783 protein-coding genes, 5 tRNA genes, 3 rRNA genes, 1 other RNA gene, 2 pseudogenes, 2 riboswitches and 1 other annotated feature (2 of these 797 only partly in view) are annotated in these 922,746 nt (G+C 58.1%); of the genes and pseudogenes, 153 read left to right on the top strand and 641 right to left on the bottom strand.

The window, feature by feature from the left end:
• Positions 1–344 carry the 5' portion of a sugar O-acetyltransferase gene (locus FFV09_RS21465; RefSeq protein WP_141449740.1) on the bottom strand. The gene continues 295 nt to the left of window position 1, outside the view, so only the first 344 of its 639 coding nucleotides appear in the window; the start codon lies at positions 342–344; its stop codon lies off the left edge, out of view.
• Positions 345–519: 175 nt separating this feature from the next.
• On the opposite strand from FFV09_RS21465, the gene FFV09_RS21460 reads away from it, so the two are divergent.
• The gene (locus tag FFV09_RS21460; RefSeq protein ID WP_141449739.1) at positions 520–960 is read left to right on the top strand and encodes a hypothetical protein; all 441 of its coding nucleotides are present in this window, start codon (positions 520–522) and stop codon (positions 958–960) included.
• Positions 957–3,416 carry a molybdopterin-dependent oxidoreductase gene (locus FFV09_RS21455; protein ID WP_141449738.1) on the top strand — a complete coding sequence of 820 codons (2,460 nt, stop codon included), beginning with the start codon at positions 957–959 and terminating at the stop codon, positions 3,414–3,416. The genes FFV09_RS21460 and FFV09_RS21455 overlap by 4 nt, the downstream gene beginning before the upstream one ends.
• A 2,164-nt stretch (positions 3,417–5,580) precedes the next feature.
• Here FFV09_RS21455 and FFV09_RS21450 read toward each other — a convergent pair.
• From FFV09_RS21450 to FFV09_RS21400, 12 genes and pseudogenes are all read right to left on the bottom strand, one after another.
• Positions 5,581–8,391, bottom strand: a complete 2,811-nt coding sequence (locus tag FFV09_RS21450) for a glycoside hydrolase family 2 TIM barrel-domain containing protein (protein ID WP_141449737.1) — start codon at positions 8,389–8,391, stop codon at positions 5,581–5,583.
• 274 nt (positions 8,392–8,665) lie between these two features.
• On the bottom strand, positions 8,666–9,961 hold the full coding sequence (locus FFV09_RS21445) for an arsenic transporter (RefSeq protein ID WP_141449736.1): 1,296 nt from the start codon (positions 9,959–9,961) through the stop codon (positions 8,666–8,668).
• 198 nt (positions 9,962–10,159) lie between these two features.
• A complete protein-coding gene (locus tag FFV09_RS21440; protein ID WP_141449735.1) occupies positions 10,160–11,377 on the bottom strand; it encodes an MFS transporter in 1,218 nt (405 codons plus the stop codon).
• 66 nt (positions 11,378–11,443) lie between these two features.
• Entirely contained in the window at positions 11,444–12,580 is a 1,137-nt protein-coding gene (locus FFV09_RS21435; protein WP_141449734.1) for an ROK family transcriptional regulator, read from the bottom strand.
• A gap of 268 nt (positions 12,581–12,848) precedes the next feature.
• The gene (locus tag FFV09_RS21430; RefSeq protein WP_170315166.1) at positions 12,849–14,030 is read right to left on the bottom strand and encodes an aminotransferase class I/II-fold pyridoxal phosphate-dependent enzyme; all 1,182 of its coding nucleotides are present in this window, start codon (positions 14,028–14,030) and stop codon (positions 12,849–12,851) included.
• Between the two features lie 198 nt (positions 14,031–14,228).
• Positions 14,229–14,624 (bottom strand): annotated as a pseudogene (locus FFV09_RS24270) (GNAT family N-acetyltransferase); the annotation flags it as partial.
• An 11-nt stretch (positions 14,625–14,635) separates the two neighbouring features.
• The gene (locus tag FFV09_RS21425) at positions 14,636–15,061 is read right to left on the bottom strand and encodes an NUDIX hydrolase (RefSeq protein ID WP_141449732.1); all 426 of its coding nucleotides are present in this window, start codon (positions 15,059–15,061) and stop codon (positions 14,636–14,638) included.
• Between the two features lie 13 nt (positions 15,062–15,074).
• The gene (locus FFV09_RS21420) at positions 15,075–15,560 is read right to left on the bottom strand and encodes a DMT family transporter (protein ID WP_141449731.1); all 486 of its coding nucleotides are present in this window, start codon (positions 15,558–15,560) and stop codon (positions 15,075–15,077) included.
• A gap of 71 nt (positions 15,561–15,631) precedes the next feature.
• The gene (locus tag FFV09_RS21415; protein WP_141449730.1) at positions 15,632–16,333 is read right to left on the bottom strand and encodes a Crp/Fnr family transcriptional regulator; all 702 of its coding nucleotides are present in this window, start codon (positions 16,331–16,333) and stop codon (positions 15,632–15,634) included.
• A 24-nt stretch (positions 16,334–16,357) separates the two neighbouring features.
• Entirely contained in the window at positions 16,358–16,783 is a 426-nt protein-coding gene (locus tag FFV09_RS21410; RefSeq protein WP_141450573.1) for a DMT family transporter, read from the bottom strand.
• Positions 16,784–16,971: 188 nt separating this feature from the next.
• Positions 16,972–17,940 (bottom strand): alpha/beta hydrolase, encoded by a 969-nt coding sequence (locus FFV09_RS21405; RefSeq protein ID WP_246098405.1) that lies wholly within the window; start codon positions 17,938–17,940, stop codon positions 16,972–16,974.
• 15 nt (positions 17,941–17,955) lie between these two features.
• Positions 17,956–18,420: a DinB family protein gene (locus tag FFV09_RS21400; protein WP_141449729.1), complete on the bottom strand. Its 465-nt coding sequence runs from the start codon at positions 18,418–18,420 to the stop codon at positions 17,956–17,958.
• Positions 18,421–18,614: 194 nt separating this feature from the next.
• Here FFV09_RS21400 and FFV09_RS21395 point away from each other — a divergent pair, with 194 nt between their 5' ends.
• Entirely contained in the window at positions 18,615–19,802 is a 1,188-nt protein-coding gene (locus FFV09_RS21395; RefSeq protein ID WP_141449728.1) for a cytochrome P450 family protein, read from the top strand.
• Positions 19,803–20,082: 280 nt separating this feature from the next.
• Here the strand turns inward: FFV09_RS21395 and FFV09_RS21390 are convergent, their stop codons facing one another.
• The 13 genes from FFV09_RS21390 to FFV09_RS21335 form a co-directional block, all read right to left on the bottom strand.
• Positions 20,083–22,635 carry a sensor domain-containing diguanylate cyclase gene (locus FFV09_RS21390; protein ID WP_141449727.1) on the bottom strand — a complete coding sequence of 851 codons (2,553 nt, stop codon included), beginning with the start codon at positions 22,633–22,635 and terminating at the stop codon, positions 20,083–20,085.
• A gap of 51 nt (positions 22,636–22,686) precedes the next feature.
• Positions 22,687–23,292, bottom strand: coding sequence for a biliverdin-producing heme oxygenase (locus tag FFV09_RS21385; protein WP_141449726.1), 606 nt, complete (start codon positions 23,290–23,292; stop codon positions 22,687–22,689).
• Between the two features lie 272 nt (positions 23,293–23,564).
• Positions 23,565–24,134: a GNAT family N-acetyltransferase gene (locus FFV09_RS21380; protein WP_141449725.1), complete on the bottom strand. Its 570-nt coding sequence runs from the start codon at positions 24,132–24,134 to the stop codon at positions 23,565–23,567.
• Between the two features lie 1,562 nt (positions 24,135–25,696).
• A complete protein-coding gene (locus tag FFV09_RS21375) occupies positions 25,697–26,149 on the bottom strand; it encodes a chemotaxis protein CheW (RefSeq protein WP_141449724.1) in 453 nt (150 codons plus the stop codon).
• A 121-nt stretch (positions 26,150–26,270) separates the two neighbouring features.
• Positions 26,271–27,110: a rhamnulose-1-phosphate aldolase gene (gene rhaD / locus FFV09_RS21370; RefSeq protein ID WP_141449723.1), complete on the bottom strand. Its 840-nt coding sequence runs from the start codon at positions 27,108–27,110 to the stop codon at positions 26,271–26,273.
• Entirely contained in the window at positions 27,107–28,384 is a 1,278-nt protein-coding gene (gene rhaA / locus FFV09_RS21365) for an L-rhamnose isomerase (RefSeq protein WP_141449722.1), read from the bottom strand. The genes rhaD and rhaA overlap by 4 nt, the downstream gene beginning before the upstream one ends.
• On the bottom strand, positions 28,381–29,859 hold the full coding sequence (rhaB, locus tag FFV09_RS21360; protein ID WP_141450571.1) for a rhamnulokinase: 1,479 nt from the start codon (positions 29,857–29,859) through the stop codon (positions 28,381–28,383). The genes rhaA and rhaB overlap by 4 nt, the downstream gene beginning before the upstream one ends.
• Before the next feature lie 286 nt (positions 29,860–30,145).
• Positions 30,146–30,385: a hypothetical protein gene (locus FFV09_RS21355; protein ID WP_141449721.1), complete on the bottom strand. Its 240-nt coding sequence runs from the start codon at positions 30,383–30,385 to the stop codon at positions 30,146–30,148.
• A gap of 864 nt (positions 30,386–31,249) precedes the next feature.
• Positions 31,250–31,906, bottom strand: coding sequence for a hypothetical protein (locus FFV09_RS21350; RefSeq protein WP_141449720.1), 657 nt, complete (start codon positions 31,904–31,906; stop codon positions 31,250–31,252).
• Between the two features lie 859 nt (positions 31,907–32,765).
• A complete protein-coding gene (locus tag FFV09_RS23905; RefSeq protein WP_170315108.1) occupies positions 32,766–32,915 on the bottom strand; it encodes a hypothetical protein in 150 nt (49 codons plus the stop codon).
• Between the two features lie 24 nt (positions 32,916–32,939).
• Positions 32,940–33,176, bottom strand: a complete 237-nt coding sequence (locus tag FFV09_RS21345) for a hypothetical protein (RefSeq protein ID WP_141449719.1) — start codon at positions 33,174–33,176, stop codon at positions 32,940–32,942.
• A 768-nt stretch (positions 33,177–33,944) separates the two neighbouring features.
• Complete coding sequence (locus FFV09_RS21340) at positions 33,945–34,667, bottom strand: YebC/PmpR family DNA-binding transcriptional regulator (protein ID WP_141449718.1); 723 nt, start codon at positions 34,665–34,667, stop codon at positions 33,945–33,947.
• Between the two features lie 134 nt (positions 34,668–34,801).
• On the bottom strand, positions 34,802–35,224 hold the full coding sequence (locus FFV09_RS21335; protein WP_141449717.1) for a hypothetical protein: 423 nt from the start codon (positions 35,222–35,224) through the stop codon (positions 34,802–34,804).
• A 180-nt stretch (positions 35,225–35,404) separates the two neighbouring features.
• Between FFV09_RS21335 and FFV09_RS21330 the strand changes: the two genes are divergently transcribed.
• Positions 35,405–36,673 (top strand): MFS transporter, encoded by a 1,269-nt coding sequence (locus FFV09_RS21330; RefSeq protein WP_141449716.1) that lies wholly within the window; start codon positions 35,405–35,407, stop codon positions 36,671–36,673.
• Between the two features lie 569 nt (positions 36,674–37,242).
• Here the strand turns inward: FFV09_RS21330 and FFV09_RS21325 are convergent.
• A complete protein-coding gene (locus FFV09_RS21325; RefSeq protein WP_141449715.1) occupies positions 37,243–37,962 on the bottom strand; it encodes a general stress protein in 720 nt (239 codons plus the stop codon).
• Between the two features lie 206 nt (positions 37,963–38,168).
• Between FFV09_RS21325 and FFV09_RS21320 the strand changes: the two genes are divergently transcribed.
• The gene (locus FFV09_RS21320) at positions 38,169–39,821 is read left to right on the top strand and encodes a putative bifunctional diguanylate cyclase/phosphodiesterase (protein ID WP_141449714.1); all 1,653 of its coding nucleotides are present in this window, start codon (positions 38,169–38,171) and stop codon (positions 39,819–39,821) included.
• 252 nt (positions 39,822–40,073) lie between these two features.
• Here the strand turns inward: FFV09_RS21320 and FFV09_RS23900 are convergent, their stop codons facing one another.
• The 19 genes from FFV09_RS23900 to FFV09_RS21230 all read right to left on the bottom strand — a co-directional run bounded on the left by FFV09_RS23900 (position 40,074) and on the right by FFV09_RS21230 (position 63,197).
• Complete coding sequence (locus tag FFV09_RS23900; protein WP_170315107.1) at positions 40,074–40,229, bottom strand: hypothetical protein; 156 nt, start codon at positions 40,227–40,229, stop codon at positions 40,074–40,076.
• Between the two features lie 50 nt (positions 40,230–40,279).
• Positions 40,280–40,912: a DNA-3-methyladenine glycosylase I gene (locus tag FFV09_RS21315; RefSeq protein ID WP_141449713.1), complete on the bottom strand. Its 633-nt coding sequence runs from the start codon at positions 40,910–40,912 to the stop codon at positions 40,280–40,282.
• A gap of 49 nt (positions 40,913–40,961) precedes the next feature.
• A complete protein-coding gene (locus FFV09_RS21310; protein ID WP_141449712.1) occupies positions 40,962–42,950 on the bottom strand; it encodes an LTA synthase family protein in 1,989 nt (662 codons plus the stop codon).
• Between the two features lie 304 nt (positions 42,951–43,254).
• The gene (locus tag FFV09_RS21305; protein WP_141449711.1) at positions 43,255–43,878 is read right to left on the bottom strand and encodes a metallophosphoesterase family protein; all 624 of its coding nucleotides are present in this window, start codon (positions 43,876–43,878) and stop codon (positions 43,255–43,257) included.
• The gene (locus FFV09_RS21300; protein ID WP_141449710.1) at positions 43,875–44,690 is read right to left on the bottom strand and encodes a (2Fe-2S)-binding protein; all 816 of its coding nucleotides are present in this window, start codon (positions 44,688–44,690) and stop codon (positions 43,875–43,877) included. The genes FFV09_RS21305 and FFV09_RS21300 overlap by 4 nt, the downstream gene beginning before the upstream one ends.
• 213 nt (positions 44,691–44,903) lie before the next feature.
• Positions 44,904–45,677, bottom strand: a complete 774-nt coding sequence (gene pstB, locus FFV09_RS21295) for a phosphate ABC transporter ATP-binding protein PstB (RefSeq protein ID WP_141449709.1) — start codon at positions 45,675–45,677, stop codon at positions 44,904–44,906.
• A gap of 13 nt (positions 45,678–45,690) precedes the next feature.
• The gene (gene pstA, locus FFV09_RS21290) at positions 45,691–46,587 is read right to left on the bottom strand and encodes a phosphate ABC transporter permease PstA (protein WP_141449708.1); all 897 of its coding nucleotides are present in this window, start codon (positions 46,585–46,587) and stop codon (positions 45,691–45,693) included.
• Positions 46,584–47,495, bottom strand: coding sequence for a phosphate ABC transporter permease subunit PstC (gene pstC / locus FFV09_RS21285; protein WP_141449707.1), 912 nt, complete (start codon positions 47,493–47,495; stop codon positions 46,584–46,586). Before pstC ends, pstA begins: the two co-directional genes overlap by 4 nt.
• 81 nt (positions 47,496–47,576) lie before the next feature.
• The gene (locus tag FFV09_RS21280; RefSeq protein WP_141449706.1) at positions 47,577–48,521 is read right to left on the bottom strand and encodes a phosphate ABC transporter substrate-binding protein; all 945 of its coding nucleotides are present in this window, start codon (positions 48,519–48,521) and stop codon (positions 47,577–47,579) included.
• 226 nt (positions 48,522–48,747) lie between these two features.
• Positions 48,748–49,749 carry an endo-1,4-beta-xylanase gene (locus FFV09_RS21275; protein WP_141449705.1) on the bottom strand — a complete coding sequence of 334 codons (1,002 nt, stop codon included), beginning with the start codon at positions 49,747–49,749 and terminating at the stop codon, positions 48,748–48,750.
• 70 nt (positions 49,750–49,819) lie between these two features.
• Positions 49,820–50,725, bottom strand: coding sequence for a carbohydrate ABC transporter permease (locus FFV09_RS21270; protein WP_141449704.1), 906 nt, complete (start codon positions 50,723–50,725; stop codon positions 49,820–49,822).
• Between the two features lie 15 nt (positions 50,726–50,740).
• Entirely contained in the window at positions 50,741–51,697 is a 957-nt protein-coding gene (locus FFV09_RS21265; protein ID WP_141449703.1) for an ABC transporter permease, read from the bottom strand.
• Positions 51,698–51,798: 101 nt separating this feature from the next.
• Positions 51,799–53,436: an ABC transporter substrate-binding protein gene (locus FFV09_RS21260; protein WP_237401645.1), complete on the bottom strand. Its 1,638-nt coding sequence runs from the start codon at positions 53,434–53,436 to the stop codon at positions 51,799–51,801.
• A 170-nt stretch (positions 53,437–53,606) separates the two neighbouring features.
• A complete protein-coding gene (locus FFV09_RS21255) occupies positions 53,607–55,172 on the bottom strand; it encodes a response regulator transcription factor (protein WP_141449701.1) in 1,566 nt (521 codons plus the stop codon).
• Positions 55,173–55,174: 2 nt separating this feature from the next.
• Positions 55,175–56,989, bottom strand: a complete 1,815-nt coding sequence (locus tag FFV09_RS21250) for a sensor histidine kinase (RefSeq protein ID WP_246098404.1) — start codon at positions 56,987–56,989, stop codon at positions 55,175–55,177.
• Positions 56,986–58,500 carry a response regulator gene (locus FFV09_RS24430; protein ID WP_170315106.1) on the bottom strand — a complete coding sequence of 505 codons (1,515 nt, stop codon included), beginning with the start codon at positions 58,498–58,500 and terminating at the stop codon, positions 56,986–56,988. Before FFV09_RS24430 ends, FFV09_RS21250 begins: the two co-directional genes overlap by 4 nt.
• Before the next feature lie 115 nt (positions 58,501–58,615).
• Entirely contained in the window at positions 58,616–59,986 is a 1,371-nt protein-coding gene (locus FFV09_RS21240; protein ID WP_170315105.1) for an AraC family transcriptional regulator, read from the bottom strand.
• A gap of 175 nt (positions 59,987–60,161) precedes the next feature.
• The gene (locus FFV09_RS21235) at positions 60,162–62,162 is read right to left on the bottom strand and encodes a glycoside hydrolase family 35 protein (RefSeq protein WP_246098403.1); all 2,001 of its coding nucleotides are present in this window, start codon (positions 62,160–62,162) and stop codon (positions 60,162–60,164) included.
• A gap of 138 nt (positions 62,163–62,300) precedes the next feature.
• Entirely contained in the window at positions 62,301–63,197 is an 897-nt protein-coding gene (locus FFV09_RS21230; RefSeq protein ID WP_141449698.1) for a LysR family transcriptional regulator, read from the bottom strand.
• A 160-nt stretch (positions 63,198–63,357) separates the two neighbouring features.
• Here FFV09_RS21230 and FFV09_RS21225 point away from each other — a divergent pair, with 160 nt between their 5' ends.
• Together FFV09_RS21225 and FFV09_RS21220 are read left to right on the top strand one after the other, a co-directional pair.
• A complete protein-coding gene (locus FFV09_RS21225) occupies positions 63,358–64,311 on the top strand; it encodes a DMT family transporter (protein ID WP_141449697.1) in 954 nt (317 codons plus the stop codon).
• Positions 64,312–64,720: 409 nt separating this feature from the next.
• Complete coding sequence (locus tag FFV09_RS21220) at positions 64,721–65,857, top strand: SDR family oxidoreductase (RefSeq protein WP_141449696.1); 1,137 nt, start codon at positions 64,721–64,723, stop codon at positions 65,855–65,857.
• On the opposite strand, the gene FFV09_RS21215 is transcribed toward FFV09_RS21220, so the two are convergent.
• Together FFV09_RS21215 and FFV09_RS21210 are read right to left on the bottom strand one after the other, a co-directional pair.
• A complete protein-coding gene (locus tag FFV09_RS21215; RefSeq protein ID WP_141449695.1) occupies positions 65,844–66,200 on the bottom strand; it encodes a winged helix-turn-helix transcriptional regulator in 357 nt (118 codons plus the stop codon). The two genes, FFV09_RS21220 and FFV09_RS21215, sit on opposite strands and share 14 nt — an antisense overlap.
• Positions 66,197–66,793 (bottom strand): GNAT family N-acetyltransferase, encoded by a 597-nt coding sequence (locus FFV09_RS21210; protein WP_141449694.1) that lies wholly within the window; start codon positions 66,791–66,793, stop codon positions 66,197–66,199. The genes FFV09_RS21215 and FFV09_RS21210 overlap by 4 nt, the downstream gene beginning before the upstream one ends.
• A 99-nt stretch (positions 66,794–66,892) precedes the next feature.
• On the opposite strand from FFV09_RS21210, the gene FFV09_RS21205 reads away from it, so the two are divergent.
• Positions 66,893–68,095, top strand: coding sequence for an acyltransferase (locus tag FFV09_RS21205; RefSeq protein ID WP_141449693.1), 1,203 nt, complete (start codon positions 66,893–66,895; stop codon positions 68,093–68,095).
• Positions 68,096–68,470: 375 nt separating this feature from the next.
• On the opposite strand, the gene FFV09_RS21200 is transcribed toward FFV09_RS21205, so the two are convergent.
• Complete coding sequence (locus FFV09_RS21200) at positions 68,471–69,157, bottom strand: metallophosphoesterase family protein (RefSeq protein ID WP_246098596.1); 687 nt, start codon at positions 69,155–69,157, stop codon at positions 68,471–68,473.
• A 162-nt stretch (positions 69,158–69,319) separates the two neighbouring features.
• Positions 69,320–70,219 carry a 4-hydroxy-tetrahydrodipicolinate synthase gene (gene dapA / locus FFV09_RS21195; RefSeq protein ID WP_141449691.1) on the bottom strand — a complete coding sequence of 300 codons (900 nt, stop codon included), beginning with the start codon at positions 70,217–70,219 and terminating at the stop codon, positions 69,320–69,322.
• A gap of 137 nt (positions 70,220–70,356) precedes the next feature.
• Between dapA (FFV09_RS21195) and FFV09_RS21190 the strand changes: the two genes are divergently transcribed.
• Positions 70,357–71,289 (top strand): LysR family transcriptional regulator, encoded by a 933-nt coding sequence (locus FFV09_RS21190; protein ID WP_141449690.1) that lies wholly within the window; start codon positions 70,357–70,359, stop codon positions 71,287–71,289.
• 950 nt (positions 71,290–72,239) lie between these two features.
• Here FFV09_RS21190 and FFV09_RS21185 read toward each other — a convergent pair.
• The 6 genes from FFV09_RS21185 to FFV09_RS21160 all read right to left on the bottom strand — a co-directional run bounded on the left by FFV09_RS21185 (position 72,240) and on the right by FFV09_RS21160 (position 79,697).
• Positions 72,240–74,600 carry a sensor histidine kinase gene (locus FFV09_RS21185; protein ID WP_141449689.1) on the bottom strand — a complete coding sequence of 787 codons (2,361 nt, stop codon included), beginning with the start codon at positions 74,598–74,600 and terminating at the stop codon, positions 72,240–72,242.
• Positions 74,587–75,303: a response regulator transcription factor gene (locus FFV09_RS21180; RefSeq protein WP_141449688.1), complete on the bottom strand. Its 717-nt coding sequence runs from the start codon at positions 75,301–75,303 to the stop codon at positions 74,587–74,589. The genes FFV09_RS21185 and FFV09_RS21180 overlap by 14 nt, the downstream gene beginning before the upstream one ends.
• A gap of 221 nt (positions 75,304–75,524) precedes the next feature.
• On the bottom strand, positions 75,525–76,490 hold the full coding sequence (locus tag FFV09_RS21175) for a GGDEF domain-containing protein (RefSeq protein ID WP_141449687.1): 966 nt from the start codon (positions 76,488–76,490) through the stop codon (positions 75,525–75,527).
• 45 nt (positions 76,491–76,535) lie between these two features.
• Positions 76,536–77,474, bottom strand: a complete 939-nt coding sequence (locus FFV09_RS21170) for an EAL domain-containing protein (protein ID WP_141449686.1) — start codon at positions 77,472–77,474, stop codon at positions 76,536–76,538.
• Between the two features lie 315 nt (positions 77,475–77,789).
• Positions 77,790–78,269: a CBS domain-containing protein gene (locus tag FFV09_RS21165; RefSeq protein WP_141449685.1), complete on the bottom strand. Its 480-nt coding sequence runs from the start codon at positions 78,267–78,269 to the stop codon at positions 77,790–77,792.
• Positions 78,270–78,410: 141 nt separating this feature from the next.
• Positions 78,411–79,697 carry a S1C family serine protease gene (locus tag FFV09_RS21160; protein WP_141449684.1) on the bottom strand — a complete coding sequence of 429 codons (1,287 nt, stop codon included), beginning with the start codon at positions 79,695–79,697 and terminating at the stop codon, positions 78,411–78,413.
• Positions 79,698–79,894: 197 nt separating this feature from the next.
• Between FFV09_RS21160 and FFV09_RS21155 the strand changes: the two genes are divergently transcribed.
• On the top strand, positions 79,895–83,089 hold the full coding sequence (locus tag FFV09_RS21155) for a GNAT family N-acetyltransferase (protein WP_141449683.1): 3,195 nt from the start codon (positions 79,895–79,897) through the stop codon (positions 83,087–83,089).
• Entirely contained in the window at positions 83,086–83,964 is an 879-nt protein-coding gene (locus FFV09_RS21150) for an amidohydrolase family protein (RefSeq protein ID WP_141449682.1), read from the top strand. Before FFV09_RS21155 ends, FFV09_RS21150 begins: the two co-directional genes overlap by 4 nt.
• Before the next feature lie 136 nt (positions 83,965–84,100).
• On the opposite strand, the gene FFV09_RS21145 is transcribed toward FFV09_RS21150, so the two are convergent.
• The 6 genes from FFV09_RS21145 to treC all read right to left on the bottom strand — a co-directional run bounded on the left by FFV09_RS21145 (position 84,101) and on the right by treC (position 96,110).
• Positions 84,101–88,048 carry an Ig-like domain-containing protein gene (locus tag FFV09_RS21145; protein WP_141449681.1) on the bottom strand — a complete coding sequence of 1,316 codons (3,948 nt, stop codon included), beginning with the start codon at positions 88,046–88,048 and terminating at the stop codon, positions 84,101–84,103.
• A 261-nt stretch (positions 88,049–88,309) separates the two neighbouring features.
• A complete protein-coding gene (locus FFV09_RS21140; protein WP_170315104.1) occupies positions 88,310–90,844 on the bottom strand; it encodes a M56 family metallopeptidase in 2,535 nt (844 codons plus the stop codon).
• Between the two features lie 5 nt (positions 90,845–90,849).
• Positions 90,850–91,227: a BlaI/MecI/CopY family transcriptional regulator gene (locus tag FFV09_RS21135; RefSeq protein WP_141449679.1), complete on the bottom strand. Its 378-nt coding sequence runs from the start codon at positions 91,225–91,227 to the stop codon at positions 90,850–90,852.
• Positions 91,228–91,409: 182 nt separating this feature from the next.
• The gene (treR, locus tag FFV09_RS21130) at positions 91,410–92,135 is read right to left on the bottom strand and encodes a trehalose operon repressor (protein WP_141449678.1); all 726 of its coding nucleotides are present in this window, start codon (positions 92,133–92,135) and stop codon (positions 91,410–91,412) included.
• Between the two features lie 158 nt (positions 92,136–92,293).
• A complete protein-coding gene (gene treP, locus FFV09_RS21125; RefSeq protein ID WP_141449677.1) occupies positions 92,294–94,351 on the bottom strand; it encodes a PTS system trehalose-specific EIIBC component in 2,058 nt (685 codons plus the stop codon).
• A gap of 49 nt (positions 94,352–94,400) precedes the next feature.
• Positions 94,401–96,110, bottom strand: coding sequence for an alpha,alpha-phosphotrehalase (gene treC / locus FFV09_RS21120; RefSeq protein ID WP_141449676.1), 1,710 nt, complete (start codon positions 96,108–96,110; stop codon positions 94,401–94,403).
• A 419-nt stretch (positions 96,111–96,529) separates the two neighbouring features.
• Between treC and FFV09_RS21115 the strand changes: the two genes are divergently transcribed.
• Complete coding sequence (locus FFV09_RS21115) at positions 96,530–97,123, top strand: TetR/AcrR family transcriptional regulator (protein WP_141449675.1); 594 nt, start codon at positions 96,530–96,532, stop codon at positions 97,121–97,123.
• Between the two features lie 84 nt (positions 97,124–97,207).
• On the opposite strand, the gene FFV09_RS21110 is transcribed toward FFV09_RS21115, so the two are convergent.
• From FFV09_RS21110 to FFV09_RS21100, 3 genes are all read right to left on the bottom strand, one after another.
• A complete protein-coding gene (locus FFV09_RS21110; protein WP_170315103.1) occupies positions 97,208–98,194 on the bottom strand; it encodes an NADP-dependent oxidoreductase in 987 nt (328 codons plus the stop codon).
• A 296-nt stretch (positions 98,195–98,490) separates the two neighbouring features.
• Positions 98,491–100,233, bottom strand: a complete 1,743-nt coding sequence (gene cysI / locus FFV09_RS21105; RefSeq protein WP_141449673.1) for an assimilatory sulfite reductase (NADPH) hemoprotein subunit — start codon at positions 100,231–100,233, stop codon at positions 98,491–98,493.
• Positions 100,234–100,304: 71 nt separating this feature from the next.
• Complete coding sequence (locus tag FFV09_RS21100; protein ID WP_141449672.1) at positions 100,305–102,149, bottom strand: assimilatory sulfite reductase (NADPH) flavoprotein subunit; 1,845 nt, start codon at positions 102,147–102,149, stop codon at positions 100,305–100,307.
• Between the two features lie 339 nt (positions 102,150–102,488).
• Here FFV09_RS21100 and FFV09_RS21095 point away from each other — a divergent pair, with 339 nt between their 5' ends.
• Positions 102,489–104,129, top strand: a complete 1,641-nt coding sequence (locus FFV09_RS21095) for a diguanylate cyclase domain-containing protein (protein ID WP_141449671.1) — start codon at positions 102,489–102,491, stop codon at positions 104,127–104,129.
• Between the two features lie 137 nt (positions 104,130–104,266).
• On the opposite strand, the gene FFV09_RS21090 is transcribed toward FFV09_RS21095, so the two are convergent.
• On the bottom strand, positions 104,267–105,997 hold the full coding sequence (locus FFV09_RS21090) for a glycoside hydrolase family 2 protein (protein ID WP_141449670.1): 1,731 nt from the start codon (positions 105,995–105,997) through the stop codon (positions 104,267–104,269).
• Positions 105,998–106,274: 277 nt separating this feature from the next.
• On the opposite strand from FFV09_RS21090, the gene FFV09_RS21085 reads away from it, so the two are divergent.
• Complete coding sequence (locus tag FFV09_RS21085; protein WP_141449669.1) at positions 106,275–107,123, top strand: helix-turn-helix transcriptional regulator; 849 nt, start codon at positions 106,275–106,277, stop codon at positions 107,121–107,123.
• On the opposite strand, the gene FFV09_RS21080 is transcribed toward FFV09_RS21085, so the two are convergent.
• From FFV09_RS21080 to FFV09_RS21045, 8 genes are all read right to left on the bottom strand, one after another.
• Entirely contained in the window at positions 107,120–108,121 is a 1,002-nt protein-coding gene (locus FFV09_RS21080; RefSeq protein WP_141449668.1) for a DUF4362 domain-containing protein, read from the bottom strand. The genes FFV09_RS21085 and FFV09_RS21080 overlap by 4 nt on opposite strands.
• Positions 108,122–108,415: 294 nt before the next feature.
• Positions 108,416–108,796 (bottom strand): hypothetical protein, encoded by a 381-nt coding sequence (locus tag FFV09_RS21075; RefSeq protein WP_141449667.1) that lies wholly within the window; start codon positions 108,794–108,796, stop codon positions 108,416–108,418.
• A 186-nt stretch (positions 108,797–108,982) separates the two neighbouring features.
• On the bottom strand, positions 108,983–109,390 hold the full coding sequence (locus FFV09_RS21070; protein WP_141449666.1) for a hypothetical protein: 408 nt from the start codon (positions 109,388–109,390) through the stop codon (positions 108,983–108,985).
• A gap of 610 nt (positions 109,391–110,000) precedes the next feature.
• Positions 110,001–111,143 (bottom strand): 5-methyltetrahydropteroyltriglutamate--homocysteine S-methyltransferase, encoded by a 1,143-nt coding sequence (locus tag FFV09_RS21065; protein WP_141449665.1) that lies wholly within the window; start codon positions 111,141–111,143, stop codon positions 110,001–110,003.
• A 449-nt stretch (positions 111,144–111,592) separates the two neighbouring features.
• Entirely contained in the window at positions 111,593–112,711 is a 1,119-nt protein-coding gene (locus FFV09_RS21060) for a 5-methyltetrahydropteroyltriglutamate--homocysteine S-methyltransferase (RefSeq protein WP_141449664.1), read from the bottom strand.
• Positions 112,712–112,755: 44 nt separating this feature from the next.
• Positions 112,756–113,688 (bottom strand): LysR family transcriptional regulator, encoded by a 933-nt coding sequence (locus FFV09_RS21055; RefSeq protein WP_141449663.1) that lies wholly within the window; start codon positions 113,686–113,688, stop codon positions 112,756–112,758.
• Positions 113,689–113,722: 34 nt separating this feature from the next.
• Positions 113,723–114,190, bottom strand: coding sequence for a DinB family protein (locus FFV09_RS21050; protein ID WP_141449662.1), 468 nt, complete (start codon positions 114,188–114,190; stop codon positions 113,723–113,725).
• Entirely contained in the window at positions 114,187–114,516 is a 330-nt protein-coding gene (locus FFV09_RS21045; protein ID WP_141449661.1) for a DUF3219 family protein, read from the bottom strand. The genes FFV09_RS21050 and FFV09_RS21045 overlap by 4 nt, the downstream gene beginning before the upstream one ends.
• A gap of 117 nt (positions 114,517–114,633) precedes the next feature.
• Between FFV09_RS21045 and FFV09_RS21040 the strand changes: the two genes are divergently transcribed.
• On the top strand, positions 114,634–115,233 hold the full coding sequence (locus FFV09_RS21040) for a GNAT family N-acetyltransferase (protein WP_141449660.1): 600 nt from the start codon (positions 114,634–114,636) through the stop codon (positions 115,231–115,233).
• On the opposite strand, the gene FFV09_RS21035 is transcribed toward FFV09_RS21040, so the two are convergent.
• The gene (locus FFV09_RS21035) at positions 115,145–116,062 is read right to left on the bottom strand and encodes a DMT family transporter (RefSeq protein WP_141449659.1); all 918 of its coding nucleotides are present in this window, start codon (positions 116,060–116,062) and stop codon (positions 115,145–115,147) included. The two genes, FFV09_RS21040 and FFV09_RS21035, sit on opposite strands and share 89 nt — an antisense overlap.
• Positions 116,063–116,299: 237 nt before the next feature.
• On the opposite strand from FFV09_RS21035, the gene FFV09_RS21030 reads away from it, so the two are divergent.
• Positions 116,300–116,989 (top strand): Na-translocating system protein MpsC family protein, encoded by a 690-nt coding sequence (locus FFV09_RS21030; RefSeq protein WP_141449658.1) that lies wholly within the window; start codon positions 116,300–116,302, stop codon positions 116,987–116,989.
• A gap of 199 nt (positions 116,990–117,188) precedes the next feature.
• Here the strand turns inward: FFV09_RS21030 and FFV09_RS21025 are convergent, their stop codons facing one another.
• The gene (locus FFV09_RS21025; RefSeq protein ID WP_141449657.1) at positions 117,189–118,781 is read right to left on the bottom strand and encodes an acetate--CoA ligase; all 1,593 of its coding nucleotides are present in this window, start codon (positions 118,779–118,781) and stop codon (positions 117,189–117,191) included.
• Positions 118,782–119,089: 308 nt separating this feature from the next.
• On the opposite strand from FFV09_RS21025, the gene FFV09_RS21020 reads away from it, so the two are divergent.
• Positions 119,090–119,374: a hypothetical protein gene (locus FFV09_RS21020; protein WP_141449656.1), complete on the top strand. Its 285-nt coding sequence runs from the start codon at positions 119,090–119,092 to the stop codon at positions 119,372–119,374.
• 86 nt (positions 119,375–119,460) lie between these two features.
• Here the strand turns inward: FFV09_RS21020 and FFV09_RS21015 are convergent, their stop codons facing one another.
• The 11 genes from FFV09_RS21015 to FFV09_RS20965 form a co-directional block, all read right to left on the bottom strand.
• Positions 119,461–121,914 (bottom strand): glycoside hydrolase family 38 N-terminal domain-containing protein, encoded by a 2,454-nt coding sequence (locus FFV09_RS21015; protein ID WP_170315102.1) that lies wholly within the window; start codon positions 121,912–121,914, stop codon positions 119,461–119,463.
• Positions 121,915–122,014: 100 nt separating this feature from the next.
• A complete protein-coding gene (locus tag FFV09_RS21010; RefSeq protein ID WP_141449654.1) occupies positions 122,015–122,950 on the bottom strand; it encodes an ROK family protein in 936 nt (311 codons plus the stop codon).
• A 12-nt stretch (positions 122,951–122,962) separates the two neighbouring features.
• A complete protein-coding gene (locus tag FFV09_RS21005) occupies positions 122,963–124,720 on the bottom strand; it encodes a class I mannose-6-phosphate isomerase (RefSeq protein ID WP_141449653.1) in 1,758 nt (585 codons plus the stop codon).
• A gap of 169 nt (positions 124,721–124,889) precedes the next feature.
• Positions 124,890–125,672: a DeoR/GlpR family DNA-binding transcription regulator gene (locus tag FFV09_RS21000; protein WP_170315101.1), complete on the bottom strand. Its 783-nt coding sequence runs from the start codon at positions 125,670–125,672 to the stop codon at positions 124,890–124,892.
• Positions 125,673–125,804: 132 nt separating this feature from the next.
• On the bottom strand, positions 125,805–127,172 hold the full coding sequence (locus FFV09_RS20995; RefSeq protein ID WP_141449651.1) for a dihydrolipoyl dehydrogenase family protein: 1,368 nt from the start codon (positions 127,170–127,172) through the stop codon (positions 125,805–125,807).
• 168 nt (positions 127,173–127,340) lie between these two features.
• Positions 127,341–127,574: an RNA chaperone Hfq gene (gene hfq / locus FFV09_RS20990; protein ID WP_141449650.1), complete on the bottom strand. Its 234-nt coding sequence runs from the start codon at positions 127,572–127,574 to the stop codon at positions 127,341–127,343.
• A gap of 168 nt (positions 127,575–127,742) precedes the next feature.
• Positions 127,743–129,596: a heparinase II/III domain-containing protein gene (locus FFV09_RS20985; RefSeq protein WP_141449649.1), complete on the bottom strand. Its 1,854-nt coding sequence runs from the start codon at positions 129,594–129,596 to the stop codon at positions 127,743–127,745.
• 65 nt (positions 129,597–129,661) lie between these two features.
• Positions 129,662–130,480 (bottom strand): class I SAM-dependent methyltransferase, encoded by an 819-nt coding sequence (locus tag FFV09_RS20980; protein WP_141449648.1) that lies wholly within the window; start codon positions 130,478–130,480, stop codon positions 129,662–129,664.
• Between the two features lie 124 nt (positions 130,481–130,604).
• Positions 130,605–131,105, bottom strand: coding sequence for a hypothetical protein (locus tag FFV09_RS20975; RefSeq protein WP_141449647.1), 501 nt, complete (start codon positions 131,103–131,105; stop codon positions 130,605–130,607).
• A 161-nt stretch (positions 131,106–131,266) separates the two neighbouring features.
• Positions 131,267–132,280 (bottom strand): bifunctional glycosyltransferase family 2/GtrA family protein, encoded by a 1,014-nt coding sequence (locus FFV09_RS20970; RefSeq protein ID WP_141449646.1) that lies wholly within the window; start codon positions 132,278–132,280, stop codon positions 131,267–131,269.
• A gap of 3 nt (positions 132,281–132,283) precedes the next feature.
• Positions 132,284–133,294 carry a phosphodiester glycosidase family protein gene (locus tag FFV09_RS20965; RefSeq protein WP_141449645.1) on the bottom strand — a complete coding sequence of 337 codons (1,011 nt, stop codon included), beginning with the start codon at positions 133,292–133,294 and terminating at the stop codon, positions 132,284–132,286.
• A 211-nt stretch (positions 133,295–133,505) separates the two neighbouring features.
• On the opposite strand from FFV09_RS20965, the gene FFV09_RS20960 reads away from it, so the two are divergent.
• Complete coding sequence (locus FFV09_RS20960) at positions 133,506–134,192, top strand: PDDEXK family nuclease (RefSeq protein ID WP_141449644.1); 687 nt, start codon at positions 133,506–133,508, stop codon at positions 134,190–134,192.
• A gap of 319 nt (positions 134,193–134,511) precedes the next feature.
• Here the strand turns inward: FFV09_RS20960 and FFV09_RS20955 are convergent, their stop codons facing one another.
• Positions 134,512–135,492 (bottom strand): alpha/beta hydrolase, encoded by a 981-nt coding sequence (locus FFV09_RS20955; protein WP_141449643.1) that lies wholly within the window; start codon positions 135,490–135,492, stop codon positions 134,512–134,514.
• Between the two features lie 118 nt (positions 135,493–135,610).
• On the opposite strand from FFV09_RS20955, the gene FFV09_RS20950 reads away from it, so the two are divergent.
• Positions 135,611–136,123 carry a TetR/AcrR family transcriptional regulator gene (locus tag FFV09_RS20950; protein WP_141449642.1) on the top strand — a complete coding sequence of 171 codons (513 nt, stop codon included), beginning with the start codon at positions 135,611–135,613 and terminating at the stop codon, positions 136,121–136,123.
• A 22-nt stretch (positions 136,124–136,145) separates the two neighbouring features.
• Here the strand turns inward: FFV09_RS20950 and FFV09_RS20945 are convergent, their stop codons facing one another.
• From FFV09_RS20945 to FFV09_RS20925, 5 genes are all read right to left on the bottom strand, one after another.
• On the bottom strand, positions 136,146–137,069 hold the full coding sequence (locus FFV09_RS20945) for a phosphotransferase family protein (protein WP_141449641.1): 924 nt from the start codon (positions 137,067–137,069) through the stop codon (positions 136,146–136,148).
• A 34-nt stretch (positions 137,070–137,103) separates the two neighbouring features.
• Positions 137,104–137,565 (bottom strand): DUF6882 domain-containing protein, encoded by a 462-nt coding sequence (locus FFV09_RS20940; RefSeq protein WP_141449640.1) that lies wholly within the window; start codon positions 137,563–137,565, stop codon positions 137,104–137,106.
• Between the two features lie 38 nt (positions 137,566–137,603).
• Entirely contained in the window at positions 137,604–137,957 is a 354-nt protein-coding gene (locus FFV09_RS20935) for a hypothetical protein (RefSeq protein ID WP_141449639.1), read from the bottom strand.
• 98 nt (positions 137,958–138,055) lie between these two features.
• Positions 138,056–138,829, bottom strand: coding sequence for an HAD family hydrolase (locus FFV09_RS20930; RefSeq protein WP_141449638.1), 774 nt, complete (start codon positions 138,827–138,829; stop codon positions 138,056–138,058).
• Entirely contained in the window at positions 138,826–139,374 is a 549-nt protein-coding gene (locus tag FFV09_RS20925; protein WP_141449637.1) for a GrpB family protein, read from the bottom strand. The genes FFV09_RS20930 and FFV09_RS20925 overlap by 4 nt, the downstream gene beginning before the upstream one ends.
• 123 nt (positions 139,375–139,497) lie before the next feature.
• On the opposite strand from FFV09_RS20925, the gene FFV09_RS20920 reads away from it, so the two are divergent.
• Entirely contained in the window at positions 139,498–139,974 is a 477-nt protein-coding gene (locus FFV09_RS20920) for a GNAT family N-acetyltransferase (RefSeq protein ID WP_141449636.1), read from the top strand.
• Positions 139,975–140,008: 34 nt separating this feature from the next.
• On the opposite strand, the gene FFV09_RS20915 is transcribed toward FFV09_RS20920, so the two are convergent.
• The 10 genes from FFV09_RS20915 to FFV09_RS20870 all read right to left on the bottom strand — a co-directional run bounded on the left by FFV09_RS20915 (position 140,009) and on the right by FFV09_RS20870 (position 147,688).
• Positions 140,009–140,506, bottom strand: a complete 498-nt coding sequence (locus FFV09_RS20915; protein ID WP_141449635.1) for a hypothetical protein — start codon at positions 140,504–140,506, stop codon at positions 140,009–140,011.
• Positions 140,507–140,648: 142 nt separating this feature from the next.
• Entirely contained in the window at positions 140,649–141,605 is a 957-nt protein-coding gene (locus tag FFV09_RS20910; RefSeq protein WP_141449634.1) for a hypothetical protein, read from the bottom strand.
• Positions 141,606–141,638: 33 nt separating this feature from the next.
• Positions 141,639–142,526, bottom strand: coding sequence for a class I SAM-dependent methyltransferase (locus FFV09_RS20905; protein ID WP_141449633.1), 888 nt, complete (start codon positions 142,524–142,526; stop codon positions 141,639–141,641).
• A 212-nt stretch (positions 142,527–142,738) separates the two neighbouring features.
• Entirely contained in the window at positions 142,739–143,815 is a 1,077-nt protein-coding gene (locus FFV09_RS20900; protein WP_141449632.1) for an NAD(P)H-dependent flavin oxidoreductase, read from the bottom strand.
• Positions 143,816–143,858: 43 nt separating this feature from the next.
• Entirely contained in the window at positions 143,859–144,047 is a 189-nt protein-coding gene (locus tag FFV09_RS20895; protein WP_141449631.1) for a hypothetical protein, read from the bottom strand.
• 335 nt (positions 144,048–144,382) lie between these two features.
• Positions 144,383–144,661 carry a protein tyrosine phosphatase gene (locus FFV09_RS20890; RefSeq protein WP_202111977.1) on the bottom strand — a complete coding sequence of 93 codons (279 nt, stop codon included), beginning with the start codon at positions 144,659–144,661 and terminating at the stop codon, positions 144,383–144,385.
• Positions 144,662–144,837: 176 nt separating this feature from the next.
• The gene (locus tag FFV09_RS20885; protein ID WP_141449630.1) at positions 144,838–145,704 is read right to left on the bottom strand and encodes an aldo/keto reductase; all 867 of its coding nucleotides are present in this window, start codon (positions 145,702–145,704) and stop codon (positions 144,838–144,840) included.
• A 45-nt stretch (positions 145,705–145,749) separates the two neighbouring features.
• Complete coding sequence (locus FFV09_RS20880) at positions 145,750–146,073, bottom strand: ArsR/SmtB family transcription factor (protein WP_141449629.1); 324 nt, start codon at positions 146,071–146,073, stop codon at positions 145,750–145,752.
• Between the two features lie 342 nt (positions 146,074–146,415).
• Complete coding sequence (locus FFV09_RS20875; protein ID WP_212635449.1) at positions 146,416–147,018, bottom strand: P-loop NTPase family protein; 603 nt, start codon at positions 147,016–147,018, stop codon at positions 146,416–146,418.
• 148 nt (positions 147,019–147,166) lie between these two features.
• Positions 147,167–147,688, bottom strand: coding sequence for an AAA family ATPase (locus tag FFV09_RS20870; RefSeq protein WP_141449628.1), 522 nt, complete (start codon positions 147,686–147,688; stop codon positions 147,167–147,169).
• 123 nt (positions 147,689–147,811) lie between these two features.
• Between FFV09_RS20870 and FFV09_RS20865 the strand changes: the two genes are divergently transcribed.
• The gene (locus FFV09_RS20865) at positions 147,812–148,243 is read left to right on the top strand and encodes an SET domain-containing protein (RefSeq protein ID WP_141449627.1); all 432 of its coding nucleotides are present in this window, start codon (positions 147,812–147,814) and stop codon (positions 148,241–148,243) included.
• A gap of 193 nt (positions 148,244–148,436) precedes the next feature.
• Here the strand turns inward: FFV09_RS20865 and FFV09_RS20860 are convergent, their stop codons facing one another.
• The 9 genes from FFV09_RS20860 to FFV09_RS20820 all read right to left on the bottom strand — a co-directional run bounded on the left by FFV09_RS20860 (position 148,437) and on the right by FFV09_RS20820 (position 153,818).
• Entirely contained in the window at positions 148,437–149,072 is a 636-nt protein-coding gene (locus FFV09_RS20860; RefSeq protein ID WP_141449626.1) for a GyrI-like domain-containing protein, read from the bottom strand.
• A 14-nt stretch (positions 149,073–149,086) separates the two neighbouring features.
• Complete coding sequence (locus FFV09_RS20855; RefSeq protein ID WP_141449625.1) at positions 149,087–149,431, bottom strand: DUF3139 domain-containing protein; 345 nt, start codon at positions 149,429–149,431, stop codon at positions 149,087–149,089.
• Positions 149,428–150,069, bottom strand: a complete 642-nt coding sequence (locus tag FFV09_RS20850; protein WP_141449624.1) for an ATP-binding protein — start codon at positions 150,067–150,069, stop codon at positions 149,428–149,430. The genes FFV09_RS20855 and FFV09_RS20850 overlap by 4 nt, the downstream gene beginning before the upstream one ends.
• Before the next feature lie 25 nt (positions 150,070–150,094).
• Positions 150,095–150,544 (bottom strand): DUF1569 domain-containing protein, encoded by a 450-nt coding sequence (locus tag FFV09_RS20845; protein WP_141449623.1) that lies wholly within the window; start codon positions 150,542–150,544, stop codon positions 150,095–150,097.
• 27 nt (positions 150,545–150,571) lie between these two features.
• On the bottom strand, positions 150,572–151,132 hold the full coding sequence (locus FFV09_RS20840; RefSeq protein WP_141449622.1) for an AAA family ATPase: 561 nt from the start codon (positions 151,130–151,132) through the stop codon (positions 150,572–150,574).
• A 288-nt stretch (positions 151,133–151,420) separates the two neighbouring features.
• Positions 151,421–152,011, bottom strand: a complete 591-nt coding sequence (locus FFV09_RS20835; RefSeq protein WP_141449621.1) for a hypothetical protein — start codon at positions 152,009–152,011, stop codon at positions 151,421–151,423.
• A gap of 78 nt (positions 152,012–152,089) precedes the next feature.
• A complete protein-coding gene (locus FFV09_RS20830; RefSeq protein WP_141449620.1) occupies positions 152,090–152,491 on the bottom strand; it encodes a DUF4259 domain-containing protein in 402 nt (133 codons plus the stop codon).
• On the bottom strand, positions 152,491–153,123 hold the full coding sequence (locus tag FFV09_RS20825; protein WP_141449619.1) for a zinc dependent phospholipase C family protein: 633 nt from the start codon (positions 153,121–153,123) through the stop codon (positions 152,491–152,493). Before FFV09_RS20825 ends, FFV09_RS20830 begins: the two co-directional genes overlap by 1 nt.
• A 74-nt stretch (positions 153,124–153,197) precedes the next feature.
• The gene (locus FFV09_RS20820; protein ID WP_141449618.1) at positions 153,198–153,818 is read right to left on the bottom strand and encodes a TetR/AcrR family transcriptional regulator; all 621 of its coding nucleotides are present in this window, start codon (positions 153,816–153,818) and stop codon (positions 153,198–153,200) included.
• Positions 153,819–154,000: 182 nt separating this feature from the next.
• On the opposite strand from FFV09_RS20820, the gene FFV09_RS20815 reads away from it, so the two are divergent.
• Positions 154,001–154,870 (top strand): alpha/beta fold hydrolase, encoded by an 870-nt coding sequence (locus FFV09_RS20815; RefSeq protein WP_141449617.1) that lies wholly within the window; start codon positions 154,001–154,003, stop codon positions 154,868–154,870.
• A gap of 215 nt (positions 154,871–155,085) precedes the next feature.
• Entirely contained in the window at positions 155,086–158,205 is a 3,120-nt protein-coding gene (locus FFV09_RS20810; RefSeq protein ID WP_170315100.1) for a glycoside hydrolase family 2 protein, read from the top strand.
• A gap of 133 nt (positions 158,206–158,338) precedes the next feature.
• Here FFV09_RS20810 and FFV09_RS20805 read toward each other — a convergent pair whose 3' ends face one another.
• The 6 genes from FFV09_RS20805 to FFV09_RS20780 form a co-directional block, all read right to left on the bottom strand.
• Positions 158,339–160,714, bottom strand: a complete 2,376-nt coding sequence (locus FFV09_RS20805; RefSeq protein ID WP_141449615.1) for a right-handed parallel beta-helix repeat-containing protein — start codon at positions 160,712–160,714, stop codon at positions 158,339–158,341.
• A 100-nt stretch (positions 160,715–160,814) separates the two neighbouring features.
• Entirely contained in the window at positions 160,815–162,290 is a 1,476-nt protein-coding gene (locus FFV09_RS20800; protein ID WP_141449614.1) for an ABC transporter substrate-binding protein, read from the bottom strand.
• Between the two features lie 95 nt (positions 162,291–162,385).
• Positions 162,386–163,267, bottom strand: a complete 882-nt coding sequence (locus FFV09_RS20795) for a carbohydrate ABC transporter permease (RefSeq protein WP_141449613.1) — start codon at positions 163,265–163,267, stop codon at positions 162,386–162,388.
• Positions 163,268–163,282: 15 nt separating this feature from the next.
• On the bottom strand, positions 163,283–164,269 hold the full coding sequence (locus FFV09_RS20790) for an ABC transporter permease (protein ID WP_141449612.1): 987 nt from the start codon (positions 164,267–164,269) through the stop codon (positions 163,283–163,285).
• 192 nt (positions 164,270–164,461) lie between these two features.
• A complete protein-coding gene (locus FFV09_RS20785) occupies positions 164,462–165,037 on the bottom strand; it encodes a helix-turn-helix transcriptional regulator (RefSeq protein ID WP_141449611.1) in 576 nt (191 codons plus the stop codon).
• An 81-nt stretch (positions 165,038–165,118) separates the two neighbouring features.
• Positions 165,119–166,795, bottom strand: coding sequence for a hypothetical protein (locus FFV09_RS20780; RefSeq protein ID WP_141449610.1), 1,677 nt, complete (start codon positions 166,793–166,795; stop codon positions 165,119–165,121).
• Between the two features lie 170 nt (positions 166,796–166,965).
• Here FFV09_RS20780 and FFV09_RS20775 point away from each other — a divergent pair, with 170 nt between their 5' ends.
• Positions 166,966–167,793: a helix-turn-helix transcriptional regulator gene (locus FFV09_RS20775; protein WP_170315099.1), complete on the top strand. Its 828-nt coding sequence runs from the start codon at positions 166,966–166,968 to the stop codon at positions 167,791–167,793.
• Between the two features lie 19 nt (positions 167,794–167,812).
• Here the strand turns inward: FFV09_RS20775 and FFV09_RS20770 are convergent, their stop codons facing one another.
• Positions 167,813–170,239 carry a glycoside hydrolase family 31 protein gene (locus tag FFV09_RS20770; RefSeq protein WP_141449608.1) on the bottom strand — a complete coding sequence of 809 codons (2,427 nt, stop codon included), beginning with the start codon at positions 170,237–170,239 and terminating at the stop codon, positions 167,813–167,815.
• Between the two features lie 141 nt (positions 170,240–170,380).
• On the opposite strand from FFV09_RS20770, the gene FFV09_RS20765 reads away from it, so the two are divergent.
• The gene (locus tag FFV09_RS20765) at positions 170,381–171,292 is read left to right on the top strand and encodes an AraC family transcriptional regulator (RefSeq protein ID WP_141449607.1); all 912 of its coding nucleotides are present in this window, start codon (positions 170,381–170,383) and stop codon (positions 171,290–171,292) included.
• Here the strand turns inward: FFV09_RS20765 and FFV09_RS20760 are convergent.
• The 8 genes from FFV09_RS20760 to FFV09_RS20725 form a co-directional block, all read right to left on the bottom strand.
• Complete coding sequence (locus FFV09_RS20760; protein WP_246098402.1) at positions 171,286–171,894, bottom strand: hypothetical protein; 609 nt, start codon at positions 171,892–171,894, stop codon at positions 171,286–171,288. The two genes, FFV09_RS20765 and FFV09_RS20760, sit on opposite strands and share 7 nt — an antisense overlap.
• A 28-nt stretch (positions 171,895–171,922) precedes the next feature.
• Entirely contained in the window at positions 171,923–172,390 is a 468-nt protein-coding gene (locus FFV09_RS20755) for a CDI toxin immunity protein (protein WP_141449606.1), read from the bottom strand.
• Between the two features lie 142 nt (positions 172,391–172,532).
• On the bottom strand, positions 172,533–173,759 hold the full coding sequence (locus tag FFV09_RS20750) for a TolB family protein (RefSeq protein ID WP_141449605.1): 1,227 nt from the start codon (positions 173,757–173,759) through the stop codon (positions 172,533–172,535).
• A 116-nt stretch (positions 173,760–173,875) separates the two neighbouring features.
• Positions 173,876–175,378, bottom strand: coding sequence for a sensor histidine kinase (locus tag FFV09_RS20745; protein WP_141449604.1), 1,503 nt, complete (start codon positions 175,376–175,378; stop codon positions 173,876–173,878).
• Positions 175,375–176,112, bottom strand: coding sequence for a response regulator transcription factor (locus FFV09_RS20740; RefSeq protein WP_141449603.1), 738 nt, complete (start codon positions 176,110–176,112; stop codon positions 175,375–175,377). Before FFV09_RS20740 ends, FFV09_RS20745 begins: the two co-directional genes overlap by 4 nt.
• A gap of 409 nt (positions 176,113–176,521) precedes the next feature.
• Positions 176,522–178,150 carry a tetratricopeptide repeat-containing diguanylate cyclase gene (locus FFV09_RS20735; RefSeq protein WP_141449602.1) on the bottom strand — a complete coding sequence of 543 codons (1,629 nt, stop codon included), beginning with the start codon at positions 178,148–178,150 and terminating at the stop codon, positions 176,522–176,524.
• A gap of 192 nt (positions 178,151–178,342) precedes the next feature.
• The gene (locus FFV09_RS20730) at positions 178,343–179,107 is read right to left on the bottom strand and encodes a GTP pyrophosphokinase (protein WP_170315098.1); all 765 of its coding nucleotides are present in this window, start codon (positions 179,105–179,107) and stop codon (positions 178,343–178,345) included.
• Between the two features lie 221 nt (positions 179,108–179,328).
• The gene (locus FFV09_RS20725; RefSeq protein WP_141449601.1) at positions 179,329–180,378 is read right to left on the bottom strand and encodes a 2,3-butanediol dehydrogenase; all 1,050 of its coding nucleotides are present in this window, start codon (positions 180,376–180,378) and stop codon (positions 179,329–179,331) included.
• 305 nt (positions 180,379–180,683) lie between these two features.
• On the opposite strand from FFV09_RS20725, the gene FFV09_RS20720 reads away from it, so the two are divergent.
• On the top strand, positions 180,684–181,712 hold the full coding sequence (locus FFV09_RS20720) for a LacI family DNA-binding transcriptional regulator (protein WP_246098401.1): 1,029 nt from the start codon (positions 180,684–180,686) through the stop codon (positions 181,710–181,712).
• Positions 181,713–181,829: 117 nt separating this feature from the next.
• Here FFV09_RS20720 and FFV09_RS20715 read toward each other — a convergent pair whose 3' ends face one another.
• From FFV09_RS20715 to FFV09_RS20705, 3 genes are all read right to left on the bottom strand, one after another.
• On the bottom strand, positions 181,830–182,957 hold the full coding sequence (locus FFV09_RS20715; RefSeq protein ID WP_141449599.1) for a kanamycin nucleotidyltransferase C-terminal domain-containing protein: 1,128 nt from the start codon (positions 182,955–182,957) through the stop codon (positions 181,830–181,832).
• A gap of 215 nt (positions 182,958–183,172) precedes the next feature.
• Positions 183,173–186,034: a chitinase N-terminal domain-containing protein gene (locus FFV09_RS20710; RefSeq protein ID WP_141449598.1), complete on the bottom strand. Its 2,862-nt coding sequence runs from the start codon at positions 186,032–186,034 to the stop codon at positions 183,173–183,175.
• Positions 186,035–186,218: 184 nt separating this feature from the next.
• Positions 186,219–187,241 carry a UDP-N-acetylmuramate dehydrogenase gene (locus FFV09_RS20705; RefSeq protein WP_141449597.1) on the bottom strand — a complete coding sequence of 341 codons (1,023 nt, stop codon included), beginning with the start codon at positions 187,239–187,241 and terminating at the stop codon, positions 186,219–186,221.
• Positions 187,242–187,430: 189 nt separating this feature from the next.
• Here FFV09_RS20705 and trhO point away from each other — a divergent pair, with 189 nt between their 5' ends.
• Complete coding sequence (gene trhO, locus FFV09_RS20700) at positions 187,431–188,312, top strand: oxygen-dependent tRNA uridine(34) hydroxylase TrhO (protein ID WP_141449596.1); 882 nt, start codon at positions 187,431–187,433, stop codon at positions 188,310–188,312.
• A 450-nt stretch (positions 188,313–188,762) separates the two neighbouring features.
• Here the strand turns inward: trhO and FFV09_RS20695 are convergent, their stop codons facing one another.
• From FFV09_RS20695 to FFV09_RS20685, 3 genes are all read right to left on the bottom strand, one after another.
• Positions 188,763–189,014, bottom strand: a complete 252-nt coding sequence (locus FFV09_RS20695; protein WP_141449595.1) for a YolD-like family protein — start codon at positions 189,012–189,014, stop codon at positions 188,763–188,765.
• A gap of 246 nt (positions 189,015–189,260) precedes the next feature.
• Positions 189,261–190,325 carry an LLM class flavin-dependent oxidoreductase gene (locus FFV09_RS20690; RefSeq protein ID WP_141449594.1) on the bottom strand — a complete coding sequence of 355 codons (1,065 nt, stop codon included), beginning with the start codon at positions 190,323–190,325 and terminating at the stop codon, positions 189,261–189,263.
• 66 nt (positions 190,326–190,391) lie between these two features.
• Complete coding sequence (locus FFV09_RS20685; protein ID WP_141449593.1) at positions 190,392–191,411, bottom strand: acyltransferase family protein; 1,020 nt, start codon at positions 191,409–191,411, stop codon at positions 190,392–190,394.
• 276 nt (positions 191,412–191,687) lie between these two features.
• On the opposite strand from FFV09_RS20685, the gene FFV09_RS20680 reads away from it, so the two are divergent.
• Positions 191,688–193,913 (top strand): sigma-70 family RNA polymerase sigma factor, encoded by a 2,226-nt coding sequence (locus FFV09_RS20680; protein ID WP_170315097.1) that lies wholly within the window; start codon positions 191,688–191,690, stop codon positions 193,911–193,913.
• A gap of 323 nt (positions 193,914–194,236) precedes the next feature.
• Here FFV09_RS20680 and FFV09_RS20675 read toward each other — a convergent pair whose 3' ends face one another.
• The 4 genes from FFV09_RS20675 to tyrS form a co-directional block, all read right to left on the bottom strand.
• A complete protein-coding gene (locus tag FFV09_RS20675; protein ID WP_141449591.1) occupies positions 194,237–194,779 on the bottom strand; it encodes a DinB family protein in 543 nt (180 codons plus the stop codon).
• 18 nt (positions 194,780–194,797) lie between these two features.
• Positions 194,798–195,781, bottom strand: coding sequence for a cysteine synthase A (cysK, locus tag FFV09_RS20670; RefSeq protein WP_141449590.1), 984 nt, complete (start codon positions 195,779–195,781; stop codon positions 194,798–194,800).
• Positions 195,782–196,663: 882 nt separating this feature from the next.
• Positions 196,664–199,783: a beta-galactosidase, LacZ type gene (lacZ, locus tag FFV09_RS20665; RefSeq protein ID WP_141449589.1), complete on the bottom strand. Its 3,120-nt coding sequence runs from the start codon at positions 199,781–199,783 to the stop codon at positions 196,664–196,666.
• A gap of 413 nt (positions 199,784–200,196) precedes the next feature.
• A complete protein-coding gene (gene tyrS, locus FFV09_RS20660) occupies positions 200,197–201,495 on the bottom strand; it encodes a tyrosine--tRNA ligase (RefSeq protein WP_141449588.1) in 1,299 nt (432 codons plus the stop codon).
• Positions 201,496–201,551: 56 nt separating this feature from the next.
• Positions 201,552–201,801: a binding site (T-box leader), on the bottom strand.
• Positions 201,802–201,991: 190 nt separating this feature from the next.
• Between tyrS and FFV09_RS20655 the strand changes: the two genes are divergently transcribed.
• Entirely contained in the window at positions 201,992–204,217 is a 2,226-nt protein-coding gene (locus tag FFV09_RS20655) for a 5'-nucleotidase C-terminal domain-containing protein (RefSeq protein ID WP_141449587.1), read from the top strand.
• Positions 204,218–204,287: 70 nt separating this feature from the next.
• Positions 204,288–204,938: a hypothetical protein gene (locus tag FFV09_RS20650; protein ID WP_141449586.1), complete on the top strand. Its 651-nt coding sequence runs from the start codon at positions 204,288–204,290 to the stop codon at positions 204,936–204,938.
• Positions 204,939–206,116: 1,178 nt separating this feature from the next.
• Here FFV09_RS20650 and FFV09_RS20645 read toward each other — a convergent pair.
• Positions 206,117–207,097, bottom strand: coding sequence for an aldo/keto reductase (locus tag FFV09_RS20645; protein WP_141449585.1), 981 nt, complete (start codon positions 207,095–207,097; stop codon positions 206,117–206,119).
• Positions 207,098–207,204: 107 nt separating this feature from the next.
• Positions 207,205–207,783: a class I SAM-dependent methyltransferase gene (locus FFV09_RS20640; protein ID WP_170315096.1), complete on the bottom strand. Its 579-nt coding sequence runs from the start codon at positions 207,781–207,783 to the stop codon at positions 207,205–207,207.
• 411 nt (positions 207,784–208,194) lie between these two features.
• Here FFV09_RS20640 and FFV09_RS20635 point away from each other — a divergent pair, with 411 nt between their 5' ends.
• The gene (locus FFV09_RS20635) at positions 208,195–208,917 is read left to right on the top strand and encodes a YoaK family protein (protein WP_141449583.1); all 723 of its coding nucleotides are present in this window, start codon (positions 208,195–208,197) and stop codon (positions 208,915–208,917) included.
• A gap of 154 nt (positions 208,918–209,071) precedes the next feature.
• On the opposite strand, the gene FFV09_RS20630 is transcribed toward FFV09_RS20635, so the two are convergent.
• From FFV09_RS20630 to FFV09_RS20595, 8 genes are all read right to left on the bottom strand, one after another.
• Complete coding sequence (locus FFV09_RS20630) at positions 209,072–210,028, bottom strand: iron-hydroxamate ABC transporter substrate-binding protein (RefSeq protein WP_141449582.1); 957 nt, start codon at positions 210,026–210,028, stop codon at positions 209,072–209,074.
• Between the two features lie 98 nt (positions 210,029–210,126).
• On the bottom strand, positions 210,127–211,380 hold the full coding sequence (locus tag FFV09_RS20625) for a winged helix-turn-helix domain-containing protein (protein ID WP_141449581.1): 1,254 nt from the start codon (positions 211,378–211,380) through the stop codon (positions 210,127–210,129).
• Positions 211,381–211,527: 147 nt separating this feature from the next.
• The gene (locus FFV09_RS20620) at positions 211,528–212,319 is read right to left on the bottom strand and encodes a sulfite exporter TauE/SafE family protein (protein ID WP_141449580.1); all 792 of its coding nucleotides are present in this window, start codon (positions 212,317–212,319) and stop codon (positions 211,528–211,530) included.
• Between the two features lie 201 nt (positions 212,320–212,520).
• A complete protein-coding gene (locus FFV09_RS20615; protein WP_141449579.1) occupies positions 212,521–213,132 on the bottom strand; it encodes an alpha/beta hydrolase in 612 nt (203 codons plus the stop codon).
• A 64-nt stretch (positions 213,133–213,196) separates the two neighbouring features.
• Positions 213,197–214,156 carry a ring-cleaving dioxygenase gene (locus FFV09_RS20610; RefSeq protein ID WP_141449578.1) on the bottom strand — a complete coding sequence of 320 codons (960 nt, stop codon included), beginning with the start codon at positions 214,154–214,156 and terminating at the stop codon, positions 213,197–213,199.
• Between the two features lie 125 nt (positions 214,157–214,281).
• Positions 214,282–214,788, bottom strand: a complete 507-nt coding sequence (locus FFV09_RS20605) for a MarR family winged helix-turn-helix transcriptional regulator (protein WP_141449577.1) — start codon at positions 214,786–214,788, stop codon at positions 214,282–214,284.
• 441 nt (positions 214,789–215,229) lie between these two features.
• A complete protein-coding gene (locus FFV09_RS20600; protein WP_141449576.1) occupies positions 215,230–217,635 on the bottom strand; it encodes an ABC transporter ATP-binding protein/permease in 2,406 nt (801 codons plus the stop codon).
• 170 nt (positions 217,636–217,805) lie between these two features.
• Entirely contained in the window at positions 217,806–218,867 is a 1,062-nt protein-coding gene (locus tag FFV09_RS20595; RefSeq protein ID WP_170315095.1) for a GGDEF domain-containing protein, read from the bottom strand.
• A 198-nt stretch (positions 218,868–219,065) separates the two neighbouring features.
• On the opposite strand from FFV09_RS20595, the gene FFV09_RS20590 reads away from it, so the two are divergent.
• Positions 219,066–219,755, top strand: a complete 690-nt coding sequence (locus FFV09_RS20590; protein ID WP_141449574.1) for a Na-translocating system protein MpsC family protein — start codon at positions 219,066–219,068, stop codon at positions 219,753–219,755.
• A 131-nt stretch (positions 219,756–219,886) separates the two neighbouring features.
• On the opposite strand, the gene FFV09_RS20585 is transcribed toward FFV09_RS20590, so the two are convergent.
• From FFV09_RS20585 to FFV09_RS20555, 7 genes are all read right to left on the bottom strand, one after another.
• Positions 219,887–220,183, bottom strand: a complete 297-nt coding sequence (locus FFV09_RS20585) for a DUF6509 family protein (RefSeq protein WP_141449573.1) — start codon at positions 220,181–220,183, stop codon at positions 219,887–219,889.
• On the bottom strand, positions 220,183–222,138 hold the full coding sequence (locus FFV09_RS20580) for an ATP-dependent DNA helicase (RefSeq protein WP_141449572.1): 1,956 nt from the start codon (positions 222,136–222,138) through the stop codon (positions 220,183–220,185). The genes FFV09_RS20585 and FFV09_RS20580 overlap by 1 nt, the downstream gene beginning before the upstream one ends.
• A 216-nt stretch (positions 222,139–222,354) precedes the next feature.
• Positions 222,355–222,957: a hypothetical protein gene (locus FFV09_RS20575; protein ID WP_141449571.1), complete on the bottom strand. Its 603-nt coding sequence runs from the start codon at positions 222,955–222,957 to the stop codon at positions 222,355–222,357.
• A gap of 78 nt (positions 222,958–223,035) precedes the next feature.
• Entirely contained in the window at positions 223,036–223,872 is an 837-nt protein-coding gene (locus FFV09_RS20570) for an ABC transporter permease subunit (protein ID WP_141449570.1), read from the bottom strand.
• Positions 223,869–224,843, bottom strand: a complete 975-nt coding sequence (locus FFV09_RS20565) for an ABC transporter ATP-binding protein (RefSeq protein WP_141450566.1) — start codon at positions 224,841–224,843, stop codon at positions 223,869–223,871. Before FFV09_RS20565 ends, FFV09_RS20570 begins: the two co-directional genes overlap by 4 nt.
• Positions 224,840–226,030: a hypothetical protein gene (locus FFV09_RS20560; protein WP_141449569.1), complete on the bottom strand. Its 1,191-nt coding sequence runs from the start codon at positions 226,028–226,030 to the stop codon at positions 224,840–224,842. The genes FFV09_RS20565 and FFV09_RS20560 overlap by 4 nt, the downstream gene beginning before the upstream one ends.
• A 78-nt stretch (positions 226,031–226,108) precedes the next feature.
• Positions 226,109–226,636, bottom strand: coding sequence for a sigma-70 family RNA polymerase sigma factor (locus FFV09_RS20555; RefSeq protein ID WP_141449568.1), 528 nt, complete (start codon positions 226,634–226,636; stop codon positions 226,109–226,111).
• Positions 226,637–226,868: 232 nt separating this feature from the next.
• Here FFV09_RS20555 and FFV09_RS20550 point away from each other — a divergent pair, with 232 nt between their 5' ends.
• Entirely contained in the window at positions 226,869–227,741 is an 873-nt protein-coding gene (locus FFV09_RS20550; RefSeq protein WP_141449567.1) for an alpha/beta hydrolase family protein, read from the top strand.
• A gap of 74 nt (positions 227,742–227,815) precedes the next feature.
• Here the strand turns inward: FFV09_RS20550 and FFV09_RS20545 are convergent, their stop codons facing one another.
• From FFV09_RS20545 to FFV09_RS20495, 11 genes are all read right to left on the bottom strand, one after another.
• A complete protein-coding gene (locus FFV09_RS20545; protein WP_141449566.1) occupies positions 227,816–230,002 on the bottom strand; it encodes a glycoside hydrolase family 76 protein in 2,187 nt (728 codons plus the stop codon).
• Between the two features lie 92 nt (positions 230,003–230,094).
• Complete coding sequence (locus tag FFV09_RS20540) at positions 230,095–231,024, bottom strand: carbohydrate ABC transporter permease (protein WP_246098399.1); 930 nt, start codon at positions 231,022–231,024, stop codon at positions 230,095–230,097.
• A gap of 48 nt (positions 231,025–231,072) precedes the next feature.
• Positions 231,073–231,990, bottom strand: coding sequence for a carbohydrate ABC transporter permease (locus FFV09_RS20535; protein ID WP_141449565.1), 918 nt, complete (start codon positions 231,988–231,990; stop codon positions 231,073–231,075).
• A 154-nt stretch (positions 231,991–232,144) separates the two neighbouring features.
• Entirely contained in the window at positions 232,145–233,401 is a 1,257-nt protein-coding gene (locus FFV09_RS20530) for an ABC transporter substrate-binding protein (RefSeq protein WP_141450564.1), read from the bottom strand.
• A gap of 85 nt (positions 233,402–233,486) precedes the next feature.
• Positions 233,487–234,770 carry a glycoside hydrolase family 125 protein gene (locus FFV09_RS20525; protein WP_141449564.1) on the bottom strand — a complete coding sequence of 428 codons (1,284 nt, stop codon included), beginning with the start codon at positions 234,768–234,770 and terminating at the stop codon, positions 233,487–233,489.
• Positions 234,771–235,039: 269 nt separating this feature from the next.
• On the bottom strand, positions 235,040–236,209 hold the full coding sequence (locus FFV09_RS20520; RefSeq protein ID WP_141449563.1) for a GntR family transcriptional regulator: 1,170 nt from the start codon (positions 236,207–236,209) through the stop codon (positions 235,040–235,042).
• Between the two features lie 373 nt (positions 236,210–236,582).
• Positions 236,583–237,095, bottom strand: a complete 513-nt coding sequence (locus FFV09_RS20515) for a CBS domain-containing protein (protein ID WP_141449562.1) — start codon at positions 237,093–237,095, stop codon at positions 236,583–236,585.
• 363 nt (positions 237,096–237,458) lie between these two features.
• Complete coding sequence (locus FFV09_RS24580; RefSeq protein ID WP_246098398.1) at positions 237,459–238,277, bottom strand: DUF1775 domain-containing protein; 819 nt, start codon at positions 238,275–238,277, stop codon at positions 237,459–237,461.
• Between the two features lie 53 nt (positions 238,278–238,330).
• On the bottom strand, positions 238,331–240,010 hold the full coding sequence (locus tag FFV09_RS20505; RefSeq protein WP_141449561.1) for a copper resistance CopC/CopD family protein: 1,680 nt from the start codon (positions 240,008–240,010) through the stop codon (positions 238,331–238,333).
• Positions 240,011–240,029: 19 nt separating this feature from the next.
• Complete coding sequence (locus tag FFV09_RS20500; RefSeq protein ID WP_141449560.1) at positions 240,030–240,695, bottom strand: response regulator; 666 nt, start codon at positions 240,693–240,695, stop codon at positions 240,030–240,032.
• Positions 240,692–241,672 carry a sensor histidine kinase gene (locus tag FFV09_RS20495; RefSeq protein WP_141449559.1) on the bottom strand — a complete coding sequence of 327 codons (981 nt, stop codon included), beginning with the start codon at positions 241,670–241,672 and terminating at the stop codon, positions 240,692–240,694. The genes FFV09_RS20500 and FFV09_RS20495 overlap by 4 nt, the downstream gene beginning before the upstream one ends.
• Before the next feature lie 261 nt (positions 241,673–241,933).
• On the opposite strand from FFV09_RS20495, the gene cls reads away from it, so the two are divergent.
• Positions 241,934–243,376 (top strand): cardiolipin synthase, encoded by a 1,443-nt coding sequence (gene cls / locus FFV09_RS20490; RefSeq protein WP_141450562.1) that lies wholly within the window; start codon positions 241,934–241,936, stop codon positions 243,374–243,376.
• 164 nt (positions 243,377–243,540) lie between these two features.
• Here cls and FFV09_RS20485 read toward each other — a convergent pair whose 3' ends face one another.
• The 4 genes from FFV09_RS20485 to FFV09_RS20470 form a co-directional block, all read right to left on the bottom strand.
• Positions 243,541–244,164: a flavin reductase family protein gene (locus FFV09_RS20485; protein WP_141449558.1), complete on the bottom strand. Its 624-nt coding sequence runs from the start codon at positions 244,162–244,164 to the stop codon at positions 243,541–243,543.
• 202 nt (positions 244,165–244,366) lie between these two features.
• On the bottom strand, positions 244,367–245,254 hold the full coding sequence (locus FFV09_RS20480) for an aldo/keto reductase (protein WP_141449557.1): 888 nt from the start codon (positions 245,252–245,254) through the stop codon (positions 244,367–244,369).
• A gap of 204 nt (positions 245,255–245,458) precedes the next feature.
• Complete coding sequence (locus FFV09_RS20475) at positions 245,459–246,490, bottom strand: FecCD family ABC transporter permease (protein ID WP_141449556.1); 1,032 nt, start codon at positions 246,488–246,490, stop codon at positions 245,459–245,461.
• Complete coding sequence (locus FFV09_RS20470) at positions 246,490–247,545, bottom strand: FecCD family ABC transporter permease (protein WP_141449555.1); 1,056 nt, start codon at positions 247,543–247,545, stop codon at positions 246,490–246,492. The genes FFV09_RS20475 and FFV09_RS20470 overlap by 1 nt, the downstream gene beginning before the upstream one ends.
• Positions 247,546–248,624: 1,079 nt before the next feature.
• On the opposite strand from FFV09_RS20470, the gene FFV09_RS20465 reads away from it, so the two are divergent.
• Entirely contained in the window at positions 248,625–250,748 is a 2,124-nt protein-coding gene (locus FFV09_RS20465) for a methyl-accepting chemotaxis protein (protein ID WP_170315094.1), read from the top strand.
• A gap of 24 nt (positions 250,749–250,772) precedes the next feature.
• Positions 250,773–251,360 carry a GNAT family N-acetyltransferase gene (locus FFV09_RS20460; RefSeq protein ID WP_141449553.1) on the top strand — a complete coding sequence of 196 codons (588 nt, stop codon included), beginning with the start codon at positions 250,773–250,775 and terminating at the stop codon, positions 251,358–251,360.
• 148 nt (positions 251,361–251,508) lie between these two features.
• Here FFV09_RS20460 and FFV09_RS20455 read toward each other — a convergent pair whose 3' ends face one another.
• From FFV09_RS20455 to FFV09_RS20435, 5 genes are all read right to left on the bottom strand, one after another.
• Complete coding sequence (locus FFV09_RS20455; protein ID WP_170315093.1) at positions 251,509–253,266, bottom strand: sensor domain-containing diguanylate cyclase; 1,758 nt, start codon at positions 253,264–253,266, stop codon at positions 251,509–251,511.
• Between the two features lie 249 nt (positions 253,267–253,515).
• Positions 253,516–253,791, bottom strand: coding sequence for an HPr family phosphocarrier protein (locus FFV09_RS20450; RefSeq protein WP_141449551.1), 276 nt, complete (start codon positions 253,789–253,791; stop codon positions 253,516–253,518).
• Positions 253,792–254,042: 251 nt separating this feature from the next.
• A complete protein-coding gene (locus tag FFV09_RS20445; RefSeq protein ID WP_141449550.1) occupies positions 254,043–255,053 on the bottom strand; it encodes a hypothetical protein in 1,011 nt (336 codons plus the stop codon).
• 1 nt (position 255,054) lies between these two features.
• The gene (locus tag FFV09_RS20440; protein WP_141449549.1) at positions 255,055–256,542 is read right to left on the bottom strand and encodes an aminotransferase-like domain-containing protein; all 1,488 of its coding nucleotides are present in this window, start codon (positions 256,540–256,542) and stop codon (positions 255,055–255,057) included.
• Between the two features lie 88 nt (positions 256,543–256,630).
• A complete protein-coding gene (locus tag FFV09_RS20435) occupies positions 256,631–257,173 on the bottom strand; it encodes a recombinase family protein (RefSeq protein ID WP_141449548.1) in 543 nt (180 codons plus the stop codon).
• A gap of 130 nt (positions 257,174–257,303) precedes the next feature.
• Between FFV09_RS20435 and FFV09_RS20430 the strand changes: the two genes are divergently transcribed.
• Positions 257,304–258,764 (top strand): SulP family inorganic anion transporter, encoded by a 1,461-nt coding sequence (locus FFV09_RS20430; RefSeq protein ID WP_141449547.1) that lies wholly within the window; start codon positions 257,304–257,306, stop codon positions 258,762–258,764.
• A 313-nt stretch (positions 258,765–259,077) separates the two neighbouring features.
• Here FFV09_RS20430 and FFV09_RS20425 read toward each other — a convergent pair whose 3' ends face one another.
• The 4 genes from FFV09_RS20425 to FFV09_RS20410 form a co-directional block, all read right to left on the bottom strand.
• Positions 259,078–259,605, bottom strand: coding sequence for an arsinothricin resistance N-acetyltransferase ArsN1 family A (locus FFV09_RS20425; protein ID WP_141449546.1), 528 nt, complete (start codon positions 259,603–259,605; stop codon positions 259,078–259,080).
• Positions 259,606–259,625: 20 nt separating this feature from the next.
• Entirely contained in the window at positions 259,626–260,045 is a 420-nt protein-coding gene (gene arsC / locus FFV09_RS20420) for an arsenate reductase (thioredoxin) (RefSeq protein WP_141449545.1), read from the bottom strand.
• 73 nt (positions 260,046–260,118) lie between these two features.
• Entirely contained in the window at positions 260,119–261,414 is a 1,296-nt protein-coding gene (locus FFV09_RS20415; protein WP_425472226.1) for an arsenic transporter, read from the bottom strand.
• Between the two features lie 147 nt (positions 261,415–261,561).
• Positions 261,562–261,885 carry an ArsR/SmtB family transcription factor gene (locus FFV09_RS20410; RefSeq protein WP_141449544.1) on the bottom strand — a complete coding sequence of 108 codons (324 nt, stop codon included), beginning with the start codon at positions 261,883–261,885 and terminating at the stop codon, positions 261,562–261,564.
• Between the two features lie 163 nt (positions 261,886–262,048).
• On the opposite strand from FFV09_RS20410, the gene FFV09_RS20405 reads away from it, so the two are divergent.
• Complete coding sequence (locus tag FFV09_RS20405; protein WP_141449543.1) at positions 262,049–263,431, top strand: voltage-gated chloride channel family protein; 1,383 nt, start codon at positions 262,049–262,051, stop codon at positions 263,429–263,431.
• 31 nt (positions 263,432–263,462) lie between these two features.
• On the opposite strand, the gene FFV09_RS20400 is transcribed toward FFV09_RS20405, so the two are convergent.
• Positions 263,463–263,873: a response regulator transcription factor gene (locus FFV09_RS20400; RefSeq protein WP_141449542.1), complete on the bottom strand. Its 411-nt coding sequence runs from the start codon at positions 263,871–263,873 to the stop codon at positions 263,463–263,465.
• A 135-nt stretch (positions 263,874–264,008) separates the two neighbouring features.
• Here FFV09_RS20400 and FFV09_RS20395 point away from each other — a divergent pair, with 135 nt between their 5' ends.
• Positions 264,009–264,899, top strand: coding sequence for a helix-turn-helix transcriptional regulator (locus FFV09_RS20395; protein ID WP_141449541.1), 891 nt, complete (start codon positions 264,009–264,011; stop codon positions 264,897–264,899).
• Between the two features lie 61 nt (positions 264,900–264,960).
• Here FFV09_RS20395 and FFV09_RS20390 read toward each other — a convergent pair whose 3' ends face one another.
• The 15 genes from FFV09_RS20390 to FFV09_RS20320 all read right to left on the bottom strand — a co-directional run bounded on the left by FFV09_RS20390 (position 264,961) and on the right by FFV09_RS20320 (position 287,759).
• A complete protein-coding gene (locus FFV09_RS20390; protein ID WP_141449540.1) occupies positions 264,961–265,854 on the bottom strand; it encodes a hypothetical protein in 894 nt (297 codons plus the stop codon).
• A 16-nt stretch (positions 265,855–265,870) separates the two neighbouring features.
• Positions 265,871–266,716 (bottom strand): carbohydrate ABC transporter permease, encoded by an 846-nt coding sequence (locus FFV09_RS20385; RefSeq protein WP_141449539.1) that lies wholly within the window; start codon positions 266,714–266,716, stop codon positions 265,871–265,873.
• A gap of 25 nt (positions 266,717–266,741) precedes the next feature.
• A complete protein-coding gene (locus tag FFV09_RS20380; protein WP_246098397.1) occupies positions 266,742–267,629 on the bottom strand; it encodes a carbohydrate ABC transporter permease in 888 nt (295 codons plus the stop codon).
• A gap of 78 nt (positions 267,630–267,707) precedes the next feature.
• Positions 267,708–269,012, bottom strand: a complete 1,305-nt coding sequence (locus tag FFV09_RS20375; RefSeq protein ID WP_141449538.1) for an ABC transporter substrate-binding protein — start codon at positions 269,010–269,012, stop codon at positions 267,708–267,710.
• 116 nt (positions 269,013–269,128) lie between these two features.
• Positions 269,129–270,769 (bottom strand): response regulator transcription factor, encoded by a 1,641-nt coding sequence (locus FFV09_RS20370; protein WP_141449537.1) that lies wholly within the window; start codon positions 270,767–270,769, stop codon positions 269,129–269,131.
• The gene (locus FFV09_RS20365; protein WP_141449536.1) at positions 270,766–272,487 is read right to left on the bottom strand and encodes a sensor histidine kinase; all 1,722 of its coding nucleotides are present in this window, start codon (positions 272,485–272,487) and stop codon (positions 270,766–270,768) included. The genes FFV09_RS20370 and FFV09_RS20365 overlap by 4 nt, the downstream gene beginning before the upstream one ends.
• Positions 272,488–272,637: 150 nt before the next feature.
• Positions 272,638–274,926: a carbohydrate-binding protein gene (locus FFV09_RS20360; protein ID WP_212635448.1), complete on the bottom strand. Its 2,289-nt coding sequence runs from the start codon at positions 274,924–274,926 to the stop codon at positions 272,638–272,640.
• A 216-nt stretch (positions 274,927–275,142) separates the two neighbouring features.
• Positions 275,143–276,786, bottom strand: coding sequence for a M3 family oligoendopeptidase (locus FFV09_RS20355; RefSeq protein WP_425472331.1), 1,644 nt, complete (start codon positions 276,784–276,786; stop codon positions 275,143–275,145).
• A gap of 345 nt (positions 276,787–277,131) precedes the next feature.
• Positions 277,132–278,277 carry a glycoside hydrolase family 18 protein gene (locus FFV09_RS20350; RefSeq protein WP_141449534.1) on the bottom strand — a complete coding sequence of 382 codons (1,146 nt, stop codon included), beginning with the start codon at positions 278,275–278,277 and terminating at the stop codon, positions 277,132–277,134.
• Positions 278,278–278,392: 115 nt separating this feature from the next.
• A complete protein-coding gene (locus FFV09_RS20345; RefSeq protein ID WP_246098396.1) occupies positions 278,393–281,362 on the bottom strand; it encodes a transglutaminase-like domain-containing protein in 2,970 nt (989 codons plus the stop codon).
• Positions 281,363–281,455: 93 nt separating this feature from the next.
• Positions 281,456–282,508, bottom strand: coding sequence for a carbohydrate-binding family 9-like protein (locus FFV09_RS20340; RefSeq protein WP_141449533.1), 1,053 nt, complete (start codon positions 282,506–282,508; stop codon positions 281,456–281,458).
• Between the two features lie 113 nt (positions 282,509–282,621).
• On the bottom strand, positions 282,622–284,028 hold the full coding sequence (locus FFV09_RS20335; protein ID WP_141449532.1) for an alpha-L-fucosidase: 1,407 nt from the start codon (positions 284,026–284,028) through the stop codon (positions 282,622–282,624).
• A 174-nt stretch (positions 284,029–284,202) separates the two neighbouring features.
• Entirely contained in the window at positions 284,203–285,807 is a 1,605-nt protein-coding gene (locus tag FFV09_RS20330) for an extracellular solute-binding protein (RefSeq protein ID WP_141449531.1), read from the bottom strand.
• Positions 285,808–285,870: 63 nt separating this feature from the next.
• Positions 285,871–286,776 (bottom strand): carbohydrate ABC transporter permease, encoded by a 906-nt coding sequence (locus tag FFV09_RS20325; protein ID WP_141449530.1) that lies wholly within the window; start codon positions 286,774–286,776, stop codon positions 285,871–285,873.
• A 29-nt stretch (positions 286,777–286,805) separates the two neighbouring features.
• Positions 286,806–287,759 (bottom strand): ABC transporter permease, encoded by a 954-nt coding sequence (locus tag FFV09_RS20320; protein ID WP_141450557.1) that lies wholly within the window; start codon positions 287,757–287,759, stop codon positions 286,806–286,808.
• A 547-nt stretch (positions 287,760–288,306) separates the two neighbouring features.
• Between FFV09_RS20320 and FFV09_RS20315 the strand changes: the two genes are divergently transcribed.
• From FFV09_RS20315 to FFV09_RS20305, 3 genes are all read left to right on the top strand, one after another.
• A complete protein-coding gene (locus FFV09_RS20315) occupies positions 288,307–290,613 on the top strand; it encodes a helix-turn-helix domain-containing protein (RefSeq protein ID WP_141449529.1) in 2,307 nt (768 codons plus the stop codon).
• Between the two features lie 145 nt (positions 290,614–290,758).
• Positions 290,759–291,349, top strand: a complete 591-nt coding sequence (locus FFV09_RS20310) for a YjgB family protein (RefSeq protein ID WP_141449528.1) — start codon at positions 290,759–290,761, stop codon at positions 291,347–291,349.
• A gap of 604 nt (positions 291,350–291,953) precedes the next feature.
• A complete protein-coding gene (locus tag FFV09_RS20305; protein ID WP_141449527.1) occupies positions 291,954–292,580 on the top strand; it encodes a nitroreductase family protein in 627 nt (208 codons plus the stop codon).
• 223 nt (positions 292,581–292,803) lie between these two features.
• Here the strand turns inward: FFV09_RS20305 and pepF (FFV09_RS20300) are convergent, their stop codons facing one another.
• The 11 genes from pepF (FFV09_RS20300) to FFV09_RS20255 form a co-directional block, all read right to left on the bottom strand.
• Positions 292,804–294,621 carry an oligoendopeptidase F gene (gene pepF, locus FFV09_RS20300; protein WP_141449526.1) on the bottom strand — a complete coding sequence of 606 codons (1,818 nt, stop codon included), beginning with the start codon at positions 294,619–294,621 and terminating at the stop codon, positions 292,804–292,806.
• 172 nt (positions 294,622–294,793) lie between these two features.
• Positions 294,794–296,707 (bottom strand): cellulase family glycosylhydrolase, encoded by a 1,914-nt coding sequence (locus tag FFV09_RS24425; RefSeq protein ID WP_141449525.1) that lies wholly within the window; start codon positions 296,705–296,707, stop codon positions 294,794–294,796.
• A 182-nt stretch (positions 296,708–296,889) separates the two neighbouring features.
• Positions 296,890–298,116 (bottom strand): MFS transporter, encoded by a 1,227-nt coding sequence (locus FFV09_RS20290; protein ID WP_141449524.1) that lies wholly within the window; start codon positions 298,114–298,116, stop codon positions 296,890–296,892.
• 469 nt (positions 298,117–298,585) lie between these two features.
• Positions 298,586–298,744 carry a hypothetical protein gene (locus tag FFV09_RS23895; RefSeq protein ID WP_170315092.1) on the bottom strand — a complete coding sequence of 53 codons (159 nt, stop codon included), beginning with the start codon at positions 298,742–298,744 and terminating at the stop codon, positions 298,586–298,588.
• Between the two features lie 174 nt (positions 298,745–298,918).
• Positions 298,919–299,485, bottom strand: coding sequence for a hypothetical protein (locus FFV09_RS20285; RefSeq protein WP_141449523.1), 567 nt, complete (start codon positions 299,483–299,485; stop codon positions 298,919–298,921).
• A gap of 308 nt (positions 299,486–299,793) precedes the next feature.
• Positions 299,794–300,396 carry a nitroreductase family protein gene (locus FFV09_RS20280; protein WP_141449522.1) on the bottom strand — a complete coding sequence of 201 codons (603 nt, stop codon included), beginning with the start codon at positions 300,394–300,396 and terminating at the stop codon, positions 299,794–299,796.
• Between the two features lie 85 nt (positions 300,397–300,481).
• The gene (locus tag FFV09_RS20275; protein ID WP_141449521.1) at positions 300,482–301,192 is read right to left on the bottom strand and encodes a DUF1266 domain-containing protein; all 711 of its coding nucleotides are present in this window, start codon (positions 301,190–301,192) and stop codon (positions 300,482–300,484) included.
• Between the two features lie 19 nt (positions 301,193–301,211).
• A complete protein-coding gene (locus tag FFV09_RS20270) occupies positions 301,212–303,692 on the bottom strand; it encodes a tetratricopeptide repeat protein (protein ID WP_141449520.1) in 2,481 nt (826 codons plus the stop codon).
• 1 nt (position 303,693) lies between these two features.
• Entirely contained in the window at positions 303,694–305,394 is a 1,701-nt protein-coding gene (locus FFV09_RS20265) for a molecular chaperone HscC (protein ID WP_141449519.1), read from the bottom strand.
• Positions 305,395–305,626: 232 nt separating this feature from the next.
• Positions 305,627–305,977: a DUF3243 domain-containing protein gene (locus FFV09_RS20260; RefSeq protein ID WP_202111973.1), complete on the bottom strand. Its 351-nt coding sequence runs from the start codon at positions 305,975–305,977 to the stop codon at positions 305,627–305,629.
• 118 nt (positions 305,978–306,095) lie between these two features.
• A complete protein-coding gene (locus tag FFV09_RS20255) occupies positions 306,096–307,010 on the bottom strand; it encodes an NAD(P)/FAD-dependent oxidoreductase (RefSeq protein WP_141449518.1) in 915 nt (304 codons plus the stop codon).
• 312 nt (positions 307,011–307,322) lie between these two features.
• Between FFV09_RS20255 and FFV09_RS20250 the strand changes: the two genes are divergently transcribed.
• Complete coding sequence (locus tag FFV09_RS20250; protein ID WP_141449517.1) at positions 307,323–307,637, top strand: hypothetical protein; 315 nt, start codon at positions 307,323–307,325, stop codon at positions 307,635–307,637.
• Positions 307,638–307,664: 27 nt separating this feature from the next.
• Positions 307,665–309,011 carry a hemolysin family protein gene (locus tag FFV09_RS20245; RefSeq protein ID WP_141449516.1) on the top strand — a complete coding sequence of 449 codons (1,347 nt, stop codon included), beginning with the start codon at positions 307,665–307,667 and terminating at the stop codon, positions 309,009–309,011.
• Between the two features lie 326 nt (positions 309,012–309,337).
• Here FFV09_RS20245 and FFV09_RS20240 read toward each other — a convergent pair whose 3' ends face one another.
• The 9 genes from FFV09_RS20240 to hrpB form a co-directional block, all read right to left on the bottom strand.
• Positions 309,338–309,604, bottom strand: a complete 267-nt coding sequence (locus tag FFV09_RS20240) for a hypothetical protein (RefSeq protein ID WP_246098395.1) — start codon at positions 309,602–309,604, stop codon at positions 309,338–309,340.
• Between the two features lie 191 nt (positions 309,605–309,795).
• On the bottom strand, positions 309,796–310,698 hold the full coding sequence (locus FFV09_RS20235) for an aldo/keto reductase (protein WP_141449515.1): 903 nt from the start codon (positions 310,696–310,698) through the stop codon (positions 309,796–309,798).
• Entirely contained in the window at positions 310,695–311,507 is an 813-nt protein-coding gene (locus FFV09_RS20230) for an acyl-[acyl-carrier-protein] thioesterase (protein WP_141449514.1), read from the bottom strand. The genes FFV09_RS20235 and FFV09_RS20230 overlap by 4 nt, the downstream gene beginning before the upstream one ends.
• A gap of 31 nt (positions 311,508–311,538) precedes the next feature.
• Positions 311,539–312,123: a nitroreductase family protein gene (locus FFV09_RS20225; RefSeq protein WP_141449513.1), complete on the bottom strand. Its 585-nt coding sequence runs from the start codon at positions 312,121–312,123 to the stop codon at positions 311,539–311,541.
• Positions 312,124–312,272: 149 nt separating this feature from the next.
• A complete protein-coding gene (locus tag FFV09_RS20220; RefSeq protein ID WP_141449512.1) occupies positions 312,273–313,304 on the bottom strand; it encodes an aldose 1-epimerase in 1,032 nt (343 codons plus the stop codon).
• 113 nt (positions 313,305–313,417) lie between these two features.
• Complete coding sequence (locus FFV09_RS20215) at positions 313,418–314,419, bottom strand: Gfo/Idh/MocA family protein (protein WP_141449511.1); 1,002 nt, start codon at positions 314,417–314,419, stop codon at positions 313,418–313,420.
• Between the two features lie 210 nt (positions 314,420–314,629).
• Positions 314,630–314,995: a replication termination protein gene (locus FFV09_RS20210; protein ID WP_141449510.1), complete on the bottom strand. Its 366-nt coding sequence runs from the start codon at positions 314,993–314,995 to the stop codon at positions 314,630–314,632.
• Between the two features lie 408 nt (positions 314,996–315,403).
• Complete coding sequence (locus FFV09_RS20205) at positions 315,404–316,114, bottom strand: general stress protein (protein WP_141449509.1); 711 nt, start codon at positions 316,112–316,114, stop codon at positions 315,404–315,406.
• 198 nt (positions 316,115–316,312) lie between these two features.
• A complete protein-coding gene (gene hrpB / locus FFV09_RS20200) occupies positions 316,313–318,901 on the bottom strand; it encodes an ATP-dependent helicase HrpB (protein WP_141449508.1) in 2,589 nt (862 codons plus the stop codon).
• A 273-nt stretch (positions 318,902–319,174) separates the two neighbouring features.
• Here hrpB and gluQRS point away from each other — a divergent pair, with 273 nt between their 5' ends.
• Positions 319,175–320,122 (top strand): tRNA glutamyl-Q(34) synthetase GluQRS, encoded by a 948-nt coding sequence (gluQRS, locus tag FFV09_RS20195; protein ID WP_141449507.1) that lies wholly within the window; start codon positions 319,175–319,177, stop codon positions 320,120–320,122.
• A 158-nt stretch (positions 320,123–320,280) separates the two neighbouring features.
• Here the strand turns inward: gluQRS and FFV09_RS20190 are convergent, their stop codons facing one another.
• Positions 320,281–320,655, bottom strand: coding sequence for a DnaJ family domain-containing protein (locus tag FFV09_RS20190; protein ID WP_141449506.1), 375 nt, complete (start codon positions 320,653–320,655; stop codon positions 320,281–320,283).
• Positions 320,656–320,858: 203 nt separating this feature from the next.
• Complete coding sequence (locus FFV09_RS20185; RefSeq protein ID WP_141449505.1) at positions 320,859–321,656, bottom strand: SDR family oxidoreductase; 798 nt, start codon at positions 321,654–321,656, stop codon at positions 320,859–320,861.
• 405 nt (positions 321,657–322,061) lie between these two features.
• Here FFV09_RS20185 and FFV09_RS20180 point away from each other — a divergent pair, with 405 nt between their 5' ends.
• The gene (locus FFV09_RS20180; protein ID WP_018977456.1) at positions 322,062–322,301 is read left to right on the top strand and encodes a hypothetical protein; all 240 of its coding nucleotides are present in this window, start codon (positions 322,062–322,064) and stop codon (positions 322,299–322,301) included.
• Positions 322,302–322,369: 68 nt separating this feature from the next.
• Here the strand turns inward: FFV09_RS20180 and FFV09_RS24420 are convergent, their stop codons facing one another.
• Positions 322,370–323,209: a methyl-accepting chemotaxis protein gene (locus FFV09_RS24420; protein WP_141449504.1), complete on the bottom strand. Its 840-nt coding sequence runs from the start codon at positions 323,207–323,209 to the stop codon at positions 322,370–322,372.
• A 243-nt stretch (positions 323,210–323,452) separates the two neighbouring features.
• On the opposite strand from FFV09_RS24420, the gene FFV09_RS20170 reads away from it, so the two are divergent.
• Positions 323,453–323,845, top strand: coding sequence for a winged helix-turn-helix transcriptional regulator (locus tag FFV09_RS20170; RefSeq protein ID WP_141449503.1), 393 nt, complete (start codon positions 323,453–323,455; stop codon positions 323,843–323,845).
• 51 nt (positions 323,846–323,896) lie between these two features.
• Here FFV09_RS20170 and FFV09_RS23890 read toward each other — a convergent pair whose 3' ends face one another.
• The 22 genes from FFV09_RS23890 to FFV09_RS20065 form a co-directional block, all read right to left on the bottom strand.
• The gene (locus FFV09_RS23890) at positions 323,897–324,037 is read right to left on the bottom strand and encodes a hypothetical protein (protein WP_170315091.1); all 141 of its coding nucleotides are present in this window, start codon (positions 324,035–324,037) and stop codon (positions 323,897–323,899) included.
• A gap of 177 nt (positions 324,038–324,214) precedes the next feature.
• A complete protein-coding gene (locus FFV09_RS20165) occupies positions 324,215–324,586 on the bottom strand; it encodes a hypothetical protein (protein WP_141449502.1) in 372 nt (123 codons plus the stop codon).
• Between the two features lie 170 nt (positions 324,587–324,756).
• The gene (locus tag FFV09_RS20160) at positions 324,757–326,010 is read right to left on the bottom strand and encodes a polysaccharide pyruvyl transferase family protein (RefSeq protein WP_141449501.1); all 1,254 of its coding nucleotides are present in this window, start codon (positions 326,008–326,010) and stop codon (positions 324,757–324,759) included.
• Positions 326,011–326,058: 48 nt separating this feature from the next.
• The gene (locus FFV09_RS20155; RefSeq protein ID WP_141449500.1) at positions 326,059–326,787 is read right to left on the bottom strand and encodes a PIG-L family deacetylase; all 729 of its coding nucleotides are present in this window, start codon (positions 326,785–326,787) and stop codon (positions 326,059–326,061) included.
• A 20-nt stretch (positions 326,788–326,807) separates the two neighbouring features.
• Positions 326,808–327,785, bottom strand: coding sequence for an LCP family glycopolymer transferase (locus FFV09_RS20150; RefSeq protein ID WP_141449499.1), 978 nt, complete (start codon positions 327,783–327,785; stop codon positions 326,808–326,810).
• Complete coding sequence (locus FFV09_RS20145) at positions 327,782–329,179, bottom strand: sugar phosphate nucleotidyltransferase (RefSeq protein WP_141449498.1); 1,398 nt, start codon at positions 329,177–329,179, stop codon at positions 327,782–327,784. The genes FFV09_RS20150 and FFV09_RS20145 overlap by 4 nt, the downstream gene beginning before the upstream one ends.
• A 65-nt stretch (positions 329,180–329,244) precedes the next feature.
• On the bottom strand, positions 329,245–330,156 hold the full coding sequence (gene galU, locus FFV09_RS20140; protein WP_141449497.1) for a UTP--glucose-1-phosphate uridylyltransferase GalU: 912 nt from the start codon (positions 330,154–330,156) through the stop codon (positions 329,245–329,247).
• 51 nt (positions 330,157–330,207) lie between these two features.
• Positions 330,208–331,674, bottom strand: coding sequence for an MOP flippase family protein (locus FFV09_RS20135; protein WP_141449496.1), 1,467 nt, complete (start codon positions 331,672–331,674; stop codon positions 330,208–330,210).
• A 30-nt stretch (positions 331,675–331,704) separates the two neighbouring features.
• Positions 331,705–332,835 (bottom strand): glycosyltransferase, encoded by a 1,131-nt coding sequence (locus FFV09_RS20130; RefSeq protein ID WP_141449495.1) that lies wholly within the window; start codon positions 332,833–332,835, stop codon positions 331,705–331,707.
• Positions 332,836–332,866: 31 nt separating this feature from the next.
• The gene (locus FFV09_RS20125) at positions 332,867–334,009 is read right to left on the bottom strand and encodes a glycosyltransferase family 4 protein (RefSeq protein ID WP_141449494.1); all 1,143 of its coding nucleotides are present in this window, start codon (positions 334,007–334,009) and stop codon (positions 332,867–332,869) included.
• A complete protein-coding gene (locus FFV09_RS20120) occupies positions 334,002–335,348 on the bottom strand; it encodes an O-antigen polymerase (RefSeq protein WP_246098394.1) in 1,347 nt (448 codons plus the stop codon). The genes FFV09_RS20125 and FFV09_RS20120 overlap by 8 nt, the downstream gene beginning before the upstream one ends.
• A 39-nt stretch (positions 335,349–335,387) precedes the next feature.
• Positions 335,388–336,728: a UDP-glucose dehydrogenase family protein gene (locus FFV09_RS20115; protein WP_141449493.1), complete on the bottom strand. Its 1,341-nt coding sequence runs from the start codon at positions 336,726–336,728 to the stop codon at positions 335,388–335,390.
• 32 nt (positions 336,729–336,760) lie between these two features.
• Positions 336,761–337,921: a glycosyltransferase family 4 protein gene (locus FFV09_RS20110; RefSeq protein ID WP_141449492.1), complete on the bottom strand. Its 1,161-nt coding sequence runs from the start codon at positions 337,919–337,921 to the stop codon at positions 336,761–336,763.
• A 65-nt stretch (positions 337,922–337,986) separates the two neighbouring features.
• A complete protein-coding gene (locus FFV09_RS20105; RefSeq protein ID WP_141449491.1) occupies positions 337,987–338,679 on the bottom strand; it encodes a sugar transferase in 693 nt (230 codons plus the stop codon).
• Between the two features lie 52 nt (positions 338,680–338,731).
• Entirely contained in the window at positions 338,732–339,373 is a 642-nt protein-coding gene (locus FFV09_RS20100) for a CpsD/CapB family tyrosine-protein kinase (protein WP_141449490.1), read from the bottom strand.
• Positions 339,374–339,429: 56 nt separating this feature from the next.
• Positions 339,430–340,527, bottom strand: coding sequence for a glycosyltransferase (locus FFV09_RS20095; RefSeq protein ID WP_246098393.1), 1,098 nt, complete (start codon positions 340,525–340,527; stop codon positions 339,430–339,432).
• Between the two features lie 129 nt (positions 340,528–340,656).
• A complete protein-coding gene (locus tag FFV09_RS20090) occupies positions 340,657–341,412 on the bottom strand; it encodes a YveK family protein (RefSeq protein WP_170315090.1) in 756 nt (251 codons plus the stop codon).
• Positions 341,413–342,105: 693 nt separating this feature from the next.
• The gene (locus FFV09_RS20085; protein WP_141449487.1) at positions 342,106–343,290 is read right to left on the bottom strand and encodes a glycosyl hydrolase family 28-related protein; all 1,185 of its coding nucleotides are present in this window, start codon (positions 343,288–343,290) and stop codon (positions 342,106–342,108) included.
• A 289-nt stretch (positions 343,291–343,579) separates the two neighbouring features.
• Positions 343,580–345,226: a glycosyl hydrolase family 28-related protein gene (locus FFV09_RS20080; RefSeq protein ID WP_246098392.1), complete on the bottom strand. Its 1,647-nt coding sequence runs from the start codon at positions 345,224–345,226 to the stop codon at positions 343,580–343,582.
• 383 nt (positions 345,227–345,609) lie between these two features.
• Positions 345,610–345,726 (bottom strand): 5S ribosomal RNA (gene rrf / locus FFV09_RS20075).
• Positions 345,727–345,936: 210 nt separating this feature from the next.
• A 23S ribosomal RNA gene (locus tag FFV09_RS20070) occupies positions 345,937–348,872 on the bottom strand.
• A 285-nt stretch (positions 348,873–349,157) separates the two neighbouring features.
• A 16S ribosomal RNA gene (locus FFV09_RS20065) occupies positions 349,158–350,710 on the bottom strand.
• Together the 16S, 23S and 5S rRNA genes form the textbook arrangement of a ribosomal RNA operon.
• 702 nt (positions 350,711–351,412) lie before the next feature.
• On the opposite strand from FFV09_RS20065, the gene FFV09_RS20060 reads away from it, so the two are divergent.
• Positions 351,413–352,522 (top strand): AI-2E family transporter, encoded by a 1,110-nt coding sequence (locus FFV09_RS20060; protein WP_141449486.1) that lies wholly within the window; start codon positions 351,413–351,415, stop codon positions 352,520–352,522.
• 135 nt (positions 352,523–352,657) lie between these two features.
• Here FFV09_RS20060 and odhB read toward each other — a convergent pair whose 3' ends face one another.
• The 3 genes from odhB to FFV09_RS20045 all read right to left on the bottom strand — a co-directional run bounded on the left by odhB (position 352,658) and on the right by FFV09_RS20045 (position 358,028).
• The gene (gene odhB / locus FFV09_RS20055; protein ID WP_141449485.1) at positions 352,658–353,989 is read right to left on the bottom strand and encodes a 2-oxoglutarate dehydrogenase complex dihydrolipoyllysine-residue succinyltransferase; all 1,332 of its coding nucleotides are present in this window, start codon (positions 353,987–353,989) and stop codon (positions 352,658–352,660) included.
• Positions 353,990–353,993: 4 nt separating this feature from the next.
• Positions 353,994–356,873, bottom strand: a complete 2,880-nt coding sequence (locus FFV09_RS20050; RefSeq protein ID WP_141449484.1) for a 2-oxoglutarate dehydrogenase E1 component — start codon at positions 356,871–356,873, stop codon at positions 353,994–353,996.
• Between the two features lie 309 nt (positions 356,874–357,182).
• Entirely contained in the window at positions 357,183–358,028 is an 846-nt protein-coding gene (locus tag FFV09_RS20045; RefSeq protein ID WP_141449483.1) for a PPK2 family polyphosphate kinase, read from the bottom strand.
• A gap of 247 nt (positions 358,029–358,275) precedes the next feature.
• On the opposite strand from FFV09_RS20045, the gene FFV09_RS20040 reads away from it, so the two are divergent.
• Together FFV09_RS20040 and FFV09_RS20035 are read left to right on the top strand one after the other, a co-directional pair.
• On the top strand, positions 358,276–358,599 hold the full coding sequence (locus FFV09_RS20040; protein ID WP_141449482.1) for a hypothetical protein: 324 nt from the start codon (positions 358,276–358,278) through the stop codon (positions 358,597–358,599).
• A 196-nt stretch (positions 358,600–358,795) separates the two neighbouring features.
• Positions 358,796–360,046, top strand: a complete 1,251-nt coding sequence (locus FFV09_RS20035; protein WP_141449481.1) for a carbamoyl phosphate synthase small subunit — start codon at positions 358,796–358,798, stop codon at positions 360,044–360,046.
• A gap of 21 nt (positions 360,047–360,067) precedes the next feature.
• Here the strand turns inward: FFV09_RS20035 and rsgA are convergent, their stop codons facing one another.
• Positions 360,068–361,267, bottom strand: coding sequence for a ribosome small subunit-dependent GTPase A (gene rsgA, locus FFV09_RS20030; protein ID WP_246098391.1), 1,200 nt, complete (start codon positions 361,265–361,267; stop codon positions 360,068–360,070).
• 536 nt (positions 361,268–361,803) lie between these two features.
• On the opposite strand from rsgA, the gene FFV09_RS20025 reads away from it, so the two are divergent.
• On the top strand, positions 361,804–362,811 hold the full coding sequence (locus FFV09_RS20025) for a YpdA family putative bacillithiol disulfide reductase (protein ID WP_141449480.1): 1,008 nt from the start codon (positions 361,804–361,806) through the stop codon (positions 362,809–362,811).
• Positions 362,812–362,907: 96 nt separating this feature from the next.
• Positions 362,908–363,414 (top strand): ADP-heptose synthase, encoded by a 507-nt coding sequence (locus FFV09_RS20020; RefSeq protein WP_141449479.1) that lies wholly within the window; start codon positions 362,908–362,910, stop codon positions 363,412–363,414.
• Between the two features lie 148 nt (positions 363,415–363,562).
• Here the strand turns inward: FFV09_RS20020 and FFV09_RS20015 are convergent, their stop codons facing one another.
• Complete coding sequence (locus FFV09_RS20015; RefSeq protein ID WP_141449478.1) at positions 363,563–363,856, bottom strand: HesB/YadR/YfhF family protein; 294 nt, start codon at positions 363,854–363,856, stop codon at positions 363,563–363,565.
• Between the two features lie 532 nt (positions 363,857–364,388).
• On the opposite strand from FFV09_RS20015, the gene FFV09_RS20010 reads away from it, so the two are divergent.
• Positions 364,389–366,161, top strand: coding sequence for an ABC transporter ATP-binding protein (locus FFV09_RS20010; RefSeq protein WP_141449477.1), 1,773 nt, complete (start codon positions 364,389–364,391; stop codon positions 366,159–366,161).
• Complete coding sequence (locus FFV09_RS20005) at positions 366,151–368,286, top strand: ABC transporter ATP-binding protein (protein WP_141449476.1); 2,136 nt, start codon at positions 366,151–366,153, stop codon at positions 368,284–368,286. Before FFV09_RS20010 ends, FFV09_RS20005 begins: the two co-directional genes overlap by 11 nt.
• 201 nt (positions 368,287–368,487) lie before the next feature.
• Here FFV09_RS20005 and FFV09_RS20000 read toward each other — a convergent pair whose 3' ends face one another.
• From FFV09_RS20000 to argS, 3 genes are all read right to left on the bottom strand, one after another.
• Positions 368,488–368,769 carry a hypothetical protein gene (locus FFV09_RS20000; RefSeq protein ID WP_141449475.1) on the bottom strand — a complete coding sequence of 94 codons (282 nt, stop codon included), beginning with the start codon at positions 368,767–368,769 and terminating at the stop codon, positions 368,488–368,490.
• 237 nt (positions 368,770–369,006) lie between these two features.
• Entirely contained in the window at positions 369,007–369,936 is a 930-nt protein-coding gene (locus FFV09_RS19995; protein WP_141449474.1) for an S-layer homology domain-containing protein, read from the bottom strand.
• 126 nt (positions 369,937–370,062) lie between these two features.
• Positions 370,063–371,805 (bottom strand): arginine--tRNA ligase, encoded by a 1,743-nt coding sequence (gene argS, locus FFV09_RS19990; protein ID WP_141449473.1) that lies wholly within the window; start codon positions 371,803–371,805, stop codon positions 370,063–370,065.
• 539 nt (positions 371,806–372,344) lie between these two features.
• Here argS and FFV09_RS19985 point away from each other — a divergent pair.
• The 3 genes from FFV09_RS19985 (at position 372,345) to FFV09_RS19975 (ending at position 375,563) form a co-directional block, all read left to right on the top strand.
• The gene (locus FFV09_RS19985; RefSeq protein WP_246098390.1) at positions 372,345–373,676 is read left to right on the top strand and encodes an ABC transporter substrate-binding protein; all 1,332 of its coding nucleotides are present in this window, start codon (positions 372,345–372,347) and stop codon (positions 373,674–373,676) included.
• 109 nt (positions 373,677–373,785) lie between these two features.
• A complete protein-coding gene (locus FFV09_RS19980) occupies positions 373,786–374,733 on the top strand; it encodes a carbohydrate ABC transporter permease (protein ID WP_141449472.1) in 948 nt (315 codons plus the stop codon).
• Positions 374,733–375,563, top strand: a complete 831-nt coding sequence (locus FFV09_RS19975; protein ID WP_141449471.1) for a carbohydrate ABC transporter permease — start codon at positions 374,733–374,735, stop codon at positions 375,561–375,563. Before FFV09_RS19980 ends, FFV09_RS19975 begins: the two co-directional genes overlap by 1 nt.
• Positions 375,564–375,787: 224 nt before the next feature.
• Here the strand turns inward: FFV09_RS19975 and FFV09_RS19970 are convergent, their stop codons facing one another.
• The 8 genes from FFV09_RS19970 to FFV09_RS19935 form a co-directional block, all read right to left on the bottom strand.
• Entirely contained in the window at positions 375,788–376,123 is a 336-nt protein-coding gene (locus FFV09_RS19970; protein WP_141450550.1) for a four-helix bundle copper-binding protein, read from the bottom strand.
• 102 nt (positions 376,124–376,225) lie between these two features.
• Positions 376,226–377,212 (bottom strand): CobW family GTP-binding protein, encoded by a 987-nt coding sequence (locus FFV09_RS19965; protein ID WP_141449470.1) that lies wholly within the window; start codon positions 377,210–377,212, stop codon positions 376,226–376,228.
• A gap of 33 nt (positions 377,213–377,245) precedes the next feature.
• Entirely contained in the window at positions 377,246–378,247 is a 1,002-nt protein-coding gene (locus tag FFV09_RS19960) for an acrylyl-CoA reductase family protein (RefSeq protein ID WP_141449469.1), read from the bottom strand.
• A 260-nt stretch (positions 378,248–378,507) separates the two neighbouring features.
• Positions 378,508–379,974: a nicotinate phosphoribosyltransferase gene (locus tag FFV09_RS19955; RefSeq protein WP_141449468.1), complete on the bottom strand. Its 1,467-nt coding sequence runs from the start codon at positions 379,972–379,974 to the stop codon at positions 378,508–378,510.
• A 126-nt stretch (positions 379,975–380,100) separates the two neighbouring features.
• Positions 380,101–380,640 (bottom strand): cysteine hydrolase family protein, encoded by a 540-nt coding sequence (locus tag FFV09_RS19950; protein ID WP_141449467.1) that lies wholly within the window; start codon positions 380,638–380,640, stop codon positions 380,101–380,103.
• Between the two features lie 31 nt (positions 380,641–380,671).
• Complete coding sequence (locus FFV09_RS19945) at positions 380,672–381,463, bottom strand: NUDIX domain-containing protein (RefSeq protein WP_141449466.1); 792 nt, start codon at positions 381,461–381,463, stop codon at positions 380,672–380,674.
• A gap of 79 nt (positions 381,464–381,542) precedes the next feature.
• Positions 381,543–382,604: a GNAT family N-acetyltransferase gene (locus tag FFV09_RS19940; RefSeq protein ID WP_141449465.1), complete on the bottom strand. Its 1,062-nt coding sequence runs from the start codon at positions 382,602–382,604 to the stop codon at positions 381,543–381,545.
• 97 nt (positions 382,605–382,701) lie between these two features.
• Entirely contained in the window at positions 382,702–383,160 is a 459-nt protein-coding gene (locus tag FFV09_RS19935; protein WP_141449464.1) for a YlbF/YmcA family competence regulator, read from the bottom strand.
• A gap of 337 nt (positions 383,161–383,497) precedes the next feature.
• On the opposite strand from FFV09_RS19935, the gene FFV09_RS19930 reads away from it, so the two are divergent.
• Entirely contained in the window at positions 383,498–384,568 is a 1,071-nt protein-coding gene (locus tag FFV09_RS19930; RefSeq protein WP_141449463.1) for a transglutaminase domain-containing protein, read from the top strand.
• 104 nt (positions 384,569–384,672) lie between these two features.
• Here FFV09_RS19930 and pduL read toward each other — a convergent pair whose 3' ends face one another.
• The 87 genes from pduL to FFV09_RS19490 all read right to left on the bottom strand — a co-directional run bounded on the left by pduL (position 384,673) and on the right by FFV09_RS19490 (position 477,042).
• Positions 384,673–385,245 (bottom strand): phosphate propanoyltransferase, encoded by a 573-nt coding sequence (gene pduL / locus FFV09_RS19925; RefSeq protein WP_141449462.1) that lies wholly within the window; start codon positions 385,243–385,245, stop codon positions 384,673–384,675.
• Between the two features lie 201 nt (positions 385,246–385,446).
• A complete protein-coding gene (locus tag FFV09_RS19920) occupies positions 385,447–385,707 on the bottom strand; it encodes a stage V sporulation protein S (protein WP_141449461.1) in 261 nt (86 codons plus the stop codon).
• 178 nt (positions 385,708–385,885) lie between these two features.
• Complete coding sequence (locus tag FFV09_RS19915; protein WP_141449460.1) at positions 385,886–386,683, bottom strand: TIGR00282 family metallophosphoesterase; 798 nt, start codon at positions 386,681–386,683, stop codon at positions 385,886–385,888.
• Between the two features lie 145 nt (positions 386,684–386,828).
• Positions 386,829–388,370 (bottom strand): ribonuclease Y, encoded by a 1,542-nt coding sequence (gene rny / locus FFV09_RS19910; protein ID WP_141449459.1) that lies wholly within the window; start codon positions 388,368–388,370, stop codon positions 386,829–386,831.
• Between the two features lie 311 nt (positions 388,371–388,681).
• Entirely contained in the window at positions 388,682–389,482 is an 801-nt protein-coding gene (locus FFV09_RS19905; RefSeq protein ID WP_141449458.1) for a regulatory protein RecX, read from the bottom strand.
• Positions 389,483–389,621: 139 nt separating this feature from the next.
• The gene (gene recA, locus FFV09_RS19900; RefSeq protein WP_141449457.1) at positions 389,622–390,683 is read right to left on the bottom strand and encodes a recombinase RecA; all 1,062 of its coding nucleotides are present in this window, start codon (positions 390,681–390,683) and stop codon (positions 389,622–389,624) included.
• Between the two features lie 319 nt (positions 390,684–391,002).
• Positions 391,003–392,271: a competence/damage-inducible protein A gene (locus FFV09_RS19895; protein ID WP_141449456.1), complete on the bottom strand. Its 1,269-nt coding sequence runs from the start codon at positions 392,269–392,271 to the stop codon at positions 391,003–391,005.
• Positions 392,272–392,320: 49 nt separating this feature from the next.
• Entirely contained in the window at positions 392,321–392,908 is a 588-nt protein-coding gene (pgsA, locus tag FFV09_RS19890; protein WP_141449455.1) for a CDP-diacylglycerol--glycerol-3-phosphate 3-phosphatidyltransferase, read from the bottom strand.
• Positions 392,909–393,076: 168 nt separating this feature from the next.
• On the bottom strand, positions 393,077–393,568 hold the full coding sequence (locus tag FFV09_RS19885; protein WP_141449454.1) for a YajQ family cyclic di-GMP-binding protein: 492 nt from the start codon (positions 393,566–393,568) through the stop codon (positions 393,077–393,079).
• Between the two features lie 37 nt (positions 393,569–393,605).
• On the bottom strand, positions 393,606–394,727 hold the full coding sequence (locus tag FFV09_RS19880; protein WP_141449453.1) for a helix-turn-helix domain-containing protein: 1,122 nt from the start codon (positions 394,725–394,727) through the stop codon (positions 393,606–393,608).
• Between the two features lie 68 nt (positions 394,728–394,795).
• Positions 394,796–395,563: a YmfK family protein gene (locus FFV09_RS19875; protein ID WP_141449452.1), complete on the bottom strand. Its 768-nt coding sequence runs from the start codon at positions 395,561–395,563 to the stop codon at positions 394,796–394,798.
• Between the two features lie 155 nt (positions 395,564–395,718).
• Entirely contained in the window at positions 395,719–396,495 is a 777-nt protein-coding gene (ymfI, locus tag FFV09_RS19870; protein WP_141449451.1) for an elongation factor P 5-aminopentanone reductase, read from the bottom strand.
• Positions 396,495–397,775, bottom strand: a complete 1,281-nt coding sequence (gene yfmH / locus FFV09_RS19865) for an EF-P 5-aminopentanol modification-associated protein YfmH (RefSeq protein WP_141449450.1) — start codon at positions 397,773–397,775, stop codon at positions 396,495–396,497. Before yfmH ends, ymfI begins: the two co-directional genes overlap by 1 nt.
• A gap of 2 nt (positions 397,776–397,777) precedes the next feature.
• The gene (yfmF, locus tag FFV09_RS19860; RefSeq protein WP_141449449.1) at positions 397,778–399,064 is read right to left on the bottom strand and encodes an EF-P 5-aminopentanol modification-associated protein YfmF; all 1,287 of its coding nucleotides are present in this window, start codon (positions 399,062–399,064) and stop codon (positions 397,778–397,780) included.
• Between the two features lie 221 nt (positions 399,065–399,285).
• A complete protein-coding gene (locus FFV09_RS19855) occupies positions 399,286–402,135 on the bottom strand; it encodes an FtsK/SpoIIIE family DNA translocase (protein WP_246098389.1) in 2,850 nt (949 codons plus the stop codon).
• Between the two features lie 231 nt (positions 402,136–402,366).
• Positions 402,367–404,049, bottom strand: coding sequence for a ribonuclease J (locus tag FFV09_RS19850; RefSeq protein ID WP_141449447.1), 1,683 nt, complete (start codon positions 404,047–404,049; stop codon positions 402,367–402,369).
• A gap of 397 nt (positions 404,050–404,446) precedes the next feature.
• On the bottom strand, positions 404,447–405,331 hold the full coding sequence (gene dapA, locus FFV09_RS19845; protein ID WP_141449446.1) for a 4-hydroxy-tetrahydrodipicolinate synthase: 885 nt from the start codon (positions 405,329–405,331) through the stop codon (positions 404,447–404,449).
• A gap of 47 nt (positions 405,332–405,378) precedes the next feature.
• Entirely contained in the window at positions 405,379–406,599 is a 1,221-nt protein-coding gene (gene dapG, locus FFV09_RS19840) for an aspartate kinase (protein WP_141449445.1), read from the bottom strand.
• Positions 406,600–406,615: 16 nt separating this feature from the next.
• Positions 406,616–407,659, bottom strand: coding sequence for an aspartate-semialdehyde dehydrogenase (locus FFV09_RS19835; protein WP_141449444.1), 1,044 nt, complete (start codon positions 407,657–407,659; stop codon positions 406,616–406,618).
• Positions 407,660–407,841: 182 nt separating this feature from the next.
• Positions 407,842–408,294 (bottom strand): dUTP diphosphatase, encoded by a 453-nt coding sequence (dut, locus tag FFV09_RS19830; RefSeq protein ID WP_141449443.1) that lies wholly within the window; start codon positions 408,292–408,294, stop codon positions 407,842–407,844.
• On the bottom strand, positions 408,266–409,531 hold the full coding sequence (locus FFV09_RS19825) for a M16 family metallopeptidase (RefSeq protein WP_141449442.1): 1,266 nt from the start codon (positions 409,529–409,531) through the stop codon (positions 408,266–408,268). The genes dut and FFV09_RS19825 overlap by 29 nt, the downstream gene beginning before the upstream one ends.
• A gap of 258 nt (positions 409,532–409,789) precedes the next feature.
• Positions 409,790–411,892 carry a polyribonucleotide nucleotidyltransferase gene (gene pnp, locus FFV09_RS19820; protein ID WP_141449441.1) on the bottom strand — a complete coding sequence of 701 codons (2,103 nt, stop codon included), beginning with the start codon at positions 411,890–411,892 and terminating at the stop codon, positions 409,790–409,792.
• A gap of 146 nt (positions 411,893–412,038) precedes the next feature.
• On the bottom strand, positions 412,039–412,308 hold the full coding sequence (rpsO, locus tag FFV09_RS19815) for a 30S ribosomal protein S15 (protein WP_141449440.1): 270 nt from the start codon (positions 412,306–412,308) through the stop codon (positions 412,039–412,041).
• Between the two features lie 147 nt (positions 412,309–412,455).
• Positions 412,456–413,397, bottom strand: coding sequence for a bifunctional riboflavin kinase/FAD synthetase (locus FFV09_RS19810; protein WP_141449439.1), 942 nt, complete (start codon positions 413,395–413,397; stop codon positions 412,456–412,458).
• A gap of 60 nt (positions 413,398–413,457) precedes the next feature.
• The gene (truB, locus tag FFV09_RS19805) at positions 413,458–414,372 is read right to left on the bottom strand and encodes a tRNA pseudouridine(55) synthase TruB (protein WP_141449438.1); all 915 of its coding nucleotides are present in this window, start codon (positions 414,370–414,372) and stop codon (positions 413,458–413,460) included.
• Positions 414,369–415,346, bottom strand: coding sequence for a DHH family phosphoesterase (locus FFV09_RS19800; RefSeq protein WP_141449437.1), 978 nt, complete (start codon positions 415,344–415,346; stop codon positions 414,369–414,371). The genes truB and FFV09_RS19800 overlap by 4 nt, the downstream gene beginning before the upstream one ends.
• A complete protein-coding gene (rbfA, locus tag FFV09_RS19795; RefSeq protein ID WP_141449436.1) occupies positions 415,333–415,719 on the bottom strand; it encodes a 30S ribosome-binding factor RbfA in 387 nt (128 codons plus the stop codon). Before rbfA ends, FFV09_RS19800 begins: the two co-directional genes overlap by 14 nt.
• 18 nt (positions 415,720–415,737) lie before the next feature.
• Positions 415,738–418,269 (bottom strand): translation initiation factor IF-2, encoded by a 2,532-nt coding sequence (gene infB, locus FFV09_RS19790; protein WP_141449435.1) that lies wholly within the window; start codon positions 418,267–418,269, stop codon positions 415,738–415,740.
• On the bottom strand, positions 418,262–418,585 hold the full coding sequence (locus tag FFV09_RS19785) for a L7Ae/L30e/S12e/Gadd45 family ribosomal protein (protein ID WP_141449434.1): 324 nt from the start codon (positions 418,583–418,585) through the stop codon (positions 418,262–418,264). The genes infB and FFV09_RS19785 overlap by 8 nt, the downstream gene beginning before the upstream one ends.
• Positions 418,578–418,889, bottom strand: a complete 312-nt coding sequence (gene rnpM / locus FFV09_RS19780; protein ID WP_141449433.1) for an RNase P modulator RnpM — start codon at positions 418,887–418,889, stop codon at positions 418,578–418,580. Before rnpM ends, FFV09_RS19785 begins: the two co-directional genes overlap by 8 nt.
• Before the next feature lie 74 nt (positions 418,890–418,963).
• Complete coding sequence (nusA, locus tag FFV09_RS19775) at positions 418,964–420,061, bottom strand: transcription termination factor NusA (protein WP_141449432.1); 1,098 nt, start codon at positions 420,059–420,061, stop codon at positions 418,964–418,966.
• Between the two features lie 34 nt (positions 420,062–420,095).
• The gene (gene rimP / locus FFV09_RS19770; RefSeq protein ID WP_141449431.1) at positions 420,096–420,557 is read right to left on the bottom strand and encodes a ribosome maturation factor RimP; all 462 of its coding nucleotides are present in this window, start codon (positions 420,555–420,557) and stop codon (positions 420,096–420,098) included.
• A 207-nt stretch (positions 420,558–420,764) separates the two neighbouring features.
• The gene (locus FFV09_RS19765) at positions 420,765–425,096 is read right to left on the bottom strand and encodes a PolC-type DNA polymerase III (protein WP_141449430.1); all 4,332 of its coding nucleotides are present in this window, start codon (positions 425,094–425,096) and stop codon (positions 420,765–420,767) included.
• A 177-nt stretch (positions 425,097–425,273) separates the two neighbouring features.
• Entirely contained in the window at positions 425,274–426,731 is a 1,458-nt protein-coding gene (gene proS, locus FFV09_RS19760; protein ID WP_141449429.1) for a proline--tRNA ligase, read from the bottom strand.
• A gap of 37 nt (positions 426,732–426,768) precedes the next feature.
• A complete protein-coding gene (rseP, locus tag FFV09_RS19755; RefSeq protein WP_141449428.1) occupies positions 426,769–428,055 on the bottom strand; it encodes an RIP metalloprotease RseP in 1,287 nt (428 codons plus the stop codon).
• 52 nt (positions 428,056–428,107) lie between these two features.
• Complete coding sequence (locus tag FFV09_RS19750; RefSeq protein ID WP_141449427.1) at positions 428,108–429,247, bottom strand: 1-deoxy-D-xylulose-5-phosphate reductoisomerase; 1,140 nt, start codon at positions 429,245–429,247, stop codon at positions 428,108–428,110.
• A 55-nt stretch (positions 429,248–429,302) separates the two neighbouring features.
• Positions 429,303–430,103: a phosphatidate cytidylyltransferase gene (locus FFV09_RS19745; protein ID WP_141449426.1), complete on the bottom strand. Its 801-nt coding sequence runs from the start codon at positions 430,101–430,103 to the stop codon at positions 429,303–429,305.
• An 86-nt stretch (positions 430,104–430,189) separates the two neighbouring features.
• Positions 430,190–430,966, bottom strand: a complete 777-nt coding sequence (locus FFV09_RS19740) for an undecaprenyl pyrophosphate synthase (RefSeq protein WP_141449425.1) — start codon at positions 430,964–430,966, stop codon at positions 430,190–430,192.
• 82 nt (positions 430,967–431,048) lie between these two features.
• The gene (gene frr / locus FFV09_RS19735; protein ID WP_141449424.1) at positions 431,049–431,603 is read right to left on the bottom strand and encodes a ribosome recycling factor; all 555 of its coding nucleotides are present in this window, start codon (positions 431,601–431,603) and stop codon (positions 431,049–431,051) included.
• Position 431,604: 1 nt separating this feature from the next.
• Positions 431,605–432,333 (bottom strand): UMP kinase, encoded by a 729-nt coding sequence (gene pyrH / locus FFV09_RS19730; protein ID WP_141449423.1) that lies wholly within the window; start codon positions 432,331–432,333, stop codon positions 431,605–431,607.
• Positions 432,334–432,455: 122 nt separating this feature from the next.
• Positions 432,456–433,103, bottom strand: coding sequence for a translation elongation factor Ts (gene tsf / locus FFV09_RS19725; protein ID WP_141449422.1), 648 nt, complete (start codon positions 433,101–433,103; stop codon positions 432,456–432,458).
• Positions 433,104–433,246: 143 nt separating this feature from the next.
• The gene (gene rpsB, locus FFV09_RS19720) at positions 433,247–433,945 is read right to left on the bottom strand and encodes a 30S ribosomal protein S2 (protein WP_141449421.1); all 699 of its coding nucleotides are present in this window, start codon (positions 433,943–433,945) and stop codon (positions 433,247–433,249) included.
• A 253-nt stretch (positions 433,946–434,198) separates the two neighbouring features.
• The gene (locus FFV09_RS19710; RefSeq protein WP_141449419.1) at positions 434,199–435,146 is read right to left on the bottom strand and encodes an endolytic transglycosylase MltG; all 948 of its coding nucleotides are present in this window, start codon (positions 435,144–435,146) and stop codon (positions 434,199–434,201) included.
• Positions 435,146–435,721 carry a DUF2802 domain-containing protein gene (locus tag FFV09_RS19705; RefSeq protein ID WP_141449418.1) on the bottom strand — a complete coding sequence of 192 codons (576 nt, stop codon included), beginning with the start codon at positions 435,719–435,721 and terminating at the stop codon, positions 435,146–435,148. The genes FFV09_RS19710 and FFV09_RS19705 overlap by 1 nt, the downstream gene beginning before the upstream one ends.
• A 14-nt stretch (positions 435,722–435,735) precedes the next feature.
• Positions 435,736–436,050: a hypothetical protein gene (locus FFV09_RS19700; protein WP_141449417.1), complete on the bottom strand. Its 315-nt coding sequence runs from the start codon at positions 436,048–436,050 to the stop codon at positions 435,736–435,738.
• Positions 436,051–436,108: 58 nt separating this feature from the next.
• A complete protein-coding gene (locus FFV09_RS19695) occupies positions 436,109–437,512 on the bottom strand; it encodes a flagellar assembly protein A (RefSeq protein ID WP_141449416.1) in 1,404 nt (467 codons plus the stop codon).
• A gap of 76 nt (positions 437,513–437,588) precedes the next feature.
• Positions 437,589–438,377: a FliA/WhiG family RNA polymerase sigma factor gene (locus FFV09_RS19690; protein ID WP_141449415.1), complete on the bottom strand. Its 789-nt coding sequence runs from the start codon at positions 438,375–438,377 to the stop codon at positions 437,589–437,591.
• A 2-nt stretch (positions 438,378–438,379) separates the two neighbouring features.
• A complete protein-coding gene (locus FFV09_RS19685; RefSeq protein ID WP_246098388.1) occupies positions 438,380–438,721 on the bottom strand; it encodes a hypothetical protein in 342 nt (113 codons plus the stop codon).
• Between the two features lie 122 nt (positions 438,722–438,843).
• Entirely contained in the window at positions 438,844–439,341 is a 498-nt protein-coding gene (locus FFV09_RS19680) for a chemotaxis protein CheD (RefSeq protein ID WP_141449413.1), read from the bottom strand.
• Positions 439,334–439,960: a chemotaxis protein CheC gene (locus FFV09_RS19675; protein ID WP_141449412.1), complete on the bottom strand. Its 627-nt coding sequence runs from the start codon at positions 439,958–439,960 to the stop codon at positions 439,334–439,336. The genes FFV09_RS19680 and FFV09_RS19675 overlap by 8 nt, the downstream gene beginning before the upstream one ends.
• 3 nt (positions 439,961–439,963) lie before the next feature.
• Entirely contained in the window at positions 439,964–440,425 is a 462-nt protein-coding gene (locus FFV09_RS19670; protein ID WP_141449411.1) for a chemotaxis protein CheW, read from the bottom strand.
• A gap of 132 nt (positions 440,426–440,557) precedes the next feature.
• Positions 440,558–442,645, bottom strand: coding sequence for a chemotaxis protein CheA (locus FFV09_RS19665; protein WP_141449410.1), 2,088 nt, complete (start codon positions 442,643–442,645; stop codon positions 440,558–440,560).
• 29 nt (positions 442,646–442,674) lie between these two features.
• Entirely contained in the window at positions 442,675–444,162 is a 1,488-nt protein-coding gene (locus tag FFV09_RS19660; protein ID WP_141449409.1) for a chemotaxis protein CheB, read from the bottom strand.
• 33 nt (positions 444,163–444,195) lie between these two features.
• Positions 444,196–445,092 carry a MinD/ParA family protein gene (locus FFV09_RS19655; RefSeq protein ID WP_141449408.1) on the bottom strand — a complete coding sequence of 299 codons (897 nt, stop codon included), beginning with the start codon at positions 445,090–445,092 and terminating at the stop codon, positions 444,196–444,198.
• On the bottom strand, positions 445,089–446,519 hold the full coding sequence (gene flhF / locus FFV09_RS19650) for a flagellar biosynthesis GTPase FlhF (RefSeq protein WP_141449407.1): 1,431 nt from the start codon (positions 446,517–446,519) through the stop codon (positions 445,089–445,091). Before flhF ends, FFV09_RS19655 begins: the two co-directional genes overlap by 4 nt.
• The gene (gene flhA / locus FFV09_RS19645; protein ID WP_141449406.1) at positions 446,516–448,549 is read right to left on the bottom strand and encodes a flagellar biosynthesis protein FlhA; all 2,034 of its coding nucleotides are present in this window, start codon (positions 448,547–448,549) and stop codon (positions 446,516–446,518) included. Before flhA ends, flhF begins: the two co-directional genes overlap by 4 nt.
• A gap of 22 nt (positions 448,550–448,571) precedes the next feature.
• A complete protein-coding gene (gene flhB / locus FFV09_RS19640; RefSeq protein WP_141449405.1) occupies positions 448,572–449,660 on the bottom strand; it encodes a flagellar biosynthesis protein FlhB in 1,089 nt (362 codons plus the stop codon).
• Positions 449,661–449,697: 37 nt separating this feature from the next.
• A complete protein-coding gene (gene fliR / locus FFV09_RS19635; RefSeq protein WP_141449404.1) occupies positions 449,698–450,486 on the bottom strand; it encodes a flagellar biosynthetic protein FliR in 789 nt (262 codons plus the stop codon).
• Positions 450,487–450,498: 12 nt separating this feature from the next.
• Positions 450,499–450,768: a flagellar biosynthesis protein FliQ gene (fliQ, locus tag FFV09_RS19630; RefSeq protein WP_141449403.1), complete on the bottom strand. Its 270-nt coding sequence runs from the start codon at positions 450,766–450,768 to the stop codon at positions 450,499–450,501.
• Between the two features lie 37 nt (positions 450,769–450,805).
• Positions 450,806–451,579 carry a flagellar type III secretion system pore protein FliP gene (fliP, locus tag FFV09_RS19625; protein ID WP_141449402.1) on the bottom strand — a complete coding sequence of 258 codons (774 nt, stop codon included), beginning with the start codon at positions 451,577–451,579 and terminating at the stop codon, positions 450,806–450,808.
• Positions 451,576–452,118, bottom strand: coding sequence for a flagellar biosynthetic protein FliO (locus FFV09_RS19620; RefSeq protein WP_141449401.1), 543 nt, complete (start codon positions 452,116–452,118; stop codon positions 451,576–451,578). Before FFV09_RS19620 ends, fliP begins: the two co-directional genes overlap by 4 nt.
• A gap of 15 nt (positions 452,119–452,133) precedes the next feature.
• The gene (locus tag FFV09_RS19615) at positions 452,134–452,499 is read right to left on the bottom strand and encodes a response regulator (protein ID WP_141449400.1); all 366 of its coding nucleotides are present in this window, start codon (positions 452,497–452,499) and stop codon (positions 452,134–452,136) included.
• 31 nt (positions 452,500–452,530) lie between these two features.
• Positions 452,531–453,865: a flagellar motor switch phosphatase FliY gene (gene fliY, locus FFV09_RS19610; RefSeq protein ID WP_141449399.1), complete on the bottom strand. Its 1,335-nt coding sequence runs from the start codon at positions 453,863–453,865 to the stop codon at positions 452,531–452,533.
• Complete coding sequence (gene fliM, locus FFV09_RS19605; RefSeq protein ID WP_141449398.1) at positions 453,855–454,853, bottom strand: flagellar motor switch protein FliM; 999 nt, start codon at positions 454,851–454,853, stop codon at positions 453,855–453,857. Before fliM ends, fliY begins: the two co-directional genes overlap by 11 nt.
• Positions 454,854–454,935: 82 nt before the next feature.
• Positions 454,936–455,403: a flagellar basal body-associated FliL family protein gene (locus FFV09_RS19600; RefSeq protein ID WP_141449397.1), complete on the bottom strand. Its 468-nt coding sequence runs from the start codon at positions 455,401–455,403 to the stop codon at positions 454,936–454,938.
• Entirely contained in the window at positions 455,403–455,627 is a 225-nt protein-coding gene (locus tag FFV09_RS19595; RefSeq protein ID WP_141449396.1) for a flagellar FlbD family protein, read from the bottom strand. The genes FFV09_RS19600 and FFV09_RS19595 overlap by 1 nt, the downstream gene beginning before the upstream one ends.
• A gap of 71 nt (positions 455,628–455,698) precedes the next feature.
• Positions 455,699–456,523 carry a flagellar basal body rod protein FlgG gene (flgG, locus tag FFV09_RS19590; RefSeq protein WP_141449395.1) on the bottom strand — a complete coding sequence of 275 codons (825 nt, stop codon included), beginning with the start codon at positions 456,521–456,523 and terminating at the stop codon, positions 455,699–455,701.
• A gap of 168 nt (positions 456,524–456,691) precedes the next feature.
• Positions 456,692–457,063, bottom strand: coding sequence for a TIGR02530 family flagellar biosynthesis protein (locus FFV09_RS19585; protein WP_141449394.1), 372 nt, complete (start codon positions 457,061–457,063; stop codon positions 456,692–456,694).
• Positions 457,060–457,659 (bottom strand): flagellar hook capping FlgD N-terminal domain-containing protein, encoded by a 600-nt coding sequence (locus FFV09_RS19580; RefSeq protein ID WP_281288506.1) that lies wholly within the window; start codon positions 457,657–457,659, stop codon positions 457,060–457,062. Before FFV09_RS19580 ends, FFV09_RS19585 begins: the two co-directional genes overlap by 4 nt.
• A 79-nt stretch (positions 457,660–457,738) precedes the next feature.
• The gene (locus FFV09_RS19575; protein ID WP_170315088.1) at positions 457,739–459,142 is read right to left on the bottom strand and encodes a flagellar hook-length control protein FliK; all 1,404 of its coding nucleotides are present in this window, start codon (positions 459,140–459,142) and stop codon (positions 457,739–457,741) included.
• A 37-nt stretch (positions 459,143–459,179) separates the two neighbouring features.
• On the bottom strand, positions 459,180–460,130 hold the full coding sequence (locus tag FFV09_RS19570) for a MotE family protein (protein WP_141449391.1): 951 nt from the start codon (positions 460,128–460,130) through the stop codon (positions 459,180–459,182).
• Positions 460,131–460,186: 56 nt separating this feature from the next.
• The gene (gene fliJ / locus FFV09_RS19565) at positions 460,187–460,630 is read right to left on the bottom strand and encodes a flagellar export protein FliJ (protein WP_141450549.1); all 444 of its coding nucleotides are present in this window, start codon (positions 460,628–460,630) and stop codon (positions 460,187–460,189) included.
• 12 nt (positions 460,631–460,642) lie between these two features.
• Positions 460,643–461,962 (bottom strand): flagellar protein export ATPase FliI, encoded by a 1,320-nt coding sequence (fliI, locus tag FFV09_RS19560; RefSeq protein ID WP_141449390.1) that lies wholly within the window; start codon positions 461,960–461,962, stop codon positions 460,643–460,645.
• Between the two features lie 161 nt (positions 461,963–462,123).
• The gene (locus FFV09_RS19555; protein ID WP_141449389.1) at positions 462,124–462,945 is read right to left on the bottom strand and encodes a FliH/SctL family protein; all 822 of its coding nucleotides are present in this window, start codon (positions 462,943–462,945) and stop codon (positions 462,124–462,126) included.
• Positions 462,938–463,954, bottom strand: a complete 1,017-nt coding sequence (gene fliG / locus FFV09_RS19550) for a flagellar motor switch protein FliG (protein ID WP_141449388.1) — start codon at positions 463,952–463,954, stop codon at positions 462,938–462,940. The genes FFV09_RS19555 and fliG overlap by 8 nt, the downstream gene beginning before the upstream one ends.
• 12 nt (positions 463,955–463,966) lie before the next feature.
• Positions 463,967–465,556, bottom strand: a complete 1,590-nt coding sequence (gene fliF / locus FFV09_RS19545) for a flagellar basal-body MS-ring/collar protein FliF (protein WP_141449387.1) — start codon at positions 465,554–465,556, stop codon at positions 463,967–463,969.
• A gap of 43 nt (positions 465,557–465,599) precedes the next feature.
• Positions 465,600–465,914 carry a flagellar hook-basal body complex protein FliE gene (fliE, locus tag FFV09_RS19540; protein WP_141449386.1) on the bottom strand — a complete coding sequence of 105 codons (315 nt, stop codon included), beginning with the start codon at positions 465,912–465,914 and terminating at the stop codon, positions 465,600–465,602.
• 76 nt (positions 465,915–465,990) lie between these two features.
• Positions 465,991–466,443 (bottom strand): flagellar basal body rod protein FlgC, encoded by a 453-nt coding sequence (gene flgC, locus FFV09_RS19535; RefSeq protein WP_141449385.1) that lies wholly within the window; start codon positions 466,441–466,443, stop codon positions 465,991–465,993.
• A 2-nt stretch (positions 466,444–466,445) separates the two neighbouring features.
• Complete coding sequence (gene flgB / locus FFV09_RS19530; protein ID WP_141449384.1) at positions 466,446–466,853, bottom strand: flagellar basal body rod protein FlgB; 408 nt, start codon at positions 466,851–466,853, stop codon at positions 466,446–466,448.
• A gap of 384 nt (positions 466,854–467,237) precedes the next feature.
• On the bottom strand, positions 467,238–468,650 hold the full coding sequence (hslU, locus tag FFV09_RS19525) for an ATP-dependent protease ATPase subunit HslU (protein ID WP_141449383.1): 1,413 nt from the start codon (positions 468,648–468,650) through the stop codon (positions 467,238–467,240).
• A 65-nt stretch (positions 468,651–468,715) separates the two neighbouring features.
• Positions 468,716–469,255, bottom strand: coding sequence for an ATP-dependent protease subunit HslV (gene hslV / locus FFV09_RS19520; RefSeq protein WP_141450548.1), 540 nt, complete (start codon positions 469,253–469,255; stop codon positions 468,716–468,718).
• Between the two features lie 27 nt (positions 469,256–469,282).
• A complete protein-coding gene (trmFO, locus tag FFV09_RS19515; protein ID WP_141449382.1) occupies positions 469,283–470,617 on the bottom strand; it encodes an FADH(2)-oxidizing methylenetetrahydrofolate--tRNA-(uracil(54)-C(5))-methyltransferase TrmFO in 1,335 nt (444 codons plus the stop codon).
• Between the two features lie 17 nt (positions 470,618–470,634).
• The gene (gene topA, locus FFV09_RS19510; protein ID WP_141449381.1) at positions 470,635–472,734 is read right to left on the bottom strand and encodes a type I DNA topoisomerase; all 2,100 of its coding nucleotides are present in this window, start codon (positions 472,732–472,734) and stop codon (positions 470,635–470,637) included.
• A gap of 122 nt (positions 472,735–472,856) precedes the next feature.
• Positions 472,857–473,972: a DNA-processing protein DprA gene (gene dprA / locus FFV09_RS19505; RefSeq protein ID WP_141449380.1), complete on the bottom strand. Its 1,116-nt coding sequence runs from the start codon at positions 473,970–473,972 to the stop codon at positions 472,857–472,859.
• Positions 473,973–474,120: 148 nt separating this feature from the next.
• Positions 474,121–475,050, bottom strand: a complete 930-nt coding sequence (gene sucD / locus FFV09_RS19500) for a succinate--CoA ligase subunit alpha (RefSeq protein ID WP_141449379.1) — start codon at positions 475,048–475,050, stop codon at positions 474,121–474,123.
• 142 nt (positions 475,051–475,192) lie between these two features.
• Entirely contained in the window at positions 475,193–476,353 is a 1,161-nt protein-coding gene (sucC, locus tag FFV09_RS19495; RefSeq protein ID WP_141449378.1) for an ADP-forming succinate--CoA ligase subunit beta, read from the bottom strand.
• A 221-nt stretch (positions 476,354–476,574) separates the two neighbouring features.
• Positions 476,575–477,042: a MarR family winged helix-turn-helix transcriptional regulator gene (locus tag FFV09_RS19490; protein WP_141449377.1), complete on the bottom strand. Its 468-nt coding sequence runs from the start codon at positions 477,040–477,042 to the stop codon at positions 476,575–476,577.
• Between the two features lie 240 nt (positions 477,043–477,282).
• Between FFV09_RS19490 and FFV09_RS19485 the strand changes: the two genes are divergently transcribed.
• Complete coding sequence (locus FFV09_RS19485) at positions 477,283–478,860, top strand: YifB family Mg chelatase-like AAA ATPase (protein WP_141449376.1); 1,578 nt, start codon at positions 477,283–477,285, stop codon at positions 478,858–478,860.
• A gap of 191 nt (positions 478,861–479,051) precedes the next feature.
• Here the strand turns inward: FFV09_RS19485 and FFV09_RS19480 are convergent, their stop codons facing one another.
• The 27 genes from FFV09_RS19480 to FFV09_RS19350 form a co-directional block, all read right to left on the bottom strand.
• Positions 479,052–479,441: a YraN family protein gene (locus FFV09_RS19480; RefSeq protein WP_246098386.1), complete on the bottom strand. Its 390-nt coding sequence runs from the start codon at positions 479,439–479,441 to the stop codon at positions 479,052–479,054.
• The gene (locus tag FFV09_RS19475; RefSeq protein ID WP_141449375.1) at positions 479,438–479,737 is read right to left on the bottom strand and encodes an EscU/YscU/HrcU family type III secretion system export apparatus switch protein; all 300 of its coding nucleotides are present in this window, start codon (positions 479,735–479,737) and stop codon (positions 479,438–479,440) included. The genes FFV09_RS19480 and FFV09_RS19475 overlap by 4 nt, the downstream gene beginning before the upstream one ends.
• On the bottom strand, positions 479,734–481,899 hold the full coding sequence (locus FFV09_RS19470) for a flagellar hook-length control protein FliK (RefSeq protein WP_141450546.1): 2,166 nt from the start codon (positions 481,897–481,899) through the stop codon (positions 479,734–479,736). The genes FFV09_RS19475 and FFV09_RS19470 overlap by 4 nt, the downstream gene beginning before the upstream one ends.
• 132 nt (positions 481,900–482,031) lie before the next feature.
• On the bottom strand, positions 482,032–482,706 hold the full coding sequence (locus tag FFV09_RS19465; protein ID WP_281288505.1) for a ribonuclease HII: 675 nt from the start codon (positions 482,704–482,706) through the stop codon (positions 482,032–482,034).
• Between the two features lie 232 nt (positions 482,707–482,938).
• Entirely contained in the window at positions 482,939–483,802 is an 864-nt protein-coding gene (gene ylqF, locus FFV09_RS19460) for a ribosome biogenesis GTPase YlqF (RefSeq protein WP_141449373.1), read from the bottom strand.
• A gap of 90 nt (positions 483,803–483,892) precedes the next feature.
• Entirely contained in the window at positions 483,893–484,519 is a 627-nt protein-coding gene (lepB, locus tag FFV09_RS19455) for a signal peptidase I (RefSeq protein ID WP_141449372.1), read from the bottom strand.
• A gap of 187 nt (positions 484,520–484,706) precedes the next feature.
• Positions 484,707–485,051, bottom strand: a complete 345-nt coding sequence (gene rplS / locus FFV09_RS19450) for a 50S ribosomal protein L19 (protein ID WP_141449371.1) — start codon at positions 485,049–485,051, stop codon at positions 484,707–484,709.
• A gap of 204 nt (positions 485,052–485,255) precedes the next feature.
• Positions 485,256–487,676: a TPM domain-containing protein gene (locus tag FFV09_RS19445; protein ID WP_170315087.1), complete on the bottom strand. Its 2,421-nt coding sequence runs from the start codon at positions 487,674–487,676 to the stop codon at positions 485,256–485,258.
• Positions 487,677–487,914: 238 nt separating this feature from the next.
• Positions 487,915–488,715 (bottom strand): tRNA (guanosine(37)-N1)-methyltransferase TrmD, encoded by an 801-nt coding sequence (trmD, locus tag FFV09_RS19440; protein WP_141449369.1) that lies wholly within the window; start codon positions 488,713–488,715, stop codon positions 487,915–487,917.
• On the bottom strand, positions 488,715–489,248 hold the full coding sequence (rimM, locus tag FFV09_RS19435; protein ID WP_141449368.1) for a ribosome maturation factor RimM: 534 nt from the start codon (positions 489,246–489,248) through the stop codon (positions 488,715–488,717). The genes trmD and rimM overlap by 1 nt, the downstream gene beginning before the upstream one ends.
• 180 nt (positions 489,249–489,428) lie before the next feature.
• Positions 489,429–489,659: a KH domain-containing protein gene (locus FFV09_RS19430; RefSeq protein WP_141449367.1), complete on the bottom strand. Its 231-nt coding sequence runs from the start codon at positions 489,657–489,659 to the stop codon at positions 489,429–489,431.
• Between the two features lie 23 nt (positions 489,660–489,682).
• Positions 489,683–489,955, bottom strand: coding sequence for a 30S ribosomal protein S16 (gene rpsP / locus FFV09_RS19425; RefSeq protein WP_018975061.1), 273 nt, complete (start codon positions 489,953–489,955; stop codon positions 489,683–489,685).
• Positions 489,956–490,019: 64 nt separating this feature from the next.
• On the bottom strand, positions 490,020–491,402 hold the full coding sequence (ffh, locus tag FFV09_RS19420; protein ID WP_141449366.1) for a signal recognition particle protein: 1,383 nt from the start codon (positions 491,400–491,402) through the stop codon (positions 490,020–490,022).
• An 86-nt stretch (positions 491,403–491,488) separates the two neighbouring features.
• Positions 491,489–491,845, bottom strand: a complete 357-nt coding sequence (gene ylxM, locus FFV09_RS19415; protein ID WP_141449365.1) for a YlxM family DNA-binding protein — start codon at positions 491,843–491,845, stop codon at positions 491,489–491,491.
• 149 nt (positions 491,846–491,994) lie between these two features.
• Positions 491,995–492,636: a PAQR family membrane homeostasis protein TrhA gene (gene trhA, locus FFV09_RS19410; RefSeq protein ID WP_141449364.1), complete on the bottom strand. Its 642-nt coding sequence runs from the start codon at positions 492,634–492,636 to the stop codon at positions 491,995–491,997.
• 184 nt (positions 492,637–492,820) lie between these two features.
• Entirely contained in the window at positions 492,821–493,837 is a 1,017-nt protein-coding gene (gene ftsY / locus FFV09_RS19405) for a signal recognition particle-docking protein FtsY (protein ID WP_141449363.1), read from the bottom strand.
• Positions 493,838–493,904: 67 nt separating this feature from the next.
• On the bottom strand, positions 493,905–497,474 hold the full coding sequence (gene smc / locus FFV09_RS19400; RefSeq protein WP_141449362.1) for a chromosome segregation protein SMC: 3,570 nt from the start codon (positions 497,472–497,474) through the stop codon (positions 493,905–493,907).
• Between the two features lie 178 nt (positions 497,475–497,652).
• On the bottom strand, positions 497,653–498,342 hold the full coding sequence (rnc, locus tag FFV09_RS19395; RefSeq protein ID WP_141449361.1) for a ribonuclease III: 690 nt from the start codon (positions 498,340–498,342) through the stop codon (positions 497,653–497,655).
• Positions 498,343–498,354: 12 nt separating this feature from the next.
• Entirely contained in the window at positions 498,355–499,599 is a 1,245-nt protein-coding gene (gene fabF / locus FFV09_RS19390) for a beta-ketoacyl-ACP synthase II (RefSeq protein ID WP_141449360.1), read from the bottom strand.
• Positions 499,600–499,742: 143 nt separating this feature from the next.
• Positions 499,743–499,976, bottom strand: a complete 234-nt coding sequence (gene acpP / locus FFV09_RS19385; RefSeq protein WP_141449359.1) for an acyl carrier protein — start codon at positions 499,974–499,976, stop codon at positions 499,743–499,745.
• Positions 499,977–500,084: 108 nt separating this feature from the next.
• On the bottom strand, positions 500,085–500,834 hold the full coding sequence (gene fabG, locus FFV09_RS19380; RefSeq protein ID WP_141449358.1) for a 3-oxoacyl-[acyl-carrier-protein] reductase: 750 nt from the start codon (positions 500,832–500,834) through the stop codon (positions 500,085–500,087).
• A gap of 144 nt (positions 500,835–500,978) precedes the next feature.
• Positions 500,979–501,914: an ACP S-malonyltransferase gene (gene fabD, locus FFV09_RS19375; RefSeq protein WP_141449357.1), complete on the bottom strand. Its 936-nt coding sequence runs from the start codon at positions 501,912–501,914 to the stop codon at positions 500,979–500,981.
• A gap of 54 nt (positions 501,915–501,968) precedes the next feature.
• Positions 501,969–502,958 carry a beta-ketoacyl-ACP synthase III gene (locus tag FFV09_RS19370; RefSeq protein ID WP_141449356.1) on the bottom strand — a complete coding sequence of 330 codons (990 nt, stop codon included), beginning with the start codon at positions 502,956–502,958 and terminating at the stop codon, positions 501,969–501,971.
• On the bottom strand, positions 502,955–503,983 hold the full coding sequence (plsX, locus tag FFV09_RS19365; protein WP_141449355.1) for a phosphate acyltransferase PlsX: 1,029 nt from the start codon (positions 503,981–503,983) through the stop codon (positions 502,955–502,957). The genes FFV09_RS19370 and plsX overlap by 4 nt, the downstream gene beginning before the upstream one ends.
• Before the next feature lie 26 nt (positions 503,984–504,009).
• The gene (fapR, locus tag FFV09_RS19360; RefSeq protein ID WP_037282468.1) at positions 504,010–504,582 is read right to left on the bottom strand and encodes a transcription factor FapR; all 573 of its coding nucleotides are present in this window, start codon (positions 504,580–504,582) and stop codon (positions 504,010–504,012) included.
• 399 nt (positions 504,583–504,981) lie between these two features.
• Positions 504,982–505,155, bottom strand: a complete 174-nt coding sequence (rpmF, locus tag FFV09_RS19355; protein WP_018975076.1) for a 50S ribosomal protein L32 — start codon at positions 505,153–505,155, stop codon at positions 504,982–504,984.
• A 66-nt stretch (positions 505,156–505,221) separates the two neighbouring features.
• Positions 505,222–505,731 carry a YceD family protein gene (locus FFV09_RS19350; RefSeq protein WP_160441697.1) on the bottom strand — a complete coding sequence of 170 codons (510 nt, stop codon included), beginning with the start codon at positions 505,729–505,731 and terminating at the stop codon, positions 505,222–505,224.
• Positions 505,732–506,035: 304 nt separating this feature from the next.
• On the opposite strand from FFV09_RS19350, the gene FFV09_RS19345 reads away from it, so the two are divergent.
• Complete coding sequence (locus FFV09_RS19345) at positions 506,036–507,280, top strand: tRNA(Met) cytidine acetate ligase (protein ID WP_141449353.1); 1,245 nt, start codon at positions 506,036–506,038, stop codon at positions 507,278–507,280.
• A gap of 151 nt (positions 507,281–507,431) precedes the next feature.
• Here the strand turns inward: FFV09_RS19345 and FFV09_RS19340 are convergent, their stop codons facing one another.
• The 6 genes from FFV09_RS19340 to FFV09_RS19315 form a co-directional block, all read right to left on the bottom strand.
• The gene (locus tag FFV09_RS19340; protein WP_141449352.1) at positions 507,432–508,457 is read right to left on the bottom strand and encodes a SepM family pheromone-processing serine protease; all 1,026 of its coding nucleotides are present in this window, start codon (positions 508,455–508,457) and stop codon (positions 507,432–507,434) included.
• A 94-nt stretch (positions 508,458–508,551) separates the two neighbouring features.
• Positions 508,552–509,055: a pantetheine-phosphate adenylyltransferase gene (gene coaD, locus FFV09_RS19335; RefSeq protein ID WP_141450545.1), complete on the bottom strand. Its 504-nt coding sequence runs from the start codon at positions 509,053–509,055 to the stop codon at positions 508,552–508,554.
• Positions 509,055–509,654, bottom strand: coding sequence for a 16S rRNA (guanine(966)-N(2))-methyltransferase RsmD (rsmD, locus tag FFV09_RS19330; protein ID WP_141449351.1), 600 nt, complete (start codon positions 509,652–509,654; stop codon positions 509,055–509,057). The genes coaD and rsmD overlap by 1 nt, the downstream gene beginning before the upstream one ends.
• Before the next feature lie 740 nt (positions 509,655–510,394).
• Positions 510,395–511,297, bottom strand: a complete 903-nt coding sequence (locus FFV09_RS19325; protein ID WP_141449350.1) for an SMP-30/gluconolactonase/LRE family protein — start codon at positions 511,295–511,297, stop codon at positions 510,395–510,397.
• 78 nt (positions 511,298–511,375) lie between these two features.
• Positions 511,376–512,029: an SGNH/GDSL hydrolase family protein gene (locus FFV09_RS19320; RefSeq protein ID WP_141449349.1), complete on the bottom strand. Its 654-nt coding sequence runs from the start codon at positions 512,027–512,029 to the stop codon at positions 511,376–511,378.
• A 239-nt stretch (positions 512,030–512,268) separates the two neighbouring features.
• On the bottom strand, positions 512,269–513,114 hold the full coding sequence (locus FFV09_RS19315; RefSeq protein WP_141449348.1) for an AraC family transcriptional regulator: 846 nt from the start codon (positions 513,112–513,114) through the stop codon (positions 512,269–512,271).
• Positions 513,115–513,237: 123 nt separating this feature from the next.
• Between FFV09_RS19315 and FFV09_RS19310 the strand changes: the two genes are divergently transcribed.
• Positions 513,238–515,265 carry a beta-galactosidase gene (locus tag FFV09_RS19310; RefSeq protein WP_141449347.1) on the top strand — a complete coding sequence of 676 codons (2,028 nt, stop codon included), beginning with the start codon at positions 513,238–513,240 and terminating at the stop codon, positions 515,263–515,265.
• Positions 515,266–515,467: 202 nt separating this feature from the next.
• On the opposite strand, the gene FFV09_RS19305 is transcribed toward FFV09_RS19310, so the two are convergent.
• The gene (locus FFV09_RS19305) at positions 515,468–516,232 is read right to left on the bottom strand and encodes a YIP1 family protein (protein WP_141449346.1); all 765 of its coding nucleotides are present in this window, start codon (positions 516,230–516,232) and stop codon (positions 515,468–515,470) included.
• A gap of 47 nt (positions 516,233–516,279) precedes the next feature.
• On the bottom strand, positions 516,280–517,947 hold the full coding sequence (locus tag FFV09_RS19300) for a glycoside hydrolase family 13 protein (protein ID WP_141449345.1): 1,668 nt from the start codon (positions 517,945–517,947) through the stop codon (positions 516,280–516,282).
• Positions 517,948–518,184: 237 nt separating this feature from the next.
• Here FFV09_RS19300 and FFV09_RS19295 point away from each other — a divergent pair, with 237 nt between their 5' ends.
• The 4 genes from FFV09_RS19295 to FFV09_RS19280 all read left to right on the top strand — a co-directional run bounded on the left by FFV09_RS19295 (position 518,185) and on the right by FFV09_RS19280 (position 521,651).
• Complete coding sequence (locus tag FFV09_RS19295) at positions 518,185–518,394, top strand: helix-turn-helix transcriptional regulator (protein WP_141449344.1); 210 nt, start codon at positions 518,185–518,187, stop codon at positions 518,392–518,394.
• A complete protein-coding gene (locus tag FFV09_RS19290; protein WP_141449343.1) occupies positions 518,387–518,716 on the top strand; it encodes a hypothetical protein in 330 nt (109 codons plus the stop codon). The genes FFV09_RS19295 and FFV09_RS19290 overlap by 8 nt, the downstream gene beginning before the upstream one ends.
• A gap of 123 nt (positions 518,717–518,839) precedes the next feature.
• Positions 518,840–519,268 (top strand): hypothetical protein, encoded by a 429-nt coding sequence (locus FFV09_RS19285; RefSeq protein WP_141449342.1) that lies wholly within the window; start codon positions 518,840–518,842, stop codon positions 519,266–519,268.
• A 292-nt stretch (positions 519,269–519,560) separates the two neighbouring features.
• Positions 519,561–521,651, top strand: a complete 2,091-nt coding sequence (locus tag FFV09_RS19280) for a GTP-binding protein (protein ID WP_246098385.1) — start codon at positions 519,561–519,563, stop codon at positions 521,649–521,651.
• A 1,547-nt stretch (positions 521,652–523,198) separates the two neighbouring features.
• Here the strand turns inward: FFV09_RS19280 and FFV09_RS19270 are convergent.
• From FFV09_RS19270 to rpiA, 6 genes are all read right to left on the bottom strand, one after another.
• Positions 523,199–526,339, bottom strand: coding sequence for an MMPL family transporter (locus FFV09_RS19270; protein ID WP_141449339.1), 3,141 nt, complete (start codon positions 526,337–526,339; stop codon positions 523,199–523,201).
• Positions 526,336–526,824, bottom strand: coding sequence for a MarR family winged helix-turn-helix transcriptional regulator (locus FFV09_RS19265; protein ID WP_141449338.1), 489 nt, complete (start codon positions 526,822–526,824; stop codon positions 526,336–526,338). The genes FFV09_RS19270 and FFV09_RS19265 overlap by 4 nt, the downstream gene beginning before the upstream one ends.
• 262 nt (positions 526,825–527,086) lie before the next feature.
• Positions 527,087–527,521 (bottom strand): GNAT family N-acetyltransferase, encoded by a 435-nt coding sequence (locus FFV09_RS19260; protein ID WP_141449337.1) that lies wholly within the window; start codon positions 527,519–527,521, stop codon positions 527,087–527,089.
• Between the two features lie 17 nt (positions 527,522–527,538).
• Entirely contained in the window at positions 527,539–529,230 is a 1,692-nt protein-coding gene (locus tag FFV09_RS19255) for an ATP-binding protein (RefSeq protein WP_170315086.1), read from the bottom strand.
• Positions 529,220–530,341, bottom strand: coding sequence for a cobalamin B12-binding domain-containing protein (locus FFV09_RS19250; protein ID WP_141449335.1), 1,122 nt, complete (start codon positions 530,339–530,341; stop codon positions 529,220–529,222). The genes FFV09_RS19255 and FFV09_RS19250 overlap by 11 nt, the downstream gene beginning before the upstream one ends.
• Before the next feature lie 178 nt (positions 530,342–530,519).
• The gene (gene rpiA, locus FFV09_RS19245) at positions 530,520–531,215 is read right to left on the bottom strand and encodes a ribose-5-phosphate isomerase RpiA (RefSeq protein WP_141449334.1); all 696 of its coding nucleotides are present in this window, start codon (positions 531,213–531,215) and stop codon (positions 530,520–530,522) included.
• A gap of 533 nt (positions 531,216–531,748) precedes the next feature.
• Here rpiA and FFV09_RS19240 point away from each other — a divergent pair.
• A complete protein-coding gene (locus FFV09_RS19240) occupies positions 531,749–532,894 on the top strand; it encodes a S8 family peptidase (RefSeq protein ID WP_170315085.1) in 1,146 nt (381 codons plus the stop codon).
• Positions 532,895–533,067: 173 nt separating this feature from the next.
• On the opposite strand, the gene FFV09_RS19235 is transcribed toward FFV09_RS19240, so the two are convergent.
• From FFV09_RS19235 to FFV09_RS19195, 9 genes are all read right to left on the bottom strand, one after another.
• Positions 533,068–533,628 carry a YfiT family bacillithiol transferase gene (locus FFV09_RS19235; RefSeq protein WP_141449332.1) on the bottom strand — a complete coding sequence of 187 codons (561 nt, stop codon included), beginning with the start codon at positions 533,626–533,628 and terminating at the stop codon, positions 533,068–533,070.
• A 39-nt stretch (positions 533,629–533,667) separates the two neighbouring features.
• Positions 533,668–535,047 (bottom strand): class II fumarate hydratase, encoded by a 1,380-nt coding sequence (gene fumC / locus FFV09_RS19230; protein WP_141449331.1) that lies wholly within the window; start codon positions 535,045–535,047, stop codon positions 533,668–533,670.
• 169 nt (positions 535,048–535,216) lie between these two features.
• The gene (locus FFV09_RS19225; RefSeq protein WP_141449330.1) at positions 535,217–535,930 is read right to left on the bottom strand and encodes a uracil-DNA glycosylase; all 714 of its coding nucleotides are present in this window, start codon (positions 535,928–535,930) and stop codon (positions 535,217–535,219) included.
• A gap of 42 nt (positions 535,931–535,972) precedes the next feature.
• The gene (locus FFV09_RS19220) at positions 535,973–536,539 is read right to left on the bottom strand and encodes a hypothetical protein (protein ID WP_141449329.1); all 567 of its coding nucleotides are present in this window, start codon (positions 536,537–536,539) and stop codon (positions 535,973–535,975) included.
• Between the two features lie 163 nt (positions 536,540–536,702).
• On the bottom strand, positions 536,703–537,557 hold the full coding sequence (locus tag FFV09_RS19215; protein WP_141449328.1) for a VOC family protein: 855 nt from the start codon (positions 537,555–537,557) through the stop codon (positions 536,703–536,705).
• 237 nt (positions 537,558–537,794) lie between these two features.
• Positions 537,795–538,763, bottom strand: coding sequence for an acetylxylan esterase (locus tag FFV09_RS19210; RefSeq protein ID WP_141449327.1), 969 nt, complete (start codon positions 538,761–538,763; stop codon positions 537,795–537,797).
• Between the two features lie 28 nt (positions 538,764–538,791).
• Complete coding sequence (locus FFV09_RS19205; RefSeq protein ID WP_141449326.1) at positions 538,792–539,355, bottom strand: O-acetyl-ADP-ribose deacetylase; 564 nt, start codon at positions 539,353–539,355, stop codon at positions 538,792–538,794.
• 173 nt (positions 539,356–539,528) lie between these two features.
• Positions 539,529–540,371 carry a DsbA family protein gene (locus FFV09_RS19200; RefSeq protein ID WP_141449325.1) on the bottom strand — a complete coding sequence of 281 codons (843 nt, stop codon included), beginning with the start codon at positions 540,369–540,371 and terminating at the stop codon, positions 539,529–539,531.
• Positions 540,372–540,645: 274 nt separating this feature from the next.
• Positions 540,646–541,875, bottom strand: coding sequence for a DUF418 domain-containing protein (locus tag FFV09_RS19195; RefSeq protein WP_246098384.1), 1,230 nt, complete (start codon positions 541,873–541,875; stop codon positions 540,646–540,648).
• A 184-nt stretch (positions 541,876–542,059) separates the two neighbouring features.
• Between FFV09_RS19195 and FFV09_RS19190 the strand changes: the two genes are divergently transcribed.
• The 3 genes from FFV09_RS19190 to FFV09_RS19180 all read left to right on the top strand — a co-directional run bounded on the left by FFV09_RS19190 (position 542,060) and on the right by FFV09_RS19180 (position 545,139).
• Positions 542,060–542,782 carry a response regulator transcription factor gene (locus tag FFV09_RS19190; RefSeq protein ID WP_141449323.1) on the top strand — a complete coding sequence of 241 codons (723 nt, stop codon included), beginning with the start codon at positions 542,060–542,062 and terminating at the stop codon, positions 542,780–542,782.
• Entirely contained in the window at positions 542,779–544,554 is a 1,776-nt protein-coding gene (locus tag FFV09_RS19185) for a sensor histidine kinase (protein WP_141449322.1), read from the top strand. Before FFV09_RS19190 ends, FFV09_RS19185 begins: the two co-directional genes overlap by 4 nt.
• Before the next feature lie 105 nt (positions 544,555–544,659).
• Positions 544,660–545,139 (top strand): MarR family winged helix-turn-helix transcriptional regulator, encoded by a 480-nt coding sequence (locus FFV09_RS19180; RefSeq protein ID WP_141449321.1) that lies wholly within the window; start codon positions 544,660–544,662, stop codon positions 545,137–545,139.
• 998 nt (positions 545,140–546,137) lie between these two features.
• On the opposite strand, the gene FFV09_RS19175 is transcribed toward FFV09_RS19180, so the two are convergent.
• From FFV09_RS19175 to yicI, 3 genes are all read right to left on the bottom strand, one after another.
• Positions 546,138–546,866, bottom strand: a complete 729-nt coding sequence (locus tag FFV09_RS19175; protein WP_141449320.1) for an MBL fold metallo-hydrolase — start codon at positions 546,864–546,866, stop codon at positions 546,138–546,140.
• A gap of 112 nt (positions 546,867–546,978) precedes the next feature.
• On the bottom strand, positions 546,979–550,485 hold the full coding sequence (locus FFV09_RS19170) for a glycoside hydrolase family 3 C-terminal domain-containing protein (RefSeq protein ID WP_141449319.1): 3,507 nt from the start codon (positions 550,483–550,485) through the stop codon (positions 546,979–546,981).
• Between the two features lie 819 nt (positions 550,486–551,304).
• The gene (yicI, locus tag FFV09_RS19165; protein ID WP_141449318.1) at positions 551,305–553,620 is read right to left on the bottom strand and encodes an alpha-xylosidase; all 2,316 of its coding nucleotides are present in this window, start codon (positions 553,618–553,620) and stop codon (positions 551,305–551,307) included.
• A 223-nt stretch (positions 553,621–553,843) separates the two neighbouring features.
• Here yicI and FFV09_RS19160 point away from each other — a divergent pair, with 223 nt between their 5' ends.
• Positions 553,844–554,842, top strand: a complete 999-nt coding sequence (locus tag FFV09_RS19160; protein WP_141449317.1) for an AraC family transcriptional regulator — start codon at positions 553,844–553,846, stop codon at positions 554,840–554,842.
• A gap of 100 nt (positions 554,843–554,942) precedes the next feature.
• Here the strand turns inward: FFV09_RS19160 and helD are convergent, their stop codons facing one another.
• Positions 554,943–557,342 (bottom strand): RNA polymerase recycling motor HelD, encoded by a 2,400-nt coding sequence (gene helD, locus FFV09_RS19155; RefSeq protein ID WP_141449316.1) that lies wholly within the window; start codon positions 557,340–557,342, stop codon positions 554,943–554,945.
• A 237-nt stretch (positions 557,343–557,579) separates the two neighbouring features.
• Positions 557,580–558,650, bottom strand: a complete 1,071-nt coding sequence (locus FFV09_RS19150; protein WP_141449315.1) for an FUSC family protein — start codon at positions 558,648–558,650, stop codon at positions 557,580–557,582.
• 422 nt (positions 558,651–559,072) lie between these two features.
• Between FFV09_RS19150 and FFV09_RS19145 the strand changes: the two genes are divergently transcribed.
• On the top strand, positions 559,073–559,828 hold the full coding sequence (locus FFV09_RS19145) for a threonine/serine exporter family protein (protein WP_141449314.1): 756 nt from the start codon (positions 559,073–559,075) through the stop codon (positions 559,826–559,828).
• Positions 559,829–559,846: 18 nt separating this feature from the next.
• Positions 559,847–560,278, top strand: a complete 432-nt coding sequence (locus FFV09_RS19140) for a threonine/serine exporter family protein (RefSeq protein WP_141449313.1) — start codon at positions 559,847–559,849, stop codon at positions 560,276–560,278.
• A gap of 185 nt (positions 560,279–560,463) precedes the next feature.
• On the opposite strand, the gene FFV09_RS19135 is transcribed toward FFV09_RS19140, so the two are convergent.
• Both FFV09_RS19135 and FFV09_RS19130 read right to left on the bottom strand, forming a co-directional pair.
• Positions 560,464–562,647: a molybdopterin oxidoreductase family protein gene (locus tag FFV09_RS19135; protein ID WP_141449312.1), complete on the bottom strand. Its 2,184-nt coding sequence runs from the start codon at positions 562,645–562,647 to the stop codon at positions 560,464–560,466.
• 135 nt (positions 562,648–562,782) lie between these two features.
• Complete coding sequence (locus FFV09_RS19130; protein WP_141449311.1) at positions 562,783–564,996, bottom strand: FAD-dependent oxidoreductase; 2,214 nt, start codon at positions 564,994–564,996, stop codon at positions 562,783–562,785.
• Positions 564,997–565,435: 439 nt separating this feature from the next.
• Between FFV09_RS19130 and FFV09_RS19125 the strand changes: the two genes are divergently transcribed.
• The gene (locus tag FFV09_RS19125; RefSeq protein WP_141449310.1) at positions 565,436–566,689 is read left to right on the top strand and encodes a nitrate/nitrite transporter; all 1,254 of its coding nucleotides are present in this window, start codon (positions 565,436–565,438) and stop codon (positions 566,687–566,689) included.
• A gap of 226 nt (positions 566,690–566,915) precedes the next feature.
• Here the strand turns inward: FFV09_RS19125 and FFV09_RS19120 are convergent, their stop codons facing one another.
• A complete protein-coding gene (locus FFV09_RS19120) occupies positions 566,916–567,800 on the bottom strand; it encodes an NAD-dependent epimerase/dehydratase family protein (protein ID WP_141449309.1) in 885 nt (294 codons plus the stop codon).
• A gap of 141 nt (positions 567,801–567,941) precedes the next feature.
• Positions 567,942–568,934, bottom strand: a complete 993-nt coding sequence (locus tag FFV09_RS19115) for a sugar kinase (RefSeq protein WP_141449308.1) — start codon at positions 568,932–568,934, stop codon at positions 567,942–567,944.
• A gap of 201 nt (positions 568,935–569,135) precedes the next feature.
• Here FFV09_RS19115 and FFV09_RS19110 point away from each other — a divergent pair, with 201 nt between their 5' ends.
• Positions 569,136–569,447, top strand: a complete 312-nt coding sequence (locus FFV09_RS19110) for a hypothetical protein (protein WP_141449307.1) — start codon at positions 569,136–569,138, stop codon at positions 569,445–569,447.
• A gap of 156 nt (positions 569,448–569,603) precedes the next feature.
• Positions 569,604–570,530, top strand: coding sequence for an AEC family transporter (locus tag FFV09_RS19105; RefSeq protein WP_141449306.1), 927 nt, complete (start codon positions 569,604–569,606; stop codon positions 570,528–570,530).
• Positions 570,531–570,725: 195 nt separating this feature from the next.
• Here FFV09_RS19105 and FFV09_RS19100 read toward each other — a convergent pair whose 3' ends face one another.
• The 11 genes from FFV09_RS19100 to FFV09_RS19050 form a co-directional block, all read right to left on the bottom strand.
• Entirely contained in the window at positions 570,726–571,874 is a 1,149-nt protein-coding gene (locus FFV09_RS19100; RefSeq protein ID WP_141449305.1) for a sensor histidine kinase, read from the bottom strand.
• 194 nt (positions 571,875–572,068) lie between these two features.
• Entirely contained in the window at positions 572,069–573,127 is a 1,059-nt protein-coding gene (locus FFV09_RS19095) for a lactonase family protein (protein ID WP_141449304.1), read from the bottom strand.
• Positions 573,128–573,388: 261 nt separating this feature from the next.
• On the bottom strand, positions 573,389–573,994 hold the full coding sequence (locus FFV09_RS19090) for a DJ-1/PfpI family protein (RefSeq protein ID WP_170315084.1): 606 nt from the start codon (positions 573,992–573,994) through the stop codon (positions 573,389–573,391).
• A gap of 121 nt (positions 573,995–574,115) precedes the next feature.
• Positions 574,116–575,084, bottom strand: a complete 969-nt coding sequence (locus FFV09_RS19085; protein ID WP_170315083.1) for a phosphotransferase family protein — start codon at positions 575,082–575,084, stop codon at positions 574,116–574,118.
• A gap of 291 nt (positions 575,085–575,375) precedes the next feature.
• Positions 575,376–575,900 carry a hypothetical protein gene (locus FFV09_RS19080; protein WP_141449301.1) on the bottom strand — a complete coding sequence of 175 codons (525 nt, stop codon included), beginning with the start codon at positions 575,898–575,900 and terminating at the stop codon, positions 575,376–575,378.
• Between the two features lie 22 nt (positions 575,901–575,922).
• Positions 575,923–577,221 (bottom strand): VWA domain-containing protein, encoded by a 1,299-nt coding sequence (locus FFV09_RS19075; RefSeq protein WP_141449300.1) that lies wholly within the window; start codon positions 577,219–577,221, stop codon positions 575,923–575,925.
• Between the two features lie 45 nt (positions 577,222–577,266).
• Positions 577,267–577,452: a hypothetical protein gene (locus FFV09_RS19070; RefSeq protein WP_141449299.1), complete on the bottom strand. Its 186-nt coding sequence runs from the start codon at positions 577,450–577,452 to the stop codon at positions 577,267–577,269.
• 14 nt (positions 577,453–577,466) lie between these two features.
• Positions 577,467–578,057, bottom strand: a complete 591-nt coding sequence (locus tag FFV09_RS19065) for an HAD-IA family hydrolase (RefSeq protein ID WP_141449298.1) — start codon at positions 578,055–578,057, stop codon at positions 577,467–577,469.
• Positions 578,047–578,778 carry a DUF1361 domain-containing protein gene (locus FFV09_RS19060; protein ID WP_141449297.1) on the bottom strand — a complete coding sequence of 244 codons (732 nt, stop codon included), beginning with the start codon at positions 578,776–578,778 and terminating at the stop codon, positions 578,047–578,049. Before FFV09_RS19060 ends, FFV09_RS19065 begins: the two co-directional genes overlap by 11 nt.
• Before the next feature lie 36 nt (positions 578,779–578,814).
• A complete protein-coding gene (locus tag FFV09_RS19055) occupies positions 578,815–579,822 on the bottom strand; it encodes an aldo/keto reductase (RefSeq protein ID WP_141450544.1) in 1,008 nt (335 codons plus the stop codon).
• 54 nt (positions 579,823–579,876) lie between these two features.
• The gene (locus FFV09_RS19050) at positions 579,877–580,851 is read right to left on the bottom strand and encodes an alpha/beta fold hydrolase (protein WP_170315082.1); all 975 of its coding nucleotides are present in this window, start codon (positions 580,849–580,851) and stop codon (positions 579,877–579,879) included.
• Between the two features lie 266 nt (positions 580,852–581,117).
• Between FFV09_RS19050 and FFV09_RS19045 the strand changes: the two genes are divergently transcribed.
• From FFV09_RS19045 to FFV09_RS19030, 4 genes are all read left to right on the top strand, one after another.
• On the top strand, positions 581,118–583,550 hold the full coding sequence (locus tag FFV09_RS19045) for an outer membrane protein assembly factor BamB family protein (protein ID WP_141449295.1): 2,433 nt from the start codon (positions 581,118–581,120) through the stop codon (positions 583,548–583,550).
• Between the two features lie 93 nt (positions 583,551–583,643).
• Positions 583,644–583,835, top strand: coding sequence for a hypothetical protein (locus tag FFV09_RS19040; RefSeq protein WP_141449294.1), 192 nt, complete (start codon positions 583,644–583,646; stop codon positions 583,833–583,835).
• A gap of 162 nt (positions 583,836–583,997) precedes the next feature.
• Positions 583,998–584,438 (top strand): hypothetical protein, encoded by a 441-nt coding sequence (locus FFV09_RS19035; RefSeq protein ID WP_141449293.1) that lies wholly within the window; start codon positions 583,998–584,000, stop codon positions 584,436–584,438.
• Positions 584,439–584,463: 25 nt separating this feature from the next.
• Positions 584,464–585,825: a dipeptidase gene (locus FFV09_RS19030; RefSeq protein WP_141449292.1), complete on the top strand. Its 1,362-nt coding sequence runs from the start codon at positions 584,464–584,466 to the stop codon at positions 585,823–585,825.
• Positions 585,826–585,920: 95 nt separating this feature from the next.
• Here FFV09_RS19030 and FFV09_RS19025 read toward each other — a convergent pair whose 3' ends face one another.
• The 3 genes from FFV09_RS19025 to FFV09_RS19015 form a co-directional block, all read right to left on the bottom strand.
• The gene (locus FFV09_RS19025) at positions 585,921–586,763 is read right to left on the bottom strand and encodes a DegV family protein (RefSeq protein ID WP_141449291.1); all 843 of its coding nucleotides are present in this window, start codon (positions 586,761–586,763) and stop codon (positions 585,921–585,923) included.
• A 163-nt stretch (positions 586,764–586,926) separates the two neighbouring features.
• The gene (locus FFV09_RS19020; protein ID WP_141449290.1) at positions 586,927–587,898 is read right to left on the bottom strand and encodes a DUF4261 domain-containing protein; all 972 of its coding nucleotides are present in this window, start codon (positions 587,896–587,898) and stop codon (positions 586,927–586,929) included.
• 21 nt (positions 587,899–587,919) lie between these two features.
• Complete coding sequence (locus FFV09_RS19015) at positions 587,920–588,807, bottom strand: DUF1963 domain-containing protein (protein ID WP_141449289.1); 888 nt, start codon at positions 588,805–588,807, stop codon at positions 587,920–587,922.
• 262 nt (positions 588,808–589,069) lie between these two features.
• Here FFV09_RS19015 and FFV09_RS19010 point away from each other — a divergent pair, with 262 nt between their 5' ends.
• A complete protein-coding gene (locus tag FFV09_RS19010; protein ID WP_141449288.1) occupies positions 589,070–590,362 on the top strand; it encodes an MFS transporter in 1,293 nt (430 codons plus the stop codon).
• Between the two features lie 44 nt (positions 590,363–590,406).
• Here the strand turns inward: FFV09_RS19010 and FFV09_RS19005 are convergent, their stop codons facing one another.
• The gene (locus FFV09_RS19005) at positions 590,407–591,468 is read right to left on the bottom strand and encodes an ABC transporter ATP-binding protein (RefSeq protein WP_202111911.1); all 1,062 of its coding nucleotides are present in this window, start codon (positions 591,466–591,468) and stop codon (positions 590,407–590,409) included.
• 327 nt (positions 591,469–591,795) lie between these two features.
• Here FFV09_RS19005 and glsA point away from each other — a divergent pair, with 327 nt between their 5' ends.
• Positions 591,796–592,743, top strand: a complete 948-nt coding sequence (gene glsA / locus FFV09_RS19000) for a glutaminase A (protein WP_141449286.1) — start codon at positions 591,796–591,798, stop codon at positions 592,741–592,743.
• Positions 592,744–593,097: 354 nt separating this feature from the next.
• Here the strand turns inward: glsA and FFV09_RS18995 are convergent, their stop codons facing one another.
• Positions 593,098–593,391: an antibiotic biosynthesis monooxygenase family protein gene (locus FFV09_RS18995; protein WP_141449285.1), complete on the bottom strand. Its 294-nt coding sequence runs from the start codon at positions 593,389–593,391 to the stop codon at positions 593,098–593,100.
• A 59-nt stretch (positions 593,392–593,450) separates the two neighbouring features.
• Entirely contained in the window at positions 593,451–595,025 is a 1,575-nt protein-coding gene (locus FFV09_RS18990; protein WP_170315081.1) for a histidine phosphatase family protein, read from the bottom strand.
• 204 nt (positions 595,026–595,229) lie between these two features.
• Here FFV09_RS18990 and FFV09_RS23885 point away from each other — a divergent pair, with 204 nt between their 5' ends.
• Positions 595,230–595,853 carry a TVP38/TMEM64 family protein gene (locus FFV09_RS23885; protein ID WP_170315080.1) on the top strand — a complete coding sequence of 208 codons (624 nt, stop codon included), beginning with the start codon at positions 595,230–595,232 and terminating at the stop codon, positions 595,851–595,853.
• 126 nt (positions 595,854–595,979) lie between these two features.
• Positions 595,980–596,327, top strand: coding sequence for a protein YmzB (gene ymzB / locus FFV09_RS18980; protein ID WP_141449283.1), 348 nt, complete (start codon positions 595,980–595,982; stop codon positions 596,325–596,327).
• A 199-nt stretch (positions 596,328–596,526) separates the two neighbouring features.
• On the opposite strand, the gene FFV09_RS18975 is transcribed toward ymzB, so the two are convergent.
• The 11 genes from FFV09_RS18975 to FFV09_RS18925 all read right to left on the bottom strand — a co-directional run bounded on the left by FFV09_RS18975 (position 596,527) and on the right by FFV09_RS18925 (position 606,849).
• Positions 596,527–596,787, bottom strand: coding sequence for an AbrB/MazE/SpoVT family DNA-binding domain-containing protein (locus tag FFV09_RS18975; RefSeq protein ID WP_141449282.1), 261 nt, complete (start codon positions 596,785–596,787; stop codon positions 596,527–596,529).
• Between the two features lie 86 nt (positions 596,788–596,873).
• Positions 596,874–597,227, bottom strand: coding sequence for a hypothetical protein (locus FFV09_RS18970; RefSeq protein ID WP_141449281.1), 354 nt, complete (start codon positions 597,225–597,227; stop codon positions 596,874–596,876).
• 199 nt (positions 597,228–597,426) lie between these two features.
• On the bottom strand, positions 597,427–597,888 hold the full coding sequence (locus tag FFV09_RS18965) for a GNAT family N-acetyltransferase (RefSeq protein WP_141449280.1): 462 nt from the start codon (positions 597,886–597,888) through the stop codon (positions 597,427–597,429).
• 194 nt (positions 597,889–598,082) lie between these two features.
• Positions 598,083–598,541, bottom strand: a complete 459-nt coding sequence (locus FFV09_RS24010) for a hypothetical protein (RefSeq protein WP_212635447.1) — start codon at positions 598,539–598,541, stop codon at positions 598,083–598,085.
• A gap of 165 nt (positions 598,542–598,706) precedes the next feature.
• Positions 598,707–599,186: a ferric iron uptake transcriptional regulator gene (fur, locus tag FFV09_RS18955; protein ID WP_141449279.1), complete on the bottom strand. Its 480-nt coding sequence runs from the start codon at positions 599,184–599,186 to the stop codon at positions 598,707–598,709.
• A gap of 273 nt (positions 599,187–599,459) precedes the next feature.
• Positions 599,460–600,989, bottom strand: coding sequence for an NAD(P)H-binding protein (locus FFV09_RS18950; RefSeq protein ID WP_141449278.1), 1,530 nt, complete (start codon positions 600,987–600,989; stop codon positions 599,460–599,462).
• A gap of 207 nt (positions 600,990–601,196) precedes the next feature.
• Complete coding sequence (locus FFV09_RS18945; RefSeq protein WP_141449277.1) at positions 601,197–601,934, bottom strand: metallophosphoesterase family protein; 738 nt, start codon at positions 601,932–601,934, stop codon at positions 601,197–601,199.
• A 39-nt stretch (positions 601,935–601,973) separates the two neighbouring features.
• Positions 601,974–602,555, bottom strand: coding sequence for a GNAT family N-acetyltransferase (locus tag FFV09_RS18940; protein WP_141449276.1), 582 nt, complete (start codon positions 602,553–602,555; stop codon positions 601,974–601,976).
• The gene (locus tag FFV09_RS18935) at positions 602,552–603,268 is read right to left on the bottom strand and encodes an HD domain-containing protein (protein ID WP_141449275.1); all 717 of its coding nucleotides are present in this window, start codon (positions 603,266–603,268) and stop codon (positions 602,552–602,554) included. The genes FFV09_RS18940 and FFV09_RS18935 overlap by 4 nt, the downstream gene beginning before the upstream one ends.
• 38 nt (positions 603,269–603,306) lie before the next feature.
• Positions 603,307–605,922 carry an ATP-dependent chaperone ClpB gene (gene clpB / locus FFV09_RS18930; RefSeq protein WP_141449274.1) on the bottom strand — a complete coding sequence of 872 codons (2,616 nt, stop codon included), beginning with the start codon at positions 605,920–605,922 and terminating at the stop codon, positions 603,307–603,309.
• 12 nt (positions 605,923–605,934) lie between these two features.
• A complete protein-coding gene (locus FFV09_RS18925) occupies positions 605,935–606,849 on the bottom strand; it encodes a DnaJ domain-containing protein (protein ID WP_141449273.1) in 915 nt (304 codons plus the stop codon).
• 249 nt (positions 606,850–607,098) lie between these two features.
• Here FFV09_RS18925 and FFV09_RS18920 point away from each other — a divergent pair, with 249 nt between their 5' ends.
• On the top strand, positions 607,099–608,130 hold the full coding sequence (locus FFV09_RS18920; protein WP_141449272.1) for a hypothetical protein: 1,032 nt from the start codon (positions 607,099–607,101) through the stop codon (positions 608,128–608,130).
• A 178-nt stretch (positions 608,131–608,308) separates the two neighbouring features.
• Here FFV09_RS18920 and FFV09_RS18915 read toward each other — a convergent pair whose 3' ends face one another.
• From FFV09_RS18915 to FFV09_RS18905, 3 genes are read right to left on the bottom strand one after another with little or no spacing between them, the layout of a single operon-like run.
• Positions 608,309–609,571 carry an ABC transporter permease gene (locus FFV09_RS18915; protein WP_141449271.1) on the bottom strand — a complete coding sequence of 421 codons (1,263 nt, stop codon included), beginning with the start codon at positions 609,569–609,571 and terminating at the stop codon, positions 608,309–608,311.
• Positions 609,564–610,271 carry an ABC transporter ATP-binding protein gene (locus tag FFV09_RS18910; RefSeq protein ID WP_141449270.1) on the bottom strand — a complete coding sequence of 236 codons (708 nt, stop codon included), beginning with the start codon at positions 610,269–610,271 and terminating at the stop codon, positions 609,564–609,566. The genes FFV09_RS18915 and FFV09_RS18910 overlap by 8 nt, the downstream gene beginning before the upstream one ends.
• Entirely contained in the window at positions 610,264–612,864 is a 2,601-nt protein-coding gene (locus FFV09_RS18905; protein ID WP_141449269.1) for an HlyD family efflux transporter periplasmic adaptor subunit, read from the bottom strand. Before FFV09_RS18905 ends, FFV09_RS18910 begins: the two co-directional genes overlap by 8 nt.
• A gap of 180 nt (positions 612,865–613,044) precedes the next feature.
• Between FFV09_RS18905 and FFV09_RS18900 the strand changes: the two genes are divergently transcribed.
• Together FFV09_RS18900 and FFV09_RS18895 are read left to right on the top strand one after the other, a co-directional pair.
• Positions 613,045–613,746 (top strand): response regulator transcription factor, encoded by a 702-nt coding sequence (locus FFV09_RS18900; RefSeq protein WP_212635446.1) that lies wholly within the window; start codon positions 613,045–613,047, stop codon positions 613,744–613,746.
• Positions 613,739–615,055, top strand: a complete 1,317-nt coding sequence (locus FFV09_RS18895) for a HAMP domain-containing sensor histidine kinase (protein WP_141449267.1) — start codon at positions 613,739–613,741, stop codon at positions 615,053–615,055. The genes FFV09_RS18900 and FFV09_RS18895 overlap by 8 nt, the downstream gene beginning before the upstream one ends.
• A gap of 225 nt (positions 615,056–615,280) precedes the next feature.
• Here FFV09_RS18895 and FFV09_RS18890 read toward each other — a convergent pair whose 3' ends face one another.
• From FFV09_RS18890 to FFV09_RS18870, 6 genes are all read right to left on the bottom strand, one after another.
• On the bottom strand, positions 615,281–615,730 hold the full coding sequence (locus FFV09_RS18890) for an Hsp20/alpha crystallin family protein (RefSeq protein ID WP_141449266.1): 450 nt from the start codon (positions 615,728–615,730) through the stop codon (positions 615,281–615,283).
• 125 nt (positions 615,731–615,855) lie between these two features.
• Entirely contained in the window at positions 615,856–616,329 is a 474-nt protein-coding gene (locus FFV09_RS18885) for a GNAT family N-acetyltransferase (RefSeq protein WP_246098383.1), read from the bottom strand.
• 201 nt (positions 616,330–616,530) lie between these two features.
• The gene (locus FFV09_RS23880) at positions 616,531–616,689 is read right to left on the bottom strand and encodes a hypothetical protein (RefSeq protein WP_170315079.1); all 159 of its coding nucleotides are present in this window, start codon (positions 616,687–616,689) and stop codon (positions 616,531–616,533) included.
• Positions 616,690–616,802: 113 nt separating this feature from the next.
• Positions 616,803–617,582, bottom strand: coding sequence for an ABC transporter ATP-binding protein (locus FFV09_RS18880; RefSeq protein ID WP_141449265.1), 780 nt, complete (start codon positions 617,580–617,582; stop codon positions 616,803–616,805).
• 22 nt (positions 617,583–617,604) lie between these two features.
• Positions 617,605–618,219 carry a histidine phosphatase family protein gene (locus tag FFV09_RS18875; RefSeq protein ID WP_141449264.1) on the bottom strand — a complete coding sequence of 205 codons (615 nt, stop codon included), beginning with the start codon at positions 618,217–618,219 and terminating at the stop codon, positions 617,605–617,607.
• Between the two features lie 239 nt (positions 618,220–618,458).
• Positions 618,459–619,490 carry an HD-GYP domain-containing protein gene (locus FFV09_RS18870; RefSeq protein WP_141449263.1) on the bottom strand — a complete coding sequence of 344 codons (1,032 nt, stop codon included), beginning with the start codon at positions 619,488–619,490 and terminating at the stop codon, positions 618,459–618,461.
• Between the two features lie 282 nt (positions 619,491–619,772).
• Between FFV09_RS18870 and FFV09_RS18865 the strand changes: the two genes are divergently transcribed.
• Entirely contained in the window at positions 619,773–620,492 is a 720-nt protein-coding gene (locus tag FFV09_RS18865; protein WP_141449262.1) for a 3-keto-5-aminohexanoate cleavage protein, read from the top strand.
• 144 nt (positions 620,493–620,636) lie between these two features.
• Here the strand turns inward: FFV09_RS18865 and FFV09_RS18860 are convergent, their stop codons facing one another.
• From FFV09_RS18860 to FFV09_RS18805, 12 genes are all read right to left on the bottom strand, one after another.
• Positions 620,637–621,539 carry a manganese catalase family protein gene (locus FFV09_RS18860; RefSeq protein ID WP_141449261.1) on the bottom strand — a complete coding sequence of 301 codons (903 nt, stop codon included), beginning with the start codon at positions 621,537–621,539 and terminating at the stop codon, positions 620,637–620,639.
• A 164-nt stretch (positions 621,540–621,703) separates the two neighbouring features.
• Entirely contained in the window at positions 621,704–623,608 is a 1,905-nt protein-coding gene (locus tag FFV09_RS18855) for a beta-glucoside-specific PTS transporter subunit IIABC (RefSeq protein WP_141449260.1), read from the bottom strand.
• Between the two features lie 271 nt (positions 623,609–623,879).
• Positions 623,880–624,722 (bottom strand): BglG family transcription antiterminator LicT, encoded by an 843-nt coding sequence (licT, locus tag FFV09_RS18850; RefSeq protein WP_141449259.1) that lies wholly within the window; start codon positions 624,720–624,722, stop codon positions 623,880–623,882.
• A 296-nt stretch (positions 624,723–625,018) separates the two neighbouring features.
• Entirely contained in the window at positions 625,019–625,363 is a 345-nt protein-coding gene (locus FFV09_RS18845; RefSeq protein ID WP_141449258.1) for a GNAT family N-acetyltransferase, read from the bottom strand.
• Positions 625,364–625,505: 142 nt separating this feature from the next.
• Entirely contained in the window at positions 625,506–625,934 is a 429-nt protein-coding gene (locus FFV09_RS18840) for a hypothetical protein (RefSeq protein ID WP_141449257.1), read from the bottom strand.
• Positions 625,931–626,395 (bottom strand): ribosomal maturation YjgA family protein, encoded by a 465-nt coding sequence (locus tag FFV09_RS18835; protein ID WP_141449256.1) that lies wholly within the window; start codon positions 626,393–626,395, stop codon positions 625,931–625,933. Before FFV09_RS18835 ends, FFV09_RS18840 begins: the two co-directional genes overlap by 4 nt.
• On the bottom strand, positions 626,392–626,931 hold the full coding sequence (locus tag FFV09_RS18830) for a histidine phosphatase family protein (RefSeq protein ID WP_246098382.1): 540 nt from the start codon (positions 626,929–626,931) through the stop codon (positions 626,392–626,394). Before FFV09_RS18830 ends, FFV09_RS18835 begins: the two co-directional genes overlap by 4 nt.
• A 126-nt stretch (positions 626,932–627,057) precedes the next feature.
• Entirely contained in the window at positions 627,058–627,771 is a 714-nt protein-coding gene (locus tag FFV09_RS18825) for a hypothetical protein (RefSeq protein ID WP_170315078.1), read from the bottom strand.
• Between the two features lie 109 nt (positions 627,772–627,880).
• A complete protein-coding gene (locus FFV09_RS18820) occupies positions 627,881–628,402 on the bottom strand; it encodes a VanZ family protein (RefSeq protein ID WP_141449254.1) in 522 nt (173 codons plus the stop codon).
• Positions 628,403–628,414: 12 nt separating this feature from the next.
• A complete protein-coding gene (locus FFV09_RS18815; protein WP_141449253.1) occupies positions 628,415–629,293 on the bottom strand; it encodes an NAD(P)-dependent oxidoreductase in 879 nt (292 codons plus the stop codon).
• Between the two features lie 162 nt (positions 629,294–629,455).
• Entirely contained in the window at positions 629,456–630,880 is a 1,425-nt protein-coding gene (gene thrC / locus FFV09_RS18810) for a threonine synthase (RefSeq protein WP_141449252.1), read from the bottom strand.
• Between the two features lie 313 nt (positions 630,881–631,193).
• Positions 631,194–631,409, bottom strand: a complete 216-nt coding sequence (locus FFV09_RS18805; protein ID WP_141449251.1) for a hypothetical protein — start codon at positions 631,407–631,409, stop codon at positions 631,194–631,196.
• A gap of 114 nt (positions 631,410–631,523) precedes the next feature.
• Between FFV09_RS18805 and FFV09_RS18800 the strand changes: the two genes are divergently transcribed.
• Positions 631,524–631,790, top strand: a complete 267-nt coding sequence (locus FFV09_RS18800; RefSeq protein WP_141449250.1) for an excalibur calcium-binding domain-containing protein — start codon at positions 631,524–631,526, stop codon at positions 631,788–631,790.
• Positions 631,791–631,862: 72 nt separating this feature from the next.
• On the opposite strand, the gene FFV09_RS18795 is transcribed toward FFV09_RS18800, so the two are convergent.
• Together FFV09_RS18795 and FFV09_RS18790 are read right to left on the bottom strand one after the other, a co-directional pair.
• Positions 631,863–632,765 carry a PhzF family phenazine biosynthesis protein gene (locus FFV09_RS18795; RefSeq protein WP_141449249.1) on the bottom strand — a complete coding sequence of 301 codons (903 nt, stop codon included), beginning with the start codon at positions 632,763–632,765 and terminating at the stop codon, positions 631,863–631,865.
• On the bottom strand, positions 632,762–633,352 hold the full coding sequence (locus FFV09_RS18790) for a TetR/AcrR family transcriptional regulator (RefSeq protein WP_141449248.1): 591 nt from the start codon (positions 633,350–633,352) through the stop codon (positions 632,762–632,764). Before FFV09_RS18790 ends, FFV09_RS18795 begins: the two co-directional genes overlap by 4 nt.
• 161 nt (positions 633,353–633,513) lie before the next feature.
• Between FFV09_RS18790 and FFV09_RS18785 the strand changes: the two genes are divergently transcribed.
• A complete protein-coding gene (locus tag FFV09_RS18785; RefSeq protein ID WP_141449247.1) occupies positions 633,514–634,698 on the top strand; it encodes an MFS transporter in 1,185 nt (394 codons plus the stop codon).
• A gap of 41 nt (positions 634,699–634,739) precedes the next feature.
• Here the strand turns inward: FFV09_RS18785 and FFV09_RS18780 are convergent, their stop codons facing one another.
• The 9 genes from FFV09_RS18780 to FFV09_RS18740 form a co-directional block, all read right to left on the bottom strand.
• On the bottom strand, positions 634,740–635,555 hold the full coding sequence (locus FFV09_RS18780; RefSeq protein WP_141449246.1) for a phosphotransferase: 816 nt from the start codon (positions 635,553–635,555) through the stop codon (positions 634,740–634,742).
• A gap of 33 nt (positions 635,556–635,588) precedes the next feature.
• The gene (locus FFV09_RS18775) at positions 635,589–635,840 is read right to left on the bottom strand and encodes a DUF2164 domain-containing protein (RefSeq protein ID WP_141449245.1); all 252 of its coding nucleotides are present in this window, start codon (positions 635,838–635,840) and stop codon (positions 635,589–635,591) included.
• Between the two features lie 18 nt (positions 635,841–635,858).
• On the bottom strand, positions 635,859–636,269 hold the full coding sequence (locus FFV09_RS18770; RefSeq protein WP_141449244.1) for a GNAT family N-acetyltransferase: 411 nt from the start codon (positions 636,267–636,269) through the stop codon (positions 635,859–635,861).
• A 224-nt stretch (positions 636,270–636,493) separates the two neighbouring features.
• Complete coding sequence (locus FFV09_RS18765; RefSeq protein ID WP_141449243.1) at positions 636,494–637,183, bottom strand: hypothetical protein; 690 nt, start codon at positions 637,181–637,183, stop codon at positions 636,494–636,496.
• Between the two features lie 271 nt (positions 637,184–637,454).
• A complete protein-coding gene (msrA, locus tag FFV09_RS18760; RefSeq protein ID WP_141450540.1) occupies positions 637,455–637,967 on the bottom strand; it encodes a peptide-methionine (S)-S-oxide reductase MsrA in 513 nt (170 codons plus the stop codon).
• Positions 637,968–638,047: 80 nt separating this feature from the next.
• Entirely contained in the window at positions 638,048–639,061 is a 1,014-nt protein-coding gene (locus tag FFV09_RS18755; protein WP_141449242.1) for an asparaginase, read from the bottom strand.
• Between the two features lie 49 nt (positions 639,062–639,110).
• Positions 639,111–640,517 carry a dipeptidase PepV gene (pepV, locus tag FFV09_RS18750; RefSeq protein WP_141449241.1) on the bottom strand — a complete coding sequence of 469 codons (1,407 nt, stop codon included), beginning with the start codon at positions 640,515–640,517 and terminating at the stop codon, positions 639,111–639,113.
• Positions 640,518–640,588: 71 nt separating this feature from the next.
• Positions 640,589–643,171 carry a PAS domain S-box protein gene (locus FFV09_RS18745; protein ID WP_141449240.1) on the bottom strand — a complete coding sequence of 861 codons (2,583 nt, stop codon included), beginning with the start codon at positions 643,169–643,171 and terminating at the stop codon, positions 640,589–640,591.
• Between the two features lie 160 nt (positions 643,172–643,331).
• Positions 643,332–643,415 (bottom strand) — tRNA-Leu (locus FFV09_RS18740).
• A 163-nt stretch (positions 643,416–643,578) separates the two neighbouring features.
• Between FFV09_RS18740 and FFV09_RS18735 the strand changes: the two genes are divergently transcribed.
• Positions 643,579–644,070 carry a YhjD family protein gene (locus FFV09_RS18735; protein ID WP_141449239.1) on the top strand — a complete coding sequence of 164 codons (492 nt, stop codon included), beginning with the start codon at positions 643,579–643,581 and terminating at the stop codon, positions 644,068–644,070.
• Positions 644,071–644,244: 174 nt separating this feature from the next.
• Here FFV09_RS18735 and FFV09_RS24240 read toward each other — a convergent pair whose 3' ends face one another.
• From FFV09_RS24240 to FFV09_RS18690, 9 genes are all read right to left on the bottom strand, one after another.
• A complete protein-coding gene (locus tag FFV09_RS24240; protein ID WP_141449238.1) occupies positions 644,245–644,526 on the bottom strand; it encodes a hypothetical protein in 282 nt (93 codons plus the stop codon).
• Positions 644,527–644,661: 135 nt separating this feature from the next.
• Positions 644,662–644,991 carry a hypothetical protein gene (locus FFV09_RS18725; protein WP_141449237.1) on the bottom strand — a complete coding sequence of 110 codons (330 nt, stop codon included), beginning with the start codon at positions 644,989–644,991 and terminating at the stop codon, positions 644,662–644,664.
• A gap of 91 nt (positions 644,992–645,082) precedes the next feature.
• Positions 645,083–645,655: a xanthine phosphoribosyltransferase gene (locus FFV09_RS18720; protein WP_141449236.1), complete on the bottom strand. Its 573-nt coding sequence runs from the start codon at positions 645,653–645,655 to the stop codon at positions 645,083–645,085.
• 114 nt (positions 645,656–645,769) lie between these two features.
• A complete protein-coding gene (locus FFV09_RS18715) occupies positions 645,770–646,912 on the bottom strand; it encodes a glycosyltransferase family 4 protein (protein WP_141449235.1) in 1,143 nt (380 codons plus the stop codon).
• Positions 646,913–646,992: 80 nt separating this feature from the next.
• Positions 646,993–647,754: a pseudouridine synthase gene (locus FFV09_RS18710; RefSeq protein WP_141449234.1), complete on the bottom strand. Its 762-nt coding sequence runs from the start codon at positions 647,752–647,754 to the stop codon at positions 646,993–646,995.
• Positions 647,751–649,418, bottom strand: a complete 1,668-nt coding sequence (locus FFV09_RS18705; RefSeq protein ID WP_141449233.1) for an RsmB/NOP family class I SAM-dependent RNA methyltransferase — start codon at positions 649,416–649,418, stop codon at positions 647,751–647,753. Before FFV09_RS18705 ends, FFV09_RS18710 begins: the two co-directional genes overlap by 4 nt.
• Before the next feature lie 167 nt (positions 649,419–649,585).
• Entirely contained in the window at positions 649,586–650,080 is a 495-nt protein-coding gene (locus FFV09_RS18700) for a DUF309 domain-containing protein (RefSeq protein ID WP_141449232.1), read from the bottom strand.
• Positions 650,067–650,882 carry a GTP diphosphokinase gene (gene yjbM, locus FFV09_RS18695; RefSeq protein WP_141449231.1) on the bottom strand — a complete coding sequence of 272 codons (816 nt, stop codon included), beginning with the start codon at positions 650,880–650,882 and terminating at the stop codon, positions 650,067–650,069. The genes FFV09_RS18700 and yjbM overlap by 14 nt, the downstream gene beginning before the upstream one ends.
• Positions 650,883–650,912: 30 nt before the next feature.
• Complete coding sequence (locus FFV09_RS18690; RefSeq protein ID WP_141449230.1) at positions 650,913–652,004, bottom strand: quinone-dependent dihydroorotate dehydrogenase; 1,092 nt, start codon at positions 652,002–652,004, stop codon at positions 650,913–650,915.
• A 154-nt stretch (positions 652,005–652,158) separates the two neighbouring features.
• Between FFV09_RS18690 and FFV09_RS23870 the strand changes: the two genes are divergently transcribed.
• On the top strand, positions 652,159–652,296 hold the full coding sequence (locus tag FFV09_RS23870; protein ID WP_170315077.1) for a hypothetical protein: 138 nt from the start codon (positions 652,159–652,161) through the stop codon (positions 652,294–652,296).
• 95 nt (positions 652,297–652,391) lie between these two features.
• Here FFV09_RS23870 and FFV09_RS18685 read toward each other — a convergent pair whose 3' ends face one another.
• The 3 genes from FFV09_RS18685 to FFV09_RS18675 form a co-directional block, all read right to left on the bottom strand.
• Positions 652,392–653,738, bottom strand: coding sequence for a L,D-transpeptidase (locus FFV09_RS18685; RefSeq protein ID WP_141449229.1), 1,347 nt, complete (start codon positions 653,736–653,738; stop codon positions 652,392–652,394).
• 131 nt (positions 653,739–653,869) lie between these two features.
• Positions 653,870–654,112 (bottom strand): ferredoxin, encoded by a 243-nt coding sequence (locus tag FFV09_RS18680; RefSeq protein ID WP_141449228.1) that lies wholly within the window; start codon positions 654,110–654,112, stop codon positions 653,870–653,872.
• Between the two features lie 143 nt (positions 654,113–654,255).
• Positions 654,256–655,497, bottom strand: a complete 1,242-nt coding sequence (locus tag FFV09_RS18675) for a DNA polymerase IV (protein ID WP_425472330.1) — start codon at positions 655,495–655,497, stop codon at positions 654,256–654,258.
• A 202-nt stretch (positions 655,498–655,699) separates the two neighbouring features.
• Here FFV09_RS18675 and cimA point away from each other — a divergent pair, with 202 nt between their 5' ends.
• The gene (gene cimA, locus FFV09_RS18670; protein ID WP_141449226.1) at positions 655,700–657,316 is read left to right on the top strand and encodes a citramalate synthase; all 1,617 of its coding nucleotides are present in this window, start codon (positions 655,700–655,702) and stop codon (positions 657,314–657,316) included.
• Positions 657,317–657,646: 330 nt separating this feature from the next.
• Here cimA and FFV09_RS18665 read toward each other — a convergent pair whose 3' ends face one another.
• The 3 genes from FFV09_RS18665 to FFV09_RS18655 are packed head-to-tail and all read right to left on the bottom strand — an operon-like array spanning position 657,647 to position 660,934.
• Positions 657,647–658,384 carry an exonuclease domain-containing protein gene (locus FFV09_RS18665; protein ID WP_141449225.1) on the bottom strand — a complete coding sequence of 246 codons (738 nt, stop codon included), beginning with the start codon at positions 658,382–658,384 and terminating at the stop codon, positions 657,647–657,649.
• On the bottom strand, positions 658,381–659,475 hold the full coding sequence (locus tag FFV09_RS18660; protein WP_425472209.1) for a DUF294 nucleotidyltransferase-like domain-containing protein: 1,095 nt from the start codon (positions 659,473–659,475) through the stop codon (positions 658,381–658,383). Before FFV09_RS18660 ends, FFV09_RS18665 begins: the two co-directional genes overlap by 4 nt.
• Before the next feature lie 31 nt (positions 659,476–659,506).
• Positions 659,507–660,934 carry an ammonium transporter gene (locus tag FFV09_RS18655; protein WP_141449224.1) on the bottom strand — a complete coding sequence of 476 codons (1,428 nt, stop codon included), beginning with the start codon at positions 660,932–660,934 and terminating at the stop codon, positions 659,507–659,509.
• Between the two features lie 297 nt (positions 660,935–661,231).
• Between FFV09_RS18655 and FFV09_RS18650 the strand changes: the two genes are divergently transcribed.
• The 4 genes from FFV09_RS18650 to FFV09_RS18635 all read left to right on the top strand — a co-directional run bounded on the left by FFV09_RS18650 (position 661,232) and on the right by FFV09_RS18635 (position 666,495).
• Positions 661,232–661,663: a MerR family transcriptional regulator gene (locus FFV09_RS18650; RefSeq protein ID WP_141449223.1), complete on the top strand. Its 432-nt coding sequence runs from the start codon at positions 661,232–661,234 to the stop codon at positions 661,661–661,663.
• Between the two features lie 30 nt (positions 661,664–661,693).
• On the top strand, positions 661,694–662,374 hold the full coding sequence (locus tag FFV09_RS18645; protein ID WP_141449222.1) for a zinc metallopeptidase: 681 nt from the start codon (positions 661,694–661,696) through the stop codon (positions 662,372–662,374).
• A 293-nt stretch (positions 662,375–662,667) separates the two neighbouring features.
• Complete coding sequence (locus FFV09_RS18640; protein ID WP_170315076.1) at positions 662,668–664,353, top strand: histidine kinase N-terminal 7TM domain-containing diguanylate cyclase; 1,686 nt, start codon at positions 662,668–662,670, stop codon at positions 664,351–664,353.
• A gap of 198 nt (positions 664,354–664,551) precedes the next feature.
• Positions 664,552–666,495, top strand: coding sequence for a serine hydrolase domain-containing protein (locus FFV09_RS18635; protein ID WP_141449221.1), 1,944 nt, complete (start codon positions 664,552–664,554; stop codon positions 666,493–666,495).
• Positions 666,496–666,824: 329 nt separating this feature from the next.
• On the opposite strand, the gene FFV09_RS18630 is transcribed toward FFV09_RS18635, so the two are convergent.
• Positions 666,825–667,475, bottom strand: a complete 651-nt coding sequence (locus tag FFV09_RS18630) for a rhomboid family intramembrane serine protease (RefSeq protein WP_141449220.1) — start codon at positions 667,473–667,475, stop codon at positions 666,825–666,827.
• A gap of 122 nt (positions 667,476–667,597) precedes the next feature.
• Here FFV09_RS18630 and tpx point away from each other — a divergent pair, with 122 nt between their 5' ends.
• Entirely contained in the window at positions 667,598–668,116 is a 519-nt protein-coding gene (gene tpx / locus FFV09_RS18625) for a thiol peroxidase (RefSeq protein ID WP_141449219.1), read from the top strand.
• Positions 668,117–668,204: 88 nt separating this feature from the next.
• On the opposite strand, the gene FFV09_RS18620 is transcribed toward tpx, so the two are convergent.
• The 4 genes from FFV09_RS18620 to cshA all read right to left on the bottom strand — a co-directional run bounded on the left by FFV09_RS18620 (position 668,205) and on the right by cshA (position 671,656).
• Complete coding sequence (locus tag FFV09_RS18620) at positions 668,205–668,597, bottom strand: DUF1499 domain-containing protein (protein WP_141450537.1); 393 nt, start codon at positions 668,595–668,597, stop codon at positions 668,205–668,207.
• 188 nt (positions 668,598–668,785) lie between these two features.
• Positions 668,786–668,975, bottom strand: a non-coding RNA gene (gene ssrS / locus FFV09_RS18615) — 6S RNA.
• A gap of 36 nt (positions 668,976–669,011) precedes the next feature.
• The gene (locus FFV09_RS18610) at positions 669,012–669,809 is read right to left on the bottom strand and encodes a YesL family protein (RefSeq protein WP_141449218.1); all 798 of its coding nucleotides are present in this window, start codon (positions 669,807–669,809) and stop codon (positions 669,012–669,014) included.
• 266 nt (positions 669,810–670,075) lie between these two features.
• Complete coding sequence (cshA, locus tag FFV09_RS18605) at positions 670,076–671,656, bottom strand: degradosome RNA helicase CshA (protein ID WP_141449217.1); 1,581 nt, start codon at positions 671,654–671,656, stop codon at positions 670,076–670,078.
• Between the two features lie 424 nt (positions 671,657–672,080).
• On the opposite strand from cshA, the gene FFV09_RS18600 reads away from it, so the two are divergent.
• The 4 genes from FFV09_RS18600 (at position 672,081) to FFV09_RS18585 (ending at position 676,514) form a co-directional block, all read left to right on the top strand.
• On the top strand, positions 672,081–672,896 hold the full coding sequence (locus tag FFV09_RS18600; protein WP_141450536.1) for a YitT family protein: 816 nt from the start codon (positions 672,081–672,083) through the stop codon (positions 672,894–672,896).
• A gap of 438 nt (positions 672,897–673,334) precedes the next feature.
• Positions 673,335–673,529, top strand: a complete 195-nt coding sequence (locus FFV09_RS18595) for a hypothetical protein (protein ID WP_141450535.1) — start codon at positions 673,335–673,337, stop codon at positions 673,527–673,529.
• Positions 673,530–673,787: 258 nt separating this feature from the next.
• A complete protein-coding gene (locus tag FFV09_RS18590; protein ID WP_141449216.1) occupies positions 673,788–674,990 on the top strand; it encodes a putative glycoside hydrolase in 1,203 nt (400 codons plus the stop codon).
• A gap of 141 nt (positions 674,991–675,131) precedes the next feature.
• On the top strand, positions 675,132–676,514 hold the full coding sequence (locus FFV09_RS18585) for an MATE family efflux transporter (RefSeq protein ID WP_141449215.1): 1,383 nt from the start codon (positions 675,132–675,134) through the stop codon (positions 676,512–676,514).
• Positions 676,515–676,681: 167 nt separating this feature from the next.
• Here the strand turns inward: FFV09_RS18585 and FFV09_RS18580 are convergent, their stop codons facing one another.
• The 3 genes from FFV09_RS18580 to FFV09_RS18570 form a co-directional block, all read right to left on the bottom strand.
• Positions 676,682–677,545, bottom strand: coding sequence for a DUF72 domain-containing protein (locus FFV09_RS18580; protein ID WP_141449214.1), 864 nt, complete (start codon positions 677,543–677,545; stop codon positions 676,682–676,684).
• A gap of 147 nt (positions 677,546–677,692) precedes the next feature.
• Positions 677,693–678,664 carry a 6-phosphofructokinase gene (pfkA, locus tag FFV09_RS18575; protein WP_141449213.1) on the bottom strand — a complete coding sequence of 324 codons (972 nt, stop codon included), beginning with the start codon at positions 678,662–678,664 and terminating at the stop codon, positions 677,693–677,695.
• Positions 678,665–678,679: 15 nt separating this feature from the next.
• Positions 678,680–679,762 (bottom strand): tetraprenyl-beta-curcumene synthase family protein, encoded by a 1,083-nt coding sequence (locus FFV09_RS18570; protein ID WP_425472208.1) that lies wholly within the window; start codon positions 679,760–679,762, stop codon positions 678,680–678,682.
• Positions 679,763–680,160: 398 nt separating this feature from the next.
• Here FFV09_RS18570 and FFV09_RS18565 point away from each other — a divergent pair, with 398 nt between their 5' ends.
• Positions 680,161–681,474 carry a multi antimicrobial extrusion protein MatE gene (locus FFV09_RS18565; RefSeq protein ID WP_141449211.1) on the top strand — a complete coding sequence of 438 codons (1,314 nt, stop codon included), beginning with the start codon at positions 680,161–680,163 and terminating at the stop codon, positions 681,472–681,474.
• Between the two features lie 115 nt (positions 681,475–681,589).
• Here the strand turns inward: FFV09_RS18565 and FFV09_RS18560 are convergent, their stop codons facing one another.
• Positions 681,590–681,787, bottom strand: coding sequence for a cold shock domain-containing protein (locus FFV09_RS18560; protein ID WP_018975236.1), 198 nt, complete (start codon positions 681,785–681,787; stop codon positions 681,590–681,592).
• A 199-nt stretch (positions 681,788–681,986) separates the two neighbouring features.
• On the opposite strand from FFV09_RS18560, the gene FFV09_RS18555 reads away from it, so the two are divergent.
• The 6 genes from FFV09_RS18555 (at position 681,987) to FFV09_RS18530 (ending at position 686,934) form a co-directional block, all read left to right on the top strand.
• Positions 681,987–682,220: a hypothetical protein gene (locus FFV09_RS18555; RefSeq protein ID WP_141449210.1), complete on the top strand. Its 234-nt coding sequence runs from the start codon at positions 681,987–681,989 to the stop codon at positions 682,218–682,220.
• Between the two features lie 6 nt (positions 682,221–682,226).
• Positions 682,227–682,406 carry a hypothetical protein gene (locus FFV09_RS18550; RefSeq protein WP_141449209.1) on the top strand — a complete coding sequence of 60 codons (180 nt, stop codon included), beginning with the start codon at positions 682,227–682,229 and terminating at the stop codon, positions 682,404–682,406.
• 88 nt (positions 682,407–682,494) lie between these two features.
• Positions 682,495–684,297, top strand: a complete 1,803-nt coding sequence (gene pepF / locus FFV09_RS18545) for an oligoendopeptidase F (protein ID WP_141449208.1) — start codon at positions 682,495–682,497, stop codon at positions 684,295–684,297.
• A gap of 82 nt (positions 684,298–684,379) precedes the next feature.
• Positions 684,380–684,787 (top strand): LapA family protein, encoded by a 408-nt coding sequence (locus FFV09_RS18540; RefSeq protein ID WP_141449207.1) that lies wholly within the window; start codon positions 684,380–684,382, stop codon positions 684,785–684,787.
• A 235-nt stretch (positions 684,788–685,022) separates the two neighbouring features.
• Positions 685,023–686,060: a M42 family metallopeptidase gene (locus FFV09_RS18535; protein WP_141449206.1), complete on the top strand. Its 1,038-nt coding sequence runs from the start codon at positions 685,023–685,025 to the stop codon at positions 686,058–686,060.
• On the top strand, positions 686,047–686,934 hold the full coding sequence (locus tag FFV09_RS18530) for a hypothetical protein (RefSeq protein WP_246098381.1): 888 nt from the start codon (positions 686,047–686,049) through the stop codon (positions 686,932–686,934). Before FFV09_RS18535 ends, FFV09_RS18530 begins: the two co-directional genes overlap by 14 nt.
• Before the next feature lie 110 nt (positions 686,935–687,044).
• On the opposite strand, the gene FFV09_RS18525 is transcribed toward FFV09_RS18530, so the two are convergent.
• Genes FFV09_RS18525 through FFV09_RS18510 form a run of 4 tightly spaced genes read right to left on the bottom strand, consistent with a single transcriptional unit; the run spans position 687,045 to position 688,650 of the window.
• Positions 687,045–687,359, bottom strand: coding sequence for a type II toxin-antitoxin system HicB family antitoxin (locus FFV09_RS18525; RefSeq protein WP_141449205.1), 315 nt, complete (start codon positions 687,357–687,359; stop codon positions 687,045–687,047).
• Between the two features lie 2 nt (positions 687,360–687,361).
• On the bottom strand, positions 687,362–687,892 hold the full coding sequence (locus tag FFV09_RS18520) for a hypothetical protein (protein ID WP_141449204.1): 531 nt from the start codon (positions 687,890–687,892) through the stop codon (positions 687,362–687,364).
• 40 nt (positions 687,893–687,932) lie between these two features.
• Complete coding sequence (locus FFV09_RS18515; protein WP_141449203.1) at positions 687,933–688,241, bottom strand: hypothetical protein; 309 nt, start codon at positions 688,239–688,241, stop codon at positions 687,933–687,935.
• Entirely contained in the window at positions 688,198–688,650 is a 453-nt protein-coding gene (locus tag FFV09_RS18510) for a MerR family transcriptional regulator (RefSeq protein ID WP_141449202.1), read from the bottom strand. The genes FFV09_RS18515 and FFV09_RS18510 overlap by 44 nt, the downstream gene beginning before the upstream one ends.
• A gap of 181 nt (positions 688,651–688,831) precedes the next feature.
• On the opposite strand from FFV09_RS18510, the gene FFV09_RS18505 reads away from it, so the two are divergent.
• Positions 688,832–689,683 (top strand): aldo/keto reductase, encoded by an 852-nt coding sequence (locus tag FFV09_RS18505; RefSeq protein ID WP_141449201.1) that lies wholly within the window; start codon positions 688,832–688,834, stop codon positions 689,681–689,683.
• 262 nt (positions 689,684–689,945) lie between these two features.
• Here FFV09_RS18505 and FFV09_RS18500 read toward each other — a convergent pair whose 3' ends face one another.
• The 8 genes from FFV09_RS18500 to FFV09_RS18465 all read right to left on the bottom strand — a co-directional run bounded on the left by FFV09_RS18500 (position 689,946) and on the right by FFV09_RS18465 (position 695,109).
• A complete protein-coding gene (locus tag FFV09_RS18500) occupies positions 689,946–690,512 on the bottom strand; it encodes a GNAT family N-acetyltransferase (RefSeq protein ID WP_141449200.1) in 567 nt (188 codons plus the stop codon).
• The gene (locus FFV09_RS18495; protein ID WP_212635445.1) at positions 690,509–690,955 is read right to left on the bottom strand and encodes a hypothetical protein; all 447 of its coding nucleotides are present in this window, start codon (positions 690,953–690,955) and stop codon (positions 690,509–690,511) included. The genes FFV09_RS18500 and FFV09_RS18495 overlap by 4 nt, the downstream gene beginning before the upstream one ends.
• Positions 690,956–690,979: 24 nt before the next feature.
• A complete protein-coding gene (locus FFV09_RS18490) occupies positions 690,980–691,729 on the bottom strand; it encodes a hypothetical protein (RefSeq protein WP_141449199.1) in 750 nt (249 codons plus the stop codon).
• A gap of 175 nt (positions 691,730–691,904) precedes the next feature.
• Entirely contained in the window at positions 691,905–692,591 is a 687-nt protein-coding gene (locus tag FFV09_RS18485) for a hypothetical protein (protein ID WP_141449198.1), read from the bottom strand.
• Between the two features lie 38 nt (positions 692,592–692,629).
• Complete coding sequence (locus FFV09_RS18480) at positions 692,630–693,040, bottom strand: hypothetical protein (protein WP_141449197.1); 411 nt, start codon at positions 693,038–693,040, stop codon at positions 692,630–692,632.
• A 167-nt stretch (positions 693,041–693,207) separates the two neighbouring features.
• Entirely contained in the window at positions 693,208–693,729 is a 522-nt protein-coding gene (locus tag FFV09_RS18475; RefSeq protein ID WP_141449196.1) for a GNAT family N-acetyltransferase, read from the bottom strand.
• Positions 693,730–693,913: 184 nt separating this feature from the next.
• Positions 693,914–694,372 (bottom strand): CDI toxin immunity protein, encoded by a 459-nt coding sequence (locus FFV09_RS18470; RefSeq protein ID WP_141449195.1) that lies wholly within the window; start codon positions 694,370–694,372, stop codon positions 693,914–693,916.
• A gap of 137 nt (positions 694,373–694,509) precedes the next feature.
• The gene (locus FFV09_RS18465) at positions 694,510–695,109 is read right to left on the bottom strand and encodes a DUF3885 domain-containing protein (RefSeq protein WP_246098380.1); all 600 of its coding nucleotides are present in this window, start codon (positions 695,107–695,109) and stop codon (positions 694,510–694,512) included.
• 119 nt (positions 695,110–695,228) lie between these two features.
• On the opposite strand from FFV09_RS18465, the gene FFV09_RS24575 reads away from it, so the two are divergent.
• Both FFV09_RS24575 and FFV09_RS18450 read left to right on the top strand, forming a co-directional pair.
• Positions 695,229–695,950 (top strand): IS5 family transposase gene (locus tag FFV09_RS24575; RefSeq protein ID WP_425472328.1). Its coding sequence is split into 2 segments (ribosomal slippage): positions 695,229–695,526 and positions 695,526–695,950, totalling 723 coding nucleotides; the frame shifts between segments, so codons are not numbered across the junction.
• Positions 695,951–696,373: 423 nt separating this feature from the next.
• Positions 696,374–696,679 (top strand): hypothetical protein, encoded by a 306-nt coding sequence (locus FFV09_RS18450; protein WP_141449192.1) that lies wholly within the window; start codon positions 696,374–696,376, stop codon positions 696,677–696,679.
• 1,450 nt (positions 696,680–698,129) lie between these two features.
• On the opposite strand, the gene metG is transcribed toward FFV09_RS18450, so the two are convergent.
• The 7 genes from metG to FFV09_RS18415 form a co-directional block, all read right to left on the bottom strand.
• Entirely contained in the window at positions 698,130–700,151 is a 2,022-nt protein-coding gene (gene metG / locus FFV09_RS18445) for a methionine--tRNA ligase (protein ID WP_141449191.1), read from the bottom strand.
• Between the two features lie 1,102 nt (positions 700,152–701,253).
• Positions 701,254–701,838 (bottom strand): IS5 family transposase, encoded by a 585-nt coding sequence (locus FFV09_RS18440; RefSeq protein WP_141449190.1) that lies wholly within the window; start codon positions 701,836–701,838, stop codon positions 701,254–701,256.
• A 194-nt stretch (positions 701,839–702,032) separates the two neighbouring features.
• Positions 702,033–702,221, bottom strand: coding sequence for a hypothetical protein (locus FFV09_RS18435; RefSeq protein ID WP_141449189.1), 189 nt, complete (start codon positions 702,219–702,221; stop codon positions 702,033–702,035).
• Between the two features lie 35 nt (positions 702,222–702,256).
• The gene (locus FFV09_RS18430) at positions 702,257–702,697 is read right to left on the bottom strand and encodes a thiol-disulfide oxidoreductase DCC family protein (protein ID WP_141449188.1); all 441 of its coding nucleotides are present in this window, start codon (positions 702,695–702,697) and stop codon (positions 702,257–702,259) included.
• Between the two features lie 134 nt (positions 702,698–702,831).
• The gene (locus tag FFV09_RS18425; RefSeq protein ID WP_141449187.1) at positions 702,832–704,085 is read right to left on the bottom strand and encodes an MFS transporter; all 1,254 of its coding nucleotides are present in this window, start codon (positions 704,083–704,085) and stop codon (positions 702,832–702,834) included.
• An 11-nt stretch (positions 704,086–704,096) separates the two neighbouring features.
• Positions 704,097–705,269 (bottom strand): SagB/ThcOx family dehydrogenase, encoded by a 1,173-nt coding sequence (locus tag FFV09_RS18420; RefSeq protein WP_141449186.1) that lies wholly within the window; start codon positions 705,267–705,269, stop codon positions 704,097–704,099.
• Between the two features lie 23 nt (positions 705,270–705,292).
• Complete coding sequence (locus FFV09_RS18415; protein ID WP_141449185.1) at positions 705,293–706,438, bottom strand: SagB/ThcOx family dehydrogenase; 1,146 nt, start codon at positions 706,436–706,438, stop codon at positions 705,293–705,295.
• Between the two features lie 1,621 nt (positions 706,439–708,059).
• Between FFV09_RS18415 and FFV09_RS18410 the strand changes: the two genes are divergently transcribed.
• The 3 genes from FFV09_RS18410 (at position 708,060) to FFV09_RS24570 (ending at position 711,024) form a co-directional block, all read left to right on the top strand.
• Positions 708,060–709,505: an HTTM domain-containing protein gene (locus tag FFV09_RS18410; RefSeq protein ID WP_141449184.1), complete on the top strand. Its 1,446-nt coding sequence runs from the start codon at positions 708,060–708,062 to the stop codon at positions 709,503–709,505.
• Between the two features lie 209 nt (positions 709,506–709,714).
• The gene (locus FFV09_RS18405; RefSeq protein ID WP_141449183.1) at positions 709,715–710,155 is read left to right on the top strand and encodes an IS5 family transposase; all 441 of its coding nucleotides are present in this window, start codon (positions 709,715–709,717) and stop codon (positions 710,153–710,155) included.
• Positions 710,156–710,302: 147 nt separating this feature from the next.
• Positions 710,303–711,024, top strand: a protein-coding gene (locus FFV09_RS24570) for an IS5 family transposase (RefSeq protein ID WP_425472327.1) whose coding sequence is annotated in 2 segments (ribosomal slippage) — positions 710,303–710,600 and positions 710,600–711,024 — 723 coding nt in all. Because the reading frame shifts where the segments join, the coding sequence is not laid out codon by codon here.
• Positions 711,025–711,229: 205 nt separating this feature from the next.
• On the opposite strand, the gene FFV09_RS18390 is transcribed toward FFV09_RS24570, so the two are convergent.
• From FFV09_RS18390 to FFV09_RS18315, 16 genes are all read right to left on the bottom strand, one after another.
• Positions 711,230–711,607 (bottom strand): retropepsin-like aspartic protease, encoded by a 378-nt coding sequence (locus FFV09_RS18390; protein WP_141449182.1) that lies wholly within the window; start codon positions 711,605–711,607, stop codon positions 711,230–711,232.
• Entirely contained in the window at positions 711,608–711,850 is a 243-nt protein-coding gene (locus tag FFV09_RS18385; protein ID WP_141449181.1) for a hypothetical protein, read from the bottom strand. It lies immediately after the preceding gene.
• A 191-nt stretch (positions 711,851–712,041) separates the two neighbouring features.
• Complete coding sequence (locus FFV09_RS18380) at positions 712,042–712,518, bottom strand: hypothetical protein (protein WP_141449180.1); 477 nt, start codon at positions 712,516–712,518, stop codon at positions 712,042–712,044.
• A 479-nt stretch (positions 712,519–712,997) separates the two neighbouring features.
• Positions 712,998–713,516 (bottom strand): hypothetical protein, encoded by a 519-nt coding sequence (locus FFV09_RS18375; RefSeq protein WP_141449179.1) that lies wholly within the window; start codon positions 713,514–713,516, stop codon positions 712,998–713,000.
• Between the two features lie 637 nt (positions 713,517–714,153).
• Positions 714,154–714,525, bottom strand: a complete 372-nt coding sequence (locus FFV09_RS18370; protein ID WP_141449178.1) for an ASCH domain-containing protein — start codon at positions 714,523–714,525, stop codon at positions 714,154–714,156.
• 231 nt (positions 714,526–714,756) lie between these two features.
• A complete protein-coding gene (locus tag FFV09_RS18365) occupies positions 714,757–715,839 on the bottom strand; it encodes a phospholipase D-like domain-containing protein (RefSeq protein WP_141449177.1) in 1,083 nt (360 codons plus the stop codon).
• 379 nt (positions 715,840–716,218) lie between these two features.
• Positions 716,219–718,189 (bottom strand): ABC-F family ATP-binding cassette domain-containing protein, encoded by a 1,971-nt coding sequence (locus tag FFV09_RS18360; RefSeq protein ID WP_141449176.1) that lies wholly within the window; start codon positions 718,187–718,189, stop codon positions 716,219–716,221.
• Positions 718,190–718,275: 86 nt separating this feature from the next.
• Positions 718,276–718,851 (bottom strand): TetR/AcrR family transcriptional regulator, encoded by a 576-nt coding sequence (locus tag FFV09_RS18355; protein WP_141449175.1) that lies wholly within the window; start codon positions 718,849–718,851, stop codon positions 718,276–718,278.
• The gene (locus FFV09_RS18350; RefSeq protein WP_141449174.1) at positions 718,848–719,669 is read right to left on the bottom strand and encodes a DUF92 domain-containing protein; all 822 of its coding nucleotides are present in this window, start codon (positions 719,667–719,669) and stop codon (positions 718,848–718,850) included. The genes FFV09_RS18355 and FFV09_RS18350 overlap by 4 nt, the downstream gene beginning before the upstream one ends.
• 40 nt (positions 719,670–719,709) lie before the next feature.
• On the bottom strand, positions 719,710–720,330 hold the full coding sequence (locus FFV09_RS18345) for a fumarylacetoacetate hydrolase family protein (RefSeq protein WP_141449173.1): 621 nt from the start codon (positions 720,328–720,330) through the stop codon (positions 719,710–719,712).
• Positions 720,331–720,392: 62 nt separating this feature from the next.
• Positions 720,393–721,169: a glycerophosphodiester phosphodiesterase gene (locus tag FFV09_RS18340; protein WP_141449172.1), complete on the bottom strand. Its 777-nt coding sequence runs from the start codon at positions 721,167–721,169 to the stop codon at positions 720,393–720,395.
• A gap of 177 nt (positions 721,170–721,346) precedes the next feature.
• Entirely contained in the window at positions 721,347–722,795 is a 1,449-nt protein-coding gene (locus FFV09_RS18335) for a CapA family protein (protein ID WP_246098379.1), read from the bottom strand.
• Positions 722,796–723,145: 350 nt separating this feature from the next.
• Positions 723,146–724,576 carry a protoporphyrinogen oxidase gene (gene hemG, locus FFV09_RS18330; protein WP_141449170.1) on the bottom strand — a complete coding sequence of 477 codons (1,431 nt, stop codon included), beginning with the start codon at positions 724,574–724,576 and terminating at the stop codon, positions 723,146–723,148.
• Entirely contained in the window at positions 724,569–725,522 is a 954-nt protein-coding gene (gene hemH / locus FFV09_RS18325; protein ID WP_141449169.1) for a ferrochelatase, read from the bottom strand. The genes hemG and hemH overlap by 8 nt, the downstream gene beginning before the upstream one ends.
• A gap of 92 nt (positions 725,523–725,614) precedes the next feature.
• A complete protein-coding gene (hemE, locus tag FFV09_RS18320) occupies positions 725,615–726,685 on the bottom strand; it encodes a uroporphyrinogen decarboxylase (RefSeq protein WP_141449168.1) in 1,071 nt (356 codons plus the stop codon).
• 195 nt (positions 726,686–726,880) lie between these two features.
• On the bottom strand, positions 726,881–727,537 hold the full coding sequence (locus tag FFV09_RS18315; protein ID WP_246098378.1) for an O-methyltransferase: 657 nt from the start codon (positions 727,535–727,537) through the stop codon (positions 726,881–726,883).
• 266 nt (positions 727,538–727,803) lie between these two features.
• On the opposite strand from FFV09_RS18315, the gene FFV09_RS18310 reads away from it, so the two are divergent.
• Together FFV09_RS18310 and FFV09_RS18305 are read left to right on the top strand one after the other, a co-directional pair.
• A complete protein-coding gene (locus FFV09_RS18310) occupies positions 727,804–728,949 on the top strand; it encodes a THUMP domain-containing class I SAM-dependent RNA methyltransferase (RefSeq protein WP_141449167.1) in 1,146 nt (381 codons plus the stop codon).
• An 18-nt stretch (positions 728,950–728,967) separates the two neighbouring features.
• Positions 728,968–730,977 (top strand): LTA synthase family protein, encoded by a 2,010-nt coding sequence (locus FFV09_RS18305; protein WP_141449166.1) that lies wholly within the window; start codon positions 728,968–728,970, stop codon positions 730,975–730,977.
• 151 nt (positions 730,978–731,128) lie between these two features.
• Here FFV09_RS18305 and FFV09_RS18300 read toward each other — a convergent pair whose 3' ends face one another.
• The 13 genes from FFV09_RS18300 to FFV09_RS18240 all read right to left on the bottom strand — a co-directional run bounded on the left by FFV09_RS18300 (position 731,129) and on the right by FFV09_RS18240 (position 745,237).
• Positions 731,129–731,356 (bottom strand): YuzB family protein, encoded by a 228-nt coding sequence (locus tag FFV09_RS18300; protein WP_141449165.1) that lies wholly within the window; start codon positions 731,354–731,356, stop codon positions 731,129–731,131.
• 27 nt (positions 731,357–731,383) lie between these two features.
• Positions 731,384–731,689 carry a HesB/IscA family protein gene (locus tag FFV09_RS18295; RefSeq protein ID WP_141449164.1) on the bottom strand — a complete coding sequence of 102 codons (306 nt, stop codon included), beginning with the start codon at positions 731,687–731,689 and terminating at the stop codon, positions 731,384–731,386.
• Between the two features lie 98 nt (positions 731,690–731,787).
• The gene (gene racE, locus FFV09_RS18290; protein WP_141449163.1) at positions 731,788–732,597 is read right to left on the bottom strand and encodes a glutamate racemase; all 810 of its coding nucleotides are present in this window, start codon (positions 732,595–732,597) and stop codon (positions 731,788–731,790) included.
• A gap of 212 nt (positions 732,598–732,809) precedes the next feature.
• Positions 732,810–733,910, bottom strand: a complete 1,101-nt coding sequence (locus tag FFV09_RS18285) for a DUF4261 domain-containing protein (protein WP_141449162.1) — start codon at positions 733,908–733,910, stop codon at positions 732,810–732,812.
• A gap of 38 nt (positions 733,911–733,948) precedes the next feature.
• The gene (locus tag FFV09_RS18280; RefSeq protein WP_141449161.1) at positions 733,949–734,389 is read right to left on the bottom strand and encodes a DUF86 domain-containing protein; all 441 of its coding nucleotides are present in this window, start codon (positions 734,387–734,389) and stop codon (positions 733,949–733,951) included.
• Between the two features lie 39 nt (positions 734,390–734,428).
• Positions 734,429–734,716, bottom strand: a complete 288-nt coding sequence (locus FFV09_RS18275; protein ID WP_141449160.1) for a Dabb family protein — start codon at positions 734,714–734,716, stop codon at positions 734,429–734,431.
• Positions 734,717–734,965: 249 nt separating this feature from the next.
• Positions 734,966–737,026: an LPXTG cell wall anchor domain-containing protein gene (locus FFV09_RS18270; RefSeq protein ID WP_141449159.1), complete on the bottom strand. Its 2,061-nt coding sequence runs from the start codon at positions 737,024–737,026 to the stop codon at positions 734,966–734,968.
• Between the two features lie 30 nt (positions 737,027–737,056).
• Positions 737,057–738,601 (bottom strand): hypothetical protein, encoded by a 1,545-nt coding sequence (locus tag FFV09_RS18265; RefSeq protein WP_141449158.1) that lies wholly within the window; start codon positions 738,599–738,601, stop codon positions 737,057–737,059.
• A gap of 275 nt (positions 738,602–738,876) precedes the next feature.
• Positions 738,877–739,500: a 50S ribosomal protein L25 gene (locus tag FFV09_RS18260; RefSeq protein WP_141449157.1), complete on the bottom strand. Its 624-nt coding sequence runs from the start codon at positions 739,498–739,500 to the stop codon at positions 738,877–738,879.
• A gap of 165 nt (positions 739,501–739,665) precedes the next feature.
• The gene (locus FFV09_RS18255) at positions 739,666–742,224 is read right to left on the bottom strand and encodes an excinuclease ABC subunit UvrA (protein ID WP_141449156.1); all 2,559 of its coding nucleotides are present in this window, start codon (positions 742,222–742,224) and stop codon (positions 739,666–739,668) included.
• Positions 742,225–742,521: 297 nt separating this feature from the next.
• Positions 742,522–742,605, bottom strand: a tRNA-Leu gene (locus FFV09_RS18250).
• A gap of 562 nt (positions 742,606–743,167) precedes the next feature.
• Entirely contained in the window at positions 743,168–744,274 is a 1,107-nt protein-coding gene (locus tag FFV09_RS18245) for a GntR family transcriptional regulator (protein ID WP_141449155.1), read from the bottom strand.
• 183 nt (positions 744,275–744,457) lie between these two features.
• Positions 744,458–745,237: an alpha/beta fold hydrolase gene (locus FFV09_RS18240; protein ID WP_170315073.1), complete on the bottom strand. Its 780-nt coding sequence runs from the start codon at positions 745,235–745,237 to the stop codon at positions 744,458–744,460.
• Between the two features lie 382 nt (positions 745,238–745,619).
• Between FFV09_RS18240 and nirB the strand changes: the two genes are divergently transcribed.
• The 4 genes from nirB (at position 745,620) to FFV09_RS18220 (ending at position 750,602) form a co-directional block, all read left to right on the top strand.
• Complete coding sequence (nirB, locus tag FFV09_RS18235; RefSeq protein ID WP_141449153.1) at positions 745,620–748,058, top strand: nitrite reductase large subunit NirB; 2,439 nt, start codon at positions 745,620–745,622, stop codon at positions 748,056–748,058.
• Between the two features lie 50 nt (positions 748,059–748,108).
• Positions 748,109–748,468 (top strand): nitrite reductase small subunit NirD, encoded by a 360-nt coding sequence (gene nirD / locus FFV09_RS18230; RefSeq protein WP_141449152.1) that lies wholly within the window; start codon positions 748,109–748,111, stop codon positions 748,466–748,468.
• Between the two features lie 70 nt (positions 748,469–748,538).
• A complete protein-coding gene (locus FFV09_RS18225) occupies positions 748,539–749,366 on the top strand; it encodes a formate/nitrite transporter family protein (protein WP_141449151.1) in 828 nt (275 codons plus the stop codon).
• A 390-nt stretch (positions 749,367–749,756) separates the two neighbouring features.
• Complete coding sequence (locus FFV09_RS18220) at positions 749,757–750,602, top strand: methyl-accepting chemotaxis protein (protein ID WP_141449150.1); 846 nt, start codon at positions 749,757–749,759, stop codon at positions 750,600–750,602.
• Here the strand turns inward: FFV09_RS18220 and FFV09_RS18215 are convergent.
• The gene (locus FFV09_RS18215) at positions 750,599–750,880 is read right to left on the bottom strand and encodes a DUF6171 family protein (protein WP_246098377.1); all 282 of its coding nucleotides are present in this window, start codon (positions 750,878–750,880) and stop codon (positions 750,599–750,601) included. The two genes, FFV09_RS18220 and FFV09_RS18215, sit on opposite strands and share 4 nt — an antisense overlap.
• Positions 750,881–751,060: 180 nt before the next feature.
• On the opposite strand from FFV09_RS18215, the gene FFV09_RS18210 reads away from it, so the two are divergent.
• Positions 751,061–752,155, top strand: a complete 1,095-nt coding sequence (locus FFV09_RS18210) for an AI-2E family transporter (protein WP_141449149.1) — start codon at positions 751,061–751,063, stop codon at positions 752,153–752,155.
• A gap of 1,009 nt (positions 752,156–753,164) precedes the next feature.
• Here FFV09_RS18210 and FFV09_RS18205 read toward each other — a convergent pair.
• On the bottom strand, positions 753,165–754,328 hold the full coding sequence (locus FFV09_RS18205) for a serine hydrolase domain-containing protein (protein ID WP_141449148.1): 1,164 nt from the start codon (positions 754,326–754,328) through the stop codon (positions 753,165–753,167).
• Positions 754,329–754,532: 204 nt separating this feature from the next.
• Positions 754,533–754,605, bottom strand: a tRNA-Ala gene (locus FFV09_RS18200).
• 82 nt (positions 754,606–754,687) lie between these two features.
• Between FFV09_RS18200 and FFV09_RS24565 the strand changes: the two genes are divergently transcribed.
• On the top strand, positions 754,688–755,011 hold the full coding sequence (locus FFV09_RS24565; RefSeq protein ID WP_141449147.1) for a recombinase family protein: 324 nt from the start codon (positions 754,688–754,690) through the stop codon (positions 755,009–755,011).
• A gap of 43 nt (positions 755,012–755,054) precedes the next feature.
• On the opposite strand, the gene fabF (FFV09_RS18190) is transcribed toward FFV09_RS24565, so the two are convergent.
• On the bottom strand, positions 755,055–756,293 hold the full coding sequence (fabF, locus tag FFV09_RS18190; RefSeq protein WP_141449146.1) for a beta-ketoacyl-ACP synthase II: 1,239 nt from the start codon (positions 756,291–756,293) through the stop codon (positions 755,055–755,057).
• A gap of 159 nt (positions 756,294–756,452) precedes the next feature.
• Between fabF (FFV09_RS18190) and FFV09_RS18185 the strand changes: the two genes are divergently transcribed.
• The 5 genes from FFV09_RS18185 to FFV09_RS18165 all read left to right on the top strand — a co-directional run bounded on the left by FFV09_RS18185 (position 756,453) and on the right by FFV09_RS18165 (position 764,714).
• Entirely contained in the window at positions 756,453–757,331 is an 879-nt protein-coding gene (locus tag FFV09_RS18185) for a helix-turn-helix transcriptional regulator (RefSeq protein WP_141449145.1), read from the top strand.
• A 245-nt stretch (positions 757,332–757,576) separates the two neighbouring features.
• Positions 757,577–758,413 (top strand): BglG family transcription antiterminator LicT, encoded by an 837-nt coding sequence (gene licT / locus FFV09_RS18180; RefSeq protein WP_141449144.1) that lies wholly within the window; start codon positions 757,577–757,579, stop codon positions 758,411–758,413.
• Positions 758,414–758,620: 207 nt separating this feature from the next.
• On the top strand, positions 758,621–760,531 hold the full coding sequence (locus tag FFV09_RS18175; RefSeq protein WP_141449143.1) for a beta-glucoside-specific PTS transporter subunit IIABC: 1,911 nt from the start codon (positions 758,621–758,623) through the stop codon (positions 760,529–760,531).
• A 79-nt stretch (positions 760,532–760,610) separates the two neighbouring features.
• Positions 760,611–762,092: a 6-phospho-beta-glucosidase gene (locus FFV09_RS18170; RefSeq protein ID WP_141449142.1), complete on the top strand. Its 1,482-nt coding sequence runs from the start codon at positions 760,611–760,613 to the stop codon at positions 762,090–762,092.
• A 429-nt stretch (positions 762,093–762,521) separates the two neighbouring features.
• Positions 762,522–764,714, top strand: coding sequence for an ATP-dependent Clp protease ATP-binding subunit (locus FFV09_RS18165; RefSeq protein ID WP_141449141.1), 2,193 nt, complete (start codon positions 762,522–762,524; stop codon positions 764,712–764,714).
• A gap of 161 nt (positions 764,715–764,875) precedes the next feature.
• Here FFV09_RS18165 and FFV09_RS18160 read toward each other — a convergent pair whose 3' ends face one another.
• Complete coding sequence (locus tag FFV09_RS18160) at positions 764,876–765,727, bottom strand: MurR/RpiR family transcriptional regulator (RefSeq protein WP_170315071.1); 852 nt, start codon at positions 765,725–765,727, stop codon at positions 764,876–764,878.
• A gap of 229 nt (positions 765,728–765,956) precedes the next feature.
• Between FFV09_RS18160 and FFV09_RS18155 the strand changes: the two genes are divergently transcribed.
• Complete coding sequence (locus FFV09_RS18155; protein WP_141449139.1) at positions 765,957–766,958, top strand: Gfo/Idh/MocA family protein; 1,002 nt, start codon at positions 765,957–765,959, stop codon at positions 766,956–766,958.
• Between the two features lie 230 nt (positions 766,959–767,188).
• A complete protein-coding gene (locus tag FFV09_RS18150) occupies positions 767,189–768,901 on the top strand; it encodes a methyl-accepting chemotaxis protein (RefSeq protein ID WP_141449138.1) in 1,713 nt (570 codons plus the stop codon).
• Positions 768,902–769,031: 130 nt separating this feature from the next.
• On the opposite strand, the gene FFV09_RS18145 is transcribed toward FFV09_RS18150, so the two are convergent.
• The 4 genes from FFV09_RS18145 to htpG form a co-directional block, all read right to left on the bottom strand.
• Positions 769,032–772,586, bottom strand: a complete 3,555-nt coding sequence (locus FFV09_RS18145) for a DEAD/DEAH box helicase (RefSeq protein WP_246098376.1) — start codon at positions 772,584–772,586, stop codon at positions 769,032–769,034.
• Between the two features lie 273 nt (positions 772,587–772,859).
• A complete protein-coding gene (locus FFV09_RS18140; protein ID WP_141449137.1) occupies positions 772,860–773,441 on the bottom strand; it encodes a DUF6097 family protein in 582 nt (193 codons plus the stop codon).
• A 57-nt stretch (positions 773,442–773,498) separates the two neighbouring features.
• A complete protein-coding gene (locus FFV09_RS24005) occupies positions 773,499–773,873 on the bottom strand; it encodes a hypothetical protein (protein WP_212635444.1) in 375 nt (124 codons plus the stop codon).
• 192 nt (positions 773,874–774,065) lie between these two features.
• A complete protein-coding gene (htpG, locus tag FFV09_RS18130; protein ID WP_141449136.1) occupies positions 774,066–775,946 on the bottom strand; it encodes a molecular chaperone HtpG in 1,881 nt (626 codons plus the stop codon).
• Positions 775,947–776,177: 231 nt separating this feature from the next.
• On the opposite strand from htpG, the gene ybaK reads away from it, so the two are divergent.
• The gene (gene ybaK, locus FFV09_RS18125) at positions 776,178–776,660 is read left to right on the top strand and encodes a Cys-tRNA(Pro) deacylase (protein ID WP_141449135.1); all 483 of its coding nucleotides are present in this window, start codon (positions 776,178–776,180) and stop codon (positions 776,658–776,660) included.
• Positions 776,661–776,742: 82 nt separating this feature from the next.
• On the opposite strand, the gene FFV09_RS18120 is transcribed toward ybaK, so the two are convergent.
• The 19 genes from FFV09_RS18120 to FFV09_RS18030 all read right to left on the bottom strand — a co-directional run bounded on the left by FFV09_RS18120 (position 776,743) and on the right by FFV09_RS18030 (position 797,981).
• Positions 776,743–777,810 carry a glycoside hydrolase family 53 protein gene (locus FFV09_RS18120; RefSeq protein WP_425472326.1) on the bottom strand — a complete coding sequence of 356 codons (1,068 nt, stop codon included), beginning with the start codon at positions 777,808–777,810 and terminating at the stop codon, positions 776,743–776,745.
• An 87-nt stretch (positions 777,811–777,897) separates the two neighbouring features.
• A complete protein-coding gene (locus FFV09_RS18115; protein ID WP_141449133.1) occupies positions 777,898–778,974 on the bottom strand; it encodes a glycoside hydrolase family 53 protein in 1,077 nt (358 codons plus the stop codon).
• A gap of 49 nt (positions 778,975–779,023) precedes the next feature.
• Positions 779,024–780,688, bottom strand: coding sequence for a type 2 periplasmic-binding domain-containing protein (locus FFV09_RS18110; protein WP_141449132.1), 1,665 nt, complete (start codon positions 780,686–780,688; stop codon positions 779,024–779,026).
• A gap of 196 nt (positions 780,689–780,884) precedes the next feature.
• Positions 780,885–781,775, bottom strand: coding sequence for an RNA polymerase sigma factor RpoD (rpoD, locus tag FFV09_RS18105; RefSeq protein WP_141449131.1), 891 nt, complete (start codon positions 781,773–781,775; stop codon positions 780,885–780,887).
• Positions 781,776–782,144: 369 nt separating this feature from the next.
• Positions 782,145–782,915, bottom strand: coding sequence for a hypothetical protein (locus tag FFV09_RS18100; RefSeq protein WP_141449130.1), 771 nt, complete (start codon positions 782,913–782,915; stop codon positions 782,145–782,147).
• Positions 782,909–783,610, bottom strand: coding sequence for an ABC transporter ATP-binding protein (locus FFV09_RS18095; protein ID WP_141449129.1), 702 nt, complete (start codon positions 783,608–783,610; stop codon positions 782,909–782,911). The genes FFV09_RS18100 and FFV09_RS18095 overlap by 7 nt, the downstream gene beginning before the upstream one ends.
• 1 nt (position 783,611) lies before the next feature.
• A complete protein-coding gene (locus tag FFV09_RS18090; protein ID WP_141449128.1) occupies positions 783,612–783,998 on the bottom strand; it encodes a GntR family transcriptional regulator in 387 nt (128 codons plus the stop codon).
• A 273-nt stretch (positions 783,999–784,271) separates the two neighbouring features.
• Positions 784,272–784,742 (bottom strand): transcriptional regulator NrdR, encoded by a 471-nt coding sequence (gene nrdR / locus FFV09_RS18085; RefSeq protein ID WP_141449127.1) that lies wholly within the window; start codon positions 784,740–784,742, stop codon positions 784,272–784,274.
• 54 nt (positions 784,743–784,796) lie between these two features.
• Complete coding sequence (locus FFV09_RS18080) at positions 784,797–785,357, bottom strand: lytic transglycosylase domain-containing protein (protein ID WP_141449126.1); 561 nt, start codon at positions 785,355–785,357, stop codon at positions 784,797–784,799.
• On the bottom strand, positions 785,354–785,950 hold the full coding sequence (gene coaE / locus FFV09_RS18075; protein ID WP_141449125.1) for a dephospho-CoA kinase: 597 nt from the start codon (positions 785,948–785,950) through the stop codon (positions 785,354–785,356). Before coaE ends, FFV09_RS18080 begins: the two co-directional genes overlap by 4 nt.
• Positions 785,947–786,795: a DNA-formamidopyrimidine glycosylase gene (gene mutM / locus FFV09_RS18070; RefSeq protein ID WP_141449124.1), complete on the bottom strand. Its 849-nt coding sequence runs from the start codon at positions 786,793–786,795 to the stop codon at positions 785,947–785,949. Before mutM ends, coaE begins: the two co-directional genes overlap by 4 nt.
• 42 nt (positions 786,796–786,837) lie before the next feature.
• Positions 786,838–789,531 carry a DNA polymerase I gene (gene polA / locus FFV09_RS18065; protein WP_141449123.1) on the bottom strand — a complete coding sequence of 898 codons (2,694 nt, stop codon included), beginning with the start codon at positions 789,529–789,531 and terminating at the stop codon, positions 786,838–786,840.
• Between the two features lie 159 nt (positions 789,532–789,690).
• Entirely contained in the window at positions 789,691–790,719 is a 1,029-nt protein-coding gene (locus FFV09_RS18060; RefSeq protein WP_141449122.1) for a magnesium transporter CorA family protein, read from the bottom strand.
• 180 nt (positions 790,720–790,899) lie between these two features.
• Positions 790,900–791,559: a phosphate signaling complex protein PhoU gene (gene phoU / locus FFV09_RS18055; RefSeq protein ID WP_141449121.1), complete on the bottom strand. Its 660-nt coding sequence runs from the start codon at positions 791,557–791,559 to the stop codon at positions 790,900–790,902.
• Between the two features lie 26 nt (positions 791,560–791,585).
• Positions 791,586–792,341, bottom strand: coding sequence for a phosphate ABC transporter ATP-binding protein PstB (gene pstB / locus FFV09_RS18050; RefSeq protein ID WP_141449120.1), 756 nt, complete (start codon positions 792,339–792,341; stop codon positions 791,586–791,588).
• A 116-nt stretch (positions 792,342–792,457) separates the two neighbouring features.
• Positions 792,458–794,149, bottom strand: a complete 1,692-nt coding sequence (locus FFV09_RS24415; protein WP_170315070.1) for a methyl-accepting chemotaxis protein — start codon at positions 794,147–794,149, stop codon at positions 792,458–792,460.
• Positions 794,150–794,330: 181 nt separating this feature from the next.
• Positions 794,331–795,065 (bottom strand): response regulator transcription factor, encoded by a 735-nt coding sequence (locus FFV09_RS18040; RefSeq protein WP_141449119.1) that lies wholly within the window; start codon positions 795,063–795,065, stop codon positions 794,331–794,333.
• A 142-nt stretch (positions 795,066–795,207) separates the two neighbouring features.
• Positions 795,208–797,010, bottom strand: coding sequence for a two-component system histidine kinase PnpS (pnpS, locus tag FFV09_RS18035; protein WP_141449118.1), 1,803 nt, complete (start codon positions 797,008–797,010; stop codon positions 795,208–795,210).
• Positions 797,007–797,981, bottom strand: a complete 975-nt coding sequence (locus tag FFV09_RS18030; protein ID WP_141449117.1) for a bile acid:sodium symporter family protein — start codon at positions 797,979–797,981, stop codon at positions 797,007–797,009. Before FFV09_RS18030 ends, pnpS begins: the two co-directional genes overlap by 4 nt.
• 210 nt (positions 797,982–798,191) lie before the next feature.
• Between FFV09_RS18030 and yfbR the strand changes: the two genes are divergently transcribed.
• Complete coding sequence (yfbR, locus tag FFV09_RS18025; protein WP_246098584.1) at positions 798,192–798,761, top strand: 5'-deoxynucleotidase; 570 nt, start codon at positions 798,192–798,194, stop codon at positions 798,759–798,761.
• Between the two features lie 205 nt (positions 798,762–798,966).
• Here yfbR and FFV09_RS18020 read toward each other — a convergent pair whose 3' ends face one another.
• The 19 genes from FFV09_RS18020 to FFV09_RS17930 form a co-directional block, all read right to left on the bottom strand.
• The gene (locus FFV09_RS18020; RefSeq protein WP_141449115.1) at positions 798,967–799,848 is read right to left on the bottom strand and encodes an SDR family oxidoreductase; all 882 of its coding nucleotides are present in this window, start codon (positions 799,846–799,848) and stop codon (positions 798,967–798,969) included.
• A gap of 107 nt (positions 799,849–799,955) precedes the next feature.
• Positions 799,956–800,828: an SDR family oxidoreductase gene (locus FFV09_RS18015; RefSeq protein ID WP_141449114.1), complete on the bottom strand. Its 873-nt coding sequence runs from the start codon at positions 800,826–800,828 to the stop codon at positions 799,956–799,958.
• 185 nt (positions 800,829–801,013) lie between these two features.
• Positions 801,014–801,967: a malate dehydrogenase gene (mdh, locus tag FFV09_RS18010; protein ID WP_141449113.1), complete on the bottom strand. Its 954-nt coding sequence runs from the start codon at positions 801,965–801,967 to the stop codon at positions 801,014–801,016.
• 105 nt (positions 801,968–802,072) lie between these two features.
• Entirely contained in the window at positions 802,073–803,371 is a 1,299-nt protein-coding gene (gene icd, locus FFV09_RS18005) for an NADP-dependent isocitrate dehydrogenase (protein ID WP_141449112.1), read from the bottom strand.
• Between the two features lie 179 nt (positions 803,372–803,550).
• Positions 803,551–804,663, bottom strand: coding sequence for a citrate synthase (citZ, locus tag FFV09_RS18000; RefSeq protein WP_141449111.1), 1,113 nt, complete (start codon positions 804,661–804,663; stop codon positions 803,551–803,553).
• Between the two features lie 524 nt (positions 804,664–805,187).
• Positions 805,188–805,580, bottom strand: a complete 393-nt coding sequence (locus FFV09_RS17995) for an FxsA family protein (RefSeq protein WP_141449110.1) — start codon at positions 805,578–805,580, stop codon at positions 805,188–805,190.
• Positions 805,570–806,130 carry an acyl-CoA thioesterase gene (locus FFV09_RS17990; RefSeq protein WP_141449109.1) on the bottom strand — a complete coding sequence of 187 codons (561 nt, stop codon included), beginning with the start codon at positions 806,128–806,130 and terminating at the stop codon, positions 805,570–805,572. Before FFV09_RS17990 ends, FFV09_RS17995 begins: the two co-directional genes overlap by 11 nt.
• A gap of 185 nt (positions 806,131–806,315) precedes the next feature.
• A complete protein-coding gene (gene pyk / locus FFV09_RS17985; RefSeq protein ID WP_141449108.1) occupies positions 806,316–807,734 on the bottom strand; it encodes a pyruvate kinase in 1,419 nt (472 codons plus the stop codon).
• A 258-nt stretch (positions 807,735–807,992) separates the two neighbouring features.
• A complete protein-coding gene (locus FFV09_RS17980) occupies positions 807,993–808,967 on the bottom strand; it encodes an acetyl-CoA carboxylase carboxyltransferase subunit alpha (protein ID WP_141449107.1) in 975 nt (324 codons plus the stop codon).
• Positions 808,968–808,971: 4 nt separating this feature from the next.
• Complete coding sequence (gene accD / locus FFV09_RS17975) at positions 808,972–809,865, bottom strand: acetyl-CoA carboxylase, carboxyltransferase subunit beta (RefSeq protein WP_141449106.1); 894 nt, start codon at positions 809,863–809,865, stop codon at positions 808,972–808,974.
• Positions 809,866–809,967: 102 nt separating this feature from the next.
• On the bottom strand, positions 809,968–810,156 hold the full coding sequence (locus FFV09_RS17970) for a glutamate decarboxylase (protein ID WP_141449105.1): 189 nt from the start codon (positions 810,154–810,156) through the stop codon (positions 809,968–809,970).
• Positions 810,157–810,332: 176 nt separating this feature from the next.
• Positions 810,333–813,974, bottom strand: a complete 3,642-nt coding sequence (locus tag FFV09_RS17965; RefSeq protein ID WP_141449104.1) for a DNA polymerase III subunit alpha — start codon at positions 813,972–813,974, stop codon at positions 810,333–810,335.
• A gap of 40 nt (positions 813,975–814,014) precedes the next feature.
• Positions 814,015–815,349 (bottom strand): DRTGG domain-containing protein, encoded by a 1,335-nt coding sequence (locus FFV09_RS17960; protein WP_141449103.1) that lies wholly within the window; start codon positions 815,347–815,349, stop codon positions 814,015–814,017.
• Between the two features lie 207 nt (positions 815,350–815,556).
• Complete coding sequence (locus FFV09_RS17955; RefSeq protein WP_141449102.1) at positions 815,557–815,901, bottom strand: YlbF family regulator; 345 nt, start codon at positions 815,899–815,901, stop codon at positions 815,557–815,559.
• Between the two features lie 126 nt (positions 815,902–816,027).
• Positions 816,028–816,717, bottom strand: a complete 690-nt coding sequence (locus tag FFV09_RS17950) for an HAD family hydrolase (protein WP_141450526.1) — start codon at positions 816,715–816,717, stop codon at positions 816,028–816,030.
• A gap of 38 nt (positions 816,718–816,755) precedes the next feature.
• Positions 816,756–818,120, bottom strand: coding sequence for a hemolysin family protein (locus FFV09_RS17945; protein WP_141449101.1), 1,365 nt, complete (start codon positions 818,118–818,120; stop codon positions 816,756–816,758).
• A 76-nt stretch (positions 818,121–818,196) separates the two neighbouring features.
• Entirely contained in the window at positions 818,197–819,333 is a 1,137-nt protein-coding gene (gene yfkAB, locus FFV09_RS17940; RefSeq protein WP_141449100.1) for a radical SAM/CxCxxxxC motif protein YfkAB, read from the bottom strand.
• A 130-nt stretch (positions 819,334–819,463) separates the two neighbouring features.
• Positions 819,464–820,558 (bottom strand): HD-GYP domain-containing protein, encoded by a 1,095-nt coding sequence (locus tag FFV09_RS17935; protein ID WP_141449099.1) that lies wholly within the window; start codon positions 820,556–820,558, stop codon positions 819,464–819,466.
• A gap of 101 nt (positions 820,559–820,659) precedes the next feature.
• On the bottom strand, positions 820,660–822,093 hold the full coding sequence (locus FFV09_RS17930) for a bifunctional metallophosphatase/5'-nucleotidase (RefSeq protein ID WP_141449098.1): 1,434 nt from the start codon (positions 822,091–822,093) through the stop codon (positions 820,660–820,662).
• A gap of 675 nt (positions 822,094–822,768) precedes the next feature.
• On the opposite strand from FFV09_RS17930, the gene FFV09_RS17925 reads away from it, so the two are divergent.
• Entirely contained in the window at positions 822,769–823,824 is a 1,056-nt protein-coding gene (locus FFV09_RS17925) for an HD-GYP domain-containing protein (protein ID WP_141449097.1), read from the top strand.
• 129 nt (positions 823,825–823,953) lie between these two features.
• On the opposite strand, the gene FFV09_RS17920 is transcribed toward FFV09_RS17925, so the two are convergent.
• Positions 823,954–824,523 carry a hypothetical protein gene (locus tag FFV09_RS17920; RefSeq protein WP_141449096.1) on the bottom strand — a complete coding sequence of 190 codons (570 nt, stop codon included), beginning with the start codon at positions 824,521–824,523 and terminating at the stop codon, positions 823,954–823,956.
• Positions 824,524–824,936: 413 nt separating this feature from the next.
• On the opposite strand from FFV09_RS17920, the gene FFV09_RS17915 reads away from it, so the two are divergent.
• A complete protein-coding gene (locus FFV09_RS17915; RefSeq protein WP_141449095.1) occupies positions 824,937–825,173 on the top strand; it encodes a hypothetical protein in 237 nt (78 codons plus the stop codon).
• Between the two features lie 61 nt (positions 825,174–825,234).
• On the opposite strand, the gene FFV09_RS17910 is transcribed toward FFV09_RS17915, so the two are convergent.
• The 7 genes from FFV09_RS17910 to FFV09_RS17880 all read right to left on the bottom strand — a co-directional run bounded on the left by FFV09_RS17910 (position 825,235) and on the right by FFV09_RS17880 (position 831,768).
• The gene (locus FFV09_RS17910; RefSeq protein ID WP_141449094.1) at positions 825,235–825,606 is read right to left on the bottom strand and encodes a VOC family protein; all 372 of its coding nucleotides are present in this window, start codon (positions 825,604–825,606) and stop codon (positions 825,235–825,237) included.
• 186 nt (positions 825,607–825,792) lie between these two features.
• Complete coding sequence (gene sufB / locus FFV09_RS17905) at positions 825,793–827,190, bottom strand: Fe-S cluster assembly protein SufB (protein ID WP_141449093.1); 1,398 nt, start codon at positions 827,188–827,190, stop codon at positions 825,793–825,795.
• Between the two features lie 18 nt (positions 827,191–827,208).
• On the bottom strand, positions 827,209–827,634 hold the full coding sequence (sufU, locus tag FFV09_RS17900; RefSeq protein WP_141449092.1) for a Fe-S cluster assembly sulfur transfer protein SufU: 426 nt from the start codon (positions 827,632–827,634) through the stop codon (positions 827,209–827,211).
• Positions 827,624–828,844: a cysteine desulfurase gene (locus FFV09_RS17895; RefSeq protein WP_141449091.1), complete on the bottom strand. Its 1,221-nt coding sequence runs from the start codon at positions 828,842–828,844 to the stop codon at positions 827,624–827,626. Before FFV09_RS17895 ends, sufU begins: the two co-directional genes overlap by 11 nt.
• The gene (sufD, locus tag FFV09_RS17890) at positions 828,844–830,145 is read right to left on the bottom strand and encodes a Fe-S cluster assembly protein SufD (protein WP_141449090.1); all 1,302 of its coding nucleotides are present in this window, start codon (positions 830,143–830,145) and stop codon (positions 828,844–828,846) included. Before sufD ends, FFV09_RS17895 begins: the two co-directional genes overlap by 1 nt.
• A gap of 32 nt (positions 830,146–830,177) precedes the next feature.
• Positions 830,178–830,966 (bottom strand): Fe-S cluster assembly ATPase SufC, encoded by a 789-nt coding sequence (sufC, locus tag FFV09_RS17885; RefSeq protein ID WP_141449089.1) that lies wholly within the window; start codon positions 830,964–830,966, stop codon positions 830,178–830,180.
• 337 nt (positions 830,967–831,303) lie between these two features.
• Complete coding sequence (locus FFV09_RS17880; RefSeq protein ID WP_141449088.1) at positions 831,304–831,768, bottom strand: Dps family protein; 465 nt, start codon at positions 831,766–831,768, stop codon at positions 831,304–831,306.
• 372 nt (positions 831,769–832,140) lie between these two features.
• Between FFV09_RS17880 and FFV09_RS17875 the strand changes: the two genes are divergently transcribed.
• On the top strand, positions 832,141–832,665 hold the full coding sequence (locus FFV09_RS17875) for a hypothetical protein (RefSeq protein WP_141449087.1): 525 nt from the start codon (positions 832,141–832,143) through the stop codon (positions 832,663–832,665).
• Positions 832,666–832,778: 113 nt separating this feature from the next.
• On the opposite strand, the gene FFV09_RS17870 is transcribed toward FFV09_RS17875, so the two are convergent.
• Positions 832,779–833,162, bottom strand: coding sequence for a DUF423 domain-containing protein (locus FFV09_RS17870; RefSeq protein WP_141449086.1), 384 nt, complete (start codon positions 833,160–833,162; stop codon positions 832,779–832,781).
• A 262-nt stretch (positions 833,163–833,424) separates the two neighbouring features.
• Between FFV09_RS17870 and FFV09_RS17865 the strand changes: the two genes are divergently transcribed.
• Both FFV09_RS17865 and FFV09_RS17860 read left to right on the top strand, forming a co-directional pair.
• Positions 833,425–834,006: a YIP1 family protein gene (locus tag FFV09_RS17865; RefSeq protein WP_141449085.1), complete on the top strand. Its 582-nt coding sequence runs from the start codon at positions 833,425–833,427 to the stop codon at positions 834,004–834,006.
• Between the two features lie 215 nt (positions 834,007–834,221).
• Complete coding sequence (locus FFV09_RS17860) at positions 834,222–835,067, top strand: DegV family protein (RefSeq protein ID WP_141449084.1); 846 nt, start codon at positions 834,222–834,224, stop codon at positions 835,065–835,067.
• Positions 835,068–835,220: 153 nt separating this feature from the next.
• Here the strand turns inward: FFV09_RS17860 and FFV09_RS17855 are convergent, their stop codons facing one another.
• Entirely contained in the window at positions 835,221–837,128 is a 1,908-nt protein-coding gene (locus tag FFV09_RS17855; protein WP_141449083.1) for a PAS domain S-box protein, read from the bottom strand.
• A gap of 267 nt (positions 837,129–837,395) precedes the next feature.
• On the opposite strand from FFV09_RS17855, the gene FFV09_RS17850 reads away from it, so the two are divergent.
• Entirely contained in the window at positions 837,396–838,901 is a 1,506-nt protein-coding gene (locus FFV09_RS17850; protein WP_425472325.1) for a phospholipase D family protein, read from the top strand.
• 114 nt (positions 838,902–839,015) lie between these two features.
• Here the strand turns inward: FFV09_RS17850 and FFV09_RS17845 are convergent, their stop codons facing one another.
• The 5 genes from FFV09_RS17845 to FFV09_RS17825 form a co-directional block, all read right to left on the bottom strand.
• Positions 839,016–839,855 carry an alpha/beta hydrolase gene (locus tag FFV09_RS17845; RefSeq protein WP_141449081.1) on the bottom strand — a complete coding sequence of 280 codons (840 nt, stop codon included), beginning with the start codon at positions 839,853–839,855 and terminating at the stop codon, positions 839,016–839,018.
• Between the two features lie 214 nt (positions 839,856–840,069).
• Entirely contained in the window at positions 840,070–841,053 is a 984-nt protein-coding gene (locus tag FFV09_RS17840; RefSeq protein ID WP_425472324.1) for a DMT family transporter, read from the bottom strand.
• Between the two features lie 209 nt (positions 841,054–841,262).
• Positions 841,263–841,420: riboswitch (FMN riboswitch) on the bottom strand.
• 239 nt (positions 841,421–841,659) lie between these two features.
• On the bottom strand, positions 841,660–842,190 hold the full coding sequence (locus tag FFV09_RS17835; RefSeq protein WP_141449079.1) for an acyl-CoA thioesterase: 531 nt from the start codon (positions 842,188–842,190) through the stop codon (positions 841,660–841,662).
• A gap of 199 nt (positions 842,191–842,389) precedes the next feature.
• On the bottom strand, positions 842,390–844,933 hold the full coding sequence (locus tag FFV09_RS17830) for a beta-mannosidase (protein ID WP_141449078.1): 2,544 nt from the start codon (positions 844,931–844,933) through the stop codon (positions 842,390–842,392).
• A gap of 400 nt (positions 844,934–845,333) precedes the next feature.
• Entirely contained in the window at positions 845,334–846,347 is a 1,014-nt protein-coding gene (locus FFV09_RS17825) for a LacI family DNA-binding transcriptional regulator (RefSeq protein ID WP_141449077.1), read from the bottom strand.
• 183 nt (positions 846,348–846,530) lie between these two features.
• Between FFV09_RS17825 and FFV09_RS17820 the strand changes: the two genes are divergently transcribed.
• The 3 genes from FFV09_RS17820 to FFV09_RS17810 all read left to right on the top strand — a co-directional run bounded on the left by FFV09_RS17820 (position 846,531) and on the right by FFV09_RS17810 (position 848,853).
• The gene (locus tag FFV09_RS17820; RefSeq protein WP_141449076.1) at positions 846,531–847,238 is read left to right on the top strand and encodes a DUF2161 family putative PD-(D/E)XK-type phosphodiesterase; all 708 of its coding nucleotides are present in this window, start codon (positions 846,531–846,533) and stop codon (positions 847,236–847,238) included.
• 149 nt (positions 847,239–847,387) lie between these two features.
• Complete coding sequence (locus FFV09_RS17815; protein WP_141449075.1) at positions 847,388–847,792, top strand: hypothetical protein; 405 nt, start codon at positions 847,388–847,390, stop codon at positions 847,790–847,792.
• Positions 847,789–848,853: a phosphodiester glycosidase family protein gene (locus FFV09_RS17810; RefSeq protein ID WP_141449074.1), complete on the top strand. Its 1,065-nt coding sequence runs from the start codon at positions 847,789–847,791 to the stop codon at positions 848,851–848,853. The genes FFV09_RS17815 and FFV09_RS17810 overlap by 4 nt, the downstream gene beginning before the upstream one ends.
• Before the next feature lie 116 nt (positions 848,854–848,969).
• On the opposite strand, the gene FFV09_RS17805 is transcribed toward FFV09_RS17810, so the two are convergent.
• From FFV09_RS17805 to serC, 3 genes are all read right to left on the bottom strand, one after another.
• The gene (locus tag FFV09_RS17805; RefSeq protein ID WP_141449073.1) at positions 848,970–849,224 is read right to left on the bottom strand and encodes an AbrB/MazE/SpoVT family DNA-binding domain-containing protein; all 255 of its coding nucleotides are present in this window, start codon (positions 849,222–849,224) and stop codon (positions 848,970–848,972) included.
• A 201-nt stretch (positions 849,225–849,425) separates the two neighbouring features.
• Entirely contained in the window at positions 849,426–849,893 is a 468-nt protein-coding gene (trmL, locus tag FFV09_RS17800; RefSeq protein WP_141449072.1) for a tRNA (uridine(34)/cytosine(34)/5-carboxymethylaminomethyluridine(34)-2'-O)-methyltransferase TrmL, read from the bottom strand.
• Between the two features lie 167 nt (positions 849,894–850,060).
• Positions 850,061–851,149, bottom strand: a complete 1,089-nt coding sequence (gene serC / locus FFV09_RS17795; protein ID WP_141449071.1) for a 3-phosphoserine/phosphohydroxythreonine transaminase — start codon at positions 851,147–851,149, stop codon at positions 850,061–850,063.
• 268 nt (positions 851,150–851,417) lie between these two features.
• On the opposite strand from serC, the gene FFV09_RS17790 reads away from it, so the two are divergent.
• Positions 851,418–853,166, top strand: coding sequence for a methyl-accepting chemotaxis protein (locus FFV09_RS17790; protein WP_141449070.1), 1,749 nt, complete (start codon positions 851,418–851,420; stop codon positions 853,164–853,166).
• Between the two features lie 237 nt (positions 853,167–853,403).
• Here FFV09_RS17790 and glnA read toward each other — a convergent pair whose 3' ends face one another.
• The 3 genes from glnA to aldA form a co-directional block, all read right to left on the bottom strand.
• The gene (gene glnA / locus FFV09_RS17785; RefSeq protein WP_141449069.1) at positions 853,404–854,828 is read right to left on the bottom strand and encodes a type I glutamate--ammonia ligase; all 1,425 of its coding nucleotides are present in this window, start codon (positions 854,826–854,828) and stop codon (positions 853,404–853,406) included.
• Positions 854,829–855,109: 281 nt separating this feature from the next.
• Complete coding sequence (gene aroF / locus FFV09_RS17780; RefSeq protein WP_141449068.1) at positions 855,110–856,174, bottom strand: 3-deoxy-7-phosphoheptulonate synthase; 1,065 nt, start codon at positions 856,172–856,174, stop codon at positions 855,110–855,112.
• Between the two features lie 330 nt (positions 856,175–856,504).
• Complete coding sequence (aldA, locus tag FFV09_RS17775) at positions 856,505–857,950, bottom strand: aldehyde dehydrogenase (RefSeq protein ID WP_141449067.1); 1,446 nt, start codon at positions 857,948–857,950, stop codon at positions 856,505–856,507.
• A 191-nt stretch (positions 857,951–858,141) separates the two neighbouring features.
• Between aldA and FFV09_RS17770 the strand changes: the two genes are divergently transcribed.
• The 3 genes and pseudogenes from FFV09_RS17770 to FFV09_RS17760 all read left to right on the top strand — a co-directional run bounded on the left by FFV09_RS17770 (position 858,142) and on the right by FFV09_RS17760 (position 861,214).
• Positions 858,142–858,942 (top strand): (Fe-S)-binding protein, encoded by an 801-nt coding sequence (locus tag FFV09_RS17770; RefSeq protein WP_141449066.1) that lies wholly within the window; start codon positions 858,142–858,144, stop codon positions 858,940–858,942.
• Positions 858,939–860,363, top strand: a pseudogene (locus tag FFV09_RS17765) (LutB/LldF family L-lactate oxidation iron-sulfur protein); the annotation flags it as partial. The gene FFV09_RS17770 and the pseudogene FFV09_RS17765, both read left to right, overlap by 4 nt.
• Positions 860,364–860,503: 140 nt before the next feature.
• A complete protein-coding gene (locus FFV09_RS17760; protein ID WP_141449064.1) occupies positions 860,504–861,214 on the top strand; it encodes a LutC/YkgG family protein in 711 nt (236 codons plus the stop codon).
• Positions 861,215–861,394: 180 nt separating this feature from the next.
• Here the strand turns inward: FFV09_RS17760 and FFV09_RS17755 are convergent, their stop codons facing one another.
• From FFV09_RS17755 to FFV09_RS17705, 11 genes are all read right to left on the bottom strand, one after another.
• Positions 861,395–862,354, bottom strand: coding sequence for a 4-hydroxy-3-methylbut-2-enyl diphosphate reductase (locus tag FFV09_RS17755; protein ID WP_141449063.1), 960 nt, complete (start codon positions 862,352–862,354; stop codon positions 861,395–861,397).
• Positions 862,355–862,461: 107 nt separating this feature from the next.
• Positions 862,462–864,159, bottom strand: coding sequence for a sensor histidine kinase (locus FFV09_RS17750; protein ID WP_342782062.1), 1,698 nt, complete (start codon positions 864,157–864,159; stop codon positions 862,462–862,464).
• Positions 864,160–864,178: 19 nt separating this feature from the next.
• Complete coding sequence (locus FFV09_RS17745; RefSeq protein WP_141449062.1) at positions 864,179–864,871, bottom strand: response regulator transcription factor; 693 nt, start codon at positions 864,869–864,871, stop codon at positions 864,179–864,181.
• A gap of 162 nt (positions 864,872–865,033) precedes the next feature.
• On the bottom strand, positions 865,034–866,689 hold the full coding sequence (locus tag FFV09_RS17740; protein ID WP_141449061.1) for a S1C family serine protease: 1,656 nt from the start codon (positions 866,687–866,689) through the stop codon (positions 865,034–865,036).
• A 277-nt stretch (positions 866,690–866,966) separates the two neighbouring features.
• A complete protein-coding gene (locus FFV09_RS17735; RefSeq protein WP_246098375.1) occupies positions 866,967–867,680 on the bottom strand; it encodes a class I SAM-dependent methyltransferase in 714 nt (237 codons plus the stop codon).
• Positions 867,677–868,336, bottom strand: a complete 660-nt coding sequence (locus FFV09_RS17730) for a response regulator (protein ID WP_141449060.1) — start codon at positions 868,334–868,336, stop codon at positions 867,677–867,679. Before FFV09_RS17730 ends, FFV09_RS17735 begins: the two co-directional genes overlap by 4 nt.
• A complete protein-coding gene (locus FFV09_RS17725) occupies positions 868,248–869,372 on the bottom strand; it encodes a sensor histidine kinase (RefSeq protein ID WP_141449059.1) in 1,125 nt (374 codons plus the stop codon). The genes FFV09_RS17730 and FFV09_RS17725 overlap by 89 nt, the downstream gene beginning before the upstream one ends.
• A gap of 29 nt (positions 869,373–869,401) precedes the next feature.
• Positions 869,402–870,697, bottom strand: coding sequence for a cell wall-active antibiotics response protein LiaF (gene liaF / locus FFV09_RS17720; protein ID WP_246098374.1), 1,296 nt, complete (start codon positions 870,695–870,697; stop codon positions 869,402–869,404).
• 160 nt (positions 870,698–870,857) lie between these two features.
• Positions 870,858–871,058, bottom strand: a complete 201-nt coding sequence (locus tag FFV09_RS17715; RefSeq protein ID WP_141449058.1) for a hypothetical protein — start codon at positions 871,056–871,058, stop codon at positions 870,858–870,860.
• A gap of 244 nt (positions 871,059–871,302) precedes the next feature.
• Entirely contained in the window at positions 871,303–873,240 is a 1,938-nt protein-coding gene (thrS, locus tag FFV09_RS17710) for a threonine--tRNA ligase (protein ID WP_141449057.1), read from the bottom strand.
• Positions 873,241–873,712: 472 nt separating this feature from the next.
• Positions 873,713–874,426 (bottom strand): HAD family hydrolase, encoded by a 714-nt coding sequence (locus FFV09_RS17705; RefSeq protein WP_170315068.1) that lies wholly within the window; start codon positions 874,424–874,426, stop codon positions 873,713–873,715.
• Positions 874,427–874,704: 278 nt separating this feature from the next.
• Here FFV09_RS17705 and FFV09_RS17700 point away from each other — a divergent pair, with 278 nt between their 5' ends.
• From FFV09_RS17700 to FFV09_RS17685, 4 genes are all read left to right on the top strand, one after another.
• The gene (locus FFV09_RS17700; protein ID WP_141449055.1) at positions 874,705–876,522 is read left to right on the top strand and encodes a S9 family peptidase; all 1,818 of its coding nucleotides are present in this window, start codon (positions 874,705–874,707) and stop codon (positions 876,520–876,522) included.
• 212 nt (positions 876,523–876,734) lie between these two features.
• Positions 876,735–877,691: an iron-hydroxamate ABC transporter substrate-binding protein gene (locus FFV09_RS17695; protein ID WP_141449054.1), complete on the top strand. Its 957-nt coding sequence runs from the start codon at positions 876,735–876,737 to the stop codon at positions 877,689–877,691.
• A gap of 9 nt (positions 877,692–877,700) precedes the next feature.
• On the top strand, positions 877,701–878,720 hold the full coding sequence (locus FFV09_RS17690) for a FecCD family ABC transporter permease (protein ID WP_141449053.1): 1,020 nt from the start codon (positions 877,701–877,703) through the stop codon (positions 878,718–878,720).
• Positions 878,717–879,742, top strand: coding sequence for a FecCD family ABC transporter permease (locus FFV09_RS17685; protein ID WP_425472198.1), 1,026 nt, complete (start codon positions 878,717–878,719; stop codon positions 879,740–879,742). Before FFV09_RS17690 ends, FFV09_RS17685 begins: the two co-directional genes overlap by 4 nt.
• A gap of 151 nt (positions 879,743–879,893) precedes the next feature.
• Here FFV09_RS17685 and mqnC read toward each other — a convergent pair whose 3' ends face one another.
• The 5 genes from mqnC to metA all read right to left on the bottom strand — a co-directional run bounded on the left by mqnC (position 879,894) and on the right by metA (position 885,212).
• Entirely contained in the window at positions 879,894–881,030 is a 1,137-nt protein-coding gene (gene mqnC, locus FFV09_RS17680; protein WP_141449052.1) for a cyclic dehypoxanthinyl futalosine synthase, read from the bottom strand.
• Positions 881,031–881,254: 224 nt separating this feature from the next.
• Complete coding sequence (locus tag FFV09_RS17675) at positions 881,255–881,617, bottom strand: DUF1304 domain-containing protein (protein WP_141449051.1); 363 nt, start codon at positions 881,615–881,617, stop codon at positions 881,255–881,257.
• An 86-nt stretch (positions 881,618–881,703) separates the two neighbouring features.
• Positions 881,704–883,032 (bottom strand): aminotransferase class I/II-fold pyridoxal phosphate-dependent enzyme, encoded by a 1,329-nt coding sequence (locus FFV09_RS17670; protein WP_246098373.1) that lies wholly within the window; start codon positions 883,030–883,032, stop codon positions 881,704–881,706.
• A 1-nt stretch (position 883,033) separates the two neighbouring features.
• Complete coding sequence (locus FFV09_RS17665) at positions 883,034–884,218, bottom strand: PLP-dependent transferase (protein WP_141449050.1); 1,185 nt, start codon at positions 884,216–884,218, stop codon at positions 883,034–883,036.
• A gap of 40 nt (positions 884,219–884,258) precedes the next feature.
• On the bottom strand, positions 884,259–885,212 hold the full coding sequence (metA, locus tag FFV09_RS17660) for a homoserine O-acetyltransferase MetA (RefSeq protein WP_141449049.1): 954 nt from the start codon (positions 885,210–885,212) through the stop codon (positions 884,259–884,261).
• 379 nt (positions 885,213–885,591) lie between these two features.
• Positions 885,592–885,698, bottom strand: a riboswitch (SAM riboswitch).
• Between the two features lie 505 nt (positions 885,699–886,203).
• Between metA and corA the strand changes: the two genes are divergently transcribed.
• Positions 886,204–887,145: a magnesium/cobalt transporter CorA gene (corA, locus tag FFV09_RS17655; protein WP_141449048.1), complete on the top strand. Its 942-nt coding sequence runs from the start codon at positions 886,204–886,206 to the stop codon at positions 887,143–887,145.
• 159 nt (positions 887,146–887,304) lie between these two features.
• Here corA and FFV09_RS17650 read toward each other — a convergent pair whose 3' ends face one another.
• From FFV09_RS17650 to FFV09_RS17555, 20 genes are all read right to left on the bottom strand, one after another.
• Complete coding sequence (locus tag FFV09_RS17650; RefSeq protein WP_141449047.1) at positions 887,305–888,459, bottom strand: HRDC domain-containing protein; 1,155 nt, start codon at positions 888,457–888,459, stop codon at positions 887,305–887,307.
• Positions 888,460–888,653: 194 nt separating this feature from the next.
• A complete protein-coding gene (locus FFV09_RS17645) occupies positions 888,654–889,313 on the bottom strand; it encodes an MOSC domain-containing protein (protein ID WP_141449046.1) in 660 nt (219 codons plus the stop codon).
• Between the two features lie 17 nt (positions 889,314–889,330).
• Entirely contained in the window at positions 889,331–890,443 is a 1,113-nt protein-coding gene (locus tag FFV09_RS17640; RefSeq protein ID WP_141449045.1) for a phosphodiester glycosidase family protein, read from the bottom strand.
• A gap of 291 nt (positions 890,444–890,734) precedes the next feature.
• Positions 890,735–890,989, bottom strand: coding sequence for a hypothetical protein (locus FFV09_RS17635; RefSeq protein WP_141449044.1), 255 nt, complete (start codon positions 890,987–890,989; stop codon positions 890,735–890,737).
• A 23-nt stretch (positions 890,990–891,012) separates the two neighbouring features.
• The gene (locus FFV09_RS17630; protein WP_141449043.1) at positions 891,013–891,945 is read right to left on the bottom strand and encodes a 5'-3' exonuclease; all 933 of its coding nucleotides are present in this window, start codon (positions 891,943–891,945) and stop codon (positions 891,013–891,015) included.
• Positions 891,942–892,319, bottom strand: a complete 378-nt coding sequence (locus FFV09_RS17625; RefSeq protein WP_141449042.1) for an arsenate reductase family protein — start codon at positions 892,317–892,319, stop codon at positions 891,942–891,944. The genes FFV09_RS17630 and FFV09_RS17625 overlap by 4 nt, the downstream gene beginning before the upstream one ends.
• A 9-nt stretch (positions 892,320–892,328) precedes the next feature.
• A complete protein-coding gene (locus tag FFV09_RS17620) occupies positions 892,329–893,462 on the bottom strand; it encodes an RluA family pseudouridine synthase (RefSeq protein WP_141449041.1) in 1,134 nt (377 codons plus the stop codon).
• Positions 893,459–894,064, bottom strand: coding sequence for a cob(I)yrinic acid a,c-diamide adenosyltransferase (locus tag FFV09_RS17615; RefSeq protein ID WP_141449040.1), 606 nt, complete (start codon positions 894,062–894,064; stop codon positions 893,459–893,461). The genes FFV09_RS17620 and FFV09_RS17615 overlap by 4 nt, the downstream gene beginning before the upstream one ends.
• Positions 894,065–894,128: 64 nt before the next feature.
• Complete coding sequence (locus tag FFV09_RS17610; RefSeq protein ID WP_141449039.1) at positions 894,129–894,671, bottom strand: hypothetical protein; 543 nt, start codon at positions 894,669–894,671, stop codon at positions 894,129–894,131.
• Between the two features lie 235 nt (positions 894,672–894,906).
• Positions 894,907–895,098 (bottom strand): aspartyl-phosphate phosphatase Spo0E family protein, encoded by a 192-nt coding sequence (locus FFV09_RS17605; protein WP_141449038.1) that lies wholly within the window; start codon positions 895,096–895,098, stop codon positions 894,907–894,909.
• Positions 895,099–895,276: 178 nt separating this feature from the next.
• Positions 895,277–896,452, bottom strand: coding sequence for an aminotransferase class I/II-fold pyridoxal phosphate-dependent enzyme (locus FFV09_RS17600; protein ID WP_141450521.1), 1,176 nt, complete (start codon positions 896,450–896,452; stop codon positions 895,277–895,279).
• Between the two features lie 82 nt (positions 896,453–896,534).
• Positions 896,535–897,035, bottom strand: coding sequence for an Lrp/AsnC family transcriptional regulator (locus FFV09_RS17595; protein ID WP_141449037.1), 501 nt, complete (start codon positions 897,033–897,035; stop codon positions 896,535–896,537).
• A 329-nt stretch (positions 897,036–897,364) separates the two neighbouring features.
• Positions 897,365–897,784, bottom strand: a complete 420-nt coding sequence (locus tag FFV09_RS17590; RefSeq protein ID WP_141449036.1) for a DUF350 domain-containing protein — start codon at positions 897,782–897,784, stop codon at positions 897,365–897,367.
• 25 nt (positions 897,785–897,809) lie between these two features.
• Positions 897,810–900,173: an endonuclease MutS2 gene (locus FFV09_RS17585; protein WP_141449035.1), complete on the bottom strand. Its 2,364-nt coding sequence runs from the start codon at positions 900,171–900,173 to the stop codon at positions 897,810–897,812.
• Positions 900,174–900,425: 252 nt separating this feature from the next.
• Positions 900,426–901,526 carry a GGDEF domain-containing protein gene (locus FFV09_RS17580; RefSeq protein WP_141449034.1) on the bottom strand — a complete coding sequence of 367 codons (1,101 nt, stop codon included), beginning with the start codon at positions 901,524–901,526 and terminating at the stop codon, positions 900,426–900,428.
• An 8-nt stretch (positions 901,527–901,534) separates the two neighbouring features.
• Positions 901,535–905,848, bottom strand: coding sequence for a cell division protein ZapA (zapA, locus tag FFV09_RS17575; protein ID WP_141449033.1), 4,314 nt, complete (start codon positions 905,846–905,848; stop codon positions 901,535–901,537).
• Positions 905,849–906,213: 365 nt separating this feature from the next.
• Positions 906,214–908,643, bottom strand: a complete 2,430-nt coding sequence (gene pheT / locus FFV09_RS17570) for a phenylalanine--tRNA ligase subunit beta (protein WP_141449032.1) — start codon at positions 908,641–908,643, stop codon at positions 906,214–906,216.
• Positions 908,644–908,690: 47 nt separating this feature from the next.
• Entirely contained in the window at positions 908,691–909,707 is a 1,017-nt protein-coding gene (gene pheS / locus FFV09_RS17565) for a phenylalanine--tRNA ligase subunit alpha (RefSeq protein WP_141449031.1), read from the bottom strand.
• 465 nt (positions 909,708–910,172) lie between these two features.
• Positions 910,173–912,080, bottom strand: a complete 1,908-nt coding sequence (gene abc-f / locus FFV09_RS17560) for a ribosomal protection-like ABC-F family protein (protein ID WP_141449030.1) — start codon at positions 912,078–912,080, stop codon at positions 910,173–910,175.
• 429 nt (positions 912,081–912,509) lie between these two features.
• On the bottom strand, positions 912,510–912,719 hold the full coding sequence (locus FFV09_RS17555; protein ID WP_141449029.1) for a hypothetical protein: 210 nt from the start codon (positions 912,717–912,719) through the stop codon (positions 912,510–912,512).
• Between the two features lie 160 nt (positions 912,720–912,879).
• Between FFV09_RS17555 and FFV09_RS17550 the strand changes: the two genes are divergently transcribed.
• The 4 genes from FFV09_RS17550 (at position 912,880) to FFV09_RS17535 (ending at position 918,712) form a co-directional block, all read left to right on the top strand.
• Positions 912,880–913,878 carry a LacI family DNA-binding transcriptional regulator gene (locus FFV09_RS17550; RefSeq protein WP_141449028.1) on the top strand — a complete coding sequence of 333 codons (999 nt, stop codon included), beginning with the start codon at positions 912,880–912,882 and terminating at the stop codon, positions 913,876–913,878.
• 195 nt (positions 913,879–914,073) lie between these two features.
• Positions 914,074–915,702, top strand: coding sequence for a glycoside hydrolase family 32 protein (locus FFV09_RS17545; protein ID WP_141449027.1), 1,629 nt, complete (start codon positions 914,074–914,076; stop codon positions 915,700–915,702).
• Entirely contained in the window at positions 915,699–916,697 is a 999-nt protein-coding gene (locus FFV09_RS17540; RefSeq protein WP_141449026.1) for a carbohydrate kinase family protein, read from the top strand. The genes FFV09_RS17545 and FFV09_RS17540 overlap by 4 nt, the downstream gene beginning before the upstream one ends.
• A gap of 5 nt (positions 916,698–916,702) precedes the next feature.
• A complete protein-coding gene (locus FFV09_RS17535) occupies positions 916,703–918,712 on the top strand; it encodes a sucrose-specific PTS transporter subunit IIBC (RefSeq protein ID WP_141449025.1) in 2,010 nt (669 codons plus the stop codon).
• Positions 918,713–918,891: 179 nt separating this feature from the next.
• Here FFV09_RS17535 and FFV09_RS17530 read toward each other — a convergent pair.
• The 4 genes from FFV09_RS17530 to FFV09_RS17515 form a co-directional block, all read right to left on the bottom strand.
• Positions 918,892–918,962, bottom strand: a tRNA-Gly gene (locus tag FFV09_RS17530).
• A 29-nt stretch (positions 918,963–918,991) separates the two neighbouring features.
• Positions 918,992–919,068, bottom strand: a tRNA-Pro gene (locus FFV09_RS17525).
• Positions 919,069–919,231: 163 nt separating this feature from the next.
• Positions 919,232–921,331, bottom strand: a complete 2,100-nt coding sequence (locus FFV09_RS17520) for a putative bifunctional diguanylate cyclase/phosphodiesterase (RefSeq protein ID WP_141449024.1) — start codon at positions 921,329–921,331, stop codon at positions 919,232–919,234.
• A gap of 348 nt (positions 921,332–921,679) precedes the next feature.
• Positions 921,680–922,746 carry the 3' portion of a DUF4129 domain-containing protein gene (locus FFV09_RS17515; protein WP_141449023.1) on the bottom strand. 166 nt of this gene lie beyond the right edge of the window, so 1,067 of the gene's 1,233 nt are visible here — the last part of the coding sequence; its start codon lies beyond the right edge, outside the window; the stop codon is at positions 921,680–921,682.

Raw genomic sequence — 922,746 nt, 5'->3', positions numbered from 1 at the left:
CCGAAGATGACTTTGGCCGCGTCGAGGATGATCAGATTATGATTGGCAAAAAAGTTCTGTCCGAACTCGATATTGTAGCCGAGGTCGCAGTAAAAAGGCTGTTCGATCACGAACGCCCCGTCGGCGCGGGCCACGATCTGGCGGATCTTCGCTTCCCGCTCGGCCAGCCGCAGCGGATTAAGCTGGTTGTGCTCGAAACAAAGCGATTTGCACAAATTGCGCTCGCGCACGAGCTGCGGGTCGTTGTTGTTGTCGTAGAGCAGTCCGGCGGCCGCTTTTTCTTTTTCCGTCTGTTCGCTTCGCTGTTCGCTGCCCTGTCCGGATACAGGCTTGGATATATGCATCGGTACGCCTCCCTCGCCGTGCAGCCGCTTCATCGGATTGGATCGGGCTGCACAGATCTTTTTCCAGTTTGTGCGTTTGTTTTTCCACTGTCAAGGTCCGTCGCTGTCCGTGTTATCCTTCTCCAAAAAGGGTATGTAAACCTGTACCCAAACATCACGCGCCAAGGAGGATCTTATGAGCGATAAGCTGCATGATCTTTTTGCAAACGTCCAGGCCGAAGTCATCTCGGTGCTGGGCGAGACGGAAGGAATGTCGCATCCTCTCGTCGATTTGTTCCGTACGTCGCTGGAAGAAGAACGCGGGGCGTTCGAGCGTATGCTGCCCCTACTCAAAGGCGGCGACGCGGAACTCGATACGTTCAAAACGGACTGCTCCGTCATCTACCTGAACGACGAGATCGTCGAATCGACGTTCCGGGCCTGGCTCCGCGCGGTGGATTGGATGGATCACGAAGACTCGGAGGAAGCGGCGAAGCTTGAGAACCGTTTTCCCGGCATGAAAAGCACTCTAAAAAAAGCGGCGGCGGAAATGGAGCGGATCTACGGCGCGGCGAACATCAAGTTCGTTATCCCGGCGCTTTATCAACCGCAGCCGCAGACCGGAGGTTCCCGATGAGCTGGCAAAAAGAACGCATCGACATGAACGTGTACAGTCAGGGCGAAGTGGATCGCTGGGTGTACAGCACGTGCAATCTCTGCTCCGTCGGCTGCGGCTGCGAGATCGCGGTCAAAGACGAGCAGATCGTCGGCATCCGCGGCAACGGCAGCCATTCGATCAACCGCGGACGCCTCGGCCCCAAAGGCGAGCATCAATGGCAGGCCAACGCAAGCCCCGACCGTCTGCTCTCCCCGCTGATCCGCAACGAGTTCGGGGAACTGGTGCCGGCGTCGTGGGACGAAGCGATGAACCTGATTGTGCGGAAAATGCAAAGCGCGATCGCGGAAAAAGGGCCGAACAGCGTCGCGATCTATTCGACGGGGCAGGCGTTCCTCGAAGACTACTATACGATTGCCAAAATCGGCCGGGCCGGCATCGGCACGCATCTGCTCGACGCCAATACGCGGCTGTGCACGGCCACGACGGAATTCTGCCTGCTGCAATCGTTCGGCGCGGACGGCACGCCCGCTTCCTACGACGACGTGGACGAGACCGACACGCTGATGCTGTTCGGGCATAACGTCGCCGAGACCGGCACCGTGCTGCACGAGCGCATCATGGACCGCAAAGCGCGTACCGGCAAGCCGTTCATCATCGCCGTCGATCCGCGCCGCACGCTGACCGTGCGCGGCGCGGACCTGCATCTGCAGCTTCGTCCGGGCACCAACGTGCCGCTGCTGAACGGGCTGCTGCGGATCATGCTCGATAACGGCGCGGCCGACGAAGCGTTTATCGCCGCGCATACGATCGGCTTCGAGGACATGTCCGGCGCGCTTAGCGAATGGACGCCGGAGCGAACGTCCGAAGTGACGGGCATTCCGGTCGATACGCTGCTCGAAGCGGGCCGCATCCTGTCGGAGACGCCTTCGCTCGTCACGACGACGCTGCAGGGTGCTTTCCAGAGCGCGGACGCGACGACCGCCTGCGTGGCGATCAACAATCTGCATCTGACCCGCGGCCTGATCGGCCGTCCCGGCTCCGGACCGCTGCATATGGCCGGACAGCCGAGTTCGTCGGCGAACCGCACCGCGGGCGGCGTCGGCACGTATCCGGCCAACCGCAATCCGATGAATCCGCAGCATCTAGACGATATGGGCCGGCTGTGGAACGTCGATCCGATGAATCTGCCGGCCGGTCCCGAGAAAGGGATCGAAGAACAGCTGGAGATGATCGAACAGGATCAGATCGACGTGTTCTGGAATATCGGCACCAATCCGCTCGTTTCTCTGCCCAACCGCAAGCGGGCCCGGGCGGCACTCGAAAAAGTGTTCGTTATTATGCAGGACCATTTCCTGACGGAGACGTCCAAAGTCGCGGACGTCGTGCTGCCCGCCGCCATGTGGGGCGAAAAAGAAGGCACGATGGAGAACGCCGACCGGCGCATCAATCTGCTGCGCAAAGCGGTCGACCCGCCGGAAGGCGTGCGGACCGATCTCGACATCCTGCTCGATTTCGCGCGGCGTATGGATTTCCGCGACCAAGACGGACAGCCGCTCATCGGCTACTGTACGCCGGAAGAAGCGTTCGAAGAATGGAAGACCGTCTCGGCGGGACGCCCGTGCGACATGACGGGCATGACGTACGCGAAGCTGGAGCGTCACAACGGCCTGCGCTGGCCGACGACGGCGCAGAAGCCGGAAGGCACGGCGCGGCTGTACGAAGACTTGAAGTTTCCGACGCGGCCGGAATACGCGCAGAGCTATACGAAAGATCAGTTCACCGGGCGCGCGTTGACCCGGGTCGAATATGAAGCGAAGCAGCCGAACGGGCGCGCGATTCTGCATGCGACCCGCTACAACCCGCCGTCCGAACAGCCCGGCGGCGATTTCCCGATGTGGCTGACGACGGGCCGCCTCGTCTGGCATTGGCATACCCGTACCAAAACGGGCCGCTCGCCGTATCTGCAAGCCGCCGCTCCGCACGGCTACGTGGAGATCCATACCGACGACGCCCGCGAGCTTGATCTGATCGAAGGCGAAGTCGTGCGCGTCGTCTCGCCGCGCGGCTGGATCGAAGTGCCGGCGAAGATCGGCGACGCCGTGCAGCGCGGCCTGCTGTTCGTGCCGTTCCATTTCGGCAGCTGGGAAAGCAATCAGGCCGCGAACGACCTGACGGCGGACTTCGTCGATCCGCTGTCCAAGCAGCCGACGTTCAAGCAGTCCGCCTGCCGGATCGAGAAGCTGCGCAAGCCGCATCTCGTCGCAAGCGGCGAGACGCTCGGCTACATCGCCGAGCAGTACAACCTGAGCGTCGACGACCTGCTCAGGGTCAACCGCATGGACACGCCTTACGGCATCCAGACCGGCCAGCATGTGGAAGTTCCCATCTCCATGATGAACGTGCCGATCCAGCCCTACTCCCCGCAGCGGACCGACTTCAAGCGGACGGAGATGAAGGAGCAGGGCGGGGATTGAGGCGGGGACTTAGAGGCAAAGTGAATTCATTGTTTAAAGGACAAAATCGGTTCATGCTGCTTTGGATCAAACGGCAAATCAGAAAGTAAATCAAACGGCAAATCAAACAGCAAATTAAACGGCAAATTAAACGGCAAATCAAAAAGGAGCGTCTGCCATCGGGGCAAACGCTCCTTTCTTTAGGTGCAATACACAGTCAGTCGCTTGGAACGGGAATTAAGTGCGGATCTGCAGTTATTTCGGCGAACAGCTTCTCGACTCGGCAAATAAGTGCGACAGGACACTTAATTAGCTCTTTCGGCGGCTCAAAGGACGCTTTGGGCGAAAATAACTGTAGTGGCGCAGCTATTCGCTCATTTGCTCCAGTTTCGGTGCAAATAACTGTCGTGACGCAGCTATTCGTCCATTCATTCCGTTTCCGGTGAAAATAATCGTAGTGACGCAACTATTCGCGCATTCACTCCGTTTCCGGTACAAATAACTGTCGTGACGCAGTTATTCGTAGACCAGGTCTACCCCAGCCGGCAATAGTTGTCGCTTTGTTGCCTCCGCGCGATTATTTTGGTCAACTCCCCTGCCACATAGAAGAGGGGCAAAGTGGATTCATCGTATAGTCGATCAAACAGCAAATCAAACAGCAAATCAAACAGCAAATCAAACAGGAGCGTCTGCCATCGGGGCAAACGCTCCTCTCTTTATGTGCGCTATGCAGTCAGTCGCTTGGAACGGGAATTAAGTGCGGATCTGCAGTTATTTCGGCGAACAGCTTCTCGACTCGGCAAATAAGTGCGACAGGACACTTAATTAGCTCTTTCGGCGGCTCAAAGGACGCTTTGGGCGAAAATAACTGTAGTGGCGCAGCTATTCGCTCATTTGCTCCAGTTTCGGTGCAAATAACTGTCGTGACGCAGCTATTCGTCCATTCATTCCGTTTCCGGTGAAAATAATCGTAGTGACGCAACTATTCGCGCATTAACTCCGTTTCCGGTGCAAATAACTGTCGTAACGCAGTTATTCGTGAACCAGGTCTACCCCAGCCGGCAATAGTTGCCGCTGTGTTGCCTACGCGCGATTATTTTGGTCAACTCCCCTGCCTCATAGAAGAGGGCAAAGTGAGTTCATTGTCTAGCCGATCAAACAGCAAATCAAACAGGAGCGTCTGCCGCCGGGGCAAACGCTCCTCTCTTTATGTGCGCTATGCAGTCAGTCGCTTGGGTCGCAGATTAAGTGCGAATCTGCAGTTATTTCGGCGAACGGTTTCTCGAATCGGCAAGTAACTGCGACAGGACACTTAATTAGCTCTTTCGGCGGCTCAAAAGGTGCTTTGGGCGAAAATAACTGTCGTGGCGCAATTATTCGCTCATTCACTCCAGTTTCGGTGCAAATAACTGTCGTGACGCAGCTATTCGCGCATTCACTCCGTTTCCGGTGAAAATAATCGTAGTGACGCAACTATTCGCGCATTAACTCCGTTTCCGATGCAAATAGCTGTCGTAACGCAGTTATTCGTGGACCAGGTCTACCCCAGCCGGCAATAGTTGTCGCTTTGTTGCCTCCGCGCGGTTATTTTGGTCAACTCCCCTGCCTCATAGAAGAGGACAAAGTGGATTCATCGTGTAGTCGATCAAACAGCAAATCAAACAGCAAATCGAAAAGGAGCGTCTGCCGCCGGGGCAAACGCTCCTCTCTTTATGTGCGCTATGCAGTCAGTCGCTTGGGCCGCAGATTAAGTGCGGATCTACAGTTATTTCGGCGAACAGCTTCTCTATTCAGCAAATAAGTGCGACAGTACACTTAATTAGCTCTTTCGGCGGCTTAAAGGGTGCTTAGGCGAAAATAACTGTCGTGACGCAGTTATTCGTCCATTTGCTCCAGTTTCGACGAAAATAACTGTAGTGGCGCAGCTATTCGCTCATTCACTCCAGTTTCGGTGCAAATAACTGTCGTGACGCACCTATTCGCTCATTCACTCCAGTTTCGGTGCAACTAACTGTCGTGGCGCAGTTATTCGCTCATTCACTCCGTTTCCGGCGAGAATAACTGCCGTGGCGCAGCTATTTTCCGCGACACTTCGCCCGAAGACTAATTAGCTGTCGCTGCGCGGTTCTATTCGCGCCAGCGCCAGCTCCCGCTTCGGCCAAAACCCGCTCCGCTCGCCTACGCCCTAGCGAACCATCGCCGCCAGCTCGTCGAGGCCGAGCTCGAACGTCGGAGCGAACGCGTCCGAACGCACGTAGTTCGCCAGGCTGTGCAGGAACTGCCGGCCGTCCGGCGACTGACCGGCCGCGGCCGCGTCGACGGCGCAGACGATCAGGCTGCCGCCGCCGGTCTTGCATTCGAACAGCAGGCCGAGCTTGTGGTTGCGCTCGAAGTTGTCGATCGTCTGCACGATCGGTTCCCATTCGGACGAAGTGCCGTCGAGAATGATCGAACGCGAATTCATAACGACGTTCCACCACGCATACGTCGAATGGGTCGCCGACGGGAAGTCGCGCAGAGCCGGATGTTCGCTGCGGATCAGCAGGCCGTGCGTGCCGACCGGCACTTTGCGCTCCATGCTTTCCGAGATCGAGCGGAACATCGGGTAGCACCAGAAGTCCGACGCGTACGTGCCTTCGATCGCGTTTTCCAGCGCAGCCGGATTCGGCATCAGCAGCACTTTGCCACCGGCCGCCAGCACCGCTTCGGCTTCGTCCGTCAGCGTCTCGAAGACCTGCACGCCGCCGAAGTCCGCCTGAACGCCGGACGGATAAATCCACAGTTCGTACTGTTTGTACACGTTTGTACCTTTGATGCGCAGCGACAGCTCGGCTCTTTGCATCGTCTGCACCGGTGCAAGCACAAGCTCCACGCTGCCCACTTCGAACACGTCGCCGCTTTGCGTCAATTCCGCGGACAGCGTGCCGGCGCCCAGCGTCTCGCCGCCTGCGTCCAGCGTCCACTCCACGCCAAGCTTGCCCGGCGCTTCCTGACGGTACCAGCTCAGTTCGACAGCCGCGCGGAATTCTTCGCCGCCGACCAGATTGTACGACGGGAAGCGGGCCAGCAGCACCGCGTCGGCGCAGAACGAACGCCAGTCTTCCGGCGTGATCAGCCCTTTGGAATCCATAAAGGCGTCCAAAGCGCCGACAAGAGCCGTACCCTGCCCGCTGAAGTCCTGCAGGTCAAGCAGTTGGAAGCCGGCCAGTTTGCGCGAACGCAGCGCCGCTTCCAGTTCTTCCTTGTAGCAGTCCATCGCCAACTTGCCGGAATTTTCGAAATAGGCGCGGGCCAGATGGCCGAGACCTTTTTCCTCCAGCCGCTCGCGGAAGATCTTGAAATTCTCCGCCTGCAGCGGTCCCGTGTATTTGTCGATCTCGTCGAAGTTCGGGAACGTGCCGTACTGCCCGATCTCGTGCGAGACGACCGGAAGCGGCGAGATCCAGTCTCCGCCGTCGCCTTCGGCTTCGACCGTTTTCATCTCCGTGCCGTATTGGATCTGGATCGTTTTCGCGCCGCCGTCTTCCCCGTCTGCGCTTTGCAGGCGCGAAGGCGAGATCGGCTCGTCGTAATCCGTCATCGTGCCCGGAGGCGCGAGCTGCACATGGCCCTGCGGCGCGTCGCACATCGCGTACGAACCGCGGAACCTGCGTTCGCGCGAGAAGCGCACGCCGCAGAAGAAATCGTCATGTTCGAGCAGTTCCGGCACCCACTGGTGGTTGTTCGATCCCTGCGTATACAGCGGACGGCTGTCGAATTGTTTGTAGCCTTTGAGGATCGAATCGATCTTCGGGCGGCTGCCCCACAGCTCGTTGCCGAGCGAGAACATGACGAACGACGGATGGTTGCCGAACGCTTTGAGAATGGCATACCCTTCTTCGATCAGGTAATCCTGCTCCGCCTGGTCGTGGTTCTCGTCGCCCGGCTCCGTGACCGTGCCCCAAAACGGCAGTTCCGGCTCCATGTAGATGCCCAGCAGGTCCGCCGCGACGAACGCCGCTTCCGGCGGGCAGGCCGTGTGGAAGCGATAATGGTTCATGCCGTACGATTTGGAAATGTTCAAGATCCGCATCCACTCGTCCACGTCGGTCGGCGCATAACCGGTCAGCGGGAAAATCAGGCCGTCATGCTTGCCGCGCAGAAATGTGCGATGTCCGTTGATCTCGAACTTGTCGCCGGCCGGGCGGAACTCGCGCAGGCCGAAGACGCTCTCCGTCACGTCGATCACGCCGCCGTCTTCGCCCAGCAGTTCCAGCTTGAGGCGGTACAGCTCCGGCGTCCATTCGCTCCACAGCCGGGCATCCGCGCCAAGCGGATATTCCGCGTCGATGTCGCGGCCTTCAAGCTTGAGCTCAAGCGTCTGCGCGCTGTGCACCGTCTCGCCGTTGAAGCTGACCGCCGACAAGCGCAGCGCCGAAGCTTCCGCACCTTCGACCCGCGCCGTGACCCGCACGCTGCGCTCGCCGACATTCGGGTAAGTGCGCAGACTTTCCAACCGGGCCGGGCCGTAAAATTGCAGCTCGATCGCGCCCGTGATCCCGTTCCAGTTCGTCTGCGTATCCGGGGACGTCATATGGCCGCCCTTGGTCGGATAATCCGTATTGTCCACGCGGATCGTCAGCGTCGCCGTGCCGGCGCGCAGCTTGCCCGTCAACTCGTACACATGCGGCGCGTTGAGGCTGTTGCGGCTGCCGAGCTCTTCCCCGTTCAGCCAGACCGTCGTGACGCGCGTGCGCTCCAGATGCAGCCGGGCCGTGTGCGACGCCCACTCCGCCGGGATGTCGATTTCTTTGCGGAACCAGGCATAGCCTTCGAACTTGTAGGCGTCCGTGAGCGAGCCGATCAATTTCTCTTCGTTGCGCTTGCCTTTGCGGGCATGCGAAGTCGTGCCGGGCAGCTCCATCGCGTCGTTGAACGCCTGCATTTGCGGCTGTCCCTGTTTGTGTTCGTCCAAAGCCAGCTCCCATGAGCCGGACAGATCGATTCTGTTCAACATGGTTCATCACTCCTATTTTGAATACGGTTTCGTTAAGATCCGGACGCCTTTTCCCCTGCTTCGAACATGGGGCCGGCGCGGTCTCCCTTTATGACTATAACGTTTTCGGAAAAGTTCGGCAATTGCTTTATGAATCGTTTTCGGTATAAAAATACGTGGGCTCGACCTGAAACGCCGTGCGTGTGGGACCCCTGCTTCGAGCGGATGCCGCCTGCGACAAAAAGCTCCGAATCATCAGGATTCGGAGCTTGCGCCGCCGCGTAAACGGCTTTTTTTATAACCAGGATAACCAGACGTACAAGCCCAGCAGCGTGATGAACAGCGTCGGAATCGTCAGGATGACCCCGATGCGGAAATATTGTCCCCACGTGATGCGGATGCCTTTGTTGTTGAGCACATGCAGCCAGAGCAGCGTCGCGAGCGAGCCGATCGGCGTCAGCTTCGGTCCGAGATCGGCTCCGATCACGTTCGCGTACACAAGCGCTTCGTGAATCCGGCCGCCCATATCCGCCGAATCGATCGCGAGCGCCCCGATCAGCACTGTCGGCAGATTGTTCATGACCGACGACAGAACGGCGCTCAGGAAGCCCATGCCCATCGTGGCTGCGAACAGTCCAAGACCGGAGAACGCCCGGATGCCTTCCGCCAGCAGATCGGTCAGACCCGCGTTGCGCAGGCCGTACACGACCACGTACATGCCGACGGAGAAGAAGACGATCGACCACGGCGATTCCTTGATCACGGCCGCCACCGAAATCGCCGGGCTGCGCCGCGCCAGGATCAGAAACAAAATCGCGATAACGCCGGCGGTCAGCGACAGCGGAATACCGACCAGCTCGCCCGCGAAGTAACCGCCAAGCAGCAGCACGATCACGACCCACGAGACGCGGAACAGCTTGAGGTCGCGGATCGCCGTCGCCGGCGCTTTGAGCTGCGCGTCGTCGAAGCGGCGGGGAATGCTTTTGCGGAAAAAGAAATACAGCACGCCGAGACTCGCGCCCAGCGCGAACAGATTCGGCACGAGCATCACCTGCGCATACCGCAGAAAGCCGATGCCGAAATAATCCGCGGATACGATATTGACCAGGTTGCTGATCAAGAGCGGCAGCGAAGTCGTATCGGCGATAAAGCCGCCCGCGATGATGAACGGAAACACCTGCTTCTCGTTCAGGTCAAGCGCCCGCACCATCGCCAGCACGATCGGCGTCAGGATCAGCGCGGCTCCGTCGTTGGCGAACAGCGCCGCGACGACCGCCCCGAGCAGGATCAGGTACACGAACATCCGCGTGCCGCTGCCGTGCGAAGCCCGGGCGACATGCAGCGCCGCCCATTCGAACAGCCCGACGCGGTCGAGCACGAGCGAGATCAGGATAATGGCCACGAAAGCAAGCGTCGCGTTCCAGACCACGTCCGTCACGTCCCGCACGTCCTGAAGGTCGACGACGCCGGTCAGCAGCGCGAGCGCCGCCCCGCCACAGGCGGACCAGCCGATCGGCAGCCTCCGCGGACGCCGGATCACCAGGAACAGAGTCAGAATAAAAATCAGGGTCGGCCATAGCGCAGCGTACACACGTCATCCTCCAAATAGTCGAAGATCCCGCGGGATCTTCTCACGAATCAACCGTAGAGCCGTCTATATCTTAGTCTCTTCCCTGCGGCGAAGCAAGTCTATCGGCCGATGCGCCGCATACCGGGCTTTCAACGTGCAAAAAGGCGCCCAAGAGCGCCTTTTTCCGGAAAAATAACGGGGTTCATCCAGTCTTTGCCGTCAGACGACTGCGCGCTTGAGCGCCCGGATGACCTGCTCCGAACAGAGCAGCATCATGACGACGAAGATCAGCGTCACGATCGGGAACAGCCCGATGCTCGCACGCGAAGCCAGCACGCCGAACAGCGGCGGCAGGAATGTCGTACCCGTGTAGGCGACGGCCATCTGGTAGCCGATCAGCTTGGCCGAATTCGCGCGGCCGAACCGTGCCGGCGTCTCGTGGATAAAGCCCGGATAGACCGGGGCAAAGCCGAGGCCGATCAACACGAAGCCCGTCAGCATGACGAAGTCGGGCAGCGGAAGCAGCAGCAGGCAGGCGCCCAGCGCCGAGATCAGCTGCCCTGCCAGGATCAGCGTGCGGTTGCCGACTCGCATCGTGATGAAGCCGGTAATAAGCCGGCCGACGGTGATGCCTCCGTAATAGAGCGAGATCCAGCCGGCGGCCGTCACCGGCGAGATGCCGCGCGAACCGACGAGGAAGCTGGCGCCCCACAAGCCGACCATCGTCTCGACGCCGCAGTAGAACAGGAACGCCAGCAGCGTCATTTTGACGCCGGGCAGCCGCAGCGCGCGTTCGGCCGGCGGCGCTTCCGCTTTGCGGACGAAGTCCGGACCGGCGGACGCGGTTTTGGCGGCTTCGCGCTCCACCGCGAGCGCGGTGCGTTCCGCCGACACTTTTTTCCACAAGGGCAGTGTGACCAGCAGCACGATCACGAGCGCGAACTGGATGATCGCGACGGCCGTGTACCCCGCTCTCCACGAATCGTGCTCTTTGATGAAGTAGGACATGAGCAGCGGGCTTCCGGTCGCGCCGACGCCCCAGAAGCAGTGCAGCCAGCTCATATGATGCGCTTCGTAATGCGTCGCCACGTAATGGTTCAGCGCCGAATCGACCGCTCCCGCGCCGAGCCCGAGCGGAATCGCGAGCAGCGCGAACCAGAGCAGCGACGGAGCGAACGAGAAGCCGAGCAGCGCGGCCGCGGTCATCAGGCAGCTGAGCAGCGTCAGCGGACCCGTGCCGAGCTTCGCGATCAGCTTGCCGCTGAGCAGACTCGACACGATCGTGCCCGCCGCGACGATCATCGCCAGCAGGCCGGCCGATTCGAGCGGCGCGCCGAGATCCGGGCGCATGACCGGCCAGGCCGCGCCGAGCAGCGAATCCGGCAGCCCCAGACTGATAAAAGCCAAATAGATGACGATCAGAAACATCGTTGCCATGAATATCTTCCTTTCGCGCAGCGCGCGTAAAATGAGTTCGGGATTCGGTCAGGAGTCGGCCGGGATTCAGTCGCCCGATTCCCGCCCGATCTGCGCGTAAGGCAGCTTCGGTTCAAGCGCCTTCAGCGCAAGTTCGCGCATGCCCGCGGCGAAATGTTCCGCGAACTGCCCCGACCACCGGAGGTCGGGTTCCGCCGGCAGCGGATGCCGGTCCACGTACGCCTTCCAGACGCCGCTCCACGAGGCTTGCTCCGTCCGCGTGCCGTACAGTACAATCCGTTCGGGCGCGAGCAGGACGGCGGCCGTATGGGCGAGCTTGCAGGCCGCTTCGTCGAACGCGGCTCCCTGCGGCGGCCGGCTCCAATCGATGCCGAGCGGCAAATATTTGATCTCGCCCGCCATGCCTTTTTTGCCCGCCACCGTTCTGCCGTCGATCGAGATTGCCAGGCCCGGCGGGTATTTCTCGGGAAAATAAAGTCCCAGCACGATGCCGGAACCGTTTTCCGCTTCATCCGCTTCGTCCGGTTGGCCCGCTTCGTTCGCTTCATCCTCTTCGTCCGCTTCGTTCGATGTGCCCGCCGGGTCCGTTTCTGCCGCCCGGCTTGCTCCGGCTTCCGACTTGTCGGCCAGCCAGCCTTGCAGCGCCGCGTTGACGTCGTTCTCAAGCTGCACGGGCAGGCCGAAGCGGTCGCCGATCAGCTGCGCGGGACGGAGCCCGATCAGCCGCTCGTGGCTGCTGACTTCGATCGTACCGTCCACGGCCTGACCCGGAATACCGATCGCGACCGTTCGAACGCCCGGCCAGGCGAGCAGCAGCCCTTCGATCCAGTCGAGAGCGGATGCTTCATCCAAGTCGTCGAACACTTGCACGTCGCGGCCCAGCTCTTCTCCGCGCAGGTCGACGACCGAAGCGAAGACGGTATCGACGCCGCCCTGCTCGTGCAGATGCATAACGAGCGCCAGGCTGTGCTGGTAATCGTACCGGTAGACGGTCGCGGGACGGCCGCCGGTGGACGGTCCCGCTTCTTCTTCCGTCAGTTCGCCCCGTTCCGCCAGCTCGCGGACGAGCGCGGCGACGGTGACGACGCTCAGCCCCGTCTCCGCGGACAGCTGCGGCTTGGTGGCGCTCTCTTTTCGCTTGAGCGTCTGCCGTACCGCGTTCAGGTTGATTTCTTTCATCAGCATCGTGTCCGCCCTTTTCATGCTGGCCTCCTCCGGTAGTTAATAAATATGCTTTATAAAGTATCCGTATTTATATTGCCCTGTTCCAAAACGTTTGTCAATGCCCTTCTCTTTTCGAAAAAAGAAAACCGCAAAAAACCTTCGCCCACACAGGGCGAAGGCCGAGTTTGCCGAGAAACAGAGAAACAGAGACACACTATTCTCCGCATGCACAGCGGAAGTCGTTCCGGAAGCTTGAAAGCTGCGGGCTTCCGGAACGATTCAAAAACGATCCCGGCGGGAAATCGCGTCAAACTTCCGCGATCTCTCCGCGGATAAACCGGCCGATCCGCCGCGCGGCTTCGCGCAGCGTGTCTTCTTCGCGGACGAGGGCGATCCGCACGAAGCCTTCGCCTTCCACCCCGAACGCTTCGCCCGGCACGACCGCGACGCCGGTCGCAAGCAGCAGTTCGCCCGCGAACACGCTTGCGCTGCCCGCCCGGCCGCCGCGCAGGAAGCGCTCCGGCAGCTCCGCCCAGATAAACATCGTCGCGGCCGGCTTATCCACGTGCCAGCCTTCGGCGGCAAGCGCCGCGCAGAACACGTCGCGGCGGCGTTCGTACAGCGGGGCGACGCCCCGGTCGCCGGACGGCGCGGCCATCGCCAGCCGGAACGCTTCGATCGCCGCTTCCTGCACCGGCTCGAACACGCCGAAATCGATATGCCCTTTGAGCTCGTGCAGCGCGCCGATCGCTGCGGCGTTTCCGGCGGCGAAGCCGACGCGGCAGCCGGGCATGTTGAAGCTTTTCGAGCAGGAATGCAGCTCGATGGCCTGCTCTTTGGCGCCGGGCAGCGCCAGAATGCTCATTGGACGGTAGCCGTCGAAGCCAAGCTCCGAATAAGCGAGATCGTGCACGATCAGCACGTTCCATTTGCGAGCGAGCGCGAGCAGCTGCGCGAAGTCCGATTCGTCGGCGCGAGCGCCGATCGGATTGCCCGGGAAGCCGACGAGGATAAAGCGCGCGCGCGACCAGACCTCGTCCGGCACGGCGGACAGATCCGGCAGGAAGCCGTTCTCGCGCCGCAGCGGCAGCAGATGCGGCGTCACGCCCGCAAGGCGCAGCGCGCCCGCGTAGATCGGGTAACCCGGATCGGGCACCAGCGCCAGATCGCCGGGATCGCACAGCGCCTGGGCCAGATGCGCAAGCCCGTCCTGCGAGCCCATAAGCGGCAGCAGCTCAAGCTCGGCGTCGACGCTTGCGCCGAAGCGATGCGCCATCCAGGCCGCGGCCTGCTGCCGAAAAGCGATGCTGCCGCGCGTGCCCGGATAGCCATATGCGTCTTCGCGCAGCGCCGCTGCACTCAGCGCGCGGCGAATCTCCGGAGCCGGCGGCCGATCCGGCGTGCCGATACTGAGATCGATCATTTCGCGTCCCAGGCGCACCGCTTCCTCTTTCCAGGCGAACACTTTGGAGAAGACCGAAGAGCCCATCCCGTCTACCCTGCGGGACTTCCAACCTGCCTGATTTTGACCGCTCTGCGTCCGATCGGTCTGCTTCAGATCCGTCTGCTTATGATCGGTCTGACTCCAATCCGTCTGCTTCGGATCGGTCTGCAGCGGACGGATATACCACGCGTCGCAGGCGAAATGCTCCGAACCCGCGAGCGGGGCGCCGAGTTCCCGGAAGCCGTGCTTGCGGTAGAAGCGGTTCGCCGCTTCCATCGTGGCCAGCGTCTCCAGATAACATTCGCGGTAACGGGAAGCGGCGAAGCCAAGCGCCGTGCGCAGCAGCTCGCCGGCCGCTCCGGTGCCGCGTGCTTCCCCGATCAGGTACATCTTTTGCAGTTCGCACACGTCCGCCGATCCGGCGAACGGCGCGATGCCGCAGCCGCCGAGCAGACTGCCGTCTTCGCTCACGGCGACCCAGTATTCGCGGTCTTCGCCCGCGTAGAAAGCGGACAGGGCCGACAGGCTGTCGTCCTGCCAGGCCAGACCTTCCCGGTTGCCGCCGAATTCGATCAGGCATTCCCGAATGATGGTCTCAATCGCGGCGTCGTCTGCCGCGCGCAGCGTTCTGATATGCATCTGCATCGGCTTCACCCGTAGATCCGGTCGAACACGAGCAGGCTTGCCGCCGAGATCCGCCCGCGGTCGCCGTTATCGAGCCACGCCAGCTCTTCGATCTCCGCCGCCGGCGCCAAAGTCCCTTCGTATTCGGCCGTATAGCCGGTCATACGCACGAGCACGTCGCCGCCTTTGCCGTCGGCCGGCGCTTCGAACACGCCGAACAGCCGGGCCGTTTCGCGCTTGATCCGCACCGTCAGCTCTTCTTCGATTTCCCTCGCCAGCGTGTCGACGTCGCTTTCGCCCGCTTCGCGCTTGCCGCCGGGGAAATAGAACAGCTCTTTGCCTTTGGATCGCGCGCTCAGTACCTTGCCATCCTGCACAACGATCCAGGCCACTTTGTCGATCACGATCGGCTGCTTGTCCGCAGCCTGCGATTTGCCGATTTGTTTTTCCATCCTTATAGGCCTCCTAAAGCGTTTTGATCGCCGAAGCGGGACGCTCCGGCGTGTGCGTTTTGCGTTTGCCGCCGAACTTGAACACGTAAATGCCGGCCACGATGATCACGACGCCTGCAAGCTGCTTCCAGTTGAAATCGACTTTTTCCAGTCCAAGCCAGCCCATCGTATCGAACAGCAGGGCAAAACCGAGCTGCGACGTAAGCGTGACCGAGACCGAGAAAGTCGGCCCGAGTATTTTGACGCCCAGCACGAGGCAGATTACGACGCCCACGCCTATCATGCCGCTGAACGCGTACCACAGCTTCATGTTGTGCAGGTCGAACGTGCGCCCTCCTTCGAAGATCAGGCTGCACGCCAGCGAAGCGATGAAGCCCATCGCAAGCACCCACGTCGTGGTCGCCCAGGACCCCATATGCACGTCTGTCCGGTTGTTAAATATCGTTTGCAGGGCAACCATCGCTCCCGCGAAGACTGCCAGTAGAAGTCCCATGCCCATCGATCCGTCTCCTTTTCCCTTATCGCCCTTTGCTTCTGTGTATCTTCGATCTTGCGGAACGCGCCGCGGCTCTACCGCTCGTACACGTTCTTTCCTGCCAACTGCGCCAGTCCCTGGCGATCACGAACATGCACGTAACCGCCGCCGCGCTCGATCAATCCGTCTTCGGACAGCTTGCGGATCACGCGGTTAAGATGGCGATAGCTGGTGCCGATCAGATTGGCCGTATCGGTCAGCTCCGATGTCGCCAGCCGTCCGCGAAAAGCCGCGTCGCTCTCGTCGTAACAGACGGACAGCAGATAGCTCGCGAGGCGCATTTCGACCGGAACCATCAGATTGAAGCTGAGAAAGTCCGATTTGACATAGAACTTTTTCGTGATGACGTCGAGCATGAACCGCAGCAGCGGCGCATGATCGTCTCCGTGCCGCCGGAGCTGCTGGGCCGAGATGCCGATCACCGCAGCCGGCGAGACGACTTCGACCGTATTGATGATGTCGATCCCGCGGAAATATTCGATATCCCCGATGATCTCGGGCGGATGCTTGAACGAAATGACCAGCGTGCGCCCTTCGGGAGACGTCGTGTAAATCTTGACCTTGCCTTTGACCAGCACGTAGAGCATGTCCGCCTGTTCGCCCTGCGTGCACAGCGCCTCGCCCGGCTCCAGCTCGTACAGGCTCAAATGCGGGCGCAGCGGCTCGTGGAACGCGGTTTGCAGACCGTGCTGCTCCAAATACGCTTCGAGCTTACCCGGATCTTTGATCTCTTTCATGCGGCAGTAACTCCTTCTTCGTTTTTACAGTTTCATGACCAGCACGCCGCCGACCATCAGCGCAAGGCCGATAAACTGCGGCGCGCCCATTTTGCTTTTCGGCCGGCCGAACCAGCCGAACGTGTCGATCAGGAACGTCACGAGCAGCTGCGCGATCAGCAGCGCCGAGATCGTGAACGTGACGCCGATATGCTGGATCGCCGTTACTTCGCTGTAGATGATCACCGCGCCGAACGCGCCGCCTGCCAGGTACAGCGGTTTTACTTTGCGGTAGCCGCCTAGATCGCCGTCGCGGACGAACGCGTAGATGAGCAGCGCCATCAGAAATCCTGTCAGCTGCGTGATCGTGGCCGCCTGCCACGTTCCGATATCTTCGCTGATGCGGGCGTTGGCCACGCCCTGCAGCGTAATGCATGCTCCGCCCAGAAAAGCGAATAGTATCCCTCTTATCACCGTTGCCTGCCTCCGTTTCCTCGTTCGGCGAAGCCCGATCGGGCCGCGCCGAATGCCTTCCCTATTATACGGACAGAGCGGCGCCTATGGGGAAGGACATATGTCCCGCTTTGCAAAATTCGCATGAAAAAAGCTTTTCTCCGTTAATAAACGAAGAAAAGCTGGTGGGCCAGGCAGGTGCCCGCTCAGTCGGCCGCGGCGGGTTCGGTCAGTCGGCCCTGCAAAAACTCGGTCACTTTGCGCGTGTAGCCGGCTTTGTCGATCAGGAACGAATCGCCGTGCCCGGCGCCTTGAACGATCAGCAGGTCCTTCTCCGACGGACACGCTTCATACAGCTCGTGCACCATCGAAGTCGGCACGAACACGTCGTCCGACCCGTGGATGAACAGCATCGGCGTGCGGCAGCGGCGCACCTGGTTCAACGCGGACGCTTCGGTGAACGAATACCCGGCCTTGATCCGCGTCAGCGCTTCGGTCGCCGGAAGCATCGGGAACGTCGGCAGCTTGTACATGCGCTTCATCTGATGCGCCAATTCGTCGCGCACCGACGTGTAGCCGCAGTCTTCCACGATCGCTTTGACGTGCGGCGGCAGGTCTTCCCCGCTCGTCATCATGACGGTCGCGCCGCCCATCGAAATGCCGTGCAGCACGATCTGCGCATGCGGTCCGTCGTGGCCGATCACCTGGCGAATCCAGCCGAGGTAGTCGACGCGCTCGGGCCAGCCGTAGCCGATATAAGCGCCTTCGCTGCGCCCGTGGCCGCGGGCGTCGGGCACGAGAATATTCATGCCCAGGTCTTCGTGGTAGAACCGGGCGACTCCGCTCATGATCGAAGCGTCGCCGGAATAACCGTGCGCCAGAATCGCGGTGCGCTTGCTCGGCCGCTTGGCCGGCAAATAATACGCGTGCAGCTTCAGCCCGTCGCCGGACAGCAGCGTCCGGTGCTCGAACGGCTGCGCCGCCCACCAGGCGCGGCTCGAAGCCGTTTCCGTCTGCACGTCGGGGTTCGGCTGGAGGCCGGGATCGGCCGCCAGGAACGATTTCGGCGCCCGCGCGACGGCCATGCGGTAGAAATAGAAGCTGCCCGCGACGACGGCCGCCGCCGGAACGGCGGCGACGCCGAGCGCGGTCCATAACGCTTTGGATGTTTTCACGGAAATCTCTCCTTTTCAGTTCCGGGTGACGCGCGTCAGCGCGTTCATGATGCCCAGATGCTGATTCATATGCGAGACGTTCAGCAGCAGCAGATCGCCGAGCGTCTCCGCTTTGGCAAAATTGTCCGTATTGGCGAGCGGCTCGCCCTGCTTGTCCGCGTACGAATCGCGGAAGCGCTGCGTCAGCGTGCGCAGTTGTTCGATCAGTTCGTCCCAGGCAGGCGGTTCGCCCTGCCATTCGGAAGGGCGGGTGCCCGGTGCGAAATAAGACGCGTACGCTGCGGGCAGTACCGGTTCGCGTCCGGACAAGCCGTTGACGACGCGATCGCTGACGGCGAGAATATGGCCCAGATTCCAGTGCAGGTTGTTGCTGAAGCCTTCCGGGATGATCGATCGGGATTCTACGGACGCGCTCTCGGCATACTTCAGAATGCCGGCCTGCGCCCGGTCCATCAGTTTGAATACGAATTCGTCGGTCATGTCCATTCCTCCGTGCCGCCCGGCAGCCTCCGGTAACGGGCCGGCGCAAAGCGGCGTTTTTTATAAAAGCTCACTTTTCCAGTATACAATGACCGCTTCGGGGCAGGCAATGCGGCACATCTTCGTCCAGCTGGGTAATAATACAGGGAGTGTCCGTTTTTATTCGATTTTGAATTTTGAGAGGAGTTTTACGCTTGAATTCCAATGAATCGTCGAAAAATGCGCTGTTCACGCCAGAGTTTACGCAGAACCCTTATCCGGTCTATGCGCGCATGCGGGAAGAAGAACCGATCGCCAAGCAGATGTTTCCCGGCGGGCAGTTCGGGTGGATGATTACCCGCTATGAAGATGCCGTCGAAGTGCTCAAAGACAATCGTTTTATCAAAGACATGAAAAAAATTTACGGTCCCGGCAGCCAGAGCGTGTTCACGAACAACATGCTGTTTGCCGATCCGCCCGATCATCGCAGACTGCGCGGCCTCGTGCAGCAGGCGTTCACGCCCAAGCTGATCGAAGGCATGCGCGACCATATCCAGCAGATCGCGGATACGCTGCTTGACGCCGTCGAAGGACGGGACCGGCTGGAACTGATCGACGACTACGCGTTCCCGCTGCCAATCATCGTGATCAGCGAGATTCTCGGCGTGCCGATCGAAGATCAGGACAAATTCCGCACCTGGTCGAACTCGATCATCGGCGCGTCGAATTCCCAGGGCGGAGATGACGTGCACCGCCATATGCAGGAATTCACGCAGTATCTCGGAGACTGGTTCGAGAAAGTGCGGCACGATCCGGGCGACGACTTGATCAGCCAGCTGATCGTGGCCGAGGAATCCGGCGAACGCCTGTCCGAGCAGGAGATCTACGGCGTCGTGTCGCTGCTGATCATCGCCGGCCACGAGACGACGGTCAACCTGATCGGCAACGGCGTCATCTCGCTGCTTCAGCATCCCGACCAGCTGCGCAAGCTGCAGGAGCAGCCCGAATTGATCAAAGGCGCGATCGAAGAAATGCTGCGCTACAACGGCCCGGTCGAGTTCAGCACGTCGAGATGGGCCGGCGAAGACCTGGAATTCCGCGGGCATGCCATGAAAAAAGGCGACCTCGTCGTCGTGGCGCTCGATTCCGCCGACCGGGACGGGGCGCAGTTCGACGATCCGGACCTGTTCGACATTACCCGCGAACGCAGCCGCCATTTGGCGTTCGGCCACGGTATCCATATGTGCCTCGGCGCGCCGCTGGCCCGCCTTGAAGGCGAGATTGCCGTGAACACGCTGCTGCGCCGCTTCCCGAACATCCGCCTGCGCGAAGACGCCGGCGAACTGGAATGGCGCCCGGGCATGATCGTCCGCGGCGTAAAAGAAATTCCGCTGTCGGTCTAGCGGCTTCCGGCAGCTTGGCAGGCGACACGCGAGACTGAAGCGAAAACGCTGCAAAACGCGAAAGTCGGAAAACGCCGAGCCTAAGCTGGAAAATATGAAACCGAAGCTGGAAAATACAAAACCGAAAAGCCTTTCCCCGTATCGGGGAAAGGCTTTTTTGACGAATAGTTTTTTTCGCCGGGAAGATCGGCACAAGCGCAGGCGGCAAGCCGCGGGAAGCGGCAGCAGTCCGCCTGTTCGCCAAGCGGCGGATGGGCTGCCTTCGCCGCGCGCCGGCCGTCTATTCCATAAAGACGACGCGGTTTTTGCCTTCGCGCTTGGCTTTCATCAATGCGCGGTCGGCCTGCGCGACGAAATGCGTGAACCGGTGGTCAAGCGTCGGTCGCATGACCGCGCCTCCGATACTGACCGTCACGTAATCGAAGCCGGAGCCGTCTTCGCCGCGGCGGATCTGCAGGTCGACGACGGCCTGGCGCAGCTGCTCGGCCAGTTCTTCGGCCCGGTAAGCGTGCTCGCCGTCCAGGCGGAGCATGAACGTGCCGCCGCCGGTGCGCGAGACGCTCGCTTTGCGCTGGCGCCCGAACAGGTCCAGCACCTGCGCGACGTTCTGGATGCACAGGTCGCCGCCCTGAAGCCCGTAGACGGCGTTGTAATTGCGGAAATCGTCGATATCGATCTCCAGCAGCGCGATCGGATGTTCGTCGGATCTTGCGGAAGCGTCCCAGTCTTCTTCGAGGCGCTGCTCGAACGCCCGCCGGTTCGGCAGGTCGGTCAGCGGATCGGTCGTCATGTAACTGCTGAGCTGGTCGGTAATGCTCGTGTATTCCGTCTGCTGTTCGACCGTTTCGGCGATTTTGCGCGCGATCAGCATAATCGAAGGCCGGCCGCTGTGCGAGACGGCGGCAAGCGTAATGTCCAGGTTCAACGGTTCGCACTGCACGTTGACGAACGCCTGGCTGCCCGACACGAGCAGCGAGGAATCGTGTTCCAGCTGCTTTAGCAGTTCGCCCATCGGCTTGCGCGAATCTTCCAGCACGAACGGCAGGAAGTCCCGCCCGATCAATTTGTCTTTGTCGGGTTCGCCGAGCAGAACGGCCGCCTGCTCGTTGCAGTACACGATATGCCGGTCGGTCAGCGTGAAGAACGCGACCGGGGAAAATTCCATCAGCTGCAAATACCGCTGTTCGTTCTGCCGCAGCACGCGCGAATTTTGCAGCGCCTGCTCTTCCGCCCGCTGCAGGTCGCTTTTGGTCTGGTTGTCGACGACGGCCCGCAGCTCGAACAGGGCATTCAGTTCTTCGGTCTTCCAATCGAACGCGGTCGACTGCACGACCTGGCGCCATTTCTCGAACGATTTGCGCGGAGACAGGCGCATGCCGTCGTTGTCCTGGATAACGGCCTTGGCCGGATCGCCGGCCCAGTCCACGATCTGTAGCACTTCCGGGCGGAACCAGATGATATAGTTCTGCTGCCCGGGCGACAGAGCGACATAGAGCGCGCCGGAAGCTTTCTCCTTATAGGAAACGGCCGGCGGGAATTCCAGGCTGAGCCGGTCCGTGCGGTACGTGTAATTCGACGTTTTGCCGCCCATCCAGCCGGCCAGTTCGCGAATGTCTCCGGGCGGAGGCGTCTCCCCGAACAGGAGCAGCTTATCGTTGTAGCTGACGGCGGCGCCCGAAGCGCCCATCAGGTCGAGCAGCCGGCGTTCGGACGCGTACAGTTCTTCCACGACCTGGAACGGGCTGGAATTGCCGATAAAGATCTTGGCAATCTTCGACGCTTCGGTGCGCAGCCGGAGTTCCGCCTGGTATTCGTCGAGCTGCTGACGCTGGTACAGCTCGTTCGAGAAAAACGCGCCCAGGAAATTGCACAGATTGCGAATCCGGTGCGAGACGTACTTGGGCGAATAATGATGGCACGTAATCATGCCCCACAGCTGGCCGTCGTGAATCAGGGAGATGGTTACCGTCGCGCCCACGCCCATATTGTGCAGATATTCGACATGCAGCGGCGAGACGCTGCGCAGCACGGACAAGCTCAAGTTGAGCGGTCGTCCGGTAAGCGGCTGCACGGTCGGCACGATCTCGACCGGCGTGTAGTTCACGTCGACGATCGTCCGCAGCCAGTTGCGCAAATACAGTTCGCGCGCCTGCTTCGGAATGTCGGAAGCCGGATAGTGATGGCCGAGGAACGGTTCGAGCCCCGGTTCTTTGGCTTCCGCGATCACTTTGCCGTTCCACTGTTTGTCGAACTCGTAGATCATGACGCGATCGTAACCGAGAATCTCTTTGACCTGTTCGGCCGCGGCCTGGCTCGCGGTGTACCGGTTCGCACTCTGCTTGAGCTTTACGAAAAAGGTCCGGATCCAGCGGAAATCGTCGTCTCCTTCTTCATCGTCGGTCTCAAGTTCCAGTTCCAGAATGAGCAGCCCTTCGCTCTCGTGGGCCACGGTCGTAAAGCGGACCGGCAGCCCGTCCACTTCGATCTGCAATTTGAGGTACTGCAAATCCGAAGAAGCCGCGGCGTTCAAATCGCGTTCGAGCAGGTCGTTCATCGCTTCCTGCCCGATCAGATCGGCGAGCGAACTGCCGAGCAGCTCGTCCGGTGTCCGTCCGAGCAGGTCGTTCGAATTGCGGCTGCATTGGACGATCTTGCCCGCCGACGTGCGCCGGGCGGCAAGCAGGACGCCGTTGGGTTGGATCATGCCGGGAATATGAATCGGTTCTTTGTCGCAGTTGGTCAGGTCGATCGGTTCATCGGTAACGAATCCGTCACCGGTAATCAACGACCGGTTCAGGGGTTCGTTATCGGGATTCGGGTTTGCTTGTGCCATGTAGGGAATGAAGCCTCCTGTTGTCTGATTCTTGCTGTTATTTCCGTTGACCTAACGCGGCGCGGTGAGATCGGCGTCGATCCACCGCTGAAGCAGACGGAACGTGGAGATCGCCGCTTCGGTCATCTCGTCGCTGCGGGATTCGTCCGCGCCCGCTTCCGCCAGACGTTCGCGGAACGCGCTCCACCGTTCGCGCGTCTGGGCGCCGTAAGCGTTGAAGTAACGCAGTCCGGCTTCCGGGCTGACCGCAAGCGTCTTGGACAGCTGGCGGGTAATCATCTGTCCACCCATCGTGGACCCTTCGATGACGTAGAAGCAGCCGAGCAGCTTACCCGGCGTCGATACGTCGGGCAGGTCCGAGCAGCGGGGCAGGGCCCGGATCTGCTCGGGGCTCAAGCCCAGATGCCCCAGGTCCTGCTCCAGCATCGGGGTCTTGCGCCGGTCCGCCAGATCGTAACCGGAAGCGTCCAGCGCGCCCGAAGCTTCCGCCTGCTCTTCGAGCGGAGCGATAAATCCATAGAATAATTCCAGGTAATGCGTATATGCGTCCAAGTCCAACGTACCCGCCATGATGCCGGCGGCGTACGGATTCGACTCCACCTGATCGTGGTAAGGCGCGCTTTCGGCTTTGAGCCGTTCCAAAATATGAAGTTTCATTCTGTCTGTTCTCTCCTTACGGTCGCAACGAAACACAAAACGACAGCCCGGGAGCCGCCATACCTCGCCCCAACGATCATGAATTTAATTAAGCGTTTGAAAGTTCTGCCGTATCATTAAGAATAACCGATTTATGCGTTGAAAAAAAGAGTGCTTTGCACAAATTATTTGCACAACGCCGGTTTCTTTTTTATACCGTTTCGATAAAAAGAAAAGCCTTTTGAATGCCGAAATCGTCCGGTCTTCAAAAGGCTCACAAAAAGGCGGTCGGCTCAATATTCGTGCCACACGTCCCGATATTCGTCATTTCGTTTGAACTGTGCCCTTACATAGGAGCAGACCGGGAAGATACGCTTGTCTTGCAGGCGCGCTTCTTCCACCAGACGGTCGAGCAGCAGCTTGGCGACGCTGCCGCCGCGGTATTCCGGGTCGACGTACGTATGGTTGGCCATCCACGTGTCCGGTTCCGGACCTTCCGCGTACGTGATCTCGCCGATCGTCTCGCCTGCGCGCTTCAGCTTGAAGCCGTCGGCTTCGCGCACGAACTGCGCGCCCGCGATGATCGAACCGGCCGGCTCTTTGTCTTTGCCCGCGTCCTTGATCCCCGCGACGCCCTGCTTGATTCCGGTTACCTCCGATTTGAGGTCGCCGATACCCAGTTTCAAATAAGACAGGGACGCCTTGAACTTCGCCGGCTTTTCTTTGACCTGCGTCTGCACCTGTTCCATATTGCCTTTGAGCGTATCCACTTCCGTTTTCAGTCCGTCCATGGACGCTTTGATACCGTCGAGCGCCTGCTTCGTATCGCTGATGCTCGTCTTGATCGTTTTCAACATGCTCATTTCGTTCGCCCTCCTTCGGATCTAACACTTGTTGCCCTTCTTGTTGCCCATGTCGCTTATTACCCACTTGGCGTCCTTTTGGAGCTGTCTCGCTATCAAGAACGAGCAAAACGGAAAAATAAAGCGCTATTTTGCGTCTGAGGAAGATTGAAAGAGGTGACTCTCCCAGATCTCCGTTTACAAACATCTTCATCTTTTTACAGACGTTTTACTTTTCTCCCGCCCGGGTTAATATGGGATCAACACCAGCGACGCTTCGCAGCTACACAATACAAAACGAAGAACGCGCCGGTGCCAATCCAAGACTTTTTCCAACATCCGTAAAGGAGGGACAAGTCCAATGGACTAGGGTAAGCGAAGCATATCCGTGAAGCTCTTCCTTAATAGAAAGACGCCCGTGAAAACGTCTTTCGGAGAATCCGGTATGCGGGACACTTCGGTACTCGCCGTAGACCATTGTCAAGGACGGAAGAATGAAGACCGGTCAAACGAGATGTAAGGTAATCATCTTGGATGAAGGGAGCAGGATTCCGATGAAACAGGTTAGCGAAGCGTATCGATGACCGATTTTCACGCATGAAAAACGTACGTGTGAAAAACGTACGTGAAAACGTTTTTCGTGAGATCGAGGATACGCGGGAACTCAGAAGCTTGAACGTGATGACGGAAATGTCCGCAAGCAGAAGCGAAGTTTGGATCTGCGAAAGGAGAAGATTCCGATGACACAGGTAAGCGAAGCATACTGAGTGGTTTTACGTCAAGGAGGCGTACGTGACAGCACCTTCCTGTAAAATCAGGTATGTGGGAAACTCAGAGCCGCCCGTCGCAATTCGCTATTATGGAAGACCGAACGTTTCATGCAGCACCCAAGCAAGAAGCAAGAGTTCGAAAAAAAGCATAAAGGTTAAGGTGACGACTTGAAGAAAACTTGTACAATTGTAGAAGGAAGCGCGATTTCGAGCAGGCATAGAAGCCTTGCAAAAAAGGAGCATGATTCCAATGCAATAGGTCAGGCAGGCAGGCCGTTGTCGTCGCATACTGGACACGACGATCCAGAAGACGCTTAATGCGAGCCATCAGGCTGTCAAACCAAAGGGAAACTATTGTTCATCGGAAGAAGCCGTTTCGAGCAGGATTAGGCCTCGCGTAGAGAGGAGCAGGATTCCAATGCAATAGCGTAAGCGAAGCATACTGCAACGATTCTCACCCGGGAAAAACTTACGTGAAAAAGTTTTTCGTGAAATCGATGTATGCGGGAACTCACCCCCCATATGCAAGACGACATGGTACGACCGCGAATATGCGGTAAGCTCCGATGAGACGGAGTTCGGATGCACGACCCGGGCTATACAAATTTTAAATATCGAACCGCTAAACGATTGGCGACAGCTGTGAAGCAGCCGGCAATCGGCAAGACTGGAACACAAGTTAGTTGTTCACCATGTCAAGCATGTGGATTGGATGTTCAGGAGGAACGAAGAAAATTGAATACGAACGATAACGAATAATCCCCCGCAGTCTTGTTAATTCAAGGATGCGGGGGTATTTGTGTGCGTACTTTTTTATTCCACATTCAGCCCTTCTTCTTCGAGCATCTCCTGCAAATCGAACAGCATGACGATCCGGTCGTTCGTCTTGTACATCCCCGTAAAGAAAGTACCCGCCCGTTTGCCCCGGCTGCGTCCGTCGGAGATTTGCGGCGCCTGTGCGCCGGTCTGCAGCACTTCCGTCACTTCGTCCACGATCAAGCCTACGTGAAGCCGGCCCAACTGCACGAGCAGCAGCCGCTGCTTGGGATCGGCCGGCGCTTCGTCGAAGCCGAACGCGAACCGGACGTCGAAGATCGGCATGATCTTGCCCCGGATCTTCATCATGCCGCGCACGGCCGAATAATAATCCGAGACCGGCACTTCCGCGGGCACGGTCAAAATTTGCAGTACGCTGCCGATCGGCAGACCGTATTCTTCCCCTTCGATTTTGAACACGACAAACTGCTCGGCGTTATCTTGGAACATCGTCGCAGCCCCTTCCTTCGCTTGTTTGTCCTTAGTGTACACGATTCGCCCGGTTCCGCATACGGGAACCGGGCGAATGAAGAACAGGTACGTCGTCAAATTCAGAATTACAAATCCACAATTACAAATCCAGAATGCCCGGACGCGGTGTAACGCCAAAGGCCGCTGCCAGATCGGACAGCTGCCGCTCGGTAATACGCTGCTTGATCGGATGATGCGCGACCAGCATATAGATTTGGGCCGCTTTTTCAATCGTCTCGATCAAGCCGAACGCTTCGTCGATCGTCGTGCCCGTGCCGAAGATGCCGTGCTGCGGCCATATGACCGAATGGTATTCCCGCATCTTCTCCGCCGTGGCCCGGCCGATTTCGTTGGAGCCCGGCACCATCCACGGAATGATGCCGATTCCGTCCGGGAACACGACGATACATTCGGTGCACATTTCCCACAGCGTCTTCGTGAACTTCGCTTCGTCGAGCTCATGGATAAACGTCATGGCCAGCACATGCGTCGCATGGTTATGGATGACGACGCGATGATCCGGGTCGACTTTGAGCCGTTCGATATGGCTCATAAAATGCGATGCCAGTTCGCTCGTCGGCCTGGCTCCGTTCTCCAATCCCCAGAGCAGTTCGAGCAAGCTTCCGTCCGCCGACACGCGCAGCAATCCAAGATTGCCGGCCGGGTCGTGCAGCACGTTTTTGAAATATTTGCCGGAGCCAGTCACGATAAAATAACGGCCGGCCAGTTCGCCGACCGGAAAAGCCGGTTCGATCACGCGAATGACCCGCTCAAGATCGAAATAAGGGGCGACTTCGGCTTCCTCCAACAAATAACTGACGTTGCCGCCGTTGCGCTCGTCCCAGCCGTTGCGCCACATATGCTGCGTAATCTCGGACATCTCCCGTATAAACGGCACTTCAAGCGACTGTGCGGTATTTCCGGCGTTGATCGTACTCATGGCGTTCCCCTCCCGGCTTCTCTTGGCTGAAGCACTTCTTTCTCGTGGCGTTTGACCTCGTCCAACCATTTTTCGCGCACCGGCACGCCGGCCTGCCGACAAAATTGATCCCAGATCGCGCCGAACGGATACGACTTGAACTCTTCGACGAGTGCCAGGCGCGACGTGTAATCCCGCTCAAGTTCGATCCGCTTGAGCTGCTCCACCGGTTCGAGCAGCGCGCGCAGCAGCGCTTTCTGCATATTGCGCACGCCGATCACCCAGGCGGCGACATGGTTGATGCTGCCGTCGAAGAAATCGAGCCCGATATGCGTACGGGGCAGCAGGTCGCCGCGGACGAGTTCGCGGGCAATCTCCAGCAGTTCGTCGTCCATCGTAATGACGTGGTCGCTGTCCCAGCGTACCGGGCGGCTCACATGCAGCAGCAGCCGGTCGGCGAACATCAGAATCGAAGACAGCTTGTTCGAGATCACTTCCGTCGGATGGAAATGGCCCGCGTCGAGGCAGATCGTCTTGCCCCGGCTCATGGCGTAGCCCATATAGAATTCATGCGAGCCGACGACATAGCTCTCCGAACCGATGCCGAACAGCTTGCTTTCGACGGCATCGATGTTATACGTTTCGTCGATTTCGTCGGCGAAAATGTCGTCCAGCGCTTCTCTCAGGCGGGCGCGCGGCGACCAGCGGTCGACCGGCGTGTCTTTGTACCCGTCCGGCAGCCAGTGATTGGTGACGCACGGCTGCCCCAGCTCGCGGCCGAAACTCTCCGCGATGCGGCGGGACGCTTTGCAGTGGTCGATCCAAAACTGCCGAATCGCCGGATCGGAATGGCTGAGCGTAAACCCGTCTTCGGCTTTGGGATGCGAGAACAGCGTCGGATTAAAATCGAGGCCGAGCCCGTTCTGCTTCGCCCAATCGATCCAGCCCCGGAAATGGCGCGGCTGGAGTTCGTCCAGATCGACGTCTTCGTCGGTATCGGCATAGATCGCGTGCAGATTGACTTTGTGTTTGCCCGGAATGAGCGACAGCGCAAGCTCGAGATCGGAGCGCAGCTCGCCCGGCGTCGACGCCCGGCCGGGATAGCTGCCGGTGACGGCGATGCCTCCGCCCAGCGCGTCGCCGCGCCGCAGAAAGCCCCGCACGTCGTCGCCCTGCCAGCAGTGCAGCGAAATCTTGATGCCCGCAAGCTTGCGCAGCGCGGCTTCGACGTCCACCCCGTGCCGTTCGTACAATTGTTTGGCTTCCAGATAAGCCGTTTCGACCTTGTCCCTCATCGCAAGCTCTCCTTCGGATTCAATTGGGTCAACGTTCTCCAGCGCCGCTCAAGCATTTCCCTGCCGGGAACGGGGTTCGGGCGGTACTTCTCGGACGGAAAAGAATCGGCGATCACGCGCCGCGCTTCCGCCACGTCCGCGAGCGCGCCGGACGCGATCAGCTGCACGGCGATGCTGCCGATCGCGGTCGCTTCCGACGGCCCTGTGCGGACTTCGATGCCCAGCAGATCGGCGGTCAGCTGCGACAGCAGCCGATTGTTCGACCCGCCCCCGACGATATGCAGCACGTCGTACGAGACGCCGGTCAACTCTTCCAAGCGCACCAGGGCATCGAGATACGTAAAAGCGAGGCTGTCGAAGATGCACCGGGCCAACCGGGCCGCATCTTCCGGCACGGGCTGTCCGCTATCGCGGCAAAAATGCCGGATCGCTTCCGTCATGCTGGCCGGATTCAGAAACCGTTCGTCGTTGCACGGAACGAGGCTCCGGAACGGTTCTTCCTGCGCGGCCCGGTCCGCAAGTTCCGCAAAGCTGCGGCCGCTCCCTTCTTCGCGCCGGACTTCCTGGATCATCCACAGCCCCATAATGTTCTGTAGAAAACGAAACGTGCCGTAAGCGCCCCATTCGTTCGTATACCCGGCCTGCCGCGCCGCTTCGCTGTTCAGCGGCTGCGCCAGCTCGGCTCCGAGCAGCGACCAGGTGCCGCTGCTCAGATACGCCCAGCTCCGGCCCGGCGCAGCCGGCACGCCGACGACGGCGGAAGCGGTATCGTGCGTCGGCACGGCGATGACCGTGCAATCCGGGTAACGTCCGCTCTCCGCGAGCTCCGCCTTCAAGCCGCCGAGCCGTGTCCCCGGCTGCGTCAAGGCCGCAAACTGTTCGCGCCCCAGACCGAGCAGGCCGAGCAGCTCGGCGTCGAACTCCCGCGTATGTACGTTCAGCAGCTGCGTCGTGGACGCGTTCGTCGCTTCGTTGATCGCTAGGCCGGTCAGGCGGTAATACAAATAGTCCGGCACGAGCATAATTTGCCGCGCGTGCCGAAGCTGCTCGCGATCGTGCACGTACAGCTGATACAGCGTATTGAAACTCATCTCCCGAATGCCGGTCCTGCCGTACACGGCCTGCCGATCGAGGTGCTCGCGGTGAAACCGATCCGGCGCTCCCGCCGTCCGGACATCCCGGTACGCGTAGACGTCGTGCAGTCTCTCCCCCGCTTCGTCCAGCAGCACATAATCGACGCCCCACGTATCAATCCCAAGCGTGCAGGCATCGATGCCGGCGAGCCGGGCCCGGTTCAATCCGGTCAGCAGCTCGTTAAGCAAAGCGTCGACTTCCCAGTAATCATGCCCGTCTTTGCGTGTAAAAGCGTTCTCAAAACGATACAGCTCCTGCAATTCCAACTTGCCTTCGATCAGGGTACCCGCGACCAGCCGGCCGCTGGAAGCCCCGATATCGACGGCGATCGCCTGCGCCATGTCCATTCCTCCGCTTGTTGGACTAAAATCCATATCTTGTGCTTCTATCGTACCTGCGTTCTTCTTTTCAGTCAACAATATCTCTTCTATAATCTGTGGTTTTCCGTGGATTATTTCTTTTTTTCGGACATTGCAAAAATGAATATTCGTATAAAAAGCGAATACCCACAGACTGACGATCTCTTGTTTTCCGTCTTCTACAGCCGTAACGATCGCTGCGCGCGGATCGCTTTTGAATTCGCCGCCTGGTTTGCCGTAGCTCTGGTAATGTACCAGGCGGAGCGGGTCACTTCTGTTGGATGCGCGGCAGAATACTCTTAAATGGCGTGCCGATCGCTGTACCCGCTCTGCGCGTAGCCTGAGCAACCTTGCCGGTCGTTTGAATCATGTACCGCTTCGAACGTTTCGCCGCAGGCGCCGTACCGAAGATGGCTTCTTCGTCCCAAAGACCGATGATCACGGATACGCTGAGCCCGGTACGCTTCGATTCTTCTTGCGCTGCTTTCAAAATACTTTTCTGGTCCATTCATCAGCCTTTCCATAATGGACGGCAGTGGCCCTTCGCCGATCACCGAAGATCAGTCCAGCTCGCCGCCTTGCGAAATCCCATAAGATCAATTTCGTTTATCGCTCTCATTTATAGTGGGCAATCGTAAGAGGAGCTTTAAAAAAAGAAAAGATCCAGCGTATTTGCTGGATCGCTTAGAATCCGCCGGCACTCGCACCATGATTAAAGGCACCACTACCAGCTCCGTGACCTGCAGGTGCGCCGCCTCCGGCTCCGTGAATTCCGGGCGAACTACCACCTGCTCCATGAATACTAGGCGTACTTCCTCCAATTCCATGAGTCATCGTTCATTCCTCCGATCCATTAAATATGCGTGCGCTCTTTAGGCGCTCGCACTTGTGCATAGGAGCCAGAAAAAAAAGCTCCACTCGGTGTGGACGATTCCTGCCGGAATAAGGGGTAGCAGGGACACCCGGGAGCGCTGCTCCCTATGTCTCTTACTGTAAGTCTGTTCTTGCGCCGTTTTAGCGCCATGTTAACTTCAACTTACCGTCACAATTTCGCCCACTCGCTTTCTTCATTCTCTTCATCATCTGACGGCGAGCTAGGCATTTAGTATCTCTATAGCTTCAGTCATTCCGTAATGGTTTCAATGTCTTCGACTAGCCACGCTTCATCTTGCTTGATCTTGCTTGATCTTGCTTGATCTAGCAAATGGTTTAACTCCTTTATTATTTACATTTTTTTGATTTCTATTGCTAGGATATTTTTATCTTGGAGCTGAATGTAAACATTCTCGGAATAAAAACCCCTAAGCTCAGTTCTTGGTTTATAAAAAAAGATTGTCCTCAGGACAATCTTCAAATCCTCCAAATTACTAATTTAATTTTTCTTTTCCTTATTTACGTAGCTACTCTGCTGATTGAAAAATTTTTGAACCGTTCGCGTGATATCTGCATTTTCATTTACCATTTTCAGTTGTTTATCACTTGTTTGCTTCATGTTGCTTCCATATATAGGTGTTGTCAAAATTTCAATAAAGGTTCCAGGAAAACTTAAAGTATTTATAGCTAGATCCATTACTGTTGTTTCTTTAGGCAGCCGAGAATCTTCGTTTTCTGTTCCATAAATCCGAGTTGTATTTAAATAAGTTTTCTCAGTTAGCTGTGGGGAATATGTCAACACAATTTGCGTGTAAAATCCAGATTTAATATTTATGAGTTCATATTTTTGTTTTAAAGGTCTAGCTATATCATCGCCTCCCATTAAATCCATCTCTCCTTCAGCCCATTCTCCTCCTTCATTAGCAGAATAAACCGTAGCACCAAGATTTTTAGGTTGAATAATACTTTTATATTCCGCATTTAACAGCGCGAAAAAGGATTGATTCAAATCTACAAATGATTCGTAACTTAAAACTTCGACTTCTGAAGATAAATCTTTAGCTGATGAAAAGGGCTGTTGTTTATAAAACGAGAAAGACAAGATAATAATTACTGAAATCATTAAAAATCCAATTATGAAAGAACGTTTTCTCATAAAAAAACCTCCATGGTTCAAAAAAATAAATATATATTCCTGAATTTTAAATCTATTTATTTTCCCAAGTAAACCCTTTTTAGATTTTTTTAAAAATCAATTTCTATGTATTTGAAAAAGTTGATTTAGTTTTATAACGCGTCTATGCAGAAAGTAGTTACTCAATTTAAAAAAAATTTAATCAATGTTTACCTTTAGCAGATAACACCACTCAGTAGGTCTTTAATATTTCATTTCCTCATAATTTAAGGCACTCAGCAATGGTCTCTACCACTTTATCAATACGTCGATCCATAGTACGTGCGCTCATACTCGCAAATCGGAAGATCGTCGTTTTGTAAGTCCGGAAGCGGAAATATCGCTTTTGCAACACGCGCTGAACTTCTTCGTCTGCAATTAAGTTGATGGCCGTGTTAATGTCGTCAACCATACGCCGGTAGATACGCCACACTTCCTCTTCCCGACTCGTCCGTTCAGTTCGGCGCTCAAGTGCCAGGCACATCGTCTCTATGAAATCCCGTTTTTCGGGTTTAGGAATTCATTTATTCCTATTATGAATTTATCATGTAATTATTTTCACATGTTTTCTATAGACTGCTGCCCTTTTTATCATAGTGCCCGCTGGCACACCGATTTTCTTGCGATGCGAAGATATCGATCTGCGAGCTTTTCGTTTGGGCGATTCAAAGTTCTTGTCCGGACCAATCGCCGCCAGGTGCGCCGCAATCTTTTCTTGGCTCCAGAATTCGATCTTCACGCCGCGCTGGCTGCTCCGCTGGACGTCGATCGGAACCTCTTTCCGGCGGGCATAGTCGATCTCGTCCTCCGTCTTTTCCTCATTCGCTTTATTCCATTTACCTTAAACGTTACCGGCCTTTTGAACCGGCGTAGTCGCTGCCCTCTCCGGCGACCAGCCACGGTCGTTCATCCGGCTGCGGAACGTGCCTTCGCCGATCCCGTTCTTCTTTGCCAGGTCGACGTATTTCGGATCGATATAAACTCTCGGCATCTCCATTCCCCTATGTGACTCATGTCATTCTCGGTACCAACCGATCTCCTTCGAAAGCATATCTACGTACAATCCATCTTCGTATTCTTCGTAGTCCGATTGTCCCCAACTGCGAGGAGCCAAGAACCGCTCGATACCTTCCAGGGTAATCCAAAGTTCTTTACTCTCTGGATTGACGTATTGAATGACTGCCGGCTGATCTCGCCACCAGACCTTCATGCCGCGCACCTTTTCCTCCCAGTCACGGAACATAACGTCCAACGGGTACTCCTCCAGCAGCTGAACCAGCTTGTGCTGCGCAGTTGCCAAGCCATAATCCATATAGCGAGCAGTAAATCACCGCGATGTTTAGGCTGGAAAGTTATTAATCATAGAGGAGGACTTTAAAAATGAGGTCAGTCAAAGATTCAGACAGAAAATCTTTGTGATCAACAGTTTGGTTCGAACTATCTGTAAAGGATGTCGCTGGGCCTATTTTAAAAAAGCTTAAGTCGATTCGACTTTAATAAGGTTCGCGATATCATACATTCCGCCATACTGCCGGTCCCATTTACTTTGCTCTCTGGCCAATAGATTTGCGCGCGACGGCCGCTCTTCGAAAAGCACTATACTTTGCCCTCGCCGAGTCCCTTTCGCGTCCGATGCGTTACCTTATCGTCTTTCGTCAGGTTTGGATTCTGCTCTGCCTGCGATCTGCTCCACATTCACTTCGCTTTTCGTGACATGACAGGTAGCGTTCACTTGTCGCGCGATGCAGTCAATGTATTGTAGATCAATCTATTTGTTTGGATTTTATCAACTCCTGCACCCGTATTTGGTTCAAATTCTGCCCGAGCGATTGAAGAACTTTGCCGACCGGATAATCCTGATTGCAGTAGACATCGATCGTGGCAAACTTGCACTGCTACATGGGATGCCTCTCCCGCCGCCGCTCCCCGTCTTTTTTGGACGCAAAAAAAGGAACGGCTCAAAAGCCGTTCCTTCGTTGATCGACAGGTTCCGAATAAGGATCGGCGCCGAAGCCGCCGCTTATTCTTCTTCCGAGTCGACGTTATGATACACCTGCTGCACGTCTTCGAGATCTTCCAGCGCGTCGATCATCTTCTCGAACTGCTTCTCCGCGTCCTCGGACAGCGAGACGAACGTCTGCGGCAGCATCGTGATCTCGGCGACCGTGAAGTCTTCGATTCCGGATGCGCGCAGCGCTTCCTGCACGGCGTGGAACTGATCCGGCGCGGCGTAGATGATGACCGCTTCGTCTTCGGTCATGATGTCGCGGGCATCGACGTCCGCTTCCATCAACAGCTCAAGCACCTGCTCTTCGTCTTTGCCTTCGATGCCGATAACGGCCGTCTCGTCGAACATGTACGCGACCGATCCGCTGACGCCGAGGTTGCCGCCGTTTTTGCTGAATGCGGCGCGCACGTCGGAAGCGGTCCGGTTGACGTTGTTGGTCAGCGTATCGACGATGACCATCGCGCCGTTCGGTCCGAAGCCTTCGTAGCGCAGTTCCGTATACGTCTCGTCGCCGCTGCCTCTGGCTTTGTCGAGGGCGCGGTCGATGATCGCTTTTGGCACGTTATAGGTTTTGGCACGCTCCAGCACGACCTTCAGCGCGCGGTTCGATTCGGGATCGACCTCGCCTTTTTTGGCTGCCACGTAAATTTCGACGCCGAATTTGGCATATACCCGGCTTGTATTGGCATCTTTGGAAGCTTTCTTTTCCTTGATATTATTCCATTTACGACCCATATCTATCCCGCTCGCTTTCCGTTGATTGAATCTAGCCTGAATTTCATACCCGTTTATTGTAGCGTGAAAAAGTTACCGGAACAAGTGCGTATCTCCCGTCTGCCCCCGCCGCACAGCAAACCGCCCTGCTTGGGTCATAGATCGCCGCTCAGCTTGTTGAACGCCCGGCGCGCATTTTGCAGAAAAATTTCGCGTTCTCCCCGCTCTTCCGCGGACAAGTCCCCCTGCAGGCGATGTTCGGCTTCGCCGATCGCCAGATGCAGGCTTTCCTTGAGCGCCCGGCGCTCGGCGTCGCTCAGCAGCCCTTTGAGCTTGTCCGACACGTTCGGCGTGTACGGCATACGGTTATATTCTTCCGCGCTGATCGTCCGCACGTCCAGATACGTATTTTTCACTTCGATGATGGTGCTCGGGTTGCGCACGTTTTTGTCCGTTTCCACCACGACGCATTTGTTGACATGGTCCGGATAGACGTTGATAATCTTCTGCCGAATCCCCAGTACGCCGCAGATCCGGCTGAATGGAATCCGGTGCACCCGGTTGACTTCTTCCGACATGGGCCTCTCCTCCGTTTACGCAGGCAGTCCTTGCGGACCGTATAGGTCCAGCATATCACAATCGGGATCAAAAACGCCCGAATTCGTTGACAGGCTTTCATTCTTCCGATATAGTTGTTAAGACAACTATATTAAGGCATCGGTCCGCTTGCGGCCGGTCTTACGGGAGGCTTACCGGTATTGGATCAACAACGATTATGGACCCGCAATTTTCTGACGATAAGCTTCAGCAGCTTTTTCATCTTCATTAACTTCTATATTCTCGCGGTGACGCTGCCGGAATATGCGCTCACCCATCTGGGCGGCAGTTCGAACGGCATGGGACTCGTCACGACGGTATTCGTAATCGCGGCGGTGCTGTTCCGCCCGCTCACCGGCAAATGGCTGGACGAAATCAATCGCAAAAAACTGCTCGTATTCTCGGTCGTCATGTTCGCCGCGTGCAGCTTTTTCTATGTATGGGTGCCGAATTACGCGCTGCTGCTCGTCTTGCGCTTCGTGCACGGCATCTCTTTTGGCATCGCGGCCACGACCACGTCGACCGTCGTACTGGACGTGATCCCGCGCGAACGCAAAGGCGAAGGCATCGGCTACTTCACCCTGTTCATGAGTCTGGCCATGGTCTTCGGGCCGTTCGTCGGCTTGTCGGTCTCGTCCGGCGCCGGCTACCCGGTCCTGTTCCTGCTCATCGCCGTCTTCGGCGTTCTGGCCTGCTTCTTCGGCGTTATCACGCCGATTCCGCGGCACGAACCGAAGCCGAGCGATCTCGGCGCCTGGCATATCAAACGCTTCTTCGAAGTGCGCGCCCTGCCGATCGCGATCGCCGGCTTCCTGATCGCTTTCGCTTACGGCGCGATCTCGACCTTTATCGCGGTATACGCCGATTCGCTCGGACTCAAAAGCGTCGCCAGCTATTTCTTCGTCGTCTTCGCCGCCGTCGTGCTGCTGTCGCGGCCGTTCACCGGCCGGCTGTTCGACCGGCGCGGCGCGCATATGCTCGTCTATCCGGGCATCGCGCTGTTCGCGATCGGACTGCTTGCGCTGAGCCAGGCCGGCTCGGCCGCCTTCTTCCTGCTGACGGCCGCCGTAATCGGCCTCGGGTACGGCGCGATCATTCCGAGCTTCCAGACGCTCGCGATCCAGTCCGCGCCCGCGCACCGCAGCGGCCTCGCGACAGGCACGTATTTCGTCCTGTTCGATCTGGGATACGGACTCGGGTCTTACCTGCTCGGCCTCGTCGCTTCGAAGGCCGGTTACTCGTCGATGTACCTGATCGGAGGATTCACCGTCTTGCTGGCGCTCGGCACGTATTACGGGCTGTACCATCGGCCGCAGCGGCTCCGGTCTGCGCGGGACGCGCAGGTGCGAGATGTGCAGGTGCGGGACGCCCAGGGACGAGAAGCTCAGGTTCAAGAAGCGCAGGGACAAGGTCAAAAAGCTTTGTCGTAAATGGAGAGGCAGCGTCGACCGGCCGATTCGGGCGTTAAGGCCGGGCTGGCCAGCCGATCATCATGACGCAAAACAGACGTGTACGGGGTTCCGCGATCGCGATTAGCGACTGCGCCCGTCACGTCTTTTTTGGTATGCGCGAAGGTTTCCGCTTGTTATGAACGCTTGCGCTGTTTAATTACGCAAGCTTCCCGGCAAACTACGTTTTTCGCACCCTTTTCTCAACGTTCGGACGATTTGTATAAAATAACGGCCGAATAACGTCATAAGTACAGCTATTTTTGCTCGTCCGTACGCGCCAAGCCGAATACCGTCCTGAGAGCAGTTATTTTCCCGCCCAAGCGCCGCAAATCCCCTTTTTCCGCAAAATAAGTGGATCTATGACGTTATTCGCGATTCTGACGACTGTTCGGCAAAAATAAATGGATTCCTGCACTTATTCGTATATTCATCCTTACGTCCAAACGACCGAATAACCAAAAGCTCTCCGCAACGAGCAAAAACAAAAGACGCCGGCAAATCCCGGCGTCTTTTCTTTATAGTAGCGCTGCGCGCAGCCCAAACGGCGGTTATGGCCGGTCCGGGTAAGAACCGCCGTCTTTGCCGGTGATGAGATTGGCCGACTCGCGGGTCGGATCGGTGGTGTCGCGCAGATCGACTTCGGCGTCGCGGCTGCGCACCGGATCGCCGGCGTTTTCCGCGGAAGCGGGCAGTTCCGCTCCGCGTACGCCGGCGGGCGGAACGCGCTCGTCGACGGGAGCCATATTCGACGTGGACGGCGTGCCGTCCGGGTCGAAATAAGACGTGTTGTTGGCTCCGCTGCGACGGAACACTTCGTAGATCCGGCTGCGCATCGACTCGTCTTCTTCGACCATGACGAGCACGTCGCCGTGATGGATACGTTCGTCGTAATACTCGGCTTCTTTTTCCGGAATGCCGAGACCGATCAATCCGCCGGCCAGTCCGCCTACGCCGGCGCCAACGGCCGCGCCCGCAAGCGCTGCGGCGATCGGTCCGGCGGCCAGCAGCGGGCCGATGCCCGGAATGGCGAGGGCGCCGAGGCTTGCGAGCACCCCGGCCGCTCCGCCGAGCGTGCCGCCGGTCAAAGCGCCGGCTGTCAGGCCTTCCGGTGCTTTAGTCCCAGTCTCGTTGCGCAGCGCTTCCGAATCTTTGGCGTTTTTGGCTACGATCGAGATCCGGTCCGCGTCGTAACCAGCTTCTTTGAGTTCTTTGATCGCCTGCACGGCCTGTTCTTCGCGCTCGAATGTACCCGAAATTTTTTTGATCATAACTATTTCCTCCCCGGTTTATTGACTTGTTCTCTTTTACCCTTTCCCCTTTCGAACCAAACTTCCCTCAAAAATGGGAATCTATTTACCTATTTTAAAAATTCTATCCTCCTTTCTTCTCTTGGCGCTGCCCGGTTGACATAGTATGATAGGACTATACGATTTTGGTATCCCGGATCTGCGCGGATAAGGAGGGCATCTAGAGAATGGAAGAAACGAAGCAGCAGGACCCGATTATTGCCCCGCTCCTTCATGCGCTCGAAGACTGTATTTACGTGATGGACTGGGACGGCGAGAACTTTCGTTACCGCTATGTCAACCGCGCGGCCGCCGTGCTCAGCGAGCTCGGTCCGGAACATATGGGACAGACTTTTTTCGAAGTGTATGAACATGAACCCGAAATGGGCAAATATCTGCACCATAAATATTTGAAAGTGCTTCAGGAACGGGAAAGTATCCGCTTCGCGGACGGGACGCTGCTTCCGACCGGAGCGCTCAGCGGAGAAAGCATTTTATCGCCGATTTTCCGCGCCGACGGCAGTATCGAAGCGGTCGCATGCGTGACCCGAGACATGATCTCCAGCGCGGAACGCGGACATCGGCTGCACCATTATGCCTATCATGACGAATTGACGCAGCTGTTCAACCGGCGTTTTCTGTACGAGTTCGTCAACAAGCCGTACGTGCTGTTTCTGATCGACCTCGACAATTTTAAAAATATCAACGATGCGCTCGGGCACGAGACCGGCGATACGCTGTTGATCGAAGTCGCGCAGCGCTTTCGGCAATCGTTCGGCCCTCCGAACGTGATTGCCCGCCAAGGCGCCGACGAGTTTATCATCGTGTGCGATACGCCGATCCCCTACCCGGAAGAGAAAGCCAAGCGCATTCTCGAAGTGCTGGACGAGCCGTTCCTGCTCGGCGACCGGATGATCCGGGTCAGCGCAAGCGTCGGCATGGCTTCTTCGAGCGAACGGACCGAGCTGTCGATGCTGCTGCGTCAAGCCGATATCGCGCTGTACTACGCCAAAAGCAAAGGCCGCAGCCGGTATCACGAATACAACGCGGAACTGCGCTACGATCAGGTCATCAAATTCGATTACGAGATCTCGCTCAATCAATGCCTCGAACGCGAAGAACTGCTGCTGCATTACCAGCCGATCTTCGATCCTTCGAACAACAAAGTCGTCGAGGTCGAAGCGCTGCTGCGCTGGAACCTCGGCCACAGCCGATTGGTCTCCCCGGCCGATTTTATTCCCGTCGCCGAAGAGACCGGGCTGATCGTGCCGATCGGCGAATGGGTCATTCGCCAGGCGTGCAAAGACCTGCCGAAGATCAGCGAGAAGTTCGGCCCGCATGTACGGATCGCCGTGAACATCTCCCGGGCCCAGTTCGAGGAAGAAAATTTCGTCGAACGGCTGAACGCGATCATTGCCGAAGAAGGCATGTCGCCGCAGCGTTTCGATCTCGAAGTGACCGAGACGCTCGTTATGCGAAATCTGGAAGAAATTTGCGTCATCTTGAAGCAGCTGCGCGAACAGGGCTACATGATCTCGCTCGACGATTTCGGTACTGGGTATTCGTCGCTCGGCATTTTGTCGCAGATTCCGATCGACAAATTCAAGCTGGACCGCTCGTTCATCGTCCAGATGAATCCGGCCGTTATCTCGGCACTGCTCGCCATGGCCCGCGCGATGGACCTCGACGTGGTCGCCGAAGGCGTGGAAGACGGAGACCAGCTTATTCAACTGATGAATATGGGCTGCCCGGGCATTCAGGGTTATCTTATCTGCCGGCCGATGAGCGTGGAAGACCTGCCGAGCATCTGGTTCCCGGATGCCGAACCTTCCCTCGCCTAAGCCGGCGGCCCAACGCGCTGCACCCGGCGGAAGTCCGCACCGGCTCCGCTCCAAAGGTACACACGTCCGCTATTGAGAATTCCAATCAAAAAGCCGTTTCGACTCCCGCCAAGTGCGGAAGTCGAAACGGCTTTTTGCGTAAACGTCTGATTGGACAGCGAAATTTGCGGGCAGCGTTCGCCGTAAAATTTTAACACCGAATTTCGACGCCGAACTTCAACAACGAACGTCAATCCAACCGTTCAGCCGGCGTCAGGAGATGAGTCCGACCTGACGGGCCTGTTCTTCGGTCAGAATAAACTGCTCGTTTGCCCAATAATCCTTGTCTTTTTCCAGGCCGAACATATCGATAATCTTGTCCCAAATTTTCCGCTGCATCGCTTCTTGTTGGGTGATCATGATCTTCATCGCAAGGTCCCCTTTCGAGCGGCATGTTCGCCATGCCTTCTATCCTGCTTTTACCCGATCGGAGGCCGATCCGACTCGCTTTCGCTCCGCTCTTGCGCAAATTCCGGCCGCGCCGGTGCCCCGCCCCCGCGAAAGCAGCCGGTCAAATGGTCGTCGACCAGCCCGGACGCCTGCATGAGCGCGTAGCAGATTGTGCTGCCGACGAAGCCGAAACCGCGCGTTTTGAGATCGCGGCTCAGCCGGTCCGACACGTCGGTGCGCGCCGGCACTTCTTCGGGCGAAGTCCGGTGTCCGACAATCGGACAGCCGTCCACGAAGCGCCAGATATAGGCATCGAAGCTGCCGAACTCCTGCTGCACGCGCAGAAAAGCGTTGGCGTTGCGGATCGCCGATTCAAGCTTCAGCCGATTGCGGATAATGCCCGCGTCGCCCATCAGCGCTTCGATTTTGTCCGTATCGTAAGCCGCGACAATCTCGGGATCGAAACCGTCGAACACTTCGCGGTACCGCTCCCTTTTTTTCAACACCGTATACCAACTGAGCCCGGCCTGCGCGCCTTCCAGAATCAGCAGTTCGAACCAGCGGCGATCGTCGTGCACGGGCACGCCCCATTCTTCGTCGTGATACCGGATATACAGCGGATCTTCGTTCACCCAGCGGCATCGGACCGTCTGCTGCGGCATGCTTCATTCCTCCCGTTTGTCGATCCGGCGAATACCGCTCCCGCGGCCGTTATGCGCCTATGCCCGGCAGACCGCGTTTGGGTAAAATTTTCATGTAATCGTCGGAAAGCTTCATTAATTGCAAAATATACTCGTAATCTTCGCGGTACGGTTCAAGATCCGTCACCGGTTCGTGCGTGTCGAGCGAGATGGCCGTTCCGTCTTCGAACCCTTCGCCGGGCACGAACAGCACGCCGTCGCCCACGAACGAACCGGTCGGCAGATAGTAGCGGATACCGACCACGTTGCGGTCCGTATTGAGCAGGTCGCGGCCGAACACCGTATGGTTTTCTTGGTCCAAAGAAATGCCCAGCAGATTCATCAACGTCGGCACGAAGTCCATCTGTCCGCCGGCCAGTTCGATCTCTTCTCCCTGCTCCTTGCCCGGCACGTGAATCAGCAGCGGAATATTGAACCGGCTCGCGTTAACGTCGTACGGAATGCCGAGCATCGACGAGACCCACGCGGGATCGTTCTCGGCCGTCGACAATCCGCCGTGATCGCCGTATACGAGCAGCAGCGTGTCTTCCCACAGCCCTTTGTCTTTGAGGCTTTGGATCAGTTCGCCGAGCGCGTAATCCGTATAATGCTGCGCGTTCAGATAGTTGCCCAGTTGGGTCCCCTGCAGCCGCTCGGGAATGCCGAACTGCGGAAATCCTTCCGGCACGTCGAACGGAGCGTGGCTGGACGTCGTGACGAATTGGGCATAGAACGGCGAACCGTCGGCTCGCATCTCGTCGATTTTCTCCAGGCCGACCCGGTACATCTCTTCATCCGAAGCGCCGAAGTTGTTGAACCGGTCGTTTTTGTAATTCGGCTTGTCGTAATACTGTTGAAAACCGAGCGCCGGATACAGTTGGTTGCGATCCCAGAACGTCGCGCTGTTGATCTGGAACGTGGCCGTTTTGTATCCTTTTTGTTCCAGCAAGCGCGGCGAACTCGGAATCTCCCGGTCTCCGTAGCCGGTCGACATCGCAATCTGCGCGGTCGGGTAGATCGACGTGTTGGAGATAAATTCCGCATCCGACGTGTTGCCCGGACCGATCTGTTGAAAAATATTCGGGAAATAAAAGCTTCGCTTCGCCAGCTTGTTCAGGTTCGGCGTCACTTCCCGGCCATCCAGTTCGTAGCCCAGCACGAAATTCTGGAACGATTCCATCTGGACAACGATGACGTTCTTGCCTTGGGCCGCTCCGAACAACGCCGGCTTCCCCGGCTGCGCGCTTGCCGCCCCGTTCGGGGCGCTGCCCGCTTGATCCGTATACGGGAACGACTGCTGGAGCGACTTGACCTGCGCGGCAATTTCTTCCGGCGAAGTCGAAGCGAGAAACTCCCGCTCTTTGCGCTTGTCGATCGCCGTACTGACCTGATAGTTGAAAAAGCCGACGTTTTCCGCGCGCACGATCTCGTTGCTGATCGCCGAGCTGCGGCTGATCCAGATGCCCGACAGCAGCAGGCAGACGATCAGCAGCGCGGACACGGCGATCCGGCTCATACGCGTCGCGGTCTCGCCCCACGTAAGAGGCGTTCCGCGGCCGCCGAACGACAAGCCGCTCCGCGAACGCTTGCGGCGCACGAACCGCGCGGCGGTACGGCCTGCCAGATAGAGCAGATCGGCGAAGAACAGGAAGTAAGCCGGCTTGATCAGTCCGCCCACCATGTTGCCGACTTCAGGTACCTGACCCAGCGAGCCGAGCACGACATACGTCGGGACCGAACCGAAATAGGAATGATAGACGGCCGCCGCGAAAAAGAACAACGACAAGACGAGATTGGCCGTCCACGCTGTGCCCGCGCGCCAGCGGCGCGGCACGAGCAGTTCCAGCAGGCACGTCAGCGCAAGTGCCGTCGACAAGTCGATGACCAGTCCGCCGAGCTCGAATTCGGCGAAGAAAAACCAGCGCAGCAGCAGCAGTTTGACGAACAACAGGCCGAATACGATCAGGAAAGCTTTATCGGGTCTGCGGCTCGTTCGGGATGGAGTCGGAGTGATATTCATTCAAGTCCCTTCTTTATCTTCAGAATGTAGGTGAAAGATTCATTATAAAACACTCTGTTTACATGGTCAAAACATTGTGTTTACAAACGAGGCAAAATAGAGCGGCCAAAACGGCCTTTTCCGCTTTTCCCCCACCGGAATACGTCAAAAAGAAGGCCTGCGCGCATGCAGGCCTTCTTTCGGTACGGCTTCTGGATATTCGAAGCGACTTTTTCTCAATCAACCTTTATTTCCACTGTATGTTTGCTTGATTTCCGCTTTATTTGTACGGTTTCTCGATCCCGGCCGCAGCCGGGCCGGAACCTCAGATTTTGGAATCGTAACGGCACAGCCGAAAGTCGGCTTCGCCTGCCGAGATCGTCACGATGCCAAACGAATACTGTGCCAGGCGGCGCTTGTCTGTCGGCGAACCGGGATTAAACATCGCCGGTTGGGCCGGTTGGGCCGGCTCGGCCGGGTGGTCGGCGTCCGGCAGACGCGGCACATGCGAATGGCCGAATAGAATGATCGCAACCGATTCGCCCGCGAAAGCGGCCCGCGCGTTATATTCCGTGCTGCCCCGGCCCAAATGGCCGTGGGTCAGCCCGATACGCAGTCCGCCGACTTCGACGATGCGGCGGTAGCCCCAACGTTCGACGATGGCCGGCCCGTCGTTGTTGCCGGCTACGCCTTGCACCGGCGCATAGGCAGCCAGCAGGTCGTGCACGTCCGGCGACGTCCAGTCTCCGGCGTGCAGGATCAGGTCGGCGTCCGCCAGCTCTTCGACCAGCCGCGGCGGAAGCGCTTTGGCCATCCGCATCATATGCGTGTCGGACACGACGACGATCTTGACGGTGTCGGCCGCTTCCGACGCGGCGATCCGGACGGTGTCGATCGTATCTGCCCCTGTGCGCTCTGTGCGGCTCCCGGCTGCTCCGAAATCGCTCATCGCGCTTTGACCTGTTCGCGGCGTTCGGCCCGATCCCGCTCGTTCAGCTTCGGGCAGTTGTAGCAGTACTGCGCGCCGGGCAGCATATGGTACAGGCAGCAGCTCGGACGCAGCTGGATGCGCTGCTCCGGGTCGGTCAGATGTTCGACGTAGCGAAAGCGCAGGTCAAACGGATTCTTCTTGCGGCCGAACAGTTCCGGTTCCAGCGTCTTGAGCTGCTCGTAGCCCCGTTCCAGCCGTTCGCGGTGCGGTGCGAGCATCGGCCCGAATTCCGGATGGCTGCGCCACAGACTCGCGAAATAGTCCATCCGTCCGGGCAGCTGCGCCCAGATCATGCCAGGCGGAAGCCCGGACAGCGCGGCGAACTGGCCGAACAGCTCGCGGCACGTCTCGCCGTAGAACAATCGCAGCCCTTCTCGCATCCAGGCGTCGCGTTCGGCTTCGTCCGCCGGCGCAGGTTCGGCGGCGCGGCTGTCGATGACGAAATTCAGCATATGCCCGTTCTCCAGGCGAAACAGCTGTACGCTCAGATTGTCCGCGGACAAATCCGGACGCAGTCCCGCGGCGGCCGGGAAATACAGCGAAGCCGCGGCGACGCCGCTGTACCAACTGCAAAAGTAAGTGACGGCCGCCTGCAGATCGGGCGCCTTCAGCACCTCGGCGAACAGGCGCAGAAAGCGTTCCGCGCCGCCCTGCGCAGACAGCTCCGCAAGCTTCATCGTCATTTCCGCTCCGGTGCGCGGTTCGGCGCTCATATAAAACTGCGGCAGCAGCAGGTCGGGATCGAATTCGGGGTGGAACGGTTCGGTCATCACAGATTCATCCTTTCCGTATCGGGCATGCTTCTTCTGCGTTCATCGTACTTGATTCCGAACGCCCGTTCAACCGTAATGGTTAACGCGTCAAAAAAAGACCGGTTCCTTCGCGAAGAAGGAAACGGTCCAGACCTTATCGTATGAAAAATTGCGTAACCGGCGGCCGGGCCGGGATTCCCGCTTGTGCGGAATCAGGCCCGGATCGGGGCTTCAGCCAAACCGGCCCATGATGTATTCCTGGGTCATTTGGTTCGAAGGGTTGGAGAACAGCTTGGTCGTGTCGTCGTGCTCGATCAGGTTGCCCAGGTAAAAATAGGCGGTCGAATCGGATACGCGGGCAGCCTGCTGCATGTTGTGCGTCACGATCACGATGCGAAGATCTTTTTTGAGTTCGATAATCAGCTCTTCGACTTTGCCGGTCGATACCGGGTCAAGCGCCGAAGCGGGCTCGTCGAGCAGCAGGATCTGCGGGCTGACGGACAGCGCGCGCGCGATGCACAGACGCTGCTGCTGGCCGCCGGACAGCGACAGCGCGGATTCCTTCAGCCGGTCTTTGACTTCGTCCCACAGCGCGGCGCGGCGCAGGCTCTGCTCGACGATCTCGTCCAGCTTCTTTTTGCTGCGCGTGCCGTGGTATCTCGGACCGAACGCGATATTTTCGTAAATGGACTTGTAGAACGGGTTCGGGCGCTGCCAGACCATGCCGATCTTCTGGCGCAGCGTGACCGCATCCGTGTTTTTGTCGTTCAGGTCCTGGCCGTCCATCCAGATCCGGCCGTCGACGCGCGCGGACGCGATCTCGTCGTTCATGCGGTTCAGGGAACGCAGGAAGGTCGACTTCCCGCAGCCCGAAGGTCCGATCAGCGCGGTGACGCTTTTCTCGGGAAATTCCATGTTGATCTTTTTGACGGCTTCGTTCGTGCCGTAAAACACGCTCAGTTCTTCCGTCCCGAAACGGGGCTGCGTACGGGTCTGTGTCTGCATGGCGGGAGTCCTCCTATTCCATCCGCTTGGAAGCGGTAATCTTGCGGTATACGAAGCGGCCGAACCAGCGTGCGACCAGGTTGAACAGCAGGACCATAATGACGAGCACCGCGGAGGCGCCTGCGGCGACCTGCTTCGCGTCCGGCACTACGCCTTCGCTGTTCAGCTTCCAGATGTGTACGGCGAGCGTCTCGGCCGGACGCAGCGGGTTGATCGGGGACCGCGGATGCAGCGGGTTCCAATCCGTGAAGTCGAGCGGCGGCGTCGTCATGCCCGACGTGAACAGCAGCGCGGCGGCTTCGCCGAACACGCGGCCGGCGGCGAGAATCGTGCCGGTGATCAAGCTTGGCAGGGCGACGGGCAGCAGGATCGACGTGATGATCTTCCACTTGGACAGCCCGAGCGCAAGCCCGGCTTCCTTCTGCTCTCTCGGTACGGCGCGGAACGATTGTTCCGTAATCCGCACCATGAGCGGCAGGTTGAAGATCGCCAGCGCGATCGCGCCGGACAGCAGGGAGTAACCGAGATCGAATGTGTTGACGAACAGCAGGAGGCCGAACAGGCCCACGACGATCGACGGGAACGAAGACAGCACTTCGACGACGAGGCGGATAAAGGCGGTGACTTTGCCTTCGCGCGCATATTCCGCCATATAGATGCCGCCGCCGAGGCCGATCGGCACCGTGATGATCATCGTCAGCACGAGCAGGAACAGCGAGTTGAACAGCTGCGGCCCGATACCACCGCCGGCCTTCATGTTCTGCGAAGGCGACGTCAGGAAGTGCCAGTCGATATGGGCGATGCCCCGGAACAGAATAATGCCGAGCAGGCCGGCCAGGATCGCGACGATGACGACCGCGAAAAAGACGATAATGCCGGTCGCGAGTTTGTCTGCGGTTTTTGCGTTCACAGTTTATTCCTCCTTTGGAGCAGCCGTACCGCAATGATGAACACGAAGGTCATAAAGAGCAGCATCAGCGCCATACTCCAGAGGACGTTGTTCTGTACCGTTCCGGTTACCGTGTTGCTCATGTTCAGGGTGATCACGCTGGTCAGGGTCGAAGCCGACTGGACCAGGGAAGTCGGCAGGAACGGAGCGTTGCCGATAACCATCTGTACGGCAAGCGCTTCGCCGAAGGCGCGCGCGATACCGAGGATAATACCTGTCCACAGCGAAGGTGCGAGCGTAGGCAGCACGACGCGGTAGATCGTCTGCCAGCGCGTCGCCCCGAGGGCGTAGGACGCTTCGCGCATGCCGCGCGGCAGCGAAGCCAGCGCGTCGGCGGCGATGCTCGTGATCGTCGGCAGAATCATGATCGACAGCACGAGCGCACCCGCTCCGACGCCGTAGCCGACCGAGGTGCCGCCCGTCAGCGAGCTGATGAACGGAATCAGGACGGTCAGGCCGATAAAGCCGTAGACGACGGACGGAATGCCCGACAGCAGCTCGATAGCCGGCTGCAGGATTCGTTTGCCTTTGCCCGGCACGATCTCGGTCATGAACAAAGCGGCGCAGATGCTGAGCGGGCCGGCGATCAGCGCGGCAAGCATCGACACGACGAACGAACCGGCGATGAACGGCAGCGCGCCGAACGACGGGGTGTCGCCGGTCGGATTCCAGCTGCGGCCGAACAGGAACTGGCTCAGGCTGACGCCGTCTTTGGTGAACGTCGCCAGTCCTTTGGAAGCGACGAAATACACGATCGAGACGATGACCACGATAAGCATAAGTACGCACAGATACGTATAGGTTTTGCCGATCAGATCTTCGCGGCGATGCCTGGCGAGTCCTCGCGAGGCGGGTTTAGTATTTTCCATAATTGGTTACCCTCTCCATTCTTTGTTACACGCGCAAACAGAGGCGGAGAGACCGCCTCTGTTGTGCCGGTGCTGCCGAGCTTACTGAATCGTTTTGCCTTCTGCGTCACGCTTCGTTTCCATGCTGGATACCGGGATGTAACCCAGTTCCACAACGTCGGCGTTTTGCACTTCTTCAGTCATCATGTAGTCCAGGAAAGCTTTGGCCGCGCCTTCAGGCTCGCCCTTCGTGTACATGTGCTCGTAAGCCCAGATCGGGTACTTGCCGCTCTGCACGTTCTCTTCCTTAGGCTCTACGCCTTCGTAGCTCAGTGCCGTTACGGTGTCGTCGAGGTACGAGAACGCCAGGTAACCTACAGCGCCTTTGGTATCGGCCACGATTTGTTTAACGGTACCCGACGAATCCTGCTCGATCGCGCCCGGTACGTTTTCTACTTTTTCGCCCAAAGCGTATTTCTCGAAAGTAGCGCGTGTGCCCGAGCTGCTCGGACGGTTAACGATGACGATCGCTTGATCCGCACCGCCGACTTCTTTCCAGTTCTTCACTTTGCCGCTGAAAACGTCCAGCAGCTGCTGCTTCGTCAGGTTTGTTACGCCCGTATCTTTGTTCACGACAGTTGCCATAGCGACAACCGCGACTTGATGATCGACCAGTTCGGCTGCCTTGTCGGCATCCAGTTTTTCTTCCGCGAACACGTCCGAGTTGCCGATGTCGGCTGCGCCTTCGGATACTTGGGTCAGACCCGTGCCGCTGCCTCCGCCTTGTACTTGAACCGTCACTTCAGCGTTTTCGGTCATGTATTTCTGTCCCACTTGATCGACCAGCGGCTGCAAAGCCGTCGATCCGACTGCCAGGATGGAACCCGATACGGTCTCTGCCGCAGGCGTTTCCGCAGCTGCCGGAGTCGTGCCTGAACCTGCTGCCGGTGTTTCCGTGGTAGCCGTCGTGCTGCCGTTACCGCAAGCGGTAAGCGCGAGCATTGCGGAAAGTGTTAAAGTGCCGAATAACGTTTTTTTCGATTTCATGTCTGGTTTGACCCTCCTAGTGGTGTTCATACGATTGCGGCCGTCTTCTCTCTGTCCGAGTTGTCCGTGCCGCTTAACAGTTCCTATTGTAGAGAGCGAAAATTAACGCAAAACCATTGTTTTGTAAAAACAGTGTAAAATATTGCGGCTTTGCGTTTCTATTTTAAAAAAGCAAAAAAAGAAGCCCGCGGAATTCCGCAGACTTCTCGGTTGGAGGTCGCCGCATTCAGCGCGCCGCTTCGAGCATGCGCCAAAATGCGGGCTTCGGCCGAAGTTTCCGGTCGAACGGCAGCGGCCAGTTCAACCGCCCGCGCACCGGGAACCCGTCCAGCCACGTTCGCGTATCCGCCGCTCCCCAGAACGTCACCGAATCGATCGCGGAGCGGTATTCGCGAAACAGCTTGAAGATCTCTTCGTACCGCTCCGTCAGGCGTTCTTCCATCTCGGGCGTCGGGCGGAGCAGGTCGGTTCTGCGGTCTTCGAACCGGAATGCCGACACGTCCAGCTCCGTGATATGCAGCCGAACGCCAAGAGAAGCGTAAAGCTCGATTGCTTCCTTGATTTCGTCGATCGGGGGCCCGTACAGATTCCAGTGTCCCTGCATGCCGATGCCGTGCACCGGCGCCCCGGCTTCCAGCAGCGAGCGCACGAGCCTATGGATCTTGACCCGTTTGACGGGATCGGTCTCGTTGTAATCGTTGTAGAACAGCCGGGCGTCGGGATCGGCTTCGTGCGCGATACGGAACGCCCGCTCCAAATAGTCTTCGCCGATCCGCTCCAGCCACTTGGTCGGCCGCAGGTACCCGTCGCCTTCGTCTTCCACCGCTTCGTTGACGACGTCCCACGCGCCGATTCTGCCGCGGTAGCGGCCCATGACGGCGTGGGCGTGGTCTTCGAGGCGCCTCAGCACCTCTTCGCGGGAAGCGTCGCCGCCGTCCGCTGCGCGGAACACCCAGTCCGGCGTCTGGTTGTGCCAGACGAGCGTATGCCCGCGCATCGCCATCCCGCCGCGCTGCGCGAATTCGACGATGGCATCGGCCGCTTCGAACGCGTAGCGCCCTTCTTCGGGCTGGATCTCCTCGAACTTCATTTGATTCTCGGCGGTGAGGCTGTTGTATTGTCCGGCGATGAATGGACCTTCGCGCCGCAGCGTGTCCGTGCTTACGGCGGCGCCGATCCGGAACAGGCCGGCATAGGCTTCATGCAGGGAAGGGATTGCGGTGTCCATCGGATTCGCTCCTTTTTTCTTATTATGTTCTCTCGGGCTTCCGGTTTGCCGTTTATTGCGGTTATTGCGGTTATTCCTTAACGCTGCCGAGCTGCAGGCCGTGCACGAAATATTTTTGCAAAAACGGATAGACGACCAGGATCGGCAGCGAAGCGACGATGGTGATCGCCGCGCGGATCGACACCGGCGTCACCTGGCTCTGCGCGGCGGCGGCCGGGTCGGCCCCGCTCGATACGGCCGCGCTGCTGTTCAGGTTCATCGAAGACGACAGCAGCTTCATCAGCTCGAACTGCAGCGTGCTGAGTTCCTGCTTGGACGACGCGTACAGAAACGTGTCGAACCACGAATTCCACTGCCCGACGGCCACGAACAGCGCCACGGTGGCGAGCACCGGCTGGCACAGCGGCAGGATGATCGACATGAACGTGCGGAAATCGCCCGCGCCGTCGATTTTCGCCGATTCGATCAGCCCTTCCGGCAGCGTCTGGATATACGTGCGGATGACGATCATGTTGAATGCGCTCACGAGTCCCGGCACGATATAGACGAGGAAGTTGTTGAGCAGATGTAGGTCTTTGATCAGGAAATAGGTCGGAATCAGCCCCGCGCTGAAATACATCGTCAGCACGACCAAAATGGTGATCGGCTTGCGCAGCAGATAATCTTTGCGGCTGAGCGCGTAGGCGAGCATCGAGGTCAGGAACAAGCTGAGCACCGTCGCGATCACGGTCCGGGCCACGGAGACCCAGAACGCGTTCAGGATGTTGCCGTTCGCGAAGACGGCGCGGTAATTTTGTCCGGTCCACTCGCGCGGCCACATATAGATGCCGCCGCGAATCGTATCGTTGCCCGCGTTAAGCGATACCGCAAACGTATTGAGAAATGGATACAGCGTAATGACGGCCACGGCGATCATGAGCAGGCCGTTGAGCGTATGGAACACGAACGGTTCGATCTGCGTTTTTTTGGCATTCATCGCTTCTGTCCTCCCTTAGATCAGCCGGTCTTCGCCGAGCCGCTTGGCAATGGTGTTGGCGGCAAAGATCAGCGTAATGCTGACGACCGTCTTGAAAATGCCCGCCGCGGTCGCGAGCGAATAGTTGCCGATCTGCAGGCCGTATTTGAGCACGAAAATATCGATGGTCTGCGACCAGTCTACCACGATGCCGTTGCCGAGCAGATACTGCACTTCGAAGCCCGCTTCGAGCATCCAGCCCATATTCATGATCAGCAGGATCACGACGATCGACTTGATTCCCGGCAGCGTGATATACAGCATCTTGTGGTAGCGGTTCGCTCCGTCGATCTCCGCCGCTTCGTACTGGGACGGATCGATCGACGTGATCGCGGCCAGATAGATGATCGCGTTCCAGCCGAGTTCTTTCCATACATGGGAACCGCCGACGATGCCCCAGAAATATTCGGGCACGCTGAGCCACATGATCGGTTCTTGAATCAACCCGAGACTCATCAGCACCACGTTCACGATGCCGCCGTCGACCGACAGGGAGCTTGCCACGATGCCCGTTACGATGATCCAGGACAGAAAGTGCGGAAGATACGAGACGGTCTGGATCGTTCTTTTGAAAAAGCGTCCTTTGATCTCGTTGAGCAGCAGGGCGAACACAATGGCGGTCACGAACCCGAGAATCATGTTGATCAGACTCATGGCTACGGTGTTGCGCAGCACCCGCAGAAACGCGTCGTCCGTGAACAGAAACGCGAAATGCTTGAAACCGACCCATTTTTGTTCCGAAAACGCGCGGGCGGGACTGTAGTCCTGAAAAGCCATGATCCAACCCCATATCGGATAGTACGAAAAAACGAGAATGTAAACGACGATCGGCAGCGACATGAACATGAGCTGCTTTTGGCTGCGCATTCGCTTCAACAGCGAAGATTTGGGCAGGTCCGCGGACGCGGATTTGCGCGTAACGGCTTTGGCCATCCTATTCTCCCCCTAACCGGCTCTGCGGCCTCGATCGGCGAGCAGGGACGGGAGATGCGCTTCGAGCGCTTCCCCTGTCCCGATTCGCCTTCCTGTCACGATTACTTGTCGGTGGCCCAGTTCTTGATCCGCCACTGGATCTGTTCGTTCACGCGGTCTTCGTACGATTTGACGTTGATCTTGCCGAATTCCGAGACGTACTTGTCCCAGGCGGAGTCGAATTGGCCCGGTCCGGCCATGACGGCCTGCGGCAGATGCTTGAGCGAAGCGTCCGTCATCTGCTTGTTGGCGACCGAAGCGTCGGAGCCTTCGATCAGGTCGATCTGCCAAGCCGGGTAATAGACCGGGTTTTCCGGCGCCGGCGAGAAGAAATCGCTCCACGTCTTGAATCCGTACGTGTCGAGCAGCTTTTTGTCTTCGTCGCGCAGGCTGGCGTAGAATTCTTCCGGCTGGTCTCCGGGACCGGTGCCGTTGCCGTCGCTGAACGTGCCCTGCGTCTTCGGCGCGGCTCCGTAGAAGCCGTCCGCGCGGTTCGCAAGCTTCCAGGCGGGATCTTCCTGCTGCTTGCGCTGCTCCGGCGTGCGGTAGAAGCGCCCTTTGTCGTCGACCATGTAGTCGACGCCTTCTTCGCCCCAGCTGAGCATCTTCTGGTATTTCTCGTCCATCAGCGCATCGAGGAACTTGATGACGCGTACCGGATCTTTGGCGTTTTTGCTAATGCCGAAGCCGTTGTTCAAGTTGATGACCGGACGGTCGAGATAATGGTCCGTGATACTCTCGTCGTAGACGAGCGGGAAGCCGACGTACGTCTGATCGATTTTGTTTTGCGAAATCAGCGTGTCTTCGGCCGGCTGGAAGTTCCAGTGCTGGTCGAACATGCCGAGCACGCGGCCGGACGACAGCTTGGCCAGGTATTGGTCGTAGTTCTGCACGAACGCTTCCTTGTCGAACAGCCCTTCGTTATACAGGCCGTTCAGCTCCTGGTAATACTGCTTGGAAATGTCTTTGTCCGCGAACACCGAAGCGACGTCGTTGTCGACCACGACGCCCCCGTCGTTGGGGTGCCCCGTGAGATGCTCCGGCGGGTTCAGCAGCGGGAACGTCCGCCAGTCAGAAGCGAGCGTCGTGAAGCCGATGGTCGGCTGTCCGTCGATCGTCGGATTTTTGGCGGCGTAATCGCGGATCAGCTTCAGGTATTCGTCCAGCGTCTTGGGCGTCGGATAACCGGCGTCTTTGAGCACCGCTTTCTGAATCCAGAAAGCCGGACCGGAATACGAATTGCTGACGAATTCGCCGGAATAGGCGCCGTAGTTCGGCAGCCAGTAGATATGGCCGTCGCTGGAATCTTTCATCCGGTTCCAATGCTGCGCGTAATGCTTTTTGAGATTCGGCGCGTGTTCTTCGATCAGGTCTTCGAGCGGGATGACCGCCCCGGCCGCCACCAGCTTCGTATCGGCCGTGATCAGATCGGCGTATTCGCCGCCGGCGATCATGACGCCGAGCTTCTGCTGCAGGTCGCCGACCAGGAATTCCATGTTCAGCTTGACGCCGAGCTCGTCCTGAATCTTTTTGTAGATCCGGTTATTCTCGGCCGGCGCCTGGTTCGGCGTACTGATGAACGCGGAAATCGTCACGACTTCCGAACCGTCCTGCGCCGTTTCTTTTTCCGCGCTGCCGCAGCCTCCGAGCGCAAGCGCGGTCGCAAGCACGAGCGATGTCGCTCCCCATAGCTTTTTCATGTTTGACCTCCCCATTAGTGAACCTCCTTGTAAGTCGAACGCTTTTTTGTAGTCGAATACTCTTTGCTCCTTTATTATGCTTGAATGTATACGCTTACATAATAGGTGGATTTAAGCTTCTTCCCCCCTGAATTTAAGCACTCTCGCGCCCGCGGCATGAAAAAGGGCGCTCAGCTTGAAGCCTGCGCCCTGTATTCCGCCGGCTTCAAGCCGGTCTTCTTCTCGAACTGTTTGAGAAAATGCGGGTAGCCTTTGTACCCGACCCGCTCGGCGATCGCGGAGGAAGGCAGGTCTTCTTCGAATAGAAGCCGGCATGCTTCTTCGATCCGCAGCTCGTGCACGAACTGCGCGATGCCGACGCCGTATTTGCGGGTGAACGACTGGCCCAGATAGACCGGATGTACATAGAAGCGTTCCGCCAGTTCGCGAATCGTGAACGTCTCGGCATAGCGTTCGCGCAAAAATTCGGCGACCTGCGCCTGCACGCCGCCTCCGCTGCGCTCGGTCAGCCGGGATGCCTGCAGGCGGCAGTCGAGGCAGAACTTTTCGAGCGCCAGCCCCGTCTCCGCCAGATCCGGCAGCAGCGGAACGTCCCGGCAGAACGGCGAGCGCCGGATCGTCTCTTCGGAATCGCCGCCCAGCTCTTCGCAGACGTAAGCGCAGCGCAGCACGATCCGCGCCGCGAACATGCGCACCAGCTCGGGCGAGGTCAGCCGCGCCCGGAAACCGGCGAATGCTTCGCCCAGCAGCCGGACGATCTCTTCCCGGCTCCCGCCTTCCGTCAGCGCGGCGATCCGGTCGGCCTGTTCGAGCACGGAGGCGTCGAACGACAGCCGCTTGGCGGCGATATCCGCATAGAGCACGAGATCCGATCCGCCGAAGAAGAGGAAAGCCGCGGCTTCTTCGGCGCTTCTGAGCGACGCGCCCAGCTCCTCCGGCCTCTCCACGGAGCGGCCCGCGGCCAGGCGCACCTGCCCCGCCGACTCGGGCGGCAGCCGGTCCAGCAGCGCCTGACCGAAAGCCCGGGCGGCTTCGCCCGCTCCGAGCGCCGCCGCCTCATCCGGCAGGCCCAGCACGATGCCGACCGCAAATCGGCCTTCGTCGATCAGGCGGCAGCCGTCCGGTCCGGCCTGCAGCGGCGCGAGCGCTTCCCGGACAGCCGGCATCCACTGCGCGTTGGTCGTCAGCCGCAGATAGACCCATTCGCCTGCCCGGCTCGACAGCCGCTCCAGCGCGCCGCAAAGATCCGGGGTCTGTTCTTCTTCGTCCCCGCCGAACAGCGCAAGCGACAGCGCCCGGCGCTCAAGGCCGATATCCGCCCGCAGCGCCTGCGCGGAGCGGCGCGTGCGTTCTTCGAGCTGCGCGCGTACGCGCCGCAGCATCTCGTCCGTCTCGTCGTCCATCAGCGGCTTGGTCAAATAATTCGATACGCCGAGCCGCATCGCGCGAAGCGCATAATCGAAATCGTCGTACCCGCTCGTGATGACGAACAGCGTCGAGCGGTCGCCGCCTTCGCGCGTCTCTTCGATCAGGCGCAGCCCGTCCATGACCGGCATGCGGATATCGGTCACGACGAGGTCAGGCGCGTCGGCGCGAATACGGCGGATCGCTTCTTCGCCGTTCTCGCACGTCCCGCCGATCCGAAATCCGTATTTGTCCCAATCGACCAGCAGCTTGAGCCCTTCGATCGCCAACGGTTCGTCGTCGACCAACAATACCTCGTATTTCGTGTCCATGTTCAGGCCTCCTTGTTCCACGGATACGTCTCGTCTTCGCCGCGCGTCAGCCAGAACGACGGAATGACGAAGCCCGCTTCCGTGCCTTCTTCGATCCGGCTGCGCAGCACAAGCCTGACATCCCGCCGGTAAAACAGTTCCAGGCGCCGGTGCACGTTGCGCAGCCCGACGTTCGCGCCGTCGGCAGAACTTTCCGCGCGCATCAGATCGTTCACTTCTCCAAGCTTGCGTTCGCTCATGCCGACCCCGTTGTCGCGAACGAACACGCCCAGCCCTTCGCCTGTCGCCCGCGCCGAGATGGTGATCAGGCGTCCCGACTTCCAGCCCTGCAGGCCGTGCTTGCACGCGTTCTCGACGAGCGGCTGGAGGCTCATGCGCGGAATGCGCAGCCCGGCGGTCCACGGCTCGACTTCGAACGCGTAATCGAACCGGTCGCCGAACCGGAACTTCTCGATTTCCAGATACATGCGGATAAATTGCAGTTCTTCTTCCAGCGGCACCAGATCGTCGGGACGGCTGAGCAGCTGGCGCATGAGCAGCGACAGATTTTTGACGATGACGGTCACTTCCTTGTAGCCGTTGCGGGTGCAGACGACGAGCACGGCGTTCAGCGTATTGAACAGAAAATGCGGGTTCACCTGGCTCTGCAGCATCGCAAGCTCCGTGCGGACGCGGTCCAGCTCCAGATTTTTCTGGCGGATCTCCAGCTTGTACACGTCGTTGATCAGCGAGCGGATCCGGCCGGTCATCAGATTGAAAGCCCGAATAAGTCCGCCGATCTCGTCCCGGCCTTCCGGAATATCGATCAGGTCGAACCGTTCGCTGCGCACCTGCTCCATATGCCGCGACAGCCGCTTGATCCGCGCATGGTACGAACGGAACACGAAAAAGATCAGCAGCGAAGGCACGATCGTGCTTACGATGCCGAGTCCCAAAATGGAGCGCAGCGATTCGTTCATCAGGCCGTCGATGTAGCGGGTGTCCGCGATGCCTACAAGCTTCCAGCCCCGCACGTAGTTCAGGCTGCCGAGCGGGCGTTCGAGGGCGAAGCCCGAGGACAGCTGCTCCGGCGTCAGTTCCGGATTGGCGTAGAAGGCACCTTCTCCGTCGCGTCCGCCCAGCCCGTCGGCCACGACGCGGCCCCGGTCGTCGACCAGCCTGAACCGCACGCTGCCGCTTTCCCGGTTCAAGATCGACGAGATGCGGCCCAAATCGAGGTCGACACGCGAATATTTGGCATAGCCCGAGTAGGACGGGTAGAGGTCCATCCGTCCGGCGATACTGATCCGGCGGCCCGGCTTGTAAAAGTCGTCGTCGAGATAAGCGGCTGCGGCAATCGCGGACGAAGAAGCGCCCAGCGCCGCGATCCATTCCGGCACTTCGCCTTCGCCGGGCACGACCCGGTAGTTCGATCCGGTCTGAATACTGTCGTTGGCCGTATAGACGCGCACGTCCGCGATGTTGGCGGACATGTAGCGGGTCAATTTGTCGCGCAAAAAATCGTCGTAGACGGCGTAATAATCGGCCGGGGACGCATACGTCCGGTCCAGCGCTTCGTACAGCGAATCGTCGGACGCGATCGAGCGGCTGAGCGCCACGCTCTCATCGATCATGCCGAGCAGCTCGCCGCCGGCGCGTTCGACGGAACGCCGCAGGTTCTCCTGCTCGCGCAGCTCGATGTCCGCCGAAGTCCGTTCATAGAAGAACAGGTTGATCGACATGATCGGCAGCAGCACGCAGAGCAGGTAGATCAGCAGAAACTTCCGTTTGAGCGGCAGATCGTTCAGCGCCGGCAGCGCAAAGCCGCGGCGCTTCACTGCGCACTTCCTCTCTCCCGGGTCCGGTAGAGCGAAGGCAGGTCGCCGGTGACGGCCTTGAATTTGGCGCTGAAATATTCCGTGTCGTGATAGCCGAGCGCGCCGGCGATCTCGGCGATCTTCATATCGGTGCGCCGAAGCAGCTTGCGCGCTTCTTCGGCCCGAAGACGATGCACGTAATCGTTGAAGCCGTATCCGGTCGCCCGTTTGAACTGCTGGCCGAAATAGACCGGATTCAAATGGCATCTGGCGGCCAGGTCGCGCAGCTGCAGCTTGTCGCGGTAATGCTGCCGCATATAGTCGATCGCTTCGGCGATCGGAGACGCGCCCGACGCGCCGGCCGGCCGCTTGGACCGAACGCGCTCCGCCGCCTCCGTGCAGCGCCGGAGCAGTTCGGCTTCCGCGGGTCCGGCCTCTTCGTCGAACCGCCCGGCCGCCGGGGCAGACGCCGCAGCCGGCGAATCTTCCCGGCGCAGCAGCTCGCCAAGCAGATGGCGCACGACGCTTTGCGCCCAGCCGCCGGGCACGCGCAGCCGCCCGAACAGCCCGAACAGGTCCGATACGGCGCAGGATACCGCGTCGACCTCTCCGCCGTCGACGCGTTCCAGAATGCGTTCGGCGAAAGCGAGGCATTCCGCGAAGCCGACGCTGCCCGGAATTTGCGCTTCGTCATGCCGGTACACGCCGCCCTGGCCGAGCGCATGCAGGCGCTCGCGCAGCGCGATCGCCTGCGCGTACAGCCGCGCAAGCGAGTCCGGCCCCCGGCCGGTGCCGCTGACGTAGACGGCCGTGCCGGCGGCCGAAGCCGCGAGCTGCCGCAGGTCGCTTTCCAGCGCGTCCGGCGCGCAGGCGGCGAGCAGGCCGAGTCGGCCCCGGCCGTCGTCGAACGTCCATGCCGGCGTGCCGGCGGCGCGCAGCCGCTCCGCCGTGCGCTTCAGCGCGGCGCGCGGCAGCGCACGGGCGCCGCCCGTCGGCGCGCACGGCGCTTCGAGCAGCAGCACGCACAGCGGCGCGCACGAAGCCAGACCGAGCGCGCCCGGGCCGCTAGGCAGGCCGCCCTGCAGCAGGCGCATCACTTCCGCTTCTTCGGCGGCCGCCTGCAGCACGGCCGCCGAAGCGCGGTCGGTGCGGTCGCGGCCGAGCAGCGCGAACAGGTCGCCGAGTAGGACCTGGATCTCTTCGGGCACGATCGGCTTCAGGACGTAACGATCCGCGCCGAAGCGCAGCGCCTGCTGCACGTAGCCGAATTCGGCATAGCCGCTGACGATCACGCTTCGGGCATGGGCGCCCGGGCGGTTCTTGATCGCCCGGATCAGCTCCAGCCCGTCCAAGACGGGCATGCGAATATCGGTCACGACGAGATCGGGACCGACCGAACCGAACAGGTCAAGCGCTTCTTCGCCGTCGGAAGCGGCCCCGCACAATTCGTATCCCGCCCCGGTCCAATCGACCATCGTCTTCCAGCCTTCCAGCATCAGCGGCTCATCGTCCGCTACGATGACTTTGTACATGCGCGTCTCCCCCTGTGCTTCGCTTTTTTTCCAGTATGTCACCAGCTGGCGGAGCCGACAATGTACGCATCTACGTTTTGTTGGACAATTCAACGCTGACTTGTAAGCGTATTCTTTATTCGTCGAGCAGATTTTCCCGATAGGCGGCCGGGCTGAGTCCGACGACTCCCTTGAAGCTGCGACTAAAATACGCCGGGTCGGCATACCCGATCTGACGGGCGATCTGATACACTTTCAGGCGGCTCTGCCGCAGCAGCGCGCAGGCGCGGTCGATCCGAATCCGGGTCAGATGCCAAGTGAATGTGCGGCCCGTCTCCGCGGTGAACAGCGCGCTGAGATAGTTCGGCGTCAGCTCCAGCCGGGCGGCCAGGCCGGCGAGCGTCAGTTCGGAATCCGCATAGTCGGATTCGATGACTAGCAGCGCCAACCGGACGGTCCGGTTCACGAAGTCGAAATCCGGCAGCCAATCGGCGGCTTCGCTCAGGCCGAGCCGGCTCAGGCTCTGCCGGTACAGCCCTTTGAGCTCGCCCGACGAAGCCGCGACGCCTCCGAGCCCGATCCGTACCGGCTCGTTCAGCCGGTGCTCCAGCAGGCGGCGGCAGTCGGCCGCGTATTCTTCCAGCGGCGGCACGCTGTAGCCGTCCGTGAACAGGACGGCGGTCAGCAGCCGTTCGCCCGCGGCGACGACCGAGACGCCGAATCGGCCGAGCTCGTCTTCGAGCAGGATTTTCGCGAGAAACCGGTCCGGCTTGGTCCAAAATGCGCGGTCGGGCACCATCACGGTGAACAAGCCGATCCAGCGAAACGGCGGGAACAGCGACCGGTCGCTCAGCCGGTCGCCGTCGTCCGGTCCGCCGAGATAATCCTGCATCTTTTTCTCCAGCGCGTAGCGTTCCCGCAGCATCCGGGCTTCTTCCGGCTGCACGGTCGCGGCCATAGCCGGATCTCCCCCCGCTTCGGGCCGGTCGAACGCGTACTGGCACAGCTCCAGCAGCAGACGCAGAATACAAGTGCGGATCGCGAACGATTCCGCCGCCAGCTCTTCTTCCGTCTCGCCGGACAGGAGCGACAGACGTTCCAGATCGGGCTTCAGCCGCGTGGTCAGTTCCGAGTCGGCGGCATGGAGCCGGCTGCCGAGCGCGGCCAGGCGGCCGTACATGACGGCGTCGTCGATATCGAAATGCAGGCAGAAATAAGTCATCGACGCCGGGCTGCCGATCTCGCTGCCGTGCCGGCAGCCCGGCGCGATCAGGATCAGCTCGCCCGGCTGCTGAAGCTGCGCCTGGCTATTCAGGCGCATGACCTGCTGCCCTTCCAGCACGTAATTCAATTCGAACAGCGCATGGTCGTGCTCCGGGTACGACCAACCGGGCGATACTTTGCGCCAATGCGCACCGCACATTTGGAACGAGAAATGCAGATCGGGCAGCGCATGCTGCCCGAGATTGAATTCCCGGCCGCCTCCGGCTTCGGAAGTCCAAGACATGGCGATTCCTCCTTCTTTTCTCGATATTGTCGAACGCTTCTCCGTATTGTGTCTCCTTATTGTCGAACACTTATTCATGTGGCCAAACGCTTCTTGATTATACGCCAAAACGGAGAGACCCCCGCCTTTCGCTCGAAAGGCGGGGGTCCCGGGTCTACCTTCTCGCAGCCGATGTTCAGCCCAGATCCGGCGCGTCCGTCAATTCGACGAACGGCAGCGAAGACAAGCCACGGCTTCCGCCCTTTTCGCCGAAGCCGTGCAGGTCCAGCACGACGATCTCGTTCTCGCCTTCGCGCAGCAGCGGAGCCGGCACGTAGAGCGTGTTCGTCGGACCCGCCTGCCAATAACGGCCGAGCAGGAACCCGTTGATCCAGACGACGCCTTTGCGCCAGCCGTCCGTGCGAACGAACGTGTCGGCCGTCTCCGACACCGCGAACGTCCCGCGATAGAACGCGGGACGCGCCCCCGACGCTTCGCCGCGTGCCGCATCGGACGCGGCGGCCTGTTCGGCGTCCGCAGCGCCCTGCGCGTCTGCTTCGCGCCGCGCTTCGGTCGCCTGCGCCGCTTCCGCCGCGGCATGCAGCGCTTCGTTGTCCGCCGCGGCTCCGGCGCTGCGCAGCACCGCTTCTTCGGCGGCCAGCTCCGCGAAGCCGGCTGTCTGCGCGGGCGAAGCCGCGGGTTCGCCCCCGCCCGGTTCAAGCGGCTCGAACGCGAGCGCCGACAAATCGTCCAGCGGCAGCGGCGTAATGTCCCAGCCGTGCAGGAATTGATTGCCGACGCGAACGCCTTCGGTAATGCCTTTGCGGTCGCGCATGAGCGGCCCGTAATTGATCCGGCCCATATTCTCGACGAGAATATCGAGGCGCAGCCCGCCTGTAGGCACACTCAGCCGAATGCCGCCCTGCTCTTCCCAGCGGCTGACGAGCGCGATCTGCTTCCCGTCTGCGAACACAAGCGCCCGGTCGCGCACGTCCTGCAGAAACAATCTGCCGCCGTCGTGTTCGCTGCCGATCTGCGTCGTGTACAGGATGAAGCCGTAATTCTGGCCGATTCTTTCCATCGGTTCCGGCACGGCGCTGCGGATCGGCGTTCCCGACAGAAGCGCCGCCTGCTCCAGCAGTCCCGCGCATTCGCCCAGCTCCACGCGCCCGTACGCTTTTTTGGGCAGCGGCGCGGGCGGCTCCGGCGGTGTCAGGCCAAGACGCTGCGACAGCAGCTCCCGCACCGCGAAGTAGGCGTCCGACGGATCGCCGCTTTCGCTCAGCAGCGCGCTGTAATCATAGCTGGTTACCGTCGGTTCGTATTGGTTGACATGGTTCGCGCCGTTCATGAAGCCGAAATTGGTCCCGCCGTGGAACATATAGAAGTTGAACGACGCGTTCAGGTCCAGCATCCGCTCAAGCTCCGTCACGATCTCGGACGCGGAGCGCGTATGATGCGGGCCTGTCCAGCGGTCGAACCAGCCGTCCCAGAATTCCATAACCATCAGCGGACCTTCCGGCTGGTGCCGGCGCAGCTGTTCGAACGCGCCGAGCGTGCCCGAACCGAAATTGACCGTCGCCAGCGTCCCGGCCAGCGAACCCGCGCGCAGCATCGGCACTTCCGGGCCGTCGGACGTGAACAGCAGCACGTCCATGCCGCGCCGGACCATACCGTCACGCAAATATTCCAGATAGGCGGTGTCCGACCCGTAGCTGCCGTATTCGTTCTCGATTTGCAGCGCGATGATCGGTCCGCCGACGCTGCACAGCAGCGGGCGCAGACGCGGCAGCAGCTCGTCGAAATAAGCGTCCACTTTGGACAGGTACGCCGTATCCGAGCAGCGCAGGCGCAGATCGCCGTTCTCCAGCAGCCAGGCCGGCAGGCCCCCGAATTCCCATTCCGCGCAAATATACGGACTCGGCCGGACGATGACGTGCAGACCGAGCGAGCCGGCCAATCGCACGAAAGCTTCCAGATCGGCGATACCGTCGAAAACGAACTGTCCTTCCCGCGGTTCGTGCAGATTCCACGGCACGTACGTCTCGACCGTATTGAAGCCGCAGGCGATCAGCCGGCGCAGGCGGTCTTCCCAATAGGCCGGCACCACGCGGAAATAATGGATCGCTCCCGAGCGCAGCTGCAGCGGTTCGTTGTCGTAATAAAAGTGGTCTCCTCTTGTCTCAAACGTCGGCATAAGCGACCTCCCGTTCATCTGGATTGCGTCCTCCGGGCTGGAGCGGACAGGCAGGCAAGCCCGCGCGCCGTCGTCCCGATAGAGACAACTTCGCGCCGGCGGAGCCGCCTTCCTTCTTTTTGCATAAAAGCTTTATTTTTAAGACCCTTTTTCCAGCGCCTGTCCCCGAAAAGCCGGATACGTCTCCACGTGCTCCAGAAATTTGCGCAGCGCGGGCGACGTATGTTCGCCGCTTTTGAGGCAGATGCCGAGCCGGCGATAGGCGGGTACGCTGAGTTCTTTTTGCACGACGCGGTACGGGGTCCGGTTCAGCACGAGCTCCGGCAGAATGCTGATCCCGAGCCCGCTCTCGACCATCGAGATGATCGCGTAATCGTCCCGGGCGGTAAAGCGCACTTTCGGATGGATGCCGTGCAGCTCGAAGATGTCCCGGATCTCGTTGACCGTGCCTTCTTCCAGCAGCAGAAAAGGCTCCTCGCCCAGCGCCTCGACCGGAAATCGCTCCAGGTCCGCCAGCGGATGATGCTCGGGCAAAATGGCGACCAGCCGGTCCTGCATGAGGAAGCGGCTCTCAAAATCGCTCCGCACGGGCAGCCGCTGAAATCCGCAGTCGGCCTGTCCGGTATCGAGCCAATTCTCGATATCGCTGTAATGGCCGTGCAGCAGCTCGAAGTCGACGCCCGGATACTGCTGCTGGAACGTCTGGATCAGCCCCGGCAGCCAGTTGACGGCGGCGCTCGTGAACGTGGCGAGCCGGATCAATCCGGAGCGGAGCCCGCGCAGGTTCGCCGTCTCGTCGATCAGCTCCCGGTGCGCCTGGACGACCTGCCGGATGTACGGCAGCAGCCGCTGTCCGTCCGACGTCAGGCGGATGCCGGAACGGTCCCGGATCAGCAGCGTCAACCTCCATTCTTTTTCGAGCGCGTTCAGCATATGGCTGATGCTGGACTGCGTATAACCGAGCGAGGCCGCGGCTTTGGTCAGGCTGCCGGTCTCAAGCGTTTTGAGAAAAGCTTCGTATTTGTGGGTCGACATCGTCTGCCTCTTTCCATCATTAAAATTGTTCATGTTAAACATGAAAAACATTCGCTTTGCTCATGCTTTTCTTCAACTTATACTGAGAAAGGCAAAAAAACAACGGATTTTTATGCAGGTTTTTCAAACTCTATACGACCGGAAAAGGATGACGAAAAGAATGAAGATGCACATGACGAAAAAAACGGCCGATCTGTCGATCGCCCTGGTCTCGGCGGCCTGGGGCTCGTCCTATTTGCTGATGAAATTGGGCCTCGACGGCATGGAGCCGTTTATGCTGATCGCCTGGCGGTTCCTGCTCGCCTTCGCGCTGACGGCGCCGCTGTTCTGGCGCCGAATACGGCTGGCCGACCTGAAGACGGTCGGCTATGCCGCGGTGCTCGGGTTCGTGCTGTTCGTCATGCTGGCGCTGCTCATTACGGGGCTGGAGACGACGACCGCGTCGTCGGCCGGCTTCCTGACCAGCGCCATGGTCGTCTTCGTGCCGATGATCCAGCTCGCGATCACGCGCCGCCGGCCAAGCTTCGCGATGGCGGCCGGCATTACGCTTACGATGGGCGGGATCGCGCTGCTGACACTCCAGCATTCGCTCACGTTCCAGAGCGGCTCGCTGCCCTGCCTGCTCGGCGCGTTCGTTTACGCCGTGCATATCGTGCTGACGAACCGGTTCGCCAAGCGCGCCGACGGCCTCACGCTCGGCGTGCTCCAGCTCGGCTTCACCGGCTTGTTCGGCCTGCTGCTCGGCTTCGGCTTCGAGACGCCGTCGATTCCGCACGGCGCTTCCCAATGGACCGCCGTGATCGGCCTCGCCGTCATCTGCAGCGCGTTCGGGTTCGTCATGCAGACCGTCGCGCAGAAGCATACGTCGCCCGAGCGGATCGGCGTGCTCTTCTCGCTGGAACCGGTCTTCGCCGCGCTGTTCGGCTTCGTGTTCCTGGGCGAAATGCTCGGCGCGCAGGGCTATCTGGGCGCGCTGCTGATCCTCGGCGGCGTCATGGTGTCGGGTCTGAAGCTTGCCCCGGCCCGTTCGCTGCCGCGCCCTCCGCGGGTGCCGGGCAGCCGTTCGCGCTCCCGCGCCAAAGACCGGGAGTTCCGGACGGAAGCCGGCGCCTGAGTGTCAGGCCGGCTGGCCGGTCGATTGGTCGATCGGTCGCGAGGAACGTTCTCCGCTTAGGCCGCGGTCTCGCGACTTCCGGCCGCCTCTTTCGATCCAAGTTCAAAAGCCCGTTTCGGCTGCTGCCGAAACGGGCTTTTTCGTGCGGATCACAAATCGGTCGAGGCTGCGCGGCTGTGCCGAACACGCCGCTATCCGAGCTGCCGCTGCCCGATCCGCTGCCGCCGCGCGGACCGCAGCGACAGAACTTTTTTCCGATCCGCATGTGCGTCTGACCCCCGATCCGCCGCATAAGTGACTTCAAAGTGCCTATAGGACTTCAAAGTGCGTACTGGTCACCACTTCGCTCCGGGCGCACACTGAAGAGGAAGTTACACCAAAACCGTTACCGAAAAAGGAGCCTGCATCCATGAACCCATCCCGACCTTACGTCCCCGCCGCAGCGGCCGACCCGATCGAATCCGCCGCAGCGGCCCGCCCGCTTCAAGCTTCCGCACCGAAAGTCGCCCTGATCGTCGGGGCCAACGGCGTCATCGGACGCAATCTGGCGGAGCATCTGGTCTCGCTGCCCGACTGGACCGTTATCGGCGTCTCGCGCCGGGGCGGCGAATCGTCCGATCGGATCCGCTATCTGTCCGTCGATCTGCTGGATGCCGGCGCTGTGCGGGAAGCGCTCGCCGGATTGTCGCAGGTCACCCATATTTTCTACGCCGCCTATCAGGACCGCGGCACGTGGGCCGAACTCGTCGCGCCCAATCTAGACATGCTGGTCAACGTCGTCGACGCGCTGGAACCGGTCGCCGCCGATCTGCGCCATATCAGCCTGATGCAGGGCTACAAAGTGTACGGCGCGCATCTGGGGCCGTTCAAGACGCCCGCAAAGGAAAGCGACGCTTTCCATATGCCGCCCGAATTCAACGTGGACCAGCAGCAGTTTCTGGAGCGCCGCCAAGTCGGCAGCCGCTGGACCTGGTCCGCGCTGCGCCCGTCCGTCGTGTGCGGCTTCGCGCTCGGCAATCCGATGAATCTGGCGATGGTCCTCGCGGTCTATGCGTCGCTGTCCAAAGAGCTCGGACTGCCGCTGCGATTTCCCGGCAAGCCCGGCGCGTACGACAGCCTGCTGGAGATGACCGACGCCGGCCTGCTCGCCAGAGCGACCGTCTGGGCCGCGACGGACGAGCGCTGCGCCAATCAGGCGTTCAACATCAACAACGGCGACCTGTTCCGCTGGAGCGAAATGTGGCCGAAGATCGCCGACTATTTCGGGATGGAGACCGCTCCGCCGCTGCCGATGCCGCTGAGCGACGTGATGCGCGGCAAAGAGAGCCTCTGGGACGGCTTGGTCGCCAAATACGATCTGGCCCCGCATACTTATGCGGAAGTGTCTTCGTGGGCGTTCGGCGATTTCGTGTTCGGCTGGGATTACGACTTCTTCGCGGACGGCGGCAAAGCCCGGCGGCTCGGCCTGCACGAATACGTCGACACCGAGCGGATGTTCACGGACATCTTCGACGATCTGAAGCGCCGCAAAATCATTCCGGCCTGATCGGGTTCGCAAGCTTGCGGCAGGTCCGCTCGATATGCGCGTCGCCCCACCGGCACATGGCGTGCAGGATGTCTTTGAGACTCCATCCGTATTCGGACAGTTCGTATTCGACTTTGGGAGGGACGGTGTTGTGGGAGATTCTCACGATCACACCGTCCTTTTCCAATTCCTTGAGCTGCTGGGTGAGCACTTTCTGCGTCACGGCCGGCAGCAGCCGCAGCAGTTCGCCGTTGCGCTTTTTGCCGAACGTCAGCAGGAACAGGATCACCGGCTTCCATTTGCCCCCGATTACCTCAAGCGTCGCTTCCACCGCCGTATTGTACGTCTTGACCGGTTCGCTCACGGGCGGAACGTCCGGCTGTCGTAGTCCCCGCGCAGCATGCCGTACACTTTCGAGTCGATATATTCGCCGTTGTAGGCGAATTCTTCGCGCTTGACGCCTTCGAGCACGAATCCGTTTTTGACGTAGGTGCGCTCGGCTCTCGGATTGAAGCTGAACACTTCCAGTCCGATCCGGTGCAGTCCGAGCTCTTCGAAGCCGTATTGAACGAACAAAGCGATCGCTTCCGAGCCGAGGCCCCGCCCTTGGCCGGCCGCTCCGATCAGGATGCGGAAATTGACGTTGCCCGTATTCTCGTCGTATTCGTTGAACACGGCTTCGCCGACCAGTTCCCCGCTGACCGCATCGACGATCGCCAGATCCAGCCGGTCGTTTGCAGCATTGCGCGTGTCATACCAGACGCGGACATGCTCAGCTTGTTCGAGCGTGGTCGATGCGTGCGCTTCTTCGTCGTTTTCGGCCGAACCGGTCAGCCGCCGAACGTCCACTTCTTCAAGAATGGACACCATCTTTTCCCCGTCGCCCGGTTCAAAAGGACGCAAAATCGTTCGCTGCCCGGTCAATACCGGTTTTTTCGTAAAATCCGCTTTTTTCATGTCGACTCTCCTCCGATTTGATTCTAAATTCATATAGAAAGAGTATAATGATAAGGTTGCTTGACGACCAGACTTTTTTGAAAAAGGAGTGACCTTTCGATGTCCGCTACGACTTCGCCGCTGCCTCCAAGCGAGCCTCCCGCTTCGCGCGAACGCGTCGGGGAATGGGGGCTGCTGCGCGGCTTGTCTTTTCTCGCCATCGTGCTTCAGCACAGTCTGGGCGAATACGTGTACCGCAGCGACATTCTGTACCCGGACGCCGTGACGATCGGGCTGCTGTACCATTTTATCCGCTACGGCACGCTGACGTTCGTATTTCTCGCCGGCGCCATCCTGTTCTATCAGTATGGACGCTCAAGCAAGCGATACGGACCCGTTTTGTTCAAACGGATCGGCGATATTTACGTGCCGTTCGCCTGCTGGACGGTGCTGTATTGGATCGTCGTGCAGCGGCTGTCGGGCCATGCCGTGTTTGCGGTCGGCGATCTGCCCCTGCTGCTTCAGCAGTTCGTGGCACCCACCTACGGCTACCATCTGTGGTTCGTCGTCATGATCTTCCAGTTCTATCTCTTCTTCCCGCTGTTTCGCGGCGCGGCGGCCGGGATCGGACGCTGGACCGGAGCGGGTTCTTCCGAGCGGGCCCGCGCCGTACGGATCGGGCTGCTGATGCTGCTGCTTGCGCTGGCGTACGGCTGGCTTATGTATTTGTCGTATTACCGGATGCCGTCCTGGCAGACGGAAGGGCTGTGGCAGACGCTGCTTCAGTATCGGACGTACGAATTCCCTTATTACGTCTTCTACTTCGTATTGGGGGGCATCTGCGGACTTCATCTGGAACGGTTTCGGGCATTTACGCTCAAGCTGCTGCCGTGGAGCACGCTCGCTTTTATCGGCATGTATCTGTGGATGAACGCCGACCTGCTGCGCTTCTCGGGCGAGCAGATCAACCTCAACGTGTCGACGTACCTGAAGCCGACCAGCTTTGTCGCCGTGACGGCGCAAATCCTGATGCTGTACGGCTGGGCCCTTCTGCTGCAAAAAAACGGCGGTTGGTGGAAAAAAATGCTGCTGCTGTGCGGCAAATATTCGTTCGGCGCGTATCTGTCGCATGCGATGATGCTTATGTTCATCGCCGTGCAGACGCGCGACCTGACGCTGAGCGGCTACCATCCGGCCGCTGCCGTGCTGACCGCGCTGCTCGTCGCGGCCGCGTCGCTGCTGCTGTGCGCGGGACTGTCGCGCCTGCCGGGCGGACGATGGCTGACCGGCGGCGCCGGCAAAAAAAGAAGAACCGCGGATTGATCGCGGTTCTTCAGGCTGTCGAGAAAGTCCTATACGTATGAGAAGAAGCTTGTCGACTGCGGGAGAAATTCGTTCCGGTCGCATGTTGAAATCAGGAAAAAGGATCAAATTTGAATGGGATTTTCCTGATTTCAAAGGCGAACGCTGGCGCTCCTACACTGAATTTCTCCCTCCGCCTCCTCACTTTGTTCAGAATCAGACTTTCTCGACACGTTGAAGAACCGCGGATTGATCGCGGTTCTTCTTTTTGTCGTTCGCGGGTTGCGGGGCCGAATGTATACATACGTTTATAGAAGCCAGGCTGTGCGCTGCGTGATCGGGGTGAATGTTACTGGGTTCGCGTTACGTCGCGTTGGATCTAGCTACTCCTCATACTTATCGAATTTTTACGATCCGATGATACAGCAGCCGCTGCTCCGCGGGCAGCTCCGCGTCTTGATGGAAATGTCCGAAATACCAGGTTCGATACGTCAATCGCTGCTGGATCGCCTGCAAGTAGGCATGCATGCCGTCCGGTTCGACGTCGGTCGGATAGTTCGCCGCTATATGCGCGAGCGCGGACGACGAGCAGGTATGCGTCAGGACGTAATCGACTTCCCAGCGGTGCTTGTCGAGATTCGTCCATCCTGCCCGGTATTCTTCTTCCGAAGGCATCTCTCTGGCCCACCACGACTTCCCTTCCTTCCGCCATTTTTTGTCATGGGAAGCGGCTCCTCCAAAAGTGAAAAATCGCACGCCGTCGATCTCGAACACTTGTCCTCTCATTAGATGCAGCACGCTGTCGTTGATCCGATGCACCGTTCCCCCATTCCATTCCTCGACCGGATACCGCTCAAGCAGATCGAAGTTCTCGTGATTGCCGTCAATGAACAGAGTCGTAAACGACTTGGTCCGATGCAGCCACTTCAACCAATATTGATCTTCCTTGTCTCCGGACCAGATCAATCCGAAGTCCCCGACAATGATCACGTAGTCATTTTTCGTCAGTTTCTTTTGTTCGGGAAAATTTTTGCCGTTCAAACGCTTGTTCACGTCGATCGTACCGTGGATGTCTCCCGTCACATAGATCAAAAAAAGCGCTCCTTTCGTGGGTGGCGCCTGATGTTCCAAAGACACCGATTAACAAAGCCCAATATTTTCCGCGAAAAAAGACAGCCCGGCGCATACGCCGAACTGTCTGGTTCAAACTTCGAAATGTTCGATGGAACGCCTGCGCCGGAAAGCCTACATCGCAAGCGCGTCGCCCCGAAGAACGCCCGCGTGCAGCAGCTTGCTCTGCAATTCTTCGCCGATCGTAACCATCGGCAGACGCAGCGTGCCGTGCGCGATCTGTCCGAGCTCGGCCAGCATCCACTTGATCGGCGCCGGATTCGGCTCTTCGAACAGCAGGCCGATCAGCGGCAGCAGGCTCTCGAAGATGGCGCGCGCTTCGTCCGTCCGGCCCAACCGGAAATTCCGGTACAGGTTCAGGAACTCTTCCGGGCGAACATGCGCCGAAGCGGACATCCCGCCCGCCGCACCGGCTTCGAGAAATTCCAGCAGCCGCGCGTCGTCGCCGCACAGGAACGGCTTGACGGGACCGGACGCTTGCAGCGTCCGCAGCAGTTGCGTGCTGCCGGAACAGTCTTTCAAGGCGGCGACGTTGTCCATGTCCAGAATCGTGCGTACCGTGTCGATCTCCATCCGCACGCCGGTGCGGGCCGGAATCTCGTAGACGATAACCGGCAGGCCGACGGAAGCGATCTGGCGGAAATGCTCGACGATGCCGCGCTGCGAAGGCTTATTATAGTAAGGAACGACGGCCAGCACGGCATCGGCGCCCAATTTGCCGGCGAGTTCGGTCTTCTTGACCGAAGCGCGCGTGTCGTTCGTTCCCGTCCCGAGTACGAGCGGGATCTTCGCCGCACCGATCGCGGACTTGGCGGCGGCGGACAGCAGGCTCAGTTCTTCCGGGCTGACGGTCGGCGATTCGCCGGTCGTGCCGTTCACGACCAGACCGTGCATGCCCTGCGCGACGAGAGACGAAGACAACTTGTGGAACGATTCGAGATCGACTTCTCCATTTGGCAAAAAAGGCGTGATGATCGGCATGTAGATGCCGTGCAGCTGTTGTTCGGTTAACATTGTATTTCCTCCCAGCAGGCTTTTGTTAACTTTACTTTAACATGGAAAATAGTATCGACGTTAGCTATAATAAGTGATGCGAAGCATCAATTATTTTGATGAATAGAACAGACGAAATATAAAAAGGAGCGAATGCCATGGAATTGACCTATCTCCGCACTTTTCGGGAAGTGGCCCGGCGCCAAAGCTTCACGCGCGCAGCCGAAGAACTCGGCTATGCCCAATCCAGCGTCACGATGCAGATGCAAAAGCTGGAACGCGAGTACGGCGTGGCGCTGTTCGAACGCTACGGCCGCCAGCTCCGGCTGACGCAGCCGGGCGAAGCGCTGCTCAAGCTGGCGATGCAAATGCTCGAACTGTACGACGAGTCCAAAGAAGCGATCGGCAACCAGCTGGACGGCGCAGTCACCATCGGAACGATCGATTCGCTGGCCGCCTATTATCTGCCGCCACATTTGCAGCAGCTTCGGCTGAAGCATCCCGGCATCGCGATCCAGATGCTGCCCGACAGCGAGAGCAATCTGATCAACAAGCTCAAAGACGGCGAATACGATCTCGTGCTGCTGCTCGACCGCAAGCCGGCCGATCCTTCGCTGCGCTGCCTCACCGTGCGCGAAGAACCGCTCGTGCTCGTCGCGCCGCCCGGGCATCCGCTTACCGCGACCGGCAGCGCGGACAGCATCCGCCCGAATGACCTGGGCGGATGCGAGCTCATCGTCTCCGAAGGCAGCTGCCTGTACCGCAGCACGTTCGAGAAAGTGCTGCGCGAACACGGCGTCGCGTACCGGATCGGCTTCGAACTCGGCAGCCTTGAAGCGATCAAGCACTGCGTCATGAACGGCCTGGGCATCGCGCTGCTCCCGCAGATCGCCGTCGAGGAAGAACTGCGCCGCGGCACGCTCGCCAGCATCCCGTTCGTCCATCCCGACCTGCGCTTCCACCTGCAAATTCTGCTGCATCCCAAAAAGTGGATGTCCCAGATGCTCCTCACGCTGATCGGCCTCATGACCGGCGAAGACGCCGAGCGGGTAAACGAACGGCTAAGCAGAGCGGACGTATCGGTGAAGTGACGGGAAGCAGAGCGGGCGAAGCTTGGGTTTGTGCGGCTGAGCGGGGCTTGTGCGGCTGAGCGGGGCTTGTGCGGCCGAGCTGGGCTTGTGCGGCCTAGCTGGGGCTTGTGCGGCCGAGCTGGGTTTGTGCGGCCGAGCATTTAAGTGCAGGAGAGCACTTATTTGAGCCAAATGCCGCCGAAATGCCAAATAACTGCGTAGATCCACTTATTTTGCGGAAAAAGACGGTTTGCGGTGCTTGGAACGGAAAATAAGTGCTCCTACGCAACTATTCGCCTCTACACGCACGCATAGGGAGAAATAGATGTTCTCTCGCAGCTATTTTGAAAAAACGAGCGCCATCAACCAAAAGCAAAATCAAATTAAAAGCAAAATCAAATTAAAAGTAAAAAGGCGGCCTATGGCCGCCTTTCGCATATCCACAAACTCGAATCGGCAGGCTCGACTCGACGCATACACTGTACGAAGCGCCGGGTTTCTTTTCCCCCGAAGTCTCAAATCCTTAACTGAAGTTCCGAATTCCTTAATCAAACTCCAAACTCCAACCTCCAACCTCCGAACACGGCTGCACCACCATGCCAACGTACCGCATCGCATCGTGATGTGACGCAACGTGACGCCACCCGCTCCCTGCGCGCGATACACTACCCGTAACGAATCATCCTATCGCTATTTGCCGATATTCGGCCTTTTGAGCTCGCCTAACGAATCCTTACATCCTTATTATTGCGATTACGCCGATTTCAGGCTGTTTTGGAGCAAATAGCGTGATAACGATTCGTTAACCTTCGAAAAAGCGCATTATGAAGCAAATAGCGTGACCAGGGTTCGTTACAGTCGTGTCTATCAATATTGTACCTATAAATATCATACTGTTCGCCCATCTCCCCTATACGCCGCTCCTCCATTCGCCCTTACCCTATTTGCCCTACCTCCACCACTCACGCTGCTCAGCCCGCTCCCACCGCTCCCCCCTCCGCGCCGCTTTTCGGCCAGCGAATAAGCGCTTTGAACAAATCGCCGTCCAATTCAAGGCCGAACGTGCCGCCCTGCAGTTCGACCAGGCTTTTCACGATCGCAAGCCCGAGGCCCGAGCCTTCCGCGCTGCGCGCGCGGTCGCCCCGCACGAAACGCTCCATGATCTCGTCGGGCTTGAAATCGAGTTCCGACGCGGATACGTTTTTGAACACGATCCGCACTTCCGCCGGGGTATCGGTCAGTTCGACGTAGGCGCGCGAACCGGGCATCGCGTAGTTGGCGATATTCAGGTACAGATTCTCGAAGATGCGGAACGTTTTCTCGCTGTCGAGCGGCAGGATGACTTTGCCTTCGGGCACGGCGAAGCGCAGCTGCACGCCCGACTCGGCGAGGCGGTCTTTCAGCTCGACCCGCGCCTGCTTCAGCAGTTCGACCAGGTCGACGCTGACCGGAGCTACAGAAGCGGCGCCGCTCGAAGCCCGCGTATATTCGAACAAATCTTCGATCAGCCGGGTCAAACGCTGCGATTTGCCGCCCAGTACGTCGATATACGACCGCCGCTGCTCTTCCGTCAGATGGTTCTGCTGAAGCAGATTGACGTAAGTGACGATCGCGGTCAGCGGTGTTTTGAGATCGTGCGAGACGTTGGTCACGAGCTCGCTTTTGAGCTTTTGGCTTTTGATTTCTTCTTCGACGGCGTGCTTGAAGCTTTCGCGCACGCGCTGCAGTTCGGCAGTCATCGGCTCGAATACGCCCAGGGAGCCGTCGATCCGCACGTCCAGTTCGCCGCGCGCCATTCCCTGCACGGAAGCGTACAGCCGGGCGTAAGCCGCAAGCAGTTGGTCTTTTCTTTTTTTGATCCCGTAGAACAGCAGGACCAGATACACGGCAAGCGCGATCCCGGCCGCATACGGCACGTACGCGGCAAGCGTCACGATCCCGGCCAGCAGCACGGCGTGCGCGGACGCTATTTTGAGCAGCGAGCGGTCCGAAGCGTCCGCAAGATCGAACCGGTGCAGCCACTCCCACAGTGTAACCGTCAGGCTGCCCGTCCGAAGCACGCGGCTCCCGCCTTCGAGCCAGGCGCGGGTCACGAATTCGGCCAGTCCGCACCAGAACGTCAACAACACGATCCAGATTGCCATGATCTCAAGCAGCGGCGAATTCCCGTGATCGTAAGACCAGACGGCAAACGGCGTGTAGAAGAAGAGCGGCAGTCCCGCGCCGAGCAGCCAGTATTCCAGCGGAAGCCGTCTCGCATAAGGGATTCTTCGACTGCCGGTCTCCGCCCCGGTGTTCGAAGGTCTGCGACGCAGACTTCGGAGCGGCGGAATGCCGACGAGAATCGCGCTGCCGATCGCGAGCAGGACCAGGTACTTGAATCCTGCCGCGTGCATGGCCGCAGGTTTGTACGCTTCCAGAGTCGCTTCGGCGGAATAGGTCGAACGCGGCAGCGTATAGACGATCGTAAACGCCTGCGGATTGCGGATACGCGCCATGTAAGGCTTCCATTCGGATGCGTCCGCCGTCGCCGGCTGCATGTTTTCGAGACCGGCGGACAGCGCTATTTGCTGCGTGTGATTGACCAGCAGCCGATCCCGCCACTGCGTGCCGAGACCGTACCAGACCGGAATCTGCATCGCGCCGGAAGCATCGAATTCAACCACGGCGTAGAACCCGTAGTGTTCCATCAATTCCCTTTTCGCGGTCAATGATTCAAACATCCAAAAGTCTTCGGTCATCGAAGACGAATTCCGAATCGGCCAGCTGCCGGATTGATCATGCTTGACGCCGTACTCCATCCGGTACCGATTGGCCGTGCCGTCCCCTTCCGTCATGCCGCTCTGCCACTTCGAGATCAGAGCATCCAACTGCTGCCGAAAACGCTCGGGAATCACTTCGCCCGCGGGAGACCGATTGAACACGTTCGAGCCTCCGGGCAGATACAACGACGACGGCACGATCTTTTGGTAGGTCTGCGCATAGATTTGCGGATCGCTCATCCCCTGCTCCGACATACCGGATTGCGCGTCGTTTTGCTGGGCCAGCATCAGGGGAAGCACGTAATTGCTTTTTTCCAGCCTGTCGACCCACGCTTGCGGATCTACCTCGGTCAGCGACGTGTCCGTCGTTTCCCCCTCGATCCATTCCGATCCTTCGAACGACAAGGCGGAATAAGCGACGGCGACGAAAAAAGCGATAGCGCCCAGCAGACCGAAACGCACGAACCACGGACCGATTTCCGGCAAAGGCAGCTTCCACCCGATCTGTTCCTTTTCGCGCGCACTCTGGACTTTTCCGTTTGTTTGTTCGATCCGTTCATTGTTTTTCAATTTTATACCCGACCCCCCATACGACTTTTAAATATTTCGGCTGTTTGGGATTGATCTCGATCTTCTCACGGATGTTGCGGATATGGACCATGATCGTATCCGTCGAGACGGCGCGGTCGTTCCAGATCCGTTCGTAGATTTCATCCGCTGGAAACACGCGCCCCGGATGCCGGATCAGCAGCGCCAAAATTTTGAATTCAAGCGGCGTCAGGCGCACCGGTACGCCGTCCACGCCGACGTCCACCGTCTCTTCGTCCAGCTCCAGCCCTCCGACCGCGTGCCGGGTACTTTTCCCCGCTTCCGCGCCTGCGCCGCCGGACAACAGAGCCAAATAACGCGCGTAGCGCCGCAGCTGCGAATGGATGCGCGCCAGCAGTTCCATCGGAGCGAACGGCTTGGCGATATAATCGTCCCCCCCGATGTTCAGCCCCGCGATTTTGTCGATCTCTTCCGATTTGGCGCTGAGAAAAATAACCGGGAAGTCGTGCTTCTCGCGCAGCTTCATCGTCATCGAGATTCCGTCCATCCGCGGCATCATCACGTCGACGATCGCCAGATGCACCTCTTCCGCCGCTTCGATCCGGGCCAGCCCTTCCACGCCGTCCGCCGCCTGAAGCACCTCGTAACCCTGATTGCGCAAATAAATCGAGATCCCTTCCAATATTTCTTTGTCGTCTTCCACGACCAGAATCCGGTACGTCATAAGTTCTCCTTCTTTTTGCTCTTTTTCTTATGAACGCTTTTAGCATAAAAAACGTTCCTTAACGACTCCCTCGGGAAAAACGAAAGAAATTCCAAAGAAATGCGCCGCGCCGGAAACGACAAAAAGCCGACCCTGTCCGGGTCCGCCGATTTGCCATGCCCTATTTGCCATGCAATATTTGCCGGGCAGCGATCGTCATGATCTGCGCAGGCAGCGGGATCTCACGAACCCGAACAGGCGGCCGTCTGGCCGTCCGCGAACACGATACTGCCCTGTACCGCTTTGCACCGTTTCTTGATCCGGGCCGATTCTTCCACGATCTCTTCGATGCTGTCGTACGTCCGCCTGCGGTTCGTGACCACGGCGATCGAGAGCGACACGAGCGGGATCAGGCCGCGGCTGCCGAAGCGGTTCTCGCCCGTGATCGAGCCGCGCAGCAGATCTTCGCTTCGGTAAAAGTCCCGCTTCAGCCGTTCGAACTCGTCGATCGCCCGGCTGCAGGCGTCTTCGTAATGATGATGGTGCAGAATCGCGATATAATCGTCCCCGCCGATATGCCCGAAAAAGCTGTCCGGCTGCGCAAACACTTCACTGAGCAGATTGGCGGTCGCCTGAAGCAGCAGATCACCCTGCTTGAAGCCGTAGCCGTCGTTGTACGATTTGAACTGATCGAGATCGATATACAGCACGCTGAACGATTCGAGGCCGAGCGTCTGCTGCAGCCGGTCTTCGATGATCCGGTTGCCGGGCAGCCCGGTGAGCGGGTTCATAAACGTTGCGATCTGCGTGCGCACGTCGGCGACCGATAGCAGCAGCAGACGCACGCTGACCGCTCCGAGCAGCGTCCCGCCGCGGCTGACCAGCACGAGATCGTACAGCTCTTCTTCGGGCCGGTTCATCGCGCGGATGCTGACGTCGGTAATCAGTTCTCCTTCGTCCACGAGCAGCGGACAGGAATTCGACAGTACGCCGACCGGACGGTTCATGAACAACGTGAAGCCGTAGCGCGTCGCGATCTGCTGGTAGAACTGGACGCGCATCATGAGCGAGTTCGTGCCGTCCGGGTGGACGATCGCCAGTCCTTCGAGCTTCGGATTCTGCTTGAAGCATTCATCGACCGCTTCGCACTTCGTACCGGCTCCGACCACCGGGATACTTGCCGTGATCTCCCCGATTTTTGTAAGCATCCGCTTCGCCTCCTCTCTCCTTCATCAAACGGCCCACGGACGGCTTCAAGCGAAGCGGCCCCTGGGCTTTATATCGGGCTTCGGCACGGCAGCCTTGATCGAATCGGGACAGACCGGCACTTCTTCGCGCTCTTCGCGCGGAAAACGGGCCGGCTTCAAGTCCGGATCGGGCCGTCCGAGCGCGTAGCCCTGCCCGTATTCGATCCCTTCCCGCCGCAGCAGCTCGGCTTCCGCGCGGTTCTCGATCCCTTCGGCGATAATCGAAGTGCCCGAGCCCGCGGCAAACTCCTGCAGCAGCTTGACCATGCGCTGCCGGTCTTCGTGCTTGTGCAGGTCGCGAATAAGCGACTTGTCGAGCTTGATGAATTCCGGCTTGAGATTGACGATGGTCTGCAGGCTGTTGTAGCCGGAACCGGCGTCGTCGACCGCGATGCGGAAACCCTGCGCGCGGTAGTTCGACAGCACGCGCTCGAACTCCGCGTAATCGCTGACGGCCTGCTTCTCCGTCAATTCGAACACGACCCGTTCGGGCGGCAGGCCGAGCCTTCGGAGAAGCCGCACGGTCTCGCCGGCGCGATAAGCCGCGTCCGCCAGCACCATCGGATGCACGTTGATGAACACGACTTCGTCCGAGTCTTCGCCCGGCAGCCGAAGGCGCCGGCGCGCCGCTTCAAACCGCTCGAACGAAGTCTCGCGGCAGTAGCGTTCGAATTCGAACACCCGGTCGGTGCGGCCGATGTAGTCGTAGAAAGCTTCGGTATCGGGAAAACGATTCGAGACCGGAGGACGGTTCAGCACCTCGTAACCGAGACAGCTCCCGTCCTGCAAATTCAAAATAGGCTGGAAAAAAGTCGACAGCTTGCGGCCCTGAACGATCCGGTGCAGCTCTCTGGATTTGCCGTATGTCCGGACCGAAGCTTGAACGGTCTCCGAAAGATCGCGGCAGGCCGAGGTCAGGGCAGACGCCAAAAGCGGGAATTTCATTATAAGTTCACCTGATGTCCGTAGAATCGAGGCTGGAATTGGATTCGAGCATCTCTATGCGTCTATCGTAACACCCGTACACCAAGCAAGCGTCAACGGAGTGTAAAACCTCTGTTAACGAAGCTCGTTTCCAAGCCTTCCGTCCCGGGTAAATGGCAGCGGCGAGAGACGATTCGGCTGGATTTTCCTTTTATATCCTTTTTTATGCACGACAAAAGGCCCGTTCCGTGTCGCCGCCTGCGCGGACGAAAAAGAACGGGCCATGTTCGTTCATAGGTTCGTTAACATCTTCGTTCCGGCCGCAAAAAAGAACGTTCAGCTGCCGACGGTATCCCGGTTCAGTTCGTTCAGCCGGGTCGCGATCTGCTTGAGCAGGTCGCCGCGGCTGATCACGCCGACGACCTGCTTGTCCGCGTTGACGACCGGCAGCTTCTTGAAGTGATGCTTGGCCAGAATGCCTAACGCTTCTTCCAGATCCTGATCCGGCGACACGAACTGCGCGTTTTTCTTCATGATTTTACGAGCCGGCGTCCCGGTCTTGTACGACAGCGCTTCTTCGAGTTCTTCCGGCTGTTGGACGAACACGTAGCTGAACATATCGTAGACGGTCTGGCGGCTCGGATTGATGTAGCGCAAAATGTCGCCGTCGCTCACCATGCCCATCAGCCGGCCCGCTTCGTCGACGACCGGAGCGCCGTTGATCCGCTTCGATACGAACAGCTGCAAAATGTCGGACACTTTCGCGTTCTCGTTCACGGTATGCACGTCTTTGATCATAAAATCCCGTACTTTCATCGGATTCTCCCTCTTTCCGTATGAGGATGAAATGACAATTCGGACAGGTGATACTTCCAGTTTACTCCTTGTCCTCTTTTTGGTAAACGCTTTCTTTTGACAAAAAAAGAAGAAACCGCGCGAATGCGCGGCTTCCCCCGTTCAGATTCGCAAATTGTCCGTGAGCGACAGCGTCACCTGCTGCTGCTGTCCGTCCCGGTAGAACGTCACTTCCATCTGGTCGCCGACCCGCTTTTCCGTAAACAGATGCTGGCGCAGGTCGCCGGAATTTTCGACCGGCTGCCCGTCGACCTGCGTAATGACGTCGAGCGGGCGCAGTCCCGCCTGCGAAGCGGCCGAGTTCGGCAGCACGCGCTGCACGACCGCTCCGGTCGTGACGTCCGCCGGCAGCCCGATCTCGGTCTCGTAATACGCCGACGGAATCGAAGCCAGATCGACCGTCGTCACGCCCATCGTCGGCCGCTGCACTTCGCCGTTTGCTTCCAGCTGCTCGATGATCGGCACCGCGATATCGATCGGAATCGCCAGACCGATCCCTTCCACCGTCTCCGTGCTGATCTTGGCGGAGTTGATACCGATCAGCTTGCCTGTTGCATCCAGCAGCGCTCCGCCGCTGTTGCCGGGATTGATCGCCGCATCCGTCTGGATCGCTTCCGACTGGAAGTCCGGCTGCCCGTCTTCGTTCACGTCGACCGGCACGATGCGTTCGAGGCCCGACACGACGCCGGTCGTGACCGAACCGGCAAATTCGAGGCCGAGCGGATTGCCGATCGCGATGACCGGCTGGCCGGCTCTGAGCGCCGACGAGTCGCCGAATTCGACGACCGTATCCGCCGCCGAAGCGTCCATCGTCACGACGGCCAAGTCGGTCCAGATATCGGTGCCGACCAGCGTGCCTTCAACGTCCGTGCCGTCGGCAAGCGTCACTTCGAGCTGGTTGGAACCCGTTACGACGTGATTGTTCGTGACGATGTAGGCGAGATCGCCTTCCTTCTTATAGATGACGCCCGAACCGGTGCCGACCGGCACGCCGCTCGCGTCTTCCTGCATGCCGAACATTCCGCTGCCGCCGCGGCTCTGAATATTGGTGATTCCGACGACGGCTCCGCCGATACGCTCCACGACGCCCGGCACGTCCGTGCCTTCCGTGAGCGTCAGGGAAGTCGGCTCCGCCGCAGGCGTCTCGGCCGTATTGGTCGTCTCCGTCGTCTCCGGCGTCTCGGCCGGATTGGACACCGGCTGCGCCGCCGTTTGCGCTTCCGGCTGCGCCGACGTGGCGCGGTCGAGCAGTCCCGTGCGCGGCAGAATCAGCGTCACGAGCAGCGCCCCGATCACGAGCCCGACCAGGCTCGACAGCAGATACCCCCAGCGGCTTCCTCCCCTGCGGCGATTGCCGCCGCCTTCCGGTCCGTTGTTGCGATATTCCATTGACATCCATCCTTTCCGCTGTGTAGAGTGCGCAGCTCCCTGCGCCATTTCTTCCTAGTCACTCATACCCGCAGAAAGTAAGCGGTAAACGGATATTCGCCCGATCACAATCGGCTCTTTCTGGAATTGCATCCAGTTCCCGTTTATACTGGTGGAGTGTCATACATTCCAAAGCAAGCCAGGCAAGGAGGCCCACTATGAGCCAGAATGAAACAACCCGCATCCGGATCGTCGAATACGAACCGAAACATGCCGCTTCGCTGGCCGAGATGTGGAACCGCAGCAGCGAGAGCTGGGGCGGCGACAGCTACGTACATACGGAAGAAGAAACGCGGACGAAGCAGGAACGCAGTACCGATATGCAGACGTTCCTCGCGCTCGACGGCGACGTCGTCGCCGGCTTCTGCAGCTTTTCCTATTATCAGGAAGACGAAGGCGCCCTGTATATCCCGCTGCTTAACGTGCGGCCGGATTACCATGGGCAAAAAGTCGGCAAAGCGCTTGTGCTCAACGCGGTCCGCCGCACGATCGAGATGGGCTGGCCGCGGCTGGACCTGTACACGTGGGCGGGCAATACCAAAGCCGTGCCGGCGTACAAAAAGTGCGGATTTTTCTGGGAAAAACGCGACGATACGACGCATTTGATGAACTTTATCCCGAGCGTGCTGAATACGGACGCGGTCGCCCCGTTCTTCGAGACGGCGGACTGGTACGCGGACGGCAAGCGCGACCTGTCGGTGTATCCCGACGGCGACCGGGAGAACGGGTTCGACTTTTTCACTTACCTCTGGGAAAAAGACGGGCGCAGCCTGAGCATGCAGTTCGAGCGTACCGGACGCGGCCTGCGCCGGATCGAGACGGACGACTACGCGATCGAGACGGTGATCGAGCGGCATCGACTGCCGTTCGGGCGCAGCTATCCGGTCACGTACCGGATCGTGAACAAAAGCGGAGCTCCGCTCGATGTACAGATCGTCGGCAAGAACGGCAAAGGCGTATCGTTCGGCCTGAACGAATCGGTCAAGCTGACGGAAGCCGGAAGTCTTCGCGAGATTCAGGGCCTGTTCGAACTGAAGGAAAGGCCCGAAGAACCGAGCGCCCAGCGGACGCATCCCGGCGTCGAAGCGGACGTGACGATCAACGGCCGCTCGGCTTCGTTCAAGACCGGCGTCGCGCCGGTGTTCCCGATCAAGCTGACGACGGTGATCGCGTCTGCGCTCGTCGATCCGGGCAGCGAAAACGAGCTGCAGATCGGCTTCGAGAGCCGCTTCGCGGAAGACGCCGAGATCGAAGTGTTCCTGCCGGAATCCGGCGACGTCTCGTTCCGTCCATCCTCGCTGCGGCTGAACCTGCCCGCGGGCGGGCGGGCTACAGCGAAGCTGCATGCGCTCGTGCATCAACCTGGAATCGCGGCTTCGGACGTGCGGATCGCGGTGTTATCCGGCGGCGAACGCTTCGAGGTCCGCGGCGAGCTGGAAGCGGCGTTCCCCGGACCCTTCGGCATCTTCCACGGCGAGACGCCGCGCGAATGGATCGCGGGCAGCGGCCCCGTCACGATGCACCTGCACAAATCGGACAACCGGCTCAGCCTGCGGACCGCCGGGCAGCAGGGAGCGCCGTTCTCGTTCAATCTGCCGAAGCTCGGTCCTCCGTACAGCGACCGCTTCGTCGAGCATAAGCCGTCCGACGTCCGGTTCGAGCGGCGCGGCGAAGACATCGCGCTCGAAGCCGACTACGAATGGCAGGAGCCGTCCGGCCTGCGCCTGACGCTGATCGCCGTATTGGCTCCGGGCGGCGCCCTGCAGGTGTCGCACCGCGTAGCAAGCGTCGGCGAACAACCGCTGCCGCACGATCTGAAGCTCAAGCTTGCGCTGCCGGTCCCGTTCCGGGAAGCGGTGCTGCCTTACGACGGCACGTTCGTCGATCTCGGTACCGGCGCGGACGCGCTGCTCAAAGAGTATTGGAAGCCGGAGAAGCTCACCGAGAACTGGATCTTCTTCCGCTGGCCGACGTCGACCTGCGGACTGGTCTGGCCGCAGGAGCTGCGGCCGGTGCGCGACCGCTGGCAGTACGCGTTCGAACAGCCGGTCGGGGCACTTGCGCCCGGCGAAACGATTCGAACCGCTCCGCTGCGCGTGTTCGTGAACACGTTCGCGGACTGGCGCAACCTGCGCGCCCATGCGCTGGAAAGCGGCGGCCTGATGCCGTATCAGGCCTGGCCGCCGTCCGCCGCAACGCGCGCGGCGCATGCGCCGCCTCGCAAAAGCGAGCATCTCGAAGCTTCGCTGCACGGAGGCAATCCGTTCCTGCCGGGCGTCTTCGAAGCCGAGCTGCTTGAACGCAAGGAAGTAAATCTGAACGGCACGCTGCGGCTGTCTTCCGATCGGGGGTCGATCGCGGCGGACGAACTGCATGCGGACCCCGATCTCGAACAGCGCCGAGTCTCGCGGCAGATCGAGCTGGCGGAACGTCCGGAAGCGGATATCGTCGCCTTCGATTTCGATATGGGCGCGTTCTCGCTGCGCCGCCGCCAATTGGTCTTCCCCGCCGCGGACGACGCGGCGCCGGTACGCACGAGTAAAGTGACCGATCAGGGACTGGACGTATTCGAAGCCAGCAACGGCATCGTGACGCTGCGCGTATCGCCGTCTTTCGGGCCGGCGCTGTATTCGCTGCGGTATCACGGACGCGAATGGCTGGATTCTTCTTTCCCGCAGGCCGGGCCGAAATCGTTCTGGAACCCGTGGTTCGGCGGAATCGCAAGCGTACCGGACGGCATGACGGATCGCTCGGTGCTCGAAGAGACGATCGAAGCGGACTTCGCCGAATTGACGGACAACTTCGGCAGCGTCTGGTCGGGGCTCAAGCTGACGGTACGTATCGAGCGCAGCGAAACGCTCAAAGGACTGTCGTACCACCAATATTTCCTGCTGCGTCCCGGTTCGCCGGTTATGGCCTATACGACCGAAGTCGAGCAGCACAGCGGCCTGCCGATCGTCAACGCTTTCCTGAACAAAGGCGCGTTCTTCTCCAGCTCGGCCGACCTGACAGACGGACGGTTCGAAGTGCGGGATTCCCGCGGCGAACCGATCGTGTACAAAACGGGCAAATACGATATCGACCTGGAGTTCGAAGGCGTGCTGCGCCTGTTCTCCGCCGAGCGCGAAGAACGGCTGATCGTCGTTCCGGGCGTTGAAGGCCCTCTGCGCCAGTATGCCGTGCTGCTGAACGAACTGGCCGGTATCGCTTACGACGACCGCTTCGACGGACGCGAAGGCGCGCGCAGCTTCGCCGGATCGTATTTCTACGTGCTGACCGACCTTGATCCGCAAGAAGACGAACTGCTTGCGCTGCGCCGTATTTCTTTTGAACGGGAGGAGACTTCATCATGAAAATCATCGATGCCCATATCCATTACTCCGAAATCGAAAGTTTCCATCAGACGGCCGCCGACGTGTCGCGCCTGAGCTATACGCCGGAAGGGCTGGCGGAAGAATTCCGCCGGGCCGGCGTCGTGGCCGCCGTCGGCATGGGCGTGACCGAGACGACCCCGGGCGGGTTCCCCGATCACGCGTCGGCCAATCCGATGGGACTGGACCTCGGAGGCGGCACGCTCGACACGCTGCCGGCGAACGTGTTCGAATGCGCCGGCATCAATCCGCATACGCTGCACGAACCGGGCCAGCTCGAAGCGCTGGAACGTTCGCTTCAGCATCCGAAGACGGTCGGCATCAAGCTGTACGCGGGCTATTACCATTTTGCCGTCAACGACCCGATCTACGATCCGGTCTACACGCTGGCTGCCCGCTACAAGCTTCCGATCGTCATTCACGGCGGCCTCACCTACTCCGACCGCGGGCTGCTGAAATATTCGCATCCGCTGTCGATGGAAGAAGCACTGCTTGAGCACCGGGACCTTACCTTCATGATCTGCCATCTCGGCGATCCGTGGGTGATGGACACCGCCGCCATGCTGGAGAAAAACCCGAATCTGTACGCGGACTTGTCCGGCTGGTTCGTCGGCGACGACGACAAAATCACCCGCATGCTGACCGAGCAGACCTACGTCGACCATTTCAAACGGGCGATCGTGTTCGCGGAGCGGTACGACCGGCTCGTGTTCGGCACCGACTGGCCGCTGATCCCGATCGACTCGTATATCCGGTTCGTGAAGCATCTCATTCCGGAAAAATATTGGCATCACGTGTTCTACCAAAACGCGCTCGACGTGTTCCCGAAGCTCAAAGAGCAGCTTCCGGCGGACTGACGACGGCGTGATCCAGAGGCTTGTTTTCCTGCCATGAAAAAAGCACCCCGTACAATATTCATGGGTCTACCCACCGGGTTTTCCAATGTTTATTGTACGGGGTGCACATGAGGGGATAACGGTCCAAACCAAACAATTACAGCAAATTCTTATCTATGAGTCTGGACAAAAGGACAGCGGCTTCCGCTCGACTTATAGACTTGGCCGGCAGAAACGACCGGTTCTCGGATCCCAGAATGATTTGGTGATTTGCCAAGGCATCCACGGACGAAACGGCCCACTTTGAAATAGAAGATTGGTCGATAAAAGAAGTCGTATCTTCCGCAGAAGCAGGAATCTTCACTCCCCGAGCAATCATGACCGCAGCCTCCTCTCGCGAAATCAACCGCTGCGGATCAAATAATGATCCTCCCTTTCCTTCAACGATACCCAGTTCAACCGCTTTTTGTACCCCTTCCTTGGCCCAATGCCCCTGCATGTCTTTGAATATCGGGTTGTTTGTAGACGCTTCTTGTCCGAGTCCGCGCAGCAAGAGCGTGACAAACTCTGCACGTGTCATTTTCAGGTCAGGCCTGAAGGTATCGTTCGAATATCCCTTAATCATTCCTGCGGCATGAATTCGTTCGATTGCCGTTTGAGCCCAATGTCCGCTTACATCTTTAAAAGGTGCAGCAGGAATCGTCGGGGAAATTGTTGGCTGCGGCGTTTTCGGTTCTTGCACAGGCGTTTCGTTTTCCGATGCAGCGTCTGACTCTTTCTCCCCATCTTTGCTGGCTTCAGGTTTTTTTTCGACGCTTGGAACGTTTGGTCTTTCTTGGTTGGGCGGAGGATCAACAAACGGGACACTCTCTGTTGGAGGAATCCTCGGATCTGTAATCCGAATACGGACCTGTCCGATCTCCGAAACTTTTCCTCCAGCTGCCGCTTTGTAAGTAAATGTATCATTTCCGACAAATCCTTGATTGGGTTCGTACATAAAAGTGCCATAGACAGAGTCGGTCACGGTTAATTTACCTGATTTCGGCTGTTCCACCACGCTGTACAGAATCTCGCTTGGTTTTGTTCCGCTAACCTCCATCCGCCCTTGCACGGTTCGATTCATCGTCGTTTGCAGATTGAGAGGGGTGACTTGCAGCTTTGTTTTCGCTCGAACACGGATGAATACGATGCCTTCTTTACTTATTTTCTGTCCGTCCCCGATACGAAACGTAAACAGATCCAATCCGCTTGTCCCCGGATGCGGGGTGTATACAAAATTTCCGTAAGTCTGGTCGGTGACCGTAACCGTTCCGTTCTCCGGAAGCCTCAAAAGTTCAATCTTCTGAATGTTTTTCAACCTTCGATTGTAGACCGAATCGGAAACGGTTCCTTCCAATACCTGATTTTCGGCTATGTCATATTCCAAATTCGAGATTTTCCAATCCAGCTCGCTGCGGGATGCAGAGCCGATTTCTATAATAATTGTCGCCTCCGTAGATTTGTTCTTGCCATCGGTAACCTGGAAGGTGAAATAATCGATGCCCGATTCGTTCGGATCAGGTGTATAGGAGAATTGTCCGGTAGAGGCATTCGTTAACTTCAATATCCCTTTTGCGGGCTGCTTCAATATTTCGTAAACCAGCTTGTCTTTTTCTGTATCCGCTGCTCTTAGCGTACCTTGTACGTTTTGCTGCAGATCGACTTGGAAAGTATCGTCATACGCTTGAGGGGCGGTGTTTCCGTTTATTGTTATTTTTACTTCCGATTCATTAGAATACGTTTTCCCATCGTAAGCCCGATACGTAAAACGGTCCGTCCCTTTGTAATCAAGGTTGGGCGTGTAGGTAAACTCTCCTGTTTGCCCATTCAACTCCACTTTGCCAAAGTTTGGTTGAGCTACAATACTGTAGGTCAGCAAGCCGGCATCCGGATCCGAGCCTTCAAGTTTTTGTGTGTAAGGCGTATTTTGATCGGTCGTGACTTCCCTGTTTTTCGTGACCGGCGGCTCATTTTCATTGATCAAAAACTCGGAAAAATCCAACGCATGATCGGTGATTCGCATTTCGCTGATCCATCCGTTGAATCCTTTTTCAAATACATTGTTGTATTGTTTGCCTCCGACAATCCAGGGCGCATATTTGCCGTCGATCTTTGCGGCCGCAATGCCAAGCGATTCTCCTCCCCCGCCTTCGTCGTTGCGCAGAACCGGTGAGCCATTCACATACATTTTGGTGGAACGGGTATCGTTGACTACGGCTACGTGAATCCAGTTGAAAAATTGTTCTCCCGACCAGCTTGTTTTCATCGTATTTTGATTCGTCGGATAAGAAGCCCACTGCAATTCTTTTAAGGTGGAAATGGACAAAGTGGCTATCGGTTCTTGGGATTCACCATCCGATTTCCCGGCGTTTCTTCCACTTGCTCCACGGGCCAGCATGCTCATCCACCCGTTTTTGGCAGCATCGAAATTTTCTCTAATCCGGAAAAACGCTTCGACCGTATAACCTTTACGAAACTCTTCTTTGTTTAAGGAAGCTTCGTCACGAGTACGCAAATAAGACAATTCTTTGGGACTTTTACCGGCCGAAGCAAACTCGATACTCCCGCTGCTTTTGGACAGCATGGAATGATCGGATGACCAATCGACGTAAATGTCTTTTACATCTTCCTTCCCCGTGTTCACCAGATACAAGTCGTTTCCGTTGCCCGTTATATCTTTCACATTGAATGTACCGTCTGACGGCTTTTGGAACAGCCAATGGGCAAGTTCTCCATTTCCCGCGGCAGCTTTACGGACTTTAATCGTCGCTTCCGTTTCTATAGAATCGCCGAATCCGTCGCTTACTTTGAAGGTGAAGGTGTCTGTCCCTGATTGTCCGGCGTTCGGGGTATAGGCAAACGTTCCGGCGGTCTGATCCGTCATTTTCACCTGCCCAAGCTTGGGTTGAGCCGTAATGGAATAGATCAATGAATCCGAGTTGGCATCTGCCGCTTTCAGTTGGGCATGCAGCGTTTTGCCTTCACTGGCGCTAAAAGTAACAGGGGCCGCTTGAGGAAGCACGTTTTGCGAGTCCCAGATCCCTTTGAATCGTTCTTTGAAATCCATCTTGATCGTGAACGCGTTATTCTCGTCTTTGATTTCTTCCACATCGTAAGTTTTGTCTCGTTGGCTTTGCGGGATGTTCATCACCCAGGGCGAAAAAGTTCTGGCTGCGATCGTCCCGGCTTCCAAATCAAAGTTCAGTGTACGCATGACCCCGTTACCGCCCATGTAGTAGCCCTGATAATCGATAAGAGACATCAGTACATCGCGCCCTTGATCGTTTTTTCTGACCATATGGGCAGAACCGTGATGATGACCGCTTAAAGTCAGGAAAATCTGATCATTTCCTTTGACGAGCCGGTCCCACATTTTCTGTCCGTTATCCGTCATAATGGCAGTTTTACCGTCCGAACTCGTATTCAACATTTGATGAGTGACCAGAATCGTAGGTAAAGCGGGGTTCTTGTTCAATATTTCATTCGCCCATGAAAGGGTCGTGTCTCCGGCTCGCCAATCCAGGCACAACACCAAAAACTTTTTGCCTGCACCGTCGAATGTATAATAAGAGCTGTATCCGCTTGGAGAGGCCCCTCCAAAACCGGAATAATCTTTGTTAGCCATCCGGCTCGCCGGTTTGAAATATTTCAAAAACAGCGTATTCCACTTATCGCGGTCGTTACGCTTATCATCATCTGCCCGCTCCTGGATATCATGATTTCCGGCTACGTATCCATAGGGGATTTTGGCGTCATCCAGAGTTCTCATCGCTTTGTCCGCATTGATCCATTGTTCTTCTTTATCACTTTGGTCCACAATGTCTCCGAGATGAGTCGTAAAAGCAATATTCTCGCTATATCGGTACTGCCTGATCCATTCGGTCTGTGCATTGAAAATTTCCGCTTTGTAGCGGGCATACATTTGAGTGTCCGGCAAAATGGCGATCTTGAATGGCTTGGGGGTCGAAGCTTCAGCATGCTGCCGAAAGTTGAAGAAGTGGAGTTCAAAAACGGAAGCTAAAACAATCAGCGCCAAAAAAACTTTGAATCCTTTGAGCCTGTACATTTTTTACCCCTCACTTATCGATTGATTTTTATAAAAGTTTTGATCCTTTTTATGATGAGAACGATGTTAGATTAATGCCGAATCTTTAACTTCGTTCTATTATTTTTATTTGTTTTTGTTAAAATTTAAAAATTAAATAATAAAATTTCATAGCCAAAAAAAACCGGCCTTCCGTTTGGAAGACTGGTTTTTTCGTAAATCCGGTTGTTTTGTTTGAAGTAAACGAGCTGCATATTACGTTCGATCAGCCATCTTCGCCGGTTATTCGGTGTGGACTTTTTCCCACATGCCCGTGAACAGGTCGGCTTTGATCGTCAGCTTGTCTCCGCCGAGCAATACGTTCACGAGCACGGTTCCGTCTCCGGCATAGCCGGCGACCCAGTCTTCCCCGTCTTTTTTTAGCCTGGAAGCGGTCAGAATCGGCTGCAGCAGCCGCTTGATCTTTGTCTCGTAAGCTTCGTCGTACAGATCGGAAAGGTCCGGCAGCGCACCGTCGTACAGATCCGGCGGCGGCGAGTCGTCGATTACGGCAAGCGTACCGATCGGTCCTCCCTTGGCGGCGTCGAAAATCGTGCCGGTATCCGGATTGACCGCGTAATTCAACGTCAGCGCGGCAGAGTCCGCAGCATCGGCTTCCTCGAAGACGTACAGACCGCCCTGCTCGATCATGTCCCTCTGCGCTGTATCCAGCCGCCCGTCTATCCGTTCCCGGATTTCTTGCTGTGTAAAAGGAGGAGCCACGTCGCCTGTCGGATACATGACGGTATCGGCCGGCTTCAGGTCGGGACCGTACGTGACCGTCAATCGGACAGGGAATTTCGTATCCGACAATTTGCCGTAGGCATGGGCCACGATCCGGTCGCGTACGATTTCGTACTTGGCGACGCCGGGATAATGCAGATCCGAATCCTCTTGCGTTTCATCGTTGTCGTACGCGCGGGTCAGGTAACGTCCGTTCAGACCGGCCTCCACGTAGAGACGGCCTCCGTAGTCGAGTACGGGACGGATCGTGAACCTGTTGTTCCGAAAATCCCGATAATCCGCTACGTCGAGTTCTTCCAGCGTATACGGGTCCAGCACATGGATATGTTCCAGCTCCTGTCCGGTAATCGAACCGACATCCAGAATAAGCACGATTTCCTTGATGCCGTCGTCGTTCACGTCGGCCCAATCGGCGCGCGGCGGATGACCGGGATCGTTGGACGAATCCCAGAGATAGGAACGTCCCCGAGCTTGATCGCCGTTGATCAAGCCTACATGGATCAGGCGCGCCTGTCCGCCTTCCGACGTCTCGCGCGACGTGACGCGAATACTGTTCTCTTCGATCAGCAGCGTCTCGGCGGGATCATTGAGAGGAACGACGGCCGAATTGGCGTCCGTACCGGGGAGCTGTGCGCCAGGCAGCGCAGAGTCGCCGGCCGCGGCGGTCGGCGCCGACGGCTCGGTCCACTTCGCGCCTGTCAACGTGCAGCCGCCCAGCAGCAGCATGACGGCGGCGCCGACGATCGCGCTGCGATAAGTTTGGGTACGCGGCGTAGCGATCAGAATCAACCTCCTTTTGATTTCGGTCTTGCCGCCCGACAGCCCGACGGCACCCGGCAGGGGCGCCGAAACTGCCATCGAGTCGAGCAGCCGTACAATCGTGCGTCCGTACGCGAGGCGTTCGTCCGGCTCAAGTCTCTTCATCGCCAGCGCGTCGCAGGCGACTTCCTGATCTTCGCGCATTCGGCGAAACGCGTACGCCAGCAGCGGATTGAACAGATGCAGCGCCGTCAGCAGCGCGGCCAGCAGGTTCACGGGCACGTCCAGTCTTTTGGCATGCGCCAATTCATGCAGCATGACGTGGCGGAGCTGGGACTCGTCCAGCTCCGTCAGCACTTGGGGCGGCAGAAGCAGCCGCGGACGCACGGCGCCGAGCAGCGTCGGCACGCCGACCTGCCCGGTGACTTCAAGCCGCACCGGACGGCGCAGCCGCATCTCGCGCCGGCAGGTCTGCAGCAGGCGCTCCGCCTCCGGCGGCGGGGCGGCGGAATCCTGCCGCAGCCGCGCGGCGAAGCGCGCGTGGGCGCTTAGGCCGAAGGCAAGCGCCGCGGCTGCGCCGAGCAGCCACAGCAGGGCGAAGCCCTGCAGCAGCGCGCGGCCCAGGCCGCCGCGGTCGTCCGCCGCCGAAGCTGCGGCGGGGCCTGCGGTCGCCGGCGGCGCGGCGACTTCGCCGGGCGCAGCCGCCGGGCGCGACGGCGCTTCGCCGCTGCCGGGCGCAGCTTCCGGTCCCGCGCTGCCGGCACCGCCGGCTTCGCCGCCCGGGACCGAGCCGTCCGCGGCGGCTCCCGGTTCGCCGGCGCCGCCTGGCTGTGCCGAGGCAGCGGGGCCGCCTGAACTTCCCGCTGCGCCGCTTTCGCTGCCGCCATCCGCCGGTTCGCCGGCGGACCGCGCAGCCGGGCTTCCCCCGTCCGCCAGCGCGGCGGAGTCCGCAGAGACGTCGGACTCCGCTTCTCCCGGGATATAATCCGGGTTGTCCGCCGCTGTCGACGCCGTCTCCGGCGACGATGACGCCGCATAGCGGTCCGGGCCGGCCTGCGCCAGCCCCGGCAGCCAGTTATAGACGCTGATCGGGCTTTCCGGCGTCCAGGGCAGCAGCAGCCGGAGCAGCAGCAGGCTCCAGAGCAGATAGATCCAGCGCGGATGCAGCCGGTTCTTGAGCGGTATCCGCACAAGCAGGATCAGCAGCGCCGTGACGCTTGCGGCCGCCGACAGCAGCAGTACCTGTCGGAACAGTTCTCCCAGTGCGTTCAGCACGGCATTCAGTCCTTTCGCTCGTCCAGTATTTTGCGCAGCTCGTCGATGTCTTCCTTCGTCAGCTTCTCGTCGCGCAGAAAATGCGCCAGCATCGGCCGCATCGTGCCGCCGTACACGCGCTTGAGAAACGAATTCGTCTCCGAGCGCACGCATTCTTCTTCCTGCACTTTCGGATAGTAGGCGTAGATGCGCCCTTCCTGCGTGTAGCCGATCGCGTTCTTCCCGGTCAGGCGCTTGATCAGGGTGCGGACCGTTTTGGGATTCCAGCTGCGGCTGCCTTCCAGCGCTTCGATGATCTCGTTTGCCGTTCGCGGCGACCCGGCCCACAAAATTTTCATGATCTCCCATTCCGCGTCCGAAATGTTGGGGATAGCCTGTTCCATGTCTGTTCCTCCTCGTCCACTCATGACTACACTTGTAATCTAGAGACCAGTATTACATTTGTAATCCTGATCTGTCAAGGCAGTCCGTTCTTTTTTCACGGCAAAAAAAGCCTTCCCCATAAACGGGAAAGGCTCCTCCGACTTCTTTTCACCAGCACGACCGGTCTGAATCCCGAACGCTCTCACTCCTCCGCCTGCACCCGCCGCGCGAAATCGACGAACTGGAACTTGTCCAGCCGATGCCGGGATTCCGTGTACTGGAACAGCGTCGTGTCTTCCAGATGCACGTAGTTGCGGACGACGACGATATGCGTATCGCGGGCCAGGTCCAGCAGCCGCTTGTCTTCGTCCGACACTTGTTCCACCGAAATTTCTTTTTTGGCATAGGCGATCTTGAGCGACAGTTGGCCTTCCAGATACGCGTAGATCGATTGGCTCGCAATCTCCTCGGTCAGCTCGGGGATGACGGAAGCGAGAAAATAATCTTTGTCCAAAATGACTTTTTCCCCTTCGATCTCCCGGGCGCGGACGACTTTCCAGATCGGTTCCTGCTCCGCAATTTGCAGTTGGCGCGCCACGTTTCTCGGGCACGGCACGCAGGCCGTCTCGTGCACGAGCGTACGCACGGTACGTCCGAGACGTTCCGACAGCTCCTTGAAGCTCACGAGGCCGGAGATCGGAAATTCCATCCGGTTCATGTCGAGCACGAACGAACCTTTGCCCCTGATTTTGTGGATATAGCCGTTTTGCGACAGCAGATGCAGCGCTTTGCGAACGGTCTCTCTCGACGTGCCGTATTCTTCCGCGATCTCGTGTTCGGAAGGCAGCTTAACGCCGGTCTTGAGCAGACCCGTCTCGATCCGCTGCGTATAATCGCCATAAATTTGCGAAAAGATATTTTTATTCATATTGATCACCGTGACCCATTTTACGGGGGATTTTGTGAAAAAGCAAAAACGACGGTTCGGCATAAAAAAACGGCCCGCTTCCGGATTAGAACCGTAAAGCGGACCGTGGATCTTGCGCACTCTGCCTATCAGGCATAGCGATTGGGCCGGGCAAACAATCAGTCTTCGTCGCCCGTCAGATGGATGCGCAGCACCGGCGTCTTGCCGGCTACCGTATCGCCCATCAGCTCTTCGATGCTTGCGACGATATCCTGCCCTGCCGGAATGATGATCGGCGAGATCGTGGCGTATCCGCCCGCGGTAATGATATCGCGGTCGAATTCAAGCAGCAGCTGGCCGGCTTTGACGACGTCGCCGGTCGCGACATGGGCCGTGAAGCCGCTGCCTTTGAGTCCGACGGTATCGATGCCGACATGGATCAGCACCTGCACGCCGGTCGCATGTTCCAAAATGACCGCATGCTTGCTCTTGTCGATGACGTGGGCAACCGTCGCATCGAACGGCGCGACGACGCGTCCTTCGGACGGTTCGATCGCGACGCCTTCGCCCATTTGTTTCTCAGCGAACGCCGGGTCCGGCACGTTCTCGAGCGGAACCGCGCGGCCTTGAATCGGTGCCAGCAGATCGAGCACGTTGACGGCGTCTTGGCCTGCCGCAGCAGCACCGGCGGTACCGGCAGCGCCTGTCGTCGACGCATGCGAGACGACCGTATTGCCGCTGCTCGGAATCGGGCTTTTCGCATTCTCTACCGTTTTCACGTCGCGTTCCGCCAGGTCTTCTTCGACTTCTTCGCCGGAAGCGGCTTGTTTGCGGGTGACGATTTTGCCGTAAACGATCGTACCGACGAACGGAAGCACAAGGCAGATCGCCATGCCGATAAAGAAGATGCCCCAGTTTTCGACATTAACGGCCAGGAAGCCCGGCAGGCCGCCGACGCCGACAGCGAAAGCGCGCACGTCGTTCATCGTCAGCAGGATACCGCCGAGGGCGGAACCGAGCATACCCATGAACAGCGGGTATTTGAAGCGGACGTTAACCCCGAATACGGCCGGCTCGGTAACGCCGAGGAATGCCGTAATGGAAGTCGTGGCGGACAAACTTTTCATTTTCTGCGAACGGATGACGAACATCATGGCGAGCGCCGCGGCGCCCTGCGCGATGTTGGACAGCGCCAGCATCGGCCAGAGGAACGTGCCGCCGGTCGAGTTGATCAGCTGCAGATCGACCGCGAGGAATGTGTGATGCATCCCCGTGATCACGAGCGGCGCGTACAGACCGCCGTACAGCAGACCGCCGAGCCAAGGAACGGTATCGAACAGCCAGACGACGCCGTCTGTCAGCCAGTTGCCGAGTGTGAACGTCACCGGACCGATGACCACGAAGGCCAGGAAGCCGGTCACGAGCAGGGCGACAGGAGCGACGACGAGCAGTTTGAGCGAATCGGTGACTTTGCGGTTCAGCCATTTCTCGATCACGACCAGTACATAGGCCGCGACGAGCATCGGCAGGACCTGTCCCTGATACCCGACCGCGTTGATCTGCAGGCCGAACAGATTCCAGGTCGGTACCGTGCCTTCATTGACGGCCGACGCGTAATCGTACGCGCTCAGCAGGCCCGGATTGACGAGAATCAGACCGAGCACGACGCCGAGCAGCGGACTGCCGCCGAACCTCGTCGCCGCCGACCAGCCGACGAGCGCCGGCAGGAACGTGAACGCGGTGCTTGCGATCGTGTTGACGATCGCCGCGAAGTCGGCCCACTGCGGGTAGACTTCGATCAGGGCTTGCCCGGCGAAGAAGATGTCTTTGCCCGTGAGCAGGTTGTTGATCCCGAGCAGCAGGCCGGCCGTAACAAGCGCCGGGAGCAGCGGGATGAAGATATCGGACAGCGTCTTGATGAACTGCTGGACTGGACTTTTATGCTTGATGGCCGCCGATTTGACGTCCTCTTTGGTGGCGCGCTGGCCTCCGGTAATCGCTATCAATTCTTCGTAGGCTTTGTCGACGATCCCTGGCCCGATAATGACCTGAAACTGGCCCTGCGTGGAAAAGTAACCTTTTGCCAGCTCGTTATCGTCCAGCGCCTGCTTGTCGACCTTGCTTTCGTCCACGAGCGAGAAGCGCAGCCGGGTGACGCAGTGCGTCGCGACTTCGATATTGTCCTTGCCGCCTATGGCCTGGACAATCTTCTCGACATCCTCTCTTTTTACCGCCATTCCCTCATCCCCGTTTCTTTTCCTGAAATAGTATACAAAGCCGGGGGCATTACCCCCGGATGATCCACATGAACGACGCGTACGACTCCAGCTTGAGGATGCGGCCCCAGGCCGGCTCGTCCGCCATATTACCGACCAGCAGCTCGGCTTGTGCGTCCGCCAGTCCAAGGTACGCTTCCGGCAGCGCGAATTCCGCCGCTTCGCCGCTGAAGTTCGAGGCGACGATGAGCGTGTCCGACCCGTTCGTGCGGGCGTAGGCGAACACCTGCGGATGTCCTTCGTCGAGCCGCTCGTAGCGGCCGTCGGTCAGCACGTCTTCGGTCTTGCGCAGCGCGATCAGTCTCTTGTAATGGCTGAAGACCGAGTTCGGATCTTCGCGCTGCATTTTGACGTTGATCTCGGGATAGCGTTCGTCCACTTTGATCCACGGCGTGCCGTCGGTAAAGCCGGCCTGCGGACCGTAATTCCACTGCATCGGCGTGCGGGCGTTATCGCGGGAACGCTTGGCGATAATATCGAACGCTTCTTCGGGCGATTTGCCCATCTCGATCATGATGCGGTACATGTTCTTCGATTCGACGTCCCGGAATTCGGAGATGTCGTTCCAGTTCGGGTTCGGCATGCCGATCTCTTCGCCCTGGAACACGTAAGGCGTGCCCTGTAGGCCGTGCAGCGTGGTCGCCAGCATCTTGGCGCTTGCGGCGCGGCAGCGGCCGTCGTCGGCGAAGCGCGACAGCGCGCGCGGCTGGTCGTGGTTGTTCCAGAACAGCGCGTTCCAGCCGCCGCCTTCCTGCATGCCGACCTGCCAGGACGACAGCAGTCCCTTGAGCGCTTCGAAATCGTACGGCATCAGTTCCCACTTCTTGCCCTGCGGGTAATCGACCTTGAGATGGTGGAAGTTGAACGTCATGGAAAATTCGCGTTCCGCCGGATTCGAATACCGGATACAGTGCTGAAGCGTCGTCGACGACATCTCGCCGACGGTAATCAGATCGTACGGACCGTAGACACGCTCGTACAGCTCTTTGATATACTCGTGCACCCGCGGTCCGTCCGTGTAATACCGCCGGCCGTCGCCCGTCATGATCGACCCGTCGTCGTCGGGGAAGCTCTGATCTTTGGAGATCAGGTTGATGACGTCCATCCGGAACCCGTCGACGCCTTTGTCCGCCCAGAAACGCATCAGATCCGCCGCTTCCTGCCGCACCTGCGGATTTTCCCAGTTCAGGTCCGCCTGCGTCTTGTCGAACAGCGCCAGGTAATACTGCCCCGTGGCTTCGTCGTACTGCCAGGCCGAGCCGCCGAACTTGGACTGCCAGTTGTTCGGCACGCCGCCGCCCGGTGCCGGATCGCGCCAGATGTAGTAGTCGCGATACGGATTGTCCGTCGATTTGCGCGACTCCTTGAACCATTCATGCTCCGTCGAAGAATGGTTGACGACGATGTCCAGCATCAGGTGCATATCCCGCGCTTTCAATTCGGCTGTCAATTCCTCGAAATCTTCCATCGTGCCGTACATCGGGTCGATCGAGCGGTAATCGGCCACGTCGTAGCCGTTATCGTTCTGCGGCGAGATATAGACCGGCTGAAGCCAGACGATATCGACGCCGAGATCGTGCAGATAGTCGAGTTTCTCCGTCAATCCCCGGATATCGCCGAGCCCGCTGCCCGTCGTATCGTTGAAACTGCGCGGATACACCTGATACACGACCGATCTGCGCCACCATTCCGATTTGCTGCCAAGCTGCCCTGCTGTCATGCCGCGTGCCTCCTTCGGGTACCCAGAGGCCGCAGACGCTTCGGAATCGCGTGCGCGGATAGCGAATATCCGCAGCCTGTACCCTTCATGTATATACAAGTATGTCTCCGAACCGATTGTAACCTTGTATATACATGAAGTCAACCTGTCTATATATACCACGCGAACAGAGCGAGCAAACATTTTGCGCGTTTTTTATTGCTTGTTTCTTGGGGGCCGTCGATTCTCCGCGAATTTGCATAGACAATCAGACAGTTAAAAAGCCCCTTTATGCCTCCATTACCCAAAATCAGGAAGAGTTTATCGATAAATCGAATGCGGAAAAAGTTGGCGTACCGCGAATCTTCTTTTCGATTGATGCTTTCGATTGATGCTATAGTGAAAAGCACACAGGCTTCGATTGCGAAAGGAGTGTTTTCATGTTTTCGGTTCATGAACAAATGAATGCGCGTACCCGATCGGCGATTCGCGAAACGTTTATTGCCTTGGTTCGAGAACACGGATTCGATCAAGTCAAAATCCGGCAAATCGGAGAAGGCGCAAGCATTAACCGGGGAACCTTTTATCTGCATTATCTGGACAAATACGATCTGATGGAACGTATTCAGGATGAACTGCTTGAAGGCTTTCGACAAAAACTGATCGTTCCGATCGACTTCGAAGAAACTTACCGCCATCACCTCCAGCGGCTTCCGTATGCGCCTTTTACCGAAATTTTCGCGTATTTCGTACAGCACGCCAACTTGTTCGAACTGCTGGGCAGCAAAAACGGCGAAGCGGGATTTCCGCTCAAATTAAAAAAGGCCGTTACCCTCAGCTTTGAAAAAAAGCTGGGCAACAGCCGTATCCTTGAACGACATCCCGATGTTCCTTCCGATTATTTCAACGCCTACGCCGCTTCCCTGCTCCTCGGAACCGTCGAAGCCTGGCTGGAACGTGCAAGACCGGAGACTCCCGAACAGCTTGCGCTCATCTATAATGAATTGATGATGATTCAGCGCCTGATCCGGTAAACCGGCAAGCGAAAAGTACGCTTCCGAGCCCTTTGTTATGCAGCGATCGCGGAGCGGCGGCGACAAACCGTCTTTTCCCGCGCGTCAATCCAACCCTGCAGGCACGATCAGCACTTTACCCCGAAGCTTGCCTGCGTCGCTTCGCGCATGCAGCTCCGCAACCTGTTCCAATCCGGCGCGTTCGTCGATTTTGGTGCGGAGAACGCCGTCTTCGATCCAACGGGCAATATCCGTAAGCTGCTGAGTGCTATTATGCATATAGACCAGCTTGCCGTTCACATGCAGGCGCCGGGCTTCTGCTTCATCAACGGGGGACCAGGCGCTGACGAGCGTACCGCCCTGGCGAAGCAGCCGCAGCCAGCTGTTCACCTGTTCCGGCTGCGCGGGCGACGCGTTCACGATCAAATCGAACGGGGCTTTCGATTCGGCTGTCCAATTTGGCTTCGAATAGTCGAGGACCTCATCGGCTCCCAACCCGTAGACGGCTTCGACAAAAGAAGGCGAGGCCGTAGCGACCACGTAAGCATCCGCGATTCGCGAAAGTTGGACCGCATAATAGCCAACGCTGCCCGATGCGCCGACGATCAGTACCCGCTGTCCGCGTTCCAGCGAACCGTGTTCGAACAGCAGCTGCCAAGCGGTCAGCGCACATAGCGGCACGCCTCCGGCATCCGCCAGATCGATCGAACGCGGGACGGCCGCGAGTTCTTCCGCCCGTGCAATCGCAAACTCCGCCGCTCCGCCGCTGTCGGTCAGAGTCATGGATGTATACACCTGCGCGCCAAGCTGCCATTTCGTTACGCCGGTCCCCAAAGCTTCAACCGTCCCCGACAGTTCGATATTGGGTATAAAAGGAAACGTCTGCGGAAAAGAACCGCTCATATGCCCGGCCCTCAGAAGGGTATCGACCACGTTAAATCCGCTTCCCGCGACCCGGATCAGGACTTCGCCTTCGCCCGGAATCGGCCGGGCCACACGTTCGACCCTAATCTGCTCGGGTCCTCCATACTGCCGATAGACGGCGGCCTTCATCTGCGAATCGTTTGGAACTCCGGTTTGTCTGGCTACCATGGAATTTGGCCTGCTTTCGTCGGTAAAGTCAGTGCGGCTCGATCGCTCCGCCTGCTGCCTGTTCAGAATAACGTCCGGACCAAGCCCCATACAATCGACAAAACGGATACTTTTGTTGAGAGATCCCCCCGCACAGGACGCCATAAGGTCCGGCGGCTGCGAGGTGCATTTTCCAAAAGCGGCAAACCAAAAAGGCGAAAAGCGGAAAGCCCGTAGGCTTTGCTTTTCGCCCTGCTGCGCCGGCTCTTCGCCGACGCTCAAGATTTTTCAGACATTCAATCAAAGCCTGTTCAAAATCAAGCGTTCTGCGCATGGAACTGGCGTCCGTCATGCACCGCTTCCACGTAGCCGGCGCGAACAGTGAAATCGCCGAAGTGCTCGCCGTCCAGCCGTTCTTTCGCGTAGCGTCCGATGATCGGCTGCAGCGAAGCGAGAATCTCTTCTTCGCCGATATTTTCCTTGTACAGCTTGTTGAGCCGTGCGCCGTCGTGCGCGCCGCCCAGATACATATTGTATTTGCCCGGTCCCTTGCCGATAAAAGCGAGCTCCGCCAGCATCGGGCGGGCGCAGCCGTTCGGACAGCCGGTCATGCGGATGACGATTTCCTTGTCGCGCAGCCCTTCCTGCTCCAGCATGACTTCCAGCTTGTCGATCAGGCCCGGCAGGTAACGTTCCGATTCCGCCATCGCCAAGCCGCACGTCGGCAGCGACACGCACGCCATCGAGCTGCGGCGCAGCGCCGAATAATGCGCGCCGTCCGTCAGGTTGTACTGGCTGATCAGGCGATCGATCTTGCGCTTCTTCTGCGGGCTGACGCTGCCGATGATCAGGTTCTGATTCGCCGTCAACCGGAAATCGCCGTCGTGTTCCTTGGCGATTTCGCGCAGACCGGTCATCAGCGGATACCCTTCGAAATCGGCGATCCGCCCGTTTTGGACAAACAGCGTGAAATGCCATTTGCCGTTGCTGCCTTTGATCCAGCCGTAACGGTCTCCGTTATGGTCGAAGCCGAATTGACGTGCCGGCTCCAATTCCCAGCCGAGACGGCTGTGCAGTTCGTTCACGAACCAGTCCAGTCCGCGGTCGTCGATCGTGTATTTGAAGCGGGCATGCTTGCGCACCGCCCGGTCGCCGTAATCGCGCTGAATCGTCACGACTTTTTCCGCCAGGTCGATCGACTGCTCCGGCGTAATGAAGCCGATCAGCTTGCCGAGCTGCGGATACGTCTTCACGTCGCCGTGCGACATGCCCATGCCGCCGCCGACCGTCACGTTGAAGCCGGCCAGCTTTCCGTTTTCGATAATGGCGATCAGGCCCAGATCCTGCGAGAACACGTCGACGTCGTTGGAGGGCGGCACGGCGATGCCGATCTTGAATTTGCGCGGCAGATAGACCGGACCGTAGATCGGTTCCTGTTCGGCTTCGGCGTCGCGGCTGTCCACGATCTTCTCTTCGTCAAGCCAGATCTCGTGATAGGCACGGGTATGCGGATCGAGATGCCGGCTGACTTTGTCGGCCCACTCGTACACTTCCGAATGAATCTCGGACTGGTACGGATTCGGGTTGCACATTACGTTCCGGTTCACGTCGCCGCAGGCCGCAAGCGTGCTGAGCAGCGCTTCGTTGACTTCGCGGATCGTATTCTTGAGATTCCATTTGAGCACGCCGTGCAGCTGGAACGACTGGCGCGTCGTCAGCCGGATCGTCTCGTTGCCGTATTTGTGCGAGATGCGGTCCATCATCAGCCATTGTTCGGGCGTGACCACGCCGCCGGAAGCGCGTACGCGCAGCATGAACTGGTACGCCGGTTCGAGCTTCGAGCGGCTGCGCTCGTTGCGAAGATCGCGATCGTCCTGCATATAGCTGCCGTGATGCTTCATCAGCCGGTTGTCGTCTTCCGGGATCGAGCCGGTCAGCGGGTCTTTCAGCGTCTCTACGAGGCTTCCGCGCAAATAGGCGCTGTTACGCTTGATGTCCTCCACGTCGCTATGCGGTCTGTCGTGCGGCGGAAACTTTTTCCACTCGGTGTGCTGCGTCATGATCTGGCGTCTCCTTCCCCGTTGAAACGGAACTTATCGGTTATATCGATCTGTTATATCTATCCGTTATATCAATACACGTCGCGCTGGTAGCGCTTCTCCTGCTGCATGCGCAGCAGATATTCCGAAGCCTGTTCGGGACTGAGTCCCCCGCCCTGCGCGATGATCGTCTCGAGCGCCGAATGCACGTCGTGCGCCATATGCTTCTCGTCGCCGCAGACGTAGACCGCGGCTCCGCCGTCGATCCATTCGTACAGTTCCCGGCTTCGCTCAAGCATGCGGTGCTGCACGTATACCTTCTCTTCCGTATCGCGGGAAAAAGCAACGTCCATCCGGCTCAGCACGCCGTCTTTGATCCAGCGCTGCCATTCGACCTGGTACAGGAAGTCGGTCGCAAAATGCTGGTCGCCGTAGAACAGCCAACTCTGGCCGCGGGCGCCGGTCTCTTCGCGCTCGGCGAGGAACGACCGGAACGGCGCGACGCCCGTGCCCGGCCCGATCAGGATGATCGGCGTATCCGGGTTCTGCGGCAGCTTGAAGTTCGGATTGTGCTGGACGAATACCGGCAGGCTGTCGCCCGGTTCCAGGCGTTCGGCCATCTGCACGGAGCACACGCCGTAGCGGTCGCGTCCGCCGCCGGCGTAGCGTACGCTCCGGACGGTCAAATGCACTTCGTCCGGCGTCGCCTGCGGGCTGCTCGCGATCGAATACAACCGGGCGGGGATTTTGCGCAAAATGCCCGTCAGTTCGGCCGCCGGGCGGCCTTGAAGCCCGAAGTCGCGGATCAGGTCGAGCAGGTCGCGGCTGCCGACGTACTCGCGCAGTTCAGCCGCGGCTTCCGGCGACACCAACCGCGCAAGCTTCTCGCTGCCCGTAAGCTTCGCGGCCTGTTCCAGCAGCGGCTTGGTCAGCACGGTGATCTCGAAGTATTCGTACAGTGCTTCGCGCAGCGGAGCGGAACCGTTCTTGCCGGTATTCACGTTCTCCTGTGCATCCCAGCCCATCTCCGCGATGATCTCGTCCACGAGGCGCGGATGGTTATGCGGATAGACGCCCAGGCTGTCGCCCGGTTCGTAGACCAGGCCGGAGCCTTCCAGCGACAGTTCCAAATGACGCGTCTCGCGGGCGGAGCCGCGGCCGTTCAGATTCACGTTCTCCAGCACTTCCGCGCGAAACGGATAGCTGCGCGAGTATTCCGATTCCGGATCGGCGCTGAGCGGTGCCGCCGAATCGGCCGCGGAAGCGGCGGCCGCCGGGGTCGCGCTGAGCGCTTCCGTCACGGCTTTCATCCATTCGCCGGCCGTCTCGTCGAAGTCCACGTCGCAGTCGGCCCGCTCGGCGAGGCGCGAAGCGCCAAGCTCGGCCAGGCGTCCGTCGAAGTCTTTGCCTGTCTGGCAGAAGAACTCGTACGACGTGTCGCCGAGCGACAGGACGGAATAGTTCAGGCTGTCCAGCTTCGGCGCGCGCTTGCTGTGCAGAAATTCATGGAACGAAATGGCGTTGTCCGGCGGCTCGCCTTCGCCGTGGGTGCTGACGATAATAAGCAGGTTTTCGATCTTCTTCAAGTTGTTCGGCTTGAAATCGGACATCGACAGCACGTCCGCTTTGACCTGCTGCTCTTCGAGGCGCTTCGCCAGCTTCTTCGCCAGGCCGCTGCCGTTGCCGGTCTGCGAGCCGAACAAGACGGTGACTTCGCGCGGCGCCGCCGGAGCGGCGGGAGCCTGCGGCGCGGCTTCGGCGGCCACGGTCGCGGTCGGAGCTTGCGCTGCCGGCGCTTCAAGCGTCGGGCTCGCGGCCTGGGCCGACAAATAACCGGTCAACCAGATGCGCTGATGTCCGTTCAATGTAGGAAGCAGGCGGTTCAGCAGTTCCGCCTGTTGGTCGTTAAATGGGCTGTTGGTTGCGTTCAATTCCACGATCTCCACCTCGCACGGCATCATTCTTGTTAGATTTTTCGTTAATATGAGTCATTGTCGCTTCAATTCCTAGTTAAACGATCAGAATTTATTTGGCTACCTTGACCCTATCATACCGGCAAAATGGGGTCAATTCGATTCCGTTTATGACATTCATCAGTTTTTCTGATAATAGGTTAACAAAACAAAAATCATCCCGAATCCGGCAGCGATCACGCTCTATTTGACACTATTTGTCGAAAATAAATGGAAAAGGCTATAATCTATTCATATTTTGTCGATTCCGCACGATATATAAGACATGAAGTTAGCTACATGAGCTGCGGAGGTTGTTGGAAAATGATTAAAATCAGAACGTTTTTGGCCTTGATCTTCGTGGCTTTCGTCATTCTGCTCAGCGTCACGTTCGGCTCGCTGCTCAGCAGCCGTTCCACGCAGGCGATCGAAGAAGAAATCGGCGTGTCGCTCGCCGGAACCGCTTACCAGATGTCGGACAAGCTGGACAACTTCATGTGGTCGCGGTCCGGCGAAGTCAAGCTGCTGACGCAGCTGCAGCCGCTCAAGCGGGCGAATGATCCGCAGGCGATCCAGACGCTGCTCAACCAGCTGCAATCGAGCTTCCCCGCTTTTTCTTGGATCGGCTTCATGAATACGCAGGGCGAAGTGCTGGCGGGCACGAACGGCATTCTGGTCGGGAAAAATATCGCCGAGCGGCCCGTGTTCGCGGAAGGCATCAAAGGTTCGTTCGTCGGCGACGTGCACGAAGCGGTGCTGCTGGCGAAGCTGCTGCCCAATCCGAGCGGCGAGCCGCTGCAGTTCGTGGACATGAGCTACGCGGTCAAGAACGACGCCGGCGAAACGGTAGGCGTGCTGGCCGCGCATCTCAGTTGGGAATGGGCCCGGGAAGTCGAGCGCACGCTGCTGCAGCCGCAGACCGACCATGACCATGCGTTCGAACTGTTCGTCGTCAGCCAGAAGGACAATACGGTACTGCTCGGGCCGGAAGGCTGGGCCGGACGCGAACTCAAGCTCGGCAGCGTGGACCGCGCGCGGACCGGGGACAATTCTTGGGCGCTGGAGAAATGGCCCGACGGCGAACGCCATCTGACGGGCTATGCCTACGGCGACGGCTACCTCGATTACGCCGGGCTCGGCTGGACCGTGCTCGTGCGGCAGCCCGAATCGGTCGCGTTCGCCCCGGTCGACAAGCTGCGGCAGGATATCGTCTGGGCCGGCCTGATCGCCGCCGTGCTGTTCGCCGGACTCGGCCTGCTGACCGCGGAATTCATCTCACGTCCGATCCGCCAGCTGACGCGGGCCGCGGACCGTATACGCCTCGGCGGAGCGCCGGACATTCCGCAAACGAAAGGCTTCGCCGATATTCGCAGCCTCTCGCATTCGCTGCGCAGCCTGCTCGATTCCCTGCTGCGGACCGAAAATGCGCTGGGACATATGCAAAACGCCGCGCTGCGCGACCAGCTGACGGAGCTGCCGAACCGGCTGGCGCTGGAGCGCTACCTCGAAGAGACGATCGAAGCATTCGACCCTTCCCGCGAGACGCTGAGCTTCATGTATCTGGACCTTGACGGCTTCAAAAAAGTCAATGACACGTTCGGCCACCAGGTCGGCGACCTGCTGCTCAAAAAAGTCGCCAAACGCCTGCAAACGACGACGCGCCCCGGCAATATCGCCGTGCGGCTCGGCGGCGACGAATTCCTGCTGATCTCGCGCAGTCCCGTTCAGCAGGCCCATGCCGAAGCGGAACGGCTCGCCGGCGAAGTGCTGAAGCTGATCAACAATCCGTTTATCGTGGGCATGAACCAGCTGTCGATCGGATGCAGCATCGGCGTCGCGTTCTACAATCGGGATACCGACAGCGTTACCGACGTTATCCATACGGCCGACGAATGTCTGTACCTGTCCAAAAAAGCGGGCAAAAACCGGGTCACGTTCCATGGACGGGACACGACCGCAAGCTGAGTTTGCCGCTCCGGTATACGCTTTACTGCCCCGAAGTCCGATCCGGGCATTCGATACGCGCCAAAAAAACCGCACGGTCTCCGAATTCACTTTCGGAAGCCGTGCGGTTTTTGATTTTCAAACCTTATCGGCCCTGCCTAGCGCAGCGCCCCGTCCGGCTGTCCGCGAAAATGCGCCCGTACCGTGTCGTATGCAAGCTTCGGCCGGCGGTAGCCGTCCACCAGCCCTTTGCTGTTGCGGGTACAGCCGCGGCTGAGCAGCCAGCCGGTCGCCTCCGTCACGCGGCAGTCGCCGAACTGCCAGACGAATACGCCGGTCAGCGGCGAATCTTCAGCCAGGTAAGCGCGCAGATTGTCGCCGAGAATGTCGCACTGCCGCTCTTCCGAACCTTTAACGCGTTCGCGGCTGCGGAAGCCGTAATAGCCGTCGGCGCCGAATTCGCTGAAAATGAGCGCTTTGCCAGGGCCGCCGAGCCGCTCGGCCCATTCCGCCGCCTGATGCATCAGCCGGCCCGGATCTTCGTCCGTGTACCAGCCGGGATACAGATTAAGCGAGACAATATCCGCCAGATCGAGGCAGAGATCCCGTTCCCGGTGATGCGAAGCGAACGTTCGCGGACGGGAAGGATCGAGTTCGCGGATCAGCGCAAGTTCGCTCTCGTAGATGCTTCTTCCGTACAAGGTGTCGCTTGCACATTCATTCAACACCGCCCAGATGACGATCGACGGACGGTTGACATGCTGCTCGACCATTTCCCGCGTCACGTCTTCGCTCTGCCGCCGGAAATTCGGCTGGCGCATCTGCTCTTCCGTCAGTCCGCGGGCGTGGTTCTCTTCCCAGACGAGCAGCCCGAATTCGTCGCACAGATCGAGAAACCGTTCGTCGCTCGGATAATGGCTCGTCCGCACCGCGTTGCAGCCCAGATCGCGGATCAGTTCAAGATCGTGCAGCATATCGGCAAAAGACAGCGCCGCGCCCGAACGCGCATGGTCTTCGTGGCGGTTCACCCCTTGAAGCCTCACGTTCCGCCCGTTCACCCGCAGCCGTCCGCCTTCGGTATCGATGCACCGGAAGCCGATCCGGTCGATCCAGTCATCGACTGCCCTTTTTGCGCCGCCCGGTTCTTTTTCAAGCAAAAGAGCCCGCAGCGTATACAGTACCGGCAAGTCCGGATTCCAGGCTTCGGCCGCCGGATAAGCCGCCGTCCGCTCCACCGTCACGCTCTCGCCCGCTTCGATCCGCAGCGCCGCGCGCAGCCGTTCGCCGCCGTGAGGCTTCGCCCCTTCCAGTCCCAGCTCCAGTTCGGTCGTCTGCGCAGTATCCGCGAGATTGCGCACCGTCGCTTTCCAGCGCCCGTGCCAGATTCCGTCCTTCCACTCCGGCCAGAACGCGACGCGTTCGATATATACGTCCCCGATCTCTTCCAGCAGCACCGGCCGGATCGGGCCTCCGTACGTGTAGTAGTCGTTCGGAATATGCAGCGCGGAATGTTCGCCGAACGAATTGTCCGCGTACAGCCGAATCTCGTGCTCGCCCGGTTCGACCTGCCGCACGACCGTGTCGAACGCGGTGTAGGCATTGTGATGATGCGCGACAAGCTCGCCGTCCAGATAGACGTCCGCCGTGTGGCTGACGCCTTTGAACGCCAGACGCAGATTCGTGCGGTGCGCGATGCGGAAGGTGCGCCGGTACAATCCGACGCCCCGGTAAGTGCCGAATTCGGGATGGGTCTCCCAGCAGCCCGGCACGGGCAGTCGGTACGCCATCCGCTCCGGCACTTCCCCCTGCCGGCTCACCGGCTGAAATTCCCACAGTCCTTCCAGTTCTTTGATCGGACGGACCTCGTGCGTGTCGAACAATCGAATCATGTTGTTCATCCTTTCGGGATCGACGCGGAATGTTGGCGCAGCCGGATTCCATGTCGTTTTGGAATGATTGAACGGGATCGGCGCCGCGCGAAGTTCTGACTCCCAAGCAGCGTTAAATCCCGTTTTTCTGACCAGATTACGCTTTCCGGCGCCAAATCTCCATGAGTATTCCGACCTTGTTCATGTCAAAAATGATTCGGATTCAAGCTTGGCGTCCTTCTCCGATTGCTCTATACTGACCGAAAAAGACTGCGAGAAAACGGAGGCGAACACGATCATGGACACGCACACGCTGCAAGACCCGGCCGTCAAAATCCGCTGGGCCGCCTACAAAAACACGTCCGGGGGATGGAGCGATATCCGCCGGAATACTTCGGTCCATAGTCTGTACTGGATTCGCGCAGGCAGCGGCCGCTTCGAATCGGAGAGAGGCTGCTACGAAGCACAGCGCGGGGAACTGTTGTATCTGGAGCCGGGATTGAGCATGAAAATGGCCGCCCTGGGCGGCCGGGACCTGCATATGGCGATGGTGCTGTTCGATGCCGCGGAGCTGTCGGACGCGGACGGGCGTTGGCCCGCCCCGGCGCGTATTCCGCGCTTCGATCTGCCGCACCGCTCGGAGTGGGACGGCGAGCGGGCGATCGAACTCGATACGGCGATCGGCCGGATCATCGAACGGTGGACGCTTGGCACGCCGGTAGCGGAGAGGGAAGCCGGCGCCGCGCTGCTCGACCTGCTTGACCGGCTGCACACCGGAAACGCGCCGGAACCCGGCAAAGCCCGCGCCTTGTTCGAACGCGGTCTGACCCTCCTCGGCCAGCGCTTCGCCGAGCCGCTGACGACGGGACAGCTGGCTGGCGAACTGCATGTATCGGTGTCGCATCTGCGCAAACTGTTTGTGCACCATGCCGGCGTCACGCCCAAACAGATGCTGTCGCGGCTTCGGCTGCGGCAGGCCGAGCGTTATCTGCTCTATACCGACCTGACGCTGCACGCGATTGCCGGGTCGTGCGGCTACGGCGACGAGTTCCATTTCAGCCGCACGTTCAAAAAGCATAAAGGTCTCTCGCCCTCGGCTTTTCGCCGCCGGGCGAAAGAAGACGGACCGCCGGATCCGGACGTTTAAGAACGAGGCCGGCGGAACATCTGCCGCGCTTCGTCACCCTCCAATCGAACGTACACGTCGGAGACCGTTTGGCCGAGTCCGGGATTGCCCGCAGCCTTAACGGGGGCCGGATTACCCGTCACCGTGCTGTCGGGTACCGGGAACCAGAATTGTTGGGCGGAAGTTTCTTTGGAAGCATCTTTGGAAGCGCCGGTGCAGCCGTCCAGCCGATACAGGATGCCCGGTCCGCCTCTTTTGACGTCCAGCGGTTGGGTAATGATCTTCTCGCACGTGTAGGATGGTTTGGCGGGAAGGCCGAATGAATCGTGACTGTTGTCATGGGCATAATAAATATGGCTGCCGTCGTAACTCAAATTGTTGAAGATCGGATCGCCTTCGATCGTGTAGCCCGTGAACTGCACCGAATCGGAGCGTCCGCTGTCCACGTTTTGCACAAAATCGGTCCACGTCTCCATATGGATCACGCGCCCATACGTCTGAACGATGTCTCCGTTCTTCTCCGCCCTCTCCGAATCGTAACGTGTCGCTTCGATCCGATCATACAGATCTTGACGGTCTTCGGAACCGAGCACGTAACGGGCATCGCGGTCTTGCAGATCTTCCACGATCCCCGGCCCCCCGCCGGAGCTTCCGAGCCAGAGCAAATACGTTTTCTCCTCGCCGTCCACTACGAGCCGAATGCCGTAATCGGCCGGCACTTCGCTGCGCCGCTGCCCGGACGAAGCCGGCTTCGCCCGCTTGATCGCTTCCCGGAACGCGGCCGCGTCTTCACGCTGTTCAAGCGTCACGAATTCGCGCAGTTCGCCGAACGGAATATACCGGTACGCGATTATGCGCTCCCCCGCCGGCTCGGGACTGGTGCCCGGCTTGATCGGGACTATATCCGGCACGCGCGCGAATGGCGACGAGACCGGCTCGGACGGGGCCGCTTGTTCCGCCGAACAGGCACCGAGCGCAAACAGCAGAACGACGGCAGCAGATTTGATCCAAATCGACATAGCGCATCCTCCTTTTACCTCTAAACGTTATTATTAGGGAAAAAGTTACATTTATCGCGAGTCTGCTTTTTTATAGTCTGGCTTCATCTTCTATTCGCAGTTGGAATCGGTCGCTTCGTCCGCCGCCGCGTTCGTCGCAGCCGCCCAGCCCGTACACGGTCCCTGTCCAGTCCCAATGTTTTTCCACTCGGCGTTCGGGGACGATCCGCCAGCGAAACCCGTTACAATAAAAAAACCGCCGCGGGCCGAAGCCCGAGCGGGTAACTTATACGTTTATTGGGGTAAAACCGGCCTTCATCTGAAGCTTTCGCTCAAGATCAGCTGCAAATCGAGCTGCTGCGCAATGTCTTCGCACACCTGCCGGGTCGTATTTTGCAAAATGGCGACGTCCTGACGAAGCAGTCGAAGCACGCGCCGGCTGCTGCAATCCAAATCGTCGGAAGAATCGCCTTCCATTTCGAGGTAGTGGATCAAATCGATAAGCCGAACATACTTGGCGCATAACTTTCGCTGCACTTCCGTATCCGCCGCATCCAGATTCGCCCACTTGTATGCGCCGCCTTCCACCATCTCGGACGACCCTTCCACATAAATCAAACTTGATTTGCCGACAAAAAACTCCATTTCGATAAAAATTTCATGGAACTTGTCCTGTAGATTCATGGGGCTGCCCATATTACGTTTCTCCTTCCTCTCCCGTCCCACTTTTTCATCCAGAAAATACGGTCCGCAAAAAAGGAAGTTTTCTATTTTTAGGTAAAGGATGACGTTTGATCAGCATAGTCTTTTGCCTTTGACTTCACAAGGAAGAGAGCTACCTTTACATCCGCCCATTTATCTGGTTTGCAAAAATAGAAGACGTTATCTGAAAAACTTGCCTGCTTTCCAATATAAAATCTCCTGCCAGCGGGAACTGGTCTGGATCATTTCGTGCATCTGCTCCAGGTCGACGGTGCGGCCCGCGGCGTTGCTGACGACCGGGGTACGGCCGCGGTATTCCGTGCGGTAGCCGAACCAGCCTTCGATCAGCGGAGCGATCTCGTCGCGGTAAGGACGCATGGTGAGCAGCTGCAGGAAAGTATGGTAGCTCAGCGAGTATCCGGCATCCTGCGCTCGGCGCACGTATTTCGGCTTGATCGCCGCCGCGCATTCGGGACATCTCTGCTGCATGCCGAGCCGGTAATTCGGCGTTTCGAACCGGAACGCGCAATCGGGGCAGCCTACCAGCGCCAGATCGCGCCGGGCATTATCGGGAACATGAACATTCATGGGAATCGTTTCGCTCCTTTTCTGGACAGCTTCTCATGCTGCGAGGACTTGGTGTCGTTTCTTGGTTCCCTATTGTACTCTCTTTGGTGCAACAAAAAAAGGCCCGGTTCAAGGCACCGCTGTTGGGGCCGCGGATTGGGACCGGAGAACGCAGCCCGGAAGCTCGGAGCAGTAAGCAGGAAAGTCGGAGCAGGAGGCCCGGAGCCGGACGGATCGCCGGCTTGGCGCCGCCAACGAATCGTGGACACGCTATTGGCCCGCCGGAGCGCTTTTATCGCATATGAACGAATCGTCAGCACGCTATAGGCTTCAATACGGCCTGAAACGGCCTCGATGGCGCTTCATAAGGATAGGACGATTCGTTAAAAAACGAAAAAAGCCGAAAACGGGCAGATAGCGATCGTGAGGTTCGTTAGGCGTCGAAATGCGGCTCGCGCGGATCAGGCTCGGCCGCCCGGCTGGCCCAAACCCAAAAAAAACCGAACCCTCCACAGGAGGATTCGGTTGGCTTGGACGCCGGTTTGCGTGAACGCCAGACGCCATGCGTGCAGCCCCGGTTCAATGCCGGGACTGCAACGCCAGGTCTGCTTCATGAACGCGATCGCGTCGATCAGCCCCACACTTCGTCGGCGACTTCCTTGACGAAGCGCAGCTTGGCCCACTGCTGCTCTTCGGTCAGGACGTTGCCTTCTTCCGTCGAAGCGAAGCCGCACTGCGGGCTGACGCACAGTTGGTTGATGTCGACGTACTGCGCCGCTTCTTCGATCCGCTTGAAGATCTGCGCCTTGTCTTCCAGCTCGCCGAACTTGGAGCTGAACAGGCCCAGCACGACCTGCTGGTTCTTCACGTGCTTCAGCGGTTCGAAGCCGCCGGCGCGTTCGCTGTCGTATTCCAGGTAGAAGGCCGACACGTTGGAGCCGCCGAACAGAATCTCCGCGATCGGATCGTAGCCGCCGCCTTCGCCGGCATACGTCGATTTGAAGTTGCCGCGGCAGACATGCGTCGTCACGACGAGGTCGGCCGGCAGGTTCTCGATCGCCAGGTTGTTGACGTACAGAAAGCCTTTGGCCATTTCGTTGATGTCCACGCCCGCTTCTTCCTGCATCGCGCGGAACTGACGGTCGCTTAGCGCGCCCCACGTGCAGTCGTCAAGCTGGATGTTGCGGCAGCCTGCCTCGTAGAAAGCGAGGATCGCGTCGCGGTAAGCGGTGCCCACGTCGGTGTACAGATCCTGACGGTTCGGATAAAACTCGTCGACCGTCTTGATATTGTCGCCACGGAACAGCTCGAACAGCAGTTGGGCCGGAGCCGGAATCGTCTGGCGGGCCACGACGTCGTCGCCGGCCGCTTTGCACAGAAACTTGAAGTCTTCGACCATCGGATGCTTCGCGCCTTCGCCGACTTTGCCGGTCAGCAGCGCCGTCTCCGCGCGGGATTCCACGCCGTGAAACAGATAGCCCGTATCGGACGCTTTTTTGTCGACGCCGCCGAGTCCCCAGAAGAAGTCCAGATGCCACCACGAACGGCGGAATTCGCCGTCGGTGACGCCTTTGAGTCCCACTTCTTTTTGCTTTGCGACAAGCTTGACGATCTCTTCGTCCTCGACTTGGCGCAGTTCGGCCGCGCCGATCTCGCCCGCCGCGAACTTGGCGCGCGCGTCTTTGATCGCCTGCGGACGCAGGAAGCTGCCTACGATGTCATGCCGGAAAGGAACGGTGTCTCTTTGGGTCGCTTGCTCGAATACGGTACTCATGGATAAAATCCTCCTCGGGAATCTGGGATGCGAAATGTAAATCGGACGCGAACATCGAAAGCAACGATCGAAAGCAACGATCGAAAGCAACAATCGAAAGCAACAATCGAAAGCAAATTCGAAAGCGCCGAATGGCGCACAACCGTTCGATGTTCTGGCAAGTGGTGGCTCGGGCGCAGCCCGATGAGGTCAACCGTTCACCGTCGGTCGGCGCACTGCCTGCCGGCTTCGACGAGAGATTAGGAAATACTATAGCATCTTCCGAACAAGCCGGCATAACGCCTAAAAGCTATACCCCGCTATATCAAAATCTTATAGCGGGGTATATTTGTCGGAATTAGGAGCGGATTGGGCCCGGCGGCCGACCCGCTTCCAGCCCGCTCCAACTCTGCTTGCAGCACGCTCTTAGCCCACTTTCGGTCCGCTTTCAGTCCGCTTCCAACCGGCTCTCAGTCCGGCCACACTTCCGCGGCCGTCTCGGCCACGAGCCGAAGCTTGTCCCACTGTTCTTCTTCGGTGAGCAGATTGCCTTCCTCCGTCGAAGCAAAGCCGCACTGCGTGCTCAGGCACAGCTGCCCGAGCGGCACGAAAGCGGCCGCTTCGGCAATTTGTGCCTTCAGCACGTCTTTGCTCTCCAGCCCGCCGTGCTTCGTCGTCACGAGGCCGAGCACGACGAACTGTTCCCGGATGAAGCGGAGCGGCTCGAAGCCGCCGGCGCGTTCGTTATCGTATTCGAGGAAGAAAGCATCGACCCGGCAGCCGCCGAACAACGCTTCCGCTACCGGCTCGTAGCCTCCCGAAGCGAACCATGTCGAATGAAAATTGCCGCGGCAGACATGCAGGGCGATCGTCATGTCGGCCGGACGTTCGGCGATCGAATCGTTGATCAGCTTGACGTATTGCGCCGCAAGCGTGTCCGGGTCGGTGCCCTGGCTGCGCAGCTGCGTCCGGTGCAGCAGGCTGCACAGCGTACCCCAGGCGGTATCGTCGAGCTGAAGATACCGGCAGCCCGCGTCGTAAAAAGCGCGAATGGCGTCCCGGTACACCCGGACGATGTCGGCGAACAAATCTTCGTCGTTGTCGTACGCGCCTCCGCCGTTGTAGCGCTGCACAAAATGGAACAGCGACGGCGCGGGAATAGTCATCTTGGGCACCGCGTCCCCCGCCTGCAGGCGCAGCGATTCGAAATGCCGCAGCATGGGATGCCGGCCGAACGAGATGCGCTCCGAGATGCGGAACGTCTCCGCGCGCTGTTTGGCATCGATACGTCCCGCGGCAGCGTTCAGGTCGATTTTCTCCGTGCCTTCGACCCCGAGAAAGAAATCGAGATGCCACCACGAACGGCGGAATTCGCCGTCGGTGACGACGCGCAGCCCGATTTCCCGCTGCCGCTCCACAAGCTTGGCGATTTCCGCCGTCTCAAGCTCGTACAGTCCTTCGTCCGTCAGTTGCCCTTCCCGATGCAGCCGCCGGGCTTCGAGCAGCTCAGGCGGACGCAGGAAGCTGCCCACGAGATCGCAGCGAAAAGGCGGCGACGTTCTGGTTGTGCCGATCACTGGACTTTGCATACGTTCCTCCCGATTCAAAAATGGAAATGTGAAGCGAAGCTCCGTCAGAACAAAAACTGGTTCGCCGCGAAATAGCGCCGGGCGACCAGGTCGTTCAGCAGATTGATATAAGAAGCCGCGATCGGACTCAGTCTTCGGTCTTTGTGCGCGATCCAGCCGATCGTGAACAGCTCGTCCGTCTCGACCGGCACCGACTTGAGCACCGTTCCGTCGAGTTCGGCGGCGAGAATGCCCGTACCGACCGTATAGCTGTGCGTGCCCGCCAGCAGTCCCGACAGCGTAGCGCGGTCATTAACCTTGACGCTGCGTCCCGCTTCCGGCAGGTTCAGCAGTTCTTCCGAGAAATGCAGCGAGCTGCTTTCTCCCTGATCGAACGTGATATACGGATAAGGGGGCAGATCCTCGACCGTCACAATCTCCCGGCGCGCCAGCGGATGCGTCAGCCCGATAAAGATATGCGGGCGGGTATTGAACAACGGCGTAAACTTGAGGCTGCCGTCGCTGAACATCTTGTTCATGACTCTGGCGTTGCGGTCGCACAAATACAAGATGCCGAGATCGCTGCGCAGCGTCCGCACGTCTTCGATAATCTCCGACGTCTGGGTTTCTCGCAGCGAAAACGCGTATTCCAGCTCGCCGCTTCCTTCCATCAGAGCGGAGAACGCTTCGGAAGCGAACGCGTAATGCTGGGTCGAGACGGAGAAATGCACGCTGCTGCGCCGCTTGTTTTTGTAACGGCCTTCCAGCAGTTCCGCCTGTTCGACGATCTGCCGGGCGTGCGCCATAAATTCAACGCCGTCCGCGGACAGCGTGATGCCCCGGTTGGTACGGTCGAAAATGGTAATGCCGAGTTCCTGCTCCAGGTCCTTGATCGCGTTGGACAGACTCGGCTGCGAGATGAACAGGCGTTTGGCCGCCTCGTTGATCGAGCCGCAGCCTGCCACCTCGATCGCATACCTGAGCTGCTGTAAAGTCAATATCTTTCCCCCGCTTTCAACTTACGCCGTACTTTCAACTGACGCCGTACTTTTTATCCCACGAACCCTGCTGCTTGCGAATAAACACGATTTGGCCGATATGGTACGCGTTATGGATCGTCAGGTGGGACAGATCGCTTGCCCATTTGCCGAACTTGTCGTCGTCGGCCTGCTCGATCCCGTCGATCCACTCGCTTAACGTGGCGTCGTAAGCGGCGAGCGCTTCCTGCCAGGTACCTTCCACGTTCGGCTCCGGATCAAACGTATCGTCGTTGTCTCCCGCGAATTCCGGCACTTCTTCCCCCTGAAACCTTTTGAGATAACGATGGTTGTAAAAATCCAGATGCCGCACGATTTCGTGCACGCTATTCATTTCTTCGTTGCTTTTCCAATCGGCCTGTTTCTGCGTCAGTCCTTTGACCGCGGCGGCCATGGACGTGAACCATCCGTTTTCGTTGCGGCAGGCCCGCAGTTGAATGCCTATCGTGTCGCGGTTAGTCATGAATGTCCTCCTTCGACCAATTCCAGATGGTAATCGCCGATCGCGTCTTTTTCGTACAGATTGTCCAGCGACGTCGAATAATTGTGAATGTCCGCGTCCCGCTCGAAACCGAGGGCGGGAATGCGTACACGGAACTTGCCTTTGTACAGCAGCGTGGCGACGTCATGATATTCGGCGTGTGTCACTTTGAAATCGAAAGCGACCGCGCGCCGTTGTTCGCCCGAAATTTCGACCGCGAATTCGCGCAGATTGAAGACGTGAAGCAGGCGGTCGTCGATCCATGCCGGGGTGCCGGCAGTTTGCCCGTCTGCGGGATTGGTGTTCATGGCACGGCCTCCTTTATAATGGATGCAAAGCAGTGATCGAAAGCAGTGATCGAAAGCAGTGATCGAAAGCAGTTTTACTATAATGGATTTGCGCCTCGGACGCAAAAGGAGAATCGTATGAACCTGATTACGGAAGCCCTGACGCCGCGGTCGCCGTTATCCGCGGCCGTCAAGACGCTGTACGAAGAAGCTTTTCCCGCAAATGAAAGAGCCCCGCTGTCGATCCTGTACCGCAGGGCGCGCCGGCCCGACGTCGAATTCACCGCTTATTACGACGAACAATCGGGCGGGCGCGTCTTCGTCGGCTTCACTTACCTGGCGCGGCGCGGCAGCCTGATCTTCCTCATGTATCTGGCGATCGCCCCCGTGCACCGCTCGCAGGGCTACGGCAGCCGGGTGCTGGAGCAGATCCGCCGGACGTATCCGGGCAGCCGCATCCTGCTCAATATCGAAGCGCCCGATCCGGCAGCGCCCAATGCCGCGGAACGGCTGCGCCGGCGCGATTTCTACGTGCGCTGCGGCTACGCCGGTTCCGGTTACCTGATCCGGGAATTCGGCGTGCTGTACGAAGCGCTTATTCAGGGCGGATCGTTCGACGAACAGGAATTTCTGCGCCTTTACCGCCGCTTCATAGGGTTCCCGCTTTCCCTGCTGGGACGTCCGAAGATTCGGCCGAAGCCGGACGCACGCCCGACGACTGACGGATCAAGAACATAGACATGCCCGCAAGCACGAGGATGCCGCCCCCGATCTGAATCCACGTCATATGCTCGCCGAGCAGCCATACCGCAAGCAGCGAAGCGCCGACCGGCTCGCCGAGAATGCTCATGGAGATCGTCGTGGCGTTGACGTAGTTCAGCAGCCAGTTGTTGATGATATGCGCGAGCGTCGGCACGATAGCAAGCAGGACGAACACGCCCCATTCCCGCGCCGGATAATCGAAAAAGGGCTGCACGGTCGCGAGATTGTACAGCGTCAGGAACACGGCGGCCGACAGGAATACGCAGAAGCTGTAGATCCAGTGCGACACTTTTTTGACCGCGTTTTGCCCGATGAACAAATACCCGACGACCGCGATCACGCACAGAAACGACAACAGGTCGCCGCGGATCGCCTGCGCGCTCAGCCCGAAATCGCCCCAGCCGATAAGCATGACCCCGAAGGTAGCCACGACCAGCGCGACGATCGACGCCCGCGTCGTCCGTTCCCGGAACAAAGCGAAACCGACGGCGAGCGACACGAGCGGCTGCAGCGCCAAGATGATGGTGGAACTTGCCACCGTCGTCAACTTCAGCGATTCGAACCACAGCGCGAAGTGCAGCGCCAGAAACAGCCCGGAGAAGACCAGCAGCCGGGCTTCCCTGCGGCCGATCCGCTTGAACTCCTCGCGCTTGATCCAGACGATCGGCAGCATGAGGAAGCACGCGAACCACATCCGGTACATGCTTAGGATCGAGGACGGCGCGTCCGACCATTTGACGAAGATCGCCGAGAACGAGACGGCGATGATGGAGACGGTCAACGGAATTGCGATAGATTTTTTCATGATAGTGCTTTTGTCTCCCCAATGCTTTTCTCTAGTTGTGCCCGCCGGGGCAGGCCGGATTTAATCATATCAGCAATCTTCGCGAAAAAAAACATTTTGCGACCATGCGAACGTCGATCGGGGCAGGCCCGTCCGGGTGCTGCGCGATTCGTCTTCTGAGTCAAGCATTAAATCCCCGGTTAAGTCCCTTTTGTAGCGATTGGGCGAGCCCAGATATTTGAGACAGGGAGTGACCGCATGCCTGAAAAACACGTAGCAAAATCCAAAATCAAAACCCTGCTCGACGAGCTGCTTGCGCAGCGTTTCAATCAAGCCCCGGGTCGCATGGACGTTTACGTAGACGAGCGTTCCTTGATCGTCCATCTGGAAGGTTTCATGGGCGACGAGATGCAGAACCTGATCCGGCTGCAGGACCCCGACGCGCTTCGTTCCGTGCAGGAACTGATGGTTGAACATATTTTGCCCGAACTTGCCGGTACGATCGGGACCGCGACCGGTTTTCGGATCGGCACTTTCTATTACGACTGGTCGGACCGCGATCTCTCCGGCATGCTCGTCGGCCTTCCTGAAGAACAGGCCTATCACGAGCAGGAAGATTATTATTCGGGCAAAAGCGAGGTGCACGAGATCATCGGCAAAGTCACGTACGAGATCCAGAAAATGCCGGACGAGACCTACTCCTATTGGGCGGCCGACCATATTCTCGTCATCGTTCGGGAAGGCATCCTGATCAAAATCGAAAAAGCGTTCGTCGACCAGGGCGCCAGCGAGATTCTGAGAAAGGTTAAGCGGAATCTGGAAAAAGAAGTCATTGATCTGGAAGCGCCCCGTATCGAGAAGATACTGAAGCGCAAAATCAAAGACTTCTACGTCGACTGGTCGTTCGAACTTAACAAAAGCCTGCTCGTGTACGTATTCGAAGACTGATCCGCCGGGCAGGTCTTGGGCGGACCGACCCGCCGAACACTCAAAAGCCGATCCCGCTGTCGACAGACAAAGCGGGATCGGCTTTTTGATAGGCTATGGATTCATACGAATCGGTAAGAACGATACGAAACGATCATATAGACAAGCGGCGCCTGCCCGGGACCGGGCTGCGGACGCTTATTTGACGATTATTTGACGCTTACTTGGAGACGCAGCGCTTCTCCTGCTCGCGCAGTTCGATGCGGCGGATCTTGCCGGAAGCGGTCTTCGGCAGATCGGTCACGAACTCGATCTTGCGCGGATACTTGTACGGAGCGGTCCATTCCTTGACGCGCGCCTGCAGTTCCTTGACCAGTTCGTGCGTCCCTTCGACGTCGTCGCGCAGCACGACGAACGCTTTGACGATGCTGCCGCGGATCTCGTCCGGACTTGCGACCGCCGCGCATTCCTTGACGGCCGGATGCTTCATGAGCGCTTCTTCGACTTCGAACGGCCCGATCGTATAGCCGGAGCTGATGATGATATCGTCGCCGCGGCCTTCGAACCAGAAGTAGCCTTCTTCATCCAGGCTGGCGCGGTCGCCGGTAATGAAATATTCGCCGCGCATCGACTGCCCTTTGCGTTCGGGATCTTTGAAATATTCGCGGAACAGCGCCGGCAGTTCGCTGTGCACGGCGATATTGCCGACTTCGCCCGGCGGCACCGGCACGCCTTCGTCGTCGACGACGAGTGCCAGGCCGTCCGCCATCGACTTGCCCATGGCGCCGAGGCGCACCGGCGAACCGACCAGGTTGCCGATCAGCAGCGTGCTCTCGGTCTGGCCGTAACCGTCGCGGATCGTCAGGTCATGATGCTGCTGGAACGCATGAATGACTTCCTGGTTCAGCGGCTCGCCCGCCGAGACCGCGCTGCGCAGCGCCGTCAGGTCGTATTCGCTCAAGCCGTGCGATTTGACCATCAGGCGGTATTCCGTCGGCGTGCAGCAGAGCACGCCGATCTTGTAATCCTGCAGCAGATGCAGATAACGCTTCGGCTCGAACGCGCCGCTGTAGACGAAGCCGGTCGCGCCGCTGCCGAGCACCGACAGGAACGGGCTCCAGATCCATTTCTGCCAGCCCGGCGCCGCCGTCGCCCAGACGGTGTCTTCCTCGCGAATATCGAGCCAGGAAGACGTGATGCGCAGATGCGCGTACGCCCAGCCGTGCGTATGCACGACGCCTTTGGGGTTGCCCGTCGTGCCGGACGTGTAGGCGAGAATCGCCATATCGTCGCGGGACGTGTCCGCCGCTTCGAACGTATCCGGCTGATTCTGCATCAGCGCGTTCAGGTTCAGCCAGCCGTCCGCTTCGGCGGAATCGCCGGCTTCGGTCACGAGAATGCGATGGTCGAGCGCCGGCAGCGCTTCTTCGATCCGGTCCACTTCGGCCGTCACCGACGGCCAGGAGATGACGGCGCGCGCTTCGGAATGAAGCAGGCGGTACGACAGGTCTTTGGACCGCAGCATTTCCGACGACGGAATGATGACCAGCCCGAGCTTCAGGCAGGCCATGTAGATGACGTACGCCACGATGCGCCGCGGCACCGTCACCAGCACTTTGTCGCCTTTTTGCAGACCAAGCTTCGACAGCCCGCCCGCGAGCCGGTTGGCCTGCTTCAGCAGGTCGCCGTATGTGATCTCCGCCTGCTCGCCGGCTTCGCCGAGCCATTTGAGCGCGATTTTATCGGGAGCGTAATGCTCCATCTCGGAGGTCAGGTTGTATCTCTCCGGTGCTGCCCATTGACTGTATTTCATCCGACATTTCTCCTTTTGTTCATCCTTTATTCGACGCTTCGACGCGCCCGACCCGCACGCCTTGTCTGTCACGATCGCCCCGGTACTAAGATCAGGTGGCTATTAGTATAGCATGGTTTAGGACCAGGTGTTAAGCCTCCTCATCTTTTCTTCATGAACGGCGCGCCGACTTCGCAGCAGCGGCAGATACGCGAATTCATGCTAAAACGTTTGCAAATTCCAGTCTATTTTGTGATTTAATTCACTAAATTTTCAGCGAAATCTGCTTTAATGAAGAAGTAAACCTAAATTCCATGGAGGCGAACAACATGAGTTTTGACGGTGCGATTATTGAACGGCAGGGCCTGAGATTTGCGGCGGTGGCGGTCAAGCCGCACGTGCTGGGTTATTCCGGCGCATGCGAGGAAGCGGCGGCGAAATACGCTCCCTACTTCCCGGGCCTGCCGATCGTCCTGATGTCCCAGAATGCGGACGGCGTTCCCAAATATTGCGGAGACGCGGACTGCCTCGCGTCTCTCTCGGCGCTCGGCCCGGCGTCGATTCCCTGGCAGACTTATCCCTTCGTTCCGAACAAGGAACTTGCACTCCGGTGAATGCCGGGGTGCTTTTTTATCGGCAAAAGCGCAGACAAGGGCTCCTCCCGGAGATTCGCCCTTCCTGCGCTTCGTCGATCTGTGCGTTAGAGACTGCGGAACGTTACCGTTCCCGCACTGGTGCTGCGATTCACGCGGAAAGCCGGCTCGGCCGCGTCGAAATCTTCGCTCCACTGGAGTCTATAGCGAAACTCGTAAAATCCGCCGAGCGTCGCTTTAAAATTCGTTTCCCAATAATTCGTCAGCACCCACGCGTACAGCGACGAAGTATCGGCGTCGCCTTGCTGTCCGTGCACTTTGCGTTCGCCGAAAGCCAGTGGCCCGGTCTGGATCAGCGGCGTATCCGGCGTCGACAGCGCAAGTCCGCCGCTTGGACCGGTGAATGCCAGACCGTCCTGAATACAGTAGAAGTCGGTCAGCGTACCCGGAATCTGGTCGATGCCCGGCCGTACGGCCGCGCCGGCTTTTTCAAGCCAGAGCTGCCCGCTGCCTTCGCCGGCGAACGGCAGGGACACGTAGACGTTTTCCGGTTCCCAGACGCTGTTTTTGTGCAGGCGCACCGATACGTCCACGCGCGGAAGTCCGGCATACACTTGAAGGAACAGCGAGTAATGGCTCATGCCTTCCACGGCGTAGGTCAGCTGCACGGTCGTATAGAGAGGCCCGTTCGCGATCTCCTTGACGCCGGTCAGACGGCCCGCGAAGCGCTGCACATTCATCCCTTTGCGGTTGCGGCCCATGATTCTGCGGACGGTCATCTGATCGCCGCGCTCGCTCTCGGTCACTTCGTACACGGGGGTAAAAGCGCCGTGCGCCTGCTTGGCATCGATCATCTCCCGCCCTGTCCGCTTGTCGATCCACGACTGGATGCCCGCGCCCGCGATCCAGGCGATCCGTACATGCGGCGATTCGATTCCGTTCTCCGTGACGACGATCCGCTGCGCTTCTTCGCCCTGCGCCGGCGCGATCAGGTCGCGGATATCGTGCACGCGGTCGGCGCCGACCAACCGGGTACTGCTGCCGCCGCTGCCCTCCGCCTGCTGCCGCACGCTGCGGATCGAATATCTTTTTTCCCTGCCTGCTTCAAGTTCGGCCATGATCGCGATCTGGTAGCCCCGGCTTACCCGCTCCTGCTGATGGGGCACGGCGGCTCCGGTCTCTTCGTCCACCACTTCCAGGCCGTGCCGGAAATAGTCCGCTTCCCACTGCTCTTCCAGATACATAAACGCCAAATCTTCGACCGGATAAGCGAACGAATTGATCACCTTGTACGTAAAAGCGCGATTCGCCCGCAGCAGCACGTCCCCGCGATCTCTCGTGACCCGGTCCAGGCAGCGATGGGCGAGGCGGCTCGCTCCGGCGGCGTACGCTTCTTTGCGGACGGCCAGTTCCTGAACCAGCGGATGCCACGGTTCGGAGATCGAAGAATGATAGCCCCACGTATGCTCGGCGTACAGGATCAGCTGCTGCTCCGCTTCCCGAAGTTCGTCCGCGTCGACGAGTTCCCGCTGCGGATCGAGCCGTTTGACGAGCGACAGCGTGCGCTGCGCATTGCGGAAAATCTGGGTATGCATCGCGGTCGAAGCGACGCCGTCCGACCACCAGTCGGGCCAGTCTCCCTTATGTACGGGAATCTCGACGTCCTGCTGCTTGAGCAGATCGAAATAACGGTCCAGCGTAGTCATCTCGACTTCGACCGTATCGCCGTGCTTGGCGTTCCACTCGCGGATAAAGCTCATGATACGTCCGTTCGGTGCCGCGTTGTCCCGCAGCAGTCCCATCACGTTGACGAGCGCGAAATCGTACGGATACCCTTCCTGCTCAAGCTGCTCCACATACCGGCCGATTCGGGTCTCCGCGACGTGCCAATGATCTTCGGAGATGCCCCAGATCGCCGTCTCGTCGCGGACGGAGTAGGACAGCATGCCGTCGGGATTGAGCCCCAGATCGTTGCCCATCATGTAGTGCTCCCCGCTCCAGACGAGGATGCGGCTGCCGCCGGGCGTCTCCCAGTAAAAAGGAAACTGTTTGCGGCCGATCGCGAACATGCCGTGGTGGGTATGGATGCTGCTCAGCAGATGCTCGATCCCGGCATCCGCCAAAGCCTGCGCGTAGCCCCAGCTGTACCCGTTGATATCCGCCGTGATCGCCGAACGCACGGTAAGCCCCAGCGGCTTCGCGAACCGGCCCGCTCTCGACACCATCTCGCTCAGCAGCTCGTACCCGATCAGTTCCGTCATGTTCAAATACGTGCCGGACAGCTCGATCTCGCCCCGGCGCAGCGTGTCGACGAACCGCTCCTTCTCGTCCTCTTCGGCCTCTTCCAGAAACTTCTCGACGGCCCAGAACGTTTCGCACGTCCATTTGAACCCGGCCCATTCGGGATGCTCGCCGCTGCGGGCCGCTTCGCAAATCGCCACGGCCTGACGGATAAAGTCTACCTGGTACTGCTCGATTTTCTCCTGCCGCTCCGTATAGCCGATATCGGTATGGGAATGATGTACCACGTAGATTTTCCACTTTTTCGCTGTTTTTTGCATGATTGTCGCCTCCATTGAGATCCGGTACGCCGCTTGCGCGGCTTCGTTGTCCGTCATGCCGCTGGCTCATTCATGTTCGTAGGTCCTTCATGTCCGTGTGTCAGTCCTGCCGGCTGGTCATCCAAGCGTGAATCCCGCGCAGCGTGCCGGCGAGCGTGCTGCGGCTGACGCGAATACGGATCTCCGGGCAATCCGGCCGAAGACCATTCGCCAGAGACGGGACGAATAGAGGGGCGCTGCGGGAGATTTGCCCGCCGAGCACGATCACGTCCGGCCGGAACGGCAGCACATGCGGCAGCAGAATCTGCGCCAGCCGCTGTCCGAACCGTTCGAACACCCGCCGCGCGCCGGCGTCTCCGGCCTCCGCGAGTTCGGCCAGTTCGCGCACGTCGAGTCCCGCCGCAGCCGGGCCCATGTCAGCCGCCAAACCCAATACGCCTCTGCGGGATATATAATCGTCCGCGATGCCGCCTTCGTAAGGCGCGTCGTACAGCCAACCTTCGCCCGGCACGTCCGCGCGGTGTCGGACCGGCTGCCCGCGTTCCAGAAAGCAGGAACCGAGACCCGTGCCGATCGTCAGGCAGATCGCCCGCCGCGCCCCGTGCGCGGCTCCGCCGGGAGCGGACTCGCCCAGCCCGAACAGCGCCGCGTCGTTCTCGAACGCGATTCGAAAATGCGGCGCCAGCCGGCGGGCGACGGCAGCATTCGCCTGCAGCTCCAGCTGCAGCAGCCGGCCGACCAGAAGGCCGTACAGCGGCTCGAACTTGCCGAGTCCGCGGATACGGCTGACGCCGGCCGCATAGTCGAACGGCCCGGGAAAAGCGAGGCCGAATCCGTCGACCGCGGCGTCCGTGCCGGCTTTGGCGAGCACTTCGCCGAACAGGTTCGCGGCATGCGCGATCCAGTCCCCGGCCGGCAGATCCGATCGGGCCGGGTAATACCCGACCGTCGCATCGACGATTGCCCCGTCGACGACGGCGGCCGCTTTGATCTGCGTTCCTCCGACATCGAACGCGATGATCAGGGAAGAAGACATCTTCGCCACCTCCTAGACGCGCACATAGGCTTTGATCGTGCCGATCGTTCGCCCGGCGCTCGGCCCGCTCGGGCGGATCGTGTATCCGCCGACCGCGGCCGGCACGATAAACGTCTCGGCGTAGCGAACCACGAACGGTTCGAACGAGCCGTCCACGCTCTCTACCGTCGCTTCTTCACCCGAGACCAGATTCAACATGTGAACGCTTCCATTTTGTTCATGCGATACCGTCTCGGAAAACCAATGCCGGCGGGTCTCGATAAATTGCAGCTTGTGCAGGCCGGTCCGCTCTTCGGTCCAGCCCGGTCCGCGTTCGATCTCTTCGACGCGGTTGACGCATTCCGCTTCCGTCCAGGCGGTCGTCCGGTCCCAGCGAATGACCTGTTCGCCGTGTTCCAGATGTACCGGCCGGGGCCGGCCGTCCAGTCCGACGCGATCCCAGTCCCACAGTTTGAACGTGAAAATGTAAGGCGTGGCGCTGATCTCCAGCACCATGCACCCGGATGCGGAGCAGTGCACCGTGCCGGCCGGAATCAGAAAGTGGTCATGCGCGGACGCGGGAAACGTCTGAACGTAGTCTTCGGCCGGAAAAGAAATTTCGCCGGCCTGCGCCGCCCGCAAATCGGCGATCATCCCGTCGGCGGAAATATTCTCGCGCAGGCCGAGATAGACTTCCGCTCCGGGCTCGGCTTCCAAAATGTAATAGCTCTCGTCCTGCGTGTACGCCATGCCGAACTGTTCGCGAATGTAGGCCGTGTCGGGATGCACCTGAAGACTCAGGTTCTGTCCCCCGATCGTATCGAGAAAATCGAAGCGAATCGGGAATTCGGCTCCAAAGCGGGCATAGACCGGCTCGCCGAGCAGTTCGATCGACCGGAACAAGACCAGGTTGATCGCCGGCAGTTCCAGGCGTACGGCGCCGTAGCGAAAATACAGGCTGTTTTCTTCCGGCACGCCGTCGAATCCCCACGCGTAAGGATGGTCGCGCCCGGGCAGCCCGATATGCCGCTGCAGCCACTGCCCGCCCCATACGCCGGGATCGAAATAAGGCACGAGCCGAAACGGACGTCCGGCCGCTTGGGCCAGGCCCGCGAACAGCGCGCGGCCCGTCACCATGACGGGAGCATCGCGGACGTTCGTGTCCAGATAATAATCGGCTGCTCTCAGATGCTCCCGCTTGAACCGGTCGGCCATGCGCCATTCGAAGAAAAAGCCGCGTTTGTACCGTTTGAGCGGATCGTCTTCCCGCTGCGTCTCCCGCCAGCCGCCGATCTCCCCGCTGCGCAGGCGCTGCTGGATCTCCCAGCGCGTCAGATCGGCGTACAGCCGCAGATCGCCGCGGACGGCGAGCGAAGCGCCGAAGCCGGTCACCAGCACGATTTGCGCGGACGACGCTTCGATCGAAGCTCGCAAATCTTCCAACTTGTCTGCCTCATAGAACTCGTCGATCCGAAACGAAGACAGATACCCGAACACGCGATCGTCGGTCAAATACCGTTCGATCCTGCGCTGCACGCCGGACGGCGGCAGCGCCGCGTCTTCGGCTTCCCGCACATCCAGCGAAAACGCGGACAGTGCCTGCCTGAATCCGGCGACGATCTCCGCCCGGCGAACGCCGGGATAACTTTCGACCACGATCACGGTCTTCGGTCTGCCCAGCCGTTCGACGGCCCGCGCAAGTTCCCCTCCGATCGCCGCATATCCTGCCCAAGCTTCTTCGTCGTGCCCGCGGATCGGGACAAAAGGCTCTTGATCATAATCGGCTGACATCGATATAAGATCACCCCTTACTTTTTGATGATTTCAATATATCACAAGTTAACACATATTAACACAAACGAACAAAAAAGTTTTTGACGTTTATCGGGCAAGGTTGTTTTCTACCTGTCCCCGCCCTGTCCACGCCCCGTTTTCGCGCGATTCGGTACCCGTTCCCGCGTCAGACCACGTGCAGGTCGATTCCCGCTTCCCTGATGCGCATCCGCTCTTCCTCTTCCAACCCCTCGTCGGTAATCCATACGTCAATATCGTCCAGCGCAGCGACCTGCGTCAGGAAGCGTTGGCCGACTTTGGACGAATCGAGCAGCATGACGACCTGCCCGGCGGAGCGGATCATCGCTTTCTTCACCTGCGTATCAAGCAGGTTGGGGTCGGTAAAGCCCGATTCATGCGTATATCCGAGCGCGGACAAAAACAAAACGTCCGCATGGTACTGCGCGAAAAACCGCTCCGCTTCCGGACCGACGAACGTACCCGACTTGTCGCGGAACAGTCCTCCGCAGCTGATCATCGTGCGCTTTTCCGAAGCGTAGGGACGAAACAGATTCAGCGTGTCGATCCCGTTGGTCAGCAGCGTCACTTCGTCCATCCCTTCCAGATGTTCGGCCATACGCGACACCGTCGTGCCGTTCTCCAGCGCGATCGTGCCGCCGCTGCGCACGAAATGCTGCGCCGCATAAGCAGCCAACCGATTCTTCGTATCGCGGTTGCTGGACGCTTTGGTCGTGAGCGCCGGCTCGTCCCGGCCTTCTTCCGCCGCCGGCGTGCGATAGACCGCGCCTCCGTGCGAACGGTTAATCAGGTTCTCGCGTTCCAGCGCGTTCAGATCCCGGCGGATCGTCATTTCCGAGACGCCAAAATGAACGCTCATTTCTTTTAGCGTAGCCGCGCCTTTGTCGGCCAGATAAGCGAATAAAGCTTGCTTGCGTTGCAATGGCAGCATATGCGCACCTCTTTTCCTATTCTGACAACCTAACTCTCTTATTCTAACACAAACGAACATGGAAAAAGCGGCCCGCAGGGACCGCTTCATGTGGAGCGAACATCCAATTTTCAAGCAAATCTCCGGCTGCTCTTACAGCTCCAACAAATACGTCATGTCGCTGCCTTCCGTCGGATAACCGAACAGCGTATCGCCCAGCTGCTCCGCCGTCATTCCCTGGCGCATCGCGATTGCGAAATAGTTGATCAGATGTTCCGCTTCGCCGTTCAGGATATGGGCGCCGAGGATCGTGCCGTCGGACTTGTCGAGAATGACTTTCGCCATGCTCGGCTTCTCGCCGACCCGTTTGTACGTGTACCAGTCCGACATGTCGAGCAGATTGACTTTGATCTCTTTGCCGCTGGCTTGGGCCTGCGCTTCGCTCATGCCGATCGAAGCGAGCATCGGATAGGTGAACGCGATCGACGGCGTCGCCGTATAATCGGGCTTCGAGCTGTCGGTCTTGAGCAGATTGGCCGCGACGGCGCGGGATTCGAGTCCGGCTATCGGCGTCAGCGACAGTCCCGGCGAACCGGATACGTCGCCGGCCGCATACACGTCCGGATTGCTGACGCTGCGCAGATACTCGTCCACGGTCACGCCTTTTTTGTCAAAGTCGACGCCGCCCGTCACAAGATCCAGTTCGTCCACGTTCGGAATCCGTCCGGCGCCGTGCACGACCGCTTCGCATTCCAGGCGCAGCGGCTTGCCGTCCTCCTTGCCTTCGAGCACGTAACCGTCGCCGGAGCGCGACAGCTTCTCCGTCTGCGTGTTCAGATGGAACGTGATACCGATCTCTTCCATTTTACCGACCAGCGCCTGCACGAGATCGGGATCGAAATTTTTGAGCGGCTTGTCGTTGTTGTGGATCAGATGCACTTTCGCGCCGGCTTCGGCCGCGATATGCGCAAACTCGAACGAAATATAGCCGCCGCCGATAAACGCGATCGTCTTCGGCAGACGTTCCAGGTCGAGGAAGTCGTCGCTGTGGAGCAGCAGCTCTTCGCCGTCGAATCCGAGCGTCGCCGGTCTGGCGCCGGTCGCGATCAGAATCTTGCCGCCGGTCAGCGTATGTTCGCCGACCGAGATCGTGCGTTTATCGGTAAACGAAGCGGTGCCGTGAAAATAACGGATGCCCGCTTGTTCGAACTTTTCTTCGGTCGATTCCGGGATGCCTTGCGTAAACGTATTTTTGAACGCCATCAGGTCGGCCCAGTCGATGGCGTTTTCGGTTTGAATGCCTTTGCCCGTGAAATGGCGGCTGCGCGCGATCAGTTCGGCCGCGCCGGCCAGCACGCGCTTCGGATCGCAGCCGCGCTGCGAACACGTGCCGCCGAACGGGCGCGGATCGACGATCGCCACGCTCCAGCCCTGCTCGCGGCACGCCGTTGCGACGTTTTGCCCGGCGCTGCCGGTCCCAAGCACGATCAGGTCAAAAGTGGTGTCGGATGTTTGGTTCATAGGAAGTTCCCCGCTCTCGGTATAAGGTAGGTTGCGCTTGGTCTCGTTAACCCATTACCCGAATCGCCGGCTTCCGCTCTCGCGTTCTGTAAGCGTGCAGGCCAAACGGCCCGGGCAGAGCCGCGATCCTGCCGCCGCCCCGCCCGGGCCGTCCGTTGTCGAACAATCTTATTTGACTTTTTCGGCCACGACGGTCGAAACCGCATGCTTGTAGATCAGGCTTTGCTTGCCTGCCGACATGCGCACGACGATGACGAAACGGTCGAACGCTTCGATCTTGCCCTGCACGCGTACGCCGTTGGTCGTGATGACCGTGCATTCTTTGCCGCTCTCAAGCAGCTGCCGCAGCTGGTCGTCCTGATTGAAGCTCGATTTGGGTTCTCCGGATGTTCCGTTGGACATGTTGTATCCCTCTCTCTGTGTGCCTGGGATCGAATCCGTATCGAACGTGCGTCGACACGGCTCCCGGTCATTATACCATTTCAGGTCATGTCTGCTCAAAAAACGGCGTGCGCCGCTTCGAAAAAGGCTTCGGGCAGGCGGTCTGTCCGGACGATGTGCGCAGGCCGCTCAGTCCTCATGGTCCGCGGCGACGGCACTTCCGACCTCCAGCGTCCATGCGCCGACGAAGCGCCGCGCAAGCGAACGCGCCTGCAGCGCCGTCCGGTAGACCGTCTGCGGAGCGCCGAGATGCTCCTGGCTATCCAGAACTTCCAGCGCCGCTTCGAAAACGGCCGGGTCGTACCGAAGTTCGACCCGCCCGGCGGCTCCCTGCCAACTCACGCAGCCGAAGTCCAACTGCGGACGATGCAGGCTGATCAGATGTTCCGTCACTTCCCCGCCGGCCGCGGCGAATTCGAACTCATCTTGCACTTCAAGCGTTGCGGACGTCTGCCCTTCCCGGCATGTCCACACAAACTGCCGCCGCAGCGAGTTCAAGCCGGCTTCTGCGCCGTACGCCTGCGTCAGATCGAGCTCGACCTGCAGCCGATCGCCTGCCTGTTCGCTGCAGACGATGTCGGCACGGCGCTCGCGGCCGCCGCTCTGGGCGCAGCCGTTCACCACCGGCACGGAATGCCCGAGCGACGACGTATGCAGATCGTCATAACGGTTCGGCCCGAAATAGTTCTGCGTATAGACGCCGGGGCCCAGATCAGTCAGCAGCGTCTCGCCGGCGGCGTGCACGATGAAATGGCCGAGGTCGTTATGGTTATGCGGCTCGTCGTTATGGCCCCCTTTGGCGGAAAAAGCGAACAAGCCCGCCGGCGTGCGGCGCTTGTCGATGATCCAGCCGGCGTCGGCAAAACAAATCGTGCCGGCGGACGGAACGGGAAGCCTGCCGGGCTCCTCTTCCGCCCACAGCAGCGTCCGGACCTGATGCGGCCAACGATAACAGTGGTCGTCATGCAGAGACAGAAGCTCCGCATACGGAGTCTCCGCCCCGATCCGGCTGCGCAGCCGGTCGATCAGGCCCGCGTGCAGCTGCATCGTCGGCGAGCAGTCCGAGTAATTGACGCAGGCCGGCAGCGTCAGCGCGACGCGGCCGGCATACCCGGCGATTTGGCGGACTTTACCGCCCTGGAGCAGATCTACCGCGCCGCCGGTATACGCGTGCAGCATCTCGGCCCAATAGACGTAATAGCCGAAGCCGTACGTCCAATAGCCGGCGCCTTCCATGCAGCAGCCGTCGTCCCCGTAGCCGGACAGGAAGCTGTCCATCGCATCGCAGACGCGGGCCTGCATCCAAGCCAGCCGCTCCCGGTCTTCGACCAGCAGCATCGCCGCCATGCCGACCGCGCCCGCGCACACCGCCGACCAGTTATGGTCCGCGGCGAACCAGAACAACGGGCGCTCCGCGGCAAAGACCGGTTCGAAGACGCGGCGCTCGATCTCGCTCCGTACCCGCTGCGCGATCCACGGATGCAGCCGGTCGCCGACCAGCAGCAGCATCTCGGCCAGCGCATGCGCCGTCTCCGCGGCGAACAGGTCGACGACCGTATCCGGCGGCAGTTCGGCATCCGGCCCGCTCCCGGCATACGGCAGATGCGCGGGTACCGCCCAGGCATATTCGCCGCAGAGGTCCCATACCGTATTTTCCAGCGGCTCGATGTACTTGTCGTCCCCGTCGACCAGCAGCGCAAGCGTCAGCGACAGCAGCCGGGCCCGGCGGCGAAAATACGGACGTTCGTATTCGAGCCGGGTACCCTGTTCGCGAAACAATCGGAAGTCGTCAAACGGCAGCGGTGGCAGCGGTTCGCGCACCGCCCGGTCCGCTTCGGCCCGGATTTCGCCCAGCAGATTCGCCAGGCGGCGCGAGGCGCGAATCTCCGCCAACTTCTCCGGCGTCAACGCCGCGCCGGCCAGAGCTGCCGGGCGATGCTCCGCCTGTACGATCGCTTCTCTCAAACGGTGATAAGGGATCATGATCTTCCTCCTTGTCGGGTGGACTGCCTCGGATCATGCGTGCAGCTTCATGCGGGCTTTGTCGTTCAGTTCTCGCTCCGGCGGCCGATATACAGCACATGCGGCGACAAGCCAAGAATATGCCGGTCGTCCGAGACGTCGATCAGATGCGAGACGACCGCCGCGTATTCTTCTTCGCCGCGTTCCCGCCAGTAGTCCCACTGCTCCGGCGTCATACTGCCGGCCACGCTGCTCGAAGCGACCAGCTTGAGACTCTCGAAGCCGCGGCTCTCCATGAACGGTTCGATCTCGTTAATGTCGAAATAATACGCGCCGGTGAAGCGGCCTTCGTCGGCATGGTCGAACGCGCCCGAAGCCATAAACCGGTTCAAGCCTGCCGCCGTATCGTTCGGCCGCCACGCGCTGGGCTGCGCCAGCGATTTGCGCAGGAACGAAGTTCTCGGCATGAACGCGACGAAGACGAGCCCGCCGGGCCGCGTCACGCGGCGCAGCTCGCGCACGGCGAGGTCGCGATCTTCCGCCCGCTGCAGATGATACAGCGGTCCGAGCATAAGCGAAGCGTCGAAGCTGGCATCGCCGAGCCCGTTCAGGTCGCGCGCATCCCGCGCATGGAAGCCGTCGAAGCGGTCGCTCACGCCTTCTTCGCGCGCTTTGATCTCCGCCGTCTCCACCAGTCTCGGCGTGAGATCCGTCAGCGTCAGCCGAAAGCCTTTTTTCGCAAGCGCCACGGCATATTTGCCCGGACCCGCCCCGTTATCGAGCACGCGGGCCTGCCGCGGCAGATGCGCCAATAGATGATGCAGGTTCACGATATATTCGATCGGTTCCCGGTCCAGCCGGCCCCATTCGTCGAAAGCGCTGTAGTAATCGATCAGATTCGTCATGCTTATCTCTCCGTTTCCTTGGGATCGGGCTTCTGCCCGGCTCACTGTCATCGCTGTTATTACGCTCAGTCTTGTCCGGTACTCTTTTTCGTTCACACCGGTTTTGCTTCCATCTCGCTTCCATCTAATCTATAGAAACTATTCGCCATATCCCGGCTCCATCCTGCTCGAAATAGAACGTAACTTCAACCTCTCTGGGCGTTTCGCCGTTCAACGCAAGTTCGCTCCCTACCGGAACGAGCACTCTTCCGGCTTCTGCGTGCACGTCATCGATTTCTTCGAACTTGTAGTCGTTCTCCAGCATGTACTCGAAAATGCCCGCCGCATCGGGGGACAGCGCCCCGTTCAGCGCTTTGGCGTCTTTGTCGACGATCGCGTGCAGGGCGGCTTCCAGCGGTCCGCGCATGTCCTCTTCCCACAGCGGGCTGTCGATATCTTCCCAGTCGATCTCCACTCCGGTCGTCATGGCCGGCGCAGCCGTTTGCTCCGGCTGCGGCGCGGCGGACGCGGCGGGAGCGGCCGAAGAGGTCGCCGGCGGCGCGGCGGCCTCCGGTCGATCGGCGCAAGCGGCCAACGTCATGACGGTGCAGAGCGCGATGAAGGTAACTTGAATTTTTTTGGGCATACTGATTCTCTCCTGTCTGCGGTTTGATCCTTCTCTGTATAAACGCGCTGCCCGCCAAGTCGTTCGGTCAACCCGTCAAATCAAACAAAAAAAGCTTGTTCGATCCAAGACCGAACAAGCTTGCCTGCCTTCGTCTGCCTTCGCGTGCCTGTAATCCGCGCTCAATACACGAACCGCCGCTGCATCCAGAAGCTGAACGCGAAGATCGACGCTTCGGTCAGAATCTTCGCCACCACAAGCGGCAGAATCAGCTGTTCGTTGTAGAAATAGAGCAGCCCGTAATTAAGCAGCAGCACCAACAGGGCGAGCAAGAAATATTTGGGCAGCGATCTGCGCACCTGCGCCGCATTCGGGCCGCCGAACACGTATTTGCGGTTCACCGTGTAGTTGAAGACCGAGCTGCACAGCCTCGCGGCGGCGACCGAGAAGAACAGATGGTGCGTCAGCGACTGAAGCACGAACAGCAGCAGGAAATCGATCAGCGCCGAAGCGGCGGACGACGCGCCGAACGCGAAGATCGGCACATAGATACGCAGCGAATCGGCCAACGGGCGAAAATGGGACGATTTATTTGCTTCCAAATAGACGGTCTCGATGGTCACTTCGCGTATGACGTACCCTTCCCGGCGCGCCGCCAGCAGCATGTTCATCTCGTATTCGAACCGTTCGCCGGGCACGTCGCAGAGCCAGTCCAGCATCTCGTATGGAAAAGCGCGCAGCCCGGTCTGCGTATCGCGCACTTTGCCGCCGGTCGCGATCGCGAACACGCCGCGGGTGACGCTGTTGCCGAAGCGACTGCGCAGCGGCACTTTGCCCGTGAATCGGCGGCTGCCGAGCACCAGGCTGCCGAACGGCCGGCGGCGCAGTTCTTCGGCGACCGCCCGGATATCGTCCGGCAGATGCTGGCCGTCGCTATCGGCGCAGACGACGCCTTCACGCGAATCCCAGCTGCGGATATGCCGGAAGCCGGTCTTGAGCGCGCGGCCTTTGCCGAGATTGCGGGGATGCGTAAGCACCGTGCAGCCGTAGGCCCGGGCGCTCTCGAACAGGCCGCGATAAGCCGGGCCGCTGCCGTCGTCGACGATCACGATCGGGCCGAGGCCGTACTGCTGGAGCTTGAGAATCAGGTTCAGCAGGCGGACGTCGGGTTCGTAGGCTGGAATGAGCACGGTCATGGCTTATTCCCCCTCGCCGACGTACAGAATATCGCTGACGCCGCGTTCTTTGTGTTCGCCCTGCGGATTGTTGACGACCCGTCCCCGGAAATACATCGTCGAGGAACCGCCGCCGTCGAGATTGTACGCTTCGGTCGCGCCGAGATCCCGCATGACCGCCGCCAGTTCGTCAAGCGTCATGCCGCGGCTCTCGTCCGAACGCCCGTCAACGACCACGAATACGTAATGGTTGGCCGAGACCATGCCGATCGCCGTACGCGGATTGGCGTCTTGGATCGACCGGTTGCCGAAGTTGCGGTCGATGCTGACGCTGTCGAAATCGCCGGCGATCTCGCCGTTTTGCACGAGGATCGGGCCGAACGACAGCGTCTGGAGCACGCCGGATTCGATCAGTTCGGACGAAGACGTGACCGTCTCGTCGTACGTCCGCATCGTTCCGTCGTTCATCAGCGCCACCGCATCTCGGGCCGGTTCGTCGCGGTACAGCGTGCCGTTGCGAATAATGACGCCGTCGTCGCGGAATCCGTAATAATCGCCGTTGATCGCGAGAATCGCGCCGGCATCCGCCGCGATATTCGACGTCTTGTCCGTAATGTTCGTGCCGAAGCTGTTACGCGCCAGCGCCGACTTGAGGTCGGCCGCGTCCTGAAGCACCACGTCGGCGACGTAATACGTAATTTGATCCGCGCCCGAGCCGGTCACCACCTGCTTGATGCGGATGTCCACGTCGTCGCTGCTGTAGCTCCAATCGTCGGCGGCCGCTTCGGTTCCGGTGTTGGTTCCGGTCTCGGCCGCTGATGCTGCCTGGGTTACTCCGGCAGCTCCGCTGCCCGCGGCCGTGACCGGCGCGTCCGTCACGACCGCTTCGACATGGGGAATCAGATAGCGGTCGGCCAACGCATACAGGATCGATCCGACGGTGACGAGCAGGACCAGCATGACAATAAGCCCTTTGCGTCTCAAAAAAGATCGGGATACGGCCGGTCGTTTGTCGTTTCGGTTTGTATTTGTCATGGAAACTCACCTCTTCGTGTGCTGGGATGAGCTTATGATAGAAGAGGCGGCTTAAATGAATCTGAAAAGAAAAAGACGTCGCCGGACGCCGCTTCATGCTATACTTGTGCCAATCGTAGATAAGCAAGCGACGAAGAACGTCCTTTCCGGCTCCTGCCGTAAGGGCGTTTTTGCGTTTATTTAGTGCTTTTACTTGGAAGGAGACGTTCCTATGTCCAAAGAATTCGAAGCTGCGCATGAGCGCTTTGTAAAACAGCACCTCGAAGCCCGCTCCGGCGAACGCCGGGGACGGCTGGAGCGCGGGCATCAATATGCGGAGAAACTTTTTCTGCGCCATATTTGGTGGCCGCTGCTCGGCCGCTTCGACGATTTGCATCCTGAATACGAAGTGCAGGACTGGAACCGCCGCTCGCAGTTTTTGGATTTTGCTTTTCTGCCGCGCGGCGGCGCACGGATCGGAATCGAATGCGACGGCTTCCAAAGCCATATCAAAGACATGGATCGCGAAAAATTCAGCCACGCGCTGAACCGCGATTCTTTTCTGACCGGCATGGGTTGGAAAATGCTGCATTTCTCTTTCGACGATATTCGGGACCGCCTGGAAGTTTGCCGGATGCTGCTGCAGCTGAGCCTCGGGCCTTTGACGGGAACGGCTTCCGCCGCATCTCCTTCCCGGCTGTCCCCGGAAGAGAAAGACGTCCTGCGCCTGGCCTGGAGTCTGGGGCAGGAGATCCGTCCCAAAGACCTGCGGGACCGCTACGGCTTCTGTCACCGCAAAGCGCGCGGCGTGCTGAACAGCCTTGTGCGGCACAACCTGCTGCGCCCGATCTCGGGCGGGACGTATATGTGCAAATACGAGACGACCGGCAGCTTCCCGGAGGCTTTGCTGCGCTCGTAAGCTAGACCGGGATAAGCTGGTAAACTGGGCCAAGAAGCAGCCGCTTACAAGCACAGCTTGAGGATTGAAGCCGCACCCGGACGCCAATGTGCACCGGAAGTCAACATTTCGCGTCTTTTTCTTTTCCAAAATCAAAAAAGCTGACTTCCGATCAACAATTCTCCTCAATCCGGTCCAAAATCGTCCGCAGCAGAAGAATTTGTTGATATCAAGTCAGCTTTTCGGCAAAAAGAGATCATCTATTCGCGAAATATGAATCAAAAGTCAACATTCGGTTCATCATCCGTTCATTCGGTTCATCATCCGTGCATTCGGTCCATCATCCGTGCATCGCTTCAACAATCTGCGCAAAAGCCTGCTCCGCTTCGGGAATCGGATACAACGGGAAGACGTGAATCATTTTCGGATACGCGTAGAAGCGATGTTCGATGCTCTGTCCCGTCAGCGCCGCGTCCCACTTCGCGCTGTCGGGATAGCCGCCTTCGTAAGTGCCGACGAACATCGTCACCGGAGCCATCGAGGCAAAATCGCCATACAGCGGAGACAACAGCGGGCTGTCCAGCGGTTCGCCGCCGGCCCATAGGGAAGCCGCGTAACGCGCACCCGGAACAGCCAGCATCGGGTCTCGCCGCGCATAGTCCGCAATAGCCGGATTTGTAAAAGACAAATCCAGCGTAGGCGAGAACACGATGAAGCGTCCCGGCTGGGGAAGATTCCAATCGACGAGGCGCTGTCCCAGCAGCAGAGAAATATTGCCGCCAGCCGAATCGCCCATTATCGTCACCCGCGCGGGATCTTCGACGTGCTCCAGCACCGAGCGATACAGCTCATGCAGCAGGTCGAACGTCTCCGCATACGTATGGTTCGGCGCTTTGGGATAGATCGGCACGATCACTTTCGCATCCGTCGCCTGCGCCAGCTTGTCGATAAAAGCCCAATGGAACGACGTCGGCTGGTACACCCACGCTCCTCCATGGAGATACAGCACCGTTTTTTGACCGCGATCCGGCCGGGCATTGAACGTATACACGGGAATGCCTTCGTACCGTTCCAGCTCGACTTTGCTTTTGTAATCTTTGCGCGGCAGTCGGTAATCTCGCGAGTCTTCGACGTCCCGCAGGCTTGCCTCCATCGACTGTTCCGAAGAAAATCTTTTTTTGGTGCCGCTTGCCTGAATCAGTCCGGCCAACGCTTTGCTGCGCAGCGATTGGTGTTCGACTTTATTGACATAGATCGCGCTTACGGCCGTCGCTCCGACCGCCGCAGCGATCGCCAGGGCGAAAAACGTTCTTTTTCTCATCGTTTCCACTTCCTTGGGTTTGGTTTACTGTTTCAAGATGTTACAATCATAACACCTCAAACTCTGTAACCCCATAGCATTCCGGCCGGGTGGTACAAAAGGAAAGGAAGTGTCACACATGGGCAACGAACAATTGAAACAGCTGTCCAAAGCGTCGATTCAGGAAGCTTTTCTGCAGCTGCTCGAAGAACGCGCGTGGGAACGGATCTCGATCCAAGACATTATCGGCAAAGCCGGCGTATCGAGAATGACCTATTACCGCCATTTCGAGTCCAAAGAAGATATTTTGATCCAGCTCTATGACGCTTTTTTGCAGACGATCGCCGAGCATACGCCTTCTCGCCTGACCGCTTCCAACAAACGGCTGTTTCTCACCCGGCTGTTTACGGTCATTCGCGAGTACAAAACGTATATCCGCCTCCTGATCCTGAACGATCCTTATCTCGGAATGATTCACCGCACCAACCGCTTTTATCTCAAAAGAACGTCCTCTACCGCGGTCTCTCCGCTCAAACTGCTCGGGTTTATCGGTATGCTGTCGAATATTTGCTTCTATTGGGTGCGGCACAACTGCGAAGAACCGATCGACGCGCTGGTTGAGATCTGTCTGGAGACCGTCCATTTTCCATAAAAAAGACGCCTGAACAAATCGTTCAGACGTCTCGCTTTTCCAGCCAATCGTCCAGCTGATCCAGCAGTCTCCGCTCCGCTTCCGCGTCACCGTTCGCCCGGCACGTCTCAAGGAACGATCCGGCGAACAGCGCGGCGTACACGTTCACGATCTCCCGCTGCGCCTCGTCCAGATCCATCGCCCGGCACAGCTCGTCCGCGTAGAAGAGGCGGTGCTCGCCGACGTCGCACACGATCGCCGTCTGCGTCAGCGCAATCCAATACAGCGGATCGCCGTAGCACACGACGTCGAAGTCGACGATGCCGCGCAGCTCGCCCTGCTCCACGATGACGTTTTTGATCGTCAGATCGTCGAGAAAACAGACCGGTTCGACCGCCGCCAAGTAAACCGCAAGCCGTTCAAGCCGCTCGTCCAGCCTGGCCAGCCGCTGCTCGCCGACGATCTCCGCGCTATCGCGGAAATGATTCTCCCGGTCGGCGCGTATCAGGTCCGGCCAAGTCTGGAACGGACCGGCGTGGCCGATCGGCACCCAGCCGTATCCCGCTCCCCGGGGCAGGCGCGCCGCCTGCTTCTGATACGCTGCGATGCGCTCCGCGACGGCCGTCATCTGCGCCTGCGTCATGTCTTCCAGTTCGTCGCGCAGATCGCGGCCCGGAATTTCTTCGAGCACCATATAAGCGAACGGATAGCTGCCGCCTTCGGTATCGAACGCCAGCAGGCGCGGCATCGGAATGCCCAGTTCGCGCAGATCTTCCATATTGGCGGCGGTGCCGCGCATGACGGCAAAGTCTTCGTTCGTGCGCAGGATGATCGAACGATCGTCCGACTTGGCGCGGTAGACAACGTTGCGGTGGCCGAACGTCATGCGCCGGAAGTCCTGCGGCTCGCTGCCCAGCGTCTCGGCCGCAAGCCTGCGAATACGGGATTCGAAGCGGGATTCGGTCATAGGAAGCCTCCTGTAGTGGGGTCGTGGTCGTTCGTTATTGGGATTCGATCTTGCGCATTACCGCGACGTACAGATACGCCTGCTCGCCCGGAATCCGGTACATGCCGATCGCATCCAGATGATGGATCGACATCGCGGTCAGTTCGAGCGCGCCGGGTTCGTTGCACGGAACTTCTTTTTCCGCAAAAACAGGGCTGCCCGTTATCTCGTACAGCTCCCGCAGGCGGGCCGATTGGCGGCGCACCGGTTCGGGGAAACTGTCGTGCGCCCAAGCCCACATCCAGCTGCCTTTGGCCTGCGACCAGCTTCCGATGCAGATCGCTTCGTACGAAATTTTGGCCTGCTGTCCTTCGATGAATTCGAGCCGGCTTCCGGGAATATCGATCCAGTATTCTTTATAGCCGCTTACGTCCGACTCCGCGATAAACTTCTGCTGCTTGTTTTCCAACTCCTGCCGGGCCTTGCCGAGAAACTGTTCGAATTGTTCGCGTATCATGAGTTCTCCTTTTGGGGGTTTGTCGTAAAAGACGGCCGTCAGCCCCGCGCCGACGACTCGTCGCCGGGATACGTATCGAGAAATTCGTCACCGACGGCGTAGCGGGTGAAGAACGTCAGTTCGTCGCCCGAGAGCGACACGTCGAAGACCCGCTCGCCCGATTTTTCCAGCCGCAGATCGTACGTTTGAATCTCTTCTTCCACGTCGTCGAGCAGCGTCAGCACGACTTGGCGGATCAGCTCCTGGCGTTCCCGAATGAGCCAGCTCAATCGTTCCGGCAGCGCATTCTGAAGCACGAACCCGCAAAAATAATGTTCAAACTGTTCGGAACGATCGTAATCGATCTCCGCGTAACGCTCCCGTTTGCTGTAAGAAATAATGTAATCTTTCATCCTTGCCTCCTCGTAACCTTGCCGCAACCGGAGCCTGGCGATCGTCTTGTTGTCCGTGCGTTGGCGTGTCATGCTCCAGTATAACCGATCTTGTTCCTTTATAGAAAAGACCCCGCTTGTTCGGATTCGGCCCACGCCGCGACCTGCCTCAGATCTTCGATCGCCATATGGGGGCAGGTCGGAGGATCGTAGACGTCGTTTCTTTTCCACAAGCCGACTATACCCACCCTCACGCTAGCTTCGATATCGTTCGCCGGATGGTCGCCGACAAAAGCCGCTTCGCCGGGGTGCAGCCCCAACCGCTCCAACGCCCGGCCAAACAACGCGGGATCGGGCTTGCGCAGTCCTTCGGCTTCGGAAATCAGAATCTCGTCCCAATAATCCACGATGCCGAGCCCTTCGATATTCGCCCGCTGAACATTCGTAAATCCGTTCGAGACGATGCCAAGCCGCAGATTCAGACTCCGCAGCTTGTCCAGCATCGGAATCAGGTTCGGAAACCCAATACAATGCCGGCCGAACCCGCTGATGTAATCTTCCAGCAGTTGTTCCGCGCTCAGCTTCCAGCCCGTTTCTTCGATCAGTCGGCCGTAGACGACGTCTTTCCACACGTAGCCGTGTTGGTCCAATGCCACGAACCGTTCCGTAAAAACGTGCCGCGGCAGCGTATGCATGTCCGGCATTCGCGCATATTGATCGTGCAGAAAAGCGCGCAGCGATCGTTCCCGATCCAGCAGCGTTCCGTCCAGATCGAACAGGATGCCGCGGATCATGGCCGGGACTGAATCGTCAGCATCGAAAAAGGAGTTGACATCAGTTCCCTCTTTTCTTTTCAAGTTGAATGATTCGATTCTCGAGCTGACGTACTTCATCGATGACCTCCTTCCAGCACGCTCTCGATAAACTCGCTTTTCGCACGCGTATACGCTTCCCGGTCGTCCGTGTAGCGCTCGGCCAGGTCCCGTTTCAGCCGGGCATACTGCCGGACCGACTCCGGCTGATGCCGCATAAGGTCCCGGAAGCGCAGCTGGACGTCCCAGCGCGCTTCGTGCTCCCGCATCAGATGCAGATGGCATTTGCGCCGATCGTTCTCCACTTTGACGAAAAATCGCCGCCATTCATGACCGTCCAGCGCAAGCGGCACGTAATGCCAGTCTTCTTGTTGTAAACGCGCGATCACGGCTTCCAGTTCGTCGTAGGACGGAATTTTCGCCATCAGATCGAGAATCGGCTTGGCCGGCAGGCCGGGGATCGACGTGCTGCCGATATGTTCGATCTCGCGTACGCCGTACGGAGACAGCAGCCGATGCAGATGCTCCGCCTCCGCTTGCCCTTTTGCCGCCCAGGTCTCGTCGCCCGGCTTGATCTCTACCGCTTCCGTCGCCCAGATCGGCCAATCGTTTTGGGGTTCGCTCATCGAGTTTGTCGCTCCTTCGTCGGATTTTATTTTTGGAAAAAGATGAAACTTTATACGCCCGCGATCTGTTCATCCTACGGAAAGTACAATCACAATCAAAAACGGAAAAAAGGAGCCTCTTTCATGATCACTCTGCGCAAAATCACGTTGGATAACCGGCGCGCCATTTTCAATCTGGAAGTCGAAGACCATCAACAAAGCTACGTCGCCTCGAATCTGTCCAGCGTCGCGTCCTGCTACGTGCTGCTCACCAACGGCAGCCGTCCGTTTCCGCTGGCGATCTACGCGGACGAAGAGCCGGTCGGATTCGTCATGATCATTCACGGCGACACCGGTTACGAACTTCCGTCCATCGTGGACGACAGTTACTGCATCATGCGATTAATGATCGACAAAAAGTTCCAGAACCGCGGCTACGGCCGGGAAGCGATGACGGAAATTTTGAAGTTCATCCGTACGTTCCCCGCCGGACCGGCGACCTACTGCTGGATTCCGTACGAAGCCGACAATGTCCATGCCAAGCGGCTGTACGAAAGTTTCGGCTTCCAAGGCAACGGCGAATTCACCGACGGCGAGCCGATCACGGTGCTGAAGCTGTGACGCCAGAAGGATCAGGCCCGATGTCTGCTCCTTCTTATCCCCGATAAGGATTTTTGGACCGCTCTTTGCGCAGCAAGCGATACAGGCTGGATCGTCTGAGCCCGGTATTCCGCAGTTTTTTGACGTTGAAGCCCGATTTGCCGTAACTCAATCGGAATTCATAATAATTGACGTACTCGGCCGCAGCGAAAAGATAACAGGCGATCGCGAACAAAAGGTCCGGCGTTCCTTCATACGCAGCGAGGATCGCGACCGGAACGCCCAGCAGCAGCAGCCGGTCTATGTATTGCAGTCCGGTGAACAAGTTAACGACATTCCGGCCGATCGGCTCTCGCCGCGAAAGCGACCGGTACCGGATCAGCCAATACGTCCCGCCCTGCCCCAGCACGAAGACGAGCAGCGCCAGCGCCCATTGGGCGGCTGTTCCGACAGACAACTCGTGCTGCCAGGCCGCGAACAGGAAGACAAAGCAAAAGCCGGCGGCCCACTCGCCCAGTCCCAGATAGAGCAGACGTCTGCGTGCATCGTTCATGCGTATTCACCCATTTCCAAATTTCTGTTCTGTCCAGTATACCCTGTTCTTCCCTGCACTCCAACCGCGAACCAAAAACCGGCAGACCGATTCCGAAGAACCGATCTGCCGGTTTTTTGCGCGCTTGCGCCTTCCTATACGTTTATTGAACGAGGATGTATCGAAAAGCTTCCACATAAGACGGCTTCTTCGTGTGCACGCGCGCGAGATGATCGTAAAAGCTGTGCGAAAACTTGAACACATGGCCGAAATCCCAATCGCTTTTTCCATAATCCTCGTTCCAAAATTCGCTTTCGACCGGCAATTTTGGATTTCGGTTCGCTTGTTGCAGCGGCAGCCGATCCACGGGAGACACCAGCTTGATCGTTTCCCCAGCCGAGATCGAGCGGCTGGCGCGCAGCGCTTTGGCCAGTTTGAACAGCGGAACCATTCCCCGACGGAAAAATTCCGGATAGCCGAGATCGTAAAGCACGTTCAACGCATGCGAAAAAGTCAGCAGATGGCCGATCAGGTCGTGATGGGCTTCCGCGCGATAGATGACCGGAAAAGCATCCAGTTCTTCCAGCACGAATTCCGACAACTGTTCGGGCGTGCGGATCGGCGGGAATTTGTCCTCCGGATCGATCGTCAACCGTTTGACTTCCCCCGCGGTATAGCCGATCCACGAACGTCCGGGAATTGTTTTGTCGAACGAGCATATCAAATCGGCGATACCCGCAATCTGTTCCCGATCTCCCCACCCGTCCAATTCGCGAATTGCCGACAGGCTCGCCGCGCTGTAAATCACGTGATGACCGACCCAGTGCAGACCGTCGATCGTGCGTTCCAACGCTCGCAGCAAGATTGATTCCGCTTCGACCGGGTTCACGATCTCTTCGCACCGGAGGTGTGAGCCTGCATCTTCCTTCAACGCGGACAGCGCCATTTGTTCGGCTTGAACGAAAATCCGCTGTGAGGTAGGTTCATCCAACCGGTTGTTTTTAACGAAAAAATAACTTCCGATCGCCGCTGCGCCGAAATGCGCCTGCCAGATGTCTCCGCTTGCTGTTCGACAAGTCGAAATGATGGATAGACCGTAACTCAGAAGCATACGATTCATGTTCGATCCCTCCGTCCCGACGGTTCAACGCCGTTACTCTTCCACGTACATCTGCCGGTCCTGCAGCCGGATCAACACTTTGCCGAAACGTCCGCCCTGCTGCACCCGAACGAGATCCGGCGGATAATGGCGCTTGAGATGGTCCTGCACGATACCGCGGCTGCGCTCGTCGGCGGGCAGATTATGGTGGCGCAGCCACATCATCGCTTCTTCCAGCGCTTCTTCGGGCGTATGTTCGGTCGTCTTCAGCTCGCTCGTGACGAGCGTCTCGTAAGCATACCCTTTGAGCAGCAGCAGATGCAGCAGGTAGCCCATCTCCGTCACGTTCGCCCGGAACGGCTGGCCGGTAATGAGCGGCGTCACTTCGGTGACCAGGCTGTTCTCGGACGAACTGACCGGCATGCTGATATAGGCAAATCGGCGGGCGCAGCTCAAGATTCGCTCGACGCTGTTCCAATCGTGTACGACCGGACACATCGAGACGAAGACGAGATCGAACGCTTCCTTCCATCCTTTTTGCTCGATATCGATTTGTTCGAACTGCCCGGAGACGATCTCGACCTTGTTTTCCGTAAAACGGACCGTGTTCGCTTGCAGCAGTTCGACCTGCGGCGGCGAAGATTCGAAAGCGGTCACTTTGGCTCCCCGTTCGGCAAAAGGTACCGTGAACACGCCCGAAGCGGCCCCGATATCCAGCACCGACGCGCCGTCGAACTTGACGCCGCGGCCGGCGAGCCAGTTCACGATTCTTGCGCTGCGTCTGCGTCCTTCTTCGTTAAACGATTGTTCGTTGAACTTCGCCGCTTTGCCGTTGAACGCGGTCGCCGGGTCGATGCCCGATCTGCGCATCCGCTTCGCCGCGCCGTCTCCGTACGCCTGCCATTCCTCTTCCCACACTGCCGCGTCGAAAAAAGTGCTCATCTTCTATTCACCCAAGCCTCTCTTTTTAAATAATAAAAATGTCAACAATAAAAACCATCAATAAAAAACATTCCACTTAAAAACTATCAAAGATACATTATGTCCATGATAGCGGATGAATGGGCAAAGCACAAGCTTTGTTTGCGCACGCCGAACAGGCTCTGCCGCCAGACAGAACCTTCCTCGGAGATTTGTGTATCCGGCAACTGGGATCAGCCCAACAGGCGCCGCGCTTCTTCGATCGTCTGCCGCACGATCTCTGCCGCCGCCAGATGTTCCGTCAGCAGCCGCGTGCCTTGTCCCGCCCAGAGTGCCATATGCTCCGGGTCGTTTTGCCGGGCGGCGGCGCTGCGAATATCCCGCGTCAGCGTATTCTGCGTCGGAAAAGGCAGCGGATCGAGCCCCCCGGCTTCCCATTCGGAGATAAACGCGTTCCGAATGCCCCGGGCCGGACGGCCGGAAAAAGCATCGGTCAGCACCGTGCTCTCTTCCGTGCTGCCCAGCAGCGCCCGTTTGTACGCCGGATGCGCGCCGGACTCCACCGACGTAAGAAAGCGCGTGCCCATCTGCACGCCCGACGCTCCGAGAATCAGCGAAGCGGCAAGCCCTCTGCCGTCCATCAGGCCGCCCGCCGCGATGACCGGAATATGCACCGCATCCGCGGTCTGCGGAACAAGCGCCATCGTGCCGATATTCGTGCCCATCCGCCGAAGCGTCGTATCGAACGTTCCGCGATGGCCGCCCGCTTCGCTGCCCTGGGCAACGACCGCGTCGCAGCCGGCCTGCTCCGCTTGAATCGCTTCGTCCACCGTCGTGGCCGTCGCGATCACCCGCATGCCTGCCGCTTTTGCCCGCTGGCTGTGCCGCTCCGGCAGCAGCCCGAACGTCAGGCTCAGGATCCGCACCTGCTCTTCAAGCAGCACGTCGAACTGCCGCTCGAACAGATCCGGCGTCCGAATCTCGCCCTGCGCCGGATGCGGAACGCCAAGCGAACGACGGATGCCGTCCAACTGCCGGTTGACGATATCGAAATTTTCGTAATCGTCCGGCTTGCCCGGCGCGAACAGATTGACCGCAAACGGCCGATCGGTGAGCTGCCGAATATCGCGAACGACTGCGCGAATCTCGTCCGGCTTCAGATAAGCGGCTCCGAGCGTGCCCAGTCCTCCGGCCGCGGACACCGCGGAGACGAGCGGAGCCATATTCGCGATCCCCGCCATGCCGGCCAGCACGAGCGGATAACGAATACCGAACAGATCGCAAATGCGGGTGTGCATGGATAAGGTCATCGGATTTCCTCGCTTTCATCTTCTCGGGATCTTATTCTCGATATTAAGGCCAGAACAGCGGCCAGAAGACATAGTTAACCAGCAGGGGAACGACAGTCATCAGAACCGCAATGCCTGCGACAAGTCTGATCTCTTCCCGGCTTCGCTTTTTCCTTTTCATTACGATTGACGATACGACCAGCACAATCAGCATAAAACCGATCTGTACCATGATTTTTTCGGTAGTCCCCATCTCTTTTTCCTATCTCCCATCATAATTTCTTCAAAAAATCTTCAATCTTCCTACTCGATCTGAGCATGACGATCTCCTGCCTGCCTACTCCCACTGCAAAGCTTCCAGCACGCGGGGTCTTCCCCCGGTACATCACCCGCTCTTGAACACCCGATACACCTATAGCAGCAGAGGCGAATTCGGAAAAATGACCCTGTCGGACGCTTGGATACGAATATCCTGCGTCTTAGTATAACTGCCGTCGACGATCCACTGCTTGTGCGAAAAGACCGATTTACCCGAACCGGGCGAGCCGATCACCGTTATTTGGGCATCTTTTTTCACTGCCTTTTCGCTCAAAAATCCGCCGGGAGCTCCAAATGTTCCGCTACCCGGTTTTTCAACAATTCGATCAATTCCTCGTCCATGTAGCCGTAATCGTCCGGGATGTCGAGACAGATCAGCCGTTTGCCTCGCAGTTCTGCGGCGAACTTTTCTTTGAGCCTCCGGGTATGCCGCTTTTCCATCACCATGATCGTATCCGCCCAGCCGATATGGCCTCCGGTTACTTTGACACGCGCCCCGTTCTCCGTGCCGGCGGATCGAACGTCCCAATCCGGCAGTGCGTTGAACATATGTTCCGCGGTCAAGCTTCTCCATTTATTGCGGCTGCATATGAATAAAAGTTGGATAAAAGATTCCTCCTTCCTTACTCGCCCAAAATATCCCGCACGTTGTTGGCCTCTTCGTTCGTGATCGGATAAGCGGTTGACGTGTGCGGCGTCGACCAGGCCAACAGGTACCGCGCGCTTCAACGAACAAACCATTTCATCGTCTGCACGAATAGCGGATGAATCTGAAAGCCTGTCGGATTCGCCGAATAACGCGTTTTTGTATCCAGCTGCGCAATACGTTCCAGTTCGCCCGGCGTCAACACGATATTGACCGACTGTATATTTTCCCGCATCCGAACCGGATGGGACGATTTTGGAATCACGATCGTGCCGCGGTGCAAATGCCAAGCGAGAATGATCTGGGCCGTCGTACAGTCATGGGCCGCTGCGATTGCCGTTAACTCCTTATTTTCCAAAAGCGTCCGGCTGCCTTGTCCCAACGGTGCCCACGCTTCGTGCAAAATATGATGCCGCTCCATATAAGCGCGCAGCGGACTTTGCTGAAATTCCGGATGGGTCTCGATCTGGTTGAGCATCGGCGGAATTTGGGCCTGCTGCATCAGCCGCTCCAAATGTTCGATCTCGAAATTTGCAACGCCAATTACCCGGATACGGCCTTCCTCGTACAATTCTTCGATGGCTTTCCAGGCTTCCACATAACCCGGGCCTGCGAAATGGATCAGGTACATATCCAAAACGTTCGTTCCCAGCTTGCGGCAGCTTTGTTCGAACGCTTTTCGCGTACGCGTATATCCGAGTTCTGTCGTCCAGGCTTTGGAAGTCAGAAAAAATTGCTCGCGCGGGATCTTGCTGCGATCGATCGCGCTGCCCAGCGCCGCTTCATTCCCATAGATTCGCGCCGTATCGAAATGACGATAACCGGCTTGAATGGCTGCCAGAATCGTTTTGTCGAAGTCTTCTCCCGCTCCCTGCTTGATTTTGTAAATCCCGAACCCTATTTGGGGAATTTCCACGCCGTTACCGGCAGTTACGCTGCGCTTCATCGCTTTGGCCCCTTCTCTCGTTACGTTATACCTTGTCCATCCCGCTTATTCGCACTGCGACAAAATGGAATCGACCAGATTCCGCAGCGCCTGCAGCCGTTCGATCGCGTTCAACCGATAATAATTTCTCGTCCCTTCGCGGTGCACGTCTACGATTCCGGCTTCCTTCAGCACTTTCAGTTGATGCGACACGGCCGGACGGGACAGATGCGTATGCCGCTCGATCTCGCCGACCCGCATGCCTGGGCCCTGCGATTGTCGCAGCAGCGTAATCAAAATGGCCTGCCGGGTCTCGTTCCCAAGCGCCAGGATCACGTCCCGATTCTGCCTAAAACCGTCTTCAACCGCCGATAACGATTGCTGCTCCATCCCAATCCCCTCTCGTGAACTATTTTGAATCCGGATCTACAGCCAGCGTATCATAAAGCGACGCGGAAATTGGATTGGTAAACAAAGTCGAGACCATTGCAGCCGAAGCGGCGGCTATCGAACAGCGTTAACCCGTATAGGAACAATAGGTATAAGAACCGAAGTACCTGCGAAGCGCCGTACCTTCTCCTGACCTGCCGGTTCCCGCTGCAAAGCTTCCCTTAAAAAGCCCACCGATGATGCTCAGGCAGACATTCGTCGCACAGCAGTTCGCCTCGATAAGTCGCTCCGCTGCACAGTTCCGTCAAGGCATCCGGCTGCTCCCGGTCCGTCGCCCACTGCTTACTCTCCCCAAATATCCCGCAGCTTGTTGACCTCTTTTTCCAAAACAAAATCCCTATCTTCCAGCAGCCGCTTCAATCCGGTATCGTTCGTGATCCGCAGTACCTTCTTCCCATAACGCGTAAGCTTCGCTTCGAACGCCGGTCGTCCGCGCTCGAATTCATTCGTCCAGCGGAACATCGCTTGCAGCATGGCAAAGTCCGGCTTGTACGGCGCAGGTTCACGTCCCGTATTCTGCCGAATCCAGCGCTTGACGATACGAATGCGGCGCTGCCACAGCGGCGGATCGAGGAAAATAATAAGGTCCGCCATCTCGTACAGATCGGCATGGGAGTCGCGGTCGGTGCCTTCGAATATCCACGCTCCCGTATGGTCGATTACCCGAATGGCGTCCATCTGTTCTTCGGCAGTCCTTTTTCGGCTGCCGTCCGCGATCCGGGCGTGAACGATTTCGTCCAGTTCATGCCAGTCGATGCCGGTATGTGCCGATAACTGCCGGGCTAAAGTCGTTTTGCCGCTTGCTACGATACCGACGATCCGGATTTTCCGCTTACCTGAGGTTCCTGATTCTTCCCATTCCAGTTGATACGTCCCACTAAGCATGCTTTTCTCTCTTTCCCGGGCCTTCCTATACGGAATCGGCTTCCCGGCCCTTTTTTCCGATGCCTTGAACGAAGCTGAAGGTTTATTCCCAGCGGATGAACGTTTACTCTTATGATTTGCACGTTTACTCTCGGTGTTTCCCAACTGTTTAGACCAAAACCAGGCCGCATTCGGCTGCGATTCTCTCGGCGACCGCTTCCGGGGACAGGTCGTCGGTCACAATAGGAAGTCCGAATTCGGACACCGATAAGGCGGACACACATTCGTCGATCCGGCCCGCCGACCAGGAATGTTCGTCTTCTCCCCGACTGCGCAGCCGTTGCAGCAGCGTCTCGCGACTGGCCGACAGCGTAAAACAACGCACATCGATCGTCTGCCTGCGCAGTCCGCCGACCAATTCGTCCCAATAATCGCGATTAACGATCGTCATCGGGATGAGGATCGTCCCGGTATATTCGCGGGCGATCCGGCTCAGTAGAGACCCATTGATCGACCGCCATAGGGGATCGTCCTGAAAATCGGGCAGATGCAAGCGGCCGGGCGTATTTTGCCGAATGAAATAGCCTGCCTGCTCCGGGTCGTAGACGAACGAATCCGGCAGGCACCGATGCAGCTCCTCCGCGGTCGTCGATTTGCCGGAACCAAACGCTCCGTTTATCCAGATCATCATACCTACTCCTCCTCAGTGATCGTTCGTTGCGGATTTCTTGCCGTTCGACGGCGGTTGGGCTACAATAATGGGTGCGCCCGCACGGGCCGATCTACCCAATCCAAGAATTGCGAAGGTGACTCCATGATCGAAATCAAGCATTCCCAACTCAGCAGCGGCGAGTTTACGCGCGGCGTCTTTGCGACCCGCGATATTGCCAAAGGCGAACTCATTCATGAAGCTCCGGTCGTGGCTTACGAGAACGAAGACCACGAACATATCGAGAAAACGATTCTCGCCGACTACGTGTTCGAATACGGGGCCAACCATACGGCGATCCTGCTCGGCTACGGCAGCCTGCTCAACCATTCCTATACGCCGAACGCTACGTACGAGATCAGCTTCGACAAGCATACGTTCGACTTCTACGCCTATACCGATATCAAGGCGGGCGAAGAGGTCCTGATTAACTACAACGGCGAAGAAGATTGTACCGACCCGCTGTGGTTTATGGACGATTATGTAGCTTCCGACGAAGATGAATCGGAATCGGAATCGGAATCGGAAAAAGCATAAGCGGTACTGGCGCGGAAGCCAAACGAACAAAAGCCGGCGCGGTGGGAAGATTCTCCCTCTGCACCGGCTTTTTGATGTACCTTTTACCGGAAATAGGACTTCCTATAGGGATTCCCGGCCGCAAATGGACATGCCAAGACGACGTCCTATTCCAAGTCCTATACCTTCCGGTTTTATTGTTCCGATTTTGTGTTTACGACTTCTCTACCGTCTGACCCACGGGGAAGCGCAGAACCGTTTTTCTTTTTTCCGGCGCCGTTTTTCTCGGGTCCGACAGGTAGATTTCGCGATGCAGTTTACTCAGACGCGTCCAGCCGTTTGCGCCGCAAAACTGTTCCATTCGGGCGAAGCTGGCCGGCTCGTCTTCGAAGCGGCCGACATGCAGCATCTGGCAGCTGGGTCCGTCTTCGATCCGCTCGAACCGGACGCGCTCCAAGGCTGGATTGGGCTTCTTCTTTACAGTCTGCGCCAGAAAGCGTTGGAATCCGACATCCGTCAAAAAGTCGGGCTGGCGAATCATAATTTTGTACTTCAAATTGCTTTTGTCCGTCGAAGGCTTCGAATGGTCGACGAGGTCCCAGATCCCTTCCAGCGGAAACACCGTATAGGCATAGTACCCTTCCGGCACGTCGCCGCTCAGATGGGACATTCGGACCGCATAGCTCAGACTGTACAGCGCTCCTGTCGCCTGCGCAAACGCTTCTTCGTTGGGATCTCCGCTTCCTTCGATTGTCAGGAAAGGCATGGATGGAATCGCGATCACTTCCGGAACGGTTTTCGGCTGGTAGAACGCTTTGTAGTCTTTTTTGTAATCGATTTTTGGGTCCATGGAAGCTGTACCTCCTAATTGAACTTTTGATCAAGATTTTTCAAAGCCATGCTGGGAACTCCGTCGCCGATTCTTTCGCCTTTTAACTGATAATGGACCTGCCTGACGTCGCTGTGGGCAAAATAAGTGTATACGATTTTCGGCTCGTTCACGAACTCGACGACTACGTAAAAAGGCGGAAGTGCGCCTCCCCATTTGCCTTCGATCGACTTGATTTCTGCCCGCTCATACGCTTTTTCGTGCAGCAGATACTCCGTTACCCGGTGCGCGTAGATCCACTTGTTCGCTTGAACATACAGCACGGGGATCAGGATCAGTCCGGCCAGAACGGATGCGGCAATGATGCGCTGTTTTTTCATCGGCCGGCCGGATGCGTACGCAGCCACTCCACCATCTGATCGAACAATTCCAGCGAATAACGGTGCGCCTGCTGCCCGCTTGGCAGCTGATCCGCAATCGTCGCGACCGTGCCCGGGACATCGGCCGACTCGACAAAATGGACCAGCCCCGGACAGAAACCGTTCAGTGCGCGAAAATATTTTTGCTGCGGCTCAATAAACGTCATATTCTGTTCAAAACCTCTGCGCAGCCTTGTTGAATCGCCCGCTTTTCGCTCGCGCAGCCGGGGTTCTTCCGCATGAAGCACGAAATAGGCATCCGGGAAGCCCAACTTGCGCGCCTGGATCAGCGGCCTATAGAAAGCTTCGACAAACTCCAGCGATTGCCTGTCGAACAACGTGAAACCGAACGCCCAGTTGTACCAAAAAGGCTGAAACAAATCGATGTCGATGACCGCAAGCCCCGACGATTCATGCTCAAGCGCCATTTGCCACCGGTCTGCCTGACGTTCGAAAAACCATTCCGGGTACGCCGGCTCGGGCTTGGCCCACAGCATCGCCACTTCCTGAATATGTAATCCCTGCTTGAGCGCCGCGAGAGCCGCGGAAGTCGTCGTCTTGCCCGCCGCGCTGGCTCCTTCGATACTGATGATCGTCATTTGAATGCTCCTTCTATCTGTTGGGTCATGCGCCGAACTGCCGAAGATGATGATCGATATGCTTATACATGCCTTTGCCCCACTGCTCCGCAGACAATTTTCCGAAAAAAGGATGCGGCCGCGTTGTGCAGCCCTGCGGTCCGTTCGCCTGAAACGTACGGAGTTTTCGGATCAATTTTTCTTTTTCCGCTTCAAAAGATTTTTCGTCGGCGATCCGGATCTCCGGCAGGGTGGACATGTTTGTCGGCAGCGGTCGGTCGTTGTAAAAGACCGGCTTGGCCAGCTGTCCGACGAAAAATCCCAACCAACTTCTCGAAGCGCCGGAGATTCCGGCCGCGATGTCCTGAAAAGCCGCGCAATGCGCCAACATCTGGGCCACATTCATCTCTCCCCACTGCGGCTGCAAGTCGGCATGCAATCGTTCGATACGGGCGATCACTTCGTCGGTAGTTGAATGCTCGAACAGCGTCTGCATGGTATCGCTCCTCCTGAAAATTGTTTTTTACAAATCAAACCTTTCTCTGATCATTTGGGCTACCTCATCGGCTTCGCGCCCAAAGTTATCGATCTTTATGTAGTTGGATCTGTCAATCTCTCCGGGCAAAGAATTCAATCTATATTGCTCGTATGTTTTAACCAATTCGCCCTCCGACCATGCCACATCCCGTTTGCTCGGCTTATGCAGCAGCCTGTTCTCCGTCTTGTTTCGTTTTTTGCGCTCTTCCAGATCCGCTTCCAGCTCTACCCAATAAACAATACCGCCTCTGGATTCAAAAAGATCTGAAATTTGCTCGATGTAGTCCCGGTCGCCTGAAAGGTCGAACGCCCATACGAACGTAAAGATAAGTCCTTCCAGGTCGCTTTTGGACACTTCTTCAAAAATCTCCTGCCGGATCAGACTTACCAACCGCTTGCCGGCAGGCGTACCGTAATCAAAAAACGAAGATACGAAATCGATCGACATATGATTATGAAAAAGCTTCAACCCGGTTTGGGCAGCCAAAGCCTGTCCCACCGTCATCTTGCCTACGGCCTGGGGACCAAAGATAATAACGAACTTCACGCATTTCGCCTCCTCGCTGGCTTGAGTACAGTCTATTTCTATATGTCTTATGAACAAGTGAAAATAGGTGAGCTACATCACTTCATAAACGCTTTCGCTCGTCCTTCTGATCCAGTATCTGTTTTGCGTTTCCTATACTTGATGCTTCCTAGCCAAATTCCAGTCCAAAAACTGGTTCATATCGCTAATCGCATCCATAATCTTGCAGCACTCGGATCAGAAAATAACGGCTCTCACGTCGTTATTTCTCCCGTATGAATCGTCACAGGGGGATGTTTGATCCACGCGTTAGAACAAAATCGCGATCTGCTTGTATTCTTTTACCGGTTCCGTATCGATGAACACGTTTGGATTGGGATCTGCCGTAGGAAGCACGTTAATCATATGTAATTCGTAATACCACTCCCCCGTGTACGTTGAAGTGTGTCTTCCGTTGTAAATCATTCGTCCGTATTCACCGGCTTTCAGTTCAAAAGCTTTCTCGACCAAAAGATTATACCGTCGATCCTGCCTGATCGGCTTGCCGCACTCTTCGGAATATCTAAAGCTGCATAAGTATTCGGAATCCGTTTTTTGTATTTCGATACCTTGCACGCTATAAACCCCTTCGCTGGGCTTCAGGATTGAACTTCTATCATGGATCTTCTCAAAACCTTTGGCGTCCTGCCGAATAAGAATCTCCTGGTAAAGCAGTCCCTGAGCCGTGTCGCAATGGAGCAGCGGATCAGGAATTCGAAAAGCTTTTCCATACTCATTGCGCGCTGTCGAAAAAGGAGCTCCCCTCGCTTCTTTGCCCCATCTGAATGTAAGTGTTTGAACAATAAGCCGTTCTTCATGTTCGACTGGGCGGGGCTTGAGACGGGTAGGACGATTCTTCATTCAGCCAGCCTCCTCCATTTTGGTTTGGAAAAAAAGGGCTTTGCTCCGATGATGAATTCAGCCGTATTTCCGACCCCATCATTCCCCGAGCCGCTCCCCCAATCCCGTTACCGTACTTTCCCATTCTGCATACTCGTCCGTTTCTTCCCACAATTCTTTCAGTTCGGACTGCTCCAATATTTGTTGAATGACCTGCCGGGCTTTGCCGTTCAGCTCTGTTCCGGTTCCGCGATGTCGATGGATCCAGGCTTGCAGTTCTTCCATATGTTCGAATTCCGCGTTCAGCGCCTGCTCCTGTAGAGCAGCCAGTACGGCAATCGCTCCCAAAGCGATCGAAGCGGTCTGCGCCTCCATATCCTCGTCCCCAACCGCACGCTCGATCGATTCCCTCAGCATGTCCAGCCCTTCCGAGCGTACCAGATCGGCCTGCCAATCCATCGTCTCGTCATTTTCGAAAATGCCGTAACCCCATGCTCCCATTACATCCGCTCCTTCTTGTTGGGTTGTAAATTCGCTTTGAGTTCTGCCGTCGTATCGGTAATGAATCGCTCCACTTGATCCCCGGTAAAATAGACGTTTGGGATACAAGGTTCGTTACCGGGATCGTTCAGCCAATCCAACTTGAGATCCCGATACCGCTTCACTTCGTCGGCGGTCACGAAAGGCGGGATCGTATACCCTTTGGCACATGCCAACTGCCTTTTTATCTCGGCGGTTTCCTTGACCGATTTTTGAAGCTCGAATTCCAGTTGGCTGGTCTCGGTGTTGTAGACTTCCCGGATCCGATCTCCGGCATATCGCTGTTCAAACTCGGTATATAGCGTCTCCGTCCATCTCAAATCCGTATAAATATGGGTAAAGTAACCAATTATAAAATCGTTCCACCCGCGTTCCTGCCGCATCTCTACATACTCGTTGAACTTCTCGAATATCCGCTGCGGGTTGGGCAGTTTTCCTGCATGGACAAGATGCGTCATCCCTTTTTCTTCCCGCGTGACGTTCCCCCTGACATGCACGGCATCCGGGGCCAGACTTCCCAGCAATAGTTCCGGCGTGGGACTTCCCGAATAGAGCCGCTGCGAGATCGCCAGATGAACCATAGGCCAAGGCATAGCGATTCCTCCTTCCTATTTTCCGTCCGACATGCAGCCTCGCCGGGTATACGGCATTTGAGCGCTGCCCTGCGTCATAAGCCAGCAAAGTCACTCTGCGACCTTGGCTGTTCTCTTCCAGACACTTGTGAAGTAGCAAAACGTTCCAGCAGGACTTCCGCGGCTGCGCGGGCATGCACGGCCGATTCAAGGTCGCTCTCCAGCATGTAAGCGGTGATCGCCCCTTCCATCAGCAAGTACAGCATGTTCGACAAAGCTTCCGGCTGCCGGACTTCGCATTGGGCGGTCAATGCCTCCATATGGGATCGCAGCTCCACTTTGTAGTGGTGAGCGGCCTTGTGATACGGATGACTGCTGTCCGAAAATTCCGAAGCCGCTTTGATAAAAGCGCAGCCGGTGAAGTCCGGTTCGGCAAACCATTCGCCCAACACGTCGTAGATCGCCAGCAGGCGATCCTGCGGCGTGCCGCCCCGACGGTCGATCGAAGATTTGAACCAGGCCATCCACTGCTCGTCCTGCCGTTTCAAATAATCCAGTACCAGTGCGTCTTTGGACGGAAAATGATTATATAATGTCATTTTGGCTACTTTGGATTCGGCGACCACCTGATCGACTCCGGTTGCGCGAATGCCCTGCTGGTTGAACAGCCCCGAAGCGACCTGAATGATTTGTTCTTTTTTGCTTTTGTTGGCCATTGACTGCTCCTCTTTCCCGAAAATAGTTCTTTTATCCTCAACATATACAGCTCTGTATACGTATAGTAAAGCCGCACAAATAGAATTGCAAATAAAAAACACTTATAACTATACAGACCTGTATGTATAGTATGGGTGAACGCAAGTCTAACGCATCCAAATCCTATACCGAGGTGATTCCAATGAACGTCCAACACAAGTATGCACAAGTAAACGGCTTGAATCTGTTCTACCGGGAAGCCGGCAGCCGCCACAATCCGACGGTGCTGCTGCTGCACGGATTTCCTTCTTCCTCGCATATGTATCGCAATCTGATCGTGCGCCTTGCGGACCGTTACCACGTCGTCGCGCCCGATTATCCGGGATTCGGCAGCAGCGATCAGCCGACCCCGGAGGAATTTACGTACACGTTCGAGAATCTGGCCAAACTGATGCACGATTTTACCGAGCAGCTGCAGCTGGAACGCTACAGTCTGTACGTACACGATTACGGCGCTCCCGTCGGCTATCGTCTGGCCGTTATGCATCCGCAGCGGGTGCAGGGGATCATTTCCCAGAACGGCAATGCTTATGAAGCAGGCCTTGAACCGGGCTGGGCACCTATTCGCGCCTACTGGAATAATCCGGACGATGCCGCGATCCGTCAGGGCGTCGCCGACCTGCTGTCGATCGAGACGACCCGGCACCAGTATGTGAACGGCACGCGCGATCCCGAATCGATCAGCCCGGACAACTGGAACCATGATCAGATTCATCTGGACCGGGCCGGCAATGCGGAGATCCAGCTCGCGCTGTTCTACGATTACCGGAATAATCTGACGGCCTATCCAACCTGGCACGACTATTTCCGGGAATACCAACCGCCAATGCTGGTCGCCTGGGGACGGCACGATATGTTCTTCGGGGTCAAAGGCGCTCTGGCCTATATGGAAGACCTGCGGAACGTGGACGTCCATCTGCTCAATACGGGGCATTTTCCGCTTGAAGAAGAGTTGGAGATTAGCGTTAAGCTTATCCTGCACTTTCTGGATACTCAGGTGGCAGCCCAATGAATTTTTTAATCCATTTATTTTTAACCTATTAAACATACAGATCTGTTTGTTTATGCTCTTGTACGCAGCTCTTGCGAATCCCGTCAAAAAGAGGTTGGAGCCGCAGCCGTAAATCCAGAAATTGTGCATGTCCTATCGAACTCATCCATGGTCATCCGAAGTATTCGGAATAAAATAGAAAGAGACCAAATTCGATAGACAAGGACGGGATGAAGGTGGGAGATAATCGCAAAATCGATGCGTTCGCCGATATCGCCGCAAGCGGAATGAGCTTGCTCGGCAAAGGGCTTGAGGAGCCAAAGCCTCCCCTGCTCCAAGACAAATATTTCGAATGGGCCAACCCGGACAAGGCGGACCAATCCGCCCCCGTTGCCAAGCGAAAAATGAGTACGGCGGAAGAACTGGACGAAGAGCTGGAGAGAATGCGCAAGCAGTATGCTCCATACATGGAGCAGCATGCGCCGGACCTGCCGGATTGCAGGCTCCGGGTGGAGCTGAGAGCGTTTGACTGGCGGATCGGAACGGCGGAAGACGAGCTGGACTTTGTGGGCGCTCTGCAAGGCCGGGGCCTCTGGACGAAAGTATCTGTCCCTCATTATGGGGAGCCCTTGGGCAGTGCCTTCACCCTGTACCGGACCTCATTCGAGGTAACGGAAGCGATGCTTCGTCCGGGTCGGTTGTTTGTCCGCTTCAAGGCAGTGGACTATAAAGCCCATGTATTCGTCAATGGCTGTTACTTGGGGTCGCATGAAGGTTTCTTTGCGCCGTTCGAGCTTGACGCGACCCGCAGTCTGAAAATCGGCACAAATTGTATCCTGATCAAAGTGGAGAATGACTTCGTCTGCGGCGACGACCCGGGAGGAGACAAGATTTATGCGGCAACCGGAATCGGCTACGACGATCCGGAACGGGGTTGGCACCACTGTCCTCCAGGAATGGGCATCTACCAAGGCGTCTCGATTGAGGCCCGATCTGCCGTCCATATCGGCACCCTGTATGTCAGACCGATGCCGAACCTGAAGGAAGCGCAGGCCTGGGTCGAGGTCTGCAACGAGACTTTAACCGCTCCCGAAGTGAAACTTCGAATTTCCGTTTATGGACGGAATTTTCGGCAGACGGTGATCGAGAAGATGACGTTCACTCCCTCTACCGGGATTGAGGTCGGATTGGGAGATTCTTTTACGGAAGCCAATCTGAAGGCGGAGGGCAAGCTGAATGCTGCTATCCCCATGTTGGCCGAACGCGGAAACAACCGTTATATCGTTCCTTTGACCCTTCCGTCCGCCCGATTGTGGGAGTCCGAAACTCCATGGCTGTACCAGATTCACGTCGAATTGATCATGGACGGGCAAGTGGTGGATACGGCTTCTTCCCATTTTGGCATGAGAACGTTCCGCATGGAAACCGAAGCTGCTCCCAAAGGGTCGTTATATTTGAATGACAAGCAAATCCGTCTGCGAGGAGCCAATACGATGGGTCACGAGCAGCAGTGCGTAGCGCGGGAAGATTGGACGCAGCTTCGCGACGATATTCTTCTGGCCAAAATATGCCATATGAATTTCCTGCGCATTACCCAGCGTCCTGTCCAGCCGGAAGTATACGATTACTGCGATATGCTTGGCTTAATGGTCCAGACGGATCTTCCCCTGTTCGGCGTTCTGAGCCGCGTCCAATTCTGCGAAGCGGTCCGCCAGTCCGAAGAAATGGAGCGGTTGATTCGCAACCACCCTTGTGCAATCATGGTCTCTTACATCAACGAACCTTTTCCGAACGCGAAAAACAAGCCCCATCGCTATTTGACCCGGCCGGAGCTGCTCGATTTTTTCAAGGCGGCGGATCTCGCGGTGAGGCTCAATAATCCGGACCGGGTTATCAAGCATGTGGACGGGGACTACGATCCGCCATCGGACAGCCTTCCGGACAACCACTGCTATCCGTGCTGGTACAACGGACACGGCCTCGATATTGGCCGTCTCCATAAGGGGTACTGGCTGCCCGTTAAGCCCGGATGGTATTACGGCTGCGGAGAATTCGGGTCCGAAGGGCTGGACCCGGTTCCATTGATGCGAGACCGGTATCCGGCGAGCTGGATGCCGCACCATTCGGACGAAGAGCGGCTTTGGTCGCCGAGTTCTATTGTCGGCGCGCAGACGGGACGCTTCCATTACTTCTTCTATGAAACGCCGGACACGCTGAAGGCCTGGGTCGAGGAGAGCCAGAAGCACCAGGCCTGGGCCACCCGGATCATGACGGAAGCGTTCCGGCGCGACGGCAGAATGAACACCTTCGCCATTCACTTGTTCATCGATGCGTTTCCTTCCGGCTGGATGAAGACGATCATGGATGTGGAGCGCCGTCCCAAAGCCGCCTATTTCGCTTACCGGGACGCTCTTGAGCCGCTTATGGCCAATCTTCGGACCGACCGGCTGACTGGTTATACAGGGGATGAGATCCGGATGGAAGCCTGGATCTGTAACGATCGGACCGAGGTTCCCCGCGATGCGTCCGTACACTGTACGATCAAAGAGGGAGACCGACTGCTTGCCACAGCCTCGCAGGCAGCGCACATTCCTGTATGCGATACGGCTTTCCAGGGCTTCATCCGCTTTATGGCTCCGAATTCGCAGGCCAGAACCCGGATTACGGTCACTTTGGCAATATGCGATTGTGCCGGAAAAGTGCTGCACGATACGTCGCTGGACATCGAAGTATTCCCGCGTCTGGATTCCTTCGCCACCCTGGACAAGGATACTCGGACCGAACCTGCTATTCTTGGACGCAAAGGCGGGTTGGCTTACCAACTGGCGGAGGAACTTGGATTGACAGCTGCGGATTGGACGGAAGGCATGCAGCCGGACACCGTTATCGTTGACGATATCACGCTTATGCAGGAGCACGAACCGGAGTTGGCCGCTCTTGCCGCCCGCGGTGCCCGGATCGTCGTCCTCGAATCCGAACCGGGAGAGTATACGCTGTTGGGAGAGCCGATTGTCGTGAAATCATGCGGCATGCAGCCCCTGCATTTTGTCTCCCGAAAATCCGGCCATCGGTTCATCGAAGGTTTCCGTCCCGAAGACTTCCGTCATTGGTACAGCCCGGAAGAAGACCTGATCATGCCACTGCTCCGTCATACAATCACGACCGGCGGCGAGGTATCCCCCATTCTGCTCAGCGGCAATACCAACGACCAGGGAGAATGGGGACCCGCGCTTGCGGCAGTCGAGCAACGAATCGGCCTCGGGAGTCTCGTACTGTGCCAGCTGACGCTTGCCGGCCGCTGCAGCACCAATCCTGTAGCGGCTGAGTTCGCCCTGCGGCTGATCGGACAACCGTAGTCTCTATTTACGACTTCCCACAAAAAGACCCTATAAGACGGCTTTTTCAAAGCGCGCGTCTTATAGGGTTTTTTTCACATTAAACTTCGCTCTTCTTGGTCATGCCGCAATCGCCGGTGAAGTGCCCTTGGAATTATTGGACCGCTACATCATCGAAAGCATTACTGCCTGTTTGGCCGTCAGCCCAGAAATCGCCCATCGCAATTCCTTTGAATGCCGTAATGCCGACAGGCGATCCGACAAGCGTCCCATCGATATACAGATCTACCTGGGTCCCCGAGGTGTAATCCCATTTCAACTCATGCCAACCTGTCGTACGGGGAATGTTCGTGGCCGTCTTGGACGTTCCTGCCCGGTACACATAGTGGGTCGAAGAGGTGGCCGTGTCCACGCCCAGACCTCTCCAAGAACCGCTGTTATTCCATGTCCCGTTATCCACGCGTGCCATGCTCTGCATGGAACTGTCGCTCGCATCGTCATAGAACCATAGAGACACTACCCTGTTGTAGCTGGAGCCCAGCGTCTTGTAGATGACATCTGTAGCTTCGTTGATTGCATAGCTGCTGCTTCCGCTATGCTTAATCGATGAATTAGCGGAAGGCGTTCCATTCCCGACAGACCAGTTCGTGAATCCATTCTCGAAAGAATCGGAGAAGTTCCCGTTATACTCAATCGGAAAGTCGGATTTTAATCCAATATTGGCATAGTCCATTTTGGACTTGTCGAAGCCGTTATTCCAACTCGTATTTATTTCGGTATGGCCGGTAGCCGAATTGTTCCGCCTTTGACTGTTTTGAACGTTTGTAACTTCTACGTTCTCGAAATATTGGGCGTTGGACTTATCGTCCATATATACACCATACGGCGCATAATCCGTCATGCTTGGATGCGCATACGTGTTGTCAATCGTTACCTGGATCACTTTATTGACATTCAGGTATTCATTTATGGTGTTGACGCCTACCGCATAGACCGGAGCCGTGTCGCCGCTATCTTGTGCACTATTGGAGATTTTCAAATATTTGAACACATTGTCTTTGAGATATTTCTCGCTTGCAGGCGGCTCCCAGCGCGTTTTCCAGGCTATGGCATAGCGCGGGCTATTGGAAATTTCGCTGTACGATACTTCATTGTTACTTGAATTCATCACATAGATGCCGCCGCCATTGCCTACCGTTTCACCTACATATTCAATTTTGTTGTTGGTTAGAAGATGAGAGTTGTTTCGATCCCCTTCCCCCGGATATCCGCCTTCAAGAAAAATCCCGCTATGTCCAATATGTTCAAACCAGCTTCGGGACACGGTATTATGATCGTTATCAAATAGCATATACACGGCGTTCAAGCCGAGATTTTTAAAATGGCTTTTGTCTATCATGATAAACCTCGAATTTTGCAGCAGTATGGCGCCCGTTCTCAAATGCGGCAGGTTGATCTCCCGATCGTAAATGTTGTAGGCATGACTCTCTCCCGAGTCTCCCGCTTTGATCCAGGCATGCCGGAACCAATCCGTAAAATCGGTAGCTTCAAAAGATAATCCTTCAAATACAATGTTGGCGATCCGGTTGCTCGGAGCACTTCCTTTCAGTTCGAGCAAGGTTTGAACTTTGGGCGCGATGATCGTTTGCGTATTGATGTCGCCGTTTATCGCCCAATAGTAGAGATCCCCCGTTGCCGAATTCAGGTAAAATTCACCCGGTTGATCCAGCAGTTCCAACACCCCTTGCACGTAATACCTTGAACCCGCGTTATTTCTGTAAAGCGGGTACCGGGTAGGTTCACGCAGTGTGATCTGTCTCGTCGTCGTGTTGATGCCCGTAATCGGCACTGTGTCTGTAAACCAATTCCAAGTTCCGCCGGACCATACAAAGACTTGAGCTTCTTTCAAATCCCATCCGGTCGGATTCAGATCGCCCGAGCCGTACTGCAAAACGGTGCTGGATCCGTTTACGTTTTCACTTTTCAAATAATCGGCTTGTGCCATAGTGTACCGGCTTGACCTTTTGTTTGGGTAACGCGCTTTCCAGGCTGTCCGGCCATTTTCATACAGGGCATTGAATTTCCATCCTGCTCCTACATTCGTTTTATAAATATTGCCCGAATACGGCGTCCAACCTGTCACTTTCTGTCCGCCGATCAGCCTTGCCGAACCGACGGCATCTCCATTTTTGTAATACACGTTATGTCCGTTCGTACCTGAATCCTGCTCGTTGAACTGGATTGTACGATCGACATAGTAGTCGCCCTGCTTCAAATAAACGTAAATATCTCCGGTCATGTTCGCGTTGATCGTTCTTACGACATCGCGAGCTTTCTCCACTGTGGCAAAAGGCTGTGCCGACGTTCCCGGATTGGAGTCGCTTCCGCTCGGAGCTACGTAATAAGTCGCTTGAACGGCTGCCGCCCCTTTGGCTTCGTGAATCGGAATCGTATGAGTGACTACAGCAAGGACAAGGAACAGCCAAATAATCTTGAGGCTATTGGGATAGCTCCGCTTGTGATTTAACATTATAAACCTCCGGGTATGTGTAGGATTGTATTTTTGGTAACGCTTACAAAATCTTTTTTTTAAACACCCTCTCTTCTTGAAGAGGGTGTTCTCGTTTGGTTTACTTCGTCTTTTTCCATTCATCGAGCTGTTTCTGCGCTTCCGCGACGACCTTTTCGGCCCCGGCTTCGTTCAACTTTTTCTGGAATTCGGCCAGCTTATCTTCAGTCTCGACGATGCCCGTATTTAGACCCGGACCATACTGATCGATCACGGAAGTTACATTGGCAATTTCCGCAGCCACCGGAGCGCTGTCGAATTTAAACCCGTTAATCGGCGAGGTTATAGCGGACTCGTTTTCTTTACGTGTCTCCTCCGGAACTCCAGGATCTTTGCCCTCCAGCAGATAACCGTTAAACACGTTACCGAATACCCAATCCGCCGCTTTGTAAGAAGAATCTTCTTTGACCTTGACGACGTTATCGGATACTTTCGTATAATGCTTGCCTTCGATTCCATATACAAGAAGGTTGTACAGCTCTTTATCCGTATTGACCAGATTGATAAGCATCATGGCGCGCTCCGGATTCGCGGACGTTCTACTGATTGCCTGATTTGTCGCTATGGTCGTACCCGATGTGATATACGGTTCGGTGAGCGGGATCTCGATGATCTCCTGTCCGCCTGAAGTCGCTTTCCGTTCTACCGCCCCTCCCGGTTTGAGCGCATTATGGAAGTCGACCGCAACTTCGCCTGTTTTGGACAGGTCGGCGACGTTTTTCAGAACGGCTGCATCTTCGTTGATATACCCTTTGGTATACCAGCTTCTGATAAAATCCAAATACTTTTTGTAATTTTCCGATTCGTATACGTTAATTATTTTATCCGGATTCCCCAGGTCGATCCCGATCACGTTGGTGTTTAAATTCCCGATCGGTTCAAGATTGAATTGGCGTGGTGCATTGATCAGTTTCCCTCTGCGATCGACGACAAACGGAGTCACGCCTTTTTCGTTCTTCTTGATTTGCTCAAGAAAAGGCTCTATATCCGCCAGCTTCTTAATGCTGTTTACATCCAGGTTATATTTGTCGGCAAACCGTTTTTGGACGTAAAAGCCTTCTTTGTTGGTCACCGTTTGGTAATTGGGTATGGCATGAATTTTCCCGTCGATTTTCAACGAATCCCATACGAAATCGGGTACGCTTTTTTTCACGTCGGGCGCATATTTCGCAATCAGATCGTCCAGCGGAAGGAATGCGCCTTTGGCTTGATTTTGGACATAATCGAAGTTCCAGTTCGAGGTCCAGATTATATCCGCTTTCTCTCCCGAAGCGACGACCGTATTCATTTTCTGCGTGTAATCTCCGAAAGTTTGAACCTTCAATTTGACTGTGGCGTTGATTTTGGCTTTCGTGATTTTATTGACCTCGTCTTCAACCGATTGCACATCGGCCGGTATTGCGGCCAACGGGAGATACCAAGTCAGCTCGACCTCGGATTCTCCCTCACTGGATTTCGATCCGCAAGCGCTCAGCACCGTCATTACCGCGAGGATAACAGCAGCAAGACCAAGCAGTTTTTTCTTGCTATTTTTCATGTACCTTTCCTCCCTTGCCGTTTTCTGTTTTGAGTTTATGTTCAAATCCCGTTCAGACTTTGTTGGCAGGCCTGATCTGCGGGACATTGAAACCGTTAGCCTTTGACGGATCCGAGCGTCATTCCTTTGACAAAATGTTTCTGAAAGAACGGGAATACGAACATCATCGGACCTGCAGCCAATACGGCAAGCGCCATTCTGGCCGATAAGCTCGGGAATTGGGACATGTCCACGCTGACGTTGATATTGCCGCTGTTGTTGGCGAGAAATTCGATCGTATTCATGGTCCGGTATAACAGCAGCTGGATCGGGACAAGCTTCGGATTATCGATAAACAGCAGTCCCAGCCACCAATCGTTCCAATAGGTGAATACAATGAATAATCCCACTGTCGCAAGAGCAGGGGTCGACAGAGGCAAAATAATCTTCAGGAAGATCCTCCATTCGCTCGCTCCGTCCAACTTTGCCGATTCGATGATTTCAGACGGAATTTTATCCATAAATCCTTTCATGATCAGCACATAAAACGGATTCAGCAAATACGGGATGATCAATGCCCATATCGTATCTTTCAAATGAAGGTATTGCGTGACGAGGATATAAAACGGGACAAGCCCGCCGCTGAACAACATCGTGAAAATAACATAAAAAGTCGTAATGCGTGCATATCGATAGTCGCGGCGGGAAATCGAATAAGACAGCATGCTGGTCAGCAGCAGGGACGATACCCCGCCGATGACAGCGACGGTTATCGTGACTCCGTAAGCCTGAAGCAGTTGGGCCGGCGATCCCAGGATGATCCTGTAGGCCTCTGTGCTCCACTTCTGCGGAATGAAATGATAGCCTAGCGAATTCAAGACCGATTCGTCGGTAAACGATATGGAGACAACCAAAAGGATTGGCAGAACCATAAGCATGCATAACAGGACGAAAAATACGTTGATAAAAACACGGGAATAACTGAGTTTGCTTGTCATGTCAAATCCTCCTTTCTACCAGAGTGCATGGTCTTTGTTCAACTTTTTGATGATGGCGTTGGTGGACAATACCAGAATAAACCCGACCACGGATTGGTAAAGACCTACTGCTGTGGACATCCCCACGTTTCCCGCTACCCGCAAAGACCGGTACACATACGTGTCAATCACGTCCGTTACGCCGTAAAGGAAGCTCGAATCGTTCGGGATAAAATAAAACAAACCGAAATCGGAACGGAAGATCTTGCCCATATCGACAATGAATAAAATAATGATCAGCGGAGTCAGCAAAGGCAACGTAATTTTGCGAATCACCTGAAAACGCGACGCTCCTTCGAGCTTGGCCACTTCGTAATAACTGGGGTCGATTCCGATGATGCCCGCATAATAGATAAGTGTCGCGAATCCGACCGTTTTCCATAACTGCGCAAGCACGATAATAAAAGGCCAGTATCCTGCTTCCTGATACCATTTGACGGGATTGAGACCGAGATCGGTCAGCGTGACGTTTAACAATCCGTGCTGGTGATCCAGGAAAGCCAGAACGATATAGCCGACAACGACCCATGACAGAAAATGAGGAAGAAACAGAACCGTTTGATACGCTTTCAAAAATCTTTGGCTGACGGCATTCAACAAAATCGCCAGCAAAAGAGCGAGGACAGTCCCAATGATAATAAAGCTGAAATTATACACAATCGTATTTAGCGTGATGATAAATGCAGTGTCCGAACTGAAAAAGAAAGCGAAGTTATTAAAACCGATCCATTTGCTGCCCCATAAGCCCAGATCGTACCTGTATTCTTTGAAAGCAATGATTAAACCGAAAAGAGGCAAATAGGCGAAAATCAATTTGAATATCACTCCGGGTAACGACATCATGAACAGTTCGCGATTCTTTATCAGATGCTGCCACTCTTTTTTAAGAAACCCTTCTCGTCCGGCTTTATTCCGCTTCAAGTTCCCTTGATGCTGCAGCCAGCTTTTTTGTTGGCGATTCATATGAGCCCTCCTATTCTTGGGTCTGTGAAATTGGATCTCGTATTCACACAATCACATAGAAGAAGGCCGCTGCGATACTGTAAAGAAACAAATTTACTGTACTTTGACACTGTAAAATCGAATTCTTTGTCTGTTTCTTGCCTTTTCATGCCGAAAACAAAAAAGAAGATCCGCAAGGACCTTCTGACGCTATCACATCACGTTTTTTTTGGTACGGTATTCTTTGGGTGTTGCCCCGTACTTCTTCTTGAACAATTTGAAAAAGTAGCTTTGATTGCCGAATCCGACCCGTGCCATAATTTCATTGACCGTTAATCCGAAGTTTTCCAGAAGCAGCCTTGCATGATGCAGCCGGATATCGTTAATGTATTCATTGATCGGCGTCTGTTCTCTTTCCCGAAAAATCTTGCTGATATGAGTCGTCGACATTCCCAGCTTGGAGGCGATATATGGAAGGCTCAAATCCGGGTCGGGGTAACGGTTCTCAATCATGTCTTTGATCGTGTCCACTAAGATCGAATGGGTCTGGTCGCTCGAATGATCTTTGCGCAGCGCCGACAGGTCCTTAAACATTTCTTTTAACGTTTGCTGCGCTTCGTCCCAAGTCTCTTTCTCCATGATGAGTGGATACAATTCTTTCAAATCGACGTTGAGCGGAAGCATGCTGTTCTTGCTTATCTCTTTGAGCGAATGATTGATGATTGAAATGAGATGCAGAAGAAGATGGATCATATTGTCGTAATTAAGCTGCTGAACGTACTTGCCCAAACTGTCGATCTGCGTGTCGAATGCTTTGTTATCGCCTGCTTTGATGCTTTCCTCAAGTTTTTTGGCAATGGCAAACGGAAATTAAAATACAATATTATCCATATTTTTTCGCACCATTGCAGGCAATATGAGAGACTGTTTGCCGTAAATAAACCGATACTGTCCCCGTTCCACTACTTTTCCGTACTGCATGGACAATTCGCCCGTATGCTGCACCAAGTCACTCACCGAGACGGTTATCGAAACCCGGTAATACAAAGTGAACATCGCTTGGACCTGTTCGAGAATATTGACCAATTCCCTCTCTGTTTCATGCTCGAAATTCGGCACGTTGAGCAGTACGGCCAAATGATCGCTTTTCATGTCCACCACTTCGTTAACGAAAGAATGGGAAATCAGTTCTTCCGCAATATTGCCTACAGCAAATTTATATAATCTCTTTTCTATCGACCGATAAAGTTCATTTTTCTGGCTTCTACCTTCGATTTGCAGTAAGACGAGCAGCATGGGGCTTTCAAAATCAACCTGGAACGTTCCTCTATCTATCGCATTCCTTAATTCTTGCGCCGTTACTGTAGAACTATCCATTAACATTCTGCGCAAAATATAGGTTTTAAGACTGCCCTGTTTTTCTTCCTGCTCTTTTCTCAACTGATTGACCCCTTCATAGGCCAGACGGTATTGGGCGGATATGAAGGAAAATTCATCTCCGGCCGTAAACTGTGCTTCTTCGTTGGCGATTCTGAAGCTTCCCATCTGAACGAGCATTCGATTCATTGGGCGGTACAACATAAGACTCACGGCAATGGAAGCGACAATGGACAGCACGATAAAAGCCAGCAGTATGCCGATTGAAACGGATCGCAGCCGATTGATTTCGCCAAATACGTTGTCATAATCCTGAGCGCTAACGATCAGCCAGTCGTTGGCTCCGATATTTTTGTAGCTGACGATCCATTTTCGCCCTTCTTCCGATGCGATAAAGGTGTCAAACGCGACGTGCGTCTGATCGCGATGCTTCAAAATAACGGGAGCCATGGACGATACATTAAAAGGCAGCGGCCTGCCCGCATCGAATGTACGTCCCATGCGGTCCATGATGAAGGTTACGCTTTCTTCTTTTGCGCCTATTTTATTGATCAGATTGATATTCTCGATCAACCATTCCGATTTTACGTTAAGAATCAGCTTGCTGGAGCCGGACTCACTCGGAGCGCCTTCATCCATAACAAAAGAAAACAAATCGATATCGTCTCCGACAGCTTTCTGAAGTGGGATAAACTCCATCTTCGGCACCTGGTCGCCTTTTTCTTGCAGATATCGATCCACCCGCCCTTCCATTCCGTCGTCTGTGCACGAAGAAGAATATCGGGTCGAATAATAGCAATCCGTTTGCTTGTTATAGACGATAATGGAATCCAGAAAAGGAGACGTGTTTACCACATTTTCTATTCTCATCATTTTCAGATAAAAATCGCGGTTGTCCATTTCCCGGCTGTTCAATAAATAGACGCTTTCGGGAGCAAAAAATAAAGAAACGGCCAAATTTTTGACGATAACATTCATGTAATCGATATTGTAGTTGATTTGGGTGAGCACTTTGGCATTGGCTTCTTCCTGCACCTTCAAGACCGTCTTCTCGGAATTCACATAAATCGCCCACCCGGACACAATCAGCAAAAGAACGACAGAAAGACTTACGCTGAGGAGGATGCGCAGCAAATATTTTCTTGACCCGTATTTTTTCAGCAGTCTCATTTTCTGTCCTCCGCTTGTTTGATCCGGTTTATATTCAATACCGATCATTATAAGCCGTGTTTACGATTTGACCCTGTACGAATTATTTGAAACCTGCACAATTTATCGTTTTCCTAGTAGAATTTGAGTATAATATTGGTAATCATCAATCGAAAGGACGAATGTGTGGAATGGATCATTTCTCGCTTATGGATCACAACATCCCGACCCCTCTTCATATCGTGAACAGACATGCCCATCCTTCATGGTCCGTGCCCGAAGGCAAACGCGGCTTTCATAATGCGATGCTGGTCGTATCCGGCAGAGGCACATGCTATATGAACGGAGAGGCACAGGACATGTATACCGGCCAGCTGTTCCATCATCCCATGAATCATAGCTTCGGCTACTCTTCCTCGGCAGACCAACCTTTGCATTGTTTGGGCGGGAATTTCATGGTCCAGACGCTGATTCAGGACGAACAGAACGGTACCCTCTCCACGGTTGAACGGCTGCCGTTGAATCGCTGCTCCTATCCGGGCAATTTCGCCATACTCTCCAGACTGTTCACGGACTTGGCCATGGTATGGAGCGATCCCTCTTCTTGTCGGATGATTCGCTGCCGGAGTATTTTGCTCAACATTTTCTCGGAACTGCTTCGAGATTCGGGCGAATCGTATTCAGCGAGAAAAGGCGATGAACAAATCCGGAAAGTCGCGGAATATATGAAGAAACATTGTGCGTCCAGACATACTTTGACCGAGCTTGCCGATCTGGCGGAATTGACTCCCTCTTATTTCGGACAACGCTTCAAGATGTTGACGGGTGAGACACCGATGGAGTACCTGAATTCCATAAGAGTAGTCAAAGCTCTTGAATATTTGGCTTTGGGCTATTCGATCAGCGAAGCCTCGTTCAGATGCGGGTTTAACGACCCTTTTTATTTCACTCGAGTTTTCAAAAGCAAGAAGGGCATGTCCCCGTCGGCATATATGAATCGCGGGGAATTGATGTTGTGATTTGTGTCACCCGCACGCTCTACCAACTACAGGTGACTTCATCTCCTTTATAGATAATCGTTTTGGACTCTTTTCCAATGACTTCGACAATAAAAGTAATGAAATCCTCCATGCCTTCATAACGTCCCGCACGCTTCTCGATGGTCAAAACGTTCGACTCATTCTTCCAGCTCAAATCGATGGTGGCATAATCGCCTTGTTCGTAATTGTAATTGTCTTGTTCATCTTGATATATCGTAAAAGCCGCATCGGCATCCGGGTAGATGACCAACTTCATTTCACTCTCGGAGCTGGCTCCGCTATGCTGCGCAACTTCGGCCATTGGAATCATCGATCCGGCTTTAGCGTATACCGGCAGCCGATCAAGCGTAGCTGTTGCGGTTACGGTCTGTCCTCCGCCGTATTTTTCCTGCGTCCAAAAATCGAACCAGTCGGCTCCGGCAGGCAAATATACGTCTCTTGTCTTGTCCGCGCCTTCAATAGGTACCGATTGTTTGTCATAATACATCGGGGTCGTAACCGGACAGATCATAAGCGCCCCGCCAAACATATATTGGTCTTTGATATTAAAAACTTCGGGATCTTCCATAAAATCAAAAGCCAATAATCGCATGATCGTATAATCCTTGAGCGTGACCATGCCGGCCATGGAATAAATATAAGGCAAGAGCCGATAGCGCAGTTCATCGAATTGAGCCAGCGTATCATAGAACATTTCGCCTTTTTCCCCAAACTGCCATATCTCTCGGCGCGTATCCGTTCCATGAGAACGAAAGACCGGTTGAAACACGCCGAATTGGAACCATCGGGTATAAAGTTCGCGGTAACCCAGATCTGCGCAGCCGTCTTCAAAGTCGCCATCCCAGAACCACATACTGCCCTGCTTCGTAAAAAAGGCTCCGATATCCACAGTCCAATAAGGCATGCCTGTCGCACAGAGATTGAGTCCTGCCGGAATTTGATTTTGCAGGGTTTTCCATTTTGCGGACGTATCGCCCGACCATAGAATCGTGCCGTATTTCTGCTGCCCCGTATAACCGCTTCTTGTCAGGTTCACCACGCGTTTTGTATCGGTCACGCTTCTCTGCCCTTCATAAATCGATTGGGCATGCATCAGGGAATACGCATTGGTATGGGTCTCGTCCATATAGATCTTTGCCGTATCATGAAACGCCAAATAATTCTGATCGGGCTCCGGCTTCACGAATGCATTCCATTCCGGAGTGATCGGCTCGCTGGCATCGCACCACCAAGCATCGATCCCCTGCGAGAACAACCCTTCATTTGCTTGTTTCCAGTACAGGTTTCTTGCGTGTGGATCAAACGCATTGTAAATTTCGGATTGTTGGAACAAGCCATTCTCCTGCTCCATTTCAGCATGATTTTCCGTGCTTTTGTGCATATTCGGCCAAATGGAAATCATGAAATGAACGCCATTGTCGTGCAAGGCATCTGTCATCCCTTTTGCGTCCGGAAAACGGGAACGATCAAACGTCTTCTGTCCCCACTTGCCTTCTTCCCACGACTGCCAATCCAGCACGATGCTGTCCAGAGGTAACTGACGGCGTCGATATTCCTTGACTGTATCAATGATTTCTTGCTCGGTCTCGTATCTCTCCAATGATTGCATATAGCCAAACGCCCATTTCGGGAGCAGGGACGCCCGCCCCGTCAGGCTGCGATAACCACTGACGATCTCGTCAAAGTTCTCTCCATGGATAAAATAATAATCCAATTCGGATGCGGCTATATTATACAGATAGCTTCCATATTCATTATCGTTAAAAATCAAAGGAGAATAGGTATCTTGCAGGATTCCGTACCCTCGGGTGGAAATCAATACGGGTATGGCTATTTTCATATTGGCTTGGTGCACGTATTGGCGAGTCCCCCGCAAATTGAGACTGCCTTCCTCCTGCTGGCCCAACCCATACAGCGCTTCTTCTTCGGACCATTCGAATTCCAATCGGGTTTGGTAGAGCGTTTGGTCGAATACTTTTTGGGCGTCGCGTACCACTTCCTTGACTCCGTCGGGTGTCTCGATTTTCTCCACGACGCTGTGCTCGTCCAATACCGTTTTGTACGAATCAAAGGCGTTCAAGTGTTTCCCGCCGCGGGCCGGTTCTTTGGTCAGCAGTGTGCCTTGATGATCATAGTAAGAAAACGCGCTCGTATTTTTCTCGATAACAAGCTTTATTTTCCGCGTAGCGAGCGTGATCGTAGATTCCTGCTCCGTGTAATCCCATGGGCACACCTCTAACTTTGGCAGGGTTCCCAACCCTTGAATGTCTGAAAATTGTGCTCTCAACGTATAGGTCACTCTGAGAATAGCCTCTGAAAAAGGCTCGATTCTAATGCTGCCGTTTGCGGTTTCCAAAATTAAAGCGTGTTCATTTTTTACGACTTGTTCAATCTTCGCCTGCTTGCGTCGATCTGCAATTAACATCGTAACCCTCCTATATTTGATTGATTCGGCCCAATCGCTGGGGTATATTCATTTTATTTAATTTCGCTCTTATAGGACGAGGTCATTTTACTTCAGATAGTTGTCTGATCTGAACATTTTGAGGAAGGAGTGTGGGTAGGCATGAACACTATGGATTCGGAGCACTATGAAATTACGCAGTTTGAAGAAATCGATTTTCCTTTCCATTGTTTTCAAATCTCAAATCTGCAAACGCTGCCCCACTGGCACAATCACACCGAGATCATTTATGTACGCCAAGGAGAATGCACGGTGTATATCGACGGAATCGCCAGAATCGGCCATGAAGGTGACCTGATGTTGGTTCCAAAAGGAAGTTTGCACAGCGTACTGCCTCGGTTGCCGGCCGAATATTTGGCTCTTGTGATCGGCGACACCTTATTTACTTCCATGCTGCGAGACGTTCATTGCGAGGCCGCTTTGGGTTCATCTCTGCTTAATGGATCTCTCGCGCCGCTTCATATGACCCCTGCCCACGCGGCTTATCCGGAATTATCGAATCTGATCAAGAACATCATTCAAGAAGGTACACAAAAAAAAGAAGGCTACCAATTGTCGATAAAGGTATCCTTGTGTCAATTTTGCATTTTTCTGATGCGTCATTTCCCGAATTCGGTCAAAGTTATTTTCGATTCCCGTCTTCAAGGCGCCCATGTGCTATTAATCAAACAAGCGCTGGAATACCTGGCTCTGCATTATACAGAAAAAGTAACCATAGCGGATATGAGCCTGCATGTTAATCTGAGCGGACAGCACTTTTGCCGTTTGTTCAAGTCCTACACCGGCAAGACGTTCACCTACTATTTGACCGATTTGAGGTTGGATCACGCCAACCGATTGTTATTGACGACCGACCTGCCCATAACCCGAATTCCGGAGCTGACAGGTTTTTGCAACGCAAATTACTTTTCCCGGATTTTCAAAAAAAGATACGGGCACGTGCCTTCCCATGTGAGAAAAAAACTCACTCCCGGCACGGTCAAGCAAGCCGAGCCGATTAGAGGTGTTCAATAATACTGGCCTTCCCTGAATGCCTTGTTCAAGTCTCTTTGTTTCTTCTGCCGGTAGAGAACCCTTCCGAATTCCCCGGTTGGCGGTATGACTCGAAGGATGCGCTTGGCCGGTATGGACCGGCTTAATACGAGTTGGTAATCTTCGAAGATGTACTCCATAAAAGCGGCATCTGTCCAGGCTTGCCGATAAAGATCGGGATTTTTCCGGAGTTCAGCTTTCCCCAGCTGCATGTAATCGATAGGGCTGTCCGGATCTTGATTCATATATCCCGTTGTACTCTCGCCGATTCGCCAAATTACGGTCTGTCGCATGGCTTGGCCCAGTTCTTCGAGTGTCCGTATCGGTTTTTCAAATTCATCTGCTGTAGTAGCCCCGACAAAGTGACCCAGGTACCCGGGCAAATCCCGTTCTTCCACGCGAAAAATAAACCCATTGTATGTCTTCCCATCCTGCCTGAATCTTTTCAAAGCTTTCATCCACCATTTATCTACGGCCTGATGTCCGGTTAGCGGAAAACAATAGATTCCATTTGAACTTTTGCGAATACCGTTCTTCAAAATAGATTTCGAATAATTAACCGGAGACCAGTGAACAACAAGCATTGGCGCAGCTCCTTTTTGTCTCGCGGACCTACATTTCCGTAGTTTTGTCGTAAACCCTTATGACGCCGTCATGAAAAAGTTCGATGACCCGCTTATTCTTTTGGTAAATCCATACGTCCGGCGAGACCGCGGTTACGTCATCCAGACGCTCGACGATCCGGTTCATGCGTGCTTCGATTACGGGCTGCGATCCATGACTCCATACTAGATGGTACACCTCTTGTTCATGAGCGTACCGGCTTGCAAGAGCGTTCCGATCCAGTTGTTCGTATCCCTTGTACAGATCCCATTCTATTCGTCCGTACGACGTGATTATAAATTCTTCTGTAAAAGACCGCTCCAGTTCTTGTGATTCTGTATCGCCGAGAACGGCTGCGCCGCTGCCCAGTGCGTCCAAGCATTCTTCAAATAATAAATTTCTATGTTCCTCTTCTTGTCTTAACCGATTTCGTTCCAACAATCGTTCCAGCTTTGTTTTTCGGTCTTCCTTTTTCATAGTTAGATCCTCCGTTTCCAAGTATATCAGCCGATGGGAATTACGGGAATGTACGAATCACGCACAAAAAAGCTTAAAGCAGGAAATCCCGCTTCAAGCTTTTCTCTTTTAACAATAAAAATAAACTTCGCAATCGTCCGGCCTACCACGAGACGGTAATGATCGTCGTCGTCGAGACCAGCTTGCCGCTTAGGCGCTCCGACTTGGTGACCATGATCTTGGTGCCCGACGGGCTCCATCGCATCCGGTCGCCGGCGTCGGCCAGGTCCGGGGACAGCAGGAACGATTGGCCGGTCGCGGAATCGGCGATGTAGAAGCCGTTTTTGCCCGTGTCGCGGCCGGAAGTGACGGTGTAGGCGAGACGTTTGCCGTCCGGGGACCAGCCGATGCCGAAAAAGCCTTTGCCTTCGGCCAGCGTCTTGATCTCTTTGCCGCTCGGGTCGGTCAGCAGAAGCTGCTCCCGCGTGTCGTCGATCCGCTTGATGACCGCAAGCTGCGTATCGTCGGGCGACGGAACAAGGCTTGGGATCGACGTGCCGATCTCCGAACGCTTGCGCTGCGCCGTATCGTACACGTACATGCCCCAGTCCGTATCCGACAAGCCGTAATACAGACGGCCGTCGCCGCCTGCGGCGGTCTCAAGCGAATTCAGAAGCACGGTGCGGCCGCTCTCTTCGTGGAGCAGCGTCTCCTGGCCGGAGAGATCCGATTGGTACAAGCCGCCGTTATGCTCTTTTGCGTACGCGACATGCGCGTTGTCCAGCCAGCCCGCGTCCAGCGAAGACGCGTATTCGCCGGACGCGCCGGTGTCGATCCGCGTCAGCTTGCGGCTCTCCATGTCGAGCAGGTACGGAATGCCGCTGACGCCGCTGTCGTCCAGCAGGAACAGATGCTTGCCGTCCGGAGACAGCAGCGGGGCGCCCCAACTCTTGCCGTCGCCGCCGTGCAGCAGCTCTTCTTCGCCGGTGCCGAGGTCGCGAATATAGAGGCTGTACGGCGGCATCTGCGTCTCGCCGATCCAGACCGGCTCCGCTTCCGGATCGGGCTTCTGGATCAGGATCCGCCCGTCGCCGAGCCAGATGCCGCCGAGCGTCTCTTCGAGCTCGTCGATCTTCTCCAGCTTCAGGCCGGAGTAGACCGATTCGTTCGGATTCGGCCGGACCGTCACGGAAGGAGACGCCGAAGGCTGCTCCGCGGAACTTTGCGCCGCGCCGGCAGGGCTCGAAGACGCCGCCGGCTGCATCGCCGCTCCGCCTTGAACCTGAACTTTCTCTTCGCCCGCGCAGCCGCCGACGGCGAACAATGCGAGCAGAATGCCGAGCAGCACCGGCGTGCGCCGCATGGTCTTTTTTTCCACAGTTGATGGCATATCGCTCGTCCTCCTCTTGATGCTGCCTCCATTGTATCGGCGAATTGCGTCCAAAAGATGTCCGATTCGAAGCGTTCGCCAACCGATGTCCCGTATCCAATGTCCGATGTCCGGCTTTATGCCTCATCCACCGGCGGACGCGCCGGAAAGACCAGTTCGAACGCCGTGCCTTCGCCTTCCGCGGGCAGCAGCTCGATACGGCCGCCCTGCGTCTCCACCAGCCGCCTGACGAGCGACAAACCGAGCCCGCTGCCGCCGGACAGCCGCGCCCGGTCTTTGTTTACCGTATAGAACGGTTCGAAAATTTTCTCCCGGGCTTCATCCGGAATCGACAGCCCCGTATTGCGGACGGTCAGCCGCACTTCGTCGCCTTCGGGCCCGCCGCGAATGTAAGCCGTGCCGCCGGGGCGGTTGTATTTGATCGCGTTATCCAGCAGATTCGTGAAAATATGCATGAAGCTCTCGGCGTCGCACCAGACTACGGCGGGCCGCACGTCCACTTCCAGCGTTACCCCGAACCGCTCGGCTTTGCCGCGCATGCGCGCCGCCGCGTCGCGCAGCGCCGCCGACGCTTCCACTTCCGACGCTTCCAGTTCGAAATCGTAGCGTTCCAGCGCGGACAACCGCAGCACTTTTTCGACCATTTCGTACAACCGCTGCGCTTCTTTGTCGATGCTCTCGCGCGCTTCGCCGAGCAGCTGCGGATCGTCCCGGTACAGGTCCAGCAGTTCGGTGTACGCTTTGATCGTCGTCAGCGGCGTTTTGAACTCGTGGCTGATATTGCCGATATACTGCTTCTGCCGGTGCTCCAGCGCCTGCAGCCGCTCGACGGCCTGGGCAAGCTTGCTGCGCTCGTCTTCCAGTCCCGCGATATTGCGCTGAATCTCCCCGCTCATGTACGTGATGCCGCGCCCGAGTTCGCCCAGCTCATCCCGCCGCCGCAGCGGCTCCCCGCTCAGGAACTGGCCCCGGCGGATCTGGTCGGCCGACGCTTTGAGCTTGAGGATCGCGGTGGCGAAGCGGCTGTAATATACGAATCCGAGCAGGAAAGCGGCCGCCGTGACCGAAGCGCCGACGAGCAGAAACAGCCGGCGGATCGCGGCGTAGAACGTCAGGTAACTGTCGATCGGGTAGTCGAAACGGATCGCGCCGATCTGTCCCTGCGGACCTTCCACCGGCGCAAAATACAGCATCGTCTCTCCCCGGCTGCCCTGCCTGAAATACGCGATGCTGCCGCCGAGCGCATAATCGAGCGATTCCGACTCACCGCCTTGCAGCTGCCCGCCTTCGCCGCGAACAGCGCGGATCGAAGAACCGAGCACGCTGCGGTCTTTGGCGTACAGCGTGACCGGCATGCCGGTCAGATCCGCCAATTCGCTCGCGAGGCGCACGCCTTCGCGAGTGTAGAACGCCGAAGCGTCCGTCTGCGGCGTCTCCGTATAATATTCCTGCCGCAGCCGAAGATTCGCCAGCTGGGTCTGCCGCGCCAGCACTTCCTCGATCTGCGCCGCCTGATTATCCCGGATACCGCGCAGCACGAGGCCGCTCAGCAGGCCGACGCTCACGATCAGCAGCGCGGCCAGCACGAGCGTGAACTTCAGCCGGATGCCGATCTTCATGCGGGAGCTCCGCCGATCGGCGCCGACGCTTTGTAGCCGACCCCATATACGGTCTGAAGCAGCGCCTGATGTTCTTCGCCCAGCTTCTTGCGCAGCCGCTGCACATGGATATCGACCGTGCGCGTCCCGCCCGCGTAGTCCATGCTCCATACGCGGTCAAGCAGGTCGTCGCGCGTAAAGACGCGGGCCGGCCTGGAGACGAGCAGCGTCAGCAGGTCGAACTCTTTGGGCGTCAGCTCAAGCACCTCCCCGGCAAGTTCCGCCGAGCGGTGCGAGATACGGATCCGCAGCGGGCCAAGCTCCACAAGGTCGCCCGCCTCGGCTTCGTCCGCCGCGCGTTCGCCGGCGTCCGGGGCGGAGGCCGTACTTTTTTCGATCCGCCGCATCAGCGCTTTGACCCGGGCGAGCACTTCGCGAATCTCGAACGGCTTCGTCATATAATCGTCCGCCCCGAGTTCCAGACCGACGATTTTGTCGATGATGTCGTTTTTGACCGTCAGCAGGATGATGCCGATTCCGCTCCGGTTCTCCAGACGCCGACAGACTTCGTAACCGTCCATCTTCGGCATCATCACGTCGAGCACGAGCACCGAAGGGCCGAACGAGTCCACCTTGGATAACGCTTCCTCGCCGTCGGATGCCGTCTCGGTCTCGTAGCCTTCGCGCTTGAGCGCATAGGCGATCGCGCTGCGGATGCCCGGTTCGTCGTCGACGACCAGCACTTTTCTGCTCATATTGCGTTCCTCCCGTCACTGGATGTTCCCCTCCATTAAACACCATCTCCTGCCAAAGACCAAAACTTCTTCCGTAAAAAAAGCAAAATGCGCAAAAAGGCCGCGGCAGAGGCGTAAGCGCTCCGCATGCGGCCGAGAGGTGTTCCATAGCTTCCATAGAGAGGATTCGTAGACGCGATGGGTAGGCATAATCCGTAAATGCAATCCGTAAACGTAAACTGTAAACAAGATCCGTCAATGCGATGCGTCAATGCGCTCCGTCAACACGATCCGTAAATGCGGCCCGTAAGTGCGCTCTCGCGGATACGGTCGTTCGGCAGAATCGCCTCGCCGCAAACTTTCCGCCGCCGAGCCGCGCAGCGAAGGCCTGTACCCAGCCTTTTGCGACGACCCAGCCTTCCGCGACGGCCTAGCCTTCCGCGACGACCCGGTCTTTGCCCGCCCGCTTCGCGATATACAGGCGCCGGTCGGCAATGCCGAGCAGCTCCATGCGGCTGATCGAGCCGCCGTATACCGTATGCACGCCGATACTGGCCGTGACCGGCAGGGTGCCCGTAATCGGGCTCCAGTCCGCGCCGCGGATCGCCCGACACATCCGGTTCGCCAGTTCCAGGCCCTGCTTCTCGTCGGTACGCGGGAACAGCGCGACGAATTCTTCGCCGCCCATGCGCGCGACCGCCGCCGGTTCGGCCGCGGCGACCGACAGGATCTTCGCCACGTTGATCAGCACCGTATCGCCGACGACATGCGACAGCGTATCGTTGACCCGCTTGAAATAATCGAGGTCGATGATCGCGATCGTAAGCGGATCGCCGCTCTCGCGCGTCTGCTCCAGCAGCTCGTCGATATGGTCGTCGATAAAGCGCCGGTTGCGCAGGCCGGTCAGCGGATCGCGCAGCGCCATCTCGCGGAAATGCTCGCTGCTCTTGCGCGCTTCTTCCGCTTCGAACACGGCCTGGAAAATATGCGCTTTCGCTTCGCGTTCCGCGGAACGAAGCGCTTCCGCTTCTTCGTGGAATACCCGATGTTCTTCGTACGCTTCCTTGTAGCGGCCGGCTTCGGCGTACAGCTCGGCCTGGCGCAGCCGGGCCTGCACGCAGAGCGCGGCCAGGCCGTGGTCTTCGCACAGATGCTTCGCTTCGTCGAGCATGGCCTGCGCTTCGCCGAGCTTGCCCTGCAGCAGCTGCGCCTGGGACAGCGTCAGCATGCACTCCGGCAGCGAAGCGAGTTCGCTGAGCCTCCGTTCGGACGGGTCGGTAATGACCGGCAGCAGCGTCCGCTCCGCTTCGTCGGGCCGCCCGAGCAAAATCTCGCCTTTTGCGATCGTGTCGAGCTGCATCGCGATAAGCGGAAAATGGTGGCGTTCCGACAGGTCGCGGATCCGCTTGATCATCTCCGCCGCTTTTTCCAGATCGCCGAGGTCGTAATAGGTAAATGCCATATTGTTGAGGGCAAACAGCTCGAACTGCACGTCTCCGGTCGCGTTCGCGATCGCCAGCACTTCGTCGAACCGCTGCTTGGCGTCTTCGTAAGCGCCGGATTCGTCGAGCGTCAGGGCGAGCGTCATCAGGTGATCCGCGCGGGTCGGAGGCGCAACGCCGGAAGGCAGATGCTTCAGCGCGCGCAGCGCGTGTTCGAGCGCGCTGTCGTGATCGCCCAACCGGCGGAAAAACCCGCCGAGCAGCCGGTGGCTGCGGGCCAAAATATGCTCTTGATCGTTCGCCGCCGCCCAGGCGTTGATCTCGCGGATCAGGCGGCCGCTGTCGGCGATCTGCCCCTGCCGGCCGAGCACGTCGGCGTGAATAAGCCGGGTGCGCTGCGTCAGCTTCTCCTGCTGGAGGCGGGCGGCGACGGCGAGCGCCTGCTGCACGGGCACGATCGCCGAGTTGATGTCGCGATAAGGCTGGATTTCCAATACGTCGAGCACGCGTTCAAACTGCTCCGCCGAGCAGGCGTCCGCCCCGTTGTCCGGGTCGAGAAGTCCCCAATCCGGCTGTTTGAACTGTGCGCTTTTCTTGTAAGAATGATGGTCCGGCAAGGTTTCTCCTCCCCCATAGCAGCAGCAATTTCCGTTTGAATCGGCCGTCATTCGTCCACGGCACAATTCCCAAGTATACCCTATACTACGATTCGCCGACGGTAAAATCAATGGTTTTGTGCATAGTTTGACCTATTATATAGGAAAAAAGACCGATTAGAAGATCTCTTCTCCCGGTCTTTTTCATTCTTGTCAGCTTTGCGCCAAAATGTCCAGCAGCGTTCCAGGAATGCGGAACTGCTGCCCGTTGATATGGATCGTCTTCAACAGCTCGTGTTCCTCGGCGTCGTGCGCATCCTTGATCGCCTGGACTTCGTGCTGCAGGCGCTCCATTTGCAGATCGAGCGAACTTGCGGAGTCGGCGGCGGCTTTCAATTCGCCCAGCAGTTCTCCCGGCACGTCCTGATTGTATTTATAAAAAATTTTATGTTCCAGGCTGGCCCAGAAATCCATCGCGATCGTGCGGATCTGAAGTTCCACGCACACATGCTCTGTCCGGTCGGACAAAAACACCGGCACTTCGACCAACAGATGCAGACTGCGGTAGCCGTTCGATTTGGGGTTGGCGATATAATCTTTGATGTCCAGCACTTTGAGGTCGTTCTGCTGCTGAAGCATCTCTCTCACTTTATAAATGTCGGAGATAAACGAACACGTAATGCGCAGGCCGGCAATATCGCGGATATGCGTCTTGATCGACTCCAGCGAAATGTCGTAATTTTTGCGGATCAGCTTGTTGACGATGCTCTCCGGCGATTTGAGGCGCGACTTCGTATGTTCAATCGGACTGTAGTCGTGCAGCGTCTGAAATTCCTGCTTCAGGATGTCGATTTTGGTCTCCATCTCGTCGAGAGCAAACTTGTACGTCATCATGAAGCGGGTCACTTCGTCGCGAAACGACTTGAGCTGCTCCATCGGGATTAACTCTTTTTTCAGGTCCACAGCGTTATTTTCCATCAATTTCTGTTTCGTTCCTCTCTGCGCGAGGCGTCGGAACTCGGCGTCCGGCTGCCTGTAAAATATTCGTATGCCTTGAATATCGGTCACTTTAAGTATAGAGGTTACCCCTTTCTTTTACAAATAGCCGCCGTCCGGAAAAAAGAATGCGCAAAAAGGTCCGAACCCCGCCCGCGCGGCGATTCGGACCTTACGATCAAGCGGGGATCAAGCCGGCCGGCTTACTCCGCCTTGACGAGAATCTTGACCTGGTTTTTCTCTTTGAGCAGCGTCTCGAACCCTTCGCCCAGCACGTCGTCCAACCCGATCCGCTTCGTCACGAGCCGGTCGGCCGGGAAGTAACCCTGCTCCATCAGGCTGATGACCGCCGGGAACACGTCGCGGTAGCCGATGATGCCCTTCACGGTGCGTTCCTTCATAACGATGCGGTTCGGCAGGATCGGCGCTTCGGTCTCGAAAATGCTGACGATCATCAACTCGCCGCCGATGTTCGTCGATTCGAGCGCCTGCGTCAGCACCGGCGGAACGCCGGTCACTTCGTAGGCGACGTCCACGCCGCCGTTCGTGCGGGCGTGCAGCTCGGCCACGACGTCGATTTCCTTGGGATCGAGCACGATCGCGCCGAGTTCGGCCGCTTTGGCTTTGCGCTCCGGCGACAGCTCGATCGCGTAGATCTCGGCGGCGCCCGACGCTTTGAGCGCTTCGATCACGAGCAGGCCGATCGGGCCGGCGCCGAAGACGGCCGCTTTGTCGCCGACTTTGAGCTTACTCTGGCGAACGGCATGCAGCGCGACCGCGGACGGTTCGACCAGCGCGCCCTGTTCATAGGACAGACTGTCCGGAATTTTGTGCACCATGTATTCTTCGGCTGCGACGTATTCGGAAAATCCGCCTCCGCCCCCGGCCAGGCCCAGGAAGCCCATGTTTTCGCACAGATTGTATTTGCCTTTGCGGCACGCTTCGCACTTGCCGCAAGCGTAGATCGGCTCCACGACGACGCGGTCGCCGACCTGGACGCGTGTCACGCCTTCGCCGGTCTCCACGACGCGGCCCGAAAATTCGTGGCCCATGACGACCGGAGCGGATTCGCCCGTGATCGGATGCGGTTTGCCGGCCGGAATAAAGATCGGCCCCGCCGTATATTCGTGCAGGTCGCTGCCGCAGATGCCGCACCATTCCACTTTGATCTTCACTTTGCCGGGCTTCGCCGCCGGTTCCTCGATCTTCTCCAGACGCAAATCCTTCGGTCCATGCCATCTCAATGCTTTCATTGCCGGTCATCTCCTTCGATAGTGTGGGTCGACTGCTGTTAATCTCAAATCACGTCTCTTTTCGGAAACGTTTCCGGAATTAAATATGTCACACTCCTGTCACATTGTCAAACGAAGATCAGGCAAATGTCCTTGCGCGAATCCTTCTTTTTTCCGTGTAAAAGGTCAAATATAAAAGTTTTAAAGCTTCTACGGCGTAATTTGCGACTTGTCCGCGGCGCGGATGATATAATAAAGAGACTGAGCACGAGATCGCATACGAACCGGAAACGATTCCAATCCTATAAATAAGCGAGGTTATGTACGTGAGCACCAAAAAAGTTACGATCGAAGACGTCGCCCGGCAGGCGAACGTCGGCATTGCCACCGTCTCCCGCGCGATCAACAATGCGGACGGCATCAGCGCGAAGACGCGCCTGCGCGTGCTGGAGACGATCGAGGAACTCGGCTTCGTCCCGAACACGTCGGCACAAAGCCTCAAAGTCCGGCTGACCAACCAGATCGCGCTGGCTGTCCCCGATATTCGCAACGCGATCATTCCCGATATCGCCTGGGCCGTCGAGCAGGCGGCGAAGGCGCACGGTTACCGCGTCGTCCAGATCAACACCGCCGGCAATGCCCGGGCGGAGCTCGAAGTCGTACGCGACCTCAAAAAGCTGCATGTGGACGGGCTGATCATCATGCCGCTCGCTTATCCCAAAACGCTGCCGGAGCTGATCAACAAAGCGGGAGTGCCGATCTCCGTCATCAATTACGGCAAGCAGCTGGACGATTCGCTGCAGGCGGACGTCGTCTGCCTCTCGATGCTGGAAGGCCGGCTGGTGATGGATCATCTAGCGCAGATCGGCCGCACAAGAATCGCTTATGCAGGCACGCAAAAAGACGTCATTGAAGACCGTTATCTGGCTTACGAACGGTCGCTCGATCGCGTCGACGCTTCGCTCGTCTATTTCGGCGACGATTTCTCGCTGCAGACAGGCATCCGCGCCGCGGATTATTTCCACGGACTGGTCCATATGCCCGACGCCGTCTACGCGGTCAACGACATGGTCGCGATCGGGCTCGTGAACCGGTTCAAGGAACTCGGCGTGCGCGTACCCGAAGACGTGGCCGTCGTCGGCATCGACAACAACCAGTGGACGACGATCAGCAGCCCGCAGATCAGTTCCGTCTCGATCATGGGCACCGAAGTGGCGCGTCTGGCCGCGGAACTGCTGCTCAAGCGTATCCGGGAACAGAGCCGGGACGATTACGAAAAAGTGCAGTTCGAACCGCGCCTCATCGTGCGGGAATCGAGCGTCTCGCCCAAGCGTTCGACGCTGCGCGGCAGCTGAACGCATTCCAAAAAAGCATCGGATCGCGGCGGAAGTTCCGGCTGCGATTCGATGCTTTTTTTTGGATAGGACGCTTTTTGAAATAAGACGGTTTTTGAAATACGGAAAATCAAGAAATCAGGCACGATCCCGCAAAAAGGCGCGAAACTCGTCCAAAGCTTCGAATTTCAAAATATCCACGCCTTGTTCCCGCAGATAACGCTCCAACGCGATGCCGAGCCGGTGCGCCGCCGATTGAAGCGGGATCAGGCTGGCCGGATCAAGCAGCGACGTCAGCTGCGGCAGCTTCGCCCGTTCGGCCAGCCTCCGCCCTTCGCGCATGGCGTCGGCTCCGGATTTGCGGATGCCGGTCTCGCAGAATACGAGAAAAGCGTTCAGGTCGGCGTCCGCCTGGGCAGCCGCGAAGAAAGCGGCTTCGTAGTCTTTGCGTTCGCAGGCTAACTGCACCTGGTTCAGCTGCCCCTGGAACGCTTCGAAAAATCCGCGGCCGCGCCGGGCATGATCCGGCGTCCCGGACTGCGTCTCGCTGCGCCGCTGCGCGATCAGCGCCCGAAGCGAATCGGCCAGATGCCCGCACGCCGCCACAATGCCGGGAACGTCGGCGCTGCGCAGCAGCGTGTGCACCGTCGCTTCCAGATCCGCGGGCCGGATCGGCAGCGCGTAGAGCTGCGTCAGGCTGCGGCCCCAGCTTTTGCGCAGATACGTCCGGTTCATCAGGGCCACGGCTTCGAAAGCCGCGGTCATGAGTTCATACGCCTGCAGCCGATACTCGGACAGCGGGCGTCCCGTTCCTGCGCGGCGAAGATCGTGCAGAATCGGATAGACGGCCTGCAGCTTCGATTCCGCAAGGGCGATAAATGCCTCTTCCCCTTCGAACGAACGCAGATCCTTGATGCGCAGCTTCAGGTCGTTGAACCGGTCCAGCTCTTCGTCCCCGCGCATATAGAGCAGCTTGCAGTCGGCGAGAATGCCGGCCTGCCCGTCTTCGAGCTTCGACATCCGTTCCGCCCGTTCCCAGCTGAGCGGCCAGAAGTCGAAGCTGATCCCGTTCACGATAAACGACAGCGCGGCCGCTTCCCCTTGCGGATTCGCCGGAATAAAGAAAAAGTCGAGATCGGACCGCTCCGTCGCCGTCCCGTCGAGATAAGAGCCGTAATACGCGGCGATCGCGATCTCGTCGGCATAATCCCGACGGATGCGGTCGATCAGTGCCGAAGAAACGCCGAATACGTTGAACTTGTCCATACCTGAGATTCCCCCGTTATCCGCCCGCCCGGAAAAAGCGGACTTTTATTGTTCATCCTAGCATTTCGGGGAACGCAGAAGCAAAATTCGTGCCGAAACGCAAAAAGGATGCCGGGTTGCCCGGCATCCTTGCTGCGACAGGTCTGTTCAAGCCGGTGCCAAGTGTTGAACCTTTTACCGGCGTTTACGGATGACAAGACGTGTCGTGAAAAAAATTACGAAGCTTTTTTCTGCTGCTGCTTGAGGGTATCCACTTTGACGCGCAGGACGGACGTATCTTTTTCGCCGGCCGCGTTTTTCAGCACGGCTTTGTACGCGTAGATGCCCGGTTCTTTGCCTGTCACGTCCGTCACGGCACGCTGTGCGCCCGGCGTTGCCGCAGTCAGGCTCTGCTTGTCGATCAGCTTGCCGTTCTCGTACAGTTCGTACTCCGAAGCGTTCGTTCCCCACCACAGGTTCATCGTGACCGTGTAGCTGCCGTCGCCGTCCCAGTTGTCGCTCGACAGAACCGCTTCGCCCGGCGAAGCGTCTGTGACTTTGACTTTCAGCTGTTCGCTTTTGCTCGTGCCGAAGCGGTTGGTCAGTTCGATCACGTAGTTGTACGTGCCGTTCGTTTTGCCCGTGACCGGAACGCTCAACTGCTGGGCGTTCGGGGAAGCGTCCTTGAGTTTGCCTTCCGAGATCACTTGGCCTTCTTCGTACAGCTTGTACGAAGTGGCGTTGTTGCCCCACCACAGGTTCATGGTCACGTTGTAGCTTCCGTCTCTCAATCCGTTGTCCTGGCCGTTATCGTCCGCCAGAACCGGCTTGGCCGGAGCGGCCGTTGCCGGACCGTCGGTCGGCTGTTCGACCGGAGGCTCTTCCACCGGCGGTTCTTCGACCGGAGGTTCAACCACAACGGCTGCTTTGACGATGTCCGAAGCGCCGCGCGGCTTGAGTTGGAACACGCCGCGGAAGATCGCGGACACGCCCGTCACGTCCAGCTTGTCGCCTTCGGCGAAAGCGAATTGATCCTGCGTCAGGCCGGTACGGCCGTCGACGCGAACGCGCGTCGTGCCGTTGTCCGACACGGCGTCGAATTCAAACGTGCCGGCCGGAGTGGCCGCCGCGAGATTCGATACCGTCACGTTTTTCAGTTGGATCAATTGGCCCTGATTGGCATCCGTCGCGGCGGCAGCCACGACAGGAGCCGGTACGTCGGCCGTTCCGATCTTCTCGATCGCGACCGGAGTCACCAGTTCAAGCTCCGTGTTGTACAGCGCAAGCGGCGCCGTTACGCGGATCTTGTCGCCCTGGCGAAAGCCGCTCTCGCTCTGGTAGACGTAGATGCCGCCTGTTGCGTCCTGCAGGTAGAACGCCTGGCCGCCGAAAGCGCCCGGCTCCGTCGTCGCGACGCCTTCAAGCGTCACGACCGTGCCTTCAGGCTGCGTGCGGGCCGAAGCGATCGTGCCCAGCTCGGGAATCTGGCTGCCCGGCTCTTCTTCTTCGATCGCCGGAAGAGGCTGCGCCGGCACGTTCGCAAGCGTCACGCTCTTCGTGATCAGGTTCGTACCGTTCTGGCGCAGACGCAGGCTGGCCGCACCGGATGTGCCCGGCTTGATGCGGATGCCGAGATCGCGGTAAGCGTTGCCCTTGGCATCGGCCGTTACGCTGAACGACTGGCTGTAGCCGTACGAAGCCGGCCATGTGCCGTCCGGATTCTGGATCATCGCGACCTGCGTTCCGCCGGTCGTGTAGATGCCGGCGCTGTAGCCGGACACGGTTGCGTTAGGCGCCAGGTTGCCGATTTGCACGCGAATCTGGAATTCCTGCGCGTTCGGCAGCTGATCCTGGTGGATCAGGCTGTATTCCGGCTGGGTAACCGTGACGGACGAGCCGTACGAACCCGGCTTGAACGTCGTAGGGTCCCACCATTTGTAGCCGGCTGCCGGAGCGGACCAAGGTTCCGCCTGCGGCTCGGTCGAAGCGGCCGGCGCTTCGAACGGCAGCAGCGGCGTCGGCTGGTCGAGCGTCAAGCCGTCGACCTGGCTCAGGCTCGTGTAGCTCTCCTGATTCGCCAACCAGTTGACCGTGTTCAGCAGCAGTTTGGCGTCGTCGACTTCTTTGAAGCCGTCGTACGTCGTTTTTTTGCTGCCCGTTTCTTCGCGCAGGTATTTCGGCGTCACGTCTTCGACCGGCGAAGAATCGCCGATGAATGCCGCTTTGCCGAGTCCCACTTTGGATACGGCCACGTAAGGGCCTTCTTCGATGCCACCGCCATTATAGACGCCCTGATCCACGGCGTTGCCCCATGCCGCGTTCGTTTTCGGCAGGTAGACGATGCCTTTGGCTTTGGCCGGGTCCATGATTGCAAGCGTCGAACCTGCGTGCATGGCGACGCCGTTCACGCCTTCGGTAATGCCGAATGCCTGGTTGGCGGCTACGATGTTGTTCGCCGTAAGGTCGCCCAGCGCGTTATAACGGAACCGCACGCCGAAGTTTTCGCCGAGCCAATCGGAGCTTTCGACCCCTTGCATCGCCGCGGAATTTTTCTCTTCCGCGCTCATGCCTTTGGTCGGATCTTCCCAGGCGCCGCGGCGGTAGCCGTTGATCGACTCCGAACCGTCCCAGCGGTTTTTGTTGCGGTCGGCGTTGTAATGATCGCCGACGAAGAAAATGCTGCCGCCCTGCTGCACGTATTGCAGCATCGCTGCTTGTTCGCTTGTTTTGAACGGAATATTCGGTTCCGATACTACGAACACGTCATAATCCGCCAGATCGGCGTATGTAATCGGCGTCGTCTTGCGCAGTTCCTTGACATCGTACCCCTGGCCCGCGATTCCGTTGCCGAAATCGGAGAAGCCGCCGTCGATGACCCAATCCGCCGCGCCAGCCGTTTGGCCGTGCGTGTTGTCGAACAGAACTTTTTTGCCCGCGTTCTGGTTGACGACTTTTGCCGCGATGAAAGGTGCCGGATCGTTCGCCGTCTCGGCCGACGCCGGAACGGGAGTCAGCACACCGGTCTGAATAGATGCCACTACGGACAGTGCAAGTGCTGCCTTGATTCCTTTAGACTTCAAAAACGAAAACTTTCCCACTTAACCGCCTCCTGTTGGATCTGTTTTGAGAACATTTTTCGCAACTATCTGATTTTGGTATCAGACCGCTCGATTTCCATTCTAGCATGGGTTTCCGCAGGAAAGTTCATCGTTTCGTAAAATTTGTGAGAAAAATTGTAAAAACTTCGTAAAACCGAACAATACCGCTTTTTTTGAGCGAAAGTTAGACAATAACCAATTCCGGTTCCGGCACGAATCCGAACTCGGCTTCCACTTTTTCCTGCACCAGCTTCACCAGATCCGTTACGTCTTCCGCTGTCGCCCCGCCGCGGTTCTGGATAATGTTGCCGTGATGGTCGGAGATCATCGCGCCGCCCCGCACCGTTCCGCGCAGACCGATCCGGTCGACCAGCTTGCCCATCGGCTCGCCGATCGTATAGTTGTTTTTGAACACGGAGCCGCACGACGGGTAATCGAAATGCTTTTTGCCGCCGCGGTCGGTGATGACGTCCAGCAGTTCCTGACGCAGTTCGTATCCGGCCCGCGCCGCCGCGTTCAGCTCGTTCGTGTAATGGCGGAAATAGTTCGGCAGCACCGACGTTGACAAATTTTTGGACTTGATCTTGGCGAACAGCTCGTCCGTCTGCTCCGGCGTCAGTTGGGGATCGACCGGCAGCTTGAGATCCGCGCCGACGACGATCCACGGCTTGCGCATAAACACCGATTTTTTGTAGCCGTATTCGCAGCCGGAGAGCGGCACGGAGATGAGGCCCCGTTCCGGGTGTTCCTTGTCGATCACGTACGCCGTCTCCAGCACGTCGCTGATCTGGTGGCTGAAATATTTCGCGTTCATGTAGACGCCCGCTCCGAGCGTGCCCGGCAGCAGGAACATGAAGTCGAACGAAGGAATGCCCGTGTACAGCCCGAACAGCGCCAGCAGCGTCATCGGGGTGCCCGCGGAGACGAACAGCCGGCCCGGCAGCAGCTTGAATTCGATATGTTCCTTGAGCGAAAAGAACAGCATGTCGTCGGACGGACGGTCCGGAAACAGCGTGTTGGAGCCCATGCCGAACAGAAACGGATCGAGCCCTTTGGACGTGGCGCCTTCGAGCATCGTCGACACTTCCTCGATCGTGTGCGGCAGCGCCAGATGGCGGGCTTCCCCGCCGATTTCGTAGGTCGAATGGACGGACAGGCTCGTGCCTGTACGGCACAGGCGTTCAAACGTTTGGTTTTGCGAAGTCATATTGCGTAACTCTCCTCTTGGCGTTCTTCGGATTGGAAGCTCTTATGGATGTTCTTATTATAAAATTCCCGCGGCGAATCTTGGGGAATCAATTGACGAATGACGATAAAACGTCTAAAATTTTAAGTTGCACGCAAGCATCCTACAGGAAGCGGCGGCAAAAATCAATGAAATCCCAGGTGATCATAAATGGAAAACCCAACTTACCGCATTTTGCTTTTCTATAAATTCGTTCAAATCGACCAACCGGAAGAGTTTGCGGCCGCGCATCTGCAATACTGCAAAGACCTCGGCGTCAAAGGACGGATCCTTATCGCCGGCGAAGGCATCAACGGCACGCTGTCCGGCACGCACGAGCAGACCGAGCAGTATATGCAGGACCTGCTGGCCGATGCCCGCTTCGAAGGTACCGTGTTCAAAATCGACGAATCGGAAAATCATGCGTTCAAAAAATTGTTCGTCCGCTACAAAGAAGAATTGGTCACGTTCCGCTACGACAAAGAGCTTGACCCGAACGTAACGTCCGGCAAGCGCCTGTCCCCCAAACAATTTCACGAACAGCTTCAGCGCGACGACGTGATCGTGCTCGACGGCCGGACCGACTACGAATACGATCTGGGCCATTTCCGCAACGCGATACGCCCGAATATCGATTCGTTCCGCGAGTTCCCGGAATGGATTCGCGAAAACATGGCCGAGCACAAAGACAAAACGATTCTGACCTACTGCACGGGCGGCATCCGCTGCGAAAAGTTGACCGGCTTCATGCTCGAAGAAGGCTTTGCGGACGTCGCGCAGCTCGAAGGCGGCATCGTCTCCTACGGCAAGGACGAAGAAGTCCGGGGCGATCTGTTCGACGGCAAATGTTACGTGTTCGACGAACGCATCTCGGTCCCGATCAACCAGGTGGACCCGAGCATCGTCGGCAGATGTTACCACTGCGACGAGCCGACCGACGTGTACGTCAACTGCCCGGTCTGCAACCTCCAGCATCTGGTGTGCGAATCGTGCGCCGACGAACACAGCCATTACTGCTCGGACGAGTGCAAAGAGTCCGTAGCGGCGGTGTAAAAAGTTTCTCGGGTGCGAGTTGTATACGTTACGTTGAAGACGCTGCGGGGCGGGGGAGCTTTCGATCGCCGTTAAAATCGATTTTCCTCTTATTGAATTGGACAAGTTTAAGGTGGGAAAAACGATTTTAAATGCGAACGCTCCGCTTCTCAATCTTCCCCCGCCCCTCCGCTACGTATACGCACCCGCCTCACTTTTGTTGTGGAGAAAAAGAAAACGTCAAGCCGTTGGACAATCCGACTTGAGGATCCTCTAACTGCGCCTCCGCAAAAAGACGGCGCGGGCGCTGCCCGACGCAAGGGAAATCGCAATAAACGTAAAAAGCGCAGGCTGCGGCCAACGCTCAGAAAAAAGGCTCTATCCGAGAAGTGAGACGCTCGGGCAGAGCTTTTTTTATTTCCTAAGACCTGTTCTTCCGCGGTGCAGGGACGCTGCGTGACGAAACGTTCGTCAATCGCGCGGATAGTTCACGGCCATGATGTCCATGAAAGGGACTTTGCGGGTCTCTTCGCCTTGCTCGACGTGTACTCTTCCGGTTCTCGGGTCCATCTTGACGATCAAACCCCGAACCGCTTCCGTTACTCCCCAGACCGTCAATTCCACAACGGATTTCTCCTGGTAGGCCTCAGTCAGTTGATTCCCTATTTCTTCCAGAACAAACTCGTCGCGGGTCGGCCGCTTTGCTACTTTTCCTTTTGCCAAACCGCTTCCTCCTTGCCTTGCGCGTGATTTGTTAATTATACCATCTTTATTTGTCAAAATCGCGTCAAAAAGCGAAATTGATTGAACAATTTACGTACATATGTTCTTAATCGGAATTCGGGCGGGAAAAATGAAGTTTTGCGGGCGAAAACAAAAAGCCCCGACGCGATCGGGCAGACGGACGCGCATCTGCGGAAGCGATCGAATCGGGGAGAAGTTCGTGTGTGTAAAAGAGCAGGAGACGGATTAGAGCGCGGCCTGGCCTGCCGGAATGGCGATATCGGCCAAAATCTCGTACGAATGCAGCCGTTCGGCGTGATCGTAGATGCCGCTCGTCACGATCAGCTCATCAGCCTGCGTGCGCTCCATGAGCTGGTGCAGGCGGCGTTCGACCGTCTCGCGGTCGCCGACGATCGAAGATTCCATCCGCTTGCGCACGGCGGACAGCTCAAGCGGATCGAGCTGCGCGGACAGGTCGGCCGGCGGCTGGATTTTGCCCGGGCGGCCGCGGGTCAGCGCGATGACCTGCTGCTGCATCGTCGTCGACAGGAATTCGGCTCTCTCCTGCGTATCCGCGGCGATGACCGATACGCCCAGCATGACGTACGGCTTATCCAGCGTCTTGGAAGGACGGAACGTGCTGCGGTACGCTTCGATCGCCCGGTCGAGGTAGTCCGGCGAGAAATGCCCGGCGAACGCGAACGGAAGGCCCTGATAAGCGGCCAGGCGCGCGCTGAAATCGCTGGAGCCGAGCAGCCAGATCGGAATGTCCAGCCCTTCGCCCGGCACGGCGCGGATCGGCGCATGGTACGACGTCTTCGAAGCGTCGAAAAAGCTGCGCAGTTCTTCCAGCAGGTCCGGGAAATCTTCCCCGCTGTTGAGGTCGCGCCGCAGCGCGAGCGAAGTGCGGCGGTCGCTGCCCGGCGCGCGGCCGAGACCGAGGTCGATCCGGCCCGGATACATCGATTCCAGCGTGCCGAACTGTTCGGCGATGACGAGCGGCGCATGGTTCGGCAGCATGATGCCGCCCGCGCCGAGCCGGATCGTCGACGTGCCGGCGGCCAGATAGCCGATTACGACCGACGTGGCGGAGCTTGCGACGCCCGGCATATTATGATGTTCCGCGACCCAGTAGCGGTGATAGCCCCATTTCTCGGCGTGCTGCGCCAGATTCAGGCTGTCGCGGAACGCGTCGGCCGCCGTCTGCCCTTCGAGAATCTGGGACAGATCGAGCACGGAGATCGGGATATCCCCGATCTGCCGGACTTTGCGGTCTTCTGCTCCGCGAACAGGTTCTTGCGATTGACTCATATCGATCTCTCCTTATGGGTGTAGTTTGACTGGGTGTAGGTTGACGTCGGAGGGCGGAGCGCAGTCTTAACGCCGCGCTTCCGCGCCGCCGTCGGAGCTTTGCTTTTTGTACAGGCGATCGAGCTTCGGTTCAAGCAGCCAACCGAGGCGCGCGCGCACGAAGTCGGAAGACAGCGCCGCCGCCAGCAGAACGCCGAGCGGAATGAGCAGCAGCATCCACGACGCTTCGCCGTACGTCTCGTAGAAGCCGGAAGCGATCAGTCCTTTGACGAGAAAACCGTGCAGCAGGTACGCGTACAGCGTGTTGCGGCCGAGTGCGGACAGCACCGGAACGTTCCGGCCCGTCATGAGAATCATCACCGCTCCGCCGATCAGCACCGCCGCCGCGTAAGCGCCGACCCGGTAAAGGCCCGCGCTCCATTCGGGATGATCCAGCGCCCGGTACGGCAGGCTGCCGTAGAACCATTCGGCGCGGAAGTCCTGTCCATAGTTTACCATAACGAAAGCCGACGCACCGAGCACGGCCGCCGAGATCCCTTTGAGGAGAGGCGTGCGCAGACGGTCGATATGCGTTTTATCCAGATAATAGCCGGCCAGAAAAAACGGGAAAAAGACGATCGTGCGCGAAATGCTCGCATAATACTGCGCATCCGCCGCGTAGCCGGCCAGAATCGCGATCGCAAGCGAAATCGGCAGCGCCCAGCGGATTTTGACCGCGTAAGGCAGCAGCATTTTCCAGATGATCATGCTGAAGATGAACCACATGAGCCAATACGGTGTAAAATACGAGAACCGCAGCGTCGGCGAGCCCATAACGAAATAGTCGAACAGCGAATACAAACTTTCGAAAATCAGGTACGGCACAATGAGCGAACCGACCACTTTGATCCGGTAATCGCCGCTCGTGATCTTTTTGCAGAAAAAGCCCGAGATCAGCACGAACAGCGGAATATGGAACGAATAGATGAACAGGTACAGCGGACGGAAACGGTCGCTGCCGCTGAGCGGTTCAATCAGATGGCCGACCGCGACCAGCGCGATCAGCAGAACTTTCAGGTTGTCGAAATAAGCGTCGCGTCGAGCCATGGTGCCCCTCCTTCATCAAGCATGCGAAGTGTTCTGCCGACGGTGGACCGGCTTTCGCTGCTTGGGGTCCTTATACCCGCCGTTTTCGGTCATGAACCGTTTGTTGGCGCAGACGCGCGGCTTCGGCCCGTTGCTTATCCCCTTGCTTCGACGGACGCAATCGTGAATGGCGGCTTTTTCGCGGGAGCAAATCTCTTTTTTCGAAAAAAGACAAAACCTTTTTCCGTTCCCGGCTGTCCAATCGGTGAACGCTATCCCAATAAGGAGTGAATGCCTTTGAATTCCCCTGCCACACGGGCCGCTTTCGACGAACGCGTTCGGCGGGCGGCCCGGGGCGACGCCTCGGCGTTCGCCGAGCTGATCGTCGCCGAACGTGCCCAAATGCTGCGGGTCGCCGGCTATTACGTGCGCAGCGCCGCCGACGCCGAAGACGCGGTGCAGGAAGCGATCTGCCGCGCTTTTACCGCGCTGCCCGCGCTGGAGCACCCGAACTATTTTCGCACATGGCTGATTCGTATCGTTATTAACGTCTCGCTGAGCCTGCTCAAAAGCAGCCGCCGAACGGTAGCGACGGGCGGAGCGGAAGCGAATACGCTGGCCGCTCCGCGCGAAGAGACCGACCGGCGGCTCGACCTGATGCAGGCGCTGTCGATTCTGCCGCCCAAATACCGCACCGTCATCCGGTTGAAATACATGCACGATCTCAAATTGACGGATATCGCCGAACTGCTGGAACTGCCGCTCGGCACCGTGAAGACATATCAACACAAAGGCTTGACGCTGCTGCGCAAACAATACCGAAGCGAGATCGAAGATCGCCGGCGTGTCCGGGCCCGGCTGGAAGACGATCGCGCCGCACGGGAGGAGACGGAAATGGAACTGGAATCGGAATTGGAATCGGAATTGCATAGTCTGCTGCATCAATGGAGAGAACGCGCCCAGGCTTTGACCAGGCGGCACTTCGCCGCCGCGGAATCCGAGCTGGTTCCGTTTATCGAAGACGCGTTCCCCCGCGACGGCGCCGCAAGCGAACTGCTGTTCATCCGGACGAAGCCGGGCACCGATACGGGCATCTCCGTGACGCTGACGCCGGACGGCGATCTGATCGATTACGCGGCCGATCCCGGGCTGTACCACGAAGCCGACCGGCAGATACGCCTGGAACCGGACGAACTGCTGGAGATCGGCGAACGTTTCGTGCGGGATCATTATCCCGACGCGTTCGAGCAGTTCAACGGCCCGGAGACCGAAGACCGCGGCGACCGCCTCTTCTTCACGTTCAGCCAGCATGCCGCCGGAATGCCGCTGCCCCGTTCGGGATTCTGGATCGACCTGCACCGCGCCGGATTCGTGACGGGATTCAAATATTTCGGCGCGAGAGCGGAGCCTGCTCTGCCGGATGGGCTGTTAACGCCCGAACAGGTGCTGGAGCAGATCGACCGGGAGCTGGAGCTGAACCTGCATTTCATGACGCTGCACGAAGAAGTGCATGTGCCGGGCGACAACCGGCTGCATCTGGTCTATATGCCGAATCCGTATCTGACCCATCGTTCCGCGCTGCTTCCGAGCTCGCAGCCGGCGCGGCCTGGGGCAGGCGATTTGCCTGCCGCGGACATCCCTGACCCATGCGCGGGAAGCCGCGAACCGATCGCGGACTTTATGCGCCGCGGCGTTCGGACGGCGCTTCCCGATCCGGCAGACCTGCCGGAAACGTTGGGCATTCGGGAAGCCGACTACGAATTGTTGCGCGAACAAACGACCGGCCGCGAGAAAACGGTCGTGTACCGCCGCCGGGACGAAGGCAAGCCTGTGGGCGAACATGGCGGAACGGCCGAAAGCGTCAAACCGTATACGCTGGACGATTATATGCGCGAACGCCTGGAAGGAACGGTCAAACTCCGGTTCGATACGGTCAGCGGCCGGCTCCGCGGACTGATGAACCTGCACGAAGAAGTCGGCGAATTGGACCTAAGCGACGATGCCTGCCTTGAGCTTGCGCTGACGCTGCTGCATGCGGCCGATCCGCTGCTGTTTCCGTATTTGCGGCTGAATGCGTCCGATGAACCTGATGGACCTGACACATCTGATGGACCTGACAAGTCTGAAGCGGAACCTCCGGCCCGGCGCCGAACGGCGGCTTTCATTTTCTCCGTGTGCAAAAACGGCGTACCGGGCTTTTTCCATCAGGTGTCGATCAACGTGAATCGAACGACGGGGCGCGTCACCCTTTATATGGATGCCGATCTGGACATGGCCGAGCTGGAATCGCTGCCGCTCGTCCCTTCCCTGTCCGCGGACGAAGCCAAGCGCCGGCTGCTGGCCGCGCTCGAACCGCGCCTGACGTGGGCGACGGTCTACCCGGACGACGATTCCGGCGAAAAGCGCGACGAACTTCGTTACGCGCTCGTCGACCGGAAATCGGGCCGCGGCATTCGGTTGATCGACGCGCATACGGGCCAGATCGTGACGGACAAAAACCAACCGCCTCTATTGGACAGATAAACAGATGGAAACCAGACAGATAAAAAGTAGATAGACGCGAGAGACAGATAGCCAAAGCCGAGCGCAAGACTCAAGCAGCCAAATGCAAGACTCAGGCCGCCGAGCGGCGCTCCGCTAAATTGCCTGGAAATTGCATCGACCGGCTTCCCAGAGCGCCTGCCGATTCCGCGCGAACAGCCCGCCTTCTTCGCGAAGGCGGGCTGTTCCGGTGAAGCCGAGTTTTTTTCCTATCCTATCCTATTCCGTTTCTATCCTATGCGTTCCTATCCTGTACCTTCCTATCCTATCCGTTCGGTTCCGCTCCGTGCGTCCGGTTCGCGTCTCTATTCGGTCTGGGCGCCGCGTCTGCGCAGCGTACCGAGAATGCGGAAAATTTGTCCGCGGTGATGGGCTTCGTGTTCAATCAGATGGTACACGATCCACTCCGGCGTTACGTCATATTCGTCCGGCAGGCTGCGGAACGTCCGCCAGTCGCGCAGATCGACCGAACGGAACTTATGCAGAAAATCGCTTCGGACCGCGGCCAGCCGATTCAGGTGATGCTCCAGACTTTCGCCCGCGGGCGAATGGATTTCTCCGAATTCGTTGCGTGCGCCCCGCGGAAACCAGGACTCCAGTTCCGGGTCCAGCCGATCCTGCTGCAGCAGGTCGAAATGCAGCCAGCTCGTCTCCACTTCCGCGATATGGTACAGCAGCGAACCGACCGTCGACGGATTGCCTTCAAGCTCCGCGTCGAGTTCTTCCTGCGTGGTGCCCTGCAATTTTTGCAGCAGCTCGCGGCGGACGTCTTCCATCATCCACAGCTGGCGCCCGATTTCTTCCGGATAGCCGGGCAGTGCGGAAATATGCAGCTTTTGCTGTTCCATGCTTGCCTTCCTCCCTGTCTAATCGAATAGGCCCATGCTCAAATAGCGCTCGCCGGTATCCGGCGCGATGCAGACGACTTTTTTGCCCGGACCTAGCCGCATGGCGATCCGCATGGCCGCGTGGACCGAAGCGCCGGACGACGGACCGAGCAGCATGCCTTCGAGCCGGGCCAGGTCGCGCATCGTGCCCAGCGCCTCGTCGTCCTGAATACGGATAATCTCGTCGTACACGCCGGTGTTCAGGATCGCAGGAACGAAGCCGGGACTCGTCCCGACCAGCTTGTGCGGACCCGGTACGCCGCCGGACAGAACAGGCGAGCCTTCCGGTTCGACCACCGCGATATGCAGGTCCGGCAGCGCGGCGCGCAGCGTCTCTCCCGTGCCGGTGATCGTCCCTCCCGTTCCCGCCGTTGCGACGAACGCGTCCAGAACTCCTTCGGTCTGTTCCAGAATTTCCAGCGCGGTCGTTCCCCGGTGCGCGTTCGGATTGGCCGGATTTTCGAACTGCTGCGGGATATAGCTGCCGGGAATCGAACGCTGCAGCTCAAGCGCTTTGGCGATCGCGCCGGGCATCCGCTCGGCGCTCGGCGTCAGCACCACTTCGGCTCCGTACGCTTTGAGCAGGTTGATCCGCTCGCGCGACATATTGTCCGGCATGATCAGGATCACGCGATAGCCGCGGGCCGCGGCGATCATCGCCAGACCGATGCCGGTATTGCCGCTCGTCGGCTCGATCAGCGTGCTGCCGGGGCCGAGCCGACCGGCTTGCTCCGCCGCTTCGATCAAGCCGCGCGCGGCGCGGTCTTTGACGCTGCCCGACGGATTGAAATATTCCAGCTTCACGTAAATATCCGCCGCGTTCGCCGGAGCCGTCCGGCCGAGACGCACCAGCGGCGTACGGCCGATCAGGTCGACGATGCTGTCGACCACGCGCGGATGTGCGCTGCCGGGGCCGATCCGGCCGCGTGTGCCGCTATTCTGGACTTCAAAAGGATGGGTCATCGGGATGCTCCTTTCCGTTTGCTCTACATTTTCTCTACGTTGGCTCTCCGTTTTCTCTACGTTTGCTTTTCGTTCACTTTCAGGTTTCTTTTCTTGTGCGTTCTTGCCATACCGCCAAATCCAGTATACCGCAAAACCGACCCCACCCGTACACCCCGCACATCCGCGAAAAGTCCTTACCGCGTCGAGGTCGTATCGAACCGCAGCGCGAAAACGCAAAAAAGGAACGGCCGAAGCCGTTCCTCTGCAATCTGCTTACGTCCTAACCGCCATAGCTATATCCATAGCTGGAACGATAGATATAGCTGGAACGATAGATATAGCTAGAGCGATAGATATAGCTAGAGCGATAAATCTGGCCCGGCAAAACTCGCTATCGCAGCCTGCACCAACACGAAACCGTGCAGTCGACGGCAATAAGTGCGAATTTACAGTTATTTCGACGAAAAACACTCCTTTTCGCCAAATAACTGCGCCACAACACTTAATCCGCTCTTTTGACGGCCCAAAGAAAGATTTCGGCCAAAATAACTGTCGTGGCGCACTTATTTCCGCAGCAACCGATAACCCGGCAAAATAGCTGTCGCAGCGCATCTATTTCCCGTGGTAAACCGCACTGAGGCCGGCTGTGGCTGTACCGGGCTGTCCTCGGCTTATCGGCTTGTCCCAGGCTTGTTATCGCATTGTAGTAGGCTTGTCCCTGGGCTTGTTATCACCTTGTCGCAGCCATCTACCGCGTTGTCCTAAGCTTGTCCTAGCCTTATCCTCGGCCTGTCACCGCGTTACCCTAGCCTTGTCCTAGCCTTGGTCCCCGCCTTATCGTCCGCTTGTCCCCGCCTTATCGTCCGCTTGTCCCCGCCTTATCGTCCGCTTGTCCCCGCCTTATTGCTCCGAAGCCAAGCCGCGCAGCACGAATCCGTACGTGTACGTGCGGTCCGCCGGCAGCGTGAACTCTTCATGCGTGAGCGCCTGCCAACTGTCGTCGCCGCCGACGCCCATCTGGCGATGGTTGACTCTCAGCACGGTGCGATCCGACTTCGGCAGCTTGTACCCGTGGTCGTGGGCTTCCAGCGTCTCCGGCGTATACGGCAGCGCGTTCAGTTCGACTTCCGGCGAACCTTCCACGCGCAGGCCGATGCCGTTCGATCCGGTCAGCTCTGCCCAGCGTACGCCGGTCTTGTTGCCCGCTTCCTGCGGACGCAGGTACGGCGTGAGCTGCTGGGACACAAGTCCCGAGTAGAGACCCAGACGCGCTCCGGCATGGCGATCCCAATAGTTCTCGTGCGGCCCGCGGCCGTACCATTTCAACTGTTCCAGCGTTCCGTCCAGTTCCAGCAGCACGCCGATTTCCGGAATTTCCGGCAGGCCCGCTCCCGGCTTCAGCGTCATCGACACGCCGATCTCGCCCGAAGCCTGAACGTCGTAGCGCAGTACCGCTTCCGACACCGGCGACGTCGGCAGCTCCAGCACCGCTTCGACCGTCACGCCGCTGCCTTCGCCCGATACGTTCAGGCTGCGCAGCTTGCGGTTCTGGCCCGCTTCGCGCCAGATGCCGCTGCGTTCGTCCAGCTTGTTGCCGCGGTCGTTGTCGGTCAGCGCGCGCCAGAAGTTCGGGCGCAGCGCAGACAGCAGCAGTTCCTGTCCGCCGATTCGCAGCGAAGACAGATCGCCGCTCTGCTTGTCGAACACGACCGAGAATCCGTCGCCGGATACGGTCAGCTTCGCGCCGTCTTCGTCCGATTGCAGCAGCGTTCCCGCGAACGTGCCCGCGGCTTCTACGGACGGCGCTTCTGCGCCAGCCTGCGCCGGAAGCACGAATTGTCCGAAAGCGACTTCATGCCCTTTGTCCGCCCAGAACCGGTCTTCCTGTTCGACGAACGTCAGCGTCAGCGTGTATTCGCCCTGCTGCGTCGGCAGCGTGAACGGCACTTCGATCTCCGTGGATTCGCCCGCCGCGAGCTGCAGCGGCAGCGTGCCGCGTTCGACGACTTCGCCGCCGCGCGCCGTTTCCCAGGCGAGCTTGTAGCGGTTCAGGTCGGTGAACAGGAAATCGTTCGTGATACGAACTTTGCCCTGCGCCAGATCGGCCGCTTCGAAGCGTACGTTCTGGTAGCAGCCTTTGATCTCGTCCAATTTCGGCGATACGGTCCGATCCGCGAAGATCAGGCCGTCGCCGCAGAACGTGCCGTCGTGCGGCGATTCGCCGAAGTCTCCGCCGTAGGCGAGATATTCGACGCCGTCGGCCGTGCGGGTACGGATAGCCTGGTCGATCCAGTCCCAGATAAATCCGCCCTGCAGCACCGGATATTTGTACGTAAGGTCCGTATACTTGAACAGGTTGCCGCAGGAATTGCCCATCGCGTGACTGTATTCGCACAGGATGAACGGCTTTTTCGGATCTTCCTGGGCGTATTTTTCCACGTTTTGCGGTGTCGTGTACATATGGCTTTCGATATCGGTCGCTTCTTCCCATTTGCGCGCATGGAACGTGCCTTCGTAATGTACCAGACGGGTCTTGTCGACCGCGCGGAAGAAGTTCGCCATATGCACAAAGTTGTCGCCGCCCCACGATTCGTTGCCGAGCGACCAGATGATGATCGACGCGTGATTTTTGTCCCGCTGATACATCGAGTTGGCCCGGTCGAGCACGTTGGCGCGCCAGTGCGGCTTGCTGCCCGGTACCGTATGCTCGGCTTCGTCGAGCTGGCCGTATTCCCAGCTGCCGTGCGTCTCCAGGTTCGTCTCGTCGATCACGTACAGGCCGTGTTCGTCGCACAGCTCGTACCAGCGCGTCTGGTTCGGATAGTGGGACGTGCGGACCGCGTTGATATTGTAGGCTTTCATCAGCTTGATGTCGGCGACCATCTCTTCTTCGGTGACCGCGCGGCCTTTATCGGCGCTGAATTCGTGGCGGTTGACGCCTTTGAACACGATGCGTTTGCCGTTGATCTTCATGACGCCGTCGTGGATCGCAAAATGGCGGAATCCGACGCGCAGCGTAACCGCTTCGACTTCGCCCTGTTCGTCGGACAACGACAGCACGAGCGTGTACAGGTTCGGCGCTTCGGCGGACCACTGCGCAGGCTTCGTGACCGCAGCCGACAGGTCGGCGGCGTACAGCGTATCCTTCATAATCTCGACTTCGCTCGTCATGCGCGCCGTTACTTCGCGTCCCGACGCGTCGAGCAGACGCGCTTCGAGGCGATAGACGCCCGCTTTTTTGCCGAGTGGATTGCCGATCTGAACGCCCACTTTCAGATGTCCATGCTCGAAGTTCTCGTCCAATTCCGCCGTCGTCAGCACGTCCGCGATTTGGACTTTCGGCTTGCTGTACAGGAACACGTCGCGGAAAATGCCGCTCATGCGCCAGAAATCCTGGTCTTCCAGCCAGCTTGCGTCGCACCAGTGGTACACCTGCACGGCCAGCTTGTTTTCGCCTTTTTGCAAATAGGGAGTCAGCAGGAAGTCGGCCGGCGTGAACGTGTCTTCGCTGTAACCGACCAGATCGCCGTTGACCCAGACGTAGAAGCAGGCCTCGACGCCCTGGAAACTGATATAGACCGGATCTTCTTCCCAGTTCTCCGGCACGGTAAACGTGCGGACGTAGGAACCGACAGGATTGAACTCGGTCGGCGCGAACGGAGGCTGGATCTTCTCGCGCTCTTCCCACGGGTAGCGGACGTTCGTGTAATGCGGATAATCGTAACCGTGCAGCTGCCAATGGGCAGGCACCGGAATATCGTTCCAGTCCGACGTATCGTAACCGGTTTCATAAAAAGTCTGCGGCCGGTCGGCCGGTTTGTCCACATGATGGAACTTCCACGTTCCGTTCAGCGATTGCACGCGGCTGGAACCGCTTACGGCATTCAGCGCTTCTTCGGCCGATGCGTACGGAGTCAGGCTCGCGTGAGCGTCCAGACGATTCAGTTGGAAAATTTCAGGGTTGTTGTTCCATTCCGGATACCCATTTTCGGGAGCGGTATATTTATACTTTTTAAACATATTCTCTTCACCTCGCCTGCATAATGAAAACCTTTTCTTCTTTTGAAACCGTTCTCTCACGATTCAGTGTACACTGTTGCCGGGGGAAAAGAAAAGCCTGCTTCGAAAGTGCGCGTCTTTCTTTTTGATCGAAAACGTAATCGGAATATCTAAAAAGAGATTATAATTCCTTATTCTTATACGTTAAATAAAAAATAATGGTCAATCCCTGTAGAATAAACAGAGTCTGAATTGTACAAAATATAGATTTCGGTATTTTTTTTATATGTTTTACGTTCTCAAGCTTGCGTTTCGCTCTTTTGAGAACCGGATTATAGCTTTTGTGCGCAAAAAAAGCGGGCGGACGCCTCGGCGCCCTGCCCGCTTCATATTGGAGACTTCGGTGACTTCTGGGATTAATCCATTCTGGCAGCTCAGCCTTCGAACCGGACCACGAAGTAATTCTTTTTGCCGCGGCGCAGCACGAGCGTCCTGCCGTGCAGGCGGTCTTCCGCGCCGATGACTGTCTCGATCGACGTGCGCTTTTCCCCGTTGACGGATACCGCTCCGCTTTGGATGTCTTTGCGCGCCTGCCCTTTGGACGGTGCCGCGCCCGCTTCGACCAGCAGGTCGATCAGCAGCGGCTCGGACGAAGCGTCGACGGTCGTCGTCGGCATGTCCGCCAGCGCTTCGGCCAGGTCGGATTCGCTGAGCTCGGCAAAGCTGCCGGAGAACAGGGCGGCCGTAATCTTCTCGGCGCTTGCGACGGCTTCTTCGCCGTGCACGAGCGTCGTCACGCGGCGGGCCAGCTCGCGCTGCGCTTCGCGTCTCTCCGGCGCTTTGAGATGTTCGCTCTCAAGCGCTTCGATCTCTGCGCGGCTCAGGAACGTGAAGTATTTGAGGAACTTGATTACGTCCGCGTCGTCCGTGTTGATCCAGAACTGGTAGAACGCGTACGCGCTCGTCTTGCTGCGGTCGAGCCAGATCGCGCCGGATTCGGACTTGCCGAACTTTTTGCCGTCGCTTTTGGTTACGAGGGGCATCGTCATGCCGAACGCGCCTTCGCCGCCCGTTTTGCCGATCAGGTCGAGACCCGCGGTGATGTTGCCCCACTGGTCGCTTCCGCCGAGCTGCAGCGAGCAGCCTTCGTCTTCGAACAAACGCTGGAAATCGTACGCCTGAAGAATCATGTACGAAAATTCGGTAAACGAGATGCCGTGCTGCAGGCGGGAATCGACAGAGTCTTTGGCCAGCATGTAGTTGACGGTAAAGTTCTTGCCGACGTCGCGCAGGAAGTCGATCATGCCGATCGGGCCGAGCCAGTCGTAGTTGCTGACCATCTTCGCCGGCACTTCGGCTCCGCCGTCGCCGAAGTCGAGGAAGCGCGACAGCTGGTTTTGCAGCTTCAGCGTCCATTCCGCGACCGTGTCGGCCGTATTGAGCGAACGTTCGGTCGAACGGCCGCTCGGATCGCCGATCATGCCGGTGCCGCCGCCCACGAGGGCGATCGGACGGTGTCCGGCCTGCTGGAAGCGGCGCATCGTCAGGACCGGCAGCAGATGCCCGATATGCAGGCTGTCCGCCGTCGGGTCGAATCCGTTGTAGAGCGTGACGCTCTCGCTGCTCAGCTTCTGCTGAAGTTCCTCGCGGTGCGTCACCTGGTAGATCAAGCCTCTGTATTCCAGGTCGTCCAACAGGGCGTTATTCTCGATCGGGGTGTGTTCGGTGCTCATGATCGTATCCTCCTTCAAAATGGGAAAAATAAAAAAGACCCGGCCTGCTGCATTTCTGCAGGGACGAGTCTTAATCGCGGTACCACCCTGATTGGAAAGGCGCCTGCATCCATACCGCAAGCGCGTCTCCCTCTCATAAAGTCCGATAACGGGGACGAGTCCGTCCCGTTCCTTCCGCGATCGCGGGTTCGGTAACGGGAAGCTCCGGGACGTAATTGACGTTCGTTCGTCTATCGGCTCGCACCAACCGCCGATTCTCTGAAAGTACGGGTTCGAACGCTACTGGATTCCCTTCAAAGCTTGTTATGACGCTCCGCAGGCCGGAGACTTGCTGATTCACTTTATAACATGGCCGAAGAAGCCGTGTCAAATTCCTTTTTTTCGAAAACGATTTTAAATATATTTAACATAGAGTTTACATACCCTTTGATTTAAAAAAATCCCGTGTGATACAATGGCTCAGGATCGATCATACTTCTAGGGGGAATACAACGTAATGAATTGGAAAAAGACGAGTGTCGGGTTTGCGGCCGCAGCGCTGCTGTCCGCTCAAGTGCTGGGTACGGCAAATATCGCTTCGGCGGCGCCAGGCGAAGTGGAAGTCCATCTGCTGGGCATCAACGATTTGCACGGACAGTTGGATACGACTTCCACGGTTGCCGACAAACCGGCCGGAACCGCGCCGATTCTCGCTACATATTTGAACGAAGCGCGTGCCAAATACGCGAACACGCTCCTGTTCCATAACGGCGACTCCGTCGGCGCTTCCGCTCCGATCTCTTCGCTGGAACGCGACGAACCGACCATCGAATGGATGAACATGATGAAATTCGACGTCGGCTCGCTCGGCAACCATGAATTCGACCAGGGCATCGCGGCGCTCAAAGCGCAGCTCAACGGCGGACTCGATCCGAAAGACGGCATCGTGATGCACAAAGGCTCGAACTTCAAGTACGTGAACGCGAACGTCATCGAAGAATCGACCGGCAAACCGCTGATCGACCCTTACGTCATCAAAGAAGTCGGCGGCGTCAAAATCGCCTTTATCGGTCTCGTCACCAAATCGACGCCGGCCAAAGTCTCTCCTGCCGGCACGGCAGGCGTTCGTTTCCTGAGCGTCGAAGAAGAAGTCGCGGCGGTTAACAAGTACGCCAAAGAACTTCAGGATCAAGGCGTGGAGACGATCATCGTGCTCGCCCACGACCCGGCTTCCACCAAAGAAGGCGTGACGACCGGCGAAGCGGCCGATCTGGCAAAAGCGCTGCCGGCCAACTCCCCGATCGACGTCATCGTCGCCGGCGACAACCACGCGCTGGCCAACGGCGAAGTCAACGGCAAGCTGATCGTGCAGGCTTATTCGTACGGTACCGCTTTTGAAGACATCAAGCTGATGATCGACGCGCAAACGGGCGACGTGACGCAGAAATCCGCTACCGTTACGACGACGTTCCAAGCCGGCGTGACGCCGGACGCGAACTCCGTAGCCCTGCTTCAAAAATACCTGGACAAACATCCGGAGCTGACCAAGCCGGTCGGCGTTACCGACGGTTCCGTAACCCGTACGGACGCTTACAACAACGAAGCGGCGCTGGGTAATCTGATCGCCGACTCGATGCGCACGGCGAACTTCGGCGACAACGGCGCACCAGCCGATTTCGCGTTCATGAATCCGGGCGGCATCCGCGCGGACCTGCCAAAAGGCGACGTTACATTCGCCGATCTGGCGAAAATCCAGCCTTTCGGCAACACGCTCGTGAAGCTGACGCTGACCGGCGCACAGGTGCAGGAACTGCTTCAGCAGCAGTGGGGCACCAACGCCGACGGCTCGCCGAACACCAAAACGCTGCAAATTTCCGGCCTGAAATACAAAGCCGACCTGAACAAGCCGGTTGCCGAGCGCGTAAGCGACCTGCAGCTGACAGACGGCACGCCGATCGATCCGGCCAAGTCCTACACGGCAGTCGTGAACAACTTCATGGCAGGCGGCGGCGACAACTATAAAGTGCTGACCAAAGCCAGCGCTTCGCTCGCGGGTCCGATCGACCTCGACGTGTTCTACAAATACGTCGTCGACACTTTTGCCGGCAAAACGATCACAGCCAAAGTCGAAGGCCGCATCGTGAACATCCCGGCTAAAGGCGTGGAAGTTCCCGATTCCGACGGTCCGGTAACGGCTCCTTCGCCGACACCGACGCCTACGCCGGTACCTGTACCTACACCGGTGCCGACGCCTGTACCGACACCTACGCCAACGCCGACACCGGTGCCGTCGAACGACTTCGTGTCGCGTGCAAGCTTCGTGTCCGAGCTGGTTAAAGCGCTCGGCCTGAACAACGCTGCCGCAAGCGGCGCCGCGTTCACCGACGTGAACAAAAACGCGCCTTACGCCGATGCGATCGCCCAGGCGTTCAAAGCCAACCTGATCAAAGGCGCAGGCGCCGGCAAGTTCAATCCGGACCGCTCCATCACCCGCGAAGAAATGGCGACGATTCTCGCTGCCGCACTGAAGCAAAAGCTTCCGACAGTGACCGAAAAGTATGTCCTGAGCCAGTTCGAAGACGCTTCGAACGTAGCTCCTTACGCGCGTATGGCGGTTGCCCAGCTCGTCCATGCCGGCATCTTGAGCCCCGGCGAACCTGGCAGCTTCCTGCCGAAAAACACCGTTCTGCCGGCCGAGATGAAATCGATCCTCGAAGCCGTTACGGCCGCTTCGGCTTCTTGATCCGCTGATCGGACCGAGCCGAATCCTTGGCTATCCGCACGAAAGCCCCTCCCTTGCGGAGGGGCTTTTTTTGCGGCTGTGGAGTTATTGGGTGCGGGCGGCGCTTGAACAAGGAGACGCCGAAAAATATTTTTGCCAAAACGTCTGGTGGCCGCTTCGGGGCGGCTTCGACGGATTGCATCCCGAATACGAAGTGACCGACCGGCTCGGCACGTCCCATTTTTACGATTTTGCCTGGATCGTCCCTCCGACTTATCTCCTAATTGAACTCAGAAGCTTCGGCTCGCACGTCTCGAACATGGACCGCCGCGGCTTTTGCCGACAGCTGAACCGGAAAACGTTTCTCAAAGCGATGGGTTTCGACGTGATTTGTTTTTCCGAAGACGACGTTCTCCAACATCCGGAATTAAGTCTCACGCTGCTGCGTATGGTGCTGGGACGACATGAAAGGCGTAGCGATGCGGGACTGGAAAGCCAAAGTCCGAGCGACACAAATCGAACGATGTCTTATCGGCACCGGGAAGTGATCCGCCTGGCCTGCACGCTGGAACGCCCTCTCCACCCGATCGACGTGCGCAGCCATCTGCGTATCGATCATCGCACGGCGGTCAATCTACTGCGGTCCCTTTGCCAAAAAAATCTGTTCGAACCCCGCACCGGCCCGCAAAACCGCCGTCTCGTCCGCTATGTGCTGCAGCCGGCGGCGGTGAAATTTTTGTGAGGGGGAGCTGGCTGGCGGATGGCCGGATGGAGCGGCTTATCAGAATCGGCGGAATGGGCAGCATAAACGGTAACCTTCTCGCTCAAATACCGTCACGAGCGAAATTAACTGCGTGAATCCAGCTATTTTCGACGCTTGATCCCGGAAATCGCAAATAGCTGCACAGATCCATCTATTTTCAAACTAATCTCAAGAAAAGCATGAAATGCAGCGGATTAGTTGGATTATCGCAGTTATTCGTGTAAAAGGCGTCTTTTTCGGCGAATTAGATGGATTGGCGGTTACTAATTAGGACCCCACCGGTGAAGTGCGGTAGCGTAACGCGCAGGTTAGCGAAGCGAGGAGCGGTTTGCCCTGTTTGATGAGCGCCGAAATCACGGAGCGCAGCCGGGCAAATCGCTTCGGGGGATTCATCGTCTTCTTACAAATATGTATACATCTGCTGTGCCCGTTCGTGCTTGTCATGCTCGACAATGCCTTGGCATTCGCGAAGCAAGTGGACTCCATACAGCGCCTGTTCAAAGCGGTAGAGGGATGAAAAAATCAATTTATAAAGTTGCCCAAATAAAGCCAAGAATGAATGCCGAAATAAAGAAAAAAAGAATCGTAATTATTAGTACATAGTCATCCTTCCTGTTTAGAAAGTATACAGCGACAATAAACGGTAGAATAGTTAAAAACATAAACAGGATCGTTTGTCTCTTTGGTGGCCCAGGAAAAATAATAAATCCTTCCCCCATAGTTAATAAAAGTGTAATAAACAAGCTTAAAAACATTAGACCGCCGCAAATGCTTAATATCGAAACTCCAATAAGTAAAAGAACCCTTAAAATGTTATTCACCTCCTCCTCGTATTATAGTCGGAATAAATTATAAATAAGTGTATAGAAAATCGATCAAATTATGAATATATTCCCACACCATATTTATTGGTATTGCTTTATTGATCGGCTGCTGGATCGCTCGATCGGATCGTCATCTGATTGGATCGGTCGGTGGATTTGTCGGTGGACTTTCCGCTCCAGCGAACCGCAAAAAAGCGACCCGCTCGAACGCGGCCCGCTTTCAATACTGCTGTTGCATTTGCTTGCGCTCTCTCCTACGCTTCTTTCCGCTTTCCCTCCGGCTTCACTCCCACGCCCCGTCCGCTCCACACCGCCGAGCAGACCGCTTCAAACTCAAGCGTGTCCGATCACCGCATGCGGCACGTAAGGCTCTTCCAGGCGGCGGATTTCCTCGTCGGTCAGCGTGATCGACAGCGCGGCAGCGGCGTCTTCCAGATGGTGCGGCTTGGTCGCGCCGACGATCGGGGCGGTGACGGGGCGCTTTTGCAGCACCCAGGCCAGCGCGATCTGCGCCCGCGGAACGCCGCGTTCCCGGGCGACTTCGGCGACGGCTTCGACGACGCGGCGGTCGGCTTCCGCCGTCTTGTCGTACAGCGTACGGCCGAACGCGTCGTTCTCCGAGCGCTTGCTCGTCTCTTCCCAATCGCGGGTCAGGCGGCCGCGCGCAAGCGGGCTCCACGGAATGACGCCGACGCCTTCCGCTTCGCACAGCGGCAGCATCTCGCGTTCTTCTTCGCGGTAGAGCAGGTTGACGTAATTTTGCATGCTTACGAACTTTGTCCAACCGCCGCGTTCCGCCGTATGCTGCGCCTTGAGAAACTGCCAGGCGTACATTGAGGACGCGCCGATATACCGGGCTTTGCCCGCTTTGACGACGTCGTGCAGCGCCTCCATCGTTTCTTCGATCGGCGTGTGCGGGTCCCAGCGGTGAATCTGGTACAGGTCGACGTAATCGGTGCCGAGCCGGCGCAGGCTGTGATCGATCTCGCTGAGGATGACTTTGCGCGACAATCCGCCGCCGTTCGGCCCTTTGCGCATCGTATCGTGGACTTTGGTCGCGAGCACGATCTCGTCCCGATTGGCGAAATCGCGCAGCGCCCGGCCGACGATCTCTTCGCTCGTGCCGTCGGAATATACGTTGGCCGTATCGAAAAAGTTGATCCCAAGCTCAAGCGCCTGGCGGATAAACGGCCGGCTCTCTTCTTCGCCCATCGTCCACGCGTGCGCGCCCCGATCGGGGATGCCGTAACTCATACAGCCCAGACACAACCTCGATACGTCCAATCCTGTTCGACCCAGTTTGACGGTGTCCATTTTACATTCGCTCCTTTTGGTTGAAAATAACGAGAATGCGGCAGCGCTGCGTCTGTACGAAGCGTCGGCGCCGGGAGACGCGGCGCTGCCGCAGCTTCCTGTACACGTTATACCCGAATATCGAGCGGATGCCTGCGCACCCGGTAGACGTACACTTTGGTCCGGTACAGATCGGAACAGACAAGGGCCGAGTCCGGTTCCCAATCGTCAAAAGCAAAAAATACGCTCACGATCTTCGTCCCTTCGCGCGCCCGCTCCCGCAAAACCGGTCCCAGCCGGCGCATGCCCGCCGGGTGCAAATAGCAGACGATCACGTCCGCCGACTCGTACGGATACCGAAACAGATCGCCGCGCCGATACACGAGCCGGGTTCGCGGCATCCGGTTCGCCCGGCCGAGCAGCCGGGCCGCAAGCAGCGGCACGATCGAGTTCTCGATGCCGGTTACCCGGCACGCCGGAAATCGCCGCGCCAGCTGCAGCGCAAGCGTGCCGAAGCCGGCTCCGGCGTCCACGATCTCGCTGTCGTCCGCCGGGCGGCCGATCTGCTGCATGACCGCGCGCCGGACCGACGGGCTCGTCGGCATCGGCGTAATGCCGTTGCGGACGCTCGCGACGACGATCAGTACGACGAGCAGCAGCACGATCGCTGCCAGCGCGCCGCTTATTATCAAAGTGGCTTCGGGCATGGCGGCCCTCCTCTCCCGGGCAGGCGGCGCCGGCGCAGCGATTCGCTCGCTCATTTGTTCGCTCATTCGCTCAAATGCCGAACGGCATCCGCCGCGCCGACGCCGGTCATGCTCTTTTTTCAATCATACCCCTTTTTCAGGAAAATGCCTCGTTTTGTCCTACTTTTTGTCAGCGGATACTGCGTTCACCGCGATATAAAGCCGATCATGAGCGGTTTTCATTTTCTTTTCCGTATTTTCTTGAAATCGATCCATTTTCTTGCGAAAATTAAACGGTGGGCTCTCCGAACGGCTCTTTAATCTTCAATCTTCAATCTTCAATTTTGCTTCGGCGCGCTTCCGCGGTCCGGTTCCGCCGCTTGCGGACCCGGATCGCCGAGGCGCGCCGTCAAACGGAAAGGAATGAATGCTTTGCACGTCAAAATGTGGCGCAGCGGAATCCTTCTGCTGCTGTGCCTGTCGGCCGGCATCGTCGACGTGATCGGCTATATTCATCTCGGCCGCGTCTTCACCGCCAACATGACCGGCAATATCGTCATCCTCGGCATGTCGTTCGCGCATGTCACCGAGCTGTCTTTTCTCCGCGCGGGACTGGCCTGCCTCGGCTTTATCGCGGGCAACGCGGCGGCGGCTCTGCTGCTCAGCGGCAGCAAGGCCACAGGCTTCTGGCCGGCCCGAATCACGCTGATCCTGTGCATCGAGCTGCTGTTCTACGGCTTGTTCGCGGCGCTGGCGGGACCCGTCATGAGCGAGACGCTGCTGCATGTGCTGATCCTGCTGCTCAGCAGCGCGATGGGCATGCAGACGACCGCCGCGCGCAAGCTCGGCATCGCCGGCATCTCGACCACCGTGCTGACCAACAACCTGGCGAGCGTGATCGAAGACTTTATCGCTTTTTTCCGCAAAGCCTTCGCCCGCAACTCCGAAGCGCGCGCCGGAATCGGCGGCGAGACATGGCTGCGCTTCGGCGCCGTGCTGATCTACTGCTTCGGCGCGCTGATCGCCGGGATCGCGGAAGTCCACCTGGCGTTCAGCGCCATCTGGATTCCGATCCTGCTCACGCTGTTGATCCTGATCGTCGTCTTCACGCTGTTCCGCGGCCTGGACAGCGACGGCGAGCGCAAACTTTCCTGACGGCCATAAGCTTCGCGGTATGCAAAAAAGCCCGGAAAACGGCGTATCCGATCATATCGGATACCGTTTTCCGGGCTTTTCTGGCTGCGTTCGGACACGCGATTCCCGCGCGAATCCGCACGGCTGCGCACGCTCCCAACCGCCGCCCCTTGTTTTACTTCGACTCGCCGAGGAACCCTTTTTCGAAAATGCTGAGCAGGTTCTCAAGCGTCGTCGGATCGCTGTACGAAGAAGCTCTCGATTCGAACTCGATCACATGGCCTTCCTGCACGGCCGGAATTTGCTTCCATACGGCAGAGTCCATAATTTCGCTGCTGGCATCGAGTCTGCGGCTGACTGCGACGAAATCGCCCATGTATTCCGGCAGCACTTCGAGCGACAACGAATAATAGCCTTCGGCCGCGACGGCTTCCTTGACTTTGTCCGGCATTTTCAGGCCCATTGCCTGATACAGGATTTCCGTGCCGCGAGCCCAGCTGTCGCCCATGACGTAAGCGTTTTTGTCGTCGACTTCGATCGCCGTCACCGTGACGTCGTCGCCGTATTTCGCTTTGATCTTGCCGCCGATATCCGCCGTTCTTTGCGTGAAATCGTCTACCCAGGCTTGGGCTTCATCCTGCTTGCCCAGCAGCTTGCCGATTTCGACCTGCTGCTCCAGATAATCCAGCTTGCCCCACGTGAATACGACCGTCGGCGCGATTTTGCTCAGCTGATCCAGGTTCTTCATGTTCGCGCCGGCGATGATCAGATCGGGCGCCTGCGCGGCGACGCTTTCCGGATCTTCTTCGGAAACGACGGCCACGTCTTTCAATTTGTCCGTGAAGAGCGGGTTGGCACCCGTCCATTGGTCGACGCCGACCGGCGTAACGTCCATCGACAAAATGTTCGGCGCGTAGGTCAGAGCGACGATCCGCTGCGGATTGGCCGGAATGTCGACCGGGCCGGTCTCGGATTGATACGTGACCGTGCCGGATGCCGGCGCTTCAGCCGCCTTATCTGTCGCAGGCGCGGTCGGCGCGGCTTCCTTGGCCGGAGCCGCATTGCCGCACGCGCTCAGCACGAGTACGAACAGCAGCAGGAACGCCGCCAAAAACGATTTCTGTTTGTTCATCAAAACATGATCCCCCTTGAAAGAATGTCTGGGTGTCGTCCAACTTCTGATAACGGTTATCAGTCCCTACAGAAGTTTAGACCGCCGGACGATTAAAGTCAATACGCGGCGGGACCTTCGGCTTCCGGCAGTACTCCCTCGAACGTCGTTCCCAGCGAGCGCGCAAACCGGTGCAGCGCCCGCTCCACGCTCTGCCGCACTTCCGCTTCCGTCCCTTCGCCGGCTTCCCACCACCACTGCTTGATCACGAGCGGCGCGGCCTTGCGCTGCTTCTCCGGCTCGAACCGGGCAACGAACCGGCCGTCTGCCACGACAGGCAGCACATAATAGCCGTATTTGCGCTCCGCGGCCGGCTTGTACACTTCCCAGCGATAATCGAAATCGAACAAATCGAGGATCAGCCTGCGGTCCCACAGCAGATTGTCGAGCGGAGCCAGAATGCAGGCCCGCATCGCCGTTGGCCCGGGAGATCCTTGCGCAAGCGACGTTTCAAGCAGGCTGCGATCGGTCGGTTGCCGATTTGCCGCAAGCGACCGTTCAAGCAAGCTGTAATCGCTCGAACGAATATACAGCGGACGGTCGATCCCGTCCACCTCCACCGGCCGGATCTCGCCCCGCGCAAGCAGCGCTTCGAACGCGGCCAGCCGCTGCGGCGCTTTGAGGTGCGTCATGAGCAGCGCGTCGCTCGGCCGGTTCCAGAGCAGGCCGACGCTGCCGATCCGGCGCAGAAGCGCCCATTCGTTGTACGCTTCGTCGCTTGCGAACCGGTCGGGTTGGCCGTACAGTTCCGCGGGCAGGACGCGCTCGGCCAAATCGTAATATTTGCGGCCCGCTTTTTTGCGGTGCACGACGAGGCGGCCGGCAAAATACGACCCTTCCAGCGCGGCGCGGGCCAGGCGGGTCGGTCCCCAGGCCCAGTCCACTTTCTCGTCATACGCCAGATCCGCCGAACAGAGCGGCCCGCGCCGCTCAATCTCTTCCAGCACGGCCGCTGCCGCGACCGGGTTCGCTTTGAGCCATGCTTGATGACGCTGCCGGTAGCGCTCGAAATACGGCCAGTCTTCGATCGCGAAAATGGCCATGTTTTTATCCCAATAGTCGATCAGTTTGCGGTCTTCGTACAGCAGCTGCTCCAGCATGCCGCGCTCGAAATCGGAAATGCGCGACTGCAGCACCAGTTCCGGGTTCGTTCCGACCACGTTCAGCGGATCGAACTGGATACAGCCGACGCGGCGGACATAATCCATAATGCCGGCTTTGCCGGAAGCATCGACAGCGGGCGATAATCCGTGATAATCAAGCAAAAATCGCCGGGCTTCTTCGCGGGTCAAGGTTTTTGTCGTGGGTTGCATACGCTTGGCACTCCTTTTGCGGTAGATTTGCGCGGCTTGCGCCGGGCGTTCGTCCGTTTCATTGTACACGAATAACCCGGACAGCTTCCTGTCCGGGTCAAGCACGCAACGAAATTTCGGCGCAGCACGGCGAGTTCGCGTTTATCCTCAGCCTTTGAACATCAGGCGCACGGCGGCCAGCAGCAGGCAGACGGACAAGACGCGGACGACGGTCTTGGCCGGAATCTTCGACGCGATCCGGGCGCCGATCTGGCCGCCTGCAAGCGCTCCGAGCGCCAGCCAGATGAATTTGTCCCACATGACGTGCCCGAGAGCCGCATGCGAGATCGTGCCGACAAAAGACGAGAGCAGAATCGAGAACATCGACGTCGCGGTCGCGATATGCGGCGGGAAAGCGAGGAACAGAATCATCGTCGGCACCATGACGGAGCCGCCGCCGATCCCGAACAGGCTGGACAGAAATCCGACGAAAAAAGCGACGCTGACCGCAAACGTCATATTAAACGAATATTCGTGTCTCATACCCGACGCGTCGAGCAGGCTGCGGCTGACGTTCGGCTTCAGGAAGCCGCCGCGGCTTCGGGTCGGCTTGAAATTGATCGAGATCGACATGAGCACGAGAAAAATGCCGAGCGAGACGAAAAACACGTTGTTTTCGACGATGCCCGTTGTCCAGGCGCCCAGAATCGAGCCCGGAATCATGGCGACGGCAAAAGCGAGGCCGCTGCGGTAATCGACCTTTTTCTGCACGGCGTAAGCGAGCGTGCTGGAGATGGCGCTGACGAACAGAACGGCCATCGACGTGCCCGAAATGTCCGATACCGGCACGATATACGTGAACGCCAAAATCGGCACGATAATGAAGCCGCCGCCGAGTCCGGCCACGGCGCCGCAGATCGAAGCGAACATGCCGACCGCGATAAGCAGTATGATTTCCATGGGTGCATCCTTTCGCGACTGATAGAGTAAGCCCCGGAAGCGGTTGGCTCCGGTCGGCTTCGTCCAGTGTAGCGCGTTCGGGCGCCGTCCGGCAAGGCACGCCAAAAACCCGTCGGTTGACGGGTTCCCGGACTCTTCTCTGCCCGACTTTGCTTGGCTTGTCTGCTTCCGTTAGATGAACACGGCCCGTGCACAAGCCGATCAGCCCGCGAAATGTTCCGCGAACCAGCGGCGCGCGCTTTCGGCTTCCGTACGCGTCAGCTGATGCCCGGCGTGCTCCCAGTTCGTCTTGACCGAAGCGCCCGCGCCTTCCAGCAGTCCGATCAACTCTTCGGTATTGGCGGCCGGCACCATGCCGTCGTTGCGGCCCGCGCCGACGAAGACGCTCACGTCGTTCATGTCCGGCAGCGCGAGGCCGCGCATCGGCACCATCGGATGGTGCAGCAGCGCGCCGCGGAAAGCGCCGTCGAAGTGGAACATCAGACTCGCCGCGATGTTCGCTCCGTTCGAGTAGCCGAGCGCAACCAGATTCGAGACGTCGAAGCCGTACCGCTCCGCCGCTTCGCCCAAAAAGTCGCGGATCTCGTTCGTGCGGAAGACGAGATCTTCCTCGTCGAACACGCCTTCCGCCAGCCGGCGGAAAAAGCGCGCCATGCCGTTCTCCGACACATTGCCTTTGATCGACAGGATCGACGCGCCCGGCGCCACCATTTCCGCAAGCGGAATCAGATCTTGTTCGGTGCCGCCCGTTCCGTGAAAAACGACTACCGTCGGCAGAGTTTCATTCGTCCCTTTTTGGAAAATATGTTTCATCTCGTAACTCTCCTCTCGTTATGCCCGTATGGGTCGTGCTTTTCCTATCGTCCGCTCAGTCTGCTCAGTTATCGCGCTTCGTGTCGGCGCTCACAGTCCGCACCTTGATCGGCAGCAGGCCGTCTTCGATCTGTGTCCGTTTGTCTTCGTACCAGGCCGGCAGCATGAGCACTTCGCCCAGGTTCTCCTGCGCTTCGTCCACCGCGAATCCCGGCGGATCGGTCGCGATCTCGAACAGGATGCCGCCTTCTTCCCGGAAATAGACCGCATGGAAGTATTGACGGTCGATGACCGGCGTCGGCTGGAAGCCGCCTCCGTTCACGACGCCGCGCCATGCTTCGTGTTCTTCGAAGTCTTTGGCGCGCCAGGCGATATGGTGCACCGTACCGGCGCCGCCCGCTCCGCGCGGAACGGCTTTCATCGGCAGGTCGATCAGGTTGCCCAGATCGCCCGTCGCCCGGAAGCGCGCAAACCCGGCGAACTCGCCGATTTTCTCCATCCCAAGCACCTGTTCCAGCACGTAGGCCGTGCGTTCCGGCTCGATGCTGTACAGCACGGCGCCGCCGAAGCCTTTGATCGCTTTGTCCGCCGGCACGCCGCCGAACGACCAGGTCGATGCCGCGCCCGCGGCGCGCTCGACGAGTTCCAACTGCAGCCCTTCGTTATCGCGGAACTGCAAGTAATGTTCGCCGAACCGCTCCGCTTCCGTCACCGAAATGCCGAGGCCGTGCAGCCGCTCTCTCCAGAACGCCATCGACCCTTCCGGAATGACGTAAGTCGTGAAGCCGACCTGTCCGCCGCCGATCCGCCCTCTGCGGGCTCCCGGGAACGGGAAAAACGTAATGATCGTGCCGGGGGCCCCTTCTTCGTTGCCGAAGTAGAGGTGATAGACGTCGGGCGCATCGAAATTGATCGTTTTTTTGACCATTCGAAGTCCGAGCACGCCCGCGTAAAAGTCGACGTTGGCCTGTGGATCGCCCGCAAAAGCCGTAATATGGTGGATGCCTGCCGTTTGCAAAGTCATGAGTAATCGCTCCTTTTGTATGTTTACCGTATTTGTATGCTTTATTTTTATTTTGTTTTTGAATTTCTTGATTTCAAAGTATTACCCCGACGAAACCGGTCTTCCTGCGGCTGAAGGAACGAGCGCTATCCGCGCTGCGTCCCTTTGCCCAGCTTCTTCAGCAGCTCGGCTGCCGCTTCCGTCTCGTCCGCGGTCAACCCGCCCATGATCCGCCCCACTTCGTCCGCGTGCTCGGGGAAGATCCGGTCGAACAATTCCCGGCCCTGATCCGTAATCTCCGCATAGATGACGCGGCGATCGTCCGGGCTCGGCACCCGCCGCAGCAGCTCCCGCTTCTCCAGCTTGTCGATGTTGTACGTAACGCTGCCGCTCGTGATCAAAATTTTCTCTCCGATCTGCTGCAGCGGGAAGCGCCCTTTATGGTACAGCACTTCGAGGATGGTGAATTCCGACGGCGACAAGCCGTGCTTCTTCATATCCTTCACCGCCAGGTCCATAACGTTCTTGTACGCTTTGGACAGGATCACGAACAGCTTCAACGCGGCTGCCCGGTCGGCGGAAGCGTTATCCGGCGATGTCGGCGATGTCGGCGACGTATGCGCCTGTTCGGCTTCGGTTCGGTTCTCCGTCATTTGAATTCACCTCCTTGAGTGTAGTTGATTTTTTCCCGGCGTATTTCTTTTAATTCGAATCTCTTGAATTAAAGATAATATAAAATCAATCTGCTGTCAACCTTTCTTTTCAAAACGGGTCCCCGCTGTCTCCCCAAATAAAAAAGCCCCTGTGCAGGGGCTTTGCCGGTCAGGATCTTAGCGCTTTTTGCGCATGCCTTGAACCAGATTGATGACTTGTTTGGCAGTCGTGACGACGGTAACGATCGTTCCGACCGTACGCAGAAGTTTTCTCATGATGGATCTCCTCCTCGTCGGGAAAGTGAATCCGGCCGGGGCCGGCTTGCTCTACTGCTTTTTCCCCAAACGGCCCAGCGGCGAAACAGGTCGGCGCTTTCCTTTATTTCCCACGCCGACTTCGGCAAAATCACCGGGTGCTGCTTATTCGCCGCTTGTTCCCGCTTATTCGCTGCGCAGCGCGGCCACCGGATCTTTGCGCGACGCGAACTTGGCCGGGATGAATCCGCCGAGCATCGTCAGCGCCACGCTGAGCACGACGAGCAGCAGCGCATGCAGCGGATCAAGCACCGCGACGCCCGACAGGTCGGTCATCGACTTCAGCACGGCATTGACCGGCAGCGTCAACAGGTACGCGATGCCGATGCCGAGCAGGCCGGACGCCGCTCCGATAATAAACGTCTCGGCGTTGAACACGCGGGTGATGTCTTTTTTGCGGGCGCCGAGCGCCCGCAGCACGCCGATCTCTTTGGTTCGCTCCAGCACGGAAATGTACGTGATGATGCCGATCATGATCAGCGACACGAACAACGAGATCGAAGCGAACGCGATCAGCACGATCGTGATACCGTTCATGATGCCGCTCGACAGGCTCGTCACGGTCGCAGCCAGATCGGTGTAGACGACCTGTTCGTCGGATTCTTTGCCAACGTTCCAGGTGTCGAGGTAGTCGACGATGCCTTCTTTGGCGTTAAAATCTTTCGGGTACAGCGAGACAGAAGCCGGCTGGGCGGATGCTCCGAGCGCGGCCAGCGCCTGCTGCGGCGTGGCCGCGTCGGCCGGATCGACGGCTGCCGAAGCCGATCCGCCGCCCATGCCGGGAGGCCCAAAATTCATGCCGCCGAACTCGGAGAACGCTCCCGCGCGGCTGAACGGCCTGCCGCTGACGATATTGACCGCCTGGTTGTTCTTCTGGGCGATTGCGACGGCGGAAGATTGCGCGCTCGCGATAAATTGTTCGGCGAGTTCGTCCGAGTAGGCGATGCCGGGGTCCATTGTGGACATCGGCGAATCCTGCCGTTCCCGCACGATGCCCACGATCGCAAGCGTCGTCGCCTCGGGATCGTCGTACAGGGCATCCAAGCGCGAAGCGGCGGCCGGCACGAACAGTCCGCCCGCTTGGCGGGTATAAAATTTGTCGTTCGGAATCAGCTTGAACGTCGAACCGACGATCTGCCCGAAATCGACGGCCGACGCTTCGTAATCGAAGCCGAGCGCTTCGAGCGTCGACGTCTCGACGCGGTTGTACGCATCGACGACCAGGACGAGATCGGTCGGTCGGGTCGGGTACTCTCCGGCCAGCACGTCGTATACCTGCTCTACATAGCTGGGTCCGGATACGCCTGCCGGCTTCGACGGATACGTCGTAAACGCGGCTTCGCCCAAGTCGACGTTCGACGCTTTCGCGCCATCCGGCCGCTTGAGCACGTTCAGATTCGCTTCGCGGGACAGCGAGATCGCGTCCAGCAGCTTCGGGTCGATCCCGTCGAGATAATCCAGGTATTGATCCGTAATGTTGTTGCGGTGCAGCACCGTATTAAGCGTCGGGTCGTACGGATACACCTGCGCTTCCTGCGGGAACTCCGGCAGCGCCACATCGTCGCCGCCCGGCGTGCCCGGCGGCGGCTGGGTGAAATCGATATTCGCCGCCGTGCGGCTGATCGTCACGGGGAAGTTCGAGAGCGCCCCCGATTCGTACTTGCTGATCTGCCGGTCGAAGCCGTTTGAGAGCGACAGGATCAGCGCGATGCCGATGATTCCGATGCTCGACGCGAACGCGGTCAGCGCGGTGCGCCATTTTTTGGTCGCGATGTTGCGGCCGGACAGCTTGAGCGCGGTGAGATAGCTCATGGCCGTCTTTTTGAGGCTGTAATCGGACGCGGCGGACTCGTCTTCCGGCGGATTGCTGTCCGAGACGACCTGCCCGTCGCGGAACTGGACGATCCGGTCGGCGTAACGTTCGGCGAGTTCCGGGTTGTGCGTCACCATGACGACGAGCTTGTCGCCGGCGATCTCGCGGATCAGGTCCATGATCTGCCCGCTTGTCGTCGTATCGAGCGCGCCTGTCGGCTCGTCGGCCAGAATGATGTCCGGGTCGTTCGCGAGCGCCCGCGCGATCGCGACGCGCTGCATCTGTCCGCCCGAGAGCTGCCCCGGCTTTTTGTGCATATGGTCGCGCAAACCTACGCGTTCAAGCACTTCTTCGGCTTGGCGACGACGGACGGACGGCTCGATCCCGCTGAGCGTCATGCCCATTTCGACGTTGCCGATCACACTCATATGCGAGATCAGGTTATAGTTCTGGAACACGAATCCGACGCTGTTGTTGCGGTAAGCGTCCCAGTCGCGGTCTTTGAACTGCCGCGTGGACATGCCGTTGATGCGCAGATCGCCTTCGTCGTACCGGTCGAGCCCTCCGATCAGGTTGAGGCAGGTCGTTTTGCCCGAACCGCTCGGTCCGAGAATAGCCACGAATTCATTGGCGCGAAAAGAAAGACTGACGTCGTCGAGCGCGGTCTGTGTGAAGTCGCCGGTCGTGTAGGTTTTGAAAATGTGCTGAAGCTGAAGCATGGTCGACCTTCCTTCTCCGGCGCTGCGCCGGCTTTGTGCGTACCTGTATCGTAGCATGTCCGCAGGCGGCGAGCATCTTTGGACACCATTCGGACAAATCCGAACGAAAAAGAAGCCTTTCGCAAGGCTTCTGTCCGTGCAGCGATTCGGTTCGGCCGGACTTGAACCTCCTATCCCGCCAACACGCCTCGGTTCCGTCCTTCCTGCTTGGCCTGATACAGCGCCCGGTCGGTACGTTCGATCAATTCGCCTTCCGCGAAGCGCGGATACAGGCCGATGCCGATCGAGATCGTGATCGGGATCAGGCGTCCGTCGGGCAGCAGGAACGGCGTCTGTTCGATCTGCCTGCGCAGCTTGTCGGCCTGGTCGATCGCCCACTTCGCGTCGCACGGACGGAGGATGACCGCGAACTCCTCGCCTCCTTTGCGCGAAGCGCAGCCGATCTTGCGCACATGCTCGCGGATCAGCTTGCCGAGCTGTTCGAGCACCGCGTCGCCGGCCGGGTGGCCGTACGTGTCATTCACTTTTTTGAAATGGTCGATATCGAGCAGCAGCAGCGCGAACGGGCTTTTGGAAGCGAGCGCCATCCGGTATCTCGATTCGAAGCCGCGCGAATTGTACAGCCCGGTCAGGAAATCGTGCTCGATATCCTGCTTGAGCGTATCCTGTATGCGGCGCGTGCTGCGCAGATGGACGATCATCTGGTACGTGAACACGCAGCCGGCCGTCTGCAGGGCGCCGAGCAGCGCGATCAGGGTCAGGGCCGAATCGCCCAGCCGGAACAGCAGCAGCCCGGCCGCAAGCAGCGTCGTCAACACCGACGCAAGCGTCCACTGGAAGCGGAACGATCCCCGGACCAGAAACGCCGGCAGGACGAAAGCGATCGTCAGCAGCGTGGCGACCAGACCCAGCATCGAAGCCGGGGTGAATCCGCCCGCGATCAGGACGCGGCCCGTGCCGATCAGCGCCGCCGCAATGACGGCTGCCCACGGTCCGCCCACGCCCGCTGCGACCATGATCGACAGCTGGCGAAAATCGAGCAGCATGCCGTTGGGCATCTCGAAAGTGAAGATCAGCTGCAGGACGCCGAAAAAGCCCAAGCCGATACCGTACATGACGTTGAGCATCCACGGCTTGGGCTTCAGCAGCGCGCGCAGCCTGCCGTATGCCATATCTCCGAAAAACAAAAAGGTGGACAGCAGGCAAAAGTTGATGAATAAGTCGCGAATCATGGTTGTTCCCTCTCTTTGCGCCGCTTCGATTTGGGCTTCTTTCTTACATATCGGAATCATTTGCCCGATTCTAAACGGTATTTCGCCAAAAATAGACGCTGAGCGGTTGAATCGTCCGGATTTTCGGTTAATTTGCGTGTAAGGGTTTTTTGAGCGTGTCCATGTTCCCTGACTTTTTCCGCGAAAGGAGTCTTTACCATGCCCGAAACCGAATCGTTCACTTCGCTGGAGACGTATTCCGACCTTCTTTGCAAAAGCCAATTCGGTAAACCTCCCGAGTCTACGGAAATTTATTCGAACGAACGCTGCGTCGTGTTCCTGCTGCACGGATTGATCGACGCGCGCGACAGCCGGCTGCCCGATGACCCGGACGAACGGTACACGCATATCCATATTCTGCTGGACCAGTTCATCTATCCGTCGCTCAAGCCCAAAATCGAAGCTTCTTCGGACAAAAAGGTATCCAATGTATTCATCGACTGGAAATCCGGCACGAACACAGCCATGATCGCCGTCTTTTTCCATCCGGTCATTGAAGCGATGCCCGAAGATTTGTACGCCGGCAAAGCCGACCTGCATCAGCAGGTGGATCTCGTGACGAGCAGCGTGCAAAAACCTCCGCTCGGCATCGAATCTTTTCGCATGGACGGGCGCTTCGTCATGATTCTGCGTTACGGATTGATGATCAGCCTCGAAAAGCGCCTGGTCAAAAAAGGCTTCAACAACCAGCTGCGCGTGACGAAGCGGGAAGTAGAGCTCGACAGCTTCCTCGAACAGCTGCCGATCGAGAAGCTGCTGAGCCGCAAACTCAAGGCGGCGTATCTCGACTGGGCGTTCGAAGACGATATCAGCCTGCTGATGCTGGAACTCGACGGGGACGTGTCGTAGTCCTTCGCGAACAACCCGAATCTTCGGACGCGACAAAAAGCCCCGATGCTTCCCTTGAGGGAAACATCGGGGCTTTTCGCCGGAACGCCGAGCGGCATCAAGCCGCCGGGGCCGCCTGAAGCCGCAGCGGATTACTGCTTCTCGGCTTCCATGTAATGCGCCGCGCAGAAAGCTTTCGTTTCTTCCAGCTCGTCGTCTTCGAGATCGAATTCCAGCACTTTTTGCGTGCCGCGCTCGATGATCTCGTGCTTGATGATCCGTCTCTCTTCGCCGTTCACGCCGTACAGCACACGCAGCCGGAGACCTTGCGGCGTATACAATTCGTCTTCTTCGTCCACTTCCATCTCCATCAGGAACTCGTAACGTTCCCCCTGCACGATTCCGAAAGCGTCTCTGATCTTCTCAACCGTATACTCCGTAAATTCCATTATTCATTCTCCTTTGCGGCGCTGACCGGCAGCAGGCTGCCGATTCTTTCGCGCACGTTCTGTTGTTGGATCGCTTGCCCGAAAATGCTGACGCGTCCGCTGTCCCCGCTCGTGCGGATCAAGCGGCCGATGCCCTGACGAAGCCGGAGCAGCATGTGCGGCATGTCCACTTCGCCGAACGGATCGGCGGATTCGCGGCGCTTGGCCGCGAACACAGGATCGTTCGGAGGAAACGGAAGTTCCCAGACGATGACGTGATTCAGCGAATCGCCCGGCACGTCGAGTCCTTCCCACAGCGTGACCGCGCACAAGTTGACGTACGTTCCGTTCTGGAACTCGGAGATCAGGCGGCTGATCTCCGCATCGCCTTCGTACAGCATCGGGAATTCGGCGAACTCCGCGCGGGAGTCGGCTTCCGCGCGGAAAATATCCAGCTCTTCCCGCGACGGGAACAGCAGCAGCGAGCCGCCTTCCCGGCGCCGGAGCGCTTCGAGCACGTAATCGGTCTTGGCCGCGACGGAAGTCTCCGTATGCAGCGAAGCGTTCATGCTGCGCTCGTAATCGTACGGCGAAGCGACGGAGAACGACAGATAGTCGCTCACGCCGAGGCTGTCCGCGATATAGTCGAACGACTGCTCCGCCGACAAAGTGGCCGAGGAGAAGATGATCGGCATCTTTTTGGAAAAGACGCGCTCGTTCAGAATCTCCTTCACTTTCTTCGGCATCAGGACGAGCGTCAGATCGCCGCTGTCGTCCTGCGTCCAGCAGATCAACTGCTGCGGATTGCGGAACAGCGCGAGCGCCGTCTGCATCATCTCCAGATGTTCCTCGACGATGCGCAGCTGGTATTCGTCCAGGCTGAACATGCCGCTCTCGAACACGATCTCTTCTTCAATCGCGTCGACGGCGGCGCGGAACCGGTCCACGCCGGCCATCAGATCGTCGGCCAGTCGAAGTTCGCTCCGCTCCGAAGCCGGAACGGGCGTGCTGTAGCGGGCGAGCAGCTCGAACAGGTCGTCGCTGCGCTCGATCGAACGTTCGACCGCGAGCGCAAGCGATTCGCGCACTTCGCCTTCGAGCAGCCGGACGACGATCGACTCGAACGCCGAATGCTTGAGCTTGTACGTCAGCGCGCTCTGGGCGGCCGTCTCCAGCAGATGGCCTTCGTCGAACACGACGGAGCTGTGCTCGGGCAGCAGCGGCAGCTGGCCTTCGCGCTTGCGAGCTTCGAACGTCCATACGTGTTCCATGTAGAAGTCGTGCGAGCAGACGATCAGGTCGGTCGCTTTGCGGTAATGGTCGCGCGACAGCGTCTGGCCGCAGCGGTGGCGGCGCGGGCAGATCAGGCAGTCCTGGAACACGTCCCAGCCGACCCGGTCCCACTGCTTGTCGTCAAGCTCGGGATAGTCTTTGCGGCTACCGTACGGATAGAACGCCTGCAGCGTATCCGGGAAATGGACGAACGGCGGCAGTTCCTCGTAAATCTCCTGGAACACCTGCTCCTCCTCGCCCGCTCCGCGCACTTCTTCGAGCTTGTTGAGGCACAGATATTGATCCTGGGACTTGCCGAGCCGCACGTCGATGTTGAGATCGAGGTACCGGGCGATCTTGGCGATGTCGCCTTCCGGCTTCACGAGCTGCTCGATCAGCGATTCGTCGGCGCAGGCGATGACAGCCGGCTTGCGCGTATACCGGGCATGCAGCGCGGCGTACAGCAGATAGACGAGCGTCTTGCCCGTTCCGACGCCCGCTTCGGCGAAAATCGTTCTTTTTTCTTTATAGGCACGCTCCAGCTGGAACGCCATGAAGATCTGTTCATCGCGCGTCTCAAAACCGGCTTCGGGCAAAATATCGTAAAAGACGTCCGCGATCCAATCGGAAGCTTGTTCCAAAAACGGAGCCGCGGGATCGAACGCAAACGGATAAGTAGTGGTCAAAGCGGTAATAGCCTCCATTGAACTGACGGATTTGGCCGGAATTTGCTGCTCGGATTACAATAGAACAGGGCCACCCTTCATTATAACCGTAAAAACGTTCGTTGGCGAGCCCTGCTTTGATTTTTTTTGAAAATAACGTGAAAATGCGCGGAAATGCCGGTAAACAGCAAAAAACCGTTTCTCCGCGAGCGGGGAAACGGTTGGGCCGTCGCACGGGCACGGGCGGCCCTGCTCTTACCGGGAATCGCCGTGGCCCGAATGCTTGGCGATACGCTTGCTCTCCGCGTCGGCCGGCGCCTGCTTCGCAAGCAGCTCGTCGACCGTGTCCCAGCGCTGCCGGAATCGCTCAAGCCTCGGATGCGGGCGCTCCGGCGCTTCGTCCAGCACGAGCCGGATCCGCACGATCCATTCTTCGAACGTGGCGAACGACGCGAAGCGGTTGGCGGTGTCGGCGGTCAGATACAGAAATAGCGGCGACGGATACTTCTCGTCTACAAATCGCAGCGCCGCTTCGAGCGGCGTATACTTTTTGCGTTTGCCGTCCCAGTTCTCCACCGTGACGCTGCGCATGATCTGCTGATCGCGCCGCCACTCGTGCAGCCGGTCGTCTCGTTTGTAAAAAGCGCTGACGGCTTCGCCGGTAAGCCGCTTGACCGTCGCCTCGTGCAGCGGATACAGGACCAGCTGCGCGAACGAACGGGCAAGCGCGACTTCGGCGGCCTGTTCCAGTTGCTCGTCGGTGATCGCCTCGAACGAATCGTAGAACAGCAGCGTGCCTTTGACCGATTGCCGGGCAGGCTCGGCTCCGAACGGAATTTGGTACGTTTGTCGACCCATGAACAGGCACTCCCTTCATATGGACAGTCGGGAAACGCAGGGTAGTCTCGGAATGCAGAACAGTCTCGGAAAAAAAGCTTAAAAGTCCTTTCTTTTAAATAACCACAATCCGAGGCCGAACGCAAACAGGGTGAAAAAAATCGAATAGACCACGAACGTTTGCGAAGGCGGACTGCCCCCGGTCAGAAAAGGAATCGTCTCCCCGGCGCCCTGCGTCAGCACGTACTGCATCCGGCGGTTCAGGCCGTCGGCCGGCATGAGCAGCGACAGCAGCGCCCCGGTGCGCGACAGCGTCTGTTCCACATGCGGCTCGACCGGCAGGAAGCCGCGCACTTTCTCCACCATGCCCCCGAGCCAGCCCGCGCCGTACAGCATCGTCATGAATACGCCGTTGCCGATGCCGGAGAACAGGCTCGATCCGAGCATCGACAAACTGACGAGCGTCGGCACGGTGCCTACGAACAGCAGCAGCGACGTGAAGATATCGCCGTAATCGCGCGTCATGCCGGCATGGAAGGTCGTGATCAGCACCATGGCGGCAAACAGCAGCAGCGCATAGCCTCCGATCAGCGACACGTAGCCGATCCAGCGGCCGACGTACCACTTCCAGCGCGGAATCGGCCGGGTCAGCACCGATTGAAGCACGCCCTGCTCCGCTTCGCCCGAGATGACCGAAAACGAACTGAAAATGGCCAGAAAAGCGATCACGAAGCCTCCGAAAAAGAAGCCCAGCGACAAAATCGCGCTGCGGCGGGCGAACTGGCTGAGCAGATCGCCGCCGCTGCGGCTATCGAGCGCTACCGTATCCGCGATAAACCAGAACACGCCGAGAAACAGCGCGGTCAACACCAGCGTAATGAGCAGCATTTTGCGGCGCAGCATCTCCTGCCACGTCGCCTTGATGATCGTGTTCATCGTTGTTCCCCCCTCTGGTCCCGTCCCGCTACCGCTTCAAGGAACCAGTCCTCCAGCTTCTCCCGGTGCATCGCGGATTCGTACAGCGTCATGCCCTGTTCCACGATCAGCAGGTTCAGCAGCCCGGCCTGCTCTTCCCCGTCCAGTTCCGCTTCCAGCCAGACCGGCGCTTCCCACGAAGTCGGGGCGGCGTCTTGCGGCTGCGCCATCCCGACGTTCAGGCGGCTCTCCTCGCGCAGCCAATCGAGCAGGACGGGCGAAAATCCGCCGACTTTGAATCGCCAGCGGATCTTCACCTTCAGCATGTCCGCAACCGTGCCGCCGCGGATCATGTCGCCGTTCAGCATGAGCGCCATCCGGTCGCATACCGTTTCGACATCTTCCATCAAGTGGGAGTTAAGGAACAGCGTTTTGCCTCTTTTTTTCAATTCCAGCAGCAGTTCGCGCACTTCGCGCCGTCCGACCGGGTCCATCGCGGACGAAGGTTCGTCGAGAAACAGGATCTGCGGATCGCCGAGCAGCGCACACGCAAGTCCGAGCCGCTGCTGCATCCCTTTGGAGTACTGCTTGACCCGGTCGGAACCGCGTTTGCCGATGCCGACTTCATCCAGCCCGGCTCTGATCCGCTTGCGCGCTTCCTCGCCCCGCAGACTGAGCAGTCCGGCATGCATCTTCATCACTTCTTCGCCGCTCAGCCATTCGGGGTAGCGGTACAGTTCCGGCAGATAGCCGATATGGCGCCTGGCTTCAAGCGAGCCGATCGGATTCCCCAGCAGCGTGCCTGCTCCGCCGCTTGCGCGGACCAATCCGACAAGCGTTTTGACGAATGTGCTTTTGCCGGCCCCGTTGGGACCGAGGAAGCCGAAGGCTTCCCCTTGTCCGATACTCAACGTGATATTCCTGCAGCCGCGTCCGTTATCGTAAAGTTTGCTCAAATCCTGGGTTTGAATAGCGGGAATGTCCGGGGTCACCACTGGGCCGTCAGTCCTTTCACGAAGTCGAGGAAGCCCTCTTCGCCGCCCGGGAACGAATCATGCGCGTCAAATTCGAACAGCTGTCCGTTTTTCACCCAGAAAGCGGTCCGCGATCTTCCGGATTCGCTCTGAGCATACGTAACTTTCACACCCGAAAAGTCGAGGCTCTGCGCTTGTCCGTCCGCGTACATCGGCAGCGGCAGACGTCCGTCCGATACGGCCACCTGCTGCAAGCTTTCTCTCAGCTCTCCAGGCAGATAAGGGAAATTGATGACGGCATCCATCGTGTCTTCGACCGGGAAAGAAGGATCGAATTGGACGGTAGGCATTTCGGATTGAGTCAGTTGGGCCCATCCGTCGGCCGTTCCGAAGTTATACATGACCGAAGACGGATAAGTCAGCGTAATCGCTTTGCCGTCCGCTTCCTGCGGGAACAGATGCTCCGCGCCGAGTCGTTTCAAAGTCTCGTTTACTTCCGCCACATGCAGCTTCATTTCGGTCTTGCTGCCGAGGGAAGCGTTCAACGAGCCGGTCCGGCCCTGTACCGCCGTAATCGGCGCGTAGCCAAGACCCGCCCGGATCTCTTCCGCCGAGGCATCGGGGTCAAAGCCATTTTCCAGCGCCGTGCTGACGAAGCTGCCGTACTTGTTGACAGACTCGCGGTTTTCACCTGTTCCGTACACCATCTGCACCATGTTCTCCAGATCCGATTCCTGCACCAGCACGACGTCCTGTATCGTGAATTTGTTCAAAATGCCGGCCAGCGCCTGATTACCCGCCGGAGTGACAGCCGTGACAATGACGACTGCCGCGGCTGCCGCAGCTGCGAAACGGACCATAAGCTTGCGGCGTCTGCGGTCTGCCGGAAAAGATACCGGCGGCGCGGCGTCGGTCGATCCGTCGGAGCCGGACGTGCGCGGCTGCGCGCCGCTTGGCGCTTCGGATGCCGCAAGCAGGGACGGAACCTGCTTCGCGTCCGGCTCGTTCGCGGACTGCCCGTGCCGGGACCGATTGTCGTCCGTTGGCGCCGCGCCATTCGATGCCGAAGCTTGAGCGGCCCGTTCCGTCCAGGTCGCCCAGGCCGGATTGACCGGTTCGTGCCGCAGCGTTTCTTCCATTTTCATCCAGGCTTCGTTCGCCAGATTCCGTTCGTTTTCGCGTTCGCCGGAGTTAAGCTTGTTCATGTTTCGTTTCCTCCCGAAAGTTCAAATGATCGTTCGTGATTGTATACCTGCTATCCGCAATGCGCGATGCCCGCGCCTTTACCATTCCCATCCGCTGCTTTTGCCGGCGGCGCGCTTGCGCAGCTTGTCGGCCGCGCGGCTCAGCAGCGAGCCGACTCTCGGCGGGCTCACCCGCACTTCTTCGGCGATCTCCGCGTAGCTGTAGCCGGAGTAGCGCAGCATGAGCGCCTGCCGGTCGCGTTCGGGCAGTTCGCCGAGCAGCTCGTTGATCTGCTCCCGCTCTTCGCTGCGCACGAGCGCTTCTTCGCCGCTTTCCCAGGTGCGCTGACGGTCGAAGTATTGTTCTTCTTTTTCCTGCAGTTTGCGCTGCCGGACGAGCCTGTCCGTATTGTCGTACGCAATCCGGGTCAACACCCGGTGCAGCCAGGCGCCGATCACTCTCGGATCGTCCGGCGGATTGCGGTACAGCCGCAAAAACACTTCCTGCGCCAAATCTTCCGCTGTCGCCTCGTCCTTGACGAGCGCGATCAGCTTCCGGCGTACGCCGGGGTAATATTCAAGGAATACCGCGCGAAACGCTTCGGATTCCGGTGCTAAATTGTCCATCGATGAACCTCCTTCGAAGTGCGGCCGCTCTTCATCGCCGTATATACACTGGAAAGACAGGGCAGGAACGGATTATGTATCAGCGCGCGGCAAAAAAAAGAAAACGGACGCAATTCTATCTGGAAAACACGGGAAATTCGCCGAAAATTCGAATTTGTCCGGCGTTCGCGGTAAAATATAACTTATCTTCCGACTATACAACGGCGCGCATCGGCGCGAAAGGAGCTTGTCCATGATTTATCGCGTGACTTATTTGTCCGACGGCCTTCGAGTGGCGGGCTACGTCGCCCTGCCGCCGGAATTGCAGGTGACCGCCCAGCAGATCCAGGATTTCCTGCGCAGGGAATGCGGAGACGACGAACTGACGGCGCAGGCCGTCGCCTGCGTGCTGCCAAGCGCGGGCGGATCGGTCCAATCGGCGAAAAGTATTGAACCGCAGCGCCGGTATCCGGTATTCGTGTACTGCCGCGGCGGGATCGGCAGCGTGGGCCGGGTACGGCTCGACTGGCTGGCCGAGTTCGCTTCGTTCGGCCGGATCGTCGTCGCCCCGTGCTACCGGGGCGGCGAGAGCGGCGTCGGCCACGACCGCTTCGGCGGCGTCGATCTGGAAGATTCCCGCGTCGCCGTCCGGCTGGCGCAGGCGATTCCGTTCGCCGATCCGGCGCAGATCGCGGTCATGGGCTTCTCCCGCGGCTCGATCAACGGCACGGATGCCGCGATTCACGAAGGGGCTTCGCACCTCATTCTATGGGGCGGATTGTCCGACCTCGGCCGGACCTACGAAGAACGGATCGATCTGCGCCGCATGCTGAAAAGGGTGCTGCAGGGCTCCGTGTACAAGATCCCCGAAACGTACGCGGAACGTTCGCCGATCCATATGGCGAGCCGGATTCCATGCCCGGTGCTGATCGTGCACGGCACCGAAGACCAACAGGTCGATTACGGCCATGCCCGGCGGATGTACGAAGAACTTCAGCGGCTCGGCAAACCGGCCGAGCTCATCACGCTGGACGGCCTCGGCCATCATATGCCGCAGCCGGTACGCCTGACAGTGCTGGCGAAAATGTTCGCGTGGCTGGATCGCAGCAGCGTGAACGGCAAGTGAACGACACAAAAAGGAACGGAAGCTCCGGGCTTCCGTTCCTTTTTGTGTCGGCCGCTTCAATCGGCCTCGCTCTTTCAATACCCGCGCTGCGGCAGCAGCGGGCGCGGCGACGCGGCGTTCGCAAGCCGCGCCGCGGCTTCCGTCAGCATGACGCCGCTGAGCTGCACGGCGAGCTGCACAGGCCCGGCAGGGACTTCCGCCCAGTCCGGACCGCATAGTCCGGTATCCGCGTCGAGGCCCTGCCGCCACAGCAGCTCCGCGTTCTGCTCAATGACGCGGCGCACCCGGTCAAGTTCGGGCCGCTCTTCCAACAGCAGCCGCAGATAGCGGATCAGGATGCCTTTGAACAATCCGGTATCGTCGATGCCTTCGTCCGGCAGCTTGAGCGTGTCCGGTTCGCACAGCTGATCGATGCACGCTTCGGCCGTGCGCAGCGCGTCTTCCAGATAGCGCGGCTCGGCCGTGCAGCGGTACAGTTCGACGCCCGCGCCGATCATGACGCCCTGGCAGTACGTGAACTTCCAGTCGTAGTCGATGGCTCCGTCGCCGAGCCGGTTCATTCCGTCCCAGACGAAGCCCGTCTCCGGGTCGACCAAATGTTCGCGGTTCCAGGCGTAGATCTCCTCGGCCCATTCCAGATCTTCCGCGTCGCCGCTCAGCCGATACAGCCTCGCCGCCAAAATGGCGGCCGGCGCGTTGGCCGGCGTGTTTTTATAGTCCAACTGGTCTTTTTTCCAAGCCATCCCGCCGCCGCAGAACTCGTTCCACGCCGTGCGGATATCCGCCCACAATTCCAGTACGTCCGCTTTGTAGCTCTCCTCGCCCGTGACCGCATAAGCGCGCAGCAGCGTAAGCGCCAACCATTCCATGTCGTCGTAATAAGGGTGCAGGAACGTGCCGCCGTTCGCCCGGCGCAGGTTCCGGCTCAAGTCCGAGATCCGGCGCGCGTACCTCGCGTCGCCTGTCCGCTCCAGCGCGTCGACGAACGTGTCGATGACGTGCGCCTGCCACCAATAATAGAAGTTCTCGTTCGCGGGCCTGGCTCCTGCCGGGAACCATTGGTTCAAAATGCCGGTCTCCCCGCTGTAGTATCGGGCATACAGGGTCTCCTGAAAACCGTCCGCCCGGACGTCCCACAGATTTGCGGACGGCCGAAGCTCCCGCCCTGCACGGCCGCTGCCTCGCGCGAACAGGTCCGCTCCGAACCGCGACTCCACCCTCGCCGCGCTTTCGAGCAGCATGACGCCGCTGAGCTGCGTGCACAGCTGCACGACCGGCTCCTGCGGCCCCTGCCGCCAGTCCGGGCCGAACAGCGCCGCTTCGCCCCGCCGGCCCTGCGCCCAGAGCACGCGCGCATTGTGCCCGATCCACGTCGCGGCTTCGCACAGACCGTCCGCCGCTTCGCCGGCGAACAGGGCCGCCTCCGCCGCATAGCGCGCCAGGATGCCTTTGAACAGTCCGGCATCGCCTCCGCCTTCCGCAGGCAGCACGCCGTCTTCGCCGGCCAGTTCCGCGCGCGCCGCAGCAAGCGTGCGCGCGGCGTCCGCGGCATACGCGCGGTCGCCGGTGCAGCGGTACAGCTCGACCGCCGCCCCGACGAACACGCCCTGGCAGTACGTAAACTGCCAGTCGTAGTCGATGGCTCCGTCGCCGGCACGGTTCATCCCGTCCCAGACGAATCCGGTCTCGGGATTCACGAGGTGCTCTTGCAGCCACATATAGATGCGGCGCGCCCAGTGCAGGTCGTCTTCGCTGCCGAAAGTCCGGTACAGCCTCGCCGCGAGAATGACGGCGGGCGCGTTGGCCGGCGTGTTTTTGTAGCCGGGCTGGTTTTTGTGCCAGGCGATGCCTCCGCCCATCTCTTCGTTCCAGCCGGTGCGGATATCCGCCCACAGTTGTAATACGGCGCTGCGGTACCGTTCTTCGCCTGTCGCTTCGTAGGCGCGCAGCCACGCCAGCGCCATCCACTCCATGTCGTCGTACAGCTCGTTCGGCCAGGCGCCGCCGTTGCGCGCCAGCACCCCTTCGTACAAACTGCCGAGCCGGCTTGCGTAGAACGGTTCGCCCGTCCGCTCGTAAGCGTCGATCAGCACGTCGGCCGCGTGCGCCATCCACCAGTAATGAAAAATCGTGTTGCAGGTCCCGCCTGGGCAGGGCGTCTCGATATCGTACATGGACAAGCCTTCGTTCCAGAACCGTTCTTCCAGCACGCGCTGCGCCTCGTCGGCCCGGCCTGCCCAGATTGCGCCTGTTTCCGTCATGATCGCGCTCCTCTCTCCTTTGTTTTCCCAGATGCGATGTGCTCGTCTGCGGTTACGGGTTTTCTTTTTCCAAGCCGAGCCGCCTTAATGCCTCAGCCCTTGATGCCGCTGAACGCGATCCCTTGAATGAAATAGCGCTGCAGCGCCAGGAACAGAATCAGGATCGGCAGGATCGCGACCAGCGCCCCGGCCATCATCGGTCCGTAATCGGTCTGGAAGTTGAACGAGAACGCCTGCAGCCCCATTTGGATCGTCGCTTTGTCGGGATCGTTCAATACGATCATCGGCCACAGGAAGCTGTTCCAGCCCGCCTGGAACGTGAAGATGCCGAGCGTCGCAAGCGCCGGCTTGGTCAGCGGCAGATAGATGCGCCAGAAGATCCGGAACTCGCCGCAGCCTTCGATTCTCGCCATCTCCATCATGTCTGACGGCAGCGCGAGGAAAAACTGCCGCATGAAGAACACGGCGAACGTGCCGGAAGCGCCCGGCAGAATAATGCCCCAGAACGAGTTCATCAGTCCCATGCCGCCGTCCCCGAACAAATCGTTGCCGCCCATAAGCGGAAAGTTGCGCAGCACGTACACGCTCGGAATCATCGTCACGATGCCCGGCACCATCATCGCCGCCAGCAGCAGGCGGAACATGCCGGAATTGCCTTTGAACTTCAGCTTGGCGAACGCGTAGCCGCTAAGCGAACCGAAGAACAGATTCAGTACGACCCCGGTCGTCGCCAGGAAAAACGAATTCCAGAAATACAGCCCGAACGGCACGGTCGTGAACGCTTTGCGGTAATGATCGAGCGTGAACGATGTCGGAATCCATTGGATCGGCATGCTGAACATGTCTTCGTCCGGCTTGAACGACGTCATGACGCTCCAGTAGAACGGCAGGAACATGACGATCGCGATCAGGATGCCGACGACGTAGAAAGCGGCTCCGTTCCATCTGCGCCGCGCCCGCGGACTGATCCGATCCGACTTGCGTTTGCTTGAACCCGCACCTTGCCCTATCGCGGTCCCCATTGATGATTCCCCTCCTTGGGTGAAAGCCCGATCCGCAGCCGGTTTGCGCTACAGAATCGGCTCCTCCGATTTGTTCAGGCGCATGCTGATCAGCGAGAAGACGAGGATCGCCATCGCCAGCACGAACGCCTGCGCCGAAGCGTAGCCCATTTGCAGCTGGTTGAATCCCTGCTGATAGATCAGGTAGACCGGCGTTTTAGTCGCGTTGGCCGGTCCGCCCTGCGTGAGGACAAACGCCTGGTCGAACAGCTGCAGCGCGCCGATGATCGCCATCGTGCTCACGAGGAACGTCGTCGGCCGCAGCTGCGGCCACGTAATGTAGCGCAGGCAGTCGAAGCGCGAAGCGCCGTCAAGCCGCGCCGATTCGTACAGATAGTCGGGAATGCCCTGCAGCCCGGCCAGGTAGATGATCATGTTCGAGCCTACGCTCTGCCACAGTGTCATCATGATGATCGCGATCATCGCCGTCTCGGTCTGCGACGTCCAGGCGGGCCCGACGATGCCGAAGCCGGACAGAATGCCGTTGACCATCCCGTATTCGGGGTGCAGCAGCCACAGCCAGACCGTCGCCGCGGCAACGGCCGACGTCAGCGTCGGCAGGTAATAGAACGTCCGCAGCACTTTGACGCCCCGGGCGGCGCGGTTGAGCAGTACCGCAAGCAGCAGCGAGATCAACAGATTGAACGGCACGAACACGATCGCGTAGAAGCCGACGTTGACGAACGTTTTCCAATACAGATTGTCCTGCAGCAGGCGGCTGTAGTTGGCCAGCCCGATCCAGTCGTTCTTGCTCAGCACGTCGTAATTCGTGAAGCTGAGATACAGCGCCATGCCGACGGGAATGATCATGAAGACCGCGAACAGCAGCATGGTCGGCAGAATGAACAGATAGCCCATTCGCGCCTGGTGCCGGCCGAGTCTGGCAGCCGACGAACGCGATTTTTCCAATTTTCCGGCTGATATCATGCGCTTGTCCCTCCGTGCGCGCCTGTCGGACTCTCCGGCGAGGTACGCGTTTTATGTGGCGGGCCGGATCTGTCGAAAAGTCCGGTCCGTGCTTTTTTACCGATGCTGCCGTATTGTCGTATTACCGCGTTGCCGTATGGCTAGGCTGCCGTGTTTACTGCACGACCGCGTTTTCCTGAAGCAGGCGATCGCCGTCCGTTTGCGCTTTTTGCAGCGTGTCTTCGGCGCTCTGCTTGTTTTGCAGGAACAGTTCCAGATTCGGGATCAGGGCGTTCTCTTCCATGACCGAATAACCGGGATGGGTCGGACGGACTTTGGCGTATTCCAGCGCTTCGAGGAACGGCTTCCAGCGCTCGTCTTCCGAGAAATACGGATCTTCGACCGCGGGACGGAACCCGGGAATGTTCTGGCTCGTTTTGGCCCACAGCAGCGCATTGTCTTTGTTGGCGGTCCACCATTTGATAAACTCCCACGCTTCGTCCGGATTTTTCGATCCCTGCGGAATGACGAGGCCGAATCCGCCCATATTGCCTCCGGTGTCGCCGGCCGGACCGGCCACGGGCGGCACGATGCCGTATTCCAGATCTTTGCCGTATTTGTCGTACGTGCTCAGCATCCACGGGCCCGTGTACAGCATGGCGACTTTGCCGGTCACGAACGCGTCCGCGCCTTCGCCGAGCCCTTCTTCGAAGCCGACTTTGTACACTTTGTCTTCGTTCATCATGCGGCCCCACAGATCAAGCACCTGCTTGCCGGCTTCGGTATTGACGTTCACTTTGCCGTCTTCGGTCATGACGCTGCCGCCGGCCTGGCGGATATACATGCTGAACAATCCGGGGTCGCCGAGCGACATGCCCGCCACGTTCAGTTTGCTGCCGTCCCATTTGGTAAGCGTTTTGGCGACGTTCGCCAGATCGTCCCACGTCTTGGGCGGCTGCAGCCCGGCTTCGTCCAGCATCTTTTTGTTGTAAAAAAGAGCGCGGGTATCGACGGTCAGCGGAAGGCCGTACAGTTTGTCCTGGTACGTCAATTCCTTCAGCGCTTCTTCGTAAAAATCGGCCCGGTCCAGACCGTCGCGCTCGACGTATTCGTCGACCGGATGCAGCACGTTTTTGGGTGCGTAGAGCGATGTCCGCCAGCGGTCCCAGAAGACGATGTCCGGCGTGCCGCCGTTCGTCGCCGCCGTCAGAAACTTCGTGATTACGTCCTGCTGCAGCACGTATTTCACTTCGATCTTGTCCTGCGAAGCGTTGAACGCCTTGACCATCGTCTGGATCTGCTCCTGCCCGTCCCCGCCCCAGTCGCCCCACAGCGTCAGCGTCTTTTTGCCGCTTGCGCTTTGCCCGTCCGCCGCTCCGCCGCTTCCTCCGCAGCCCGCCAGCAGACCGACCATCAGCACCGCCGCGGCCATGGCCGCAATGACTTTTCTCAAATTCTCCGCCTCCTCGTTTCGAATGCAAGCTTCGCGGCCGGACCCGCCGGCGCGCGCCTTCCCGTTACTTCCTGACGACGATTCCGCTGCACATCAGCGCCAGTTCGCAGAACATCATGTTCGCCCAGGAGAACCACGGACGCGTGAACTGTTCGGGCTGGTCCGCGTGGAACCCTTCGTGCATGTAGCCCGTCCCTCCGTCCGTCGTCATGAGCAGTTCCAGCATCCGCTCGCGCTCCGCTTCGTCCCCCGCCGTCATGCCCTGCATCGCCAGCGCGATAGGCCAGATATAATTCGGCGGCGTATGCGGACTGCCGATTCCGGAAGCGGCTTGGCCGGCGTAAAAATAAGGATTGTCCGCACTGAGCACGAATGACCGCGTCGTTTGGTACAGCGGATCGTCGGCGCCGCAGTAGCCGAGATACGGCAGCGACAGCAGGCTCGGCACATTGGCGTCGTCCATCAGGTTGAACGCACCGAGCCCGTCCGCTTCGTACGCGTACAATCGGCCGAATTCCGGATGCTCCGTCACGCCGCTCTCTTCGATTCCCGCCCTGAGTTCCCCGGCCAGCGCTTGCGCAGCTTCCGCGAGCTCGGCATCGCCGAGCACGTCCCGGGCGATCTCCGCGGCATACCCGAGCGCCACGACGGCAAAAGCGTTCGACGGCACCAGATAGCCGTATCGGCAGGCGTCGTCGCTCGGCCGGAAGCCCGACCACGTCATGCCGGTATACCCGGTCTTCGTACCGAGACCGTTTCGCTCCAGCGTATCGGTCGGCGCACCGCTCGTACGCACGAAGCGGTAGCTTGAATCGCGCTCGTGATGCTGCTCTGTCCGCCATGTGTCGATGATGATTCTGACGCCCTGCCGGAAAGTATCGTCGAACTGCGAGACGCGGCCGGCGTTTCTCCAGAGCAGGTAGGCCAGTTGAATCGGGTAACAGAGCGAATCGATCTCGTATTTCCGTTCCCAGATCCACGGCCCGGATTCGGTCTCGTCGCCTTGATGCCCGTGTCCGTTGGCGCTTTCGTTAAACGCGTTGGCGTAAGGGTCGAGCAGCACGTACCGGAACTGCCGGCGTACCACTCCTTCGATCAGGTCGCCGATCTCCGGGTCTTCGCTTGCCGTCAGAAACGGCCGGACCTGCGCGGCCGAATCTCTCAGCCACATGGCGGGGATATCGCCGGTGATGACGAACGTGGTGCCGTCTTCCTGCTTCTTGAGCGTCGTGTTCCACGTATTGGCCAGGCAGCGTTCGAACCGCTCGGCGACTTCCTTTCCCTGCCTGGCCTGCACCTGCGCGGTCAGACGCTTTAGGGCCTGCGGGATTTCCTGCGTGTTTGGCATCGGTATCGTCCCTCTTTTCCGAGACTGCAATCTCCTGCGTCTCTTTATGTAACCGCTCTCAAAATCGAGTATATTGGCATAACATATTAATGTCAATATATTATTTAAAATTTCGCACTATGTTGGTATATGCAGCAAAAAGGGACTTCGCCGGGGGCGAAGTCCTCAAGTTTCAGCAAAAGTCCAATCTGTGCGCAATCGATCCTAGCTGCGAAAAATTTGTGAGAAGAATGCGTTACAGCCGCCTGTCGCCTTTTATAACTCCCGCTTCAGCCTTTTCTCGCCGCGGCCGTCGAAGAACCGGGAACGAGTTCGGCGGGCAGCCTCACTTCGGCAGCGGGTTGGGTGCCGGCGAGGATGCCCAGTACGCTCTCGATCGCGAGACGGCCCATCTCTTCTTCTTTTTGACGAATATGCGTAAACAGATAACCTTCGCCCACATTGAGCGTAGGGCTGTCGAAGCAGACGATCGAAAGGTCCTGCGGCACTTTTTTGCCCAACCGTTCCGCGGCGGCTTTGGCCAACAGCGCAATATAATATTCGATCGCGAAAAAAGCGGTGATGTCCGGATGGCTCTCCAGATGTTCCGCGATACGCTGAATTTCTTGTTCGATATTGCTCGCGTAAAAAGCATCGGGCAGCGTCGCCGTGATGTCGTTCATCCACAGCCCGCGGTCGGCCGCGATGCCGCAGTCGGCATGGGCGCGCACGAAGCCTTCGATCCGCTCCTCGATCGCCGTCGTATCGCGGGGCGGAGGCGAGAGCAGCGCGATATTGCGGTGGCCGAGTTCGAACAAATGGTTGACAGCAAGCGCCGCGGCTTCCGCGTTGTCGGTGCTGATCGACGCGGCAGCCACGCCTTTGAGTTTGCGGTCGATGAGGACAAGCGGGAACTCGGCGATTACGAGCTTCAAAATCTCCGCATTGAAATATTCGCCCTGCGCCGGAAAAACGATCAGCCCGTCCACGCCGAGGCCGCGCATTTTCTGGATGGCCGATTCTTCGCTGGCCTGATCGCCGAACGTGCGTCTCAGCACCAAAAAGCAGTCGTTTTTCCGGGTGAATTCTTCCATGCTGTAGAGCAGGCGCGTGCCGTAACTGGCGGAAAAGTCGGTCAGCACCAGCCCGATCATTTTTTCTTTCGCCGCGGGGACGGCACGCTCGGCAGTCTGCGCCGACGCAGCCCGCCCCGGCCGCGGTCCGTCGGGCGAATCCGGGCTGACAAAAGACCCCCGCCCCGGCATCCGCACGATCGCGCCTTCGGCGGCCAGCAGATCAAGCGCTTTTTTGCTCGTGATCCGACTGACGTTGTAGGCGTCGGCCAGTTCTTTCTCCGACGGGATCTTGTCGCCGCTGCGGTACACGCCGGTCTCGATCAAGCTGCGCGTTTCGTTGAATATTTTCTCGTACATGGGAATCGAAGAAGATAACTCTTTCAAAAGGCTTTCCTCCGCTTCTGTTTAACGTTTATATAACAATATATCATGTTATGTAGCAGACTGTCCATGATTTGGACTTCTGCGCTTTTGGCTTGGCTTGGCTAACGGATAACGGATCGTATCCGTTACAATTCTCGGCCGTCCTCCAGACGTCCTGTTCCCCCTTTGCTCCGCCTTTTTTCGCTTCCGTTATCGGGTCTATACCTTTGCGGTTCCCGAAACACGCCAAAAACCCGACCCTCCGTCTAGGGAGTCGGGTTTTCAGGCTATTCCAGGCAAGCGGCGCTCGGCACGGAGGCCAAAAAGTTTTTCCCTGCCGCCATTTGTTCGGCAATCGGGAATCGGCAATCGGGAACCGGGCCGCTTCGCGGCTTCACTCCGCCAGCTGTTCCATCTGGAGGACGCCGAAAAATTGGCCGTCGCGGGTGACGATGACGGCGTCCCGGCGTGTACGCGACGAACGGTTCTTCGCCCGCTCGCGCACGAGATCGATCGGGGTGTCGAAGTCGACGATCAGCGGATCGGGATTCATGATGCGGCCGATCGCCAAATCGCGGAAATGGTCCGGCTCGTACTCGGCGGTCGTCTGCATATAGAACGTCTCGCTCATGAGCATGCCGGAAGGGCGCAGGCGGCTGTCGCATACGACGACGCATGCTTCCTGCGGCCGCTCCAGCAGCAGCGCCTGCATCACGCCGCAGGTCGCGGAAGCCGGCAGTACGGCGGCGGAGACTACGGACCATCCGGCCGCCCCCACGGCATGCCGGTCCGGCGTACCTTCGCTGACTCCTTGTGCGTTCCGGTCGCTCGTCGGGTCGATCGTATGGTGAGCCTCGCCGCTGTTCACGCCGACGCGGCGACTATTTCCTTCATGGGTTAAAGTCATCTTCTCCAGCTCCTTCTCTTCAAGGCGCGGCGGCTTCGTCGATACACCGCGCGTGCTTGGCTGTTGTTCCTGCCGTACGTTATCCGTCATCTTACGGCTTGAAGATCAGCGCCGTTCGGGAAAAGTGTAACTTTGAAGTAAAGTCGCAGCAAAGTTCGAAGTAAAGTTCGAAATAAAATTCGCAATAAACTTCCAAGCCAAAACGAATACGAAGTTGGAAAAAGACGCCTATCAAAAAATGCGGCCGAACAGGATTCCTGTTCGGCCGCACGTTTGGGTTGAATCTTGTTTGGGTTCAATCTTATCTATCGGATTCGCCTTGCTTGCGTTCCGTTTGGTCCCGTTGATCCGAAACCGGACGTTTTACTTGCGCTTGCGAGCTGCCAGCGCAGCGCCCGACAAGCCGATCGCCACGATCGACAGGGCGAGCGTCACGTACAGCAGCGTATTGCTGGACTGCGCGGCCGGCGTATCGGATGCCGAGTCGGCCGGAACCGACGCCGGATCGGACACGGCGGACGCTTCCTGCGTATCCGCAGCCCCGGTCGTGTCGGCCGGAGTCTCCGCTGCGGCGCCGTCGGCCGGCGCAGCCGCCGGATCGCTCACCGCCGCTTCGTCTTCACCCGCCTCGGCAGGCGGCGTCGCTTCGCCCGCGGCCGCAGCCTGGCCGTGCGCGTTCGCGGCCGTCTCGCCGGCTTCCGCGCCGATCGTCGTCATCGAATGCGGCGTGGCGGCGTCTTCGTCGCCCGTCCATTCCACGATGCTGCCGTCCGCGTAATACTGGAACGCGTCCCAGGCCATATCGCCCGCCTGTTCCGGGTTTTTGACGACGAACGTAAAGCGTTGGAATTGACCGGCCGCGATGCCGTCCCCTTCCGCTTCCCACGTCACCGTACCGGCCGTCTCGTCGACCGCGGTCGTCCAGCCCGGAATCGGCTCGTACTGTTGGAACTCGGCGCCTTCCGGCATTTTGAGCACGACTTTATTCGTATTGACGTCTTTTTCGACCGGGACTTTCATCGTGTACGTTTCCCAGGCTCCCGTACCCGACTCTTTCGGCATAACCGTCACGTGCGCGCTGGCCACCGCCGTGAACATCAGCAGCGCCGCGGAAGCCGGAGCCGCCAAAGCCAGCAGTTTTTTCCACGTACGGTTCATCTTCGTTTCGGTTGCATTTGTCATTTCTTGTATCCCGCCTTTTGTTTTGTTATATGGTTCGGCTTTACAGCCTGGATTTAGTCCTGCACGTCCATCGTAAACGTCCGGTCGGCCTGCTCGAACTTCTCCGACAGTCCGTGCACGTCGACGTTCCACGCTCCCGCGCTGCCGAAATACAAGCCGGTCGCTTGATAACTGCCGTCCGGCTGCGCTTCGGCGATCATCTCTGTTCCGTCGCCCGGCGAAGCCTGCGGCGCGACGTTTAGCGTCACCTGCTGCCAATCGGTACGCGGCTTCCCCTGCGCATCGGCAAAACGGACCTTGAAAGTCGAAGTTCCGACCTTCAGCGGAGCGACTTCAAGCGTAATGACCGCATTCTCCGCATCCTCGGACGGCTGCGTCGCCGCAAAGTTCGCGGGCGCGGCCGCGACAGGCTGCGGCGTCGACACGTTCGTCAGCAGCCCCGCCACGACCAGCACAACGAGGCCGATGGCCATTTCGGCGGCCAGCGAAGCGGTACCGCGCCGATCGCCCTGACGCCGGGCGCGCCGGAAATGCACGAACCCGAGTCCCAGCATTACGAGCAGCAGCGCGACTTTGACCAGAATCAGCCGGCCGTACAGGCTCGTCAGCAGATCCGACCACGCCGGTACGTGGGCAAGGCTCATGACGACCCCGCTCAGCACGAGCGCGATCACCGAAGCGAAGGCCCACGGCGTGAAGCGGCGGAACGCTTTTTGCCAGAACGGAGGATCTTCGCCCGCCGCGGCCGGCAGCGCCAGCAGCAGCATGAGCATGCCGCCGACCCAGACCGAAGCGCCGAGCAGATGCAGCGTGTCCGCCATGACCTGGCCGAACACGTTCGGCGAACCGGCCGCATGGCCGGTCAGCGCTTTGGTGACGAGCAGCAAGGCAAAGCCGACGATGACGATCGTCCAATGGCCGCCTCTTTTGCCCCAGCCCATGACGTCGTTGACGACGACCGCTCCCGCGATCAGCATGAGCAGCAGGATTTGCAGCAGGAACATCCGTCCCGAAGACGTGCCTTCGAGCGTCTGGGCCAAAATTTCGCGGCCGAACGCTTCGCTCCACGGCACGTCCGCGAACAGCTTCGCCTGCAGCGGCAGCCCGATCAGGATAACCAGCAGCAGTCCCGCCTGCGAAGCCCAGAACACGATCCGGGCCGGGCGGGTCGCCCGCTTGACGCTCCGCAGGTCGGCCGGCAGCAGAAATGCGAGGTACAGCATGCTGCCCGCCGTCAGCGACAGCAGCGTGTACAGCGCCGCGCGCTGGACGACCGTGTCCGCCGACGGCGTATAATTATCTTCGCCGCCGGAGACGCCGGCGTCGGTCAGCACGCCGTCCGAACCGACGCCGAAGCGGACCGTGCCGCGGATCGGATGGCCGTCGGCCGAGACGACGCGCCATTTCATCGTGTAGATGCCGTCGGGGAATTCGCCTTCGACGCTTGCCGTGACGAGATGCGAATCTTCCGGCGACACCGCGGCTTCGCCGATCGGCATCTCGTCGCCTTTGGTGTTGGTTACTCCGATCGACAGGAATTCGCCCTGGATCGTCTCGTTGAAATTCAGTTCAAGGCTGCCGGGCATGTTCGCCACCGAAGTCTGGTCGCCCGGGTTGGACGACAGCAAAGTAGCGTGCGCCGAGGCGAAGCCCGGCAATACGGCGGCCGCCGCAATCCATGCCGCAAGCAGCATAAGCGGCAGCCGCTTCCATCTGCTAAGCGATAAATTCAAGGTGTGTCTTCCTTTCCGTTCAGCGCTCGCCGCCGAATCCGTCGCGGCCGACCCAGCCTTTTTCCATCGCGTAGCGGGTCAGCTGGACGCGGTTTTGCAGCTGCAGCTTTTGCAAAATATTTTTGAGATGGTTTTTGACCGTATGTTCGGAAATGCCGAGCACTTCGGCCGCTTCGCGGTTGGTCAGCCCGGAAGCGACCTGCCGCAAAATTTCGCGTTCCCTACCGGTCAGCGTATCGCCGCTTTCGGGTTCGGCGGCCGGCGCCGAAAATTCCTTGAGAATCTGAAAAGCGAGTTCACGGCTGAGCGGCGCTTCTTCGCTGACGATCGCCCGCAAATATTCGATCCAGGTCGACGGAGCGAGATTTTTGAGCAGATATCCCTGCGCGCCCTGCTTCAGCGCTTCCAGCAGGTAGGCAATATCGTCGGATACGGTAATGATGACGATTTTGACGTACGGATAAGACATTTTGATCCGCCCCGTCGCTTCCAGCCCGCCCATGCCGCTCATGCGGATATCCATAAGAATGAGGTCGGGCATCCATTGTTCGGTAAAAGAGATCGCTGCCGCGCCGTCCGAGACGACGCCGACCACTTCGAACGACGGATCGAGCGACAAAATGTCGCAGATCGCTTCCTGCGCATGCTTGTGGTCGTCCACGACCAATACGCGGCACCGGTTCATACGCTCGCCTCCCCTCTGCCCAGACGAACCGAAGTCCGTCCCGGCTTGTTGTCCAGCTCGAATGTCCAGCCCATTTCGGCGGCCCGGTCGGCCATGATCTTCAGCCCGTAGCGGCCGGGCGCCGCCAGCGGATCTCCCTCAAATCCGCGTCCGTCGTCCGCGATCTCGACCGTCCAGCCGGCAGCCGAACCCCGGCCGGTCACTTCCGTGCGCGTCGCATGCGCATGCTTGCGCACGTTGATGACCGCTTCGCGGATGCAGGCGAGCAGCTCCGCCTTCTCGCGCGTCGCCAGCGCTTCGTCGGGCAGGCTCCAATCGACACTCACGTCGATCATCGCCTCGACCGCCAGCCGCCCGACGCGCGCGGCCATCGATTCCTCGGCCGCATAGGCCGAGCCGGGCGCGCCTGCGGCAGCGGCTTCGCCCGGCTGTCTCGCGCCGCGCTTGGGCGGCGCTTCCGGCTTCGCCGCTTCTTCGCCCGCGTACGCCGCTGCGCCCGGAGCCGGCGCTCCCCCGGCGGCCGCAGCCTGCGGCGTGCCGGCGCGCGCCGGCTCTTTGAGGTTCGCCAGCGCCTGGCGAACGTACCGGTCCACTTCGTGGACCGTGCGGCGCACCGCGCCGAGCTGGTCGCCGAGTCCCGCTTCATCGGCGCCCCGCTCCATCCGGTCAAGCTTGACCGACAGCAGGAACAGCGACTGCGCGATCCCGTCGTGCAGTTCGCGCGCCAGTTCTTCGCGCGCTTCGAGGCTCGCTTTCATGCCGCGCGCCTGCGTCAGCTCAAGCTGCATACGCTCCAGCATGGCGAACAGCCGGCGCAGCAGCGTCACGCTGACGAGAAACACGAGAATCGGCGTCAGCACATTGCCGGCGTCCATGGACAAGACCGGCATCAGGAATTGATGCCGGACGTATTCCCACAAGCCGACAACGACCGTCGGCACGAACAAAATCAGCCATTTGATCTGCTTATAACTCATGCGTCCTCCTGTTTTCCGTTTTGACGGCATGGCTTTCCTCTTAAATTTTAACCAAAACCGTCCGTCTTCAAATGGCCCGTTCGGGCTACGTTTGACGCTTTTTTGACTTTTTCGCGTCCCAGCAGCCTTGAATTGTTCACTTATTGATCACAATCGGGTAAACTGGCTAAAGTGCTTCTATTGTCCTATATGAATATGGTTCCATCCGTGGAATCCCTTTAACGCACTTTTAATCGAAAGCGGAGGTTGCAGCAATTGGAATTGTATTGGTTCGGTCAAGCCCCCTGGTTTTTGCTCGTCCTGAATTTATTGTTGGCGCTCACCGTCGTTTTCCTCGAGCGGCGCGACATCGGCGTGACCTGGGCCTGGCTGATGGTCCTCTTTTTCCTGCCGATCGCCGGGTTCATCCTGTATCTGTTCTTCGGACAGAACCTGAGCCGGGTCAAACGTTATCAATTCCGGGAACAGGAAAAGATTTTGCTGCCCGGCATCTCTGTCCAGCGGCAGCAGCTGCTCGACGAAGAACTGCATTTCAACGATCCGCGCACGGCGCGCTACCGCGAGCTGCTGCATATGAACATGGTCGGCGACTTTTCCCTGTACACACAGGATAACGACGTGACCGTCTACGCGGACGGCACCGAGAAATTCGACGCGCTGCTCGCGGACATCGCCGGCGCGCAGACGTATATCCATGTCCAGTATTACATCTGGCAGAACGACAAGCTCGGACGCCGCCTGATCGACGCGCTGACCGAAAAAGCGAAGCAGGGCGTCGAAGTGCGCGTCCTGTACGATGCATGGGGCAGCAAAAAGATCGGACGCCGCTTCCTGCACGACTTCCGCGAAGCGGGCGGCATGGCGGCTCCCTTTTTCCCGTCGCGTATTCCGTTTATCAACTTCAAGATGAATTACCGCAACCACCGCAAGCTGGTCATCATCGACGGCTCGTGCGGGTACATCGGCGGGTTCAACGTCGGGGACGAATATCTCGGCGAAGTGAAAAAGTTCGGTTACTGGCGCGATACGCATCTGCGGATCGAAGGTACGGCGCTGATCCAGATGCACGCGATCTTCCTGCACGACTGGAGCTTGTCTGTCCGCCAGAAGCTGCCCGAGAACGTGTTCCTGTCCGTCACCCGTCCGTTCGAAGGCAAGGTCGGCGCGCAGATCATCTCCAGCGGCCCCGACCAGAGCCGGGAGACGATCAAGCTGTCCTACATCAAGATGATGGACGAAGCGCGCGAGACGATCATGATCCAGACGCCGTATTTTATCCCGGACGAGAGCATGATGACCGCGCTGAAGATGGCGATTCTGTCCGGCGTCGAAGTGCATCTGATGATTCCCAAAGTGCCCGATCACAAAATGGTCTACTGGGCGTCGTATTCGTACCTCGGCGAACTGCTCGATCTCGGCGTCAACTGCTATCTGTACAAAAAAGGATTTCTGCACGCCAAAACGATGGTCGTCGACGGCCGCCTCGCGTCGGTCGGCACCGCCAACATGGACATTCGCAGCTACAAGCTGAACTTCGAAGTCAACGCGATCCTGTACGATTCCGGCAAAGCCGGCGAGCTGGAGAGACTGTTCCGCGCCGACATGGAAGACAGCGAGATTCTGACGGTGGAGCAGTACAAGCTGCGTCCGCTGGTCCGCAAAGCGCTGGAGTCGTTCACGCGGCTGCTGTCGCCGATCCTGTAAGAGACGCTCCGTCGTCGTCCAAACCTTTTTGTCCGTCAAAAAAATCCGCTGTTCTCGCCACTCCGGCGATTGCAGCGGATTTTTCGTGCGTGTAGGCGGCATCGAATACGCGGCGGCCCCGACCGCCGCATATTCGCCCAGCGCAGGACCGAAGCCGGGCCCGGTCAGGTCGGCCGGTCGATCTTGAACAGCCGGCCGAGTTCCGCGTATTCGCTGCCGGCCAGACGGGCGACCGGACGCAGCTGCTCGGTCCGCACGTAGCCGCGCTCTTCGTCGTAGATCGACTCGTCGAGCCGGAAGCGCACAATGCGCGCGATCAGCAGATCGTGCGTCACGCGGCCGTCGTCGGCCTTGAGCGGCAGATGCGATTCCAGGCGGCATTCCAGCCGCACTTTCGCTTCGGCGATGCCCGGCACCGCCACGGCGTCGCTGTCGACGAGCGTCAGGCGCGTCAGGTCGATCTCGCTCTCGCCGGGCGGCAGCAGCGCCGCGGTCTTGTTCATCTCTTCGACGAGGCTCTCGTCGCAAATATGCACGACCAGTTCGGCGGTGTCCGTCACGTTGCGCGCCGTGTCCTTCATGCCGCCGTCCGGGCGGCGGGCGACGGAGAACGCGACGAGCGGCGGGTCCGAGCTCACCATGTTGAAATAACTGAACGGCGCCGCGTTGACGATGCCGGTCTCGCTCGACAGCGACGTCACCCAGGCGATCGGACGCGGCACGATCGTGCCGGTCATCAGTTTATACACAAGCTTGCTGTCCAGCTGCTGCGGATCGAGATTGGGCATGGGGAAAACTCCTCTCGTAAAAAGCACGTCAAATAACGCCGACTGCCCGGTGCCGCGAAGCTTAGGCGCCCGATGCGGCGTCTGCTGCTTCCTTTTTTCACATAAAAACGGCCCCCGCGCCTCAACTCATCGCGGGAACCGTCCTGCATACACTTTACACCACTACTGCGAAAAAGTCATGCAGCTTTTACGCGGAACCCGTTTACAGCTCGATCTCGGCCGCGCGGGCGTTCGATTCGACCTGCTCCACGCTTTTGCAGCCCGGGATGACGCAGCTGACAGCCGGGTTCTTCAGGCACCAGGCCAGCGCCCATTCCGCCATGCCTACGCCTTCCGGCACTTCGCTGCGGCGAATCTCTTCGACCTGCTTCAATTTCTCGTCGACTTCCGCGCGTTCGCGCCCTTTGCGCACATTGTCTTCGAACACGGCGCCCGGCTTGTATTTGCCGCTCAGGAAACCGCTTGCCAGCGGCACGCGCGCCAGCACGCCGAGATCCTGCCGTTCGCAGGACGGGAAGACGCGCTCTTCCGGCACGCGGTCGATCCGGTTGTAGACGACCTGAATCGCTTTCGCGTTCACCTGGGTCGCTTTGTCGGTCTGGTACAGATTGTCGTTGCTGCCGATCGAGATGCCCAGATTGCGGATCTTGCCGGCCTGCATCTGCTTGTCCAGCATCGTCCACAGATCGTCGTTGTCGAACACTTCGTCCGAACCGGAATGGAATTGATACAGATCGATATAATCGGTGCGCAGCGATTTGAGCGATTCTTCCAGCTGGAGACGGATCTGATCCGTATCCCAGGCGTTCGTCCAGTGGTCATGCCATTGATGGCCGAATTTGCTGGCGACGATCCAGTCTTCCCGCTTGCCGCGCGACAGGTAATCGCCGATCAGGCTTTCCGAGAGATGATGCGGTCCGTAGCACTCGGCCGTGTCGATCAGGTTGATGCCCAGCTCCTGCGCCCGGTTCAAAATGGCATCGACGTCGTGCTGCTTGTAATCCTGACCCCAATCGCCTCCGAACTGCCACGTGCCTACGCCTACGACGGATACGTTCAATTCGGTACTGCCCAATCTTCTGTATTTCACTTCCGCTCACCTCTTCATGATGTTTTCGGGACGCCGGGCGTCCCGCGCAGCCGGCTTGGATGACCTTTTCCGGATAGCGCTTCCATGATAGGGGATCGCCGGACTTTTTTCAATCCCTTTCTGTGCGTTCGATGCAAAAAACGTCTAACAGCCGTCTTCCCGCAGGAAGACGGCTGTTTGGGCAGAACGTGACCGGATGAAACTTTACACTTTGGTCTTGGCCAGCAAATAGAGGAAATAAGGCGCGCCGATCACGGCAACGACGACGCCGGTCGGAATATCGGTCGGCTGCAAAATCCAGCGTCCGAGCGTATCGGCCACGAGGACGAGCAGCGCGCCGGCCAGCGCCGATACGGGCAGCAGAATCTGGTGCTTGGGCCCGACGAGCCGGCGGCCCAGATGCGGGCCGATCAGGCCGACGAAGCCGATACCGCCGCTGACCGCGACGCAGGCGCCGGCCAGGCCGACCGCCGCGGCGAGCAGCAGCAGCCGTTCGCGCTCGATCGCCGTGCCGAGTCCCGTCGCCGTCTGATCGCCCATGTTGAGCACGTTCATTACTTTGGCTTTGTAGAACACGAACGGCAGGAACAGGATCAGCCACGGCAGCAGCGCCACGACGAACTTCCAGCTCGTGCCCCAGATCCGTCCGGCCAGCCACGAAGCGACGAACTGATACTCTTCCGGATTGAGGCGCAGCGTCAGCACGATCATCGCCGCGCTGATGCCCGCCGCGACCCCGATGCCCACGAGCAGCATCCGCGTCGGCACGAGACCTTCGCCTTTTTTGTAAGACAGCGCGTAGATCAGCACCGCCGTGGCGCCCGCGCCGATCAGGGCAAGCACCGGCAGCAGGAACACGGAGCCGCTGACCGTCGACGAGAAGAACGAGACGTACAGCATGACCATAAGGCCCGCCCCGGCGTTGACGCCGAGAATGCCGGGATCGGCCAGCGCGTTGCGCGACAATCCCTGCATGACGCAGCCCGATACGGCCAGCCCCGCCCCGATCAGGATCGATATGACGATACGCGGCAGCCGGAACTCGAACAGGATCAGATGCTGCTGATCCGTGCCCTGGCCGAATAGCGTCCGCATGACATCCATCGGCGACAGCCGGATAAAGCCGGTGTTCATGCTGACGATAAACGCGGCAATGATCAACACGATAAAAATAACGATAACCAGGAGCCCCCGGCTGCGCTTGCGGCGCTCGGCCTGGTGAATCATCGATTCCATTACAGGCTCCTCCTTTCTTTGACCGCGAGATACAGGAAGAACGGCACGCCGATCAGCGCGACGAGCGCGCCGATCGGCGTCTCCTGCGGCGGATTGATCATGCGCGCGGCCAGATCCGCGAATACGATCAGCAGGCTGCCGAGCACCGCGGAACACGGAATGATCCAGCGGTAATCGACGCCGACGAGTTTACGCGTCAAATGCGGAATGATCAGGCCGACGAAGCCGACCGAACCGACGACCGAGACGGCCGTACCGGCCAGCACGAGCACGATCAGCACGCCCAGCAGCCGGACGAGGCCGGTGCGCTGGCCGAGGCCGGTCGCGATATCGTCGCCCAGGCTGAGCAGCGTGATCGAACGCGACAGCGCGATCGCGCCGAGCAGGGCGGCCGCGACGACCGGAAGAATGATCTGGATTTGCAGCCACTGCGTGCCGGCGACGCCGCCGGCATACCAGAACGCCAAATCCTGGCCGATCTTGAAGTACAGCGCCACGCCTTCGCTGAGCGCGGTGAACAGCGCGCTCACCGCCGCTCCCGCCAAGACGAGGCGAATCGGCGTCAGGCCGCCTTTGGAACGCGAGCCGATGCCGTACACGATCCCGACGCCGGCTCCGGCGCCCACGAACGAATACAACATGAGGCCGAGAAACGACAGTCCCGGGGAAAAAGCGAAACATAAAGCCAGCGCAAAGCTGGCTCCGGCGTTCAGCCCGAGCAGGCCGGTATCGGCAAGCGGATTGCGGGTCATGCCCTGCATGATCGCGCCGGCGACGGCGAACGCCGCGCCGACGATCGCCGCGCCGATGACGCGCGGCATACGCAGTTCCCGGATAATCTGGTGCTCCGTCAACTCCGGATTAAAATGAAACAGCGCGTTCCAGACGTCGGGCAGCGCGATATCTTTGGCCCCGATCGCAATCGCGACCGCCATGCCGAGGAGAAGCAGGATGACCCCGCCGACCAAAATCAGCGAAGCAGCCCACGGCCGCGAACGGACTTTGACTTTCTCCACGGCTTTCTGAGGCGTTTCGGGCAAAGCGGACGGTCTCATCGCGGTTCGTCCTCCCCGCTGCGCAGGCTGCGCGCGACGCGTCGGCCGCTGTCTATTTCGTTTTGCGGCCGCGTGGTTACTTCGTTTTGCATGTATTTCACGACATCACCCTTTTCCGAATGCACGCCAACGCCTGTTCGACGGGCCGTACGGACATTCTTGCTTGATCTTCAGGCGGGCGGCGAGCTTCCGGTCCGGCGGTCGCGCGGCAGCCGGTTATGTATGCCTTCATGCGGATTTCGGCTTCCCGCCTTCGCTCGAACCCGGTCCCATTGCCCCACCTAAATGAGATTCGTTATCAACAGTATAGCAGGCCAAAAATTTCGCGTCTATAAAAAAGGGAAACCGGATACCGTCCGCGGGCCGATTCCCCTGCATATTCGGAGCCGAAACAGACACGCAGCAGACGCAAAACGCCCACGGAAAGAGCACGGATCGGTCACGGAAAAAGCACGAAAAAGACACGGAACAGGTACAAAAAAAGCCGCTCCGTACCGCGGCGGCGTCAGGTATGAAATTCTTTTTCCATTGTTTAATAATATTGTCTGTCATATGATTGGAAACGTCCATGTTGGGGTAATATAACCTATAATCTCAATAATATAAGTATAAGGTATAAAGAATAAGCAGCAAGGGGGCCGGCATCATGGCAGGACATGAAATCAAAAAGGCCGTATTCAAGGAAGAGGTCCTTCGTCTGCATCTGATTAGCGGAGAATTTTATACGGGGCCGTGTTATCCCGATTTGACCAACAACAGCTTTTTCAAAATAAGCACTTCCGAAAAAACATTTTCGCTTCCTTATTGGGCGGTCAAACGTTTCGAACGTCTGCACTGACTCTTTCGATTCTAAATAGATTTTTCATGTTTGGCTTTATGCCATACACTCGATTCGATCATTCCGGACTCCGTCGACGCATGCTGCGCCGGCGGGGTCTTTATGCGTCGTTTATTTAAGTTTATTTGTTTTTCTCGGACACATATCATTTGCAGGCTTTTTTCCGATATAACAGTCATAACCTACAAATGTATGCCGTTCCCGGTTTTTGCCGCAACCGGAACGTCCGAGGAGGATGCTTATGCTGTCGAAAGTGCTGTACCCGTTCACGTCCGTGCTGTCCCGATTGAAATATGCCCAGAAGTTCGTGCTGATCAGCGTGCTGTTCGCCGTTCCGCTCGCGCTGCTGTTTGCTCTCTGGTTCAGCGCTACCCAGTCCAAAATCCAGGCGACCGAACTGGAGAAAAAAGGACTGACGCAGATCGAAGCCGCTCTGCCGTTTATGCTGTCGATCCAGCAGCACCGCGGCCAGGCCAATGCGCTGCTCAGCGGAGGCGGAGCCGACAGCCAGCGCAAGCTGGACGAAATCTCCGCCCAGACCGACGCCAACGCCGCGCTTGTCACGCAGGCCGAAGGACAATCGGGCCTGCCCGGCTCGGCCGCCGAATGGCAGCGGCTCTCCGGCGAGTGGACGGCGCTCGAAGCCGAGACCGCTTCTCTGTCTGCCGCGGACAGCTTCGCCCGCCACAGCGAACTGGTCGGGCAGCTGCTCGACTTCATGATCAAAAGCGCCGACGAATCCGGCTTGTCGCTCGATACGGAAATCGATTCGTTCTATCTGATGGACATCGTCGTCAAACGGCTGCCGACTCTGATCGAAGGGACCGCCCAAATCCGCGGCAGCGGAAACGGCATACTGACCAAGCGCCAGGCTTCGCCGGAAGCGCGGACCGACACGGCCGTCAAGAAGGCCCAGGCGGCGGCTGAACTGAAGCAGCTCAACGCGGCGCTCGCGAAGTTTGCGACGTTGAACCCCGAAGCGGAAGCACGGATCGAAGCTGCGGCGCAGACGTCTGCCGCTTCGATCGACTCGTTCCTGTCCCTGACGCAGAGCCAACTGTTCGACGATCCGACCTTGTCTTCGGACCCGGCCGCCTTCTTCTCGGCGGGAACTTCGACGATCGACGAAGCGCACGCGCTGTTCGGGCAGTCGACCGCGACGCTTGATCTGCTGTTCGATCAGCGGATCGACCGCCTGGAGACGCAGCGCAATCTCGTCGTTGCCGTCATCGCGCTGGCCCTGCTGCTCGTGCTGCTGTTCTACGCAGCGTTCTACGTCAGCGTAAGCTCGACCGTTCGCCTGCTGCGCGAACATTCCGCCGATATGGCCAGTGGCGATTTGTCGCGGCGGATCACGATCGGCACCCGCGACGAGCTGGGCCAGGTCGGCGACTCGTTCAACCGGATGATCGAAGCGCTGAACAAGACGCTGCGCGGCAGCCAGGAAGCTTCCGAACAGTCCGCCGCTTCTTCGGAGCAGCTGAGCGAAGTGTCGCGCGAGTCGTCTCTGGCCATGCGCCAGGTCGCTTCGGCCGTGCAGGCCGTCGCCGAAGGGTCCGAGAATCAGCGGCGCATGACCGAAGACACGGCGCTCGCCATGGGCGAGATGGCGACGGGCATCGCCCGGATCGCGGAATCGTCCGCTGCGGTCGCCGAATCGGCCGCCGAGACGTCGCAGCGCGCCGATGCCGGCGACCGGGAACTTACGGCCGCCGTCGGGCAGATGCGCAGCATTCGCGAATCGGTCAGCCTGTCGGCCGGCAGCGTCTCGCGCCTCGACGCGCATTCACAGCAGATCGACGACATCGTCGAGTCGATCAAGACAATCGCCCGGCAGACGCAGCTGCTGTCGCTGAACGCCAATATCGAAGCGGCTCGGGCCGGCGAGCACGGCCGGGGCTTCGCCGTCGTCGCGTCCGAAGTCGGCAAGCTCGCGGAGCAGACCCGTGGTTCGGTCGAGACGATCTCTCTGCGCATCGGCGATATTCGCGGCCTGATCGGCGAGACGGTCCAGCTGATGCAGCGGACCGACGCCGAGACGGCCGAAGGGCTGACGTTTATCGACCGCGCCAGCAGCGCGATCGGGGAGATCGGCCAGTCGGCCCGGCTCGTGAACGACCAGGTGCAGGAAATTTCCGCGGCTTCCCAGGAAATCTCCGCCGGCGTGGAACAAGTCACGGCTTCGGTATCGGAAGTGGCCCGCGTCGCGCAGCATTCGTCGGAAGAATCGCAGACGATGGCGGCGGCCACGCAGCAGCAGTTGGCCGCTCTGGAAGAGATCGGCAGCGCAGCCGGCGAATTGAGCGATATGGCCGCCGGGCTGCAGGAAGACCTCGGATTCTTCAAGCTGTCGGCCGCCCAATAATCAATCGGAAAGAAGGTAGTCCGCATGCCCGATTCTCTCCCCCCTTCTTTGCGGCTGCTCACCCTACAGTCGTGGAACGAAGAACGGTGGACGGAAGTCCGTCCTATTTACGAAGCTTCTTTTCCCGCGCATATTCGCAAGCCGGAACGGATCGTCCGCCGCATGCTGGAGCGCATGGACGCTTTCCTACACGAAGGCAGCCTCGGCGGCGTTCCGTGTTCGATGGCGCTGACCGGACTGAGCACCGACCGGCGGCGGCTGATCGTCGATTACCTCGCGGTATCGCCGGATCGGCGCGAGAGCGGCATCGGCCGGCGTACGGTCGAAGCGCTGGCGCAGTGGGCCCGGGAGACGTACGGCGTGCACGGCCTGCTGATCGAAGCCGAAGCGGACGACAGCGAAGAAGGCCGCGGCCGCGTGCGCTTCTGGGAAAACTGCGGCTTCGTCTCGACGGAATACGTGCACCATTACGTATGGGTGCCGGAGCGGTACCGCGCCATGCTGCTTGACCTGCAGGGCGCGGATGTTCCGCCGGCGGACCGGCTGCCAAGAGACGGCCGGGCGCTGTTCGCTTACATCGAAGCGTTCCATCAATCAAGTTTTGCACGTTAGAAAAAGACTTCCGGCCGCTTGCGCCGGAAGTCTTTTTTGGCGTATGAACGCAGGTGCGGGGCACATGCGGGGCACGGCCCGCTGGCCGCCGGTCGCGAGCACGGACCGTGTGCCGGAAGCCGGCTCCGCGCGGCAGCGCCGGCAGCGCTTATTCCGCGACCACGACGCGGTTGCGCCCGCCGCGCTTGGCGGCGTAGAGCGCGTCGTCGACGCGCTTGAACAGCTGCCGCACCGGCTCGCCCGCAGCGGATGCGGTGACGCCGAAGCTTGCGGTCACCGTGCCGGCTTCTTGGAAATCGGTCTGCTCCAGCTCGGCCCGAATCTGCTCGGCCAAGCGCCCCGCCTGCTGCGCGTCGGCAGCGCGGATCAGAATCAAAAATTCTTCGCCGCCCCAGCGTCCGGCGGCGACGGTTCCGCCCGCATGACCCTGCAGCAGCTGCGCGGTACGGCGCAGCACCGCATCTCCGCTCAGATGGCCGTGCGTATCGTTGATATCTTTGAACCGGTCGAGATCGAGCAGAATGAGCGCAAACGCTTCTTCGCCGCTTTCCGCGCGCTGCATCGCTCCGCTCAGCAGATCTTCCATTTTACCCCGGTTATGCAGTCCGGTCAGCCGGTCGGTCTGCATCAGCTGCTGCATCTCGCGGTTGGCCTGCTCCAGCTCCCCGACCACGACGCCGACGAACTTGGCCAGCCGGCTCGTCATCTCCATCTGTTTGGTTCCGGTCGGCCGGTCCGAAGACTCCGGCAGCGCGGCGGAAGACTCGGTCTGCCGCCCTTCGCGCATCGCCACGGCGACCAGACTCGCATTATGCATCTGTACCTCTTCGCCCTGACCGTAAAACTCGCCGTACGTGTACATCCCCGCAGCAGGCGCAAACTGCTGGAAAGCTTTCGTTTCCAAATTTACCGCTTCCTGCAGATACACCTGGCGGCAGTAGCAGGAGAACAACATAATCCCCTGCGGCTCAAAACCGCCCAGATCGTTCCGGATGTCTTCCGGCGCGATCATAATATGATGGGGCGTTCCGTAACCGAGCCGAACCTGTTCGCCCACGCGCACGTCTGCCGCCACATGCAGGGAATCGTTTTCGCCGCGGGAGACCGGCACCCGGGCAACCAGCTTGTCGCCGCGCTGCAGGATCAAAGGGAACTCAAGCATATGCTGGAAAAAATTTTCGTCGTTGCGGATGCCGAGATATTTCTCGTACACTTCTGCCGCCGGAACCCCGTCCAGCGTTTTGATCCATTTGGGATCTCCGATCTCTGTCACCGTCATCTTGCGGCTGAGCGGCTCCCAGCCCATATAATCGCGGACTTTGATCTCCAGCTCGTCCCCCGAGAAAGCTACGACCGCCGCTCCGTCCCAATACGTTTTGCCGCCGGCCATGACCCACGATGCGCCGTTATTGTCGTACGAGGCGGCTCCGGCTCCGAACACGGGCACGCTGCCGAGACTGCCGCGCATGCCGCCCAGCAGTTCCGCGCCGTCCATGCGCTGCGACGTCGCATAGAGCAGCAGCCCTTTGACAGACGAACTCCCGACCCGTTCCGCTATGGCGAGGCCCAGACGGCGCCCCACTTCCGCTTCTTCCCCTTTGCGGCACGGCTCGGACAAGAGATGCAGTTCGGACGTTTCGAAAAAAGAAAAAACGACGACCGTCCGATGAAATACGAACTGCCCTTCGTAAATTTCTCCCGACGTCGTAATGCCCGTGACGATCGCGCCCGGGAAACTGCGGCAAATTTCGGCATGCAGCGGCTCCGATACGGCCGGATCGAGGGCAGACGCGAAAAATTGGATCAGGACGGAACGGCTGCGCCGCGCATGCGCCAACAGTTCCGGATCTTTCAAGCAAGCGCCGAATTGTTCCATGCCGGCGAAATTGAACAACGTTTGAAACATGATAACCAAGCCCCCTCCGAATCGGACCGTTTTGTGAAACTCACGGCCGATATGCATCTTTTAATATCGGCATTTTGCGTACGAATCGCAAGCCCTGCCGGGGCGAGCAGAAGAAGAAAAGCACGCGAAGAACCGGGCCTCCCTATGGAGCCCCGGTTCTTCGCGTCATCCGGCACGTTCGGCCGAGGCCGAACGAAGTCCGCTTCGCTTGAATCCGCCGCGATCACGCGCCTTGTTCCCGGCCTGCGCCTAATGGGGGGCGCAGCCGTGATGCTGGAACAGGCCGCACATATATTCGAGCGCTTCGAGTTCGTCTTTGCCGCGCGCGCTGATTCGGACCGTGCTGCCGTCGTGGATCGGCAGCAGCATCATGCCGAGCAGGCTTTTCACGTCCACGATCCGCTGATTGTTCTCGTCTCCGAACGCGAGCTTGATGTCCGAAGCGAACTGCGAAGCCTGCGATGAAATTCGGAGCAGTTCGTCACGATCGAAGTCGCCCTCGATCTTGAATTCGTGTACTCTCATAGGTGACTCTCCTCTTTTGTGTAATCGCTTGATACCGCTTCCATTTATGGGTATGCCCCTATTCTTTTCGGCGGTACCCCATCTATTTATATCGGTCTGGCTTACCGAATCGTGAACCGTCGGCGGCTACTTTCCGCCTGGTATGCGCAAGAGCCGTCAGAGCCGGCTCGTATTGAATCTTTATCCACTTTGACGCGGCTTGAAACGACGAAAAAACAGCCGGAAGCGGCTGGCTTCCGGCTGCGTCGTTCTTACTCCGCGGCTTCCGCTTCGGCCGGATTTTGCGTGCTCGCCATGCCGAGCGTCACCCTCGATTCCCAGCTGGCCGAGCCGCCTTCGCCGTCGCGAAAATCAAGCCGGACCGTTCCCGTGCGGCCTGTCTGTGCTTCCCCGTAGCGATACCCGATGCGCTGTCCGTCCATATCGACGAAAAATCCGTTCGTGCCCGACTCGCCGGCCAGAACCGCATCGTGGTAAGTCGACGTGACGCGATTCGCGTCGACCGCCGGAGCGGCCTCGCTGCCGGAAGTCGAACCCGATGCGGTCCCTGCCGCGCCCGCTTCATCCGGCGAATCAGCCGATCCGCCGGGCAGTCCGCCTGCGGCCGGCACGCCGGAGACGACAGGCCCCGTGCCGGCTGTATCGTCTTCGGCATCCGGCTCCCACGTCAGGCTGGAGAGCGAATAGCCGGACGGCAGCCGCAGCAGGTCGAAGCGCACTGTCCGCTCCGAGTCGGTCCGCGTGACGCTCACTTCGATCGGATCGGCGTCCGCTCCGTCAGCCGAATCGTCCGGCGAAGCGGAATCGGACGATTCGCCGGACGATTCCGCCGCTTCGCCGCTGCCGGCGGTGCCGGGCTCGGTACCGTCGGCCTGCCCGGAAGTTTCGCCGGAAACTTCATTGGAAGCTTCATTGGAAACTTCTTCGGAAGCCGGATCGGAAGCTGGATCGGAAGATAGGCTTTGCTCGGCGTTTCCTGCCGAAGAATCCGCCCCGGCCTCGCCTGCGCCGCCCGCTTGTCCGTCTTCGCCCGTAGCTGCCGATTCCTGCTGCTCCGCCTGCCGGCTGGCCGTTTGCTCCATTTCGTCCGCCTGCGGCCCGAACCGGATACAGCCTCCGAGCAGCAGCACCGTACACAGCGCGGTGCCGGCCGCCCACGGCTTGAGTGTACGCAGGCGCAGGGGCGCATCTGCTGCGGCCGACGGCGCAGCCTGCGCCGTCCGATCTCTTTTCGATTTCGCCACGTTGGCATGCTTCTTCATCTCACACTCCTCCTTCCCCGCGCTTTGCTTCGCGGCTCCATGGCTCCATCTGTTCTTTTACCACGTCGCCGATCGTTCGAAGCCCTTCCTCGATCCGTTCTTCGGGCACACGCGAAAAGCCGATCCGCATCGTATTGTGTCCTTTGCCGTCGGTAAAAAAAATATCGCCGGGCGTAAACACCACTCCGCGAACCTGGCAGGCTGCCAGCACTTCGCGGGCATTCAGCCGTTCGTCGAGTTCGACGAACACGTGCAGGCCGCCTTCGCCGCTCATGCTTTTCATCGGAATATGCTCCCGGCAGCCCTGCACGGCCAACTCGTATTTGCGTTTGTATTCGGTGCGCGCCCGCTTCAGGTACCGTTCGAAATTGCCGTTGTGCAAATATTGGAATAGCAGCGCCTGGTCGAGCGTCGACGTATGAATGGTCCGGGCGCGCTTGAGACTTTCCAGATAGCCGATCAGCTCGCGGTCCGCCACGATCCAGCCGACCCGAATGCCGGGGAACAGAATCTTGGAGAAGCTCCCGATATACGCGACGGAGTTGCCGACGCCCGCGCAGGCGATCAGCGGAGCGGCATGCGCGCCGGAATAGCGCAGTTCCTCGTTGAACCCGTCTTCGACGATCGGCACTTCGTGCTCGCCGAGCAGGCGCAGCAGTTCCATCCGTTTCTCCGGCGAAGTGACGATTCCGGTCGGATTGTGGTAGGACGGCGTGAGATAGGCGAGATCGAAGCCGCCTTCGCCGAGCGTCCGCTCCAACTCCTCCATATCCATTCCGTCCGGCTCAAGCGTCACGCCGACCGGCTCGAAGCCGTGCAGCTTCATCAGCTTGATCGCCGTCTGGTGCGTCGGATTCTCGCACAGGATTCGCCCGCTGCGCCGGCCGATCGCTGTCAGCATCAGATCGAACCCTTCGGTGAACCCGTTCGTGATCAAAAGGTCTTTGCCTTCGGTCTCGACCCCTTTGCCGCCCATGTAAGCCGTCAAATATTGGATCAGCGGCCGATATCCCTGCGCGTAGCCGTAATTCAGCAGCACGTCTCCTTCGAGCGCCATCCGGTCGAGAAAAGCGCGCTTGAACCCGTTCACGTCGAACAGACGCTCGTCGGGCGCGATGCTCGTGAACGCGATCATCCCTTTTTCCCAGCGGATGCCGTGCTTCATCAAGTCCATTTCTTCCGACAAAAAAGCTTGCGGGCTAAGCCGGTCGCGCCAGCGGATCAAGTCCGGCGGCTCGGCCGGATGCAGCGCGGCGCGCGAGACGAAGTTGCCGCGTCCCTTAACCGCTTCGATCCAGCCGGTACGCTCCAACGCTTCGTACGCGCTGATGACCGTCGTGCGGCTGACGCCGAGCTGGCCGGCCAATTCGCGCGTGGAAGGCAGCTTGTGATGCAGCGGCATCAAGCCCTGCGCGATCAGCGTTTCGATATATCCTTTTAACTGCATATAAGCGGGACTGTCGCCGTCCGTTCTGAAATCGTTAAACATTCGCTCAACTCCTCGCCTTCTATCATTCCATAGATGGCACGCAAAGAAAAGAACCGCGAAACCCGACGTTTGCGGCGAAGGTGGACGTTCAATTTTCCAGATAGCGGTACAGCGTCGACTTGCTGATGCCGGTCTCTTCCTTGATCTGCGCCAGAGTATGCTGCCGGCTTTCGTACATCTGGATCGCTTTTCTCACATTATCGTCCAGTTTGCGCGGCCGGCCCGATTTGATGCCTTTTTGCTTCGCTTCGTACATGCCCCGCTTCGTATGTTCGCTGACCACGTCCGCTTGGAGCTCCAGCAGCGCGTGCGCATGGGCACGAAACGCCTCGCCGGCCGCCTCGCGCGTATCGATCCGTTCATGCAGCGCGACCAACCGGGCTTTTTTGTCATCCAGCGTATCCAGCACTTCGACCAGATGCCGGGTGGAGTCCGCAAGCGCGAACAGCCGGGCCACAACGAGTACGTCTTCTTCGCGCAAACCGTCCAGCACTTTTTCCAATTCGATCCTGCGCTTGGCCGAAGCCTGTTCTTCCGCGGCTATAATATCGCAGCCTTCGGCGTCCAGAAGCTCGCGCTGACGCGTACCCGATTCGTCGTCCGAATAAGGTCGGATATAGCCTATTTTCATTCTCATTCTCTCCTCGTTCCCTACCCAAAATTCCATATCCAAAAATAAATGTACTCAAATAAGAACCAAAAAGGTTCCATTTTGGGACATTCCATGCTACGATCAGTATAAAAAGGAGGGCCTTAACCCCATGTCTACGATCAAAACCGAATGGTTCTCCAACGTCCGAGGCGACGTGCTGGCCGGCATCGTCGTCGCGCTGGCCCTTATTCCCGAAGCGATCGCGTTCTCGATCATCGCCGGCGTCGATCCGATGGTCGGACTATACGCCTCGTTCTGTATCGCGGTTATTACCGCCTTCATCGGCGGCCGGCCCGGCATGATCTCCGCCGCTACCGGCGCGATGGCGCTGCTCATGGTTCCGCTCGTTCGCGACCACGGCGTGCAGTACCTGCTGGCCGCTACGCTGCTGACCGGCGTTATCCAGTACCTGCTTGGGGTACTAAAGATCGCCAAGCTGATGAAATTCATCCCCAGAGCCGTCATGATCGGCTTCGTCAACGCCTTGGCCATTCTGATCTTCATGGCGCAGGTTCCGCATTTCTTCGGTATCTCTACCTTAACCTATGTATTCGTCGCGGTCACCCTTCTTATCGTATACGGACTGCCGCGTTTTTTCAAAGCCGTGCCTTCGCCGCTAGTCGCTATCGCCTTGCTGACCGCGGTCGCCATCTTCGGCCATGCGCAGATCGGCACGGTCGGCGATCTCGGCCTGATCACGCAGTCGCTTCCTTCGTTTCTCATTCCGGACGTTCCGTTCAATCTGGAGACGCTTGGCATCATTCTGCCGGTGTCCGTCTCGCTTGCGATCGTCGGCCTGGTCGAGTCGCTGCTGACCGCTTCGATCGTCGACGACATGACCGGAACGGGCAGCAGCAAAAATAAAGAAGCCCGCGGACAGGGCATCGCCAACTTCGTTACCGGATTTTTCGGCGGCATGGCCGGCTGCGCGATGATCGGACAATCCGTCATCAACGTCAAGTCGGGCGGACGCGGCCGGTTGTCCACGCTCGTGGCCGGCGTATTTCTCATGTTCCTGATTCTCGTCCTCGGCGGAGTCGTCGTACGTATCCCGATGCCTGTGCTCGCCGGAATCATGATTATGGTGTCGATCGGCACATTCGACTGGGGCTCGTTCGCGTATATGCGCAAAGCTCCGAAAAGCGACGTCTCGGTCATGCTCGTCACGGTGACGATCGTCGTGCTGACCGACAATCTGGCACTCGGCGTACTGGCGGGCGTCCTGCTCAGCGCGATCTTGTTCGCGGCCCAAATTTCCCGTATTCAGGTTGCGCAGCACGTATCCGGCGGCACGACCGTGTACGCCGTCCGAGGCCAGCTGTTTTTCGCTTCCGCGGCCTCTTTCGTCGACGCTTTCGATTTCGAACTTGCGGACACACAGATCGTACTGGACTTCTCGGAAGCGCAGATCTGGGACGATTCCGGCGTAGGCGCGCTCGACAAAGTCATGATCCGCTATCGGGCGCGCGGCCATGCGGTCGAAATCCGGGGCCTGAACGCGTCCAGCGAGAAGATACTGCGCAGGCTGGCCGTCTATCGGGACGCCACGGCCTCGTTGAAGTCGCATTGATCGCATGAACATGAATGGAGGGAAAAGAATTGAATAATTTCTCGATGCTTCATCTTGTTTTTCTAGCTGTAGGGAGTTTGATTTTATTCGTAGGTATTCATTATTTGTTTTTAAAAAGACTTCCAAGTTTGAGAACCCTGTCTATCCTTTTAAGCTTGTTCACTCTTTTTATTCTGATCATGTACTTTTTTAGCTCAAGAGGAAGTGCAAGTTGGATCATGCTTTTGAGTGGTGTTGTAGCCGTAGCCCTTTTATGGACAGGACCTGTTCTTACATCAAAACGGAACAAGAAACAGACTTAGACTGATCAGCATCACGCATTCCCGCTTGATCCCAGCAGCTTTTCCATAATCGTCACGTCGATCTCCCGGCCGTCCAGAATGCCCTGCTTCTCGAACGTCCCGACGGTCCGATAGCCCGATTTGCGGTACAGCCGCTGGCCGGCCGGATTGAACGGGAACGTCGCCAGCACGATTTTGCGGAAAGATTCCCGGCGCGCCTGTTGTTCCACAGCGGCAAGCAGCTGCGTGCCGACGCCGGTTCCCCGATGCGCGCGCCCGATATAGATCGACAGATCGGCTACGCCGTCGTAGGCGCTGCGCGGCGAATACGGATTGAGCGCCGCCCAGCCGACCACTTCCCCGGAGCGCTCGGCCGCGAGCGCTTTGTACCGCTTCTGGTGCGCCGCGAACCATTCTTCGATATACGCAAAATCTTTCGGCTCCGTCTCCAGTGTCGCGAGCCGATCTTCGATGCCTTCATTATAGATGCGCAGCACGCCTTGCAGGTCTTCTGCCCGAACGAGGCGAATCGCGACGGGCCAAGTGGAAGAAGAAGTCATAAGCCGTTTTCCCCTTTCTTTTACTGCCCGGTGCGGGCAAAAGTATGAATCCGCTCGCCGATCTGGTCGCGGACGCGTTGGAAAACGGCCCATTTCTCTTCGTCGGTACCTTGCGCTTTGGCCGGATCGTCGAACCCCCAATGTTCGCGGCGGATATGAGGCGGCGTAATCGGACATTTGTCGGCAGCATCTCCGCACAGCGTGACGATGAAATCAGCGCTTTGCATAATCTTCGGATCGATGATGTCGGAAGTCTGATTGGAAATATCAAGACCCACTTCGCTCATCGCTTTGACCGCGTTCGGGTTCAGGCCGTGGGCTTCAATACCCGCGCTGAGTACGTTCCATTCTTCGCCCAGGTATTTTTTGCCCCAAGCTTCTGCCATCTGACTTCTGCAAGAATTGCCGGTACAGAGAAAATAAAGTGTTTTTTGAGTCATGGGTAAGTCTCTCCTTTGTCCGGTCCAAGCCGGATCTAGTCGTTAATATGCCATGCCGGTTAGCTAATTGCGATTATACGACCAACAGCCACAAATACAGACCGACCAGCGTAATAAACAGCGTCGGTACCGTAAGGATAATACCGGTCTTAAAGTACACGCCCCACGGAATTTTGATCCCTTTCGTACTCAGTACATGCAGCCACAGCAGCGTCGCGAGCGAGCCGATCGGCGTAATCTTAGGACCCAGATCGGCTCCGATGACGTTGGCGTAGACCAGTGCTTCACGGATACTCTCCGATGTCGTCGTGGCGTCGATCGCCAGCGCGTCGATCAGCACGGTCGGCATGTTGTTCATGACGGAAGACAATACGGCGGCCAGGAAGCCCATCCCGATCGTGGCGATAAACAGCCCTTCGTCGGCCAGCCCCTGAATGACTCCAGCGAGCGTATCCGTAAGTCCGGCGTTACGCAGTCCGTAGACGACCACGTACATCCCGATGGAGAAAAAGACGATTGACCACGGCGCGCCTTTGACCACCTGCGGAACCGGCACGACCGGACTTTTCACAGCCAGCAGCAGGAAAAAAATCGCAATGATGCCTGCCACGACCGAGACCGGAATTTCGAAAAACTCGCAGACGAAGTAGCCGATCAGCAGAAGAGCAAGTACCAGCCACGACCACTTGAACATTCTCGGATCGAGAACCGCTTCACTCGGACGTTTGAGCTGCTTCGCATCGAACGTTTTTGGAATGCTTTTACGGAAAAACAGATACAACACAAGGATACTGGCCGCCAAAGCGAAGAAGTTCGGCACGATCATATGCTGCGCATATTCCAGAAATGTAATCCCGAAGTAATCCGCCGAGACGATATTCACCAGGTTGCTGACCACGAGCGGAAGCGACGTCGTATCGGCGATAAATCCGCTGGCGATAATAAACGGGAAGATCTGCTTCTCGTTCAGATTTAACGCTCTTACCATCGCGAGTACGATTGGGGTCAAGATCAACGCGGCACCGTCGTTCGCGAAGAATGCGGCGACCAGCGCACCGAGTACGCTGATATAGATAAACATTCGGAGCCCGTTACCGCCTGCGGCGCGCGCCATATGAAGCGCAGCCCATTCGAAAAATCCGATACGATCGAGAATCAGGGAGATCAGAATAATCGCCACAAAGGCTAGCGTCGCGTTCCAGACGATCTGGGTAACGTCCCGGACATCCTGAAAATCAACAACGCCGAGCAGCAAGGCTGCAAGCGCCCCGCCGCAGGCCGGCCATCCGATCGACAGCCCTTTTGGCTGCCAGATCACCAGCGTTAACGTCACCAGAAAAATCAAACTCGCCGCAATCGTCAAAAACAAATCGGTTCCCCTCCGTTATCCGCCCAAAAAGGCGCAGTCCTGTTCGCTTCAGTCCGTTCAAGCGACATGATATTAGTATATAAGCATATGCTTATATACGCAATAACGAATGACCGAGCAGGCATACTCTTATCGAGGATGCCCCTGTTAGTCGCAGCACGACTTCAATAGATCTTTTTGCAAAGCAGCCAGCAGTTCGGCCGTATGCGGCACCTGATCCAGCACGCTCTGCACGTACGGCTTGTCGGCCACATTCAACGAATAATGCACCCACTGCCCGCGCCGCGCTTCGCTCACCAGGCCGTGCAGCTTGAGCTTGCGCATATGCTGGCTGACAGCGGGCTGGCTCATCTCCAGCACGTCGACCAGGTCGCAGACGCACCATTCCCGCTCCTGGAGCAGGATCAGAATAGTCAGCCGGGTCTTGTCTCCCATCACTTTCAATTTCTCCGCCATCTCTTCTACCCACATGTCGATCCTTCCTTTCGCCGTCGCTTGCCGTTTGCGTTTCTCTACCGCCATTTTACCCGAACCGGCCGGCTTTGGCGAGTTCCAGGCTTGGCGTCATTGACAGCCTCCCCCCTCCGCCGTACACTAACGCGGTACAAGATCGAGACGAAAGGACGCAGTGCAGATGAATTTCCGGCAAAAACAACAAACGAACCGAACCGGATTCGGCGTCAGCCTGGCCGATTTATTGAAATGGATCGTGCTGGGCAGCGCGGTCGGGCTGTTGACGGGCAGCGCGTCCGCCTTTTTCCTCGCCAGCCTGGATCAGGTGACCGAACTGCGGCTCGGCCATCCGTGGCTGCTGTTCCTGCTGCCCGCGGGCGGCGCGCTGGTCAGCTGGCTCTACCTGAAATACGGCCGCGACAGCGGCAGAGGCAACAACCTGATTCTGGATCGTATCCACGATAACGGACCCGATCCGATTCCGCTGCGCATGGCGCCGCTCGTCTTGTTCGGCACGCTGCTCTCGCATCTTCTCGGCGCGTCCGTCGGCCGGGAAGGAACGGCGGTGCAGATGGGCGGCAGCCTGGCCGAAGAGGTCGGCCGGCTGTTCCGGGTCGGCTCCGCCGACCGCACCCTTCTGCTGATCTGCGGAATCAGCAGCGGCTTCGGCTCGATCTTCGGCACGCCGCTGGCCGGGACGCTGTTCGGGCTGGAAGTGCTTGCGATCGGACTGATTCGCCACGAAGCGCTCGTGCCGGCTTTTGTCGCCAGCTTCGCCGGCCATCTGGTCACCGTCTCGCTGTGGGGCGTCACGCATGCGCATTATTCGCTTGGCGCCGTGCCCGACCTGTCCGCTTCCGTGCTGCTGAAAGTCGTCGCGGCGTCTATCGTATTCGGCCTGATCGGCCGGGCGTTCGGCGAAGTCACGCACGCGCTCAAGCGAGGCTTTGCCCGCCTGCTGAAGAACCCCGTTCTGCGCAGCGCCGTCGGCGGGACGGTCGTGATCGGGCTCGTCTACGCGCTCGGCACGCGGGAGTATCTGGGACTGGGCCTGCCGCTGATCCAGGCTTCGCTTGCCGATCACGGCGACGTGTCCCCGCTTGCTTTTCTCGGCAAATTCGTGTTCACGGCACTCAGTCTCGGCGCCGGCTTCCAGGGAGGCGAAGTGACGCCCTTGTTCGCAATCGGCGCGACGCTCGGGCATACGCTGGCGGGACTGCTTCAGCTCTATGCGCCGTTTCTCGCGGCGCTCGGCTTCATCGCCGTCTTCTGCGGAGCGACGAACACGCCGATCGCCTGCTTCTTGATGGGCATCGAACTGTTCGGCGCGGACGCGACGATCTATCTGTTTGTCGCCTGCATCGTCAGCTACGCCTTTTCCGGACACGGCGGCATCTATCCTTCGCAGCGTATCGGCGTGTCCAAGTTCCGCGGCCTGTCTTTTCCGCCGGGCACGACGTTGGAATCCGCGCGCAGCAGTCGGCAAAAAGACCGCCGGGAGGCGGCCGAAGAAGAAGAAAAAGAAGCAGAAGAAGAAACACCGTCCCGGCCGGCGAAGCGCTAGAACGGACCACGGCGCCGGCCATTCCTTGCGCCTACGTACAAGACGCGCAAGGATGGACGCTGTGCGCATACGCATTTGATTTGTGGATCAGCCGGTGTTTGAGCAGATCGTAAATGCCCGACTCGTCGAGCGGCTTGAGCAGATAATCTTCCGCGCCGAGACGAATCGCTTTTTGAATATCGCGGAAATTTTTGCAGGCCGATATGACGACCCAGCTCGCTTTCGAAGAAAAACTGCCGTGCCGCTCGATAAACGTCAAGCCGTTCATTTGACGCATATCGATTTCCGAAAACACGATATGCATCGGCACGGCGCGCATCAGATTCAACGCTTCCTGCGGCGAAGATACTTCAAAAATGGTGCACGCCGCATCGAATTGATGGACTCCTTTTTCGATGGCCCCGTTGACATAAGGATCGTCGGCGATGATCAGAACGTTCATCTCGGTCACACTCCTAAGGGGATATGAGCAGCCCTGAAATTTAATGTATCAAAATTGTATAAGATTACGCTCTCTTTTGCTCCGAAAATCGGGTATGATACTATCAATATCGTATAAAGTTTGGAGAGTGACCTTATGTATGGAGGGCTTGAGCTGTTTTCCGACCTGTCCGAACGGCTGAAATACAACGTGCCCGATTTTCCGATCTGCGTCTATCGGGGTTCGCTGCGCTTTTTCGATACGAACGCTTTCGCTTACCATTGGCATACGGACCTGGAATTCGTAAGGATTCTCGAAGGGTCGATGGACTATGTCGTGAACGGCCGGGAGATCCATCTGGGCCGCGGAGACGGCATCTTCGTCAACAGCAAGCGCCTGCACCGCGGATCTTCGACCGGCAGCGAACACTGCGTATACATCGTCGTGACCGTCCATCCGATGCTGCTCGGCGAGAACACGTTCGCGGGCAAAGTCTATCTCGACCAAAAATTCGGCCATACGGCGGAAGATTTCCTGTTCCTGTCTCCCGACGTGCCCTGGCAGCAGAACGTGCTGAATCTGCTCGGCGGCATGCACGAGTCGATGCTCGGCGCTCCGGACAATCTGCTGCATCTGCTGGCGCAGGCCGTCTCCCTGTGTGCCTGCATGGCCGACCGCATTCGGGAAAACTCTGTCGAACCGGTCGAAGCCGACCAGTTGGCGATCATTCATCGCATGACCGATTATATCCACCAGTGCTACGAGTCCAAGCTTACGATCGACGAGATCGCGGCCGCCGGTTCCGTATGCCGCAGCCGCTGCTGCGAACTGTTCAAACGGCATGTCCATCTGACGCCGAACCATTACTTGACCCGGTACCGCATTCGGAAAAGCTGCGAAATGCTCAAAGAGACGAGCCGGCCCGTCTCCGAAATCTCGCTGGCGTGCGGCTTCCAGACTTCCAGCTATTTCTCGCATGTGTTCCGCAAACAGATCGGGCAGACGCCGCAGGATTACCGCAAGCAGGCGCCGGCGTTGCCGGCCTGACGAGCGTGGCAGCCCAAAAAGAAGCCTGCATAGGGATGAGGCTTCTTTTTGGGCTGCCTATTTAGAGATCCAGTTCGTATAACCGGGCCGAGGCCGGATGAGTCAGCGAGACGCGCAGCTCCCGAAGGGCGGCGTCCCACTCTACCGCGCTGTCCGCCTCGTTCGGATACGCCTGCCGGAACTTCACCTCGTTGTCGCCGAAGCGTTCCAGCGGAATGCCGATGCTCTCGGCTCCGCCCATTCGCCACACGGCCAGATACGTACGTTCGGCGCCCTGCATGCCGAAAGCCATCCAGCCGTCGCCGAACGTCGGCAGACCCAGCGGCCAGAACGGACGGCCGCGTTTGAGATCTTGCCGGATCGTTTTGTAATACGCGATCGCTTCGCGGATCAGTTCGAAGCGATCGTCCGAAATTTCCGCCAGATGGCCGCTTTGGTGAATACGAAGCAGCAGCGTATTCACCATATTCATGACCACTTCTTCGCGCCGGCCCGAATCGTCGTCCAACAATCCCGTGCAGGCAAACGAAGAGACGTATTCCAGCCCGATCTCCGCATCGCTTGGGTTGAAGATTTCGGTCCAGCAGCGAACCGCCGGCAGGCCGTCGAAAAATTGAAGATGGCAGCGGACTTCGAGCCGCGTAAGCGGATCGGACAGCTCCACGGTCAACTGCCGTCCCTGCGCATGCCGCCGATCGGCCAACCGGCCGAACGTCAGCCGTTTGGCGGGCAGCGTACCGGTATGCTTCGACCCGTGATGATCGTCGTGATTTTCTCCGCTCGCCTGAATTTCCGTCAGTCTGAACTTGGATCGTTTCTTCTCGGGCCACGATTGGGCTGCTTCGGCACGGTCGGGGCCCATATGCAGCAGACGCACGTCCCCGCTCTCTGTCACTTCCAACAGCACGTGCAGTCCGTTTTCTTCGATTTTGATCCATGAAGATTGCGTTGTCATGTGTGCCTCCTTGAGATCAACCCTTGACCGAACCGGCCGTCATTCCTTCCACGAGGAACCGCTGCATGAACAAGAACATGAGCACCACCGGAATGACGCTCAGCACCGAGGACGCCATCAGGCTGCCCCAATCGGTCTGGTACAGCCCTTTGAACAAGTTGATTCCGGGCGTTAGCGTCCGATGCGCCTCGTCGTTGATAAACACGAAGCCGAACATGAATTCGTTCCACGCATTGAGAAAAGCGAACATCGCGGCCGCTACCAGACTCGGCAGCGAGACCGGCAGCAAGATCCGGAAGATAAGGCCGACCCGCGAGCAGCCGTCCAGTTCGGCCGATTCTTCCATTTCCAGCGGTACGGAATCGAAAAACCCTTTTAGCATGAACGTGCACAGCGGCACCGTAAACGTTGTGTACGCCAGAATCAACGAAGAATACGTGTTGATCAAATCGACGCGCTGCATGATCAGGTACAGCGGAATGAGCAGCAGCACCCCCGGAATCATCTGCGACAGCAGCATCGCCACGCCGAACGATTTGACGAGGCGAAACCGCGTGAACCGGCTCAGCGCGTATCCGGCGAACACCGAAATCAACAGCGACAGCAGCGTCACCGCGACCGCTACGTACACGCTATTTTTGAAAAAGGTCAAAAAGCTCGACTGCGTCAGCACGTTGACGAAATGCTCCAGCGTCGGATGCGAGACGACAAAGCTTGGAGTGACCGAACGGATCTCTGCCGCCGGTTTGAACGAAGTGGAGACCATCCACAGAAACGGAAACAAGCTGTAAAAAGCAAACCCGAGCAGAACGACATAAGTCACGATTTGAAAAAAAGCTTTTTTGCTCTTACCCATCAACATGGCGCGGCCTCTCCTTTCCTGCGGTTCAGCGTTTCGTTTTGCGGGAAGTATTCATGAAGTTAATCAGGAACACGATCATCATAAATCCAAGCATCATGGAAGCCAAAGCGGACGCCTGGCCGAAATTGTAGTCCTGCATGGCATAGCGGTAAATCTGGATCGGAAGCGTCTCCGTCGCGTACAGCGGGCCGCCTTCGGTCATGACCCAGATGAAATCGAAGTTGATCGCTGTCCAGATCAGGTGAACGAACACGATGGTGACCGATACGGTCTTGAGCTGCGGCAGCACGATGCTGAAAAAGCGTCTGCGCACGCCCGCTCCGTCGATCGCCGCCGCTTCCAGCGTATCGCGCGATACTGACTGCAAGCCGGCCAGCAAGCTAATCGTAAAGAAAGGGAAGCTGCGCCAAATATTGACGAAGATGACGGTCAGCAGCGCCGTATCCATCTCGCCGAGCCAGTAATACGATTGTTCCAGCAGGCCGACTTTGACGAGCAGATAGTTGATGATGCCGAAGTCCGGGTCCAGCATCCAGCTCCATGTCATGCCGGCAACCACGATCGGCACGACCCAGGGGATGATGACAATGCCGCGGAACACGGCTCTGAAACGAATATTTTGATTCAAGGCCAACGCCGAGATCAGGCCGAGCACGTACTCGCCGGCTACCGACAGCAGCGTCCATACGACGGTGTTGCGAAGCGCGGCCTGAAAGTTTTCGTTTTGCAGCACGGAGGCGTAGTTTTGCAAGCCCGCGAATCCTTGCATGCTTGCATTGAGCATATTGTTAAAATAAAAACTGTCCCGAATGACGGTGAGCAGCGGATAAGCGTTCATCGCCACGAAGAACAAAGAGGCGGGAATGATAAAATATAAAGCGATCCGGCGCAATCTTTTCTCACGTAATGTCAATGTATTCACCACTTTTACGATTGGATTAAGAAAAAACAAAACGGGCGATTTGAATCGTCGTTCGCCCGTTATGCCGCGTTATGACTCGCTAAGCTGTCCGCTTGCTTTCAAAGCTTCGTTGATGGATTGCGATAACCAGACGGCGGTCGCTTCGGTGGAGTCGCCTTTGAGCATGAGGCGCGCCAACGAATCTTCCATGGCCCGCGTGATTCCGCCAAGCGATACCGGAGGGAAATTGACGCCCTGCGAAGTCAGCGCCATGAACTGTTCGCCCCATGCGCCGCTGATCGCGTCGCTGCGCGGAGCGGAAGACGGATTGACTTTGGACTGGTAGTCTTTGCTCATCAGGAACGAAGCGAATTTCCAGGTGCTGTCGAGGTGCTCGGAATTGAACAGGTACAGCGGCGCGATTTCCATAAACGTCGCCGGCGTCTTCTTGTAGGGAGGAGCGGCAATCTTGACGTCCTGCATGCCTTCCGGATTTTCGGACGTGCGTCCTTCGATCCATGAACCGTTGACGACCATCGCATACTGGGAAAGCACGAAGCCCTGATCTTCTTCTTCCCATCCCCATGTTTTGGCATTGGCATTGATGATGCCCTGATCGTTCAGGTCTTTGTAAAATTGGAACACTTCGGCCGCTTTTTTCAGCTGCTCGGGATTTTGTTCCCACGTGTTTTTGTATTTGCCGCCTCCCTGATCTTCTGCCAGGGCAACGCCGTTTTGCGCCAGATACATCATCAGTTCCTGCGGAGCGCGAACGCCCGATCCGGCGATGCCGAACGCGTCTTTGCCCGATTTCGCTTTGATGGCCGGTCCCATCGCGATCAGCTCGTCCCACGTTTTGGGAGGAGCGTCATAGCCAGCTTCCTTGAGCATCTTCTCGTGGTACAGCAGCGCCCGAATACCGATATAATTTGGAAGCGCTTTAATTTTTCCGTCGACTTTGAGACCTTGCATTACGTTCGGATAGAGCTTGTCTTTGTCTGCCCATTGGTCGACGTAGGACGTCAAATCCGGAAGCGCATTCATTTGATTGAGTTCGCCAAACCATTCGCCCAAGCCCCAGGTGAGATCCGGCGCATCGCCCGCCGCCACGGCGGCAATCAGCTTCTGGTGCATCGCGTCGTACGAGATGACCTGCAACTTGACCTGAACGTCTTTGTTTTGTTCGTTGAACGTTTTGACCTGCGCCTGAATTTCTTTGCCTTGAGCCGTGCTGGGGTCCAGCGACGCCCAAACGTCGAGCGTCACCGTTTCGTTTGCTTTCGGCGCGTCCCCGTTCTTCGCCGGAGCGGCAGACCCGCCGCCTCCGCAGCCTGACAGCAGCGTGATCGCCAAGGTCGCCGCCAGCAGCGCGCCCCCTGTTTTTGATCTTGTCATCCCGTAATCCCCCTTTATTCGGTCTGATGTTGCGAGCAGCTTGTTTGGTGCCTGCTTTTATTGTAAAGGCGCCGGGGACAACTGCCTATGCGGCGAAATTCAGGCAAATGTTGAAATTACTCGACTTTTCCGTCGGCTTGGCCGGTCGCTTCGATTCGGGCCGCTTCCTTGTAATGGCTCGGTTGAATACCGTTCGCTTTTTTGAACAGTTGGCTAAAATAACGCGCATCGGTATACCCGACTTTGAGCGCGACTTCGTACGTTTTGAGGTTCGTGCCGCTCAGCAGCTTTTTGGCTTGTTCGATACGAACGCCTTTGAGAAACTCCGTAAAGTTTTCGCCCGTCGATTCTTTGAACAGAGTGCAGAAGTAGTTTTTGTTCAGAAAAAACTGCCGGGAGATCTGATCGAGCGTGACCGTGTCGTGATGTTCGACCGCGTACGCTTTGATCGCTTCGATCAGGTGCTTGCCCGATTTGGACCGGTTTTGCGCCGACATGCCTGCCGCGTAATCGTCCGTGATCTGCCTGAATCCGGATTTGATCTGTTCGATATCCATCTTCTGGACGCCCCGCTTGATTTCCGCCAACCGCATCGAAGCCTGCTCTTCCCGGACCGAAGCTTCGAACTTGTACAGCATTTGTTCCAGTTCGGCATGGATTTTACGGGAGCTGGTCCGGTTCAATCGTTCCCGGCTCAATTCGCGTTCCAGCTTGGCCATAAAATGCATGCCGCTCTGCTGCGCCCCGGTATCGAGAAAAAAGCGCAGCAGCACGTGCACTTCGCCCCACTCGTCCCGTTCGTTGCCGGCCGAGTCGGGCTTTTTGGCCAGATAGAACGCGACGTTGTCCGTTTCGGACAGCTTCAGTTCCTCGATCGCCCGCAGCGCTTCCATATGGGCCGATCTCGCGGCGCCGATCCGGGTCTTGCAGCTGCTGATGCCGATCTTGATCTCCATTCGCATACATAAAGCCAACGTTTTCTGGATATGGCTGCCGATGTATTCCAGCGAGTATCCCTGAGCGCGATCTTCGGGGAAAAACAGGACGAATTCGTTCACGCCGTTCAGGTTGCGAAACACGTCGATCCCGCCGCAGTAAACGGCAAGATTTTCTTGGATCACGTTGCGCGAAGCGAAATGGACCGCCGATGTGTCGCCTTCGTAACGGCTCGTCATGCTGGAGCCAAGGTCGATCAGCTTGACAACGACGATACGAAAAGGCTGCTCGGGCAGCGAAATTTGCAGCTGCTCCGATTCGACGATGATTTCGTTCTCGTCGCGGTCCTGCGATTCCAGCAAAAAGCTGACCCATTCGTCCTGCATCAACTGAAGTCCTTGGTGCAGCGTCGCCCGCTGGCGCCGGACCTCGCTCTGATCCCGGGATTCCTGGATGATGTCGTTCTCGACCCGGCCCAGCAGGCTCAGCAGTTCCGCTTCGTTGACCGGTTTGAGCAAATAATCGACCGCCTGCAGCAGAAAAGCGCTGCGGGAATACTCGTAATCGCCGTACCCGCTCAGGACGATCATTTTCGCCTTGAACGAAGAGTCCTGCATCCATTTCAGCAGTTCGAGCCCGTCCATCCCGGGCATGCGGATATCGGTGACAACCACGTCGGGACGCTGCTCCTCGATCAGCCGGCAAGCTTCGCTTCCGCTGTACGCATGTCCGACGATTTCCCAGCCGTAGCGTTCCCATTGGATGACCTGCTCCAATTGGCGATGTACCATGATTTCGTCGTCGACGATTAGAATTTTCATGCCGAATGAACCTCCTTCAATGGTAAATGCAACACGATCAACGTCCCCTGCCCCGGCCTGCTCAACATCTTGATTCCGTAGTCTTCGCCGCAGATCAGCTTGATCCGCTTCTGGATATTGGGCATCCCGATCGAGGCGGACGGCGAACCCGGGAACACGTCCGGGTCGTCCAGCGCCGTGCGCAGCCGTTCAAGTTCGGATGCCGGCATGCCGACTCCGTTGTCCGCCAGCCGCACAATCAGCCGCTCGCCCGGAACATCGACGCACACGCTGATCCGCATTTTTTTCTGACCCTGCATCAAAGGAATCAAGCCGTGCTCCACCGCGTTCTCGACGATCGGCTGCAGCATCAGCTTGGGCATCTTGAGCTCGCGTACTTCGGGACTTGCGGATATGCGAATATGAATGCCTTCCGGCAGACGTTTGTTAATGATGAGCAAATAATTGCGTACATGGGAAATTTCGTCTTTGACCTGGACCCATTCTTTGCGGATCTCCATGTTATACCGATACATATGGCTCAGGGCCAAACAAATCGAACGCATCTCCGGCACCCGGTTCACGGAAGCGATATTCGAGATCAACTGAAGGGTATTGAACAGAAAATGCGGCGAGATTTGCGATTGCAGCGCTTTGATCTGCGCTTCCTGCGTTTGCAGGCGCAAATTCAGCTCGTGATCGATATGCCATTGAATGCGGTGGGCCATTTCGTTGAACCGCATGCCCAAAAACGCGATTTCGTCGGACGTCGTGATCTCGACCCGGGCTTCGTAATTGCCGTCGCGGAGCGCCCGCATTTTGGCATGCAGCTTGAGCACCGGAAGCGTGAGATTGTAGCTGAGCCCGAACGAAAGCAGGGCGCTGATCAGCAGGGAAAAGATGATGATGCCCACGGCGAAATCGCGATAGAAAATCAGCTGCGAAGAAACGCGGAATTCGTAGATCAACGTTTCCCCGCCGCCGTCCAGCCGTGTCTGCACGATCTGGGTGCGGCGATCGCGGTCTTTTTCGTACATGCGGCCGATCAGCGCATGGTCGGAATGGTAGATGATCCGGTTATCGCGGTTCACCATGACGATTCTGCCCTGCTCGAACGTGTTGTACCGCTCCAGCAAAGACTCGAACGACTGCTGCCGCAAGTCGATGACGAGCACCGCAAAAGGCGTACCGAGCATTTTGAGCGGATACAGGTAGCGCACCACAGGTTCGTCGTACAAGCTGCGGTCGTCTATGGCAAAAGCGGGATTTTCGTAAGGAAATGTGAAGTCCCGGAGCACCGACTTCGTATACGTCCGGTTCAGGCTCAAATAATAGTTCGGAGAAAATACCGAATACGGATTACCTTCCAAATCGATAACGTACATCCCTTTGACGTCACTGGATTCGAAACGGCCGTACGTGTTCAAAAAGAACTGCTTCATGCGCTGGCGCGTTTGGTAATCCGCGATTTTGCCGCTGCGTTCGTTCACGTTGCGAAATAAATTTCTCAGCAGCTCGTAATCGTAATAGATCGGATACGCCGACTCGCCGAGATCATCCAGGTACTGCCGGATTTGAAACTTGAGATCCTGTTCGATACGCGTCTGCGCGATCGTGTAATCCTGCCGGGTGCTCTGGGAGACTTGATACAAAATAATCGAAGACGTCAAAACCAACGGGAACAGCGTCGTGAGCAGCATCGCGGTTACGATCTTGGTACGTATTTTTTTGAATTTCACTTCGATCCCCCCAACCCGTGCACGTATGGCGAGCAAAAACCGAACAGCAAATGGATGCGCCTATTTCAGGACGCATCCATTTCTTCGGTTCGAATGAACCGCCCGATAAGAGCTGCCGGGCGACCTGGCGCGAATCGCCGGAGGAAAGTCTTACTGCGGCGGCGCTTGCGGTTCCGGCGTGTCGATGACCGGAGCCGCGATCTGAATCCGATCGATATTCGGGGCGAACCCGTACGTACGCTGCGCCGGGTCCTGCAGGGTCGGATTGGAGAAGGTGATCGAATTCGATCCTTCACGAAGCTCGACTTCGAATACGATCGTGCGGAATTGGCTCCAGTCGATCGTATTGTAGAAGTAGCGCGTCTGCGCCGCGCTTCCGTTCACTTCAATGTCCGCCCGCCGGTCTACGAATCCCGCATTGTACACATGCTGGCGGTCCGATCGGCGTTCGCCGTTGCCGAAAGATACGACCATTCGGTAACGACCGGCCTGCGGCACGGCCACTTCGTTGAACGTCAACGTATTGCCGGAGCCGTTCCCGATCCAGCCCACATATTGGCCGCCGGATGCCGCCGGGCCGTTTTCGACTTTGGCGGTTCCGCTCAGCCGGTTAAGCGGGCTTTCCGCTTCATACGTATCTGTCCGCCGATCGCTTTCCGCGATTTCCAGCGAATCGAGCAGAACGGCTTCCGCAAGTTCCGCCTGCTGCGGATTCGCGAATTGAACACGGTTGATGCCGTTCATCAGGAACACGGTCGTGGAAACGCTGCCCCACTCTTCCGCCGCGGGCAGCGGCACGTCCGTCACGTAACGACCGTCCACCTGCAGCGCCAGCGACGAAGATTCGGCTGCGCCGCCCGCAAGGGCGTACCGAAGATTCAGCTTGTAATAGCCGTCTGCCGGGACATCCACGACGAACTCGGTCAGCCCGGAAGCCGGACCGTCGTACCCGATTGCGTAGCCGGTACCCGTGTATCCGGCTTGTCCGTCGCCGTATTCGACCGAGACATTGCCGTCGATCTTGGCGTATTCGGCTTCGTAGCGATTGCCTGCCGCAAGCGGCGACGTATCCGTGTCCGGCGTAATGACCATTTGGTACGCGGACAAATCGACCAGATTGTTCAGCGGCACTTGAATCTGCCCGTTCGTCACATCGTAATCGCCTTCGTGAACGACGTATGGTGCTCCGCTTGCGCGGTGGGTACCGCTATCGTCCGTGCCCCAGACCGAGACGTGCACGCGGTCCCCGAAATAGTCGGCTTCGTCGAAGCCCTTCACCTCGACGCTCGTCGCGTACGTTTTGGCCGGCCAGGAACCTCCGAACAAAATGCGCGCCTGCTGTTTGTTCTCGTCCAGCGAAGCCAGTCCTTGCAAAGGTCCCGTCAGCGACGGCGGAGTCACCTTGACGGTGTGCCCGGTCAATTCGCCGTACCATTTGTACAGCCACCAGCCGCCGGTCGCTTGATTATTAGTCGTAATAAGATCGTTTAAAGTTCCCGCCGCGGTCCAGTAAGCGAGCATGCCGTCCACTTTGCTGTTTTCCAGACGGGTCATCCATTGGATCAGTTGGCCCGGATTGCCCAGATCGGCGCCGGCCCATTCGGGTCTGCCGTATTCGTTGATCGAGATCGGGCGCTCCGCGATGCCGAGGTCGCGTTCGACTTTGCGGTAATGATCGTAATGCTTGTACCAATCCGTGAAGAAATCGTTGCCCAGTTCATGCCACGTCATCACGTCGGGCAGCACGTTGTTCGCTTGGGCGTATTTGAAAAAGTCTTCGTGCAGCCGCTCGCTGTAAAAAGACAGGTTGGGTCCTGCAATCTTGGCGTTCGGGTCGATCTTTTTCATATGCTGGTATACCGTTTTCCAATCTTCGAAAAAGCGCTGCCGCGTCTCGGCACGGCCGGCATCGTCGTACTTTGCAGGATCGTTGTGTACGACCATGCCTCCGTACCAGTTGCCGTCCGGCTCGTTGAACGGCACGTACACGAACGCGGAACGATTGGGGTCCTGCATCACTTTGGCCATCATGACGTCGATCTTTTGCAAATAATCGGCGATGCCCAAATTTTCGTACGGCCAGTTTACGTACACGTCCTGCATATAGATTTGAACTTCGCGCCCTCCCGCCGCCACGAATTCCGGAGCGACTTTGAGCGCGTCGCCGTTCGGATGCTGCAGGCCGTCAGGCGCTTTTTGCGCGATCGCCTGCGGTCTCAGCGGGGCCAGCACGTTGGACGTCGGAAGACCTTCGCTGCCGAGGCCGTACAGAAAGCCCGACGCGCCGTAACGAAGATCGCCCGTATTTTGAGACAAATCGACGACCAGCGGATTTGCCGGGACCGTTTGCGCGTGGATCGAAGATCCCGGAAACGCCGATACGGCCAGAACCGAGACCGCAACCATGCCCGACAACCATCCTTTTTTCATTTTTCCCATCCTGCAACTCCCCTTTTCGTCAAATAAGAAAGCGATTACATTTGGAACGTTATTAACTTAACAGTTCTAACGGCCAACCTGTGTCAGACAATAATCAGAACGGAGTGGGACAATATTCAGATGTTGCCCGCCCTACGCAAAAAAGCGATCCGCGTCCGCTGCAGGACTGACCGAATCGCTTGTTGCATACGCGTCGTACGGAGAAGCTTTGGAGCGTTACAGCGCTTTGTCGTCCACGCCGTTCAGCCAGTCTTCGATCGTGCCGATGACGGACGAGACGCAGCCGTCTTCGAACGGCGAGATCAGGCCGGCTTCGCGCACGAGACCGGTGAACGACTGCGTGCCGCCGAGACCGCACAGATGCACGTAATCTTTCCACGCAGCGGCGAAATCTTCTCTGGAGCGTTTCCAGAACTGGAACGCGCAGATTTGCGCCAGCGTGTAGTCGATGTAATAGAACGGCGCGCCGAAAATATGGCCCTGCTTCTGCCAGAAGCCGCCGCGTTCCAGATAATCGTTGCCTTCGTAGTTCAGGTGCGGCAAATATTTTTTCTCGATGTCTCTCCAGGCGGCTTTGCGCTCATCCGGCGTCGCGTCCGGATTGGCGTAGACGAAATGCTGGAATTCGTCGACCGATACGCCGTACGGGATAAACAGCAGGCCGGAAGCGAGATGATCGAAGCGGTATTTTTCCGTATCGCCTTCGAAGAACTTCTCCATCCATGGCCAGGTGAAGAACTCCATGCTCATGGAATGGATCTCGGCGGATTCGTACGTCGGCCAGAGATATTCCGGCACTTCGTGTCCGCGGCTGGAATACACCTGGAACGCGTGGCCGGCTTCGTGCGTCAGCACGTCGATATCGCCGGACGTTCCGTTGAAGTTCGAGAAGATGAACGGCGCTTTGTAGTCCGGCAGATACGTGCAGTAACCGCCGCCCGCTTTGCCTTTTTTGCTGACGAGGTCCATCAATTCGTTCTCCTGCATGAATGCGAAAAATTCGTTCGTCTCCGGCGACAGCTCTTTGTACATGTCTTCGCCGTTCTTCACGATCCATTCCGGGTCGCCTTTGGGCGTCGGGTTGCCGCTCTTGAAGCTGAAGCCGTTATCGTAATAACGCAGCGTATCGACGTCGATCCGCGCTTCCTGGCGCTTGCGCAGGCGCGTCGCGGCCGGCACGATTTCTTCCAGCACCTGCTTGCGGAAATTCGCGACCATGTCGGCGTTGTAATCGGTGCGCATCATCCGGTCGTAACCCATCTCGACGAAGCTCGGGTAGCCGAGTTTGTGCGCCATTTTGGTACGCACCTTGACCAGCTCGTCGTACAGGCGGTCAAGTTCCGGTTCTTGTTCGTTCAGAAAACCGAATCTGGCTTCCGACGCTTTCTTGCGCATATCGCGGTCGGTCGACAGCTCGAACGGCAGCAGCTGCGGCAGCGTGCGCTCTTCGCCTTCGAACGGAATTTTCGCGGACGCGATCAGTTGGTCGTATTCGGTGGACAGCTTGTTCTCCAGTTGGAGATCTTCGATGATGTCCGGGCTGAACGTGCGGATCGCGCTCTCGGCCAGAGCAAACAGCTGCTTGCCCCATTTGGCTTCCAGTTCGCCGCGGAATTTCGACGTGGTCAGCGCGCGGTAGTAGTCGGAGATGTACTCCTGCACGACCGGGCCCACTTCGTCCATAAATTCCTGCTCGGCTTTGTAGAATTCGTCGGTCGTATCGATCGAATGACGGATGCTGACGAGCTGGTGCTGCGTGTCGAAGCTGTTGCGCAGCGCGTTGATCTCGTGCATGACAGACTCCTGCTCGCCGATCGTGGCGGCGGCTTCAAAACGGGTGATACATTCCTTGAAATTAATCTTCAACTGGTCAATATTGGGTCGTACGTATTCGAACTGCTGAAAAGTCGTCAATGCTTTTCCTCCTCTGATGTGGCAGACTCTTTCCCCAGTATACGGAATTCGCCGCTTGATCGCCAGATTAAACGTAAAATATTCCGCTTTTTGCGGCAGGTTAGTTGACATAACGAAGTTGTGGTCCAGTCGCACATGGAAAATCCCGCGTGCGGAAGCACGCGAGACTTTTATGAGATGAGACTTTATGAGATGAGACTTTATTAAGATCCTTTTTTAAAAAGAAACGTTCTGGAAAAAGATACGCCGCGGCTCCGACTGGATTCGCTGCGATTTCGCCCCCTTCTTTGTTTAAGACGGGGACATGAAAACCTTATTCGCGGTCGGCTTTGGCGTCTCCAGTCCCGCCCGGATCGCTTCGAGCAGCAATCCCGTCCGGTCGCAGCGGTACTCCCAGAACATGACGCCGCCGAGCTGCTGCTCCAGCGTATACCGGCATTTCCAGGCGATCGACTCCTCGTCGTCGTACGTAATGAACGTGCCGCCGTCATGCAGCCCGCCGTCGTACAGATAAGGCGCTTTGGCTTCGTCGTCCCAATACCGTACGAAGCCGTTACGGTCGATATAGGCTTCGTGCAGATCGGTAAATTCCGGTCCGTAGCCGCCGCTTGTCGCCGCCATCTGGTGCAGACCGTTGTTGACATTTGGCACGCCTTTCCACATTCGGGAATAGAAAGCGGCTCCGATTACGATCTTGTGTCTGGGCACGCCCGCTTTCAGGAACAAATTGACCGAAGCTTCCGTGCTGATCCGAAACAGATCGCCGGTCGGCGTATACAGATTGGTATGATGGCCCGTCAGAATCTGAAAACCGCCACGCATATCGTACGTCATCAGCTGTACGTAATCAAGGTAGAGCTGGACTTCGTCCATCTGCGTTCCGTCGATATAATATTGATCCGCTCCGGCGGCAATCGTGAGCAGATAATGCCGTTCGTCCGCGGCGCCGCGTTCATCCAGCGCTTCGCGAATCGTGCGCAGCAGCAGGGTAAAGTTGCCCCGGTCGTCCGGGCTTGCGGCAATGCCGGCTTCGGCGTAGCACGGATATTCCCAGTCGAGGTCGATCCCGTCCAGGCCGTATTGAGCGATGACGTCAAGCGACGACTGCGCCATAGAACGGCGTCCGTGCTCCGTCGACGCCGCTTCGGAAAATCCGCCCGCGCTCCAGCCTCCGACCGACAGCAGGATCGAGACGTCGGGATGTTCTTGTTTGATTCGGTTCAGTTCGTGCATGTTGCGCAAATGTTCCGTAACGATCACATCATCCTGCACATGGCCGAACGCGATATTGATATGTGTCAGCTTGAGCAGGTCTTCCGTTTTGAGGTCCGGCAGATCGGCATGGCCGACATAGCCGACTACGCGCGGAGCGAAACCGGCGGCAGGCGTCGAATCGGCAGCAAAAATTTCGGATCGGTCGTGAGAATCGCGGTTCATGTCGGTTCCTCTTTTCTCGTAAAATAGGGACGGCTGACGGTCAGATCAGTTCAGGGTCAGTTCGGGTCAGTCCAGGTCAGATCAGGTCGGGCCGGTTCAGGTGTATCCGTCCGGATCAGCCGCGCACGGTGCGCAGAATTTGCAGCGCTTCGGCGCAGCTGCCCGGCTTGTAGCCGGACTCCGCGTAGCGGACGTTCAGATCGGCGTCGAGCACGAACAGATGCGGGTATTCCGCGCCGGGCGGCGGGCAGTTCGCGTTCATCGCCGCGAACGCTTCGCCGGAATGGTCGTAGGCGAAGACCGCGCCGGACGGCAGCGTCTTCGGCACGAACGGCCGCACGGCGGCGGGCACTTGGGCGGCTCCGGCAGGCCGGTCGGCCGCAGCGCCGCCGGCTTCGGGCGCTACCGCAGCGCCGGCTTCGCTTGCGGCGAGGCCGGCGTGGACGATAAAGAGCAGCGGCACCTCGGCGGCTTCGAGCGTCTCCTTAAGCTCGCCGGCTTCGCGCAGCAGATGCCGCGTCGGTTCCAGCCGGTAATCGATCCAGGCGACGAGCGCGCCCTTGCCGCCGGACAGTTCGGCGAGCGTCCGCGCTTCGCCGCTTGGCAGCGTCAGGCGGGAATGACCTTCCGCGGCGGCCAGCACCGGAACCGATTGTTCCGGTTCGCGGAAAACGGGTTCAAGCTCCGTTTCGCGGCCCGGTTCGATCACGAAATGGAACAGGCGGCCCAGCACGCGGCCGTTTTGCAGCCGGATGCCGGTAGTCATCCGGTAATCGCCGGCTTCCAGTTCGAACGGAATGTCGTAGACGTCCTGACGTCGAAACGGATAATTCAGCGTCGTATAGAAGCCGCGTTCCAGCCGCGCAAGCGTAAAGTTCTCGCGGTAGGACGCTTCGACGGCCGGCGCGGAAATTTCACGCGGCGCGGCAGCCGGTTCGGGCCGCCGCAGGCGCAGCGTGCCGTAGGCCGCGCGGCCTTGCGCCGCTTCGGCGGCTTCCGCGGTTTCCGCGGCGCGGATTCCGGTTCCGCGCTCGGCCCCGGTTCCGCGCTCGGCCCCGGTTCCGCGCTCGGCATCGGGGTCGGCGTCGATTCCGGCTCCGGCTTCGATCGGGCGTTCGAGATCGATCCAGCCCGAGCCTTCGCCGGCGTCGACCCACGCCTGCGGGTGCTGCGCCGCCGGATGCAGGCGCGCCGCAATGCCGAAGCTGCGGCAGAGAGCGACGAGCATGATCTCGACCGATTCGCGGTCGCCGGCCCGCAGCGCGAACGTCCCGGCCGGAGACGCTTTGCCCGGCACGGGTGTCCGGCGCGGCAGGACGCTCCAGTCCGCGGCGACTTTTCTCGCCAGCCGCTGCGGATCGGCCCGGTAAGCTTCGGCGTCTTCGGCCGTGAACGCGCCGCGCAGCTGCGCGCGGTACGGCGCGAGCTTCTCCCAGCGTACGCGCGGACAGAGCACGTACGGAATGAAATGCTCATCGGCAGGATCGGGTTCGGCGCTTTCATCCGTGCCGGTCTTCCATTCGGATTCCGCTCCGGCTTCCCATCCGATAGGCATGCCGGTTTCCCGACCGGCTTCAAGCCCACCGCGCAGATGATCGTCCAGCGTCGCCCGATCGGTATCGATCAGGTCTTTGGACGTCAGGCTCTCCAGCAGCCGCAGCGGCCACTCGCCGCGCTGCGGCGTGTGCTGTTGCAGAAACGCCGCGATCTCCCCGGCATTGCCCCGGGCATCGCCCAGCACCTTGAAGACGCGCGCCGCGTCCAATCCAAGCGAATCGGCCAGAGCCGCCGCTTCCGCCTCGCCGGCAAAGCCCGCTTCGAAAGCGGCGCGAATCCGCTCGCCTTCGGCGATGCGGCTCCGGTGCCGGGCGAGCCGCTCTTCCGGCAGCGGCTCCTCGGCCGCGCCGGCAAGTTCCGGCGGCGGCGTCAGTTCAAAATCGACGCGGCCCGAAGGCTGGCCGCTATGCGCAAGCACGAGTTCCACCGTCTCCGCGGCAGACGAATCTTCCGACTGCCCGGCGCCGTGATTCGGCGCAACCGCCCGGCTTCCGTATACGGTACACTCGCTCCACAGTCCGCCCTGCGAGGCGCGCACGACCAGATCGCCGTAGCCGGTCACGAACCGCAGCCGGCCGTCCATGCCGGCCACCATCGAAGACAACGGATGCAGCTCCGCATAATTGTAGAGCTGGAACTGCACGTCCGCGCCTGCCGCCGGGCGGCCGTCCGCGTCTGTCACGCGAACTTCAAGCGTCCGCACCGGCGCGTAATTCGCCAGCAGATTGATCTCCGTATGCACGCCGTCGCCATGCGTCACCGGTTCCGGCCCGGCGTAGCCGGCCGGCACCCGCGTGTGCACCAGCATGGCGCGGCGCGCCGGGCCGTCGAACCAGCCCCGGTCAAGGGCCGGCTCCGGCTCGCAGGCGCCGATAAAATGCCACGCCCCGTCCGCCCACGCTTCGACCCAGGCGTGGTTGTCGTCCACATGCGCCCAGCGCGGCGTGTAACATTGGCGCGCCGGAATGCCGATGCTGCGCAGCGCGGCCGTCGCAAGCGTCGATTCTTCGCCGCAGCGTCCCTTGGCGCTGCGAATCATGCCAAGCGGCGAGATCGTCCGGGCGTCGCTGCCGGTATAGGTCGCTTTTTCGTAACACCAGTAATTGGTCTCCAGCACGGCGTCGGACATCGACAACCCCCGTACCCGATCCCGCAGCTCTCCGGCGATCTCGTCCCGATAATCTTCGATACGTTCATTGTTGATCCGGGGCGGCAGCACGTAATGCAGAAACAGCTCATCCGGCACCGAAGCTCCCCAAGGCATCTCTTCGCGCATCCGCAGCGCCTGCCGCACATGGGTCAGGAACAGTTCGCCGTCGTAATCCGCCAGATCGTTGATCGGCATATGCGCGTACAGGAATTCGAGCGCCAACCGTTCTTCTTCGCTCAGCGGCCCGGCGAATACGCCAAAGCATTCTTTTTCCCGCGCGGCCGCAAGCTTTCTCTGCTGTTCGAACGCGGCCGAGATGTCCTGCATGCGCGGCGCGTCCAACGAGAACGGATAGGACGGCTTTGCCGATTGCATCATCAAGCCGTTCGCCTGTTGTTCCTGTTCTTGTCCGGGTTCATGTTCTTGTCCGGGTTCCCGTTCAGCCTTGCTCTCGTCCGTTCGCATGTCCGCTCACTCCTTCCACAGTTTGCCGTCTTCGCGTATCCAGTACGCCCCGCTGTCGTCCGCCGACGGCAGACGCATACGGAACGAATGCGTCGTCGTCTCGATCGACAGTCCCGCTCCGTCCAGAGCCGACAGTTCCCCGTCTGCATCGCCGTCTTCCAGCAGCAGAGCCAGCTCGGACGCGAAACTTCCCGACCGCTCGTACAGATTGCGCTGGCGGTAATACAATCGTCTCAGCTTCCACTTGACCGTCTCGTCCGCCGGCAGCTCGAACGGTTCAGGTTCCGCCTCGCCTTTTCCGGCAAAGCGTACAAATCCCCACATTTCCGGGTAGTGCATATTGACGACGCCCTGCGGCGACCAGACCCAGTTGTCTTCCGGATAAGGACGATCGTTATCCGGGTTAATCCGCTTGCGGTATTCGCCGCTGTCTTTGTCCACCTGCCACTGCACGCGGGAAAAATTGACGCGCCAGTACTGCCCGGCTTCCGGCGGCTTCTGCCCTTCGGCACATTCGCGCAAAATGCTCCACGGCATCGCGACTTCCACGCTCCAGCTCCGGTTGTCCGCGGCCGGATCGTTCAGCGTACCGTCGATATGTACCGCCGTCCGCAGGCCGCGGATGTCCCAGCCGTTAACCGGAGGCCCGCCGTCCCGGTAAGGGGTGACCAGCATGAGATCCCAGACCGTGTTCAGCGCGTTGATCTCGAATTCGTAATACTGGTGGCTGTCTCCGTCGGGATCGATAAAAATTTCAAAATCGTTATCGTAAAAAATGACCGATTCGCGCTCGGTGAGCGTCGCCCAGATCTCGTCTTCTTCCAGCTGCGCCCCGATATAGAAATATTCGTCGTCCCACAGCATCTTCGCCCGCGTCAATTTGCCCGGCCGGGGCTTGGCATCGCCTTCGATATCGACAAAGCTGTCCGTCCACGGCGCATTCGCCCAGAACGGCTTGTCGAGCCGCCCGTCCAATTCAAGCTTGCCCGGGGCCCGCCCGCACACGTACGAACGCGGCGCAAACGGGATCGCCGGTTCCGGCATTCCGCCAAGATTCATCTTTTTTCCTCCTCCGATTCCGTTCCGTTCCTGCCTGCGCAAAAAGCGGCGGTGCTCCCGCTTCCGGTGCCGCCCGCCGCTGTGCGATTGTCAAAGCCTGCGCGCTTCCTCGCTCACGCCTCGCTTAACCGGATGACGAGCGCGATCGGCGTCTCGCCTCCGCGGACCGATTCCGGCAGCTCCACGACGATCCCATCGTTCGTCTGCCGCAGCGTAAGTTCCTCTTCGCTTCCCAGCAGTTCGGCCCCCCGGAACTCGCCGACTGCCGGAATCTCCAGTTCGCTTTCCACCGTGTCTCCTTCGGCATAGAGCCGGATCGCGTACACGTCGCTTCCTTTGCGCGTAAACCGGATCTTCTTGTCCGCCGACGCGTAAGTTTCGCACACCCGCGTGCCGTAGATGCCCTCGCCGTTGACCGCAAGCCAGGCGCCGAGCCCTTTCATGCCTTGGATCGCCGCGGCCGGCAGTCGGCCGTCCGGCTGCGGGCCGACGTTGAGCGCCAGATTGCCGCCTTTGGCCACGATCTCGACGAGCAGGTGCACGAGCTCGCGCACGCTTTTGTACCGGTCTTCATAATTGAAGGAAAAAGAAGTGCCCATCGTGATACAGCTCTCCCACGGCACGTTTAGCGGCCGTTCCGGCAGCGTCTGTTCCGGCGTGATCAGGTTCTCGTACGGCCCGCCCACGGTCCGGTCGGCGCTCAGCAGCCACGGCTGGTGTTCCCGGCGAATCTCGTCGACCAGTTCGCCGAGCCGGATATCCTGTCCGCTGCCCGCGTTCACCCAACCGGCGTCGAGCCACAGCATGTCGATCCGGCCGTACCGGGTCATCAGTTCGGTAATCTGCTCGTGCGTGAACTTAACGAACTTTTCCCACAGCCACGGATACGCCGCAGGATCGTACGACGGGCCGCGCCACATTTTCTCGCCCCGCTCCATGCCCGGCGCCCAGTAATCCGGCGTATGCCAGTCCGCTTTGGAGAAATAGGCCGAGATCGCAAGTCCCCGCGAGCGGAAAGCGTCGAACAGGTTCTTGCAGATGTCCGCGTACTTGTGCCGATGGAACGGCGTATCCGGTCCGGTAATGCGGTAATCGGTCGTATGCGTGTCCCACATGCAGAAGCCGTCGTGATGTTTGGTCGTGAAGGTCAAATATTTGAATCCGCCTTCCGCGGCCAGATCGGCCCACAGCTCCGGCTGGAACCGGATCGGATTGAACGTTCGGTTCAGGTCGAAATATTCCCGCTTCAATTCTTCGCCTTCGACGCCCCAGTCGATGCAGTCTCTCGCCCAGTCCGCGTCTCCGTCGCTCAGCGCCCAGGACTCTACCACGCCGAGCTGCGAATACGGTCCCCAGTGCATCATCAAGCCGAGCTTCTGGTCTTTGAACCATTCGAGGCGTTCGAGCAGCAGCGGATCTTCCGGCTTCACCCATTCGTCTTCGCTGCTGTAATTGTGCACGCCTTCATGCACGACCGGTTCCGGTTCCCGTGCTTCTTCCGCGATTTTCGCTTCCGTCATCTGCTCCTCCTTCTCGAATCTCCTGTCCACGGCCTTCGCGGCAGGCGTTCGATCTGTCGTTGTCGATCGGGTTATTGCCGCTTGTTCCCCAATAAGGGGCGGGGAACGAAGGGCCCGAGCCGCTTCGTTCTCCGCCCCGCCGTTTAGGATCGAGGCGAGACGCCGTCTATCCGCTTACTGCGCGTTCTCGCTGTTCCATTGGTCGTACGCTTCCTGGTAAATTTCCACGATGCGGTCGCTGCCCATCTTTTTGAGCTGCGCCACGTAGCTGTCCCAGTTGCTCATCGGTTCCTGTCCGGTTACGAATTTCGCTTCCATCTGCTCCACATACGTATTCATGTCGGACAGCAGCGCGGACACTTCCGTCTGCGCGTCGTTCGTCAGATACACGTTCGGGAACGGAATTTTGGCGATCGGCACCAGCTTCTCTTCGTTTTGCTTCACGACCCAGTCTTCGACTTCGCTGCGCAGGCCGTTCGTCAGTTCGGGAATGTTGACGCCCGGCGTCACGATGCCGTAGTTCGGCGTCAGCGTCGCGCGGTATTCTTCGCGGTCGCCGCCGCCCGGCACGTCGAGGAATTTCTTCTCGTGCGTCGCTTCGTCGACGTAGTCCCACATTTTGCCGCGCGGTCCTTGCGTCCACAGCGTCGCGCCGTCATAGCCGTATTGGTAATCGATCCAGCGCATGCTCGCTTCCGGATTCGGATTGGTGACCGTAATGGCGAAGTTGCCGTTGGACGACATGCCCGGATGTTTGCCGTAGACCGGCGTACCGGCGATTTCGCTCGCTACCGGCGTCATCATCGGGTCCTGCATCGTTTCTTCGGTTCCGCCGAGCGTGAAGTACGGGTAGTAATCGCTGAACAGCGCCAGCTGGTTTTTCGCGCCTTTGGCTTTTTTCTGTTCGTCCGTTTGCGAGAACGTCTCGTGGTCCAGCAGATCTTCGTTCCACAGCTTGTTCAGGAAGGTCAGATAGCCTTTATAGCCTTCTTCCTGCGGCGTGTAATGCACTTTGCCGTCTTTGTCCGCGTAATACACTTCGTTGTACATGCCCCAGAAGCCGAGGAAGTACATGCGCAGATCGTCCAGCTTGACCGAAGTCAGCGGAATTTCGTCGGCTTTGCCGTTTCCGTTCGGATCTTCCGTTTTGACTTTTTTCAGGTAAGCGTACAGTTCGTCGGTCGTTTTCGGTTCTTCGACGCCCAGCTTTTCCAGGAATTCGCCGTTGTACCACATCGGGCCGCGGTACCAGACCGCTGTCGTATCGATAAACGGCAGCGCGTAGATATGGCCGTCCGTCGTCGTGATCGATTTGCGCACGTTCGGGTTTTCGTCGAGGATTTTTTTGAGATTGGGCGCGTAATTGTCGATCAAATCTTCCAGCGGCACAAGCTGCCCCTGCGTGCCGTAGCTGACCTGCTCAGCCGGCGTGATGTCGGCGGCGTACAGCATGTCGGGCAGATCGCCGCTTGCGAACACGAGATTTTTCTTCGTCGGGAAGCTGTCGATCGGCGCCGTCTGGAACTCGACTTTGATGTTGGACAGTTTCTCCATCTCCTGGATGACCGGCATCGTGTCCCACGGCGCCATATCGGCGCTCGGCGAGAACACGCTCAGCGTAATCGGTTCTTCCACGATCGGGAACCCGTCCTTGCTTACGCTTCCGCCGGTCTCCGACGCCGTTTCCGTCGTTCCGCCGGATTGGCAGGCGGATGCCAGCATCGAGAACAACAATACCCCGGACAGCGCGGCTGCCCCTTTTCTACGACCCGTTTTCATACAAAATCCTCCCCTTTTCTCTGAATGGCCCTACTGTACGGTGTCCCGTACTCTATGGCAAGATCAGCCCTTGACGGAACCGATCATGACACCTTGCACAAAATAGCGCTGCAGGAACGGATAGACGGCAATGATCGGCAGCGTCGCGACGATGATGACGGCGTATTTGACGAGCGCGGCGACTTCGGCTTTGTTGTTGAGCGAAGTCGCCATCGTGGCGTCGATCGTGCCGGCCTGCGCCGACATCTGCTGCAGGACGAGAATCTGGCGCAGCACCAGCTGCAGCGGATATTTCTCCTGCTGGTTCAGGTAGATCATCGCGGAGAAGTAATTGTTCCAGTGCCCGACGCCGAAAAAGAGAGCCATAACGGCGATGAGCGCGGTCGACAGCGGCAGCACGATCCGGAAATAGAGGCGGAAATTGCTGCATCCGTCGATTTCCGCCGCTTCCTGCAGTTCCCTCGGGATCGAGGACTGGAAAAACGTGCGGCAGACGATCAGATTCCAGACCGAAGTCGCGCCCGGCAGAATCAACGCCCACATGCTGTCGACGAGGCCGAGATTGCGCACGACCAGATAAGTCGGAACGAGGCCGCCGCCGAAAAACATCGTGACGATGAACAGAATCATGAACAGGTTGCGGCCCACAAAATCCCTGCGGCTGAGCGCATAGGCGGCCGGCAGCGTCACGAGCAGATTGACCAGCGTCCCGACGACGGTGTAGATGATCGTGTTCAGGTAGCCGTTCCAGATGCTGGGGTCCTGGAACACCCGCCGGTACCCTTCGAACGTGATGTCTTTCGGCAGCAGCCACATTTCTCCGGCGGCCACGATGGTCGGATTGCTGATCGAAGCGCTAAGAATGTAGATCAGCGGGTAAGCGACGACGATAAGGGCTACCGTCAGCAGCAAATACACGAAGGCGAGAAAAATTTTGTCCTGTTTCGTTTCCTTGATCGAGCTGATCATGCTTCATCCCTCCTGTTCGTTCCTGGCTGTTACCACAAGCTGTTCTCGCTCGTCCGCCGCACGACCTGGTTGACGACGATCAGCAGAATCGCGTTGACGATCGAGTTGAACAAACCGACCGCGGTCGAATAACTGTACTGGGCTTCCAACAGGCCGGTCCGGTATACGGAAGTGGCGATCACGTCGGAAGCTTCCATATTGAGCGGATTTTGCAGCAGCAAAATTTTCTCGTAACCGACCCCGAGCAGTCCGCCCATGTTCAAAATGAGCAGGATCGTGATCGTCGGGATGATCACCGGGAAATTGATATGCCGGATACGCTGCAGCCTCGACGCTCCGTCGAGAATCGCCGCTTCATGCAGCCCCGGATCGACGGCGGTCAGCGCGGCGAGGTAGATGATCGTGCCCCAGCCGGTCGCCTGCCAGACGTCGGACAGGACGTAGATCGTCTTGAACCAGCGCGGATCGGTCAGGAAGCTCGGCGGCGTAACCCCGATCGCTTCGAGCAGATTGACGATCATGCCGCTCGACGGCGTCAGGAACGTGATGATCATGCCGGCCATGACGACCATCGAAATGAAATGCGGCGCGTATGTAACGGTTTGGACCGTTTTTTTGAACGGGCCGGTCTTCAGTTCGTTGAAAGCCAGCGCCAGCAGAATCGGCAGCGGGAATCCGATCAACAGGCCGTACAGGCTGATACTGAACGTGTTCCACATGAGGTCCCAGAAATAGTAGGATTCGAAGAAGCGGGTAAAATGATCGAAGCCTACCCATTTGCTGGCCGACATGCCCAGAGCCGGAATATAGTTTTTGAAAGCGATCTGGATTCCGTACATCGGCACGTAGTTGAAAATAATGACTGTCAGCAGCGCGGGCGCCATGAAGATGTACAGCTGCCAGTTGCGCACGATTTTCTTTAGAAGCTTTTTGCTTTTTCGTTGGGCAGGCGGGTTGAGCACCGCTTTTGCGCTTTCTTGCATCATCGTCTTCACTCCCTCGGTAGTTTGTTCGCGCATCAGGTATAAGTTACTAGTGAGTCATGTTACCTGACAGGCTTTCGGATTGCTCTCACTTCCCTCCCGTGCGCCGAAACGCCTTCGCAACCGACCTTTCGGATCGGAAAACGCAGGCGCCTACTTTTTTGTAAGCATTTCCATTGGCTTGACTCCGGCTTTCGTCGTTTCGGGTTTACAGCGAGTTTACAGAACGGGGAGCCAAGCGTAAATATGTGGTTTTGGTCCTGACTGTAAATTTGACAATCGCAAGTTCGCGAAAATGTGTTAGAATACATTACAGATCCTGAGGTTTTTTCATGAAAAGCACTTCCGATTTTCATTACAATGTGTCTGCTGCGGCCTCTTGCGGAATACGAAAAGTAAAAAACGACACATTCGACAAGCCGCGGATACGCCGTTAAAGCGTTTGCAAAGTGGTCAAAATCCACATATTGCCTGACAATCGGCCGCCCCGTACACTTTGGGTACCCCCTGCACGTTTATCGAGCGATAGCGAAAGGAGCCTACCGGAATGAAAGTCTCAGTCAAACCGAGCTATTTCAAATCCAGACTTTTTCTGAAATACATCTCTTCCTATCTGTTCGTTCTGCTGATTCCGCTCGTCTGCCTGACCTTCGTTCTGTACCATAATACGGCGTCCAATCTTCGCGCGCAGATCGAGCAATCCCATCTCAATCAACTGACGCAGGCCGAGACGATCGTCGACACGCATCTGCAGCAGTTGAACGATATCGCTTCGCGCGCGGCGTACGATCCGAGTCTCAGCCGCTACCGGGTCCATGACGCCTATTACAGCCTTGAAGCGATCGACGCGCTGGGCAATTACAAAGCGGCCAGCCCGATCGTGGACGAGATGTTTCTGTATTTCCGCGGCGATCCGCGTATCTATTCCAGCGTCGGCATGTACGATCTGGACGTGTTCGCGGACAAATACCGGTTCAAGAACTGGACAGCCGACGCGGTCGAGCGCGATCTCAACGAAGTCCGCTATACGACGATGCGTCCGGCGGACCGCGTCGAGCGCGCTTCCGGCTATGCGCAGTCCACGCTCGTCTACCTCGTGCCGATGGTGCCGAACAGCCCGAATCCGCACGGAACGTTAATGTATTTTGTCAAAGAATCCAGTCTCACCGGCCTGATCGATTCGATTCTCGGCGGTTACGAAGGCTCGTCTTACATTTTCGATGCCGAAGGCCGGGTTCTCGCGGTCAAAAGCAATCAGGATGAAGCGCTCGGCGATCAGTCGCTGCAATCGCTCGTCTCGCTGTCCACCGGCACGCACAGCGTGAAGATCGGCGGCGTTCCGCATTCGGTCGTCTCCGTCAAGTCCGAATTGAACGGCTGGGAATACGTCACGCTGATGCCGAGCGCGCAGTTCTTCAGCAGCGTGCTGCATATCCGGGCGTTTATCGTGGCCCTGTTCTCGATCGTCGTCGTTTTCGGGGGCATCGGCGCGCTGCTGCTCGCGCGCCGGCAGTACAGCCCGATTTTCCAACTGTCCGAATTCGCCGAATCGAAGCCGGTCTCGCGGGGTCCCGCGGCCGATCCGGCGCCCGATACGCCGATGGGCGAGCTGGAACGCATCCGCTCGGCGCTTCAGGCTTACAGCGCGCGCGCCGACCTGCAGGAGCCGTATGCGCGCAACCATTTCCTGCTCATGCTGCTGCGCCACGGAGACGATTCGGTTCCTTCGCTCGGGCTGCCGGAATCGTTTGGCCTCCAATTCGACCGCTCGCGCTATTTCGCCATGCTGATCGGCCGCGAACATACCGGCGGCACAGCCGAAGAAGCGCGCGACTGGCAGCTGATGCTCACCCTGCTGTCGGAAGCCGAATACCCGGAACTCGGAGCGCGCCTCTACGGCGTCGAACTGCCGAAGCCGGATCAGATTGCGCTGATCGTCGGCTTCGACCTTATCGAAGACGCGGACGAGACTTCGCAGATCGGCCGGATCGCAAGCGCCGTCTACGATCATCTGCAAGGGATCGGCCGCCTCAATCCGTCGATCGGCATCGGTACCTGCGCGGACGGCCCGGAACGGCTCAGCCAATCGTTTATCGAAGCGTGTTCCGCGTTCGAATCGCGCACCCGCACCGCCGAAGGCAGCCTGGCTTACTTCAGCGATCTGACCGCGGAGAGCGGCGAAGCGTCCTGGGTACCGAAAACGGTTCTGCTCAAACTGGCGCAGAGCCTCAAGCAGGGCAGCGCCGACGTCGCCGCCCGTTCGGTCGCCGAAGCGGCCCAGACGCTGCGCGCGCCGGGATTGTCCGCCAAATACATGCGCTGCATCGGCTTCGATATCCTCAATACCATTCTCAAGACCGCCGACGAAGTCGGCGTGGACAACTTGTCCGGCAGCATTCCGGCAATCGAAGCGTTCTCTTCGCCGGACGAGCTGGAACAAGGCTTCCTGAAGCTCGTGGACAAGCTGTGCGAGCAGGTCGAAGAAAAAGAAGAATGCGAGACCCATACGCTGATGGATACGATCGTTGCTTACATCGACGAGCATTACGCCGACCATTCGCTGAGCCTGGAGACGATCTCGCACAATTACTCGATCTCCATGTCGTACTTCAGCCGTTCGTTCAAAGACAAAGTCGGCACCAACTTCGTCCAATACATTTGGCAAAAGCGCATGGCTGCCGCGATCGTCGAACTGACGACGACCGACGAGCCGCTCAAAGAAATCATCCAGCGGATCGGCTACCAGGACGCGCCCAATTTTATTCGCAAATTCAAAAAAGAAACCGGACACACGCCGGGTCAATACCGCAAGCTGTTCTCCGACGCGGACGGCAGCCTGAAAGAAAAAGCGTAGGCCGGAAGAAGCCGCCTCTTCGGGGCTTCGCTTGTTTCCTCCCCTTCGAATCGGGTAAAATGGGTGAAGAAGACGATCATCCTGGCCGCTCCAACGCGGTTCGAAGCGCTGGAACGTTTCAAGGTTCCGCAAGGAGGAGATTTCGATGAACATCACTACCCGAGCACGCAAGACGCTGATCGCGTTATCCGCCGCAAGCGTTGTCGCGATCGGCTCCGCGGGAGCCGCCGCGCAGCTTCCACTGCCTGCCGCCTCGGCCGAGCAGGCACCGACCGCTTCGGACAGCGCGATGGCGCTGCAGAAGCTGGCTTCGTTCTACAAGCCGGCGCTCCGGGGCGAATTCCCGGGCAGCGCATCCGGCTTCACCGTCGGCAAAACGACGCGCAGCGAAGTCATCGACGCTTTCGGTTCGCCCGACGTGACCCGTACTTCCGTCGCCGGCTTCGACAGCTACACCGCCAATATGGGCAATCCGGGCTACGCCATGTCCTACACGGCGTCCGGCGTACTCAAAGAAATCCGGTATTTCGGCACCAACGTCGAACGCCAGACGAATATCGGCGGCATGACGACGGCCATGGTCAAAAAAACGTGGTACGCGCCGGCTTCGACCGCCACGATCAAAAACGGCACTTCGATCCAGACCAAGCTGACGTACAAACGCGGCGAGTACAAGATCGAATTCATTTTCAACAATTCGCTGGAGCTGTCGCATATTAACCTGCTCAAAGGTTGATCGACGGGAATTCCGGCGAATCGGGAACGTTCGGCTTGTAGCCGATCCCGCTAGACGCGTGAAAAGGCCGCCCTTTTGAGGGCGGCTTTTTTGTGTGCAGGGCTGCCTATGCGGCAGTCCGGGCGCAGCTTGGAAGGTGCGTCTTTTGGTTCGCCGGCCGTAGCAGGCGTACCTGCTGCGCTCGCTTTGCTTATGGTGCCCGCCCTTCCTCCCCCTCACGTCTGCCCTTCCTGCCCTTCCTGTCATGCCCGTCCGGTAACGAATCCTTATCCCGCTATTTGCCGGTATTCCGCCTTTTTTCACATCCAACGAATCGTCCTGTCCTTGTCGGCCGCAATTTGGCGTATTTGAGCCGATTCGGAGCTTATAGCGTGATGACGATTCGTTAACAAAGCGAAAAGCGGACTTGGCCGACAAATAGCGTGACCCGGATTCGTTAGACTTGTCCCGCGCTCCGGCGAAGCAGTATGCGTTAAGACCGCAGCAGCCTATAAAAGAGAGTTGACTTACTTTTACATAGCTATTATTATAAACACACAAGCAGCCGACTACTTTTCCATCTTTGCCATCGGCAGCCAAATTCGCAGAAACGCAGGTGCCTATCATGCAGGATCTGACCACCCTTATCCGAAATCGCCATTCCGCCATCAAATTTATGCCCGATACGCCGATTTCCCGCCAGGAACTTTCCGAGATCTTCGAAGGAGTCAAGCTCGCGCCTTCGGCTTTTAACCTTCAGCATACCCGGTACGCCGCCGTGACCGACGAAGCGACTGTGGAAAACATATATCAGGCTTCCGGCGGCCAATACAAAATCAAGCTCGCCTCGGCCGTCATCGCCGTATTCGGCGACACGCAGGCGCATACCCATGTCGCCGATATGAATGAAGGCTTTCTGGCGCTCGGCATCATCGATCGTTCCGAGTTCGACACGACCGTCCGCGACGTGACCGAGTTCTACGAACGGCGCGGCGAGACTTTCCAACGCGACGAAGCGATCCGCAACGCCAGCTTGTCCGCCATGATGTTCATGCTGATCGCCAAAGACAAAGGCTGGGACACGTGCCCGATGATCGGCTTCGATCCCGATGCCGTACGCGAAGCCGTCGGCGCTCCGGACAATCTGACGCCCGTCATGCTAATCGCGATCGGCCAGGAAGACACTTCGAAACGCCGCCCGCGCGGCTACCGCAAGCCGGTATCGGAGTTCGTGACTTTCGACCGGTTCTGACCGGTTCTGACCGCTTCTGATCCGATCGCCGCGGAATCCGCAAGAGCCAAAAGACCGTCCCGCCAGGAATCGAAGATTCCCGCGGAACGGTCTTTTTTGGGTTCTGCTATTCGGACGTTGCAATCGCCGCTATTTCAACGCCGCTGCTCATATGCCGGCGCTATTCGCACGCCGCAATCGCCGCTATTTCAACGCCGCTGCCCGGCGTGCTCGCCGCGCAGGCTTACAGGTCCGATTCTTCGTCGAACAGTTCGCACAATTCGCTCACGAGCGAGCCGACGTAGTCGACCGCGCTGCGGATCGTGCGGCTATCGGACATGTCGACGCCCGCCATCCGGGCCAGCTCAAGCGGCGTTTTCGAACCGCCGGCTTTGAGCGTGTCCAGCCAGCGGTCGACCGCCGGCTGTCCTTCTTCGCGGATGATCTGCATCATCGCCGTGGACAGCGTCAGCCCCGCCGAATACGTGTACGGATACAGGCCCATATAGTAATGGGGCTGTCTCATCCACGTCAGCTTCGCGTCTTCGGTCAACTCCAGCGTTTCTCCCCAGAACGAAGACAGCACGTCGCCTTTGAGCTCGCTCAGCACTTTGGCCGTGATCGCCTGGTCGTTCATGGCACGGGCATACACCCGGCGCTGGAGCTCGCCTTCCAGCAGATGGGTGACGAAGTTATGGTAATACGTATTGAGCAGCTGCATGATGACCCAGCGGCGCAGCCGCTTGTCTTCCGACTGCGCGCGCAGATGCTCCGCGAGCAGCAGCTCGTTCATCGTCGACGGCGCTTCGATGAAATAGAGCGACGGACGCGAGTTGACCATCCGCTGGTAGCGGGCGCCCAGCATGAGATGGCCGGCATGGCCGACTTCGTGCGCCAGCGTGAACGCGCCGCGCATATTGTCGGCCCACGACATCAGAATGTAGGAATGCGAGCCGTAGATCGACGCACAGAACGCTCCGGTCGATTTGCCGACGTTCGACGCATGATCGACCCAGCGCTGCGTGAACGCCGCTTCGACGATCTCGCCGTATTCGTCGCCGAGTACGCCCAGCGCGTCCTGTACCGTTTTGCACGCTTCTTCGTACGTGATCGACGGACTGTAGTCCGGGTCGAGCGGCGCTTTGAGGTCGCAATAATACATCGTGTCCAGCCCGAGCACCTTTTTCTTGAGCTCGGCGTATTTGCGCATATGCGGCGCAAGCTCCGTCTGGATCGTATCGAGAATCGCTTCGTACATCTCTTCCGTGACCTGCTGCGGTTCAAGCAGCATCTGCGTGACCGAGTCGTAGTTCCGCAGACGGGACATGACGACCTGACGCTTCACTTCGGCGGCGTACGCTTCCGCGAACGTATTGCGGTACGCGTGCAGCCCGCGGCTGAACGAAGCGAACGAACTGCGGCGCAGCTCCGTATTCGGGTGCATTTCGTAATCGGTTTCGTACGAGGCAAAAGACACCGGATACCGGGTGCCGTCCACCTCGACGCCCGCGAACGTCATATCGGCAAGCTTGCCGCGCAGGTAAGTCCGGTACGGCGCGCCGTGCACTTCGGACAGCGAAGCCAGCACTTTCTCCGTCTCGGGCGACAGACGGTGCGGCTTTTGCGCCAGCAGCAGCTTCAGCCGGCGTTCGAAATCGGCAAGTCCGGGTTCTTCCGCCAAATAGCGCTCGATCGTGCCGTCTTCGAGCGCCAGCAGCTCGGAATCGATAAACGTGAATTCGGACGACAGCTTCGTCAGCGTATCGCCGGACTTGGCCGAGCGGGCCTGATTGTCCGCGTCGGTGCCGTCTTCGGTCTGGCGCAGATGCGCGTAAGCCCCGACTTTGTGGGCTCTTTCCATAACGGCCTCGTGCGCCGTCAGACACTCCAGCAGCACCGCGGCGCCTTCGCCGAGGCGTCCGCGGAACCGGGTGACGTCTTCCGCGCTCCGCGCGGTCCGCTCAAGTTCCTCGTTCCAATCGTCCTCGCTCAGAAACAAATGCTCCAAATTCCACGTCGATTCCTCCGGAACCTCCGAACGCATCCATACTTGATGACTCATGACGCTCACTCCTCTGCATAAAATAAGGCACGAGCGCCGGCGGATAACCATACTCCGCCGACGCTCGCGCCAATCCGGTATCGCTCCCGTTCGGGAGTCCGCCTGTTTATTCTAACGCGGACTCCCGATCGTTGCAAAATGCCACGTCCGGTCAGTTTTGAATCCCCGCGCTTTACGGCTCGATGCCGTAGACCGCTTCGCCGTTCACGTACACGACCGTCCGGTCCCACTCCCCGAACCCGGCAGATCCCGCTTTGTACGAATAATCGTTCTTTTCGTTATAGGCGCCCCAGTCGCTTCGATGAATACGCGACTGAATTTCGCCCGTCTCGCTTTTGGCCGCAAGGGTGCCGGACGCAAAACCAAGTTCCACGTAATCGGTCGCACCCGCCGGAGCACCCGGCGTTTTGCCGAAGACGGCTTTGACGTTCGAAGCGCCTAGCTGCGCCCAGTCGCAGAAATACTGCTGCGCGCCTGTGCCTTCGTTCGTATAATAGTAACGAACTTTGACATTTTTTAGCGGCACGGCCGCCGAGCCGGCGTTGCGGATATTGAATACGGGACGCAGCGCGTTGTCCGACGGGTTATCGTCCAGGCTGCGCTGCAGCAGCACCAGAGATTTCGTACCGCCGCCCGCAGGCGGCGTCGGCGTAACCGGCGTCGGCACGGACGGACTGCCGCCCGATGCGGCCGGCTTCGCGGATACTTCCGCCGAATCGGCTCCCGCGCCTTTTGCGTTGACCGCGCCGACTTTGTAGCGGTACGTTTTGCCGTTGACGGCGGTCGGATCGGCATACGACGTGCCGGCGATCCCTTTTTGCAAGATCGCGTAACTGCCGCCGCCTTCGGCCCGCTTGACGAGGTACGTGTCCGCGCCCGATACGGCTGTCCACGTCAACGACACCCGGTTGCTGCCGGCCGCAGCCCGCAGTCCGGTAACCGGCCCCGGCACTTGAACGGCCGGCGCCGTACCGCCCATACCGACGGACGCTCCCCGGCGCATCTCTTCGCGGACGAATTTGCCGGATGCGCTGAGCTGCGCCTGTGTCCAGCCTCCGGTAACGCCCGCTCCCGGAGCGAGAGCGGCCGAAGCTTCCTGCTTGTCCGCGAGCGACCAGTTGGCCCAGCCGATGCCCCGATCCGCCATGAAATCGGTCCATTCTTTGGCCGCCGTCAGGTAAGGTCCGCCGCCGCCCGAAGCGTCGCTCGTCCCCCATTCGCTGACGAACACGGCCAGGCCCTTATTCATGGCCGCGTCGATCCGGTCGCGCAGCCACGCTCCGTGCGTACCCGCGTAGAAATGCACCGCGTACAGCACGTTGGCGTCGGCAAGCGGCGAAGCCGCCGCGTCCTGAATATCCTGACTCCACGTACCGGTCCCGACGATGATCGGATTGTCCGGGTCTTCCGCCCGGATGACCCGGATCACTTCTTCAGCGTAAGGTTTGATATGGGTCTTCCAGTTGACGTTCCCGTTCGGTTCGTTCGCGATCTCGTAGATCACGTTCGGCGTGTCGCCGTACGTCTGCGCCATTTCTTTGAAAAAAGCTTTGGACTGCGTCTTGTATCGGTTCGGATCCCCGTCGGCCAAAATATGCCAGTCGATAATCACGTACACGCCGAGTTTGACCGCGGCATCGACCGCTTCTTTGACTTTGTTTTTCAGTGCCGGATTCGAGATGTACCCGCCCGAGTCCGTATACATGGCGACGCGGAACACGTTCAATCCCCAGTCGTCGCGCAGCCATTTCATGCTGGATTCGTTCACGTAATCGCCGTACCACTGAATACCGTGCGAACTCATGCCTTTCAACTGCACGGGCTTGCCGGCGGCGTCGGTCAATTTGCCGCTGCGCACCGCGAGTTGGCCATGGGTGCCGACAAAAGAAGCCGCCGCAGCCGACACGGTTTTGCCGACGGACGCGGGCTTGCGAGAGTTGGAAGTTTCCGCTTTGGGCTTTTGCGGCCGATTTTGCGATTCCTTGGCGGAGACCGGAGCTCCCGCACCGGCGCAGGCGGCGATCGCCGCGACCAGCAGACAGGCGAGCATCAGGCACAGGCCTTTTCGAAATGAGCGATTTGGCATCTTTTTCCCTCCATTGCGGTTCTTGGATGTAGTGATTTGCCGAAATTTTGTAGGGCTGGTTGGCCTTCTCTTTTAAATTACCCTATAAATGGAAAAGATACTTGAGGCAAAAGAACGCAAAACGAAAAAAAGACAGCAAAAAGGCCCGGTTTCCGTAAGGAAGCCGAGCCCGTAAGCGTGCCTTATTCCGCCAATTCCGTGCCTTTGGTTTCTTTGCCCAGAAAAGCTACGGCGGCCGCACCGATCAGGATCATGCCGCAGAACATGCCGAAGATCACGGAGATCTCGACGCCCTGCGAGATCAGCCAGCCGACGAGGAACGGAGCGATAATGCCGCCGATCCGGCCGAACGAAGCGGCAAGTCCCGCCCCCGTCGTGCGAATGCTCGTCGGATAATGTTCGGGCGTGTACGCGTACAGGCCGCCCCACGCGCCGAGGTTGAAAAAGGAAAGGCAGATGCCCGCCGCCAGCAGCGTCGCGGTCGTGTCGGCCATGCCGAACCAGATTGCGCTCGCCGCCGTCAGCACGAGATAGACGACCAGCACGAATTTGCGGCCGAACTTCTCGATGAAGTAAGCGGCGGTGAAGTAGCCCGGCAGCTGCGCGAGCGTCATGATCAGCACGTACTCGAAACTTTTGGTCAGGCTGTAGTCTTTGTATACCATGACCTGCGGCAGCCACAAAAACATACCGTAGTAGGAAAAGACGACCGTGAACCAGAGAATCCAGAGCATGAGCGACGTTTTGCGATATCCCGGCGCCCATACCTGAGCGAAGCGCTGTTTGAGGCTGATTTTCTCGACCTTGTTTTTTTGCGCGAGAAATCTTGGCGAATCGTCGATTTTGCGGCGCAGGTAGAGCGCATACAGAGCCGGCAGCGCGCCAAGCGCGAAAGCGATACGCCATCCGGATTCAAAGTTCGGAATGATGAAGTAGGCGATCAGCGCGGCGAGAATCCAGCCTCCTGCCCAGAAACTTTCCAGCAGGACGACGGTCCGTCCGCGTTCGTTCGCCGGGACCGATTCCGATACGAGCGTCGAGGCGACCGGCAGTTCCCCGCCCAGGCCGAACCCGGAAATAAACCGCAGAATACACAGCATGACGAAGCCGGTCGCGACGGCGGACAATCCGCTCGCCAGCGAGAAAATCAACAGCGTCCAGAGCAGGACCGACTTTCTTCCGAAACGGTCCGCGAGAATGCCGGCACAGGCGGCGCCTATCGCCATCCCGACCGAGTTGATCGCGGTCAGCACGCCCAACTGCTGCGGGCCGAGCGACCATTCGAGCGCAAGCGCCGCGGCGACGAACGAGATCAACGCCACGTCCATCGCATCGAACAACCAGCTCATCCCCACGCTTACGAGCAGACTTCTCCGTTTCGGCTTGCTGAGTGTTTTAACATTTCCCATTCTTTTTCTCCCCATTTCCTCTTGTTGGGCGCGGCCCAGCAGCAGCGTCGTTCCGAAGGAACGCGCCGGCCGCAGAACTAGCGACGAAGAGAATCGCGGGTACCGCCTGCCGCATGGTCAAGCCGCTGTTCCAACTCCCGTAGCGCAGAAGTTTGTGAAAATCGGCTCAAAAAACAGCAAAACGGTCCTTCCATTCTCCCCGCCGCGCGCGCCGGGATCTCTTTCGAGTCTGCCTCATAGTCTATCCTGTCCGAAGCTGCATGTAAAGAAAAATTACGTCAAACCTGCCGCAAGTTCTCAAGCGTCGTGAATCCGCTCTTTTTCCCGGTGAGGACACTGACGTTCCCCCTTCTTCAGACACCGCAAAACACACAAAAAAGCGCGCTCCGACCCCGTGGGGTTCGTAGCAGCGCTCTTTTCTGCATGTATGCCCTGCCTACTGCCCGGAACGGGTCAAACCGCCGGTCGGCTACACTTTGCGGCGTACGACCGAAGACGCCAGCAAGATCCCCGCTCCGGCATATAAAATGCCCTGAACGTAATCCGGGTACAAGAACGAACGGACTCCTGCCGCTTCGAACAACACGATCAATGCCGCGCAGCCTGCGATTTTCATTTTTGATGACATCGTCCCATCCTCCAGCCTGATAAAGGTCTAAATACTTATTGTTTTGAATATATAAGCATTTGCATAAGAAGTAAATCAAATTTTTTCTTTTTGGGAGCGTTTTCTTCGGAAAACAGCAAAAAACTCCGGCAGGCGTGAGCCTGTCCGGAGTCGGGAGTGCATGCTGTGTTCGATTTAAGGAATGTACTGCTGCACGATCTTCACGATAACGCCGTCTTTGACGGTAACGTGGTAAGGGAAACCGCTGAGGTCAAGCAGTCCGAGCGGGTTGTTGTACTGGGAATCGAACTTGTCCAGACCGATCGATTCGTTCCAGTTGATCTCTACGTCTTCGTAGTTGCCGGTGTGATCGTAGATCTGCATCAGCACTTCGGCGTCCGCGGCAACCGGCAGTTTCTCTTCGGTCAGATCGTTGTTGGCGATGTAGTAACCGTCCGGTGCGCCTCCGATTTCTTCGGCGGCATCCGGGTTTTCCTGCAAGAACAGCTTGTCCGCCGCTTCGCCGGTGTACCAGCCGATACGGTCGGTCTCGAGCTGAGTGACGCCGTTTGCGTCTTTCTCAACCGAGTTGATAAAAATCGTATATGTTTGTTCCTTCGAAGTTTCGTCGCTGGTATTAGTCGTTTGCTGCGCCGGAGCGGCGGAAGCGGGAGTAATGACATTGGAAGTCGGGAAGTATCCGAATCCGATCATAAAGGCCAAGATACCTGTACCGATCATGCCGAGTGTTGTTTTTTTCATTAGTTGTTCTCCCCTTTCAGAGGTCCCTTGTTGTGCAACTTGTCGGTAAGTCTAATTACCCCAAAGCTAGCTTGCACAAACTTTTTTCGGAAATTTACTTTATATGTTCATTATAGGACCTGGTGATAAAGAAAGAGTGTCGATTCGATAAAGAAGTTCTTACAAAATCGACTTCTTTGAAAGGGGATGCAGGGAAAAACGTTCGTTTTTGCGGCTGCCCAACGAATTTCGGACGCAAAAAAAAGCGAAACGGCAGAGCCGTTTCGCTTCGGGCAGGCACAGGGCGATCGCCCCGCCTGTCTGTCGGTTTATTTGAACACTTTCACGCGCTCTTCGACCGGCTGGAATGTCTTCTCCCCGGCCGGAGCCAGCGGATTGCCGAAAGGCATTTGCGCCCGCAGCAGCCAGCTCGCAGGCAGGTTCCAGGCTTCCTGAACACCGGCGTCGATCAGCGGGTTGTAATGCTGAAGCGTCGCGCCGATGCCTTCGTTGCTCAGCGCCGTCCAGATCACGAGCTGCAGCATGCCCGAAGACTGGTCGGACCAGATCGGGAAGTTGTCCGCGTACAGCGCGAACTGGTTCTGCAGGTTCTTCACGATGTCCTGATCTTCGAAGAACAAGATCGTGCCGTAGCCGTTTTTGAACGAATTGATTTTGTCGGTCGTGCCCGCAAAAGCTTCGTCGGATACGGCTACCTTTTTCAATTCGCCGAGCGTGATGTCCCACAGTCGGTCATGCTGTTCGCCGAACAGGACGACCGCGCGGGAAGTTTGGGAATTGAACGAAGTCGGCGTATATTTCACCGCTTCCTCCACGATTTCCTGAATCTTCTGGTCGCTGACGGTGACGTCTTTGCCAATCGCGTAGATGGAGCGTCTGGATTCCAAAGCCTCGAAAAATTCTTTTGCCAAGTTAAAGCTCCTCCTCGTCGAATCACGAAATATTTAATAACTTTTCGTAATATAATATATAATAGTTCGAGTAGGGCGTCAAGTTTTACTCCAAGACGCCGGCGGCGCCGAGCGGATTGCGCATCACGTCGGCTTGCTCGCCGAGCGGCAGATCCCACGGCAGACGCCGCCACAGGCTGCGCGAATTCGTCAGCAGTTTCGACACGCAGTCGATATACGGCTTGGCCGCTTCCGCCGACGGCTGGTTGGTCCAGATCTGACGGCCGGCCAAATACGCGATCGCGTATTGCGTCCAATCGCCGTACAGCGCCTGCGCGCGGCGCGAAGCCGCCGCGGCCAGCTCCAGCGCGCGTTCCGCTTCGAGCCATCCGGCCGAATGGGCGGTCCGGCAGATGAAGACGTATTGGCCCAGATCCCAGGCGGCGATGCCCGCGCGGGGAAGTTTGCCGGCGTACATCTGCACGAGGCGGGCGTGGTTATAGAGAGCGGCGTTGCCGTTCAGGCGCTCGAAGTAATGCTCCCGATCGCGAAACGACAGCGCGCCCAGAAAAGATTCCGTTTTGGAGTAAGACGCTTGCCCGCCTTCTTCCCACAGCCAGTTCAAATGCCGCTCCAGCGTTTCTTCGTCGCTGACGGACCACGTATGCGCCAGCAGTTTGCGCAGTTCTTCCTTGCGCGCTGCCGGCCAGGCGAAGCCGGTCTGTTCGAGCAGGCCGTTCATCTGGAACAGAACGGCTCCCATCGCAAACGCACGCATGGTCTGTTCGTCGTTTTCCCGTATGCGCAGCGTTCCCATGCTTGTCCACTTCCTTTCTTCAAAAACCGTGAATGTCCGGCAGCGGTTCGCCCGAGGTCTCGGGCAGCACGGGAGGCTTCGCCGGAGCCGGCAGCTCGATCTCTCTCGGGCGGCGCAGCAGCTTCCATTTGCGCGCCGAGCGGCGTTCCAGCACCCGGCCGATCTCGGCAAGCTGCGGACGGTCGGGGTCGGCGGCCAGCGCTTCGGCGATCAGCGCTTCCGCCTGTTCATAACGGCCGAGCGCCGAGCAGCAGCGAATCAGATACTCTTCCGCTTCCCGCCGCAGCCCCACTTTGCAGGCCGCTTCGAAAAATTCCGCCGCCTGTTCGTACTCGGCAAGCCGGAACAGGATATACCCGCCGTACAGCAGAACGAGCGGTTCCTGCTCGTTCGCGTCGATGCGGTCGGTGTACCGGACGATCGCCGACTCCGCTTCTTCCCACCGTTCCTGCAAGGCCAGCAGGCGAATCAACTGGAGGTACGCCCAGCCGCGCTTCGGATAATGCTCCGCCAGCAGCGTCAGGCTTTTCTCCGTATCGCCCGGCCGGTCCAGGCGCAGCAGCATCTCCGACACGAGCCGGATCGGCAAATATTCGCCCGGCGCGATCCGGGCCGCTCCGAGATACCGCTCCAACGCTTCTTCGTTTTTGCCTTCGGCCCGATACAGGTCGCCTTCGATCACCCGGCCGTAATAATCGTTCGGCCGCTCGTCGTTATAACGTTCGACGATCGAGGCGGCGCGGTCGAAATCGCCCGCCCGGAAATGCACTTCGGCGATCAGCAGATCGATCGCTTCGGGGAATCCGCGGCCTTTGGCTTCGCCGAGGTATTCGAGCGCGTGGGCGTAGTCGCCGATGCGCAGGAAACAGTAGCCGGCGCGGAACCAGGCTTCGGTCAGCGTCCGGTCGTACTGGATGACCCGCAAATAGTCGAGCAGCGCTTCCGGGTATCGTTTCAACGAATAGAAGCAGTCGCCGCGGGCAGAATGGTAATACCACTGGGCGGACAGCTCAAGCGCATGGTTCAGCAGCTGCAGCGCTTCCTCGTACTGGCCCTGCATGCGCAGCGACTCGCCGAAGCGGTACAGGGCTTCGGGATCGGACGGCTTGAGCGTCAGTACCCGCTTGAGGTCCGAGCGGGCATCGTCGAACCGTTCGAGCGCGATGCGGATCAGTCCGCGCAGCTTGAGGATGTCCGCCTGCTTGAGCGGTTGGTCTTCCGTGGATTGTACGGCGCGGTTCAATCGTTCTTCGCTTTCGGGGTAGCGCTCCAGCTTGCCTAGCGCTTTGCCGAGCAGAAAATTCAGGTCCGCCCCGAGGTCTTGGGCGCGTTCCGTCTCAAGCAGCAGTTCGGCGCATTCCCGCTCTCTGCCGGTATCGAGATACAGTTCGGCAAGCGTATGCAGGCTGCGCAGTTCGGTTCCGTCTTCCGTCTTCATGTCTCCGGCCAGCTTGTCGTTGAGCATCAGCAGCCGGATCTGGGCGTCCAGGTCTTCCGGATAGCGCGCACACAGTTCTTCGTATGCTTTTTTGGCTTCCCATGACTGTCCGAGCGCTTCGCGGCAGGCCGCGATTCCGCTCAGCGCATGGATGCTGCCGGGCAGCAGTTCGAGCAGCGCTTCGTATTCGGCCAGCGCTTCGGCCCATTCCTGCCGGCGCAGCCGCGCGTCGCCGCGCATGAGCCGGACTTCGGGTTCGTGCGGTTCTTCCTTCAACCATTGATCGAGCACCTGCAGCGCCGATTCCGCCTGATCCTGCCGCAGGTAGAACAGCGCGATCAGGCGCAGGCAATCCGGCTCCCGGTTGTTCAGCTGGGCCGCGCCTTTGAGCGCTTTCTCCGCCAATTCCAGATCGTTCAGCACCAGCGCGTAATGCGCCTGTTCGCGAAAGCGCAGAAAAGCGTCGTAATCGTACGGTTCGTCGGTCTCCAGACGATCGTAGCGCAGTTCCCAGAACGTATTGAACCGTTCCAGCAGCAGCGAGACTTCGGCCTGGCCGTATTGATCCTGCAGCCGGCGTTCGCTCAGCGTCCATTCGAAATGCCCGTCGAGCAGATGCAGCACTTGTTTGGGCAGGAACGGATGACCCAGCAAAAAGCCGAACAGTTCCTGTCCGATCCGTTCGCGCGTCTCGATCGGCCAGAACAGCTCGTCGTCGAGCAGTTCCTGCCAGATGTCCGGCTCGATCCGCTTGGCGATGTCCGCGTACGTACTCTTGCAGCGCAGCATAAACAGCGTGACCGGCGATTCCGGTCCGGGCTGCGCCGCCGACGGTTCGGGGCTGCGCAGCCGTTCCCGCTCGCGTTCGCTTAGATCGGGCTTGGCATCGGGTTCGGCCAGCAGCTTGGCTTCTTCCAGAGCGGCCTCGTAAGACTGGCGCAGCTGCTGGAACCCGTCCGGATTTTCTTCGGGATGGCATTCTTTCAATTTGCGGGCGTAAGCCCGTTTGATCCGTTTGATTTCGGTCGTCGGTTCGATGCCTAGCGTCGCCCAAATGTTCATATCATTCCTCCGGCTGCTTCTCCGCCAGTTCCAGCAGTTCTTTGAGCATGCCCGCTTCCTTGCGAATTTCCCGTTCGTCCTGCCGCGTCAGCACCGTCTCGAACCGCCGAAGCGCGCCGGCGATCCGCGTACGCACGCTGCCGAGCGCTTCTTCGTAGATCCGGTCTCCCCGGGCCAGCAGCAGCCGGTTCTCGGATTTGTCGCGCGGATGGATCTTGATCGCTTCCAGCTGCAGGAACCGCGTCTCGACTTCTTCCATCGACATGCCGCTCGCGTCTTCGCGAATAAGCAGCCGATGCGTCTCGCTCGTGGACAGCGTCGTCACTTCCACTTCCAGAATGCCGTTGATATCGTAGGTGAAGCGGATATCGACGGCCTGCTCGCCCGCCCGGCCGCCCGGCACGGGAATCTCCAGCTGGCCGAGCTTGATGTTGTTGCGGGTCAGACGGTTCTCGCCCTGGAAAATTTCGATCCGGATCGTCTTCTGCTCGTCCGTGACCGTATAGAAACGTTCGACCCGGCTCGCCGGGATGACCGTATGGCGTTCGATAATCGGGAAAAAATGTCCGCTGTCGTAGCCGCCGTCGCCGTTTTTGACCGTGACCATCGTGCCGAGCGTATACGGGCAGACGTCGGTCAAGACGACTTCTTTTAATTCTTCGCGGCGCTCTTTCATTGCGGCCACGATGCCCGCGCCGATCGCGACGGTCTCGTCGGGATGGATACGGGCCGCCGGCAGGCGCCCGAACAGGCGCGCGGCGAACGAATATATCAAAGGCATGCGCGTCGCTCCGCCGACCAGCACAATCTCGTTCAGTTCGCGCGGGCTGAGCGAAGCGTCTTTGAGCGCCCGCTCCACCGGATGGCGCAGGCGGTTCAGCAGCGGCTTCGACAGATGGTCGAACAAATTGCGGTCGATCGTCCATTCGTAGGCTTCGCCGTCGACGGTGCACGCAAGCTTCGCGTCCTGCTGCATCGTCAGCAGGCGCTTGCCCTGCTCGGCCTGCTTGCGCAGCGCCGCCATCGTGCGGTTGTCGAGACGGTCTTTGTCCAGTTGGACATGTTCGAGAAAACGGTCGATCAGCATATCCGTAAAATCTTCGCCGCCGAGAAAAGCGTCTCCGGCGACCGATTTCACTTCCATGACGCCTTCGAACATGTCGAGGATCGACACGTCGAACGTGCCTCCGCCGAGGTCGAAGACGAGAAACTGGCTTTCTTCCTGCTCCAGATGCAGCCCGTAAGCGACGGCGGCCGCCGTCGGCTCGTTGATCAGCCGCTCGACGCGCAGTCCGGCAAGTTCTCCCGCCCGCTTCGTCGCCCGGCGCTGAATATCGTTAAAATAAGCGGGCACGCTGATCACCGCTTCTTCGATCGGCTCGCCCAAAAAGGCTTCCGCGTCCTGCTTCAGCGAACGCAGAATAAAAGCCGACAGGTCTTCCGGCGAAAATTCGTGCTCGCCCAGTTTGTACCGCCGGTCCGTTCCTATGTATCGCTTGAAAATCGCGGCGGTTCGCTCCGGATGCGTAACGAGCCGTTCCCTCGCGATTTCCCCGACCAGAATCTGTCCGTTGTCGTCCACGCCGACGACGGACGGCGTCAGCACGTTACCCAGCGCATTCGGAATAAGCGTGCTGCCTTCTTCCGTTCGAAAAGAGGCCAAGCTGTTGGTCGTTCCCAAATCAATTCCGATAATCGGCAAAACGTTCACCTCGCTCTCCGGCTTTTATTTTCTCCATTGTATCCCATTTTTCTATGTTAGACGCAAAAAGGGAACCTCCTTAGCTTTCCGGAAGGTTCCCCCAAAATCGGTAGACGGCTCTGGTGCGAGAATTAAGCTGCGTGCGGGTACAAATCCGATTTTTGTTCTGACCGACCGGCAGACGTCGCGTTAACGCCGTTGCGGTTGTGCGTTGCTTCTATTTAAGACGCGATCAGGACGATTGGGCCAGACGCACGAGAAGGTGGGCCAACTTGTGGCGTTCTTCTTTGTCGCCGACTTTCCACAGTTCCTGAAGCAGCTTTTCTTCGCTGTTGCGCGGCGCTTCGTTGGCGGCCAGATAATCGGCTACCTTCTCGGCGACTTTGGCAAGCTGTTCTTCGCCAAGACCGATGCTTTCGCCGATCTTGATACGTTTGTGCAGATACTGCTTGAACTCGTCAAAATCTTGTAAAATTTTGTCTTTTTTGTCATCTCCGATACGGTCGATCGTTTGCTCGATCTTATCGGTGTGTACCTCTCCGTCTTTCGTTACCGCGTGCTTCTGATCTTCGATTTCACTCATTTTTCTGGCTCCTCTCAGTTGTGGGGTCTGGAATACTTGAAGCGAATCATGAATTTCTTCAAAGCCTATTGCACCTGCTGCATTATTATTAACCCATTCAAGAAATATGAACCCGTCTTTATTCGCTTTTATGAATTTTGCGCAATTTCTTGTGAATCCAGATAGCCGCCTGCGTCCCTTCTCCCATCGCGATGGTCGAAAGTTCGGAGTGCAGACCGATATCGCCGGCGGCCCAGACGCCTTCCACGTCCGTCATTTTGGTACGCGGATCGGTCTTGACGTGCCGGTTGCTCTCAAGCGTGACGCCGAGCTGCTCGGCGAGTTCCGTGCGCACATGCTTGCCGCTGAACGCGATAAATCCCCGCTCCGCTTCGAGCACGCGGCCGTCTTCCAGGACGATCGCTTGCAGCTCACGATGCTCGTCCGCCCGCACTTCGGTCACCCGCTGTTCTTCGTAGTCGACGCCGATCTTTTGCAGATGCTTCAGCAGCCGATCTTCGATCGGCTCCCGATCGTGATTGACGTACGTCAAATGGGGCGTGCGTTCGGCCAGCAGCACGGCCATGCCGGAAGCGTGTTCGCCCGATCCGATCAGCACCGTTTTGCGGTCGATGATCTCGTAGCCGTCGCAGTCCGGGCAAATGTAGACGCTGTAGCCGAGCGCGTGCTGCAGGCCGGGGATGTCCGGGTACCGGTCCAGCATGCCTGTCGCCAGCAGAATCGTATGGGCGGAGAACCGTTTGCCGGTGCCGGTCGTCACGACGAAACGTTCGCCGTCCCGCGCCGCTTCCATGACCGTGTCCTGAATATATTCCGCGCCGAGCGATTCGGCCTGCTCCTGGCCGACTTTGCGCAGATGTTCGCCGGTCACCCCTTCGGGCCAACCGATGATGTTGTGGTACGTATGGCAGATCGACGAACGGCCGTGGCCGGCGTCGATAACGAGAATGCGGTGCGTACTGTAGCGGCCCAGCTGGATCGCGGCCTGGGTGCCCGCTATTCCTCCTCCAATGATGATGCAATCGTACAGCATGAACAGGCTCCTCTCTGTTGTCGGACCTTTTTCGGACCTCGCTTGCTTTTGTACAGCCGGTTTCAAAAATATATAAACCAATCGGCTTTTTTTAAACGCGTATTTGACAGAGAGGATCGGGATCTCTACAATTTGTTTAGTTATGCCGGTTTTCGCGCAAGTCGAAACCGGTCTCGGCAATTCCGGATATTTCACCGCAGAAAGGAGCCGATTCCCTTACCGAACCGAATACGATGGCCCCGTCGCCCGCACGTCCGGGTGAACAGCGGGGGCAAATTTCTTTTTATTGTACTGTTGACCGTGGTGTTCTGCTTGTCCCCTTCCGTTTTGAAAGACGAAAATCCGATCGATCTCGACGAAGCGCTGGACAATCTCAATAGTGCCGATACCGGCGTGGGACCGCTGCCTTCCGGGCTGCCTTCCATGCTCTGGGTGCCGGGCGGAACGCCGGCGGAATACGATCCGTCGCCGCCTTACGACCCTTTCTTCCCGCTGCACGCAGCTTCGCTGCTGGTCGGTTGGAGCGTGCTGCTCCGACTGAAGCGCCTGCTGCTGAGGCCGCTCAAGTTTCTCTCGAATTACGTGGGCCAAGCGCTTTTTTACCCCATTTTCCGAAAAAGCGCTTGAATTACGAAGGGAGAGACCCAACTCATCATGGGAGTCACGATAGCCGTTAATTTGTTGATGGTCGCGCTGCTGATCGCCGCCACCGCTTACTTTGTCATTACGGAATTTGCCATTATCCGGGTCAGAAGCAGCCGCATCGACCAGTTGATCATGGAAGGCAACAAACGGGCGGTCAACGCCAAGAAGGTCATTACGAATCTCGACGGCTCGCTGTCCGCCTGCCAGCTCGGCATTACGATTACCGCCCTCGGACTCGGCTCGCTCGGCGAACCGACGATGGAACTGCTGCTGCATCCGGTGTTCGAAGCCGTGCCGGCCATACCGGAAGCGGTCGCTTCGCTGTCGTCGTACGTGCTCGCTTTTGCGATCATTACGTATTTGCATGTCGTCGTCGGCGAACTGTTCCCGAAGACGGTCGCGATTCAAAAATCGGAAGCGGTCACGCTCGCCGTCTCGGGTTCGCTGTTGATGTTCTACAAGATCATGTACCCGTTCATCTGGCTGCTTAACGGCTCCGCCAACCAGATCGGCCGCTGGATCGGCATGCAGCCCGCCAGCGAGCACGGCGAAGCTTTTTCTGAAGAAGAACTGCGCCTGATTCTGAACGAGAGCTACGAAGGCGGCAAAATCAACCAAAGCGAATACGGGTATGTGAGCCGCATTTTCGCTTTCGACGAAATGCTCGCGACCGAGATTATGGTGCCGCGTACCGATATGGCCTGCCTGTATCTGGACAAGTCGCGCGAAGAGAACCGCCGGATCATTTTGCAGGAACAATACACGCGCTTTCCGGTCGCCGATGCAAGCAAAGACCATATCGTCGGCATGATCAACACCAAAAAGTATTTTCTCGCGCTTGAAGAAAATCCGAATATCGACGTGTCGTCGCTCGTCCAGCCGGTCATGTCCGTGTCCGAAAGCATGGCGGTCAAAGACCTGCTCAAAAAGATGCAAAAAGAAAACACGCATCTGGCCATTCTCGTCGACGAATACGGCGGGACGTCCGGCATGGTGACGATCGAAGATATTCTGGAAGAGATCGTCGGCGATATTCGCGACGAATTCGACGCGGCCGAAGAAGCGGAACTGGTCCAGGCGTCGGACGATCATCTGATCGTGGACGGCAAAGTGTTCATTCACCGCATCAACGAGATTCTGATGACCGATCTCGACGACGAGGAGCTGAACACGATCGGCGGCTGGCTGTACGGCCAGCGCCCGGATCTGACGGTCGGCCAGAAATGGCAGCACGAGAATCTGGAATTCACTGTGCTGCGCCGCGGCCCGCGCCGCTACCGCAAGCTGGATATCGTGCGCCATCCCGTCGTGCCGGACGAAAATATCGAACGCAGCGCGCTGGACGAACAGGTGTAACGCCTCGCCGGGGCGAGCTGCTTCGCAAGACGTTTTCCAAAAGAAACGCACCGCAAGAAACGTTCCAAAACAAACGCTTGAAAACAAACGCTTGAAAACAAACGCTTGAAAACAAACGCTTGAAGACAAACGCTTGAAGACAAACGCTTGAAGACAAACGCTTGAAGACAAACGCTTGAAGACAAACGCGACAAAAAGCCTTTCCGGCAGGCCGGAAAGGCTTTTTCGCATACCTTTTTGCACAGGATCAGGCTTCAAATGCGCCGCGCAGAGTCAGGGACCGGATGCGACGCACCCGCTCGCCGTGCCGCGCTCGTTCCTGTTGTTTAGAAACCGCTTTTATATTTATCGTCGCTCGAAGAACGGGTCTTGGTCGCGTCTTTGTTTTTCTCTTCCTGCTGTTCCATGGCGATATCTTCCATCGGAAGCGAGTCGACGTTCATCTCGCTCTCGTGCATGTCAAACAGGCTTTCGTTGCCCGTCGGATACTGCTCGGCATGATCGTGGCTGCCTTGACGGTTGTCATCCTGCTGACTCTGCTGCTGCGCTTCCACTTCTTCGTTGTCTTTGATCTCATGCTGCTTCTTGTCCATGATTAGGTGACACCTCCTGTTATCGGCTTCTTCTCCCCTTTACCCGCAAGTGAAAGCTCTCAAAACGAAAAAAGGCGAATCTGTTCCGTAAAAAGACAGAAAAAGCCCCGGTTCGCGCTGCGAACCGGAGCTTTCTTTCGGACTTGACGGCGCAGCCGGCGGACGCCAAGCGTCCCAGACCGACCCGCCTCTTAGCGGTGCTGCGCGTAGACGTTCGCCGGCACGGCCGAACGAATGCCCGCCAGCTCCTGCGCGCTCAGCGGCGCCTGCGCGATCGCCGCGACGTTCGCGCGCAGCTGCTCCGGCGTGCTCGCTCCGGCGATGACGCAGCCGACCGCCGCGTCCGCCAGCGGATAGCGCAGCGCCGCCTCGGCCAGCGGCCGGTCGACCGCCGAGCGCAGCCCTGCGCGGAAACGGCGCAGTTCTTCTTCGCCGTAGCCGAGATAGCCTTTGGACAGCTTGCCGTCGCCGCTGTCGGCCAGCATGCCGCTTGCGACCGGGCCGCGCGCCAGCACGCTGATGCCTTTGGAGCGCAGCAGCGGCAGCACGTCTTCTTCCGGACGCCGGTCGAGGATGCTGTACTGGCTCATAACGCTGACGATGTTCGAACGCGAGACGTATTCGCGAATAACGTTCGGACGGATCGACGAAATGCCGTAATACCGGATGACCCCTTCGCGCTTCAACTGCTCGAACGCTTCGATCGTGTCGTCGATCGGATCGTCGAGCGTCCCGCCGTGCAGCTGGTACAAGTCGATATAATCGGTACCGAGCCGCCGCAGGCTGTCTTTGACGGCGGACAGGATATACGCTTTGGAAGCGTCCCAGGCCAGACCTTCCTGACCGGGTACCCGGCGATTGCCGACTTTGGTCGCCAGCACGACTTCGCTGCGGCGGCCTTTGATCGCTTTGCCGACGAGTTCTTCGTTACGGCCGGAGTCATAGAGATCCGCCGTGTCGAGCAGATTAATACCGAGATCGAGCGCTTCGTGCAGCAGCAGGGAAGCCGCGTTCTCTTCCGTGCCGATCGACATGCAGCCGAAGCCGATCTCGCTGACGCTCAGATCGGACATGCCCAATGTGTTACGCTTCATCGTTCTTCGCTCCTCTCGTCTTGCTTCGATAGTTCGCTGCCCGGGCTCGGGCTCTGTTCCGGCATAGACCTTGCGGCCAGGCCGAGAATGGCGTCGAACGTGCGCTGCCCGCCTGCCGACCGGCCGGAGACGAACACTTCGTCTCCGCGCTCGGCCCGCCGCAGCGACAGGCGGTCGCCAAGCGCCGCTTCGCGGCTGTACGCGATATGAATCGAACGAATATCGCGCTCGCGCAGTTCATCCGGCGTCAGCAGGTCGGCGCACAGATCGGCATAACGGGCATTGTTCAGATGCCCGTAGCAGTCCACGGCGCTGTAGGGCACCGTATACGGCACGTCTTCGCTCCAGGACGCTTCTTCGCTGCCGGGCAGCTTCACCTTGCCCGGCGCGCCGGCAAGCGAAGGCCGGCTGCTGACCTCAAGCGGGAACGGATACGCCGAAGGACGCAAAATGCGCCGTTTGGCGAGATCGACCAGCGTCCAGGCGGTCGAAGCCCGGGCGATTTCTTCGCCGGTTCCGTTCAGCAGCCGGTAATCCCGCACCCACAGTACGCCCGACGCTCCGCAGTTCCACGTCTCAAGCGTCAAGACGTCTCCGAGCTTCGGCACGGCGAGCAGGTCGAGCCGCGTCGTCATAAGAATCCAGGCCATACCGTGCTCCAGCATGCGGCCAACCGACACGCCGGTGTCTTCCAGATGCCGGTCCGCCGCGTTCTGCATAACGCCGAGCAGAGCGGACAGGCGGATTCTGCCGGCAAAATCCGATTCCGTCACCGACGCCGCCAACGGTTCCGTCCATACGTCGCGCATGATCGTCTTCCCCTTTCCGGGCCGGGCCCGATCAGCTTTCCGCGGCGTCGATCCAGACCGTTTTCGACTCGAACGGTTCGCGTTTGCCTTCGCCCGGTTCGCGGTCGGGATAGCCGACGTACAGGAAGCCGAGCATTTGGCCGTTCGGGCCGAGCCCGAACCGTTCCGCCATCAGCGGATGGTAACAGGAGCTTCCGCTTCTCCAGACCGCGCCCAGGCCGAGCGCGTGCGCTTCGAGCAGCATATTCTGAATCGCCGAAGCGACCGACAGCGTCTCTTCCAGCGGAATGACCTTCGGCGAATCGACCGGCTCGCAGCCGACCGCGATCACGACCGGCGAGCGCGACACTTTCTTCAGCGCGGAAGCCAGCAGTTCTTCGCGCTGCTCCGGCGACGGATCTATGCCTTTCTCGGCGGCTTCGGTATCGGCCAGAGCGGCAGCCAGCTTGGAGCGGCCTTCGCCCTGCATGACGAAGAAACGCCACGGTTCCGTTCTGCGGTGCGTAGGTGCCCACGTGCCCGCTTCCAAGATTTGTTCAATCTGCTGACGCGGTACTTCGTCGTTCTTGACCGCTCCGACGCTGCGCCGGGTGCGGATCGCTTCTGATACGTTCATTGCAATTCCTCCTTCGATTTCCGTGCTCGTACTTGTTAAGCGTACCATTTGCGTTCGGGGCCGGGCAAGACGCGAAAATTCCCGGCGCGAATAGCAGCCGGGAATTTTCACGTTTACGATCTTTCGCTTCGTACAGGGCCGCGCCGGAATCAGACTCCGCTTGCCAGATCGACCGCGTAGATCCGGCTGGTCGCCTGCCAGACTTCGCCCGGCTCGATCGCGAACAGTCCCATGTCTTCGGCCGGCAGCGACAGGTTCGGCGCGTTGACCAGGTTCACCTGCGGTTCCGGGCAGATGAACGAACCGCCCGCGCCGCTGTTCCAGATCATCCAGTGGCGGTACGACGTACCGACGTCGTAGACCACTTTGACGCCGAGGCGCGTATCGGTAATCTCGGCCCGGTTGCGGCCGCCCTGCGGCACCGCCGTATAATGGTTGTCCATCGAATCGACGTAAGGGTTCACGCCGCTTTCGCGCATCTCTTCTTCCCACTCCGCCAACGGCTGGAAGCCTCCGGTCGGCAGCATGCGGCCGTCGAGTTCGCGGCGCTGGCCGATCGTCACTTTGATACGGCAGTCTTCCGACGTGCTGCCTTGCGCGAACGGCGCATTCAGCGCCGTATGGAACGCGAGCAGCGCCGGCAGCTTGCGGCCGGATTCGTTAAACAGCGTGACGTCCTGCTCCAGGCCGAGCGAGCTGATCGAATAACGGATGCGCAGCGTGAACGCGTACGGGAAATAGGCGTACATCGGATGTCCTTCGGCGACGCGATGCGCGACCGAGACGAAGCTTTCCGCTTCGGAAGCGCCGAACGCTTCGACTTCCCACGGCAGCGTGTGCAGATAGCCGTGCAGGAAATTGCCGGTCTCCGCTTCGTTGACCGGGAACGAATACGTCTCGCCGTTCCACTTGAGCTGCCCGCCGTCGTAACGGTTCGGCGGAAACAGCGGCGGAATGCCGTGCGTGCCCGGGTCGGATACGAACGCCTGCATGTCTTCCGGCTCGCGCAGGAACCGGAAGCCGCGCTTCGCATCCCGGAAAGCGATCAGATTGCCGCCGATTCTCGGCAGCACGGCCGCTTCATACTCTCCGTATTTTAGCCAAACGGCCTCTTCCCCGTTGTAGTCGCCGCGGTTTGCTTCGTACACCGGAGGGGTTCCGGCATTTGGATTCATCGACATATACAGTCTCCTTTAAGTCAAGTTGGAATCGCTCACCGTTATTATACCCCGTTGCCGGAGGCGCTTTCAATTTGAACGGCGACCTTTGGGCAAAAAAGACCGGTCCAGCCGCTTTATTCTCCGATAATCTCGACGCGGCAGCCTTGACGGGCCGATTTGAGGCAGGCGTCGATCGCCCGCATGTTGCGCAGCGCATCGCCCGGCGCGAAGACCGGATCGGCTTCGCCGAACGCCGCTCGCGCGAAAGCGTCCGCCTGCAGCGAATAATGGTTGAGTTCCGGCAGGCTTTCTTCGCGCCGTTCCCGGTCGGTCAGGACGACGATTTGCGGGTTCTCCCGCCAACCGAACATATGCGGCAGCTCGATCCGCCCTTTCGTGCCGGTAATCTCGAAGTAGGAGCGGTTGTACGACCACATCCCGCATTCGAACGTGAGCGACACGCCGCCGTCGAATGCCAGAATGCCGGACGCGGCCATATCGACGTGATCGTGCTGCGGGGAAAAGAACGCGTGCGCCGACGCCCACAGCGGCTCGCTTCCGGCGATCATGCGCGCGGCCGAGATCGGATACACGCCGATATCGTAGATCGATCCGCCGCCCATCGCCCGGTCGAACCGCACGTTGCCGGTATCGTCCGGCGTACAGTAGTTGAACACGCCGTGCATCGACCGCAGTTCGCCGATTTCGCCGGCAGCGAGAATCTCGCGCACGCGGGCGTGCTTGGCCCCGTACCGGTACATGAAAGCTTCCGCGAACAGCACGCCCGCCGCTTCGCACGCCGCCAGCATGTCCGCCGTCTCTTCCGCGTTCAGCGCCGCCGGCTTTTCGCACAGCACATGCTTGCCCGCTTTGGCGGCATTGATCGTCCATTCCCTATGTAAATGATTCGGCAGCGGAATGTACACGGCGTCGATGTCCGGGTCGTCCAGCAGTCGTTCGTAACTTCCGTAATGCCGCCCGACGCCGGTGCGCGCCGCCATCTCGCCCGCTTTGCCCTCGCTGCGGCTGGCGATCGCCGCCACGATTCCGCGTTCGGAACTTTGCACCGCCGGAATAAAGGCGCCTTCCGCAATCCCCGCCGTACCCAAAATGCCCCATCGCAGCTTTCGAACCATAGATGTTCCTCCTTGTTTTCGGGTAGAAAAGTTCGGGCGTAGCCCTCAGTCTTCGGTTTCCCTTCTCGTTGCCTTCTTATGATAACGTTTTCTATACAGCGTGCCAACGTATTTTCGGCGCTAAAAAGAAGGGGATGCCTGCATCCCCTTCCTGCTGTTGGCCGCCGCGTCCGCAGCTCCTGAGAGCTTCTCTGCCGGCTGCGCCGTATTTCACGTTCCGTAATTGTCTTCGGACGCCTTGTTCAGCATGCCGAGGCAGCGATCCAGATCGGTTTTGACCTGTTTTTTGTACAGCTTCGCTTTTTCGGGACCGTCGTCGGTAAAATGATACAGCACGATTTCCTGAAAATCGACGCGCGGATCGTTCCCTTTGAGCTGCTTCGTCCGGTAAAAAACGCCTTCGTGCACAAGTTCGTGCAGCGCGCGGTAAATTTCGCTCTGGGGAGGGACGTACCCGAAGGGCTTGAAGCTCTCCTTCATCTCTTCGAGCATCTGGTAGCCGTATCCGCGCTGCTGTTCGACCATGGTGATAAGGTACAGTTTGATGAATGCCCGTTGGGCGATCATGAAGGCCATGTTTTCTTCCTCCTTTTCGGGTGAACGCTTGTTCCCTTTCATTATAATCGACTTTGCGCCGTTTCACATCTTTTCCGTCTTTTTCCCGAGGCTTTTTTGCGATAAAACAAGCTGCGGCGCTTTTTTCCCTTTTTTCAGGGTTCGGTGTTCGCAGATACGGATGACGGTAAAAGGGAGCAATCCGCGTCGGGTTTTCTATTATGAATTTTTCATGTATTGATTTATTTATTTTGTTAAAAGAGAGCCACAAGAGACGAGCGTTTTCACCTTTCACGCAAAAAAAGAGAAGGCGCCGCGGCGCCTTCCCTGTGCGTTATACGTGGTTATACGTTCGACCGATTATGGATCGGTGTCGGACGGCTGCCGCGGCTCCGGCGCTTGATCGGGCTTCGCCCGGCAAAGCGCGTCTTAGAGCCTACGGTCGCCGCGCGGAGGCAGCGTATCGGCCGGATCGTCGACCGCGCGGCGCCGGTCGGCTTCGCTGATCGTGTCCGGGGCCAGACCCGCGTCCGGTCCGACCATGCCCGAAGGATTAGTCATGCCCGCGCGGGGTACGGTCGTGTTCATCTCCGGATTCACCGAACCGCCCGTGTGCATCTCGTTGCCGTATCCTTCTTCGGTCAGATGATACCGGTTGGCATTGAGCGACTGGTTCTCCTTGAAGGAATCGTAGACCGTTCCGCTCCGGTTGTCTTCGTCGACGAGCACAAGGATATTGCCGCGGTTGAGATGCTCTTCGTATTCCTCCGCTTCATTCTCCGGAATGCCGAGGCCGACCAGGCCGCCCACGAGGCCGCCCGCTCCGGCGCCTACCGCAAGGCCCGTCAGCGCAGCGGCCAAAGGTCCGGCGGCCAGAATCGGCCCGATGCCCGGAATCGCCAACGCGCCGACGCCGGCCAGCAGTCCCGTGACACCGCCGATGACGCCGCCTGTCGCCGCTCCTGCCGCCAAGCCTTCCGGCGCCTTCGTTCCGGTCTCCTCGTCGATCGCTCTGAGATCGTTGCGGTCTTTGGCCACGACCGAGATTTCTTCCGACGTGAACCCCTGCGCCTGCAAATTCTGGATCGCCCGCGAAGCTTCCCGCTCGTTTTCGAATACGCCTACAATTTTTTTCGACATCGTAAAAATCCTCCTTCAACTTTGAATTGGGATTTGTGCTCGCTCCTTATTTACCCTTCAACGGCGGCCCGAAACGGTCGAAAAAGCCCTGAGCGCGCGAAAAAGCGGGAAAACGGATATTCCGTCTGCCCGCTCCTGCCCGCTCCTGCCCGCTCCTGCCCGCCCTTTGCCTCGCCTCTCCGCCTCTTCACACCCGCTTCAACGTCTCGGCCGCACATGCCGCGTCGCTTCGGCGCCGTTCGGATCGTCCGGCCAGTAATGCTTCGGATACCGGCCTTTCAAGTCTTTTTTGACTTCGAAATACGTCTCTTTCCAGAAGTTCGCCAGATCCGACGTGATCTGCACGGGCCGGCGCGCCGGCGACAGCAGCTGCACCGTGACCGGGACGCGCCCGCGCCCGATACGCGGCGTCTGCGTCTGGCCGAACATCTCCTGCAGCTTCACCGCCACGGACGGCCGCTCCGGATCGCTGTAATCGACCGTGATCCGCGAACCGCTCGGCACCGTCAGGCGGGTCGGCGCTTCGGCGTCGAGCGTGCGGCGCTGCTCCCACGTGAGCCGCTGTTCCAGCAGCTGCGCCAGATTCAGCTTGCGCAGCTGCGCCGCGCTCCGCACGCCGGCTGCATAAGGAAGCAGCCAGTCTTCCAGATCTGCCAGCAGCGCCGCGTCGTCCGACGCCGGGAACGCGTCGTCGGCCGCGTGCATGAACCGCATACGGTGCTGAAGCTCCCGCGCTTCCTTGCTCCACGGCAGCAGCCGGCCTTCGCTGGCGCGGATGCCCGCAAGCAGCGCGGCGGCCACGTCGTCCGCGTCGGGCGAAGAGACCTGCACGGACCGGAGCACGACGGCCCCGATCCGCCGAATGCGCAGCGCCGACACCGCTTCGCGCTCCGCGTCCCATTCGACGCGAATTTCTTCCGTGCCTTCTTCGGCGGCAAAGCGCTCCACGTCGTGCGCTTCCAGCGGAGCGGCGAGCCAGATGCGCCCTTCCGCCCCGCGGTCGTCGATATCCGCGGCGACGAGGTACTCCTCGCGCGAGAGCAGCTCGCGCTCCGGCACGAACGCGCCGCGCCCGCCGCTGAGCAGGAAGCGGCCTCCTCCCCGCCGCCGGCCGACCCGGTCCGGGAAAGCATAGGCGAGCAGCAGGCCCGCCGCCGCGGGATCGCCGGACGGTCCCGCCGGCAGCCCGGCGATGGCGCGCAGCCGCGCCGCGCGCTCGGCGGCGCGGTCTTCCGGCGTGCGCGCGCCGCCGAAGAAGCGCGGCGACGCCTGCAGCGCTTCGAGCCGCGGCAGCAGCGACGCGGCGTCCGTCACCGCGCCGCCCGAAGGCGCGGGCGAGTTGGCCTGCTCCTGCAGCAGAGCCGCCAAGTCGCAGGCCAGTGCGCCGAGCCCGCGGCCGACGGCGCGGCGGATCATGCGCGCAAGGCGCGGATGCACGCCGAGCGCGCTCATCGCGCGGCCTTCGGCGGTGATAACGCCGTCGTCGCCCAGCGCATGCAGGCGGCGCAGCAGCGCCAGCGCTTCGGCGTAGCCGGCTTCCGGCGGCGCGTCGATCCAGTCCAGCTCGCGGGGATCTCGCACGCCCCAGGCGGCAAGTTCCAGCGCAAGCGGCGCGAGGTCGCTTTGCAGCATCTCCGGCACCCGGGCGGCCGGCATGCCGCTTTCTTCTTCCCGGCTCCACAGCCGGTAGCAGCGGCCGGGCGCCGTCCGCCCCGCCCGGCCCCGGCGCTGGTCGGCCGACTCCAGCGATTCGGTCAGCGTCACGAGCCGCGACATGCCGGTGCGCGGCGAGAACGCCTGCGTCCGAATCAGGCCGCTGTCCACGACGGCCGTCACTCCCTCGACCGTAATGCTGGACTCGGCCAGCGTGGTCGAGAGCACGATCTTCCGCCGCCCGCCGGCGGAAGGGCGCACGGCGCGCCGCTGTTCTTCGCGTCCCAGACCGCCGTGCAGCGGCAGAATCTCCGCGCCGGGCAGTCCGCCGCCGCGCAGCAGCTCTTCCCGTGCGCGCGCGATCTCGCGCACGCCGGGCAGGAAGACGAGCACGTCTCCGTCCGTCTCGTCCCAGGCCCGCCGCACCGCCTGCGCCGTCCGGCGCTCAAGCGGCAGTTCGCGCGAAGCCGGCACGTGGATCGTCTCGACCGGATAGACGCGCCCTTCGCTGCGGATCACGTCCGCTCCGCCGAGCACCCGGGAGACCGGCTCCGGGTCGATCGTGGCCGACATGACGAGAAGGCGCAGATCTTCGCGCAGCACCATGCGGCTTTGCAGCGCCAGCGCAAGCCCCAGATCGCCCTGCAAGTTCCGTTCGTGGAACTCGTCGAAGATGACCAGCCCCACGTCTTCGAGCGACGGATCGGATTGCAGCATCCGGGTCAGGATGCCTTCGGTGACGACTTCGATCCGGGTATTGCGGCCCGTCTTGCTGTCCAGCGCGATCCGGTAGCCGACCGTTCCGCCGCTCGTCTCGCCGAACGACTCGGCGATATAATCGGCCGCCGACACGGCCGCCAGCCGCCGCGGCTCCAGCATGAGGATCTTGCGCCCGTCCAGCCACGGCTCGTTCAGCAGCGCCGGCGGCACCCGCGTCGTCTTGCCGGCGCCCGGCTGGGCGATCAGAATCGCCGGGCGATTGGCCGCCAGGCTCCGCTTCAATTCGGGCAGCGCCCGGTCGACCGGCAGCTCCTGCCGGCCCACCTCTCTTTGCTGCCCACCGCCGCTATGTCCGTGATCGGCGATCTCGGACCGCCCCGAATCTTCGCGGCCCTTTCCCTGCTTGCTTTGCATACTGCCCCACTCCGTTTCTTCGATTTGCCCTATTCCCTATTCCATTTCCCTGTTCGGTTTGCCTGTTCGATTTTCTTGTCCGATTTTGCTTCTTTGATTCGGCTCTTCGCTGTTCGATCTGCGCGTTTTGATCCAGGTCCGCGGGTTGAGCCTGCGAAGCCTACTTGTCAGCCGCTCCGCGCGAACGTTATGCTAAAAGGGTTCGGTTGAACCTGCAAAACCTCTATATGGAACCTGTAAAATCCCTATTCGGACACCAAGGAGTGAACACTTATGAGACGCGGACGTTTTGCACCGACCCCTTCCGGCAAAATGCACCTGGGCAACGCGCGCACCGCGCTGATCGCCTGGCTGCATATGCGCGCCGCCGGCGGCGAATTTGTGCTCCGCATGGAAGACATCGACACCGAGCGCGCCCGCGCCAAATGGGCCGAACTCGCGCTGCTCGACCTGCGCTGGCTCGGCCTGGACTGGGACGAAGGCCCCGATGTCGGCGGCCCTTACGCGCCTTACACGCAGAGCGAACGTCTGGAGCGCTACGAAGACGCGCTGCACAAGCTCGAAGCTGCCGGCGCCCTGTATCCGTGCTACTGCAGCCGCGCCGACATTCTGGGCGCGGCCAGCGCGCCGCACGGCCTCGGCTCGGAAGGCCCGGCCTACGCCGGCACATGCCGGCATCTCAGTCCGGCCGAGCGCGCGGACAAAGCCCGGTCCAAAGACCCTTCGCTGCGCTTCGCTCTCCCGGAAGGCCGCGACGTGACGTTCGTCGACGGTATTGCCGGGCCGCAGGTTTTCCCTGCCGGCAGCGGCGGCGACTTCGTCGTGCGGCGCGCGGACGGCCTGCATTCGTACCAGCTGTCGGTCGTCGTCGACGACGCCGACATGCGCATCACGGACGTGCTGCGCGGGTACGACCTGCTGGACTCCACGCCGCGCCAGATTTGGCTCGACGAAGCTTTGGGACTGCCCGTGCCCGAATTTCTGCACGTCCCGCTGCTGAACGGTTCCGACGGCAAGCGCCTGGCCAAGCGGCACGGCGGCATCGCCATCTCTTCGTTCCGCGAACGCGGCACGCCCCCCGAGCGGCTCGTCGGCTGGCTTGCCCACGTCAGCGGGCTGATCGACCGCCCGGAAGCGATCTCCGCCGCCGAACTGATCGGTCATTTCGACCTGTCGCGCATTCCGCGCGAAGCGGTCGTGGTCGACGTGCCGGACATCTGAGCGCCCCTCCAAGCGTCTCCGCCACCCGCGGAGGCGCTTTTTGCTTTGCGGCTCCGGCTCCCGTCGCTTTCGCTTTTCCGATTTCTCACTTTCCCGATTCCCCGCTTTTCCGTTATTCCCCGCTTTTCCGATTATTCCCCGCTTCCTTCGCCGCCCGTCTACTCCCCTTCGAGCCGCTCGCGGATCTTGTCGGCATATTCGGCGTATGCGCCGCCGCTCCAGCCCCGCTGCTCTTCCACCGTGCGCAGCTTCAGCTTTTTGGAGGTCAGGCGGTTTTGCAGCGCCTGCTTTTCGCCGTCCGATTCGCACGCGGCCAACAGGTCTTCCAGCTCCAGACATTCTTTGCGCAGCTGCATTTCTTCCGGCAGCATACCCGCATTTTTGAGAATCCGGTACGGGACCCGCAGTTCTTCCGGCACACCGGGCAGATCGTCCGGCACAATCGGTTTGCCGCTGCCCGGCAAATCGTCGAATTCGCCGCGGCGAACCGCTTCTTCGATTTTTTGTTCCGCCAACCATGACAACCAGCCCATAGAGATGCCCTCCCGGATTCGCGATTTGAGGTTACGCGCCGTGTTCGAAGCACGCTTCGGCACGTTTTCGATCTTTCGTTTCCATTATACCCGATTATACCCGATCAAGAAGATCGCGCGCCAAAAAGCCCGCCGACAGCACTTCTGCATGTCGGCGGGCTTGCCGCTTGGGCGTACGATGATGACGTGTACAGCGCCGCTGCCTAGAACAGCAGCGATTCCCCGCCGTCCACCGTAATCGAAGTTCCGGTAATATGGCGCGATTCCGCCGAAGACAGGAAGACGGCCAGATCCGCCACTTCGTCCGGCAGCCCGTGCCGACCGGCGAGCGGATGATCGCCGCCGCGCGGGAAAGCGAGCGGAATCGCGATCTCGTGCATCAATTCGTTTTCTTCGGTCGTCTCGTCGATATTGGTCGTGATCGCGCCCGGGCAGATCGTGTTGACCCGAATCCCGTAGCGGGCCAGCTCCAGCGCGGCCATTTTGGCAAAAGCGACCTGCCCCGCTTTGGACGTGCTGTACGGCGACATGCCGATGCTGGAGAAGCGGGTATTGCCGTTCACGGAGCTTGTGATCACGATGCTGCCTCCGCCATTTTGTTTCATATAAGGAATCGCCAGCTTGACCGACAGGAACATGCCGCCCAGATTGACGTCGATCGTCTTCTGGAATTCGGCCAGTCCCATATGCTCGATCGGGCCTTTGGCTCCGTTAATGCCCGCATTGGCGAACACCGCGTCCAATCCGCCGAATTGTTCGTTCACCTGGCGGTAAGCTTCTTCCATCGCTTCCGGATCGGACACGTCGACGACGCAGATCAACCCGCTGCCGGGGCGGATCGCTTCCAATTCTCCCCAGACGGATTCGGCCCGTTCGGGGTCCAGTTCGAACAATCCCACATTCGCGCCTTCCTGCGCAAATTTCAAAGCGGCGGCCCGGCCGATACCCGAACCCGCACCCGTAACGATCACTGTTTTGTTTTCAAACCGTGGCGTCGACATATGGATACACTCCCTTATTTTTGATTGATGAACAAGCAGTAAGCCTGTCGAATGACGCGCAGCAGACCCTTTTTGCAAGACAGCCAGAAGGCGGTTTCAATCCGGTTATACATTACCCCAAAGCGCCGGCCGTTTAATCATTTTCCATACTTTCAGCATTTTTTTGAAAATGACTTAAATATTTACGTAAAAAGGTTTTCATGAATAGCCTTCACAGGGTAAACAATTATTAAATTTAACCCGCGAATGCACGCGATCGGCGCCGTATAAGGAGGGAAATCGGTTTTTTCAAAAAAAATTCAAAAAATAGTAACGTTTACGAAGAAAATTAATGGTTTTTTAATTTGTTTTTAAGGAAGCAAGTTTATAATAAAATCAGGATAAAGTATAAATGAGGTGAATGTAGTGAAAACGACGATTACAGTTCAAGAAAAACTGGTTCCCGTTTACATTGACGCCGAGAACACACAGCCCGCTCAAAAAATGCTTAGACTGCTGTCGAGCGCCTTGGATAATAAGTTAAGTAACGGTAAAAGAGCCTTGAAAAAATGTATCGGTTCCCTGATCAGTATCGAAATTGTCGGTTCGGAAGCCATTTTGCACTCGTACCGCGAAAGCGACACGCTCGCTCTGTCCCTGTATTAAGCCGCCGTCCCCCTCGTACATAAAAAAGACATTCCGAAGATGCGGAATGTCTTTTTTGTATGTGCTTCTTATTTCATCCGGCTGCGGTCTTCCAGCATCCGGCGGGTGAACTCGGAAAATTCGGCGTTCAGTTCGTTCAACCGATCCGTCAGGCTGCCGAACTCGCCGAGCAGATGCGCCTGTTCGTTCGAAGCGTCGGAGATCGACGTGATTTCCTGCTCCATGCGCATGATGCTGCTCTGCACGTTGTTCAGCGCCTGCTCGATGCTCTGCGTCGCCTGCTTCGTATCGACCGACAGTTTGCGCACTTCGCTGGCGACGACCTGGAATCCGGCGCCCAGCTCGCCGACCCGCGCCGCTTCGATCGCGGCGTTCAGGCCGAGCATATTGGTCTGTTCCGAAATTTCGCGGATAAACGAAGTGACTTTGTTGACCTGGCGCGCGTCCGTGACGGCCCGGCCCGAATTTTCTCGAATTTCCGCCGTGGCGGCCGCGAGCTGCTGCGACTGCGCGGCGATCGAGGCGACAAAATCGGTCAACGAGCGGCTGACGGATTCCATCCGGTCGCCGAACCCGTGCATGAATTCTTCCGTGCTCATCGTATACGCGACGGCAAGCGCCCCGACGACCTTCCCGGTCTCGTCGAACACCGGAATGCCTTTGGCTTCCAGCTCTACCCCGTAAGCCGAAGCCGGAATGCGGGTGCTGGACACCTGGCCGCCCAGCGCTTTGCGGAGATTGACGTCGTCCGGCGGAATCGGGGAGCCCGCGGATAAGCCGAAGTCCAGATCGGTCGAAGGGGCATAGTACAGAAATTTCTCCCTGTCGGTAATGCCGATCATGAAATCTTCTTTGGTGATCTTTTTCAAATAAGGGATGCTGAGTACGAGCGCGTCGAGTATGTTCATTGGGGCCCCTTCTTTCTTGTGAGTGAGATCGATGTCCGCCTAAAGCAGATTCCTCTTATATTTCGTCAAATTTCTTCCGATTCTAAAGAGCCGGCGACAAAAAAGAAAGGTTCTTCCTAAAATTCATGATCCGACGTAAAATAATCGGCGAAATCCGCATTCCTGGCGTAATTCGTGGTATAATCAAGAAGATAAAGGAATTTGCAAGGTCAACTTTCCTACGGAAAGTGTGGAGGTGAACAGATGAAAAATTCAACGCTTTGTCCCCGCTTCGAACGCGGTATGCAGATTTTGTCGCAGCGCTGGAACGGCCTGATTATTTATCGGCTGCTGTCCGGACCGCAGCGATTCTGCAATATTCAGTCGGCTTTTCCGGTCAGCGGACGTTTACTTTCGGAAAGACTGAAAGACCTGGAAAAAGAAGGCATCGTTTTGCGGCATGTGTACCCGGAGACGCCGGTTCGGATCGAATACGAATTGACGGACAAAGGGCGGGCCCTGCAGTCGACCATTCAATGCATTCAAGGTTGGTCGGACGAATGGATCAACGAACCGCAGGTCATCGAAGAAGCGAACGAAGAGACGGCCCTGCATGCGCAGGAAGAATGTGAAAAAGCCGGCGTCAATGCCGAATAAGAGGTTCCGAGAGGAACCTCTTTTGCGTGGTCTGCACGTCAGGCAGCGCCTTCAAGAAGTGTGAGACCGAACGGTCCGCTCCGCGCTTTCGGCGTTGCGTATCCGGATAGCCAGCAGTTTGGCCAAATTTTTCTTCGTCCGTTCGTTCGTGACGCGGCTGAGCTTGATCCAAATGAAACGGTCGATCGACATGCGCTTCATCTCCTTCGAAAGGGAAAATGGACAATACGTTGCGCGGACGTTCGGCTTAAGCTCCGACGCGATGCAAGTAAGCGTAAATAACCGTAATTCCTCTTTTCCAAACAGATACAGCAGGCGAAGCGGCCGGATCCGAACTTTTCCGTCAAAACGCGGCTGCCCACCTTGTCCCTACAGGAAGGACATGCGCTGCGCATCCACTTCCTCGGCGTAGATTTCGAGAATCGGACGCATCGTCCACGAGCCGATAAACGCGTAGCGCACGATCGGAGCCGTCCGGTCGGCCCGGCGTTCTTCCAGCAGCTCCGTCACGAACGGATCGGAACCGGCTGCCCGAATCGCCGGAATGGGCTGCATCTCGATCGATTCCACGTCCTGCCCGGCCGCGTTGCGGTCGCGGCTGCCGATCACCCCCGCAAACCGAAACCACGCTTTGCCTCCGTCCCAGATCCGAAACTCGACCCTGACTTCTCCTTCGACCAGGACGACCGATTCGATCGTCCCGTCGCTAAGCGAAATATCTCCGATAAATAGCTGCTGCATGTTTCCCCTACTCCTTTTTCTCTCTGATCCGCGCGGCGCGCTTCCCGGTAAGGGTAGCACAAATCGCCGGACCTGCCCATCCCTCGCGGGCGCAAAAAAACCTTTACCTCTTGGCAGTCAAGGTAAAGGTTTTTCTACGCAGCCCCCTGCGCGTACGAACCGGCGCTCGATCAGCCGATCTGAAGCGTGGCGTCTTCAAGTTCTTCGGCCAGTTCGTCCGTCATCTTTACCGCCGGCAGTTCCCCGAACACTTCGCTGAAGATCGTGTGGCTCTGGATTTCGGCCGTCACGGCGCTGATATGTCTGGACTCTTCGTCCCGGCGCTCGATCATGCGATCCAGCTTGCTTTCGATATCCCGCTCCACATGCGCAAGATCGCGAACGTCGAACATGTATTCTTTTTGCCCGAACCGTCCGAGCAGTTCCTGATACTTCGTTGCCCAGCCCAGCGCCAGCACGGGAATACCGTCTTTGTACGCGTGAATGATCGAATGGTAGCGCGAAGCGATAATGAACGTGAACTGTTCCAGAATATGATGGATTTCGATACAGTCGTATTCGTTCTCCAACAGCACGACGCGGTCGTCGGCCGGATAATGTTCTTTGATGCCTTTGCAAATTTCCAGATCTTCCGTCGAATGGCGCAGCAGATACACGTTCAGGCCGCGTTTGAGCAGATGGTCGGTCATTTTGCGATAAGCTTGCAGCAGGTCTTCGCGCGAGCCGTATTTCATCGTTTTCACGTTCGGCACGATACCGACGGAATTTTCTTTGACGGCGACACGTTCGTTCGGCTTGTACGCGCCCGACTTGAACAGCACGTCCAGGTTATAATCGCTGCTGCCCTGAAGCACCAAATCCATGGACCGCTTCAGATTGCGCGTCGTGAAGCGGCTCAAAAACTGCATGCCTTCGTCTTCGCGCGCATAGATGTAGGTCGGATACGTGATATATTTTTTGATCAGCGCCATAATAAACGATTTGTATTTGCTTTCATAATCGAACGGCCCGAAAGACTGCGGCATCAGCACCATCGGCACTTTGTACCGCTTGGCGAGCATGATATTGACGAGATAGTTGACCGAGTGACGGATGGTGAACTGCGAAGACAAGGCAAAACCGCTGATATCGACGATCATATCGGTTTCTTTCATGATGCGTTCCATTTCGCCGCGGGTCACATTGACATGCTCGGCGTTCGGAATCAGCTTGCCTACCGTGCCGAATACGCCGCCCAACATTTCGATTTTCAGCTTTTTGCCGATTTTGATAATGTCGAACGCGTAACCGCGATCCGGATCGATACAGTTGACGAGTATTTCTTTTTCGGGGTGACGCTTTTTGATCTCGTTGATCACTGTAAAAGTCATCGCCTGTGCGCCTTTGTTCTCCATTTGTCCGCCTACGATCAATATTTTGCTCATCCGTTTGCAGCTCCTTTGTCGTTGGTTGGGGTCCGAGCGCTTGCTGCGCTAGGCCGGTTCGTACGGTTTATGATAATAGGACACCGGGTTGGCGATCGCCGCATCGATTTCCTTCCGGACCGAATGATAACCGATCGCAAATTGTTCCAGCGCCGGGTTCCATTTCTTGTACTCGCTCAGCGAAGCTACGACGCACTCGCCATGGATTGCCGGCTTCTCTTTATGTATCTGCAGGCCCCGATACGCTTTTTTGGCCTGGCGCAGGTTGTACGGTTCTACATAGAGGCGCAGATCCGCGATCTTCCCCTGTCGAAAAAGTTGCAGGGCGGCCGTGCCCATGTTCGCGTGATCCCGGTGGTTGCCGCCGAGGTTCGTGAACGTTTTGACCCGGGCTCCGCGATAACGGTCCGTATATTCGCCAATCAGCTGTTCGCAGTCTTCGACCGTCGTCGTCCCGTCCTGCAGACGCTGCACGAAATGGACGTTCTCCACCGGGAGGCCCAGAGCCAGGCAGGAACGTAAAAACTCGTCGTTGCGGTAGCGCACGAGATCGACGCGGTCGAGCGGCGAATAGCCTTCGCGCTCCGGATTCAGCACCTTGCGGTGCATACTGCTCTTCGCCTCGCCGTTCAACTGGCGAACGACGTTGGAAGAAGAACCGTCGGTATACAAAATGACATGACATTCGTCGCCGGCATTCAGATGATTGCGTATGCCCGCTCCGAAAGTCAGCGCTTCATCGTCCTGATGGGGAACGAAAAACAGATTGACTGGCATGGCCCACGACCTTTCTTGTCTTATGGAGTACGGTCCAGCTGCCCGTTCAGTTCGGCGCGGATACGCGTTTGTTCCGCTTCGTCGACCAGATAATAGTAGATGCCGTCGATGCGCCGGCCTTCGCCCTGCACCTCGTCTTTGTCTACCGTGCCGATCTCCGTCCGATATCGGGTGACGATCTCCATCATGTCGTCTTTGGTCAGATTCGTTTTGACGTGATCTTTGACCGCTCCCAGAACCGAATTGACTTTGGTCAGATTGGAAATGTTTTTGCCTTTTTCGATCAATGCCGACAACACCCGCTGCTGGCGGTCGTTGCGGCCAAGATCGCCTTTGGGATCGTCGTAGCGCATACGCGCGTACATGAGCGCTTCATGCCCGTTCATTCCGATCGGCCCTTCGGCATACTCCGTCCCTTCGAAATCGAAAGCGAACGGATTGTCGACGGTCACGCCGCCGAGAATGTCGATGATTTGCTCCAGCCCTTCCATGTTCACTTTGACGTAATAGTCGACCGGCACGTCGAGAAAATGCTCGACCGTGTCGACCGCCATCTTAACGCCGCCGAACGCGTAGGCATGATTGATCTTGTCGACTTTGCCGCGGCCGACGATTTCCGTGCGCGTATCGCGCGGAATGTTGAACATCAATACGGAATGCTTCTTTGGATTGACAGCCAGCATCATGATCGCGTCGGAACGGCCTATATCGTTTTCGCGTTCGTCGACGCCAAGCACGAGCAGGTTAAACGGCTGCTGCTCGCTCAGATCGGCGGGCAGTTCCCGCACGGCCGGCACGCCGGCATTGCCGACGGAAGCCGTCAGGCTGCCTCCCTTGCCGCCGGAATCGGACGCGGCGATCGCCGCGTCCGATTCCAGCGGTTCATAAATCGATTCCAACGTGTTGACGACCGGGCGATAGACCGAGTAGGCGTAACCCCCGACCCCGATAACCGCAATCAGGGTACCCGAGATTACGATCTTCGCCCAGCGTCTCATAACACTTTTCGGCCGGCTCTGGCCGGCTCGGCGCCGCTCGTGACGCAGTGGCGCTCAATGTCTTTCCAGCTGCTGAACATTTCTTCGAAATCTTCTTCCTGCACGACCGCGCCCGTCTGAACCTCGATATATTCCATATCCCGGAACGCTTTGAGGCAGTGGTACGTGCCCGGCTGGATCGTGACGACGTCGCCCGCTTTGACCGGCGTAATCGAACCTTCTTTGACCAGGATGCCTTCCCCGGTAATGATCGTCCACGTATCGGCCCGATGCATATGCTTTCGGTAGCCGAGGTTTTTGCCGGCTCCGAGTCCGATCCGCTTGGTCAGCACTTCCGTACCGTTGTCGAACTTGGAATAATCGAGCACCCGGTACCAGCCCCAACGGCGTTCTTCGTACATCGGACGCTGTCCGGCTTCGACCATGTCCTTGACGCGCGGGCTTGCCGCTTTGTCCGAGACGAGGATGCCATCCGGGCTGACCGCGACGATCGCGTCGGGAATACCGATGATCGTAACCGGAATGTCCAGTTCGTTGATCAGATGCGTGTTGCTCGAATCTTCGCTGATCGCGCCTTTGCCGATCTGCTTCAGACCCATGTTTTCGGTCAGCGTATTCCAGGTGCCGAGGTCTTTCCAGTATCCGTCGTACGGGATAACCGCGATATGCGATTCTTTTTCCACGACCGCGTAATCGAAGCTGATCTTCTCAAGCGTTGCGTAACGCGCCAGCAGGTCTTCGTACTCCATCGGCAGCCCTTCGCGCAGCAGCTTGTCCATCATGTAGCTGAGCTTGAACGCGAACACGCCGCAGTTCCAGAGCGCGCCCTGCTCGATCAGCCGCTCGGCCTGATCTTCGCTCGGCTTTTCGGTGAAGCGCCCGACCCGTTTGTAGTCGGTATCGGCTCCGCCGGCTTCCGGCACGATATAGCCGTATTTCGACGACGGATACGTCGGATTGACGCCCATCAGCGCGATCTTGGCACCCGAATTGTGCAGCGCGCCGTCCAGGTCGCGAATCCGGTCGAAGAAGCGATCGTCGACGTAAGGATCGACCGGCAGGATGCAGACCGTCTCGTCGAGGCTCACGCCCTGCGAATACAAGTACGAAGCCGCCAACGCGATTGCCGGGAACGTGTCCCGGCGCTCCGGTTCCACGATGATCGGAACGCCGCCGAGCTGGTTCTGCAAAATCTCCACCTGAACTTTGCTCGTCGCGATGACCGCGGAATCGCTCAGGCCCGCTCCTTTGATCTGTCCCCAGACCCGTTGGACCATCGATTCCATATCGCCCCGGTCGTTTTCGAGCACTTTCAGAAACTGTTTCGATCGGGCGTCGTTCGATAAAGGCCACAGCCGTTTACCCGAGCCTCCTGATAATAAGACCAATTTCATGTTTGCTCCTCCTCTTCTGTCGATTCAATTGATGACTTGCGCAATCCATTTATGCGATTCGATCTTTATACGATTTTGAGGTTGTCTTTTTTCTCCGCCGCGGCCGGATTGCCTACGAGCGTCTCCAGCAGGTACTCGCGCAGGTCGCTGCCCAGTCCTTCGCGTTTGAGTGCGAAATCGACGTTGGCTTTGAGATAGCCGAGCTTGCTGCCTACGTCGTACAACGTGCCGTCATACCGGAAGCTGTACATTCTCGACAGCTCGGCGAGCTTTTTGAGCGCGTCCGTCAACTGGATCTCGCCGCCCACGCCTGCCGTCTGATGCTCCAGAATGTCCATGATTTGCGGCTCCAGGATGTAGCGGCCGATCATCGCCAGATTCGAAGGCGCGTCCGTTTTCGGCTTTTCGACCAGATCGGTGATCAGGTTCAGGTTGTCGGTCAGCTTGTCGCCTTTGATCACGCCGTAGCTGCTGACGTCTTTCCAGGGTACCGCTTCGACCGCGATCATGTTGCCGCCCGTACGGGCCTGCTCGTCCATCATCTGCTTGAGGCACGGAACCTCGCTGTCGATGATCATGTCGCCCAGCAGCACCGCGAACGGTTCGTTGCTGTTAATAAATTTGCGTGCGCACCAGATTGCGTGTCCGAGGCCGAGCGGTTCTTTTTGGCGAACGCAGTGGATCTCGACGAGGTTGGTCACTTCGCGCACGATGCTCAGCAGCTCTTCCTTGTTCTTTTCTTCGAGGTCCGCTTCCAGTTCGATGTTTTTGTCGAAGTGGTCTTCGATCGCCCGCTTGCTGCGTCCCGTTACGATGATGATATCTTCGATCCCGGAGGAGACGGCTTCTTCGACAATATACTGGATCGTCGGCTTGTCTACGATCGGCAGCATTTCTTTGGGCATGGCTTTCGTTGCCGGCAAGAATCTCGTTCCAAGGCCTGCTGCCGGGATAATCGCTTTTCTCACTTTATTCATCGTTGATGCCCTCCCTTAAGGTGTGTGTGAATTTATCTTACGCCTGCGCCGTCATTTAGCTAACTTAGTTTTACTTATAAGCCTATTCTTAAGGTTTTGAAACAATTCTTTATTGAAAAGGAAGAGCACGGCTCCGTAAATCAAAGCTCCGAGCGCTACCTGGATAATAAAGTTGGCCTGCTGCGAGAAGACCGCAACGGACAAAACGTTCAGGAGAACGACGCCTCCGACCATGATCAGGCCGTAAGCCAGTCCCGGTGCCATGCTGCGCACATAATCGCCCAGGCAGGGCCCGATCATGCGGCGCATCGCGTAGTGGTATTGGATCACCATCAAGATCAACTGGATGACGACGTAAGCGATACACGTTCCCATGATGCCGCCCGCGTACGTGCCGATCGCAAGACCCGGTACCTGGACGCACATGCCCATCAGCGTATAGCGGAAGTACATGTCCGTGCGTCCTTTCGCTTGCAGCAGCGGCTGGATCGGAACGATCAGCGAACGCAGCAGCATCGCGATGGCCAGCACCTGGATCAGCATGACGCTCGGTTCCCATTTTTCGCCGAAAATGAACGGAACGAGCATCGGAGCGGTCACGAGCAGTCCGAGGTAGATCGGCGCGTTGAGATAGCTGACGAGCGCGATCGTTTTGATATAACCGCTGCGCAGCCGCTCGATATTGTCCTGCATTTTGGCGTAGATCGGCAGGCTGACCGTATTGATCAGCGGCGTCAGCTTCAGCACCGGCATCGTGCAGAGCTGGAACGCGAACGAGTAGTAGCCGAGCGTCTGGGTGCCGTAGATGCGTCCGATCAGGATATAGTCGATATTGGACATGATCGATTGAATGACGTTGGACGACATTTGATACACGCCGAAGCTCAGGTAGCCTTTGAGGTCTTTTTTGGCAAAATGCAGAGCAGGCGTCCATTTTTTCCATCCCTGCATGACGAGCAGCGCCGATTTGACCAACGCGTTGCCCAGATTGGACAGGACAAGCGCGTAGACGCCCATACCGGCCAATGCCCCGCCTACCGCCAGCACGAAGCCGACGAAGTAGGAGACGATCTGGATTTTGGCGATATTGTCGAACTTGAGCTCTTTGCGGAACAGCACTTCGAACTGCTGGCCGAAAGCGGGCAGCAGGCACAGCAGCGCCATCCAGCGTACCGGGTTAAGCAGCTCCGGCTCTTGATAGAACCAGACGACCAGCGGCGCCGAGAAATAGATCACGCCCGCGATAAAAGCTCCGGTCGCCAGATTGAGTATGTACAGACTGGACAGATGGTTCCGGCTGACGTCCTGACGATGTATGATGGCGTTCGATATGCCTACGTCGGTCAGATTGACCGCCGCGGCCACGACGACCATCGTCATGCTCATCAGCCCGTAATCGACCGGACTCAGAATTCGGGATAAAGCGACCAGCTGAAGCAGCTGGATCACGATCGTGACAATTGTCGCCACGCTCGACCACTTCGCCGCTTTGATCCCTTTCTTTTTTAACGAAGACATGTCGCCACTCCTTTGATTGCGTTTCTGGATCTACAAGTTGTCGATGAAATTCAAAAGGGTGTTTACCTTGGCTTCCCAGGCGTGGCTTTTGGCCATGTCCCGAATCGTGTTCCTATCGGCTTTGGCCGCCAGCGCTTGTTCGACCTTCAGCGGCAGTTCGGCGCTTTCGCGGTAGAAGTGCAGGAATTTCTCCTGCCGGCGCAGCAGCTCCGGCGTCTCGGTCACGACGACCGGCAGGCCGGCAGCCGCGTATTCGTACAGCTTCATCGGACTGCGGCCCGCATTGGCGGCATGATTGCTGAGCGGCAGCAGCGCCACGTCGCAATGCTGGAGATAGGCCGGGACGGTCGCGTACTTTTTGGCGCCCAGAAAATGCACGTGGGCGAATTCCGCGAAGTCGCGCTTCGTCTCGTCGTTCACCGGTCCGATAATGACGAGATTAATGCCTGGCTTTTGCTGCGCGAGCAGCTTGAGCCCTTTGAGGTCTAGCCGTTCGTCGAGCGCGCCCACGTACACGGCCCGCGGACCGGGAATCGGCTTCAAGTCTTCCGGTTCGACCGTCGGCGCGGAGAAGTGCTCGTATTCCACGCCGTTTTCCAGCAGCAGCGTCGGCACGGACGGATTGTACTCGCGCAGCTCCGACAGGACCGGTCCCGACGTGGAGACGAGGCCGTCGACGACGGACATGAGCGTGCGTTCCGCCGAAGCGATCGAAGCGTCTCCGGTCATTTTGCTGTAAATGTCGGTCGGGCGATAGATGGTCACTTTGGGCGACACCAGCTTCTCCAGGCCGACGAACCGCGGCTGGTCGATCAGCAGGAGATCGACCGACGGCATATGATTTTCGCGCATGACTTTTTTGATTGCCGGCAGCATCCAGTTTTTTCGAGTCCGCTTGAATATCGGACCCGCGATCTCCCAGGGAAGCAGCGACATCGGTACCGAATTGACGACTGCCGTCGTATCGACGCGTTTGCCCTGCAAGATGCGAAAACGCGCCTGGATATCGCGGTCTTTCCATTTCAACAGATGGAAAGGACTGAGCGGAGTACTAACATGGATGACCGTATGGCCCAGCTTCTCCATCTCCCTCGACAGGTGATGGGAGCCGACGACGAACGGACTGCCCATGTACGTATGACTTGCAAACATGATATTCATTGCGGCTCTCCTCCTTGCGGATATTGAAGCATCAGGCTTCGACTTTGCGGCTGTCGCTGCGCGCCGTTTGATCGGCGGTGCGTCCCGCGGCATATTTTTTCACTTCGGCCAGCGTCTCGTAAGCGCATTTCTCCCACGAGAACTTCGCGGCCTGCGCCAGCCCTTGCTGCTTCATCTGCTGCTGCAGCGCCGGGTTCTGCATGACGTGCGCGATTTTCTCGGCGATGTCTTCCGGTCGGTTCGGGTCGCAGTACAAGACCGCGTCTCCGCACACTTCCGGCAGCGAAGCCGTATCGGAAGCGATCACCGGGCAGCCGCATGCCATCGCTTCGAGCGGCGGGAAGCCGAACCCTTCGTAGAACGAAGGGAAAACGAAGCAGGCTGCACGCTCGTACAGCGTCCGCAGTTCTTCGTCGGCGACGTATCCGACGTGACGGACATGATCGCCGAGTTCCGTTTCCTGCGACTTGAATATTTTCGGGTTCGTGCCTCCCGCGATCACGAAGTCGAATCCCTGATCGCCGATCAGCTCGGCGGCGCGAACGATAGAGCGGAAATTTTTGTTCGGGCTCTGGCTGCTGACCGCCAGCACGAACGGCCGCTCCAGTCCCTGCTGCGCCGGATACTCCGGCGACGTGCCGGTCTGAAGCACATGTTCCTTGCCGTGATAGATGACCCGGATCTTGTCGCCGCGAATGCCGCAGTGGCGAACCAATTCGTCTTTGGAATTGTTGGAACAGGTCAGAATGAGCGGCGACGTCCGCCCCAGCACCCGGAACATCGTTTTGTACCACAGCTTGAACGAAGCCGAGTACGTATCGGGTACCGAATAGACCGCTGCGTCGTGCAGCGTAACCGCCTGCTTGCGCTTGAACAGCGGTGCGGCATTGCACAGATTGAGCAAAAATCCGTCTTTGGACAGCGCCGGCAGCGACAGCTGCTCCCACAGCTGCCCGCCGAAGCGTCCTGCCTGTCTGACCTCGATATGTTTCGTGCCCAGCTCCCGGATCTCTCCGGTCGGAGCCAGCACGATGAATTCGTAATCCCGCACGGCCGGGTCGCCGCGATCGATCAGCTGATCGATCGTCCGCAGCAGCTCGTACGCGTAACGCTGCACGCCGGTTACCGAAGCTTTCAGAAACCGCCCGTTGACATAAATGCGCGTCTTAGTCACCGGCTCCCACTCCTTTCAGCCGCCAACTGGTCAGCTTTTTACGGTTATAATGAAGAATCAGGCTGAACGCGAGAATGATGATCCAGCACGGGAAGAAGCGTCCGCTGCCGAAGTAGAAGTACCGGGGAATTTCCAGTACGCCGACGAGCCAGATCGGATAGATCATCATGCCGAACGTATGCCCTTTTTTGAAATGATTGTACAGCACGCCGGTAAAGAACCCGACGATGACCCAGAACACCAACGCTCCGAACAGGCCGTAATCGTTGTAAGGCTGCAGCAGTCCCGAAGGATTGTTGAATTCCGGGTTACCCATCGTGGCGAGCGTGTTGTTGATCAGCGCCTGCGGCTCGAAGCCGTAGATCGAAGAATACGCGTCGTCGGGAACGCCCGGGAATTTCCAGATGAACTCTGCTGTCGAATTCGGGAATGGCAGCCAATGGAACCCGAGATGCTGGAAGTACAGCGTGCCAGTATTGATCGCCGTAACATAGTAGCCGAAGAAGCGGGTCACGATGAATTCCCAGAAAGACGGATAATAATTGACGTAATAGCTGAGCCAGGAACGGAAGTATTCGCTGATGCCGAAAAATCCGACGAGCGCAACGAGGCCGACGATCGGATATACCGCCACAAAAGGCGTTTTCCGATTCATTTTGGCTCGCATGGAGAAGTACACCACGGCAGCCGGAACGAGAAATTCCATAATCGCGAGACGTTCGAGGAAAAAGATCGCCCGCATCATCGTCAACAGGAACACGGCCGCCAACATCCATATGTAGATCTTCTTTTTGTTATAAAACAGGTAGTAACACGTCAGGATCACGAACGGAATGCCGAAGTTTGTAAACGACGTCACGCCCGCCACGTTTTCGAAGCTTTCCTTGATGCCGTAGATCGCGCCCGGTTCGCCGCTCAGCACGTTCAGGAAAAGGCTGAGGCTGAATCCGCTGCGCAGCATGATCAGGAACCACATCGCGTAACCGAACATCGTAAAACCGAACAGAACGAAGATCCACATTTTAATGAAGGAATCTTTTTTGATCATTACTTCGCTGAACGCGTTGGAAGGCTTCGTCCCGCGTCCGGCCAACATCGCCAGCACCCCTCCGAGCACAAAGCAGCAGACCGGAAGAATGGAATAGATGATATTGGATTCATCGATGAACTTGTCGACCCGGTAAAAAGACAGGTAACTGTTCTCCGGAATGTAATACGCGCCGATCAGAATGATCGTCATCAGCAGTGCGAAGATGATCGTCGGGTTCAACCACCAGATCCGCATGCCGCTTTCTCCGTTTTGAAGCTCCGGCTTGCGCCGGTTTTGACTGTTTGCCATCGTCCGATCCTCCTCTCTGCCGTTAGGACGAGCCCCGGATTAATCCGAGGCTACCGAATTGCGAAACGGCGAAAGGCTTTCCAGCTCCGGCCGTCCGATCGAATAATATTGGAAATTCGTGTCGGCCAACTGTTCTTTCGAGTAGACGTTGCGTCCGTCGATCAGGATCGGCTGCTTCATGACCCCGTTCAGCTCCCGCAGATCGATCTCCTTGAATTCCGACCAGTCCGTCAGCAGGCAGAGCGCGTCGCAGCTTTCGGCCGTCTCCATTGCGGAATCGCACCATTGCACGTCCGACTCGTTGCGGAAAAAGCGGCGGAAGTTTTCGGTTGCGATCGGATCGTACGCTTTGACGACGGCGCCTTCCTGAAGCAGCGTCTTGATGATGTCGAGCGCCGGCGCTTCGCGTACGTCGTCCGTGTTCGGCTTGAACGCGAGTCCCCAGATGCCGACCGTTTTGCCCTGCATGCTGCCGAGCGAATGGTTCAATTTGGAGATGATGTTGAACCGCTGATCGTTGTTGACTTCGACGACCGACTTCAACAGCTTGAATTCGTAATCCACGTTACCGGCGATCTGGATCAGCGCGTGCGTGTCTTTCGGGAAGCACGAACCGCCGTAGCCGATACCCGCCTGCAGGAACGAAGAACCGATCCGCTTGTCGTAGCCCATGCCCTGCGCCACGTGCGTCACGTCCGCGCCGACTTTTTCGCAGATGTTGGCGATTTCGTTGATAAACGAAATTTTCGTCGCGAGGAACGCGTTCGAAGCATATTTGATCATTTCCGCGCTGCGCACTTCGGTGACCATAATCTCGTCGGTCAACGGCTTATGCAGTTCGGTGAGCGTCGCCGCGGCGCGTTCGCTGCTCGTGCCGATAATGATGCGATCCGGGCGCAGCGTATCTTTGACGGCCGACCCTTCGCGCAGAAACTCCGGAATGGAGACGATATCGAACGGATGCGGGCTGAGTTGGCTGATGATCTGTTTGATCTTGTCGTTCGTGCCGACCGGCACCGTGCTTTTGGTTACGACGATCTTGTAGCCGTTCATCGCAAGCGCGATATCCTGGGCAACCTGCTCGACGTATTCGAGGTTCGCTTCGCCGCTCGCCAGCGAAGGCGTACCGACGCAGATGAAGACGATGTCCGCGTTCTGCACCGAAGTGGCCAGATCCGCCGTGAACTTCAGATGACCCGAAGCGGTGTTTTTCTCCATCAATTCCTGCAGACCCGGTTCGTAGATCGGCACCTCGCCTTTGTTGAGCCGTGCTACTTTGTCCAGATCTTTATCGACGCAGGTCACTTGATTGCCGATTTCCGAAAAGCAGACACCCGAGACCAGACCTACATAACCTGTTCCTATAAATGTAAGTTCCATGAGAACATATCTCCTTTGTTTTGAAAGATGGTTTACAGCACTCGCGTAATCATTCGTTCCGAACCGAAATGCCGGCTGTCTTCGTGCTGCTTGTTATGAATATGCGTCTGCAGGTTTTGACGGAACACTTCCGGCGAGAACCGCATCGCGTTTTTGCGGCAGTTGGCCGGCAAAATCTTGCCGCTTTCCTGCTCGAAGCGCTGCACCGCCGCTATGATCGCCGCCGGCGCCTGCTGCTGGTAGAACACGCCGGTCGGATTCGCTTCTTCCAGTCCTCTGACCGTCTCAAGCGCTCCGCCTTTGCCATAAGCGATCACGGGCGTGCCGCAGGCCTGGGCTTCTACCGGCGTAATGCCGAAGTCTTCTTCGGCCGCGAACACGAACGCTTTGGCGCGCTGCATATGGTCGACCAACACTTCGTCCGGCTGATAACCGAGAATCTTAATGTTCGTCGATTCGAATTTGCGTACTTTTTCCATATCCGGTCCGTCTCCGATAATGACCAGTTTCTTGTCCGGCATCTGGGCGAAGGCGGCCGCGATCATGTCCATCTTTTTGTACGGCACCATGCGGGAAGCGGTCAGGTAGAAGTCTTCTTTGTCTTCGCGTGCCGTAAAAGCGCCCACGTTAACCGGCGGATAGATGACCGACGCTTCCCGGCGGTACACTTTCCAGATCCGGTTGGCGATAAACTGCGAGTTGGCGATGAAATGGTCGACCCCGTTCGAAGTCCGGTAATCCCACATCCGAATCCGGCTGAGAATGACTTTGGCCATCGTGCCTTTGAGTCCTTTGTCGAGGCCGGACTCTTTCAGGTACTGCGGCTGCATATCCCACGCATACCGGATCGGCGAATGCACATACGAGATGTGCAGCTGGTCGGGACCGGTAATGACACCTTTGGCTACCGCATGCGAGCTGGACAGGATCAGGTCGTAAGACGACAGATCGAACTGTTCGATAGCGAGCGGCATCAGCGGCAGGTATTGGCGATACTTCTTTTTGGCGAGCGGAAGCTTTTGCAGGAATGAAGTATGTACTTTTTTCCCAAACAGGAATCCCCGGTCTTTCTCGGGCATAAAGTCGACCAGACTGTAAATCTCGGCTTCCGGGAAAATATGAATCATTTGCTCAAGCACTTTTTCCGATCCGGCATAACTGGTCAGCCAATCGTGAATAATTGCGACTTTCATTCGAATTCACCCTTTCTTTCTCGATCATGATCAAACGGACGGTTCGTCGTTCGCTTCTTGTCGGGTCAGTAAGCTCCTCTTTTGAGCAGAACGCTGACGACAGTCGAGAAAAGAATCCGAATATCCAGCCAAATGGTGCGATGGTACACGTAATAAAGTTCGAGGTCGACGCGTTCGGGATAGCCGACGTCGCTGCGTCCGCTGACCTGCCAGTATCCGGTGACGCCCGGTTTAACCGACAGCAGATCGTTTTTGCGGTCTTTGTACTCTTTGAGTTCCTGCGCCACGATCGGCCGGGGACCGACGAGGCTCATTTCGCCTTTGAGTACGTTCAGCAGCTGCGGCAGTTCGTCGAGGCTTGTTTTGCGGAGAAAACGTCCGATCGAGGTAATGCGCGGGTCTTCGCCTTGCTCCAGCTTGTAGTTGTTGGCGACGTACTTTTGGTACAGAACCGGGTCCTCTTTCAAGCGCTGCTCCGCATTGGTAGCCATCGAACGGAATTTGTAGATGTTGAACATTTTCGAGTTTCTGCCGAATCTTTTTTGTTTGAAAAAGACAGGCCCTTTAGGATCTTCGACCTTGATCAGAATCGCCAGGATCAAAAACACGGGCGACAGAAGAATCAAGCCGATCAAGGAAGCCACCGCATCCATGCTCCGTTTCGTTGCATTGAATCCGATTCCCCGATTCCATGTCAGGTTACTGAACGCCGCTTCGTTGTACTTTGTTGCTTCGGCATCGTTGTTGACTGCACTCATAGGTTTTCCCCTCCATTTGTCTCGGTTTTTTGGGATGTTTAGACGGAAGCTGCTACGCTTTGTTCAGCACGACGCCGAGAATATGTGCATTGACGTGATCCATGCCTCTTTTCACTTTTTTCAGTTGTTCTTTGGTCACTTTGCCTTGATGCGCTACGAGCACGACGCCGTCGGACAGCGTGCCGAGGATTTGCGCGTCGGAGACGTCGAGCGCCGCCGGCGAATCGATCAGCACTACGTCGTAATAACCGGCCACTTCACTAAGCAGCGCCTGCATACGATCGGAACCGAGAATTTCGGACGGATTGGGCGGCAGCGTGCCGGCCGTAAGAACGGACAGATTCGGGATGGCCGTTGTCGATACAGCCGCTTCAAGCCCGCATTGTCCGCTTAACACGTCGGTCAGGCCGCGCTTGTTGGAACGCGGGAACACGTGCTGCAGCGAAGGGTGGCGCAGATCGCCGTCGATCAGCAGCACTTTTTTGTTTTCCTGCGAATAAGAAACGGCGAGATTGGTTGCGGTCGTCGTTTTGCCTTCTTTGCTTCCGGCGGAAGTGACCAACAAAATTTTCGAAGAACGTCCCATTGTGGAGAAACGAATATTCGTCCGCAGCGTGCGATACGATTCCGAAGCTTCCGCTCCGGCGTTTTTGTTGGCTACCAGATAACCTCCACTGCTCATGGCTCTAGTCATCGTTTAGATCGCCTGCCTTTGATAGATTTTGGAGTGTATACTGCCAGGTCTCGCGGTCATAAAATGTGTTGGGCTTCGGGAACAGGTGTCAAGACCGATTCCAGTGTCACCTGTTCGCCGCTTAACTGCGTGGCGATGACCATTTTGTACAGATCTTCCATTTGGCGCGTTTGTTCGTCCAGATCGAACTTCTTGTTGACCCGAATACGTCCGTACTCGCTGAACTCTTTCCACAGGGTACGATCGGCCAGCAGCCGGTCAATGTAGATACCGAGCTGCTTCGCGTCGCGTTCCGGAGCCAGATAGCCGCTTTTTCCGTGCTCCACCGCTTCCGGAATTCCTCCGGTTGCAAAGCTTGCGACCGGAACTCCCATCGCGGCGGCTTCGAGGAAGACCATACCGAGCCCTTCTTCGGCCCCGTTTTCGGCGCGCACGCTCGGAACGCTGAAGACTCGCGCCCGATTCATCCATTCGCGTACAACATGATGCGGCTGCGTACCGAGGAAGCGGTAATGGGTCAGCTTGGATGCGGCCAGTCGTTCCAGTTCGCCTCGCAGCGGACCGTCGCCGATAATGACCAATTCCGCTTCCGGATTTTTGCCCTGCACTTGGGACATCGCTTCAATTAGATAGGCGCAGCCTTTGACTTCGACCAGACGTCCGACAAATAAAACAGTATCGCGGCGAATAATTGAAGAATCGGGCTTAAAAGAATCGGTGTTAATGCCGATATAATGACGAATGACCTTTTCCGGCGGATATCCCTGGCTAATGAGCTTCTCACGAATGAAGTCGGAAACGGCAATGAACAAATCGCCTTTCTTTTGCAGCTTCGGACGCTGCTTCAGATAATTTCGATGCGTATAATACGATTTTCTGGCGTACTCGTCTTTGGTCGTTGCGTCATATCCATGGAAAGTCACGATCAGCGGAATATTTAGCTTTTCGGCGATCGGCATGGCCAGGCAGCCTTCGGGTCCGAAATGCGCATGGATCAATTTGGGCTGAATCGCTTTAAGACGGCGCGTCAGACGGCGCCCCGGTCCCATCAACTTGAATTCCAGCTCTTTTCTTCGGCCCGCTACGCCACCCGTATTAATGATGATCTGCTTATCGGCTTGCAGCTGCAGCCCGGGAACAAGACGAGAACCCATAAAATAAGAATCAAAAGACTCAAAACGTTCAGCCTGGCTTTTAATGAAAGTTTCGGACGGCGGCAGGATTTGATCCCGATAAATCAGAACAGACACTTCAGGTCGAATGATTTTCATGGTTAACCTCGATTAACGCTGCTCGTTGGCAGTGCGCAGTAGGGCTGAATCTTCCTGTTGCCCGGAAGGATCGGCCTGTTGATTTTTCAAATCGCTTTTGGCAATACGGTCTACTTTGGCGAGAACGGGAAGTCCGATCGCATCTTCGACGTCGAATTCGGTTTTGACGGAATCGTCCAGGTATTCAAGCAGGAACATGATGCCCAGACCGAGCAGAAGTCCGACTACAAGGCTGATGACGATCAACATCTGTTTATGATCGTTAACCGGGCTTGCCGACAAGTTCGGGTCTGCCGCATTCAGCACGCTGACGTTGTTGACCTGCATGATTTCGGGAATTTGGCTTACGAAGACGTTGCCTGTCGAGTTGGCGATCGTAGCTGCTCTTTCGTAGGAGGTATCTTCGACGGATACGTTGATGACCTGCGTATTTTGCGTCGAATCGATCATCAGTTTGTTGCCGACCTGCGTCGAAGTCAGGTTCAGTTCGGGGTGGCGTTCCACGACGAGCTTGGTAATCGAATCGGAAGTGATGATTTTTTTGTACGTGTTGATCAATTTGAGGTTGGCTTCAATCGAATTGGAATCGACCTGGGCTTGCCCGGTGCTTGAGATAGACGGTTCGTTAACGATCAGATCAACCGATGCGCGATACATGGGTTCGTATTTCGAGTTGTAAGCGATAGCCGCTCCAAAGCACAACAGTACCGTTAGAGCCACTACCCACCATCTTTTTCTGACCACGCGCAAATATTCTTTTAATTCCATACACAATCCCTCCGTCTTCATGATGTGAAAATATAATAGTTCGACTTTCATGCCGCAATGAAAAAATAAAGATGATAAGTTGTGTAAACTCACTGGAATTCTCTTACATTTTCAAAACTAAAAATAGAAAATGCGAACCTTTGCCGATACACGGGTTCGTGACGAGAGACCGATTTATTCAGTAAGTTTGATTCTTGTTCATTCAAACTGCTCCGATTATGTAATCTGCTCACTCGGACAGGACCCGTTCCTTCACGTCTTCATAAGGATCAAAGCGGAAAGACATCGCCCATCGTTTAGATGCCAAAAGTCCCGATACTTGCTTTTTGCTATCAAATTTTGGTTTCTTCCACTCCTTTCCTTTTCCCGGCTCTACCCGACTTATTGGCTAAGCGGCAGAGCGAACTTTTCGGCTCGCTTTGCAGGTTTGATCGCACTTGTTAACAAATTTTACATAAAACTTTTCTAAAAGGTTCAACTTTATGCTCGCGACTAACTATTTGTGTCTGCGATGTTAGTTTATAAACCGCCTCTTTTACCTTGAATCAAATTCAATGTACTTGGGAATCTTTTGAGTCTAACGGCCCATGTTCTTCCCGCAAGCAAGCAGACTGATAGACCTAGTTTAAGCAAACTAGCAACCAAAAGTAACAAAAAGAAGCCGGACATAAATGTCCGGCTTCTTTTTGTAAATTAGAACCCTGTATTGCCTTCAGAATGAATCGTGCCACTTTTGAAGTTTGTAGCCAATCCTTTATTGTTTTCCAGCTTGTTGGCGTCGAAATAGATGTTGCCAATCTCGCCGTTGCCCCAGACCCCGATTCCTCCATGGACCGAATCGCTGATCGTATTGCCATTGAATTTGACGTCATCAATATTACCTTGCGAAGCATACACGAGTATATTCGGATGTTCTCCGGCTATCCGAGTTCCGGTATGCTCGATCGTATTTTCGTTAATCACGATATTTTTGACGTTTCGCGTACCCCACTCTTTTTCCACCGAAATATAAATCCCGGCCATCTCGGTATCCTGAATTTTGTTGTTCTCGATCGTGACATTCTCGCCGCCGACGACGGAGATGCCTCTCGCCTTCGATCCGTAACCGACATCGTTATTGCGGATCGTGATGTCCTGGGTCGTTTGCGAGTTTTCTTCATAGCTGACTACTGCAATCGTATCGTCGCCGGCTTCTCGTACTTTATTGTTCTCGACGACGATCTCGGTGCTTCCGTTCGTAATATGTATCCCGTCCGCACCCGTATTTTGCAAGCTGTTGCCGCTAATCGTTCCTTTCGAAGATTCGTATCCGACAAAAATGCCCGCTGTACTCGATTTATCGATTTTCAGGTTTTCAATTTTGAAATTGGTCGCGGATCTGACTGTAATGCTGTTTTTGTCATTCGCTCCGTTGCCGCGCTCTACCGTTTTCTCGAATACATGAGCAAAGCCGCTCAGCACCGCACCGTCTCCTTCGACATCGATCGAACCATTTTCGGGATTTGTGGACATCAGAATGGACTGATCCGCTCCGTCTCCGAGCAGGCTGACTCCGTCTACCATCAGAATTCCGCTCAAGCGATACGTACCGGACGGGATATAGACGGCTTTGTCTTCCTTGGATGCCCGATCGAGCGCTCCCTGGATCGCGGCCAGATCGTCACTGTCGTCATTCGGCGTCGCTCCTTCGTCTACGATCGACAAGGCTCCGTCGGGTATTTCAGCAGCGGGAAGCGTAGGTTCGGCGATTTCCGTGTCTTCTCCGGTTTGCGCTTTCTCTTCTTCCAAGAAAAAGGCCCCTCTCCACAAGGCAAGCGCTGCGGCGGCGATAACCACTACCGAGATGACCCACCACACTTTTTTGGATTTCTTATTCATAGGTTCCTCCTTCACTCTTTTCCTGTCTGTTTTTGTCTCTCTGTGTTCTATCCAAGCCTACAACGTTTTCAGCGTTCTGTTCAACTAACCATTTTTACGGTAATTGTTACTTTTTATGTTTCAGAACAGTGAAAAGCGGTTAAGCAGGATTAGTGATATATAAACCGTTCTGTGTGTGTTCAAGCAGTAGTCCTCTCAATTACGCAAAAAAGCGGATGCCGGAACCTCCCGACATCCGCTTCTCTCTTGTTCAAATCCTCTACGTTTTCCGCTTCATTTCTCCCAAAAGTCAGAACCCTTCATTTTGATTCAGCTTGATATTCCCTTTGGCAAACGTTGTCGCTTCGCCGATTCGATGAATCAGTATGTTTTTGTTAAACGTTATATTTTTGATGCTGCCGCTTCCCCATACCCCGATGCCTCGATGAGCTCCGTTTTTGATCGTATTTTGATTAAACACCACATTGTCCACAATCCCTTGCGAAGCGTATACCAACACGTTCGGATGATTCGAAGGTTTGGCCAGCCCCGTATGGTCAATGACATTGTTCGAGACGGTTACCCGATCCACGTTACGCGTATTGTAGGAAGCTTCTACCGCAATATACACGCCCGCCATAGACGTTTCCTGGATAGCATTGTTGGAGATGGTAATGTCAGTTCCGCCTACAACCGCTATACCGCGCGCTTTCGAACCATATCCGACATCGTTTTTGCGAATAACGATATGATGGGCGGCTGCTTTGTCGCTGTCGATATAACTGACTACCGCAATCGTATCGTCCCCGGCTTTCCGAACGACATTGTTCTCGACCGTAATATAGCTGCTGCCTCCGGTCATGTGAATACCGTCCGCTCCCGTCGATTCAAGCGTATTGCCGCTAACGATTCCGTTCTTCGAACCGTACGTGATCATGATTCCTGCCGTGCTCGATTTGCTGACATACACATTTTCGATTTTAAAATTTTGGGCGCCGCGTACCGTAATGCTGTTTTTTTCATTTGCTCCGTTTCCGCGTGCCACGGTCGTCTGATACACATGCTTGAGATTGCTTAATTCCGTGCCGGTTCCTTTGAGATCGATCGACCCGCGCTTGGGATTCGTTGAAGTCAGCGTAGTCAAAAACTTGCCGGCTCCCTGCACCTTTACGCCGTCAATCGTCAAAATATCGCTCAATACATAATTCCCTGCAGGAACATAGACCGGTTTGTCCATCGATTTGGCCGCGTCGATCGCAGCGACGAACGCCGGATAATCATCGATCGTATCATCCGCTTTGGCTCCGTAATCCAGCACAGACACGACGGAAGAATTTTTGTTTGCGGCAGAAGCCGACGATTTGGAAGGTGCTGCGCCGGCAGTCGAGCCTGCAGCTCCGGTATACGCAATATCAGGCTCCCACATCGTATGATCGTGATTCGAACTGCCCCGTTTATTCACGACAAAAGAGATTTCCGTCCCGGCTTCGACCGCAACTCGGGATACTCCGCTCGGGGTCACCGCTTTCGTATTCGTCAAAGTCTCGCTCCACAGCTTGACCTCGTCTTTTCTAATGCTGACTACGACTCCGTCGCCTTCGGGACTTCCTTTTTGCACGCTGCCGGAAATCGAAATCACACCTTTGCCCGGAGCAATCCATTTGCGAACCGCATCGAAGTTTTGATCCGGATGTAGTGCCGTAGCCGATACCCAAGGATAACCGCTTGGCGCTGCCCAGCGATTGCCGCTTTTGTCATAGATCAAATCCAAGTACGCGCTGCCGGCCAATTTCTCGTAATGCCATTGATTCGTACCTTGTTCAATCGAACTAAACCCTTTGGAAGCCGAATAAGTTCGGGTCACCTCCGCCGCATGAGCAGAAGTTCCGCCGATTAGACTGCTCCCCATTCCTACTGACAAAGCGATCAAACCTAATACAAAATTTCGTTTCTTCAAAATAGGCCTCCCCAAGTGATTTTCTCGTTGTCGTTCCGATCAAACCGGACAGGGAGTGGCCCTGTTTGCAGCTATGTGGTTGTTCTATTCAAGGCGGAGTAAAAGCGGAGTGCGCGGAACAAATCGTCTGCCCGGAGTGCACTTCATGAAAAACTGAGGATTAAAATGAAGAAGAACGTCACGATTCAAAAAACCCTATGTTACTCTTATCGGCTTCAAGCCAGGTTTTTATTACACCCAAGCTCTATTCTACTATAAATTCGGTATAGAAGTTACAAGTTTGACATCTTTTTCGGAAAATTTGCGAAAATTTTTGAATGGATTCTAGTTAGAAGCAACAAAAAAGCCTTTACCGAATGAACGGTAAAGGCTCTTTCTTTTTGGCTTGGCGGCTTCCTACTCTCCCAGGACCCTGCGGTCCAAGTACCATCGGCGCTAGAGGGCTTAACGGTCGTGTTCGAGATGGGAACGTGTGGAACCCCTCTGCCATCACCACCAAACCTAGGCTTACGAAGTAAGCCGGAACAGGTTGTCTTTAGGAAACGAATATCCCGATTGGGCCTGTGTTTCCTAAACAAGCTCTGTCTTGTACAAGGTTTGCACCTTGAAAACCGGATCCGAAACGATCCACTTCGCGTCATGAAGTGTTTGCTCGCGCAGTGTGCTCAACCAAAGCAAATGCTTCCGAAGAGCCTGGCTGCGCAAGGCTGTAGGATAAGCCCTCGACCGATTAGTACAGGTCAGCTACACGTATTGCTACGCTTCGACCTCCTGCCTATCTACCTCGTCGTCTCCAAGGGGTCTTACCACTTGCGTGTGGGAAATCTCATCTTGAGGGGGGCTTCACGCTTAGATGCTTTCAGCGTTTATCCCTTCCGCACGTAGCTACCCAGCGATGCTCCTGGCGGAACAACTGGTACACCAGCGGTACGTCCATCCCGGTCCTCTCGTACTAAGGACAGCTCCTCTCAAATTTCCAACGCCCACGACAGATAGGGACCGAACTGTCTCACGACGTTCTGAACCCAGCTCGCGTACCGCTTTAATGGGCGAACAGCCCAACCCTTGGGACCTACTTCAGCCCCAGGATGCGATGAGCCGACATCGAGGTGCCAAACCTCCCCGTCGATGTGGACTCTTGGGGGAGATAAGCCTGTTATCCCCAGGGTAGCTTTTATCCGTTGAGCGATGGCCCTTCCATGCGGTACCACCGGATCACTAAGCCCGACTTTCGTCCCTGCTCGACCTGTCCGTCTCGCAGTCAAGCTCCCTTATGCCTTTACACGCTGCGAATGATTTCCAACCATTCTGAGGGAACCTTTGGGCGCCTCCGTTACATTTTAGGAGGCGACCGCCCCAGTCAAACTGCCCGCCTGACACGGTCCCTGTACCGGATGACGGTACGAGGTTAGAACTAGCATGCGATCAGGGTGGTATCCCAACGGCGCCTCCCCCGAAGCTGGCGCTCCGAGATCCAAGGCTCCCACCTATGCTGTACAAATCGCACCCCAGTCCAATATCAAGCTGCAGTAAAGCTCCATGGGGTCTTTCCGTCTTGTCGCGGGTAACCTGCATCTTCACAGGTATTAAAATTTCACCGGATCTCTCGTTGAGACAGCGCCCAAGTCGTTACGCCATTCGTGCGGGTCAGAATTTACCTGACAAGGAATTTCGCTACCTTAGGACCGTTATAGTTACGGCCGCCGTTTACTGGGGCTTCAATTCAGAGCTTCGCGTTGCCGCTAACCCCTCCTCTTAACCTTCCAGCACCGGGCAGGCGTCAGCCCGTATACTTCGCCTTGCGGCTTCGCACAGACCTGTGTTTTTGCTAAACAGTCGCTTGGGCCTTTTCACTGCGGCCCCCTCGTGCTATTCACACTACCGGGGCACCCCTTCTCCCGAAGTTACGGGGTCATTTTGCCGAGTTCCTTAACGAGAGTTCTTCCGCGCGCCTTAGAATACTCTTCCCACCCACCTGTGTCGGTTTGCGGTACGGGCGCCTTCACCTGGCTAGAAGCTTTTCTTGGCAGTGTGAGCCCAGGACCTTCGCTACTGTAATTTTCGCTCCCCATCGCAACTTGTTCTTAGAGCCGGCGGATTTGCCTACCGACCAAACTTGTTACTTGGACGGACATATCCATCAGTCCGCGTCCCTTCCCTCCTGCGTCACTCCATTGCTCGTAACGGTTTACGGCGGTACAGGAATATCCACCTGTTGTCCATCGACTACGCCTTTCGGCCTCGCCTTAGGTCCCGACTAACCCTGAGCGGACGAGCCTTCCTCAGGAATCCTTGGGTTTTCGGCGGATCAGATTCTCACTGATCTTTTCGTTACTCATACCGGCATTCTCACTTGAATACAGTCCAGCGCTCTTTCCAGTACACCTTCAATCCGTATTCAACGCTCCCCTACCCCTGATGCACAAGGCATCAAGCCATGGTTTCGGTGGTGTGTTTAGCCCCGTTACATTTTCGGCGCAGAGTCACTCGACCAGTGAGCTATTACGCACTCTTTAAATGGTGGCTGCTTCTAAGCCAACATCCTGGTTGTCTGGGCAACTCCACATCCTTTCCCACTTAACACACACTTGGGGACCTTAACCGATGGTCTGGGCTGTTTCCCTTTTGACAATGGATCTTAGCACTCACTGTCTGACTCCCGGATATAAGTTGATGGCATTCGGAGTTTGACTGGACTTGGTAACCCTTGGCGGGCCCCGCACCCAATCAGTGCTCTACCTCCACAACTCTCAATCCGAGGCTAGCCCTAAAGCTATTTCGGGAGAACCAGCTATCTCCGGGTTCGATTGGAATTTCTCCGCTACCCCCACCTCATCCCCGCACTTTTCAACGTACGTGGGTTCGGGCCTCCAGTGCGTGTTACCGCACCTTCACCCTGGACAGGGGTAGATCACCCGGTTTCGGGTCTACACCTACATACTAAAGTCGCCCTATTCAGACTCGCTTTCGCTGCGGCTCCGGCTTCTCACCTTAACCTTGCATGTAAACGTAACTCGCCGGTTCATTCTACAAAAGGCACGCCATCACCCCTTAATTGGGCTCTGACTTTTTGTAAGCGCACGGTTTCAGGTTCTATTTCACTCCTCTTCCGAGGTCCTTTTCACCTTTCCCTCACGGTACTGCTTCGCTATCGGTCACCAGGGAGTATTTAGCCTTGGCAGATGGTCCTGCCGGATTCATACGGGGTTTCACGTGCCCCGCACTACTCGGGATCCGTCTCGGAGAGAGCTTGCTTTCGGCTACAGGGCTATCACCTGCTGTGGCGGGTCGTTCCAAACCTCTTCGCCTACCAAACTCCTTTGTAACTCCATGTGAGACGTCCCACAACCCCAGAGAGCAAGCTCTCTGGTTTGGGCTGTTCCGCGTTCGCTCGCCGCTACTGACGGAATCACTATTGTTTTCTCTTCCTCGGGGTACTTAGATGTTTCAGTTCCCCCGGTCTGCCTCTGCCGAGCTATGAATTCACTCGATCAGTAACTGGGTATGAGTCCAGCTGGGTTCCCCCATTCGGAAATCTCCGGATCAACGCTCACTTACAGCTCCCCGAAGCACTATCGCGGTTCGTCGCGTCCTTCGTCGGCTCCTGGTGCCTAGGCATCCACCGTGCGCTCTTACTTGCTTAACCAAACTTCATTTGGAACTACGTCTTCGTAAGAAGAATAGTCCAGACGCGAAGTTTTTCGTTTCGGTATCCAGTTTTCAAGGAACAACTTTTGGGTGCATCACTTCGTGTGGATCAAAAGTTGTTCTCGCGTTAAGCGAAAATCTCTTGACCTTCCCAAGTGAATCCAAAAGGAATTGAAAGAGTTCCCTCTCTCAAAACTGAACAGTGAGTTAGAGTGTTTCTATTTTTTATCTCCCTAGAAAAGCGGGACTGAATGTCTCCGTTGCAGGAAACGATTCTCCATAGAAAGGAGGTGATCCAGCCGCACCTTCCGATACGGCTACCTTGTTACGACTTCACCCCAATCATCTATCCCACCTTCGGCGGCTGGCTCCTTGCGGTTACCTCACCGACTTCGGGTGTTATAAACTCTCGTGGTGTGACGGGCGGTGTGTACAAGACCCGGGAACGTATTCACCGCGGCATGCTGATCCGCGATTACTAGCAATTCCGACTTCATGCAGGCGAGTTGCAGCCTGCAATCCGAACTGAGACCGGCTTTCTGGGATTGGCTCCACCTCGCGGCTTCGCGACCCTCTGTACCGGCCATTGTAGTACGTGTGTAGCCCAGGTCATAAGGGGCATGATGATTTGACGTCATCCCCGCCTTCCTCCGGTTTGTCACCGGCAGTCACTCTAGAGTGCCCATCTTAAAATGCTGGCAACTAAAGTCAAGGGTTGCGCTCGTTGCGGGACTTAACCCAACATCTCACGACACGAGCTGACGACAACCATGCACCACCTGTCTGGCATGTCCCGAAGGAAAAGCTTATCTCTAAGCCGGTCATGCCGATGTCAAGACCTGGTAAGGTTCTTCGCGTTGCTTCGAATTAAACCACATACTCCACTGCTTGTGCGGGTCCCCGTCAATTCCTTTGAGTTTCAGTCTTGCGACCGTACTCCCCAGGCGGAGTGCTTAATGCGTTAACTTCGGCACCCAGGGTATCGAAACCCCGAACACCTAGCACTCATCGTTTACAGCGTGGACTACCAGGGTATCTAATCCTGTTTGCTCCCCACGCTTTCGCGCCTCAGCGTCAGTTATAGGCCAGAAAGTCGCCTTCGCCACTGGTGTTCCTCCACATCTCTACGCATTTCACCGCTACACGTGGAATTCCACTTTCCTCTCCTACACTCAAGCGGGCCAGTTTCGGATGCGAATCGGGGTTGAGCCCCGATCTTAAACATCCGACTTAACCCGCCGCCTGCACGCGCTTTACGCCCAATAATTCCGGACAACGCTTGCCCCCTACGTATTACCGCGGCTGCTGGCACGTAGTTAGCCGGGGCTTTCTTCTCAGGTACCGTCACTCCGGGTGCAGTTACTCACCCGGACGTTCTTCCCTGGCAACAGAGCTTTACGATCCGAAAACCTTCATCACTCACGCGGCATTGCTCCATCAGGCTTTCGCCCATTGTGGAAGATTCCCTACTGCTGCCTCCCGTAGGAGTCTGGGCCGTGTCTCAGTCCCAGTGTGGCCGTTCACCCTCTCAGGTCGGCTACGCATCGTCGCCTTGGTGAGCCATTACCCCACCAACTAGCTAATGCGCCGCAGGCCCATCTCTCAGTGACAGCTTGCGCCGTCTTTCCTCATTCTCCGATGCCGGAAAATGATGTATCCGGTATTAGCATCCGTTTCCGGAAGTTATCCCAGGCTAAAAGGCAGGTTGCCTACGTGTTACTCACCCGTCCGCCGCTAACTGTCAGAGAAGCAAGCTTCTCATCCAATCCGCTCGACTTGCATGTATTAGGCATGCCGCCAGCGTTCGTCCTGAGCCAGGATCAAACTCTCCATTAAGGTGCAACCTCTGTTGCACCCGCGACTCCGATTAGAGACCCCATAGGGCCTGGATTCGGATAAAGCGGATGGTCTTGAAGTTGACTTGTCAAGAAAGCACCATGTGCTCGTTCTAGCTAGACGCTGGAACTGCAAATCGCTTTGCCCAAAGGGGTCAGCAATTTTCGTTCCGGCTGGCGGGAACTAAAGTTCCCTATATTCACTCTAAACCGTCTTAGGCTTCAAGATTCAGATCCGAAGATCAAACCCCTTCGCTAAGCGCGGTTCCTCGAATCACTTGGCCCGGCTGGGTTCCATGATTCTCGTTACTCACTGTTCAGTTTTCAAAGAACAAACTCACAATCTACTGAGATCTTACTCTGTCCAATCACCGTCACGCTCTCTCGAAATTCCGTCAAGCAAACACTTGCTCGGCGACTAGATTTATATCTTATCACCTGCTTGCTAAGTACGCAACCCCTTTTTCAAACTTTTTTCTCGTTTTTTGCTTCGACCTTTATCTTCCTTATGATGTTCGAACTTATTCGGCAGGTTTGTCGCCAGCGAAGAAGTACAAAAAACGATCTTGAGTTATAATGATACAAAAGGTGAGTTGGGCGCCGCAAACGAAGTGTACATCTATTAATAAGCTTTAGCTTCATAAATGAAACGCTTTCTTTTTAACCTTATTACATATTTTTCAATTTACCAAAGGAGGCTTCCATGTTTAAGTCCGACCGCTTCGCTCGAATAAGCTTACATATTATTTTCGTTCTTGTCATCCTTTTTCTTTTAACGCAGATTCCGGGTATCCTGGCTCCTCTCAAAGCGGCTTTCAGCTTAATCTTTTTTCCTATAGTGATGTCTTTATTCCTCTACTATTTGTTCAGGCCGATCATTCGCAGGCTGAATAAATGGCATATTGTGCGTCCCTGGTCAATTCTGCTGCTTTATGCGGCTGCGGTAAGCATCTTTGCCGGATTCGCGATTTGGGTATGGCCGATTCTGCGTTCGCAGTTTGTGAACTTCAACAGCAATCTGCCGCAGTTGGCCCAGAACTTCTCCAATCAGCTTCAAAGACTGATGCTGCATTTGCAGGAACAAGAAATCTGGGGCACGCCGATCAACGATATCGATGTCGGGATCGATCTGCCGCAGCAGCTGTCGGGCTATCTGGAAAACTTCATCAATTCCGCTACAAATTCGCTTAGCAGTGCTTTTTCCGTGGTCGCTTGGGTATTTCTCGTCGTCTCGGTCGTTCCGATGATTCTGTATTTCATGTTAAAAGATGATCGAAAAGGCTATGCGTTCCTGCTGAAAACCGTTCCTGTCAAATATCGGCCTACTTTCCGCCAGATGGCGATGGCTATTGACGGCGCGCTGAGCGGCTTTATCGTAGGGAGAGTGATGTTGGCGACGTGCGTCGGCGTATTCGACCTGATCGGCTTTTTGATTATCGGCATTCCGTATCCGCTGCTGCTTGTGCTGTTCATTATCCTGACGGACATGATCCCTTATATCGGCGTGTATCTGGGTGCGATTCCGGTCGTGATCGTCGGCTTTATCGATTCTCCCGCTTCGGTTATCTGGATCATTCTCGTTATCGTATTGGGGCAAATGCTGCGCAACAATCTGCTGTCTCCGGTCATTTACGGATCGGCGCTCGATATTCATCCGTTGACTACGGTGTTCCTGCTGCTCAGCGGCGGAGCGATCGGAGGATTTATCGCCATTCTAATCGTGATTCCTTCTTATATGGTCGTCAAAATTATTACCGTTCACCTGTATCGATACTATCGCGGTACGAAGAAAGCACGTCCGGACCTGTCCTGATCCTCGGCCTTCCCGTCGTCTTCCTTCTATATAACTAAAAAGATACAGCACCCTGCACAACAAAAAAAGCCCTTCTCGAACGTAACGTTCGAAAAGGGCTTTTCTGTATGCCTTGTGTCCAGGCAGGACGTAGGCTTAGCTCTCGATCAGGAGCGATTCCGGATCTTCAAGCAGTTCTTTGACTTTGACGAGGAAGCGAACCGCTTCCGAACCGTCGATGATGCGGTGATCGTAAGAAAGCGCCACGTACATCATCGGGCGATTCTCCATCCGTTCCGCGTCGATCGCAACCGGACGCAGCTGAATCTTGTGCATGCCCAGAATGCCGACCTGCGGCGCGTTGAGGATTGGCGTAGACAGCAGGGAGCCGAAGACACCGCCGTTCGTAATCGTGAACGTGCCTCCTTGCAGATCGGACAACGCAAGCTGGTTGTCACGCGCTTTGGTAGCCAGGCCCGCGATCGATTTCTCGATTTCGGCAAAGCCAAGTCGATCCGCGTCGCGTACGACCGGCACGACAAGTCCTTCTTTGGCAGATACGGCAATGCCGATATCATAAAATTTCTTGTAGACCACTTCATCGCCGTCGATCTCCGCGTTCACGGCAGGGAACGCTTTGAGAGCGCCGACTACCGCTTTGGTGAAGAACGACATGAAGCCGAGATTCACATCGAATTTTTGTTTGAACGCGTCTTTGCGACGTTTGCGCACGTCGAGGATCGCGGTCATGTCCACTTCGTTGAACGTCGTCAGCATCGCGGCGTTGTGCTGGGCTTCGACGAGGCGGGTAGCGATCGTCTGACGGCGGCGCGACATGCGCTGGCGCTCGATCGGCTTCAGCGGATCATTGGCCGCGGGTGCCGAGGCTGCTTTGGGCGCGGCGGCCGGTTTCGGGGCCGGCGCGCTCGGCGGCTGAGGCGCCGACGGATTCTGGGCGGCCGTGCCGCCTTCGGCGAACGATTTCACGTCGCCGGCATAGACGCGGCCGATCGGGTCGGCGCTCGGCACGCTGCCGAGCTCGACGCCGCGTTCGCGTGCAAGCTTGCGCGCGCCCGGGGAAGCTTTGGCCGAGGCGTCGCCGCTTTCCGCAGGAGGCGGGCTGACTGCCTCCGCGGCTTTGGGGCTGGTCGCCAGCGAAGCGGACGGAGCGGCCGCTTCCGGCGTCGGTGCGGCGGAAGCTGTCTCTTCGCCGATCGGAGCCGAAGCGGTGCCCGTCGTCGAAGATGCGCCGTCGTCCGTACGGATACGGCCGATGACTTCGCCGACTTGAACGGTGTCGCCTTCTTGGCGCAGCAGCGTTTCGAGCAGACCGCTCGATTCTGCGCTTACTTCCAGGTTGACCTTGTCTGTCTCGAGCTCCAGCAGTACGTCGCCCTGCTGTACGGCATCTCCTTCAGCCACGGTCCAGCGCAAAATGGTGCCTTCGGTGACGGACTCTCCCATTTCCGGTACTTTAATGTCGCTCACAGCGCTACCTCCCCAAACTCATTTGATTTTTTTTGGATGAATTTTGGCCCAGGGCCGTTTGGATGATCTTTTGCTGTTCGAAAGTATGGATGTGCTGGTAGCCGCTTGCCGGACTGGAACGTTCCGGTCTTCCCGTGTACGTCACTTCGATTCCTTTTGGAGCGACGGCCCGGATATTCGGTTCGATATAGCGCCAGGCGCCCATGTTATGCGGTTCTTCCTGAACCCAGTAGATCTCTTCCAGGTTCGGGAATCGCTCCAGGAAAGCGGACACTTCCCGTGCCGGGAACGGATACAGCTGCTCGACTCTGACGATGTGCAGCCAGCTCCAGTCGGCTTCCGGATCTTTCTCGATCGCGTCTTCGAGTTCGACCGCGATCTTGCCGCCTGTCAGCAGCACCCGTGTTACACGATCAGGCGCTTCGCCGAGGCCGCGCTGTTCCACAGTCGCATGGAACACACCGTCCGTGAACTCGACGGCCGGCGAAGCGACGCGCGGATTGCGGATGAGGCTTTTCGGCGACATGACGATCAGCGGCTTGGCATCTTCGCGGTTCGTCATGGCCGCTTGTCTGCGCAGCAGGTGGAAATACTGCGCCGCACTCGTAAGCGTCACGATGGTGCAGTTGTTCTCGCCGGCCAGCTGCAGATAACGTTCCAGTCTCGCGCTGGAGTGCTCCGGTCCCTGCCCTTCGTAACCGTGCGGGAGCAGCATGACCAGACTCGACTTCTGCGCCCATTTGGAACGTCCCGGCAGGACGAATTGGTCGATCAGGACCTGGCCCGCATTGGCGAAATCGCCGTATTGGGCTTCCCAGATTACCATCGTCTGCGGCGAATAGACGTTATAGCCGTATTCGAAGCCGATAACCGAAGCTTCGGAAAGCGGGCTGTTATGGATAGCGAACGAAGCGTTCGCTTCCGGCAGCACGTGCAGCGGACAGAACGTCTCGCCGGTCTTGGCATCGTGGAGCACGAGATTGCGATGCGCGAACGTCGCGCGTTCCACGTCCTGGCCGCTGATGCGGATCGGCGTGCCGTCGGACAGAATCGTCGCGAACGCCAGCGTCTCGGCTTGGCCCCAGTCCACTTTCTCGCCTTCGTCGAGCGTCGTCAGACGGCGCTGCAAAATGCGTTCAAGCTTCGGATACGTATTGAACGTGTCCGGGCGCTTGAGCAGATTTTCGTTGATCGAGCGCAGCTTGCCGAGTTCCACGGCCGTACCGACAGATTCGAGCGGCGTCTCGTCGATGCTGGAAGCGAACGGGAACGGATGGCTCTCGCCCTGCTTGCCGCTCTTCATCTCTTCGTACTCGCGCTTGAATACGTCGTTGATCTTGCCGCGCAGCTCTGCCAATCCGTCTGCCCCAATCACACCGCTTTCATGCAATTTTTTTGCAAAAACGGTCGCAGCCGTGTCGTGTTCCCGAACCTTTTTGTACACGAGCGGTTGGGTCGTTTCGGGATCGTCCGTCTCGTTATGACCGTATCGGCGGTAGCCGACCAGGTCGATCACGAAATCTTTTTTGAACGTCATGCGGTATTCGCACGCCAGGCGCGCCGCCGCGATGCAGGCATCCGGATCGTCCGCGTTCACGTGCACGATCGGGATTTCGTAGCCTTTGGCCAAGTCGCTCGCGTAGTGCGTAGAACGGGAATCGCCGCTTTCGGTCGTGAAACCGAGTCGGTTGTTGGCGATAATATGTACCGTTCCGCCATTCTGGTAACCCGGAAGCTGGTTGAAGTTGAGCGTCTCCGCTACAACGCCTTCGCCCGGGAAAGCCGCGTCGCCGTGCACGAGGATCGAAGCCGCGGCGTTTGTATTCTGCTTCGGATAACCGGGTACGCTCCGGTCTTCCTGGGCTGCACGCGCAAAACCTTCGACAACCGGATCGACGTACTCCAGGTGACTCGGGTTGTTCGCGAGCGTCAGGCGCGTCTTGCCCTGGTCGCCAATCGCCCTTTTCTCACCCAAATGGTATTTGACGTCTCCGGTCCAACCGAAGTTGATGCCCATCGAGCCTTCCGACGGCATGACGTCTTTGTTCGGCGCATGATGGAACTCCGAGAAAATGCGGCCGTACGGCTTGCCCAGCACGTGCGCGAGCACGTTCAGACGTCCGCGGTGGGCCATGCCCATCAGGACGTGTTCCGCTCCCGCTTCGGAGAAGCCGTGTACGAGCTCGTCCATGACCGGCACGAGCATATCGATGCCTTCGATAGAAAACCGTTTCTGGCCGACGAACGTCTTATGCAGGAACTCTTCGAACTGTTCGACCTGCACGAGGCGCTCAAGCAGCGTCTTGCGTTCTTCCGGGGACAATTCCTTGGCGGAATGCTGGCGTTCTTCGGCCTGCTGATTCAGCCAATCGCGTTCTTTCTCGTCGTGCACATGGGAAAACTCATACGCGGTCGTGCCGGTATAAATCTCCCGCAGCCTGCGGATCGCGTCCAGTCCGTTCGAAACGTCCTGCGGGGCGTCGTCCCAGATCAGCGAAGCCGGCAGCCAAGCCAGATCCTGTTCGGTGAGACCGACTTCCTGCGGTTCGAGGAACGAGACTTTGGGTTTCTCGTCAAGTCCGATCGGATCGATATCCGCGGCCAAATGGCCGTAAGTGCGAATGTTCCATACCAGCTTGCTTGCTGCAACCGCTTTCTTTAATGATTGCGAATCAAAGCCCGTTTGACTGGTTTCGGCAGAGGCCGAAAGTCCCAAAGCGCGATGCTGAGGCGGTGCGCCGAAGCGTTCGAACAACTCCCGATAGGAAGGTTCCACCGATTCCGGATTCTCCTGATAACGTTCGTACTGCTCCTGTACGTATCCGAGATTCGGACCGTAATACTTTTCCCATGGCTCGTGCGTGCTCGAAAACTGTTTCGCCATCGCTGCCACCCTCCGTATTATGTTTGCAAAAGCCGATTCAAATGCCGGTAAAATACTTTTTACGAATTAGTGAACAAAATGTTTACTCTTCGATTGTAACGCTTTTTGCTAGCAAGTTCAATTTGTTTGGCAAGTTCCTTGCTAATTTTTTGGTACATCTCGCTCCGCCATGTAAGCGTTCGCTATTGCAGCGGCAATCGACGCTCCGGTCATCCGAAAAACCGCGCGGTCAATCTTTGCGCGCGGCATCGGCTGCCCGAACGTCGACGGCTAGGGTTGGGCTTCAGGCCTCTTTCTCTTTTGCCTGAATTACTTGCTTTTGGAAGATTTCCCGTCTCTTTCCCGGTGCAGTTCCGGCAGCAGATTTTGAAGTTCCGGTACCGGCGGCGGGAATTCGAGATCCAGCTCTTCAAGCGTATCGACCGCGATTTGCAGCACCGCGAGATCCCGTATCGCCCGATCGTCGGCGGGAACGACGTGCCACGGCAGCTTTTTGCTCGCACATTCCGTCAATACGTCTTCGTAGCAGGCCTGATACTTGTCCCAATGTTTGCGTTCGGAAAGGTCGCTGGGATCGAACTTCCAGTTTTTATGCGGATTTTCGATACGGGCGATCAATTTGTCGAGCTGGAATTTTTTCGAAATATGCAAAAAGATTTTTACGACGGTTACGCCGTTTTCCATCAGCATCTTCTCGAAGTTGTTGATCTGCCCGAACCGCTTGCGCGCGCGCTTGTCTTCGATCGTTCCGTGCACGCGGCTGATCAGCACGTCTTCATAATACGAACGGTTGAACGCTCCGATATAGCCGAGTTCCGGCACATGGCGATGCGCTCTCCATAAGTAGTCGTGGCCCAGTTCCTCGTCGGTCGGCGCTTTGAAGCTGTGCGTCCGTACGCCCTGCGGATTGACCTGAGAAAAAACGTGGTTGATCGTGCCGTCCTTGCCGCTGCAGTCCATGCCCTGAAACACGAACAGGACGGCTCGGCTGCGCGAAGAAAATAATTTTTCCTGCAAATGTTCGAGCCGGCGGCTCAATTTTTTCTTTTTGGCTTCGATCTCTTCGTCGCCCGGACGTTCGTCCGCCCGGTAATCCGTATCGATCCGATCCAACCGTACCTGATCTCCCGTACATCGCTGCGTATTCAATTTCATCGCTCGCTGTCACTCCTTCGCCGGGCCTAATGCCCATTTTCTATAAATACCCTTCCGCTCCCCGGTTTAAATCTTCGGGCTGTTTTCTATGTGTATTCTCTCTAATATTTGTCTGTTTTTCGCGAGAAAGGTTTCAATGAAAAAACCCGTGGTAATATCTTGTCAAGCGAAAAATTGTACAGAATATTGATCAAGACCCAATCAAGCGAAATCAAGATCAAATACACGTAGGAAAGGAGACACGGTCATGTTCTTAAAAAAAGATTGCTTCTGCGGGCACTGCTTCCGGACTTTCCAGTGCACGGGCGCTTTCGGCCCGGACGGAGCACGTTACATCAGTGGACCGGTCGCCTGGATGAAGCTGGTCTCCAAAGAGCCCGGCAAGCTGCTGCTGGAAGGCAGCACCACATGCATAGCGTGCACGAATCCGCACCGGTTTCTGGTGGAATACGACTGCGCCGAAGACCGCTACGTCGAGATCGGCATGCCGGAAGAGCAGCCTGCTTTTGCGGCAGGGCTGTCCAACGCGTGGAACGAACCTTCCTCGTACGGCGGCGGGTATGCGCGTTAGAGGCGGATAAGCGAGTTAAAGTCGGAAGCCGAAGTTTTACAAAAACTTTTTACGAGCGGAGCAAAGCGGGAAAAGCCCCGCTTTTTTTATCGACCGCGTTGCATATTTATTCTTATTGTTGTATATTTAGTTAAACATAAATTTGCAGAGTTCAGAACTCTTCATATATAGAAGGCAGCTCAAGGAGGGAATCGGCATGAAAGCCAGACTTATTTTGGAAGACGGCACGCTGTTCACGGGAAGTTCTTTTGGAAGCGACCAGCAAATGACGGGCGAGATCGTATTCAACACAGGCATTACCGGCTATCAGGAGGTGCTCTCCGACCCTTCCTACTGCGGCCAGATCGTGACGATGACCCAGCCGCTGATCGGCAATTACGGCATCAACCGTGAAGACTTTGAAGCGGTGCGTCCGTGGATTCACGGCTTTGTCGTTCGCCGCTACGAGAACGCGCCGAGCAACTGGCGTTCCGATTCGGACCTCGGCTCGATGCTGAAGGAATACGACATTCCGGGCATCGCGGATATCGATACGCGGATGCTGACGCGCCGATTGCGCAATCACGGCACGCTGCGCGGCTTGATCACGACGGGTACGGCAAGCCCGGAAGAGCTGCTGGAGCAGCTGCAGGCGTCCGCCGTGACCCGCGATCAGGTGAGCCGGGTATCGACGCCGCGTCCGTACCGCGTTCCGGGCACCAAGCAGCGTATCGTCGTCATCGACTACGGCAGCAAAGCGGGCATCGTCCGCGAGCTGGGCGAACGCGGCTGCGACGTGGTCGTCGTGCCGCATGCGGCCAACGTGGCGGACATCCGCCGGTTCAATCCCGACGGCGTGCTGCTGTCGAACGGCCCCGGCGATCCCAAAGACGTGCCGGAAGCGATCGAGACGGTCCGCCAACTGATCGGCCAGCTGCCGCTGTTCGGCATCTGCCTCGGCCACCAGCTGTTCGCTCTCGCTTCGGGCGCCGATACGACCAAGCTGAAGTTCGGGCACCGCGGAGCGAACCATCCGGTCAAAGACCTGGCGGCGAACCGCTGCCTGATCACGTCGCAGAACCACAGCTATTCGGTGCTGGAAGACAGCCTCGCGCAGACGGACCTGGTTCTGACGCATATCAACAACAACGACGGCAGCGTGGAAGGACTGAAGCACAAAAGCGCGCCCGCGTTCTCCGTTCAGTTCCACCCGGAAGCCGCTCCGGGACCGACCGACAGCAATCTGCTGTTCGACCAGTTCCTCGATATGGTCGACGCATTCAAAGCGGAGCGCGCTCCGTTCCGTTCTTCGGTCGCCCAGGCGAAAGAGAGCGCTACCGGCGAAACGGCGGGCACGCCGGCTCCGAAGCGTACGGCAGGCACTGCGGCCGAACGTCATGCCAAACGCCAACAAGCGGACGGCGCGACTTCTCCGCTGGAGAAAGTGCTCACTCCGTCCGCTTACTGACGTCAGTCTGTCCTCAGTCCGTCATTCTTCGTCCATCCAGTTCCGGCTCCGCCGCTCTGTCCGATCCCGCTTGCCGTTTCCGGCCGAGCGGCCGGAGGAAGAGCGGCTTTTTTCTTTGCGTTCGAGAAACGCCAGTTCGCGCTGCGTCTTGCCGTAGCCGATCAGGCGCCCGGCATCGAGTTCGCCGGATGCCGCGGCCGCCTGCACGGCGCAGCCTTCTTCGCGCTTATGGGTACAATCGCGGAACCGGCAGCGCTGCGCCAGCGCTTCGATATCGGCGAATGTGCCGGACAAGCCGTCTTCCTCGCCTTCCCACGGCTGCAGCTCGCGCATGCCCGGCGTGTCGATCAGCACGCCGCCTCCCGGCATCGGCACCATCTGCCGATGCGTCGTCGTATGCCGCCCGCGGCTGTCGTCTTCGCGGATGCCGCCCGTGCGCAGCCAGTCGCCTCCTGCCAGGCGGTTCGTCAGCGTCGATTTGCCGCAGCCGGACGTGCCGGTCAGCGCGCAGCTCCGGCCGCCCGCAAAGTAAGCGGCCACTTCGGCTATCCCTTCGCCGGTTTGGGCGCTGACGACGTGAATCGGTACGCCGGGAGCGACCGCCGACACTTCGGCCAACGCGCGCGCCCGAAACTCGGCCGTGCACAAATCCGCTTTGCTCAGCAGGATGACCGGCTGCGTGCCCGAGTTCCAGGCCATGATCAAATAGCGTTCGAGCCGGCGCACGTTCAGATCGAAATTGAGCGACGTCACGACAAACAGCGTATCGACGTTCGCGGCGATGATCTGTTCCCGGACGGGAGCGCCGGCGGCTTTGCGGGAAATCTTGCCGCGTCTGGGCAGCACGCCGTGAATACGTACCCGGCGCTCGCCGGGCAGCGGTTCGGCGGCGAGCCAGTCGCCGACGGCGGGCAGATCGGCTTCGCCCTGCGTCATATGGCGCAGTCGTCCGCTGTTCTCGGCCGTCCATTCGCCGTCGGCGGTCGCGACCTTGAACTGCTGGCCGAAATCGGCCGTCATTCGGACAGGAATCCAGCCGGCCGCGTCGAATCCGGCGGACTTCCAGGCTTCGTTCCAATCGGCATCCCAGCCGTGCGAAAACGGAAATCCGAAGTCGGCCGCTTCCGCCCTTTCTTCGGCTTGCGCCGCCGGATTGTTCAAACTTTCGAGCGTTGATTCGTTCGTCGATTCGTTTATCGGTTTTTGCGTTTTTTTATACATGGAAGCCTCCGGAAAATGGGATTTGGGTGGGTCTTGCGGCACCTCCGACTCTCCCAAGCTCCGGCATGCCCGAAAAAAGGGCGCAAAAAAGCCGGGGAGAGTTCTCTCCCCGGCTGTCCGATTCGACTGTCCGGCGCAGCGTTGATAAGAATCAACGTGCGTTCGACAAGTCGCATTGAAGCAGCATCCGCGGTCGAATACGCCGCGGACTGCCGTCTTCGGCTTTCTTTTGCAAGAAAACCTATAGACGGACTTCGTCCGTTCGCATCACCGGGCACAGGGAGAGACAATGACAAGTCGGTACAATCGAATAAGTTGTAGTCATGGTCTTCTCTCCCTTCGCTGGCTATTTGCCCATATTTTAGCGGAACGGCAAAAACAATGTCAAGCTTTTTCCGAAAAAGGGTCTTGTCTTCGCGCTGCGCGTTGGACGAAAAAGCCGCTTTGCGCGATAATGGAAAAGAACGCTGTTCGCAGATGCGAACAGCCGCAAGTGCATCAAGCAAGCACATCTCAAGGGGGAACAACCAAAGACCATGGAAAAAGAAGACGTCCTGATTATCGGCGCGGGGCCGTGCGGATTATCGGCCGCGATCGAATGCGGCCGCCGCGGGCTGTCCGTCCGAATCATCGAAAAGCATAACGTGGTGCATTCCATCTACCTGTACCCGACGAACATGCAATTTTTCAGCACGGCCGAACTGCTCGAAATCGGCGAAGTGCCGTTCACCTCGCCAAACGAAAAGCCGTTCCGCCACGAAGCGCTCGCCTATTACCGCAAAGTCGCGAGCCATTACGACCTGCGCATCTCGTCTTACGAAGAAGCGACTTCGGTCCGTCCGCAATCGGACGGCACGTTCCGCGTCGAGACGCTTGACCGCGCAGGCCACAAGCACGAATACGAAGCGGGCAGCGTCGTCGTCTCGACAGGTTATTTCGACCATCCGAACGAACTGGGCATTCCCGGCGAAGACAAAGACAAAGTGACGCATTATTTCCGCGAAGCCCATCCTTATGCGGGTATGAACGTGGCGATCGTCGGAGGCAGCAACTCGGCGGTCGATTCGGCGCTCGAACTGATCCGGGTCGGCGCCAAAATCGACATGGTCTATCGCGGCACGGAAATTTCGCAGCATATCAAGCCGTGGGTCCGCCCGCTGTTCGAAGGCATGATCGCCAAAGGCAAAATTACGCTGCATCTCGGTTCGAGCCTGAGCGAAATCGGCGAAGATTACATCGTCGTACAGGGACCGGAAGGCGCAGCGCGCATTGCCAACGACTTCGTGCTTGCCATGACCGGGTTCCGGCCGGATCGCAAGCTGTTGACCGAAGCCGGGGCGCAGATGTCGGACGATCTCGACAAGCCGGTATACGATCCCGACACGATGGAGACCGGCGTGCCGGGACTTTACGTGGCGGGCGTCATCGCGTCCGGGCGCAACGCCAACGAAGTGTTTATCGAGAGCGGGCGCAAGCACGGCGGACAGATCGCCGAGCATATCGCGCAGCGTTCGAACGCGCGCGAAAAGTCCGCAAAAAGCTGATTTCGCCGTTTTGTTGTGCTATACTTCCCACTATAACAAGGATTTGGTCGAACCGATCGCAAGATCGCGAATCGGCCGCTAGGAGGACCGCTGCTTATGTCTCAACGTTTTGTCATTGAAGCCGTGATGGTCGCGATTTACGGGCAGCTGCTCGCGGCGAACCGTCCGGTCGAATATATCGTTCCGTACACGACCGTGTTGGAACTTTACGAATTCGAAGAAGGTTCGGAGCCGCTCATGAACGAGCCCGGCGACGACCGCCACGTCAAAGAAAAAGTCAAGGAATTGATCGCTTACTTCGAAGAACCGCTGAACAAGAAAAAGATCCAAAAAGCGTTGTCGGTGCCGTGGGCCAAAAGCGCTCCGATCCTGCTCGGCGATCAGATCAAACTCAGCATCATCAACGCGGTGGACAACGCCCACTACGGAGAAGTATTCGATCCGATCGAAACGGAACTGCTGCTGTCGGCGCTGAAGGAAGAAGCTCCCGTGCTGACCGACCAGCTGGAGATGATCGAACGCATCATCGCGGCGGCCGTCCCGATTCAGGTGTTCGATATCGACGATTTCGATTTCGCGCTGGAAGGTACGGCGCAGCTGTAACGGCCTGAATACGCGGCGAGCGTTTCCGTCCGGACCGCCTGCCTTGAATGCACAAAAAAGACGAACGACCGGGTCATGCCGGTACGTTCGTCTTTTTTTGTTCGAATGATGGCTTCTTCGCTGTAGGGTTCTTGCGCAAACTTTCGCGCTATTCCCGTTCGTACGCGTACAAAATATCGTCGTGTTCCGGCAAATACGTCACGTTAAGCCGATACCCTTCGAGATACCAGAGATCTTTTTCCTCCATGTAGAACGTGATGCCTTCCGAAGCCTGGGTCAAGCCCGGGTTGCTCGGATCTTCCGTGGCGATGCCGAGCGAAAAGCCCGGGTGGATCTCGCTCGTGTTGCTGTATCTCGCATAGAAGCGAATGTAATCGCCCGACTGCAGTCCGAGTTCCTTCTTGTACCAATCGGCCGCCTGCTGCGTAACGTTAAGAGTCATATCGGTTTCCCTCCTTGGCGCGTTGACGAAGACGTCCTTCCGGACGTTTCGGTGATGCCTTTATCATAACGCAGAATGCAGGCCGCGACAAACCGCAGCCCCGCCTCTTCCTCCCCCGTTCACATTTCGTTCACAATCGAAAACTTTTTCGTTGACTTTTTCAAAGAGACGGTGCTAAAATCGGGGCATACGAGATCATTTGCGATCATCAAACCCAGGAAGGAGTGAATTCGATGTTAACGTTCAAGGAAAGCTTTGGCCCCACTTTCGACGACGCCCATGGCCTGCAGTGCGCCCTTTCCGAACTTCATATCGATGAAGCTTCCGTCCGCCGTTTGCCGGCTTGCGTCTCCCCCTCCTAAGGAGTCAAGGATTCGCACCCGCCAGACGAGAAAATGCGACGAGCGGTTTTGTCCCCTCGTTCGCCATATGAATCGCTTTTTTAAGCATATCGCGCGCCGCGATATGCTTTTTTTGCGATTTTCGCACAAATGATTGGTAAATTTCTCTTGGGAAGAAAGGAAGTGATGGAATGTTTTCCGTCCTTCAAAATTTAGGCTGGTTTTTCAAGCAAGAACAAAGACGTTACCTGATCGGGGTCTTCTTCCTCGTGCTGGTCGGCGTTATCGAGCTGCTGCCGCCCCGCCTGATCGGCATCGCTGTCGACGACATCGCCGGCGGATTGATCACGACCGAACGGCTGCTGATGTATATCGGCGGTATTCTGGCCCTGCTCGTCGTGATGTACGGCATTACGTACATATGGATGCGCCAGCTGTTCGGCGGCTCCAATCTGGTGGAACGACTGCTGCGCAGCCGCTTTATGGCGCATCTGCTGCATATGACGCCGCCGTTCTTCGAGCGCAACCGGACCGGCGACCTGATGGCCCGGGCTACGAACGACCTGCGCGCCGTGGCGATGACCGCCGGATTCGGTATGCTGACGCTGACCGACTCTACCTTGTTCCTGCTGACGGTGCTGCTCGCCATGGGCTTTATCGTCAGCTGGAAGCTGACACTCGCCGCCCTGATCCCGCTGCCGTTTATCGCGATCGGCATGAGCATCTACGGCAAAATCATTCACCAGCGCTACACGCTGGCCCAGGATTCGTTCGGCGACATGAACGACCAGGTGCTTGAATCGGTCGCGGGCATCCGCGTCATTCGCGCCTATGTCCAAGAGCGCCACGACGAGAAACGTTTCTCCGATATTACGAACGACGTCTACAAAAAAAACCTGGCGGTCGCCCGGGTCGACGCGGTGTTCGAACCTTATATTCGCCTATGCGTCGGCCTCAGCTATCTGATCGGCCTCGCTTACGGAATCTACCTCGTCTTCCGCAGCGAATTGACGCTCGGCGACCTCGTAACGTTCAACATGTACCTCGGCATGATGATCTGGCCGATGTTCGCCATCGGCGAGTTGATCAACATCATGCAGCGCGGCGGCGCTTCGCTCGACCGGGTCAACGAAGTGCTGTTCACCAAAGCGGATATCGAAGAACCGCAGCAGCCGACCGATGTCGCCCTGCCGGAATCGATCGAATTCCGGAACGTGACTTTCCGTTATCCGACGTCCGCGGTCGACAATCTGGAACAGGTCAGCCTGAAGCTGCTCGCCGGACAGACGCTCGGCGTCGTCGGCCGGACCGGCAGCGGCAAGTCGACGCTGCTCAAGCAGCTGCTGCACGAATATCCGACCGGTTCGGGCGAGATTCTGATGTCCGATACGCCGATCGAATCGCTCAGCAAAGACCGGCTGCACGGCTGGATCGGTTACGTGCCGCAGGAACAGATCCTGTTCTCCAAAACGGTGCGCGAAAATATCCGGTACGGCAAGCAGGACGCGGATGAAGCCGACATCATGGAGGCGATCCGCACCGCTGCGTTCGAAGGCGACCTGGAAACGTTGTCCGACGGGCTTGAGACCCGGGTCGGCGAACGGGGCGTCTCGCTCTCCGGCGGTCAGAAGCAGCGCGTCTCGCTGGCACGCGCGTTTATCGCCGAGCCGCAGATCCTGATTCTCGACGATGCCCTGTCCGCCGTCGACGCGCGTACCGAAGCGCGCATCATTCATAATATCCGGGAGAAGCGCGCAGGCAAAACGACGCTGATCTCGACCCACCGCCTATCCGCCGTCGAACATGCCGACCATATCGTCGTGCTCGAAAAAGGCCGTATCGTCGAACAAGGCACCCATGCGCAGCTGATCGCGCAGGGCGGCTGGTATCGCGAGCAGTACGACCGGCAGCAGGTGGAATCCAATCTCTCCTCCGAGGAGGTGCATACCGACCATGACAACTAATACCGGACACCCCGAAGCAACGACGGCGGTGCCGAAGAAACAAACAACCCGACGCCTGCTGCGCTACGCGCTCACGGCCAAAGGCACGTTTATCGCCGCTATCGTCGCGCTCTCGATCGGCGTCGGCGCCGAACTCGCAAGTCCGTTCATCGCCAAAACGATGATCGACGACCACGTGATGGGCATCGAAGATCCGTACTACGAAACGGAAGCAGCCGGCGAAGGCACGGTCGCTTATCAGGACGGCCATTACAAGCGCGGCAATCGCTTTGCCGAAGGCGAAGCGCGCGGCGAAGAAGTCCATGTGCTGCAGGTTGGCCGGGGCTTCGTGTTCGTCGACGAAGCGATTCCGGTCGTCGAAGGCGATCGCAGCTTCGAGAGCGGAACGCTCACGATCCAAACGGCCGGCGGAACGGTCTCGTACCCGGCCGAGCGTCTGTCCAAGGAAGAATTGTTCCGCTTCTACGAACCGGAAATTCCGGGCATTATGAAGTTGATCCTGCTCTACCTGCTGTTCCTCGCCATCTCGATCGCGATGGAATTCGGCAAGACCTACTGGCTGCAATCTTCGGCCAACCGGGTCATCCAGCGGCTGCGGCTTGATCTGTACGCGCATATCCAGCGGCTGCCGGTCAACTTCTTCGACAATCTGCCGGCCGGCAAAGTCGTCTCCCGCATTACGAACGACACGGAAGCGGTCAAAGAATTGTTTATCGCGGTCTTGTCCAATTTCACGACCGGCATTGTGTACATCACCGGCATTTATATCGCTTTGTTCATTCTCGATCCCCGTCTGGCGGCGGTCTCGCTCTTCGTCGTGCCGCTGATCATCCTGTGGATCTACCTGTACCGCAAAATCGCGACCCAATACAACACCGTCATCCGTTCGCGCCTCAGCGAATTGAACGCGATCATCAACGAGTCTATTCAGGGCATGTCGATCATTCGCGTGTTCCGCCGCGAGAAGCAGACGCGCGACGAATTCGAGGAACTGAACGGCGATTACATGAAGCACCAGAACAAAATGCTCAACTTGAACTCGCTCACTTCCCATAACCTGGTCAACGTGCTGCGCAATCTGTCGTTCACGGTCGTCATCTGGTTCTTCGGCACTTCCACGATCGACGGAGCGGCTTCCATCATCTCGCTCGGCGCGCTGTACGCGTTCGTCGACATTCTGGGACGCTTGTTCCAGCCGATTACCGGCATGATGAACCAACTGGCTGCGCTGGACTCGGCCATGGTGTCGGCGGGACGCGTGTTCGAACTGCTCGACGAGCCGGGCGAGAACGTCACCGACGGCGGCATGAAGCGTTATCGGGGCGACGTGGCATTCAAAGACGTGTCGTTCGCCTATAAAAAAGATTACGTGCTCAAAAACATCTCGTTCGAAGCGAAGCAGGGCCAGACGGTCGCTTTGGTCGGACATACGGGTTCGGGCAAAAGTTCGATCATCAACCTGCTGTTCCGCTTCTACGATCCGCAAAAAGGCACGATCACGATCGACGGCCAAAGCGTGCTTGATCTGCCCAAGCAGCATATTCGCCAGCATATGGGCATCGTGCTGCAGGATCCTTACCTGTTCACCGGCACGATCGCGTCCAACGTCAGTCTCGGCGACGAGCGGATCAGCCGCGAACGCGTGAACGAAGCGCTGCGCGAAGTCGGCGCCGACAAGATTCTGGCCGATCTGCCGGGCGGATTCGATGAACCGGTCGTGGAAAAAGGCAGCACGCTGTCCGCGGGACAGCGCCAGCTGATCTCGTTCGCCCGGGCGCTGGCATTCGATCCGGCTATTCTGATCCTCGACGAAGCGACGGCCAATATCGATACCGAGACGGAATCGTTGATCCAAACAGCTCTGAACGTGCTCAAAAAAGGCCGTACGACGTTCGTCATCGCGCACCGTCTGTCGACGATCCGCAGCGCGGACCAGATTCTCGTGCTGCACCGCGGCGAGATTGTCGAACGCGGCGATCACGACGAGTTGATGGCTTACGGCGGCCGATACTTCCAGATGTATCAGCTGCAGCAGGGCGGCGGCGATTCGATCACGCCGGTCACCGGCAAGCCGGAATCGGGCTTTGAAGCGCGTCCCGCTTTCGGCGGCGCGAACGCCGACTAAAAGATTCCCGGACCGGCTCAGGCCGGACCGCTTCACTTCACTTCACTTCTAACTTCGCTTCAGGCGCTCCGCCCGAAAAGCGTCAAAACCCCCGATCCTCCATATGGAGAGTCGGGGGTTTTTGGCGTAGTTTCAGCTGTGCCTGAAAAACTTAATGCTCTCGAAGCAGGCATCCGCGGCTTGCCAAGCTCAGGCTGCTTCCTATTCCAGCAGCTTCGCATCCGCCCGGCCGGGCGTCCGGCCGATCTGTTCGGCCGTTACTTCGGCAGGCACGCCGGTCAGATACACGAAAGCTTCCGCTTCGGTGATGACGTGCGGATACAGCAAGCCGGGCCGCGGAGACTCGACGGCATACCGGACGACCGCTTTGCCGTCGGCGTAGATCACTTCGCGAATATGCAGTTCGTATCCCGGATTCGGGAGCGATACTTTGAGCGTGGCTTTGATTCTTCCGTCCGCTTCGGTCGTCGTCATGATGGCCATTCTGCGTCCTCTCCATTCTCTCGCCGATCTAACACGCGACGTGTGTCATGAACTTAACGGTCATTATACACCATTTCGCCCTATAGAGCCGATTCTCGGCGATCCGGCATACAAAAAGGCTCTTCCCGCGTACGGGAAGAGCCCTGCAGCCGGGATAAATCTTCGATCCAGCCCGGCCGTTTTCGATTCCATGCTGATCTATGCTTATTTTTTCTACTAATTTGTGCTTGTCTCTGCTTATTTCAACGATTTGGCATCCGCTACGGGCGCAGCGCCGCCGGTCTGCTCGGTCGTCACTTCGGTGTAAGTGCCGGTCAGGTACGTCGAAGCTTCGACGTCGGTAATGACCTGCGGATACATCATGTCCGGATCGGGATTGGTGACCGAGTATTGAACGACCGCTTTGCCGCCGTCATACTTCACGCCTTCGATCTTCAATCCGTAACCCGGGTTCGGCAGGGAAGCTTTCAGCGTCGCTTTGACGCGTCCGTCCGCTTCTTTTGACGTTACGACGCTCACGCTGTTCGTCTCCCAACCTTCGTCGCTGACGCCTTTGACGTTCTGGATAAACTCGACCGCATTATAGACCATTTGCGCCGCTTCCATACGGGTGATCGGCTCCTGAGGGCGGAACTCGCCGCTTGCCGGGGACAGGATGCGCATATTGCCAAGCGTCTGGATTGCGTTCATATGCTCTTTCGTGAACTCGTTCTCATCTTCGAACACGATGAACATTTTCGTCGTCGGGTATTGGCCCGTCGTGTTGATGCCTTCGAGCAGCAGGCTGGCGAACGCTTCGCGGGTTATTTTGCCGTTTGCGGAGTCGCTTTTCGTAACCGTCTTGATCTGGTTGTGCAGAGCCGCTTCATAAGCCGGCGCATACCAGGCGTCGTTGTTGAATTTCGGGTCCGGCATAGGGTCGACGCCGGGGTCGGTCTCGAGGCCGAACGCGTTGACGATCAGCTGTACCGCCTGGGCGTTGGTTAGGTCGACGGACGGGGCGAACCGGTCGGAACCGATCCCTTTCATGATTCCTTTTTGCTGCAGGGATTCGACGACTTTGGCATTTCCGGAATCGGATACGTCACTGAACGCGGATGCCGATGCGGCGAAAGCGAACGATCCTGCCATAACGAGGGCTGCACAAGCTTTGACTGTTTTTTTCATAAGGGCCACCTCTTTTTAGTTTGGGTTTGATTTTCTTATTCTCACTCTCCCAGACGGCACGTCTTCGAAAAAGGTTGCAGCCCACGGACATTTTTCGTCAAAATCCTTCCTGCGCGCACGCCGCGCCTAAATTTCTTCCGGCGAACCGATTCCGAGCAGCTCCAGCGCCCAGCGCAGCCGCTGCGCCGTCAACCGCGTCAGTTCCAGACGGATCTGCCGCTCCCGCGGAACTTCGGTCAGCACTTTGTTGTGGTGGTAGAACCGGTTGAACAGCTTGGCCAGATCCAGCGCGTAGCGCGCGATCGCCGACGGTTCGTGCCGCTGCAGCCCGCGCCGAAGCTCGGTCTCGTAATCGCACAGCCGCTTGAGCAGTTCCCAGGAAGCGTCGTCCCACGTATAAGCCTGTTCGCCTGACGGCTCCGACGCCGCCGATGAGGCTTCATGCCCGGGCACGCCGGCTTCCGACTCTGCCGCATCCCCGGAACCGTGCGGCAAGCCTGCCGCTTGCGCTTTGCGGATCACGCTGCGCGCCCGCGCATGCGTGTACTGCACGTAAGGTCCGGTCTCGCCTTCGAACTGCACCGCTTCTTCGAGCGAGAAATCGATCTCGCCGATCCGGTTGTTCTTCAGGTCGCCGAACACGATCGCTCCGATTCCGACCGCTTCCGCGATCGCTTCGCGATTATGCAGCAGCGGATTTTTGGCCGCCATGATCTCGGACGCGCGCGCGACCGCTTCGTCCAGTACTTCTTCGAGGAACACGACTTTGCCGCGGCGCGTGGACATTTTCTTGCCTTCGAACTTCATGAGTCCGAACGGGATATGCCGGCACTCTTCCGCCCAATCCCGGCCCATTTTGCGCAGCACCGCGAACACTTGGCGGAAATGCAGCGACTGCTCGGCGCCCACGACGTACAGCAGTTTCTCCGCGCCGAGCACGTCGTGCCGGTACAGCGCCGTCGCCAGATCCCGCGTCGGATAGATCGTCGTTCCGTCGGACTTCAAGATGAGGCACGGCGGCATGCCTTCCTCGTCGAGCCGGACGACCTGGGCGCCGTCGCTTTCTTCGAGCAGTCCGCCTGCGCGCAGCTCTTCGACGACCGCGCCCATTTTATCGTTATAGAAGCTTTCGCCCAGCACCCGGTCGAACGAGACGCCGAGCCGGTCGTACATCCGGTTGAATTCGGTCAGGCTGACGTCGACGAAATAGGTCCACAGCCGAAGCGCTTCTTCGTCCCCGCTCTCCAACCGGCGGAACCAGTCGCGCGCTTCGATATCAAGGCTGGGGTCCTGCTCCGCTTCGTCGTGAAACCGCACGTACAGATCCAGCGATTCGCGTATAGGCGACGCGTTCAGCCGTTCTTCGCTGCCCCAACGCTTGTACGCCGTAATCTGTTTGCCGAACTGCGTTCCCCAGTCGCCCAGATGATTGACGCTGATCGGGTTCTCGCCGGCCGCTTCGTACATCCGGTACAGCGCCGCTCCGATCACGGTCGAACGCAGATGGCCGACGCCGAACGGCTTGGCGATGTTCGGCGACGACAGATCGATCACGATCGTGCGGCCTTCCCCTTGAACGGCATGAAGTTCGGCCCGTTCCAGCAGCGTCTGCGCGTGCAGGCCGCGATCCAGCGCGAAGTTCACGTACGCGCCGGCCGCCGAAGCTTGCACGCCGGCAAGCGCAAAACGCTGCGCCAGTTCGGCCGCGATCAGCTGCGGATTTTTGCGCAGCGTTTTGGACAGCGCAAAGCACGGAAACGCCGCGTCTCCCAAGTTCATGTCGGGCGGCTGCTCCAGCAGCGGTTCCGCCGTCCCTTTTTCCCAATCCAACAGCCTGTCCAGCTCCGCTCCAATGTTCGATACTATCATCTCTTTGGCCTCCTGCAAGTTATTGTGATCCAGGTTATCCTCCGAAAAAGCACGCAAAAAAGCTCTCGTCTCTGTAGAAGAGACGAGAGCTTTTGCTCCCGCGGTACCACTCTTATAGCCCAAGCGTCGTTTTGCGAACAAACGGGCTTGAACCTCTTGAGCGGCGGTAACGGTGCCGTGACCGGGCCATTCTACGCGGAATACCGGCGGCGCCAGGCCGCGGACATTCGTTCGAATCGCCGTCTCCCGGGTGCGTTTCTCCGATCGGTGCGGCGCCGGCTTTCACCGTCCCGGCTCGCTGCTTCCGCTGTGTCGATCGGATACTGTCCCGTTCATGGACATTTCTCGATAAGTCTTTTCGCCATTATAGAAGGTTGCCTCGCAAGAAGCAAGCAATATCGTTCAAAACGAATATTCGGATCGGACGGGGACGCTTTAATCGGTTCAAGCATGGAACTTCCGTGTAATCTATAAAGCGTGATATTTGGTAGTTTCCGTGTTTTGACCTTTTAACCTACATCAGAGGAGGAATTATTAATTTGAGAGCGAGACCTATTTGGCATGCCGCTTGGCTCACGATGTTGTCCTGCATGCTGCTGCTGACGGCTTGCACGCCGGAGTCGAGATCTTCGTCCGGAGCGCCGACGACCGGCACGTCCGGCGACGGAGCGGCCCAGGAAAAAGTGACGATCGATTTCTGGACTTTTTGGGGTTCCGAGACGCGCCGTCCCATCATCGAGAAAATCATCGGAGATTTTAACAGCTCGCAGGACCGCATCGTCGTGAAGCATACTTATTTGCCTTTCGGCGACATTTGGACCAAAAATCTGGCTTCGATCGCGGCCGGCAATCCCGCCGACGTCATCGTCAACGATTATGCCGACGTCAACCTGCGGGCCAGCAAAAACCAAAATACCAACCTGACAGCGTATTTGCAGCAGGATGATATCCAAAGCCGGTTCTACCCGGAACTTTGGAACAACGTGCTGTACAACGACGAAGCGTACGCGCTTCCGTTCAACACCGATACGCGTCTGCTCTACTATAACAAGGAAGCGTTCCGCGAAGCCGGGCTCGACCCGGAGCAGCCGCCGCAGACTTGGGCCCAGCTCGAAGAGTACGCGCAGAAGCTGGACAAGAAAACCGGCAGCACGTACGAACGCGTCGGTTTCTATCCGCTGTGGGGCGACTTCGGCGTCGACAACTGGCTGATCAACGGCGACGGCGGCAGCGGATACTTCGACGACAATGCCGGCACGACGATCGACACGCCGGGCAAAGTCGCCACGCTGGAATGGCTGAAATCGTGGCAGGACCGTCTGGGCCGCCAAACGGTCGACGCGATCAAAGCCGACTTCGGCAGCGGCGTCAGCGATCCGTTTATCTCCGGCAAAGTCGCGATGTATATCCAGACCGGCACGTATAATACGCAGATCGAGGAATTCGGTCAGGATCTCGATATCGGCGTGGCGCCGATCCCGGAACGCGAAGACGGTTCGGGCCATTGGAGCAGCGGCGGCGGCTTCGTGGTCGAAATTCCGCAGGGCGCCGACCATCCGGACGAAGCGTGGGCATTTATCAAATATTTGACCGACGTCGACGCGCAAAAATATTGGGCGATGGAAAACTTCGACAACGTCGCCAATATCGAAGCGGCCGAAGACCCGGAAGCGAACAAAAACGCGGTCTACAAAGCTTCGGTCGAAAATCTGGAGAACACCAAAGTATTCCAGGTTCCGCTGAGCGCTTCGGGCTACAAAGACCTGATCAATCCGCATATGGACGCCGTGTTCCTGGACAAGGAGACGCCGCAGCAGGCACTGCAGCAGGCGCAGCAGGATGTCCAATCGCTGATGAACAAAAACAAGTAACGGATCAAAACAAGTCATAAATTTCCGCTTCGCACGCACCTGACGGGAGCCGCTCCGGATTCGACCGGACAGCGGCTCCTTTACCCTTTTTTGCGCAAAGGAGGCCTGTATGAAAAACACCACGAGCACGCTCACCCCTACTCCAACGAAAAAGAAACGATCCCGACTCGCACGCCGCGAAGAACTGCAGGGCTACCTGTTCATCTCCCCGTGGCTGATCGGCCTGTTCGGCATCACGCTGTTCCCGATGCTGTTCTCGCTGTACGGCAGCTTCACCAATTACGACGTGACGTCGCGCATGGACTTTATCGGGATCGGCAATTACATGCGCATGTTCACGGAAGATCCGCTGTTCTGGAAATCGCTGTACAATACGCTGTATTACGTCGCCTTGATGGTGCCGCTGACGACGATCGGATCGATTCTGCTGGCGCTGATGCTCAATGAGCGAATCGTCGGCATGCGCTTTTTCCGCACGATCTATTATCTGCCGGCCGTCCTGTCGGGTGTCGGCGTCTATTTCCTCTGGATTCAACTGCTGAACCCTTCGACGGGCCTGATCAATACGATGCTCGGTTGGGTCGGCATTCCCGGTCCGGCCTGGCTGAGCGATCCGATGTGGACCAAGCCCGCCATTATCCTGATGAAAATGTGGAGCGTGGGCGGCGGCATGCTGCTGTATCTGGCGAGCTTGCAGGGCGTTCCGGCACAGCTGTACGAATCGGCCAAGCTCGACGGCGCGTCCGCGTTCCGGCGCTTTATCCACATTACGCTGCCGATGATCTCGCCGGTCATCTTTTTCGACGTCGTGACGAGCTTTATCGGCGGATTCCAGATTTTCCAGGAAGGTTATGTCATGACCGACAGCGGCAGCGGAGGACCGATGGGCTCGCTGCTGTTCTATAACCTGTACATGTGGAATCAGGCGTTCCAGCTGTTCGATATGGGCTACGCGATGGCGATGGCCTGGGTGCTGTTCGTGATCGTGCTGATCCTGACGCTGATCAATCTTCGCATGTCCAAACGCTGGGTGTACTACGAAGGAGGCGAAGATTGATGAAAAAGCGCTCGGTGCGCGATACGCTGCTGTTCATCGTCTTGTCTGTCGGAAGCCTGCTGTTCCTGCTGCCGCTGTGGTGGATGATCGCCACGTCGCTGAAGTCGCCGCAGGAAATCGCGCAGTATCCGCCGACTTTTATCCCGAATCAATTCCATTTCGAGAACTATGTCCATACGTGGCAGGCGGCTCCGTTCACCCTGTATGCGTTCAATACGCTGATGCTGGCCGCTTTTGCGGTAGCCGGCAATGTGCTGGTCAATTCGTTTATCGCCTACGGGTTTGCGCGTATCGCTTTTCGGGGCAAAAAGTTCTGGTTCTCGGTCCTGCTCGCCACGATGATGATTCCCGGGTTCGTGACGCTTATTCCGCAGTACGTGCTGTTCTCCAAGCTGCATCTGGTCGGCACGTATTACCCGCTGATCATCCCGCAGTTTCTCGGCAGCGCCTTCTACATTTTCATGCTGCGGCAGTTCTATTTGAGCATCCCGCGGGAACTGAGCGAAGCGGCCAAGATCGACGGGGCGAACCATCTGTACATCTGGGCGCGTATCGTCCTGCCATTGTCGAAGCCGGCGTTGGCCGCGATCGCGGTGTTCGCTTTTAACGGCGCATGGAACGATTTCCTCGGTCCGCTGCTGTATGTCAACGACGAGGTGCTGTATACGCTGCAGATCGGTCTCCAGTCGTTCCGGGGCAGCGTGCAGACGCAGTGGAATTATCTTATGGCGGGTTCGGTTATCGTCCTGCTGCCGGTCATCGTCCTGTTCTTCCTGTTCCAGAAATATTTTATCGAAGGCATGAATCTGACGGCCGGCACCAAGGGCTGAACCTCTTAAATTTTGTGCGTAAAAAAACCCCGGCGGAACAAAGCTTTCGTCGGGGTTTTTTGGGCTGCTTTCAAGTCGGCCGGCTGGAAAAGAGAATGAAAATAACGAAGAAATACAAAAATGAAAAATAACGAAGAAATGCAAAAAGACCGCTTCCGCAAGGAGACGGTCTTCGGTGAACTTCGGGTTCCGGTTGAAATTCGGTTGGCGATTCGGTTCGCGGCTTAAGCGGCGACCAGAATGCCCCGGCAGATGCTCGCACATTCGCGGCAGACCCGAACGCATTCCTGGCAGTGCTCGTGCGGATGCTTCATGCACTCTTCGGCGCACGCATCGCACGCTTTGGCGACCAGTTCGCAAATTTCGGCGACGAACGGGCTGTTGCGTGTCATCGCTTGAATCGCGACCCCGCACAGATCCGCGCATTCGCGGTCGAGGCGCAGACATTCGCGAAGTTCGAAAATATCGAGCCCTTTGAGGCTCGAAACGTAGCTGACGTTGCAGACGTTCATGCAGCGGATGCAGGCGTCGATACACTCTTTGTATGTAGTCACGGTCATGTGGGTCATGTTGGGTTCCTCCCGGAATATGGTTAAGGCCCGCTGGCCTTTGATAGTTACCATTACCCGAGAAGTGACAAAAATGAAACCCTTTCACCGCGTTTACTCGCTAACTTCCGCCTGCTCGCTTTCGAGTTCCAGCCGCTCCAGTTTTTGGCGCAGTTCCGCTGCCGAAAAATGCTCGCCGATAAAGACAGCCATATCGTTAAGCTGCCCCTGCGGCGTCACTTTGATAAAATCGAGTTCGCGAAAAGCGTATTGGAACAAAAACCGGCTCGCCGTATCGGAAAAAGTGAGCAGCCCTTTGGCCCGATAAATTTCGCGCGGCAGTTCGCCGATCATCGCCTCGAACTTCTCGCTGTCGACCGGGCGGGCGAAGCGGTGGGTGTACGACGTCACATGGCCGTGACTTGATCCGAGCATGTTCAAGCCGCCGCCCGGCGTGCGGCGCAGCGGTCCGTCCGCCGCCCGTTCCGGCGTGAAGCCCGTTTCCAGCAGCGGTCCGAGATCCGTGTCGCAGCGCACCGTGCGGACGATCGGGGCATAAGCGTTCCAGCCTGCGATCGCCTGCTCCAGCTGCTCCGCTTCTTGTTCGCTGACGCGGTCGATCTTGTTCAGCACGACGATCGAAGCGCTGCGGATCTGGTCCTGCATCAGCGCGTAAGTGCGGCCGCCGCGGCTGCGGTGCATCTCCAGCAGATGCGCGGCATCCGCCACGGCGATCAAGCCTTTGATCTCGATGCCGGCGTACATCGCCGTTTCGGTCGCCGAATCGAGCAGGTCGATCGGATTGGCGGCTCCGGTCGCTTCAATCAGGACGACGTCCGGCCGATCGCGCTCGACCAGTCCGGCCAGTTCGCCCGCCAGGTCTTCGCGCACGGTGCAGCAGATACAGCCGCCGAGCAGCTCGGACGTCGGCACTTCCGCTTCGACGAGCAGGCCGTCCAGATTGACGTCGCCCAATTCGTTGATGATGACGCCGGGCTTGAGTCCCTGCTGCTGCCAATAGGACACCAGGCGCTGAAGCAGCGTCGTCTTGCCGCTGCCGAGAAATCCGGTCAGCAGATAGACGGGTACGTCTTGAGCCATGTTTGCAGCCTCCTCTTTATATATAGGCAATATTTATTCCGCCGAGATCCGAATCAGCTGGCGCCCGACCGCTTCCCCGTTGAGGATGCGCGCAAGCGCTCCACCCACCTCTTCGAGCGGCAGTTCGTGCACGCCGTGCTCGAAGATCGCTTCCGGCTTCCAGTCTGCCGCCAGCTTGTTCCAGACGTCCAGCCGCAACGGCAGCGGGCACTGCACCGAATCGATTCCGGCCAGCGTTACGCCGCGCAGGATAAAAGGATGCACGCTCGTGGCGAAATCGCCGCCGCCCGTCAAACCCGACAAGGCCAGTACGCCGCGATAACGCACGCTTTTGAGCCGTTCGCCCGTGCCCGCACCGCCGACCGGGTCGACGATCGCCGCCCATCGGCTTTTGCCGAGCGGGCCTTTGGACGGCTCCTGCGCTTCCTCGCGCGAGATCGTATGCGCAGCGCCGAGCCGCTTGAGCCAATCCCATTCGGCTTCTTTGCCGCTGCTGGCCGTCACCTCAAAGCCCAATTTTGCCAGAATCGCCACCGCTACGCTGCCGACTCCGCCGGAAGCGCCGGTCACGAGCACCGGACCGCTCTCCGGCGTCAGGCCGGCGCTGACAATCGCATCCACCGACAGACCGGCCGTGAAGCCCGCCGTGCCGAGAATCATCGCTTCCCGCATCGTCAGCCCTTCCGGCAGCTTGATCAGCCAATCGGCCGGCACCCGGGCCTGCTCGCTGTACCCGCCGAAGTGCGAGACGCCCAGCCCGTAGCCGGTGCAGAGCACCCGGTCGCCTACGGCGAAGCGTTCGTCTTCCGAAACCATCACTTCGCCCGCCAGGTCGATGCCCGGCACGAACGGATACTGCCGCACGACCTGCCCTTCCTTGATGCTGGCCAAGCCGTCTTTGTAATTCACGCCGGAATACCGGACGCGAACGAGCACTTCGCCCGGCGGCAGATCCGCCGTTTCAAGCTCCTGCACGGAACCGGTGACGCGCCCTTCCGATTCTTCCAACCAAAACGCGAGAAATTTCTCTGTCATGTCGCTCTCCTCCTATACGATTGCCATACGGCCGGACTCCGCCGGACCGCTTCCCTTTATTATCTTACTCCAATGCGGAGCCCGGTTCCAGCGAGGGAAGAGGCTGTGGGCGGCAGGCGCAAAAAAGCGGAATCCCTGCTCAGGGATTCCGCTTTTGCTTATAAGAGCGAAGCCCGGACAATCCCGGTTGGCCCGGGCGGACGGTGAAGCGTTCGCTCCGGGGCGCGTCGGTTATTGACCTTGGCTGTCAGCCTCGTCCCTCAGCTTTCTTCCGGCACTTCCGTCTCTTCCATGTACCGGTCGATCAGTCCCTGCTTGAGCTTCCATGCTTTTTCGCTGATATTGACGCGGTAGATTTCCGGGTTCAGCTTGCGCAGATACTGCGGCCAGAACTGGTTCAGCTGGGAGACATGATACTCGCGCACCTGCTCCAGCGCAGGCAGCTCGTAGACCAGTCGTCCTTCTTCGAACACCGGCACCAGCATGCTTTGCGCTTCGTAATCTTTGACGTAGCGGCGAATATACGTGTGCAGCGGATTGAACAGCTTCAGCTGCTTGCCTTTGCGCGGTTCGTCTTCTTCCGGGAAACAGATATAGTCCGCTACCGCTTTGCCTGTTCCGCGGTCGATAATCCGGTACACGTCTTTTTTGCCCGGCGTCGTCACCTTTTCCGGATTGGCCGAGATTTTGATCGTCGGCTGCATCATTCCGTCCACTTCGCGTTCGACCAGCTTGTAGACGCCGCCCAGCGAAGGCTGGTCGTGCGCCGTGATCAGCTGCGTGCCTACGCCCCAAACGTCGATACGCGCGTCCTGCGTCTTGAGCTCGGTGATCGTATGTTCGTCGAGGTCGTTCGAAGCGACGATCTTGACGTAATCCAGTCCCGCTTCGTCCAGCATTTTGCGGGCTTCGATCGAGAGATACGCCAAGTCGCCGCTGTCCAACCGGATCGAATTCAGCCGCTTGCCGCGTTCTTCGAGCTTCTTCGCGGTACGGATCGCATTCGGCACGCCGCTGCGGAGCGTATCGAACGTATCGACGAGCAGCGTCGAACCGTCCGGCAGCACCTGGGCGTACTTGTCGAACGCTTCCTGTTCGCTCGTGAAACTTTGCACCCAGGAATGCGCGTGTGTGCCTTTGGTCGGGATGCCGAAGCGCTTGCCCGCCATCATGTTCGACGTCGCGTGGAAACCGGCTACGTAAGCGGCTCTGGCGCCCCATACGGCTGCATCCGCTTCCTGCGCCCGGCGTGTCCCGAATTCAAGCAGCGTGTCGCCGTCCGCGGCCTGCTTGATCCGTGCGGCTTTGGTCGCGATCAGCGTCTGGAAATTCATAAAGTTCAGCAGCGCCGTCTCAACCAGCTGCGCTTCGAAGATGCTGCCTTCCACGCGGACGAGCGGTTCGTTTGGAAAAACGACCGCGCCTTCGCGCATCGAATGGATATTGCCGTTAAAACGGAATGTGCGCAGTTCTTCCAGGAAACGCGTATCGTAATTCTCTTCCTGTTCGGACAGATAGCGGATATCGTCTTCGTGGAAACGAAGGTTCGATACGTAATGAACGATCCGTTCCAGCCCGGCGAATACCGCATAGCCGTTGCCGAACGGCAGCGTGCGGAAGTACGCTTCGAACACCGCTTTGTGCTTGTGCGTCCCGTTCATCCAGTGTGCGTACATCATGTTGATCTGGTATTTGTCCGTATGTAAAGCCATGCCTGTCGTGTCCATACCGTCTCCTCCTTCAATCCCGAATCAAAAAAAGGCTGTCCGCGCACGGTCGATCAAGACCGGAAGCGCGCGCGGATGCAAGTCATGCGTAAAAGTGCGAAGCGGCTTCAGGGAAACAGGCGGCACTCAGGCCGAGATGACTTTCGCGCCGAGGCTGCCTGTAAAATGACCCAACGCCCATTCGTGGCCCGCCGCGTTGAAGCTTGCCACGGCGTCCGCGTGGACGACGATGTCGAAGCCGAGATTGTAAGCGTCGACCGCGGTATGCAGCACGCAGATGTCTGTGCACACGCCGATCAGATGGACTTCGGTAATGCCTCGCGCCCGCAGCCGCAGAGCCAGGTCCGTTCCCGCAAAAGCGCTGTATCTCGTCTTGTCCATCCAGTAGATCGCCGATTCGTACCGCTCGTAGACGGTCTTGAGCGTTCCGTACAGTTCCCGGCCGGCTGTTCCGCGAATATTGTGCGGCGGGAACAGCGCGCTCTCGGGATGATACGGATCGTTCTCTTCGTGCAGATCGACCGCCATCACCGTATACTCGCCGGCGGCGGCAAACTGCCCGGTCAGTTCGGCGATGCGTTGCTGGATCGCGATCCCCGGTTCTCCCACGGGCAGGCTGCCGTCCACGAAATCGTTCGTATAATCGATTACGATCAGAGCTTTCATCGGAATTCCTCCTTGTCGTCGGCCCCGCCGATCAGGAATAGATCGACAGCCGGGGCACGTTATCCAGGAAACGATACAGCTGGGCCGGACGCTGCGAATACTGGTTCGAGCTGATCGGCGCCCCGTTTTCGTCGCGCACTTCTTCCAGAATGCCTTTGCGGCTGCGCGTGGACGTGATTTTGCGAATAAAATTCGGTTCTTCGAAGTCCGGCACGACAGCCTTGATCACCTGGTACAATTCGCTGAGCGTGAACGCCTGCGGCAAAAACTTGCGGGCGATCGTCGTCTGCAGCATTTTCTCCTGAATGCGCCGGTAGGCATCCGCGATAATAGCCCGGTGGTCGAACCCGAGATCCAGCTCGTCTAGCGCTTCTTCGATCGTGAACAAGCCCACTTCCTCGGCGTCGTCCGCCGCCTGACGCTTCTCCAGCACTTCTTCTTCCACGAGCGCGAAAAATGCGTGTGAGATGATCCAGCCTCTCGGATCGCGGCCCGGATCGCTGTAGACGCTCAAATATTCCAAATGCCGGCCAACGACTCCGGTCTCTTCCTTCAGTTCGCGCATCGCCGTTTCGTACAGCGATTCGTCGTCCCGGGAAAATCCGCCCGGCAGCGCCCATTTGCCCGCATACGGCCAGGCCCGGCGGCGAATAAGCATGACGCGCAGTTCGCGCAGCGGAAGCGTCTTCGTCACCGTCTTGCGTTCGCGCTTGGTCAGCGTGAACATCACGATATCGGCGGGCGCTCCGTCGGGTGTCCGATACTTCTTCGCATCGTAATTCGTTTGTTCTTCACGGTTGTTAGATTCGTTCTGTCCGTTCATCAGCATCACCATCGCAGCATTTGATAAAATCGGTCCATACAAGTTTCGAATATGATATTATCATTATGACACACTCGAATTATTTGTCAACCCTGCTCCGCTGAATCGTGCGCAGGTCCAATCCCATCTGATACAGATCGACCGGCTCGCCTTCGACAATCAGCGCTCCGCGCATGATGCCTTCCAGCTTGAACCCGATCGAACGGTAGAGCCGGTAGGCGCGTTGGTTGGACGCCTGAACGGTCAATTCGGCGCGAAGGATACGGCGGCGCTTCGTCCATTCCAGCATTTCCGCAAACAGCTGCCGCCCGAGCCCGTACCCGGTATGATCTTCCAGAATGCCGATCACGATATAGATCGTATGCTGGTTCCGCCGGACTTTGCCGCCGGTCGCTTCCAGATAGCCGACGATGCAGCCGTCGCTTTCGGCGACGAGCATCAGCGAGTTGGAACTGCGCAGCAGGCCGCGAATCTGCTCCAGCTGATCGCCGTCGGTCATGCGCCGCTCGCCCGGTTCGTACAGCATGGAAGTCGTCTCGCGGTCGAGCTGCTTCTTCATCGCGAGCAGTCCCTGGCTGTCCCGCAGCTCGACCCGGCGCACGATCGGCGGCGCGGCGTGGATAACGCCGCCCCCGCGCGCGGACGAGCCGGCTTCGCTCTCCGGCAGCTTCTCCAGCATGAGCCGGTCCAGGCGCCGGATGCCGTTCGTGCTAGCACCGTCGGCCCAGCAGCCGGCGTAATAGTCGGGCTCGACCGCCGCGACGCGAAAGCCCGCCTGCTGGTACGCCGTCAAGCGGTCGGTCTGCCAGCTGCCGACATAAGCCATTACCCGGCGCACGCCGCCTTGCCGCAGTTCGCCGCATACGGCGTTCAGCAGGCGGACGAATCGCCGCGCTTCCTCTTCGCTGCGGACAGCGCCCGCCGCGTTGGCGATCTCCGCTTCTTCGGCGCCGATCCGCAGGCAGCCAACCGCCGACCGGATCTCTCCGCCGAGACTCAGCGTCCACCACTGCGCTTCGTGCAGATACGTTTCGATCCGCCACGTCAAAAGGTCCCCGCTGTCCAACAGTTCCCGCGGCAGCCCGCCCGGCTGCGGCTCGGCTTGAATGATTTCGTTCCCGCTGATTCGATCACGTTCCATAGGGTCCGCTCCTCTGCAATCGTCGCTTTTTGGTGCAAAAACAAAAGACGCGGAGAAGATCGCCCGCGCCTGCTTGGCTTACGCCCCGAAGTTCAGTTCAACCGCAGGAAGAAGGCGGGCTGTCCGCCCCTCGTTCCACGGCAATCTTCTCGGATACGGTGTCATGGATAGCCGACACGATCATCTGCAGCAGGTCGTTGATCTCGACCTGTCCCTGCTGGTAATCGCCCACGATCGGAATTCCGTCGAGTTCGTCTTGCAGCTCGCGCAGCTCCGCTTCGATCATGGCCGCCATCGTTTTATTTTTCATCGCTTCGAACGCGACAACTTCCTTTTGTTTCTTTTTAATCGTCTGGATCAGGGTTTGAATCCGTTCATGCCCCTGAATTTGCCGTTCGGCCTGCTGGAACACCCGCACTTCTTCGCTGGAAGAGACCAATCCGGCCAATTCCCGGGCTTTGCCCAAAATGTCTTCCCGATTCCACAACGCGGCGGAATTTCCGGCTTCGGTGCGCGGCGGGACGTTTCCCTGGCTTGCGCTGCTTTGTATTGTCATGCGGTTCGCTCCCTTTCTCTGCTTCGGCGGCTTCTGCTGCATGCGCGCCATTTATCGTATAGACCCCGGATTCGGCGAATGCCGGGCTTGATCTCGACGGGTACGGCTCGGCTTCGATCGCTTGACTTGCGTCGCTGCCAACTTTTGATCGTTACGGTAAAAAATTATATCATACTGCCATGCGTCATTCCATTCGTTTCGCGTAGGCCAAGCTTTGAAATTCGCTTTTTGCTTTTTTGCAACCTTCGGCCCCTTTATGCAGTATACTTGAAAAACGACTGAAAAGCCTGCTTGATCGACAAGCATAACCCGGTTTCAGACTTTAGGAGGAACATTGTTGAAAAAGAAACGTATCGCTTTGACGCTCGCCGCGGCGCTGGTCGGCTCGGCCGCCGTACTTCCGTCCGCCCCTTACTCCGTGTCTGCCGCGGCGTCCGACTCTTCGGTCATCGCCACGATCTCGGCCGCGCTGGAACAGAAAAAAACGACGTTCACCGTCAAAATGGGCAGCGCCCAATACTCCCGCCTGAACAGCCTGCTCGACGGCGCTTCCGTCAAAGCCGAACCGTATACCCGGTATACGCTCGATCGGATCGATACGCGGGCCAGCGTGACCGGCTCCAGTGCTTCGGTCCGGTTCACGGTATCCTACCTGGAGAACAAGCAGCAGACCGAATACGTCACGGCCCAGGCCAAAGCCACGCTCAAAACGATCATTAAGCCGGGCATGACCGCGGAAGACAAAGTCAAAGTCATTCACGACTATATCGTCAAGCGCTTCGCCTACGACGACTCGATGACCCGCTACTCGGCCTATGAAGGCTTGACCAAAGGCACGACGGTCTGCCAGGGCTATACGCTGCTCGGCTACCGGATGCTGACGCTGGCCGGCATTCCGACCCGCATCGTGGAAGGCGAGGCCGGCGGACAAAACCATGTATGGAACAAGGTCAAGCTCGACGGCAGCTGGTATAACCTCGACATGACCTGGGACGACCCGACGCCCGATCGCAAAGACGAAATCTCCTACACGTATTATCTGGTCACCGACAAGCTGCTCGCCCGCGATCATACGTGGACGCGTACACACGTGCCGGCGGCCACTACCGATTATCGCGCGAAGCTGACCGAAAAAGCGAAAACGAGCGCCAAGTCCCGCAATCTGCTGGCTTCCATAGGCGGCGAGATGACCTCGACGACTTCGGCGCTGCAGCAAAAAGTGCTCAAAGCGATCGAGCGCCGCTCCGGCGACCTGAGTGTCACGCACGATTTCGGTTCCGCTTCGCCCCGCAGCGAGCTGAACCGCATCATGAAAGCCTGTCTCGCCACGGCTGCCGAGCAGGTCGGTTACGCGTTCAAAGTCGCCGACAACGGCACGGCCGTCATCATCTTCACATTCGAGTATTGAGACCGCGAATCTGCCCGTACATGAATAAAAGGGATCGCCCGAGGGCGATCCCTTTTTTGTATGACCGGGTATGCACTTATATGATTTCGACACGGAAACGGCAGTTATCCGATGATTTCGGCTGTGTCGCCCGTTTTCGCCAGAACGGCGTTCGCTTCGTCGGTATCGATATGCATATCGAGCGCGAACGAATCGGAGACGCGCGCCACGACGTTTTCGAATACGACGCCGCGATCTCCGCCGAAGCGTACTTTCAGCATTTGCTGATCCTGAATGTCCCATTTGGCGGCATCGGACGTATGGAAGTGGATATGGCGGGCAGCCACGATCACGCCTTCTTCGATCTGCACTTCGCCGGCCGGTCCTTTGATCAGGATGCCCGGCGTGCCGGACGTTTTACCCGATTCGCGCACCGGAGCTTTGACGCCCAGCGCGAACGAATCCGTCTGCGAGATTTCCAACTGGGTCGACGGACGGGACGGGCCCAGAATGCGGACTTTCGGGAACGTGCCTTTGGAGCCCACGACTTCCACCGTTTCGTTGGCGGCATATTGGCCGGGCTGCGACAAAGCTTTCATTTCCGTCAGTTGATATCCTTGTCCAAACAATTTCTCGACATGTTCTTGGCTAAGATGGATGTGACGTGCGGACACGCCTACAGGTACGATTTTACTCATTGCGAGTCACTCCTTTTGTTTTCTCTATTTTATGCGTCGATCGGGAGGGCATACTTAAAAATACCCGCGCAGGCTCTATTATACACCTTCCCTGTCAAAAGAAAAAGTCGGATAGCCAAGGAGACCCGCGCCAAAAAGACGTCTTTCGCCTGCACGGCGAAAGTCCGTCTTGTCGGTGTAACCCTGTATGCGAATCGATGTTTACCTCGGTTCTACGATCAACTTGATAGCCGTCCGTTCTTCTCCGTCGATGATGACGTCGGTAAAGGCCGGAATACAAATCAGATCGACCCCGCCGGGCGCTACGAAGCCCCGCGCGATAGCTACCGCTTTAACCGCTTGGTTGATGGCTCCCGCCCCGATCGCCTGAAGTTCGGCGGCTCCTTGCTCGCGCAGCACGCCCGCAAGCGCACCGGCAACGGAGTTGGGATTGGATTTGGCAGAAACTTTTAATACATCCATGAGCAGGTACCTCCTCTGGGAAGAAGTGATAAACAGTAGTGTGACATCTAGTGACGGAAAGCAGCGGATACGGCTTGAATGGCTACTTCGTAACAACTATTCGCGACACGTACGTAAAATCCTTCTTTTTCGAGGCAGAACGACAAAATATTGCGAAAGATTGAAAAGTTTCGAGTCTTTATTCCATGCGGAACTGGTCTTCCATCTGGCGGATCTTTTCGATCTTGCGTGCCTGCCCGGTTTCTTCGTCGATATCGACGTAAACGGCGTGGAAATGCCATTTGCCTTCTTCATCGACGTTGAAGCGCGAAGGCATCTGCGTCTTGAAGCGGTACAGCACGCCTTCCTGCTGCATGCCGAGAATGCCGTCGCGCGGACCGACCATGCCCGCATCGGTCAAATAAGCGGTTCCGCCCGGCAGAATGCGGTCGTCGTTGCTCTGCACATGCGTATGCGTGCCGACGACAAGCGAAGCGCGGCCGTCGAGATGCCAGCCCATCGCGATTTTCTCCGACGTGGCTTCGGCATGAAAATCGACCAGGATACATTTATGGTTCCGGCGCAGCTCGTCCACGATCTCGTCGGAAGCGCGGAACGGACAGTCGATAGCCGGCAGGAACGTGCGCCCCTGCAGATTCACCATCGCGAGTTCTTTGCCGTTCGCTTTGATGACCGTATACCCCCGGCCCGGCGTGCCCGGCGGAAAGTTGGCCGGACGAATCAGGCGCGGTTCGTCGTCGATGAACTCCAAAATTTCTTTGTTGTCCCACGTATGGTTGCCCATCGTAATGCCATGCACGCCGAGTTCGAACAGCTGTCTGACGATGGCATGGGTAATGCCTCGTCCCGAAGCCGCGTTTTCGCCGTTGGCGATAATGATATGCGGGTTATATTTCGATTTGAGGTAAGGCAGCATTTCCTTGACCGCGCGGCGGCCCGGACTTCCGACGATATCGCCGATAAAAATCAATTTCATTTCTGTCTTCCTTTCTGTCTCCCGCCCGATTCCTTCGGACAAGAAGAAACGGCTGCTCCGTCCCGTGAAGGAAAAGCAGCCGTTTGCTTGGGTGTAAGTGGATTGCTGCGAACGGGAAGTCGCGCCTTACGACGCGGCAGCCGTTCTATTTGGCATATTCGACCGCCCGCGTCTCGCGGATAACGGTCACTTTGATATGCCCCGGATAATCGAGTTCGCTCTCGATTTTCTTCGTGATATCACGTGCCAGCTTGAAGCTCTCGGCATCGCCGATCCGATCCGGTTGAACCATGACGCGAACTTCGCGGCCCGCTTGGATCGCGAAAGACTTCTCGACTCCATCGAACGACTCGGAAATCTCTTCCAGCTTTTCGAGTCTGCGGATGTACGTCTCGAGCGTCTCGCGCCGTGCTCCCGGTCTTGCCGCGGACAAAGCGTCCGCCGCTCCGACGAGCATGGCAATGATCGAAGTCGCTTCGGTATCGCCGTGGTGCGAAGCGATACTGTTGATAACGACAGCGTGCTCTTTGTACTTTTTGGCCAATTCGACGCCGATTTCGACGTGCGAACCTTCGACTTCGTGATCAAGCGCTTTGCCGATGTCGTGCAGCAGGCCGGCGCGTCTTGCGAGCGTCACGTCCTGACCCAGTTCTCCGGCCATCAGGCCGGCCAGGTAAGCCACTTCCATCGAGTGCTTGAGCACGTTCTGCCCGTAGCTCGTACGGAAGCGCAGACGGCCCAAAATCTTGATCAGGTCCGGGTGCAGGCCGTGCGCGCCGACTTCGAACGTCGCTTGTTCGCCGTATTCGCGAATGCGCTCGTCCACTTCCTTGCGCGACTTCTCGACCATTTCTTCGATCCGGGCCGGGTGAATCCGTCCGTCGGCTACGAGCTTCTCAAGTGCCGTACGGGCGATTTCGCGGCGGATCGGGTCAAAGCCCGACAAAATAACGGCTTCCGGCGTATCGTCGATGATCAGGTCGATACCTGTCAGCGTCTCAAGCGCACGGATATTCCGTCCTTCGCGGCCGATGATCCGGCCTTTCATTTCTTCGTTCGGCAGCGAAACGACAGACACCGTCGTCTCGGCCACGTGGTCGGCGGCGCAGCGCTGAATCGAGAGCGAGATGATCTCCCGGGCTTTGCGGTCCGCTTCTTCCTTGGCCTGCATTTCGATGTCTTTCATCATTTGGGCGGCTTCGTGTCTCGTTTCCTGTTCGACACTGCTCAAGATGATGCTTCTTGCGTCGTCCGTGGTCAGGTTGGAGATCCGTTCCAATTCGGCCAACTGCTGCGCAAGCGTTCTTTCAATCTGCTGCTTGGTTTCTTCGATGCGTTTCTCTTTGTTAGCCACTTGTTCTTCTTTACGTTCAAGCGATTCCAATTTTTTATCCAGCGACTCTTCTTTCTGCAACAATCGTCTCTCTAGTCGTTGATTTTCATTCCGACGTTCACGAATGTCTTTTTCAGCTTCGGTTCTGATTCGATGCACTTCGTCTTTCGCTTCGAGAACCGTTTCTTTCTTCAGTGCTTCCGCATCTTTTTTCGCGTTTTCCACGATTTGTTCAGCGGCCTGCTCCGCACTGGAAATCTTAGCTTCAGCAAGAGATTTGCGAATAAAATATCCGATCACGAACCCAAAGAATAATGCGGCTGCAACGAGAATCGCGACCCAGAAATTTGGCATTTCTGCTCACCTCCTCGTTCGTTCCTCCAAGGTATTCCTCGGGATAAAGCTTTTTGGTTATCATACCCTCATTCATCCATTCAAGGCTCGGTCCCAAGACCGTTCCCATAAGGCAAGACGACCGAAAAAAGTCGCTGCCGATCCCGCTTTGGCAAGCGGGGGAGAGTCAATTAGGCAGAACTCAGGGATGCACAGCGCATTTTTGGAAGGAAAAAGGCTTCTCATTCCACTGACGTTCCTCATTTATTGTAGTCTTCGTCAAAAGTTGTTGTCAAGCTATTGCCAAATTTGTGCGCGGATAATAAGTCGGATCAATCGAATTCCGTTCCGAGTTCTTCCGCATCTTCGCCTTCACGGCTTAAAGCAAGGTCCAGCGCCCGGCGCGCAATATCGCTGGAGAAGCCTCTGCGCATAATGAAAGCGGCCGTTTTGCGCTTGCGATCCCACAGGTCTCCCTTGGTCGTGCGCCATTTTTTGATCGCGAGTTCTTCCGCGCTGCGCAGCTCGTCGTCTTCGCCCAGCGCGTCCAGCGCGTCATCGATCAGTTCCTGATCAATGCCTTTGCGCTTCAGCTCCTGCTTCACGAGTACTTTGCCTTTTTTGCGCCCCGTTACCCGCTGCTGCGCCCATTCCTGGGCGTAGGAAGCGTCGTCGATCAGATTCTCCTCCTGCAGCCTGTGCACCGTGTCCGCCGCCGCTTCCGGATCAATCTCTTTCTCCAGCAGCTTCTGCTCGATCTCGCCCGAAGTGCGCGCCTTGAAGCTCAAAAAATTAATGGCGTGCGCATAGGCAATCTGCCGTTCGTTGTCGCGCACGATATTGTCGACCGCTTCTTTGTCGAAAAAGCTGCCTTTGGTCATGCCATAGCGAACCATCGTGGATTCGTGCACGGTGATATAATGCGGACCGAAATAGATCCGGTAACTTTGGCGCGGACGCCGCAGCAGTTCGACCAGCGTCACTTCCTGCGTTTCTTCTTCGGGAAAATCGCCCAGATTGTTCAGCCGTTCTTCGTATGATCTTTCGTTTTTGCTTTCGCCGTCGCCGTCGCCGGAGCTGCCGCGCCGGTTTGCGTTCCGATTGCTTCCGTACGGTTTTCTTCCAAAGCTCATATCTATCCCTCTTTTCTTCGATCCTGTACCAAATTCGATTTTTTAAAAAAACCGGTTAAAAGAAAAAGCTCCAGCCGCATACGGGCCGGAGCTTTGCATCTTATTCAAACGAGTTATTCAAACGACTTTGCAGCCGTTGTTACTCGATTTCGAGCAGTTCTTGTTCTTCGTCCGCTTCGGCCTTTTTCTGAGCTTCGGTCGGTTCTTCGACAAGCGTAATCAGATTGCTGGCTTGGCGAATCTTCGTTTCGATCGCGAGCGAAATTTCTTTGTGGTCTTTGAGGAATTGTTTCGCGTTCTCGCGGCCTTGACCCAGACGCTCGCCCGAGTAGGAATACCACGCACCGCTTTTTTCGACGATGTCCATCTCGGTTCCCATATCGATCAGGCTGCCTTCTTTGGAAATGCCTTCTCCGTACATGATATCCACTTCCGCTTGTTTGAACGGAGGTGCGACTTTGTTCTTCACGACTTTGATACGTGTCCGGTTGCCGACGATATCGTTGCCCATTTTGATAGACTCGATACGGCGCACGTCAAGACGTACGGTCGAATAGAACTTCAGCGCGCGGCCGCCCGGCGTTGTCTCCGGGTTACCGAACATAACGCCGATTTTTTCGCGAAGCTGGTTGATGAAGATGGCGATCGTGTTCGACTTGCTGATGGCTCCGGACAGTTTGCGAAGCGCCTGAGACATCAGGCGGGCTTGCAGACCGACGTGGGAGTCGCCCATTTCGCCTTCGATTTCGGCTTTTGGTACGAGAGCCGCTACGGAGTCGATAACGATGATATCGACCGCGCCGCTGCGTACGAGTGCTTCGGCGATTTCAAGGCCTTGCTCGCCGGTATCCGGCTGCGAGAGCAGCAGTTCGTCGACGTTAACGCCCAGGTTATAAGCGTACTTCGGATCGAGCGCGTGCTCGGCGTCGATGAAAGCGGCTTGTCCGCCTGCTTTTTGCACTTCGGCTACCGCGTGCAGCGCAACGGTCGTCTTACCCGAAGATTCCGGTCCGTAAATTTCGATGATCCGTCCGCGCGGCATTCCGCCCGTTCCCAATGCGACGTCCAGAGCGATAGAACCGCTCGGTACGACCTCGACGTTCATGTGAGTCGATTCTCCAAGCTTCATGATGGAACCTTTTCCGAATTGTTTCTCTATTTGGCGAAGCGCCATATCCAGCGCAGCACGACGATCTGACAATATATCCACACCCTTATCTGATTGGTTTTGTACGTCTTCTGTACCTCTATCATAACGCTTTTGGACGGGTTTGCCAAGCTTTTTTTCGAACATACATTCGTATTTTTTTCGAACGGCTTTTTCCCTTTCCGACGCGGTCTGCAAAGCTAAAAAACCCCTAAGTCGCAAAAAGAACCGCAGGCGAGTCTGAGGTATCGCCGCGGTTCTTCCGTATGTTTATTATACCAAAAAAAGCAGGTACGGTCAATGTAAAAGCGCTTTGCTGCGCGGTCCGCGGCAGACTTTCGCACCTTTTTTCGCCTGCTGTTTTCCGGTGAAATCAGTCCTGCTTCTCCGCCTGCAGAAGGCGCAGCCACAACCGGTACAGCAGCGTCTTGGTGGACCGTTTGCGAACGGTGTCCCGGTTGCCCTTGATACGCAGTTCGAACACTTCCGTCTCGCTGCCCCGCTCGGAGATGCCGATATAGACGAGCCCTACCGGCTTGCGTTCCGAGTAGCCCGGTCCGGCCACTCCGGTGACCGACAGCCCATAGTCCGTATCCGTGATCATGCGGATCTGTTCGGCGAGCACCTCCACTACTTCGCGGCTGACCGCACCGGGCGCGTCTTCGCCTTCCAGGTAATCGTGCGGGACGTTCAGCAGCTTCTCCTTCATCTCGTTGGAGTAGCAGACAATGCCGCCTCTGAGCATGGCCGCGCTGCCGGGCACGGTAGTCAGGCTCTCCATGACCATGCCGCCGGTGCAGCTCTCGGCCGCGCTTACGGTCAGTCCAAGATCCGCCATCATCTTCACGATCGTCTCTTCGATCGCCACGTCTTCGCTCGCATACATATGCTGCGGCAGCCGGCTCTGGATCTGCACTTCGAGCGCGGTCAGCTTTTTGTCGGCTTCCTGAATGTCATGCGCCTTCGTGGACAAACGGATCGCCACTTCGCCTTCTTTGGCGTAAGGCGCGATCGTCGGGTCCGTCTGCGCGTCGATCAGGTCCAGCAGCTTGTCTTCGAGCGCCGATTCGCCGATACCGGCAAACTTCAGGATGCGCGAATACAGCGGCATCTCGTCGGTCAGCACCTGATGCAGCAGCCAGGGCTTCGCTTCGGCCTCGAACATCGGCTTGAGCTCGCTCGGCGGGCCCGGCAGCACGATGTAATGGTGGCCGGCTTCGTCGCTGATCGCCACGCCCACCGCAAGTCCCGTCGCGTTCGGAAGCGGGGTGCAGCCGTCGATCACGAGCGCCTGACGCTTGTTGTTGTCGGTCATCGGCACGCCGCGGTCCGCGAAAAACTCGGCGATCTTGTCCATGGCCGGACGATCGTTCCGCAGATCCCGGCCGAGCACTTCGGCGATCGCATCCTTCGTCAGATCGTCCTGCGTCGGTCCGATGCCGCCCGAAAAGACGAGTACGTCCGCCCGTCCCTGCGCCTGGCGGATCGCTTCCTTGAGACGTTCCTTGTTGTCTCCGACCACGGTCTGGAAATAGACGTCGATGCCGAGCGCGGCCAGCTCCTGCGACAAATATTGGGCATTGGTATTCACGATCTGGCCGAGCAGAAGCTCGGTCCCTACAGCGATGATTTCGGCTTTCACTACGCGTCACGCTCCTTATGAAAATACGAGAATGAGATACGGCTTAAGCTTACGCGTTCGACTGCTTCAGCAAATGACGGTTACGTACAAAGTAATCGACGCCGGTGTAGACGGTGACAATCACGGCGGCCCAGATCAGGATCGTATCGGCCGGGAAAGACCAGATCTCGAACGGGAGGTTGTTCAGCAGCAGCACGACGATGGCCGCGATCTGGAGAACGGTTTTGATCTTGCCTCCGGAGCCGGCGGCCATAACGGCGCCGTCGAGCAGCGCGATCTGGCGCAGGCCGGTGACGGCGAATTCGCGGCTGATGATGACGATCGCCATCCAGGCGGCCAGTTTGTCCATCTGCACGAGCGAGATGAACGCCGCGGATACGAGCAGCTTATCGGCGAGCGGGTCCATCAGCTTGCCCAGATTGGTCACCAGGTTGCGGCTGCGCGCGATATAGCCGTCGATGCCGTCGGTACACGAGGCGACGACGAAGATGATGCACGCGATCAGCTGGCCCCAGCCCAGCTCCACTCCGTGCCAGACGATAGGCTCCGGCAGAAAAGGCAGTTCCGCGAGGAGGAAGACCATCATGACCGGAATCATGAAAATTCGGCTGAGCGTAATGCGATTGGGAAGATTCATTTGTGCATCCATTCCTTCCGATCGAGCCTTCGCCCGATTTCTCTTTTCAACCTTACAAGTATAATATCCGAATGTTAGGGTGTCAAAACGTCGGCGGCTTCCCTCAGCACCTGCAAAAATGCCCTCCGTTTCCTTGGGGAAACGAAGGGCATGCTTCGTGGGACTGTCTTATTTGAAGTTGGTGAATTGCAGTTCGATCGGCAGTTCGGCTTCGCGCAGAAGCTTCATGACGGCCTGGAGATCGTCCCGGCTTTTGGAAGTGACTCTAATCTGATCGCCCTGAATCTGGCTTTTGACTTTGAGCTTGGAATCGCGGATCAGCGTATTGATCTTTTTGGAGCTGTCCGATTCGATGCCCGACTTCAGTCCCAGCTTTTGGCGGACCGTATTCAGCGACGCGGTCTCGATTTTGCCGAAATCCAGATTTTTGAACGGGACGCCGCGCTTGATCATCTTCGATTGCAAAATGTCGATGACCGCGCCGAGTTTGTACTCGTCGTCGGAGATGATCGTCAGCGAGTCTTTGTCCAGTTCGAAGCTGGTCTTGGTTCCCTTGAAATCGAAGCGGCTCGTAATTTCGCGTTCCGCCTGATCGATTGCGTTTTTTAGTTCCTGCATATCCATTTTGGATACGATATCCATTGAATTTTCAGAAGCCACAGATCCTCTTCCTTTCGGGTGAAATTAGTTGTTGCAATCAATTCTTCAAATTAACCTGCAAACGGGAAGTCGTCTTACCGTCGACAATCGGCTGTCCGTCGACTCTGATGTCCGTTACCGGCGAGTAGCCCGATTTGATATACAGACCCTGCGCGTCCAGATCGAACGACATCGATTCGCCTTCCTTCGTGTTCTGGTAGTAGAGCTTCTCGCCGCTCGTGCTGCCGCGATACACTTCCAGCCAGCTCATGCCGCTCGCGTTGATTGTGACTTTGACCGGTGTTCCCGCAGCGGCAGGCTGCGCGTCGAAGATCGTCGTCTTGCCCTGTTGGCCGGCCGGCGTGACAAGCGTCGCCCCGGTCGTGTTCGGAGTGCCCGTCTCCGCAGGCGTTTCTTCGCCGGTCGTGCCGGCTTCGTCCGGAGCCGCCGGATCTTCCGTCGGCGTTCCTTCGGTTCCTTCGGTTCCTTCAGCCGGTTCCGCGTCCGTTCCGCCGTCCACGGTACCCGTGTCGGCCGGAGGCGTCTCCGTCGTGGACGGCGTTTCGGCTGGCGGCGTCTCTTCCGCTGGCGGAGCTGCCGGATCGGTTGTGGCTGGAGCCTGCGTGCCGCCGCCCGTCGTATCCGTTGGCGTCGTGTCCGCAGGGGCAGGCGTCGTCGTCGCGCTGTCCGCAGGCTTCGTCGTCGCCGCCGTGTCCGGCGTCGTATCGTCGCTGGCCTGCGTATCGTCTTTGTTGCTGTTGACGTATACGATGGCCACGATGATCAGGATCAGGATCGGGAACGTCCACATCAGCGCCGTCGACAGCCCTTTGCTGCCTTCGCTGCGTCCGCCCGGACGTCCGCTTCCTCCGCCCGACCCCGCCGCTGCGGCCGTACGGGCCGAACGTTTGGTCAGCACCGGTTCCATGACGTTCTCCGGCTCGGCGGCCGGCACGTCCTTGGGATGGTTTTGCAGCAGCGCTTCCGGATCGAGTCCTACCGCTTCCGCATAGGTCTTAATGAAGGCCCGGACGTAAAAGCTGCCCGGCAGAACCTTGAAATCCCCCTGCTCGATCGCTTCCAGATAACGTTTACGGATTTTGGTCATTTCCTGCACGTCTTCAAGTGACAGCCCTTTTTGCAAACGGGCTTCTTTTAACTGCTGTCCCAGATCGGACATTCCGTTCATCCCTCCTTGTTGTATGCAAAGCCCTGCGGAAACGCTGTTCCGAACAAGGCTTCAATGCCCTAGATGTCGTCGGTATAACTCGTGGCGAACGTGTCGTAAATGATCTCTTCGTCCGGCGTGCTGCGCAGCTCGATGATCATGTCGAACTGCGAATGGTCGTATTCCGACTCGCGCATAAAAATATCCGGATGCTCGATCACTTTGGTGCACGGCATCGCCATGATTTCTTTCAACAGCTGGTAATGCTTTTCGTTCGAGCGGATCGTGCTGACGATGCCGTCGATGATAAACACGTTATTCGGGTTCATCTCTTCTTCCGACATTTGGCTCCGCACCGTCTGGCGCAGCAGCGTCGACGAAACGAACGTCCAGTGCTTCATCGCGCATACGCTGCCGGCAATGATGGATTCCGTCTTGCCGACGCGCGGCATGCCGCGCAGCCCGATCACCTGGTTGCCTTCGCGCTTGAACAGTTCCCCCAGAAAATCGACCAGCAGACCGAGTTCGTCGCGCGTAAACCGGAACGTTTTGCGGTCGTCCGAGTCGCGCTCGATGTACCGGCCGTGGCGCACCGCCAAAATGTCGACCAGCTTCGGCGGGCGCAGGGCCGTCACCGTGACGCTGTCGACTTTTTTGAGCATGGCGCCCAGCAGTTGAATTTTCTCGTCGTCCGTCGTCTCCAGCAGCATGCCCCGGGTCCGTCCTTCGACGCCGTTGATCGTGATGATATTGACTTCCAGCATGCCCAGAATCGACGCGATGTCCCCGAGCAGGCCCGGCCGATTCTTATGTATGCGATATTCCATATACCATTGTTTAGTTTCCATGATCCATCCCACTTCCGTGTCGCGCGCAATTTTGAAGGCTGAAGCCGGTCCGAGCCCATGACTCCGACCTTTGTCTAATGATATTAAAAATGCCGTTTAAACGCAAGAAACAGATTCTTCATCTTTGGGCGGGGCGTCGCGCTTCGCGCCGGGCCTCAGGTGACCCATCCGCCGTTCGGGCTCAGAATCTGTCCGGTCATGTACGCCGACTCGGGCAGCGACAGGAAACGGACCGTCTCCGCGATCTCGCGCGGTTCGGCCAGTCGCCCGACCGGAATTTCTTCCGCCAGCGCAGCCAATTCTTCCGCGGACAGCGCATCAAGCATTGCCGTGCGCACGGCTCCGGGAGCCACCGCATTTACCGAAACGCCCGACAGGGCAAGTTCTTTGGCAAGCGCCTTGGTAAAGGCGTTGATTCCTCCTTTTGCCGCCGAATAGACGACTTCGCAGGAAGCGCCGGCCAGCCCCCAAACGGAAGAGATGTTAATAATCCTTCCGTATTTGCGGGAGACCATTTCTTCCATGAACGCCTGGCTGCACAAAAAAGTGCCTTTGAGATTGACTTCCATCACGCGGTCCCATTCTTCGTCCGTCACGTCGCACAGCATGCCGTAATGCGAGACGCCGGCGTTGTTGACGAGCACGTCGGGCACGAAGCCCGCCGATTTGAGCTCGTCGCGCATGCGCAGCACTTCGGCCCGGCTGCGCACGTCGGCGCGCGCGGTCAGCACTTCGGCCGCTCCGAGCGACGCGCAGCGGTCCGCTGCCGCGCGCACCGCTTCCGCCGAAGACGAATAATGCAGCGCCACCCGGCATCCGTCCGCGGCAAAACGTTCGGCGATTGCCGAACCGATCCCGCCGGACGCGCCGGTCACGAGGACGGCCGTGCCGGACGGCTTGCGCCGCCCGGCCTTTTTTTCCCCGTCCGGCATCACGCCCCGCGTACCACGGATACGGCGCGGCGATCCCAGCGGACATGCTGACGCAGCCGCGTATTGACGTCTTCGAGCGTCATGTCCTCGTAAATCTTCAGGATCGCGAACAGGTCGCCGCCGCGGAACTTGTAGCGGGTAAACTCGTGCGCGATACTCTCGGGCGAGTTCAGCATGCGCAGATAACCGCCGATTTTCTTTTTGCGCGCGCGTTCGAACGCTGTCGCTTCGAAGCCGCTTGCCGCCAACCGCTCCGATTCTTCGCGAATGCGTTCCATCAGCAGTTCGGGATCGCGCGTGTCGCCGCCGATGACAGAGAAGGCGTATTCGGGCGTAGCGCGGAAATCGCCGCCGAAACCGTCGGTGATCAGCGCTTCGTCGTACAGCTTCTCGTACAGCGGCGTACTGCTTCCGAGCAGCAGGTCGAGCATCACTTCCGTCGTCAGGTCAAGCTTGACCAGTTCCGGTCCGTCCACGTTCGGCGCCGATTCCTTAAATCCGAACAGGCACTTGGGCAGCGACACGGGCAGGTTCAGCTCTTTGCGTTCCTGCGCCACTTCTTCCGGTTCCGGGTCGAAGAAACGTTCGATCTCCGCCTGCGGGCCGTAGTTTTTGGACGCCTGATTGGCTTTGACCTGCTCGATGACCTGCTGCGGATCGACACCGCCCACGACGAACAGCAGCATGTTGCTCGGATGGTAGAACGTATTGTAGCACGCGTACAGCGTCTCTTTGGTAATCTCGCCGATCGATTCGATCGTGCCCGCGATATCGATATGCACCGGATGCACTTTGTAGAGCGCTTCGATCAATCCGTAATACACGCGCCAGTCCGGATTGTCCTGGTACATCTGGATTTCCTGTCCGATAATCCCTTTTTCTTTTTCGACATTCTCGTCGGTAAAATACGGATTTTGCACGAAGTCGATCAGCGTCTCCAGATTCTCCGAAATTTTCTCGGTCGCGGAGAACAGGTAGGTCGTCTGGTCGAAGCTCGTGAACGCGTTGGACGAAGCGCCCTGCGTCGAAAACTTCAGGAACACGTCGCCTTCCGGCTCCTCGAACACTTTGTGCTCCAGAAAATGGGCGATGCCGTCCGGCACCCGGTGCTCTTCCTGACCGGCAACCCGAAAACGGTTATCGACCGAACCGTAATTCGTCGAGAACGTCGCGTACGTTTTCTGGAAGCCTTCTTTGGGCAGGACGTAGACGCTGAGCCCGTTATCCAGCTTTTCGTAATACAGCGTTTCCTGCAAATGCTCGTAGACAATACGCTCCATCGTTATTCCCCCTCTTTTCCGGTCAAAAAGTAAATGGTATCCAGACGGAAGTTCTGCGCGGCGACCGCGACCTGCTCCGCCGTCATGCTCTCGACCTGTTCGATCAGCTCGGCCACCGAACGCTCGCGGCCCGACAGCCGTCCGCCGAAATCGTGCTGGATCATCTGGAACGCCGAATCGCGTACTTCGCGCAGATCGTTGCCGAGCATCGCTTTCGTCTGGCCGAGTTCGGTGTCCGTGATCTCGCCCGCTTTCATCGCGTCAAGCTGCACCCGGATAATGTCCAGCGCCCGTTCGTAGTTGCCGATCTCGATACCCGACTGGATCGTGCCGAACGCTTTGTGGGGTTCGTACTGCGACGACGCGTAATAGGCCAGGCTCGCTTTTTCGCGCACGTTCTGGAACAGCTTGGAATGCGGATACCCGCCCAGCACGCCGTTGTACACGAGCGCCGAAGCGTAACGGTCGTCCGCGTAGTCGATCGACGTTTTGAACCCGATATTGAGCTTGCCCTGCGATACGTCCATCGTTTCTTTGACGACGTGCGGGTTGCCCGCCCCTTCGCTTTTGGCGCTTCTTGCGTATTCGTGCGGCTCGTGGCCGGGTCCGGCGACGTCGAAATACCGGTGCACGATGCCGCGCACTTCGTCAAGCGTCGTATCGCCGACCACGTACAGGTCAAGCGTCGCTTCGGACAGCCATTTGCGGTAGGATTCGTGCAGCGCCGGTGCGTCCAGATGTTCCAGCGCCTCGCGTTTGCCGAGCGCGTTCAACCGGTAAGCTTCTCCGGCAAACATCTCTTCCACGCAGCGCGAACCGGCATAGCGGGCTTTGTTGTTAATGATCGCGTCGAGCTTCTTGCGCACGTTGTCGCGTTCGGCGTCGACGAATTTATGCTTGAACACACCGCTTTCCAGCGCGGGCCGGGTGAGCGCTTCGCCGAGAAAAGACAGCGAATTCTCAAGCAGCGACTCGTCCGTGCTCACGAAAGCGTCGTTGATCGTGTCCATGCGAAACTGGACGATCTGGCTGCCGTCGCGTTTGTATACGTCAAAGCCGAAGCCGGCTCCGTACAATTCTTCGAGCCGTTCGCGAAACAGCATCGTCTCCGGGTAGGAGGCGCTGCCGCGGCGCAGCACGAACGGCGTCAGCGCAATCGGCGTCACGGTCTCTTCGCGGAGCGGGGCTCCGGCATATAGGGAAACGGCAAACGTCTTGAACCGCTTGGTCGGCATTACGTGAATGCGAATCCGGCCTTCCGCTGCCCGTTCAAATCCGGTCGTACTCATTGACATCACTCCTTAGGCTTTCGGCGGATTCCGCTCGATGATAGGGTTGCTCTAATTCTCTAACCATTCTTGACTATTCTAACTCACCGCCGAGAGCGGAATCAACTCGAAGAGGGGACGGATCGGGCTCACGGCGGGAAAACAAAAAAAGATTCCTTCGTCCGCAGCGCGCGGGAAGCGCGGATGCGAACGAAGGAATCCGGGGTCGGGGCGGCAGCCGGTCAGGAATTGGCGGCGGCCCGGCTTGCCTGCAGCTGCTCGATCGAGATCAGTACCTCGCGCGGCTTGCTGCCCTCGTAAGGGCCGACGATGCCGCGGGCCTCCATCGCATCCACCAGACGTCCGGCGCGCGTGTAGCCCACTCTCATGCGCCGCTGAAGCAGCGATACCGAAGCCTGCTTGGCTTCGACGACGATCTGCACGGCTTGATCGTACAATTCGTCCATCGCTTCTTCGGGGTCCGGCGCGTTGTCGTCGATCTCCGGCACGAGCGCCGTATCGTACTCCGCTTCCGCCTGGCCGCTGCAGTAGGCGACGATCTCCTCGACTTCGTTGTCGCTGAGGAAAGCGCCCTGCACGCGGACCGGCTTGGACGCGCCCATCGGCATGAACAGCATGTCGCCGCGGCCGAGCAGCTTCTCCGCTCCGCCCATGTCGAGAATCGTCCGCGAATCGACCTGCGACGAGACGCCGAACGCGATCCGCGACGGGATATTCGCTTTGATGACGCCGGTAATGACGTCGACCGACGGGCGCTGCGTGGCGATGATCAGGTGGATCCCGGCGGCGCGCGCCATTTGCGCGAGACGCGCGATCGCGTCTTCCACGTCGCCGGCCGCGACCATCATGAGATCGGCCAGCTCGTCGACGATGACGACGATGTACGGCAGAATGGCGGACGGATTGTCCTTCATCAGCGTATTGTAGCCTTCGATATTGCGCGTCGACGATTTGGAAAACAATTCGTAGCGCTTTTCCATCTCGACCACGATCTTCTTGAGCGCAAGCGAGGCGCGGCGCGGATCGGTGACGACCGGCGCCAGCAGATGCGGAATGCCGTTGTAGACGTTCAGTTCGACCATCTTCGGATCGACCATCAGAAACTTGACTTCGTCGGGCTTCGCTTTGTACAAAATGCTGGCGATGATGCCGTTGATACAGACCGACTTGCCCGAACCGGTCGCCCCGGCCACGAGCAAATGGGGCATCCGGGCCAGGTTGCCGACGATCGTCTGGCCGGAAATGTCCCGGCCGAACGCGACGGTCAGCTTGGACGGCGCTTCTTCGAAGACGGGCGAATCCATCACCTCGCGCATCGTGACCATGGACACTTCGTTGTTCGGCACTTCGATGCCGATCGCGGACTTGCCCGGAATCGGCGCTTCCATCCGGATGTCCTTGGCCGCAAGCGCCAGCGCGATATCGTCGGTCAGTCCGACGATCCGGCTCACCTTGACGCCGACGTCGGGCTGGATCTCGTAGCGGGTTACGGCCGGGCCGCGGACGACTTCAAGCACCCGGGCGCGGACGCCGAAGCTTTCGAGCGTCGTCTCAAGCTTGCGCGCCGTCTGCATGTAATCGGCCTGGTTCGCCGCCGCCGAAGTATCTTCCTTGGGCATGGCCAACAGACTCAGCGGAGGCAGCTTGTACGGCTTGGGCGGCGGCTTGATCCGCTCGCCTTCGGCGACTTCCAGCAGTTGGCCTGCCGCGGCCGGAATGGAAGGGTCTCCGTCCGGCATTGGGAACAATCCGCCGTCCGAAGGCGAATCCGCCATTCCGGCCGCGCCTTCGGCCGAAGTCAATTCGGTCGGAGGAATGCCGACCGCAAGAGCCGCTCCCGGCAGCGAAACGGCCGCTTCTTCGAAATCTTCGTCGTCATCGTCCGCAGGCACCGCACCCGGCGCGGCGGACGGGACGTCGATTTTTTTCTCCGCGCGGATATGCTCGAAGAAATCGCGGATGATCGGCGCGTGACGTTCCGGTTGCGGCGAACTCTTCGCGCCGTTCGCGGGCGGCGCCGCCTCAGTATCCGGATTGTCCGGCAGCGCGCGGCCGATCGGCATGGCGCTTGCGGCATCATCCGCCGGGGCAGACCGGCCCGGTTCGGCCGGCACCCGGTAGGCGCCGATCCGGTCGGCTTGTTCCGGCGGCGCTTGCGCACCTTCAAGCTCCGCTTCTTCGACCGCTTTGCGCCGGCGGCCGGGCAGCGAGAGCGCTCCGCGGCGCGGCTCGGTCTCTTCGCCGGGCTCAAGCTCGGGCTCCGGCCGCGCCGCGCGTCTGCGCTCGGCGGCTTCCGCTTTGTCCAGCGCCCGAATCTCGGCCTGCCGCTCGGCTTCGAGCCTGCGCTCTTCCGACGCGGCGCGCTCTTCCTTGAGCCGCGCTCCGGCCGAACGCGCCGCTTCGCCCGCTTTGCGGCGAACTCCGTTCATCAGGTCTACGTAGGACCGCTGCGTCACCAGCATCAGGCCGATGATCAGCAGCACGGCGGCAGCGAGAATCGCTCCCGGCATGCCCACCATCAGAAACAGCAGCGACAGCAGCAGCGCTCCGAAGTAGCCGCCTCCGATCGGACGGAGAAACGGCGTTGTCTCGCTCATCGGCCCGTCCGGGGCGATCAGCGAACGCTGCAGGTCGCTTTGGGCGGCGGCCAAAATGCCGTTGGCGCTCATCTGCCCTTCCAGCTCCGTGTGCGACTGCGCTTCCACGATCGACAGCGTCAGCACGCCGGCCAGCGCAATCAGCACAAGGCCGGACTTGCGGGAGCTCCATCCGTAAGGAATGCCCCGCCGAATCATCAGATACAGGCCGATATAGACGCCGAGCAGCGGGATGATCGCATAGGCTTTGCCCAGCACCAGTCCGAAGCCGGCCGACAACAGCTGACCGATAAAGGCTTGTCCGGACAAGCCGATGACCGACAGCGTAATAAGCACGATGCCGTAGATTTCATATTTGAGGGCGCTGCCGAGCGCACTGCTCTTTTTTTTGCTGTTTTTGGTCGAGGCCGCACGGCTGCCGTTCGCGCGGGGCTTGCCGGCGGCACGCGTTCCCGTCCCTTTTTTCTGAGCCAATCCCAATCCCTCCTGCCGTTGACACGCTCTCCCCATAATAGCACATAAGTTCGCCAAAAGGCAGGGAAAACCGCTGCGTCCGCACGGCCTCTCGCCTTTCCTTTTCAGTGGCAAAAAAAGCAAAAACAAAAGCAAACACAAAGCAAAACAAAAAGCCCTTTCCGGCGGGAACGTTCCGTTCCCGGGCCGAAAAGGGCGATCACGCAGTCTGTCGATCGACGGCGCGGCTTGTTACACTTCCATGATGATCGGCAGGATCATCGGACGACGACGGGTCTGGTCGAACAGGAAACGTCCGAGCGAATCTTTGACGCCCGATTTGAGCGAAGCCCATTCGTTGACGTTCTCGCTCATTAGGCGCTGCAGCGTGCTCGTAACGACGCGGTTCGCTTCATCGAGCAGACCTTCCGATTCGCGTACGTAGACGAAACCGCGCGAAATGATGTCCGGACCGGATACGATGCGTCCGTCCTGCTTGCTGAGCGTCACGACGACGACCAGGATGCCGTCCTGGGACAGCAGCTTGCGGTCGCGCAGAACGATGTTGCCTACGTCGCCGACGCCGAGACCGTCGATCAGCACGTTGCCGGAAGGTACCTTGCCGGCTTTGCGCGCTTCGCCGTTCTGGATCTCGACCGTATCGCCGATGTCGATCAGGAAGATGTTGTTCGGGTCGATGCCGACGCCTTCGCCGAGTTGGGCGTGCTTGCGCAGCATGCGGTATTCGCCGTGGATCGGAATAAAGAATTTCGGACGCATCAAGTTGAGCATGAGCTTCAGCTCTTCCTGCGAACCGTGACCCGATACGTGCACGCCTTTGTTCGAACCGCTGTAGATGACTTCCGCTCCGAGGCGGAACAGCGCATCGATCGTACGGCCGACGTATTTCTCGTTACCCGGTACCGGCGTAGCCGCGATGATGACGGTGTCGCCCGGCAGGATATCGACTTTGCGGTGCGTCGAGCGCGCCATGCGGCTGAGCGCCGACATCGGCTCGCCCTGGCTGCCTGTGCACAGGATCGCGACGCGGTCGGCGCCGATCCGGTTGATCTCTTCCGGCTCGATGATCATGCCTTCCGGAATTTCCAGGTAGCCGAGTTCCGACGCGATGGCTACGACATTGACCATGCTGCGTCCGATGACGACGATCTTGCGGTCGGTAGCGATCGCCGCGTTGACGACCTGCTGAATCCGGTGCACGTTGGACGCGAACGTCGCAACGACTACGCGCTGGCGCGCTTTGCGGAAAATGTCTTCCAGCACGATGCCGACGCTGCGCTCCGAAGGCGTGAAGCCCGGCTTCTCGGCATTGGTGCTGTCGGACAGCAGGGCGAGGACGCCTTTTTGACCGATTTCGGCCATGCGCTGCAGATCCGCGAATTGATCGTTGACCGGCGTGTGGTCGAACTTGAAGTCGCCCGTGTGCACGACGTTGCCTTCCGGCGTCTCGATCGCGACTCCGACGGAGTCGGGAATGCTGTGGTTCGTCCGGAAGAACGTAGCCGTCAGCGTGCTGCCGAGTTTCAGTTCGGAATCGGCGTCGATCAGGATACGCTTCGTCTCGCCCAACAGGTTCGCTTCGCGCAGCTTGTTCTCGATCAGGCCGAGTGTCAGCTTTGTCGCGTACAGCGGAACGTTCAGGTGCTTGAGGACGTACGGCAGACCGCCGATATGGTCTTCGTGGCCGTGGGTGACGATGATGGCTCTGACTTTATCGCGATTCTCGGTCAGATAGCTGATGTCGGGAATGACCAGGTCGATTCCGAGCATGTCTTCTTCCGGGAATTTCAGGCCTGCATCGATGACGACGATATCGTCGTCATACTGTACGACATACATGTTCTTACCAATTTCGCCAACGCCGCCCAGAGCGAAAATCGTCAGCTTCTCCGTAGTATTGTTTTTCTTTACCAAGATGGATAGACCTCCTAATTATTAGTGTTTTGTTTGTTTTATAAGAGTTGGACGTTTGCTATTTTTCCGGTTTTTGGCATAGCTCGAACAAGGACTTGCACCGTTATGGATTCGAGAGGGCTTTTGGTACACAAAAGCCGCCCGATGCCAACCGATCAAGCCGATGCACGAACCTCCGTCAAATATGGTTCGTGTTGTTTTTCTATAACCCGCACCCAGTCACTTGCGTCCATTATACATGAATGAAAACCCAAAATACAAGTCGAAAGCCCTCTCATTCCCTATAGGAACCGTTCGAAAGACCTGTTCCGGCCCGATTTCATCGTGTTTCGGACACGCAAAAAAGCGCCGTTTCCTATAATGGAAACGGCGCTTGAACCGTGAAAAAAATCTGTTTTCAGGAAAATTCGGCCATAAAATGTTCGATATAGCGTTTCTCTTGGTCCGTCGCGTCGACAAGCGGCAGCCGCACCCCGCCCACGGCGTACCCGCGCAGCGTCAGCGCGTATTTGACCGCGACCGGATTGGGTACCGGATGCGGACAGGCGAACAGCCCTTTGAATACCGGCAGCAGCGAATGGTACACGCGGGTCGCGCCGGCCGCGTCGCCGCCGGCGTGCGCGGCAAGCATATGGCTCATGCGCTCGCCGACGACGTGGCTCGCCACGCTGACGATGCCGTATGCCCCGACGGACAGCGCCGGCAGCGAAGCGGCATCGTCGCCCGAATAGACGCGAAAGCCTGCGGGGGCGTTGGCGGCGATATAAGCGACCTGGTCGGCCGGCCCGCATTCCTTGACGGCCACCACGTTCGGCAGCTGCGCCAAGCGGAGCGTCGTCGCGCCTTCGAGGTTCGAAGCCGTCCGGCTCGGCACGTTGTAGAGCATGACCGGAAGACTCGTCGCCTGCGCGATCGCCGCGAAATGCGCGTACAATCCGGCCTGGTTCGGCCGGTTGTAATACGGCACGACGAGCAGCACGCCGTCGGCGCCGGCTTTTTCCGCTTCGCGGGTCAGCTCGACGCTGTGCTGCGTATCGTTGCTGCCTGTTCCGGCAATGATCTTGCAGCGTCCGGCCGCATGCCGCACCGCAATCTCCAGCAGCTTGATTTTCTCTTCGTCGCTCAGCGTCGGCGATTCGCCCGTCGTGCCGAACACGACGATCGACTGCGTCCGCTGCCGCTCGATCAACATGTCGATCAAAGCGGGAATATGCTCCCATGCCACTTCTCCGTGCTCGTCGAAAGGAGTGACCATGGCGGTGATCAATCGTCCGAAATCCATTTTTCATTCGCTCCCTCTGCGTGCTCTATGGTGGGTGTGCTTATCGCTTAACGATGCAGTTCGAATCTGGCGTGCAGCGCTTTGAGCGCTTTGACCATATCGTCTTTTTTGACCAGCACCCAGATCGTCGTATTGGAGTCGGCCGACTGCAAAATTTGCACGTTCTGCATCGTCAGCGCTTCGACGATATGCGACATGATGCCCGGAACGCCGTTGATGCCTCCGCCGATAACGGAGACTTTGGCGCATCCGCTGAGCGCGCGCGGCTCGTAGCCGATCTCCCGCAGCGCGGCCAAAGCCCGCTCCGCTTCCGTGTCGAACACCGTGTAGACGGCGCCGACCGGCGTCACGTTGATAAAGTCGACGCTGATCGCGTTCTCGGCCATCGCCTTGAACACGTTCAGCGACAGCTGGCCGCTCGGGTCCGGCTGTTCGACCGTAATCTGAGTGACGCTGCTCACGTAGGCGATGCCGGTCACGAAACGGTCGATCACGCCGGCCGACACGTCCGCGAAGTTCTCCGGATGCGTGACGAGCGTGCCTTCTTCTTCGGAAAAGGTCGAACGGACCCGCACCGGGATTTGCGCCTGCATGGCGATCTCGACCGCACGCGGATGGATGACTTTGGCGCCTTGGTAAGCCATGTTGCAAATCTCGGTATAGCTGACCACTTCAAGCGGCTTGGCGTCTTCCACCAGGCGCGGATCGGCGGTCAGAATGCCGTTCACGTCCGTATAGATGTCCACGATCTCCGCATGCAGCGCGGCGCCGAGCGCCGTCGCCGACGTATCGCTGCCGCCCCGGCCGAGCGTCGTGAGATCGCCGTATTCGTTCTGTCCCTGGAACCCGGTCACGATCACGACGCTGTGGTCCTGCAGTTCGCGCAAAATGCGCTCGGGGCGCATCTCCAAAATCCGCGCGTTGCCGAAATGGCTGTCGGTCATGAAGCCGGCCTGCGCTCCGGTCAGCACGGTCGCGTCAATGCCTTCCTGATGCAAAATGCCGCAAAGCGTAGCCGCGGAGATGATCTCTCCGCAGCCCATCAACAAATCTTTTTCTTTGGCCGGCAGCGATTTGCCGCTCGTGCCTGCCGCCCAGCCGAGCAGCGTGTCGGTCGCGTACGGATCGCCGCTGCGTCCCATCGCGGACACGACGACGACCAGTTGATAACCGGCCGCCAGCTCCCGCTGAACGTGGCGGACGACGTGCGCTCTCGCTTCTTCCGAAGACAGCGACGTCCCGCCGAATTTTTGAACCCGAATAGCCATGGTCTCTTCCTTTCGTTTAGGCCTGCTGCGAACGAGCCGCAATGATTTCCGCGATTTGCACGGCGTTCCACGCCGCGCCCTTGAGCAGATTGTCGGAGACGATCCACAGGTTCAGCCCGGTCGGCGAATCGAGGTCGCGGCGCAAACGGCCCACGAACACGTCGTTTTTGCCCGCGGCGTCGGTCGCCAGCGGATACGCCTGATTGGCCGGATCATCGATCACGGTCAAGCCCGGCGCGTTTTCGAGCAGCGAACGCACTTCGGCCAGATCGTATTCCGAACCGAGTTCCACGTACACCGACTCGGAATGGCCGTACACGACCGGGATGCGCACGCAGGTCGCGGTCACCTGAATCGACTCGTCGCCCATAATTTTTTTGGTTTCGTTGATCATCTTCATCTCTTCGTACGTAAAGCCGTTGTCCGTGAACTTGTCGATCTGCGGCACGGCGTTGAACGCGATCTGATGCTTCACCGGCAGCGAAGCGACAGGCAGCACGTCCGGGTTGACCGGCTCGCCGTTCACGATCGCTTTCGTCTGGCGGTTCAGCTCGGCGATCGCTTTGGCGCCCGAACCGGATACCGCCTGATACGTCGATACGATGATCCGTTTAAGGCCGTAGCGGTCCTGCAGCGGCTTCAGCGCGGCCACCATCTGGATGGTCGAACAGTTCGGGTTGGCGATCACGCCGTTATGCTCGAAAATTTTCTCCGCGTTCACTTCGGGCACGACCAACGGAGCGGTCGGATCCATCCGGAAAGCGCTCGTGTTGTCGATGCAGACCGTGCCGCGCTTGATCGCTTCCGGCACGAGCGCCTTGCTCACGTCTCCGCCCGCGCTGAACAGCGCGATCTGCACGCCTTCGAAGCTCTCCGGCTTCGCTTCTTCGACCGTCACGTCCTCGCCCTTGAACTTCAGCTTGCTGCCCGCGCTTCTCGCGGACGACAGCAGTTTCAAGGTCTTGATCGGGAAGTTGCGCTCTTCGAGCAATCTCAGGATTTGTTCGCCGACCGCACCGGTCGAGCCGACTACGGCTACGTTAAACGTTTCATTCGACATCTGGCTTGTCTCTCCTTTATATGGGGCAAAATCGCTAAACATCAAGGTTTGCATTGTGAATATCATAGTGGGTCTCGAAATAAAAAGCAAGACGTCCGCACGCTACGAAAACGGCCCGCAAGCGAAAAAAGCCCGCGGCTTTCTTCGCTGCGAAGAAGCCGCGGCTGCCCGCAAAATATCGTTTATTTGCCGGTGTGCCCGAATCCGCCGCTGCCGCGAACGGTGTCGGACAGCTCTTCCACTTCGGCCAGTTCCGTCTCCGGCACTTCCTGGAATACCATCTGCGCGATCCGCTCCCCGCGCGCGATCGTGAACGGCTCCTCGCCCAGATTGATCAGCAGCACTTTGATCTCCCCGCGGTAATCCGCGTCGATCGTGCCGGGCGTATTCAGGCATGTGATGCCATGCTTGAACGCCAAGCCGCTGCGTGGACGAATCTGCGCTTCGAGCCCGCCCGGCATCGCGATGGCGATACCTGTCGGCACGAGCGTCCGCTGCATCGGCTCAAGCACGATCGGCGCGAGCACGGCGGCCTGCAGGTCGTAACCCGCGGCAAGTTCGGTCATTTTGCGCGGAATCGCCAGGTCTTCGTTCCCGGCGAACCGTTTAATTTGTATCAGATGGGACAAGTTCATCTCTCCTCAATGCGTTAATCGCCCGGTCCGAGCCGCCGACCATCGCCACGGCGAACGGTTTGGCGAACAAGTGGTCGAGCGCGAGCCGGACGTCGGCTTCGGTCACCGCTTCGACTTTGGCGATCGTCTCGTCGATTGTCTCGTGGCGGCCGAGCATCAGTTCGTTTTTGCCGAGACGGTTCATCCGGCTTCCGCTGCCTTCGAGGCCCATGATCAGGCTGCCTTTGAGCTGCTGCTTGCCTTTGCGGATCTCGTCTTCGGTCAAGCCCCGGCTTTGCACTTCATGCAGCACCTGCTGCGTCAGCTTCAGCACGTCGGCGGTCTGCTTCGGCGCGGTTCCGGCATAGATCGTAAAGTAGCCGCTGTCGGCATGCGCGCTGTGATACGAATAGACGGAGTAGGCCAAGCCGCGCTTTTCCCGGATTTCCTGGAACAGCTTCGAGCTCATGCCTCCGCCGATCGAATTATTGAGCAGCGCCATGGCGTACTGCCGGGGATCGTCATACCCGAACCCCTGGAACGACAGACAGATATGGTTCTGTTCCGTTTTCTTCTTGCGGTACACGAGTCCGCCGTCGAAGGACGGTTCGACGATCGGAGACGGCGTTCCCTTACGGCCGAACGAACCGAAATGCTGTTCGAGCAGCTCTTCGAGATCGTCTCCGAGATTGCCGGCGATCGCCACAATCGTATTGTCGACCGTGTAGCGCTCGTGCAGAAACCGCTGCAGGTCTTCCGAAGTCATCGGAGCGAGATGCTCCTGCGTGCCGAGTATCGGCATCGCCAACGGATGGCCTTCGTAAGCCGCTTCCACGATCAGGTCGTGCACCAGATCATCGGGATCGTCCAGATACATAGAAATCTCTTCGAAAATGACGTTCTTTTCCCGCGACAATTCTTCGGGATCGAACTTCGAATTGAAAAACATGTCCGACAAAATATCCATGGCAATCGGCAGATGTTCGTCCAGCACTTTCGCGTAATAGCTCGTATATTCTTTCGACGTAAAAGCGTTGACGTTGCCGCCGATCGCATCGAATTGTTCGGCGATGGCTCTGGCGTCGTAGCGTTCCGTTCCTTTGAACAGCATGTGCTCGATAAAGTGCGAAATGCCGTTATCGGCTTGCGTTTCGTTACGCGATCCGTTTTTGACCCAGATGCCGAACGAAACCGAACGCGAACCCGGAATATGCTCGGCGACTACCCGAAGACCACTGCTTAATGTATATTTTTTCAAAGCGTTATTCCCCTCCCGTGCGCTCAGCCGATACGTATCGGTCCAGATAAGCGTGCAAACTCTATCCTAACAAACTTTCGCTCGGCACTCAACCGTACGCGTTCCGGTCCTTTTAGTCCGCTCTGGGCGGACATTGATCCGATTTAACGTCTTACGCACGCGGCCCGCGCCGCCAAACACCGCCGCGGGGTCAAACGCAAAAAAAAGAGCCAGAAGCAAGTTCTGTCTCTTTCCTGTCTTTTGCACGCGCCGAAAGTCTTAAAGTTTGGCCGAAGTTTCCGTGTTCAACAGCACTTTATGCGACAGGTTGACCCGTCCTTGTGCGTCGATCTCGGTAACTTTGACCTGCAGTTTGTCGCCAAGGGCGACGACGTCCTCGACTTTGACGACGCGCTCCGCAGCCAGCTGCGAAATGTGTACAAGCCCGTCTTTGCCCGGAAGCAGTTCGACGAAAGCGCCGAATTTCTCGATCCGTCGGACGGTTCCTTCGTAAACTTCGCCGACGACCACTTCACGCACGATCCCCTGAATGATATCGGAAGCGCGGTTGATCATATCTTCGTCGGTCGAAGCGATAAACACGCGTCCGTCCTGCTCGATATCGATCTTGACGCCGGTCTCTTCGATGATCTTGTTGATAATCTTGCCGCCCGCTCCGATCACGTCGCGAATTTTCTCCGGCTTGATATTGATGATCGTGATCTTCGGCGCGTATTTCGACATTTTGGCTCTCGGTTCCTGGATCGCCTGCAGCATCTGCTCAAGGATGTGCATGCGGCCTTCACGGGCCTGCGTCAGCGCTTCGGCCAAAATCTCGCGGCTGATGCCGTCGATTTTGATATCCATCTGGATTGCCGTTACGCCGTCTTTGGTTCCCGCAACTTTGAAGTCCATGTCGCCGAGGTGATCTTCCATGCCCTGGATGTCGGACAAGATGGAGATATGGTCTCCGTCTTTGATCAGACCCATCGCTACACCGGCAACCGGCGCTTTCAGCGGCACGCCCGCGTCCATCATCGCCAGCGTGCTGGCACAGATGCTGGCCTGCGACGTGGAGCCGTTCGATTCCAGTACTTCGGAAACGAGGCGGATCGTATACGGGAATTCCGTCTCGGAAGGGAGCACCTTCATCAGCGCGCGTTCGCCGAGCGCTCCGTGTCCGATTTCGCGGCGTCCCGGTGCTCTCAGCGGACGGGCTTCGCCGACGCTGAACGGAGGGAAGTTGTAATGGTGCATGAAGCGCTTCGTGTCTTCCGGCGAGACGCCGTCGAGCATTTGTGCATCGCCCAGCACGCCCAGCGTACAGATGCTCAGCGCCTGCGTTTGTCCGCGGGTAAACAGGCCCGAACCGTGAACGCGCGGCAGCAGCGACACGTCGGAACTGATCGGACGAATCTCGGCCAGACCGCGTCCGTCCGGACGCACTTTGTCGTGCGTGATCAGGCGGCGCACTTCTTCCTTGACGATATCGTGCAGAATTTCTTTGACGTCGTCCATTTTGGCCGGCGTCTCCAAATACTGCTCGATAAAGTGTGCGACTGTCTCGTCGTTCACCGCGTCGATCGCGTCTTGACGGGCATGCTTCTCGGCGATCCGGACCGCGTCTTTGAGACGCTCGCCCGCAAAAGCGCGAACAGCCGTATTCACGTCGGCGTCTACCGCATGCAGCTTGACAGCCATTTTCGGCTTGCCGGACTTCTCGACGAGCTGTTCGATAGCGACGACGATCTCTTTGACGGCGTCGTGGCCGAACATGATCGCTTCCAGCATGATTTCTTCCGGCACTTCGTTGCCTTCGGCTTCGACCATCATGATGGCGTCTTTGGTGCCGGCGACGACGAGGTACAATTCGCTGACTTCCTGCTGCGCAAGCGTCGGATTGACGATGAATTGACCGTCTACGCGTCCGACAGCTACGCCGCCGATCGGTCCGTCAAACGGCACGTCGGAAATGCTCAGCGCCGCGGAGGTGCCGATCATGGCCGCGATTTGCGGTTCGTTGTCGTGATCGACGCTCATAACGATGTTTTGAATCTGAACGTCGTTGCGGAAGCCTTCGGGGAACAGCGGGCGAATCGGACGGTCGGTCAACCGGGAAGACAGAATCGCTTTTTCGCTCGGGCGGCCTTCGCGCTTGATGAATCCGCCGGGAATTTTGCCTACCGCGTACATTCTTTCTTCATAGTTCACGGTCAGCGGGAAAAAGTCGAGGTCTTTCGGCTGCGTGGACGCGGTAACGGTACACAGAACGACCGTTTCTCCGTAATGGACCATGACCGCGGCGTTCGCCTGTTTGGCCAAACGGCCTGTTTTGAGCGTGAGGGTTCGTCCCCCCAGCTGCATTTCTACTTGCTGTTCCATCAAATTCCTCCTCGGGCATCTATAATTCGGTAATCTTATATAAAATATCGAAAATCGTCAGTACAAAAACAACCCGGCTGCTGCCGTCGGCTCCAAAAAAGACCATACGGTTCACAACCAGGCTGCTTGTGCAATGCTTTTTAATTTTAGCGACGCAGGCCGAGCTTTTCGATCAGTGCGCTATAACGTCTAACGTCGTTATTTTTCAGGTAAGCCAGCAGTCTACGACGCCGTCCGACCATCTTCAGAAGACCGCGACGCGAGTGGTGGTCTTTCTTGTGCGTACGCAGGTGATCCGTCAGGCTCAAAATGTTGGCCGTCAGGACAGCAACTTGAACTTCAGGAGATCCGGTATCGGATTCGTGAGTTCTGTGCTCCTCGATCAGTTGGTTCTTGCGTTCTTGTGTCAATGCCATCCTAATTCACCTCCTAATTTCGTTAAAAGTATCCCCGATCGCCTCGTAACGGCCGGTGAAAGCCAGAAACCAAGCGAGGGTTAAGTCGCTTGCACGCGTGCGAGCAACATAAATCAGTATAGCAAACCTTCGGTCAAATGTAAACCGTCAGCTTCTTAAAATGCTGCGCGCCTGCTCCGCGTCTTTGGCGATCTGCGCAACCAGTTCGTCAATGCCCGAAAATTTGCGTTCGGGACGAATATAGCGAATCAGTTCGATCCAGACTTCCTCGCCGTAAATGCTCCGATCGAAATCGAACAGATGCGTCTCGTAGGTCGGCTTGACGATGCCGTCGGTGAACGTCGGCTTGACGCCCACGTTCATGACGCCTTCGAGCACTTCGTCTCCGAGGCCGAACCGGACGGCATAGACGCCTTTGACCGGCGTCACGTAATGTCCGGAAGGCTCGACGTTGGCAGTCGGAAATCCGATCGTGCGGCCGCGTTTGTCGCCGCCGACCACTTTGCCGGCGACCCGGTACGGACGGCCCAGCCAGCGCGCGGCTTTCTCCGCATCGCCCGCTTTGAGCGCGGCCCGGATGCCCGAACTGCCGACTTTTTCCCCATCGAGCAAAAACGGCTGAACCGTCTCTACCCGAATAGCGCCGCCGCTCAGCGGAGCGAGCGCTTCGGCCGTTCCCTGTCCCATATGGCCGAACCGGAAATCGAATCCCACGACCGCGGTATCGACCTGCAGAGGCTTCAGCATACCGGAAACGAACTCGGCCGGCGACACTTTCGAAAATTCGGACGTGAATTCCCCGACGTACATATAGTCGATGCCCATCGAAGCCAAGATCGCTTCTTTGTCGGACAGCGGGGTCAGATAGCCTTCGTAGTCGCCTTTGCCCATCACGTCTTTGGGATGCGGATGGAACGTCAGGACGGATACCGGCAGTCCCAGACTCTGCCCGAGATCGAGCGCGCGCCGAATGACGCTGGCATGCCCCAGATGCAGGCCGTCGAACTGGCCGATTGCCAGCACCTGGCGCTGCACGGGAATAAGACTTTCTTGTATCGTTAAAGGATAAGTTAACGTTATCGTCTTCACTTTGCGATCACCTGCATTTTCCGCCCGTCGTCTTCCGGCCGGTCCCTTCCGCTTGGCTCTCTAGGGAAGGAACACTTTGACCGGAACGACTTTCCCGGCTTCTTCATTCCACTCATAGATTCCGATGAAACGATCGTCCGGCGTATACAGTCTGAACTCGCGCTCGGCGCCTTCGGCAGAAGGCGTAACGGCCCAGGGCGCAAGCTTCTGCCCCTGCAGCGCGTTGATCAACCGGCTTTCGTTCACGACGTGCTCCGCCATATGCGAAGCGGCTTTGTCCGCGCGCAGAAGCGCTTGTTCGAAGCTGCCGTCTTCAAGCTTTTGCTCGATATCGTCGAAAGTGAGGCAGCGGTCGAGCCCGATTCCCGCCGACTGCGTACGCTGCAAGGCGGCCATGGTCGAAGGAACGCCCAGCTTGGCACCGAGATCGACGCAAAGCGTGCGGATATACGTTCCTTTGGAACACAGCACCCGAAGCGAGACTTCCGGCTGGTCTCCGGGCGCGAAACCGGTCACCTCAAGTTCGTGAATCACGACCTCCCGGGCTTTGCGCTCGACGGTCTTGCCTTCGCGCGCCAGCTCGTACAATCGTTTTCCGTCGATCTTGATCGCGGAATACATCGGAGGCGTCTGCATGATCGGACCGATAAAATCCGACAGCGCGGCGCGCACCCGGTCTTCGGTAATGCCGGTCTGGGCCATTTCCTCGATCACGGTACCCGTCAGGTCTTCGGTATCGGTCGCGATGCCGAACTTGAGCACCGCCCGGTATTCTTTGGGCATCTCCTGCAAATACTCGACCATCCGCGTGGCGCGACCCAGACAGAGCGGGAGCACGCCGGTCACGGACGGATCGAGCGTGCCGGTATGGCCGATCCGCTTCATTTGGAGCAGCCTGCGGCATTTGGCGACGACGTCGTGGGACGTCATCCCCGCAGGTTTGTACACGGGCAATACACCGTCGAATTCATTCATAGCGATTGTTGAATCCTTTCGATCACCTTACGGGTCACTTCCTGCAGCGACCCTTCCATGCGGCATCCGGCAGCGCGCACATGCCCGCCTCCGCCGAATTCGGCGGCAATGGCGGCCACGTCCACTTTTCCGGCGGAGCGCATGCTGGCCTTGACCGCATTATCGGTGATGACTTTGAATAGAACGCCGACTTCGACGCCCTGAATATTGCGCGGATAATTGACGATCCCTTCCAGATCTTCGTTGGAAGCGCCGGTCTGAAGCATATGTTCAGGCGTCACATGCACCCACGCCACCCGGCCGTCGCCGGACATTTCCAGCGTGCCGAGCGCGATCGTCAGCACGTCGAACTGCGGCTTGGTCAACTGTTCGAGCAGCGAATCCGCCAGATCCGGACCGTTGACGCCGAGTTCAAGCAAATGCGAAGCGATCTGCATCACCTTGGGCGAAGTGCTGGAATACCGGAAACCGCCCGTATCGGTCAAAATGCCGGTATAGAGCATTTCCGCGATTTCGCGATCCCAGCCCAGTTCGAACGAAGCCAAAAGATCGTACAGGATCTCTGCCGTCGCGGCCGCATCGGCTTTGATCAGCGTACAGGTCCCGTACCCGTCGTTGGTCGGATGATGGTCGACGTTCAGCATGTTCGCTTCCGGCTCCATCCATTCCGATACGAGGCCGACGCGTTTGAAATCCGCACAGTCCACACAGATGACATTCCCGTACGTCCGGGTGCGTTCCGTCCGACTCATATCGAGAATGTCGGCCGCGCCGGCCATGTACGTCATACGTTGGGGAATCGGCCCTTCGTTGATCAACGTGAAGGTTTTGCCCAAACGCGAGAGAAGCCAGCCCACCGCAAGGGTGGAACTGACTGCATCTCCGTCGGGCTGTACGTGCGCCACGACCAGGAAATCATCGTGCTCTTCGATAAATCGTCGCGCATCGATCAAATCCTGCTCATACGTCCGCATCGCCGTCTCCTTTTTTGTTGTTGACTGGTTCTTCTTTTTTGATCTGACCGAGCAGAACGTCGATCTTGTTGCCATAGGCGATCGATTCATCGACATGGAAAAACAGTGCCGGCGTATGCCGCAGCCGAATCCGCTTGCCGATCTCGGTCCGAAGGAAGCCTGTCGCTTTGGCGATACCCGCCAACGACTGCTGCTTCTGGTCCTCATCGCCGAAAATGCTCAGATATACGTTCGCTTCGGACAGGTCGCCCGTCACCTCTACGTCGGTGACGGTAACGAATCCGATCCGGGGATCTTTGAGTTCGCTCTGGATAAGCTGGCTGAGTTCCTTCTTGATCTCTTCCGCAACCCGGCCTACTCTAATCTTAGCCATTTGTCTTCACCCCACTTTTTAGCGCTCGACGGCTTCCATCACATAGGCTTCGATGATGTCGCCTTCTTTGATATCGTTGTAATCGAGCGTAATGCCGCACTCGTAGCCTTGAGCGACTTCTTTGGCGTCGTCTTTGTAACGCTTCAGCGAGTCGATCTTGCCTTCGTAAATGACGATGCCGCCACGGATCAGGCGAGCTTCCGCATTACGCGCAATTTTGCCCTGAATGACCATGGAGCCTGCGATTACGCCGACTTTCGTAACTTTGAACGTGCTGCGGACTTCGGCTTGGCCGATGACCGTTTCTTTGAAGATCGGATCGAGCATGCCCTTCATGGCTTGTTCGATTTCTTCGATCACGTTGTAGATGACGCGGTGCAGACGAATGTCGACTTTCTCCTGCTCGGCTGTCAGCGCGGCCTGGTTGTCCGGGCGAACGTTGAAACCGATCACGATGGCATTGGAAGCCGCCGCCAGAATAATGTCCGACTCGTTGATCGCGCCGGCGCCGCTGTGAATGATCTTGACGCGCACGCCTTCCACTTCGATCTTGCCGAGCGAGCCTTTGAGGGCTTCGACCGAACCTTGCACGTCGCCTTTGATGATGACGTTAAGGTCTTTGATCTCGCCGTCCTTGATATGCTTGAACAGATCGTCAAGCGTAACGCGGGTATTGGCGCCCATATCCGATTCGCGCTGCGTGATCGAACGCTTGTCGGCGATGCTGCGCGCTTTGCGCTCGTCTTCGAAGACCATGAACGGATCGCCCGCCTGCGGCACTTCGGTCAGACCCGTAATTTCGACCGGAGTCGAAGGGCCGACTTCCTTCAGACGGCGGCCTTTGTCGTTCACCATCGCCCGGATACGGCCGAAGCAGTTGCCTGCCACGAAGGCGTCGCCCACTTTGAGCGTACCGTGCTGAACGAGAATCCGTGCAACCGGTCCGCGGCCTTTGTCCAGCTCGGCTTCGATGACCGTACCGCGCGCACGCTTGTCCGGATTCGCTTTGTAGTCGTTGACTTCGGCTACGAGCAGAATCATTTCAAGCAGGCCTTCCAGGCCCATTCTTTGTTTCGCGGAAACGTTGACGAAGATCGTGTCGCCGCCCCACTCTTCCGGAACGAGGCCGTACTCGGTCAGTTCCTGCTTGACGCGGTCCGGATCGGCACCCGGCTTGTCGATTTTGTTGACCGCCACGATGATCGGCAGGTTCGCCGCTTTCGCGTGGTTAACGGCTTCGACCGTCTGAGGCATAACGCCGTCGTCCGCCGCTACGACGATGATCGTCATATCGGTAACCTGGGCGCCGCGTGCACGCATCGCCGTGAAGGCTTCGTGGCCCGGCGTATCCAGGAACGTAATTTTTTTGTTGTTAATTTCGACCTGGTAAGCGCCGATATGCTGAGTAATGCCGCCTGCTTCGCCGCCGGTTACGTTCGTGGAACGAATAGCGTCGAGCAGCGTCGTTTTACCGTGGTCGACGTGACCCATGATCGTAACGACCGGAGGACGTTCTTTGAGTTCCGCCTCGTCGTCGGTTTCTTCGAGCGTCTCGAAACGATCGTCTTCGACCGGGATCTTGATTTCCACTTCGACGCCGAAATCGCCGGCGAGCAGCTGAATCGTCTCCAGATCGAGCTCTTGGTTGATCGTGGCCATAACGCCGAGCATGATCAGCTTCTTGATGACTTCCGAAGCATCCTTATGCAGCAGTTTGGCTGTTTCGCCGACCGTCATCGTGCCGCGCACGATAATTTTCTTCGGCGTATTGTCGATCTTCTCTCTTGGCGGCTGGTTGCGATTGCCACCGCGTCCGCCTTTGCCTCCGCGTCCGCCTTGACCGCCGCGGAATCCGCCACGGCTGTCGTCGGAACGACGCTGGCCCGGACGTCCGCCCTGGCCTCCGCCGCCGCTGCGATTGCCGCCGCCTGGACCGCCGGTACCGGTACGGTTACCGCCTTGGCCTCCTTGACCGCCGCTGCTGCGATTGCCGCCGTAGCTGCTGTTTGAAGAACTCGAAGGCGTACCGCTGCGGCCTTGCGAAGAAGTGCCGCCAGGACGGTTTTGCGAACTTGGGCTTGTGCCGCTAGGGCGCTGGCCCGTCGTACCTTGGCCGCCGCCGCTAGGACGCTGCCCTTGTCCGCTTGCTGCGGGACGGCTTGCGCCGCCGCTGCTTTGCGGACGGCTTTGTCCTCCGCCTACGGAAGAAGGACGGCTGCCCTGCGGACGGTTACCGCTTTGACTTTGCGACTGACTACTGTTTGGGGTTTGTGGTTTATTATTCATACCTACCTGCTTTTCTTGTAAAGTTTTTGTTGTTTGGTCACCGTTCGATTGCGGCTTGCTGCTTGGAGATGCCGGTTTGGAGGCATTCGACTTGATCTTCTGAAAAAATTGTTCCACTTTGCCGATCGCGTCCGTTTCCATCACACTCATGTGATTGTTCACCGGCATTTCGAGTCTTTTCAAAATGGTAATGATTTCTTTACTGCTCATGTCGAGCGATTTGGCGTATTCATAGACCCGAACTTTGTTCTCTGGTTTACTCAATATACTCCACCTCCGACGTTGTCCCCAGTTTCCTGCGGATCATGTCGGCGAACCCCTGGTCCGTTAATGCAAGCACGAGTCTTTCCGGCTTGCCGATGCTGGCGCCGAGACGCTCGCGGTCGAAACCGATAAGCAGGGGAACGCCGTACGTTCCGCACTTGTCTCGAAACTTTTTTTGGGTATTGGGTGAGGCGTCGCCGGCCAAAACGATCAACTTGGCTTCGCGCGACCGGATGGCTCTAAGGACCAACTCGTCTCCGGTAACCATCTTTCCGGCGCGCATGGCCAGCCCCAGTCCCGAAAGCTCATTATTCATCGTCTGCTTCTTTCTCCTGCAATTCCCGGAATTGTTGCTCGACCCGGATAAAATCCCGGGCGAGTTGTTCGTAAATTTCGATCGGCACCGGCTGCTTGAGCGCGCGGTCGAGCGACTTGTTCTTCTGGGCGAGCCTGAAGCAGTCCGCGTCCGCGCGCAGATAAGCGCCTCTGCCTGATTTTTTGCCCGTCAAATCGATTTCGATCCGGCCTTCCGGCGTGCGGACGACCCGGATCAATTCTTTTTTGGGCAGCATTTCCTGGCTTGCCACGCACTTGCGCAGCGGAACCTTTTTCGTTTTCATGATTGGAATCCCCGCTTTCTCCTGTAACCGACAGGCGATCCGCGATTCGAAGCTTTCGGGCTTCGAACGCAGGGCTAGTCAATAGACACGGAGTCCTGCGGCATTTCGCCGTCGTACGTGCGTTCTCTGCCGAATTCTTCCTCGGCCTGCGTCTCGCTCTTGATATCGATCTTCCAGCCGGTCAGCTTCGCCGCAAGGCGGGCGTTTTGGCCTTTGATCCCGATCGCAAGCGACAGTTGATAGTCGGGCACGATGACGCGGGCCATTTTCTCGGCTTCGAACACTTCGACTTCGATCACCTTGGAAGGGCTAAGGGCGTTCGCCACATATTCTTCCACGCTCTCGGAGTAATTGACGATATCGATCTTCTCGCCGCGAAGCTCGCCTACGATGGTCTGTACGCGGATGCCTTTTGGGCCTACGCAGGAACCGACCGGATCGACTTCGGGATTGCGGGAGTAGACCGCGATTTTGGAGCGGAAGCCCGCTTCGCGCGCAACCGACTTGATTTCGACGACTCCGTCGAAAATTTCGGGCACTTCAAGTTCGAACAACCGCTTCAGCAGGCCCGGATGCGTCCGGGACAAGATGATCTGCGGCCCTTTGGTCGTATTCTCGACCTTCGTGATGTAGCCTTTGATCCGTTCGTTATGCGCGAACTTCTCACCCGGCATCAGTTCGGTCAGCGGCAGCGCCGCTTCGATCTTGCCGAGATCGACATACAGGTTCCGGGCGTCCATGCGCTGCACGGTTCCCGTCACGATGTCTTCCGTCTTGTCGACGAATGCGTTGTAGATCAAACCGCGTTCCGCTTCGCGTATGCGCTGCGTTACGACCTGCTTCGCCGTTTGGGCGGCGATGCGGCCAAAGTCGCGAGGCGTCACTTCGAGTTCCGCGATATCGTCGATTTGCAGATGCGGGTTGATCTCCCGCGCGCCTTCGAGCGAAATTTCGGTTCTGTCGTCGAGCACTTCCTCCGCGACCAATTTACGCGCATATACTTTTATTACCCCGGTATTGCGATTCATATCCACACGCACGTTTTGAGCCGTATTGAAATTGCGCTTGTAACTCGAAATCAGCGCCGCTTCAATCGCTTCGAAAAGAATCTCCTTGCTGATTCCTCTATCCCGCTCCAGCTCGTTCAAAGCTTCAATGAAATCCGTACTCATTTGCCCAACGCTCCCCCTTTCAGGACTCTCTATATTAGAAAATAATAGCCAGTCTGGCGCTGGCGACCTTGTCGTAAGGCACAGCCGCCTGCTTCTTGCCGATGGCGATCACAAGTTCTCCCTCTTCGAACGAAAGCAGCTTGCCTTCGAATTCCTTCGATCCGCCGATCGGCTCGTAAGTCGTAACGAAAACGTCTTTACCGACCGATTTCAGGACGTCTTCCGCTTTTTTGAGCGGACGTTCGGCTCCCGGCGAAGACACTTCCAGGAAGTAAGCCTCCTCGATCGGATCGTTCTCGTCCAGTTTCTGGCTCATGTACTCGCTGATCTGCCCGCAGTCGTCGATATCGATGCCTCCGTCCTTGTCCACGTAAATGCGCAAGAAATAGCTTCCGCCTTCCTTGACGTATTCCACGTCGACCAGTTCGAATCCCTGTTCGTTCAGGTACGGTTCGATCATCTCTTCTACGGTTGATTTAATCTTTGGTGTGCTCAAGCATTCACCCTCCAAGCGTTGTCAGGTTCCGTCCGCAAAGGCGGCGCAGAAGATATCAGCCCAAAAGTAAAGAGTGGGTTGCCCCACTCTCTACACAAAGATCTATCTCCTACTGGGTCTAACTCCAAAATCCTACTCCGATTATACCATAATGCCCGAGTGGTGACAAGTACGGACGCTTTACAAACGCCTCTGCTGCGCTCTTTCTCAGAACAGCGACAGCTGGTTGCTCTCCGGCAGGCCGCGGAAACAGCCCAGCTGGTTCAGCAGTTCGATGATCGTTTTGGAAGCTTTCGATTTTTGCTGGAAGTCTTCGATCGACAGGAATTCGCCGTGGTCGCGCGCCGAAGCGACGCTTTTCGCGGCGTTTTCGCCGAGACCGGCAAGCGCCGAGAACGGGAACAGGAGGCTCGTTCCGTCCACCGTGAACTTGTTGGCGTCTGAGCGGTACAGGTCGATCGTCTTGAACGTGAATCCGCGGGCCGTCATTTCGAGCGCCATTTCCAAAATCGGCAGCATCGCTTTTTCTTTCGGCAGCGCCTGGAAGCCTTTTTGCTCGATCTCGACGATCTTGCGGCCGATCGCTTCGTATCCCTGGCAGAACAATTCGATTTCGAAATCCGCCGCGCGGACCGAGAAATACGTCGCGTAGTATTCGATCGGATGGTACAGCTTGAAATAAGCGGTCCGCACGGCCGAGATAACGTAAGCCGCGGCGTGGGCTTTCGGGAACATATACTGGATTTTGAGGCAGGAATCGATGTACCAGTTCGGCACTTTGCAGCGCTTCATCTCGTCGATCCATTCCTGCGGCAGCCCTTTGCCTTTCCGTACGCTTTCCGTAATCTTGAACGCGAGGCTCGCATCCATGCCGGCTTTGTAGATCAGGAACAGCATGATATCGTCCCGGCAGCCGATTACGGTCTTGATGTTGCACGTTCCGTTCTTGATCAGTTGGTCGGCGTTGCCGAGCCATACGCCCGTTCCGTGCGAAAGTCCCGAGATTTGCAGCAAATCCGCAAAGCTCGACGGCTTGGCTTCGATCAGCATCTGGCGGACGAACTTGGTGCCCATCTCCGGCACGCCGTACGTCGCGACCGGCGTACGGATCTGCTCCGGCGTAACGCCAAGCGATTCCGTCGAATTGAACATGCTCATGACTTTGGGATCGTTCATCGGAATGCTCGTCGGATCGACGCCGGTGAGATCCTGCAGCATCCGCATCATCGTCGGATCGTCGTGGCCCAGAATATCGAGCTTGAGCAGGTTCTCGTCGAACGCGTGATAATCGAAATGTGTCGTTTTCCATTCCGCGTTCACGTCGTCGGCCGGGAACTGCACCGGCGTGATGTCTTCGATCTCCATGTAGTCCGGCAGCACGACGATACCGCCCGGGTGCTGCCCGGTGCTGCGCTTGACGCCGGTACAGCCGGAAGCGAGCCGGTTCAGCTCCGCCGAACGCCAGCGCTTCTGATGCTGTTCTTCGTACTTTTTCGCAAACCCGAAAGCCGTCTTCTCCGCGACCGTGCCGATCGTGCCCGCCCGGAACACATTGTCCGGCCCGAACATGATTTTGGTAAAATTATGCGCCTGCGGCTGGTATTCGCCGGAGAAGTTCAAGTCGATATCGGGAACTTTGTCGCCCTTGAAGCCGAGGAACGTCTCGAACGGAATATCGTGCCCTTCGCCGAGCATCGTCGACCCGCAGTCGGGACACTCTTTGTTCGGCATGTCAAAACCGCTTCGCACGCTGCCGTCAAGGAACCATTCGCTGTGTTTGCAGTCGGAATTGCGGCACACGTAATGCGGCGGCAGCGGATTGACCTCGGAGATGCCGAGGAACATGGCGACGACGGACGAGCCGACGGAACCCCGCGAACCGACCAGATAGCCGTCCTGGTTCGACTTTTTGACCAACCGTTCGGAAATGAGATAGTTGGCGGAGAAGCCGAACTTGATGATCGGTCCGAGTTCTTTTTCCAATCGTGCCACGATCACTTCCGGCAGTTCGTCGCCGTACATCGCTTTGGCTGTCGAATAACAGGTATCGCGGATCTCCTGATCGGCGCCTTCGATAACCGGCGTATACAGTTCGGAAGGAAACAGCTTGAGTTCCTCGAACCGGTCCGCAAGCTCCGAGGTGTTGGTCACGACGACTTCTTTGGCTTTTTCCGCGCCCAAAAACTTGAACTCTTCCAGCATCTCTTCCGTCGTGCGCAGATGCGCGTCGGGCTTGTTCTGGTCTTTGAGCGGGCTGAAGCCGGTAATGCCGTGGATCGTAATGTCGCGGTACAGCTTGTCGCGGGGATCGAGATAATGCGCATTGCCTGTCGCCACGACCGGCTTGTTCAGCTTGCTGCCGATCTTGCACACTTTTTCGACCGCAAGCTTCAATTCTTCCGCGCTGCCGACGAGCCCTTTGTCCACCAGATGCATGTACATGGTGAGCGGCTGGATCTCCAGAATGTCGTAGAACTGCGCCACTTCTTCCGCTTCTTCAACTGTTTTGTTGAGCACCGCTTCGAAAAACTCGCCTTTTTCGCAGCCGGACAAAATCAGCAGCCCTTCGCGCATTTTCTCAAGCTTCGATTTGGGCATGCACGGCACCCGTTTGAAATGCTCGGTATGCGACATGGAAATAAGGCGGTACAGGTTCTTTTTGCCGACATCGTTCAACGCGTAGATGCCGCAGTGGAACGGACGGGAGTTGGACAGGTCTTTGCCGACGAAATCGTTCAGCCGGCTCAGGTTGTTGAGGCTGCGCTCTTTGATCGCTTCGTCGATCAGTCCGTTCAGGATGCCGCCGAGCGCTATCGTATCGTCGATCGCGCGGTGATGGCTTTCGAGCGACACTTTGTATTTGGTCGCGAGCGTGTTCAACCGGTGATTTTTCATCGTCGGATGCAGCAATCGCGCAAGTTCCAGCGTATCGAGCACAGGATTCTCAAGTTCGGGCAGGTCGAAGTTTTTCAGCGTCGCCTGAATGAAGCCCATATCGAACCTTGCGTTGTGCGCCACCAAAATGCCGTCGCCGGCAAATTCGACAAACTCGCGGATAACGCTGTCGATATCGGGCGCACCGCGCACCATGTCGTCCGTAATGTTGGTCAGCTGCTGGATATGGTACGGAATACGCTCATGCGGATCGACGAACGTGGAATACCGCCCCGTCTCGTGCCCTTCTTTCATTTTGACCGCGGCGATCTCGATGATCTTGTTCTGCGTGATCGACAGGCCGGTGGTCTCGATATCGAATACGATATACTCGGCCGTCTTCAATTCTTCGTCACGCGGATTGAGCACGACGGCTACCGCATCGTTGACCACGTTCGCTTCGACGCCGTAGATCATTTTGATGCCGTTCTTTTTGGCCGCTTTGGCCGCGTCCGGGTAACATTGCACGCCGCCGTGGTCGGTGACCGCGATCGCTTTGTGGCCCCATTTCGCCGCGCGCTTGACGTACTCTTCGATCGAGCAGACGGCGTCCATCGTACTCATCTTCGTATGCAGGTGGAACTCGACCCGTTTGTTCTCCGCGTTGTCCATACGAATCGGCGGCGTTTTGATCTCCATCAGGTCCGACGGGATCATGACGAGTTCCGGAATCTGCATGAACCGGTCCAATTCGACGCGCCCGCGCGCTTTGACCCACTTGCCGTTGGCCAGCAGGCTCATCACTTTGAGGTCTTCTTTGTTCTTGGCGAACATTTTCATCTGCAGCGAATCGCTGTAATCCGTCAGATAGTAAGTGAACAGCGTGCTGCCGTTGCGAAGTTCCTTGCTCTCCAGGCCGAAAATCAGACCCTGGATCGTCACTTTCTTCTCTTCGTCCTGCAGGTTCTGCAGCGGAATCGCTTCGTCGCGAATATCGTAGCCGACCTGCAGCTTGATGTTCTCGTCGTTCTCGCTGCCTTCGCCCGCACTGACTTCGGCGTCGATCTCGGCCATCATCTTCTCGATCGCGGCCATCTCGTCGCGGCGGCGCATCTCGTCGAATGCCGCTTTGGCGGCCTGCGAAGCCGCTTCTCCTTCGCCCACGTTAAGCTTCACCTGAAGTTGAAGTCCGAAATATTTGGCGTAAAAATCGGTCAGCGCGCGATCGATATTCCGTTTGCGGCCCAGTTCCAGCGACGTCGCGTCGGCAAACGATACGGTCGTCATGTTCCCTTCCGTTACGGCCTGCGCCCGCGCCATCCAGCCGTTGACCGAAGGGATTTCGCGCTGCGCCCATTCGATGAACAGCTTCCAGTATTCGTCGACGATCTCGCCCTGCCGATTCTCGCCCGTATATTGAAACAGGAAGCGGATTTTGGCAATATGCTTCAGCCGCTCCTGTATTTGCAAACAAAAAGTCCGGTAGATCTGCGCCGGTACCAGCGTGTCTTTGACGAGCACGATTTTCCAATCCCGATTCGACCGGCTGATCTCCACCCGTTCGATATGGCCGTCGTTAAAATAAGGGTCCGCCGCGCCGGCCGGCATCTCGGCCTGCCTCATCAGCAGTTCGAGCCGCTGTCTGCGCTCTGCCGTCTCACTCATCGTCTGTCCCCCTTTGTTTCTTAAAAAGCGAAGAGCTTCCGCGGCGGGCATCCTTCTTCGCCCCGCCGCCGGAAGCTTTATCCCGAGCCAGCCTTCATCCGGTTGTCCGGCCGTACCGGCCCGGTGTCACGCTTTTCTCCCGCCTCGTTCCGATCGAACGGCGGCGGGCGCTTTGAATTAATACGCTTTGGCGAATACGACCGTATGCTTGGATGCTTCTCCGCATGCCACGCACGTATTTTTGCGTTCCTGCGGATCGAACGGAATGTTGCGGCTCGTTGCGCCCGTCTCGGCACGCACCGTGTCTTCGCAGGCTTCGCTTCCGCACCAGCCGGCGAGGAAAAATCCGCGTTTTTCTTCCATCTGCGCACGCATTTGATCCAGATTGTCCACGGCGTGGAAATGTTCGTCGCGGAATTCGAGCGCCCGCTTGAACATGCCGGTCTGCACGTCGTCGAGCAGCTGCTTGACGTCGGCGACCACGTTATCGAGCTGCACGGTCAGCTTGTCGCCGCCCAGGCGCGAAGCCAGCAGGCAGACGCCGTTCTCGATATCGCGCGGCCCGATTTCGATCCGGACCGGCACGCCGCGCATTTCGTATTCGTTGAATTTCCAGCCCGGACGCACGTCGGCGCGGTCGTCCATGGCGACGCGAATGCCGGCCGCTTTGAGTTCGGCAAACAGCGCGTCGGCGCGTTCGATGACCATATCGCGCATTTTCGGCGGGCCGATCGGAATAAGGATAACCTGGGTCGGCGCCACTTTCGGAGGAATGACCAGGCCGCGGTCGTCGCCGTGCGCCATAATCAACGAGCCGATCAGGCGGGTACTCGTTCCCCACGACGTCGTATGCGTGAATTCCAATTCGTTGTCGCGGTTCAGGTATTGGATTTCGAACGCTTTGGCGAAGTTCGTGCCCATGTAATGGGACGTACCGGCCTGCACCGCTTTGCCGTCTTTCATCATGGCTTCGATCGAGAATGTGTCGACCGCGCCCGCGAATTTCTCGGAAGGCGTCTTCTGGCCCATGATGACCGGCAGCGCGAGGAAGTCTTCGACGAAATCGCGGTACAGTTCGAGCATGCGCATCGTTTCTTCGCGTGCGTCCTTCTCGTCTTCATGCGCGGTATGGCCTTCCTGCCACAGGAATTCGCTCGTGCGCAGGAACGGCATCGTACGCTTCTCCCAGCGCATGACGTTGGCCCATTGGTTGATCAGCACCGGCAGGTCGCGGTACGATTTGATCCATTTGGAATACATATGGCCGAACATCGTCTCCGAAGTCGGACGCACCGCCAGACGTTCTTCGAGAATATCGCCGCCGGCTTCCGTAACGAACGGCAGCTCCGGGTTGAATCCTTCGATATGCTCTTTCTCTTTTTGGAAAAAGCTTTCGGGAATCAGCATCGGGAAGTAGGCGTTGCGGTGTCCCGTTTCCTTGAACCGGCGGTCCATCTCCTGCTGAATATGTTCCCAAATTGCGTAGCCGTCCGGACGGAACACGATGCAGCCGCGAACCGGCGCGTAATCCATCAATTCCGCTTTTTTGATAACGTCGATGTACCAGCGCGAAAAGTCTTCGCTCTGCGGCGTGATTTCCGTAACGAACTGTTTGTCCTGTTTGTCGCTTGCCATGATATTCCCTCCGTTTATCGAACGAACCTAAGTTAAGCTATCCTCTGATGATGCGTAAAATATCGTTGTACGTGACGGCGATCATCAGCAGGAAAATGAGCCCGAAGCCGACGAAATGTACGATGCCTTCCTTGTTCGGATCGATCGGCCGTCTGCGGATCGCTTCGATCCCGAGGAAAATGAGCCGGCTGCCGTCGAGCATCGGAATCGGCAGCAGGTTGAAAATGCCGAGGTTGATACTGACGAGCGCCGTCCACAGAATCATCTGGTCGATGCCCTGGCTCGCAATCTGCCCGGTCGCCTGAAGCGTACCCACGGGACCGGCGAGCTGGTTGATGTCGAAGCGTTCGAACACCAATTTGCGCAGCGCGTCCAAAATCGCCGTACTGCCGTTTTTGAACGATTCGCCCGCAAACTGGAACGTCTCGGTAAAGGAAGCGGTGCGCTTGAGCTGGCTCAGCGCGATGCCGACCTGAAGCACTTCGCGCCCGTCTTCCGTTTTGACCATTTTCGGCGTAACCGGGATTTGCAGACTTTCGCCGCCGCGCTGCACCGACATCTCGACCGGCTGTCCGCCGGAAGCGTTGATCAGTTGGGTGACGGTGGACAGTTCGCCTTGCACCGGCTGTCCGTCGATCGATTGCACCACGTCGCCTTCTTGCAGCCCGGCGGAAGCGGCCGGCGTTCCGGCTACGACGCTCGACACTTCGACGCCCGTCGCTTTCTCGTCCGGCACGCCTGCCACCTGTACGTAGATCAGGAACAGCACGAAAGCCAGCACGAAGTTCATCAGCGGTCCGGCAAAAATGGCCAACGCCCGTTTGCCGACGCTTTTGCTGCGGAATTGACGGTCTTTGGGCGCCACCTGAAGCTCTTGGCCGCGTGTGACGATATCCGCTTTGCGATCGACTTCCAAATGCTGCGTTTCGCCGTCGACGTTCAGGCGAATCTGCATCCGTTCTTCGATATCGATCCATTCGATCTCGCCGATTACGACATTGCGGCGATTATCGAGCTGGTCGAGAAAAATTTTCTTGACGACGCCGGCATCCGACAAACGGACGGCGATCGTCTGCCCGGGCTGGATCGGATCGAGTTCGGGATCTTCTCCGGCCATTCGAGCATAGCCGCCGAGCGGAAGCAGGCGCAGGGTGAACATCGTCTCGTCTCGTTTATAAGCAAACAGCTTGGGACCGAAGCCGATCGCAAACTCGCGTACGAGAATCCCCGCGCGCTTGGCAAAGTAGTAATGTCCCCATTCATGGACCGTAACGACGACGAAAAACATCAATACGGTCAGAACGACGATCTGAAGTGTCATCATATCTGGTCTGATCCTCCCTGTGGGTCAAGCCCCGAATATCGCGTAGATTCCGTTATTCGGAAGCGATCCGCCTTGCCCATTCGTCGGCTTCGCGAATCGTCTCCAGATCGGGATCGGCCGAGGCGACGTGCCGTGCCGATACGTTCTCCAGGATCTCTTCGATCTGCAGGAACGAGATTTCGCGGCGCAAAAAGCGTGCGACCGCGACTTCGTTCGCGGCGTTGAATACGGTCGGTGCGGTTCCTCCCATTCTACCACACTCATAGGCCATTCTTAAACAAGGGAAGCGGCCGAAATCCATCTCCCGGAAGTTCAGCCTGCCTACTTCGGCCAGCGACAATCGCTTGGTCCGAAGCGGAATGCGATCCGGGTAAGTGAGCGCGTATTGAATCGGAACCCGCATATCGGGGTTGCCGAGCTGGGCGATCAGGCTCGTATCTTCGAATTCCACAAACGAATGGATGATGCTCTCGGGATGCAGCAGCACCCCGATCTCGTCGTAGCCGAGACCGAACAGCCAATGCGCTTCGATCACTTCGAGCCCTTTATTGACCATCGTCGCCGAATCGATCGTGATCTTCGCGCCCATCGACCAGTTCGGATGCTTGAGCGCGTCTTCCACCGTCACGCCCGCCAGCTCTTCCCGGCTCAAATGACGGAACGAACCGCCCGAAGCGGTCAGCGTGATGCCGAGCAGCCGCTCGCGCGGTTCTCCGTTCAAGCATTGGAAAATGGCGGAATGTTCGCTGTCCACCGGCAGAATCGAAACGCCTTTTTCGGCGGCGCGGCGCATTACGAGATGGCCGGCCGTTACGAGCGTCTCCTTGTTGGCGAGCGCGATCGTTTTGCCTTCGTCGATCGCCGCAAGCGTCGCCGGCAGCCCCATGCTGCCTGTCACGGCCGTGACGACGGTATCCGCGTCTGTTCCTGCCGCGATCTCGATCAGCCCTTCTTCGCCGAAATAGACCTGTGTGCCTGCGGGTACCTGCAATTTCAGCGCCTGAGCGGCTTCCCGCGTCGCGACCGACACTTTGGACGGCTTGAACTGCCGGATCTGCTCCAGCAGCAGCTGCGTATTGCCTCCGGCCGCCAACGCTTCGATCTCGAAACGTTCGGGATGTTCGGCTACGACCTGCAGCGTCTGGGTTCCGATCGAACCGGTAGAGCCGAGCAGCGCGATTTTTTTCGTCATGCTTGATATGCCCCTTTCCTTCTCCTTGCCGAATCGGTCTGCCGCGGCCCGCGGACTAGTAAGGAAGCAAAAGCAGGATATGTACGAACGGGAATACGGCCAGCCAACTGTCGCAGCGGTCCAATATCCCTCCGTGACCGGGAAGAATGCTGCCCGAATCCTTGATTCCGTATACGCGCTTGTAGGCGGACTGAATCAGGTCCCCCATCTGTCCGACGACCGAAGCGGCCAGGCCGATCAGCATCGCGCGCAGCGGGTCTACCATATCCGGCGCGGCCAGCGAAAATCCGAGCGCGATCAGAACGGCGATCAAAATGCCTCCGACCGCTCCTTCGATCGTCTTGTTCGGACTGATCGCGGGCCACAGCTTGTTTTTGCCGAACGCTTTGCCGGTGAAATACGCTCCGGCATCGCTGCCCCAAATGCTGAGCAGCAGCATGAACGTCCAGAACAGTCCTTGCCCGTCCGGCGTTTCGCGCGAGATGGCAATATAATAAAAACCCAAGCCGACATAAGCCGCGCCTAGAAACAGCAGCGATGCCTGCCTGATATTGATTTCGTTTTTGGTAAGTACGGTTGCGCAGAGCAGCAGCAACAGCATAAGCCAGGCCGCATGCAGAGGAGGAAGCGGAAAATCCATATTCCATACATGCCAGGGAAAGGTCAGGTAGGCGACGCCTACGTAGCCGATCCAGGCTTCCGACCGAAACGGCGCCCCCGTGCTCATCTTCGCAAACTCGTAGTAGCCGACAAGGGCCATCAGCATGATCAACGCCGGGTACCAGATGCCTCCGACTACGCACAATCCCAAGAACAACACGCCGGCTACCACGCCGGTTATAATTCGTTGTTTCACCGTTTCATCCTCCGTCCGGGCAACGCCGCTATTTCAAACCGCCGTACCTGTTCGCTTGGGCCCCATCGGGCTCAGGCGCCCGGCGATCATTTCAAACCGCCGTAACGACGCGTACGCCGCTGGTATTCCGCTACCGCTTCCCTAAGATGTTCCCTGCCGAATTCCGGCCAATACGCGTTCGTGAACCACAGTTCGCTGTACGCGATCTGCCACAGCATAAAATTGCTGATGCGCAGTTCGCCGCTCGTGCGGATCAACAAATCGGGGTCGGGCATGTCGACGCTTTGCAGATGCGCGGAAATCATGGCCTGATCGATGTCTTCCGCTCTGATCCGTCCCGCTTCGACGCCGCGGGCGATTTCGCGAATGCCTTCGACAAGCTCTCGGCGGGCTCCGTAATTCAAAGCGAAATTGAGCACGAGTCCGGTGTTGCCCTGCGTGCGGCGAATCGCTTCCCGCATCGCTTTGAGCGTATGTTCGGGCAGGTTTTCCATATTGCCCATCATGCGTACCTGTACGTTTTTCTGAATCAACTCTTCAAGTTCAAGGGCCAGGAACTCCTGCGGCAGCCGCATCAGGAAGTCGACTTCCTCTTTGGGCCTGCTCCAATTTTCCGTGGAGAAGGCATACAACGTCAGATAGCGCACACCCATTTCGTCCGCCGCGATCGTGGCCCGCTTGACCGCTTTCATCCCGCTTTGGTGACCGACAATGCGCGGCATGCCGAATTTTTTGGCCCATCTGCCATTGCCGTCCATGATGATGGCGATATGCTGCGGTACGTTCTCTGCCGACGGCTCGGCCGGTCCGGATGCCAGCTCGCGTTCCTTCGGACCGATCCACGAGCGAAACCGATTTATCATGTCTTCTCCCCCATGCCTTCAGCTCCCGCGGATGTCCCTAAAAAAGACACAACCCCACCTGGAACGGAGGGGTCGCGGGGTCTTAAACTTCCATAATTTCTTTTTCTTTTGCAGCGATGACTCGATCGACTTCCGCGATATATTTATCCGTAAGCTTCTGGATGTCTTCCTGATGGCCACGGGATTCGTCTTCGGAGATTTCGCCTTTTTCCATCTTCTTGATATCGTCGTTGGCATCGCGGCGGATGTTGCGTACAGCCACTTTGCCTTCTTCGCCGAACTTCTTCGTCAGCTTGACGAGTTCGCCGCGGCGTTCTTCGGTCAGAGGCGGAATGCTCAGTCGAATCGCGTTGCCGTCGTTGCCCGGCGTCAGACCGAGATCGGATTTCTGGATCGCGCGCTCGATTTCGCCCAGCGAAGACTTGTCCCACGGTTGAATCATCAAAGTCCGGGAATCCGGCGTGTTGATGTTCGCGAGTTGGCTAAGCGGAGTCGGAGCTCCGTAGTATTCGACTTGAATCCGGTCCAGCAGAGCCGGTACCGCACGGCCGGCGCGCAGCGTGCTCAGGTCGCGTTGAAGCGCCTGAATCGCTTTGCCCATCCGTTCTTCCGCGTTTTTCTTCACACTTTGAGGCATCTTAATCTACACTCCCTTTGACGATCGTTCCGATTTTTTCACCGAGAACGACTCTTTTGATATTACCCTTTTCGGTAATGGCAAATACGATCAGCGGAATATTGTTGTCCATGCACAAGGAAGAAGCGGTAGAGTCCATTACGCCCAGATTCAGGTTCAGCACTTCCATGTAGGTCAGCTGTTCGAACTTCTCCGCGGTGCTGTCGACGAACGGATCGGCCGAATAGACGCCGTCCACTTTGTTCTTCGCCATCAAGATGACTTCCGCTTCGATCTCCGCGGCGCGCAGTGCGGCCGTCGTATCGGTCGAGAAGAACGGATTGCCCGTACCGGCTGCAAAGATCACGACGCGGCCTTTTTCCAGATGGCGGATGGCTCTGCGGCGGATGTACGGCTCGGCGATCTGCTGCATGGCGATCGAGGTCTGAACGCGGGTCGGCACATTGATCGACTCCAGCGCGTCCTGAAGCGCCAGCGAGTTCATGACGGTTGCCAGCATCCCCATGTAATCCGCCGTCGAACGGTCGATGCCGCTCGCACTGCCGGCAATTCCCCGCCAGATGTTGCCGCCGCCGCAGACGACGGCGACTTCGACACCCAGTTCCACGACTTCCTTGATTTGTTCGGCAATATCGGCAATGGTCAATCCGTCAATTCCGTATCCGTTCTGTCCCGCAAGCGACTCGCCGCTGACTTTGAGTACCACTCGCTTAAATGCAGGCTGCATCAATTATACCCTCCGCTTTTTTCCGCTGCCTGCGTAAGGGCGGGAACCCTGGTTAAAAAAGAAGGAACACCAAGTGTTCCCCCCATACACAGAAGCTGTGATTGTTCTTTAGTTACCGGTCTGAATTACTTGACTTGAGCCATAACTTCTTCAACGAAGTTGTCGACTTTTTTCTCAAGGCCTTCGCCCAGTTCGAAACGTGCAAAACGACGGATGGAGATATTTTCGCCGATCGTGCTTACTTTTTCGTTCAGCAGCTGCGAAATCGTTTTGTCCGGATCTTTAACGAACGATTGCTCCAGCAGGCAGTATTCTTCGTAGTATTTGTTGATGCGGCCTTCAACCATTTTCTCAACGATTTTTTCCGGTTTGCCTTCGTTGAGCGCTTGGGCTTTCAGGATTTCTTTTTCTTTCTCAAGAGCTTCTGTCGGTACTTCTTCACGACGAACGTAGAGCGGGTTAGCGGCAGCGATATGCATCGCGATGTCGCGCGCGAAGCTCTTGAACTGGTCGGTTTTGCCGACGAAGTCCGTTTCGCAGTTGATTTCCACGAGAACGCCGATACGGCCGCCTGCGTGGATGTACGATTCTACCGTGCCTTCTGTAGCGGTACGGCCGGCTTTGTTCGCTGCTGCGGACAAGCCTTTTTCGCGGAGTACGTCTACCGCTTTGTCGATATCGTTGTTGGTTTCTTCCAGCGCTTTTTTGCAATCAAGCATACCTGCGCCTGTTCTTTCACGAAGTTCTTTTACCGCGCTCGCGTTTACTGCCATTGTTGATTACCTCCAGATAAGTATTGGTTTGCGGGATTTACCCCTAAAAAAAGGGCGGTTAAGAGGCTATTCACCACCAACCGCCCTCTTTTATTAACTCTGCCTTCGTCTTGGGTCAAGCACCGAGATCGGCGCCGCCGGACTTATGCAGTTGTTTGTTCGCCTTGGTTGCCTTCGATGATAGCGTCGGCCATTTTACCTGTCAGCAGTTTAACGGCGCGGATCGCGTCGTCGTTGCCTGGGATAACGTAGTCGATTTCGTCCGGATCGCAGTTCGTGTCGACGATGCCCACGATCGGAATGTTCAGCTTGCGTGCTTCTGCAACAGCGATACGCTCTTTACGAGGATCGATGATGAACAGCGCGCTAGGCAGTTTTTTCATGTTCTTGATGCCGCCGAGGAATTTTTCGAGGCGATCCTTCTCTTTGCGGAGCAGGATAACTTCTTTCTTAGGCAGAACTTCGAACGTGCCGTCTTCTTCCCAAGCTTCGAGCTTTTTCAGACGGTCGATCCGCTTTTGGATCGTTTGGAAGTTGGTCAGCGTGCCGCCGAGCCAACGTTGGTTGATGAAGTACATGCCGCAGCGTTCCGCTTCGTCTCTTACGGAATCCTGAGCTTGTTTTTTGGTACCTACGAACAAGAGCGTACCGCCTTCGCCAGCCAGGCTTTTCACGAAGTTATAAGCTTCGTCAACTTTCTTGACTGTCTTTTGCAGGTCGATGATGTAGATTCCGTTTCTTTCGGTAAAAATGTAACGATCCATCTTCGGGTTCCAACGACGAGTTTGGTGACCGAAGTGTACGCCAGCTTCGAGAAGCTGTTTCATGGAGATAACTGCCATTCTCCATACACCTCCTATGGGTTTGGTTTTTTTGATGTACCTCCGCCGAAATCATCTTCCATGGAGACTCTGCCCTGGGCAAAGCACCTTCCACAAAATCAATCAGCGTGTGTTTTAACACCGTTTTCTAGTTTATCATAATGAATTGCGCTGCGCAATCCCCAACAGCATTATTTAGGCGCGAAAACCATTTTTGCGACCGAACGCAAAAAAAGCCGCGGCTTCCAGACGAAGTCGCGGCTTTTTCGGCAATCTATTCTTTTTTGGGCGTCGAGATTTCCTGAATGATCTCTTCGTAGGAATCGCCGGGCTCGAACGCATAATCGCCGACCTGCAGTTTCGCGGTCACGCCTTCCTGCGCAGCGAGGCGCTGGAAAGCGGCGGCGTCTTCGACGATACCCGCGCTCTCGAGCGCGCGCGACACGGTTTGAAGATTCATGCCGCTTTCGATCTCGAACGAAACGCGGGAATTTTGCACAGCCGCCGATTCCTGCGGCTTCAGGTTGCCGGAAGCGGCCGGCTTGGCCGGTTCTGGCGCCGGCTGCTCGGTAGCAGCCGGCGCGGCCGGTTTCGCAGGAGCGGCAGGCTCGCTTGCGGACGACGAAGACGGCTCGGCCGGCTGCGCCGTCTCTTCGGCGGCAGGCTTGCTTGCGGCCGGCTTGTCGCCGGCGTTCGGCGCTTCCGCAGGCTGGGCGGCCTGCGGCTTGGTCGGCGCTTCGGCCGTAGGGGCGCTGGTCGTCGGCGCTTTGGACGTAGGCGTTTGCGCGTCGGTCGCTGTGGCAGCCGGAGCGCTATCGCTTTGAGGCGCGGTCGTCGTCGGGGTGGCTTCGGAATCCGTATCCGCCGGAGGTGCTTCGGTATCCGGGGCCGCCTCCGGAGTCGCTTCGGGAGTCTTCGCTTCCGAATCCGTTCCTGCCTCGGGAGCCGTTTCCGCATCGGAAGCCGGCCCGGTCGCCGGAACGTCGGCCTCGTCGCCGGCAGCAGCCGGCGTGCCGGTGTCGGCGGCCGGTTCATTCCCTGCGGGTTCGTTATCGGCCGGAGCCGTGTCCGTCCCTTCCTGCTGCGTCCGGGTGCTTGGCGTGTCCCCGGAAGCGGGCAGCGCTTCGCGGCCCGTCTGCGCCAGCAGCATCAGCTGCAGCAGCAGCGCACCCACGATGATCCCGATCCCCAATCCGAACATAAACGAGCGATTTTTGAACACTACGCTTCCTCCCTTTTCGCCAACCGCAAAATCAGCTGGATCTCGCCTCGCTGGAGCCCTGTCGCTTTAGCGATGGCATCCACCGATTTGCCCTGATCGTGCAGCTCGAAAAGCTGAGGGTAGCGGTTGCGTACGGAATCTTCCGGCTCCGCTTCAAGTTCCGGTTCCGGGGCGGGCGCGATCGCCGCAGGTTCGCCTGCCGGCTGAACGAAAGCATCCCGGGCGATCCGCATCGTCGCAAGCGGCGCTTCGATAGCGGACAGCTGCTCGATTTTGGCTTCATGCTTGCCTGTCGTGCGTTCCATTTCCGACAAGCGGGTACGCATTTCTCCGAGCTGTTCTTGCAGCGACAGCTGCTTGGCCCCGGTCTCCTGGCGGATTTGCACCAGCAGGTTGACCAGGTCGTCATTTTCTTTTTCCATTTCGGCCATGTACTGTTCAAGGGTTTGTTCCACTTCTTTTACGACGCGATCGCTCCCGGAAGAGGGCTTGGACGCCGATGCCTTCGGAATAAGAAAGGCATACACGACGGCCGCAGCTCCGAGCAGAACCACGTAAAGCCAGGCATCGTTCATCTCAGTTTCCTTTCTTACAGCGACAAGTCTAGATGTTTTCCTTTGAAAGGATGGGGCGCGGCCGCAAGCCGGGCTTCCGCTTCTTCCCGTTCGCGGCTATCGTCGGAACCGGACTCGTGCTGCCCGGATCCGTGTCCGTCCTTGCGGATTTTCGTATCGGCCGCTTCCGCGGTCGGCGCGCTTCGGTGACGGGCGCGCTCCAGCTCGACGTTTGCCCGCTCGGCAATCTGCATCTGGTCGGTCAAGGGACGCTGAAGCTGTTCATGCTGCATACGGCTCGTTTCCGGAGCGCGGTGAACCGCCAATTGAACTTCGATCGCTTTCATCATGAAGCCCCCCTCATTGCTTGTGCATCCGATTCAAACGTCAAAAACCGCCAGCGAATGCTCAGCGATTTGCGGACATGACGATATCGCCTTCCTGATATTGAAAAGACACCCGAGATGCCGTTTCCTTCAGAAATTTGGTGTAACGACCGATAACAACTTTGGCGCCTCCGTAAATCGTATCGTTCACGACGACGCGCGCCCGGCTGGCATCTTCCAAAATGTGTTCGATTTCGAAGATCCGTTCTTTGACGTCGGCCCGGTTTTTTTCCTGCTGCCGCTTGGTCACGCTCAGTTTGGCGCGAAGTGCCAGCTTGTCGGCGTTCAACGTACCGGCCTGCGCCATTTGATCCAGCATCCCGAGCGCCTGCGTCGTTTTTTGCACATTGTCGGCGGCTTCGCGCAATTTGTTATGTAGGTCCGCCAATTCATTGCGAAGATTCGGCAGAACGCCTACTTCGATTGCCGTGGCCGTCGCCATCGTGTTCCCGATCGTTCTGGCCGTCACACTTTCGCCCGCCTGGACATGCCCGCCGACGATTAGCCCTTTGGTTCCGCCGCAAATGACGTCTTTTCCGGCTCTTACTTCGGAATGCATAATGCTCTGCGAGACGAAGATCGTATCTCCGGCTTCCACGTTGCCGTCCTGAATAAACGAACTTTTCACGTTCATTCCGGCTTTGACGATGCCTTTATGGTAACCGATAATTCCGCCCGTGATTTCGATCGAGCCTTCGGCAAACAATTCGGCGCCTTCGACGCCTCCCTGGACCCGGATGTCTCCGGCCGCTTTGACGCGGAATCCCGGCAGCACGCTGCCCCGGATCACGACAGTACCCACGAAATCGACGTTGCCGCTGCTGTAATCCACGTCACCGTGCACTTCATAGACGGTAAATACGTTGATTTTTCCGTTATCCGTCCGACTGACCATGCCTTCGATCGTCGCGTACAGCGATGTATGATTTTCGTCCGTCACGACGTTTTTTCCGACTTTGAATCGAATTTCCTTGCCGGGTTTGAACGGAGCTTCTTCTCCCGTTACCGTGGTGCCCGACGTTCCCGGCCGGGAAGCGTGTCTGCGGGCCAACAGCTGGCCTTTGCCCACGTTTTTGAGACGGATCAGTTCTTTGTAGTCGACTCGGCCGTCTTCGCGTTCCATCGGTCTGGCTTCGTCTTCTTGTTCGAACATGAATTCAATGTAACCGTCTTTGCCATCGATCGGCGCGAGCCCCCTGGCAATTTCAAAGTCTTCCAAAGCATACGTTTGCGGCGAGGCGACGAACGCAGCGATACGATCCTGCAGCAGCCCGAACCGGACATCGTGATCGTGCAAAAATTGGTTCAAACTCTCTTCCGTACAAGCAAAGTCTTCTTCCGCTTTCAAGAAACGCAAACGGGCCGACATTTTGGAGGGCTCGAATACGACAGCAAGATGCCGGTCCAAAGCCAGATGTTCAACCACGGATAACTCCCCTTTCGGATTTCCCAACTTTCCCTATCCAAGGCCAGAATCCCCCCGACCTCTTGTCGCTCAAGTGTTACCGATCCTGCATAAGCAGGCTTTTTTGCTTGTCCAGCGTTCCGCGCAGACGCAAAATCGCTTTGGAGTGCAGCTGCGATATGCGCGAAGGAGACAGCGACATGACTTCCGCGATCTCGCTCAGCGACAAGTCTTCGAAATACAGCAGCGAGATGACGATCCGCTCTTTTTCGGTCAGCTTGTCGATCCCTTTCGCCAAAGCTTCCTTCAAATAAAACTCGTTCACTTTGTGATCGGGATTTTTGGCTTTTTCGTCGACCAGCACCGAAATCCGGGTCTCCGATTCTTCGTCGCGGATCGGATCTTCCAGCGACACAAGCGACATGACCGATACGTCCTGAAGCATCTGCTGGAATTCTTTTTCGGAAATGCCCAAAAACTCGCTCATCTCCAGGTCCGAAGCGCCCCGCATGTTTTCCTGTTCCAGCCTTTGGTAAGCTTCCTCGATCTTTTTCGCTTTTTCCCGCACCGACCGAGGCACCCAATCGCCTTGGCGCAGTCCGTCGAGAATCGCACCCCGTACCCGCCAGGAAGCGTAAGTCTCGAATTGAAGACCCCGTTTATAATCGAATTTTTCGATTGCGTCGATTAGCCCCATGACCCCGTTGCTTGCCAGATCGTCTTTGGACACGTTTTTCGGGAGTCCCACCGCCAGTCGCGAAGAGACGTAATCGACAATGGATAAGTGATTCTCGATCAGTTTCTTCTTGGCTTCGATATCGTTATGCTCTTTCCAGCGAATCCATAAATCCAGGTGGTTCAACTGACCGGATTTGCGTTCATCCATTGTTATCTCCCTCCTTCATCTTCTGTGAGATGACGTACGGCTTTCGCCAGTTCTTCGGGATCGTTATCTTGCGTCGATACCAACTTTGGCGGATTGAGCGGCTTGAATCCGTTTGACTGCGCAGTTCGCTCGTCGGTCATCCGAGTCTTATCCGCTTCCGGTTTTAACAAATCGTTTAATTCGTCGCTTTCATCGGGCGTTACCAGATCCAGCCTGGATCCCCGCATGTCCTCGTCCGGAATGCCATCCGGCGCAGAAGAGCCGCTGCCCTGATTTTCTTTGGGCAGCGGCTCAAGTGCTCCGAGCACGATGCGAAAAAGAAACGCCAGGAGAAACCAGACCAACGCTCCGACGCCTCCCCGAATCAAACTGGTTACGGGGAGGTTGGTTCGGACCGCGAATAGAAAAGTAACTACAAATCCGATCAAAGCGAATATCAGATTTACTCTTATGGTTCCCTTCATCGCTACAATTCCTTTACCCCTTTTTGAACGCTGCGTATGGTCAAAATCCCCGTTTCCGAACTGATTTCAATCGTTCGGCCGTAATTGGCTCCCGTATCTTCGGCAAACAGCGATATGCCCAGTTTTTTGAGCATTTCTTTGCACGATTCCACGTTGCGCGGACCGATACGCATCGTATCTCCGCTTCCGGCAAACGCGAACATCTGCGCCCCGCCGGCCATTTTGGCGACCAGCCGCCGTTTGGAAGCGCCCAGATCCACCAATCGGTCGACCAGCGCCGGCAGGGCCGTATCCGCATACTTGGCAATATTGATTTGACTTTCCCGAGCGATATCCGACGTAGGCAGCATGACGTGAGCCATACCGGCCACTTTGACCTGCGGATCGTACAGTGTCAAGCCGACGCAGGAGCCGAGTCCCGTGGTACGAAGAATTCCGGAATTCCCGACTACGTTGAGATCGGCCATGCCGACTTTGACCAGATTTTGTCCGTCAGTCATTGTCGAACGGAACTCCGAGCGCCGTAAAGATTTTGTTGAACGATTCCGGATCGGGGATGAGGAAAAATTGTCCCTCAACCTCATCGTTGCCTTGTACGAATGTCGTGTCGATCAACAGCGCCGCATCGCCCATCTCTCCGAACTGGATCATTCCGTAGCTGAGAATCGCCCCCGCCATATCCAGCGCAAGCGCGGGAACGGTAGGTGACATCGCCAGATTCGTAAAGTCGGCCAGGGACGACAGATACGAGCCGGCCAAAATGTTGCCGATTTCGCCAAGAGCGGACTGCTCCATCTCCGACAGTTCCAATCCTTCCGTCGGCACGAAAGCGCCAAGACGGCGCAGGAGCGACTTGCCGGCTTCAGGCGCCATAATGTAGAACAGATTGCCCGGAGCGTCTCCTTCGACCCGGAAAAAGACGGTCAGCACGATTTTTTCCGCGCCGCCCACCTTTTCCGCAATGTCTTCGAACGGAAGAAGCTGTACTTTGGGTACTGCCATGTCGATCGGTTTGTTCAGCAGCTGGGATAACGCGGTGGCGGCATGACCGGCGCCGATATTGCCGACTTCCTTCAGTACGTCAAGCTTGAAGCCTTCCAGTTTCGAATAAATTTCCATCGCTTAATCCTCAAGCTGTTCGAGGTGGGCTACTTCACCGCGATTCAGCACTTCCGCCAGATTCAACATGATCAGCAGACGATCTTCGCCGACTTTGGCCACTCCGTCCAAATACTTCGCTTTGACTCCGCCGACGACTTCCGGAGGCGAATCGATATTGTCGCGGTCGAGATCGACGACGTCGTTGGCCGCATCGACGATAAAGCCGACTTCCATATCGCCGACAGCCACGATAATAATCCGGGTCTGATCGGTGTACGTCGTCTCTTCCAGGTTGAACCGGCCTCTCAGGTCGATGACCGGAATGACCACACCGCGCAAATTGATGACCCCTTTGATAAAGGAGTACGTTTTCGGTACGCGCGTAATCGGCATCATGCGCTCGATCGTGCGCACTTTATCCACGTCGATACCGTACTCTTCATTACCCAATGCAAACACGATTACCTTAATTTGTTCTGCCACAAAAAAATCCCCCTTTATTGGGCCTTGGCCCTTGACCGCGTTAACGATTCCGTCGGCGGCTTTCCTCCGCAATCCTGAATCCTACGCAGGCTCGAAACGTAAGTCGAACCCGGCCAAACGGCCGGGATTCGATTATTTGATCAGCGCGTTCGGATCGAGAATCAAAGCCACCTGGCCGTCCCCGAGTATCGTAGCGCCGGAAATCCCCGGAACTTGAGGCAGGTATTTGCCCAGGTTCTTGATGACGATTTCGTTTTGGCCGATGAACGAGTCGATGGCCAAAGCCGCCAGGCGATCGCCTTTGCGAATAACGACGATCTCCGTTTCTTCTTCATCCTCTTCGTTGTAATCCACGGCGTCGAAGAAGCGGCTCAGCGACATGAGAGGAATGTGGGCATCCCGATAAGGAATCAGTTTGCTGCCGTGCACGTTGCGGACCTGTTCTTTGCGGATGATACCGGTCTCCACGATGGAAGACAGCGGGATCGCGTATTTCTCCGAACCGAGACGAATCATCATCGCGGAGATGATCGACAGCGTCAACGGAAGCTGGACCGAGAACAGCGTGCCTTGGCCGAGCGTCGACGTCACCGCGACATGGCCGCCCAGGGAAGCGATCTTGGACTTGACGACGTCGAGGCCGACGCCGCGTCCCGAAATGTCGGAGATCACTTCCGCCGTGCTGAAGCCCGGAGCGAACAGCAGTTGATATACCTGCTCGTCCGTCATCGAACGCGACTCGTCTTCGGTCACGACGCCTTTTTTGAGCGCCGAAGCCAGAATTTTGTGCCGATCGATGCCTTTGCCGTCATCTTCGATTTCGATGAAGACATGGTTGCCGCTGTGGAAAGCGCGCAGGTTGACGGTACCCGTCTCCGGTTTGCCCGCGGCTACGCGCTCGGCGATCGATTCGATGCCGTGATCGACCGAGTTGCGCAGCAGGTGGACGAGCGGATCGCCGATCTCGTCGATGACGGTACGGTCGAGTTCGGTCTCGGCTCCCGTGATGACCAGGTCGAGCTTTTTGCCGAGCGACTTCGCCAGATCGCGCACCATGCGCGGGAAGCGGTTGAACACCGTATCAATCGCGACCATCCGCAGCTTCATGACGATATTCTGCAAATCGCTGCTGACGCGGCCCATATGCTCGACCGATTCGGTCAGTTCCTGGCTTTTGATTTCCGTGGCCAGCTGTTCAAGCCGGACCCGGTCGATCAGCAGCTCGCTGAACAGATTCATCAGCACGTCGAGACGTTCGATATCGACGCGGATCGTCCGCGAAGGCGCGGCGACCACTTTTTTGGCGGCTGCCGGTTTGTCTTTGTCGGCTGCCGCTGCAGGTGCCGCTTCCACGACTGCCGCTTCGATGACGGCCGGCGCTTCTTCTTCGACGTCCGCTTCGAGTTTCTCCGCCAGTTGGCTCAGCGTGTCCATGTCGATCGAGACCAATTTCGCATCTTCGATTTCCGACAGGTTCAAAATCATCGACTGCAGTTCTTCCGGATCTTTTTCGGTAATGAAATAAAGCGAGAAACTGCGATCGAATTTCTCCTGCTCGATTTCCTGAACGGTCGGATGGGACTTGACGACTTCGCCGCTTCGTTCGAGCAGATCGAAGACCATGTAGGCGCGAGCCGCTTTCAGTTGGCAATCCTCCCGTATGGAAACTTCGATATAGAGTACCCGATGTCCTGCCGTGAGCGATTGTTTGAGAATGGAATGTTGGAATTCGTCCAGCTGGATCTGTTTTTTGGAGATCGGAACGCCCGAAACGGCGTTCGGGGATGCCGGAGCCGAAGCGCCAGCGGCCGAGGGCACCGATCCTTCGCTGCTCGGCACTTCGCCGCGCACGATCGACTGCAGGGAAGCGACGATCGCCGTAACGTCCGCTTTGCCTTCGCCGCCCTGCGTAATATCTTGCACCATTGCGTCAAGCGCGTCGAGACTTTTGAACAGCGTATCGAAAATGAAGTTTTGCATTTTCAGCTTGTCGTTGCGCACCAGATCGAGCACGTTCTCCATTTGGTGGGTAAGCGCGGCCAAGTCTTCGAATCCCATTGTGGCCGCCATGCCTTTCAAGGTGTGCGCGGAGCGGAAAATAACTTGCACGATGCTAATATCCTCGGGGCTGCCCTCAAGTTCCAGCATTTTTTCGTTCAACGATTGCAGATGATCATTCGACTCATCAATAAACATAGATAGATACTGATTCATGTCCATTGCGAGACACCTCCTCCATTAAAATGCAATTAAGATTTCACGACCTGATTTAATTTTGTTGCAATTTGCGGCAGAGGAAGAAGGTGCATGACACAATTCAATTCGGCGGCGGAACGAGGCATGCCGTAAACGACGCACGTCTCTTCGCTTTCTGCAATCGTGGTGGCAATCCCCGAGTCGTACAGCTTCTTCATTTCTTTGGCCCCATCGCTGCCCATACCGGTCATGATGACCGCATGCCGGCGAACTTCGTTCATCGGCAGCAGCGAGTCGAACATGGCCCCGACAGACGGCTTGTGACCGTTCTGCGGCGCAGCGTCGGACAATTCAATCGAGTATTGGCCGCTTCCCGCACGTTTGACGAGCAGATGCTGGCCGCCCGGCGCGATGTAGGCCGTTCCTTTGCGCAGCGGCATACCCTGCTGGGCTTCGACGACTTCGAGCTGGCTGAGCGTATTCAGGCGCTGGGCCAGCGAATGGGTGAATTTAGGCGGCATATGCTGCACGATGACGATCGGAGCGGGGAACGAAGCCGGAATGTTTTCCAGCAGTTCCTTCAGCGCCCTCGGCCCTCCGGTCGAGCAGCCTACCGCGACGATCTGATCGATCGAGTCGCCGGCGGAAGATCGCGAGAAGGTCGGCGTCGCCGGAGGACGCTCGGACGTTTTGTCCGGCGCTTTCCGGTCGAAGGCCGGCGCCTTGGCTGCCGCAGGCGGCACCTGCAGCGGCTTTTTCGCCGGAGCCGCGGAGAACTCGCTTCTAGGCTTGTCCGCCGGAGCCGACGGGCGCACATTCGGCGCGCGTTCCGGCTTTTTCTCTTCGCGGGGAGCCGAAGGGCGGGCAGCCGCAGGAGGTTGCCCTGCGGGCATTCCCGCGTTTCCTTTTGGCATCGCGGCGCCGGAACGCGGCGCCGTGTCCGTGACGGAGGACTCGGGGCGGCTTCGGTCCGCAGGCGGCGGAGCCGCGATCTTCGGACGCGGCGTCTCCGGCGTGCGTTCCTCCGGCTGGCGCGCCGAAGTGCCGGAAGCTTCGGCTTCGGGCAGCTCGGGCGCAGCCGCTTGTTCCGGAAGCGCGCTTGAAGCTTTCGACGGAAGCGGCTTGTCTTTTCTCCAGGTGGAGTCGTGAACGGCCGCATGCAGCTGGCGAAGCAGCGCTTCGCCGACCGCTTCGATATCCTGCGAGTTCGAGACCGACGGCTTGCGGATAAAATCGAATGCCCCCGCTTCCAGCGCCATGATCGTCTCGCGCATGCCTTCTTCGTTTATTCCCGACAGCATGATGACCGGCAGCGGGTATTCGCGCATGATGACCTTGAGCGATTCCAGTCCGTTCATTTCCGGCATCTCCACGTCCATCGTGACGATGTCGGGTTTGATTCTCATAATTTGCTCGACGGCTTCCCGCCCGTTCGTTGCCGTATCGACAACGGAGAACGATACATCCCGTTCGATCAGGTCCGATACGATTTTGCGCATAAAAGCGGAATCGTCGACCACAAGCACGCGATATGGCGCCATACCTTCAACTCCTGTTCGGTTCCAGAATCAGTTTCACCGTTTTAATAATCTGCTCACAAATCCCTTGATCCCTTTCGGCGAATCGGCTCGAACTTGCAAGGTGTTTTGCGTGTAACGAAGTGCCAGCTCTTGGATGTCTTTCGAAGCCTGACTGTTTGGAAACCGGATAGAAAAAGGCGTCTGCTTCTTGACCGCCTGGCTGACGTGCGGGTCGTCGCTGACATGACCGAGAACCGGAATGTCCAGCTGCAAAAATTTTTCGGCCACAAGCCGGATCTTGTCCGACGTCTGCTGCGCTTCCCGCCGATCGGAAGCTCGATTGACGACCAGCCGAAAACGGGCGGAGTGCTCCAGGTCGTGCACGACTTTGACCAACGCGTAAGCGTCCGTGATCGCGGTCGGTTCCGGCGTCGTCACGACGATACATTCGTCGGAAGCGGTAATGAACCGAATCGTTTCCTTGGATAGACCGGCTCCGGTATCGAATAGAATATAATCGAGATCGTGCGCGATTTCTTCGATCTGCCGCGTAAAATAGAGCAGATCTTCGTCCGAAAGCGAAAACAATTCGGCCATTCCCGACCCTCCCGCAACGAAAGGAAGCGAGTTCGGCCCCAACTGGATAATCTCGCTCATGCTTTTTTCCCGCTTCAACAGATGAAACAAATTGTACCGGGCACGGACGCCCATCAGCACGTCGATGTTGGCCATTCCGATGTCGGCATCGAACACCAGGACTTTTCGCCCCAATTTTTGCAGTTCCAGCGCGAAATTCAAAGTGAAGTTCGACTTTCCGACGCCTCCTTTGCCGCTCGTGACCGCTATGATATGCGCGGTTTTGCCCGATGGATCGGAAGGGTCTCCCTGTTTGGCCGGATCGGTTCTTAGCGAGGTGATCAGCTCTCTGAGCGCCGCGGCCTGGTCACTCATAGGCTCTGTTCTCCCAACAGAAGGTCCACGAGAAATTCTCCATCAGGAAGCAGCAAATCGTCCGGTACGTTTTGTCCGTTCGTGATGTAAGAATACTTGAGGGGATAGCGATAGAGCAAGCTAAAGATACTGCCAAAGCTTCCGGTCTCGTCGGCTTTGGTAAAGATCACTTTGTCCAGTCGGTATTGATTGAAGTTTTCGGTAATTTCGGCCATGTCCATCTCTTTGGAAGTCAGGCTCAAGACGAGATACGTTTCGCTGCGTTCGACCGGAGCGATCAGCGCCTGAAGTTCGGACACGAGCATCTCGTTCCGGTAATTCCGGCCGGCCGTATCCATCAAAATCAGGTCGCAGTGTTCCAGCTTCTGAAAGGCACGCTGCAAATCTCCCGGCGACTGCACGACTTCGAGCGGCACGTTGAGAATCGACGCGTAAGTCCGAAGCTGTTCGATCGCGGAGATGCGGTACGTATCGGAAGTAATGAAGCCTACCTTCCGTTTCTTTTTGAACATTTGTTCGGCTGCCATTTTGGCAATCGTCGTCGTTTTGCCGACTCCGGTCGGACCGGCGATGTACACGATTTGCGTCTCCGGGTCGATTCCTCCGCCTTCCCGCTCCGAAGCGAAACGGCGGATTTCCCGCTTGAGTTCTTCGTCCGAATCATCGGAGAAAGGTTCGCCGTCCTGGCTGCGGATACTTCCGAGCCATTGTTCGATCAGTGCTTCGTCCACCTGGTTTTCGCGCAGACGGCTCAGCATCTGTTCCAACGGCTCCGGCATGTGTTCGGTTTCACTTTTGTCTTTGGATAGCTTGTCGATCATGAGGCGCATCTGATGCAGTTCTTCGTACAGGCGGTCTTCTTTACCCTGCACTCGCTCGCCCTGATACTCTCGGATGCTGCGCTCCAACTGGCGCTGCTGTTCGGCTTGAACGACAAGCTGGGGAGCTTCGAAAACGGCCGCTGCTTGCTCCGGGGCAGAAACGGAGTTCATACTCCCGTTAAAAGGATTATCGGAAGATAGGGCCTCAGGTTTTATACGAAGGTTCTCCAGACTCTTATCCACGGCTGAAACCGTGACGTTTTTCCTAGGTTTCGGCTCGTTTTGATCGGTCTGCGGCTCCGTTTGCTGCGAATTGGAAACTGTGCTTGCTTTGCGATAAGCGCCGGCTCCGGCGCTTCTGGGCATTGTGGAAGGTACGGCCAGAGGCGTTTCGACCGGAACGGCTGTTTCCCGTTTGGGCGGCGCTTCTTTTTTGTCGCTTTCCAACGCGGCGACGACTTCCAGCCTTTTTTTGCCGAACAAGCCGAACACACCGCCTACCTTCGTTTCTTTTGTGCTGAGAATCACCGCGTCCGATCCGAGATCGGTCCTGATTTTCTGCATCGCTTCGATCATCGTCTCTACTACGTAACGCTTTACGATCATAAGTTCACCACTCCGACACTTTGAATTTCGACGCTCGGCTCAAGCTCGCTGTAAGAGAGCACCGGAATATCCTGCATCGTACGTTCAATGATTTGGCGCATGTACATGCGGATCGTCGGCGAAGCGAGCAGAATCGGCTGTTGACCGGATTGAACGGCCCGGTTTACCTGTTCGGTCAGCTTCTGGTACACGGCCTGCGTCGATACCGGATCAAGCGCCAGATAACTGCCCTGATCGGTCTGCTGCACGCTTTCGGCGATTTTCTTTTCCAGATTCGGTCCGACCGTAATGACGCGCATCGTCTCTCCCTGCTGCGTAAACTGCTGCGTAATTTGGCGGGAAAGCGCTTGTCGCACGTATTCCGTCAAAATGTCGGGATCTTTCGTGTACGTGCCGTAATCGGCCAGTGTCTCGAAAATGGTCACCATATCGCGAATCGAAATTTTTTCTTTGAGCAGCTTGACCAGCACTTTCTGAATATCGCCGATCGCCAGCACGGAAGGAATAAGTTCGTCGACCAGGACCGGATAGCTTTCTTTCAAATTGTCGATCAAAGCTCTCGTCTCCTGGCGTCCGAGCAGTTCGTGCGCATGGCGCTTGACCAGTTCGGTCAGGTGCGTGGCGACAACCGAAGGCGGATCGACCACCGTGTACCCCGACAGTTCCGCGCGTTCTTTGGTCGCTTCGTCGATCCACAGCGCCGGCAGTCCGAACGCGGGTTCCATCGTCTCGATTCCGGTGATGCTCTCGTCGTCGAATCCCGGGCTCATCGCCAGGTAATGGTTCAGTAAAAGTTCTCCCCGGCCGACCACGTTGCCTTTGATCTTGATGACGTATTCGTTCGGACGCAGCTGGATATTGTCGCGAATCCGGATAACCGGAACGACGAGTCCGAGCTCCAATGCGCACTGCCGACGAATCATGATGATCCGGTCAAGCAGGTCGCCGCCCTGCTGCATATCCGCGAGCGGAATCAGGCCGTAGCCGAATTCGAACTCGATCGGATCGATTTGCAGCAGACTGACCACGCTCTCGGGACTGCGCACCTCTTCGATCTGCTGTTCTTCTTCCTGCATCTCTTCCGCTACCTGCTTCTTGTTCAGGTTAGCCTGCATGCGGCGCGCCGCAATGAACATGAGCGCCGAAAGCGGAAGCGTGGAGAACAAATGGATCGGAGTCAGGAAGCCGAGCAGCGCGATAGCTGTGGCCACGATGTAGAGCAATTTCGGATAAGAAAACAGCTGGCCGACCACGTCGTCCGCCAGGTTGCCTTCAGAGGTAGCGCGTGTCACGATCAGGCCCGAAGCCGTCGAGATCAGCAGCGCCGGAATCTGGCTGACGAGACCGTCGCCGATCGTCAGGATGGAGTAGGTCGACAGCGCGTCGCCGAATTCCATGCCGTGAATGGTCATACCGATAATAAACCCGCCGACCAAGTTGATGATCAGCAGGATGATGCTGGCGATCGCGTCGCCTTTTACGAATTTACTCGCACCGTCCATTGCGCCGTAGAAGTCCGCTTCGCGCTCGATTTTAGAACGTCTTTCACGCGCCTGCTGTTCATTGATCAGGCCGGCGTTCAGATCGGCGTCAATGCTCATCTGCTTGCCGGGCATCGCGTCGAGCGTAAAGCGCGCCCCTACTTCGGCTACGCGTTCAGAACCTTTGACAATAACGATAAATTGAACCGCAACCAAGATCAGGAAGACGATAAAACCAATCGCGATCTCTCCGCCTGCGACGAATTCGCCGAAGGTCGCGACAACGGACCCCGCATCGGCCTGACCCAAAATCAGTTTGGTCGTCGAAATGTTAAGCGACAATCGGAACAAAGTCGTGATCAGCAGCAGCGCTGGAAAGATGGAAAATTGCAGCGCTTCTTTGGTGCTCATGGCGAGCAGCATGATCAGCATCGCCACCGCGATATTGATAATGATCAGGATATCGAGCAGCCACGTCGGAATCGGCAGAATCATCATCAAGATGATCCCAAGAACGCCGGCAAGAATGACTATGTCCGTTTTCTTCATAATTTTCTCCCTCCGGGCTCGATTACTTCACTTTGCCTTTTAACTTATATACGTAAGCCAGCACTTCGGCCACGGCCTGAAACAAATCTGCCGGAACCGTATCCCCTATTTCCGCCTGAGCGAACAGCGCACGTGCCAACGGCTTGTTTTCCATAATCAGAACACCGTTTTCTTTGGCTACTTCCCGGATACGAAGGGCAACGAAATCTTGTCCCTTTGCCACGACTTCCGGAGCCTGCATCTGATTTCCGTCGTACTTGAGTGCTACCGCGTAATGCGTCGGGTTCGTAATAATGACATCGGCGGTCGGGACATCCTGCATCATTCGCTGCATCGCCATACGGCGCTGACGTTCGCGGATTTTGCCTTTGATCATCGGATCGCCTTCCGCTTTTTTGTATTCGTCTTTGATATCCTGTTTCGACATCCGGATGCCTTTTTCGAATTCGTACTTTTGATACATAAAGTCGAACACCGCGAGGATCATAAGAGCGACACCGATTTTAATGCCCAGGGAAATCGTAACCGATGCCCCGAAATCCAAAATGTCTTCAAGAGACATGGCGTGCATTTTCGATATGACGCTAATCTGACCTTGCAGCGTGCTGTAGACGAGATACGCAATGATCGACATTTTGAACAACGATTTCAGTAGTTCGACGATCGAGCGCAGAGAAAAGATGTTTTTGAACCCTTTGATCGGGTCCATTTTGCTGAATTTCGGCTTCAGGCCTTCGCTTACGAACAAAATGCCGTATTGACCGAAGCTTGCAACGATGGCAATAAGTACGGCAGCGATAAAAATGGGAGCCAGCAGTTTCATGATCTCAAGCATGTACTGCATCATCATGTTCATCACGTTGGAAATCGTGATCTCCATGTTCATCCGGTTGTTGAATACGTCCGTGAACAGATGAGTGATGGTCGTACGAAAGTTACTGCCGAAAATCATCAATATGACGATCGACGCGATAAGGATCGCTGCGGCCGGAAGCTCCTGGCTTTTGGCAACCTGCCCTTTTTTCCGGCTTTCGTCGCGCTTTTTCGGCGTCGCTTTCTCTGTTTTTTCTCCGGAAAACAGCTGTAGATCCAGTTTATGCCTGAGCTCCAATCTGCCTAACTCCTTTCGCTGTCCGCCGTACGCCGCTTTACTGGGGTCGTTCTCCGACCGTGCCCAAAAATCCTTGCATCGACTCGGCCATCAATGTAAACAGATGATCGAAAATGTACGTTAAACTCGGCATCAACAGCAGCAGTAGAATAAGCCCCACGATGATCTTGATCGGAACGCCGATAACGAAAATATTGAACTGCGGAGCGGTTTTTGCCAAAAAGCCCAAACCGACGTCCGTCAAAAACAAAGCCACGACGATCGGAGCCGCCATTTGAAAAGCAACGACCATAACCATGGCAAAAGCGCGTAGCAAAAATTCCATAATACTGCCGTCGTAAATTTTTACGAACAGCTCGTTATCGATCGGCACCCAATTATAGCTGTAGACAATGGCGTCGAGCAGCCTGTGATGACCGTTCATCGATAAAAACATCAGCATCGCGATCATGTACTTGAATTGTCCCGTCAACGGAGTGACAACGCCGGTCGTCGGATCGAATACGGTCGCCATACCGAAACCGATCTGGATATCGAGGATCGCCCCGGCGATCTGAATCGCAATGATAATCATGTAGGCGGCGTAGCCGAGCAGCAGCCCGATCAAAATCTCCCGAATGATCAACAGCACGTATTCGCCGTCAAAAGACGCCGTCTGCGCCGTTCCGTAACTCAGATAGACCAGAATAGCCACCATCGTCGCCAGTCCTACTTTGAAGCGCGTAGGCACGTTCCGCGAAGAAATCAAAGGCGCAATAAGGAAAAAGGAAGTGACCCGACAAAAAATAAGTAAAAATACCGGAAAAGCCTGCAGCAGATTTATCATTATAGACCGGCCTTATCCGACATACAGATACAGATTATTTAAAATAGTGTAAGTAAAATCAACAAGCGTATTCAGGATCCAGGGACCGAAGATCAGCACCGATAGCATAACGGCCACGATTTTAGGAACGAAAGCCAATGTTTGTTCTTGGATCTGGGTCGTCGCCTGAAAGACGCTTACGATCAATCCGACCACAAGCGCCAAAATCAACATCGGGGCGCTGGCTTTCAATACGACGTATATTGCCTGGCCGGCGAGACCGATAATGAAGTTTGAATCCATATCGTTTCCCTCCCGAATTTATCCGATCTTCGGCTCCTTAGCCCGTATCGAAGCTGAGCAGCAGCGATTTGACGACCAGATACCAACCGTCTACGAGCACGAACAGCAAAATCTTGAACGGCAGCGAAATTACGGTCGGCGGAAGCATCATCATCCCCATCGCCATCAGCGTACTGGATACGACAATGTCGATTACCAGAAAAGGAATGTAAATCATAAAGCCCATTTGAAAAGCGGTCTTCATCTCGCTTATCGCATAAGCCGGCACCATCACGGTCAACGGAATGTCTTGGAAACTTTCCGGTTTCTCTGCGCCCGTATATTCCATAAACAGCAGCAGATCTTTTTCCCGCGTATGCTTGAACATGAATTCTTTCATCGGAATGGCGGCCTCGTCCAGTGCTTCCATTTGCGTCAGTTCGCCGCGGACGTACGGTTGGAGCGCCGTCTCATTGATGGAAGAAAGCGTCGGGGACATAATAAAAAGGGTTAAAAAAAGTGCCAGTCCCACGAGCACCTGATTCGGCGGCATTTGCTGCGTACCGAGCGACGTTCTGACGAAACTGAGCACAATGACGATGCGGGTAAAACTGGTCATCAACACCAGCAGGGCCGGCGCTATACTGATGACGGTAATCAAAAGCAGAACCGACAGCGTACTCGTTGCCGGAGCGCCTTCCGAATCCCCGCCTATCTGAAGATCGATATTCGGGATCGGATTTTCCGTGCCGGTCGCATGTACCGATGGCAGAAGCTGGATAAACAGAAAGGCAAACATAAGAACAAACGTAATCGTTAACTTTTTTTTCATGGTTCCCTCGATCGGTCAGCAGATTCCTCGTGTTCCAGCAGATCTTCGACTTTTCGCCGTCGATCGGACGATTCGCGCAGACGCGTCTCGAACAATTCCTGGAATGAAGCCGCCTCAAGCTCTTCCGCTTCGGAAGGAGCCTTCGACCCGCTTCGGAATCTGGATGTGAGTTTCTCCGCCCAGGCAGGCAAAGCGATGTTCGGGCTGGCACTTTCTTGCTCCAATGCCTCGAGCAGCTTCTGCACTTGCTCGGGTTCCGAAATTTTGTCGATCAGCGAGATGTCGTCGCCGACGCCGATCAAATAAACGCTGCTCCCGATTTCGATAATCTGCAGCGATTTATTTTGGCCGAGTCCGACTCCGCCGAGTGTACGGACGGAGCGGCCACCGAACCAGCCCCGGTTTTTTTTGCCCAGGTAACGGATCAAAAAAACGATAAGGGCGACAATTACGATCAGGACGAAGATTACCCATACCAGATAAGAATAGACGCCGGTATCCGCTGTAAAGTTCGGCTGCTCTTCATTCAGTAAAAGCATGGGCCGACTCCCATCTTACGCGCCAAGCGTTTTGTTGATGGCTTCGACAACGCGATCGGATTGGAACGGTTTGACGATGAAATCTTTGGCGCCTGCTTGGATCGCATCGATAACCATTGCCTGCTGGCCCATGGCCGAGCACATGATGACTTTTGCGCTTGCGTCGATTTTCTTGATTTCTTTCAAGGCGGCGATTCCGTCCATTTCCGGCATTGTGATATCCATGGTGATCAGATCCGGCTTGAGCTCCTTGAATTTTTCGATCGCTTGCGAGCCGTCCTGGGCTTCCCCTACGACCTCAAACCCGTTTTTCGTCAAAATATCTCTGATCATCATGCGCATGAAAGCCGCGTCGTCCACGATAAGAATACGGTTTGCCATTGATTAAAAATCCTCCCTGTCGATTACGTTATTATTGTAAGTTTTGAATGCGGTCCCACTGGCTGACGATATCTGTCACGCGCACGCCGAAGTTTTCGTCGATGACGACGACTTCGCCCTTGGCGATTAGCTTGTTGTTCACGAGGATGTCGACCGGCTCGCCGGCAAGTTTGTCCAACTCGACGATAGACCCCTGAGACAATTCCAGAATATCTTTGATCTGCTTTTGGGTCCTTCCTAATTCTACGGTTACTTTGAGTGGAATGTCCATCAGTAATCCCAAATTATTTTCATCCGCAGATCCGTACCCGCCATTTTGCAGATTGCCGAACTGAACAGGTTGGACATTTACGTTACGGCCCGGCGTTCCGTAATGGTTCGGTTGAGGCGGCTGCTGCTGCTCCATAGGCATCTGTCCGTAACCCGGATAAGGCATACCGTAAGGCGGCTGCATACCCGGTGCTCCGTAGCCCGGATACGGCGGCATTCCCTGCTGAGCCGGCATTCCGTAAGGCGGCATTCCCTGTTGCTGCGCGGCAGCGGCATAAGGGTCCGGATACGGCGCGTTCTGAACGGGCGGCTGCTGCATTTGCGGTTCCGGAACGGGAGGCTGCTGTTGGACCGGGGCGGCTGCCTGCGGCTGCTCGACCGGAGCCGGCGTTTCTTCCGGAGCTCCTCCGCCCAACAAAATTTCGACCATGTTTTTGGCAAAGTCGACCGTAATCAGCTGCATGATCGTCGAATCGATCAGGTCCCCGATCAGGAGGCGGAAAGAAACTTTAATAAGCGTTTCTTCCACGGGAAGATTGCTGACTCCGTCCCCATTGCTCATATCGAGAATATCGATAGCGGGAGGGGATATGTTGACAAAGCGGTTAAAAATGGTGGACATGGAAGTCGCGGAAGAACCCATCATCTGGTTCATCGCTTCCTGCACGGCACTGATATGGATTTCGTTCAGTTCTTCATCCTGCGGGTCCCCTTCCCCGCCAAGCATCAAATCGGCGATAATCTGGGCGTCTCTCGTCTTGATAACGAGCGAGTTGATTCCCTGGAACCCATCCACATAGTTGACGTGTACGGCAACGTGCGGCTTAGGAAACTCGGATTCAAACTGGCTTCTCGTAATGATGGAAACTTTCGGCGTAGTGATATCCACCTTGCGGCCGAGCAGCGTCGATAAAGCCGTTGCCGCGCTTCCGAACGTGATATTGCCGATTTCACCCAACGCATCCTGCTCAAGAGGAGTCAGAAAGTCGTCAACGGTTTTCTCCGCTCCGCCCGACGCGTCTGCGTCGTCCGACTCGGAGGACTGTCTCAACAGCGCGTCTATCTCTTCTTGGGACAAATAATCTTTACTCGTCAAATTCCTCAACTCCTTCGTTGACGATCTCGTCGATTTGCACGGCGATCCGGTCTTTGATCATGCCCGGACTGCCGATAAATTTCAGGTTGTCTCCGACCCGAATGGCCAGTCCTTCTTCCGTGGCCTTATTCAGCGTGATAACGTCGCCCGGAGCCAAACTGAGAAATTCGCGAATCGTCAGTTGGGACTGGCCGAGCTCGGCGATCAGCGGAAGCTGGGCACGGGTAACCCGTTGGCGCAGCGCTTCGAGTTCTTCGGGCACGCGCGCCTTCTTTTGCGAGACGAACCAGTGATGCACCGACAGCTTCGACATGATCGGCTCGATAACCACGTGAGGAATACATAAATTGATCATTCCCGTCGTGTCACCGATTTTCGTGCTAAGCGAAATCAATGCGATCGTCTCATTGGGCGATACGATCTGCATAAACTGGGGATTGGTCTCGAGCGCTTCCATTCTTGGCGAAAGGTCGAAAACCGTTTTCCAGGCTTCCTGCAAATTTTCCAGAGCGCGGCTGAAAATTCGTTCCATGATAATGGTCTCGATCTCCGTCAGCGCACCCGGTTTGAGCGGAGCCGTTCCCGATCCTCCCAGCATCCGGTCTACCATTGCATACGCGACGTTGGGGTGGACTTCCAGCACCATGCGTCCTTCCAGCGGCTCCGCTTCGAAAATGTTCAGAACGGTCATTTTCGGAATGGAGCGGATGAATTCGTCATAGGGCAGCTGCTCAACCTGCACGACGCTGATCTGAACGAAGGTACGAAGCTGAGCGGAAAAATAAGTGGTCAGATTTCGCGCAAAGTTTTCGTGGATTCGGGTCAGGCTTCGAATATGATCTTTGGAAAACCGTACTGCTCTTTTGAAATCGTAGGAACGGATCTTGCGCTGCGTGTCTTCTTTTTTGAGTTCTTCGGCATCCATTTCGCCTGATGAGAGCGCGGCTAACAGTGCGTCGATCTCGTTCTGGGATAATACATCAACCAAACCTTTCACCCCCCTCCCATAGACACGGCCGCCTTTTGGCGGCGCGGTCTTGACTCATGCGGCGAACCGCAAAGCCCTCAGATCAGATATTGGCCAAAATGAAGTTGGTGATGTTGACGCTCACCACTTTGCCTTCGGGCATTGATTTGTTGATGAGGTTTTTAAGCTTCGTATTGAGCTGCATCTTGCCTTTTGCCGTACTCAAGCTTTGCGGCGTCGTATCTGCCAATGTCATCAAGATGATCGGCTTGATCGTGATCTCTTTGATTTCATCAAACTCGGCTTTGACTTTCGCGCTGTCGAGTTGAATCGAAAAATCCATCTGCACGATGTAGCCCGCATCCGACAGATTCGTTTTGATGCCCGTGATGTCCGAGCTTACCGCCACGATTTCTTTGGCCGACAATTTCTTTTCCTGCTTGGCTTCTTCCTTTTTCTCGGCTGCTGCCGCTGTGTCATCGCCTCCGCGGCTCAGAACCAGAAACACGGCCACCACGATCAGTGTGATCGCCAGAAACATCGTAATGATCCATGGCAAAAGTTTCTTCATTATTCTTCTTCCCCCATATTCTGTACCTTAATCGAAGCCGTATGCAAGCCGATCGTGGCATAATAGTCGGTCATCAGCTTGACGACGTCGGCAGCCTTTTCCAGCACGATCATGCGCTTTCCGTTTACCAACGTAACGTAAGTATCCGGCGTTTCTTCTACCATTTCGATCTGCAGCGCATTGAGCCACAGCGGCGATCCGTTCAAACGAGTCACTGGAATCATATTTTTCCTCCCGTAAATGAGCGGAAAGGCGGCTGTAATCAGCCTGCCTTTCCGCCGCTAATCAATCCGGATTAACGTTTCAGGTTAACGACTTCCTGGAGCACTTCGTCGGAGGTCGTAATGATTCTGGAGTTCGCTTGGAATCCGCGCTGCGCCGTAATCATTTCGGTAAACTCGCTCGTCAGATCGACGTTGGACATTTCCAGCTGGCCGGCTACGATGCCCCCGGCCATTGCATTAGGCCCATCGGCTTCGGCTTCAAATACGATCGTCTCGCCTTCTGCCATAGCATTTTGTCCTACCCGGTACAGGTTGCCGCCTGCTTTTTCCAATCCTTCCGGGTTACGTACTACAACAACAGCTATCCGGTTATCTGTTGCAATCGTTCCGTCAGCAGCTTTGATCGCGACTACTCCGTCACTACCAATCGAAAAAGTCGAACCTTGCGGGACATTGATCGCTCCGCCTCCAGTATTAAGAACAAAAAGTCCATCCGAGTTAACCAAGTTGCCCGTTCCATCAACATGGAAGTCACCTGCTCTTGTCAAGAAAGCATTTGCGGCATCCGTTTCAGCGGTCAGTCCGACTGCGAAGAAGCCGTCACCGTCGATACGAAGATCCGTTGGGTTGTTCGTTGTCATGGCGCTACCCGCCAAGTGCAAGGTGTCAATGGAACCGATCGATACACCCAGACCGATCTGTTTGGCGTTAGAACCGCCTACTTCTGCTGTAGAACCTGTTGCGCCTGCTGCCGTTTGGCTGAGGATATCTTTGAACATAACGCGTGAAGATTTGAATCCGGCCGTATTTACATTCGCGATATTGTTGCCGATGACGTCAAGTTTGGTTTGGAAGCCTTTCATACCCGACACGCCCGAATACATGGATCTCAACATTAAATGATTCCTCCTGTGATTGTGCACAATTTTGAGTATGATCGTATAAACTTGAATTGCTTTCATTTTACTGTCATTGCCGGAAAAAAACCCGGCTATAAAGTGCTATTTTTTACCGCGTCATGCGTTCGGCGGTAATACGGCTTCCTATCGGGCCAGCCGGTCAAACTAGGAAACGATGACGGCACTGTCGATTTGAGTGAACACATTGTCTTTCATGGAACCTCCGTCGACTGCCGTAACTACGGTGCGGTTGCGCACGTTTACGATCAGGGCCAGATCCTGCATCAAAACGAGCGATTCTTTGGAGCCTTTGGCGGCCGCCTTGTCGATAGCACTGCCGATTTTGCGAAGCTGCTCCGGGTTGAATTCGATACCCCGCTGTTCGAGCCTTTTCGAAGCATGTCCGCTAAACTTCAGCAGTTTATCTTCGAGTACGTTCTTGAAGCTTTCCTGTCCCGCGTTCGGACCTGTGGGCCTCGATACGGTCGGCGGCATTTTCGCCGGATATAACTGCCCTACGCGAATCGGGTCGTTCATTGCGCACCTCCGCTAGTTCCGGATGTCGGCGTACCGGCTGCCTCCTCTACGGATTGTTGCGGAGCCTGATTGTCTGCTGCCGGAGCTGCTTCCGTCGTCTTCGCTTCTGTCGTTTCTTTGGAAACGGCATCCGTTTTGGCTGCTGCCGCCGCGTCTGTCGAAGCTGCCGGATCCGGTGCTTTACCCGGCGTAACGCCTTCTGCCTTGTCGTCAGCCGCTCCAGCCGGTTCTACCATCGTGATCTCCGAAGTCGGAACGAGATACTTGCCTACGGCCGCGAACATTTTTCCGTCTTTTTGCAACACGGAAGCTACGTTACCGGTCAAATAGTTTTTCGATTCCGTATCGTACCAGGTGACTTTCTGGCCGATCAGTTGGGAAGCCGAACCCATCGAAGCATTCATCTGCGTCAGCTGCGTAGACATGTTCATCAGCTGTTCCAACGAAGAGAACTGCGCCATTTGAGCCGTAAACTGCGAATTGTCCATCGGGGCGAGCGGATCCTGGTTTTTTAGCTGCGCGATCAAAATGGTCAAAAATTGTTCTTTGCCCATCGTTGCCGAATCCTTGGAAGGAACCGCTGCCGCTTTTTGCACGTTTTGTGTGGAATAGTTAGGCCAAATGTTCGAAGTTGAAACATTGTTGTTCGCCAAAAATTTTCGCCTCCAATCTGAATTACGCTTCTGCTATAAACGAACTGCCGGACTGCGCCGCCGTTTTTTGTCTCAGCCATTCGCCGAGTTCTTCGCCGAGTTCAGCCGCCAAGATCGCATCGTCGTTGGCTTCTTCTCTGGCACGGGAGCGTTTTTCCTGCTGTTGTCTACTGCTTGCTTGTCCACCGTTTTGGTCCATTTGCGATTGCAGAGAAGAACTTTGCGTCACTTCAAGCCGCTCTACCGTCAAGCCTTGTCCCTGCAGCGATCCTCTCAGTTGAACCATCTGCTGCTCCAGCATATCTTTGGCAGCGGCATGTTCGGTCACAAAGTGGGCAACCAGCTGTCCGGCGTGCATCGTAATCCGGATATCGACTTTGCCGAGATGATCGGGCGTCAACGAAATTTTGGCTTCGGTAAATCCTTGCTTTTGCAAAATTTCCAGTCGGTCGACGACAAGCTTCTCAACCTCTTGTGCCATACGGTGTACAGGAACCGCTTCAACCGGCTTGGCTGGCGTCGTGCCGTTTGTACGCATAGCCAGTTCTCCCGCCGTAATCGTGCCCTGCGGCTTGATCTCCTGCGACGCTTCTTCGGAAGATTGTCCTTCCTGCTGCGTACCGGCCTGCTGAGATTGACTTTTCGCCGATACGATTTTGGACTCCGCCGTGTTCGTCGCTTGCGCTTCTGCCGCCGGCTTGGAGACCGTCTGATCATTTTTTGTCGGCTGTGCGTCATCCGCAAGCTGAACGACTGCTGCCGGCTGCTGCGTCAGACCTTGTTTGGCTTTGGTTTGCGTATCGCTATCGACAGTCTGAATCGTCTGCTCAAGAGCTGCCAACGCCTGCTGAGCCTGAACTTTTACTGCAGGTGCCGCTTGATCCGATTGCTGCAGATCGATCAGTTGGGCCACCGTATCTTGAAGTGCAAATTTCAGCGTAGCCGGGTTTGAAGCCAGTGCCTGAACCGCATTTCCAGCTGGCTGTTCCTGTTCGGTTCCGCCTGCTTCTTCAACGCTGCCGAGAAGCGCCTGCGCCTGCTGAATCCAGCCTTGAAGCATCGGCATCAATTCCGGATTTTCCGTCAACTGTTCATCCAGTACATCAAGCTGCTGCATCAGTTCGTCGAGCTTCTGTTCGAGTTCTTCGGCCGCACCGTCGTTCGACTGTTGGTTCTCGCCGCTCGTTTGCTCAGTTGCCGTAATCAACTGCTGAAGCGCGGACAAAATCGGATTGGCCGGCGTTTCAGCCGCAATTGCAGTTGTAGTCGATCCTGTCGCGGAGACCGCGGCTCCCATCAACTGCTGAAGCGATTGACCGAATAAGGCTGCTGCTCCGCTTGCGACCGTAACGGTACCTGCTTTGCTTCCTGCAGCAGCGGCAGCCGGGGCCGCCGGAGCTCCTGTCGTCATTCCTGAAATGCTCATTCCCATATTTTCTTGATTCACCTCCTCTCAAATGGACTTAACCGCCGATCAACTTATTGGCCAGGGAAGCAGCCGTTTCGCTATCCGTACCCGCCATCTGCGACAGGATTCCGGAACGGGTCGTATCGTCTACCGATTTCAAAATGGTCAACACCTTTGCTTGATTGGTTTTGGCCATCTGGGCCAGCAGCGTTGCGGCACTCGACGCATCCATCGAAGAAAACGTCTGCGCCAATTGGTCTTGATTCAGCGACCCTGCCGTCGAAGTCGCCGCTTGCGTAGGCTGACTCGCTTTGTCGGCCGCTGTACGCGCCGTATTGGCCGCCGCTTCCAGCGCTTTGGCCGAAGTCGCGTTTTTGAGCATGATCGAGACTTTGGCCGCTTTGTCGGCTGTCATCTTCTGCATAATGCCCGAACGCTGCTCTGTCCCCATCGCGTTGAGCACCATCGCGATTTCCGCATCGGTCAGCGTCTGAAGGATCGGAGCCGCTTTGCTGGCACTCATGGAGCCGTAAGTCTGGGCCAACTGCTTGACCTGCTTGCTCGGTCCTTCTTCTTCCGCCGGCGCCGCAGCCGCTTTGGCTGTCTGGGCTGCTGCGGCCGTATCCAGCTGCTTTTGCAAATCGTCCACTTTGGTCTGCGTATCCGCTTGAGCTTTTTGCGCCGTTTTTAGTTCGGTAGTTTTCTGTTGAAGCTGGGTTTTCAGTTCGCTGATCGTTGCTTCGGCGCTTGCGGCCTGCTTCTCTTCCTGCTTCTGCGCCTGCTGTGCCGGCGTATAAGTCGGTTTGGGAAGCATCGAGCCGACAAGCGGCACTTTGTTCGCCGTCTCCAATACGGTGTTGCGCGTATTGGGATTCGTCAACGCCAGCAGTGCACCGACCAGTACGACCGTGAAGAGAATCGGTACCGCGAACAGCAGGATTCGTCCCGCTTTGCTTCCCGATCCTTCTTCAAGATTCATATCGGCTTCTGCTCCGGCTTTCGCCATGCCTTTGACCTCCCTTTGCACTTGTTGCACTTGCTGATTCCGCTTCGCCTGCGTTCTTAGCGGGTGCGGGAAGCAAATCGAACGGTCGCCATTTCGTCAAGTTCGTTTTGCTCACGCAGCGATTCTTCTTTTTGGAACGACTCCAGTGCTTTGCCACGCGCTTGCAGCCACACTTTTTCGTCCAGCATTTTCGTCGTGAGATGTTCTTTCTTTTCTTCGACTTTTACCTGCGCCGTTTGAATATCCTGGCGTTTTTGCAAAATGCACTGGTCGATGTAGTTGATATAATCCTGCATCTGCTGGAGTTGGAAAGCTGAAACCGCGTTTGTGGCCTGAGTTTGAAGGGAATCGGCCATCTGATCTTTATCGGAGAACAGTTGGCCCAGCGTATGCTTTTCAGCCTGCAATTGTCCGATTGCCGAAGAAAGATGCATTTCGGCATGACTTTTTTCGCTTGTTTTCAGATCCACGACTTTTTGAAATGAATAGTTGAATTTCAACATTTCTTAAGGTCAGCTCCTTGAGAATTCTTGGATTAAACGTTCGATCGTTTCGTCCAGCGTTGTTTTTTCGTCCACTTTTTGTTTTGTAAAATCCCAGATGCGTTGAATGTTCTCGATCGCTTCGTCGATCTCGGCACTGGACCCTCTTTGGTAAGCGCCGATGTTGATCAAGTCTTCCGACTCTTTGTATACCGAGAGCAGCCGTTTCAAGTTGTTGGCCGCGTCGGTTTGAATTTCCGGCGAGATGTCTTTCATGACCCGGCTGATGCTGGCCAGCACATCGATGGCCGGAAAGTGTCCCCGGTTGGCGATACCCCGGTTCAACACGATGTGTCCGTCCAGAATCCCGCGCACCGCATCGGCAATCGGTTCGTTCATATCGTCGCCGTCTACCAACACGGTGTAGAAAGCGGTGATCGATCCGGTCGGCCCCGTTCCTGCCCGCTCGAGCAGTTTGGGCAGCGTCGCGAATACCGACGGGGTATAACCCCGCATCGCCGGCGGTTCGCCGACAGCCAGCCCGACTTCGCGCTGAGCCATCGCAAACCGCGTAACCGAGTCCATCATCATCATGACGTTCATGCCGCGGTCCCGGTAATACTCGGCAATGCTAGTCGCGATCAACGCCGCCTTGATACGTACCAGCGCCGGTTGATCCGACGTTGCGACGATCACGACGGAGCGTGCCAGGCCTTCCGGCCCCAGGTCGCGTTCAATGAAGTCCAATACTTCGCGGCCCCGTTCGCCGACCAGCGCGATCACGTTGATGTCCGCCGAAGTGTTTCGGGCGATCATGCCCATCAGCGTGCTTTTGCCGACGCCCGAGCCGGCGAAGATGCCGACCCGCTGTCCCTTGCCGATGGTCAGCAGCCCGTCGATGGCTCGAACGCCGACGTTGATCGGCTCGTGCACTCTCGGACGCTGCAGCGGATTGCTCGGCACGTTGAACGTCGAAGCGTGGGCCATGCGTGCCGGAAGCAGCGAACCGTCCAGCGGCCTTCCCAGACCGTCGAGCACTTTGCCCAGCAGTTCCGAACCGACCTGTACGGTCAGCGGCTTGCCCGTGCCGACCACGTCGCATCCCGGGCCGATCGACTGCAGTTCGCCGAGCGGCATCAGCAGCACTTTGTTATCCCGGAATCCGACGACTTCGGCCTGGAGCGGAGTCGACGTTTTGGTCGGATAAATGTAGCAAACCTCGCCGATGCTCGCGTCGGGACCTTCCGATTCGACCATCAACCCGATAACCTGCGTCACCTTGCCGTTTACCCGGATTGGATCCAGCTGCCTGAGCTGTTCCAAATACTTGTCGACCAGAATTTCTTTCATCCCTTCACCTCCGCGCCGTCGTTCGCTTTACACTTATCATTGTACATCGTTCCGAAAAAACCTCTAAGGCTAAAAAGTGCTATTTCCGCATTTTAAAAAAACCCGGCAAGTTACCTGAGTTCCTATAGGATTATGTCCGACTAGGAGGTCCAGCCCGCCAATCAGGAACCGGAAGCTTCTTCGTGCAGCGCCATTCTCAGCAATTCGCGTTTGATTTCGGTCAGTTGGGTATCAATTCTGGCATCGACGCTTCCGAAGTTCGATCGAATCACGCAGCCGCGGTCTTTGACGGTCGAATCGGGCAAAATTTGCAGCTCGGCCTGCGAATCAATCGACATAGCAAGCTCTTCACGCGCGGAGTTGATCAGGGAAAACTGCGACGGCGCCACACAAAGCGTAATGGTGCCCTGCTCCCTTTTGCGCGAAAGCGTCTGGCGGATCAGCGAAATGGTCAAAGCTTCGTCCTGCTCCAGCTTGCGATCGATAATTTTTTCGGCAATCGCCGAACTCAGACTGACGAGAAAAGGTTCGGCTTCCTGAATGATTTCTTCTTTGGTCCGAACCGCTTCCTCGATCAACGCCTGCACTTCTTCGGCCGCTTCGCGGATTTGAACGGCAAGCTCCGCTTCCGCCTGTGCTCTGCCTTCCTCATAACCTTCGCGGAACCCCTGCGATTTGACCGCTTCCACCAAATGCTCGTCCTGCTCGCGCTTTTCCTGCCACCAGAGATCAATCTGCTGCTGCGCTTCGGCAAGCATGCGTTCGGCTTGTTCGGCGGATTCCCGAATTTGAAATTCCGCGAATTCTTTCGCATCCCGAATCATTTCGTCTTTGAGGACAACCGTCTGCTGATCCGCAAGCGGAAGCCTCGGTTCGTCCTCATGGCCGTCGATTTCCTGCTTGGAGGCATAATGCCGATGCAGATCAAGCTTGACAAAGTCTTCTTTTGGCACGTACTGCGAAGATTTAATGAGGTTAGACAATGATATCATCTCCTCCGCCGCGTGCGATGATGATCTCGCCCGCTTCTTCCAGCTTACGGATAATCGTTACGATACGAGTCTGGGCTTCTTCCACGTCACGAAGCCGTACAGGCCCCATGAATTCCATTTCTTCCCGGAACGTATCCGCCATCCGTTTGGACATGTTTTTGAATACGACTTCGCGAACTTCTTCGCTGGCGACCTTGAGCGCGAGCTGAAGATCGGCATTTTCGACATCGCGGATAATCCGCTGAATGGAACGATCGTCGATATTGACGATATCTTCGAACACGAACATTCTTTTCTTGATTTCTTCTGCCAGTTCCGGATCCTGGATTTCGAGCGAGTCGAGAATCGTCCGTTCCGTTCCTCGGTCGACGCCGTTCAAAATCGAAACGATCGATTCGATACCGCCTGCCGTCGCAAAATCCTGCGTAACCGTCGAAGACAGCTTTTGTTCCAGTATGCGTTCTACCTGGGCGATAACTTCCGGCGAAGTGCTGTCCATCATGGCGATCCGCCGCGCGACTTCGGCTTGTTTCTCCTGAGGCAGCGAAGACAAGATCACCGACGCCTGCTCGAACTGCAGATACGAGAGCACAAGCGCGATCGTCTGTGGATTTTCGTTTTGGATAAAGTTCAAAATCTGGCTCGGATCGGCTTTGCGCGCAAAGTCGAAAGGACGGACCTGCAAAGTGGCCGTCAGTCGATTGATGACTTCAAGCGCTTTCTGTTCGCCGAGCGCTTTTTGAAGAATCTCTTTTGCGTAGTTGATGCCGCCCTGCGAAATGTATTCCTGGGCCAGGCAAATTTGGTGGAACTCGGCAAGTACCGAATCTTTTTCCGAGCTGTCCACTTTTCGCACGTTGGCGATTTCGAGCGTCAGCTGCTCGATTTCTTCATCGCGCAGATGCTTGAAGATCTGAGCCGAAACTTCCGGCCCGAGAGAGATGAGCAGAATGGCAGCTTTCTGTCTTCCGCTCAACGTTTGCGCGCTTGCTTTGGCCACACTTATTCACTCCTATTCATCGGCTAGCCATGTGCGCAGCAGATTGACAAATTCGTCCGGTTTCTTTTTGGCGAGCGATTCGAGCTGCTTGCGCGTCTGGCTTTCTCCGTTAACCGTCTCAAAACTGATGGACGGCATTTCGGCCGGCGTCGGAAGCGCCATTTCTTCGAGCAGTTCTTCTTCGCGATTTTTTCTTCTGCGACGCAGTACCAGGAAAACGGCTGCGGCAAGCAGTAAAGCCAATCCGCCGATGATGCTCCACAGAAGCGTTCTGGAGATGCCCGTGTCGGCCGCTGCCGTTGCAGCGGATGGCGGGGTAGAAAATACGGCGACTTTTTGCCCAAGCTCCGTCTCATTGTAAGTCGTTCCCGAGTCGGCAAGCGAAGCACCGATGATGTTAACGAGAATATCTGTAACATTTTTTGTAACAGTCCTATCTAACTCCGTCGAGCCTTCAGGCGGTTCAATCGCTACGTTGATGGTTAAGTCCTTTACGATGTACGGGCTCTGAACGATTTCTTTCGTGATTTGATTGACTTGGTAATTCACGATTTTGTTGGAGCTTTCAGACGTCGATTGTCCGGCGCTTGTATCGCCCGGATACGTCGGCACGGCTTCCGTTCCCGTTCCCGCTACGCCGCCGTCCGCGGCTCCCGCTCCGGTATAACTCTCCTGAACGTCCTGCACGCTGATTTCGATGCCCCGCATATTTTCCACGTCGACCGGTTCGTATCTGTTTTCGGTCGAATTCACCTGATCGAAGTTCAACTTCGAAGCGACGAGTACATTAACCCGATCCGCTCCTACCATACTCCCCAGGAACATCTTCACGCTTTTCTCGATATCGCTCTCATACTTGCGCTGAATTGCCAGGTTATCCTGTATCGCCCCTGCGGAACCGGCTCCAAAACCGTTGCCCGCGTTGGAAGCGTAAAGTTCGGCATTATCGCTCGTAATCGTGATATTGTCGATCGGCAAATTCGGAACCGAAGTCTTGACGAGATTGAAATAGCCGTCAATCACTTCCTGGCTCGGCCGGAAACCGGGCTTGAAAGTCATCACGACCGAAGCCGAAGCTTGATCTTGATTCTCGCTGCTGGCAAAAAGGCTTTCTTCGGGCAGGTTAATAAGTACCCGCGCCGTCTCGACCCCGCTCATCATTTTGAGCATCGATTCGATTTCGCCGTTCAATGCGCTTTTGTACTTTACGTTAAACTCGTTCTCGGTCATTCCGAGTGCGGAAGTCGTCGTGCCGAACATTTTGTTGAAGCCGATCGAGCCGTTCTGAATAATGCCCTGCGAAGCCACGTCCACTCTGACTCTCGCGGCATTGGTACTCGGTACCGACAAACTCTTGCCGTCTGCGCTCAATTTATACGGAATGGCGGCGGAATCCAGATAAGTCATGGCCGCAGCCGCGTCTTCGCCGTTCATGTCCTGAAAAGCAACTTCGTATTCCGTCTTTGAAAACTGCATGGTCAGAATCACGATCGTCAGCAGCGTGATGGCAACGGTCGAGACCAACAGCGCCTTTTGGGTTTTGCTAAGTCGATTCCAATAACCCAAAATCGAATCCCTGATTCGGGTCAATCTTTCATTCACATTTTCACCCCACTACGCAGCATTATACTTGGCTCGCTTTTTTTTACAGTTGTGTCCGCATGATTTCCTGGTAAGCTTCGATTACTTTGTTGCGCACTTGCGAAGTCATCTGAAGTCCAAGAAGGGCTTGTTCGCCCGTAATCATCACTTGGTCCACACTCGCTTGTCCAAGCATGAATTGCTTCCCGGTCTCATCTGCCGTTTTCTCCATATTGGATACTCCTTGCAGAGCGTCCTGCAGATAATTGCCGAAGTTTTGCATCGTTTCTTGCGGGGTAGCCTCGGCCGTCTTGTCCTGAAGGTTAGACACGGCACGGTTCGCCATTTGAACCGGGTTGAACATATGGTTTTGAATCATCGCAATCTCCCTTTCCGATCGGTCCGCTTAAGCGTCCGTGATTTGTCTGTGGTGTCTGTTCAAGCGCTAACCGGAATTACTTGCCGATTTGCATCGCCTTCATCAGCATCGACTTCGTTGCGTTCAACGCCGTGACGTTCGCTTCGTAGGAGCGCGTCGCCGAGATCATGTCCACCATTTCCTTCGCGATGTCGACGTTCGGCATCTGGACGTAGCCGTCGCCGTTCGCGTCCGGGTGAGTCGGGTTGTAGACCAGTTTGAACGGCTCTTGATCTTCCTGGATTCCTGTGACTTTGACGCCGCTTGCCGAGCTTTTGCCTTTCATCGCCGCGTTAAGGGTCTGGGAGAACGGAGTCTGGTTATTTTCGGAAAGCACCGTCACTTTGCGGCGATAAGCTTGAGCCTGGCCGTCGACGACCTGGGCTCTTGTCGTATCGGCGTTCGCAATATTGGACGAGATGACGTCCATGCGAAGCCGTTGGGCCGTAAGGGCCGAAGCGCTAACGTCAAATCCGCTGCTGATTCTCATCGTTATCCATTGCCTCCCAGCGCTGTGCGCATCATTTTGATCTGGTGATTGACCTCTTCGATGTACGTGTTATAGCGCAGCTGATTTTCGGCCAGGCTCGTCATCTCGGTGTCGATATCGACATTGTTTTTGTTGTTGTTCATGGCCGTGCTCTTGTCGCTTGTGATGCGTGCGGTCGGAATGGAACCGGCAGAACCGATTTCGATATGACGAGCGTTCGTCATCCGGCCCTTAATCGAACTTACACCGTTCATTTCCGACTGAAGCAGGCTCTCGAAAGAGACCTCGGAACGTTTGAAATACGGCGTGTCCGCATTCGCCACGTTGTTGGAAATGACCTGCTGTCTCGTGTTTGAAGCATCGATTGCGCTGCGCAGGCGGGTAAAGCCGGTATCGTTCAAAATGTTCATCGATTCCACTCCTTTAGTTAATAAAGCTTGTGCACTTTATAAATTATACAAAATTAAATTCGACTGCACTATTCTTTTTTTTGAGCTGCACCTGATCTTTACGATAAACTCTAGCTTTTTTCGCAAATTCCGTCCTACAGGCTCCGCCGCAACCTACATATTATCTAATCTAAGTTTCTTCGAGTTGGGCCTATAAAACAATGAGAAAAAAGCCCTATCTTTCCGCAGTTGAAAGACAGGGCTTTTTCTTATATGGATATCTTTCTTACATTCATCAATTTGACGTAAAAAATGAATATGCTTACACGGTGAAAATCGCTTTTGCGTCCTGATTTTCTCCGTATTTTTCCATATTCCCCATGGAATCAAGTAAGGTCGAAACCTTTAGAGAATGTACTGGCTCAAGTCGCGGTCTTTGGCGATATCCGAAAGTTTTTCACGTACGTATTCCGGGGTAATCGTCATTTGTTCCAAATTCAGCTCCGGCGCTTCGAAGGAAAGGTCTTCAAGCAGCTTTTCCAAAATGGTATGCAGACGGCGGGCTCCGATATTTTCGGTATTCTGGTTGACCGAAGCGGCGATGCTCGCGATTTCGCGAATCGCTTCCTCGGAAAATCCGATATCGATGTTTTCGGTGCGCAGCAGGTCCACATACTGTTTGGTGAGCGCGTTTTGCGGTTCGGTCAAAATGGCGATAAAGTCTTCCAGCGTCAAGCTCTCCAGCTCGACCCGGATCGGAAAACGGCCCTGAAGTTCGGGAATCAGATCCGAAGGCTTCGCCACGTGGAAAGCGCCGGCCGCGATAAACAAAATATAATCGGTTTTGACCGGACCGTATTTCGTGACGATCGTCGATCCTTCGACAATGGGAAGAATATCCCGCTGCACGCCTTCGCGCGAGACGTCGGGTCCGTGACCGCGGCCCGCGCCGGCCACTTTGTCGATTTCGTCGATAAAGATGATGCCAGCCTGTTCGGCGCGGCGCACCGCTTCCTGGTTCACGTCGTCCATATCGATCAGCTTGGACGCTTCTTCCTGGATCAACGCTTTGCGCGCTTCGCGAATCGGCAGCTTGCGGCGCTTGCTCCGCTTGGGCAGGAAATTGCCGAGCATCTCCTGAATGTTCATGCCCATCTGGTCGTTGCCGCCCTGCCCGGCGAGCATGTCGAACATGTTCGGCATCGCGTCTTCGACGTCGATTTCGATCACCTGCTCTTCGAGCTTGCCGGCCAGCAGATCGAACCGCACTTTGCGGCGGCGTTCGCTGAGGCTGCCTTCTTCGTAGCGGGTTTTTTCCGGTTCCGGCTCGGGCGTCTTGCCCTGTGCGCCGCCGAACAGCATTTCGAACGGATTGCGCTGCGAAGTCGACGATTTGGAAGCCGGCTCCAAAATTTCGACGATCCGCTCATTCGCCATTTCTTCCGCGCGGTCTTTGACTTTTTCTGTCCGCTCGGCTTTGACCATGCGAATCGAGGTGTCCACCAAATCGCGGATCATCGCTTCGACGTCGCGGCCGACGTAACCGACTTCGGTAAACTTGGTCGCTTCCACCTTGATGAACGGCGCGCCGACCAATTTGGCCAGCCGACGCGCGATTTCCGTCTTGCCGACGCCGGTCGGTCCGATCATCAGGATGTTTTTCGGCACGACTTCGTCGCGCGTTTCTTCGGGAAGCAGGCTGCGGCGATAACGATTGCGCAGGGCAACGGCTACCGAACGCTTGGCCTTCTTCTGTCCTACGATATACTTGTCCAGCTCCGCTACGATTTCCCGCGGTGTCAGGGCTTCGTTTTTCATGGCCATACCCTCCACTTTTAAGGCGTGTTCGCCGTTCGCGCACGACCCACGGCCCGTAATTGGCGTTAAAGTTCTTCGACGATAATGTTGTCGTTCGTATAAACGCAAATTTCAGCGGCAATCCGCAGCGAAGCTTCGGCGATCTCTTTCGCTTCGAGCTCCGCGTGGCGTTTGAGTGCGCGCGCGGCCGACAGAGCAAAATTGCCGCCCGAACCGATCGCGATAATGTCGTCGTCCGGTTCGATGATTTCGCCGTTGCCGGAAATCAACAGCATGCCGTCTTTGTCCATGACGATCATCAGCGCTTCCAGCTTGCGCAGCATCTGATCGGTCCGCCATTCCTTCACCAGCTCCACCGCGGCGCGCTGGAGATTGCCCTGATGTTCTTCAAGCTTGGCTTCGAACTTCTCGAACAGGGTAATGGCGTCGCCGACAGAACCGGCAAATCCGGCCAAAACCTGTCCGCGGTACAACCGGCGTACCTTTTTCGCGTGCTGCTTCATGATCACGTTCTGTCCCATCGTGACCTGGCCGTCGCCGGCTATGGCCGACTTGCCGTTTTTGCGCACGGCGCAAATCGTCGTCGCGTGAAAAGAAATTTCCATCATGATCCTCCTCTCCGGATAGGGCGGTCAGCTGCGAACGGGATTCAGCGCGTGTTCCGCCGTGAAAGCCGTCAACGCATCCAACGCGCGCATGGCCAGAGCTTCGTTTTTTTCTTTTTTGTTGCGGATCTTCTGTTCCGGTTTCGGCAGCAGGCCGAAATTGGCGTTCATCGGCTGGAAATGGTTCGGATCGGCCGTCGTGATATAACGGGCCATGCCTCCGAGCGTCGTCGCTTCGGGGAAAACGATCGGTTCGCGTCCGAGCGCCAGATGCGCGGCGTTGATACCGGCGATCAGGCCCGATGCGGCCGATTCGACATACCCTTCCACGCCGGTCATCTGCCCGGCGAAGAACAGGTTCGACTTGTTCTTGCACTGGTAGGTCGGCTCAAGCAGCTTGGGCGAATTGATGAACGTATTGCGGTGCATGACGCCGTAGCGGACGATATCGACGTTCTCGAGGCCCGGAATCATCTGGAACACCCGCTTCTGCTCGCCCCATTTCAGATGCGTCTGGAAGCCGACCAGATTGTACAGCGTGCCGGCCGCGTTGTCCTGGCGCAGCTGCACGACAGCGAACGGATTTTTGCCCGTGCGCGGGTCCGGCAGGCCGACCGGTTTCATCGGACCGAACAGCGCGGTCTGGCGGCCTCTTTGCATCATGACTTCGATCGGCATACAGCCTTCGAAATAAATTTCTTTTTCGAACTCTTTGAGTTCCGCGGTTTCCGCCGCGATCAGCGCTTCGTAGAAACGATCGAACTCCTCTTCGGTCATCGGGCAGTTCAGGTACGCCGCTTCGCCCTTGTCGTAGCGGGAAGCGAGGTAGACTTTATCCATATCGATCGAATCTTTCTCGATAATCGGAGCCGCCGCATCGTAGAAGTAGAAATATTCTTCGCCCATGAAGCTTTTGATCTGTTCGGACAGTGCCGGGGAAGTGAGCGGACCCGTGGCAATGATCGTAATGCCGTCTTCGGGAATCTCCGTCACTTCTTCTTCGCGCACGTCGACGAGCGGATGTTCTTTGAGCGCCTGCGTGATGCCGCCCGAGAACAGGTCCCGGTCGACGGCAAGCGCTCCGCCCGCCGGTACGGCGCTGGCATCCGCTTTGCCGATTACGAGCGAATCGAGCCGGCGCATTTCTTCCTTCAGCACGCCGACCGCTCCCGTAAAGCCGTTTGCGCGCAGCGAATTGCTGCATACCAGTTCCGCAAAATACGACGTGTGATGGGCCGGCGTTTTGACTTTCGGCCGCATCTCGTAGAGCGTGACCGGAACGCCGCGGCTGGCGATCTGCCAAGCCGCCTCGCTTCCCGCCAGTCCCGCTCCGATTACCGTTACTCTTTGATTGCTGCTCACTTCATGTTCCCCCTATATTAAACTTCCGCTGCGTCTTCGCTGTCTTCCAGCAGTTCCGTATGATCGCACGACGTGCATTGAAGCTTCGTTCCCTGTTTGCTGCGTTTTTCGACCATCAGCGAGCTGCATACCGGACAAGGCTTCGGCGACGGACGGTCCCACGAAACGAAGTCGCATTCCGGATACTGGTCGCATCCGTAGAAGATACGCCCTTTTTTGCTGCGGCGCTCGACGACATGCCCTTCTTTGCATTTCGGACAGGTCACGCCGATATTTTTGACGATCGGACGGGTATTGCGGCAGTCCGGGAACCCGGAACAAGCCAGGAATTTGCCGAACCGGCCCATTTTGTACACCATCGGCTTGCCGCATTTGTCGCATACTTCGTCCGAAACTTCGTCCTGGATTTCGATTTCTTTCATTTCTTCTTCCGCGAATTCGAGACGTTTCTCGAACGTGTCGTAAAACTCTCTCAACACGCGGACCCACTGTTCTTCGCCTTCTTCCACATGGTCGAGGCTTTCTTCCATATGCGCCGTGAACTCGGCATCGAGAATCTCCGGGAAAAACTGTTCCATCTGTTCGTTGATCAATTCCCCGAGCTCGGTCGGCATGAACTTCTTTTCTTCGATCGCCACGTATCCGCGCTTTTGGATCGTCTCCAATGTCGGCGCATACGTACTCGGGCGTCCGATTCCGAGTTCTTCGAGCGTCTTCACGAGACGGGCTTCCGTATAACGCGGAGGCGGCTGCGTGAAATGCTGCTTCGGTTCGGTGTTTTTGTGTTCAAGCTTGTCGCCCTTGACGAGCGCCGGCAGGAACTTGTCTTCTTCCACGCTTCCGTCGTCGTTGCCTTCCACATACACTTTCATGAAACCCTGGAACCGGACTTTCGATCCGACCGCCCGGAAAGTGGTGTCGCCGGCTGCGATGTCCACGGACAGCGTATCGAGCACGGCCGAAGACATCTGGCTGGCAACGAAACGTTCCCAGATCAGCTTGTACAGACGGAACTGGTCGCGGCTCATGACCGCTTTGACCGATTCCGGATCGCGTTCCATCGAAGTCGGACGAACCGCTTCGTGGGCATCCTGCGAACCCGCGGATTTTTTGGAATATTGGCGCGGCGTCTCCGGCGAGAATTCGGTGCCGTAACGTTCGCCGATAAAAGCTTTGGCTTCTTCCTGGGCGCTGGCGGCGACCCGAGTCGAGTCGGTACGCATGTACGTAATCAAGCCGACCGTGCCTTCTTTGCCGAGATCGATACCTTCATACAGCTGCTGAGCGACCGACATCGTCTTCGCTGCGCGGAAATTGAGCTTGCGCGCGGCTTCCTGCTGCAGCGAGCTTGTCGTGAATGGAGGAGACGGATGACGCTGGCGTTCTCTTTCTTTGACTTCGCTTACGACAAAATCTTTTCCTTCAAAAGCGGCCAGCACTTCCTGGACGTCCTGTTCGCTGCCGAGCTCTTTTTTGCTGCCGTTCAGTTGGTGGAACTTGGCTTCGAATTCGTTGCCTTTGACAGCAAGGCGAGCCGTAATGCTCCAGTATTCTTCGGGCAGGAACTCGGAAATTTCGTTCTCGCGGTCGATGATCAGTTTGACGGCAACCGATTGTACGCGTCCCGCGGACAGTCCTTTTTTGACTTTTTTCCACAGCAGCGGACTGATCTTGTAGCCGACCAGCCGATCGAGAATGCGGCGCGCCTGCTGGGCATTGACCAGATCCATGTTGATCGGACGCGGCGTCTTGAACGCATCCTTGACCGCCTGCTTCGTAATTTCGTTGAACACGACGCGGCAGTCCTGCACGTTGTCGATATTGAGCGCATGCGCCAAGTGCCAAGCAATCGCTTCCCCTTCGCGATCGGGGTCGGCCGCGAGATACACTTTTTTTACTTTTTTGCTGGCGTCTTTCAATTCTTTCAGGATCGAGCCTTTACCGCGAATCGTAATATATTTCGGATTGAATTCGTTGTCGACTTCGACGCCGATCTGGCTTTTCGGAAGATCCCGAATATGGCCCATGGACGCTTTGACGATAAATTTGCTGCCTAGGTATTTGCCTATCGTTTTCGCCTTTGCGGGCGATTCCACGATGACTAGCGCATCAGCCATAGGTTCGTCCTCCTCTCAGGTTGTGCGAGCGCGGCTTTATGGGCCCCTTGCCCTGGACCGCGTCTATCGTTGATTGTGTGCCTTGACTGGAACTGGATCGAAAGTGGGGGTCGACGAATCGCTTATCCGATCCACGTGTAAATGGCGCCGGAGAGCGACTTCACCTGGCTTTTTATGATTAAAGATAGCAGAACGGAATGTAAAAGTCCAAACTCCCAGGAGGTCTTCCGCTGCAGTTCGTCGATGCTTGCATCCCCTTGCTCCAATATAACGTATATCTTCCGCTCCTCTTTTGTCAATTTTTCATGTCCCTCTTTTTTTGCAGCGCTTTGGGGCAGGGGAGCGAAGCAATCGCCGTACGCTTCCAAAATATCTTCCGCGCTTGCGCAGGGCTTCGCCCCGTTTTTGATCAGTTCGAATGTTCCCGCGCTTTTCGGCGAAGTGACCGGCCCCGGCACGGCGAACACGTCGCGGTTGCATTCGAGCGCATAATCCGCCGTGATCAGCGAACCGCTTCTCTGCGCCGCTTCGACGATCAGCACGCCGCGACACAAACCGGCGATAATCCGGTTGCGCAGCGGGAACAAGCCCGGCACCGGCCGCGTACCGGGAGGAAACTCCGACACCAGCAAGCCCTGCTCGGCGATCTCCCGGTGCAGCTGCCGATGTTCCGGCGGATAAGGCACGTCCACCCCTGCTCCGAGCACCGCGATCGTAGTTCCTCCTCGCTTGAGCGTTTCCCGGTGGGCGTATCCGTCGATGCCCCGTGCCATGCCGCTCACCAGGCATATGCCTCGTTCCGCCAGAGCTCCGGCGATCCGTTCGCAGACGACGCGGCCGTAGGAAGTAGGCGTTCTCGTACCGACGATCGCGATGCCAAATTCGTTCAGCAGCTCGCGGCGTCCGATCGTATACAGCAGCCAGGGCGGTTTGGCGGTTTCCTTCATTAGAGTAGGATACTCGTCGTCGTAAAAAGAAATCGGTTCGATGCCAAGCTTGCGCAGCTGCTCCGCCCGTTCGAACGCCTGCGCGATATTCAGGCGTGAGGCCGCCGCGGCCGATTTCGGTTCCGCGCCCAGAGCCGTCCACTCCTGCTCGGTCAGCTCGAACAGCCGCGAATACGGAATGCGCCGCTCCGATACGATCTTGATCAATCCGTACAAACGGTGCCAACCGATGCCTTTCGTTTCGTGCAGTGCCAGCAGCCAGAGGGCTTCAGGCAGTCGTTGTCGCGTCATAGAGATTACCCGCTCCTTTTTGCGAACAAGCGGCAAACGCGAAAAGGCAGCCTTTCTTCCCATAGGGAAAGAAAGGCTGCCTGCCTCGTCGGTTTTGCTTATCCGATTAAGTTTCTTTTCGTTATTGTGCCAGAAAAGAAACCGGAAATCAACCCGCCGTGAACGTCTCCAGCACGCCGCGCTCTTCGAGCACAGCTACGAGCGTAGCGCCCATTTCCGCCGGAGTCGGAGCGACGCGAATGCCGCACTCTTCCAACTTGGCGATTTTTTCGGCTGCCGTGCCTTTGCCGCCCGAGATGATCGCGCCGGCATGGCCCATGCGTTTGCCTTCAGGCGCCGTGGCACCGCCGATAAAGCCGACGACCGGCTTCGTCATGTTGGCTTTGACCCACTCGGCCGCTTCTTCTTCGGCCGTGCCGCCGATTTCGCCGATCATGACGACGGCCTGCGTGCCTTCGTCTTCGTTGAACATCTTCAGGATGTCGATGAACTCCGAACCTTTGACCGGGTCTCCGCCGATGCCGACCGCAGTCGACTGGCCGATGCCGCGCGTCGTCAGCTGGTGCACGGCTTCGTACGTCAGCGTTCCGCTTCGGGATACGACGCCGACTTTGCCGGCTTTGTGAATATAGCCCGGCATGATGCCGATTTTGCAAGCGTCAGGCGTAATGACGCCCGGACAGTTAGGTCCGATCAGAATCGTCTTTTTGCCTTCCATGTAGCGCTTGACCTTGACCATGTCCAGCACCGGAATGCCTTCCGTGATGCAGATGACGAGATCAAGCTCCGCGTCTACCGCTTCCAGGATCGAGTCCGCGGCAAAAGCCGGCGGTACATAGATGACGCTTGCGGTTGCGCCGGTCGCTTTGACCGCGTCGTTTACCGTATTGAAAACCGGAAGTTTGACGGCGCTGCCGTTTTCGAGCTGAATTTCAACTTCGGTACCGCCTTTGCCGGGAGTTACGCCCCCAACCATCTGTGTTCCGTATTCCAAAGCGCCTTTCGTATGGAAAAGCCCTGTCTCGCCCGTAATGCCCTGCGTAATCACTTTTGTATGTTTGTCCACCAGAATACTCATGCCGATCCACATCCTCCGTTTAAAGTCGGTTTGCGAAACTGACGCCGCGGCGATCCGGCCGGTTCTGCGCATCGAACCAGAACCGGCCGCGTACGCACACCGCATTCGTTGGCCGTTCTGTCGTTAGCCAAGCTGAATCCGATTAAGAGACCAACTCTACGATCTTCTGTGCCCCGTCGGCCATCGAGTCCGCGGATACGATATTGAGTCCCGATTCATTCAGGATCTTCTTGCCGAGGTCTACGTTGGTGCCTTCAAGGCGCACAACGAGCGGTTTGTCCAGTTTGATCTGCTTCGCGGCTTCGACTACGCCGTCCGCGATAACGTCGCAGCGCATGATGCCGCCGAAGATATTGATGAAGATCCCTTTGACTTCCGGATCGGACAAAATGATCTTGAACGCTTCCGTTACTTTTTCCTTGGTGGCACCGCCCCCTACGTCCAGGAAGTTGGCGGGTTCGCCGCCGTAGTATTTGATAATATCCATCGTGGCCATGGCCAGTCCGGCTCCGTTAACCATACAGCCGATATTGCCGTCAAGGGCGATATAGCTCAGGTCGAACTTGGAAGCGGCGATTTCCTTCGCGTCTTCTTCGTCCAGATCGCGCAGCGCCAAAATGTCTTTGTGGCGGAACAGCGAGTTGGAATCGAAGTTCAGCTTGGCGTCCAGCGCCATGACGTCGCCGTCGCCGGTGACGACCAAAGGGTTGATCTCGGCGATCGAACAGTCTTTGTCCACGAAAGCGGTGTAGAGCGCCATCATGAACTTGGCTGCCTTGTTCACAAGTTCTTTTGGAATGTTGATCGCATACGCCAGGCGGCGTGCCTGGAACGGCTGCAGACCAACGGCTGGATCGACGACTTCGCGGAAAATCCGCTCCGGTGTGGCGGCTGCCACTTCTTCGATCTCCGTACCGCCCTCTTCCGAGGCCATCAGCACGACGCTTCCGGTTCCCCGGTCCACGACGACGCCGACATAATATTCTTTTTTGATGTCGCAGCCTTCTTCGATAAGAAGACGCTTGATTTCTTTGCCTTCCGGACCTGTCTGATGGGTCACGAGTACCTTGCCGATCAATTCTTCGGCGTAGGTCCGCACTTCATCCAGACTTTTGGCGATCTTGACGCCTCCGGCCTTGCCTCGTCCGCCCGCATGGATCTGCGCCTTTACGACGACGACTGGACTCCCAAGCTCGCGGGCCGCGTCCACGGCTTCCGCCGCGCTGAACGCTACTTTGCCGCGGGGCACGGAAACTCCGTACTGCTGCAAAACTTCTTTGCCTTGATATTCGTGGATATTCATTTGTGAATCCTCCTATCAAATTGGCTCGCACCAGGCGGGTTGCCAGGCAGAAAAAGTACAACCTCAATCATTATAGCACGACTCCGGATAAAAATTGAAACGCTTTCTTGAAATTTGAAGGATTCCGTCTTTTTCGACAAAAATCAACATGCCAAAAACCGGAGCCCAAAAGGCTCCGGTAATATCGATTCTAACCCGGCGTTCAACAGATTGACTGCCGCTTATTTGCCCGAGGAAGAACGGTTTACGTCATGCGCGCGCGCCAGCAAATTCTGGAATCTGCCGAGCAGTTCCACGAATTCCGGTACGTCCATATGCAGGTCTCTCGACATGCATTCCGGAATGTGCGCCGCTTTTTCGCGCAGTTCCCGGCCTTGGTCGGTCAGCGAAATAAACACTTTGCGCTCGTCTTCGGTCGAACGGTTGCGTGACACGAAACCTGCATTCTCCAACCGCTTGAGCAGCGGAGTCAGCGTGCCGGAGTCGAGGAACAGTTCTTCGCCCAGCTCCTTGACCGTCCGTTCGTCCTGCTCCCACAATACGATCAGCACCAAATACTGCGAATAGGTGACGCCCAGCGTCTCCAGATAAGGTTGATACATTTTCGTAATCTCGCGCGAGCTGGCATAAATCGAAAAGCACAGCATGTTGTCCAGTTGAAGCTGCGGATATTCGTTGACTTTGCCCATTGTGCTCACTCCTCTCCTTTTTCGGTCATGTCCGAAATTGATTTACAAACATAATCGCATTAAATTTGATTGTTGTAAATATGTTTGATGCGAATTGTGCAAAAAAAGCTCCATATTGACTTCTTCGGCCGCCGGTTTACAATGAAGGAAGCTGTATAATCGATCGAAAAAAGAGGAAGCACCCTTTTTCGAGGCCAGCGGGAATATTCCGCCATCCGATGAAAAAGAGGTGTTTTTGCCATGTATGGAAAAAGTTACAGCGCTTGCCTGTACGGCGTGGACGGTGTAATCGTGGAAGTGGAAGTCGACATTACGAACGGCCTGCCGCAGACGGCGATCATCGGCCTGCCCGATTCCGCGATTCGCGAAGCGACAGACCGTGTCAAAGCGGCGCTCAAAAACTGCGGCTTCCGCTTTCCGAACCGCCGCGTCACCATCAATCTGGCTCCGGCCGACCTGCGCAAAGAAGGCTCGTCGCTCGATCTCGCGATTGCGCTCGGCATTCTGCTCAGCGACGGGCAGCTGGAGCTGCCGGCAGATCGGCGCTTCGTCGCAATCGGCGAATTGTCGCTCGACGGCACGCTTCGCCCCGTGCCCGGCGTGCTCGCGATGGCCGACTGTGCGCGGCGCCGGGGGTTCGACGCCATTCTCGTGCCGCCGGCCAACGCGGACGAAGCGGCGCTGGCCGGCGGACTTGCGGTGCATGCGCTGCCGCATTTGCGCGCTCTCGTCCCGGAGCGGCAGCGCAAAGAGCTGGCCGCCGGCAAAGAAATGAAGTATGCGTTCGACGCAGAAGGGCTGCGCCACGCTGCACAGCCTTCTCTTCTCGCTGCCGACCCTAGCCACCCCGCCGACGACTATGCGGACGTGCTCGGCCAGGAACAAGCCAAGCGCGCGCTGACGATCGCGGCGGCGGGCATGCACAATATTTTGCTGTGCGGTCCCCCGGGTACGGGCAAGACGATGCTGATCAAACGACTGCCGGGCATCATGACGCCGCTGAGCGAAGCCGAAGCGCTGGAGGCGACGAAAATTTTGAGCGCGGCCGGACGGCTGAACAGCGTTCGCCGGGGATTGGTAACGCAGCGGCCTTTCCGCTCGCCGCATCATACGATTTCTCCGTCCGGACTCGCGGGAGGCGGTTCGATTCCCCGTCCCGGCGAAGTCAGCCTCGCCCATCGCGGCGTTCTGTTTCTCGACGAACTCCCGGAATTTTCCCGCACCGCGCTCGAAGTGCTCCGTCAGCCGCTCGAAGACCGGACGGTCACGATCAGCCGCGCGCGTGCCGCGTTTACGTTTCCCGCGCATTTCATGCTCGCCTGCTCCATGAATCCGTGCCCGTGCGGCGGCGGCCGCGGCGAAGACGGCCAATCGGCCTGTACCTGCTCGCCGCATGCGATCGCCCGCTATCGCAGCCGAATCTCCGGGCCGCTGCTCGACCGGATCGATATGCAGGTCGAAGTGCCGCAGCCTCCGCCCGGGTCTTTGTCGACGCCGGGCGCTTCGTCCGACCGGCTGCGCGATCAGGTTCGGGACGCCGCCGAGCGGCAAAGGAATCGCTACCGTTCAATCGGTCTTCGGGTGAACAGCGAATTGAGCGGCGCTTCGCTGCGCAAATACGCCGCTCTGCCGCGCGAAGCCAACGTGCTGCTGGACAGCGCGATCGGCGCGTTGGGACTGAGCATGCGCTCGCGCGACCGGATTCTGAAGCTTGCGCTGACGATCGCCGATCTGGAAGGCTTCGCCGGTATCCGCACGGAGCATATCGCCGAAGCGCTGCAGTACCGGCAGATGGATCGGCGGGGGGCCGAGCTGTAGCGGACGTAGCTTCTGTTGGCGCAGGCTGCTCCCTCTTTTGCTTGCAGCGATCAACATAATAAAAAGGCTGCCCGGAAATCTCCGGGCAGCCTTTTTTCGTTCATAGGACGCAAATCCCTTTTCCATAGTTGGATTCGTCCGATATCGGGCGTAAGACGAATTGTCGCGCTGCCGAAAGCAGTCGACTGCCGCTAAAAAGCTTCTTCGATATGATCCAGCGAGCGGATCTCAAGTCGGCGGCCGAGCATGACGGCGATCACGTCGAAGCGAATTTCGCGGTCGGACAAGCCGAACCGATGCAAATACACTTCGGCGGTCTGCCGTACTTTGCGCACTTTGCGCGCGTCTACCGACTCGGCCGGCAGGCCGAATCCGCTGCCGCTCCGGCTGCGTACTTCCACGAACAGGATAATCGGCCCTTTGGTGGCGATGACGTCCAGTTCGCCGGAGCGGCAGCTCCAGTTCCGCTCGGCGATCGTCCACCCTTGACGCTGCAAATGCAGAACGGCCGCTTCTTCGGCGGCCCGGCCTTTGTCCTGCCGCGTCGGCGGGATGGGACGGTCTTCCGGCGGGCCGTTCACCGGCCCGCTCTTCTGGCCGCTTCCCGGTCGCTGCGATACACGAAGGACAGCAGCTCGGCCACGAGGCCGTACAGCTCGCCGGGAATCTGCTGGTCGAGATCAAGCTTGGACAGCACTTCGACCAGCGCCGCATCTTCCTGGATCGGAACGCCGGCTTCCTGCGCGCGGGCGAGGATCGCTTCGGCGATGCTGCCGCTGCCTTTGGCGACGACCGTCGGCGCGGACATCTGCTCCGGCGAATAACGCAGGGCGACGGCGCGTTTGCGCGCCGCTTCTTCCGGTTTGGACTCTTTCATATTTTCACATCCACTCCCCGATAGGCCTGCGGCACGAAGGACAGCGACGTGCCTGTCTCGCCCGCGGCAGCGGTTCGCTCGGGCAGCGCGTCCGTGCGCAGCGCCATAAGCTGATAGCCTGCGGCATCGAGCGCCGAAGCGATCTGCGGCTGGCCGGCTTCGAGCAGCGGGCGCGCCCATTCTTCGTCGTTGCGGAAATTCAGGCTGACTTTGCGATCCACGACCTGCACGTCGATGACCGTACGGCCGAGCGACTTCATATCCAGGTCGAACCACAGCCGGCAGTTCGAAGCGTCCAGCTCGCCTTTGCTTCCGCGCCTGGATTCGATCTGGACGGACGCGGTCTGGTTGCCGTCGGGACCGACAAACGGCAGGAACATCGTCACCTGGGCAAAAGGCGCGGTCCGATCGGTATTGAGCAGCAGCTGCTGCCCGGTCATCTGCTGAACGGCCTGCTGCGCCGCGTCTTTGAGCGCGGGCGGCAGCGAATCGGAAGCCGACAGCTGAAGCAGCAGCGACTTGAGATTCTCGCGCACTTCGGCCAACTGCGGAGTGCCGGCCGTTTGGGCGGATCGGGCTTCGGAAGCCGAAGCGGCACTCTCGGGACGGCCGAGTTCCCCCTGCAGGCCGCGCAGCGCCTGTTCCGCCGCCGTGCGGACGGCAGCCGACAAGCTGTCTGGGGTGTCCGTATTGGCCGCGGCTGCGGCAGGAGCCGCGGCGGTCTGCGCCTGCGCGGATACCGGCGGCGTCTGTTGGGGCTGGGTCTGGGCCGGCGGCGTTCCCGGCGGCTGCGCGGTCTGGCCCTGGGCCGAGGCCGGCGGCGTCTGGGCCGCCGGCTGCGCGGCGGGCGCGGGCGGAGCCGCGTTCAGCAGCGTCGCACGCGCGGCCTGATGCTCGTGCTCCGCACCGAGCATCTTGAGCAGTCGGCCGACCCAGGGGCCGCCCTCCGCCGCATCGGCCTGCGCCTGCTGCGGCGCGCCCTGCGCGGCCGACGCGGGAGAACTTCCCGCTGCGGCCGTGCCGCCTGCGGCGGCGGAGCGAAGCTCGTCGAGCAGCGCCTGCACTTTGCGCAGCAGGGCCGCGTCGGCTTCGCCGGGCGCGGCCGTTCCGGCAGCCGCAGGCGCCGGTTGGCCGTTCGCGGTCGCCGCGGACGGCTGGGCGGCAGGCTGGGCCGCCGCAGCCGGCGCCGAAGCTGCGCCGGCCGTGCCGGCCGCGGGAGCCGTGCGCCCCGCGGCCTGCGCAGCGGCGGGAGCTTCGGCCGCTGCGCCGGCGCCGGGCGCAGCGCCGGCTTCCGCCTGGGCGGCGGTGCGGGCCGCAAGCGGCGGGCTCTGCTCGCCGTCCGCCGGCGCCGCCGCTCCGGCAGCGGCCGGATTGGCCGGGCTGCCGGCCGGGGCCGCGGTCCCGGCGGGAGCGGCGCCCGCGTTCGGCGCCGGCACGCCGCTGCCACCCGCAGGGGCAGCGTTACCCGCTGCTGGCGCAGCGGCCGAAGCGGCCGCGTTCGCCGCCTGCGCGCCGACGTTCGGACGGCCCGATCCGGCCGCTTCGTCGCCCGACGCTTCGCCGAACTGCGACAGCGCGGCCGCGACATGCTGCTCCAGATTTTGCAGCAGCGCCGATGCCGGAGGTCCGAATACGGCCTGCTGCATGCCGGCCACGCTCTGCGGCGTCAACGGAAGTCCGCGCTGCTGCAAAATGCCGATCGAGCGTACCCACTGCTGCGCGTCTACCGCAGCCGGCTTTTGCGCAAGCAGATTGCGCACTTCTGTCGTCTGCTCGCGGGTGACCGGAATATCGGCCTGCTGCATCATGCGGATCAACTCGCGGTTCGGCTTGTTGTCGGGCAGGCCGACCTGCTTCAGCGTGTCTTCCATCGACTGCGCCCCGGCTGCGGCGCCCGGAGGAGCCGCAACCGGCTTCAGGACGATCGAGCCGTCTTCCGCCGCAGGCTGCACCTGCATAAAGGACGTCTGCCCCGCCTGCAGCGGCGTTTCCAGCTTGGCGTTCACTTTGACGCCCTGAATCTGAAGCACCGCTTCTTTGCCGTCTTCGGATACCGATTGGACGACGCCCCGGACGACCTGTCCCGCTTTGAGGTCTACCTGCTTGATCTCGCCGGGCTTGGCGTCTCCGATGATGTTTTTGAATAACGAACCGATGTTCATCCCGCTCACCCCGCTTTCCTGAATTTGGCTTGACCTCAGACGAGGCCAGACCTTCTATCCGGTATATCGGACAAAAGGACGCCGGCAATAAGAACCGCCTACCGGCAATATCGCGTTTTTCGTCGTCTTTTTCTAACGCAGCTGCTCGTATTCCGCTTTCATTTTGACCAAAAAGCTGTGCCGGTGCAGCGGACTGATGCCCAGCTCCAAAATCTTTTCGCGGTGCACGGCCGTTCCGTACCCTTTGTGCACGGCAATCCCGTAACCGGGATAATCGCGTTCCCATTCTCCGGCGCACAGCCGGTCCCGCGTCACCTTGGCCACGATCGAAGCCGCTCCGATGCTCTGACTCAGCGAGTCGCCTTTGATAATAGCGCGCTGCGGCAGTTCCACCTGAATGTTCTCCGCATCGACCAACAGGGCATCCGCCTGCTCCGGCAGCGCTTCGACAGCCATTTTCATCGCCAGGCGCGAAGCCTGTCTGATATTGATCCGGTCGATCGTCTCCGCGTCGACACGGCCCACTCCGACGGCGACCGCTTCCTGCATAATGATGTCGTACAGCTCGTCGCGTTTTTTCTCGGACAGCTTTTTGGAATCGTCGATCCCGTCGATCTTGAGCCCTGCCGGAAGAATGACCGCGGCCGCGACCACGTCGCCGAACATGCAGCCCCGGCCGACTTCGTCGACGCCGGCGATACGTTCGTATCCTTCCGTCCACCATTCTTTTTCCAGCAGCAGGCGATCGATCTCCACTTTTGCTTTTTTCTCTTTCGGCATTCTGCGTTCCCCCGTTCTTTGTTTTATTTTAACCGATTTTCACGGATCTGTTGACGCTCGTTCCCGATCTTACCGTCCATGCAAAAAAAGATCGCGGAACGCGGCTCATGCACCGCTCCGGCTGCTCGTCATGCAAGCTTCCGTCAAGCGCGGTCCATACGTCTCGTTCAGCGATCTTCTCCCGCGCGGTGTGCGCGGCGGCTGGCTTGTTGCTTCTGCTAATTGGCCGCTTGCGCGCACCCGCGTTTCCTTGCGTTTGTTAGAAAGGTTCTTCCAGCGAGAAGCGGCCCATTTTTCCGGCACGCAGTTCTCTGAGGAACAAAATGGACGCTTTTTGCAGATCGACGCGTCCGCCGCTCATGAGGCAGCCGCGTTTGCGTCCGACCACTTCCATGATGCGTACGATTTCGTCCGCGTCGTCGAACGCGTCGGGACGTTCGCCGAGATCAAAGCGCTCGGACAACCGATGCCAGTAATGCTCCGCAAAATACTTGACCGCGAAAAACGTAATCTCTTCCACGTTCAGCACGTCTTCCTTGATCGCTCCGGTAACCGCGAGCTTCATGCCGACGTTCTGATCTTCGAACTTCGGCCACAGAATACCCGGCGTATCGAGCAGTTCCATTTCTTTGCCGACCTTGATCCACTGTTGGCCTTTGGTCACGCCCGGACGGTCTCCCGTTTCGGCGATACTTTTGCCGGCCAGCCGGTTGATCAGCGTCGACTTGCCGACGTTCGGAATGCCGACGATCAAAGCGCGCACGGCCCGGGGATTCATGCCTTTGGAAATCTGGCGATCAATCTTTTCCTGCAGCAGCGCTTTGGCCTGAATCGAAATTTCTTTCATGCCGCGACCGCCCGACGAATCGGTCTCAATCGCCGTATGGCCTTCGCTGCGGAAATAGTCGATCCATTTCTTCGTCATCTCGGGGTCCGCCAGATCCGATTTGTTGAGCAGGATCAGACGGGGTTTGTCTCTTAGAATGTCGCCGATCATCGGGTTGCGGCTGGACAGCGGAAGGCGTGCGTCGAGCAGTTCGATCGCAAGATCGATCAGGCTCAGCTTCGCTTCGATCTGTCTGCGCGCCCGGGTCATATGACCGGGAAACCATTGAATTGTCATAACGGTGAGTCACCTCTCTTAACGGCTTTGCGCCAACTGCCCGCGCGACGGCCGGTCATGCTCCGCTTGCCTTCTTGCGGCAAACGGCGGTTAATGATTGACGATATGCAGATCGCTGAACGGCCAGAACACCAGATCGGCGCGGCCGGTAATGTCGCTGAACGGCACGTACCCGATCATCCGGCTGTCTTTGCTGTTGGGACGGTTGTCGCCCATGACGAACACATGGTCCGCGGGAACGGTTCCGTCCGGGAAGTTCGGGTTCGGGAAATTGGTATTGTTGTTGTACGTCTCGCCGTTGTTGTGGGCTTCGTCGAGCACGCCCTGGATATAAGGTTCTTCGATCAGCTTGCCGTTAACCATAACGTCGTCGCCTTCGACCTTAACCGTATCTCCCGGCAGCGCGATAACGCGCTTGATAAATTCTTTGTTGTCTTCGGAAGGCACTTTGAACACGATGACTTCGTCTTTGTGCGGGGCGCGGATATCGTACAAAATCTTGTTGACGATTACGCGTTCGCCGTCCTGGAAATTCGGGTGCATCGATTCTCCGTCGACCATGTAAGGCGCGAACAACAGCCAGCGAATCACAAAAACGAGTACCAGCGCGATCGCGATTGCCTTAATCCATTCAAGGGTCTCGCTTTTGACTTTGTTTTTCGGATTTTTAGGCGCGTCTTCCGATCTCTGCGCGGGATGGTTCACGTTCTCTTCCATTAGCTTGCCCTCTCCTTACGAGTGATATCCGAACATCAGCATTTTGCAAAAACGTCCGACCGTGAAAAAAGCTTCGCGGCCTTCCGGTTTTGAGAAATGCTCATATTCTTAACCGTTATGAGAATAAAACGAAAGGAGCTTGTTTCCAAGCTCCCCATTTTCGCCCGTTTGTTTTCCCGAAAGAAAATTAACGGCGAACTTCTTTAATTCTGGCTGCTTTACCGCGCAGATCGCGCAGGTAGTACAGTTTCGCACGACGGACTTTACCGTAACGCACGACTTCGATTTTGTCGAGTTTTGGCGAGTTGATCGGGAAAGTTCTTTCCACGCCCACGCCGTAAGAGATCTTACGAACCGTGAAAGTTTCGGCAATGCCGCCACCTTTGCGCTTGATCACAACACCTTCAAACAACTGGATACGTTCGCGAGTTCCCTCGATAACCTTAACGTGCACTTTCAAAGTGTCGCCAGGACGGAAGCTTGGAATGTCTGTACGCAGTTGTTCCTGAGTAAGAGTTTGAAGCAAATTCATGTTTGTTTCCTCCTTCCACACATGCGTTCGTACGTCTTCTTCGGAAATAAATTCCGCCTCATCATTCGCAGAGGACCGCAAGATTACACAACGGATTGATTTTATCATGAAACTTCACAAAAAGGCAAGACATTCTCACAAATTTTCTCCGCCGCGCCCTATTTATTTTCCAGACTCGCTTCTACCCCGCGGAATCCGGGCTTTTTACCATTTGGAAGAACCGGACGAACGGCCGCTTCCCCCGCCTTTGCCCCAGGAAGACGAACCGCTGGAGCGGCCGCTACCGCCCCAACTCGAACCTCCGGATGAACGGCCGCCGCCCGGACGATTGCCCGGGCCCCCGAATCCGCCTCCGAAGCCTCCGCCGAATCCCCCGCCTCCGCGGCGGTTGTTGTTGGCTCGCTGGACGGCCAGGCGGTAGTCGCGCTCCATTTCGTCCAGCACCTGGCGTCCGTACGCCGCCTGCGCCAGCGCTTCGTCGAAGCGGCCGGCCGCGATCAGCCGACGGGCTTCGGCTTCGAATTCCCCGTACCGCGCGGCATAAGGACGCGTCTGCAGGTGAAGCCGATAACCGGGCTCCCGGCCGAGGAAATCGCTGTTCAGCCGCTCCAGCTGCGTCATTGCTTCGTCGCGCTTCTGCTGAAGTTCGCGGATATGCCCCGCAAAATCGGCCGCGCCGCGCTCGTACGCCGCAAGCAGCGGCTCCGCGCGCAGCAGGTCGACCGGCTGGCTCCGCAGCGCCGAAGCGGCGGCTTCGCTGTCCGTCTCCGCCGCTTGCAGCGCCCGGTCGTACTCCGGCATCCGCATATTCATCGCCCGGTAAGTCCCGCCCGCCTGACGGAAAACACTGCGAGCCCCTTCCAGGCGCTGCTCCGCCGAACGGCGCTGTCCGGCCAGCTGATCGGCATACCCCAGCGCTTCGCGCATGGCTTCCCGCGCGCGCGCCGCCAGTTCGTCCGCCCGGTCGCTTTTCTCCCGTGCCGCCTTGTAATACTGCACCTGGGGATTAAGCGCGGAGCGGATCTCCGGCAGCAGCCGGCGAATCTCGTCTTCGGCTTGGCCGATCTCTTCCTGCCGCGCGCGCTGTTCACCCAGATGCGACTCGGCATAGCTTGCGCGCAGTTCGTTCCATTCACTCTCGTAACGCGGACCGAACTCTTCGATCTCGCGCAGCAGCGTCTCCGCGTCCCGCAGCGATTGGGCCGACGAAGAGCGGCTGTCCAGGCGCCGGCGCACGATATCTTTCGCTTCGGCAATCAGCGCGGCGATACCGGCCGAGCAGGCTCTTGCTTCCGGCACGTCGCCGCCGCGGATCAGACCGTCCAGCCGCTGCGTCTGCACGCCCGCTTCGCTCAGCAACCGAAACGGGTCTTCTTCGGTCAGCATCAGCGCTTCGCGTTCCACGACGGGACGCAGCTCGCGCTCGGCCTGCACGATCCGGCCGGGCCACTGCGCGGCTTCGGCCGCCAGACCGCCGAGCGCGTCGACATGCTCCGCAATGTCGCCCAATCTTGCGAGCGCCTGCTCGGCCGGAGCGGCCGCCTGCATGACGTCGAACTCGTCCAGCCCGTCCGCGCGTTCCAGCAGCGCCGACGCCGCGTCGAATTCGCGCTGCAGCGCATCGAGCGGATAGCCCGTTTCGCCGCGCAGCCGATCCAGCTTGTTCTTCGTCTCCGCCGCAAGAGTCCGCCCTTCGCTTACCCGGCGCCGCACTTCGGCAAAGCTTGCGGATACCTGCTCATACCGCTCATACAGCGTCCCGATCCGGCTGTCCCAGCCTTCCACTTCGCTGCTCAGCGCGTCGAGCTGTTTGCGCTGGGCGCCGGAAGCGAACGGGCCGGGACGGAAAGCTTCAAGGCGCGAAGCCAGCTCGCCGCCCGCTTGATGCAGGTCGACCGCTTCGCGGCTGATCGCTTCGGCTTCCTTGAGCGTCTGCCCCTGCACGAAGCCCATCTCCACCTCGCGAAACAGCTCCGACACCATGATCCCGTCCACTTTGGCGGAAGCGGCTTGCTGCCGGTTTTTCAACTCCTGCGCCCGCTTCTTCACGCGGGAAGCGGCGCGGAACATACTGATCGGCACGTACAGCGCCACGCCAAGCACGCCGAGCGCCAGAATGACGTACAGCCAGCCGCCTCCGGCGAACAGTCCGCCGCCCGACGACAAACCGTTGGCTGATGCCCCGCTTCCGTTTACGTACCCGCCGACAGCAAGCGCGCCCGCGGCCGGTCCGTCTTCGTTTGCCGCCGGCAAAAAAGCCCGCTCGATAATCCGATCCGCGCGGCCGAGCGCCGTATTGTTCAGCTCCAGATGCACCGTATTGGGATTCGTTACGATCAGCAGCAGCAATTCATTCCGATTCAGTCCCCACTCTTCGTACGTCCGCTGCGACAATCGGGCCGCGTCGCTTTCGCCCAGACCGCTCTCCGTCAGCACGTACACTTTATAGGTCCCGCTGCCGAGTTCCTGCTCCATCTGCCGAATCTGGCTGTCGGTAAATAACCCCGCCTCGTCCGTCACGAGTTCGCGTTGCGCGACCGAAGCGGCTGCCGGCAGCGCCGTCAGCAGCAGAAGCAGCACCGCAAACAGCAGCGGCAGTCCTTTTTTCATATCTTTTTTTCCCATCCTGCATGCCTCCTTTTCCATCCGTCGCTTTGAGCGCCGTTCCAACGTCCTTCTTCTCTATGTAACCTTTTGTCCGCAAACTGTCCCTTCCCGCTCCGTCTTTCTCTTTTAAAAAGAAAAAAGCGGATCTGCCGCAGCAGCCGAAACGAGAAAAAGCCCTGGAATTTCGTCTCCACGACATTCCAGGGCTCTGCCCGCCTCGCGGCGCGAACGATTTTTTTCTATAGGCGATTTTCTTCTATAAGCGATCTTCTTCTTCGCGTCTGAGCTCATCCAGCCATTTCGACTCCTGCTTGTTCAGCTCAAGCCGATCCAGCAGCTCGGGACGGCGCTGCAGCGTCCGGCGCAGCGATTCCCGCCGCCGCCAGGCCTCGATATTCGCATGATGCCCCGACAGCAAAATGTCCGGTACCTGCATGCCCCGGAACTCGGTCGGACGGGTGTAATGCGGATACTCCAGCAGGCCGGTGCTGAACGAATCCGTGACCGCGCTGTTCTCGTTGCCGAGCACGCCCGGCAGCAGCCGCACCGTACTGTCGATCATGACCATCGCCGGCAGTTCGCCGCCCGTCAGTACGTAATCGCCGATCGAAATCTCGTCCGTTACGAGGCCGGTCCGAATCCGCTCGTCATAACCTTCGTAATGCCCGCAAATAAAAATAAGATGTTCTTCCCGGGCAAACTCTTCCGCTTTGCGCTGCGTGAACGTCTCGCCCTGCGGGCACAGCAGCACGATGCGGGGCGGGGCCGGAGTAGGAACGGTATCGTCTTCGGCGGCTGCCTCCGTTTGCGGAGTTTCCGCTTCTTTGCGCCGGAGCAGGTCTTCCACAGCGGCAAAGATCGGCTCGGGCTTGAGCACCATGCCTCCGCCTCCGCCGTAAGGCGTATCGTCCACCTGGCCGTGCTTGTTCGTGGAATACTCGCGGAAATTGACGGCCGACAAACGGACGAGGCCTTTGTCTCTCGCTTTGCCGAGAATGCTGGCCCCGAACACGCCTTCGAACATATCCGGGAATAAAGTGAGTACGTCGATGCGCATCAGTCGAGCAGTCCTTCCATGACTTCGATCCGGACCGTTTTGGCGGCGATATCGACGCTTTTGACGATGCTTTCGATATAAGGAATCAGCAGTTCTTTGCCGCTGCCGCTTTTGACGACCCAGACGTCGTTCGCGCCCGGCGTCAAAATGTCGATGATCACGCCGAGTTCTTCGCCTTGTTCGGTCAGCACTTTGCAGCCCATAATTTCATGGAAGTAATACGCATTTTCTTCTTCTTCGACCGCTTCTTCTTTTGGCACTTTGACGTCCCAACCTTTATACTTTTCCACCTGGTTGATATTGTCGTAGCCGTCCAGCTTGACGACATACACGTTTTTTTGCTCGCGCGCCGACAAAATTTTGACCGGCAGCTTGGAACCGTCTTCCGGCGAGATCAACAGCAGCCGCTTGCCCGCGGCGAAACGAACTTCGGGAAAATCGGTAAACGGAAAAATTTTTAATTCTCCGCGTATGCCGTGCGTGTTCGCGATTTTGCCTACACTCAAAAACTGGGGTTCGGTATTCGAATTCATGTTCCAATTCCGTCCTTTCGCTGCTTCGATAAATTTTTGCTTCATTATATATAAGGCGGCAGGGGATGCCGAAGTCTTGACCATGTACGAAAAGGGGCTAGGAAGATAACCTCCTAACCCCTTTTCGTATATCTTTAAGACCGGAAAGCGGCCGATGCGCACGCGCACCGGACTTTCCCTTTAAGACTGGATATCCACGGTAACCCGCTTGTCCAGCTTGACTGCTGCCGACGTCACGACCGTGCGCAGCGCCTTGGCGATACGTCCCTGCTTCCCGATGATCTTGCCTACGTCATCGGGATGCACGGAAAGTTCGTATACGACCAGGGACTCTTTCTCTACGGTACGGACCTTGACGTCTTCCGGATGATCGACCAGAGCTTTTGCGATGACCGCTACTAACTGTTCCACGTCAACCCCTCCGAGTCACTGTCTTATTTTTGCAGTTTGGCTTCATGGAATTTCTTCATGATGCCGGCTTTGCTCAGCAGATTGCGAACTGTATCGGACGCTTGTGCGCCGGTTTGCAGCCATGCCAATGCTTTTTCTTCGTTGATGCTTACTACTTGCGGTTCTGCGACCGGGTTGTAGTAACCAATCTCCTCGATAAAGCGTCCATCACGCGGGGAACGGGAATCCGATACCACGATACGATAGAAAGGAGCTTTATGAGCGCCCATACGCTTCAGACGAATGCGAGTTGCCACGAAAATCACCTCCTTCAAGAAATAAACTGCTTTAAGGCTTTATCCTAATCGCTTCACTTCCGGCTTAACGGAACGGGAAGCGCATGCCCTTACTCATTTTTTGCATCTGCTTCATGGCTTTGTTGTTCTTGCCGCCGCCCTTGGAATCCATCATGCCCGAGAGCTGCTTCATCATCTTCTTCATCTCGTCGAACTGCTTGATCAAGCGGTTCACTTCGGCGAGCGACGTTCCGCTGCCTGCCGCGATCCGCTTGCGACGGCTGTAGTTGATCACATCCGGCGTCTGCTTCTCCACGCTCGTCATCGAATGCACGATTGCTTCGATCCGACCGACCTGCTTGTCGTCGACCTTCATGTCGGTCTTCTGCTTCATCTTGCTCATGCCCGGGATCATGTCCATGATCTGATCGAGCGGGCCAAGCTGCTTGACCTGCTCCATCTGCTCAAGAAAATCGTCGAAGGTGAATTCCGCGTTGCGCATTTTGCGCTCCATTTCCTTCGCCTTGTTCTCGTCGATTCCGGCCTGCGCTTTCTCGATCAGCGACAGCATGTCGCCCATCCCGAGAATCCGCGAAGCCATCCGCTCCGGGTGGAACGGCTCAAGCGCGTCCAGTTTCTCGCCGAGCGAGATGAACTTGATCGGACAGCCGGTCACGGCTTTGACGGACAGCGCGGCACCGCCGCGCGTATCGCCGTCAAGCTTCGTCAGCACGACGCCGGTCAGCGACAGCTGTTCGTTGAAGCTCTGGGCGACGTTGACGGCGTCCTGACCGGTCATGGCATCCACGACCAGCAGCACTTCATCCGGCTTCGTCTCCGTATGGATCTGCTTCAGCTCGTCCATCAGCTCTTCGTCGATATGCAGGCGGCCGGCGGTATCGATAATGACGTAGTCATGGCCTTTGTCCTTCGCTTCCTGCAGACCTTTGCGGGCGATCTCGACCGGACTGACCTGGTCGCCGAGCGAGAACACCGGAACGTTCAGCTGCTCGCCGAGCACCTGAAGCTGCTTGATCGCCGCGGGGCGATAGATGTCGCCCGCGACCATCAGCGGCCGGCTGCCCTGCTTTTGCAGCATCTTCGCAAGCTTGCCGGTTGTCGTCGTCTTGCCGGCGCCCTGCAGGCCCGCCATCATGATGACGGTAGGAGGCCGGGTGTTTTTGTTGAGCTTGGACTGCGTGCCGCCCATCAGATCCGTCAATTCCTTATTGACGATGTCGATGATGACCATGCCCGGCGTGAAGCTCTCGGTGACTTCCTTGCCGAGAGCTTTTTCCTTCACTTTGCCGATAAAGTCCTTTACGACCTTGAAGTTGACGTCCGCTTCCAGCAAAGCCAGACGCACTTCGCGCATCGCATCGTTTACGTCTTCTTCGGATACTTTGCCTTTTCCCCGAAGTTTGCCGAAAACGTTCTGGAGCCTCGTTGTCAATCCTTCAAATGCCATAGGTTCACCCCCGTTTCGATCACTTCTCTACTATTATATATCGAAAGGCGCTCATTTATCGAATTTGCAAGATCGTGCGCGTACCGCTATTCCAGAGCCTGCAGATTGCCCGAGATCGTTCCGAGCCTGCTGCGCGTCTCTTCCGGCAGCTTGTCGTCGAACGACATGGCTTCCAGTTCGCGGATCTCCTGCATGCGGCTCTCGTGCCGACGCAGCAGTTCGAGCTTCGCTTCGTAATTCTCCAGCGTCTGCTCCGCACGCTTGATGTGTTCGTACACCGCCTGGCGGCTAATTTCGAATTCCGCGGCAATCTCGCCAAGCGAGAAATCGTCGTGGAAATAATATTTCAGAAAAGTCTGCTGCTTCTCCGTCAGCAAGCGCTCGTAAAAAGCGAACAGCAGGTTGATTCGATTCGTCTTTTCCAGACGATTGTCCTGACTCATCCGGAACGCTCCTCTCGTCAAGGCCAAACACTTTACACATCAATCAACGTTCATTATCATATCGAAAACAAAAGAAGATGTCAAGCGTTAACGCTTAACATCTTTGAGGATTGTTTAAATTTGATTTTGGCGTGCTGTATTCTGTGCTTTTACGGCAGCAGATACATCAAAATGCAGAAGAAATGCAGGATGCTGCCTGTCAGCACGAACAAATGCCAGATCGCGTGATGGTAAGGAAAAGCCCGCCAGACGTAAAAGATCGTACCGACGGTGTACATGAGGCCGCCCGCGACGAGCAGGTGAATGCCTTCGACAGGAATGGCTTGGGTCAGCGCGCCCCAGGCGAGCACGATCAGCCAGCCCATCAGCAGGTAGAACAGCGTGGACATGAACAGAAACTTTTTGACGAAAAAGGCTTTGAAGATAACGCCGCCGATCGCGATGCCCCAGACGAGTCCGAACAGCGTCCAGCCGAGCGGTCCGCGAACGGCGGTCAGCATGAACGGCGTGTACGTTCCCGCGATATACAAGTAGATGGAGGAGTGGTCCATGAACTCGAAGAAATCTTTGACCTTGCCTTCGGGGAAACTGTGCACGAGCGTCGAGCTCAGGTAGAGCAGCAGCATCGTAATGCCGTAAATGGTAAAGCTCACGATATGCCAGGGCGTGCCTTTGGTACTCGCGAACACGATCAGCAGCACGAGCGCGGCAATGCTGAGCGCGGCTCCGATCCCGTGCGTGACGGCGTTGGCGACTTCTTCGCGGCGGGAATACGTATGCGTATTGGCCATGCGGACATTCCTCCTTATTCTTGCAAACCATGCGTCGTTTTCATAAACATCATATTTCGATTATAAAGGCTTGCGCCGCATATTGCCACCTTGCATCCCCGCGCTCGGCAGCAAAAAAAGACGCGCAGCGCGAAAAATTCGGCTGCGCGTCACTCTTCGGAGATCGACCGGCCGGCGCGTCCGATTACTCGGGCTGCCGCGGTTCCCCGTCTTCTTCTTCGATCAACTCTTCTTCGATCAGGCCGGCGAACAGCGCGTGCACGAACTGCTCGGAATCGAATTCCTGCAAATCGTCCACTTTCTCGCCGAGACCGACCAGTTTGACCGGAATGTTCAGTTCCTGGCGGATCGCCACGACGATGCCGCCTTTGGCCGTGCCGTCGAGCTTGGTGAGCACGAGGCCGGTTACGCCGCTTTTCTCGCCGAACAGCTTGGCCTGACTGAGCGCGTTCTGTCCGGTCGTCGCGTCAAGCACCATCAGCACTTCGTGCGGCGCGCCCGGAATCTCGCGCTGGATGACGCGGAAAATTTTGTTCAGCTCGTCCATCAGATTGCTTTTGTTCTGCAGCCGTCCGGCGGTGTCGCAGATCAGCACGTCCGCGCGGCGCTGCTTCGCGGCCTGTACGGCGTCGTACATGACGGCGGCCGGGTCGGAGCCGGGATTTTGCTTGATGACTTCGACGCCCGTGCGGGTGCCCCATACTTCAAGCTGCTCGATCGCGCCGGCGCGGAACGTATCGCCCGCGGCGAGCAGCACTTTTTTGCCTTCGCTTTTGAACTTGTGCGCAAGCTTGCCGATCGTCGTCGTTTTGCCGACGCCGTTGACGCCGACGAACAAGATGACGGTCGGACCGTCGGCGCTCATGTTGAGCGAGTTGTCTTCTTCGCCGCGCAGCAGGCCGATCAGTTTCTCCGACAGGACCGGGCGCAGCTCGCTGGCGTCGTTCAGGCGGCGCTTCTTGACTTCCACGCGCAGGTCGTCGATCAGTTCCATGACCGTATTGACGCCGACGTCGGCTCCGATCAGAATCTCTTCCAGCTCTTCATAAAACTCTTCGTCGATCTTGCGGCGGCGAACCATCAGGTTCGATACGCGCTCCACGAAGCCTTTGCGCGTTTTCTCCAGGCCGTCTTTGAACTGTTTGGTTACCGCGTCGGTCTTGCCCGCGATACTTTCTTTCAATTTGCGAAAAAAGCTCATGCTTGACTTCCTCCAGTCGTAATAGGCTTCCGTATGGGACCTGCTTCAATCTGTCCGTTATTAAGCATTAAGCGATGCTGATCTCTTCGTCTTCGAGCCGGACCGACACGAGCTTGGAGACGCCGCCTTCTTCCATCGTGACGCCGTACAGCACGTCCGCTTCTTCCATCGTGCCTTTGCGGTGCGTGACGACGATAAACTGCGTCTGCTCCGCAAATTCGCGCAAATATTGGGCGAACCGCGTCACGTTCGCTTCGTCGAGCGCCGCTTCCACTTCGTCCAGCACGCAGAACGGGACCGGCTTGACGTGCAGAATGGCGAACAGCAGCGCCATCGCGGTCAGCGAGCGTTCGCCGCCCGACAGCAGCTGCAGGTTTTGCAGCTTTTTGCCCGGCGGCTGGGCGACGATGTCGATGCCCGTCTCCAGCAGATTGTCCGGATCGAGCAGGACCAGATCGGCCCGCCCGCCGCCGAACAGCTTGGCGAATACCGTGCCGAACTGCCGGCGGATCGCGTCGAACGTCGTTTTGAAGCGCTTGGACATCTCTTCGTCCATCTCGCGAATGACGAGGTACAGCTGCGCTTTGGCTTCCATCAGGTCGTTTTTCTGCTCGTTCAGGAACTCGTAGCGCTCGCTGACCCGGTCGTATTCCTCGATCGCGCCGAGACTCACTTCGCCCAGCAGCGCAATCTTGCGCTTGATCTCCCGGACGTCTAGGCGGGCCGCTTCCGGATCTTCCGGCAGTTCGTGCCGCTGCTTCGCCAGCTCGTACCCCATGCCGTATTCGTCCGCCAGCTTTTGCAGCGTATTCTCCAGCTCCACGTCAAGCCGGTTGGCCTGAATTTCCGTGTGCCGAATCCGGTCTTCGACCGTCTTCAGCTCGCTGCGCTGCTTGTGCGTCTCGCCCTCGCGTTCTTCCAGCTTGCGCTGCCGCTCGGCGCGTTCGCCGCGCTTTTCTTCGAGCCTTTCCTGCGTTACGCTTTTGAGCTCTTTGGCTTCCTGCAGTTCGCGCACATGCTCTTCGGCGTTTTTGCGGTTCGCCGCAAGTTCCGCTTCGGCGGAGCGCAGCATTTTGCGCCGGTCGGCCAGCTGGTTCGACACCGTGCCGGTCTCTTCGCCCAATCGGCCCAGCCGCTCTTCGAGCGACGCCGTCTCCTGCACGAGCCGGCTTTCCCGGACCCGCAGTTCGGTCAGCGTGCCCTGCAGCTCTTCCTTGGCCGATTCGCTCGCTTTGCGCGCGAATTCCGCTGCGGCGATCGACTGGCGGGTCGCCGCTTCTTCGGCTTCCAGCTCCGCGAGCTTCGCTTCCGCTTTTTTGCGGCTTTCGCCCGCGCTTTCCAGCTCTTCCGCATAGCCCGAACGCTCTTCGCCGTGCAGCGCGAACTGCTCGTTCACGTGGCGCAGCCCGTGCTCGGTCTGCTTCAGCTCGCCGTCGAGCCGCTGCTGATCGGCGCGCAGCGTATCGCCGCGTTCGCGCAGCTCGCCAAGCCGCTGTTCGCTTTGAACGGCCAATTCGCCGTTCTCGCGTTCTTCGCGCGTCAGGCGCGCAATCTCGCGCTCGCTGTCGCGGATTTCGCGTTCGAGCTGCTCCAGCACTCGCTTGCGCCCGAGCAGGCTGCTGCCGCGCCGATTCTGGCTGCCGCCGGTCATCGAACCGCCGGCATTGACGACGTCGCCGTCCAGCGTCACGACGCGGTAACGGTAATTCAGCCGCGAAGCGATGACGTTCGCGTCTTCGAGCGTCTCGGCCACGACCAGCCCGCCGAGCAGGCTGCCGACGATGCCGGCATACCGCTCGTCGGCTTCGACCAATTCGGCGCCGATGCCGACGAATCCGCCGGCGGAAGCAGCCGCGCGCTTGTCGCTGTCCGAGATATGCCGCGGACGGATAACGTCGAGCGGCAGGAACGTGGCGCGCCCGAGCTGGCGCTGCTTTAGATAGCCGATCGCTTTGCGGGACAGCGCTTCGTTCTCCATGACGATATGCTGCAGCGAAGCGCCGAGCGCCGTCTCGATCGCGGTCTCGATCTTCTGAGGCACGGTGATCAATTCGGCGACCGCGCCGTGCACCCCTTCCAGGCTGCGGCTGCGCGAAGCTTTGAGCACTTCTTTGACGCCGACCATGAAGCCTTCGAAATCTTCCTGCATCTCCTGCATCGTATCGCGCCGGGAGACGAGCGATTCGCGCTTTTGCTCCCATTTGCGCGCCGAAGCCGAACTGTCCGCCGCGTTTTTTTGCAGCGTGTGCAGCTTCTCGCTTTCTTCGATGTACGAGCGGCGCAGCGCCGCGATATCGGCCGTGAGTTGTTCCAGAGCGGCTTTGCGTTCGGCGTGCTCCCCGTCAAGCCGCTTCTTCTCCGCTTCCCAGCGGCCGGATTCCTCGTCGACGCGGTTCATGCGCCGCATGACGCCTTCCTTTTGCTGATCCGCATAACGAATTTCGTTGCGGGTCTGCGCCATTTTGTTCATGAGCTCCAGCAGATCGCCTTTGAGCGATTCTTCCTGCTCGTGGCTGATCCCTTCGGTCACGCCGGTCAGCTTGGCCTGTTCCGCCGACAGTTCGGTCCGCAGATGGTCAAGTTCCAGCCGCGCCGCCTCGAGCTTGTTTTGCACGAACGCACTTTCCTGCTTGCGCTGGTCGAAGCGTTCGCCTTCGTTCTCGATCGCTTCCTTCAGCTGCTCGCGCGACTGCTCCAGATTGCGGCGGCGCTCTTCGAGCAGCTGCGCGTAACCTTCCGACTTCTCGGACAGCTCGCTGTAGCGCAGCAGGCGGCCCTGCAGCTCCTCGATCTCGTTCTCCGCGGCGCGCAGCGCCTGGCGATCGGTATCGAGCGTAAGATCGTGCTCTTCCACGATCGCCGACAGGCGCTCGCGCTGGCGCTCAAGCTTCGCCAGCTTCTCCGACGCCTCGGTCCATGCTTCGTGAATCTCGCCGATCTGGTACACAAACAGCGAGATCTCTTTGCCCTGCAGTTCTTCCTTGAGCTCTTTGTAACGCCGCGCTTTGTCGGCCTGCGCTTTGAGCGGTCCGATCTGGTCTTCGAGTTCGGTGACCAGGTCGTGGATGCGCAGCAGATTCTGCTCCGTATCCGCAAGCTTGCGGTTCGCTTCTTTTTTGCGCGATTTATATTTGACGATGCCCGACGCTTCTTCGAAAATGCCGCGCCGATCTTCGGAGCGCGTGCTGAGGATCTCTTCGATCCGCCCCTGCCCGATGATCGAATACGCTTCTTTGCCGATGCCGGTATCCATAAACAGCTCGGTGATGTCTTTGAGCCGGCAGGGCTGCCGGTTGATCAAGTATTCGCTGTCTCCGCTGCGGTGGACGCGGCGGGTGACGGTGACTTCCGCAAAATCGAGCGGAAGCACCTGATCGGCGTTATCGAGCGTCAGCGAGACTTCGCCGTAATTGACTGCTTTGCGCGCGTCGCTGCCGGCAAAAATGATGTCTTCCATCTTTCCGCCGCGTAGACTTTTGGCGCTTTGTTCCCCCAATACCCAGCGGATGCCGTCGGAAATATTGCTTTTCCCGCTTCCGTTCGGACCGACAACCGCGGTAATCCCGCGGACGAATTCCATTTCCGTTTTGTCGGCGAACGATTTGAATCCGGCGAGTTCGATCCGTTTCAGATACATGACCGCTGCTCACCTCCCCTTTCCTGTTGATCCTGCTGTTCTCCCGTTCGAGGTGCGCGGGCCTGCCGCAAACGCGGCGGCCTTTTCTTTTACAACGAAAAAGAGCAAAAAGCGGCACGGGCAGACTTGCAGATCCCCGAAGTCAAGCATGCGGCCGCTCTTTGCTCTTTTTTTGTAGCTACAGTTTTAGCGTTTCCAACGCTGCAGCCGCAGCCTGCTGCTCGGCTTCCTTTTTGGAACGTCCGTTCCCGCGGCCCAAGCTGCGTTCGCCCATATACACTTCGGACACGAATTCCCGCTCGTGCGCCGGTCCGCGTTCTTCCACGATCCGGTATTCGAGCACGCCGAGATTGTGATGTTGGGTCAATTCCTGAAGTTCGGTCTTGAAGTCGCTCATTTGCAGTTTGCCGTCCCAGGCGACCTGCGGGAATACGTAGCGGTCGAGGAACCCCCGCACCGCTTCGAGCCCCTGATCGAGGTACAGCGCGCCTACGAACGATTCGAACACGTCCGCGAGCAGGGCCGGACGGCTGCGGCCGCCCGTCAGTTCTTCCCCTTTGCCGAGCAGCACGTAAGAGCCGAAATTCAGCACTTCCGCGAACTTGACCAGCGAAGGCTCGCACACGATCGCGGCGCGCAGCTTGGTCAGTTCGCCTTCCGGCCGGCCGGGATACCGATTGTAGAGAAATTCCGACACCGTCAGCTCCAGGACCGCGTCGCCCAGAAATTCGAGCCGCTCATTGTCATGATGCTGACTGAACCGGTGTTCATTGACATACGACGCATGCGTGAAAGCCTGTTTAAGCAGAGGCTTATCCGCAAACTGGACTCCTAGTTTTTGCTGCAGTTGTTTCAGATCTCCGCTCAACGTCCCGGCTCCTTACGCTTCGAATTTTTTGAGAATGACGGAAGCGTTATGGCCTCCGAAGCCGAACGAATTGGACATGACGACGTTCAGCTCGGCTTTGCGCGCCGTGTTCGGCACGTAGTCGAGATCGCACGCTTCGTCCGGATTCTCGATGTTGATGGTCGGTGCCATGATCTGGTTGTCCAGAGACAAGGCGCAGATGACCGCTTCCACGCCGCCGGCCGCGCCGAGCAGATGCCCGGTCATCGACTTGGTGGAGCTGACCGCCACTTTGTACGCGTGGTCGCCCAGCGCCATCTTGACGGCTTTGGTCTCCGACAGATCGCCTGCCGGCGTGGACGTGCCGTGCGCGTTGATGTAATCCAGGTCTTCGGGCTGCAGTCCGGCGCTCTTGAGCGCCATCTTCATGCAGCGTGCCGCGCCGTCCGGATCGGGATCGGTCATATGGTGCGCGTCCGCGCTCAGGCCGTAGCCGACCACTTCCGCGTAGATGCGCGCGCCGCGCGCCTCGGCATGCTCCAGCGATTCGAGCACGAATACGCCGGCGCCTTCGCCCATGATGAATCCGTCGCGTTCCTTGTCGAACGGACGGCTCGCTTTGGACGGATCGTCGTTGCGGGTCGACATGGCGCGCATGGCGCAGAACCCGGCCAGACCCGTCGGACGAATCGTCGCTTCCGCGCCGCCGCAGATCATCGCGTCGGCATCGCCGCGCGCGATCAGCTTGAACGAGTCGCCGATCGAATGCGTGCCGGTCGCGCAGGCCGTAACGACCGACGTGTTCGGACCTTTGGCGCCGAGCTTGATCGAGACGTCGCCCGAGCCCATGTTCGCGATCATCATCGGGATGAAGAACGGGCTGACCCGCTTAGGCCCTTTTTGCAGCAGGGTCGTGAACTGGTCTTCCCACGTGCCGAGTCCGCCGATGCCCGAACCGACGATAACGCCGATCCGTTCCGCTTCGACGGTGTCGCCGATCTTCAGGCCGCTGTCCTGCAGCGCCTGCGTGGAAGCTGCGTAAGCGAACTGCACGTAGCGGTCCATCTTGCGGGCTTCCTTGCGTTCCACATAGTCTTCGGGATTGAAGTCGTGAATCTCCGCGGCAATCTGCGTCGGATACTCGCTGACGTCGAAGCTCTCGATTTTCGAGATGCCCGATTTGCCCGCGAGCAAACTGTTCCAAAACGTTTCCACGTCCTTGCCGAGGGAAGTCACGACTCCCATACCGGTAACGACTACTCTGTGCTGCTGTTCCATATGGGTCACCTCTATATCTGCGAATCCCGCTAACGGGAGTTCTGATTATTTATTCCCTATTCGATCCCTAATTGTTCCCTAAATGAAGGAGAAGTCCCGAGCCGGCTTTATGAAAAAGCGCGGAGCGGGACTCTTTAACGCCCTTAGGTATGAGATTGTATATAACTTACAACATCACCTACGGTCGTAATCTTCTCTGCGTCTTCGTCAGAGATCTCCATGTCGAACTCGTCTTCCAGCTCCATGACCAATTCAACCACGTCGAGCGAGTCCGCTCCGAGATCTTCCTTGAAAGAAGCCGTTGGCGTAACTTCCGCTTCGTCGGCGCCAAGGCGGTCCACGACGATGCGCGTTACGCGCTCCATTACATCAGACATCCGATTCACCTCCTCTTCAAAAGGTATTATACGAGAAGCTCCGCCAAAATGCCACTGTTTGAAGCAGGGTTTGCAAACAAGCGGTTTACAACCCCTGCCAGCGATGGTTTACATGTACATGCCGCCATCGACATGAAGGACTTGTCCCGTCATGTACGAGGCGTCGGGCGAAACCAGAAAAGCGACGGCCGTCGCGACTTCCTCCGGACGGCCGAGACGGTTCAGCGGGATACCCGCGAGCAGTCCCGCTTTGAGTTCTTCCGACAATACGTCGGTCATATCCGTGTCGATAAAACCGGGCGCCACGCAGTTGACCGTAATGCCGCGGCTGCTGAATTCGCGCGCGCACGACTTGGTCATGCCGATCACGCCCGCTTTGGCCGCCGTGTAGTTGACCTGCCCGGCGTTGCCGATCGTGCCCACGACGGACGAGATGTTGACGATCCGGCCCGAGCGCTGCTTCATCATCGGCCGGCTTACGGCTTTGATGCAGTTGAACACGCCTTTGAGGTTCGTCTCGATCACGTCGTCGAATTCTTCTTCCTTCATGCGCATCACCAGATTGTCGCGGGTAATGCCGGCATTGTTGATCAAAATATCGAGACTGCCGAATTCGGCGGCCACCGCTTTGACCAACTCTTCCGCTTCGGCGCTTTTGCCCACGTTCGCTTTGAACGCGGCCGCTTTGACGCCGAGCGCTTCGAGCTCGCGCACCACTTCGAGCGCCGCCGCTTCGTTGCCGGCGTAGTTGACCGCCACGTTTGCGCCGCGGCGTCCCAGTTCAAGCGCGATCGCCCGGCCGATGCCGCGCGAAGCGCCCGTCACGAGAGCGTTCTGCCCCTTGATTGACTGTTCCATGTTAACCTCCCGCTTGGGCGCGCCCTGCCCGGCCGACGATCGGCGAACGGAAAAGGCGCGTCCCGGAAAATAAGATCCGTGTCCGGACGGAAGCTTTACGCGTCCGCCGCGCACGGGGTTTCATTCGTTCAGCCGGAGTTTTGCCTAAGCCAGCGCTTCGGCCAGCGCATCCGCGCTTTCGAGGCTGTTCACGCTGAAAATCCGGACGGATTTTTCGATTTTCTTGATCAGGCCGGCCAATACGCTGCCCGGACCGATCTCGACGAACGTATCGACGCCTTCGGCGATCAGCCACCGGACGCTGTCTTCCCACAGCACCGGCGAATACACCTGGCTGACGAGCGACTGCCGCAGCGCTTGTGCGCCGCTGACCGGACGGGCGCTGACGTTGGCCACGACCGGAAAAGCTCCTTCGTGAAACTGAACGTCCGCAAGCGCCTCGCCGAGCCGCTCGGCCGCTTCCTTCATCAGCGACGAATGGAACGGTCCGCTGACTTCCAGCGCGATCGCGCGCTTGGCGCCGGCTTCCTTGACGCGGGCGCTGAGCGCCGCGACGCCTTCGGCAGAACCGGACACGACAATCTGTCCGGGGCAGTTCAGGTTCGCCGGCTCGACGACCGTTCCCGCCGCGGAAATGTCCGCGCACAGCGCGGTCAGCTGGTCGCGATCGGCGCCGAGTACGGCCGCCATCGCGCCCTGCCCGCCCGGAACGGCCGCTTCCATGAACTGTCCGCGGGCGCGGACCGTCGATACGGCGTCTTCGAACGAGAGAATGCCGGCGGCGGCAAGCGCGCTGTATTCGCCCAGGCTGTGCCCAGCCGCGTAATCCGCCTTGATGCCTGCCGCCTTGACCGCTTCCAGCAGTGCAAGGCTTGCTGTCAGCAGCGCAGGCTGCGTGTTCGCCGTCTGCTTGAGTTCTTCAACCGGTCCGTCGAACGCAAGCTTCGTCAGCTCTAATCCGAGCGTACGGTCCGCCGCTTCGAACAGCGCGCGGGCTGCCGGCAGCGCGTCGTACGCGTCGCGGGCCATGCCCACGCTCTGCGCGCCCTGTCCGGGGAATACGAATGCTATTTTACCCATCGTGAATGCTCCTCCCTTACCCGACCGGTACAATGCTGCTTGCCCGATCAGTGCTTACCAGATCAATGCCGCTCCGCCCCACGTCAAGCCGCCGCCGAAGCCGACCATGACGACGCGGTCGCCTTCTTTGATCCGGCCTTGTTCGTAGGCTTCGACGAGCGCCAGCGGAATCGAGGCGGCCGACGTATTGGCGTACTTGTCCACGTTGATCATGACGCGATCTTCCGACAGATCAAGCCGCTGCATGGCGGATTGGATAATCCGGATGTTCGCTTGATGCGGAATAAACAGGTCGATATCGTCTTTGGTCATGTCCGCTTTGCGCAGCACTTCCTCGGTGGCCGTGCCCATGATGCGGACCGCGAACTTGAATACGTCGCGTCCGTTCATCTGAATGAAATGCCGGCGCTGGTCGATCGTCTCCTGCGAAGCCGGCAGGCGCGAACCGCCCGCCGCCTGCTGAAGCAGGCCGCCGCCCGCGCCTTCGGCGCCGAGATCGAACGACTGGAAGCCGCGTCCTTCCGGCACTTCGCCGAGAATGACCGCGCCCGCGCCGTCGCCGAACAGCACGCAGGTGTTGCGGTCGGTGTAATCGGTAATGCGCGACAGCGTGTCGGCACCGATGACGAGGGCATTATTGTACATGCCGTTCTGAATAAATCCCGTCGCCGCCGCGAGGCTGTACACGAACCCGGAGCAGGCCGCGCCGAGGTCGAAAGCCGCCGCTTTCTTGGCGCCCAGCTTGTCCTGCAGAATGCAGGCCGTCGAAGGGAACGACGTGTCCGGCGTAACGGTAGCCACGACGATCAGATCGAGTTGATCCGCCGTCATGCCGGCCGCGGCCAAAGCCTGAACGGCCGCTTCGTACGCCAGGTCGGACGTCGCCTGTTCCGGAGCCGCGATATGGCGCTCCCGGATTCCGGTCCGGCTGACGATCCATTCGTCGTTCGTATCCACCATTTTCTCAAGCTCTGCGTTGTCCAAAATGCGCTCCGGCACATATTTGCCTGTTCCGATCACGCCAACCGGCCGTAAGTTCTTCATTGATCCGTCACTCTCTTCCCGCTGATTTGCTGATTTACGTGTTCCATGCTTGCCGAGATGCTCGGCACGAGCCGGTGTTCGATCGCCGTTCTCGCCTGCCGCACCGCGTTTTTGATCGCTTCGGCGTCCGACGAACCGTGCGCCTTGATCACGAGCCCGTTCAACCCGAGCAGCGGAGCGCCGCCGTGTTCCTTGTAATCCATTTTGGACTTGAGGCCGCGCAGCTGCGGCATCACGAGCGCCGCGCCGATCTTCGCTTTGAACGAAGACGTCAATTCCTGCTTGAGCAGCTTGAATACCGCTCCGGCCGTTCCTTCCAGCGCTTTGAGCAAAATGTTGCCCGCGAATCCGTCGCAGACGAGCACGTCGCAGACGCCGTCCAGAATGTCGCGCGCTTCGACGTTGCCGACGAAGTTGATCGGCAGTTCGGCGATCAGCGGATAAGCCGCTTTGGTCAGCTCGTTGCCTTTGCCCGGCTCGGTGCCGACGTTCAGCAGGCCTACTCTCGGCCGCTGGATGCCGTGCACCTTCTCGCGGTACAGACTGCCCATCAGCGCGTACTGCGCCAGATGCTCGGGCTTGGCGTCCATATTGGCGCCGAGGTCCAGCGCAAGCGTGCCCTGCCCGCTCTCGTCGAGCGTCGGGATCATCGGCGCGAGCGCCGGACGTTCCACGCCGTTCATGCGTCCGACGACGAGCAGGCCCGTCGTCATGAGCGCGCCGGTGTTGCCGGCGGAGATCATCGCGTCCGCAAGACCTTCCTTGACCATGCGTCCGGCCACGACCATCGAAGCGTCCTTTTTGCGGCGCACTGCTTTGACCGGTTCGTCCTCGCCCGAGATCACTTCGCCCGCATGGACGATATGAAGATTGGGCAGTCCCGCGCCGATCAGCGGCGCAAGCTTCGATTCTTCGCCGACCAGCTGGATCGTCAGATCGCTCCATTCGGCCGCGGCCGCAAGCGCTCCGGCCGCCGTGCTCTCGGGGGCGTGGTCGCCGCCCATGGCGTCTATTGCAATAATCATGTCCGCGTCCTCCTCGTCGTAACCGCCTACCGGTTCTTGTCGTCGGACCGGTAAATGATGAAGTTTCCCTGAAATACCATCTCTTCCCCGACATAGGAAAGCACTTCGACCTTGGCTCTGCCCGCCTTGCCCGGACTGCTCCGGACGTACGCTTTGGCGATGCATTTCTCGCCGAGATGGATCGGGCGCACGAAGCGCAGATCCGCCGAGGCGGTCAACGCGATCTCGTCGTTGATGACCGCGACGGCCAGCGAGTTGGCCTGGGCGAAAATATGGTGACCGCGCGCAATCTGCGTGCGGCTGAATACGTGTTCGTCGCGGATCTCGAAGATCGAAATGCCGCTTCGGTCGAGCTGAAGATCGATAATGTCGCCGATCACTTCTTCCGCAGCCAGCGACCGCACCTGGTCGTAAGACCGTTCCGCCATCAGCTTCATCCGCTCGCGGAGCTCGGGAATGCCGAGCTCCATCCGGTCGAGGCGAATGGTCTGAATGCTGACTTTGAGGCGGCGGGTCAGTTCCCGGTCGGTTACGAACGGATTCTCGTCGATCAGTTCGACGAGTCTCTGCTGGCGCTGCCGTTTCGGTAAACGTTCGATGCCGGTCTCCTCCTTATGCCGCCCGTAGGCTGGGTAAAACTTGCGCGAGCGGGAAGGCCGCGCCGAACGCCGCCTTCTCCCCCGCTTGATCCGATTATTCGCGCCCGCTGCCGGGCCGCTTCCCCTTTGAATCGACTCTTCCGCGAAAGCCGCGCATTCTTGTGCGCTTCTATGTAGGTCCGCCGCGAAAGATTTTAGAACCTGGTACTAACCGCTAGTATAAATCATTCTCCCGCAAAAGGAAAGGGGCACGCACTTACTGCCTGCCGCCCCTTCTTGGCGCGCCGCAAAAAAGCGCAGCCCCGACACAAAAAGAGGGATAAAAAAGGCATTAAAAAAGAACACAAAAAAAAGCCCCGCCGGGCGGCGAGGCTTTTTCGGAACCGCCGAAGCGATCGCTTATTGAGAAATAACTTCTCTGGACTTGTAAGTTCCGCAAACTTTGCATACGTGGTGAGCCAGCTTCAGCTCTCCGCATTGTTCGCACTTCACCATGCCCGGCACCGCCAGCTTGAAATGCGTGCGACGCTTGTCGCGGCGCGTCTTGGACGTTCTCCGTTGAGGTACTGCCATGTTTAACACCTCCTTATTCAAGTCAACCGGCCCGAAGGCCGGATGTTTGTGCTGGACATCCTGCGCTTACTTAAAGAAATCTTTGAGCCCGGCAAGCCGGGGGTCGATTACCGTATTGTCGCAGCCGCAGGCCGTTTCGTTCAGGTTCGTTCCGCACGTCTGGCAGAGCCCTTTGCAGTCCTCTTTGCAGAGGGGCGCGTTGGGCACGCCGAGCGTCACGTACTCTTCCAGATACGGCGTCAGCTCGAAAACGTCGTCGTCCGTGAGGATCATGTCCTCGTCGTCTTCAAGGTCCGCTTCATTCTCTTCGCGCTTCTTGAACCGCTCTTCGAAATGAATGTTCAATTCGATGCGAGCCGGTTCGAGGCACCGCGAGCAAACCATGTCCAAATGTCCCTTCAGCGTTCCGCTTACGCCTACCGTTCCGTCCATCGACGGCATTGCCGTCAGATCGGCTTGAACGGGAGCGGCGGAAAGCACGTCGGTACGACCCTGGATCGATTGTTCGATCGGCACGCTGCCTTCCAGAACAACCGGTTCACCGTTTTGAATCGTTCTGCGCAAATGCAGACGCATATTCATCACTCCAAACAAACAAAGTTATTATATCGACTTATCTTTGGTTTTGTCAACCGTCAGTCAAGTATTTTTCATTTACGCCCTTTTCGGCGCGGGCCGCGGCTTAGAGAGCGATTTGTCTCTTTCGCCAAAGCTTTTGCGCGTGTAAGCTAGGAGAAGCGCTCGTGCGGTTCGCGCCTGGACGGCACGTTCCTTGCGGTCTTCCCGTTCGCAGCGTAAAAAAAGTTCCGGGATCTGCCGGACGAAGTTTCATTCTACCATATATTTTCTGACTTGTTAAGGGAGGAGACCCGATCTTTATATGAAAACGGTCGGATTGGTCGTCGAATACAACCCGTTCCATAACGGTCACCTGTTTCATCTGCGCCGTTCGCTCGACATTTCCGGCGCCGAAGCTTCGGTCGCCGTCATGAGCGGACCGTTCATGCAGCGCGGCGAACCGGCGCTGCTGTCCAAGCGCGCCCGGGCCGAAATGGCGCTGGCCGCCGGCGTGGACCTCGTGCTGGAGCTGCCGGTGCTGTACGCGCTCCAGCCGGCGGAATGGTTCGCTTTCGGTGCCGTGTCGCTGCTGGACGCCTCGGGCGTCGTGGACAGCGTCTGCTTCGGCAGCGAGAGCGGCGAGATCGCGCCGCTGCTGGATCTGGCTTCGCGCATGCAGGCCGGCGAATCGCCGGCTCTGCGCGAAGCGCTGCGCCAGGCCCTGGCCGAGGGCCTGAGCTTCCCGGCCGCCTACGCCAGGGCGGCCCAGGAGCAGGGCGGCGGCGATTCCGCCGCGGCCGCCGCCCTGCTGGGCAATCCGAACGATACGCTCGGATTGCATTACGTGCTTGCGCTGCGCCGGCTCGCAAGCGGTATGGCGCCGCTCGCCGTGCGGCGCGAACAGGCCGGCTATCACGATGCCGGCCTGCCGGGCGGCGGCGCGATCGCAAGCGCCACCGCCGTGCGCGCGGCGCTCGCCCGCGGCGCCGGCGGCCTGAGCGAGGCCGCCCCGTACCTGCCGCCTTCTTCGCTGCGCATCCTGCGGCGCGAAGCGGAAGCCGGCCGCATGCTGCCGGAAGGCTGGGAGGCGCTGGCGCAGCCTCTGCTGACGTCGCTTATTACGCGCCCGCCCGAAGAGCTTGCCCTCGTCCCCGGCATGGCCGAGGGCCTGGAACACCGCATCGCCGCCGCGCTGCCGCGCCTGCCCGTGCCGGGCGTGGAGGTGCTGCTCGCCGCGATCAAGACCAAGCGCTATACGCGCACCCGGCTGCAGCGGCTGCTGGCGCACGCGCTGCTGAACCATCGCGGCCCCATGTTCGGCCGCGACAGCCTCGCCCGCGGACCGCAGTATATCCGCGTGCTCGGCTTTTCGCCGACAGGCCGGCAGCTGCTCAAAAGCATGAAAAAAACGGCGAAGCTGCCGGTCGTCGTCCGCGCCGCGGATTTTCCCCATCCGCAGCTCCAGCTCGATATCCGGGCTTCCGCCGTTCAGGCGTCGGCTTTTCCGTCTCCGGACGTGCGGGAGATGTATGCCGATTATTACGCGCCGCCGATCACGGAGTATTGATTTTTCGTAGGAATCCCGTAGAACTTGCGCGGACTTTTCGCGTTTTTCGCGCGTCCGGCATGCTGCTTGGGTGCCCGGACGTTTTTGGCTTGCACCTCTGCGGCGTCCGCGTTTGCGTCTGCGTGCGCGGACGTCTTTTCCAGGCGCGACGTCAGTTTTTGACCGACATTTTGTCGATATAATCGAGCGCTTCCTGCAGCGTGCCTACGGGAACGAGCTTCATGGAAGACTTCGTCTCCCGCAGCTTCAGCTCGGCTTCCGCGTAGTTGCCCTGCGGCACGAAGAACAGGTCGGCGCCTTTTTGCTCCGCCGCCACGATCTTGTGCTGCACGCCGCCGATCTCGCCGACCGTTCCGTCCGACTTGATCGTGCCGGTTCCGGCGATCCGGTAACCGCGCGTCAGGTCGCCGGGCGTGAGCTGGTTGTAGATCTCCAGCGTGAACATCAGTCCCGCCGACGGTCCGCCCACCTGCGTCTGCGTAAAGATCACTTCGTCGGCCGCATCGTCCGGATCGATACGCATCACTTCGCCTGTCGAGACGCCAAAGCCCGCGCGCGTCGTGCCGTCTTCGTTCGGAATCTCGACCAGCTTCACCGACTGCCGCAGCGTCCGTCCGTTGCGTTCGAGCGACACTTCGACCGTATCGCCGGCCGCATACGATTCGAGCTGCTTGCGCAGCCCTTCGAGCGTGGATACTTTTTGTCCGTCGACAGCCGTGATTTTGTCGCCCGTCACGAATTCCCGCTGCTGCGGGTCGCGGTCGGGCACCGTCGTAATAAAGACGTATTCCGTCTCGACATCGAACGGAACGCCCGCTTCCCGGTAAGCCGCGGCCACGGCCGAAGATTGCGAGGAGTTCATGTAATACTGCTGCGTGATCCGGTATTCGTCGTCGTCCTGATCCTGATTGCGTTTGCCGATCTCGGCATCGTCGTCGAGCAGCGACAAGCCGAGCAGCGCCAGATTGGCGTACGTGACCGATACGGTCGTCATCAGGAACGAACCGTTCTCTTCCGGGTCGGCCCCCGCTACGCGGACCATCGGCTTGATCTCGTCGGCGCTGCCCGGCCGCTCGATCGTGTACGACGTCGGCATGTAGACGAGCACGTACACGAGCAGGGCAAGGCACAGCAAATAAGCCAGCGTCCGAAGACGCGGCAGCCTGAATTGCGGCATAAAGGTCGTTCAGCTCCTCCTGCTTGAACGGGCTTCGCGCAGGGTGCATATGCACCTTTCGCGAAGCCCGTTTGTCGGTAATGGGTGTTATACTCTATTCGCCGTGCAGCTTCGCCCAGAGCGCCGTGCGCACTTCCGGCGTCACCAGTTCGCTGATATCGCCTTTGAACTGCGAAATTTCTTTGACGACGCTTGAACTGAGGTACGAATACAGCGGATTGGTCATCATAAAAATAGTCTCGACGTTCTCGTTCAGCTTACGGTTCGTCGTCGCGATCTGCAATTCGTATTCGAAGTCGGTGACGGAGCGCACGCCCCGCACGACGACCTGCGCCTGCTTCTGATCGACATAGTTGACGAGCAGATCGCGGAACACGTCCACTTCCACGTTCGGCAGGTCGGCCGTGGCCTGGCGCAGCAGGTCCGCCCGCTCTTCGGCCGTGAACAGCGGCTTCTTGCTCAAATTGTTGAGCACGGCCACGATCAGCCGGTCGTACTGCTTGGCGGCGCGGTGGATAATATCCATATGCCCGAGCGTCACCGGATCGAAACTCCCCGGGTAGACGGCGATGCGTTCGATTTTGGTCACTTTTTCCATCAAGATTCCAAATCCTCCTCTGCGGGCTGTGTCTGTTCGCCCTGCTGCGTCTTCCAGTTGTAAATGGAGACGGCGGTTTCCCCGTATACGGCTTTGCGCTGCAGCTCGAATCCGCCGAACGCTTCCGGATATTCGTACGACGATTCGTATTCCAGCAGCACGACCGCTTCCTGCTTGAGCAGGCCGGCTTCTTCCATATAGAGCATCAGCTCCGCGCCGTTCTTCATGCGGTAAGGCGGGTCCAGCAGCACCAGATCGAACGCGGCGTCCCGCTTGGCCAGTGCTTTGAGCGCACGCTGGGCGTCGTTGCGGTACACTTCGGCACGGCTCTCGAATCCGGTCACTTTGAGATTCGCGCGCACGACTTCGATACTTTTGGCGTCCGCGTCGACCAGGATCGCCCGCTCCATGCCGCGGCTGATCGCTTCGATCGCGAGCCCGCCGGTGCCGGCGAACAGGTCAAGCACCGCTCCCCCTTCGAAAAAAGGTCCGATCATGCTGAATATCGCTTCTTTGACTTTATCGGTCGTCGGGCGCGTTCCTCGGCCCGGCACCGCTTTGAGCGGTCTTCCTTTTGCTTCTCCGGCTACTACTCTCACGCCTTGTCGTCCTCCCGTATCTGCATGCTGCGCCGGTCTGTCGGCTAGTTCTTATCGTAACACAACCCGGCGGCGAGTAAAACGGCGGGAATCGGCTCGGCACCGCGCGGCGCAGCCCCGATGCGCGGCCTTTTAAGCGCGGCAAAAATCGCCGTGCGACTTCACATCGGCCGCTCCCTTTTTCGTCTGCGCCGAAATAAGTGCGTGCGGACAGTTATTTCGGCGCAAAACAAGCGATTTGGCGAAATAGGTGCGCTAATCCACTTAATTCGCTCGTTTGCCGTCTTCCGCCGCTTTTTTAGCGCAAATAACTGCTTTGTCGCACTTATTTTTGCACGGTGCCTGAATCCGGTATGAATAAGTGGAAAAAAGCAGTTATTTGCGAATTTCGAAGATTGGGGTCGTAGGGGTTTGAGGTTCAGCAGTTCGGGCCAAGCTTTTTTTCAATATAAAAAAACCTCCGGCTTCCGGCGCGTCTCTCCTATAGCTAGTAGAGACGCGCGGGATGCCTGGAGGGGAAAACGAATTCGGAAGCCGAGCGGCGGTCCGTCGTCGAGACAGCTTGATCCGTTATCGAAAATGAGGATTTTATCGCCGGGCTCTTTAATCGGTTAGCGAAAATAATGCTCCCATAGTCCGGCTGTTCGATCCATCATCGGAAACAAACCGCCCGTTACCGGGCCGACTGCTCCGACGCCCGGTCCGCCGACGAGTAAGCCGCGTCCGTGACCGAACCGGACCTACTCCGCCGTAGCCGTATGCCGGAACAGGTGGGCCGGTTGGCCTTTGGGGCCCGGGCGGCAGACGAACAGCGCGCCGGCCAGCGGCTGCTCGGCTTTTTGCTCGTCGGACAAGCCGTCGATCGCCGTCGTGATGTACAGGTCGCCGTAATCGGCGCCGCCGAACGCGCAGCAGGTGACGTTGTCGACAGGCAGCAGAATCTCGCCGACTTTGAGGCCTGCGGCAGGGTCCCATTTGCTGACGCGGCCGCCGCCGTAATGCGCGATCCACAGATGGCCGTCGGCGTCGACCGCCATGCCGTCCGGGAAGCCTTCTTCGTCGTCGAAGGAGACGACGGTGCGCTCCGCGCCGAGTTCGCCTCGCTCCACGTCGAATTCGAACGCCTGGACTTTCTGGGTGCCGGTATCGATATAGTACAGCACCGTGCCGTCGGGGCTCCAGCCGAGTCCGTTCGAGGTGGACACGTCGCCGAAGATGCGGCGCGTCGACAGATCGCTGTCCAGACAGTAGAACGCGCCTTCGCGCTCTTTGCCGACAAGGCTCATCGTGCCGGCCCAGAACCGGCCGGCCGCGTCGCATTTGCCGTCGTTGAACCGGTTGTCCGCCCGGTTCTCGGGATCGTGGATCGGCGTCTGCCGGCGGCTGTTCAAGTCGTAGAAGACGAAGCCGCTCTCGACGGCCAGCACGACCGTATCGTCGGTATGGCCGACGGCCGCGCCCGCTCGTTCCGGCAGTTCGTGCACGTCTTCGCTGCCGTCCTCCGGATTATAGAAGCGCAGCTGCTTGCCTTCGATGTCGACCCACATCAGCGTCTGCTTGTCCTCCAGCCAGTTGGGGCCTTCGCCGAGCGTCGCCCGGTATTCGGAGACCGGCTCCGGTGTGATGCCTTTGAATTCGTTCATCTCGATTCTCCTTCCGCAGGGTGCGCAGGTATGGTGGGTATGTATACAGTTACCCCAATCGGACGTTCCGGTATCGGTTTAGTGCCGTTCCCATTCGAAATCGAGCGCGTTCAGCAGGCCCCGGGCAAGCAGCATGCTGCCGGCCGTATTCGGATGCACGTGATCCCAGCCGTTCGACAGCGAAGACTGCACCATATGGTGGCCCATCCGGTCGAATGCCGCCTGGGTATCGACCAGCTCCGCGCCGTAATCGCCGGCCAGCCGCTTGATGACCGCGCCGTAGCGATCCATCATCGCGCGCATCGGATCTTCCGGACCGGTCATGTAATACGGCGTCATCAGAATCAGCCCTTTGAGTCCCGGCTGCACGGCGTCCAGCAGTTCGCGCAGCGTCGCTTCGTATTCGTCCAGCGTGACGGCGGGCTGGATCGCTTCCGGCGTGTCGAACTGGCGCCATACGTCGTTGATGCCGATCATGATCGACAGCCAGTCCGGCTTCAGGTCGAGCACGTCGCTCTGCCAGCGCTTTTTGAGGTGGCGAACCGTATCGCCGCCGATGCCCGTGTTCAGCACGAGCGTATTCAATTCCGGGTAGCCGGTGCGCAGCAGCGCGTCGACCAGCGACGCGTAGCCGCTGCCCAATCCGCTGCCGTAGCCGACCGGATAAGCGCGCCCGGTATCGGTGACCGAGTCTCCGATCAGCAGCAGTTTGTCGTTGCGATTCAATTTCATATGCCGTTTCATCTCCTTGGAATATAAACTTCATGATGTGAACTTCGAGCCAAGCGAACTTCGAACTTGAGCGAACCTCCACACAGCAATTCGCGATCGGTTCCGCCATTTCCTGTTCGCCGTTTACTTTTCCTGCCGATTTCCGTCATTTTCCGCTAACTTTCCTTCATGCTGCGGCTTTATTTTCGTCATTCCGGCTCTATTTTCTTCATTCCGGCTCTATCGCGCGCATTCCGTCTTCAATGCAGCGTCCGAAACTGCTCCGGCGTCACGCCTTCCTGCTTGCGGAACGTGGCAACGAAATGGCTGGCATCGCGGAAGCCGACGAGACCCGATACTTCCTTAACCGTCATGCGGGGATGCAGCGTCATCATTTCTTTGGATTTGCGCAAACGCAGCAGGATCAGGTACGCGTACGCCGTCATCCCGAACGCCTGCTTGAACAGCGTATTGAGATGCCGGGGCGTAATATCGGCGCGCTGCGCCATATCTTCGAGCCCGATGTCCGAGTCGGCGTAATGCCGGTCGAGAAATTCCAGCACGGGCGCGAGCCGGCGGACAGAGTTCGACAGCGACGGCAGGCGATTGACCCGCCCGTCTTTTTTGAGCAGAGTCAGGAACCGGTACACCTCCACCGAGAAGCTCAGCCCGGACAAATCGCGCGCGCTGTCGATCCCGCCGAGCAGCGCCGGGACGAAGCCGCTCAGCTCCGCTCCCCGGTCCCAGCCGTAATACGAAGACACCGGCAGACCGAGCGTCGCGAGAATGGCTCCGGTCTGCGGTCCGCCGAACGTCATGTAGAACGTGTCCCATTTGCCTTCGATCGGACGGTAGGAATGGCTTTCTCCCGGAAGGAGCAAAATGCCCGAGTCCGCTTCCAGCAAATACTTGGCGCCGCCCATCGAAATTTCGCCTTTGCCGCCCGCCGTTTGCAGCCAGTGGTAGCAGTTGTACCCGTTGGGGCGGGAAATGGCTTCTTGATCCGGGTTATAGCCGATGCTCTCCATGTAGACCGGCAGCGGGAGATCCTTGATTTCCGTAAAATAACGTCTTTCGGTCAAATATCGTCTGTAAGCGCTATCCATCGCTATGTCCCCTTTGGATCGAATATTTCTTTTTTCTTATATCCCTATCCCTTTTTATTATATTTTATAATATTTTTGAGTAGATTAATATAGACTTATTCTTATATGTCGAGGTGATTTTTTATGATTAGCAGCAAACTTCCCAAAATCTTTTACGGCGGCGATTACAACCCGGAGCAGTGGGACGCCGAGACGCATCGCGAAGACCTCCGCATGTTCAAACTGGCCGGAATCGATATCGCGACCGTTAACGTATTCGCCTGGGCGCTGAATCAGCCGGACGAAGCGACCTACAACTTCGAATGGCTCGACGAGCTGATCGACAGCCTGCATGCCAACGGCACTTATGTATGTCTGGCCACGAGCACCGCCGCCCATCCCGCGTGGATGGCCAAGCGCTACCCGGACGTGCTGCGCACGGACGCCGACGGCCGCAAACGCAAGTTCGGCGGACGCCACAACTCCTGTCCGAACAGCCTGACGTATCGCAAATATGCGGTGCGCATCGCGGAAAAGCTCGCCCAGCGCTACAAAGACCATCCGGCGGTCATCGTCTGGCACGTCTCCAACGAATTCGGCGGCGACTGCTACTGCGACAACTGCGAGAAAGCGTTCCGCGTCTGGTTGAGAGAACGTTACGGCTCGCTGGACAAGCTGAACCATGCGTGGAACACGAACTTCTGGGGCCATACGTTCTACGACTGGGACGAGATCGTGCTTCCGAATAATCTGAGCGAACATTGGGGCGAGAACAATTCGACGTTCCAGGGCATCTCGCTCGATTACTCGCGCTTCAACTCCGACAGCATGCTGGAATGCTACAAGCTCGAACATGCCGTGATCAAGAAGAATATTCCGGACTCGGTTATCACAACCAATCTGATGGGCTTCTTCAAGCAGCTCGATTACTTCAAATGGGCCAAAGAGCTGGACATCGTCTCGTGGGACAACTACCCGGGCCTGCAGACGCCGGTCAGCTACACGGCGATGGCGCACGATCTCATGCGCGGGCTCAAGAACGGCGATCCGTTCATGCTGATGGAACAGACGCCGAGCCAACAGAACTGGCAGCCGTACAACTCGCTGAAGCGCCCGGGCGTCATGCGGCTGTGGAGCTACCAGGCCGTCGCGCACGGCGCGGACACGGTTATGTTCTTCCAGCTTCGCCGCTCCGTCGGCGCGTGCGAGAAATACCACGGCGCCGTGATCGAGCATGTCGGCCACGAGCATACCCGCGTCTTCCGCGAAGTGTCGGAACTCGGCCGCGAACTGGGCGAGCTGGGCGACCGCCTGCTCGATTCGCGTCTGCCGGCCAAAGTCGGCATTTTGTTCGATTGGGAAAACTGGTGGGCCGTCGAGAAGTCCAGCGGACCGACCGTCGCGCTCAACTACGTCGACCAGATCCATAAATATTACAAAGCGTTCTACGACCGCAATATCCAGGTAGATATCGTAAGCGTCGAGTCCGATTTCAACGCGTACGACATCGTCGTCGCGCCGGTGCTGTACATGGTCAAACCGGGCGTCGCCGACAAGCTGACGAACTTCGTAAGCGGCGGCGGCACGTTCCTGACGACGTTCTTCAGCGGCATCGTCGACGAATCCGATCGGGTCAAAACCGGCGGATACCCCGGCGAGCTGCGCAAGCTGCTCGGGATCTGGGTGGAAGAGACCGACGCGCTGTTCCCGGATATGCGCAACCGGATCGTCGTGAACGGCGAATTCGGCTCGTTGAGCGGAAGTTACGAATGCGGCATGCTGTGCGATCTGCTGCATACCGAAGGCGCGGAGACGCTGGCCGAATACGGCGACGACTTCTACAAAGGCATGCCGGTGCTGACCCGCAACGCGGTCGGCGAAGGACAGGCGTATTACGTCGCTTCCGATCCGGAGCCGGCGTTTATCGACGGCCTGCTGGAACGTCTCTGCGCCGACAAAGGCGTTCTCCCGCTGCTGAACACGCCGGAAGGCGTCGAAGTGACCCGGCGGGTCAAAGACGGCGAAGAGTTCCTGTTCGTCATGAACCACAATGCCGATCCGTCGACGTACGAACTGGACGGCCGCTATACCAATCTGTTGAACGGCGACGCGCTCGGCGGTTCGGCCGTTATCGCGGGACGCGATGTGCAGATTTTGAGCCCGGCCAAGTAAAGCGGCGGGAATGTTCAACAGATGGGCGCTCCGGGAATCGGATTACTCCGAATTCAAGCGTATCCGGCGCCCTTTCTTTTCCCGAAAAACACTTTCGCCTATCCCCTTACCTTCTGCCGCAATCCTAAAACGTCCGCACATCCACCTGGGATGCGCGGACGTTTTTGATGTCGGCGAAAAAATTACGAAACCCGATTCCGGCTTACATGCCGAGCGCAGTGCCGGATACAAGCGCCACGACGAGCACGACGGCGACCAGAACCAGCAGCAGCAGCACGCCGAGAATGAAGTACATCAGCAGCGCGCGCCAAGCGGAGAACGCATGCGCTTCGCCGGTCGCGTGCAGGATCAGCACGAACGCCCAGAATCCGAAAGCGAATTCCAGCAGCAGCACGCCCATATACAGCAGGCTGCGCAGGGTGCTCGCATCAAGATTCGGCGTCTCGAACGTAAAGTTCTCCCGGCCGGCGATCAGCAGTTCGGGAATCCACAGCAGTCCGATCATGATGCCGAGCATGCCGCTGATGCGCCCGACGACGATACGCATGTCTTTGGAAGAACCGACGCCGCCGAGCCAGCCGCCGACCAGCTTGAACAGCCACGAGACGACGTAATACGTCACCAGGCCGCTGATCAAGCCGGTGACCATCACGGACAAGACAAGCATCGGCAGACTCATGTCGTCGCCCCAGTTTCGCGTGGACGCCGTGTTCAGCGCGCCGAACATACTTGCGATCAAAGCCAGCAGCAGCGCCCCGCGCAGCGGTCTGGCCGAATAGATGAAGTCGCGCGTCACGAGGCGCGGATGCATCCACACCCCTCGCCACGGCGACAATCCGCTCGGCGTATGCCGGCTGTCCGCCTGTCCGCCGCGCCCGCTCAGGCTGCGGCTCTCCGGATAGCGGTCTCGCGGATCGAGCTCCCGCTCGTTTGGTTCATTGTTGTCTCTTCCGTATCTCCCGTCCATGTTCCCGTTCCACCGTTTCTGTTCTGGATTTTGATAGCGACGAACCCTTACTTAAGCCCATACACTCTCGCTTCATAAGGCCGCAGCTGCTTGTGATCCAATCCGTCTTCGCCGTAATTGCCGACGATCAGCGACGCTTCGCGTTCAGATAGAGGCGCCGGCCAGTCGAACGAAGTCGGTTCTGTCGAGAAGTTGAGCACGATCAGCCACGTCTCGTCGCCGAGCGTGCGCGTGTAAGCGTACAGCGTCTCATGGTCCGGCAGCAGCAGCTGGTATTCGCCGTATGTCATAATGTCGTGCTGTTTGCGCAGCGCGATCAGCTTTTTGTAATAATGGAACACCGAATCCGGATCGGCCAGCTGCTGCTTGGCGTTGATCGTCTTGTAGTTCGGGTTGACCCCGATCCACGGCGTGCCGGTCGTAAAGCCCGCGTAGCGACTATCGTCCCATTGGACCGGCGTGCGCGCGTTGTCGCGGCCTCTCGTCTGGATCGCTTCCATGACCGTGCCGGGATCGGCGCCGCCGTGCGTAACTCTCTCGTTATACATGTTCAGACTCTCGATGTCTTTGTAATCGTCGATCATCGGGAACTTGACGTTGGTCATGCCGAGTTCTTCGCCCTGGTACACATAAGGCGTTCCCCGCAGCGTATGCAGCAGCGTGGCGAGCAGCTTGGCCGATTCGGCGCGGTATTCGCCGTCATTGCCGAATCTCGATACCATGCGCGGCTGATCGTGGTTGTTCAGGTACAGGCTGTTCCAGCCTTTTTCCGCCAGTCCGACCTGCCATTTGTCCATGACCGCTTTGAACTGCGGCAGCTTCCACGGCACGATGTCCCATTTGCCGCCCGGTCCGCCGTCCAGACGCATATGCTCGAACTGGAACACCATTTGCAGCTCGTCGCGTTCTTCCGCCGTGTATTTTTTCGCTTCGTCGACCGTCACGCCCGGCATCTCGCCGACTGTCATGACGTCGTACTTCGACAGCACCTCGCGGTTCATCTCCTGCAAAAACTCATGGATGCGCGGGCCGTCCACGTAGTACATGCTGCCGTCCGCGATCGGAGCCGTTCCGTTCGAAGGCAGCCCTTCCACTTTGGAGATCAGGTTGATGACGTCCATGCGGAAGCCGTCCACGCCTTTGTCGAGCCAGAACTTCATCATGTCGTATACGGCTGTGCGCACTTGTTCGTTTTCCCAGTTGAGGTCCGGTTGTTTTTTGGAAAAAAGGTGCAGGTAATATTGGCCGCGCTGCTCGTCGTATTCCCAGACCGGGCCGCTGAAAAAAGACTCCCAGTTGTTCGGAATGCCGCCGTCCGGAGCCGCGTCGCGCCAGACGTAATAATCGCCGTATTCGCCGTCCGCGTCTCTGCGCGATTCCACGAACCACGCGTGCTCGTCCGACGTATGGTTGACGACGAGATCCATCATCAGCTTGATTCCGCGCTCGTGCAGACCCGCAAGCAGTTCTTCCCAGTCCGCCATCGTGCCGAATTCGTCCATGATGTCTTCGTAGTCGCTAATATCGTATCCGTTGTCGTCGTTCGGCGATTTGTACACCGGCGACAGCCAGATCACGTCCACGCCAAGCTCTTTGAGGTAATCCAGCTTCATAATGATGCCCCGCAGATCGCCTACGCCGTCTCCGTTGCTGTCCATAAAGCTGCGCGGATAGATCTGATACACGACCGCTTCTTTCCAAAAAGCACGTTCCATAATCATTCATTCCTCCTCGTCGTTTGCCTGCTTCGATCACCGCCCAGAAGGCAGGCGATCCTTGTCTTAACCCATTTACCCAGAAAGCGGAAGATTGAGCGGAGGAACGGAAAAAGTTTGAATATTCGGCGCTGTTAAAAGTAAAGTTCGTTTTACGTAAAGTGGGCTTGACATTAAGAACGGTGGTAAAGTATACTTTACGTAAAGTCAGCTTTACACAAAGCGAGGAGGTGCGGCGTGCAGACCCGAATTCGAGAAAAACGGACCGAGCGCGATATGACGCAGGAAGAGTTGTCCGAACGGCTGGACGTATCGAGACAGACGATCATTTCGCTGGAAAAAGGCAAGTACAAACCTTCGCTTATTCTGGCCCACAAGCTGTCGCAAATTTTCGAGTGCAAGATCGAAGACCTATTCGTATTCGAAGGAGATGAGAACATTGAATGAAACGTTGATGCAAATGGCGGTACCGATGAATCTCGGAGGACTGATCGGATTGTTCGGAGGGCTGCTGCTCGCTCTGCTCGGCTGGGCGTTCGGGCGGCATATGCAGCGCAAAAACCGGGGACTCGACGAGCGGACCGACATTATTACGACGCGCGCCAAATCGTTTTCCTGGAACGTACTTATCCCCGCGCTCCTGATCTGCTGGGTCATCATCACGCTGTTCGACGGGATCGGCCTTCCTTTCTTCGTCATCATGGCCCTGTTCGTCATCAGCCAGATCGCTTACGTGTCTTCGATCGTCTACCATAACGGCCGCAACTGAACACGGAAAAAGCGTATCCAGACAAGCCGAAACCGTTTTTCGAAAAAGCCTCTATGCACAAAAAGCCTCTTTTTATAAAATGGATATGTTCCATAATATTGAATAAAAAGGGGCTGCAAGAAATTGAACAGAAGGTTTACGAAAGCATCGGGAATTCTGCTGATCGCGCTTGCGCTGCTGATCGGCGGGATCTCTTTGCCTTCTCCGGCGGCAGCGGCGGGTACATACGTGGTCACGTTCAAGGAAGCTCGCCTGGTCTCCAACAGCCATGTGGGCAATGAATGGTACACCGAAGCGCAGGTTAACGGCAAAAACGTGGACGAAGGCGCAAGCGTCAAAGTCTCGTTCGACACGATCAAGCTGTACGCGTATGCCGAAGAACAGGACAAAATTACGGACATCGGCGAAAAAAGCCAAAGCGTCAAAGCTTCGTCCGTCACCGCTTCCGGCAAGACCGTCAAGCTGAAAGTGAACGTCACCGAAAACCGCGGCCGCTACTCGGGTCATACCGCGGTCTGGGAATTCACGTACACGATCAAGAAGCAAAAATAAGATCGTGCAGCGCGAAACCAACAGCGGGCGAAGCTTCGCAAAGCGCAAGCACCATCTGCAAAGTTCAAACCCACCTTCATGCAAGCTTTGCCCGTCAAGCCGGACGCGTCCCCGCGTTCCGGCTTTTCGCTTTTTGCCGTGAAGGCCCGGCCGGTAACCGCCGAACAACAGGATGCCCGAAAGCGTATTCGGCGGGTACCCAGGGTGCGCGGCGGCGTGGTACAATGAAGCGCTTGAACGCCCGCTTTTTCATGCCCGGCCCAATTTTGACAGAATCGAGGGATTCCTTGACGTGAACGATCATTTCGAAGTCCGAAATATCGGCGTGTTTGCCCATATCGACGCGGGCAAAACGACGACGACCGAATATATGCTGTACCGCAGCGGAAGCATCCGCGCCGCAGGCAGCGTCGACGCAGGCACGACCTCCACCGATTCGCTCGACGTGGAGCGCGAACGCGGCATTTCCGTGAAAGCGGCTTCAGCTTCGCTGAACTGGAAAGGCACCCGGCTCAACCTGATCGATACGCCGGGACACGCCGACTTCCTCGCCGAAGTGGAGCGCACGCTCGGCGTGATGGACGGCGCCGTGCTGATCGTCTCCGCGGCCGAAGGCGTCCAGGCGCAGACGGAGATTCTGTGGCAGGCGCTCCGTCTGCTGCAGATCCCTACCGTGATCTATATCAACAAGCTCGACCGGGTCGGCGCTTCGTTCGAGCGGACGCTCGGCGATATCGCCCGTCTGCTCTCGCCGTCGGTGCTGCCGGTCCAGCAGCCGACGTACGGCGCGGACGGCGAATTTGCCGGCATTCGGGTGCTGTGGACGGACGACGCGGACAGGTCCGGAGCGCAGGATTCTTCCGGCGGAGCGGCCGGGGCCTATTCATTCCCGGGTTCCGGCGATGCCGGTCATGGCGGTGATGCCGGTGATGTCGGTGATGCGGCCCGTCCGGACGCAGACGACCTGGCGTTTCGCGCCGCCGCGGCCGAGCAGCTGGCCGAGTTCGACGAGGAGCTGCTGCTGCGCTATATCGAAGGCGATCTGCCCGAACGCGCCGAGCTTGCGCAGCGAATCGCGGACCATGCGGCCGCCGGCGAGATGTTCCCGGTCTGCTGCGGCTGCTCGCAGCGCGGAATCGGCATCGCCGAGCTGCTCGATGCCATGCTCGCTTTCCTGCCCGCTCCCGCGCCCAAGCCGGGCCTTGCCGGCATCGTGTTCAAAGTCGAGCGGGACCGCGCCATGGGCCGGGCCGTCTGGATTCGCCTGTACGGCGGCACACTGCGCAATCGCGACGTCGCGGCGCTGCACGGCCGCGCGTCCGAGGAGAAGATTACGCAGATCCGCAGGCTCGACGGCTTGAAAAGAGTCGACGCGGGCGAGTTCTCGGCCGGCGACGTCGCGGCCGTATACGGCCTGAGCGACGCGTCGATCGGCGACATCGTCGGCGATCCGGACCTCGTGCCGCAGACGCCGCAGCTCGCCGTGCCGCTGCTGACTGCGCGCGTGCTTCCCGAGAACGATACCGATTACACGGTGACCGCCGAAGCGCTGCGCGAGCTGACGGACGAAGATCCGCTGCTCGGCCTCGTCTTCGTGCCCGAACTGCGCGAGCTGCATGTGCGCATGATGGGCGCGATGCAGCTTGAAGTGCTCGGCAGCATGCTGCGCTCGCGCTTCGGCCTGAACGTCGGCTTCGGTCCGCCGGCCGTCATCTACAAAGAAACGCCGGCGCAGCGCTGCGAAGGGCGCGTCGCCTATCTCGCGCCCAAGCCGTGCTGGGCGATTCTGCATTTTACGATCGAACCCGGCGAGCCGGGCAGCGGGCTGCAGTACCGTTCGCTTGCGCGCGCCGACGACATTTTGCCGGCGTACCAGAACGAAGTGCGGCGCCGCGTGCCCGAAGCGCTCAAGCAGGGACTGTACGGTTGGGAAGTGACCGACCTGATCGTCACGCTGACGTACGGCCAGAGCCATGTCTGGCACACCCATCCGCTCGATTTCGTAATCGCGACGCCGATGGGCCTCATGAACGGCCTGGCCGCAGGCGGCACCAAGCTGCTGGAACCGGTGCTGCGCTTCCGCATTTCGGTGCCGGAAGATAACGCCGGCCGCGTCCTGAGCGACCTGTCGCGGATGCGCGCCGAATTCGATCCCCCGTTCGCCGAAGGCGGACGCTTCTTGATCGAAGGGCGGATCCCCGCCGCCACTTCGCTGGACTACGCCGTGGAACTTCGCTCGTTCACTTCCGGCAAAGGCATGCTGACCGCTTCATTCGACGGCTACCAGGAAGCCCCTCCCGGCACCGAAGCGTCCCGCCCGCGCGTCGGCATTAGCCCGCTGGACGAAGCGAAATACATTTTGAGCGCGCGGAGCGCTTTGTAGAAGCCGCCGGCCGGGGCGTGGAGAAGTGGCGGGAGATGGCGGTGGAGACGGGCGGATTGTGATCGGTGGGTCGAGATCGGTAAATGGAGATCGGCGGATGGACCGATGGAAACGGGCAAACGGAGATCGGCGGATGGACCGATGGAAACGGGCAAACGGAGATCGGCATATCGGGATGGGTATATCGAGATGGGTATATCGAGGCAAACGGATCGCGATTTGCAAACGGAAATCGACGGATGGCGACGCGCAAACCGTGATCGACGGGTCGACGCAAGCAAATTGTGATTTGCACATGAGGATCGACCGTTAGACATGGACGGATCGAGCCCCTGCCTCTTCCTCACCCCCACAGAATGAGCGCATCTTTCGGGGGATCTTTTGGCAAACTTCGTTCTTCATGCCTGCTCTCGCCCGGACAACTGCGTGAAAGCGGCTACTCCCCTCCTCGTTTCTCGTTCCGGCACGAATAACTGCGAGAAAGCATTTATTTCACTCTTTTATCCGCTTCCGTTCAAATAACTGCGAGAGAGCAGTTATTTTCGTCTCAAAGAGCACAAACCCTCTTTATGAAGCGAAATAAGTGGATCTACGCAGTTATTTTCGATTCAGGCGGCTTTTTGGCAAAAATAAGTGTCCTCCCGCAATTATTCGGGCAAAAGTCGGTCGGCGCATCAAACATGCGGATTAGACCGGCCAACGAATAGAAGCGGATCGACGGATGGGGACGCGCAAACCGTGATCGACGGGTCCAGGCAAGCAAATTGTGATTTGCACATGAGGATCGGCCGTTAGACATGGACGGATCGAGACCCTGCCTCTTCCTCAACCCCACAGAATGAGCACATCTTTCGGGGATCTTTTGGCAAACTTCGTTCTTCATGCCTGCTCTCGCCCGAACAGCTGCGTGAAAGCGGCTATTCCCCTTCATTTTTCTCGTTCCGGCACGAATAACTGCGAGAAAGCATTTATTCCACTCTTTTATCCGCTCCCGTTCAAATAACTGCGAAAGAGCACTTATTTTCGTCTCAAAGAGCCCAAACCCTCTTTATGATGCGAAATAAGTGGATCTGCGCAGTTATTTTCGATTCAGACGGCTTTTTGGCAAAAATAAGTGTCCTCCCGCAATTATTCGGGCAAAAGTCGGTTTGGTGAAGCTTGGCGGACTCACGGACTCACGGACTCACGGACTCTCGGACTCACGGACTCACGGACTCACGGACTCACGGACTCACGGACTCACGGACTCACGGACTCACGGACTCGACAAATTTTACGATTTTTACAGATTTGACGAGTTTCACGGGTTTGATGACATTCGCGGATTTGGCGGGAAAGCCAAGTGCACTTTTGCATCTTTTCCCGTTTCCGTTCCCGTTCTGTTCACGCTGCCGTCTCCGCCTCCGCCTAACCCTTGACGCGACAAAAAAAGCCGCTGCCCCTTTTCCGGGTCAGCGGCTTTTAGTCGTGGTCCGATTTCTTTGTCTCTACTCTACCCTGTCTCTACTTTTACCCTTACCCCTATCTCTATCCCCGATCGAATCCCCTTATCTCTCTCCGTCTTCCTTCATCCGAAACGGCCACCAATTCGCTTTGCCGAACGTCTTCACCATCACCGGTACGAAGAACGGAAGCATGAACAGGGCGTAGATGACGAGGCCGGCGAGCACGACGGTCGCGATCTGCATCATCGACAGGACGCCGGACGGAATCATCGAGGCGAACGTGCCGCTCAGGATCAGGACCGCGGACAAAATGACGGTGCCCATGTTGCGCATGGCGTGCACGATCGCTTCCTTCGGATCGAGGTCGCGATGCTCGTTGAAGCGGTCCATCAGGAAGATGCTGTAATCGACGCCGAGCGCGATCAGCATGACGAAGCCGAAGAACGGCGTCGTCCACGTGATGCCCGAGTAGCCGAGCAGGTTCACGAAGATCGCTTCCGTAACGCCGAGAGCGGCATAATACGTGACGAACAGCGACAGCATCAGGTACAGCGGCATGATGATCGAGCGCAGCAGCAGGATCAGGATGATCAGAATGCCGCCCATCATGAGGTAAACGGTGCGGCTGTAGTCCGCGTTGGATACCGTTTGCAGGTCGGCAAACGTGCTGGTCACGCCGCTGATCGCCACGTCGGCTTGTTCGAGCTCGGTATCGCGCGTGCCGCGATCGACCGCCGCGCGGATATCGTCCACTTTGGCGAGTGCTTCGGTGCTGTACGGATTGTCATTCAGCACGACGTCAAGCGTCATGATCTTGCGGTCTTTCGACATGTAGTTGTCGAACACCTGCTGGAAATCTTCGTTCTCCAGCGCTTCCTGCGGAATGAACCAGCCGCCGAGCTCGGAATCCGAGTTATCCTGCAGCTGCGTCAGATAGTCTTCCGCCGAACCGAGTCCGTCTCCGACCTGCTTGAGGCCGTCGACGCTCTGGTCAAGCCCGTCCGTCAGCTCGGTGAGCTGCTTGGACAAGTCGAGGAAGCCCTGGCCGAGCTGCGTTTGGCCTTCTTGCAGCTGATCCAGCCCGCCGGTAATCGACGGGACCTGCCCGACGATCTCTCCCTGACCGTCGGCGGCCTGGTTGAGGCCGCTTTGCAGCTGCTCGATGCCCGCGATCAGCTGATCGAAACCGCCCGCCAGTTGATTCTGGCCGTCGATCGCCTGGGCGTAGCCCTGGTTCGCTTCGCCGATGCCGGCGGCGATCTGGGACACCTGCCCCTGCACCTGGCCGAACGCGTCGGCCAAAGCCGCCGTTCCTTGACCGGTCTGCGTGACCGTCCCGCGGATCGTCAAGTAATCTTTGTCCTGGAGCAGCGCCGGGAACTTCTGTTCCAGACTGCCGAAGCGTCCCTGCACGCCCGTCAGGGCGCCGGACAGGGCGCTTAGCTGCTGTCCGATCCGGGACATGCCGCCGTCAAGCGCGGTCAATCCCGTGCCGACCTGCTGATAGCCGCTCAGCAGTTGGGCGTGCGCGTCGGCCAACTGCCGGGCGCTGGCTTGCAGCTGCGCAAGACCTGCCTGCACGTCGCCCGCGCCGGAAGCGCCGGAGCGAATACCGGTCTCGATCTGCGACAGCCCGTCGCCGAGCTGCGTTACGCCGGTCTTGAGCTCCTCGGTGCCGCTGACGAGGTCGTCGGCTCCGCTCGCCGCTTCCCGGATCTGCGGCGCATTGTCGCTCAGCTGCTTGCTCGCGTCGGACAGGCCGGTCTGAATCTCCGTCAGGCCGTCGCCCGCTTCGCCGAGTCCTTCCTTGAGCGTTCCGGCCTGATCGGCCACGCTGAAGTCCGTAATCGCTTCGCCGGTCGGACGGCTTGCGCTGCGCACGCTGTCGACGCCGTCCACTTTCAGCACTTCGCGGCTGATCCGCTCGGCGATCGCGACGTATTCGGCGTTGTCCATCGCCTGATCGTTGCGGATCACGATCTTGGCCGGCATCGCCTGGCCCGCGCCGAAGCTGTCGGCAATAATATTGAAGCCCTGCACCGATTCGTAGTTGCCCGGGATTTCTTCCAGGCTGTTGAACGACAGCTTGCCGCTGTACGTCAGCAGGAACGGCAGCGTGACGGCCAGCACGATCAGCATCGCCGCCCACGGCCGCTTCATCGAGAAGCGGCCGGCCCAGCCCCACAGCCGGTTTTCGCTATGGCCGATCGCTTTGCGCGAAGGCCAGAACAGCTTTTGCCCGAGCACCGCCATGAAGAACGGCACGATCGTCAGCATCGCCAGCAGCATGACCGCGATGCCGACGGCGACCGCTACAGCCGACCGGTACAGCATGAACTGCGACAGGCCGATCGCCGCGAAGCCGACCAGCACCGCAAGGCCCGACACGATGACGGTGCGTCCCGCGGTCCGGTACGTCTCGACGATCGCGTCCCATTTGTTGTCGGTGCGGCCCATTTCTTCCTTGAACCGGCTGATCAGCAGGATACAGTAGTCCGTCCCGATCCCGAACATGACCGCGACCATGAAGATCTGCGTGAAGTTCGACAGCGGAAAATCGAACCGGTCGACGAGGAACGAGACGATGCTCTGCGAGACGATATAACTCAGTCCCACGGTCAGCAGCGGCACGAACGGCGCAACGACCGAACGGAAGACAAGCACCAGAATGAGCAGGATGAAGACGACGGTAATGTACTCCGATTTCTTCAAGCCTTCTTCCGAGCTGCGCACCGTATCTTCGTTGATCAGCGATTGGCCGGTCAAATAATGCGCGACTTTGTACGGAGCGAGCGTCTCTTCGAGCCCGCTCTGCACGTCGGCCGCTTCGCCTTCCGCCACTTCGGCGGTCAGCGAGACGAGGATGGTCTGTCCGTTGGCCGACACCATCTGCTCTTCGAGTTCCTTCTGTTCGAACGGACTGAGAATCGACGTGACGTGCAGGTCCGCCTTGTTTTTCTCGATTGCGGTTACGGCTTCTTCGGCCTGCTTCTTCTCCGCGGCGGTCAATCCGTCGGGATTGTGGAACACGAGCGCGATCGTCGTGCCTTCCGCTCCGCCTTCCTGCGCGGCCAGATCCCGAAGAATAGCCGACGCTTCCGTCGACGTGTATCCGTCCGGCACGGAAATTCCGCCTTTTTCCCGGACGAGGTCCGACATCGACGGCGCGCTCAGGAACAGCCCGACCGCCGCCGCGATCCAGATCAGCAGCACCAGCCATCGGGCTTTCAGTAGGGTTCTCATTTTTTCTCTCTGCCTCCGTCTTCGATGACCAGGCCGGCCAGCTTCTCGAAAGCCGCCATGACCATCTCGATTTCTTGTTGTTCAAAATGGCTCAAATACCCGCCGACCGATTCGGACACCCGCTGCTCGACCTGCTCGGCGATCCGCTGCCCGCGTTCGGTCAGCGACAGATACACTTCCCGCCGATCGGATTCGCTGCGCGTACGCTCGATCAAGCCGCGGTCCACCAGCCGGGTCACGATCGCGGTGATCGAACTTTTGACTACCTTGAACGTCTCCGCAAGCTCCGAGGACGTGCGCGGACCGCGCTGCATGATGTGCTGAAGCAGGTAATACTGGTCGTTCGTCAGCTCTTCCTGCATCTGCCGGCGCATCACCGTTCCCATCTCCCGCTCGATCGCGAGCCACGAATCGAGAAACCGGTTGATGAGTTTTTTGGCGTCTTCGGGCGGCAGTTGGCCGTGTGCGGAAGTCTGTTCATCCATGGCCTTGACCCCTTTTCCAAATGATTCTCTACGCCAACTATTCGATCATGAAATAGTTCAACAATGAAACTATAAAACTTTGGAGCATGTCTGTCAACCGTTCCGCCTTTTCTTTTTCCGGTCAAAAAAAGCAAAAAGACCTTTCCCGAAGGAAAGGTCCGAACCCAATCAGCCTGAACAGAAATACGCACGAAAAAAGACGAAACAGGCGCGAGGGAGTCCAAAAACGTTCGAACTCCCGGTTGCCTGATCCGCCTCCTCCTTATTCCTGCTCTTCCTCTTCGACCTCGTACACGCAGCGGAAGCGTTCCAGGCCCGAATCCGTAAAGCCGAGGCTCAGGACGGAAAAGCCGATACTGCGGTAAAAGTCGACCACTTCTTCGTCCGTTTCCGCCACGACGCGTTCGGGCTTCTCCCGCACCATCAACTCCAGCAGCATCCCCCGACCGTAACCGAGGCCGCGGCTGCCCGGATCGACAGCGATATGCTTCACCGTGATCTCGCGGTCGCCGCTCGGCTCGAAGCCGACGACGCCGAGCATCTCGCCTTTTTCCAGATAGGCCAGCAGCTCGGATTGTTCGTTCTCTTCATAAAAAGCGATCGCCCGTTCCACCTGTTCCGGATCGGGAAAAACGGATAATTCCAGCAGGGCGGCGACTTTTTCGTTCCGCGCCTGTTCTTTGACGGATTGCAGCATCGTATTCCTCCTGTGTTCTATTGCGGCGCGATCCGGGCATGCCGGCGCAGTTCCGCGCGGGCCGCCTCGTACGCGCCGTTCAACTTCGGCAGCACGTCTCTCGCATCCTGCGCCCGGTTCTCGCGCAGCGCCTGTTCGACGTTCTCCAGCAGTTTCGCCAACTGGTGAACGCCGAGGCTCAGACTGCCGGACTTCAAATTGTGCGCGACCCGCAGCCCCTGCTCGCAGTCGCCCGCGCGGACGCATTGTTCGAGCCGCACAAGCTTCTCCGGCGTCTCTTCTTCATAGACAGCCAGCAGAGAACGCAAAATGTCCGGTTCTTCGCCTTCGTCCAGTTCGATCAGCTCGCGCACGACCGCTTCGTCGATCGCCCGGTCGGACGCGCGCGGCATCCATTTTTCCAACATGGACCCGAGCGATTCGATGCTGACCGGCTTGCCGAGAAAATCGTTCATGCCGGCCTGCAGGCATTCTTCGCGTTCGCTTTCGACCGAAACGCCGGTCAGCGCGACGATCGGGATCGGACTGCGCATCTCGTCCCGCTCCAGTTCGCGGATACGAAGCGTCGCTTCGATCCCATCCATGACCGGCATCTGCTTGTCCATGAGGATCAGCGCATACGGACGACTGCGAAAAGCTTCGACGGCGTCCCTGCCGTTCTCGGCCACGTCGACCGATTCCAGCCCGAGCTTTTTGAGCTGGATCCGGATGACGCGGTTGTTGATCGGATTGTCTTCCGCAACCAAAACGGAGATCCCTTCGCCCGACGTACCGAACGAAGGAACCGCATGCAGCGCGGCGCCCGCGCCAGGCAGCTCTTTTTCGGGCGGAAGGTTGATTTCGAACCAGAATGTCGAACCCGACCGTTCGCGGCTGAACACGCCGATCTCGCCTTCCATCGTGTCGACGAGCGATTTGCAGATCATCAGGCCAAGCCCGGTGCCTTCTTTGGCTTTGCCCGCTTCGGTCTGCCCGTACGGCTTGAACAGCTTGACGATATTCTCTTCCGAGATCCCGATGCCGGTGTCCCGGATTTCGAACCGGACCCGGTCCGGGCTGCCTGATGCCGCGCGCACGACGACCCGGATCTCGCCGTCTTCGGTAAACGTGTTCGCGTTGTGGATCAAATTGATCAGAATTTGGCGAATGCGCGTCGGATCGCCCTGAAGCGTCGACGGCACGGAATAATCGATGTCGTATTCGATCCGGTTGCGCTTCGCGCCCGCTTTGGGCTGAAGCAGCTGCACCACGTGGGCGACGACGGTTCTCGGCTCGAACGGCTTGATTTCGATATCAAGTGCGCCCGCTTCGCTTTTGGACAGGTCCAGCAGGTCGTTCACCATGCCGAGCAGCTCGCCCGCCGATTCGTCGATCAATGCCGTCCAGGCCTGCTGTTCTTCGTTCAGGGCGCTGCCGCGCAGCAGCTCGGTCATGCCGAGGATGCCGTTCATCGGGGTGCGGAACTCATGGCTGATCATGGCCAGAAAGCGATTTTTCGCTTCGTTGGCATGCTGCGCTTCGCGGACCGCTTTTTCCATTTCCGCATTGCTTTTGGCGAGCTTCCGTTGAAGCGTCACCAGTTCGTTGTTCATCGACGAAAATTCGTTCAAAATCCGTTCTTCCTTCAACTGCCCGCGCACGATCCGGTCGTTGAGACCTTCGACGATCCCGCGCAGGCGTTCGATCTCGCGCTGCAAATCAGCTTCCAAGTTCGTGACCTCCTTCCACGGCCGGCTGACCTTCATCCCGTCTGCGCCGGCTTGCGCGTCCGCGCATCATCCGCTCGGCTTCGAGCAGCGCCCCGCCGGCGTCCGGCGCGTACCCGTCGGCGCCGATCCGTGTCCAAAGCGACGGATCGACGTTGAACGGCAGGCCGCCGACCAAAATCAGGACGTTGGCCGAACGCTCGTCCGCCCGCAGGTTCACGATCAGTTTCTTCATTAGATGCACATGGAACGTCATCGTGGCCGACAGCGCGACGATATCCGCCCGGCGCCGAAGAATGAGGTTCATCAGCTCGTCCTCGTCCACGCTCGCGCCCAGATAGTGGGTATCCCACCCTTCCATCTCGAACACGTCCGTCAGCATGCGCAGCCCGATTTCGTGCATCTCGCCGCCGACGCAGGCCGAGACGAGCACTTTGGAATTCGACTTGTGCCCCGACCCGATCCATGCCGTATACAGCCGCGACATCGCGCTCTGCGTCACGGCGGTGCAGTAATGCTCGTCGGCGACGCTGATCTGCTGCGTCTGCCACAGCCGTCCCACTTCGTACTGCGAAGCCTGGAAAATGTATGCGTAAATGTCCCGCACGCTTTCTCCCCGCTCGAACAACAGGTCGACCAGCGCGTATGCCCCGGCCCGATCCCCGCTCAGCAGCGCGTCCAGATACTCCACGCTTTCGCGTCCGAGCGGCCGGTCTTCGGCGAGAAAAGACGGCACTTCGGCCGGCTCCGCCGTGCGCGCAATGCCCATCTCCAAGATCCGGATCGTCCGGTCGGTCGATTCGTCGCGTTCGCCCGCCTCGACCCGGCCGAGAATCAGCTCCAGCTTGAGACGGATATCGGCTTCCGTCAATCCGTAGCCGGCCAGCAGCTGCTTCAACCATCCAATGTAATGGACGAACAGCGACGGGCTGTCCATCTGCACGCTTTCCGCCAAATAATGCAGCGTATAGGCCGTGTCCCGCTTGGACTTGTTGAATCCCGCCTGTCCGTACCGCTCCATCAGATCGGGCTGGACCCGGTAATGTTCTTCCGTAACCGCAAGCGCGAGTCCTTCGATTTCCGCCGGCAGCGTCTTCCCTTCTTGTAACGTCATGTTGACCACCCACTTTGGGAGAAGGCCTGCCCCGGTCCTGCCTGCCAAAATCCGACCGCTGCGCATCCTTCCCCGGTTTTGTCCGTCCTGAATACCGGTTTAAAGCTTCGGGTTTATCTTCCCATACCGCGAAAAGATGCGCAACTTGACAAAACAAACGTTCCCTGCTTGTCGCCTTTTACAAAACGCTTTTCGGGGGCAGCGAAGAACGGGTGAAAAGATCGAGGCTGCCGTCTTCGCGCCCGACGACGACCGTATGCGCCATCTCGACGAACAAGCCGTTTTCCACGACGCCGGGGATAGCGTTCAGCTCGGCGTGCAGCGAAGCCGGATCGTCAATCGATACGCCTCGGCAGTCCGCAATGTAATTGCCGTTGTCCGTTACGTACGGCTCTCCGTCTTCCATGCGCAGCCCGGGGTTCAACTGCAGCGCTTTCAGCGCGTCGAGCGTCCATTCGTGCGCAAAAGGAACGATCTCTACCGGCAGCGGAAAAGCGCCCAGCGTGTCGACCATTTTGTCTTCGCCGACGACGACGAACATTTTGGCGCTGCGCGCCGCCACGATCTTCTCGCGCAGCAGCGCGCCGCCTCCGCCTTTGATGAGCTGCAAATTCCGGTCCACTTCGTCCGCACCGTCGATCGTCATATCGATTTGGCCCACTTCCGCAAAAGGCACGATCGGAATGCCGAGCGCAAGCGCCTGTTCTTCCGAGCGTTTGGACGTCGCCACCGCCCGGACGTTCAGTCCTTCCTTGACCCGCTGTCCCAACCGCTCAATCGCGAAATACGCGGTCGACCCCGTACCGAGTCCGACCGTCATGCCTTCCTCGATCGCTTCGACCGCCCGTTCGGCAGCCAACTTCTTCGTGTTCATCTCCGCCACTCCGTTCCGCTTCGCCTTTTTTTTGAAAAACCCTACCCCTTCATTGTAAATCAATTGTTTTTCCCAGAACAATCTTTTTCTTGTGATCCAAAAGCTTGTTCGCTTCGTTACAAAGACAGTTGGTAAATGTCGAATAAAATCACAATTTGAGATTTTATATCACTTTTATGTCAAAAGACCTAAACTCTCCCGAACCTCTTGTCGATAAAAGAATTAGCGAATAAAGTCGAATAATGTACCTAAAAGGATGGTAAACGATAATGTTTCGACAAAATAAAGGAAAAAACATTTTATTTTCCACAATTTCTGCTGTTTTACTTCTTTCTTCCCTCACTTTTTCTCAATACGCCAAATCTCTTCCAAATGTCAAACAACATAACCAAAATTCGACATTTTCGACACCAAGCGTCATTCCTGCCAAACCGATCACGAACGTATTCGTCAAATACGCCGACCGGGACGGACAAAGACTCGCGCTTAACGTCACGCACGATCTCGACTACCATATTTACTGGAACACGAACATGATGTCGCTGCGCACGAACCAGGCCGGCCTGGCCAAACTTCGCGCCAGCGATTCCATCCAATCGATCGAGCTGGACCGAACATACAGCGGCATGCCTCAGAGCAGCGCATCCTTGTCGAATGACGCTTCCGCCGCTCCGTCTGCCGCTTCTTCGGCCTCCAAAATCAAGCAGGGTGCCTGGGGCTACGACGCAATCGACACTTCCAAAGCGCAGCTCGCCGGCTACACCGGCAAAGGCGTCAAGATCGCCGTTCTCGACACCGGCATCTCGAACGAATCCGGCATCCAAATCGCGGGCGGCACGTCCACGATCGACGGTACGCCTTCGTACGCGGACGACAACGGACACGGAACGTTCGTCGCCGGCATCATCGGAGCGAAAAGCAAAGCGTACAAAGGCATCGCGCCGGACGCTTCCCTGTACGCGGTCAAAGTAATGGACAAAGACGGCAACGGTTCGACCGAATCGTTGGCGCAGGGACTGGACTGGGCGATTCGCCAGCATATGGACGTCATCAATCTGTCGCTCTCTTTCCCGCAGCAATCGGGCGCCGTGCAGGAACTGCTCAAAAAAGCGGCCGATCAGGGCATCACCGTTATCGTAGCCGCGGGCAACTCCGGCAACGCCGACGGCAGCGGCGACACGATCGCTTTCCCGGCCAAATCGCCGGAAGCGATCACGATCGCGGCGGTCGACTCGCAGCTGCGCCGCGCCGACTTCTCCGGCACGGGCGACAAAGTCGAACTGGCCGCTCCCGGCGTCGGCATCATCAGCACCAGCGTATCGGGCAAATACAAACTCGGCGAAGGCACTTCCGCAGCCGCTCCTTTTGTCAGCGGCATGGTCGCCGTGCTCAAGCAGGCCCATCCCGAGCTCGGCGCGGACCAGATCCGCACGGCTTTGCAGCAGAGCGCGCAGGATCTCGGCGCACCGGGCCGCGATACGCAGTACGGCTTCGGCCTGATCTCGTTCGACCGCCTGCTGGGCAAAGGCTCCGTGATCGCTTCGGCTCCGGCGCCTGCCGCTGCGTCGGTATCGGACGCTTCCATGGGCACGATGGCCGCTTCCGACAAGATGATGGCTTCCAAAAAGCAAAACGGAAATTCCAATTCCAAATCGGGCGATACCGGCACGTTCCGTTAAGTCCGGCAGCCGCGCCAAAAAAGACTCCGGTCTTCCCCAGTGGGAAGATCGGAGTCTTTGTCATGGAGCGGACCGGGCGGCCTTGCCGCCGGACGTTCATGTCCATGCGGACACGGCCGGGCGAACACGGCCGGGCGAACGCGGCCGACCGGGCGCGCCGAGGCGGACGCCGCTTAGCGCCAGCCCGAACGCTCCACGAGCGAAGCGATCTGGGACGCGTGATGCTTGCCGTGCCAGGCGTAATGCTCCGTCTGCACGCCGAGCAGCGTCCATGTTCCGGATTCCGGATGGTAGAAGCTGCGGCGCAGCTGCTCGGGCGTCAGCGATTCCAGCAGGAACGCCCAGCGCGTATGCAGGCCGCGCAGAATCAGCAGCGACGCGCCAACGGCAAGGCTGCCGGCATCCGGCTGCTCCGCCCAGACGTTCTCGTCGTACGGCTTGATCGTCGGCTTGTCTTCGGTCAGCGCAAGCTTGAGCCGCACGTAGGCGTTCATATGGCTGTCCGCCAGATGGTGCACGACCTGCCTGGCGGTCCACCCGCCCGGGCGGTACGGGGTATCGAGCTGCGCTTCGCTCAGCCCTTCGATCGCCGCTTCGAGGCGGTCCGGCAGGCGCCGGATGTCTTCGATCCACGCTTCGAGCTGATCGTCTTCGAACGCTTCGAGCTGCGCGGGCCTGCCGATCGGATAACGCAGAGCTTCGAGTTCACTTTCGTTTGCGGCATGTTCGTTCACGGCGTAGGCCTCCCCTGGATCTTTTTGTGGAATCGCGGATCAGATCATTTTCTTCGGATCGACGTAACGATCGAATTCTTCTTCGGTCAGCAGTCCTGTCGACAGAGCCGCTTCCTTGAGCGACGTGCCTTCGGCATGCGCTTTCTTGGCGATCTTCGCCGCGTTCTCGTAGCCGATATGCGGATTGAGCGACGTGACGAGCATGAGCGAATTGTTCAGGTTGTGCTGGATCTGATCCAGGTTCGCTTCGATGCCGACCGCGCATTTGTCGTTGAACGCGAGCATGGAATCGGCCAGCAGGTTGACGGATTGCAGGAAATTATAGATCAGCACCGGCTTGAACACGTTCAGCTCGAAGTTGCCCTGGCTGGCGGCGAAGCCGATCGTCGTGTCGTTGCCGAATACCTGCGCCACGACCATCGTGATCGCTTCCGGCTGGGTCGGATTCACTTTGCCCGGCATGATCGAACTGCCCGGCTCGTTCTCCGGAATTCGGATCTCGCCGAGCCCGCTGCGCGGACCGCTGGCCAGCCAGCGCACGTCGTTGGCGATCTTCATCAGGTCGGCCGCGAGGCCTTTGATCGCGCCGTGCGTGTAGACCGCTTCGTCGTGGCTCGTCAGCGCGTGGAACTTGTTGCGGGCCGACGTGAACTTGGCCTGCGTGAACTGCGAGATGTAAGCCGCCGCGCGGTCGCCGAATTCCGGATGCGCGTTGATGCCGGTACCGACCGCCGTGCCGCCGATTGCCAGCTCCTTCATGTGCTGCACGCTTTCCTTGATCATCGTGCCGCTTTTCTCCAGCATTGCGGACCAGCCGCTGATCTCCTGGCCGAGCGTCAGCGGAGTCGCGTCCATCAGATGCGTACGCCCGATCTTGATCACGTCTTTGAAAGTTTCGACCTTCTCGTCGAACGTCGCTTTGAGCACGGCAATCGCCGGCAGCAGCTTGTCTTCGACGGCCGTCACGCCGGCTACGTGCAGCGCGGTCGGGAACGTGTCGTTGGAACTCTGCGACATATTGACGTCGTCGTTCGGATGAAGACGCTCCTCGGTACCGCCTTTGCCTTCGAGCAGCTGGTTGCCGCGGTAGGCAATCACTTCGTTGACGTTCATATTGGACTGCGTGCCGCTGCCCGTCTGCCAGACGACAAGCGGGAAATGCTCGTCGAGCAGCCCTTCGAGAATCTCGTCGGCCGCCTGCGAGATCGCGCCGGCTTTGGCTTCGGACAGCTTGCCGAGATCGCGGTTCGCGAGCGCCGCCGATTTTTTCAAGATGGCGAAAGCGCGAATGACTTCGGAAGGCATCTTCTCCTGGCCGATCGGAAAGTTTTCTTTGCTGCGCTGCGTCTGCGCCCCCCACATTTTATTCGAGGGCACCTTCATTTCACCAAGCGTGTCTTTTTCGATCCGGTAATCCAAAATCCGTCTCCTCCTTCATCGCTATCACAAAATGGTCACATTCCAAGTTTAATTGTAGCGTTTTCAATAGTCAAAAAGAAAGCCATATCGACAGCCCATGTCCCAACAATTTTGCCGGGCGGCCCGTCCGCTGCCTACAACCGGTCGCTGCGCGCCGAACGGCGCGACTTTAGATCACTGTCGTGCCTTCTTCCCGCAGCGGTTCCGGCTCGGCGGGCAGACACCATTGAATCTCCGGCAGGCCGTGCTCCCGCAAAAAATCGTTCGCTTGCGAAAAAGGGCGGCTGCCGAAAAATCCGCGGTCCGCCGAGCGCGGGCTCGGATGCGCCGCCTTGAGCACCAGATGCCGGCCGGCATCGATGAAAGAGCCTTTCTCCTGGGCGCTGCGTCCCCACAGGATGAACAAGGCCGGCTGCTTGCGCTCGTTGATCGCCGCGATCGCGGCGTCCGTGAACGTCTCCCAGCCCATGCCCTGATGCGAAGCCGCCTGGCCCCGGCGCACGGTCAATACGTTATTGAGCAGCAGGACGCCCTGCTTCGCCCAGGATTCGAGAAAGCCGTGGCGCACCGGCTCGCAGCCCAGATCGTCCCGCAGCTCGCGGTAAATGTTGTCCAGCGACGGCGGCACGCTGCGGCCCGGCTGGACCGAAAAGCTCAGTCCGTGCGCCTGGTTCGGTCCGTGGTACGGGTCCTGACCCAAGATGACGACGCGCGTATCCGCCAGAGCCGTCAAATGAAAAGCGCTGAAGATGCGGTACATGTCCGGGTAGACGGTTCCGCTCCGGTATTCGTCCGCCAGCTTGCGCCGAAGTTCGGCGTAATACGGCTTCTCCATTTCGGGATGCAGAATCCCGGCCCAATCGTTCGTAAAAATCGGCTTCATACGGCGGTTCCCCTCTCCTGTTCGCTTGTTCGCGGCGGCGGATTATGAATAGGCGTTCTGCGTCTCTTCGATCGGCGCGCCGCAGTATTCGCACTGCGTTTCGGTGCCGGCGCGAACCGTTTTGCGGCTGCCGCACGAGCGGCAGACCGCCACGACGAGCCCGGACGCGCCGGCTTTCGAACGGACCGACTTGGTGCGGTAGATTGTGCTGCCCCCGTCCGCGGACGGTTGATCATAAGCGGTCTCCGGCTCTTCGGCGGAATAACGGCTTGTCTGCGCTTCCAATCCGGCCATCTGCGCCTCGTAGCTTGTCCGGCCTCCGTCCGCAGGCGGTTCGTCATAGACGCCCCGCGAGGTGCGCGATCCGTGGCCGCCCCGGCCGACGCCCGCCTGTTCGCGCAGCGCCCGCAGGCGCTTGCCGCGGCGCAGCAGCCACGAACCGAGCAGCAGGAACAGCACGCCCGGCAGCGCGAAAAAGAGGACAAACCCGATCGCGGTCGACGCGGTTGAACTGCCGATGCCCGGCTTCCACGTATCGAGCACGAACCAGGTGCCCATGACGATCCAGAACGCGCCAAGCGCATTCAACAAGACTCCGATGACCCTCATTGCGTTTCCCCCGCTTTCTTCTCGATGTCCGATCGCCTTCGCGGCGTATCGGTTCAAATTATACCCCAGCCCGGAAACAAAGAAAACGGCTTTCCCCATAAGGAAAGCCGTTGAATGGCGAAGCAAGGGGCGGGCGACAGACGCCGCGATGCGGCGAAGTCGGTCAGGATACCCGCAGCATGGCGCGGTTGCCGAACGGATCGAGCGCGGAAGGCCCTTCCGGCGTATCCGTCACTTCGATTCCGGCTGCGCGCAGCGCGGATACGGCTGCGCCGAGTTCTGCCGCGTCCGGATATTCGATCGTGAAGTAGCGCAGCCCGACCGCATTCGCGGGCGCCGCCGGAGCGCCGACGCCCGCCCATGTGTTGAGTCCCATATGGTGATGGTAGCCGCCCGCCGAGACGAACAGCGCCCCGCCGCCGAAATGCAAGACGACGTCGAAGCCGAGGCCGTCCACGTAGAAGGCACGCGCTGCGGGCAGATTGCCGACATGCAGGTGGACGTGTCCGATCACGGTGCCGGCCGGCAGTCCGTTCCAGGGACCGGCGAGCTGAAGCAGCGACTGCACGTCGACCGGATCGCTGCCCATGACGTATTCGCCTTTGGCGTCTTTTTGCCACTCCGAGCGGGGACGGTCCGCGTAGATCTCGATACCGTTGCCGTCGGGATCGTTCAGGTAGAACGCTTCGCTGACCGCGTGGTCGCCCTGCCCGATGCCGAGCCCGCTTGCGGCCAAATGGCGCAGCGTCGTGCCGAGCGACACGCGATCCGGCAGCAGGATGGCGAAGTGGTACAAGCCGGTCACGCTCTGCTGCGGCAGCACGATCGCCTGCTCCACTTCTTCGAGCCCGAGCAGCACGCCGCTGCCGCTCACGCCGAACTCGGCCGTCGTGGACGTCTGCGACAGAAGCGTAAGCCCGATCGTTTCGCGGTAGAAGCGGATCGACCGTTCGATCTGGCTGACTTTGAGCTGGACCCGCCCCATATGGGCGTCGGGATGAATCTGATAAGCGGACATGGATGTAACCTCCTGTTTTTTATACATTTTTTCTTATATCATTATTTGTTTGTCATGAGTAATATTATTTATAGTTCCATCATAGTATACTAAGTTACAAAAGTAAAGCAAATGATTAAAAGAAGCCTGCATACGCGGCCGTTCGGACCGTCGCATTCGCAGGCTTCTTCTTGTGATTTGTATGCGGCTCGTTCTGGTTGATCTTTTTTACGATTCGCTGCTTTTCCCTAACATCCGTTAACTGGACAAACCGGCCTGTCTGGCCAAAAACTCCATCGCCAGCCGGTTCTGCCCGTCCGATACCCAATGCCCGTCGAACGGATACACGCGCATTTCCTTGTCCGAGACGATCCGGTTGTACGCCGCGTAGACCGTCTCCGGCATGCAGCAGAGATCTTTCAAACCGCAGGAGACCATGACCGGAATCCGAATCCGGTGCGCCAGATTGACGTTGTCGAAATAGCTGAGCGTGCGCAGCACCGCGTCCAGATGCCCGGGATGCCGGCTGACGAACTCCGCCGCTTCGGACAGCGAACTGTTGGCGTTCAGAATGCCGAAGTCCATTTGGCACATGTTGGGGATATGGGCGACCGCCGCTTTGGGCACGCCGCTCAGCGCCGACACGATCAGCGCAAGCCCGCCTCCCTGGCTGCCGCCGATCAGCAGCACCCGGTCGGGATCGGTCTCCGGCTGCGCGGCGGCCCATTCCGCGGCGCGGATCGCGTCGATCGTAATCGCCCGGTAATAGGCCGTCTCCCGATCGAGAATGCCCGGCGTCAGCCAGCCTTTGGCCGCCCCGTAAGGCTGGTCCAGCCGGCTGCCCGTCTCGCCGCCCTGCCCGCGCACGTCGACCGACAGCACGGCGAAGCCCATCAGAATGTAATGGGCGAACTGCTCCGGCATGCCTTTGCCGCCGCCGTACCCGTGGTAATGGACGACGCACGGGAATTTCCCGCCGTCCGCCGGCTCGGCCGCGGGCGTCAAGTACCAGGCGTGCAGCGGCGTGTCGTCCGCGCCTTCGTAAGTCGACTTGTAGGCGCGCATGCCGCCCATCGGGGTGTGCACGAGCTCCCGCGTGCCGTTTAACGGCTTGTCCGCGTACGACGCGAGCGTCGCTTCCCAGAAAACGTCGAGGTCGTCTTCCGCCGTCAGGATCGGGCTGCGGCGCTCCAGCTCGCGGATGCGGTTCTGAATACTGTTCGTCATGGCGATATCCAGTCTCCTTTTTGCACCCTTACCGGTCTTCCCGCTCCAGCAGGCGCCGGTACAGGCGTTCGTTCTCTTCATCGTAGCAGACGAACGCCGCTTCTTCCAAAAGCGGTTCGCCGCCTGCGGACGCCCGGCGTTCCAGTTCGCCGCGGACCGCCGCCCATGCCGTCTCGGCCGCCGCTTTTTTGGGATACCCGTAGATGCCTGTCGAAATGTTCGGAAAAGCGATCCGCCGCGCTCCCGCCAAAGTCGCTTCTTCGATCGAGCGGACGTAGCAGGACGCAAGCGCTTTCGCTTCTCCGTCCATGCCGCCTTGATACACCGGTCCTACCGTATGCACGACGATGTTCGCGGGCAGCCTGCCTGCCGTCGTCACGACCGCGTCGCCTGTCTCGCAGCCTCCCTGCCGGGCGCGGATCGCGCGGCATTCTTCCAGTATGGCCGGGCCGCCGGCGCGGTGAATCGAACCGTCCACGCCTCCGCCTCCGAGCAGCGACGAATTCGCCGCATTGACGATGGCGTCCGTCTCGTATCGGGTAATATCGCCCCGGACGACGATAACGCGGGTTCCGTATACTGTTCGTTCCATGGATAAGCCCTCCCTTTTCGCGAATATGCCGTATTTCACCGTTTTGATCGCGGGCGAACCGGTTCAGGCTTCTTTTTCCGCCAAAAAAAAGCCTGTCGGCGAAGCGTGACCGAAAATCCGGTCTGCTCGCCGATAGGCTTGAACGACTTGAACGGCTGTGTTTGAAAAAAGGCTCAGCCCGCTTTGGCCGCTTCGATCGCCGCTTCCACGTTCTCAAGCGTCGGATTCTCGACTTTGGTGCCGTTGACGAAAATCGACGGCGTGCCGGTGATTTTGCTGTCGTCGCCAGCCTTTACGTCGGCCGTTACGGCAGCCTGGTACGTTTTGTTTTTGAGATCGGCCGCGAATTTCTCGATGTCGGCATCCGGCACCGTTTGTTTGACCAGATCAACGATATATTTTTCCGTTACCCAGTTGTCGCGTACTTTGTTCGTATCCTGGTTCGCGTACACCGCTTTGTTGTAAGCCCAGAAGTAGTCCGGGTTTTGTTCGTACAGCGCTTGTCCGCCCAGAGCCAGCAGCATGGAATCGTCGGCCAGGAACGGATAATCGGCGAATTGGAACGAAGCTTCGTTCGTATCGACATATTTGGTCTTCAGCTCCGGCAGTACCGTTTCTGTCCAAATTTTGCAGTCCGGACATTTGTAATCGCCGAATTCGACGATTTTGACTTTCGCGTCCGCTTTGCCGAGCGTCGGCTGGTTCGTCGCGACGTAGTTCGTCAGCACGACCGGTTCGGCGGAAGCCGCCGGCGTCTGGTTTTCCCCGAACTTCGTCAGCAGGTAGATCAGCACCAGCAGCACCACGACCAGGCCGACAAAGCCCAGCGCGATCGCGCTCAGATTGCTTTTCTTGCGCTTGCTGCCCGACGTCCACTGCGAAGCGGCCGTGTTCGGATTTTGCTGCGGTCTGGCGTTTTGCGGCCTGCCATTTTGCGGTCTTGCGGCGCCCCCCGTATTTCTTTTGGCACCCTGCGGCTTGCCGTTTTTCGGCGCCGGCTTTTTGTTTTTGCTCATCCTTTTTCCCCTTATCCTCAAGTTTGCCTGTCATTGCCGCTCAGCCCGTAAGGCTGCCGACCGACAGGAACGACTGTCTTTGATTATATCGAGTATGGGCGGTCCGATTCAAGCTTCCAAGCATTTCCGTTAAAAATAAGACGTCGATACCGTTCTTTTATCGTTCTTTTGCGCGCCAAAAGCCCGCTTCTCCCGAAGCGGGCCTACTTCTGCGTCTTCTATGCTCGTCTGGTCGCTTCCTTGCCGAGGCGCCGCGCAGGCGCCGAACCCGGCTTCAGGAGACGCGGGAGCGTTCTTCCGAAGAGGGCGGACGAAGTTTGCGCGTTTTCGGCCGGCCCCGCCAGGACAGGTACGTCCAGACGCGCAGCACATACTCGATCGGTCCGGTGCGGAACCGGCGCAGATAGAGCGGGCTCAGCCAGAGCTGCGCCGCATAGATCGCCAGCGCGATCACGGTGCCGACGAATACGCCGGCGCGGCCGAACAGCCCGAAGCCATATCCGTAAAAAATCGTCGTGCCGATCACGCTCTGCATCAAATAATTCGTCATCGACAAGCGGCCGACAGCTTCGAAGTTCGGCAGCAGGCGGTGGCGGCGAACGCCGGCGTACAGCAGGGCAAACGCATGGATATACCCGAGCGACAGAATCGCCCCGCCGACCGTATCGCCGAGCCCCAGCCCGGGCAGCCCTGCTCCGCCGAGCTGCGGCGCCAGCATGCCGTAAGCTTTGAGCAGCAGCCCGATCGCAATGAAGACGGCGGCGCGGCGCCGATGGAAGCGGCGCATGCCCTGCGGATCGTCGAACGTGCCTATTCTCGCGGCCCGCATCCCGAGCAGGAACATCGGGGCAATCAGAATCGGGGCAAACAAAACGGCAAACAGCAGAAACATCCCGTTTTCTTCCCCGAACGGATCGACTTCGTTGCGGAAGCTGCGAATCTCCGCGTACGTGCCGGTGCCGTAGACGTCGCGGCTGTGCAGCACGTAATTTTGCGTATGCGCCGACGAGCCGAGTCCCGTTTCGGCCGGATCGAGCGGCGTCAGCCCGAGCGCGCCCATCACGGTCATAAGCAGCACCGCCCAGATCAGCAGCGTTTTCGGTTTGCGGCCCACAAACAGCAGCAGGAAAAAGCCGGTCATGCCGTAGAAAGTCAAAATGTCGCCTTCCCACAAAAACGTCGCATGCAGCATGCCGATGCCGAGCAGCAGCAGGAAGCGTCTCGCCAGATGCCATTTGGGGCGCAGTTCGCGTACGGTCAGGCTGTCCGCCAGCTTGACCATCCCGAACCCGAACAGATAAGCGAAGATCGGCATGAAGCTGCCGACGACCGCGATAAACAGGAACGAGCGGAAAGCCAGGTCCGCTCCTTCGATTCCGAACAGCTGCGGCTCGGTCTCCCCGAACAATCCGTATTGAAAAATAAGCATGTTCGCAATCAAAATGCCGGCCAGGCTGAAGCCTCTCAGACCGTCGATTAATTGAACCCTTTTGGTTCTGTCCATGTCCATCACCTCTGCACCCAGTGTAACGCGGCGGCTTGAAGAGACGCTAAAGCCTTTCTTAACGTTTCCTTAACTCTGCCTGCCGCATGCGCAGGAAGCGCCGGGCCGTGTTAAGATGGCTGCAGCACGCGGCAGGCGCTCCCCGAAGCGGAAAAGGCCTGCGCTACAATAAGGAGAGAAATTCATGAACCCTACCACCATTTTGATCGTGGACGACGAGAAAGCGATCGTGCAGATGATCGAGATCGTGCTGCGCAAAGAAGGCTTCGAACGTATCCATACGGCGGGTACGGCCGCGGAAGGGCTGGCGCTGCTGCGCGAACACGGCGCGGACGTCATCCTGCTCGACGTCATGCTGCCCGATCGCAGCGGCTTCGAACTCGGCCCGCAGATCCGCGAGCTGTCGGACGCGCACCTGATCTATTTGACCGCGCGGACGACCGATCTCGACCGGCTGACCGGCTTTGCCGTAGGCGGCGACGATTACGTCACCAAGCCGTTCAATCCGCTGGAGATCGCCGCGAGAATCCGCGCGCGCCTGCGCCGCGGTCCGGTCGAGACGCAGCCTGCCCCGGCGGCGATTGCCGATACGCGCCGGCGGTACGACTTCGGCGATTTCGTGCTCGACGAACGCGCCGGCGAGCTGACGGTCGGCGGCCGGCCGGTCGCCTGTCCCGCGCAGGCGTACCAACTGCTGCTGTTTCTGTGCCGCAATCCCGATATCGTCTTCTCCAAAGCGCAGCTGTACGAATCGGTCTGGGGCTTCGACGGTCTGAGCGACGACAATACGGTCATGGTCCATATCCGCAAGATCCGCGAGCGGATCGAAGCCGATCCCGGTTCGCCCCGCCTTCTGCTGACCGTTCGCGGACTCGGCTACAAGCTTGTGCGGGGACGCTTCGCATGAACAAGCCGCCCCGCGTCCGCACCGGCCGCCTCGCGAGACGTCTCGGTCTGCATTTCACGGCGCAGTTCTTCATGATCTGGCTGTCGGTGCTGACGACGATCTTCGTCGCCCTCTTCGTTCTCATGTACTACTTAAGCAGCGACCAGCTTCAGACCGGTACCCCGGAAGCGATCCTGGACTCGCTGTCGGTCGAGACGATCGTCGAAAGCGGCAGCGTCGAACTGCCCGAAGCCTGGCCGCGGCAGCTGCAAAAAAGAGGGTATTGGCTGCAAATCGTCGACGCCCGCGGCGAAATCGCCTATGCGGCCAATGTCCCAAAAGACGTGCCGGATCGGTATTCCGCGGCCCGGCTGCTTCGTATCGCCGATACGCACCGGCTCGGCTCTTACCGGATGACGACGATGTACGAAGACTTTTACGGCCAGCGCAGCTTGTACATGCTCGGACAGCTCGACCTCAATGAAAGCAAGCTGCAGGACTGGTTCACGCGGTATTCGGAGTCCGGTCGCCTCCGCTCTTCGGCCGAAGCCGAAATCGGCGGCGAAGTGCAGCGGCTCGGCGCTTCGCTGCGCGTGCTGGACGAGAACGGACGAACCGTGCAAAAATACGGCGCGGAGGCGAAGCAGAACTTCGAAGGCGAAGAAGCGCTTGAGCTCGTCCGTATCCGTTCGGCGCCCGGCACGGCGGATACCGGGCTGTCTTACCATTACGATACGGAATCCGGCTACACATGGCTGCTGGAATCGCCGCGGGCGGAAGCGGAATCGCCCCGGCAGCCGATGCTGCGCTTGATCCTGACCGTGTCGGGCATCGTGGGCGGCGCGATCCTGCTGCTGACGCTCGCCCTCGCGGCCTGGCACGGATACCGCTACGGCGGCCCGCTGCTGCTGTTCATGCGCGGCTTCGAACGGATGGGCCGGGGCGAATACGAGCATGTGTTTACGGACAAAGAACGCCGCAAGATTTTCCGCAAAAACGGACGCTTCCGCGCCCGCTACAAACTGTACGGCGAAGTGATCGCGGGATTTTCGGACATGGCCGGCAAACTGGCGGGTTCGCGCGACGAACGGCGGCGCCTGGAAAAATCCCGCGAAGAATGGATGGCCGGCATCTCGCACGACCTGCGCACGCCGCTCACTTCGGTGCAGGGCTACGGGCATCTGCTCGAAAGCGGGCAGTTCAGCTGGAGCGAACAGGAACTGCGCGACATGGGCGGCACGATCCGGGAGAAAAGCGCCTACATGCTGGAGCTGCTGCAGGACTTCTCGCTGACGTTCGAACTCAAAAACCATACGCCGGGCGAACGGCTCGAACCGCTCGAACTGAACGAATTTGTACGCCGGGCGGTTCTGCGTTATGTCAACGACGCGACGCTGCCGGGTACGTCGTTCGGCTTCGAGGAGAGCGGCGGGCCGGTTACGATTCTCGCGAACGCCAAATGGTTTCAACGGCTGCTCGACAATCTGATCTCGAACGCCGTCAAGCATAACGAACCCGGCACGCCGATCACGCTGTCGCTGCGGCAGGCCGGAAACGACGCCGTCATCGACGTGCGCGACGAAGGGTCCGGCATGGACGAACAGACGCAGGCCCGACTGTTCGACCGTTACTACCGGGGCACGAACACCGACGAAGGCGTCGACGGCGCGGGGCTCGGCATGAGTATTGCGCATGCGGTCGTCACGGCGCACAAAGGTACGATTTCCGTCGATTCCAAGCCCGGCCGGGGCACCCGGATCACGCTCGTTTTTCCGGCTGCGCCCGATATTTGACACCGCTTTCCGAACTTCGTATACTTGCGTGAGCAAGCAGCAAAACCAGAATGAGCAGACCGGTCCGCGGGGACGGAATCCGGTCGAGTAAGAGGGGGACTATCGTTGTATCAGCCGCAAGATTCTATCGGTTTTCAACTGGGCGTCATCTACCGCAAAGTCAGCAACCGTCTCGCCGCCAAGCTCAAAGACTACGATTTGACGCCCGAGCAGTGGTCCGTGATGTGCTGCATCTGTTTCAAGGAAGGCATGAATCAAAAAGAAATCGCCGAACGCACCTCCAAAGACCAGCCGACCGTCACCCGCATCCTCAACGTCCTGCACCGCAAAGGACTGATCATGCGCAGCAGCGACCGGGCGGACCGGCGCGCCTACCTTATCTATCCGACGGACAAAGGCCGCCAGGTCACGGAAGAGACGTCGGTGATCGAACGGCATCATAACGCCGCCATGATCGAAGACTTCACGCCCGAGCAGTTGGACGTGCTGGCCGAAGCGTTCCGCAGAATCGAACGCAACGCGGAACGTTACGACGACGGCCCGGCCATCGAAGCCGGCGGCGAGGAAGAGTCCGATTTGGCCTGAATACGGTTTCGGTCCGCAGCGCGGAAGCTTCGCGTTGGAATTCGTACAAGTGCTTGTGCCGCAGCCGGCGTAAGGAGCTGCGCGTAAAAAGCCGGCGCCGGCTTAACATGTTAAACAGCCCGATTCTCCAACCGGAGAATCGGGCTGTTTGCGTAGGATTGGGTTCCGGGGCGGCGCGCGGGCCGGGCAGGAGCGGGGCGGGAGCCGGGCAGGAGCGGGGTAATAGCGGAGCAAGAACGCGATATTAGCATTCGTTAACGCAGTCCAACACGGCTGCTGCACGGCGAAGCGATACCGGCTGTCATGCACATTTTCCTCGCTGGCTCTCCGGTGCGTTTTCCTCGCTGGCTCTCCTGTACGTTTTCCGCGCTGGCTTTCCTGTGCGTTTTCCGAGTCCGCTGCTGCTTTTGCGTGTGCTACTTCTGCCTCTTTCGCCTTTTTCGCTTCTGTTGCGTTTTTTGCGTTTGCTGCTTCTGTTGCCTCTTTTACTTGTTTTGCTTGTGTTGCGCTTTTTTGCTTATGTTCCCTTTATTGCTGACTTTACCTCTTTTGCTTGTTTTGCTTCTTTTCTTGTTTTGCTTCTTTGCTTGTTTTGCTTCTGTTGCATTTTTTGCGTTTGCTGAGTATTTTGCACCTGCTGCGTGTTTTTGCCTGCCTTCGTCCGTGATTCCCGCGTCGATGGAGAACGCAGCGAATCCTCATATCGCAATTCGCCGACTTTTCGCTTTATGCGCAAACTAACGAATCGTCAAACCCTTATGGAGCGTCCGGAGGCCGTTTACGGACGATTCGCAGTTTATAGCGTGATCACGATTCGTTAGCGTCGATAAAAACGCATATACGGGCAAATAGCGTGATCAGCATTCGTTAACGGAGTCCAAAGATGCCGCCCGGCGAACGAGTACCGGCTGCCCGAGAAAATCGGGTAAGTCGGGTAAGGAAACGAGGCAGGTTAGGCAAAAAAACGAAGCAAGCTGGCCGAGAAAAAAAGCCGGTGCTCAGCGCCGGCTTTTCTTGCTGTTTCGTTTGTCCCGCATCTCCTGCAGCCGGGCTTGAGCCCGCTTGGACGCTTCGGCTTCGCGCTCCAGATCGTCCAGTTGGCCCGCCGGACGATAGACCGTCCCGCCGTGGCACACTTGCATGCGTTCGGGATCGAAATCTCGGAGCACGCCTGCGCTTTGCAGCGCAAGTTCGGGATCGGGCGTGAATCGGGGCGGGATCAACCGGCCCCGCTTGGCGTTGAACAGGTCGCCGGCCAGCAGCACCTTGTCCGCGCCGTGCCCATATACGACATGTCCCGGCGAATGGCCGGGCGTGAAGTACACGTCCAGTTCGCCGATTCGCGCCGGTCCGTGCTTCGGCGCGGCGGGCAGCGGCTGCAGGATGCCTTTTTCCACATGGGCTCTGGCCTGGCTTTTCCCCGGATAAGCCAAGTCCCCTTCCGCGTACGGAATCTCGCGCTCGTGCATGTACACCGGGACGGGACGCTGCGCCAGGATGCGCTTGAGCCCGCCCACATGGTCGGCATGGCCGTGCGTCAGCACGATCCGCTTCAGCGGACCGGCATTCATCCGGTCGATTTCTTGCAGAATGGCTCCCGCCATCATCGACAGGCCGGTATCGACGAGCGTTACGCCGTCCGGCTCCGCCACGATCCAGACTTCGATCGGCAGGCCGACCCAGATGCCCACGCTGCGGATGCGTTCCGAAATCACTTTGACTCCCATGCGGGATATTCCTCCTCGTCGCCGATCCAATTCGGCCTGATACGACACCAAAAGCCGCCTCTTGACCATAAGAGGCGGCCTGCGGGCTGTCAAGCGATTTCGGGCTTCGGGATCATTCGGCTGCCGGAAGCAGCGTCAGCTCGCCCAAGCGGATCGAACCGTGCAGCCGGACATGCAGATCGACCGGGCGATCGACAGTCAAGCCGGCCGCCGGATCATCCGACGTCTTCGCGTCACGTCCGCCCGGCTCTTTTTGACCGGCCAGAGTACTCCATTCCCCTTCCCGTGCGCCCGCGATATCTTCCACGCCGAGCAGCTTGCCGTCCGCGTCTCCGAGACGAAGCTCGACGCGCCCGGCCGTTCCGCCGTTGCGCACGCGCAGCGTCCAGCCGGCCAGTCCACGGGTCAGATCGACCTCGCGGAACCACAGTTCGCCCGGCGAAGTCGGATCGGCCGTACGGACAGCCGTCTCGCCGTGCTCGCCTTCGTCCAGCAGCACGTTATCGGACTCGTCGAAGTTCTCCGCGCGGACCGGGACGTACAGATTGCGCGGCGGCACCGTCTCGCCTTCTACCGCAAAGTCGGCCTGCGCCCGGATATCCGCGGAAGAAGCGCCGATCATCAGCGTGTACGTACCGGATTCCACGCAAAACTTGTCGCGCGTGACGTCCCAGAACGCAAGCTCGCGGACCGGAAGCTCGAAGTTCACTGTTGCCGTGTGTCCCGCCGCGATGTGCACGCGTTCGAAGCCTTTGAGCTGCTTGAGCGGACGTTTGACTCTCGATTGCGCGGCGTGTACGTACAGCTGCGGCACTTCTTCGCTGTCCGCCGTGCCCGCGTTCGTCAGCTCGATCTCCACCGTAACGACGTCGCCTTCACCGAACGTGTTTCCGTTCAGCTTGGGCGTTCCGTAGCGGAACGGCGTATACGTCAGACCGTGGCCGAACGGGTACAGTACGTCGCCGGCAAAATATTGGTACGTCTGTCCGCTGCCGATAATGTCGTAATCCGTCATCGGCGCAAGGTCCGCTTCCGAACGGTACCACGTCATGCTGAGCCGTCCCGCCGGAGCGGCGTCGCCGAACAGGACGTCGGCGATTGCCGTGCCCATCTCCTGCCCGCCGTGCGCCGTGTACACAATCGCCGGCACCAGCTCGGCCAGATCTCCCAGAGCGAACGGATAGCTGCCGACGATCACGACGACCGTGCGCGGATTGGCCGCGTGCACGGCGCGGATCAGCTCTTCCTGGCTCGGCGGCAGCCGGAGCGACGGACGATCGATCTCTTCTTTGCCGTTGACGTACGGGCTGTTGCCGACGCAAACGATCGCGACGTCGCTCTGCCGCGCCGCTTCGGCCGCCTGTTCGATCCCGCTGCGCACCGTCTCCAGGTGCAGCTTGGCGGCCGCGTCTTCGCTGTCCGGCTCAGCGGCGCGCAGCGTAGGCGCGGGCCGAGTGGTCGGAGACGCAGAAGGATTGGGAGACGGAGAAGCGGGTCCGGCGGCAGGAAAAGGCGGCTCAGCGGCAGGAGAAGCGGGCTCGGCGGTAAGAGACGTGGGCGGATCGGGAGCCTCCAAAGCAGGCGGATCGGGAGACGGAGAAGCGGGCGGATTGTCAGCCGCCGAAAGCGAATCCGCCGAATCCTGCGGCGTCAAGCCTGCGCTGCCCGCCCCGGCGGATTGCGCCGATTCGCCGGCGAACCGGCCGATCGGCAGGCCGTTCCACTGCCGCAGCGTCAGCTCTCCGCCGCTGCCTTCGTGCAGGTCGAACAGTTCCTTGACGAACCAGCCGCCGATCTTGTCGGCCGAAGCCGACAGCGGCTTGTCGTCCTGCGCGCTGACGAAGCGGCCGTTGGCATGCGCCTGAAGCGTATGCTGTCCCCAGCCCCAGCGGGTCAGCTCGAACAGCGAAGCGTCGCTTCGGCCTTCCGCGTCAGCGCGCGGAGCTGCCGCCGGGTCGCCCTGACGCTCCTGCGCGGAGCCGGACCGCGTATCCGCCGCGCCGTCCGGCTGCGCATATGCCGCGCCGCGCAGCGCCAGCACGCCGTCTGTGCCCGGCTGCACGGCCCATACGCCGCCGTCCGCGGCATCTCTCAGCCGCACCGTGTCGCTGCCTTCGACGTAGCGTACGGCGCTTGCCGCGGATGCCGCATTAACTGTGCTTGCGGCGTGCAAGGCGCTTGCGGCATCCGCCGCCGCTGCGCCGCTGCCGCCCGGCTGTGTGCCGCCGGGCGCTTCCGGGCCGCCGTATGCGGCCCGAACGCGCAGCCAGCGCTGCGCTTCATCGAAGCCGGCGACCGCTTCGTTCGCTTCGCGCACCGTTCCGGCCGCGCCGATCCGCCGCGAACGCTCGCCGGCGGCACCTCCGGCCGCGAAGCCGTCCGCAGGCCCCTCCCCGGCCGCGGAACCTGCGGCCGGGTCGTTGACGTCCAGCTTCGCCCGGACGCCGTCCAGAATCGACACGCGGTACGGCAGCGTGCCGCTGTACCAATCCGTCCAGACCGCGTCGGCCGTCGGTCCGACGACGGCTGCGCCGGACACGTCCGCGCTTCGCAGCGGCAGAAGTCCGTCGTTCTTGAGCAGCACGACGGACTGCTCCGCCGCACGCCGCGCCAGCTCGGCGTGCTCCGGCGCGCACAGCGTCGATTCCGGGATGCGCGCATAGGGGTTCTGTTCTTCCGGGTCGAACTGACCGAGCCGGAACCGAATGCGGAAGACGTTGACGAGCGCGCGGTCGACGTCTTCTTCGCCGATCAGGCGGCGCTCCAGCGCTTCGCGCGCCGCCGAAATCACAAGCTCCGGGTCGTCGGTCAGACTGTCGACGCCGGCGAGCAGCGCGCCCGCCACGGACTCGGCGTGCGAGTCGTGATACTTGTGGAAGTTCACCGTCTGCGACAGATCGCCTCCGTCGCAGACGATGAAGCCGTCCATTTTCCACTCGTCCTTGACGAACCGCTGCACGTAAGGACTCTCGATCGCCGGCGTGCCGTTGATCGAATTGTAGGCCGTCATCATCGACAGCGCGCCGCCTTCCTCGAACGGAATACGGAACGCTTCGAGATAATACTCGCGCATATTGCGCGGCGTCACGCTGGACGATCCGTCCAGGCGGCCGACTTCGTTATTATTGGCGAAAAAGTGCTTGAGCGTCGCGACCATTTTCAGATAAAACGGATGGTCGCCCTGCATCCCGCGCGCAAGCGACGCGGCAAGCTTGCCCGTCAAATGCGGATCTTCGCCGTACGCTTCTTCCGTCCGTCCCCAAAGCGGGTTCCGCTCCATGTCGACCGTCGGCGCCCACAGCGTCAGCCCGTGCGTCTCCGGTTCGCTTCGGTGATAGCTGCGTGCTTCGTCGCCGATAACGGAACCGATCTCGCGCAGCAGCTCTTTGTTCCAGGTCGACGACAAGCCGATCGGCTGCGGGAACACCGTCGCTACGCCTTTCCAGGCGACGCCGTGCGCCGCTTCCCCGCCGACGCGGTAAGCCGGCACGCCGAGCCGCTCCACCGCCGCCTGCCGGGTCGGCAGCAGCGCGAGCTTTTCTTCAAGCGTGAACCGGGCGATCAGGTCGCGCACCCGTGTCTCCAAAGGCTGCGAGTGGTCCAAATACAACTGCGTCATTTCTTTTCCCTCCTTAATTGGGCCTGCCTGTTGAGTCTTTCCCTCGAATCGGTTCAACGTTCCCAATCAATAAAGCGCTCTCATTATTAAAAGAAATTAAACGGAAAAGAAATCAAACGAGCATTCGGGCACGACCGCGGTGAATTTTCCGGTATGCGCTGCGCCCGCTCGTTCGTTCATTCGTTCTGTCTTTCTGTCTTTCTGTCTTTCCGTCGTTCGCGTACCTTATAAAATTAGCGAAAACCAGACTAGCCGCGCGGACGAATGATGACTTTTGGTCAACATTTGTCCCCTGTGCCGATAGAGTTTCATGCAAATGTGGATTAAAAATCAACATTTTCAATGCAAAAGAGCCGATTGCGGCTAAAACCGCGGCAAATGCGCACATTTAATCAACATTTGCGACTTTATGTGCGAGTCTCGCTTGAAATGTTGACGCCTAATCAACATTTGCGACTTTATCTGCGAGTCCCGCTTGAAATGTTGACGCCTAATCAACATTTGCGACTTTATCTGCGAGTCTCGCTTGAAATGCTGACGCCTAATCAACATTTGCGACTTTACCTGCGAGTCTCGCTTGAAATGTTGACGCCTAATCAACATTTGCGACTTTATGTGCGAGTCTCGCTTGAAATGTTGACGCCTAGTCAACATTCCCCGTCTTACTCGCGGGTTCCGCCCAAACCGCCGCCCTCCACCTCGCCCACGTAGACGACTCCGCCCTTCCCTTGGCGCTTTCTCTCCCTTTTTTTCCTACGCAAATGGGGCAAAGCCGCGCTCCTTCCGGAAAACGCGTCCTTACCCCTTGCCCCGTTATTTTTACAGGTTAACCGTCACGCTGCCGCCGGCAGGCGTCAGCAGCAGGCCTTGTTCGCCGGCTTCATGCGAAGCGCCGTCCACGCCGGATACTTCGGAGATGCCGCGCAGCACGAGCTTCACGTTCTGTCCGCCCGATACGCTGATCTTGATCTCGCTGCCGCTGCGTACGGCCGAAGCTTCGACGACCGTCTTCGCGTCGAGGCCGATGATGTTCGCGGAAGCGGTCTTGCCGTCTTCCAGACCGAACAGGTGCAGCGTCACGCCGTCGGCGTAGTCGTAATCCGGCTTGCTGTCCTGGCTGCCGACAGCCAGCAGCGTGCCTTCTCTGACGAAGACCGGCAGGCTCATGAAGTCGTAGTTTTCGCTGTACCAGCGTCCGCCCTGCTTCGTCTGGCCGTCCAGCAGACCTGTCCACGTGCCCGCAGGCAGGTAGTAGGTCACATCGCCCTGCTCGTTGAAGATCGGAGCCACGAGAATCGAATCGCCGAACATGTACTGGAGGTCCAGCGGTCCGCAGGTCGGATCTTCCGGGAACTCCAGGAACATCGGACGCATCATCGGAATGCCGCGTTCCGCCGATTCCGCCGCCTGGTTGAACAGGTACGGCATGAGCGAGTTTTTGAGCTTCGTGAACTTGCGCAGCACGTCGACCGCTTCGTCGTCGAACAGCCAAGGCACGCGGTACGAGTCGCTGCCGTGCAGGCGGCTGTGCGAAGACAGCAGGCCGAACTGTACCCAGCGTTTGTAGACGTCGGCCGGAGCCGTCTGCTCGAAGCCGGAGATGTCGTGTGACCAGAAGCTGAAGCCGGATACGCCGAGCGACAGGCCGCCGCGCAGACTTTCCGCCATCGACTCGTACGTCGACGAGCAGTCGCCGCCCCAGTGAACCGGGAACTGCTGGCCGCCGACCGTAGCCGAACGGGCGAACAGTGCCGCTTCGTTTTTGCCGAGTTTGTTCTCCAGCACTTCGAAGACCGCTTTATTGTATTGGAACGTGTAGTAGTTGTGCATTTTGACCGGATCGGAACCGTCGAAGTAGACGACGTCTTCCACCGGGATTCTCTCGCCGAAGTCGGTCTTGAAGCAGTCTACGCCTTGATCGACCAGTTCTTCGAGCTTGCCCTGATACCATTTCACCGCGGCCGGGTTCGTGAAGTCCACGATGCCCATGCCTGCCTGCCACATGTCCCACTGCCACACGCTGCCGTCTTTGCGCTTGAGCAGGTAGCCGTTCTCCATGCCTTCTTCGAACAGGATCGATTTTTCTGCGATGTAAGGGTTGATCCAGACGCAGATTTTCAGTCCTTTGTCCTTGAGACGCTTGAGCAGGCCCGCCGGGTCCGGGAACACGTCTTTGTCCCATTCGAAGTCGGTCCACTGGTATTCTTTCATCCAGAAGCAGTCGAAGTGGAATACGGACAGCGGCAGGTCGCGTTCGCTCATGCCGTCGACGAAATGGTTGACCGTTTCTTCGTCGTAGTTCGTCGTGAACGAAGTCGTCAGCCACAGCCCGAACGTCCAGGCCGGCGGAAGCGCCGGTTTGCCGGTCAGCTTCGTGAAGTTGTCGAGCACGTCTTTCGGATTTTCGCCGCCGATGATGAAGTATTCCAGCGTTTCGCCTTCCACGCTGAACTGCACTTTGGACACGTTCTCCGAAGCTACTTCGAACGATACTTTTTCCGGATGGTTCACGAACACGCCGTACCCTTTGTTGGACAGGTAGAACGGGATGTTTTTGTACGACTGCTCGCTGCTTGTGCCGCCGTCTTCGTTCCAGATATCGACCGTTTGGCCGTTTTTCACGAACGGGGTAAAGCGCTCGCCCAGACCGTACACGTATTCGCCCATGCCCAGATCGAGCTGTTCGCGGAAGTACGTCTTGCCGGCCGCTTTGTGCTCGATATGCGCCGCGCGGCGGAACGCGCTGCCGGTCAGGCGGCGGCTGCCGTAATGGAATTCGCTGGCGAAGCCGGTGTTACGGTTGATGCTGACTTTGAGCTCGCCGCTTTGCAGCGCCAGCAGCTCGTCGTTATTTGTAATCTGTACGTTCGTCTCCGAGCCGTACAGTTCGAATTCGGGTGTCTGTTTCACGCCGCCGGCGTGGCGGTTCAAGCGGACGCGGATCACGTTCGGCATCGGCGAGCTGTACGTCGCTTTGAGCAGCGTGGCGTTCAGCGTGTCGCCGCGTTTTTCCACTTTTTTCGTAGCGGCGTATACGGTGAAGGAATCGTCCTTCTGTACCACGTCGCGGATGTCGACCGGATTTTGCAGATTGTATCCGTCGCGGACCATCCAATATCCATCAGTAAATTTCATGCGTAAAATCCCCCTTGGCAGTGTCGAATGTCCTCGGCGCCGTTGTACGATCGCCGTGACTACAGTTATAATGATATTGATCTTTATATGAATTTTCTTCCGTTATTTTGATCTAAAGTATCGTTATTTTGATCTTTTCGCGTCTCAACTCTTTTATAATCCCCACATTTTGGAAACGATTTCATATTTGGCGGCATGCCGCCCGGCGAAGGAGGCGAAGCCGATGGACCGCGCTTTGCTCAAAGAAGAACGCATACACGGCAATCCGATGTATCCGGTGAGTGTCTACGTCATGGAAGATCTGGATTATACGACGATCATGGATTCCCATTGGCACGAAGAAATGGAGTTCACGATCGTGACGCGCGGCACGATCCGGTTCCAGATCGGCACGGAGTATTACGAAGTGTCGCAGGGCGAAGCGATGTTCGTCCACGGCGGCGAGCTGCATGCGGGCCACCGGGTCGGCGACGAACCGTGCGCGTTCGCGGCGGTCGTGTTCAACGGGGATTTTCTGTCCAGCCGGGGCTACGACGCGCTTCAGGAACGGTTTATCGAACCTCTGCTGCAAAAAAAATCGCTCCCGCCTTCGCATCTGACCGGACGCGAAGACTGGGAGCGCGACATTCTGGGATTGATTGCGGCCATCATCTCGGACAACGAACGTTCCGTGCCCGCTTACCAGCTGATGACCAAAGCCCGGCTGTACCAGATTTTCGCGCTGCTGCAGCAGCATATGCGCGAAAACGTCCCGGCGGCGGCCGGGGGCGACGTCGAGAAGATCGAACGGCTCAAAAAGGTACTCGGCCATATGCACCACCATTACCCGTCCCCGATCAAGCTCGGCGACCTGGCGGGCCTGCTCAATATGAGCGAAGGGCACTTCTGCCGTTTTTTCAAAAGCATGGTGCATAAAAGTCCCGTCGATTACCTCAACCGCTACCGGACCCAGCAGGCGTGCCGACTGCTTGAGAACAGCGGCCACAAAATCGTGGAGATCGCGATGGAAGTCGGATTCGACAGCCTGAGCTATTTTATCTCCGTGTTCAAGCAGCATCAGGGCTGCACGCCGTCGCAGTACCGCAAGCGCCTCAAAGCGGCCGCGGAAGCTTCCCGTTCGCCGACGTTTGCCCGGATCGAACCGGCGGCCGGCGGCCGCGCAGCGCAATCGCCCGGTGCAAAAAGTCGCGGAAGCGGCCCGCTTGCCCCGCCGTCAGCCTGACGGGCGGGGCGGCTGTTGCCGCGCGCCTGAATCCGCTTCTGAACCGAGGCACGGGTTCACGCTTGAATCCATGCAGGGGCGAGAGCCGGAGCAGCCCGGCTTACGAATCGCGCCGGTTCAGGCCGGCTTCCGCCTGCTCGCCGCGCACGTCGTACAGGGCGGGGTCCACGCCGCCGACGAACGGGCTCGGTTCGCCTTCCGCGTACAGATGCAGCACGTGCATCGCCCGCGTGCAGGCGGTGTAGAACAGCTTGCGTTCGGATTCGCGCGCGTAGCGGTCGGCCGACGCGTTGTACAGCAGCGCCGCGTCGAACTCGACGCCTTTGGCGAGGTAGGCCGGCACGATGACCGTGCCTTTCTCGAACGCCGGCGTGTTCTTCGTAATGAGCCGCGTGTCCAGCCGGCCCTGCAGCCGCTTGTGCAGCTCGACGCACTCGCTCTGCGTTTTGCAGATGATGGCGATATAGTCGAGCCCGCGTTCGCGCAGCTCCCCGATATCGTCGATCAGCGCCGCTTCCATCGCTTCGACCGAGCCGGCTTCGAACCGGCGCAGCACCGGCTTGTCGCCGCTGCGGGTGAACGGCAGGATGTCTTCGCCTTCCGGCAGCATCGCTTTGGTGAATTCGGTAATCTCGCGCGTCGAACGGTAGCTGCGGGTCAGGCGCAGCACCATGCTTTCGTCGCGCCCGTACAGATTCAGCAGCGGATCGTAATCGTCCAGCGCCGAGTCATGGCCGTAGATCGCCTGATTGAGGTCGCCGAGCGCCGTCATGCGGGCGCGCGGGAACAACCGCTTGAGAAATTCGAGCTGGAACGGCGTGTAATCCTGCACTTCGTCGACGATGACGTGGCGGATCGCCGTGTTCGTAATAAAGCCCTGCAGCAGCTCGCGCAGCAGCAGCAGCGGAGTCGCGTCTTCGAACATCAGCTCCGACTTGGCGAGGCGGTCGAGCGTCTGGCGCGAGAACTCGTGCCAGAGCGCCGGCAGCGGACGTCCGCCGGACAGGCTCGTGAACAGGACTTCGTCTTTGTACAGCTTGCGGTACATGCCTTTGACGTCGACGAAGCGCTGGCGCTTGATCCATTTGCGGACCGGCTTCAGCCAGTCGTTGACGATCATGCGCGCAGCCGCTTCATGCTGCTGATCGAAGTCGTCGAACGTGTCGGCGGCTCCTTTTTGCTTGCGGCGCATCAGATTGTAGGCCCGGTGCAGGGCGCTTGAATCGAGCAGTTGGATCTGTTCGTCGACCCACTCTTCTTCCCGCTGGCTTTTGCCGTATTCGCTCACCTGCTTCAGCAGCCACTTGCCCATCTGCTCGATCCGGCTCGGAATCTTGACCGTGCGATCGAAATCGTAGAACCGGCGGCGCATGTCTTCGGCCGAGACGATCTCGCGTCCCTGGAAGCGGATCGGGCGGAACATCATGCCCTGCTCCGACAAGTATTCGCGGTAGGCGCGAATCACTTCCAGATAATCCAGCGACGACTTGTAGCGGATACCGGCCAGCCTCGCTTCGTACGCCCCGTCTTCCGATACGTCGCCGCCAAGCAGGTATTCCAGTTGGTCGAACGCGTCTTCGAGCTCGAATTCGCGGCCGATCCGCCGCTCCAGATAAGACTGGAACGTCGTCTGGAGCATGTTCTCTTCGCCGAGCTCCGGCAGTACCGTCGAGACGTAGCTGTTGAACAGCGAGTTCGGCGAGAACAGCACCAGCTGGTCCGCGCTCAGCGTATCACGGTAACGGTAGAGCAAATAAGCGACCCGCTGCAGCGCGGCGGACGTCTTGCCGCTGCCCGCCGCGCCCTGCACGACCAGCAGCCGGCTCTGTTCGTTGCGGATAATCGCGTTTTGTTCCCGCTGGATCGTCGAGACGATACTTTTCATCCGGTCGTCCGCGCTCTGGCTGAGCACTTCCTGCAGCAGCTCGTCGCCGATCGTCATCCCCGTATCGAACATGACCCGGATCTTCGCGTCGCGGATCACGTATTGGCGCTTGAGCTCCATCTCGCCTTCGACGCTGCCTCCCGGCGTGCGGTAAGCGACGTCGCCCGGCGCGCCGTCATAATACAGGCTGGAGATCGGCGCGCGCCAATCGTAGATCAGGAAATCCTGCTCGTTGTCGTCCAGCAGCGAAGCGATGCCGAGATAGATCGGCTCGGACGCCGCATCGGAACTCTCGCGAAAATCGATACGGCCGAAATAAGGCGAATTTTTGAGCCGACGCAGCTTACCGAGTTGGGAATACGCGCGCTTGTGGCCGAATTCCCGCTCCGCCAGAACCTGCGACTGCTGCCGCATGCTGGTCGACGTCTCGCCGAGATCGTCCGGTTCGGCAAAGTTCATCGTGACTTCGTCCCAAAATTCTTTGCGCAGCCCGACGACGTCGACGCGCATTTCGCCCACCTGGGCTTCAAGCCCGCGTATGCGGCGAGCGATCTTGTCCGTAACGTCGTCGACGCGCGCTTGTTCCCGTTTCCATTCGTGATCCGTCGTGTCCATATGTCCATCCCCTTTTGCCTATTGGTCTTCCCCTATTTATTGTATGACCATTTTACCCGATTTTGCCGGTCGGCGTATTCCCTAAAAATCTCAAGCGACAGAAAAAGGGAAGGAGCGCCGGACATCCGGACTTCCTTCCCTGTGTAATTCGGATGAACGCAACTACTCCTATTACTATTACCCCGGGCTTTTTTCCATAAACGGATTTGAACGAAGCGAAGCCGCCGGCCGGCTCATTCAACCGCGCCAGTTTTTGGGATTCAGCCGGTGCAGCAGCGGTTTCTTCCCGCTGCGCCCGCTGTCGCCGTAATGCTCCACGAGGCGATTCAGCCGCTCCAACTGGTAGCCGTAGGCATGGATCTCCGCCGCGACGATCGTCAGGCGCAGCGTGCTGCCTTCCTGCTGCTGCAAATAGTCTTTCATCGCGGCGGCAAACTGTTCGTTCTCTTCTTCAAGGTTGAGCCACGGCTGGTCGTCCGGCTTCAGCTTGCCTTCGAATTTCAGCAGCACGTGTTCATGGTATTTGATCATCGATTCCAGCTGTTGGTCGAACAGTTGGTCGAGCCGGAACGTGCGCGCCGTCGGAAAATAGTGCTCTTCGACCGCCTGCACGACTTCGCTGCCTTTGCTCAGCGTCCGCAGCATCTGCTTGTACACGACCAGATGCCGGCTCTCGGTGTAGGACGGACGTTTGCGCTTATGCTGGTCTTCTTCGAGCAGATTATACTTTTCCGTCAGCGACTGGATCGATCCTTCGAGCGCTTTCTGTTCGTCGCGGAACACGCTCTCCTTGATCTCGTCCGATACGGCGGTGCGCATAAGCAGCGACAGCTGCGTGAACGTCGACTGGATCTGCCCGATAAACTGCTCGCGCGGTTTCGGCGGCAGAACAAGCACGTTGACGATAAACGCGGCAAAAATGCCGATGACGCTGATCAGGAACCGGTTGAGCGCAAAATCCCACTGTCCGGAAGCTTCCATCACGGCAATAACCGTCACGAGCGTCAGCCCGATCGTATCGGCGCGCTTGATTTTGAGGCAGATCATGATGACGACGATGCAGGTCAGCCCGACCGCGATCGGTTCGCTGGACAGCAGCCGACCCGCCGTAACGGCGATAGCCGCACCCAGCGTGTTGGTGAGCAGCTGATCCAGAAAATACGTCCACGATTTGTAGATCGTGGGCTGCATGGCAAAAATGGCCGCGATGGCGGCGATGACGGGCGGCGTCAGATTGAGCAGCATCGTCAGATACAGCGCCAGGGTGACCGCGATCCCCGTTTTGAGCATGCGTGCGCCGAAATTCACGCCTATTCCTCCTTTGTTCGTCCGCGTCGAACCTGCGACAGCCGAAACACCCGGCTTGTTCGTTCCGATAGGTCCGACCGCTCTTTCGTTGCGTGCATGCCCCCTATTACCCGCTTTGGGAGCAAAATGATCCATGATGGAGGGGCAAGGCCCGATTCCTTAGTATAACGCCCGGGCCCCGTTCGCGCAAAGTGCGGACGCAAAAAAAGGGACCGCCGCGCCGTGTGGCGCCTGCGGTCCAACATATATATAGCAAGGGGGGGGTTGTAGTTATAGTTTACCCAACAAAGCTTAAGACAAGCTGAAAAACAGATTTCAATTATGTTACAATGAGTTGCCATGAATAGATCAACGCACGAACGCGTGCCTGCCTCTATCATCGAACGCTTTAATGAACGACTTAACGAAGGAGAAGGATTCCGTTGAGCCAAAAAACATCCATATACGAAACGATCGAGCTGTGCCTGCTGGCCGGCAAAATCATGCTGCAAAGCGGCGCGGAGACGTACCGGGTCGAAGACACGATGGTGCGGATCGCGACCGCTTTCGGACTGACCGAAAGCCATAGCTATGTGACGCCCACCGTGCTGATCTTCTCGACCAGCGGCGAACAGCCGGCCAAGCTGATCCGGATCGAGGAACGGACGACCGATTTGCACAAAATCGCCGCAGTCAACGCCGTTTCGCGCCGGATCGCGTCGGGCGAACTTGCCGCTCCCGAAGCGAAAGCGCTGCTGCTGCAAGCGGAAGCGGCCGCCCCGAACTATACGCTGACCGTCCAGATTCTGGCCGCCGCCCTGACGAGCGGCTGCTTCCAGATCATGTTCGGCGGCAGCTGGCCGGACTTTCCGGCCGCCTTTATCGCGGGCGGCGCCGGCTTCGCCGCTTCCGTCTGGCTGCACCGCATCGTGCAGGTCAAATTTTTCGCCGAATTCTCGGCTGCGCTGCTCGTCGGCCTGCTCGCCCTGCTGTTTATCTGGGCCGGCTTCGGCCGCGAATTCGACCGGATCGCCGTCGGCTCCGTCATGCCGCTCGTACCGGGCCTGCTGATCACGAACGCGATTCGCGACCTGATGGCCGGCCATCTCGTCTCCGGCATATCCAAAGGCGCCGATGCGTGCCTGACCGCGTTCGCGATCGGGGCGGGCATCGCCGTCGCGCTTATCTTTTTCCATTAGAGTAGGAGGACAACGTTGATGTGGGCTCATTTCCTGACCAGCTTTTTCGCCGCGGCCGCGTTCGTGATCTTGTTCAACGCCCCGAAAAAATCGCTGTTTCACTGCGGCCTGGTCGGCATGCTCGGCTGGGTGCTGTACGTCTGCATCCGCGGCGAGATCGGCGAAGCGCCGGCGACGCTGGCCGCTTCGCTGCTCGTCGGCATCCTGTGCCAGCTGTTCGCCAAAATCTACCGCACGCCGGTCATCATCTTCAGCGTCGCGGGCGTCATTCCGCTCGTCCCCGGCGGCATGGCCTACAACGCCATGCGGCGCTTCGTGGAGAACCGGTACGACGAAGCGCTCCAGATCGGCGCGCAGACGCTGATGATCGCGGGCGCAATCGCGGCGGGACTCGTGCTGTCGGAAGTGTTGAACCAGATGCTGCGCCGCCGGGACGCGATCAAGTCCTGATCAAATCATAATCAAGTCAAGATCAAGTCAAGATCAAGTCAAGATCAAGTCAAGACCCAGTCAAGACCAAGCGACGCCGTTCCTGCCGATTGCGCAGGACGGCGTCGCTTTTTGTTCTCCAGTTTTTGTTCTCCGCTTTTTGCCCTCCGCTTGCCGTTCGCCACCTGCCGTTCGACTTCGATCGTTCAACCTTGCGGGGCGCGTACGGAGGCTGCATGCGGCCGGGAAGCTTCGCCCGGGGCGGCGCAGGAAGAGACGCGGACCGGCGTCGTTTTGAATCCGGGCATTTTGCAGTGCGGATCGAGCTCCGGCAGAGTGGCCCGGTTGACGTTCTGCACGCCGCCCCAGTGCATCGGAGCGAATACCGTATCGGCCCGAATCTTGGGCGTCAGGCGGCTGCGCGCGTAAAATTCGCCGGCTTCGGATTCGATCCGCACCCATTCGCCGTCGCGCACGCCGAGCCTTTTCGCGGCCGACGGGTGCAGCTCCAGAAAAGCGGCCGCTTCCCGCGCTTCGAGCACGGGGCTGCGGTGGGTCTGCACGCCCGTCAGGTAATGGGGCAGTACCCGCCCGTTGGTCAAAATAAGCGGGTAGTCGGGCGAGACGGACTTGGACGGTGCCGATGCCGTCTGCGGCGGTGCGGAGAAGACGGCCCGGCCGTCCGCATGGGCGAAGTCCTGTTCGAACATCAGTCCGCTGCTGCTCTCCTCTTCGCTGCACGGCCAGTAGACGCCTTCTTCCCGGCGCAGCCGCTCGTACGTGATGCCGGAATAATCGGCCAGTCCGCCGCGGCTGGCCCGCCGCAGCTCGTCGAAGATCGCTTCGGCAGACGGGAAACGGAACCTTTCCCCCTGTCCGAGCCCGTGCGCAACTTCGCACAGGATATCCCAATCGTCGCGCGCCTCGCCGACTGCCGGACGCACCGCTTCGCGCAGCAGCACCCGGCCTTCCAGATTCGTCAGCGTGCCCGCGTTTTCCAGATAAGAAGTTACCGGCAGTACGATATCGGCCAGCAGCGCCGTCTCGGACAAGAACAGATCCGCCACGATCAGCCCGTCCAGCTTCGCCAGACCTTCTTCGACGAGAGCGACGTTCGGATTGGACATGACGGGATTCGAGCCCATCACGAACAGCGTCCGGATCTCTTTCCGGTGAATCTTCTCCATCATTTCGTAAGCGGACACGCCGGCTCCCGGTATCTGTTCGGGTTCGACGCCCCAGACCGAAGCGATATAAGCCCGGTCTTCGGCATTCGCGATAGAGCGGTAGCCCGGCAGCTGGTCCGCTTTTTGCCCGTGCTCGCGGCCGCCCTGCCCGTTGCCCTGCCCGGTCACGGCGCCGTACCCGCAGCCGGGCCGCCCGATTTTGCCTGTGGCCAACACCAGATTCAGAAATTCGCGCACGGCCAGATGGCCGTCCGTCTGCTGTTCGACGCCCCGGGCCGTCAGAATCATCCCGGTCGAAGCCCGGCCGTACAGCAGCGCCGCCTGCCGGATCGAAGCTTCGTCCACCCCGCAGACCGCCGCTGTCTGAGCCAGCGTCATCTGGCCGAGCGTCCGCTCCTGCAGCTCTTCGAATCCCCGGGTACGGCCGGCGATAAACGCTTCGTCGATCAGTCCTTCTTCGATCAGCACTTTCAGCATGCCCGCCGCAAGCGCCGCATCCGTGCCCGGCCGTACGGGCAGATGCAGATCGGCGGCGGCCGCGGTAGCCGTCGAGCGGGGATCGATGACGATGATCGCAGCGCCGTTCTCGCGGGCCCGGTTGAAGTAAGGCATAAGCGTCGGCTGGCATTCCGCCAGATTCGTTCCCGCCAGAATGATACAGTCCGCCTGCGGAATATCCGACAGCCGAAACGTCAATCCGCGGTCAAGCCCGAACGTTTTGCTGCCGGCGGAAGCGGCGGCGGACATGCAAAATCGGCCATTGTAATCGATATATTTCGTCCCCAGCGCAAGCCGGGCGAACTTGCCGAGCAAATAAGCCGTCTCGTTCGTCAGCGAGCCGCCGCCGTATACGCCGACCGCGTCCGGCCCGTATCTTTCGGACGAAGCCGCGAGCAGCTTCACCGCCGCCCGTATCGCTTCCGCCCACGAAGCCCGCACCAACCGTCCTTCGCGCCGGATCATCGGATACCGGAGGCGTTCCCGGCTGACCGCATGCTGATGCGCGTTCTGCCCTTTGACGCACAGGCGCCCTTCGGAAGCGGCATTGTCGTCTCCCCGCGCGCGCAGCGCCGTGCCGCTGCCGACCGCGGCCGGCCCTTCTTCGAGCCGGATCTTGCACTGCACGCTGCAAAACGGACATTGGGTCTGCCAGGCAGCCGTCGCTCCGCTGCCGGGCCCTGTTTCGGTGAATGCGTTGAACATAAGCCGCCTCCTTTTCAATAGGCCGATCCATTCAATCTGGTTGATCCATTCGATCCATTCGATCCATTCGATCCATTCGATCCATTCGATCCGGTCGTTCTGTTCGCTCTGGTCGATCTAATCGATTTAATCGATTTAGTAAGCAGCGGATTCCGCATTCGCTTCTTCCGCCAACCGCCAGGCCAGTTCTTCCCGAAGCGTGCGATCCAGCAGAATCTCCCGCACGGATCTGAGCCCGAACCGTTCAAACCATTCCCACAGCGCCTCGCCGTAAAAAGCTTGTTCCCGGTACAGCTGCAGCAGCGCTTCCCCGAGCAGGGCGGCTTCTTCTTCGCTGCCGGCCACTCCGACCCATTCGCCGGCGCGGACCGGATGCTCCGCATGCCCGCCGGCATACAGTTCCCATCCGGCCGGGCAGCGCCCGAGCCCGATATCCCGAACCGCGATGCCCCGCGGATCGTCCGGACCGGCCGAGACCGCCGCGTCGACCGGCCCCGGCAGCGCCGCCGCCCGCAGGCTGCGGGCCAAGTGCTCGCCGATCCGGCGCGCCGCTTCCGCCTCCGCATCAGCCGGCGCGAACATCCCGGCCGGCTCCGCCCGCCCCTCGATACCCGCTTCGCGCATAGAATAGCGCCGCGCACCGCCCGCTTCGTCTTCCCGGGCGCCGCTCCCGCTGCCGACCTGCCAATAATAGAGCACGGCCGGCCGGCAAATGTCGCAGCCGCCCGCCCATTCCCGCTCCGGGATCAAGTGCACTCCCCGGCCGGGCACACCGCCGCGCGCGAAGCCCGGCCCGCCCGGCGCATAATCCGGCCGGACCGCTTCCGCCGCAGCTTTGAGCCCGGCGCGGCCGAACGGCACGCAGCCGCAGAGCGCTTCTTCGCTGTCCGGCGCTTCCGCGGCGGCTTCGCCGGCCAACACCAAGCCCGCGCCCGATTTCGCGTATTCGACGAGCGCTTCCACCATCGGCCGGCAGCCTCCACAGGAACCGGAAGCGCCCGTAGCCCGCTTGACCTGATCGGCCGAACTCAGGCCGCCGGACACCACCGCCTGCACGATCGAATCTTTGCTGACTTCGTTGCAGGCACAGACCTGTTCGCCGCCTTGCAGCGCCGCGGCCGCCGCCTGCATCCCTCCGCCGGCTTTCGTGCCGGCTTCTCCGCCGGAAACGAGCGTATCGACCGAAGCCTGCCGCGCGATCAGCTTCAGCAGCGAAGTCGATTCCGCCGTGTCCCCGTACAGGATCGCGCCGACGATGCGCCCGCCTTGCATCGTCACTTTGCGGTACAGGCCGCGCAGGCCGTCTTCGGTCCGCTGCGCGACTTCCGCCTGGTCTTCGCGGATCTCTCCCGCCGAGAAGACGTCGACCCCGGCGACTTTGAGCCGGGTATGCAGCGTCGAGCCGACATACGGCTCGTCGGAAGCGCCGCACAGCCGGTTCGCCAGCACTTTGGCCTGCTCGTACAGCGGAGCGACCAGGCCGTAGGCGATTCCCCGGTGTTCGGCACATTCGCCGACCGCGTATACGCCCGGCATATTCGTCTGCAGGCTGTCGTCCACGACAATGCCGCGCCGGATCGCGATGCCGCTGTCTGCCGCAAGCTCCGTGTTGGGCGTGATTCCGACCGCCAGCACGACCAGTTCCGTTTCCATGCGGCCTCCGTCCGCGAAGCGCAGCCCTTTGACCCGGTTCAGGCCGGTAATGGCCGTCGTCGTCGTGTTCAGCCGGAACCGCATGCCCTGGCTTTCCAGTTCTTTGCGCAGCAGCTTGGCCGCCGTCTCGTCGAGCTGCCGGTTCATCAGAAACGGCGCATTGTGCACGACCTGCGTGTCCATGCCGAGATTCAGCAGGCCGCGGGCCGCTTCCAGCCCCAGCAGGCCGCCCCCGATCACCGCGGCCCGGCGCACGCTGCCGGAAGCGCGGATCATGGCCGAACAATCTTCCAGATTGCGAAAAGCGATAACGCCGCTTTTGTCCGCGCCGGGAATCGGCGGAACGAAGGCGGACGAACCGGTCGCGATAATGAGCCGGTCCCAGGGCAGGCTCAGCCCCGAAGCCGTCTCCACTTCGCGGCGCGCGCCTGTCCGAATCCGTACGGCCCGTTCGCCCGTATGCAGCGCAATGCCGTGTTCCCGGTACCATTCATACGGATTCAGCACGATTTCGTCGAACGAAGAATGGCCCTGAAGCACTTTGGAGAGCATCATCCGGTTGTAGTTGGGATGGCGTTCTTCGCCGATCACCGTCATCTCGAACCGGTCGGGAGCCAGCTTCAGAATTTCTTCCAGGCAGCGGATGCCCGCCATCCCGTTTCCGATCACGACCAGCTTCGGTTTTTGTTCGCTCATGTCCGCCTCAGTCCTTTCTCGCTTTTCGTTTCTCGTTTTTTTGCATGCTTTCGATTTGGAAAAAAAGACACAAAAAGCCTATCTTCTTTCCATGGCGGAAAGAAAAATAGGCTGCGCTGCCGATGCAAAGCGGTACGCCATTGTACCGAATAGCTATTCATAGAGTAGGGGAACGATACGTCGAAGTCAATCATTATGTAACTATACCTAACGTTAAAAGTACGATAAATCCGTTTTTTTATGATTTTTAAACTTTTTGAGTAAATTATATTGACACAAAACCTTTAAATTTTTATACTTTGCGTAGTCAAAGGCCGCACAACGCTGTGAGGTCTGCATCCGGCAATGAGGCCGCGGTTCGTTCTTTCTTCATAGAACGAGCTGCGGCCTTTTCGGATTTTCCGGCTTTTTCAACCGATCTGCGAGGAGATGAGACGAAATGGAAAACGCAAAAAAGAGTTTTTGGAAAAGCGGCCACACCCCGAGTTTGTTGAGCGCCTTTTTGTACTTCGACATGAGCTTTATGGTGTGGGTGATGATCGGGCCGCTGGCTGTCGTCATCGCGGCCGACTATCCGATGGACCCGCTGCAAAAAGCGCAGCTGGTCGCCCTCCCGATTCTCGGCGGCTCGATTCTCCGGCTCGTGCTCGGAGCGCTCACCGATTATATCGGCCCCAAACTGACCGGCCAGATCGGCATGCTGCTCACGCTCGTTCCCCTCGTGATCGGCTGGCAGTTCGTCCAGTCGCTTGAACAGCTCTACGTGGTCGCCCTTCTTCTCGGCATCGCCGGCGCTTCGTTCGCGGCAGCTCTCCCTCTCGCCGGGCAGTGGTATCCCAAAGAACACCAGGGCCTCGCGATGGGGATTGCGGGTGCGGGCAACAGCGGCACCGTGCTCTCCACCTTGTTCGCGAACCGGATCGCGCAGCATTTCGGCAGTTGGGAAATCGTGTTCGGCCTGGCGATCATTCCGATCGCCGTCGTGTTCGTCATTTTCACCCTGTTTGCCCGAAACAGCCCGAACCGTCCCGCTCCCAAAAAGCTGTCGCATTACGCTTCCGTTCTGCGTCAAGGCGATGCCTGGGTGTTCTGCCTGTTCTATGCGGTGACTTTCGGCGGGTTCGTCGGCCTCTCCAACTATTTGACGATCTTCTTCAATGCCCAGTACGGTCTATCCGCGGTCCGGGCCGCCGACTTCACGACGATCTGCGTCATCGCGGGCAGCTTTTTCCGGCCTCTGGGCGGCTTCCTGTCCGACCGGATCGGCGGAATCCGCATGCTGACGATCCTGTTCGGCGGAGCCGGCCTGATGCTTGCGCTCGTCGCTTCCATGCCGCCTCTGGCAGCCGTCGTCCTGCTTCTGTTTGCCGGCATGATGTGCCTCGGCGCCGGCAACGGAGCGGTGTTCCAGCTCGTTCCGCAGCGCTTCGGCAGCGAATTGGGTCTGATGACCGGCATCGTGGGCGCGGCCGGCGGCCTGGGCGGCTACGCGCTGCCGATGCTGCTCGGCAAGCTGTATCAGATGACGGGCAGCTACACGCCGGGATTCGTCTGTCTCAGCGGCGTCGCGCTGCTGGCTCTCGTCCTGCTGGTCGTCATCCAGCTGAGATGGCGCACGACCTGGGCGGCCGCAGGCGGGCTTGCCGCTGCCGCTCCGGCTTCGTCCGGCAATTCCGGGCAGCTGAATTCCTGATCGGCGCCGCTGCGGTATCGGCCGCTTCTCCTCGTTGAACGCAAATTCCTTCTTGAACGCAAACGTCTTGTTGAACGCAAACGTCTTGTTGAACGCAAACGTCTTGTTGAACGCAAAAAAAACGACGACGGCTGAAGCAAGCTTCAGCTGTCGTCGTTTTCCGTTTCGGGCTGTCTTTTCGATGCAAAAAGGTCTCACAGCTTCAAGTCAAGGCTCAGCGCAGCAATCAGTTCTGCCGGCCCGCCAGCTCCCGCACCAGACCCGGCAGCCAGTCGTCCAGCTCCCGGAACTTGAATCCGGCTTCTTCGGCGCGGGACGTATCCATCGCCCAGTGGTCGGGAATGCCGAACGGCGAGCCTTCGCTGTCCGGGCCTTCCGGAAGAACGATCGCCTGGCCGCCCGTCTCCCGGTCGATCGCGCCCAGTACCTGGCGCAGCTTGGGCTTGCCGGCCGAAGCCGCGTTGAACGGTCCGACCGCCTCGATCCCGCCCAGCCACAGCAGGAAGTCCGCCGCTTCTTCTTCATGGATAAAGCAGATGCGGGCCTCCGTATTGGGCATCACGAACGACACGCCGCTTTTGATCCGGTCCACATGAAACTGCAGACGCTTCGTATAGTCGTTCGGGCCGAGCACGATCGGGAAGCGCGCCGCAGCCGCGGGAAACGGCGCTTCACGGAAAAAGACGGCTTCCGCCTGCGCTTTGCCTTCGCCGTAAGGCACTTTGTCCACCGGACCTGCCGGGACTGCCAAAGCGGCCGTGTCCACGAGTTCTTCCTTCATGTCCGCCGAACCCGCTTCGTACACGCTCAGACTGGACGTCAGCACATAACGGCCGATTTTGCCGGTAAAGACCCGTATCGCCGCCCGGGCTTCGTTGGCATCGTAGCAGATGTTGTCGTAGACGACGTCCCAATGCCGGCCTTCCGCGGCCGCTGCCAAAGCGGCTTCGTCCGTGCGATCCGCCCGGATACGCGTCACCCGTTCACCGAAAGGGTCCGGCGTCGTGCCGCGCGTCAGAATCGTGACCGCATGCCCCGCCTCCAGCAGCTTTTCCACCAGAATTTTGCCGAAAAAACGCGTGCCTCCCAGTACCAGTACGTCTTGCGCCATGATGTAAGTCCTCCTGTTTGTCCGTCGATTGTCGGCAGCCGGCCCGCTGCCTGTTCGCAAACGCCGGCGCCGGTTCCATGATTCAGCATAACCGCTCCTGCGCATAAAGCAAATCGGCGGCAAATAAAACCTCCGGCGGACTTAACGCGTCACGTGCTTGTGTCCGCCCTGAATGCCGTGCACCTCCGCAAGCGTCGGCAGTCCTTCCCAGTCTCCCTTGAACTGCGTCGCCATCGAGCCGAGCAGGTTCGCCCGCCGCAGCGCTTCATGCAGCGGCTTTTCGCCGAGGCCGTCCGCAAGCTCGCTCCGGTGCTCCAATAATACGGACAGCAGGCCGGAAGCGAACGCGTCGCCCGCGCCGACCGTGTCGATCAGCCGGTCGACCGGGAACGGTTCCGCGCGCACGACCGCTTGCCCCGCAAATCCGATCGAACCTTCCGCGCCCAGCTTCATCGCGACAAGCTTGGGTCCCATGTCGAGGAAAGCCCGGCCGTACTCTTCGATCTCTTTCGGGCCGAGCAGGAATTCCGCTTCCTCGTCGCCCGGCATGAAAATATCGCACAGCGGAATAAGCGACAGCAGCGTTTTGCGCGCCAAGTCTTCGCTCCACAGCTTGCGGCGCAAATTCGGATCGAACGAGACCGTCAGCCCCAGCGCCCGCGCCCGCTGCATCAACAGCCGCGTCGCTTCGGCCGTGTCCGGTCCGAGCGCCGGCGTAATCCCGGTCACATGCAGATGTCCCGCGCCTTCCAGCCACGCGTCGTCCACCATGTCCGGAGACAGCCGGCTGGCCGCCGAGCCTTTGCGATAATAGTAGACCGCGGGATCGCCGTACCGCTTGAAATCTTTGAAATAGACGGCTGTCGGCGCTTCTTCGTCGCGCACGGCATGCGAGACGTCCACACCCTGTCCGGACAGCGTGCTCAAGACGAGGTCGCCGAACGGATCGCTGCCGAGCCGGCCGATCCAGCGCACTTTTTTGCCCAGCCTCGACAGACCGATCGCCACGTTCGATTCCGCGCCCGCCAGCGACTTGGTGAACAGCGGCTCGTACTGCAGCGCCCCCTGATTGTACGACTGAAACAAAATCATGCTTTCTCCGAGCGTGACCACGTCCACTTCCGTATTCCGCATTTCCGTAAGTCTCCTCCCCGCACTCTCCGCCGCTTCGTTTCTGCCGCAGCCGATGTCCGTCTGTTTTTGGATACGCTATCATCAAACTGTCTTCAGTTTACTCGGTAAATGCCTGCCGGACAAGCCCATGCACGGCCGGATTGGCTCAGTGCGGCGCTTCGCTGTTATAATGAGGAAACGTTTGAAGAAAAGAGGGAAACTATGGCATTCGGAATCGACAGACAAGAGCTGACGCGCTGGAAAGAAGCGGTGGAACGCGGAGAGATCGCCTATTTGACCCATTTTTGGCTGCATCCGCGTTTTCCCGGCGTCACCTCCGTCACCAAGGTCGGCTGCTCCGATCTCGACCGGCTGGCGCGCTGGTGCGTCGACAACGGACTCAGCCCCGCCCATATCCACCGCCGCGAACGTTATCCGCACTTTGACCTGATCGGTCCGAGACAGGCGGAGATTCTGCGGCGGGAAGGGCTGCTGGATCAGCTCGAACGCTTCGTGGAACGCCGGCGCCTATAAGCGTATAGGCACGCCGTATTGGACGGACCCGCCCCGCTGCGATAAAGTGGGTTTATCACGCGGGGCTTCGGTCGCTTCAGCGCGGTCGGCGCGGTCGGCGCGTCCGGCCCGCCGCGCAAGCGGCCGCACAGCGCCGGCAGGCGAAGGAAGGTTCTTATGCTGCTGTCCGTTTTCGTTACGATGTATCACGTTTTTCTGCCGCTGTCTCTGCCCGTGATCGCCGGCATTTTGCTGCGGCGATTCCGCGGACTCGACACCAAGCCGCTGTCTGTGCTGTCGCTGTACCTGCTCAGTCCGGCGATCATCTTCACCACGCTGCTGAACGCGCGCGTCTCCGCCGAAGACGTCGGCATCACGGTCGCGTTCAGCCTGATCAACCTGCTGGCCATGTGGGGCGTGTCCATCCTGCTCGGACGTCTGCTCAAGCTCGGCGATCCGGAAAAAGCGGGCCTGACGCTCGTCGCTTCGTTTACGAACTGCGTCAATTACGGACTGCCGCTCGTGCTGCTGGCATTCGGGCAGTCCGGACTCGACAAAGCGGCCGTCTACGTCGTGATGCAGATCATTATCGTCAATACGGTCGGGGTATTTTTTGCGGCGCGGTCGCATTTCTCGATCAAGCAGGCAGGCCGGGCGATGCTCAAGCTGCCGGCACTCTATGTGGCGGCGCTGGCCGGCCTGCTGCGCGTGACCGGGATCGAGCTGACCGACGTCGTGCAGACCGGCGTCAATCTGCTGGCGGGCGCCTATTCGCCGGTCGTACTCGTCATTCTCGGCGCGCAGATGATCGGAGCCGTCCGCGGCGAATGGCAGCCGAACCTGCGGCGGGCGTTCCGGGCCGGCCTCGCGCTGCGGCTGCTGGTGGCCCCGCTGCTGAGCTGGCTGATCCTGCTGCTGCTCGGGGCGGAGCCGCTGCTGCTCGGCGTGCTGCTCGTGCTGGCTTCGATGCCGACGGCGGTCAACGCCGTCATTCTCGCCGAGCAGTTCGGCGCGTCGCCGAATTTCGTCTCGCGCTGCATTTTGTGGACGACGCTGGCGTCGTTCGTCGCGCTGCCGCTGCTGCTCGTCTGGACGGCTCCGTGAAGCGGAGCGTCAACTAACGGCAATAGCGGCAATAGCCAGGGCGCGGCCGGTTTGGAGGCAGGTTCGGGCGAAGCCGTGAAGCGCAAAGTGCCGGAAACGGCAAAAAAGGAGACGGTCCCCGAGGACCGTCTCCTTTTGGTAGGCGTTATGCGGCCGGGAGGCTCGACATGCCGCGGTCGGGACCGGACGCAAGCGCTATTCGGCTTCGCCTTCGGTCGAGAACGGAAGATCGGCATGGAACGCGGTGCCTTCCCCTTCGCGGCTCTCGACAGAGATGCTTCCGCCCATCAAGCCCGCCAATTCCTCGCAAATTTTGAGTCCCAACCCGGAACCGCCGTACAGACGCGCGTGCGAAGCGTCCGTCTGGCTGAACGCTTTGAACAGCTTGTCCATATGCTTCTCCGGAATGCCGATTCCGGTATCCCGCACGGTGAAGCGGATACGCACTTCGCCGGCCTTGGTCCACTCCGGCAGCACTTCCGCCGACAGCGTCACGCTGCCGTGTTCGGTGAACTTGAGCGCGTTGCCGATCAGGTTATCGAGAATTTGGCGCAGCCGGTGCGGATCGCCGTAGATGCGCTGGACCAGGCCGCGGCCGACCGACAGACTCAGCTCCAGCCCTTTTTCCGCGGCACGCAAGTAATGCGCTTTGAGAATCGAATCCAGAATATATCTCAGATTGAACTCGATCCGCTCCAACTTGATGCGCCCGTCGGCCGCGCCGGCCAGATCGAGCGCGTCGTTGGCGATATTGAGCAGGGCATCGCCGCTGCCTTTCGCCAGTTCCAAATATTCGCGTACGTCTTCCGGCAGATCTTCGTCCATGAGCACGATGTCGAGCAGCCCCATCATGCCGTTCATGTTGTTGCGCATCTCATGATTGAGCTTGCCGATAAATTCCATCAACGCCCGGCTCTGCCGGTGGGCGGAACGCGCCGCGTGCGCCGCTTCCTCTTCCAGCATCTTGCGGTCGGTCACGTCGTACTGCAGCCCGACGAACAATACGCAGCGGCCTTCGGCGTCGAAGATCGGATCGATGTTCAGTTCGTTCCAGAACAAGGTTCCGTCGCTGCGGTAATTCAAAATTTCCGTCCGGATCGGCAAACATTTGGACAATCGATCGCGAATATCCCGTACCGTCTCGCTTCGGGTCTCTTCCCCCTGCAAAAAGCGGCAGTTGCGGCCGATCACTTCTTCCCGCGAATATCCCGTCAGCTGCAGGAAATACTCATTGACGAAAATAAGCGGCTGCTCCGGATCGGTTGCGTCCGTAATCGTGACGGACGAGCGAAGCTCTCCGATGATATGCGTCCAATCCGGATTCGAAGCCGGCAAATCCCTCATCTTTCCGTCCCCTCCCCTAATTCGCCCCCCGGCGAGTCCGTTCAAATTCAAACCTTACCCAGCGTACCATAAGAACCGGGTTTTTTCCTGCGTTGCCTGCCTTTGGGACGAAAAAAAACGGTTCTTCCCGCTTACGGAAGAACCGCCCGGCTTCGCCGTGCAGCCGGAGTCCGACTGCCTGCGGTCAGACGTCCTTACACGTAATAAGGACGTACGCATACCGGCTTCGATACGCTCACCGTATGGCCGGTAAAGGCCAGACGTCCGCTTTCCTTATCGACGGTGAATACGGCGATGTTGTTGGCGTCCCGATTGGCCGCGAGCAGATGGCTGCCGCTCGGCGTCAGCGCGAAATGGCGCGGATGGCCGCCTTCGGTCGAAATATGCTGCACCAGCGTCAGCTTCTCGCCCGCTTCGTCGAACGCGTAGACGACGATGCTGTCGTGGCCGCGGTTGGCGCCGTACACGAAGCGCCCGTCCGCGGACAGCGCGATTTCGGAGCAGCCGTTCTCGCCCGAATAATCGGACGGAAGCGTCGGCACGACTTCGATCTCGCTCAGCGATCCGCTGTCGGCGTCGTAGCGGTACGAAGCGATCGTGGAATTCAGCTCATTGATGACAAAAGCAAAACGTCCGCCCGGATGGAACGTAAGGTGGCGGGGTCCGGCGCCTTGGGCTGCCTTCGTGTCGCCCTGGGCAACGAGCTTGCCGGCTTCGCGGTCGATCGCATAGGTGCGGATCAGGTCCAGGCCGAGATCCTGCACGAGCAGGAATTTCTCGTCCGGGCTGAAGAACGCGGAGTGCACATGCGGAGCCGCGCCGTCGATCGGCTCGTGCGTCTGGACGTCCAGCAGTTCGCCGACATGGCCATTTTCCTTGAGCGATACGAGTCCGGCCATTCCGCCGTGATAACTCGATACGACCAGGAAGCGGTTGTCCGAATCGCGCTGGACGTGGCAGGTCGTGTTCGGCGTCGTGATCGTGCGGTTGAAGCGCGTCAGCGTGCCATTCGGATCGAAATGGATCATCATGACTTCGCCCGCTTTGCCGCTGTCCGTTTCGACTTCGCCGATCGCGTAAATATGGGAATGCTCGACGTCCACGTTCAGGAACGTCGGATTTTTGAGGCCGGACGTCTGGTCGAGCAGTCGAAGCTCGCCGGTCGTCTCGTCGAACTCGTACGTATAGACGCCGCTCGAAGTCGATTCGGCGTAAGAGCCGACGAAAACGAACATTTTTTGATTGGATGTCATGTGTATGCCTCCTGGTTCTCATTCGCCGCCATTCGCGGCCGAAACGCGCGCAAGCCGCTTCCGCCGCGGATGCGGCCTGGTGTCCCGGTGCCCGCCGAAGGCGGGGTCGCCCGGGAATATGGACTTTATTATCGTTCCATTATAACGTAAAGCCCCGCAAATCCCAAATCGCTTATTCCAAGCGAAAGCGGCCGGATCGGCGCCTGCTCCCGATCCGGCCTTGCGTTTGCCGAAGGCGCGGGGCGAAGTCTTCGTCCCGATTTATACGGCTACACCGGCTTCGAGGCCGACGGCGCGCAGAGGTTCCGGGGCTTTCTCGGCAGCCGGCTTGAAAAATTCGAAGAAACGTACCGTCTCGTCGTAATCCGCTTCGTCCCGGTAGATGCCGGTCAGCCGGCCCAATTCGAGGGCAAAATCGACGTAGCCGTAAGCCTGCGCCGTCACGAGGCCACCGTCCGACACGACCGGACGCTCCAGACGGGCGCCGGTCGGCGCAGCGGCAGAAGCTCCGGCCGGCGCGGTGAAACTGCGACCGCGCGCGAGGCCGGCGTCCAGCGCAAGCAGCGTGCCGGAGCAGATCGCGCCCACGGTGCCGCCGCAGGCCTGAACCGCTTTGAGCAGGTTTTCGACTTCGCTGCGGCGCGCGATCTGCGAGAGATCGCCGCCCGGCACGATAAAGAGATCGACCGAGCCCGCTTCCACCCGTTCGATCGTCATATGCGGCACGATGCGAAATCCTTCGTGCGCGGTTACAGGCTCCGGGGACAATCCGACAGTAATGATCTCGCCGGCCGTTTTCATCAAACGCGCCGCGAGCACGACCTCGAACTGCGTAAAGCCGTTATAGACAAGAATGTACGTTTTCAATTCCCAAATTCCCCTTCCGGTTATCCGATAACTTTTGCCTGAGTCTGAGACCAAGCTCCACTTTTCAAATAACCCCGAAGTGTGGCGTTCGAATCGGGTTTTGCGCGCATATTCCGAATTTTTATAAGGCGGCGAACCAGGAAGGCCGATCGCTCGCGAACCCGTCATGGTCGAGCAGCAGCCGGTCCGCCATCTGAAGCGTCTCGCCGAACGTTTCGGGACGCTGCTCAAGCGTATCCGCGAGCTGCGACAGAACCCCCGACGCCGCATACAGCGCGTACAGCCGCCAGAACAGGTCGTCGGGCGCCTGCCCGCCGTGGTACCCGAGAATCTGGCCGGTGCAAAACAGCGGACTGAGGCTTCGGCTGTGCAGTCCGAGCCGGGCGAATTCGTATACCGGGTCGCCCCAGCCGAATCGTTCGAAGCCGATCACGCCGACCAGCCGGCCCGTATGTACGATCAGGTTCGCCGGACCGAAGCTGCCGTGCAGGAAAGACTCCGGCCGGCCTTCGGCAAGCCCGGAGTCGGCCCGAAGCTTCGCGGATGCGACTTCCGCGCTCGCTCCCCAGACGCCGCCTGCCTGGAGCACCGCTTCGGCGCGTTCGATCCGGCGGCGATGCCGCGCAGCCCACGCTTCGGCGGGCTCGGGCACGGCGCAGCAGCCGATCCGGCTCAGCTCTTCCCCCGCCTGCATGCCGATCCGCAGCTGCTGCGGCTTGGGCGTGAGCGGCAGGATGCGCTCCGCGTCCGTCCCTTCGATATACGACAAGAGCAGGAAAAACAATCCGTCCGATTTCCATTGCCCGAACGCGATCGGACGCGAGCAGTGCACGGTCATCGCCTGCATCCGGTGCAGCGCTTCGAATTCGGCCCGTCTGAGGTCGAACGAGAATCCGTCGAACAGACGCAGCAAGTAAGCGCCGTCATATCCGTAGAAATGAACTTTGTATTTGCGGTCCGCGGACCCGCCTTCACTGATCGGATACGCTTCGATGATTTCGCCCAACGGAGCGATTTTGCGGCCGAGCAGCCTGAGGACGCCGTTCTCCGTGCCCGCTGCGTGCGCCTCATTCCTTTTTTTACCGTCCAACTCGTTCTCACCTCCTGCGGGAATTTTCCGATCGACCGCCTGCGGCAGTCCGTTCGTATCGTGCCGGTCCTATGCCTATAGGCCGGGTATGGTGTGCTTGATTATACGCGGAAAACCGGTGTTTTTGAAGGCAGTTACAGAAAAATGTTATTTTTTCGACTATAATCGATTATTTTCGCGCTAAAATAAACCCGTTAACAAATAAAACGAGAGACAAGCCGTGGTCGGCTCGTCTCTCGTTGTCCCTATACTATCGGCTTTCCGGCGCAGCGTCAACCCTTATTCGCAATTTTATGCTTTTCCGGTTACACCGACGCGGCGGTACAATTCGTCAAGATGCGACAGCACCCACTCGTCTTCCGGCGCATCTTCCAGCCGATAATTCAATTCGTCGTGAAAATCCTGGATCATGAAGCCTTCCGGCGCGCTGCCGAGCACTTCGTCGAAATCGTAAACCGGCAGGTCGACGACGCCTTTGGCCAATCCCTCGAACCAGTTCATCCAGTCCGGCAGTGCCAGCACGCCGCGCGCCCAGAGATCGAACTGCAGGCTCAGCACGTCCTGCATCCGGTCGAACTCCGCCGGTTCGGCGAACCGCCGGCTCGCCGCAACCGCCGTGGCGTACAGCTCGCCCAGCGCTTCGAGTTCCGCGGCGGGCGGCTGGTGTTCCAGTCCGCGCATATAATCTTCGACGGCAATCGTCTCGCCGTTGTCGTACAGCATCGGCGTATTCGACAGCAGCCACAGCGCGTGCTGCACGTCGTCTTCCACGATCTCCCCGCGCAGCGCGGCGTTTGTCCATTCGTGCAAATTCATCGTATTCCCTCCATTTGTAACTCTAGGTGCCCGAGCCGTCGCGCAGGATGTTTTTGGACCGCGCTTCGTTCAGCCAGTCCGGAAACTCCTCGAACAGCCGGTCGTACAAGTCTTCGTCGCTGACCGTGTCGATATCGTCGAGCGCGAAAAATCCGGCGTTGTCCACCAGTCGGCCGGGCAGGTCGTCCAGCTTCCGCAGCACGCCGTAATTCGATTCGCCCAGACCGACGAACTGCCAGAAGATCGGATGCAGCGAACTTTCGGTCAGCAGCCGGGAAATCTTCTTCGTCTCCGATACGCCGCCGTCGCTGAAAAAGACGACGTAGACCGGCACAGCAGAATCCGGTTCCTCGACCGTGAACTTGCGGATCACGTCCTCCATGACCGCCGGCTCATTGTTGCGTCCGCCCGCTCCCTTGAACGGGTAGACCCGGTTCACGTAGCCTTCGTAATCGCCGGCCGACGCAGGCTGCGCCCGCACGAATTCCAGCGCGAACATCCACACGTCCAGCATCCCGTCGTCGTCGAGACTGGCTGCGATCGCCAAAATCCGCTCGAACGCCCGCTGGACCGTGCCGTTTTTGTACAGCTTGTTCATCGAGCCCGACGCGTCGAACACGACCGCCACTTTCCCTTTTTGCCGCGAAATCCGTTTCTTTTCCAGCGTGACGGCGACCTTTTTCTTCAGCAGGTCGATCCGTCCGACCGGAGCCACGGGTATCTCGGGAATGACCGGCGGCTCGGGCGGTACGGGCGATGCGGATGATTTCGGCTCGGCGACTTCTTCCCCGGACGTTCCGCCTTCGACGTCGACGCCAAACGATTGCGCCAGCGGGCCGAGCCCGCCGTCGAATCCCCGGCCGATCGGGCGAAGCTTTACCGTATCTTTATACGCGTAAATTTCCGCCAGCACAAGAGCCGCTTCCTGCCCCGCGCCCGCAAGGGAGCAGGCGATCGTCCGCCCGGCGTATTCGACCGTCAGGGTGAATCCTTCCACCTGCGCGAACGTCCCTGTCCCTTCCAAAGCGGCCGCGAACACGAACTTTTCGATTGTGCCGGCTTGAAGATCGGCCAGGTTCGCTTCGAATCTCGCGCCGCGTTCTTCGCTTGTCACCAACGCTACGCGCTCGCCCGCGCGGCCCGGCTGGTTGTAGAAAATAAAATCGTCGTCCGAGGCTACCCGGCCGCCGGGTCCCAGCAAAAAGCAGCTTGTATCGAGCGGCGAAGGCGAAGACGTCCAAGCAAGTTCGATCCGGGCGATGCCCGACGAGCCGAGCGGCGTATTCGCGCCCTGCACGAGTTGTTCCGGTTGTTGCGCCATGTTCCATTCCCCGTTTCCGCAGTTGAAATGTATGTACGCGCGCCGTCAGCGCAGCAGCATGTAGAGGCCGCCGGCGGCTATAAGCAGCGACAGCACGATTTGAATCCATTGGAAAGGCACGGATATGCCGGCCACTTTGGCTCTGACGGGCGAGCGTCCGCGGCTGAGCGTACCGTGCAAAAACTTCAACCCGATCGCGAGCATCGCCATTCCCAGTATAAAATCGAACATCGTTCGGTCTCCTCCTAACGCAGCCGGCGGTCGATCTCCCCGATCCAGAAGCCGCCTTCGTCGGCCAAAATCGTCTCCCACCCGAGCCGGCGGGCGATCTCCAGATTGTCCGCCTTGTCGTCGACGAAGCAAATATCTCCCGTTCCGTTAAGCTTCGCTTCGGCCGCCCGGAACAGCCGGATATCCGGCTTGTGGAAGCCTTCTTCGCTTGAGACGGTGAAGCTTGCGATGCAGGTGCCGAGATCCGCGAACAGCGGCATGATCCAGGCGGCGACGTGATTGCTCAAAATATGCAGGTCGGCCCGGCGGCTCCAGCTTTCCAGGCGTTCCAGCGCCGGCAGCGGCACGAGCGCTTGCCGCAGCAGATTCCGCGCGTCTTCCGTGCCCACGCCGGGACAGGCTATTCGCAGCCAGTCCCAGAACTGCGCTTCGCTCAGGCTGCCCTGCCACAGGCGAGAACCGACTTCCTCCTTGTAGCGCAGACGCAGCTCGGCCGGATCGATCCCGCCCTGCCGCGCCAGGTCGCTCCAGAAGCCGTCGAGATTGCCCGCCAGCACGCCGCCTACGTCGAACACCAACTGCGGCCTGCCCGGATCAGCGTTCATGCGGCGTCCCTCCCGGGTTCAGCTTCGTAAACAGAAACAGCACGATATAAGTTCCGCCCTGCAGCACGAGCAGCCCGCCGCCGAACAGCAGCAGATGGCGCACCCAGGCGGGATCGCCGAGCAGCTGATGCAGATCCTGCGCCAGCATCAGCGGATTCGACACGATATCCCAGCTGTTCCAGCGGATAAACCGGCCCATGTAGATGCCGAAGCTCGACAGCAGCAGCACCGCCGCGGCAAACGCCCAGCCCGCGAGCGTACCCAGCGAGCGCGATACCAGCCGGTGGACCGAGTACAACGAAGCGCCGGCGATCAGCAGGCCGAGCAGCGCCGCCAGCAGCATCGGCAGCAGATGGTGCCAGAAGCCGATGTCTTCCCAGAAGCGCTGCCGCGGATCGAAGCGGTATTCGCGGAACACGTGCAGCAGGTCGGTCAGCAGATAAGCGGCGTTCGGGTAAAAGAACAACCACAGCAGTCCGGTCCCGGCCAGCAGCAGCGAGCGGACGACGCCGCTTCGGCGCACGAACAGCAGATCGAGCCCGACCGCCGCGGCGGCCGGAATCCAGGCCAACGCAAAGTTCCAGACCATGAAGCGGTACGGCAGATGCCCCTCGGCGCTGCGGATATCGAGCAGTACGGCCAGGTCCAGCAGCGTAAGCAGCAGCAGGACCGACCATAGAATCAGTTTGGACGGATATTGCAGCGATCTCAAATCGGGCATCGCCGATCTCTCCTTCCGTTCGGCCGCGGCGAACGATCAGTCTCCGCGCGCCGTCATGTACAGCCGGTACCAATCGTCCCGGCTCATGCGCGCCGCCTGCACTTCCGCGTCCGCGCACGCTTTGATCCGCTCCGGATTCATCGTGCCGATCACGGGCTGGATCAGGGCCGGATGCTTCATCAGCCAGCCGAGCACGACCGCTTCCGGCGTCGTGCCGTGCTCGTCCGCCATGCGCCGCACCATTTCCGCCGTTTTGCGGACCGGTTCCGGTTCGCCGCTCACGTCGCGGCCGGTGAACTTGCCCTGGGCGAGCGGGCCCCACGCCTGAAGCTGGATCTGCTCGGTCCGGCTGAATTCCATCAAGCCTTCCGAGAAATGCACGTCCGCGCCGCGGGTCTGGTTGACGCGCACCGTCTCTTCGACGAAATCGAGCCGGCCGAGTCCCATTTCCAGCTGATTGACGACGAGCCGGTCGCTCAATGCTCGTTCGATGAAGCGAATCTGCGAAACGTTCATGTTCGAGACGCCGAAATGACGTACTTTGCCGGAAGCCTTCAGCCGGGCGAACGCTTCGGCGATCTCTTCCGGTTCCATCAGCGGATCGGGACGGTGCAGCAGCAGCACGTCAAGGTAATCGGTCCCGAGCCGCTTGAGCGAGCCGTCTACCGAAGCGAGAATATGGTCGCGCGAGAAATCGAAACGCGAAGGCAGCTCCTCGTCTTCCAGGCCGATGCCGCATTTCGATTGCAGCACGATCTGTTCGCGCAGTCCGCTTCCGGATTTGAGAATGCGGCCGAACGCTTCTTCGGACTTGCCGCGCGTATAGATATCGGCATGGTCGAACATGTTGATCCCGATCGACAGCGCCGCTTCGACGGCTGCTTCGGACAGCTTGACACGTTCTTCCGTCAGCGGCGAATGATCCCATTCCCCGCCGAACGGCATACAGCCGAGCACGAGCCGGCTGGCCGGAATGCCTCTCGCATTCAGCGGCATCGCTTTCGCTTTGTTCACCTTGTCCGTCGTATTCGCTTTGTCCGTCATGGTCGTATGGTTCGCATCGTTCGTCATCGTTGTTCCTCCTTCGGCCGCAGCCGTTTATGGTTGAATTTCGATATTCCGCGGACCGGAATGCCCGGATTGCGCTCCGTCCGCTCCGGCCCGCGTCTGATCCAGCAGCCGCTTCAAGATACCGATCACCGTGCCCGGCTTGTCCACCTGCACATGGTGCCCGCTGCCGCCCGCTTCGATCAGGCGGCCGGACTCCGACAGGTCTTTCATCTTCACCGCCGTGTCGTACAGCGTCCGTTCGACTTCCTGCCGCACCGTGCGCTTCGGCGAATCCGACGGCCGGTAGATGCCGGCTTTGACGACGGCGAGCGGCAGCCGCACGAACTGCGAGCCGGGCACGCTGCCCGTCTCGCCGACGAAGCAGTCGTATTCGCTCTCGGCCGCCGCCAGGCTGTCCGCGCCGAATACGCGCGCCCACATCGCTTCGCGCGACCGCTGGGGCAGCTTGGCGACGAACTTGCCGAAGCCGGGAATCCAGCGCTTGCGCGCGAGCAGCGGCAGCAGGCCGATCCGGGCCGCGTATTTGGCCAGGCCGTACAGCCGGACGCTGAGCCGCTGCCGCTTGAGATACGGAATCGGAAACGCGCCGCGGATCTCGTCTTCGTGCGAAGCGTCGATCAGCACGAGCGCCGCCACGTCTTCGGGATAACGCTCCGTGTACAGCCGGGCATAGAAGCCGCCGAGCGAATGGCCGACCAGAATGAACGGCCGCGCGATACGCAGCCGCTCGACGAGTCCGCGCAGGTCTTCCACGCAGCGGTCGCTCGTTCGCGGCAGCGGCCCGGGATCGCTGAATCCGTAGCCCGCCCGGTCATAGACGAGCGTCTGCGTAAGCTTGGCGATCTCGGGATAGACGAGCGCCCACACTTCCGACGAGACGCCGCAGCCGTGTTCGAACACGACGGGCGGATAGTCTCCCGCCGTGCCCGACAGCATGAAATGCAGCCCGTCGGCTTTTTGTCCCGCGGGAAGGGGCGAACTCCGTTTGATCTTGTGTACCATCGCCTCTCCCTCCCACCGCCAAAAAGGGAACGTATTCCCTTCCGGCCTCTTTGATTTTTCCATTATACTACGCTTGAACGCAAACGACGAATAGGCGCCTGCAGGGGCGTCTCCCGCGAACGCTCGGCGAGCTGGGGCTGCGCAGCCTCCTTTTTTTGCCGGTTCATGAACTTTTTTGCGCTGCGAAGCGTCTAAAACGTATAAAAAGCGTCTAATGTAAAAAAGAGAGCATTCCAACGTTCAAGCATTCGGGGAGGTCGTACATAGTGAAACGTTCGTCCATACAGAAGCCGCTCGAAGCGGCACTTACAAATAAACAAAATCGCCCGGCCGCGAAACCGTCCGGAACCGCCAAAGCCCGGATCGGCGCCGCGCTGTGCCTGCCGCTCCTGCTGCTGCCCGCGGCGGTCGATCCCGCTTACGCGGCCGTGCCGACCGCCCAGGAGCAGCGGCTTCCGGCAGCCGGTGAGACGATCACGCTGCAGCAGTCCGCGCCTTATTACGCAGCGCCGCCGATCGCGGGCGACCGCGCTTCGCTCGGCGTCAGCTACTACGAACAGCCCGGCGCGAAGCTCACCGTGACCGGCCGCCGCGGCGAACTGCTGCAGGTCGTCACGCCGCTCGGGCAAACCGCGTACGTGCCGCTGGGCTACGCAGGCGGCGCGGCGGCTTTGGCGGAAGACTCCGCTCCGGTTCTGCTGCGCCTCAAGCCGGACGCCGAGCTGCGCCTGTTCCCGGGCGGCCAGCAGACCTGGCCGGCTTCGCTTGCTCCGTCGGGCGCCGTATCGGCGGTATGCCTCGGCGATGGGTACGGCCTGTCGCTGCCGGCCGAACCGGGCTACGCCGACGGCGCGGTCGTCCGTCCGGCGCTGCTGTGGGTCGACGGCGCCGGCGTCGCGAGCGCGCAGCCGATAGCGTCCGGCGTGCTTGCGGCCGGTTCCGAAGTGCCCGCGGATCTGGCGCGCAGCCTGACGGAGACGGCGCTGCAGCCCGGCATGCCGCAGCAGCGGGTGCTGGAGCTGCTCGGCGAACCGTATTCGCGCCTGCCCCTTCCCCATGTCCGGCATCTGTCCGGACCGCCGGAAAGTGCAGAGCGCGGCACGCTGTGGCGGTACGAGAACGAGTCCGAGCAGCTGACCGTCTCGTTCGACGAAGCCGGCACGCTGCTCGGCTGGGACCGTATCCTGCCGAAGTCCGACGCCGCGCAGGCGCAGATCCGCTCCGCCCAGCCGCCGTACGCGTTCAAGTACGATTTCCGCAATCTGCCGCTCGCGCGCTCGATTTCGCCCGAACCGCTCTGGCGGTCGCAGTCGCCGCTCGACGTCCAATCGCTGGCGGCCGCCTCAGACGGCGTGCTGCTCGTGCACGGCAGCCAGGGCGGCCCGGCGACGGGCGGCGCCCTTGCGGCGAGCACGCTGACCGCGCTGGACCGAACAAGCGGCGAGAGACTGTGGCAGCGAAGCACCGGTGGAGGTCTGCCGGCCGTCGTGCCGGGCGCGGACGGCCGTTCGGTCCTTGCGCTGAGCGAAGCCGATCCGCAGTCGGATGCCCCGGCGACGCTGCGCAGCCTTAGGCTGAGCGACGGAGCGGTGCGCTGGAGCCGCGAAGCTCCCGGCGGCGCTTCGGCGCGCGTATTCGCGGCCGGCACTTCCGCCCTGCTCGGCACGCAGCCGGGCCCGGCCGGCAGAGGCACGCTGACCGCGATCGCCGAGCGCTCCGGCGAGGTGCGCTGGACCAAGACGTTCGCCGATCCGTACACCGTGCTCAACGCCGGTTCCGGCGATCCGTACGTGCTGATCCGGCAGGGCAGCTGGATTCAGGCGCTCGACCCGGTCAGCAGCCGGCCGGTCTGGAGCCTCAAGACCGATGAGCATGCCCAGCCGCCCGGCGGGGACGCTCGGTCGGAAGCGTCCGATCCGAACGCTCTGGAGGCGCAAGCCCCCAACGCGACGGCCCTTAATGAGACAGCCCTTAGTGAAACAGCCCTTGATAAGACAGCTCTTAATCAAGAAGCGTCCGATCCGGAAGCCCTTGACCCGCAGGGCGCGGGCGGCGATCTCTTCGCGCGGCCCGACGGGACGCGTTGGGTAACGTTCGGCGGCGAGCGGGTTCGGCTCAATACGGCGAACGGCGACATCGTCGGCCGCTATCCGCTTCGAAGCAGCGAGCGGGCCGACCCGCTCGCAGACGGGAACGTGCTGATCCGGCGCGCTGTCGATACGGCGGATTACGACTCCGGCTCGCTGTTCGAGTCGGTGCTCTACGATACGCGGGCCCAGCGCGAAATCTGGTCCGTGCCGGGCCGCGCTTCGCGCCCCCTGCTCGTCGAAGACCGCCTGTACGTGCTGCTGAACGGCGTGCCGGCGGCGCTGTCCGCCGAAGACGGACAACTGCTGTGGAAGACGCAGACCGCGGACTACGCGCTGACCGGCCTGCAGGACTTCGTGCAGGCGGGGAGCTTTATTCCGCTCGGTCCGCATCTGCTGCTGCCTTACGGCCCGGATCTGCTCGCTTTCGACGCGGCCGACGGCAGGCTGCGCGCCCGGATCGACGGCTTCTTCGCGGTGCGCGAGGACGGTGGACCGACGCCGCCGGAAGGACTGCTGAACGCGGACGGCGGAGCGATTTACGCCGGTTCGGCGAACGGTTCGTTCACGGCTTGGGACGCCGAACAAATAAAGGCGCTTTTAGCGCCATAAATTTAATCCTGCATTCATCTTTTTCCGTGCGGGAGGCGTATAATAACTACAAGACCTACCGCACCTCACCCCAAATTTCGAGGAGGGACCGTTATGACAGGCAGACCGAACAATGCTTTGTGGATGACCGAGTTTTTACTCAGTCCGGACCCCGTCAAAGAGCAGCGCATCCGAGAAGTCGAACGGGAGGATAATCCGGAGTTGATGAACAGCATTCTTTTCCATCTTTCGCTGCGCAACCAGGTTTATCTGCTGCGCAGACGAAGCGGACGCAGAATCGGGTAATCCCGACTGCGCAGCCGATCGCCTGCAGCGGGAACGTTTCAAGACGCTTCCGATTTTCCGGACCTGTCCCTGTGGACAGGTCCTTTTCCATTCTTTTTGCGGGAGGACCGGGGTATGGCGTATACTGAATAACGGAATCGAATTCCGAGGAGGAACAAATAGATGAATGCAGCACAGAAAAAAGCGTTAGGCATTACCGGAGGCCTCGTAGCCGTCATCGCGATCGTCGCCATCGTCATTTTCCTCGTCTATACCCGTTCGAATCCCCAGGCGAATCCGTTCCAGCTTCAGATGGGACATACGCTGAGCAGCGACGGGACCGCCATCACGGACAACGGCACTTCGTTCAGCCGCACCAAACCGATCTACGCGATCGCGGATTACCCCGATACCGGCGTGACGAAGGACCATACGGCGATCCTCGCCGTCATCTCCGAGAGCACCGGGCAGGTCATCCAGCAGCAGCAGGTGGAAGAAGACGAATCCACGCAGCAGATCAAAATGGAACTGGATAACGCCAACTGGGAACCGGGCATTTACGAACTGACTTTCGCGCGCAGCGGAACGATGGTCGGCACGATCAATTTCTCGCTGCACCAGTAGACACACAAGGAGGATTTTCCAACCGATGAACCCGTACACGACTTATTTCGAACGTCATCGCGAGCAGCATCTCGCCGAATTGAAGGAATGGTTGTCCATTCCGAGCATCTCCGCCCTGTCCGAACACAAGGAAGACGTCCGCCGCGCCGCCGAATGGCTCAAGGACGCGCTGACGGCAGCCGGACTCGAACACGTCACGCTGAACGAGACCGACGGGCATCCGATTCTGACCGCCGACCATCTGCATGCCGAAGGCGCACCGACGCTGCTCATCTACGGCCATTACGACGTGCAGCCGGTCGATCCGCTGAACCTGTGGGAGACGCCTCCGTTTGAACCGAGCGAACGCGACGGCAAGCTGTACGCGCGCGGCGCAACCGACGACAAAGGCCAGGTGTTCCTGCACGTCAAAGCGCTGGAAGCGATTCTGAAGCAGGAAGGCCGCCTTCCGGTCAACGTCAAGCTGTGCATCGAAGGCGAAGAAGAAATTTCGAGTCCGAACCTGGTCCAATTCCTTGATGACAACGCCCAGGATCTTGCGGCCGACGCCGTGCTGATCTCGGACACTTCGCTGCTCGAACGCGGCAAGCCCGCTATCAGCACCGGCCTGCGCGGATTGTGCTCGATCGAAGTGTCGCTGAACACGGCGAATACCGACCTGCACTCCGGTTCGTTCGGCGGCGGCGTACCGAACGCGCTGCACGCGATCGTCAGCCTGCTGAACTCGCTGCACGACGAACAGACGGGCCGCGTCCTGGTCGACGGTTTCTACGACGGCGTCCTGCCGCTGACCGAAGAGATGCGCGGCGAGCTGTCCAAAATGGATTACGACGAAGAGAAATTGAAAGCCGATCTCGGCCTCGATACCCTCTTCGGCGAAGAAGGCTATTCTTTCCTCGAACGTACCGGCGTCCGGCCGACGCTTGAGCTGAACGGCGTCTACGGCGGCTTCCAGGGCGAAGGCACCAAGACCGTCATTCCGAAGGAAGCGCATGCCAAAATCACGTGCCGCCTCGTCGCGAACCAGGACCCGCACGACGTACTGGCCAAGATCGAACGCCATCTGCGCGAACATACGCCGGCAGGCGCCAAGTTGACGCTCGTGCCGGGCGAGACCGCGTTTGCGTTCAATATCGATCCGTCCCATCCTTTCCTGCAAAAAGCGGCCGACGCCTACGAAACGGTCTACGGCGTACGCGCTTTGTTCACGAAGGACGGCGGCTCTATCCCGATCATCGAAGCGTTCTCCCGCGTGCTGAACGCGCCGGTCGTGCTCATGGGCTTCGGCCTGCCGGACGAAAACCTGCATGCGCCGAACGAACACTTCAATCTCGAAAACTTCGACAAAGGGCTGCTCACGCTCGTCCAATATTTGAAAACGGTCTGATCCGTACCGCTGCCAAGCGCCGGACCGCCGGAATCATCGAAAAAGCCGTTCCCCCCGGGGGAACGGCTTTTTGCGTTGGAAGTCTTCAATCGAGGCTACTCGTAATAATACATGAAGCCGATTGCGCCGGGTCCCGTATGCGTGCTGATCACGGGCGTCGTGTAATCGATCTCGATTTGCGTATATCCGGTCAGTTCATGGATTTTGGCTTTGAGGCTCTCCGCCAGCTTGCTGCCTTCCGCATGGACGAGACCGACGCCTTTGATCGTCCGTCCCTTCACGTCTTCGGCAAATTCGCGGGCCAGATGCTTCACGACCTGGGCGTGGCTGCGCGGGTTCGACTCCGGCGTGTAGACGCCGTCTTTGAGCATGCCGATCGGCTTGATATGCAGCAGCGATCCGATCAGCGCTTTGCCCCGGCCGATCCGGCCGCCTTTGACGAGGTTCTCCAGCGTGTCGACGACGACGTACAGCCGGGTCGCTTCGCGCACTTCGTCCAGCCGCGCTACAATCTCGTCCATGCTTCGGCCTTCCGCCGCCATATTGGCCGCTTCGACGACCTGAAAAGCCAGTCCTCTTGAAATATATTTCGAATCGACCACGGTCACGTTCGTATCGGTCATCTCCGACGCCATTTCGGCCGAACGCACCGTGCCGCTCATGCCTCCGGTCATATGGATCGAGAGCACGTCGTACCCTTCCGCGCCGAGGCGGTCATACAGTTCGACGAACGTTCCGGGGGCCGGCTGCGAGCTTTTCGGCAGTTCGGCGGCATGGATCATTTTCTGGATAAACGTCTCCGGGGTAATGTCTACCCGGTCCGTATAATTCTGTCCGTCGATGGTAAAAGAGAGCGGGACCATTTCTACTCCGTATTCCGCCAATACCTGATCGCTCAGATCAACGGTCGAATCCGTAACCACTTTGATTTTGCGCATGCGTCACTCTCCTGTATCCGATCAGCCGACACCCGGCCTCCGTCAAACCGCGCGGAAGACATGTTCGTCCAAGCTGTCTTCTTCAGTATACAGGCCGTGCATACCATACACAAATTCGAAACAGTTATGCAAAATTTTACTTATTAAAATTTTGACTTATTCGCTATTCCCGGATCGGCGCCTTGTGCCGCCCGGCGTAATACGGACTGCCCGGATCGACGTCCAGCACGAGGCGATGCGGGCCCGCCAGCGCATATTGATGCTCGCAGCGCCAGCGAACGTCTTCGGTCGGGCCGAACGTCTCGCCGTCCTTGATCACGTCGCCGCTGTTGAACAGATAATACCCGAGATTCGTCACCTGCTGCGCCACCTCGTTCGGTTCCAGATCGAAGAAATGGCACTGCACGTCGGGAACGCCGAGAGCGGCCAGCCCGACCGTGTCCATCAGCCTTTCGCTGCGCTCGCTGCCCGTCCCTTCCACATTGAAGAACCGTACGTTCATCGCTCCGTACAAAATGCCGCCCGCTTCGACCGCCGTCAGGTAATCGCCCGGCTCCAGCAGCTTGTCGCTTTCCCGGAAATAGACGGCGTCGCACGGAGCGGTCTCCAGCAGCGCGCGCAGCGCCCCGGTCAGCAGCCGCAGCCGCTGCGCGGGCTCAAGGCCCGACGCCATCATGTCGATCAGACGCACGGAATGTCGGCATTCCGCTACGACTTCGCCCGCTTCCGGCCAATGCCACGCCTGCTGAATCGCCGTTTCGTACGCCGACGCCGGACGATTCTTGGTCGGCATCAGCGACGTCTGCGCCGGCATTTCGCCGTCCGCGAACGTGACCGGATAATTCAGATGGAAAAAGTGCAGCATGTCCGTCTCCGCTTCGTTCGAAGGCTCCCAGACGACCAGACGGTCTTCCTGCTTTTGCTTTTCCGGCTGTTCGACCGTACCGGTGTAGAGCTGCATTTTCTCGTACAGCCGTTTGCGCGAAAAATTCGGCTTTTCCTTGTATTTCAATTCGATCGTGTAGACGCGCGCGAAGCCGAAATCCTGCTCGGCCGCAAGCATGCCTTCCGTTTGCGGATCGAGTTCTTCGCGCTGCGTATCTTCGCGTTTCGTGTCTTCGCGTTCCGTCGTCATGGCGAGCCCCTCCTTCTGGGTCTAGCTGGAATAGAACGAACAGGTCGTCCGGTCGAACCGGCCGGCCAGCAAATCTTCCGCGCGGATAAAATAGTGCAGCACGCCGGCGTCTCCCCACATGAAGCCGACGTCCGAATCGGAATCGATCTCCGCCAGCATGACGATGCCGGCGATTTCCCGCAGCGCCCGCTCCCGGTCGCCGTCAAAAGCTGCCGTCAGGCGGTCGATCGCTTCTTCCGGATAGTAGGTCGATTCGCAGCCGAACAATTCCAGCGCGGCCCGGTATTCGTCATCGCCGTGCTGTCCTTCGGCGTAGCCGAACATTTTCGCGACCGCGGCAGGTTCGTCTGCGCGCAGGGCAAAGCCCAGGTCTTCGTACTCTTCCCATCCGTGCTCCTCGTCTTCCGTCGCTTCTTCGTCGACATAGGCGTAGCCCGGCAGGTCAAGCGACGCCCGGGCGACGAGGCGGCGCGGCTTGAACGGTCCGGCGTACTCGTCATGGGCGGTCGGCCCCGGCGGCGACTGCCGCGCGGCTCCCTGCATCTGCTCCGGCGCCGCATGCAGCACCCGGTGCTCGACCGTCAGATCGTAATCCCCGGCGAAAAAGAACAGCGTGCCCCGCTCCGGCATACGCCGTTCGGGGTCCAATCCCTGCACGTCTTCAAGCTTCAGCTGCATGACGAACGTCAGCGGCACGCCGGACGCACCGAGCGGCCACTGCGTGCCGGGCGGAAGATCCGGCTCGCCGCCCGCGCGCGAACCGCCGATCTCCGGATCGCTGCCGGGCGCCGCTCCGCTCCAGAGGATCGTCTGCTTGGCGTTGGCGAGCAAATACGGTTCGGCATGCGCAAAATCGTATTCCCGGATCACTTTTTCCAGGCGTTTGCGGTTGTCGTCGCTCAAACTCATGGCGTTCCCCCGCTTTCTTGTTAGTTAAGCGTTGTGCTTGTCAGCATTAGGCTTGGGCTTCTTTTCCAGTATACCGAGCCAAGCGGCAAAATTCTATTTTCGCGGACTTTGCCTATACTTTGCCTATATCGGGGGCAGACTTTGCGAACGTCAAGAGCGTTTTCCGCTGCGACGCTTCGCCGAACTGACGCGTTTCCTTTCCCCCTTGCTTGCGAACTGGTAAGATAAAAAGGTTGTGTTTACCTGTAAAGGAGGTCCGCAATTGGAATCGCTTAGGCGCCTGACCGCCGGAATCGCCGGTTGGCCGCGCAACGTCAAATTGTTTTTTCTTGCCAATCTGCTGTACCAGATCGGCGGAGGCATGTTCTCCGTGCTGTACAATCTCTACATTCAGGGAATCGGTTACGGCGATGCGATGAACGGACGGGTCGTCAGTATTCAGTCGCTTGCGACGGCCTGCATCTTTATCCCGATCGGCCTGTTCGGCGACCGGCTCAGCCGCAAGATGCTGCTCGTGATCGGGGCGCTGTTCAGCGGCGTCGTGTTCGCGCTGCGCGCGTTTGCCGAAGCGGAACCGATGCTGCTGCTGCTCGCGGTCTGTTCCGGCGTGTTCGCGGCCTTCTTCCAGGTGCTGGCTATCCCGTTTTTGGCCGAAAACGTTAAAAAGTCGCAGCGGCTCGCCCTGTTCAGCGCTTATTCCTCGCTGATGCTCGCCGCGCAGGTGCTCGGCAGCATGGGCGGCGGCGTACTCGCCGACTGGCTCCAGCATACCGGCCTCCCGCGCGTCGAGAGTCTGCGCTTCACGCTGTTCGTCGGCGGCGTCGCGACGCTTGCCGCTTTCGTGCCCATGCTGTTTATCCGGGAGAGCCGCCGGCAGTCCGAACCGCCCGCCACGTCGCCCGTTCCGGCCAAGCCGGGTGGCGGCGAGAACTCCGTGCCAAGCGAAGCGGGCGCGCGGACACAGGATGCGGGAAGCTCGCGCATCATCTTCTGGTTCGTGCTCGCGCAGCTTCCGATCGGGCTCGGTTCCGGCCTCGTCGTGCCTTACCTGAACCTGTACTTCACGAACCGGTTCGGGGTGTCGCTGACGACGATGAGTGTGCTGATCTCGCTGGGGCAGATCATGACGATCGTGTCCATGCTGATCGGCCCGACGCTGTCGAGAAAAGTGGGGCCGGTCCGCGCCGTCGTCCTGTTCCAGATGCTCTCGCTTCCGTTCCTGCTGACGACCGGATTCACGAATATCGCGCTGGTCGCTTCGATCGCGTTCTTGTTCCGGCAGGCGCTGATGAATGCCGCCAACCCGATCCAGTCCGCCGTCATGGTCGACCGTATCCCGGACAGCAAGCGCAGCATCGCCAATTCGTTGACCCAGACCGCTTTCATGCTCGGTTGGGCCAGCATGGGACCGGTGCAGTCCTACCTCATTACGACATACGGCAATTACTGGGGCTACGCGATCACGTTCAGCATCACCGGCGTGCTCTATATCAGTGCCTCCATGCTGTATTACTTCAAGTTTCGCGACAAAAAAACAACGGCAAAAAAGGGATGAGACCGAATACTTTCGGCTTCATCCCTTTTTCTATTCGTCTATCTTTAAGCCTGAACCAGAACCGGCTTGTCGTACGTGTTATCCAGCTTGCGCTGACGGCGCAGGACCGCTTCGGGCGGCGTAACCGCCGGAGCGTCCGGATGCAGCAGCCAGGACTTGACGAAATGCGTGTCGGAGACCTGGAACATCGGAGGCTCTTTCTCGAAATCGATCTTCATGGCGTACGTGCTGCGCAGGGCGAACGCGTCGCCGATCGGCGGGTGCAGCAGATCGGGCGGCGTGCCCGGAATCGCGGTCAGCTTCTCTTCGCCGTTGCTGTCGAGCGCAGGCATCGAGGACAGCAGTCCCCACGTATACGGGTGGCGCGGATCGTAGAAGATCTCGGCAGCCGTGCCCATTTCCACGATTTGTCCGGCGTACATGACCGCGACGCGGTCCGCCATCTTGGCGACGACGCCGAGATCGTGGGTGATGAAGATGATGGCCGTACCGATCTTGGCCTGCAGGTCCTTCATCAGTTCGAGGATCTGCGCCTGGATCGTCACGTCGAGCGCCGTCGTCGGTTCGTCGGCGATCAGCAGCTTCGGATTGGCGGCCAGCGCCATCGCGATCACGACGCGCTGACGCATACCGCCGGAAAATTCGTGCGGGTACTGGTCAAAACGCTTTTCCGCGTTCGGAATGCCGACGAGGTTCAGCAGTTCCAGGCCGCGTGCGCGGGCGTCCGATCCGGAAATCTTTTCGTGCGTGAACAGCACTTCGGTGATCTGCTTGCCGACTTTCATCGTCGGGTTGAGCGAGGTCATCGGATCCTGGAAGATCATGCCGATCTCTTTGCCGCGCATTTTTTGCATTTGGCTTTGCGTTTTTTTGATCAGGTCCTGGCCTTCGAACATGATCTGTCCGCGTTTGTACTGTCCTTGCGGCTCAGGGACCAGCTTCATGATCGCCTGGGACGTTACGCTTTTGCCCGAACCGGATTCGCCGACGATCGCCAGCGTCTCGCCTTTGTTCAGATGGAAGTTGACGCCGCGGATTGCTTGAACTTCGCCGGCGCGCGTTCTGAATGAAATCGCCAAATCTTTAACTTCGAGAAGTTTCTCCATGATCTCCACTCCCTATAAAGCCCGTTCGCGAAGGAACGGGCGGTTTGTCGCTTTTCGCATATCGTTCATTGGGCGTCGTACGTCAGGGCGCATCCCGCTTTTCCGAACGTTTGGGCCTTACTCGCCGAACATTGTTCCGCGAAACCGTATATAATATTGTAACTGCTGAGCTAACTGGCAGTCAAGCAGACATTGGATGTCAGGTGTCTATGAGCGGAAGACTGCGGTATGATACGTACGACGGCGGAAAGGGCCTCCGCTCCTGCAAGATTCGCTGCTCAGAACCGATATTAAAATCCGATACGATCTATAAAGGAGGCTGCGTGCATGACGAACAAACAAGCGCGATTGGACGAAGTTCGGCAGTTTCTGCCGGAATGGCTGGAGCAAAGCCGGCAGGAAGCGGCTTTCGGCGAAGTGGCTTCGTATATCCCCGAATTGTCCAAAGCGCGCCGGGACGCGCTCGGGATTCACCTGCTCGACCTGAGCGGCAATTCCGCTTCGGCCGGAGACTGCGACACGACGTTTACGCTGCAAAGCATCTCCAAAGTATTCACCCTCATTCTCGCCCTGATGGACAACGGCGAAGAAGCGGTATTCGGGCGCGTCGGCATGGAGCCGACCGGCGACAACTTCAATTCGATGCTCAAGCTGGAACTCGTGCGGCCGGGCATCCCGTTCAATCCGCTGATCAACGCCGGGGCGATTACCGTCTCGTCCATGATCAAAGGCTCTTCGCCGGAAGAGAAATCCGCGCGCATTCTCGAATTTTTCCGCCGTCTGGCGGGCGGCAGCGAGCTGCAGGTCAATGAAGCGGTCTACCGGTCCGAATACGAGACGGGCAACCTCAACCGTTCGATCAGTTATTTTCTCGTGGAAAACGGCGTGCTGGACGGAGGCGTCGAGAATGTGCTGTCCGTCTATTTCCGCCACTGCTCGATCGAAGCCACCTGCCGCGACCTCGCGCGTATGGCGCTCGTGCTGGCCGGCGACGGAACCGACCCCGTCAGCGGCGAAGAACTGATCCCGCGCCGCTACGTGCAGATTGCCAAGACGTTCATGATTACGTGCGGCATGTACAACGCTTCCGGCGAATTCGCGATCAAAGCGGGTCTTCCGGCCAAAAGCGGCGTGTCCGGCGGCATCCTCACGTTCGTGCCCGGCGCGCTCGGTATCGGCGTCGTCGGCCCCGCGCTGAATGCCAAAGGCAACAGCAGCGCCGGCGTGCATCTGCTCGAACGCCTGTCGCAGCGGATGGACTGGAGCTTGTTCTAGATCGGCCTTGCCCGCCCATACGGTCGGATCAAGCTGTCGAAAAAATCTCGCATTCCTGCCTGAGGCTGACCTGAAATCCACATTTTGCTGTTTGAACGGCTTGTTTGGAGGAAATGTTGACTTTCGGTCCACTTTTTCTTCAAAATCCGCTTTGGGCAGGCCCAATCGAAGCAAAAAGCTGACTTCGGGTCAGCTTTTTGCTTTTTGAGCGGCTTTTTCGCATAAAATGCTGACTTTTGATCCGGATTAAGCGGTCAGGCACGCTGTGCGCCGGGACATGGTTTCCGACACCCGGAGCCCGCCGCTTCTTAATCAAGAAACGGCAGGCTTTTTCCGCGCTGCGGCTATTTTTCCTTACGGGTAGACCCGCTCGAAATGTTCGACCGTCGGAAAAGGATCGTAGTAGTCGTGCAGCATTTTTTTCCATTCCTGATACTGCGGCGAACCGCGGAACCCTTCCGTATGATCTTCAAGCTTCTCCCAATGCACAAGCAGCAAATATTTGTGATCGTCCTCAAGGCATTTTTGCAATTCGTGTCCCTGGTACCCCGAAATCTGTCCGATATACACCGAAGCCGCGCGAAAATCACGCTCGAATTGTTCCGTACGTCCCGGCTTGACGTGCAGCATGGCCGCTTCCAAAATCATGATCGGTTACCTCCTTTGCTTTTAGCGAGTGCAGCAGGTGCCAAGGCGAAGACGGTCATTCATCCGTCGCCTTCTATGCGCTCCGCGCGGACGAATCTGCCGCCCGCGAACAAAGCGCAGTAGACGTCGGGCATCGTCAGCCGCCGCCAAAATTCAAAATCGTACTGCGCGTCGAACCCGTTCAGCATAAGCGTCATGATATCGCCGTGCGTGCCGATCGCGATCCGTTCCCCGGCATGCGTCCGCAGCAGTCCGCGCAGGACGGCGATCCCTCGCTCCGCCGCTTCCCGGCTGCTTTCGCCGCCCGGCGGCCGATAATCGAGATCGGCGTAGCAGCGCTGCTTCTCGGACCGGAAATTTTCCGGGCCCAGTTCCCAGTCGCCCGCGACGAGACGCTCGCGCAGATCTTCGTGCTGCACGACACGCTGCCCGGCCGCTGCCGCAAGCGGCGCTATCGTCTCGACCGCCCGGCGGTAAGGGCTTGAGACGAAAATTCTGATGCCTTCGTTCCGCAGGCGCAGGGCGATCCGCTCCGCATCCGCGCGGCCCTGCTCGGACAACCCCCGCTCTCTCTCCCGGCCGTGTTCGTAAGCCGAGTGGGCATGGCGCACCAGATAGATCCTCGTCTCTTCCTGCCTGTTCCCCCCAATCCTATCCCTCATTCCCATTCTCCTTCCTCCCGCCAGAATACGGCGTAATCGCCGAGCAGTTTGTTCAGCCCGGCGATCCGCGCATAGGACGGCAGTTCGTCGGCCCGAAGTCCGCTCGCCCCGGCGGACGACCGCAAGTTCGTGCGGACGCTCCAGCAGCCGGGCCGTCTCCGCGGCGGTCGCGGAATGCTGCCGAAGCATATGCAGCAGTCCTTCGTCGGCGAGGTCGCCAAGCCGATCCGGCAGCAGGCCGCCGGCTTCGATCAGGCGCAGCGTGAGCGCGCGCAGCACGGCGACCGGCCCGATATTGTCCGCCGAAGCGTGATACTCCGCTTCGTGCACAATCAGCCGAAGCGTCAGCTCGGCGGTGTGACGGTCCGCTTCGAGATACGAGGAGCCGGACAAGCGGTAGCCGCGCAGCAGCTCCGGAGCGGGTTTCGGCAGGATGCCGAACGAGGCGGCGCTGCGCACCCACGAATCCAGGTGATCGGCATGCAGCACCCACTCCCCGTTGCGCAGCGGATTGGGGCGCAGCCCTTCAATGAGGTCGAACACTTCGACCGCGTTCAGCCCGCCCAGCGCCTGCCGGATTTCCGGTGAATGCAATACTTCTTCGGAGCGCCGGTGATGGTCGAAGCCTCCGACCCCTTCCAGCGCATGGCTGAACGGCCCGTGACCGACGTCGTGCAGCAGCGCAGCCGCCCGCAGCTCCGGCCAGTCCGGCGCAAAATGCGCAATCAGCGCGAACACGCCGAGCGTATGCTGAAGCCGCGACGACGTATGCTGCGTATGCAGCGCCGCCGGTCCCGCATGGCGCACGAAATGCAGCCGGCGCAGCGCGTTCGTGCGCAACAGCTTCGTCTCCGCCGCGCTCGGCACGTTCGCCGTGCCCCACAGCGGATCGCGCAGCGCGTTAGGTCCGGCCATTTGGCCGTAGGCTCCGCCCGGCCGTGTTCCGCGCGCGGATTCTTTTTCCCGTTTCATCGTTTTCCACTCTCCTTGTGCGTCATGCGTCAAGCCTGTCTTTTCCAAGTATATCCGGCTCCCGCTGCCCGGGCAAAACGAACGGCGGCCGCCGTCCCAACACCTCCCGCTCGACTTCCCCGACGTCCATCGCATACAATCGGAGTACGCAACCCGGGCGGGGCCGTTTCGGCGTGCCCGGACGGAGAGGAGACGCGACGCCGCATGAAAAAATGGATTACGCTCGCCCTGTATGCCGCGGCGCTGCTGACGATTCTGATCTATCGCCACGAATTGAATGCTTTGCTCGGAGACGTCTCGCTGCCGGCCGGCGCCGGCCTGGCGCTTGCGTTCCTGTTCGCTTTTTTCCCCGTGCTGCCGTACAAGCTCGTCATCGGTTCGCTCGGTTTCCTGTACGGACCGCTTATGGGTGCGCTGCTGGCCTGGCTGGCGGTGACGGCGGCTTCGCTGATGCAGTACACGCTTGCGCGGGTGTTTTTCCGGGAGCAGGGGCGCGCCGCGCTGTCCAAATATTCGGGCCTTGAGCGGATCGGCCGGATGATGGAACGCCGCCCGTTTCCCGTCATTCTCGCCGCCCGCCTCGTGCCGCTGCTGCCTCAGGCGCTCGTCAATTTGTATCCCGCTTTTCTGAACATTCGGCCGGTCATCTACGTCACCGCTTCCGCGCTCGGCAAAATCCCGGCCATGCTCGTATTCGCTTTCGTCGGCCAGAACCTGTTCACCGACGTGCCGAGGACGCTGACGGTGCTGGGCCTGTACGCAGGCTTCCTGCTCGCCGTCTACGCGGCCTACCGCCCGTTTGCGCGCAGGCTGCAGGACTCCAAGTAAGGCAGGGCAGGCGCAAAAAGCGCGGCACACCGCAGGACATAAGGCGTTTGCTTGAAGGCTTGGCGGGGTAAAAGGAAAGTACGCAGGCGAAGCGGGAAGCTTTGCCGGAAGAAAGGGTGACCCCAGATGGACAAACAGATCGAAGCTTTGAGCGAATGGCTGAAGGGCAAGTCGGGTCAAACGCTGCATATCGAGAAAAAAGAAAACGAAGATACCGATATCGTGCGGTTCGAGCTTGAAGAGATCGGCGAGCGTCCGCAGGACAATCCCGTCGACGATTACCTCGAACGCGCGCTGCTGCTGCGCGGAAGCGGCAGTATCGTCAACGGCGAAGGCGAGAGCGTGCCGCTGCCCGGCGATACGTACGAGATCGGAATCAACGAACTTGCGATCGGCAGCCAGAGCGGCGACCGCCTTGAACTGACGAACGACCGCGCGACTTACGCGCTCAGCGTCGAAGCGCCGCAGTCCTGATTCCGTGAACGAGGTCCGCGCGCCGGATCGAATGCACGACAAAAAGAGGCTCCTCTTCGAGAGAGGGCCTCTTTTTTTGCCGCTGCGTACCTTACTTACCCTTACTTACCCTACCCTTGCCCTTACTCAAAAAGCCCGCCGTTCCCGGGAAGGAAGCGGCGGACTCTATGAGAAGCGCTGAAGCGCGAGCAAGGAGAAATTACTTGGATTCCGCCTGGTACAGGTCGATCAATTCTTCGATAGCGGATTTGCTGACCATTTTGCCTTTGAAGTACACGAGATCTTCGGCTTCGCCTGTGAAGATGCAAGTCGGTGCGTATTTTCTGAGGATAATGCGTTCGCCGTCCACGAAAATTTCCAATCCGTCTTTAATATCGATACCCATTGTTCTGCGAAGTTCAATCGGAATGACTACCCGTCCAAGTTCGTCTACGCGTCTTACGATGCCTGTTGCTTTCATTGCTATAATTCCCCATTTCGATTAAAATGATAATTGTCGACAAAAGATCGTCGTTATTCGATATTATTCGACATATTGTGCTTGCTTCAACTGTACTCCTCTTTATATATCTTGTCAATATGGAAATTTATACTACGGTCAAGTTTTTTTAACTCTTCTACGCAAATAAAGCGAAGCGCCTGTTTAAAGCGTTTCGCTTTTTTATTTTTTCCTGTTTCTTCAAAGGAACCCTTTTTAGGGTATCCATTTTTTATAATTATTTGGAAAAGGTTTTCGACATCGTTTGTCGGTACAATTTCGACAAAATCAACGCGTTTCGACGATTCAGCTGCTGTTCGATCGACGATCCTTCGTCCAATCGAAGCCGCCGGAGCGGAACTGCACGAACCTGCCTGCCGCGCAAGGCCGGAAGATCGCTTCATTCCGGCGGCAGCGGTCAAAAAAAGGCCCGCCGCGGAAATCCGGTATGGACTTCCGCGGCGGGCCGCAGTTCGTTATCGGTTCGGCAGAGGCCGGGCAGCGGTTACCGTTCTCGCCCTCGCGGCACCTGACGGTAACGCTCGAAGATCGCCCGCCCGGCACAGCCGAAGCGGAGCAAGCTACCGCAGCCTACGCTCGCGATGATCGGTCATGCACGGATCAGGAAACGCCGGTCTGCGCGTCCAAGCCCGGACGCAGCAGATGAACGGTCGATCCCGCGCGGCCGGAAGCGGCCGAATCCGAACGGCCGGATTCGACGAATCCGAAGCTTTGGTAGAATTCGTAAATGTCCGGCGTCTGATCGCCGACGTCAACAGCCAATTCGCCGCGCTGCGACACATGGTCAAGCAGCGCGTTCGCGACGCCCTGACCCTGGTAATGCGGATGCACGACGAGCAGTTCGACTTTGGAATCCTTCATGGCGATAAATCCGGTCAATTCCCCGCCGAAGCGTCCGCGCACGGCATGCACTTCCAGCCGGTCGAGAATTTCTTCCCGGAACAGCCGGGCATAGAACTGGATGTCGCTCGGGTCAAGGTCCGACAGCGTGCGACGAACCGACAGCAGCCAAATTTCCGTTAACCGATCCTGATGTTCTTCCGTACAAGCAATAATTTGCATGGGTACACCCTCCTTTTTGGAAAAGCTGATCCAATCTTCTGCTTAGCGACGACCGACAGTATCTTCCACCGAGTGGCAAGGGTTCTTCCGCGAAAGCTTCGAATCGACGATGAAGGGACGTTGGAGAATGATATTTGAACAAATATAACATAAAAAGAGGCTGCCGTCTTGTGATATCTCTCTCTAAGACGTGTTCAGAAGCCGGATTGTTCCGGCTCCGGCGACGGGCGTCCGTCTTCCGGCTGCGAGTCCTGCGGCCGGCTGTCGCCCTGCCGCTCGGAACCGCCGTGCCGGCGGCCGCGTCCGTGCGCGTGCCCCCGGTGCCCGCCCGGTCCGCGGCCGCCTTCTTCCGGCTTATCGTGCAGCTCGAACGCCTGTACGAATTCCCGGATAATGCCGTCCACCGCTTTCAGTTCGCCCGCGATGACCGGGCGGATGCTGTCGAACGCCTGCTCTTCGAGCTGCGCGGACAGCGTGTCGCGGCGCAGTTCCAGCCGCTCCAGAAAATGCAGCGCCCGTCCGCGGCGGAACGTCTGCGCGCCTTCGGAGCGGCCTCGTTTTCCGCTTTCTTTTTCCTGCGTACGGTCGACGTCCGCTTCGTTCGAATCCCCATGCCCTTTTTTCGAAAAATCCGCTTCTTCCCTATCCCGCACCGTAATCTCCTCCTTGAACTCGTATGCTTCTGTATACAAATGTATTCATTCGTCTGCCGCTTGTCAATCTTTGCGCAGCAAAAAAGAGCCGGCATGCTGCCGACCCTTTTGCTCACGCCTGATCCGATTGCCTGCGGCGCCGCCCCGTTGCTGGGCATCGCCCGTTTACGAAGCCGTCTCGCAGTGGCGGCGGCAGTCGCCGTGCTTGCAGGACGAGAACGTGCCGATAAAATCGAGCCGGTGATCCGACACGTTAAATCCGTATTCGCGCTTCACGCGCTGTTCCAGCTCCGTGAGCCAATCGTCCTTGATCTCTTCGACTTCGCCGCAGATCGAGCAGATCATATGATGGTGCATATGCTCGTGGTCTTTGCTGCGCAGGTCGAACCGGGCAACGCCGTCGCCGAAATTCATCTTCTCGACCAGATGAAGCTCCGTCAACAATTCCAGCGTCCGGTATACCGTCGCCAGTCCGATTTCCGGGAAACGTTCCTTCACCCGCATATATACGTCCTCGGCGCTCATATGGTCACGCTCGTGTTCGAGCAGAACCCGCATCGTCGCTTCCCGTTGGACGGTCGATTTATACCCTTTTGCCATCATCTGCTGCTTCATCGATTTGAGTTGTTCTTCCACGCTGATCAATGGTCTCGAACCTCCTTTGAACTTCTGGCTGCCTGTTTGCAGTTGTGGCGACGTTCTGTTCGCCGTTTAATTAGAATGATTATAATTTAATAATAACGCAAATGTTCGCAATGCGCAAAGATTTTTATCACAGGCCCGAAGCCGAAGCCGCAAAAAAGCGAACCGCCGGCACGGAAAATCTTTTCCGTATCGGCGATTCGCCCTTGTCCGCTTCTTCACCAAACGTCAACGAACGTCCGTGATCATGCGGTCGTCTTTTCCCGTTGCCTTAAATCAGCTTTCCGCCGAAGACGGCGTGCCGACCGAACCGCCCGCTTTTTTGGACGTGCTCGATCTGCCCAGTCTGCCTTTGCGTTCCAGATGTTTGCGAAACAGGTACATGACGGCCAGATGCAGCTTCGCCTGCGTGTATTTGTACAGGAACCACGGCATCGAAGGCATGTAATCGTGAATCGCTACGACGCAGTCGCTCGATTCGGGAATCATGAGGAACTCCAGACGCCCGGAGTGGCTGTCTTTGGAGCTTGCGAACATGCCTCCCGTGATCCGGTAGACGGCGCGGTCTTCGCCGCTTTTGACCGGATCATAGCTCAATTCGAGGATCGGACGGCTGAAGAAGCGGATATAGACCCGGCTCACGCCGTCTTCGCCCCGGGTAACCCGGATCAGCGGTCCCATCGCTTTGCCCAGCCATTCAAGGTAATATTCGCCCGCCCACTGCGCGTCTTTGCCCTGTGGCAGCGTCACGCGCTGCACGGAGCGGACGTCGGATTTTTTGACGCTTTCCGATGTCGATTCCGACGATTCGCCGCTCGACGATTCGCTTTTTTGGCTTTCTTTTTCCGCTTTTTCTTCTTTTTTGCGTTTTTCTTCTTCAATCGATTCTTTGGCCGCTTCCTTGAACGTTTTTTGTCCGTAGCTGATGCCTTCCACTTTGTTCTCTTCATGGGCGACCATCGGGTGGATCAGGCTTTCGATCAGCGGATATGTCATCTCGCGCGGCTCGCGGGTAATCATCGTCACCCAGAACCGGGACAGATTGACTGTCAGCAGCGGAAGATCGATAAAGCGGCGCTTCACGCCCATCACTTCGGCCATCTGCATCATCATTTCTTTGTAGCTCATGACGTCCGGACCGCCTACATCGACCGCGCGGCCTTTGACCGCTTCGTTGTTGACGCTGTTCTTCAGCGCGTTCAGCACGTCGTCGAGCGCGATCGCATGGGTCAGCGTACGCGTCCATGTCGGCAGCGTCATGATCGGGAGGCGTTCGACCAGTTTGTGCAGGATCGGGAACGACGAACCTTGCGGCCCGACGATCAATCCGGCCCGGATCGTCGTGACCGGCACGCCGGACGATTCGAGAATCTTCTGCACTTCCAGACGGCTGCGCAAATGGCGGGACAGTTTTTCTTCCGGCACGTCGTCGGGCAGGATGCCGCTGAGATAGACGATATGCTTAATGCCGTTTTTGCGCGCCGCGCGGGCGAAATGGTCGGCCAGGATTGCGTCCATGTCTTCGAAGTTGCCCTGCGTCAGCTTGGCGGTCGGCATCATCGAATGGATCAGGTAAAAAGCGAAGTCCGCGCCCTGAAGACATTCCAGCGCGTCGTCCATCGAATAAAAATCGCAGCTTCTCCACTCCACATGCTCTTCGTCTTCCTTCGAGCCGCCGTGACGGGAAAGGGCGATGACATCATAGTCTTCCGTCAGTTTTTTCATCAGGTTCTGTCCGATATATCCGCTTGCCCCGGTTAAAATGACTTTCGGGCGTTCGTGTTCAATCGTTGGCATTTGTTCCATGAGTGCGCACCTTCTTCGTCTGGGATTTTAGCCGGGATGAGTTCATACGCAGCCGTACGGTCGAACGTTCGAATAGAAGCGTGCGTTCGGCTGCCGTTTCTCTTCATTACCCCCCAGACGGAAAAAGAACCCGGCAAAGTCGGTTTCCGCGGCGGCGCAATCTTCGCGCCGGTCCGCAGGCCGAAAGACGGGTTCGGGATTCATTGGCTAGGCATGGCCCAGACCGCGATAGCGCCCGGTGCGCAGTTCCTGCACGTAGGGAGCCAGTTCCGGCATCTGCGCTTCTTCCGCTTGGCGGACCGCAAGTTCGATATCGTACGGCACGCGGGCAAAAGTGAGGTCCAGCCTGTCTTTGCGCCGCTTTTCGCCCAGTTCGCCTTCGAGGATCGCGTACGAAGCCTGCGTCACGTCGAGCGGGTTGCCGACGCTGCCGGCGTTGAACAGCAGACCGCCTTCCATATGCTGCATGTAGGCGTTATGAATATCGCCGTAGCCCGCCACGTCCGCCCGGATCGGTTCGACGCTGACGTCGGACGGCTCGAACAGACTGAGCTTTTCGGCGTAGTCGTCCCACGGCTGGATACGTTCGAACACGCTGCGGGGCGACGCATGGAACAGCCGGACGTAGCGGCCGCTCAGCCAGAACTCGATCGAGAACGGCAGCGAGCGCAAATAGTCCAGCCGTTCTTCGCCGAGCAGCCGCTGATGCCAGCGCAGCGTGGCCGAGTCGGTCGGATTGGGCAGGAATTCGTCCCAGTTTCCTCTGACCGTATGCCGGCTGCTCCGCCGAATGAGGTCGACGACCCGGTCCGAACTGGGACCTTTGCCGACCAGGTCGCCGAGGCAGTAGATTTCCGAGATGCCGCGGCTCTCGACGTCACCGAGCACCGCTTCAAGTGCCGGAAGATTGCCGTGAAGGTCTGATAGGATCGCGATTTTCGTCATAGGGCATCCTCCGTTTATAATCTTTTGCTTGCGTAGGGTTCAATAATCGATGCCGCGCACTTTCGCGAACACCATTTCGTTCACCAGCGTGCCGTCTTCTTCGCGGCGCCAGCTGCGCAGCACGCCTTCGAGCGTAAATCCCGCGCGCCGCGCAACCGCCGCGCTGCGCACATTGCGCTCGTCGCACCGAATCTCGATCCGGTTCGCATCAAGCCGCTCGGCCGCGAACGCGGTCAGACCGTTGACGGACTCGGTCACCAGTCCCCGACCCGCAAGCGAACTGCGGATCCAGTAGCCGATCTCGAAGCGGCGCGCATTCCAATCGAACCGGTGCAGGCCGCTTGCGCCGACGATCCGCCCGCTTTGCCGATCCGTCATCAGCAGCATCAGATCGGTTCGCGCGAGAAATTCCAGCCGTTTGCGGCGCACGAGCCGCTCCGTGTCTTCAGGCTGCGGCAGCACGCGGGCAAACGGCATAAACGGCTTCAGTTCCGCTTGGCTCTCGCGAATCGCCGCGTTCAGTTCAGCGCCGTCGCCGGGACGCGGCGCCCGCACGATCAGGCGCTCCGTCTCGAAGTATTCGGGCAGCTCCAGCATGATCGGATCGAAAGTATCGCTCATAGCGGCTCCTCTCCGTCCAACAGGTCGGCGCCGTTCCATTCCCGGTCGAACCGTTCCAGAAACTCTTCCATATAAGCGTGGCGGCTGTCTGCAATGCGCCGGCCGCAAGGCGTGTTGAGCCGATCCTTCAATAGAAGCAGTTTTTCGTAAAAATGATTGATCGCCGTATCGTTGCCGCTGCGGTACTCTTCCGGCGTCATGTTCTGGCGCACAGGCAGATTCGGATCATGCATCGGGCGTCCTTTTTTGCCGGAATAGACGAAAGTGCGCGCGATGCCGATCGCTCCGATCGCATCGAGCCGATCCGCATCCTGCACGACCCGGCCTTCCAGCGTGCTCATCGGCCGGCCGGACCCGCCTTTGAACGACATCGTGGCGATGATCTCCATGATCCGGTCCGTGTCCGCTTCGGCGACGCCGTGTTCCAGCATCCAATTTGCCGTTCGCCGTATGCCGCTTTCGGGATCGGCGACCAGTTTCTCGTCTGCCAGATCGTGCAGCAGCGCGGCCAGTTCGCAGATGAACAGATCCGCCCCCTCGGCCGCGCCGATCCGCTTCGCAAGTTCGGTCACGCGGCGGATATGCCACCAGTCGTGTCCGCTGCCTTCGTGTTCCAGTTCCCTTTGCGCGAGCGCCGCGGCCGCTTCCAGAATATCCGTCTGCCGATCAAGCGGCGTCTGCGCCTGCACTTGCGCTTGCTGCGAGTGTTCCATATGCCAATCTCCTCTAGGTTCATTCTGTTTGAGTAGGTTCATTCTATTTGAGCCGGCCGTATGTCGAGGCGCAAGGCGCCGTGTTCTTCGTCCACGAACAGGCGATCTCCGTCTTGCACTTCGCCGGCGATGAGCGCCCGGGCGACGCGCGTTTCCAGCGTACGCTGCAGATACCGCTTCAGCGGCCGCGCGCCGTAGACCGGATCAAAAGCTTCGCGGGCGATCAGCTGGGCCGCCCGGTCGGACAATTCCAGTTCGATCCGGCGCTCCGCCAACCGCGCTCGCAGCTCCCCGGCCAATTTCAGCACGATCCGGCCGATCTCGCCGAGTCCGAGCGGTCGGAACAGCACGACGTCGTCGACCCGGTTCAGGAACTCGGGGCGAAAATGGCCGCGCAGTTCGCGCATGACGCGATCCCGGGCGGCTGCCGAAATTTCTCCGCCTGCCTGCCCGCCGCCTGCGGCCTCGCCGGTCAGATCCGCCGAACCGATATTCGACGTCATGATGACGATCGTATTTCTGAAATCGACGTTTCGTCCGCGCGAATCGGTCAGCCGCCCGTCGTCGAGCAGCTGAAGCAGCAGATTGAACACGTCGGGATGCGCTTTTTCCGCTTCGTCGAGCAGGACGACGGAATACGGCTGCCTCCGCACCGCTTCGGTGAGCTGGCCGCCTTCCTCATAGCCGATATAGCCCGGCGGCGCGCCGATCAGGCGCGAGACGCTGTGCTTCTCCATGTATTCCGACATGTCGAGCCGGATCATGTTCTCTTCGCGGTCGAACAGCGCGGCCGATAGCGCCTTCGCAAGCTCGGTCTTGCCGACGCCGGTCGGGCCGAGGAACAGGAACGAACCGATCGGCCGGTTCGGGTCTTTGATCCCGGCTCTGGCGCGCAGCACGGCGTCGGTCACGAGGCCGATCGCTTCGTCCTGCCCGACGACGCGCTCGCGCAGCAGGTCTTCCAGGCGCAGCAGTTTCTCGCGCTCTCCTTCGACCAGCCGGCTGATCGGGATGCCGGTCCATTTCGAGACGATGTCCGAAATTTCCGCTTCCGTAACCGCTTCGCGCAGCATCCGCTTTTCGCCGCCGCGCTGCGCTTCTTGTTCGGCCTGCGTCAATTCCCGTTCCAGCCCGGGAATAATGCCGTAGCTCAGTTCAGCCGATTTGTCGAGATCGTACGCTTCCTGCGCTTCTTCCAGGTCTTTGCGCGCTTTTTCCAGCTTGCGCTGCAGTTCGCGTACGCTTTCGATCGTCGCTTTTTCCATTTCCCAGCGTTCTTTCATACCCAGATGCTTTTCCCTGAGATCCGCCAGTTCCCGCCGCAGCTTCTCCAAGCGGCGTACGCTCGCGGGGTCCGTCTCTTTGCGCAGCGCCGCTTCTTCGATCTCGGCCTGCATCATGCGGCGCGTCACTTCGTCCATCTCGCCCGGCATCGAATCGATCTCTGTCCGGATCATCGCGCACGCTTCGTCGACCAGATCAATCGCTTTGTCCGGCAGGAACCGGTCGGAGATGTAACGGTCCGACAGCACGCCGGCCGCCACGAGGGCGCTGTCATGAATCTTGACGCCGTGATGCACTTCGAAGCGCTCGCGCAGCCCGCGCAGGATCGAGATCGTGTCTTCCACGCCCGGTTCACCGACGCGTACCTGCTGGAACCGCCGCTCAAGCGCCGGGTCCTGCTCGATATGCTCGCGATATTCGTCGAGCGTCGTCGCGCCGATGCAGTGCAGTTCGCCCCGGGCCAGCATCGGCTTGAGCATATTGCCCGCATCCATCGCGCCTTCGGATTTGCCGGCGCCGACGATCGTGTGCACTTCGTCGATGAACAGGATAATCCGTCCGTCGGCCTGCTTGATCTCCCGCAGCACGGCCTGCAGCCGCTCTTCGAATTCGCCCCGGTACTTGGCGCCCGCCACGAGCGAACTCATATCGAGCGAGAAGATCGTCTTGTCCTTGAGCCCTTCCGGCACGTCGCGCCTGACGATCCGGTGCGCCAATCCTTCCACGATCGCCGTCTTGCCGACGCCGGGTTCGCCGATCAGCACCGGGTTGTTTTTCGTTTTGCGCGACAGGATCCGAATGACCCGCCGGATCTCGGCGTCGCGCCCGATTACCGGATCGATCCGGCCGGCCCTCACTTCCGACACCAGATCTCGGCCGTATTTCTCCAGCGCTTCGTAAGTGTCTTCCGGCTCGCGGCCGGTCACCCGCTGGCTGCCGCGAATATCTTTGAGCACGCCGAGCGTCTTGTCGCGCGTCATGCCTTCGGCGCGCAGCAGCTCGCCGATGCCTCCGCGCCGATCGCGGTCGAAAGCGAGTACGACGTGCTCCACCGCCGTATATTCGTCGCGCATGCGCTCCGCTTCAAGCTGCGCCTGATCCAGCACCGCCAGCAGATCGGCCGAGAAATACGGCTGCACGCCGCCGCTGACCCGGGCTTTGCGCCGCAGCAGAAGTTCCGCGGCTTCAAGCACTTTGCCTTGCGAAATGTCCATCCGCTGCAGCAGTCTCGGCAGCAGGCCGCCGTCCTGCAGAAGCAGCGCCTTGAACAGATGCGGCGTATCGATCTCCTGATGGCCGCCCGCCGCCGCGAGAGATTGCGCAGCGGACAGCGCTTCTTCCAACTTTTGCGTCAACCGGTTAAAATCCATCGCCCTGCCTCCTTATCGGGACCCGCGCCTGCCGAGTCCCGGCCGAAACGCGGACAGGCTCTCCAGGCGGCGGTACAATTCTTCTTCCGCCTGCGTCGGCTCGGGCACCGTAATTTCGATTTCCGCGAAAAAGTCGCCGTACGTGCCGTCCGCTTTTCGGAGCCCGCGGCGCGGAATACGCAGCCTTCTTCCGGCGGCGATGCCGCGGGGCAGATTCAGGTTCACCGCGGCTCCGTCCGGCAGCTCGATCCGGGCCTGTCCGCCAAGCGCGGCCTGCCAGGGCGCGATACGCAGCGAGGCGACGAGATCTTCCCCTTCCAGCGCATAGAGGGGATGTTCGGCAATCTTCAGCGCGATGCGCAGTTCTTCGCCGGGAGCAAGGCCGTTGCTGCCGCTGCCGGTCATACGGATCGTATTGCCGCTGCGCGAACGTTCGGGCAGCCGCAGGCCGATCGTTTTACCGCCGAGCTTGATCCGGACCGTCTCGCCGCGGTAAGCCTGCTCCAGCGTCACTTCGAGCGTGGACGATTCCGGCGGGCGGGAACCGGCCTCTCCCATTCTCGTACCGAAGCCCCCTACCCGCTCGTTGAAAAACATATCGAACATATCTTCATGTTGAAGATCATTGATCCAGTCGTAGGCGCCTCCGCCGAAGCCGGCTCCCTGGGAACCGTACGGCCCCGCTCCGCCGCGCGAAGGACCGTTTCCGCCCGGACGCAGCCGGGAAGCGTCGTATTCGCGGCGCTTGTCTTCGCTGCCGAGCACTTCGTAGGCGGCGGCGATTTCTTTGAAGCGAGTTTCGGCCCCCGCCGCTTTGTTCACGTCGGGATGCCATTGTTTCGCCAGTTTTTGATACGCTTTCTTGATTTCCGACTGGGAGGCGTTCGCTGCGACTCCGAGTGCGTTATAATGATCTTTGCCTGGCATGAATTTCCTCCCCCTTATGGGCCGGGCTGTCTACCCTCGCTGTTCTATATTTACCCGTTCTCTTTCATTTTATAGGAGGCGGCGGGGTTACGCATCTTTTTGCGTACAATAGCGCGGATTAGCCTTCGTTTTTCGGGACTTTTGTAAAAATCAGGTTTCGTTTTCGGTCAAAGGTTTAATTAAATGGGGAACAAATTCGCTTGCCGACACCCAGACTTTGAACATCACGACCTTAAGGAGGAGTTCTTATTGCGTACATATAGGCACACGGGAACCAAGAAATGGATAGCCGCCACACTGGCTTTCGGCGTTGCGTTCGGAGGGACATGGATCGCGCCCGACCTCGGATCGACCGCCCATGCCGCTTCCGCCCAGCCGGCCGGCTGGAACACCGCGGAGCGAATGGCGCTCGCGAAGACGCTGGCCATGGCCGACAAAGCCGCGGACGATTTCTACAGCGACCCCGGCAACGCCCGCTATCTGGCGGTCCGAACGGCTTCGGACAAAGCACGTACCCTGCTGTTAGACGCAAACCCTTCACCCTCCAAGCTTAACGCCTCCCGCTCGGCCCTCGATTCCGCTCTCACGGCTTACATCGAAGATTACATTCGCGATTCTTCCATTCTCGAACGACAAACTTTCCAGACAGCCCGAATGCTCAGCGCCTCGACCGGTACGGCTCCGGGCATGTATCCGCAGGAAGCGGCAGACGCGATGATGATCGTGATCACCGAAGCGCAGGCGGTAGCGTACGATCCCAACGCGAGCGTGGAGCAGTTCCGCGAAGCTTATCGCAAATATATCGAAGGCTCGGCCGTGCTGCGCGACCGCATGAATGTGGATCGCAGCGAACGGTTGACCGCGCTGAACGCCCAGCGGCAGGCCGCCGAACAATCGGCGCTCGGAGCGGCAGGCAGCCGCGACGTCGAAAAGTGGCTGAATGATTTCCGCGCGCAGGCGAACGAAATGGAATCCGTCCTGACCGGCGCTTCGGGCGCACTGTCTCTGGACGCGGCCGCACGGAACGTGCAAACGGCCTACGACTGTCTCGTCGAAGGCGTGCAGTTGGATTCTGAATTGAACGAAGCGCGCAAGCTGCTCGACTCGCCCAAAGGTATTCGTTCGGGCCAATACCCGAGCTCGGCCGTGGGCGAACTGCGCAAAGTCATCAACAAACACGCGCTGACCCTGTCGAGAACGTCGACGCAGGCGCAGCTGCAGGACGCCCGGACTTCGCTGGCCGAAGCGGTGGCGCAGTTCCGTTCGACGCTGAATCCGTAAATCCGTACATGGGCGATCCTATCGCTTGTTCTGAAAATCCACGCCAAAAAGACACCGGGAACGGTGTCTTTTTGGCGTGCGCCACGACGCCGGATCGGCGATGTGCCATAAGGTATCCACTTCGGGATTCGACCTTCTCCTATTCGATTCTCTTATTCGCTTCTCTTGTTCGCTTTGCTTATTCGTGACGCAGCGCGTCGATCGGATTGAGCTTGGCCGCTTTGTTCGCCGGATAATAACCGAAGAAAATGCCGATAAACATCGAGAACAAGACGCTGCCCGCCAGCACATAAGGCGAAAACGTAAACGGCGCTCCCAGCAGCCTGGAACCGACCATACCGAGTCCCACGCCTGTCGCGATGCCGATCAGTCCTCCCGTCACGCACAGCATGATCGCTTCGGCCACGAACTGCGTCCGAATATGTGCGTCCCGGGCTCCGAGCGCTTTGCGAATACCGATTTCGTGCGTACGCTCCGTGACGGACACGAGCATGATGTTCATGACGCCGATCCCGCCGACGACAAGCGCGATGCCGGCCACTGCCGCCAATGCAATCGATAACGTGCCCAGCACTTTATTGCTCGATTCCAGCTCGGCTTTCATGTTATACGCATACGATTCCCAGTTTTTGTTTTTCTCGTACTGCTTGCTCAGGTAGCTGCCGATCTTCTCCGTAAACACGGTCGGATCGATATTGGCGCGAGGAACGACCGTCAACGAAGTGAATCCTTTGTACGGCGAGTCTTTTTTGGCGGTGCTCACCGGAATATAGCCGCTCGTCTCCAGATCTTTCTCGGACGTCATGGCTCCGCTTCCTCCCATGCCGGGCGTCTCCACGTACGTATAGACGCCGATGACGACGAAAGCTTTGATCGCTTTGTCGGTATAGACGATCAGCGTCTGGCCGATCGCCGCTTCGTTCGATCCGTACAGCGCTTTGGCGCTCCGATCGGAGATCACGATCACGCTGCGGGTGCCTTTGACGTCCGTATCGCTGACGTAACGCCCCAGCGTCATTTTGATTTTGTTCGTTTTGGCATAGCCGGGATTGACGCCCGTCAACGATACGTTGCTGAATTTGCGTCCGAGCTTGGCTTTGCCGCGCCCCGCTTCTTCGGCCAAAGAGACGGTCTCGATCTCGGGAAAGCGGCTGGTCATCGCGGCGATCTGCTCGTTGGAGATCCGGTCCGTATCTTTGGGCACTTTCGCTTCTCCGCCGGAATCCTCGCCCGTATCGCTCGAACGCATTTGCAGGCCGAGCGATACGTTGTTGATGCCCATTTCCGCGAATTGGCTCGTGACGGAAGACGTCATCGCATTGCCGACCGAGATAACGGCGATGACGGACGCGATGCCGATAATGATCCCGAGCATGGTGAGAAAAGAACGCAACTTATTTGCCCGCAGACTCTCCAGCGACAGCAGCAGGTTCTCAATCATGCAGCAGCCCTCCCGTGTTCGATCCGGCTTGGTCGGAAATGATCCGTCCGTCTTTGAGCGTCACGACGCGCGGACACAGTTCGGCCAGTTCGACGGAATGCGTAATAAAGAGCAGCGTCTTTTTTTCTTCCCGGTGGATCTTCAGGAAAATTTCCATGACCCGGTTGCCGGTTTTGGAATCCAGAGCGCCGGTCGGTTCGTCGGCCAGAATAAGATCGGGATCGTTGGCGAGCGCTCTTGCGATCGCGACCCGCTGTTTCTGTCCGCCGGACAGCTCGTTCGGCTGGTGGTCCATCCGCTCGCCCATATCCATCATCTCCAGCAGTTCCCGGGCTCGGCGCGTGCGCTCGGACGGTTTGATGCCGGCATAGATCATGGGCAGCGCCACGTTTTTGAGCGCGCTGTTGCGCGGGATCAAATTGAACGATTGAAACACGAAGCCGATCTGCCGGCTGCGAATCCGCGCGAGTTCGTCGCGGTTCATCTGCTGGATCGGCGTGCCGCCCAGCTCGTATTCGCCGCTGCTCGGCTGGTCGAGCGCTCCGATAATATTCATCAGCGTCGATTTGCCAGAACCGGATTGGCCGACGATCGCGACGAACTCGCCTGCGGCGATACTCAGATTGATCCCGTCAAGCACCGTGATTTCGTTCGGCGTGCCGGCAAAGTACCGTTTGACCAGGTTGCGGATCTCAATCATTCGCGGCGGCCTCCCCGGGCGCTCCCGGCGCGGCCGTCGTCGAAGCGGCGGCATCCTGCGCGGACGACAGGATGTTCATGCCCGGTACCAGCTTCGGCGATTCGATTTCGGTCACGATATCGTTCTGGATGCCCGTCGTGACCGGAATTTCCTGCAGGGTACCGTTTTCCAGTACGTAGACCGAACTTCCGGCGTCCCCGATCTTTACCGCATCCAGCGGAACGGAGAAGACGTCTTTTTTCTGTTCGAGCGTAATCGTCATCCGGGCGCTCGTTCCGATCCGGATACGCGGATCGGCTTTGGCGATATCCACTTTGGCCGCGAACTGTACCGTAGTGTTGGCAGGCGTCGCAGCAGCCGTTCCCGTCGTCTCGGTCGCGCCGCCGCTTTTTACCGCTGCCGCGCCGACCTGGACCACTTGGCTCGGGAATGATTCGTCTCCGGTCGCTTCCGTCTGCACGACGGCCGATTGTCCGACCTTCAGAGAACCGATGTCCGCTTCGCTGATCGAAGCCGCTACGGTCAATTTCGTTTTGTCTTCTACCGTGAACAGCAAACCTGCCGCAAATTGGTCGACCGCCGCGTTTTTGTAAGTGACCGTACCGGAAATAGGCGCGGTAATCACGGTATCCGCCAGCTGCTTTTTCAACTTTTGGAGCCCGATCTGCTGCAGTCCGATATTGACCTCCGCCGCTTCGTTCGTTTTGGATTCGGCGATTTCCTGGCTCAGCTGCGTGCTCTTATAACTGTTTTGTGCCCGCTCCAGCGCCGCCGCGGCCGTGGCGAACGCATCGCTTTGGTTTTTCAGCGCGCTTTCATAGCCGATTTTCGACTTTTCCAACGCTTCCCGCGACGCTGCCCATGCCTCGTTGGCCGTGTTGACCGCGCCTGTATAGGACTGCTTGGCCCGATCCAGCGTGTCGCGCGCCGTCGTCAGCGATTCTCCGGAACTTGCGACCGCGTTATCGTACGCCTGCTGCGATTTTTCCAGCGTATCCTGCGCCGTGACGAGCGCCTGCGATGCTCCTTCGAGCGCTGTACCGTACGACTGTTTGCTTTTTTCCAGCGTATCTTCGGCGGTCACGAGCGCTTCCTGCGCCGAGTTCCAGACGGTGTCAAACGATTGCTTCGCTTTTTCCCACGTATCTTTGGCGGTGATCCGGGCATCCGCAGCGCTTTTGAGCGCCGTGTCGTAAGCGACCTGTGCGCGATCCACGTTCTGTTTGGCCTGTTCCAGCGCTTCCGCCGAACTCGCGACCGCCTGCTTGTAGTCCAGATTGGAGCTCGTGACCGCTTCCTGGGCTGTCCGGATGCCGTCTTTTTGCGCCTGATACGCCGTAGCCAGCGCCGCCTGTCTGTCGCTTACCGCCGAATTGGCTTGATCGGCCGCGCTTTTGAGCGCCGGGTCGCCGGCCGGAACAGTCGCACTTTTGCTCGCTTCGTATGCGGCCGAGGCGCTCCGGTAATCGCGCTCCGCGTTTTGCAACGCGAGCGAAGCTTGCGAGATCTGTCCGTTCGCGCCGGACTGCGCTTGGTTCAGCGCTTCGACGGCGCTGTTATAGCGGTTCAGCGAAGACTGTTCGCTTAGCGGTTTGCCGGCTTGCAGCTGTGCGTATTTATTCGCAGCGTTCGTCAGTTCCGCTTTGGCCGTTTTGACCGCCGCCGTATTTTCGGGCAGCAGCTGCGATTCTTTGTACGCCCGCTCCGCGATGTCCAGATCTTTTTTGGAAGCTTGCACGGTCGGGGTAAAATAGCCCTGGGCGACCAACTGGTTGTAGGCGCGCTGGGCGACGTCCAGTTCTTTTTTCGCGGACCAGACCGTACTGCCGCCGGAGCCGCTTTGCGATTGTGCCGCCAAGTTTTCATATTGTTTTTTGGCAATATCCAGCTCTTTTTGAGCCGAGACGACCGTGGTTCCGGTCCGATTTTGCTGCTGGGCCGACAGCAGGTCGTACTGCCGCTGCGCGACTTCCAGCTCTTTTTTGGCCGATGCCAAAGCACCGCCGGAACGCCCCTGCGCCTGGCTGCGGCTCAGGGCCAGCTGCCGCTCCGCCGTTTCCACGTCCGCGCGAGCCGATACGACCGCCGTGCCCGGCTTTTTTTCCACCTGGGCTTTGGCTTCGTCGTACTGCCGCTGCGCCGTCTTCACTTCGAGCGCAGCGGTGTCCACGCTTCCTTGGGCGGTCGCGATCGCGTTTTCGTTGTCCGTGCCCGCGGTTTTCAAAGCTTCCTGCGCCGTCTTCAGATTCAGTTCCGCCGATTGGATATCCAGAATCAGATCGGCGGTCGCAAGCGAAGCCAATTTCTGTCCGGCTTTGACCGTATCGCCTTCCTTGACCAGCACTTCCATCAATTTCAGCGAAGAAGGCGCGTAAATATTTCGGCTGCTTTGACTTTGGACCGTGCCCGATACGAGCAGCGAACGGGTAATTTCTCCTTTTTCCAAAGCGGTCGTCTGCAAGTTTTGCAAATCCGGTCCGGCGTTCGGTTTGGCGCTCAGCATGGAAGACCAGATCCACCAAGCCGCGATTCCTACAAAAAGAAGACCAATCCATATCCATTTGGATTTTAAAAGTTGTCCGATTTTAGCCATGTTCGTTTCGACCCCTTCTTGTGGGTTATTGAGTGTATTCTCCACAAGTTACCGAACTCGTCTTAAGAAGCCCATGCGTCAATTCTTAATAATTCTTAAGCGAAGCTCCGGTGAAGCCGTTAAAGGAAGTAAACTAACAAGTAAAAGTCAAAAATCAAAGCTGCGCATGGAGGCCTGAACGTGAAAGAAACCAAAACCATTTTGATCGCCGACGACAACGACGAGATCCGGGAGATCGTTCGGGTGCTGCTGGAAAGCGAGCATTATCGGGTCGTCGAAGCCGTGGACGGCGACGATGCGGTCCGCAAAGTGGACGAGCAGATCGACCTGATCATTCTCGATATCATGATGCCCGGCAAATCCGGCTTCAAAGCGTGTATCGAGATTCGGGAAAAATCGAGCGCGCCGATCTTGTTTCTGACAGCCAAAACGCAGGATTCGGACAAATACATGGCTTTTTCGGTCGGCAGCGACGATTATATGTCCAAACCTTTCTCTTATACCGAACTGGTCTACCGGGTCAAAGCGCTGCTGCGGCGGTATTACGTCTACCGGGGCAAAGAAAAAAACGCACCTGCTTCTCCTCTGCTTCAAATCCGCAATCTGACGATCGATACCGGTTCGCACGAAGTGCGCGTCGACGGCCGGGAAGTCGTCCTGACAGATATCGAATACCAGATTTTGCTGCTTATGGCCCAAAACCAACGCAAAATCTTTTCGGCGCAAAATTTGTACGAAAGCGTATGGGAAGAACCGTACTTTTACAGCTGCAACAATACCGTCATGGTCCATATCCGCAATCTGAGAAAAAAAACCGAAAGCGATCCGCAGGAACCGAAACTGATCAAAACGGTGTGGGGAAAGGGGTATCGAATTGAGTAGGCCCGCTTTTTTCCTGAAACTGAAAGTGAAGCTGACCGCGGCGCTCGGCTTGGCCGTCGTGCTGGCTGTCCTGCTGTTTTTGGCGCTGCAAACGGTCGGTTGGAAGGTGATCGACCATTATTTCGGCCAGCCGTCGTTCATCGCGCAGCAAAACCAGAAAACGGCCGCGCAGCTGTCGGACTACGTCACCAAAAACGGCTTGAGCATTCACGACGGCAAACGTCTGGACGCTTGGGTGAGCCAAAAGAAATACTTGAACATTTATCTGTATCAAGACAGGCAGATGGTCTATTCTTCCAATGGCTACGATATTCAAAACGGCACGCAATCGATCGATTCGTTCGTGTCCGACAACGTCCTGTTCCCGATCTCTTTCGCCGATGCGGATGCGCAGGTGTTCGTGGAATCGTACTTCGAATACGAATATTACACGATGACCACGTTCGTATCGCTGGCGTTGGCGTTTGCCTTGTTCCTGCTGGCCGTGGTGCTGCTGATCCATGTCAAGACGTCTTATATCGAAGTATTGGAAAAAGAAATCAAAATTTTGGAAGGCGGCAATCTGGAGCATCCGATTACGATCCGGGGCAAAGACGAACTGTCTTCGCTTGCGCAGAGCGTCAACGAGATGCGCAAATCGTTTATCGAACGGTTGGAAAATGAAGATTCGGCCCGGCAGGCCAACAACGAACTGGTAACGGCGATGTCGCACGATCTGCGCACGCCGCTGACGGCGCTGATCGGCTACCTCGACATTATCCAGTATCGCAAATACAAAACGGAGGAGCAGCTGTTCAAATACGTGGCCAACAGCAAAGATAACGCGTACCGCATCAAAGATTTGTCCGATCAACTCTTCGAATATTTCCTGCTGTCCTACAGCCAAAACGATCTGCCCGAGTTGGAGGAATACGACGGTTCCCCGCTGCTCGACCAGTTGATCGGCACCCATACGCCCCTATTGATCGACGAAGGATTTCAATTCCGGTTCGTTCCGTGCGAGCAGCCATTCACGCTGCCTGTGCATGTCATGTCGATGCAGCGGGTGTTCGACAATCTGTTCTCCAACCTGCTCAAATATGCGAACAAATCGGAACCGATCTCGATTCGCTGCATGCTGCACAAAGAGCGGTTGTGTATCCAGTTCGCCAATGCCGTCAAACCGCACAGCGACCGGACGGACAGCAACGGCATCGGGACCAAAGTATGCGAGAAAATCGTGCTCAATCACGGCGGAAGCTTCGAGGTGTTCCAGACGGCGGAATCGTACAGCGTGCGGATCTGCCTGCCGGCGAATTTGAAAGCTTGAACAGGCAGGCCGGACAGACTGCGGGAAGCACGGGCGCGCTCCAAGCGCACGGCAGCCAGAGAGGCACCGCGGAAACGAAGAAAAACCCCTCCGGGGGATCGTGCGGGCGGCGCCCATCGAGGATGAGGTCGCTCCGCGCGGTCTGCCTGGAGGGGGTATTGGCGGTATATTCGATGCAGCGCGGCGTTCGCGGGCTTCCGTCCGAACGACCTTGAACGCGGCGAATCAGTCTTCGCCTTCGATCAGGATGCGCTTGCTGATCGTAGTTTCCTTTTTCGGAATGTCCAGCTTGAGCAGCCCGTCTTTGAGTTGGGCGCGAATGCCTTCGCGGTCGACGTCTTCCAGATAAAAGCGCCGCACGAATTCGCCGTAACGGCGTTCGCTGCGGATCGCCCGGCGTCCGTCTTCTTCGCTTACCGGTTCCGCCTGCTGCCGCACCGCGCGAATCGTCAAATGCGGAGCGGTGTAATCGATATCGATCTCTTCCTTGCGGAAGCCCGGCAGCTCCGCTTCAAGCAGGTACCGGCCGTGATCTTCATGAATGTCGGTGCGGAAAGACAATGCCCGTTCCCGGAACGGAGCGGCGAATTCCTCCCCGAACGTATCTCCGAACGTTTTAGCGATCTGACTGAACATTTCTTCCGCTTGTCTGCCAAAAGGGCCTTGTTCAAACATCTTCCATTCTCCTCTCGAAATTGAATTGTCGATGAAGTCCTGCGCGACGTTTGTTTGACCTTAATTGACCTTGCATCTCCATTATAAAGCGAACCGGCCCGGCTTACAATGCCCAACCGGGCTTTTTACAATTTCAATTCCATCGGCACGGAGCAGGCGGAATAGCCGTTTTTGGTATAAAACTCTTCGCCGCGACCGCTCGGCCACACCATGATGAAATCATGCTCCAGCTCGCGCGCCCACTGCTCGATCACCTGGGCCAGCCGGCTGCCGATACCGAGGCCCCGATGCTGCGGTCGCGTATAGACGTTGGTCATATAAATAAAAGGCTTGGTCATGCGTCCGGGACGCGGCACTTTGCGTACCATCTCCAGGTAAGCGTGTCCCACGATTTCTTCGCCGTACTCGGCCAGCCAGACTACCCAATTCTCGGACCCGATCGCTTCGATCAAAAACTCCTGCATCTCGTCCGTGTAATCCCGCCGCTGCTCGTCCGTCACGGTCAATTCCGGATGGTGTTCCAGCGTCGACTCGTAGCGCATCTCGGTCAACTGCGCGACATCGTCGGGTCTGGCCGTACGCATAATCAGCTCGCTCATCTTATCTGCTCCTGTCTGCTATGGATTGCTCGTTCCCTCATTCGTTATCGCTTTTCATTCTACTGGAATTCCGTTTATTGGGCAAACCGGAATGTGATGGAGCGGCGGCATACCAAAAACGGACACCGGTTGAACCGGTGTCCGTCGACGGCAGCACGAACGCGAACACGTCCGCCCTGCCGATTCTGTTCTTGAAGCGGTTTACTTGTCTTCTTTGTCGCCGGCCTGCTGCGAAGAAGCTTTGCCGGTCCAATCGTCCGCCTGCGTTTCGACGTTCGATCCGTTTTCTTTTCTTGTCTTTTCCATCAACGTGTCTTCGCCCGCGCTTTTCTGATTCGGATCTTCGTTTGGATTGCTCATGTTGTTTGCCTCCTCGAAATGGTCTGATGTCGTTCGACAACGTATCATTACCCGTTATGAGGAGAAAATAACCTTTTTCCGTATCTTTCTCGCGCAGCCTGACCGCCGGCGGCTCAGCGTACCGACAGCCAGGCCCGTCCGCCCTGGCGTTCCACGGCGACCGGCATTTCGAAAAATTCACTCAGCTTCTCTTCGGTCAGCACGTCTTCCGACCGGCCCCGGGCGAAGATCTCGCCGCGCCGAATAAGCAGCGAATGCGAGAATACGGCGGAGATCTCTTCCGTATGATGCGTCACCAGCAGCAGCGTCGGCGCATCGCTTCGGGCCGCCAGGCGGTCGATGCTCTGCAGCAGCGCTTCGCGCGAGATAAAGTCCAGGCCGTTGCTGGCTTCGTCGAGGATGAGCAGCTTGGGCGACGCCATCAGCGCCCTTGCGATGAGCAGCTTCTGCTTCTCGCCCTGCGAACACGTCTGGTACGCCCGGCCGAGCAGATGGGCGCAGCCCAGATCTTCCATCAATCGCTGCGCTTTGCAGCGGTCTTCGCTTTCGATCTCGGCGTACAGCCCGATCGAAGCGTGGCGGCCGCTGATCACGATGTCGAGCGCCTGCTCGTTCGGCCGGATCTTCTCCTGCAGCGACGAACTGACCCAGCCGATCGATTTGCGCAGCTCGCGCAGATCGACCGTGCCGAACCTGCGCCCGAGCACGGAAATCTCGCCGCTCGTCGGCCACATATAGCCGTTGATCATGTTCAGGATACTCGTCTTGCCCGAACCGTTCAGCCCGAGCACCGCCCAGTGCTGGCCTTGTTCGACGACCCAGTCGATCCCTTGCAGAATCGTCTGTTCGCCGCGTCTCCAAGAGACGTTGTGCAATTCGATTGCCGTAGGCATGGTGTTCCTCCTTCCTGACGCTTCAGTTCCGCAGATGCTCCTGCGCGTTCGTGAATACGATGCGCCGGCGCGAGCCGTCGATCCGCCACAGATGCACGCCCGTATCGCCGGTCGCAAGCGACAGCTCCGTATGGAACGGCAGGTTCATCAGGCTGTGGAACAGCATATTGATCATCTTGCCGTGCGATACGATGCAGATACGCCGCAGGTCGGAAGTCGGGCGCTGCGACGACAGCAGCTTGGACAGAACCGCTTCCGCCCGCGCCCGGAACTGGATTTCCGATTCCGTATCGGCAAACGTGTCATACGGCTGCCGGCCGGAGACCGGCAGCGGGAAACGCAGGCGCGCTTCTTCGCGCTTAAGCCCGGCCAGCAGGCCGTTATCCCATTCCATCAATTCTTCGTCGTAAGCGACGGTCAGCTTGCACTCCTGCGCAATCGCTTCCGCCGTGCGCGCGGCGCGCTTCAACGGACTCGACAAGATCTCGTGCGGCCGATACCGCTTCGCGATCCAGGCAGCCGCAAGGCCCGCCTGGCGTTCGCCGAGCGGCGTCAATTCAAAATCCGCCCGTCCTTCGTGGCGGTCTTCCAGATCCGCCTGCGACTCCCCGTGCCGCACGACCAATAATTCCATCATCGCCGTTCATCCCCCATATGTGTCGTTATCGATTTTCCACTCACGTTATTGTCGCCTTTTTCGCGGGTTTGATCAATCGGCATATTCTATCATGAATTTTTCATATATTGATTTTTAATTATAGGAATCCCTTTTTTATCTGTTTTGGCCGTAAAAAAGAAAAAAGCTTTTTCGGGAAAATCCCGAAAAAGCCTGGATATGCGTGATAGGGAGCGGCATCATGAGAGCGGCAGTAGGCGTCAAATGAACAGTTCGTCGACGACCAGATTGCGCTCGCGCGACAAATCGTGGAATTCATCGCCGACCCGCACGAGCGGCTTGAACAGATCCGACGGATTGTTGAGAATGATCGTCCCTGTCTCTCCGCTGTTCAACCGCACTTTTTTGCCGATCAGGTTCGACATGAGATGCTGGACGAGCGCCTGAACCGGCTTCTCATTCAGCTTGCCGAAGCCGAGTTCGCTCACTTCGCGCAGGATTTCGAGCAGGGGACGCTTCGGCTCTCCCCGTTTGCTCTCGGACAGTCTCAGATATGTATCGGCGACCGCCACGATCTGCGAGTACGGATGGATATCCGGCTTGGTCAATCCCTGCGGGTAACCGGAACCGTCTTCGCGTTCGTGATGCTGCCAGGCGACGAGCGCGGTTGTCTCGTCCGCCATCGAACTGCGAATAACGTCGTATCCGTGCTTCGCATGCTTGCTCAGTTCCTGACGGTCGTAATCGGTCAAATAATCCGTTTGGTTGCGAATCGTCGGCGACACTTTGCTTTTGCCGATATCGTGCAAATAGCCGGCTTTGCTGATTGCGTAACAGTCTTTGCGCGTATAGCCGAGCCAGGTCGCGATGTAGTAGGAGAGCATCCCGACCTGCATCGAGTGGTTGTACAGGCTGACGTCTTCGCGTTCCAGCACGAGCAGCAGCGATACGACGTCGCGGTGTTGGTCTACCGTGCGCAGCAGCGGCTCAAGCTGCAGATCGACGGTCGCTTCGTCGAACTTCCCACTCGTGAGCGCTTCCAGAAAAATGGTTTGGTAGCCGCGGATTGCCAGTTCGATATGGCTCTGCATCGCGGCTCCGATTACGGAGGCGGCTCCGTTCGCCGCCGTCCGCGGCTCGATTTCGACGTAGTCGATCTTGTGGCGGTTCAGCAGTTCCGTCTCTTCGTACTTGACTACCGTTCCTCTGGGCAGTACGTGCAGCCCCGCCGAATTGAACGCGTCTTCTCTCAGCGTATCGCCGTGCTCCAGATCCGTAACATGGATTCGCAATGGACAACCTCCTCGATGTACCTACAAACTTGTTTTCTTATTATAAAACATATCGGACAAAAAGTTTTTTTTATTAGAAAGCAAGCATTAAAGCCGACTTTAGTCCGGGCTAAAGCCCGATAAATAAGGCAAATCGCCTATCCGCTTATCGTTAAAATGTTAATTAATGGATTCCGTATTCCGAACTTCAATTTTCTCGACGACTAAAAAAAGCGCTCTCTTCTTCCGATAACTGGAATATGACATAATTTTATCAGGCGTCCATAAAAAGGAGAATCCCGAATGCTTCAAGCCTGCCTCAACGGGTCGCGGACCCGCAGCGATCATCCCGCCGTGCCTCTTACCCCGGAAGAGATCGCCGACGATGCCGAAAAGGCGGTCCGCGCCGGAGCCGCCGAACTGCATATCCATGTCCGCTGCGAACGCGGCGACGAGAGCCTTGAAGCGGCCGACGTGGCCCGCACGCTGCTGGCCGTACGCGGTCGGGTACCCGGGGTGCCGATCGGCATCTCTACCGCCGGATCGTTCCTGCCGGGCAGCGGCGCGAAAATGCGGCTGCTGCGTTCGTGGCAGGTGCTGCCCGACTACGTCTCGATCAATATCCATGAAGCCGACGCCGAATGGATGATCGCCGCGGCGCTCGAACAGGGGATCGGCGTCGAAGCCGGACTGTGCGGCGAAGCCGACGCCGAACGTTTCGCCGCCATGCCCGGCTGCGGCTCGTGCCTGCGCGTGCTGATCGGGATCCACGAACCCGACCAAGGCCGGGAATCCGCCGTCGTCCGGCGGATTCGCAAAGTGCTGCAGCGGTCCGGCTGCGCGCTGCCCGTGCTGCTGCACGGTTCGGACCGCACGATGTGGCCGATGTACATAGAGGCGATGCTGCAAGGGCTCGGCGGCCGGATCGGACTGGAAGACGGAACGATGCTGCTGTCCGGCATCGCCGCCAAAGACAACGAGGAATTGATCCGCACGGCCAAACTGATCGAAGGCCGCTTCTAGCCGCTTCGCGGCGAACGACCCTGCGTCCCGTACTTCTGCCCCGCACCTTCTGTCCCCTACTTCTCCGCCAACTCCGTGCAAACCGAAAAGCCCTGCCGCCCGATCACGGGCAGCAGGGCTTGCTTGATAACGGCGTTAAACGCCTTATTCTTTGATGTTGCCGGACTGCTTGAGACGTTTGGCGATTTCTTTAAATTCGTCCGCGGAAATGCCCGGCGCGAATTCTTCGTCGATCGGCGGAGCTTCCGGAATCGGCACGCCTTTCGGCACGCCGGCGATAACTTCGAGCGGCGACCCGTCTTCCGGGTGGGTGCCTTTCCAGATCTGGTCGATCGTGTTGAAATCGTTGTCGCTCCAGGTGTACAGCTTGGTGTGTACGCCCTTCTCTTCGTATTTGCGCGCTTCGTTGAACTTGCGGTTGTCCAGCGAAGGGATCGGAATCAGCTTGGTAACGTTGACGCCGGTCGCTACTTCGAGCGCTTTCGCGTACGCGACCACATGCACGCCTCCGCGCACGAGCAGGAAGCCGACTACGGCTCTTGCCGCCGGATGATCGGTCATTTCGTATACTTTCATCTTGTGGGTACGCGCTCCGCACTCCAGGAAGAAGTTATGCAGCAGATCTTCGACCAGGTTGCCGCTGTTGAACACGTTCGCGCCGGTCCACGGATTGCCCATGGAATCGATCGGCATGCCGCCCTGCGCGCCCGCGAGGAACGGATAAGACAATCTGGCGTCCTTGACAACGTCCAGAGGCGTTTTGTCCGGATCGCCCGGCGACGTGGAGCCCTGCAGGATTTTGCCGATGCCGTGCGTAACCAGCTCGACGTGGCCCAGTTCTTCGGCCGTGATGCTCATGACGAGGTCGTAGAACGGTCTCAGCTTCGATTTGGAACGGAAGTTAAACGATTGGAAAAGATAATTGTTCAGCGTGGACATTTCGCCGAATTTGCCTCCCAGCAGTTCTTGCACGGCCGCTGCGGCATTCGGATCTGGCTTTTCGACGTCCGGAATCTCGATCATAATCTCTTCCATGCGTTTGAACATGTTAAGGCGTCCTCCCAAATGTAGACGAAATATGCTGCTACCCGCTATTACACCCCCCGGGCTTTTTCTAAACGCAAAAAGCCCCGGAACCCTGATACGGGTGTCCGGGACTTACGTGCGGCGGGGCGTCCGGGAAAACCCGGATCGCCGTCTGCGGACAGCGGTCAGACGACCGTCGTCAGCAAGTAATCGCCGTTGTTGACGGAAGATTCCGTCGTTTTGAGCACGTCCAGATAATCGGCGGAGTTCGTGACGATGACCGGGGTCGCCGTGATGTAGCCGGCCGCTTTGATCTGCTCCAGATCGAATTCGAGCAGCAGCTGTCCGGCTTCCACCCGGTCGCCTTCCTGTACTTTTTTATCAAAAAATTGCCCTTTGAGCCGCACCGTGTTGACGCCGACGTGAATAAGCAGCTGCGCGCCGCCGTCCGTCGTGATGCCGATCGCGTGTCCGGTCGGGAACACGGTCGTGACCGTGCCGGCGGCCGGGGACGTCAGGCGGCCCGAAGTCGGTTCGACGACGATGCCCTGTCCCATCGCGCCCGACGAGAAGGCCGGGTCCGGCAGGCTGTCCAGCGCTTGAATAGTCCCTTCGAGCGGGCTTGTGATCACTTCTTTTTTGAGCAGGCTGTCGGCCGCCGGAGCGGAGACCGCTTCGCGCGGAGCCGCCGATACGCGCTGTCCGTCGGTCGTAACGGCAGACGCTTTGGCGGCTTCCGCGACCGGTTCCTTGAACAGGAACAGGTTCAGCAGGGCGGCCAGCGCGAACGCGACGGCGATGCCGATCACGGTCGTGGCAAAGCCTGTTCCGACGTAGGCCGGAATGGCGAGCACGCTCGGCAGAGCGAACGAGATGGCGCGTCCGCCGCCGGCGCCGATGATGGCTGCGCCGATCGCGCCGGAGATGCAGGCCAGAATGAACGGCTTTTTATACTTCAGCGTAATGCCGTAAATGCCCGGTTCGGTAATGCCGAAGATGCCGGCAAGCGTCGCGGAACCGGACAGCGCTTTGAGATCGCGGTTTTTCGCTTTGAGGAAAATGCCGAACAAAGCGCCCGCTTGAGCCAGGACCGGAGCGGCCAGCATCGGCAGCATCGTATCGTACCCGATCGTGCCCAGGTTGCTGAGCATGATCGGCACGAAGCCCCAATGTACGCCGAAGATGACGAACACCTGCCAGAGACCGCCGGCGATCAGGCCCGCGACGATCGGGCTCAGGTTGTACAGCCACGTGTATCCGCTGGCCAGCCCTTCGCTGATGATATTGCCGATCGGGCCGAACGCCAGAAACGTGAGCGGCACGACGACGAGCAGCGTACACATCGGCACGAGAATGTTCTTGACCGACTGGTGGATAAACGACGAGAAGAACTTCTCGACGTAGGACTGTACCCAGACCGCGAGGATGATCGGAATGACCGACGTCGTGTATGTCACGAGCACGATCGGAATCCCGAGGAAGGTCAGCGCTTCCGCGGCGCCCTGCGCGGTGGCGATCGCCGGATAGACGAGCGCGCCGGCGATCGCGACGGAGACGAACATATTCGTCTTGAAGCGGCGCGAAGACGTGATCGCCAGGAAGATCGGCAGGAACGTGAACACGCTGTCGGATGCGGCGTTAAGAATCAGGTACGTGCCGGATTCAGGCGTGATCCATTCCAGCACGAGGAACAGGGCGACGAGCCCTTTGAGCACCCCGGCTCCGGCCAGCGCGCCGAGCAGCGGCGAGAAGATGCTGGAGATCATGTCGACCGCGCGGTTCAGCAGGCTGCCTTTTTCCTCGGTCGATTCGCTGCCTTCCGCACTTTCGGCGTCTTTGAGATTGCTTTGCTCCATCATGCTTTTGAACACTTCGGGCACGTTGTTGCCGATGACGACCTGGAATTGTCCGCCGCTCTCGACGACGGTGACGACGCCCGGGGTCTGGCTCAAGCCTTCCTTGTCCGCTTTGGACGTATCTTTCAATTTGAACCGCAGGCGCGTCGCGCAGTGGAACACGGAACTGACGTTGTTTTCCCCGCCTACGCCTTCGATGACTTTTTTGGCGATTTCTTGATCTTTTGCGCTCATGGGTCATGCCTCCCTGTATGAAATGGTTCGAGTTGTCTGGAACGGGCCGAGCTTGAATTTGTGCGCTTTACCGAAGAAGCAAACGGCGCCGGCTGCTGTTTGCGTCCCCGTAAAACGCAGAAAAACCTGAGCTCGTGACAGAATCGGACGGTTTGCGCGCGCAAAAATTCGGCAAAAACGTTCGTTCTCTCACCAGCTCAGGTTTTGCCTGCATGACCAGTTACACCCTGTGTCCGATAGAAGAGTTTCGTATGCAATTGTCGGTGCGACCTTATTCCTCGCCGCGCGTCGTGATACGTTGAATATGAATCGTGAGGTAGACGTATTCGTCTTTGCTGAGACATTGATGATACGTGCTTTGCAGGTAATCGTCGATCTTTTTGGCGCAGTCGAACGCTTTGGCGTAGCTGAGGCGAACCTGTTCGTACAGGAAGTCTTCCCCGCTCTCGTGCACTTCCTTGCGCAGCAGCCGCATCGAGAAATATTGCAAATGCGTCAGGAACCGCGAATAGCTCAGCGAAGACTCGTCGAGCACGATGCCGTAATGGTACGTGACGATATTGAGAATATGATGCACGATCTCCGTCATCTCCATCGTCAGCCGCATCTCCGCCCCGTCCGTGCGGGCGTTGACGATATGCAGCGCGATAAAGCCCGCTTCGTCTTCCGGCAGCCGGACCCCGACCTGCTCTTCGATCATCCGGAGCGCGTCCTGGCCGATGCCGTATTCTTTTTTGTAAAAGCGCTTGATCTCGAACAGCATCGCGTTCTTGAAGTCGATGCCTTTGCTGTGCCGTTCGATCGCGTACGAGATATGGTCGGTCAGCGACAGATACACGTTGTCGTTCAATTCTTCGCCGAGTACGGCGCCCGCATGTTCGACGATCGACTTGACCGTCTCCAGATGCGCGACCGGAATCTCGTTCAGCAGCTCGGTCAGCCGCGCCGTGAGTTCGTTCGTATTGAGCATGAAAATTTTGTCGATCTTGTGTTCGTCCACTTCGTCCCCGATGACTTTGTTGAAAGAGATGCCGCGTCCCATGACGATGACTTCTTTTCCTTTGGCGTTGCGGGTCAGCAGCACGTTGTTGTTAAGCACTTTTTCGATAATCATTGTTTTCACTCCCGACTGCAATCGCGCATTTCCGACGGCTTCGATCCCCGATCCAGGCCGTCAGCCTATAAAAAAAGCCTAAGTTAATGCAAATATCATCAAGTCGGCAGGGAATGCTCCCTACGAGTTAATAACATTTGCGTTAACTTAGGCATTGCCCGCATGACCGGTCACAATCCTGTTGTTGCGTTCATTGTAGCATAACTTATAAAGCGATTACAACATCCCTCTGCTTTTTTCCCGAAAAAAGCAGCCGGACCCTGCCGGTCCGGCTGTCCCTGCGGCGCAGCGCCCGCTTAGGGCGTCAGCCTGCGGCGGAAACCGCGTACGTCTTCCTCATAGCCGAGCGCTTCGTAGAACGCGTGGGCTTCGGTGCGGAAGCCGCTGGAGACGAGCAGGGCATACGCGCAGCGGCGCTCGCGCGCGATCCGCTCCAGTTCCTCCATCAGCAGCTTCCCGGCTTTGCGGCCGCGAAAAGCTTCGGACACGATCACGTTCTCCACGACCATGAACGGACGGCAGTCGCCGATCAGATCGTGGCAGATGACGCCCATGGCGCTGCCGGCCAACGCTTCGCCTTCGAAAGCGCCCAGCAGCCGGTAATTATGATCGGCGGCCAAAGCGGCGAACGTCTCGCGCATCTGCTGCGGCGACGACGGTTATTCGACCAGTTCGGCGTACAGCCCGGCGAGCTGCGGCAAATCGTCTTCCTCCAGAATACGAATATGGATCATGGCTTGGGATGTTCCTCCTTGGATGCGTAATCGTTCATCGGGGGTTGTCTTAAGGACGAACTTCCTTCATGGTCGGCAGTTCTCCGGTTTCGCCGGCAGGCGGAAGAGTCCCCGCAGCCGGATGAGACTGCGGCGACAGCGGACTGGCTGCCGGCCGGAGCGATGCCTCAGCCGGCAGCTCGGCCGAACGCGCGGCGGCGGGCGCCGGTTCCCGGCGCTTGTCGGGCCGGAAATATTCGACGGCCAAAATGGCGATGCCCGAAGCAAGCATCAGCGCGCCGATCGCAAAAGGCAGCCCCAGCGCCATACTCTGCTTCAAGTCCGCTTCGTAAGGCCCTCCGCCGAAGATCGCGTACCAGACCCGCGTTCCTTCCCACGAAGACATATGCGGCACGAACAGCACGGCCGCGATAAAAATGCAGCCGACCATCCAGGTGCCGCCGAGCATAAGCGCGCAGCCGATCGCGGTTTTCTTCATGCCGTTTCCCCCTTGCCCGAATGTTCGATAGTGTTGCGGTCGAGCAGATAAAGCGAAGCCGCGTCGGCGGCGCAAGCGATTCCGATGCCTGCCGCGTAGCGCGCCAGGTCGACGGCCAGGAAGCCGCGGCCGAGCACGAGCGCGCCGAACGTCGTGGATCGCAGCGCGTCGATCCATTCCGCCCGGTACAGCTGGCTGAACTCGATGCCGAAGCTCAGCAGCAGCGCGTACAAGGCGCAGACGGCCGGTCGGCTCCGCGGCGCCAGCAGCCGGATCAGCGCGTACACGAGCGCCGCCCACAGGGCGTCGCCGGCGTTGTCGGCCAGCCAGTCCGGCAGCGCGGAAGTTTCGCGCCGCGAAGCGAGGCCGAGCAGCATGGCGGCCGTCCCCGCCGCCAGATAGGCGCTTCGCCGCTTCGCGTGCAGGCGCGGCCGGTGCCGGCGCTTGCGGTCGCTTCTCATCGGGAGTCCGCTCCCGTCCGGTATTCCACGATCTCGCCCTGGGCGATATCGCTCCGGCCCACAAGTGTGCCGAACAGCGTACCGTGTCCGGTCAGGATTACGCTCGAATGCCCCGCGCAGCGGTCCAATACGCCTTCAAGGCGCCGCAGCAGCATGGCGCGGCTCTCCCACAGACGAGGTTCGCCGGCCGGATAGACGCCGCCGCAGCGGTCGTAGTCGTCGCGCAGTTCGCGCATCCGTTCTTCGCTGTCGTATTCGAACGACAGATCCGGCTGCCATTCCCGCAGATCGTGCTCGACCGCGATGTCCAGGTTCAGCCTGCGCGACAAAATGGCCGCTGTCTGCATCGCGCGCGTATACGGCGAAGACACGATCAGTTCCGCCTGCTGCAAGCGGGGATCAGCCGCCGCTTCGGCGATCTGCCGCCGGCCCCGTTCCGTCAACGGAACCAGGTCGCGTCCGTTGCCTTTGAGATTTAGCGGCTTGTACGTATGCCAATCCGGCTCTCCGTGCCGGATCATATAAAAAATCGTCAACGTCCTCTCACCTTTCCGTTATGCTTCGGGTTGCACAGCCCGCATCGGGCGTTCTTCCACTCTACCGCTCCCTCTGCCAAAAAGGAAGCGTCGTTTGTCCCAAATGCCTGCCTGCTTCGCGAAGATTCAGACGCGGGGCTTGCGGCGGTCGCGTGCCCAAGCCAAGACGGCAATCGCAAGCACCAGCGCTCCGGCGATCCACCACACATAAGCCGGTACCGCCGAAGAACCGTTATCGCCGGCTTCGGCGGAAGCCGGCGAACCGGGCGAAGCGCCGGGCAGCACATCGACCGGCTCGCCCAACTGCTGCATCGCGGCCGGCTTCACGCCCGACGCGTACGATTGATTGCCGGAGCACAGGCCGGTCGACAGCATCGCTCCGTCCTTGCCCGCGAAGACGAGATAATTCTCGCCCAGCTTGAACTCCGTTCCGCAGGACGATTCGCTCATCTGCGTCGACACGGTCGTCGTCTCGTACGCTGTCCCTTTCCACGCCGCGTCGACTTTGAACTCGTAATAGACGGGATCGGCGCTCGAACGCGTACCGTCCGCGGCCGGCGGCGTTTCGCGTCTCTCCACCGCTTGGCCCGAGAAGATCGTATCCGCGTAGCCCGCCGCTTCTTCCGTATCGACGATCGCGCAGCTGCAGGCGTAAGCGGGCTTCGCTTCGAGCGCGAAGCTTGCTCCGACGCTCACGGCGAAGATCAGCAGCGCAAACAGCAGACGAATACCGGACCGTCCGCGCCCGACAAGGCTCAATCCCTTTGCCGATCGTTTCTGTAATCGTTTTTCCGGTCTTTTTTCCAATCGTCTTGATGTCCCTGTTCCTGTAGCTTTCATGCTGCCTGCCTCCTTCATGAATGGTCTGCTTCATGTTCTAAACGCAAAAAAGGAAGCGCAAGTTGCGCTTCCTTGTCAAATCCGGCTTGATTCCGGCTTAAATCCGGCCTCACCGTCTTCGTCCCGACGCGGCTTGGCTTCGCTGCACCGCAGCCGATTTCCGTTCGTCCCGCCGCTGTCCGCGCCGGTTCGGCGGACCCGCGACGAGGCGGTAACCGACATAGCCGAGCGTCGCGCCGAGACCGTTCAAGATGAGGTCGTCCACGTCCGCCACGCCCGCTCCCGAGATGCCCTGCGCCAGTTCCAGCACCATAATCAGCGCCAGGAACCGAAGCAGAAATACCGGATAGAACCGGCATTTGCGAAACAGAATCGGCAGCAGCACGCCGAACGGAACAAACACGGCGACGTTGCCCGCCAGATTGATCAGCGGCGCCCGCAGATTGTCCCACCCGGCCGAGCGGGTGAACAGCTTGATCGTCTCGAACGGCTCCAGATTGTACCGGAAGCTGCCGAGTCCGATCTGCGACGCGCGCCCGAATCCCCAGAACATCCCGTACAGCAGCAGGGCGCCGTAGCCGAGCAGCACGAGTGCCGCCAGCAGCTTCACGGCTATATTACGGGCTTTCATACGCAAAACTCCTTATTGATTCTCGCTTCGTTCCTTGAGTTCCAGCCAGACGGCTGCCATATCCAGTTCGCCTTTGCCGCTGCGCACCGCATCGGCGTACGTCCGGTCCGCGGCTTCGGCCAGCGGCAGTTCGATGTTCCGGCGTTTCGCTTCGGCCGTCAGCAGCCCCAAATCTTTGGACAGCAGACTCACCATGAACGCCGCCGGGAACTGTTCGTTCATCCACATGTCTTTTTTGCTGGCCAGCATCGGCGTGTTGACCGCCGATTCGCCGATCATTTCGATCAGCTGCGCGCGATCAAGTCCCGCGCTTTCGCCGATCAGCAGCGATTCGGAGATGCCCTGCGCCATGACGCCGAGCAGCAGGTTGATCGACAGCTTGGCCGAGCTGCCCGCGCCGACTTCGCCGAACCGGATCGTTTTTTTGCCCAAACGATCGAACAACGGCTGACACCGCGCCACGTCGCCCTGCGCGCCTCCGGCCAGGATGACGAGCTGTCCGTTCTCGGCCGGGCCGACCGAACCGGATACCGGCGCATCCACGTAACGCCCGCCGGCCTGTTCGACCTGCGCGGCGAACGCTGTCGCTTCTTCCGGCGCGATCGTGCTCATATTGACGACGACCGTATCGGGGCCAACCCCTGCAAGCAGGCCATTCTCGCCTGCGAATACATCCTGCACAACCGAACCTTTCGTCAGCATGACGAAGACGATCTCCGCCTGCTGCGCGGCTTCGCGCGGCGAAGCGGCAAGCGATGCGCCGTCTTCGGTCAGCGGCCGAGCTTTTTCCTCTGTCCGGTTATAGACGTGCACGGCGTAACCCGCCCGCAGCAAATTGCGCGCCATCGGCACGCCCATATATCCGGTTCCGATCCAGGCCAATGTTGTCATCTTGTTCCACGCTCCTGTTCCGCGATTCGTTTTCTTTTCCCTAAGTCAGCATACCGCAATCGACGGCGAGAGTCATGTTTGCATGGGGCGCAGGACGCCGGACACGACAAAAACGCCTCCCTTGAGGGAAGCGTTCCATGTTGGCGCGGGTTGGCGCGAAAATCAGGCTTTGCTTACCGCGTCGCCCGCAAAAAAGGCTTCGAGCTGACGCGTCACTTCGGCTTTGTCGTTGTCGATCACGGTCTGGAACTGCTCTTTGGCGACCAGTTCGGCGATCTCGACCGGGAAATCCTGCACGATATCGAGCAGGCGGACCGCTTCGTCGAACTTGGCCGGATGCGCCGTCGCGAACGCCGCGGTCACTTCGCCTTCTTCGTTAAACGCTTCGTACGCCGCCACGCCGCACGCGGTATGCGGATCGAGCAAATAATCGTACTCTTTTTTGTAGCGGCCCATCAGTTCAAGTCCCTGCTCGTTTTTGGCGCCGAGCGCATGGAGTTCGGACTGCACCCGCTCCAGCAGTTCGCCTTCGATAGTGATGCCGCCTTCGCTCGCAAGCTTCGCCATGTACGCCGACACCTGCTCGGAATCTTCGTCCAGCAAATAGTACAGATAACGTTCGAAGTTGCTCGCCACCTGAATGTCCATCGACGGGCTGTGCGTTTTGCGGAACTCGCCCGGACGGTATTCGCCCGTCGTCACGAAACGCTCCAAAATATTGTTTTCGTTCGTCGCGATCATCAGTTTGTGAATCGGCAGACCCATTTTTTTGGCCAGAAAGCCCGAGAAAATGTTGCCGAAGTTGCCGGACGGCACGCTGACGTTGATCCGGGTGTCCGCCGCCTGTTCGCCGAGCTGTTCGTTGACGCGGAAATACGCATAGAAGTAATAGACGGTCTGCGCCAGAATCCGGACGAAATTGATCGAATTGATCGCGCGCAGATGATGTTCGCTTTTGAACGACAGATCGGAGAACAACTCTTTGATGATGCGCTGGCAGTCGTCGAAGTTGCCTTTGACCGACAGGTTCAGCACGTTCTCGTCGTTCACCGTCGTCATTTGCAGTTCCTGCACTTTGCTGACCTTTTCGTGCGGATGCAGAATACAGATCTTGATGCCTTCTTTGCCGCGCACGCCCTGGATCGCCGCCGCGCCCGTATCGCCGGACGTTGCGCCGAGAATATGGATAATCTCGCCGCGCGTTCGGGAGACGTACGAATAAAATTCGCCCATGAACTGCAGCGCCACGTCTTTGAACGCGAACGTCGGGCCGTGGAACAGTTCCAGAATGTAGAGCGAATCGTTGAGCTTGCGCACCGGCGTCACTTCCGGTTCGCGGAACGAAGCGTAGCTGGACTCCACCAACTGCTTCAGATCGGCTTCCGGAATTTCTCCGTTTGCGTACAGCGAGAAAATTTCGATAAACAACTCGCGGAAAGGCAGCCCCTGCCAGTGTTCCAGCGTTTCGGCCGATACGGTCGGAATCTGCTGCGGAATCATCAGTCCTCCGTCTTCGCCGAGTCCCATCAGAACGGTATCGATAAAGCCTTTCGGTTCAACTTGACCTCTTGTACTGACGTAGTTCATCGTAAGCCCCCAGTGATCGAGAATATTTCAATAATCATACCCCGAAACCGACATCGGATGACAGTCTTTTTTTGCATTTCGGCGTAAAAAGAAATCGGCGGGCTTGGTATAAGCTGCACGAAGGGCGGACTATTGTCTCTCTTGGGAGTACATTTCTTCGACTTTTTGTTTGAGCGCATGCTGCCGGTACCGGATGAACGCCGTCATGTAACGCTTCAGGACGAGCGCGTCGAACAGGCGGCCGATCGGCCCGCACCCAAATTTCTTCGCTGACGATCGGCATGGACACCCATCCTTCCTGAGTGGACATTTTCTATTGGATACGAATCTTTTTCTCGTCGTCGATTTTTGTTCGAAGGAGGTCGATCTGGGCCATCAAATAAGCGTGCCGCGACGTATCTTTTCGAACAGCAGCCCGCATCATTGCGTAAAAGACATACCGGATATAGAGCAGCGTCACGCGTACGTCTCTCCAACCCCCGGAATCCTCGTTGAAAAAGCGCGTTTTGCGTTCAAGCGGTCTGTTCATGTTCAACCTGCTTTCTATTTTGGAATTTTGCTATTAAACCCCTGGTTTCTTTTGCCGATATAAACCAAAGACTTGAAGATATGCCTACAACCTGACTTACTGGAGGATAACCCGATGAAAAAAAGACTGGCCTACGGCCTGAGCTTCGCCCTGCTGCTTGCGGTGACCGTTCCCGCTTCCCCGCAGGTGGCGCATGCCAAAGAAAAAACGTACAAAAACTGCACCGAGCTGAACCGGGATTACAAAGGCGGCGTTGCCAAATCGGCATCCGTCACCAACAAAGGCGGCAAAACGAAGCACAAACCGTTCGTGTCCGCATCCTTGTACGAGGACAACAAGAAAAAAGACCGCGACAACGACTTTATCGCTTGCGAAAAATAAGGGCTGCCTTCGGGCACCCCTTTTTTTATGCGCGGTTATACGATTATAGCCAACGTTCGGCTTTTTTGAAATTCATTCCAATTCAATCTCCAGTTCTCCGACAAACACAGCCTGTCCGGACACAAGGATCTCGATCTCTCCGCTTTCCCTGCGCGAGGCCTCCACTTTGATTCTGCCGCCGCGGCCCATCTCGATTCCCTGCTCGACGACGAATTCGGTCCGTTGTTCGTCCGGTTCCATGTACGTCAGCGCGTACGCGCCCATGACGCCGGTCGCTGTCCCTGTCGCCGGATCTTCGACCATGCCGGAGAACGGCGAAGAGAAATGCCGTGCGTGCATGCGAGCCGCGGGATCGACGGTCTCCATGCAAAAAGGATGCAGCGACGCCCGCGGCTGCTGAGTCAGCACGTCCGGAAACGCGGCGTTGTCGGGCACCATGCGCGAGAACGCCTCCAGCTTCCAGATCGGAATCAGCACGGTCCAGACGCCGGTACTGCCGTAGACGATCGGATAACGGTCGTCCACATCGTCCGCGGACAACCCCATCAGGGCAAGCAGACGGTCCCGATCGCCTTCAAACGGCAGAAAGACCGGGTCGGCCTGACGCATCCGCATGAACAGCGAGTCTTCGCTGCCGCCCGGATCGCGCCGAAGCTCTACCGGCAGCAGTCCGGCCTTCGTCTCGATCATCGCTTCGCTGCGCTCCAGACGTCCCCGCGTATGCAGCGCGTACAGCGACGCCATCGTCGCGTGTCCGCACAGATCCATTTCATGCCCCGGCGTAAAATAGCGCAGCTGCACGTCCGCCGCTTCCGAGCGGCAGACGAACGTCGTCTCGTTGAAGCCGACCTTGGCCGCGATCCGCTGCATCTGCGTATCCGTTAACCCGTCGGCGTCCAGCATGACGCCTGCCGGATTGCCCTGCCCCGGAACGGGCGAGAACGCTTCATAGTGAAAAACCCGAATAGCGGTCATGATTGTGCCTCCTTGAATAAAGTCAGTGTCGCGGCGATGCTCGATTCGACGAACTCGGCATCGGGCCGCGTTTTGATCATGATCGTAAGCCCGATCAGCGCCACGAGCAGCGCATGGGCCAGCGCAGCCGCATCCTGCCCCGGCGCAAGTTCGCCGGAAGACAGCCCCTGCCCGATCCGTTCGCGAAACAACCGGGCCAGGCGCAGCTGATGCTCTTTCGCCCGGGCCGTCCATTCCGGCTCGCGCCGCGCCAGCTCGTCGATCGTCAGGATCGCGAGGCAGCCGAGCATAGGATCGCCGCCCGAACCGCCGGCCGCCAGATCGCGCAGCAGCCCGCCGAAAGCGGCCGCGACCGTGCGTTCCCGGCCCAGCACCTCTTGCACGTAAGCGGCATGTCGATCCATGTACAGATCCAGCGCTTTGCCGAACAGCTCGCGCTTGTCGCCGAAAGCCGCGTACAGGCTTGGCTTGCGGATATTCATCTTCTCGGTCAGATCGCTGAGCGAAGCGGCTTCGTACCCTTTTTCCCAGAATACCCGCATAGCCGCTTCGAGCGCTTCCCGTTCGTCGAACGCACGCGGTCTCATGTTCGTCCTCCTTCTGCCGTGATGCCTGCTCTGTACCGATCAGTATAAAGGAAATTCCGGTCGGTTGGCAAAGGGTTGACAGGACCGGAACGAAGCCGCTATAGTAAGCAGGCGCTCATTACATACCGATCGGTACATAATAAAAACAGAGGAGGCTTCCCATGTCCGTATCCCGTTCTTCGGCAGGGCTGTCCGCGGGAACGGCGCTGCTGCTTGCGGCCGCCTGCGGCCTTGCCGTAGCGAACGTCTATTACGCGCAGCCGCTGCTCGGCCTGCTGGCGGAGCAATTCGGCGTCCCGATCGCCGCGGTCGGCTCGATCGTGACGGTCGTCCAAGTATTCTACGCGCTCGGCCTGCTGCTGATCGTGCCGCTCGGCGATTTGCTAAGCCGGCGGCGCCTGACGGTGATCCTGCTGCTGCTGATTACCGCCGGCCTGCTGGCCGCTGCATGGTCTTCAAGCTTCTTCATGCTGCTGGCCGGGCTCGCGCTGGTCGGGCTGACAGCGGTCGTCACCCAGATTCTCGTCAATTTCGCTTCGGCGCTCGCTGCCGAAGAGCAGCGCGGCCGCATCGTCGGCATCGTCACGAGCGGCGTCGTAATCGGCATTTTGCTGGCCCGTACGTTCGCGGGAGTCATCAGCGACCTGGCAAGCTGGCGCGCGGTCTATGTGGCGTCCTCGCTGCTGACGGCCGCGGCTGCCCTGGCCTTGTCGGCGCTGCTTCCCGCAGACGGCGCCGACAAATCCAGTCTGTCTTACGGACGGCTGCTGCTGTCCGTGCTGCGGTTGTTCAGAGAAGAGAGACTGCTGCGTACGCGCGCGGCATTGGCTTTCTGCGTATTTACCGCGTTTGGCATCCTGTGGACGCCTCTTGCGCTGCCGCTCGGCCAAGCCCCATTCTTCTTGTCCCCGTCGGCTATCGGCGCGTTCGGACTGGCGGGAGCGGCCGGAGCGCTCGGAGCCGTGGGAGCCGGCCGGCTGGCCGACCGGGGCTTGGGCGAACGCACGACCGGCGTCGCCCTGATTCTGCTGCTGCTGTCCTGGCTGCCGATCGGCCTGCTGCACCATTCGCTGGCGCTGCTCGTCGTCGGCATTCTGCTGCTCGATTTCGCGGTGCAGGCTGTCCATGTCACGAACCAGAGCCTGCTGTACGCCGCGCTGCCGGAAGCGCGCGGCCGGCTGACCGGCGCTTATATGACGTTCTATTCGATCGGAAGCGCGCTGGGCGCTTTTGTGTCCACGCGGGCGTACGCCGCTTACGGCTGGACCGGCGTCAGCCTGCTCGGCGCGTGCGTCAGCCTGGCAGGCCTGGCCTTCTGGATCTGCACGCAAACAAGGCGCCGATAAACGGCGCCTTGTTTGCGTGGAGGACCGAAGCGCGGAGCAGGTCAGGCCTGCCGGCCCAGCTCCGCAAGGCGGCTGCGGACGAAGTGCAGCAGCTTCGCTTTTTCCGGCGCGGGGATCGGCTCGACGAGGCGGGCCGCCGCCACGGGCAGCATCCAGCGCTCGATATCCGTAGCGCCGAAGCCCGACAGCTCGGCGTACGTGCGCATGTAGACGCTGCGGAAAATCTCCGCCGCTTCTTCCATGCTGCCTCGCGGGCCGCCCGCTTCCGTGCCGAATCCGAGCAGCAGCAGCGTGCGGGCCGCGTCGTACAGCGGATGGCCGCAGTTCGCGTCGATCCAGTCGATCACGTGCCAGTCTGCCCCGTTCTCCATAATATTGCCCGGGTGAAAATCGCCGTGGCATAACCGGTCGCCGTCCGGAAGCCGCTCAAGCTCCGCCAGAACGGCTTGCCGTTCGTCTTCGCCAAGCTGATCCGTCCAGCCTATGCGCTGTACCAATCTCTCGCGCTGGTGATCTTCAAGCGTATCGGCGGCGCGTGCGTTCAGCTGCACTTGATAGGCCGCGAACTTGCGCGCCGCGTCTTCCGCGGTGTGCGGTTCGCGCTGCAGGCGCGCAAGCAGCGACTCGCCCGGCAGGCGTTCCAGCAGCATTCCCTGCCGGCTGCCGCTTTCGGTCAAGCCGAGCGGCTTGGCCGAAGGCAGCCCCTGCGCGTAGGCCCATTCGCTTTTGACATATTCGGATCGCACGCCCGCTTCCGTGAATCCTTCCCGGAACAACTTCAATATGCGTCCCGCTTCGTCCGTGAAAATCTCGGCGGTTCCTCCTTCGCCGATTCGGTTCCATTCGGTATGCGGCATCTTACTCTCCTCTCCCGCCGGAACGTCCGGTGTCTATCTGCGGTTCGCCGGACGTTCCAGCGCGTACAATTCGTCTTCGATTTGCAGCAGCTTTTCGTTCACTGCCGCTTTGGCGTCCTGAACGCCCTGATTGTACGCATACGGCGCCAATCGCTGCATCATATGGTCGAGCAGCTGCTCCGCGGCGAGACTTCCGATTTCTTCTCCGCGCTCGTCGTAAAAATACTGCTGCAAATCGGCGATCAAGTCATCCTTGTTTTCTTTTGGCAGTCTGATCGGAATCATGGTCTTCTCCTTGCTCCGTTATCGGCGGCTGCCGTCGGGTTTGTTGTGGTGCATGACGATCTGCCGGCTCGGCTTGAACCCGCTGCGTTCGTAATAGTCGCTCAATTTGGCCGAGCAGAACAAACTGACGATTTCGATGCCGACGAGTTCGTGCAGCATCTTGTCCATCATCTGCCGGCCGATGCCCTGTCCGCGGTGCGCGCCCAGGACGACGACGTCTTCCACGTAGGCCCGGTACACGCCGTCGGACACCGCCCGGCAGAAGCCGACGAGCTGCTTGTCTTCCCACGCACCCAGTACGATACCGTGGGCAAGCAGCTTGCGGATCCCGTCTTTCGTACGCTCCGGCCACCAGTCGGCATCCTGGTACAATCGCAGAAGCTGAAGCGGGGGGATCGGTTTTTCCGTATGCCGTTTGATGACGACCATGTATCCGAAACCTCCTTCGTATTCTCGCTTGAATCGCGGTACGGTTTCTTAGACTATGCCCTAAATCAAACGGAAAGTCGAGTCCCGCCGGCTGCATGACCGCCGGATGGTCGACTCGTCGCAGCACACTCCGGTGCCGGCGTTCGAACAAGCGGAAATTGCAAAAAGCCCCGACGCAGACGGTGCGCCGAGGCTTGGCTCCCTATTAGGAAGGCTTGTTCGCGTTACGGTTCGATCGGCTTGACCATGCCCGGATCGGCGATCAACGACAGCGCGCCTTCGTCCAGGCAGCCGTACCAGACGTCCGAATAATAATCCATGATCAGCAGGTCGTCTCCGCACAGGTAGAAGGAATGGGAAGGCTCTTTGAACACGTAATGGCCGTCCAGCCAGAGCGGATGCAGCGTGTCGCGGAACACCGTCGGGTCAAGAGCGCCGTCCAGCTTGCCGAAAAAGCGGCTGCCGAAGACCAGTTCCTGCAGGCAGAACGTCGTCATGAAATGGGTCAGCGACGGACAGACCACTTCGCTGCCTTGCAGATGATCGTCCCACAGCTGCGCTGCGTTGCTGTAGACGGGCGAATCGTCGCGGCCGGCGTCTACCTCGCAGCTCCAACTGCCCTGATTTTCGAGCAGGAACGTAATTTGGCCGGCTTGGCGCTGCAGCTCGGAAGCATCCAGCCACATATCCTGCGTCTCGAACAGCTTCGGACGGATGCTGCCCGGCTGCAGGCCGGCGGCAAAAGACGGATTCGGCCAACGGCCGGCAAACGCGTAAAAATCTTGCAAAGCGGCCGGCAGATCGGCCGGAATCTCTTCGCGGCGAAGTCCGTATTCGGGTCTGGCGGGTCCGGCCCATTTGCAAATAAAGGCTTTCAACCGCTCCATTGTTTGTTCATTGTCCGGAATCAACATATGAATTCCCCTTTGATATGTAATGATGAAATAGGCGAGTAGGCTGTATGCAGGGTGGTAGCGATCGAGCCGATCCCAGACTTTTTGGGTGTTCCAGCTTTATGTACCCTCATTTTATCGGTAAACGCTTCTATCGATAAGCCCACTCTTTCCTATTTCTTCCGTTTTGCCTACGATCCCGGATGCGAAGTTAGTCCCATTCACGAATCGTTTTCGATCGAACAGCAAAAACAAGGACGTGCGGGGCGCACGTCCTTGCCGGTCGGGCCTTTTACCACTTGGTTTCGATAAAGCGGTCGCGGCCGGATTGCTCGCGGTCTTCTTTGTAATGCTTCGGATTTTTTTTGTGGTAATCCTGGTGGTAATCTTCGGCTTCGTAGAAATCCTGTGCCGGCAAAATTTCGGTCGCGATCGGCTTGTCGAAGCGTCCGCTGTCCGCCAGCGCCTGCCGGGAAGCGAGCGCGGCCTGCTGCTGTTCTTCGTTATGGAAAAAGACGGCCGGCTTGTACTGCGTGCCCCGGTCCTGGAACTGGCCTTCGCCGTCCGTCGGGTCCGTCTGCGGCCAGTACAGCTCCAGCAGCCGCTCGTACGGGAAAACGTCCGGTTCGAACGTGACCTGCACCACTTCGTAATGTCCGGTCGTGCCGGTCTTGACCTGCTCGTACGTCGGATTCTCTACCGTGCCGCCCATATATCCGGACACGATGCCGCGAATGCCCGGCAGTTCTTCGAACGGCGTCACCATGCACCAGAAGCAGCCGCCGGCGAACGTCGCTTTTTCGATCTTGTTTTCGCACGCGTTTCGTGCGAAGCCTTGAGGGTCTTGGTTCATTGTCGAGGTCTCTCCTTCGTCATTCCAGATTGTCACTCGGCGGAAGGCACGAGCGTAAAGTTCGGCTTGATCTCGCCGATCCGTTCTTTGCGCGCGTTCAGGACCGGCGCATGTACGTATTCGTCCAACTGCGCGAACTGCTCCGGCGTGCCGATGCCGAGCTGCTTCAGCACGTCCATCGCCGCGACGAAAGTGGCGCGTTCGCTGCCGTCTTCGACTTTGACGGCGATCCCGATACCAAGATCGGCCACGCCGATACACTGCACGCCTTCCGCGCCGACCTTCGACACCAGATTGCCGCCGAACACTGTCATCAGGTCGGTATCGAAGCGATGTCGGCCCGCTACCATCTCGGGCCGGTTCGTCATGCCGCGTCGGATACGGTTCAATGCTTCCGCGCGCGGCGCGGCCACGGTCCCTTCCGGCTTCGCCAGCCGGGCAAAGCCGAGAGCGGCGGCGCTCAGCGGCAGGCGATGCACGGGCACGCCGCATCCGTCTACGCCGATCCCGATCTCTTCGGCCGGCACGCCGCAAATATCGGCGATGACCGACAGGATGCGCTGCTGGTGCGGATGGTCGGTCTCCCGGTACGTGCCGAGGTCTTCGCCCAAATGCCGCGCCGTCAGCAGCATGCCGGAATGCTTGCCGGAACAGTTGCTGAACACCGGCGTCAGTTCCCGTCCTTCCCGGATCAATTCCCGGTAGCTCTCGCTATCGCGCGGAATATGCGTGCCGCATTGCAGATACTCTTCGGACAGCTCGGCGCGGGACAAGACGTCCAGCACCGTATGGCGGTGGATCGGCTCTCCGCTGTGCGACGCGCAGCTGAGCGAGATTTCGGCGTCGCCGTATCCGTAGGCGTCCGCCGCACCGGATTCGATCAGCGGCACCGCCTGGAACGGCTTCATCGACGAGCGCGGAAACGTCAGCCGCTGCGGATCGCCGACGGCATGCAGCAGACGACCGCTCCGATCGACGACCGCCGCGTGAATGACATGGTTGCTTTCTACATAGGAGCCCCGGGTAACTTGTACGTCCTGCGACATCGGTTGATCTCTTCTTTCTATATATAGTGGATGGTTTCGATAGAGCGGATTATTTCGCCAATTCGTAAATGGCCCGCGCGTAAATGGCGGTTGCTTTCAGCAAATCGTCGATTTCGATATATTCGTCCGCTTGATGGGCCGTCATCTCTTTGCCCGGGAAGCAGGCTCCGAACGCGACGCCTTTTTGCATGAATTTGGCATAGGTGGCGCCGCCGGTCGTGAGCAGCGTCGGCTCTTCGCCGGTCATTTCCGCATAAGCGGTCTGCAGCGCTTTGATGACCGGTTCGCTCGGGTCCACGTAATGCGAAGACGCTTCGCGCACGTCGGAGATCCGGTAGTCGAACCCGTCGACGCATTCTTCGAGGCGGGCTTTGATCCAGCCGTAATCGGCCGAGACCGGACAGCGCGCCGTGAGGCCGATCTGCGTCTCGCCTTCGCCGAAGCCGAACGAGATCACGCCCGGATTGACCGTCAGCGGGCCGGTAATATCGTCGCTGCACGCTATGCCGATCTTTTCTCCGTGGAAATCTTCGTGCAGCGCGTTCAACAGATCGATAAACGCTTTGCCTTCCGGCTGGAACGAAGCGTCCTTGAGGAACAGCGCAAGCGTCGTACCCGCGTTGACCCCGCTCGCCGGTTCCGATCCGTGCGCCGATACGCCGGTCAGGGTAAACATGGCCTGCCCCGCATTGATCTCGGCTTCGCCCGTAACCCGGTGTTCCCGGCAGAAGTCTTCGAACGCTTCGACCAGCGGACGGATATCGCCGCTCAGCACCGCATGCGCGCGTTCCGGCACCATGTTGATCCGCAGTCCCGATTCGAACGATTCCAGCTTCACGAGCGACTTCGTTTCTTTGGGCAGGCGCTTCGGCACGAGCGTCGGGTTAAACTGCCCTTTTTCCGCGTAGATCATCGGGAACTCGGCGTCCGGCGCGAATCCGACCTTCGGCATCGTTTCCTGCTCCGCGTAATGGCGCATGCAGCTCATGCCGCTTTCTTCGTCGGTGCCGAAAATGAGGCGGACGTTTTTGGTCAGCGGAAGGCCAAGCTCCTGCACGATCTTGAGCCCGTACAAGGCGGCGATCGTCGGCCCTTTGTCGTCGATCGCGCCGCGCGCGTACAGCTTGCCGGCGCGAATCGAAGGCTCGAACGGGGGACTGGTCCACGTACCGGTCGCCGGCACGACGTCCACGTGGCCGAGAATGCCGACCGTCGTCTCCGGATCGAAATTGCCGTACTGCGCGTGCCCGGCGTAACCGTCCACGTTTTTGACGTCCAGTCCCATTTGCTCCGTTAATTCCAGCATGTAGTCGAGCGCTTCCGCAATCGCGGCTCCCATCGGACGCTTGCGCGACATCGTGGCCGGATCTTTGACGCTTTGGATTCTAAGCAGGCCGTCCAGATCGCGCAGCAGGTCTTCCCGCCGGGCTTCCGCTTCTTTTTGCCAATCGATCATCTTTCCTTGCCTCCTCATGGATTCTTGCCGTCTGTCGATCTATAAGATTCGCTTTTTATTTTACCACTATTTTATTCCGATTGCCGAATACGCCGCTCCGCCTCATGCAGCAGCTCCGACAGCCGTTTGGCGTCGATCGGTTTGTTCATGTATTCGTCCATGCCGGCGTCCAGGCAGCGCTGCCGGTCGCCCTGCATCGCGTTCGCGGTAACCGCGACGATATACGGACTGCCCCACTCCGGCGGCTGTTCGCGAATACGCCGCACCGCTTCGAATCCGTCCATCCGCGGCATGCGCACGTCCATCAAGATGACGTCGTAGCGTCTTCGGGCCACGGCTTCCACCGCTTCCTGGCCGTCGCGGGCCAGATCGGATTCGTAGCCGAGGCGGCCGAGCAGCCGTTCCATCACCAGCTGATTGACCCGGTTGTCTTCGGCGACGAGCACGCGCAAAGCGACCGGCTGCTTCGCCGGAAGAGGCAGCGACGCCAGGTCGTCCGCAGGGCGCTGATCGAAGTCCGGCAGGGTCGCCTCGATCGTAAAATGGAACACCGAGCCTTCGCCCGGTTTGGAACGGACCCCGATTTCGCCGTCCATTAGCTCGATCAGCCGCTTCGTAATCGCCAGGCCGAGTCCGCTTCCTTCGGACTTGCGCGTCATGAAATTGTCCAGCTGGTAAAAAGGATCGAACAGATACTGCGTCTGCTCCTGCGGAATGCCCACGCCGGTATCCCGAATACGGAACACGAGGCGAAGATGCCCTTCCCGCTCACTTCGCTCGCTGTCGACCGAGACGAATACGCCGCCTTTTTCCGTGTATTTGATCGCGTTTCCGACCAGATTGATCAAAATCCGGCGCAGCTTGTTGGGATCCGAGACGACGATGTCCGGCACGCGCGGCGCTACCGACAAGCCCAATTCCAGCTGTTTGTCCCTGGCATCGGCCAGCAGAATATCGAACGACCGCGCCACGTCCTCGCGCAGGTTCATCGGTTCGTTTTGCAGTTCGGTCTTGCCCGCTTCGATCTTGGAAAAGTCGAGGATGTCATTGACGATCCCGAGCAGCGAATCGCCGCTGCGGCGGATCACTTCCACGTACTCGCGCTGTTCGTCGTTCAATCCGTCGGTCTCCAGCAGCAGCTGCGTCAGCGCGATGACCCCGTTCATCGGCGTGCGGATCTCGTGGCTCATCACCGCCAGAAATTCGCTTTTGGCCTGGTTCATCTCTTCGGCCGTCTGCTTCTCGATCAACAGCCGCTTGTGTTCGGTAATGTCTTTGGCCAAAACGTAGCAGCCGACGCGTTCGCCGCCGACGATGATCGGAGCGGTCGAAGTCAGCACTTCGGACTCGCTTCCGTCGGCGCGCCGGATCCGGATCGAAGGATGGACGGTCTCGTCGCCGATCGCCGCTTCGCGCAAAATGTCTTCCAGCGTCCCTTCGGACATCCACTCGGCGAACAGACGGCCGATCATGTCTTCGGTCTTCAATCCCGTCAGGTTCTGCGCCGCCGGATTCGTGTTGATGACCCGCCCTTCCCGATCGATCGAAAAGACGGCGTCGTGGTTATGCTTCTTCAGCGACGTGTACCGTTCGATCGACTCCCGCAGCCGGCGATCCGAATTGCGGAAATCGGTAATGTCGCGATAGATGATCGCGCAGCCCGCCGGCTTGTCGGCGTCGCCGAGCGCGAACGAGGTCAGCAGCAGGTCGAGCGGTTCGCCGATCCGGGTTCGGGCCGTCGCTTCGATCTGCCTGGCCCGGCCGATCCCGATGCCCGACTCCTCCGCCGCCTCTTTGACGGACGGCAGGTCCAGCCAATGGTCCGTCACGCCGTGCAGGCCGATCCGTTCCCGCAGCTGCCGTTCGCCGCGCCCGACGAATTCCGCGGCGGGCCAGCCGAATATCCGCTCGAAAGCTTCGTTGACTTTGACCAGCCGGCCCTCTTCGTCGAACAACGCGACCGGATCGAGATTGTTCGCGATAATCCGCTCCAACTGCCGGGCGCTCGCTTCCAAACGCTCCTGTGCGTCGAGTTGGAGCTCTTCCTGTTCGCGCTGCGCGGACAACGAAGGAAACAAAGCGCCGGCGCTCCGGCCGGACAGATCCGTGTCGGAGAGCTCGTCGTCGGTCATGATATAGTCATGGCTTCTCAGCAGCTTGATCTGAAGCGCGGCGCTGAGCGAGCCGCTGCGGTAAGCGCACACCGACAGCAACCCGGCATTGTGCACCGTCCGTTCGGACAGTTCTTCGAAATGTTCCAGTTCGCTCTCGACGCTGTGCTCGCTGTCCCAGGCGATTTGCGCCCACGTCCGCATACCGCCCGTGTTCCCTTCGTAAGGCGCCAGCAGTTCCCCGGAATGCTTCACGACCGTTTTGTAATCGAAGCTGCCGTGCGAAGCGTAGAACTCGTCCGCGTCCACGTAGACGATCCGCGCCCGTTCTTCTTCGCTCAGCGCCGGCTCCGCGAGTGCCCGAATAGACCCGAGCTGCTCTTGGTGGTCGATCATAATCGTCAACCCGCCGCCCTGTGCGCCCGAGACCGCATAGGCGGCCGCATTGCGCGCATACTGGTCGGCATCGTCGTACAAATATAAAATATGTCCGCCCGCAGACACATTGACCATCCGGTTCAGTTCCATGATGCGTTCACTCATTGTGTCCTCCGCGATTTGTGTAAAATTTTAGTTTCTTCTATTATACGACAAAGGAATCGACGAAAGACGACGAAATCCTCTGCCAGCCTGTTAAAAATACGCATAAAAAAAGACCCGAATCCTCTGCCGAAGCATTGAATACGGGTCTCGTCCTTAGTGATGCGGTCGAGAGGACTCGAACCTCCACGGGGGTTAGCCCACACGGACCTGAACCGTGCGCGTCTGCCAATTCCGCCACGACCGCTCATTCACATTGTCGCCTGCTAGCAGCGACAAGATAGATCATAGCATGCCCCCGCCGCGCAAGTCAATCTTTTTCAAAAAAAGATCCGGTGTTCGCTTGCGCCCGTACATACGTTCGGTTATAATAAAAACAGAACATAAGTTCCTACAAGGTGGTGAAGCGCATGACCGCTGTACAGACGACGCGCGACGAACTTTCGCTGATCAAGAGCTATCTGCTGCTGACGCATATTCTAAAAGTTTTCGAGAACGATGCCAAGAAACTGGAGTCCGACTCCCCGATGCAGGCTTCTCCTTTATATACCGAAATGATTCGCGGCGCTTCCCGATGCGCGGCCGTGCTGCTGTCCGGCGTACGGAAAGAATTCAAGAAACGCCATATCCGGATCTGCGAAGTCAGACATACCGAACGCGGCGTCGATACCGATTACCTCTGCCGGGGACTGCACGGCACGCTGCATATCGACGACGAGCCTTTCCGGCGCGAATCCGACCTCAGAATGCGGGCGTATATGGGTCTGGAAGTCGCTCCGATCGTGACCGATTCCGGCCGTCAATCCGCGCCGCCGGTCCGCCCCTACAGCGGACGCCCCGCTGCCGGAAGCAGCAGCCCGAACCCGGCTTCCCGTCCGCCTCACACCGGAAGATACGCGTAAATTTGTCCCCCTCTCTCCCCTGAGCCGGTCTCCAGCGCCTCCCCCGGCATGCGGACGGCCCACCGGGATTCATATATTCATATCAGATTTGCATCACGCATCATTGAATAAAGCCCGCTATATCCGGTACGTACCGGATACGGCGGGCTTTTTCGATTGGCTTATTCCGCTGTCTTATTCCGACACGTCCGGCCGGGGCTCGGCAGCAGCGTCTGCCGGGTTCCCGGAACTTGCGGAATCTTCGGCCAGCAGGTCGATCCGTTCTTCTTTGGAAGGCTGGATGACGTAATTGCGATCGAGCTTGACGACGTTGCGGTTGGGACGCCGGATCAGCACCTGCTTATCGTCCCAGGCCACGACGATGCCGCGAATATCGTTTTCTTTGAGACCGTCGCGCACGACCCGGACTTTTTCGCCGGAGATCCGAAATGCGTTTAATTGTTCGTCGCTGAGCATGGTGATGCCTCCTTCGGTATGGGGGTGGACAATCGGCAAAACGGCCGCCAATCGAAAAATCCCGCTCGCGCAGCAGGCGCGAACGGGACGGTCTGAAGAGCGGCGTGACAATCTCGGAATCGGACGGAATCGATGTTAACGCTGGGCGTGTTCTTTCGAATCCGTATTCTCGAACCAGAAGTCGAGCACTTTGGCCGACATGACGCGCTGTTCGATATATTCGACCTGCTGCGGCGTGAACTCTTCTCTCCACGGGAAAGACAGTTCTTCGCACAGATCGGCAAGCGTAAGAAGTTCGGACCACGCTACGTATCGCTTGTACCAGAAAAATTGCGGATGTTCGATCATATAGGGATAAAGGTCATCAAATTCCGTATGCTTGCAGTCGAGTGCTCGCTCGAAATGCACCTTGGCCTCGTTGACTTTTTTGATGAAAAATTCGCTGTTTACCGCTTGATCGCTCATTTTACTCTTCCTCCTCTCCCTACTTACCATACATTATACGTAACATTATCGGAGGGGTAAAGCGGGAAGTTTAGCTTTTGTCCAAATTCCCTCAGTCCGCAAAAACGACTCCGTCTTCGCCCAGCGACTGGATACGCACGAGCGATTCCACCCGGATTCCCTGGTCCCGCAGACTCTGCGCGCCGGACTGGAAACATTTTTCCACGACGATGCCCGCGCCCACGAGCGTCGCTTCACCCGAATGGATAATCTTGACGAGGCCGCGCGCGGCGTCGCCGTTCGCGATAATGTCGTCAATCAACAAAATCCGGTCTTCTTTTTTAATAAACCGTTTGGGCAGCATCAAATCGGTGACGATTCCTTTTGTAAAAGAAGGCACGCGTTCCACGTAGGAATCCGGGTCGGCCAGCAGCGTTTTTTTGCGGCGCGCGAACACCATCGGCACGCCAAGCTCCAACGCGACGGCAAAAGCGACCGCGATACCGGACGATTCCACCGTAACGACTTTGGTCACCTGCTCCGAAGCGAAGCGCGACGCGAAAGCCCGCCCCATGTCCATCGTCAGGGCCGGATCGACCTGATGATTCAAGATCGCGTCCAGCTTCAGCACCTGCTGCGAGGCGATTACGCCTTCGCTTTTGATCCGTTCTTTTAACTCTTCCACAGCCTCAATCCTCCCGATTCGGCATTTTCACGCGTTTTCGTAAAAATAGCATTTTGTTTATCTTTTTTCAAGGTCACGCGTCATGTCATCCCTGTATCCGCCCGGCGAAGTCCGTTACAAACTGCGGCTGCCGCGGCCTTCGTAACTGAGGTACATGCGCTTGAGTTCGATCGCCGCCCGGTCGAGCGAATAATGCGATTTGGCTTTTTCGCAGGCGGTCCGGGCCAGTTCGTAGCGGTAGGCCGGATCGCCGATCACCTGCTCCAGCGCGTCGGCCAGCGCCGCCGGATCGTCCGGCGGAACGAGCAGCCCGTTCACGCCGTGCTCGATCTGCTCGGGCACGCCGCCGACGCTCGTTCCGACGAGCGCCAGGCAGCAGAGCGCCGCTTCGGCGAACACCGAACCGAACGCTTCCGCCCGCGAAGGCAGCACGAAAATATCGAAAAACGGCATAAACTCTTCCGGATGAAGCGTATACCCATAGAAAATCGTATTATCGTACACGCCCAAGTCCTGCGCCAACCGTTCCAGCTCTTCGCGCGACGGCCCGTCGCCGATCACGTGCAGCACGTACGGACAATCCCGCTCCTTGAGCAGCGCGCAAGCCTGCAGCAGCACGTCCAGCCCTTTGGCGGGTACGAGGCGGCAGACCGTCATCAGCTGCGGTAATTCGTTCTCGTGCGGCACCGGCTTGAAGCGGCGTTCGTCGTACCCGTTCGGCATGATGCGAATCCGGTCGGCATGCTCGATATGCGGAGCCATGTACCGGCGGAACGCTTCGGACACCGTGATCAGCCGATCGGTTCTGGCTTCAAGCTCGCGATAGATCGACAGCAGGAAACGATGTTCCGGACTGCCTTCTTCGATCTTGCCGTTCAGGATCAGCTCGCGCTCGTAACTGGAGTGGATCGTTTGCAGCACCGGCGTATCCGGAAAAGCCGTCTTCATCGCAAGCGCGGCGATCGGATGGTGCGCATGGATCAGATCATACGGCTTTTGCAGCCGCAGCCGCGTCCACCACAAATAATCGCGGTACGTTTGCATATATTTTTGCACGATCGGACGGTCCGCGTACTGCGTCCAATCGAAAGTTTCGAACACAATGTCTTCTCGTCCTTTGCCCCGAATACGCTTGGGCAGCGAGAACACTTCCATCTCCCAGCGGGCCGAAGAAAACTTCTCCTGCAGATGCGGGATCATCGATGATACGCCCCCCGGCTGTTCGGGCGGAAAAAATAATGCTTGCAGCAATCTCACAGCCAGTCTCCCCTTCCGCCTCGCACGTTCTTTCTCCTGATGATAGCCCACAAGGGAGCCAAAGGTAAAGGGCAGGCGAGCTATTCCCTGCGCAGCGATCTCAGTTCGTCGTCGCTCAGTTCGCGATATTCGCCCGGCGCGAGCGCCGGATCGAGCTGCAGCGGTCCCATCGAGATCCGCTTGAGGAAGACCACTTTTTTGCCGACCGCTTCGAACATGCGCTTGACCTGGTGGAACTTGCCTTCCATAATCGTCAGCCGGATATCGGCATGCTCTTCGCCTTCGAGTTCGTAGCGGCGTACAATCTCAAGTTCGGCCGGCATCGTCTCGTATCCGTCGTCCAGCGTGACGCCGGCTGCGAAAGCGGCCCCGTCGGCTGCGTCGACCGCGCCGAGCACGACCGCTTCGTACGTCTTGGGCACGTGTTTGCGCGGGGACAGCAGTTCGTGCGCCAGCTGGCCGTCGTTCGTCAGCAGCAGCAGTCCTTCGGTGTCCTTGTCCAGCCGGCCGACCGGAAACGGCTCGAACGCCGCATATTCGGCGTCCAGCAGGTCGATAACGGTGCGGTCGTATTTGTCTTCGGTCGCGGAGACGACATCCTGCGGCTTGTTGAGCAGCACGTAGATGAATTCCCGGTAGCGCACCGCCTGTCCGTCCACTTCGAGCACCGACAGATCGGGATCGATCTGCAGTCCGCTGTCTTTGACCGTAAGGCCGTCCAGCGTAATGCGTCCCTGCTTGGCCAACTTTTTGCTTTCGCTGCGCGTCGCGATGCCCAGATGCGACAATATTTTGTCGATACGCAGTTTTTTGACGCTTTTCTTGCCTGGTTCGTTGTTCATCCGTTCCATCTCCATCCTGCCGGATATTCGTTCTTCAACACGCCGGCGGCCCATTTGCCCCACCCGGCGGAGTACCCGTCGATTGTCACGAGCACATAGCCTTTGGCTTCCGCTCCTGCGGCGCGCTCGATCCGTTCCTGGCCGAACGTGAGCGTCTCGCCTTTGAGGTAGGAGATCGCTTCCGGCTGCGCGGACGACAGCCGCACCGTGCGCGCCGATTCGGCCGGCTTCAGCGCGGCGGCCAGCGCGTGCGACGGCACGAAGCGGCCTCCCGCTTTGACCATGCCGAGCTGGAAGCCGGAACGGCGCACTTTGAGCCCGCGCAGCCGCTCCGGTTCGACCGGGCAGGCGTACGCATAGTCGCCGGAGATCAGCAGCGTGCCGCGCAGCGGCGCGGGAACCTGCTCCGCCAGGAAGTCGAGGCACGCGCGGCGCACGGTCTCTTCGGACGCCTCCTCGCGGATATAGGCGTCCTTCTGTCGGCCGCGAGCCTGGCGCGCGGCCTTGTCTTCGCGGCGCGGCGCAGCGCCGCCGCGGTCGCCCGCGCGGCCCGCCGCTTTGGGGCCGCGGTCTTTGCGCCCGCCGGCCGGTGCCTCGGCGGGCCGTTCTTCGCCGGCCCCGACGAGCGGGCCGGCAGTGCCGGCGGCGCAAGCTCGCGCCGCCTTCTCTCCCGTGTGCTCCAGCACGCACACGAAGTGCCCTTCGCCTTCGGCGAGATGCGGCCAGATGCGCGCCGCCCGCGCCGTCGGCGCGAGCGCTCCCGGCCGCGAGAGCAGCGGCTCTCCGCCTGGAGCCGCTTCATGCAGCAGCGGCGACAGCCCGCCGCCGCTCTCGACCAGCCCGGCCGCCCATTCCGGCCGGCCCGGCGCGAACAGCGGCGAATGCGGCAGCTCGCCGACGGCGAAGTCGGGATGGCGCGCGAGGAACAGCGCGATCATCGCTTCGTTCTCTTCCGGCGAGAACGTGCACGTCGAATAGACGATCCGCCCGCCCGAAGCGAGCATCGAGGCTACCGTGTCCAGAATGTCGCGCTGCATGACGGTGCACACTTCGACCGAATGCTTCTCCCACTGCCGGACCGCGTCCGGGTCTTTGCGGAACATGCCTTCGCCCGAGCACGGCGCGTCGATCAGAATCTTGTCGAAATAAGCGGGAAACTTCTCCGCGATCCGCTCCGGCGTCTCGTTCAGGACGACCGCGTTGCGCACGCCGCTCATTTCGATATTTTTGGCCAACGCTTTGGTGCGCTCGGCGCTGATATCGTTCGTCACAAGTATGCCTTCGCCGCGCAGCTTCGCGGCGATCTGCGTCGATTTGCCGCCCGGAGCGGCGCACAGGTCGAGCACCCGGTCGCCCGGCTCGGGCCGCAGCGCTTCGGCCGGCTCCATGGCGCTCGGCTCCTGAATGTAATACAAGCCGGCGTGATAATACGGATGCTTGCCGGGCCGCTGATTTTCGTCGATATAATACCCGGTCTCGCACCACGGAATCGGCTTGAGCCCGAACGGGCTGGCCGCCAGAAACTCGTCGGCATCGATTTTGAGCGTGTTGACGCGGATGCCCGCATAGCGCGGCCGGTCATAGCTGGCGATAAAAGATTCGTATTCGCTGCCGAGCCAGCGCTGCATGCGCGACTCGAACAGCGGCGGAAGCTGAATGCTCATGGGATACCTCCTGTCTGGGTCTGCCCGCGTACGGGCGCAAAACAGCCCGCCCCGCCGCGCGGCTTGTTCGCCGCGGCCCGGCGGAGCGGGCCTGCTGTCTGAATGGAAAGAAAACGCTTCTGCGCGCGTGCGGCGAAAATTCCGGGGACGAGCCCGGGGACGCCGCCCTATCCGGCGTCTCCGCCGTGCTCCGGCTTCGCTTTGGGGCCGCGCGAGTATCCGGTACGCTGCGGCACGTTCGGCGGAATCCGCTCGGCTGCAAGGCGCACCTGTTCGCGCAGCGACGGATCGACGATTTCGATCTCGATCGGCCGAAACGCGAACGGCTCTTGTTCATGCCGCTCCAGACGTTCCAGATACAGACGCGCGTCGTCGATCAGCCGATCCAGCCGGATGCCGAGCGTATCGCCCGGATAGCCGGACAGCTTGGCCAGAGCGCTGCGCATCATCTTGCGCGCCCCTTCAACCTTGTCGTAACCCGGCGTCACGCTTCCGTTGCGGAAATGGTACAGCGCCACGGCGACCTGAAGCAGCCCGGAGTACAGCGGGTCGCGACCCCGCTCCAGCCACAGCTCTTCGAGCACCTCGTGGCATTCGAAGTAATCGCGGTCCCGGTTGAAATAGATCAGGAACGCGACGTACTTCGGCTCATAAAAAGTCATCTTCCAGATCTTCCTCGTGCTTGGAAGCGATGATCGCTTTGATCTCTTCCAGCATCGCTTTCATGCCTTCGTAATTGCGCTCGGCGAACAGTTCCCCGAACGCGGCCTGGTACGCGATCGCTTCCCCGACCAGATGATAGGAATACAGCCGGTGAATCATCTTGAGCAGCGTCGAGACGATATTCGCGTCGTCTTCGAACAGCTTCTGCGCGTCCAGAATCTCTTCGCGGATGCTGGACATTTCGCTGTCGAGCACGGACGCGGCCTGGGCGGACTTTTGCAGGCGCAGACGCATATCGCCCGGCAGCCCGCCGCGGTATTTGTAGTTGAGCGAGTGCTCGATCGTCGCCCAGAAATTCATGGCGAGCGTCCGAATCTGAATCTCGGCCAACACGATTTTTTGTTCCAGCGCCGTCTGCACGGGATAACGGATAATCATGTGGAAGCTGCGATAGCCGCTTTCCTTGTAATTCGTAATGTAGTCTTTCTCGTACAAGACGGTGAGATCTTTGCGCGCGCGGATATATTCGGCGACCCGGCGGATGTCTTCGACGAACTGGCACATGATGCGGATGCCGGCGATGTCCTCGATGCCTTCTTCCAGGTTGTCCATCGAGACGTCCAGCCGTTCGGCTTTTTCCAAAATGCTCGTGATCCGTTTGACCCGCCCGGTAACGAACTCGATCGGCGCGTATTCTTCACGCTTTTTCAGTTCGGAGCGCATCGTTTTGAACTTGACTTTCAACTCTTCGACCGTCTGTTCGTACGGAAGCAAAAAAGTTTCCCAGTTTCTACCGTCCATGCTATGTGCCTCCTCGTATTCGTGCACCCTTCAGCGGTGGTCGGCACCGACCGCTTGGGAGATATGGGTAAACCCGTCCGTGCGCATCAGGCGCTTGAGGCCCGCATGCAGCTGGCGGTTGACTTCCGGTCCTTTGTAGATCAAAGCGGTGTAGATCTCGACCAGGCTGGCCCCCGCGCGAATCTTGGCATACGCGTCTTCGGCCGTGAAGATGCCGCCGCTGCCGATAATCGGCACGCGTCCTTCCGTGCGCGCGTAGACGCGCCGGACGATCTCGGTCGAACGACCGGTGAGCGGGCGTCCGCTCAGTCCGCCGGCTTCGCTGCGATGGCCGTGTTCGAGCCCTTCGCGCGACAGCGTCGTGTTGGTCGCGATGACGCCGGACACGCCGCTGCGCGAGATGACGTCCACCGTCTCGTCCAGTTGGGCATCGCTCAGGTCGGGCGCGATCTTGACGAAGACCGGCTTGGGCGCCGCGCCGCCGGCTTGGCGTTCAAGTTCCGCCGTGACGGCGGACAGCAGCTTGCGCAGCTCGTCGCCGTGCTGAAGATCGCGCAAATCCGGCGTATTCGGCGAACTGATATTTACGATGAAGAAGTCCGCGTGCGGATATAGAACCCGGATGCAGCGCTCGTAATCGAGCGGGGCTTCTTCGTTGGGGGTCAGCTTGTTTTTGCCGATATTGACGCCGATCGGTACCGGACGGTTCTGGAGCGCGGCGAGGCGGGCCGCCATTTCTTCCGCGCCTTTGTTATTGAAGCCCATCCGGTTGACGAGGGCCTGATCCGGCGGAAGGCGGAACAGCCGAGGCTGTTCGTTGCCCGGCTGGCCGACCGGCGTCACCGTGCCGACCTCGACGAAGCCGAAACCGATCGAAGAAAATCCGGGAACCGCCTCGGCGTTTTTGTCCAGCCCCGCGGCAAGTCCGACCGGCGACGGGAAAGTCAAGCCCGCCACTTCCGATACGAGGGCTTCGTCGCGCCGCACGCCGTACAATTTTCGCAGCAGTGTCAGGCCGCCGGGCGTTCCGGCCGCGTAACCGATACCGTCGATCACGAGATGGTGGGCTTTTTCGGGGTCCATCCGGAAAAATAGCGGTTTGGCAAATCGTTCATACAGCAAGCGGTTCACTCCCATTCTTCTCAGCTAACGTTATTAATTTTACCCGGAAGCCGGTTAAAAGGGAAGCATTCCGGGCTTGTAAAAACCTTTTCCAATCCGGCGCAAAGAGATTTACAATACAAAGTATCCCCTTCCCCGAAAGGAGCCGACGATTATGGCCGCCAAACGCAAGCCTCCCGCCCTTCAGCAGAAAAAGGAAGAGATCAACCGCAAGGCCGCACTCTGGATCGGCGGCAGCCTGGCGCTGTTCGTGATCGCGGTCAGCGTGCTGATCGCTTTGTCGCAGAGCTGAGCCCGATTCCGGGCGTTTCTGCAAAGGGTCCAGGCACGCCTGAACACCCGCTTCCGGGCAAAGCCCGGCTTCGGCTTGCCGCCGGAGCCGGGCTTTTAGTTCAACCATTTATACACTTTCCGGTCGTTCGTCTGATCCTGGCGCTGCTCCGACTTGAACCGCTGCTTCGGCACGACAATCTCTTCCGGCAGCACGTCGTCGGCCAGCGTCACGCGCGTGCCGGCCGGCACCAGATCGAACAGCTCTTCGATATCCGCCTTGTTCATGCGCACGCATCCGTGCGATTCGTCTCCGCCGATGCTGCCCGGCTCGTCCGTGCCGTGAATAGCGTAGTCGGTATCCGACAGCTGCATGCCCCGGCTGCCGAACTCGCCGTCGGACCTGCCGTTCGGATTGACGACCTTGTCGCTGACGACGAACGTCCCCGTCGGCGTCTTGGCGCCGCCGAGGCCCACTTCGTAGCTGCGCAGCAGTACGCTGCCGCTGACGACGGCGAGGCGGTGCCGGCTCCGGTCGACGACGATCTCAAGCGGTTCGCTCAAATAAGGCGCGCCGCCGAGCGTCGTCGGCGAGACGGGACGTCCCGACCCGGAAGCGATCGGCTTCGCCGCCTGTCCGTAAGCTTCGCGCTTCAGCGACGCAGCCAGTGCCGGGAACGAGCGGCGCATGACCGGCGTGGAGCCGGACAGCACATTATCCGGAAACGGCCGGTTCAGCTCGGCCATCTGCTTCGGAATGCCTTCGCCGCCGGCCCGGTAGCTGCCGATCGCGCTGGCAAGCGCCGCGAGGCTTTCCTGTTCGCGCATCCACGCCCGGGCCGCTTTGCGCTGCTTGCCGGTCAGCTTCGCTTCGCAGTCGCACGTCTTCGGGTCGTAGCTGCGCAGCACGCTCTCGCCCGCCGCTTCGCCGGCTTCGACTTCCGCCGCAATCGGCAGGCCTTCCCGCCACATGAGCCATTTGCCCTGCCGCTCCATGCCGAGCACGGAAGCTTTGACGTCGCGGCCGTCCTGCAGGTAACCGGCGGCCGCCGCCGCGATCGAAGACGGTTCGTCCGCTTCCGCGGCCGTAAATACTTCGGTCGGCGGCTCGGACGAAACTTCGATCTCGGCGGACAGGCGCGGCGCGCTGATGCCCGGCGCCTCCGCGTAACGGAAGCCGATCAGCAGCAGCAGGGCGGCAGCCAGCAGCCAAGCACGGCGTTTGGAACGGCTTTTCTCGCGGCGCTGCGCGGCTTCGTGCAATTTCTGTTCGTATTCGGCCAAAATGTCTTCGGGCACGTGGGCGTGCTCGTAGGCTTCGTACACTTCCTGCGCCCGGTTAAAGCAGTAGTTCGCTTTGCCCGGCTGCCCGTCGGCTTCATATTCCTTGCCCAGCAAATACCAGGCCATCTTGTTGTCGGGATGTTCGCGCACATACCTTTTCAGATGGGGAAAGCGCTTCATGAATCTTCGCTCCTTTGCCGGAAAATGCGCCGTGCAGAACGTTTTCGTAAAAAAAGCGCCTCCCGCCTGGTTGTTCAGGAGAGAGACGCTTTTTCCCGGATCCGTCCTGTATTCGGGACTTGCGAGTCGAATCAGCCTTCCTTGTTAAACGGTTCGTCCGCGATGATGATGGAATCGGTCGGGCAGCCGTCGCAGGCGTCGATCATGTCTTCGTGCATGTCTTCCGGAATCGCTTTGACCCCGTGGTTGGCGTCGCCGTCGAAGATGACTTCCGCCAGGCCTTCGTCGTCGTAATCGTAAATATCCGGAGCGGTCGCGCCGCACGCGCCGCAGGCGATGCAGGTATCTTTGTCAACCCAGGTGTACTTGCTCATCGGTATTCCCTCCTGATTGTCTTTTTATACTTTCTATCGGCTGGGCCGATTCTCTTGTCAAGAAGCACATTCTCGTAAGAGTCTTCATCCCTCTAACTATAATATAAACTTTTTTTGATTTCAATGATCCTTACGCTTCATTTTCAATCCTTTTCCGGATCGTTTTCCGCGTTTGCATTCCGTTCCCCGTGAAAAGAAATGCCCGGCGTCCGTCCCGCTTTCATCCGCTTCGTGCCGTCTTCTTCCAGCATACCGGCGATCATCAGCGCGTCTTCGCCGAATTTGTCGCGCATTTTGTCCATGATTTCGGTCAGCTTCTCCCGCTTGGGCTGCCGTTCGTAATCGAACAGATCGAGCTGGATCGCGGCTTCGCTTTTGTCGGTCAGCCCCTGCGCGGCTACCCCGAGCAGGCGGACCGGCTTCCCGTCGCTCCAATGCTTGAGGTACAGCGCTTTGGCTTCGCGGTAAATGTCGTCCGCCGCTTCCGTCGGCGTCGCGAGCGTGCGCGAGCGGGTGATCGTCTTCATCTCGGGCGTGCGGATGGTGATCTGCACCGTGCTCGCCAGCAGATGCTGCTTGCGCATGCGCCGCGCCACCTGATCGCTCAGATTGAGAATGACCCGCAGCGCTTCCTGCGCTTCGGTCACGTCGCAGGGCAGCGTGGTCGTATGCCCTACCGACTTGCTCGGCTCGGGCACGGACTGGACCTCGGCGTAATCCTGTCCGTTCGCCGCGCGCTTCATCCAGATGCCGAATACGCCGAACGACGCCTGCAGCCGTTTCTCGTCCGTGGCGGCCAGCTCCCCGATCGTGCGGATGCCGAGCCGGTTCAGCTTCTCCGCCGTTTTGGCGCCGACGCCGAACAGTTCGCCGCACGGCCGTCCCCATAGCGTATGGGCAAGGTCGCGGATACGCAGCACGGAGATGCCGTTCGGCTTTTTCATATCCGAAGCCATCTTCGCCAGCAGCTTGTTGGGCGCTACCCCGATCGAACACGGCAGCGACAGCTCCCGCCCGATGCGCTCCATGATTCTCTCCGCGATCTCCAGCGGCGTGCCAAACTGCTTCGAGCCGGTGATGTCCATATAACATTCGTCGATGGAAGTCGCTTCGATCAGGGGCGTATAGCTGTACAGTATTTCGCGAAAAGCCCGGGAGTAGGCGCGGTACAACCGGAAATCCGGCTTGATCAGAATGAGCGACGGGCACAGCTTGAGCGCCTGGTGCACCGTCATGCCGGTGCGCACGCCGCGGCGGCGGGCGGGATAGGAACTCGTGACGACGATGCCGCGCCGCTTCTCGCTGTCTCCGGCGACCGCCGTCATCTTGCCGCCGTACAGCTCGGGATGTTCCGCTTCGTGCACCGAACAGTAGAAGGCATTCATGTCCACATGCAAAATGACCCGCCCTTTGGCCGGGTAATACCGCTCGACGTTTTCGTTCACTTTCGTTCCTCCTCTCCCTGCCGACCCGCAGGCAAACGTTTGTTTCCTTATTTTAACGCAAAATTGTTAACCTGCCCACTATACCGGTTTAACGCGTTCATGCTATAATCGACAATTAATACGGACGGAAGGGAGCAGTTCCATGACACGGTCCATCACCATTTTCGATACGACGCTCAGAGACGGCACGCAGGGGGAAGGCATCAGTCTGTCGGCGGACGACAAGTTGAAGATCGCCGTCAAGCTGGACGAGCTCGGCGTACATTATATCGAGGGAGGCAATCCCGGAAGCAACGGCAAAGATATCGAATTTTTCCGCCGCGTCCGCGAACTCGGCCTCACAGCGAAGATTACCGCGTTCGGCAGCACCCGGCGCAAAGGCGGGTCCGCCGACACGGACGAGAACTTGCAGCGGATCGCGGAATCCGGCGCCCAGGCGGCGACGCTTGTCGGCAAGTCGTGGGACTTCCACGTGCATACCGCGCTGCAGACCACGCTCGAAGAAAATCTGGCGATGATCGACGATTCGATCCGCTACTTGAAGCGCCGGGGACTCGAAGTTATTTTCGACGCGGAACATTTCTTCGACGGCTGCAAGCACAATCCCGATTACGCCCGTTCCGTGCTGAAGACCGCTGATGAAGCGGGCGCGGACTGGCTCGTGCTGTGCGACACGAACGGCGGCACGCTGCCGCAGGAGATCGGCAGCCTCGTCGCCGCCCTCGTCGCCGAGATGCCGCAGGCCAGGTTCGGTATCCATACGCATAACGACTGCGAGCTGGCCGTGGCCAATTCGCTCAGCGCCGTCGCCGCGGGCGCGCTTCAGGTGCAGGGCACGATCAACGGCTACGGCGAACGCTGCGGCAACGCCAATCTGTGTTCGGTCATCCCGAACCTGCAGCTCAAGTTCGGGTTCCACTGTCTGCCGGACGACAAGCTGGCGCACCTCTCTTCGACCGCCCGGTATGTCAGCGAGATCGCCAACGTCCATATGCCGGCCGGCCAGCCCTACGTCGGCAGCGCCGCCTTCGCGCACAAAGGCGGCATCCACGTCTCGGCGATTCTGCGCGATTCGCGTACGTACGAGCATATCGCGCCGGAACTCGTCGGCAACAAACAGCGGGTGCTCGTCTCCGAACTTGCCGGCCAGAGCAACCTGGTGTCCAAAGCGCAGGAACTCGGCATCGAACTCGATCCCAAAAGTCCGCAGGCCGCGGACACGATCGGCCGCATCAAGGACCTCGAACACCGCGGCTACCAATTCGAAGGCGCCGACGCTTCGCTCGAACTGCTGCTGCGCGAAGCGGGCGGCGAAGTGCGGGAACTGTTCGTGTTCGAATCGTTCAAAATGCTCGTCGAAAAATCCGCGGGCAAACCGGTCGTCTCCGAAGCGTTCGTCAAACTGCGCGTCGGCGGCGAAAGCCTCTATACGGCAGGCGAAGGCAACGGCCCGGTCAACGCGCTCGACAACGCGCTGCGCAAGGCGCTGCTGCAGTATTATCCGCAGCTGACGGACATGCATCTGAGCGATTACAAAGTCCGCGTGCTCGACGACCAAGAAGCGACCGCTTCCAAAGTCCGCGTGCTGATCGAATCGCGCGACGCCGCCAACGCCTGGAGCACGGTCGGCGTCTCCGGCAACGTGATCGAAGCGAGCTGGGAAGCGCTCGTCGACAGTATGCGGTATGCGCTGCTCGGCCAGGAACCGGCCGCAGCCGCAGCGGCTGCCGAACCGCGCCCGGGTCTGCTCAATCATTAACCGGTAAACGACCCGTAAACAAAAAAATGACTTCCCGCCGCAGCGGAAAGCCCAGTATGAGAGGGGTAAACATGGGTAGCAGCCTTCGAGGGGAGCGGAGATCCGCTCCCGGTGCAAAGTCTGCGGGGTAAAGCGCGGCGGGCGGCATGGAAGCCGGCATGGGACTCCGGTATCCATCGTAGCGCCAGGCCCGCCGCACCGTGCCGGCGGCCGCGTTCAAGGTTCGACCCATCGCGCCGCCGGCCCGGGCGAAGCTTTATAATACCATTGCCCGATACGCAAGCGCGCTGCCTCCTTCGACGGATGCGGCGCGCTTTGCTTTGCCCAAAATCATGTATGGCTGAGACGCGCATAGAGGTCGCCGAGCGTCGAGATTTGATTGTCCCGCACCCGGTTCATATAACCGCCCCATAATTTCGCCGTCATCAGCGAATCACCCAGTGCATGATGGCGTTCCTTAATCTCGATGCCTTCTTCTTCCAGCAGCTCGTCGAGTCCGTACCCGGGACGGGACGGATTCAACAGTCTCGCGATCATCATCGTATCGATGACGCGATGGTTCAGATGCGCTTTCGACGTTTTCCACAGCGCCGTATTGAGAAACGCTTTGTCGTGCGCGCTGGCATGGGCAACGAGTACGGAATGCCCGATAAACGTCATAAAATCGTGCAGCGCTTCGATCAGCGAAGGCGCTTTTTCCACCATCTCGCCCGTAATGCCCGTCAAATCGGTAATATGCGGAGGAATGTCCATCCTCGGATTGACGAGCGTGTAGAACGTCTCGTTCTCCAGCACCCGGTCGCCTTTCATCTTGACGGCTCCGAACGACAAAATCTCGTCGCCCTTCTGGCAGTTGAAGCCCGTCGTCTCCAGATCGAACACGACGGTCTCAAGTTCCGCCAGCGGGGTAATCAACGCTTCGGGTCTGCGCTGTTCCCGGCTGAGCGAACGGATAAACGCCATCTGATGGGCGCTTTGTCCCCCGAATACCGAGGCTACCGCGGAAGGAACCCCTCCGCTGCGCAGCATGTTCCAGAAGCCGCTTCTCGACCCAGCCGGTTCCTTCATGCGCGTCTCCTTTCCGCGAATCTGAGCTGACGCTGAAGCACGCGGTGCAGCTTGCGTACCAGAATCAGCCCGTCCCGCAGTTCGTAGAACCGTTCCTTTTTCTTCAATTCTTCGTTCGACAGGTATCCGCTGCTGTGCAGCAGCCCTCCGTCGTCCGACGCGTCCGTCAGGCTGCGCAGGCGCAGCGCCGTCAGGAACGCTTCGTAGGCCGGTTCGAGCAGCGGCAGCGAAGCCGCTTCGAACTGGATCAGCCGCTGCAGCCTGCGCAGCGTCGACGATTCTTCGACGTCGTGCTGAATAGCGAGAAAGCGCGCGGCATTGACAAGCGGAATGTACATGCCGTATTTGACGTCAAAATCGCCGGCGTGGTCGCCGAAGCGTTCGGTCATGACCTGACCGAGCACATTGAGCGTCTTTTTGTGCCGCACCGTGTTGCGTAAAATGGCGGCATGCAGTTCCGTGTTGCCGCGCAGCCCGTCATGGAAGCTTCGCAGCCAATGTTCGGCCAGCGCCGCGTCGCCCGCGATCAGCCGAAAATCGGACGCGATGATCAAATACCGCACCGGTTCCCAGCTCAGATCGCTGCGCCAGGCGTGCAGTTGGGCCGACCATTCGGACGACGTGCGGCGCCACCTGCGCTCCGAACACATCACTTTGCCTTCGCATTTCTCGTATCCGGCCGTCTCCAAAATATCGGTGAGGCGGCGGCCGAACTGCTCGAAATACGTTTCTTTGCCTTCGTGCTCGGCGTCCGACAAAATCAAGCCGTTGTCCTGGTCGCTCCACAGCGTCTGTTCCCGTCTGCCCGCGCTGCCGAAAACGACGAACGCATAAGAGACGGGAGGCGGACCGAAGCCCGCCTCCCCCATCTCCCGCTCGCATAATTCGACCGCATGCCGCATGAGCCGGTCGTGCATCTCGTTGATCGCCTCGTTCCAGGCGAGGATATCCCCGCCGATCTCTTCCCGTGCCTGCATCAAGCTGCGCTGCATGGCGATCCGGGCTGCACGAAGCGCTTCGGGGGAACCGATCTGCGATAAATCTTCGACTGCCCGTTGTGCGTATTCCGTGTACGAATCGGTACGTTTCACCGGATCCCCCCTTTCTGCGCTTGCATGCCGATCAGGCTTTGGCCGGATTGCGCTTGACGCCCGATTCCGGGTTGGTCGGACCGTTGAAAGTCGTGTCGCCCGCCATTTTCATCTGTTCCGGATATCCGTAGTTGCCATGTTCGCTAATATCCAGACCCATCATTTCTTCTTCTTCCGTTACGCGGATTCCCATCGTCACTTTCATGATGTAGAAGATGATGAACGTAACGCCTGCCACGAAGGCCAGTGTGCCGACAACGCCCAGCGCCTGAACGCCCAGCTGATGCAGGCCGCCGCCGTAGAACAGACCCGCTTGTCCCAGACCTTTGTCGGTGGACAGGGAAGGCATGGCGAAGAATCCTGTGCAGAGCGCGCCCCAGATACCGGCTACGCCGTGTACCGAGAAAGCGAAGACGGGATCGTCGACGCCCGCTTTTTCAAACCACTGCGCCGTGAAGAACGTCAGCACGCCTGCGACCAGGCCGATAACGACCGCCGCCCACGGAGCGACAAACGCACAGGAACCGGTGATGGCCACGAGTGCGGCCAGTACGCCGTTGATCATGCTCGGAATGTCCGCTTTGCCGAAGACGACCCACGAGATCAGCAGAGCCGCTACGCCGCCTGCCGCCGCCGCGATATTCGTCGTCAGGGCGACGTAAGCGAAGAATCCGTCCATGACCGACAGGGCGCTGCCCGGGTTGAAGCCGAACCAGCCGACCCACAAGATGATGACGCCGAGTACCGACAGAACCTGGTTATGTCCGAGAATGCTGTTCGGTTTGCCGTCTTTGCCGTATTTGCCCAGACGCGGCTTGAGCATGATCGTCGCGACCAGTGCCGCCGTAGCGCCTGTCAGATGGACGACCGTCGAGCCGGCGAAATCCTGCATGCCCATCGAACCGAGCCAGCCGCCGCCCCATACCCAGTGCGCGATAACCGGATAGATAATAATCGTGAAGAGTGCGCCGAATACGATGTAGACGCTCAGCTTGGCGCGTTCCGCCAGACCGCCGCCGGCGATCGCAAGCGAGACGCCCGCAAAAGCGAGGTGGAACAGGAACATCAGCGACACCGGAAGACCGAAGCCGTTGACCGAGTCGAAGGATGCGGATTGTTCGTCGCCTCCGAAGAAGAAGCCTTCGAAGCCGAAGAATCCGTTGCCGTTGCCGAAGCCGAAAGCGAATCCGAATGCCCAGAACGCCACGCTTGCGACGCCGAAGGACAGGATGGTCTTGCCCGCCACGTGGCCGGCGTTCTTCATGCGGACCGAACCGGCTTCAAGCAGCGCGAATCCCGCCTGCATGAAGATGACGAGCACCGCCGCGATAAACACGAATACCATGTTCACGCCGTTCGTCAACGCTTCGCCGTCTACCGCTTCCGCCGCAGACGCGCTTACCGGAAAAGCCGACACTGCCGCCAGGGCTCCAAGAGCCAACCACCACTTCTTTTTCAAATTCCCCACACCCTCTTCATGTAATTTTATCTAACATTATGTGAAACTCTTGTTGTCATTATAAACCGCGGCAAGAAAGCTGACAAGTGTATTTTTAGAAAAAAAACGGATTTATTTCAGCCTTTTTTTCAACGTAAAAGATCTACCTGCGTTAATGCGGCAAAGTAGGCGTTTTCATGCAAACCATAACGTTTGACTGTATGCTTTGGATTGGATATAATTGAATTTGTCAAGACTTTCTTTTTATATCTGCTTACTTTATTACGGTTTAGGAAAGGGTGAGTCAGCGATGGGGATATGAAGTTATTCCGGATCGGCGAACTGGCCAAAGCCGCGGGCACCAGCGAGCGTACCATCGACTATTACACCAAATTGGGCTTGATCTGTCCCCAGGACCGGTCGATGACCAATTACCGATTGTACGGACCTGAAACTTTGCTTCGGCTGACGCGTATTCATGAGTTGAAGAACGAGAAGTTTACATTAGAAGAAATTCGGGAGAAGCTCGACAAGTGGAGCCAAGCGACCGAGGACGATCGGGTATCCGAAAAGTTGACCCTGCTCGAAAGCCATCTGGCTCAAGTCGAAAAGGAATTGAAGGAATTGCAGCCGATGCTGCAGGATCTCGATCCGGCTCAGGCCCGCAAAACGTTTTCTCAACTTGTTCCCCAGGGCATCGCTTGTATGGAAGCCATCAAGCTTCTCCTCGGACAAAATCCAATGATGTAAGGTTTTCACTACAAATGGAGGGAAACGCTTATGGGTTTTAACAGTTTTATGTACATGTTGATCATTCCCGCTTTCATCTTGACGATCTGGGCCCAGTTCCGGGTCAAAAGCACGTACAAAAAATGGCGCGAGGTTCCGGTACACAGCGGTATCACCGGTTACGAAGCCGCTCGCCACATGCTCGATACGAACGGCCTGCAGGAAGTTCAGATCGTGCCCGTGCCGGGCATGCTGTCCGACCATTACAATCCGGTCAACCGAACGGTCGCGCTGTCCGAAGACGTCTACTACGGCAACAGCATCTCGTCCGTATCGGTCGCCTGCCACGAGATCGGCCACGCTATCCAGCATAAGGAGTCGTATCCGATGCTGTCGCTGCGCCACCGGATCTTCCCGGTCGTCAACTTCGCGTCGGGCGTCGCGCCGTTCCTTATTCTGGGCGGCTTCCTGTTCGATTACACGAACCTGATCGGATTCGGCATTTTGTTCTTCGCCGTTACGGTCGTGTTCCAGCTGATTACGCTGCCGGTCGAATTCAACGCCAGCAACCGGGCGCGCGAAGTGATGGTATCGGAAGGCTACATCACGAACGAGGAAGAACGCGGAGTCGGCAAAGTGTTGAACGCCGCCGCGCTGACCTACGTGGCCGCCGCCCTGATCTCGCTGCTCGAACTGATCCGTCTCGTCGGCATTTTCAACAACCGCAACTGATTCATGGATTGAAGGGGTCCCGTTTTATCGAGGCAAGACCAAAAACCGGCGCCGGTGCCTACCCGCGCCGGTTTTTTTTGCGTGACTTTGCGTTTCTTTGCGTTTCTTTGCGTTTCTTTGACCGTATACCGAAATCGGATTCGCCGAAACCGCCTCAAGCCCCATGTCCAAAAGACCGGTATTCGCCGCCGGTGGAAGAGAATGGCTGGCTAATTATCTTGTTTTTATGGTACTATACACCTACTTTGATATTGCAGAAAATCGCAGCTTTCGCATACAAAAGGAGAAGCTTTGTGAGCCTATCAGTGTGGTCTGATCTCTTCCTGTTCGCCCTGTTGTCCGTCTTGCTCGTCTACATCTTTTTTGCGGTTCGGATCACGAACCTGCACAAAGTGTATTTCGTGTTCCACTTCTTCATGATGCTGTGGCCGCTCTGCCAATTCGCTACCCATATCGTGCAGGAACCCCGGGTCCAACTGCTCTACGTGACGCTTTCCTTCGCCGCCTGTTCGCTGCTGGCAAGCGGTTGGCTGCTGTTCACCCTTTTCCTGACCGGCAGCGAAAAGCGGCTGAGTTCCAAATCCGTCGTCTTGATGTTCGTACCCGCGGTCTTCTCCGCCCTACTCGCGATCTTCAATCCGCTGCATCTGTTTACCAGCCCGAAGACCGACAATTACGTGGACCGTTCCTACGGGCCGCTGTTCTGGCTCGTCATGGCCGTCATCATTGGCTATTTGTTAACCTCCCTGTTCGTTCTGCTGCGTTCCCTGCGATCGCCTTCCTCTTCCGTCAGCCTCAAAAAACAGATCCGCATCGTGCTGTGGGGAGGATTCGTTCTGGCCTCTTTTGCGGCGCTCGACATTTTGCTTAACGTGGGATTGCGATCTTTTCTGCCGATCATTCCGGGCCTTACTTCGCTCGGTATTTTCATCGCGGACTTATTTTTCGTCTTCGTCATTACCCGGTACAAAGTGTTCGACCTGGTCACGATCGCGCACGAAGACATCCTTAACACGATTCCGCATGGGATTCTCGTACTGGACGATCAGGAAGAAGTCGTCGAAGCCAATCGGGCGCTGAGCCTGTTTCTCGGTATCGAGGTCGGCGAACGGTTCGATATCGACGCTTTCTTGTCTTCGGTTGATGTCGTCGGAGACAGGCGCCATTTTCTCGAACCGTACAAGCGCAAAGAGCGGGATTTGTTCCAGATCGAATTGTCTTCCGGCAGCGGAGTGCGCTTCCTGCTTCAAGCTTCCCCGATCTTCGACGCCGCCCAGCTGCCGATCGGCCATATCCTGACGTTCCAGGACGTGTCCAAAGAGCGCCAGCTTGTGCAGGAGTTGAATCGCAAAAACGACGTGCTGCACGAACGCAATCTGTCGCTCGACCGCACGCGCCAGGAGCTGTCCAAAGCGAATCTCCGGCTTGAGGAAATGGCGCTCACCGACAGTCTCACCCGCTGCTACAACCGGCATTATTTGACGCAGCGGCTGACCCGGGAGATGACCGCCAACGTGGAGCAGCGCATTCCGTTCTCGTTCATCCTGTTCGATATCGACTTTTTCAAAACGATCAACGACCGGTACGGCCACGTCGCCGGCGACGAAGTGCTGTACCGGACCGCCCGCATCGTGCAGCAGTCTATTCGCAGCACCGACGTGCTGGCCCGCTACGGCGGCGAAGAATTTATTCTGTACCTGCCGTGCACCGATCGCAAAATGGCGCAAAAAATCGCCGAACAAGTGCGGGACGCCGTGGAGAAAAACGAGGTGACCCTGGAGCCGACCCAAGAGCGTGTCAGCGTCACGGTCAGTCTGGGCGTATTGTCGATCGAAGACTTCGAACACGAACAGGTGCCGGACAATCTGGAAGAATATTTGACGCATTTGTTCGCGGAAGTCGACAAACCTTTGTATCAGGCGAAAAAAAACGGCCGCAACCGGATCGAACTGTCCGACACGCGCCGAATTTCCGGATAACTCCATATTCATGCTCTCTCCGAACACCCAGACGCGGCAGCCGCGGTCGACACTTTCGACCCCGGCTGCCGCTTTTTGCTTTGCTCCTGTTCAACATGGGACTTGACAGTCTCACTTCTGGGTTATATGGTTTGTTACATAAGTAATTAACCTATCCCATCCCGGCCGCCGGCGGTTCGGACCCAAAGGAGATTATCCATGTTCGCTTTTCCCTTATCCAGGCTTTCCGTTCCCGTCCTTCGCAGCATGCTGACCGGCCTGATCCTCTGCCTGCTGCTGACGGCATTCGCGCCTTCGTCATCCGCGGCGCAGGCGCAGGTCAACGCCGGCGGCGCCGCGACGCCTTCGGGCATCGCTTTCTCGGACCTTGAAGCTTACGTCGACCGTTTCGTCGAACCTTATATCGGCCAATCGACGGCTGCCGCTTCGATCGCCGTCGTGCAGGACGGACAGATCGTCCTGTCCAAAGCTTACGGGTACGCCGATATCGAACATCGGACCGCCGCCGATCCGCAAACGGTGTTCGAACTCGGCTCGATCAGCAAACTGTTCGTCTGGACGTCGGTCATGCAGCTGGTCGAAGCGGGCCGGCTCGATTTGCAGGCGGATATCCGTACATATCTGCCGCCGGGATTTTTGAAAAGACTGGCGTACGAACAACCGATTACGCTGCTGCATCTTATGAACCATACGGCCGGCTTCGAGCAGTACATGTTCGATATGGCCTACGATTCGCCCGAGCCGGTACGCACGCTCGAAGAGGGTCTGCGGCTGGCCGAACCGGCGCAAATTTACCGGCCCGGCGAACATGTCGCCTATTCGAATTACGGCAACTCGCTGGCCGCGTATATCGTGGAACGGACCGCCGGCGAACCTTACGACCAATATGTGGACGAACATATTTTGGCGCCGCTTCATATGAAGCAGACCGCAATCTCTTCCGTTTTGCAAAATCGCCCGGATCTGCTGCAGCGCAAAGCGTCCGGTTACCTCAGCGCGGAGAATGGGAACGTCGTCCGCGGCGCCTGGAATTACATGTCCATGTATCCGAACGGAGGCGCCAACGGCACGGCCGAAGAACTCGCGCGCTTCGCTATGGCGTTCATGCCGGAATCGGGCCAGGCGTCGCCCCTGTTCCGCCAGTCTTCGACACTGCCGGACATGCTGAGCCGCTCGCACGGCGAAGATCCGTATATGCCCGGTATCGCTCACGGCTTCTGGGAATATCCCGGCGCTTACCGCACGCTCGGGCACGGCGGCAATACGATCGCGTTCTCCAGCAGCCTGCAGATCGTGCCGGAAAAACGCTTCGCGGTGATCGTCCTGACAAATCAGGCAAGCGAAGCCCATCTGGTGCACGGGCTCACGCAGGCGCTGCTCGGCGACCCGGCGATCCCGCCGTCAAACGAGGTGCTGCCCGATTCTTCTCGGCTCGCCGGCAGCTTCGTCGCGGCACGCCGCGCCGAAAAAGGATTCATGGGCGTCTATCCGTATTTGTCGCTGATGCGCGTCTCTTCGTCAGCTCCGAATACGCTGACCGTGAAGCTGGTCGGCTTCGAGAGCGAATATCGGCAGATCCGCCCGGATCTGTATCAACGCGTAAGCGGCGATGCCGCGCTCGGAGCGTGGCCGCTGCTGCAGTTTACGACGGAGCAGGGCAAGGTGCAGCAGATTTCGCTCTATACGACCGATTACCTGCCGCTGCCTGCGGGCCGCTCGATGCCGCTGCTGATCGCCGAAGCAGCCGCTGCCGTCATCGCCCTGCTGTTCTTTCTGATCGTCCCGCCGCTTCAGCTTGCCTTGGCCAAGTTCGGCCGAACGCGCCGCGCGCACCCTCTGCCGCCGCTGCTGCGCAGGTCGATGCTCGCCTTCTCATTCAGCGGCACGCTGCTCGCAGCCAACAACGTGCTGCTCGCTTTGCGCATGCTGAGCGAGAACGAACGCCCTTACCGCGACGTCCTCCCGCAGTTGATCCTGAACCCGGTCTTCGCCGCCGTCGGCCTGATCGCGCTGCTTCTCACCTTGTTCACCCTGCGCCGTCGTCCGCATCTGACCCGGACCGAGCGTATCTTCCTGATTGTCTCCGCCGTACTCTGGCTGATCCTGATCGCGCTGCTGACCGTGTGGCAGTTCTACTATTAAGCTCGTTTACGCAAAAAGCCGCTTCCCAAGGGAAAGCGGCTTTTGATCTATTCCATCAACCTTCATAGATCCTGTCTCTTGAATCTCTTAAATCCCTTAACTCTTTTAAATCTCTTACTCCCCACCCCTGCGCGCGTGCGTCGCAGCAGCGGAGCGCCGTAAGGATGGCGGAGAAGCGGAGCGCTCGCATTTGCAAATTCTTTTCCACCTTTAAATTTATAATCGAAGAAAATCATTTGCAACGGCGATCGAAGCCACCTTACGGCGCGCAGCGCCTCCCCGCACCCGCCTCCGCACCCGCCTCCGCACCCGCCTCCGCACTCACACCCTTATTCGCCGATTTTTTTCCCGAATGGAAGCCGCATCAGCAGCCCGTACAGGAAGAACCCGGCGATCGCGCCGCCGAAATGCGCCCAAATGTTCACGTTCGGCGTAGCGAAGCTGAGCAGCAGGCCCATGACGAGCAGGATGTACACGGTCTGGCGCGACGCTTTGTCCATCTTCTGACGCTGGAACAGCGCCATGTACAGAAACGCTCCGTATCCGCCGTAGATCGCGCCGGACGCGCCGACGGAGATGAAGTATTCGCCGGCCCGGTTGTACGCGCCCATGCTGATCAGGTTGGCGATGATGCCGCTGGCGAGATACAGCAACGCGTAACGGACATGGCCGAGCAGTCGCTCAAGCGGCGGCAGGAACACGAGAATCGCAAAACAGTTGAACAGCAAATGTTCGAATCCGCCGTGCAGGAACACCGAAGACAGATAACGCCACGGCGAGTCGACGTCGGCCACTCCGGGCACGCCCGCCACGTTCGACAAAGCGCCGTATTGGAGCAGCACGACGCCGGAAGCGTCCCGGCTGTAAGCCCCGTTCACCGCAAGAACGATAAACATCACGACGTTGACCAACACCAGCAGCGCCGTGATCGGATAAAATTTCAGATACTGGTTCCATTTTTCGTACCGCACAAAAATCATGATTTTCCCCTTTTCCGCTATTCTCTTTTTTGCAAACGATCTCTACCGAATATTATAATGAAACGGGACGGGAAAATCCAAATTCCCGCTGCTGTACGAGAATACGAGGAGGTACTACGATTATGACCCAACAAAGAACCGGCGTAGCCACGTTCAAAGGAAACCCGATTACGCTGATCGGCCCCGAACTCAAAGTCGGCGACGCCGCTCCGGACTTCAAGCTGAACCGCAACCTGCTGGAAGAAGCGACGCTGCAGGATTTTGCCGGCAAAGTGAAACTGATCAGCGTCGTCCCTTCGCTCGATACGGGCACGTGCGACGCGCAGACGCGGCGCTTTAACACGGAAGCGGCCGACCTCGGCGAACACGTCGTCATCTTGACGGTCAGCGTCGATCTGCCGTTCGCCCAAGCCCGCTGGTGCGGCGCGGCCGGCGTCGATCAGGTCGTCACGCTGTCCGACTACAAAGCGCGTTCGTTCGGCGAAGCGTACGGCGTCCTGATCGACGAACTGCAGCTCGATATGCGCGCCATTTTCGTCCTCGACGAAAACGACCGGATCGCTTACGTCGAATACCTCGGCGAAATGAGCGAACACCCGAACTACGAGCAGGCGATCGCCGCCGTCAAAGCGCTGCGCTAAGCCCTTTTTGGAGCACGGAACATAAAAAAACGCACCCGCTCGCGGAGATCCGCGCAGCGGGTGCGCTTACATAAAGCCGAAAACCGCTTCAGCTCGTCGTTTTGTAAGCGGCCAATTTTTTGTCAAGAATGGCGAACAGGCTCAAAATGTTGCGGTAATTGGCGCCCAGGTCGCCGAAAGATCCGCGCGATGCCGAATAAATATCGACGGCGCTCTTCACGGGACTGACAGCCAGCACCGAAACGGTAATGTCCATCGTGCGTCCGAACTTCGTGCGTTTCTCCAACGTAATCTCGCCTACGCCGGCCACTTCGTGCAGCACCTTATAGCCAGGAATCTTTTTCAGCGTCGAACTGACTTCTTCCCACGCTTTATCTCTGGAAAGGCTGTAATATCTCGTTTTCATATTAGGGTCGGTCGCGCGGTCGCTCGTACCTTCCTGACTGCGAATGATGCCGACCAATGTACGTTTGAACGACAAGATCTTTCCTCCTTTAACGTTGCCCATCTTTCTACTCCTAGTGTAGCATTGTTCGATTCAGAACAAAAGAAAAACAAGGCAAAAACGTCCCTGCTTCCGGAAAACTTCCGGTGCAAGGACGTTATATCCCTCTCGGGCATACGGGCCTGTCAGCCGCTGCAAGCGACCGACGCCGTTCATGGACATAAAGGGATCCCGCTCTGCCGTCCGATCACATTGCCTCGAACCTGCTATCGCAGGTGGGTGACCGCAAAACGGGCTTTGAAGTCCCCATGTCATATAGACAGGGCGTTTCATCGCGGCGTTCAATATAGGTCTCCCGAGACTTATTCATTGGTTCAAAACAACGAAAAACCGAAACGGGCATCGCAGGATGTAGAGTTATTATAGCGCTTGCGGCCGATCTTGTAAACTCTACCGGTTCTTTTTGTTCAGAAAAGATCCCTTTTCTTTTTTCTCTTTGCCGAGCTCGATCAGTTCCGTTTCCCCGTCGGCGTTTTGCGCTTCTTCGCGCTTCTTGGCCTGCTCCTGCATTTTGATAAACGTGGCGTAGAAGTTGAAGAAAGCGAACCACGACAGCACGCTTCCCGCCGCGATGACATACAGCACCGGCATCTGCCAGCAGATGTAGATGATCGCGATCGCGCCGATCAATGTGGAGAAGACGCGGAACGGACGCAGCAGCGTCAGCAGAATCGCGTTCTTGAGAATGCCGCCGATCTTCATATGGTAGTGGGTCACCATCGAGAAGAAGTTGAACAGCGAGACGAACAGCAGAATCATCAGGATCAGCATCAAAATGCCGAACAGCTGCATGTTGCGGAACTGGACCATGTAGACGGTAATGTCCACGTACATGACGACGAACAGGATCGTGTAGAAAATGCCGCCTACCAGACTCTGCTTATAATTCTCTTTGTATCCCCGGAAAAAAGTGCGAATGATCTTGACGTCCGGCTCGCCCATGACCCATTTGCGCGCCACCGTGAACATGGCCGCCGTCGCCGGGAAAAATGTAACCGGTGCCAGAATCCCGAGCACCCAGTTGAGCGTCAACGCTTCGTTGACGAACTGCGGATCGATCGCAAGACGCATATACAAAATAAACAAGAACGGCGCCGAACACAGCACCCAAAGCAGATTCGTTCCCGAGATGCGCATAATCCACTCGGTCAGGCGGTAGATCCCCCCGGTAAGCCCCCTAAATTCCAACAGGTATTCCTCCTCGAAAAATCGCGTCATCGTCCATTGAATGCAAGGAAGCATCCCTCATGTCGATTGATAGTTCAATTATACCGATTCCCTTGTGCAAAAACCACCCTTTACGAAAACGCGATCGAAACGTTTGCCTGCCTTCTCCCCTTCCGCGCGCAAAAAAAAGAACGGCGCATGGATGCGCCGTTCCCTGACGAACGAGAGTAAAGCCGATCCGCTGGCCGACCCGGATACCGGGCCGATTGCGGTCGAATCATTCGTTCTTAGTTATCGAAATCTCGTTTTGGGCTTGGACGGTCGCTTTGGCCCTGGTACGAAGGTTTGCTGCTGCTGCTGTTGCGTCCCTGGTAGCCGCCTTCTTTCGAACCTTTGTAACCGCCGCCGCCGCTGCTGCTGCGTCCTTGGTAACCGCCTGTACGGCCGCCGCTGCTGCTGCCGCCTTTATAGCCACCGCCGCCGCTGCCTTTGTAACCGCCGCCGCTGCGCGCGCCGCCGTAGCTGCCCGAAGGCTTGCGACGTTTTGCGCGAACCGGATCTTCCGGAGTCAATTCGATCTTCGAATCTTTTTTCTCCCCGGTCATCAGCTTCATTGCTGCCGACAGCAGGTTAACGGAGTCGTACTGCTCCAGCATTTGGATCGCGATCGCTTTGTATTCGTTCAGTTCGCCGTCCTGTACCACTTCGAGCAGGCGCTCGGCCAGGATGCGTTGTTTGCCTTCGATCGCTTCGCTCATGGTCGGGAGCGGTTTGCGAGCGATTTTGTGGCGCGTAACGCGCTCGATGAAGTTCAGGTGATCCAGCTCGCGAGGCGTTACGAACGACCACGCTTTGCCTTCTTTGCCTGCACGGCCCGTACGGCCGATCCGGTGAACGTAGCTTTCCGGATCCTGCGGAAGGTCGAAGTTGATGACGTGCGTGACGCCCGATACGTCGAGGCCGCGTGCCGCAACGTCGGTCGCTACGAGCACTTCGATGCTGCCGTCGCGGAATTTGCGCATAACCGCGTCGCGCTGGTTCTGCGACAAGTCGCCGTGGAGACCGTCAGCCGAATAGCCGCGCTTTTGCAGCGCTTCTGCCAGCTCGTCGACCCGGCGCTTCGTGCGTCCGAACAGGATCGCAAGTTCCGGCGATTCCATGTCGATCAGGCGAGTCAGTGCTTCGAACTTTTGACGTTCCGGCACTTCGATGTAAGCCTGCTCGATCAGCGGGATACTAAGCTGCTTCGGAATGACCGATACGTGCTGCGGGTTTCTCAGGAACTGCTCGGCCAGGCGCTTGATGTTGGCCGGCATCGTTGCCGAGAACAGCAGCGTTTGACGCTCTTCCGGAACGAGCTTCAGGATGGACTGAATGTCTTCCATGAAGCCCATGTCCAGCATTTCGTCCGCTTCGTCCAATATAACCGTGTGAACGTCGTCGAGCTTGATCGTTTTGCGGTTGATATGGTCAAGCAGACGTCCCGGCGTACCGATGATGATCTGCGGCTTTCTTTTGAGAGCGCGGATCTGGCGCACGATGTCTTGTCCGCCGTAGATGGCGAGGGAACGAAGTCCCTTGAAGCGTGCGAGCTTCTCGATTTCGTCGGCAACCTGAATCGCGAGTTCGCGGGTAGGTGCCATGATCAGAGCCGAGATCTTCTCTTCTTCGCGAGCGATCTTGCTGATCATCGGAATGCCGAATGCCGCCGTCTTGCCTGTACCGGTCTGCGCCTGTCCGATCATGTCGCTTCCGCTCAGGGCGATTGGAATCGCCTGCGACTGGATCGGTGTCGCTTCTTCAAAGCCCATTTCCGTAATTGCCTGTAATACCTTTGGTTCCAAATCGAAGTCTGCAAAATTTGCCAATAGATTCATGCTCCTTTTATTAGGGGCGAACTGCCACTTTATCTGTGGACAAGCCGCTTCTGGATTCTGTATTCTTAAGTAGCCGCAACCGATCGATAACCGAAGGGTTCCTCATATGCTGTTAACGCCAAGTTCTCTGTACCACAACACTTGGCCAAGGGAGGAGCTTCTTCAAAGCCGAAGCCGAAAAGCCGAAGCTTTATTATATACCGTTTAACCTTTTACTCGCGCTTCTTCCGCTCTGCCTGTAACGGTTATTACGGAAACGAGAAAGTTCTACTCAAGAACATCTAAATCATTATAACATAAGCGACTATCAAAAAGCCAGTAAACCTTTCAAAGGATTGTCACATTTTTTCACGGTTTTCATTTATAATAGGTTTTTTCATACTGTTTTTCAGGAGTGGTGGTTTTGTTTATTCGCATGGGTCATATTTTCACGATCGTGATCGGCGCCCTGCTGATCTCGGCCGGCTTCAACCTGTTCCTCATTCCGCATCAGCTGCTCAGCGGCGGCGTATCGGGATTGTCGATGCTGACGGGCTACTTTACGCCGATCAGCATCGGCGTGCTCTACTTCGTCTACAACATCCCGATGCTGGTCGCCGGCTGGTTCCTGCTCGGGCGGCGCTTTATCCTGCTCAGCATCGTGTCCGTTGCGGCGGTCACGATCATGGTCGCGCTCATTCCCGAGAAAATGGTCGCCAACGATCCGATCCTCTCTTCGGTATTCGGCGGCGTGCTGGTCGGCATCGGAGCGGGCATCTCGTTCCGCGTGGGCGGCTCAAGCGGCGGCTTCGACATTCTCGGCTCGATCGTTACCCGCTACCGGGACTTTCCGGTCGGCAACATCCTCGTCGCGCTGAACGGCCTCGTCATCCTGCTGATGGGCTATCTGCAAAACGACTGGAATCTGGCGCTGCTGTCGATGGTCTCTATCTATATCACCGGCAAAGTGGTCGACATGATCCATATCAGCCATATCAAAGTGACGCTGTTCATCATTACGGACGATACGGAAGCGCTGCTTGAGCGGCTGCTTCAGATCGAACGCGGCGTAACCCGGATTCAGGCCGAAGGCGCTTTTTCCCATACGAAAAAGGATATGCTGATGACGGTGACGACGATGTACGAACTGGCGGAGCTCAAGCGCGTCATTAAGGAAGCGGACCCGCGGGCGTTCGTCAATATCGTGGAGACGGTAGGCGTCATGGGCTCGTTCCGAAAGCGCTCCGTGTGACACTGGTTCGGTTCTCACGGCGGTCCTATCCGCAAAACCGAACGCTGCGGCTGCGGTGAAGTCCGTTCCGGTCGCTCGTTGAAATCGGGAAGCCGGATCTGAATAGGCGAGGAAGCTTCCCGATTTCAAAGGCGAACGCTTTCGCTCCTACACTGGACTTCACCTGCGCCGCTTCGTTTTTTCGTCAGAATCCGCATGTGCACCCAAAAGCGTCCCTCGCGGGCGCTTTCTTTTTTGGGGTAGGGGAAAGTGCGGGAAGGACCGTTTCGCGAATCGGAATTCGATGTGATATAATGAACGCGTACCGTATCCGGAATTCCCCGGAATCTCGGTTTTGCAAGGCTCTCGCTTCAGCTTCATAGATAGCGCATGGCTGCTTTTCTAAGGTATTCGAGTCAGACAATGACGTACGATTCCGGAAAAGAAAGGGTGACGACTATGGAAATGGAAGCCGTAAAGCTCGAACAAATCGTGATGAAATGGTACCCCGACATGCTTGCGTTTTTGAAGCAGCAGGAACTCGATTCCGTGATCGTCCTTCGCGACGGCATGGGCATTCTCGAAGCCGAAGACGCGCTCGACATTATTCACCACAGCATTCTGGAGCATCAGTCGCCGGAAGTGCTGCAGTAACGGCATTTGGTCTTTCAAAAAGATTGCCATGAGCCGCTCTGATCCTTCGGGAAAGAGCGGCTCTACATATGCCCGATGCTTCTTTTCCGAAGGCTCTTGCGTGCTCGGACGGATTCGGCGCACGACAGTGCGGTTAAAGGATCAGGGTGTATTTTTTTGATATTCGTGACAAATTTGTTGCTTCGACCACTGTTAAACAGGCTATACTGGTAACGGCCTTGCAGCCAAGAATCACGCACAGACGAGGGAGAGAATAAAATGGATATCTTATGGAGCCTGTTGGCTCTTACCGTAGGCAGCCACAACCCGGAAGCCGTGCCTCCGGCACAAATCAACGCCAACCCGATCACGGTCGCCGTGCAATCGGCGTGGAACCAAAGCGCTTTGACCGCGCAGAAAGACAGCGTCGTCATCGACGTGAACAACCCGCCGGTCAAAATCGATCCGCAGCCGGACGCACCCAAAGTCAAAGGCGTCTACGTCACCGCGTACAGCGCGGGCGGAGCCCGAATGGCCGAACTGCTCGACCTGCTCGACAATACCGGCCTGAACTCGATGGTTATCGACATCAAAGACGACCTGGGGTACATAACGTACGAGACGCAGAACAAAGAACTGCTGAAAATGGGCACGGCCCAGAAGTTTATCCCGGACATCAAAGAGCTGATGGCCAAGCTCAAAAAGCATAACGTCTACCCGATCGCCCGTATTGTCGTGTTCAAGGATACGGTCCTGGCCGAGAAACATCCGGAACTTTCGTTCACGAACTCGGGCGGCGGCGTATGGAAAAACGGCGGCGGCGACGCTTTCGTCAATCCGTACAGCAAAGAAGTGTGGGATTACAACGTCGATATCGCCAAAGAAGCGGCCGCGATGGGCTTCAAGGAAATCCAGTTCGACTACGTGCGCTTCGCGGAAGGCTTCGAGAAACGCGCCGACGAACTCGTCTACGAGAAAACCGACGCGACGCGCACCGAAGCGGTCTCGGAATTCGTGCAGTACGCGCGCAAAGAACTCGCGCCGCTCGGCGTCCGCGTCTCGGTCGACATTTTCGGCTATGCGGCTTCCGTTCCGGCAGCAGACGGCATCGGGCAGGATTTCACCAAGATTTCCGAGAACGTCGACGTCATCGCGCCGATGGTCTACCCAAGCCATTACTCGACCGGCTGGTTCGGCGCCACGAACCCGGACAAAGAACCTTATGTCACGATCAAAGGCTCCATGGTCGACACGTTCAAGAAGCTGGACGAGATCAAGGACGAATCCCAGCGCCCGATCGTGCGCCCGTGGATTCAGGACTTTACCGCAAGCTGGCTCGGCAGCGGGCATTACACCAAGTACGGCAAGACCGAAATGGACGCGCAGATCAAAGCCATGGCCGATATGGGCGTGGAAGAATACCTGCTCTGGAACGCATCCAACCGTTATACCAAAGACGGCAACTACGGCCCGAAAGACTGACCGGACCCGAAACGGCCGCTTCACTTTGACCGCGGCGCTTGAGCGCGGACGCATGCACGGCGACAGCCCGGCCTTCCATGGCCGGGTTTTTGCCTGCCTGCCGACCGCCGCGCAGCCCCGCCGAAAGGAACTGCTTACCGCATGCATGCCACTTCTTCATTTAAGCAAAAATTTTCGCAGTTTTTCGTCGTATTCCTGCCGATCTTCGTGACCCAGATCGCGCTGTCGGCCATGGCCTTTTTCGATACGAGCATGACCGGGCACGTCAGTCCGGCCGCGCAGGCGGGCGTCTCGATCGGCGTCAGCTTGTGGATTCCGATCCAGACCGGGCTGAACGGCGTCTTGAACGGCATTATGCCGATCGTCTCCCAGTTGATGGGCGGCGGACGCGAACGCGATGTGCGCTTCAACCTGTTCCAGGGCCTGCTGCTGTCGCTGCTGTTCTCGGCCGCGGTGCTGCTCGTCGGCGGGCTGCTGCTCGATCCCGCGCTCGGCTTCATGAACGCCGAAGCCGAAGTCGCGGACACGGCCCGCAAGTTCCTGATCTGCCTCGCGTTCGGCGTCGTGCCGCTGTTCGGCTATACCGTGCTGCGCGGCTGCATCGACGCGATGGGCCAGACGCGCGTGTCGATGGCGATCACGCTCTGCTCGCTTCCCGTCCAGCTCGTACTCAACTATTTGTTGATCTTCGGCAAGTTCGGCTTCCCGAAGCTTGGCGGCGTCGGCGCGGGCGTAGCTACGGCCATCACCTACTGGGTCATTTTCCTGATCGCGCTCGTCGTGCTGCACCGCGCCCAGCCGTTCGCGAACTTCGGCTTTTTCCGCAAATGGCATCCGGTTTCCTGGTCCAAGCAGGGCGAACTGCTCAAGCTGGGCATTCCGATCGGGTTCGCGACCTTTTTCGAGACGTCGATCTTTGCCGCGGTCACGCTGCTCATGAACCGCTTCGGCACGAACGCCGTCGCCGCGCATTCCGCCGCGATCAACTTCGCTTCGACGCTGTACATGATTCCGCTCGCGATCTGCATGGCGCTGACGATTCTCGTCGGCTACGAAGCGGGCGCGGGCCGAACCCGGGACGCCCGGCAGTACGCCTGGATCGGCATCACTTCGGCCGTGCTGCTCGCGGTCGTCACCGCAATCGTACTGCTGCTGTTCGCAGACAAAGTCGCGCTGATCTATTCGACCGATCCGGCCGTAACGGCGCTGATCGTCCAGTTCCTCGGCTACGCGATCTTCTTCCAGCTGTCCGACGCGCTGGCCACGCCGATCCAGGGCGCGCTGCGCGGCTACAAAGACGTGACGCCCGCGTTCTTCATCACGCTGATCGCCTACTGGGGCATCGGCCTGCCGGTCGGCTACGGACTCGCCGTCTATACGCCGTTTGGCCCGTTCGGCTACTGGCTCGGCCTGATCGCCGGGCTTGCCGTCGGCGCGGCGCTGCTGCTGGCCCGCCTGTTCAAAGTGCAGCGGCTGCATGCCGCCCTGCCCGCCCCGCCGGCATCGCCTGCGCCGCTGCCGTAAAGCCAAGCCCGCTGCACGGCTGCGGGCTGCGCCGCTCCCTGCTTCCGCGCACACCGAAAAGCCGTTTCCCCGCCGCTGCCTGCGGCGCCGGGAAACGGCTTTTCGTTATATTCGAGCGGTGACTCGATCGGCGATTCGAAGCGCGGCTTCCGCTCCGCGCCTCCTGTTCAGAACTCGAACAGGTCCAACTGCTGCGGCTCGTCTTCGCCGGGCAGCTTCGGCACGTCCTGGCCGAGCAGACCCATCAGCTCCCGGGCGTTGCCCGCGGCGTCTCCGCCGGAGTTGTTGTTGAACACGACGATCACTTCCTTCGACTGCTGTTCCAGCCGCCGCAGCCGCTCCGCCCATTCCCGGAGTTCCTCCGCGTCGTAGCGGTACAAATACCGCACTTCCCGCCAGTTCGGCTGGTTGGCCGACTGCCAGCCGGATGCGTTGCGCCCGTGCATGCGCACGAGCGTCAGACTGTCGTCCGTCGCCTGTTCGACGATCGGCACCGAACCGGTGCCGGCCTGCGGCTCGTCGCACACGCTGTGAATCCAGCGCTCCTCGCGCATGAACTTCAGCGTGCGCTCCCGCATAACCGGCTGGAACCAGCTCTGGTGCCGGAATTCCAGCGCGCACGGTACGTCGTCCATTCTCGCCCGGATCTCCCGCAGCTTGGCCACGTTCTCTTTCGAGCAGTCGAACCAGGGCGGGAACTGGAACAGCACCGCCGTCAGCTTGCCCGCCTGTTCGAACGTGCCGATCGACAGCCGGAAAGCTTCGTACATCTCGTCTTCGCTGTCGAACGGAATTTTGCCGCGCGAATGACCGGTCATCCCCTGGAACGCTTTGACGACGAAGCGGAAATCGGCCGGCGTCTCCGCCGTCCACTTTTCCATATTGCGCTTGGATTGAATGGCGTAGAACATACTGTCCACCTCGACCGTCCGGAACAGTTTGCCGTACGTCACGAGCTTCTGCTTGCCCGCTTCACGGGTCGTATAGATCGAATCGTGGTCGCCCCAACCGGTCAGCCCGATCGTAATCATCCGCCGCACCTCCTTTTGCTTCCTCCTTACCCGCTTCCCAGATACAAATAAACCTCCGCGGCGGAAGCGGGCAGACGACGCTGCCGATTCCATGCGAAGGCTTATGCCGATCTGCGGGAGCGTACCGCTCCGCCCCATACGGTTCGGTTACTGCGACAAACGCAGCGCCAGTTCGTACATTTCGTGATCGAAATCGTTTTTCGTGTTGACGACCTTGTCGATGTCGGTCAGCGTCAGCTCGCCCTTGATAATGCCGCAGGCTTTGTCGCTTTCGCCGCGAATCAGCGAGCGTACGGCGAAATCGCCGAGGCGGCTGGCCAGGTTGCGGTCGAACGGAGTCGGCGTGCCCCCGCGCTGGATATGGCCGAGCACAGTCACGCGCGCGTCGATCTGCTTGGAATGCTGCGACAGTTCCTTGGCGATATCGTCGCCTTTGCCCGCGCCTTCGGCTACCACGATAATACTGTGGCGTTTGCCCATGGCGAAGTTGTGTGTCATGCGCTGGGCCACTTCGCCCAGGTCGTACGGCACTTCCGGCACGAGGATCGTCTCCGCGCCCGACGCGAGACCCGCGTGCAGCGCGATATCGCCGCAGTGGCGACCCATGACTTCCACGACGGAAGCCCGTTCGTGCGAAGACATCGTGTCGCGCAGTTTGTTGATCGCGTCTACGACGACGCCGACCGCCGTATCGAAACCGATCGTGTAGTCGGTGAAGGAAATATCGTTGTCGATCGTGCCCGGCAGGCCCATCGTATTGATGCCGAGCTTGCTCAGCTTGTTCGCGCCGTGGTACGAGCCGTCGCCGCCGATGACGACCAGGCCGTCAATGCCGTAGCTGCGCAAAATTTCGGCGCCTTTGCGCTGGCCTTCTTCGGTATAGAATTCTTTGGAGCGGGCCGATTGCAGGACAGTGCCGCCGCGTTGGATAATATCGCCGACGCTGCGGAGATCCATCGAGAAAATATCGTTATTGAGCAGGCCCTGATAGCCGCGCTGAATGCCGAAAATTTCGATTCCGTGGTACAGGGCGCTGCGCACGACGGCGCGAAGCGCGGCGTTCATCCCCTGGGAGTCCCCTCCGCTGGTCAAAACGGCAATCTTTTTTACTGCTGACATGTTGCATCCTCCTTGTTAGTCCTGCTTATGTTTGCGGATCCATACACTGTTGGCGAAAAAGAACGTGCGCATGAGCGGACTTCTTTTCATCAACCGTTTAGACACGGTTCGCACATCCTTCTGCTGGCTGACTTTGGGATCGGACAAGTACAGCGCGAGCAGTCCTTCGATGACCATGCGGTGGAAAGCGGCATGCGGAAGCTTCTGCACGTCGCGGCGCGCGTTGTTCACGATCTCTTCGACGCGCAGCAGCATCGCTTCCCCGCTCTCGTAATAATTGCAAAAATTCAGGTCGCCTCCGACGCGGTCTTCTTCCTGGTCGATCAAATAATCGAGCATGATATGAAGACCGCACACGTAAGGAAAATAGGCTTCGTACACGGTTCTTGCGTCTTCCGCATCGAAATCGTCGCGGCTCGCTCCGGCGAACAGCATAAACATGCCGAGCGTCGACCCGGTCGCGGCGGCGAATTCGTTCCAGTACAGATCGGGCGCAAGCTCGGCGTGTTCCGCTCTCCAGGCGGTCAGCGACGGTTCGCGCAGCTCGTGCGAGATATGCTTGTAGACCTGCAGGTCTCCGTACAAACCGACGAGGCGGCGCACATAAGGCTGGGCATGAACGTAACCGGGCAGCTGCCGGATGTTGTCCTGGCAGGTAGTGACCAGCGCGTTCAGGTATCCTCCGTCTTCCTGCTCGTCGCGGAACCGGTAATAATTTTCCGGCTGCGCGGACGGATCGACCGCATCCAGCATGGACTTATGTAAAAGACGAAAATCTTCCGGGTCGAGCGACGTACTCCGATCGCACAGATTGTCGAGATAATCGCTGATGGTCTGAAGCGCCACGATCAGCGGAATAAGCACGTCTTTTCGGTCCACGTTGATGGCCGCGTACACCGAGCCGCCCTGACAATGGAATTCCTTGTCGGCGATGCTCGCCAGCGCCTGCGTGCGCAATTCGGGGTCGGGAATGGTCTGCGCCCGGTCTCTCCAGCCGCCGAGCGAAGTCCGAACGTCCGGAAGGACGGTTCGATACACGAGGCGCATCAGGCTGACGGGATTTTCCGGAACGTTGCGAGCGGTTCTGAGTCGATTCAAAGCGTACCTCCAAATGCCAGTCTTAAGTCTATGGCGCATTCGCAAACTTATCGGCTTCTTGTGTTGCTTTTTTCCGGTTATGCGTCTTTCCGTCCAACGCGGACAAGCCGCGTTCGGGGAAAGCGTCCGCCGATTGGTCATTTGTGCCTACGCCGCACCCAAATTCACTACCATTATAATATGAGGGGTCGGCTTTGTACAAATAACCTTCGTCATATTCCGGTCTTTTTTCAGCGTTTTTTCTGTAAAAAGTGCATGCTCTCACGTCTTGTTTCCTTATTTGCCGCCGACTGCCGCCCAAAACGTTCAATTTTCGGAAACTTTTCGGTCGCCGCGTGCAAACGATTTGGGTCATGCTATACTGAAAATTGAACATTTTTCGGGAAAGGAGTCTTATTATGTCCGAAGTTCCGCTCTCCTGGAAGCGGCTGCTGCTGTTTTTCGTGCCGCTGGGCCTATCGGCTTCGCTCGTTACGCTGTCGCACGTCATCATCAACCGCACGCTGGCTTCGTCCGATTCGCCGGAGACGGTCATCGCCAGCTACGCGCTGGCCGGCAGCCTGCTTGCGATCACGGAACGTCCGTCCACCCTGCTGAGACAGACCTGTTCGGCGCTCGTGCGCGACAAAGTCTCGTTCAAGGCGCTGACGTTCGTCACTTACGTGTTCCTCGTCTGCGTTATGCTGATCGGCCTCGTCATCGCCTACACGCCGGTCGGCCACGGCATCTTCGGCATTCTGTTCGGCGTCGACCGCGAGCTGCTGCCGAGCGTGCTTGCCGTGTACGGCGTGCTGATGTTCGTGAGCGTCTTCTCGGTCATCCGCAACATCTACCAGGGCATCATCATCACGAACAACCGCACCAAATGGCTGACGATCGGCATGATTATCCGCCTGGCGGGCATGTACCTCATGTCGCTGTACTTCGTCCACGTCGCGGGCGTCGGCAGCGGGGTCGTCGGCGCGGTCATCTTCCTGTTCGGCATGATCATCGAGGCGACCGTCAGCTTCCTCGAAGGACGCAATATCGCAAGGCGCATGCCGGTCAAAAAAGAAGGGCATCCGGTCGAGACGCGCGGCGACGTGTTCCGGTTCTACAAGCCGCTGCTGTACTCGTCGTTTGTCGCCATGTTTATCGGTCCCGCGCTCAACATCATGCTCGGCAAAACGGACGGGGTCGCGCTCGCCATTTCTTCGTTCGCGGTCGCCGGCAGCCTGATGCAGCTGATGCTCAGCTTCTTCATGTACATCCACCAGATCGTCCTCAATTATTACCGGATCGATCCGGTCATGGTGCGCAAGTTCTCGCTGGCGATCGGCTTCATTCCGTTCGCGCTGGTAGCCATGATTGCCTACACGCCGCTCGGCTACTGGGTGTTCGGGCACGTCATGAACGTCGACGGCATCCTGCTCGAAGAGAGCCTGCGCACGCTGCGGGCGTTCATCCTGTATCCGCTCGTCATGCCGTGGCTCGACTACGGCAACGGCCTGATCCTGCTCGGCGGGCAGACCAAAGTCATGCTGCGCTCGCAGCTGGCCAACGCGATCTGCACGATCGCCCTGCTGCTGCTGCTCGTCGCGCTCGTTCCGCATTGGAACGGCATGATCGGCGCGCTCGCCCAGTCGCTCGGACTGCTGGCCGAAGCCGTCATCGTCTTCCTCGTCCTGCGCCGGATCGGACGCGAGCCGAGACTCGACGGACCGAAGACGTGAAGCCGCCCCCACAAGCCAAGCTTGCGCAGTCCTGGCTACCCACGCAAAAAGGCACAACCCCGTGTAGGAGCTGTGCCTGGGTGTGCTATGTTATCAAATCGGGTAAGAAAAATTCTTACAGTTTGATTACGTTAGCTGCTTGCGGTCCGCGGTTGCCGTCGGTGATTTCGAATTCGACTTCTTGACCTTCGTCAAGCGTCTTGAATCCGTCGCCCTGGATTGCCGAGAAGTGTACGAATACGTCTTCGCCGCCTTCTACGGAAAGGAAACCATAACCTTTTTCTGCGTTAAACCATTTAACTGTACCTTTCAAGTGAACAACCTCCTAAAAATATCACCATCTGTGGTGAGTATCGTTATTATACTGCAAGCCAAAAACTTTGGCAATTGAAAACTCACCCCTCCATAAGGCGTTGCTTTTGCCTTGACGGGTAGGGTATGATTTTAGATAGAAAACGTTAGATTTGGACAGAATTTCGCTCAGAAACGATTCGAAACGAGGAATGGTTAACATGATCAAAAAGCATACCATCTACAAAACCGACAACTGGAACATGATGACGGTCGAAGTGCACGGCCGCCAGCTCGTCCTGCGCGAAATCTCCGACCAATGGGGCGAAGAAACGCACAAGTTCCTGAGCCGTCCGGCCATGATGGACTGGGCGGAGCGCCGGTTCGACCCGGAAAAGTTCGAAGGCAGCGACGAAGAGCGTCAGAGCATCATCGACGCCCTCAAGGCCGTGTAAGCTTGCATGAACACGACCAACATCGCCGCTCTGCTGATCCTGACCCTGCTGCTGGGCGGCGTCGTCGTTTTTTATAAAGACACGATCCCCCCGAAGCTGAAGCGCGGCCTTGCGACCGCGGCAGCCGTCATGCTGTTGATTTCTTTCGTCCTGACGGCTTATACGCTGTTCAGCATGGGCTCCTAACCGGGCCTTTTTGCTGCGATTTGTCCCAAGCCTTTTTCCGATTTCCCGTTCCGTATATCCGATTGCCGATCCCGAGGAGGTCCACACAATGAGTACAACGCCCAAAACACTGCCGAAACGAAGCGAAGTGTCTCCCGACCATCAATGGAAGCTGACCGATCTGTTCGCCGATCAGGAAGCCTGGGACGATACTTACGAAGAGACCAAGGCGCAGTTGAAAAAGTTCGAGGAATTCCGCGGCAAATTGAGCGATGCCTCGAATATCGGCGCCTGCTTCAAGTTCGAAGACGAAGTCTCGCTGAAGCTGGAACAGCTGTACGTGTACACGCATCTGTACCATGACCAGGATACCGCCAACCCGACGTATCAGGCGCTGACGCAAAAAGGCCGCAAGCTGCTGGTCGACGCCGGCGAAGCGATGTCGTTCATCACGCCGGAGATTTTGTCGCTCGACGACGCGGAACTCGACCGTCTGATCGACGACGAATCGCTCAAGGCTTACCGGTTCACGCTGCAGGAGATGAAGCGGGAAAAAGCGCATGTGCTGTCGGGCGCCGAAGAAGCGCTGCTCGCGCAGGTCGGCAATCTGTCGCAGGCGCCGCAGAACATTTTCGGCATGCTCAACAACGCCGATCTCAAGTTCCCGAACATCGAAGACGAGCACGGCAGCGAAGTCGAACTGACGCACGGCAGCTACATTCAATTTCTGGAGAGCGCGAACGCCGATGTGCGCCGCCGGGCTTTCCAGGCCGTATACGGCACGTACGCCAAGCTCAAGAACACGATCGGCGCTTCGCTGACGGCCAACGTGAACAAGAATATGTTCTACGCCCGCGCGCGCAAATATCCGTCCGTGCTTGAAATGAAGCTGTACGGCGACAACGTTCCGGTGTCCGTCTACGACAATCTGGTCGATTCGATCCACGAAAGCCTGCCGATTCTGCACCGCTACATGCGGCTGCGCAAAAAGCTCATGGGTGTGGACGAGCTGCATATGTACGATCTGTTCGCTCCGCTCGTGGACGAGTTCAAAATGGACATCACGTACGACGAAGCCAAACAGACCGTCATCGACGGCCTGCAGCCGCTCGGCGCCGATTACCTTCAAGTGCTGGAGAACAGCTTCAAGGAAGGCTGGATCGACATCTACGAAAACGAAGGCAAGCGGACAGGCGCGTATTCGTCCGGTGCTTACGGCGTGCATCCTTACGTGCTGCTCAACCACAAGGACAACCTGAACAGCATGTTCACGCTGGCCCACGAGATGGGACACGCGCTGCACTCGTATTATTCGGACAACACGCAGACGTACCGCGACGCGCAGTACACGATCTTCCTGGCCGAAGTGGCCTCGACGACCAACGAAGCGCTGCTGATGGATTACCTGCTCAAAAAAGCGACCGATCCCAAAGAAAAAATGTACCTGCTGACGTATTACGCCGATCAGTTCCGCACGACCGTGTTCCGCCAGACGATGTTCGCCGAGTTCGAGAAGATCATCCACGCGCGCACGGAAGCCGGAGAATCGCTGACACCGCAGGATCTCTCGAGCATCTATTACGACCTGAACGTGCAGTACCACGGCCCGGACATGGTCGTCGACCGCGATATCGAGATGGAATGGGCGCGTATCCCCCATTTCTACAACAGCTTCTACGTATACAAATACGCGACCGGCTTCTCCGCCGCGACGAGCTTCTCCAAGCAGATTCTCGACGAAGGCGCGCCGGCGGTCGAACGCTACCTGAGCTTCCTCAAAAGCGGCGGCGGCGATTATTCGATCAACATCCTGCAAAAAGCCGGCGTGGACATGTCGTCCCGCGAGCCGGTACGCGAAGCGATGAGCGTATTCGAAGCGCTGATCGAGCAAATGGAACAGCTGTCCGAATAAGGGCAAAGCTTCCTGCGTCAAAGCCCCCCCTTTCGGCTAATGATGCTAATAAGCAACGTAGCGAAAGGGGAATGACTCAATCATGAAAGCTCAATGGTCTTTGATTTTGATGCTGATCTTCGCGGTCATCGTGGCCGTCTTCGCGGTCATTAACGTCAACCCGGCGGAAGTCAACTTCCTGTTCGGTTATGCGGACGTACCGCTGGTCCTGCTCATTCTCGGCAGCGCCCTGTTCGGCGGACTTGCCGTCGGAATGTTCGGCGTATACCGCCTGTTCAAGACGCAGCGCGAAGTGAAGAAGCTCCGTCTGGAGAACGAACAGCTGCGCACGCAGCCGGCGGCTCCTTCCGTCGCTTCTTCGATGTCGCCGCCGGCTTACAACGAACCGACCGTATCGGCGGACCCGACTCCGCTTGAGCCGATCTCGGGCGATCTGGACCGCGAGCCCGAATCCCGCGGTTTCCGTTCGGACAAGCTGAACAAGCTGTAAGCCGCGGACGATTCCCGGGCTGCCGGGCATGTCGCCGGGCAAGACCTCCGATCCGTAATCCGATCCGGAGTTGAAGCGCATCAAACCGAAAACCGCCGCCCTTTATAGGGAGCGGTTTTCTTCTTGCTTATGCAGCGGCGGCCGCGCGCGGTCATTCGCCGGGCCGCCGCGCTTTTTTTATCCCGAACCTATCTTATCCTCAACCTATCTTATCCTTATTGGAGGTCTGTCTATCATGACGGTACATATCGACGAACAATACGTAGTCACCCTGCTCCAAAAGCTGCTCGACACCCCGAGCCCGACCGGCTACACCCATCACATCATCGACCTGATCCGCGAAGAAGCGGAAAGTCTCGGCTTCCCGGTCACCTTTAACGAAAAAGGCGGCGCGATCATCAGCATGGAAGGCGAAGCCGACGACTACACCGTCGGCCTGAGCGGCCACGTGGACACGCTCGGCGCCATGGTCCGCTCGATCACGCCGCACGGCACGCTGAAGCTCACGTCGCTCGGCGGCTTCGCCATGTCCAGTATCGAGAACGAATACTGCGTGATCCATACGCGCGGCGGCCGTACCTATACCGGTACGATCCTCACCCAGCATCCTTCGGTGCACGTCTACGCCGACGCCCGCGACTTCAAGCGTTCGGAAGAACATATGGAAGTGCGGATCGACGAACTCGTCTCTTCGCGCGCAGACGTCGAAGCGCTCGGCATTCGCACCGGCGATTACATCTCGTTCGAAGCGCGCGCCGTCGTGACGGAGAGCGGCTATATCAAGTCCCGCCACCTCGACGACAAAGCGAGCGTCGCGGCTCTGTTCGGCCTGCTGGAATCCGCCAAGCGCGAAGGCTGGAAGCCCAAGCGCAATGTCAAGATCCTCATCTCCAACTATGAGGAAGTCGGCCACGGCACCGCCTATATCCCGGCGGACATCGCCGAGCTGATCGCCGTCGACATGGGCTGCATGGGCGACGACCTGACGTGCAAAGAGACCGACGTCTCGATCTGCGCCAAAGACTCGTCCGGTCCGTACGATTACCACATGACCGGCAAGCTGATCGAGCTGTGCGAAGCGCAGCAGATCGAACACGCCGTCGACATTTATCCGTTCTACGGCTCCGACGCTTCGGCCGCCCTGCGCGGCGGCAGCAATATCCGCGCCGCCCTGATCGGCCCGGGCGTGCACGCTTCGCACTCGATGGAGCGCACGCATACGCGCGCCGTCATCGGCACGGCGCGCCTGCTGTGCGCGTATGTCCGGGCGTAACGACGCCGAAGGGCCTCGCAGAGAACGCGGGAACGAGGCACGCGCCAATACGGATCTGCACGCTCCGGGTACCGGAGACCGCCGCAGACTGCGCCGTCGCGTGATCTTCACGCTGCTTGCGCTGCTTGCTTTGTCGGCTGCGGCTGCCGTCTGGCTGCGGCTCGCTCCCGCCGCGAAGCCGCCGCACGTCTTCGACGGCCTGCCTAAGCGTTATACGTACGCGGAAGCCGGCGCGCCCGGACTGCCCAAGCTGCATATGCTGGCCGTGTCGCCGGATGACATCGTGCTGCGCGCGGACCAACTTCCGCTCAAGCAGATTCCGGCTTACGGGATCAACGGCGGTTTCTTTTACGAAGAGTCGCTGCTCTCGGTCGCCGTCACGGACGACCAACCGGTACACGGCGGCCGCGGCGCTTACGGTTCGGGCTGGTTCAACGCCAAATACGCCCGGGGCACGCTCGTCTGGGACGGCGCGAAGCGGGCGTTCTCGGTGCAGGTGGTCTCGTCGGCGGACGAGCTTGCGGTCAGCGACCGCAGCGACTATTTCGCCCAGGGCGGGGTCAGCCTCAATCTGGCGGACGAAGACGTCTGGGAAGACCAGAGTACGCGGGAGCATCTGCCTTTTGCGGAAGATGAACGCCTGCGCTCCGCTCTCGTCTACAACGACGCCGGGCAGCTGTGGCTGATCGTCACGCCGGAACCGTGCACCGCTGCGGAGTTCCGCGCGGCGCTGCTGGCGGGTGTTCCCGGCGAAGGACGCGAAGGCATCTTCCTCGACGGCGACGGTTCTTCGCAGATGAACGCCGAAGAAGTCCTGCTGCCGGGCGACGGACGGATGGTCGTGCAGATGATCGCGGTCTCTTCGGAGGAGTAATTCTGGCGGCATCCGGGAGAGCTGCTATCCAAAAAAACCTTTATTACCGCCGAGAGCGGATTGAAGGTTTTTTGTCGTGAATCGATTTTCGCGGGATACACCAAGAGGAATTAAGATCCCATAGCTTCGCGTACAACCGGCATATCGACTTGAACTTCGATGGCAGCCTCTCCCGGATCGGCCTGCTTGAGAATGGTCTCAAGGAGTGAAGGATTCGGAATAGGATCTCCATCCGTTTCCAGTTCGTACATAAAACCTTCGAGCGCTTCGCGGGCTTCGGCATGAGCTTCCTCGTCGGTCTCTCCGAACGTCACGCATCCGGGCAGATCCGGAAAACTTACCGAAACTCCTTCTTCAGTGCTGTCCAGCAGTGCCCAGTAGCGATATACGTCTTTTTTATTTCCCTTTTCCAAAAAATCTGGCATACTCAATTCCCCCTCAAATCAAACACCGCTTCATACCCGCCGTCGTACAGGTTCACGAAGTAATACCCGGAGAAATCTTCGGTCGAGCGCAGTTTGCGGAACTTGAGGTCGCGGCGTTCCAGGTACTTCGAGTGCAGCTCGTCGCTGTTCGCTTTGATCACCTGGATCTCGGCCGTATGTTCGTCGTCTTTGGCGCCCGCAAAAGAAACCGAATCATAATAATCGATCAATTCGCTGAGGCTGAGATCGCTTCGAACGAGCATCCCCGCGAAAAAATCGATGCCGTTGCCGTTACCGTTCAGTTTGCCGACCGCGGACTGCATCTCGACAAAGACGGTGTCTTCCGGCAGCGGCGCTTTTCTCAACTGTTGGCCGAATGTGTACATATGGGCCTCGTTCCACACCGGAAAAATAATATACAGCGAGCAAAAAGCAAGAAAAAGAAACACCACGGCAAAGATCGCGAACTTCACGATTTTCCGCACGATTGCCGTCACGACGGCCAGCGCCCGGATCAGGCGGTTACGAGTCATGGTCCTTCCTCCTTCTTATGCCCGATCGCGGCTATACCGGTTACCCTTCCACGATGTCCGCCCGCAGATCCGTCGCAATCTCGATCATCTTGGGCACGACCGCTTCGTCCGACACGGCTGCGTACAAATCGCCCTGATACAGCCGAAAAGGAGTCTCCGTCTCTCCCCGCTTCCACATGAAAAAATCTCCTTCGATCGACAGGGTGCTGTCCGCTCCCTGGACCGTCAGTGTATGGGAATAGACAAACTCGGGCTTGGATGCGAAGTACGTTCGGCATTCCTCCAACGAGATCGCCGGTTCCGCGTTATTTTCCTGCATCGATCTTGTGATTCGAAGACGCTGGTTCATTGAACTTCCTCCCTTTCTCCCAGGTGGACGGATTGGTGATATCCGCAACCTGATTCTCCATAATTTCCTCGTAATGGGCAATCTTCTGTTCCATGTGCATGAGGCGCAGCTTGGCTTCTTCTACCTGCACGAGTGCTTCTTCCCGGTACTGCTGCATCATGATGTATCGCTCGGGGACCGTCGAATCGCCTTCCTGGCACAGTTCGACGTAGTGCTTGATCGTCTCGATCGGCAGCCCCGAACGCTTGAGGCATCTTGCCCCATACAGCCAGTTGACCGATTCTTCGTCGAACAGCCGCGCGTTATGTTCATTGCGACGCACGCTCGGGACCAAACCTTTATCCGTATAAAAGCGTACGGCGTGCTCGGTCAGTCCCGTCAGCATGGCCGCTTCTTTGACTGTGTACATATGAAGTTCCTCCCCGGCCTAAAAAAATCCAAAAAAAACGCTTGCCTTCGTGTTACACGAAGGGTCTAGACTTATTGTAAAGCAAAACGGCCGCGGAAGAAATGCTTTCGTCCCTACTCCCGCCCCTGTACAGGCCGCGGCCGTTGAACCTTTAATATCCCGATTTCTGGAGGAATTCATTATGCAAACCGTCACGTTAAACAACGGAGTCCGGATGCCGATTCTCGGCTTCGGCGTATACCAGATTCCGGATGCCGAAGAGTGCGAGAACGCCGTATACGAAGCGCTGATGGCCGGCTATCGCCTGATCGACACCGCTGCCGGTTACCTGAACGAGCAGGCTGTGGGACGCGCGATCAGACGCAGCGGCATTCCGCGCGAACAACTTTTTATCACGACCAAGCTCTGGATTCAAGATGCCGGCTATGAGAGCGCCAAACAAGCTTTTGCCAAGTCGTTGGACAAGCTTCAGCTCGAATACGTGGATCTGTACCTCATTCACCAGCCGTTCGGCGATTACTACGGGGCCTGGCGCGCGATGGAAGAGCTGTACCGCGCAGGCCGCATCAAAGCGATCGGAGTCAGCAACTTCCATCCCGATCGCCTGATGGACCTGATCGTGCACAACGAGGTCGTCCCGGCCGTCAACCAGATCGAAACGCATCCGTTCCATCGACAGGCAGAAAATGCGGCGTTCATGCAAAGCGTGGGCGTCCAGCATCAATCGTGGGGTCCGCTCGCCGAAGGACGCAACAATCTGTTCGCCAACGAGACGCTGACCGCGATCGGGCACAAATACGGCAAGTCCGTCGCCCAAGTCGTACTGCGTTCGCTGATTCAGCAAAATATCGTCGTCATCCCGAAGTCGGTACGCCGAGAGCGGATCGTCGAGAATTTCGACATTTTCGATTTCGAATTAAGCGCGGAAGACCTGAAGCAGATTGCGGCGCTGGATACGAACGCAAGCCTGTTTCTGTCGCATCTCGATCCGGAAGCCGCCAAGATGCTGGGGACGCTGCGGGTCGAGCTGTAAGGGAAGCAGTGAGACTTCCGGTTCAGCATAGGGAGACGCTTTGAGATCGGTTTGGAAAAAAGGCTCCGGGACAGTTCCACGCCCGGAGCCTTTGATCTATTTGGCACCGCAGCCAAACAAGCGAACACGGCGACGGGAGTGATCGTGCGCGTGACCAAGTAAAAAGCGAGCAGTCCCGTCAGAAAAGATAAAATCAAATTAAGGATCATTTTATTCTTTTTCATGTCCGCCCTCTTTTCCCGAAATGGACTTGGACTGCGCTTCATGCCTCGAACTCTTCCCTAAGAATCGAATACAACTTCAAATCCTTGAACTCGCCCTTGATATTCGCGTATTTTCTCAAAATCCCTTCAAACTGCATGCCCGCCTTCTCCATTACTTTGGCCGAGCCCGGGTTCTCCGTCAGACATTTGGCTTCGATCCGCTCCAAGTCCAGCTCGTGGAAACCGAACTCCAGCACCCGGCCCACGACTTCCGTCATGATGCCCCGGTTCCAGAACTCCGCCGACAACGCGTAGCCGACTTCCGCCCGGGCATGCGCGCTGCTCCACGACACGAAATCGCAGGTGCCGATCAGCCGCCCGGAAGCCCGGTCTTCGATGCCCCACACGCCGACCTGCCCCGGTTCGTAGCGGCTGGCGATAAAATCGATAAACTGCCGCGTATCTTCCGGACTCCGATGCGCTTCCCAGGTCGTATGTCTCGCGACGTCCGGGTTGGAACAGTAGGCATACATGTCTTCGACATCGTCGTGGGAGATCGGCCGGAGCCGGGTGCGATCGGTCTCCAGGATAGGAAAAGGATGGAAAGCTGCTTCAATCCGCTTCATGGATTTCCCTCCAAGTTCGTGTGTAATCGGGCAAGGAGTTCTGCGAGCGCTTGAGCGTCCAGAGGCATCTCTGCCGGCGTCAGTTCTGTATGAGGCGATCCGCAGAAAACGTCGACGATCCGGATTCCGCCTTCGATATTCGCGTTCATCTCTTCCAATTCGTCTGACGGAATCCACAGCTCCGCGTGCTGCCTAGCGCCTACGATCTGCTCTTCGTACCGATCGATAAACGGGCTCTTCACCGCGAATTCCGTCACGAACCCGACAAATCCCGAAAAGCGGTCCTGCGTGTTCCACTCCCCGGCGATCCGGTCCGCATACGGCTTGTTCAACACCGGATAGAAGATCGGTTGATCCGGCAGACGCGGCGGAAAGCCCTGGAGACCCTTGTCCAGAATCAACTGCATTTCGGTAAGCCCGACCGGCCTGTATAATGTTTTCATCTTGCATCCCCACTCCTTTTCGGATTAGGCTGACTCTTCCATGATTTTGGCACTTAACCAGAACGTACCGGAGACAATACCGCCGACCGGGATGTCAGCCTCCAACGTCTCCCGATCCGCTACCACGTCGATCTCGCCGCCCAACGTTCGCACCAACGCCCAATGGAAGTCTTTACCCGTCTGTTCGTTCGTGATCCAGGCGCTCTCCACCACTTGACCCGTGAACATCGCCATCGAGCCCGGTTCGTCTGCTTCGCCGAACAACCCGGTAGGAATAAACGATTCCGCCGCAAACTTCACTTCTGCCTGCTGCTGGGAAACGTGAAAATGCTCCTCGTTGTCAAATACGCTAAGTTCATGCGCAAAAGCGGTCAGTTGAATGCTCACGCTCCGAGGCAGCTGTACGTCTCCGTACACGGCCCGGTTTGGCATCTCGAATACAAACGGATACGAGCCCGACTCCTCCGTTTCCCCGTCGAATTCCGCCCACACATGAAAAGTCCCATCCAGCTCGCTGCCTTCGCTGCGGATAATCTCGTCGGTCAGCCTGACCTTGAAGCGGGAAGAACCTTCGTAATGCGGGTTGAGCCCGATCACCTGCTGCTCCGTATTCATTTGCAGCCAGATCTCGATCCCCGAACCCGCTCGCACCCGCAAGTAAGTCCCCCGCGCCGTCTCGATACTCTCGCCTGTCTCGTAAGCATACTCGGCCACCTCTTCAAAATCTTCCTCCGAGTGTACGTCGAAGCCGATTGCCGTCATATGGTTGGACATGGATGGAACCTCCTTTTTACGTTCGGTAGTGCATAGGTAAGCTTCAGGAAAGGCTTTTTTGCTTAAAAGGTAGACGCAACCTCGCTTCTGTTCGTTACGCTCAATTTCTTCTGATCGATGTAATTTTCCGCGATGGAGACGAGAACCAGATCTTTGATGCAGGCTTGGAAAAGAACTACAAAAGTCCTTCTGTGTGCAAAATGTTCGCCGCAAGCTGATCTACGGCAAGCCACGTCGAATTGTCCTCTTCCATATTCCGGGTCCAGGCCGCAACGAAATGGATCTGACACGTCTCATGCGGCTCGATCTCTGTCATCGGCACTTCAATCCCCTGCTCGGAACTTGTAATCAACCCATGTTGTTCGAAATCGGATTCCAAATTCAGCGATTGCGGAATCCGGTCTCCACGATGTTTTCTTATCATCAACATGTGGCCGTCTTGGGTGCCCAAATGCAGCCGATATTCCGGGTTCTCGTACACGACAGCTTCGAGATGTTCCCCGGTGTCCGATCCAGATTCGCTCCAGCTGAAGCCTTCCTGCCAGAACGCCGAAAAACCGCATCCGCGGATTGTCGTAGGAGCATGCGACTTGATTCGGAACACCGCTCCCCAACACTCCTGCAGGGCAAGCGACAGACGAGCATCAAGCGCAGGCCTGCAAAGAACCAGTTCGCAATCAAAAGTATCAGACTCATAGTGGTAAAAAGAACCCCCCTGTTGAAGCGCCCCATAGTGACTCGGTAGATACGTTTGACCGGAGACCGTCAGCGAGAACGCGAGACTCCCAAGAGGCGTATTCAGGGCAGGCTGCCTCTGATTCGGTTGCAAGATTACCCGTTCGGCTTCGTGAAATAGGTTCACTTTGTACCTCCGTTTCTGCTTCGTTCACCAAACTCCTGTCAGTAATTTCGTGCTTCCTGTTCGACTTCTACAAGTTCTAAGCGCCGGTTTTTCGGATCATAGATTTGAATGTCTTCCGTCTTAATATGTAAAAAACCAAAATGCTCATTTGGACCATCGGTACAAAATACTTTGATCTTGCTCCCTGTCGAGTCTGTTTTTAAAATTTCCAATTGCATTCGATTGAGTTCATCGAGATCTTCCACGACTTGATTCGACGTATCCTGCTGGAAAAAGAACTCCTGAGTCTGGGAAAGCTTGAGGGTGAAGAAACTGTAATCAGGATTCAGGCGTTCTGCCAGGTATGGAATGTCTATGGAGAACAAGTAGTCACTGCCGCTTTTGCTGATATTGAATAGAGTCCCGTCGTGGAATAGGCTGAATAGCAGCTGCTGGTGGTTTAGGTTCAATAGGGAGTTCTCCTGTTGTAGGGGTGGTTTTTTAAGTGGTATTACTTTATTCGATTTAAGGTTAGGCGTGTGGAGGTCTGCGGCTGGTTTGGGTTCGAATAGGAGTGTACGCAGCGTGCATATTCTGTTATGTGCAGTACCCTCTTCCCCGAATTATCTTTCATACACTAGTTTTTTATCCAATATCTTTTTATTACGTTTCCATCCTCTTCAATAAAATCTAAATCCGGTTCTCCACTGTTTTTAATAATGGTTTTGGCAGACCCTATATTTCCTGCATCACAGACAACCAAGACATTTTCTATACCTAGTTTTTTTGCTTCAGTAAGAGATAGTTCTAATAACTTTGTTGCGAGACCCTTACGACGTTCAGATGGACGAATCCCATAACCAATATGACCACCGGCATTCATTAAATCTTCGGTAAGTCTATGCCTTATATTAACTGCACCTAACACTTTATCTACGCTATTCACAAGCCAAAATGTTGAATCTGAGACCCATCCATCCGGCAAATCAATCCCATTCTCACTATCCCATAACGATTTCAACATAGCTTGGAAATCACTTGGATCTTTATTAATAACCCAAGGAACCATATCCTCACCGGATTCTTTCCATTCCAAATAAAAAGATAAATATTCCTTTTTTAATTCTATTTGAGGTTTTGTTAATCTAAGATTGTTCATAATAAATTTCCCCTTTAATGTTTTTTTGAATTTAGGGTATTGCGCACAATGTTTCTGTATTCACGACTCGACGTATGTCGAGTGACAGGCGAGTGCCGGGCCAAGGGCGTATGCCCGCAGCGTGAATATGATGTTAGGGGATGTTGGCCTCTTCTTTGAGTTACCTTCGAATCCTTTTTTGTCCTTAAATCTTATTTAGAACTCTTATTATTCCATCATGAAAGATTTCAATAATCCGTTTATTTTTTTGATAGATCCATACATCTGGACACACGGAAGTTACCTCATCCAAGCTTTTGACAATCTGACTCATCTTTGCTTCGATTACAGGATCGGATCCATAGTTCCATAATAAATACTGACTGTCTTCTTCATTCGCATATCGATTTTCAAACGTGTTTTTATCGATCTCTTCATACTCTGCATAGAGATCCCATTCTATGCGTCCATACGAAGTGATTTTCAATTCATCTTCAAATGATTGATAGATTTCTTTTGTTTTCTTATCACTCCAAACAATCACGTCGCTGCCTAGCGCGATCAGACACTCTTCAAGTGCTACACTTGTATCTTTCTCTTTATTTCTTGATTTGTTTCTTTCAAGTAATACCTCAAGTCTTCGCTTTCTTTTTAGATCCTTCACGATTTATCCCTCACAATAGTTCTTTGGTCAATTCCCCATAACGTTCCTGTATTCACGACCCAGCGTATGCTGGGTGTCCGGCGAATGCCGGGCCAAGGATAGATGTCCGCAGCGTGAATATGATGTTAGACGCTGTATCACTCTTCCTTGAACACTCCGTCAAAGTAACCTCTCCAATAGTCCACAATCCAATCATTATATTTCATATACAGCGGTCTTAAATGTTTCTTCGAGTTTGAATGAATGATACAACCTCTATCATCATACATGTGAAATAGAATGCCCTTATTCTTGCTGATGAAAAATACACTTTGACCTAGTGATGGCTCTCTTCCCTGTTCGTAATGACTAATCCCTTCAAGGATTTTGCGATAAGGAAATGAAGAGACCACTCCATTTAAGATTTTAATTTGACATTCATTTTTTATTTCAATCGTGTTTCCTAGTTCGTCCTCATCTTCATCTAGTTCAAAGCCGACCTCCTCTTCGATGACTTTTCCATCAAGCAGCTCGTAGAGATATTCGGGTGTGGTATTTCCAAACATAGGATCTTCTCGATCTTCCCAGTCTTTAATGTATAAAAAAATAAAATCATCTTGGTCAAAAATCTCTTCGAATATCGTGACCACTCTTTTATTCACTTGTTTGATTCTTCGGTTTGATCCGTTTGGAAAAGGTTCTCCAAGTTCAAATCTAAGATGTACTTTACCCCTCAAGTTCGGGAAATTACTGTTCAAATATTTTATTATCTCTTTTTTCATTAGGGGCTGTACGCAAACTTCAAGAGAGCGCTCAAATCTGTTAAATTAAAGAGATGAGACGACGATATGATTTAACCGACGAGGAATAGAACGCTATCGAATCTTTCTTGCCACCGACTCGAAAAACTCAGGGAGGACGTCCACCTCAAGACCGAAGACACCGACTGAATGCCGTTCTTTGGGTCGCTCGTGCCGGAGCGGCTTGGCGAGATTTACCGGATTATTACGGGTCTTGGTCTTCAGCTTACAGCTTCTTTTGGCGATTGCAGAAATCGGGAACCTGGGACAAAATCTTGGAACATGTCGCCATTGAACCAGACTTCGAACAAATGATGCTCGATACGACGATTGTGCGCGTTCGTCAGCATGGAACGGGCGCAAAAGGGGGCAGCACAAGCAAGCGATCGGAAGATCAAGAGGCGGATTGACAACCAAAATCCAGGCGATCTTCGATGCGCTGGGCAATCCGCTCAAGTTCGAGCTGACGCCGAGGCAAGCTCACGACTCGGTCAAAGGATACGAAATGCTATCTCAGTTCGACCTGTCAAACCGTGAGGTTTTAGCCGATCGTGCTTACGATACGGATGCGATTCGGACTCTTTTAAGGGAACAAAACGCAATCGCTGTGATTCCCAGCAAGAGAAATCGCCGTGTGAAGCAGCCTTACGACCGTAGCGTCTATAAAGAACGGCACTTGGTCGAGTGCTTTTTCAATAAAATGAAAAACTACCGACGCCTAGCGACTCGTTATGATAAGACAGCGAGCATGTTCAAGGCTTTTTTAGCTTTAATTTCGATTCGGATCTGGCTTAAATAGGTTTGCGTACAGGCCCTAGTAAAGTTCTTAAAATGCTTGCTCGGCAGCGAAAAAGAGTTGTATGTTGTGTAGAAATAAGGCATACTTTCTCCTTTTTCTGATCTTTTTCAGTTTAAATATAATGCGTAGTATTTTTATACTGCGCATTAATCAAAACCCCCTTTTTAGGCGTTACTACCTGCATTTACCCTTCATTTTGATCATCTCGATACTTGAACAAAGGCCCCTCCCCCTTATCCCCCTCCCCAAAAGGGAATAAAGTAAGAGCAGATTAATTTAGTTTGTACCATAGCATATAATAGTAGAGATTTTCAAAACTCTTTTCTATTCTGTTTCGCAGCGCCATGTCTATGCTCCTTTCGCCCGGCTTGGCCACATCCAAAAATTGAAGTAGCATATTCACCTAAAAGGAGATATAAACATATGAATGATAGAGATTTTAAAAGATCGTACGCGGGCGTGTTTGCAGATGAGGGATTGTGGATCGATGCCGACGGAAATGAAATGGAAATAAGCGCGATGGATTCTAAACATAAGACATATACAATCAAACAAATTTTTACATCCTTTTCTGCACTAGAATCGCGGAGAGAATCTAATACAAAAAATATTGCTTTCATTTCGGGTAAGTATGCTAAAGAAGTTGCATATAAGTTAGAGGAATTAGGTTGCAACGTCTCGCAAAATGCAGATGGGTTCTTTATTGATAAAAATGTAAAGTTGGTATAGAAAAAGTCATTGGGACAAGGGTGTACTCTTATCTCGATGACTTTTTTGCTTTTCGATCAATCTCCAGCAGCGCCATTTTCCGTAGTTTTAGCTTCTCTGCTCGTCTTGGACGTCGGCCAAGTCTGCAGCTGCCGGGGATCGCCGCCTTTTCTGACACACGGTCAGAACTGATTGATCCGGACATGCTGCTGCACTTCCGCCACGGCGATGGGCTATCAGGCGTCGGGATCTGATGGAAGCGCTGGATGTACGCAGGTGTCCAGTATAGGTCGGCTCCGGTCTCAGATTGGATTCCCCTATGGCCCGCAGGCGCACACCTTTCGCTAGCCCTGGCCACGTTCCGAGCGTCGTTCGGATTTGCAATGGATGATGCGTATTCTAGATCGACACGGCGCCCTTTTGTTCGCGTCTGAATCGAGCCGGTCCGACTACTGCGAGGGTGGCGATGTATCCCTATACTATATCATTTTCTAAAACATGTGTATTATGATAGTGATGTTTCTACCGACGACATATTACAATAGCCGAAAACAAAAACTTACATTATGGAAAAGAGCTGATATCCTACTACTTTCAGATAAAACCACCGCTTGGTCAGAAGATGAGACACACTTTGTTACTTCATATCCCACTACGTTCAGATAAGACCATTGAAATCACCCGAAAAGTGAACGCTGTTATTCCTTCATATCCCACTACGTTCAGATAAGACCCCTGCATCAAAAATAGCTAAATTCCGCACCATTAAGCCATTCTCACTTTCCGCTAATGACTCACTTTGCATTGAACCGCCAATCGTGTAACCGTAACTTCTACGAAAAGAGCTTTAAACGCTTGACTTATAAGGCTTTTCCGCACTTTCTTCCCTTTTCCGCTTCGATGCAAAATGTCTTGCTACTTTCTGGTACAGAACGTTATAAGAACATTGTATCAAATTCTAGTAACATAGGTTCGGTATATAAATAGTACTGTCGGAGCAGCAATGACAAGAGTAGTCGGTTGTGGAAAAACAATGTCAGTTTGTTAAATGTAATTATATGATCTTTTGCGAGCAGCACCCTTTTCAATCCAAAGACTCAGAACGATAAAAAGCCCAGTAAGAATATCGGAAAGTTCTTGTCTAACGAAAAAGCAGCCAATCAAAGATAAACACCTTGATTGGCTGCTTTTGTTTCAATTAGCTTAGAATTATTTCTTTAATAAAATAAGTAAAGTTCAAGTCAACAAGTCTTTTCTTTTGATCAAATCCTTTACTATCAATATACTCGATCAATGCCATCAGACAAAAAACTTTATCGATCGTCCCTTTTAAGAGTAGCTGATTTGACTTCTTATTACGATCAGATTGATATAGTAAAAATCCGGCTTCTCCAGTTAGTGGAGAAGCCGACTTCGTACCTCTAATTTTTATATAAGGACCGTATAAGGCATTTCAAATTTATCATTGCGACTACTTAACAATAGCACCATTGGGCATGGAATCCGGCACGGTGGCGAGCGTCAATTGGTCGCCGTGCGAAGCGGCGAGAATCATGCCGCGCGATTCTTCGCCGCGAAGTTTGACTGGCTTCAGGTTCGTGACGCAGATGACCTTGCGTCCAATCAGTTCCCCCGGTGTGTAGAACTTTGCGATACCGGAGACGACCTGACGCTGCTCGAACCCGAGATCGATCTGCAGCTTCAGCAGCTTGTCGGCTTTCTTGACCGGCTCGCAGGCAATAATCTGCGCTACGCGCAGTTCGATCTTTGCGAAGTCATCGATGCCGATCTCTTCCTTCGCTTCCGGTGCTTCCACCGGAGATTGAGCCTCGGGTTGCTCAGCTTGCGCAGCCGACTGTGCCGATACGCCGCCGCTCATCGATTCGACGATGTGAGCCACTTCGATCTCGACGTCCAGACGCGGGAAAATCGGATCGCCCTTCTGTAGCGGAGTGCCTTCGGCGATAGCCCCGAAGATTTTGATGGAATCCCACGTTCTCCATCCGGCGGCTTGTTCGCCTTCGATGCCAAGCTGGGTCCAGATCATTTTCGGTGCGCGGGTCAGGAACGGCTGCAGCAGAATCGAAGCGATGCGTAGGCTTTCGATCAGGTGCAGCATGACCGATTCGAGCTCGTTCCTGCGGTTCTCGTCCTTGTCGATGACCCACGGCTGGGTCTCATCGATGTATTTGTTCGTCCGGCTGACGAACTGGCTGATCGCGGTCAGCGCGACGGAGAACTCCATGTTGTCCATCGCTTTCTCGACCTTCTCTACGGCCAGAGCCGCCGCCTCTTCGAGCGTTCCGTCGAATTCGGTAACTTGTCCGCGGTAAGCCGGAGCTTTGCCGCCGACGTACTTGTCGACCATTGCGACGGTGCGGTTCAGCAGATTCCCGAGGTCGTTCGCGAGATCGGAGTTAATCCGCTCGACGAAGCTCTCCGGCGTGAACTGGCCGTCCGAGCCTAACGGTACTTCACGAAGCACATAGTAGCGCAGCGCGTCCAAGCCGTAACGGTCGATCAGCTTCACCGGATCAACGACATTGCCTTTGGATTTGGACATCTTGCCTTCGCGGGTCAGGAACCAACCGTGTCCGAACACCTTCTTCGGCAGCGGCAAATCCAGCGCCATCAGCATGATCGGCCAATAGATCGTATGGAAGCGCAGAATGTCCTTGCCTAGGAGGTGAACGTCCGCCGGCCAGTATTTCTCGAACAGCGACGGATCTTCCGAACCGTATCCGAGCGCCGTGATATAGTTCGACAGCGCGTCAATCCAGACGTATATGACATGTTTCGGATCGCTTTTCACGGGAACGCCCCACTTGAAGGTTGTGCGCGAGACCGCGAGGTCTTCGAGACCCGGCTTGATAAAGTTGTTGACCATTTCGTTTTTGCGCGACTCCGGCTGTATAAACTCCGGGTTATTTTCATAGTATTTCAGCAGGCGATCCGCATATTTGCTCATTTTGAAGAAGTAGCATTCTTCCTTGACGAGCTCAACCAGGTGTCCGCTCTCAGGGCTCTTGCCCCCGATTACTTTGCCGTTCTCGTCGCGTACGACGTCGGCCAGCTGTGTCTCGGTATAATAGGTTTCGTCGGGAATACTGTACCAGCCTTCGTATTCGCCTTTGTAGATATCCCCCTGCTTCAGCAGCCGTTCAAAAATATCCTGGACAACCTTGATGTGGCGCTCCTCCGTCGTACGGATAAAGTCGTCATATGAAATATCGAGCTTGTCCCATAGGCTGCGGATGCCTTCAACGAATCCGTCGATAAACTGAAGCGGCGTCTGGCCCGCTTTCTCCGCTTTCTGTTCGATCTTCTGGCCGTGCTCGTCCGTCCCCGTCAGGAAGTGAACGTCGTAACCGCGCAGCCGTTTGTAGCGGGACATGGCATCGGCGGCTACCGTCGTATAGGTGTGCCCGATGTGCAGTTTGTCGTTCGGATAATAGATCGGCGTCGTAATATAAAAGCTTTTTTTCTCCGTCATTTTCTTCTCTCCTCGTCAACTGACCTTTTGAATCTATGCTGTGCAGACTGCTACACAGATGAAAGCGGAAGACGCAAAAAGGCTCCCGTCCCGAAATGGGACGAGAGCCGGAAGCTCACGCGGTACCACCCACATTCCCTTCGTTCTCGCGAATCGAAGGCTCTGCCGGTCTGAACAGACCGTCCATTAACGCTGGAACACGCTCTACGTTTACCCTTCGCTTGTTCCGCCGCACAGATCCCGCGTACCGGCTTTGGGCCTGTACCGTCCATCCCGCGACAAAAGCTCCATGGCTTGCGCAAAGTTCCTCCCGGACCATCTTCGATAGGTTCTGCCAGACCGGTTTGCAGCGCCATACCCGGTTCTCTGAGGCTAGCTTCTACCCTCTACTCATCCGTTCCTTGGATTGTTATTGTATAGCATGCTATAAAAAGACACATAAAATATACCGAAGAAAAGGCTGCAGTGTCAAGCTTGTACTTGAATGACGAGTCTCTTCTATCCTCTCATGCCCAGGTCGCAGCCAGCAATCTAAAAGTAGCCAACGAAATAGATTTTGGGCTGATAGGATATGGGGAATCAAATTCGGAATATAATTAACCGCCAAGACACCCTATTACAATTGTTCGTGCTGCGGGGTCGATCCAATCCTTAGGGCGAACCAGGCTGCGCCAAGCATCTTGATCGCGACGGCAATAGTATGGGTTGTGAATAAACAAAGATACTGCCGGAATAAGGGACAGCGGGCAGAGACATAGGGAGCGCTGCTCCCTATGTCTCTATTTTAATCTTATACCGTTGATACTATGTTGACCACAGAACGACAGCAAATCTCACCCTTTAATTTTAATGTTTCATTAACGTAATTAATACCCTAAGAAATGTATCGATCAACAGTATTTTTGGTAATATGACTGAACCTTTTTACAGTTCCCCAGCGAGGGTTTCCGTGAAGAAATCGGAATTTCATTATTAATCTTATGTTATCACTTAAAATAGAGGTTGTTGACAATTCTATGTTTTTCACAAGCCATTTAAAGTATTGATAAAATTTCCCCTACGAAATTAAATACTTGCGTTGCTCTAGGGCGTATACGCAAACTTATTTAAGCCGAATTCGAATCGAAATCAAAGCTAAAAAAGCCTTGAACATGCTCGCTGTCTTGTTGTAACGAGTGGCCAGGCGTCGATAGTTTTTGACTTTGTTGAAAAAGCATTCGACCAAGTGCCTTTCTTTATAAACGTTACGGTCATACGCGGACTTAACGCGGCGATTTTTCTTACTTGGAATGACAGCGATTGCGTTCTGGTTACGCAAAAGCTCTCGAATCGCATCCGTGTCATACGCTCGATCAGCTGGAACTTCATGATCTTCCAGCTCTAACGTGGAAATCCTTTCATAGCCTTTGACCGAGTCGTGTGCTTGTCCAGGTATCAGCTCAAATTGAAGCGGATTGTCCAGCGCATCGAAGATCGCCTGGATTTTGGTCGTCAATCCGCCTCTTAATCTTCGGATCGCTTGCTTGTGCTGCCCCCTTTTGCGCCTGTGCCGTGTTGGTGCACGCGTACGATTGTCATATCCAACATCATCTGTTCGAAGTCCGGGTCGATGGCGAAATGCTGCAAGATTTTCTCCCAGGTTCCTGACTTTTGCGGTCGCCAGAAAAAGCTGTAAGCGGAGGACCAAGGTTCATAATAGTCGGGCAAATCACGCTAAGCTACTCCGGTACGCGCGACCCAAAGGACCGCATTCAAACGAGCAGATCTGCCAGATAATCGTATACCCGCTCGAACGACTCCCCGCCCAATTCCGGTTCCAGCGCCCACTCGGCATCAATGCAATGCATGTACCGGATTGGTCATAAGCACAAGCGGACAAGACTACCGTGGCAAAGCGAGCCGGAAGATCAGCCGAGGCAGCAGGAAAATAGTAAAGCTCGATTTATCGGATTTGTCTACTGCCCATAACTTCTTTCTCCATTCAGGCATGCCCCAATGCTTCATATAAGCTCCCAAAATCACCATACAACGAATATCGAATTCCGTATGATCTCCTGCAACGATCTGCATACTTGAACTCCTTTTATCTTGTTCCGAGATTTCATTCAGGCCTGTTCCGTATCCAAAAAGCGCTCTCGCACACCCGGCGGAGGAAGCGGACAAACGTCGTCTTTTCCGAACCAACGATATCGATTGCGCGCGATATAGCGATATACGGCATCACGCAGCGGACGGGGCACGATAATCAAAGCATACAGCAGCGGCCATGGAAAACGTAGCTTGCGCGCAATGCGCAAAGCGGCGTTCGAGCGAAGGTATCGCTGCCCCTTTTCAACTAACACCAGCGTATTCGGTTCCCCGGATGCTTCGAATCCTTCGCCGTCTGACAGACGCTTTCCAAGTTCGGACTGAAGAGATGCAAAGTTCAAGGTGCCTTTCGGATCACGCTTGACGATAAATTGAACAGCTCCTTGGCAGAAATGGCACACTCCGTCGATCAGCACCACAAAAGAGTTTTCCGCTCGAATTTCGGACTTCGGTTCCATCTGCATTCCCCTCTTTTAATTCAAAATTTTATATGGAGATGCTCAATCAACTTATTCTTATTTATGTAACAGCTAGCTATATTACTTAGCACTTGAACTATTTATCATTAAGAAATATTCTTCCTTGAAGCACTTTAATTTTCATTTTTACTAACTAGCAAAAAATACTGGAGTAATATACCCAATAAAGACATTAGAGCGAAAAAAACCCAAGGAAAAGACGCATCAACTGTTAGTAAACGCGCCACTATAAATGGACCAATCGCGTTACTTACCCCATAGAGAAGTTGATAGCTTGAAATGCTTCTTCCTCTACTCTCAGCTGGAACAATGTCGCCTGCAACAGTTGAAGATGCTGGGTAAAAAAGCTGCTCCCCACAACTGAATAATAGAATGCCCACAAAAAGAAGTGGAATAAAAATATTAATATTTTCAGAACTTAAAAATGTACTTCCTAAAAAAACAATATAAGCAAAGCCCAAAATAGACGAGCCAAGAATCATTTTTTGTAAATCACTTAAACGACGTGTCAAAAATAATAATGGCATTTGAAAAACTAGAACAGCCAAACTATTCACTGTAAACAACATACCTGAAATCCAAACAAGATCTGGACTGATTTTTTCTGTGAATGCAGGAATTGTGAAAACTAAAGCAACGTACATAAAACTTATTGGAGCAACTGCAACTAAAAAGCGGATTAAATTCAAATCATAAAAATCATGAATTGACCATTTTTCTTTAGGGCTTCTCTCTTTTTTCACAATAGATTGTTTAGGTAATGGTAATTTACGAATCAAAATTGCTGCAATAAAAAAGCTAATTGCACCTACAAATACTAATGTTTTATAAGCAAATGATGTATTGAAAATCGCAATAACTCCAGTCGCCGTTATCATACCTAAAGCATTCCCTAAATTTCTCAAACTTCTTGAACTTCCAAACCATATTGTTCGATTTTCTTTTGAAACTAATTGTGAAATGAGCGCCTGGTTTGCTACTGGCCAAGAACGCTGCCCTAAAGCAACAACAATAGCTGCAATAGTCAGCCCCCATAAATTAAGAAATATTAAATATCCAAAAGTTCCGACACCTCGTAATAAAAAACTCGTAAGAGCAGCAGGTTTTGTACCTAGCCGATCAACAATAAAACCGCAAGCAGGGATAGCAACTATACCGGCTAAAGCACTTATAGATAGAATTTGAGCAACTTGTTCTACCGAAATACCAGTTGTTTTCAGAAAAAAAAGAACTAAAAATGGTACTGTTAGGCCTGAACCGAATGAGTCTAGAAACAATGCCCCTAAAAGGGGCATGCTCCAAGGCTGTAAAAGGATCACTTTTTTTATAGTTGAATAATTAAATTTAACACTCATTATTATCGTCATTATCGTCTCCCTTACCCTAATATCTTTTGCTCAGATATAGAAGAAAGAGCTTTTGGTAAGATTAGTTTTGAATCTTTTGGAATGTTCTCGCTTACTTGAATACCTGCTCGAGTATAAGGACCTATGTTATCTTTTTTTCCTGCGCCTGTAACATACATCGCCACTTCATTTATTCCATCAATACCTAGTTTTGATTCAATTAAACTTTCGTTAAAAGCACCTGTCATGAACACACCTAGCTTATGCGCTGTGCCTGTTAACAAAAAATTCTGGGCATAATGAGTAGTTTCATAATGCATAAGTCTATATACACGACTTCCTTTATATTTCCACTTAAGTCTTTCTATAACGCTTGTATAAAAAAGAGTTACTGCTGCATCTAAAAAGTAATCTTGACCATACAAAGCTTCATTTAAAAAACCTCTTACATCGTTCTCTTTAGAAATGAGATGAATTGCATGATGCTTTTGGCAATAATGATAAATCCCTTTTTCTAGGTCTTCACAATTATTTATTACTGGATATAATTCTGTTGCATGTCGCCCTCCAGGTGAAGGAGCAATCTTCTTGGAAACTTCTCCAAAAAAACGTGTGCCATTTGTAAAAAGTATACCTCCTGTATAATATAAAAGATCAGAAAGTTCTTGTAACTTGATCGATTCTGGTAAAAAGTTCCGATAAGATCTTCGAAGTGTTAAGGCATCAGAAAGAGTCGTACCTGATAAGCTGCTAGGTTTTGGGAGATCAATTTTTGATTTTTCACAGTTACATTTAAACGTAGGAGGATTGGGTTCAGAAGCAAACTTAAATTCCTCACCTATTTCATCTGCAGACTTATAATTAGCATCGCAACTTTCTAAATGAACAAACCAAGTAGATTCTCCCAACTCAGCCCATTCCTTAATCATCTTAGACACTTTTGACTTCTCGTTCTCATTTTTATGAACAAGAATACCAACATCTATCAATTTATTAATGATAGTCTGAATAGTATTTTTGGAAATAGACTCCTGTAGTCGAGGCAATGTTTCTTCTGTATTTCCTGTCAATGCAGAAATTACACACATTACTTTTGAATCCACTTCAAAACGACGATGTTGAGAAGGAACTCTTAATTGAGGTTTATTTTCAAAATAAGTGACAATTAAGTCTGAAGTAAGTTTATACATATAAATATTTTCCATTGGTTTCTCACCTTATCCTTCAATTAACTATGTTCGCCTATAGGTAAGCGAATCTCAACATCTTCAGGTACTATCTTTGCATATTCAATATCTGACCTGGTAGCTTTATCAGGCACACTATGACCTATTCCTGAAACGTACATTGCAACTTCATTTATTCCGCAAATCCCTAATTTCTTCTCTATGAGGCTATCTTTGAAAGCTGCAGTTACAAACACGCCTAAATTTAGTGCAGAACCAGTGAGCAGAAAATTTTGAGCATAATGCCCAGTTTCTAAATGCATAAGTCTATAAACTTTGCTAGTCTTATATTTCCATTTCAAACGATTTAAAACGCTTGTATAGAAAACTGTAACTGCTGCATCTAAGAAATAATCCTGTCCATATAGCACCTCATTTAGAAATGGTCTTATATTTTCTTCCTCTTCAATAAGATGCAAAGCATGATGTTTTTGACAATAGTGATATGAACCATTTTTTAAACCTTCACATGCATTTACCATAGTATACAATTCTGTGGCATGCCTCCCGCCTGGAGAAGGAGAAGAATTTTTAGCTACCGTTCCATAAGAATGTGTATCATTTGTAAAAAGGATTCCTCCTGTATAAAAAAGGACATCAGCCAAGTCTTGTAAAGAAATTGGATTTCCAGAAAAACGACGACATGTTCTACGTTGCATAAAAGAATTAATTAAAGTCTGATCTGAAAGTTTGGTAGAAAGTGGTAAACTGATACTAGAAGAACTACAGTTACACTTAAAGTATTGTGGTGGGGAAGATGCTGTCTCCCTAAATTTTTCAACATTTTGTATTCGACCTTCTTCAGTAGTTTCAAACTTTGTATTTTTAGTTTGCAGATGTAAAAACCAAGAAGATTCATCCCAATCTTGCCATTCCATTACCATCTGCTTAATTTTCGAATTTTGGCTTGCTTGTTTATCAATCAAAATACCATTCTTAAATAATTGATCTATAATTTTCAATTCTGTCTCTTCTATGAATAAAGATTTCAACGATTTACTATCACTGGTTATCATAGAAATAAGTTCACATACTTTCCAATCAACTTCAAAAGTACGTTTTACAGACGGTAAATGCAATTTAGGCTTTCCATCTACGTATGTAATGATTAAGTCAGGTGCTAGAGAGTAACGATTTAATTGTGACATTTACTCATACCCCTTTGCATTAAGAATAGTAGTGAGAACCACCTAATCTATAATCAGGTGGTTCCGCTTATTTTAGTTACATATGTGTAATTAGTCAGCCGGGTGCATCAGGATATCTACTTCGTTCTTTTCAGCAAAAACGAAAGTTTCTTCCTTACGAGTATCTTCCACATGCTTAAGAATTTCGCTGCTACGATTGTTTTCCACGCTCGCCACCTCCGTTTCTGTAAGAAGATCTCCATGATTAGTCAGCTGGGTGCATCAGGATATCTACTTCGTTCTTTTCAGCAAAAACGAAAGTTTCTTCCTTACGAGTATCTTCCACATGCTTAAGAGTTTCGCTGCTACGATTGTTTTCCACGCTCGCCACCTCCGTTTCTGTAAGAAGATCTCCGTGATTAGTCAGCTGGGTGCATCAGGATATCTACTTCGTTCTTTTCAGCAAAAACGAAAGTTTCTTCCTTACGAGTATCTTCCACATGCTTAAGAGTTTCGCTGCTACGATTGTTTCCCACGCTCGCCACCTCCGTTTCTGTAAGAAGATCTCCGTGATTAGTCAGCTGGGTGCATCAGGATATCTACTTCGTTCTTTTCAGCAAAAACGAAAGTTTCTTCCTTACGAGTATCTTCCACATGCTTAAGAGTTTCGCTGCTACGATTGTTTTCCACGCTCGCCACCTCCGTTTCTGTAAGAAGATCTCCGTGATTAGTCAGCTGGGTGCATCAGGATATCTACTTCGTTCTTTTCAGCAAAAACGAAAGTTTCTTCCTTACGAGTATCTTCCACATGCTTAAGAGTTTCGCTGCTACGATTGTTTTCCACGCTCGCCACCTCCGTTTCTGTAAAAAGATCTCCGTGATTAGTCAGCTGGGTGCATCAGGATATCTACTTCGTTCTTTTCAGGCCTATCTATTATTATTTTTGCCTGTTATTAACTCACCTCCTTATATATTATTGTATTCATATTAAATTGATGATATCTTAAAGTCAATAAAAGATTTTTTTCCTTTGATTTCCTATTATTCACCACAAGTTGTCCTTGACGGAGCCAAAAGCCTGTTTCTAAACGGATTCGGTGCTCGGGAATTGCGACAGGATAGCAGGTAAAGGTGGTGTCGCAAAAAGCACAAAAATGCCGTTCGCTGGGCGCTTCGACGTAAAAAAGGCCCAACGTCGACGTCCACCCATGCTTGAGTACACGGGTGAATCGACGTTTTAGCCAACTCTTTTCCCACAAGTTGAACAGGCGGTTTCAGGCGTAAAACCACTTTAGATTTATATTCAGCAATTGGATTGGAAAATCAAATAACAATATAAACCCAAATTTGATTAATCATAATTAATTTTATTTTATTTTTTACATACAAGTACTTTTAATTATTTAAAACTTAACATATAATTTTTAAATCTAAATGTATAGGATTAAAACATATCAAATTACATATTTTTAATAAAAAATAAATTATTTATTAATAGATGCTTACAACTGCATTAGCATAATAAAAATAAGAATCAACAATTAGTTGATTCTTATTCATTAAAGGTATATTTTGAAAATTCATTTCGAATCATTAACTGATCTATAAAAGCAAAGAAAGTTATTCTTAGGAGGCTGATTTTATGGAAACAATGATTAATTGGTGGTTATTTGAGATGGCTCCAGTGTCTGGAGTGTTACGTGCAGTCTTCTACACTGGCTTACTGATACTATGTATCTTCGACTTTCCAACGCCATTACAAGCAGCAAAAATTATCAATAATACCGAACGAGCGTTTTATACACCTGTCTTGGTATTAAGGTTAATGGGTCTTCGTTGGGTTAATCCACAATTGTTACAAGTGGTGTCCAAATTAACTATAATAACGTGGATTGCGGCTATAGCAGGACTATTTCAACCGATTACTGGAATACTAACATTCTTAGGTTTTGCATTTTTACATATGGTTAATGCCGGTGCGCTAGGGGCTCACCATTCAAAGCACTCAGCTTTATATGCATTATTTGTCATGTGCTTTTCAGTATCCTATGACTTCTCATTAGATAGTTTACTTGCTCAATACTTGAACTGGCCGTTACTCGTACCAATCCGATCTGCCTTTAGCTCTGGATTTGCTCCAATGTTACTTTTGTTGTTCCTTTCTTATACAATGTTCGCTGGAGGAGTGTCTAAACTATTGTATGGTGGTATTGGTTGGTTGAACGGTCATGCATTAAAATATTATATTCAACATTCTCCATCTCGTTGGCCATTCCTTTCCAAGTTATTGGTGGTTAGTTCAAAATTGTGTATGATTTTAGCAATTGCAACTGTGCTAATTGAGTTGATAGCGCCAATAGCAATGCTTTTAGGTTCTTGGCGAATTCCATTGATTGCATGCTGGATTTTGTTGCATCTTGGCATCCAATTTGTTATGAGGCCTAAATACTGGGTTCAAGTTTGGTGCTATATTCTTGTGATTGTTCCTAGTGTAACTAAGCATGAGAGCCCTTTATCCCAAGTTCCTTTATCTGGAATTTTTACTGCCATAGGGTTACTAACAATCATAATTCTCATTATAGTCCTTATAAGACAATCTGAAGAATGGCCTTTCACTTCTATTCCAATGTATTCCAATAGTTTAACAAACAATACTGTCCATGCACCTGATGAGTCAGAGCTTTATAAGCGCGCCTTAAGTGCTAATAAAGGTAATCATCGAGCTTGGAAACGAGCATGGTTGCCGGTAGAGGTTATGGAAGATATATTACTTCGATCTAGCAAAGACAGAAAACGGCATCAACTTTTTCAACTTATGTTCAAGAACAAGATAGAAAAGTTCGTTCGTTGGCCTCAGTACACAAAAGTTGTGCGTGCTACTGCAATAGAAGATTTAGTAGCAAAGTCAACTGGTCAATTTGAAACATATAAACATGAATTGGATTATCCAGCGAGCCGCCTACTGCATGAAGTTAGTTTGATAATTAGAAATACTTTGCCAGAATGGGAGCAGTATGACCAAATTGAGTTAGTATGCCGAACTAAATCGGGGAGCGTAGTGATTGCATCATTAACGCTAAGTAGGTAGAGATTTTAAGTACATGCATTAATAGAATAAGAATTGAAAACATAAAGTATTGCATCGCCTGCATAGCATAGAAAACTAATCTTGTTGTCCATTGAAATATGGCCAATTCAATAACATCCAATGCTGATCTTAAATCATTAGACAACAACCATACCTTTAATTTTAAATCTTCTCGATGAAGAGTACGCTAAATACGAGAAATCCTAAACATGCAAGGAATCGATTGCAAGCAAGCGATCGGAAGATTAAGAGGCGGATTGACGACCAAAATCCAGGCGATCTTCGATGCGCTGGACAATCCGCTTCAATTTGAGCTGATACCTGGACAAGCATACGACTCGGTCAAAGGCTATGAAAGGATTTCCACGTTAGAGCTGGAAGATCATGAAGTTCCAGCTGATCGAGCGTATGACACGGATGCGATTCGAGAGCTTTTGCGTAACCAGAACGCAATCGCTGTCATTCCAAGCAAGAAAAATCGCCGCGTTAAGTCCGCGTATGACCGTAACGTTTATAAAGAAAGGCACTTGGTCGAATGCTTTTTCAACAAAGTCAAAAACTATCGACGCCTGGCCACTCGTTACAACAAGACAGCGAGCATGTTCAAAGCTTTTTTAGCTTTGATTTCGATTCGAATCTGGCTTAAATAGATTTTCGTACACGTCCTAGAGCAACGCAAATAGAATACGGATAGGTCTTATCTAGGGCGTGTACGCAAACTTCAAGAGAGCGCTCAAATCTGTTAAATTAAAGAGATGAGACGACGATATGATTTAACCGACGAGGAATAGAACGCTATCGAATCTTTCTTGCCACCGACTCGAAAAACTCAGGGAGGACGTCCACCTCAAGACCGAAGACACCGACTGAATGCCGTTCTTTGGGTCGCTCGTGCCGGAGCGGCTTGGCGAGATTTACCGGATTATTACGGGCCTTGGTCTTCAGCTTACAGCTTCTTTTGGCGATTGCAGAAATCGGGAACCTGGGACAAAATCTTGGAACATGTCACGATTGAACCGGACTTTGAACAAATGATGCTCGATACGACGATTGTGCGCGTTCACCAGCATGGAACGGGCGCAAAAGGGGGCAGCACAAGCAAGCGATCAGAAGATCGAGAGGCGGATTAACTACCAAAATCCATGCGATTGTCGATGCGCTGGGCAATCCGCTCAAGTTCGAGCTGACGACGAGGCAAGCTCACGACTCGGTCAAAGGATACGAAATGCTATCTCAGTTCGACCTGTCAAACCGTGAGGTTTTAGCCGATCGTGCTTACGATACGGATGCGATTCGGACTCTTTTAAGGGAACAAAACGCAATCGCTGTGATTCCTAGCAAGAGAAATCGCCGTGTAAAGAAGCCTTACGACCGTAGTGTTTATAAAGAACGACACTTGGTCGAATGCTTTTTCAATAAAATGAAAAACTACCGACGCCTAGCGACTCGTTATGATAAGACAGCGAGCATGTTCAAGGCTTTTTTAGCTTTAATTTCGATTCGGATCTGGCTTAAATAGGTTTGCGTACAGGCCCTAGATCTCCTATGATTTTTATTTTTGCTCTTTTGGTGATCTTTCGTTTAATGTTCTTTTATTCACAACTTGACGACTGTCGAGTGTCTGGCAGATGCTGGACCAATGGCGTATGCCCGCAGCATGAATATTATGTTAAGTAATGTTCCAGTTTTCATCGAATCACTCAACTTCTTATCTTCTTTATCTCTTATGAACGAAGTAATTGAAATGCCCTTAGATCAATATTAAATTCCCCTTTAGTCAGTACATCAAGTCCCAAAAGTCCGTTAATGTTGTGATATTTAAATGAAGTAAAGTCTATGTATACATCTTCTAAAGTACAATCTCCTATTTGTATACCCTCAATTTTCTTACTAAAGGCATGCTCTTTACCTCCAATCCCGTAGCTGGTTATGATTTCGTCGTCCATACTCACTTGTATCCCAATTTCGTCTACTTCATCTTGTGAAATTAAGCTGTGACTAGCCCCTGTATCGATCACGACGTTCGATATTACTTTCTTTTTCTTATTAAAATGGACTGTTATTTCTGTAAATAACAGTCCGTCTCGATATTCAATATTCATTTAAAGACTTCTCCTTAACCCTATATTTTTCCGTACCTTTACTACGACTTGATCTTTGGAAGTATGATAAACCAGCGTTTTATCTCTGCTATTTAATAATTCACGAGTCGCTTCTTCATCACTGATCGGACCAATTACGGCTACATCATCAATGACCTCTTGATTGTCCGTTTCTTCTGAATGAAGAACTTCAAATTTTACGAACTGATTCGGAAAAATTTGCTGAACTTCTTGCCATTTCATCTTTATCCCTCCTTTGTTTTGATGGTTACATCATACCATTTCATAGATCTACAACTCTCACTGGAATTTCACTTAACGTTCCTGTATTCACGACGCGACGTATGTCGGGTGTTCGGCGCATGCTGAATCAAGGATGAATGTCCGCCGCGTGAATATTATATTAAATGATGTTCCATCTTCTTTGTGATACTTTAACTTCGCTTTTCGATATTAATGATTCTAGTTAATCTTTTATGGTTTTCTTGATGTACTTTTCCCCAGATCATATTTGTGAAATTCTTCTTATTGAACCAAAGATAAAGATCAACTTGGTCCAAGTCATGCCTTACTCTTCCAACGCTATGAACCCCAAGGTATTCGCCGCTCTCTAACCGAGCGTATCCTGTTAAGGTAATAAATAAATCGTAAGCATCTTTCATATTATCGAAGTTTACAAATGCTAATACGTTTGGCAACTCTCGATTTTCATTCACGCTTTTAAATTGTTTTACTGCTTTATGGACCTGACTTGAAATAGAATTATATGTTGGATCACTTTTAGAGCCTTCAAAATCATCGTATTCGATTGTCTTTTCTTCGCAATAAAACACTAATTCATTATTTAAATACACTTCATAATCTGGTGTTTTTGAGCTACCTTCCGGTATTTTTCTAACTTCAAATCCCAAAGATTCTAAAAAAATTTTTACGATCTTCTGGCCTATATCAGCGATTTCAGTTCTCTCCTTTCATTTGTCTTATGTGTATTATGGAATTGCATCTAACGTTCCTGTATTCACGACCCGGCGAATGCCGGACCAAGGACGAATGTCCGCAGCGTAAATGTTATATTATATGCTACCTCGGCTCTTACAGATTCTCTTAATCTTATTGGATCTTTTCCTTGTTCAATTCTATGCTTTCTTTCTCTCTTTCTCCAATGCTTTTTTAGCTCTCCCTCAATCTTTTTCAAATCTCCTTTGATTTAAAACGCTTTCCAAACTTCCTTTATTCATTCGTCTGAGCAGAAGCGACACCGTGCTTCCGATTTCAGGTCTTACCTTCATCCCTTAATCGCTCTTATCTTTATCTTTCTAAATCGCTTTGATTTTTTAAATGTTTTAACCCTAAGAAAAAACGCCGATAGGGAACTCGGCGCCTTATCATCTTATTCTACCTCTACTTTTTCGCTAGGTATTTTCGCATACTTAATATAATTAAAATTTAGAGTTTGTCGCATCTCTTCTACCTGAGAAGATGATACTTCTTCTAAATTTATACTTAGATTTTTAAGAACCCATTCAAGTTGATTAGCCAAAAAATCTTGATCTTCATCCAACAAAGCAGGGTTCTTTGTCATCAAACCTGAAATTTCAAGTTCTAACTCGGTAGAAAGAGATGTTAAACGACTAAATACATCTTGATTAGAAGAATAGTAAATACCTGAATTAGAAAAACCTCGTGCTCTAGCTATATCTGCATAAATTTGAAATGAGGGTGCTCCTTTTTGATTTAAAGAGTGCTGTGCCAATTGAATATTCCCGCGCCAATCTTCATATATCTGTATGCTGCCGTATAATTTTTCTTGATTCCAGCTTACAGAATTCCATATAGCTAAAGCCAAGAAAAACAGGAGAGCAATGATTGTCGTTATACTAAAAAATTTCATTTTTTTGTTATATACCATCTTGTCTCCCTTAAGTGCTTTTTGATTTTAAGGTTGCATATAACGTTCCTGTATTCACAACTCAGCGCATGCTGAGTGTCCGGCGTATGCCGGGCCAAGGGCGTATGCCCGCAGCGTGAATATTATGTTATCGGATGCCCTGGGATCTTTATATAATTTATAAATCTAACTCTGTCTTTGAATTAAATTTTCATTCTTCAAGTCAAATACTATTGGTTTTCCAGGTTCTTTGTAGTTCCACCCCAAGGTTATAGCTTGTATAATTATTTTTCTCACTCCATTAGGTTGTACCAGTCTTAGGTTCATGTCTTCAACATACGGAAAATTCATCCACAACTTATTGATTTCAGACTCAATATAAACCTCTATCTTTTATCCCTTTACGGTTGCATGCTCTGCAACGAATACTAAATAGCCACTTCCTGGAGAGATCGTCCATCTGAAATTCTCGTCGTTAATATTTATAGCTCTTGAATTTCTTTTACTGATTGTCATTTTATTGCCCCTTGTGCTTTGCAAATGAATTTATCTGGTTTTCTAGGGTTTCCGATAACGTTCCTGTATTCACGACTCGACGCATGTCGAGTGTCCGGCGAATGCCGGATCAAAGGCGTATGCCCGCAGCGTGAATATTATGTTAGACAATGTGGTCGGCTCCTTCGAACTCAGCTTTCAATCTAATTCTTATTCCAAGTACTCCCCACTTCCTTTCTTGTTCAGGTGTATAAATTTCATAAGTTCCATCTATCATTTCTTTCATTGTCCATCCTTCACAATCCATATCCTTAAAAGGGATCGATTGATATAAGCCTTCAAAAGTCTCGTATTTATATAATTCTTCTACTATTGCTTTTACAGTTCTTTTTCGATCAGGTAAACACTCAAACTGAATAGTATCTCCTACGTTCATCACTCTTCTTTTTTCATCATTTAAACGAACTTCAACTTGTTTTCGACCTGAACAGGTTGAATTAAAATACTCAGGGAACAAGGTCATAACATGCTTCATTGAATCCGTTCCAAGTCTAAATAGGTATTAAATTTTCTTAGAATAGGTTTTGACCATTTCGTCTAACGTTCCTATATTTACGACCCGACGCATGTCGGGTGGCCGGCGAATGCCGGGCCAAGGACGAATGTCCGCAGCGTGAATATTATGTTAAGTGAAGTTACCGTTTTGTTATTCGTTTTACTTTTAAAAAGGAGTGAGTCTTTAATTTTGACTCACTCCTTTTTAAAATTATGTGTTATCAATATTCATTTTTTGTTCTTCCTCCAGTTCTTCAAGCTTTTCAATGACTGATTCAAAACTATGTTGAATTCTTTGGATACATAAGAAAAAACTCTGTATATCTTCTTGCGCAGCTTCTGCTAGCTCCTGTTTTCTATCAGCAGTCTGATCTGTGGCTCGTTGCGTCGCTTCGTCCATATCTTCTTCATTATGAACATTCCATTCAGCAATCAAATCTGAAGCATAGTTTCTCTCACTGAAATTTGCTAATTCTGAGATATTGTCGTCTTCTGAAAAAAGAATTTTAATTTGTTCGATAGATTCTGAATCTATTAAATCTGCAAATTCATCCGTTTCGTACAACTCATTAACTCTATATATCTCTTCTTCAATTTCTTCCAAAAGCTCTAGTACATGTTCTAACGATACTTGCTGAAGTTGTGGGTCCCAGTAATTGTAGTTTTTCACTTCTTCAAATCTTCCAACATACGTATAGGATTCTTCTTCAATTTTTATAGAAGCAGACTCAAGCCGAGAAGCAAGTAATGATAATACAAGCTTTTTTTCTTCGAAAGAATTTCCGTAATATCTGATACTTTCATCCAAAATTATTGGAACGAGATTATCTATCACAACTTGAACAAGATTTTTGTCTTTTATTATAATTCCAATTTCTCTATTATTACTACTTTCTTCTGAGAAATTAGCAGAACCAATATAAGCGATATTGTTTGTAAGGATGACTTTAGAATGATTTTCAAAGTTAAAAAAAGCACTTATTGATTCTTCGTTTTCGCTATTAAGTTTCTTCGTATAATTATTTATACTTTCTCTAGCTTTATTGCGTACATTATCTCCATAATAAGTTTCGTAACGATTTGGTATATTGGTTACAATTCTGACCTCTGCATGTTTCGCTGCTTCTTTTAAAGAATTTAATAACGCTGTTCTATTCTGAGATATATTATAAGTCGTTACAAAAATATAATCTGCTGAATCAAAATCATCCAGCACCTCTTGATAATTAGATTCTCCTTTAGAAGTGACGATTTCTATTTGACCAGGTATTAGAGAAAACTTTTGATAATTCATTTTTTTCCTCCTCACTAAATTTTAAGAGCTATACTTATATAGAATCTGACTCTTTCATATTTTAAAACGTATTTGATCACATCAAATGCTTAATATCTCTTGTAATTTCACATAACGACTTATTCCCGAACTTCGCCAACGCTTATCTATACAGATATTCCCGTACTTCTTACACCCAACATCCCCTACGATATTCCCGAACCATTCCATTCCCCTAAGCTCAGTCGCTCGCTCCCCCATTTTATCATCGATCTGGAAGAAGGTACATGCTTTCCCATACTAAAAAAAAGCCTTTAGATGGATACCCATCCAAAGGCCTTAATCCTTCCGCTCCTACCCATCTTGCCCAAACGACCTATCTATCCTTCACACCGAACCCTTACTTCCCCTGCTTCGCAATCTGCTCAGCCAGCTCATTCAGATAAGCCCAGCGTTCCATCAGTCCTTCAAGCTCCGTTTCCGCGGCTGCGTGTTCGGCGATCAGTTCTTGCAGTTTCGCCGAGTCGCTGGCGGAGCGGTCCATTTGGACGGCCAGGTCGGCGATCTTCTGCTCGGCGGCTTCGATCGAAGCGTCGATGTTGTCGTATTCGCGCTGTTCGCCGTAGGTGAACTTGACCTTTTTGCCGGAAGCGGCCGTCGGTTCCGCAGGGGCTGCCGGAGCCGCTGCGGCAGGGGCCGGGGTCTTGACGGCGCTCATGTCGGCGGAGGTGGCGAGGCCGCCTTTGCCGCTCGAAGACATGCCGCCCTGCAGCGAATCGCCGCCGGTGCGTTCCATATAATCGCTGTAATTGCCGGCGTGAATTGCGACTTTGCCGCCGCCTTCGAAGGCGAACAGTTTGTCGCACACCCGATCCAGGAAGTAGCGATCGTGGGATACGGTAATCATGACGCCGGGGAAATCGTCGAGATAATCTTCGAGCACGGTCAGCGTCTGGATGTCCAGGTCATTGGTCGGCTCGTCCAGCAGCAGGACGTTCGGCGCGGTGATCAGGATGCGCAGCAGGTACAGGCGGCGGCGTTCGCCGCCGGACAGCTTGCCGATCGGCGTCCACTGGGCGGTTGGCGTGAACAGGAAGCGTTCCAGCATCTGCGACGCGGTTACGGTACCTTCGTCGGTCTTGACGGTCTCGGCGGCTTCCTTGATATAATCGATCGCCCGCATCGCCGGGTCCATCTCGGCCGGTTCCTGACGGAAGTAGCCGATGCGTACGGTCGAACCTTGGTCGATCCGGCCGCTGTCGGCTTCAAGATCGCCTGCGATCAGGTTCAGCAGCGTCGACTTGCCGCGTCCGTTCGGGCCGACGATGCCGATCCGGTCGCCGGGCACGGTCATGTAATGCAGATCGTCGATCAGCAGGCGGCCGGCCAGCGATTTGCTGATATGGTCAATCTCCAGCACTTTGCGGCCTAGACGCGTGGACATGCTCGCCATTTCGAGATTGTCGCTTTTCTGCTGCGGCTTGTCGTCTTGCAGCTGTTCGAAGCGGTCAATCCGCGCTTTCTGCTTGGTCGAACGGGCTTTGGCGCCGCGCCGAATCCAGGCCAGCTCTTTGCGCAGCAGGTTGCGGCGTTTGTCTTCGGTCGCGGATTCGCGTTCTTCGCGTTCCGCTTTGAGTTCAAGGAACCGGGAATAGTTCGCGGTATAGCGGTGCATTTTCCCGTAGTCCAGTTCCAGCATGACGTCGGCGACCCGATCCAGGAAGTAGCGATCGTGGGTAACCATGAGCAGCGCGCCGCGGCGTTTCTTGAGATACGTCTCAAGCCAGGCGACCGATTCGGAGTCGATATGGTTGGTCGGCTCGTCCAGAATGAGCAGTTCGGACGGCTGCACAAGTGCGGCCGCAAGCGCCACGCGCTTACGCTGGCCGCCGGAGAGCGAACCCATTTTGGCGTCGAAAATATCGAGTCCCAGCTTCGACAGCACGCTTTTGGCTTCGCTTTCGAGGCTCCAGGCGTTCAGGCGGTCCAGCTCCTGCCCCGTATCCATCAGCAGCTGCTGGAATTTCTCCGAACTCGGATCGGTGTCGAACAGCAGGGTCGCTTCGCTGTACGCGCGCGCAGCCGCCAGTTCTTCGCCTTCGCCGTGCAGCAGCTGCTGGAGGACGGTCAGTTCCGGATCGAAGTCCGGATTCTGATCCATATAGCGGACGCGGACGCCCCCACTTTTGACAACCTGACCGGAATCGGCCTGTTCGAGGCCCGCGATGATTTTGAGAAACGTCGATTTGCCGGTGCCGTTCACGCCGACCAATCCGATTTTGTCCTGATCTTCCATGCCGAAGGAGGCGCCGTCGAACAGCACCTTTTCCCCGTAACTTTTCGATAATTGTTCAACGGTCATAATATTCATTGCCGTGCACTCCCCTTTCGTCGATCAACCCTGTCCTCTATCAAAAAAACCGAACCTCCGCAGCCCGCGGAAGTCCGGACGTTCTTTCAATTCAACTCCTGCTCGCTGCCCCGTAGGAACAGCCGAACGGTCTGCTCGACCCGCAGTGCCATTTCGTCGCGCGTAAATTCGCCTTCGAACAAAATGTCCATTTTGAGCCGGTCGAGCATGCCGATAAACGCTTTGGCGTAAAAGTCCGGATCGGGCATGCCCGCTTCTTCCAGCACTTCCTTCACCGCCGCCATGTACCGGGTCAAAAATCCGTGCATCATCCGCATCAGTTCCGAATCGTTGTTGGGCGCATGGAAAAAAATCTTGCCGTGCTCTTTGCGTTCGTAATAATACTCCAGATGATGTTCGGCGACGCGTTGCAGCTTGGACATCAGCCCGTCCGCGTGCTTGATCCGAAAATTCAGGTCGCGCAAAAACTTTTCCCAATCCCGCCGCGTAACCGCGAGAAACAGTTCTTCCTTGCTTTTGAAATACAGGTACATGGTTCCTTTGGCGATTCCGGCGTGTTCGGTAATATCCGAGATTTTCGTTTCGTAGAAGCCTTTTTTGCCGAAAATCTCGAACGCCGAATCCAGAATCGCTTCATGTTTCTCTCGCTGCGCCTCGCTCATCCGAACCACCTCCCTGCCAGTACCATGACGGCAAGCGCAAGCGCCCCGCCCGCGGCCGAAGACAGCAGATTGACCGCGTCGTTGTTCATAAACGTCCATCCGCGGTAGCGTACGGTGTTCGTGCCGCAGTGGACGCGGCTTTCGACGCTTTTGCCGCAGGACGGACAGCGGTACATGACCTGCACCGTCGCGCCCAGATATGAATCGACGAACGCGCCGAACGTGCCTCCGAGTCCGCCCGCGACCACCCATGCCCACAGCGGCCAGTCCGGCCCGTTATCCATCCACAGCAGCAGCACGGCCGCGGCCGTGCCGATCATGCCCGCGCCGACGACGGCCGCCAGACTTCCGCGCAGCGACACGCCGCCCGACGTGCCGGCTGCGAGTACTTTGCCGGTCACGATCGAACGCGGCGGCTTCCGGCTAAGGCTGCCCCATTCCGTCGCCCACGTATCGGCCGTTACCGTCGCCATCACGCCGACGAACAGGCCGAACCAGACGGACGAAGGCCAGAAATAGTTGCCCAGACACAGCAGCATGCCGATCCCGCCGTTCGCGAGCACCTGCACGGCGTCGCGCCGGCCTGTTTTCTCGTACATTTGCTCCGCCTGACGCTTCTCCGCCTGCTTCACTTTGGACAGGACGCTTGACGTAATGAAGAAGAGGAGCAGCAGCCCGAACCAGAACAGATCTCCGGCTCCGTAATAAATCGTGCCCATCACGACGGCCGCGATCGCTCCGGAAGCCGACAGCGACCTTTTGGCATAAGCGGCACCCGCTACCAGGCAGGCGCCGACCGCTCCGATGATCCAATCCACTTGATGATACGCCTCCCCGACGCAGACGGCATCCGTCTTGTTACCCGACGGTGCAGCCGCCCCATTTTTCTTCGTTCCAGTACAGTTCCAGCACGTCGCCGGCCGTCGTCGGTCCGACGCCTTCCGGCGTGCCGGTATAGATCAGGTCTCCTTCGCCGAGACCGTAATGTTCCCCGATATAATCGACGAGCGTCTGCAGATCGAAGATCATATTGCGAATATTGCCGCTTTGCACCGTCTCGCCGTTCTTGCGCAGCGAGAACGTGGCTGCTTCCAGCGCGTCCAGCCCCGGGAACCGGATCTCGCTCGTGAGCGGCGCGGAATTGCGGAAGCCTTTGGCGGCCGTCCACGGATGGCCTTTGGCTTTGATCTTCGATTGCACGTCGCGCAGCGTGAAGTCGATGCCGAGCGCGACGGAAGCCGCAATCTCTTCGACCTTGATGCCCGGCGCGTACGAACGGCCGATCCGCAGCACAAGCTCCGTCTCATAATGGATCTCGCCGCGATCCTGCGGCAGTTCGACGATGCCGTCGTCCAGCGCGCAGACGGCATGGGACGGCTTGAGGAAAATCATCGGCTCCGTCGGAACGTCGTTGCCCAGCTCCTCGGCATGTTTCTTGTAGTTGCGACCTACACAGTATACATTCGTTACGGCTATCATGGAAAATCCCCTCTTTCGTCTAGTGGTGGATGAAGCCGGAAGTTGCTGCGCCCGGCGTAGATTCAAAAGCGCATCCAGCGGCGCCATGCCGATCGTTCGCGCACGGCCGGCAGCCGCTTGGCGAGCATCCAGCGGTCGGGCCGGTTCGTGCACAGCATGAGCTGCGGGTGCATCGAACCGAGTTCGCGCATGCGGCGGATCGGATCGACCGTCCAGACCATGACGTCGACGCCGCGTTCGATCTGCCGGCGGACGAATTCCCGGTCGACTTTGCCGTGAGCGATCGACAGCAGCGTACAGCCGCCGAGTTCCAAGCGGCGCTCCAGATCGGCCGGACGGGAATCGATAATCAGTCCGCGCCGGATGTCCGGCGCGGCATCGCGGGCTTCGAGCAGCGCGGCCGGCTCGAACGACGTGAAGCGGACTTCGTCTTCCATGCCGCGAGCCTGCACGGCTTCCGCCGCGGCTGCCGCAAGTCCGTGATACGTCTGCGCCGTCGTTTTCAACTCGATATTGACCTTCAGGCGGCCGCGCACTTCATCGAGCACTTCGGCAAGCGTCGGAATGCGTTCGCCGGCGAAGCGCATCGATTTCCAGCGGCCGGCATCAAGCCGCTTCAGCTCGGCCAGCGTGCGTTCGCGTACCGCGCCGCGGCCGTCGGTCGTGCGCCCGAGCGTAAAATCGTGGATCAGCACCGGCACGCCGTCTCGCGACAGCTGCACGTCGATCTCGATCCAGTCCACGTCGGGCAGATTCATCGCCAGCCGGATCGCGGCCAGCGTATTTTCGGGCGCGACGCCCGAGAAGCCCCGGTGAGCCGCGCAAGGATTGTTCAACATGGGTTCATCTCCCGATGCGGCCCGCTCCGGGCCGCGGATTGGAGTGGGTTCGGTGGGTTCAGGCCGCGAACGCAAAGCCTTTGAAACGGTAAACTCAAGTTCGAAATCGCAAAGCTAAAGTCAAAGTCGAAAATGAAAGGCCGAAGCCGCAAGCGTAATTCTGTTAAGACCGCAGCCTTACCGCTTCGCCTGCACCCGGCCGTTCGCCGAGATCTCGACGCCCGGAGACAGATTTTCGATCCGCCGCAGCAGCTTCTGCCCGTCCTTCTTGTTCATCGGCACCGGACGGCCGAGCTCCGCCCAATAAGGGACGAGCGTCAGGTCGCAGTCGCCGTTCTTCGTGCATTCGGCCTGGAAAACGCCGGTCTCCCACGTCTTGGCCGTCGCCGAGCGGGTGAAAATAAAATTGCCGGTGCCATACGCGACCCATTTGCCTTTGTACGATTCGAAGCCCTGCAGCACGTGCGCATGGCCGCCGATGATCAGATCGGCGCCGGCGTCGATCATCCGGTGCGCCAGCACGGTCTGGTTGGCGTCCGGCGTATCGACGCGTTCTTTGCCCCAATGGACGATCGCGACGACGACGTCGGCCTGCCGCTTCGCGGCTTGAACGGCGCGCGCGGCCGCTTCGGGATCGTAGGCGCTGGCGGCGCCGGGATGCTTCTTCCCGGCGGCCCAGTCCGCTTCCGGCAGCACGCGGCTGACGCCGACGATGGCGATCTTGACGCCTTGGCGTTCGACGATCACGGGCGCGTAAGCCGCCGCGGCGTCCGCTCCGGCGCCGACATGCGCGATGTCGGCCTTGTCCAGGTTCCTGATCGTGTCGAGCAGGCCCGGTATGCCCTGGTCGAGCGTATGGTTATTCGCCAGATTGACGACGTCGACGCCCGCCTTCCGAAGCGGTCCGAGCGCCTTCGGCGAAGACTTGAATACGTAGGTCTTGTCCGCGCCCGTCGTGCTGCCGGAAGTAACGGGCGTTTCAAGATTAATAACCGTCAAATCGTCGTTCCTAAACCGATTCCGCACGTAAGCGTACGGATAATCGTAGCCTTCCTGCTCCAGCAGCGATTGGACTTTGCCGGAAAAAATAACGTCGCCGGCGAACGTCAGGTTGACGGTCTTGCCCTTGGCGGCGGCCGGAACCGGGTCGGCGGAAGCCGATAAGCCGGTGTCGCCCGGACTGAGGGACTCTTGAGGCGGGGCCTCTTCGGCTTCGGGTTCGGAAGCCGCGCGCGGAGCCGCCAGCAGGCCGGCGGCGGGAGCGGCCGAGCCTACGGCCGACCCGGCGGTCAGCGGCGGACGGACTTCGTCGCTGTCCGCCGCTTCGCGGTCGGCAGGCGCGGCTTCGGCCGGTTCGTCGGCCGAAGAGCCCGGTTCCGGCTGCGATGCCGCGCCGGAAAGCTCTTCGCCGGCGGCGGCGAACAGCGCCGCCTCTGTCCGGGCCGCGGCCGCCGCAAGCGCGGCGGCGGTGCGGGCTTCGCTCGCGGCGTGCTCGCGCGCGTAGAGCAGCGCGCCGCCGGACAGGATCAGCAGCAGCAGCGTCAGATTGAGCAGCAGCAGTGCCCGCCGCTTGCGCTTGCGGGCGATTTCGGTTCGAGTGCTTCTCGAACGGGAAGGAACATTCAAGATCGCAAATCTCCTTGCCTGCATTCGGCTCGCCAAAAAAAAGCGTCCGGTCTGGGAAAACTATTTTTCATTATAGCAGGTTATCCGGCATAAATAGAAGGCGCAGCCGCAAAATCGCCGGCGCCTGCCTGTTCGCCGATACGCCCCTTGTCTCTACGCAGCGAAGCGGCGTAAAGTTGCGCCGCAGCCAACGACAACGAACGACAACGAACGACAACGAATGACCGCGAACGATAGCGAATGGCCGCGAACGGCAAAAAGCCGCTTCGTCATCTTCCGACTCCGAAAACGGCTGTGCCTTATACGATTTTCGAATCCGATGATCGGGTTCGCGCCTGCGGCTGCCTCTGTCAGACGACGGACAGCGCCGGCACTTTGGCGGACGCAAGTTCCGCGGAGATCGCTTTGGCCTGGCGGATACAGTCGGGCAGACCTACGCCGTCGTAACCGGCGCCGGCGATATACACGCCCGGCAGCTGCTCCGCCAACTGCCGGCGCAGTTCTTCGATCTGGCGCAGATGGCCGACCGGGTACTGCGGCATCGACTGGTTCAGCCGCGTCACTTCCGTGAACAGCGGCTGCGCGTCGATGCCCATCAGATCGAGGATGTCTTTGCGTACGAGCTCCACGAGTCCGGCGTCGTCTTGCTTGAGCGCTTCCTGCTCGCCGGCGCGGCCGACGTAACAGCGCATGAGCACTTTGTCGTCCGCGCTCGTATGCAGCCACTTGGTCGACGTCCAGGTGCAGGCCGTAATATTGCGTCCTTCTTTGCGCGGCACGAGGAAGCCCGAACCGTCGAACGTCGTTTTGATCTCTTTTTTATCAAAAGCCAACACGACGTTCGCAACCGATACGTAATGGATCGCGTCGAGCGCGGCCGTATCCACATGCGGCGAGAGCAGCCTGGATGCGGCGAACGTCGGCGTCGTGACGATGATCGAATCGGCCGCGAGCGTGCTGCCGTCTTCGAGCGTCAGCGTATAGCCGCCTTCCGGCAGCTTGGCGATCGACGCCGCGCCCGTGTTGGCGCGCAGGTCGACCGTGCCCGCCAGTTCGTTGACGAGCGCATGCACAAGGCTTTGCAATCCTTGACGGAACGTCAGGAACATGCTTTTCTTCGTGCCGGTATGCGTCTCGACAGGCTTGCGTCCGGTCGTCATGCCCCGGATCAGGCTGCCGTGTTCGCGCTCGACCGTGCCGAACTGCGGAAACGTCGATTTGAGGCTGAGATGCCGGGTATCCCCCGCATAGATGCCCGCGAGCAGCGGTTCGGTGACGTTCTCCAGCACTTCGTGCCCGAGCCGGCGCTCGATGAAGTCACCCAGCGACTCGTCTTCTTCGCTCCGGCGCGGCGGCATGACGTAATCCATCAGGGCGCGCAGCTTGCCGGCCGGCGAGACGAGCTTGCTGGCCAGAAAAGGCCTGATCTGGGTCGGGATGCCGAGCACAAGGCCCGGAGGCATCGCGTGCAGCTTGCCTTTGTGAAGCAGATACGTCTTTTTGGCTTCCGGGTTGGTCGTCACCAGATCATGGTCGATCTCGAGTTCTTTGGCCAGGTCGACCATCGCCGTCTTGCGGGCCAGGAAGGAATCCGGGCCTTTTTCGATAACGAAGCCGTCCTTGTGCAGCGTCTCGATCTTGCCGCCCCACGCGTTCCCTTTTTCAAGCACGGTCACGACAGGCTCGAAGCCCGCGTCCCGCAGCAGATTCCGGGTGTAGAAAGCGGCGCTGAGACCGGTCAGGCCTCCGCCGATAATGACGACTTTACGCTGTTCAGCCATGAACCAGCGCCCCTTTGCGGCATTCGGCCAATACGCATTCGGCCAGAGTCTCCATATACAGCGGGTCCGTGTTAAGCGAATCGATCCGCATCACGCGCACGTCCAGTTCTTCGGCAACTTCCTGGGCTTCGATGTCCAGGTCGTACAGCACTTCCAGGTGGTCCGACACGAAGCCGAGCGGCGACACGAGCATGTAACGCACGTCGCGTTCGGACAAGTCTTTCATCGTCTCCAGCACGTCCGGGCCGAGCCACGGCTCCGCTGTCCGTCCGGCGCTCTGCCAGGTGAACTGCCAGTTCGTCACGCCGGCTGCGGCCGCGACCGCTTCCGACGTCTCCAGCAGCTGGTCGCGGTACGGATCACCCATCGTCAGGATGCGTTCCGGCAGGCTGTGCGCGCTGAACAGCACTTTGACTTCGTCGCGCTTCGCGCCGGTCTCTTCGAACAGGTCAAGCTTCGCGGACACGCGCTGCGAGAACGCTTCGATCAGCTTCGGATGCAGATGGTAGCTTTCGATAAAGCTCATCTGCACGCCGACTTCTTCCGCCGTCGCTTTGGCGCGCTTGATATAGGTACCGACGCTCATCGTCGAATAATGCGGCGCCAACACGATGCCGACCGCTTCCGTGATACCGTCCGCCGCCATGTTGCGCACGCCGTCTTCGATAAACGGATCGGTATGCTTCAAGCCCTGGTAGCAGACGAATTCCGCGTCCGGCAGATTGAACTTGTTCAATTCTTCCTGCATGCGTTCCACCTGGCGGTCCGTGTTTTCGCGCAGCGGGAATACGCCGCCTACGATCGCTTCATAGCGGTCTTTGAGTTCTTTGAGCTGTTCCGCCCCGGGCGGGTTGCCCCGGCGGATATGCGTATAGTAAGCTTCGACGTCGTCCAGACTTTTCGGCGTGCCGTAAGACAGGACGAGTACTCCGATTTTCTTCTTCATGTTGGTGTTTCCCTCCTCGGTCTGAATCTCGCGATGAATCCCGTATCCTTGTGCGTTGTCAACGCGTCAACCAAAAAACGGGCGCGGAGCGGTCAGCTCCGGGCGCCCCGGCCGGCCAAAGCCTGCGCGGAATAGTCATGCACGTAACCGGTCAGCTCGCGCAGCTTGTCGAGCGAAGCTTCCGGGAACAGCCCGTGCCCCAGGTTGAAAATAAAGCCGGGCTGCTGAATGCCTTCGTCGATAATCTTCGCTGCCCGGTCGTGGATCAGGTCCTGCGGTCCGGTCAGGATGAACGGATCGAGGTTGCCCTGCACCGCGTAGCCCGCTCCGAGCCGTCTGCGGCCTTCGGCGATCGAGACGCGCCAGTCGAGGCCGATCACGTCCGCCTTGAGCCCGCGCAGCGTCGGCAGCAGCTCGCCGGAGCTGACGCCCGGGAAATAAATCTTCGGCACGTTCGCAAGTTCCGGCATCGCCGACAATTCGTCGAAGATCCGCGTGATCGTCGGCAGCACGTAATGCGAGAAGTCCTGCGGCGATAAAGCGCCGACCCAACTGTCGAACAGCTGGAACGCTTTCCCTCCGTTTAATACGTGTGCGCGCAGATAAGCGATCACCATGTCGCCCAATTTGTCCATCAGCGAGAACCAGATTTGCGGCTCGCTGTACATCATCGTTTTGGTACGGATGTAGTTTTTGGACGGGCGTCCTTCGATCAGGTAGCTGGCGATCGTGAACGGAGCCCCGGCGAACGTAATCAGCGGCACGTCCAGCTCGCGGTCGAGAATACGGATCGTCTCCAGCACGTGGCCGAGATCGCCTTCCACGTCGATCGGGCGCAGACGCTCCACGTCCGCTCCGCTGCGGATCGGATTGTCGATCACCGGCCCGACGTCCTTGACGATATCGAAGTCGATTCCGATCGAAGCGACCGGGTTCATGATGTCCGAATAGAGGATCGCGGCGTCCACGCCGAGCTTGCGTACCGGCATCAGCGTGACTTCGGCCGCAAGCTCCGGCTGCCGGCAAATTTCGAGCAGCGAATAGTTTTCCTTGATCTTGCGATATTCCGGATCGTACCTGCCCGCCTGTCTCATATACCATGCAGGCAGGCGGTCTACCTCAAGGCCGTAACAGGCCCGGATAAAGCGATCGTTATAAGTCATGTCGATGGGGTCCTCCAATACCGGATAATCGCTCTTGTTAAAACATTCAATTTTAATTATGCGCCTTTAAAACATTTCCCTCAAGCGGCGTTTGCGTCGATTCGATGACGATTCCGGGAACGATTTCCTTACCTATTAATTATCCACCCATAACGGCCGTTTGAAAACCGCCCGCGGCGTTTTATCATACAACGTTCACGCTTTCTTCACCATGGCGACGGAGAAGCCGTCGTAGGCGGGCAGCAGCGTGCCGATCAACCGCGGATCTTCCGCCATGCGGCGGTTGAATTCGCGCACGGTCAAAATGGCCGGGCCGTTGCGCTCCAGATTGAGCGTGCGTCCGCGCAGCAGCAAATTATCCGCCACGATGACCGCGCCCGGCTCCGCCATTTTGAGCGCCATATCGAGGTAGTTGACGTAGTTGAGCTTGTCCGCGTCGATGAAAAAGAAATCGAAGCGCTCACCGTCGGCATGCAATCGCTCCAGGCTGTCGAGCGCCGGGCCGACCAAATAGCGCGTGCGCTCGCCGAAGCCGGCTTCGGCCAGATGGCCGGCGGCCATCTCGGCGTATTCCGGCTTTAGTTCGAGCGAGGTGAGCGTTCCGTCTTCGGCCATGCCGCGCGCCATGCAGATCCCGCTGTAGCCGCCGAGCGCCCCGATCTCCAAAATGCGCCTTGCGCCGGACAGCGTCGCGAGCAGCGTCAGCATTTTGCCGTAACCGGCCGCGACCGATACGTCGGGCATGCGCGCCTCGTGAATCACGCGTTTGATTTTGAGCAGCAGTTCGTCTTCGTTGGCCAGGCTTTCCATGTAAGCTTCGGCCGCCGCGGCGTTCATGTGCGGGTCGTTCATTTTTTCCACTCTCCATTTTCCATTAAGCTTTGTGCTTATCCGTTATTGTAACGGGAACCTTGTTCCCCTATACTAGATTGAGCATTGGGCGCGCGAATGCCCCGGATGCGCGTGTCCGCGTCCGGCCGCATGCTTGCGTCCTCCGACTTCCCATCTAACGATTGTACGATTTTCCAGCAGGCTTCACAAGCGGCCCGGCCAATGATTTTCGCCGGCCGCCGACTTCGGAAGACCTCTCATTTTTCTTATCAAACGGAGCTGAACTCATGAAAATTCCAGAAACCCTAACTTTGATCGCGACCTGCCCGATGGGCATCGAAGCGGTCGTCGCGCGCGAACTGAAAGATCTCGGTTACGCCGACGCCCGCACGGAGAACGGCCGCGTCACCTTTACCGGCACGCCTGCCGACATCTGCCGCACCAACTTGTGGCTGCGCACGGCGGACCGCGTCCTGATCAAAATGGCCGAATTCCCGGCCCTCACGTTCGAAGACCTGTTCCAGGGCGTCAAAGCGGTCGATTGGGCCGGCTTTATCCCCGAATACGGCGAATTCCCGGTCAACGGACGTTCGTACAAGTCGCAGCTGTCCAGCGTGCCGGCCTGCCAATCGGTCACCAAAAAAGCCGTCGTCGAAAAAATGAAAGAATCGTACGGCACCGAATGGTTCGACGAAGACGGCCCGCTGTACACGCTCGAAGTGTCGCTGCTGAGCGACGTGGCGACGATTACGCTCGATACGACCGGCCCTTCGCTGCACAAGCGGGGCTACCGCAAAACGACCGTCGAAGCGCCGCTGAAGGAGACGATGGCCGCCGCGCTGATCCTGCTCAGCCGCTGGGGCCCGCACCGTCCGTTCTACGATCCGTTCTGCGGTTCCGGCACGCTGCCGATCGAAGCCGCGCTGATCGGCTGGAATATCGCGCCGGGGCTGCGCCGCAGCTTCCCGTCCGAACGCTGGGACTTCGTGCCCGAAGAGATGTGGGCGCAGGCGCGCGAAGAAGCGTTCGACGCCGTGCGCGACGACATTCCGCTGAACATCGGCGGCAGCGATATCGACCCGGAAGCGATCGAGATCGCCCGCGCTTCCGCCAAGCGCGCCGGACTCGGCAGCGAGATCACGTTCACCGCGCAGCCGGTCGCCCGATTCAAGGCCGAAGGCAAATACGGCTGCGTCATCACGAACCCGCCTTACGGCGAACGGCTGAGCGAGGAAGAAGAAGTCGTCAAGATGATTCGCCAGCTCGGACGCGCCGCGCTCGACCTGCCGGACTGGTCGTTCTTCGCGATCACGCCGACGACGGACTTCGAGCAGAACTTCGGCAAGCGCGCCGACAAGCGCCGCAAATTGTTCAACGGCCGGATCGAGTGCCAGTTCCTGCAGTTCCTGGGACCGCTGCCGCCGCGCCGCTAAGGTCAAGGAGGTCTTTCATTGCGCCTGTTCCCGATCCGACACATTCACAACCAGCCCGGCTTTAAGCCGGGCTTTCTCTATATGTGCGCCTATCTGCTGTTCACCTTGCTCATGCTGCTCAAGCTTAGGCTGCTGCACGATAATCTGCGCCTGCCCTATATCGACATGAACCGGACAGATACGCTGATCGCGGCCGGCAGCCTGCTCGCGCTGTCGTTCTGGGTGTTCTGGCTGCCTCCGCGCGGCCGATTGTTCGCGCTCGCCGCGCTCGACCTGCTGCTGACGGCGCTGATCTTCGCCGACCTCGTCTACTTCCGCTACTTCGGCGATTTCCTGACCGTCCCGGTGCTGCTGCAGGCCGGGCAGGTCGAATCGCTGGGCGGCAGCATCGCCGAGCTGCTGCGGTGGAACGACCTGTGGCTGTTCGCCGATTGGCCGCTGCTGATTGGCGCTTCGCTGTGGGCGTGGTCGAGGCGGCGCCGCAGCCGGCAGGGCGCCTACCTCTCTTCCGCTTTATCGGAAACGGGGAGTGCCGGCACGCCGAACCGTTCGCGCCGAAGTGTCCGCCTGCTGCGGCGCTTCGCCGCCGGCCTGCTCGTGCTGGTCATCGGGTTTTCCGCCGCATTTTTCCCGATCCGCCATGCTTCCCAGACCTGGGCCAAAAACCTGCTGGAAAACAACTGGTGGAATATGTCGCTGTACAACGTGACGGGCCTGCTCGCTTTTCACACGCTGGACGCTTATCGGTACGCGCAGACTGCGATCGGCCGGGGGCTCGACCTGCCGCAGCCGCGCATGGACGAGATCCGCGACTGGTTCGCCGCCAGTCAGCATGCACGCTCGGATTCCGGCGAATTATTCGGCCGCTACACAGGCAGCAACGTCGTCACCGTGCAGGGCGAAGCGTTCATGAACTTTTTCGTCGGCAAACAAATAAACGGGCAGCCGATCACCCCGAACCTCGACGCGCTTCGCGGCGACAGTCTGTATTTCGACAACTTCTACCATCAGACGGGGCAGGGACGCACGTCGGACGCCGATCTGGCCGCCAACTTCTCGCTGCACCCGCTGCCTTCGGGTTCCGTCTTTATCCGCTACGCGGACAACGCGTTCGACACGATGCCGTCCGTGCTCAAAGAGCATGGGTACGCGGCCAACGTCTACCACGCCTACGACGGCAGTTTCTGGAACCGCAGCCGCATGTACCGGGAGATGGGCTACGACCGCTTTTATACGGAAAAAGAGTACGAGATCGACGAACCGCTCGGCTGGTCGCTCGGCGATCGTTCGTTCTTCGACCAGTCGGTAGGATTCATGGCGGACACGCCGCAGCCGTTCTATTCGTTCCTGATCGGCTTGTCGAGCCATCATCCGTACAACCTGGCGCTTCAGGATACGGACAAGCTCGATGTAGGCGACTACGCGGGTACGACGTTCGGCGATTATCTCCAGTCGGTCCATTACGTCGATTCGGCGCTCGGCGGCATGGTCGAACGCCTGAAACGGGAAGGGCTGTGGGACAATACGGTCTTGGTCTTCTACGGCGACCACGATTATTCGCTGGACGAACGCGAAGCGGCGGGCAAGCTGATGGGACGGGAACTGTCGGAGTTCGACTACGAACAGATCATGGGCCAGGTACCGCTGCTGATCCATCTGCCGGATGGCGGCCTCGCGGGCACCTACGACCAGCCGGGCGGACAGCTCGATCTGATGCCGACGCTGCTGCCGCTGCTCGGCATCGACGCCGGCGACTATGCGCTGATGGGCAACGACCTGCTCGATCGCAGCACCGACGACCATCGCCTCGTGGTACTGCGCAGCGGCGCTTTTACAGACGGACGCCTCTACTACTCGCCTTCCGCGGACGGTACGTTCGAGAACGGCACCGCCTACGACCTGAAGACCGGGCAGCCGACAGACGTCGAACAAGCGCGGACCGGCTACGAAGAAGCGTCGAAGCGGCTCGGCATCTCGGACGACGTGATCGCGCACGATCTGATTCCGGCGTTGAAGACGTCTCCGTGAGCCTCTGCCTGATCCGTTACGAGATGAAAAACCCCGAAATCCGGTTATCCGGACTTCGGGGTTTTTGCGGTTAAAAGCTGTTGGCTTGGGCGGAACCGGACGCGGACGGACTTGAAGATCTCCGCCGCGCTCCGTTAGAGCCGTTAGCCGATCACGCCTTCTTGATGAACGGCGCGATCTTCTCCAGCACTTCGGCTTCCGTCGGAGCGCTGACGTAACGTCCGTTGATGAACACGAACGCCCGCTTGCCGCACGGACCGCAGTACGACTTGCAGCCGACTTTGATCTCGGCGTCGGGCGCCATTTTTTGCAGCTTGGGCACGAGAGTCTTCATGCGCACATGCTGGCATTTATCGCAAACGCGAATATCGTTAGCCATGATCGTTCCCTTCTTCTATGGCGGAGCCTAGTGGTCGCCGTGGTTGCCCATAGCCGGGTTCGTGATGACGAATCCTTCTTCCTGGGCGCTGTACAGATAGTCGATCTTGATGCCGTCGAGCATCGGTTCGCTCGCGTCCACCAGCACAGAGATGTCTTTGTCCGTCGCGACGAGTTCGTCACCGTCTTTTTGCTTGTCGAGGTCCATGCCGTAGTGGGCGTGGTCGCCGTGCGAATGCGTGACGAAAACGCGGATGTTCATGTCCTTGTTCTCTTCCTTGTTCAGTTCTTCCAGCAGTTTCTTGGCGGCGTTGCGCGTAATTTTGACTTTCATGACAGGCTCCTTCCGCCGTCGGCCTAAAGCCGCGGCTCGCAGTAGATTGGATGACAAGGTAAATGGAGGCGGCAAAACGCGAATCGGCAGCGCCGCGCTCAGAACGAGGCGACCTGCCAGACCGCTTTGGTTCGTGCGATGTACTCGGCCAGCCACTTCTGCGCGATTTTCTCGAACATGTCCGATTGCCCGCTGTGCAGGAACCGGTGCTCGGGAACGGCGTCGCCGGTCTCCAGCTGTCCTTTTTCGTATAAAAGGGTACTGACTTCCCGCGCCGTCTCTTCCGCCGAACTGATCAGCGTCACCGACGGTCCCATGACGCGCTGGATCGTATCCGCGAGAAACGGATAATGCGTACAGCCCAGAATAAGGCTGTCGAGCGGCATCGAACGAAGAGGCAGCAGCTCGTTCTTGACGATCTCGTAAGTCGCCCGGCCGCTGAAATGTCCCTGCTCGACGAGCGGCACGAACGGCGGGCAGGCCCGGCTCACGACGTTCACGAACGGGGAAATCTGCTTCAGCGCGTGGGCGTATGCCCCGCTGTCTATCGTGCCCTTCGTGCCGATCACGCCGATGATGCCGCTGCTGCTCGCTTTGCTGATCGCTGCGCGGGCGCCCGGATGAATAACGCCGACGACCGGCACGTCCACCTTCGCGGCAATCGTGTCGAGCGCCGCCGCGGTCGCCGTGTTGCAGGCCAGCACGATCATCTTCGGATTGAACGTCATCAAATAATCGACGATCTGCTCCGTGAACGCGCGGACTTCCTGGAGATCGCGCGGCCCGTAAGGCGTACGCGCCGTATCCCCGAAATAGACGATCTGCTCTCTCGGCAGCTGGCGCATGACCTCTCTGGCCACGGTCAGACCGCCGACTCCCGAATCCATTATCGCAATAGCTTGCTGCACGGGTACACGCTTCCTTCATATCGTTTTCCCGAATATCCGCGCCCTGCGGACTTTGCGCCGCAAGGCGCGGACCGGGGTTAAAATCAAACCTAACGTCTATCATAACGAAGCGGCATCGCGGCCGCAAGCCGATTTTGAGAGAAATCAGCCCCGGCCGTTCTCCCGCACAAAAGCGGCGTCAGGCATGCCGCGGCTTCAGCCCTGTACGGCGTCTACTGCCCCGGCTCCCGATCTTCGGAAGCCCGCTGGCTTTCGCGCAGCCGGTATTCGCGCTCGGAGCGGAATTCCGTGCCGTCTTCGTCGCGCAGCCGGTAGCCGGACGCGGACTCATCCTGCTCTTCTTCCCAATCGTCGGCCGACTCGACTTCCGCGTTCGGATCGTAGCCGACCGGATCGGTCGTCTGCGTGCCCGCATAATACGGATGGCCGGGGTTCAGGTCGACGACGACCCGCGCCGGCGCGAGCACGGAAGGCTGCTGCTCGCACAGCCAGCGCAGTCCCGCTCCTCCGAGCAGCTGCCCGTCCGTCACTTCGCCGCCGCTTCCGTACAGATAATACGCCGCGCCGTAGATCATCGGAATGACGCGGTCCGGCGTCATGTCGACGACCCGGCACTGGATGTCCGGAATGCCGAGCGAGGTCAGGCCGAGCGTATCGACCAGCACTTCGTCCTTCCGCTGCATCTGGTAGACGCGCACGTTAAGCGCCCCGTACAGCGGTTCGTTCGGATAGGCGTGCAAAAAAGCGCCGGCGTCGAGCAGCTGGCCGCTCGGCTGCCAATAGACGGCATCGCAGCCGGTCGTCTCGATGATGCTGGCCAGCACCGCATGGAACAGCTCCATGCGCCGCACGAACGGCAGCATCGCCGCATACCAGTCGCACAGCGTTACGGCATAGCCGTATTGTTCCAGCCGCTCCGTGCCGCCCTGCCATTTCCAGCTCTGCTGAAGCACGCCGTCCCAATCCAATTCTTCGCGAATCGGGCGGGGCTGGAACAACCGGGTCTGCGCCGGTACTTCCGAATCGGTAAAAGCGACCGAGTAATCGCCATGGTAAAACACCGCCGCCAGTTCGAACCCGTCGTCGCCCGTCGTCTCTTTGCGCCGCAGCGCGTCGTTCTCCACCTTTTCCGTCTCGCGGAAAGGCCCGGTATTGATCGCCGTTTTCGGGATGCGTTTGTGAATGCTGTGCAGGATAGCCGAAGCGTCAAGCTTCGGCTCGTCCCGGAACAGCAGTTCAACCGCATAGACGGGAAGAAATCCCGGCTTCATTCTCTTGCCTTCCTGGGGCTGCTGCCCTGCAGAATCGACCATATGTCCGCTTCCTCCTCCGTGTCCTGTCGAGCCTGCGCTCAATGCGGCCGGCTCTCCTCGCCAAGCTCGCTGAGCAAATACCGGTTCACCCGGTCGGCGAACCGTTCGAGCGCGGCGGGCAGCTCCATCGTCAACGGATGCAGCGCTGTCCGGTCCCACTCGTAATAATCCTGTACCAGCGGACGTCTCAGCCGGACGAGCCGCAGCATGAGCATGCGCAGCTCGTCGTCGATGACCTTCTCGCCGTGGATAATCTCGATAATGTCTTCATAGCTGCCCGCATCGCGCATAATAAAGCCGTCGATCAGGTAGCTGCCGATGTCGGTCACCGCTTCAAGCGCCAGATGCAGCGCGCGTTCCTGCGCCAATCCTTGCAGCAGCGTGCCGTCCCACTGCGCCGCGACCAGACGCATCGCTTCGATCGTCTGCGGCAGCGACAGCAGGCGTTTCTCGATCTGTTCCCGATTTACGTAATACAATGTCGGTTCCCCCCGTGTCCTTCGGACTGGGCCGGCGAACTACACTTCGTAGTCGACCGCCAGCGAGATTTCTTTGACGCCGTTAATGTATTCGATGATCTTCCGGTGGACCGGATGCGTCTGATACGCCTCCAGATCGTCCAGCGTCTCGACGGTTGCCGTCAGCGCGATATCGTACGAACGCTCCGAGCGCAAAATGTCGGTGCCGACTTCGAACGATCTCAGCTGCTCGATCTGGCCGTCCATGCTGCGCAGCACGTCCGCGGCTTCCGCCACGCTTTCGGCCGAACGGTTCTTCAATTTGAAAAAGACGATGTGTTTGATCATATTGTCTCATCTCCCGATGCAGAATATGGGCTGTCCATGCCTCAGAAAAAAGCTCACAAAGAAACTATATCATAAGGAGAGCGGTTACAGCCAAAATCGACAAGTCGATTTCCCGAAAACGTTCTACGCCCTACGCAGGGCACAGCAAAGACCGGCTGTCGGTTGAGGCCGTCAGCCGGTCTTCGTCAGGTTGCGATTGAGGTTCAGACGCCGTGTCCGGCAGCCGCTTGGCAAGCCTTCACGGACGCTTTAGCGCGAACGGCGCCGTCCCATCAGGGCACCGCAGGCGATCAGCAGCAGCCCCGCGTACGCGTAAGCCATATCGCTGCCGCTCTCGCCCGTCTGCGGCAGTTCCGACATTCCGCTGCCGCCTGCCATCGTGCTTTCGGCGAGTGCCGACGAAGCGGCGCCTGCATCGGCTGCTGCGGCATCCATCGAGCCGGAGATCGAAGCCGGATTTGTCAAAGCCGCTGCCGTCACGAGCGAAGTCCGTTCCGGCATGCCGGCCCGATCCGCGTTCGAAGCGTCCGCTGTGACGAGCGTGCCTTCCGTGATAAAGTCCGCAGGCTTGGCTTGAGCCACGTCCGCGTCCGGCACCAACACGTCGAACTCGTCGCCTTCGGACGCCGTGACCGGCGTTACGACGCTGCCGGTCGAAGATTCGGGCTCGGTTTGGACCGGATCGGCAGCGGGCGTCGTGCCGGAAGCGGCGATAACCGTTCCCGGTACGGTCAGGCTGCCGTCGATGACGACTTCACCGGATACCGGCGTCGTGACGTCAGTGCCGATACCCGGCGTTGTTCCGCCGGTGCTGCCGCCGTTATCGGTGCCCGGCGTTGTTCCGCCGGTGTTACCGCCGTTATCGGTGCCCGGCGTTGTTCCGCCGGTATTACCGCCGCTGCCTGTGCCCGGCGTTGTTCCGCCGGTGTTACCGCCGTTGTCGGTGCCCGGCGTTGTTCCGCCGGTGCTGCCGCCGTTATCGGTGCCCGGCGTTGTTCCGCCGGTGTTGCCGCCGTTATCGGTGCCCGGCGTTGTTCCGCCGGTGTTACCGCCGCTGCCGGTACCCGGCTCATTCGTCGTGGAAGAAGCACTTGGCAGGACGGAGACTTGAACGCCCGGCAGAAGGCCGTCCAGATTCAAGTCGAGCAGGGAGGAATTCTGGGACGTTCCGTTCGGGTTGGCCGAACTGCCATTTTCCAGAACCGTCAGTCCCACCTCGCTGCCGAGCACCTCGTCCAGATTCAGGTTAATGAGCGAACCCGAATTCCCGGAAGCCGCCGGTTGATTCGGAGCCGTACCGGAAGTCGTCGTACTGCTGCTGTTCTCCAGCACACCGACATGCACGCTCTCGCCCAGCACTTCGTCGAGATCAAGATCGATCAGGGCACCGTTATTCGTGACTGTGGTACCGGTCGTCGATCCGCCGGTCGAACCGTTCGTACCCGTCGCCTCGGAAGTAGTCGTCGCTTCTTCGTTTTCCAGAACGCCGACATGCACGCTTTCTCCCAGCACTTCGTCCAGATCCACGTTCACCAGCGCGTCGGCGTTCTTTTCGCTGGTCGTCGTGGTTCCAGTCGCGATTCCGCCCGTCGTTCCGGTCGAACCGTTCGTGCCCGTTGTCCCGGAATTCGTCGTCGCTTCTTCGTTTTCCAGAACGCCGACGTGCACGCTTTCTCCCAGCACTTCGTCCAGATCCACGTTCACCAGCGCGTCGGCGTTCTTTTCGCTGGTCGTTGTGGTTCCAGTCGCGATTCCGCCCGTCGTTCCGGTCGAACCGTTCGCGCCCGTCGCCTCGGAAGTCGTCGTCGCTTCTTCGTTTTCCAAGACGCCGACGTGCACGCTTTCTCCCAGCACTTCGTCGAGATCCACATTCACCAGCGCGTCGGCGTTCTTTTCGCTGGTCGTCGTGGTTCCAGGCGCGGTTCCGCCCGTCGTTCCGGTCGAACCGTTCGTGCCCGTCGCCCCGGAAGTCATCGTCGCTTCTTCGTTCTCCAAGACGCCGACGTGGACGCTCTCGCCCAGCACTTCGTCCAGATCCACGTTTACCAATGCGTCGTAGTCCTGGCTGATCGTCTCGCCGGATGTCGGCGGTGCCGCGGAAGCCGCGGTCTGCGCGCTCTCCAGCACGCCGACGTGCAGCGTTTCGCCGATCAGGCCGTCCGCGTTCAGATTGAGCAGGGACTGGCTTTCGGTGCGCGACTCGGCGTGAACCGGGGTCGCCGTTTCTTCCGCCGAGACCTGGCCTTGCGTTGCTGCGAGAAGGGCTGCCGCAAATCCTGTCGTCCAAAGTGCTTTTACCGTCTTTTTCATGTGTATCGCTCCCTTTTAATTTTTTGATTTTTACGTCAAAAAGGGAGCTTGTTTCGGCGGCGAAAAAGGCGGAGCGTTAATCCATTGGCTGCCTTCCGTGTCGGAAACGGCTTTGAGCCGGTACAGCGTCGTCGCCGCGACCGGATCGAATCCGGTATGCAGCTGCGCGATCGGAGGCTGCGGCCCGGCGGAACCGGACCCTCCCTGCGGAGAGCCGGAGACGCCGCGCGCAGCAGCGCTATCCGTCAAGAGTCCCGGCAGCGCAGGCGGAAGATCCGCACGTCCGGCTCGTTTTGCCAGCGGCTGCGCCGCTTCCGTACCTGTCTGCGGGGCGCTCTCAAGATCCGCGTCCGACGGATCTGCCGCGTCTTCTGCTGCGGCGTTCGCCGCGGAAGAATTGGCCGGGTCCTCTCCGACAGTTTCCAATTCCGTTTCCGGGTCTGAAAAAGTCGGCTCTTCTCCCGTCATCCCTGCTGCGGCCGCAGCGCTGCTCGGCTTCGGCGCGGGATCGGGCACGTCCGTCAAGCGGGCGGCCGAAGCCGTCACTTCCTGCCCCGGAGCGACTGCAAGGCTGTTATCCGCCTGCGCCGCGTCCGGCATAACCGGGACGTTCGGCGTACCGGATTCGGCGTTCGCCGGTCGGTCAACGTCAACGACCACGGCCGATGTCGCAGGCTGCTGCGACGGCGCGATCACTTCCGTGACCGGCTGCGAATTCGAATCCGGCTGCGTGAACACGGAACTGCCGTTCGGCGCGACCGGGTCCGCTGTCCGCGAAGGCGGCGCAGGTACCGCGGGCGTCTGGCCGGCAGGCGTATCGCCCGGATCTTGATCTTGATCGTCGACCTGCGGCGGCTGTACCGGGACCGGCGGCTTGGGCGTGGTAGGCGCTGTAGGCGTAGGCGATACCGGAACGACCGGCTTGCCGCCGCCCGGATCGGTAACCGGCTTGACCGCTTCCTGCACGGCTTCGGTCGTCTTCTGCACGATCCCTCCTACCGTGCCGCCGACGCCTTCCGTCACCTCGCCGACGCTGCCGACGACTTGACCGGCTTGTTCGACCGCGTTTTGAACCGTGCGATCGACCGTTTTGACTACCTGCCCCGTTTCTTCCAGCAATGTGCCTACAGGATCGGCAGCCTTGCCGTTTAATGCTTCTGTCACTTGTGGAAGCGTATTCATAGGAATGTCTACGCTTTCTCGTACAAGCCCATTCGTGTCCTGCACGACCTGTTCGACTGTATTGACTACTTGTTCGACCGTGTCGGCTGTCGGTTGGGTGACCGGCATAAGCAGCCCCCCGGCTGCTTCTCCCGTCGTGTCCAACGTCTCCCGAACGGCCTGCTGCGTCTGAGTTAAGGTTCCGTTTACCGTTTGCTCCAGCGTGCCTGTCACGCCGTTTACTGTCTGATTGACCGAATCGGATACGCCGCCGACCGTTTGGTCGACCGCATCAACCGCTCCTTTAAGCACATGGTCCAGAAGTACGGGGGTTGATCTCGCTTGTACGTCCGGCGTTTGAAAAATAAAAAAGCCGGCCATCGACAAGCAGATCGTCATTATCCATTTTCTCATCGATTCACCTCCTTTCGCTGCGAATTCGACTGCTGTTGGATCCGATAAGCTGTTTACGACAGCTATCTAAATGGCATCTATCCTTTTTTAACCGCGCTTTTTTCCTTCCGAAACAATAAAAGGTAAATAAAGTAAAAAGATCCCACCTGTGAAAAAGCATGAATTGGACGGGAACCACGATTTTGCGCAAAAAAAAAGAAAACCGCTTTCCCGTAAAGGAAAGCGGTTCTCCGAAGGTCAAGAACAGACAAGGCGGGTTAATGCCCGAATCTTTCTTATTCTTCTGTTTTCTCTTCGTCGCCTACGCGCTCAGGAGCCACTTCGGCTTCTTCGTCTGTCGCTTCCGGCTCTTCTTCAAGCTGCGGCAGAACGACGGATGCCAGGATTTCTTCTTCCGAAGAGATCAGCTTCACGTTATCGTCGAGCTTGATGTCGGCTGCTGTCAGCTTGTCGCCGATTTCCAGATGCGTGACATCGATTTCGAGCGATTGCGGCAGGTCGTTCGGCAGCGCTTCGACTTCCAGTTCGTTCGCCTGGATTTGGAAAATGCCGCCTTCTTTCGATCCTTTGGCTTCGCCTTGATAATCGACCGCGATCGTTGCGCGAATCGGCGTGTTCTTGTCGATCTGAATGAAGTCGGCGTGAATGATACGTCCGTTAAGGCGCTGCACGTCTTTGATCATGACCTGCGATGCCGAACCGCCTTTGACATTCAGCGAGAAGATGTCAGCGCCGCCGCGCTGCACGTGACGCTGCAGATCCTTCGCATCAACGTGAACGGGGATGCCGTCCGCTTTCTTGCCGTACACGACAGCCGGAACGCGTCCGCTCTCGCGCAATTCTCTCATATCGGAACGTTTAAAACCGGTTCTTTTCTCAGCTTCAAGTGCTTTACTCATAACATTCGACCTCCTTGGAATTGGACAAATCGACTTGGGAAAGGTGTGATGCACCGGCCAGGCCGTGTTCTCCTTCGTCTTCACCTTACTCTATTACCCCGAAGAAGCTAACTTGTATCACCTGCCGCCCAATCTGTGTAAAATAGTCGGCGGCTTGCCTCGGCATCAGCTGGCGGACGAATCCGAAGCAAGATGTTCGAGCAGGTACGGCGCCGTCCGGCTGCGCCCGGAAGCCGACACCTCCGTCGGCGTGCCGGCCGCCACGACGGTGCCGCCTTCCGCGGCCGCTCCGGGACCGATATCGATCATCCAGTCGGCCTGGGCCGCGATCCGCATATTGTGCTCGACCATGATCACCGTATGGCCGGCGCGCACGAGCGCGTCCAGATGGCGCAGCAGGCGGTCGGCATCAACCGGATGCAGGCCATTGGTCGGCTCGTCCAGCAGATACAGCGTCCGGCCGCGCTGCGTGCGCTGCAGTTCGGCCGCAAGCTTGATCCGCTGCGATTCGCCGCCGGACAGCTCCGTCGCGGGCTGGCCGAGCTTCAGGTAGCCGAGTCCGAGATCGAGCAGCACCGACAGCGGCCGCGAGATAGCCGGCTGCTGCGCGAAGACGTCTACCGCTTCTTCCACGGTCAGCGCCAGCACGTCCGCGATCGTCAGATCGTTCCACGTCACTTCGAGCGTCTCGGCATTGTAGCGCGCTCCGCCGCATTCCGGGCACGGCACGTACAGGCTCGACAGGAACATCAGCTCGATCTGGACGAAGCCCTGCCCTTCGCAGGACGGGCAGCGTCCGGCCGCCACATTAAAAGAAAAGCGGCCCGCTTTGTAGCCCCGCTCCCGGGAAAGCGGCGCGTCGGCGTACAGTTTGCGGACGTGATCGAACAATCCGGTGTACGTCGCCAGATTCGAGCGCGGCGTGCGACCGATCGGCTTCTGGTCGATCCGTACGAGGCGGCGCAGGGAATCGAGATCGCCTCCGGCTTCGCCCGAAATCTCGCCCGGCTGTTCTTCCTCGCCTTCTTCCGCCGGTTCGGCCGGCAGATTGCCCAGATGCGGCGCCAGCAGCGCCGGCAGCGCGCCGGAGATCAGGCTGGACTTGCCGGAACCGGACACGCCAGTCACGGCGGTCAGGCAGCCGAGCGGAATCTCGACGTCCAATTCGTTGAGATTATTGTAGGAGACCCGGTTCAGCTTCAGCCAGCCTTCCGGCGTCCGGCGTTCGCGGAGCACGGAAGCGGAATCCGCGAACAGATACCGCCGCGTGATCGAACGTTCCACGTCCGCCAGGCCGGCCGGCGGGCCGCTGTACAGCACTTGCCCTCCGCGTTCGCCCGCTTCGGGGCCGATATCGACCAGCCACTGCGCCTGCTTCATGATGTCGAGATTGTGTTCGACGACGAACACGGAGTTGCCCGCGTCGCGCAGCGCCGCAAGCGACTCCAGCAGCGCTTCGCCGTCGGCGGGGTGCAGACCGGCCGACGGTTCGTCCAGCACGTACACGACCCCGAACAGCTTCGAGATCAGCTGCGTCGCCAGGCGCAGCCGCTGCAGCTCGCCCGAAGACAGCGTCGGCGCCGGGCGGTCGAGCGACAGATGGCCGACGCCGATCGCGATCAGCCGATCCAGCCGCCCCGCCGCGTCTTCGACCAGCCGCCGGGCGATCAGCGCTTTTTCCGTCGCTCTCCGATGCGCGGAATCGGCCTTCGGCGACTCGTGCGCCTGCACGGCTTCTTCAAGCCTGCGCTGCAGCTCGGTTACGGGCAGCCGGAACAGGTCCGCGATGTCCATTCCCCCGAACGTGACGGAGAGCGCTTCCGGCTTCAATCTTTTGCCGTGGCAGAGCGGGCAGGGACCGACGACCAGATAAGGTTCGAGCCGCTGGCGGCGGCCCGGATTGTCGGCGGAAGCGTACATATGAAGCAGTTGGCGGCGTGCGCCGGTATAATTGCCCATATAATCGTGCTTGCGCCCGGAACGGATCGCTTCCTGAATCTGCTCGTAATCGAGATCCGGGTACACCGGAGCGGACGGCTTCTCTTCGGTAAACAAAATCCAGTCGCGATCGGACTGCGGCAGTTCCCGCCACGGCTTATCCACGTCGTAACCGAGCGAGATCAGGATGTCGCGCAGGTTCTGCCCGTGCCAGGCGCCCGGCCACGAAGCGATCGCCCGCTGGCGGATGCTCAAGCTCGGATCGGGCACCATCGACGCTTCGGTCGCGTCGTAGATCCGGCCGAGCCCCTGGCATTCGGGGCAGGCTCCCTGCGGCGTATTGGGCGAAAAATCTTCGGCGTACAGCACCGGCTGTCCGACCGGATAATCGCCGGCGCGCGCATACATCATGCGCAGCACGTTGGAGATGGCCGTCAGGCTGCCCACGGTGGAGCGCTCCTGCGGCACGCTGCGCTGCTGTTGAAGCCCGACCGCGGGCGGCAGCCCTTCGATGCTCTCGACCTGCGGCGTGCCGGCCTGCTGGATCAGCCGTCTGGCATACGGCGCGACGGACTCCAGGTAGCGCCGCTGCGCTTCGGCGTACAGTGTGCCGAATGCGAGCGACGATTTGCCCGAACCGGACACGCCGGTAAACACGACAAGCGCGTCGCGCGGGATGTCGAGGTCGACGTTTCGTAAATTATTCTCGCTGGCTCCGCGGACGCGAATCATATTCCGCGGATCGAGATCGGGTTCGGATGAATGGGACTGATGCGATATACTCATGCTGGCGTTCCTCCTTGGCGTTTCGTACGGATTGCCCTGCGAATTCGGTTCGTCTTCCGGACGGGATCGGCAGCCGATCCGTCGTCTCGGTATCTTTACCTCATTCGCTGCAAAAGAAATCAGCAGGCAGTTATGGAGAGTGAGTCGGGCAAGAGTCGGAAACGGGCGGTTCCGGGCGGAAGTGCGAGATCGGGAACGCCGGAAAAAAACGTTCGAATACGCAAAACCCACGTTCGAATACGCAAAAAAACCGCCGATTTCCCTAAAGGAAACCGACGGTTCTTCGATGAAACGAGATGCGGTCGAGAGGACTCGAACCTCCACGGGGGTTAGCCCACACGGACCTGAACCGTGCGCGTCTGCCAATTCCGCCACGACCGCATAATAGTTGGCTGGGCTTTTTGCCCTGCCCAAATAATATAGCATAGCCGGCAGGCAGATTGCAAGCCTTTTGGCAAGAAAGTTCGCATACCGTGCCAAAGGGAACGCGGCATGCTCTTTTGGCCTTCGTCTTGTTGCCCTGCCGCTTTGCCGGAAAAGGGAGCCGGCAGCCGTATCGGGAAGTCTTATCCGGCAAATGCGTACCGAAAGTCAACATTTCAAGCGAAATCAGGGACGTGAACAGAAAATGTGTGCATTTGGTCAGCATTTTCTGCCTGTTGGGCCGGAAATCGGGCTTTTTCGCGAAAAATGTGCGCATTAAGTCAACATTTTGCGCAGAATACGGTTTTTGAGCGGAAAATGTGCACAAAAAGTCAACATTTCAGGTGGAATGAGGGCCGTGAACAGGAAATGTGTGCATGGGGTCAGCATTTTCTGCCTGTTAGGCCGGAAATCGGGCTTTTTCGCGAAAAATGTGTGCATCAAGTCAACATTTTGCGCAGAATACGGTTTTTGAGCGGAAAATGTGCACAAAAAGTCAACATGACCGCCCGCCGCCCCGTCACCCCCGCCGAGGCTTGGCCGCCGAACTCCGTTCGACCAATTCCGGCGCGTAGACGACGTCTTCGTATTCGACGGCCGAACCCGAAGCGCCGCTCTCGATCATGGCGATCAGCCGCCGGGCCGCTTCCCGGCCCATTTCTTCCTTCGGATGCGTCAGCGTCGTCAGCGGCACGCCGGAAGCGAGCGCGAGCGCCGAATCGTCGAAGCCGACGACCGACACGTCGCCCGGCACGGACAGTCCGAGCTCGCGCGCCGCATTCATGAGCGGTACGGCCAGTTCGTCGTTATAGGCGACGAGCGCCGTCGGCCGGTTCGGCGAAGCGAGCAGTTCGCGCACGCGCCGAAGCGGCAGTTCGCCTTTTTGCCCCGTCGCGTACGTCACGACATGCTCGGGCAGCAGCGGAATGCCCGCTTCGCGGTGGGCGTGCATGAAGCCGCGCAGCCGGTTGACGCCCTGCAGATCGTCCGTTTTGAAAAAGCCGGCGATCCGCGTATGCCCCTGCCCGATCAAATACCGGGCCGCGGTCGAGCCGCCGAGTTCGTCGTCCACTTTGAGACACGGCACTTCCAGTTCGCGGTAGCGTTCGTTGATCATGAGGAACGGCAGGTTTCTCGACTGCATCGACAGGTAGAACGGCAGGTTGGGATTGCCTTCGGCGCTTTTGGTCGGCTCGATGATCAGCCCGCTGAGCGGTTCGCTCAGCATAAGGCGCAGGCATTCCATCTCTTTCTCCTTGTCGTTGTCGGTGCTTGCAAGCAGCAGCCGATAGCCGCGGCTGCGCAGCTCGGCTTCGGCGCCCCGCACGATATGCGGGAAAATATAATCGGAGATGTACGTCGTGACGATGCCGATCGTCCGCGGCTGCGCCGCTTCTTCGCGGATGCCGGCGCTGCGCACGAACGTGCCTTTGCCCTGCACCCGTTCCAGCAGCCCCTGGCGTTCGAGTTCGGAGAACGCCTGGCGCACCGTCTGGCGGCTGAGCGAGAACTGCTCGGCGATCTCGTTCTCCGACGGCACTTGTCCGCCGGGCACCAATCGGCCGCTTTCGATCCAACTTAACAGTTCGTTTTTCAAGATCATGTATTTGGGAAGCCGTTTGTTCATCCTGATTCACCTCGGTCTGTATTTGCGTTCGTATCCGGTGCGGGCCGGCAGTCTCCGGCATCTGCCGGGCGCACCCGGAAAGCGATCCTAAGATAGCGCTCTCAAGCTTAATTGTACGTACAAGTTTAGTTTAAGTGCCGGTTTGGGAAAATGCAAGCCGAACTTCCGCCGGCCCGGCCGGGTTCAGCGCCCGCTCCCGCGCCGCGGCAGCAGCCCGCCTTCCTCCAGCCACCGCGCGAGCAGTGCGTTGAACGCTTCCGGCTGCGCGAGCGAAAATCCGTGTCCGATACCGGGCCGCACGACAAGTTCCGACCCGGCGCGCATCTGTGCGAGATCCCGCGCCGAGCGGCGCATCGAGCCGCTTTCCTCTTCGCCGACGGTCACGAGAAGGCGCGCCGTCGAATAGGCAAAGCCGGCCGGCAGCCGGTAGCCGAGACTTTCCCGCACCGTTCGGATCAGCCCGGCACGGCTGATCCCGAGGCTGTGCGCATAATACGTATCGAATTGTTCGCCCGGCACGTACAAGCTTCGGGCTTGCAGCGCCGCGAATTTGCGGCTGCGCATCAGCGAGTAGAACAGCGAGATCAGCGGCCCGACCAGCGGACGCGCAAGCGACGCCGGATAGATCGAACCGCTGCCCAGCATGGCGCCGCTCAGCAGGTCCGGACGATCGCTCATCATCTGCATGACGATCTGGGCGCCGAGCGAGAAGCCGACGGCCACGATCGGCCGACCGGCGCTTTTTCGTTCGGCAAGCCGGATCAAGGCTTCCGCGCTTTTTTCGATAGTAAAAAGTTCGTCTTCCCCCGTTCCGTCCTGCTCCGACCATTCCGGTACCAGGCAGTGCGCATGCCGAAAATGCTCGACCTGCCGATCCCACATCCAACCGCCGACCCCGCCGCCGTGCACGAACAGCAGCAGCGGAGCGTCGATCGGACCGGATTCCGTGTACGTCCACGCCATACCGTTTCCCCCTCTTTTTTCCATATTCCAACCTTATCACACTTCTTCCGCATGATCGTTTTCCGCGCACAATCTCCCTGTACCGAATTGTGACTTTTTCAAGTGAAATATTTCACATTAAATGTGATTACGATCACCAACCTCTTCAATCGCGTTCTCCTATAATGAGGATGCAAGGTAGATCAAATTTGAAATAGCGGCGGCTTACCGGATATTCCGGCCCCGCCCTTTCCTGCAAATTACGTTGTGAATAAGTTCACATTACTGGAAGATCGCCGATCCGCAGCACCCCTGCCCCGCCGCCTGACGGCCGATACGACGCACGCACGCGGGCCGCGATCTTCCCTTCATCCGAATTCAAACGCCAAGGAGGCTTTTCCTCATGAACACCGTCAAACAAAAGCTGATCGTCATCGGCAACGGCATGGCCGGCATCAATACGCTGGAACAGATTCTCAAGCTGACCGACCGGTTCGACATTACCGTTTTCGGCAGCGAACCGCATCCCAACTATAACCGGATCATGCTCTCGTACGTGCTCGAAGGCAGCAAAAAGCTCGAAGACATCGTGCTGAACGACTGGAGCTGGTACGAGGAAAACGGCATCGCGCTGCATACGAACACGACGGTGACGCAGATCGATACGGTCGGCAAAACAGTGCTCACCGATACCGGCCTGACGCAGGCGTACGACAAGCTGCTGATCGCGACCGGCTCCAATTCGCTTATGCTTCCGATTCCCGGCAGCGACCGCGAAGGCGTCGTCGGCTTCCGCGATATCGCCGACTGCGACCGGATGCTGGACGCGGCGAAGCAGTACAAGAAAGCGGCCGTCATCGGCGGCGGACTGCTCGGGCTCGAAGCGGCCAAAGGGCTCGTCGGCCTCGGCATGGACGTGACCGTCGTCCATCTGATGAACGACCTGATGGAACGCCAGCTCGACAGCCAGGCTTCCGCCATGCTCAAGACCGAGCTGGAACGCCAAGGCATCAAGTTCGCGATGGGCAAATCGACAGCCGAGATGACCGGCGACCACCGCGTGCGCAAGCTCGTGTTCACGGACGGCGAAGAACTGGAAGCCGAATTCGTCGTCATGGCGGTCGGCATTCGGCCGAACAAGCAGATCGGCGAAGTCAGCGGCATCGACACGAATCGCGGCATCCTCGTCGACGACTTCATGCGCACGTCCGCGCCGGACGTCTACTCGGTCGGCGAATGCGCGGAACACCGCGGCGTCTGCTACGGCCTCGTCGCTCCGCTGTTCGAGCAGGGCAGCGTCCTCGCCAAACATATTTGCGGTATCGACACGGCAGGCTACGGCGGTTCGATCACGTCGACCAAGCTCAAAATTTCGGGCGTGGACGTGTTCTCGGCCGGCGAATTTATCGAGACGCCGCAGCACACCGTCATCTCGGCCAAAGACGAATGGAAACGCACCTACAAAAAAATACTGCTCGATCAAGGCAAAATCGTCGGCGCCGTGCTGTTCGGCGACGTGACGGAATCCGCTTCGCTGCAAAAATACGTCCGCGAACGCACCGAAATGAACGACGAAATCTACGGCGACCTGATGGGCACCGGCCACTGCGGCAGCGGCAAATCGAAAACGGCCGCGGTAGAGAAAATGGCCGACGACGAAATCGTCTGCGGCTGCAAAGGCGTCACCAAAAAAGTCATCGTCGACGCGATCACCGAACAAGGACTGACGACGGTCGACGAAATCAAAGCGTGCACCGGCGCGACCGGTTCGTGCGGCGGCTGCAAGCCGGTCGTCGAACAGATTCTGAGCTTCGTTCTCGGCGACGGCTTCAAGCAGACGGTCAAGACCGGCATCTGCGGCTGCACCCCGCTGAGCCGTCAGGAGATCGTGGCCGGCATCAAGGAAAAAGGGCTGCGGACGACCAAAGAAGTCATGCATGTACTCGACTGGCATAACGCGGAAGGCTGCTCCAAGTGCCGGCCGGCCGTCAACTACTATCTGGGCGTCATCTACCCGGGCGAACACAAAGACGAGAAAGAATCGCGCTTCGTCAACGAACGCATGAACGCCAACATTCAGAAAGACGGCACGTACACGGTCGTTCCGAGAATGTACGGCGGCGTGACGACACCGGAAGACCTCAAGAAAATCGCCGATGTGTCGGTCAAATACAACGTCAAAGCGGTCAAAGTGACCGGCGGACAGCGGCTCGACCTGATCGGCGTGCAGAAGGAAGATTTGCCGAAAGTATGGGAAGAGCTGGACATGCCTTCGGGCTATGCGTACGCCAAATCGCTGCGGACGGTCAAGACGTGCGTCGGTTCGCAGTTCTGCCGCTTCGGCACGCAGGATTCGCTGGCCGTCGGCGCCATGCTCGAACGCAAGTTCGAACGGCTCGATTTTCCGGCCAAATTCAAGATCGCCGTTAACGGCTGCCCCCGCAACTGCGCCGAATCGTGCACCAAAGACATCGGCATCGTCGGCAACGACGGCGGCTGGGAAGTGTTTATCGGCGGCAACGGCGGGATCAAGGCCCGGCTGGCCGACTCGCTCTGCAAAGTGAAAACGGACCAGGAACTGACCGATACGGTCGCCGCCGTCATGCAGTATTACCGCGAGACCGGCAACTATCTGGAACGGACGTCGGAATGGGTCGAACGGATCGGCCTGGAAGACATCTACGCCAAAACGGTTGCGGATGCCGATAACCGCCGCAAATTGATCGACGATATCGAATATGCGCTGACGTTCGTGGAAGATCCGTGGAAACAAGTGCTCAACGACAAAAAACTGCGCAGCGAATTGTTCGAGACCGCCGCGCCGGCTCTGCCGCAGGCGTAACTGTCCGCGTAACGGCCAACCGATCAACCGATCCCGAGAGGAGCTTGACCATGACCTATCCATCGAACGTTTTTGCCGGTACGACGCCGATCGTTCTTGACTCCGTCGACCGTTTCCCGAGCCGCATCGGCCGCGTTTTCCTCGTCGACAACACCGAGCTTGCCGTCTTCCGCACGTCGGACGACCAATTCTACGCCGTCGAGAACCGCAATCCCCATCCCAAAGGCGGGCCGCTTGCCGAAGCGATCGTCTCCGGCCATTATATTTACGATCCGCTGTACGATTGGAAAATCGATCTGAAGACCGGACTCGTGCAGCAGCCCGATACCGGTCAGGTCCGGACGTTCCGCGTCGAGGTCGCAGACGGCCGGGTCGTTCTCTTCCCGAACCAGTACCCTTTCAACTCTTAGTGTCGACAAGGTACAAAACGTCTGCTGCGTTCGCCCGTTTTGCCCATTTGCATGCCAGGAGGCCGATCTCATGTTTACCGAAAGTGTACGTTCCCTCGTCGAAGCCGCAGTCAAAAAAAGGGATTTCATGAATGAACACCCGCTCCGCTATCTGATCAGCGCCGTTCTTGCCGGTGCCTATGTCGGTCTCGGTATCATTCTGATCTTCTCGCTGGGCGCTCCGCTCGCCGCGATCCAATCGCCGTTCCAGTCGCTGATCATGGGCGCCTCGTTCGGGATCGCGCTCACGCTCGTCATCTTCGCCGGCTCGGAGCTGTTTACCGGCAACAACATGTTCTTCACCGCTTCCACGCTGGCCCGTCGCACTTCGGTCAAAGACCTCGGCAAAAACTGGACGCTCGTATTTCTCGGTAATCTGGCGGGCGCCGTCATCGTCGGCCTGCTCGTGCTCGGAACCGGGCTGTTCAAAAATATCGCGCCGGAACATCTGATCTTCGCCGCCGCCGCCAAAAAAATGAGCCTGCCCGTCATGGAACTGTTTTTCCGCGGCATCCTCTGCAACTGGCTCGTCTGTCTGGCGATCTGGATGGCCAGCCGGACGACGAACGAAGCCGCGAAAATTATGCTGATCTGGTGGTGCCTGTTCGCTTTCATCGCAAGCGGCTACGAGCACAGCGTCGCCAACATGACGCTGCTCAGCACGGCGCTCATGCTGCCGGGCCACCCGGCGACGATTACTTTGGCCGGCTGGCTGCACAACATGATTCCCGTCACGCTCGGCAATATCGTCGGCGGAGCCGTGTTCGTGGCCGGCGCCTACTGGACCGTGTCCCCGGTACGCAAAGCGCGGCCGGAAGCGCAGGATTCGGCGCAGGCGGATACCCGTTCCGCTTCCTGAACGTGATGGAAGCGGAATGAATCTGACCTGAACGAAATGGAATCGAATCGAACGGAATCGAACAAGGACGCTTTTGACCCTCCGCATGGCTGCGGAGGGTTTGTTCATGTTCTTTTGGCGCTGTGTTTTGACGTTTTCTTTTACAGACATGCCCCAATCTTCATTAAATCGCTTACACGTGGTGAAAAACGGTTTCGAATTGTAACCCAACTAGTGCTTTGTCACTAACTTTCGACATTTAACCACTTTTCCATTGAATTTTCGAGCAACTATCTCTATATTCGATTGATACGAAGGACTCAGGAATATTCGCCTGTACTTGATTGTGACGTTACCCGGAAGACACTTATCCGCCGTTTTGCCCATACAGAAAGGAACGTGAACGCAAGCATGACTATCGTTGATTCCATGATTCAGGTTGTCCCTTATTTGAGTCAAATGATGCGCGAAAACACGGCCATCACCATTTACGACCATACGCATATTCTCTATTATGTGCAGTCGGGCAATTTCGATCTCGGTCTGAAGACCGGAGACGCGCTCTATCCCGGCTTCGAGAACTTCAGCGTACTCAAAGGCAGCAAGCAGCCTATTCTCGCCGAATACCCGGCCGAAGCTTTCGGCTACGGCTATCCGCTGCACGCGGTTATCATCCCGCTGCTCGAACAAGACGAAGTCGCGGCGATCCTGACCGTGACCTACGACCAGACCAACCAGGAGAAGCTCAAAAGTATCGCCGCCGATAACCGTTCGATCGCCGACAACCTGGTGGAGATGGTGCAGCATGTAGCGGCCCACGCGCAGGAAATGCAGGCGACGAGCGAACAGATCCTGACGAACACGAAGACCGCCGTGCAAAAATCGGTCAAGATCAACAGTGTCGCGACGCTGATCAAGGAAATTTCGGATCAGACGAACATGCTCGGTCTCAACGCCGCCATTGAAGCCGCGCGCGTCGGCGAGCTGGGCGCCGGCTTCGGCGTCGTCGCCACCGAAGTGCGCAAGCTTGCCGTCCATTCCAAAAGCGCGACCGCCGATATCGAGATCGCGCTCAAAGACGTTCAGGATTCGATCCGCGTCATGGAAAACGAGATCTCGCAGATCGTCGCTTCGTCGCAGGAGCAGGCCGATCTCGTGACGACGTTCACGGACGTAATCGAACGGCTGCAGCAGACCGGCGAATCGATGCAGGATCTCGCCGGCAGCATGACCCGTTACCACGAATCGGTTCGTTAAGTAGGTGCAGCGGCTGCCCACCGGTCAAGACCGGGATAAGGGCAGTTTTTGCTTTTTAAATAGGCAATTACGGGAACGAGGCAGCCGCACAGCATGCAGGTCGTACCTCCCTGGAATTTGGGACACGCTTCGCAGGCGGCGAGCCGCGCTTCGTACTGGTCCTGCGGCACTCTCAGCTCCGGTGCAAAAGCCGGCGAGGCCAGCAGACGCTCCATCTGGCGATCGTTGACCGCGAATTCGTCCCCGCAGCTTCGGCATGTTCGATTGTTGTCGCGCACGGTCTTTTCTCCTTCCGACTTGCTTCGCTTATTCGTGAATGATTCGGGCATCCACGATCATTATATCCGTTCTTGCATTTACAGGCGACCAACCTCTAAACTGGGAGATATAGATTTGTTTCGCGAATCCGTTTCCGAAGCAAAGCCAAGTCTGATTCCGAAGGAGAGAACCGTGATTTCATGAAGGCCCTTAGAGATTTTTTCTACATTCCGGGCATTCGCAGGGCGCTGGCGCTCATTCTGGCCGTCGTGCTGCTCCTGATGCTTCGGAGCATGCTCAGTATGCTGCTGATTACTTTTATCCTCACCTATCTCATGAACCGTCTGCACCGTTTTATTCGAAAAGGCACGGACCGCATCAAGATCAACAACAAAATCGTCCTGCTCTTCACTTATGCCCTGCTGGTCTTCGCGCTCGGATTCGGGGTATACCGGTATTTGCCCGTCTTCATTTACGAGATCCAGCAGCTGATCACCCAGGTCATCTCGTTCTATAACAATCTGTCGAACCTGGCGCTGCCGGACAATGCGTTTACGCGCTACATCATGAATTCCGTCAAGGAGTTCGATATTGCGAGCTACGTCGAAGGCGGTTTCGATTTCATTCTGCACACGCTGAGCGATATCGGCAAATGGAGCCTGAACCTGTTTATCGCCTTTATCCTGAGTTTATTCTTCAATCTGGAAAAAGACAAAGTGTCGTCGCTCATGTCCAAATTCCGCTACAGCAAAGCCGCCTACTTCTTCACGGAGCTGGAATACTTCGGCCGCAAGTTCGTGTCGTCGTTCGGCAAAGTGCTTGAAGTGCAGTTCATGATCTCGTTGACGAACTCGCTGCTGTCGCTCGTGTTCCTGTGGATTCTCGGCTTCCCGAACCTGTTCGCGCTGTGGCTCATGATCTTCCTGCTCGGCCTCGTGCCGGTCATGGGCGTCATCATCTCGCTCGTTCCGCTGTGCGCGATCGCGTTCAACATCGGCGGCTTCAAGATGATCCTGTACATCCTGATCATGATCGTCGTGCTGCATGCGTTCGAAGCGTACATCCTGAATCCGAAATTCATGTCGAACAAAACGCATCTGCCGATCTTCTTCACGTTCCTCATCCTGCTGCTGGGCGAGCATTTCCTCGGCGCCTGGGGCCTGATCGTCGGCGTGCCGATCTTCATCTTCCTGCTCGACATCCTGGAAGTCCCGCTGGAACCGGGCGCCAAAGCCCCTCCGGGCACGCCGGCCAAAAAGAACGAACCGCCGGCTATGCCGCCTACGGTGCAGTGAAGGGTTGACGACTGCCGGGGCTGCGCGGAGAGTGGCGTAGTGCCGAGGCGCGGGTCACAACTGCGGGAGAGTGCCGCGGGTCGCGACTGCGGGCAGAGTGCCTCGGGTGACGCTGCGGCAGAAATTCGTTCAAAACGCGGTCTCACCCGGAAAGTGGATGGGATTGAACGAGGAGCTTTCCGGGTTCAAAAGCGTTTTTCACTGAATTTCTGCCTCCGCTGCTGCTTAATACGACAGCTTTTTGTATGGAAAAGAGACCGAACCGGATCTTCGCGGTTCGGTTTTTTGGCGTATTCGGGGGGGATTGGCTTATAGGGTGGCGGGATGGCGGGTAGGCGGGTAGGCGAACTCTAACGAATCCTCGTATCGCTAATGTCGGGTTTTTGCGCTTTTTGCTTCTGTAACGAATCGTCAGAGCGCTATTGGCTTGTTTATGGGCGAAAAGCGGCGTCTACGCTCAAATAGCGTGCTGACGATTCGTTAGGTTGCCCGAAAAAGCCGAAAAGGCTGAAATAGCGTGGTTAGGGTTCGTTAGCGGAAGCCAAGCCGAGTGAGCGTCAGAGGCGGATAGCCGGCGGCAGGCAAAAAAAGGCCCGGCGGGGTGGCTCCGCCGGGTGTGTCTTAGATCTGGTTAAGAGGGGTTGAACCTAGAATAACCGTTCAAGCTGAAAGCAACCTGATGCCAAGTTAAAGATTGGCTTAAAATTCGTGACTTTTGCGGCGATTCGCGATGACGATGAATTCTGATTGCTCAGGAGTAGGTCTGACCCCTCCGCGTCCGGACGAAAAAAGGACCCCGGCAGCGTGGCGTCGCCGGGGTCAAACTCTATGTGTAGAGGGGATTGATTACATCTTAATCGCCCAACCTGAAAACAATCTGAAATCGCGCTGAACGTTGGATAAAAGGGCGCCAGCTTTTTTCCCACTTCGGCTTGAGATCGGCTTCATTTGGCTTCGAATCGACTTCGAGTTGGCTCCGCTTCGTTTCGCCTTGCCCTGCAACGTTCCGCTACAGCGCCCCGTAAGCTGCGGCCCGCACGCGCAGATGATAATGTTCTTCCATGTTCGGCAGCATCTGGTGCATGTAGACGATCGCCGTATTGTGCTCCGGCGAGATCGAAGTCCACGTGCCGGCCATGCCGGTCCAGCCGAACTCGCCGAGCGGACTATTGCTGCCGCCCGCTGCCCGGTCGACGAGCGTGCGCACGCCGAGACCGTAGCCGTAGCCGGCCGAATACGAGCCGCCGAAGTCTTGCATCTGCCTCTCGTCCAGATGATTGGTCCGCATCAGGTCGATCGTATGGCGGCCGAGAATGCGTACGCCGTTCAGCGTTCCTCCGGCGGCCATCATGCTTGCGAACTTGAGATAGTCGCGCGTCGTCGCGTACAGCCCCTGCCCGCCCAATTCCAACGTCGCGTCGGGACGATGCAGCATATCCATCTCGCCGGATGCCGGCGTCAGCGTGCCGTCTTCCGCCCGTTCGTACATCACCGCCATCCGCTCTTCGATATCGCCCCGGTAGCGGTAGCCCGTATCGGTCATGCCGAGCGGCCCGAAAATCTCGTCCTGCAAAAACTGTCCGATCCTTTTGCCCGAAATGACTTCGATCAGCCCCGCGACCAGGTCATGCCCGTATCCGTACAGCCAATGCGTACCCGGCTCGAACATGAGCGGCGCCTGAGCCGTCGCCCGAATCTCGTCGCGCAGCGTGTAAAGTCCGCCGGTCCGCTCGCGCAGTTCCCCGCGCAGCCGCGTCAGCTCGCGCACCGACAGCGATTCGCCGTACGGGTACGGATGCCCGGTCATCATGCCGAACGCGTGCCGGATCAGAATCGGATTTTGCACCGGTTCGGTATGAACCTGTCCGGTCGGACTCGTCACCGTCTTGCGGACGTGTTCGAATTCCGGCAAATACCGGTGCAGCGGCTCATTGAGCAGGAACTTGCCCCGCTCGAACAAGATCAGAGCCGCGGCGCAGACGATCACCTTCGTCATCGAATAGAGCCGGAAGACCGTATCAGGTCCGGTATCGATCCCTTTTTCCACGTTGGCCTGCCCGAAATAATGTTCATATACGACCTCGCCGCCCTGGGCGATCATGCAGGCGCCGCCGGCAGGGCCGGTCTCCGGAAAAGAGCGGAGCAGCGCCTTTAAGTGATCGAATTGTGCCATGATGAGTTTCTCTCCTTCGTTAGCTGAAAGTAGGCTTAGGTCGGGCTTCCCGCCTCCCTTTCGCCTGTCTCGCAAATGCTGAAAGCGTGATCTGCACTTTCTATTTTGACAGACCGAAACCGGTTTATCCAGTCGTGATGGCAAATAAAAAAGCCGATAAAGGATTAAGGCCCTTTACCGGCTTGTCTTGCTGTGTAGCTATTATGGAGCCTAGGGGGCTCGAACCCCTGACCTCGTCGCTGCCAGCGACGCGCTCTCCCAGCTGAGCTAAGGCCCCGCGTTTATTTTTCTCACAAGAAATAATATACCACAGACGAGTTGCCGAGTCAACACCCTAAACGACCGTATCCAAAAGGTTCATGATTTGGGCTCGTGTACCCTATCGCGGCGGCAGCGCTCCTTTCGGTTATGCCCTCGTAAATTCGGGACTCACAAATAAAAAAGGCAAAGCCCTTATGGCCCTTGCCCTTGATGACGTTCAAGCCGCTTGCGTTAGACAAATATTCGATTGGGTCAAACACGACGGATACGGCAGCGGCAGAATTGCCAAATCCCTTAACGAGCAAGGCATTACGACCTCAGCGAGATTGAAGTGGAGTTTGCGGAAGTCACTTTCAAATCGGAGGTCGCAACCTTTTTGTCGCAGGCCGGAAACGGACCGATTTCGGAGCTGCTCAAGTTGAAGTGTTATTGGAAATCGCCGGAATGAGAAGCGTTCGGGCCCTCTTAGTTCTCGTATTTTCTCAACACAATCGCCGAATTATGCCCGCCGAACCCGAATGAGTTCGAAATGCCGATCGAAAGCTCTGCCTGTCTTGCTGTGCCCGCGGTGTAATCGAGATCGCACAGCGGATCGGCCTGCTCCAGATTGATCGTCGGCGGGATAAGGCCCGTCTGCAGCGACTTGACGAGCGCGACCGCTTCCACCGCGCCCGACGCGCCGAGCATATGGCCGGTCATCGACTTGTTGGCCGTCACCGGAATGCGGTACGCGTCTTGGCCGAATACCGATTTGATCGCGGCGGTCTCCGAACGGTCACCCAGCACGGTGCTCGTCGCATGGGCGCTGATCACGTCGATCTCCGCGGGCGCGATGTTCGCTTCTCTCAGTGCCGTTCGCATCGCGCGGGCCGCTCCGTTGCCGTCTTCCGGCGTCGCCACCATATGGTACGCGTCCGAGCTCGCTCCGTAGCCGATCACCTCGCCGAGGATGGCGGCTCCCCGCTCCTGCGCATGGCTCAGCGATTCCAGCACCAGAATGCCGGCGCCTTCCGCCATGACGAACCCGTCGCGGTCCGCTTCGAACGGCCGGCTCGCCTGCTGCGGAGCGTCGCTGCGGGTCGACAGCGCGGTTGCGTTCGAGAAGCTGGCCAGCGCGATCTCCGTCACCGCCGCTTCGCTGCCGCCCGCGAGCATGACGTCCGAACGGCCCGCCTGAATCTGGTAAAACGCTTCGCCGATCGCCGTGTTGCCGATCGAACACGCGGTGACCGGAGACATCGACGGGCCGAGCGCCCCGTAGCGGATACTGATCAGCGCGGCGGCCATGTTGACGATCATCGCCGGCACGAGCATCGGGCTGACCCGGCCCGGCCCGCGGGCGTCCAGCACGCCGGCCTGCTCCATCAGCGTCCCGATCCCTCCGGTGCCCGATCCGACGTAGACACCCATCCGCTCCCGGTCGGTGCGTGCCAGATCGAGTTCCGATTGCTGCACCGCCTCGTCGGCCGCGGCCAGAGCGAACTGGCAGAAGCGGTCCAGCTTGCGCGCTTCTTTGGCGCCAAGCAGCGCCGCTCCGTCGAAATCCCGCACTTCCCCGGCGATCTTCGCTTTGTGCCGGCTTGCGTCGAACGCTTCGATCGACCGCACCCCCGACTGCCCGGCGACCAGCTTCGACCAAAAGGTCTCGACTCCGCTGCCAAGCGGCGTGACGACGCCCATACCCGTAATAACGACTCTTTCCATTTGCGGCTTTCCCCTCTCGGTTTCTGATTAAAATCGAAAGCCGCCCTTGTCGGAAGCTTCCCGTACCGCTATACTGTCACGGAAACTATCCTAGTACAAGTTACCGTTTATACGGGTATAAGAACTGCCTGTTTACCGGATTCCGAAGGAGGATGACCGATGCATTCCGCTGCCCGTCTTCAAGCGCTGTCCGCTTTTCTCAAAAGCCAGCGCGCCAAAATTTCGCCCGAATCGGCCGGCCTGCCCGCGGGTACGCGGCGCCGGACGCCGGGCCTGCGCCGCGAAGAAGTCGCGCAGCTCGCCGGCGTCAGCACAACCTGGTACACCTGGCTCGAACAGGGCCGGGACATCCAGGCGTCCCCGTCGGTGCTCGACTGCGTCGCGGCCGCGCTTCGCCTGAACGCCGACGAACGCCGGTATTTGTATTCGCTGGCCGCGGACGGCGGAGCTGCCGCGCGTCTGTCGGAATCGGCGGCGGCGCCGATCCCGCCCGCGCTGCGCACGATCATCGACGAGCTGACGTACTGCCCCGTCATCGTCTCCGACCGGATGTGCAACATCGTGGCGTGGAACGAAGCGGCTTCGTTCGTGTTTCTCGATTTCGAGCGGATTCCCGCCGAAGAGCGCAACATGATCCGGCTGCTGTTCGCCCGCCGGGAATTCCGCCGGCTGGCCGTGAACTGGGAACAGTTCGCCAGCGGCTTCCTGTCGCTGTTCCGTTCCTACTACGGCCGCCACGTAGGCGACGGCTGGTACAACCTGTTCCTCGCCGAGATGACGGCCGGCTACCCGGAATTCCGCGACATGTGGGAGCACGGCCAGGTCAGCTACGCGCCCGAAGTCCATCTGGAATTCCGCCATGCGAAAGCGGGCAAGATGGTCTACGAGCTGACGTCGCTCGGCATGTCGGGGCAGGAAGACCTGCGCCTGAGCATCTACACGCCGGCAGCCGGCACGACGACGGAATCCAAGCTGCGGCGCCTGATGCACGAACCCGGCAGCGCGCCGGGCGACGCCGATCCCGCTTCTTTTTCCTGATATCCGATCAAAAACGTTCTCGGAAAAGCCCTAAAAGAAAGCGCATACTTTTCTCTTGTCAAACGTTCCGCTTCTTGCTATGATGGCCTTGGGATTGTTACTGAAGAAGGCAAAACCCGCTGCATGTGCGTCAAGTACATGTGCTGGGTTTTGCCTTCTCGCCGTAACCGTCCCTTTTTTCGTTTCACAGATGTAAGCGCTTATCTTACCCGTTTGATGATTTCGCCGGATAAGGAGGGCAGCCGTTGATTATCCAGAAAATTTTCAACAACAACGCCATCATCGCAAGCGACAATGGCAAAAGCGAATTCGTCGTCGTCGGACGGGGCATCGCGTTCAAGAGGAAAATCGGCGAACCGGTAGACCGCGACCTTGTCGAGAAGATTTTCGTGCTTCAACAGCAGGACGCTTCGGAAAAGTTCAAGCTTTTGCTGGAAGACGTGCCGCCCGAATACATCTCCTTATGCTACGACATTATCGAATACGGCAAAAACATGCTGGACGTCCCGCTGAGCGATTACGTGTACGTCACGCTCACCGACCACATGAACAACGCGCTGAAACTGCTGGACGAAGGGATTACGACGACCAATCCGCTAATCTGGGAAATCCGGCGCATCTATCCGAAAGAATTCGCGATCGGCCGCAAAGCGCTGGCGTTCATTGAAGAGTCGCTGGGCAAAAAACTGCCGGAAGACGAAGCGGCGAACGTCGCGATGCATCTGATCAACGCGCAGATCGACCCTGTCGCCCGCCGGACGCAAAGCGCGGCCGACCAGGCCGGGAAGATCAGCGACATCCTGAACATCATCAAATACACGTACGGTACGTCGCCGGACGAACAATCGATCAGCTACGAACGGTTCGTCACCCATCTGCGTTTTTTTTTCGAGCGGATCGGAAGTTCGGGCCGCGGCGAACTGGAAGACGATTTTCTGCTGCAGCAGGTTAAATCGAAATACAAGCGGGCGTACGGCTGCATGCTCAAAGTGGAGAAATACTTGCAGCTTGAACTGCCTGACGAAGAAAAGCTGTACCTGACGCTGCATATCCACCGCGTGACCCGGGAATCGGCGCCCTGAAGCGGCGTTTCCCCTATGTCGGTCAAGCCAGCGTGCTCAAGCTAACGTCCAACTTCATAAAATGACGGATCGTGACTGGTAATGCAGGCGAGACCGACAGGAAGCAGGTCCTCCCGGGACGCGCGCTTCCTCGGTCTTGCCTTTTTTATATGCTTTTTCGTTTATCTTTTTCACGGGTGACCATCTGCCGAATAAGGAGCGAGAACTATGGGAAAATACGAAAAACTGGCGCAGGACATCATTCAAAACGTAGGCGGCAAACAAAACGTGAACAGCCTTGAACACTGCGTCACGAGACTGCGCTTCAGGCTCAAAGACGAAAGCAAAGCCAATACCGATGTGCTCAAAAACATGGACGGCGTCGTCACGGTTGTCAAAAGCGGCGGGCAGTACCAGGTCGTCATCGGTAACCACGTGTCCGACGTATACGCGGAAGTGAACGCCGCCGGCGGCTTCTCCGCCGAATCCGGCGATAGCGGCGATACGGGTTCCGGCGAGAAGATCAGCCTGTTCAGCCGTTTCGTCGACATGATCTCCGGCGTGTTCGCGCCGACGCTCGGCGTACTGGCCGCAACCGGCATGATCAAAGGCTTCAACGCGCTGTTCCTGACGCTCGGCTGGCTGACCGAAGCTTCCGGCACCTACCAGATCCTGAATGCGATCGGCGACTGTCTGTTCTTCTTCTTCCCGATCTTCCTCGGCTTCACCGCTTCCAAAAAATTCGGCGGCAACCACTTTATCGGCATGGCGATCGGCGCGGCGCTCGTGTACCCGAACATCGCCGGCATCACGTCATCGGGAGCCGAACCGCTGTATACGTTATTCGGCGGCACGCTGTTCGAATCGCCCGTCTACATTACGTTCCTCGGCATTCCCGTCATTCTGATGACCTACTCGTCGAGCGTCATCCCGATCATCATCGCGGCGTTCGTAGGCGCGAAGATCGAGAAGTTTTTCAAAAACACGATTCCGAGCGTTGTCCGCACGTTCCTCGTTCCATTCTGCACGCTGCTCGTCATCGTTCCGCTCACGTTCATCCTGATCGGACCGATCGCCACTTGGGCGGGCACGCTGATCGGCAACGGCACGCTTGCCGTCTACAACTTCAGCCCGATCGCGGCCGGCATCATCATGGGTGCCTTCTGGCAGGTGTTCGTCATCTTCGGTCTGCATTGGGGCTTCGTTCCGATCGCGATCAATAACCTGACCCTGCTCGGCAAAGACCCGGTGCTCGCGGGCATGTTCGGCGCTTCGTTCGCCCAGACCGGCGTCGTGCTGGCGATCCTGCTCAAAACGAAAAACAAAAAGCTCAAATCGCTGTCGATCCCGGCGGTCATCTCCGGCATCTTCGGCGTCACCGAACCGGCTATCTACGGCATCACGCTGCCGCGTAAAAAACCGTTTATCGTCAGCTGTATCGCGGCGGCGGTCGGCGGCGGCATCATCGGCGCCATGGGCACGCAGGGCTACCGTATCGGCGGCCTCGGCATCTTCGGTATTCCGTCCTATATCGGCCCGAACGGCCTGGACGCCGGCTTCTACGGCGCAATCATCGGCATCATCGTCAGCTTCGTGCTCGGCGTCGTCATTACGTTGTTCACGTTCAAGGACGATCCAATCGCGGAAGACGGCACGCCGTCCAAAAAAGCCGGTTCCTTCCTCACGCAGGAGACGGTCGGCAGCCCGATGAAAGGCAGCGTCATCGCGTTGTCCACGATCAAGGACGAAGCGTTCTCGACCGGCGCGATGGGCAAAGGCGTGGCGATCGAACCGATCGAAGGCAAAGTGTATTCGCCGGTCGACGGCGTGCTGACTTCCCTCTTCTCTTCCGGCCACGCGATCGGCATCACGAGCGACACCGGCGTCGAGATCCTGATCCATGTCGGCCAGGATACCGTCAAGCTCAAAGGCAAATATTTCACGCCGCGTATCAAGCAGGGCGACGCCGTCAAAAAAGGCGACCTGCTTATGGAGTTCGATATGGACGAGATCCGCAAAGCCGGCTACGTGCTGACGACGCCGATCATCGTCTCCAATACCGGCAGCTATCTGGACGTGATCGAGACGCAGCAGAAACAGATCGGCTACGCCGACAACCTGCTGACGATCGTCGTCTGACCTGTCGCGACTGTCCGATTCCGACCTGACCTTACGATCCCGACCTTACGATTCCCAACTTACCGAGGAGGAAAAATAAATGAATACGATTCCAAAAGGGTTTCCCGAAGGCTTTCTGTGGGGCGGCGCGACGGCCGCGAACCAGCTTGAAGGCGGTTACGACCAAGGCGGCAAAGGACTGAGTACGGCGGATATGATGACGGCCGGCACGCATACCGTGCCCCGCCGCATCACGACGGAGCTGCTGCCCGGCGAAAATTATCCGAGCCACGAAGCCGTCGACTTCTATCATCGGTATGCGGAAGATATTGCCCTATTCGGCGAGATGGGCTTCAAAGTGTTCCGTCTGTCGATCGCCTGGAGCCGCATCTTCCCGAACGGCGACGAAGCAGAGCCGAACGAAGAAGGCCTTGCTTTTTATGACCGCGTATTCGCCGAACTGCAACAGCGCGGCATCGAGCCGCTCGTCACGATCTCCCATTACGAAGCGCCGTTCAGTCTGACCAAAATCTATAACGGCTGGTCCGATCGCCGCGTCATCGACTTCTACGTGAACTACTGCGAGACGCTGTTCAAGCGGTATAAAGGAATCGTCAAATACTGGCTGACCTTCAACGAAATCAATATCCTGACGATGCCTCTCGGCACGTTCCTGGCCGGCGCCATGATTCCGGAAAACGGCATGGAGCTGACGAACCCGGATTCCAGTACGGACCAAGCCCGCTTCCAGGCGCTGCACCACCAGTTCGTCGCCAGCGCCAAAGCGGTCAAGCTCGGCCATTCCATCGATCCCGACTTCAAGATCGGCTGCATGATCGCCTATATGTGCGCCTACCCGCTGACAAGCGATCCGGCCGACGTGCTGCTCGCGCAGCAAAAAGACAATATCGGCAACTTCCTGTGCGGCGACGTGCACGTGCGCGGACAATATCCGGGCTTTGCCAAACGTTATTTTGCGGAAAAAGGGGTGGAGCTCCTCTTCGAAGCCGAAGACGAACAGATCCTGCTCGAAGGCACGGTCGACTTCTACACGTTCAGCTATTACTCGTCCGTATGCGTCAGCGCCGATCCGGAGCAGGAGAAAATCGGCGGCAACATGTCGATGGGTCTCAAAAATCCGTATCTCAAAGCGAGCGCCTGGGAATGGCAGATCGATCCGCAGGGGCTGCGCTGGGTGCTCAACAACGTCTACAACCGCTACCGGCTGCCGATGATGGTCGTCGAGAACGGCCTCGGCGCCGTGGACGAAGTCGAAGCGGACGGTTCGATCCGCGACGATTACCGGATCGAATACCTGCGCGAGCATATCAAGGAAATGAAAGAAGCGATCATCGACGGCGTCGACCTGATCGGCTACACGCCGTGGGGCTGTATCGACCTCGTCAGCGCCGGCACCGGCGAGATGAAGAAACGCTACGGCTTTATCCATGTCGACAAGGACAATGAAGGCCAAGGCACGTTGAACCGTTCCCGCAAAGCCAGCTTCCATTGGTACAAACAGGTCATCGCAAGCAACGGCGAGACGCTTGCGACCGATCCGGAAGCCGCCGCGCAGAAGTAAGACCGGGTACGACGCGGAGGGATCGGCCGCGTGGTCGGCGGCCGGATCGGTGTGCCGCCCGTCTCGATCCGATCCGATCCGACCGGCAGTTCCCCGATACTTTGCTTGTCTCCGCTCGGCGCCTCGACACGTCCGCTCGACGTTTCTCCTGCGCGGTTCCGCGCGAACAGCCGCTTCCCCGGTTCTTCCGGGCGAAGCGGCTTTTTGGCGCGCAGCGTTAAGTCTTTTCGTGAGTCTAATGCCCCTTATTCCACCTTTCACAACAAACTTACTAAAAATAACCGAAAAACTATTGACTCTGGATGTAGATGCGGTATAATAAGGTCAAAGAAAGTCAAAGTCAGAGCAAAAGATCAAACTTTTGACTTTGCCGACTTCATTATCATCTATCCAAACCTATAAACTCACATTTGAAAGGGGCATGCCTTCATGCGCTGTCAACACTGTAACCAGAATCAAGCAACCGTCGGTCTCAGCCTCACGATTAACAATAAATCCGAGAAAATGTTCCTGTGCGAAGACTGCTATGCCAAAGTCAACGGCGGCGTGCCATTCACGGCGGGCTTCGGCTCTTCCGGTCCTTCCCCGTTCGAAGAAATGTTCCGCGGCTTCATGCAGTCGAATCAAGCGTCGAACGGCGCTTCGCAGCGCTCCGCGCAGCCTTCCGCCCAGGGCGGCAAACGCGGCGGCGGCCTGCTCGACCAGCTCGGACGCAATCTGAACGACGCGGCTCGCGGCGGCAAGATCGATACGGTCATCGGCCGTGACGAAGAAATCGACCGCGTGATCGAAATCCTCAATCGCCGGAACAAAAACAATCCGGTCCTGATCGGCGAACCGGGCGTCGGCAAGACGGCGATCGCCGAAGGGCTCGCGCTGCGCATTACGGAAGGCCAGGTGCCGTCCAAGCTGCTGAACAAGGAAGTGTATTCGCTGGACGTCGCTTCGCTCGTAGCCGGAACCGGCATCCGCGGACAGTTCGAAGAGAAGATCAAACAGCTGATCGCCGAGCTGGAACAGCGCGACAACGTCCTGCTGTTCATCGACGAGATTCATCTGCTCGTCGGTGCGGGTTCTGCGGAAGGTTCGATGGACGCGGGCAATATCCTCAAGCCGGCCCTGTCGCGCGGCGAGCTGCAGGTCATCGGCGCGACCACGCTCAAGGAATACCGCCATATCGAAAAAGACGCCGCGCTCGAACGCCGCTTCCAGCCGGTTATCGTGAACGAACCGACCGCCGAAGAGACGATTCTTATTCTCAAAGGACTGCGTCCGAAATACGAGCAGTTCCACGGCGTCCGCTACTCCGACGAGACGCTTGAAGCGTGCGTACGCTTGTCGAGCCGCTACGTGCAGGATCGTTTCCTGCCCGACAAAGCGATCGACCTGCTGGACGAATCCGGCGCGAAGCTGAACCTGCGCGCTTCGACCGGCGGCAGCGACGAGATCAAAACGCGCCTGGAGCAGATCAAGCTCGAGAAAGACGCGGCGGCCCGCGAAGAAGACTACGAACGCGCCGCCAAGCTGCGCGACGAAGAAGCCGGCCTGAACGCGCGGCTGAACGGCGAACCTTCCGGCGAAGACGTGCTTGAAGTGTCTGTCGAAGATATTCAGGCCATTATCGAACGCAAGACCGGCATTCCGGTCGGCAAGCTGCAGGCCGACGAACGCGGCAAGATGAAGAACTTGTCCGCCCGTCTGGAAAGCCGCGTCATCGGCCAGACCGAAGCGGTCGACAAAGTGTCCAAAGCGGTTCGCCGCGGACGGGCCGGACTGCGCAGCAGCGGCAAGCCGATCGCGTCCTTCCTGTTCGTCGGACCGACCGGCGTCGGCAAGACCGAACTGTCCAAAGCGCTCGCGGACGAACTGTTCGGCAGCAGCGAATCGATGATCCGCCTCGACATGAGCGAGTATATGGAACGCCACTCCGTGTCCAAGCTGATCGGCTCGCCTCCGGGCTACGTCGGCCATGAAGAAGCCGGACAGCTGACAGAGAAAGTGCGCCGCAATCCGTACAGCATCATCCTGCTCGACGAGATCGAGAAAGCCCACCCGGACGTGCAGCACATGTTCCTTCAGGTGATGGAAGACGGCCGCTTGACCGACAGCCAGGGCCGGACGGTCAGCTTCAAAGACACGGTCATCATCATGACCTCGAATGCCGGCTCGGCCGCCGAGAAGAAGATCACGATGGGCTTCACGGCCAAGACCGAAGAGACGCGTTCGATTCTCGGCTCGCTCGGCCAGTACTTCCGGCCCGAGTTCCTGAACCGATTCGACGGCATCGTGCCGTTCGCTTCGCTCAAGGAAGAAGACCTGATCGTTATCGTCGACAACATGCTGGGCGAAATCTCGGCCAACCTGTCGGCGCGCGGCATTCAAGTCGAAGTGACCGACGAAGCCAAACGCAAACTGGCGGAACTCGGCTACGATCCGGCTTTCGGTGCCCGTCCGCTTCGCCGCATGATTCAACAGCATGTGGAAGACGGCATCACCGACCTGCTGCTTGACGAAGAAGACGTAACGGCGATCCGCGTGACGCTCGACGAAGACCGGATTCAAGTGACCCGCGCCGACGAAGCGCCGGCCGCCATGTCCGCCGTACTGCGCAAAGAACAGTAATCCGGCCAAGTAGGCACACCCAGTAAGTAGACCCGAACGACTCGATATCCAAGTTGATAAAAAAGCTGTTCCCGACCGGCAACCGGTTCGGGAACAGCTTTTTTTGCCTTACGGGTATATGGCTGTACACGTATTTTGCTGCATGGGTCACGCTGCGGCGATCAAAAAGGATCGATCCCCTCCACGTAAGCCTGCGCCGACTGCTTGATTGCGAAATTTTCCTCGTAACGCAGATTGAACACGCATGAATACAGTACGTTCAGCACATAATCGATCGCGATCTGGGACGAGAACGTCCCGATCTTCGCCATCGGCTCTTCGGCGATCGGCAGCGGCAGCACGACGTCGCATAACGCGGCCAGGCGGCCTTCGCTGTTCGCGGTAACGGCGATCAGCCCCACCCCTTTGCTCTTCATCTCGGCCGCATAGTCCGCGTAGCCCGCTTGAAGGCCTCCATACGTGACGAACACGGCGCAATCGCCGGCCGACGCGTTGTATGCGTGGTAGCCCTGTTCCTGCATCAGGCTGCTGATCTGCACCGGACGGTTGATCTTCAGCAGCTTGCCCTGCAGGCCGAGTGCCCGCACCATCGAGTCCCCCGCCGCGAACAGGTAGACGCCTCGCGCCGCACCGAGCATAGCCGCAGCCTTATCCAGCCGCTCTCCGCCGAGCAGTTCCGCCGCTTCCCGAATCGTCGACTGCGTCAATTCGGCGATATTGCCCGCGATGACGGCCGAGCTGTGCCGATTCCGAAAAGGCAGGTTCGCGTCGACCTCTTCCCGCCCCGCCGTACGCTCGAATTCCGAAGACAGCACGATTTTGAATTCGCGAAACCCGCTGACCCCGAGCTTCCGGCATAACCGCACGATAGTCGGATTCGATGAATACGTCGCTTCCGACAGTTGGCGGATCGTCATGCCGAGCACCTTTTCCCGATGTTCAAGCACGTAGTCCGCGATCGCCCGCTCGCTTCCGGACCATTTGTCGGCGCGGCGCAGTTGTTCAAGCAGCATGATCTCCCTCTTTTCCCATACCGATTCCGGCCTGTTCCGTACTTCAAGTACGCGCAGACGATCTGCGGAGCCGTTAACTTGTACCTCCATTATAAGGTTGTGCGTACCGCCCTACAATCGCCGCGAACCGTCTATACTGGGCGTACGGCTTCGGTTCAAATTGGAACGGATTGGAACCGATCGAATCGAAACAGCTCGAATATCCATTTACGGAAAAGAGGAATTTAGGATGAATATCGGAATAGCGGGCAGCGGCATGATCGTGCGGGTGGCTCTGGAAGCGCTGCGGGAAGTCGAAGGCGCGAACGTCACCGCCATCAGTGTACGGGAGCGCAGCCTCGCGGCCGGACAAGAACTGGCCGAGCGCTTCGGGATCGACACCGTCCATACCGACTACGACCGGATGCTGGAAGACCCGGCGGTGAAGTTCGTCTACATCGGCATTGTCAACAGTCTGCACTACGACTACGCGAAGCGTGCGCTGCAAGCCGGTAAGCATGTTTTTGTCGAAAAACCGTTCACCTCCACCGCCGCGGAAGCGCGCGACCTGCTGCGGCTGGCGGAGCAGGCGGGGCGGTATCTGTTCGAAGCGGTCGTGACGCCGTATTCGCCGGATTATGCGCGCGTGCGCGAGCTGCTGCCGCAGATCGGGCCGATCCGGCTCGTGCAGAGCAGCTTCTCCAAACGCTCCAGCCGTTACGGCGATTATCTGGAAGGCCGAATCCTGCCCGCTTTCGATCCCGCGTTGGCCGGAGGCGCGCTGTACGATCTCAACATTTACAATCTGCATCTGGCGATCGGTTTGTTCGGCCGCCCGGACGAAGTGCGCTATATCGGCCGGTTCGGGCCCAACGGCATCGACACGTCCGGCGTGCTGACGCTGTCTTACGACGGCTTCGCCGCCGCCTGCTGCGCTGCCAAAGACTCCGACGGGGACAGCTTCACGCTTATTCAGGGCGAGCGCGGTAGCATCCGGGTGGACGGTCCGCCGAATCTGTGCAGCCCGGTCACGCTCAAGACGCCGGACGGGGAACAGACTTTTACGTTCGACGTGCCAGGCAATCATATGGTCGGCGAGTTTCGGGCGTTTGCCGCGATGTACGCAGCCGGGGAATGGGACAACTGCCTGCAGGCGCTGCGCCATTCCGTCCTCGTGATGGAAGTCGCTGAGCAGGCCAGAGTGGATGCGGGTCTCGTATTCGCCGCGGATGCCGCTTGGCCGGATGCTTGACGTATCGCTCCGGAACTTGCGACAGTAGATACCTTGGAAGACTTGAGGGCATCTCCGGATGCCCTTTTTCCTATGCCAAAATAGTCCGGTTTAAAAAGGGAAATTAAGACATCATTCCTATCCGGCTTCCTTATAACCTGTCGAAATATGCCGATAAATGAGGTATCAGCTTTAGAACGCGCTTTCAAGCTCGGCAGACAACCTATTCCAACAAACGGAGGACAAATCTTATGCGAATTTTTCATAACCTCAAATTGCGTTCCAAACTTTTCGTTTTGAACGCGGCGGCGATCATTTTTCTGCTGCTGGTCGGCACCGTAAGCTTTGTGTATGTGAATCAGATGACGGCCAATTCCCGCGTCATGTATGAAGAAAGCCTGATGAAGGTCAAATCGATCAATCAAGTCATTACCAACTTCAATCGTATCATGGCCGATATGCTGCAGATGATCATCAACGAAGGCCCCGAAGAAAACCGGGCTCTCAACGAACATTTCCAGGCGACGTTCGAAACGAATTCCAAACTGCTTACCTCATACAAAGATTTCGATTTGAACGCGGAAGAACAAGCCATTTACGATACGGTGATGGGTTCCCGCAAAGAACTCCGGTCATTCGAAGACGAAGTCGCGAATGCGGCGCTGGACAACCGCACGTCTGAAGCGTATCAGCTGTATCTCACCAAGCTGGAACCGAAAAAAATCGAAACCGAAGCGCTGTACGTTCAACTGGCCGATCTGGCCGAAGCGGCTGCCAAACAAAGCAACGAAGAAAATATCCAGGCCGGCGCCGTGTCCAAAACGGTCAGCATCATCAGCGTGACCACGGCGGTAGTCGTACTGATCCTGCTCTCGCTGTTCATTATCCGCTCCATCACGCGACCGATCCGCGATTTGCAGCATTTGATGGAGCAGGCTGCGGACGGCGACTTCACTTCGGTCGGCACGCATCTGTACCGGGACGAAGCCGGCGCGCTGACCCGCTCCTATAATACGATGGTGCAATCGCTGAGCGGCCTGGTCAAACGCATTGCCGAAAATGCCGTGACGCTGGCCGCAAGTTCCGAGCAGCTGCTCGCAAGTTCCGAGCAGAGCGCGCAGACTACGCAGCATATTGCCGGACAGATCCAGGACATCAGCTCGGGCACGGAATCCCAGGCTCGCGGCACGGCCGAAATCAGCCGCACGATGGAAGAGATGAATATCGGTATTCAGCGGATCGCCGAATCGGCGAGCGAACTGGCCGCGGATTCGCAAGATTCCGAGCGGAACGTCGCCAGCGGCCACGACAAGCTGGAAGAAGCGATCCGCGAAATGGAACAAATCCACCGCTCGATCGGCAGCCTGTCGGAAGTTGTCACGTCGCTGAACGAAAAATCGGCCAGCATCGGCGACATCACGGACACGATCAAAGCGATCGCCGAACAGACGAGCCTGCTGTCGCTGAACGCGGCGATCGAAGCGGCGCGGGCCGGCGAAGAAGGACGCGGCTTCGCCGTTGTCGCGGCCGAAGTGAAAAAATTGGCCGAGCAAACGCAGGAATCGTCGGCCAGCGTCTCGGGCCTGATCCAGGACATCCAGTCGGAGACGAAGATCGCGTTCCAGGGCATGGAACTCAGCCGCAATCAGGCCGAGAACGGCCGCGTCGTCATGAGCGACGTGTCCCGCGTGTTCGACGGCATTATGAGCAGCACCCGCCACTTGTCCGTGCAGCTGCACGAAGTGTCGGCCGTCACGGAAGAAATGTCGGCCAGCTCCGAGCAGGTGCTCGCGACGGTCGAATCGACGGCGGTCATCGCCGGAAGCGCCAAAGACATGTCGCAAAGCGTCGCCGCGGCAGCCGACGAGCAGCTTGCTTCGGTGCAGGAAGTGACGGGTTCGGCCGCTTACCTCAGCAAGCTGGCCCAGGATTTGCAGACTTCGATCGAACGCTTCAAAATCTGATTGGCGTCTCCCGGCGCAGATGCATCGCTCGCAAACGGAGCCTGTGGATCGGCTCAAAGCGCAGCTTCCCCGGCAGCATTCCCCGGCGCATACAAAAACAGGACGGCGCGTATACGCGCCGCCTTGTTCGTTATTCTTCGCGCAGCAGGTCCAGCAGATCGGCATCGGTCAGCGACGTGAGACTGTCTTCGCCGGGACGGATCACGTCGTCGATCAAAGCCGCTTTTTTCCGCTGAAGCTCGTGCATCTTGTCTTCGACCGTGCCTTTCGCCACCAGACGGATTACCTGCACGACCTTCGTCTGCCCCATCCGGTGCGCCCGGTCTTCGGCCTGCCGTTCCACGGCGGGATTCCACCACAGATCGTACAGGATGACCGTGTCGGCGCCGGTCAGATTGAGCCCGGTCCCTCCGGCTTTGAGCGAGATGAGGAACACGTCTTTGTCTCCCGCGTTGAACCGGTCGCACAGCTCCAGACGCTCGCTCGGAGGCGTGCTGCCGTCAAGGTAGAAGAACGGCATGTCCCGGAAGCCGAGCTCGCGCCGGATCAGTCCCAGCATCTCGGTAAACTGCGAAAAGACGAGCACCCGGCGCCCGGCGCGGCGGCATTCTTCCAACGTTTCGAGCAGCTGCTCGAACTTGGCCGAACGGCCGGCGTATCCGTCGACGAACAGCGCCGGATGGCAGCAGATCTGGCGCAGCCGGGTCAAGCCGGCCAGAAACTGCAGCCGGCTGCGGCCAAGTTCTGCGCTGTTGTCCAGATGCTCCAGCGTCTCGTAGCGCAGCTTCGCGAGATGGGCCGCGTACAGCCTTTTCTGTTCGGGCAGCAGCTCCGTCACCCGGATCGACTCGATCTTCTCCGGCAGCTCGCGGAGCACGTCGGACTTGAGCCGGCGCAGCAGGAACGGCCGCGCCCGCTGCGCGATGCGTTCGCGCGTCAGCTCCGCGAACTTTCGCCGGTCCGGGTACAGCCCCGGCAGGACCGCGTCGAACACGGAGCGCAGCTCTTCGAGCGAGTTCTCGATCGGCGTGCCGGTCAGCGCGAAGCGGAAGCCGGCGCGCAGCGCTTTGACCGCACGGGCCGTCTGCGTGTCCGGATTCTTGATCGCCTGCGCCTCGTCGAGCACGAGCGTATGCAGCTCCATCGCTTCGTAATGCGGCAGATCGCGGCGCAGCAGCGGATACGAGACGATCCATACGTCCGTCTGCCCGGCTCCGCCCGGCGCGAATAGCGCTTCGCGTTCGGCTCTCGTGCCGTCGGCGACCGCGGCGCGGATCTGCGGCGCGAAGCGTTCCAGCTCGCTGCGCCAGTTGTACAGCAGCGAAGCCGGCGCGACGATCAGCGCGGGACGGCCGCTCTGCCGGATCTCCGGCAGCACCGACAGCAGGTACGCGATGCTCTGCACCGTCTTGCCGAGGCCCATGTCGTCGGCAAGTACCCCGCCGAGCCGGTAATGGGCCAGCGTCTTCAGCCAGCGGTAGCCGGTCTGCTGGTAATCGCGCAGCACGGTCTCCATCGATTCCGGCAGCGGGAAATCGAGCAGGTCCGGGCTGCGCAGGCTGTCCAGCAGCCGCCGCAGCTTGCGGTCCGGCCGGATCGGGCCGCCGTCCGCGCCGCTCGCCGCTTCGGCGAGCAGGTGCAGCCCTTCGGCGACCGGCACGCGGAAGGAAGCGGAATCTTCGTCCGGCAGAAAAGGGCGGCTGCCGTTGAGGAATTCCAGCAGCGTGCGGAACGCCTGCGTCTCCAGCGGCAGCAGCGCGCCGCTGCGCAGCCGGTAATAGCGGCGCTTGTCCTGCAGCGCCGCAATCGCTTCGCGGATCTCCGCTTCGGGAATGCCGTCGATCTCGAAGCGGAATTCCAGCCAGTTGGAGCGTTCGTCGAACTGCGCCGAGATTCGGGGCGGCGCGTGGACCGCGATGACCCGTTCCTTGACCGACGTAGTCGCGTACACTTTCGCGAGCTGCTCCAGATGCGGCACGATCGTATGGAGAAACGTAAATTCCCGTTCTTCCGCCTGCATGTAATACCCGCTCTCCGTTCGGGTAAAGCCCGCGTTTTCCATCAGCTCCAGGATTTGAAGTTCTTTGCCGCCTTCGCGTACGAGAATACGGCTCTCGCCGCGCCGCCGCTCCGCGCGCTCCAGCGGATTGATCTGGATATCGCCGTACTGGAATTCCAGCCCGGCGAGCAGGCGGTCGCCGACCCGGTCCAGATAGACGCGGGCTTCAAGCGGAATCCGCACGACCTCATCGGATACGCTGTGATCCATGAACACGTCGCCGAGCTTCATGAGGCCCGGTACGACTTCTTCCATGAACGCTTCGACCTGTTCCTCGGGAATGCGCATACTCTCCGCACTGCCGCCCGCCTCTTCTTCCGCGCGCAGAATCCGCTGCAAATCGGCCAACCGCCGGGCTTCCGCCGCTCCGAGGCGGTAGAACTTGCCCGCATGCAGCGTCAGGCCGTATGCTTCCAGCACGAGCGTATCGGCCATGCCGCGCGCAATCATGATCAGCGATCGATCCGCTTCCCCGGCGCGCCGGAATTCGAAGCGCAGCGGCAGCGGCTCTGTCGACAATTCGACGCCGGGATGCGTCCGGCTTCCGCCGCGAACGGCCGAGAACGGCGCTTCCCGCAGCAGCGGCAGCAGTCCGTCCCAGGCGTGCGGCGGCAGGGGCAGCGACGGCGGATCGCCGATCTCGCCCGTGTAGAGCGCGCCGGCCGAAGCGCGCTGCATCTTCTCGCTGCGCCGAATCTCGGCCAGACGCAGCAGCACGGCATCGTCGCGCAGGCCGAAGCAGTCGCGCGACGGATCGTACGCGAAATGGCGCGAGAACGAATAGCTCTCGCCCCGTTCGAAGCGCGCCAGAAATTCACGGATGTCCGGCACGGCGTACGTCCGATCGAAGCCGACCCGAAGCTCGATGCCGAGCAGTCCCCGGCGCGGGCCGTGCGGATACGGCGCGACCCCGAATTCCGCTGTCAGCTCCCGGCGCGATTCGAAGATCGCCCGCGATCCGGCCAGCGCTCTCGGCTGCTGGCGGAACAAGTCCATTACCCGCCCGACGAGCCGGTCTTCGGGGCGTTCCGCCGCGTCAGAGACGCCGCGCGGAGGACCGCTTCGCTTAGGCCCTGCGGATGCCGCCCCCGCGTTGTTCCGAACCGCGCCGGCAGTTCCGGCCGGATCGACAGGATCGACAGGATCGCCCGAATCGGACGGATCGACCGAATCGACCGAATCGACTGGTCCCACCGATTCCACCGTTCCCGCCGCCTCCGCAGTCGGCCGCTCTGACGCCCGTTCCGATCGAGAACCCGCAGCCGTCTCCGGCCCGGGCGCTTCGGCTTCCGGTCTTCCGGCGTTCGCCGGTCGGCCTTCCCGCCGCAGATGCAGCAGCTGCAGCAGCGCCGCGGCCGTATGCTTGCAGCAGCGTTCGAACGCGAATCCGGCCGAACAATCGCACTCCGCGAAAATCCCGTCGTCCGCTCCGAAGCGCAGCGTCAGATGCAGCGAATCGCCGTCGCGCACATAAGCTTCGTACACGCCCGGGCCTTCTTCCGGCAGCCGGATTACTTCCGCTTTGCCCGCGTGAAACAGTGCTTCCCCTTTGCGATACGGACCGGCGCCGCACAGCGATTTGATCATCCGTTCGTTCCATCTCTCCTCCGCCGATCGTTCTCTCAATGCCCTTCCCCCATTGCGTATAGTCTGAGTCCCAGTGTACCAGAAGCCCGTACCGTTTGCATGCCGTTCGCTTTTCGCCCCGCGCACAGCAAAAACGGCGCCGCCGCGAATCCTGCTCGCGTTGGCACCGTTCCGCTGGCGAAAAAAAACAATGAAAGCTTTCGATTCCGACATCCGCCTAACACTCCGATTTTACCCCAAAAAAGCGTGACGTTCGCAGCGCGGATTCTGCTCGTCCGCCGTACATTCATCTATGTATGTCTTTGTCCGGCTTCAAGAAGTCGCGTCCGGATTGGCCTCGTCGTCTCTGGCCGTCTGGCGGTTCATCCATTCGTTTAGCGCTTCGGACAGTTCGTACGGCGAGCCCGCCGGCATATCGAGCGCGGGATTCACGACTTCCAGCACGCGCTGCCACAGCAGCACCAGATGGTCTTCCTGCTCCCGGCCGAGCGAACGCCGCACGCCCATCAAAGCGATCACAAGCATGAGCAGCGCCGCCACCGCAAGCAGGACCGCTTCGAGATTGGCTCCGACGGCGGACAGGACCGCTTCGCGCAGTTCAAGCCCGGGCCAGACCAGATCAAGTCCCGCCGTGCCCAGAAGCAGCAGCAGAATCGTCAGCGACAATCCGTGCAGCGCGCAATCCGCGAGCCGGAGCCTCGAAGACGCCCGCTCGAATCCGCCTCCACCTCCGCCCGCATAACGCTCCAGATGGATCATCTGCTTGCTGAAGCTCCAATGTTCTTTTTCGACCGGCAGCAGGTAGTAATCGATCAACCTCTGCGCCGCCGACAAATGCGAACCCGTCCTCCGGGATTCGTTCGGTCCGAGCACGGCCTGTCTCATCAAACTCATGCGGATGGTCTCCCTTCTGTTGCTGTCGTCTCTTAATTGCTTCCAGTATAGGAGAAATCATCCGCCAAAAAAAGCCTCTCCCGACCGATAGGCTTTGGTCCCACAGCCTGCCGTTTCCCTAAAAAACCCCGGGGGCTTACGTCCGGGTTTTCGCTGAATGAGCCGAAAAATCCCGGTTACCCCCCCGATCTCCCTCCAGATCTCCCTCCCGCTCCCCTTTTCCCGCTCGCCCTTTCCCTCTCGGTCCCTCTTCATCGGTCCCCCTCCCTCGCTCCTTTCCCATCCTGTCGCCCTTGCTCTTTCCCTTTCCCTTTCCCTTTCCCTTTCCCTTTCCCTCTCTTTTTCTCTCTTTTTCTCTCTCTCGGCCCTTCTCCCTGTGCCCTGCCCACAACAAAACGGACCGTTTCCCGAAGGAAACTGGCCCGTTTTCATCTTTCCCGCTCTTATGTTTGGTCTCTTCCCTTTCCAATCCAAGAAAAGATCGGGCGGCGGAGGGAAAGATCGGTGCAGGAACGACAGTGTTCGCCTTTGAGATCGGGAAGCCTCCTTGAAATCCAATTCAGCTTCCCGATCGAAACAGCGACCGAAACCGATCTTTCCCGGAGCCGACCGATCTTTTCCCCCTCACACCATAATTTTACACATCTGATTCGTAAACTCGACCGGATCTTCGATCGGCAGTCCTTCGATCAACAGCGCCTGGTTGTACAGCAGGTCCGTGTACAGGTCCAGCTTGGACTTGTCGCCTTCCAGCGAAGACTTGAGCGAAGCGAACACGTCGTGGTTGACGTTCACTTCCAGCACTTTGTCCGCTTTGACGTTCGGGTTGTCCGGCATCATGCTGAGAATTTTCTCCATCTCGATCGACACTTCGCCGTCGGAGCTCAGGCAGACCGGGTGCGAGCGCAGACGCTTGGAAGCGCGCACGTTCGAGACTTTGCCCGCCAGGCGGGTCTTCATGTATTCGAACAGCTCCTGGTCGCCCGCCGCTTCCGCTTCATCCTGCTTCTCTTCTTCGGTCTCTTCGATGCCGAGATCGCCCGAAGAGACGGAGCGGAATTCTTTTTCCTTGTAAGACAGCAGCACTTTGACCGCGAACTCGTCGATATCGTCGGTGAAGTACAAAATTTCGTAGCCTTTGTCCGCGACCATTTCGGTCTGCGGCAGCTTCTCGATCCGCGAATGGGATGCGCCGGCCGCGTAGTAGATATACTTTTGCTCTTCCGGCATGCGGGAGACGTATTCGTCCAGCGTGACCAGCTTCTTCTCGGTCGAAGAGTAGAACATGAGCAGATCCTGCAGGGCGTCCTTGTGCGTGCCGTAATCGCTGTACACGCCGTATTTCAGTTGGCGGCCGAACGCTTCGAAGAACTTGTCGTACTTCTCGCGGTCGTCTTTTTGCAGCGATTTGAGCTGGCTTTTGATTTTGCTTTCGATATTTTTGGCGATCAGTTTGAGCTGGCGGTCATGCTGGAGCATTTCCCGGGAAATGTTCAGCGACAGGCTCTCGGAATCGACCATCCCTTTGACGAACCCGAAATAGTCCGGCAGCAGGTCGGCGCATTTGTTCATGATCAGCACGCCGTTGGCATACAGTTCCAGCCCTTTTTCGTATTCGCGGGAATAGAAATCGAACGGAGGCGTCTCCGGGATAAACAGGATCGAGCGGTACACGACGGCGCCGTCGGCGTTGATATGCACATGCGAGAGCGGCTTGTCGAATCCGTAATGCTTCTCGGCATAGAAGTTTTCGTAGTCCGCTTCGGTCAGCTCGCTTTTGTTTTTGCGCCAGATCGGCACCATGCTGTTGACCTGTTCTTCTTCGATCCGCTCGTCGAATTCTCCTTCGGCCTCTTCTTTGGGAACACGGACGGTGTTGTCCATCTTGATCGGATAGCGGATAAAGTCGGAATATTTCTTGACGATCGAGCGCAGGCGGTAAGCGTCGAGATATTCTTCGTAGCTCTCTTCTTCCGTATCGGTCTTGATCGTCAGAACGATCTGCGTGCCGACTTCGGCTTTGTCCGCCGGTGCGATCGTGTAGCCGTCCGCGCCGTCGGATTCCCATTTGTAAGCCTGGTCTTCGCCCAGCGCGCGGCTCGTGACGGCCACATGGTCCGCGACCATAAACGCCGAGTAGAAGCCGACGCCGAATTGGCCGATAATATCGTGGCCGTCTTTGGCTTCGTTTTCCTTTTTAAAAGCAAGCGATCCGCTTTTGGCGATGACGCCGAGATTGTTCTCCAGGTCTTCGCGCGTCATGCCGATGCCGGTATCGGTCAGCGTCAGCGTGCGGTTCTCTTTGTCGACGGACAATTTAATGTAGTACTGATCCGGGTCGAACGACAGGTTCTCGTCGGTCAGCGCGCGGTAATAGATTTTGTCGATGGCGTCGCTTGAGTTCGAAATCAGTTCGCGCAGAAAGATTTCCTTTTGCGTGTAGATGGAGTTGATCATCATTTCGAGCAGGCGTTTCGATTCGGCCTGGAACTGCTTCTTTTCCATGCGTGATTTTCCCTCCGATAAAGTCCGATTTTTAAATGGTCGGGCACGCTCCTTCGCAGGTGCGCCCGTTTCGTTGTTAGCACTCGTTTTGCCGGAGTGCTAATCCAATTCCATTTATAGCACTGTTGAAATTTCATGTCAAGAAACGACACTCCGATCATAAATTTTGCGCCTTCCCGATCGGTTCGCTACAATAGAATACATCTGAAAAATGCAAGGAGGCATACGGAAATGGCCGCTCCGAAAATCCACAAAACGAACGCGATGCGCAGGCTGGACGAACTGGGCATCCCCTACGAAATTTTGCGTTACGACAACGAAGACGGACAGGTTCACGGTACGGCCGTCGCGGACAAAATAGGGCTGGCGCCGGAATCGGTGTTCAAAACGCTCGTCGCCCATGCGGGCAGCAGCGGGTACGTGTTCGTTATTCCGGTCGGCGAAGAACTTGACCTCAAAAAAGCGGCCCGCGCCGCCGGCGTCAAAAAAATCGAAATGCTGCCGCTGAAAGACCTTCAGCCGTGGACCGGCTACGTGCGCGGCGGCTGCTCGCCGATCGGGATGAAAAAGCATTTCCCGACGTTTATCGCAGCCGCCGGCGAAGAACTGCAGCATGTCGCCGTCAGCGCCGGAAAAATCGGGCTGCAGGTCAAACTTGCGCCGCAGCACCTGGCTTCGGCGGCACAGGCCGTATTCGCGGACCTTATCCATTAGATGGCGCTTCGGCCGGGCACCGTCGCTTCCCGCGCGCAAAACCGGCCCCTTGTTCGGCAGGGGCCGGTCGGCGCGTTTCTTTTTAATTCAAGAAGCCTTCCAGCGCCTGCGTCGGTTTGCCGTCGCTGCCCCAGGCGCCTTTGTTGTAGCCGCCGTTGTAGCCCGGAGGCGCTTCCGGTTCCCAGTAGAAGACGCCTTTGCCCCGGCCGTTTGGCAGGCTGCGCATCTTCTGCTTGATGTCTGCGATGAAGCTTTTGGTGACGGCGGCCTGATTGTAGTCCAGTCCGATCTCCGTCACGATCACGTCTTTGTTAGATTTGGCGACGATGTTATTCGCGTTCTGCACCGCCTGATTGACTTTTGCCTGCCAGTCGGACGTCGTCGGGTAGAGCGACATCGCGACCATGTCGAATGTGGCGCCGTTTGCGATCAGGCCGCCGATATTCCATTCGAACAGCGCCGAATCGTGGCCGCTCGCGAGATGGACGATCGTCTTGGTGCCGCTGCTGACCGATTTGACCGCGTTGTGGCCGGTATTCACCAGCCAGGCGTAATTTTTCATTCCGCCCTGGGAAGCGCGGCCGTCGGGCCACAGCATGCCGTCGCTCGTCTCGTTGCCGATCTGTACCCAGTCCGGCGTCACGCCTTTATTTTTCATCGTGTTCATGACGTAGACCGTATGGCTCCAGACCGCGTCCATCAGCTGCGTGAAGTTGAAGCTCTGCCAGGCGTAAGGCTTGGTCTGCTGCCCCGGGTCGGCCCACGAATCGCTGTAATGCAGCGTCAGCATGACGCTCATGCCGAGCTTTTTGGCGCGCGCCGCAAGATCCGCCGCTTTGTCCGCGTTCAGGTAGCCGCTGGCGTAATCGCTCATGTTCGGATTGACCCATACGCGGATACGGACCGAATTGATCTGGTAATCGTCGCGCAGAATTTGCAAAATGTCTTTGGTCTTGCCGGTCTTGTCTTTCCAAGTCTGTCCCTTCGCTTCCAGTCCCGCTACCCAGCTGATGTCGGCGCCTTTGGCAAACGCCGGCACGGCGGCCGAAGCCGTATTCGGTCCGCCGACGTTCCAGCTCGACAGCAGAAGCAGGGCGCACAGCAGCGTCAGTGCCGCGGCGCGAATCGATGTTCTTTTTCCCATAAACAGACAACCTCCCGATCGGTGCAAGCTCGCCCGCAAGCCGCGGCATGCGCGCTTACGGACGGCGATGTTGCGGTCTTTTCCCCGTTCAAACTATCGCTTCGCCCGGTCGGCGAGGCTCGGACTCAGCGCCGCGAACGAATCCAGCATCCTGCCGCCGAAATCGAACATCGTCAGATTGGCCCAGTTGTTCGGATGGCCGACCGACCACTCCGGCTGCGACGGAATCCAGGCCGGCTCCCAATAGTAGAACCCTTCGCCCAATCCGCCCGGCACTTCGCGCACGATCTGTATCAGTTTGTCCAGATAACGCCGCTGCCCGTCGACCGAAGCCGGATATTCCGGCAGCGGAAGCAGCCCTTCCCGGCCGTTCATGACCCATTTCGAGCCGGCCGGTTCTTCCAGCGTCCACGGGTAAGCGGTCTCCACCACGTTGATCGGCTTGCCGTAACGATGGGCGAGGTCGTGCAGGTTGAGCCGCAGGTCTTCAAGCGTGCCATGCCACCACGGATAGAACGATTGGCCGATCACATCGTAATCGACGCCGAGTTCCGCGAACCGGTCGAAGAACTTGCGGCTGGAAGCGTTATCGCCGCCCCGGTCGATATGGATCATGACCGCGATATCCGGGCTTGCCGCGCGCACCGCTTCGATGCCGCGCTTGACCAGTCCGGCGAACCGGCTCCACTGCTCGTCGGTATCGAAGCCTTCGCCGTCGACCCGCCCTTCGTTCCACAGCAGGCCCGGCGTAATCTCGTTGCCGACCTGCACCGTATCCGGCAGGGCGTCGGCCTGCTTGAGCGCCTCCAGCACGTCCGCCGTATAATCGTGGACCGCCTGCCCCAATTCTTCATACGAGAGCGTTTCCCACGCTGCCGGTTTCCACTGGTTCGCCGGATCGGCCCATTTGTCGGAATAATGGAAATCGAGCAGAAAGTCCAGTCCCTGCCGCTTGATCCGCCGGGCCACGGCGACCGTGCGTTCGAGATTGCAGAAGCCGCCTGCCGGATCGTTCCAGATGCGCAGCCGCGCGGCGTTGACGCCGCTTGCCGCCAGCAGTTCGAGCAGCTCGCGTTCCTCGCCCTCGGCATCGTAATAACGTCCGCCGCCCTGCTCGATTTCGTCCATAAAAGAAAGATCCATTCCCATGATAAATTCTTTTTTGCGCATGCCCACTCTTCCTTTCTTCCTTCCGTTTGCAGAATCGGTCCGACTGTCTTTATTTGACGCCGTCGTACCATTCGTTGACTTCCTGCGTGATCGTATCGCCGCCGCCCGACTTCCAGGACTGGACGAACGCATCGAACGCGTCGACCGGGCTTTTGCCGTAAATCATTTCGTTGAACACCTGATTTTCCATTTTGTTCAGATAGTCCAGCTTCGATTTCATCGTGTCGGTCGCCGGGCCGGTAAACCGGTTTTTGTGCGAGCTGTTTTCCTGGCTCAGCAGCACTTTGGCCGCCGCCGGCGTTTCCGCCCCGTAGTTGAGCGCGACGTCTTTCTCGATTTTGCTTACCGGTTCTTTGCCGTCGGCCAGACTCAGCAGCGCTTTCATCTGGGCATCGGGAATACGCGCGCCGTCATGCACAAGCAGGTACAGCGTTACGTTGACGTATCCGCCGTCGATCTCTTCGCCCGGAATCGGCTGGCCCTGGGCGTCAAGCTGGTAATCGTAGCCTTCGAACAGGCCGTAATCGTACGGGCTGCCCGGCTCGGGATCGGCGTAGTGGTCAAACAGGTAATTCTGGTAGGTGAAAAAAGCTTCCGGATGCGCCATGTCTTTTTTGATCAAAATGACGCCGTTGGAAAACTCGGTGCCGTGTCTCATCGCTTGGCCTTCGGGACCGCTCGGAATGCCAATCGGTTTCCATACGGCGTTCGGCGCGTTCTTCACCGTGTCCTGCAGCGGCCAGCCGCTCATCCAGTACGGGCCCGGAATGATGCCGGCGGTCCCGGCGACGGCCGGCTCGGCCGTTTTGTTCTCGTCCCAGAGCGCCGCTTCCTGCGGAATGTAACCTTTGGCCAACCAGTCGGCCAGCTTCGTCAGACCCGGCTTCATCGCCGGATTGACCGAGCCGTATTCCAGCCTGCCGTCCGCGCCCGCGTTCCACTGCTGCGGCAGCGTGCCGTAAGCGCCGAACACCCAGGACGGATCGCCCATCCACGTGTTCATTGTCGTCTTGAATCCGATGCTGAGCGGGACGACCTGGTCGGGCGCCAAGCCGTCGGGATTGTCGTTTTTGAACGCTTCCATGACCGTTTCCAATTCGTCCAGCGTCTTGGGCGTGCCAAGCTTCAGCTTGTCCAGCCAGTCCTGGCGAATCCACAGCAGATAATCGTTGTTATACGCGTAATCGAGAATCGGAATACCCATTCTTTTGCCGTCGCGCGTATACGGATTCCAGATGTTCGGATCGAGCTCCATCGCCTTTTTCCACGTGTCGGACGCGTATTTGTCGAACAGCGGGCCGGCTTCCTGATACATGCCGGAGTCGATCAGGTCCTGCGCCAGCAGATCGTCGCCGACGGTTACGATCTCCGGCATCTCCTGCCCGGAAGACAGCGACAGCCGCATTTTGGTCGTGAACGCGTTGTTCGTATCCGTCACGGACCACAGCGATTTGATCTCGATGCCGAATTGTTCCCGGGCCCACCGGGTCGCCACGTTGTTTTCGATCGTTTCCCCGTTTTTGAACTTGGCAATCGGGTTGATGCCCCAGGCGGTCGTGATCGTTACAGGCGGCTCGTATTTTTCTTTGTATGCGTTTTCAACAATAGGCGACTCCGCACTCTGCTCACTGCCGGCGCCCCCGCAGCCGCTCAGTATCAAGCCTGCGCATAACGCCAGCAGTCCGGCTTGGATTCCGCGTCTTCGATTTCCCAAGTCTTTCCCTCCCGATATTGAAATGGCTTCCTTTTTTTATTGTAAATGGGTTGTCGTCTTCCGGCCTATGTCGCATCTCCAACATTTCTGCACCTTTCGCAACCTTCTGTACTCTTTTCCGTGTCCGAACGCGCAAAAAGACCGGAACGAAACGTTCCGGTCTTGAATATTCCGATTAAGGTTGCCGCCGCAGCGACTATTCCAGATACCCTTTGAGGATCTTGCTCCGGCTCGGATGTCTCAGCTTGCGCAGCGCTTTGGCTTCGATCTGGCGAATCCGTTCGCGGGTTACGCCGAACTCTTTGCCCACTTCTTCGAGCGTGCGCGCCCGGCCGTCTTCCAGGCCAAAACGCAGACGCAGCACGTTCTCTTCACGCTCGGTCAGCGTATCGAGCACTTCTTCGAGCTGTTCGCGCAGCAGGCCCGCTTCGGCGAACTTCGAAGGCGCGATCGCTTCCTTGTCTTCGATAAAGTCGCCCAGCTTGGAATCCTGTTCGTCGCCGATCGGCGTCTCGATCGAGACCGGGTCCTGCGCGATCTTCATGATGTCGCGAATTTTCTCTTCGGTCATCTCCATCGCTTTGGCAAGTTCTTCGACCGAAGGTTCGCGGCCGAGTTCCTGCAGCATCTGACGCGAGACACGCATAAACTTGTTCATCGTTTCGACCATGTGTACCGGAATACGGATCGTCCGGGCCTGGTCGGCCAATGCGCGGGTGATCGCCTGGCGAATCCACCATGTCGCGTACGTGCTGAATTTGAAGCCTTTGGTATGGTCGAACTTCTCTACCGCTTTGATCAGGCCCATGTTGCCTTCCTGAATCAGGTCAAGCAGCATCATGCCGCGGCCCACGTAACGACGGGCAATACTTACGACGAGACGAAGATTGGCTTCGGCCAGCCGGCGCTTCGCTTCTTCGTCCCCTTCCACGATCCGTTCCGCCAGAGAAATTTCTTCGTTCGCGGACAGCAGGGGCGTACGCCCGATTTCTTTGAGGTACATCCGTACGGAGTCGTCGCTTCCCGCGCCGGTTAGAACGGCTTCTTCCGGAATCTGAGCGGATTCGGTTTCCAAGTTTCGATCCATATCTATTTCCCCTTCCAACAGAAAATGAAGTTTAATCCTTTATCCATCAGAAATGGTTAAAGGCTTTTTTTTCTAATATTTAACGCAAATATGATTTGACAATAAAATCAATACGTGCTATGATTTTAATATATTTGTTTATAACAACTAAATTACGGACAGCTATTAGTATAACATCTTTCCCGCTGGAAATCAACCGCGAAAGATGTTTTTTATTTCATTATTATTTGCGTCTTTTACGATTAACACCAAAAGCCCCCTTTCGAACCGGAAAGATTCGAAGGGGGGCTTTTTTATGCGATTTTTCGGGAACCTGTCCGCTTGATAGGCCGTTTGTTTTCTTTTTTCGCCTGCACGGTTCAAATCCGTTTATGCAATTTTGACTTTGCGGTCGATCAAGCGGGCAGTCAGCGTTACGAATGCCGCAATGACCGCAAGCTCGAACAAGAAAGCGACCCAGCCTGCGTTCAATCCCCGAGCCTGCATCCACAGCATGGCCGGACCCTCGGTATTCAGCTGCGGAATCGCATGGCTGGCACTGCTGCCGAACAACGCGCTTTCGATCACGGTCAGAACCAAGCCAATCGCGAAAAAGATCAGGATGCCGATCAGGTTCTTCGATTTGGCCTGCAAACTTTCCGTAACGGAAATGACCAGAAAAATGACGGACAGCAGCAGGATCACCGACCACGTTATACTGAGCCCTGCCAGGAAGACCGTCCACGCCGTAGAAGCATGAACATCAACGCTGCCGATCGAGATATACCCCTGCTGTTGAAGTTCGTTCAGCAGTCCGGTCTGCCGGTAATACAAGGTGTGCAGACCGGCGAGCAGCAGCAGCGCCGCTCCGTTCAGCAGGGCGTACAGCGCAGCGGAGCCGACATAATTCAGGCTGCCGAGCGGCAGCAGTCGACGACCGGATAAGCGGATATTTTCCCGAAAACTTCGGCAGGCCAGCATAAGCAGCACAATCGCTGCCAGCAGGTACGTAAGCAGGACCAGCCCGAATCGATTACCGACCGGTTCAGCCAGGGACCGGCCTCCGACTTCAATAGAGAGCTGCACCAGAATCAGGGCGGCCGCCACGCCGAGCAGAACGAAAGCATCGCGCTTCAAATCGTATTTCAACAAGTTTAACATTCGGCATACATCTCCTTAAAAAGTTGATCGATACTTTTACCGGAAGTCAGACGGATCTGTTCGGCGTCTCCCTGCAGGATCAGGCTGCCGCCTCGGATCATCAGCACCTCGTCAAAGATGCGTTCGATATCGGCAATGAGATGCGTGGATACGATGACGCTGCTGTCTTCTTCGTAGAACTCGATCAGCGCATCGAGAATATGGTCGCGGGCGACCGGGTCGACGCCGCCGATCGGCTCGTCGAGCAGGTACAGCGCGGCCCGGCGCGACAAGGCCAGCGTAAGCTGAAGCCGCTCCTGCATGCCTTTGGACAGCGACGCGATCTTGTCCGAACGCGACAGCCGCATAAACTCCAGCATGCGCTCTGATTTGTCCGTATCGAAATCGGCGAAGAAATCCTGCTGGAACTTCAAGGCATCGGCCACGGTCATCCACGATTCGAACGACGGATGATCCGGCATGAACGACACGAGCGATTTGGAGCGTGTCCCGGGCCGATGTCCCCGAATACGCACGCTGCCGGACTCGGGCATCAGCAGCCCGGCGACGATACGCATCAGCGTCGATTTGCCGCTTCCGTTGCTGCCGACCAGACCGACAATCCGCCCCGGCTCGATCTGCAGCGAAACTTCGCGCAGCGCCGTCTTGTTCCCGTATCTTTTGTGAAGTGCTTCGACTTTGAGCAATGGTTCCACGTTAACGCCCTCCCGTTTCCTTCTGCCCGTCTTCTACCGATTCGGACACGATTTGCACGATATGTTCCGGGTCGAACCCAAGCTCCCGCATCCCGCCGATAAAATGTTCCAGCAGTTCGGACGCCATTTCTTTTTTGATGCTCATAATTTTCTCATCCTCGCTTGTCACGAATCGTCCCAATCCCCGGCGGCTCTCGGCGATGCCTTCGCGCTCAAGCTCCTGGAACGTACGCTGAATCGTGTTCGGATTGATCTTCAGCTCGGACGCCAACTCGCGCACCGAAGGCATCTTCTCTCCCGGTCCGAGCTTGCCGGTTACGATCTGCCGCTTGATATCATTCATGATCTGCAAATAAATCGGCAGACGGTTATCGAATTCGATCGTCACGTTTGACGTTCACACCTTTCCGCAGGCCGGTCGCTTCACGGCGCAGCTCCTGTTCATTCATGCCGGACTTCGAATAACGCCTATACGGATATACGGATACACGCCTTTTCTTTATTCCCATGTACTAGTGTTATACTTAAATAGTACACTGTAACAGTTGTGTTGTATATCCTTTTTTTAAAATAAGGCAAAAAAACGTCCGTTGTTCCCGATCGGGAAAACGGACGCTTTGCGGTCAAGCCTACGAATCCATGCTCTTGCAACGTCGAACGTTCAACGCTCCATTTCGCCGTCTCTCGACAGCAGCGTCTTGAGTTCTTTCATGAACATGTTGATGTCTTTGAACTGCCGGTACACGGAAGCGAAGCGCACGTAGGCGACTTCGTCGACCGGATACAATTCCTGCATGACCTGCTCGCCGATATGGCGGCTCTCGATCTCGGCCACGGCCGTGTTGCGCAGCGAGCGCTCGACGCGGGACACGATCGTCTCCAACTGTTCGACCGACACCGGACGCTTCTCGCAGGCACGGATCAGCCCGCGCAAAATTTTGTCGCGGCTGAATTCCTCGCGGCTGCCGTCTTTTTTGATCACGATCAGCGGCGTCTCTTCCACCATCTCGAACGTCGTGAATCTCCGGCCGCAGCTCTCGCATTCGCGCCGCCTGCGGATCGATTTGTTTTCGTTAGCCGGTCTCGAATCCAGCACTCTCGTTCCGCTATAGTCGCAATAAGGGCATTTCAAACGAGTTTCACTTCCTTTCTACAGGCAGCCGGGACCCTCTCTGCCGCTTCCGATTCAGAACGTCTCGTACACCTTCGTATACTGATTATAATAGTAAATGACCCGCTGTACATAGTGCCGGGTCTCCCCGATCGGAATATCCCGCACATTTTCGAGCGTTCCGTCCCACGTGCCTTCCTTCATCCACTTTCTCACGTTGCCCGGCCCGGCGTTGTAGGCGGCCATAACGGCCAGGCGATTGTCGCCGAACTGGTCCGTCAAATTGCGCAAATACCACGTGCCGATCCGGATGTTCGTATCCGGTTCGTGCTTGATCCGCTCAAGCGTCGCTTCCGGCAGCTTGCCCTGCTCGATCGCCCAATCCGCCGTATCCGGCATAAGCTGCATAATCCCCAGCGCGCCGACGCGGGATTCCTTGCTCGGCTTGAAGTTCGTCTCGACCCGGATGATCGAAGCGATCAGAAACGGATCGATATCGTACGACTTCGACTGTTCGCGGATCTCTTCCTTGTAGCCGATCGGATACACCCAGGCCATCCATCCGCTGTTGAAAAAGAGCGCAGCCAGCACGAGCAGGAACAGCGGCAGCACGAATCTTTTCTTGAGCGTTCTCATCGCGACTCCAGACTCTCCAGCAGGCTCGCGACCTGCCGCTCCGTCTCTTCGGGCGTGCCGCTGTTGTCGATGACGTAATCGGCTCTGCGCTTTTTGTCTTCGATATCGAGCTGGGCGTTCAGCCGGCTCTGCGCCTGCTCGGGCGACAAGCCGTCGCGCCGGATCAGGCGCGTCAGCTGAAGTTCGCGCGGCACGTACACGACAACGATCCGCTCGTACAGCTCTTCAAGGCCCGATTCGTACAGCAGCGGAATATCGGCCGCCACGATCGCGTTCGGATCGGCGGCTTCGCGCTCGTCGACCTGCCGGCGGATCTCGGCGCGGATCGCCGGATGGACGATCGCGTTCAATGCCGCGCGCTCTTCCGGGCGGTTGAAGATATGCTCCGCCATGCGGCGGCGGTCCAACCCGCCTTCGGGGAGCAGGAACTCCGCCCCGAAGCGGCTGGCGACCGCGCCGAGCAGCGGCTGCCCCGGATTCATCACGTCCCGCGCGATGACGTCGGCGTCGACGACGTGCACGCCCCGGGCCTGCAGCATCCGCGACACGGTGCTTTTGCCGGTCGCGATGCCTCCGGTCAATCCGATTCTCATGCCTCGGTCCCTCCTTGGCCCGCCGGCTGGCACTGCGGGCAGTAATGCGTGCCGCGGCCGCCGACGACGATACGCTCGATCGGCGTGCCGCAGTCGTGGCAGGGCTGGCCTTTGCGGCCGTAGATCCGGTGCTGATCCTGGAACGAGCCGGATTCGCCCTGCCCGTTGACGTACGATTTGACCGACGATCCGCCGGCCGCGACCGCTTCGGTCAAAATATCGACGATGCAGCGGTGCAGCCGTTCAAGCTCGTCCGGCTTCAGGCTGCCCGCGGCGCGTTCCGGGTGCAGCTTGGCGCGAAACAGCGTCTCGTCGACGTAGATGTTGCCGATCCCGGCGACGACTTCCTGATTGAGCAGCACCGTCTTCAGCCGGGTCTTCTTGCCGGCCAGCTTCTTCCCGAGCGCTTCGGCCGTAAATTCCGGCGCCAGCGGCTCAAGGCCGAGCTTGTGCAGCGGCGCGCCCGCGAATTCTTCGCCCGACGGCAGCAGATCCATCGTGCCGAACTGCCGGACGTCGCGATAGCGCAGTTCCGTTCCGTCGGTAAAATGGAAAATGACATGCGTATGCTTCTCGACCGGATCGGCCGAGTCGTACAGGCCGTAACGGCCTTCCATGCGCAGATGGGACACGATCACCCATCCGTCGAGATTGAAGCGCAGAAATTTGCCGCTCCGTTCGATACTTCCGATCGTCTGGCCTTCCAGCAGCGCCGCGAACAGCAGCGGATCTTCCGGACGCCGCACGATGCGCGGCAGCGATACGGTTACGCTGCGAATTTCCTTTCCGGCGACAAGCGCGTTGAGCGTCCGCTTGACGGTTTCGACTTCGGGTAATTCGGGCATGCTTGTCTCACCTTTCCTTAAAGGGCATATACCGTTTATTTTTTATTTGGCTTCGTACCAGTTCGCCCCGAAACTTACGTCCGCTTTGAGCGGCACGGACAGCTTGAGCGCGCCTTCCATCGTCTCCGGCACGAGTGTCTTCATCAATTCCAGTTCGTCTTCCGGCACTTCGAATACCAATTCATCGTGTACCTGAAGCAGCATGCGGCTTTTCAGGCCGCGTTCGTTCAGCACGGCGTCGACCTGCACCATCGCAAGCTTGATAATATCGGCCGCGGTGCCCTGGATCGGCGTATTCATCGCGGTCCGTTCGGCGAACGAACGCAGCGCGAAGTTCTTCGCGTGAATCTCCGGCAAATATCGGCGGCGTTCGAGCATCGTTTTGACGAATCCGTCTTTTTTGGCTTCTTCGACGATATCGTGCATGTACTGCTGCACGCCCTGGAAGACGGCAAAATACTGCTCGATGAAGTTCGCCGCTTCCGCCCGGGTAATACCGAGGTTCTGCGACAATCCGTAATCGCTGATCCCGTAGACGATACCGAAGTTGACCGCTTTGGCCGAACGGCGCATATTCGAATCGACTTCTTCCCTGGTCACGCCGAACACGTCCATCGCCGTTTTCGTATGGATGTCCATGTCGTGCAGGAACGCGTCCTTCAAGCCCGCGTCGTCGGAAATATGCGCCAGCACGCGCAGTTCGATCTGCGAATAGTCGGCGGCCAGAATCGTCCAGCCCGGTTCCGACGGCACAAACGCTTTGCGGATCTTGCGTCCTTCTTCCAGACGGATCGGAATGTTCTGGAGGTTCGGATACTGGCTGCTCAGCCGGCCGGTCGCGGTCAGCGCCTGGCGGTAATACGTATGCACCTTGCGCGTCTCCGGACGGATTTCCTTGAGCAGGCCTTCGATATAAGTGGACTGCAGCTTCGCCAGCTGGCGGTACTGCAAAATGATCTGCACGATTTCATGCTGCGGCGCCAATTCTTCCAGCACTTTGGCGTCGGTCGAATAGCCCGTTTTGGTCTTCTTTTTGGCCGGCAGTCCCAGCTTGTCGAACAGGATCTCGCCGAGCTGGCGCGTGGAATTGATATTGAACTCCATGCCGGCATGAGCGTAGATCTCCGATTGCAGCCGCTTGATCTCGATCTCGAATTCGCCGCCCAGCTTCTCCAGATCTTCCGGATTGACCGCGATACCCTGCTTCTCCATATCGGCCAGAATGCGCGACAGCGGCATCTCCAGCTCGAAGAACAGGCGGTTCATCTCGAAGCGTTCCAGCAGCTCGCGCTGCTTCGGAATGATCGCTTCGATCGCTTCGGCTTTGCGCGCCGAATGCGCGGCCAGCGTCTCCGCTTCCGGCCAGGCGAACTTAGCGCCGCGCCCGTACACTTCGTCGTCTTCGGTCAGCGCCGGCAGTTCGTACTTGACGGCCAGGCCGCTGACGTTCGTCGCCGTCTCCGTCGGATCGATCAGATACGCCGCAAGCTGCGAATCGAACGCCGCTCCCGCGAAAGCGATCCCGTGCCAGTGCAGCACGAGGTCGAGCCGATGCAGGTCATAGCCGTTCTTGGGCGCTTCCGGATCTTCCAGCCATTCCAGAATCGGCGCGGCTTGGGGCGATTTGAGCAGTTCGAACGGCACGTAATCGTAACGTTCTTCCCCGTGCAGCATCAGTCCGACAAGCTCCGCGTGGTGCGGATTGTCCCCGTGCGTCTCCGCATGGATCACGCTGACGCGCGGCAGGAATTCCGCCAGCTCGCCGAGTGTGTCCTCGTCCGCGATCCGCACGTCGAGCGGCGGACGGTCGGCCGCCTTGGGAGCGGGTTCGGCAAACGGATCTTCGTCCGTCTCCGCCCCGTCTTCGCCGTCCGCATACGGGATCTTCTCGATCAGCGAGTTGAACTGCAGCTGGCGCAGCACCGGCACCGCGGCTTCGCGGTCCGCGCCGCCGTAAGCCAGTTCGTCCCATTCCAGCGGCAGCGGCACTTCGCGGAAGATCGTAGCCAACTTTTTGCTCAGCAGGGCGCTTTCCTTATTGTCTTCGATACGCTCTTTGAGTTTGCCTTTCAGCTTGTCCGTGTTCTCCAGCAGGTTCTCCACGCTGCCGTACTCGTGCAGCAGCTTGAGCGCCGTCTTCTCGCCGACGCCCGGCACGCCGGGGATATTGTCGGACGAATCGCCCATCAATCCCTTGAGATCGATGATCTGCAGGGGAGTGAGCCCGAACCGTTCCATAATCTGCTCCGGTCCGTGCGGCAGCACGTCGCCGACTCCTTTGCCCTTGAGCAGGTTGATGCGCACATGCGCCGATGCCAGCTGCAGCACGTCCTGGTCGCCGCTGACGATAATCGTCTCGCACTCTTGTTCGTCGGCCAGCCGGGCCAGCGTCCCCATGATGTCGTCGGCTTCGTAGTTGGCCAGTTCGTACTGCTTGATGCCGAGCGCTTCGATCAGTTCCTTGAGCAGCGGGAACTGCGTGCTCAGCTCGGGCGGCGTCTTCTGGCGGCCCGCTTTGTACTCGCTGAACGTCTCGTGGCGGAACGTCACCTTGCCCGCGTCGAACGTGACGAGGATATGCGTCGGCTTCTCGTCCTGCAGCAGGCGCAGCAGCATCAGCATGAATCCGTAGACCGCGTTGGTCGGCCGTCCGTCGGCCGTCTGGAGCGGGGCGGTGATGCCGTAGAATGCCCGGTAGATCAAATTGTTGCCGTCGATCATCATTAATTTAGTCATGTAAAACCTCCGCTTGGGTGTCTTCTTCGTTTGTCTATCATACCATTAAACGAACAAAAAGCCGAACGCCGCCTGCGCGAAAGTCCGGCTAAAAAGCCCCTTTTTTTATCGGAAAAAGAAAGCGCCTGCCCCTCGGCCAAAGCTTCCGCGCGCCGCCGCTCAGGACTCGGCTTCCTTTTTCTTTTTTTTGCCCGCGCGTGCCCGTTCGTTTCCGCTGCCCGGCTTCATGTTCATGCTGAGGATGTCTTCCGTCAGCCCTCTTTTCTTGAGCCACCAGTAGGTCGCTCCCGTCGCCGAGAGAATGACCGCAAGCGAAAACGCGTAGCCGAGCGGCCAGGACAGTTCCGGCATATGCTCGAAGTTCATCCCCCAGATCGCGCCAAGCGCGGTCGTCGGCGTCAGCAGGACGGTATAGACGGTCAGCGCCTTCATGATGTCGTTGGAGCGGTAATTCGTGACGTTCTCGTCCACCCGCAGCAGCGAATCGAGTTCTTCGTCGTACTCGCGCTGAAGCATGCCGATCCGGCGCAGCCGCAGGTCGAGCACGTGCTTGCCGTCCGAATGTTCCAGCTCCCGGCGGAACGTCTCTTCGGAAGCGTAACGGATCTCCTTGATCGGGATGATCTGGGCATTCCAGTACGTCAGATCATTGCGCAGGTTGACGGTCTGCTGCAGGATGCGCCGGTCGTTGCGGTAGCGCATCCGCTCTTCGAGCTCGTGCAGGTGCTGTTCGAACGTATCGGACTGGATAAAAAAGAATTCCAAAATCTCGCTCAGCAGCATCAACAGCGCTTCGACCGGCGCAGCGCACGACAGCATCGCTTCGACCAGTTCGTCTTCGTCCGTGCGCGTCAGCGCCGCATTTTTTCCGCCGACGAGAATAAGCCGATCTTTTTTGACGAAATAATGCAGCAGCAGATTGTTATCGCGCTTGTCCGGCGTCATGTCGAGCGTAAGCGTTCCGTTGAGCACATTGTCGCCGCCCCGGTGAGGCCGGGTCATGGCCAGCGTCCGGCTGTGCGTCCGCGCCGTCGAGTCCGCCAGCCAGCGGGCCGTATCTTCGTCGCGGATGCAGTCCGGGTGGCTGCTTGCTTCCGCATGGTCGGCGAAACGGTACCAGCGCCATTCGCGGCTGTCTTCGGTATCGGACGATCTCTTATGTATAAGCGGAAGACCGGTATTGTCCATCGCAAATCCTTCCTTCCTCGCAGCTTGCGATTTGTTCCTTTCCCCCTTTTACCCATCCCGGACCCGGAAGCAAACGGGCAGGCAAAATCAGGCGGCTTCCGCGGCTCGTTCGCAGCAAAAAACGCTTCCTCCGGCAGCAAAGGCCGGAAAAAGCGTTCGGTTCGTGCATGGCGCGATCAATCAGGAGTTGAGGTCCGGACGGTGTCCGGTCACGAGAAACACGACGTTCTCCCCGATGTTCGTCGCATGGTCGGCGATCCGTTCGATGTAGCGGCCGACCATCTGAATCAGCATCATCTGCGGAGCCGATTCCGGATTGTCGATCAGCAGCGTGTACAGCTCGCGCAGCATGGAGCCGTACAGTTCGTCCACTTCGTCGTCGTCTTTGGCCATTTTGTAAGCCAGATCCGTATTTTCGTCCATGTACGAACGCAGCGATTCCGAGATCATGCTCGAAGAAATCTCGGCCATGCGCGGAATGTCGACCAGCGGCTTGACCGTATGCTGGCCGTCCAGGCGAATCGTCACTTTCGCGATGTCGCGGGCCAGGTCGCCCATGCGCTCCAGGTCGCTGGAAATCTTGAATGCGACGATGATGCGGCGAAGGTCTTTGGCGACGGGCTGCTGCGTGATGATGAGCTGCGAGCCGAGTTCCAAAATCTCTTCTTCCAGCGCGTTCAGCTCGCCGTCGCGGCGGATGACGCCTTCGGCCTGGGCCAGGTCGTCGTTCTTGAGCGATTCGACCGCTTCCTTCAATGCTTCGTCCATGCGATTACCCATACGGATAAGCAGTTCGCGAAGCTGGTTCAATCCTGAGTCAAAGTCTGTTCTGCGGACCATATCGAAACGACCTCCTTTATTGTTGATTAACCAAACCGGCCGGAAATGTAATCTTCCGTGCGTGAATCTTCCGGCGTGGAAAATAAAGTTTTCGTTTCCGCCGCTTCGACGACTTCGCCGTTAAGGAAAAAGACCGTTTTGTCGGAAACACGTGCTGCCTGGTGCATATTATGCGTGACCATAACGATCGTGTAGCGATGCTTGATTTCGCGGATCAGCTCTTCGATCTTCGCCGTCGAGATCGGGTCGAGCGCGGACGTCGATTCGTCCATCAGCAGAACGTCGGGCTTGACGGCAAGGGCGCGCGCGATGCACAGGCGCTGCTGCTGACCGCCGGACAGCCCGAAAGCCGAATGCTTCTGCAGGTCTTTCACTTCGTCCCACAGCGCCGCCTGCTTGAGGCTTTCTTCGACGATCTCGTCCAGTTCCTTCTTGCCGCGGATGCCTTTGAGGCGCGGGCCGTACGCGACGTTCTCGTAAATCGACTTGGGAAAAGGATTCGGCTGCTGGAACACCATGCCCACGCGTTTGCGCAGCGATTCCACTTCCATGTTTTTATCGTAGATGTCGTCTCCCGCGAGCGATACGAGCCCTTCGATTCGCGTGCCCGCGATCTGGTCGTTCATTCGGTTCAATGTCCGGAGCAGCGTAGACTTGCCGCAGCCCGACGGACCGATGAAGGCAGTCGCGGCTTTCTCGGGAATATCCAGGTTGACGTTCTTGAGCGCATGAAACTGTTCGTAATACAGATCCAGGTTTTCGGTACGAATAATGGGTTGCATCTTCTGAGTCTCCTTCGCGGTTCTCCTCAAGCCAGTTTATCGCCGGAATGTTAAAGGCATTAAGAAGAAATGTAAACGCAGCGTAAAATTTACCGAGACATGCTTCAAAACCCGATTTACCGGCTCTCCAACGAACTTTCCAACGTCTGCCGAACAGCCCCGACTTCGCGCAGGGCGCTTTCCGTCAATCCGAACGTAAACCGGCCGCCTTCCTCGGAGCCGCGCGCCGATGCCGACACTTCGCGGAATTCGTCGTCCGCGGCTCCCATCCGGCCCGCCGCGCCGCGAATACGCGTCTCGGCTTCTTCCATGCCGCTCGCCGCGCCCAGACTGAGCGCGTTCATCCGCTCGAGCAGGCTGCCGATCTCGTCCGAGAGCCGGCGGGTCGATTCCGCCAGCGCCCGGACTTCGCCGGCGACGACCGCGAAGCCCCGGCCGGCTTCTCCGGCGCGCGCCGCTTCGATCGAAGCGTTCAGCGCCAGCAGCGAGCTCGTGCCGGCGATGCCGCGGATCGAGCCGGTCGCCTGCGCGATCTCCCGGGCGCAGTCCAGCATGTCGCCGATCGCTCCCCGCTGACCGGCGATCGCTTCCGACGCTTCGGCGAACGCCTGTCCCGCTTCGGACAGCGCACGGCGCCCTTCTTCCGTGCGGCGGTTCATGCGCGCCGCTTCGCTCAGGGCGCCGCCCGCCGCCGCGTGGATCTCGGACAGCGACCCCGATACGCCGTCCAGCACGAAGCGGCTGCCGGCAATCTGCTCCTGCCGCTCGCGCGCGGAGCGCTCCTGCAGGTCGCGCGACATGCGAATCAGGTCGCGCACGGTCAGCACGCCTTCGCAGCGTTCCTCGCGCGTCAGCACGACGCAGTCGGCGAACGATTCGTCGCCCCGCGTCAGGGCGATATCGATCAGTTCCGCGGGCGGCGTTCCGCAGTCCGCCGTCAGCGGCTCGATGCCGGCCGCCTGCGCGACGGGACGGTCGTAGAACAGCTCCGGCGCGAAACGTCCCGTCAATTTGCGATAGAACGCATCGCGCATCAACAGCAGCGTCGGCCGTCCGTCCGGCGAGCATACGACGACGCAGGGAGCGCCGGGTTCGCGCTTGAACACCTGCAGCGCTTCGAAGCAGGTCAGCTCCGGCCCGATGATCGGCGCGGGCCGGGAGTAATCGGCCAGCTTGAGCTCGGGCTCGGCGGCGACTGCGGGCGTGGGCAGGGCCGGCACGGGCGCGGCGGATGTGGACGCGGCGGGCGTAGGCAGGGCCGGCGCAGATGCCGCCGCGGATGGAATTGCGGCGGGCGAAATCGCGGAAACCGATTTCGGGGACGCGGGAACGGGCAGGCGCCGAAGTTCGGCGGCGGGCTTGGCGGCGGGAAGCGCGGGCCGCGATTCGCGGCGCGGCGCAGCTGCGGCAGCGGCCGGTTCGGCGCGCGGCGAAGAAACGGCGGCCCGCGGTTCGGCAGGCCGCGACGGCACCGACGGTTGAACCTTACTCCGTGCGGCCGGCTCGGCCTTTGCCTGCCGCTCGACCGGCGCAGTGATTGCGGCCGGTAGTGCCTTTGCAGGCTTTGCAGCCTTCGCAAATGCAGCCGGCACAGGCTGCGCCTGCTCCTGCACCGCGGTCTGCTCCACCGGCGTATCCGCTGCGGCCGTCGTCTGCTGCGGCGAATGGTCCGCCGCCTCCTCTACCGGCCTGCGCTCTTCGCCGCCCGCCGCAGGCGCAGCCGGAACGGCGCCCAAATCGTCGCCCAATCCGGACCTTTGTTCGGCGGGCGCCCCTGCCCGACCGATCGATTCCTTGTTTTCCTGCATGACTTCCTTTTCAGACTGAGTCTTTTGAACCAACTCTTCCCTTTCCAAAGTCCCCGCTCCCGGCATGAAAGGTTGTCCCCCTGTCGCTTTTTCTTCTATTGTATGCCCGTGCCGTTCCCCGCGTGTCAACGCACTGTTAATACTAGGTAAAAAGACATAAAAAAAAGACTCCGACCTTCCCTTAAAGGGAAGATCTGGAGTCCGCTTTGGCTTGGGCCACGACGAGCTTGTAGCCGACGCCCCGGATCGAGTCGATATGCACCGAACCCGGATCGAGTTCCAATTTCTTGCGCAGGGAGCTGACGTGGACGTCGACGGTGCGCTGACCGCCGATGTAGTCGAAGCCCCATACGGCGTTCATCAGATCGTCGCGCGTCATGACGACGCCCGGCTTGCGTGCCAGATACAGCAGCACTTCGAATTCTTTGGGCCGCAGATTGATCGACTGCTGACCGAGCGTCACTTCGTATTTATCCGGATAAATGGTTAACGCTCCGAGGCTGATCTTCGATTCGGACGCGGTCGGAGCCGCGTATTCCGTCTCTTCGCCCGACGTGCGCCGGATCACCGCGCCTACGCGAGCCAGCATCTCGGATACGCCAAACGGTTTCGTAATATAATCGTCCGCGCCGAGCTTGAGCCCGAGCACGATATCTTCTTCCGCGTTCTTCGCGGTCAAGATGACGATCGGCGTCTTGACGCCGGACGTGCGCAGCTTCTCCAGAATCTCGATTCCGCTCATGCCGGGCAGCATCAAATCGAGCAGGATCAAATCGAACGCTTCCTTGCGTGCCCGTTCGTATCCGCCCGTGCCGTGTTCTTCGAGCACGACCTCGTAACCGTCCTGGGACAGATTGTATGAAATCAACCGGGACAGCGTAGGCTCGTCTTCGATGACGAGCAATTTCCTAGCCATTGGCTCGATCCCCCATTTCATTTGCCTGCGGCGTGTGTGTCCAATGCCTGCGTCGCCTTGCGGCATGAATCGACAGATTTGTACCCCGCCTTTTTTTGACCTACATCAGCATATCATGGCATTGTTAACGCTGTGTAAAAAATTACGGATTTTCCTGAAGCACCGGCAGTTCGACGCTAAAAGTGCTGCCGACGCCGAGTTCGCTCTCGACCGAGATCGAGCCGCGGTGCAGTTCGACCAGATGTTTGACGATCGACAGGCCGAGCCCCGTTCCGCCCGAACTTCTCGAACGCGCTTTGTCCACCCGGTAGAACCGTTCGAAAATGCGCGGCAGATCTTTTTTGGGAATGCCGATTCCGTTGTCCACGATGCTGAACCGTACCCGCTCGTCTTCGTATTCCCCGTCCGCGAACTCTTCGACCTTGATGACGATCCGTCCGCCTTCCGGCGTATAGCTCACCCCGTTGCCGACCAGGTTGATAAAAATTTGCCGCAGCCGGTCTTCGTCCGCTTCGATGAACAGCTCCTCCGGCACGTTGAGCCGAATCTCGATCCGCTTGTGTTCGGCCGCCCCCTCAAGCACTTTGCTCACCGATTCGAACAGCGTCAGCACATGCACCGGCGCGTAATCGAGCTGGATGCGGCGGGATTCGATTTTGGACAAATCGAGAATATCGCCGATCAGCCGGTTGAGCCGGTCACCCTCGTCGTAGATGATCTTGAGGAACGAACGCGCCGTTTCTTCGTCTTTGACCCCGCCGGCCAGCAGCGTCTCCGCAAAGCCCTGAACGGCGGCGACCGGCGTCTTGAGCTCGTGGGACACGTTGGCGACGAATTCGCTGCGCATCCGTTCGAGCCGGCGAATATCGGAGATGTCCTGGAACAGGAACAGCATGCCGTGGTACGACTTGTCCCGCACCGTCATCGGCACCCCGTCGAGCGTAATGAGCCGTTCTTCCGGCACGAACAGTGTCAATTCGTCGTGCATGCGCACTTTGCGCTGCAATCCTTCTTCAATGAAGCGCGTCAGCTCGTAGAACCGTTTCAGCTCCACATAAGGACGTCCGACGACGCGGTCCGACCGGATGCCCAGCATCCGCTGCGCCTGCCGGTTGACGAGGCCGATGTTCTCCTGCTCGTCGACCATGATGATGCCGCCGGTCATGTTGTCGAGCACGTTCTGCAGCAGACTCTCGTTGTCGCGAATCGTCAGCATCTGCGCCTGCAGGCTGTCGGCCATGTTGTCGATCGAAGCGCCGAGCTGGCCGATCTCGTCGCGGCGCATCGGACCGACCCTCGCGTCGTAATCGAGCTTCGAGATCCGGTTCGCCGTATCCATAATATGTTCGATCGGGCGGGTCAGCCCTTTGGCCAGCCGGTAGCTGACCGCCGCCGCGATCAGGAACAGCACGACGAGCGCGCTGCCCATGATGATCCAGCCGCGCTGCAGTCCTTCTTCGACGATCGCAAGGCTCATGGACAGCCGGATATACCCGTCGAAGCCGCCGTCCGAGACGATCGGAGCGGCCACGTACAGCATGTCGCGGCCGAGCGTGTCGCTGTAGCGGACCGAGTGCCCCGGCCGGTCCGGCCGCGATGTGCGGATCTCTTCGCGGTCCAGATGGTTGTCCATCGAAGACGGATCGCTCTGCGAATCGCCGATGACCCGTCCTTCCCGGTCCACGAAAGTGACCCGCGAATCGGTCAGCTGGGCCAGCCGCCGGGCTTCGTCTTCGAAAATCGCGGGCGTGCTGGCGCTTCCTTCCGGCAGGGCCGGCAGCTCGAGCAGGTCTTCGAGCAGCGAAATCTCGCGCCCCATATATTCTTCCAGCGAGTGGATATGGGAATCGCGGAACACTTTGGCCATCGTCAAGCCGGCGGCCAAGACCGAAACGCCGACAAGCAGCAGCAAAATCAGGGTCAGGCGAGAACGAAACGGTTTCATGAATGCAGGCTCTCCTTCAGCGGGTACGGTTTGAATTTGCGTAAAACGAATTGGTGCAGCGTCGCGAGCGGCTGCTGCACGAGAATCGCGAGCACGACCGGCACGGCGGCCTGCGGCGAGAAGTAGCCGAGCGCAAGCACGAGGCCGAGCGAGTTATTGCGCATGCCGGCCGCGAACGAGACGGTGATCGACAGCTCGGGCGTCCGCTGACGCAGCAGCAGCGGCGCGTAATAGCCGAGCACGTAGCCGAACGCCACGAGCAGCAGCACCGCCGGAATGACCGACACCAGATCGCCGCGCAGCTCGTACGCGTAAGGCGCAATGCCGGCGGCGTTCAGCAAAATGACGAGCATGAAAAAAACTTTGGAGATCGGCAGCAGAATCGGGCCGGCCTTTTGTTTGAACGTGCCGCCGGACCGTTCGTAGATGACGACGCCGAGCGCGGTCGGCACGACGACCATCAGCAGCAGGTCGCGCATCAAGCCGAGTGTATCGAAAGAGAGCGCCGTCCCGAAAAAGAGCTGGATCAAGCCCGGCACGACGATCGGGCTGAGCGCCGAATCGAGCAGCACCATCGCAAGTCCAAGCGCCAGACTGCCGCCGGACAGCTCGATCCAGAGCACCGACGACACGCCGAGCGGGATGATCGTGAACAGCACGAGTCCGACCGTATACGGCGAATGGGCGCCGAACAGCACGCTTCCGAGCGCAAACGCCGCAAGCGGCGCGACCAGATGGCTCAGCGCAAGCGTCAGAATGATCGGCATCGGCCGCGCGAATACATGCTTGAGATGTTCCCGGCCGCAGCCGACGCCCATCACGAACGTGATATACGCGAACAGATACGGAATGGCGGGAACGAACGGAAGAAAAGGTTTGGAAAAAATCAGGCCCATAACGAGCATCAGCGGCGTAATCCAGAACATGCCCCGGTCTACCCAACTGCTGAACGCAAGAGCCCTTTTTCTCATAAAAGAACGCCCTCGCGCTCGAATCCTGCAGTTTCCACTTGCTTTCCTTCCTTTCCGGTTTGCTATAATGGATAACGTGTCTTCCCATCTTACCACAAAGTCCAACGGCCGAAAGTCGCCGACCGCGCAAAAGAAAGGGTGCCTCCATTGACCACTTATCCGTTCTCCGCTTATTTATACCGTCTGAAGCATATCAAACGCTGGAGCCTCATGCGCAGCACGATGACCGAAAACGTCGCCGAGCATTCGTATCACGTGGCCCTGCTGTCGCATCTGCTGTGCACGATCGGCAACGAACTGTACGGCAAGTCGCTCAACGCCGACCGCGCCGCGACGCTTGCCCTGTTCCACGACGCGCCGGAAGTGTTCACCGGCGATATTCCGACTCCCGTCAAACATCATAACGAGACGCTGCTGAACAATTTCCGCCTGATCGAACAGATGGGCGCGCAGCGCTTGACCGATATGGCGCCCGAACCGCTTCAGCCGGTCTACGCCGCGCTGATCGGCACGACCGAACCGAGCGAGGAAGACAAGCAGCTGCATGCCTACGTCAAAGCGGCCGACCGGATCGACGCGTATCTCAAGTGCGCGTGGGAAGTCGCGGCCGGCAACCGCGAGTTCGCGGTAGCCAAGCAGCAGACCGAAGAGAAGCTGGCCGAATCGGCCATGCCGGAAGTCGAATACTTCCTCAAGCACCTCGCTCCGGCGTTCGAGATGACGCTCGACGAGCTGTCCACGCAGATGGGCGAACAGGCCGATCGGCCCGAGATTCGCTAAACGCCGCGATTCTGTGTGTGCGGCACACCCAAAACGTCCCGGCTTCGCGCGCATGCGCAAAACCGGGACGTTTTTTTGCCGTTGCCTATTGGGTTCGGGCTTCTTTTCGTTCTGTTTGAGCTTCGTTCATTTATTGATTCGTGTATGGATTCGTGCGTTCATTCATTTATTCATTCGCGCGAGCGTACGCCGGAGCGGGATCGCCTTACCCGTTGACGACTTCGCCGCCGTTTACGTGAATGATCTGGCCGCTGACGTACGAGGCGTCGGACGAAGCGAGGTACACATAAGCCGGTCCGAGCTCCGAAGGCTGACCCATCCGGCCAAGCGGCTGCGATTCGCCGAACGATTCGACTTTCTCTTCCGGGAACGTCGACGGGATGAGCGGCGTCCAGATCGGACCCGGCGCCACGCCGTTGACCCGGATCTTCTGCTCCGCCAGGTTCATGGACAGCGAGCGGGTGAAGCTCACGATCGCGCCTTTGGTCGAAGAGTAGTCCAGCAGCTGCGGGCTGCCGCGGTACGCGGTGATCGACGTCGTGTTGATGACCGAGCTGCCTTCCTTCAGGTGCGGCAGCGCCGCTTTGGTCAGGAAGAACATACCGAAGATGTTCGTGCGGAACGTCCGCTCCAGCTGATCCGCCGTAATGTCGGTCAACGATTCCTGCGGATGCTGCTCGCCCGCGTTGTTGACGACGATATCGAGCTTGCCGAACTTCTCGATTACGCGCTTGACCGCTTCCTGCGAGAACGCTTCGTCGCCGAGATCGCCGACGAGCAGCAGGCATTCGCGGCCTTCCGCTTCGACGAGGCGCTTCGTTTCTTCCGCGTCTCCGTGTTCGCTGAAATACAGTACGGCGACGTCGGCGCCTTCGCGGGCGTAATGGACGGCGACGGCGCGTCCGATCCCGCTGTCTCCCCCGGTCACGATCGCGGTCATGCCTTCGAGCTTGCCCGCGGCTTTATAAGTCGGAGAGATATACTCCGGTGTTGGCGTCATGTCCGATTCCGAACCGTGTCCCTCAAGCTGTTGGGCAGGCGGACTTTGCGGCTTTGTCTCGTTGGATTTCTGTTCGTTGGTTGGCATTGTCGAAAACTCCCTTCGCGTAGGTCTTAGGCTGTCTTCAGCTTCCGTCTCATACTTACCACCGTCGGCAAAAGACAAAACAGTTTCACCCAAAATAGGTAAATATTTTAACTCCCGATGACTTCGCCGCCGTTTACGTGGAGGATCTGGCCGCTCACGTAAGACGAATCCGCCGAAGCGAGATAGACGTAAGCCGGTCCGAGATCGGACGGCTGTCCGACGCGGCCGAGCGGCTGATTCCCGCCGAACTCGGCTACCTCGTCCGCCGGATAGGTCGACGGAATAAGCGGTGTCCAGATCGGACCCGGCGCCACGCCGTTGACCCGGATCTTCTGCTCCGCCAGGTTCATCGACAGCGAACGGGTGAAGCTCACGATCGCGCCTTTGGTCGACGAATAATCGAGCAGTCCCGCGTTGCCCCGATACGCATTGACGGAAGTCGTGTTGATGATCGACGCGCCTTCTGTCAGATGCGGCAGCGCCGCTTTGGTCAGATAGAACATGGCGAAAATGTTCGTGCGGAACGTGCGCTCCAGCTGCTCGGCCGTAATATCGGTCAACGACTGCTGCGGATGCTGCTCGGCCGCGTTGTTGACGACGATATCGATCCGCCCGAACTTGTCCAGCGTCCGCTTGACGCTCTCCTGCGCAAACGTCTCTTCGCCGAGATCTCCGCTCAGCAGCAGGCAGCTGCGGCCTTCCGCTTCCACCCCTCTTTTCGTTTCTTCCGCGTCTTCATGCTGCTTGAGGTAGACGATGGCCACGTCGGCGCCTTCCCGCGCATAATGCACGGCGACGGACCGGCCGATGCCGCTGTCTCCTCCCGTGATGATCGCCGTCATCCCGGCCAGTTTGCCTGCCGCCTTGTACGTATCGGAGATCACGATCGGCTTCGGCGTCATCTCCCGCTCGCTGCCGTGCGAATCCTGCTTCTGCTGCTGCGCCGGCGGCGTCGAAATTTCCTGCTGCTTCCCGGACATGCCAACACTCCTTTCGCAAAACGGTTATGCACCCCATTACCACCTTCCCCGGGCAGCCAAACCCTGTTCGGCAAAATCGGATGACCTACCGGGCGACTTCCTTTCCCTGCAAAAAGCGAGCCAAAAAGCAAAAAAAAGCGCCGCGCTGCCGGTCGCAAGACCGCAGCGGGCGCTTGAATCTGTTTCTAGTTCGACGATCCGGAAGCCACGATCGAGATGACGGCGCGCACCGAATCGGCCGATTTGTCGAGCGCCGCCTGTTCTTCGGCCGTCAGCTCCAGCTCGAACACTTTCTCGATCCCGCCGCCGCCGAGTACCGCCGGCACGCCGAGGAACAAATCGCGGTAGCCGTATTCGCCTTCGAGCAGCGCGATAACCGGCAGAACCCGCTTCTTGTCTTTGAGGATCGCTTCCGCCATCTGCACGAGCGAAGCGGCCGGCGCGTAATACGCGCTGCCGCTGCCGAGCAGGTTGACGATCTCTCCGCCGCCGACCCGCGTGCGCTGCACGATTTCCGCGATCCGCTCTTTGGCGATCAGCGATTCGATCGGGATGCCGCCGACGCTCGAATACCGAACGAGAGGCACCATGTCGTCGCCGTGGCCGCCCAGCACGAAGCCGCGCACGTCTTCGACCGAGACGTTCAATTCCTCGGCGATAAACGTGCAGTAACGCGCCGTATCGAGCACGCCCGACTGTCCGATGACCCGGTTCTTCGGAAAACCGAGCGCTTGGTACGCCGCGTAAGTCATCGCATCGACCGGATTGCTCAGAATGAGCACCGTCGTGTCGGGCGCGACCCGGCGAATCTGTTCGCAGACCGAGCGGACGATGCCCGCGTTCGTGCTGACCAGATCGTCGCGGCTCATGCCGGGCTTGCGCGCGATGCCCGCGGTAATGATGACGAGGTCGGAATCCGCCGCGTCGTCGTAGTCCGACGTGCCGACGATCCGGACGTCGAAGCCCTGCACCGGCGAAGCTTCCAGCAGATCGAGCGCTTTGCCTTTGGTCGGATTGTCCAGCTGCGGAATATCGAGCAGCACGACGTCTCCCAGTTCTTTCTGCGCGATCATCAGCGCGGTCGTCGCGCCGGTGAAGCCTGCGCCGACGATCGTAATCTTTTTGCGTGCGATAGTCATGGGGGTTGTGCCTCCTCGTGTGGAATGAAATGCGCGTCTAGTCAAAAAAGAACGGGCGGAAGAAGAGCCGTTCGAGGCTCCCCTTCCGCCCGCGAGCGGTAAAGCTTACTGCATGTTGCGAATGACTTCGTCCGCGAACTCGGAGCACTTCACTTCTTTGGCGCCTTCCATCAGACGCGCGAAATCGTAAGTGACCGTTTTGTTGTTGATCGACGCTTCCAGACCTTTGTAGATCAGGTCGGCCGCTTCCTGCCAGCCTAGATGCTCAAGCATCATAACGCCGGACAGAATGACGGAACCCGGGTTCACGACGTCTTTGTCCGCGTATTTCGGAGCCGTGCCGTGCGTCGCTTCGAAGATCGCGTGTCCGGTCACATAGTTGATGTTCGCGCCCGGAGCGATGCCGATGCCGCCGACTTGAGCCGCCAGAGCGTCGGACAGGTAGTCGCCGTTCAGGTTCAGCGTCGCGATGACGTCGAAGTCGGTCGGACGGGTCAGGACCTGCTGCAGCGCGATGTCCGCGATCGCGTCCTTCACGATGATCTTGCCTGCGTCTTCAGCTGCTTTTTGAGCCGCGTTCGCTGCATCCGTGCCGTCTTTTTCCTTGATTTCGTCGTACTGCGCCCAAGTGAATACCTGCTCGCCGAATTCCGCTTCCGCCACTTCGTAGCCCCAGTTTTTGAAGGCGCCTTCGGTGAACTTCATGATGTTGCCTTTATGCACCAGCGTAACCGTTTTGCGGTTGTTGTCGATCGCGTATTGAACCGCTGCGCGAACGAGACGCTTGGAGCCTTCTTCGGAGACCGGCTTGATGCCGATACCGGACGTTTCCGGGAAACGGATCTTGTTGACGCCCATTTCGTTTTTCAGGAATTCCAGCACTTTTTTGACTTCTTCGCTGCCTTCCTGATATTCGATGCCGGCATAGATGTCTTCCGTATTTTCACGGAAAATGACCATGTCGACCAGTTCGGGACGCTTCACCGGCGAAGGCACGCCGTCGAAGTAACGAACCGGACGCAGGCACACGTACAGGTCGAGTTCCTGGCGCAGCGCTACGTTAAGCGAACGGATACCGCCGCCGATTGGCGTCGTCAGAGGTCCCTTGATCGCTACGATATATTGACGGATAGCAGTCAGCGTGTCGGTCGGCAGCCACTCTCCGTATGTATTAAACGCTTTCTCTCCTGCAAACACTTCGTACCAAGCCAGCTTTTTCTCGCCGCCGTACGCTTTTTCCACGGCTGCGTCGAATACGCGCTTGGAAGCTTTCCAGATGTCGCGGCCTGTGCCGTCGCCTTCGATAAACGGAATGATCGGGTTGTTCGGAACGACGAGCGTTCCGTCTTGGATCTGAATTTGTTCTCCCTCAGTCGGTGCGGCGAATTTTTCCAATTTAGACATGAATGGAATTCCTCCTTCGAAGTGTTGGTACGGTTCGGGGCATGCCGTGCATGACGAACGTGCGCCCGCAATCTTTTCCATTGTAGCTTATGACGGACGAATTTTGAACAAAACGCGAACTTTATGCCGAAAAAAAACCGCCCGTCGCCTCAAAAGCTCCCGGGCGGTGTGGAGAACGCTTAACGCTGCGCGATCGGCACGTACGTCAGATCCAGCTCGCCCACGTACTCGGCGCGCGGACGGATCAGACGGTTGTCTTCGTACTGCTCCAAAATGTGCGCGGTCCATCCCGATACACGGCTGATCGCGAAGATCGGCGTAAACAGATTGCGCGAAATGCCGAGCAGCGTATAGACGGAAGCGGAGTAGAAGTCGACGTTCGGCTTCAGCCCTTTTTGCGAAGTGACCAGGTCTTCGACCTTGACGGACATTTCGTACAGCGACAGGTCGCCTTTGGCTTCGCCGAGACGGCGGGACATCTCCATCAGGTGCTTCGCGCGCGGATCGCCGTTTTTGTAGACGCGATGGCCGAAGCCCATGATTTTGACTTTGTTGTCCAGCTTGCCCTGGATGTAGCTCTCCACGTTATCGGGAGAACCGATCTCTTCGAGCATGCGCATGACCGCTTCGTTGGCGCCGCCGTGCAGCGGGCCTTTGAGCGCGCCGATCGCCGACGTCACACCCGAATAAATGTCCGACAACGTCGCTACCGTAACGCGCGAAGCGAACGTCGAAGCGTTCAATTCGTGGTCGGCATGCAGCACGAGCGCTTTGTCCAGCGCTTCGACCGCCGTCTGCTCCGGCACTTCGCCGCTCATCATATAGAGGAAGTTCTCGGTCAGCCCGAGATCCGGCTTCGGCGCGATCGGCTCCTCTCCCTTGGCAATGCGGGCCAGCGCGGCTACGAGAGTCGGGAGCTGGGCCTGCAGGCGTTCGGCTTTGGTCACATTCGATTCGCGGGTCATCTCGTCGGCATCGGCGTCGTAGAGAGCCAGGCCGGACACCGCCGTACGCAGAGCCGCCATCATGTTCATGTCTTTCGGGTACAACTTCATCTGTTCGATCAAGGGAGCCGGAACCGCGGCATACTGCTGCAGATTGCTTCTCAGCTGCGCCAGCTGCTCTTCGTTCGGAAGCGCACCGTGCCAGAGCAGGTAGGCGACTTCGTCAAAAGAAGCGTTCTCGGCCAGATCGTCGATGTTATACCCCCGGTATGTAAGCACACCGTCCACGATCGAACTGATCGAGGAAGTTGCGGCTACAATGCCTTCAAGACCTTTAGTCGCTGTCATCGTACATCTCTCCTTTTTGAATGGGACGGATAAATGCAGGCGGTAACTCTTGTCCGTTGACCGCGTCAAATGTTCGGTTCATCGACTGCCTATGTCGCTTCGTGGAAGCTCGGATCATCCTGTCGAACAAAAATTGAGACTCGGCCAACGAACTGGGGGCACGCGATGTGTTTGCAACCCGCAGACCGTCGAAAGCCTTCGGATTTGAAACACAACCCAACCTTTTGTAACCGTTTTTAACGTTCGGCAAACGGTTGGGCCCCCGGTCTTGGCATCCTGCGGGAAAATAACAAGTCAGAATGCATTCCTTCTTGAACATCATACCTGATTTTGTCATTTTTTTGAACGTTTCCGTTTGTTAATCGGGATCAAAATGTTTTATCGGTGCGATAAGCGCATGTTGTAACCCCTTACAGTGATATATGTTACAGGAGGGAGCAAGCGTTTGCAAGTTCAAGCGGCATTCGATTTCACGTCAAAAACCGTCCGCAGCATGCGGACGGTCTTGTACGGAGGCTCGCCGGTCAGCGCCGGTAAAAAGTAATATTGCCTTTTTTCATCCGTTTCTCGATCCAGCGCATGGCGGCGCGGTGGTAGAGCGGACGGGTAAGCGGGAAGACGAGCGTGATGCCGATCAGGTCGGTAATGAATCCCGGCGCGACGAGCAGCGCGCCTCCGGCCATGATGCAGACGCCGTCGACCAGCTTGCGGCCGGGCGGCTGCCCGCTTTCGGCCAGCAGTTTGAGATCGTTCATCGCTTTGCGGCCTTCGAACTGGACCATCGCGATGCCGATCACGGTCGTGGCGAGCGCGAGCACCAGCGTTTTGAAAAAGCCGAAATATTCGATCAGCCACGCGAAAGCGGCTGCCTCCACGACGACGGCGAGAATAAACAGCAGCGCCATTCTATTTTTCATCCGGATGTCCCCCTTCTTGTCGATTCGCCGGCTTCGGGCCGGAGATCCACTCCGCAAGCCGGGCATAGGCTTCCGGCGCCGCTTTGCTCAGGCGGGCCGGCTTCCAGTCGGCGTTCAACCACACATGCTCGGTCGTGCCGATATTGAGCAGCGTGCCGGGCAGCGGCGCTTCTTCGCCGAAGCCAGCCGGTTCGGCGCTCCACGCCTCTCCCTGCTCGCAGCGTCGAATCTCGTATTCGTACTCCAGGCGCAGCGGCGAAAATCCGCTGATGCGCACGTAGATCCAGACGCGATCGTCGTAGCGGGCCGGCTGGACGAAGCGCGAGCGCACATCGATTACCGGCAAATACAGGCCGTGCTCCTCGATCTCCCTGTAGGACAGCCCGATCGAGCGGATCATCTCGGTGCGTCCGATCTCGAACCAGTTCAAATAATTGGCGTGATAGACCACGCCCATTTTGTCCGTTTCCTGATAGCGCACGTTCAAGCCGGTCCGGAACCAGGGGCTCCGCCGCTTCTCCCGCTGCGCTGCCGCATTGCTGTCGGTCATGCCTGTCCACTCCTTGTAACCAGACGAAAGCCCCGGGTGAATCCTGGGTCTTCCGTCTTAAGCCTTGTCTGTTTATTGTATACGAAAAGGGTACCCCATTGCCAATGCGCACGCTTCGCCGAACGCTTAGCGAAAGCAAAAGAAAAAGCCGCCCGCAAGCGGGCAGCTTTTCTCCTAGGAACGGCTTAGTGAACTTGATCGACCTTGATCAGGTTCGTCGAACCGGAACGGCCCAGCGGTACGCCGGCCGTGATCACGACCAGATCGCCTTCATGCACGATGCCGGAATTTTTCGCGCCCTGAATGGCGCTTTCGAACAATTCGTCGGTCGTTTCGGCAATTTCGCCTTTGACCGGGATAACGCCCCAGGCCAGAGCAAGGCGACGAAGCGTTTGCTCCTGCGTCGTAACCGCGATGATCGGAGCGACCGGACGGTATTTGGAGATCATGCGAGCTGTCGTACCCGTTTGGGTCGAAGTCACGATCGCTTTAACGTCCAGGTTCCATGCCGCGTGAGCGACCGATTGGCTGATCGACTCGGTAACGGATTTTTGCTGCGCTTCGCTTTGTTTTTTGAGGATTTCGCGGTTGGCCATAGCGGACTCCGCTTTTTCCGCGATGCGGGACATCGTCTGTACCGATTCTACCGGATATTTGCCGGCAGCCGTCTCGCCGGACAGCATGATTGCGTCGGTGCCGTCGAGGATGGCGTTGGCCACGTCGCTCGCTTCGGCGCGCGTCGGGCGCGGGTTGCGCTGCATGGAGTCGAGCATTTGCGTAGCCGTGATGACCGGTTTGCCGGCACGGTTGCACTTCTCGATCATTTGCTTTTGCACCAGCGGCACTTCTTCGGCCGGGATTTCGACGCCGAGGTCGCCGCGGGCAACCATCAGGCCGTCGGATACTTCAAGGATTTCGTCGAGGTTGTCGACGCCTTCCTGGTTTTCGATTTTGGAGATGATCTGGATATGCTCGGCGTCATGCTTTTTCAGCAGTTCGCGAATTTCCAGCACGTCGCTCGCTTTGCGTACGAACGAAGCGGCGATGAAATCTACGCCCTGTTGGATACCGAAAACGATATCGTTCGTATCCTTCTCGGTGATGCCCGGCAGCGAGATGCTGACGCCCGGTACGTTTACGCCTTTGCGGCTTTTGATTTGTCCGCCGTTAACGATGCGGCACTTGATTTCCGTACCCGCAACTTCGGTAACGGTCAGGCCGATCAGGCCGTCGTCGATGAGGATCGTGGAGCCGACCGATACGTCTTTTGGAAGATCGACGTAGGATACGGACAGGCGGTCTTTGTCGCCGGCGATTTCTTCGGTCGTCAGCGTGATGAACTCGTCTTCGACCAGGTCGAGCGGCTCGACGGCGATTTTGCCGGTACGGATCTCCGGACCTTTGGTGTCAAGCAGCAGGGCTACGCTCTTGCCGAGCTCCTGGCACGCTTGACGAATATTTTTAACGCGGTTGCCGTGCTCTTCGAAGTCACCGTGGGAGAAGTTCATTCGAGCGACGTTCATGCCCGCCATGATCAGTTTTTTCGTGTTTTCCAGCGATTCGCTTGCCGGACCGATTGTACATACGATTTTTGTTTTACGCATTTGGGTTCCTCCGTTTTTTGATCTCTGGGATCTCTGCTTGAGCCTCTCGGGGAGACTCTCTCTGTCGACTAGCGGTTCCAAACCGGATATTCATACGCACCCTTCCGCTTTACCGCACAAAAAGAGATCGGCACGCGGTGCACCGACCTCTGTGATACGCATTTGGAAGTCGGTTTTCGGATGGTTATAAAATCCTCACCAACAATTAAATCTACACTAAAAACGCGGTTTTGTATAGGTTTTTAAAGTAAAAACTGATCAAGAGTTCGGTAAAGGCCGTTCGGAAGCGTATTGTCCGATCTTGCGGAATTTTTCGTACCGTCCCGCGATCAGCGCGTCGGCGTCGAGATGCCCGATTTCGTCCAGATGGCGTCCCAGCGCGTCGCGAATCGCAAGGCCGGTCGCTTCGTAATCGCGGTGTGCCCCGCCCTTGGGCTCGGGAATCACTTCTTCGATGATCTTGAAGTCCAGCAGATCGGGCGCGGTAATCTTCATCGCTTCCGCCGCCTGATCGGCTTTGGACGCGTCTTTCCACAAGATCGAAGCCGCGCCGTTCGGCGAAATGACCGAATAGATCGCGTTCTCGAGCATCAGCACGCGGTTGCCTACGCCTACGGCAATCGCGCCGCCGCTGCCGCCTTCGCCGATCACGATGCAGACGACCGGCACTTTGAGCATCGCCATCTCCATCATGCTGCGGGCGATCGCTTCCGACTGGCCGCGTTCTTCGGCCGTATTGCCGGGATAAGCGCCTTTGGTATCGATAAACGTGACGATCGGACGGCCGAACTTCTCCGCCTGCTTCATCAGGCGCTGCGCTTTGCGGTAGCCTTCCGGGTGGGGACTGCCGAAGAAGCGCGCGATATTGTCTTTGGTATCCTTGCCGCGCTGATGGCCGATGACCGTCACCGGACGGCCGCCGAACCGGGCGATGCCGCCCACGATCGCCATGTCGTCGCCGAACATCCGGTCGCCGTGCAGTTCGACGAAGTCGGTGAACACGTACGGAATCAGGTCGAGCGTCGTCGGACGCTGATGATGGCGCGCCAGGTGCATCTTCTGCGCCGGCGTCACATTGGTGTAAATATCCTGCTGCAGCTCGGTGTAGCGTTCTTCCAGGCGGGAGATTTCATCGCTGAAATCGATCCCTTTTTCCTGTCCGAAATGCTTGAGCTCGTCGATCTTCTTGCGCAGCTCTACAAGAGGCTGCTCAAACGCCAATTCTCCCGCCATCCGTCTAGAGCTCCTCCTTTTTACTGTGCATGCCGATCAGTTTGCCCAGCATCGTTTTCATTTCTTTGCGGTGCACGACCAGATCGAGCTGTCCGTGCTGCATATTGAACTCCGCCGTCTGGAAATCGTCCGGCAGTTTTTGGCGAATGGTTTGTTCGATAACGAGACGTCCGGCAAAGCCGAAGTTCGTGCTCGGCTCGGCGATGATGACGTCTCCGAGCATGGAGAAGCTCGCCGACACGCCGCCCATCGTCGGATCGGTGATGACGGACAGGTAAAGCCCGCCCTTTTCCGAGAATTGGCCCAGCGCCGCGCTCGTCTTCGCCATCTGCATCAGGCTGAAGATGCTCTCCTGCATCCGGGCTCCGCCCGAAGTCGAGAAGATGATCAGCGGCAGGCCGTACTGTCCGGCATGCTCGATGATCCGCGTAATCTTCTCGCCGACCGCCGAACCCATGCTGCCGCTGAAAAAGTCGAAACTCATGACGGCGACGGCGACCGGTTGGCCGTGGATCGCGCCTTCTCCGGTCACGACCGCTTCCTTCAGCCCCGACTTCAGCTTCTGCTCCGCCAATTTGCCGGCATACCCGGGAAATTCGAGCGGATCGATCGACACGACCTCGCCGTCGCGTTCGACGAAGCTGCCTTCGTCGAGCGTCATCGCGATGCGCTCCATGGCGTTCAAGCGCATATGGTGGCCGCAGGACGTGCACACTTTGAGATTTTTCTCCAGCTCTTTGCTGTATTGGATCGCGCCGCACTTGCTGCATTTATTCATGAGCCCTTCCGGGATCTCCCGCTTCGGACGCGGCTGCGTTTCCGCTTCGCCGCCTCCGGCGCTGCGATCGGAAGGAAGGGTTGCGTACTTTCTCTTTTTCTGAAATAAATCCTTGAACACCACTACACCTCTTCAGCCGTTATTTGGCGGGCCTCGCCTTGAAGGTCGATCTGAGCATCCGCGCGGCTCGCGCGCTTCGATCCCGAACGCAAACGGCGGGGATCAGGAATACAAAATACAATTCAGCACTTCCTGGATCTCGTCGAGCTCGCCGGAAGGAACCAGAATCTCGAACTGCTGCTTGGACATGTCGAGGGGACGGACTTTGACGAGAAATCCTTCTTCAGTCAGCCTGTGCCGAAGCTTCTCCGCCAACTTGGCGGTAGAGGCGATATAAATCACCGTCCACATGAACAACCCTGTCCCCCTTGTCGATGCCCGGATGAACCCGTTTCCTCTGCATAATGGCTTAATGATAACATAAGGCTGTTTTTTTTAGCAACAGAATCGGACGCGCGAAGAAACCGGGCTTCCGCATCTCCCGATGCGAAAACCCGGTCCGGGGCTTTCCGTGCCGCCTGCGCGGCTTATTTGACGCGCACGGTTCCCCCGCCGAGCAGGTTCTCCATCTGCGTCACCAGCTCGTCCGTCGGCTCGATCCGGTAGGCGTCGCTCAGCGCGATCAGCTTCTGCGTATCTTCATAGAAGAGCAGCGTCGGCATCGAGCCCGGATGGCTTTGCAGCATCTGCTTGAGCGTCTCCAGCATCTCCGGATTGCGGCGGTCGGCCGCGATCTTGACGAAGACGCGCGGCGTCTTCGCGTCCGCAGACGCCGACGCGGGCGGCGCAGAAGGCGCGGCCGCGGCGGGGCGGGTGCCCGGCCGGGCGGGCGGCGAGCCGGCGCCGCCGGAAGGCCTGCGCGGCGAACTGTCGCCGCTGCCCACGCTTGGGCGGGCCGGGCGGGCCTGGCCCTTCCGGCTCGGGCTCGAAGAGCCGCCGCGCGATTCGCCGCGGGCCAGCAGGCTGCGAACGGCGTCTTCGCCAAGCGGCAGCACCGTGTCGGCGAGCAGCTTGAAGCCTTCGTCCTGCTGCTGGACTTTGGCGCGCAGCGCCAGCAGCGCGCCGGGCTGCATGACGTCCTGGCTTCGCTTCCACACTTCGGGGAACATGACCAGCTCGCAGCGCTCGATCTGGTCTTCGATCTCGGCGAAAGCCATCGCTTTGCCCTGCTTGGTCGTGATCGTCTTGAGACTGACGACCATGCCGACCGTGACGGCGTGGCTCTCGTCCGGCGCGTCGCCGAGTTCCATCAGCTTCTGCACGCCGGCCTCGCCGAGCAGCGGTTCGTAATCGTCCAGCGGATGGCCGGACAAATACAAACCGAGCAGATCGCGCTCCAGATCAAGCTGTTCCGACGACGTGTAATCGCGCACGTCGGGATATTCGATCTCCCAATTCGGCGTCTCGACGAAATCGAACATCTGGATCTGGAAATCTTCGCGTTCTTTGCGCCATTTGGCGGCGGCGTCCAGCGCTTCGTCCAGCATGGCGAGGAGCTGGGCGCGGTGGCCGGGCAGCGAATCGAACGCCCCGGCCTGGATCAGCGCTTCGACCACGCGCCGGTTGCACGTCTTCGGATCGACGCGGCGGCAGAAGTCGAGCAGGCTGTCGAACGGCCGCTCCGCGCGTTCGTCCATAATGCTGCGGATCGCGTTCGTGCCGACGTTCTTGATCGCCGCAAGCCCGAAGCGCAGGCTCGCTTTGCCGTCTTCTTCGGACGGCGTGAACAGCATGCCGCTCTTGTTCACGTCCGGCGGCAGCACCGGGATATTCATCCGGCGCGTCTCGACGACGTATTCGGCCACCTTGCGGTGGTTGCCGGTCACGGCGGCGAGCATCGACGCCATGAACTCGACCGGATAATGCGCTTTGAGGTAAGCGGTCTGGAACGCCAGCACGCCGTAGGCGGCGGCGTGGGCGCGCGGGAAGCCGTAATCGGCGAAGCGCACGATCATGTCGTACACTTTGTTGGCGTCTTCTTCGCTGTAGGCCTGGCCAAGGCTGCCGCGCACGAAGTGGCCGCGTTCCTCGTCCAGCGTCTCGCGCTTTTTCTTCGAGACGGCCCGGCGCAGCAGATCCGCTTCGCCGAGCGAGAAGCCCGCCATCGTCGAGGCGATCTGCATGATCTGCTCCTGGTACACGATGATACCGTGCGTGTCTTCCAGAATCGGCTTGAGGTCTTCGTGCGGATAATCCGCGCGGACCAGCCCGTGCTTGACCTGGATATAATTCGAGATAAATTCCATCGGGCCCGGACGGTACAGCGCCACGACCGAGATGATGTCTTCGATGACCGACGGCTTCATCTCTTTCATGACGCGGCGGATGCCCGGCGACTCCAGCTGGAACACGCCGGTCGTATCGCCGCGGCCGAGCAGTTCGTACGTGCCGGGATCGTTCTCGGACACGGCTTTGAAATCGACGGCCGCCCCGGTTCGCTCCGCGATCCATTTCTGGCAGCGTTCGATGATCGACAGCGTGCGCAGCCCCAGAAAGTCCATCTTCAGCAGGCCGACCGCTTCCAGACTTTCCATCGGATACTGGGTCAGCGCCGTCTTCTCGCCGCCTTCCTGCAGCGGGACGTAATCGGTCAGCGGACCGCGCGCGATAACGACGCCGGCGGCGTGCGTCGAAGCGTGCCGCGGCATCCCTTCGACCCGGCGGGCCGTTTCGATCAGCCTCGAAGCGTCGGGCGACGCTTCGAGGCGGTCGCGCAGCGCCGCGTTCTGCGCCAGCGCGCGGTCGATCGTCATGCCGACCTGCACCGGGATCAGCTTCGCCGTCTTGTCGACTTCGCCGTACGGCAGCGCCAGCACGCGGCCGACGTCGCGCACCGCGGCGCGGGCCGCCAACGTGCCGAACGTGATGATCTGCGCGACGCGGTCCGCGCCGTATTTGTCCGTCACGTAGGCGATGACTTCGTCGCGGCGTTCGTCGCTGAAATCGATATCGATATCGGGCATCGTGATCCGCGCCGGATTCAGGAACCGTTCGAACAGCAGATTGTATTTGATCGGATCGACGTCCGTAATGTTCAGCGTATAGGCGACGAGACTGCCCGCGGACGAACCCCGGCCCGGTCCCGTAACGATGCCCTGCTCGTGCGCATAGCGGATAAAGTCCCAGACGATCAGGAAATAATCGGAGAAGCCCATCGTCCCGATCACGCCGAGTTCATACTCCAGCCGTTCGTCCAGCTTGCTCCGATGAGCGGGATCTTCCCAGCCCGGCAGATGGGCGTAGCGGCGCTCCAGCCCTTCGCGGCACAGGTCGATCAAATACTGCTGCGGCGATCGGCCTTCCGGCAGCGGCCGGTATTCCGGCAGGATCGAGCGGCCCAGTTCAAGTTCCAGCTCGCACTGCTGCGCGATCTTCGCCGTATTGGCCAGCGCCTTGGGCAGATGCGGGAACAGCCGGGCCATCTCTTCGCCCGTTTTGAGATACAGCTGCCGCGTCGGAATACGGAACCGTTCTTCGTCTTCCATCGTTTTGCCGGTACCGATACAGATCAACACGTCCTGAATTTCGGCGTCCGGTTCGGCCAGGTAATGCGAATCGTTCGTCACTATAAGCTCGACCTGAATCTCTTCGGCCAGCGCGATCAGCATCGGATTTACTTTTTTCTGTTCGGCCAGGCCGTGATCCTGCAGTTCGATATAGAAGTTTTCCCCGAAAATCTCTTTGTACCGCAGCGCCGCCGCTTTGGCTTCTTCGGGACGTCCGTTCAGGAAATGCTGCGGAATCTCTCCGCCGATGCACGCGCTCGTGCAGACGATGCCTTCGCTGTAACGCTCCAGCACTTCGCGGTCGATACGCGGCTTGTAATGGAACCCTTCGAGATGGCCGGCCGTGCAGATCTTCATCAGATTGCGGTAGCCGGTCTCGTTCTTGGCCAGCAGCAGCAGATGGTAGATCGGCTGCTCTTTGCGGCTGGCCCGTTCGGTCCGGGAGGCCGACGTATAATAGGCTTCGAAGCCGAGAATCGGCTTGATGCCGGCGGCCCGGCACGCTTTATAAAACGGAATGGCGCCGTACATGACGCCGTGGTCGGTCAGCGCGAGCGATTTCATGCCGAGTTCGGCCGCGCGGCCCACCAGTTCCTTGATCCTCGCCGCTCCGTCGAGCAGGCTGTATTCGCTGTGCACATGCAGATGGACAAAATCGTTCATGCGGGCGTTCCCCCTTTTCCGTTCGTAATGGATCGGCGTTTCAGCCGTTTTCGATCGAATGCAGCGTCATCATCGCTTTGGCGACGGTCTGCTCGCCGTGCGAAATAGCGATCTCCAGCCGGCAGATCCGGCGGCCGACCTCCAGCACGATCGGCATGACCATGACGGCATCCTCGATCTGGACCGGGCGGATAAAATACGTGCTCATATTGTCGACCACATAATCATTGCCGCTGTGATCTTTGGCCATGCGCAGCGCGGCCTGCATCATGACGGACGTCATGACGCCTTCGGAGATGGTGCCGAGGTCGGTCGCCATCTGCGGAGTAATGAATCCATGGAAAAAGAGTCGGCCTTCCGCGTCGCGTTCTTCCGCGAAACCGTTCCAGATCAAATGATCGAACGTCTCGCCGAGGCTGCTCTGCTCGCGCGCATCGCGCATCGCCTGCAGCACTTCGCGCCGCGTCAGCACGCCGGCAAGCTTGCGGTTGCGATCGACGACCGGCAGGAAATCGATCCCTTCCCACGTCATGATCTGCGCGGCCGACGCCAGCGAAGTGAGCATGCCGGCCGTGACGGGGCTGCGCACCATAGCCCGCTCGATGCTCTGGCCCGGTTCGACGCTCTCGATGTCTTTGCGGCTGACGATGCCAAGCACCCGGTTCCATTCGTCCGTCACCGGGAAGCTGTTCGCGCCGGTCCGCTCCGCGACGCGCCGGAAATCTTCGGCGGTGCTCGTCGCTTTGAGCGAATACGGCTTCGACTTCAGGCTGACCAGGTCTTCGACCAGCATAATTTTTTTCTTGATCAGGCGGTCGAAGATCGCCCGGTTGATCATCGACGCGACCGTAAACGTGTCGTGCCGCGAAGAGATGATCGGCAGCCCGAGCCGGTCGGCGAGGCTTTTCACTTCGCGGCTCGTACCGAATCCGCCGGTAATCAGCACGCCGGCTCCATGTTCGATCGCGAGCGAGTGCGCGTTCTCCCGGTTGCCGACGATCAGCAGGCTGCCCATGTCGATATAACGCGCCATGGCGTCGACTTTCATGGCGCCGATCACGTATTTGTTCAGCGTGATGGATAGTCCTTCGTTCCCGCCGAGCACATGCCCTTCCACGATATCGACCACGTCCGCGAACGTCAGTTGGTCCGTGATGTTACGGGGCTTCTTCTCTACCCGGACGGTACCGATCCGTTCCTTCGTAATGACGATCCCGAGCGTCTCCGCTTCCTTGACGGCCCGGTAGGCGGTTCCTTCGCTAACGCTCAGTTCCTTGGCCAGCTTCCGCACGGAAATCTTCGTGCCGACTTTGAGCTGCTCGATATGCTGCAGCAGTTGTTCGTGCTTCGTCACGGCTTGTTCATGCCCTTCCAACTGTTCCACTCCTCTCCGGAAATCTGTATTAGACTGTACCTATATTATATCACAAATACCGGCATTTAAAATCGGCCCGCTGCTTGAATAACATCGCAAAAAGCCCCGGTTTCCTATATAGGAAACCGGGGCTTCACGAAAAGTCGCTTGGCGGCTTTACGGTTTGGCGTCGTTTGGCTGCGGCTGCTTGACTGCGGCCGCCCGGCCTTAGTTCGAGTCGTACATGTTGGCCAGGCTGTCGGAGATAATCTTGTTCACGTCCTGGATAATGACGCTCAGACGCTGCTCGGCATCGAACAGACGGCGAATGTTCAAGTTCAGGCTCAGCACTTCGAACAGCTTCTCCATTTGTTCCATTTCTTCCTGCGGCGGCATGTCGCCGCTCATGATCCGCTGCTGGATCGTCATCTGGCGGGTACGGAAATCATCGAGCATGCGCTTGCTTTCGGGATCGGCTTCGATCAGTTTCAAGGCTGCCGTAATGTCCTGAACTTCCGCGCTTTCCTGAAGCGATGTGGCAAGGTCGTTGGCTTTATCGTAGATAAGAGTCATAAGGTAAGTCTCCTTCGCGTCGGGACTTGGTCCAAGCCCCGTTGATGGGTGAATCTTTGCTTATTCGGTGCGGGCTGTTAACGCAGCTGATAAGGCACTTGATGACGCGCCTGTGGGTCTGCCCGCTTATTCGCCGGCTTGTTCGTACAGTTCGATCAACTGGCCGAACTTCGTGATCAGCACGTCGGCGTTTTCCAGCTCGTGGTTGGCCCCGAAATCGGCGTAGGCGCAGCCGATCACGCCGAGACCGTTCCCGAGTCCCGCCTGCACGTCCGACGAACGGTCGCCGACCATCCAGGCGCTGTTCACGCCGTGGTTTTTGAGCAGCATTTCGACCAGCAGCACTTTGGTCGCGGTCTGATATTCGCCCGCGCTGTACTGTGCTTCGAACAGCGGCGCGATGCCGAGCGCATCGGATACGCCTTTGACGTAGCCTTCGAGGCCGTTGCTCGCGACGAACAGGCGCACGCCGCGCTGCTGCAGCACTTCCAGCGTTTCTTTGACGTCCGGGTAGAGCAGCGCTTCGCCGCCTTTGAGCACTTCCAGCTGCAGTTCCAGCAGCAGGTCGTTGGCCCGGCTGCGCACGTTCTCGTCGGCGTCCGGAATAACGATCTGCCAGATTTCTTCGAGCAGCATGCCGAGGCTGCCGAGAATGAGCCGCTCCGGCGGCGTCTCGCCCGTATAGAGCCCTTCGGCCCGCAGGACGTCGAACATCCGGTGATAAGCCGGCAGCAGCGCCGTTTCCGTCTGGAACAGCGTGCCGTCCATATCGAAGATCATCGCTTCGGGCTTGCGTAAACGGTTTTCGTTTTGCATATTCATATTCATCCTTCCCCAAAAACGAGCGGGGGCGATCAGTCGTCGCCCCGTTCGTTTTCTTCCCCGTTTTGTTCGTGAACCTCCGCGTCTGTATGCGGTTTGTGGATATGGACGCGCGTGATGCGCAGCCGCTCCGCTTCGGCGACTTCGAACGTGATGCCTCCGAATTCGACTTTCTGGCCGGGCAGCGGGTTGCCTTCTAGCTCCTTAAACATCCAGCCGCCGATCGAATCGACTTCTTCGTCGTCGATCTCGGCTCCCGTCAGGTCGTTCACGTCTTCGATCAGCAGACGGCCGTCGACAGAGATAACGTCGCCGACCACTTCGATCTCCGGACGTTCGTTCTCGAATTCGTCGTACAGATCGCCGACGATTTCTTCCAGAATCTCTTCCGCCGTCAGCAGGCCCGCCGTGCCGCCGTACTCGTCGACGACGAGCGTCAGTTGGGCCCTTTTCTGCTGCATAAGGCGCAGCACGTGGCTGATCTCCATCGATTCCGGTACGTTCAGGATCGGGCGGACCAGCTTGCGCAGATTCGGCTCGGTGCCCTGCGGCCAGAGCAGGATATCGGTAATATGCACGAAGCCGATGATCCGGTCTTTGTCCTCGATCGCCACCGGATACCGCGAATGGCGGGTCTCCGTAATGATCTTCAGGTTTTCTTTGAGCGGCAGATTGACGTACAGGCAGTCCATGTCTGTTCGCGGCAGCATGACTTCGCGCGCCAGCATGTCCGAAAAGTCGAAGATGTTGTCCATCAGCTTGACTTCTTCCAGGTCGATGGCTCCGCTTTTCGCGCTCTGGTTCATCAGGATGCGAATCTCTTCTTCCGAATGTGCCGCCTCGGCTTCGCCCGCCGGCTCAAGGCCGAACAGTCGCAGAAAAGCGTTCGCGGCGTGGTTGAGCAGCCAGATGACCGGCAGGAACACGTAATAGAATACCAGCAGCGGTCCCGCCAGCACAAGCGACGTTCCTTCGGACTTCTGGATCGCCAACGATTTGGGAGCCAGTTCGCCGAGCACGATATGCAAAAAAGTAATGATGGCGAAGCCGATCGCGACGGATACGCCGGCAATCAGCGTCTCGTCGGTGAAGCCCATTTGGTACATGAGCGGTTCGACGAGCAGTTCGGACACCGCCGGCTCCCCGAGCCAGCCGAGTCCGAGCGACGTCAGCGTGATGCCGAGCTGCGTCGCGGACAAATACGCGTCCAGCCGGTTGGCCACTTTGAGCGCATAGGGAGCCAGGCGGTTCCCTTCGCTGTTCAGCTGCTGCAGTCTGGAATGGCGAACTTTGACGAGCGAAAATTCCGCGGCGACGAATACGCCGTTCAGGAGAACCAGAAGCAGGACCAAAAATAAATTAATCGCCAAGCTTCCCAACTCGATCTCGTGCTCCAAATGAAATCTCCTCTTTTCTTCGGCGCAGGCTGTCCGTTATCGGGGCTTGCGCCCCGGGCGCAGACCTGCAGCCGGTTCAATCCATAATCGCGCGGCGCGACTTGAAGTCGACGCCCTTGTAGTACATGTCGGCCACGAGCAGGTTCGGCCCGCAGCAGCTGGCCGCGTCGCAGTGGCAGTCGACCGTGCGGTTCAGCGGATGGTTCGTCGTCCATTCTTCGAAAATGGAATCGAGATTGTCGCGGTACACGCTGCCGAACGAAGGAATGGCGGCAAAGTCCGTTACGAACACGTCGCCCGTGAACATATTGACGTTGACGCGGCTGCGTCCGTCCGGGTCGTTGCGCACCGTAACGTTCTTGGAAGCATGCAGCCTGCGAAGCAGCGCGCGCTCTTCGTCGGTGCTGCCGCAGGCGAAGAAAGGCAGCGTGCCGAACAGCATCCAGACGTTCTCGTCGCGATGATCCAGCAGATCGTGGATCGCGACCCGCATCTCGTCGAGCGACAGCACCGGCAGATTGGCGGCGAACGCCGACGGATACATCGGGTGCACTTCGTGACGGCGGCAGCCCATCTCCAGAATCGTCCGGTGCATCTGCGGCAGATGTTCGTGCGTCCGGAAGTTGATCATCGTCTCCGCCGAGATCAGCATGCCCGACCGGCTGAGGCTTTTGGCGTTGTCGATCATGCGCGTATACATTTTTTCGGCCGCGGCATAAGGAACAGGATGCCCGCTGTTGGCGAAGCCGGTCTGATGGAAATTTTCCGGACCGGTATAGTTGAACGAGATATGCATGACGTCCAGATAAGGCAGCAGCTTCTCGTAGCGCTCCAGATCCAGCGTCAGGTTCGAATTGATCTGCGAACGGATGCCCCGTTCCCGCGCGTAGCGCAGCAGCGGCACGATGACGTTATCGACGGTCTGCCGGCGAAAAGAAGGTTCTCCGCCCGTGATGCTGATCGTCTCCAGATGTTCCACCTCGTCCAGACGGCGGAGCATCAAATCCAGCGGGATCATGTCCGGTTCGTTCAATACGAGCGTATCGCCTACGGCGCAGTGCTCGCAGCGCATGTTGCACAGGTTGGTGACCGTCATTTCCACGCTGGTCAAGCGGTGCCTTCCGTGTTTGCGCAGCGAGCGGATCGGATCCCAAGGATCGTAGCTCGGAGACAAATCGCGAAGTGTGGAACCGCCGTTATTGATTACTGTCATGTTGACCACCTTTATTATTAAGAACCTCCTTCGGGCCGCCGGCAGATGCCGAAGCGGCCCGAAAGGGATGAAGCGCGTTCTTTCTTCTATTAACCTTCCGGCCGCGTTTTATGACGTCTGCCGGGTTTTTTTAATTTTCCGCGATTCGGCTGACCATGATCGACAGATGGCGCGACAGGTCGACTTCGTACGGCTGCACGCTCGCGCCTTCTTCGTCTTCGATCACCCGCACGATCGGCCGGTTCGGCGTCTTCGGCGGCACGCTCGTCACGACGCCCGTCTGCCCGGTGCTGAGCCTGACGGTCAGGCCGACCGGATACAGCGCGACCTTGTCGCGGAACACTTCCAGCTTGCGCTGGTCGTATTGGGTGCAGGACCCGCTGTACAGGATATCCACCGCTTCGTGCGGCAGCATGCCCCGGCGGTAGACGCGATTGGTCGTCATGGCGTCGTACGAATCCGTGATGGCGATCCATTTGGCAAAATCGTGGATCTCGCCGTCGCGGATGCCGCGGGGATAGCCGCTGCCGTCCAGCCGCTCGTGGTGCTGGAACGCGCAGTGCGCGGCGAGCAGCGGAACGAAAGGCTCGTCTTTGAGCAGGGCGAAGCCCAGTTCCGTATGCCGCTTCATCTCCGCGAATTCTTCGTCGGTCAACCGGCCGGGCTTGAGCAGCACTTTCGGCGAAATTCGCGTTTTGCCGATATCGTGCAGGATCGAGCCCATGCCAAGCGTAAACAGGTCTTCCCGCGAATGCCCGGCAGCCATGCCGAGCGTCAGCGTGTAGAGACAGACGTTAAACGAATGGGTGTATAAATAATGATCCGTCGTATGGATATCGCCGAGCATGATCAGCACGTCTTCCCGCGAACCGAGATCGTCCAGAATGCTTTCGGTCATTTTGCGAAAACTGTAACCGAGATGCGGATAGGACATACGCCCCATCTTATCGTTCATCATGCTGCGATAGACCGTGCGGATCTGCTTGACGGCTTCGCGGCGCGTCTCGTCGGCGACCATCTCCGGCAGCACGATATCGTCGGTCACCTCGTCCCGGATATACAGGATATCGATGCCGAGCCGTTCCAGCCGGCGAATGATCGAGACGGTCAGTTCCGCCCCTTCGGCCAGCAGCGTGAGGCCCTCTTCATTATAAATGCGTTTGCCCAGCTTCATGCCGGGCCGTATTTGTCCGATCGACAGCAGGCGCACAAACTTCCACTCCATTTAAGCCGTCTCGTCGTCCGGATCGTGCGATTTGCGTTCGCGTCGGCGAGGGCGATTGGTATTTTTGAACCTTACCGAAAAAAACGGGCCGAACCGAACTTTCAGACGCGGACCCAGCGGGCCGCGGAAGCTTCCAGAGCGGCCCCGGGGCGGCCGAGTTCCAGCCGCAGCAGATCGCGCAGAAATTCGGGCAAAATAAACGTCTTGTCCGTTCCGCGGCTGAGTGATTCGTACCCGGCGCCGAACGTGAACATGTCCAGCGTGCCGACCCGGTATTCGCCGTCCGGCTCGATCGTCCGTTCCGACGTCCGGGCCTCCACGATCCGGGCATAGGCCGGCGCTTCGGGATCGTACCGGACAGTCAGGCCGTCCGCGCACAGCCCGCCGAGGCGTTCGCCGCGGAATCCGAATCCCGTCAGCTTCTTGCCTGCGTATTCGGGCAGCAGCGACTGTTCGAGGCTGCGCAGAATATCGCTGCCGCGCAGCGTGACGACGCACGGATTGATCGGCGATGGGCACAGCGCGTGCAGCAGCCCTTCGGTGATCTCTCCCGCCGGCAGCGGTCCGAGCACCTGACCGGAATTGACCAGCGAGAACTCCCCGCCGGCGAAGCGACGAACCGACTGGGCAAGCAAATTGCCGAGTTCGGATTCATGCTCGTAATCGATCGGCAGTTCGCGCTCGGAGACGGCCGCGACCTGCCGCAGGCGACGCGCCGCTTCTTCGTGGTGCCAGGCGATCGCATCGTCGACACGGGCGTCGGGCTCGACGTCCGCGAGTTCGACGAGTCCCGCCTCCTCCACGACGCACCGCCCGGACTGTGCATCGCGCGCGATCACGATACGCCCGATATGGCCGCCGAACTTGCCCGCCGCGCAGACGACGGTTCCGCCGATATCGATCGGCTCCGCCAGCAGATGATGCGTATGCCCGCCCAGAATAAGGTCGAGCCCTTCCGTCATGCCGGCAATCCGTTCATCCGACGCAAGCCCCAGATGCGACAGCAGCACGACGACGTCCGCGCGGGCGCGCAGCTCGTCCACCCGCCCCTGAAGCCCGGCGAACGGATCGGACACGTCGACGCCGAGCAGCCGGTAAAAATCCGAGAACGGCGCCGTCAAGCCCAGCACGCCGACCCGGAATCCCCCGGCCTCGATCACCGCGCTCTCGCGCAGCCAAGCCGGCAAAGAGCCGTCCGCCATGCGCACGTTGCCGCACACGACCGGACAATTCAGCGAAGCGTACACGTCCCCGAGCCGCTCCGGCGTAAAGGTCAATCCTTCGTTATTGCCGATCGTCACGGCATCATAGCCCGAACGATTCAAAATATCGACATTGGCCGCTCCGAGACTGCCTTCCGTCTCGATCGCCATTCGATCCATATGGTCGCCTACGTCAAGCGTGCATACCGGCTTCCCCTGCGCTTTTTCCGCAGCGATATAAGCGGCGATTCGGCCCATCTGCTCAAAGTGGCTGTGCAGGTCGTTGGTATGCAAAATCGTCAGCGTCTCTCGCTTTTCCGTCTTTGAGCCCATCGAGGCCGTCCTCCTTCGGACCTTGCATCGCGCAGACGGCGGCAGCCGAACTTGCCGGAGCTTTATCGCCGCCAACGCGGTTCGAGTCGATCTTCAATCATATAGCCGTCCCTCTGAACGCACAAGTGGAATTTCGAATGCCAAACCGGATGCCGGACCGTCCGTGCCGGACCGGTCTGCGGTCTATGCAAGTATTTTAACATGCCTCCGGCTCCCCGAAAAGAATAAGCAATTCGACAACCGTAAAATTTCTGCACATTTTTTATCAAGCAGGATGAAAAATAAGGATATTCTGCACTTGTATGAGATAATTGACTGGTACATTTTACTCCAATTCGGTGACAAGATATGATATATTGATAGGGTCAATCTCATCTTTGCTTCAAGTCTAAAGTCCCAAACAAATGAGTTGAATTGTGCCGATATACGAGTTACACAGCCTCTGCACGTTTTGGACCCGAACCGAAGACATTCTCCATCTCGCGCCGGTCTTTCTACTTGGAGCGGTCGGCGCGGGAGTCTACTCAGGCGAAGCGATCCAGGAACCTACTTTTACCCATTCGCAGAAACACAGATCCGGAGAACGGCGCAGCCGTTCGGAAAGGGATGCCGCCCGGCATCCTCGCCCGTTCTCCACCCCACCGCATTCGCTCGTTACAGAAAGGAGAAATCGCTTTGAAAGTTCATGTAACCGACCTCAAAAACGGCGACCGCCTGATCGCCGATACGTTCAATCGACACGGCGTACACATTCTCGCCAAAGGCACCGCCCTGTACGATGCCGAAATCGCCCGTCTGATGCAGCACAGCATCGACTACGTCGAAGTTCACCCCAATGAGGAAGACCCTTATGCCAACGCAGGAACGGCAGCGTTTTTCTTCCCCGAAATCAAATCGACGTTCGACGACGCGGTGCTCCTGTTCGAGTCGCTGTTTCACGATTCGATGACGACCGGCCGCTTCGACAGCGCGCTCGTCGAAGACATCATGCAGCCTCTGTTCAACGTACTCGCTTCCCAGAAAGACGCCGTCGCCCTGCTCCTGCTGCTCAACCGGGACGCCAACTACACGTACGTCCACTCGATGCAGGTCGGCATGCTGTCTTACTACCTCTCCCTCTGGCTCGGTTATCCGCATGATCAGGCTTCCGCGATTTGCCAGGCGGGTTATCTGCACGATATCGGCAAATCGACCATTCCCGGCGAGATTCTCAACAAGCCCGGCCGTTTGACCAAAGAAGAATACGAAATCGTAAAAATGCATACCGTCAACGGGTACGAGATTATCCGCAACTCGCTCGGCGACACCGACGCGGCGACCGCGGCGCTGCAGCACCACGAACGCGGAGACGGCAGCGGGTACCCGCACGGGATCAAAGCGGACGAGATGCATCCGTGGTCGGCGATCATCGCGGTGGCGGACGTCTACAGCGCCATGACGAGCAATCGGGTGTATCAGGACAAGCAGGAACTGATCAACGTACTCAAAGAACTTCATAGGCTCAGTTTCGGACAGTTGGCGCCCGAACCGACGCATACGTTTATCCGCAATATGCTGCCTTATTTTATTAACAAAAAAGTCCGGCTCACGAACGGCGAATACGGCTATATCGTCATGAACCATCCGACCGATTTCTTCCGTCCGCTCGTTCGCGTCAGCGATCGTTTCGTCGACCTGTCGACCGAACGCGAACTCGATATCGAAGAAGTATTTTCCGACAACGCGGGTTGATCCCGGCGCGGACCTCCCTTTTCTTATGGGCGGTCGCCCAATCCCCTTGCGGTCGGATATCTCAGGTTTGCAGCGTTTCGCAGCACAAAAAACACGTATCCGCCCAAGGCGGTACGTGTTTTTTGTACGTTACTTCTTCAGCACGAGCTTGACCGTCGACGCGCTGACATCTTCGTCCTTCGAAGCGACATAGCGATGCAGCAGCTTCTGGGACTGGATCATAACGCTCGGCGTATCGGTGCCCGTCTCTTTCCAGTAGCTCTGGAGCAGTTCGTACAGATTGCCGTACTTGCCCGCTCCTTCCGCCAGGAAGAAGTAAGCGATCTCGCTGCCGCGGGGCTTCAGATGACGTTCCGCGTGGCTGTTCGGATCGTACGTGCACACTTCGATCTCTCCCTCGCGGTTGACGCCGCCGAACGCGGTCATGACCGACTTGCCTTTTTCGGAAAATACGGCAAGCGTCATCTGGAGAATCACGAGAATGCGATCGTACGGCGTGCCTTCTTCAAGCAGCCCCGATATGTGCTTCGCGATCGTCTCGCGCGCTTCGCGGTCTCCGCCGGCGGTCGCCACGAATTCGCGTTCGCCCACTTTCACCACATGCTCTTCCGGCTGCGGCGTATGTTCCGAACCGTTGGCGCCGTTGTCGCTCATTACGGTTATAAAATTCTCTTTTGCGATTACGGAAATGAAGCTCATTGTCTATATTCCTCCTTCTTTAAAAGCGCGTACGCAAATGGCTCATGCAGCGGTGCAGGCAAAAGCGGCGGCGGCCGCTGCGGGACCTTCCCGCCGGGCGGGATCGAACACCGCGCCATGCGCAATTTGCGTACACGCCGTAAGCCAACTAATTCGGGGACAAGCAAGCTTATTCCTGCCGGCCTCGCAAATTTAAAAGAAAACGTCAGCTTTTTCAGTATAGCAGACTCGCGGCGGTTTGGGCGAGCGATGCCCGGGCATAATCTGCATGTTTGTGGAAAAATATGGCGTGATCTCTATCTTTTCTAATGTAAATTCCGGAATCCTGCGTTAATATAGGTCCACAAGCCCAAATGATGCGTACCCGATTCGCCGTCCCCGCATGAATGCCCAGACAGAAAAGGAGAATAAAAGTGAACTTATTTTGGAAAAATTCGCTTCGCCGCAAATCCCCGATCGATTCGTTCTCCGAGATCCGCCAGGCCGGCGGCATCCTCGATCGCTCCGTCCTCCCGGCCGTCTCGCCGCATCAGCTCTACGCCGAACTGGAGAACGCGCTGAATCTGCTGAAGCTTTTTCCCAAAGCCAAAGTGTACCGCACCTGCAAAGAAATCGAGACGTATATGGAACGGCTGCGCACGGCGCTGTAGGCGAACCGTGCAAAAAGCGAACCCCCGAGGCCGAGGGTTCGCTTTTTGCTTTTGCGTTTAATTATCCGGCTTGGCTGTGCAGCGTAATGCGGTACCCGTCGGGATCGGCAAACGTAAACGTGCGCCCGAACGGTCCGTCGATCGGAGCGGACGTAATCTCCACGCCTGCCGCAAGCAGCTTGTCGTGGAGCTCCTGCGCCTCCGGCGCATGCAGCCACAGCGCAACGCCGAGTCCCGGCTGAACCGGCGATCCGAGCTCGACGCCCGGCAGCAGGCCGCGCAGGGCAAAAGCGATCGGCCGGGTCTCGAACACGACGGCATGAGGCGGTCCCGCCGGCGAGCGAACGAGGCCCAGACGGTCTTGATAGAAAGCGGCGGAACGATCGAGATCGCTCACCTGTAGAGAGATAAAATCGGGTCCAATGACTGGCATTTGGGTAGTCTCCTTTGTCTGAAAGCTTATTTGTGAATGGATCTGTGTCCATTGTATAAGTCTCCTCCTGACAACGGCATGTCAGCAGCGTTCTGGGGAATTTCATTTTTACGCAAAAAGCAAAAAAAACCTCCGGGCAGGCCCGGAGGTGTGTGTGGATATAACGAATGAGCAGGAGCGATCGGTTTAGCCGATCGAACCTTCCATCTCAAACTTGATCAGACGGTTCATTTCGACCGCGTATTCCATCGGCAGTTCTTTGGTGAACGGCTCGATGAAGCCCATAACGATCATCTGCGTCGCTTCGTTCTCGCTGAGGCCGCGGCTCATCAGGTAGAAGAGTTGATCTTCGGATACCTTCGAGACTGTCGCTTCATGCTCCAGCATTACGTCGTCGGTCAGAATCTCGTTGTACGGAATCGTATCCGACGTCGACTCGTTGTCGAGAATGAGCGTATCGCACTTGATGTTCGACTTGGCGCCCTGCGCCTTGCGGCCGAACGAAGCGAGACCTTGATACGTCACTTTGCCGCCGTGCTTGCTGATCGACTTGGAGATGATCGTCGAAGTCGTATCCGGAGCCAGGTGGATCATTTTCGCGCCCGCGTGCTGATGCTGGTTTTTGCCGGCAACCGCGATCGACAGGACGGAACCTTTGGCACCGCGTCCTTTGAGGACGACGGCCGGATATTTCATCGTCAGCTTGGAGCCGATGTTGCCGTCGACCCATTCCATGTTGGCATTCTCTTCCGCAACCGCGCGTTTGGTCACGAGGTTGTAGATGTTGGAAGACCAGTTCTGGATCGTCGTATAACGAACGCGAGCGTCCTTTTTGACGATGATCTCAACGACCGCGCTGTGCAGGGAGTTCGTTCCGTAGACCGGAGCGGTACATCCTTCCACGTAATGCACGAAGCTGCCTTCGTCCGCGATGATCAGCGTGCGTTCGAATTGACCCATGTTTTCCGAGTTGATCCGGAAGTAAGCCTGCAGCGGAACTTCGCACTTGACGCCCTTCGGCACGTAGATGAAGCTGCCTCCGGACCATACCGCGCTGTTCAGCGCCGCGAACTTGTTGTCGGTCGGCGGAATGACTTTGGCGAAATGTTCTCTCAGAATTTCCGGATGCTCTCTGAGCGCCGTATCGGTATCCATGAAAATAACGCCCTGGTCTTCGAGCTCTTTCTGGATGTTGTGGTAGACGACTTCGGATTCGTACTGCGCCGAGACGCCGGCGAGGAACTTCTGCTCCGCTTCCGGAATACCCAGCTTGTCGAACGTTTCCTTGATTTCGCTTGGCACTTCTTCCCACGTCTTGCTCTGGCCTTCGGAAGCTTTGACGTAGTATTGAATCTCGTCGAAGTTCAGTTCGCTCAGATCGCCGCCCCATGTAGGCATCGGCATTTTCTGGAACTGTTCGAACGCTTTGAGGCGGAAGTCCAGCATCCATTCGGGCTCGTTTTTCATTTTGGAAATGGAAATTACGATCTCCTTGGTCAGGCCTTTACCGCTCTTGTAGATAGACACGTGTTCGTCGCGAAAACCATATTGGTAATCGTCGCTAATCGGTGCTTGTTTAGCCATGTTGATTCCTCCCTTTTCTTAGTGGTCTTCCCGTTCGATTCCTTTGCGCAGGGCGTTCCAGGCAAGGGTGGCACATTTGATCCGGGCCGGAAATTTATTTACGCCCGATAAGGCTTCGATATCTTCATATTCTTCGAATTCCACGTTCTCGCCCTTCATCAGGGACGAGAAACGTTCGGCCAGTTCGAGCGCCTGCGGCAGCGTCTTTCCTTTGACCGCTTCCGTCATCATCGATGCGGAAGACATGCTGATGGAACAGCCGTCGCCGGTATAGCGGGCATTCTTCACGACTCCGTCTTCCAACTGAAGCTGCAGCGAAATTTTGTCGCCGCAGGTCGGATTGTTGAGGTCGATCGTGACACCTTCGTCTTCGAACTTGCCTTTATTCCGAGGATTTTTGTAATGATCCATAATGACGCGGCGGTACAGATCGTCAAGTTGCATCTCCAAAGTACTCCTTTGTCCGGATCAAGGCGTCGATCAGTCGGTCGATGTCTTGTTCGTTATTATACAGGTAAAAGCTGGCGCGCGCCGTCGAGCTTACGTTCAGCCAGCGCATAAGCGGCTGGCAGCAGTGGTGGCCGGCGCGGATCGCGACGCCGTACGAATCGAGCACGGTCGCCACGTCGTGCGGATGCACATCGTCCAGGTTGAACGTCACGATGCCGACTTTTCGCTCCTGCGGGCCGAACACCTGCAGGCCTTCGATCTCGTTGATGCGGCGCATGGCGTACATCGCGAGCCGATGCTCGTGCTCGGCGACGTTATCCATGCCGAGCTCGGTCAGGAAATCGACCGCTGCGCCGAGTCCGACGGCGCCGGCGATAATCGGCGTGCCGCCTTCGAAGCGGTACGGCAGGTCTTTCCAGGTCGATTCGTAGAGGCCGACTTCGTCGATCATCTCGCCGCCGAATTCGACCGGCTCCATCCGTTCAAGCAGCGCCTTTTTGCCGTACAGGGCGCCGATGCCGGTAGGTCCGCACATTTTATGCCCGGAAAGGGCATAAAAGTCGCAGTCCAGATCCTGCACGTCGACCTGCATATGCGGCGTGCTCTGCGCGCCGTCGACCACGAGGATCGCGCCGTGCTTGTGGGCAAGCGCCGCGATTTCCTTGACCGGGTGGACGACGCCCATGACGTTCGATACGTACGCGATCGCCACGATTTTGGTCTTGTCCGTAATGGCCTTGGCCGCGGCTTCCACGGTGATCGTGCCGTCGGGATTCGGTTCGATATATTTGAGCGTCGCGCCTTTCCGCTTGGCCAACTGCTGCCAGGGGATCAGGTTGCTGTGGTGCTCGATCGGCGTGATGACGATCTCGTCGCCTTCCTGCACGTTGGCGTCCCCGTAAGAGGAAGCCACCAGATTGAGTCCCACCGTCGCGCCGCGGTTGAAGATGATTTCTTCGGCATGGGCCGCGCCGATAAACTTCGCGACTTTCTCCCGTGCGCCTTCGTAGGCGTCGGTCGCCCGGCTGCCCAGCGTATGCACGCCGCGGTGCACGTTCGAGTTGTCGAATTCGTAATAACGGCGCAGCGCGTCAAGCACGACGCGCGGCTTCTGCGAAGTCGCCGCGCTGTCGAGATAGACCAGCGGGTGGCCGTTCACTTCCTGGCTGAGAATCGGGAATTGCTCCCGAACCGAGGCGTTCATTACTGCCCCAGCTTTCTCTCAACGATACGCTGCAGGCGCGTACGCAGCAGTTCCAGCGGGATCTCCGCGATAATTGGCGCCAGGAAGCCGTAGATGATCAGGCGCTCGGCATTCGTCTTGGAGATGCCGCGCGACATCAGGTAGTAGACCTGATCCGGATTGACTTTGCCGACGGAAGCTGCGTGTCCGGCCATAACGTCGTCTTCGTCGATCAGCAGGATCGGGTTCGCGTCGCCGCGTGCGTTCGGGCTCAGCATCAGCACTTTTTCCGTCTGCTGCCCGTTCGACTTGGTCGCGCCGTGCTCGATCTTCGTAATGCCGTTGATGATCGCCTGCGCTTCTTCTCTCATGACCGCGCGGGTGAACATGTCGCTCTCCGACGATTTGCCGAAGTGGACGGCGCGGGTCGTGAAGTTGAGCTTCTGCGCGCCGGAACCGATCGCGATGATCTTCGCATCGGAATGCGTGCCGCGGCCGTTCAGCGTCGTCGCCGTATCGGCTACCGTGTCGCCGTCGTTCATCTCGCCGACGATCCATTCGATATCGGCGTCGTTCGACAGCAGCGCGCGGCGGTACGAGACGTCCGTCACTTCTTTGCCGAACTGGTGAACCGTCGCGTATTGGACTTTGGCTCCGTCCAGCGCGATCACTTCAACGGCGCCGTTATGCAGCACGCTGCCGTTCAGGCCGGCGGACACGTAGTTGTCCACGTAAGTGACGCGGCTGTTCGTGTCGGCCACGACCAGGATGTGCGGAGCGAACGAAGCGGAAGCATCGTCGCTCAGGAACACGGCCTGCAGCGGCACTTCGAGTTCGACGTTCTTGGGTACGTACAGGAATACGCCGCCGTTCCACGCCGCGTGATGCAGCGCGGACACCTGGTGTTCGCTCGGCTTCACGGCGGTGCCGAGGTATTTCTTGACGAGCACTTCGTGCTCGCGGGCAGCCGTTTCAAGATCGGTGAAGATGACGCCTTTGGCGCTCAGCTCTTCCGACAGCGAAGTGAATACGACGCCGGAGTTGTGCTGCACGATCAGGTTCTGCGTGCCTTCTTCGATCAGATCCTGCGCTGCGGAAGGCAGGTCGCTTTGCGAAGATACGACCGCGGCCGCTTTGAACGTGCCGTAGTCGCTCAGGTTCCAGCGGTCGAGCTTGGTTTTTTCCGGCTTCGGCAGTTCCAGCGAAGCGGCCAGTTCGAGCGCCTGCAAGCGGCGTTCGGTCAGCCATGCGGCTTCGCCGCGGGCTGCGGCCCACTCGGTGATCTGAGCGGCCTGAACCGGAAGAATGGTTGTTAAAGTCATAATCGGTGTTCCTCCTTCCGTTCCTTATTGGATTAGGCTTCTTGTTCTTGTCCGACCGTCTCGTCGGTAATACCCAGTTCTTCCTTGATCCAGTCGTAGCCGTCCTGCTCCAGGCGCGCCGCGAGTTCCGGTCCGCCGGACTTGACGATGCGGCCCTGCATCATGACGTGCACGAAGTCGGGCGTAATGTAATTCAGCAGGCGCTGATAGTGGGTAATGATCAGGAAACCGCGGTCTTCGTGCTTCATTTCGTTCACGCCGTTCGCTACGATGCGCAGGGCGTCGATGTCGAGACCGGAGTCGATTTCGTCCAAAATGACGAGCTTCGGATCAAGCATCATCATTTGCAGGATTTCATTGCGCTTTTTCTCGCCGCCGGAGAAGCCTTCGTTCAGGTAACGGTGCGCGAACTCGGGATTCATCTCCAGGCCTTTCATGCTGCCTTCCATTTGACGGATGAACTTGATCAGCGAGATCTCGTTGCCTTCGCCGCGGCGGGCATTGATCGCGCTGCGCAGGAAGTCGGAGTTCGTCACGCCGGCGATTTCGCTCGGATACTGCATGGCGAGGAACATGCCGGCGAGCGCGCGTTCGTCGACGCCCATGTCCAGCACGTCTTCGCCGTTCAGCGTAACCGTGCCTTCGGTAACTTCGTATTTGGGATGTCCCATGAGCGCGGAAGCCAGCGTACTTTTGCCTGTGCCGTTCGGTCCCATGATCGCGTGGATTTCTCCGCCGTTCATTTCCAGGTTGATGCCTTTCAGAATTTCCTTGCCTTCGATTTGAGCTTTGAGTCCTTCGATGACGAATTTAGTTGCCATGTTCAGCGTCCCTCCAGAAATATAATGGTGAATCCGTGATATCCTTTTGATCAAACGCTCTAACCAAAATAATTATAACCTTGTAATGATTATAAACTGATTATCGTTGATTCTCAATTTATTTTACCCGAATTTATTTTGTAGTTCAACGAATCGCCATATATTTAAAAATTAAAGCTTCTTATCCATGAACGCCGCGAGGCGATTTGTCTCTTCTATTGTCTCTTCTCGCAGGGGCGGGACCGACGTTCAATAACAAAAGCCCGGTCTGCATCAGACCGGGCTTTGCCTATGTCCGGCCGAAGCCGGAATCGTAAACGTTCGTCAAGCTTGAATCTTAGTGTCCGAGGAACGAACGCAGCATCCACATATGTTTCTCGAGATCCTGCTTCATCGAGATCAGCATGTCGCTTGTCGCTTGATCGTGCGCTTCTTCAGCCAGTTCGAGACCTTCTTGCATCTCTTCGGCTACCGTTGCGAAGTCTTCGATCAGCGTCTGTACCATCGTGCGGTAATCTTCGTTGCCGGCAGCTTCCTGGATGCTGGACAGCTCCAGATATTCTTTCATCGTTGCGGCCGGGCTTGCTTTGATTGTCAGCATGCGCTCCGCCACTTCGTCCATCTTCTCCGTCACTTCGTTGTAAAGTTCTTCGAACTTCACATGCAGCGTGTAGAAGTTTTCGCCTTTTACGTACCAGTGGAAGTTATGGATCTTCACGTAAAGAACGTTCAGGTTCGCGACCTGGCGGTTCAGAATTTCCTCGATTGTTTTGGTTTGGGCTTCCGTTTTCGTCTTGTCCATGATTAATCCCTCTTTCCTTAAAATGTATTCCGCGCGTTGTGTGTTCGGTTCATCGCGTGGGAAGTTCGTGTGTGTAAGATCGGCACGGCTTCGCTTTTCTCTTGGCCGCTTCTAAGTACAGATTACCCGAACAAAAATGGGGCGAAACAAATCAAGGTTCCAAAACGTGCCGCGCCCGTCCATAAATGTGCAGGGACGCGGCAGCCGAAGAACACCTGATCGGTCCCCCCCATTAAACTGGATATTTTCATGCCTGCAAGCTTCCCAACCTCTAGGATTATGCCAAAAGTCATGCTATCATTGGAGAACGCCGGGTCACGATCGCATACCAGATCGAGGCCCAAATTCGAACGGGTTCAGACCGGAGGAACTATGACCAATAAGACATCGCAAGAACGTTCCGGATTTCTTTTCAACGTGGACATTTTGATCGAAGGCTCGACCAACGGCCAAGCACTGCAAGCCCTGTTGGCCCTTTTGAACGATTCCGAAAAGGTGGTCGATCTTCGGATTAATTCCGGCATCGAGCTCGGTCAGGTGATCGAATCGGCGCTGGCCAGCATGAAGACGAATTACCAAGAGAAATCCCGGGCGACGCTGTCCGCGGCCAAAGGCTTTCAAGCCAAAGCCGCCGCCGCGCAAATCGCTTCGCAGCCGGCTCCCAAAGCGGCGCCCAAACCTTCTTCCTACCTGACTCCCGACGATATTCGGGAAAGCATAAGCAAAAATCGGCTCGTGCGCCTGATCGTCAACAAGCCGGGCGGCAACCGCCTCAGCATCCCGTGCCGGATTCTCAACTTCGACGAATCCGCGCAGATGCTGAGCGTCTACCACGTCGACGAGAAGCAGGTCTACAGCTTCTCGCTCAACGAGATCGACGAACTGACCGGCCAGTAAAGGCTGCCCCGCAGCCTGTCCTTTCCATTAAAAAAGACTCCGGAACCGCGTCTCAGCGGCTTCCGGAGTCTTTTTGGCTTGGCGCGGCGCAAGCCCGGTTCCGCAGCGCGGAATCAGCGCGCTTCGGACCGGCGGCCGGCGGAGAAGGCCAGCACGACCCAGCCCGCGATGAAGGCCACGCCGCCGAGCGGCGTAATGGGCCCGAAGATGCGCAGGCCGGTCGTGCTCAGCAGATACAGGCTGCCGGAGAACAAGACGATGCCGGCCAGGAACAGCCAGGCCGCCCACGCCAGGCCGCGCGATTCGCCCCATACGCCCATCGCGACGGCAACGATCAGCATCGCCAGCGCGTGAATGAAATGATATTGAATACCGGTCTGGAACGTCTTCATGGAGTCTTCGCCGATGGCGTCGCCGAGCATATGGCTGCCGAACGCGCCGAGTCCGACGCCGATCATGGCCAGAAGGCAGGCCGTGACCGCAATTTTCCTCTGCATGCTATCCCTCTTTTCCTTGTGTTCGCCTCGTTGCGGAAACCCGGCGGCGCAGGATCGCTCGAACTCCCGCAAATCGACCTTTATTATAGAGCGTGGCGGCGCGAAAGACCAGAAAAAGCCACCTTCTTCGCGCGCAGCTTTTCGAAACCGTTCGGGATCCGAACCGTATCAAGGAAGATGTGCGCAACTTAAGGTTGCTTTTTACAGTCAAATATGGAAGAGTAATCACATAAAAGTTGCCTATACAAAGGAGAGTTGAAGCATGGATAATCGTTTTCCCCCGCCCGACGGTCCGAACGGCCGCCAGAACGGTCCGGATCTGCGCAAAAACCCGGAACGCGGCGAATTCGGCTCGCAGCCTTCCGATGACCCGTACCTGAACGACAACGACGGGCGAACGTACGAAGAACGCATGAATCCGCCGTTCAGTCCCTACGACGAATTTCCGCGCGACGACCGGGAGTTCGGCAAGCTGAAGCATTCGGGACCCGGCATCGCCTCGTTCGTCCTGTCGCTCGTCGCGATCGCGCTGTACGTCGTCTTTTTCGTTTCCGCGGTCGGCGTCGTCTATTCGATCGGCTCCGCGGGCACGACGTTCGATCCGTATACGGCGACCGAAGAACAGATGATGAGCGTCGGCGTCGGTGCGCTCGTGCTTATTGCGAGCCTGCTGGGCGCGGCCGTCCTGAATCTGATCGGCGTCATTCTCGGCATCGTCGGCCTGGTGTCCAAAACGCGCAAAAAAGTGTTCGCCGTGATCGGTACCGCGCTCAACGCGCTGTGCCTGCTCGGCGGAGGCGGATTTATCCTGATCAGCACGCTGATGGGCGCGGGCGGGCTGTAAGCCGCAGCCGCTCCCCTGCTTCCGAATTTACGTTCGAAAGATCGTCCCCGCTTCGCCAAAAAGGCCGGTGCGCAAGCGCCGGCCTTTGGCCTGCCTAATCTTCACCGATCGTGCTATACTGGTAACGGAACGCCATTGTATGGAAAACGTTCCGAATTCGCTTATTTCGCCCCTTTGCTCTCAAAACGCTCGGGAGCGGTTACAAGGAGATGAACATGTCCAACATCCGAATTTTTTCCGATAGTACCAGCGACCTTCCCCCGGAACTGCTTGAGCAGTACGGGATCGGCATCGTTCCGCTGTATGTGGTATTCGAAGACCAGACGTACCGGGACGGTACCGACCTGACCCCTTCGCAGCTGTTCGACAAAGTCTCCCGGCACGGCAAACTGCCGAAGTCGGCGGCGCCTTCGCCCGCCGATTTCAGCCGGGCTTTTGCGCCCGTGCTCGAACAGGGAGATCGTATCCTATACATCAGCTTGTCGGCCGAATTGTCGTCCACCTACCAGAACGCCCGGATCGCCGCCGACGATTTCGAGCCCGGCCAGGTAACGGTGTTCGACTCGCGCAACCTGTCCACGGCAATCGGCCTGCAGGTGCTGCGCGCGGCGCGGGCCGTCGAAGCCGGCATGGACGTTCCGGAGATCGTACATATGCTGCAGCTTGCGCTGCCCGGCATCGAGACGGAATTCGCGATCGACACGCTCGAATATTTGCACAAAGGCGGCCGCTGCTCGGGCATGCAGAACCTGATCGGCAGCCTGCTCAGCATCCGTCCGATCATCAAAGTGATCGACGGCGCGATGACTCCGGCTTACAAAGTCCGGGGCAAACGCGAGAAAGCGCTCGATAAAATGCTGCAAAACCTGCTGGCCAACAAAGACCGGCTGGACGGTCCCGTCGCTGTCGTGCACGCGGATGCGGAGCAGGACGCCCTGCGCCTGCGCGAAACGATCCTGCGCGAGACGGGCGCCCGCGAAGTGCTGCTGTGCACCGCCGGCTGCGTCATCTCCACCCACTGCGGACCGGGTACGCTCGGCTTGATGTATGCGTTAAAATAAAAGCCGAACCGCAAACGGCGGCGCCATCCCTTGAGGATGGCGCCGCCGTTTTTGCGTTTTTGCATGACCGGTCTGTACCGTGCACGCCGCCATGCCATTCTTCGCGCCTGCCGCCGTGCCAGTCTGCAGCCGTGCCGCTCTGCCGCCCGCCGCTCAGGCTTCGCCCAGCAGCGGCAGCGCAAACGAAAAGACCGATCCTTCGCCTTCGCTGCTCTCGGCCCAGATCGTGCCGCCCATACGCTCGATCCACCGTTTGCAGATCGCAAGGCCCAGTCCCGTCCCTTCGTAACGGCGGTCCATCGCCGAATGGATCTGCGAGAACGGCTGGAACAGCAGCTCCATTTTGTCCGCCGGAATACCGATTCCGCTGTCGCGCACGTCGACCTTCAGCACATACCGGAGCGGTTCGCCGTCGTCCGTCCCCGGCCGCATCACGCAGTCGGCTGTCACGACGATGCGGCCTCTCGGCGTGAATTTGACCGCGTTGCCGACCAGGCCGACCAGAATCTGCCGCAGCTTGCCGGCATCGCCGACGAGCCGCTTCGGGAAAGCTTCGCCGAAGCGCAGATCCAGCTCCACCCCGGAAGCTTCCGCCTGGACAGAGAAAGACGCCACCGCTTGTTCAAGCAGCAGCCGGGCGTCGAACGGCTCGCGTTCGAACGTCAGGCTGCCGCTCTCGGCCGCGTTGAAATCGAGAATCCGGTCGACGACGACCTGAAGGCCGAGACCGCTGAGGCGCAGCACTTCCATATAATCCCGCTGCTCTCCCGTCAGCATCGTATCGGACATGAGATCGGCCATGCCGAGCACTCCGTTCAGCGGCGTGCGGATCTCATGGCTCATAAGGCTGAGGAATTCGGTCTTGGCGGCGAGTCCGCGCTGCGCTTCGTTCTTCTGCCGGACGATCTCGCTCTGGCTCGTCACGTCCTTGAACACGACGACGGCGCCGGCCGGCTCGCCGTTCTCGAACAGCGGATTGACCCGGTATTCGACCAGCAGGCTCGTTCCGTCTTTGCGCCAGAACACTTCGCCTTCGACGAAACAGGAATCGCCCTGCCGGATCGAGCGGTGGATCGGGCATTCCTCGATCGGATACGGAGTGCCGTCGGAACGGCTGTGGTGAATCAGGTCGTGGTTATATACGTTTTCGAATTCGCCGCTTGCGTAACCGAGCATGCGGGCGCCCGCCCGGTTGATAAAGATCGAACGCCCTTCGCGGTTGATCTCGAAAATGCCTTCGGATACCCCGTTCAAAATGGACGTATACTGCTCGGTCAGTTCGCGGCTGCGCTGCATCTGCCGTTTCCACTCGGTGATGTCCAGCGCGATCATGTAGACGCCGAGCGTCTCGCCGTCCACGATGATCGGCAGCACCGTCAAGTTGACGTCGATGCGCTGGCCGTCTTTGGCTTGCACCTGCGTCTCGAAGTTGCCCGACTCGCCCCGGAACGTACGCTTGAAGCGCTCCCGCAGCCGCTCCGTCGCTTCGGCCGGGAAAAAGTCCAGGTAAGTCCGGCCGGTCAATTCGCCGCTTGCGTATCCGGTCATCGCTTCCAGATTCGGGTTGACCGATAAACAGCGGCCTTCCGGATCGAACGACAAAATGCCGGCCGGATTGTATTCGAACAACGACCGGTACAGCTTCTCCTGCTTTTTGAGCTTCCGGTTTTTGTCTTCGGCTTCCGTAATGTCTTTGGCGATACCGTAGATGCCGACGCGCCGGCCTTCCTGTTCGATCGCCACGTAAGTGACCGCGAGGGTCAGCAGGCTGCCGCTTTTGCTCACGATGTTCAGTTTGAACTCCAAGTGCTTCTGTTCGTTCATCGCGCCGCGGCCGATCCGGCTCCGTTCGTAGTCGCCGTCCCGGTAAAGCTCCCGCAAATCCATCGCCTGCAGCTCTTCCAGCGTGTAGCCGCTAATGCGCTCGGTCGCGGGATTCGCGTAAATCAGTTGTCCCGCCATGTTCATCACGTAGATGGCGTCGGGATGATATACGAACAGCGGACGATAAATTTCACTCTCCGCAAACGTTTCTCCTAACAAATCGAATGGATTTTTCAAAGCGGACTCCCTTTCGTTTTTGCATAATCCGTAAAACGGCCCAACCCAACTGCATATCCCGTATTTTATCTCAAATTTTGTCTAAAAAATAGGGGAAATCCAGTTGCCGGATTCTTTTGCGTCTTCCCGTCCCTCGTAGTGCTTCATTTAGCTTGCTTGTTGTTATATACAGTTAGCGCGATTGTGCAAGCTTGCCAATCGCAAAGGGAAGGATGAACGGGGATGCGCAACGAAGAATCATGGACGACGCACCGAAGCTCGACCATCATGCGGGCGGCGGGAAGGCACAAAGAAACCAGGCACAGACCGGGCAGGCGCGTCCGGGGTTCCCGCGCTCCTTTTTCCAGGGGACGGATCATTCGCACCGCGCTCCTGCTGCTCGTCGTATGGCTGCTGGCGGTCATCGTCTACCAGATGAACAAACCGCTGCCGGACGGCGTTTCGTACGCAAGCCCCGTCTATCGCACGGACCGGGTCGATTTTCTGTACGACCTCACGTATCCGGCGCAGACGCGCGAGTTTACGCAGGAGAGGCAAATTTTCGACCGGACGATCGAGCTGATCGGCGAAGCGGAACGGTTTATCGTCATCGACGTTTTTCTGTTCAACGATTACACGCACGAAGACCAGCAGTATCCCAAAGTCAGCGCCAAGCTGGCCAAAGCGCTGATCGAACGCAAACAGGCGGTGCCCGAGCTCGATATCGTGTTTATCACGGACGAGGTCAATACCAACTACGGTTCGGCGCCGAATGCCCTGCTCGAAAGCCTCAAGCAGGCCGGCATCCGGGTGGTCATTACCGACGTCGATCCGCTGCGCGATTCCACGCCGGCCTATTCGGCGGTCTGGCGCACGTTTATCCAGTGGTTCGGCCAGTCGGGCAGCGGCTGGGTGCCGAACCTGATGGCGACCGAAGGCCCGGACATCACGATGCGTTCGTATCTGAAGCTGCTGAACGTCAAAGCAAACCATCGCAAAGCGTTCATTACGGAGAAAAGCGCGATCGTCTCCAGCGGCAATATCCACGATGCCAGCGCCTACCATTCGAATATCGCGCTTGAAGTCGACGGCCCGATCATCGGCGACATGCTTCAAGCGGAGCAGGCGGTGCTCGACATGTCGGGCGGCGGGACGCTTCCGGTCTATACGGCCGACGAGGGGGCCGGCACGGACGGCCAATATGCGGTGCAGTATTTGACGGAAGGCAAAGTGTACGACCGGGTGCTGCAGGAGATCGACAGCGCCGTGTCCGGCGACACGATCTGGATGGGCATGTTCTATCTCGCGGACAAAAAAGTGCTGGAAAGACTCGGCGCGGCGGCGGATCGGGGCGCGGAAGTGCGGCTCGTGCTCGATCCGAACGAGAATGCGTTCGGCCGGGACAAAATCGGTATCCCGAACCGCCCTGTCGCGGCCGGCCTGCACAAGGAAGCGCCGGACAAAATCGCGATTCGCTGGTACAACACGACCAAAGAACAGTACCATTCCAAAATGATCTTCGTGGACCGTCAAACCGGCGACAGCAGCGTGCTGGCCGGCTCCACCAACTTCACGCCGCGCAATCTGAAAGATTACAACCTGGAGAACGACCTGTTTGTCGAAGCGGCGGCGGACACCGAATTGATGGACGGAATTCGCGCTTATTTCGAGCGGATCTGGACCAACGACGGCGCCGAGTACACGCTCGACCTCGAAGAACATCTGGAACCGACGACGTGGCTCAAAGACATCGTGTACCGTATTCAGATGCGGGCGGGCTTCACGACGTTCTGAGGTTTGGATGCAGCGGAAGATTTGGTGAGGCGGAAGATTTGGACTCGATAAAAAAAAGGCCCGGCGGAAGCGATCCGCCGGGCCTTTTTGTGTTTGAAATTCGCGATTTGCAATTTACGATTTAAGGTGCAGGTCGAAAAATTCGCCGACTTTGTCCAGCACGTCGCCGCGCGTCAGCAGCTCGGCGGTGGAATGGCCCGTGCCTTCCAGCACGCAGAATTCGGAAGAGACGCCGGCTTCCGTCAGGGCATCGTGCAGCAGCTGGCTCTGCCGCAGCGGGACGGTCGTATCGGCATCGCCGTGCATGATCAGGAACGGCGGCACTTCGCGGCCGTCCAGGTAGGCGATCGGATTCGTGCTGCGCGCAAGTTCCGGCTTCATGCGGATCGTGCCGCCGAGCATCATCGCCATGACCGGCATATGGTATTCGCTCTGGAAGTCCAGTTCGATATCGATCGGGCCGCTGAATTCGGCGACCGCCCGCACCCGGGTCGACTGCTGGAGATGGTCGGCCGTCTCGTATTCGGGCGATCCGCCGGTCACGCCCAGCAGCGCCGCCAGCTGTCCGCCGGCGGAATGGCCCCATACGCCGATTCGGTCGGCGTCGATGCCGTATTTGGCCGCATTGGCGCGCAGGAAGCGCAGCGCGCTTTTGGCGTCTTCGATCTGCGCCGGAAAGCGCGCTTCGTGCGCGAGGCGGTATTCGATCGCGGCGACGGCGTAGCCCTGCTCCGCGAAGCGCACGAGCTGCGGCAGGTTCCGCGCCGCGTTGCAGCTGACCCAGGCCCCGCCGACGATCCACAGGATCAGCGGCACGGGCCGGTCGGAAGCCGGCAGCAGCAGGTTCAGGCTGAGCGTCTTGCCGCCCGCGAATTGGGCGAACTGCACGTCCGGAACGAGCCGGACAAACGGACGGTCGGCGCTGACCGCCGACCAGGTTTTTTGGGTATTCATGAGGAGTCTCTCCGTTTCGTCTATATAAGATAAGCAGGTCATCGACAGCGTTGTCGGCCCGGCAAAAATTGCGCGAATACGTCTATCATAACATAGGTTCGGCGCACACATCGAACAATTCAGAGCGACCGCCGCCGGCCCGAACGGCGGCCCAAAACAAAAGACGTTTCCCGGGCTTTCCCGGCGAAACGTCTGTAGGACTGTACATTTACGGTCAGGCCGCTTGTTGGGACAGGCTTTTCGGCCCGATCTCCTGCGTCTGTTGACGGGAGATAATGAACAGAACCGACCAGATCAGGATAAACCCGACGATCTGCGCCGACGTCACGACTTCTCCGCCGTACAGCCAGTTGATCAGCACTCCGACCATCGGGAAGCTGAGCTCGGCCAGCGTCGCGACCGACGCTTTGGTCGTTTTGAGTCCTTTGTAATAGGCGAGCAGGCTGAGCAGGCCCGGCAGCAGCGCCTGCAGCAGCAGGTTGACGCCGACAAGCGTCAGCGCGATGCCTCCGGCCGGCAGCGCCCAGGCGGCGCCTTCCCCGGCCGTGATGGCCAGCAGCAGCGGCAGTGCCAGAATGAAGCGCAGCGAAGTGACCGTCTCGTATTTGAGCTTGCCGACCATAAAGCGGCCCATGACCGTCGATCCGCCCCACAGGGCGGCGGCGCCCAGCGCGAGCAGACTGCCGAGCTGGAAAAACTCGCCGGCATGGCCGACCGGCATCGTGAAGCCGAATGTCAGCAGATACGTACCGAACAGCGCGACCAGCAGCAGCGGGCCGAAGCGGCGCGGCAGCGATTCCTTGAGCATGAAGTGCGCCAGGATGATGGCGAACAGCGGCTGCAGCTTTTGCAGCAGCAGCACCGTGTTGAAGGCGCCGCCCGCATGCTGAAGCGCAAGCGTGAACATCAACGTTGCGAGAGCGGAGCCGCCCCACGAGATGAACAGCAGCGCGCCGACGTGCCGCAGGCCGAGACCTTTCAGTTCCGCGCGGTTTCTCCACAGAATCGGAGTCACGAACAAAGCGATGATGACGTGTTCGAGCAGAACGATCTGCGACGAAGTCATCGATTCCAGCAGCAGGATACGGAACAGCGGATCGACGCCCCAGAGCGCCGCTCCCAATACGATCAACCAGAAGCCGCTGCCGGCTCTGGAGAAAAATGAAGATCCGTTCCCTCCCGTGTTTGCTTGACTCAAGTGATTACGATTGTCGGTTGTCATTTCCCTAGTCTCCTCATCCGAATAAGGGGGATCCCGTGCGCAAAAAGCCCCGAAGCCGGAAGATCCGGCGTTCGGGGCGGTTTTTACGTCAATCGAAGGGTCGAGCGGCAGGCCAAATATGCGGCGGGCAGCTGCGGCAGGTTCCATAAATAAACCTGCCGTATACGGACACCGACATGTCTGCGCTTGATCTTCTCCCATCCGGACTGTACCGTCGGCTCTGGAATCTCACCAGATCAGTCCCGCGGCTTCTTCTCGAAGACGCCGCGGGAGTCGCGGGCCAAGTTCGCGTAAGCGAACCATTACCGCCGGTCGGGAATTTCACCCTACCCCGAAGATCCTTTATTCATTTGTATTTTGATAGTCTTAGTTTAAACCTTTTTCTATCCGCTGCCTGTGAAAGTTGTCACGGTAGGGCCGCCTCTTCTTTTTTCGTAAAAAGAATGGGCGCTTCATTCCGTTTCGCAAACTTTCGCAAGCCCTGCGGCTTTCAGCTCTGGTTACATTCTAAACGATCATTCACACTTTTACAAGTAGGTGAATAAAATAAAGCTGGTTTCTATAAAGCCGGACGTTTCCGCTTCAATCGGCTTCGTGTTCCGGCTCCCACGGATAGCGCGAAGTCAAAAATTCGGCTAACGCGCGGCTCGCTTCGCGGCGCTGCTTGCGCATCAGCGCCCGCTCGGGCGCGCTGTCGTGCAGCTTCTGCTCTTCTTCCGTCTCCGGCACGACGGGCGCGACTTCGATCTTGCGGCCGTGGTCGTCCATCGCGACGAATGTCAGAAACGCCGTGGCCGCGATCTGGCGCTCGCCGCTTTTGAGATCTTCGCGTATGACTTTGACGAACGTCTCCATCGAGCTGCGGCCCGTCCAGGTGACGAATGCTTCCAGCGTGACGGAATCCGTCATGTAGATCGGGTACAGAAAATCGACGGAGTCCGTCGAAGCGGTAATCGTATTGGCGCGCGACAATTTGGCGGCGGCGATCGACGCGATATCGTCGATATACGCCATCAGCCGGCCGCCGAACAGCGTCTGGTAGCTGTTGACGTCGGTCGGGAAAACGCGGGCCATTTTGTAGCTGCGCGTCGTTCGAATCGGTATGGGCTGCATGCTGCACTTCCTTTTTTCTCAGGGTAAACGCTCGTTCGTTCATTATAAGCTTCCACCGATCGACGGAACAAGTCGGAAGATCGCCTTCGCGGCGCGAACGCCAAACAGCCGCCGATTCCCTGGGGGGGATCGGCGGCTGCTTGTCTGCTTGCCGCAGCGGGCGGAATCTGCGCCCGCGTGGACGCATGAACGCTTCGCGTTACAGCTTGATGAAATCGGCCATCGATTTGACTTCGACGGCTCCGGCGGAGCCGTGGGACAGCGTGCCGTCTTCGCGGCGGGCCTGGAACTCGACCGTGACCGGTTCGCCCGGCACAAGGTCGAAGTAATTGTCCGTGAAGACGCCTTCCGCTTCGGCGGACAGCCATACCTGCTTGGCCAGCGCGTCCGTCTCCAGCGTGAACGTCGATCGGCCTTCGCCGTCGTCCGTACGGCTGACGACGATATTCGGCGCCGACAGCTCGATTTCGCGCGCGGACACGAAGTAGTGCGTCCGCTGATCGAGAATGCGGCCTCCCTGTTCCAGTTCGGCCACCAGCACGGTGCGCTCCGGCACTTCTTCGCCGAGCAGCTCGGCCGCTGTGACCGAATAGACCTTCGCGGCGCTGTTCGCGGACGCTTCAAGGTTCAGCACCTGCTCGCTGTGAACGCTGCCTCCGAAGCCTACGAGCCGGAGTCTCAGCGATACCGATTGGGCGCTCAAGCCGTCGTTGAGAATATGGAAGTTCAAATCTTCCCCGTTGGTGCCGTCGATCGAGACCGACAGGTCGCGGAAGCTGCGGCGCGCGTAGTAATGCAGCGCTTTCCAGCGGCCGTAATAGTCGATGCCCGACCAGGAAGCGACCGGCCAGCTGTCGTTCATCTGCCAGTACAGCGTGCCCATGCAGTACGGCATGCTGCGGCGGTGCGCTTCGATCGCCGATTTCATCGCTTCGGCCTGCAGCACCTGGCTCATGTACAGGAACGAGACGAAGTCTTTCGGTTCCGGCAGATATTTGTCCATGTATTCCTTGATCAGGAAATTGCCGCGGCCGTTTTTCTGATGCGCGAGCATGATCTTCGAATCGAGCTGCAGCGCGTCTTCCGGTGCGTATTGCAGCACCGATTTGTGCTCGGGGAACGATTGGAAGCCGTATTCGCTCATGAAGCGGCCGATGTATTTGTTGTAGTTCTCGAACGGTTCGGAGTTGTGCCACACGCCCCAATAATGGATATCGCCTTCCGACGTGCCCGGATGCGCGTGCTGGTTCTCGTCGTTCGACAGCGAGACGAGCGGCGACGAAGGCCAGTATTCCGCGCCCGGCGCGAGCTTGGAGATCGCATTCGGCAGCAGGCGATGGAAAATCGCTTCGTAATCGGCCCAGATGACGTTTTGCTGCTCCGGCGTATAGTCTTTTTTCCAGCCCCAACCGCCGTCCGGAATATAATGCGCCCACGCCGAATCGATCTCGTTGTTGCCGCACCAGAGCACGATGCTCGGGTGGTTGCGCAGCCGGCGGACATTGTCTTCCGCTTCGTGGCGAACGCTTTCCAGGAAGTCTTCGTCGCCCGGATACATGCTGCAGGCGAACATGAAGTCCTGCCAGACCATGATGCCGTACTCGTCGCACAGCTCGTAGAAAGCGTCTTCTTCATAGATGCCGCCGCCCCACACCCGCAGCATGTTCATGTTCGCTTCGGCCGCGGAGACGATCTCGTACCGGTACCGCTCGCGCGTCACGTCCGTCTCGAAGTTGTCGTTCGGAATATGGTTCGCGCCTTTGGCGAAGACCGGCACGCCGTTCAGCTCGATGTAGAACGAAGCGCCGGCGCCGTCTTTTTCCCGCTTCAGCTTGACGCTGCGCAGGCCGGTCCGCGCACTCTTGGACGCGCTGACCGATTCGCCTTCGAGCAGCTCGGCCTTGAACGTATACAGATGCGCGTCGCCGAGCCCTCTCGACCACCACAGCTTCGGATCGTCTAGCGCGAACTCCAGACGTACCGTGTTGTCGCCGAGACGGATCGCTTCCGTATGCTGGACTTCGAATCCTTCCGCGGACAGGCGCAGGCGCCCTTCGAAATCGCGATCCGATTCGATCGTCAGCAGCGCGGTCAGCTTGGCCTGCGACGCGCTTACTTCGTCCTGGCGGATAAACAGGTCGGTGATGCGCACGCCCGTCCAGCCTTCCAGACGCACCGCGCGCCAGATGCCGCTCGTGACGAAGCGCGGGCCCCAGTCCCATCCGTAATGATACGGCGCTTTGCGCGCGAACACGCTGACCCGCTTGTCGCCGAGCCCGCCGAGTTCCGATTGGTCGTTGGCGGCAGGCAGTCCGTACCCGAGCCGCTCAAGCTTCGGCAGGTCTTCGTTGATCGGCGAACGGAGCACGATGCGCAGCCGGTTCTCGCCTTCCGTCAGATGCGTCTTGACCTGCACGTTCCACGTGCGGAACATGTTGTCGGCGGACAGGATGCGCCGTCCGTTCAGCTCGACGTCCGCATACGTGTCCAGTCCGTCGAACACGAGGCTGACGTTGTCTTGGCGCAGCAAGTCGCCGGGCACGGTGAACGTCGTCTCGTACTCCCAGTCGCGCTTGTCGATCCACTGCAAATCGTGTTCGTTCGTGCCGTAATACGGATCGGGAATCTGCCCGTTCCGATACAGATCGCTGTGCACGCAGCCCGGCACGACCGCCGGCTGCCATTCCTGCTGTCCGGCTTCCCGGAAAGTCCATTCGTTCAATTCCCATTTGATTTCGTTCAAAATAGGTGCCTCCCCTGCCAAAGTGTAACCGCTTTTACTCTCCTTCACACCGTATCATCCCCCGCGCTGAAATTCAATAAAAGATCTAACTTTTATGTTTATTTTATTTTTTATCACTAACAAAATATAAATTAATAATTTTTGTTAGTATGGATAAAATAAAAAAAGACTCTGCCGCAAAAGGGCAGGGTCTTTGAAGTCAAGCGATATTAATCGATTCCGGTAAACGGTATTCGCCGATCCACCGAACCAATCCGGACCAATTCAACCCGATTCGATTCGATTCGAACCGATTTGATCCAAACCGATTCGCTCTGATCCGATACGAACCGATCCGGCGGTTCGAACCGCGGGGACTACGGACGGATGCGCCGCGGTTCCCGCTTACGGCGCTGCCGGATCAGGACTTGGCGCCGCCCGGCTTGGCCGTCGTGCAGCGGACGACCAGATTCGAAGGTTCCGTGACGACCGGCGGCAGAAAATCCGTGTTCTCGATCATCGTGATCAGCGTCTCGATCGCGTGCGAGCCGATCGAGCGAATATTCTGGTTGATCGTCGTCAGCGCCGGGCTGAAAATTTCCGAATAATACGTATTGTCGAAGCCGACGACGGAAATGTCTTCGGGCACCGACAAGCCGCTGCGGTGAATAACGCTGATAGCGCCGATCGCCATCATGTCCGACGTGCAGACGACGGCCGTCGGGCGTTCCTTAAGCTCCATCAGCTCGTTCATCGCCACCGTTCCGCCTTCCATCGAATAGTCGCTGACTTTGACGTACGATTCGGGAACGTTCAGCTTGTGCGTCTTCATCCCTTCGAGGTAACCTTCGTGGCGCAGGGCGCCGACCGCATTGTCCAGCTCGCCCGAGATGAACGCGATGCGCGAATGGCCGAGTTCGGCCAGATGCGCGACCGCCTGCATCGTGCCCGCTTTGTTCTCGGTCGTAATGTAGCCTGCCCGCGGTCCGCGAATATCCGCGTCGACGAACATGGTCGGAATATCCGATTTGAGCAGTTCTTCCAGATGCGGATCGTCCCGGTCCACGCCGAAGCCGACCACGCCGTCCACGTTCCGGCTCAGGCAGTGCTCCACGAACGAGTAACTGTCGTCGTCGAAACGCGTGGATAGCAGCACGAGGTCGTACCCGCTGTTCTGGAGCGCCGTCTTGATCCCTTCCAGCAGTTCCGTCACGAACGGATTCGTGAACGGCGAAGTGACGAACACGCCGACCGTCCACGAACGCCCTTTGACCAATCCTCTGGCCGCGACGTTCGGATGGTATTTGAGATCCTTGATCGTTTGGCTTACTTTTTTGCGCGTTTTATCGCTCACGTCCGGATAATTGTTAATGACCTTGGAAACGGTTGCAACGGACACGCCCGCTTCTTTGGCTACATCATGAATCGAAGCCATCGCTTTACCTCCTTCCCGGCCGGATTTTGCGTTTTGGCAAGACTCCGTCCGGAAAACCATATTTATTTCTTCTATTATATATAGGTGTCCGTTGCGCGACAAGCTTTTTTGCCAACCGACTGTTTTAGCGGTATGATGAGATATTGAATTTACGCAATTCCACCTGTCAAAGGAGCTTAGAAGATGGCCGTGAAATACGAAACGGAACTGTATCCGCCGCTCAAAGCCTTTTTCGAGCAGCAGGGCTATTCCGTCAAAAGCGAAGTCCGCCACTGCGACCTGCTGGGCTACCGCGACGGCGAACCGGAACCGTTGATCGTCGAGATCAAAAAGACGTTTACGCTGGAGCTGCTGCTTCAGGGCGCGGACCGTCAGCGGACCGGAGGCCGGGTCTACCTGGCGGTCGAACGCAATCGAACCAAAAAAGGCGCGCATAACCAGCGGTTTGGCGATATCGCGCTGCTGTGTGGACGGCTCGGCCTCGGCCTGATCGCCGTCACCTTGTACAAGACCAAAGACCCGTTCGTCGAAGTGCTGTGCGAAGCCGGTTCCGTAGGGAGCAAAAAACCGGGCACGCGCTCCAAGCGGCTGCGGGCGGAATTCGAGGCGCGCAGCGGCGACCACAACGTCGGCGGTTCGAGCAAACGCAAAATCGTGACGGCCTACCGGGAAAACGCGCTCAAAGTCGCCCGCCAACTGTGGATGTTCGGCGAAGCGTCGCCCGTCATGCTCAAGGAAGCGGCCGGCGTCGGCAAAGCGGCGGCGCTGCTGCGAGACAATCATTACGGCTGGTTCGAGCGGGTGTCGCGGGGACGCTACAAGCTGACCGAAGCCGGAATCGCCGCGCTGGACGAATATGCGTCGGTCGTCGCGGCGTGGCCGGAGCGCTAACGAAAACGGTGAAGAATTAGGTGTGAAAATTGAAAACTTTTGTTGAAAACATATAAAACGGCTTTTGCGAAATAAAACCCCGCATGATAAAATGAAAGCTGAAATTCGGGCCTTGGGCCCAGGTTTTAAATTTGCGACGAGGTGATGGAATGAAAGCTTCAACGGGACCTGCCTCTACCCCGTCCCGCAGCATGAAAAAGGACAGACTTCCCGCCAGATGGTTTCTGCTGTTCTGGGTCGTTCTGATCGCCCTGTTCATCTATGCCGCCTATACGTACAGCCAGAAGCTCCAGGAGCAGACGCTGGCGGCTCTGGAGGCCCAGACGACGGCCCAGATGGCCGAACTGCGCGCCGACTACGAGCAGCAGTTCGTCGCGCTGGACAAGCAGGTAGCCGCGCTGCAGGGCAAGGTGGACTCGTTCAACGAACTGCTGACTTTTACCCAAGACAACGCGAACGACAAAACGGATAACAGCAACAAGCTGTACACGCAGCTGAACGAAGTGAAGAGCAAGCTCAGCGAACTTCAGAAGAAAATGGACCTGCTGAAATGACGAGAGTCCAGCGGGTGAACCGCTTCTTCCTGCTGCTGGCCGCGCCGGTCATCGGCCTCATGCTCTGCCTGCTGCTGTTTCCGCCCGAACCCGTTCTGCGTTTGAATACCGATTCCTACAAAACGGACAAAAGTCTGCATCCTTCTTCCGCCAAGCTGATCCGGGATCTGGGTGCGGCCGAACAAAAAGCGAAGTCCACTTCCGATTCGCTGCAGAAGACGCTGAGTCTCTACAACGAGACGACCCGGACGATGTCTTCCATCGTCCAGAAAGCTTCGATCCAGGCGCAGCGCCCGGAAAGCATCTACGACAAGCGGATCCGTTCCAAGCTCGGCCGCCCGATCGAGACGGTCGACAGCGGCAAGATCCGTATCGAGCTGTTCCGCGTCAACGCCGTGACGTACAACGGGTACGCCATGAAGGTCAAGCTCAAAGACCCGGCGGCGATGCGCATGAGTCTGGCGGGCGAAGCGCTGGGCAGCTCGGAGACGACGCTCAGAGCCGTCCAGCGGCACGGAGCCGTCGCGGGCATCAACGCGGGCGGTTTCGCCGACCAGGACGGCAAGCGGTACCCGCTCAGCACGACCGTGGTCGACGGCAAGTACCTCACCGGCTTCCAGTCCAGCTTCAAGGACCTGTACTTCGTCGGTTTGAACGAATCCGGCAAACTGATCGGCGGCAAGTTCAACCAGCAGGAACAGCTTGACCGGCTGGAGCCGCAGTTCGGCGCTTCGTTCGTGCCGATCCTGCTCAAGGACGGCAGGAAGATGCCGATTCCGTCCAAATGGAAAGCCGCGCCCAAACGGGCGCCGCGCACGATCATCGGCAGCTACAAAGACGATCAGCTGATCGTCTTCGTGATCGACGGGTATAACGAAGGCGGCCGCTCCGGCGCGACGCTCGAAGAAGTGCAGGACCAACTGTACAAGATCGGCGTCGTCAACGCCTATAACCTGGACGGCGGCGGTTCGTCTTCGCTCGTGATGAACGGGCGCGTGGTCAACCATCCGTCCGACGGCACGCTTCGGCCCGTGCCGACCAGCTTTTTGTTTTTCGACTGATCGACCGATCCGGAGTCTGCCCGCTTACTGCCCGCCTACTTCAGTATCCGACCAAAAAACGACAAAAAAAAGAGCCCAAGGGCTCTTTTTTTGCGTCTTGCCGAGTTCGAACGGGTTCAGCCGTGCTTCGGAATCTGCATCATCTCGGAGACGCACGCTCCGCAGATATACCGGTCCCTGAATTCGCTGACTTCTTCGATCGAACCGCAGAACACGCATTTCGGGCGGTAACGCTCCAAAATGATATGATCTCCCTGGACCAAAATTTCGACCGGATCGCCTTCGTTCATTTGGTATCTTTTTCTCAGCGATTTTGGGAGGACGATCCGCCCCAATTGGTCGACTTTCCGGACTACTCCAGCAGGTTTCATAATTGATAACACCTCTTCTGTTTTTAGTTTGCTGCTTCTGCCCCACCTGCAGAAATAAATCTGCAAACCCAAGAATACATATTCGAGGTCCGAAGAAGAATTCCTTCTTTACGGATAAAAAAAGAAAGGCTGGTTAATTATCGGTTTTTTGACTAATCAGGCAATGACCTAATGCCAGAGGAAATCTCTTGGCCATTTGCCCTACTCCATTTCCGGGAAATCAAGCTGGCGCAGCGCCTCGTACAGCATGATCGCGACCGAATTGGACAGGTTCAACGAACGGACATGCTCGGTGCGCATCGGCAGCCGGATCGCGGTCTCCGGGTTCGCCTCGATCAGCTCCGGCGGCAGCCCTTTGGTTTCTTTGCCGAAAACGAGAAAGTCGCCGTCGCGGAACGACACGTCGCTATAACGCTTCGTCGCCTTGGTCGTCGCGTAGAAAAAGCGTCCTTCCGGATGCTCGGCCCGAAGCTCTTCGAACGAATCGTGATAGGTCAGCTTGACGGACGGCCAGTAATCGAGCCCGGCGCGCTTCAGCGAAGCGTCGTCGGTCCGAAATCCGAGCGGACGCACCAGATGCAGATGGGTATCCGTTGCGGCGCAGGTTCTGGAAATATTGCCGGTGTTGGCCGGAATTTCCGGCTCCACCAGCACGATGTGCAGTGGCATAAAGATCGATTCACTCCGTTTCTGGAAAATGGACGGACAGCGCCGGGCTCCGGGAATGAGGCACACGTAAAAGCCGCCCGAAAGTCGGGCGGCTTTTACGTCTCGTGCTCTTCCGTCTCTTCTGGTTCTATATTACCCGAATCGCCGGCTTAAGGGAAGAACCGGAATCAGCCGTTGCGTTTGGCGAAATCGCCCATGAAATCGACCAGCGCCGCGACGCTCTCGTGCGGAACGGCATTGTAGATCGAAGCGCGCAGGCCGCCGACGCTGCGGTGCCCTTTGAGCCCGACGAAGCCCTGCTGTTCGCTCTCTTTGGCGAAAGCTTTCTCCAGCTCCTCGGAGCCGAGGCGGAACGTGACGTTCATCAGCGAGCGGCTGCCCGCCTGGGCGACGCCGCTGTAGAACCCGCCGCTGTTGTCGATCGTGTCGTACAGCAGGTTCGCTTTGGCGCGGTTCTTCGCTTCGACGCCTTCGAGGCCGCCCTGCTCTTCGATCCAGCGCAGCGTCTCGTTCACCATATAGATGGAGAAGGACGGCGGCGTGTTGTAGAGCGAGTTGTTCGACAGATGCGTGCTGTAGCGGAACACGGTCGGAATATGCTTCGCTTCGGCCGACAGCAGCTCTTCCTTCGCGATCACGACCGTCACGCCCGACGGGCCGAGGTTCTTCTGGGCGCCGGCATAGATCATACCGAACTTTTCGATCTCGAGCGGACGGCAGAAGATGTCGCTGGACAGATCCGCGACGAGCGGCACGCTGCCGGTGTCCGGATACTGCGCGAACTGCACGCCTTCGATCGTCTCGTTCGACGTGATATGCACGTACGCCGCGTCTTCGCGAATCTCGATCTCGTCCTGCGCCGGCATGCGCGTGAACTTGTCGCCTTCCGTCGAAGCGGCGGCGTACACGTCGCCGATCAGCTTCGCTTCCTTGGCCGCTTTGGAAGCCCAGCTGCCGCTCATGACGTAGCCGGCCTGGCGGCCCGCAGCCAGCAGGTTCATCGGAATCATCGCAAACTGCGTGCTGGCTCCGCCCTGCAGGAACAGCGTCTTGTAGCCGGACGGCTGGCCGAGCAGCTTCAGGATGCGCTCCTGCGCTTCGTTATGTACGCTCTCGTAGACCGCTCCGCGGTGGGACATCTCCATGATCGACATGCCCGTTCCCTGAAATTCCACAAATTCCGCCTGCGCGCGCTCAAGCACTTCGAGCGGCAGCGCCGCCGGTCCCGCGTTAAAGTTGTAAGCCCGTTTGCCCATGAATCGAAAGCCCCCTCAAGCCATAATTTAGGGTTAATCATAACAGCAATCTAACATTACTTCAAGTAAAACCCCGACGCGATAACGCGGTGACGGACTCCTTTTTTCAACCTGTACGCTTTTTGCCATAATTGGCTCTTCGTTCGTGTTTTTGATTTTGGACAAAATAATTTGACAAAATCATTGACGTTTGCGGCCGCCGCTTATATACTTCAAGAGCCATACGGCGACCTCACATTTATCTTGTTCATACCAAAGGAGATTTCACATGCAAACCGTCAACAAACGTGCCTGGGGTTATGCCCTGCTGTTCCTCGTTTTGGCTTTGGCCGAAATCCCGCTGCGCAGCCTGAACTGGCAGGGCAGCACCATGCTCCACACCTCGATGGAGATCATGGCCACCATGCTCGCCGCCTTCATCGGCATTCTCGCCCTCGTGTATTATTACACCCAGAACCGGACGTCCATGCTGTTGATCGGCAGCGGCTTTCTCGGCACGGCCCTGCTTGACGGCTACCATGCCATCGTCACTTCTGCCTTTTTCTCCGATATGTTCCCGTCTATTTCTTCATCCCTCGTCGCGTGGAGCTGGCTCGCTTCCCGGATGTTCCTGTCCGTGCTGCTCGTGCTCGCCTGGCTGCTCTGGACACGCCGCGAGACGTCGGCCGCCGAACGCCGCCGCACGGAACGGCTCGTCTACGGCACCACCGCGCTGCTGACGCTGGCCTGCTTCCTATTCTTCATCTTCGTGCCGCTTCCGAAAGCGTACGTCGAAGGCGGCTTCATCGGGCGTCCGCAGGAACTGATCCCGGGCGTGCTGTTCTTGATCGCGCTGTTCGGTCATTTGAAGCTTGGTCTATGGAAAAAAAACCATTTCGAACATTGGCTCGTGCTGTCCATCATCACCGCGGCGCTGACGCAGCTCGGCTTCATGTCGTTCTCGCACGCTTCTTACGACGTCAACTTCGACCTGGCCCATCTGTTCAAAAAAGTCAGCTATCTGCTCGTCCTGATCGGCCTGCTCGTCAGCATGTATTTCCAGTTCAAGCGCGCCGAAGCGAGCACCGACATTTTGCGCCAGAAGCAGCAGCTTGAACAGATCATGGTCCAGGCCGGCAGCACGTCGGACCAGATCGTCCTGATGGCTTCCGAATTGTCCAGCCTGCAAGCCCAGAGCAAAGAGATGAACGGACGGATCGTCTCCGCCATGCACGATATCGCGCATCACTCGCTGCTGCAGTCCAAAGGCACGATCGAAAGTTCCGCCGCCGTCGGCGAAATTTCGCACGGCATTCTGCACGTCGCGGAAATGACCGGCGACGTGTCCGAGCAGGCCAAAAAGACGACGCTGCAATCGCAGGTCGGCGCGGACTCGATCCGGCAGTCTATCTCGCAAATGCAGGAGATACGCGAAAAAGTGTCGCGTTCGTCCGCGTCCATCGCCGAGCTCGACACGATGTCGAGCCAGATCGCCGCGATCATCGCCTTTATCCGCGACGTCGCTTCGCAGACGCAGCTGCTCGCCCTGAACGCCGCGATCGAAGCGGCGCATGCCGGCGAACGCGGCCGCGGCTTCGAAGTCGTCGCAACGGAAGTGCGCAAGCTGTCCGAAGAGACCGGCGGCGCCGTGCAGCAGATCGAACAGGTCGTGTCGGACATCCGCCAGCGGATCAGCCGCTCTTCGAGCGACATGGTGCTGATCAGCCAGGACGTCGAAAACGGCATGAGCCGGATGAAAGACAACGAAGCGCAGTTCCGCGACATTCTCGAAGCGACCGAACGCTCGGAGCTGCAAATCCAGGGCGTGAGCGCCTCCGCGGAACAGATCTCCGCCGGCACGCAGCAGGTTAACGCTTCGATGGAAGAACTCAGCCGCCTGTCCCGGCTGTCCGAAGAAGAAGCGGGCAAAGTGGCGCAGATGAACGAAAACTACGCGGCTTCGCTCGACCGGTTCTCGGAACTGATCGAAGACCTGAACCGCATGTCGGCCGAACTGAAATCGGCGACCGAAGGCTGATCTCCCCCGCGCGGAGGCTCGTGGTGCGGCGGCTGCCCTGCACGCTTGCCGTGACTCCGCTTCCTGCTTCCTTCTTTCACCTTCCTGCTTCCTTCTTTCACCTTCCTGCTTCCTGCTTTCGGCTTCCTGCTTTCGGCTTCGCCAAGCATATGCAAAAAAACCTCCGCCCGGAAAGGGCGGAGGTTTTTTGCGTACGGCATCGGGGCGGCAGGGTCGCTGCCGCCCCGCCGCTGCGGATTAGCAGTCGTAGTACAGGCTGTATTCGTGCGGATGAACGCGGATCGAGACCTGTTTGGCTTCGGCGCGTTTGAACGCGATGTAGTTGGCGATGAAGTCTTCGGAGAAGACGCCGCCTTCCGTAAGGAACGAGCTGTCCGCTTCGAGCGAGTCGAGCGCTTCTTCCAGGGAACCCGGAACGCTGCGGATTTGCGATTTTTCTTCTTCCGGCAGATCGTACAGGTTCTTGTCGGCAGGACCGTAGCCGAGTTCAACCGGGTTGATCTTCTTCTTGATGCCGTCCAGGCCGGCCATCAGCATAGCCGAGAAGGCCAGGTAAGGATTCGCCGTGGAGTCCGGCGTACGGAACTCGATGCGACAGCCTTTAGGCGTCACGGCAGCGACCGGAATCCGGACAGCCGCGGAACGGTTGCCTTTGGAGAAGACCAGGTTAACCGGCGCTTCGTAGCCCGGAACGAGACGTTTGAACGAGTTCGTGCTCGGGTTGGTGAGTGCGATCAGGGCCGGAGCGTGGTAGAGCAGGCCGCCGATGTAGTGCAGCGCCATTTCGCTCAGGTTCGCGTAGCCGCCTTTTTCGTAGAACAAAGGCTCTCCGTCTTTGAAGATCGATTGGTGCACGTGCATGCCGCTGCCATTGTCGCCGAAGAGCGGTTTAGGCATAAACGTTGCCGTTTTGCCGTATTGGCGAGCCGTGTTATGCACGATGTATTTGTATTTCAGCAGGTTGTCTGCCGTTTTCTTGAGCGTATCGAAACGGAAGTTGATCTCCGCTTGTCCCGCCGTCGCCACTTCGTGGTGATGACGTTCGATCACGAGGCCGGCTTCTTCGAGCAGACGGCACATTTCGCTGCGGATGTCCTGTTGGCTGTCGACCGGAGCGACCGGCACGTAACCGCCTTTGACGCCGATCTTGAAGCCGAGGTTGCCGCCTTCTTCCTTGCGGTTCGTGTTCCAGGCCGCTTCTTCGGAATCGACCGCGAACGAGGAGCTGTTCATGCCGCTGTGGTAGCGGACGTCGTCGAAGATGAAGAATTCGGATTCCGGTGCGAAGAACGCATCGGAACCTACGCCGCTCGCCTGCATGAAAGCTTCCGCTTTCTGGGCGATGCCGCGCGGATCGCGGTCGTAATGCTCGCCGTCCGGCGTGTAGATGTTGCACATGACGTTCAATGTCGGATGTGCGGTGAAAGCGTCAATGTATACCGATTCGGGATCCGGCATCATGACCATATCCGATTCTTCAATACCGCGGAAGCCCGGAATCGACGAACCGTCGAAAGCTACCCCGTTCTCAAACGTTTCTTCTTCAACCGCGCTGGCAGGAACCGAAATGTGATGAGCTTTTCCCGACAGATCCACGAAACGGAAATCAACCCACTCGATGTTGTTCTCCTGAATAAGCTTCAATACTTGTTGTACCGACATGTCACTTTCCTCCCAAATTTCCGAACATTGAACGGATGTACCTTATGAAACGTTCATGCTCTTTTTTCGCTGTCGTCATTATAAAACGGCACTATTTAGCAGTCAAGACTCGTGTAAGGTATTTTTTACGATAATGTGAGTAATGCTTACACTTTCGTGAAATTTCAAGCGACTTATGAATAAAGCCCGACATCGGCCGCAAACGGCGGCACGACGCGGGCTTGTGCGATTGGAAAAGACGGTAAAAGAGGGTGGCTTTTTTGCGTCCGGAGGAGCAAAATTTAGACGATCGCCCAATTTTTAAAAGATTCCGCTTCGGCCTTTTTCGTGGAGAAACTTTTGCCGACGATCGGCGAAAGCTGCTCCAGATCGCGCATCAATCCGGCGAACTGGTCCGGGAACAACGATTGTACGCCGTCGCCCGTCATGGAATTGTCCGGATCGGTATGCATCTCGATGATCAGGCCGTCCGCGCCGGCGGCGACGGAAGCTTTGGCCATCGGTTCCACCAGTTCGCGGCGGCCCGTGCCGTGGCTCGGGTCAGAGATGACCGGCAGATGGCTGAGGCTCTGCAGGGCGGGAATCGCCGCAAGGTCGAGCGTGTTGCGGGTGTACGGCTCGAACGTGCGGATACCGCGTTCACACAGCATGACGTCGGGATTGCCGCCGGCCAGAATGTATTCGGCCGCGTTGAGCAGCTCGTCGTACGTCGCGCTGAAGCCGCGCTTGAGCAGCACCGGACGTCCGCACGTACCGAGTTTGCGCAGCAGGTCGAAGTTCTGCATGTTCCGCGTGCCGATCTGCAAAATGTCGGCGTATTCCGCGCAGATATCGACGTATTCCGGCGTCATGACTTCGGTAATCGTCAGCAGGCCGTGCTTCTTGCCCGCTTCGGCCATCATGATCAGCCCTTCCACGCCGACGCCCTGGAAGCTGTACGGGCCGGTCCGCGGCTTGAACGCGCCGCCGCGCAGCACCTGGCCGCCGGCCGCTTTGACGAGGCGCGCGATCTCGTCGATCTGCTCCGGCGATTCGACCGCGCACGGTCCGCCCATGACGACGAGCTCGCCGCCGCCGATCTTGACGTCGCCGATCTGAATGACCGTATCTTCCGGATGGAAGTCGCGGCTGGCGAGCTTGTACGATTTCGTGATCTTCACGACGTCCTCGACGCCTTTCATCTGGCGCAGATGCTCGGCCAGTCTCGGCTCGGCCGTGCCGACGAGTCCGACGACGGTACGGTCGGCTCCCCGGGACAGATGGACGCTCAATCCTTCGTTTTCGATGACGCGAATGACTTCCTGCAGCTGCTCCTCCGGAGCTTGGTTCGATAAGATGGCGATCATGTGCAAAACTTCCTTCCGTATATGAATTGGGCCTATGCCCTGCATGCGCGAATTGTTGGCTTTTCCCGTTCCGACGATGATGCTTCTTCACTTAGACGCTTGTTCGCTTTTAAGCTTTTATCCGTTAAAGTAATCTTAGCAAACAAAGTCGTTCCCGTCAACCCGCGACGTTCGAAAAAGACGCACTTTCTCTCGACCCCTGCCGACCCGTCCAACGCTGTTCGCCGCCGTCCCTGCCCCGCCTGCTCTCCAAAGCAAAAAGCCGGACCGCGCTTCGCGAAGAAGCGGGGTCCGGCTCTCTCTCTTTTTAGAACGGCGCAAGCGCTCCGGTTAGTTGATGTCCTTGTCGTACTGCAGGTAGACCACCTGCGTTTGCAGGTATTCGTTCAGCCCGTGCTTGCCGTCCGCGCCGCCGATGCCCGATTTGCGCCAGCCGGCGTGGAATCCCTGCATCGCTTCGAAGTTTTCCCGGTTGATGTAGGTCTCGCCGTATTTCAAGCGCTTGACGACTTTCATCGCGGCGTTGAGATTTTGCGTGTAGAGCGACGAAGTCAGGCCGAATTCGCTGTCGTTCGCAAGCGCGATCGCTTCGTCCAGCGTGCCGAACGTCACGATCGGAATGACCGGGCCGAAAATTTCTTCCTGAATGATCTCCATGTCGTTGGTTGCGTCCCCGATCACGGTCGGTTCGTAGAAGCTGCCTTTGCCTTCGACCTTCTTGCCGCCCAGCAGCACCTTCGCGCCCTGCTCGACCGCGCGGTCGACTTTGGCCTGGACCGAATCCTGCGCGTCCTTGTTGATCAGCGGCCCCATATGGATATCGCTATCTTGCAGCGGATCGCCGTATTTGACCGCCCGCATCGCTTCGACGAGCCGGTTCGTGAACTCTTCCTTGATCGCTTCGTGCACGTAGACGCGCTCGGCGCAGTTGCACACCTGGCCGGTGTTGATGACCCGCGAATCGACGACCGCTTTGACCGCGAGATCCAGATCCGCGTCTTTATGTACGATCGCCGGCGCTTTGCCTCCGAGCTCCAGACTGACTTTGATAATGTTCTCGGCGGCGGCCTGCATGACCTTCTGCCCCGCCGGTACGCTGCCCGTCAGGCTGACCATGCCGACTTTCGGATTGCTGGCCAGTTCGCTGCCCACTTCGCCGCCGCGTCCCGTCACCAGATTGAACACGCCCGGCGGCAGGCCGGCCTTGTCCGCGATTTGCGCGAACGCGATCGCGTTGTTCGGCGACTCCGCGCTCGGTTTCACGACGATCGTGTTGCCGGTAATAAGCGCCGGAGCCATTTTGCGCGCAATAAGGAAAAACGGGAAGTTCCACGGCAAAATGCCGGTCGTGACGCCGATCGCTCTTTTGAATACGAAAATATGCTCGTTATCCCGGTCGCTCTGGACAATCTCGCCTTCGTACCGCCGCGCCCATTCCGCCATGTAATCCATATAATCCGCCGTGAAGTTGACCTCCACCGTCGACAGCTCTATCGTCTTGCCCACTTCTTCGGAAATCAGCCGCGCAATTTCGTCCGACCGCTCGCGTATACCGGCCGCGATCCGGTGCAGATAGACACCGCGTTCCACCGCCGGCGTCTCTTCCCAGGCATCCTGCGCCGCTTCCGCCGCATCGATCGCCCGGGCCACGTCCGCCCGCGTCGCTTTCGGTACTTGCGAGACCGCTTCGTCCGTGGAAGGGTTGACCACGTCCATCCATTCCCCGTTCTCCGCATCCGTAAACTGCCCGTTAATATACATCTGATGTTTTTGCACCGTACTGCCTCCTCGAAATGGGATAAAAGCTGTTTCTTCTATTGTATTGTAAACGTTATCATTTTTTATTGTCAACATTTTATTCTTTTATTTTGTGGTTTTGTAATGATTTTTTATTTTATTTTTGCCCTATTGTGGTTTTCAAACCTTTCTTCAAAGCGTACAATAGAGAAAAAACGGAGGGATGAGTCATGAAAGTCAGCATCTTCTCGACCTGCGTGGTCGACCTTATGTATCCCGGCGTCGGCAAAGCGATGGTCGAAGTGCTCGAACGGCTCGGCTGCGAAACGGATTTCCCCGCTTCCCAGGTATGCTGCGGGCAGCCTACGTATAACAGCGGTTATCTGGAAGATTCCAAAGCCGCCATGATCAACATGATGCGCGCGTTCGAACAGGCCGATTACGTCGTGGGCCCGTCCGGTTCGTGTATCGCCATGTTCCATGAGTATCCGCGCATTTTCAAAAACGACCCGCAGTGGGAATTGAAAGCGATTGCACTCAAAAACAAATCGTTCGAATTCACCCAATTCGTCGTGCGCGTGCTCGGCGTGACCGACGTCGGCGCCCGCCTGGAAGGACTCGCCACGTATCATCGTTCCTGCCATATGACGCGGCTGCTCGGCGAGACCGAGACGCCGTTTCTGCTGCTGGCCGAAGTCGACGGACTGGAGCTTGCACCGCTGGTCAATGCGGACAACTGCTGCGGCTTCGGCGGCACGTTCTCGGTCAAAATGCCGGAGATCTCGCAGCAGATGGCGGACGAGAAAAGCGCCTGCGTCGCGGAGACGGGCGCGGACTATCTGATCAGCGCGGACATGGGCTGCCTGATGAATATCGGCGGACGCCTGTCGCGGACAGGCCGGGAGATCCAAGTGATGCATATCGCGGAAGTGCTCAATCAGGTGCCGCCGAATCCGAAAGTGAAAAACGATCTGACAAGCGGTTTGAACAATAGTCTGACAAACGGTCTGACAGGAGGGATTTCGACATGAGCCTGCAAACGGACAAACGGGATTTCGAACAGCGCACCGCGGACGGGATCGGCGACGCGTATATGCGGGGCGCCGTCGGCTCCGCCCAGGACAGCCTGAAGACCCGCCGCCTCACGGCGGCGACTTCGCTCGGCGATTGGGAACAATGGCGCGAACTCGGCCAGCAGATCCGGCAGCATACGCTGGAAAATCTCGATTATTATCTTGGGCAAATGGCGGACAACGTCGAACGCCGCGGCGGCCACGTGTTCTTCGCGCGGACGAAGGAAGAAGCGAGCGGCTATATCCGCGACGTGGTGCAGAGCAAAAACGCGCGCCGGGTCGTCAAAGCGAAATCGATGGTCACGGAAGAGATCGAGATGAACCGCGTGCTGATCGAAGCCGGCTGCGAAGTGATCGAGAGCGATCTCGGCGAATACATTTTGCAGGAAGACGATTGGGACCCGCCTTCGCATATCGTGGCCCCCGCCCTGCACAAGAACCGCGACCAGATTCGCGACGTGTTCGCGTCCAAATTGAATTACGCGGGCGACGAGACGCCGGAACATCTGGCCCGCTTCGCGCGCAAGGTGCTGCGCGAAAAGTTCCTCGCCGCCGAGGTCGGCATTACCGGCTGCAACTTCGCCGTCGCCAATCTCGGAGCGATCAACCTCGTCACGAACGAGGGCAACGGCGATTTGACGGCCGCCCTGCCGCCGACGCATATCGCCGTCATGGGCATGGAGCGGATCGTACCGACGCTCGAAGAGATGGAAGTGCTCGACAATCTGCTCTGCCGCAGCGCGGTCGGGCAGAAGCTGACGAGCTACATTACCGTCATGGGCCCCCGGGCGGAAGGAGACTCCGACGGACCCGAAGAATTCCATCTCGTCATCGTCGACAACGGACGTTCGGACATTCTCGCAAGCGAGTTCCACGAAGCGCTGCAATGTATCCGCTGCGGCGCGTGCCTGAACGTCTGCCCGGTCTACCGGCATATCGGCGGACATGCTTACGGCTCGATCTACCCGGGGCCGATCGGCGCCGTCATCACGCCGCTGCTCGGCGGCTACGACGACTACAAAGAGCTGCCGTACGCTTCCAGCCTGTGCGGCGCCTGTACCGACGTCTGTCCGGTCAAGATTCCGCTGCACGAGCAGCTGGTCCTGCACCGGCAGAACATTGTCTCTCAAGGGCGGACAGGCAGCGTCGACCGGATGCAGATGAAAGCGGCCGGGCGGCTGCTCTCTTCGCCCGGCCTGTTCGCCGGCACGCTGCGGCTGGCGAATCCGCTCAGCCTGCTGCTGAGCCGGCACGGACGGATCGTGCGCGGCCCGGCTCCGCTCTCGGGCTGGATCGGCAGCCGCGATCTGCCGCAGCCGGTCAAGCGCAAAGACGGCTTCCGTGCCTGGTACGCCAACCGCGAGCCCGGCAGCGGCGGCGGCTCGTCGGACCGTGCGGCCGATCCGGCCGCAGCCGCGTCCGGCTCTTCCCCGGACGCTTCTCCGGGCGCTGCGGACGGTGCCGCCGGGCGGCGCATCTCCTCTTCTCTTTCTATAGAAGAAAAAGGAGGGACACGCCCATGACGATCCGCAGCGATCGAGATCCCTCGCGGCCCGATCCCTACAACCGCGAAGCGTTCCTGAACCGCGTCTCCGACCGTCTCGGGCGTCCCCGGCGCACGGACAGCGTCACGCGCCCGGCCTGGACATGCACGCCGCATCTGGAGACGCTGGCCGACCGGACGCCGGAGCAGCTGGTCGACATTCTCAAAGAGCAGTGCTTCTTCATCCATACGCAGATCATCGAATCGACGCCGGCCCTGCTTCAGCGGACGCTGAACGATCTGATCGCAGGCTGCGGCGGCGGGCCGGTCATCCGCTCCGGCGATGCCCGCTTCGCGAAATACGGATTATCGTTTGAAGACGAAGCCGTCTGGTCCGAACAAGCGGGCCGGGCCGGCAATATCCGGCTGGCCGAAGCGGCCAACGTCGCTCTCGTTTTTGCCGATTTCGCGCTGGCCGAATCCGGCACCGTCGTGCTGGAGAGCCGGCCCGACCAGGGCCGGGCGCTGCATTTCCTGCCGGCGCATTATATCGCCGTTATCGAGCGCGAACGCATCGTGCCGCGCTCGACGCAGGCGATGCAGGAGCTCAATCGCCGCCATGAAGCCGGCGCCGCGCTCGGCTCCTGCCTTAACCTGATCTCCGGCCCGTCGAACTCGGCCGATATCGAAATGCAGCTCGTCGTCGGCGTCCACGGACCGCTGAGAGCCACTTACGTCTTGATCTGAGCTTCTCGATCCGACCCCGCATAGGGCTTTGCTCCTTGCGGGGGCTTGCGCTTCACTGAGCTGCGCCTCGCGGGGCTTGCGCCTTGCAAAGCGCAAGCCGAAAAACCCGACCGATTCCCCGGTCGGGTTTTTCGCTTGGCGCGGCTGCGGCCGGCCGGTGTTCAGCCGGCCGCGCGGACTTTATTCCGCGGCGGCTTTCTTTTTCTCGCGTACCGGCGGCAGCAGTTTTTTCATATCGACCGTGCGCTTGATTTCCCAAGTGGACGGATCGCTTTCTTCGAACTGCTCCAGGTAGAGAATGACTTCTTTGGTAATCGGCGTCGGCGTCGAAGCGCCTGCCGTAATAGCCACCTTGCTGATGCCCATCAGCCATTCCTGCTTGATCTCGCTTACGTCGGACACGCGGTAAGCGGTCGTGCCGGCGATCTCTTCGGACACCTGCGCCAGGCGGTTGGAGTTGTTGCTGCGCGGGTCGCCGACGACGATGACCAGGTCCGCTTGCCCGGCCTGTTCGGCTACCGCTTCCTGCCGCACCTGGGTCGCCAGGCAGATTTCGTTATGCACTTCGGCTCCCGGGTAACGCTCCAGCAGCTTTTTCATAATCGTCTTGATGTCCCACTGGCTCATCGTCGTCTGATTCGTGATGATGATCTTGCCCGGCGGAATGTTCAGCGCTTCGATCTCTTCTTCCTTCTCGATCAGATGCACCCGGTCCGGAGCGACGCCGATTGCGCCTTCGGGTTCCGGATGGTTTTTTTTGCCGATATAGATAATCTCGTAGCCTTCGCCCGCTTTCTCGCGGATCAGGTCATGCGTCTTCGTCACGTCCGGGCACGTCGCGTCGACCGTCGTCAGGCCGCGCTCGCGCGCCCGCTTGCGCACTTCCGGGGATACCCCGTGCGCGGTAAAGATGACCGTTCCCTTGTCCACCTGCTCAAGAATTTCCAGCCGGTTTGGACCGTCGAGCGTCACGATGCCTTCGTCTTCGAACGACTGGGTGACGTGCGCGTTGTGCACGATCATGCCGAGTATATAAATAGGCCGGGGCAGATCGAGATTTTTGGCCGCTTGTCTGGCGAGCACCATCGCGTCGACTACGCCGTAGCAATAGCCTCGCGGGGCAATACGTAGAACTTCCATCTATTCGCACCTGCTTTCGGATTCATGGCTTAAACGCGTATTCGCGCATACCCCGATTATAACGTATTCGCCAGCCCGAAGAAAGGCGCAGCCTTTCGGACCGCCGGTCAGACCGATCCGGAGCCGCGGCCGCCCGGTCCTTGTTCCGGCTTCGGCGGCGAATCGGCTGCGTCATTGCCGCGCTGCGTTTCGTCCGGGTCTTCGATCTCTACGGGCTCCATGGGCTCCATGGGCTCCATAGGCTCCACAGGCTCCACAGGCTCCGAAGTGTCTTTCCCGGCGACCTCCACGGGTTCCCCGTAAACTTCCTCCGGCTCTACGACGGCTTCTTCCGGTTCGGACGCGGCCTGAATTTCCGGGAACAGCGCCGGCAGCCAGATGATGAACGTGGTGCCTTCGCCTTTGACCGTGACGACTTCGACCGAACCTTGATGCTCGTCGATGATCCATTTGGCGATGGACAGTCCAAGCCCCGTGCCGGGCGTCTTGCCCCGCGATTCGTCGGCCCGGTAGAAACGTTCGAAAATATGCGGCACTTCGTCTTTGTCCATGCCGATCCCGGTATCTTTGACCCGGATGCCGACCTGCTGGCGGTAGACGAGAATATCGAGCGAGACTTGTCCTTCCGCCGTGTACTTGAACGCATTTTCGATAAAAATGAACAGCATCTGCTGCAAATAATCTTTGTTGCCGACTACGGCGATCCCGTCGAGCGCGGTCAGATCACCCGGCGCCCACTGGGCCCGGTGCGGCAGAAACTGCGCCCGGCGCACGACGTCTTCGACCAGCGGACCGAGCTGCAGCAGTTCTTTTTGCATCGTCTGGCCGGCGTCGGCCCGCGCCAGCGACAGCATGTCGCCGATCAGCCGGCTCATTCGCTCGGATTCATCGGCAATGTCGCCGATCGCTTCGACGGACATCTGCCGCAGATCTTCTTCGGTCAGGCCGTGCGGCATGCTGTCGAGCGTCCAGATCTTTTTGAGCAAATCGGTATTGCCCCGAACGGTCGTCAGCGGCGTACGCAGCTCGTGCGAAGCGTCCGAGACGAAGCGCCGCTGCGCCCGGTACGATTCTTCCAGGTCTTTGTAAAACAGTTCCGTGCGCGCCAGCATCCGGTTCACCGTGCTGATCAGCTGTCCGACCTCGTCCTGCGGGCCGGTATAGTCGATCCGGACGCTGAGGTCGCTGCTCGTCTGCACCCCGTTCGCCGCTTCGATGACTTTGCCGATCGGCGCCATCGATTTGCGGGCCAGGAACATGCCGAGCGTGGCGGCCAGAATAAGCGTGGACACCGAGCCGAGCAGGAGAATGAAGCGCAGATCCGACAGCAGGTTCTCCGCTTCTTCTGTACTGGCCGCAATTTGCAGCAGCACCGGCTCGCGCGCCCCGTTTGCCGGCAGCAGCAGCTGTTGATACATCAAATAAGGCCGGCCTTCGGAGCGGATACGGCTGAAATCTTCTTTGACTCCTTCCAGCGGAGGAATCTCGAATTTGAACGCGCCGGGGCCGAACGTCATATTGTCCGACTGCTGAAGATCGCCGCTGCCGTAAAAGTAAATCTGTACATATAACCGGCTGTCGATCGTTTTCAAAATATTTTCGATATTGATCTTGGAAGTGACCATGCCCGAATCGTCGACGACGATGCTCTGCCGGATCTGCTCGCGAATACGGCTCTGCCACGTGTCGTACGTATTCTGGTAAGTGTTGTAATAGACGAACGTATAGATGATCGCGCTGAACATCAGCAGAGTCAGCGCCAGGATGCCGGAGTACCAGGCGGTCAGGCGTAAACGGATAGACATAGCAGAGGGCTGCCCCCTTTTAGGAATCGCTTCTTAGGATGTAACCGGCGCCCCGGATCGTCTGGATCAGGCGCTTGGAGCTTGAATCTTCCGTCTTCTGGCGCAGCATCGCGATATACACTTCGAGCACGTTGGATTCGCCGCTGTAGTCGTATCCCCAGATTTTGTCCATAATCACGTCGCGCGACAGCACCCGTCTCGGATTGAGCATGAACAGATGCAGCAGTTCGAATTCTTTGGCCGTCAGTTCGACCTTGCGTTCGCCTCTCGTCACTTCGCGCGAATCGATATTCATGACGAGGTCTTCGAAGCTCAGCCGCTCGCCGTCGTCTTCGCGGACCGTGTCCGTTTTGCGGCGCAGCAGCGCGCGCACCCGCGCCAGCAGTTCTTCGAGCGCGAACGGCTTGACGAGGTAATCGTCCGCGCCGAGATCGAGTCCTTTGACCCGATTCTCCAGCTCGTCCTTGGCCGTAAGCATCAGCACCGGAACGGCGCTGCCCGCTTCGCGCAGCCGGCGCACCACTTCGAACCCGTCCACCTCGGGCATCATGACGTCAAGCACGAGCAGATCGGGATCGGTCGTGCGCATCAGCTTCAGCCCTTCCGCCCCGTTTGGCGCCGTGTGTACCTCGTATCCTTCAAAAGCCAGCCCCCTGCGCAGCATGGAGATGATTTTTTCGTCGTCGTCGACAATCAGAATATTGGATCGCATATGCATTCGTTCCCCTCTACGTTCTTTTTCTATTATTGTAGCAACGTTCACGTACCTTCGCATCCTGTTTTCTTGCGGCGACTCTCAGGCCGGGCGCCAAAAAACGGGAGGGGTCTCCCCCTCCCGTTCGCCCGCTTCGTATCCGTCGTTCGCCGGCGATCCTTATTGGCCGCCGAACGGGTTAATCAATCCGTTGTTCGGAGTCTGGTTCTCGCTGCCGCCGCCCTGCTGTCCAGCGGCCGATTCGTCGTACTGGTTCCGGTCGCCCACCGTTACTTTGAGGTCGACTTTCTTATCGTTGCGCACGACGTTCAGCGTAATTTCGGTTCCGACTTTGAACTTCTGGATCGCCGCGATCAGATCCTGGCTGGTCGCATAAGGCGTACCGTTCACGCCGGTGATGATGTCGTAGCTGCGCAGATCGGCTTTGTAGGCCGGCGATCCGTACAGCACTTCGCTGACGAGCGAACCTTCCTTCGTGTCCACGCCCATCTGCTGCGCGATGCTGTCCGACATCGTCGTCAGGCTTGCGCCGATAAACGGAACGGCTTCTTTCGGAATTTCTTCGTTGTTTTTGAGCTGTTCGACGACGCCTTTGATCGTGTTCGAGGAAATCGCGAAGCCGATGCCCTGCGCTTCCGTGCTGACGGCCGTGTTCATGCCGATCACTTCGCCGTTCAGGTTGATCAGCGGACCGCCGGAGTTGCCCGGGTTGATCGACGCGTCGGTCTGCAGCAGGTGCTTGTACTGCGTCGCTTTGCCCGTCGTCTCGTCGGCGATCGAAATTTCGCGTTCTTTGGCGCTGAGCACGCCGGCCGTAACCGTGTGTTCGAAGCCTTCCGGGTTGCCGATTGCGACGACCCAGTTGCCGATCGCCGTCGCATCGGAATCGCCCAGCGAGATGTACGGGAAGTCGCTGCCGTCGGTGCTCGTGATCTTGAGGACCGCCAGGTCAAGATCGGCGCTATGACCGAGCAGTTTCGCTTCGTAAGGCTTGGTCGTACCGTCCAGCGTAACCTGGATGACGTCTCCGCCTTCAACCACGTGGTTGTTCGTCAGGATATAGCCTTCTTTATCGAAAATGAAACCCGTTCCGAGTCCGAGCGGCGTCAGTTGATCCGAAGCGGAACCGGAATTCGTGCCGGAGCCGCCGTTGTTCTCGCTGCCCTGGGAGTCGCCGTAGAAATATTTGAAGAACGGGTCGTTGTAATTGCCCTGCTTACCGGAAGTCCCGCCTTTGGACAGCGTCTCGATCTTGACGACCGAAGGGCTGGACTGGTTCACGACGTCCGAGATGTCTTTGGACGACGCGATCGTATACGCCGCGGTCGAGACGCCGCTCGGGTTGGACGGCGCGGTCTGCGAAGTCGCCGCCTTGGCCGTCGACGCTTCGTCGCCGTCGAACCAGCCGGCATGTCCGGCGCCGAACACCGAACCGGTAATGACGATGGCGCCCAGCGCCCCGGCCGCGAACGACGTCAGCGCGTTTTTGAACGAAGACTTCGGCTTCTGGTTGTAGTTCCAGTTGCCGCCCGAGCCGCCGCCCGGAGCCGAACCGTTCGGTCCACTTGGCGTGCCGTACGAGTCGTAACCGCGGATCGCGCTCGGAGGCGTGACTTCGACGTCCTGCACTTTGGGCGCTTCCGGATCGGAAGAGCCGACCGATTGGAACGGGCCGTACGAGTAATAGTAAGACGAGCCGTCCGGGTTCGTGCCTGTCCGCTCGGAGGAGTCGGCTCCGGAATTGTTGCGGTTCCCTTCGCTGCTGCCTGCTCCGTTGTTGTCTTCAAAAGAATTGCCGTATTTCTTCTCGTCCATCTCTATTTCCTCCTCGCGTTCGGGCTGTGCCGAATGACGTAAATGTGAATTGCGTTTGCTGCCGATTGAATGGGACAAGTACCGTCTGCCCTGATGCTGCCGTTTGCTTCTGTACTTATTTTCGCCCAGCAACCTTAATTACACATTAAAAGAGGCATAAAGAAAGATAAGAAAGCCCTTAATTTTGCAAAATGCCAAAAAAGCCTCTTCTCCTGCGGAAAAGGAGAGGAGACCGGCTTCCCCGCAAGATCGGTGCAGGGAGCGGTTCGGCGTCGGTTCAGGCCCGGACTTCGGAACCGGACGATTCGGGCGGCACGCGAAAAGTCAGGCAGTACATCAGGCCGCGGCAGATCTCGCGCGCTTCGACTTCGAGCATCCCGTCCGGAATGAGCCGCACCGGAACGACGATCTCCGCGCGCTGCTTGAACCGGCGGCCGACGAACGGAATCTTCTCGTACGTGCCGGAAGCGAGCCGTTCGGTCTCGTCGACGATCACGATCTTCGTGCCCGGCTTGGCGACGCGGATCATTTCCCGGACCGCCTGCGCCCCGTCGTTGAAAAAGTTGATACCGCCGACATGGTAGACCGTATCGAAAAAGTCGTCGCCGAACGGAAGGCGTTCGGCCGTCGCTTGGTATAACGAAGCGGAACGTTTCCATTTGCGCAGATGCTTCCGGCACACGTTCAGCATGCCGAGCGACAGATCGAGGCCGTGCAGCTCGATATCCGCCGGCAGATACGGGAAATTGTCCCCGGTGCCGCACGACACTTCCAGCACGCGCCCGCCGGGCGGAATCTCGAGTTCGTCCAGAAACTGCCGCCGGTAAGCTTCTTCCCCGCCGAATTTCAAGCGAAAGTAGACTTTGTTCGACAGATTGTAAAAAGGCGCGATGCGGTCGTACATGCCGCGGTATTTGCCGTTGTCGCCGACGGCGCCGCTCGCTTCCGGAAAACGCCGGATCTCCGTCAAGTCGTTCGCAAGCAGGCTCACGAGCGGACCATCCCCTGCCGGTGGGCATAGATCGCAAGCTGCGTGCGGTCTTCCAATTCGCACTTCATCAGCAGGTTGCTGACATGGGTCTTGACCGTTTTGATACTGATATGCAGCTCTTCCCCGATCTCCTTGTTGCCCATGCCTTCGGCGATCAGCAGCAGCACTTCCTTCTCGCGCTCGGTCAGCGGAGACGAATCGGCTTCCACCGTCCGCTGGCGGATCCCGCGCGTCAGCGCCTGGGAGACGTCTCCGGTCATGACCGGCATGCCGCGGTAAGCGCCTTTGAGCGCGTAGATCAGTTCTTCCGCCGTGACCGTCTTCAGCACATAGCTGACGGCGCCCGCTTCGATCGCTTCCATGACCAGCTTGTCTTCGAGAAAACTGGTCAGCATAACGACGCGGATCGTCGGAAATTCCGACATGACGAGCCGCGTCGCTTCGGTGCCGTTCATCTCCGGCATCATCAGATCCATCAGGATCAGATCCGGCATTTCGCCGCCTTCCCCGGACAGCGTCCGCAGATGCCCGATCACTTCGAAGCCGTTCGCCGCTTCCCCGATCACGTCAAACCCCGGTTCCAGCATCAAGTACGTTTTCAGTCCCATTCTCACCATGTCGTGATCGTCCGCCAGCAGGATCTTGATCTTGTCCATGCGTGTCCACCGCCTTTTCTTCTCCGAATTTTGGAATATGTACGCGGATCGTCGTGCCCGCGCCCGGCTTCGACAAGATTTCGGCCCGTCCGCCGAGCTTCTCCGCCCGTTCGCGCATCGTCAGCAGCCCGTAGGAACCCTGCTTTTGCGCCGCGCCGCCCGAAAAGCCTTTGCCGTCGTCGCTGATCGACAGCAGCACCTGCCGCTCGTTCTCCCGCAGCGACAAGCTGACGATGCTCGCCTGGGCATGCTTGACGATGTTCGCCATCGCTTCCTGGACGATCAGGAACAGCTGCTGCTCGATCGCTTCGGACAGCCCGTTGCACAGTTCGACGTCTTTGATGCCTTTCAATCCGTTCTGGATGCAGTAATCCGGGAACCAGCGATCGAGCGCGGCCGGAAGCTCCATGCCTTCGAGTTCCACCGGCCTCAGCTGCGCGATCAGCGCCCGCATCTGCTTCTGCGCCAGATTCGACATCTGGATCAGCTGCCGCATGACCGTCTCCGCCGCGTCCGGGTTGCGCTCCAGCACTTTGGGCAGCGAAGCGGCCGACATATGGATAGCGAAAATCTGCTGGCTGACCGAGTCGTGCAAATCGCGCGCCATCCGGCGGCGTTCTTCGCGCACGGCGCTTTCGACCAGCTGCTCTTTTCCGACCGCGTCGCTCTCGCCGAGCTTTTGCAGCAGCTTCGTCTTCGTCTCGATCGAATTCATCATCGCGTTGAATTCGCGGTAGACGCGCGCGAACGACTGGTCTTCCGTATCGCCCAGCCGCAGGCCCAGATTGCCCTGCGCGACCTGAAGCATGCTGTAGTGCAGCACGTCGATCCGGCGCTGGATACGCTGACCGGCCACGTAACCGGTCACGACGGCGACGATCACCGCGGCCAGCAGGTAGAATAACCAGACTTTCCGCGGAAAAACCTGTACGAGTCCGTACAGGCTGAACCAATATAACAAAGCGGCGAGAATGCCGCCGCTAAGCAGGAAGTACAAAATCAGTTCCCATTTCGTGTTTTTCAATAAGTTGCCCATAGGTAAGCTCCCACCTCGCCCCGATCTGCTTAACCGACTCTCGTCACGTGCACGTCTCCGATGAAGGAACTCGCCGAAATCTTGATCCGTTTGGCGCATTCGTCGTAGTTCTGCGTCTCGTCCACGCCGCTCACGATGCCCGACCGCGTGCTGCCCAGCACGTTATGGTCGCCGAGAAACGAACTGCTGTTGGCCCGCACGCCGAGTTCCGGATCGTTCGGAACGTAGATAACGACGTCGCCGATAAAGCAGGAAATGTTGATTCTCGTCGTGCCGTAAGGGATCTGCGCTTTGGTCAGATCGATGACCGTGTCGCCGACAAAATGGGAAATGTTCAGCGGCTTGAGGCGGAAATAGTCTTTGCCGATATAATAGTCGCCGATAAAGCTCGATTCGTTGACCGTTTTTTCCTTTTTTTCCTTGTCCGCCTGTTGGCGCGCTTTTTTCATTTCCGCCCGGTCGTTTTCTTCTTCTCTAATGTCTTCGCGGCAGTCGTCGTAAAACCTGCTGTCTTCGGCAAAATAGTCCGGGAACGGTTCCTTGTCCAGCGGCACGCCCGATTTATACCGGGGTCCGGCTTGTTTGTCGCCTTCTTTGCCGAGCGACTTTTTGAAATCGTGCATCGCGCTGTCCACTTCGTGCTTCACTTCGTCCGCGATCCGGGAAAAGTCGATCTTCCGCATCTGCTCGGCCGTCTGCTTGCCGAACTCGCGGGCCATCCCGCCGATTTTGTGAAACTCCGATCCTTCGTTCGAACGCTCGCGGCCGGCGGCCGGTTGTTCACTTTCGCCGTCGCTTCTTCCGTCACGTTCGGGCGCCCAGTCATACCGGTTGCGGGGCTCGCCGTCGCCGGCCGGTTCTTCTTTGTCCAGATTGACGAACATGCGGTCAAGCGGCGATTCCAGCGGTTCGATCGGCATCGGCGGAACCGGAGGAGCCGGCGGCGCCGAATGATGGAAGTCTTCCGGGTTGTCGCGCTGGACCGACGGATACTCCGGCGATCGTTTCGGTTTGAGCAGCACGTAGACGCCGGTAGCGATCAGCGCTGCGGGAATCATGATTTTGAAAAACTCGCCCGGGCTGAGCACATGCATGCCCAGGTTCCGCGTCTGAAAATAACCCCCGATGACGATCATGATCACGCTGCCGACGATGCTGGAACTCATTTTTTTGGTGTCCAGCAGTTTTTGCAGGCCGATCAGAATCAGAATCATCGGCCAGAACGTCCGAATCAGATCTCCGATGCCGAAGCTGATCCATCCCAGCTGATACGCCAGAAACACGCCGCCGACCGCGATCAACCACAAAGCTCCACTTTTTTTCATTGTCTTCTCCTCCTTGTATCGGTACCGGATGCAGGCGCTGCCGATCCGGACACTTCTTATGATGGTAGGTTCAGTCTACCGGACCGAAACCCTTTGCAAAAGCGGCGCGGGAACGAAAAGCTTCTCGGTCCCGAGACCGAGACGTTTTGTGTCCCGCCGTCTACATCCGGCCGCGCAGCAGGCCGAGCGTCAGTTCTTCGTTCAAGCTGCGATCGTAATCGAATCTCTCTTCTCCCCTGCGCTTCGGCGAACGCAGCGCCTGAACTTTCGCCGCCGACACGGTGCCTCCCTGCATTTCCCGCGATCCGAACAGTTTGCCGTACGCCGCTTTGAGCAGCTTTTTCGCTTTATTCTTTTTCATGGTCCGCGCCTCCCTTCGTTTTTTCCAGTATGCGGGAAAAACAAGGGAGTCCGAAGCGGCGCGCGGATGATTTGCGCCTGCGCCTGCGGGGCGAACTTTCGGCCCGCCTCCGGCCGGAGCCGGGCCGGCCTTGAGACCGAGCCGCGGCGGCGGACGGACCGAAAGCGCACGCGAAAAGGCCGCTCCCGTGAAGGGAGCGGCCTGCGTTCAAGACGCCTGAAGCCTTGCAAGACGGCCCGAAGCGTTAAATTTTACGGGTGCGGATCTCTTCTTGCAGCATGGCGATCACTTCGTCCAGCGGCTTGGCGCCGAGGTCGCCTTCGCCGCGCTTGCGCACGGACACGCCGCCCGCTTCTTTCTCGTTCTCGCCGACGACGAACATGTACGGCGATTTTTCCAGCTGCGCTTCCCGGATCTTGTAGCCGAGCTTTTCGTTGCGCACGTCGGTCTCGACGCGAATGCCGGATTCTCTAAGCTTCTCCGCCACCTGCTCGGCGTACTCGCTGTAGTTGCCCGATACCGGAATGATCTTCGCCTGCATCGGCGACAGCCACAGCGGCAGATTGCCGGCGAAGTTCTCCAGCAGGAACGCCGTGAAGCGTTCCATCGTGCTGATAATGCCGCGGTGGATCACGACCGGGCGATGCTTCTGGCCGTCGTCGCCGACGTATTCCAGTTCGAAGCGTTCAGGCAGCAGGAAGTCGAGCTGCGCAGTCGACAGCGTCTCTTCTTTGCCAAGCGCCGTTTTGATCTGCACGTCGAGCTTCGGTCCGTAGAACGCCGCTTCGCCTTCCGCTTCGTAGAACGGCAGGTCGAGTTCTTCGACGACTTCGCGCAGCATGCGCTGGGACATTTCCCACATCTCGTCGTTCTGGAAATACTTCTCGGTATCCTGCGGATCGCGGTAAGACAGACGGAATCGGTAGCTGTCGATACCGAAGTCTTCGTACACTTTGGCGATCAGCTTCACGACGCGGCCGAATTCTTCCTTGATCTGGTCCGGGCGGCAGAAAATATGCGCATCGTTCAGCGTCATCGCGCGCACGCGGTGGAAGCCGGTCAGCGCGCCGGACATTTCGTACCGGTGCATCAGGCCGAGCTCGGCGATACGGATCGGCAGTTCCCGGTAGCTGTGCATATCGTTTTTGTACACCATCATATGGTGCGGGCAGTTCATCGGACGCAGCACGAGCGATTCATTGTCCAGCTCCATCGGCGGGAACATGTCTTCCTGGTAATGTTCCCAGTGGCCGGACGTTTTGTACAGCTCCACGTTGCCCATGACCGGCGTGTACACGTGCTGGTAGCCGAGGCTTTCTTCAAGATCGACGATGTAACGCTCCAGCGTCCGGCGCAGCTTGGCACCGTTCGGCAGCCAGATCGGCAGGCCCTGCCCGACCAGATTGCTGAACGTGAACATCTTGAGGTCTTTGCCCAGCTTCCGGTGGTCGCGCTTTTTGGCTTCTTCGAGGAAATGCAGATGCTCGTCCAGCTCCGCTTTTTTGAAGAAGGCCGTGCCGTAGATCCGCTGCAGCATTTTGTTCTTGCTGTCGCCGCGCCAGTAGGCACCGGCCACGCTCAGCAGCTTGAAGATTTTGAGCTTGCCTGTCGACGGCACATGCGGACCGCGGCACAGGTCGAAGAACTCGCCCTGGTCGTAGATCGTAATCGCCGCTTCTTCCGGCAGCGCGTTGATCAGTTCAAGCTTGTACGGATCGCCCAGCTCGCCGAAGATTTTGAGCGCTTCGTCGCGGCTTACTTCGCGGCGGGTAATCGGCAGGTTCTCGCCGACGATCCGCTCCATTTCCTTCTCGATCTTCTGCAGATCTTCCGGATTGAGGCCGTGCTCCAGGTCCATGTCATAATAGAAGCCTTCCTCGATGACCGGACCGATGCCGAGCTGCACTTCTGTCGTGCCGAACAGACGGCGGACCGCTTGAGCCGTCAGGTGGGCCGTGCTGTGGCGAACGACTTCGAGCCCTTCCGGCGAACCCGGCATGACGATTTCGATCTGCGCGCCGTTCTCGAGCGGGGTGTTCAGGTCGACGACGATACCGTTTTGCTTGCCGGCGAGCGCGTTTTTGCGCAGGCTGCTGCTGATCGACGCGGCGACGTCTTCGATTGTGCTGCCGTCCGCGTATTCCCGGACGGAGCCGTCCGGCAGGCTGATAGAGATGGCCATAATTAAAATTCCTCCTTCAAATTTGGGAAAATAGGACGCGAAACGCGCGCAAAAAAAGCCCGTCCCGCGAAGGGACGAGCGTTATACCCGTGGTTCCACCCTGATTCGGCCGTAGGTCCGCCTACCGGTCCGCATCGACCGAAAGCGGGCGATAAGCCCTCATTGAGCACATCAATAACGGAAGTGCGGTCCGGCGTTCTCTACTGCCCGGCTAACGGAGGCGTGCGGATCCTGGCGTGCGCGCTGCCGGCGGGGTTCGAAAACGCAGCTCGGAAGGGGTAAATGCAGGTCGATCCGGAGGAAATTGCAGCCTGGGTTTCCTCTCTCTGGGACGGTACCGGGTGCCTGGCATTGTTGTCTTCGTCGTTGCTTTTGCTGCTGTTCATTATAAGTCGTACGCCGGCGAGCGTCAAGACCAAGCCGGCGGCACGAAAAGGCGTACGCCGCTGTCGGGCGCGCCCGACAGCGGCTTTTACGTGCGGGACGGTTCGGACGTGCCGACGGCGGAAGGCCGCAGCACATGCTCCAGCTCCCCGATGTGATCGACCGTCGCGTTCGCTTTCTCCAGCTCGCCCGGCTCCGCGAAAGCGGACCGGATGCCGACCGACGGCATGCCGACCGCGAGAGCCGCGTCGATGTCCGACTTGCGGTCTCCGACCATCAGCACCTGCTCCGGTCGGCGTCCCGACTGCCGCAGCAGCTCGGCCAGCACCTCGCTTTTGCGCTGCGCGCCGACGCTTCCCGCGCACAGCGGATACCGGATCAGGCCCTTCAGGCCGTCGATCCGCAGCACGCGGTCCAAATACGCTTCCCCGCAGTTGCTCGCCGTCGCGAGTTCATACGTGCCCGACAGCCGCTTCAGCAGCTCCGGCACCCCTTCGAGCGCGTAAGAGCGCGACTCCATCTTGCGATGCAGCAGGTCGTCGTGCGGCTTCTTGTACCGTTCCTGCGCCGACTCGTCCATATCGGGCGCTACCTTTTTCCAGGCTTCTTCTCCCGTCATGCCGAATACCGAGCGGATCGTTTCTTTGGAAGGCTGCTCGTCCGCATCCCCGTTTGCGATCGCTTCCTCGAAAACGTCGTGATTGACTTCGTACATCGCTTCCGACGTATCGATCAGCGTGCCGTCCAGATCGAACGCGATCACTTCGATGGCGGACGCGTCAAAAGTTATTTTTTTGTTCATGATCGATGTTCTCCTTCCGCTTTGCCGTAATGTTCGCCAGCGGCGCAGCCGATGACGCGGTATGTCTTTTTTTACCCAATACATATGTTCATTCTTTCTTATACCCAATTTTATGCTCTTTCGCCCTTTTGCGAATTTGCGGCGTAAAAACGTGCGGATACGGAAATCGGGGCTTTTCATCCATTGAGGGCAGGATTACGCTTGCGCACGCCGAATACTTAGGGAAGCACGTCCGTTTCACCACTACCCCGGCAGCAAGCCGACACAAGGAGGATTCCATGCTATCGTTCAAAAAACCCGATGTCGAGCAGTTCTTCCGTACGTTTGCGATCGAGAATTTCACGGTCAGTCCGGATGAAGAACAGCTTGTGTTCAGCACCAATCTCAGCGGCAAGTTTGATCTCTGGGCCATGGATCTTCCGGATACGTTTCCGTATCCGCTTACTTTTAACGGCCAAAACTGCCACGATCTCAAATACGACAAACACGGCCGCTTCCTCGTAGCCGGGTTCGACCGCGACGGCGACGAGAACGCGCAGCTTTATGCGCTGCAGCCCAAAGGCGGCGAACTGCTGCCCCTGTGCGTCAAAGAAGGCCACCGGCATATGAACCCGATCCTGTCCGAGGACGGCAAGCGTCTCTACTATACGTCCACCAAAGAAGACCCGACCTACCTCAGCGCCCTCTGCTGCGACCTCAAGACGGGGCAGGAAGTGTCCGTGCTTCAAGGTTCGGGCGACGCTTCGATCTTCCTGATCGACGTCGGTCCCAAAGAAGAACATCTCGTGTACGCCAAACATTTCTCCAATACTTATGCCCCGGCGTTCGTCTGCTCGGGCGACGACCATGTCTCGCTCGACCCGGAAGCGAAAGGCGAATATACGGTGTCCGACTGCGTGTTCACGGGCAAGCACGAACTGCATTACCTGACCAACGCGGGCAAAGACTTCTCTTACCTGGCCCGATTCGATATCGAGAGCGGCACCAAAACGGTCCTGCTCGAACTCGAAGGCGTCGATTTCACGTCGGTCGCCTACGACAAGGAACGCGGCCTGCTGTACCTGAGCGCAAGCAAGGGAGTCGCCGACCATCTGTACACCTACGACCTGGAAAGCGGTTCGCTCGGCGGCATCGCGCTTCCGGTCGACGTGCTGTCTTCGCTCAAAGTGGCGGAGAGCGGCAATGTGTACGTGCTCGGACGCAGCGCCGTCAGCCCGACCAACATTTTCAAAAAAGAACCGTTGTCCGACGAATGGACGCGCTGCACCAACTACGGCGTACCGGGCATCGCGGAGTCGGAGCTTGTTCGGCCCGAAGTGCTGACCTACCCGTCGTTTGACGGCCTGGAGATCGAAGCGCTGTTCTTCCGGGCGCGCGAAGGCACGTCCAACGGACATACGATTCTGTGGCCGCACGGCGGGCCGCAGGCGGCGGAGCGTCTCGGATTCCGTTCGCTGTTCCAGTTCCTCGTCAGCCGCGGCTTTCATATTTTCGCGCCGAACTTCCGGGGATCGACCGGCTACGGCCTCGCTTTCTGCAAGCTTGTCGAAGGCGATTGGGGCGACGGTCCGAGACTGGACAATATTGCCGGGCTGGATTGGATCATCGAAAACGGCTACGCCGAACGCGACAAGCTGCTGCTGATGGGCGGAAGCTTCGGCGGCTACATGGCGCTTCTGCTGCACGGACGCCACGCCGATTATTTCAAAGCCGTCGTCGACATCTTCGGTCCGAGCGACCTGTTCTCGTTTATTGAATCGGTGCCGGAGCACTGGAAGCCGATCATGAACCAATGGGTCGGCGATCCGGTAGCGGACAAGGACAAACTGATCGCCTACTCGCCGATCACGTATCTGGACGGCATGACCAAGCCGATGCTCGTCATTCAGGGCGCCAACGATCCCCGCGTCGTCAAAGCCGAATCGGACCAGATCGTCCAAGCGCTGCAGGGCAAAGGCGCAGGCGTCGAGTACCTCGTGCTGGACGACGAAGGACACGGATTCTCGAAAAAGGAAAACGAGATTCGGGTCTACCGCGCCGTTCTGGAGTTTTTGGAAAAAGCGATCAAGGAACAACCGGCCGGCGTAGAGACCTGACCGTCAATATCCGATATCAAACACCCGCAAGCCAGGCGATTTATATCGCTTGGCCGGCGGGTTTTTTCGTCATGCACGTTATGTTCGACCTTTGAACAAGACATCGACTATTGACAAACTTTCGCTTCGACCTTACTCTTTGAATAGTGCGTTCGTTGATAACGATTATCGTTTTCAATTAAAATTTATTCGGAGAGGGAGAATACATACTTATGAAAAAGATTCTTTTGCCCCTGCTGCTGCTGTTCGTCGTCGCGTTGACCGCCTGCGGAGGAGGCCAGCCGGCCAAGACGTCCGGCAGTAGTACCGCCGCAGCCGCCGATCCCAAAGCTGCCGAAACTGCCGAAGCTTCCACGGGAACCGTCACTTATCAATCGGAGAACGGCCCTATCCAGGTGCCGGCCAATCCGCAGCGCGTCGTCGACCTGTCGAGTTATACCGGCACGTTGATCCAGCTCGGCGTTCCGGTCGTCGGCGTGGACACATGGACCAAAAACAACCCGAACTTCAAAACGGATTTGGCGGACGTGCCCGAAGTTTCGGCCGACAATATCGAGAAGATCATCGAGCTGCAGCCCGACCTGATCATCGCTTCGAGCGACGTGAAGAACGCCGACAAGCTCAAACAGATCGCGCCTCTCGTGACGTACACGTATAACAAAGTGGATTACCTGACGCAGATCGAAGAAGTGTCCAAAGCGGTCAACAAAGGCGAAGAAGGCGCCGCCTGGGTCGCGGACTTCAAGACCCGCGCACAGCAGGCCGGCGAAGAGATCAAAGACAAGATCGGCGCCGACAAGACGATCACCGTCATGGAAGGCGACGCCAAAAACCTGTACATCTTCGGCGATGCGTGGGGCCGCGGCACCGAAATTCTGTATCAGGCCATGGGCCTGAAAATGCCGGACAAAGCCAAGGAAATGACGTCCAAGCAGGGTTATTACGAACTGTCGCTCGAAGTGCTGCCGGAATACCTTGGCGATTACGTCATCTTCAGCAAAACGTTAAGCGGGGACAATTCGTTCCAGGAGACCGACACGTACAAAAACATTCCGGCGGTCAAAAACGGGCAGGTCTACGAAGTCGACGCCACGGGCTTCTACTTCAACGACGCCAAATCGCTCGATTACCAGCTCGATTTCTTCAAAAAGTCTTTCCTGGGCGAATAATCTTGCGCGATGAAAACTTCCGCTTCGACTCGCGTTTTCCGTTTCTTTCCGTTTAAGCTGCTGCTCAGCCTGATCGCGCTGGCGCTGCTGTTCGTCGGCTCGATCCTGCTCGGAGCCAAAAATATCTCGCTGCCGGATATTTGGAGCGCTCTGTTCGTTCCGGGCGCAACAAATGCCGATATCTCGATCATTCGGGATCTGCGGCTTCCGCGCGAGATCGGAGGCATGCTCGTCGGCGCCGCGCTCGGCGTCTCCGGTGCCGTCATGCAGGGGCTGACGCGCAATCCGCTGGCCGATCCCGGCCTGCTCGGCGTGACGGCCGGCGCCAACGCGGCGCTGGCTGTCGTGTTCGCTTTCTTTCCGGCCGTCGGCTATTTCGGCGTCATGATCGCCTGCTTCATCGGAGCGGCGTTCGGCGTAACGTTCGTGTTCGGCCTGCTTGCGCTGCGCGGCAAAACACTGTCTCCCCTGCGCATGATTCTGGCGGGCGCGGCCGTATCGGCGCTGCTTGCCGCCGCGGCCGATACGATCGCCCTGGAATTCAAAATTTCCAAAAGCGTATCCATGTGGACGTCCGGCGGCTTGATCGGCACCTCTTGGGGGCAGCTGCAAACGATCGCTCCGGCCATCGTGCTCGGCCTGGCCGTGGCGCTGCTGCTGTCGCGGCATCTGACGATCCTCAGCCTGAACGAATCGACCGCGGTCGGCCTCGGCTTGAACACCGGCTGGATCAAAGTCGCCTTGTACGCGGCGATCACGCTGCTGACCGGAGCCGCGGTGGCGCTCGTGGGCAATCTCGCGTTCGTCGGGCTGATGATTCCCCATTTGGTGCGCATCTTCGCGGGCACCGATTACCGGAGCATCCTGCCGCTATCCGCCGTGTTCGGAGCCGCGTTCATGATCATTGCCGATACGCTCGGCCGGATGCTGAACGCGCCGCTTGAGACGCCCGTCGCCGCGATCGTCGCCGTGCTGGGCCTGCCGTTCTTCCTGTTTATCGTACGCAAAGGAGGGAAAGGCCTCTCATGAACCGGATGCTGCATACGCTGCGCCGCCTGCCCCGGCATAACGGCGTGCTTGTCACGCTTGCCGCTTTGATTTTGGTCACCTTTTTCGTCAGCTTGGGTCTCGGTTCTTCGTCCGTCTCGTACGGACGGATCATTCCGACGCTGCTCGGCAGCGGCACGTTCAAGGACGAATTCGTCCTGTTCGATATCCGGATGCCCCGCATCCTGATCACGCTGCTGGCCGGCATGGCGCTCGCCCTGTCCGGCGCGCTGCTGCAGGGCATCACGCGCAACGAACTGGCCGACCCCGGCATCGTCGGCATCAATGCGGGAGCCGGCGTCGGCGTGACCGTATTTTTCCTGTTCGCTCCGATCGAAGTCGGCACGTTCGTCTTTCTGATCCCGGCCGTCGCTTTTGCCGGAGCGCTATTGACCGCCGTGCTGATCTACCTGTTCGCGTACCGTCCGGGCGAAGGCGTGCAGCCGATCAAGCTGATTCTGATCGGCGTCGGCTTCTCCACGGCTCTGTCCGGCGTCATGATCGTGCTGATCTCTTCGGCCGAACAGGGCAAAGTCGATTTTATCGCCAAATGGCTCGCCGGCACCGTCTGGGGCACCGACTGGCCATTCGTGTTCGCGCTGCTGCCCTGGCTGCTGCTGCTTATTCCGTTCGCGCTGGTCAAAACGCGGTCGCTGAACCTGCTGTCGCTCGGCGAAGCTTCCGCCGTCGGCGCCGGCGTGCCGATCCAGAAAGACCGGATTCTGCTGCTGCTGACCGCGGTCGCTCTCGCCGCTTCCGCCGTGTCCGTCACCGGCGGGATCGCGTTTATCGGCCTGATGGCACCGCATATCGCCCGCGCGCTCGTCGGACCCGCGCATCAGCGGTTCATTCCGGTCTCGATCCTCGTCGGCGGCTGGCTGCTGCTGTTGGCCGATACGATCGGGCGCAGCCTGAACGATCCCGGCGGGATCGCGGCCGGCATCGTCGTCGCTTTTATCGGGGCGCCGTATTTCCTGCATCTGCTGCTCAAAAAGCCAAACTGAACCCAAACTGAAAAAAACCAAAAAACGCCTCTCCGCCTTGCGGTCCCTTGCCGGGAACCGCTTGAGCGGAGAGGCGTTTGCTTATCGTTCGCCGAATCGGCGGTAAAGGTTGCGGTGGCGCGGCCTGCCGGTCCTGCTTCTGGCCTTGCCTCTAGTTTTGCATGATGAAATCGCGCTGGATTTTGTAATTTTGATCGTCGAACACCTGGATCAGGTTATATTTCGTGTCGCGCTGGGCCGGAATCTTGCCGGCGGCACGGATAATGTCGAGCGTCTGCTCGATATTGACTTTGTGGGTCGTGCCCGCGGCCGATACGACGTTTTCTTCCATCATCGTGCTGCCGAAGTCGTCGCAGCCGTAGCTGAGCGACATTTTGCCCACTTCCGGTCCCATCGTGACCCACGACGACTGGAAATGCTTGATGTTGTCGAGCACGATGCGGCTGATCGCCACGTTTTGCAAATACTGCTCCGGCGTCTGCTTCTCGACTTTCATGTTCGTGTTGTCCGGCTGGAACGTCCACGAGATGTAGGCGAGGAACCCTTCGGAATCGTAGCCGTTGCGGATGCATTCGTCCTGGGCTTCGCGCACTCTCAGCATGTGCAGCGCGCGCTCTTCGTACGATTCGCCGAAGCCGATCACCATCGTCGCGGTCGTGTTCATGCCGACTTTGTGCGCCGTCTGCATGACGTCCATCCAATCGCGCCACGAGCCTTTGAGACGGCTGATCTTGCGGCGGGTCCGGTCGTCGAGAATCTCGCCGCCTCCGCCGGGCAGGGAATCAAGTCCCGCTTCGTGGATCGCGCGGATCGTATCTTCCATCGACATGCCGGACAGCTTCTGCATCTTCATGATTTCCGCGGGCGAGAACGAGTGCATCGTCACGTTCGGGAAATGCTGCTTGATCTTGCGCAGAATGTTCAGGTAATATTCGAACGGCAGATCCGGGTTGACTCCGCCCTGCATCAAAATTTCCGTGCCGCCCACGTCTTCGGTCTCCTGAATTTTTTGCAGGATCACTTCATCGGGAAGCACATACCCTTCGGGCGAACCCGGACGGCGGTAAAACGCGCAGAAACGGCAAAAAACGTCGCACACATTCGTATAGTTGACGTTGCGTCCGATGACGAACGTCGTGATCGGATCGGGGTTTTTGCGAATCATCAGTTCGTTGGCGGCATGTCCCAGCTTCTCGATCTCGTTCGTTTCGTACAGGGCGATCGTATCCTCGACGTCGAGACGTCCCCCGTTCAAAGCTTTATCCAGTATTTTGTCAACCGCACTCATTGCATGCAGCCTCCTTTGTGAAAATAGGTTCAAATAAAGTGAGTCGTATCCGTTCGGGCCGTACTGCACAATCTCTATTTTGAAAAGTTAAAATTTAATCGGGCCCTGCAATACAACTAATCCTATCACACTTTACATAAGAATTAAATATGAGCGAACTTCGATACGCCGGCAAAAAGCAAAAACCGGTCCGCCGAAGCGGACCGGTCTGCTGCTTGACGCCGTTAGGCGAGCAGCACGGCGATCAGCGCGATCAGCGCCGGCACCGTCTGAATGAACAAAATTTTGAATTTGGCCGTAGCCGCTCCGTAAATGCCGGCGACCATTACGCAGACGAGGAAGAAGATCTGGATATGCGCCCCCGCTTCCGCGTTCGGATACAGCAGGCCGAACACGAGCCCTGCCGCCAGAAATCCGTTGTACAGTCCCTGATTGGCCGCAAGCGACAACGTCATGTCGGCAAATTTTTGCTCCAGTCCGAACGCTTTCATCCCGCGCGGCTTGTTCCACATAAACATTTCCAGGACCAGAATATACACGTGCAGCAGCGCGATCAGCGCTACCAGGACGTTGGCCACCCATTCCATCGCATTCCCTCTTTTCTTCTGAGGCTTTTGCCTATTTCCATTCATTGTAACAGAAAAAAGAGGTTGCTCCCTTTAGCGAAGGAAAGTTAATCGGCCAGCGCCTGTTCCAGGTCGGCGATCAGGTCGTCGACGTTCTCCAGGCCGACCGAGAAGCGCAGCAGGCCGTCGGCAATGCCACGCTCAAGCCGCACTTCGCGCGGCATCGCCGCATGCGACATCATCGGCGGATACGACAGGATGCTCTCCACCGCGCCCAGGCTGACCGCCACGAGCGGCAGCTTCACGCGGTTCAGCAGCCGTTTGGCCCGCTCCTCGGAGCCGACGTCGAACGACACGACCGCGCCGTAGCCGGTCGACTGCCGTTCGTGGATGCCGCGGCCCGGATGCTCCGGCAGGCCCGGGTAGTAGACGGCTTCCACGTCTTTGCGTTCGGACAGCCAGTGCGCAAGCCTGCGCGCCCCGATCTCGCTGCGTTCCATGCGGGCGCCGAGCGTCTTGATGCCGCGGATCAGCAGCCAGCAGTCCTGCGGCCCGAGCACCGTGCCGAGCCCGTTTTGCAGCTTTTTGAGCTGCGCGGCCAGCTCCGGCGTGCGCGCCACCGCAAGGCCGGCCAGCACGTCGCTGTGTCCGCCGAGGAACTTCGTCGCGCTGTGCAGCACGATATCGACGCCCTGTTCGATCGGCCGCTGGTAATACGGCGTCATGAACGTGTTGTCGACGAGCGTGAGCAGGTCATGCTCTTTGGCCCAGTTCGCTACCGCGCCGACGTCGGTAATCTTGAGCGTCGGATTCGACGGCGTTTCCATGTAGACGCCTTTGGTATTCGGACGCAGCGCCGCTTTGACCTGATCGAGCTCCGTCATGTCGACGAAGGTCGTCTCGATGTTCATGCGGCTCAAAATGGTCGTCAGCAGCCGGTACGTGCCGCCGTAGACGTCTTCCGTGACGATCAGGTGATCGCCGGCCGAAAAGATCATGAGCGCCGCGGAAATCGCGGCCATGCCGGACGCGAATGCGTAACCGCCGGCTCCGCCTTCGAGCAGCGAGATGTAATCTTCGAGCGCCTGGCGCGTCGGGCTGCCGGAGCGGCTGTAATCGTACTGCGGTGGATTGTAAATGTCGAAATGGTGGAACGTCGACGCCTGGTAGATTGGCACGCTGGACGCGCCGGTCGCCGGATCGATCTCCGCGCCGAAATGGATCAGCTTCGTGTCGAAATGCCGGTCTTTGAGCGCCTGCGCCGCTTCTTCGGGCGTTTGCAGCTGCCGGGGCGCGGCCGCGGCCTGCTCCGGCGTGCGTCCTTGCGGCTGCGCCGTTTTCTCCGTGCCGGTCTCCAGACTGTCGCCGCTGCCGTTTTTGCCGATAAGTCCGTCGTTCCCGGTATTTTCGTTATTCCCGTTGTTTACGTCGGTCATATTAAGCTTCCGCCCCTTCCGTCTCGTTCAAAGCCGCCTGCAGCGCGCCGCCGAGGTCCGCGATCAGGTCGTCGATATGCTCGATGCCGACCGAGAAACGCAGCAGCTTGTCGTCCACGCCGATCGCGTCGCGAATTTCCTGCGGAATATCCGCGTGCGTCTGTATCGCCGGATACGTCATCAGCGACTCGACGCCGCCCAGACTTTCCGCGAAAGCGATCAGCCGGATATGACGCAAGATCGGATCGATCCAGCGCGCGTCTTTGACTTTGAACGAGAAAATACCGGTATTGCCGCTCGACTGCCGGTTCTGTACGTCGTGTCCCGGATGCTCCGGCAGACCCGGATGGTAGACGGCTTCGATCTGCGGATGCTGCTGCAGGAAACGCGCAAGCGTCAGGGCGTTGCTCTCGTGCCGCTCCATCCGCAGCGCCAGCGTCTTCATGCCGCGCATTAATTGGTAGGAGTCGGTCGGGCTCAGCACCGCGCCGATTGAATTGTGGAGGAAAAACATTTCTTCGGACAGCTCTTTGCCTTGGGTCACGATCAGGCCTGCCAATACGTCATTATGCCCGCCCAGGTATTTGGTGGCGCTGTGGACGACGATATCGGCGCCGAGTTCGATCGGACGCTGGAAAAACGGCGTCAGCAGCGTGTTGTCGACGATCGTCAGTATCCCGTTCGGCTTCGCCCAGTCGGCGACCGCCTTGATATCGGTGACCATCATGAGCGGATTGGTCGGCGTCTCGATAAACACCGCTTTGGTATTCGGCGTGCGCAGACGCTCGATGCCTTCGAGATCGTTCGTGTCGACGTAGGACGCCTTGACGCCGAACCGGGACAGCACGCGCTCCAGCAGGCGGTACGTGCCGCCGTACAGGTCGAGCGAGACGATCAGATGGTCGCCCTGCCCGAACAGCGCAAACACCGTCTGCAGCGCGGCCATGCCGGAACTGCACGCGAAACCGGCGTCGCCCGCTTCCAGCTTGGCCGAAGCTTCTTCCAGCACGCTGCGGGTCGGGTTCTTGGTCCGGGTATAGTCGAAGCCGGTACTCCGGCCGAGCCCCGGATGCCGGTAAGCGGTCGAATGGTAGATCGGGAACGTCACGCCTCCCGTCTGCGGGTCTTCAAGCGAGCCGATCTGCGCAAGCGCGCTTTCGATTTTGAGCTGTCTGTCGTCCTTCATGGTCATTCCTCCTGAATGGATCGTGGATTGAGTGAGTGATTCAGATGCCGGCGCCGTAGTCGCTGAACGATACTTCTTTGGTCAGGTCGACCTGATCGAACGGAGTCTCCTGGTAGACGTAATAGTTGAGCCAGTTCGAGAACAGCAGATTGGCGTGCGCTCTCCAGGAAGACAGCGGCTTGCGGGTCGGATCGTCGTTCGGAAAATAGTTTCTCGGAACCGGGATATCCATCCCTTTGGCGATATCGCGGTCATATTCCCATTTGAGCGACAGCGGATCGTATTCGGAGTGGCCGGTAGCAAAGATCTGCTTGCCGTCGCGGGTCGCGACCAGATAGACGCCCGCTTCTTCGGACTCGGCCAGAATCTCGAGTTCCGGGCTGCGCAAAATATCTTCCCGCTGCACGTCCGTATGGCGCGAGTGGGGCACGAAGAAACATTCGTCGAAGCCGCGCAGCAGCTGCACGTTGGTCTTGTTCATCGTATGCGGGAAGACGCCGAAGCATTTGTCCGCCAGCGGAATTTTGTTCACGCCGAAGTGATGGTACAGGCCGGCCTGCGAAGCCCAACAGATATGCAGCGTCGAAGTGACGTTCTTCTTGGACCACTCGAAGATCTGGCGAATCTCGTCCCAGTAGCTCACCTGTTCGAATTCAAGCTGCTCGACCGGCGCTCCGGTAATGATCATGCCGTCGAAGCGTTTGTGCTTGATTTCGTCGAACGTTTTGTAAAAAGTGTTCAGGTATTCTTCCGACGTGTTCTTGGACGTGTGCGAACTCGGGTACAGCAGCACGACGTCCACCTGCAGCGGCGTGTTGCCGATCAGGCGCAGCAGCTGCGTCTCGGTCGTCTCCTTCGTCGGCATCAGGTTCAAAATCGCGATGCGGAGCGGACGGATATCCTGACTGTACGCCCGGCTCTCGTCCATGACGAAAATATTTTCCTTCAGCAGCACTTCCATGGCGGGCAGATTATCGGGTACTTTAATCGGCACTTTCCATTCACTCCTTTTTACGTTTTGACGTTTGACGTTGAATGTGGACACGGGTGTCGTGCGATCGAGCATTCGGCAGCCGGAAAAGCGTTTTTCGGCACGAAAGTGTACCAAAAAGACCTTTCCGGGCAAGCCGAGAAAGGTCTATATAAAGCTAGCGCCTCTCTCATCTGTCAAGTTACCGGATGCGCGACGCTAAGATCGAGGCTGATCGACTCGTGCCTCGTCTCTGTTCGCACGGCGTGCCGTGACGACAAGGGCTGATCGACTCATGCCTCGTCTCTGTTCGCACGGCGGGCCGTGACGACAAGGGCTGATCGACTCGTGCCTCGTCTGCGTTCGCACGGCGGGCCGTGACGACAAGGGCTGATCGACTCGTGCCTCGTCTCTGTTCGCACGGTAACTTGCAAGAATTAGCACCGTACGACAAAGTCGCCGGTTGCCGGGTTTCATCGGGCTAGTCCCTCCACCTGCTCTTGATAAGATTCCACTGAAATATTCAATTGTCGAATTCCCGACCGTTTCGCCGGGATAACGTTAGATTCAATTATACACATTTTATGCATTCAAGCAAGAAGCGGGCTGTATCGATTTTCTTCATCTACAGTTTCGCCGCGGCGGAGCCGATAACGTAAGCATCCCTTGTCACAAACAAGACCTTGAAAGGCCCTAGGGTGCAGGTTATACTTAACGAGGGTTTTATGAAAACAATTTTGAAAACAAGAGGTGACTTTCAGATGGACGGCGACCCGAGGCCCAAGCGCGAGAGAACGCAGCACGCATCCGACAATCGAAAAAACGGCCGACCGGCGTCAATGCCTCCATGTATGGAAGTTAACTGACCGGCCGCCGCCTTAAGGGCTGAACTGCCGTTCAACCGTTTAAGGCGACGCCCGTTCCGGCGACGGCCTGTTTTTTCCTGCGCTCTCCCGCGAATTCGAGACTATTTCACCAGACGAGCGATCGTCTCATTTCGAAGGAGTTGAACCGCATGAAAATCCGGCATGTCAAATACGGCGTTTTTACGCTGATCGAAAATGAAAACCTGACCGACACGCTCACCCCGCCCGAAGAAGGCTTCTACTGGATCGATGCCGATCTCGACGACGTGACGCTGCTCCAGCTCACGTTCGGCCTGCACGATCTGGCGGTCGAAGATATGCTCGGCGAGGAAGAACAGCGGCCGAAAATCGAAATTTACGAGAACCACTATTTTACCGTCGTCAACAGTATCCGCTTCGACAACGAAGAGATCTTCATGCGCGCGCTGAACATCTTCCTCGGCCGGCATTTTATCATTACGGTGACCCGGCAGAAGATTCACGAACTCCGCACGGTCAAGCCGATCATGTGGGAAGAAGAAGTGCATACGCCGGACCGCTTCATGTATCTGCTGATCGACCGCGTCGTCGACAACTTCTTCGCAGTCGGCGACCGGATCGAAGACCAGATCGAGCAGCTGGAAGAAGATATCCTGATGAATACGAAGCGCACGCATCTCAACGACATCATCGGCCTGCGGGCGGAGATTCTCTGGCTCAAGAAGGTACTGGTGCCGCAGCGCGAAGTCATCAATATTCTGAACAAAAAAGACCTGCGCCTGATCGACGACGAGCTGCAGAAATATTTCAGCGACATTTACGAAAATACGGTCAAAGTGTCCGAAGCTTTCGATACGTATCGCGATCTGATGGGCAACCTTCGCGAAGCGTACCAGTCCAGCATTTCCAACCGCGCGAACGAGATCATGAAGGTGTTCACGGTCATCACGACCATCTTCATGCCGCTGACGGTCGTGACGGGCATCTACGGCATGAACTTCGACCATATGCCGGAGCTGCATTGGACGTACGGCTACCCGATGGTCATCGCGCTCATGGTCGTGCTCGGCTTTACGATGTACCTGCTGTTCCGCAAAAAAGGCTGGCTGTAAGTTCGGCGCCTTCCTGCATCGACCCGTTCCGCATCCCCCCCTATACGCATACAAAAGGGCTGTTCCCGCTTCCGGCATCCGGAGCTTGGAACGGCCCTTTTTGGCGATCCGCGGCGCAGGCGGAAGATTAAGCCTGACGCCTGGCGTCCGAAGCCGGGTTCAACCGGCGTGCGTGCCCCGCTTGCGGCCGGAAGCGGCCGGCGCCGCGGACGGCTTAGGCGCGATCACGACTTCCGGCGCCGATTCCACCACAGCTTCGGCAGACGCTCCCGGCGCAGACTGCCCTGCCGGTTCCGGCGTCATCGCCGCTTCGGCTTCGCGGCGCTCCGCGGCCCGGCGACGAAGCATGCGCAGCATCCGCAGCTGCTCGTACAGAATCTCCAGGCCCGGTTCGCTCGGCGGTTCTTCGCCGTATACTTTCTTCAGGACGGGCTTGAGAAAAGAATCGCCCAGTTCAGCATACGCCTGCATGACGGCTTCGCGCTGCTCCTGCGGCATCAGCTGCAGCTCGTGCTCGATTACGGATTCCAGGTCGTATCCGTTCTTCTCCAGCGATTCCATCATGTCGATCAGCTCGCGCCGATCCAGACCGCTGGCCTCGCTGATCTGCGACAGCGAAGAACCGACCTTGGCGGATTCCAGCAGCAGCCGCGTCGCCCGGACCCGTTCGGCTTCGCGCTTGAACTTGCGCTCTTTGCCTTTGTACGTCCACGCTTCGAATTCTTCTTCGTCCAGGCGCCGCTCCACCCAGTCGAGCGGAAAAGCATGCTTGCGCTCCAATGTCCGCGTATGTTCCAATACCGCTTCGCCGTAACGCTGCACGGTGTTCTCGCCGATCCCCGGCAGCTCGCGCAGCTCTTCCTGAGTCCGCGGCAGGAACGCCGCAATGAGCCGCAGCGCGCGATTGGTCGCGATCAGATACGGCGCCCGGTGCTCTTCGGTCGCCCGAACCCTGCGCCAGGCGGCCAGCCGCTGGTACAATTCTTCGTCGGCGTTCAGTTCGCTGTAGCAGATCAGCCTCTGCGTGAAGCGGCCGCGCTGGCCGGCTTCGAGAAATTCCTGAAACGTATCCCGGATCACCGGCCGATACCCTTCGGCAAGCTTGGCCGCCAGCCGGTGGCGGTACACGGCCAGCATCTCGTTCCAGACCGAGCCTTCGTACCAGATTTCACGCTCCGGCCGCTTTTCCCCCGCGGCGTCTTCTCCGCTCCAACCGCTGATCCACAATCCGTCTTCTTCTTCGATCCAGACCTGGGCCGACTCGGTTTCATGCTCCTTTTCAATTTCCAGCCGCTTCAAAAATACGATCGTCATTTCGTTTCCCTCCGTTGTGTCGCGCGGCGTCGACAAGTTTGCAGCGAAAACGCAAAAAAGCACCCCTCCTACATGGATATGTAAGAGAGGTGCTTCCTCCGCGCTTGTATGCTGTTGCCCCTATCATACTCTCGACACGGAAGAAGAGTCAAGATTCTTTTGACGGCTTTTTGCTGCGTCGACGTCCGGGCCGCTCACCCCTGATTGTCCAATGTCTCCAGCCGCTTTTGGAGCGGTCCCCGCCAGGCGTCGGCCAATTCGCGAACGTCCAGCAGGCTGCGGATCGCTTCGGCATCGTCTTTGCGCTTGTACTTGATCTCGTTCGCGCGCATGACGGTCATGCCGGCCGGATGGCGTTCCAGCAGTTCCATCCGGTCTCCGGCTTGGATCAGCCCTTCGCGGACGACCCGGAAATAAAAGCCGCTGTAGCCCGTCTCCTGCACTTTCTCCGGCAGTTCCGGCACGCCGTAGCGGACCGACAGTTTGAAGCATGGCTGCCTCGGCTGGCTGAGCTGCACGATCGCTTCGCCGATGACGAACGTATCGCCGATACAAAAATCTTCTTCCGCTCCGCCCGCGATCGATAAATTTTCGCCGAAAGCGCCCGGGCCTAGCTTCGGCAGCACGCCGTCTTCCCAGAACGCAAACCGGTCCGTCGAATAGACGCAGACCGCTTTGTCCGGACCGCCGTGATTTTTGAGATCGGCCTGCCCGTCGCCTTCGAAGCCGAGCGTACTCAGATACGCCGCTCCGTCGACCGGTTCTTTGAAGATTCCGGTCTGCACTTCCTTTTTGCCGTTCGGCACGGATCTGGGCAGTCCGACGTTCACTGCCGCGATTACGACTTCCTTCATGTTGAATTCCTCCGTTTCTACTGCATGGCGACCCATTGGCCAAAGACGAGCGTGTTGCTCAGCGGCCGTCCGGCCCCGGTCAGCGTCCGACCGTTCGCGTACAGCGCCGAAGAAGCGCCGCCGTCCAGATTCATCGCCTGCTTGGCACCCATTTTCTGCATGACCTGCGCCCATTGGCTCATCGTCGCGCCGCCGATCGTGGCCAGCAGCACCGAGCCGTCCGGCATGATCGCGATTCCGCTGCGCGCGCCGGAGGCGGTCAGAATCTTGGGATCGTTGAAGCCTTCGCCTGTGGCGTCCAGCGACACTTTGCCGTCCGTGACCAGACGGGGCCCGGCTCCGACCGACGTCACGACGTCGGACCACGGAATTGGACGCTTGGCGGCATTTTCGTAGGAGAGATTCATGTCGACCGCGGACCCGACTTCAAAACGTGCGGCATTGTTCTGTTCGGAGCCGTGATACACCAGCACATACCCGTCCCCCGGAATGGACGTGTTGGCATTCGCCGCTTTTTTGACCACTTTGCCTTTGCGCACCGTAACGGCGGTTCCGCCGCTGAAGCCCACGTTCGTCCCCCGGGCCGAATTATACATAAGCACCACGTTTTGGCCCGTATCCGGCGTACGGTTGACGAAAGTCGCGTACCACCCAAGCGTTCGGCTTTTGCCCGCTTTGTCCGGTCTGCCCGTCACGGTGCCCCGGATGCCGACGCGCAGCGAATCCATCAGCACCGTTCCGTCTTGTTTGAACCCGATGCTCGTTCCGTAATAACCGGTATGCACGATCTTCCCCTGGGCGATCAGCGTGCCATAAGGATCGGCCGGACCTCCGTAAGCGTTGAAAAACGCACCGTTGATCGCCGCCGTCGCCCGGCTCTGCTTGACGATCGAAGCGAAACTCTGCGTCTGCCCGACCCGGCCCTGCGCCAGCCCGAGCGCGGCTTTGGTGCCTTTCGGAATACTCACGGTCTGCACAGCGTACGTCCGCCCCGCGACCGACACCTTCCGCACGCCCGCCTGGATCGCCGCCGCCGCTTCCGTTTGGTTTTCCCCCGCAGCGCCAAATATGCCCGATACGGTCAGCACCCCGGCCAACAGCAGCATGCCCCACTTCTTGCTTTTCCCCATGAACGATATCCTCCCGAACCTTTTTGCGCGGCCGCTTCTTTTGTTGGCTGCTTGTTCTATTTGGCGACGAAGGCCGCTTTTTCCTGCCTGATGGTCGGGAAAGTTGGACAGTGGGACGAAGAGGCGCGCTGCTGCGAAACGCGTCCTCCCCCATCCCTACGCCAAACAAACCCGCCCCTCCATCCGGAGAGCCGGGTTCCCAACCATCAAGACCGCCTCTCCAAACCCCTCAGCCCTTGAACTCGCTCTTGAACTCGCCTTTGAACTCAGTCCTTGAACTCGCCTTTGAACTCAGCCCTTGAACTCGCCCTTCCCCTCCCCCAAAAAAGGAGAGAGGCTGTCCCCGGCGAGCGCAGCAGCAGCGAAGGGTGGAAGAAAGGCTGAGAAGCGACAGCGTTCGCATCTAAAATCCGATTCCCTTCCCCAAGCTGCTTTTTCTTCAATCAGGGGGAATCGGATTTTAGCGGCGATCGAAGCTTCTTCCACCCGGAGCGCCTCCAACGCAAACAGCGCCTCCAGCACAAACAGCGCTCCCAGCTTCCCCAACCTCAGCCGCCTCTCCAACCCCCTCACCCAAATACGTCCGTCCCCATCATCTTGCCCAGACTGCTTATCTCAAGCTCCGCGAACTTCGCCGACACTTTCGCGTCGTCGATCCGGAATTCGCACAGATCGATCGGGCATTCGACCGGCACTTCGCAGTGGATCTCGGCGAGGGAACGGGACATGTGCAGCATATCGAGATCGTTCTCGATCTTGGCGCGGACAGACTTCGTCAGTTTGTCCAGATTGGCGAGGATGCCGTCGATATCGTCGAATTCCTGGACAAGCTTGATCGCCGTTTTTTCGCCGATGCCTTTGACGCCCGGATAATTGTCGCTGGCGTCGCCCATGAGGCCTTTCATGTCGATGATCTGCGAAGGCTTGAGCCCTTTTTCTTCCATCAGGAATTCCGGCGTGTACACTTGATAGTTGCCATAGCCTTTTTTCATAATAATGACTTTGATCCGGTCTTCGGTCAGCTGCAGCATGTCGTTATCGCCCGACAAAATCTGGACGTCCATGTTCTGCTCGCGCGCGCAGCGCTTGGCGATCGTGCCGATACAATCGTCCGCTTCGTAGCCCGGCATGCCGATATTCGGAATGTCCATCGCCGCGACGACATCCTTGACGAGATCGAACTGCGGAATAAGATCGTCGGGCGCGGCGGAGCGGTTGCCTTTGTACGATTCGAACTGCTCGGTGCGGAACGTGCGGCCGCCCATATCCCAGCAGCAGGCGACGTGCGTCGGGTCGAACTGCCGGATCGCGTCCCACATATAGCGGACGAATCCGTAGATGCCGTTCGTCGGTACGCCCGCTTCGGTGCGGCGGATATACCCTTTGAGCGCCGTCGCGTAGTACGCGCGGAACAGCAGCGCCATGCCGTCGACCAGCATCAGCGTCGGCTTGCGCGCGAGGACGTTTTGCGGAAGGCTTTCGATGCCACCGTGTTCGCTCATGCCTGCTCCTCCTTTTGGCTCCAGCTTTGTGCGTACAGCTCCGGCTTGAAGCCGACTGTCACGCTTTCGCCGTCGGTGACGACCGGACGCTTGATCAGCATGCCGTTCGAAGCCAGCAGCTCGGCGCGTTCTTCTTCGCCAAGGTCGGCCAGCTTGTCTTTGAGTCCAAGCGATTTGTACACTTCCCCGCTTACGTTAAAAAACTTTTTGGAATCCAGGCCGCTGCGTGCGATCAGGTCGAGCATTTCGGACTTGGACGGCGGCTGTTCGTTGATCGGAATCAGTTCCAGCTCCCGCCCTTCGTTTTGCAGCCATTTGATCGCATTGCGGCATGTGCTGCATTTGGCGTAATGATACACTTTAAGCGAAGTCATCGGTACGATTCACATCTCTTTCTTGAGTGACTGGGCATCCGTCTCCGCGGACTGCCCGCTGTTCAATCGGCGTTCCAACTCTTCCAGATCCGGCGGAAAAGGAGCTTCGAACGTCATCCGCTCCCGCGTGCCCGGATGAACGAAAGACAGCCGGAACGCGTGCAGCGCCTGACGGTCGATCCACGTATCGAGAAGCTGCGCCTGCAGCAGCTGCGGCTCGCTCAGCGGATCAGCGGATGTATATTTATACATAGTATCTCCGATAAGCGGACAGCCGGCATGCGTCATATGGACGCGGATCTGATGCGTGCGCCCGCTTTCGAGCTCCAGCTCGACCAGCGAAGCGCGCTGCGCGTCATACCGTTCCAGCGTGCGGTAGCGGGTAGCCGCCGCGTAGCCGCCCGGCGTCACGATCCGCACATGCGGATTCTCCGGATCGCGGTCGATCGGACCTTCGATCCGGCCCGATTCCGGCTGCGGGCAGCCGTGCACGATCGCGCGGTACGTCTTGTCGACGGTACCGGCGATCATCTGCTCGGAAATATGCTGGTGCACGTACGGATTTTTGGCGATAGCCAGCACGCCGGACGTCTCGCGGTCCAGCCGGTGCACCGGGCGAAACCGCACCTGTTCGCCGCGATCCCGCCAATGCCATACGACGCCGTTGGCCAGCGTGCCGGTGTAATGGCCCTGCGTCGGATGGACGATGACGCCGGCCGCTTTGTTCACGATCAGCAGATCGCGGTCTTCGTACAGAATATCGAGCGGCATCTCTTCCGGCAAAATATCGTCCGATATTTCGCGTTCCATCCGCAGCTCGACGAGATCGCCGGCCCGGACATGGACGCTGATATAGACCCTTTCGCCGTTCAGCGTAATGCCGCGTTCGGTCATTTTGAGCCGGGAAGTCAGCTTGCGCGAGACGCCGAGCCGGTTGTGCAGCAGCGTCTTGAGCGTCCAGCCGTTCTCCCGTTCGGTCACGACGTACACGATCGGATCGTAATAGCCGAGTTCCGGTTCGATGCCTTTTTCCTGCGGAAATTCACGGCCCTGCGACCTATTCTCTACCTGTTCGTGTTGTATCGTTCGTTTGGGTATCGGTTGTTTGGGTGTTGGGCTGTTTGTTGTCGGTTCGATCTTCATTCACCCTGCTTTTGTTCAGTTTGACGATCCGGTTCTTCGCCGCCGGAAAAGACCCGGGCGCCGCGCACGTACTCCACGTCGTCGACCCGCAGCTTGAGATTGGCAGCACGCGCGGCGCTGAAAAAGTAATCCGACAGCCGGTTGAGGTACTTGAGCACTTCCGGATTGACTTCCGCTTCGTCGGACAGCGTAACGGCGCGGCGCTCCGCACGTCTGCATACGGTGCGGCAGACGTGCAGCAGAGCGGCCGGCGGACTTCCGCCCGGCAGAATAAAGCGTTCGAGCGGCGGATTGTTCGCTTCAAGCTTGTCGATCCACGTCTCCAGACGCTCCGTCATCGCCGGATGCGTCTTGTAAGGCTGCTGCTTCGCGGGCGTATACGCCAGGTCGGAACCGCAGTCGAACAGTTCCTGGCCGACGACGGCCAGCTGTTCGCGCAGATCTTTGAACCGGTCGTCGTGCAGCAGCGCCGCCGCCTGGCCGACGAAGCTGTTCAGCTCGTCGATTGTGCCGTAGGCTTCTACCCGCGCATCGTCTTTGCGTACCCGTCCCCCAATTACGGACGTCTGTCCTTCGTCTCCGGTCTTCGTATAAATGCGCATGGTCGCGTCCTCCCTTCGGCTGTCTGCCGGTGATGTCGTCTTGCGTCGGTCACGCGGCTGCGGCTTAACCTTCGGCAAGCTTCTGCAGCACTTTGATCGCCGCGTCCTTGTCGGGCGCGTTGATCAGCACGCAGGCGAGCATGCCGTCGGGCGTGTAACCGGCATCCTGGAACATCTTCATGTCTTTGACCGGAATCCCGAACAGATGCTTTTCGAGCGTGGCGTCGCGGTCTCCGTCTTTGAGCACGCCGCTTTCGAATACGCCGTCCGGATAATCGGCCTGGTCGAAGTAATCGTCGAGCACGACGTGGGCGCCGTCCTTGCCGTAAATTTTAATCGAATCCTCGGGAAGAATGACGATCGAATTGCCTCCCGCGGCGTATTCCACCAACACTTTTTGCAAATCGAACATCGGCGAATAATTGAACTCCGCTTTCAAATCCGGAACGTCGGCGTTCAATTTTTCTTGAATGACGTCGATTCCTTCGCGGCTCGATGAAGCTTTGTCCGACATAAAGATCAGAACGCCGTCTTCTTTGCCGCATCCGGCCAGCATCAGGATCGAAGCGATCAGCAGCATCCAGATCCCCATTTTTTTCCGTTTCACTCTTACTCCTCCTTGGACGTTTCCCTGGGCGCGCGCGCCCGTAATCGAAGTGGTGCTTTAACCAATATATCATACTCTTTTGCCTCAAGCATTTCCGTGCCTGCCTGTCCGCGCTCCCACGCAAAAAGGAAGAGCTTCCGCTGGGCGGGCTCTTCCTTGTCGGGCCGATCGATCGATCGTTTCGGGAGTGAATGCAGAAATCGTTCCGCGCGCTTGAAGTCCGAAAAAGACGGCGTCAGCGGACGAGCTGCATGTATTCGTTGATTTTGAGGTCGAGCCGACTGCTGATTTCGACGACGTTCACAGCGGTGAACGACTGTTCGCGGCCGAATGTTTCTTCCATTTGGGCGCGCAGAATGCGTATCTCTTCCTGCAGGAAAAGCTCGCGTTCCGCCATGGCGCCGGAAGCGTGAGCCCCGTGCTGCATATGCGGTCTTGCAGAACGTTGTCCATGCCTCGGTGTATGAAACGAAGCGGCAGACAAAAAGATTCCCCCTTGAAAAATCACCTGGTTTGATTACCCATTATATAGAAGGTATCCATTAAAATCAACTTATTCAAGAGGGAGTAATATCTCTTTTTTTTGGATTTTAACCCAATTTGCATTAAGCGCCTTCGCGCTTGACTTTGTACACGAATTGGCCGATCCGGTCCATCGCTTCGTTCAGCTGCGCAACCGAAGTCGCGTAGGAACAGCGCAGGAACCCTTCGCCGCCCAGACCGAACACGTCGCCCGGCACCGCGGCCACTTTTTCTTCGACGAGCAGGCGCTGGGCGAACGTCTCCGACGTCAATCCGGTAGACTGGATGCTCGGGAACGCGTAGAACGCGCCTTCCGGTTCGTGGCAGTCGAGTCCCGCGTCGCGCAGTCCCTGTACGACAAGCCGGCGGCGGCGGTTGTACGATTCGACCATTTTGTCTTTTTCGCCCAGCCCGTTCGTCAGCGCTTCAAGCGCCGCAACCTGGCCCATGACCGGCGCGCACATCACCGTATACTGGTGAATCTTGAGCATGGCCGAGATCAGTTCCGGGTGTCCGCAGGCATAACCCATCCGCCAGCCGGTCATCGCGAACGCTTTGGAGAAGCCGCTGACGAGAATCGTCCGGTCTTTCATGCCCGGAGCGGCGGCGAAACTTGCGTGCTTGCCTTGTCCGTAGCTGAGTTCGGCATAAATTTCGTCGGAGATCACGATCAGATCGTGCTTTTCGACCACTTTGGCGATCGGCAGCCAGTCTTCGGCCGTCATCGTCGCTCCGGTCGGGTTGCTCGGGTAGCACAAAATAAGCACTTTGGACTTCGGCGTGATGCTCGCTTCGAGCGCTTCGGCCGTCAGCTTGAAGCCGTCTTTGGCAAACGTCTCGATGCCGACCGGAATCCCGCCCCCGATCGAAGTGATCGGCGAATACGAGATGTAGCACGGCTCCGGCACGAGCACTTCGTCGCCCGGACGGATCAGCGCCCGCAGCGCCAGATCGATCGCTTCGCTGCCGCCGACCGTGACAAGCACTTCTTTTTCCGGATCGTACGAAGTGCCGAACGAGCTGTCCAGATAAGACGCGATCGCTTCGCGCAGCTCGATCATGCCGGCGTTCGACGTGTAACGCGTGTAGCCGCGCTCCAGCGAATAGACGCACGCTTCGCGCACATGCCACGGCGTCACGAAATCGGGTTCGCCCACGCCGAGCGTAATGATGTCTTTGCTCGCGCTCACGAGATCGAAAAACTTGCGGATGCCCGAAGGCTTGATATCGCGCACAAGCGGCGACAGATAGCGTTCCATCGAACCTTGTTCGGAGTCGGAAGGTTGAAGCAGGCTTCCTTTATCGTTCAGTTCCCGGTTAGTAATCATCATTTCGCATCCTTTACGGCGAGATCATCAGACGGCGGTCTTCTTCGTGTTCCTCGAAAATGATGCCGTTCTGCTTGTATTTTTTGAGAATAAAATGCGTTTTGGTCGACAGGACGGATTCGATCGGCGAAAGCTTGTCGGAGACGAAGCTGGCTACTTCCTTGAGGCTCAGGCCGTCCACTTCGACGAGCAGGTCGTAGGCGCCGGACATGAGGAAGACCGATTTGACCTGCGGGTACAAATAGATCCGCTCGGCGATCCCTTCGAATCCGCGGCCCCGCTCCGGCGTAATCTGTACTTCGATCAGCGCGGTCACTTTCTCGTCGTTGACTTTGCTCTCGTTGACGACGGTCGCGTATTTGACGATGACGCGGTCCCCTTCGAGTTCGGCCACCGCTTCGCGCACTTCTTCCTCCGGCACGTTCAGCATGGTGGACAGCAGCTGCGGCGTACGCCGCGCGTCCTCTTCCAACAGTTCGAGAATATCCAGTTTGAGCTTGTTCGTTTCTTTCACTACGCATGCCTCCAGATCGATTTCACTTGATAATAAATCGTTCGGTACTCCTTGCAAACCTTGTTGTACCTCATCTTACCCCAAAAAAACCGGTTCTGCTACCGTTCGCCGCCAATCCGAGCATACCGCCGGCGTTCCAAAAAGCGCTCCGCGCGGATGCGCCACACCACGGCATGCCAAAACCCCCGCTTCCGTAAGGAGCGGGGGTTTTGCGCGTGACGCGGGATTTTGATTTTCGGCAAGGGCCGCCGCGGACGCCGTCTCCCGGCATCCGCGCATCGGCACTCTTTTGTGGGAACCTTGTTACAAGACCTTTTTGCAGGATCTTTTTACAAGACCGAGACGCCGATCACATACGACAGCGAGATCGACAAGATCATCGAGATCAAGCCGACCGCCCGGTTATCCCGTCCGATCTCTTCATCCACCTTGAAAAACGGAGTGATGAACTCGAACAGGAAATAAGCGACCATCAGCAGCACGAACCCGACCAGCGACCACAGCATGCTCTCGTAGATGCTGGAGCCGGATTCGATACAGAAGCGCAGGATGTTGCAGATGCCGAAAATTTTGCCGCCGGTTGCCATGGCGACCGCCACGTTGCCTTTGCGGATCTCGTCCCAGCACTTGTAGCGGGTGACGACTTCGAAAATGGACAGAAAAACGACCAACTCCAGCACCGCGACCGAAAAGTAGGCCACGGCCGCTCCCATCGGAGTCGCCAGCATAGCATCGATTACCGTATTCATGCGCGTTCCGCCTCCGCCCTGTCCGTTACTTGAGCTCGGCTACGGTGACGCCGTTGCCGCCCTCGCCATAATTGCCGAGCCGGTACGACTTGACCAGTTTGTGCCGGCGCAGATGTTCCTGGATGCCGGTGCGCAGCACGCCCGTGCCTTTGCCGTGAATCAGATACACCTGGCCGAGGTTCGACAGAAACGCTTCGTCGATAAAGCGGTCGGCTTCCATCAGCGCTTCTTCCAGGTTCGCGCCGCGCAGATCGAGCTCGGAGCGGGTGCTGTCGTCCTTCGTGCGCTTGACCGCCGTCACCGGCTTCTGCTTGGGCGCCGTGACCGGAGCGCTTTGCACTTTCTCCAGCGAAGACAGCGCCACTTTCATCTTCATGATGCCGAGCTGGACCATCGCTTCCTTGCCGTCCAGTTCGATCACGTGGCCGCGCTGGCCAAGGTTCGCCAAAATCACTTCGTCGCCCGGTTCGATCTTCTGCGATACCTGGGCGCCGGACGGCTTTTTGCTCTTTTTGACGCGGGTGGCCGGTTCGGCTTCGTCCAGCTGGCGGCGGGCCGCGATCAGCTTGTGTTCCTTGACCGAGGCGCCTTCTTCCATCGCCAGGCGGCGCAGTTCGGACACGACTTCGTCGGCTTCCTTGCGGGCTTTGGCGATAATGTCGCGCGCTTCGTTCTCGGCTTTCTCGAGTCTCGCGTCGCGCTGGGATTCCTGCTTCTCCAGTTCGCGTTCCTGCCGCGTCCGCAGCTCTTCGATCTCGCGGCGCAGCCGTTCGGCTTCTTCGCGCTCGGCTTCGGCTCCGATCCGGTTCTCTTCCAGCGCGCTGATCATGTTCTCGACGCGCAGGTCTTCTTCCTTCACTTCGCCGCGGGCAAAGCTGAGAATTTTGCCCGGCAGGCCGAGGCGCTCGGCGATCGCGAACGCGTTGCTTCGTCCCGGCACGCCGACAAGCAGCCGGTAGGTCGGGCTCAGCGTCGCCACGTCGAACTCCATGCTGGCGTTGATAACGCCGTCGCGCTCGTACGCGTACGCTTTGAGTTCGCTGTAGTGGGTCGTCGCGACCATGCGGCAGTTGAACTGGTGGATATATTCGAGGATGGCGATCGCAAGCGCCGAACCTTCCGCCGGGTCCGTGCCCGCGCCCACTTCATCGAGCAGGACGAGACTTTTCGGCGTCATGTCTTTCAGGATGCGAATGATGTTCGTCATATGGCTGGAAAACGTACTGAGGCTCTGCTCGATGCTCTGCTCGTCGCCGATGTCCGCGTAGATCGCGTCGAACACGCACAGTTCGCAGCCTTCGTCGGCCGGTACGAACAGACCGGACATCGCCATCAGGCTGAGCAGGCCGATCGTCTTGAGCGTGACCGTCTTGCCGCCCGTGTTGGGGCCGGTCACGATAATGCTGGAAAATTCCCCGCCGAGCTCGACGTCGAGCGGCACGACATGTTTGGGATCGATCAGCGGATGGCGCCCTTTGCGGATACGCAAATACCCGCGGTCGTTGACGGTCGGCTCGGTCGCTTTCATGCGGTGGGCCAGACGGCCCTTGGCGAAAATGAAGTCGAGCTGGGCCAGCACGTCGACGTCGTACGCGATCAATTCCGCCTGTTCGCCGACCGCGGCGGTCAGCTTCTGCAAAATGATCTCGACTTCGCGCGTCTCGCGCAGCTTCGTCTCGCGCAGCTTGTTGTTCATCGCCACGATCGCTTCCGGCTCGATAAACATCGTCGCGCCGGAACTCGATTGGTCGTGCACGATGCCGCCGAAGTGCGAGCGGTATTCGGACTTGACCGGGATAACGAAGCGGTCGCCGCGAATCGTGATGAGCTGGTCCTGAAGCATCTTGGAGACGCTCGACGAACGGATCATCGATTCCAGCTTCTCGCGGATGCGGGATTCGCCCCCGCGCAGTTCGCGCCGGACGGCCGCAAGCGTCGGGCTGGCCGAATCCAATACTTCGGCCGAATCGCCGATGCACGAATTGATCAGGCGCTCCAGCTCTTTCTGATCGGAGATCAGCTCGGCCAGGCCGTCGAGCAGTTCGACCGGATGCTCTTCGTGCAGCGTCTGGATGAACCGGCGCAGGCGGCGCGAGCCGTACAGCGTCGTCGCGATGCCGAGCAGCTCGTGCGGATTCAGCATGCCGCCGATCCGCGCGCGCTGCACGGCCGGACGGATATCGACGATGCCGCCGAACGGCGGCGAGCCTTTCAGGCGATCGACGTGGAACGCTTCGTGCGTGGCCTGAAGCAGCTTCTGCACCGACGACAGGTCGGTATCGGGCTTCAGTGCGCGCGCCGCTTCTTTGCCGAGCGACGTCTGCGCCTGATCGGCCAGCGCGTTCGAGATGTTCGCATATTGTAAAATTTCGAATATTTTATCGTTCAAGAACGTGACAACTCCTTATCGGTTCTGGAGGCCCTGCAGGCACCCCGTCCCTTAATTATACCGGATTACGGCCCCGGAAACCATGTATATCGCCGATCCGGCGCAGCCGCTCTAGCGCTGCCGCGAAGCCCGCTCCGCCCAAAAAGCCTTCCCGAACCCGGCCGGATCGGCCGGATGTTCGAAAAGGCTTGGCGGAAACGGACCGGATTCCTGCGTATCGCCTCCGCAAGCGGCGGCGCCGGGCCGGATGTTCTATTCGCGCCGGGAGACCGTATCCCGGCTTGCGTCGTACTTTTCGACCCGGTTTTTGCCGGACCGTTTGGCACGGTACAGCGCCGCGTCGGCTTTGCCGAACAGGCTCTCCGGCGTATCGTCGGGCAGGCATTCGCTCAACCCGACGCTGATCGTAACCGGATGGTTGCCCATGTAGGAGTAGTTGGCGCCCTGCACCGCTTCGCGGATACGTTCGGCGTAAGCGGCCGACTCTTCGGGCGTTTTCTCCGTGAAAATGACCGCGAACTCCTCGCCGCCGTAGCGGGCGGCAAAGTCATTCGGCGAAATGGTCATTCGAATCCGGATCGACACTTCCTTGAGCACCAGATCGCCGATCAGATGCCCGTAGGTGTCGTTGATCTTTTTGAAATTGTCGATATCGAGCACGGCTACCTGAATCTGCAGCCCGTTGCGCTTGCATTGGTCGACCAGATCTTCGAGATATTCGTAGAACGTCTGGTGATTGTAGAGCTGCGTCAGCGCATCGGTCTTGATCAGGCGCTGCGAGACCGCATTATCGACAAGCAGGTCCTGCTGCGATTTGGTCAAATGCTCGACCTGCCGCCCGATTTCGATCGCGCGGATCAGAACGGTACGCCCGAGCAGCAGCGCCGCCGCCAGCATGAATTCCATGAGCAGGAAATGTTCGATCTCCCGGCCGTAGACCGGACGCTCGACGATAAAATAAAAGGCGGCGTACAGCGCGATGTTCGCGGTGCCGAACAAGTTCAGCAGCTTCCCGTCGAAATAAATGAGCGGCACGAACATCGGGAAGATCAGCAGGATGCCGGGCGCGTTTTCCGTGTACAGGCCCAGATTCAAATAATTGATGTAGGCCATCGTCAGGCTGACCCCGGCGACGATCTGCCGGCCGTACCGGCGAAACGACGCGTGCAGCAGTTCGCCCAGCGCCGCGACCGTGAGCACGAGCAGGCTGCCCACCGTCAGCGAGACCAGATCGGCCCGGCCTTCGCCGCCGTTGCCGGTCAGGAAATACGACAGTTCGACGACGAATACCATCGCCGCCACGATCCAGTAAGCGTTCAGAATCTGCCGGTTCAGCCGGTCCACGTTACCCATGGCTCACCTTACCGCTGCTCGTGTTCCAGCATTTCCATCCATTCGTTGTACTCTTTTTGCAGCGCCGCGTACTCCTGCTGCAGCTTGGCATGTTCCCGGTCGGCCTCTTCACGCTTTTCTTTCTCCATTTCGCGTTCGACATGAAGAATGCGGAGCTGATGGGAAAGAACTTCATACTGCTCCGTCACCTGCCTCAATTCGTTTTGCCGGGCGGCGGCATCCGGCGGTTCCTGCCCGCTTTGCGCCTGAATATCTGGCGCATGGCTCTCTGGCATCCGGTCGTCTGACCGGGCGGCGGACAATTGCCGTTCCAGTTCGGCCTTTTCTTCGGCCCAGCTGCCGCGGCTTGCTCTCAGCTGTTCCAGTTCGGCGTTCAGCCGGGCGCTGCGCGCTTCGAGTTCCCGGCCGCTCTCCCGCAGCGTGCGCAGTTCTTCCTGCAGCCGCTCCTGTTCGCCGGAAGCTTGCAGGGCGCGTACGACCGTTTCTTCCAGCTTGCGCTCCGCGGCGTTCTTCTGCTTGACGAGCGACCGTTCGCGTTCGCCGGCTTCTTCCAGTTCGCGGCGCTGGCGCGCCGTCTCGATACGCCACGACGCTTCGCGACCGCCGAATTCCGCCACGCGGGAAGACAGCCGTTCGCGTTCCGCCTGCCACTGCGCTTCGGCTTCGCCCACACTCTCGGCTTCCCGACGCGCTTGTTCCAGCGCTTCGGCCGCTTCGCTTCCGGCGAGCCGCGCTTGTTCCAGCTCGGCTTCCAATCCGCCGATCCGCGCTTCCAGACCGCCGGCGCGTTCGTTCAGCTGGTCCGCCGCGCGGCGCGCCTGCGCAAGCTGCGCTTCAAGGTCGCTTTCCCGGCGTTCCGCGGAACGTTCCCGTTCGCCGGAAGCAGCCAGTTCGTTCTCCAGCCGCGCGTATTCCCGCGCCCGCTCCGCTTGCCCGGCGCTCAGCGCTTCGAGCCCGCGTTCCAGTTCTTCCTTCTGCTCGCGCAGGCGGCCGACCTGTTCTTCCAGATCGCCCGTCAGGCGCTCCTGGCGCAGCCGTTCTTCCGTCCATTCGCTTTCGAGCTGCGCGTACCGGTCCAGTTCCCCGGACATCTGCGCCAGGCGCTGCTCAAGTCCGGCCAGATGGCTGCGCAGCCCGTCCAGCTCGCTGGACAGCTCGCCGCCGCGGCGCACCGCGGAATCGTGCTCGCCGCGCACGCGCTCAAGCTCCGCCTGCACGCTTGCACGCTCGTCCGCAAGCTCCCGCTCGCGCTGCCCGGCTTCGCCGAGGCGTTCGGCGAGCGTATCGCGCTCGGCCGCAAGTTCGCCCGCTTGTCCGCGCAGCTCGTCCAACTGCGCAGCCGAATCCCGCTGCGCCTGCTCCAGCGCTTCGAGCGAGCGGCCGGCTTCGGCCAGCTTCGCTTCGAGGCCGCCTTTTGCTTCTTCGAGCAGCAGCACTTCTTCGGTCAGCGCCTCTTCGCTTGCGCCCAGTTCGCCGACGCGGCTTTCCAGACGCGCCGTCGTCTCTTCCAGTTCCCGGCTCCGCGCTTCCAGGCGGGCTTCCAGCGCTTCCCGCTGAGCGTCAAGCTCGCCGATCCGGTCGTTTGCGCCGCGCAGCTCGTCTTCGAGGCGCTCCCTGCTCCCGGCCAGACGCCCGGCTTCCGCGCGGGCCGCTTCCAATTCGCCTTCAAGCGCACGCTTCTCGTCCGCAAGCGCGGCTTCGCTCTCGGCCAGCGCCGCCAACTGCAGCGTCAGCGCCGCTTCGGCTTCCGCCTGCCGCGCGCCTTGTTCGCGCTCGGCCGCAAGGTCCGCGGACAGGGACTCCTTGTCCGCAAGCAGCGCTTCGCGCTCCTGCCGCGCCGCCGCAAGGCCGGCTTCCAGTTCGGTTCGGGCCGCGTTCAGCGACGCGGCATTCTCCCGCTCGCCGCGAAGCTGCTCCTGCAGCGTTCCGCGCTCGCTTTCGAGCTCCGCGATGCGCGACCGCAGGCTCTCCGCCGCCGTCTCGCGCTCGCGCATCTCGCTTTGCAGCGCGCGCTCGCGCCCGACAAGCCCGGTCACTTCCTCTTCCAGACGAACCGCTTCGCCGGTCAGATACTCCTCGCTTTCGCCCAGCTCGCGCACGCGATCTTCCAGGCGGACGCGGACTTGTTCCAGTTCGCGGCCCGCGGCTTCCAGCTCGCCGAGCCGGAGTGCCGATGCGGCAATCCGGGCGTCGCGTTCTTCCGCCGCTTGTTCCAGTTCCTGGCGGCGAAGTTCCCATGCCGCTTCGGCTTCCCCATACTGCGCAAGCCGTCCGCTGAGGGCGGTCTGCTCTTCGTCCAGGGAGACAATCCGGTCCTGCGCGCTGCGCAGTTCGGCTTCAAGGCCGGACTTCTCGCCGTTCAGCGAGGCCAGCTCCTGCGCCAGACGGTCGCGCTCGGCGCTCGCCGACGACCATTCGCCGTTCAGGCGATCTTTTTCTTCGCTCAGCGATATCCATTCTTGTTCCAGCGTATCCTTTTCGGCCGTCAGCCGCTCCAGACGTTCTTCCAGATCCCGCTTGTCGCCGCGCAGCGACTCTTGCTCGGTCTCGAACCGGACTGTGTCCGCTTGCGCCGCTTCAAGCCGCTCTTCCAGAAGCTGCTTCTGCTCGCGGACCGAACGCAGTTCTTCTTCCAGACGCAGTCGGTCCGACGCCGCAGCCGAGAGTTCGTCCTGCAGCCGGGCTTGTTCGCCCGCCGCGGCTTCCAACTCCTGCTGCAGCCGCGATTGGCTCTCGCCGAGGGTCGCCAATTCGCCGGCCAACCGGTCCCGATCCCCGGACAATCTTTCCAACTCCCGCTCCAGACGTTCTTTGTCCGCCGATACGGTCTGGAGTTCGAGTTCCAGGCGCTGCTTGCCTTCGCCGAGCGTCTCCAGTTCGCCGCCGAGACGAACCGTCTCCGCCTGGCGTTCTTCGATCGCACGGTTCAGTTCGCCGCGGGAAGCTTCCGCTTCCTCAAGCAGCGATTCGAACGTGTCTTTCTCCGCCTGCCAGGACCTTTCGCGCTGCGTCCACGCTTCGAGTTCAGAGGCAAGCGCCGCGTTCTCCGAAGCGCGGGCCGCTTCGGCTTCCGCCAATTCGGCCGCGCGGCGCTCGAGCGCTTCGCGTTCCTGACGCTGAACGTCCGTCGCTTCGCGCAGCCGCTCGCGCTCTTCGCGCAGATCCTGTTCCGTCTGCCGCGCGTCCGCAATCTCCGCTTCCAGTTCGCCGCGGCGCGTCTGCTCCGCCGCTTCCCGTCCGCGCAGCTCTTCGAGCTGCCCGCGCGCTTCTTCGTACCGCTCGGACAGTTCTTGCTCGCGCATTCGCGTCTCGCCGAGTTCCGATTCCAGGCGCGCATGTTCTTCGCTCCAGATCGTCTCGCCGTCTTCCAGCTCGCCGACTCTCGTCTCCAGCTGCTGGCGGACTTCCGTCAGCGCGCGCAGGCCTGCTTCCAGTTCCCCGGCGCGCAGCGCAGCCGCCTCGCCTTCGCTCCGCAGCCGCGCTTCGGCTTCTTGCAGCGCGGACAGCTCCGCGCCAAGCGCAGCACTCTCCTCGGCCGCGCGTTCGCCGGCCGCTTGCAGCTCCGAGACGCGGGCTTCCAGCCCGGCGCTCAGCTCGTTCAGGCGGGACTCTTCTTCGCGCAGCAGGCCGAGTTCGAGTTCCAGTTCTTCGCGCTTCGACTCGCTCTCCGCCAGGCGGGCGCGCAGTTCTTCGAGTTCCTGTTCGAACGCTCCCGCCCGTTCGCGGCTGTGGGCCAGCGCTTCTTCGCCTTGGCGAAGTTCCAGACGGGCCGTTTCGAGCTCGCTGGACAGCCCTTCCTTGGCCGCGCGTTCCGCCGAGAGATCGCGGCCCGCTTTTTGCAGCGCGTCGCGCGACGCGCTGCCGCTTTTCTCCGCTTCGGCCAATTTGCTCTCGAGCTGCCGCTTCTGTCCGTTCAGCCGTTCCAGTTCGGCGTTCGCTTTGCGCAGTTCTTCGCGGCGAGCCGCAAGTTCCCGGTCCGCTTCCGCAAGCTTGGCGTTCTCGGCGCGCAGCGCTTCTTCGGCCGAAGCCTGCTCCGCCGTCCGTTCGCGCAGCTGCGCCGTCTCGGTCTCCAGGCGATCGGCGCGCGACAGAGACTCGTCAAGCCGCTCCTGCAAGTCCTGGTTCACGATGTTCGTCTCGGCCATATTGACCGCGGCGAGCACGGCAATCCGCACCGTATCGAGCCTCGGATGGCCGGCCGCGATCGCGCTCATGCGCTCGTCGACCAGGTGGGCGACACGCTTCACATACTCCTGGCTGCTGCCGAAAATTTTATAGGACGTTCCGTAAATCTCTACGCTGACTGTTTTTCGTTCAGCCATATCCGCCCGCTCCTCTCCGTGTTTTAAATTGTGTTGACGTCCAACATTTTCTTATATGGCGCGTCGGCAGCATGCCGCCGCGCAGGCGTTCAGTCGCCTATCGGTTGTGTAAGGTGGATGGATCGGGACGATCGCGGCGGCCGGCATACTCCGGGTGGAGACTGCCGATTCCGCTCGCCGGCGAAAGTCCGCCTATCGGGTTATGACGCCTTCGCCGCCCGAAAGTTGCTATAGGGCCGCGGCCGGGCCGCGTTTTTCGGTACCGACGGACAAAAACCGCATCCCTCTTCAGGACGCAGGTCCGCGGCGGACCGTATTCCTAGAAGAATTCGATGCGGTTTTGTCCTTCTCCTGCCGGAGACTGCTTACTTTCTCAATTCGGCCGCAAAAGTTTGTTCCAGCGCCGTCACAACGTTATGCTGGGCGGCCGCCACTTCTTCGTCCGTCAGCGTGCGTTCCCCGTGCTGGTATGTCAAAGCCAGGGCGACGCTTTTTTTGTCGGCAGCGACGCGGTCTCCCGTATAGACGTCGAACACGCGCACGTCCTGCAGCAGTTCGCCCGCCGAACCGCGGACGGCCGCGATCAGCGCAGAAGCTTCGACGTTCAGGTCGACCACGACGGCGATATCGCGCTGCGCGGACGGATAGCGCGGCAGATCGCGGTATTCGATCTCCGGCGCTGCTGCCGCGTACAGATCGTCAAGGCAAATCTCGGCCGCGTACGTATCGTCGAGATCGTAATCGCGCTGCAGCTGCGGATGCAGCTGGCCCAATACGCCGACGCGCTTATCCGGCGCGGACACCCGATAAAGCGACGCGGAACGGCCCGGATGGAATCCGTCCGGCGAGTCGGCGCGGAATTCGACCTGCAGGCCGAGTTCGCCGAGCACGCTCTCCACGGCGCCTTTGAGATCGAAGAAATCGACTTTGCGCGCCGCGGCGCCTACGGTCTCGTCCGTGCGGCTGCCGGCCATAAGCAGAGCCAGCATGGTCAGTTCGGTCGGCTGCTTCGTCGCTTTTTGCTCGCTGCCGTGGAACACGGTGCCGACTTCGAACAGCGACAGATCGGCGTTCTTGCGATTGCGGTTGTACTGCGCCGCTTCCAGCAGCAGCGGAACCAGCGTCGTGCGCAGCACGCTGCGGTCTTCGCTCATCGGCATCGCCAGCGGCACGGCATGGCTGCCGGCCGAGAAAGCGGTGAAGCGCTGCGTGTTCTCCGGGCGGGTGAACGAATACGTTACCGCTTCATGGAACCCGCCGTGGGTCAGCGTGCGGCGTACCGCGCGGCGCACCGATTGCGACTTCGTGTACGCGCCCGGCGTCGTCGGTCCTTCGATGACCGTCGACGGAATATTGTCGTAGCCGTGAATCCGCGCCACTTCTTCGATCAGGTCGACGTCGCGCGTAATATCGCCGCGGCGCGTCGGCACCTGCACGTCCAGCACGCCCTGCGCGCTGTCGGCGCATTTGAAGTTCAGGCGCGCGAAGATCGCTTTCACTTCCAGCATCGAAATGTCGGTGCCGAGGTACGCGTTCAGCTTCGGCAGCGACAGCGACAGCTTTTGCTCCGTCACCGCTCCGCTTTTGCTCTCCACGATGCCGTGCAGCACGGCTCCGCCCGCATGGCGCGACAGCAGCAGCGCCGCCCGGTCCAGCGCCGCGATGACGGCCGACGGATCGACTTCTTTTTCAAAACGCAGGCTCGCTTCCGAGCGCAGACCGAGCTTTCTCGACGTTTTGCGGACGGAGGAACCGGCGAAGCGCGCCGATTCCAGCGCGATATTGACCGTCGAAGCCGTCACTTCCGTCTCGGCTCCGCCCATAACGCCGGCGAGCGCCGCCGGACGGTCGCCGCCGGTAATAAGCAGCATCGACGGATCGAGCTTGCGCTCCTGCCCGTCGAGCGTCGTCAGCGTTTCGCCTTCGCGCGCCGAACGTACGCCGATCTCCGGCCCGAGCTTGTCCGCGTCGAACGCGTGCAGCGGCTGCCCGCATTCCAGCATAACGTAGTTCGTAATATCGACGACGTTGTTCGTCGGACGTATGCCCGCGGCCATCAGCCGGTTCTGCATCCACTGCGGCGAAGGGCCGATCTGAACGCCCGAAATGTAGCGGATCGCGTAATGCGGGCTCAGTTCGCCGTTCTCGACCGTAACGCTCACTTTGCCCGAAGCCGGGCCGCCCGTCTCGATCAGGTCGATCGCCGGCAGCTTCACTTCGCGGCCCAAAATGGCCGCCGTCTCGTAAGCCGCGCCGATCATGCTGAGGCAGTCGGAACGGTTCGGCGTGAGGTCGAATTCCAGCACCGCGTCGTCCAGGCCGAGCACCTGCGTGATCGGCAGGCCGATCTCGGTGCCTTCCGGCAGCACGAGGATGCCTTCCTGCTGGTCTTTCGGCAGCAGCTTGTCGTTCATGCCAAGCTCGCTGGCCGAGCAGATCATGCCCTGCGAAGCGACGCCGCGCAGCTTGGCGTTTTTGATTTTGAAGTTGCCCGGCAGAACCGCGCCCACGACCGCGACCGGCACTTTTTGGCCCGCATCGATATTTTTCGCGCCGCAGACGATTTGCAAGTCTTCGCCCGTTCCGGCGTCGACGGTGCAGACGTTCAGCTTGTCGGCGTCGGGATGTTTTTCCTTGTGCTTGACATAGCCTACGACTACGCCCTGCACCCCTTGATTGCGCTGCTCGATCTCGTCGATCTCGATACCGGAGCGCGTAATTTTCTCTGCCAATTGTTCAGGCGTCACGCCTTCGATGCTTACGTATTCGGATAACCACTGCGTCGATACTTTCACTGCCCGCTCACTTCCTTCTTTTCTAATATGGACCTGCGTTTACGCTTCTATTGACGGGCGAACTGGTTCAGGAACCGTTCGTCGTTATTGTAGAAATGACGGATGTCGTCGATGCCGTATTTGAGCATCGCGAGACGTTCGGCGCCCATGCCGAACGCAAATCCGCTGTACTGCTCCGGATCGTAACCGCTCATCTCCAGCACGCGCGGATGCACCATGCCGCAGCCGAGCACTTCGAGCCAGCCCGTGTTTTCCGCGCCTTTTTTCCGGTAACTGACGTCCACTTCCGCACTCGGTTCGGTGAACGGGAAAAAGCTCGGGCGCATGCGGATCTGCGTATCGCTGCCGAACAGCTCCTGCATAAGCCGCAGCAGCGTGCCTTTGAGGTCGCTCATACGGATGTTTTTGCCGATGACGAGCCCTTCGATCTGGTGGAACTGGAACGAATGGGTCGCGTCGTCGTCGTCGCGGCGGTACACTTTGCCCGGGCAGATGATCTTGACCGGCACTTCGCCGTCCATCTTCTGCATCGTGCGCACCTGAACCGGAGACGTGTGCGTACGCATCAGCAAATCTTCCGTTATATAGAAGGAATCCTGCATATCGCGCGCCGGATGGTCTTTGGGCAGGTTGAGCGCTTCGAAGTTGTGGTAGTCGGTCTCGACTTCCGGTCCTTCGGAGATCTGGTAGCCCATGCCGATGAAGATCTGTTCGATCTCTTCGATGATCCGGTTCAGCGGATGCGCCGCGCCGCGCGGCAGCTTGCGTCCCGGCAGCGTGACGTCGATCGTCTCGGACGCCAGGCGGCGCTCCGTTTCTTCGCGTTCGAACCGCTCGCTGTGCGCACTTACGGCCGCGTCGATCGCGTCGCGCACTTCGTTCGCCAGCTGCCCGATAACCGGACGTTCTTCGGCGGACAGTCCGCCCATGCCGCGCAGAATCTCGGTCAATTTGCCTTTTTTGCCCTGATATTTGACGCGCAGTTCGTCGAGCTGCTTCGCGTCCGCTACGCTGTGAAGTTCCTCAAGCGCTTCGGCTTTCAATTGTTCCAAACGTTCTCTCATCGTCCGCAGACTCCTTTCCCGCCAAGGGAAGTATTCGATCGTGATCTCTTTTGCCAAAAAAAGGCCCGAAAAACAAAAAGATCTTCCCGCCCCAAGGGACGAAAAGATCGCGTTACCACCCTAATTCAGAAGTTTTCCCGCCGGATACCGGCAATCGGGAAACTCGCGGCCGCAGCGGCCGACTTCTCTCGGAGACGAAGATAACGGGTCGTCGACCCGGCTGTCCTAGTGCGAAGCGCAGGGCGCCCGGTTCAGACAGCGGCTCCGGAGCGAACTTCGGCATCGGCGTTGTCGCGAAAATGCTCTCAATCCACGGCATTTTCTCCCTGTTCGGCGTCGGCGCTTACTCTTCTCCATCATCGCGGCAAAAGATATGTTTGAATTAAATGTTGTATGTTACACACCTATATTCTACTAAAAAGCTTCCGGCTGCGTCAATGCGAATTTCCGCCGCGGCGAAAACGGCTACGTTCTGTCCGCAAGATGCGACAGCGCCGCAAGCTTCTGCTTCACCTCGCGAATCTCGCTCATCGCTTCGTCCGAGAACGCCTCCGGCAGCGCGCCGCTCTCCGGTCTGCGCTTCTCGCTGTCCGCCCGGCTGTCCGCTTCGCCGCGCAGCAGCTGCGCAAGCTTCAGCTCCAGCATCAGGCGCCGCTCGTTGTCTTCGCGGCCGCCGGGATGACGCTCTGCCCGCTTCAGGTCTTCTTCCCGTTCGTCGAGACTGCCTTCGAACAGCGTGAAGCCGCCCTGCCCGTCCAGCTCCGCGATCCGGTTCGCCGCCCGGCGCACCAGCATCCGGTCGTGCGAGACGAGCAGCAGCGCGCCTTCGTAGCGCATAAGCGCCGACTCCATCACCTCGCGCGTCTCGATATCGAGATAATTGTTCGGCTCGTCGAGCACGAGCAGGTTCGACCCTCCGAAGTACAGCCGGATAAACGCCGCCCGGCACTTCTCGCCCATACTGAGCTCGCCGATCCGCTTGAATGCGTCTTCGCGCGGAAACAGAAAACATCCCAATAACGTACGGGCCTGCGTCTGCGTCATGTTCGGCAGTTCCAGCAGGCTGCCTAGCAGCGTCTGCCCGGTCGGCAGCCCTTCCAGCTCCTGCGAGAAATAGCCGATCTTGACGTTCGGATGCAGGGCGACGCGGCCGCTTGTCGGCTCAAGCCGGCCGGTAGCCAGGCGCAGCAGCGTCGTTTTCCCGCTTCCGTTCGGGCCGCGCACCGCCAGGCGGTCGCCGCGATTCAGCCGCAGATGGATCTGCCGCAAAATGTCCCGGCCTTCGTAAGCAAAGTCCACGTGCTCGAACCGCAGCAGCGTGCGCGCTTCGAAGCCTTCGTCTTCAAGTTTCATGTTCAGCTTGGGTGCCCGGCGCACGCTGCCTACGCTTTCGGCATCGAGCCGTTCCAGCTGCTTCTGCTTGGCATGATAGCGCGAAATGTTCTTTTTGGCTTTGGCTTTGTAATAGCTCTGCGTAATTTTGACTTCGTTTTGGTGCGACGCGGCGCTATGCGCCTGCAGGAACCACTGCTGGTAATTGCGGATCGACTCTTCGAGCGCTTTGCGCTGCTGCTCCTGCTTTTTGTGCAGCGCTTCGTGTTCGCGCAGTTCGCGTTCCTTGTGGCTCTGGTACTCGGTGTAGCCGCCGCGGTATTTCACGATGCCGTCCGGGTTCAGCTCGCAGACGGCGGTCGCCACCTCGTCGATAAACTGCCGGTCGTGCGAGACGAACAGCAGCGTACCCGCATAGCTGCGCAGCTGGTCTTCAAGCCAATGCAGGCTCTCTTCGTCCAGATGGTTGGTCGGCTCGTCGAGAATGAGCAGCTTGGGCGATTTGGCCAGCAGCGCGGCCAGGCGCACCCGCGTTTTCTGGCCGCCGCTGAGCGACGCATACGGCAGATTCCAACTTGGTTTGGGCATGCCGATCCGCTGCAGCTGCTTGTCCACTTCGTTTTCCCACTGGAATCCGCCTTCCGCTTCGTACGCTTCGAGCACGGGGCCATACGCTTCCAGCGCCTGCTGCGCCTGTTCGCCGGAGCCGCCCATGTGCTGCGCCAGGCGATCCAGCTTGCGCTTGAGCGCATGCAGGCGACCGTGCTCCAGATACGCCCGTTCGAGTGCTGTCGTATCGGCCGGCACGTCTTCGTGCTGCTTCATCATGCCCCATTCTTCGAGCGGCAGCAGCCGCTCCACACTGCCTTCCGTCGCCTGCTCCATGCCGGCGAGTATGCGCAGCAGCGTCGTCTTGCCGCAGCCGTTGCGTCCGAACAGCGCCAGCCGCTCGCCTTCCGTCACTTCCAGGTCCACTTTTTCGAACAGCGTCCGTCCGTTCCATTCTTTGGCCAATTGTTTGGCAATCATCCATGTACGCATAAAAAGTTCATCCTCTCCGAATTAAAAAAGTCCGCGTGACGGCAAACGCCGCTGCGGACTTGGAGAATCAAGAATTAATCGGAAACCTGCGCATGACCAGGGAAGTGAGGGGCGCCGTCGGCAAAATACCGGAAAATACCGGAAAACGGTACGCAAAAAGAGGCACACTCCCGATGGAAGACGCACGCATCCCTCTCTCACTCCTGCCGCAGCCGAACGTCTGAACGTCCGCCTGTCGTGATCCGCTGTTCGTTCGCAGTCAAATACACGGTGATGAGACCGTGCGCCGCGAACAAGCGAATATGCCGGGTTAGATAAGGACATGCGTTGTATACTTCATCGTATAGGGTGTACCTCTCGAATTCTACAGAATGTGGAACACCGCCAGTCTAACAAAACTTCGAAGCGGTGACAATCTTTTTTACCCGGTCAGCCGAAAATGAATCCCCATACCGCATGCAAGCCCTTGCCCGCGAGCAGCAGGACGCCGGCGATAAAAGCCAAATAAACGAGCAGGCCGATACCCGCGATCAGCGCGATACCGATCCGGACTCCGCCGACGATTCTTTTCTCGATTCGCTTGTGGATACGATTTGCGCTGCGGGCTTCCCTTTTCCCGTGCATGCGGTCTTCCATCATCGAACACTCCCCGTTTCTCCAATTGGGCGGCCGCCGAACCGCGGCAAAAACCCTTCTTTCTTTCTATCGGCATTTCGATCTCTTTTTGAGACCCCTCGGCGGCAAACAAAGTGTGAACGTGGTAAAATCGACATAGCGAAAGCGAGGGGAAAAAGCGGACATGACCAAAAACATCTCGGATATCGCGCAGATGGCGGGCGTCGCCAAAAGCACGGTCTCCCGTTACCTGAACGGCGGCTCCGTCAGCGCCAAAACGAAGCAGAAGCTCGAACGCATTACCCGGGAAGCCGGTTACGTGCCGAACACGTTCGCCCAGAGCCTCAAAGCCAAACGGACCCATCTGATCGGCACCATCGTGCCCCGGCTCGACTCGTTCGCGGCCGCGCAGACGATGACCGGCATCGACGAAGAACTGCGGACGGCGGGCGGACGGATGCTCGTCTATAACGCGGGGCAGGACCCGCAGCGGGAGATCGAAGCGATGCAGGACCTGGCCCGGCAAAAAGTGGCGGGCATCATCTTGATGCCGGCGCAGGTGACGGACGAGCATCTGCGGGCAGCCGAAGCGGCAGGCATTCCGGTGCTGCTCGTCGGCCAGGGCAGCAACCGGCTGCACAGTCTTGTGTACGACGATTACCGGGCCGGCCTGCTGATGGGACGCCATGTGCTCGGCATGGGGCATCGCCGCATCGCCTACCTCGGCGTGACCGAAGACGACGAAGCGGTCGGGCGGCGGCGCAAAGAAGGCTTCCGGGCCGCGGCGGCAGACTGCGCAGACTGCGACATTTCGTATTACGAGAGCAGCTTCGCCATCGGAGACGCGCGCCTCGCGGCCGAAACGATCCTCGACGAATGCGCGCCTTCGCTGATCGTCTGCGCTACCGACAATCTCGCGCTCGGCGTCGTCAAAACGGCGCATCTGCGGGGATTGTCGATCCCGTCGCAGCTGTCGGTTACCGGCTTCGGGGGTTACGAGGTCACGGCGATCATCAACCCGGAATTGACGACCGTCCGTTTCCCGTACTACGAAGCCGGCAAGCATGCGGCGCGCAGTATGCTGAAGCTGACCGCCGGGGAAGAAGTGGAACGCCTGACGGTGCTGGACGTCGAGCTGCTCGCCCGAGAAAGCGTTGACAATTTGAATAAGCCTTCGGTATAATGCAATCGGAACCGGTTCCAATCATGCGTTCGGGCAGCGTCCCGGCGCAGGAACGGACCGGTCTGCCGAGAGGCGAAAGTTTTTGCATCCTGTTTTGGAACCGGTTCCTTCTTTTGTTTTTCTTGTAGTGTCTCTTTTTTTAAAACAAAACGGAACCGGTTCCTAAAAAATAAACAAGGAGGAAGCCTTACTCTTATGCCTATGACGCGAGCACAGAAATACCGGCTGCTGCGCCAGGCGGAAGCCGGCGAACTGGAACGGCTGGCCGAACGGGCCGCAGACTGCGCCTGGCGGCAGACGTACCATATCCAGCCGCACGCCGGCCTGCTGAACGATCCGAACGGCTTCGCTTATTACAACGGCCAATACCATCTGTTCTACCAATGGTTTCCGCTCGGCACGGAGCACGGCATGAAATATTGGTATCATGTCGTCTCCTCCGACCTGGCCCGTTGGACCGACGCCGGGATCGGCCTGGAACCGGGCGGCCTCTACGATTCGCACGGCGCGTACTCCGGCAGCGCGATCGAAAAAGACGGCCGGCTGTACCTGATGTACACCGGCAATACGCGCGACGCGGACTGGGTCCGCCGGCCGTACCAATGCCTGGCCGTGATGGACGAAGACGGAACGATCGCCAAGACGGAACTTCCGGTCATTGCGGATGTTCCGGCCGGTTACACGGATCATTTCCGCGATCCCAAAGTGTGGCGCGAAGGCGACGCCTATCTGTGCGTCATCGGCGCGCAGCGCAGCGATCTGACCGGCGCCGCGGTGCTGTACCGCTCGCCGGACCTGCTGGACTGGAATTTTGCGGGCGAAATCCGGACTTCGCTGCCGAATTTCGGCTATATGTGGGAATGCCCGGATTATTTCGAGCTGGACGGCACCGGCGTGCTGCTGCTCTGCCCGCAGGGCGTGGAGCGGGACGGCGAACGCTTCCGCAACATTTACCCGTCGGGCTATCTGCTCGGCGAACCTCTGAATACGGCGGACGGCACGTTCCGGCATGGGGCGTTCGCGGAACTTGACCGCGGCTTCGACTTCTATGCGCCGCAGACGACGGCGGGACCGGACGGGCAGCGCCTGCTCGTCGGCTGGATGGGACTGCCGGATCTGGATTATCCGACCGACGGTCTCGGCTGGGCGCACTGCCTGACGCTGCCGAGGGAGCTGTCGCTGCGCGGCGGCCGGCTGATCCAGCGGCCGGCAGCCGGACTCCGGCTGCTGCGCGGCGAGGAGCGCTCTTTCTCCGCCGCCTGGGCCGACGGACGCCGCAGCTTCGATAGAATCGAAGGCCGCTCCTACGAGCTGCAGGTGCGTATAGCGCCTGCTGCGCAGCGGCCCGGCTCGGCCGACGGCGGAGCCGAAGATGGCGAATCTTCCGCCAACCGATCAACCGATCGCGAACTTCCCGGCAGCGGAAGCGGCCGGTTCGGCGTCGAATTCCGCACCGGCGTCGAAGAACGCACGATATTGACGTACGACGCGGGAAGCCGCACGGTCACGCTTGACCGGTCACGCTCCGGCGTACCGCTCGGCATCGACTACGGAACGACGCGCAGCTGTACGCTGGACGCCGCCGGCAGGCAGGACGTCGAATTCCGCTTGTTCGTCGATACGTCGTCCGTCGAAATCTTCGTGAACGACGGCGAAGAAGTGTTCACCGCCCGCCTCTTCCCCGATTCCGCCAGCACCGGTATCGCGTTCTTCGCGGACGGAGGCGGCGCGGCCTTCGAAGGGTCGTACTGGCCGTACGGCGAAGGCGCGATTCCGCGCGGGCTGCCGGCCGGCCTGGCCGACTACGGGCAGGTGAGACCATGAGCCGGCTGTACGCGATCGGCGAAGTGCTGATCGATTTCATTCCGCTGCAAACAGGCTGCGCGCTCAAAGACGTAACCGCATTCGAACGAGCGCCGGGCGGCGCGCCCGCGAACGTGGCGGCAGCGGCGGCCAAATACGGCGCTTCCGCCGCCGTTCTGACCAAGCTCGGCACCGACGCGTTCGGCGATTTCCTTCTGGACGCGCTGCGGCAGGCCGGCGTGGACACGCGGCATATTCGCCGCACGAGCGAAGCGAATACGGGACTTGCGTTCGTCTCGCTCAAAGCGAACGGCGAACGGGACTTTTCCTTCTACCGGAATCCGTCCGCCGATCTGCTGCTGTCGGAGAGCGAGATCGACGCGCAGCTGTTCGAAGCCGGCGATATCCTGCATTTCGGTTCGGTCGATCTCGTCGAAAGTCCGATGAAGCAGGCGCACCGCAAAGCCATTCGCGCCGTCCAAGCATCGGGCGGATTGATCAGCTTCGATCCCAACGTCCGGCTTCCGCTGTGGACGGATCCCGAAGACTGCCGCCGCGCCATTTTGGAATTTTTGCCGACCGCGCATCTGGTCAAAATCTCGGACGAAGAATTGACGTTTATTACCGGCATCGAAGACGAAGAGACCGCGATCGCTTCGCTATTTCGCGGCGACGTGCAGGCGGTCGTCTACACGCGCGGCCCCGGCGGGGCGCAGCTGCATACGGCTTCCGGCCGTTACGCTTCTCCCGGCTTCGCGGTCGAGGCCCGGGACACGACCGGCGCGGGCGACGCTTTCGTCGGCGGCCTGCTGCTGCATCTGCTGGAGCGCGGCGCCAATCCGTCGAACCTGACGGCGCTGCTTCATCGGCACCATGATCAAATGCTCCGCTTCGCCAATGCGAGCGGAGCGCTGACGACTACGAGCAAAGGCGCGATCTCCGCCCTGCCGGAACGCGCCGCGATCGAAGCGCTTATGCAATCGCAGCCTTTTCAACCCCTATCCGGAAAGGAATGAATCCCATGTCCGAAAACCGCGACATCGCCCGCGAAGTCGTCGAAGCTATCGGCGGCAAAGAAAATATCGCCTCGTTCGCGCACTGCGCGACCCGGCTGCGCATCATGGTCCGCGACAAAGACAAGATCGACCAGAACCGAATCGAAAATACGGATAAAGTCAAAGGCGCCTTTTTCAACTCCGGCCAATACCAGATCATCTTCGGAACCGGCACCGTCAACCGGATTTTCGAAGAAGTCGAACGGCTCGGCATCGACAGCACGTCCAAGGAAGAGATCAAAAGCGAAGGCAAAAAGCAGGGCAACGCGTTCCAGCGCGCGATCCGCACATTCGGCGACGTCTTCGTCCCGATCATTCCCGTGCTCGTCGCGACCGGCCTGTTCATGGGTCTGCGCGGCCTACTGACGCAGGAGTTGGTCCTGTCGTGGTTCGGCCTGACTCCAGGCAGCATCCCGCCGAATTTCCTGCTGTTCACGCAGGTGTTGACCGACACGGCGTTCGCGTTCCTGCCGGCGCTCGTCGCCTGGTCCGCGTTCCGCGTCTTCGGCGGCAGTCCCGTGCTCGGGATCGTGCTCGGCCTGATGCTCGTCAATCCGGCACTGCCGAACGCCTATGCCGTCGCCGACGGCAGCGCCGAAGCGCTGACGATGTTCGGCTTCATCCCGGTCGTCGGCTATCAGGGTTCCGTGCTGCCGGCATTTTTCGTCGGCCTGCTCGGCGCGAAGTTCGAGAAGTTTTTGCGCAAAAGAGTGCCCGAAGCGCTTGATCTCATCTTGACGCCGTTCGTGACGCTGCTCGTCATGATCACGCTTGGGCTGTTCGCGATCGGACCGGTGTTCCACTCGCTGGAAAACGTCGTCCTGCACGGCACGACGTACCTGCTCGACCTGCCTTTTGGCATCGCGGGCCTGCTGATCGGCTTTTTCCATCAGATTGTCGTCGTTACCGGCGTGCATCACATCTTCAACTTCCTGGAGATCCAACTGCTGGAGCAGACCGGAGCCAATCCGTTCAACGCGATCATCACCTGCGCGATGGCGGCTCAAGGCGCGGCCTGCCTCGCCGTCGGCCTGAAGACCAAAAACGCCAAGCTCAAAGCGCTGGCGCTGCCGTCTTCGCTGTCCGCTTTTCTCGGCATTACCGAACCGGCGATCTTCGGCGTCAACCTGCGCTACATGAAGCCGTTCGTTATGGGCTTGATCGGCGGCGCAGCCGGCGGCTTCCTCGCCTCGCTGCTGCATCTGGCGGGCACGGGCATGGCGGTAACCGTCATTCCGGGCGCGCTGCTGTATCTGAATGACCAACTGCCGATGTACATCCTGTGCAATCTGGTCGGCGCGGCCGTCGCTTTTGCGCTGACCTGGCTGTTCGGCTACAAAGACGAGCCGGCGGCAGTTCCGGGCAGTTCCCCGGTCTCGGCTGCTTCGGCGCTTGCGGCATCGGCCGCAGTTCCGGCCGTTTCGTATGCCAAAGCGCCGGATCACGTTCCGGGAGCGCTAAGCGCCGCAGTCCCGGCCGTCGAAACGGCTTCGTCCCTGCTGCCGGTCAAAGCGCCGATCAGCGGACGCGTCGTAGCGTTGACGGACGTGCCCGATCCGGCATTCTCCGAAGGCCATATGGGCCGCGGCATCGCGATCATCCCGTCCGAAGGCCGGGTACACGCGCCGTTCGACTGCATCGTCGCCCACGTGATGGGCAAAAGCAAACACGCCCTTATTCTCGAGCACGACAACGGCACGCAGCTGCTGATCCATGTCGGCATCAATACGGTATCGCTCAAGGGAGACGGATTCACCGTCCACGTTCAGGGCGGAGAGCGCGTCGCGGCAGGCCAACTGCTGCTCGAATTCGATCTGGACGTTATACAGGCGGCAGGCCTCTCGCCGATCACGCCGGTGCTCGTGCCGGACGGCATGGAGCGCGTGCTGGACGTCGAGACGTATGCGGGCGGCTCCGTAACGGCCGGCGAACAGACGGTGTTCGGTGTGCGCGTCTCGGAAGCTGAGGCTTCCTGACACGGATTTTGAACCGACGATTGGAACCGTATAGAGACAACGCAACACCCGCCGGAAAGATACCGGCGGGTGTTTGTGTATGCGCAATCCGGGGCGCAGGATCGTTGACCTACAGAGCGATAAGGCGGCGCAAAGATCGGAACGCAAAAAAAGAAGCCCGCAAAGGGCTTCCTGATTTAAGCGGGTGATGGGAATCGAACCCACGCTACCAGCTTGGAAGGCTGGAGTTCTACCATTGAACTACACCCGCATATGTATGAAATTTATTGAAAAAAAGAATGGTCGGGACGACACGATTTGAACATGCGACCCCCTGCTCCCAAAGCAGGTGCTCTACCAAGCTGAGCTACGTCCCGACATTGTGTGGTACTTTTATTGATGCGTCCTCTTGGGGACAAGAAATAATATACCATGCCCACAGAAACATTGCAAGCACTTTTTACGAAAAACAATTCCGGCCGCAAAACGCGGCCCAAGGACCGGAACGAAAAGAGTTCCGCCGGTCCGGGAATCCGTTTGTTACCCCAGCTTCTTCTGCCGCAAAAACAAGTCTTCGAACCGGTCGGCCGGCACCGGACGGCTGAACAGGAACCCCTGCGCTTCGTGGCAGCGCTGGGTGCGCAGGAACGCGAGCTGCTCTTCGTTCTCCACGCCTTCGGCCGTCACTTTCAGCTTGAGGTGATGCGCCATCGACGCGATCGTCGAGACGATCGCCGCGTCGCTTTCGCCGCTCATCACTTCGCTGACGAACGACCGGTCGATTTTCAGACGGTCGATCGGCATGTTTTTCAAATAATGCAGCGAACTGTAGCCCGTGCCGAAATCGTCGATGCTGATATGCACGCCCAACTGCTTGAACCGTTTGAGCTGTTCGAACGCGGCGTCTTTGTCCACCGTCATGCTCTCGGTAATCTCAAGCTCCACGTACTGCGGGTCAAGACCGATCGTATCGAGCATATGCCCGATCTGCTCGGCCAGCCGCGGTTGGCGGAATTGGCGGATCGACAAATTGATCGACATGCAGAGCGGATCGTAGCCTTTGTCCTGCCAGGCTTTGTTCTGCCGGCATGCTTCGTGCAGCACCCATTCGCCGAGAGGCACGATCAGGCCGCTCTCTTCGGCAAGCGGGATGAACTCGCCCGGCGGCACCGGTCCGCGCAGCGGATGATTCCAGCGCACCAGCGCTTCCATGCCCAGGATACCGCCGGTTTCAACCGACATTTTGGGCTGGTATTCGAGGAAAAATTCGCCGCGTTCCAGCCCTTTGCGCAGATCGCTTTCCAAAACAAGCTTTTCCCGGGCGATCGTCGTCATTCCTTTAGAGAAACGTTTGACTTCCGCCCCTTGTTCCTTCGCCAGATGGACAGCCGCGTCGGCGCTCTGCAGCAGCCCGTCGGCGGCATGCCCGTCTTCCGGATAGACGGCGATGCCCGCGGACAACGCGACGTAATGTTCCATGCCGCCCACGTTGACCGGACGTTCGAACTCTTCCAGCAGCGCGTAGGCGCGCCGCATCGCTTCGTCGCCCCCGCTCTCCGGCATGACGACCGCGAATTCGTCTCCGCCCGTGCGGAACACTTCTTCCGGGCCTTCGAGCCGGTTCTGGAGCGTCTCGGAGACGATACCGAGCAGACGGTCCCCCGCCTCGTAGCCGAGCGAATCGTTGATCGTCTTGAAGCGGTTGATATTGAGCACCATCAACGCGGTCTTGCCGATATAGGCTTCTTCGAGGCGGATATTCAGCTTCGCATGCAGGCTTCTGCGGTTCGGCAGGCCTGTCAGGTCGTCGTTATACGCCAAAAATTCGATGCGTTCTTCCGCTTCGCGCCGTTCGCGCAGCGGTTCGGCGATCGCCAGGCGCAGTCCGCGGCTGACGAGGAAGCCGTAAGCCAGCGCATGCAGCGCGGAAGCGATCAGCATCGGAATGCCGGCCGCGCTGCCGGACTGAAGCAGCAGCACCTGGGCGACCGCGACGAGGCCCAGCGATTGGACCGCGACCCAGATCGCCGCGATGCGTCTGCGCCGGTAGCGCAGGAACAAGTGGCCGGCCGCAAGCACGGCGGCTCCGAGCGCGGCGATCGTCAGCGCCGACTCCACCCCGGCCCACTGCGCGGCGGGCAGTTCGGCGCGGACGAAGAACAGCAGGCCCGCCAGCGCAAGCGTCGAGAGCGGAAGCCCGAAATAGAGCAGGCGTCCCGGTACTCTCTCCGGACGGTTCGGCAGGGCGAACAGCAGCACGAGGCCGACCGTATAGACGAGCGCGGCCAGCGACAGCAGCCACTCGGTGCCGGTACGGCCGCCTCCCGATCCCTGCATGAAAGGGTATAAGTTCATCAGCAGGTACAGCAGCTCGATCGAGCCTGCCGCTCCCATCAGCTTGACCATGCGTTTGCTGTAGCTTCCGATTCGGCGGTCAAACAGCGGCGTGGCATGAAAATAGACGGTCAGGCACGCCGTGACCGAGAAGCAGACGGTGAGGAGGGTCAGAGCGGGAGCCCACCGGTTATCAAGTCCCGAAGAATAGAAAAAGAGTTCGATCGCTTCGCACGCAAGCACGACGAGAAAGACGGAAAGGGTGTAAAGCGTCAGTTGACGGCGTATCGCCGGGTTTGCGTTCATGGGTTCACTTCCGTCCTGCTGGGATGTCATAAAATCGATCAGTCTCGCCTTCGTTTTAGATTCTATGCCGTCTTGCTTTCTCCTGCCGCTCTTCGTCAAAATCAGACAATTTTCTTTTTCGGAACAAGAAAAAAGGTTCCTCTGTCGGAACCTTGTTGGCTTACACCCGCTTTTCTCAAAGTCGAATGTGGGTTTAAGGGCAACGCCGTTTTGGGCTTTTTCATCATACTCAAGGCGATCTGCAAAGTAAAGCGGAAATTCCGCGTTTTTATGACAATTGTCGCAGCCCTTTCCGGTTTGAGGTGCGCCCGGCCCAAAACGGCTCTTCATTCTATTTCGTAGACCGGCCTATTTCGTATACCGGCTGCGATTGTACCGCTCGACCAGCTCCTGCACCTGCTCCGCGTTCTGCTCGCGGTAAGCGGGCTTGTCGGCGATTTCTTTGGCCGTCTCGCTCGGCGTCAGCCAGGGGCGGAACGCGTAGCCGCGTTCGATCGCGGCGCGCACGAGCCGGAAATAGGCGCGCCGATTCGCGTCGGACGGCTCGGCAGCCGCCCGTCGGGACGCCGATCGCCCGGAAGACGGCTTGCCGCCGAGCTTCTCGGTCGTGTCGGCGTACGCTTCCCCGTCGGCTGTGCGCAGCGGCTTCGCCGCGATGCGGAGATTTTGCAGCAGCCGCTTCAACCAATCCGGCAGCCATTCCGACAGCACTTCGTGCAGCAGCCGCAGCAGGAAGAACACGGTCGTTCCGATCGACAGCAGCGCGATCAGCGCCACGCAGTAGATGATCCAGCGGTCCAGACCCGGACCGGCTTCCGCTTCGTTCTCCAGATCGTAGACGACTTCGGTGTCCGGAGAAGCCGGATCGGCGGGAATCGGCGGCGGTTCCGGCACGTAATCGAGATCGACGCCGCCGTACAGCAGGAACAGCCAGAACCGGTACAGCCATTCCAGCACGACGGACAGCTGCGTCGCGCCTCCGATCAGCACAATCGACAGCAGCAGGGCAGCCATAAAGCTCCGGTTCATACGCAGCAGCTGCCCCGAAGGCAGATCCGCTTCCTGCGACAGTCCCATCGCTTCCCGTACCCGGCGTTCGTTCCAGCGCAGCAGCTGAACCAGCAGCGTCACCGTGCAGGCCGTGTAGACCGAGAACGCATACGGTTCCAGCAGTCCCGGGCGCAGCGCGGCGGTATAGACGACGATGCCCCCCAGCAGCCCGGCGAAGACGAGCGGCGTATCGCGGCGCCCGCTCACCGCCCCGTTCAGGCGGTAGACGCCGCGCACGCCGGCCGCGCACAGCAGGAGCAGCAGCGGTACGATGCGCAGCCCGAGCCCGCTTGACGCCGCGAGTATCGGCAGCGCGGACACCAGCGGAAGCACAAGCGCGGCGGCGTAAGCCCGCTGCCCGCCGA

Source organism: Saccharibacillus brassicae (assembly GCF_006542275.1).
In the GTDB taxonomy this organism is placed as follows: Bacteria; Bacillota; Bacilli; order Paenibacillales; family Paenibacillaceae; genus Saccharibacillus; species Saccharibacillus brassicae.
This window is presented reverse-complemented; position numbering and strand designations above follow the sequence as displayed.

Bases quoted from the DNA above. Each gene is read 5' to 3' on its own strand.
- FFV09_RS21460 (WP_141449739.1), top strand. From the start codon at position 520: ATGAGCGATAAGCTGCATGATCTTTTTGCAAACGTCCAGGCCGAAGTC.
- FFV09_RS21455 (WP_141449738.1), top strand. From the start codon at position 957: ATGAGCTGGCAAAAAGAACGCATCGACATGAACGTGTACAGTCAGGGC.
- FFV09_RS21450 (WP_141449737.1), bottom strand. From the start codon at position 8,391: ATGTTGAACAGAATCGATCTGTCCGGCTCATGGGAGCTGGCTTTGGAC.
- FFV09_RS21440 (WP_141449735.1), bottom strand. From the start codon at position 11,377: ATGGCAACGATGTTTCTGATCGTCATCTATTTGGCTTTTATCAGTCTG.
- FFV09_RS21435 (WP_141449734.1), bottom strand. From the start codon at position 12,580: ATGAAAAGGGCGGACACGATGCTGATGAAAGAAATCAACCTGAACGCG.
- FFV09_RS21430 (WP_170315166.1), bottom strand. From the start codon at position 14,030: ATGGGCTCTTCGGTCTTCTCCAAAGTGTTCGCCTGGAAAGAGGAAGCG.
- FFV09_RS21425 (WP_141449732.1), bottom strand. From the start codon at position 15,061: ATGGAAAAACAAATCGGCAAATCGCAGGCTGCGGACAAGCAGCCGATC.
- FFV09_RS21420 (WP_141449731.1), bottom strand. From the start codon at position 15,560: ATGGGCATGGGACTTCTACTGGCAGTCTTCGCGGGAGCGATGGTTGCC.
- FFV09_RS21415 (WP_141449730.1), bottom strand. From the start codon at position 16,333: ATGAAAGAGATCAAAGATCCGGGTAAGCTCGAAGCGTATTTGGAGCAG.
- FFV09_RS21400 (WP_141449729.1), bottom strand. From the start codon at position 18,420: ATGACCGACGAATTCGTATTCAAACTGATGGACCGGGCGCAGGCCGGC.
- FFV09_RS21390 (WP_141449727.1), bottom strand. From the start codon at position 22,635: ATGGCACAAGCAAACCCGAATCCCGATAACGAACCCCTGAACCGGTCG.
- FFV09_RS21385 (WP_141449726.1), bottom strand. From the start codon at position 23,292: ATGAAACTTCATATTTTGGAACGGCTCAAAGCCGAAAGCGCGCCTTAC.
- FFV09_RS21380 (WP_141449725.1), bottom strand. From the start codon at position 24,134: ATGAGCATGTTGAAAACGATCAAGACGAGCATCAGCGATACGAAGCAG.
- FFV09_RS21375 (WP_141449724.1), bottom strand. From the start codon at position 26,149: ATGTTCCAAGATAACGCCGAGCAGTTTGTCGTGTTCAAAATCGAAGGG.
- rhaD (WP_141449723.1), bottom strand. From the start codon at position 27,110: ATGAGTACGATCAACGCCGGAAATACCGCACAGTCGCTTGAAGTGCCG.
- rhaA (WP_141449722.1), bottom strand. From the start codon at position 28,384: ATGAGGGACAAGGTCGAAACGGCTTATCTGGAAGCCAAACAATTGTAC.
- rhaB (WP_141450571.1), bottom strand. From the start codon at position 29,859: ATGGCGCAGGCGATCGCCGTCGATATCGGGGCTTCCAGCGGCCGGCTG.
- FFV09_RS21355 (WP_141449721.1), bottom strand. From the start codon at position 30,385: ATGGACCAGAAAAGTATTTTGAAAGCAGCGCAAGAAGAATCGAAGCGT.
- FFV09_RS21350 (WP_141449720.1), bottom strand. From the start codon at position 31,906: ATGAGAAAACGTTCTTTCATAATTGGATTTTTAATGATTTCAGTAATT.
- FFV09_RS23905 (WP_170315108.1), bottom strand. From the start codon at position 32,915: ATGCCGAGAGTTTATATCGATCCGAAATACGTCGACCTGGCAAAGAAG.
- FFV09_RS21340 (WP_141449718.1), bottom strand. From the start codon at position 34,667: ATGGGTCGTAAATGGAATAATATCAAGGAAAAGAAAGCTTCCAAAGAT.
- FFV09_RS21335 (WP_141449717.1), bottom strand. From the start codon at position 35,224: ATGTCGGAAGAAGTCAACCGGGTGCACCGGATTCCATTCAGCCGGATC.
- FFV09_RS21325 (WP_141449715.1), bottom strand. From the start codon at position 37,962: ATGATCAAAAAAATTTCGGGTACATTCGAGCGCGAAGAACAGGCCGTG.
- FFV09_RS21320 (WP_141449714.1), top strand. From the start codon at position 38,169: ATGGAAGAAACGAAGCAGCAGGACCCGATTATTGCCCCGCTCCTTCAT.
- FFV09_RS23900 (WP_170315107.1), bottom strand. From the start codon at position 40,229: ATGAAGATCATGATCACCCAACAAGAAGCGATGCAGCGGAAAATTTGG.
- FFV09_RS21315 (WP_141449713.1), bottom strand. From the start codon at position 40,912: ATGCCGCAGCAGACGGTCCGATGCCGCTGGGTGAACGAAGATCCGCTG.
- FFV09_RS21310 (WP_141449712.1), bottom strand. From the start codon at position 42,950: ATGAATATCACTCCGACTCCATCCCGAACGAGCCGCAGACCCGATAAA.
- FFV09_RS21305 (WP_141449711.1), bottom strand. From the start codon at position 43,878: ATGAGCGATTTCGGAGCAGCCGGGAGCCGCACAGAGCGCACAGGGGCA.
- FFV09_RS21300 (WP_141449710.1), bottom strand. From the start codon at position 44,690: ATGACCGAACCGTTCCACCCCGAATTCGATCCCGACCTGCTGCTGCCG.
- pstB (WP_141449709.1), bottom strand. From the start codon at position 45,677: ATGCAGACACAGACCCGTACGCAGCCCCGTTTCGGGACGGAAGAACTG.
- pstC (WP_141449707.1), bottom strand. From the start codon at position 47,495: ATGGAAAATACTAAACCCGCCTCGCGAGGACTCGCCAGGCATCGCCGC.
- FFV09_RS21280 (WP_141449706.1), bottom strand. From the start codon at position 48,521: ATGAAATCGAAAAAAACGTTATTCGGCACTTTAACACTTTCCGCAATG.
- FFV09_RS21275 (WP_141449705.1), bottom strand. From the start codon at position 49,749: ATGGACACCGCAATCCCTTCCCTGCATGAAGCCTATGCCGGCCTGTTC.
- FFV09_RS21270 (WP_141449704.1), bottom strand. From the start codon at position 50,725: ATGAATGCCAAAAAAACGCAGATCGAACCGTTCGTGTTCCATACGCTC.
- FFV09_RS21265 (WP_141449703.1), bottom strand. From the start codon at position 51,697: ATGGCCAAAGCCGTTACGCGCAAATCCGCGTCCGCGGACCTGCCCAAA.
- FFV09_RS21260 (WP_237401645.1), bottom strand. From the start codon at position 53,436: ATGAAAAAGCTATGGGGAGCGACATCGCTCGTGCTTGCGACCGCGCTT.
- FFV09_RS21255 (WP_141449701.1), bottom strand. From the start codon at position 55,172: ATGGACACGAAATACGAGGTATTGTTGGTCGACGACGAACCGTTGGCG.
- FFV09_RS24430 (WP_170315106.1), bottom strand. From the start codon at position 58,500: ATGTACAAAGTCATCGTAGCGGACGATGAGCCGCTGATGCTGGAAGGC.
- FFV09_RS21240 (WP_170315105.1), bottom strand. From the start codon at position 59,986: ATGTCTTGGACTTCCGAAGCCGGAGGCGGCCGGGAATTCAATCTCGGG.
- FFV09_RS21235 (WP_246098403.1), bottom strand. From the start codon at position 62,162: ATGCCGACGTTTGAGACAAGAGGAGACCACTTTTATTACGACAACGAA.
- FFV09_RS21230 (WP_141449698.1), bottom strand. From the start codon at position 63,197: ATGTCGACCCACAAATACGAAGCTTTTCTCAAAACGCTTGAGACCGGC.
- FFV09_RS21225 (WP_141449697.1), top strand. From the start codon at position 63,358: ATGAAGATGCACATGACGAAAAAAACGGCCGATCTGTCGATCGCCCTG.
- FFV09_RS21220 (WP_141449696.1), top strand. From the start codon at position 64,721: ATGAACCCATCCCGACCTTACGTCCCCGCCGCAGCGGCCGACCCGATC.
- FFV09_RS21210 (WP_141449694.1), bottom strand. From the start codon at position 66,793: ATGAAAAAAGCGGATTTTACGAAAAAACCGGTATTGACCGGGCAGCGA.
- FFV09_RS21205 (WP_141449693.1), top strand. From the start codon at position 66,893: ATGTCCGCTACGACTTCGCCGCTGCCTCCAAGCGAGCCTCCCGCTTCG.
- dapA (WP_141449691.1), bottom strand. From the start codon at position 70,219: ATGTTAACCGAACAACAGCTGCACGGCATCTACATGCCGATCATCACG.
- FFV09_RS21190 (WP_141449690.1), top strand. From the start codon at position 70,357: ATGGAATTGACCTATCTCCGCACTTTTCGGGAAGTGGCCCGGCGCCAA.
- FFV09_RS21180 (WP_141449688.1), bottom strand. From the start codon at position 75,303: ATGACGTACCGGATTCTGGTCGTGGAAGACGACAAAGAAATATTGGAA.
- FFV09_RS21175 (WP_141449687.1), bottom strand. From the start codon at position 76,490: ATGCTTACAAAAATCGGGGAGATCACGGCAAGTATCCCGGTGGTCGGA.
- FFV09_RS21170 (WP_141449686.1), bottom strand. From the start codon at position 77,474: ATGAAATTCCCGCTTTTGGCGTCTGCCCTGACCTCGGCCTGCCGCGAT.
- FFV09_RS21165 (WP_141449685.1), bottom strand. From the start codon at position 78,269: ATGAAAGTACGGGATTTTATGATCAAAGACGTGCATACCGTGAACGAG.
- FFV09_RS21160 (WP_141449684.1), bottom strand. From the start codon at position 79,697: ATGGAATATCGCAACAACGGACCGGAAGGCGGCGGCAATCGCCGCAGG.
- FFV09_RS21155 (WP_141449683.1), top strand. From the start codon at position 79,895: ATGAGCCAGAATGAAACAACCCGCATCCGGATCGTCGAATACGAACCG.
- FFV09_RS21150 (WP_141449682.1), top strand. From the start codon at position 83,086: ATGAAAATCATCGATGCCCATATCCATTACTCCGAAATCGAAAGTTTC.
- FFV09_RS21145 (WP_141449681.1), bottom strand. From the start codon at position 88,048: ATGTACAGGCTCAAAGGATTCAAAGTTTTTTTGGCGCTGATTGTTTTA.
- FFV09_RS21135 (WP_141449679.1), bottom strand. From the start codon at position 91,227: ATGGAACAGGCTATCCCCAACATTTCGGACGCGGAATGGGAGATCATG.
- treR (WP_141449678.1), bottom strand. From the start codon at position 92,135: ATGAATAAAAATATCTTTTCGCAAATTTATGGCGATTATACGCAGCGG.
- treP (WP_141449677.1), bottom strand. From the start codon at position 94,351: ATGGCGGTAAAAAGAGAGGATGTCGAGAAGATTGTCCAGGCCATAGGC.
- treC (WP_141449676.1), bottom strand. From the start codon at position 96,110: ATGACAGCAGGGCAGCTTGGCAGCAAATCGGAATGGTGGCGCAGATCG.
- FFV09_RS21115 (WP_141449675.1), top strand. From the start codon at position 96,530: ATGTTTTCGGTTCATGAACAAATGAATGCGCGTACCCGATCGGCGATT.
- FFV09_RS21110 (WP_170315103.1), bottom strand. From the start codon at position 98,194: ATGGTAGCCAGACAAACCGGAGTTCCAAACGATTCGCAGATGAAGGCC.
- cysI (WP_141449673.1), bottom strand. From the start codon at position 100,233: ATGACGCAGCACACCGAGTGGAAAAAGTTTCCGCCGCACGACAGACCG.
- FFV09_RS21095 (WP_141449671.1), top strand. From the start codon at position 102,489: ATGATTAAAATCAGAACGTTTTTGGCCTTGATCTTCGTGGCTTTCGTC.
- FFV09_RS21090 (WP_141449670.1), bottom strand. From the start codon at position 105,997: ATGATTCGATTGTTCGACACGCACGAGGTCCGTCCGATCAAAGAACTG.
- FFV09_RS21085 (WP_141449669.1), top strand. From the start codon at position 106,275: ATGGACACGCACACGCTGCAAGACCCGGCCGTCAAAATCCGCTGGGCC.
- FFV09_RS21080 (WP_141449668.1), bottom strand. From the start codon at position 108,121: ATGTCGATTTGGATCAAATCTGCTGCCGTCGTTCTGCTGTTTGCGCTC.
- FFV09_RS21075 (WP_141449667.1), bottom strand. From the start codon at position 108,796: ATGGGCAGCCCCATGAATCTACAGGACAAGTTCCATGAAATTTTTATC.
- FFV09_RS21070 (WP_141449666.1), bottom strand. From the start codon at position 109,390: ATGAATGTTCATGTTCCCGATAATGCCCGGCGCGATCTGGCGCTGGTA.
- FFV09_RS21065 (WP_141449665.1), bottom strand. From the start codon at position 111,143: ATGAGTACCGTATTCGAGCAAGCGACCCAAAGAGACACCGTTCCTTTC.
- FFV09_RS21060 (WP_141449664.1), bottom strand. From the start codon at position 112,711: ATGCAAAGTCCAGTGATCGGCACAACCAGAACGTCGCCGCCTTTTCGC.
- FFV09_RS21050 (WP_141449662.1), bottom strand. From the start codon at position 114,190: ATGACTAACCGCGACACGATAGGCATTCAACTGCGGGCCTGCCGCAAC.
- FFV09_RS21045 (WP_141449661.1), bottom strand. From the start codon at position 114,516: ATGAACACCAATCCCGCAGACGGGCAAACTGCCGGCACCCCGGCATGG.
- FFV09_RS21040 (WP_141449660.1), top strand. From the start codon at position 114,634: ATGAACCTGATTACGGAAGCCCTGACGCCGCGGTCGCCGTTATCCGCG.
- FFV09_RS21035 (WP_141449659.1), bottom strand. From the start codon at position 116,062: ATGAAAAAATCTATCGCAATTCCGTTGACCGTCTCCATCATCGCCGTC.
- FFV09_RS21030 (WP_141449658.1), top strand. From the start codon at position 116,300: ATGCCTGAAAAACACGTAGCAAAATCCAAAATCAAAACCCTGCTCGAC.
- FFV09_RS21025 (WP_141449657.1), bottom strand. From the start codon at position 118,781: ATGAAATACAGTCAATGGGCAGCACCGGAGAGATACAACCTGACCTCC.
- FFV09_RS21020 (WP_141449656.1), top strand. From the start codon at position 119,090: ATGAGTTTTGACGGTGCGATTATTGAACGGCAGGGCCTGAGATTTGCG.
- FFV09_RS21015 (WP_170315102.1), bottom strand. From the start codon at position 121,914: ATGCAAAAAACAGCGAAAAAGTGGAAAATCTACGTGGTACATCATTCC.
- FFV09_RS21010 (WP_141449654.1), bottom strand. From the start codon at position 122,950: ATGTCTTCTTCCCTGATCATCGCGTTCGATGTCGGAGGAACGCAGATC.
- FFV09_RS21005 (WP_141449653.1), bottom strand. From the start codon at position 124,720: ATGTCAGCCGATTATGATCAAGAGCCTTTTGTCCCGATCCGCGGGCAC.
- FFV09_RS21000 (WP_170315101.1), bottom strand. From the start codon at position 125,672: ATGCTGCCATTGCAACGCAAGCAAGCTTTATTCGCTTATCTGGCCGAC.
- FFV09_RS20995 (WP_141449651.1), bottom strand. From the start codon at position 127,172: ATGAACCAAACATCCGACACCACTTTTGACCTGATCGTGCTTGGGACC.
- hfq (WP_141449650.1), bottom strand. From the start codon at position 127,574: ATGTCCAACGGAACATCCGGAGAACCCAAATCGAGCTTCAATCAGGAC.
- FFV09_RS20985 (WP_141449649.1), bottom strand. From the start codon at position 129,596: ATGATCCCTTATCACCGTTTGAGAGAAGCGATCGTACAGGCGGAGCAT.
- FFV09_RS20980 (WP_141449648.1), bottom strand. From the start codon at position 130,480: ATGACGAATCTGATCGATTACTACAGCGCTTTCGACGAATGGGGCCGG.
- FFV09_RS20975 (WP_141449647.1), bottom strand. From the start codon at position 131,105: ATGCCCAAAAAAATTCAAGTTACCTTCATCGCGCTCTGCACCGTCATG.
- FFV09_RS20970 (WP_141449646.1), bottom strand. From the start codon at position 132,280: ATGACCGTGCTCATTCCAGCCTACGAACCCGACGTCCGCCTGCTGAAC.
- FFV09_RS20965 (WP_141449645.1), bottom strand. From the start codon at position 133,294: ATGACAAATACAAACCGAAACGACAAACGACCGGCCGTATCCCGATCT.
- FFV09_RS20960 (WP_141449644.1), top strand. From the start codon at position 133,506: ATGTCCAAAGAATTCGAAGCTGCGCATGAGCGCTTTGTAAAACAGCAC.
- FFV09_RS20955 (WP_141449643.1), bottom strand. From the start codon at position 135,492: ATGAGAAAAAGAACGTTTTTCGCCCTGGCGATCGCTGCGGCGGTCGGA.
- FFV09_RS20950 (WP_141449642.1), top strand. From the start codon at position 135,611: ATGGGCAACGAACAATTGAAACAGCTGTCCAAAGCGTCGATTCAGGAA.
- FFV09_RS20945 (WP_141449641.1), bottom strand. From the start codon at position 137,069: ATGACCGAATCCCGCTTCGAATCCCGTATTCGCAGGCTTGCGGCCGAG.
- FFV09_RS20940 (WP_141449640.1), bottom strand. From the start codon at position 137,565: ATGATACGCGAACAATTCGAACAGTTTCTCGGCAAGGCCCGGCAGGAG.
- FFV09_RS20935 (WP_141449639.1), bottom strand. From the start codon at position 137,957: ATGAAAGATTACATTATTTCTTACAGCAAACGGGAGCGTTACGCGGAG.
- FFV09_RS20930 (WP_141449638.1), bottom strand. From the start codon at position 138,829: ATGAAGTACGTCAGCTCGAGAATCGAATCATTCAACTTGAAAAGAAAA.
- FFV09_RS20925 (WP_141449637.1), bottom strand. From the start codon at position 139,374: ATGAGCGAACCCCAAAACGATTGGCCGATCTGGGCGACGGAAGCGGTA.
- FFV09_RS20920 (WP_141449636.1), top strand. From the start codon at position 139,498: ATGATCACTCTGCGCAAAATCACGTTGGATAACCGGCGCGCCATTTTC.
- FFV09_RS20915 (WP_141449635.1), bottom strand. From the start codon at position 140,506: ATGAACGATGCACGCAGACGTCTGCTCTATCTGGGACTGGGCGAGTGG.
- FFV09_RS20910 (WP_141449634.1), bottom strand. From the start codon at position 141,605: ATGAATCGTATGCTTCTGAGTTACGGTCTATCCATCATTTCGACTTGT.
- FFV09_RS20905 (WP_141449633.1), bottom strand. From the start codon at position 142,526: ATGAGCACTTTTTTCGACGCGGCAGTGTGGGAAGAGGAATGGCAGGCG.
- FFV09_RS20900 (WP_141449632.1), bottom strand. From the start codon at position 143,815: ATGACCTTATCCATGCACACCCGCATTTGCGATCTGTTCGGTATTCGT.
- FFV09_RS20895 (WP_141449631.1), bottom strand. From the start codon at position 144,047: ATGGGGACTACCGAAAAAATCATGGTACAGATCGGTTTTATGCTGATT.
- FFV09_RS20890 (WP_202111977.1), bottom strand. From the start codon at position 144,661: ATGTTCAACGCACTGCCGGATTGGGACGTTCGATCCGCCGGCACGGAG.
- FFV09_RS20885 (WP_141449630.1), bottom strand. From the start codon at position 145,704: ATGAAGCGCAGCGTAACTGCCGGTAACGGCGTGGAAATTCCCCAAATA.
- FFV09_RS20880 (WP_141449629.1), bottom strand. From the start codon at position 146,073: ATGGAGCAGCAATCGTTATCGGCGGTTGAAGACGGTTTTAGGCAGAAT.
- FFV09_RS20875 (WP_212635449.1), bottom strand. From the start codon at position 147,018: ATGCTTAGTGGGACGTATCAACTGGAATGGGAAGAATCAGGAACCTCA.
- FFV09_RS20870 (WP_141449628.1), bottom strand. From the start codon at position 147,688: ATGATGATCTGGATAAACGGAGCGTTTGGTTCCGGCAAATCGACGACC.
- FFV09_RS20865 (WP_141449627.1), top strand. From the start codon at position 147,812: ATGATCGAAATCAAGCATTCCCAACTCAGCAGCGGCGAGTTTACGCGC.
- FFV09_RS20860 (WP_141449626.1), bottom strand. From the start codon at position 149,072: ATGGACCCAAAAATCGATTACAAAAAAGACTACAAAGCGTTCTACCAG.
- FFV09_RS20855 (WP_141449625.1), bottom strand. From the start codon at position 149,431: ATGAAAAAACAGCGCATCATTGCCGCATCCGTTCTGGCCGGACTGATC.
- FFV09_RS20850 (WP_141449624.1), bottom strand. From the start codon at position 150,069: ATGACGATCATCAGTATCGAAGGAGCCAGCGCGGCGGGCAAGACGACG.
- FFV09_RS20845 (WP_141449623.1), bottom strand. From the start codon at position 150,544: ATGCAGACGCTGTTCGAGCATTCAACTACCGACGAAGTGATCGCCCGT.
- FFV09_RS20835 (WP_141449621.1), bottom strand. From the start codon at position 152,011: ATGAAGAATCGTCCTACCCGTCTCAAGCCCCGCCCAGTCGAACATGAA.
- FFV09_RS20830 (WP_141449620.1), bottom strand. From the start codon at position 152,491: ATGGGAGCATGGGGTTACGGCATTTTCGAAAATGACGAGACGATGGAT.
- FFV09_RS20825 (WP_141449619.1), bottom strand. From the start codon at position 153,123: ATGCCTTGGCCTATGGTTCATCTGGCGATCTCGCAGCGGCTCTATTCG.
- FFV09_RS20820 (WP_141449618.1), bottom strand. From the start codon at position 153,818: ATGGCCAACAAAAGCAAAAAAGAACAAATCATTCAGGTCGCTTCGGGG.
- FFV09_RS20815 (WP_141449617.1), top strand. From the start codon at position 154,001: ATGAACGTCCAACACAAGTATGCACAAGTAAACGGCTTGAATCTGTTC.
- FFV09_RS20805 (WP_141449615.1), bottom strand. From the start codon at position 160,714: ATGTTAAATCACAAGCGGAGCTATCCCAATAGCCTCAAGATTATTTGG.
- FFV09_RS20800 (WP_141449614.1), bottom strand. From the start codon at position 162,290: ATGAAAAATAGCAAGAAAAAACTGCTTGGTCTTGCTGCTGTTATCCTC.
- FFV09_RS20795 (WP_141449613.1), bottom strand. From the start codon at position 163,267: ATGACAAGCAAACTCAGTTATTCCCGTGTTTTTATCAACGTATTTTTC.
- FFV09_RS20790 (WP_141449612.1), bottom strand. From the start codon at position 164,269: ATGAATCGCCAACAAAAAAGCTGGCTGCAGCATCAAGGGAACTTGAAG.
- FFV09_RS20780 (WP_141449610.1), bottom strand. From the start codon at position 166,795: ATGAGACTGCTGAAAAAATACGGGTCAAGAAAATATTTGCTGCGCATC.
- FFV09_RS20775 (WP_170315099.1), top strand. From the start codon at position 166,966: ATGGATCATTTCTCGCTTATGGATCACAACATCCCGACCCCTCTTCAT.
- FFV09_RS20770 (WP_141449608.1), bottom strand. From the start codon at position 170,239: ATGTTAATTGCAGATCGACGCAAGCAGGCGAAGATTGAACAAGTCGTA.
- FFV09_RS20765 (WP_141449607.1), top strand. From the start codon at position 170,381: ATGAACACTATGGATTCGGAGCACTATGAAATTACGCAGTTTGAAGAA.
- FFV09_RS20760 (WP_246098402.1), bottom strand. From the start codon at position 171,894: ATGCTTGTTGTTCACTGGTCTCCGGTTAATTATTCGAAATCTATTTTG.
- FFV09_RS20755 (WP_141449606.1), bottom strand. From the start codon at position 172,390: ATGAAAAAGGAAGACCGAAAAACAAAGCTGGAACGATTGTTGGAACGA.
- FFV09_RS20750 (WP_141449605.1), bottom strand. From the start codon at position 173,759: ATGCCATCAACTGTGGAAAAAAAGACCATGCGGCGCACGCCGGTGCTG.
- FFV09_RS20745 (WP_141449604.1), bottom strand. From the start codon at position 175,378: ATGAAGATCGGCATCCGGCTGAAGTTCACGCTCGTGCTGGCCGCGCTG.
- FFV09_RS20740 (WP_141449603.1), bottom strand. From the start codon at position 176,112: ATGAGCAGAAAAGTGCTGGTCGTCGACGACGAACCGGGCATCCGCAGC.
- FFV09_RS20730 (WP_170315098.1), bottom strand. From the start codon at position 179,107: ATGGAAAATAACGCTGTGGACCTGAAAAAAGAGTTAATCCCGATGGAG.
- FFV09_RS20725 (WP_141449601.1), bottom strand. From the start codon at position 180,378: ATGAAAGCATTGAGATGGCATGGACCGAAGGATTTGCGTCTGGAGAAG.
- FFV09_RS20715 (WP_141449599.1), bottom strand. From the start codon at position 182,957: ATGGACAAGTTCAACGTATTCGGCGTTTCTTCGGCACTGATCGACCGC.
- FFV09_RS20705 (WP_141449597.1), bottom strand. From the start codon at position 187,241: ATGACTTCGCAAAACCAAACGTTTGAACGCCTGTGCCGTACAGGCACG.
- trhO (WP_141449596.1), top strand. From the start codon at position 187,431: ATGGAAAACCCAACTTACCGCATTTTGCTTTTCTATAAATTCGTTCAA.
- FFV09_RS20690 (WP_141449594.1), bottom strand. From the start codon at position 190,325: ATGAGTCAATCGCAAGAACCTGTTCGCGGAGCAGAAGACCGCAAAGTC.
- FFV09_RS20685 (WP_141449593.1), bottom strand. From the start codon at position 191,411: ATGGCTCGACGCGACGCTTATTTCGACAACCTGAAAGTTCTGCTGATC.
- FFV09_RS20675 (WP_141449591.1), bottom strand. From the start codon at position 194,779: ATGGAACAGCAAAAGCTGCATATTTCCGCACTGCCCGGCTATCCGGAA.
- cysK (WP_141449590.1), bottom strand. From the start codon at position 195,781: ATGACCCATCCTTTTGAAGTCCAGAATAGCGGCACACGCGGCCGGATC.
- lacZ (WP_141449589.1), bottom strand. From the start codon at position 199,783: ATGTTTAAAAAGTATAAATATACCGCTCCCGAAAATGGGTATCCGGAA.
- tyrS (WP_141449588.1), bottom strand. From the start codon at position 201,495: ATGAGCACCGAACACACCCCGATCGAGAATAACGCCCTGTTGGACGAC.
- FFV09_RS20655 (WP_141449587.1), top strand. From the start codon at position 201,992: ATGAATTGGAAAAAGACGAGTGTCGGGTTTGCGGCCGCAGCGCTGCTG.
- FFV09_RS20645 (WP_141449585.1), bottom strand. From the start codon at position 207,097: ATGGACACCGTCAAACTGGGTCGAACAGGATTGGACGTATCGAGGTTG.
- FFV09_RS20640 (WP_170315096.1), bottom strand. From the start codon at position 207,783: ATGCCCGAAGCCACTTTGATAATAAGCGGCGCGCTGGCAGCGATCGTG.
- FFV09_RS20630 (WP_141449582.1), bottom strand. From the start codon at position 210,028: ATGAACAAACAGAAATCGTTTTTGGCGGCGTTCCTGCTGCTGTTCGTA.
- FFV09_RS20625 (WP_141449581.1), bottom strand. From the start codon at position 211,380: ATGCAACCCACGACAAAAACCTTGACCCGCGAAGAAGCCCGGCGATTT.
- FFV09_RS20620 (WP_141449580.1), bottom strand. From the start codon at position 212,319: ATGGAAATCATACTGCTTATCGCGGTCGGCATGTTCGCTTCGATCTGC.
- FFV09_RS20615 (WP_141449579.1), bottom strand. From the start codon at position 213,132: ATGAAACATATTTTCCAAAAAGGGACGAATGAAACTCTGCCGACGGTA.
- FFV09_RS20610 (WP_141449578.1), bottom strand. From the start codon at position 214,156: ATGACTTTGCAAACGGCAGGCATCCACCATATTACGGCTTTTGCGGGC.
- FFV09_RS20605 (WP_141449577.1), bottom strand. From the start codon at position 214,788: ATGACGGAGAACCGAACCGAAGCCGAACAGGCGCATACGTCGCCGACA.
- FFV09_RS20600 (WP_141449576.1), bottom strand. From the start codon at position 217,635: ATGCTTCAGCTTCAGCACATTTTCAAAACCTACACGACCGGCGACTTC.
- FFV09_RS20595 (WP_170315095.1), bottom strand. From the start codon at position 218,867: ATGATTCGCGACTTATTCATCAACTTTTGCCTGCTGTCCACCTTTTTG.
- FFV09_RS20590 (WP_141449574.1), top strand. From the start codon at position 219,066: ATGCCCGAAACCGAATCGTTCACTTCGCTGGAGACGTATTCCGACCTT.
- FFV09_RS20585 (WP_141449573.1), bottom strand. From the start codon at position 220,183: ATGGAATTTACGGAGTATACGGTTGAGAAGATCAGAGACGCTTTCGGA.
- FFV09_RS20580 (WP_141449572.1), bottom strand. From the start codon at position 222,138: ATGGAGGCTATTACCGCTTTGACCACTACTTATCCGTTTGCGTTCGAT.
- FFV09_RS20575 (WP_141449571.1), bottom strand. From the start codon at position 222,957: ATGGGTCGACAAACGTACCAAATTCCGTTCGGAGCCGAGCCTGCCCGG.
- FFV09_RS20570 (WP_141449570.1), bottom strand. From the start codon at position 223,872: ATGAACACGATCATCAAGGCGACGTGGCAGGAGATGCTGCGCCGCAAA.
- FFV09_RS20560 (WP_141449569.1), bottom strand. From the start codon at position 226,030: ATGAACAAGCTTAACTCCGGCGAACGCGAAAACGAACGGAATCTGGCG.
- FFV09_RS20555 (WP_141449568.1), bottom strand. From the start codon at position 226,636: ATGGACAATTTAGCACCGGAATCCGAAGCGTTTCGCGCGGTATTCCTT.
- FFV09_RS20550 (WP_141449567.1), top strand. From the start codon at position 226,869: ATGATTTATCGCGTGACTTATTTGTCCGACGGCCTTCGAGTGGCGGGC.
- FFV09_RS20545 (WP_141449566.1), bottom strand. From the start codon at position 230,002: ATGACGGAAACAGGCGCAATCTGGGCAGGCCGGGCCGACGAGGCGCAG.
- FFV09_RS20540 (WP_246098399.1), bottom strand. From the start codon at position 231,024: ATGGGGACCGCGATAGGGCAAGGTGCGGGTTCAAGCAAACGCAAGTCG.
- FFV09_RS20535 (WP_141449565.1), bottom strand. From the start codon at position 231,990: ATGATATCAGCCGGAAAATTGGAAAAATCGCGTTCGTCGGCTGCCAGA.
- FFV09_RS20530 (WP_141450564.1), bottom strand. From the start codon at position 233,401: ATGGCCGCGGCGGTGCTGATGGTCGGTCTGCTGGCGGGCTGCGGAGGA.
- FFV09_RS20525 (WP_141449564.1), bottom strand. From the start codon at position 234,770: ATGCCAAACACGCAGGAAATCCCGCAGGCCCTAAAGCGTCTGACCGCG.
- FFV09_RS20515 (WP_141449562.1), bottom strand. From the start codon at position 237,095: ATGACTTTAACCCATGAAGGAAATAGTCGCCGCGTCGGCGTGAACAGC.
- FFV09_RS24580 (WP_246098398.1), bottom strand. From the start codon at position 238,277: ATGACAAATGCAACCGAAACGAAGATGAACCGTACGTGGAAAAAACTG.
- FFV09_RS20500 (WP_141449560.1), bottom strand. From the start codon at position 240,695: ATGAACCGGTGCCGCGTATTGGTCGTGGACGACCACAAGCATGCGCAG.
- FFV09_RS20495 (WP_141449559.1), bottom strand. From the start codon at position 241,672: ATGAGTTATAAGCAGATCAAATGGCTGATTTTGTTCGTGCCGACGGTC.
- FFV09_RS20485 (WP_141449558.1), bottom strand. From the start codon at position 244,164: ATGCCCAATCTCGATCCGCAGCAGCTGGACAGCAAGCTTGTGTATAAA.
- FFV09_RS20475 (WP_141449556.1), bottom strand. From the start codon at position 246,490: ATGGAATCGATGATTCACCAGGCCGAGCGCCGCAAGCGCAGCCGGGGG.
- FFV09_RS20470 (WP_141449555.1), bottom strand. From the start codon at position 247,545: ATGAGACCGTCCGCTTTGCCCGAAACGCCTCAGAAAGCCGTGGAGAAA.
- FFV09_RS20465 (WP_170315094.1), top strand. From the start codon at position 248,625: ATGCTGTCGAAAGTGCTGTACCCGTTCACGTCCGTGCTGTCCCGATTG.
- FFV09_RS20460 (WP_141449553.1), top strand. From the start codon at position 250,773: ATGCCCGATTCTCTCCCCCCTTCTTTGCGGCTGCTCACCCTACAGTCG.
- FFV09_RS20455 (WP_170315093.1), bottom strand. From the start codon at position 253,266: ATGTTTCAAACGTTGTTCAATTTCGCCGGCATGGAACAATTCGGCGCT.
- FFV09_RS20450 (WP_141449551.1), bottom strand. From the start codon at position 253,791: ATGAGAGTACACGAATTCAAGATCGAGGGCGACTTCGATCGTGACGAA.
- FFV09_RS20445 (WP_141449550.1), bottom strand. From the start codon at position 255,053: ATGAAGAAGCATGCCAACGTGGCGAAATCGAAAAGAGATCGGACGGCG.
- FFV09_RS20440 (WP_141449549.1), bottom strand. From the start codon at position 256,542: ATGTTTAACGATTTCAGAACGGACGGCGACAGTCCCGCTTATATGCAG.
- FFV09_RS20435 (WP_141449548.1), bottom strand. From the start codon at position 257,173: ATGAAAATAGGCTATATCCGACCTTATTCGGACGACGAATCGGGTACG.
- FFV09_RS20430 (WP_141449547.1), top strand. From the start codon at position 257,304: ATGTCTACGATCAAAACCGAATGGTTCTCCAACGTCCGAGGCGACGTG.
- FFV09_RS20425 (WP_141449546.1), bottom strand. From the start codon at position 259,605: ATGACTTCTTCTTCCACTTGGCCCGTCGCGATTCGCCTCGTTCGGGCA.
- arsC (WP_141449545.1), bottom strand. From the start codon at position 260,045: ATGACTCAAAAAACACTTTATTTTCTCTGTACCGGCAATTCTTGCAGA.
- FFV09_RS20410 (WP_141449544.1), bottom strand. From the start codon at position 261,885: ATGTGGGTAGAAGAGATGGCGGAGAAATTGAAAGTGATGGGAGACAAG.
- FFV09_RS20405 (WP_141449543.1), top strand. From the start codon at position 262,049: ATGAATTTCCGGCAAAAACAACAAACGAACCGAACCGGATTCGGCGTC.
- FFV09_RS20400 (WP_141449542.1), bottom strand. From the start codon at position 263,873: ATGAACGTTCTGATCATCGCCGACGATCCTTATGTCAACGGGGCCATC.
- FFV09_RS20395 (WP_141449541.1), top strand. From the start codon at position 264,009: ATGTATGGAGGGCTTGAGCTGTTTTCCGACCTGTCCGAACGGCTGAAA.
- FFV09_RS20390 (WP_141449540.1), bottom strand. From the start codon at position 265,854: ATGACAACGCAATCTTCATGGATCAAAATCGAAGAAAACGGACTGCAC.
- FFV09_RS20385 (WP_141449539.1), bottom strand. From the start codon at position 266,716: ATGTTGATGGGTAAGAGCAAAAAAGCTTTTTTTCAAATCGTGACTTAT.
- FFV09_RS20375 (WP_141449538.1), bottom strand. From the start codon at position 269,012: ATGACAAGATCAAAAACAGGGGGCGCGCTGCTGGCGGCGACCTTGGCG.
- FFV09_RS20370 (WP_141449537.1), bottom strand. From the start codon at position 270,769: ATGAAAATTCTAATCGTCGACGACGAAATCATGGTACATCGCCAATTG.
- FFV09_RS20360 (WP_212635448.1), bottom strand. From the start codon at position 274,926: ATGGGAAAAATGAAAAAAGGATGGTTGTCGGGCATGGTTGCGGTCTCG.
- FFV09_RS20350 (WP_141449534.1), bottom strand. From the start codon at position 278,277: ATGAACCGCGATTCTCACGACCGATCCGAAATTTTTGCTGCCGATTCG.
- FFV09_RS20345 (WP_246098396.1), bottom strand. From the start codon at position 281,362: ATGATGCAATCGGCAAAGCCGTCCTATCCGTTCTCGTTGGACGCGCCG.
- FFV09_RS20340 (WP_141449533.1), bottom strand. From the start codon at position 282,508: ATGAATCTTGGCGGAATGCCGGAACCGGCGATCCCGTTTGCGCCGCGT.
- FFV09_RS20335 (WP_141449532.1), bottom strand. From the start codon at position 284,028: ATGACGGAAGCGAAAATCGCGGAAGAAGCACGGGAACCGGAACCGGTC.
- FFV09_RS20330 (WP_141449531.1), bottom strand. From the start codon at position 285,807: ATGAAAACGGGTCGTAGAAAAGGGGCAGCCGCGCTGTCCGGGGTATTG.
- FFV09_RS20325 (WP_141449530.1), bottom strand. From the start codon at position 286,776: ATGATCAGCTCGATCAAGGAAACGAAACAGGACAAAATTTTTCTCGCC.
- FFV09_RS20320 (WP_141450557.1), bottom strand. From the start codon at position 287,759: ATGCAAGAAAGCGCAAAAGCGGTGCTCAACCCGCCTGCCCAACGAAAA.
- FFV09_RS20315 (WP_141449529.1), top strand. From the start codon at position 288,307: ATGAAAGTCTCAGTCAAACCGAGCTATTTCAAATCCAGACTTTTTCTG.
- FFV09_RS20310 (WP_141449528.1), top strand. From the start codon at position 290,759: ATGAACATCACTACCCGAGCACGCAAGACGCTGATCGCGTTATCCGCC.
- FFV09_RS20305 (WP_141449527.1), top strand. From the start codon at position 291,954: ATGCAGGATCTGACCACCCTTATCCGAAATCGCCATTCCGCCATCAAA.
- pepF (WP_141449526.1), bottom strand. From the start codon at position 294,621: ATGAGTCATCAAGTATGGATGCGTTCGGAGGTTCCGGAGGAATCGACG.
- FFV09_RS24425 (WP_141449525.1), bottom strand. From the start codon at position 296,707: ATGCCAAATCGCTCATTTCGAAAAGGCCTGTGCCTGATGCTCGCCTGT.
- FFV09_RS20290 (WP_141449524.1), bottom strand. From the start codon at position 298,116: ATGGGAAATGTTAAAACACTCAGCAAGCCGAAACGGAGAAGTCTGCTC.
- FFV09_RS23895 (WP_170315092.1), bottom strand. From the start codon at position 298,744: ATGTCATCAAAAATGAAAATCGCAGGCTGCGCGGCATTGATCGTGTTG.
- FFV09_RS20285 (WP_141449523.1), bottom strand. From the start codon at position 299,485: ATGAAAAAAACAACACTCGGCATGATCGGTACAGGTATCTTGGCCTTT.
- FFV09_RS20275 (WP_141449521.1), bottom strand. From the start codon at position 301,192: ATGGGAACGCTGCGCATACGGGAAAACGACGAACAGACCATGCGTGCG.
- FFV09_RS20270 (WP_141449520.1), bottom strand. From the start codon at position 303,692: ATGAACATTTGGGCGACGCTAGGCATCGAACCGACGACCGAAATCAAA.
- FFV09_RS20260 (WP_202111973.1), bottom strand. From the start codon at position 305,977: ATGAGTGAAATCGAAGATCAGAAGCACGCGGTAACGAAAGACGGAGAG.
- FFV09_RS20255 (WP_141449518.1), bottom strand. From the start codon at position 307,010: ATGCTGTACGATTGCATCATCATTGGAGGAGGAATAGCGGGCACCCAG.
- FFV09_RS20245 (WP_141449516.1), top strand. From the start codon at position 307,665: ATGGGAGTCACGATAGCCGTTAATTTGTTGATGGTCGCGCTGCTGATC.
- FFV09_RS20240 (WP_246098395.1), bottom strand. From the start codon at position 309,604: ATGGACAAGAAGCAGCATGAGATCAAAGACAACGAAGAAGTGGAAGCG.
- FFV09_RS20235 (WP_141449515.1), bottom strand. From the start codon at position 310,698: ATGAAGCGTAACACATTGGGCATGTCCGATCTGAGCGTCAGCGAGATC.
- FFV09_RS20230 (WP_141449514.1), bottom strand. From the start codon at position 311,507: ATGCGCGACGTATGGACGGAACCGTTGGCGGCGTCGGTGACGGAATCG.
- FFV09_RS20225 (WP_141449513.1), bottom strand. From the start codon at position 312,123: ATGAACGTATCAGAAGCGATCCGCACCCGGCGCAGCGTCGGAGCGGTC.
- FFV09_RS20220 (WP_141449512.1), bottom strand. From the start codon at position 313,304: ATGTCGATGAATCCAAATGCCGGAACCCCTCCGGTGTACGAAGCAAAC.
- FFV09_RS20215 (WP_141449511.1), bottom strand. From the start codon at position 314,419: ATGGTTCGAAAGCTGCGATGGGGCATTTTGGGTACGGCGGGGATTGCG.
- FFV09_RS20210 (WP_141449510.1), bottom strand. From the start codon at position 314,995: ATGGCCTTCATGATCGCCCAACGGGCATTCATCAAACTGTACCTTATC.
- FFV09_RS20205 (WP_141449509.1), bottom strand. From the start codon at position 316,114: ATGTCGAAAAAAATTGTAGGCGTATTCGAAAACGAGCGGGAAGCTTCG.
- hrpB (WP_141449508.1), bottom strand. From the start codon at position 318,901: ATGCAAAGCAAGCAGGGAAAGGGCCGCGAAGATTCGGGGCGGTCCGAG.
- gluQRS (WP_141449507.1), top strand. From the start codon at position 319,175: ATGAGACGCGGACGTTTTGCACCGACCCCTTCCGGCAAAATGCACCTG.
- FFV09_RS20190 (WP_141449506.1), bottom strand. From the start codon at position 320,655: ATGGGCTGGTTGTCATGGTTGGCGGAACAAAAAATCGAAGAAGCGGTT.
- FFV09_RS20185 (WP_141449505.1), bottom strand. From the start codon at position 321,656: ATGTCGACGCCACGGTTTGAAAACAAAACAGTGATCGTTACGGGTGCG.
- FFV09_RS24420 (WP_141449504.1), bottom strand. From the start codon at position 323,209: ATGAACATACTCGACGCGCTCGTACTCAGCATCCCTTATTTGAAAAAG.
- FFV09_RS20170 (WP_141449503.1), top strand. From the start codon at position 323,453: ATGAAAAATTCAACGCTTTGTCCCCGCTTCGAACGCGGTATGCAGATT.
- FFV09_RS23890 (WP_170315091.1), bottom strand. From the start codon at position 324,037: ATGTCGATCGACCGTTTCATTTGGATCAAGCTCAGCCGCGTCACGAAC.
- FFV09_RS20165 (WP_141449502.1), bottom strand. From the start codon at position 324,586: ATGCAGCAGCTATTTATCGGAGATATTTCGCTTAGCGACGGGACGATC.
- FFV09_RS20160 (WP_141449501.1), bottom strand. From the start codon at position 326,010: ATGAGCAAAATATTGATCGTAGGCGGACAAATGGAGAACAAAGGCGCA.
- FFV09_RS20155 (WP_141449500.1), bottom strand. From the start codon at position 326,787: ATGCCAGTCAATCTGTTTTTCGTTCCCCATCAGGACGATGAAGCGCTG.
- FFV09_RS20150 (WP_141449499.1), bottom strand. From the start codon at position 327,785: ATGAGACGCTGGGCGAAGATCGTAATCTCGGGTACCCTGATTGCGGTT.
- FFV09_RS20145 (WP_141449498.1), bottom strand. From the start codon at position 329,179: ATGAAATTGGTCTTATTATCAGGAGGCTCGGGTAAACGGCTGTGGCCT.
- galU (WP_141449497.1), bottom strand. From the start codon at position 330,156: ATGAATAAAGTGAGAAAAGCGATTATCCCGGCAGCAGGCCTTGGAACG.
- FFV09_RS20135 (WP_141449496.1), bottom strand. From the start codon at position 331,674: ATGTCTTCGTTAAAAAAGAAAGGGATCAAAGCGGCGAAGTGGTCGAGC.
- FFV09_RS20130 (WP_141449495.1), bottom strand. From the start codon at position 332,835: ATGAATATCATGTTTGCAAGTCATACGTACATGGGCAGTCCGTTCGTC.
- FFV09_RS20120 (WP_246098394.1), bottom strand. From the start codon at position 335,348: ATGGCAAACAGTCAAAACCGGCGCAAGCCGGAGCTTCAAAACGGAGAA.
- FFV09_RS20115 (WP_141449493.1), bottom strand. From the start codon at position 336,728: ATGGAACTTACATTTATAGGAACAGGTTATGTAGGTCTGGTCTCGGGT.
- FFV09_RS20110 (WP_141449492.1), bottom strand. From the start codon at position 337,921: ATGAAAGTCGCAATTATTCACGATTGGCTGACCAGTTATGCCGGATCG.
- FFV09_RS20105 (WP_141449491.1), bottom strand. From the start codon at position 338,679: ATGAGTGCAGTCAACAACGATGCCGAAGCAACAAAGTACAACGAAGCG.
- FFV09_RS20100 (WP_141449490.1), bottom strand. From the start codon at position 339,373: ATGACTAGAGCCATGAGCAGTGGAGGTTATCTGGTAGCCAACAAAAAC.
- FFV09_RS20095 (WP_246098393.1), bottom strand. From the start codon at position 340,527: ATGGGTTCTCGTCTTGTTCCCGGGCTGCAGCTGCAAGCCGATAAGCAG.
- FFV09_RS20090 (WP_170315090.1), bottom strand. From the start codon at position 341,412: ATGGAATTAAAAGAATATTTGCGCGTGGTCAGAAAAAGATGGTGGGTA.
- FFV09_RS20085 (WP_141449487.1), bottom strand. From the start codon at position 343,290: ATGAATAAGAAATCCAAAAAAGTGTGGTGGGTCATCTCGGTAGTGGTT.
- FFV09_RS20060 (WP_141449486.1), top strand. From the start codon at position 351,413: ATGTTTAAGTCCGACCGCTTCGCTCGAATAAGCTTACATATTATTTTC.
- FFV09_RS20050 (WP_141449484.1), bottom strand. From the start codon at position 356,873: ATGGCGAAACAGTTTTCGAGCACGCACGAGCCATGGGAAAAGTATTAC.
- FFV09_RS20045 (WP_141449483.1), bottom strand. From the start codon at position 358,028: ATGAAATTGAATACGCAGCGATGTACGGGAGATCAGGTACGGTTGGAT.
- FFV09_RS20040 (WP_141449482.1), top strand. From the start codon at position 358,276: ATGTTCTTAAAAAAAGATTGCTTCTGCGGGCACTGCTTCCGGACTTTC.
- FFV09_RS20035 (WP_141449481.1), top strand. From the start codon at position 358,796: ATGAAAGCCAGACTTATTTTGGAAGACGGCACGCTGTTCACGGGAAGT.
- rsgA (WP_246098391.1), bottom strand. From the start codon at position 361,267: ATGTATAAAAAAACGCAAAAACCGATAAACGAATCGACGAACGAATCA.
- FFV09_RS20025 (WP_141449480.1), top strand. From the start codon at position 361,804: ATGGAAAAAGAAGACGTCCTGATTATCGGCGCGGGGCCGTGCGGATTA.
- FFV09_RS20020 (WP_141449479.1), top strand. From the start codon at position 362,908: ATGTCTCAACGTTTTGTCATTGAAGCCGTGATGGTCGCGATTTACGGG.
- FFV09_RS20015 (WP_141449478.1), bottom strand. From the start codon at position 363,856: ATGACTCTTAACGTTACGCAGCAGGCGGCCGATTGGTACAAGAAGGAA.
- FFV09_RS20010 (WP_141449477.1), top strand. From the start codon at position 364,389: ATGTTTTCCGTCCTTCAAAATTTAGGCTGGTTTTTCAAGCAAGAACAA.
- FFV09_RS20005 (WP_141449476.1), top strand. From the start codon at position 366,151: ATGACAACTAATACCGGACACCCCGAAGCAACGACGGCGGTGCCGAAG.
- FFV09_RS20000 (WP_141449475.1), bottom strand. From the start codon at position 368,769: ATGGCCATCATGACGACGACCGAAGCGGACGGAAGAATCAAAGCCACG.
- FFV09_RS19995 (WP_141449474.1), bottom strand. From the start codon at position 369,936: ATGAAAAAAACAGTCAAAGCTTGTGCAGCCCTCGTTATGGCAGGATCG.
- argS (WP_141449473.1), bottom strand. From the start codon at position 371,805: ATGATAGTATCGAACATTGGAGCGGAGCTGGACAGGCTGTTGGATTGG.
- FFV09_RS19980 (WP_141449472.1), top strand. From the start codon at position 373,786: ATGAAAAACACCACGAGCACGCTCACCCCTACTCCAACGAAAAAGAAA.
- FFV09_RS19975 (WP_141449471.1), top strand. From the start codon at position 374,733: ATGAAAAAGCGCTCGGTGCGCGATACGCTGCTGTTCATCGTCTTGTCT.
- FFV09_RS19970 (WP_141450550.1), bottom strand. From the start codon at position 376,123: ATGACCGTGACTACATACAAAGAGTGTATCGACGCCTGCATCCGCTGC.
- FFV09_RS19965 (WP_141449470.1), bottom strand. From the start codon at position 377,212: ATGGCTCAAGACGTACCCGTCTATCTGCTGACCGGATTTCTCGGCAGC.
- FFV09_RS19960 (WP_141449469.1), bottom strand. From the start codon at position 378,247: ATGACAGAGAAATTTCTCGCGTTTTGGTTGGAAGAATCGGAAGGGCGC.
- FFV09_RS19955 (WP_141449468.1), bottom strand. From the start codon at position 379,974: ATGGACACGACAGGCATGGCTTTACATACGGACAAATACCAGATCAAC.
- FFV09_RS19950 (WP_141449467.1), bottom strand. From the start codon at position 380,640: ATGAAAGCTCTGATCGTAATCGATTATACGAACGATTTCGTGGACGGC.
- FFV09_RS19945 (WP_141449466.1), bottom strand. From the start codon at position 381,463: ATGAACGGACAGAACGAATCTAACAACCGTGAAGAACAAACGAATTAC.
- FFV09_RS19940 (WP_141449465.1), bottom strand. From the start codon at position 382,604: ATGGAACGTGATCGAATCAGCGGGAACGAAATCATTCAAGCCGAGCCG.
- FFV09_RS19935 (WP_141449464.1), bottom strand. From the start codon at position 383,160: ATGACAATACAAAGCAGCGCAAGCCAGGGAAACGTCCCGCCGCGCACC.
- pduL (WP_141449462.1), bottom strand. From the start codon at position 385,245: ATGAGTAAAATCGTACCTGTAGGCGTGTCCGCACGTCACATCCATCTT.
- FFV09_RS19920 (WP_141449461.1), bottom strand. From the start codon at position 385,707: ATGGATGTATTAAAAGTTTCTGCCAAATCCAATCCCAACTCCGTTGCC.
- FFV09_RS19915 (WP_141449460.1), bottom strand. From the start codon at position 386,683: ATGAAATTGATTTTTATCGGCGATATCGTCGGAAGTCCGGGCCGCCGC.
- rny (WP_141449459.1), bottom strand. From the start codon at position 388,370: ATGCCAAATTTCTGGGTCGCGATTCTCGTTGCAGCCGCATTATTCTTT.
- FFV09_RS19905 (WP_141449458.1), bottom strand. From the start codon at position 389,482: ATGAGCTTTGGAAGAAAACCGTACGGAAGCAATCGGAACGCAAACCGG.
- pgsA (WP_141449455.1), bottom strand. From the start codon at position 392,908: ATGAATCTTCCCAATCGCATTACGCTCAGCCGAATTTTCATGATTCCG.
- FFV09_RS19880 (WP_141449453.1), bottom strand. From the start codon at position 394,727: ATGTCCGATCTGGGACAGCAGTTAAAAGAAGCCCGTTTGCAAAAAGGG.
- FFV09_RS19875 (WP_141449452.1), bottom strand. From the start codon at position 395,563: ATGGAAACTAAACAATGGTATATGGAATATCGCATACATAAGAATCGG.
- ymfI (WP_141449451.1), bottom strand. From the start codon at position 396,495: ATGCCGGACGGGGAAAAAAAGGCCGGGCGGCGCAAGCCGTCCGGCACG.
- yfmH (WP_141449450.1), bottom strand. From the start codon at position 397,775: ATGGAGCGTATTGTCTACGAGCATTTGCAGGAAACGCTGTATTACGAA.
- yfmF (WP_141449449.1), bottom strand. From the start codon at position 399,064: ATGAGTACGACCGGATTTGAACGGGCAGCGGAAGGCCGGATTCGCATT.
- dapA (WP_141449446.1), bottom strand. From the start codon at position 405,331: ATGGATTTCGGACGATTGATCACCGCCATGGTCACTCCTTTCGACGAG.
- dapG (WP_141449445.1), bottom strand. From the start codon at position 406,599: ATGGCTATTCGGGTTCAAAAATTCGGCGGGACGTCGCTGTCTTCGGAA.
- FFV09_RS19835 (WP_141449444.1), bottom strand. From the start codon at position 407,659: ATGTCGAATGAAACGTTTAACGTAGCCGTAGTCGGCTCGACCGGTGCG.
- dut (WP_141449443.1), bottom strand. From the start codon at position 408,294: ATGAACTTGTCCCATCTGATACAAATTAAACGGTTCGCCGGGAACGAA.
- pnp (WP_141449441.1), bottom strand. From the start codon at position 411,892: ATGGAACAGCAAGTAGAAATGCAGCTGGGGGGACGAACCCTCACGCTC.
- rpsO (WP_141449440.1), bottom strand. From the start codon at position 412,308: ATGGCATTGACACAAGAACGCAAGAACCAACTGATCGAGGAGCACAGA.
- truB (WP_141449438.1), bottom strand. From the start codon at position 414,372: ATGAATGAATTCGACGGTGTATTGCCCGTGTACAAACCTGCGGGGATG.
- FFV09_RS19800 (WP_141449437.1), bottom strand. From the start codon at position 415,346: ATGCGGACGTATGAGCAGGATTTGATCGATGCGCGACGATTTATCGAA.
- rbfA (WP_141449436.1), bottom strand. From the start codon at position 415,719: ATGGCTAAGATTAGAGTAGGCCGGGTTGCGGAAGAGATCAAGAAGGAA.
- FFV09_RS19785 (WP_141449434.1), bottom strand. From the start codon at position 418,585: ATGAATAATGAGCTTTCGGGACTGGGGCTGGCCATGCGCGCCGGAAAG.
- rnpM (WP_141449433.1), bottom strand. From the start codon at position 418,889: ATGAAAACGAAAAAGGTTCCGCTGCGCAAGTGCGTGGCAAGCCAGGAA.
- nusA (WP_141449432.1), bottom strand. From the start codon at position 420,061: ATGAGTACGGATTTCATTGAAGCTTTGAACGAGCTGGAGCGGGATAGA.
- FFV09_RS19765 (WP_141449430.1), bottom strand. From the start codon at position 425,096: ATGAGTGAGACGGCAGAGCGCAGACAGCGGCTCGAACTGCTGATGAGG.
- proS (WP_141449429.1), bottom strand. From the start codon at position 426,731: ATGGCAAGCGACAAACAGGACAAACAGTTCGTTACGGAAATCACGCCG.
- rseP (WP_141449428.1), bottom strand. From the start codon at position 428,055: ATGATGACACTTCAGATCGTCGTTCTGACCGTATTGATGTTTTTCGTC.
- FFV09_RS19750 (WP_141449427.1), bottom strand. From the start codon at position 429,247: ATGACGAAAAAAATCGCGCTGCTCGGCTCTACCGGTTCGATCGGAACC.
- FFV09_RS19740 (WP_141449425.1), bottom strand. From the start codon at position 430,966: ATGATAAATCGGTTTCGCTCGTGGATCGGTCCGAAGGAACGCGAGCTG.
- frr (WP_141449424.1), bottom strand. From the start codon at position 431,603: ATGCCTCAAAGTGTGAAGAAAAACGCGGAAGAACGGATGGGCAAAGCG.
- tsf (WP_141449422.1), bottom strand. From the start codon at position 433,103: ATGGCAGTAAACGCGAGCGCGGTAAAAGAACTTCGTGAAAGAACAGGC.
- rpsB (WP_141449421.1), bottom strand. From the start codon at position 433,945: ATGGCAGTTATCTCCATGAAACAGCTTCTCGAAGCTGGCGTACACTTC.
- FFV09_RS19705 (WP_141449418.1), bottom strand. From the start codon at position 435,721: ATGAACGATGCCTGGCTTTACGTGGTTCTGCTCGGAGCTGCGGCCGTC.
- FFV09_RS19700 (WP_141449417.1), bottom strand. From the start codon at position 436,050: ATGATGAAAGCGATCGAAGTTCAATTGGCGGTTCACCGCGCTCCGGAA.
- FFV09_RS19690 (WP_141449415.1), bottom strand. From the start codon at position 438,377: ATGGATGAACGCAAATCCGGTCAGTTGAACCACCTGGATTTATGGATT.
- FFV09_RS19680 (WP_141449413.1), bottom strand. From the start codon at position 439,341: ATGACTGACGGACAAAATCTGGTCAAAGTCGGCATGGCCGATCTCAAC.
- FFV09_RS19675 (WP_141449412.1), bottom strand. From the start codon at position 439,960: ATGGAAATTTATTCGAAACTGGAAGGCTTCAAGCTTGACGTACTGAAG.
- FFV09_RS19665 (WP_141449410.1), bottom strand. From the start codon at position 442,645: ATGGACATGAATCAGTATCTATCTATGTTTATTGATGAGTCGAATGAT.
- FFV09_RS19660 (WP_141449409.1), bottom strand. From the start codon at position 444,162: ATGGCGCCATATCGCGTGCTTGTGGTCGACGATTCCGCTTTTATGCGC.
- FFV09_RS19655 (WP_141449408.1), bottom strand. From the start codon at position 445,092: ATGAGTGACCAGGCCGCGGCGCTCAGAGAGCTGATCACCTCGCTAAGA.
- flhF (WP_141449407.1), bottom strand. From the start codon at position 446,519: ATGATCGTAAAGCGTTACGTAGTAGAGACGATGATCGAAGCGATGCAG.
- flhA (WP_141449406.1), bottom strand. From the start codon at position 448,549: ATGAAGAAAACGGACATAGTCATTCTTGCCGGCGTTCTTGGGATCATC.
- fliR (WP_141449404.1), bottom strand. From the start codon at position 450,486: ATGATAAATCTGCTGCAGGCTTTTCCGGTATTTTTACTTATTTTTTGT.
- fliQ (WP_141449403.1), bottom strand. From the start codon at position 450,768: ATGGATTCAAACTTCATTATCGGTCTCGCCGGCCAGGCAATATACGTC.
- fliP (WP_141449402.1), bottom strand. From the start codon at position 451,579: ATGAAAAAAAAGTTAACGATTACGTTTGTTCTTATGTTTGCCTTTCTG.
- FFV09_RS19620 (WP_141449401.1), bottom strand. From the start codon at position 452,118: ATGCTTTTACTGAATGAAGAGCAGCCGAACTTTACAGCGGATACCGGC.
- FFV09_RS19615 (WP_141449400.1), bottom strand. From the start codon at position 452,499: ATGGCAAACCGTATTCTTATCGTGGACGACGCGGCTTTCATGCGCATG.
- FFV09_RS19600 (WP_141449397.1), bottom strand. From the start codon at position 455,403: ATGAAGAAACTTTTGCCATGGATCATTACGATGTTTCTGGCGATCACA.
- FFV09_RS19595 (WP_141449396.1), bottom strand. From the start codon at position 455,627: ATGATTCCAGTGACTCGTTTGAACGGATCGCCGCTGTGGCTCAATGCG.
- flgG (WP_141449395.1), bottom strand. From the start codon at position 456,523: ATGTTGAGATCCATGTATTCGGGCGTGTCGGGTATGAAAGGCTTCCAA.
- FFV09_RS19585 (WP_141449394.1), bottom strand. From the start codon at position 457,063: ATGAACGACCCGATTCGCGTAGGGCAGTTATATCCGGCGAAAATGCCG.
- FFV09_RS19575 (WP_170315088.1), bottom strand. From the start codon at position 459,142: ATGAGCATTTCAGGAATGACGACAGGAGCTCCGGCGGCCCCGGCTGCC.
- FFV09_RS19570 (WP_141449391.1), bottom strand. From the start codon at position 460,130: ATGGCGAAAGCCGGAGCAGAAGCCGATATGAATCTTGAAGAAGGATCG.
- fliI (WP_141449390.1), bottom strand. From the start codon at position 461,962: ATGAAAGAAATTCTGGTCGACAAGTATTTGGAACAGCTCAGGCAGCTG.
- fliE (WP_141449386.1), bottom strand. From the start codon at position 465,914: ATGATTCAAAACCATATGTTCAACCCGGTTCAAATGGCGAACCGTGCC.
- flgC (WP_141449385.1), bottom strand. From the start codon at position 466,443: ATGAGAATCAGCAGCGGATTTGACGTTAGCGCTTCGGCCCTTACGGCC.
- flgB (WP_141449384.1), bottom strand. From the start codon at position 466,853: ATGAACATTTTGAACGATACCGGCTTTACCCGCCTGCGCAGCGCAATC.
- hslU (WP_141449383.1), bottom strand. From the start codon at position 468,650: ATGAAAAACGAAGCCCTGACACCGCGGGAAATCGTAGCGGAGCTGGAC.
- hslV (WP_141450548.1), bottom strand. From the start codon at position 469,255: ATGGAAATTTCTTTTCACGCGACGACGATTTGCGCCGTGCGCAAAAAC.
- topA (WP_141449381.1), bottom strand. From the start codon at position 472,734: ATGGCTGATGCGCTAGTCATCGTGGAATCGCCCGCAAAGGCGAAAACG.
- dprA (WP_141449380.1), bottom strand. From the start codon at position 473,972: ATGACGCGACAACGACTGCCTGAAGCCCTCTGGCTGCTGGCACTGCAC.
- sucD (WP_141449379.1), bottom strand. From the start codon at position 475,050: ATGAGTATTCTGGTGGACAAACATACAAAAGTGATTACGCAGGGCATT.
- sucC (WP_141449378.1), bottom strand. From the start codon at position 476,353: ATGAATATCCACGAATATCAAGGCAAAGAAGTTTTGCAGCAGTACGGA.
- FFV09_RS19490 (WP_141449377.1), bottom strand. From the start codon at position 477,042: ATGGGCAAAGTCAACGAATATCCGCAGCTTCAACTGGACAACATGCTG.
- FFV09_RS19485 (WP_141449376.1), top strand. From the start codon at position 477,283: ATGTATGGAAAAAGTTACAGCGCTTGCCTGTACGGCGTGGACGGTGTA.
- FFV09_RS19475 (WP_141449375.1), bottom strand. From the start codon at position 479,737: ATGAAAGAGTCCAAACCGGAAGAAGCGGCGCGCAAACGCGCCGTCGCC.
- FFV09_RS19470 (WP_141450546.1), bottom strand. From the start codon at position 481,899: ATGAACATCGGTTCGTTATTCAAAAACATCATCGGAGACGCCAAGCCC.
- ylqF (WP_141449373.1), bottom strand. From the start codon at position 483,802: ATGACAATTCAATGGTTTCCCGGTCATATGACCCGGGCGCGCAGACAG.
- lepB (WP_141449372.1), bottom strand. From the start codon at position 484,519: ATGGAAGAGAACGTGAACCATCCCGCGCAGAGATCGGAAGACGCGCCT.
- rplS (WP_141449371.1), bottom strand. From the start codon at position 485,051: ATGAATTTGCTTCAAACTCTTACTCAGGAACAACTGCGTACAGACATT.
- FFV09_RS19445 (WP_170315087.1), bottom strand. From the start codon at position 487,676: ATGGGAAAAAAAGATATGAAAAAAGGACTGCCGCTGCTGTTTGCGGTG.
- trmD (WP_141449369.1), bottom strand. From the start codon at position 488,715: ATGCGCATCGACGTACTCACTTTATTCCCGGATATGTTCGAAGGCGTG.
- rimM (WP_141449368.1), bottom strand. From the start codon at position 489,248: ATGAATTCGAATACCGAACCCCAGTTTTTGAGTGTAGGCAAAATCGCG.
- ffh (WP_141449366.1), bottom strand. From the start codon at position 491,402: ATGGCATTTGAAGGATTGACAACGAGGCTCCAGAACGTTTTCGGCAAA.
- ylxM (WP_141449365.1), bottom strand. From the start codon at position 491,845: ATGAGTCAGGACAATCGTCTGGAAAAGACGAATCGAATCAACCTGCTG.
- trhA (WP_141449364.1), bottom strand. From the start codon at position 492,636: ATGGCCAATACGCATACGTATTCCCGCCGCGAAGAAGTCGCCAACGCC.
- ftsY (WP_141449363.1), bottom strand. From the start codon at position 493,837: ATGAGCTTTTTTCGCAAATTGAAAGAAAGTATCGCGGGCAAGACCGAC.
- smc (WP_141449362.1), bottom strand. From the start codon at position 497,474: ATGTATCTGAAACGGATCGAACTCGCCGGATTCAAATCGTTCGCCGAC.
- fabF (WP_141449360.1), bottom strand. From the start codon at position 499,599: ATGGAACAGCAGCACAGAGTAGTCGTTACCGGTATGGGAGTCGTGACT.
- acpP (WP_141449359.1), bottom strand. From the start codon at position 499,976: ATGTCTGATGTAATGGAGCGCGTAACGCGCATCGTCGTGGACCGCCTT.
- fabG (WP_141449358.1), bottom strand. From the start codon at position 500,834: ATGGAACAGTCAATCAAGGGGCAGAACGCTCTCGTGACGGGCGCTTCG.
- fabD (WP_141449357.1), bottom strand. From the start codon at position 501,914: ATGGGTAAAATAGCATTCGTATTCCCCGGACAGGGCGCGCAGAGCGTG.
- FFV09_RS19370 (WP_141449356.1), bottom strand. From the start codon at position 502,958: ATGAAGAACTTACGGCCGGTTGGCGTGATCGGAACAGGCAAATATGTG.
- plsX (WP_141449355.1), bottom strand. From the start codon at position 503,983: ATGATTATTGCAATAGACGCCATGGGCGGCGACCACGCCCCCGAGAGC.
- rpmF (WP_018975076.1), bottom strand. From the start codon at position 505,155: ATGGCAGTACCTCAACGGAGAACGTCCAAGACGCGCCGCGACAAGCGT.
- FFV09_RS19350 (WP_160441697.1), bottom strand. From the start codon at position 505,731: ATGCGTCTGCATTTGCGCAGAACGATTCAAAACGGTGAACCGGTTGTT.
- FFV09_RS19345 (WP_141449353.1), top strand. From the start codon at position 506,036: ATGAAAACGGTCGGATTGGTCGTCGAATACAACCCGTTCCATAACGGT.
- FFV09_RS19340 (WP_141449352.1), bottom strand. From the start codon at position 508,457: ATGCCGCAATTCAGGCTGCCGCGTCTTCGGACGCTGGCTTATTTGCTG.
- coaD (WP_141450545.1), bottom strand. From the start codon at position 509,055: ATGGAAAAAGTGACCAAAATCGAACGCATCGCCGTCTACCCGGGGAGT.
- FFV09_RS19325 (WP_141449350.1), bottom strand. From the start codon at position 511,297: ATGAACGAATTCAAAGGCATCACACCGGAGCCGGTCTCCGAATACCGG.
- FFV09_RS19320 (WP_141449349.1), bottom strand. From the start codon at position 512,029: ATGAAATTGAATCGCAACGACAAACTGCTGCTGATCGGAGACTCGGTC.
- FFV09_RS19315 (WP_141449348.1), bottom strand. From the start codon at position 513,114: ATGGATAGCGCTTACAGACGATATTTGACCGAAAGACGTTATTTTACG.
- FFV09_RS19310 (WP_141449347.1), top strand. From the start codon at position 513,238: ATGATTAGCAGCAAACTTCCCAAAATCTTTTACGGCGGCGATTACAAC.
- FFV09_RS19305 (WP_141449346.1), bottom strand. From the start codon at position 516,232: ATGGACGGGAGATACGGAAGAGACAACAATGAACCAAACGAGCGGGAG.
- FFV09_RS19300 (WP_141449345.1), bottom strand. From the start codon at position 517,947: ATGGAACGTGCTTTTTGGAAAGAAGCGGTCGTGTATCAGATCTATCCG.
- FFV09_RS19270 (WP_141449339.1), bottom strand. From the start codon at position 526,339: ATGAGAACCCTACTGAAAGCCCGATGGCTGGTGCTGCTGATCTGGATC.
- FFV09_RS19265 (WP_141449338.1), bottom strand. From the start codon at position 526,824: ATGGATGAACAGACTTCCGCACACGGCCAACTGCCGCCCGAAGACGCC.
- FFV09_RS19260 (WP_141449337.1), bottom strand. From the start codon at position 527,521: ATGCTGCAATCCGTCAAAGAACAGGCGCGGAACGAAAAAGTCGCCGCC.
- FFV09_RS19250 (WP_141449335.1), bottom strand. From the start codon at position 530,341: ATGACGTTACAAGAAGGGAAGACGCTGCCGGCGGAAATCGAAGGACTC.
- rpiA (WP_141449334.1), bottom strand. From the start codon at position 531,215: ATGAACACGAAGAAGTTGGCTGCCGAACGGGCGGTCGAAGCGATCGAG.
- FFV09_RS19240 (WP_170315085.1), top strand. From the start codon at position 531,749: ATGATGTCGCTGCGCACGAACCAGGCCGGCCTGGCCAAACTTCGCGCC.
- FFV09_RS19225 (WP_141449330.1), bottom strand. From the start codon at position 535,930: ATGAAGCCGATTTTTACGAACGATTGGGCCGGGATTCTGCATCCCGAA.
- FFV09_RS19220 (WP_141449329.1), bottom strand. From the start codon at position 536,539: ATGAGGGTCATCGGAGTCTTGTTGAATGCGCTTGGCGCGTTCTGGATC.
- FFV09_RS19215 (WP_141449328.1), bottom strand. From the start codon at position 537,557: ATGTCCGCTTATCAGATTCATCCCGACGCCCATATGGGGCGGGTCCAG.
- FFV09_RS19210 (WP_141449327.1), bottom strand. From the start codon at position 538,763: ATGACGAACAGTATTCAGAACCGCATCCGCGAGCTGGAGCGCCGCAGC.
- FFV09_RS19205 (WP_141449326.1), bottom strand. From the start codon at position 539,355: ATGGAACGAACAGTATACGGAACCCGCGTTATCGTCGTCCGGGGCGAT.
- FFV09_RS19200 (WP_141449325.1), bottom strand. From the start codon at position 540,371: ATGAGCAAAAACAAAAAGCCGGCGCCGAAAAACGGCAAGCCGCAGGGT.
- FFV09_RS19195 (WP_246098384.1), bottom strand. From the start codon at position 541,875: ATGGACAGAACCAAAAGGGTTCAATTAATCGACGGTCTGAGAGGCTTC.
- FFV09_RS19190 (WP_141449323.1), top strand. From the start codon at position 542,060: ATGAACCCTACCACCATTTTGATCGTGGACGACGAGAAAGCGATCGTG.
- FFV09_RS19185 (WP_141449322.1), top strand. From the start codon at position 542,779: ATGAACAAGCCGCCCCGCGTCCGCACCGGCCGCCTCGCGAGACGTCTC.
- FFV09_RS19175 (WP_141449320.1), bottom strand. From the start codon at position 546,866: ATGGGAGTCAAAGTGATTTCGGAACGCATCCGCAGCGTGGGCATCTGG.
- FFV09_RS19170 (WP_141449319.1), bottom strand. From the start codon at position 550,485: ATGACGCAGTTGTATTTGGACCACTCGCAGCCTTTGGAGACACGGGTG.
- yicI (WP_141449318.1), bottom strand. From the start codon at position 553,620: ATGAAATTTACTGATGGATATTGGATGGTCCGCGACGGATACAATCTG.
- FFV09_RS19160 (WP_141449317.1), top strand. From the start codon at position 553,844: ATGGACCGCGCTTTGCTCAAAGAAGAACGCATACACGGCAATCCGATG.
- helD (WP_141449316.1), bottom strand. From the start codon at position 557,342: ATGGACACGACGGATCACGAATGGAAACGGGAACAAGCGCGCGTCGAC.
- FFV09_RS19140 (WP_141449313.1), top strand. From the start codon at position 559,847: ATGTGGGCTCATTTCCTGACCAGCTTTTTCGCCGCGGCCGCGTTCGTG.
- FFV09_RS19135 (WP_141449312.1), bottom strand. From the start codon at position 562,647: ATGTTCAACGCATTCACCGAAACAGGGCCCGGCAGCGGAGCGACGGCT.
- FFV09_RS19130 (WP_141449311.1), bottom strand. From the start codon at position 564,996: ATGAGCGAACAAAAACCGAAGCTGGTCGTGATCGGAAACGGGATGGCG.
- FFV09_RS19125 (WP_141449310.1), top strand. From the start codon at position 565,436: ATGGAAAACGCAAAAAAGAGTTTTTGGAAAAGCGGCCACACCCCGAGT.
- FFV09_RS19120 (WP_141449309.1), bottom strand. From the start codon at position 567,800: ATGGCGCAAGACGTACTGGTACTGGGAGGCACGCGTTTTTTCGGCAAA.
- FFV09_RS19115 (WP_141449308.1), bottom strand. From the start codon at position 568,934: ATGCGGAATACGGAAGTGGACGTGGTCACGCTCGGAGAAAGCATGATT.
- FFV09_RS19110 (WP_141449307.1), top strand. From the start codon at position 569,136: ATGGCATTCGGAATCGACAGACAAGAGCTGACGCGCTGGAAAGAAGCG.
- FFV09_RS19105 (WP_141449306.1), top strand. From the start codon at position 569,604: ATGCTGCTGTCCGTTTTCGTTACGATGTATCACGTTTTTCTGCCGCTG.
- FFV09_RS19100 (WP_141449305.1), bottom strand. From the start codon at position 571,874: ATGAGGGATTTGCCGGCTTCGAATCCGGATTGGACGCATATCATCGGA.
- FFV09_RS19095 (WP_141449304.1), bottom strand. From the start codon at position 573,127: ATGACATCCAATCAAAAAATGTTCGTTTTCGTCGGCTCTTACGCCGAA.
- FFV09_RS19080 (WP_141449301.1), bottom strand. From the start codon at position 575,900: ATGAATTTGCACGAATGGACAAACGCCGCGCTGCGCGGGGAGATCGTG.
- FFV09_RS19075 (WP_141449300.1), bottom strand. From the start codon at position 577,221: ATGGCGCAACAACCGGAACAACTCGTGCAGGGCGCGAATACGCCGCTC.
- FFV09_RS19070 (WP_141449299.1), bottom strand. From the start codon at position 577,452: ATGTTCGATTTTATACTGGGAATGGCGATGCTCGCGATCGGGTTGAAG.
- FFV09_RS19065 (WP_141449298.1), bottom strand. From the start codon at position 578,057: ATGAACGCTGATCCGGGCAGGCCGCAGTTGGTGTTCGACGTAGGCGGC.
- FFV09_RS19060 (WP_141449297.1), bottom strand. From the start codon at position 578,778: ATGCCCGATTTGAGATCGCTGCAATATCCGTCCAAACTGATTCTATGG.
- FFV09_RS19055 (WP_141450544.1), bottom strand. From the start codon at position 579,822: ATGACGGACAAAGCGAATACGACGGACAAGGTGAACAAAGCGAAAGCG.
- FFV09_RS19050 (WP_170315082.1), bottom strand. From the start codon at position 580,851: ATGGTACACAAGATCAAACGGAGTTCGCCCCTTCCCGCGGGACAAAAA.
- FFV09_RS19040 (WP_141449294.1), top strand. From the start codon at position 583,644: ATGACAGGCAGACCGAACAATGCTTTGTGGATGACCGAGTTTTTACTC.
- FFV09_RS19035 (WP_141449293.1), top strand. From the start codon at position 583,998: ATGAATGCAGCACAGAAAAAAGCGTTAGGCATTACCGGAGGCCTCGTA.
- FFV09_RS19030 (WP_141449292.1), top strand. From the start codon at position 584,464: ATGAACCCGTACACGACTTATTTCGAACGTCATCGCGAGCAGCATCTC.
- FFV09_RS19025 (WP_141449291.1), bottom strand. From the start codon at position 586,763: ATGCGCAAAATCAAAGTGGTTACGGATTCGACCGTTGATCTGAGCGAT.
- FFV09_RS19020 (WP_141449290.1), bottom strand. From the start codon at position 587,898: ATGACGACGGAACGCGAAGACACGAAACGCGAAGATACGCAGCGCGAA.
- FFV09_RS19015 (WP_141449289.1), bottom strand. From the start codon at position 588,807: ATGAGTTTGAGCGACGACAACCGCAAACGCCTGGAAAAAGTGATCCGG.
- FFV09_RS19005 (WP_202111911.1), bottom strand. From the start codon at position 591,468: ATGGAGAAACTTCTCGAAGTTAAAGATTTGGCGATTTCATTCAGAACG.
- glsA (WP_141449286.1), top strand. From the start codon at position 591,796: ATGACGAACAAACAAGCGCGATTGGACGAAGTTCGGCAGTTTCTGCCG.
- FFV09_RS18995 (WP_141449285.1), bottom strand. From the start codon at position 593,391: ATGATTTTGGAAGCGGCCATGCTGCACGTCAAGCCGGGACGTACGGAA.
- FFV09_RS18990 (WP_170315081.1), bottom strand. From the start codon at position 595,025: ATGAAACGGGAAAAAGAATCCGCGCGCGGAACACGGCCGGGCGGAGCC.
- FFV09_RS23885 (WP_170315080.1), top strand. From the start codon at position 595,230: ATGAAAAAATGGATTACGCTCGCCCTGTATGCCGCGGCGCTGCTGACG.
- ymzB (WP_141449283.1), top strand. From the start codon at position 595,980: ATGGACAAACAGATCGAAGCTTTGAGCGAATGGCTGAAGGGCAAGTCG.
- FFV09_RS18975 (WP_141449282.1), bottom strand. From the start codon at position 596,787: ATGAAAGCAACAGGCATCGTAAGACGCGTAGACGAACTTGGACGGGTA.
- FFV09_RS18965 (WP_141449280.1), bottom strand. From the start codon at position 597,888: ATGCAAATTATTGCTTGTACGGAAGAACATCAGGATCGGTTAACGGAA.
- FFV09_RS18950 (WP_141449278.1), bottom strand. From the start codon at position 600,989: ATGGAACAAATGCCAACGATTGAACACGAACGCCCGAAAGTCATTTTA.
- FFV09_RS18945 (WP_141449277.1), bottom strand. From the start codon at position 601,934: ATGACGAAAATCGCGATCCTATCAGACCTTCACGGCAATCTTCCGGCA.
- FFV09_RS18940 (WP_141449276.1), bottom strand. From the start codon at position 602,555: ATGAGCGATACTTTCGATCCGATCATGCTGGAGCTGCCCGAATACTTC.
- FFV09_RS18935 (WP_141449275.1), bottom strand. From the start codon at position 603,268: ATGGAACACTCGCAGCAAGCGCAAGTGCAGGCGCAGACGCCGCTTGAT.
- clpB (WP_141449274.1), bottom strand. From the start codon at position 605,922: ATGGATTTTAACCGGTTGACGCAAAAGTTGGAAGAAGCGCTGTCCGCT.
- FFV09_RS18925 (WP_141449273.1), bottom strand. From the start codon at position 606,849: ATGCCAGGCAAAGATCATTATAACGCACTCGGAGTCGCAGCGAACGCC.
- FFV09_RS18915 (WP_141449271.1), bottom strand. From the start codon at position 609,571: ATGATTGAGAACCTGCTGCTGTCGCTGGAGAGTCTGCGGGCAAATAAG.
- FFV09_RS18910 (WP_141449270.1), bottom strand. From the start codon at position 610,271: ATGATTGAGATCCGCAACCTGGTCAAACGGTACTTTGCCGGCACGCCG.
- FFV09_RS18905 (WP_141449269.1), bottom strand. From the start codon at position 612,864: ATGGCTAAAATCGGACAACTTTTAAAATCCAAATGGATATGGATTGGT.
- FFV09_RS18890 (WP_141449266.1), bottom strand. From the start codon at position 615,730: ATGTTTGAACAAGGCCCTTTTGGCAGACAAGCGGAAGAAATGTTCAGT.
- FFV09_RS18885 (WP_246098383.1), bottom strand. From the start codon at position 616,329: ATGAGCGAGCTGATTATGCGTACGGCCAGACCCGACGATGTCGCGCAG.
- FFV09_RS23880 (WP_170315079.1), bottom strand. From the start codon at position 616,689: ATGAGCAATCCAAACGAAGATCCGAATCAGAAAAGCGCGGGCGAAGAC.
- FFV09_RS18880 (WP_141449265.1), bottom strand. From the start codon at position 617,582: ATGCCTACGGCAATCGAATTGCACAACGTCTCTTGGAGACGCGGCGAA.
- FFV09_RS18875 (WP_141449264.1), bottom strand. From the start codon at position 618,219: ATGATGGAATTATTGGTCGTGCGGCACGGGGAGTCGCAGGCGGATCTG.
- FFV09_RS18865 (WP_141449262.1), top strand. From the start codon at position 619,773: ATGCTTCAAGCCTGCCTCAACGGGTCGCGGACCCGCAGCGATCATCCC.
- FFV09_RS18860 (WP_141449261.1), bottom strand. From the start codon at position 621,539: ATGTTCAAACGCATGGAAGAGATTATGATCGAGATTCCGGACGTCGAA.
- FFV09_RS18855 (WP_141449260.1), bottom strand. From the start codon at position 623,608: ATGAGCGCAAAAGATCAAGAAATCGCCAAAAAAGTCATCGAAGGCGTA.
- licT (WP_141449259.1), bottom strand. From the start codon at position 624,722: ATGATTATCGAAAAAGTGCTTAACAACAACGTGCTGCTGACCCGCAAC.
- FFV09_RS18845 (WP_141449258.1), bottom strand. From the start codon at position 625,363: ATGCGCGAGACGTTCGCCGCTTTGGCCGCCGATCATAATTACCGGCTG.
- FFV09_RS18840 (WP_141449257.1), bottom strand. From the start codon at position 625,934: ATGAAGAAAACCGCGATCGGCTGCGCGCTTATGCTCGGCGGCACCTGG.
- FFV09_RS18835 (WP_141449256.1), bottom strand. From the start codon at position 626,395: ATGAGAAGCGACCGCAAGCGCCGGCACCGGCCGCGCCTGCACGCGAAG.
- FFV09_RS18825 (WP_170315078.1), bottom strand. From the start codon at position 627,771: ATGAAAGCTACAGGAACAGGGACATCAAGACGATTGGAAAAAAGACCG.
- FFV09_RS18820 (WP_141449254.1), bottom strand. From the start codon at position 628,402: ATGAAAGCCCGTAATATAGCCGTGAAGCTGCTGGCGGCACTCGTGCTG.
- FFV09_RS18815 (WP_141449253.1), bottom strand. From the start codon at position 629,293: ATGACAACATTGGCCTGGATCGGAACCGGATATATGGGCGTGCCGATG.
- thrC (WP_141449252.1), bottom strand. From the start codon at position 630,880: ATGAACTACGTCAGTACAAGAGGTCAAGTTGAACCGAAAGGCTTTATC.
- FFV09_RS18805 (WP_141449251.1), bottom strand. From the start codon at position 631,409: ATGAACAGACCGCTTGAACGCAAAACGCGCTTTTTCAACGAGGATTCC.
- FFV09_RS18800 (WP_141449250.1), top strand. From the start codon at position 631,524: ATGAAAAAAAGACTGGCCTACGGCCTGAGCTTCGCCCTGCTGCTTGCG.
- FFV09_RS18795 (WP_141449249.1), bottom strand. From the start codon at position 632,765: ATGACCGCTATTCGGGTTTTTCACTATGAAGCGTTCTCGCCCGTTCCG.
- FFV09_RS18790 (WP_141449248.1), bottom strand. From the start codon at position 633,352: ATGAGACCGCGTGCGTTCGACGAACGGGAAGCGCTCGAAGCGGCTATG.
- FFV09_RS18785 (WP_141449247.1), top strand. From the start codon at position 633,514: ATGTCCGTATCCCGTTCTTCGGCAGGGCTGTCCGCGGGAACGGCGCTG.
- FFV09_RS18780 (WP_141449246.1), bottom strand. From the start codon at position 635,555: ATGCCGCATACCGAATGGAACCGAATCGGCGAAGGAGGAACCGCCGAG.
- FFV09_RS18775 (WP_141449245.1), bottom strand. From the start codon at position 635,840: ATGATTCCGATCAGACTGCCAAAAGAAAACAAGGATGACTTGATCGCC.
- FFV09_RS18770 (WP_141449244.1), bottom strand. From the start codon at position 636,269: ATGGTCGTCATCAAACGGCATACGGAAAAACCGATCCCCCCGCTTCAG.
- FFV09_RS18765 (WP_141449243.1), bottom strand. From the start codon at position 637,183: ATGTTGATTCCGGACAATGAACAAACAATGGAGCGGTTGAAAGCCTTT.
- FFV09_RS18755 (WP_141449242.1), bottom strand. From the start codon at position 639,061: ATGTCGCAGGACGTACAAGTTACCCGGGGCTCCTATGTAGAAAGCAAC.
- pepV (WP_141449241.1), bottom strand. From the start codon at position 640,517: ATGATCGATTGGCAAAAAGAAGCGGAAGCCCGGCGGGAAGACCTGCTG.
- FFV09_RS18745 (WP_141449240.1), bottom strand. From the start codon at position 643,171: ATGAGTGAACGCATCATGGAACTGAACCGGATGGTCAATGTGTCTGCG.
- FFV09_RS18735 (WP_141449239.1), top strand. From the start codon at position 643,579: ATGACCGCTGTACAGACGACGCGCGACGAACTTTCGCTGATCAAGAGC.
- FFV09_RS24240 (WP_141449238.1), bottom strand. From the start codon at position 644,526: ATGCTCAGCGACGAACAATTAAACGCATTTCGGATCTCCGGCGAAAAA.
- FFV09_RS18725 (WP_141449237.1), bottom strand. From the start codon at position 644,991: ATGAGCGATCAAGCGGTAAACAGCGAATTTTTCATCAAAAAAGTCAAC.
- FFV09_RS18710 (WP_141449234.1), bottom strand. From the start codon at position 647,754: ATGAACAACGAACCAGGCAAGAAAAGCGTCAAAAAACTGCGTATCGAC.
- FFV09_RS18705 (WP_141449233.1), bottom strand. From the start codon at position 649,418: ATGAGCATTCAGCTTCCGCCGCTGTTCGAGTCGCGCATGCAGCGCTGG.
- FFV09_RS18700 (WP_141449232.1), bottom strand. From the start codon at position 650,080: ATGACTTTTTATGAGCCGAAGTACGTCGCGTTCCTGATCTATTTCAAC.
- yjbM (WP_141449231.1), bottom strand. From the start codon at position 650,882: ATGGACGGTAGAAACTGGGAAACTTTTTTGCTTCCGTACGAACAGACG.
- FFV09_RS23870 (WP_170315077.1), top strand. From the start codon at position 652,159: ATGGCCGCCAAACGCAAGCCTCCCGCCCTTCAGCAGAAAAAGGAAGAG.
- FFV09_RS18685 (WP_141449229.1), bottom strand. From the start codon at position 653,738: ATGAAGCGCTTTCCCCATCTGAAAAGGTATGTGCGCGAACATCCCGAC.
- FFV09_RS18680 (WP_141449228.1), bottom strand. From the start codon at position 654,112: ATGAGCAAGTACACCTGGGTTGACAAAGATACCTGCATCGCCTGCGGC.
- FFV09_RS18675 (WP_425472330.1), bottom strand. From the start codon at position 655,497: ATGAATGCCTTCTACTGTTCGGTGCACGAAGCGGAACATCCCGAGCTG.
- cimA (WP_141449226.1), top strand. From the start codon at position 655,700: ATGACACGGTCCATCACCATTTTCGATACGACGCTCAGAGACGGCACG.
- FFV09_RS18665 (WP_141449225.1), bottom strand. From the start codon at position 658,384: ATGAAGGAACCGGCTGGGTCGAGAAGCGGCTTCTGGAACATGCTGCGC.
- FFV09_RS18650 (WP_141449223.1), top strand. From the start codon at position 661,232: ATGAAGTTATTCCGGATCGGCGAACTGGCCAAAGCCGCGGGCACCAGC.
- FFV09_RS18645 (WP_141449222.1), top strand. From the start codon at position 661,694: ATGGGTTTTAACAGTTTTATGTACATGTTGATCATTCCCGCTTTCATC.
- FFV09_RS18635 (WP_141449221.1), top strand. From the start codon at position 664,552: ATGTTCGCTTTTCCCTTATCCAGGCTTTCCGTTCCCGTCCTTCGCAGC.
- FFV09_RS18630 (WP_141449220.1), bottom strand. From the start codon at position 667,475: ATGATTTTTGTGCGGTACGAAAAATGGAACCAGTATCTGAAATTTTAT.
- tpx (WP_141449219.1), top strand. From the start codon at position 667,598: ATGACCCAACAAAGAACCGGCGTAGCCACGTTCAAAGGAAACCCGATT.
- FFV09_RS18600 (WP_141450536.1), top strand. From the start codon at position 672,081: ATGGGTCATATTTTCACGATCGTGATCGGCGCCCTGCTGATCTCGGCC.
- FFV09_RS18595 (WP_141450535.1), top strand. From the start codon at position 673,335: ATGGAAATGGAAGCCGTAAAGCTCGAACAAATCGTGATGAAATGGTAC.
- FFV09_RS18590 (WP_141449216.1), top strand. From the start codon at position 673,788: ATGGATATCTTATGGAGCCTGTTGGCTCTTACCGTAGGCAGCCACAAC.
- FFV09_RS18585 (WP_141449215.1), top strand. From the start codon at position 675,132: ATGCATGCCACTTCTTCATTTAAGCAAAAATTTTCGCAGTTTTTCGTC.
- FFV09_RS18580 (WP_141449214.1), bottom strand. From the start codon at position 677,545: ATGATTACGATCGGGCTGACCGGTTGGGGCGACCACGATTCGATCTAT.
- pfkA (WP_141449213.1), bottom strand. From the start codon at position 678,664: ATGTCAGCAGTAAAAAAGATTGCCGTTTTGACCAGCGGAGGGGACTCC.
- FFV09_RS18565 (WP_141449211.1), top strand. From the start codon at position 680,161: ATGTCCGAAGTTCCGCTCTCCTGGAAGCGGCTGCTGCTGTTTTTCGTG.
- FFV09_RS18555 (WP_141449210.1), top strand. From the start codon at position 681,987: ATGATCAAAAAGCATACCATCTACAAAACCGACAACTGGAACATGATG.
- FFV09_RS18550 (WP_141449209.1), top strand. From the start codon at position 682,227: ATGAACACGACCAACATCGCCGCTCTGCTGATCCTGACCCTGCTGCTG.
- pepF (WP_141449208.1), top strand. From the start codon at position 682,495: ATGAGTACAACGCCCAAAACACTGCCGAAACGAAGCGAAGTGTCTCCC.
- FFV09_RS18540 (WP_141449207.1), top strand. From the start codon at position 684,380: ATGAAAGCTCAATGGTCTTTGATTTTGATGCTGATCTTCGCGGTCATC.
- FFV09_RS18535 (WP_141449206.1), top strand. From the start codon at position 685,023: ATGACGGTACATATCGACGAACAATACGTAGTCACCCTGCTCCAAAAG.
- FFV09_RS18530 (WP_246098381.1), top strand. From the start codon at position 686,047: ATGTCCGGGCGTAACGACGCCGAAGGGCCTCGCAGAGAACGCGGGAAC.
- FFV09_RS18525 (WP_141449205.1), bottom strand. From the start codon at position 687,359: ATGCCAGATTTTTTGGAAAAGGGAAATAAAAAAGACGTATATCGCTAC.
- FFV09_RS18520 (WP_141449204.1), bottom strand. From the start codon at position 687,892: ATGACTCGTAACCGCCTGATCCGGGCGCTGGCCGTCGTGACGGCAATC.
- FFV09_RS18515 (WP_141449203.1), bottom strand. From the start codon at position 688,241: ATGAACCAGCGTCTTCGAATCACAAGATCGATGCAGGAAAATAACGCG.
- FFV09_RS18510 (WP_141449202.1), bottom strand. From the start codon at position 688,650: ATGTACACAGTCAAAGAAGCGGCCATGCTGACGGGACTGACCGAGCAC.
- FFV09_RS18505 (WP_141449201.1), top strand. From the start codon at position 688,832: ATGCAAACCGTCACGTTAAACAACGGAGTCCGGATGCCGATTCTCGGC.
- FFV09_RS18500 (WP_141449200.1), bottom strand. From the start codon at position 690,512: ATGAAGCGGATTGAAGCAGCTTTCCATCCTTTTCCTATCCTGGAGACC.
- FFV09_RS18495 (WP_212635445.1), bottom strand. From the start codon at position 690,955: ATGAAAACATTATACAGGCCGGTCGGGCTTACCGAAATGCAGTTGATT.
- FFV09_RS18490 (WP_141449199.1), bottom strand. From the start codon at position 691,729: ATGTCCAACCATATGACGGCAATCGGCTTCGACGTACACTCGGAGGAA.
- FFV09_RS18475 (WP_141449196.1), bottom strand. From the start codon at position 693,729: ATGAACAATCTTAGATTAACAAAACCTCAAATAGAATTAAAAAAGGAA.
- FFV09_RS18450 (WP_141449192.1), top strand. From the start codon at position 696,374: ATGAATGATAGAGATTTTAAAAGATCGTACGCGGGCGTGTTTGCAGAT.
- metG (WP_141449191.1), bottom strand. From the start codon at position 700,151: ATGACGGAGAAAAAAAGCTTTTATATTACGACGCCGATCTATTATCCG.
- FFV09_RS18435 (WP_141449189.1), bottom strand. From the start codon at position 702,221: ATGCAGATCGTTGCAGGAGATCATACGGAATTCGATATTCGTTGTATG.
- FFV09_RS18430 (WP_141449188.1), bottom strand. From the start codon at position 702,697: ATGGAACCGAAGTCCGAAATTCGAGCGGAAAACTCTTTTGTGGTGCTG.
- FFV09_RS18425 (WP_141449187.1), bottom strand. From the start codon at position 704,085: ATGACGATAATAATGAGTGTTAAATTTAATTATTCAACTATAAAAAAA.
- FFV09_RS18420 (WP_141449186.1), bottom strand. From the start codon at position 705,269: ATGGAAAATATTTATATGTATAAACTTACTTCAGACTTAATTGTCACT.
- FFV09_RS18415 (WP_141449185.1), bottom strand. From the start codon at position 706,438: ATGTCACAATTAAATCGTTACTCTCTAGCACCTGACTTAATCATTACA.
- FFV09_RS18410 (WP_141449184.1), top strand. From the start codon at position 708,060: ATGGAAACAATGATTAATTGGTGGTTATTTGAGATGGCTCCAGTGTCT.
- FFV09_RS18405 (WP_141449183.1), top strand. From the start codon at position 709,715: ATGCAAGGAATCGATTGCAAGCAAGCGATCGGAAGATTAAGAGGCGGA.
- FFV09_RS18390 (WP_141449182.1), bottom strand. From the start codon at position 711,607: ATGAATATTGAATATCGAGACGGACTGTTATTTACAGAAATAACAGTC.
- FFV09_RS18385 (WP_141449181.1), bottom strand. From the start codon at position 711,850: ATGAAATGGCAAGAAGTTCAGCAAATTTTTCCGAATCAGTTCGTAAAA.
- FFV09_RS18375 (WP_141449179.1), bottom strand. From the start codon at position 713,516: ATGGTATATAACAAAAAAATGAAATTTTTTAGTATAACGACAATCATT.
- FFV09_RS18370 (WP_141449178.1), bottom strand. From the start codon at position 714,525: ATGAAGCATGTTATGACCTTGTTCCCTGAGTATTTTAATTCAACCTGT.
- FFV09_RS18365 (WP_141449177.1), bottom strand. From the start codon at position 715,839: ATGAATTATCAAAAGTTTTCTCTAATACCTGGTCAAATAGAAATCGTC.
- FFV09_RS18360 (WP_141449176.1), bottom strand. From the start codon at position 718,189: ATGAATATTATGACCGTTGAACAATTATCGAAAAGTTACGGGGAAAAG.
- FFV09_RS18355 (WP_141449175.1), bottom strand. From the start codon at position 718,851: ATGAGCGAGGCGCAGCGAGAGAAACATGAAGCGATTCTGGATTCGGCG.
- FFV09_RS18345 (WP_141449173.1), bottom strand. From the start codon at position 720,330: ATGATAGCCGTAACGAATGTATACTGTGTAGGTCGCAACTACAAGAAA.
- FFV09_RS18340 (WP_141449172.1), bottom strand. From the start codon at position 721,169: ATGTTGAACAATCCTTGCGCGGCTCACCGGGGCTTCTCGGGCGTCGCG.
- hemG (WP_141449170.1), bottom strand. From the start codon at position 724,576: ATGGCTGAACAGCGTAAAGTCGTCATTATCGGCGGAGGCCTGACCGGT.
- hemH (WP_141449169.1), bottom strand. From the start codon at position 725,522: ATGAAGAAGAAAATCGGAGTACTCGTCCTGTCTTACGGCACGCCGAAA.
- hemE (WP_141449168.1), bottom strand. From the start codon at position 726,685: ATGACTTATAACGATCGCTTTATCCGGGCCTGTTACGGCCTTGAGGTA.
- FFV09_RS18315 (WP_246098378.1), bottom strand. From the start codon at position 727,537: ATGAACGACCCGCACATGAACGCCGCGGCGGCCGAAGCTTACATGGAA.
- FFV09_RS18310 (WP_141449167.1), top strand. From the start codon at position 727,804: ATGAAAATTCCAGAAACCCTAACTTTGATCGCGACCTGCCCGATGGGC.
- FFV09_RS18300 (WP_141449165.1), bottom strand. From the start codon at position 731,356: ATGGCTAACGATATTCGCGTTTGCGATAAATGCCAGCATGTGCGCATG.
- FFV09_RS18295 (WP_141449164.1), bottom strand. From the start codon at position 731,689: ATGAAAGTCAAAATTACGCGCAACGCCGCCAAGAAACTGCTGGAAGAA.
- FFV09_RS18285 (WP_141449162.1), bottom strand. From the start codon at position 733,910: ATGGTCGATTCTGCAGGGCAGCAGCCCCAGGAAGGCAAGAGAATGAAG.
- FFV09_RS18275 (WP_141449160.1), bottom strand. From the start codon at position 734,716: ATGATCAAACACATCGTCTTTTTCAAATTGAAGAACCGTTCGGCCGAA.
- FFV09_RS18270 (WP_141449159.1), bottom strand. From the start codon at position 737,026: ATGAAAAAGACGGTAAAAGCACTTTGGACGACAGGATTTGCGGCAGCC.
- FFV09_RS18265 (WP_141449158.1), bottom strand. From the start codon at position 738,601: ATGAGAAAATGGATAATGACGATCTGCTTGTCGATGGCCGGCTTTTTT.
- FFV09_RS18260 (WP_141449157.1), bottom strand. From the start codon at position 739,500: ATGAGTAAAGCACTTGAAGCTGAGAAAAGAACCGGTTTTAAACGTTCC.
- FFV09_RS18255 (WP_141449156.1), bottom strand. From the start codon at position 742,224: ATGAGTATATCGCATCAGTCCCATTCATCCGAACCCGATCTCGATCCG.
- FFV09_RS18245 (WP_141449155.1), bottom strand. From the start codon at position 744,274: ATGAACAAACGGCTTCCCAAATACATGATCTTGAAAAACGAACTGTTA.
- FFV09_RS18240 (WP_170315073.1), bottom strand. From the start codon at position 745,237: ATGGCGTGGACGTACACGGAATCCGGTCCGATCGACGCTCCGCTGCTG.
- nirB (WP_141449153.1), top strand. From the start codon at position 745,620: ATGAACACCGTCAAACAAAAGCTGATCGTCATCGGCAACGGCATGGCC.
- nirD (WP_141449152.1), top strand. From the start codon at position 748,109: ATGACCTATCCATCGAACGTTTTTGCCGGTACGACGCCGATCGTTCTT.
- FFV09_RS18225 (WP_141449151.1), top strand. From the start codon at position 748,539: ATGTTTACCGAAAGTGTACGTTCCCTCGTCGAAGCCGCAGTCAAAAAA.
- FFV09_RS18220 (WP_141449150.1), top strand. From the start codon at position 749,757: ATGACTATCGTTGATTCCATGATTCAGGTTGTCCCTTATTTGAGTCAA.
- FFV09_RS18210 (WP_141449149.1), top strand. From the start codon at position 751,061: ATGAAGGCCCTTAGAGATTTTTTCTACATTCCGGGCATTCGCAGGGCG.
- FFV09_RS18205 (WP_141449148.1), bottom strand. From the start codon at position 754,328: ATGGCACAATTCGATCACTTAAAGGCGCTGCTCCGCTCTTTTCCGGAG.
- FFV09_RS24565 (WP_141449147.1), top strand. From the start codon at position 754,688: ATGATTTGGGCTCGTGTACCCTATCGCGGCGGCAGCGCTCCTTTCGGT.
- fabF (WP_141449146.1), bottom strand. From the start codon at position 756,293: ATGGAAAGAGTCGTTATTACGGGTATGGGCGTCGTCACGCCGCTTGGC.
- FFV09_RS18185 (WP_141449145.1), top strand. From the start codon at position 756,453: ATGCATTCCGCTGCCCGTCTTCAAGCGCTGTCCGCTTTTCTCAAAAGC.
- FFV09_RS18175 (WP_141449143.1), top strand. From the start codon at position 758,621: ATGGGAAAATACGAAAAACTGGCGCAGGACATCATTCAAAACGTAGGC.
- FFV09_RS18170 (WP_141449142.1), top strand. From the start codon at position 760,611: ATGAATACGATTCCAAAAGGGTTTCCCGAAGGCTTTCTGTGGGGCGGC.
- FFV09_RS18165 (WP_141449141.1), top strand. From the start codon at position 762,522: ATGCGCTGTCAACACTGTAACCAGAATCAAGCAACCGTCGGTCTCAGC.
- FFV09_RS18160 (WP_170315071.1), bottom strand. From the start codon at position 765,727: ATGCTGCTTGAACAACTGCGCCGCGCCGACAAATGGTCCGGAAGCGAG.
- FFV09_RS18155 (WP_141449139.1), top strand. From the start codon at position 765,957: ATGAATATCGGAATAGCGGGCAGCGGCATGATCGTGCGGGTGGCTCTG.
- FFV09_RS18150 (WP_141449138.1), top strand. From the start codon at position 767,189: ATGCGAATTTTTCATAACCTCAAATTGCGTTCCAAACTTTTCGTTTTG.
- FFV09_RS18140 (WP_141449137.1), bottom strand. From the start codon at position 773,441: ATGAGTTTGATGAGACAGGCCGTGCTCGGACCGAACGAATCCCGGAGG.
- FFV09_RS24005 (WP_212635444.1), bottom strand. From the start codon at position 773,873: ATGAAAACGGGCCAGTTTCCTTCGGGAAACGGTCCGTTTTGTTGTGGG.
- htpG (WP_141449136.1), bottom strand. From the start codon at position 775,946: ATGGAAAAGAAGCAGTTCCAGGCCGAATCGAAACGCCTGCTCGAAATG.
- ybaK (WP_141449135.1), top strand. From the start codon at position 776,178: ATGGCCGCTCCGAAAATCCACAAAACGAACGCGATGCGCAGGCTGGAC.
- FFV09_RS18115 (WP_141449133.1), bottom strand. From the start codon at position 778,974: ATGCGCAAAAAAGAATTTATCATGGGAATGGATCTTTCTTTTATGGAC.
- rpoD (WP_141449131.1), bottom strand. From the start codon at position 781,775: ATGGATCGAAACTTGGAAACCGAATCCGCTCAGATTCCGGAAGAAGCC.
- FFV09_RS18100 (WP_141449130.1), bottom strand. From the start codon at position 782,915: ATGTTAAACTTGTTGAAATACGATTTGAAGCGCGATGCTTTCGTTCTG.
- FFV09_RS18080 (WP_141449126.1), bottom strand. From the start codon at position 785,357: ATGAGAACGCTCAAGAAAAGATTCGTGCTGCCGCTGTTCCTGCTCGTG.
- coaE (WP_141449125.1), bottom strand. From the start codon at position 785,950: ATGAGAATCGGATTGACCGGAGGCATCGCGACCGGCAAAAGCACCGTG.
- mutM (WP_141449124.1), bottom strand. From the start codon at position 786,795: ATGCCCGAATTACCCGAAGTCGAAACCGTCAAGCGGACGCTCAACGCG.
- polA (WP_141449123.1), bottom strand. From the start codon at position 789,531: ATGACTAAATTAATGATGATCGACGGCAACAATTTGATCTACCGGGCA.
- FFV09_RS18060 (WP_141449122.1), bottom strand. From the start codon at position 790,719: ATGGACAATACCGGTCTTCCGCTTATACATAAGAGATCGTCCGATACC.
- phoU (WP_141449121.1), bottom strand. From the start codon at position 791,559: ATGGTCCGCAGAACAGACTTTGACTCAGGATTGAACCAGCTTCGCGAA.
- pstB (WP_141449120.1), bottom strand. From the start codon at position 792,341: ATGCAACCCATTATTCGTACCGAAAACCTGGATCTGTATTACGAACAG.
- FFV09_RS24415 (WP_170315070.1), bottom strand. From the start codon at position 794,149: ATGCAGGAAAACAAGGAATCGATCGGTCGGGCAGGGGCGCCCGCCGAA.
- FFV09_RS18040 (WP_141449119.1), bottom strand. From the start codon at position 795,065: ATGGCTAGGAAATTGCTCGTCATCGAAGACGAGCCTACGCTGTCCCGG.
- pnpS (WP_141449118.1), bottom strand. From the start codon at position 797,010: ATGAAACCGTTTCGTTCTCGCCTGACCCTGATTTTGCTGCTGCTTGTC.
- FFV09_RS18030 (WP_141449117.1), bottom strand. From the start codon at position 797,981: ATGAGAAAAAGGGCTCTTGCGTTCAGCAGTTGGGTAGACCGGGGCATG.
- yfbR (WP_246098584.1), top strand. From the start codon at position 798,192: ATGCGCAGCACGATGACCGAAAACGTCGCCGAGCATTCGTATCACGTG.
- FFV09_RS18020 (WP_141449115.1), bottom strand. From the start codon at position 799,848: ATGCCAACCAACGAACAGAAATCCAACGAGACAAAGCCGCAAAGTCCG.
- FFV09_RS18015 (WP_141449114.1), bottom strand. From the start codon at position 800,828: ATGTCCGGGAAGCAGCAGGAAATTTCGACGCCGCCGGCGCAGCAGCAG.
- mdh (WP_141449113.1), bottom strand. From the start codon at position 801,967: ATGACTATCGCACGCAAAAAGATTACGATCGTCGGCGCAGGCTTCACC.
- icd (WP_141449112.1), bottom strand. From the start codon at position 803,371: ATGTCTAAATTGGAAAAATTCGCCGCACCGACTGAGGGAGAACAAATT.
- citZ (WP_141449111.1), bottom strand. From the start codon at position 804,663: ATGACAGCGACTAAAGGTCTTGAAGGCATTGTAGCCGCAACTTCCTCG.
- FFV09_RS17995 (WP_141449110.1), bottom strand. From the start codon at position 805,580: ATGAAAAATAGAATGGCGCTGCTGTTTATTCTCGCCGTCGTCGTGGAG.
- FFV09_RS17990 (WP_141449109.1), bottom strand. From the start codon at position 806,130: ATGACCGACAGCAATGCGGCAGCGCAGCGGGAGAAGCGGCGGAGCCCC.
- pyk (WP_141449108.1), bottom strand. From the start codon at position 807,734: ATGCGTAAAACAAAAATCGTATGTACAATCGGTCCGGCAAGCGAATCG.
- FFV09_RS17980 (WP_141449107.1), bottom strand. From the start codon at position 808,967: ATGGCGGGAGAATTGGCGTTTGAGCAGCCTCTTGTAGAGCTGCGCAAG.
- FFV09_RS17970 (WP_141449105.1), bottom strand. From the start codon at position 810,156: ATGTGGACGGTGATTTATATCGCCTCTACCGCCAAGTTGGCGGAGAAG.
- FFV09_RS17965 (WP_141449104.1), bottom strand. From the start codon at position 813,974: ATGAACGATTTTGTCCATCTGCATGTGCACAGCGAATACAGCCTGCTC.
- FFV09_RS17955 (WP_141449102.1), bottom strand. From the start codon at position 815,901: ATGACTCTTATCTACGATAAAGCCAACGACCTTGCCACATCGCTTCAG.
- FFV09_RS17950 (WP_141450526.1), bottom strand. From the start codon at position 816,717: ATGCAAAACGAAAACCGTTTACGCAAGCCCGAAGCGATGATCTTCGAT.
- yfkAB (WP_141449100.1), bottom strand. From the start codon at position 819,333: ATGACAGTAATCAATAACGGCGGTTCCACACTTCGCGATTTGTCTCCG.
- FFV09_RS17935 (WP_141449099.1), bottom strand. From the start codon at position 820,558: ATGGAGTGGAAGTTTGTGCGCCTGCTGTCGATCGGACAAATACGGCCC.
- FFV09_RS17930 (WP_141449098.1), bottom strand. From the start codon at position 822,093: ATGGGCTCAAAGACGGAAAAGCGAGAGACGCTGACGATTTTGCATACC.
- FFV09_RS17920 (WP_141449096.1), bottom strand. From the start codon at position 824,523: ATGAGCTTCATTTCCGTAATCGCAAAAGAGAATTTTATAACCGTAATG.
- FFV09_RS17910 (WP_141449094.1), bottom strand. From the start codon at position 825,606: ATGCCAGTCATTGGACCCGATTTTATCTCTCTACAGGTGAGCGATCTC.
- sufB (WP_141449093.1), bottom strand. From the start codon at position 827,190: ATGGCTAAACAAGCACCGATTAGCGACGATTACCAATATGGTTTTCGC.
- sufU (WP_141449092.1), bottom strand. From the start codon at position 827,634: ATGCAACTTGACGATCTGTACCGCCGCGTCATTATGGATCATTACAAA.
- FFV09_RS17895 (WP_141449091.1), bottom strand. From the start codon at position 828,844: ATGAACGCCTCGGTTCGGGAGCAATTCCCGATTCTCAGCCAGGAAGTG.
- sufD (WP_141449090.1), bottom strand. From the start codon at position 830,145: ATGACTTTAACAACCATTCTTCCGGTTCAGGCCGCTCAGATCACCGAG.
- sufC (WP_141449089.1), bottom strand. From the start codon at position 830,966: ATGGCAACTAAATTCGTCATCGAAGGACTCAAAGCTCAAATCGAAGGC.
- FFV09_RS17880 (WP_141449088.1), bottom strand. From the start codon at position 831,768: ATGGACAAGACGAAAACGGAAGCCCAAACCAAAACAATCGAGGAAATT.
- FFV09_RS17875 (WP_141449087.1), top strand. From the start codon at position 832,141: ATGACCAATAAGACATCGCAAGAACGTTCCGGATTTCTTTTCAACGTG.
- FFV09_RS17870 (WP_141449086.1), bottom strand. From the start codon at position 833,162: ATGCAGAGGAAAATTGCGGTCACGGCCTGCCTTCTGGCCATGATCGGC.
- FFV09_RS17865 (WP_141449085.1), top strand. From the start codon at position 833,425: ATGGATAATCGTTTTCCCCCGCCCGACGGTCCGAACGGCCGCCAGAAC.
- FFV09_RS17860 (WP_141449084.1), top strand. From the start codon at position 834,222: ATGTCCAACATCCGAATTTTTTCCGATAGTACCAGCGACCTTCCCCCG.
- FFV09_RS17850 (WP_425472325.1), top strand. From the start codon at position 837,396: ATGCGGGCGGCGGGAAGGCACAAAGAAACCAGGCACAGACCGGGCAGG.
- FFV09_RS17845 (WP_141449081.1), bottom strand. From the start codon at position 839,855: ATGAATACCCAAAAAACCTGGTCGGCGGTCAGCGCCGACCGTCCGTTT.
- FFV09_RS17835 (WP_141449079.1), bottom strand. From the start codon at position 842,190: ATGCAGCCCATACCGATTCGAACGACGCGCAGCTACAAAATGGCCCGC.
- FFV09_RS17825 (WP_141449077.1), bottom strand. From the start codon at position 846,347: ATGGCTTCGATTCATGATGTAGCCAAAGAAGCGGGCGTGTCCGTTGCA.
- FFV09_RS17820 (WP_141449076.1), top strand. From the start codon at position 846,531: ATGGCCGTGAAATACGAAACGGAACTGTATCCGCCGCTCAAAGCCTTT.
- FFV09_RS17815 (WP_141449075.1), top strand. From the start codon at position 847,388: ATGAAAGCTTCAACGGGACCTGCCTCTACCCCGTCCCGCAGCATGAAA.
- FFV09_RS17810 (WP_141449074.1), top strand. From the start codon at position 847,789: ATGACGAGAGTCCAGCGGGTGAACCGCTTCTTCCTGCTGCTGGCCGCG.
- FFV09_RS17805 (WP_141449073.1), bottom strand. From the start codon at position 849,224: ATGAAACCTGCTGGAGTAGTCCGGAAAGTCGACCAATTGGGGCGGATC.
- trmL (WP_141449072.1), bottom strand. From the start codon at position 849,893: ATGCCACTGCACATCGTGCTGGTGGAGCCGGAAATTCCGGCCAACACC.
- serC (WP_141449071.1), bottom strand. From the start codon at position 851,149: ATGGGCAAACGGGCTTACAACTTTAACGCGGGACCGGCGGCGCTGCCG.
- FFV09_RS17790 (WP_141449070.1), top strand. From the start codon at position 851,418: ATGCAAACCGTCAACAAACGTGCCTGGGGTTATGCCCTGCTGTTCCTC.
- glnA (WP_141449069.1), bottom strand. From the start codon at position 854,828: ATGTCGGTACAACAAGTATTGAAGCTTATTCAGGAGAACAACATCGAG.
- aroF (WP_141449068.1), bottom strand. From the start codon at position 856,174: ATGATCGCCATCTTATCGAACCAAGCTCCGGAGGAGCAGCTGCAGGAA.
- FFV09_RS17770 (WP_141449066.1), top strand. From the start codon at position 858,142: ATGAAAGTCAGCATCTTCTCGACCTGCGTGGTCGACCTTATGTATCCC.
- FFV09_RS17760 (WP_141449064.1), top strand. From the start codon at position 860,504: ATGACGATCCGCAGCGATCGAGATCCCTCGCGGCCCGATCCCTACAAC.
- FFV09_RS17755 (WP_141449063.1), bottom strand. From the start codon at position 862,354: ATGGAAGTTCTACGTATTGCCCCGCGAGGCTATTGCTACGGCGTAGTC.
- FFV09_RS17750 (WP_342782062.1), bottom strand. From the start codon at position 864,159: ATGTCTATCCGTTTACGCCTGACCGCCTGGTACTCCGGCATCCTGGCG.
- FFV09_RS17745 (WP_141449062.1), bottom strand. From the start codon at position 864,871: ATGCGATCCAATATTCTGATTGTCGACGACGACGAAAAAATCATCTCC.
- FFV09_RS17740 (WP_141449061.1), bottom strand. From the start codon at position 866,689: ATGGACGAGAAGAAATACGGCAATTCTTTTGAAGACAACAACGGAGCA.
- FFV09_RS17730 (WP_141449060.1), bottom strand. From the start codon at position 868,336: ATGGACAAGATCAAGATCCTGCTGGCGGACGATCACGACATGGTGAGA.
- FFV09_RS17725 (WP_141449059.1), bottom strand. From the start codon at position 869,372: ATGGGCAACTTATTGAAAAACACGAAATGGGAACTGATTTTGTACTTC.
- liaF (WP_246098374.1), bottom strand. From the start codon at position 870,697: ATGAAAAAAAGTGGAGCTTTGTGGTTGATCGCGGTCGGCGGCGTGTTT.
- FFV09_RS17715 (WP_141449058.1), bottom strand. From the start codon at position 871,058: ATGAAAAAGAATAAAGCGAAAAAGCTGCTCAAAGCGGCGTACGGCAAA.
- thrS (WP_141449057.1), bottom strand. From the start codon at position 873,240: ATGGCCATCTCTATCAGCCTGCCGGACGGCTCCGTCCGGGAATACGCG.
- FFV09_RS17705 (WP_170315068.1), bottom strand. From the start codon at position 874,426: ATGAACAAAAAAATAACTTTTGACGCGTCCGCCATCGAAGTGATCGCG.
- FFV09_RS17700 (WP_141449055.1), top strand. From the start codon at position 874,705: ATGCTATCGTTCAAAAAACCCGATGTCGAGCAGTTCTTCCGTACGTTT.
- FFV09_RS17695 (WP_141449054.1), top strand. From the start codon at position 876,735: ATGAAAAAGATTCTTTTGCCCCTGCTGCTGCTGTTCGTCGTCGCGTTG.
- FFV09_RS17690 (WP_141449053.1), top strand. From the start codon at position 877,701: ATGAAAACTTCCGCTTCGACTCGCGTTTTCCGTTTCTTTCCGTTTAAG.
- FFV09_RS17685 (WP_425472198.1), top strand. From the start codon at position 878,717: ATGAACCGGATGCTGCATACGCTGCGCCGCCTGCCCCGGCATAACGGC.
- mqnC (WP_141449052.1), bottom strand. From the start codon at position 881,030: ATGAGTGCGGTTGACAAAATACTGGATAAAGCTTTGAACGGGGGACGT.
- FFV09_RS17675 (WP_141449051.1), bottom strand. From the start codon at position 881,617: ATGGAATGGGTGGCCAACGTCCTGGTAGCGCTGATCGCGCTGCTGCAC.
- FFV09_RS17670 (WP_246098373.1), bottom strand. From the start codon at position 883,032: ATGACCGACGTAAACAACGGGAATAACGAAAATACCGGGAACGACGGA.
- FFV09_RS17665 (WP_141449050.1), bottom strand. From the start codon at position 884,218: ATGAAGGACGACAGACAGCTCAAAATCGAAAGCGCGCTTGCGCAGATC.
- corA (WP_141449048.1), top strand. From the start codon at position 886,204: ATGAAAATCCGGCATGTCAAATACGGCGTTTTTACGCTGATCGAAAAT.
- FFV09_RS17650 (WP_141449047.1), bottom strand. From the start codon at position 888,459: ATGACGATCGTATTTTTGAAGCGGCTGGAAATTGAAAAGGAGCATGAA.
- FFV09_RS17645 (WP_141449046.1), bottom strand. From the start codon at position 889,313: ATGAAGGAAGTCGTAATCGCGGCAGTGAACGTCGGACTGCCCAGATCC.
- FFV09_RS17640 (WP_141449045.1), bottom strand. From the start codon at position 890,443: ATGGGGAAAAGCAAGAAGTGGGGCATGCTGCTGTTGGCCGGGGTGCTG.
- FFV09_RS17630 (WP_141449043.1), bottom strand. From the start codon at position 891,945: ATGAGCGAACACGGTGGCATCGAAAGCCTTCCGCAAAACGTCCTCGCG.
- FFV09_RS17625 (WP_141449042.1), bottom strand. From the start codon at position 892,319: ATGACTTCGCTTAAAGTGTATCATTACGCCAAATGCAGCACATGCCGC.
- FFV09_RS17620 (WP_141449041.1), bottom strand. From the start codon at position 893,462: ATGAAGATCGAACCGACAACAAACAGCCCAACACCCAAACAACCGATA.
- FFV09_RS17615 (WP_141449040.1), bottom strand. From the start codon at position 894,064: ATGCGCATTTATACGAAGACCGGAGACGAAGGACAGACGTCCGTAATT.
- FFV09_RS17605 (WP_141449038.1), bottom strand. From the start codon at position 895,098: ATGCAGCACGGGGCTCACGCTTCCGGCGCCATGGCGGAACGCGAGCTT.
- FFV09_RS17600 (WP_141450521.1), bottom strand. From the start codon at position 896,452: ATGGAACGCTATCTGTCGCCGCTTGTGCGCGATATCAAGCCTTCGGGC.
- FFV09_RS17590 (WP_141449036.1), bottom strand. From the start codon at position 897,784: ATGAATACGGTAATCGATGCTATGCTGGCGACTCCGATGGGAGCGGCC.
- FFV09_RS17580 (WP_141449034.1), bottom strand. From the start codon at position 901,526: ATGGGTAACGTGGACCGGCTGAACCGGCAGATTCTGAACGCTTACTGG.
- zapA (WP_141449033.1), bottom strand. From the start codon at position 905,848: ATGGCTGAACGAAAAACAGTCAGCGTAGAGATTTACGGAACGTCCTAT.
- pheS (WP_141449031.1), bottom strand. From the start codon at position 909,707: ATGAGAGAACGTTTGGAACAATTGAAAGCCGAAGCGCTTGAGGAACTT.
- abc-f (WP_141449030.1), bottom strand. From the start codon at position 912,080: ATGCGTACATGGATGATTGCCAAACAATTGGCCAAAGAATGGAACGGA.
- FFV09_RS17555 (WP_141449029.1), bottom strand. From the start codon at position 912,719: ATGATGGAAGACCGCATGCACGGGAAAAGGGAAGCCCGCAGCGCAAAT.
- FFV09_RS17550 (WP_141449028.1), top strand. From the start codon at position 912,880: ATGACCAAAAACATCTCGGATATCGCGCAGATGGCGGGCGTCGCCAAA.
- FFV09_RS17545 (WP_141449027.1), top strand. From the start codon at position 914,074: ATGCCTATGACGCGAGCACAGAAATACCGGCTGCTGCGCCAGGCGGAA.
- FFV09_RS17540 (WP_141449026.1), top strand. From the start codon at position 915,699: ATGAGCCGGCTGTACGCGATCGGCGAAGTGCTGATCGATTTCATTCCG.
- FFV09_RS17535 (WP_141449025.1), top strand. From the start codon at position 916,703: ATGTCCGAAAACCGCGACATCGCCCGCGAAGTCGTCGAAGCTATCGGC.
- FFV09_RS17520 (WP_141449024.1), bottom strand. From the start codon at position 921,331: ATGAACGCAAACCCGGCGATACGCCGTCAACTGACGCTTTACACCCTT.